This window comes from Streptomyces sp. NBC_01255 (assembly GCF_036226445.1).
In the GTDB taxonomy this organism is placed as follows: Bacteria; Actinomycetota; Actinomycetes; order Streptomycetales; family Streptomycetaceae; genus Streptomyces.
On record NZ_CP108474.1, the window covers coordinates 1 to 922,746 of the forward strand.

The window sequence follows — 922,746 nt, forward strand, 5'->3', positions numbered from 1 at the left end:
GGATATGCCCCGGCAAGCCGGGGCATAGAGTGCGAATTGCGCAAGCGCAATTCGAATTCCGGCGCAAGCGCCGGAATGGAATTCCGTAAACGGAATTCAGAAAAGGAATGCAATTCGCGCAAGCGCGAATTGCAGGCGACCGCGCAAGCGCGATCGCCCGGGCTGGCTACAAGGGGAGGTGCATCGCGCGCGGGCCTGTGTAGGGTCTGGGAATCCCAGCTACCACCCCCTGCAACGAGAGTGACGGATCATCGGCCTGACGGGGTGTCGGCCCCACCGCAGTGACGGGCTCCGCTGCGCGCCACCCGAACCCCTCCCCCACTCTCGAACCCAGCCACTCACGTTTACCAATGGCCCGTCAGTATGCCAAATGAACCATGATCGCGAGGGCGAATCAGTCAAGTGTCAGCCTCCAGATTGAACCTGTCGCGTGAATGATGCATCACTGATCCTAACTGTGTACAGTCTGGGATCAGACACCACTACCCCGGCCCACCACTCGCCGCACCAGACTTTCTTTCTGATTGCGCCGCGCCGTATTCCGCAAAAGGAGAACATGGAAATGGCCATGAAACTGCGCGACCATCAGATCGAGGCCGTTTCTGCCATTGTGCGCGGTCTCGATGTCCCGCCGGGCGGTATTCCTTGGAACGGCCTGCGTGGGCAGGTACACGCCGCGTGCGGGACGGGTAAGACCATCATTGCGGCGGCGTCGGCGAGGCGGCTCGTGCCCAAGGGTCGCATTCTCGTCCTGGTGCCGACGCTGGATCTTCTGACCCAGACCGTGCAGGCGTGGCGTGGGGCCGGGCATGCGGGGCCGGCGGTTGCGGTGTGCAGCCTCACCGATGACCCGGAGCTGTGGAGCCTGAAGGTGCGCTCCACGACGAATCCTGTGCAGTTGGCTCTGTGGCATGGCTCCGGGCCTGTGGTCGTCTTCGGGACGTACGCCTCGCTGGGGGTCCTGGCGGAGGCTTTCGAGGGCGCTTACGGGCAGCAGTTGGATCCGATGGACCTGACGGTGGTGGATGAGGCGCACAGGACGTCCGGATCGATGGGTAAGGCGTGGGCCGATGTCCATGACCAGGGGGTCATTCCGTCGCACCGCCGGCTGTATCTGACGGCGACGCCGCGGATCTGGGAGGAGCGGCTGGACCGGGAGGTCGCCGAGGGGGTGCGGGATCCGCTGCCGCGGGAGATGGCGGCCTCCATGGACGACGAGGCGGTCTTCGGGCCGGTTCTCTACAAGCTGTCGCTCGCGTCGGCCGTGTCGCGTGGGCTGCTGGCGCGCTACCAGATCATCGTCCTGGAACTGAAGGACCCGGTCGTCACCCCGGAGCGGCTGATGGGCGGGGACCGGCACAGCGAGAAGGTGCGCGGGGAGCGCCTGGGGGCGCTCCAGGCCGCGTTGCTGCACGCGATGGCGCAGCACGGTCTGTCGACGTGCATCACGTTCCACCATCGGACGATGGAGGCGCAGGCGTACGCGGAGGGTTTGGAGCGCGTCGCGGCGAAGCTGCACGCGGACCAGCCTGAGAGGTACCCGGCTCGGATCTGGGCGGACTGGTTGTGTGGTGAGCATGTCCCGGAGCGCCGGCGGGAGGTGCTGGGCGGCTTCGGGACCACGGCGCGGCGGGCGGTGCTTTCGAATTGTCGCGTTTTGGGGGAAGGCGTCGACATCAGAGCGGTGGACAGTGTTGCCCTTTTGGACCCCAAGGGCGCTCCGCACGACATCGTCCAGGCCATCGGCCGGGCTCTCCGTCAAAAGCCGGGAGAGGGAAAACTTGCCTCTTTGATCGTGCCGGTGTTCCTTCAGCCCGGAGAGAAGCCGGAAGACATGTTCACCTCGGGATCATATCGGCCTTTGGTGAAGGTTCTTGAGGGGTTGCGGGCTCACGATGAAGATGCCGTGGAATTGCTGGCGATCCCTCAGGAGCCACAGAAGGACGTGGCGCAGCCGTCCGAGTACATCGGCCCGCCGCCTGAGGAAGGCGAGGACGAATCCCGTCTGCTGCTCCGTTTCGCCGTTCCGCGTGATCCGGTGATGGTCGCGGACTGGGTGTCCTTCAACGTGATCGACACGGAGCGGCAGGACTGGGCGCGCGGCTGGGCGAAACTCAAGCAGTACGTCCAGCGGGTCGGGAACGCGCGCGTGCCGTATGGGCACAAAGAGGGAGCAACTCCCCTTGGGCAGTGGGTCGCGGAGCAGCGGCGGGCATACGGGGCCGGGGAGATGAGCGGGCAGCGTGCGCAGCGGCTGGAGCGGCTCGGGATGGTGTGGTCGGTTGTGGATGAGCGGTTCCAGGAGAACCTTCAGGCCGCCAAGGCGTACTACGAGGAGCACTGGACGCTGTGCGCGCCCCGGTCGGCGACGATGCTGGACCGGCCGGTGGGGCAGTGGCTGTCCAACCTCCGCCGCCCCGGCGCACTCACCGACAAGCCGAAGTGGGAAGCCGCGCTGAAGGAGATCGACCAGGACTGGAACCCGGTATGGGCGCCCGAGTGGCAACGGCACTACGCCGTGGTACGGGAGATGCTCGCCGAAGAGAGCATCCTCGCCTACATCGAGCCAGGCGTCACCGTCCACGGCATGGACATCGGTAAATGGCTCGCCCGACAACGCCAGCCCGAGGTCTGGGCAGCGCTGACCGACGGGCAGCGGGAACGCCTGGAGACCATCGGCGTCATCCCACACTCGCTCGGTCTGGAGGCATCGGTGAAGCCGTCTACGGCGCCTGTGAGCGCCTTCGAGCGGGGCGTAGCAGCCCTGGCCCAGTACAAGGCTCGCACCGGCTCCCTGACCGTCCCCAGGGGGCACGTAGAACGGCTAGTGGATGGCACCGAAGTGAAGCTCGGAGTGTGGATCATGAATCAGAAGGGACGCCGCGCGAAGCTCACCCCCGACAAACTCATCACACTCGCCGAGCTGGGATTGGAATGGGCACGGCAGGGTTAAAGAGTGGGGTAATTTTTTGGTTAAGCAACACTGGGTCCTGGCGGGAAGGTACAGGGATGGCGACTGAGGATGAGCTGTTCGCGTCCGTCGACGCTCTGTTGAAGGAGGAGCCTCAGCTCCCGCCTCCGGCGGAGCGTGCCCGGCTGCGTGAGGCCGCCGGCATCACGCAGGCCCGCCTTGCGACCGCGTTGAAGACGACGACCCAGTCGGTGAAGAACTGGGAGAACGGCCGGAGCGAGCCGAAGTCGCCGCGTCTGGATGCCTACCAGCGGCTGCTGAACGGGTGGGCGGCGAAGTATCCCGCCCCCGGTCCCGCCTTGGCTGTCACGTCGGCGGCAGCGGCGTCCAGTGAACCGGAAGCATCCGAGGTTGAGACGCCAGACGCCCCGCAGGCTCTCACCGTTCCAGAGACAAGGCCGGCACGTCCCGCCACCCGGCCGGCTGCGGCATCGCGGCGTCCGGCAGCGAAGAAGGCGGCTCAGCCCGTAGCCGATCCGCGGTTCCCGCACGGCACGCTTGCTGTGCTGGACGGCGACGGCTCCGCGTACGGCGTCGACGGAATCGTGCTCGACTGCCCGGCCACCACCGTGCCGGGGCTGGTGGAGTGGACGCTGCGCGAGTCGGGCCTCGGTGCGCCGAAGCTCAACCGGTACGGCAAGGACTCCGACCCGCTGATCGTGCTCACCGCGTCCGCGGCCGTGAGGCTCGGGCTGCCCGAGCGCCTGGAGGGCCACGAGCAGCGCCGCTCGCTGCGCCTTCCGGAGAACCACCCGGTGGTCAAGCAGGTGGCGAAGGCGAAGTGGCAGCTGACGCAGCGCGGGTTCGGCCCGTGGGCGCGGATCTACCGCAAGGCGCAGGGCCGCGACCGGCAGTGCGTGCAGATGGCGATCCTGTCGTGGGACGCCCTCGATGAGCGGTCGTGGCCCGGCGTGAGCGGGATGGAGCCTGCTGGTATCGCCCGCGTGCTCGGGGTGTACGCCCAGCGGGTCATCACCCCGCGCGGATCCACGGCCGTCTCGGGCCTGGAGCTGATGACGGCGCTGCGCCCGCCCACCCGTCCGGAGCGCGATGAGGAGACCGGCAACTGGTTCTCCGGCTACAACCCGGGCTCGCTGGGGACGGAGCCGATGGACCCGGCGCCGCCGGAGGCCACCCCGGAGCACCCGGTCGTGGTGAACTCCGGTTGGAGGGGCGGGTTCCTCAATGAGGAGGCATACCAGTGGGTGCGGTCGGTGGACTCGCTCAGCGATGAGGAGTGCATGCTGCCCTTCGCGGTCGGCCTGGACCTGAACACGGCGTTCCTCGCGGCCGCGGCCCGCCTGGTCGTCGGCCTGTCCGCCCCGGACCACTTCCACAACGTGAAGTTCAACCCGAAGATCCCCGGGAGCTGGCTGGTCGACCTCTCCCATGTGGAGCTGGACCCGCGCCTGCCCTCGCCGTTCACGCCGGACGGCTCCCGGCCGACGGGACCTGCCTGGTACCAGACGCACACCGTCGCCTACGCCCAGGAACTCGGGCACGACATCCAGCCGATCGAGGCGTACCTGCGCCGCGAGACCGGCGCGTACCTGGACCCGTGGCACGACCGCCTCAAGAACGCTTACGTCGACACCCTCGCCGACCTCGGCGTCACGAAGGACCTGGACGACCGCGCCTTCCTCGCTGCCATGGAGCAGCACAAGCAGGTCGACCCGGCCCTGGCCGCCGTCCTCGCGGCCATCAAGGCCACCGTGAAGGGCGGCGTCGGCAAGCTCCGCGAGCGCCCGCAGGGCCGCCACTACCAGGAAGGCGAGCGGTGGCCGGCCCTGGAGCGGCCGACCTGGCGCCCCGACATCAGGGCCGCCGTCATCTCCAAGGCCCGGGTCAACATGCACCGCAAGCTCAACAACATGGCGAAGATGACCGGGCTGTTCCCGCTCGCCGTGCTCTCCGACTGCGTCGTCTACCCCTCGCCGAGCGCCTCGCCGCTTGACTTCCTCCCCTACGCCGCCTCGGGCAAGCCGCAGCCCGGCGGATTCCGCCTCGGGCCCACGCCCGGCCTGGCGAAGCTGGAGGGCGTCCAGCCGATGCTGTGGGCGGTCGAGCTGATGGAGAAGGGTCTGAACCCGGCCCGCCACATCAAGGGCGGCGACGCCGTCCTGGACGAAGGTGAGTAGGACTGTGGGGGAGATCGACGACGCGATCGAACGCGCCGACCGCGAAGCGTTCACCAAGGACCCGCCCAAGACCCTCAAGGGCCAGATCGGCTACCTGCTCAAGCAGCTCGGCAGCGCCAAGGCCGTGGCGTCGGAGATCGGGGTCACCGCCGACTCCGTGAACAGGTACCGGCGCGGCGCCCGCAAGCACGCCCGCGCCGACGTCGCCGCGAAGATCGACGACGCCGTACGGCAGCGGTGGCAGCCCATGGTGCGCAAGCGCCGACAGAAGAAGGCCGCCACCACCACCGGAATCACCGTGGAGACGAGGGCCCGGTTCGGCTACACCGCGCCGGTCGGCACGACCGACGACGGACGGTTCCGGCGACTCACCGTGCACCTCCCCCCGCGCTACGCACAACGCCTCTTCGACGCCCGCAACACAGGCGCCAGCGACCAGCAGATGCGCGGAATCATCGCCGAGGGACTCAAAGAGATCTACTTCCAAGACGGCGGAGGCCGCGCCACAGGACTCTCCGGCGTCACCCTCAACGACATCGACTACCTCGACCTCGACTACTGACCTGACACCGGCCGCGGGCCCGGCACCTGCTCGTGTGGCGGTGGGGATCGCCGCCTCGGTCGGCACGGTGCCCAATAGCCGACGTCTGTGGGTGTTGTCCCGAACTGCGTGGAAGGGGCGGCCAAGTACGGAAGACATGAGGTCACCGGCCGCAGGGTGCCGCCCTGCAAGCTGCTTGAAGGGATGGATGTGGGTGAGATCGCGCAGGGGCTGGAGCGTGCGTTGCGCACTCGGTCGGTTCCCGCGAGCACCGAGGCCCGTCTGCGGTTCCTGCTCGCGGTGCACCGGGGTTCCACCCCCCGCCGGGTCCTGCGCAGATCCGGGCGATCGAGGCGGCGGTCCTGGAGCGGTGGCAGCCGCGGATCCGGGCCCGGCTGCAGGCAAGAGCGGAGGCGGAGGGCGTCATCCTGCACACCAGAGCGCGGTTCGGGTTCGCTGTGGCGGTGGGGCCTCGGACGATCCGCGGGAGCTCTCCCGCTTGCTGCTTCTCCAGCAAGCGGCGTACTACCAACGCCCTGGGCAGCCCAGCCCCATGGCGGCCGGCTCTTGCGTCTTGCCCCACCCCACGATCGCACCCGTGGCGCCCACCTCAACGGTTAAGAACTCTCGAACCTGAGGCAGCATCACCCTCCATGAGATGGAGCCCCGTGACAGCGATCCCGCCCCTCAATCTCTCACCTCATGACAGCAACACCCACGCCCACTCACAACCACTGACCAGCCCCGCAACACCCCGCCCCAGAGCGTCACCACCGCTCTCACCACCACCGACACCAAACCGAGAGATCGCAGGCACCTCAGGAGCACGAGCATCCTGAACACGGCAGGCTCGGCCGGCGCCAGATCATGACGCCGACCGGATGCTGTCCGCGTCATCGAGGTCGAGCGACGCGGCCGCGGTCAGGTGCTCGACGAACGTCTGGAAGTCCGTCGCCAGCGGGAGCTCCGTGTCGCCGTCCACGTCGAACCACGTCACGGACGGCTCCCCGCGCTCTCCGCATGCCCGGTAGTCGAGAGCGACCCAGCAGTGGCCGTCACCGGAGAGCAGGACCAGGGGAGACGGAAGACCCCACTCCTCGACCAAGTAGGCCGTGTCCAGCAATGACAGCTGGCTGTCGTGACGGCCGATGCCCATCATGTCGTCGAGTGGAACATGATTCTCGCTCCACGAAGTCGGCACGGCGGTCGGGAACGCGTTCCACAGATCCGCCACCAGGCCGCCGTTCTGGACCCGCAGAATCTCCAGCAACGAAGCTGGCAGACGGACACCGAGCCGCAGCTCGGCATCCTGAACGACCGCGTCGGTCAACGGTGCCTGCACCCCATACAGGCCCTCGCCCCAGAACGTCGCCTTAACCTCATCAAATCGAGCCACGAACGCATCCTATGAACTCCACGGACCGGCTTGACGATCTATAGGAGCTTCATCAGCCCCAGCCCCGGCACGGGGCGCGTTCCGGCTGATGAGGTCCTGGAGGAGCTCGCGGGTGGGCAGTGGCATCAGCCCCTCGGTGTCGAGGAGGTGCCACTGGCAGCCGGGAACGAGGTGGTCGAGCCGCTGGAACTCCCGGAGCTGGTAGAGCAGCAGCAGGGTGTCGAGGGCATGCTGTGCCGGTGGCCAGTCACGCTCCTTCAGCGTGCTGAGCAGGGCCAGGCCGGCCATCGCATAGCGGCAGTTCTGCCATTCCCTGGCTGCCTCGCCCAGCTGCCCTGCGGCGAGTTCATCCTCGGCGCGCGTGCACAGGTCCAGGGCCCATTGCCGTACGCCCTCCGCGGTTCTCCAGGCCCGTGCGAGGTCCTCCAGCGGAGCCGTGGCGGCCAGGTCACGCAGATGGTCGCGGGCATCCCGTACGGGGCCGAGTGCCAGATGGCCGTCGTCGGTCAGGACCGCGCCGGCGACCTCGGGGACGTCCTTGCGGGTGGTCTCGACGAGGGATGCGAGCGGGTTGGCCGTGGCGGTGGGGTTCATCGCGCGGAGCATGTCGCCGATGTCCTCCAGGGACATCGACCCGGTGATGACCGCGGCGGCCGCGGCCAGGGCGGCGTCCTTGGGGGTGGAGGGTGACGGGCCGGGGTTCTCGTCGAGGGAGGCGAGCTCGGCCGGGGGCCAGGTGTGCCCGCCGGCGCGGGCGAGGCGGGCGATGCCTTCGTCGATCCGCCGGGCCCGGGCGGGGACCAGGGTCACGGTCGGTCCTGCGTCGGCGATGTGGGCGGCGAGGTCGTCGAGCCGCTGGTCCGGGTCGCTGTCTGGTTCGTCGTCGCCGTGGACGGAGATGGTGTCCACCGCTGCCATGAAGGCGGCTCGCGCCGTCGGCTCGGGTACCGGGAGACCCTCGTCGAAGAGCAGCAGAGCCAGGTCCGTCGGGCGCTTGCCGCGGCCGGCGTGACGGGCGAGGCCGAGAACGAGGTCGAAGCTCTCGGGCGCCGGGCTGGAGGTGCTGCCCTTGCCGCGGCCCAGGCCTCCGCCGGGGATGTTGCCCGGCAGCAGGCGGCGGCTCCTCCAGACTTCCAGGTTCTTCTCGGTCACGGAGAGCCCGTGCCGGTGCGCGTGGTCGAGCAGCAGCTGATCGGCCGCGCTCGGAGTGTCGGTGGACATGCCAGGGAAGGTACCGGCGCCGCTCGCGGCCGTGGCCCGGCTGTCACCCCATCCGGTGGCTCCCCTCGGAACGGCAGCCACATGGCAACCCGATGGCGTAGCGGCGGCGGACGGCCATGGCTCCGGCGCCGTTTGGAGACCCCCCACCTGGGCCGGGTCCCCGCCCGGCCAGCCCGCTCAAATGGCGTGGAAACGGCAAGCCTGTGGCGTACCTACGCCGTGGCAGGCCGACCAGATTGGAGTCCGCGGCCGTGGACGACCTGCGGCCGCCGGACGACCCGACTCGTTGAGGAGCCCGGCATGCCCGCCAGCACGAACGCACCCCGCCCGGACCGCGATAACCAGGAGCTGCGCCTGGTCGTTCTCCTCCTGGCCCTGGCAGTGGGGCTGTTGGTGACGTCAGCAGCGGTCTACGTGGCCCTGGTCCACCCGTCGGCGGCCGAGCCGCTGGCGGTAGGCGCGGCTGTCCTGGGTGCCCTGACCGGCGCCGGTGGCCTGACCGCCCGCGTGCTCAGGCGCTGGCGGTGACCGGCCCCCGAGCCGCGTTTCGTACCCGGTCCGGCGCGTGAGCAAGGAAGGTGCTTCTGTGGAGTTCCGTACGATCCAGCGTCCCGCCGGCTCCTTCCAGCAGGGCATGACCATCGGGGACATCCAGGCGATCGTGCGGGCCGCGTTCGGCCGCCGCGCGGTGGTGGAGTCGGCGACGCCATCTCGGCACGCTGCGCCTGGAGCGAGATCGGCTCGGCAACGAGGCCGGTGTCGAGGGCTCCTATGGGGTGGTGGCCGAGGAGCCGGCCGCGCTGATCTGGCCATGGGGCAGGAGGAAGCAGCACCCGGGCTGGGTGGCGCCATTTCCTGGTGTGTTCACGCGGGATGCGGTTCGAGTCGACCTCGTCGAGCAGTCGGGCGGCGCCGGTCTCGGTGGTGCGGGCGTCGGGGCTGACGACGGTGAAACAGCCGAGCCACCCGGCGTTGGTGTGGGCGGGCACCGGGGCGGGCGTGGAACCGTACGGGTTCGTCCGCGCACTCCCCCGGGCCGATGGCCCAGGAGCAGGCCGCCGGCCCGCTCACCGAGGGCGCCCGGGGCCGTGGCGACGATCCCGGGCGTGGACGTACGGGCGGCGACACCGAGCTGCTGGAGACCGCGGCGCGCGGCTCATCTCTGTGCCCGGTGCTCCCTGAACAGTCGCCGTTGTCTCCAGAGAGCGGATGCCGCGAGCGTGGTCGTGGCCACGAGCAGGGAGCCCATGGCCCGTGTCGTGCGGCGGGCGCGGAGGGTGCGTCGGTGGGTGGCCAGTCCGGCGGCGAGGAAGTCCGTTTCGAGGGTGGTGAGTCCGCTCCGGCCGGTGCGGGAGGCGTGCGCGTCGAGCTGGGCGAGGCGGACCGGCGAGATCCGCACGCCGGGTTCCCGTCCGACCGCGTCCCAGGCGTCGGCCGCTTCGGTCAGCCACCGCTGGACGCGCATGTTCTCGCGGTCCCGCTCGATCCAGTCGCCCAGTCGGGGCCAGGCGTTGATCAGTGCCTCGTGCGCCAGTCCGACGGATGCCCCGTCGGAGGTGATCAGCCGGGCCCGGGTCAGTGATTCCAGGACCTCGTGGGTCTCCTGGTCCCCGCCGAGGGATTCGAGTTCGGCCCGCGTGACGGAGCGGCGGGTGTCGGGGGCCTTGCCGGACCCCGGGGTGATCATCCGTAGCAGGATCTGCCGTGTGATGTCCGCCCGCACGGTGTCGAGCCGGGTGTAGACGCCCTCGGCGCTCTGCGCGATGGCCCCTTGCAGGCCGCCGGCCCGCTCGTAGGCGTCCAGGGTGAGCGTACGGCCCTGCCGGCGAGTCCAGGTCTCAAGAAGGGCGTGGGACAGCAGGGGCAGTTCGAAGGTGTTGTCGGCGACGTCGGCGGTGAGCCGGGCCGTCAGCGCGCGTTCGACGACCAGTCCGTGCGCCCGAGCCGGTCCGACGATGGCCTCGCGCAGTTCGGCGGAACTCATGCGGGTCACGGTCAGGCTCGCGTCGCGTACGACCGAGGCGAGGCCTGGGTGGTCCAGGCAGCGCGGGACGAAGTCCGCGCGGATCCCGAGGACGACGCGGATCCCGCCGGACGGGCCCCGGTCCGCGAGGAGGGCCTTGACGAACTCCTCCCGTTCGACCGGGTCGTGACACAGAGTGAAGAGCTCTTCGAATTGGTCCACGATGAGGAAGACGGCGGACGGACGGGTGCCCGTGGACGACAGATGCGGGCCGTGGGTGGAGAGCGGGCGCTCGCCGGGGGTGATGATGCGGATCGTGGCGGGGCGCCGCGGGCTCTCCTCCCGCCCGCGCAGCCGGGGCACGAGTCCGGCGCGGAGGAGAGAGGACTTCCCGCTTCCCGACGGGCCGATCAGTGCGGAGACCCGCCGATCGCAGGTCAGTGTCCAGAGGTCGTCGACGAGGCGGTCCCGACCGAAGTAGAGGGCCTGGTCGGTGGGGTCGAACCGGGCCAGCCCTTTGTACGGGGGGTTCCCGCGGCCGGGGCGCTGTGCCGCGAGGGCCTTCGCCGCGTGGCGCCAGCGCGTTTCCCACGCCTCGGTGTCGCCGACGCCGCACGCCTCGACGTAAGCGAGGAGAACGGCGAGGGTGGGGAGCTGTTTCCCGGCCGCGGCCCGGGAGAGGGTGGCGACCGAGTAGGAGCAGTGCCGGGCCATCCGTTGGTACGGCGGGTTGCCGGCGGCGCGGCGGAGCCGGCGCAGGGCGTCGGCGAGCTCGGCGACCGGGCTCGCCGAGGCGTCGAGCGGATTCTCGTGTCGGCCCATGGCACTCCTGCTTTCCCCGTGGCGGCCTCCGAATCAACCGTCCCGCCGCGCCGTCCGCAAGAGGAATTCACGCCTCTGGGAGTGGCGGGGATTGTTTCGTGGCGCGAGGGGGCCTGCGCAACAAACCGTTTCAGGGCGGCAGTTGGGCACCACGGGGGCCGGCGGGCTGGGACGGGACCGAGCGATCCGGCGGGTTCGGGAGAGTTCGGCGGTCCCGCTCAGACCTGGGGAGCCAGTGGATTCAGCGGACTGGAGGAGACGGTTGAACGGGGTGGATCCGGCGTCGGCGGCGGTGGAAGCGGTGGCACGTGCCGCGCTCACCGCCGTGGGCGGAGCAGGCGGCGACATGATCGCCGGCCTGGTGCGCGGCCGGCTGCGGGACGTGAACCAGGGAGCGACCAGGCCATCACCAAGATCCGAAAGGGCGTTCCGGCCACGCTCGCGGCCGTCGTCGCGGTGGTCGTCGTGCTGGTCCTGGCCGTGTACGGGCTGGCCCGGCTCACCACGGGCGGCGACGGGTCCTCGTCGCTCAGACCCGACGGGCGCCGGGTCAGCGTGCTCAAGGACCCCGAGACGGTGACGGCCATCGCCCCCGACCTGCACAGCATGCCGACCGGCTGGACCGCCACGTCCTCGCCGCGCGTCGAATCGGGTGGAGACGCCTGTTCCGCGTCGACGGAGCGGCAGTGCGAAGGGGTCCTTTCGGTGGCCCGGTCGTCCTTCCGCAACGCGTACGACCAGTCCGCCTTCTTCCTGGTGACCGCCTGTGCCTCGGCCGACGCCGCCCGACGTGTCTACGAGGACCTCGCGGGACAGCCGGCGGACCCCGCCGCGCGGGCCCAGACGACCTGACGGAAGCCGTCGGAACCTGCACGGGATCACAGGCCGACCTGAGCACATTCACACGGCGACCGGGCAGACCGACAGCGCGATGGCACCACCACGAACCGGACGACGCCTGAGCAGCCCCGGCCGAGGCGGCTCCCACCACACTTCATGAACCGTCATCGGCGAACGAGAACATTCCGCGCCCGAAGGGCCGCGCAACATTCGTAGAACAACCAAGGTCTGGCTTCGCCAAGGACCGTCACCACGGCTCATGGGTCTTCATGGAGGAGACCTGTGAACCGGTCCACGTCCGTCACGTTACTCGCCGTTCTGGGAATCATGGGGGGGCTGGGCTCGTCAGCGCCCCGCCTGCGATCGGCGCCACCGGCCCTGTCGGCATCGCCGCGTCGGGATCGGTGGCGCTGCCCACCGCCGGGGTCCTCGGCATCGGTGCACACGTCTATACCTCGAGGAACACCGGAATCTACTCGGGACCCGGCCTGAGCACGCCCCGGATCGGCACCGCGTGGGCCGGCGACAACGTAGAATCAGCCTGGATCTCCTGAGATCGCGCCGAGCCCGCCCTGAAACCGCCTACGAGCAAGAGTTCGCGAACCTCGTGGTGACACCCGACTACGGCCCCGCGCCGGACGATCAGGTGGCGCTGGCCGATTCGGTCGGCCTCGCCCTGCTCATCGTGCTGGACTCCCTCACCCCGAGCGAACGCCTGGCGTTCGTCCTGCACGACATGTTCGCGGTCCCGTTCCAGGAAATCGGCCAGATCCTGGGCAAATCCACCGACGCCGCCAAGATGGTCGCCAGCCGTGCCCGCCGCAAGGTCCAAGCCAAGGACCGGCCGGCGGGCCCCGGCGGCGAGCGCCGAGAGGTCGTCCGGGCATTCGGCGCCGCCGCCCTCAGCGGCGACTTCGAAGCGCTCCTGCGTGTCCTCGACCCGGACGTGAAGCTGACCGTCGACACTCCCGACGGCGTGGTCGTCACCCTCGGCGCCACCAAGGTCGCCGCCGGCGCCCGCATGTTCTCCGGCGAGGTCGCCCGCCAACGACCCGTACTGGTCAACGGCATCCCCGGTCACATGTCCTGGGGCCCCGACGGAACACCTCTCTCCGTCATCGCCTTCACCGTCGCCGAAGACCGGATCACCAGCATCCGCATCGTCGTCGACCCGGCCAAACTCGCCTCCGTCCATCTGCCCACCCCGCACTGAGCCGGTGCCGTCAGGGTCTGCCCGTGTAGGTGCACGTCATCCCGGGCCGACCACGCCCGACGAGCAGGCGGCTCGGACGCGGGGTCGGTTCTCGGCGGAGCCGGCTCACCTCGTCGAGGCCATCGGATGGCCGACCGGCCCGCTGCCGGCGACGCAGATCCATCTGTCGAGGCCCACGGGGCGTAGGGGTTCTCGCACACCTTCTGAACCGGCTGAGGCGAAGAGATGATTCTGTTCCCGTAGCCACATGGCCGCCTGTTTCGGCGGATCAGCCGCGGTCGAGGCGCGGCAGCGACGCACAGAGGCGCACGGGCAACTCCGGCAGGACTTTGTGGATGCCCACGCAACCCGCATCGCCGTTCGTGGCGACCGACCGCCAGCCCGAGGTCTCGGCCCGGTAGAACCAGCGCTGGGAGCCGCCTGAGGAGGAGCAGCCGTCGCCGGCGTCACCGCAAACCGGCCCCATCCGGGTCGACAGGTCCAGCGAGATCCTGGTCGTGCCGGACGCCCCCACCAGCGGCTCGCCGAGGAGCGGCTGCGGCAGGCGATGGAGCCGCCTGCCTGGCCGCCGCCGACATTGCAACGCGTGTGATCGCCGACCAGGCCGAGGCCGGGCGGTCCGGCCTCACCGGCTCTCATCGACGGCCGCGACCCGCTCGCCGAGCCCGGTGCCATGCCGTCGCTCGTCTGCCGGATCTACCGCACCCCCGACGGCCCGGCCGGAGCACCACGAGCCGGCCACGGGCGTGCGGGGTGGCTGCCGGGAGTGCACGAGCGGGACGTCGGCCTCTGTCTGGAGGTCGACCGCTTCCGGTTCGTGATGGTGGCGCGGCACGAGGGACGGCGGTTGGTGCTCCCGCCGGCCACGGGCGCTGACGAGGCGTGAGCCGCCGGGCGTCCGGCACGCATCAGACGCGCAGGGCCGTCACGTAGGGCCAGCCGTGTGGGAGAGCGGTCTCGGGTTCGCCGGTCGGGCCGGATGCGGTCTCGACCCAGGCGTGGTGGACGCGCGGCGGCGGGAGGAAGCGCACGCCGAGGCACCAGGAGAGGCGGTACCCCTGGGCGACGGCCGCCAGGCTCGCGGCGAGCGAGGTCTCCAGGCAGGCCGCGCGCCCCGGCCACCAGGCACCGGCTGAGTGCGCTGCCTGGACAATGCAGGCGGCCCGGGGCTGCGCCGGTTCCCTCAGGGGCAGACGGTGCAGCAGGCGCACGAGGGCGGTGGTTCGGTGCAGCGGGAGTCTCAGCAGGAGGACGGCGGTGAGGAAACCGAAGGATCCGCAGAGTAGCTGGGGCAAGGAGGGCTGCGGGCCGGCGGCAGGAGCGACGGGCAGGCTCATCGTCCGGTCCTCCCCGTGAACAGCCCGGTGAACGGCCACCGGCGGCGCGGCGGCACGTCGGGGTGCCGGATCAGGAGTCCCGCGGCGCGCAGGTCGTGGAACAGGGCCAGGAAGGCGCGGTCCGAGCGCGACGCGTCATCGCCCGGTACGGCCGCCTCGGCCGCGGCGGCCTCCGGGTCGGCGCCGGCGAGGATCGCCTTGAGGAGTGCAGCTCCTGGCCGGGACAGGTGGTACCAGCGTCCGGAGCGCTCGTCGAGCAAAGCGGCGCCCGCGGTGTCGTCATGGACGACGTGCACGGTGCGGGGCAGGACCCAGGGCACGGGATCGGTTCTCCTTCCACCACGTCGAACGGCTCTGGCTTTCCAGCTGCCGCAGCCACACCTCGACCGCGACGAGGTTGTGCACCGAGCCGAGCGGCAGCGGTAGCCCTGGCGCCGCTCGGCGCAGTACGGCGGCCACGGGGGCAGGGTCGACGAGCCCGAGGCGGGCGAGGCGGGAGCCGGTGCCCAGCAGTTCGGTGAGTGCGGCGGAGTGTTCCGCCAGGCCCGCGTAGACGGGCCCGCCGAAGGTTCCCTTGGTACGGCGGTCCAGGACCGGGTCGGCGACGATGCCGCGCATGGCGCGGGTGAGCAGCGGCTTGTACGCGCCGGGCACGTGCCGCTCCTGCGGCGGTACGCCGAAACAGACGGCGACCACCTCGTCGTCCAGGTACGGGGCCCAGAGGGGCATGCCGAGGCTCGCGGCCAGGTGCGCATATTGGGCGACGTCGTCGCCGACCCTGGCCAGGCCGTGCGCGTCGCGCCAGGGTGCGAGGCAGTTCGGCTGTTCGCGGGACCGGCAGGTGTCGGTTACGTGGTCTGCCAGGAGGTCACGGGTCGGGCGGGGCATCCAGTCGGCGACCGTCTGGACCGGCAGCCAGGCGGCATCGGCGCCGCCGGTCCCACGGTGCGCCGTGGCGGCGGCCGGGGCCGCGGGCCCGCGCAGCCGGTCGGCGAGGTGCCCGGCCTCCACTATCAGAGTGAGCGCGGCCTTGGACCGGGCGGCCCGCCACAGGCTCCACGCGGAGGTGTGGGTGACCCGGGCCGCCGCCCTGGCCGCCGCGGCGGCCTGGCGGCGGCGTCCGGCGCGCAGGGCGTCGGTCAGGACACCGGACGCGGTGAGCACGGTGTCGCCGCCGGTGCCCACGAAGTGGCCGCGCGAGCCGTGCGCGGCCATCGCTCCCAGGACCTTCGCCTTCATCGCCCACAGCACGACGGTGGGGCTCGGGGCGTCGGAGGCGGGGACGTCGAGGTGCTCCGGGCCGAGTCCGGTGTAGTGGAGGGTGGAGCGGTCGCCGGTCACCACGTGATGGACCGCGCCCGGCATCTCGTCGGCGGCGGCCGTCGCGTACGGGAGATCGTCGTTGCGCAGCCATTCGTCGGTGTACGTGATGGCATGGGTCTTGCCCGCTCGCGCGGAGAGGTGGGCCAGGGTCGTGGAGTCCAGTCCTCCGGACAGGTCGGCGGAGCGCAGCGGGGTCGACCGTACGCGGCGGTCGACCGCCTCGGTCAGCCGGGTGCGCAGGAGCCGGGTTCCTTCGGGCAGGGTGAGGTGCTCCGCGTGCGCCCGGGTGGTGGTGCCGGTATGGACGAGGCGGGTCGAGCCACGTTCGCAGAGCAGGGCCATGCCGGGTGGTACGCGGGCGACCTGTGGGAACAGGCCGGCGTGCGGGTCGAGCACCACGTCGGGCAGTGCGGTGCGGGCCGCGAGCGCGCGGAGTTCCGGGATCGGTGGGCCGGAGAGCGCGGCCAGCGGTGTCGCCGCGTTCGACCACCAGACTCCGCCGTCGACATCCGTACGGTAGAACACCGGCCAGACCCCGGCGCGGTCGCCGACGACCACCGTACGGTCGCGGGTCTCGGCCACCAGCAGACACGAACCCGGCCGTTCCGGCATCCGGTCCAGCTGGCCGGCCTGTATCGCGTGGAGCGTGGCGGCGAGTTCGTCATGCGTGGGCGGGCAGTCGCCGACGGCCGCGATCCGGGACGGTCCGGGGCCGTCGCCCTCGACCGTGCGCACCAGGACGGGTCCGACGGTCCACGCCACGGCGAAGCCGGGGATCGCCTCCCCGGCGACAGGCGTCGGGACCGGCGTCCCGCTCGTGTCCGGTCCTGCCCGGAACCCGGCCGCCCAGCGCATCAGTCGTGGGTCGGCGTCCAGTGCTGCGTGTCGTCGGGGTGGCCGTGCGACCAGTTCCCCAGGGTGACGTCACGCACCGATCCGGCGTCGACGAGGAGCAGTTCGGGGTCGCGCACGTCCGCCGCGGTCGCGGGGGTGTTCTCGTGTGCGGGGTCGCGGTGCTGGTGTGCAGAGTTCATCGCTCTCACTCCCGATGGGTCGTCAAGAAAAGTGACGGGCCGTGACAGACCGCCTGTGATGCCTTCCGCGAGGCTTTCCGAGGGTGTCAGCATGACCAGTCCGCACCGGCGAGTCCATCCCGGCGTGGTGGGGAATCGGCCCCTCCTCCCCGTACCGCGTCCAGTTGGCCGGATCGTGTTCCCGTTGCCCCATGATGGTCGGCGTGTGAATGGCATGGCCGTTCGTCACTCGTGTCGGCACCAGCCGATCACATCCGCGCGGCGAGTTGGCAGGCGAAGGGTTCCACCTGTTTCTTTCGTCCCGAGTACGGCCATGGAAGGCGCGCTCGACGTGCGCCACCACCGGCCCGGTGCCTCGCCGCCTTGGCCCGCATCCCGCTCACCCACCTGACGTGCGCCCTGCCCCGCCTCGCCGCCGACGACGACCGCCCACGGCTGCGAAGCGGCCGGCTTTGCCGGAGCCCGGCGCGAACCCCGGCATGCCGTCGCCCAGGGATCGCGACCTCTCCCGGCTCCGGGGTCGACGAGGGTCGTATCACGGACATCAAGCTGCAGAAACGCCTGAGGGCCGCGCGCGCCGACGTGTCCCTTCTCCGCCACCGAGTGGTCCTGATCGCCCGCCGCCGCTACGCGGACCGGGCGACCGTGTCACCGCGATGATCTCCGGTTACGGGAAGCTTGCCAGAACCACTCGGACGCGTACGCGGACAGCGGATCTGTCAGCGCATGCCCGCGCGCAACGCCGCGCCTGCCCGCTGCCGCTAGACGATGCTCAGCGGCGCGGGCAGCGGGAAGACCAGCTTGCCGCCGCGGGAAAGGAACTCGCCTTCCCGCTCGATGAATCCGTCCCGGTAGACCCATGGGAGGACCAGCAGCTGGTCGGGTCGTTGGGCGAGGGCCTCCTTCTCGGAGACGATGGGGATGTGGGTGCCGGGGGTGAATCGGCCGGCCTTCTCCGGGCTGACCTCTCCGATGCACGGCAGACTCTCCTCTCCGATGCCGCAGTACTGGAGAATCACGTTTCCCTTGGTCGATGCGCCGTAGCCCAGGGTCAGCTTGCCGTCCTTGCGCGAGGTGTCGAGGAAGTCACGCAGGTGGTCGCGGTGTTCGCGCACACGCTTGCCGAACGACTCGAAGGGCGCCATGGTGTCGAGCCCCAGTCCGGCCTCGCGGGCGCGCAAGCGGTTCAGCGCCGCCTCGTCACGCCGGTGTCCGGAGCCCTGCTTGGCGAGCGTGACGCAGAGGCTGCCGCCGTAGACCTCGGTGATCTCCGCTCTCACGACGTCGAGGCCGACGCGCTCGGCCATCCAGTCGATCTGACGAAGTGCGTAGTACTCCAGGTGCTCGTGGCAGATCACGTCGTAGGCGGTCGCGTCGAGCATTGCCGGAAGATAGCTCATCTCCAGCATCCACACACCGTCGTCGGTGAGCGTTTCCTTCACGTCTTCCATGAACCGGAGCGGGTCGGGCAGGTCGTAGAACATGGCGATCGAGGTGACGACCTTGGCCCGGCGGGAGCCGTAGTGCGTGGCGAAGACTTCCCGGGAGAAGAAGTCCGGGATCAGGTCGATGTGTTCGGGGTAGAACTTTCGCCACTTTTCGCCGGTCGGATCCACTCCGACGAGAGTCCGGCCATCCGCCGGGTACTGGGACAGCAAGGTCCCGTCGTTGCTTCCGATGTCCAGGACCAGGTCATCGGGTCCGATGTCGACAAGTCGGGTGATCTCGTCCACCTTGCCGCGGAGATGGTTGATCATGAATGGGCGGATGCCCGAGCGGTACCCGTATTGATCGCCGTACATCAGGCTGAGATCGGCGGTGTGCCGGAGCTGGACGAGACCGCATCCGTCCGGCGAACACTTGACCAGCTCGAGTGGGGCGGCCGGCACAACTTCCGTGCGACTGCGAGGGAATACGCCGGTCAGTGCCTGTTCTCCCAGATCCAGCACCTGAAGCAGTGTCCGGTTGCCGCACACACGGCACTCCGCGATGGTCATGAGTCCTTACCTCTCTAACCTTTCTCGTGGGCTCGTCCCGGTCATTCGTAGGATCGGGAGGCCCAGAGGTGTCGGGTGGGTCCTGGAGCTGAACCTGGTAGCCGAGCTGGTCGGGCGAGACGGCGATCGAATGCTGCGGGGCGACCGGGGGCCGCCACCACCGCTTGGCGAGGGAGTCCTCCACAAGCTGTCGGGCGGTCCGACAGGGCCGGGTTCAGTGCGGAGACCCCTTCGCGAACGACCAGATTTCGCGGATCACATAGTCGATCATTTCCTCGGTCACACCGGGGTAAATGCCGATCCACAACGTGTCGTTAACGACCTTGTCGCTGTTGGCCAAGCTACCGGATATTCGGTACTCGACGTGTTCATAAGCGGGATGACGGGTGAGGTTGCCGCTGAACAGGAGCCGGGTGCTGATACGTTTCGACTCCAAATAGAGTTGCAGGTCCCGGCGAGAGTACGGCGCTGAATCCTGAACCGTCAGCGTGAACCCGAACCAGCTTGGATCACTGTTCGGAGCCGGTTCGGGCAAGGTAAGACCTGGCACATTCTGCAGCCCCGATCTCATGCGGGCCCAGTTCTTGCGTCGACTGTCACAGAACTCGGACAGCCGCTCCAACTGAGACAGTCCCAGGGCCGCCTGCAGATCGGTCGCCTTCAGGTTGTACCCCACGTGGGAGAATATGTATTTATGATCGTAACCGAAGGGAAGCGTGCCCTGCTGCCAGCCGAAACGTTTATTGCACCGATCGTCTTCTCCCGGTTCGCACCAGCAATCCCGCCCCCAGTCCCGAAAGGACTCGACAAGGCGCGCGAGTTCCATGCTGCCCGTCAGGACGCAGCCGCCCTCGCCCATCGTGAGATGGTGAGCCGGGTAGAAGCTGACTGTGCTGAGGTGCCCGAAGGTTCCCGTTTTCGCGCCGCGATAAGTGGAGCCGACGGCGTCGCAGTTGTCCTCCACGAACCACAGCCCGTGCCGGTCGGCCAGCTCCCGGATCTCGGCGGCCTCGAAGGGGTTGCCCAGCGCATGCGCGATCATGATCGCCCTCGTCTTGGGGCCGATCGCCGCCTCCACCAGCTCCGCGGTGGTGTTGTAGGTGTTCAGGTCGATGTCGACGAAGACCGGCACCATTCCGTTCTGGATGATCGGGTTGACGGTGGTCGGGAACCCTGCCGCCACCGTGATCACTTCGTCGCCGCGGCGCAGGGCGCGGTCGCCCAACTCCGGTGCGGTCAGCGCCGCCAGTGCCAGCAGGTTGGCCGAGGACCCGGAGTTGACCAGATGGGCCTTGCGCAACCCGAAGTAGGCGGCCAGGGCCCGCTCGAACCGGATCGCATAGCTCCCGGACGCGATCCGCAGGTCCAGCGCCGCTTCGACCAGTGCCATCCGGTCCGCCGCCGTCAGTACGGCGCCCGAGGCCAGCACCCGGCTCTCGCCGGCCACCCATGCGGATGTCCCGGACCCGGCCGCCTGGTGGTACTCCTCGACCAGTGCGAGGATCTCGTCCTTGAGGTTGTCGTTCATCGGGTACCTTCCGCAGGGCAGCCAGCAATGGGTTGGGCCTGACCCTCTCCGGCGGTCCGCCAGATCCAGCGCAGGGTCTCCGGTAGCGTTCGAGCAGCCGACCAGTCCAGGTGGCGCCGGGCCAGAGTCGGATCCGCGATCTGCCAGCCGGCGGCCAGAGACCGCCCGCCGCCCTCGGGCGCCGGGAGCACGTCGATCGTGAACTCCACTCCGCTGGCCGACGCAAGCCCGCGGACCAGCTCGTAGGCGCTGCTCGCCCGCCCGGTGCCGAGATTGAGCACCGGTACGCCCGTGAGCCGCCTCGACACGGTCGAGCGGAGGACCGCCTCCGCCAGATCGCGGGCATCGGCGTAGTCGCGGTGCTGTCTCAGGTCGAACAGGGTGAGCCGCGCCGGGCGTCCGTCCCGCCGTGCTCGGTTGAGCGTCTGCAAGGTCCTGCCGAGCAGGCTCGCAGGCGACATGCTCGATCCGATGGCGTTGAAGATGCGGAGGACCACAACGTCCAGCGACGCCTCTTGGGCGATCTCGAAGATCCTCCGGGTGCCCCGCAGCTTGGTTCGCCCGTACTCCGACCGCGGTGCCTCCGGGCAGCCCTCGTCGGTCGCGTGCGGGTGGGGCAATGGTCCGTACTCCAGCGACGAGCCGAGATGCACCAACCGGGCGGTGCTGCGGAGGTCGGCCATCGCCAGCGCCAGTTGCTCCGGGAGCTCGGCATTGGCCGCCTGCAGCAGGGAAGTGTCATTCCGCCAGATCTCACCGACCGCGTTGACCACGGCATCCGGGGCGTACCGGTTGATCATCGAGGCGAACTGAGCCCGTCGCGGAGCGCCGGCGTCCAGCTCGGCCACTCCGCACCCCGCCGGCACGGCGGCCGGCCGCCGGGTCACCACGGTGACGTCCGTGCCCGCGGTGGACAGACTGTCGAGGACATGCCGACCGAGGAATCCGGTGCCACCGATCAGGAGGACTTTGGCGGGCCGGGGCGCGACGAGGGACTCCGAGGTCATCGGTGCCCCCCATCTCGCCGTCTGCCACAGTCACGTGTGGCGAGGCGAGGACCAGTCGATCGCGCTCGGCAGCCTGTCATCGAGGGCGCGAAGGTAGGCGTTCGTCGCGGGGAATCGCATATCGTTCTGCTCCCGGAGCCCACCGTCACCTTCCCCATCCTCTTCGACTTGAAGTGGTGCCCGCTAAAGACGGCTAACACAATGAGGTACTCCGCGCGTTCGCCGGGAATTTCGGGAAAATCTCGACGAGGCCTTTCCCGAACCGGTCTGCTGCCTCATCGCTCACCGACAACTCCGGTCACTGTGTTGGTCATTCTAAGGAACCTCGATCCGTATGGCGAGGCGTTCCACGTCGTCAATCAGTCGAGCCTGACGCCGGCTTACCGCTGATTGATCGAGCATGTTCGATCCGGTCAGCACCGCATTCGCGAAATACCGCACGATGTTGCCGAACTGGTCATCCATCGGCAGTGTGATCTCCTCGCGGTGATCCTGCCGCTCGATATGCAGCACCGGCTGCAATGACGGCGGCGGCGTGAACGCCCGGTCGAGCCGCAGCAGGCCGCTGCTGCCGGCGAACGCGCAGCTGGTTCGGTAGGAGTGCTCCATTCCGAAGACCAGGTCGGCCGTCACTCCCCCGGGCGTGCACGCGAGGATGCGTCCCGAGACCACGGCACCCGTGCGGGCACGAACCCGCAGTACGGCATGGAGCACTTCAAGAGCGGGGCCAAGGTAGTACAGCGCGGCACGGATCGGATAGACGCCCATGTCCAGCAGGGCTCCGCCGCCGATATCCGGGCGATAGCGCATGTTCTCGTCCGACAGCGGCGGAATCGTGAACACGCTCGTGAAGTCCCTCAGGTCGCCGACTGCACCGTCGGCGAGCATCTGCCGGACACGGACGTGCTGCGAGTGATGCGGGAAAACGACGTTCTCCAAAAGCACCAGGCCCCGTGATTCGGCAAGCGCCAACAGTTCGTCCGCGCTCTTCGCATCCCCCGTCAGCGGCTTCTCGGCGAGCACGTGCTTGCCCGCCCGCAGCGCCTTCGCGACCCAGTCGGCGTGGAACATCGCCGGCAGCGGTATGTAGACCGCGTCGATGTCGCGGGAGGCGAGAAGCTCTTCGTAGCCCAGTACCCGGGGGTCCCCGAAGGCCGCCGCGAACCGCCTCGCCTTCGCCTCGTCGCGGCTGGCGACGGCGGCGACCTCGATGTCGGGGCAGGCAGCCATCGCCGGAAGAGTGCGGCGCCAGGCGATGTCCGCGCAGCCGAGAACGCCGACGCGCAATGGATCTTGTGCTGCGGCCATCACCAGTCCTCATCAGGCGGGGGTGGTCAGTACGGGCGTCGCCGGCCCGTCGACGGACCGCCGCTGCAGGATGGAATCCGCGATCTCGCCGCCACGCACGGCGATGTTCGACAGGAGGGACGAGGTCAGTCCGTGGGTGTGTTCGGTGCCGCCCTGGAGGTAGATGCCGCACGACACATCCGGTGTGGTGACCAGCCGGTAGTCGCGATCGATCCGGTATCTTCCCGCACCGTCACGCAGGCAGTAGCCGTCGAGGTCGCCGAGTACGTCGCTCGGGTCCATGGCGTCGTAGCCGGTGGCGAAGACGAGCGCATCCACATCGAGGTCCTGGGAACCGCCGTCGAGCAGCGACTCCATGGAGACGCGCGACTCGTTCCCCATCCGCTTGACATTCGTGACCCGAGCCATGTTGAGGATGTTCAGGCGCTTGGTCCCGCGCAGTTCCTCCATGTACATCCGCTGATACAGGTCCCGGATGACTTCGTCGTCGACAACCGAATAGTTCGTGTTCTTGTGGTAGCGCCAGAAGGCTTCCCGGGCGCGCTCCGTACCGAAATAGTAGTCATCGACCGCCGTGGAGTCGAACACCCGGTTGGCGAACGGGGTATCGTCCGCGATTGAATATCCGTAGGACGGGATGATCGCGTAGACCTGAGCTTGCGGAAGGTTGTCGTACATAAACCTGGCGATCTCGGCCCCGCTCTGGCCGGCCCCCACGACTGCCACCTTCTTCAGGGTGTCCGGGCGGGCCTGCTTGAACCTCTCCAGGAATTCGGAGCTGTGCCAGACCCGTTCGTCGGATGCCACGCCGTCCGGCACCTGGGGAACGAGACCTGTGGAGATCACGACATTGCGGGCGGCAACGGTCCTGGTATCGCCCGTGCCGCTGTCACGCACCCTGACCTGAAGGTACTGGGCAGTTTTGGAAGAAGTTTCAACAGGCAATTGAATTCCCGCGACTTCCGATCCGTACGAAACCCGGTCGGAAAACAGCGCCTGAGCCCAGTCAAGGTACTGATGGAACTCCTCCCGGGTCGGGAAGAACGTCTGGGTATTGATGAACTTCTCAAGCCGGTCGGAGGCGTGAAGAAAGGAGAGAAAGCCAAACCGCGAGACTGGGTTGCGCAGGGTGGCGAGATCCTTGAGGAACGACACCTGCATCGTCGCCGACGGCAACAGCATATTGCGATGCCAGCCGAACGAGGACTGCCGCTCGAAGAACGCGGAGGCGACCGGGCCCGCAGGGGAGCCGGCTCCGTTCTCTTCCAAAGCGATGGCGAACGCCAGATTGGACGGCCCGAATCCAACGCCCACGACGTCGTATATCTCGACTGCATTGGCATCCATGGACACACTTCCTCCGCTGGCGTGGCTGCGACGTGACTGCTCAGATCCCTGTGCGACCTGGGAGTGACTCATGCGTTGCTCTGTCGGCAGATGGAGATCTCCGCCGGCGGCTGGTGCGCTCGTACCTCTCCACCGCCCTCCGCTACCTTTTCGACAAAGCCTCTGGCACTCACCCGCTCATACGCAATCAAGCTTCTGGGCAATTACGCTGCGACGGGCTGTTCCACGTGGGTCTTTCGTGTTTGACTTCGGCCCCGCATCCTTACGTAAACACGTTGCATTGAAGACCTGCGGCGCGTCAAGGTTGATAGCGTTGAGGGCGCACGCAAGAGGCCCCGTCCGCCCATCGGTTGTCCTGCCGACGGGACAGGACAACCGACCATTCCGATGCGATGGCTACTCGACTTCGAGGGGTGACATATCCACATGTTCGTTCCCCACCACTACCGCGAACCCGATGGTTCTTGGATGAGCGATCTGATCCACGGCAATCCGTTGGCGCTGGCAGTGACCAACGGTGGCGACGACGGGCCGTTTGCCACCCATCTCCCGATTATCCCGGATCACGGCACGGCGATCGATTGGTCGGACAGCCCGAATGGCACCGTCCTGCTCGGGCACTTGAACCGGGCCAATCCCCACTGGCGTGCGCTGCGAACCGGCGATGCCGTCCTCCTGGTGTTCACTGGTCCGCACGGGTACGTATCGCCTGCGGTGTACGACGTGAAGCAGGCCGCGCCGACATGGAACTTCACTTCGGTGCACGTGCACGGTGTGATAGAGAAGGTTGACTCGCTCGAGGAGACGCTCGAAGTCGTGAAGGCAACGGCACAGATCTTCGAAAGCAGTTTCGGTTCTGGATGGGATCAGTCAGAATCGATCGACTACTTCCGCAGCATCGTTTCCGGTGTCGGGGCGTTCCGCGTCACCGTGACAGGCGCCGAGGGCATGTTCAAACTCAGCCAGGAGCAGCCCTCCGAGGTCCGCGATCGAGTAAAGCAGTCCTTCAGCGAACGCGCTTGCAGTCGACACCAGGAAACCGCGGAGCTCATGGGGCGGCTTCCCCAAAATGGGCAGATAAAAGAGGGCAGGTAGAGGAGCGGCATGACGCGTCCCACAAACCATAGTCCGCGGATATCGACGAGGGTTGCGGCGCTGCGGGGCAATACCCTGGGGGAAATTTTCCTCATGGCGCGCGAACGCCAGGGAATCGATATGGCGCTCGGCACTCCCGGATACCCCGAGACCTCTGTCGACATCATCGGGGCAGCCAACGACGCGATACGTGCAGGGAAGAATCAGTACGTCTTCCCCCCGGGTCATCTGCAGCTGCGGGAGCACATCGCCGCCACCCTCCCGGTGCCGACCGACCCGGAGACCGAGCTGACCGTCACCGTCGGAGGCACCGAGGCCCTCTTCCTGGCCCTGCACGCGCTCATCGATCCCGGCGACGAGGTCGTCCTGCTGGACCCCGGCTACGAGCAGTTCAGGTCGACGATCGCCTTCGCGGGCGGCGTGCCCCGGCATGTCCCGCTGCACGCGCCCGATTGGCGGTTCGACCCCGACGAACTGGCAGCCGCCTTCAACTCCCGTACCCGTGTGGTCCTCCTGAACTCGCCCGGCAACCCCACGGGCCGAGTGCTGACCCGCCAGGAGCTCGGCTGGATCGCCGAGTTGGCGGAGCGGTGGGACGCCACGGTCATCTGTGACGAGGTGTACAGCAGCTTCGTCTTCGACGGCCGCGAGCAGACCTCGATCGCCGAGGTGCCCGGCCTCGCGGAGCGCAGCGTGCTGGTCGGTTCGCTCTCCAAGAGCTACGCGATCAGCGGGTGGCGGCTCGGCTTCCTGCGTGCGGACGCCACGCGCACCACGGCGATGCGGCGCGTGCAGGAGCTCACCACCAACGGCGCCCCGGGCCCTCTCCAGCTGGCCGTCGGTCTCGCGGCCGGCTCCGCGGACCTGAGGGCGGCATCCGGGGAGATGAGCCGTCGCCGCGACTTCGCCCTGGAGATCTTTACGGGCATGGGCATGAAGATCTCTCCCCCGGAAGGGGGGTGCTTCCTGCTGGCGGACATCAGCCCGCTCACCGGGGGGCGCACGGACGGCCGTGCCTTCACCCTCGAACTCCTCGACGCGACCGGGGTCGTGGTCGTCCCTGCGGCTCCCTCCTTCGCCGACCCCGTCCGCGGTGCACAGTACGTGCGCATCGCGTTCAACCGGCAGTTCGAGCTGCTGCACGAGGTGGAGCGCCGAGTCCGCGGCTTCCGGCCGTCCGGCCAGTGAGGTATTCCCGATGACCGAATCCACGATCAACCAGCTGGGCCCGCTTCCCGGCATCCTGCGTCCTGGTCCCGAGGATGTCGTGCGTGTGGTCGCCGGCACGGGCCACCCGTTCTGGCTCGTGCGCGGCTACACGCTGGGACGGTCGGTCCTTGCGGACAAGAGGTTCAGCCGGGCCGCCGCGCTCCAGCCGGGCGCCCCGACGTTCAATGACGCCCAGCCGGCGGCGGATTCCATGATGAGCATGGACGGCAATCGGCACGCCCGGCTGCGGCGCCTGGTCAGCGGCGCGTTCTCCACCGGTCGGATGGCCAGGATGAGCGCCTTCGTGACGGATCTGACCGACCGCCGGCTGGACGCGATCGCCGAGATCGGCAACGGTGCGGACCTGATCGAGACCCTTGCCCGGCCTCTGCCGCTGTCCGTGCTCACCACCATGCTCGGCATTCCCGAGGAGGACACGCCCCGCTTCCGCGGCTGGGTGGACGTGCTCTTCGACCTGGAGGTCACCAGCCCTCGCGAGAAGGCCCGGCGCCGTATCGAACTCATCGAGTACATCACGGAGTTGGTGGACCACAAGCGCCGCGATCCACGTGATGACCTGCTCAGTGACCTGACCATCGCGCAGGACCAGGGCGAGCTGTCCACGAACGAACTGCTCACCCTGGGGCTCACTCTGCTGATGGCGGGCTACGAGACCACCACCGGCCAGATCGGCCTCTCGCTGCTGGCGCTGCTGACCGACCGCAGCGCCTACGAAGAGCTCCTCGCACACCCGGAACACGTCGGGAACGCGACGGAGGAGCTGATCCGGCTGACCCCTGCCACGCCGCTGACCTTTGTTCGCATCGCCACCGAACCGGTGCGGCTCGGCGACGTCACCGTACAGAAGGGCGAGGGCGTCGTGGTGGCCCTGCTCCACGGCAACCGCGACGCCGAGGTGTTCGCCGAGCCGGCATCCATGAACCTCGAATCCGGCCACGGTTCCCCGCCTCTGACCTTCGGGCACGGGGTGCACCGCTGCCTGGGCGCACCACTGGCGAGACTCCAGCTGCGCATCGTCCTCGAACGGCTCCCGCGGCGCTTTCCGGCGCTGCGGCTCGCTGACGTTCCGGAACCGGTTGTCTGGAAGGACGGCCTGGGCATACGCGGCCTCTCACGGCTGCTGGTCGACTCCGAATGAGGGAAGATATGTCAGTCGCGGACACCCGCGGGGTCCCCGGACCGGACCCGATGAGCGACAAGCGGCGCGAACCGATCGCGATCGTCGGGATGGCGTGCCGCTTTCCCGGAGGCGTCACGTCTCCTGACGGCCTGTGGCAGCTGGTCGCCGACGGTACCGACGCCATCGGCCCGTTCCCGCGCGACCGCGGCTGGGATCTCGACCATCTCTTCCACCCCGACCCCGATCACCCCGGTACCTCCAGCACACGCGAGGGCGGATTCCTTTACGACGCCGCCGAGTTCGACCCCTCTCTCTTCGGAATCAGCCCCCGCGAAGCCGTCAGGATGGATCCTCAGCAGCGTCTGGTTCTCGAAACCTGCTGGGAGGCCATCGAGCACGCCGGCATCGACCCCACCGTGCTGCGCGACACGCGGACCGGCACCTACTGCGGCCTCATGTACGCCGAGTACGGGACGCACAAGAAGGAAGCGTTCGCGATCACCGGCAGGTTGCCGAGCGTGCTGTCCGGCCGCGTCGCCCACGCGCTGGGCCTCGTGGGTCCTGCCATGACCGTGGACACGGCCTGTTCCTCCTCGCTGGTGGCCATCCATCTGGCCGCCCAGGCGCTGCGCAACGGTGAATGCGACCTGGCGCTGTCCGGCGGCGCGACGGTCATGGTCAATGCCGCGCCTTTCGTGGAGTTCAGTCGTCAGCACGGTCTGGCCCCCGACGGCCGCTGCAAAGCCTTCGCCGCCACCGCCGACGGCACCGCCTGGTCCGAAGGCGTCGGCATGCTCCTCCTCGAACGCCTCACCGACGCCCAACGCCACAACCACCCCGTCCTCGCCGTCATCCGAGGCTCAGCCCTCAACCACGACGGCGCCGGCAGCGGCCTCACCGCCCCCAACGGCCCCTCCCAACAAGCCGTCATCCGCGCCGCACTCCACGACGCCCACCTCACCCCCGACGCCATCGACGCCATCGAAGCCCACGGCACCGGCACCGCCCTCGGCGACCCCATCGAGGCACACGCCCTCCTCGCCACCTACGGCACCCACCGCAACCCCCAACACCCCCTCCACCTCGGAACCGTAAAATCCAACATCGGCCACACCCAGGCAGCAGCCGGAGTCGCCGGCATCATCAAAATGACCATGGCCATCCACCACGGCCAACTCCCCAAAACCCTCCACACCGACCAGCCATCACCCCGCATCGACTGGTCCCAAGGACACCTCGCACTCCTCACCCACGCACAACCCTGGCCCGACCGCGCCCGCCCCCGCCGAGCCGCCATCTCCTCCTTCGGCCTCAGCGGCACCAACGCCCACCTCATCCTCGAACAACCACCCCAACCCACCACCACCGAAGACAAGGGCACCCCCACCGACCAGGACGGCTTCTTTCCCTGGCTGCTGTCCGGTCAGACCGAACAGGCGCTGCGTTCCCGAGCCGCACAACTGCACAACCACCTCACCGCCCACCAGGACCTGGCCGTCGCCGACATCGGCCACTCCTTGGCCACCACCCGCACCACCACACACACCCATCGCGCCGCGATCCTCGCCACCGGGCGCGCCGAGGCCCTGCGCAGCCTCCAAGCCCTGGCCAGGGGGGAAGCAACACCGCAGGTCATGACCCGTACGAGCACCGCGGCAGCCGGCCCGAGCGCGTATCTCTTCCCCGGCCAGGGCAGCCAGTACCCGGGTGCCGGCCGCGACCTTTATGGCCGCTTTCCCGCCTTCGCCCACGCCTTCGACGAGGCCTGTGTCCGTCTCGACCCTCACCTCGAGCACGCCCTCAAGGACGTCCTGTTCGCCGCGCCCGGCACCCCCGAGTCCGCGCTGCTCGGCCAGACCGCCTACACCCAGGCCGCTCTGTTCGCCCTCGAAGTCGCGTCTTTCCGGCTCCTGGAGCACCACGGCGCCGCCCCTGACCTGCTGCTCGGCCATTCCATCGGCGAGATTGCGGCCGCCCATGTGGCGGGTGTGCTCGATCTGGCGGACGCCTGCACTCTCGTCGCCCACCGGGGCCGGCTGATGCAGGGCGCCCCGGCGGGCGGCCGTATGGTGGCCGTCGAAGCGACCGAGGAGGAGATCCGCAAGGCTCTCGCCCCCTACTCCGGCCGGCTGGATCTCGCCGCCGTCAACGGGCCGAGGGACGTGGTCGTCACGGGCGATGCCGAGGCCGCGGCGGAGCTCTCGCAGGAGTGGCGCTCCCGGGGCCGCAGAGCCACGGAGCTGAAGGTCAGCCATGCCTTCCACTCCCCCCACATGGACGGTCTGCTGGAGGAGTTCAGGGACGTCGCCGCCCGGTTGGCCTACTCCGAACCCCGCATACCGGTCGTCTCCAATCTCACCGGTCGTCTCGCCACCGGGGCGATGCTGACGGACCCGGACTACTGGGTGCGCCAGCTGCGCGGCACCGTCCGTTTCCACGACGGCGTGCGCTTCCTCGAATCCCGAGGTGTCACCGAGTACGTCGAGATGGGGCACGGGGTGCTGAGCGTCCTGGCGCGCCGCTGCCAGGACCCGGACTCCCCGGGCGTGGTGACCTCCCTGGTGCGCCGCGGTCATGACCCTGTCGGCACCGTCACCACCGCGCTCGCCCGGCTCGCCCTGAACGGCGCCCGCCTGGATCCGGGAGAGTCCTTCCCCGGGGGCCGCCGGATCCCGCTGCCCACCTATCCCTTCCAGCGTCAGCACTACTGGCTGAACGCACCGGCCGCGCGCGAAGCCGCCGTCCGGTCCCACCCGGTACTCGACGAGGGACTGGAACCGGCCGACGGAAGCGGGCTGGTGTTCACGGGTCGTCTCGACGCCGCGGACATGCCGTGGCTGGCCGACCACAGCGTCGCCGGGACCCCGGTGCTGCCCGCCGCGGGCATCGCGGAGCTCGCGCTGAGTGCCGCCCACCGGGCCGGTGCGGAGCAGGTGGCCGAGCTCACCCTGGAACAGGTCCTGCCGGTCGCCCAGCCCACCGACATCCAGCTGATCGTCGGCGCTCTTGACGAGGACGGCATGCGTTCGCTCGCGGTCTACTCCCGTCCGGCGGACACCCGCGGTGCCGCGTGGACCCGGCACGCCACCGGAACGCTGTCGGCCGCGGGACCCGCAGAGGTGGCCGGACTCGCGTCCTGGCCGCCGCGCGGGGCCTCACCGGTACCGCTCGACGACCTGTACTCCCGGCTTGCGGAGCGCGGTTACACCTACGGCTACACCTTCCGGGGCTTGCGCGAGCTCTGGCGCGACGGCAGCGATCTCTACGCGGTGGTGGGGCCGCGTGCGAAGGCGAGCCGTGACGGCTTCCAGCTGCATCCCGCCGCCCTGGACGCGGCCCTGCACGCGCTGGCCGCCGCCGACGGGGGCGAGTCCCGGCTCCTCGTGCCCTTCGCATGGCGCGGCCTGACTCTCCACGGGCCCGGCAACGGCCCGCTCCGTGTCCATCTGCGGCGTGGTGCGGACGACTCCTGCTCCCTGCTCGTCGCCGACGAAACGGGTGCCCCGGTACTCAGTGCGGACAAGCTCGTCCTGCGCGAGCTCAGGCCACCCGCCCCTTCGTCGGCGGACGGCTCCGCGCTGCTCGCTCTGGACTGGACCGATCTCGCTCCCGGCACACCGCTTCTGAGCGGCACCTGGGCCGCGGTGGGCGCGGGCGCCGAGGCGATGTCCGGCCTCGTACGGTCGGACGGAGCAGCGGCACGCGTCCACACCGGCCTCGACGGCCTGCTCCGCTGCGTCGACGACGGCGCCGCGGTCCCCGAGGTCGTCCTCGCGTTCGTCACGGCTTCCCCGCCCGGCGGGCCCGAGACCACCGGGGCCACCGGGGCCACCGGGGCCACCGGGGCCGCTGCCCGAGAGGTCCTCGGTCTTCTCCAGCAGTGGCTCTCCGACAGCCGGTCGGCCGCCGGCAGGCTCGCCCTGATCACCCGGGATGCGGTGTCCGTGCCCGGCGACACCCGTTCGGACCCGGCGCACGCCGCGGTGTGGGGTCTGGTCCGCGCCGCGCAGTCGGAGCACCCCGGGCGATTCACCCTGATCGACAGCGACGGCGCCCCGCAGTCCGTCCGCGGCCTTCTCCAGGCCGCCGCCTCGCCAGAGCCCCAGCTCGCCGTCCGGGGCGGCCGGCTCCTCTCGCCCCGCTTGCTCCCTCACCGGCCGTCCCGCTCCGGCCGCGCTCCGTTCGACAGGCACAGCCGTGTCCTGGTCACCGGCGGGCTGGGCGCCTTGGGACGACTCGTCGCCCGTCATCTGGTGGACCGGTACGGAGTCCGGCAGCTGGTGCTCGTCGGGCGGCGCGGCCTGCGCACTCCCGGCGCGGCAGAGTTCGCCTCCGACCTCGAGGCCGCCGGCGTCCGGGTGACGGTCGCGGCAGGTGATGCCGGGGACCGTGCCGCCCTGGCCGGCATCCTGGACGGCCTCGACCAGCCGCCGACCGCGGTGGTGCACGCGGCCGGTGTCCTCGACGACACCGTCGTGCAGCGGCTGACCCCCGAGCGTCTGGATGCCGTCCTGCGGCCGAAGGCGGACGCGGCCGTCCATCTTCACGAACTGACCCGGCATCTGGACCTGTCCGCCTTCATCCTGTTCTCTTCCTCCTCCGGCACGCTCGGTCTGCCGGGCCAGGGCAACTACGCGGCGGCCAACGCCTATCTCGACGCACTGGCTCTGAAGCGCCGTGCCGAAGGGCTGACGGCCACGTCCCTCGCCTGGGGGCTGTGGGCCGCCGGAGACGGCCTCGGCGGCGGGCTGGGCACGACGGAGCTGCGGCGCCTGGCCCGCCGCGGAGCTGCGGCGCTGTCGGTCGAGGACGGTCTTGCCCTCTTCGACACCGCTGTCGCGGACACCGCCCCCGTCCTGCTGCCCGCCCGCCTCGACACGCGGGAACTGACGGCGGATTCGGCCCCGCCGCTCCTGCGCGCGCTCGTTCCCGCCGCCGCGAAGTCTGGCCGCCCGGTGCCCGCGCCGTCGGCCGCGGGCACTGCCGCCGCGTTGCGCCGACGGCTGGCGGACGCGCCCCGTACGGCGCGGCAGCACCTCGTCCTCGAGGCCGTACGTGCCGAGGTGGCCGCCGTTCTCGAGCTCTCCGCCCCGGATCGGGTGCCGGCCGCCGCGCGCTTCCAGGACCTGGGCGTCGACTCCCTGACCGCGCTGGAGCTGCAGCAGCGGATCGCCTCGGCGACGGGTGTTCGGCTGGCTTCGACAGCCGTCTTCGACCACCGCAGCCCCGCCGCCCTCGCGGATCACCTGGTTGCGGAGCTCGCCGCCGAGAACGGCGAGGCGCACGTCCCGGCGGAGCCCGGCCCTGAACCGCCGTCCGAGGACACCTCGCTGGAGACGATGAGCGCCGAGGAGCTGGTCCGCCTGGCTTTGGGGACGGACCGCAGTGAACGCACCCCGACAGAGATCGACGGAGAGTCCCGATGACGGCATCGCACGACGAACTGGTCGACGCACTACGGGCGGCCTTGCAGACCAATCAGCAGCTTCGTGCCGCGGCCGCGAAGGCGGAGCACGATTCCGGCCCGATCGCCATCGTCGGGATGGCCTGCCGCTACCCCGGCGGGGTCGAGTCCCCGCAGGACCTGTGGCGGCTGGTGACGGACGAGCGCGACGTGATCGGGCCGTTCCCCGAGGACCGCGGCTGGGACCTGTCCTCGCTGTACGACCCGGACGCGCAGCGGCCGGGGACGTCGTATGTCAGGGAGGGCGGATTCCTCGACGACGCCACGGGCTTCGATGCCGAGTTCTTCCAGATCTCGCCGCGCGAGGCGCATGCGATGGACCCGCAGCATCGACTGCTGCTGGAGACCTCGTGGGAAGCGTTCGAGAACGCGGGAATCGTCCCGGCGGCACTGAACGGCAGCCGCACGGGCGTCTTCATCGGCACCATGTACGACGACTACGGTTACCGGGTCCTGCCGTCGCCGGCCGAGTACGAGGGGTATATGGCCCTCGGCAGCGCGAGTGGCTTCGCCTCCGGGCGTATCGCCCACAGCTTCGGGTTCGAAGGTCCTGCCATGACGGTGGACACGGCCTGTTCCTCCTCGCTGGTGGCCATCCATCTGGCCGCCCAGGCGCTGCGTAACGGCGAGTGCTCCCTGGCCCTGGCGGGAGCCGCCACGACCATGGCGACACCGGTGTCGTTTGTGGAGTTCAGTCGTCAGCACGGTCTGGCCCCCGACGGCCGCTGCAAAGCCTTCGCCGCCACCGCCGACGGCACCGCCTGGTCCGAAGGCGTCGGCATGCTCCTCCTCGAACGCCTCACCGACGCCCAACGCCACAACCACCCCGTCCTCGCCGTCATCCGAGGCTCAGCCCTCAACCACGACGGCGCCGGCAGCGGCCTCACCGCCCCCAACGGCCCCTCCCAACAAGCCGTCATCCGCGCCGCACTCCACGACGCCCACCTCACCCCCGACGCCATCGACGCCATCGAAGCCCACGGCACCGGCACCGCCCTCGGCGACCCCATCGAGGCACACGCCCTCCTCGCCACCTACGGCACCCACCGCAACCCCCAACACCCCCTCCACCTCGGAACCGTAAAATCCAACATCGGCCACACCCAGGCAGCAGCCGGAGTCGCCGGCATCATCAAAATGACCATGGCCATCCACCACGGCCAACTCCCCAAAACCCTCCACACCGACCAGCCATCACCCCGCATCGACTGGTCCCAAGGACACCTCGCACTCCTCACCCACGCACAACCCTGGCCCGACCGCGCCCGCCCCCGCCGAGCCGCCATCTCCTCCTTCGGCCTCAGCGGCACCAACGCCCACCTCATCCTCGAACAACCACCCCAACCCACCACCAACACCGAAGACACGAGCACGGGCCCGGCACCGCTGCCCGTCGTCCCCGTCGTCCTGTCCGGGCACAATCCGGCCGCGTTGCAGGCCCAGGCCCGCCGGGTCCTCGACTCGCTGACCGGGGCGTCGGCTGCCCCCACGGACCTTCTCGACCTCGGCCTGTCCCTTGCCACCACCCGCAGCCACCTCGCGCACCGCGCGGTCCTGCTTCCCCGCGGGGAGGGCGGCCTGCTCGACGGCCTGCGCGCCCTGGCGGCGGACGCGGATGCGGATGCGGCGGTGCGCGGCCGGGCCACCGAGGGGCGCACCGCTCTCCTGTTCTCCGGGCACGGCGTCCAGCGGCCCGGTATGGGCCGGGAGCTGTACCGGACCTTCCCGGCCTTCGCCTCCGCGTTCGACGCCGTCTGCCGCGAACTCGACGCCCATCTGGACCAGCCCCTGCGCACGGTGCTCTTCGACTCCGAGACCGCGCTGCTCGACCGCTCGGAGTACTCCCCGCTCGCACTCTTCGCCTACCAAGTCGCGCTGTTCCGCCTGCTCGAGTCCTGCGGAGTCGCGCCCGCGGCGGTCATCGGTCACTCCGTCGGCGCGGTCGCCGCCGTTCATGCCGCCGGTGTGCTCTCGCTCGCCGACGCGGCCGAACTGGCCGTGGCTCACAGCCGGTCGGTGAAGGGGCTTCCGGGAAGCGGAACCGCGGCCGTGAAGAACCTGGACTTCCGTGAGCCGGAGCTCACGGTGGTTTCGGGTCTCACCGGGCAGGCGATGAGGGAGAGCGAGTTCGCCGACCCCGACCACTGGGCCCGCCAGGCGGTCGAGTCGTTCCGCTTCGCGGACGGCGTGCACTCCCTGAGCGGCCTGGGCTGCAACCGGCTGGTGGAGGTCGGCCCGTCGGGCGAACTCACCGACATGGTCGCCGACTGCTTCGCCGGCCAGGCCGCGCCGACGGCGATCGCGGCGCAGCGCGACCAGGAGCCGGAGGCCACCACGCTGGTGACCGCGCTCGCCCGGCTGCACGCGGTCGGCGCCGACGTCGACTGGGCCGCCGTGTTCGCGGATCGCGGAGCTCATCGGATCCCGCTGCCGACCTATGCCTTCCAGCGGCGCCGCTACTGGATCGACGCGCCGCAACGCACAGCTGCCCGTTCGGCCGGGATCACCGGCCTCGACCATCCGGTCCTGGGGGCCGCTGCGGAGGTACCGGCGCCGGACGGAGTCATGTTCACCGGACGGCTCTCGCACGCCACGCTTCCCTGGTTGGCCGACTACCGGGTCGCCGGCGGGACGCTGCTGCCCGGCACCGCCCTGCTCGACGCAGTGGTGAGCGCCGCCCGCGTGGCGGGCGGCGACACGGTCCAGGAGCTCGTCCACGAGGAGCCCCTGGCCGTGCCGGACAGTGCGGAGCTCGATCTGCGGATCTTCATCGCGGCGGCCGACGCCGACGGCAGGAGCACCGTCACCGTGCACGCCCGCCGGGCGGACACCGAGGAGCCGGCCTGGACCCGGTGTGCCCACGGCACCATCGCCCGGCTGGGCTGGGAGCCCGGCGCCGAGCCGCGGCGCGGCCTCCCCGTGGACGCCGCGCCGCTCGACATGCCGCCTCACGAGCTCTACCGCGCCCTTGCGGAGCGGGAGTTGGCGTACGGACCGGCGTTCCGCGGTGTCGGCGCGATGTGGAGCTCGGGCCCGGGGATCGTCGCCGATGTGGCCCTCCCCGGCGGACTCCTGCCCGGCACGCACGCCCTGCACCCCGTGCTCCTCGACGCCGCCCTGCACCCGCTCTCCGCCGAGGGTGCCGCGGGCCCCGGCATGCTCCCGCACATCTGGCGGGACGTGCGGGTCCGGGCCACCGCCACCGGCGCGGCCCGGGTGCGGGTCCATCTGACACCCGCGGGCCCCGACGCGGTCTCGGCCGATCTCACCGACCCCGACGGCAGGCTGCTGGCCTCGATCGGTTCTCTCGTCCTGCGGCCGGTCCCGGCCGCAGGCGCCGGTCCTTCCGGCGCGCAGGAGGCCGACGGTCTCCTGGTGCCGCGCTGGACACCGGTTTCCGAGGCTGCCGACGCCGTGGCGGACGAGCCGTGGACAGACCTCACCGAGGTGCTCGCCGCAGCTGGAGCGGTCCCGCGAACGGTCGTGCTGCCGTGCCGGACCGGCACGGCCGAGACCCCGGCGGCCGTCCGGGAAACGTTGCTGGAGGTGCTGAACGCAGCCCAGGGCTTCCTGGGTGACGAGCGGTTGGAGGATTCCCGGCTGGTGGTGGTCACCCGCGGCGCCGTTGCCGTGGAGGACGAGCAGGACCCCGCCATCCGGCCCGCCCACCGCGCCGTGTGGGGGCTTATCCGGTCGGCGCAGGCCGAGCATCCGGGCCGGTTCGTCCTGCTCGACGAGGACGGCACCGCCGCCTCGCGCGAGGCGTTCGCCGCCGCGCTGGCCACCGGCGAGAGCCAGCTCGCGCTGCGTGAGGGGACCGTGTACCGGCCGGTCCTCGGCAGCGGCGCCGATGCTCCGGTCCCCGGGGGTTCCTGGGACCCTTCACGAGCGGTGCTGATCACCGGTGGTCTCGGCTGGCTCGGCCGGATCACGGCCCGGCACCTGGTGGAGCAGCACGGTGTGCGCCAGCTGGTCCTGATGGGGCGCGGCGCCCCCGGCGCCGACGCGGAGCGCGTCATCGCGGATCTGCGGGATCTCGGCGCGCGGGTCCGCACGGTGGCCTGTGACGCCGCCGATCGCGAGTCTCTGGCCGGTGTTCTCGACGGGCTTGCCCGGGCCGGTGTCCGCATCGGCGGTGTCGTCCATGGCGCGGGTTTCCTCGAAGGCGGTCTGCTGACCGACTTGACGGCCGGCGACCTCGAACGGTCGCTGCGTCCCAAGGTCGACGCGGCGTTGCATCTGCACGAGCTGACCGCCGGCCTGGACCTGTCCGCGTTCGTCGTCTACTCCTCGGTCGCCAGCACGCTCAACTCGGCCGGGCAGAGCGCCTATGCCGCCGCGAACGCGTTCCTGGAAGGCCTGATGGAGCAGCGGCACGCCGCCGGCGAGCCCGGCGTGGCCATCGTGTGGGGCCAGTGGGACGTGTCGGGTGGCATGGGCAGCACCCTCACGAACGCGCAGATCGACCGTATGGCCCGGGCCGGCGTCCTGTTGATACCCATCGAACAGGGTCTGCGCTTCCTCGACGCGGCGGTTCACGGGGATCGGCCGGTGGCCGTGGCGGGACGCTGGGATCGCGACGCGTTGGCCGCGCAGCACCGCGGCGGCACCCTCCCGCGGATCCTGGAGTCTCTCCTGCCCGCCGATGCCGGGAAGCCGCAGGGAGGGGGGTATCAGCCGTCGGCCGCGCTGCCGCTCGACCACGGGGACACCGCTGCCGCGGGAGGGGGCGACACGCTGCTGGAGTGGCTTCTGGCCGAGGTCGCCGGCGTGCTCGGCCACGCCTCCGCCGACGCGATCGACCCGGACACCGCCTTCGACCACGTCGGCATGGACTCGCTGGGAGCGGTGGAGCTGCGCAACCGGCTGATGGCCTCCATGGGGCTGCGTCTTCCGGCCACCTTCGTCTTCGACTGGCCGACCCCGCGGCTGCTGGCCGACGTGCTCGGTCAGGAGCCGCCGTCCGACGGACGGACCGCCACCGAGAACGGAAACGGAACCCCGACGCCATGACCGAGCACACCCGCACCGCCGCCCCTGCCGGACCGACGAGCGCGTCCGACCTGGTGCGAGAGATATATCTGGCAGGCCCCGACGGCCGCGAAGGTCAGCTCAGCACCGATCTCACGGCGTTGGAGGAAGCGGCTCGCGCGGTCCTCCCGCCCGCGGTGTTCGGCTTTGTGGCCGGCGGCTCCGGAACGGGAGCCACGGGGCGCGCCAATCGGGACGCTTTCGACCAGTGGCGCCTGCTGCCTCGGGCGCTTTGCGGCTTCACGCGGCGCGATCTGACGGTGGACCTTCTCGGTCAGCTCCTGCCCGCACCGGTTCTGCTGGCACCGATCTCCGCGCAGACCGCCGTGCACCACGAGGGTGAGATCGCCACGGTCCGGGGCGCGGCCGACGCCGGGCTGCCGTTCGTGCTGTCCTCCTACTCCTCGCACAGCCTCGAGGAGGTCGCGGCGGCTGCCGGGCCGGGGCCCCGCTGGTTCCAGCTGTACTGGCCCTCGGACGACGAGCTGGCCGCGTCCCTGGTCCGGCGGGCCGAGGCGAGCGGCTACACGGCGCTGGTCCTCACCGTCGACAATCCCTCCGTCGGCTATCGGCCCGCGGACCTCGATCACGGCTACCTTCCGCTGATACGCGGCACCGGGCTGGCCAACTACACGAGTGATCCCGTGTTCCGGGCGGCGCTGCCGCCGGATGCCGGGCCCGAGGCGGTCGTCAGGCACTGGGCCCGGGTCAACGGCAACCCGTCGCTGACGTGGGAGCGGCTGAACCGGCTGCGCGAGTGGACCGGGCTTCCTCTTCTCGTCAAGGGGGTCCTGCACCCCGACGACGCGCTCCTCGCAGTGGCCAATGGGGCGGACGGCGTGATCGTCTCCAATCACGGGGGACGTCAGCTGGACGGTGCGGTGGCTGCCCTGGACTGCCTGCCCGCGGTGCGCGGCGCGGTCGGCAGCGCCGTCCCTGTGCTGATGGACTCCGGTGTCCGTACCGGCACTGACGTCGCCAAGGCTCTGGCCCTCGGTGCGGACGCCGTCCTGCTCGGCAGGCCCTATCTGTACGGGCTGGCGCTCGATGGACGGCTCGGCGTGCGGCACGTCCTGCGGTGTCTGCTCGCCGAGCTCGACGTGGCGCTGACGCAGATCGGCTGCGGCAGCGCCCGGTCCCTCGGCCCGGAGCTGCTCGCTCCGGCGGGACCTCTGGGCGGGCCGCAGCCGACTGTGCGTCCGGATCGTTAGCGGTCCGCGATCCGTTCCAGTTCCCGGACGAGCTCGGCGGGTGACGGCTGTGCGGCCAGCTCCTCGCCGAGCCGCCCGGCGGCTTCCCGGAACGACGGCTCGTCCAGCAGCCGCAGCAGCTGCTCCCTCACCCGCAGCCCGTCCAGGTCTTCCGGGGCATCTCCCCGGATCCACAGGCCGGCCCCGGACTGTTCCATGCGCGGGCCGCGTTCGGCGATGTCCGTCATGGCGCGGCCGATCACCAGTTGCGGGACGCCGTGGGCGATCGCTTCCAGGAACCCGGGTACGCCGCCGTGGTGGATGACGGCCGAGCACGACGGGACGACGGCGTGCAGGGGAACGAACTCCACCAGTCTGGTGTTGGCGGGGACCCGTTCCAGCTCTCGCTGGAACTTCTCGGGCAGCGTCATCACCAGCTCGATGTCCAGATCGGCCAGTGCGTCGAGCATTCCCTGCAGCTGCTTCAGGGAGGACGCGGCCGTCGCCGGATCCATGGCCAGGCTGAGTCCGAAGGTGGCCAGGACCCGGCGCTTGGCCGGGTCGCGTCGGGCCCAGTGCGGCACGACCGACGGCCCGTTGTAGGGGACGTAGCGCAGGGGAAGGTGCGGGGTCGGGGACTCCAGTCGCATCGAACCGACGCTCTGTTCGATCGCGAACTGCCCGGTCACCATCTCTTCGGTGAATTCGACGCCGAACTTCTGCGCCCACTGCCCCAGCCAGTCCCCCAGCGGGTCCTCGCGGTCCTCGGGCGCCTGCTCCTCCCGTACCCGCAGGAAGTGCCGGCGGGCCCGGTCCTCGACGGCCAGCTCGGTGCGCATGCGGCCGTGCGGTACTCCGATCGCCGTGGCGGCGATCGCGCCCGCGTGGCTCAGCCAGTCCCAGAGCACCAGGTCCGGCTGCCACCAGCGGCAGTACTCCACCAGTTCCTCGACCATCGCGTCGTTGGAGGCCCGCGAGGTGGCGGCCAGGAACCGGCTCCCCCATCGCAGGCGCTCCCAGGTGAGTACTTCTTCGCGGTCCTCGCACACGTCGACGAGGATGTCGTTCTGCTCGCCGTGGGCTTCGACGAGTTTCTGGTACACCTCTCCCTGCTCGCGTGCGACTCTCCCGAAGACGGGTTCGTCGGAGCCGACGGGTACCGCCGGCAGGCCCGAGGCGGTGACGGCGTCCGTCAGTTCCGGGCCGCTGGCGACGCGGACCTCGTGCCCCGCCGCCTGCAGCGCCCAGGCCAGGGGCACCATGTGCTGCAGGTGGGTTCGCCAGGGAAAGACTACGAACAGGACGCGCATGGCGCTTTCCTCCTTCGGAGCGAACTCATCCATGGTTCGCAGGCTGGGCGGGCAACGGCGTCAATCGGTGAGCATCTGGAGTTTCGACACGGCCAGCAGGTCGTCCAGGCCCAGGAATTCCGGCCGCTGATCCGGGTCCGCCCGCAGGTTGGGATACCGGTCCAGGAGGATCCGCAGGCAGATGCTGCTCTCGAGGCGGGCGAGCGGCGCGCCGATGCAGAAGTGGATTCCGCGGCCGAACCCCAGGTGCGGGTTGGGGTCGCGGCCGGGATCGAACTCGTCGGGCCGCTCGAACACCCGCTCGTCGCGGCTGCCGGCGCCGAGCCAGAGCCGGACGAGGCTCTTCTTCGGTACCTTGACGCCGGCCAGCTCGGTGTCTTCGGCGGTCGCGCGGACGGAGGCCGCGAGCGGGCCGAGGAACCGCAGGGTTTCCTCGGCGGCTCCCGGGATGAGGGCCCGGTTCGCCCGCAGCCGGGCGTACTGCTCGGGGTGGGCGTCCAGGCACAGCAGCATGTTGGCGATCGTCGCGCTGGTGGTGAGGTGTCCTGCGACCAGGAGTTCCCTGGAGAAGTTCACCACCTGGTTGTCGCTGAGGCGCTCGCCGTCGACTTCCGCCTCGACCAGCTTGGTGAGCAGGTCCTCGCGCGGCTTGGTGCGCCGTTCGGCCGCGTGCGCGCGCAGGTACTCCATCAGTTCGGGCACTTGCCCCATGGCGGCCGCGACGTCCTCGTCGTCGAGCTGGGTGGCCGCGCCGGCCTTGACCGCGTCCTCCACGTTCACTTCGCCCGCGGCGGAGAGGATGGTGTCCACCCACTGCTTGAAGAGGTCCCGGTCACTGCGCGGCACGCCGAGCATGTCGGCTATCACCATCACCGGCATCGGATAGGCCAGGTCCCCGACCAGTTCCAGGCGTCCCTTGCCCGGCGCCTCGTCGAGGAGCTGACCGGTGACCTCGGCGATCCGCGGTTCGAGGTCGGCGACCAGCTTCGGGGTGAACGCACGGCTGACGATCTTGCGCAGTTTCGTGTGCTTGGGCGGGTCGGCCGCGCTCAGCGCGCCCTCGCTGAGGCTTTCGCCCTCGGGCGCCCCGAACAGCAGGGCTTCCACGTTGGACGAGTACACCTGCGGGTCGCCGTAGACCTCCAGGATCTCGGCGTGGCCGTAGACATGGACCACCCCGTTCTCGTCCACGGTGACGGGCTGCTCCGGTCGGTGGCCCCACATCCAGAAGAACGCCGGGTTCACTCCCCAGCGGTCGGCGAGCTGTGTCATCTCCATCCCTCCTGTTTCTCGTTCTGTACGGGCGCGGGTCCTACTCGCCCATGGCGTGGCGCAGGCTCTTGGGCCGCAGATCGGTCCAGTTCTCCTCTACGTGGGTCAGGCACTTCGGTCGGTCCTGCGGGCCGAAGGCGATCCGCCAGCCGTCCGGGACGTGTGCGAATGCCGGCCACAGGGAGTGCTGTTCCTCGTCGTTCACCAGGACGTAGAACGTGCCGTTCTCGTCGTCGAAGGGGTTCGTGGTCACGCGGTCTCCTCAATCACGGAGGTAGCGGTTGACGATGGTGCAGATCTCGGCCGCGGGCTTCGGCTCGGTGAGGCCGAAGTGCGTGGCGTCGATGTCGAAGGTGTGCAGCTCGCCGTCGACGTACGGCTCCCAGGGGGCGGGCCGTACCTCGGGGCTGTGCGTCGCGCTGAAGAACAGCACGGTGCCGCGGTAGGTGGGCTGGGGGAACTCCACGACCATCCGGGAGTGCTCGACGATGACCGTGGCGCCGTTCTCGACGATGTTCCGGCGGTCGTCGTCGTCGGCGTTGCCCGGCAGGTAGTCGTCCAGGAAGTCGCGCGCCTCCGCCCGGGTGAGGTGGGCCTCCGCCAGCTGTGTGAACCCGCTGCTGGGAACGGCGTCGAGGAGCACCACCAGGGACACCTCGTAGCCGCGCTGCTGGAGTTCGGCACCGACGGCGTGGGCCAGGGAGCCGCCCAGCGAATGCCCGGCCAGCTGGAACGGACCGTGCGGCTGCACGGCGAGGACCTGTTCGGTGTAGTCGGTGACCATGGCGGCGAAGCTGGCCGGCAGCGGCGCGCCGTCGAAGCCGCGCGCCTGGATGCCGTACACGGGGCGGTCCTCCAGCTGGGTGGCCAGCCCCAGGTAGGACCAGCACAGGCCGAATCCCGGGTGGAAGAGCCACAAGGGCGTTTTGGTCCCGCCGGTCCGCAGCGGCAGCAGGGTGTCGAAGGGGCCGCCGTCGCCGGGATCCCGGAGGCCGCCCGTCAGGTGTTCCACCAGTTTGGCGACGGTCGGCGCCTGGAACACCGTGCGGATCGGGACTTCCGCGCTCAGCACCGTGCGGATCCGGCTGATGAGCCGGGTGGCGAGGAGCGAGTGGCCGCCGAGAGCGAAGAAGTCGTCGTCGATGCCGACCCGCTCCATGCCGAGGACCTGCGCGAACACGCTTGCCAGCAGTTCTTCCTGGGCGTTGCGGGGGGCCCGGTAGGCGGTGTGGCTGAGGAACTCGGGCGCGGGCAGCTGCCTGCGGTCGACCTTCCCGGTCACGGCCAGTGGCAGACTCTCCATGACCAGGATGGCCGAGGGCACCATGTGCTCCGGCAGTCGTTGTCCGGTGAAGGACCGCAGGGTGTCCGGGTCGGGCCGCTCGCTCTCGGCCGGTGTGACGTAGGCGACGAGGTGCCTGCCGATGCCCGGCTGGTCCCGGGTGATCACGACGGCCTGCGCGACCTGCGGATGGTCGGCGAGTACCGCCTCCACCTCGCCGAGTTCGATCCGGAAGCCCCGGACCTTGACCTGGTTGTCGACGCGGCCCCGGAACAGGAGGCGGCCCTCCGGTGTCCAGGCGGCCAGGTCGCCGGTGCGGTACATCCGCTCGCCCGGCCCGCCGAAGGGGCAGGCCACGAAGCGCTCCGCGGTGAGGCCGTACCGGTCCAGATAGCCGCGGGCCAGTCGTTCGCCGGCGACGTACAGGTCTCCGACGACCCCGACCGGCGCCGGTCGCAGCGCCGCGTCCAGCACGTACAGGCGGGTGTTGTCCATCGGGCGCCCGATCGGTACGGCCTCGCCGAGGTCGTCCGTGCCGGTGATGACGTGCATGGTGGTGGCCGCGGTGGTCTCGGTCGGGCCGTAGCCGTTCACGATGGTCAGGTCGGCGCATGCGCGGAGCACCCGTTCCAGGGCGGCCGGGGTCACCACGTCACCGACCGTCCACACCTCACGGGCGCCGCGGAACGCCTCGGGTGCCTCATCGGCGAAGGCCATGAACTGGCCCGCCGGCATGATGAGTCCGGTGACTCCTTGTTCGGCGATCATCCGTGTGAGTCCCGCCGGATCCAGTCGGCCGGGCGGAAGGATGACGACTGCGCCGCCGCGGAGCAGGCCGGCCCACAGCTCGTAGGTGAAGGTGTCGAAGGCCTGGGTGTGGTGCATGAGAACGCGCTCCAGGCGGCTCTCGTCGTAGCCGCGGTCCGCCGACAGGACTGCCAGCGACCGGTGGGAGATGCCGACGGCCTTGGGCCGGCCCGTGGAGCCGGAGGTGTACACCACGTAGCAGAGCTGGTCCGGGTGCGCGGCGGAGTCTGCGGCGAGCGGGTCGGCCGGGGCCGCCGCGATCTCCCGGGCGGTCCGGGGCGCGTCGATGACCAGGAGCGGGCAGTCGCTTGCGGGCAGCGTGGCCGAGGTCTGTGTGTCGGTCACCACGAGAGCGGGGTCGGCGTCGCTCAGCATGAAGGTGATCCGCTCGGCGGGGTAGGCAGGGTCGATGGGCAGGTAGATGCCACCCGCCTTCGCGATGGCCAGTACGGCGACGATGTACTGCGGTGAGCGCGGGAGGGCGAGTGCGACGGGCGATTCCTGGCCCACGCCGCTGGCCGCCAGGACCCGTGCGAGCCGGTTGGCCCGTTCGTCGAGCTCGCGGTAGGTGAGAGTGGTGTCACCGCACAGCACGGCGTGGGCGTCGGGGCGGTGGGCGGCGCGCTGTTCGAACAGTGCGGCCACGCCGGTCCCGGGGACCTCGGCGGTGGTGTCGTTGAAGCCGGTCAGCACGAGTTCGCGCTCGGCCGGTGCCAGGGGGTCGATTCCGCTCAGCGGGGTGTCGGGGTCCGCCGCGATGTCGCCGAGGATCCGTGTGAGGCGGTGCGCGAGGCGCTGTACGGTCTCGGAGTCGAAGGCGTGGTCGCGGTGGCCCAGCATCAGCTGGAGGTCCGGGTCGGCGGTGGCGAACAGGGCGAGCGGGTAGTGCACCGCCGCTTCCCAGTCCATTCCGGTGATGGCGATGCCGGCCGCGCTCAGCGTCTCGTCGAGGTCGTCCCCGCCGGCGGGGTAGGACTCGTAGACCACCACCGAGTCGAAGAGCACGGGGAGGTCGACGGCCCGGTGGATCTCGGCGAGGCCGAGGTGGTGGTGGTCCATCAGCGCGGCCTGGCGCTCCTGAAGGTCGAGGAGCAGTTCGGCCGCGCTCTGTCCGGCCGTCGTGCGTACCCGGACCGGGAGGGTGTTGATGAACAGGCCCACCATCTCGTCCATGCCTGCCACCTGCGGCGGGCGCCCGGAGACCGTGGCGCCGAACACGACGTCCTGGCGGCCCGTGTGGCCGGCGAGGAGCAGTGCCCAGGCGCCCTGCACCAGATTGTTGAGGGTGATGCCGAGTTCGGCGGCGCGCTGCGACAGGCGGCGTGCCAGGTCGCGGTCCAGGTCGACCGGTGTCCTGCGGTGGCCGCCTCCCGCCTGCTGCTGACTGCGGGGGGCGACCAGTGTCGGCTCGTCCAGCCCGTCCAGTTCGGTCCGCCACGCCTGTGCCGCACTTTCGTGGTCCTGTTGCGACAGCCAGTCGAGGAAGTCGCGGTACGGGCGTACCCGGTTCAGTCGTCCGGCGTCCCCGAAGGTGGCGTACAGGTGCAGCAGGCTGTGCAGCACGAGGGGCGAGGACCAGCCGTCGTACACGATGTGGTGGACGGTCATCACCAGTTCGTGGTGCTCGGGTGCCCGCTGGACGAGGGTCAGGCGCAGCAGGGGCGGGGTGGCCGGGTCGAAGGGGGTGGCCCGGTCCCGGTCCCGCAGGTCCCGCAGTTTCTCCTCCTGTTCCCGTTCGGGCAGGCCGCTCCAGTCCATGGTCTGCCAGGGGAGCTCGACACGGTCGAGGAGGACCTGTACGGGTTCGCCGGCGGCTGTGGCCACGAATGCGGTGCGCAGGCTGTCGTAGCGGTCGAGCAGGGCCTGGCCGGCCGTCCTCATCCGTTCCGGGTCCACGTGTCCGGTCAGGTGGAAGACCAGTTGCACCTGGTAGGCGTCGAATTCGGCGCCGTCCAGCCGGCTCTGGAACAGCAGGCCGGACTGCAGCGAGGTCAGCGGCCATACGTCGACCACGTCCGGGTAGCGCTCCTCCCAGACTTCCAGGTCCCGCTGTCGTACGCGGACCAGGGGCACGTCCGACGGTGTCAGGCCGCCCGCCCCGGGAGCGGTGGCGTGTCGGGCCAGGCCTTCCAGGGCGGTGCGCCACAGGTCCGCGAGTTCCTGTACTTCTTCCCGGGTGAGCAGCCCGGTGGGGAAGGCGAAGTCGGCGGTCAGCTGCGGGCCGTGCGCGGTCTCGGCGGAGAAGGCGGTGATGTCCACGGCGGTCAGGGCGGGTGCGTTCGGTTCGGGTACGAGGTCGTCCAGGTCGCCGGACATCGTCCAGCCCGTGCCGTTGTCCTCCTGCGCCGAGGCGACCGGGCCCAGCCGGCCGAGGTAGTTGAAGGCGACCTGTCCGTCGCCGTATGCCGTGAGGATCTCGGCGGTCTTGGGGTTGAGGTGGCGCAGCAGGCCGTAGCCGATGCCCTTGTCCGGGATCGCGTGGAGCTGTTCCTTGATGGTCTTCATCGCGTAGCCGGCTGTGCGGCCACCCGCGACGGCGTCCTGCAGATCGATGCCGCTGACGTCGAGGCGGACGGGGTAGATGCTGGTGAACCAGCCGATGGTGCGGGTGAGGTCGGCGCCGGGTACCGCGGCTTCCTCGCGGCCGTGTCCTTCGAGGCGGATCAGCGTCGAGGGTTCGTCGATGTCCCGTGCCCTGTACCACCCGGCGAGGGCCAGTGCGAGTGCGGTGAGCAGGCCGTCGTCGACGCCGCTGTGGAAGGCGGCGGGCAGTGTGGTCAGGAGCGCTTCGGTGGTCGGGTGGTCCAGCGTGATCCGCACCGTGTCCATGGTCGCGCGCACGTCGATGGCGGGGTCGAGGGCCCGGGCGCCGAGCTGTGGCTCGGGCCGGTCCAGCAGGTCCCGCCAGTGGTCGAGTTCGGCGACCCGGTCGGGTGCCCCGGCTGCCTGCAGCAGGCCGTACGACCAGCTGCGCATCGTGGTGGGCACCGTGGCCAGCCGCGGGGAGCGGCCCTGTCGCACGGCGTCCCAGGCCTGTGCGAGGTCGGACAGCAGGATGTGCCAGGAGACCCCGTCGGTCACCAGGTGGTGCAGGACGATGATCAGTTGGCCGGCGGTGTCCGGGCCTGCGTCGCACCAGATGAAGCGGGCCATCCGGCCTGCTTCCGCGTCCAGTTCACGGGCGGCGGCGACGACGTCGGCCTTGGTCTCCTGCCGCCAGGCGGGGTTGTCCCAGTCGCCGGTGCAGGGCCTGCGGCGGATGAGCGACGCCACGTCGAGGGTGCCGGGTGCGGCCGCGTCCAGGCCCTGCTCCCCGGCGTGGACGCGGAGGCGGGAGCGCAGCATGTCGTGATGGTCGACGACCGCGGCGAGGGTCGCGGTCAATCCGGTCTCGTCGATGCCGGTCGGCAGCTCCACCACCGTCGACATCGTGAATCCGTCGTGGTTTCCGACGTGCTCGGCGATCTGTCGCATCACGGGAAGCAGTGGCATCCAGCCGAGTCCGCTCCCGGCGGGTTCCCGGCGGTCCGTGCCGGGCTGCCCGCCGGCCGTGGCGGCCGCGGCGAGGGCGGCCACGGTCCGGTGCTTGAACATGAGCCGTGGCGTGATCGCCACGCCCTTCTCGCGGGCTCGGGAGACGACCTGGATGGAGCGGATGCTGTCGCCGCCGGCCACGAAGAAGTCGTCGTCGATGCCGACCCGGTCCCGCCCCAGGATGTCGGCGAAGATCGCGGCGAGTGTCGTCTCCGCCTCGGTCTGGGGAGCCCGGTAGCTGGTGGCCGCCGTGGTCGGCGGCGCGGGCAGGGCGGACTTGTCGAGCTTGCCGTTGGCCGTCAACGGCAGAGTGTCGAGCAGCAGGAACACCGAAGGCACCATGAATTCCGGCAGCCTCTCGGACAGGAAGGCGCGCAGGTCGTCGGCGTCCGGGCCGCGGCTTGTCGACGGGGCGGGGGTTCCGGCCGGTGCGGGCGCGGGCACCGCGTAGCCCACCAGGCGCTGCCGGCCGTCCTTGCCCCGGTGGGCGGTCACCACGGCCTGTCCGATGCCCGGGTGCTGTTGCATGACGGCGGTGATCTCGCCGGGTTCGATGCGCAGCCCGTTGATCTTGACCTGGTCGTCGCTGCGGCCGAGATAGTCGAGTTGCCCGTCCGCGCCCTGGCGCACGATGTCCCCGGTCCGGTACATGCGGGTGCCGGCGGGTCCGTACGGGTCGGTGACGAAGCGCTCGGCGGTGAGCCCGGGGCGGTTCAGGTAGCCCCGGGCCAGGCTGGGCCCCGCGATGTACAGCTCGCCGGCGACGCCTGGTTCGACGGGGGCGAGCCGCTCGTCGAGCACCCGCAGCCGGTTTCCGTCCACGGCGGTGCCGATGGGTGTGCGGCCGGTGCCGAGGGGGGCGCTGACCGTGCCGCACACGGTGGTCTCGGCGGGACCGTAGGCGTTGACGAAGCGGCGGCCCGGCGTCCAGGCGGCGGCCAGCGCCGGTGGGCACGCCTCGCCTCCGACGGTGACGGTGCGCAGTGCGGTCAGGGTGCGGGACGCGTCGGCCGGGAGCGCGGCGAGCACGCTGGGCGGCAGCATGACGTGGGTGATGTCGAGTTCGGTCAGGTTGCGGGCCAGGTCTTCGCCGACGAGGCGCTGTTCACGCGGGACCACCAGGGTGGCGCCGGTCGTGAGGGTCTGGACGTACTCCCAGATGGCGGCGTCGAAGCTGGGCGCCGCGACCTGGAGGACTCGGGAGTCCGGGCTCAGCGCGAGGCGGTCCTGTGTGGTGCGGCTGAGGGCCGCGATGCCGGCGTGGGTGACGACGACGCCCTTGGGCCGTCCGGTCGAGCCGGAGGTGAAGATGAGGTAGGCGGGATGCGCGGGGGTCAGGGCGACGTCCGGGTCCGTGGCCGGGCCGTCCTGCCAGGCCTGCGTCACTTCGGGGGCGTCGACGGCCACGACATCGGTGCCCGGGCCTGCCGGCAGCCCCGTCGCGATGCCGGCCGTGGCCAGAAGGACGGCGGGGGCGGCGTCGTCGAGCATGAACCGGATGCGATCGGTGGGATAGTCGGGATCGATCGGCAGGTATGCCGCGCCCGCCTTGAAGATGCCCAGGACGACGGCGACCTGGTCGGCGCCGCGTGGCATGGCGACGCCGACCGACTGCTCGGGGCCGATGCCCCGGGCGATCAGCCAGTGCGCGACTCGGTTGGCCCGCTGGTTCAGTTCCCGGTACGACCACACCCGGCCGCCGGATTCCACGGCCGGTGCCTGCGGGGCTCGCAGGAGCTGTTGCCGGAACAGGTCCGGGAAGGTGGCCGTTGCGACCTCGCGTCCGGTCCGCTGCTCGGCCGCGAGCAGTGTGCCGCGTTCTTCGGCGGTGGGTTCGCCTGCCCCGCCGATGTGCTGTGCGGGGTCCTGGACGGCGGCGGCGAGGAGCCGTTCCCAGTGGGCGATCACCGTCTCGATCGTCGAGGCGTCGAAGAGCTCCGTGGAGTACTCGACGGCGATGTGTATGCCGTTCGGCGCGGTGCGGTCGCGGAACGTCTCGGTCAGGCTCAGTGTCACGTCGTAGCGGGAGGTGCCTGTGCCCACGCCCTCGCTCGCGACGCGTACACCGGGCAGTTCGAAGTCCGCGTCCTCGGTGTTCTGCAGGATCAGGGCGACCTGGAAGAGCGGGTTGAGCGATGCCGAGCGTTCCGGGTTGAGCTTCTCCACCAGGGCTTCGAAGGGAATGTCCTGGTGGGTGTACGCGGCCAGGCTCGTCCGGCGTGTCTGGTTGAGCAGTTCGACGAAGGTCGGGTCGCCCGAGGTGTCGATGCGCATGACCTGCACGTTGACGAAGAGGCCGATCAAGTCGTTGAGGTTCTGGTCGATCCGGCCCGCGATGCCGCTGCCGAGCGCGATGTCGGTGCCTGCGCCGAGCCGGGTGAACAGGGCGGCCATGGTCGCCTGGAGCACCATGAAGGGGGTGGTGCCGGTGGCGCGGGCGAGCGAGACGATTCCCTCGTGGAGCGTCGTGTCCAGGGTGAACTCGAGCAGATCGCCGCTGCGGTCGAGCTCCGCGGGGCGCGGTCGGTCCGTCGGGAAGGTGACGGTCTCGGGCAGCCCCGCCAGCTGCCGGGACCAGTAGAGGCACTGCCGGCTGAACAGGCTGTCCGGGTCGTCGTCGCCTCCCAGGAGCTCCCGCTGCCACAGGGCGTAGTGCGCGTACTGCAGCGGCAGTGGTGTCCAGCGGGGTGCCTGGCCTCGGGTGCGGGCCGTGTAGGCGGTGGCCAGGTCCTTGGCGAGGGGTGTCGCGGACCATCCGTCGGCCGCGATGTGGTGGATCACGAGGACCAGGGCGAACTCGTCCGGGTCGGTGCGCAGCAGCACGGCCTTGAGCGGAATCTCGGTGGCGATGTCGAAGGGGTGGCGGGCGGCCGCGGCGATGGCGCCGGCCAGGTTGTCCGCGTCCGCGACCGGGCGCACGGGGAGGGCGATGCGGGCCTCCTCCGGCCCCAGGATGTGCTGGTACGGCCGCCCGTCGACCTCGCGGTAGACGGTGCGCAGGATCTCGTGCCTGGTCACGAGGTCGTTGACGGTCTCTTCCAGGGCCCGCACGTTCAGGTCCCCGCTGAGGCGGAGGACGATGGGCATGTTGTAGGTCGCCGCGCGGCCCTCGAACTTGTGCAGGAACCACAGCCGTTGCTGGGAGAAGGACAGCGGGAGCCGCTCGGGGAGCTTCTCGGGGGGAGCCAGGGGTGCGCGGGCCGCCCCGGCCCGGTCCAGATGCGGGACGAGTTCGGCCACGGTCGGAGCGGCGAAGAGGGTACGCAGCTCCACTTCGGTGCGCAGCGCGGACCGGATGCGGTTGACGAGCTTGATGGCCATGATCGAGTGGCCGCCGAGAGCGAAGAAGTCGTCGTCGACGCCGACCCGGTCGACATGCAGGACTTCGGCGAACAGCTCGCACAGCAGCTCTTCCTGAGGAGTGCGCGGGTCACCGCCCGCGGCCGCCGCGGCGAAGTGCGGTGCGGGCAGCGCTTCCCGGTCCAGCTTGCCGTTGACGGACAGCGGAACCGAGTCGAGGGCGACGACGGCGGCGGGCACCAGGTGTGCGGGCAGCCGCTCGCGCAGATAGCCGCGCAGGGTGCCGGCCAGGTCCGTGCCGTCAGCTTGCGGGGCGGCGGGCACGACGTAGGCGACGAGCTGCTGGTCGCCCTCCTCGGCTGTGCTGCGGGCGATGACGACGGCCTGCGTGACATCGGGGTGGGTGGCCAACGCCCGCTCGATCTCGGCGGGTTCGACGCGGACACCGCGGATCTTCACCTGGTTGTCGTCGCGGCCGACGTACTCGAGTTGTCCGTCGGCCGTCCAGCGGGCCAGGTCTCCGGTGCGGTACATCCGCGCACCCGCGGGGCCGTGGAGGTCGGCGACGAAGCGCTCGGCGGTCAGGGCGGCTCGGCCGGCGTAGCCGCGTGCGATGTTCCCGGCGACGTACAGCTCGCCGGTCACGCCGGGCGGGACGGGCGCGAGGGCGGGCCCGAGGACGTAGGTGCGGAGGTTGCCGATCGGCGTCCCGATGGGGACGCTGCCGGTGTCTTGCCGGGTCTGCTGCGCCGGGACGCTGAACGTCGTGGCGTAGAACGACTCGGTCTGCCCGTAGGCGTTGACGATGCGTACTTCGGGCTGTTCCTGCCGGATGCGGTTGACCAGCCCGGTCGGCAGTTTCTCGCCTGCGAAGACGAGGGTCGCCCGGTCCGGAAGGGCCGGGATCCGGCCGCCGAGCGCGGCGAAGACCGACGGGACGGTGCTGATCACGTTCGCCGTCATCGTCTCGCGTTCGGCGAGCACGAGGGCGTCTCCGGCGACCTCGACACGGCCGCCGTGAACCAGCGTGGTGACGGTCTCGAAGACGGACACGTCGAAGTTGATCGAGGCGCCCGCGAGCATGCGGGTGTCCGCGTCGATCCCCACCCGTTCGGCGAGCCGCGTGACGCCGTTGACGACGTTGGCGTGGCTGACCACGACTCCCTTGGGGACGCCCGTGGAGCCGGAGGTGAACATCACGTAGGCGGCGTGCTGCGGTTGCCGTGCCTTCGCCCGGCCCGTGACCGGGGCGGCGGTGGCGAGTTCCACGTCGTCGAGGAGCAGCGTCGGGATGTCGGTGCCCGGCAGCCCGTCGGCGGTGCCGGACTGGGTGAGCAGCAGGTGGGGCCGGGCGACGCTCAGCATGTGGTCCACCCGGGAACCGGGGTTCTCCGGGTCGATGGGCAGATACGCGCCGCCGGCCTTCCAGATGCCGAGCATGGCGGTGACGAGGTCGGCCGAGCGAGGCATCGCCAGGCCGACGACGGTTTCCGGTCCGACGCCGCGTGCGGCCAGTGCGGTCGCGAGACGATCGGCGCGGGTGTTCAGCTGCGCATAGGTCAGCGTGACGTCGCCGCAGGTCACCGCGGGCCGGTCCGGTGTCTTGGCGGCCTGTCGCTCGAACAGGTCGGGGATGGTCGCTTCGGGGGTCTCGGCGGCGGTTTGGTTGACGTCGAGGAGGATGCGGTCGCGCTCGGCGGGCTCCAGCAGGTCCACGCTGCTGAACGGCAGCTCCGGGTCCTCGGCCAGCCGGGCGAGGACGCTTCCCAGGCGCCGGGCGAACACAGCGGCCTGGTCCGGGGACACGAGGTGGTGCTGGTACTGGAGGGCGATGGTCAGATGCGGCTCGGCGGACGCCATCACCACCAGCGGGTAGTGGGTACTGCTGAGAGGGCTCAGCCCGGTCACCCGGATTCCGGCAGCCGCATAGGCGTCGTCCAGGGCCGCGCTGTCGATGGGGTAGGACTCGTAGACGACCAGGGTGTCGAAGAGCGCGCGCACGCCGGTGAGCCGGTGCATCTCCGGGAGGCCGAAATGGTGGTGGTCCAGGAGTGCGCTCTGCCGCTCCTGGAGTCCGGTGAGGAGGGTGCGCAGGGAGTCGCCGGGGGCGCAGTCCATCCGGACCGCGAGGGTGTTGATGAACGTGCCGACCATCTCGGCCACGCCGTCGACCTGCGGCGGGCGACCCGAGACGGTGGCGCCGAAGGTGACGTCCCGGCGTCCGGTCAGGCCGGACAGGAACATGCCCCACGCGCCTTGGACCAGCGTGTTGAGGGTCAGGCCCAGCTCACTGGCGCGGCGGGCGAGCCGATCGGACTGCTCCGGGGTGAGTGGCACGTCCACCTGGCCGACTCCGACGGATTCGCCGTTGCCTGCGGGAACGTCGGGTACCAGCAGCGTGGGCTCGTCGACGCCCTCCAGCTCCCGTTCCCAGGCTCGGGCTGTCGCCGTGCGGTCCTGGTGGGAGAGCCAGGTCAGGAACTCGCGGTAGGCGGGCGCCCTGCCAAGGTCGGAGTCGTCGCCGTGCGAACGGTACAGACGCAGCAGGTCCAGCATCAGGAGGGGAACCGACCAGCCGTCGAAGAGGACGTGGTGGGCGGTGAGGACCAGGTCCCAGCGGTCGGCTGCCAGCTTGACGAGGGAGAACCTCACCAGTGGCGCGCGGGCCGGGTCGAAGTGGGTGCTGTGCTCCGCGGCGAGGAAGCGCCTGCGGTGCTCGGCCTGTTGGTGTTCGGGCAGGGAGGACAGGTCCAGCTCCTGCCAGGGCAGTTCGATTCCGTCCTGGACGATCTGGACCCGGTCGCCTGCGGTGTCGGTGACGAACGCGGTGCGCAGGTTGGGATAGCGGTCGAGCAGCGCCTGTCCGGCCGCCCGCATCCTGCGCGGTTCGACCTCACCGGTCAGGTGGAAGGCGAACTGCATCTGGTAGACGTCGACGGCCGTGCCGGCCAGTTCCGCGTGGAAGAGCAGCCCGTCCTGCATCGCGGTCACGGGCCATACGTCGGCCATGCCCGGGTACTGCTCCTGCCAGCGGTCCAGCTCGCCCTGGCCCGCTGTGACCAGGGGGACGTCGGAGGGTGTGAGGCCGCCCGCTTCCGTCTGTCCGGCATGCCGGGCCACGCCTGTCAGGGCGGTCCGCCACAGGTCGGCGAGCTCGCGGACATCGGCCTCGGCCAGCAGCCCGGCCGGGTAGTCCAGACTCGCCTCCAGTCGCGGGCCCTGCTCGGTGTCGACGACATGCGCGTTGACGGACAGGGAGGCGAGGGCGGCCATGTCCGCGTCCAGCGGGGGTGTCAGCGTGACGGTGTCCTCGACCTGGGTGAAGCCCAGACCGTGCAGGTCCTGGGGCATGTTGGCCGATCCTGTGTAGCGGCCCAGGTAGTTGAAGATGATCTGCCCGGATCCGTACCGCTGCAGAACGGCTCCGGTCTCGGCGTTCAGGTAGCGCAGCATGCCGTAGCCGATGCCCTTGTCCGGGACGGCGAGCAGCTGTTCCTTGACGGCCTTGACCGCGGCGCCTGTCGCCGTGCCGCCCGCGAGCGCCTGGTCCAGGTCGACCCCGGAGACGTCGAGGCGGACGGGGTACATGCTGGTGAACCAGCCCATCGTGCGGGTGAGGTCGGCGCCGGGGACGATGTCCTCCTGGCGCCCGTGGCCCTCCAGGCGGACCAGCGTGGAGGGCGCGTCGACACCGCGGCGCCTGCGCCAGACGGCGACGGCGAGGGCCAGTCCCGTCAGCAGGCCGTCGTTGACGCCGCCGCGGTAGGCGGCGGGCAGGGTGGTCAGCAGGACCCGGGTGGTCTCGATCGGCAGGTCCAGTCGGACTCGCTCGACGGTGGCGATGGTGTCGACGGCCGGGTCGAACGGCCTGGTGCCGAGCATCGGATCGGGTCCGGAGACCGTCCGGCGCCACAGTCCGAGTTCCGCCGCCCGCTCTCCGGTCGCGGCGTCGGCGAGGGCGTGCGTCCAGCGGCGGAACGAGGTGGCGGTCTCGGGCAGCCGGGGGGTGTTGCCGTCGCGGATCTGCCGCCAGGCCGAGGCGAGGTCGGGCAGCAGGATGCGCCAGGACACTCCGTCCACGACCAGGTGGTGCAGCAGGATGCTGAGGCGTCCGGGGGTCCCGGTGCCCGCGTCGAACCACACGAACTGCGCCATCACTCCGTTCGCGGGGTCCAGCCGGCTTGCTGCGGCGTCCAGTTCGCTCTGTGCCCGTTGCCGCCAGGCGTCGTCCCACGTGCCGTCGCTCGCCACTGTGTGGACGAGCGGCTGTACGTCGGTGGTTCCGGGCGCGGCCACCTCCAGCCCGGCCTCCCGGCCGGCGGTGCGCCGGGAGCGCAGGATGTCGTGCCGGTCGAAGGCCGCTGTCAGCGTCCCCACCAAGCCGTCCCGGTCCATCCCCTGCGGGAGATCCACCGTCATCGCCATGGTGAACCGGTCGGCGTTCCCGCCCAGTTCCTGCAGATAGTGGCCGACGGGCGGCAGGGGCACGAAGCCCACGCCGCCGCCCGGCAGCTCCTCCAGCTGCGGCTCCGTTCGGCTCCCGCTTGCGGCGACGCGAGCGAGTTCCGCCACGGTGCGGCACTCGAAGATCTGCCGGGGAGTGACCTCGATGCCCTGGGCCCTGGCCCGCGCGACGACTTGGATGGAACGGATGCTGTCGCCGCCGAGCGCGAAGAAGTCGTCGTCCGTCCCGACCCGGTCCAGGCCGACGACATCGGCGTAGACACGGGCGAGTATCTCTTCGCCCGGCGTGCCGGGGGCGCGGTAGGCCGAGCCGGTGAACTCCGGTTTCGGCAGCGCCTTGCGGTCCACCTTGCCGTTGGGGGCAAGCGGCAGCCGGTCCAGCATGACGAAGAGCGACGGCACCATGAACTCGGGGAGTTTGGCGGAGACGAACGTGCGCAGGTCGCGAGGTGAGAGGGTGGCCGTGAGGTCGATGTCGAGGTCTCCCAGGCTCTCCACCGCCGAGCGCCCCGGTTCCCTCCTGGCGGTCGGCACCACATAGCCCACCAGATGGTCGCGGCCTTCGTGCCGGCAGGTGGTCACCAGGGCCTGTGCCACCGCGGGGTGGGCGGTCAGCGCGGACTCCACCTCGCCCGGCTCGATGCGGAAGCCGCGTACCTTCATCTGCTCGTCGTCACGGCCGACGCACTCCAGTTGGCCGTCGGCCCCCCAGCGGGCGAGGTCACCGGTGCGGTACATGCGCGCGCCGGCCGGGCCGAAGGGATCGGCCGTGAACCGTTCGGCGGTCAGCCGGGCCCTGCCGAGGTACCCGCGCGCCACGTTTCCCGCCACGTACAGCTCACCGACGACGCCGGGGGCGAGGGGCTGGAGACCGGGGCCGAGAACATACGCGCCCATATTGGCCAGCGGGGTGCCGATGGGTGCTGTGGCCGCCGTGGCCGTCCACGCCTCGCCGGCGGTGAAGGCGGTGGCGTAGAACGACTCCGTCTGGCCGTAGGCGTTGATCACCCGCACGCCCGGAATGGTGTCCTGGACCCGCTTGACCAGCGAGGCGGGCAGGGCCTCGCCGGCGAAGACCACCGTCTCGGCGCGGATCGTCCCTCCTGTCTGGTCGAGGAGTTCGGTGAAGACCGAGGGAACCGTGCTGATGACGCCGCCGGACCAGCCGCCCCGCTCGCCGATGACGAGGACGTCGCGGACCACTTCGAGGACGCCGCCGCTCGCCAGGGTGGTCACGGTCTCGAAGACGGACACGTCGAAGTTGACCGACGTGCCGGCGAGAACGCGCGTGCCTGCATTGATGCCGACGATGTCGGCGAGCCGCAGCACGCCGTTGACGACATCCCGGTGAGTGATCACCACGCCCTTCGGCGTGCCGGTCGACCCCGAGGTGTACATCACGTATGCGGCGTGCGCGGCCAGGCAGGCGGCCGGTTCCGCCGCCGGGCCGGCGGCGTCGAAGTCGACCTCGTCGACGCACAGGCGGGGGATGTCCGATGCCGGAAGCGCTTTCGCGTGGGCGGTGTCGGTCAGCACCAGGTCCGGGCCCGCGTCGGACAGGATGTGGCCCAGTCGCGCACCGGGGTAGCGGGGGTCGATCGGCAGGTAGGCGGCTCCGGCCTTCCAGATCGCGAGCATGCCCGTGATCAGGGCGGCCGAGCGCGGCAGCGCCAGGCCCACCAGGTGTTCCGGGCCGATCCCGCGGGCGGTCAGTTCCCGTGCCAGTCGCTCGGCCCGCGCGTCCAGCTCGGCGAAACTGAGCTCGTCCTCGCCGTCGATCACGGCCGTCGCGTCCGGGGTCGCCGCCACCTGACGCTCGATCAGTCCGGCGGCGGTCAGATCGGGAGTGTCGGCGGCCGTGCCCTCGAAGGTGCGCCGGGCCCATTCCCGTTCGCTCTCCGTCAGCACGTCGGCCAGTGCGACGGCGCGGGACGGCGCGTCGAGCAGGTCGCCGGCCAGGCGCACCAGTCGGTCGACGAATCCCTGCGCCGTGGCGCGGTCGAAGTGGTCTGTCGCGTACTCGAGGTAGATGGAAAGGCCCGGCGTGCCGGGCTCGTTGAAGAAGCTGAACTCCAGGTCGAACTTGGCCATCGACGTCCACAGCGGGGCGATGTTCGCCTGCACGCCGCCCGGCAGGCCGAACTCCAGGCGGGCGCCGGTCGACCAGGTGAACATCACCTGGAACAGCGGGTGGTAGGCGCTGGAGCGCTCCGGGTTGAGTGCCTCGACCACGCGCTCGAACGGCGCGTCCTGGTTGTCGTACGCGGTCAGCGCCTTGTGCCGTACTTGCGCGAGGAGTTGGTCGAAGGTCGGCCGGTCCGACAGATCGGTGCGCAGGACCCAGGTGTTGGCGAAGAAGCCCACCAGGTCGGCGAGATCCGGGTCCTGGCGGCCGGCGACGGTGGAACCGAGGGCGATGTCCTCCCCCGCGCCCAGCTGGTGCAGCAGTACGGCAAGGGCGGTCTGGAACACCATCGGCACCGAGGAGCCGGTGCGCTTGGCGGCCGCCTCCGCCCTGGCCAGCAGCTCCTCGTCGACGGTGCCTTCGACGACATCGCCGCGGCGGCTCGGCTTCGGGCGGCGCGGCCGGTCCATGGGCAGACGCGTCTGCTGCGACAGTCCCGCCAGCGCGCCGCGCCAGTAGTCGAGTTGGGTGGCGAGGAGGCTGTCCGGGTCGTTCTCGTCACCGAGGAGGTCGCGCTGCCAGAGCGTGTAGTCGGCGTACTGGACCGCCAGTTCGGGCCAGTCCGGGGCGCGGCCGTCGACCTGTGCGGTGTAGGCGGCGCTCAGGTCCCGGACCAGCGGGGCGATGGACTCGCCGTCGCAGGCCATGTGGTGGATCAGCAGCAGCAGGTGGTGTTCCTGGGCGCCCGTGCGGAACAGGACGGCGCGTACCGGGATCTCCTCGAACGGTGTGATCGTGACCGCGGAGGCCTCCCGCACCGCTTCGTCCAGCTCGTCCGGAGCGATGTCGACCAGCCCGATGTCCAGCCGCACTTCGTCGGCCGGCACGATCTGCTGGGCGGGGACGCCTTCGGCGTTCTCCACGATCAGGGTCCGCAGGCTCTCGTGGCGGGCGACCACATCGCGTACCGCGGCGGTGAGCGCCGCAGTGTCGACCTTTCCCGTAAGCCGGATGAGGAAGGGCACGGTGTATATCGCCGACGGCCCCTCGATCCTGTCGACGAACCACAGGCGCCGCTGTGCGAAAGACAAGGGGATCATCACTCAGCACTCCTGTTTATCTTGTCCACGGGCATGGTCGACCCATCGCCTGTTGCGCATGCAAACATTTTCTGTGGCTGCTCAGATCCCTGTGCGACCTGGTGCGGTTCGTTCGTCGGTCTGTCCGCGGGCCTCGCCGGGCGTCGTCCGCGGTACGACGTCCTGGGCGTCTGGTTGCCGGGCAGGCCCGGGTGATCAGGCGGCGGCTGGTTCAGGACTCCGTAGGCGGCGGCAGGCGCGCGGCACACGATGCCGGCCTGGTGCCGTTCACCGGCCGGCGGGCCGGAGATGACCCGCGGAAGGTGGAGGCACAACTCCGGCCTCCTCCGCAACCGGTTCGGCAAAGAAACGCCGGCTCTCACCCGCTCACACGCAATTGATCTCCTGAGTGGTCGGCATTCCCTCACGCCGGTTCTGCCGGGCGCCCGTTTGCGAGCCAATGGAACACGCATTAGGTAACCACGTCGACCTAATATCGTGTCAACCATGGCCGGACTGGCCGCTGGACGGCGAAGGTGTCCCGCCAACAGGACACCGGAGACGGGTTTCCATTGACTCACCGACCGGGGATGTGAGGTATGTTCAGGCACATCCACAGTTCATTCCGCCGCACCGCCTTCCACCTATCTTTATACTCCTTTCACCGCTCCAAGAAATAGGAGTTCACAGCATGCGGCTTGAGATCCTAGGGCCGGTCCGTGTCGCTGACGGAAATGCCATCAAGGCTATAGGGGCCCAGAAAGTCGAGATTCTGCTGGCGACTCTCGCCATCCGCTCCGGTCAGGTCGTCAGCGTCGACCAGCTCATCACCGAAATCTGGGGCGACGAACCGCCGCGCAGCGCCATCGGGGGCCTGTACGTGTATGTCTCCCAGGTCCGCAAACTTCTCCGCCGCCCCGGGGCGGCGGCAAGCCCCGTCGTCACCAATCCCTCCGGATACATGCTGACGCTGGGTCCGGGCGAACTCGACCTCCACGACCTCAACCGCCTGGTGAAGGAAGGCCGGGTCCAGCTCAGGAACGGTGAGCACGAGGATGCGGTCCGCAGTTTCGAGGAGGCGCTCGCGCTGTGTCGGGGGCCATTGCCCACTGCGGCACGCGGCCCGATCCTGCAGGGGTTCCAAGCCTGGTTCGACGAGATCCAGCTGGAGTGCCGGGAGGGCCAGATGGAGGCGCACATGGCCCTCGGGCACCACCGCGAGCTCGTCAGTGACCTCTACCTCCTCAGCACCGAGCACCCCCTGCGGGAGGTGTTCCACCGGCAGCTCATGCTGGCGCTTCATCGAAGCGACTGCCGGGGCGACGCCCTGCTCGCCTACCGTCAGGCCTGCCGGACCCTGCGGGAACAGCTGGGCGTGGAACCCGGCCCGGCGCTGAAGGACATCCAGCGTTCGATCCTGATGGACAACGGCCGCTGACCGGCCCCGGACGGCCTTGCCGGCCAAGGGGCGCCCCGCAGCGCCCGACCGGCGACCACCCCGGCACCGGCCCGGCATTGCCGCACCGCCACGCGAAGGGCCAGGCCGAACCCCTCGGCCGAAAGCTCCTGCGCGGCTGCCGCCTCGGTACCGGCGGTGGGGACACCTCTCAGCTACGGGAGACCTCTCAGCGCGGTCCGGAGCGGTCCACGATCCGCTCCAGTTCCCCGACGAGCTCGGCGGGTGACGGCTGTGCGGCCAGCTCCTCGCCGAGCCGCCCGGCGGCTTCCCGGAACGACGGCTCGTCCAGCAGCCGCAGCAGCTGCTCCCTCACCCGCAGCCCGTCCAGGTCCTCCGGGGCATCTCCCCGGATCCACAGGCCGGCCCCGGACTGCTCCAGCCGCGGGCCGCGCTCCCCGATATCGGGAATGGCGCTGCCGATCACCAGCTGCGGCACCCCCTGGGCGATCGCCTCCAGGAACCCGGGTACGCCGCCGTGGTGGATGACGGCCGAGCACGACGGGACGACGGCGTGCAGGGGAACGAACTCCACCAGCCTGGTGTTGGCGGGAACCCGTTCCAGCTCCCGCTGGAACTTCTCGGGCAGCGTCACCACCAGCTCGATGTCCAGATCGGCCAGCGAGTCCAGCATTCCCTGCAGCTGCTCCATGGAAATGGCTTGATGCCTCGCCGCCTGCTCCAGACTGAGTCCGAAGGTGGCCAGGACCCGCGGCTTGGCCGGTTCGCGTCGGGCCCAGTGCGGCACGACCGACGGCCCGTTGTAGGGGACGTAGCGCAGGGGAAGGTGCGGGGACGGGGACTCCAGCCGCATCGAACCGACCATCTGCTCGATCGCGAACTGCCCGGTCACCATCTCCTCGGAGAACTCGACGCCGAACTTCTGCGCCCACTCCCCCAGCCAGTCCGCCAACGGGTCCTCGCGGTCCTCGGGCGCCTGCTCCTCCCGTACCCGCAGGAAATGCCGGCGCATCCGGCCCACCACGTCGAGTTCGGTCAGCATGCGGCCGTGCGGCACTCCGACCGCCGTGGCGGCGATCGCGCCCGCGTGGCTCAGCCAGTCCCAGAGCACCAGGTCCGGCTGCCACCAGCGGCAGTACTCCACCAGTTCCTCGACCATCGCGTCGTTCATGGCCGCCTGGGTCCGCTGCGTCATCTGGTATCCCCACCGCAGGCGCTCCCAGGTGAGCTCCTCCTCGCGGTTCTCCGACAGGTCGGTCAGGAGGTCGCCCCGTTCCGCGAGTTCCTGGACCTTCGCCATCACTTCCGGAACCAGCAGCGCATCGAGTTTCTCCACGACCGGCTCGTCGGAGCCGACGGGTACCGCCGGCAGGCCCGAGGCGGTGACGGCGTCCGTCAGCTCCGGGCCGCTCACGACGCGGACCTCGTGCCCCGCCGACTGCAGCGCCCAGGCCAGCGGCACAAGGGCCTGGAAGTGGGACCGCCAAGGAATACAGGTGAACAGGATTCTCAAGCCGATCAGCCCCTTCATGAACTCCGCACCCACCTGGACACCGGAGACCCTCACCCGGCCACCTTGGGCCGATCTTGGCCCTCTCTTGGTGTCCCGGATCCGGGTGGCACACCCGAAGTCCCCTGCGCAGGCCCCGCCCGACTCCCGGTGCCCATCGCACTCCTCATCGGGTCAGCCCTTCCAAGACGCGCATTAGACCGGCTTTGGACGGTCCCCCGAAGATGCGGGAAACCGATCACGGGGGGCGCGGAGCGAATGAAAGGCATCATTCTCGCGGGCGGCAACGGCACTCGTCTGCAGCCCCTCACGTTCACGGCTTCCAAACAGCTCGCCCCGATCTACGACAAGCCGATGATCTACTATCCGCTCTCCGTGCTCATGCTGGCGGGCATCCGGGACATCCTCATCATCACGCGTCCGACCGACCTCCCCGCATTCCAAGCGCTTCTGGGCGACGGCCGGCGTCTGGGGCTGTCCATCGACTACGCCACGCAGGACAAGCCGCGCGGCATCGCCGACGCCTTCCTCGTGGGCGAGGACCATATTCGCGGCGAACAGTGCGCGCTGATCCTCGGGGACAATCTCTTCCACGGCGCCAACCTGCCCACTCTGCTGCGGCGCACCGCGCTCAAGATGGGTGGCTGCGTGCTGTTCGGCCATGAGGTGGCCGACCCGGAGCGGTTCGGTGTCGCCGAGATCGATTCGCGGGGCGAACTCGTCTCCATCGAGGAGAAGCCTCGCCGGCCGCGCTCGAACCTCGCCATCCCGGGGATCTACTTCTTCGACGCCCAGGTCACGGACATCGCCAGAGACCTGGAGCCGTCGGCCCGGGGCGAGCTGGAAATCACGGACCTGCTGCGCGTCTATCTGACGATGGGCACCGCCGAGCTGGTGTGGCTGGGCCGGGGCGTGACCTGGCTGGACACCGGCACCCATGAGTCCCTGCTCGAAGCAGGCACATTCGTGAGGGACACACAGCGTCGGCAGGGCACCCGGCTGGGCTGCATCGAGGAGATCGCCATGCACATGGGGTACATCGACCCGGACGACTGCCAAGCCCTGGGGGCGAGCATGGGCAACTCGCCCTACGGCGAATACGTCATGGAGCGGGCCCGCCTCGCCCGTGCGGGCATGCTGCCCCCGCTTCCTTCGGAGGAGCTGTGAATCTGCTGGTCACCGGCGCTGCCGGATTCATTGGCTCCGCTTATGTGCGGATGCTGCTCGCGGCCGACGCGACGCAGGGCTCCGGCGTGTCCCGGGTCACGGTGCTGGACAGCCTGACCTACGCCGGCAGCCTGGACAACCTCGATCTCGGCGATCCCCGGCTGACGTTCGTCCGGGGCGACATCTGCGATGCCCGCCTCGTCGACAAGCTGATGGAACAGGCCGACCAAGTGGTGCACTTCGCCGCCGAGTCCCACGTGGACCGCTCGATCGCCTCCGCCGACGCCTTCGTCCGAACCAATGTCACGGGCACCCAGACCCTGCTGGACGCCGCGCTGCGACACGACGTCGACCGCTTCGTGCACGTGTCCACGGACGAGGTCTACGGCTCGGTGGAGAGCGGCTCGCGCACCGAGCAGGACCCCCTCGACCCCAATTCGCCCTACGCCGCTTCCAAGGCGGCCTCGGATCTTCTGGCCCTGTCGTACCACCGCACCCACGGCCTGGACGTGCGGGTCACCCGGTGCAGCAACAACTACGGGCCGCGGCAGTTCCCCGAGAAGATCATCCCGCTGTTCCTCACGAGCCTGCTCGACGGTGGCGACGTCCCGCTCTACGGCGACGGACTGAACCGGCGCGACTGGCTGCACGTCGACGATCACTGCGCGGCTGTCGAGCTGGTCCGCACCGGCGGCGCTCCGGGCCGTGTCTACAACATCAGCGGCGGCATCGAACTGAGCAACCGTGAACTGACCGGCCTGCTGCTCGCGGCCTGCGGCGCGGACTGGGCACGGGTGCTCCATGTTCCGGACCGCAAGGGCCACGACAGGCGCTACTCGATCGACTGCACCAGGATCCGGACCGAGCTGGGCTACAGCCCGCGCCGCGACTTCACCTCCGGGCTGGCCGAGACCTTCGCCTGGTACCGCGACAACCGGGACTGGTGGGAACCGCTCAAGCGCCGGCAGACCACGTGAGAACGCGGGCCGGGAAGGCCGGGGCGGCGGTCGCAGGCCCCCTCGGCGGCCTACCCGCGTAGATGTCCACGACGACCACCGGCCCCGTGCCGGCTCCGGTGCGGCGTCCGTTCCTGTGCGGATGGAGACGATCCACTCGATCCCGGAACGTGAAGCCGCACCGGCGTCTACCCCGCCAAGATCTCTTCGGCCGCGCTGTCGAGCGTGACGAGCACCCACTCCTCGAGATCGATCCCCGCGTGCGATGCGGCACTGTGCCACCGCCGCATGTGGCCGACCGGAACGGCGAGCCGCTCGGTCGGTTCGGCGTCCTGGCCCTCGCCCGCGATCTCGTTCTCCTGCGCAAGACGCACGGCCTTGCGCAGCTGCTTGGTGCTCCACTCGTGCGCCTCGCACTGGTCGAGCCAGTGCTCCTGCTCCGCTATCGACAGCGAGGCCACCTCGGCATGGTGCTGAAAGCTGAGCGAGGCCCGTCGCCGGTCTATGGCGAAACGCCGGGCCACCCAAGCATAGTTACGCAGCGTCTGATACCGGAGACCGACAGTACGAATTCCCCGCTCGTAGCGATCGCTGTAGTGGTCCTTGCCGTATATGAGCCAGTCACCGAGCCACCAGGAAGAGGAATTTATGATTCCAGAAAGCCTTCTTCCGGTGTTCTCCCAGTTCTCGAAGGTCAGTCCGGCGGGGATCTGAAGGCCGACATTCGTCGTCAGCACCTGGCTGCGATGCGGACTGTCAACAGGCCCCCGCTGCTGCCCCACGACTGCCTCGACATCACTCTGGCGACGTAACGAGGTTCGTGGATCGGATCGTGATATAGCCATTTTCTTCCCCCTACCGAACGTTTACAGGCACGTGCGAGTCAGGTGAATCCCAAGCCGCGCTGGAACCAGCGACTCGAATGCATTCCAGCCTGGAGCGACCCCTTTATGACCTGGACAAGTAGAGCCCATGGGTTGTGTACCGGGCAAGGGCCCGTCTGACTTCGCCAGGCGGGGCGCCCCGGCATGATCGACTGGCCCGGACGGGCGCAACAGGAGCCCCACCCGCACGACCGGTACCACCCTGGACCGCCCTGGCCAGGGCGGAGACGCCGATCTCGGTGACTAGCTGACATTGCGTCAGCTGGCCGGATTTCGTGGCCACGGGCGCGACGGGCAGCAGGTGCGTCGGCGCGGCACGGCCGGTTGCCGGGAGCCATCGAATTTCCGCCACGGTGAGCGGTGCCAGGGCGCCGGAACCGTCTCCGCCGCCCTTCGGCCGCACTCGTTCTTCGCGGCCCGGAATGCCTCCTCGACCGCCCGGCGCATCCCGGCGATCCGCACCGGTCCGGCGACAGGAGTGCCGGCCGGCGCGCGGGCGGGGCAGCAGGCGAGCCGGCAGTCCCCCCTGTAAGCTCGCTCACCGGATTGGCGCCTGATCCTCGCGGCAGATGCGACTTCGGCACGCGCCTCCTCGCAGGCGGGCGGCGCCTTTCTGCTGCCGGGCCACCGGACCGTCCAGTTCCGCTGAATTCCCAGGGCCGGCGGACGCCCGTCTCGGGGAGCCTCGGTATCTCCCGTGCGGTCTCGCTGCCGCCCTTCCCCATGTACCGGGCTCTTCCTGTGACTGTCCAGTCGACAGGACAAGGCCGCGTCCTCGCAGTGGTGCAAAAGCTCGACGTGTCGGGTCTCGCCGAAGGTCCGCTCGATGACGTCCGGATGCCGGATCCGCTGGTGGCGCCCGAAGGGCAACGCCTCATGTCCGACCGGTACAGATCAGGGAACTGATGCCGTAAAGGAACGATGTCGCGGGCCGGTGAGCACTTCTCATCCACCCCATGGCGCGTGAAAATCGCGTCCGGAGGGCCGCCGATCGCATGCGGCACATGGGTGATCCGCTCCGAGCCGATCCTGCGTAAGCTGCTTCACGAGCAGGCACCAGCCGGCCGACTGCCCACGTCGCGAAGGAACGCACGCGGCCTCGGGGCCGGTCCCGTATGCCGGGTGCCGGACCTGTCACCGTCCGCAGGCTGCTGGACGATCAGCTCATTCCCCTGATCGGCGCGCTGGAGACGGCCCTGTGGCGCCTGAAGATCAAGAGCGGCTCGATCGGGTGACGATGAGAACTGCGCACCGGCCCGAATCCACCGACCGGAGAAGGAGCATGGAGTGACGAACACGCGCAGCCGAGGCGCCGCCGCCCGCGGCGGTTGGATACGCCAGTACCACACCCCGAGGGGCGATACCCCCACCCTCGTCTGCTTCCCGCACGCCGGGGGTTCCGCATCGGCGTACTTCGCCCTGTCAGCCGCCCTTTCCCAGGGAGCCGAGGTGCTGATCGTGCAGTACCCCGGAAGGCAGGACCGTCTGGACGAGCCCGCTCTGAAGGATCTGGGAGAGCTGGCGGACGGGGTTGTCGCGGCTCTGGCGCCCTGGACGGACCGCCCATTGGCGCTGTTCGGGCACAGCATGGGGTCCGTCGTGGCCTACGAGGTCGCACGACGGCTGGAGCGGGGACCGGGACCCGGTCCGGTCGGGCTCATCGTCTCGGGCAACACGGCACCGTCGGTCGAGCGGGACCAGGGCGTCCACCTGCTGGACGACGAGAAGCTCGCGGCATGGATGTCGGAGATCGCGGGCACGCCGCCGGCCGTGCTGGCGGACAAGGAGCTCCTGGCCACTCTTGTCCCCGCCTTGCGTGGCGACTTCACGGCGCTGGAGACGTACCGCGCCCCGGAGGGCGGCTCGGTCGAGTGCCCCATCAGCGGCTACGTGGGCGACCACGATCCGCATGTGCCGCGCGACGGCTTCCTCCAATGGGCGGAGCACACGACGGCGGAATTCACCGTCCAGGTCTTCGAGGGCGGCCATTTCTACATCGAAGACCAGGTGCAGGACGTGGTCTGGAGCATTCTGCGGGACCTGTCCGCCTTCGTCTCGCGGCGCCCGGCGCGAGGCTCCCTCGCCTGAGCGGGCCATACGGCCTGCCTGCGCGCGACGCGACCGGGCCACAAGCGATCTGACGGTCCATCAGTCGACTGCCGCCACCTCCCTGCGCCCGGCCCCCTGCTGCGCAGCCGATCCATCCGCGGCCCGCGCCGGGCACCCCCGCCTCCGCGATGCCGCCATACCCGTCGCACCCGGAGGTATCCGATGACCGGCTCAGACACACCGGACCGGCCCGTCCCGCAGGCGTCGGCCGTCTTCGGCGAACCCGTCACCAGCGGCGGGGTCACCGTCATTCCGGTTGCCGGATCGGCTTCGCCGGGGGCACGGGCCCCGAGGCCGCAGCCGTCGGAGCCGGCGCCGGCGAAGGAGGGGGGCGGAGCCGGCGCCCGTCCCCGCGGCCACATCGAGATCAAGGACGGCACCGCCACCTACAGGCCCTTCCGGGCCCCCTGGGTGAAGGCCGCCGTTCCGCTCGCCGCCCTCCTGGCCGGAGCCGTCGCCCCCCTGCTCGTTCGCCGCCTCGCCAGGCGCCGTCCTCGCTGAGCGACCGCAACGGCGACGGCGACGGCGACGGCGACGGCGAACCGGAGATCGACTCTCACGCACCGCCCTCCGGCACGCGCGCCGGCCGCCGGATGCCCGGAGAGTTTCGGCCAATCAAGACATATCTCGATGGTTGACACGCGTTATATCGCGTGCCACAGTCCGAGGACAGGGTTCGGCCGCAGGTACCCCTGTCCGGCCTGTGCTGCCGAATGCCCACACATGTCCGCGACCCTTTGACCACAGGAGCGCTCTATGCCAGAAGCCATCCATGCCGAGGGCCTGGTGAAACACTTCGGCGACGTACGGGCGGTGGACGGTGTCGACCTGAGCGTCGCCCAGGGAACCGTGCTCGGCCTGCTCGGCCCCAACGGCGCGGGCAAAAGCACCATCGTGCGGATGCTGACCACCCTGCTGATGCCCGACGCCGGCTATGCGACCGTCCTCGGAGCGGATGTCGTCAAAGACCCGGACACGGTGCGCCGCTCGCTCGGCATGGCGGGGCAGTTCGCCGCGGTTGACGAGTTCCTCACAGGGCGCGAGAATCTGCAACTGATCGGCCAGCTCTACCAGTTGAGGAAGCGCGACGCGATAGCCCGCGCCGAGGAACTGTTGACGCTTTTCGACCTCACCGACGCCTCCGGCCGAACGGCCAAGACCTACTCCGGCGGCATGCGGCGCCGTCTCGACCTCGCGGCGGCCATGCTCATGAAGCCGGCGGTGCTGGTCCTCGACGAGCCGACCTCGGGCCTGGACCCCACCAGCCGGCGGGTGCTGTGGGACGTCATCCGCGCGATGGTCGCCGAAGGCACCACACTCCTGCTGACCACGCAGTACCTGGAAGAGGCCGACCAACTCGCCGATTCGATCTGCGTCATCGACCACGGCGGCGTGATCGCCTACGGCACGGGTGACGAGCTCAAGGCGCGCGTCGGAAAGGACCGGGTCGAGATGGTCCTTTCCGAGGGCGAGGACCTCACCGGCGCCGGCCTGGTGATGGCCTCGGAGGGTCGGGGCGAGGTATCCATCGAGGAGCACACCCGCAAACTGATCGTGCCGGTTTCGGACGGTTCCCGCTCGCTCGGCGGCATCATCCGCAGGCTGGACGAGCTGGGCATTCCCTTCGACGACATCGCCCTGCGCCGTCCGACCCTGGACGACGTGTTCCTCTCCCTCACCGGTCACGCTACCGAGACCGGTCAGGACAGCGAGGACCCTCGAGTGAAGGAGACCACCGAGTGACCGTCCTGTCACCGCCCCCCGCCGTCCGGCCGCCCACCGGGGGCGCCATCGGCCAGTCCCTGCGCGACTCGTTCATCGTCGCCAAGAGCGGGCTGATCAGGGTCAAGCGCGCTCCGGGCATGATCATATTCATGCTGATCCAGCCGACCATCTTCATCGTGCTCTTCACCTTCGTGTTCGCGGGCTCGGTGAGCATCGGCGGCAGCACCGACCGCGCGGCGTTCCGCGAGTTCAACGTGGTCGGCATCATGGCCCAGACCGTCGTCTTCTCGGTCATCGCGACCGCCGCGGGCATCGCCGACGACATGCGCAAGGGACTTGTCGACCGGTTCCGCTCGCTGCCGATGGCACGCGGCGCGGTGCTCACCGGCCGCACCCTGTCCGACGCGGTGACGATCGCTCTCGTCCTGGTGGTACTGGGCAGCGTCGGAGCGGCAGTCGGCTGGCGCTTCCACGAGGGCATTCCCAAGATGCTGGCCGGCTTCGCGCTGCTGTTCCTGCTGGGATACGCCTTCACCTGGGTCGGCGCGCTGACCGGACTGATCTCACGCTCCCCGGAGACGGCCTCGTCGGCTCCCATGCTGTGGATCTTCCCGGTGTCGTTCATCTCCAACGCCTTCGTGGACCCCACCCAGATGTCCACCCCACTGCGGTACATGGCCGAATGGAACCCGTTCAGCGCCACCGTGCAGGCCGCCCGCATCCTGTTCGGCAATCCGGGTACCGGAGCGAGGGACGCATGGCCGATGCAGCACCCGATTGAGGCGTCGCTGATCTACTCGGTCATCATCATCGTCGTCTTCCGCACCCTGGCCGTGCGCAAATACCGGCGTACCGCCACATCCTGACGGGCGTTGCCCCGGATGCGGGTGCCGGCGAGTTCAAGGCAGAAGGGGCGGGTCGCCAGACCCGCCCCTTCTGCGTCGCATCGTTCGCGCGATCCCGTCCGGACGGCGAGGGCCGGGCCGCGGGAACCGCGGAGTCACTGATCTTCGGCCGGCCCCTGGGTGCAGTACGGCAGATAGGCGTCCAGCAGGTCGTCCAGGTAGCCCTGCGCGCTCCGCAGCCCCGGGCGGAAGTCCGGAATATGGGACTGGAGCCGGCGGATCGACACGCGGGTGACTGCCGCGTCGCCGGGAACGTACGTCCGCACCGCGCTCGTGCCCAGCCGCTTCTCGATGCCGTCCAGGATCGCCTCGACATGCTGCGGCGCCCCGGATGCCACATTGAGGACCTCGTCCCGCACACCCTGGCCGAGCAGTCGCCCGATGGCATCGACGAGGTCGTTGACGTCCAGCAGGTCCCGGTGGACGCCCTGCTGCACCCGCACGGCGCCGGCCCGTACCTGCCGCGTCAGTCCGGGCAGCAGCTGGTGAGACCGTTGGTGCCGGCCCACCGTGTGGCTCAGCCGCAGGATCAGATGCGGGACTCCCGACCCGCGGATCGCCGACTCGAGCGCCAGCTTGCTCCGGCCGTACGCCGATGGCGGAGCCACCAGGTGGTCCTCCTCGGAGCACGGGGCGCCGGTGGACCCGTACACCGCGAATGAGGCCGAGGAGAAGAACAGCACCGTCCTGTGCCGGTCCCTGCACTCGCGCAGCACCTCGCGCACCAGCTCGGCTTCCCGGGCGAACTCCGCGGGCGGGACGCCCGAATGACTGGAGACGCCGGCCGCGATCGCGGTGACCCCGGAAAACCGCTCCGTGAAAGCTTCCGAGAGATGCCGGGCGAGAAAGCCGTGGCCGATGATCTGCACGTTTTGCTCCAACTCTGCGGCTCGGGAACCCAGGAAGCAGATCAGCGCAGAAGCGCGTGACGAATCGTCAGTTTCCGCATGCTCACGGTCCCGTGGATCCGGATACGCAGCCGGCCGGAACCGGAGGACCGCCGGGGCTTGTAGGACAAGCCCTTCATCCCGGTGTTCATGTCCTCGACGTCGACGACCGAGTCGCGCGGCACGATGATCCGGACGCGTCCCACGCCGGCCAGGACCTCGAGGTCGACGACCGGATGCTCGATGACCGCCCGGGACAGGTCCAGGTACACCGTCGCGAGTGCCGATGCGACCGTGAGGTCCGCGGGCACCCTCCACCGGCCGCGCCGGACGATCAGCCCGCTCACCGCGGTGATCGTGGTCCGGTCGTCCGGGTTCTGTGCCGGGAGCCCCGCCACGGCCACATCGAGCTGGCCTCGCGTCGTGGCGCTCAGCGCCTGTTCGAGGCACTGGTCCAACTGCTGGTGCGTGAGCTGTCCCTTTGCGTACGCGTCCTTCAGTAACTGTGTGGCCCGGTCTCGGTCGTCGTCGCCGATGAGCGTATTCGGGTCCTTCGGCTGGGAAGCCATGTCCTCAACTCTCATGTCATGCCAGTGGATCACCTGCATCTTGCCAACAGCAGGCTCTCACCGCGGGGGAACGCCCCGGGCCGTCTCGGGCCCGGGGCGCACAATCGGGCGAATCAGGACCCGTCACCCGTGTCCCTCCGGCGCAGCCGCGGCGAGCGGGCCTTCGGAGCATTGTCGACGATGCGCGCCAGCGCCGCGACGTCGGGAGCTGCGTACACCTCGTTGATCAGCACCCTGACCCCCAGTGTTCTGCCGATCCGGCCGGTGAGGCCGGACGCCAGCAGTGAGTCGCCGCCCAGATCGAAGAAGTTGTCGCCGACACCCACCTGGTCGATGTGCAGCACATCCGCTATCAGGGCGCACAGCTCCTTCTCCGCCCGGGTGCGCGGCGGCGTGGAGTCCTGGCGGGGGCGGCCGGGTTCGGACAGCGCGTCCCGGTCCAGTTTGCCGTTCTGGTTGAGCGGCAGCGCTTCGAGCAGGGTGTAGGCGGACGGCAGCATGTACTCCGGCAGAACCTCCCGCAGGCTGGTGCGCACGTCGTCGAGCAGGGCGGCCCGGCCGGACCACCGTGGCGGGGCCGTGGCCGGCGTGGCTTGGGGGCCGGGGTCCGCGCTGCGGCCGTCGTCGCGCCGGGCGTAGACGTTGTAGAGGACCGTGTTGTGCAGCAGGCCGCTGTCCTGTTCGCACACGACCTCGAAGCCGTGGTCGGTGAGGAGCGCCTCGACCTGTGCCAGCCTGCCGTCGACGTCGTGGAGTTCGATGGCGAGCTGCCGGATCCTCGGCCAGTGCTCCGGGCGGATGCCCTTGAGGACCTCGTGTTCGGCGCCCTCCACGTCGATCTTCATCAGGTCGATCCGGTCGATGGCTTCCTGTTCGATGATCTCCGAGAAGGTGCGCACGCGGCAGGTGAACGTCCGGCTCTCGAGGCGGGACTCGACGACCTCGTCGATCAGGTCCTCCTCGGTGGCGCCGGGCCGCGCGCCGTCGGCCGGCTGCGCCTTGTTGCGCAGGTAGGCGCGTACCAGGTCGCGTGCCTCGGGCGCGGTGGTGGCACGGGTGGAGTTGACGGTGTTGTGGGGGTAGAAGGTGAAGGTCTCCTCCTGCTCCTTCGCCCCCAGTGCGCAGTCGAACAGCTTGGCGTCGATGCCGTGGAGCTCGACGTTGCGGCGCAGCGAGTCGTGCAGTGGGGGGAGCGGTTCGAAGGCGTAGAGACGGCCGTTCGGGTTGCGGTTCGACGCGAACAGGGTGAACAGGCCGATGTTGGCGCCCACGTCGACGATCGTGTCGCCGTCGTCGATGGTGATGCCGCCTCGCAGGTACTCCTCGCGTGTGAATATCTCGTCGTAGACGAAGTCCGTCTCGCTCTTGTTGTGGTGGAACACCGTCATGCCGTTGGGCAGTTCGCGGACCGGCGGGCGGGCGTCGCCGTCGGTGCGTTCCAGGCGGAGCAGTTCGAGCACCGCCGGTGCGCGGTCCGCGGCGGGGACGAGGTAGGCCACCAGTCGCTTGTCCCCGTCGCCGTAGTCGCGGGTGACGACCCGCGCGTCCTGGACGGCGGGGTGTTCGGTGAGCCGGGCCTCGATCTCCCCCGGTTCGATCCGGAACCCGCGGACCTTCACCTGGTCGTCGTTGCGTCCCAGGTACTCGAGGGTTCCGTCGGGCAGCCGCCGGGCCAGGTCCCCGGACCGGTACATCCGTGCGCCCGGCTCGCCGCCGAACGGGTCCGGAAGGAAGCGCTGGGCGGACAGTCCCGGGCGGTTGAGGTAGCCGCGTGCCACGCCCGCGCCGCCGACGTACAGCTCGCCGGTGACGCCGGCCGGTGTGGGGCGCAGGTACCGGTCGAGTACATAGGTGCTCAGGTCCGGCAGGTGCCGGCCGATCGGGCTGACGGCCCGGTCCGTGTCGGCCCCGGTCAGGTGGTGGTAGGTGGTGTGCACCGTGGTCTCGGTGATGCCGTACATGTTCACCAGCCGGGTGCGCCGGTTGGCCGGGCGCCGCATCCAGGGCTTGAGCAGTGTCGGGTTGAGTGCTTCGCCGCCGAACACCACCAGTCGTACGGCGTGCGCCGCGCCGGTCTCGCCCTGGGCGGCGGTCAGCTGGTGGAAGGCCGTCGGCGTCTGGTTCAGCACCGTCACACGCGAGGAGCACAGCAGCCGGTACAGATCCTGTGGGTTGCGGGCGATGTCCTGCGGCACGACGACCAGAGTGCCGCCGTGCAGCAGGGCGCCCCACATTTCCCACACCGAGAAGTCGAAGGCGAACGAGTGGAGCAGTGCCCACACGTCGTGCTCGTCGAAGGCGAAGTGGTCCCGTGTGGTGGTGAACAGCCGTACGACGTTGCGGTGTTCGACTGTGACGCCCTTCGGGGTGCCCGTGGAGCCCGATGTGTAGATGGCGTAGGCCGCGTGGGCGGGCCGGACGCCGGTGTCCGGCAGGTTCTCGGCCGGGAGGCCGCTCCACCGGTCGGCGTCCGCGCGCACGTCGAGGACCGGGACCGGCGGTATTGCGGGGTCCGGGTCGGCCGGGGTGTCGGTCAGCAGGAGGTGCGGTGCGCTGTCGCGCAGCACGAGGGCCACCCGTTCGGCGGGGGATGCGGGGTCGATCGGCACATACGCGCCGCCGGCCTTGAGTACGGCGAGGACGGCGATGACCAGATGCTCGGTGCGCTCCAGGCGCAGCGCGACCAGGGTCTCCGGCCCGACGCCCAGGTTCCGCAGGTGACGGGCCAGGCGGTTGGCGCGTGCGTTGAGTTCCCGGTACGACAGGCTGTGGTTCCCGGCGGTGACGGCGACCGCGTCCGGGGTGGCGGCGGCCACGTCCTCGAACCATGCGTGGATGCACCGGTCCGGCGGTTGTGCTGCCGGCTCGTCGTTGCGCTCGGCCAGGACCTGGCGGCGTATCTCGTCGTCCAGGACGGGCAGTTCGAGGGTGGGGCGCTGGGCGGCCCGGTCGGAGTCGAGGGCGTCGGCGAGTCGCGCCACCGAGGTCTCGAGGTAGTCGATGACGGACTGCGGGTCGTAGGGCAGGCCGGCTCGCCCTTCGAGGGTGAAGCGTCCGTGGAGGTCGCTGATCGCCACTTCCACGGGTTCGGCGCGTTCGTCGTCCGCGGCATTCCCGTTCGCGTGCGGGCCTGGGAAGTCGAGGATCGTGCGGGGCCGCGGGGGGTGTGCGGGGTGGCCGGATCCGCGCAGGTGCCGGTCCATGGTGTGCACCAGGTCGCGCGCGCTCATCGCGGTCAGGTCGACTCGGACGGGCCGGTTCTCGCCGAGTGCGGTGCTGCCGAAGCTCACGTCCGCGCGTCCGCTGAGCATCGACACCGTCAGGGCCCAGCCCGCGTGGAAGAGCGCCGCCGGGTGGGTCCGGAATTTCTGCGCGTACGTGCGGACCCGTTCGCCGAGGTGGGGGTCCAGCGCTCGGCTGTGGGCACTGGGCCCGGTGTCCTCGTCGGCTGTCAGTTCTCCTGCGGGCTCCTGGACGACGAGGTCGCCCAGCGGGGCCCGTATGTCTGCGGCGATCCGTTGGAGAACCCGCCCGTACAGTGCGGCGACTTCCTGTGCGTAGTCCTGGTCGAGGAGCTGGCGCTGGTACTGGATGTTCAGCTGTAGCCGGTCACCGTCGGGGTGGGCGAACACGGTCACGGGGAAGTGGCTGAGGGAGTGCAGGCCGATGCTGGTGACGGCGAAGCCCGCCGCCTCGGCCGCCTCGGCCGCGGCCTGTCTGTCCAGGGGGAAGGACTCGAAGCCGATGACGGTGTCGAACAGTGTCGGCAGTCCGGCGGCGCTCTGGATCTCGCCGAGTCCGCAGGGAGGGCGGACCAGGAGGGTTCCCTGGCGTTGCTGCAGCTGTTCCAGCAGCTGTGCGGCGGTCTGCTGCGGGTCGCATCGTATGCGTACCGGCACGGTGTTGATGAAGGTTCCGACCATGCGGTCGGCGTCGACGAGCTCCGCGGGCCGCCCTGCGACCGCGGCTCCGAACACGACGTCGCGGTGGCCGGTCAGATGGCTGAGGACGACGGCCCAGGCCCCCTGTACCAGGGTGTTGAGGGTGACCCCGATGTCGGCGGCCCGGTCCGGCAGTGCCAGGGCGGCGGCGGCCGGCAGGGGGACGTCGATGCGGTCGGTGCCTTGCGCCGGGCCGGCGGGAGGGGTGCCGGCCGCGAGCAGCGTCGGTTTGGTCAGGCCGGCCAGCTCGCCCGCCCATGCGCGGGCGGCTTCCTGTGTGTCCTGCCGGTCCAGCCAGGCGAGGTACTCGCGGTAGCTGGGGGCAGGTGGCAGCGCTGCGGCGCTGCGGTCGGCGTAGAGCCGCAGCAGGTCCTGTGTGAGCAGGGGCAGGCACCAGCCGTCCAGGGTGGCGTGGTGGGCCGTCAGGATCAGTACGTGAGCGTCCTCGGCCAGGGTCAGCAGCGACATGCGCAGTGCCGGTGGCAGGGCGAGGTCGAAGTGGATCGTCAGGTCACTGGACAGGAACTGCCGGTATGCGCTGTCGCGCATGGCTTCGGCGAGGCTGCTCAGGTCGAGGTACTGCCAGGGCAGCTCGACGCCGTCCACGACGAACTGGACGAGGGTGCCGTCGGGTCCCGGGGCGTAGGCGGCCCGCAGGCCGGGGTGGCGGTCGACGAGGGCCTGTGCGGCGGTGCGCAGGCGTGTGGGGTCGATGGGCCCGGACAGGTGCAGGGTGTACTGGACCTGGTAGGTGTCGACCTCGGCGGATGTCTCGTGTTCCATCAGCGAGTGCACGAGCAGTCCCTGCGGAAGCGGTGCGACGGGCCAGACGTCGGACAGGCCCGGATAGTGCTGCTGCCAGTCGTCGAGTTCCTGCTGGGTGATGCCGGGCAGGAGTACGTCCGACGGTGTCAGGCCGCCTGCGCCGGTCCGGGCGGTGTGCCGGGAGATCGCGTCGAGCGCCAGGGCCCACAGATCTGCCAGTTCCTGCACGTCGGCGGTGGTGAGGGCGGTTGGGGAGCCGGTGAACACGGCTTCGAGGCGCGGGCCTTGGGGGGTGTCGACCACGGCGGTCCGGACGGCGAGGTCGGCGTCCGCGGCGGCGTCCGGTGCCGTGGGCACGGTCCATCCTTCGGCCGGAGTGAAGTGCGCACCGGGCAGGTCCGCGGCGGGGGCCGGGAATCGGCCCAGGTGGGCGAAGGAGATCCGGCCGCCCGGGGACCGCTTGAGGACGGCTGCGGTCCTGGGGTTGAGGTGGCGCAGGAGGCCGTAGCCGATGCCCTGGTCGGGCAGGGCGCGCAGCTGCTCCTTCACGGCCTTGACGGCGGTGCCCGCGGCGGGTCCGCCGGCGAACGCCTCTTCCAGGTCGACTCCGGTCATGTCCAGGCGTACCGGGGTGGTGGCGGTGAGCCGGCCGACGGTCCGGGACAGATCGGCCCCGGTGGCGTCGGCTGCCGGCCGGCCGTACTCGTCCAGGCGGATCAGGGCTGACGGCGTGTCGGCGCCGGATGCCGCTCGGCGTTTCGCCAGGGTCATCGCGAGCGCCGTCAGCAGGCCGTCCTCGACTCCGCAGCGGAAGGCGGACGGGAGAGTGGTCAGGAGGGTGTCGGTGAGGGGGGCGGGGAGCAGGATGCGGGCGCCGACCGGTGCGGGGTGGGTGTCGTGGGCCGGGTGGGGGTGGCGTGTGCCGACGGCCGGGTCGGGCCCGTCGACGGCGGCGAGCCACGTGTCCAGCTCGGCCGCGCGTGCGGGCCGGTGTGCCTCCAAGGTCAGGGCGCGGGCGGCGAGCGGCAAGGGTGTGGTGACCGGGGGCAGTTCGATGGTGCGGCCGGTGCGGAGCTGTTGTCCGGCGGTGGTGAGGTCGGCGAGGAGGATGCGCCAGGAGTGGGCGTCCACCAGGAGGTGGTGCAGGACGATCAGCAGCCGCCCCGCTTGGCGGGTGCCGGTGTCGAACCAGGTGAACTGCGCCACGGTGCCGGCTGCCGGGTCCAGCCGGGCTGCGGCGGCCTCGAGTTCGCTCTGCGTCAGGCGCTTCCACTCCTCGGCCCGGTCGGTGCCGGCGGCGGCTTGCCAGGGGGTGTCCGCGGCGACCCGGCGGATCAGGGAGTCCGCGGCCACCGAGCCGGGCGGGGCCACGACGAGCCCGCCTGCGTCGGATTGCGTCACGCGGACGCGGAGCATGTCGTGGTGGTCGATCAGCGCGGTCAGGGTGGTGGCCAGTGCGGTGCGGTCCATGCCTTGGGGAAGGTTCAGGAGTATCGCCTGGCAGTGTCGCGCGGAGCGGGGCCCGAGTTCGTGCAGGAGGTGGGTGGCCGGGAGGTGCGGCAGTCGCCCCGCTCCCCCGTCGGCACGTTCCGTGGCAGGGTCGGGTTGTGCCGCGCTGATCGCGTCGGCGAGAGCGGCGACCGTGCGGGACTCGAAGATCTGCCGGAAGGAGACCTCCAGTCCTCGTGCCCGTGCCTGTGAGGCGACGCGCATGGCCTGGATGCTGTCTCCGCCCAGCGACAGGAAGTCGTCGTCGATGCCGACGCGGGCGAGGCAGAGGACCTCGGCGAAGGCGTCGGCGAGGTGCTCCTCGGCCGGGGAGCGGGGCGGGCGGTAGTCGGCCCCGCGGAACTGCGGCCGGGGCAGTGCGGCCCTGTCGGCCTTGCCGTTCGGCGTCAGCGGCATCTCGTCGACGACCATGATCGTTCCGGGGATCATGGCTTCCGGCAGCCGCCGGGCCAGGAATGCGCGCAGCTCGGCCGCGCCGAGTCCCGGCCCCAGGGTGAGCTGCCCGGCCCGGCCGGCAGGCCCGTCCCGGTGGGTCTGCGTGTCGGGCGCCGGCACCACGAAGCCGACCAGGTGTTTTGCCCCGGTGTCGGTGTCGTGGACCACGACGGCGGCCTGGCGCACCCTCGGGTGTGTCGCGAGGACCGCCTCCACTTCGCCGAGTTCGATCCGCTGTCCGCGCAGCTTGACCTGGCCGTCGCTGCGGCCCAGGTATTCCAGCTGTCCGTCGGTGCCGACTCGGGCCACGTCGCCGGTGCGGTACATCCGCCCGCCCGCGGGGCCCAGCGGATCGGCCAGGAACCGCGTCGCGGTCTGGGAGGGGCGCCCGAGGTATCCGCGGGCCAGTCCCGGGCCTGCGAGGTACAGGTCGCCGGCCTGGCCGTCGGCGACCGGTGTGAGGTCCTCGCCGAGCAGGTACGTGCGGGTGTCCGTCATCGCGGTGCCGATCGGCACCTTACCGTCGCGCAGCGGTCCGGCGAACGTGGCCCACACGGTGGCCTCGGTGGGGCCGTAGGCGTTGAACAGTCGTCGTTTGGTGCCCCATTCGGCCACGAGGGCGGGGGTGCTCGCCTCCCCTCCGACGACCAGGACCCGTAGGTGGTCCAGGGAGGCGGAGGTGCCGGTGGGCAGGGTGGCCAGGACGCTCGGCGGCAGCGTCGCATGCGTGACCTCGCGCTCCGCCAGGACCTCGGCCAGCTCCTCGCCCACCAGTTGTTCCTGCGCCGGGAGGACGAGCAGGGCCCCTGTGGTCAGAGCCGTCACCAGGTCCCACACGGACATGTCGAAGCTGAGCGCCGCGTACTGCAGCACTCGGGCGCCCGTAGCTGTGCCGAGTTCTCCGACCCGCACGGCCTCGGCGCGCAGTGCGGCGAGCCCGAGGTGCGTCACCGTCACTGCCTTGGGCCGGCCTGTGGAACCCGAGGTGTAGATGACGTAGGCGGTGTTGGCCGTGCTCAGCGGCGCGAGGCGGTCGGAGTCGAGGGGGTTCGTCTCCGGCGCGCCGCGCCGGTCGGCCGCGGTCTGCGGCGCGTCGACGGCCAGGACGTCTGCATCGAGCCCTGCGGGCAGCCGGGCGGCGGCGGTTCGTGTGGTGAGGACGGCCGTCGGTGCGGCGTCGGCTGCCATGTAGGCGATGCGCTCGGCCGGATGGCCCAGGTCGAAGGGCAGATAGGCTGCGCCGGCCTTCATGATGCCGAGCAGCGCTGCGATCTGCTCGGCCGAGCGCTCCATCGCCACGGCCACCGTCTGCTCCGGGCCGATGCCGCGGCCGATCAGCCAGTGCGCGAACCTGTTCGCCGCCGCGTTCAGCTCCCGGTAGGTCCACAGGGTGCCGGCGCACTCGACGGCCGGATTCAGCGGCATCTCCTGGGCCCGTGCCTCGAACAGCTCGGTGAAGGTGGCCGGAGGAACACCCGTCCCGGCGAACGGCTCGTCAGCGGACGATCCTCGTGGGTCGCTCACGGATTCTCCAGAGTCTGGGGACGATGAATGGGGATCGAGGGCTACCTGGCTGACCTCAAGGAGACCGGCAGACTGCTGTATCCGTGGAGGAAGTTGGAGTGGATGGGCCTGGCCTCGCCGTTCGGCACGGCCTCGGCGACATGGGTGCGCAGGGCGCAGAGCATGGCGGCGATCTCGGCCCGGCCCAGGTGGGCGCCGGGGCAGAAGTGCGGTCCGTAGCCGAACGCCACATGCTTGTTGGGAGTCCGGCCCAGGTCGAAGGAGCCGGGGTCGGCGAAGAGGTCCTCGTCGTAGTTGGCGGAACTGTTCCAGAGCGTGACGACGTCGCCGGCACGAAGGAGGCGACCGCCGATCTCGACGTCCTCGAGGACGCGCCGGCCGAAGTGCATGGCGGGGCTGGCCCAGCGCAGCACCTCTTCCACGGCGCTGTCCACGCTGACTTCCCCCGAGGTGAGCCGCCGCCACTGCTCCGGGTGCTCCATCAGCGCCCGCATGCCGCTGATCATCGAGAGCCTGCTGGTCTCGTCGCCGCCGATGATGATGCTGTAGCAGTTGAAAATGATCTCTTGTTCGGTGAGCGGCTCGCCGTTGATCGTGCTGGTGGTGAGGATGCTCAGCACGTCGTCGCGCGGGTCCTTGCGCCGTACCGCGGCCAGCTCCGCGAAGTAGAAGAGCAGTTCGTTGCGGGCGACGACCGCCTCGTCCGCGGAGCTGCCCTCGTCCTCGGTGCTGAGCGCCTCCTTCGTCAGGACCAGCAGCTCGTCGCGGTCGCCGGCAGGGACCCCCAGCAGGTCGGCGATGGTGGCCATCGGGATGTGCTCGGCGACGTCCTTGGCGAAGTCGCAGTCGCCGGCCTCGACAGCGTGGCGCACCAGCCGGTCCGTGCGCTCGCGCACTGCGGCGAAGACCGGTTCGAGCACTCGGGGTGCGAACGCCTTCAGCATCAAGTTGCGCAGTTCACGGTGGCGTTGGCCGTCGGTGACGGCAAGCATCTTGCCTGCGGCGGAGTCTCCGCCCTCCAACAGGGTCGCCAGCACGTTGCCGGACTCGGAGGTGAAGCGCTTGTTGTCCCGGTAGACCTCCATCACGTCGTGGTAGCGCGAGAGCACCCAGAAGCCGGGCACGGCACGGCCGTCCACTTCGTGCCAGTGGACCGGACTCGCCGACCGGAACCGGCTCCACATCTCCACGAGTTCGGCACGGGGCGCGAGGAAGGTCTGCGGGTCGGTAAGGTCGGCGCACTCAACACTCAGGGTGGTCACGATTGTTCTCCGGCCCTTTCCTGGCACTGGGAACTCACAACGGTTTTCTGAGGTTCGCTGACGATGCGCGACAGCTACGCGGACTGTAACGCAGCCGGCCCCGGACTCACCGGCCCGGATTCGCCCGGCTCTCACCTTGTCCGGTCGCCAGGACAGACCTTGTGTATCGCGGAATTCGTCCGGGGCGTGCGCAAGGGGCGGCGGTCTCAGCCTTGTCGGGCAAGACCCTCAGTGGGACCATTGCCGGGTGGTCAACCGCCCGTTCAATGGGCTAGTGGATTTCTCCGAACCGCCCATTTCGAACTCTATGGAGTCTACGTGACCGAGAATCTGTCAACCCCTGCCGGCCAGGGTGCTGAAGGCGCGTCGGTAAATCTCGACGGCTATTACTGCGTCGCTGTGCTGCCCGAACCGGGTGTCGCTCAGACGAGTGAAGAGGCGTTCGCGAGAGCCGAGTCGCAGGGGCTCATGATTCCGCTGACACAGGTGTACCAAGCGAAGTCGTGGGTTTCAACCGGTGCCAACACGCCGCTTCTGCGCCAGGACGTGGTCAACGGGATAGGCCTGGACAACCTGGAAGCGCTGGCCGAGGCTTCGGGGATTTCGGTCGACGATGTCGTTGCCGAGGCAATGGAGAAGCTGCCGGCGCTTGTGGACGGGGCTTCTCCGGAAGGAACGCTGATCGTCGACTCCGAGAACCCGCCGGCGGTCGGTCTGGGTATCGCGAGGATCGTCCTCGCGAAGGTCTCCGAGTAGCGCGGGAGCGCTTGCCCGTTATGCCTCGAGCGTGTTCAGGCACATCAGCAGGGTACGGGCCTGTGCGCTGACGTAGTGGCTGTAGCGGGTGAACGCGGCGAGCTGGTCGCGGGAGACCCAGCGGAAGCCGGGTGGTTCGTGCAGGGGTGCCTCGCTCTCGGTGGCCTCGACGACGAGGTAGCGGCTCACCGAGTCGAGGAAGCGGCCTCCCTCCTCCGAGTGCAGCGCCGAGTAGCGGATCCGCGACGGCGCGGCGGACCTGACCAGGTCGAGGAAGGGCGGCCGCTCCCCCGCGGGCAGGTGGTCGTGGTTGCGCGGTATGCACTGCACGGTGGGGCCGAGCTCGGCGTCGCAGAAGCCGGCTTCCGCGCGGGCGCTGACCAGGACGTGCGGCACGCCGGCGAAGGTGCGGGTCACAAACGCGACGACGCCCTGGCCGTTCGGTTCGATGAGGGGCTGGGTCCACTCGCCCACTTCTCGGTTGCCTGCCTGTACCGACACGGCCATGACGCGGAAGTACCGTTCGTCGTCATGGTGGATGGAGTGCTCGTCGCGCGTCCAGCCGGGGATGTCGGCGAGCGAGACCGGTACCCCGGTGATCGGGGTCAGCGACCGGCGCGCCGCGAGCCACGACAGCAGGTCGGTGTCGGAGTGCAGGGCAGAGGAGGCGCCTGCCCCGTACAGGCCGGCCAGAGCCGAGCGGGCGTCGAAGTTCATCGTGTTGTCGTGGCCCAGCAGTTCGTGGATCTGTCCCAGAGTGAGCCAGCGGAAGTCCTCGTGGTCGGGGACCGGGCCGGTGACCTCCACGACCATGTTGCGGTTGCGTTTGCGGCGGAACCACGAGCCGTGCTCGCTCTGCAGCACGTCCGACAGGACGCGGCCGCGGGATGTGTCGGTGAAGTACTCCAGGTAGCGGACGTCCGCACCCTTGTGGATCTTGGTGTAGTTGCTGTAGGTGGCCTGCACGGTGGGTGAGATCTGCACCAGCCCGGGATTGCCCGGCTCCATCTTGGCCTGCATGAGGAAGTGCAGGACCCCGTCGGTCTCCCGCGCGAGAATCCCCAGGATGCCGACCTCGGGCTGGGCGATGATGGGCTGGTGCCAGGTCACGCGGTCGGGCTGCTCGCCCACGCTGACGCGTAGTCCCTCGATGGTGAAGAACCGCCCGCTGCGGTGCACGAGGTTGCCGGTCTCGGTTGAGAAGGACCAGCCGTCGAGCTCGTCGAACGCGATGCGCTGCACCGTGAAGCCGACTTCCTTGCGGCGCCGGTGCACCCAGGCGGTGATGTCCTGCACACACTCGCCTCGCCGTGCGGCCGCGGACCGTGTGATGCGCTCAGGCAGCGTGGGATCCTCGCGATCCGTGAGCTGCGGCCGTACCTGACTGTCCTTCGTACTCTGCAACGCCGGCTCCTCACGAGGTCGATGATGCCGTCGGCATCGGTCTGCCCTGCGGCGAGTGTGGGCGCCGCGGCTTGGGCCGATCTAGGCCCGCCCTTGCGGAGCCGGCGGCCGCCGGACCCCGGCCGCGGACCCGGCCGCCGGACCCCGGCGGCCGGGCAAGAGCGGCCCAAGACCGGCTTTAGGCAGTCCGCCGACTGTTCTCGGCATCCCGCTGTCGATGGAGGTGTTGGTGCTGTGCGCGTCCTCATCGTGTCCTGGCCCTGGAGGACTCACTTCCAACCGATGGTCCCGTTGGGCTGGGCACTGCAGGCCGCGGGGCACGAGGTGCGTGTCTCCAGCAGCCCGGACCTGGTCGAGTCGCTGACCGCGTCGGGCCTGATGGCGGTCCCGGCCGGCCCCCCCGATGTCCTGAAGACGATGTACGAGCAGTTCACCGAGGAACAGGTGGAGCTCGTGCGGACCCTGGAGCAGCTCGGATCGCGCGACGACTTCTTCTTCGATTTCGCCCTGGACACCGAGGGGGCACTGACCTGGGACCGGCTGCGCCTGAGAACGCGGTACTTCACGCAGATCCTCAAAGGCGTGAACGACGCGATGGTCGAGGAGCTGGTCGACTACTGCCGCTGGTGGAAGCCGGACCTGGTGGTATGGGAGTGGATGAGTCACGCGGGCGCGATCGTGGCCCGCGCGACAGGCGCGGCCAGCGCGCGGATCCGCTCCGAGATCGATGTCGACGCCTGGTCCCGGCGCGCCTTTCTCCAGCTCCGCGAACAGCAGCCGCCCCAGGAGCGGGAGGACGCGCTGGCGGACTGGCTGGGGCGCTGGTCGGAGAGGTTCGAAAAGCCGTACTCCGAGGAGATGGTGACCGGGCACTTCACCATCGAGCACATGCTGGGTTCCATGCGGCTGGATTCGGATGTGCCGCACGTTCCCCTGCGCTATGTCTCCTACCACGGGCCCGCCGTCGTACCCCAGTGGGCTCGCCGCGCCCCGGCGAAGCGGCGCGTTCTGGCCACCTTCGGGATCAGCCAGAACAAGGGAAAGGAATACCAGGCCGTTTCTGTCAGGCAGCTGCAGCAGATACTCGACTCCCTGGCCGATCTGGATATCGAACTGGTGGTAACGGCGCCGGAGAAAGTCCAAAGAAGTCTGAAGCGGGTTCCCCCCAATGCGATGCTCGCGGAGTTCGTCCCCTTGCACGCGGTGGTCCCGACGTGCTCAGCTGTGATCCATCACGGCGGGATTCCCGCATTCATGGAGGCGGTCGCGAACGGCGTTCCGCAGTTGATGGTCGGCCGGGTCGTCGGTGACATCGACTTGCGTGCCCCGCTGCTGGAGAAGGCCCAGGGAGGCCTCTACCTCTCAAGGCCGCAGTTGTCCGGGGAGCGGGTCCGGGAGTGCCTGGTGCGGCTGCTGGAGGAGCCGGCGTTCCGGGAGGGCGCCGAAAGGCTGCGTAACGAGCAGGCCACGCAGCCGACGCCCAGCCAACTGGTCCCCGAACTGGAAAAGCTCACGGCCCGCTATCGCTCCCGCTGAACGGGTCTCGTCCTGCTCTCGGTACCAAGGAGGAACATCACCATGCTGGCAGATCGACTGGCGGAGCTGCGGGACATGGCAGCGGACATATTCACCGTGGAACCCGAAGAAGTGGAGGGGGCCGGCAGCTTCATCGAGGATCTGGGCGCCGACTCGCTGCTGGCCGTCGAGCTGCTGAGCCGGATCGAGCAGCGGTACGACGTCATGATCGACGTCGGCGACCTGGAGAAGATGACCGATCTGCGTTCCACGTACAAGGTCGTGGCCGACGCGGCGGGGTGGTAGTCGCTGTGCACCGCGTGGTCATCACCGGCCTCGGGCCGGTGTCGAGCATCGGCATCGGAGCGGACGGTTTCTTGCATGCCGTGCGGGCGGGGAAGAGCGGGATCTCGCCCGTCTCCTCGTTCGACGTGTCGGGGTTCGAGCACAAGATGGCGGGTGAGGTGGCGGACTTCGACGCCGCGGGACTGCTCACCCGGCTGAACGTCGCCGACTGGGGACGGGCCTCGCTGTTCGCCGCGGCCGCTGCCCGCCTGGCGGCGGACGACGCCGGCATCCGGGACTTCGGCGATGACGCCGCCGTGGTCATGGGAACGACGTCGGGCGAGATCCCCAACGTCGTGGCGATGACCGAGTCCTGGTATGTGAACGGCCCGGCGGTCCCTGACCGGACGCTCGCCGCGCAACTGCCCGCCGGCCGCCTGGCCCTGGCGGCCGCGCAGGAGATCGGTGCCACGGGCGAGACGATGACGTTCTCGGCCGCGTGCGCGGCGGCCAACTGCGCCATCGGCTACGCCTACGACCTTGTCGCTTCCGGGGAGGCCGCCGTCGCCATGGCCGGCGGCGCCGACGCGGTGAGCCGGTTCACCCATGCCGCGTTCAACCGGCTGGGCGCGCTCGCGAAGGACACCTGCCGGCCCTTCGACCGGGAACGGGACGGCATGCTGACGGCAGAGGGCGGTGCGGCGCTGGTTCTGGAGACTCTGGACGGCGCGGTCGAACGGGGTGCCCGCATCTATGCGGAGGTTCTGGGATACGCGGTCAGCTGCGATGCCTACCATCCCTCGGCGCCGGAGCCGCAGAGCATCGCGCGGACCATGGACAGCGCACTGCGGCGCTCCGGTGTGACGCCGGACGAGGTCGACTACATCTGCGCGCACGGTACGGGCACCCGGCTCAACGACCGGGTGGAGGCACAGGCCATCCGCAGCGTGTACGGCGAGACGGCGCCACCGGTCAGCTCCCTCAAGTCCATGCTGGGGCACACGATGGGGGCGGCCAGCGGCTTCGGCAGCATCGCCTGCGCGCTGGCGGTGAGCAGGGGTTTCATCCCGCCCACCATCAACCACCGCCACCCGGATCCGGAACTGGACGGCATCGATCCCGTTGCCGGCGCGGCGCGGGAACAAGCCGTTCGCGTGGCCCAGAACAACGCCTTCGGTTTCGGCGGCAACAACGCCATCGTCCTCTTCGGGAGTGCTCCATGCACATCGTGATCTCCGGCCGGGGAGCCGTCCGGCCCGATCCCGTCCCCCGGACGCACACCCCGCCGTCCGGGCCGGCCTTCACTGCCGGCTCCTTCGACGGCGAGGCGCTGCTCGGCCGCAGGACCGCTCAGTACAACCACCGCAGTGCCCAGCTGGCCATGGTCGCCTTCGGCAGGGCGCTCGATGACGCGGGTCTGCGGGTGAGCGATGACAACCGTGACCGCATCGGCGTCACGCTGGGCACGGCGGCGGGCAGCGTCACCGGCATGGCCGAGTTCGGCATGGACACCTTCTCCCAGCCGCGTCCGTACATGGTGGCCGCCGCCAAGTCCTCGCACTGTGTGCTCAGTTCGCCCGCGGGGGCGGCGGCCATCGCCTACGGCCTGCGGGGTGCCAACGCGACGGTCGCCTCCGGGCCGGCGACCGGGCTCGCCGTGCTGCGCCATGCCGTGGTCATGCTGAGGGCCGGGCACGCCGACGCGGTGCTCGCGGGCGCCTCGGAGGAGTTCACCGGGCCGACGTCATGGGTCGCCCGGGCGGCCCGCGGCCCGCAGGTCCAGGGCGAGGGCGCGGCCGCTTTCGTGCTGGAGGGCCAGGAGGCGGCCCTGGCCGCCGGCCGCACGCCTCTGGCGGCTCTCGCCGCCGTGGACGTGCGGGCGGTGCCCGACCTGTCCGCCGGGCAGTTCGCCGGGACGATCGCCCGCGCGCTGGCACGAGCGGGCGTGTCGGCGCCGGATGTGTCGGCCGTGGCGTTGCGTCACACGGGTGTCCACGCGGTGGACGAGGCCCAGCGCAGCGGACTGGCCCAGGCGCTGCCCGAGGCGGCACACGTCAGCGACGAGGAGCGCATCGGGGACTGCTACAGCGCCCACGCGCTGCTCCAGCTCGACCGGCTCCTTCACGAGGCGACGCTGCCCGCCGTCATCGTCGCGGCGGACCCGGACGGTCTGCTGTCGGTCGCCGTACTGAAGGACGTCCCGCGGTGAGCCGCGCATCGCAGGACCGGCACCCGGCGGGGAGGCACCGTGGAACATCATGACCCCACGGCGGACAACCTCGGCCACTACCTCCTGGCTCCCGCCGCCCGTACCCCGGACAAGGCCGCCGTGGTGGAAAGCGACGCGACGGGGATGCTCGCCGAGGTCTCCTACCGGCAGCTCGCCGCGCTCGTGGAGGACTACACCCGAGCCCTGGAACCACTCGGCCTCGATGTCGGCGACCGGGTGGTGGTGGAAGCACACACCTCCGCGGCGGCGGTGGCGCTGCTGCTTGCCTGCTCCCGGCTGGGGCTGCCGTTCGTCCCGGTCAGCCCGCAGACCCCCGACAACCGCCTCCTCTCGATTCTGAGGTCGGTCGAGCCGGCGCTGCACGCCCGGGCCGACGGCCTTGACCGGCGTGATCTGCCGTGGGCCGGTGCCACCGCGCGCTTCGGGCGCAGCGGGCTGAGAGCAGAACACCCGCCGGCGCTGCGGACACGGCGCCGCCGGAGCGTACTCGCCGTCGACACGGCCTACATCGTCTTCACCTCCGGGTCGACCGGGCGCCCCAAGGGCGTGGTGATGAGCCACCGGGCGATCGTCACGTTCCTGCGCGCGGTGATCGCGGACGGACTGGTCGGCGACACCGACCGGGTCGCCGGCACCTCTCCGCTCCAGTTCGACTTCGCGCTCTTCGGGATCGGTGTCGCTCTCGGCAGCGGTGCGACCCTGGTGCCGGTCGGACGCGAGTACCTCGACTCGCCCCGGCGCATGGTCAACTTCCTGCGTGACACGGCCGTCACCCAGGTCCATGGAGTGCCCTCGCTGTGGCGCCCGGTCCTGCGCCACGATCCGCAACTGCTCAAACGGCTGGACACGGTGCGCTCGGTGGTCTTCGCCGGCGAGGGCTTCCCTCTTCCCGAACTGCGCCGTCTCCAGGAGATGCTGCCCGGCACCCGCCTGGTCAACGGCTACGGGGCGACCGAGTCGATGGCCGCCTCGTTCACCGACGTTCCCGACCCCCTGCCCGCACAGCAGCAGGCGCTGTCGATCGGTCACGCGCACCCGGGAGCCGAGATGACTCTGGTGGACACGGCCGGAGCAGTGGTGACGCGGCCCGGGGTGGTCGCGGAAATCCACCTGCGCAGCCCCGCGCTGTTCAGCGGCTACTGGAACGACCCTGGGGCCACCGCCCAGGTGCTGGTTCCCGACCCACTGGACCCGCGGCACGGGCAGCTGGTGCTCCGCACCGGCGACCTGGCCTACCTGGACGAGCACAACGAGCTGTACTTCGTCGGCCGCGCCGACTCCCAGGTGCAGATCCGCGGCAACCGGGTCGAGCTGGGCGAGGTGGAGAGTGTGCTGGCCCGTCTGCCCGCCGTGACGGCGGCCGCGGCCGCCGTCACGGCGCGCGGCGGGGACCACGTACTGATCGCAGGCGTCGTCCTGGACGACACAGCGGCGCCGTTCGACGAAGACGCGGCACTCGCCTTCTGCGCCCGGGAACTGTCCGCCTACATGACGCCGCGCCTCATCCGGGCCCTGCCCGACCTGCCCCTGACCGAGAACGGCAAAGTCGACCGGACGCTGCTCGCCCACCTGGTGACCACCACCGTTCACGACGGACCCGCTGACACCGATCCGACACCGAGGAGCCCCGCATGACGTACACCCTGTCCCTGGACCGCCGCGTACTGCTGGCGGACATCGAGTCGATCGCCGCCGCGACAGGCCCCGGGCTGGCTCTGGACGGTGGCGTGCGCGAACGGGTCGACGCCTCGCGGCGCACGCTGGAGAAGTTCGTGGCGGACGGCCGGATCATCTACGGCGTGACCACCAGCATGGGCGGATTCGCCGACTGGCTCGTCCCCGTCTCCATGGCACGCCGGCTCCAGGAGAACCTGCTCAACGCGGTGGCGACCAACGTGGGCGAACGCCTGGACGACGTCACCGTCCGCGCGATCATGGTGTCCCGCATCGCGTCGCTCTCCCGCGGCAACTCGGCCATCTCCCTGGTCAACCTGGACAAGTACATCGCGGTCGTGAACGCGGGAATCGTGCCCTGCGTACCGGAGAAGGGATCGCTCGGCACCAGTGGCGACCTCGGCCCGCTCGCCGCCATCGCGCTGGTCTGCATAGGCCAGTGGAAGGCCCGGTACAACGGGGAGGTCCTGCCGGGCGCCGAGGCACTGCGCCGGGCCGGCATCACCCCGATGGAACTCAGCTTCAAGGAAGGCCTCGCCCTGATCAACGGCACGTCGGGGATGGTCGGCCTGGGCTCCCTCAACGTGCAGCGGGCCCGCCGGCTCATGCAGTCCTACCTGCTCGTCTCCGCGCTCTCCGTGGAAGCCCTGGCGGGCAAGACCAAGCCGTTCGACCCACGGGTCCACCAGCTCAAACCGCACCGCGGACAGCGTGAGGTCGCGCAGTACCTGTGGCAGACGCTGGGCGACTCCCGGCTCGCGGTCGACGAACTCGACATCGAACAACTCCTCGCAGGCGAGATCGCGGACACCGCGAAGGCCGGATCACAGTCGATCGAGGACGCCTACTCGATCCGCTGCACACCCCAGATCCTCGGACCGGTCCTGGACAGCCTGGCCACGATCGAGCAGACCGTCGAAGACGAGCTGAACTCCTCCAACGACAACCCGCTGATCGACCCCGACGAGGCAGAGGTCTTCCACAACGGACACTTCCACGGACAGTACGTGGCCATGGCAATGGACCACCTGGTGATCGCCATGACAACCCTGATGAACCTCTCCAACCGCCGTATCGACCGCTACCTCGACAAGAGCAACAGCAACGGACTGCCTCCCTTCCTGTGCCGGGAAGACCCGGGCCTGCGGCTGGGCCTGATGGGCGGACAGTTCATGACCGCGTCACTGACCGCCGAGACCCGGGCGATGGCGATGCCCATGTCCATCCAGTCCCTGACCACCACCGCCGACTTCCAGGACATCGTCTCGTTCGGCTTCGTCGCGGCACGCCGCGCCCGGGAAGTACTGGACAACGTGGCCCACGTGGTCGCGTTCGAGCTCCTGTGCGCCTGCCAGGCAGTCGACATCCGCGGTACCGACGGCCTGTCCTCCGCCACCCGCGTCCTGTACGAACAGACCCGGGAACTGGTCCCGTACCTCGACCACGACATCACGACCACCGAGTACGTGGAGGAACTCGCCCAGCGGCTGCTGACACACCCGGGCCTGGGCTGAGGACCACCGTGCCCTCCCCGCAACCCAAGGCAGCCATGTCCGCCCTGCCCGTGCCCCTGACATGGAACGAGCGGACACCCGACAACACCCACGCCGTACTACGGCTCCCGGTCGATCACGCCGCCGACTACATGGCCGGCCACTACCCCGGCTACCCGATCCTGCCGGGAGTGGTCGTCATGGACTGGGTCCAACAAGCCGTCGACAGCCTCCACGACGGCGGCCTGCGGCTGCACCGCCTCGACAGAGCACGCTTCGTGGCGCCCCTCTTCCCCGGAGACATCCTGGAAATCACCCTCCGGACACGCCCCCGCGAACCGAACGGCGAAGAGATCCACGCCCACGCCCGCATCGTGCGCCACTCCGACCACCGCCTGGCCGTCGAACTCGACGCCACCTTCACACCGGTGGACACCCATGCTTGACCACGCGCGGATACGCGGCCTGCTACGCCAGCGCCCCCCGATGATCCTCCTCGACACCGTCGGGGAATTCTCCCCGACCTCCCTCACCGCCACAAAGGCCATCACCGGCTCCGAACACTGCTACCAAAACCTCCCCGACAACACCCCCCTGGCGGGCTTCGCGTACCCGCAGGCACTCATGGTGGAGTCCTTCGGGCAGGCCTGTTCCCTGCTGTGGACGCTGGCCGGTCTCGGTCCGGCCGACCGCATCCCCCTGCTGGTCGCCGTGAACGGCCTGGCATTCCATGCCTCGCCCCTCCCCGGAGACGTCCTGGAACACCAGGTCCGGCTCGTCCACCACTCCAGCACCGCATGCGAGTTCACCGGCCGGTCCCACGTGAAAGGCACCACCGTCCTCGACATCGGCTCCCTCCTCGTCGCATCACTACCCGGCCCCTCCCCCACCTGACACCACACCCCACACCCCCACACCCCCACGACCCACCCCGCACCCCGCACCCCACGACCTGCCCCACACCCCGTGACCCGCCCCGTACCCCGCACCCCATGGACCCGCCCCGCACCCCGCAACCCCGCAGCCCCGCACCCCACGCCCCGCACCCGCCCTGTACCCCATGACCCGCCCCGACCGAAGGACGAACCATGCAGGACACCGACCACCCGGCCGCACACATCCGGTCGATCGTCGCCGGCATCGTGGGCCTGAGCCCGGACGAGATCGACGACGACCAGGACTTCATCGACTTCTACCGCGCGGACTCCCTCAACCTGATCGAGATCGTCGCCCAGCTCGAAAAGCACTACCAAGTCGAACTGCCCGTAGCCGAGCTGCAACGCGCACGCACGGTCAACGCCCTACGAGACCTGCTCGCCCAAAGCCTGGACACACCCCTAACCCCGAACCCGGCCGGATAACAACCCGCAGACCACCATCCAGCCCCCCGCAGACCACCATGCGGCCCCCTCGCGGGCCTCCACCCGCCATCCGGGTGGAGGCAACCGCTCACAGAGCCACGCCACCATCAATACGGAACACCTGGCCCGTGACATACCCGGCCTCAGGCGACACAAGAAACGACACCATCGCAGCCACCTCCTCGGGTGTCCCGAAACGACCCAGCGGAATACGGTCCACAACAGCCTTCTTCGACACCGAAGCCACCATGTCGGTATCAATGAAACCAGGCGCCACCGCATTGGCCCGCACCCCCAGCCGCGCGAACTCCCGCGCCATCGCCTGAGTCAGCGCGATAATCCCGGCCTTCGACGCAGAATAATTAGCCTGCCCCGCATTACCCACCACCCCCGCAGCCGACGACACCGTGACAATCGCCCCCACACCACGCCGCGCCATCGGACGAGCCACCGCCCGCAACACATTCGCCGTACCGTCCAGATTCGTCCGCACCACCGAGTCCCACTCCTCATCGGACATCAACATCAACGACCGGTCCCGGACAATCCCCGCAGACGCCACCACCGCCGTGATCGGCCCGAACCCCGCCTCCACATCCGCAACGAAACCCCGAACCCCACCACGGTCAGCAACATCAACACGCCGGACCAACACCCGCCGCCCCACCTCACGAACCTCCTCAGCAACCACCTCCGCAGCAGCCCCGTCAGAACGGAAACACAACGCCACATCAAACCCATCACGCGCCAGGCGAACCGCAACCGCCCGCCCAATCCCCCGCGACCCCCCAGTCACCAAAGCCACCCCACCAGCAGCCACCACCACACCGGCCCCACTCGAAACACCCGACATACACCCACCCCTCCCAAACAAAACGAAAACAAGCATCACCTCCCCCCCTACACCACACCTAACGCCACACTTAAAACAACATTGCCCCCCTGCCCCGACACACCCACACGAAGCACACAACAAAAGCCAGTCCATCACCGAACAACGGACTATCAACCAGGAATTGAACCCACAACGAGTACGACGCCACGAAGCACCGACGAAAACACACACCTGCATCAACGCACCCACACCGGAAAACCCCCACCCCGGTGTGGGCCGGAGCGGGCGGACCGGCGCGCATCGCTCCCCTCTTCCTGCTGTACGACTACAGGTTCCCGGCCCGGGCACGACGACGCGCGAGAATTCGCTGGAGAAGGCGCACGAGGCCGGGATCGTGCGCACCGACGAGTTCTTGCTGCACCCGGACCCTTGCGCCAGCCGACAGGACTGGTGCGCGGCGCGCGTCGAGGAGACCGAGCGGCGGCTGGCCGGCCGACTAGCACACCCGCTTCGACGTACGGGCCGTCGTGTACGGGCATCTGCACATCCCGCGCAGCACCGTCTACGACGGCGTGCCCTTCGAGGAGGTGGCCCCCGGCTGTCCACGGGAGGGGGCCGCTTCGGTCTGCGCCCCGACCTGGCCCGGCGGATCCTGCCGCGGCTGTCAGGAGACGGGCGCGGACGCCGCCGCGTGATCGAGTCGATCCCGCCCGCCGCCGTGCGGGCCGTTCAGTCGTTCACCGACCGGATGGACTTCACCCTGTCCCCGCAGGAAGAGGCGCTCGTCGCGCGGGACCGTGCCCAAGCGGCGCGCCGAGTTCACGACCGTGCGGGCCTGCGCCCGCGGCGCCCTCACCGCGCTCGGCGTGCCACCCGCGCCGCCCGAACTCGCCCGCCTGCGGGGGTGTTGGGCTGCCGGGGACAGGATTTGGTGACGGCTGTGGTGGTGGAGAAGGACTGACGAGGACCCGGAGGGGGCAGCCTTGTGCCGCACGCTGTCACGGGCGCGTTTTCAGCGGAAACCCGGATGCCAAAACCCGGATGACCAATGGTGGCATGGGCGTCCTGATCGGGAGGCCGCTCGTCGTATCGGCCGGGGACGCCCTGCTTCAGCGCCTCCTGCGTCGCGCCAGGTGGCTCAGGATCGCCGCCCCGGCCGCCCCGGCCAGGAGGCCGCCCGTCAGTGGTACGAGGACGTTCACCCAGGGATCGCGGATGGGTTTGTACGTGGTCCTGCCGTCTTTGATCTCGATGAAGCCGAGCGGTTTCGCTTCGACCCCGGCGCCGACCAGGCTGTCCTCACCGGCCTCCTGGCCGGCGTTGCCGCCGAAGCCGAACCCGATGCGCGCCACAGGGATCACGGTGACGTCCTGGCTCACGATGGGCTCGCCGAACACGATGGTGCCCGGGGCCCGGCCGCCGAGCTTGTCGGCCAGCCGTTCCAGCAGAACGGCAGAGACATGGTCTGCCGTCGTCGCTTCCAACGGTGCGTTCTCGGAGGCGGTCATCGGGGGCCGCCCCCAGCCGGGTGTTCGGCCGGGCTCAGAAGGTCGACGGCGACCGGGCAGGAGATTCGAATCTCGGCAAAGGCGAAGCAGTCCACCGCGGTGAGAATACACGCGGCCGGGGCCGGGGCGGGGGGGGACGTCAACGGGGACATGTGTTCGCAGTGATCGCCTTTCCAGCGTTGCCTGTGTCGTTCCCTTCGGTTTCAGTCCCCCCGAACTACCAGCAGTTGAGGCCGATGAGGCCCTCGGCGCAGGAGGCCAGGTCCGGGTGTGAGCCCTGCGGGGCGAGTCGTGCGAGCGGGGCCGGGCCAGGTCCGGATGCCGGGCAGTCGGCGCAGGCTGGAGGATCTGCAGCCCGCTGGGCAAAGCACTGTGATCCACCTGACGGAGCCCGGTGGCCACCGCGACCTGCGAACCAGCCCCTTACGCTCCTCGCCATCGCCTAAGCCGGCGTGTAGCGAGCTACGTCGGCGTGCCCCCGACGGGGGATGTCGGGGGCACGGGGCGAGGCGGTGCGGGAAGCAGCGGATCAGTCGACTCGGGCCCGCCTGGCAGCTCAGGAATTGACGTCGTTCCCGCATGCGGGGCGGAACGCCCGTCAGAAGGAGAACACCGCTCCCGTGGCGACGGTGGCCTCGCAGTTGTTGCCGTAGGTCTTGGTCCAGTCGACGGTGCGGCCCTTGTACGTACCGCGCGCCGTCAGGGTGACGGGGGCGTACTCGGCGGTGCAGGTGGCGTCCGGCTCGGTGTTCAGGCGGTCCAAGTCTCCGGCGGCGGCGTCGAGGGCGGCGCAGGCCTCCTTGCGGTGGGGGTGGGCGGGGCGGTCGCTGGCGGGGCAGTCGAGCCAGACGTTCCCGATCGCCTCAGTCTCGCCCTGCGTGCGGGCCGCGGTGAGATGGAGGCGTGTGTCCTCCGTCGGCGGGGGTGCGACGGCGGTCGCGGTGGGGGCGAGGCCGACGGCGAGGAGCGTGGCGGCGAGGGCGGTGACCATCTTGTTCACTGCGGAACAACGCGGGGACGGGTGGCCGGTCACCTCGCTCGATGGGGTCATGGGTTCAGTCCCCGTTCCGGTCGCCGGCCGCGCCCCAGACACCGATGCCGGCCCCCTGGGATTGGTAGGCGTCGTTGATCCTGTAGCCGTGTTCGGCTGCCCGCTGCCGTGGGTGGGAAGCGAGTGTCACAGGCTGTGGTCGCGTCCGTCCCGTGGGGCGAAGGCCGCGAGGACGTCGGCGTCGGTCGCGCGAGCGTGCAGGAAGTAGTCGGCCCATTCGGTGATGTCGGGGTAGGACGAGTCCTGGCACAGCTGGGTGGTTGCGGCTTCGAGGTCGAAGTGCGTGGTGCGGAGTTCGACACCCGGGCCCAGCAGGGCCCAGTGTGCTCCGGTTCGTCCGTAGGGCATGCCGATGCTGCCGGGGTTGATCACGAGCAGGCCGTGGGCGAGACGGACGAACGGCATATGGGTGTGGCCGCAGACCACGGTGCGGATGTCGGTATCGAGTCCGCTGAAGACTTCCTTCCAGCGGTCGAGGCGGGAGTCGACCAGGACGACCTCCTCGTCGTCGCGCGGGGTCGCATGGCAGAACAGCACCTTTCCCAGGCCAGTAACGGACAGGGAGAGTTGTCGTGGAAGCGAGCCGAGAAGGTCGAGATGGTCCTCGCGGAGCTGTTCGGCTGCCCAGGGAGCGATCGGGTCGGGGATCGAGTCGCGTTGTCCCCGGCGGTATTCGACGAGTTCACGGTCGGCGTTGCCGCTGATCCAGATGACGCGGTCGCCGAAGCTGGTCAGCAGGTCGAGAACCTGGGTCGGTTGCGGGCCGGCGGCGATGTCGCCGGTGAGCACGATGCGATCGGCGGCGGTGACGTCTGGTTCGGCGAGTACTGCCTCCAGGGCCGGCAGGACTCCGTGGATGTCGGACAGGACGGCTACTCGGTTCAGCATGGTCACCACTGTGAGGTGAAGGCAGCCGAGTGGTGCGATGTTTCGCCCGGCGCGTAGTTCAAGGGGTGGCCGGGCCCCTGCGAGATCACCAGCGGCCGCGAGGCCCCCACCCGCCTGTACGCCCGAACGGATCGCCGAGTGCTCTCAGCGTGCTCAGAGAGCACTGGCACTCTCCGGACAGTCGGACAGTCCAGCAGTCTTCCGTCGGTGGTGCCGATGAGGATTCGGCCAGGTTCCGCGACGGTCGGGGGTGCGTTCGGGTCCTGTTCGAACGTGGTGGGTTCCGGGAGCGGTTGTCGCCGATCCCGCGGGTTCACCCACGCCGCCATCGACGGCCTTCAGGAGTAACTGCGCCCGCTCGTCGGCTTGTCCGGCCACCTGAGTGGCGTCACCGGCTCCGGTTCTGAACGGCGAGCCGGCCCCCTTGTTTACCTTACGGGTCGACCCGTAAGGTAAATGCCATGAGTTCCTCTCCGCCCTCCAGGGGGCGCCCCAGGGATCCCCGATCACACGAGGCGATCATCGGCGCGACGGCAGAGCTGGTGGTCGAGGTCGGCTACGCCGCGACGTCGATCGGGGCGGTGGCCGCGCGGGCCGGTGTCGGCAAGGACACGATCTACCGGCGGTGGCCGGGCAAACCGGAGTTGGTCTTCGAGGCTGTCTTCACGACCACCGATGACGCTCCGCCCCCGGACACCGGAACGCTGGCCGGGGATCTGACCGCGCTGCTGCAGGGCCTGGTCGACGAGTTCCGCGCGCCTGCCGCCGCGGCGGCACTCCCGGGGCTGCTCGCTGACTTCGCCGCCGATCCGGAATTGAAGGCTCGCATCCGCGGCGACTTCCTGGCCCCTTCGAAGGATCGGCTGCTGATCGTCTTCGAACGCGCCGTGGTGCGCGGGGAGATCGCGGCCGAAACGCCTGTGGACCTGGTCCTGGACACGCTGGCAGGAGCTGTGTTCTTCCACGTAGGGCTGGTCGGGGAGCACCCTGACCAGCAACTGGCCGCGCTGCTGGCCACTGTCGTGGCCAAGGGAATCGAGGTCCGATGAACAGCTGGCTTCTCGCGGCGGGTATCACCGCTGTCGGCGTGGCCGCAGTGCACATCGCCGGCGGGCGCCGCGATGTGGTGCACCCGCTGCTGGCCTGTGGACTCGCGGACGAACCCAAGCGTGTCCTCCACGCCGTGTGGCACATGGTGAGCGTCGACCTGGTGCTCTCCGGACTCGCCCTGCTTTACCTCTCCCTGATGGACGGTACGCCAGGGACCGGTCTGGTTGCGTGGTTCGTGGCTGCGCACTTCGTCGCGTACGCGGCAGTCTTCCTTGTCGTCACGCTGTCCGTCGGCTGGACCAGACCACTACTCCGCCTGCCGCAGTGGATTCTGCTCCTGCCTGTCGCGGTGCTGGCAGCGGCAGGTGCCCCGTAGCCCTGACCCCGGAGAGCGCCGCCGGTGCTGTCCGCCGCAGAGACCGAATCGCACCGCGTAGCGCGCACGCCTCCGTGGACCCTGCGGTGTCCGTTGCTGAACTTGCTGGATGGCGGTTGCTGAGACCACGGGCTGTGCGGGGATACTGCTGCGGTGTTGTTGACATGGATCGCCGAGGTGGCGGACGAGCCCCTGGTACTGGAGCCGGCTGACCGTCGGGTGGAGTGGGAGACCAACACCTGGTGGCTGAGTGCGGAGGACGAGGACAGGAAGTCGTTGTCCGTTTCCGCGGTGGTGGCCGCCTTCGAGCGGACTGCCTCAGCCGTCCAGGTGCGTATCCGCGAGCTGGGCTTTCCCGGAGTGGCGACGTTCTACGTGTGGCATGACGCGCAGGCCGGTCAGCTTCGGTGCTCGACGGGATCATTGCCCGCGGATGCGTTGCCGTTCGGCGGCGCCTACGTGCTTTCCGGCCTCGGGCCAGTCATCGAGGGGTTCCTGGCCGACAGTGAGCCGGGTGTCACAGGCTGGTCGGGCCTGGAAGGCGTGCACAACCACTCGGAGCAGATCGACACCGAGCCAGATTTGGTGCCCATCCGTGTCTGGGCGAGCAGCGTTGGAGCAGCCTCATGCTGACCCGTTCCGCGCGTCCGCACGGGCAAGGCGGCGGTGGCAGCTGAGGGACGCGGAGATACTCGTGAAGGCGAGAAAGTGGTCGGCCTTGCGCTCCTACCGCCGGTGCCGGCGACGGCAACCGGCAGCTCAGGACAGGACAGGACATCGTGCGTTCCACGACCCGGCGATGGCTGCCCAGGCGTTGGGAGGACTCGATGCCACGCCGGGCGATCCGCGGCACGATGCCGCGCTCGCGCAGCGTTGCCGCAGATGGTCGGAGTCGTAGCCCTTGTCAACCTCACGGCCTCGCGAAGACCTTGCCCCTGCTACGCGCTGCCGCCGATGTCGCATTGCTCGGCTTCACCGGCGGCTGACAGTCCTGCTGCATCGTCGGCCCACTGGCCCGTACGCTGCCAGGCGCACCACTCGTCGTCCGGCGGCCGAGGACACCGGTCGCCGAGTTCGCCCGGAGCCGGGAACCAGGGCTCGAATCTCGGCGAGGGCTTCCTCGTGCGCGATGAGGTCGCCCTGAGGATGGACACGCACTGCCTGGTCACGGCCGGGCAAGGCACCGCATATGGCTGTGTGCGCGAAGCCGTTCTGACGGGCAACGTCCTCCGCGTGTCACTCGATCCTGAAGCCCTGGACGACCTGCGGTTGACCGACAGCGAGATCGAGGCCGTCATCGAAGCACCGGCCGAAGACATCGTCCTCTTCCGCGAAGTCCTCGCCCGCGTGCTCGGCTACGGACGTGCGGACGCTGTGCCCACCCGTGTTGGCATCTGACCAGCCCGACAGGCGTCGGGCACCAGTGATACAGAGCGGCCCGACAGGGTGGGGAATTACATGAGGATGCAGCGTCATCCGTGGGGAATTGCGTGACCATCGACAACGGGTTCGTCGACTTGCCCGAGGCCCCGGGCCCGGTCGTGGGCGACCTGCCCCCGGAGCCAGGTGGGTGAGGGCGGCGTGGGCCTCGGCGAGAGGCTCGACCGCCGGCCCGACGAACTCGACGCTGATGACGAAGTCACTGGCCTTGCTGCGATCCTCACGTAGCCCGCAGGCCCCGTCCGGATCGTCCCTGCCCGGGTCCTCCGTCGTGGCGAACAGGCCGATGATCCCGATCACGACGAAGAACGCGGGATCGCCCAGATGCCCGACGATCAGGCACGTCCTCGACGGCTGTCTCGGCGCCTGCGGCGGCGCTCCTCGTCCTGCACCGGGGGGAGGGGGCTGCTGGCCGGCTGGGCCCCGCCCGCGCTGTTCCGCCGAGAGTGAAGACCGGCCCGACCGGGCTCGACCGTCACTACAGTCCGCTCTCATGACGACGATCACCACACGCAAAATCGAGTACCCGGCCGACGGCCTGACGATGGTCGGGCACCTCGCACTCCCCACCGGTGTCGACCGCCGGCCCGCAGTCCTGATCGGTCCGGAAGGGCCGGGTCTGAACGACTTCCAACGACGCCGGGCCGATGCCCTCGCCGAACTGGGTTACGTGGCGCTGGCCTTCGACATCAACGGCGGGCGCTGGTTCACCGACCCCGAAGAAATGCTGGCGCGCGTGACCCCGTTACTCACCGACCCCGACCGGATGCGGGGCATCGGCCACGCGGCGCTCGACGTGCTGCGCGCCGAAACACGAACCGACCCCGAGCAGATCGCTGCCATCGGTTACGGCACCGGGGGCGCCATCGTGTTGGAACTCGGACGTGACGGCGTCGACCTGCGCGCCATCGGGACAGTCAACGCACTCTTGACCGGCCGGCCGGGCGAAGCGGCACGTATCCGCTGCCCCGTCTGGGCCGGAGTCGGATCAGAAGACCCGATCATGCCGCCCGCGCAACGAGACGCGTTCGCCGCCGAGATGCAGGCGGCCGGCGTCGACTGGCGCCTCACGGTGTACGGCGGAGCACTGCATGCCTTCCACCACCCGCCTGTCGACCAGAAGGTAGTCCCCGGCGTTGGCTACCACCCGCAACACGCGCACCGAGCCTGGCAGGACATCATCGGCTTCCTGGCCGAATGCCTTCCCATAGCGGAATGAACACGTGTCAAGGGACTGCCCACGCGGCCGCCGGCCCTGCCTACGACAGCGCCCGGCGACCGAGCCGGTAGCGGCGAGGAGTTACCTCGGCTGTTCGGCGCAGCCCGCGCAAGCTGGGAAGCCGCACATGCACGGCACCAGTCGGTCTGTGGTGTGACTCCATCGAGTTACGTATCCAAGCGCCTTCGGCGTCTGTTGACTCGATCATGAACAAGATCCTCACAGGGCTGCTCGGTGCCGGCATCCTCGCCGCAGGCCTCGCTCCCGCCGCATCCGCCGTAGGTCTCGTCGAACCGACCCTGGACGCGCACCTCCTGCTCACCGCCACCCGGATGCAGGGCGAGACCGAGGTCATCGGGTTCGTCCGGCTCGACTGCCCCGGCTCCGAAGGCCACGACCATCCGCTCACACGCGAGGCCTGCCGAGACCTCCGCACGGCCGACGGCGACCTCGACCGTCTGCCGGGGCAGAGCACCGCCGTCTGCTCCAACGACTCCACAGCCGTCACGGTGACCGCGCACGGCACCTTCCGAGGCCGCGAAATCCGCTGGGAACGCACGTATGAGGACGACTGCGCCCTCATGCTCGCGACCGGGCCTGTCTTCGACTTCTGACCCCGTGTACGAGCCCGCTGAAAGCCCACTCGCCCGCCCCGGAGCTGAACACTCGACCCGCTCGCACTCGACGCCGTTCGCGGCGAGACGTACCAGGTATCCAGCCACCTCGTCGATGAGATGCGATGTACGGCTGTGGCCTTGAACCGGGCGACAGCACCCGGGTGCAGCGCGTGGTCATGGACGTGGGGGTGGGGTCGGCGGCGACGGGTGAGCGTCCTCGCCATCGGGGGCGAACAGCGAGGGGCGTCAGCGCGTGTCCTTGGGATGGCCTCTCGGAGGGATCGTGCTGTGCTGCTCCAGGCGGTCGTCGTGGAGGTCCGTGGTCCTGATGGCCAGGGCGCCGGGGGGAGATTCAGATGTCTGCATCGGGCAGGAGCGGAGCTCTCTCGGCTCGCCTCAGGGGCGGGAACTATTGTCACGAGCATGGTCGAACACGATGCCTTCAGTGCCGCCCGCGACGCCTACGACACTGCTGCCCCTCTCTATGCTCAATTGTTCCGCGACACGCTGCGTGACAGTCCCCTGGACCGCGCGATCTTGGCTGCCTTCGCCGATGTCGTCAGCGCGAGTGGGGACGTCCAGGTCGCGGATCTCGGGTGTGGGCCCGGACATATCACCGCCCATCTGGACGAGCTGGGGCTGGAGGCGTTCGGTGTCGACGCCTCTCCCGCAATGATCGAGCTGGCTCGGCAGGCGAATCCGGAGCTGCGGTTCGACGTCGGCTCCATGGCGGAGTTGGACATCGCTGACGGCGTGCTGGGCGGCGTACTCTCGCGTTGGTCCGTCATCCACACTCCGCCGCTGGAACTCCCGGTCATCTTGGCGGAATTCCGTCGCGTGCTGGCGCCTGGCGGCCACTTGTTGATGGGCTTCTCGGCCAGCGATGACTCTTCTCACCCGACACAGGTCTTCGATCACGCAGTCGCCCCGGCCTACCGGTGGTGGCCTGATCACCTTGCCGCGTTGCTGCGGACATCCGGGTTTGCCGAGGTGGCCCGGATGGTTCGCGAGCCCCAGCCCACGGACCGACGGCAGTTCCAGGAAATCCACCTACTCGCCCGCAAAGCCTGATCCATGTCCGGCGCGTGAGCCTGGGGGTGTTCCGCCGTCACGACGAAGACCGTGCCCGTGTCGAGCAGGCGTCCTGGTTGCGGGGGGGCGCTGTGGTGGGTGATCAGAGAGGAAGCCTTCACCCGGAGCGTGGTGACTCTGGTGGTGGCGGCTTTCTGTGTGGGTGTCCGGTCACGAGGTTGTGGGGTGCGGGCGTACTTCCCCGGGAGTAGGCGGCTTGGTGTGCCGACCCTCGTAGTAGTCCTCAACTCGGTCTTCGGTGCGACGAATCCTCGTTCCGGGAGCGGGAATCTGGGATCGACTGTTGAGGATCTACGGAGGGAGGCCCGATGGAAGGGCGCAAGAGGATCGTCGGCTGGGGGGTGTTGGCGTTGTGGGTGATCGTGCTCGCTCTCGCCGCGCCCCTCGCGGGCAATCTCGGTGATGTACAGCGTGACAGGGCCGTCGACTACCTGCCGGCGAGTGCCGACTCGACTCAGGTCGCGAAGATCACCGAGCAGATGCCGGGCGGGGAGTCCACCGACCTCGTCCTCGTCTATCACCGCGAGGGTGGGCTCACCGACGCCGACCGGGCGAGTGCCGCTCGGGAAGTGGAGGCGGTCGCCGCCGAGCACCCGCTCACCTCGGTTCCGCGTCCGGTTCCCTCCGAGGACGGGACGACCCTTCTGTACGCGGTGTCCAGTACCCAGCCCGGGACGGACGAGGTGGCCAGGGACGCCTTCGTCCACGACGTCCGCGAGAGAGTGAGCGGTGAGGTCGGCGGGCCCGGTGCCCTGGCCACGGACGCGAGCGAGGTGTACGGCTCTCTCGACGGGCCGTTGCTCTACACGACCGTCGCGGTCGTGGCGGTCCTGCTGATCGTCATCTACCGCAGTCCGTTCCTCTGGCTCGTGCCGCTGACCGTCGCCGGGGTCGCCGACTATCTGTCGATGGCCGTCACCTACGCCCTGCACCAGGGCTTCGACATCAGCGTCTCCGGCCAGAGCACCGGTGTGATGACGATCCTCGTCTTCGGTGCGGGAACCGACTACGCGCTGCTGCTCGTGTCCCGGTACCGCGAGGAACTGCGCCGGATTCCCCGCCCGTACGACGCCATGGTCGCCGCCCTGCGCGGCTGTGGGCCCGCCGTCCTCGCGTCGTCGGGGACCGTGGCGCTGGGCATGCTCTGCCTGCTGGCCGCCGACATGAACAGCAGCCGGGGCATGGGGCCCACGGCGGCCGTCGGTGTCCTGTGCGCGCTCGTCGCGATGCTGACGCTGCTTCCGGCCTTGCTCGTCGTGCTCGGGCGGCGGGTGTTCTGGCCGCTGATCCCGGCGTACGGGAGTGTGCCGAAGGCCGCGCGCCGTTCTCTGTTCGCCGCCATGGGCTCCTCCGCCGGCCGGCGTCCCCTCGCCGTCCTGCTCACCGGTGCCGCCGCTCTGGCGGCCCTGGCGCTCGGTGTGCTGAACCTGCCCGGGGCCATCAAGCAGGAGGACTCCTTCAGTTCCACCCCGGAGGCCGTCACGGCGATGAAGACGCTGGCCGCCGCGTATCCCCAGATGGGCACCCAGCCCATCACGGTCGTCGCGCCCAAGGCGGCTTCCGGCGGGGTGCTGGAGCGGGCCCGTGCGACCGAGGGGGTCACGCGAGCCGAACTCGCGCGCAGCGGCAGCGGCTGGAGCGAGATCTCCGTCGTCGCGTCGCATGCGCCGCAGTCCGCGGGCGAGACCGCCACGATCAGGGAGCTGCGCTCGGTGCTCGGCGAGGGGGTGTACGTCGGCGGGCCCAGCGCCGAGCAGCTCGACATGGCCGACACCAGTACCAGCGACCAAAGGATCGTCGTACCGCTCGTCCTCGTCGTGGTGCTGATCGTGCTTGTCGTGCTGCTGCGCAGTCTCGTCGCACCGCTGATCCTGGTCGCCGCGGTCGTCGCGGTCTGGGGCGCGGCCCTCGGCATCGGCGGTCTCGTCTTCGAGGGGCTCTTCGGCTTCGAGGGCACTGATCCGGGCTTGGTGCTGCTCTCCTTCGTCTTCCTCGTCGCCCTCGGCGTCGACTACGGCATCTTCCTCATGCATCGGATGCGCGAGGAGTGCCTCGATGGGCTGGAGCCGGGGCCGGCGGCCTTGGCCGCGCTGCGCTCGACCGGCGGTGTGATCGCCTCGGCGGGGCTCGTGCTCGCCGCCACCTTCGCGGTCCTCATCAACATGCCGATGGTGCAACTGGCCGAGCTCGGCTTCGTCATCGCGGTCGGCGTCCTCCTCGACACCTTCCTGGTCCGTACGTATCTCGTGACCAGTGCGAGCGTGCTCCTCGGTCGCCGGGTGTGGTGGCCGGGTCCCTTGGCCAAGAAGCCCGCGTCAACGGCCGGTTCAGAGTCCGAGCGGCTGCCCGTAGGGGTCTGATCAGGGGCGGGTGGGGGCTCCCCCGGACTGCCAGGAGCCCCCGCCCGCTGGGAGGATGGACACCATGGACTTCGCAGCGGCTTTCACCCGTGACCCGCAGGCCGCACCGTATCCGGTGCGGTGTGACGCGACGGCCGCCGCGGTCTTCGCGGTGCTCGCCGGAGTGCTCGCGCTCACGGTCGACGACGGCCGCCGGCCGGACCTCGTCGGCTGGGCGCTGCTGCTCGCCGCGCACGTCCCGCTGGCCTGGCGGCGCAAGGCCCCCCTGCCGGTGCTCCTTGCCGTCGTGGCCGTCGTCGCCCCGTACCACGCGCTCGACTACATGCACCTCGCACCGATACCGGCCTCCATGACCGCCTTGTACACGGTCGCGGCGACCGGTCGGCCCCGGCGGACGGTGCTCGTGGCGCTCATCGTCACCTCCGTCACGCTCACCATCCAGCTCGTCGTCAACCCGCACGAAATGGTGGAGCTGCTCAGAGTCTCGGGCTGGGTGATCGCGATGCTCGTCTTCGGCGCGAGCATCCGGCTCTACCGGCAGCTGGTTGCCGGTGTGATGGAGCGGGCCGAGCGGGATGCGGAGCGGAAGGTCGTCGAGGAACGGCTGCGGATAGCCAGAGACCTCCATGACCTCCTCGCCCACTCCATCACCCTCATCGGTGTGCAGACGTCCGTCGCCGCGCACGTGCTGGTGGCCACACCGGACCGGCTCGACCGGGAGGCGCTCGTCCGGGCGCTCGACGAGATCGCCGAAACGTGCCGGGACGCCCGCGCCGAGGTGCGTACGACCCTGGACGTCCTGCGGGCCGCCCCGGAGGGCCCGTTGCCGGACCTGGCCTCACTGCCCGACCTCGTTCGGACCTCGGGCGCCGATCTGACGGTACGGACGGGGACGGCGAAGGTTCCCGCGGCGGTCGGCGCGGCGGCCTACCGGATCGTGCAGGAATCACTGACCAACGCCGTACGGCACGCGGGCCGGGGAGCGGGCGTGCGGGTCGATGTCGGGCTGGTGGAGGAGGAGTTGACCGTGAGAGTGACCAACGGGGGTGTCGGCGGAGGGGGCGGGGCCGGCGGTTTGGACGCCCTCGGTGAGCCTGATGGTGATGGCGGGCTGCATGGTCTTGATGGTGTGGGTGGTGTGCATGGCTCCGGTCGAGAGGAGGGGGCGGGGTACGGGATCATCGGGATGCGGGAGCGGGCCAGGAGCGTGGGCGGCACCCTGAGTGCGGGCCCGCGCGAAGGCGGGGGTTTCGAGGTGTCGGCGCGGCTGCCGCTCACGGTGGGGAAGGTGGCGGTGTGATCCGGGTCCTGCTCGCGGACGACCAGAATCTCGTGAGGGCGTCGTTCGCGATGCTTGTCGAGTCGGCGCCGGACATGGAGGTCGTGGGACAGGCGGCCAACGGCAAGGAGGCGGTGGAGCTGGCCCGTTCGGCGCGGGCCGACGTGGTGGTGATGGACGTCCGGATGCCCGAGCTCGACGGCATCAGTGCGACCCGGCTCATCGCCGCCGACGAGGACCTGGCCGGGGTGAGGGTGCTGGTCCTGACGACGTACGACACGGACGAGCACGTCATGGAGGCGCTGCGGGCGGGCGCGTCGGGCTTCGCGGTCAAGGACATCCGCCCGGCCGAACTCCTCGCCGCGATCCGTACGGTCGCGGCCGGCGAGGCTCTGCTGTCTCCGGGCCCGACGTCTCGGCTGATCGCCCGGGCCCTGGCGCTCCCCCAGGCCCCGGCGATGGGCGGACCGGAAGGCCTGACAGATCGTGAACGCGAGGTCCTGACCCTGGTGGGTCGGGGCCTGAACAATACGGAGATCGCTGAAGCACTGGGGCTCTCGCCCCTCACGGCGAAGACCCATGTCAGCCGGATCATGGGAAAGCTGGCAGCGCGGGACCGCGCCCAACTGGTCATCGTCGCCTACGAGTCGGGGCTGGTGACTCCTGGTCGCTGAGCGCCGGCGGCGATCGGTCCGCCTGCCTGTCGTGTCGCACTGTCGTCCCCGGTGTTCGCTTCGCGGCGGCGCCGGGCAGTGGGGCTCCTCCTCTCGGATGGTACGTCTTAAGGGCGCCACAAAAAACCGCGCATGTGGTTTGATTTGCATGGCTCGTCGCGGGCTCCTCCCCCGGCGCGGCGTCCCTTCGGCGCGCCATGGGCACAACCGGGTGTCGGTGAGTCCCATGGCCAACGCCGAACCGCCCTGGCCGTTCGCCCTGAAGGAGAGAGTGCCGTGCGATTCAACCTCATCGGACCGTTTCAGATCGTCGGCGACGACGGCGGGATTCTTCCGGCGGGCAGCCCCAAGGTCTCCCAGGTCCTGGCCGTGCTCCTCGCTCATGCCAACGCCCCCGTCACGCCGGACACCCTCATCCGGGAACTGTGGCAGCACAGCCCGCCGCGCTCGGCCCTCAACACCGTGCAGACCTACGTGCACCACGCACGCCGGCTGCTCGCCTTACCGGACGCCCGCCCGGACGGCCCCTCGGACGGCGGCCCCTCGGGCGGCGGCCGCCCCGTGCTGAGCACGCAGTTCGGCGGATACACGCTGCACGTCGACGAGGCGGCCGTAGACATCAAGGTCTTCGAGCAGTTGGTCGCCCGCGGGAAGGAGGAGTTCCTGGCGGGCCGGTACGAGGCGGCGGGCGGGGCGGTCGGCACCGCGCTCGGCCTGTGGCGCGGCCCGGTGCTTTCCAACGTGCCGACGGGCAGCGTCCTCGCCGGCAGGATCGTCCATCTGGAGGAGCTGAGGATCAGGGCGCTGGAGCTGAGGATCGAGACCGCACACCTGCTCGGGCGGCTCCGTCAACTCATCCCCGAGCTGCGCACGCTCGTCCACGACTACCCGCTCAACGAATGGTTCCACGGCCAGTTGATCGCCGCCCTGCATCAGGCCGGGCGGCGCGCCGAGGCACTGGACGCCTACCGGAGCATCCGGCGCCTGCTGCGGGACGAGCTGGGGCTCGAACCGTCGCCCGATGTCCAGCGGTTGCACGAGCGGGTACTCAGCCCTCTCCGGATCCCGTGGGAAAGCGGCGGCGTCGCGCCGCCCCAGAGGGAGCCCGCTCACCCGGGATGAGCAGGGATCAGTGGGTGATGCCGGCGGCGGACCCTGCCGTCTCGACACGCCAGGCCGGCATGTCGTCGTAGAGGTGAGCGGCGCGGGCGGCCGAGACTTCCAGGCGGGGCAGGACGGCAGGGGTCGCGACGCCCGCCAGGAGGAGTCGGATGAGCAGGGAGATCTCGCCTGCCAGGTCGTACGTGCCGGGGAGGCCCTCGGTCACCACCCGGACTCCCGTCCAGGTGGACACGATCATGCGGGCGATCTCTTCCTCGTCGGTGTGCGCAAGGACCTCACCCCGCGTCTTGGCGTCCTTGAGGAAGCCGGCCATCAGCTCGGTCCAGTCGGGCCAGGCCGTGCCGAACTGACGGCGCGACTGGGGGTCGACCGCCATCCGCAGGGCGGCGCTGAGCATCGGCTCACGGGGCAATCGATAGGCCAGCAGCAGGAGGGTGTCGACCATCTCCTGCAGCTTGAGGTCGTGCGGGCGGACGCCGTCGGTGGTCACGGCGGCGGCCAGGACGCCGCGCGCCAGGTCCCCCTTGGACGGGAAGTGGAAGTACAGGGCCCCCTTGGTCACTTCGGCCCGCTCCAGGACCTCGGCGATGGTCGTCGCCTCGTAGCCACGCTCGTCGAAGATCGCCGCGGCGGCCTCCAGGATGACCTTCCGGGTACGGATCGCCCGCTCCTGCTGCGCCACAGCCACCCCTCGCTCTCGCGTCTTCATCACGATCGAAATAGACCGCTTGCGCGGTATCTTAACTTGCGGTGGTAGCCCGGCCCCCTCGCTCCCGGCCCGATCCAGCGGCTCGGCTGCGCCGGTGTCGTCCTGGGGAGGGGGCCGTTCAGCCATCCGTGCCCGGGGTCAGCGGCGGTCCCCGTCGGTCCAGATGCGGCTCTTCAGGTCCGAGCCGCGAAGCACCTGCACCCGCCAGGGATCGATGCGCAGGACGTGGTAGCCGGGGTCCTCGGGGCCGCCGCGCCAGAACCCGATCGGGTCGTAGCCGACGCCCGCGGGACTTCCCTTGCGGTAGAGGTCCCAGGCGTACTGCCGGGATTCCGGGTCCGTGGCCCAGGTGGAGACGCTGTCGATGAACACGGCGTTCTGCCGGGGGTTCCAGTACGAGTACGTCGTATGCGGGTTGTGGGCCAGGTGGGCAGCCTTGACGGGGGTCTTGTAGGCCGCCAGCCAACCCACCGGCTTTCCGTCGACCATTTCCCAGACGGGCAGCAGCACACGGGCCCTCGGGCGCGATTTCCTGTCCACTGTGATCATGGTGCAGTAGACGATGTCCTGGATGTAGGCGAAGAATTTGTCCTCGATTTCCGAGAAGGATTCCACGGTGGCTGCAGGCATTTCTCTTCCTCTCGGCAGGTGATCCGTGACGCCAGGCGCCGGCTGTTCGCGCGCCGGCCGGGAACTACCTCGCCGCCTCGACGGGCACGGCCTTGTCGGGGGCCGGGGCGGGTACGTGGCCGGTGTCGCCGTCCCCCGCTCCGGCCCCGGATCGGGTGCGCAGGCCGAAGGCGCTGATGACGGCGGCGACGAGGGCGGCGACCAGAGGCACGACCAGGGCGGCGCGGTAGCCGTCGAGGAGAGCCGCCGGGGACGTGCCGTCCGTCGCGGCGATGTTCACGGTGGCGACGAACGACAGGCCGAGGGCGGCGCCGAACTGGAAGGACGTGTACAGCAGACCGCCCGCGACGCCCTGCTCCTCCTCCGCGACACCGTCGGTGGCCAGGATGGTGAGCGGCCCGTACGCCAGGGAGAAGGCGAGGCCCAGGATGATCAGGCTCGGGAACATCGCCAGATACGTCCAGTCAGCGCCGACCGGCAGGAACAGGGCGTAGGACAGCGCCGCGAGGAGCAGGCCGCCGAAGATCACCCGGGCGTTGCCGAACTTCGCCACGAGCCGGGGAGTCAGAGTCGGGGACAGGATCGCGTCCACGCCGATGACGATGAGGGCGAAACTGGTCTGCAGGGTGGACCAGCCGCGCAGCTCCTGCAGGTAGAGCACAGCGATGAACTGGAATCCGAAGAAGCCCGCGGCGAAGAGCATGCCGGCCAGGTTCGCGCGGACCAGCGAGCCACTGCGGAAAATCCCCAGGCGTACCAGCGGCGAGGCCGCTCTGCGCTCGATCGCGATGAACACGCCGAACAGGACCAGGCCCGCCCCGATCGTGGCCGCCGTCACGGCCGCGGAGGCGTGCGCGGCACGCTCGACGCCGAAGACGAGCAGCAGGATCGCGCCGGTGACGCTGAGCGCGCCGGCCAGGTCGACACCCTGACCCTCGCGGTCCGGGCGAGGCGACTTCGGGATGAGGACGAGCGCCGCGACGAGGATGACGAGCGTGAGGATGACAGGAGCGAAGAACACCCAGCGCCAGTTCACGGCGGCCAGTAGACCGCCGACCACCAGGCCGATGGAGAAGCCGCCGGCGGCGGTGCCGGAATAGACCAGGAGGGCCTTGTTGCGCTGCGGGCCCTCCTCGAAGCCCGTGGTGATGATGGACAGGCCCGCAGGCGTCATGAAAGCGGCCGCGACACCCGTCACGAAGCGGGCGACGATGAGCATCCAGCCTTCCGTGGCGAATCCGCCCAGACCGGAGAAGAGCAGGAAGACCACGAGCCAGAACACGAACATCCGGCGGCGCCCGAACAGGTCGGCGGCCCGGCCGCCCAGCAGCATGAACCCGCCGTAGCCGAGCACGTAGGCACTCATCACCCACTGGAGCATGCCCGTGGACATCTCCAGGTCCTCGCGGATCGAGGGCAGCGCCACATTGAGCATGGCCACGTCGATGCCTTCGAGGAAGATCGCGCCACAGAGCACGAGCAGCACGCCCCACGCGCGCCCGCTCATGCGGCCGGTACCGCTGTCCGAAGGTGATTGCAGTGTGGACACAGAAATCTCTCCTTGTAAGTGCAGGAATATCCCAAGGGAACCGTCCGCATTCTGGCCGCGGGCGATTGGAGTTCCCTTGACGTGTGCGTGAGAGCAGGAAGGGCGAAAGACGGGGGACGGCCGGCAGTCGAACTCGCCGGAGACCGTTCCGGGTCTCTTCTTGCCGCCACTGGAATCATGCGGGGGTGGCGGGAAGGACGGAAGAACGCACTTTGAAGTCACCAAGGCACCCCAGGGGTACCGGTCCCGACGACGGCATCACGTCGGCGGATGCCGTCACGGTCACGGGCCCCGGTCGCAGGGCCCCACCCTGGCGTCGGGGGAAGTCCCGAAAAAGTTCGGCCGGCGATGTCGAGAAGCCGTGGCCTGCTCCGTCCCCGTAGTGAACGCGGCCAGAATGGCCCGCACCGGACCGAGGAGAGACACCATGGCGAAGTACCTGCTGCTCAAGCACTACCGCGGCGCCCCCGCCGCCTCCAACGACGTGCCCATGGACCAGTGGACACCGCAGGAGATCTCGGACCACGTGCAGTACATGCACGACTTCGCGGCCCGGCTGGAGAAGACCGGCGAGTTCGTCGACGGCCAGGCGCTCGCACCCCAGGGAAGCTGGGTCCGCTACGACGGCGAGGGCCGCCCGCCTGTCACCGACGGCCCGTTCGCCGAGACCAAGGACCTGATCGCCGGCTGGATGGTGATCGACGTCGACAGCTACGAGCGCGCCGTCGAACTGGCCGGGGAACTCTCGGCCGCCCCCGGAGCGGGCGGTAAGCCGATCCACGAATGGCTGGAAGTACGCCCGTTCCTGACCGCGCCGCCCACCATCACCGAGTGACCTCACCCATGAACGACGCCCTGCTGCGCACCCTCACGCCGAGCGTCCTCACCGTCCTCGTCCGTCGCGGAGCCGACTTCGCGGCGGCCGAGGACGCCGTGCAGGACGCCCTCGTCGAAGCCGTCCGCCTCTGGCCGGACGATCCGCCGCGCGACCCCAAGGGCTGGCTGGTCACCGTGGCCTGGCGCAAGTTCCTGGACTCGACCCGGGCCGACACCGCCCGGCGGCGGCGCGAGGACCGCCTCGACCAGGAACCGTCGCCCGGGCTCTCGGCCCCGGCGGACGACACGCTCCAGCTCTACTTCCTGTGCGCCCATCCCTCCCTGACGCCGTCGTCCGCGGTCGCGCTCACCCTGCGCGCCGTCGGCGGGCTCACCACCCGCCAGATCGCCCAGGCCTACCTCGTCCCCGAAGCGACGATGGCGCAACGCATCAGCCGGGCCAAACGCACCGTCTCCGGCGTCCGCTTCGACCAGCCCGGCGATGTCGCCACCGTGCTGCGCGTCCTGTACCTGGTTTTCAACGAGGGATACTCCGGCGACATCGACCTCGCCGCCGAGGCCATCCGGCTCACCCGGCAGCTCACCGCCGCGATCGACCACCCCGAAGCCGCGGGGCTGCTCGCCCTCATGCTCCTCCACCACGCCCGGCGCGCCACCCGGACCACGCCGGACGGCACCCTGGTCCCCCTCGCCGAGCAGGACCGCGGCCGGTGGGACACGGCCGCGATCGGCGAAGGCGTCACGATCCTGCAGGCGGCGCTCGCCCGGGACCGGCTGGGCGAGTTCCAGGCCCAGGCCGCCGTCGCCGCACTGCACGCCGACGCGCCCACCGCCGGGGAGACGGACTGGGTACAGATCGTCGAGTGGTACGACGAACTCGTCCGGCTCACCGACAGCCCCGTCGCCCGCCTCAACCGCGCGGTGGCGGTCGGCGAAGCCGACGGACCACGGGCCGGTCTCGCCGCGCTCGCCGCCCTCGACGACACGCTCCCCCGCCACACCGCCGTGGCGGCCTACCTCCACGAACGCGACGGCGACCTGACGACCGCGGCGCGGCTCTACGCCACGGCCGCCCGGAAGGCGCCCAATCTGGCCGAACGCGACCACCTCACACGCCAAGCCGCCCGGCTCAACACGCACCTGAATCCGCACCCGGACCGGGACGCGGACCCGAGAGGGAACCCTCGCGACGAGGACTTGTCCGGCTGATGCACGCCATCGACCATGTCAGAGGTAGTCGACGCTGTGGACGTTGTCGGCCGAGAAGCTGAGCTCGCCGCCGGTGAGAGTGAGGGGCGTACCGGGGCCAACCGGGGCCCGTAGCACCGCCGAACGATCCGGGGGTAGCCGCCTCGTCGTCGGCGTTCGACGGAAAGGTGCCGGACGGATCCTCCGGCCTTGTCCCCCTCAGCCTTCGCGAACTCAAGGGAGAACCCCGTTGCAGCATTAGGGGGTGGGCCGAACCTCCAGGGACCAGTCCCCTTCGGCGTCTCCGACCCTCACCAGCACGGGGCCCTCCGGCAGCGGCACCCGGTACTCCGGGCGCCTGTGCGACTCGCTGATGAGCAGATGGGCGTCCCAGACGCCGCGGGCGCGCGGCGTGCAGCTCTCCACCAGGAAGTAGGCGAGCTCGACTTCCGGGTGCAGCTGGGCGGACAGCTCGCCGGCGGGCCCCGTGTGGAGCAGCACGTCCCGTCCCCGGCCCGTTGCCCCGAGGCCGAGTTCCTCGACCACGCTCACCGGCCGGAACGTGAGCTTCCACGCACGGTCCGGGGCGTGGACACGCAGACGCAGCGGGCTGCGGTCGTCGTGCCGCATCAGGGCCCGGCCCTGGAAGTCCTCCAGGCGCGTGTGGGCGATCAGGTCGAGGCCCGGCTTGGTGTCGTCGACGACGTCCACCATGAAGGAGCCGTCGCCCGACCGCTCCGTGTCGACCACGAAGAAGCCGGTCGGCAGGGGATCGTCGACGGTGAACTCGAGCGAGCCGCTGCCCTCCCGGACGAACTCCGGAAAGTCCTCACCGAAGAGCGCGGCGGCGGGGGATGACTCCCTGCCCGCGCGGACGGGAGGCTGCGCCTTGGCCAGGCGGGGCGCCTCGGGTCCGGGGCCGGAAGCTGTGCCGGGGCGGCCGGCGGCTGGACGGACCGCTCGGACACCGGGGCAGGGGCCTCGGACGCCGGGACCTTGGCCACGCCCTCGATAAGCACGGGCTCGCGCCCGGGGACTCTCGCCGGGGCCCCGCCCGCGATGCCGAAGTCCTCCGCGAGCCCGGCGAGCCCGGAGTCGTACCCCTGCCCCACCGCGCGGAACCGCCACGCGCCGTCGCGCCGGTAGAACTCGCCGAGGACGAACGCCTTCTCCGTCGTCGCGCCCTCGACCTCGTACAGCGCCAGCTGCTCCCCCGTACCGGCGCTGATCGTCCGTACGAGCAGCCCGGGCACCTGCCCGAACGTCCCCTCGTCGCTGGAGGCGGAGATCACGATCCGCTGGACGCCGGGCTCGACACGCGCGGTGTCGATCTCCAGCCAGTCGGCGACGCGCCGCTCCTCGCTCCGTACCTGTCCGACGAGCCGCACCGCCCCGGAGGTGTGGGCACGCCGGTCACGGAAGACGAGGTCGCCGTCGTCCCTGACGCGGCTCGCCGCATCCAGGAGCAGCGCGGCGGCGTCGACCTCCGGCACTCCGCCGCCGGACGCCCCACGGACGACCGCAACCTTCCACACCTGCCCGGGGACCGGCAGGTTTCCCCCCTTGATGATCTGTGTCACCGCGTCGTGCTGGCACGCACCCCGGGGGGAAGTCGACGGGTGAAAACCCCACGTTCCGCTAGAACCACGGCTTCCACAGCTGCTTCCACCATGGACAGTGGCCTCGCCCTCGTCCCCGACGTCCTCCACCCGGACCAGAGCATCCGGCCAGCTGCGCCCGTACGGCAGGTGGAGACCCAGGTCACATCCCGTCGTGTCACAGGGGGGCGGCCTGCCTCGTCTCAGGGGGTGTAGCCACCTTCCAGCACCCCACGGGAGCACACCATGGACGCACGACTGAACCTCTTCGCCAGCCCCGTCACCGGCAAGGCCTTCAAGCACCTCATGTCGGCGGGCAAGGTCGTCAAGGACTCGTCGCTGCCGGCCGCGACACAGGAGCTGGTGTCGCTGCGCGTGAGCCAGATCAACGGCTGCGCCGTCTGCATCGACATGCACACCAAGGAAGCGACCGCCGCCGGCGAGACCCCGGTGCGGCTGAACCTGGTGACGGCGTGGCGGGAGGCCACGGTCTTCACCGAGGCCGAGCGTGCCGCGCTGGAGCTGGCGGAGGAGGGGACCCGTACCGCCGACGCGGCCGGCGGAGTGGACGACGAGGTGTGGATGCGTGCCGCCCTGCACTACGACGAAGAGCAGCTCAACGCCCTGGTGCTCCTGATCGCCTTCATGAACCTGGCGAACCGGATCAACGTCATCACCCGCCAGCCCGCCGGCGACTACGAGCCCGGCTCGTACCACTGAACCGCCCGGCCCCGGTTCGCTGCGGACCGCCAGGAGCGGCAGGAGCTCGCGACCCGGTTCTTTGACGCGCTGAAGAACGGCGACGTCGACGGCCTGCAGGACCTGCTCGCCGCCGACGTACAGCTCGTCGGCGACGGCGGAGGCAAGACCCCGCAGCTCGCCAGGGCCGTCGCCGGCGCACAGAACGTGGCCCGGCTCCTGGCCGCGTTCTTCCCCTGGCTGTGGCGCATCGACGTGACGCTCACGCCGCAGGAGGTCAACGGCCAGCCCGGCGCCGTCTTCCGCGACCGGGACGGCAAGATCCTCACCACCATGGTCCTCGACGTCCTCGACGGACAGATCCAGGCCATCCGTTCCGTGACCAACCCCGACAAGCTCGGCCACCTCGGACCCGTCGCCGACGCCTGGGGCCTCAACGACGAGGTGAGGCAGGCCCGCCGCCGGCACACCCGCTGACGGGCGGCGAAGCGGGTGGCCGGTTACTTGGCGAGCTTGCCGTCGGCCGTCACGGCGAACCAAGTGCCGCCCACGCCCTGGCCGTTGGTGTCACCCGGGGTCTTGTCACCGGTGAACCAGTACAGCGGCCAGCAGTCGATCGTGAGCTGCTTCGTGCCGTCCGGGCGGGTGTAGGTGATCAGCTTCTTCGGGTCGATGCCCTCGACCTTGTTGAGGTCGACCAGCTTGGCGGGCCGCCACTTCTCCAGGCACGCGCCCTCGCAGTTCGACTTCATCGGCCAGGCGGTGTCCTTGGTGAAGCGGTACAGCGTCCGCCCCTTGCCATCCCGGATGATCTTGCCCAGCTTGTCGTCGTCGGTCAGCGAGAGCGCGGGCAGCGCCGCCCCGCCCGTCTCGCCGGAGCCCGGCGCAGTCGTACCCGGCGCGGCGGTGCCGGGCTGCCGAGCGCCCGCCTTCTTGCCGTCCGGGGTGACCGCAAACCAGGTACCGCCCACGCCCTGCCCGTTGGTCTGGCCCGGCGCGGTGTCCTTCGCGAACCGGTACACCGGCCAGCCCGCGATCGTCAGCTGCCGCACACCGTCGGCCCGCTGGAGCGAACCGACGCGGGAGGCGTCCACCCCGCCGGGCTGGGTGCTGCCCGCGGGGACCGGGGGCCAGGTCTTGGCGCAGTCTCCGGCGCAGGCCGAGGTGGAGGGGTCGGCGGTGTCGTTGTCGAACCGGTAGAGGGTGAAGCCCTCGGCGTCGGCGACCACGGGACCGAGCGTGGCGTCGTCACGGACCGCCAGCGGCCCGGAGGCCGTCGTCCCGCTCGGCGGTGCCTCGGAACTCCCGTCCGTGGCACCGCCGTAGGCGTCGCCGCCCGCGGCGGTCGCGGCGGGCGGCGCGGCGGCGGGACCACTCGCGTCCGTCCCCTGCGTTCCACAGGCCGTCACCCCGAACAGCAACGCGGCCCCGGCCGTGGCGACGGTGAGCTTATGCACGTTCTTCATGACAACTCCTCTTATCCAGTACTTCGTTGCGCTGTGTCGGCACCGGAAACACGCGGCCCGCCCAAGCCGGGTTCAACGAATCCGAAGAAACTTTTCGCGGGCACACGAACGCCGGCCGGGCACAGGGCCCGGCCGGCGTTTCTGCGGTGTTGCGGTGCTGCGGTGCTGCGGCGGCTGTTCTACACGGGCACGGTGACGAATCGCCTGCCCGCCTCGTTCTCGACCACGATCGCGGCCACGTCGGCCGGGGCGACCGCGGCCGAGCCGTCGAGCGAGGCGCCCTTGCCCTCCCCTTCTCGGGCTCCGGCGCCCACGACCCAGCTGCCGGCTGTCGTCCGGCTTCCGTCCCGGCCCACCACGACCAGCGTGCAGCGCTCCCCCTTGGGCAGTCCGGTCACCGCCGCATGGACACGGACCCAGCCGACCGCCGGGGTCACCTGTACGGTCATCCGCGCGCCGGAGGAGGTGTCCGTCGCCGACGCGACCCGCGTACCCGGCACCGGCGTCGGCGCGGAGGGAGACGCGGGTGCCGTCGGGACCGGCGAGGGCGGCAGCGCGACGGGCGCACCGGCGTCCGGCAGAGCCGTCCCCGCCCAGAACACACCGGCCAGTACGGCGGCCGCCGCCAGGCCCGTCACCGCCCCGCGGCGGCGGCGCCCGGCGGCGCGTTCGCCGCGCATCTGCCGCAGGGTCCGCTGGAGCAGCAGATCGCCTCCCTCGGGCGGCCCGTCGACGAACGCCTCCGGCGGCACCTCGCCCAGCGCCGCCTCCATCTCACGCAACGCGTCCACCTCCCCACGGCACGACTCGCACCCCGACACATGCGCCTCGACACGCCCTGTGTCGGCGCCGTCGAGGACCCCGAGCACGTACGGGCCGAGCAGAACCTCCTCCTCATGCCGCTGCCCGTTCACGCGACCACCTCCCTGAACCCGCCGGGCCGCCCCGGCGCACTTGCCTCGTCACCCTCACCGAACAACCCGCGCAGCGCCTTCAGCGCGTAATGCGACCGGGACTTCACCGTGCCCGCAGGGACGCCCAGACTCTCCGCCGCCTCGGCGACGCTCCGCCCGCGGAAGTACAGCTCCGTCAGCACGTCCCGGTGTTCCGGTGTCAACCGGTCCAGGGCCCCCAGCACTGCCATGGTGTCGACGACCCCATCGGCATGATCCTCCTCGATCGGTGGCGTCGCGGGGGACTCGGCGACCTCGGCCGGCCGTGCGGCCCTGGCCCGGTAGCGGTCGGTGATGATGTTGCGGGCCACCGTCAGCAGCCAGCCCCGTACCGATCCCTTGCCGTTGACCAGCACGTCCGAGTTCCGCCACGCGCGGATCAAGGTCTCCTGCACGACGTCCTCGGCCATGGCACGGTCTCCGGTCAGCCGGGCGGCGTAGGCGAGCAGCGCACCCCCGTGCTCCTCGTACACCGACCTGATCAACACCTCGTCACCCGAGCCGCGCCCGCCCCGCGGCCACAGTGGTCCGGCCATCACACCCACTCCGCTCTCCGTTGCCTGCGTCGTGCCCAACACGCATTCCCCGCACGATCAGTTCATGTGAGCTGCGTCACATCTACTGTCGGCAGTGGCGGCCTGTGTTGAGGCAGTCGGCGACGGCCGCCATCCGGGCGTCCGTCATCACGTTGACGAACATGGCGTGGTCGGTGATCGGGCTGTGCCGTTGTTCGGGGAAGGAGTCCAGCGCGATCGGCACGTCCGGCCCGGGCACGTCGTAGGCCAGACGGATGGTCAGTTCGGGCACGGCGAACGTGTCCTCGGGGCAGACGCCGTTCGCCGCTCGGAAGGCCAGGTGCGTGCGCTCCGGTCCTGCGGTGTCCAGGCCGTTCCAGCAGCTGGGGAAGGTGAGGGTACGGGTCAGCCGGTCGCCGGCCGGGCAGCGGGGATAGCGGGTCGTGAACCGGTCGGGGAGGCTCGCGCAGCCCCAGCGCGCCCGGACGTTCTGGTCACCGGCCGCGGTGAGCGCCACCGCGTCCCCCGTGACCGCGCGCAGGAAGCGGGGCATCGGGACGACCTTGCCGACCGGGTTGCCGCCGAACTCCAGGCGTACCTCGGCGGGTTGGAGGATCTCTCCGGCGTTGCCGTGCCCGGCCGCCTTCTCGTACGCATGCGTGGCGGGCCGGTCCGTACGGCGTAGCACCGGCCAGTAGTACGTGGAGCGGTCGCCCCCGCGGCAGGTGGTGGGCGCGGCCGCCAGGCTCGCGTCGGTGGAGCGGGCGTCGGTGGACAGGTTGCCGACGTAGGCGTGGGTGTGGTGGGCGCCGCCTCGCAGGCCCGGCGAGATGACCAGGTTGTCCTCGTTGTAGTGCGCTTCCTCGTTGCGGCCGCAGTCGATCGTGACCGTGCCGGTCGAGGCGTCCGGCCCCCGAAGCGGCTCGCTCCGGGCGGGCGGTACGTCGCGGATGTCGACGAAGTCCCCCGGCGCCGCCGTGGTGCCGGCAGTCCCGTGTGACGCCCCGCCGTCTCGGGACACACCGAGGATGGCCACGGTCAGGGCACCCCCTATGACCAGGCAGATCAGCACAGTGAACCAGCGACGTTCTCTCCCCATGCCCGCCACCGTCTCTGCCGTGCACCGCCCGCGTCAACTACGGGCCTTGGCCGGCCCGGGCATCTCGGCCACGGCGCGAGAAGGCGCCGGTGGGAGCCGGCGCCGTGGGGACGGCGACGGCTCCCATCGGGACGAACCTCAGGTGGATCAGGGGCAGCTGATGCGGGCGTCGCCCGGGTCGGTGGTGCAGGTGTCGGTGCCGAAGCCGCCGTTGGCGGTGTCGTTGGCGAGGACCGCGTCGGTGGTCGTGAGGCGGTCGTTGCCGTAGGAGCCCGTCAGGGTGTCGTTGCCGGGGCCGCCGTTCATCGTGTCGTCGCCGAAGGCGCCGTCGAGGTTGTCGTTGCCGTAGCCGCCGTGGACGGTGTCGTTGCCGTAGCTCGCGCGGACGGTGTCGTTGCCGCCGAGGCCGCAGATGACGTCGTTGGCGTAGCCGCCGGTCAGGGTCTCCGGGCCGCTGGTGCCGATGATGGTGCAGCCGCGGGCGTTGTTCACGGACGTGGTCCCGCCGGCCGTGTTGTCGGAGGTGACGGGGTCCGACGGGGTGCCCGCGACGGTCGCCGTGTGCGTGAGGGTGCCGGTGGAGCGGGGCTCCGCCGTGAGCGTGAGCGTCGTGCTCGCGCCCGGGGCGAGCGAGCCGAGGGAGCAGGTCGCCCGTGTCGCGGTCGTCGTGCACGTGCCCTGTGCGGGGGTGGCGGAGGTGAGGGTCACGCCGGCGCCGGCGAGGGTGTCCGTCAGGGTGATGCCGGTCGCGGTGGCGGTGGAGGTCGCCCTGTTGGAGACGGTGAGCGTGTACGAGACGCGGTCGCCGATGCTCACCGCGGCCGTGGTGCTCGTCGTCACCGACAGATCCGCGTGCGGCGGCGGAGGCGTCGTCGCGTCGCCTCCCTGGTAGCGGGCGAGCGCGAAGGCGAAGCCCGCCCCGTACCCGGCCGCGACGATCTTGCCGTCCGGCTGGACGAGTACCGAGCGGGCCTCGTCGAAGTCCCCGAAGCCGGTGACCACGAAGCCGTCGCCGCCGAAGCCGGTGTCCACGGTGCCGTTGGGGTGGAAGCGGGCCAGGCCGAAGTCGTTGGCCTCGGAGCTGTTCGGGTCGTCGGCCCCGCCGGCGAGGACGATCTTCCCGTTCTGTTGCAGGGCCATCGCGTACGCGGTCCCGCCGTCCCCGGGGAAGGCCACCGAGGTCCGGCCCCCGGTACCGAATCCGGCGTCGGGGCTGCCGTCGGCGTGGTAGCGGAGGAGCGCGAAGCCGGCGCCGCCGGAACCCGCGGCGAGGATCCTGCCGTCGGGCTGGACCGCGACCGCGTGGCCGAACTCGGTGCCGCCGAAGTCGGCGCTGACCATGCCGTCGCCGCTGAAGCCGGGGTCGAGGCTGCCGTCGGGCAGGTAGCGGACCACGCCGATGTCGAAGGCGGTGTTGCCCACGTAGCCGACGGACACGACCCGGCCGTCGGGTTGGAGTGCCATGCTCCGGGCGATGCCGCCGGCTTCCTGGGGCGAGGAGGGTGTGAATCCGGCGACGACCGCGCCGTCGCCGCCCAGGGTCGGGTCCAGGGTGCCGTCCGTGTCGAGGCGGACCAGCGCGAACCCGCCACCGCCGCCCTTGCCCGCGGCGACGATCCGGCCGTCGCTCTGCACCGCCACGTCCGCGCCGTCCGCGGATCCGCCGAACTCCTCGACCCGTACGAGGCCGCCGTCGCCGAAGTCCGGGTCCAGGGTGCCGTCGGGCAGGTAGCGGGCCACGGAGAAGAAGCAGCAGCCTCCGCCCTCCTCCGCGATCACCTCGGTGGTGCCGGCCACGACGATCTTCCCGTCGGCAGGCTGGATCGCGACGGCGTTCGCCGTATGGGCTCCGCCGCCGAAGGCGCTGGTCACGAGGCCGCCGGTGCCGAAGCCGGGGTCGAGGCCGCCGCCGGGCAGGTAGCGGGCGAGCGCGAATCCGCCCTCGCTCAGGCCCGCCACGACGAGCTTGCCGTCCGCCTGCCGCGCGATGTCACGGCCCTCCGCGTACCCCGGGAAGGGTGTGGTCACCCGGCCGTCCGGGCCGAACGTCGGATCCAGGTCTCCGGGCGCGGCCGCCGCCGCACCGGGCAGTGCGAGTACGAGCGCCGTGGCGAGCGCGGCCGAGGCGGCGGCCCTCCCCCGCGTCGTTCGTCGGCGCCGCGCGGGTCTCGGATGTGTCCGGGTCATGGGTGTACAGCCTCCGAAGTGCGGTGGAGTGCGGACAGCAGCGGCGCACAGCTTCGTGACCGAAGCCCGCCCGCGGACCGCGGGCACCGCCTCACTGCGCCCACTGGCCCCCTCGAACCACCCCGGCGAGGGAGCGCACACGGGGCGGCCGACCGCCCGCCGGACGGGCGAACACTCTGAGATGCGCCCCCCTGTGGTGCGGGCTCTCCGCGGTACGGACTCCTCAGACGGGACCGCACGTCGGGTCGGCGATCGCGCTCACCGTGTACGGGGGCAGGCCCGGCGGATCGTCGAGCTGGCTGTTGACCACGTACAGCCGGCAGCCGTGACGCGCGAGCGTGGTCGGCAGGTCGAAGGGGCCGTCGGTGAGGCGATGGGTCACCGTGCCCGACCGCAGCTCCTCGTCCAGCCGGGCGATGTACACACCGTGCGGGGCTCCGTAGTTGAGTACGGCGTACAGGGTCCTGCCGCGCAGCACCATGCCGTCGGGGCCGAAGGACTCCTCGCCCAGGTCGAGCCTGCTGACGTCCCGGCCGGCCGTGCCGATCCGCCAGACGGCCTCGGTGCCGTTGGACGCGACCAGCAGGGCCGTGCCCGACTCGTTGGCCACGATGCCGTTCAACAGCCAGTACCGCGCGGGGAACTGCGGGAACGCGGAGCGGATGTCGAGCCAGGGTTCGAGCGGACCGAGGACGCCGCCCCGGATCTCCGCCCGGAGAACGACGGGGTTGGCCCAGTCGGTCACGTACACCGCGTCGTTCGTCACGGCCAGGTCGTTCAGGTCGGGCGCGCCGAGGGGGCCGCCGGGTGCCGTACGGGTGGCCAGCAGGCGTCCGTGCCGGTCGTGGACGGTCAGCGTCGCCCCGCCCACCGAGAGGATGCGCCCGCGCCGGTCGGTGTGGACGCCCAGGGCGCTGGGCCGATTCTCCAGTCCGCGGGCCGGGAAGGGCTTCATGTCGGGGGTGCCGACGCGGCCGCGGTAGAGGGCGCCCGTACCGTCCGAGGACACGTACATGGTGCCGTCGGGGGTGATCGCGATGCCCTCCGGGAGGACGCCGGGTGCCCGGGAGACGACATAGGAGCCGGGCAGGTCCCGGGCGGTGGCGGCGGGGCCGGGCACAGCGGCGAACGCCGTGAGGAGGGCTGTGGCGGCGGTGAGGCGGACGAGGGGGCGGGCGGTTCTCCGGCGGGTTCTCGGGGCGGGGATGCGGCGCATCGGTACGGCCTCCGTTGTGGGGTCGACGTCGTGGACACCCGGAGCGTGCAACGGCGTCGGCCGTGACGCATCGCCTTTTACCCCTGGGTAAAAGGGTCCGCCTGGCCGATAATCGGCTCGCATGATCCGCCTTCACTTCACGGCCGCCGATCTCCGTCAGATCACTCTCGCCCCGGCGGCGAACGCGCTCTCGGAGACCGCCCTGAGTCTGCGGCTCAGCCTGCGCTCGAACGGCGGCAGCGGCGGCGGTCACGGATACGGGCCGTGGGACCGGCCGCGTCCCGCCGCCCGTCAGTGGCACCAGGCTCTCCGCGGGACCGCGAGCGCCCGGGCCGGCGTCCTGGCCGAACTCGTCACCGAGGACGGGTTCCTGCCGGACTTCCTGCTCCAGCCGTCCCTGCACGACTTCGCCGACGCGCTGGAGGCGGCCGCCGCGACTCCGGCGGAGCAGCTGGCGCGCGACCTCGGGATCCCCCGAGCCGCGGGCCGGAACGGCCGTCTGACGCGCCCCGGGCCCTGGGTCCGGGAGCTCGCCCAGGGCTCCCCGAGCGCGACCCGCACGCTGATCGCCGACACCCGCCGGTACTTCCACACGTCGGTGGAACCGCTCTGGCCCCGGATCAGCGGCGGCGCCCTCACCGATCGCGCGCTGCGCTCCGAGATGCTGCTGCGCGGAGGCGTCGACGCTCTGTTGACCACCCTGTCGACGACCTGGAAGTGGCAGCCGCCGACGCTCCACCTGCCGTCGGGGTCGGCGTACGACATCCCGCTGTGCGGTCGCGGCCTGCTCCTCGTTCCGTCCTGGTTCGCGACGGGCCCGCTGGTGATGTACCGCCCCAGGGCGGCGACCGTGCTCGTCTACCCCTTGCGGGACGACTCCGACGCCTCGGCGGGCGGACCCGACGGCAGGCCGGAAGCGCTCGCCGCGCTCCTCGGCCGCACCCGCGCGCACGTGCTCGCTCTCCTCCGCACGCCCGCCACGACCACGGCCCTGGCCGAACGCGCCGCCCTCTCCCTGCCGGCGGCGAGCCGGCACACACGGGTCCTGCGCGAGGCCGGACTCGTCGACACGACACGGACGGGCGTCGCCGTCCTCCACACCCTCACACCCCTCGGGCACAGCCTCCTCGCCGGAACGTGACCGGCGACGCGCAGCCCGGGGCGCCGCTCACGGTGCCCGGTGACCGCGGGGAACCACCATCCGGGCCAGAAGCGCTCCGCCCGGGCGGAGGCCCGGCCAGGTGCCCTGCCAGGTCAGGACGGCCGTCGCCGAGGTCGGGAACTTGGTCCGTACGCGGTCCAGGGCGTCCCCGGCACTCCTGGCCGCGAGCAGCAGGACCAGGTCTTCGAGGCCCGGGTTGTGTCCGACCAGGAGCAGGGTGCCGGCCTCGTCGGGTACGCCGTGGAGGACGTCGAGGAGCTCCCCGGCGTCCGCCCCGTACAGGCGTGGGTCGTGGCGGGTCGGTGGAGGGGCGTCCAGTTCGGCGGCGGCCAGTTCCCAGGTGTGGCGGGCGCGCCGGGCCGGGGAGCACAGGACGAGGTCGGGCAGCACTCCGGTCTCCGCCAGGAAGCGTCCGGCCGCCGGGGCGTCGCGCAGACCACGTGGGCCGAGGGGCCGGTCTCGGTCGGGGACGCCTTCCGGCCAGGCGCTCTTGGCGTGACGGAGGACGACGAGTCGGCGCGGCCGGCCGTCGGCGGGCTCGGTGCGCTCGGGTGTTCCGGTGGAGGATGGCACGTGCCCGAGCGTAGGGGGCTGGTCCGCGGACGGCCATGCACGCTACGGGTAGGTGCGCACGTCGTCCTGGTAGTCGCGGGCCCGTTCCCGTACGAGTTCGGGCAGGGTGCCCGCCGCCAGGTCGGCGAGGGTCGTGCTCTCCAGGACCTGGCGCAGGCTCGTCCGCACGGCACGCCACACGTCCGGCATGGGCGCCGCCGCGCCTTGGTACTCCAGGCCCGTCAGTTTCAGGTCCCGGACGCTGACCAGCGGTCCGTCCATCGCCCGGATGATGTCGGCGAGGGTGATCTCCGCGGGCGGGCGCGTGAGGGTGTAGCCGCCGTCGGGGCCGCGGACGCTCCGTACCAGTCGTGCCTGCCGCAGGTCGCTGAGCACGACGAAGAGGAAGCGGACGGGGATGTCCTGGCGTCCTGCGATGTCCTCGGCCTTGAGGGGGCGGTCCGGGGAGCAGGCCAGTTCGGCCATGGCCCGGATGGCGTAGTCCGTTCGTGCTGAGATCCTCACCCACCCAATGTCTCACGAGTGGCGGGTTCCTGACCTGGGCGGCTTGTGACGGGCTCGTCAACGGCTCGGTGGTACGGCGTTGTTGTCCGGAAGCGGCGTTGTGACTCCACTTTGTTCATCGACATAGTGAACATTGGTCGTGCAGTGCCCGCCCTTTGGTTCGGAGGTCTCCGTGGTGTCCGTGGTACCTGTCGTGTCGTCGTCGCCCGCCGCGTCACCCGAGTCAGCCGACATCGCGGAACACGCCGAGTCCGGGCGGCCGTCTCGGCCCACCGTGGCCGTCGTCGGCGCGGGCGCGGCCGGCGCGCTCGTCGCCGTCCAGCTGTGCGAGGCGGCGGCCCGGCGGCGTATCGCACTCGATCTGGTCCTCCTCGACCCCGCGCCGGAGGCGGGCCGGGGCGTCGCGTACGCCACCGAGGTCCCCGAGCACCGGCTCAATGTGCCCGTCGGCGGCATGAGCTGCTACCCGGACGACCCGGGGCACTTCCGGCGCTGGCTCTGCCGCCACGGCGAATCCACCGTCACGGCGGCCGACTTCGCCTCCCGGTACCGCTACGGCTCGTATCTCGCCGACACGCTCGGGCGGGCCGTCATCGCCGCGCACGGCACGGTCTCCGTACGCCGGTTGCGCACCCGGGCGACGGGGTGCGCCGACGCGGCCGGGGGGCGGCTGGAGCTCCGGCTGGCCGACGGCGGCACGGTGACGGCGGACAGCGTGGTCCTCGCCACCGGGCCGGCGGCGGGCAGGGCGGGCTGGGCCCCGGCCGAGCTCCTCGCCTCCGACCGGTTCGTCCCGAGTCCCTGGTCTCCCGGCGCGCTCGACGCCGTCGGCGAGACGGACGACGTCCTGCTCGTCGGTACCGGTCTCACCGCCGTCGATCTGGCGCTCGTCCTCGACCGGCCCGGCCGTACGGTGCACGCCGTGTCCCGGAGCGGGCTGCTCCCCCAGCCGCACGCGGTCGCCCCGCTGCCCGCCGTTCCGCCGCCGCCGGGCCTCGCCGGGCTTCCCTTCCACCGCCTCCGCCGGGAGTTGACGCGGCACTTCGCCGCCACGCGGCGGCTCCACGGCGACTGGCGGCCCGCGCTCGACGGGCTGCGGCCCGAGATCGTACGGCTCTGGCAGGGCCTCACCGACGACGAGCGGGCGGAGTTCCTCGGCCGCGACGCCACACCGTGGAACGTGCACCGGCACCGTATGGCGCCGTCCACGGCCGAGACGGTCGCCCGGGCCCGTGCCGCCCGCAGGCTCCGGATCCACGCCGGCCGGGTCGCCTCCGCGGCGCCGGGGCAGGAGGGTGGTCTCGTCGTCTCCCTCGCCGACGGCCGCGAGATGCGCGTGGCCTGGGTGGTGGACTGTACGGGGCCGGGGCTGCGGGCCGACGGCGGCGGCGACCCGCTGTGGTGCGGTCTGCTGGCCGACGGCTTCGCCGTACCCGGGCCGCTCGGCATCGGCGTGTCCACCGACCGCGGCCGGCTGCTCGACTCCGGCGGACAGCCGGGGCGGCCGCTGTTCACCCTGGGGGCTTCCCGCCGGGGCGAGTTGTGGGAGACGACCGCGATCCCCGAGATCCGTGCGCAGGCGAAGGAAGTCGCGGAGGCCGTACTCGCCCCGCTGACCCGCGCTCCCCGGTCGGTACGCCGCCGGCCCACCGACCAGTTCGGGCTGCCGCTGTCCACGCACGCGGCGGCCGCGGCAGCCTTCCGGGGCGGACTCGGCCGGGTGGTCACCGTACGGGCGAAGGCGGCCGAGGCGTTCGCGCGCGCCACCGAGCTGGATCCCGGGTTCGCGCTCGGGCACGCCGCGCTCGCGCTGCTCGGGCACGAGTGCGGAGCGGATGTCGATGTCGCCCGGGAGCTCGCGGACGCCCAGCGCAGCGTGCGGGAGCGCGGGGACGAGCGGGAACGGTCGTTCGTCGACGTCGTCACGCGCCGCATCACGGAGCACGAAGCGCAGGGGGGCGGCGCGGGCAAGGGAGCGGGGGACGGTGACGCGGCGCTCGTCGACCACCTAGGCCGCTACCCCGCCGACGCGTTCGCGCTCGGCATCGCGGTCCCGACCATCGCCTTCTCCGGCGTCGCGGACCTCGACGGGACCCTGGCCCTGGGGCTGGTGGAGCGGACTGCGCCCGCCTACGCGGGGCACTGGTTCCACACCTCGCTCCTCTCGTTCGTCCGGCAGGAGCAGGGGCGGATCGAGGAGGCCGGGGAGCTCGCCCGGGCGGCCCTCGCCGAGGAACCCGCCTCCGGCCACGCCGTGCACGCCCTCGCCCATGTCCACTACGAGTCCGGTGACCACCACGTCGGCCGGGACTGGCTCGACGGCTGGATCGGCGGTCACGGGCGGGGCGCCGTGCACCGAGCGCACTTCTCCTGGCATGTGGCGCTCCACGAACTGGCCCTCGACGACTCCGCGGCCGTCCGCCGCCGGTGGTTCGCCCAGCTGGCCCCGGGTCAGGTGAACGGGGTGCGGGCGCTCGTCGACTCCGGGTCGCTGCTGTGGCGGGCCCGGATGTCCCGGAACTGGACCGGCCGCGTGCCCGTCGACGGGGTGCTCGACGCGGTCGCCCGCGAACTCGTCGAGCGTCCCTCGACCGCGTTCACGGCGCTGCACAGTGCCGTGGCGCTCACCGCCGCGGGCGACCTCCCGGCGCTCCGCCGGCTGAGCACGCACGCGGCCGGCGCGGACCCGGTCCAGCGGGAGGTCATCGTCCCCCTGTGCGGCGCGCTGGAAGCGGTGCTGGAGGAGGAGTGGGCGACGGCGGTACGGGAGCTGCGCGGGCTGCTGCCCTCGCTGCGCCGGGTCGGAGGCAGTGCGGCGCAGCGCGAGGTCATCGAGGAGACGCTGCTGTACGCGCTGGTCGAGGCGGGCCACAGCGACACCGCCCGCGACCTCCTCGAACAGCGCCTCGACCGGCGCGCGTCGCCGCTCGACCGGCGCCGGCTGGCCGGGCTGAGCGCCTGACCCGGAAGCCGCGGGCGCCGGGAAGGGACTGAACGTCGGAGGCGGGGCGGGGGCGTGTGCCCCTGCCCCGCCTCCGTGTTGCACCTGTACCCCCAGATGTAGTACTTCTTATACATGAGCGAGCAGGTACACAACAGGCTGGCGGTTGTACGGGCCGAGCGGAAGGTGTCGCGACAGGCACTGGCCGAGGCAGTGGGCGTCCACTACCAGACCATCGGCTACATCGAGCGCGGTCAGTACAACCCCAGCCTGGACCTGGCCCTGAAGGTGGCCCGGTTCTTCCGGCTGCCCGTGGAGGCGCTGTTCTCCCTGGAGCCGTTCCAGCCGCTCACCGACGAGGTCTACGGGAGGAAGCAGTGATGACCACGACGCGCTACGACCGGCACATGTACGCCATGATGAACGACCGCCGGGCAGCGGCGGTGTACGCCACGGCCGGGCGCCGACGGCTGCTGGTGGGGACCCACTTCGCCCTCACCACCGTCGGGGTGGGCTCCTATATCGGCGCGGTCTTCGGTTCCGGGTTCGGCTCGGTCGCCGCGGTCGCCATCGTGCTGCTGCCGTGGGTGCTGCTCACGGGCATGCTGAACGGCGCCACGCACGGCCTGCTCGAACTGCGAGGTCGGATGCTGGACGAGCGGCAACTCGTGGAGCGCGACCGGGTGCGGGCCCTGGCCCACCGAATCACCCTGTGGCTGCTCGTGGCCGCCGCGTTCGGCGCGGGCACCTACAGCGTCCTGACGGACGCGCCGCTCCAGGCGGCCGTGACCCCGGTCCTCATCGGCGTCCTCGCGGCGCACTGGATGATGCCGCTGTGGGTGGCGGGCCTGCGGGTCCAGGACGATCTCGGGGACGTGGACGACGAGTTCGGCGGCGCGTCCTGACGAGTCCTGCGGCCCCGCTGAGGCCACGCTCTCAGCGGGGCGTCAGCACGGAGAATTCGTTGCCGTCGGGATCGGCCATCGTCACCCGCCCGGTCTCGTCCTTCTCCGTGTCGGCGAAGGTCGCTCCGAGGGAGACGAGGCGGTCGATCTCCGCCTGCTGATCCGTATTGGGCGGCGGAGCGAGCTCGAAGCGGAGTCGGGTCCTCCCGTCCCTCGGGTTCAGCGGCGGACCGCCCCAGGTGACCTTCGGTCCGCCGTGCGGCGAGCGGATCGCGGTCTCCTCGTCCTGGTCCCAGACCAGGGGCCAGCCCAGCGCCTCGCTCCAGAAGTACCCGACGGCCTGCGAACCGTCGCACGCGAGCGCCCCGATGAATCCGCAGTCGGCCAGGAAGTTGTTGCCCGGCTCGATCACGCAGAACTCGTTGCCTTCGGGGTCGGCGAGCACCACGTGCCCGTCGTCCGGGGTCTGGCCGACGTCGATGTGGCGTGCGCCGAGCGCGAGCGCCCTCGCCACGACCTCCCGCTGGTCGTCGAGTGACGTGCTCGTCAGGTCGAAGTGCAGCGGGTTCTGGACCGTCTTCTTCTCCTGGGTGGGGAGGAAACGGAGCCGGAACCCGGTGTCGTCGCTCGGGAGGAGCACGATGCCGCTGTCGGCGTCGCCGCCGGATGCGTCGCTCATCTCCCAGCCCAGGACTCCGGCCCAGAAGCGGGCGAGAAGGGACGGGTCGTTCGCGTCGAAGCTCAGCGCGTGGAGGTGGGACGTCATCCCCCGGACACTGCCCGAAGGGCGCCGGCCGATCAACCCGTTTTCTCGGCTCGCTGTCGCACGCTCGCGAGGAGGTCGTCGAGGGGGGCCGGTACCTGTCCGGGGCCCAGGGCCTCGACGAGGAGGGTGCCGTAGCGGATCTTGCGGCCCTTCTTCGTACCGAGGAAGCGCCGCAGTTGCAGATGCCGGGGGCGGCCGTGCTGCGCGGGCTGGTGCAGGAAGGTCTGCCAGGGGCGGAGGTCGCCCTCGGTCCGGACGATCTCCTCGACCCTCTCCGTGCCCATTGCGCGGATGAGTTCGTCCTCCAGGTCCGCCGCACACACGAAGACGTCCCGCGCCGACGCCCCTGCCCGCGCCAGGCCCCTGTCGTAGAAGGGCCGCTCGCGCTCGTCGCACAGCCCCACCAGGCGCAGGCCGAGGCCGGGCGGGCCGAGGAGGGCGGCGTAGCGGCCGATGTTCATCGCCCCGCCCATCGACACCACGCACACGCCCTCCGCCGCGAGGTCCCGGCCACGGCGCGCGGCCAGGGCCTCGACGGCGGCGAGGTCGCTCAGCCCTTCCAGCAGCACCGCCGTCCGTACGTCCAGTCGCACGGCCAGCTCGCGCGCCGGCTCGCCGGGGCCGCCGCTCGCCCAGGCACCGACCGCTTCTCGGAACGCGTCCATCTCTTGCATGGGGCGAGTCTGTACCTCCCCCGACGGCACGGCACGGGATTTTCGCCGGCCGTGGCGATCAAGAGGTGGCACTCCGGGGGTCATGACGGCAGAGGGACGGCGGCGGAGAGCACGGTGCCTTCGCCGGGGGTCGATTCGACGGCGAGGGTGCCGCCGAGCTGCCGCACGCGGGCGCGCATTGCGGGCAGGCCGTGGCCGCGTACGCCGCCCGGACTGTCGGTGGGCCGCTCGGTGGGGGTGAAGCCGCGGCCGTCGTCGGCGACGTCCAGGACGACGTGGTCGTCGAGGTACGTCAGGGTGAGGGCCGCGGCGGTGGCGTCGGCGTGTTCGCGGATGTTGGCGAGAGCGCCCTGGGCGATGCGCAGCAGCGCGGACTGTACGCGTTCCGGGAGGGGCGTGGCGGGGGCGCCGTCCTGGTGGAAGCGGACCTGGAGGCTGTCGGAGGTCTCCCGGTCGGCGAGGGTGCGCAGCGCGTCCTCGAGGCCGCCGCCGTCGGCGAGGTCGGCGGGGGCGAGGTCCTGGACGAAGCGGCGGGCCTCGGTCAGGTTGTGTTCGGCGATGGAGGCGGCGGTACGGACGTGCCGCCGGGCGGCCACGGGGTCGGTGTCCCAGAGCCGGTCGGCGGCCTGGAGGAGCATCTGCTGGCTGGACAGGCCCTGCGCGACGGTGTCGTGGATCTCCATGGAAATCCGCTGGCGCTCGGCGAGGGTGCCCTCGCGGCGCTCGGTCGCGGCGAGTTCCCGGCGGGTGCGGACGAGGTCGGTGATGACGGTCCGCAGCCGGTCGGCCTGTCGCTGGGCGTAGATGAACATCGCCGTGGCGACGGCGGCGATGGCCGGCGGTGAGAACAGCAGGTTGGGGTCGAAGCCGAAGCGCAGCCGCAGTTTGACCTGTGCGGCTACGACGGCGGCGGTCAGCAGCGCGACGAGGATGACCGCCGGCCGGGTGCGCAGGGAGCGCAGGCCGGTGTAGAAGAGCGGCACCGCGCAGTAGCCGAAGCTCGGCGCCAGCACCACCAGCGTGAGCCAGGTGCCGATCACGGCGGTCAGCCAGAGCACGGCGGCGGCGGTAAGGGCGCCGGAGGTGGCGGACCGCTGGGGTCCCAGGACCGGGCCCAGGACGTAGAGCAGGGCGAGGACGACCGCGAGGACGATCACCCAGGGGGTGGCGGGCGCGCCGGGGTGGACGATCAGGTAGCGGGTCAGTGACGAGCAGAGGAGGACGAAGAAGGCCACGTGCATCACGGTCGCGAGCCAACCCGCGTCGGGGTCGGCCGCCTCCTCGCCGAGGGGTGACCGTTCGTTCGTCCGCACTGCTTCGCTCCTCGCCGCCGACCGCTTCTCCCGAGGCCAGGCTATCCGGAATGATCTATTCCGTATCAACCGATCGGTTGACCCCCGGGTCCTCCGCAGGGGGCGCCGGAGGCAGCCCGTAAGCCGACCGTCCACGGCCCGGGGCGGCACCAGGATGGAGTGCAGAGCGGGAACGCAGAGAGCTTCCCGAAGCCCCTCAGAGGGCGCATCCCAAGGAGCTGACGACCGTGAAGAAGCTGTCCCTGCGCACCCGTGTCCTGACCGGTACCCTCGCCGCCGCCGCGCTGGCCGCCGGCACGTTCGGCGCGGTCTCCGCCAACGCCGCCACCCCGGCCGCCGCCCCCGCCGCGGTCACGGCCGACGCGAAGAACAAGAACACGACGGAGTCGACGCACCTGACGATCGCGGCCGCGACGAAGGCCGCGCAGGCCACCCTTGACGCCGCCGAGAAGGAGAACCAGCGCGTCTCCGTCGCCGTCGTCGACCGCAACGGCAACACCCTCGTCACCCTCCGCGGCGACGGCGCCGGCCCCCAGTCCTACGAGTCCGCCGTGAAGAAGGCGTACACCGCCGTCTCCTGGAACGCCCCCACCTCCGAGCTCGCCAAGCGCCTGACGAACGCGCCCACGCTCAAGGACATCCCCGGCACCCTCTTCCTCGGCGGCGGCGCCCCCGTCACCGCCAAGGGCGCACCCATCGCAGGCATCGGCGTCGCCGGCGCCCCCTCCGGCGACCTCGACGAGAAGTTCGCCCAGGCCGGCGTCGCCAGCCTCGGCAAGTAGCACCCCTCTCTGACTCCGGCGGCATCCGGTCCCCCCGTCCGGGTGCCGCCGGCCTTATTCGTACCGGCATGGAGGAACGAGATGGACGACCGCAACCGCCGCCTGCTGACGGCCGCCCGCCGGGGCGACGCCGGTGAGGTCCGCGCCGCCCTGGACGCCGGGGCGCGGGTGGAGGCCCGTGACGAGGAGCTGCGCTCCCCGCTGCTCCTCGCCGCGCTCGGCAGTCATGTCGAGGCGGCCCGTGTGCTGGTCGCGGCCGGGGCCGATCCGAACGCCCAGGACCGCCGCCACGACAGCGCGTGGCTCGTCACCGGCGTGACCGGGAGCGTCCCGATGATGCGCGCGCTCCTGCCCGCGGGCCCGGATCTGGCGCTGCGCAACCGCTTCGGCGGGATCTCCCTGATCCCGGCGAGCGAACGCGGTCACGTCGCCTACGTCCGCGCGGTACTGCGGGAGACCGAGATCGCCGTCGACCACGTCAACGACCTCGGCTGGACGGCCCTCCTCGAAGCCGTGATCCTCGGCGACGGCGGTCGCCCGCACCAGGAGGTCGTCGCACTCCTCCTCGCCGCCGGCGCCGACCCGGAACTCGCGGACGCCGACGGCGTCACAGCCCTGCGGCACGCGCGACGCCGCGGCTTCGACGCGCTCGCGGCCCTGCTCGCCGACGCCTGACATCCGCCGGCGCCTCGCCGTCGCCTCACGTGCCGCGCAAGGCCTCGGCGGGCGCCGGACGGAAGATCGTCCGGCACCTTCCCGGTGAGCGGGAACTGGCTCCTGCGCCGGGCCGCCCATCCCTGCCAGGCTCCGGACCGCTGTGGTTCCGGGCCCGCGACCCCCACGAGGGGCCGGGCGGCAGGGGAGGACGTGACGGATCATGACAGGCGCGCAGACGGTCGCCCGGCTCGCGGACCGGGCCGCTGAGAGGTACGGGGACGAGGAGGCCCTCGTCTTCGGCGAGGACCGCTGGACGTTCGCGGAGTTGCGGGACCGGGTCGACCGGGTGGCACGCGCGGTGATCGCCCAGGGGGTGCGGCCCGGCGACTCGGTCGCCGTGTGGGCGCCCAACAGCGCGCGCTGGGTGGTGGCCGCGCTGGGCGCGGTGGCCGCGGGCGGGGTGCTCGTCCCGGTGAACACCCGTTACAAGGCGGCCGAGGCCGCCGACATCCTGCGCCGCTCCCGCACCCGGCTCCTCTTCACCGAGCACGACTTCCTCGGTACGGACTACCGGGCCGTGCTCACGGCATCGGGCGAGGAACTCCCGCTGCTCGAACGGACCGTGACCCTGCACTCCGGTGCGTGGGACCGGTTCCTGTCGGGCGCGGACCGCGTGACCGGAGAGGAACGGCTGGCCCGGAGCGCCGCCGTCCGCCCCGAGGACACCGCCGACATCCTCTTCACGTCCGGGACCACCGGGCGACCCAAGGGCGTCCCCACCACCCACGCACAGAACCTTCGCGTGTACGACGCGTGGGCCCGCGCGGTCACCCTCCGGCGCGGCGACCGCTATCTCCTCGTGAACCCGTTCTTCCACACCTTCGGCTACAAGGCGGGCGTCCTCGCCTGTCTGCTGCACGGGGCCACGATCGTCCCCGAGCGGGTCTTCGACGCGGAGACCGTCCTCGGCCGCATGCGGGACGAGCGGATCTCCGTCCTGACCGGCGCGCCCACCGTCTTCACCTCGCTCGTCCACCACCCCCGGCGGGCGGCGTACGACCTGTCGTCGATGCGGATGGCCGTCACGGGTGCGGCCAACATCCCCACCGCGCTCATCGGACAGATCAGGTCGGACATCGGCGCGCGGAACGTCAGCACCGCGTACGGACTGACCGAGTCGACAGGTGTGGTCGCGATCTGCCGGCCGCACGAGTCCCCCGAGACCCTGGCCGGTACCTCCGGAACGGCTCTGGAGGGCACGGAGCTGCGCGTCGACGCGCCGCCCGGGGAGCCCGGGGAGATCCTCACCCGTGGCCACCACGTCATGCACGGCTACCTCGACGACCCCGAAGCCACCGCCGAGGCCGTCGACGCGGACGGCTGGCTGCACACCGGGGACGTCGGCGTCCTCGACGAACGCGGATTCCTGCGGATCACCGACCGCCTCAAGGACATGTTCGTGGTCGGCGGGTTCAACGTGTACCCGGCCGAGGTGGAGCACGTGCTGCGCGGCCATCCGGCGGTCCTGGACGCGGCGGTCGTGGGCGCGCCGGACGAACGGCTCGGGGAGGTCGGCGTCGCCTACTGCGTACCGGCGGCAGGGGCTCGTATCGACGCGGCGGACCTGACCGCGTACACGCGGGAGCGGCTGGCCAACTTCAAGGCCCCGCGGGCCTTCCACTCCGTGCCGGCGCTCCCCCACAACGCCGCCGGAAAGGTCGACAAGGCCGCCCTGCGCCGGCGGACCACCACCAGCTGAGGAGAGTACGAACGTGAACGACAGCATCACCGACTCCGTCGACATCGTGGTCGTCGGAGCAGGCGTCACCGGCCTGTACGCCGTCCACAAGCTGCGCGGCCTCGGCTACCGCGTGCGCGGTTTCGAGCGCGGGGACGACGTGGGCGGCGTCTGGTACTGGAACCGGTACCCGGGCGCCCGCTGCGACGTCGAGTCCGTGGACTACTCGTACTCCTTCGACGAGGAGCTCCAGCAGGAGTGGGACTGGAGCGAGAAGTACGCCACCCAGCCGGAGATCATGCGCTATCTGCGCCATGTCGCCGACCGCTTCGACCTCCGCCGCAGCTACACCTTCGCCACCTCGGTGACCTCGGCCGAGCTGGACGAGAGGACGCTGCGCTGGACGGTGCGCACGGACGGCTGCGAGGTGATCTCGGCCCGGTTCTGCGTGTACGCCGTCGGCTGCCTGTCCAGCACGCACGTGCCGGACATTCCTGGGATCGCGGAGTTCGGCGGCGCCACGTACCACACCGGCGCCTGGCCGCACGAGGGCGCGGACTTCACCGGTCTGCGTGTCGGTGTCATCGGCACGGGTTCCTCCGGCATCCAGGCCATCCCGCTGATCGCCGAGCAGGCGGCCCATCTGACCGTCTTCCAGCGCAGTGCCAACTACAGCATCCCGGCCGGCAACGCGCCGCTGGACGAGGAGACGCGCGTACGGCAGAAGGCCGGCTACGCCGAGCGGCGGCGTCTCTCCCGGCTCAGTGGTGGCGGCTCGCCTCATGCGGCGCACCCGTCCCGGACGTTCGAGGTGTCCGAGGACGAGCGGCGGGCGGCGTTCGAGAAGCGCTGGGAGCTGGGCGGTGTCCTGTACTCCAAGACGTTCCCGGACCAGTTGACCGACCGGGCGGCCAACGAGGCGGCGCGCGCGTTCTGGGAGGAGAAGGTCCGCGCCCTCGTCGACGACGAGGACTCCGCCGGTCTCCTCGTCCCCACCGACCACCCGATCGGCACCAAGCGGATCGTCACCGACTCGCACTACTACGAGACGTTCAACCGCGACGACGTGCGCCTGGTGAGCCTGCGCGAGAACGCCATCGAGCGGGTCGACGGCAGCGGGGTCGTCCTGGCCGACGGAACCCGGGTGGAGCTGGACGCGATCGTGTTCGCGACCGGCTTCGACGCGATGACCGGCGCGATCGACCGGATCGACGTCCGGGGGCGCGGCGGGCGGAGGCTGAAGGATGTCTGGAGCGCGGGCCCCCGCACGTATCTGGGCCTCGGTGTCGACGGCTTCCCGAACCTCTTCAACCTCACCAGTGCCGGCAGCCCGTCCGTCATGGCCAATGTGGTCCTGTGCGCCGAGCAGCACGGTGACTGGCTCGGCGACTGTCTGCGCCACCTCGACGCGTACGGCTACCGGGGCATCGAGGCGAGCGCGGAGGCCGTGGAGGAGTGGGTCGCGCAGTGCCGCGACCGGGCGGCCGCCACGCTCTTCCCGGCGGCGAACTCCTGGTACCTCGGGGCCAACATCCCGGGGAAGCCACGGGTGTTCATGCCGTTCATCGGGGGTTTCGGGGTGTACGGGGACATCATCGCGGACGTGGCGGACTCGGGGTACAAGGGGTTCGACCTGATCACCACCGTCTGACACGCGCGCGACGCGGCGATACGCCTCCGCCCCCACCGGATCCGGTGGGGGCGGAGGCGTACGGGTGCGCGCCCGTCGTGCGGTGGTCAGTGCGGGCCGAGCGCGGCGCGCAGGAAGCCGAACGCGGTCGCGCGGGCCTCGGCGGCCTCGGGCAGGCCGTCGGCCGCCATGGTGAGGAAGCCGTGGAACATCCCCGCGTAGTGGTGGGCCTCCACGGGGACGCCTGCGGCGGTGAGGGCCGCCTCGTACGCCTGGCCGTCGTCCCGCAGGGGGTCGAAGCCGGCGGTGACGAGGTGGGTCGGCGGGAGCCCGGACAGGTCTGCGCCGGCCAGCGGGGCGGCGTAGGGGTCGGTCCGGTCCGCGCGCTCCGGCAGGTACGCGTCCCAGTACCAGCGCAGATGGTCGGAGGTGAGGAAGTGGCCCTGGCCGTTCTCGCGGTGCGAGGGCCGGGAGCGGGTGGGGTCGAGCATCGGGTAGTAGAGCGCCTGGCACACGATGCGGGGGCCGCCCCGGTCACGGGCGAGCAGGGTCAGGACGGTGGCGAGGTTGGCGCCCGCGCTGTCCCCCGCGACGGCGATACGGCGGTCGGGGAACGTCTCCGCCGCCCACAGCAGCGCCGTGTAGGCGTCCTCGGGGGCGGCGGGGAAGGGGTGCTCGGGGGCGCGGCGGTAGTCCACCGAGACGACGGTCGCGCCCGTGGCCAGGGCCAGGGCGCGGCAGAAGCCGTCGTGGCTCTCCAGGTCGCAGAGGACGAAGCCGCCCCCGTGGCAGTACAGGATCACGGGGGCGTTCTCGTGGACGCCGGGGTCGTAGACGCGTACGGGTACGCCGGCGGCGTCCTGGTCCGCGACGCCGGCGACGGGCAGCGGGGTGACCGGGGGCCTCGGGCGGGCGGCGAAGAAGGCCCGTATCTCGGCGATGTCCGTCATCTCCGTTCCCAGCGGCGGGAAGTGGGCGGTGGCCAGGTCGATGAGGGCCTGGACCTCGGGGGTGGGCCGGGTCATGCGTCCTCTCCCTTCGGGGGCAGGGCCGGCATCCGGCCGGCCGACGCCCCGCCGTCCACGGCGAGTTCGGCGCCGGAGAGGTACGAGGCGTCGTCGGAGGCGAGGAAGGCGACGAGGCGGGCGACCTCGTCGGGCTCCCCCACGCGGCCGAGCGGCGCGGCCGGGTGGACCGTGGTGCCGAGGTGGGCGGTCATCGCGGTGGCGATGGCCCCGGGGTGGACGGAGTTGACGCGGATGCCGTCCGGGCCGAGTTCGAGGGCGGCGGTCTTGGTGAGGCCGCGCAGTCCCCATTTCGCGGCTCCGTAGGCGCCGTGCCCCCAGATGCCCTGGAGGCCGGCCTGCGAGGAGATGTTCACGATGGACCCGCCGCCGTTCGCCCGCATCGCCCCGGCCGCGGCGCGGATGCCGAGGAACGGGCCGATCAGGTTGACCCGGAGGAGCGCCTCCACGCGGGCCGGGTCCTCGTCGACGATGGGCGAGGTGGAGTAGATCGCGGCGTTGTTGACGAGGACGTCGAGCCGGCCGAAGGTGTCGACGGCGGTGGCCACCGCGGCGGCCCAGGAGTGCTCGTCGGTCACGTCGTGCCGTACGAATCGGGCGGCGGGGCCGAGGGACGCGGCCGTCGCCTCGCCCTCCGCTTCGAGGACGTCGGTGAGGACGACCCGCGCCCCGAGGGCGACGAGGAGACGGGCTTCGGCCTCGCCCATGCCGCGGGCCGAGCCGGTGACCAGGGCGACCTTCCCGGTGAGGTCGGCGGGCATCAGCGGCTCCCCTGGTCGGCGCGGGTGCGGGCGATGTCGTTGACGGCGAGCCAGCTGAAGGTCATGGCGGGGCCGATGGTCGCGCCCGGCCCGGGGTAGGTCTCGCCCATGACCGCCGCCGAGACGTTGCCGGAGGCGTACAGGCCGTCGATCGGGGTGCCGTCCTCGCGCAGTACGCGGGCCGTCGCGTCGGTGACGAGGCCGCCCTTGGTGCCGATGTCGCCCGGATGGACGGGGATCGCGTGGAAGGGCCCCTTCTCCAGTGGCGCCAGGTTGGGGTTGGGGAGCGTCGGGTCGCCGTAGTAGCGGTCGTAGACGCTGTCGCCGCGGTGGAAGTCCTCGTCGCGTCCGGCGCGTGCGAAGCCGTTGAAGCGGTCGACCGTGGAGCGCAGTCGCTCCGGGGCGACGTCGATCCGTACGGCCAGTTCCTCCAGGGTGGCGGCCTTCTTGACGAATCCGCTCTCCAGCCACGGCTTGGGGAAGGGCTGGCCGGGGAGCAGGCCCATGAAGAGGTAGCGGGACTTGGCCGCGGCGTCGAGGATCAGCCAGGACGGGACGGTGGTCGCCCCGGGCTTGTCGTTGGCGTACATGGCGTCCACGAACTCGTGGTACGGCGCGGCTTCGTTGGCGTAGCGGTCCCCCGCTCCGTCGACGATCACCATGCCGGGGACGCCGCGGTCGGCGACGAGGAAGAACGGCTTGCCCTCGGGCACCACGACCGACGGCGCGCCCCACACCTTGTCCATGAGGTCGGTCCCGGCGCCGAGCGCCGTGGCCAGCTCCAGGGCGTCGCCGGTCTGTCCGTCGGCGGCGGCGCTCCACTCGCTGGAGGTGGGCGCCGGCAGGTGTTTCTCCCGCAGGCGCTGGTCGTGCGAGAAGCCTCCGGAGGCGAGGACGACGCCGCCGGTCGCCCGGATCGTGAGGTCGCGGCCGTCTCGGAGGACGCGGATCCCGGTGATCCGGCCGTCCTCCTCCAGCAGGCCGGTCAGCGGCGCGGACAGCCACAGGTCGCCGCCGAGGGTGGCCAGCGAGTGCCGCATGCGGGCGATCAGTGCCTCGCCGAGGGAGAGCAGTTGCTGTCCGGAGAGCAGGGCCTTGACCGCCCGGCCGCCGACCCGGGCGGCGGTCCGCCGGCCGGCCCAGGTCCGGCCGACCATGTTGAGCCGGCGGAAGTCCTTGGAGGTGATGGTGAGGCCGTAGGTGGGGAGTCCGGCCCTGCGCATGGTGGCGCGCTGTTCCGGATCCAGCGTCTTGAGGTCGAAGATCTGGGGTTCGATGGAGCGGCCCTGCGGGTAGCCGCCGAGCCGCTCGGGGTAGTAGTCGGAGTAGCCGGGGGTGTAGACGAACCTGACGGTGGTGCGGTCGTGGAACTCCCGCACCATCCGGGGTCCGTGCGCGAGATAGGCATCTTTGCGCGCGGCGGGTACGCGGTCGCCGACGGTGGCGTCGAGGTAGGCGCGGGCCTTCTCGGGGGTGTCGCCGAGCCCGGCGGCGTCCAGGTGGAAGTTGTTCGGCACCCAGATGGCACCGCCGGACAGGGCGGTCGAGCCGCCGTAGACGTCGGTCTTCTCCACCACCAGGACGGTCAGTCCGCGGAGCCGGGCGGTGAGGGCCGCGGCCATCCCGGCGGAGCCGGAGCCGACCACGACCACGTCGTACGTGTGGTCCCAGGTGTCGTTCATCGGGTTCTCCCTCGTCATCGGGTTCTCCCTGGTCAGCGGGGGGTGATCAGGGCGTCGGTGAGGACCGGCGCGTCGTCGCGTTCCGCTGCGCCGGCCGTCAGCCGGTAGCCGTCGGCCGTGTCCCAGACGCGCAGCCGCAGGGTCTCCCCCGGGTGGAACACGCCGGCGAAGCGGGTGCGGCAGCCGGCGACCGCGCTCGCTTCGGCGTCGAGGAGGCGGTCGGTGACGGCCTTGACCGCCATCCCGAAGGTGCAGAGGCCGTGCAGGACGGGACGGTCGTAGCCCGCGCGGCGGGCGGTGGCGGGGTCGGCGTGCAGCGGGTTCCAGTCCCCGGTGAGCCGGTAGAGCAGGGCCTGCTGACGGAGCGTCGGGATCTCCAGGAGCAGGTCGGGTGCCCGGTCCGGCGCGGGGAGGCGGTCGGAAGGACCGCGGTCGCCGCCGAAGCCTCCCTCCCCGTGGACGAAGATCTGGTTGCGCTGGGTGAGGAGGGGCGCGCCGTCCTCGCCGAGGAGCGTGGACTCCTGGACGATGACGGCGGCCCTGCCCTTGTCGTACACGTCCGTCACCCGGGTGACGGCGGTCCCCCGGGCGGCGGCGGGCAGCGGACGGTGCGCGGTGATCTCCTGGCCGCCGTGCAGGACGGCGGCCAGGTCGATGTCGACGCCTGGCAGGTCGAAGACCTGGAATCCGACGCCTCCCGTGCCGCCCGCGACCACGCCGAACGTGGGCAGGACCTGGAGCCCCCGCTCGTGTCCCTCGAAGACGTAGCGCAGCTCGCGCGGGTCGGTCTCGGGGACGCCTGCGCCGAGCGCCAGGTGGTAGAGCCGCACGTCGCGCTCGTCCCACACCACCTCGGTGCGTACGGGCGGGGCGGATGTCGCCTTGTCGACGTCGATGGGCATCAGAACGCCCCGACGGCGTAGCGGCTGCGGAAGAACAGCAGCGGCCGGCCGTCCTCGCGGGCGTCGAGCGCGACCACCTGGGCGGTGACCAGGGAGTGGTCACCGGCCTCGTGGACGGAGTGCAGTGCGCACTCGACGAAGGCGAGGGCTCCGTCGATCCGTACGGTCCCGTGCTCGCCGACGCTCCAGGGCACGTCCGCGAACTTGTCGGCTCCGCTGCGGCCGAGCGCGGCGCAGGTGTCCCGTTGCTCCTCGGCGAGGATGTTGACGCAGAACCGGCCCGCCCGCTCGATCCTCGGCCAGCTGCTTGAGGACTTGCCGACGGCGAGCATGACCAGCGGGGGGTCGAGGGAGAGCGAGGCGAAGGACTGGCAGGCGAATCCGACGGGTTCGCCGCCGTCGAGCGCGGCCACGACCGTGATGCCGCTGGCGAAGCGGCCGAGGACGTCGCGGAAGTCGGCGGGGTCGATCAGCCGTTCCACTGGTGGCCCCAGAAGCTGTCGGCGGTGATCTCCTTGGCGACCCAGGTGGCGGGGTCGACGATCAGGCCGTCCCAGCCGTACTCGACCTGGAAGCCGCCGGGCGCCTGGGCGTAGAACGACACCATCCGGTCGTTGGTGTGGCGGCCGAGGCTGGAGGCGATGGGGATGCCCGCGGCCTGGGTGCGGTCCAGGCCGCGGCCGACGTCGTCGAGGGTCTCCAGCTCGACCATGAAGTGCACGATGCCAGGGGGCAGGGCGCCGGGGTAGAGGCCCAGGCTGTGGTGGCGGCTGTTGGGGCTCAGGAAGTGCATCCAGTGGAAGTCCCGCTGCTCCGCGGCGGTCGGGACGGCCTGCGGCGGGAGCTTCATGGAGTCGCGGAGCTGGAAGCCGAGGAGGTTCTCGTAGAAGTCGAGTGCGGCCTCGATGTCCGGGACCGGGAGCACGACGTGGCCGAGGCCGAGGTCGCCGGTGACGAAGCGGTTGCCGTACGGGGTGCCGAGCGCGGAGTGGTCCTGGGCCTGGCCCCAGTAGATCTCCAGCGGGTTGCCGCAGGGGTCCGTGACGTGGATCAGGCCCTGGACGCGGCGCTCGGCGAGTTCGGACGCGTCGGCGGCCTTGACCACGACGCCCGCCTCCTCCAGTTCGGCGGCGGCGGTGGCGAGCGCTGCGGCGTTGGCCACCTCCCAGCCGGCCGCGAGCAGCCGGTCGCTGCCGCCCGCCTGGATGGCGATGCGGTAGGCGCGGTCGTCGACGCGCAGGAGGAGGGTGTCGTCGGTGGTGCCGGTCGCCTGCACCATGCCGAGCACGTCGAGTGCGTAGCGGCGCCACGCGTCGAGGTCGGTGGTCTCCAGCCGCAGGTATCCGAGGGCACGGATGTCCATGGTGATGCACCTTTTCCGTTCGTGGTGTCAGTTCGTGATGTCAGTGGGAGAAGAAGTCGAGCGCGAGGCGGTTGAACTCGTCGGCCTGCTCGACCTGGGCCCAGTGGCCGCAGTGCGGGAAGACGTGCAGGCGGGCGTCGGGGATGGTCTTGAGGGCGACGAGCGCGCCGTCGAGGGGGTTGACGCGGTCCTCGCGTCCCCAGGTGAGGAGCACCGGCTGGGTGATCCGGTGGGCCTCGCGCCAGAGCATGGCGTCCTCGGCCCAGGCGGGGTCGGCGAACGAGGCCCCCATGCGGGCGTTGCCGAGCCGGGTGTCGGGATCGTTCGCCGAGGCCCAGCGCTCCTCGACGAGTTCGTCGGTGACGATCGACCGGTCGTACGCCATGACGCCGAGGAACGCGCGGAGTTGCTCCTTGGTCGGCTCCGGGGCGGCGCTGAACTCGAAGAGCCGCTTGATGCCCTCGGTCGGGTCCGGGGCGAAGAGGTTGACGGAGACTCCGCCGGGGCCCATGAGGAGGAGCTTGGCGACCTTCTCCGGGTGGTTCAGGGCCATACGGGCGGCCGTGCCGCCGCCGAGCGAGTTGCCGACGAAGTGCGCCTGCTCTATGCCCAGTTCGTCCATCAGCGCGGCAACGGCGTCCGCGCTGTAGCTGAAGTAGTCCTTGTCGAGCTCCGGCTTGTCCGAGCGGCCGTAGCAGGGCTGGTCGACGAGGAGCGTACGGAAGTGCTCGGCGAAGACGGGGAGGTTGCGGCCGAAGTTGCTCCAGCCGGAGGCGCCGGGGCCGCCGCCGTGCAGCATGATCACGACGGGTGCCCGGTCCCGGCCCGCGGGTCCGGCCTCGTGGTAGTGGAGGGTGAGTCCCGCCGCCTTGGCGGTGCGGGACGTCGACGCGTGGGTGAGCTCTGCCTCTGCCATCGGGGGCACCTCTCAGGCCATGGTGTCGTGGATGTCGATGCCGAGCGCGCACTGCCCGTACATGACGAGGGCCCGCTCGGGGTCGTTGGCGGCGTGGCCGCGGCCGGTGTGGGCGTCGCGCCAGGCGCGCTGGACGGGGCTGGGCCCGGTGCGCATGGCGTTGCCGCCGGCGTTCTCCATGAGGAGGTCGACCCCCGCGACGCAGCGTTCGGTGGCGAGCACCTGGTCCCGGCGGGTGCGGGTGCGGAGCTCCATCGGGAGCTCCTCGTCGCGCTGCGCGTACGCGTACATCTCGCTGATGTTGCGGGTGATCTGGAGCCAGCTCGCGTCGATGTCACTGGCGGCGCGGGCGATGCGGACCTGCGCGAAGGGGTCCTCGGCGACCTTCTGGCCGTAGGAGACGCGGAACCGCTGCCGGGTGGCCTCGGTGTAGGAGTCGTAGGCGCCCTCGGCGATGCCGACGATCGGGGTGGTGATGGTGGTGGTGAACACCCCGGCGTACGGCAGCCGGTACAGCGGTTCCTGGTTGAGTGCGTGGCCGGGCACCTTCAGGGCGGTGACCGGTCCGAAGCTCAGGGCGCGGTGGTCGGGGACGAAGACGTCCTCGACGACGACGTCGTTGCTGCCGCTGCCGCGCAGGCCGACGGTGTCCCACACGTCGTCCACGCGGTAGTCGGAGCGGGGGATCAGGAAGGTGCGCATGTCCACCGGGTTGCCCGCGGCGTCGGGGACGAGGCAGCCGAGCAGGGCCCACTGGACGTGGTCGCAGCCGGAGGAGAAGTGCCAGCGGCCGGACAGCCGGAAGCCGCCGTCGACCGCGGTCGCCTTGCCGGTGGGGGCGTACGAGGAGGCGATACGGGTCTTGGGGTCCTCGCCCCACACCTCCTGCTGGGCGCGCGGGTCGAACAGGGCGACGTGCCACGGGTGGACGCCGACCACGGAGGCGACCCAGCCGGTCGAGCCGCACGCCTTGGCGATCTCCTTGACCGCCGTGTAGAAGACCAGCGGGTCCGCCGCCCGGCCGCCGAAGGCCGTGGGCTGGAGCAGCTGGAAGAAGCCGGTGTCCTCGATCTCCTTGATGGACGCGTCGGGTACGCGGCGCAGGGCCTCGGCCTCGGCCGCGCGCTCGCGCAGGCCGGGGGCGAGATCGCGGATCGCTGCCAGGACGTCGTCGGCCATGGGGCATCCCCTTTCGGGTCGTGGTGGGGGAAGTGCCAGGACCGTACGACGCGGTGTCGCGCAGCGAAATGCGGTGCTCCCACTGAGCGGGAAGGAGCGGCGGATGCGGCGCGGTGGAGGGGTGTCGTATACGGCGGTGGCGTTCAGAGCATCGGGTCGTGGACCGCGATGCCCAGGGCGTCCTGGCCGAAGAGGAGCAGGGCCCGCTCCACGTCGTTGGCCGCCTGCCCACGGCCGGTGTGGAGGTCCCGCCAGGCGCGCTGGAGGACGTCGGCGCCGCCGCGCATGGGGCTGCCCGCGGTGTTCTGCATCAGCAGGTCCACGGCCGCGATCGCGCGTTCGCTGGCGAGCGCCTGGTCGCGGCGGGCGCGTGCGCGCAGGGACGTCGACGGTTCCCGTCCGTCGCGGGCGACGGCGTACAGCTCGGCGGTGTTACGGGTCAACTGCAGCCGGCTCGCGTCGATGTCGCCGGCCGCGCGGGCGACACGTACCTGCGCGAAGGGGTCCTCGGCGACCCGCTGTCCGGAGGAGGCGCTCACACGCCCGCGGGCGGCGGCGACGTACTCCTCGTACGCCCCTTCGGCGATGCCGACCATGGCGGTCGAGATCGCGGTGGTGAAGACGGCGGCGTACGGCAGCCGGTACAGCGGCTCGGGGTTCGCCGAGTGTCCCGGGCAGCGCAATGCGGTCACCGGGCCGAAGCCGAGGGTCCGGTGGCCGGGGACGAAGGCGTCCTCGACCACGATGTCGTTGCTGCCGCTGCCGCGCAGGCCGACCGGGTCCCAGACGTCGTCGACGCGGTAGTCGGCGCACGGCACCAGGAACGTCCGCATGTCGACGGGCCGCCCCTCGGCGTCGGTGACGACACCGCCGAGGAGGGCCCACCGGGCGTGGTCGCAGCCTGCCGAGAGGTGCCACCGGCCGGACAGCCGGAAGCCGCCGTCGACCGTGGTGACGTTCCCGGTGGGGGCGTGGGAGGAGCAGACGCCGGTGGCTCGGTCCGGGCCCCAGACGTCCTCCTGGGCCTGTGGGTCGAAGAGGGCCAGGTGCCAGGGGTGGACGCCGAGGACGGCCGCGGCCCAGCCCGTCGAGCCGCACGCCTTGGCGATCTCCCGCAGCGCGGCGTAGAAGACGTCCGGGGCGGCGGCGAGTCCGCCGTACGCCCTGGGCCGGAGGAGCCGGAAGAAGCCGGCCTGTTCGAGCTCCTCGACGGTGGAGTCGGGCACGCGGCGCAGCGCCTCGGTGGCGGCCGCGCGCTCGCGCAGGGCGGGCGCGAGGGCGCGGACCGCGGCGAGAACGTCCTCTTCGCGCATGCACGTCCCTCCCGGATCCTGGGCCCGTCCTCCGAGGTCGCCTGCTGAGCTCGTCGTGCCGGGGCCGAATGACGTGAGGAAAACTACGCGTTACTGTTCCGAGACGGAACACCCTCTTCCCAGCCGCCGGGACACTCTGGCAATCTCCACGCAATACCGGAGATTGCGGACGCGGCCAAGGCTTCCGCCGTCCGTGTGGGAGGTGCCGATGGCGACGCCAACTGTCGAGGCCGGATGTCCGCCGCTGTCCCTGCTGGAGAAGGCGGCGAAGGTGCTGAGCGCCTTCCAGAGCGCGGGGCCCCGGCTGACTCTGACCGAGGTCGTGCAGCGTTCCGGCATCCGCCGGTCCTCCGCGCACCGCATCCTCGATCAGCTGGTGCAACTGCGCTGGCTGGAGCGCGAGGGCCGGGACTACCGGCTCGGCATGGGCATGCTGGAGCTCGGGGCGATGGCCTCGCACCACAACAGGCTGCGCCGGGCGGCGCTGCCCCATCTGCACGCCCTGCACGAGTCCACGGGCCACCTGGTCCATCTCACCGTGCTCGACGGCGCCGAGGTGGTCTATCTGGAGCGGATCGGCGGGTCGGACGACTCCGGCGTGCCCTCGCGGACGGGCGGGCGCCAGCCGGCGTACTGCACGGCGTCGGGCAAGGCGATCCTGGCCTTCAGCGACCCCTCCGTGACGGAGCAGGTGATCGCGCACGGACTGCGGCCGCGGACGCCCCGGACCATCACCCGCCCCGAGTCGTTCCGGGGCGAGCTGGCGATGGCGCGGGAGCGAGGGGTGGCGTTCGACCACGAGGAGGGGTTCCGGGGGGTCTTCTGCGTGGCCGCGCCGCTGCGTGGCGCGGGCCGGGCGATCGCCGCGATCTCGGTGTCCGGCAACGGCGTCCACCGCGACCTCGAACGGATCGCGCCCGCCGTGCGCGGCTGCGCCCGATCCGTCTGGCAGGCGATGTTCGGTCCGGGGCGGCACACGGAGAAGCAGCTGCAGCCGGCCGGGGCGAAGCCCGATCCGGAGTTCCCCCAGCCGTCGATGGACAACATGATGACCTGGCTGCGTTTCAGCGAGTGGATGTGACGGCTCCGTCCCCGGCGGACACGCGAAGGTGTCCGCCGGGGACGGAGTGGGACCGCCTCCGCCTGGGGGGCGGTCCAGGCGTCACCAGGTGCGGTCGCCGCGCAGGACCGCGTCGGCGCCTCCGTCGGCGAAGACGACCTGCCCGGTGACGTGGGTGTTCTCGGGCGAGACGAGCCACGCGATCAACGGGGCGATCTGTTCCGGGCGGGCGTGGCCGTGGAGCGGCATCGGCACGCTCCGTTCGACGAGTCCGCGCATCTCCGGGTCGTCCAGCAGGGGCCGGGTCAGCGGTGTGACGACCACGCCGGGGGCCACGGCGTTGAGCGGGATGCCCGCCCCTGCCCAGTCGTCGGTGATCGCGTCCTTGAGGTCGGCGCCGATGACGGCATGGCCCTGGGCCCGCAGGAGGGCGGCCGTGGCCTTGCCGATGCCGGAGGCCGATCCGGTGACCAGACAGGTACGAGGCATACGGGGTTCCTTGTCCGATGTCAGGAATGTCAGGAGTAGGTGATCGCGACCCTGTCGGTGAGCGGCAGGGCCTGACAGGCCAGGACGTATCCCTCGGCGATGTCCTCGTCGTCCAGGACGTCGTTGCGGAGCATCTTCACGTCGCCGGTCACGACCCGGCAGGTGCAGGCGCTGCAGGCGCCCTCCCGGCACGAGTACGGGGCGTCCATCCCGGCGGCCAGGAGCGCGTCGAGCAGCGGGGTGGCCCTTGGCCAGGCGAGGGTGCGGGTCTCGCCGTCGAGCTCCACCTCCGCCGTGCCGGCGCTGTCCGCCGTACTGTCGCCGACCGCCTGGGCGGGGATGTCGAAGACGTGGCCGCCCAGGGAGAAGAACCGCTCCCGGTGGATGCGGTGGCCCGGCGCGCCGACCGCGCGCAGCGCCTGCTCGACGGCGTCCATGAGCGGTTCAGGGCCGCAGACGAAGGCTTCTCGGCCGGCGTACGGCGCGAGTGCGGCGGCCAGCCGTTCCGCGCGGGGCAGGCCCTGGAGCGATTCCAGCCAGTGGAGCACGAGGAACCGGTCCGGGTGGTCGGCGGCCAGCTCCCGCAGCTCGTCGCGGAAGATGACCGAGGACTCGTCGCGGTTGGCGTACAGGAGGACGACCCGGCCCTGTCCCGCGGCGAGGGCCGACTTGGCGATCGAGAGCACCGGCGTGATGCCGCTCCCCCCGGCGGCGAGGAGCAGGTCGTCGTCGAGGGAGTCGGGGGTGAAGGTGCCGGCCGGGGGCAGCACCTCCAGCTCGTCGCCCGCCGCCAGGTGGTCGCACACCCAGTTGGAGCCGTGCCCGCCGGCCACCCGTTTGACGGTGACCTTCAGGGGTTCGCCGGTGTGGGGCGAGCTGGCGAGGGAGTAGCAGCGGGCGGCGGGCTTCCCGTCCGCCCCCGGCAGCTTGAGCGTGAGGAACTGCCCGGGGCGGTACGCGAAGCGGTCCACGCTTTCCGGCGGCGCCTGGAGCACCAGGGAGTGCGCGTCGGCCGTCTCGGCGATCACCTGGACGACGCGCAGCCGGTGGGTGCGCGCCCCGGGCCCTTGCTCGGCCGTCGGCTCAGGCATCGACGACCTCCAGGATGCCGTCCTCCACCGCGCGGTCGATGCTCGACCGCAGGGCCCGGCAGGTCCGTATCCGGGCGCTCGTCACGCCCTCGCTCACGCCCTCGCTCACCCGGTCGCGGAACTCGGCGCAGACGACGGCCGCGTCGGCGGTCCACTGCACGGAGGTGTGGGCCGGGCTGAACTTCTCGCACAGGACCTGGTTGCCGCAGGTCGCACACTCCACCGGTCGCATGTCAGGCTCCGGTCTCCGGCGCCGCCGCGCGGCGGGCGAGGTTCTCCTCGACCTCCGCGTGCCAGGCCTTGTTGGCGCGCTGGGTGTCGATCTCGAACTCGAAGCGGCGGGTCATCTCGTCCTTGACGTCGGCGACGTCGACGTAGAACTGCTCGTACCAGCGCCGCAGTTGGTAGACCGGGCCGTCTTCCTCGGTGAGCAGGGGGTTGTCGATCCGGGTCTTGTTCCTCCAGATCTCCACGTCCTGCTCGAATCCGACGGTCGTTCCCTCGGCGGTGAGCCGCGCGGCCTCGTCGGCCTGTTCCTCGGTCATCCCGGGGAGCCGCTTGACGATCGCCCCGTACTGGAGCAGGAAGCTGTTCTCGTCGATGGGGTAGTGGCAGTTGATCAGGACGACCTCCATCTCCATGCCGCCGCCGACGTCGCTGTAGAGGTGGTCGATCATGTAGGAGGGGCCGTAGTAGGAGGCGTCGGAGCGCAGGCGGCCGGCGCTGAGGGTGCCGAGTTCCATGTCGCCGCGGGGGCTGCTCTCCATGTACTGGGTGGCGACGTGCCCCTCGAAGACGTTCTTGAAGTACTCCGGAAAGGCGTAGTGGACGTAGTAGAAGTGCGCCATGTCGACGACGTTGTCGACGATCTCGCGGCAGTTGGAGCCCTCGACCCGCAGGGTCTTCCAGTTCCAGTCGCTCCACTGGTCCGCTTCGGGGCCGTGGACGCCGGCGATCTCGGGGACGGTGACCTCGGGCGGCGGGGGGTTGCCCTCGGGGTCGTGCCAGACGAAGAGCTGCTTGTTCCGCTCCAGGGTGAGCCAGGAGCGGGTCCTGGCGCGCGGCGGGACCCGGCGGGCGTACGGGATGCCGGCGCAGCGGCCGTCGCCCGCCCAGCGCCAGTCGTGGAAGGGGCAGGCGACGGCGTCGCCCTTGACGGTGCCGTGGGCGAGGTTGCCGCCCATGTGGGGGCAGTAGGCGTTGAGGACGTGTAGCTGCCCGTCGTCCGCGCCCTGGAAGACCACTAGCTTGGTGCCGAAGGCCTCGATCTCGTGCGGGTTTCCGTCCGTGAAGTCGTCGGCGAGGCCGAGGCAGTGCCAGCCGCGGGCGAAGCGCGCCGGCGGCCTGCCCGCCTCGATGACCCGGACCTCGTCGTTGAGAGCAGTCATCTCGTTGTCCCTTCGTGTGTGGAGGTTTCAGTTCCGCGCGGCGAGTTCCACGGCGATGTCGATGAGCTGGTCCTCCTGGCCGCCGACGAGGCGGCGTTCGCCCGCGCGCAGGAGGATCTCGGCACCGGAGACGCCGTAGCGCTCGGCCTGCCGGTAGGCGTGCTTGAGGAAGCTGGAGTAGACGCCGGCGTGGCCCATGAGCAGGGCGAGCCGGTCGAGCCGGCACTCCTCGTCCATGACCGGGCGGACCACGTCCTCCGCCGCGTCGATGATCTTCAGGACGTCGATGCCGGTGCGGATGCCCATCTTGGCGCAGACGGCGACGAGGGCCTCGACCGCGGTGTTTCCGGCGCCCGCGCCGAGCCGGCGGGTGGAGCCGTCGATCTGGAGCGCGCCCGCCTTGACGGCGGCGATGGAGTTCCCGGTGCCGAGGGCCAGGTTCTCGTGTCCGTGGAAGCCGACCTGGGCGTCGTCGCCGAGTTCGGCGACCAGGGCCTCGACCCGGGCGGTGACGTCGTCCATGACCATGGCGCCGGCGGAGTCGACGACGTACACGCACTGGCAGCCGGCGTCGGCCATGATCCGGGCCTGCCGCGCCAGGTTCTCGGGCGTCGTCGAATGGGCCATCATCAGGAAGCCGACGGTCTCCAGGCCCCGCTCGCGGGCGAGTCCGAAGTGCTGGACGGCGATGTCGGCCTCGGTGCAGTGGGTGGCGATGCGGCAGATGCTCGCGCCGTTGTCGTGCGCGGCCAGGATGTCGTCCTTGACGCCGAGTCCGGGGAGCATGAGGAAGGCGATCCGCGCCTGCCGGGCGGTGTCCACCGCGATCTTGATGAGTTCCTGTTCGGGCGTCTTGGAGAAGCCGTAGTTGAACGAGGAGCCGCCGAGTCCGTCGCCGTGGGTCACCTCGATCACCGGGACGCCGGCGTCGTCGAGGGCCGCGACGACGGACCGTACGTCCTCGCCGGTGAACTGGTGCCGTTTGGCGTGCGAGCCGTCGCGCAGCGAGGAGTCGGTGATCCGGATGTCGAGAGTGTCCGAGTAGGGGGTGTCGGAGTAGGCGGTGTCCGAGTAGGGCATGGGGTGGGGGCTCCTTACGCGCGAGGCGCGAGGAGCGCCTTGGCGAACTCCTCACCGACCCTGGTGGCGGCGGCGGTCATGATGTCGAGGTTTCCGGCGTAGGGCGGCAGGTAGTCGCCCGCGCCCTCGACCTCCAGGAAGATCGCGACGCGCGCCATCCCGCCGTTCTCGGGGCTCGGATCGTCGAACTGCGGCTCGGTGCGCAGGCGGTAGCCGGGGACGTAGGCGGCGACCTGTTCGGCGACCTCCTTGACGGAGGCGGCGATGGCCGCCTGGTCGGCGTCCGCGGGGATCGCGCAGAAGACGGTGTCCCGCATGATGACGGGCGGCTCGGCGGGGTTGAGGATGATGATCGCCTTGCCGCGCGCGGCGCCGCCGATGGTCTCGATGCCGCGCGAGGTGGTCCGGGTGAACTCGTCGATGTTCGCGCGGGTTCCGGGCCCGGCGGAGACGGAGGCGACCGAGGCGACGATCTCCGCGTACGGCACGGGGACGACGCGGGAGACGGCGTACACCATGGGGATGGTGGCCTGTCCGCCGCAGGTGATCATGTTGACGTTGGGCTTGTCGAGGTGCTCGCGGAGATTGGCGGGCGGGACGACGGCAGGGCCGACGGCCGCCGGGGTGAGGTCGACCGCCTTGATGCCGAGTTCGGCGTAGCGCGGGGCGTTGGCCCGGTGGACGTAGGCGCTGGTGGCCTCGAAGACGATGTCGGGTTTCTCGTCCTGGGCGAGCAGCCAATCGACGCCCTCGTGGCTGGCCTCCAGGCCCAGCCGGCGGGCGCGGGAGAGGCCCTCGCTGTCGGGGTCGACGCCGATCATCCAGCGGGGTTCGACGTGTGCGGAGCGGAGCAGCTTGTAGAGCAGGTCGGTGCCGATGTTGCCGGATCCGACGATGGCGGCTGTCGCCTTGGTCCTGGTGTTGATGGTCATCACCTCAGATGAAGGGCAGGGAGACCGAGCCCAGCCCGGTGAACTCGGCGGTGAAGGTCGCTCCGGGCGCCACGTCGACGGCCCGGGTGCAGGAGCCGGGCAGGACCACGTGTCCCTTCTTCAGGGACACCCCGAAGCGGGCCACGGTGCGGGCCAGCCAGGCGACGGAGAGCGTCGGGTCGCCGAGGACGGCGTCGCTGCGCCCCTCGGCGAGCAGTTCGCCGTCGCCGGTCAGCCGTGCGTCGATGGTCGTCAGGTCGAGCTCGCGGGGGTCGCGGCCGTCGCCGATGACGTATCCGGCGGAGGAGGCGTTGTCCGCGATGGTGTCGGCGATGGTGATCCGCCAGTCGCGGATCCTGCTGTCGATCAGCTCGATTGCGGGCACGACGCGTTCGGTCGCGGCGAGCACGTCGGCGGCGGTGCAGGTCTCGCCCGGGAGGTCGTCGCCGAGGACGAACCCGACCTCGACCTCGACGCGCGGGTGGCAGTAGCGGGAGACGGGGACCGGGACGTCGGGCCGCAGCTCCATGTCGTGGAGCAGGTGGCCGTAGTCGGGTTCGTCGACGCCCATCATCCGTTGCATGACGGGCGACGACAGGCCGACCTTGTGGCCGCGCACCTCGGCTCCCGCCGCGACGCGGTGCCGGATGTTGACGAGCTGGATCTCGTACGCGTCCTCGGTGTCGATGCCGGGGAAGGCCGAGGTCAGCGGGGCGATCGGCGTGACGCCGTGTTCGGCGGAGCGCAGCAGCTCGGCCGCCTCGTGTCTCTGGCGGTCCGTGAGCATGGCGGGTCCCTCCTGCGGGCGGTTGGGGCTGTCCGGCGAGGCTAGGCCGGTACCGATGACCGCAGGGAGCGCCAGTTCCCGGTGAGCGGGAAAGGCCCCCGGAGGGGGCGGAACGCACTGCGGGGCGGGCTCGTGGCGTTCCCGTCACGAGCCCGCCCCGCAGCTGCGTGAGTCGGTCAGTGCGCCCCGTACACGGGCTGCGGGGGCTCCGCGTCCGCGAGGAGCTTCAGCGCCGTGTCGCCCGCCTCGGCCGGGGTCCAGCGGGCGCCCTTGTCGGCAGTCGGGCCCGGCCGCCAGCCCTCCATGACGGTGATCCGGCCGGCCTCGGCCTCGAAGACCCGTCCGGTCACGCCGGCCGAGGCGGCGGAGCCCAGCCAGACGACGAGGGGGGAGACGTTCTCCGGGGCCATCGCGTCGAAGGCGTCGTCCTCGGGGGCGGCCATCGTCTCGGCGAAGGTCCGCTCGGTCATCCGGGTGCGGGCGGCGGGGGCGATCGCGTTGACCTGGACGCCGTAGCGGCCCGTCTCGGCGGCGGCGACGAGGGTGAGGCCGATGATCCCGGCCTTGGCTGCGGCGTAGTTGCCCTGGCCGACGCTGCCGAGGAGACCGGCTCCGGAGCTGGTGTTGATCACCCGCGCCTCGGGCGTCCGGCCGGCCTTGGCCTCGGCGCGCCAGTGCGCGGTGGCGTACTTGAGCGGCAGGAAGTGCCCCTTGAGATGGACGCGCATGACGGCGTCCCACTCGTCCTCGTCGAGGTTGACGAGCATGCGGTCGCGCAGGAACCCGGCGTTGTTGACGAGGGTGTCGAGGCGGCCGAAGGCCTCCAGGGCGGTGGTGATCAGCGAGGCCGCGCCGTCGGCGGTGGCGATGTCACCGCCGTGGGCGACGGCCTCTCCGCCCGCCGCCGTGATCTCGTCGACGACCTGCTGGGCCGGTCCCGCTCCCCCGCCGCTGCCGTCCGGGGCGACTCCGAGGTCGTTGACGACGACCTTGGCGCCCTCGGCGGCGAAGGCGAGGGCGTGCGCGCGGCCGAGGCCGCGGCCCGCCCCGGTGACGACGACGACGCGTCCGCTGCACAGTCCTGTCATGGTGTGGTCCTTTCACTCGAGCTGGGTGGGGCCGTCAGTGGTTGACGGTGGCGGCGTCCAGGAAGCCGGGGCGTTCCCCGCCGCCGTGGACGTGCAGGCTGGCGCCGCTGATGTACGCGGCGCGGTCGGATGCGAGGAAGACGCAGGCGTCGCCGATGTCGGCGGGTTCGGCGAGCCTGCCGAGGGGCACGGTGCGGCCGACGGCGGCGACGCCTTCCTCGTCCCCGTAGTGCAGATGGGACAGTTCGGTGCGCACCATGCCGAGGACGACCGTGTTGACCCGCACCCGGGGCGCCCACTCCACGGCCATGGAGCGGGCGAGGTTGTCCAGGCCCGCCTTCGCGGCTCCGTAGGCCGCGCTGCCCGGTGACGGGCGGGTGCCGCTGACGCTGCCGATCATGATGATCGCCCCTCCCCCGGTCTGGTGGCGCATCACCTCGTACGCGGCGAGGGAGGCGGTCAGCGGGGCGACGAGGTTCAGTTCGACGACCCGGGCCTGTCGCTCGGCTCCCCCGTCGTCGAGCATCCGGAACGGGGTTCCGCCGGCGTTGTTGACCAGGGTGTCGAGCCGTCCGTGGTCCTCGCGGACCCGCTCGAAGAACCCGCCGACGGCCTCCGGGTCGCGCAGGTCGACGGGGAGGAAGCGGGCCGTGCGGCCCGCCGCCTCGACGGGCTCGTCGGGTGGCCGTCGCGCGCAGGTCACGACCTCCGCGCCGGCTTCCAGCAGGGCACGGGTGATTCCCGCGCCCACGCCCCGTGTTCCGCCGGTGACGACGGCGACGGATCCCGACAGATCGATGATCGCTGCCAATGGGCACCTCCCGCAGCGCGCGAACCGCTGCTATCTTCCACCTAACAAACGTTAGGTGGAAAGGTAGCTGATCTGCTCATGGGTGTCTCCACCTCCGCCCCGGAAGAGGGCATCGCCGTCGTCACCGTGGACTTCCCCCCGGTCAACGCCCTGCCCGTACAGGGCTGGTACGACCTGGCCGCCGCGGTACGCGCCGCCGGCGCCGACCCCGAGGTGCGCTGCGTGGTGCTGGCCGCCGGGGGCCGCGGTTTCAACGCCGGCGTCGACATCAAGGAAATCCAGCGCACGACCGGGCACGACGCCCTCCTCGGCGCCAACCGCGGCTGTTACGAGGCCTTCGCCGCGGTCTACGACTGCGAGGTGCCGGTGGTCGCCGCCGTGCACGGCTTCTGCCTGGGCGGCGGGATCGGCCTCGTTGGCAACGCCGACGTCGTCGTCGCCTCCGACGACGCGACCTTCGGCCTGCCCGAGCTGGACCGGGGCGCGCTGGGCGCGGCCACCCATCTCTCCCGGCTGGTCCCCCAGCACCTGATGCGGGCCCTGTACTACACCTCGCGCACCATCACCGCCCAGGAGCTGCTCGGGCACGGCTCGGTGTGGCGGGTCGTCCCGCGCGAAGGACTCCGCGAAGCGGCCCTCGAGGTGGCCCGGGAGATCGCCGCCAAGGACGGGCAGCTGATCCGGCTCGCCAAGGCCGCGATCAACGGCATCGATCCGGTGGACGTCCACCGCAGCTACCGCTTCGAACAGGGCTTCACCTTCGAGGCCAACCTGAGCGGTGTCGCCGACCGGGTCCGCGACACCTTCGGCACCGAGAAGGGAAACACCGTGAACGAGACGGTCAAGGAGGAGCAGTCGTGAGCAGGGACAAGACGATGACCGCCGAGGAGGTCGTCGGCCGCCTGGAGAGCGGGATGACGATCGGCATCGGCGGCTGGGGCTCGCGGCGCAAGCCGATGGCACTGGTCCGGGCGCTGCTGCGGTCGGACCTCACCGACCTGACCGTCGTCTCGTACGGCGGCCCGGACGTCGGGCTGCTCGCCGCCGCCGGGAAGGTCCGCAAGCTGATCGCGGCCTTCGCCACCCTCGACTCCATCCCCCTGGAGCCGCACTTCGGCGCGGCCCGGCAGAGCGGCTCCCTGGAGATGGTGGAGCTGGACGAGGCCATGGTCATGTGGGGGCTGACCGCCGCCGCACAGCGGCTGCCCTTCATGCCCGTACGGGCCGGGCTCGGCTCGGACCTGATGAGCGTCAACCCGTCGCTGCGGACGGTCACGTCCCCGTACGACGACCGCGAGGAGTTCGTCGCCGTCCCCGCGCTGCGCCTGGACGCCGCACTGGTCCACCTCAACCGCGCCGACGCGCACGGCAACGGCCAGTACCTGGGCCCCGACCCGTACTTCGACGACCTCTTCTGCGAGGCCGCGGACACCGCGTACCTCTCGTGCGAGCGGATCGTGGAGACCTCCGAGCTGCTCAAGGACTCCGGGCCGCAGTCGCTGCTCGTCAAGCGCGCGTTCGTCAACGGCGTCGTGGAGACCCCGAACGGCGCGCACTTCACCTCCTGCACCCCCGACTACGACCGCGACGAGACGTTCCAGCGCGCCTACGTCACGGCCGCGCGCGATCCGGAGGCCTGGCGGGCCTTCACCAAGCGATTCCTCTCCGGCGACGAGGACGCGTACCAGGCCGCGGTGGCGGCGTTCCACGAGGAGGAAGCATGAGCGGCGGCCGCACGACGACGGATACGACGACGGCGACGCGGGCCGAGTACTGCGTGGTGGCGTGCGCCGAGGCGTGGCGGGGCGCGGGAGAGATCCTCGCCAGTCCTATGGGCACCGTCCCGATGATCGGGGCCCGGCTCGCGCGGCTCACCTTCTCCCCCGACCTGCTCCTGACCGACGGCGAGGCGCTGCTCATCGCCGACGTGCCGGCGGTCGGCGCCCCGCCCCGGGTCGTGGAGGGCTGGCTGCCGTACCGCCAGCACCTGGCCCTCGTCACCACCGGGCGGCGGCACGTGATGATGGGCGCGAGCCAGATCGACCGGTACGGCAACCAGAACATCAGCTGCATCGGCGACTGGGAGCGGCCCAAGCGCCAGCTCCTCGGCGTCCGAGGGGCACCCGTCAACACCCTCAACAACCCGACGAGTTACTGGGTCCCCAAGCACTCGGCCCGGGTCTTCGTCGAGCGGGTCGACATGGTCTCCGGGGTCGGCTACGACCGCGCGGCCGCGGCCGGCCCCTCGGCCGCCCGCTACCACCGCATCCCCGAAGTCGTCAGCGACCTGGGGGTCTTCGACTTCGAGACCCCGGACCGCACCATGCGGCTGCGGTCGCTGCACCCCGGTGCCACCCTCGAACAGGTCACGGCGGCCACCGGGTTCGCGCTCACCGTCCCCGACGAGGTGCCGTACACCCGCGAGCCCACGGCGGAGGAACTCCGGCTGATCCGCGAGGAGATCGACCCGAAGGGACTGCGGGACCGCGAGGTTCCCGCATGAGCGACGTCACGATCGCCACCCGCCTCACCGAACTGGTCGGGGTCCGGCACCCCCTCGTGCAGACCGGCATGGGGTGGGTGGCCGGCCCCCGGCTGGTCTCGGCCACCGCCGCAGCCGGCGCGCTCGGGATCCTCGCGTCGGCGACCATGACCGTCGACCAGCTCCGCTCGGCGGTGCGCGAGGTCAAGTCCCGGACGGACGCGCCCTTCGGCGTGAACCTGCGCGCGGACGCCGGGGACGCGGGCGAGCGCGTGCAGATCATCATCGACGAGGGCGTACGGGTCGCCTCCTTCGCGCTCGCCCCCTCGCGCGAGCTCATCGCGCGGCTCAAGGACGCGGGCGTCGTCGTCATCCCCTCCATCGGGGCCAAGCGGCACGCCGAGAAGGTCGCCGCCTGGGGCGCCGACGCGGTGCTCGTGCAGGGCGGCGAGGGGGGCGGTCACACCGGGAGCGTCGCCACCACGGTCCTGCTCCCGCAGATCGTGGACGCCGTGGACATCCCGGTCATCGCGGCCGGCGGCTTCCGCGACGGGCGCGGCCTCGTCGCGGCGCTCGCCCACGGCGCGGCCGGGGTCGCCATGGGCACCCGGTTCCTGCTCACCTCCGACTCGACCGTGCCGGACGCGGTGAAGGCCCGCTATCTGGCCGCCACGGTCCAGGACGTCACCGTCACCACCGCCGTCGACGGCCTGCCGCACCGCATGCTGCGCACCGAGCTGGTCGACGCGCTGGAGCGCTCGGGCCGGGCCGCCTCGCTGCTGCGGGCGGTCCGGCACGCCGCGGCCTTCCGCCGCGAGACGGACATGAGCTGGGCGCGGATGGTCCGGGACGGTCTGGCGATGAAGCACGGCAAGGACATGACCTGGAGCCAGATCCTGCTGGCGGCCAACACGCCGATGCTGCTCAAGGCCTCCATGGTGGAGGGCCGGACGGATCTCGGCGTGATGGCGTCCGGGCAGGTCGCGGGGCTCATCGACGATCTGCCGTCGTGTGCCGAGCTGGTCGACCGGATCATGGCGGAGGCGCGGGCCACGCTCGCGTCGCTGCCGCGCGCCGTCGGCTGAGCGTCGGACCTCATGAACACGTTCAGAGGCGCTCGATGATGGTGACGTTGGCCTGGCCGCCGCCCTCGCACATCGTCTGCAGGCCGTAGCGGCCGCCGGTGCGCTCCAGCTCGTGCAGGAGGGTGGTCGTCAGCTTGGTGCCGGTGGCGCCGAGCGGATGACCGAGGGCGATGGCCCCGCCGTTGACGTTGACCTTGTCCGGGTCGGCGCCGGTCTCCTTCAGCCAGGCGAGGACGACCGAGGCGAAGGCCTCGTTGATCTCCACCAGGTCGATGTCGTCGAGCGTCATCCCGGCCTTCTTCAGCGCGTACGCCGTCGCCGGGATCGGCGCGGACAGCATGCGGATCGGGTCCTCGCCCCGTACGGACAGGTGGTGGACGCGGGCGCGCGGCGTCAAGCCGTGCTCCCGTACGGCCCGCTCCGAGGCGATCAGCATCGCCGAGGCTCCGTCGGAGACCTGGGAGGAGACCGCGGCGGTCAGCCGGCCGCCCTCGACCACCGGGTTCAGGCCCGCCATCTTCTCCAGTGTGGTGTCGCGGCGCGGACCCTCGTCGGTGGTCACGTCGCCGTACGCCACGATCTCCCGGTCGAAGCGGCCCTCGTCGATGGCGCGGGCGGCCCGCTGGTGCGACCGCAGGGCGAACTCCTCCATGTCCCGGCGGGAGATGCCCCACTTCGTGGCGATGAGCTCGGCGCCGTGGAACTGGTTGACCGGCTGGTCGCCGTACCGGGCCCGCCAGCCCTCGGAGCCGGCGTACGGGCCGTCGGTCAGTCCGAGCGGCGCGGCGGCCTGCCGGCTGGCGAAGGCGATGGGCACGAGGGACATGTTCTGCACGCCGCCGGCGACCACCAGGTCCTGGGTGCCGGACAGGACTCCCTGCGCGGCGAAGTGCAGGGCCTGCTGGGAGGATCCGCACTGCCGGTCGACGGTCACGCCGGGCACCTCCTCGGGCAGGCCGGCGGCCAGCCAGGCGGTACGGGCGATGTCGCCGGCCTGCGGGCCGACGGTGTCGAGGCAGCCGAAGACGACGTCCTCGACGGCGGCGGGGTCGGCGCCGGCGCGCTCCATCAGCGCCTTCAGGACGTGGGCGCCGAGGTCGGCGGGGTGGACGGCGGCGAGCCCGCCGTTCCGCCTGCCGACGGGGGTGCGCACCGCATCGATGATGTAGGCCTCGGCCATGGCTTCTCCTCTTTCCTGTCTCACGCGTTCATGTCATGGATGTCAGGTACGGAGTGCCACGCCCTCCAGCACCATGGACAGGTACTGGCGGGCGATCTCCTCCGGGCTGTGCTGTCCGCCGGGCCGGTACCAGGACGCGGCGACCCAGACGGTGTCGCGGACGAAGCGGTAGGTGAGGCGGACGTCGAGGTCGGCGCGGAACACCCCGGCGGCCACGCCGCGTTCCAGGGTGCCGAGCCAGGCCTTCTCGAACTGCTGCTGCGAGTCGTCGAGATAGCCGAAGCGCGGCTGCTCCCGCAGGTGCCGGGACTCCCTCTGGTAGATGGCGACGGCGGCGCGGTGCCGGTCGATCTCCCGGAAGGACTCGGTGACGAGAGCCTCGATGGTCTCCCTGGGGCCGTGTCCGGCGGCGAGCACGCGGTCGTACCGGGCCCACAGCTCGTTCAGGAAGCGGGAGAGGATCTCGTCGAGCATCGACTCCTTGGAGTCGAAGTGGTAATAGAGGCTGCCCGCGAGGATGCCCGCCGCGTCGGCGATCTTCCGGACGGTGGTGGCGTCGTACCCCTGGGCAGCGAACACCTCGGCGGCGGTGGCGAGGAGTTCGTCCCGTCGCTCGGGCGCCGCGCTCACCACGGTCGTCTCCTCACGGATGCTGACTGCTCACCGAGACGACCTCGCCGGTCAGGTACGAGGAGTAGCCGCTGGCGAGGAACACGATCACGTTGGCCACCTCCCACGGCTCGGCGTACCGCCCGAACGCCTCGCGGGCTGTCAGCTCTTCCAGGAGCTCGGGGGTGGTGACCTTCGCCAGGTGGGGGTGCATGGCCAGGCTCGGGGAGACGGCGTTGACCCGTACGCCGTACTCGGCGGCCTCCAGGGCGGCGCAGCGGGTGAGCGCCATGACGCCGGCCTTGGCGGCGGCGTAGTGGGCCTGGCCCTTCTGGGCACGCCAGCCGACCACGGAAGCGTTGTTGACGACGACGCCGCCGCTGCCCGCGGCCTTCAGGCGGCGGAGTGCGGCGCGGGTGCAGCGGAAGGTGCCGTTGAGGGTGACGTCGAGGACCTTGTCCCATTGGTCGTCGGTCATGTCGACGAGGTCGGCGGTGCCGCCCAGGCCGGCGTTGTTGACGAGGATGTCGAGGCGCCCGTGGCGCTCCTCGGCGAGGTCGAGGAGGGCGGCGACCTGGGCCTCGTCGGTGACGTCGCAGGGCAGGGCGGCGACGCGGTCGGCGCCGAACTCCGCGGCCAGTTCGGCCTCGGACTCCTTCAGCCGGCGGGCGTGGGCGTCCGAGAGGACGACCCGCGCGCCTTCCTCCAGGAGCCGCCTCGCGGTGGCGCCGCCGATACCGGCGCCGGCCGCGGCGGTCACCACGGCGCTCCGGCCGGCGAGCAGCCCGTGCCCCGGGACGTAGGGGGGTGGTGTGCGGGTCACGGGCGGACCTCCTTGGGCAGGCCGAGGACGCGCTCGGCGATGATGTTCCGCTGGATCTCGTTGGATCCGGCGTAGATGGTGTCGGAGCGGGAGAAGAGGTAGAGCCGCTGCCAGTCGGTGAGGTCGTACGGTTCGCCGGCCGCCAGCATGCCGCCGGCGCCGCAGACGTCCATGGCGAGTTCGCCCAGCTCGCGGTGCCAGGTGGCCCAGAAGATCTTGCCGATGGACGCTTCGGGGCCGGGGGCCCCGGCCGCGACGCCGCCGAGCATGCGCAGGGCGTTGAACCGGATGGTCTCCAGGCCGATCCAGGCCCGGGCGATGCGGTCGCGGATCAGCGGGTCCGTGGCCGCGCCGTTGCGCCTGGCCAGCTCGATGACGGCTTCCAGTTCGCGGCGGAAGCCGACCTGCTGGCCGAGGGTGGAGACGCCCCGCTCGAAGCCGAGGGTGGCCATGGCCACCTTCCAGCCTTCGCCCGGGGCGCCGACGACGTTGGCCGCGTCCGTCCTGGCCCCGTCGAAGAACACCTCGTTGAACTCCGAGGTCCCGGTGAGCTGGACGATCGGCCGGATGTCGACACCGGGCCGGCGCAGCGGGACGAGCAGGTAGGACAGGCCTTGGTGGCGGACCGAGCCGACTTCGGTGCGTGCGACGACGAAGCACCAGTCGGACTCGTGCGCCTGTGACGTCCAGATCTTCTGGCCGGTGACCACCCACTCCCCGCCGTCCCGGTCGGCCCGGGTACGGACGTTGGCCAGGTCCGATCCCGCGTCCGGCTCGCTGTAGCCCTGACACCACAGTTCCTCGACGGCGACGATCGGCGGGAGGAAACGCTCGCGCTGCTCGGGCGTACCGAAGGCGATGAGGGTGGGCCCGAGGAGCTGTTCGCCGATGTGGCCGACGCGGGCGGGGGCGGCGGCGAGGGCGTACTCCTCGTGGAAGGCGACCTGTTGTTCCAGGGTCGCCCCCCGTCCGCCGTACTCCTTCGGCCAGCCGACGCAGGTCCATCCCTCGGCGGCCATGTGCCGCTCCCAGGCCAGGCGTTCGGCATGCGCCTCGTGCTCCCGACCGGGTCCTCCGCGGCCGCGCAGGGCGGCGAACTCGCCGGTGAGGTGGGAGCGCAGCCAGCTGCGGAACTCTGCGCGGAACTCCTCGACGTTGCTCATGGCCGTACGTTAACCTACCAAACACTTGTTAGGGAAGGAGGGCGGATGTCCGCTGCCCGCACCGCATCCACGTCCACATCGACGGTCACATCGACGTCCACATCCACAACGGCTTCGACGGCCACGTCACCTGTCCGATACGCCCGCCTCGGCCCCGTCGCCGTGGTCACCATGGACCGGCCCGATTACCGCAACGCCCAGAACTCCGCGATGACATACGCCCTGGACGAGGCCTTCTACCGCGCGGCCGGCGACAGCGAGGTCAAGGTCGTCGTGCTCGCCGGGGCGGGGAAGCACTTCTCCGCCGGTCACGACATCGGCACCCCGGAACGTGACGCGCACCTGCCGTTCGACCGCAGGGCCGGGCTCTGGTGGGACCACTCGGACAAGGAGGGCGCGGAGAGCCGCTTCGCCCGCGAGTCCGAGGTCTATCTGGGCATGTGCCGGCGCTGGCGCGAACTGCCCAAGCCCATGATCGCGTCCGTCCAGGGCGCCTGCGTCGCGGGCGGCCTGATGCTCGCCTGGGTGTGCGACCTGATCGTCGCCTCCGAGGACGCGTTCTTCGCCGACCCGGTCGTCCGCATGGGCATCCCCGGCGTCGAGTACTTCGCCCACCCGTGGGTGATGCCCCCGCGCATCGCGAAGGAGTTCCTGTACACCGGTGACCGGATGAGCGCCCGTCGCGCGTACGAGGTCGGCATGGTCAACCGCGTCGTCCCACGCGAGGAACTGACCGACCGCACCATGGAGTTGGCGGCCAGGATCGCCGAGATGCCGCGCATGGGCCTGGCCCTCACCAAGCGCGCGGTCAATCAGGCCGAGGACCTCCAGGGCATGCACACCGGCATGGACTCGGTGTTCGGGCTGCACCACCTCGCGCACGCGCACAACGCCGAGACCGCCCCGGACTCCCTGGGCGGCATGGACGTCCACGCGATGAAGGCGGCGGGAGCCTGATGGACCTCGACTTCACCGCGGCGGAGGACGCCTTCCGGGCCGAGGCCCGCGCCTGGCTCACCGCCCACGTACCCACCGTCCCGCTGCCGTCCCTGGAGACGGAGGACGGTTTCGCCGCCCACCGCGCGTGGGAGCGGATCCTCTTCGCCGACCGATGGTCGGTGGTCTCCTGGCCCGAGGAGTACGGGGGCCGGGGCGCGTCGATCCTCCGGTGGCTGATCTTCGAGGAGGAGTACTTCGCGGCCGGCGCGCCCGGCCGGGTGAGCCAGAACGGCATCAACCTCCTCGCCCCCACCCTCTTCGAGCACGGCACCGACGAGCAGCGCGCCCGGATCCTCCCCTCCATGGCCTCCGGCGAGGTCATCTGGGCGCAGGCCTGGTCCGAACCGGAGTCCGGCTCGGACCTCGCGAGCCTCCGCTCCACCGCCGTCCGCACGGAGGGCGGCTGGCTCCTGAGCGGCCAGAAGACCTGGTCGTCGCGGGCGGCCTTCGCCGACCGCGCCTTCGGCCTCTTCCGCAGCGACCCGGCGGCCGCCAAGCCGCATCAGGGCCTGACGTATCTGATGTTCCCGCTCGACGCGGACGGGGCGACCGTACGGCCCATCGGGCGGCTCGACGGCAAGCCCGCCTTCGCCGAACTCTTCCTCGACGACGTCTTCGTGCCCGACGAGGACGTGATCGGCGCGCCGGGCCAGGGCTGGCGGGTCGCCATGAGCACGGCGGGCAACGAGCGCGGTCTCACGCTGCGCAGCCCCGGCCGGTTCACGGCCGCCGCCGAGCGGCTGGCCGAGCTGTGGCGGGAGGGCGCCGACCCGTCCGACACCGCGCTGCGCGACCGGGTGGCCGACGCGGTCATCGGAGCGCGCGCCTACCGGTTGTTCACCTACGCCAACGCCTCCCGGATCGCCGCGGGAGAGTCCATCGGCGCCGAGTCCAGCCTCAACAAGGTCTTCTGGTCCGAACTCGACATCGCGCTCCACGAGACCGCGCTCGACGTACTCGGCCCGTACGGCGAGCTGTCCGACGAGGCCACGGAGGCTCCCGCCCACGGCAGTTGGGCCGAGGGCCACACATTCTCCCTCGCCGGGCCGATCTACGCGGGCACCAACGAGATCCAGCGCGACATCATCGCCGAGCGCCTGCTCGGCCTGCCGAAGGGACGCCGGTGATGCGGTTCCTCCTCGACGACGAGCAGCGGGAGTTCGCCCGCTCGCTCGACGCCATGCTCACCGCGTCCGACACCCCGGGGGCCGTACGGGCCTGGGCCGCCGGTGACACCGCGCCGGGCCGTGCCCTCTGGTCCCGGCTCGCGGAGGCAGGGGTCTTCGCCCTCGCCGTACCGGAGCCGTACGAAGGACTCGGCCCGCTGCCGGCGGAACTTGTCGTGGCTTTCACGGAGTTGGGCCGCCACGCCGTCCCCGGGCCGCTCGTCGAGACGGTCGCCGCGGCCGCGCTCCTCGACCGTCTCGGCGACCACGAGGCGGCTGCGGCGTGGCTGCCGCGCATCGCCTCCGGCAAGGCGCTCGTCTCCCTGTGCGTGCCGGCCTTCGGAAGCCCCTACGCCCTGGACCCGGACGCGACCGACGCCGTGCTCGTCGTGGAGGGCGACGCGGTGCTCCTGACGGAGGACGCCGGACCCGTCCAGCCGTCCGCCGATCCCGCACGCCGACTGGCCCGCCCCCTCGGCGGCACCGTCCTGGCCGGGGGCCCCGAGGTGACCGCGGCCGCCGCGCACGCCGCCGACGTGGCGACCCTGGTCACCGCCGCCCAGGCACTCGGCGTCGGCCGCGCGCTGCTCGACCGGACCGTGACGTACGTCAGGCAGCGCACCCAGTTCGGGGTCGCCATCGGCTCGTTCCAGGCGGTGAAGCACCGTCTGGCCGACACGCTCATCGCCCTGGAGTTCGCTCAGCCCCTGCTCCATTCGGCCGCGCTGACCCTGACCCGGGCGGACGGCGCGGAAGCCGGGCGCGAGATCGCCGCGGCGAAGGTCGCGGCGGGCGACGCCGCCTACGCCGCCGCCCGCGCGGCCCTGCAGCTGCACGGCGCCGTCGGCTACACGGACGAGTTGGACCTGTCCCTGTGGATCCGCAAGGCCCGTCCCCTGCGCGAGGCCTGGGGCACCCCCGCCGCCTGCCGCGCCCGCGTCCTCGCGCCCTGACGCCGCCGGCTCGCTCGCCCGGACCACCCACCCGGGAGAGCGAGCCGCACACGCCGGCTCCGCTCACCGCTCACCGATCCCCCGCTTCCCCACCGCACCCGGGAGCCCCATGTCCTCCGCACCGTCCCCGCACTCCCCCGAGAGACCGTCGGACCCCGCCCTGCTGCGCAGGGTCGCGCTGTCGAGCCTGCTCGGCACCGTCATCGAGTACTACGACTTCCTGCTCTACGGCACGATGGCCGCGCTCGTCTTCGGTCCGTTGTTCTTCCCGGGCTCCGATCCCACCGTCGCCACGATCGCCGCCTTCGGGACGCTGGCCGCCGGCTACGTGGCGCGGCCGCTCGGCGGCGCCGTCTTCGGGCACTTCGGCGACCGGCTCGGCCGCAAGTCGATGCTCGTCCTGACGATGGTGCTCATGGGGGTGGCGAGCCTCCTGATCGGGCTCCTGCCGACGTACGGAACCATCGGCATCGCCGCACCCGTGCTCCTCGTCCTTCTCCGCGTCGTGCAGGGCATCGCGATCGGAGGGGAATGGGCCGGAGCGACGCTCATGGTCGTCGAGCACGCCGACCCGCGGCGCCGAGGCCTGTGGAGCGGGGTGATGCAGATGGGGTCGCCGATCGGCTTCCTGCTCTCCACGGTCGCGGTCACCCTGACCACGCTGCTGCCCCGCGAGTCCTTCCTCTCATGGGGCTGGCGCGTCCCGTTCCTGTTCAGCGCGGTGCTCCTCGCCGTCGGCCTGTACGTGCGGGTGAGCATCACGGAGAGCCCGCTGTTCCGGCAGGCGGCGCGGGCGGACGAGGCCGGCAAGGAGCCCGGCGTGCCGCTGGCGCAGGTGCTGCGCAGGCCCCGGAACCTCGTCCTCGCGTGCGCCGTGGGCATCGGCCCCTTCGCCCTGACGGCCCTGATCAGCACGTACATGCTCACCTATGCGACGACCATCGGGTACGCCACCTCCGAGGTGATGACGGGCCTCGTCCTCACCTCGGTCACGGGTCTGGTGACCATTCCGCTCTTCTCCGCGCTCTCCGACCGCGTGGGCCGCCGGGCCGTCGTGCTGGGCGGCGCCGCGGGTGTCGTCCTGCTCGCCTTCCCCGTCTACGCCCTGGTCGACGCCCGGTCCCCCGCGCTGCTCGTCCTCGGCATGGTCATCGGCCAGGTGGTGCAGTCCGCGATGTACGCGCCGCTGGGCCCGCTGCTCTCCGAGATGTTCGGCACCCGCGTCCGCTACACCGGGGCCTCCCTCGGCTATCAACTGGCCGCACTGATCGGCGGCGGGTTCACCCCCTTGTTCGCGAGCAGCCTGCTCTCCGCCTCGGGCGGCGCGCGGAGCGCTCCCCTCGCGGTGCTTGCGCTCGTCTGCGGTCTCGTGACGGCCCTGGCCATCCGGCGCACCGCCGAGACCCGGGGCCGGGACCTGTCGGAGGAGGATCCGGCCGCCACCCGTACCCCCTCAGCGGCACCGAGCCGTGTCGAACCGTTCGGAAAGGAGCAGAGCGCATGAGGCTGACGGAGGAACAGGAAGAACTGCGGTCCGCTGTACGGGCGCTGCTGGGGCGCCACGCGGGGGACACGGCCTGGCGTCCGCTGACCGGGCAGATCGGCGTCGCGGGGCTTGCCGTTCCCGAGGAGTACGGCGGCGCGGGCTGTGGGGCCCGCGAGGTCCATGTGGTGATGGAGGAACTGGGGCGGCAGCTGTCCCCCGTGCCGTACCTCGGCTCGGCCGTGCTCGTGGTGCAGGCGCTGCTCGCCTCGGGCGACACGGCGGTGTGTGCGGAGTTGCTGCCGGGACTGGCCTCGGGCGCCGTGGTGGGGGCGCTGGCATGGGCCGAGGACGGCTCCTGGGACCCGGCGGCGATACGGGCCGAGGCCGCCCCCGGGCCCGGCGGCGTCCGGCGGATCACCGGGGTCAAGGATCACGTCCTCGACGGCGCCGGCGCGGAGCTGCTGCTCGTGGCCGCCCGTACGGACGCGGGGGTCTCGCTCTTCGAGGTGTCCGGGGACGGTGCCGGCGTGGACCGTACGCCGTCGGTGACGATGGACGCGACCCGGGGCCAGGCCCGCCTGGCCCTCGCCGGGGCGGAGGGCCGGCTGGTCGGGGCGGAGGGCGACGGCGAGCGGGTGCTGCGGCACGTCCTCGACCTGGCCTGCGTGGCGCTCGCCGCCGAGCAGGTCGGCGCCGCCGCGCGCTGCCTCGAACTCACCGTCGCCTACGCCGGGGAGCGCGTCCAGTTCGGCCGGCCGATCGGTTCGTTCCAGGCGGTCAAGCACCGGCTCGCGGACGCCTACGTCCTGGTGGAGTCGGCGCGTTCGGTCGCGCTCGGGGCCGCTTTCGCGGTGGCCGAGGGAGCGCCGGACGCGACGCGCTGCGCGGCCGCCGCCAAGTCCGCCTGCTCGGAGGCGTTCTCGGCGGTGGCGGGCGAGATGATCCAGCTGCACGGCGGCATCGGCATCACGTGGGAGCACGACGCCCACCGCTACTTCAAGCGTGCGCACGGCTCGTCCCACCTCTTCGGCCCGCCTGCCTGGCACCGCGCGCGCCTGGCGGCCGGTCTGGGCCTGGCGGCGGCCAGGGGGTGACCGGGAGCGGTCAGCGGCTGCCGGCCTGTACGGGCCGTCGGACCAGGTACGCGGCGGCGGAGGCGACGAGCACCAGCATGCACGCGATGAAGACGAGTCCCGCCCCTTCGAGTCCGAGCGGGTCGGCGAGGAGTCCCACGCCGATCACCGGGATCGAGATTCCCGTGTAGGCGACCACGAAGAGGCTGGAGATCACCGCGGCCCGCTGGTCCTCCGGCGCCGCCGCGGCGACGGAGGACAGTGCCGCGCGGAAGGCGAGGCCCTGTCCGGCACCACCGACCACGGCCGACAGGACGACGAACACCAGGAGGTCGGTGTAGAGGGCCGCCCCGAGGAGCGCGAGGCCGGCGAAGAGGACGGCGCAGCCCAGCGGCAGGGAGCGCGCCACCCCGACGCGGTCGACGGCCAGCTGTCCGGCGGTGGAGGCGAAGAAGGCCAGGGCCACGACCAGCCCGCTCACGGCGTGGTTGTCGACGTGCAGGAAGCGGGCGAGGAAGGCGGGGCTGACCGAGGTGAACACGCCGAAGAGGGCGAAGCCCACGAAGGACGCGATCGCCGCCGGCACGAACACCGCCCTCACCTGGGCCGGGAGGGCGGGCCGCCGCGGCCGTACGGCGGTCAAGGGCCGGCGCTCCCGGACGGTCTCCGGGAGCCAGAGCAGGACGCCGGCGCTCAGTGCGACCAGGCCGAGGTGCACGGCGAACGGCAGGAGCAGTGGCTCGGGGGCGTACTCCGCGAGCAGGCCGGCGAGCAGCGGGCCGCAGCCAAGGCCTCCCATGTTGGCGGCGGTCGCCACGAACGTCGCCCGGGACGCTCCACCGGGCGGGGCCAGCTCCATGACGTACGCGGTGGCGGCGCCGGTGAACAGGCCTGCCGACAGACCGGACAGGAGCCGGCCCGCGTACAGCCAGTCCACGGTGGTCGCGCAGAGGAAGCAGATCGCGCTCGCCGCCGAGAACCCCAGGCCCCAGAGCAGCGTCGGCCGCCTGCCGATGGTGTCCGAGGCGTTGCCGGCCAGGAGCAGGACGCCGATGACCCCGAAGGCGTACACGGCGTAGACGACGGTCACCGTCAGTTCGGAGAACCCGAACTTCTCCTGGTAGAGGGGGTACAGCGGCGTCGGCAGTGTGGTTCCGGCCATGCACACGACGAACACGGCACCGGCGAGCAGACAGCGGAGCCAGCCCTGACGTTCACCTTCCATGGCGCCGACCGTAACCCCGGCGGGCGTCACGGCACCGGCACGACCTGCGGAAACGGTGAGGGTGTCACCCGGCCCGCCCCGGAGCGGGGGGCCGGGTGACACCCTGGTACGAGGCCGGACAGGGCCCTAGCGGCCCTGGAGTGCCTTGACGTTGTCGCCGAAGGTCCAGTTCTTCGACCCGTCCCAGTTCGCCGACCAGGTCATCAGGCCCTTGAGGGCCCCGCCGTAGTGGTTCCACGCCTGGGCCACGGTCGACGGCGCCATGTGGCCGCCGCCCGCGCCCGGCTGGGCCGGGAGGCCGGGGACCTGCTTGTCGTACGGCACGCGGATCGTCGTGCCCTGGATGACGAGGCCCCGGTTCAGGCAGTCGGTCTGCGCCACGAACCCGGCGACGGTCCCGGCGGCGTACGAGTCGCCCGAGCATCCGTACATGCTGCCGTTGTAGTACTGCATGTTGAGCCACCACAGACGGCCGTTGTCGGCGTACTTCTTGACGATGGGGAGGTAGGCGCCCCAGATCGAGCCGTAGGCCACGCTGCCGCCGGTGACGTACGCGGTCTCCGGCGCCATCGTCAGTCCGAAGCCCGCGGGCATGCGGGCGAGGACACCGTCGATGATGTGCACCAGGTTGGCCTGCGAGGCGGAGAGGGTGCCGATGGCGCCGCTGCCCACCAGGCCGGTCTCGATGTCGATGTCGATCCCGTCGAAGTTGTACTTCTGCAGGATGGGCACGATCGTCGCCACGAAGCGGTCGGCGACGGCGCGCGAGCTCAGGTCGATACCGGCGGCGGCGCCGCCGATCGACATCAGGATGGTCGCGCCGCCCGCCTTGGCCCGGCACATCTCCGCCGGGGTGGGCACCCGGACGGTGTTGTCCATGCCGTCCTCCCACAGCACCGTCCCGTCCGAACGGATCACGGGGAAGGCGGCGTTGATGACGTTGTAGCCGTGGGCCGCGAAGCGCGGGTCGTCGATGGGCGCCCAGCCGAAGGGCGGGTGGACGCCGTTGGCCGCGCCGTCCCAGTTCTCCCAGTACCCCTGGAGCACCTTCCCCGCGGGCTTCGGTTTGAGGGCACAGGTGTCCGCGGCGGCCTCCGCCGGGGCGAGGGCGGAGACGGGGGTACGGGCGGGCCGCGGGCTTTCGGCCGCAGCGGGGGCGGTGAGGGCGGCGGCCGCGAGCAGGGTGACGAGCCCCGCTCCGAGGACACGGGGGATCCGAAGGCCTGGCATGCGTGCTCCTGGGGACGTGGGGGGGTGGTCCTGGGCATGGCGCGCGCTCCAGCAGACCGTAGGTTGGTCCAGACCTTTCGTCAACCACTCCCGCGGACACGGCTCTTCCGTTGACCTGGCCGTATGATCCACACCCCGTACCGGACGCAGGTCAGGAGCCCACCGATGCACCACTTCGATGTCGAGACGCTGACGGCGGGCCGGTGGCGCAACGACGGGGGCGCGACCCGGCAGATCGTCTCGTGGCCGGTGGGCAGCGAGGAGTTCGGGTGGCGCGCGAGCGTCGCCGACATCGACCGGGACGGGCCGTTCTCGGCGTTCCCGGGCGTCGACCGGACGCTCACCCTGCTGGCGGGCGACGGCGTACGGCTCGCGTGCCCGGGGGTGTTCGATCGGCTCCTCGATCGCGCGGGCGAGCCGTTCGCGTTCTCCGGCGACCTCGAGCTCGCCGCCGAACTGCCGGGCGGCTCCTGCCGGGTGCTGAACATCATGGTGCGGCGCGGGCGCTGGGCGGCCCGCGTGGAGCGGGTCACCGGCGAGGTCGCGCCGCCCGCCGGGCACGCCGGAGTGCTCTACGTCCTGGGCGGACGCTGGCAGGCCGGCCCGGACGGGCGCGCCCTGACATCCGGCCAGGGTGTGTGGTGGGACGAGGACGCCGGCGTGCCGGGCGGAGCGGCCACACCGCTCTCGCCCGACGCGACCGCCCTGTGGGCGGACGTCATGCCGACGGGGTGACGCCGGGTCAGCCGGCCGAGACCGGTGCCGGGACCGGGTGGACGGTCTCGGCGGGCGGGTGGATCGTCTCGGCCGGCGGGTTCGCGGTGCGCCGCGCCCACAGCCTGTACAGGGCCGAGGTGACCACGAGTCCGACGATCCACGAGATGTCGGCGCCGCCGAGCCGCTCGGTGATCGCGCCGGTGTACATCTTGGTGGCCAGGAACGGGATCTGCACGGCGACGCCGACGACGTAGCAGGTCAGCGCGGTGACGTTCCAGCGGCCGTAGCGGCCGTCCGGGTCGTACAGCGCGGGGATGTCGACGCGCTCGCGGGACACGAGGTAGTAGTCGACCAGGTTGATCGCGCTCCACGGGGTGAACACCATCAGGAGCAGGAGCACGAAGTTCTTGAAGTTGGTGAGGAAGTCGTCGCTTGCGGCGAGCGCGATGACGACGGACACCGCGGTGAAGCCGACGATGTAGGTGGCGCGTGCGGCGGGCGAGATCCGGGAGCGGCCGTCGAAGGCGGTGACCGTGGTCAGGATCGACATGAAGCCGCCGTACGCGTTCAGGCAGTTGACGGTCAGCTTGCCGACCACGATCACGAGGTAGATGAGGAACGCGAGGAACGCCGGTCCCGCAAGCTCGCCGAGGAAGCCGACCTGGTCGGTCAGGAACGCCTTGCCCGCCACGGCCGCGGTGAGCGCGCCGAGCGTCATGGCCCACTGGGAGCCGATGACGGAGCCGGCGAAGGTGGACCAGAACGTCGCGCGCGTGCTGGTGTCGCGCGGCAGGTAGCGCGAGTAGTCGGCGACGTACGGGCCGAAGGTCAGCTGCCATCCGGCGCCGAGGCCCACGGCGAGCAGGAAGGTCGCCGCCTCGAAGCCCTTGATGCCGACGTGCGCGCCGACGTCGTACTGCGTGAACACCCGCACCAGCAGGTAGCCGAGGCCGAGGACGCCGACGACGGTCGCGATCCGGCCGGCGATGTGGATCAGCCGGTAGCCGGTGACGGCGACCACGGCGGTCAGCGCGCCGAAGAGGAGGATGCCGATGTCCGTATTGCCGATGTGCAGCATCTCGGACACCGCCTGCCCGGCCAGCACGCTGCCGGTCGCGGCGAAGCCGAGGTACATGAGGATCACCAGGAGCAGCGGCAGGACCGCGCCGTAGACGCCGAACTGCGCACGGCTGGAGATCATCTGCGGTACGCCGAGCCGCGGGCCCTGCGCGGAGTGCAGCGCCATGACGATGCCGCCCAGTACGTTGCCGATCAGCAGCGCGGGTATCGCCCAGAGGGCATCGGCGCCGAAGACGACGGCCAGGGCGCCGTCGACGATCGCGGTGATCTGCATGTTGGCGCCGAACCACAAGGTGAACTGGCTGCGCGGCGTACCGTGCCGCTCGGCGTCCGGGATGACCTCGATGGTGCGTCGTTCCATCGCGAGTCGTTCCCCGGGTTCGTGCTGGACCGGCATGTCGGTGACCTCTCCGTTGACCCAGTGAGCTGCGCCGAATCTGGCATGGAGATGAACAGACATCAAGGTCTTGAATGAATAAATACAACGCCAGGCTGCCCGGCAGACAGGGCGACGTGCACGACGCGCACGGCGGGGCGGAGCTGAACGAAGGGGCGCCGGCTCGGCGGCACCCGGGCGTCACGGCGTGACGCCGTCACGGCGTCACGGCACGAACGGCCCCGCCGTCGATCGGCGGGCGATGCCCCCGTTTTCCTCGGCCGGGGGCGGCGTGGCGTTCCTGTCCCGCATCACGTACTTGTTCAGCGGCGGCTCTTCCGCGAGTACGGCTCCGATGGTGACGGCGAACGTGACCGCGCCGCAGATGACAATCAGCCACGACAGCATGACGAGGACCAGGCCGAAGGCGCCGTATTCGCCCATGGCCCTGTCGACGGCCGCCGGCACATAGATCCGGGCCGTGAGGCTGAGCGTCGTGGTGGCGGTGGCGGCCAGCAGCGCCCCGGGCAGGAGCGCCAGCCAGGCGACGCGCTTGGCCAGCAGCAGGTGCTGGGTCCACAGCCAGACGCCGGTGGACACCAGGAAGGTCAGGACGACACCCACCAGGGCACCCGCGCCGAGGCCCTTCCGGATCGGGCCCTGGAACAGGATCACGAGCAGCAGGACGAGGAGCCACGCCACCCAGCGCCAGGCCGCGATCCGGGTCTTGGCCCTGGGCAGCCGCCAGGCCCGCTCGCACACCCGGGCCATGGCCCGGCTGAAGCTCGTCGCCGACACGAGGGCCACCGTCGCCCCGACCAGGCCGGTCGTCTCGCGGACTTCGTCGCTGGCCGAGCCGTTCAGGACCTGTTTGAGCTGCTCGTCGGACTCGCCGGTGAGGCCGAACATCGAGCCGAGCGACTCGCTCAGCTGGTCACGGACGCCGTGCGGGGCGAAGGCCGCGAAGGCGAAGAGGAGGGGGACCGCGGCCAGGAACGCCTGGGCGGCGAGCCTGGTCCCCGCGTCCAGGAGGTTCGCGGACACCAGCCGGCCCGTGAGCTCGGTCAGTACGGGGAAGCGTCGCTCGGCGCCCGTCCTCAGACGCTCGACCCGCGGCTTCCACTCCATGCCGTCTCCTGCCCCTGTCCGTCCGCGCCGGCCGCCGTCAGGCCAGGAGCTTCGCCTTCGCCTTCCGGAACTCCTCCTCCGTGAGCGCCCCCTTCTCCTTCAGTTCGGCCAGCCGCGCGAGTTCGTCGGCACCCCCTCCGCCACCCGCGCCGGACGCTCCCGGGGAGCCGGCCGCCGATGTGCGGATGTAGTCCTGGAAGGCCGCCTCGGTCTCCTTGGCGCGCGCCGTCTCCCGCTGGGTCATGCCCGTCCCGCGCGCGATGACGTAGACGAGGACGCCGAGGAAGGGAACCAGCAGGCAGAGGATCAGCCAGCCCGCCTTGCCCCAGCCGCTGAGCTCGTGGTCCCGGAAGATGTCCGTGATGATCTTGAACAGCAGGAACAGCCACATGATCCAGAGGAAGAACCAGAGCATGGTCCAGAAGAGGTCGAGCAGGGGGTAGTCGTCCATCGCCGTCTCCGTCCCGAGGGCCGATCTTGGCCGTTTCGGGAAGTATCTGCGGTTTGTGACACTACGGCGACTCGGGTGACTCGGGTGCCCCGGCACGGAAGGCGATCATCGCGGTGTCGTCGCGATGATCGGAGAGGCGCTGGAGTTCGTGCAGCAGTTCGGGCAGCGCCGCCCGCCGGTGGTGGGCCGCCTCGCGCGCCAGTCGCCGCTGTCCCTGCGCGAGGGAAGCGGTGGGCGTCTCGACCAGACCGTCCGTGTAGAGCAGGAGAGTGTCCCCCGCACCGAGCACGCGGGTGTGGGTGCTGCGCGGGAGGCTGAGGTCGACGCAGAGCGGCAGGTCCTCCTCCGTACCGTTGAGGAAGAGCGGGTCGCCGTGGGCCGGGATCAGCAGCGGCGGCGGGTGACCGGCGTTGGACCAGCTCAGGGACCACCGGAGGTCCGGAAGCCGGCGCAGCTGGGTGTGGACGGCCGTCGCGAAGGGCGCCGCACCCAGCCCCTCGGCCACCTCGTCGAACCGGGCGAGCACATCGGCGGGGGTCGTGCCGGGCCCGCGGCTGTAGGCCAGGGCGCGGAGCATGTTGCGCATCTGGGTCATCGCGGTGGCGGCGGCGAGATCGTGCCCGACGACATCGCCGACGTCGAGGACGAGCGTGCCATCGGGCAGGACGAACGCGTCGTACCAGTCCCCGCCGATCTCGTTGGCGGAGCTGGCCGGCTGGTAGGAGGCGGCCAGACTCGCCCCGTCGACGGCGGGCGGCCGGGTGAGCTGGGCGCGCTGGAGGGCGAGCGCGGTCCGCCGGGCGCGCTGGAGGTCGAGGGCCTTGCGGATCGGCTGCTGGGCGTGGTGGAGGACCTCGCGCAGCAGGTCGGTCTCGGTCGGGCCGAGGGCCGGGGTGTCGCCGTTGGTACTGGTGGCCGCGTATCCGAGGACGGTGTCGTCGACGACCAGCGGGATCAGGGTGACGCTCGTGGCCCCCGAGGCGGCGAGCCACCGTTCCGTGACGGCCGGCAGGAGCTCGGCCGGTACGGGGCCGCCGACGGGGATGCCGAAGGTGCGGGGGACGCGGGACTCCAGGACCTCGCGGACCGTCCGGGTGACCGTGACGCTCTGCCCGAGCAGGGCGGGCGGCGCCGGCAGTCCGGGACGAGTGGCGGAGGCGACCCGCCGGGCGGTGACGCGGGCGTGCTCGGGCAGCGGCCACTCCTCATGGGAGAGCAGCAGGATCAGACAGGCGTCGGTCAGTTCGGGCACGACGATCTTCACGACCTCGCCGAACGCCTCCCCCAGGCTCTGCCCCGTGACGGTCGCGACCCGGGCGAGGAGCCGCTCCCGCAGCTGGGCGCGCCAGGTGTCCTCGATGTCGACGGTGGCGGCGATCCACTCGGCGACGCGGCCTTCCCGCAGGACGGGGACCCCGCGCGTGGAGAGGTGGCGGTACGAGCCGTCCGCGGCGCGCACGCGGAAGGTGCACTGGAAGACGCCTCCGGCACCGCGCGTCGCGCTGTCGCGCCAGCCCGCGCCGAGCCGGTCGCGATCGCGGGGGTGGATGCGCGCGTACCAGCCCTCGTCGGCGCGCGGATGCCAGGGGACGCCGGTCAACCGCTCCCAGCCGGGGACGATCTCCTCCATCGTCCCGTCGGCGTGCATGACCCACACCATCACCGACACGGCGGAGACCAGGGCCCGGTACCGCTGCAGGGCGAACGTCTCGGTGGTGGTGTCCATCGCCACCACGAGGATTCCCTCGCCCTCGGACGTGGTCACGGGACTGCAGGAGTAGACGAAGTACCGTGCCTGCGCGGGCGCCCCGGGGTCGGGCTCGCGGGCGCCGGTGACCTGGCGGGCCCGCCCCGTGGCCCGTACCTCGTCCAGGACCGACAGGAACCGCCAGCCGTCGGGGTCCGCGAACGCCTCCCGGGCGGGCAGGCCCAGCCGCCGGGCGCCGAACATCCTCGTGAAGGCGGCGTTGGTGTAGAGGAGGCGGCCCTCGGGGCCCGCGAGCAGCGCCACGGCGGCGACCGCGCCGTCGAAGACCGCCGGGTCCAGGGGCGGCGCGGGGCCCGTCCCGGGTCCGCCGGGCGTCACGGGTCCGCCGGGGGGCGCGGTTCCGCCGGGGGGCGCGGTTCCGCCGGGGCGCGGCCCGGATCCGTCGTCACCGCGGCGGCGCCCTTCACTCACCGTCCTCCTGATCCGCGAAGCCGGAGCCCGCAGCCCGTGATACGCGACGCCCGTCGCACCTGACCCGCCGCGCCGCCACGGGTTACAGCCTGCTGGAGCGACGGCGGGGCGGCCAGGCGGGTCGAACCAATCGAGTGACCACCCCCGGGACGGGCCGACCGGGGAACAATCCCGCGGGCCACCCCGTTGACCCCAAGTCCCCCTGCACAGCTCGTCCCGAGGAGTACCTTGCCCGACACGTCCCCCACCGCCACCGTGCCCCCGCTCCCGCCGCTCGCCGCGCAGGCCGAGCGCCTGATCGAGCTCGGGGTGCACGAGATCGCCGGGGTCTCCGCCGACGCTCTGCGGGCCTTCGCCGCCGGTGCCGGTGCCGATGGCGATGGCAGTGGCGCTCTGCTCGCCGTGCACCCGGACCGCGCCCCGGCGTCCGCGCTCGCCCCGCTCCTCAGCCGTGACGGCAAGCCCGGCTTCGTCGTCGTCGACATGCCCGATGTCGACGACTTCGCCCCGTCCGACATCACGCTCCCCGACGCACCCTTCTACCTGGTCACCGGTGTCGACCGCGGCGACCACATGTCCAACTGGAGCCCGGACGAGGCACTGCCCGCCCTCGTCAAGGAGGACCGCACCCCGCTCGTGCTCACCGAAGGCATCCTCTGGGTGCTCCAGCAGCCGGCCGCCCTCGAACGGAACCTCTGCTTCATGACCATCGGTTCCCGGCTGCGCAAGGCGAACGGCGCCCTGGACGCCCGTACCCCCGCGATCTGGATCAGCAACGGCACGGGGCGGGACGGCCGCGAGCGGCGCAACGCCCCGAAGGTGGGCTGGTGTTGGTGGGGCAACCGCCACACCTGGCTGGGCTTCGCCTCGGCCGCGGGCCGCGGGCGCTAGCCACCGGCCACGATCCGCAGAACAGGCCCTGGCCACCGCTGAACAGACGGGGGCACACCTCGGCGATCCGCGCGCCCGTGGGCGCGCGCTCCTCTAGACTGCCGGACATACCGCCCCGGTGGACTCCCCCGTACCCCCGGGGCGGTTCCGTGTCCATGAGCACGGGAACCGCGCCTGCCCTCCACCACGGTCGGCGGCGTGCCAACCTCGATGTGCAGGATCCCGGCGGACACTCTGCAGATCGACGGAGACTCAGGTTTGATCGATCTGCTGCGCGCGTGGGAGCCGGAGGTGTAGGACGTGACGGTGCGCCACCTCCTCTCCTCCCGAGGGCACTGCTCTGACCAACGGCTCAGTCGCGCCGTGGCAGTTCGGGTCCGCTGAGCGTTCGTTGCAGGCGGAGGAGGCGGAACTCGACTCAGTCCGGAACGATCAGTAGGGGGCGTCGCCGCCCGGGGCGCGCACCGTGCGGAGTCGAGCGGCGGCGGCCGGGTCGGGGCAGCCGGCGAGGGCGAGGGCGTTCTCCAGTTCCTCGCGGAGCAGGGTGAGGACCTTGGCGACGCCTGCCTCTCCCCCGGCGGCCAGTCCCCACAGCACGGGGCGGCCGACGAGGACGCCGGAGGCGCCCAGGGCGAGGGCCTTGAGGACGTCGGTGCCGGTGCGGACGCCGCTGTCGAGGAGGATCCGGCTGCGGCCGGCGACGGCGTCGACGACCGCCGGAAGGGCGTCGAGAGCGGGCAGTGCGCCGTCGAGCTGGCGGCCGCCGTGGTTGGAGACGACGATGCCGTCGACGCCGTGGGCAGCGGCCCGGTCGGCGTCGGCGGGGTCGAGGACGCCCTTGAGGACGAGCGGCAGCCGGGTGTGGTCGCGCAGCCAGTCCAGGTCCTTCCAGGACAGGGAGGGGTCCACGACGCCGGCGGTCTGGGCGGCGATGGCGCTGACGCCGCCCTCGGCGCCGCGCGGCACTCCGTCGCGGTCGCGCGCGAAGTGCACGGCCGACACGCCCTCGGGGAGGGTGAAGGCACCACGCATGTCGGCCTGCCGACGGCCCATGTACGGGGTGTCGACCGTCAGCATGAGGGCGCGCGCGCCGGCGGCTTCGGCGCGGGCGAGCAACTCCTTGGTGTGGCCCCGGTCGCGCAGCCAGTACAGCTGGAACCAGACGGTGGCACCGGTCGCGGCGATGTCCTCGACCGGGATGCTGCTGAAGGTGCAGGCGGTGAAGGGGACGCCCGCGGCGAAGGCCGCCCGGGCGGCGGCGAGTTCGCCATCGGGGTGGACGGCACGCTGGTAGGCCATCGGGGCGACGGCCAGGGGCAGGGCGGCGGGATCGGCGAGGAGCGTGGCGGTGGTACTGGTGGCGGAGACGTCGGCGAGGACGCGGGGCAGCAGGTGGAGCCGGTCGAACGCGGCGCGGTTGGCGGCGAGGGTGAGTTCGCTTCCCGCGCCGCCCGCGACGAACCGCTCCACGCCGGCCGGCAGGACGCCCGCCGCGAGGGCCTCCGCGTCGGCGGGGGTGAGCATCGCGTCGAGTGCGCCGGGGGTCACTGGGCGTTCTCCGCGGGGGTGTTGCCCTCGTGCTCGGCCTTCTCCGCCTGCACGGCCTCGTAGAGCGCGCGGACGTTGCCGCCGCCGAAGGTGTCGGCGCCGATCCGCTCGATGATCTCGTAGAAGAGGGTGCGCTGGGGGTGGACGGTGCGGGTGAAGATCTGGAAGAGCTGGCCCGCGTGATCCTCGTCGGCGAGGATGCCGGGCTCGCGCAGCTCCTCGATGGAGTGGCGGCCCAGGTCGAGGCGCGCGGCGAGTGCCTCGTAGTAGGCGTCCGGGGTGGAGAGGAAGACGATGCCGCGCTTGTCGAGGCGGGCGACGGTCTCGACGATGTTCTCGGTGGCGAAGGCGAGGTGGTGGACGCCGCCGCTGCCGTGTCGTGCCAGGAAGTCGCCTATGTGTCCGGCCTGGTGGTCGGGGCTCGGGGCGAGGACCGTGAAGGTCAGGTCGCCCGCGGGGCTGCGGACGGCCTTGGAGTCCATGGCCTCCCTGCCCTGCACCATCAGCTCCTCGTACACGGACGCGTAGCCGAAGACCTGCTCGTAGTAGCCGGTGGAGGTGGCGAGTTCACCGGTGCGGACGGTCACGGCGACGTGGTCGAGGAGGGTCAGTGCGGGCGACTCGGCGGCGGGCGGGGCGAGTTCGGCGACCGGTGCGAAGCCGGGGAGCGGCAGCGGCGTGCCGTGCGCCTCGGCTCCTGCGGTCGGGCGCTGGACGAGGGTGTGGCGTACGTCGTCGAATCCGGCGGCCACCCGTGCGGTGGCCCAGCCGCCGGCGTGGTCGGCGGGCTCGGCATGCGGGACCGCCCCACGGGCGGCGGCTTCGGCGAAGGCGGCGCGCACGTCGGTGGTGGTCAGCGCGATGTCGGCTATGCCGTCGCCGTGGGCGGCCGTGTAGGCGGCGGCCGGGTGGGTGTCGTCGAGGGCCTGGGTGACCACGAGGACGATGTCGCCCTGCCGCAGGGCCAGCGAACGGCCCGCGCCCTCGGCGCCGGTGGTGGGGGTGCGTTCGGCGGTGGCGAACACCTGGAAGCCGTAGCCGACGGTGAACGCCTCGGCGGCGGCACGGGCGTCGGTGACGTACAGCTCCACATGGCTGACGAGCAGCGAGGAGAGGGAGGACGTGACGGAGTGGGCCATGACGACGGGTCCTTGTGTACGGGGACGGTGCGGACAGTTCGGATCGAGGCAATCCTGACTGCTCGCACCGATCACGGCCACCCTCTTCCGCACCATTCCCCGGCGAAGGACACCGGAAGAACTCTCCGGAGCCGGCCCTCGACGGGGAAGACGTACGTGATTCGGCGGTCCTCACAGGAGAACGCGCGGTCGCCGATCCGCGGTCCTCCGTGATCGCCGTGGCGGTGTCAGACGTCCTGGATGCGCCGGAAGGGCCGGTCCGCCTCCAGGGCGAACGCGACGTCCAGCAGCGTCCGTTCACTGCCGGGGCGGCCGGAGAACATGACGCCGATCGGCAGGCCGTCGTCGGTCGCGCTCGCCGAGGGCAACGAGATCGACGGCGTCCCGACGACGTTGTCGACCGGGGTGAACGCGACGTACGCGAGGATCCGCTCGATCAGGGTCGCGTAGGGAACGGCCGGGCTCAGGTGGCCGATCGGCGGCGCGGTGTGGGCGAGCACCGGGGAGAGGACGAGATCGAGTCCGCGGAATCCCGCCGCGTACGCCTCCTTGGTGCGCTTCAGCCTCCGCACCACGCCGGGAGTGCCCCGCCAGTTCTTCAGGTACTCCTCGCGCAGCCCCCGGCTGAGGCCGTCCATGCGGTGCCGGTCGAAGTCCCGGCCGAAGGTCCGGCCCGTGGTGCCGATGAGGAACGACAACAGGCCCCAGTAGGTGAGGAAGTCGTCGGTGAAGCGGGGATCGATGGCCAACTCCACGGGCTGCACGGTGTGTCCGAGCCGTTCGAGCCTCGTCACGGTCTCCGTGACGGCCTCCCGGGTGGCGGTGTCGGAGTGGACGCCACTGGGCGAGTCCACCAGGTACCCGATGCGCAGCCGTCGCTCCGAGGGCCCTTCGACCAGGCCGAGGGGCGGCAGCTTCGGGTTGCGCCAGTACCGCTCGGCGTCGGCGAGGAACGCGGCGGTGTCGCGCACCGAGCGGCTCACGATGCCGTCGGAGACGAGGTCCAGCGGCAGTTGACGGCTCTGGGCGTTCGGGACGACCCTGCCGCGGGTCGGCTTGAGGCCGACGAGACCGCAGCAGGCGGCGGGTATGCGGATCGAGCCGCCGCCGTCGTTGGCGTGCGCGATCGGCACGGCCCCCGCGGCGACGAGCGCCGCACTGCCGCCCGACGAACCACCCGCCGAATGGCCCGTGTTCCACGGGTTGCGCACGGGCTCGGCGCCCTCGAACTCCGTGGTCGGACTGAACCCGAACTCGGGCAGCCGCGTCTTGCCCAGCACCGTGACGCCGCTGCTCAGGAACTGCCGCGTGAACGGCGCGTGCCGCCGTGCCGCGCGCGGGGTGAAGGCCGCGCTGCCGTGACCGGTGGGCAGTCCCACGTAGTCGGTGTTGTCCTTGACGAAGGTCGGCACCCCGGCGAACGCGCCGCCCGCCCAGGCCGCGGGCGCCGGCGCGGAGACGTGCGCCTGGACCGCGTGGAGCCGGCCGTCGACCGCCCGGACCCGCTCGGCCGCGTCCCGGGCGACCTCGGCGGCGCTGACCTCGCCCCGCCGGATGGCGTCGGCGAGACCGACGGCGTCATGCTCCCCGAGCGCGTCGTCCCGGAAGGCGTGCACCGTGGTCCGTTCGTCGAAAGTCGTCACCGTTACCTCAGCCCCCGGCCGTATGGATGGATGTCCACCATCATTGCCTACCAGCAAGTAACACGCGAGGGGATCCACGGAGGGATCACGGAGTACGTCACCGTCCGACCCAGCCGGTGACGGCCACCACCTCCCGCGCGATGTCGGGAACGGACCGCCCGTCGGTCGCCACCCGTACCGTGTCGACGGGTGCCCGTTCGTCCAGGAGTCGCGCCTTGCGGGCGCTGCCCGCGATCTCCTGTTCCCGTTCGGAGCCGAGTTCCCGGCCTGTCAGCCGCTCGCCCGCAGTGGCGTCGGAGGCCGTGAGCAGCACACGGACGATCCGCACGCCCTCCCCCATCGCGCGCTCGAACATGCCCGTCGCCTCCGGCAGGACACTCACGGTGTTCGTGTAGATCAGGCGGCGGTGGCCCAGCCGGGCGAAGTTGGCCCAGACCGCCGTCAGATTCCTCTCGGTGATCTCCGAGCGGCGCGGATCGTCCTCCGGGGCCGGATGCACCTGGCCCAAGTAGTCGCCCTCCAGGACCGCGTGCCCGATCGCGGCGGCCCGCAGCCGCGCCGAGACCTCCCACCCCACGGTCGTCTTGCCGACGCCCGCGCGCCCTCCGATGAGGAGTACTTCCGCATGTTCCATGACCGTCAGCGTGCCAGCGGTCGACGACCTCGCGCGAGCGGTTTCAGGCGAGCGTCGGGTAGTCCGTGTAGCCCGTCTCGCCGCCGACGTACATCAGGTGCGCGTCCCGGATCGGGTTGAGCGGGGCGCCGGCGCGCATCCGGGCGACCAGGTCGGGGTTGGCCAGGAAGGAGCGGCCCAGGGCGATCAGGTCGGCGCCGGCGTCCAGGAGGCGCTCGCCTGCGGCGCGGCCGCCGTCGGCGGGGAGCGGGCCGGGCCACGGCAGGGCGGGGTTGGCGATGAGCGTGCCGGGCCAGGCCGCGCGCAGGGTGTGGAAGAGGGGCTGGTCGGGGTCGGCGAAGACCACGTGGAGGTACGCGAGTCCCAAGTCGCTCAGTTCGCCCACGAGGGCCGGGTAGACGGCGTCGACGTCGTCCTCCCGCATGGCGTTGGCGGTGACGCCCGGCGCGATGCGCACGCCCACCCGCTCCGGGCCGATCGCCTCGGCGACGGCGCGGACGACCTCGACGGTGAAACGGATGCGGTTCGCGACGGAGCCCCCGTAGCCGTCGGTGCGCAGGTTCGTGGCGCTGGACAGGAACTGGTGCAGCAGGTAGCCGTTCGCGGAGTGGACCTCGACCCCCGAGAATCCGGCGTCCACCGCCCGCCGGGCCGCATCGGCGAAGTCCGCGACGGTGGACGTGATCTGCTCCTCCGTCATCTCCTGCGGGACCACGGACTCCTGATGCCCGGACGGGGTGAAGATCGTGTCGGGCAGCGGCACCGGTGACGGGGCGAGCGGGTGGTGCCCGGTGGTCTCCGGGTGTCCCACCCGGCCGCCGTGCTGCAGCTGGAGGAACATCTGCCCGCCGGCGTCCCGCACGGCGTCGGTGACGCGGCGCCAGCCGACCACGTGCGTGTCGTCGTGGATCGCGGGGATGTTGGGGTACGTGGCACCGACCGCGTTGGGGGTCGCCGCCTCCGCGATGATCAGCCCGGCCGAGGCCCGCTGGGCGTAGTACGTGGCCATGATCGGCTCCGGGACACCCGTCGCGCTCGCGCGGTTCCGGGTCATCGGCGCCATCACCAGTCGGTTCTTCAGCGGGAGGGAGCCGAGGTGGGTGGGCTCGAAGAGCGGGGACGACGGGGACGCGTCAACCGTGGTGGTGGTGTTCGTGGTGGTGGCCGTGCTCATGATCGTGCTCCTTCGTCCGTCTCTTCGCCGGGGCTGCGAGCCCCGCTGAACAGACTGTCGCGCAGCCCGCTTCGGATCCGCTGACGGTCCGCTGACGGTCCGCTCAGGGTCGGATGATCATGGCTGTGTAGGGTCGGGTCCCATGAGGTTCGGGGTGCTCGGTCCGGTGGCGGTGTGGGATGCCGACGGTGCACCCGTGCGTGTACCGGAGACCAAGGTGCGCGCGCTCCTCGCCGACCTTCTGGTCCACGAGGGGCAGCCGGTGTCGGCCGACCGCCTCGTCCACGACATCTGGGGCGACGCCGTCCCCGGCAATCCGGCCAACGCGCTCCAGGCCAAGGTCTCCCAGCTGCGCAGGGCCGTCGGCCGCGACCGCGTGCTCCACCAGCCGGCCGGATACCGGCTGCGCCTCGACGGCGACCCCGCCGAGGTCGACACCTCACGGCTCCGGCAGCTCGCGGCGCAGGCCCGGCTCGTCGCCGCGCCGCGCCCCCGGGCGGCCCTGCTCGGCGAGGCGCTGGACCTGTGGCGCGGGCCCGCGTACGCGGACTTCGCCGACGAGGAGTTCGTCCGCCCGGCGGCGGAGCGCCTGGCCGAGGAGCGGCTCACCCTCGTCGAGGAACAGACAGAGGCCCGGCTGGAGTTCGGGGATCCTCTGCTGCTCGGCGAGACGGCCGGTCTCGTCGCCCGTCATCCGTTGCGCGAGCGGTTGCGGGCCGTACGGATGCGGGCCCTGTACGGCGCGGGCCGGCAGAGCGAGGCGGTCGCCGCGTACACGGAGCTCCGCACCCTGCTCGCCGACGAACTGGGCCTCGACCCGAGCCCCGGTCTCGCGGCGCTGTACGAGGCGATCCTGCGCCAGGACGCCGGGCTCATACCCGTCGCGGTCTCCGCCGAGCCCCCCGTCGTCGTCCGTTCCTCATCCGACGGCGGGGCCCTGGAGGCGGCGGCCGCGGTCCCACCGCTCCTCCCCGACCCGCGCGCGCTCACGCCCCGCCGCCGGAACCTGCCCACGCCGCCGACGACTCTCGTCGGGCGCGGCCCCGCGCGCGAGGCCGTCGTCCGGCTCCTCGGCACCGAGCGGCTCGTCACGCTGACCGGACCCGGCGGAGTGGGCAAGACGCGCCTGGCGCTGGCCGTCGCCGAGCAGCTCGGTGCCGACGAGCCGGACGACGACGCCTCCGGTGGCGTCGTGCCGGACGGCGTGTGGTTCGTCGAGTTCGGCGGCCTGCCCGCCGATACCGCGGATCTCGTCCAGGCGGTGGCGTCGGCCCTCGGCATCCGCGACACGGCGTCGTCGGCACGCGGCACCGCCGACGCCTCGGCCGCGCTGCACGGAGCGCTGCGGGACCGCCGGGTGCTCCTCGTGCTCGACAACTGTGAGCACGTGATCGAACCGGCTGCCGAGCTGGCCGGGTCCCTGCTCCGGTCCGCGCCGGGGGTGCGCGTGCTCGCCACGAGCCGGGAGTCCCTCCGGCTCCCCGGCGAGACGGTGTACGCCGTCGCGCCCCTCGAACCCGACGACGCGGCCCGGCTTTTCACCGAGCGGGCCGTCGCGGCGGCACCGGACTTCGCGCCCGCATCCGATTCCGGCATCGCGGCCGAGAGCGACGACGAGAGCGGCGAGGTGCGGGACGCCGTCGCGGAGATCTGCCGTCGCCTCGACGGACTCCCCCTCGCCCTGGAGCTCGCCGCCACCCGCGTCCGGGCCCTCGGCGTACGGGAACTGGCCGAACGCCTCGGCGACCGCTTCCGTGTCCTCGCCTCCGGTCAGCGCGGTCTCCCGGCCCGGCAGCAGACGCTGCGCGCGGTGATCGACTGGAGCTGGGACCTCCTCGCCCCTCCCGAGCAGGCCGTCCTGCGCCGCCTCGCCGTCCCCGTCGGCGGGTGCACGCCCGCCGCGGCGGAGACGGTGTGCGCGGGCGACGGCATCGCCCACGACGACGTGCTGGATCTGGTGGGCCGCCTGGTCGACCGGTCCCTCGTCTCGACGGTCCGGACGGCCGACGGGCCGCGCTACCGCCTGCTGGAATCGGTCGCCGCATACGCCCGCGAACGCCTCCACGAAGCGGGTGAGTCCGGTGTCGTGACGGATCGTCACGCCGTCTACTACCGCGAGTTCGCCGAGCGCGCCGAAGACCGGCTGCGCGGTGCGGGCCAGCGCCGCCGGCTCGCACAGCTGGACGCCGAATCCGCCAACATCCGCGCCGCCCTCGACCACGCCCTGCGGACGGCCGAGGCGCACGGCGCGGCGCGTCTGGCCGCCGCCCTGTGCCCCTGGTGGCTGCTGCGCGGCCGTCTGCACGAGGCCCGGCGTACCCTCGCCGTGGTCGTGGACGCCCTCCCGGCCGACACGGCAGCCGACGTGTCGGCCGAACCGCGTGTGCTCCTGGCTGCCTTCACCATGCTGACGGGCGGACGCGCGCCGGAGACGGACTGCCCCGAGGCGGACATCGCCGATCCCGCGCGGCGGGGTCGCGCGCTGTGGCTGTTCGCGTACGGCCTCTACCACGCGGGCGACCCGGTGGCGGCCCACGCCGTCGACTCCCGCGCTCTCGACCGCTTCACCGAAGCCGGCGACCGGTGGGGCACCGCCGCGGCCCGGGCACTGCGCGCCCATACGTCGTTCGCCGCCGGTGACCTGCGGACCGCGCGGGAGGACGGCCTCTACGCTGCCGCGGCCTTCCGGGAACTCGGGGACAGATGGGGCGAGTTGCTGACGGTTCCGGTGCTCGCCGCCCTCGCCGAGATCGAGGGCGACTACGCCGGCGCCACCGCCCGTCAGACCGAAGGCCTGCGGCTCGCCGAGGGTCTGGGTCTGGCGGCGGAGGCCTCGGCACGGCTGGGCGGCCTCGGCCGCCTCGCGCTCCTGGCCGGCGACTGGGAGCAGGCTCGCGTCCTGCACGAGCGGGCCCGGCGCGCGGCAGCGGAGCAGGGCCATATGTTCGGCGAGGTGTTCGCGCTCATGGGCCTCGCCCTCGGCGCACGCCGCTCCGGCGACCTGGACGCCGCCGAACACCATCTGCGGACGATGCGCGACGCGTACCCGTCGTCGACCGCGGGGAAGCATCTGATCCATGTGGAGCTCGGCTTCGTGGCAGCCCTCCGCGGCCGGGTGGCCGAGGCTTCCGCGTATCAGGCACGCGGTCTCGAGTTCGCCGGGCAACTGGCCGACCCGCGCGCGCTCGCGCTCTCCCTCGAAGGCGTCGCCGGTGTTGCCGCGGCCACGGGCGACTCACCGCACCTCACCCGCGCCGCCCGGTTCCTGGGCGCGGCGGACGCGGCCCGGCGGAGCGTCGGGGCGCCCCTCCCGGAGGCAGAGAGCGCCGACGTACGCCGCATCGCCGCGGTGGCCGTGCGGGCGCTCGGCGACTCCGCGTACACCGCGGCGTTCCGCGAGGGCGGCGGCATGCCCCTCTCGGAAGCGGTACGCTCGGCGGCCGCCGGAGCCTGACGGCGGACCCTCGCGTATCGCGTCGGGTGTGGCGTGTGTCACCTTCCGGGAACCGATCCGGGCCGGTCGGACAGTCCGGTGTCATGGAGACGAGTGTGCGTGCCCGAATACGAGCGGGAGACTCCGATGCGTTCGGTGCCCTTTTCGACGACTACGCCCGGGCGGTGCACAACCACGCCTTCCGGCTGACCGGGGACTGGTCGGCGGCCGAGGACATGCTGTCGCTGACGTTCCTGGAGGCCTGGAGGCTGCGGGCGTCGGTGGATCCGGACGGCGGGTCCCTGCGGCCGTGGCTGCTGGGGATCGCCACCAACGTCGTGCGGAACACCCGCCGGGCGGCCCGGCGCCACGAGGCGGCCCTGAACCGTCTGCCGCGCGAGGAGGTGTTCCCCGACTTCGCCGAGGACCTGGTCGGCCGGATCGACGACGCCGAGCGGGTGGCGGCGCTCCAGGCGGCGCTCTCCCGGCTGCGGCGCCCCGAGCGTGAGGTGGTCGCCCTGTGCGTCTGGTCGGGTCTGGACTACGCGGCCGCCGCCAAGGCGCTGGACGTCCCGGTGGGAACAGTCCGTTCGCGCCTGTCCCGCGCCCGCAAGAAGCTCCAGAAGTACGCCGGAACCGGCCTGTCGGCACGGAACGGGAACTCGGAGCCGGGCCGCGGACAGATAGATGGTGACCGCGTCCCCGCGGTCCGGCCCACCCAGGAGGAAGCCCGATGAGCACCACCCCGTCCCGGCCCACCCCGGCCGAACGCGAGGAGATCGCCCGGCTGTTGCCCGTCCCGGCCGATCGGGACCGGCCCGGCCGCCACCACCAGGCCCTCAAGGACCAGCTGTTGCGCGAGTTCCGGCAGGACACCGCTCCCGCCGCCGCTCCCGCCGGCGCCAAGCCCCGCTTCGGAGCACGCCGGCTGACGATCGCCGCCGTTCCGCTCGCCGCCGGCGCGCTGGCCGTCACGCTGGCGACGAACGGCGGGCTCGACCCGGGCCCGGGTGCCGACCCGAAGGCCGCCGTGGCCCCCGGCTCGGACCGGAAGGCGCAGGACGCCAGGCCGGAGGCGACACCGGTGGCGGTCCTGCTCGACCGTATCGCCACCGTCGCCGCCGCCAAGCCCGCCCGCGCCGTCCGCGACGACCAGTACGTCTACGTCTCCAGTACGGTCGCCTGGTCCAGCCAGAGCGACGCCGACCCCGTCATGCGTCTGGACACTCCCCACAGCCGCAAGGTCTGGCTCTCGGTGGACGGAAGCAGGCCCGGTCTTCTCCGCGAGAGGGGCCAGGACGTGCCGCTGGCCGACGAGGTCGACAAGAGCGGCCGTCCCGTCACGTCCGTCGGCAATCCCGCTCCCACCCTGAACAGCCCGACGTACCGCTACCTGGCGTCGCTGCCCACCGACCCCGACGTGCTCCTGAAGAAGATCTACGACGAGACGAGGGGCCAGGGGCCGGGGCCGGACCAGGAGGCGTTCGTGACGATCGGCGACCTGCTGCGCGAGCAGCTGGCCCCGCCGAAGGTCAGCGCCGCCCTCTACAAGGCGGCGGCCGGGATCCCCGGCGTCACTGTCGTCGGCGACGCCGTCGATGCGGCCGGCCGCCACGGCGTCGCCGTCGCCCGTGTCCACAACGGCGAGCGGACCGAGTGGATCTTCGACAGGAACACACTGGAGTTCCTCGGCGAGCGGGGTGTCATGGTCGAGGACAAGCCGTGGGCCACGTCCGGCCAGATCACCGCCACCACCGCGATCCTGTCCCGGGGTGTCACGGACAAGACCGGCGAAACCCCCGGCCACACCGGCTGACCGGCTGACCGGCTGACCAGCCGACCGGCACGATCGGGGTCGTACGCGGCACCAGGTGGGCTGCGCGGCCAGGGGTGGCCGCGCCGCCCACGGGCGACACCAGGATCGTCACTGCTCGCGCAGGCCCCAGGGGGATCCGTACGCGGTGAGCAGGTCCAGGAAGGGGCGCGGGGCGAAGGCCTCGGGGCCGAGGACGCCCGCCCCGGACCAGATGCCGGCGGCCAGCAGTTCCAGGGCCACGACCGGGTTGATCGCGGTCTGCCACACGACGGCCTGGCAGCCGTACTCGCGCATCGACCACTCGTTGTCGACCACGTGGTAGAGGTAGACCTCGCGCGGCGCCCCGTCCTTGACGCCCTTGACCCAGGTACCCGCGCAGGTCTTGCCGGTCATCCGGTCGCCGAGCGTCGCCGGGTCGGGAAGGGCGGCGGCCACGACGTCGCGGGGCGACACCTGCGCCGGGCCGAGGTCCGTCGCCACGGTGACGGGCGCGGTGCTGTCGAGGCCCAGCGCGTGCAGGGTCTTGAGCTTGCCGATGAAGTCCTCACCGAGGCCGTACTTGAACGTGACCCGCTTCGCGTCGATCCAGCGCGGCACGAGCAGGACCTCCTCGTGCTCGACGTTCACGCACTCCACCGGGCCGATGCCCTCGGGGAAGTCGAAGACCTCGGGCTCGCTGAACGGCTCGGTGGTGAACCAGCCGCGGCCGGCCTCGTAGACGACCGGCGGGTTCAGGCACTCCTCGATGGTCGTCCAGATGTTGAACGACGGCGCGAAGTCGTAGCCCTCGACCGTGAGGTCGGCGCCGTCGCGGATGCCGATCTCCTCGATCTCGTCGAAGAGCTCGTCCGCGGCGTAGCGGGCGAAGACGTCGGACATGCCGGGTTCGACGCCCATGCCGACCAGGGCGAGCCGGCCGGCCTTCTCCCACCGCTCGGCCTGCTCGAACTGGGCGTCGCCCAGCTTGACCCCGCACAGCTCGTACGGGCGCTCGGGATGCGGGCGCGACAGCGACATCGCCATGTCGAGGTAGTGCGCGCCGGCCGCGGCGGCGGCGTGGAACAGCGGCAGGACGAAGCGCGGGTCGGTGGCGTTGAGGAGGACGTCGCAGCGCTGCTCCTTCAGGAGCGCGGCGACCGCGCTCTCGTCGGAGGCGTCCGTGCGGCAGGCGCTGAACCGGGTGGCGCCGTCGCCCAGGGCGGCGACGGCCGCCTCGGCGCGGGCGAGGTCGTAGTCGGCGACGACCATGTGGTCGAAGAACGGACGGCGGGCCGCGATCCGGGTGATGGCGGTTCCCACGCCTCCGGCGCCGACAAGCAGTACACGCATGACAGGAATCTCCCTCTCCAAGGCTGTGCCCTGGAACTGTGACCTCTGGTGCAGGCGATGAAACCCCTGTTCCCTCGCTAACGTCTATGGCGTTGGCATAAGGTGCCCGGCAACGGGAAGGAGCCGGGTCGTGGGGAAGCAGGTGGTGCCGGAGTCGGCGCGCAGACGGCGGCGCCCGACGAAGAACGGCGCGGTGCTGTCGGAGCGGGTGATCGTGGAGACGGCGCTGCGGATGCTGGCCGAACACGGCGGCGAGGGGCTCACCGCCCGGCGCCTCGGGCTCGCGCTGGGCGCCGACCCGAGCACGCTCTACCGCTACTTCGCCGGTATGGACGACCTGACGCTGGCGATCGGGGCGGAGCTCATCGGACGGGCGCTGGACGGCTGGGCGCCCACCGGGGAGTGGCGCGCCGACCTGCGCCGACTGGGTCTGCGCATCCACGGCGCCTACCTCGCGCACCCCCAGGCGGCGGTGCTCACCGCCAGCCGCGTCACCGGGCGGGAGCAGGAGACGGCCGTGGACGAGGCGATCCTGGCCGTGCTGCGGACGGCGGGCTTCCCCGACCCGGACACGGTACGGATCTACCACGCCTTCATCGACCAGAGCCTAGCCTTCGCCGCCCTGGACGCGGCCTCACTGGCGCTGCCCGCGGCGGCGCGGGAAGCCGACGAGCAGATGTGGGAGTCGACCTACGCCCGGCTGTCGGCCGCGTCGCACCCCCACATCGCCGCCACGGCCGATCTGTTGGCCGCACGCATGAACCACAGCGCCTATCCGGCGGCTCTGGACATGCTCCTGGACAGCGCGGAGAGCCGGCTGGGACGACTGGTGGGGCGGGCGATCGCCCACCCCACGGAGTCGTAGCCCCGCCCCTTCCAGTCGGTCCGCCTATGCGGCGTCGACGCGCTCGGCTGCCCCCTTCCGCGACGTGTCCGCCGCCGCCCCGTCCGACGGCCGGTTCCGCTGTGCGCCGCGGCGGCCGGGCAGGACGACGAGGACGATCGCCGTACCGACGGCCATGATGATCCCGCCGACGAGGCTCGTCGCGGCGACGCCGTGGGCGAACGACTCGTGCACCGCTCCGACGAGGGCCTGGGCCTGCTGGGGTCCGGCGGACGGGTCCTGGGCGACCCGCTCGGCGACGGCGAGCCCGGCGCCCACCGAGTCCTGGGCGGTCTGGAGCGCGGCGGCCGGGAGGCGGTTGCCGACCAGGTCGGCCAGTTCGTCCCGGTACGCCGTACCGAGGAGGGAGCCGAGGACCGCGATGCCGAGGGAGCCGCCGAGCTCCAGCGCGGTGTCGTTGGCTCCGCCGCCGACGCCCAGCTCCGACTCGGGGAAGGAGCTCATGATGGTGTCGGTGGCCGGCGAGACGCTCAGGCCGATCGCCAGGCCCAGCATCATCATCGGCGCCAGGAAGTCGGTGTACGTGGACCCCGTGTCGATCCGGGTGAGGAGGAGGACGCCCGCCGTGCCGATCACCATCCCGGCCGAGACCGTGACCTTCATGCCCAGCTTCGGGGTCAGCCGCCCGGTCGCCGCGGCACCGACGAACACGGCTCCGGCCAGCGGCAGGAGCCGTACACCGGTCTCGAGCGCTCCGTAGCCGAGGACGAACTGCAGGAACTGTGTCGCGTAGTAGATCGCGCCGAAGGTCCCGAAGAAGAAGAACAGCACCGCCAGCATGGAGCCGCTGAAGGGACGCATCCGGAACTTCCGGACGTCGAGCATGGGGTGCGGGTGGCGCAGCTCCCACCACACGAAGGCCGGCAGGGCCACGGCCGCCACGACGGCGGCGGCGACCGGTCCTGCGCCCCAGCCGAAGTGCGGGCCCTCGATGGTCGCGTACACCAGGGCGCCGACGGAGACGATGGACAGCAGGCCGCCCACGTAGTCGATCCGCCCCATGCCCCGGGCCTTCGACGGCGGCACCAGGAAGAGTGCGCCGATGACCGCGAGGACCGCGACCGGGACGTTGATCAGGAACGTGGATCCCCAGGAGTGGTCCTCCAGGAGCCAGCCGGCGACCAGCGGGCCGACGGCGATGGCCAGGCCCGAGGTGGCGGTCCAGGCCGTGATGGCCTTGGCGCGCTCGCCCCGGGGGAAGATCGCGACCAGCAGGGAGAGCGTGGCCGGCATGACGACGGCGGCACCGATGCCCATGATCGCCCGGGCCAGGATGACGGCCGAGGTCTCGTCGACCAGGCTTCCCATGACGGATCCGGCCGCGAAGACCACCAGGCCCGTGACGAGCGCGCCCCGGCGGCTGTACTTGTCGCCGATCGCGCCGAGCACCAGCATCAGCGCCGCGTAGGGGACGGTGTAGCCGTCGATGACCCACTGCAGATCGCTGCTGCTCAGACCGAGGTCCCTCGTCATGTCCGGCGCCGCCACGATCAGCGACGTGTTCGCCATGACGACGATCAGCAGGCTCAGGCACAGGACCAGCAGGGCCCACCAGCGCCGCGCGTAGGGCCCGTCCATCTTCTCGACGGGGGTGTTCATGAAGGGGGGCATGAGGGGGGCTCCTAGCAGGACGAATTAATTGCCCATTGATGTGCAGGCTAGGTTATTGCCCACCGGTGTGCAAATAATGGGGGCACGCCGGAGACGACTCTGCCCCGGCGGTGTACGCCGGGGCAGAGGAGAAGCAGCGAGGGGCACGGGCCGGCCGTGCGGCGCCTCATTCGGGGGTCGGCGCCTCCGGGAGGACCACCGAAGCGACGTCGTCGACGACGCGGCGCGCCTTGTCCTCCGGTACGCCCGCGGCGACGAGTACGGCGACGGCGACAGGGGCCCCCTCGTCGTCCAGCTCCCCGGTGTTGACGGCCTCGAGGAGCGCGACCGTCATGGCTTCGAGCCCGGCGCTCAGCACGGCGGGCGGGAGGTGCGCGGGAAAGACGCCGTCCCGCTGGCCACGCTCCAGGATGGCCGCGGCCTCGGCGCGGGCGGGGGCCAGGATCTCGGCGACCCGCTCGACGCCGAGGTCGCGGCGGGCCAGCGCAAGGAGCATCCGGTACCGGTCTCCCACGGGCCACATCGAGAACACGAAGTGCGCGAGCGCCCTCTCTGCCGGTTCCGCGGGTCTCGCACCGGCGGTCAGCGCGCTCCGCAGCGTCTCGGAGGCTTCCTCGGCGAGAGCCTCCAGCAGGGCGTCGCGCCCGGGAAAGTGCCCGAAGAGCGTGCGCCGCACGACCCCCGAGGCACGCGCCAGCTCCTCCAGCGTGATGTCGGGGTTCTGCCCGAGCTCGCGCCGGGCCGTGGCCAGGATGCGCGCCCGGTTGGACCGCGCGTTGCGTCGCAGCGGCTGACGGGCAGCGGGCTTGGTCACGTGAACCTCGGTGGATCGGTGGGGAGTCCCCGTCATTCTGGCACGCGCTTCCCGGCCCGGCCGGGCCGACGGCCCGGCCGAACCCCGGGTGCGCGCCGCTCAGTCGAGGTAGGCGGCCGTGAGCGCGGCGAAGGTCTCAGGGGTGAGCACCTCCACGCCGAGTTCCTGGGCCTTGACGGCCTTCGAGCTCGGCTTGCCGTTCGCGGACGGTGCGGCGACCAGGTAGGTCGTCCGGGAGTTGACGCCGCTGCCCACACGCCCACCGGCCTTCTCGATGAGCGCGCCCATCTCGGAGCGCCCCCAGCCGTCGAGCGGACCGGTCATCCTGCCGGTCACGACAACGGTCTTCCCGGTCAGGGGCCCCTCCTCGGCCTGCTCGGACTCCTCCTGCTTCGGCTCGATCATGGTCACGCCGGCCGCGATCAGCTTGTCGATCACCGGGGCGAGCGCGGCGACCTGCTCGACGATGACCGGAGCCTTCTCCGGGCCGACGCCTTCGACGTCCTGCAGCACGTCGGCGTCGGCCGCACGGATGGCCTCCATGGTGCCGAAGTGCTCGGCGATGCGCCGGGACATGCGGCGGCCGGTGCCCGGGATGCCGAGCGCGCAGAAGACGCGGCTGAGGGGGCGGGACTTGGCGAGCCGGAGCTGCTCGGCGAGCTTCGCGCCGCGCTTGGCGCTGCCCGAGGCGGCGGTGAGCCGGTCCTCGGTGAGGGTGAACAGGTCGGCGACGTCGCGCACGTCGCCGGAGGCGATCAGCGCGTCGACGTACTTCCTGCCGAGGCCGTCGATGTCGAGGATGTCGCGCCCGGCGACGTACTCGATCAGGGGGGCCAGCGCGCAGGCGGTGCCCTTGGCGCAACGCCACCGCTCCTGGCTTTTGTCGATGGCCCCGCCGCAGTTGGGGCACTGCTCGGGCAGCGGGACCGGTGTGGCGTCCTGCGGGCGGAGCTCGACGACGGCGGCCTCCACGCGCGGGATGATGTCGCCGGCCTTGTGGACCGTGACGGTGTCGCCGATGTGGAGGTCGCGCCGGAGGATGTCCGCGGGGTTGTGCAGGGTCGCGCGGGTGACCGTGGACCCGTCGAGCTCGACCGGGGCGAGGATCGCGGTGGGCGCGAGCACGCCCGTGCGGCCCACGTCCCAGATCACGTCCGTCAGCACGGTCTGCCGCTCGACCGCCGGGAGCTTGTAGGCGATGGCCCAGTACGGAAAGCGGCTGCCTGATCCCACCGCCGTCTGCTCGGCCGCGCTGTCGGCCTTGATGACGACACCGTCGATGCCGAAGGGCAGGCCCGCGCGCAGCGCAGCGATCGCGTCGACCTTCTCCTGTGCCTCGTCGAGCGTGGCGACGACGTGCAGTCCGGCCGGGCTGTCGGCCGTCGTCCGCACCCCCGCCCGTGCCACCGCTGCCAGCGACTCGGCATGGGTGGCCCCGGCGGGGAGGAACTCCTCGCCGTCCAGCTCGACCGCGCCGTAGGCCCAGAACGTCATCGCGAGCCGGTACGGGCGGTCCTTGGCCCGCAGGGTGCCCGCGGCGCCGTTGCGCGGGTTCGCGAAGACGGCGCCGCCGTGCGCGGTGCGCACTTCGTTGGCGGCCTCGAACTGCTCCTGGGTGAAGAGGACTTCGCCCCGGGCCTCGAACGTGGCGGGGACCGGCAGCTGCTCGGGCAGGCCCACGATCGTGCCGATGACGTGGCTGACGTCCTCGCCCCGGGCACCGTCGCCCCGGGTGATGATCTGGACCAGTCGTCCGTCGCGGTAGCGGGCGGCGACGGCCGCGCCGTCCATCTTCGGCTCGACGGTGAACCCTCCCGTCGGCGCGTGGCCGAGACGGCGCTGGAGCGACGCGCCCCAGGCCGCGAGTTCCTCGGGGTCGAAGACGTTGTCCAGGCTGAGGAGGCGCGTGGTGTGCGCGATGTCGCCGTCGGGGGCGGCTCCGTCGGCGACCTGGTCGGTGGGCGAGCCCGGTACGACGGCGTCGGGGTGAACCTCTTCCCACTCCTTCACCGCCAGCCGCAGCCGGTCGTACGTGACGTCGTCCATGAGGCTGTAGCCCGCCCCGTAGTACGTGCGGGAGGCCTCGCGCAGGCGGTCGACAGCGGCCTCGTACTCGGCGCGGTCGGCCGTGCTGGACATGCTGGAGAACGCCTCGACGGCGGAAGGGATCGTCATGGGGAACATCCTTCCCCACGGCACTGACAACGCCCGGGGTCAGTCCTCCGGCAGGGCGGGGGCGCGCGCGGCCGCGAGGGCCACGTGCACCGCGCGGTCCGCGGTCGTCGCGTCGACGGGCTCGCCGGTGAAGACGAGCCGGAAGTAGATGGGCGCGGCGAGGGTTTTGAGGAGTTCGGTCGCATCGGTGTGCGCGGGCAGTTCGCCCCGCTCGACGGCGCGGGTGACGACGGGTTCCGCACGCCGGAACCGGTCGTCGAAGAGCGCCCGCTTGACCTCGGCGAGTTGCGGCAGGCGTACGGCGTCCGAGAGGAGGGCGCGTCCCGCCCGTGTGGTCATGGTGACGACGAGGGAACGGGCCAGTGCCCGCAGGTCTCCCTCGACCGTCCCGGTGTCGGGGATCGGGATGTCCCCGGCGAAGTGCCCGGCCAGCGCGTCGGCGACGAGGCCGTCCACGTCCTTCCAGTTCCGGTAGATCGTCGTCTTGTGCACGCCGGCCCGCTGGGCGACGCGCTCGACGGTCAGCCCGGTGTACCCGGTCGTCGTGAGCTCCTCGATGGCCGCCTCCAGCACGGCCGTACGCATCTTGCTGCCCCTGCCGACGACGGAAGGACGTTCCGAGGGTGACCCAGCGGACTCCATTGCAACTCCTAGTTGCGTTGACGGTTGCCTGGACGGGGGAACTGCGGCACGATCAGCGTATCGCAACTTCGAGTTGCAATACCGGTGTGCCCTTCCATGAATCGAGGCCCCTTGAACCACGACTCCCGGACCGCCGCCCGCTCCTCACCGCACACGGACCGGTCGCCGGACGCCATCCCCGACCAGTCAGGACGCCTGGCCGTCGTCACCGGCGCGAACAGCGGCATCGGGTACGAGACCGCCCGTCAACTCGCCCGCCGCGGCGCCGTGGTCGTCCTGGCCTGCCGCAGCCACGAGCGCGGGCTGGACGCGCTGGAGCGCCTGCGCGCCGACGTACCCGGCGTCCAGGCCGAACTACGGCTCCTCGACCTCGCGGACCTGGCGTCCGTGCGCGGCTTCGCCGAGGGCTGGAACCGCGGCCCCATCGACCTCCTCGTCAACAACGCCGGCATTGCCATGGTGCCGTTCGCCCGGACCGCCGACGGATTCGAGTCGCAGTTCGGCGTCAACCACCTCGGCACGTTCGCCCTCACCGGCCTTCTCCTCCCCCACCTCTTGGCCGCCCCCGGGCCGCGCGTCGTCACCGTCAGCAGCGAGGGCCAGCGGTTCGCGCGCTTCGACATGACCAACCTCAACGCCGAGCGCCGCTACCGGGCCGCCTTCGCCTACGTACAGTCCAAGCGGGCCAACCTCTACTTCGCGGTGGAGCTCCAGCGCAGGGCCGACGCCACCGGGCAGAAGCTGCGCAGCATGGCCGTCGCCCCCGGGCTCACGCGCTCCAACGTCCTCACCGGCGGCGCCAACGGCACGCGGGGCCGCGCGTACGGGATCCTCACGAAGCTGCTCCTGCGCGTGGCGTTCCGCCCCACCGCCGACGGGGCCAAGACCTCGCTGTACGCCTCGACCGTCCCCGAACTGCCCGGCGGGAGCTACGTCGTGCCCGACGGGCCGTTCCAGCTCCGGGGCGAGCCCGTCCTCCGCGGCCGGGGACGCGCCCTCCAGGACTCCGCCACGGCACACCGGCTCTGGGCTCTGTCGGAGCGGCTCACGGGTGTGCGCTACGCATGGCCCACGGACGTGTCACCTCGGGGCCTGAGCGCTTCCGGAACATGACGATGGCAAGGAGGGTCACGACCTCCCTGCCATGATCAAGATATAGCTCACAGGGGGACTTGCCGCAAGGCCCGGGGCATGACGCAGAATCAGCGGCCTAAGCCACGACCTGCGGAAATGGGAATTCATGATGCTCGACGTAGTCATTGCCGGCGGCGGACCGACCGGACTGATGCTGGCCGCCGAACTGCGGCTGCACGGGGTGCGGGTGGTCGTGCTGGAGCGGTTGACCGAGCCGACTCTTCAGCAGCGTGCGCGCGGCATCCACGCGCGCAGCGTCGAGGTGATGGACCAGCGCGGCCTGCTCGACCGGTTCCGCGCGGTCGGCGAGCCGTTCTCGGTCGGCGCCCTGTTCTCCGCCCTCACCAAGCCGTGGCCGGACCGGGTGGACACCGCGCACCCGTACGGTCTCCTGCTCCCGCAGACGGAGACGGAGCGGCTGCTCACCGAGCACGCCGTCGAGCTCGGCGCCGAGATCCGGCGCGGCTGCGAATTGGTCGGGCTGAGCCAGGACGAGGACGGGGTCACCGCCGAACTCGCCGACGGAACCCGGCTGCGGGCCCGCTATCTCGTCGGCTGTGACGGCGGTCGCAGCGCGGTGCGCAAGCTGCTCGATGTCGGCTTCCCCGGTCAGCCGGCCAGGAACGAGACGCTGCTCGGCGAGATGGCGCTCGCCGAGGACCCGGCGACGGTGGCCGAGGTGACGGCGCAGATCCGCACGACCAACGTCCGGTTCGGCACCATCCCCAACGGGGACGGCACGTACCGCGTCATCGTGCCTGCCGCTGACGTGAGCGAGGACCGCCCGGCCACGCCGACGCTGGAGGAGTTCACGGAGCGGCTCCGCGAGGTCGCCGGCACCGACTTCGGCGCGCACTCGCCGCACTGGCTCTCCCGGTTCGGCGACGCCAGCCGCCTGGCGGAGCAGTACCGGGTCGGCCGGGTGCTGCTGGCCGGCGACGCGGCGCACATCCACCCGCCGACCGGCGGGCAGGGGCTCAACCTCGGCGTGCAGGACGCGTTCAACCTCGGCTGGAAGCTGGCCGCCGAGGTGAACGGCTGGGCGCCGGAGGGGCTGCTGGACACCTACCACGCCGAACGGCACCCGGAGGGCGAGCGCGTACTGACGAGCACCCTCGCGCAGGGCGTGCTCCTGGAGGACACTCCCGGCGCGAAGGCCCTGCGGGAGCTGTTCTCGAAGCTCCTGGACTTCGAGGAGGTCAACCGGTACATCACGGAGTCGATCACCGCGGTCGGGGTCCGCTACGACCTCGGCGAGGGCCACGAACTGCTCGGCCGGCGGCTGCGGGACCTGGCGCTGAAGCAGGGGCGGCTGTACGGGCTGATGCACGCCGGTCGCGGGCTGCTGCTCGACCGGACCGGCCGGCTCTCGGTGGAGGGCTGGGCGGACCGGGTCGACCATGTCGTCGACGCCACCGAGGAACTCGACGCACCCGCCGTGCTGCTGAGGCCCGACGGCCACGTCGCCTGGGTGGGCGAGGACCAGCAGGACCTCCTCGTGCACCTGCCGAAGTGGTTCGGCGCCGCCGCGAGTTGAGCGGAGCAGGTCGCACCCCCCTCACGTGACGCGAGCCACACGGCCTGAGGGATGGCACGCCGTCGTGCGGGGGGTCGGATCGGCGGCAGTGGAACGTTAGCGCGACGTCAGCGGGACGTGAGCACCGCTGACGAGACTGGGAGGGACCACAGTGGCCGGCTCGCCGGCCATGGACCAGCACAACACAGGGGGCCCCACCATGCGCGCCGACCAGCGGCCGCGAGACACCGGCATGCCCGTTTTAATCCCCGTGCCCGGGTGCCTGACCAGCCCCGGACCGTCACGGCGTGTGGGAAAGGGCTGGTAACCGGAGTGCTCACCACGCGGGTGACGGTGACCGTCCACGCATCCGATCCGCTCAGCAGGGCCGGGCTCATCAGCCACCTGCGGCACCAGCCGACCGTCGACTTCGTCCCCGAGCAGGACGACGGGAGCCGGGACTCCCCGGCGGTGGCCGTAATGCTGGCCGACCGGATCGACGAACCCACCACGGCCGAACTGCGGCGCCTGCTGCGCGGCAGGGACCAGCGCGTCGTCCTCGTCGCGCGGGAGCTGCGCGAACCCGACCTGCTCGCGGTGGTCGAGTACGGGGTGCGCGCCATCATCTGGCGGCACCAGGCGACCGAGCAGCGGCTGCTGAGCGCCGTGCACAGCGCGGCCCGCGGCGAGGGCGAGCTGCCGCCGGACCTGGTCAGCCGTCTGCTGAACCAGGTGGGGCGGCTCCAGCGGGCGACCACCGCGGGGACGGCCACCGGCGGGGCGGTGCCGCTCTTCGGGATGGCGCCGCGCGAGGTGGACGTCCTGCGGCTGCTCGCCGAGGGCCTGGACACCCGGCAGATCAGCGAGAAGCTCGCGTACTCCGAGCGCACCGTCAAGAACATCCTGCACGCGCTGATGACGCGTCTCCAGCTCACGAACCGGGCGCATGCCGTCGCGTACGCGCTCCGCGAAGGCTACATCTGATGATCCATGAGATCGACGAGTCACTGCGCCGGCTGCTCGCGCCCGCCGTCACGGGCGACGTCGCCTTCGACGCGCCGACCCGCGACTGGGCGGCGCGCCGCAACTCCCCCACGCTGAACGCCTATCTGTACGACATCCGGGAGGACGTGGCGCGGCGGGAACGCGGCGCCTACGCCGAGCGGGACGCCAACGGGATCGTGACGCGCAGGCGTCAGCCGCCGCGGTGGTTCCGGCTCTCGTACCTGGTGACCGCCTGGACGGCCCGGCCGGAGGACGAGCACCGGCTGCTTTCGGGCGCGCTGGCGCTGCTGCTCCCCCACGAGGTGCTGACCGGCGACGCGGTGCCGGAGTCGGTGCGGCCGATCACCGAGTCCCTTCCGCTCTCCGTCGCGATGCCGCCCGCGGAGTCGCGGTCGCTGGCGGACATCTGGTCGGCGCTCGGCGGCGAACTCAAGCCCTCCCTGGACGTCGTGATCAGCACGCCGTTCCCGGTCACGCCGGTGTACGAGGTGGCGCCACCGGTCACCGAGGGGGCGGAGCTCGTCGTCCGCGGGATCGACGGCATGCCCGGCGACTCCAGGCCCCGGATGATGCGGCGCTCGGTGACCACCGTGAGCACCGCGGTCACCGCCCGCGGCACGCACGACGAGAACGGGCGGTGACGGCGTGCTGGAACTGATCGCCGCGCTGCGCACACGGGTCGCCGCGCTCGTGGACGCCCGCGCCGCCGGAGACCCCACGGCGGGCGATCCGCTGCGCGGCCTCTACATCACCGAGGAGACGGCGCGCCGGATCGCGGCGGAGCCGGTGCGCACGGCGGGGGACGCGACGGGGGGCACAGCGGGGGGCGCGGCCGGGGGCGACGCCGCCGTCACGCCGCCGGACACCGGCGGTACGGACCGGCTCGCGGCGCTCACCCGGACCTTCGGTCTGTCCGCGCTCGACGCGCACGTCCTCGTCGCGGCGCTCGCGCCCGACGTGGACCGGGGCTTCGAGGCGCTGTACGGGTATCTCAATGACGACGTCGGACGGCGCCGTGCCACCGTGGCGCTCGCCCTCGACCTCGCCGGCACCGGTCCCTTCGACCCGGCTGCCCGGGACCGCTTCCACCCGGCCGCGCCGCTGCTCGCCGGAGGGTTGCTGGTCCTGGAGGACGAGGACCGGCCGCTGCCCGGGCGGGCGCTGCGCGTGCCGGAGCGTCTGGTGGCGCACCTGCTGGGCGACGACAGCCGCTTGGACGCGGAACTGCTCGGCGTCGGCGTGGAGTTGCTGCCGCCGACCGGCGCGGGCGAGGTACGGGCGGTTGATGTGCCCGTGACGCTCGGCGCGCGCGTCGCGGCCGCCGGGCCCGTCACCGTACACCTGCGGGAGCGTATGCCCGGTGCCGCCACCGATTCCGTCGTGGCCGCGCTGCGCGACGCCGGGCGGGCCGTGCTCCGGTACCGGCCGGAGTGTGTCGACGTACCGGCGGCGCGCGCCCTGCTGCGCGAGGCACGTCTGCGCGGTGCCGCCGTGGTCGTCGAGCCGCTTCCTTCACAACCCGGGCCATTGGTACGGGTGTTGGCCTCGGCCAGGGCCACGGTGGTCCTCGCGGGCACCGACGCGCCCGACCCGAGGTGGGCACCGGACGCGGAGCTGCTCGCGCTCGACGCCCCGGACGGAGCGGCGGGCCCCGGCGGCGACCTGTGGCACCACGAACTCGGCGCACGGGAGGGTGACTTCGATCTGGAGGAGGCCACGGCGCCGTACCGGCTCAGTGGTGACCAGGTCCGCCGGGCGGCTCGCTCGGCGCGGGCGCTCGCCGCGTTCGAGGGCACCGCGCCGACCCTCGCGCAGGTGCAGCGCAGCGCCCGGCTGGTCTCCGCGCCGCTCCTGGACAGCCATGCCCGGCGGATCCGGCCCGCCGTCGGACTCGCCGATCTCGTGCTGCCCGAGGAGCCGTTGGGGTTGCTGCACGAACTGACCGGGCGGGCCCGCAACCGGGACCGGGTGCTCGGCGAGTGGCGGCTGCGCACCGGCGGCGGACGCGGACGCGGCGTCGTCGCGCTGTTCGCCGGCGAATCGGGCACCGGCAAGACGCTGGCCGCCGAGGTCGTCGCGGGTGAACTGGGCCTGGACCTCTATGTGGTGGACCTGTCGTCCGTGGTCGACAAGTACGTCGGCGAGACGGAGAAGAACCTGGAACGGATCTTCGTCGAGGTGGACCGCACCGACTGCGTACTGCTCTTCGACGAGGCCGACGCGGTGTTCGGCAAGCGGTCGGAGGTGAAGAGCTCGCACGACCGGTACGCCAATCTGGAGAGCGCGTATCTGCTCCAGCGGCTCGAGTCGTTCGCCGGGATCGCGCTGCTCACGACCAACCTGCGGGCCAACATCGACGAGGCGTTCACCCGCCGGCTCGACCTGGTCGTGGACTTCCCGTTCCCGGACGCCGGGCAGCGGGTCGCGCTCTGGCACTCCTGTCTGGCGGGCACGCCGAAGGCCGAGGGCCTCGGTGAGGAGATCGCGCGCTGTGCGGCGGAGTTCGAGCTCGCGGGCGGTGCGATCCGGTCGGCGGCGGTGACGGCCGGGTACCTGGCGGCGGCGCGCGGCTCGGCCGTGACCGCGGACGACGTACGGGCCGGGGCGCGGCGCGAGTACGAGAAGGCGGGACGGCTGGTGCACGACGCGGGCATGCCCTGGGCACCGTAGGAGCGTGGGGGGAGCGTCCCCTGAGACCTTGTCGAGGGGGCCACCCGTGCGGGTGGCCCCCTCGACGCGTTCACGTCCCTCGCCCGTCAGCTCACCTCTTCACGCTGCCGCCGACCATCTTCTTGAGAGTGTCCGAGTTGACGGTCCCGGTGGCCGGGAGCCCGACGGCCGACTGGTACTGCTTGATGTGGTCGGCGACTTGGGTGCTATACTTGCTGGTCTTGTCCCGCTTCTCGCGGAAGTGGTCGATGCCGTACTGGGCGTTGGTGCGCGCCATGACCATGTCGCCCTCGTCGAAGCCACGGTTGATCGCCCACCAGAAGGCCGCCATGAGCTGGGTGGTCTGCCAGGTCGTGGTGCCGGGCTTCACCGAGTCGACGGTGATCCCCTGGGCCCACAGAGAGGTGAGGGTGGCCCGGCCGAGCTCTCCCTCCGTGTCGGTGTGGAAGATCGCGGCGGAGTTCTTCCCCTTGTTCTCACCGTCCGAGACGACCACCTTCTGGTAACAGACGAGGGAGTCACGGGTCCGCCCGTCGATCACTCCCCTGGTCCACCCCGGCTTGAGGTCGCAGGCGTTGTCGAGGGCGGCCAGTCGCTCCTGGGCGAACTCGACGACGATCTCCGGTGCGTCCCCCATGCGCCACGGGGGTTCGTTCCTCACCGGGGCGGGCGGGGGCGTGGTCTGCTTGTTCCCGCCGTCGCCGGTGCCCGGTCCTGGTGCGGTGATCTCGCCGCCGTCCTGCACGGGCTGGGTCGGTGCGCTTTCCTGGGGTTCGGCTTCGATCGTTTCGCCGTCCGAATTGCCGCCTCCTCCGGCACCGCCTCCTCCTCCGCCGCCGCCGTCATTCCCGCCATCTCCGCCGCCCCCACCGCCGTCTCCGCCGGCGGGCGGCGGTGCCGCCCCGTCCGTGGGGGGCGGGGCGCCGCCGGACTCGTTTCCGCCGGCGGGCGGTCCTCCGGTCTCGCCGGGCGGCGGGGGTGCCTCGGGGAGCGCGTCCCCGCTGCCCTGCGGCGCGGGCCTGGGCGCGCCCGTCGCCTGGATCTCCTTGGCCGCGCTGACGATCTTCGGCGAGAAGTTGAACCAGAGCACGATGAAGGCGATCACGGCGGTCAGCAGGAGTCCGCCCGCCACCACCAGCCAGTTCCCCAGGACGGGACGCTGGTCGAACGTGGCGTCGAGGTCGAGGGCGGTGTCGTCGCCCGCGCGCCGCACGGACACGGTGAAGCGGTGCGACTCCTCGGCGCCGGTCCACCGCACGGCCTGCGGCCGGACCACGAGCTCGCCGAAGGCGGCGCGGCCCGGGGCGATCTGCACGGCGTTGGGCCGTACGTCGAAGGTGAGGCGGTTCGTGTCGTCGCGGGCCACGAGGGACGCGGTCAGCGGAGTGTTGCCGAGGTTGTCCACGGCGATCCGGGCCCGGCCGCGGAAGCGGCCGATGAGCGCGGGCGGCAGCAGTTCGGCGCGCGTCTCGGTGAAGGGCGTGAGGGTCAGCCGGCCCTCCACCACGTCCCGGGCGCCGGTGTTCTCCCGGGGGTCGACACGGATGCCGTACGCGACGGGTCCGGCCTCCACATCCGAGGAGCGGGGCGGGGCGAACGAGATCTCGGCGGTCCCCTCGCTGCCCGGATAGAGGCGGAGGACGTCCGGCTCCACCCGGGCCCAGCCCGAGGGTTTGCCGACGAGCGAAAGCCGGTACTCCTCGACGGTATCCCCGGTGTTGCGTACCCGCAGGCGGGCGGAGGTCCGGGCCCCTGGCTCGACGGTCACATCGGCCGGGTCCAGAGAGGTCCACATGGTCATGGGCGAAGGCTAGGGGGGCGAGTGCGGTGCGCGGCTGCCCGAAAGTCCCTGTTCGCGGGCAGGATCGCGTGCCCGCGCCGCCCCCTGGGCCGGCCCTTCGGGCACGGGACTTTCGGGCACGTTCTCCTGCCCTCGTGCCCGCCCGTTCATTCCTCCCGCGAGGGACGGTCTTCAGGGGAGAGTCGGCCGTGTCGGAGCGCCGCGACAACGCCGATGCCGACCGACCCCACCAGCGAGGAGCAACCGACCGTGCCCACCTACCTGTCCCCCGGCGTCTACGTCGAGGAAGTCGCCAGCGGCTCCCGTCCCATCGAGGGCGTCGGGACCTCCGTCGCCGCGTTCGTCGGCCTCTCGCCCGTCGGACCGCTCAACGAGCCGGTGCTCGTCACCAACTGGTCGCAGTACGTGGCCTCGTTCGGCGACTTCACGGACGGGTACTACCTCGCCCACTCCGTCTACGGGTTCTTCAACAACGGCGGCACCGCGGCCTACGTCGTGCGCGTCGGCGGCGGGGACGCGCTGGGCGCCACGCAGGCCATCGGGACCGCCGCACCCGCCGAGCCGCGGCTCGTCCCCGGCGAGGCCGTCGCGCTCGGCGCGTTCCGGGTCGCGGCGATCGCCGCCGGCTCGGAGGCGGGCGGATCGCTCACGGTCGAGGTGCAGGACGTCGAGGGCGACGCCGAGCGCTTCAAGCTGGTCGTCAAGGACGGCGAGAAGGTCGTGGAGAGCTTCGACGCCTCCGCGAAGAAGAGCGCCCGCAACTTCGTCGTGGCGCAGGTCAAGCAGCGCTCCAAGACCATCGTCCTGGAGGAGGCCGCCGCCGGCGGGCAGCTCGTCCGGCCCGACGCGCAGGCCGTGACGCTCGCTCCGCCCGCGCAGCTTCCGGCACCGGTCGCGGCGGCGACCAGCACGTCCGCCGCGCTGGAGTCCGGGCAGTTCATCGGCGATTCGGCCGACCGCACCGGCTTCGGCGGCCTGGAGGCGTACGACGAGATCAACATGGTCGCCGTGCCCGACCTGATGGCCGCCTACCAGCAGGGGCTCATCGACCTGGAGCAGGTCAAGGCCGTCCAGCTCGGCCTGATCGCGCACTGCGAGCTGATGGGCGACCGGATGGCGATCCTCGACCCGCCGCCCGCCCTCAACGCCCGCGACATCCGCACCTGGCGCCAGGAGACCGCCGGTTACGACTCGCGGTACGCGGCCCTCTACTACCCGTGGATCAAGTCGTTCGACCCGGCGACCGGCCAGACCCGTACGGTTCCGCCGTCCGGCCACATGGCCGGTGTGTGGGCCCGCAACGACTCCGAGCGCGGTGTCCACAAGGCCCCCGCCAACGAGATCGTGCGCGGCGCGGTCGACCTGGAGCTGCAGATCACGCGCGGCGAGCAGGACCTGCTCAACCCGATCGGCGTGAACTGCATCCGCGCGTTCCCGGGCCGCGGGATCCGGGTGTGGGGCGCGCGGACGCTGGCCTCCGATCCGGCCTGGCGTTACCTGAACGTCCGCCGCTACTTCAACTACCTCGAGGAGTCCATCCTCGTCGGTACGCAGTGGGTCGTCTTCGAGCCCAACGACCAGTCGCTGTGGGCGCGGATCCGCCGCAACATCTCGGCCTTCCTCGTCAACGAGTGGCGTCAGGGAGCCCTGTTCGGCCAGCGGGCCGAGGACGCCTTCTACGTGAAGTGCGACGCCGAGACCAACCCCCCGGAGTCGGTCGACCTCGGCCGGGTCGTGTGCGAGATCGGCATCGCGCCCGTGAAGCCCGCCGAGTTCGTGGTCTTCCGCCTCGCGCAGTTCCAGGGCGGTGGCGGCGACCTGGAGGAGTAGGCCCCTGGCCCCCTCAGCTCGCCCTGAGCGCCCCCTCCGCGCCGCTTCACCGCACGACCCCCGAGCCAGCCCCCGCCACACGAACAGGAGTGATCCCCCATGTCCCTCGACACCGGTGACGCCCTCACTACCCACAATTTCGGCCTGCAGATCGACGGCGTGATGGTCGAGACCCTCCAGGAGATCAGCGGCCTCTCGATGGAGCAGGACGTCATCGAGTTCCAGCAGGTCTCGGCGGACGGCAAGCCGATGATCAAGAAGCTCCCCGGCGTGAAGAAGGCCGGCGAGTGCACGGTGACCCGCGGTGCGACGCAGTCCGCCGCCTTCACCGAGTGGATCGCGTCGTCCATCGCCGGCGACATGGGCGCGGCACGCAAGGACGCGTCCATCATCTTCCTCGACTACCAGCTCAGCGAGGTGAAGCGCTACAACCTGCGCAACGCCTGGTGCACCAAGGTGGAGTTGAGCGCGACCAAGGCCGGTGACGCGGCGGCCCTGACCGAGCAGGTCACCATCACCTTCGAAGAGCTGACGCTCGGCTGATGCGACGCGAGGGATCGGCGGGTACGCCACAGCACCGCCAACAGGAGCCTCTCCGTACGGAGTTCGCGTTCGAACTGCCGCGCGGGTTCGTCGACGAGGCGGGCACGGTGCACCGCAACGGGGCGATGCGGCTGGCCACGGCACGGGACGAGCTGCTCCCGCTGCGTGACATCCGGGTCCGCGAGAACCCGGCGTACCTGTCCGTGGTGCTGCTCGGCCGGGTCATCACCCGGCTGGGCACGCTCCCGTCGGTCCACGACGGGACGGTGGAGAACATGTTCGCCTCCGACCTCGCGTTCCTCCAGGACTTCTACCGGCAGATCAACGCCGAGGGCCACACCAGGGCCGCCGTCGCCTGCCCGCACTGCGAGGAGTCCTTCGAGGTCGAGCTGGCCGGGAGCCGCCTGGGGGAATCGTGACGTACGCGGTCGACCGGATCGAGGAGGAGACCGCGTACCTCGCCTTCCACTTCCACTGGGGCATGGACGACATCCTCGACCTGGAGCACGCGGACCGGCGGAGGTACGTGGCACAGGTGGCCTCGCTGGTGGAGCGGTCGCAGGCATAAGGGCTTTACGGGGAAGGGAGGGCGGAGAGGATGGGCATGTTCGGGAAGTGGCGGGCGCGGAAGTCGCCCGGGGCGGAGGCCGGTGCCTCCGAGGAGAGCGCGGCGCCCGTCGCCCGCGCCACGGCGCCCGGCGACGCCTGGCGGGCGCTGCCGCCCGTACAGCGGGTCGTCGACGCCCCGCGCACCATCGCGGAGCACGGCTTCGCCGCGTCGCTCGCGACCCACTGGAACCCCTCCTTCCAGACCGACCTCGGCCACGGCGCGGTGCCGGACGCACCCGGCGGCCTGCTCCTGGACGCGGTGCGGCCCGTACCCCGGCAGGCGCCCCGCCCGGAGGGAACGGAACCGCCGGAACTGCCGGGTCTGCGACTTCCGGTGGCGGGAACGGCGTCCGGCGCGGCCGCGGACGCGTCCGCGACGAGCGGTGTACGAACGGTGGCGCCGGCGGCCGTGCAGCGCGCGGCCGCCCCTTCGGGCGTACGGAGCACGGGGACGGGTGACCGCCCGGTACGGAGTGAGGCTGCGTCCGCTCCTGTACGGGGGGACAGCGCGCCCCGCGTGACCGGGCGCACGGACGCGACCCGATCAGCTCCCCCGTCCGGGTCGCCCAAACCCTCATCCTCACCCTCACCGTCCACGTCTCCCTCACCTTCACGGTCCACGTCTCCGTCGGCCTCTCCGTCCGCGCCCTCGACCCGGCCGGCTCCCCGGGCGGCGGTTCAGCGGGCCGCCGCTCCCGTACGGACGACGGGGCCGTCCGTCCCCGAGGCCGAGGCCGCTGTATCGGCCGTCGCGCCCGTCGGCGAGACCGGCAGTGGCCCCCGTCGGGGAACGCCGACAACCAGTGCCGCACCCCCAGGACCCGTCCGGCCCGCGCCGCCTGTCCGGCCCGCGCCGCCTGTCCGGCGCTCGCCGCTGGTCTCCGCGCGACCCGTGCAACCGCCCCGGCTCCTGGCCCCGGCCGGCACCGCGCGGCCCGGTGGCACGGCCGCGCCGGGTACGGCGCCCGTCCAGCGGGCGGCGACCCCTTCGCGTACGCCCGAAGGCGGCTCGACCGCCCCGGCCGCCGTGCCGCCCCTCACCGCACCGGGGCCCTCCGCTCCCGTGCGGTCCCAGAACGTCCCGGGCTCCGCTCCCCCGGCGGGGCCCGGGACACCCTCCACCACGGTCGGCACGCCCGCCTCTCCCGTGCAGCGCCGTCCTCCTGTACGCCGCTCACGGCGCGCCCCGGGCGCCGACTGGAACACGACGGCGTCCACCCCGCCGCCTCCGGCAACCCCGGCACCCCCGGCACCCCTGGCGAGCGAGGCACCCACCACGTCCGTACAGCCGACGACGCCGGCCTCACCCGCACACCCCGCCACCGCAGCCCCCCGTGCGACCCCGCCGGCCCGTCCGACCCCGGCCACCGCGACGCCCCCCACCGGCCCCGAACACGGCGCGACCGTGCAGCGCTCCGCCACCGTGCCGGCACCTCCCGCCGCCCCGACCGGCCCGGTCAACCCGACGACCCCGGCCTCACCCGCGCGCCCGGCCACCGAAAGCCCCCGTGCGAACCCGCCGGCCCGTCCGACCCCGGCCACCGCGACACCTCCTGCCGAGCCCGGACTCGGCACGACCGTGCAACGCGCCGCCACCGTGCCCACACCTCCCGCCGGCCCGGTCAGGCCGACGACGACGGCGGCGGCGAACCCTGCGACCCGGCCGGGCCCTGCCGCCGCGACGCCTCCGGCGCGGCCGGGACTCGGGGCGCCCCTGCGGCGCGCTGCCCCCGACGCACCCGCGCCGCTTGCAACTCCCGCGCCGCGGCGGGCTCCCATCGGGGCGCCGATCACGCGCGCGGCCGCAAGCTCCGACGCCTCCCGCCCCGGCGAAGCCACAGCCGCGCCCGAGTCGGCACCGGTCCAACGGGCGGCAGCGCCTCGTCCTCCCGTTCCGGGGACTCCGGACACGCCGGCTGTGCACGGTCAAGGCGCCCCCGGGAATCCCCGTACCACCAGCACCGCGCTCGGCCACCCGTCCCGTCCGGCCGAGCCGGGTTCCTCGGCGACCCCGAAGCGGCCCGGGGGCACCGCGCCTCTCCCTCCTGTCGTCCAGCGCGCCGCTTCGACCTCGATCGTCTCTCCGGCTTCCCCGACCACCGCGACCCTCCCCACCGGCCCAGGCCCCTCGGCCGCCCCGGCACCAGCAGCGGCCCCGTCACGGACCAGCCCCACCGCGCCCCGCGCCACCTCCACGCCCGTCCCGCTGGTCACCGTGACCGACCTCCCCCGGGCCACGGCACCCACCGTGCAGCGCCGGTCCGCGCGTCCGCTCGCCTCCGACCGGCCGCTCGCCCCGAACCTCCCGGGCCCCGCAGGCGCCCCCACCGTCCCCACCGTCCCCGACGTACGCACCGGACCCGGCCACCGCGCGGCGGCCGCGTCGCTCCCCGCCGTTCCCCTCGTCACACCGGCGCCCACCCCCACCGTCCAGCGCAGCGCCGCCCCGGCTCCCGCCGTCAACGCACGGCCCGTCGTGCCGATCGGCCCGCCCGCTGCCGCGCGGCCCGTCGCCCGACCCGTGTCGGTCCAACGCCAGAGCGCTCCCGTGACGGCTCCGACCGTCGCTCCCGCGGCGCCCGCCCCCGCTCAGCCCCCCGCTCCTCGGGCCGCGCCCCCGACCGCCCAGGCACCGCCGGCCCCCCGCGCCACCACGGTCACCCGCACCGCCGCCCCCGGGCCGCCCACCGTGCAGCGCAGCGCCACCACCCCGGCCGCCGCTCCCCTGCCCGCCGACGGCGAATCACCCACGCAGCTCGACGAGTTGGCCCGTCGGCTCGTCACCCCGCTCTCCCGTCTCCTGCGCGCAGAGCTCCGTGCCGACCGCGAACGGGTGGGCCGTCTCCGGGACCACGGCCACTGACCGGACGTCGCCCGGCCACCGACCCCGCCACCGCCCGGCCTCCGCCCGACCCCGACCGAACTACCGAGAGAACCGCCACCATGCCGACGCAGCAGGACCCCGCATCCACCGTCTTCTTCAAGCTCACGATCGACGGCCAGGACCTCGGCCTGTTCAACGGCTGCGACGGCCTCTCCTCCGAGGTGGAGGTGGAGCAGCGCCACGAGGGCGGCATCAACGGATTCGTCTGGCAGCTCCCCACGCGCGTCACCTTCTCCACCATCCGCCTCACCCGCCCCCTCACCCCCGACACCGCCAAGGTGGCCGCCTGGATCTCGTCCCTGGCCACCGGCATCACCCGTCCGACAGCGCAGATCGCGGCCCTGCGCGCCGACGGTTCGATCGTCGCCCAATGGGGTCTGGTCGAGGTGCTGCCGGTCCGCTGGACCGGTCCGACACTCGACCCGGCGAGCCCGGCCGTCGCCACCGAGACCCTGGAGATCGCGCACCACGGGTTCACCGACGCGGGAGGCGCCTGAGATGGCCGGCCTCCTGGGCGCCCTGGCCGCGCGCGGACTCTCGCGCGCCTCACTCGCCATCCATCAGCCGCCCACCGATCTCGGCGGCTCCATCGGCGGCAGGCTGGGCGAGGTGAAGTTCCAGTTCAACCCGGACCAACTCCAGTTGAGCCGGTCCGCGAACTGGCACACCGAGCCTGCCGTCGCGTACACGCGGGGCGCGCCGCCGAAGTTCACCGGCAGCCAGCCGGCCCAGCTCCAGCTGGACGTCTTCCTCGACCGCTCCGGCGACCCGACCTCCAACGACGTGCAGCAGCAGGTCGAACTGCTGCTGTCCTGCTGCGAGGTGACCCAGCAGAGCATCAGCGCGAAGGCGCCGTCGCCGCCGTGGGTGAAGTTCTCCTGGGGGTCGTTCTCGACGGTGCGGTTCGTCGCGTACGTCACCTCCGTCTCCGCCACGTACACCCTCTTCAGCCCCAGCGGCATTCCGATCCGCGCCACGTGTTCGCTCTCGCTCACCGAGGTCTCCACCGCCACCAAAGGGCAGAACCCGACCTCGGGCGCACTGTCGGCCCGTCGTGTGCACCGCACGGTCGCCGGGGACTCCCTGGCCTCTCTGGCCTGGCGGGAGTACGGCGACGCGACCCGCTGGCGGGTCATCGCCGAGGCGAACGGCATCGACGACCCGATGCGGCTGCGCCCCGGCACGGAACTGCTGCTCCCGTCCACCACCGAAACGCCGGAGACCGAGGGCACCTCATGAGCGAGAAGACCTTCACCACCGTCCTGCACGTGCAGCTCGACGGCACGCCGCTCCCGGATCCGCTCGCGGTCCGGCTCACGGAGGGCTGGGTGGACGCGAGCGTCAATGTCCCCTCCGCCTTCCAGCTGACCTTCAGCGACAAGGACGGCACCCTCACTGCGAAGTTCCCCTACCTGAAGGTCGGCGCCATGGCGGTGCTGTCGCCGTTCACCGACGGACGGCTCGGCGAGCCCATGCTGACCGGGGAGGTCACCGCCGTCGAGGTGGACGCGTCACCGGGCCACGGGCGGTACCTGATCGTGCGCGGGTACGACCCCGGGCACCGGCTCCTGCGCAGCCGGCGCGTCGAGGGCTACCCGAACATGACCGCCTCCGACATCGTCCGGAAGCTCGCCGCCCTCAACCGGATCCCGCTCGGCAAGGTCGACGCCACCCCGACGGTGTACGAGCTGGCGACCCAGCCCAACATCACCGACTGGGACTTCCTGTCCCGGCTCGCGCGCGAGAACGACGTCCGGCTCTCGCTCGACCCGGCGGGCCGGCTCGTCTTCGCCGCCCTGCCCCCGGCGTCCTCCGCGCCGGCCGACACCACGCCGGCCGCGCAGAGCCCGTACGTCCTGGACTTCGGCTCCAACACGCTGCACAGCCGGGTCTCGGTGACGGCCGCCGGGCAGGTCGGGAAGGTCGACGTGCGGGGCTGGGATCCCCGGACGAAGCAGGCGCTGGCCTCGCCGACCCCTGCCCTGGCGAGCCGGGACATCGTCTCCGACATCACTCCCGCGCAGCTCGTCGCGCCCTTCGGTCCGGCGGAACTCGCCGCGACCGGAACGCCGTTCACCACGCAGTCGGAGGTGGCGCAGGCCGCCGCCGCGCTCGCGGACGACGTCACCGGCTCGTTCGCGGAGGTCGAGGTCGCCGTCACCGGCAATCCCGCGCTGAAGCCGGGGCAGCCGGTGGCCGTGAAGGGCGCGGGCTTCCCCTTCGAGGGGCGCTACACCGCGACCGGGGTGCGCCATGTCTTCGCCTCGGGGCGGCAGTTCACCACCTGGCTGACGGTGTCCGGGCGGCAGTTCCGTTCCCTGTACGGGACGGCTTCCGGCGGCGGCGAGCCGGCGCCGCCCATGCCGGGCGTCGCGGTGGCGCTGGTCACGAACACGAAGGACCCGCTGTCGCTCGGCCGGGTCAGGCTGCGCTTCCCGTGGCTGTCGGCGACGTACGAGAGCGGCTGGTGCCGGGTCGCCCAGCTGGGCGGTCGCGGGGGCGGCGGTCTCGTCCTGCCCGAAGTGGACGACGAGGTGCTGTGCGCCTTCGACCGGGGGTCGCTTGAGCACCCCTACGTCCTGGCGGGGCTGTACAACGGCGTCGACCGGCACACCCCGGCCACCGACCGCGTACCGCCGGTCGATCCGACGAGCGGTCGGGTCCAGTGGCGGGCCCTGACGTCCCGTACCGGTCACACCGTGGAGCTGCGCGAGGAGGGCGGCCGGACGCGCGCCTCGCACGGGATCCGGCTGCGGACCGCGAAGGGGGGACTGAGCGTCGAGCTGAACGAGGCCCGGACGACCCTGACCATCGACAGCGACGGGACGGTCACGATCTCCGGGGCGCGGGGGGTGACGATCGAGTCGGGGACGGATCTGACGCTCTCCGCGAAGGGGCTGATCACCCTCGACGCGGGGCGCGGCGTGGACATCAAGGCGGGCATGAGGTTCAAGGTCTCGGCGCTGACCCAGGTCGCCGTCAACACCATGACCTTCAACACCACGACGCCCCCGCTGCTCAACCCCGTCGCCGCGGCCGCGCCGCTGATCTGAGGAGGACCGTCCCATGAGTGAGCACTTCGTCGGCGCGGGCTGGGCCTTCCCGCTGCGCACCGGTCCGAGCGGGTCCATCGCGCTCGTCCGGCGCGACCGCGAGATCGAGGAGTCGATGCGCCTGGTGCTGGCGACGGCACCGGGCGAACGGCCGATGCGGCCCGAATTCGGCTGTGCGGTGCACGAGTTGGTGTTCTCTCCGGTCAACGACGCGACGATGGGCCGGGTCCGGTACGAGGTGATGTCCTCGCTCGACCGCTGGGAGCCGCGCATCGAGGTGGAGGACGTCACGGTCGCCCCCGCGCCCACGGATCCGACCACGCTGTACATCGACGTCCGTTACCGGGTGCGCGGCGCCAACAACCCGCGCAATCTCGTCTTCCCGTTCTACGTCATCCCCTCCGAGGACTGAAAGAGCCACCCATGGCCCTGCCCGCACCCCATCTCGACGACCGCCGCTTTCAGCAGTTCGTCGACGACGCCAAGCGCTACATCCAGCAGGCGTGCCCCGAGTGGACCGACCACAACGTCTCGGACCCGGGCGTCACACTGGTGGAGGCCGTCGCGCACATGGCGGACCAGCTCGTCTACCGCCTCAACCGGGTCCCGGAGAAGAACCACCTGGCGTTCCTGGACCTCCTTGGCGTGACGCTCTTCCCGCCCGCCGCAGCCCGCGCCGAGATCACCTTCCGGCTCTCCGCGCCGCAGCCCGAGCCGGTGCTGCTGCCCGCCGGCACGGAAGTCTCCACCGGGCGTACGGAGACGGAGGAGGCCGTGGTCTTCGCGACGAGCTCCGATCTGACCGTCGTGCCCTGCGAGTTGACCCATCTGCTGCGGCAGGAGGCGGGGGGCACGCCCGAGGACCGCTCGCAGGACCTCAGGGGCGGCGAGGACGTCGCCGCCTTCTCTCCTCTGCCGCGCATCGGCGACCTGCTGCTCCTCGGGCTCTCGGCTGCCGTGCCGGACTGTGTGCTCGTCCTCGACCTGGACAGCCGTGTCGACGGCGTCGGCGTGGACCCGCGCCGGCCTCCGCTCGTGTGGGAGGCGTGGACGGCGGCCGAGGGATGGACGGCGTGCGAGGTCGACGAGGACTCCACGGGCGGGCTCAACCGGCCCGGCGAGGTGGTGCTGCACATGCCGTCGGGGCACGCGGTCTCGCGGCTCGGCGGGCACGCGGCGGGCTGGGTGCGCTGCCGGGTCGTGGACGCCGCCGAGGGGCTTCCGTCCTACAGCGAGTCGCCGACCGTGCGGGCGGCGGGCGCGTTCACCATCGGCGGCACGGTCCGCGCGGCGCACGCCGAGACCGTGCGGAGCGAGCAGCTCGGCGAGTCCGAGGGCGTCCCCGGGCAGCGGGTGCGGCTCGCGCACGCGCCGGTCGTGGACCGGCCGCCCCTGCTCCTCCAGGTCGCGGAGCGGGCGACGGGCGGGGTCACGGACGAGGAGGACCCCGACGGTGGCTGGGAGGAGTGGCACGTGGTCCGCGACTTCGCCTCGTCGCGGCCCGGCGACCGGCACTACACGCTGGACGCGACGACCGGCGAGATCGCCTTCGGCCCGTGTGTACGCCAACCGGACGGCACGCTGCGGCAGTTCGGGGCCGTGCCGCCGAAGGGTGCGGCGATCCGAGCGGCCCGGTACGGGACTGGTGGCGGCCGGGCGGGCAATGTGGCCCGATCCACGATCACCGTGCTCCGCAGCTCCATCCCGTACATCGCGCGGGTCGAGAACCGCGAGGCGGCGCGCGGTGGGGTCGACGGGGAGACCGTCGAGGAGGCGAAGACCCGCGCGCCGATCACCCTGCGGGCGCAGGAGCGGGCCGTCACCGCCCGCGACTACGAGGAGCTGGCGCGGCGCGCCGCGCCCGAGGCGGCGCGGATCGCCTGCCTCGCGGCGGACGCGGCCGAGGCCGGCGAGAACGCGGTCCGGGTCCTGGTCGTCCCGCAGGCGGTGCCGGACCGGGGCGGGCGGCTGCGGTTCGAGCAGCTCGTGCCGGGCGACGAGCTCCTGTCGCGGGTGACGGGTTTCCTGGACGAGCGGCGGCCGCTGGGCACCCGGCTCGCCGTGGGGCCGCCGTTCTACCAGGGGGTGACGGTGGTGGCGACGCTGCACTCCTTCCGGGCGGCCGAGGCGGAGCGCGTACGGGCCGAGGCGCTGGACACGCTGTACGCGTACCTGGACCCGCTGACGGGCGGGGCGCACGGCGAGGGCTGGCCGTTCGGGCGTCCGCTGCGGGCCGGGGAGGTCTTCGCGGCGCTCCAGCGGGTGCCGGGCGTGGAGCTGGTGGACGAGGTCCTGCTGCATCCGGCCGATCCGCTGACGGGCCGGCGCGGCGACACGACGGACCGGATCGAGCTGGCGCCGTCGGCGCTGCTCTTCCCGTTCGACCACCGCGTGCGTGTGATCGAGGCGCGGTGAGCGGGTCCGCGCGGGGTACGGTGCCGGGGCTCGCGACCCCGTACCCGCTGGGGGCGGCGCTGCCCGCCGTCTACGCCGAGGACGACTTCGGGCAGCGGTTCGTGTCCGGCCTGGACGTGGTCCTCGCTCCGCTGTTCACCGTCCTGGACTCGCTGGAGGCGTACTTCTCGCCGACGCTCGCCCCCGCCGACTTCGTGGACTACCTCGCGACCTGGGTCGGTGCGGAGCTGGACGGCACCGAGCCGCTTCCGCTGCGCCGCCACGCGGTCGCCTCGGCCGTGGCACTGCACCGGGTCCGCGGCACCCGGCAAGGGCTCGCGGCGGCGGTCCGGCTCGCGTTCGGCGTCCCGCCGGAGATCACCGAGAGCGGTGGCGCGAGCTGGTCGGCCCGCCCGCTCGGCCCGTTCCCCGGGTCGCCCGAGGCCGGGCTGCATGTCGTCCTCCGGGTCGCCGACCCGGCCGCGGTGGACCCGCACCGCCTGCGCGCGGTCGTGGGCGCGGCCCGCCCCGCGCACCTGCCGTTCACGGTCTCGGTGACCACTTCCCGTACTTCCGAAGGAGCCTGAACCCCATGAGTGACGCGCCCCTGTCCCGCCCCTGCCCGGACTGCGCGAGCCCGGTCCGCGCGGCGGACCAGTCGTTCTGCGACAGCTGCGGGGCGTTCCTCCGCTGGGACGCCCCGGCGGCGACGCCTTCCGCCGGCGCGTCCGCCGCGCCGCCGGACGCCGCCGTCCCGGACCGGGAGGAGTCGACGTCCGCCGCGGCCGGACCGGACCCGGAGGTGCGGGACGTCCAGGAAAGCGCGCCCGCTGCCGGATCCGAGGAGGTCACGGCCCCGCTGCCCGCCGTGGATCCGTCCCGCGAGGAGCCCGTACCCGTGCCCGAGGCTGCATCCACCCCCGTATCCGAGGCGAGGCAGGCGTCCAGCCAGGCTTCGGACACGGTCGCACGCTCGCTCCTCGTCCCCGTCCCGGGGAACCGCCCCGCGGAGCCGACTGTCGCCGCGCCCGTGCTCCCCGCACGCCCCGAGGCCGCGCGGCCCGCGGCGAGGACCGCCGTCGCGCCCGCGCCCGTCGAGGGCGGCACCCCGTGCCCGGCGTGCCGGCTCGCGAACACTCCGGGCCGTCACTTCTGCCGGTACTGCGCGACGCCCATGGTCCCCGAGCGGCTCTCCACGGCCGAGGGCCCGTACGCGGGCCGGCGCCCCGGTCTCGACCGCGACCGGGGCCGCTGGATCGCCCGCGCCCTGATCGCGACGGCGGTCGTCGCCGTGGTCGTCGGCGGTGTCGTCGGCGGCCCGCCCGCCGCGCGCGCGGTCCAGGACCACTTCGCCACCCGTGTCCCGGTCCACCCCGTCACCTGGGCGGCCTCCCACTCCGCGCCGAAGCAGAACGCGAAGCTGGCGGGCGACGGGTACTCCAACACCTGGTGGGGCACGGGATACGCGGGCGACTCGGCGGGACAGTACCTGGAGGCCGGATTCGCCGAACCGACCGATCTGCTGAGCGTGCTGGTCACCCCCGGAAGCGCGAAGAACACGACGCAGGCGGACGGGCAGGCGACCCCGCGCACCTTCGACCTCGTGGTCAAGGACGCGTCGGGCGAGACGCGCGTCTCGCACCACCTCATCAACGACGGCGGCACCCAGCGCGTCGACCTGCGGGTGCGCGACGCGCTGTCGGTGCGTCTCGTCCTGCGTACGGCGTGGCGCGCCGACCCGCGCAAGCAGGTGGCCGTCGCGGAGCTGGAGTTCTTCGGCAGGTCAGTCTCCTGACGAGCACCGCGACGACTCGTCAGTCTGCGGCGTGCGCGGCGATCCAGGCTCTTGCGGCCGCGAGTTCGGCCTCGGTCGGGGCGGGGCGCAACTCGTCGGGGTAGCGGATCAGGTGGTGGTCGCGGGCCGCGCGCAGGCCGATCGCGCGGGCCTCGGCGGACAGCCCGGGATGGTCCGCGACCTCCTGCGCGCGCCGCCACCAGTCCCGGCCGCACGGGTCGACGGCGTAGTGCCAGAGCGGCTGCGCGGGGTCGGCGACGCCGATGAGGACCCGCTCAAGGACGTAGGTGCGGATGCCCGGTGTGCCGAGCAGGCGGTCGGCGACGAGCAGCGGGGCCTCCCCGTCGAGCCGGGCTCGGAGCAGTACCCAGGTCATGAGCTGTCCGGTGTCGTGGGCGCCCGAGGTGACGAAGTCCCACAGTTCGGCGGCCTTGGCCTCGTTGGGGGCGCCGAGGTGGGTCAGCAGGCGGATGTCGTTCTTCCACACGGGCCGCGGCTTGCTCCACCAGGTGACCAGGGCACCCGCGGCCGGGTGGTCGAGGTCGAGGGCCAGACAGGTGAGCGTGACGAGCGGGTGGCGCCATTCGGTGTACGTGGTCCGGTACCGCTTGGTGAGCTCCTTCTTCCAACGGGGCAGGAGCGCCTCGACTTCGCCCCCGGTGGCCACGCCGTGGGCGAGGAGGAGTTCGAGGCAGTACGCGAGTCCCTGGACGCCCGTGCCGGGGTCGGCCACCTGGGCCCGCAGCCACCGGACGTCGGCGTCGGTGAGGGTCCGGTAGCGGTGCCAGTCGCGGCCCAGGATCCCCTCGCCGAGGGTGAGGTCGGGGCCGGTTCCGGCGAGCAGCTCGTCGCGGGCGGCCTCGTAGCGGTCGGCGGCGGCCAGCGCGTCGACGGCGTCGGTGCCGGTGGCGTCGGCGTACGCGGGGCCGAGCCGGACGGCCTCCTCGCGGACGTGGTCGACGTGGTCCCGCGCGGTCCGCGCGACCGCCACGCGCAGCTCGTGCGGGAGCCGTTCGTCCGTGCTGAACCGGACCGCCGCGAGGGCGTTGAAGCGCCGGCCGGTCGAGTGGTCGGCCCCGGTCTCCGTCCGCCGGTCGGCCGTGACGGCGCTGGTGAGGGCGGTCGCGAGGGCGCGCATCGCCGCCTCCGAGGTGCCGTGCGCGGCCAGTTCGGCGGCCAGTTCGGCCGCGGCCCGTACGGGGTCGGGTTCGCGGACCGCCCGGTGCGCCGTCAGCCACGCGGTGATCGTGGCGCGGTCGCCGTCGCGCCCGAGGTCCCCCGGGACGGCGAGGTCCCGCAGGACGGCGAGGCCCCGCTCGGACGGCACCTCGCCGAGCACGTCCGCCGCCCGGGCGCCGAGGGCGGCGACGACGTCCCAGGCCTCTTCGTGGTCGTGGCGGAGCAGCGCGTGGAGCGCCGCGCGCCAGGCGTCCCAGTCGGCGAGCCGGCCGGCGTACCGCTCCCTCCACACGTCGAGGAGCCGTCGCGTCTCCTCGCCGGTGAGGGCGTCCCGCCGCTCCAGGGAGATCACGAAGCGGGCGGTGGCGGACGGGTCCACGGGGCCACGCAGCCGGTCGTGCAGCCACGCGGCCTCGACGGGCGTCAGCGGCCGGTAACGGAACGGCAGTCGGGTGCGGTCGACCGGTTCGTCGAGCGCGGCGAGGAACTGGCGTACCCCGGCCGGGTCCGCCGGGTGGGGCAGCCCCGCACCGTCCAGGAGTGTCACCCGGTCCAGCCGGAAGGCGCCCTGCGGGCCTCCGTCGACGACCCGGAAGCCGGCCGGGCCGTCCCCGAGGCCGGTGGCGACGGCCGCGTGGTCACCGCCCCAGTACAGCATCAGCTCGCTCTTCAGGGCGCCGGTGCGGTCGAAGGCCTGATGCGCCTGCCAGTGCCAGTACGCGAAGGACGTGCCGGTGGCGAGTCCGCGCACGGCGCACAGTTCGGCGGCGTCCTCGTGGCCGTCGGACTGGGTGTACCGGCTGCGGGTCGGCGGCGGAAGCACCACGAACCCGTCGCGTCCGAGCGTCTTCCACCAGGCCCTCACGCTGTCGAGGTCCGAGGCGTCCTTGGCGGAAGTCGCGTCGGGCGCGGCAGCGGGACGGAGGCGGGCCATGTACTGCTCCTTGGCGGGTCGGTGGCGGTGGCGTCGGGTCAGATCAGGCGGTGCAGCTGGTCCCAGAGCCAGTTCGCCAGCACCACGACCAGGACCAGGATGCCGACGATCACCACGGTGACCCAGGAGCAGCTGCCCCCGACGTCCGCGTTGTTGTCGTCCCGCCCGCCCAGCTCGCCGTCGAAGAGATCCACGACCCTCGCCCCCCGCGCTCACTCGCGGAGCCCCCCGGCTCCGTCGGAGTACTGTCGCATGTCCCGCGCCCGTCGAGGAGCTGTGTGCCGTACTCAGAGACGGACGCGGGTACTCAGCGCGTACTCAGGGCTTTCTCGGGGCGTGCTCAGCGGGGGTTGGCGGCGTGGGTCAGGGTCCCCCAGGCCACGAAGAGGTTGTTCGTGCCCGCCGGACGGTTGGCTTCGGTGAGGCGCTGCGTGTTCGTCATCGCGTACCCCATGCGGTGGTGCAGCGCGTTGAAGCCGACCTCGGTGACCGGTCCCAGGTGGTCGCGGAGGGCGCCTCCGCAGAGCCAGCCCGGGACCGGCTCGCCGAGCTCGTACTTGGCCTGGAGGCCGAGGGCGTGGCGCAGCCGGTCGGCGACCTCGGGGTAGAGGTCCTGCCCCTGGATGCGGCTCGTCTCGGCGATGTTCGCGATCGCGGCCAGGCCGTAGCCGGTGTGGGTGAGGTCGCGGCAGGTCTCCTGGGTGAGTCCGTCGACGAAGGTGGTCTGCCCCTGCCAGTACTTGACGAGCTCGTCGCGGGTGTCGAGGCCGCTGCCGGGCGCCCCCTTCGGGAGAGCGCCGTCGCTCGCGAGGTAGATGTACGCGGGGACGCGGCCGCGGAACTTGGCCACCGCCTTGTCGTAGGCGGCGCGGTCCTCCAGGAAGACGGCGATGCCGATCGCGGCCTCGGTCATGCTGAGCTCCCAGTTGCCGTTGGAGTGGGAGCCGTTCGTGACCTCGGGGAGGTAGACCGTGCGCAGCATCGTCTTGAAGCGGTCGACGCGGGCCTGGGGCCAGGCGGTGGAGGTGTAGCGGATGATCTCGGCGGCGCGGGGCCAGGAGGAGCCCGCCCAGCCCGTCTGCAGCGGCGCGTTGGAGTTGGTGTGGTCGGTGATCACGCCGGACCAGGCGTCCATGATCTCGATGGCCTTCTGGGCGTACCGGCCGTCGCGCGTGATGTACCAGGCCAGGGAGAGCGTGTACGCGGCGATGGCGTCCTCGCGCTCGTCGGTGCAGCCGAGGTTCGGGTTCGAGTACGAGCCGCACTCCACCACCGCGCGGGGCTTGGGGACGCGGGACAGCGACGCGTACTTGCTCGCCATCATCTGGTCGAAGGCGGCCTTCCAGGGCTGCGCCCCGGCGTTGACCTTCTCCCGGGTGAAGTCGAGCTGGCCCCGCGAGACGAGGACGCCTGGGTGGACGAAGGTCGCGGGAGCCGCCTCGGCACGGCCGCCGGCGGGCCCGGCGAGCAGGGTGGCGAGGAGGGCGGCGAGCAACAGGGGTGCGGCGAGCAGCGAACGCCTTCGGATGTGTGCCGTACGGGATTCAACGCGCCATCTGGACAAGGAGTTACCCCTTCTTCATGTATGTGAACGGGGGACGGCTGTCGAGTCGGGAACTTAAAGGTCTGAACCATTGCCGTCAAGGCCTGTGGTGCGACCTGCACCGCCCGATATGGCGCCACCAGGGCCCGCCGGGCGTCCACGGTCGTTCACATACGTAAACCTCGCGGGGCTCTCTCTCGCGACCGGCCCCCGGGGCCGCACCGGCGGCCCGTGTCGTTCCCCAAGGTCCACACGCCGTACGATTCCCGCGTTGCCACTCACACCGTCCGAAGGAGATTCCCCATGGCCCAGGTCACGCTGAAGGGCAGCCCGGTGCAGGTCAACGGCGCCCTGCCGACCCCCGGCAGCCAGGCCCCCGACTTCACGCTCGTCGCCGAGGGGCTTGCGGACAAGTCGCTGAAGGACTTCGCCGGTCAGCGCAAGGTCCTCAACATCTTCCCGAGCGTCGACACCCCGACGTGCGCCTCCTCCGTCCGCGCCTTCAACGAGCAGGCCGGCGAGCTGGAGAACACGGTGGTGCTCTGCATCTCCGCCGACCTGCCCTTCGCCCAGGCGCGCTTCTGCGGCGCCGAGGGTCTTGAGAACGTCAAGAACCTCTCGACGCTCCGCGGCCGCGAGTTCCACACCAACTACGGCGTGGAGATCGCGGACGGCCCGCTGGCGGGTCTGACCGCGCGCGCCGTCGTCGTCCTCGACGAGAACGACACCGTGCTGCACGCGCAGCTCGTGGGCGAGATCGCCGAGGAGCCGAGCTACGACGCGGCCCTCTCGGTCCTGAAGTAGTCCCTGCGCAGCACACGAGAGGAGCCCCTCCGCCGGACACCGGCGGAGGGGCTCCCTTCGTTTCCGGGCGCCCGCTCAGGAACAGGCCGGGCAGAGCCCCCGGTACGTCACGTCGGCCTTCGACACGCTGAAGCCGAACCGCTCCGCGGGCGGCAGGACGGCCAGCGGGTCGCCCGTCGGGTGGACGTCACGGATGATGCCGCAGTCCGAACAGACCAGATGATGGTGCGGGCGGTGCGCGTTCGGGTCGTACCGCTTCGCCCGCCCGTCCGTGGACAGTTCCACCACCTCCCCCAGCGAGACCAGCTCGCCCAGCGTGTTGTAGACCGTCGCCCGCGCGATCTCGGGCAACCGGGCCACGGCCCGGGCGTGCACCTCGTCCGCGGTGAGGTGTACGTGGTCGCCGGCCAGGACCTCCGCGACGACACGTCGCTGGGACGTCATCCGCCAGCCTCGTGCTCGCAATCGCTCGAGCAGGTCACTCATGTCTACTCACCTCTTCGGCGCGCCAGCCGTCGGACAGTATTTGGCGGGGTTCTTGACTTGGACTAGGTCCATCGTAGGATCTGTTCTGTTGATGGCCAAGGGACAGGAAGACTCCAGCACGGCGGGAGACGGCGACGTGACGGACTATCCCGCGCGTGTCGTCACGCTTCCTGAGCACTGTGATCCGCCAGGTCCGGAAGGATTCCGCATGTCTGAGAACCATGAAGCAATCGTCGGAGACGCGAAGGCGGAGGGCGGCGGCTGCCCGGTCGCGCACACCCGCGCCGCGCACCCGACCCAGGGCGGCGGCAACCGCCAGTGGTGGCCGAACCGGCTCAACCTGAAGATCCTCGCCACGAACCCCGTCGTGGGTAACCCGCTCGGCGCGGAGTTCGACTACGCCGAGGCGTTCAACTCCCTCGACCTCGCCGCCGTGAAGCGGGACATCGCCGAGGTGCTCACCACCTCGCAGGACTGGTGGCCCGCCGACTTCGGCCACTACGGCCCGCTCATGATCCGGATGGCCTGGCACAGCGCCGGTACGTACCGCATCAGCGACGGCCGCGGTGGCGCCGGCGCGGGCCAGCAGCGCTTCGCGCCGCTCAACAGCTGGCCGGACAACGGCAACCTGGACAAGGCCCGCCGCCTGCTGTGGCCGGTCAAGAAGAAGTACGGCCAGAACATCTCCTGGGCCGACCTGATGATCCTCACCGGCAACGTCGCCCTGGAGACGATGGGCTTCGAGACCTTCGGCTTCGCCGGCGGCCGTGCCGACGTGTGGGAGGCCGACGAGGACGTCTACTGGGGCCCCGAGACCACCTGGCTCGGCGACGAGCGCTACACCGGTGACCGCGAGCTGGAGAACCCGCTCGGCGCGGTCCAGATGGGCCTCATCTACGTCAACCCCGAGGGCCCCAACGGCAACCCGGACCCGGTCGCCGCGGCCCGCGACATCCGCGAGACGTTCCGCCGCATGGCGATGAACGACGAGGAGACCGTCGCCCTCATCGCCGGCGGCCACACCTTCGGCAAGACCCACGGCGCCGGCCCCGCGGACAACGTCGGCGCCGACCCCGAGGCCGCGCCCCTTGAGGCGCAGGGCTTCGGCTGGGCCAACTCGTACGGCACCGGCAAGGGCGCCGACGCGATCACCAGTGGTCTCGAAGTCACCTGGACCACCACTCCCGCGCAGTGGGGCCACGACTTCTTCAAGCACCTCTTCGAGTACGAGTACGAGCTCTCCAAGAGCCCGGCCGGTGCTCACCAGTGGGTGGCGAAGAACGCCGAGGCGATCATCCCCGACGCGCACGACGCGTCGAAGAAGCACCTCCCGACGATGCTCACCACCGACCTGTCGCTGCGCTTCGACCCGGCGTACGAGCAGATCTCGCGGCGCTTCTACGAGCACCCGGAGCAGTTCGCGGACGCCTTCGCCCGCGCCTGGTACAAGCTCACCCACCGTGACATGGGCCCGGTGGTCCGCTACCTCGGCCCGGAGGTTCCCTCCGAGATCCTGCCCTGGCAGGACCCGCTGCCCGCGGTGGACCACGAGCTCGTGGACGCCTCGGACGTCGCCGCCCTCAAGAGCAGCGTTCTCGCCTCGGACCTCACGGTCTCCCAGCTGGTCTCCACCGCCTGGGCGTCGGCCTCGTCCTTCCGCGGCAGCGACAAGCGCGGCGGTGCCAACGGTGCGCGCGTCCGTCTCCAGCCGCAGAGCGGCTGGGAGGTCAACGACCCCGACCAGCTCGCCACGGTACTCCGCACCCTGGAGGGCATCCGGGAGACGTTCAACGGCGCGCAGAGCGGCGGCAAGCGGATCTCGCTCGCCGACCTGATCGTGCTGGCCGGCGCCGCGGGCGTCGAGCAGGCCGCGAAGGACGCCGGCGTCGCGGTCGAGGTCCCCTTCCGGGCGGGCCGGGTGGACGCCGCGCAGGACCAGACCGACGTGGAGTCCTTCGCCGCGCTCGAGCCGGTGGCCGACGGCTTCCGCAACTACCTCGGCAAGGGCAACCGTCTCCCGGCCGAGTTCCTGCTCGTCGACCGGGCGAACCTGCTGACCCTGAGCGCCCCCGAGCTCACGGTCCTCGTCGGCGGCCTCCGGGTGCTGGGTGCGAACCACCAGCAGTCGAAGCACGGCGTCCTCACGACCACCCCGGGCTCCCTGACGAACGACTTCTTCGTCAACCTGCTCGACATGGGCACGGTCTGGAAGGCGACGTCCGAGGACGCGACCGTCTTCGAGGGCCGCGACGCCGCCACGGGCGCCGTCAAGTGGACGGGCACCCGCGCCGACCTGGTCTTCGGCTCCAACAGCGAGCTGCGCGCGCTGGCCGAGGTCTACGCGAGCGACGACGCGAAGGAGAAGTTCGTGACCGACTTCGTGTCGGCGTGGGACAAGGTGATGGACCTGGACCGGTTCGACATCGCCTGATCAGCGTCGTGTGATTCCCGTGGCGCGCCCCGGCCGGCTCCATCGGCCGGGGCGCGCCGCGCTCGCGTTCAGCTCGCGTTCAGCGCCACCGTCGGGTGCAGTCGCGAGGCGCGGATCGCCGGATAGAGGCCCGCGATCACTCCGATCACGAGCGTCGCGGCCAGGCCGCCCGCCAGGGACCAGGGCGGGACCACCGCGGTCCAGCCCTGGACGCGGGCGAAGCCGTATGTCGCCGCCGCCCCGAGGAGTGCGCCCGTCGCGCCGCCCAGCGCCGACAGGAGCAGGGACTCGGTCAGGAACTGGAGGCGGATCGCGTTGCGGGTCGCGCCCAGGGAGCGGCGCAGGCCGATCTCCTGGCGGCGCTCCAGGACGGAGATGACCATGGTGTTGGCGACCCCCACTCCCCCGACCAGCAGGGCCACCGCCCCGAGGCCGAGCATCAGGGTCGTCAGGCCCTCGTCGGTGGCGGCCTTCGCGGCCAGCGCGTCCGAGGGCCGGGACACCTTGACTCCCCCCTCGTCGCCGGGGCTGATGGTGCGGGCCAGGACCGCCCGTACGTCCTCGACCGAGGCGTCCGTGGAACGCTCGAAGACGGTCGACGGATGGCCGTCGAAACCGAAGTAGCGCTCGGCGGCCGGGAATCCGACGAGGGCCACCCGGTCCAGGGTGGGGACCAGTTCGAGCGGTGCGAGGATGCCGACGACGACCACGCGCGTGTCGTTCATCATGATCGTCTCGCCGGTCCGGGTGATGCCGAGGCGGTCCGCGGCCACCGCGCCGAGGACCGTGACCGGGAGCCGTTCACGGGCCGGGTCCAGCCACACCCCCTTCGCCACCTCGCCGCCGAGCGCCGACAGCAGGTCGATGCCCGCGGCCTGGGTGGTGACGCCCGCGGTGCGTTCCTCGGGGACCACGTCGCTGCGGCGGATCCGGGCGTCGACGTCGCCGGTGGCCGTGGCGTGCCGCACGGGGCCGATGCGCTCGACCATCGCGACGGCGTTCTTGGGCAGCTTGATCTCCTGTCCCATGGCGTCCTTGCCCGCCTCCGCGGTGAGGAGGTTGGTGCCGAGGCGGTCGAGCCGGGCCATGAGGTCCGCGCGGCTGGACTCGGACAGACCGACGACCGCGACCATGGTCGCGATGCCGATGGCGATGCCGAGCGCCGACAGGACCACGCGCGCGCGGCGGGCACGGAGGCCGACCGCGCCGACCCGGAGCACGTCGCCGGGAGCGAGGCGGGAGGGCTTGAGGTCGTGCTTCACGAACCGGCCCCTTCCCCGGACGCGTCGGAGCGGGTGTCCGAACGGATATCGGAGACGATCTCGCCGTCCTTGAAGCGCACCCGGCGCGGCAGCGAGCCGGCGATCTCGTTGTCGTGGGTGATCACGCAGATCGTGGTGCCGGACGCGTTCAGCTCGTGCAGCAGCTCCATGACGATCTCGCCGGACGCGGTGTCGAGCGCCCCGGTCGGTTCGTCCGCGAGCAGCAGTCGGGGCTCCTTCACCAGGGCGCGCGCGATGGCCACGCGCTGCTTCTCGCCGCCGGACAACTCGTTCGGCGTGTGGGAGCGGCGGTGGTCGAGACGTACCCGGGCGAGCGCTTCCCGCGCGCGCGTGCGCCGTTCCCGCAGCGGGACGCCCGCGTACAGCAGGCCGTCGGCGACGTTGTCGACCGCGTCGCGTCCCGCCGCCAGGTGGAAGTGCTGGAACACGAAGCCGATGTGCCGGGCGCGCAGGGCGGAGAGCCGGGAGTCGGAGAGCTCCGACACGTCGTACCCGGCGACGCGGACGGTGCCGGTGGTGGGCTTGTCGAGGGTGCCCATGACGTTGAGCATCGTGGACTTGCCGGAGCCGGACGGGCCGACGACGGCGAGCAGTTCGCCCGCCTGGACGGTGAGGTTCACCGCGCGCAGGGCGTGGACGCCGCCGGGGTACGCCTTGCCGGCGTCCCTCAGTTCGATCACCGGGGCCGGTGTCGTCCCGGGGACCGGGGCCGGTGTCATGACGTCGCCACCCCGACCTTCAGGCCTTCGCGCACGTCCGGGCCGCTGACCTCGATCCGTCCGTCGGCGGTCATGCCCGTCTCGACGCGCACCATCGTCGAGCCGGTCCCCCGGACGACCTGGAGGCCGTAGCCGCCGTTCTCGCCGCGCAGGGCGACGACCGCCTCGACCGGGACCGCGAGGACTCCTCTGCGTGCTTCGCTGACGAACCTCACGCTCGCCGACGTCTTGGCGTCCTCGCCGCTCGCGGCGCTCACCCCGCCGTCGAGGACGACCTCGACGGTGATGCCGTCCTGGGCGCCCCCAGCGCCGCCGGGCGCGGTCTCCTCGGGGCGTACGGTCCCGGCGACCCGGCCGGCCGCGGTCTTCCCGCTCGGCAGGGTGACCTCGACCTTGGTGCCACGCGAGGTGAGCGCCCCGTCGGACTGGTCCAGCTGTGCCCGTATGACGGGCTGGGTGGAGGCGACCGTCAGGACAGGGCCGTTCGGGGCGACCTGGTCGGCGAGGGCCGCGTCGGCGGAGACCACCTTGACCTTGCCCGGCTGGAAGACCACGTCGCCCTTGCCGACCTTGCCGGTCGGCTCCCGGTTCAGGGACTTCTGCCATTCCTTGACGGCGGCCTCGGTGTCCTTGCCGTACCGCGCGTCGACGTACAGCTTCGCCCCCCATCCCAGGTCCCGGAGGTTGCGTTCCAGTTGGAGGACGTCGCTGCCCCGGTCGCCCGCCTTCATCTCGCGGAACATGGGGACCGGCCCGTAGAGCAGGGTGACGGGCTTGTCGTTCAGCTCGTACAGAGCCTCGCCCATGGTCAGCGTCTTCCCTTCGGGGGCGGCCACGGTGACGGTACCCTCGACGGCGGACTTGACGGTGCGGCGCTGGGCGAAGTCGAGCGTGCCGTCGACGGTCTTGGACCGTACGAGGTCCGTGCGCACGACGGTCGCGGTCGCGGGCGGCAGGTCCCCGCCCTTGCCGGACGCGTCGGCCTCCCCGCCGCGGTCGAGGACGAGGACGCCCCCGGTGACCGCGGCGGCGACGGTCGCCGCGCCGAGTACGAGGAAGCCGGAGCGGCGCTTCACTGCATCCCGTCCAGACCGTCGAGCAGCTTCGTCCTGCACGCCTCGCGGGCCTGCTTGTACGTCGGCGAATCCTGGTCGATGCTCGGCGAGGCGGGGTTCGGGTCGCCGCCCGGCTGGGCGTTGCCGCCGCTCATGGTCGGGTTGGTGAAGCGGGAGACGCCGTTGTCCCGCATGCACTTGGCGTGCGCGAGCATCGACTCGTAGTCCTTCTGCTGGTCGCGCTTGGGCTCGGCCAGCATGGCCCGCTGGAGTTCGGGGGCGCAGACGCCGTCCTTGCCGCCCTTGGCGGCCTCGTTCTGACCGGGCCGGGACGAGATCTCCTCGATCTTCGTCCAGTCGAGGTGCCCGCTGAGCTTCGGGTCCGGGTAGTCCTTGTAGCCGCCCTTGACGCGCATGCACTGGACGTACTTCAGCTGGGCGTCGTAGAAGGCGCTCTTCCCGGCGGGCGCGGTGCTGGGGGCGGCGGCGCCGTCCGCCGTGCGCGAGGCCGACGGGGTGTCCGGCACCGAGGCGATCTCGTCGCCCTTCTTCCCGCCGTCGCCGCCGGCGCTGTCGCCATCGCCGCCGCAGGCCGCCGAGAAGAAGAGGACGGGAAGCGCGGCGAGCGCGGCGATGCGCAGCCGGGCCGTGGCACGGGAGGTCGTCGTGGGGTTCATGTGCTCCAGCCTCACCACGCCACGTGATGGCCTGTCCATGACGACATGATGAGAACGTAACAATGCCCCCGACCTGCGTATCCGCCCCCTTCCCGGGCGCCTGATCGGCGATCGGGATGCTCATAATCGTTCCTATGCCGCATGTACTGCTGATCGAGGACGACGCGTCCGTACGGGACGGAATGGAGCTCGTGCTGCGCCGGCACGGGTACGACGTCGACACGGCGGCCACCGGCGAGCAGGCCCTCTCTCTGCTGGACGGCCCGGGCGGTGCGAAGGTCGAGCTGGCCGTGCTCGACCTGATGCTGCCGGGCATGGACGGCTTCGAGGTGTGCCGCCGGATCCGCGCCAGGACCACCACCCTGCCGGTCATCATGCTGACCGCGCGCGGAGACGACCAGGACATCGTGACCGGTCTGGAGGCGGGCGCCGACGACTACGTGGTCAAGCCGGTCACCGCGCCCGTCCTCGAAGCCCGTATCCGGGCCGCGCTGCGGCGGGCGGAGCCTTCCGCTCCGGTGCGAGGAGCGGAGGCCGACCCCGCCGGTCTGGTCATCGACCGCGCGGGGCTGACCGTCACCAAGCACGGCGTCCCGATCGCGCTGCCGCCCACCGAGCTGCGCCTCCTCCTGGAGCTTTCGGCCTCCCCCGGCCGGGTGTTCAGCCGCGAGCAGCTCCTCGCGTCCGTCTGGGACCACACCTTCCTGGGCGACTCCCGGCTGGTGGACGCGGCGGTCGGACGGCTGCGGGCCAAGCTGGAGGACGTACCGGCGAAACCGCGGTACGTGCAGACCGTGCGCGGATTCGGCTACCGCTTCGGGCCGCTGTGAGCCGACGGTCCCGGCGGCCGGCCCACGGCGTGCGCAGCCGGCTCGTCGGCGGGCTGCGCACCCGGCTCGTCGTCGCCTTCGTCGTCGTCGCGCTGCTCAGCGCCGTGACCGCGACCGCGCTCGCCTACCGGGACGCGCGCACCGCCGTTCTCCAGCGCACACAGAACACCGCCGTGAACGACCTGCGGGAGCGGGTCACGGCGGTCGCCGCCGACTTCGACGTCCCGCCCGACCAACGCTCCCTCTCCCGGTTCGCGACGAAGGTCTCGGACGGCCTCGGCGCCCGCATCGTGGTCGCCCGCTACCACGACCTCGTCGCCGTCTCCGACTCGCTCGCCGACACGGAGGGCCGCGTCACCACCGGGCTGCGCACCGCCGTGCGCACCGGGACCGGGGCCCATTTCCAGCGGGTGATGTGGCGGGGCGAGCCGTACTTGGTCGTCGGCATGCCCGTGACGTACGCCGACGGGGACCGCCGTACCTCGGGCCTCGAGGTCTTCGCCATCACCGACCTGCGGGCCGAGCGCGACGACACCGCCGCTCTGCTCGACTCCGTGCGGTCGGGTGTCCTGCCGGTGGTGCTCCTCGCCGCCGTCCTGGCCCTGCTCGCCGCGCGGACGGTGCTTCGTCCCGTACGGGAGCTGGGGCGGGCCACGCGGGAGCTCGCGGCCGGGGACCTCGGCAGCCGGGTCGCCGTCACCGGGCACGACGAACTCGCCGATCTGGCGCGGACGTTCAACGACACCGCCGACGCGCTCCAGGCCTCCGACGCGGAGCTGCGCGAGCAGGAGGCGAAGGCGCGGCGCTTCGTGGCGGACGTATCGCACGAGCTGCGCACGCCCCTCGCGGCGATGACGATGGTGGCGACGGTCCTTGAGGAGGACGCCGACCAGCTGCCGCCGGACGCGGCGCGGGCGGCCCGGACGGTCGGCGCGGAGACGGCCCGGCTGTCCCGGCTGGTCGAGGACCTGATGGAGATCTCCCGTTTCGACGCGGGGGCGGTACGGCTGAACGCGGCCGAGACGGATCTCGCCGAGGCCGTACGGGCGTCGCTCGCGCTGCGCGGCTGGACCGATCGCGTACGGACGGACCTCGTCGAGGGCGTACGGGCGCGGGTCGACCGGCGCCGCGTCGACGTGATCGTCGCGAACCTGGTGGGGAACGCGCTGCGGCACGGGGCCCCGCCGGTCACCGTGACGCTCGGGACGACCGTCGCGGAGGACGGGGAGTGGGTCACGCTTGAGGTCGCCGACCACGGTCCCGGGCTGCCGCCGGGGAGCGGGGACCGGGTCTTCGACCGGTTCTACAAGGCGGACGCGGCCCGCACGCGCGGCGCGGCCGACGACAGCGGGCAGGGCAGTGGCCTCGGCACGGCGATCGCGCTGGAGAACGCCCGCCTGCACGGCGGCACGATCGACGCGGCCGACGGGCCGGGCGGCGGCGCGGTGTTCACGCTGCGCCTGCCCCTGCCCCTGCCCCTGCGGCGTACGGACGAGCGACTCACCGGAGAGGACACGGAGTGAAGGTCCGTCATGGCGTCGCGGTCACCGCGCTGGCGACGGCGGGGCTCGCCCTCGCCGGCTGCGGTGTCCAGCCGACCGGGGTGATAGGCGCGGGCGAGCCCGCGACAGGGCTGACGCGCGGGATGCGGCTGTACTACGCGTCGGACAGCGGCCTGCGCGGAGTACCCCTGCTCGATCAGCGCCTCAAGGACCTCAACTCGGTCGTGAAGCTGCTCGCGCAGGGCCCGGGGCCCGCCGAGCAGCGCGACGGGCTCACCTCTCTGGTCCAGGAGCTCGGCGGCTACACGGTGAGCGGTAAGGGCGCCCGCGTCACGATCCGCATCGACGGCCCGTACCCGCTGTCGGGGCGCGACCAGGGCACGGGGCAGCTGGTGTGCACGCTGGCGCGCGCCCAGTCCGTCCTCGACCCGAAGGTCAGGGCGGACGAGGTCGAGGTCAGTGTGCGCCCGGCCGAGGGAGCGGTGCTGGGCCCGTACCGGTGTGCGGAGTTCCTCGACGGGTGAGACGGCGAGACCCGCCCCGGGAGGGACGGGTCTCACCGACGGCGCGGTGTCAGGACGTCGGACCGGGGATCTGCAGCGCCTTGGTGTTGCGGTCCCAGCCGGACCAGAGGTCGTCGTCCACGCAGTAGCCGCAGCCGGGGCCGAAGAACACGCCCCGGGCCTGCTCGTCGCCCATCAGCCAGAAGCGCAGCCAGGCGGTGGTCGGGGCACGGAAGTCCCCGCCGTCGCCGATGGAGCTGAGGTGTCCGGCTCCGCGGACCTCGCCGTAGACGGCGGGGACGTGGGACGAGTCCCGGTAGAACGCCTTCACCAGGGCGGGCCACACGGTCAGGTCGCGCTGACCGGCCAGGTAGAAGACGGGTTCGTCCATCAGGTCCGCGCTGGCGAGGGGACCCGGCTGGATGGGGACGGCGGTGTCGACGCGCGGGTCGATCGCGGCATTGATGGCCGCCGCGCCGCCCTGCGAGTGTCCGGCGGAGCCGATGTGCTCCAGGTCCACCTTCCCGTAGAACGGGCTGCCGCTGTCGGCGTTCCACTGCTCCAGTACGTCGATCCCGGCGCGCATGCTGATCGCGAAGTTGGAGGTGGGGGTGTTGGCGGCGGCGACGATGAAGCCCTGACTCGCCCAGTGCCGCAGCAGCGAGCTGTAGATCCCCGGCACGGCGCCGGTGCCGTTGCCCCAGATGACCACCGGGTGCCGCTCGCCCGACCGCCCCATGTCGCGCGGGTAGTAGAAGGTGTGCACGACGCCGATGTCGACGTTCACCTCGTACGGGCCGGTCTGACCCCAGTCGGTGCCGAGCGACGCGATCCTGCCGGTGGGCGCCTCCGCGGCACCGGCGGTGCCGGGCGTGGCGACTGCCGCCAGCACGACGGCGAGAAGGGCGCTGCCGAGTGCTCGGCTGAATCTCCCTGACATAGGAACTCCTTCACGGATACGGCGCGTTGCGCGTCCTCGCAATCGCGGCCAGTGCCCATGGTCGGGGTCCCCCGGCACGGCTGTCTCCCGGCAGGAGCCCAAGGCTGCCACGGCCGGAATGGGCACTTGCCCAGTCGAGGCGCTCGCCGGCCGGCGCTACACGGCCCAGACACCGTCCCGCATGATGTGCCGCCCCGGCAGTTCGTGCTCCTCGTGCCAGGCCTGGACCGCGCGGGGTCGTACCCGGAACCAGCCGTAGGCGGGGCCCGAGATCCGCGGGTCCCAGCCGGTCTTGGCGAGGAACGCCTCGACGGCGGGCGTGGGCACGTCGATCGTGCTGAAGGTCGTCACCTCGCCGTCGACGAGCACGACGTCCCGCAGATCCCCGAGCGCGAGCCGAACGCGCCCTCCGGCGAGGAGATTACGGCCGGTGGGGTTGGCCGACCGGGTGCAGAGCCAGACGAACTCCCCGTCCCAGAGGAAGGACAAGGGCACGAGATACGGCTCCCCTTCGGCATCCGCCGATGCCACCCAGATGTCCAGCTCCTTCTCCAGCCGCGCCACCACGTCCTGCTTGCGCTCTCCGGAACCGCGAGGTATTCGGGTGATCGTCATGCCTGCCACCCTATGGGCCCGGTTCCCGCGGCCGGGAGGGGGCATGGCGGAGCGCTCCGGCCGGCCGTCCGCAAGGGGGACGGCCGGGGCCGGAGCGCTCTCAGGAGGGCCGGGCAGGTGTGCGGGCCTGCTCGGCCGGGGTCTTACGGTCAGCGGCCCGCGAGGAGCTGGAGCGTGTCGATCACTCGGTTCGAGAAGCCCCACTCGTTGTCGTACCAGGCGACGACCTTGATGTGGCGGCCTTCGACGCGGGTGAGGGCCGAGTCGAAGATCGACGAGTGCGGGTTGCCCGTGATGTCGGAGGAGACCAGCGGGTCCTCCGAGTACTCCAGCACGCCGGCGAGCGGACCCTCCGCAGCGGTGCGGTAGGCGGCCAGGACGTCCTCGAGGGTCACGTCGCGGGCAACGGTCGTGTTGAGCTCGACGATCGAGCCGACGGGGACCGGTACGCGGATCGAGTCGCCCGACAGCTTGCCGTCGAGGTTCGGCAGCACGTGGCCGATGGCCTTGGCGGCGCCGGTCGTCGTCGGCACGATGTTGACGGCGGCGGCGCGGGCGCGGCGGGCGTCACGGTGGGGGCCGTCCAGCAGGTTCTGCTCCTGCGTGTAGGCGTGGACCGTCGTCATGAAGCCGTGCTCGATGCCCGCGAGGTCGTCGAGGACCGCGGCCAGCGGCGCGAGCGCGTTGGTCGTGCACGAGGCGTTCGAGACGATCGTGTGCAGCTCGTGGTCGTACGCGTCGGTGTTGACGCCGTACGCGAGCGTGACGTCGGCGCCGTCCGCCGGGGCGCTCACGAGGACCTTCTTCGCACCGGCGTCGAGGTGGGCGCGGGCGGCCTTGGCCGACGTGAAGCGGCCGGTCGACTCGAGCACGATGTCGACGCCCAGCTCGGCCCAGGGCAGCTGCGCGGGCTCGCGCTCGGCCAGGACGGTGATGCGGCGGCCGTCGACGACGAGGGTGTTCCCCTCGACGCTGACCGGGCGGCCGAGACGACCGGACGTCGTGTCGTAGGCGAGCAGCCGCGCGAGGGCGGCGGGCTCGGTGAGGTCGTTGACGGCGACGACCTCGAGGTCGCTGTCGCGCTCCAGGAGTGCGCGCAGCACGTTCCGTCCGATGCGGCCGAATCCGTTGATCGCGATGCGAGTCATGAGCGGTGTCCCTTCCGTTCCGTTCCGTTGCGCTTCAGACTCGCGTACGAAATCGGCCCGTGACAGCGGCGTGATCGCCACGGTCCGCAAGGATCGCGCCAAGGGGGTGCCACACGCCCGCCGACCGGCGGAAACGGGCTACTCGCCCTGCGCGAAGGTCCGCCGGTACTCGCTCGGCGTGGTGCCGAGGATGTGCTGGAAGTGCAGCCGCAGATTGGCTCCGGTGCCGAGGCCGACATCGGCCGCGATCTGCTCGACGCCCCGCCCGGACCGCTCCAGGAGCTCGCGGGCCATGTCGATCCTGGCCCGCATCACCCACTGCATGGGCGTGTACCCGGTGTCCTCGACGAACCGGCGGGAGAGCGTCCGTGCCGACACCGCCGCGTGCCGGGCCAGGATCTCCAGGGTGAGGGGCTCGCCGAGCCGGTGCAGCGCCCATTCACGTGTGGCGGCGAACCGTTCGCCGAGGGCCTCGGGCACGCTGCGCGGTACGTACTGCGCCTGGCCGCCGCTGCGGTACGGGGCCGCGACGAGGCGTCGGGCCGCGTGGTTCGAGGCGGCCACGCCGAGGTCGCCGCGCAGGATGTGCAGGCACAGGTCGATGCCGGAAGCGGCGCCGGCCGACGTCAGGACGCTGCCCTCGTCGACGAACAGGACGTTCTCGTCGACCCGGACGAGGGGGCGTTTCGCCGCGAGCGCCCGCGCGTAGTGCCAGTGCGTGGTCGCGCGCTTGCCGTCGAGGAGTCCCGTCGCGGCGAGCGCGAACGCTCCCGTCGAGATGGCGGCCAGGCGCGCGCCCCGCTCGTGGGCGGCGATCAGCGCGTCGACGACGGCCTGGGGCGGGTCCTCGCGGTCGGGGAACCGGTAGCCGGGGACGAAGACGATGTCGGCCCAGGCGAGGGCGTCGAGGCCGTGGGCGACGTGGTACGACAGTCCGTCGCCGCCCGCGACGGGACCGGGCGCCGCGCCGCAGACCCGTACCTCGTACGGCATGCTCGCGCGGGTCGTGAACACCTGCGCCGGGATGCCGACGTCGAGCGGCTTCGCGCCTTCGAGGACGAGGACGGCGACGCGATGCAGGCGGGAACTGGGCACGTGAACGAGGGTACGTGGCCTCCCCGGCCGCCTGTGTCCCCGTGCTCGGAACAGTGCCCTCCGGAACTCGTCCCCCGTGTCAGGAACTTTTCTCCGGCGTTGTCACTCATGATCCATGGGCACGGGGGTCGCACTGTCACGGTCGCACCGTCACGGTCGCGCGTTCCCGGCCCCGCGGCCCACCGCTGCCGCACCGCGCCGAACGATCCGGATGCACCGGAAGAAGCCGAGGAACCACTGTGACCCTGCCGTCCCACCGCCGCCGCCTGACCGTGAGCGCCACCCTGATCGCCGCCCTCGCGGCGGGTGTCGCCCCGGCGGCCAACGCCTTCGCCGCCCCCGCGCCCGCCGCCACCTCCGCCGGGGCCACCACCGCCCCCGCGCCCGCTCCGGCCCCCGACATGGCGGGCGTGACCGCCGCGCTGAACGCGGCGATGGCCAACGGCGCCCCGGGCGCCATGGCCCGGTACTCCGGTCCCGACGGCGTCCTGAGCCGGACCGTCGGTGTGCGGGACCGTGTCTCGGCTGCGGCGATGGACGTCCAGGCCCGTTTCCGGATCGGCAGCGTCAGCAAGACGTTCTCGACGGTCGTCCTCCTCCAGCTGGTGGACGAGGGGAAGCTGACGCTCGACGCGCCGGTCAACACGTACCTGCCCGGCCTGCTGCCCGACGACCGCATCACGGTCCGGCACCTGCTCACCCACCGCAGCGGTCTCGCCGACTACACGGACCAGATGTTCAACAGCACGGTGCCCGGCTTCGAAGCGGTGCGCAACAAGGCGTTCACCTACCAGGAGCTCGTCGACCTCTCCCTGGCCCTGCCCCGGACGACCGAGCCCGGAGTGTCGTACAAGTACTCGAACGCCAACTTCGTGGTGGTCGGCATGCTGATCGAGAAGGCCACGGGCCGGCCGGTCGCGGACGCGTACGAGCGCCGCATCTTCAAGCCGCTGAAGCTGCGCAAGACCTCGTACGTCCACCCGGACACCCGCATCAAGGGGCTGCACGTGCGCGGCTACCTGCACCCCGACGAGGAGGGCGCCCCGCTCGTGGACTCCACGGAGCAGACGGTGTCCTGGGCGCAGTCCGCCGGGGCCGTCATCTCCAGCCCCGGCGACCTGAACACCTTCACCAGCGCCCTCATGCGCGGCCGGCTGCTGTCGCCGGCCATGCTGGAGGCGATGACGACGGTCACGCCGACGGACGCCACGAACACCCGCTTCTACGGTCTCGGGCTGCGCCGGTACGACCTCTCGTGCGGCACGCAGATCTTCGGCCACACCGGCACCGTGCAGGGTTTCTACACGTACGCCTTCTCGACGCGTGACGGGAAGCGCAGCCTCTCGGCGGTGGCGAACACCTCGAACCACGGCTCGGCCAACACGGCGCTCGGCGGGACGCTGGAGGCGGCGTTCTGCGGCAAGAAGCCGGCGGCCCCGACCTCGCGCGCGGCCGCCTCGCCCACGGCCGGTGACCTGACGCTGCTGCCGGCGGAGCGGGACCTGCCCGAGCGCCACTGAACCGAAGGCGCCTGATCAGGCCTGGTACTCGGTGAGGTCGATGGCGTAGACGCGCAGCGGCACGTCGAAGACCGGGTGGTTGGTCTCGCGCTCGGCGGTCATGCCGAGCTTGCCCAGGATGTTCTCGGCGGACGAGTTGCTGATGTGGGTGAGGGCGACGACCCGGTCGAGCCCCCGGTCCTGGAGCGCGAACTCCAGGACCGCGTGGGCGGCCTCGGAGGCGTACCCCTGTCCCCAGAAGGGCCTGCCGAGACGCCAGCTGATCTCCACGTCCGCCAGCAGCTCGGGCAGCCCTTCCGGCACGGAGAGCCCCGCGAAGCCGATCAGCTCGCCGGAGGCGATGAGCTCGACGGCGAAGAGCCCGAAGCCCTCGTCGTCCCACTCCTCCTCGTACCGCTCGATGTCCCCGGCGGTCTCCTCCAGGTCCCGCACCGATCCGTCGCCGATCCAGCGCATGACCTCGGAGTCGGCGTTGATCTCGGCCAGGGGGACGAGGTCGTCGTCGGTCCAGCGTCGGAGGATGAGGCGGGGGGTACGGATCTCGGTCATGCCCCCATCCTGACGCATGCCACCCGCAGCCCCTCGCCCGCGGTCTCCGCGCCGGGCAGGGGGCTTCGTCGTTCAGCGCAGGGCCGCCGTCACGAGTGTGGTGATCTCCCTCTCCGTGACCGGCCCGCCGTTGATCAGGCGGTCGAAGACCAGGCCGTCCACGCAGGTCAGCAAGGTGACCGTGCGTTCCTCGGCGTCCGTGAGGCCGTGGGCGGCGAGGAAGGCGCGGACGGCTTCGCGGGCCGTCCACGACATCCACGAGCTCGTCGCGCCCCTGCCCTCCTTCGTCGCCGGCCGCGTCGCCCTCCTCGGCGACGCGGCACACGCCATGACCCCCAACCTCGGCCAGGGCGCCTGCCAGGCCCTGGAGGACGCGGCCACCCTCGCCGCCGCGCTCGCCACCGCGCCCGACCTCGGCGCGGCCCTCGCCGGGTACGACGCCGAGCGGCGCCCGCGCAGCCAGGCCATCGCCCGAGCGGCCCGCCAGGCCGGCCGGATGGGCCAGCAGCTGACCCATCCCCTCGCCGTCTCCGTACGCAACACCGTTCTCCGGCTCGCGCCGTCCCGCGTGACCCTCGGCGCGATCCTGCGGCACGCGGACTGGACTCCGCCGACCCTCACACCGGGCGCGGTGACCTGACCCTGGCTCACGCCCTCCCCGTCAGGACGGGGACAGGACCGTCAGGAGGTGCGAGACCTCCTGGGCGACCGCGGTGCGGGCCGGGGTCAGGTAATGGCGGGGGTCGAACGCGGTGGGGTGCTCGGCCAGGTGGGTACGGATCGCCTGCGTGAAGGCCTTGTTCAGATGGGTGGAGACGTTCACCTTCGTCATGCCCGCCGCGATCGCCGCCGTGAGGTCCGCGTCCGAGACGCCCGAGGAGCCGTGCAGGACGAGCGGCGTGTCGACCGCCGCGCGCAGGCGGGCGATCAGCTCGAAGTCGAGGACCGCGTCCCGGGTCAGCATCTGGTGCTCGCTGCCGACCGCGACGGCGAGCGCGTCGACGCCGGTGGCGGTCACGAAGGCGAGGGCCTCTTCGGGGTCGGTGCGCACGCCCGGGGTGTGGGCGCCGCCCTTGCCGCCGATCTCCCCCAGCTCGGCCTCCACCCAGACGCCGTGGTGATGGCAGTGCTCCACGACCTCGCGGGTCGCGGCCACGTTGTCCGCGTACGGCAGCTTGGAGGCGTCGAACATCACCGAGCCGAAGCCGAGCGCGACGGCCTCGCGTACGAGGTCGGGGTTCTCGGCGTGGTCGAGGTGGACCGCGACGGGCACCTTCGCGGCCCTGGCGACGGCGAGGGACGCGAGGGCGACCGGCTCCAGAGCACCGTGGTAGCGGACCGTGTTCTCGCTGATCTGGAGGACGACGGGGCGGTCGGCGGCCTCCGCGCCGGCGACGATGGCCTGCGCGTGTTCGAGCTGGAGGACGTTGAACGCCCCCACGCCCGTCCCGGCCGCGCGGGCCCGGCGGACGATCTCGTCGGTCGGCGTCAGTGGCATGATCCTGCTTCCTGGAAGTCGGTGGGCTCGGGGCGGTCAGGCATGGTGGTCGGCCAGGACCACGGAACGGGTCAGGTTCCGGGGGGTGTCGGGGTTCAGCCCCTGGGCCTCGGCCACCGCCACCGCCAGGCGCTGGGCCCGGATCAGGTCCGCGAGCGGGTCGAGATCGCTCTCGACGACCGTGCCGCCGACCTTGCGCACCTCGTCCGCGAGGCCGACGGGGAGGGTGCCGAAGCCCCATGCGACGCGCCCCGGGCCGGTGATGCTGATCGGGCCGTGCCGGTACTCCATCGCCGGGTACGACTCCGTCCACGCCCCGGCCGCCTCCCGCATCTTCAGCCCGGCCTCCAGGGCGAGGCCGTAGGTCCAGCCGGTGCCGAGGAAGGTGAACTGCTCGGCGGTGAGGACCGCGTCGTCGAGAGGAACGGCGACGGCACGCTCGGCGTCCTCCGCGGCCTCCGCGAGGGGCCGTACGCCGGCGGGCAGGGCGTCCTCGGACTCCAGGTGCGCGCGGAACAGGGCGAGCGCCGTGGTCGCGAAGCGGGTCTGGACGACGGACTCCTCGTCCGCGAAGTCCAGGACGGCGACCTCGTCGGCGAGGTCCATCACGGGGGTCGTGGGGTCGGCGGTGAGCGCGCCCGTGGGCACCTCGCCGCGCAGGCGGGAGAGGACGGCCAGTACCTCGCTGGTGGTGCCGGAGCGGGTGATGGCCACGACACGGTCATAGCGGCGCCCGTAAGGGAACTCGGAGGCGGCGAAGGCGTCGGTCTCGCCGTGACCGCCGGCCTCGCGCAGCTCGGCGTAGGCCAGGGCCATGAACCAGGAGGTGCCGCAGCCGATCACGGCGACGCGCTCGCCCCGGCGGGGCAGGGCGGCGGTGTGCTGGGGAAGAGTGCGGGCCGCCTGTCGCCAGATGGCCGGCTGGGAGGCGATCTCCACGGCGGTGCGTGAGGTGGTCATGCAGGACTCCTTGCAAGAAGAGTGCGCGATGATGGAGCAAGAATGCGTGAAGCTGCGTGAAGGTGGACTCATTCAAGCAGATATACGCAATACGTTGCCAGGGTTGACGCGCACCGACGGATAGAATCGGACGCGCGCACGATCGGGAGGGGATGGGCCGATGTCCAAGCACGAGCGGTGGAACGCACTCCTGGAGCTGCTCGCGGCCTCGGGGAAAGTCGAGGTGGAGGAGGCGGCGACCGCGCTGACGGTCTCCGCCGCCACGATCCGCCGGGACCTCGACGAACTCTCCGAGCAGCAGCTGCTCGTACGGACGCGGGGCGGGGCGGTCGCGCACGGCGTGTCGTACGAGCTGCCACTCCGCTACAAGTCGGCGCGGCACGCCTCCGAGAAGCAGCGGATCGCCGCGGCGGCGGCCGATCTGGTGGCCCCCGGGGAGGTCGTCGGGCTCAACGGCGGCACGACGACGACGGAGGTGGCACGGGCGCTCGCCCTGCGGTTCGCGAGCGGCCGGGCGGAGGCGGCGGGCGGGGGCGCGGCCGGGCCCGCGCTGACCGTGGTCACCAACGCGCTCAACATCGCCGGCGAGCTGGCGGTGCGCCCACAGATCAAGATCGTCACGACGGGCGGGGTGGCACGCCCGCAGACGTACGAGCTGGTCGGCCCGCTGACCGTCGGCGTGCTCAACGAGGTCGTGCTCGACGTCGTGATCCTCGGGGTCGACGGTGTCGACCCCGAGCTGGGCGTGATGGCCCACCACGAGGACGAGGCGAGCATCAGCCGGCTGTTCGCCCAGCGATCGAGCCGGGTCGTCGTCGTGACCGACTCCTCCAAGATGGGCCGCCGCGCGTTCGCCCGTATCTGCGGTCTGGACCGGGTCGATCTCCTGGTCACCGACACGGACATCTCGGCGGAGGCCACGGCGCAGCTCACGGAGGCCGGGGTGAAGGTCCTCACCGTCTGACCGGGACGGAGCCAGACATCAGCCTTATTGGTATGAGGTCGGACCAATCTCCACACCGGCATTCCATGGCCCTGGGCTGTTAACCCAGGAATTACTGCACGGCCGTATACCTTTAAGCTCCCCTCCCCCATCATGGCTCCCGACGTGCCGCGCGGGCACGCCGTGACAGGAGAGGCGGGGCATGCTTCCCATCAGCCGCAGGGGATTCGTCGGAATCGGCGCGGGGCTCGTCGCCGGGGCGGCGCTGGCGCCCGGCCGGGCATCGGCCGCCGCGCGTGCCGCGACCGGCACGCTCACCGACGTCCGGCACGTGGTGATCCTCATGCAGGAGAACCGCAGCTTCGACCACTACTTCGGCACGCTGCGCGGCGTACGGGGGTTCGGCGACCGTGCCGCCGGCAATCTGCCCGGCGGCTGGGGCATGTTCCACCAGCCCAACTGGGGCGGCCGCCAGTACCCGTGGAAGCTCAGCGACACCCCGCCCGCGGGCGGCGTCGACGGCGAGACCCTCGCACAGTGCAACGGCGATCTGCCCCACAGCTGGACCTCGCAGCACGCGGCCTGGAACAAGGGCCGGATGGACAACTGGGTCATGGGCGTGGGCAACACGCGGACGCTCGGTCACCTCGACCGCGAGGACATCCCCTTCCACCACGCGCTCGCCGACCACTACACGATCTGCGACGCGTACTTCTGCTCGGCGCTCAGCGCCACCGGCCCCAACCGGACGTTCCTGTGGAGCGGGAAGATCGACGGCTCCAGCAAGGACGGGGGCGACGAGTCGGGGCTGACCTGGGAGACGTACGCGGAGGCGCTCCAGCGGGCCGGGGTGAGCTGGAAGGTCTACCAGAACGCGCAGGACAACTATGGCGACAACGGTCTCGCCTATTTCAAGAAGTTCACCGACGCCCGCCCCGGCGACCCGCTGTACGACCGGGGCATGGGCTCGGTCCCCAAGGTCACCGGCTCGACGCCTGACGACATCGCCGCGGCCATCCGCGCCGACGTCGTGGCGGGCACGCTGCCGCAGGTGTCGTGGGTGGTGGCGAGCGAGGCGTTCTCCGAGCACCCGTACGCGCCGCCCGGGGACGGCGCGCACTTCGTCGACCTCGTCTACCGCGCGCTGGCCGCCGACTCCGAGGTCTTCGACTCGACGGTGCTGTTCCTCAACTACGACGAGAACGACGGCTTCTTCGACCACGTGCCGCCGCCGGTCGCCCCGCCGGGGACACCGGGCGAGTACCTGGACGGCGTGCCGATCGGACTGGGCTTCCGTGTCCCCATGCTTGTCATGTCCCCGTGGACCCGGGGCGGTTGGGTGAGCTCCGAGGTCTTCGACCACACCTCCGTCCTCCGCTTCATGGAGACCTGGACGGCGGCCCTCGGCACACCGGCCACCTGTCCGAACATCAGCGCCTGGCGGCGCCGGGTGACGGGCGACCTGACGAGCGTCTTCGACTTCGCCCACCCGGTGTACGGAGTGCCCGCCGGCCTCCCCTCCACGGCGAAGGTGATCGGCCAGGCCACCTGCGGCCCGCTGCCGAACCCGGCGCCGCAGAACAACGCGCAGCCCGCGCAGGAGTCCGGCACCCGCCCGGCGCGCGCCCTGCCGTACCAGGTGAACGGCAACCTCGACCGGTTCGAGTTCGGTGCCGCCGGCAAGATCCTGGCCTGGTTCTCGATGACGAACCAGGGGGTGGAGGCCAAGCAGGCGGCGCACTTCTCGATCCACCCGCACCAGCACCGCGACACGGCCGCCTGGCAGTACACGGTCGACGCGGGCGGCACGGCCTCCGACTACTTCAACATCGGGCTCGGGTCGGGATCCGGGAAGTACGACATCTCGATGATGGGCCCCAACCGCTTCCTGCGGCGCTTCACCGGCGACGCGTCCAAGGCCGGCAAGGCCGTGGAGGTCGCGGCCCGGTTCGCGCCGGAGGCGGGGACGGGCCGGACGGCCCTGTGGTTCAGGATGACCAACACCTCGGCTGCTCCGGTGACGTTCACGATCCGCTCGAACGCCTACCGCACGGACGGACCGTGGACCTACACGGTCCCGGCGAACTCCAGCCGCGAGGACTTCTTCAACGCGGTGGCCTACAACGGCGGCTGGTACGACTTCACGATCCTCGCCGACATCGACGGGACCTGGTCACGCCGGTACACCGGCCACATCGAGACCGGAGCCCCGAGCGTCACCGGCTGAACCCGCGCACGCCGGCCGGTCGCACCGGCCGGTGTCACCGGCAGGGCTCACCGACAGGACTCACCGGCCGGCGTGCGCGGCGCGGCGGATCGTCGCGTCGAGGAGGCCCACCGCGTCGGCGGCCGTACGGCCGGGGGCCCGGTTCCACGGACCGATCAGCTCGCCCCATCCCTGCGACCGGAGCTCGGTCATGATCCAGGCGGCCGCCTCGTTCATGGTGTCCGCGCTGCCGTAGCCGAGGCGGTGGGCTGCGAGGAGCGCGCCGCAGACACAGCGCGCTCCCCGCGCGTCGCGCAGCTTGTACGGCGCGTTCTGCCAGCCCCACTCCGTGAGCACCAGCCGCGCGTAGCCGAGGTGGACCGAGGGGCGCAGCTCGGGACGGCCGATCCGGCGCCAGGCGTGCAGTCGGTCCGGGAGTACGGCTCCGATGCGGCCGGGGAGCGTCTCGACGGGGGCCGACGGCGGGAGCGCGTCGAGCGCGTCGGCCACGAGCCGGTCCACGGACACGGTGAGGAGGGCCCGCCAGTCCGCGGGCTCGGGCGTCCGCTCCGGCGCGGGGGCCGGCCGAGCGGGGGCGGTCCAGTCGGTGACGATCCGCTGCCAGGTGGCGCTCTCGAAGAGAGCGGCCGCCTCGCGGTCGAGGGTGTCCGGGCTGATCGGGGCGATGGAGGTCGGCATCCGGGTGGCTCCTGGGTCGGGTACCTCCATCCTTCAAGAAGAATGTCTAGTTTGCGACTTTTGCCCGCACTGGGCGTGCCCCACTCGCACCAGCGCGGGCGAACAGCCCACCTCGGCCAATTTCCGCCCATTTACTCACCAACGGAATTACATCGCATATTCGGACATTACTCTCCTGGTGACGCGGTTCACTTTCTCTCGCCCTCGTCAGGGACCCGTACACCCGCAGCCCGTACCGCACACGGAAGTTCACCGCCTCCCGAGCCCGGTCGATCTTGAATTCCCTGAATTCGGAGATCCAATTCCGGGAGCCGGCGATCAGATCCTCTTGTTATCCGGCGCAATGCTGGCCTACGGTCACCCCCATTCGAGCGGAACGCCTAATCCTGCCGCCGCCCGAAAACACCTCCCTTTCACCCGACGGCAGGAGCGGGGGACCCACGAATTCGCCGGTCCGGAATCCGGAACGGCTCGGGGTGCAGCCGCGTGTGCGCGGCCGGACATCTCCCGTCCGAACCCGACAGCTCACCCCGCAGGCGCCGGAGAGGACATCCGTCATGCCTGCACACGGTAAGCACCGCCGCCCCCGTCGCCGCACCGTCTCCCGCGGCCTCGCGCTCGCCGGCACGGGCGGCGCCGCCCTGGCCCTGCCGCTGGTCGTCCCCGCCACGGCCGGCGCCGAGACCGTTTCGGCCGCACCGAAGATCGCCGCGCAGCCCTTCGCCGCGCATTCCTTCGCGGCCCAGCCCGCCGCTCCGGCTGCCGCTCCCTCGGCCCCCGCCGCCGCGCGCACGTACACCGTGGTGAGTGGTGACTCGCTTTCCCTGATCGCCCAGAAGAAGGGAATTCAGGGCGGCTGGAAGTCGATTTACCGGGCCAACAAGTCCGCCGTGGGTGACAATCCGTCACTCATTCACCCCGGTCTCGAACTGACGATTCGTCGGGATTCCGCGAAGCCCGCCACGAAGCCCGCCCCGGTATCCGCGACCGCGCAGAAGAAGAGCTCCACGACCACGGAGCGGGCGAGCCGCTCCGAGCGCCGTGCCGCGGCCCCGGCCGCCGCCTCGGGTGCCTCCGCCGCGCAGGCGGCGCCCGCCGCCGCGCCCGCCGTCAAGGCCGCCCCGGCCGCCGCCACCCAGTACGCCGACAACCTCGACGGCTGGATCCGGCAGTCGCTGGACATCATGGCCCAGCGCGGCATCCCCGGTTCGTACGACGGAATCCTCCGCAACGTGATGCGCGAGTCCTCCGGCAACCCCCGGGCCATCAACCTCTGGGACTCGAACGCCGTGGCCGGCACCCCCTCGAAGGGTCTGCTCCAGGTCATCCAGCCGACCTTCGACGCCTACCACGTCCCGGGCACGTCCACGGACCTGTTCGACCCGGTCGCCAACATCACGGCCGCCTGCAACTACGCGGCCGACCGCTACGGCTCCATCGACAACGTCAACGGGGCCTACTGAGCCGGAACCACTCGGCGAACCAGTCCGTGGCGAGCTCCGCCACCTCCTCCAGGGCGCCCGGCTCCTCGAAGAGGTGGGTGGCCCCGGGGACGACGGTCAGCCGGTTCTCGCAGCGCAGCAAGGCCTGAGCGCGTCTGTTGAGGTCCAGCACGAGCGCGTCCCGGCCGCCCACCACCAGGAGGGTCGGGGCGCGCACCCGGCCCAGGTGCTCGCCCGCCAGGTCGGGCCGGCCGCCGCGTGAGACGACGGCGGCGACGCCGGAACCGGGATCGGCCGCCGCCCACAGCGCGGCGGCCGCGCCCGTGCTCGCCCCGAAGTAGCCGAGCGGCAGCTCGCCGCCCTCGGGGTGCCCGGCCAGCCACTCCGTGGCGCTCGCCAGCCGTCCGGCGAGCAGCGGGGTGTCGAAGACGTGTGCCCGGTCGGTCGCCTCGGCCTCGGTGAGCAGGTCGAAGAGCAGCGTCCCGAGACCTGCCCGGTTCAGGGCCGCCGCGACCGCGCGGTTCCGCGGACTGTGCCGGCTGCTGCCGCTTCCGTGGGCGAAGAGGACGATGCCGGTCGCGCCGTCGGGGACGGCGAGCCGTCCGGCGAGGGTGGCGCCGGTCGCCGGGATCCGGACGTCCGTGTCCCGGACGACGGGGTCGCGCGCGGCCCGGCTGCGGGCGAGGCAGTCGAGCACCTCCGCGTCGGACGTCTGCGAGAAGTCGCGGTAGAACTGGCCGATCGCGTAGAAGAAGTCGGGCTCGCGGACGCTGACGGTCTCGTCGGCCTCGCCGCCGAGGCGGGCGGTCCAGCCGGGCGGCGCGACCGGGACCGCGAGGACGATCCGCGCGGCACCCTTGGCCCGGACCACCCGGCAGGCGGCCAGCGCCGTCGCGCCCGTGGCGAGCCCGTCGTCGACGATGACGACCGTCCTGCCGTCGAGCGGCACGGGCGGGCGGCTGCCCCGGTAACGGTGCGTGCGCTCTTCGAGCTCGACGTGCTCACGCTCCTCCACGGCCGCGAGGTCCCGCTCGCCCACGCCGGTCTCGCGCAGCACCTGGTCGTTGAGGACGCGTACGCCGCCTTCCCCCAGGGCGCCCATCGCGAGCTCCGGCTGGTACGGCACCCCCAGTTTGCGCACGAGACAGATGTCGAGGGGCGCGTCGAGCGCGTCGGCGACCTGCGCGGCCACCGGTACTCCGCCGCGCGGGAGGCCCAGGACCACGACGTCCTGGCCCTTGAGGTGGTCGAGACGGGCGGCCAGCTGCCGGCCCGCGTCGGTGCGATCGCTGAAGTCCATGGTCCGCCGCCCTTCCGCACGCGGCCCGGGCGCCGGGAGGAACGGTGTGTCCCGTCCCCTGCCCGTCTCTCCAGGGTAGACGGGTCGCCCCCGCGGGACAGGTCAGCGGGACTGCAGGGCGTCGAGGGCGACGGCCTGGGCTATCGCGAGCCGCCGGTCGAGCTCCGGGTCGGCTATGTCCACGACGTACCGGTCGCGCACTCCGAAACGCTTCTCGACGGACATGACGGGCCGTCCGGCCTCGGCGAAGTCGAAGTGGTACGGCACGACGAAGGGGAGCAGCTCCGTGAAGGGGAGGAACTCCCAGCCGCGCCGCAGGATCCCCACGGTCCGGTTCCGCTCCTGTCCGGTGGTCTCCTGGGCCTCCCCTTCCCGGTTCAGGTGCCAGGTGCTGCGCAGCAGGGACGCACCGAAGTCCTTGCGGAAGCCGCCCAGCCGTGTGCCGGAGGCGCCGTGGACGTCGTAGGTCGCACCGAGGTCGATGACCTGCCGGGCCCGGAAGGTGAAGAGGACCTGGCGCTGGGACTCGTCGGTGTAGAAGGTGACGTGCTCCTTGAGGGCCATCCGCTTCTGGTGGGCGAAGGCGACCAGTTCGGCCTCCTCGCCGTCCGGGCCCATGGTGTGCACCAGATAGCGGTTGGCCATCAGGGTGACCTTCTGCCGCACCAGGAAGCGGTGCTGCGACTGTGCGAGGCCCATCGGTTGTGCTCCTGCCGGTCCTGGACGGTCCGTCGGAGACCGTCCCGTGGGGGTGTGAGCACGATGATCCGATGCGGCGCCGGCCCACCGCTGTCCTCGAAAGTCGTCGGTCCCGACGACCTTCGGATACGGAAGGTCCCGTCAGGCGGCGAGAAAGGCCTCGATGGCCTCGGCGAGGGCCTGCGGTGTCTCCTCGGGGGCGTAATGGCCCGCGTCCTTGAGCACGTGGAGGCGCGCGTTCGGGTACCAGCGCAGCCAGGTGGCCTCCATCGCCTCCGTACCGAGCGCGGGATCGTGGGCGCCGACGACGAGGAGGACGGGGGTGGGGTTGTCGCGGACGCGCTCGTGGAAGTCGGGGCCGGACCAGGAGTCCAGATAGGCCCGGAAGGCCGTCGCCGAGGAGCGGCTGACGGAACGCTCGACGAGGGCGCTCAGCCAGGCGTCGTCGTACCGGCCGCCGGTGGTGTTGTCGATGATCGCGCGCCGGTTCGCCGGGGCGTCGGCGGCGCCGGCGAACAAGTCCCAGGTCTCTCCGTCGAGCGGGAATCCCGCGGCGGAGACGGGTGAGATGCCGATGAGGGAGCGGACACGGTCGGGCGCGTCGAGAAGCATCAGCTGGGCCGCCTTGCCGCCCATCGAGTGTCCGATGACGGAGAACGAGTCCCAGCCGAGGTCGTCGGCGACGGCGAGGGCGTCGGCGGCGGTCTCCTCCATCGTGAAGGCGCCGTCGATGCCGCGGGCCTCGCCGTAGCCCCGGCAGTCGACGAAGGCGTACGTGCCGGCGGCCTCGTCGAGATGGGCGCGCAGCGGGGCGAAACTGGTGCGGTCGCCGAACCAGTTGTGGAGGACGAGGGCCCGGCCGGGGCCTTCGCCTTGAACGTCGTACGGAAGAACCCGGCCCGTCATCGTGCCCCCTGGCAGCGAGGTGGCGGCGCCGCGCGTCGATGGCGGCACCGGTGGTGGTCGACGACCGAGTGTGACGGTGCGGGCGCGTGCGGTCAACAAGGCCGGGCGGGGGCACACCATGTTCCGGTCGCTCGGGCGGCGTCTCGAGCCGTGCCCGGGATGCGGGGGCTTTCATGACAGGGGCATCCTGGCTGTGTGACCTCGCACGGCACGTCCGGCCCCGGCCCGGCGGGCGGTACCGGGCGCCCGTCCGGGACCGGGGCTGCCGACGGGCCCGCTTCGGGTGCGCTGACGCGGGTGCTCGCGGAGGCGGCGCTGCGGACCGTCGAGGCGGTCGGCGGGTACGCGGGCGGGGTGTACCTGCGGTCGGAGACGCCGGGTCTGCTCCGGCTCTCGGTCCTCGTGGGGCTACCGGGGCCGCTGTTCCGCCCGTGGTGGCGGATGCATACGAACCGGCCGTTCCCGGTGGCGGAGGTCCACCGCTCGGGGCAGGCCGTCCATCTCGCCGACGTCGACGACGCGATGCGGCGGTTCCCCCAACTGGTCGCGAGTCTGCCGTTCCCCTTCGCCTCGCTGTACGCGCCCGTCGTCGCGGGCCGCGAGCGGTTCGGGGTGCTCGTGGTGCTGCGGGCGCCGAGACCGGGCGAGGGCGTGAGCGCGCGCGACCGCGCCCGCATGACCAGCGACGCGCTCCGGCTCGGCGAGTCGCTGACCGCCCTCACGGCTCACGGGACCGCGGCCGAGTGGACCGGCGACCCCGTGTGCGTACAGCTGTCCTCCGCTTCCGCGCCGCCCGTGCGCTTCGGTTCCTTCGACTGGGACCTGGACACGGGCACGGTCACCATGGACGGCGGGCTGCGGGAGATCCTCGGGGCCGGGGTGACCTCGCCCTGCTCGATCGAGGTGCTCACCTCCCGGCTGGACACGGAGGACGCGTACGCGCTGTGGGCGGCGGCGCTCCAGGCGACGGGCGAGGACGGACGGCCTACCGTGCGCCGGATCCGGCTGAAGGGCCCTGACGGCGGGCTGCACCTCCTGGAGGTGTCGGCCACTGCCCGGCAGGAGCCGTCGGAGCCGGCCGGGGGTCCGCCGCGCACCGGCGGCCGGCTCTCGGGCACGCTCGTCGACCTGGGGACGGGTCTGGTGGGTTCGGACGCCACGGACCGGCTGCCGCGGGCGATCCTGGCGATCGACCGGCTGGGCCGGATCACGTACCTCAACGAACGCACGGAGCGACTGCTCGGCCGGCCGCGCGGAGCGCTCGCCGGGCGGCCTCTCTGGGAGGCGCTGCCGTGGTTCGGCCTGCCCTTCCACGAGGAGCAGCTCCGGGCCGCGCTGCTCTCCGACGAACCGGTGCGCTTCCTGGCCCGTCCGGAGCATGGCCGGTGGCTCACGGTCTCGCTGCATCCGGGCCGGGACGGCGTGACCATGGTCCTCGTTCCGGAGGAGGACCTCGCCGGTCCCGACGCGGCTCCGGGCCGCCCTGACGGCGCGCGCGGTCCTGACCGTCCGCAGCCGGCGACGGACGACGACGTCGAGGGCCGCGGCGACCGGGCGGCAGCCCTGTACCGGCCGGTGGCGCTGGCGATCGCCCTCTCGGAGGCCGTGACGGCACGCCAGGTGTCGGCCGTGGTGACGGAGGAGCTGCTGCCGGCCTTCGGCGGACGGCAGCTGGCGATCTACCTGCTGAGCGACCGGCGCCTCTACCTCGCCTGGGAGACGGGCTTCCCGCCGGGCTTCCTCGAACCCTTCGACGGGGTCACGCTGGACTCCCGGATGCCGGGGGTGGAAACGCTGACGACGGGCCGGCCGCTCTTCTTCGAGTCGATGGAGCAGCTGAGACTGGCGTACCCGGAGCTCCCGCTCGACGCCCACACGGGGGCTCGGGCCTTCCTGCCGCTGATCGCCTCGGGACGACCGGTGGGCTCCTGCATCCTCGGCTTCGACCGGCCGCGTACGTTCAGCGCGGAGGAGCGGACCGTGCTCACCGCCCTGGCGGGCCTGATCGCGCAGGCGCTGTCCCGGGCGCAGCGGTACGACACGGAGTCGGCGGTCGCGCGGGGGCTCCAGGACGCGCTGCTGCCGCACCGGCTGCCGGTGCGGGCCGGTGTGGAGACGGTCGGCCGCTATCTGCCGGGCACCGAGGGCATGGACGTGGGCGGCGACTGGTACGACGTCATCGAGACGGGGCACGACCGGCTGGCGCTCGTGATCGGCGACGTCCAGGGCCACGGGGTGGCGGCCGCGGCCACGATGGGGCAGCTGCGCAGCGCGGTACGGGCGTTCGCGCTGGGCGGCCATCGGCCGCAGGACGTGATGCGGGGTACCAACCGGCTCCTCATCGACCTGGATCCCGGTCAGTTCGCGAGCTGCTGCTATGTGCTGCTCCACCCGGAGACGGGCGAGGCGCGGGCGGTACGGGCCGGGCATCCGCAGCCGCTGCTGCTGAGCCCGGGCGGGACGACTCGGCTGGTGGAGCTGGCGGGCGGGGTCGTGCTGGGGGTCGACGACCGTGCCTCGTATCCCGTGACGCGGTTGCGGCTCGCGCCCGGAGACGTCCTCGCGCTGTTCACGGACGGGCTGGTCGAGCGGCCCGGCACGGACATCGACGAAGGGATCGAACGCCTGCGGCGGGCGCTCGCCTCGACGGGTTCGATGACCCTCCCGGAGGCGGCGGACCGGCTGATCCGGGAGGCCCGGCAGGCCACGGCCAGGCCGGACGACATCGCCCTGCTGCTCGCGGCCCGCTGGCCCGAGCCCCGCTGAGCCCGACACCTCCCCGGCGGGTCCGTCCGTCACCCGGTCGGGCCCGTGGCGCTGGTCGGCCGCCACAGGCCCGGCGAGGCTGGGGGTGCCGTGCCGGACCAGGCCGGACGAGCCGAGACGCCCACGTCAGGGCGGACGAGTCAGGGCGAGAGCCCGAGGAGGACACGTGCAGCAGGACAAGCAGCCCGAGTACGGACCCGTGGTCTTCCGGGACCGGTCGGCCGGGTACGCCTTTCTGACCCGGTCCACCGCGACCAGCGAGCGGACCATCGAGTGGGACGACGGCAACACGTACCCGGTGATCGACGTGGAGATCTCCTCCGAGAGCCACCCCTTCTTCACGGGAACGGCGCGGACGGTGGACTCCGAGGGCCGGGTCGCGCGGTTCGAACGCCGCTTCGGCGAGGGGGACTGAGCAGGCCGATCGGTCTTTCAGGACACCGCTCGCGAAACCGCTGGGGAAACCACTGGGGAAACCGCTCGCGAAACTGGCCAGAAGATGGCCAGTTTCCCTTCCAGGATGAGGTCACGAGGACGGCGGGGCGCCAGCGCACCGCCGCGGACCCTGGGAAGGGGAACTGCTGTGATCGTGGTGACCGGAGCGACCGGAAACGTCGGACGACCGCTGGTGGAGGCACTGGCCGCGGCCGGTGAGGAGGTCACGGCGGTGAGCCGTCGCCCTGCCGACGGACTGCCCGCCGGTGTGGTCCACCGTCGGGGCGACCTGGCCGACGTGGACGGCCTGAAGGAACTGTTCGAGGGCGCCGAGGCCGTCTACCTGCTCGTCGCGGGCCTCGGGGACACCCTGCGGCCCCGCGAGATCGTGGCGGCGGCGGTGGCCGGCGGGGTGCGGCGGATCGTGCTCCAGTCCTCCCAGCTGGTGGGGACGCGGAACGATTCCGTGTCGCACGACTTCCTCCGCGCCTTCGAGTCGGCGGTGCGGGAGTCGGGCCTGGAGTGGACGGTGCTGCGGCCCGGCGGCTTCGCCTCCAACGCGTACCTGTGGGCCGAACAGGTGCGCACCGCACGGACGGTCGCGTCCCCGTTCGGGGATGTGGCGCTGCCGGTGGTGGATCCCGCGGACATCGCGGAGGTCGCCGCGTCCGCGCTGCGCGATCCTGCGCACGCGGGACGTACGTACGTCCTGACGGGTCCGGCCGGGGTGTCGCCGCGCGAGCAGGTGCGGGCCCTCGCCGAGGCTGTCGGCGAGCCGGTGGAGTTCGTGGCACAGAGCGCGGCCGAGGCGCGGTCGCATCTGGTGCGGTTCCTGCCGGAGGACGCCGTCGACGGCATGCTGTCGGTGATGGGCGAACCCAGCGCGGAGGAACAGCGGGTGAGCCCGGACGTGGAACGGGTCCTGGGACGTGCGCCGCGCCCGTTCTCGGCGTGGGCGGAACGGAACGCGTTCGCTTTCGCGTGAGGCGGAACGGCACGGGGCGGGTGCCGCGTCGGCCGGGGCGGGGAGCCGCGTCCTGTGGACGGTGCTCCCCTGCCCCGCCGTGCGGGCGAGCGAGGGCCTCGGGCCCTCGGCTCATGCTCCGCGGAGGCTACCGATCAGTGCTGCTGATCCCAGTGCTGCTGATCCGGCCTCGGGTCAAGGGCCTGTTCAGGCCTTGACGATGCCGGACTCGGCGACCTTGATGGTGGCGCTGGTGGCGCCGGAGCGGGAGCCGAGGCCCTCGATCTTCTTGACGAGGTCCTGGCCCTCGACGACCTCGCCGAAGACGACGTGCTTGCCGTCGAGCCAGTCGGTGACGATCGTGGTGATGAAGAACTGCGAGCCGTTGCTGTTCGGGCCGGCGTTGGCCATCGAGAGCAGGAACGGGCGGTCGTGCTTCAGCTTGAAGTTCTCGTCGGCGAACTTCTCGCCGTAGATGCTCTTGCCGCCGGTGCCGTTGCCGCGGGTGAAGTCGCCACCCTGGAGCATGAACTGCGGGATGACGCGGTGGAACGGGGAGCCGGCGTAGCCGAAGCCGTGCTCGCCGGTGCAGAGCTCGCGGAAGTTCTGCGCGGTCTTCGGGACGACGTCGTCGAAGAGCTGGAAGACGATGCGGCCGGCGGCCTCGTCGTTGATGGTGATGTCGAAGTAAACGTTTTCGCTCATGGGGACATCCTGTCATTACTCGCGCACGGCGCGCGCACGGGCTGCCTCCTCCCGTGTCACGGCGCGCCGGTGCCCCGCACCTCCCGGGGGGCGCGGGGCACCGGTCGCCGCGGTCGGGCGAGGGTCAGAGCAGTCCGCCGGTCTTCGGCGCCTGGAGCGAGCCCCCGGCGCCCTGGACGGCGTCCACGGCCCCGGTGACGGTCTCGACGCTCTGGTCGTCCTGGAGGAGGCCGGTGGCGCCGCCGAGGGGGTTCTCCGCGGCGCTGGCCTGCGGCGGCGGGGTGATGAGGGCGGTGACGACGCCTGCGGCGAGGGAGGCGATGGCGAGCATGCTGCGCTTCTTCATGCCCTGGTCAACTGCTGAGGCGCCGAGGGGTTACGCCCGACTTCGGACCCAGGTCAGGAGCACCAGTGAGGCGACGGCGGCGAGGGCGCACCACGTGGAGACGAACTCCGTGCGCCACAGCGCCGCGCAGACGACGGCCCCGGCGCCGGTGAGGAGCCCGAGCAGGCGCAGGATCCGGTCGCGGGCGAGGAGCAGCGCGCCGACCGTGGCCAGGAGGTAGCCGACGAGGAGCGGGGCCGCGTACGGCAGGTCGACGACGTAACCGAGGGTGTGTCCGCGGATCTCGGCCGCGACCGGGCGGGTCGCGAGGCGGTACGCGAGGACCGTGGCGGTCGCGAGGCCCGCCGCGAGCGGCACGAGCAGGCGCCGCCGGTCGGCGGGGCGTGCCGCGGCCAGGACGCCGGCCGGGACCCAGACGGCCAGGAGGGGCAGGGCGATCACTGCCCAGGCGAGGGTCGCGGGACCCGCTCCCCCGCCGGAGCGCCAGACGGCGGCCTCCACGACCTGGTGGGCGCCGAGGAGCAGGGGCAGGGCGGCGAGGGGGAGGTCCCCGGCACGGCGTACGGAGGCGATCGCGGCCAGGCCGACGGCGCCGATCCCGAGGCCCGCCCAGAGGTCGGCCGTCGCACTCCAGCACATAACGCACTTTTACCTCATACCAGGTGGAACCGTACGGTTGAGGTGGATGTCTTTCTCAGTGACACCACTGTCCCCGGAGCTGGAGAAATTGGGGGACGTCATGCATCACCGTCACACTCTCGCGGCCGTCGCCGCAGGGATCCTTCTGACCGCCGGGATCGGCGCCACGATCCCGGCAGGCGCCTCCGATTCCCCGCCCCGCACCTCGACGGCACCGGCCACGGCCCAGGTCGTCAACGCCCGTTGGGGCGGACACGCGGGCTTCGACCGGATCGTCATCGACCTCCGGGGCGCCGTGCCCCCGGTCACCGTCCGGCAGGCGAGCGCACTGCACTACGACGGCTCGGGGCAGAGGGTCCCCCTCGCGGGGAAGTACTTCCTGGAGATCGGCCTCTCCCCCGCCGCCGCCCACGACGACAACGGAAGGAACGTCTACCAGGGGCCCCGGCTGCTGAAGATCTACCTGCCCGTGCTCAAGGGGCTCGCCCTCACCGGCGACTTCGAGGGTGTGGTCACGATCGGGGCCGCCTTCGACACCAAGCCGGCCTTCAAGACCTTCACGCTGCACTCCCCGGAGCGCCTCGTGGTCGACATCGCGCACCCGGCCGGCTGCCGGACCTGAGGTCACGACGGACAGGCCGGCGCGGTGGGGCCGTCCGGGCGGACGGCCCCACCCCTGTTCAGTCCTCGGCAGCGCCGGTCTCCACGTACACGGTCGATCCGGTCCTGCGGGCCCGGTCGATCTCGGCGAGGCGGGTGAACTCGCCCGGCTTCATCTCGCGCTCCCACTCGTCGAGGCTGCGCACGCTGTACTCGCTGTGCTCGTCGGGGTCGAGGACGACGGCGGCGATCTGCTCGTCCGTCAGCTCGCCGCCGTCGAAGATGAAACCGATGTGGTTGGCCGGCCACTCCTCGCCCCGGTCGGTCATGAAATGGGTGCCGAGGAGACGCGGCTCCCCGGTGAAGACGAGTCCGGTCTCCTCGTGGCACTCGCGCACGGCCGTCTCCCAGGGGGTCTCCCCCGGGTCCATGTTCCCGCCGGGCCACTGCCACAGCTCGGTGCGGTAGGTGGCGCGGAGCTGGAACGGGCGGCCGCCCGTGTCGGTGAAGTACAGGCAGGCGTACGCCGTCGCTCTCGGCAGGGTCGCTACGTACTGGACGGGCGGCAGCCAGATGTTCGCCATGGGCGGCTCTCCTTCGACGGGCCGGTGGGGACCCCTCCATCCAATCGGCCCCGGGGCCGTCGCCCGGCCCGTGGCGGGGAGATCACCGGATCGTGTGATCACCGCTCCCGGCCGGTCGGGTCAGGCCGCGGAGACCAGACCCGCCTCGTACGCGATGATGACCAGCTGTACGCGGTCGCGGGCGTCCAATTTGGCGAGCAGGCGCGTGAGATAGGTCTTCGCCGTGGCGATGCTGATGTGGAGCTCGGCGGCGATCTCCGTATTGGAGAGGCCGCGGCCGACGAGGGTGAGCACCTCGCGTTCGCGGTCGGTGATGCCCTCCGTGCCGCGGCGGGGCGCGGTGTTCGGCCGCGCCGGGCGGCCGGTGAACTCCTTGATGAGACGGCGGGTGACGCCGGGTGCGATCAGGGCGTCGCCGGAGGCGACGACCCGGACGGCGGCGAGGATGTCGTCCAGGGCCATGTCCTTGACGAGGAAGCCGGAGGCTCCGGCGTGCAGCGCCCCGTACACGTGGTCGTCGTCGTCGAAGGTGGTGAGGACGACGACGCGGGCGCCGGTGGGACCGGAGGTGACGAGGCGGGTCGCCTCGATGCCGTCGGTGCCGGGCATCCGCAGGTCCATCACGACGACGTCGGCTCCGGTCTCCTCGACGAGGCGGACGGCCTCGGCGCCGTTCGCGGCCTCGCCGACGACGACGAGGTCGGCGGTGTCCTTCATGACCATCCGGAGCGCGGTGCGGACGAGGGGCTGGTCGTCGGCGAGGACGACACGGACGATACCGGCGTCGTCGGCTGCGGCGGCGGGCTGCTCGGCGGTGGACTGGGTCATCGGGCGGTGGCTCCTGTGGGGAGGGGAAGACGGGCGGTGACGCGGAAGCCGCCGCCGGGGCGGGGGCCCGCGGTGAACTCTCCGTGCAGCAGGGCGACGCGCTCGCGCATGCCCGCGAGGCCGTAACCGGAACCTCCGCCGGGGCGTTCGCGCTCCCTGCCGGGGGTCGGGCCGTGGTCCTCGACGGTGACCGCGAGGGCCTCGGGGTCCTGGTGGTCGACGGTCACCGTGCACGTGTCGGCGCCGGAGTGGCGCACGACGTTGGTGACGGACTCCTGGACGAGACGGAAGGCGGAGAGGTCGATGTCCGGGGGCAGGGGGTGCGTGGCGCCGAGCCGCCGGACGGCGACGCGGACCCCGGCGGCCCCCGTGACCTCGGCGAGCCGGTCGAGCGCGGAGAGGCCGGGCATCTCGGGGAGGCCGAGCATCCGGGCGGGGCCGGGTGTTTCGGCGGCGCGGCCGCCCGCGGTCCCGGTGCCGGGCGCCGTTTCGCCACGCGCCGCCGCCCCCGTCGCCGTCTCCACCGCCGTCTCCGTACGGAACGCCTCCTCCGTACGGTCGGCGAAGGTCGCGTCCGCCTGGTCCGCGGTGCGCAGGGCGCCGAGCATGCGGCGCAGTCCCGCCAGGGTCTCGCGGCTCGCCGTCTCGATCTCCGCGAGGGCCTGCCGGGCGCCCTCGGGCTGTGTGTCGATGACGCGGCGGGCCGCCCCCGCCTGGAGGGCCACGATGCCGATGCTGTGCGCGACCGTGTCGTGCATCTCGCGGGCGATACGGAGCCGTTCGGCGGTGACGGCCTGCTCGGCGACCTGGGCGCGGCTCTGCTCGGCGTACTCCCGGGCCTGCCTTTCCGAGCGGCCGAGGAGCCAGGCCACAAGGGCGGTCAGGGCCACGGCCAGTCCGCTCGTGGTGCCGGCGCTCCAGCCGGAGAGCAGCCGGACGGCCAGGTACACGACGATCAGGCCGAGGGCGAGCAGGAGTGCCCGCCAGGCCTCGCGGCGGGGGCGGGCCGCGGCGATGGCGTAGAGAGCGACGTCGACCGCGAGGTACTGGGCGAAGGGGATGGCGGTGACGCCGAGGGGGGTGGAGGCGATGACCGAGGCGACGAGGAGGTGGTTCAGGGCGGCGGTCGGGCGGCGGGCGAGGAGGGCGCTGCCGCGCAGGGTGAGGAGAGTGGCGACGGCCAGCATGAGGAGGCCGTCCCAGCGCAGGATGACGAAGCCGGGCATGACGTCCGGCCCCTCCTGACCGGGCACGCTGATTCGGAGGAGGGCGGTGAAGGCGATGCCCGCGCCCCAGGCGACTGCGGCCCACCTGCCGGGCGGGAGCCTCTTGAAGAAGGGTGCTGACGGGGTGGCGGACATGCGGTGATCGTAGAGCGCCGCCCTCGGCCAGGTCATCGGACCTGGGGTGTACGACCAGGGGTGACAGCGCTGCCCACCGATTGTCCCTGCTGGTCCGATGCCCCGGCAGGGCTCCGGGCGGCACGGTGGTGCACATGATCGAAGTCAGGCAACTCACCAAACGCTACGGCTCCACGACCGCCGTCGACTCCCTCACGTTCACCGTCCGGCAGGGCGTCGTGACCGGGTTCCTCGGGCCCAACGGGTCGGGGAAGAGCACGACTCTGCGGATGGTCCTGGGGCTGCACACGCCGACGAGCGGCACGGTGACGGTCGACGGGCGGCCCTTCACGGACCGGCCGCGCGGCCTCCGGCACGTCGGCGCGCTCCTCGACGCCGGGGACGTGCACGACGGGCGGACCGCGCGGGCGCATCTGGCGGTCCTCGCGCGAAGCAATCGCATCCCGCTCTCCCGGGTCGACGAGGTACTGGAGGAGGTCGGACTCGCGGGGGCCGCACGGCGCAGGGTCGGCGGGTACTCGCTCGGGATGCGGCAGCGGCTCGGGATCGCGGGCGCGCTGCTCGGCGACCCGCCGGTGCTGCTGTTCGACGAGCCGCTCAACGGGCTCGACCCGGAGGGCGTGAAGTGGGTGCGGGGGCTGTTCCGGCGCCTCGCCGCGGAGGGCCGGACCGTCTTCGTCTCCAGCCATCTGATGACGGAGATGGAGCACACGGCGGACGAGCTGGTCGTGATCGGCCAGGGTGAGCTGATCGCGGCGGAGAGCCTCTCCGCGTTCGCCGCCCGCGGGGCCCGGCTCAGCGTGACGGTCGGCACGCCCGATCCGTCGACGCTGACGCCGCTGCTGCGCGCGGAGGGGGCGGAAGTGGCGGAGGAGGGCGGTCTGCTGACGGTGACGGGGCTCCCGGCGGCGCGGATCGGCGCCCTCGCGCTGGAGCACCGGCTGCTGCTCGACCAGCTGACCACCCGTACCGCCTCTCTGGAGGAGGCGTTCATGGAACTGACCGCCGACCGTGTCGAATACGTGGCAGGAGACGTCCGATGACCGCCCTCGATGTGCGTGTGGCTTCCGTGGTGGAGCCCCGTGCCCGTTTCCGCGACCTGGTGGCGTCGGAGTGGCTGAAGCTGTGGTCGCTGCGATCCACGGGCTGGTCCCTGCTGCTGAGCGCGCTGGCCGTGGTCGCCTTCAACGCCGGGACCGCCTGGGACCACTACCGGTACTGGTTCCAGTACGACGCGGAGAGCCAGGCCTCCTTCGTGAAGCACGACATGGCGCTGTGGGACGCGTTCACGGGGAACGCGCAGATGGTGCTGATCCTCTGCACCGCCGCCATGGGAGCGGTGGCGGTGGTCGGCGAGTACGGCAGCGGGCTGATCCGGACGACGTTCGCGGCGGTGCCGGCGCGGAGCTCGGTGATGTCGGCGAAGGTGCTGGTCGTGGCGGCGGTGCAGACCCTCTTCGGGGCGGTGGTCGCGGCCGGTTCGTTCTGGTCGACACAGGCGATTCTCGACGTACGGGGTGCCGGTCTGCCGATCACGCACCCGGGGGCGCTGCGGATCGTCGTCGCGTCCGCGCTGCTCGCGCCGGTCTGCGCGCTGGTCGGGATGGCACTGGGCGCGCTGCTGCGGCGGAGCGCGATCTCGATCGTCGGCTCGGTGGTGCTGCTCCTGCTGCTGCCGTCGGTGCTGTCCGACCGGCGCCACCTCACGGCTGTGCTGGCCCACGCGACGCCGCTGCACGCGTGGCGGCGGCAGGTGCCGGTGGGGTTCGACGAGGTCCCGTACCCGTGGACGTCGGGCGCCGCGTGGCTGGTGTACGGGCTGTGGGCGCTGGGCGCGGCCGTGGTGACGGTGGTGGCGGTGCGCCGCAGGGACCAGTAGCGGCGCGCACGGGCCGGGGTCACGCGCCGCCGGGGAGGTCGCGGGTCAGGCGGCGGCGGGTGAGGTGCTCGTGGACGAGGCGCCCGGTGAGGGCGCCTCCGTACACGACGAAGCCGACGCCGACGAGCCAGGACTGGAGGACGAGGACGGTGCCGAACTGGCCGTAGGTGACCGCGTTGGAGGCGATGAGCGGGGAGAAGACGAGCTGGGAGAAGATCCGCAGCCCGAGGAGGCCGAGCGCGGTGAGGGCGGCGCCGGGGGCGAGGGCGCGCCAGCGGATGCGGCCGCAGAGGAGGAAGCGCTGGGACCACCAGAAGAAGAGGAAGGTGCCGATGAGGTCGGCGACGGCGACGAAGAGGGTGGTCGAGGCCGGGGATTCCTCGGGGGCGGGGTTGGCGACGAAGAGGAGCAGGGCCGCGACGAGGACGGCGAGCCAGACGACGTGCCGCCACATGGTGTGCCAGCGGGCGGTGGGGAGGTCCCACGCCCGCTCGTAGCCGGTCTGGACGGCGGACCCGAAGGTGACGCCGAACGCGGCGAGGGCGGCGAGACCGAAGGCGGTGGTGCGCTGGAGGGCCTGCCCCGGCTGGCCGAAGAGCCGCTCGACCTCCTCCTCCGAGACCTCGGAGACGCCGAGGCCCTGGACGAGCCAGCGGGCGAAGCCCTGGCCGCTGGCGAGGTCGGCCGCCGCGACGACGATGAGGAGCGGGACGAGGGTGAGCAGGCTCAGCGCCGCGAAGCCCATGGCGCGGTGCATGAGTTCCATGGCGCGGCCGCGGTTCCAGGCGAGGCCGACCGGTGAGGCGAGCAGGCGCAGGTGGAACCGGTGGAACCAGTGACCGTGCTCGGTGGGGGGACCGTCGTCCGGCGGGCCGGGAGTGGGGGGCATGGTTCGTGGGGTACCCGTCCGGAGGCCGGGACACCTCCGAAGTGCGGCCGAACGGGTGCCGCCCGTCGTGGTGGCGCGGCCGGGTGGATCGGGTCAGCGGCCTGTCAGCGGGTGAAGGGGCGGGCTCCGGGACCGGGCCGGACGGTGACGTCCCGGGCGGCGAGGGTGGCGTGTTCCTCGCCCTCGCACTGGACGACCACGCGGACGGGCGCCCCGCAGTCGGTGTGCCGGATGTCGAGCACGGGGCCCTCGGGATCTCCCGCGTACGCGTCGCCCCACTGCTTCAGGGCGAGGAGTACGGGCCAGAGGTCGACGCCCTTGGGCGTGAGCCGGTACTCGTACCGGGTACGGGAGCCGGGTTCGCGGTAGGGCTCGGCGCGCAGGACGCCGGCCGCGACGAGCTTGCGGAGGCGGTCGGCGAGGACGGCCTCGGAGAGGCCGAGGTGGCGCCGGAACTCGTCGTAGCGGCGGACCCCGTTGAAGGCGTCCCGCAGGATGAGCAGGCTCCACTTCTCGCCGACGAGGTCCAGGGTGCGGCGGACCGAGCAGTTCTCGGTGTCCGTCTCCAGCCACTTCATCGTCACACCCTACCCACCTGGCTGCGTCGTTGACAGTCAGCTGACACGAGAGCTAGCTTCGCCGTACAGAGTCAGCGGAGCCTAGCGGAGCGGAGTGGTGACGGTGCGGTCACGGACGGTCGAGTGGCAGGACGCCGGGGTCAGCGCCCGGGCCGCGAGGACGATGGCGGGGCTCGACTTCCTGCGCGAGATGGTGGCCGGGCGGCTGCCCGGGCCGCCGATCGCCGCGCTGCTGGGCTTCGGTCTTGAGGAGGTCGAGGACGGCCGTGCCGTGTTCGCCTTCGAACCGGGCGAGGAGCACTACAACCCGATCGGCAGCGTGCACGGCGGGGTGTACGCGACCCTGCTCGACTCGGCCGCCGGCTGCGCGGTGCACTCGACGCTCCCCCAGGGCACGGCGTACACCTCGCTCGATCTGTCGACCCGCTTCCTCCGGCCGATCACGATGGACACGGGCAAGGTGCGGGCGATCGGGACGGTGCTGTCGCGGGGGCGCCGCACCGCGCTGGCGGAGGCGGGCCTGTACGACGCGGAGGACCGTCTGCTCGCGCACGCCACCAGCACCTGCATGCTGTTCCCGATGCCCGCGTAAGCGTGCTGATCCCGCTCCCCTGGAGGCGCGGGCCTCAGCGGATGCCGGTGACCGGGAGGGTGCGGGTGCAGCCGTCCGGGGCGACGTCGGGAACGCCGTTCCCCTGAAGGGCCGCGCTCACCAGCGTGGCGAGCAGGTCGATGTCCGAGCCCATGTCCAGACGGACCGTCACCCACCCGGATCCGGCGCGCAGACGGACCGCACTCGACCCGAGCAGGGCGGGGCGCAGCTTCGCGACCATGGCCCTGGTGAGGTGGACGTCGGCTTCGTGCTCCCCGTGGAAGTGCACGATCTCCTGTGTCGCGGTGCCCAGACCGAGCTCGGCACCACAGTGGGTGCGGCCGGGGGTCAGCGAGGGCCAGCTCATCAGACGTTCACTGGCATGCCTGGCCGTGTTCATACCGAGGAGCGTGCCGGGCCACGGGGCCGCGCACAAGCGTCCTGGCGAAAGAATCCCCGCACAGGCGTGAAACAGGACGCGGACTGGCCGAAGTGACCGTGTGTCACGAGGCGCGTGGGTCGGGAGTGGCGTGGCGTCACGCCGTCGGGCGGGCGCGGACGCGGGCCGCGAGGACGGCCACGTCGTCCTCGGCCCGGTGGGCACCGAGGCGGCGGAGCACCTCGTCGACGACCTGGTGGGGGCCGGGGTCGGGCGGGAGGCGGAGTGAGGCGAGGCGGGCCAGCGACACGTCGATGTCCTCGCCCCGGCGCTCGACGAGGCCGTCGGTGAAGAGCAGCAGCGTCTCGGCGGGCGTGAGCGGGCGGGTGGTGGGCTCGTAGCCGCCGACGCCGGTGCCCAGCGGTGGGCCCACCGGGAGGTCGACCAGTTCCGCCGAGCCGTCCGCGCCGAACACGGCGGGCGGCAGGTGGCCTGCGCTGGCGAAGGTGGCGGCGCCGCGCGCCGGGTCGACGCGGACGAGCAGGCAGGTCGCGGGGCGGCGGCCGTCGTCCTCGGCGACCACGGAGTCGAGGTGGCGCAGGACCCGGTGCGGCGGCAGGTCCGTGGCGGCGACCTCGCGGAGCACGGTGCGGTAGGCGTTCATGTCGACGGCGGCGTCCAGACCGTGCCCCATCACGTCGCCGACGACCAGGAGGGTGCGGCCGAAGTGGAGTCGTACCGTCTCGAACCAGTCGCCGCCGACGAGGGTGCGGAGCCCGGCGGGGAGATAGCCGCCCGCGATCTCCAGATTGGGGTGCGGCCTGCCCGGTTCGGCGACGAGGGCGCGCTGGAGGTGGAGGGCGGTGTCCTCGGTGGCGGCGAGGCGGCGCGCGTGGCCGATGTGCCGGGCGGCGAGCCGCGCGGCGTGGTGGACGGTGGCGGCCTCGTCGGTGGTGAAGGGGACGCCGTCGATACGGGTCACGGTGACCGTTCCGAGGGGTTCCTCGTCGCCGACGGCGAGCGCGGCGGTGAGGGTGTGCACGGGGGCGGAGCCGGGGCCTGGGCCGGGGCCTGGGAGAGCGGTGCTCTCGGAGCGAGGGGCGGATCTGTCCGACCCCGCGGACATGCGTGCCGTCGCGGCGCGGCGCGGCGGGACGCCCTGCTCGGCGGCCAGGTCGACCACCACCGAGCCGCCCAGCCGGCGCACGAGGAACGCGGCGGCCTCACGGCAGGTGTGCGTCTCGTCGAGCGTCGTGCCGATCTCGCCGATCGCCTGCTCCATCGCCCGCACCCTGGCCAGGAGAGCCTCGTCCTGTTCCGCCACGACACCTCCACCGCCGCGCGGTTCCCCGGGCGGCGTGCCCGGTCCCCCCATTGCACCAGCGGCTCACGGCCCGCGCGCGGGCACGGACCTCAGGGCCCGCCCGGCGGAACGGTTGTGCGGTGCTGCCGGATCTGATCAAGTACCCCTGAGGCTACTGGCCAGTAAGAGTTTCCGCTTCCCGGGGGGACAGGCATGACGACCGGATTCTTCAGCTCCGTGGACGACGTCGCCGAGCGGCTCGCCACGACCGGCTACCTGGCGTCGCGGGCCGTCGCCACCACCGTCTTCCTCGCCGACCGGCTCGGCAAGCCGCTCCTGGTCGAGGGGCCCGCCGGGGTCGGCAAGACGGAGCTGGCCAAGGCCGTCGCCGAGGTGACGGGCGCCCGGCTCGTCAGGCTCCAGTGCTACGAGGGCGTCGACGAGTCCCGCGCACTGTACGAGTGGAACCACGCCAAGCAGCTGCTGCGGATCACGTCCGGCCGCGGCGAGTCCTGGGACGAGACGCGGACGGACATCTTCTCCGAGGAGTTCCTGCTCGCCCGCCCGCTGCTCACCGCCATCCGGTCCGAGGAGCCGACCGTCCTCCTCATCGACGAGACCGACAAGGCCGACGTCGAGGTCGAGGGCCTGCTCCTGGAGGTGCTCAGCGACTTCCAGGTGACCGTCCCCGAGCTCGGGACGATCGCGGCGGCGCGACGGCCCTTCGTCGTCCTCACCTCGAACGCGAGCCGCGAACTGTCCGAGGCGCTCCGGCGACGCTGTCTCTTCCTGCACATCGGGTTCCCGGAGGAGGAGCTGGAGCGCCGGATCGTGACCCGCAAGGTGCCCGGCCTCGACGCCGCGCTCGCCACGTCCGTCGTCCGGGTCGTGGGGGCGCTGCGGGCCATGGACCTGCGCAAGGTCCCGTCCGTGTCCGAGACGATCGACTGGGCGCGGACCCTGCTGGCGCTCGGCGCGGACCGGCTGGACGAGGGGGTCGTACGGGACAGCCTGGGGGTTCTCCTCAAGCACCAGGACGACATCGTGAAGGCCGCGGCCAAGCTCGACCTGGAAGCGGTGTGACCCCGGCGGTCCCGGGCGGGACGTCTGCGGACGCGTCCGGGCCCGTGGAGCGGCTCACCGGTCTGGTGGGGGCGCTGCGCGACCACGGCTTCGGGATCGGGACGGGCGAGACCGTGGACGCGGGGCACGCCCTGGAGGCGGTCGGGTTCACGGACCGCGAGCGGGTGCGGGAGGCGCTGGCGGCGACGCTGCTCCACGGGGAGCGGCAGCGCCCCGTCTTCGACCGGGTCTTCGACCTGTACTTCCCGCTCGGCGGCGGCGGTCGGACGGCCCTCGACGGCACCGCGGCCGACCTCGCCGAGCTGCGGGAGCGGCTCGCAGACGCGCTGGCGGCCGACGACGGGGCCGCCCTCGCCGTGCTCGCGGCGGAGGCGGTGGGCGGTTTCGGGGGTTACGGCTCCGGCCCGGAGACGGACGGCTGGTCCTCGTACCAGACGCTCTCCCGGCTGCGCCCCGAGACCCTCCTCGCGCGGGTGCGGGCTGCGGAGCGGAGCGAGGAGCCCGAGTTCGCCGACCGGCTGCTCGACGACGAGATCCGGCGGCGGATCGAGGCCTTCCGCGAACGGGTCAGGACCGAGGCACGGCGGCGGGTCGCCGAGCGGCAGGGCCGGGACCGGGTCGCTCGGCGGGCGGTCGCGGGGACGGCGGACGGGGTGGACTTCCTGCTCGCCGGGCGGGCGCAGCTGGACGAGCTGCGGCGTACGGTACGGCCGCTGGCACGGAAGCTGGCCACCCGGCTGGCCGCCCGCCGGCGCCGGGCGGCGCGCGGGGAGATCGACCTGCGGCGGACGCTGCGCCGCTCGCTGTCGACCGGGGGCGTCCCTGTGCGGCCGGTGCTGCGACGGCGCCGTCCCGGGCGGCCGGAGCTGGTGCTCCTGTGCGATGTGTCGGGGTCGGTGGCCGGTTTCGCGCAGTTCACGATGCTGCTGGTGCAGGCCCTGCACGACCAGTTCAGCCGGGTGCGGGTCTTCGCCTTCGTCAACCGGGTCGACGAGGTGACGGGGCTGATCGCACGGGGCGCGGCGGACCCGGCGGGGCTCGGCGACCGCATCCTCGCGGAGGCGGAGCTGACCGGCTGGCACGGGCAGAGCGACTACGGGACGGCGCTCGGGGAGTTCGCCGACCGGTACGCGGAGGCCGTCGGCCCGCGCACGGTGCTCTTCGTCCTCGGCGACGCGCGGACCAACCGCGCCGACCCCAACCTCGCGGCGCTGAAACGGGTCGCGGACCGGGCGCGCCGGGTCCACTGGCTCAATCCCGAGCAGCCCTCGCTGTGGGGCACGGGCGACTCGGAGGCCCCGGCGTACGCCGAGATCGTCGACATGCGGCCCTGCCGCAACTCACGCCAGCTCGGAGCGCTGATCGGCCGCCTGCTCCCGGTCTGAGCCACGGGCCGTCTCCCCCCGCCACCCCACCCCCTAGGGGGGTCGTACGGGGTCCGGTTGTACGGCGGCGGGGCCGCCATCTAGCGTGACCTCCATGGAACTCTTGGGAGAGATCGTCGCCGGCCGTCCTCTGTACGTCGTCGCGGTGAAGGAGGAGGCGCAGTTCCTCGACACCGATCTGCCGGTGCTGCTCACCGGCATGGGCAAGGTCAACGCGGCGACCGCCCTCGCGACCGTACTCGGCCGGGGCCCGCGGCCGTCCGGGATCGTGAACCTGGGGACCGCCGGGGCACTGCGCCCTGGTTTCATGGGCACTCATGTCGTCGGCACCGTCCTCCAGCATGACTTCGACGGCGTATTCCTCGCCACGCTGACCGGCGAGACCTATGGCGAGCCGCTGACCCTGCCCGACGGCGGTGACGTGGTGCTGGCCACCGGGGACTCGTTCATCGCGGACGAGGCCTCCCGGGCCCGGCTCGCGGAGCGGGCGGCGCTCGTCGACATGGAGGGGTACGCGCTGGCCTCGGTCGCGCAGCTCGCCGGGGTTCCGCTGCGGATGGTGAAGCACGTCAGCGACGAGGCGGGGGACGGCGCGGCCCGCACCTGGCGCGAGTCGGTCGCCGAGTGCGCGAGGGCGCTGGCCGACTGGGCGGCGGCGAACACTCCGTACCGCTCCTGACGTCGACGGCTCGACCGCCCGAGCCGCCCGAGCCGCCCCGCAGCGACCCGGCGGCTACCGGCGGACCGGTCAGCGGTGCTGGAAGTGGACCTCCGGGTGGTCCGGGGTCGGACCGTCCAGGACGGGCCGCGCGAGGCCCCGCAGATGCCGGTCGAAGAAGGCGGCCACGTACGTCCGCGTGACGGCGACGGCCCGGTCGGCGGGCAGCGCCGGCCCGGGCAGGCCGAACCGGCTCTGGATCACCGGGTAGTCGGAGAAGGTGAAGTGCTCCGCCCCGGCCACGGTGACCCACCGCTTCCAGCCGTCGAGCGTGGGCCACACCCGGTCCCAGCTGGTGTCCTGCCCGCCGGGCAGGTGCATGCCGTCGTGGGTGCCCAGCATCAGGAACGGACGGCCGCGCAGGCCCTCCGCCGGCAGGTCCTCCCAGAAGGCCCCGTCCATGTTGAGCCCGGCGTCGATGCGCGGGTCGGCCGCCATGGCGGTGGCCGCGCTCGCCCCGCCGATCGAGTGCCCCGCCATGCCGACGCGGCGCGCGTCGATGGCGCGGGCGTGGCGCCAGACGGGGCGGGGGCCGGTCAGCCGGTCGAGGACGAAGCGCATGTCGGCGGCGCGGGTGGAGGTCACCACGCTCGCGTGGACGCCTCCCTCGTCGAGCGCCGTGCACGCGACGCAGGTCAGGGTCCGGCCGCCGGGGACGGAGATGCCGTACGACTCGTAGGCGTGGTCGACGGAGGCGACGACGTAGCCGCGCGAGGCGAGGTCCTCCGCGAGGTGGGAGAGCGTCCACCGGGAGCCGCCGAAGCCGGGCGACAGCAGCACGAGCGGGTGCTTGCCCGGGGCGGGGCGGGCGTCGGTCCGGCCGTGGGTGCGCATCCGGGCGAGCGCGTCGCCCGGGACGGCGGAGCCGATGCCGAGCGCCTCGATCAGGAGGCGCGCCTCCTCGCCGGTGGCGTACGGAGCGGGGCGCCCGTCGCCGGGGCGCGCGGCCGGGTAGTGGAGGGTGACCATCAGTTCGCGCCCTGCGGCGGTGGGGACCCAGGGGTCGGTACGGGACCGGTCGACGAGCGGCAGGACCGTGCGGCCGATGGCGTACGGCCCCGTGGGCGCGGGCAGCGCGGGCCGTGCGGTGTCGGGGGCGACGACCGGGGCGGTGAGCGCGGCCGGGGCCGCGACGGACGGGCCCGCCGTGGCGAGGGCTCCGGGTAAGGCGAGGGAACAGGCGAGAAGCGCGGCCGCGGCCGCGCGGGTGAATCGGGTCATGCGGGGCACGCTAGAGGCCGCGGCCGGGGCGGCGCGTCCTTCCACAGGTGCATGTTCGGTCAGACCGACGGCTGACGCGAGTGCAGCGGCGTGCCGTCAACTCCCCTCCCCCTGTGGCCTGCTGACGCTCCCACCTGCCGGGACGGCCTTGACAGCGCGGAAGCCCGCCTGCCTATGGTGAGACGTTCCTTCCCGGATGGCCGGGAAGGAGCCGGACCGAACCGAGGGGAGGCGCACGTGCACGCGTCGAGCAACGCGCCGCGCCGCCTGGTCCGCGCCGGGGCGCCGCTGGTCTGCCGCCGCCACGTCGACTTCTGCCGTACCTCCTCGGCCATCTGTCCTTCCCTCAGCGCCTGACCCCGCTCCGCGTGGGTCCGCGCGTTCCGTGACGTTCCGTCGCCCGGCCGCACGCCGGCGCGCCTTCGCGCGCCCGTGCCCCGCCGCGCGCTCCCGTCTCCCGGAAGGACCACTCCCATGCCCCGCCCTGCCCTGCGCCTGGCCGTCGAGCTCGACGGCGACGGCGCACATCCGGCCGCGTGGCGCCGTGCCGCGCACGCCCCCGGCGAGCTGCTGACCGCGCGTCGGCTCGCCCGTACCGCGACCGCCGCCGAGAACGCCGGATTCACGCTCGTCACCCTGGACGACTCGATCCTGCCGCCGGCCTCCGGCGCCGACCCGGTGGGCCGGATCGGCGCGGTCGAGCGCGCCGCTTTCGTCGCCGCGTCGACGAGCGTCCTCGGGGTCGCCCCCGTGATCGCCACCACCTACGCCGAACCGTTCCACGTGTCCTCGCAGCTGTCCTCCCTCGACCACCTCTCGGCCGGCCGCGCCGGCTGGGTGGTGGGCGTCGAGGAGGACCCGGCGGCCGCGCGGGCCTGGGGGCGCCCCCTCGTCGAGGGTCCCGCGGCCCGCGCCCGGGAGGCCCACGACGGGGTGCGTGTCGTCGGCGACCTCTGGGACTCGTGGGAGGACGACGCGGTGATCCGGTCCGTGGCCACGAGCCGCTATCTGGACCGCGAGCGGCTCCACTCCATCGACTTCACCGGCGAGACGTACTCCGTGAAGGGCCCGTCCATCGTGCCGCGCCCTCCGCAGGGCCGGCCCGTGGTCCTCGCCCGCCAGGGTCTCGTCCCGGCCGGGCTGACCGACGTGGCGCTGGTCGGCGGGCCGACCGCGGCGGAGACCGGCGCGGCGGGCGAGGCGGCCACGGCCGCCGGTGTGCCGCTGGCGTTCGCCGAGATCGAGGTGGCCCTCGACACCCCGCGCGAGACGGCCCGGGAGCGGATCGCCGATCTGGAGCGGTACTCCCCCTGGGAGGAGCGCCCCGACCGGCTCCGGTACACGGGGTCCGCGGACGGTCTGGTGAGCCTGCTGGCGGAGCTCGCCGCGCGCGTCGACGGGGTGCGGCTGCTGCCGCTGGTCCTCGACGAGGACCTGTCGGTGCTCTCCCGGCTCGTCCTGCCCGCGCTGTTCGTCCGGCGGCTCGCGACACGCCCGCTGCCGGGCACCACCCTCCGTACGTCACTGGGCCTCCCCCGCCCCGTCAGCCGATTCGCGACGAGCACCGCCACCAGCACCAGCACCAGCACCAGCACCAGCACCAGCACCAGAACAGTCACCAGCACCGGCACCGCTCTCGTCCGGGAGGAGACCCGATGACCCGCACCGATCCCACCGACGTCCCCCGCCCTGACGCCCGGCTCCACTTCGGCGTGTTCTTCCAGGGGGTCAACCACTGGACGATCTGGTCGGATCCGTCGAGCGGTTCACAGATCGCTCCTGCCTCGTTCCTCCAGGTGGCGCGGACCGCCGAACGAGGGCTCTTCGACGCCTTCTTCCTCGGGGACGGGCAGCGGCTGCGCGAGTCGGAGGGCGGCATCCACGAGCTCGACGTCGCAGGGCGCCCGGACTCGATCACCCAGCTGTCGGCGCTCGCGGCCGCCACCGACCGCATCGGGCTGGTCTCCACCTCCAACACCACCTACAACGAGCCGGCCGACCTGGCCCGCCGCCTCGCGGGCCTCGACCTGCTCTCCGGCGGCCGGGCAGGCTGGAACATGGTGACCACGCACAACGCCTGGACCGGGGAGAACTTCCGGCGCGGCGGATTCCTCGACCACGCGGACCGCTACACGCGCGCCGAGGAGTTCCTCTCCGTCGCGCGTGCGGTGTGGGACGGCTGGGGGAAGGACGCCGTGGCCGCGTCGGCCGACGCGCGTTCCTGGTCGGTGCCGGGGGCGGTGGGGCGCGTACGGTCGCGCGGGGAGCACTTCGACGTCGATCTCGCGCCGACCCTGCCGCGCAGCGCCCAGGGCCACCCGGTGATCTTCCAGGCCGGGGACTCCGGTGAGGGCCGGGACTTCGGGGCGCGGAACGCGGACGTGATCTTCTCCGCGCACGGTCTGGACTTCGACGACGCGCTGGGCTTCGCCGAGGACCTCCGGCGACGGCTCCGTGCGGTGGGGCGGCCCGAGGACGCCCTGCGGATCCTGCCGGGTACGGAGATCATCATCGGGGCGACGGAGAAGGAGGCGGAGGAGAAGGCCCGCTGGGTCCGCCTCGAACAGGTCACTCCCGCCGTGGCCCTCGGCATCGCGGGCCGGCTGTGGAACATCGACCTGTCCGGGCGGGACGCCGACGGCCCGCTGCCGGCCGAGGATCCGGTGATCGTCGAGTACACGGGAACGTTCGGGTCGAGCAGGATCAAGGACGCCCTGACGACGGTCGCCGAGTGGCGGGCGAAGGCGGAGGCCAACGGCTGGTCGCTGCGGGAGACCGTCATCGAACTCGGTCCGCAGCGCGGGCACGTGGGCACTCCGGCGGCGCTCGCGGAGAAGTTCGCGCGGTTCGTCCGGTACGGGGCGGTCGACGGCTTCAACGTCTCGCCGTACCTGGTGCCGGACGGGCTCGACGACATCGTGGACCTGCTCGTGCCCGAGCTCCAGGAGCGCGGGGTGTACCGGACCGCGTACACGGGGACGACGCTCCGCGAGCATCTGGGACTCGCTCCGGTGGAGTGACGCGCGAGCGTGGTGGCGCGGACGTGGGGACGCGGTGTCCGACCGCGCCCCCACGCCGCGTACCGCCCACCGCCTCCCGGGCTCAGCCGAGGGGCAGTTCCAGGAAGGACGGCTCGCCCTCAGGGGAGCCGAAGGCGGTCTGCGTCCACGTGATGGACGCGCCGCCGTACAGCGGGTCCATGCTGTCGACGACCAGCATCAGCCGGTGGCCGGCGGGGATGTCGTACGCGGCGGCCTGGAGGTTCCAGGTCACGGTGACGTCCTGCTCGGGCGTCAGGCCGTACACGTTGAGCGGCTCGTGGGTGATGATCCGGGCCGTCTCGTCCTCGGCGACGTCGAAGAGATGGGCGACGAGCCCCGCCGAGGTGGACGTGGAGCGGACCGTGAGGCGCAGGCGCGGGATCCCCCGGACGCGGCGGGCCGCCTGCCCCTCCCCCTCGGGCGCGAGGAGCGGCTCGGTCGTCCAGGCCACGGCGTGCCGGCGGTCGATCTTGCGGGTGTCGTAGATCTTGGGGTTGCCGGCCCACTCCGCCTGGCCGGTCTTCATGAGCGGCATGTCCATGGCGGTCGCTTCGGTGTCCACGCCCGCGACGAACGCGCGCCGCCAGCCGGTCTCCTCCGGCGGGGCCGGCTCCGCGCCGGCGCGCGGGACGAGCAGGCCGTCGGCGCCGCCGGCCCCGTCGCCGGTGAGCCCGAACACCTCGACGCCGGTGGTGACCTCGCTCCAGGCGGCACGGGTCTCGCGGACGGCGGGTTCGACGATCCGGTCCTCGCCGGTCGGTTCGCCGGTACCGGGGTCCGTGACCGGTTCCGTGACGTAGGTGAACATCACCTGGCTGGAGACCTCCTCCCAGTCCTCGACCCCGTTGCGCTCGCCCTTGAGGTAGTGGTCGAGCCAGGCGTACGCCTCCTCCATGGGGACGTTGGCCTTGCGGGGCTCCGTACCGATGAGCCCCGGGCCCTCGGGGGCGGCGTGGTCGCCGATCCAGAGATTGAGCCGCTTGGGCACCCGCAGGTCCTCGAAGGTCGTCAGGACCTGGTTGACCGGGAAGAGGCTCTCGTGCCAGGTGTTGGAGAAGAAGGTCGGCGTCTCGTTCTCGTTGGTGAGGGGCAGGTACGACTCGGGGGAGCGCTTCCGGCCCCACTTCACGACCTCGTGCAGGTTCCGGTCGGCCTGGAAGTCGGCCAGGATCCGCTGGTTCTCCTCGTCGAACTTCTCCTCGACCGGTCCGCCGGTGAGCGAGAGCAGCGCCTTCACGGCCGCGAGGTGGCGGGTCTTGTTGTCGTAGAGGCTGGTGGCGAGGTTGCCCCAGGTGCTGAGGGCGACGACGGCGGAGACGCGGCCGTCGTGGGCGGCGACGAGCTGGCTGATGCCGGAGCCGTAGGACTCGCCGAGGAAACCGATGGCGCTCGGGCCGAAGTGCTGGACGGCGAAGTCGATGACGGCTGAGCCGTCGGCCCAGTCGTGGGGTCCGGCGACGTCGACGAAGCCCTCGGAGGTGGAGGGCAGTCCGGGGATGCCGAGGCCGCGGGGCGTGTAGGCGATGACGTGGTAGCCGCGGCGGGCGAGGCTGAGGTACGACCAGAGGAACAGCGGCCAGCCGAACGGAGTCCAGCCGGCCGGAACGATGACGAGCGGATGCGGGCCGGGGCTTAGCTGGTAGAGGCTGAAGGCGGAGAGCCGGACGCCCTCGGTGGCGGACTCGATGCGGTGGTACGCGGGCCAGGCCACGCCGCGGACCTCCTCGACGTACGCGGCGAGTTCGGCCGGGAGCAGCGCGTCGGCGCTCGCCGTGCCGGGGGTGCCGCCGCCGAGGAGCGCGGTGGCGAGGGTCTGGCCGAGGCGGACGGCGTCGGGGTTCACCGTTCCGTCGGCGGCCCAGAGGCCGCCGGCGCTTCCGTTTCCGATTCCGCTTCCCGCGATGCGGGCGGTGTCGGCGGCGGTGAGGCCCACCGTGCCGTCGGGGAAGCCGGGGAAGTCTTCGGACGAGCCGGTGGTGAAGGGGTTGTCCTGGGGCACGTGCACCCGTTCCTCTCGAGTGGACTGCAGACTGTCCGCGATGCGGACGGTCGCAAGCCTCACGTATGCGGGCCGGAGCGGCCAGAGCGCACGAACGGCGCACGTGTCACATAACCGTGCGGGAACGACACAAGCCGCCCCGAACTCGATGTTTGAGTACCCCGATAACGGTGCGAAGGGGGTCAGGAGGAGAGCCGGCCCGGCTCGGGCGGCCGGACGACGAGCAGCGCGGCGACGTCGTCGTCGAGGCCGTCGACGCCGTACGCGGCGAGATCGCGGTGGAGGATGCCGGGCAGTTCGGCGGCCGGTTCCCGCGCCCAGCCGCGCAGCCGCAGCTCCAGCGGGTAGAAGGTGCCGGCCCGGTCGCGGGTCTCGCTGACGCCGTCCGTGAAGAGCAGCATCCGGTCCCCCGGTCCGAAGGGCACCTCCTCGATCCGGTGGTGGTTCTCGGCGAGGCCCGCGAGGTTGACGGGCAGGGAGGGGTCGGCGAAGGCGACCGGCGTGACCTCGGCCCCTCGCTGGACCAGGGGGGCGGGGTGGCCGCAGCTGAGGAGCCGGGCGATGTCCTGGCCGTCGGGGAGTTCCACGAGGACGACGGTGGCGAAGCGTTCGGCGGCATCGGATTCGGGGTCCCAGCCGCTGTAGCGCGTCAGGCCCTCGTCGAGCGTGTCGGCGAGCGCGGCCAGGTCCGGGGCCTCGTTGACGGTGGCCCGGAAGGAGCCGAGCAGGACGGCGGCGGTCTCGACGGCGCCGAGGCCCTTGCCCTGGACGTCGCCGAGCATGATCCGTACGGCTCCGGGGACCCGGACGGCCTCGTAGAAGTCGCCGCCGATCCGGGCCTTGGCGGCGGCCGCGACGTACAGCAGGTGCAGCTCGAAGCGGCCCAGGCGGTCGGGCAGGGGACGCAGGACGACGCGCTGGACGACCTCGGCGACGGCGGTGACCTCGCGCAGCTCCTTTTCGTAGCGGGTGCGGACATGGCTGACCCAGGCGGCCGCGGCGGTGACGAGGGCGAGGACCACCTCGCTGGCGAGGAGTTCGGGGACGAGGGCTTCGTCCCGGCCGAGGTGGAGCACCGCGCGTACCGCCATGGCGAGCAGCCCGATGCCGATGGTGCCGCGCACGCTCCAGGTGACGGCGGCGAGCGCGGGCGCGGCGACGAGGAGGCGCTCGAAACGCTCCCTGTCGGGGGTGAGGACATCGGCGGCGGCCGTCATCACGAGGATCAGGAAGGGCAGGGCGCGACCGAGGTTGAACTGTGTGCGCTCCGCCTTGCCGGGCGGGCGCCGGTGGCCGACGTCGGACATTTCATGATCGTACGCAGAACCGCCGTCGGGGCTCCGGTGGCGTCGGCCCCCGGCGTGTCCCCTGACGTTCCCTCGGGCGTTCCCTCGGCGGATTCCTCGGACGTTTCCCCGGGCGCTGCCTCGCGTGGTGCGCCGTGTCGGGCAGGGCGAGTGCGGCGGGGAGGGCGAGCGCCGCGATCACGGCGAGGGCCGGCAGGGCGACGCCCCGGTCCGGGACGAAACCGCCGTCCGGTGCGAGGGCGAGGAGCAGGGTCGCGGTGGCGACGCCGAGGGCGGGTCCGATGTTCATGGCGGTCTGCTGGAGGCCGCCGGCGACGCCCGCGTGGGCCTCGGGGGCGCGGTGCACGACGACGGAGGTCGCGGTGACCATCAGGGTGACGAAGCCCGCGCCGAGGAGGGCGGCGCCGGTACCGACGGAGACGGCGGAGGCCGTCGCGTCGAGGCGGGCGAGCAACAGGACGCCGAGGGTGAGCAGGACCGCACCGGCGGCCGCCGTGCGCCGGGGGCCGAAGCGGCGCTGGAGCGGCGGGCAGAGGGGCGCTCCGAGCACCATGAGCACGGCGAGCGGCAGGACGCGCAGTGCGCAGTCGAGGGGACCGAGGCCTTGGACGTCCTGGAGGAAGTACGTCGCGACGAAGAGCGTCCCGAAGAGCGCGGCCGAGGCGGCGAGGAGGACGGCGAGACCGGCGCGGATGGGCACGCTCCGCATCAGCTCCGGTGGCAGGAGGGGGTGCGGGGCGCGGCGCTCGTGCCGGACCAGCGCGGCTCCGGCGGCCAGGGCGGCCGCGAGCACGAGGGCAGTGGTTCCGGTGCCGCCGGGGCGGGGCGCGTCGACCAGTCCGTGCACCAGGAGCCCGAGGGCCGCGGCGAGCAGGACGGCGCCGAGCGGATCGAGCGCGGCGAGTCCGGCGGAGGGGGCTCGCTCGCGGGCGTCGGCGCGCGGTTCCGGACCGGTGAGGGCGAGCAGGCCGATCGCGAGGGTCGGCGGCACGCCGAGGAGGAAGACCGCGCGCCAGCCGTACGAGGAGACGAGTGCGCCGCCCACGAGGGGGCCCGCCGCCGCGGCGAGGCCGATGGCGGCGGTGCGCACGGCGATCGGCGTCGCGAGCCGCTCGGGTGGGAACGCGGTGCGCAGCATGCCGAGGGTGGCGGGCTGGAGGAGCGCCCCGCAGACCCCCTGGAGCACGCGCAGCGCGATCACGGCGCCGATGCCGGGGGCGAGGGCGATGCCGGCGGAGGCGGCGGCGAAGCCGAGGGCGCCGACGGCGAAGACGCGGCGGTGGCCGTGGCGGTCGCCGAGGCGGCCGGCGAAGACGAGGAGGCTCGCGACGGTGACGAGGTAGGCGGTGCTGGTCCACTGCACCTGTCCGACGTCGGCGTGCAGGTCTCGCTGGAGGGCGGGTTGGGCGACGGTGAGGACGGTGCCGTCGAGGGCGACGACGGCGGCGCCGACGACACTGCACGCCAGGGTGGAGGCGCGGCGCGGTCCTGTCGCGGTCACGGGGCGGGCTCCACGGGCCCGAGGTGGGCGTCGAGCGCGGCGGCGAGGAGCGGGGCGGGATCGGTGCCGCCGGTGGCGAGCGGAAGGCTGCCCCAGTGCCAGAGCTGGGCGATGCCGTGGAGGTTGGCCCAGAGAGCGCCGGCGCGCACAGCCGCGCCCGCACGCACAGCCGCGTCCGCTTGCGACGTCGTGTCCGCGCTCAGTGCCGCGTCAGCGGGCCGCGCGGGATCCGTGGCGCGGGCGACGAGCCCGGCGAGGTGGGCGAAGAGCGGCAGGCTCGTCTCGCGCAGTCCCAGCCCGCCGCTTTCGAGCAGGTCGTGGCGGAACATCAGCTCGTACATGCCGCGCCGGCTCCCCGCGTACGCGAGGTAGACGCGGGCGAGGATCGCGATCCGTTCGCGCGGCCCCGCATCCTCCCGGTCCTCCTCCGCGAGGCGGTCGGCCAGCTCGGCGAAGCCCTGGCGGGCGATGGCCGACAGGAGGTCCAGATGGGTCGGGAAGTAGCGGCGGGGGGCTCCGTGGGAGACACCGGCCCTGCGGGCGATCTCGCGCAGGGACAGGGCCTGCGCGCCTTCGGCGTTCACCAGCTCGACGCCCGCCCGGACGAGACGTCCGCGCAGCCCGTCCTCGCGCTCCTCGCGCTCGTCGTGATCTTCGTTCTCCTGATGTTGCATAGACACTGTCTACCAAGATCGAGTAGACACTGTCTACCCACGCTCGCACACTGTTCGGTTACACTGAGGGACAGCGAAGGGGAGTAGCCCTGCGAACCGGTCGTCGACACACTGGAACCCCCGGGTTCCCGGTGACCGGGTCCACGCACGACGTGGACGGGCGAGACCTTCGGCCAGGCATCAACCGCGTCCGCGATTCCGTGGGCGTGGTCCGTCATGCCGGGCCGAGTGGTCCTCCCGTCGCCGTCGAGGTGCGGAGCCCACGGGCCCGGACCGAGCAGAGAGCCCCGGTATGCACCTCGACCCCTTGGCGATCCTCACCGCCTTCGGGCTGATCTTCCTCGCCGAGCTTCCCGACAAGACGATGTTCGCGTCCCTCGCCATGGGCACGCGGATGCGTCCGCTGTACGTCTGGATCGGCACCTCGACCGCGTTCCTGGCGCACGTCGCCATCGCCGTGGGAGCCGGCAGCCTGCTCGGGCTCCTCCCCGGCTGGATCGTCAAACTGGTCTCGGCCCTGCTGTTCGGCTTCGGCGCGTTCATGCTGCTGCGCGGCAGTGGCGACGACGAGGACGACGACACGGGCGGCCGGGCGGTGACCGGCTTCTGGCCCGTCTTCTCGACCGCCTTCATGGCCGTCTTCATCAGCGAGTGGGGCGACCTCACCCAGATCACCACCGCCAACCTCGCCGCCACCAACGGCACCTGGTCGACGGCGATCGGCTCGCTCGCCGCCCTGATGAGCGTCTCCGCCCTCGCCCTGGTCGCGGGCCGGTTCATCGCCAAGCGCGTCCCGCTCAAGACCGTGCAGCGCGTCGGAGGCGTGATCATGGCGGGCCTCGCCGTCTGGTCGCTGACCGAGGTCTTCACCGGCTGACGCCGCTCCTGGCCACGGCGGCCCCCGCCCACACCGCACAGCCCCCGTCCCGTACCGGACAGGGGCTGTGCGGCGTCCTGGCCCCGGTGCGATCATGCGGGGATGACCACCGCCTCCGAACCGGCCGACCGCCTCGCGGCGTTCGGGAACCAACTCGTCGACGTGCACATCTGGCTCGTCGAGGAGCTCGCCCGCCTCCGCGAGGAGTGGTCACGGCCCTCAACGAGCTCGGGACGCCCCTTCCGGACGACTTCAGGCTCTCCGACCTGACCGACCGCTGACACGCCGCGGGCCTGTCCGGTCCTCACCCGCCGGACAGGCCCTCGGTGCGAGGCTGGTGGGGCACGGTCCCCATGGCCACGGCGCGAGCCGGTACGAGAGGGAGTCCCCGTTGAGTACGGAGTCGATGCACGGCGAACTGGACGAACGGGCAGCGAAGGTGGCGGACCGGGTGGTCGCCTGGCGGCGCCATCTGCACCGGCACCCGGAACTGTCCAACCGGGAGGTCGAGACGGCCCGGCTGGTGGCCGACGAGTTGCGCGCGCTGGGCCTCGACGAGGTGCGTACCGGCATCGCGGGTCACGGCGTCGTGGGCGTCCTGCGCGGTGCCGGGCCGTCACAGGGCGGGCGGGTCGTGGCACTCCGGGCGGACATGGACGCGCTGCCGGTCAGGGACCTGTGCGGGGCGGAGTTCGCCTCCGAGGTCGTCGACGCCGACTATCCGGGCGGCCCGTTCCCCGTCTCGCACGCCTGCGGGCACGACTGCCACACGGCGATGGTGCTCGGCGCGGCAGTGGTGCTCGCCGGGGTCCGGGACCGCCTCCCGGGCACCGTGCTCTTCGTCTTCCAGCCCGCCGAGGAGGGCCCGCCGGTGACCGAGGAGGGCGGGGCACGGGCCATGGTCGAGGCGGGCGCCTTCGCCGACCCGGTGCCGACGATGGCGTTCGGGCTGCACGTGACGCCCTATCCGAAGGGGCACGTGGGATACAGGATCGGCAATCAGTACGCCGCTTCCGCCCTCGTCCGTGTCGTCGTCACCGGGAAGCAGACGCACGGTTCCACGCCCTGGGAGGGCGTCGATCCGATGCCGGCGGTGGGAGCGGTCCTGACGGGCGTCGGCCAGCTGTACCGCCAGGTCTCGGCCTTCGCGCCGGTCACGGTCTCCATCGGGCATGTGGAAGACGTCGGCCGGTTCAACATCATCGGGCAGACGGTGACGCTGTGGGGCACGGTCCGGTGCGCCGTCGAGACGGACATGGCGGAGGTCCAGCGGCGGCTCACGACGCTCGTGGAGCACTCCGCGGCGGCGTACGGGGCGACTGCCTCGGTGGAGTACCTCCAGTCCGTGCCGCCCGTGCACAACAGCCGGCCGTGGGTCGAGTCGGCGCTGCCGACCTTCCGCCGGGTCGTGGGCGAGGAGCGGGTGGTGGAGACCGGCGGGACGCTCGGGTACGACGACGTCTCCGAGTTCGTCCGCCGCTTCGGCGGCCTGTACGTGATGCTCGGCGTCCAGGACGCGGCGCTGGACGCATCGGGCCGGCCGGTGCCGGTCCCGGGCGGGCGCGGCATCGTCACCAACCACAACCCGCACTTCTACGCGGACGACGACACCCTCGTCACCGGCGTCCGGCTCCACGCGCACGTGGCGTACGACCATCTGACGGGGGCGCTGACGGCCCCCACGCCCGCACCCGCACCCGCACCCGCCGACGCGCCGTAGAGCGCACGAGTCAGGGCCCTGCGGTACCGACCGTCTCGACGAAGGCCCTGAGCAGCGCGCAGTCCGCGGCTGTGGGCCAGACCAGGCCGTACTCGACGGGCGCGGCGTCGCGCAGGGGGACGTAGGCGATGCCGGGGCGTGGGTGGTAGCGGGCGCCGAGCGCCGCGCCGGGAGCGACGCCCCGCCCGGCGCTGACGTGGGAGAGGACCTCCTGCCAGGTCGCCGCGACCGGTCCCCGGCCGACGGGGGCGCCTGACGGAGTGCGGCGGGGGTAGTGGTGGTCGCGCCAGTACGCGGGGCTGGCGCCCTCGGGGGCGATCAGGGCCAGTCCCGCCAGGTCCTCCAGGCCGAGGGACTCCCGGCCTGCCAGCGGATGAGCCGCGGGCAGGAGCAGGACCCGGTCCTCGGCGACGACGACGGGACCTGTGGTCAGGTCCGGCTCGCGGACGGGGAAGGCGGCGAACTGGACGTCGAGCGTTCCGTCCCGGAGGGGGCCGAATCCGCCGTCGAGAGGGACCTCGCGGACGGTGATCTCGCAGCCGGGGTAGCGGGCGAGCAGGGTATCGGCGGCGGTCGTGAGCAGGTCGCCGCCCCAGGGGGTGGCGAAGCCGGCCCGCAGTACGCCGTGGAAGCCGCGCCCGGCATCGGTGGCGCGTTCGAGCGCGGTGCGCAGCTGCCGGTAGGCGGGCAGCAGGTCCTCGTACAGGCGCTGACCAACAGGCGTGAGGTGGACGCTGCGGCTGGTGCGGGCGAACAGCGGGGTGCCGACGCGGCGCTCCAGCTTCTTGACGGTCTGGCTGATCCGGCCGGTGGAGACGCCGAGGCGCTCGGCGGTGCGCCCGAAGTGGAGCTCCTCGGCGAGCGTGAGGAAGGCCTCCAGTTCGTACCGTTCGAGCATCGGAATCCTCCTGATCGTTGAGTGTGGCTCAACGCCGATTCGATGATCTCATCTTGTTCGACGGAGGTGACGGCGAGGAGCCTGAAGGCATCGCCCTCCCGTCCGGAAGAGAGTCCGTGGAACCGAGCTCCGCCGCCGTACCCACCGCCGCCGCCACCGCATCCACCTCCGCCTCTGCCCCGGCTCCCGCCCGGACCGTGAACGTCCCGCTCGTCGCCGTGGCCGGCGCGGTCACGGTCGCCAACATCTACTTCCCGCAGCCGCTGCTCGCCGCCGTGGCGCGCGGCCTGGAGGTCTCGGAGCGGACGGCGGGGCTGATCGCCTCCGCGGCCCAGATCGGGTATGCGCTCGGCATCCTGCTGCTCGTGCCGCTCGCCGACACCGCGCGGCTGCGCCGGCTCACCTCGGTGCTGCTCGCGCTGACCTGTGTCTCGCTGCTCGTCGCCGCGGCGGCGCAGGACGTGGTCACGCTGACGCTCGCCACGCTGGCCCTCTCCACCACGACGGTGCTGCCGCAGATCCTCACCCCGGTGGCGGCCGTGCTCGCGGGTCCGGGACGGCGGGGCAGGGTCGTGGGCCTCGTCGGGCTCGGCCTCACGCTGGGCTCCACGCTGTCCCGCACGGTCTCGGGCGCGGTGACCGACGCGAGCGGGAGCTGGCGCGCGGCCTACGTGGTGGCCGCGGCGGCGACGGCGGCGCTGCTGTGGGTCCTGCCCCGGCGGCTGCCCGAGCGGATGGGCGCGCCACCGGCGGGGCGGCGCCGTTCCTCGTACCTCCGGCTCCTGGCCGGGCTGCCCCGGCTCCTCGCCGACCACCGGGAGCTGCGGATCTCGGCGCTGCTCGGGGCGTGCGTGTTCGCCGCGTTCAGCGTCTTCTGGGCCGTGCTCGCATTCCATCTGGCGGCCCCGCCCCTCGGGTACGGTCCGGGCGCCGCCGGGCTCTTCGGGGTGCTGACCCTGCCCGCGACGCTGCTCTCGGCGGCGGCCGGACCGATGGCCGACCGGTACGGGCCGGGGGCGGTGAACGCCGCGGGTCTGGCGGCCGCGGGGCTCGGCCTCGCGGTGGCGGGGTTCGCCCCGTACTCCCCCGTGGCGCTCGTGGCCGGAGCAAATCTGCTGGTCGTCGGGGTCAGCTCGTGCCAGGTGGCCAGTCAGGCCCGGATCTTCGCGATCGGGCGGACGGTGGCTGCCCGGGTGAACACCGTCTTCATGCTGGCGACGTTCGGCGGCGGGGCCCTCGGTTCGCTCGCCGGATCCTGGCTCTACACGGCGTACGGCTGGTCCGCCGCCCTGCTCGCGGCGGGTGCGTGCGTCGGGGCCGCGGGTCTCGTGGTGGCGCTGGTGGCGCGACCGGCGGTCCCGAGTTGCGGCCCGGACGCCACACGGGAGGCTGGGGGTATCCGCCCGAGCACCTCGCAGGAGAGCACCCCGCAGGGAGAGACATGATCCTGGACCTCACCGCGCTCGCCGACGAACACCTGGCCGCGGCCCGCACCGCGCCGCACGGGCGCAGCGCCCATCTGGTCATGCACGACGGGGTGCTCCGGCAGACCGTCATCGCCCTGACCTCGGGCACGTCCCTGGACGAGCACAACGCGCCGCCGGCCGCGAGCCTCCAGGTGCTGCGGGGCCGGGTGAAGCTGACGGCGGCCGGATGGGCGGAGGAGCTGCCGGCGCAGACGCTGCGGATGATCCCCAGAGAGCGGCACGGGCTGACCGCCGTGGAGGACGCGGTGGTCCTCCTGACCGCCGTGAACGACTGACGTAGGTCTCGCGGGTACGCGACGTCGGCCGGCGGTCACTCGGTCGCGTCGAGGTCCTCGGCGTAGTGCTCGATGGCCCGCCGGTACGCGCGTACGGACGGGTCGTCGCTGGTGGCGGCGACCAGGCGCAGCAGGGTCCGGACGGACTCGTGGTGCTGCCCCGTGTTGTAGAGGGCCATGGCCAGGAAGGTGCGCAGGGCCCCGTCCTGGGGGAACTCCTCGGCGGCGGCGGTCAGCAGCGTGACGGCGTCGTCGTACCGGCCGAGGACCCGGTAGGTGCTGCCGAGGCCGAGGAGGGCGCCGCGCCGGTCGTCCGGGGTGAGTCCGGCACCGGCGAGCGCGCGCTCGTAGTAGGGGACGGCCTCCGCCTCCAGGCCGAGGACGTCGTGTGCCCAGGCCGTCTGGTACGCGACCTCGGCGTCGTCCGGACGGCGTGCGGCGAGGGCCACGAGCAGCTCGCGCGCCTCCTCCTTGTGGCCCTGTTCCCGCAGGGCGACCGCCTCGGCGAGCGGGTCCTTCTGCTCCTCGTGATGCTCCATGACGGCATCCTCGCAGCTCGCGCGGCCTCGATCGCACAGGGGTCCCGCTCCGGCTGCCAGGTGACGGGCCGCCATACCGGCCCGGAGGGTTTGTGGCGTCCTCCCCCATGGCAGGGGCCTCCTGACCGGCCGTAGCCTCCCGGCCGACCCTCCGTCAGGACCGAGCCGCCCGGGAGACCCCATGCGTTCACCCCGTCCCGCCCGCCACCGCGGGCCACGCCGTTTCGCGGCGCTGCTGCTGTGCGCCGCGGCGACCCTGTTCCCGACCGCCGTACCGGCGGGCGCCGCCGCTCCCCCGCCCGTGCCGGGCACGCTCCAGGCGTACGACATCGGTTCCGTGTACAGCGCGGGCGTCTCGTCCGGCGGGTACATGGCGACCCAGTTGCACGTGGCGTACTCCGGGACGTTCGAGGGGTCGGCGTCCTTCGCCTCGGGGCCGTACGACTGCGCCCGCGGCTCACTGCCCACCGCGCTCAACGCCTGCATGGACACCACGCAGAGCCTTCAGCTCGGCGCCCTGGAGCAGGCCACCCGCGACCGGTCCGCGCAAGGGCTCGTCGACCCGGTGGAGAACCTGGCCGACGACCCCGTGTACGTCTTCAGCGGCTCGAACGACGCGACCGTGAAACGGCCGGTCGCGGACGCGCTCGCCGACTACTACGGCCGCTTTGGAGCCCGGGTCCGCTACGACCGGTCCACGGCGGCGGGGCACGCCTGGATCACCCCGCTCGGCCCCAACTCGTGCACGGTGACGCAGAGCCCGTACCTGAACAACTGCGGCACCGACGCCGAGGGGGCGCTGCTCGGGCACCTCTTCGGCTCGGTCGCGGCGCCCGGTTCCGGGACGGGCGGCTCGCTGATCCGCTTCGACCAGGACGCGTACGCACCGGGCGGCTCGGCGGCGGCACTCTCGATGGGGAAGGACGGTTTCGCGTACGTGCCGGCGTCGTGCGCGGGCGGGGCGCGCTGCACGCTCCTCGTCGCGCTGCACGGCTGCAAGCAGGGGTACGCGTACCAGGGTTTCGGGACCCGGTTCGTCGAGGGCGCCTACCTGAACGAGTACGCCGACACGAACGCCATGATCGTGCTGTATCCGCAGGCGGCGCCGACGGCGACCCTGGAGAACCCCAACGGCTGCTGGAACTGGTGGGGGTACCTCGGTGACACGGCCTACGCGCGACACGGCGGGAAGCAGATCGAGACGGTCATGGGCATGGTGCGGGCGCTGCGCGGGGACTCGACGCCGCCGCCCGCGCCGGGGCGGACCGTGCTGGCCAGTACGGACTCCGAGGACGGGTATGTGAAGGCGGCGGCGGACGGATCCGGGGCGGCGCTGGGCACGCTGGAGGACGTGTACGGTCTCGCCCTCGGCCGGGGCACGGACGGCAAGGTGAACCGGTCGGTGGTGTCCTTCGACACCTCACGCATCCCGGTGGGCAAGGAGGTCACCCGGGCCTGGCTGACCGTCACGCGGTCCAGTGGCGCGGGCGATCCGTGGGCCTCACCGTCCGGCAACCGGCTGGTGGTGGACGTGCGCACGGGCTGCTTCGGCGGGTGTGCGGTGGAACCCTCCGACTGGTCGGCCGCCGCGTCGGTGGCGGGCGGGGCGGAGATCGCCGCGTTCACCTCGGGCAGCGCGGTGTCGACGGACCTGTCGGCGGCGGCGCTCGCGGCGCTGAACCGGGGCGGGGTCACGCAGCTCCGGCTCGGTTTCGCGGCGGCGCCTGCCGGGAGCGCGTACCTCTTCGTGAACCGGGACGCGCCGGTGACTCTCACCGTCGAGTACAGGTAGAGGCTCAGGGCCGGACCCGCCGTCGGGTCCGGCCACCGGGGCGGGCGGGTGTGAGGGCTCGAATGCGCTGCTAACGTGCCCGAATGCGCCTTTTGTCCCATCTTGATATGCGTGGTCTCGCCCGCCGGGCAGCCGCGTTGCGGCCCCGGCGCCGGAGGAAGACCGTGACCGTGCCGGAGGCCGAGGGCGCCGGCCGCGAGTGGTTGCGGGACCTCGCCGCGCTGCTGTGCGAGCTCGGATCCGAACTGCTGCGCGCCGGGGAGCGGACGGCCGAGGTCGAGGGGACGCTGCACGACGTGGCCGCCCGCTACGGCATGCGGGTGCGGAGCTTCGTCGTCCCCACGGGCCTGTTCGTCCGGGTCGGCGGCGGCCTCGACGGCCGGGGCGGGGAGCTGGACTTCTCCCCCGTCGAAGGCCCGGACCTGCGGCTCGACCAGGTGGAGGCGCTCCAGTCGCTCGTCGAGCGGATGCGTACGGAGCAAGTGCCGTTCGACGAAGCGCGGCGCGCGTTGCGGGAGGTCCGGGCGAAACCCGAGCGGTTCAGCCCCGCCGCCACCGTCCTCGGCTACATCCTCCTCACCGTCGGCCTCGGCGCGATGCGGCACGCGACCGTCCCCGCCGTCATCGGGTACACGGTCCTGGGTGCGGGCGTCGGGCTGCTGCGCCTGTTCGGCGACCGGCTGCCGGCGGCCCGTACCGCCCTGCCGGTCGTGGCGGCGATCCTGGTCACGGCGGCCTCGCAGGCGTGGGCCGGCCCGCTCCTGCACGAAGCGCCCACCGTGCTGTACATCCCCCCTCTGATCGCCTTCCTGCCGGGCTCCGCGCTCACCCTGGGGGCCATCGAACTCGCCACCGGGGCCGCCCTGTCGGGCATCGCGCGGCTGGCCGGGGCCGCGAACGTGCTCCTGCTCCTGGCCCTCGGCATCCTGGTCGGCACCGAACTGCTGAGCCCCCGTCCGCCGGGCGGGCCCGCTTCGCCCACCCTCGGAGCCTGGGCACCCTGGGTCGGCGTGCTGCTCCTCGGTTTCGGCTTCCTGCTGTACTTCTCCGCCCCGCCGCGAGTCACGGGCTGGCTCCTCGGCGCGCTGCTCGCCGAGCGGCTCGTACAGTCGGTGGCCTCGGAGTTCGCCGGGGCGACCTTCGGCGCCTTCGCGGCCGGAATGCTGCTGCCGCCGATGGCGAAGTGGATCGCGCGCCGCTCGCACACCCCGGACCAGGTCCTGTTCCTGCCGTGCTTCTGGCTGCTCGTCCCCGGCGCGGTCGGTCTCACCAGCATCTCGGAGATCATCGTGGCGGGTGACACCGGCGGCGGGCTGGACAGCATGGTCAGCATGGTGATCACCGTGGCCGCGATCGCCCTGGGCGTCCTCGTCGGCGCCGGACTCCAGCGGCGCCCCCGGCTGATGCTCGGCGCACCGGCTCCGGCGGCCGCGCCCGGCCCGGACGACGTGGCGGAGCCGGGGTCGCCGGGAAACACGGGCATCCGGAAGGAGTGAGGAGGTCCGCGGCCTGACGATGCCGGTCAGTGGGGCGACTTGGCCCATTCGAGTGTCACCCGCAGGCTGGCGTTGGCGCTGCCCTGGACGACAAGGGCGGTGAGCTTGCCCGCGTCCAGGCCGAGCTGGCAGCCGAACTCGACGGTCGCCCGGTCGGGGGCCGCCCGGTCGAGCGCCTCGCCGATCTGCCCGGCGAAGGAGGCGAGCGCCCCGGTGACGGCGGAGAGGTCCGGGAGGCGGTCGCCGAAGCCTTCGAGCTCGGAGTCGGGGCCGAGCCGCCGCGCTTCCACGAAGAGGGTCGCGTCCCCGACCTCGACCTTGGTGACGTCCGGCATCGAAGCTCCCTGGGCGCGGCGGGGCGGGATGTGCGGCAAGCAGGCAGGACGTCAGTATCACCGAGGGGTACGGGACCGAGGGCGTCCGACGGGCGCTCGGCGTGGCGCGATCCCGTCGGGCCCGATCCCTCGGGGTCCCGTCGCGCACACGGCTCAGAGCGCGGGGCGCAGGGCACCCGCGGCCGCGGGTCCGGCGGCGGCCGGACCGGCGAGGGCGCTGCCGCGCCGCCACTCCGCCCAGCTCAGGTTCCAGTCCCCGAAGCCGTTGCCGAAGGGGGTCATCGGCTCCCCGTATCCGTTGACGACCCGGACGAGGTCGCCCTCGCGGACCGTGCGGAACAACCAGGCGGCGTCCTCGGTGCTCATCCCGGTGCAGCCGTGGCTGACGTTCTCGCTGCCCTGCGCGTCGACGGACCAGGGCGCGGCGTGCAGGTACTCGCCGCTCCACGTCACCCGGGTGGCCCAGCGGACCTTGAGATCGAAGTAGTCGCGGCTGCCGCGCGCGATGCCGATCGAGTCGCCCCGCATGCGGACGAGCGGTTCCTTGCCGAGGACGACCTTGACGCCGCCCCGGGTCCGGTATCCGGCCTTCCCGGTGGTCACGGGGATCGTGCGGATCGCCCGGCCGTCGCGGAAGACGGTCATCTCCAGGGCGGACACGTCCGTGACGGCCTCGACACGTTCTCCGGTGGTGAGGGTGAGGGGGCGTGACGGGCCGCCGTAGAGGCCACTGCCGACGCGGAGCGCGTCGAGGGAGCTGTGCACGCGGATGGTGGTGCGGGCGGGCCAGTAGTCGCGGGGCCGGTAGTGGAGGGTGACGGCGTCGACCCAGTACCAGGAGCCTTCGACCCTGGGTTCGCTGCGGACCTGGAGGGCGCGCTCGACGACACGGCGGGCGGCGGGGTGCTCCGCCGGCACGGGGCGGCTGAGCTCGGCGGTGATCGGCTGGCCGACGCCGTACGTCCCGCCGCTCTCGGGACCGAACGTGACGGTGAGCCGCTCTCCGGCGGGCGCGGCGGCGGTGCGAAACTCCAGCCGGGCGAGGTGACGGTGGGAAGTGTCCCGCCCGGCGCCGGGCCGTTCGACGACGAGGCGGGCGGTGTAGCGGCCTCCGGCGGGCAGGGCGACGGCGCTCGTCCAGCGGGTGCCGTCCGCGCTCGGCGCTCCGGAGACCCGGCGGCCGCGCCGGTCGGTCACGGTGACGTCGACGAGCCGGCCACGGGTGCGGAGCAGCAGCGAGACGGGGCCCGTGGCCTGAGCGCCGAGCATGACGGGGTGCCCCGTGAGCGTGCGTCCGCCGCTCAGGACCACCGTGTGGCGGGGTGCGGAACACAGGCCGCCGCCGGTACCGCAGCCGTCCACCGAGACCACCGTGGTGGAGTCCGGCGCCGCGACCGGGAGCCCGTCCGGGCCGGGCGGCGACTGGGCCGCCGTGCCGACGAGGACGACTCCGACGGCCAGGGACAGCGCTCCCCACCCCCGTACGTATCTGCGTGACGACACGTCGGACACCCTCCCTTTCCGGACCGCGACAGCGCGTCGGCGGGCGTCGCCGACCGCAGCATCAAAACGGATGAAAGGAGGAAAAGATGATCAAGGCACCGGGCGTGGCGGCGGAGTGGGGGAAGGAGACGACTCGAATGGGCCAGCGGCGGCTGGACCGCAGGTCAGCGGGGCGGCTCGGGGAGTTCCTCGCCGGTCTCCAGAAGGGACTTGAGACTGGAGATCAGCGCGGGCCAGCCCTCCCCGATCAGTCCCTGCATGATGCCGTCGGGCTCCAGTGCGCCGTGGGTGACGGTGAGCTTGACGGTGTCACCCGAGGGCTCGACGTCGAAGGTCACCCGGGACCGGCGCTCCCGGGCCAGGCCGGCGTACACCTCCCGGTCGAGGCCGACGGCCTCCGCCCACGCCGGGGTGAAGGTGTGCCAGGTGTACGAGAGGAGGCGGCCCGGCTCGGCGGCGAGGACGACCTGCTCGGGGTCGACGGTCCTGCGTCCGTTCTCGTCCCACACCATCGCGGCGCCGGGGGTCCACTCCGACTCGAAGGCCACGCCCCAGTAGCGGCGGGTGAGCTCCGGGTCGGTGAGCGCCTGCCACAGCTCGTCGGGAGTGGTCCGGATGTAGGTGGTGTAGACGAACGTGTCGCTGCCCATCGCACTGCCCCTCGGATCTGCGCCCCCACGGCCTTCTCCCTCCACCCTAGGCAGGCGCGGGATCGACGTGCCAGCGAAGAGCGGCCTCCTGCGCTCCGGTCGGCAGGTCCTGCGGCCGTTGAATAGGTGCGGAGGAAACTATTCAACGTGCTGCTAGTTTGTCCGGATGTCCCTCAAGCACGCCGTCCTCGCAGCTCTCCTGGAGGGCGAGGCCTCCGGATACGACCTGGCCAAGATCTTCGACGTGTCCGTCGCCAACTTCTGGGCCGCCACCCCGCAGCAGCTCTACCGCGAGCTGGAGCGGCTCGCCGAGGCCGGACTCATCACGGCCCGCGTGGTGGAGCAGGAACGGCGACCGAACAAGCGGATGTTCAGTCTCACGGAGTCGGGACGACAAGACCTGTACGCCTACACGTCGGCGCCTCCGCGTCCGAGCGCCATCCGTGACGAGCTGATGGTCCAGGTGCAGGCCTGCGACGAGGGCGACACGGGAGCGGTCCGGGAGTTCGTGGCGCGGCGGATGGAGACGGCCCGGACCAAGCTGGCCCGCTACGACCGGCTGCGGGAGCGGATGCTCGACGGGCGGGACGAGGAGACGTATCTCCGCGAGGCGGAGCGGGTCGGGCCGTATCTCACGCTGATGCGCGGCCGATTCCTGGAGGAGGAGAACCTGCGCTGGGGGGAGCGCGCCCTCGCCGTGCTCGACGGGCGTGCCGCGGCGCACGGTGGCGTGCCGGAACCCGCCCGCTGAGCCGCTCCCTCCGGGGGTTTCCGGATCCCCTACTCTGCGGTAACGTCACCGGCCGGCCACCGGAGGCGCCGGGGCCGCGTACGGACGGATCGGGGACGGACCTCCATGAACGTCGGTGACTTTGTCGAGGACTTCACCCTTCCGGATGAAACCGGCACCCCGCGCTCCCTCACGGAGCTGCTGTCCGAGGGGCCGGTCGTCCTCTTCTTCTACCCCGCGGCGCTGACCCCCGGCTGCACGGCCGAGGCGTGCCACTTCCGCGATCTCGCGGCCGAGTTCCGGGCCGCCGGGGCCCTGCCTGTGGGCATCAGCACCGACGCGGTGGAACGGCAGCTGGAATTCGCGGAGCGGCACTCCCTCGGCTATCCGCTGCTGTCGGATCCGGACGGGACCGTGCGGGATCGGTTCGGCGTGAAGCGCGGCTTCTCGCTCGCGCCGACCAAGCGGATCACGTTCGTCATCGGCCAGGACCGGCGCGTGCGGGAAGTCGTGCGCAGCGAACTCCGCATGAGCGCGCACGCGGACCGGGCACTGGCGGCTCTGCGGCGCGGCTGACGCCGGCCGCCCCTGATCAGACGCCGAGGAGTTTCGCCTTGGCGGCCGCGAACTCCTCGGGGGTGAGCAGGCCTTGCTGAGCGAGTTCACCGAGCCGCGTCAGCTGATCGGTCACCGTGGGCGCCGCCCCGGAGGCCGGCGCTCCGGCGGGCGGCAGGGGGCTCGGCGCGGGTACGGGTGCGGGGGCGACGGTCTGCGGCTGTTGCTGTTGCTGCGCCTGGAGGTCGGCGATGGCCTCCTCCTGGTCCTGTTCGCGGCGCGCGGAGCGGGCTGAGCTGCGGCCCGCGGCGTAGGCCGCGCCGCCCACGAGGGCGCCGCGCAGCAGGGGTGCTCCGCGGGGCCGGACGACCGGACGGAGCAGGGGACGGCGTCGCATGAACATCGGTCAGCTCCTTCCGGCCGCGGCGAGCGCGGCCTCGCGCGCCTGTTCGACGTGGTCGGGCGGGATCCGCACGGTCCCGGAGATCCGGCCGTCGGCCTCGCGGATCGCCTCCGCCGCGCGCTCGGCCCAGACGTGTTCGACGAGCAGCATCAGCGCGCAGGAGCCCGGTTCGAGGGTCTCGGCCGCCTCGGCCGCGTCCTCGGGGCCGAGCAGGTTCGCCTCGGGCCCGATCTCGGCGGTGGCCTCGTCGTACTCCTCGTACTCGACGAGTTCGGAGGTGGACACCTCCCCCGTGACGGACTTGACGACGACGAGCGAGTCGATGAGCCGTACCTGCCCCGCCTTGCGCAGTTCCGCGACGGCCGTCACCGCCGCCACCTTCAACCGCTCTCCAGGGAAGGCGAGTACGACACACTCCATCGGCCCCATGACGCTCCGTTCCTCGTGCGGTCCTCGGCAGCCACCATCCGAACACGGCGGGGGGCGGGCCGCACGCCGGGCCGCCACGACATGCGGGGGCGCGACGCCTGCACGAGACTCACTCGTACGCCAGGCCTCCCCGGCCCGGGCGGGAACGGAGTGTGCAGGAATGGACGACTACCCCCTCCTCAACGTCTTCTGGACCATGCTGTGGTTCTTCCTCTGGATCATGTGGCTCTTCCTGCTCTTCAAGGTCATCACCGACATCTTCCGCGACCACGACCTCGGCGGCTGGGGCAAGGCCGGCTGGCTGATCTTCTGCATCCTGCTCCCCTATCTCGGCGTGCTGGTGTACGTCATCGCCCGCGGCAAGAGCATGGGGCAGCGTGACATCAAGCAGGCCAAGGCCTCCGAGGCCGCGTTCCAGGACTACATCCGCAAGACGGCGGGGACGGGGCCGTCCACCGGCGGTTCCACCGCCGAACTGGCGCGGCTCGCGGACCTGAAGGAGAAGGGCGCCATCACGGACGAGGAGTTCGAGAAGGCCAAGGCCAAGGTTCTGGCCTGAGGGCAGGAGAAGACTGGGCAGGGCAGGCGGTGTGCGGGCCACGGGTTCGCACACCGCCCCTTAATGCGTAAGGAAGATACCGCTTTGATAGGGTCGGATCGTGAGGCTGACAAAGTTCACCGACCTGGCGCTCCGTGCCGTGATGCGTCTGGCGGTCATCCCGCAGGACGAGTCCGTCACCACGCGGGAGGTGGCGGAGTCGATGGACGTGCCCTACGCCCACATGGCGAAGGTCGTCACACGGCTCCAGCATCTCGGCGTGATCGAGGCGCGGCGCGGCCGCGGAGGCGGCCTGGCCCTGACGGAGCTGGGCAGGCGTTCCTCGGTGGGCTGGCTGACCCGCACCCTGGAGGGTGAGGAGGAGGTCGTCGGCTGCGAGGGTGATCCTCCGTGCCCCCTGCGTACGGCGTGCCGGCTACGGGGTGCGCTGCGCGAGGCGCAGGAGGCGTTCTACCGGGTGCTCGACCCGCTGACCGTGGCGGAGCTCGTCGCCTCGCCGACGGGCCCACTGCTCCTCTCGCTCACTCCACGCCCCTCCCCCTGAACCGTGCCGGCTCCTCCTCGGCGCACGCACACCTTTTAATACGCAGATCATCTACCAGATCGAGAGCCCCATGCTGTCCGCGCAGGCCGCCCCGGTCATCCGTGCCACTCTGCCCGCCGTCGGCGGCGCGCTCGACGAGATCACCGAGCGCTTCTACGCGCGGCTCTTCGCCGCCCATCCCGAGCTGCTCCGCGATCTGTTCAACCGCGGGAACCAGGCCAACGGCGATCAGCGGAAGGCGCTGGCGGGATCCATAGCCGCCTTCGCGGTCGCCCTGCTCGACCACCCGGGCAGCCGCCCGGATCTCATGCTCTCCCGCATCGCGCACAAGCACGCGTCGCTCGGCGTCACCGCCGAGCAGTACAAGACGGTGCACGAGCACCTCTTCGCCGCGATCGTCGAGGTCCTCGGCGACGCGGTCACCCCCGAGGTCGCCGCGGCCTGGGACGAGGTGTACTGGCTGATGGCCAACGCGCTCATTGCCGTGGAGGCCCGGCTCTATCAGGAGACCGGCGTCCCCGAGGGCGAGGTCTGGCGGCCGATGGAGATCGCCGAGCGCCGCGAGGAGACGTCCGACACCGTGTCCTTCGTCCTGCGGCACGCCGACGGGACCCCGACGGCCCCGTTCCGCCCGGGTCAGTACGTGAGCGTCCAGGTCACACTGCCCGACGGCGCCCGGCAGATCCGCCAGTACAGCCTCTCCGCCGCTCCCGGGCACCCGCAGTGGCGGATCACGGTGAAGCGGGTCGACGGCGACCCGGCGGGCGAGGTCTCCACCTGGCTGCACGCCCACGCCCGTGCGGGCGACACCGTGGAGGTGTCGGCACCCTTCGGCGATCTGGTCCTGCCCGAGGGCGACGGGCCGCTGCTGCTCGCTTCCGCCGGCATCGGCAGCACCCCGATGCTGGCGATGCTCGACCACCTCGCGGCCACCGGATCGACCCGCCCGGTCGCGGTCGCGCACGCGGACCGCTCCCCCGCGTCCCACGCACACGCCGCCGAGCTGCACCGTCTCGTGGAGGCGCTGCCGCAGGCGACCCTGCACCTCTGGTACGAGGAGCCGGGCGAGGACTCCGTCGCGTTGCGGGGTCGCGCCGACGTCACCGCGCTCGATCTCCCCGAGGGCACGACGGCGTACCTCTGCGGGCCGCTGCCGTTCCTCCGCACGGTGCGCGGCGATCTCCTCACCCGTGGGACGGCCGCGGCCGACATCCACTACGAGGTCTTCGGCCCGGACCTGTGGCTCGGCGCCGAGAGCTGACACCCCTCCCTGAAGGCCGCACCGGCCACCGCCACCTTCGATAACCAAGCAGCATGGCATTCACGCTGCGGATCCTGCATAGTGAGGGCCCGTATCGGCCTCGCAATCAGCGGGTACGGAGTGAATGGACGGAAGCGATGGGATCGTTCGGATCAGTCGGCGGCGGCCGGGCCACGGGGCGGCGCCCGGTGCGCGGGATCGCGCTCGACATCGGTAGCTCGCGCACCCGGGCGTGGGCCCCGGGCGCGGGTGTCTTCGCGGACGTGCCGAGCGGTCCCGTCCGGCGCGGCCGGGTGACCGACGCCGAATCCCAGCTCCGGTTGCTGCGGCGGCTGGCGGCCGCCGCTCCCGGCGACGGCGGACACGACACCGTCGTGATGCTGACCCACCCGGTGCTCGCCGCTCCGGCGGAACGCGAGGCCGCGCGCCGGGTGGTGGACGGACTCGGCCCGGCGCGGGTCATCGCCGTGGACAGCGCCCGAGCCGCCGCTGCCTATGCCGCCCCGCCCGGCGGCGGCCCCCTGCTCGTGGTCGACCTCGGCGCCCAGCTGACCGAGGTGACCCTCGTCGTCGACGGTCTGGTCGAGGACGCGCGGCTGGCCGAGGTGGGCGTCGACGACGTGCCGGAGTCGGGACGGGTCCCCGACGCGATCGCCGGGACGGCCGCGGACCTGGTCAGCGACTTGTGGCGGCACGACGGCACCGGGGCCGTCCGCGGCGCGCTTCGCCGCGGAGTCCTGGTGACCGGCGGAGGCGCGCTCCGGCTGGACGTGACGAGCCGCCTGGCACACCTCCTCCGGGCCCGGCTGCGGCTGGCGAACGACCCGTCGACGAGCGTCGTCCGCGGCGCCGGACTGATGCTGGCCTCCGCCCTGCGCCACCCGGGCGGCGCGCTGGGCCGCGATTGATGCGGACGGCCGGACCGGCCGGACGATCCGGTCGGGTCGTCCGGCCGGAGGTTCAGCAGCCCATCGACCAGATGTGGGAGTCACCGCGGTCATTGGCTGCGCCGTTGTAGCCGACCTCCTGTCCTGGGGCGAGACAGATCGTCATGCCGCCTCCCTGCCAGGCGCTCTCGTAGACCTTGACGTGATCCTTGATGCCGGGTCCGGAGATGCCGTGGTTGGCCCAGGAGGAGTCGGTGTCGGAGACCCAGCTCTCCCACCAGCCGTCGTCTCCGCTCCAGTTGGCACGCTGGCCGCCGAAGTTCGAGTCCTGCCAGACGCAGAACTCCCCACTGGGGCATTCGGCGGCCCCCGCGGAGGTGGAGAGAGCGAGGCCGGCGGTGACGGCGAGCAGGGCCGCCGCGGAGAGGGCGAGGGTGCGCTTCACGAGTGGTCGTGGCCTTTCTGCGGATGGGTGGGCGCGGGCAGTTCGGCTGCCCGCAGCAGCGCGCGGTCGCGCAGCTGCCGGTATGCGGTGAGCTGGTCGCGGTGCAGGGTGCGCACGACGGCGAGCTCGACGGCCTCCAGCCGGGCGCGGACGTCGTCGAGTCCGCTCTCCTGGGCGCAGCGGGTGGCGACGGCCGGATCGGGACTGGCGGGTCGTGGGCGGTCGGGTGGGGTCACGCACCGGGTCCAGCGGGCGAGTGCCTCCTGATGGGCGGGGTCGTCGCGCATGCGGGCCTGGGCCTCGGCGCGAAGGTTGTCGACGGTGACCTGGGCCCGGAACCAGCGGCGGGGGTCGCCGTACAGTCGGCCTCGCGCGGCGGCGAGGCAGCCGTCCTCGTGGGCGGTGACGGTGGCGCCCGTGGCGAGCGTGACGGAGAGCTCGCGGGGCCCCGCTCCGAAGAGCGCCGCCTGAAGGGTCCGGTCCTCGTCCGGGGCGCGGGCCCGTGCCGTGAGGGTGAGGCCCCGGTCCGCCAGGCAGTCGACGACGAGCCGGTGCTCGGCTGCCTTCAAGAGGGCGTCCTGGGCTGCCCGACCGGCCGGGACGCCCGGCTCCGCGGGGCCGTCCTGGCCGACGACGGTGCAGCCGGAGATGAGCAGGGAGGCGGCTGCGGTGACGAGGGCGCGGCGTGCGCGCGGTGTGGTGCGGAGCATGGGGTCCCCTTCGAACGTCCCGGATCGGTGGGGTCCGGGTGATCGTCCGGAGGGCCCGGGAAGATCACTGCCCGGGGCAGGACCGGCCATGCCGAGGCTCACTCGAACGGGTCGAACGCGCCGGATCATGCGCCCCTTGGGCGCCGTTTCACCACCGCGCGGGGAGATTCCGGGCACGACAAAGCCCCGGTCGGACGGGGGATTCCAACCGGGGCCGATAGCCGTGACATCGAAGAGCGGTCACCTCTGGGGGGGGACCTTGGGGACCGGACCCCTTCGCCGTCACATACGTATGAACGGTAAACGTCTCCGGAATGTTCCGTGTACTCCCGCGTGGGCGATGTGAGGCACCTCACCCGGTTTCGGCGGGTCTCGTCATTCGCTCTCGGGGGCGTACACGACCCCGGGCTCGGCCTTTCCGGGGGCGAGGAGTTCGGGCACCGTCACGAAAGTGAAGCCCCGATGCTTGAGCTCGTCGATGATCGAGGGGACGGCCGGCACGGTTCCGTCGTAGATGTCGTGGAGCAGGATGATCCCGTCGCGCCGCGACTGGTCGATCACACGCTGGCGTATCAGTGCGGAGTCGGTGGTGGAGTAGTCCTTCGCGGTGACGCTCCACAGTATCTGCGCGAGGCCGAGCTCCTTGCTGACCTCGGAGACCGTGTCGTCGGTGCGGCCCTGCGGCGGGCGCATCAGGGTGGGCTTGCGGCCGGTTATCTTCTCGACGGCGGTCTGGGTGCGTGCCAGTTCCTCGCGGACCTCGGCCTCGTCGAGGTCGGTCAGGATCCGGTGGCTCCAGGTGTGGTTGGCGACCTCGTGCCCCTCGTCGGCGATGCGCTTGACGACCTGGGGGTAGCGGTCGACGTGCTTCTTGCCGAGCAGGAAGAAAGTGGCGGGGACCCGCTTCTCCTTGAGGATGTCGAGGAGCCGGGGCGTGTCCTTGCCCGGCCCGGCGTCGAAGGTCAGCGCTATGCACTTCACCTCGGCGCAGTCCACGCGCCGGGCACCCGCGCCCGTGCCCTTGTCGTCCGTCCCGGCCTCGCTCTGCGTCCCGGCCTCGCCCTCCGCCTTCCCGGCCTTGCCCCGGGCGTCCTGTGGAGTGACCCGGTCGACCCCGCACCCGCCCAGCGTCAGCATCAGCGACGCGGCGGCGAGCGCGACGGCCGCCGTCCCCCTGCGGCTGCCCGGCCTGAATCGGAACATGGTGGAACCCGCTTTCCCCTGCGATGACATCGGTACGGTCGCCACCGCCTGGTCAGGACGGATCTTGCGACCTCGAGGACTCTACACACGGTGTATACCGGTGATCGCAGGGGGGTGCTCCAGGCGCCTGCGGGCATGCGTGAGACCCGGGCGGCGCCCGTCCGCTCCGCCCGGGATGTCGGTGCCTCGCCGCTCAGCGGGAGGCGAGCAGCAGACGGGCCTCGGTCTCCTGGTCACCCGAGACCGACTGCAGGGACTGGACGTCGAAGCCGGTGGCGAGCACGCGCTCGACCTCGTCGACGGCGTGGTAGCCACCGGTGAGCGTGGCGCCGACCAGCGCGGACAGATGCGTGGGGCCCACGTCCTCGTGCCGTCCGTCGGCCGTGTCGAACGTGGCAACCCAGACGGTGGTGGCCGGGCCCTTCGCCGTCTGCGGGCTCGGGGTCTCCATGTCCTCCACCTGGTAGACGCGGTCGAGGACGTCGAACACGGCCTGGGCGTCCTCCCGGGAGCAGTCGCTCAGCTGCACCGTGACGTCGGTGTCGATGTGCAAGTCGTACACGTCGCTCATCTCCTTGCGGCTCCTCGTACCACGTCTCCAGCATCCCTCGCGGCACGCACTCCCGCGAGGTCCAGCGAGGCCCTGTCGTCCCCGCGCTCAGCGGGACCCGATGAGCGCCTCGACGGTGTCGGCCTCCGCGGCCGGCTTGTCGGGGCGGTGGCGTACGACGCGGGCGAACCGGAGGGTGATGCCGGCCGGGTAGCGGGTCGAGGCCTGAAGTCCGTCGTAGGCGATCTCGACGACGAGCTCGGGTCGCACCCGCACGGTGAACCCGTCGTCCTCCACGGCGAGTTCGCCGAGCCGCTCGGTCTGCCACCGGAGCATGTCGTCGGACAGCCCCTTGAAAGTCTTGCCCAACATGACGAAGCCGCCGTCCTTGGCACGCGCCCCGAGGTGGAGATTGGAGAGCAGCCCGGTCCTGCGGCCGTGGCCCCGTTCCACGGCGAGGACGACGAGGTCGACGGTGTGGACGGGCTTCACCTTCAGCCAGGTGCGGCCCCGGCGGCCGGCCACGTAGGGCGCGTCCAGGGCCTTGACGAGGACGCCCTCGTGTCCGCGTTCCAGCGTCTCGGTGAAGAAGTGCTCGGCGCCCTCGACCTGTGCGGGATCGGCGGGGTCCGTGACCACGAGGCGGCGGACCCGCCGGGACTCGGGGAGCAGCCGCGACAGGACGGCGTGCCGGTCCCCGGCCGACCGGTCGATCAGGCTCTCGCCATCGGCGGCGAGGACGTCGAAGAAGACGGCCGTCAGCGGCAGCGCGGCCCGTGCCCCGGCCACGTCGGTTCGGGAGCCCACCCGCGAGGCGATGGACTGGAAGGACACGGGCCGTCCGGTGCCGGGGTCGAGGGCGATGACCTCCCCGTCGAGGATGAACGCGTCCGAGGGGACGGCCCGGGCGGTCGCGACGACCTCGGGGAGGCGGTCGGTGATGTCGTCGAGGGAACGGGTGTGGACGCGCACGTCGTCACCGCTGCGGTGGACCTGGACGCGGATGCCGTCGAGCTTCTCCTCCACGGCGCAGGCCCCGAGTGCGGCGATCGCGTCGGTGACGGAGGCGGCGGTATGCGCGAGCATGGGCTGCACCGGGCTCCCGACCCGCAGTGTGAACCGGCCGAGCGCGGTGGCCCCCTGGGCCAGCACGGCCTGGGCGACCGGAGGCAGCGAGCCTTCGAGCATGACGGCACGGCGCAGCTCGGCGGCGGGCACGGTGGCGGCCTTGGCGACGCCTTCCAGGGCGATGGCGTCGAGAGCCCCCTGTCGTACGTCCCCGGAGAGGAGCCGGAGCAGCAGCTCCTGTTCGTCGCGGGTGGCGGCGGCGAACAGGGAGCGGACGAGCCGGTCCCGCTCCGCGCGGGCGCCCGTTCCGGAGACGGCGGCGAGGTCCGAGAGCGCGGCGTCGACACGCGCGAGGGTGAGACCGGGCGCCTCGGCCGGCGGGACCGCGGGCGGAACGACGTTCTTGAGGACGCTCCACCCGACGCCGATCCGCCCCTGCGGGAGCCGGCCCGCGAGATAGGCGATGACGAGCGGACTCTCCTCGGGCACGGCCTCCGCGAAGAGCTCGGCCAGCAGACCGATCTTGCGCGAGCGCGCCGAGGTGGCGGCGACCTCCCGGGACACCTCCGCGACACGGGCGAGCAGCATGGCCCCATCCTCCCCACACGCCGCCCCCGCCGCACTCCGGCGCCGGTCCGGTTCCCCGTCAGGGCCAGGCCACCGGCCGCTTGCCTCTCCGGCGCCGCGTGGCACCCTCCGCCGTCCTGCGGAGGAGCCGGTCGAGCAGCCGGGTACGGCGGGACCCGGCCCGCGATGTCAGCTCCGGCTCGGGCGCCGGAGACACCATGGGGAGCCGTACAGCTGACGCCTCCGCGCCCTGCGACGTCGGCGCTTCCAGGGCCCGCGCGACCACGACCGCCGAAGTCGCCAGCGGGGTCGGAGCCGGGCGCGGGCCCGAAGCCGGGCGCGGGCCCGAGCCGGTCACCGGCTCCGACGCCGCTGCCCACTCCGGCGTGGGCAGCGGCTCCGAGCCCGTCCGTGGTTCCAAGCCCGCCCTCGGCTGCGGCTTGGGCCGCGGCGCGCGGGCCGGGGTCTCGCCCGGGTGCGGGGCGGGGCGGTCCGCGCGTGCTTCCTCCAGAGCCAGGGTCAGGCTCATCCGGTGCCAGAGGACCTCGTCCGGCTCGTCCGCCAGCGCGAGCCGTTCGGCCACCTCGCGTGCCGCCGGCGACACAGAGTGGCCGGGCTGTGGTGGCGGGCTCAACCGGTCGAGGTGAGCGCGCTCGTACGGATCGCCGACGACCTCGGCCAGATGGACGGGGTGGAGCATCGAGGCGATGGCGGCCGCGCGGGCCCATGGATCGTCCGTGGCCCGGAGCAGCAGGGCGAGCCGGCGCGCCCGCCAGTTCCTCGGCCTCGCGTCCTCGTGCGCGTCAAGCCGCTCGCGAACGTCCTGGGGCAGCCACCCGGTGAGCAGGGCCGGGTGGGAGAGGGCGAATTCGGTCACCTCCGCCGCGAGGTACATCCACACCACCGCCCGGTAGCGGTTCAGATAGAACCGCACCGGGCTGAGGTGCCCTGTCCTGGCCAGCCGGGTGAACCGGTCCTGCGGCACGGAAAGCAGCGCCGCGGCCTCCCGGGTGCCCACCGCCCGCACCCTTTCGCGCAGGCCGTCGGGGAAGTCCGGCGCGGCCCTGAGACGGTCGATCTCCGCGCGCTCAATCCGCCGCCGCTCGCCGTCGCCCACCGGAACGGTCCTCACCAGGCCCAGCTGCGTCGCGAGCTTGAACTCGCCGCGCCTCAGCTCCAGTTCCTCCGCTGCCTGCCCCGGTGTCACCGTGCCCGCGCCTTCGTCCACCGTCATCACGTGGCCCTCCCCCGTACGTCCGTGGTCTCTCGTACTCCTACAAGAGAAAACGTAACGCAGAGTGACGACACTCGTGCGGCCTGTGGACAACGCCCTGTGGACAAACCGCCGTCAGTACGTGGTGTCACCCGGACGGCCCGGCTGGCGTGCCGCCACGCCGAGGTGCTCGCCGACCCGGTTGACGAGCAGCGTCATCTCGTACGCGACCTGGCCGACGTCGGCCTCGGCCGCGCTGAGGACACAGAGGCAGCTGCCCTCGCCCGCCGCCGTCACGAAGAGCAGCGCCTCGTCGAACTCCACCATGGTCTGCCGGGCCCGGCCGGCCCGGAAGTGCCGGCCGGAGCCCCGGGCCAGGCTGTGCAGGCCCGAGGAGACGGCGGCCAGGTGCTCGGCGTCCTCCCGCGCGAGACCACTGCTCGCGCCCGTCACCAGACCGTCGTTCGACAGCACCAGCGCGTGCCGTATGAACCCGACCCGTTGGGTCAGATCGTCGAGAAGCCAGTCCAGTCCTTTGTCCAGCGCCATGCGTGGTCCTCCCCCTTGGTGTTGCGTCCCCGTCGACCCGCAAGTCATCCGGCGTCGCGTGTCGTGGCAAGCCTTACGCACTGTCGTGGACAGGGCAAGCACCGGACCGTGCCCGCGCGTGCCGCCCGACGTCGGAAGCCGTCTGACGCCCGAAGCCGCCGGAAGCCGCCGGAAGCCGCCGGGCGCACGATGTCCGACGCGCGAGGCAGGATGGAGGCATGACGAGGATGACCGAGGATCAGTGGCGGGCCTTCGTGTCCGCGGGGACCCGTACCGGCAAACTGGCGACCGTTCGGGACGACGGCAGTCCGCACGTCGTGCCCGTCTGGTTCCTGCTCGACGGCGACGACTTCGTGTTCAACACGGGCAAGGACACCGTGAAGGGCCGGAACCTCTCCCGGGACCCGCGGGTGTCTCTGTGCGTCGACGACGACACTCCGCCGTTCGCCTTCGTCTCCCTGAGCGGTCGCGCCGAACTCGGCGAGGACCCTGCCGAGTTGCGCCATTGGGCCGCCCGCATCGGCGCCCGCTACATGGGCGATGACCGGGCGGCGGAGTTCGGGGAGCGGAACGGGGTCCCGGGCGAACTCCTCGTCCGGGTACGGATCGACAAGGTGATCGCCCGGGGCGGCGTCTCCGACTGAGGGGGTGTGGCGCGGCGGCACGCCCTCAGCCGACGCTGTCGAGGAGTCGGGCGGTGTGCATCCGCCCGGCGTATTCGACGAGGCGGATGAGCACCTCCTTCCCCGAGTCGCGGTCGCGCGCGTCGCACAGCACCACGGGTGTGCCGCGGTCCAGGTCGAGCGCGCGGGAGACCTCGCGCGCGCCGTACGTCCGGGCGCCCGTGAAGCAGTTGACGGCGACGACGAAGGGGATCTTGCGGTGCTCGAAGTAGTCGACGGCCGGGAAGCAGTCCTCGAGCCGCCGGGTGTCGGCGAGCACGACGGCCCCCAGGGCGCCCTGCGACAGTTCGTCCCACAGAAACCAGAAGCGGTCCTGACCGGGGGTGCCGAAGAGGTAGAGGGAGAGCCCGGAACGGATCGTGATGCGGCCGAAGTCCATGGCGACGGTCGTGGTGGTCTTCTGGGCGACTCCCCCGGTGTCGTCGACGAGTTCACCGGCGCGGCTGAGCTGTTCCTCGGTCCGCAGGGGCCGGATCTCGCTGACGGCGCCGACCAGGGTGGTCTTGCCCACGCCGAATCCTCCGGCGACCAGGATCTTCAGGGCGAGGGCGGTGGTGTCCACGCCGTCGCCCGCGCCGGATCCGCTATCCGTACCGGTGCTCTCAGAGCGCTCGTAGGCCATCGATGACTTCCCTCAGGATTCTTTCGTCGGGGAGCTGTGCGGGAGGTACGGGCCTGCTGACGCGGACGAAGCCCGATTCGAGCAGGTCGCCGAGGAGGACGCGGACGACCCCGACGGGCAGGTCGGCGTCGGCGGCGAGCTCGGCCACCGACTGTGTCTCGGCCCGGCACAGGGCGAGCAGGGAGCGGTGTTCGGGGCCCAGGAGGCCCTCCTCTGCCGCTCCCGGCGGGTCGTCGTCGACGACGACGAGGGCGATGAGGTCGAACCGGACGTTGCTGGGCCCCGGTCGTGTCCGACCGCCGGTCATCGCGTACGGACGTACGAGCGGCCCGGCGTCGGCGTCGTACCACTGACTGCCCGGTACGGACGAGCCGCCGCCGGTGCTGTCCTCGTTCATGGGGGGTCTCCGGGTCAGCCGGCGGCCGGCGGGGTCACCGTGAGCCGCGGCGGGGTGTGGAGGTGCTCGCCGACGCGTTTGACGAGGCGGGCCATCTCGTAGGCGATGAGGCCGATGTCGGCGCTGACCGAGCTGAGGACCGCGAGGCAGGAGCCGTCACCCGCCGCGGCGACGAAGAGGAATCCGTCGTCCATCTCGACCATCGTCTGGCGGACGCCTCCGGTGTGGAACTGCCGTCCCGCACCCTTGGCGAGGCTGTGGAAGCCGGAGGCGATGGCGGCGAGGTGCTCGGCGTCCTCCCGGCTGAGTCCGCTGGAGGAGCCCACGGCGAGTCCGTCGTTGGAGAGAACCACGGTGTGGCGGACCTCGCGGACCCGCATGACGAGGTCGTCGAGGAGCCAGTCGAGTTCACCGGACCGGTGAGCGGAGATCCTCTCGTGGTCGATCATGCGTCGTCTCCTTCGAAGCGGGGGGTCATGGGGTCGGTGAGGTCGTGGTGCGACTCGTGGTGCGGCTCGTGGGGGGACTCGCCGCCGAAGCCGGTCCCGAGCGGTCGCCTGCTGCCCGGGGCGGGGCCGCCGCCCCGCTGCCAGCCGTCCCGGTAGGCCGCCATCCGGTCCCGGACCTGTTCAGGGGTACGCGCGTCCGCACCGGGAGCCCCGGGTGCGGAGACCGGGGCCGGAGAGGGCGCCTCACGCAGCTGCGGGACGAGGCTCGCCTGCCGTACGCGGCGCGGCAGGTCGCCCTCGGGATCGCCGTGGTCGCCGCCGCCGAGGTCGCCTTGATCTCCTTGCGGGCCGTACGCGACGGGACCGATCGGAGTCGTGGCCGGCCGTGCCGGCGCCGGCACCCAGGGGGGCGGTGGAGCCGCCGGTGCCGACGAAGACGTCGGTGCGGTCTGGGTCGGTCCGGCCGGGGTCGGGGCCGGGGTGGCCGGGGTCGGGGTGGCCTGAGTCGGTGCGGTCTGAGTCGGTGCGGTCTGAGTCGGTACGGAGGGGCCGCGCTGCCGCAGCGCGGTGACACCGGCGGGCGGAGGCCCCTCCTCCGGTCGCGCCGCCAGGGCGGGAACCGCCGTCGGGCGTGACAGGGGCTGCGGACGGGACTGCGGGCGGGGCCGGTCCGCCTGCTGGGGCCGGTTCAGGGGCTGCGGGCCGGCCGGTGGCTGCGGGGCGCCTCCCCGGGAGGCCGCGGCGGGGCCGAGCGGGAGGGTCGGCGTCGGCGTACGAGGGCCCTGCGGGCGGCCGAAGCGGCGGGCCTCCGCGCGCTGCGCCTCCTCGTGTTCCCGCGCGGCGCGTGAGGCGTCCGCGACGGAGCCTCCCGCGCGCGGATCCCGCCCACGCGGATCCCGCCCACGCGGGTCGCCCGGACGCGCGTCGCGACTGTCTGCCGGGTCGGCCGGAGTCCGCTGGGGCCCGGGGTTCCCGGCCGCGGAAGCGGCCGCCGCCCCCTCGGGGCCCGGCCTGGTGGTCGCCGGGGTGCCGCGCCCGGGCGGCAGCGCGCCCTGGAGGACGTCGGTCGGGAGGAGCACGACGGCCGTCGTCCCGCCGTACGGGGAGGTCCGCAGATGGACCTTGATGTCGTGGCGGGAGGAGAGCCGGCTGACGACGAAGAGGCCGAGCCGGTCGCTGTCGAAGAGGTCGAGGGCCTCGGACTGGGCGATGCGGGCATTGGCCTCGGCGAGGGTCTCCTTGCCCATGCCGAGCCCGCGGTCCTCGATCTCCAGGGCGTAGCCGTTGCCGACGGGTTCGCCGCTGACCCGCACCTTGGTGTGGGGCGGGGAGAACTGGGCGGCGTTCTCGATGAGTTCGGCGAGGAGGTGGGTCAGGTCGGCGACGGCGCCGCCGACGACGGCCGTCTCGGGCAGCCGGCGCACCTCCACGCGCGCGTAGTCCTCGATTTCGGAGACGGCGGCGCGGACGACGTTGGTGAGGGGGACTGGCATGCGCCAGGCGCGGCCGGGGGCGGCGCCGGAGAGGATGATCAGGCTCTCGGCGTGGCGGCGCATGCGGGTGGTGAGGTGGTCGAGGCGGAAGAGGTCGCCGAGCTCGTTGGGGTCGTCGGCGCGCCGCTCCATGCTGTCCAGGAGGTTGAGCTGGCGGTGGACGAGGACCTGGCTGCGGCGGGCGAGGTTGACGAAGACCCCGGAGATGCCGCTGGCGAGTTCGGCGCGCTCGACGGCGGCGGAGAGGGCCGCGCGGTGCACGGTGGTGAGGGCCTCGCCGACCTGGCCGATCTCGTCCTGGGAGACGGGCCCGGGCGGTGCCTCGGCCCGTACGTCGATCTCTTCTCCGGCGCGCAGTCGCCGCATGGCGGCGGGGAGTTTGCGGCGCGCGATCCCGAGGGCGGTGTTGCGGAGGCTGACGAGCTCGACGACGAGGCCCCGGCCGATGCGGACGGAGATGACGAGGGAGGCGGCGACGGCGGCGAGGCCCAGCAGGACCGCCGCGCCGCCCATGCTGAGGACGCCGCCCGCGAAGGGGTCGGCGCGGTCGGCCGCCGCAGTGCGCGCTTCGGCCTCGATCCCGGCGAGTCCGCCCCGTACGGCGGTCAGGGTGTCGTCCCAGTCCGCGGAGGGGACCGCCTGGGCGGCGGGACGTCCGGACTCCGCGCTCAGGACGCTGTCCTCGGCCTTGACGAGGCGGGTGTGGTCGCGGCCCGCCGCGAGCCGGGCCCACTCCGCGCGGGTGGCGGCGGGCAGGTCGGCGGTGGCCGAGGCGGTGAGGGTACGCCGGGTCTCGACGGCTCCGGCGAACGCGCGGAGCCGCTCCGGGGTGAGGCGCCCGGTGAGGTGGGCGGAGCCGAGGAGGGCGTCCTCGCGGGACAGCATCTCGCCCGCGCGGCCGAATTCGAGGAGCACGCGCGCCTCGGACCCCTGCCGGGTGTCCTGGATGCCGGTGAGGGCGCCGCCGACGGCGAAGCCCGAGGAGACGGCGGCGGTGTACTCCCCGTACACCTGGTCCCAGTCGGCGCGGCCGTCGAGGGCGGCGGTGCGGAGCCGGGCGAGACCCTCGACGGTGCCGACGAAGGCGCTCACCCGCGCGGGGACCTCTCCGGGCAGGTCCCCGGTGTCACCGACGGTGTGCTCGCCGTCGAGGCGGAGGCGGTCCAGGGCCGCGTCCGTGCGGCGGATCCGGTCCTTGAGTTCGGCCGCCCGGGCGGTGCCGGGCGCCGCGACCTGCCGTACGGCGGCGCGCCGTTCGGACTGGAGCGCGTCGATCGCGGCCGTCACGGGTTCGCGGATCTCGGCGTCGACGCGCTGGAGCTGGCGGAGGCGCGCGATGTCCTGCGCGGTGGTGACGGTGGCGAAACCCCACAGGGCGAGGAGAGAGACGACCGGGACCATCAGGAGCGAGACGATCTTGGCGCGGACGGTTCGGGGCCGCAGTCCGTGTCGCGTGGGGCCGCCCTGGGTAGGGCTGTCCGAGGCGTGCACGGCCGAAGGGCCCGGCGCGGGCGGGCCGGCCGTGCGACCGGCGGTGGGGAAGGCCTCAGGGCTGTGGTGCGGCCCCGGCTCCTCGGCGGGTGGCCCTGCGTGTGCGCGTCGCCCGCGCGCGGCCGCCGGCGGCGGAGCCGTCGCCTCGGCGTCCTTGATCTTGCGGGGAGTTCGCATGGGCTCCTCGTTCCGGCTGCGTCTGTCTCTGGTGCGGTGGGTATGCGTGAGCGGTGTGCAATGCGGGGGAGGTACGGGGGTTGGGCTCAGATCAGGAGTGGCGGGCGGGTTCGGCGGCGCGGAAGCCCGGAGGCGCGACGTCCACCGACCGCTCGTCCGGTTCGGTGAGCCGCTCGGCCGAGGCGTACGCGGCCCGCTCCCCCGCCGTCGGGGAGAGGGCGACGAAGGCGGAGGTGATGAAGAGATACGAGCCGAGTCCGACGGCGAGGGGGAAGATGAACTGCATGACCGTGGCGCCGGGAAGAGCGGCGGCGGAGGGGACGACCTCGACCCGCACCGCGAGCATTCCGGTGTAGTGCATGCTGCTGACGGCCGCGCCCATGACGAGCGAGGCGACGGCCACCGCCGCGGGTGCGTGGATGTGGAGCGCCGCCCAGAGCGCCGCGGTGGCGGCCACGACCGCGATCACGACCGACAGGGCGACGAGCAAGGGGTCGTACCGGACCTGGCCGTGCAGCCGGAGCGCGGCCATGCCCATGTAGTGCATGCTCGCCACTCCGATGCCCGTGGTCAGTCCGCCGATCAGGAGCGAACGGACCCGGTCGCGGCCGTAACCCACGGCGAACATGCCGACGCCGACGACGGCCATGGCGATGAGCAGGCTGAGGATGGTGAGGGGAACGTTGTAGCGGATGTCGGTTCCGGTCACTCCGAAGCCGAGCATCGCGACGAAGTGCATCGTCCAGATGCCGGTGCCGATCGCGGAAGCGGCGGTGAGCAGCCAGTTCCGCCGCGATCGGCCTGTCGCGTCGAGTGCCCGTACGGTGCAGCGCAGCCCGAGGGCGGCGCCGATGCAGGCCATCGCGTACGACAGCGCGGGTGTCAGCCAGCCGAAGGTGGCGTGGTCCAGGTGTCCCATGGCTCAGGGACGCTAGTGCGCACCGGGGGGCGCACCCGGGGCGCATTTCGAAAGCTGATGGAATATGACAGAGAGATGCTCCCGAACGATCACGCCGAGTTCGAACGTGCACACAGAACGTTCACACCTCCGAGTGGTGGATCATGAGCGCATGAGCGATGACCCCACACACGTCCGAGAGTTCTTCGGCAGTCGCGCCGCCGACTGGGACAGCAGGTTCCCCGACGACGGACCCGCGTACGCCGCTGCCGTGAGCGAGCTCGGTCTGCACCCGGGTGACGCGGTGCTGGACGCCGGCTGCGGGACCGGCCGCGCCCTGCCGCCGCTCCGCGCGGCCGTCGGCCCGACCGGCACCGTACTCGGCGCCGACCTGACCCCCGAGATGCTGGCCGAGGCGGTACGGGCGGGGCGCGGGGCGCCGGGTCAGGGTGCCGCAGGTGTCGGCGCCGGTGGCGTCGGTGCCGGTGCCGGTGCCGTCGGCGCCGGAACGCTCCTGCTCGCCGATGTCGGCCGGCTGCCGGTGCGCGACGGCGCGCTCGACGCCGTCTTCGGGGCCGGGCTCATCTCCCATCTCGCCGACCCCGTTGCCGACCTGCGGGAACTCGCCCGGGCCGTCCGTCCTGGCGGCCGACTCGCGCTGTTCCACCCGATCGGCCGCGCCGCCCTCGCGGCCCGCCACGGTCGGCAGATCACGCCGGACGACCTGCGCGCCGAGCCGCGACTCCGTCCCGTGCTCGCCGAGGCCGGCTGGCGGCTCGTCAGTTACGTGGACGAGGACGCGCGCTACTTGGCTCTGGCCGTCCGCGAAGGCTGAACCACCGGGTCCCGGCCACCGCGCGTGTCGGCCAGGTCCGCCTCCCCGGACCGACAGGCCGGGACACGCCGGGACCCGCCGCCATGCGGAGGACAGACGGCGCGGACACTCCATCGCCCAGGGTGATTCTGATGACGATCGGGTGATCATGCCGCCGGCGCAAGGAACTCTTCCCCCAGTTTCTGCAGGTCAACCAGGTGCACGACGTACAGAGGAACGAGTGCCCCGGGAAACAGGAGGAAGAGATGGCCCGCTACAGATGGACGGGCGGTGTGGCCCTCGGCGCGATGGTGCTGGGGGCCACCACCATGACCGGCTTCGCCCCGGCGCGGGACGGTGGTCGGGCGGGCGCGTCCGGGACAGCCTCGCACGAACGGAACGTGCGGGAGGCCGTGGCGGCGGGGGCCCTGAGCCCGGACACCGGCGAACGGATCACCGCGCGCACCCGCCCGCCGGCGGACACGGGCGCGGACACGGACACGGGCGGGGGCGGGGGCGCGGGCGACACGGACACTCACACGGGCGTGGGCGCGGGCGTGCGCGCGGCGGCGGGGGACGCGGCCGAGGACTTCGGGGCCCGGCACGTCAGGGGCCGGGTCGCCCGGGTCATGCCCGCCGCGCTCGCTCCCGCGTGCGGCAGCGGCTACGGCCAGGAAGTAACGTTTCCGCTCTTCGGCGACGTGACGGTCCAGGCCGTCGAGGAGGCCCGGTCCACGATCGGTTCGACCCTCGTCTGGCACGGGACCGTCGCCGGAACCGTCGACCAGAACGTCGTCGTGACGCTGGACGGCGGCTGCGACAAGACGCCCGGCAACGAGATCCTGAGTGCCCAGTTCCTGCTCGGCGGTGACCTCTACGCCATCGAGCCGCTGGGTCCCGGCCGGGTGACGGTCGCTCAGCTCACGCCCCTCACCGACGAGGACGAGCAGCCCACCGGCGCCCCACCGACCGCCGCGATCGCCGCGGAGGCCGCCACCGGACGGAAGCCCACGGTCGGCCCGCGAGCCGAGGCCGAGGACGACACCCGGGCCGCGGCCGCTGCCTGCAAGGGCGGCAAGGGGTACGCCCTCATCGACACGCTCGTCGGTTACACGCCCGGCGCCCGCACCGAGGCGGGCGGCGACGCCCAGATCAAGGCCCTCGCGGCCAAGGGCATCGCCCTCGCCAACGACGCCTTCTCCGCGAGCGGCACCAAGGTCCGACTGCGCCTGGTCGGCACCACCCCGGTGACGGTGGCGGCCTCCATGGACGGTGTCACCAACAAGCTGCTCGGCACACTCGCGCTCCCCGCCGACGGCGTCGCCGACAACGTCCCGCAACTGCGCGACCAGTACGGCGCCGACCTCGTCTCGGTCATCGCCGCCGGGCGCGCCGCGGGCGGACTCGGCTACACCCCGCCCGACCCCGGCCCGTCCACGGCCGCCTGGGGCTACAGCGTCGTCGGGCGCGGCGCCATCGGCAACTACTCGATGGGCCACGAGATCGGCCACAACCTCAGCGCCGACCACGACCGCGTCACCCAGCCCGTGCAGCCCGAGAACGGCGCCACCGGCTACTTCCCCGCCAAGGGCGACTGGTCGTCCCTGATGGCGTACGAGTCCAGCTGCCGCAAGGCGACCAAGGGCACCTGCACCCGGATCAACCATTTCACCAACCCTAAGCAGAAGTACCGCGGCGAGCCGATCGGCATCCCGCTCGGCAAGCCGGACCAGGCGGACTCCTCCGACGTGCTGAGCAAGACGGGCGTGGCCGTCGCCGCCTACCGAACGGCCAAGACCTCCGACGCCATGTGCGCGGTCACCTCCTCGGTCTCGCCCGCCGGCGCCGGCACCGTCGCACCCGCGCTCCCGGGCCCGTACCCGCAGGGCACCTCCACGGTCCACTCGGCGGTCGCCGCCAAGGGGTACGTGTTCAGCGGCTGGAAGCTCGACGGCAAGGCCGCCAAGGGCGGGTCGACCGGCTTCCGCGTGCCGGCCGGCGACCACACCCTGGTGGCTCTCTTCAAGAAGGGCACCACCCCGACGTCGACCGTCACCACGAAGACCAGCGGCAGCGGCACCGTAAAGAAGGCCCCCGCCAAGCGCGCCGAGCAGGAGGGCGCCGACCTCCTCTACGAGGCCGTGCCCGCCGCCGGCTGGGACTTCGCGGGCTGGCGGCTCGACGGGTCGAGCGCGGGTGACGACGGCACCGTCGCCATCGACGTCGGCACCGAGGACATGGAACTCACCGCGGTCTTCGAGCAGCGGCGGCACGCCCTGAAGGTGAAGTGCGAGGGCGGCAGCGGCACCGTCTCGCTCTCGCAGGACGGCCCGTACTCGGACGGCGACACCGTCCTGGCCACGGCCGTGCCCGACCCCGGGTACGTGTTCGTGGACTGGCTGCTCGACGGCGAGCCGTACGGCGGCGACGAGGAGAGGTCCCTCGGCGAGACGGCGGTCGGCTTCGACGAGGAGGGGCACACCCTGACGGCGGTGTTCGCCCGCGCGTAGGCGATCCCGAGCGGCACTGAGCGATCCTGAGCGGAACGTTCCCAACGCGCCCTTCTGTCCCGGCACTTCGCTGTCTACGGTGGAGGTTCCGGGCAGTCGTGCCCGGGAAAGGCGGCGGGCAATGGCACGGGTTCCGGAACGACTGCGCAGGCTCCTCCCCACCGCCCGGCGGGCGTCCGAGGCCACCGCGCCCGCGCCACCGCGCGCACGCCAGGGGCACAACCTGTTCGAGGCGGCGGCGGAGTACGTGGCCGCGTGTGCCGAGGACGACCCGGCCCGGGCGGAGGAGGCGGCGAGCCGGGTCTCCCCCGGTGCGCTGTCCTTCGGTGTCAACGAGCTGGCCTGCCGGGCGCTCATCGCCCTCGCCCGGGAGCGCGACGAGTCGCCGACCACCGTGGCCCGCTCGCTGCTGGGCCTCCGGGACGGCTGAGGGCGTCTCCCGGCGACGGGGATCTCTCGTCCGAACACCCTCGACGCGCGGGTTACTCACTGGTTAAGGTGCGCCGACGACGAGATGGGGAGGCTGCCGTGGCCGGGACGGACCCGATCGCCGAGGCGCGCGCCGCCGGCGACGCCGAAGCCGACGCCGACGCCGACGCGCTGTTTGTGCTGACCGCGGCACTGCTGACCCCGGCGCGCTTCCCGAGCGTGCTCGGTGACGACTATCCGGCGGCCTGCGCCGCGCTGGGGCTCCAGCCCTACGCGGACGGGTACGGGCTCGTGTTCGGCCAGGACGGACTCGGCGCCCGGTGGACGGTCGTCGTCGACGACGTGTCGCTCGTCGCGGTGGCCATCTCGTCGTGGGACTGCGGCATGGCCTACGACCTCTCCCCCGACGAGAACTCCGTGGTGGCCGGGCTGCCGGGCTGGCCGCTCGCGGTGGCCACCGCCGCGCCCGGTGTGCCCGCGCCGCACGACCCGGAGCCGGAGGAGGGCGATCCGGCCCCGCTGGTCCCGCCGTCCGGCGACGTGTGGGGACCGGCCCAGCGCCGGCTCGGCGCGGACGAGGTGGCGCTCCAGTGGGCGGCCTGGCGTGCCCAGGTGAGCGACGGCGCCACCCAGGGCGACAGCGGGGTGTCGGGGCCGGAGCCGGAGCCGGGGGAGGGCGTCACATCCTCCGTACCCGGCCCCTACGACGGTGTACGGAAGGCCCTGAGCGAGCTCCGCGGATATCTGGAGGAGGCACCTCCGGTGGGCCGGGTGCGGTCCCTGCCGGCGGCGGAGGAGGGTGCTCGCGTCCTGCGCGCGGACGGCCCCGGCTGGTCGTTCGTGGCCCGGACCGACGACATGGCCTTCGTGCTCCTCGACGCGCTGCCACGCGAGGTGTTCCCGGTGGCCAGGGGTCCACGGCTGCCCGCGCTCCTGGACGCGCTCGACGCGATGGCCGTCCGCACGTCCTGAACACGCCAGCCCCACGACACGCCTGCCTGACGACACTCCTCTCCCACGAAGCACGCCTCCCACATGGGACTACGGCCACAGGTGTGGTCCCGGACCATGGTCCGGCGGTGGTGGTGCGCCGCACGATATGGCGCCGCACCCCCTTCCCGTCGTCCCCACGGAGGCTCACCATGCGCCTGTTCCCAGGCGTTCCCCTGCTCACCGCGCTACTGACCGGGGTCACCGTCCTCGCCCCCGCGAGCCCCGCCGGAGCCGGAGCGGAGACCCCTGTCTCCGCACACTGCGCGCGTCAGGACCGGCTCCACGTGCCCGGCGCCGAGCACCAGGAGTCGGCCTGCCTGGCGGACCTCACGACCGCGGGGCTCGCCGGAACGCCGTACACCGACCTGGCCGACCAGGCCGGTCTCGCGGCGAAGGCGACCCGTAACCCCTCAGGGGTGCCGGGCGTCCAGATCGACGGCTACTTCCCCGACACCTCACGGCTCAACGCCACCCACGGCTGGGCCCACGACGCGCAGTTCGTGATCCGGCTGCCCGACGACTGGAACGGCGGGCTCGTCGTCACCGGCGCGCCCGGCACCCGCCGCCAGTACTCCACGGACGCGCTCATCTCCGACCGGGTCCTCGCCCAGGGCTTCGCGTACGCCGCCACCGACAAGGGCAACACCGGACCGGACTTCTTCACCGACGGGCGGGCACCGGGCGACGCGGTCGCCGAGTGGAATCGCCGGGTCACCGAGCTGACACGGGCCGCCAAGAAGGCCGTACGGCAGCGCTACGGCAGCGCCCCCGAGCGTACGTACATGACCGGCATCTCCAACGCCGGGTACCTGACGCGCTGGCAGCTGGAGAACCGGCCCGAGCTGTACGACGGCGGGGTCGACTGGGAGGGCGTGCTGTGGACCGCGGACGGCCCCAACCTCCTGACGAGCCTGCCGGTGACGGTCGCCCGCTCCCTCGGCCGGGCCTCCGACGAGGACCTGCTCGACGCGGGTTTCGCACCTGGGTCCCGCTTCCTCTGGCCGTACCACGAGAAGGCGTACTGGGGGCTCACGCAGAAGATCTTCCGGGCGGAGTTCGACCCCTCGTACGACCCGGCCTGCCCGGGTGGCACGGCGGGGCGGACGGTGGAGGAGATCTTCGCGGCCTGCGCGTCGGACGCCTCGTACGACTACGCGTCCCGGCCCGCGTCCGTCCACCGCGCGGTCGCGAAGGTCGCGCTCACCGGGCGCATCGGCAAGCCCCTCATCACGCTCCACGGCGATCTGGACACGCTGTTGCCCATCGCCACCGACTCGGACGTGTACACAGGGATGGTCGACGCACGGGGGCGGGGCCGGCTGCACCGGTACTACACGGTGCAGGACGGGACACACACGGACGGCCTGTACGACACGTATCCGGACCGGCTGCGGCCGATCCTGCCCTGCTACCGCTCCGCGTTCGACGCGCTGACGCGCTGGGTCGAGGAGGGCACGCCGCCGCCCGCGGACCGTACGATCGCGCGGCCGGCGGGCGGTGACGTGGTCGACTCCTGCCCTCTGGAGGAGTGACGGAGAGCTGACCGGCGGGGTCAGACCTTCTGGAGGGGGCGGTGCGGCCCTTCGGGCAGCTCGGCCCGGATCGTGTCGCCGGGCCGCACCTCCCCGCCGGTGAGCACGATGCCCATGATCCCCGCCTTGCGGACGACCTCGCCGTTCTCGTCGCGGCCGAGGACCTGCTTGAGCAGGCCGTGCCGGAAGCTGTCGATCTGCGCACAGGGGTTGCGCAGCCCGGTGACCTCGACGACGGCCTCGGCGCCCAGGTGGAGGAGCGTGCCGGTGGGCAGGCCGAGGAGGTCGATTCCGTGGGTCGTGACGTTCTCACCGAGGTCGCCGGGGCCGACCTCGAAGCCGGCGCCCGCCACGTCCTCGAAGAGCTCGGCGTGGATGAGGTGGACCTGACGCAGGTTCGGCTGAGTGGGGTCCTGGCGGACACGTGACCTGTGCTTGACCGTCACTCCCGCGTGGACGTCGCCCTCCACGCCGAGGCCCGCGAGGAGGGTGATGCCGTCCCGGTTGGGCTTGGTGAACGTGTACGTGCCGTTGCTGCTGACCGTCTGGACGGTGCCGCTGCTCATCCTGAGGAGCTCCCCTTCTCCGCTGCTGCTCGGTCGTCGCGGGCGGTGCGTTCATCTCACCCGAAGCCCGAACCGATGATCACATCGCGTGTGATCATCCTTGACTTTACTCGGCACCCTCCGACCGCTCCGTGCGCAGGGGCTCACCCACCTCGTGCAGGTGCCCGAGGGCCTGGCGGTACGACTCCACGAAGCCGGTCTCGGTGTACGGCACCCCCAGCGCGGCGCAGTGGGCGCGCACGGCGGGCTGGGCAAGGCGGAGGTGGGGGCGCGGCATGCTCGGGAAGAGGTGGTGCTCCACCTGGTAGTTGAGTCCGCCGAGGAACCAGTCGGTGAGGGCGCCGCCGCGGATGTTGCGCGAGGTGAGCACCTGGCGGCGCAGGTGGCCCCAGCTGTCGCCGTCGGCGTGCTCGTCGGGGCGGTCCATGCCCTTGTGGTTGGGGGCGAAGGCCATGCCCAGGTGGACGCCGAGCAGCATCTGGTGGAGGAGGGCGAAGACCAGCGCCTGGAGGGGGGTGAGGAGGGTGAGGAGCAGCGCCGCGTAGCCGGCGAAGTGGGCGAGGAGCAGGCCGCCCTCGACGAGCCGTTCGCGCCGGGTGCGGCAGGGGCCGTCCTTCGCGAGGAGGGCCTGGACTCCGTACACCTTGAGGGCGATGCCCTCCAGGGTCGTCAGCGGGAAGAACAGCCAGGCCTGGTGGCGGGTGAGGTAGGCGCGCAGGCCCGTGCGGCCCGTGGTCTGGTGGTCGGCGAAGACGAGGATGTCGGCGGCGACGTCCGGGTCCTTGTCGAGGTGGTTGGGGTTCGCGTGGTGCCGGTTGTGCTTGTCGTTCCACCACTCCCGGCTCATGCCGAGGAGGAGGTTGGCGTGCACGAGCTGGATGATCCGGCTCGCCCTGCGGTCGGCGGTGATCTGGGCGTGGCCGGCGTCGTGGCCGACGAAGGCAGCCCGGGCGGAGAGCAGGGCGAGGGGGACGGCGAGCAGGAGCGCCCACCAGGAAGGGCCGATCAGGGCGAGTCCGGTCACGACGGCGGCGATGCCGAGGAGGTTGACGACGATCCCGCGGGCGTACCAGCCGGGGCGGTGTTCCAGGAGGCCCTGTTCCCTGACCGTCCGCAGGAGCGGGCTGAACTCGCTGCCGCCCCTGGCGCGGGCGGGAGCCTCGGCGGGGGCGGGCGCCGGGGGCAGGACGGTGGCCTGGGACATGGCGGGGCTCCTGTTTCTGTGGGTCGGGCTCGGGATCGGATCTCGGATCGGGGTGCGAACGGTGGGCGCCTCCACTGAAACTACGGATTCGTGATCGTCCGGGGCCATGGCGTCACCACCCGGCCTCGGCAGGGGGCGCGCAGGGGTGCGGGGGTGGGGTGAACCCCACCCCCGCGAGAAGGGACCCTCGACTGTGGCGAGGGTCACGTGAGCTTCGTGCGCGTCGGATCGATCGCCTGAGGTATCCTCGGCCGCTCGGTCCCCAGGTAGTCAAATTTGAGGAATGCGTTGTCGCTGTCGTACGGACCCGATGATTCCGCCCACGAACTCACCCTCCACTCCGCCGTCTTCCTCCCCGCCGACCCGCCCCGCGCGGGACGCATCGCCTTCTGGTCTCCGGAGGGGGACGCCCTGCCGGACGGCGTCCCCGCGAACACCGAGCTCGCGATCGTGGACGGCGAAAGCCTCGAGGCCGTGACCGTCCCCGCGCGCACCCTCTCCGTACGGGACGCCCTTCCGCTGCTCGCCCGTACCCGGTTCACGGATTCCGCCTCGCCCGCCGCCGCGTTCTGGGGCGCCGCGTCCCTCCTCGCACTGGACTTCGTCGCACGCGGACTGCTGCTGCCGGGTATCACTCCCGGCAACAACGACGCCTGGCGGGCCGGGCCGCTCGGCCCGGAGGAGCTGGCGCGGCTGCGCACCCTCGCCGCCTCGATGCCGCCGAGCGCCCACGCCGTACCCCTCTCCCCTGACGAGCCGCTGCTCCTGCCCGAACCCGAGGCGCTGCTCCGCGCGTTCGCCGACGCGGTCGCGGACACGCTGCCGCGTACGCCGGCGGCGTCCCTCGCGGCCGGCGGTCCCGCTTTCGCGGCCGACGCGCCGCAGTCGATCCCCGAACAGCGAGCCTGGGCCGCCGACGTGGCGGCGGGGCACGACGCGGGCGTCCGGCTGTCACTCCGCCTCGAGCTCCCCGGCTTCACCGCCGAGGCCGACGAGGCGCCCGCTTTCCGTGCGGTCCTCCAGCTGCACAGCGTCGCCGACCCGACGCTGGTCGCGGACGCGGCGGAGGTGTGGGCGGGGTCCGGCACGACGGCCGGCGCGTTCGGCCCCCGGGCGCGGATGGACGCGCTCCTCGCGCTCCGGCGCGCCTCCCGCGCCTGGCCTCCCCTGGCCCCGCTGCTCACGGCTGCCGTGCCCGACACCGTCGAACTCGCCGACGAGGAGGTCGCGGAGCTTCTGGGCCCGGCGGCCCGCGCCCTCGCGGCGACCGGCGTCCAGGTCCACTGGCCCCGCGACCTCGCCGACCGGCTCACCGCCCAAGCGGTGATCGGCCCTGCTGCCACGGAGGACGAACAGGGCGGCGCGCGGTACGGAGTCGGCGAGGCTCCGGACGAAAGCCTCGCCATGCCGGACGAAGGCGGCGCCACACCAGACGAAGGCAGCGCCACACCAGACGAGGCAAGCGGCCCCTCCCACGCCTCGCTCCCCTCCTTCCTCTCCGCCGACGCCCTGCTCGCCTTCAACTGGCGCTTCGCCGTGGGCGGGCACGAGCTGACCCGGGCCGAGCTCGACCGGCTCGCCGAGACCGGGCGACCCCTGGTCCGCCTGCGGGACCGCTGGGTCCTCGTCGACCCGGCCGAGGTGCTCCGGGCCCGAGCCCAGCAGGACCGCAAGATGACTCCGGTGGACGCCCTTTCGGCCGTCCTCACCGGCACGACCGAGGTGGACGGCCACCCCGTCGAGGTGGCCGCGTCCGGCTGGCTGGAGCGCTTGCGGGAGCGGCTCGCCGACCCCGAGGCCGGCCGCCCGGAGATCGCGCAGCCCGCCGCGCTCGCCGCGACCCTGCGCGACTACCAAGTGCGCGGGCTCGACTGGCTTCACCGGATGACCTCCCTCGGCCTCGGCGGCTGCCTCGCCGACGACATGGGACTCGGCAAGACGATCACCGTGATCGCGCTCCATCTGCACCGGCAGACCGACCCGGCTTCCGCGGGACCCACGCTGGTCGTCTGCCCGACCTCGCTCATGGGCAACTGGCAGCGGGAGATCGAGAAGTTCGCGCCCGGCACGCCGGTCCGCCGCTTCCACGGCGCCACGCGCGACCTGGAGGGCGTCGCCGACAGCGGCTTCGTCCTCACCACGTACGGCACCATGCGGCTCGACACCGAGCGGCTCGCCGCGCGGAGCTGGGGACTCCTCGTCGCGGACGAGGCGCAGCACGTCAAGAACCCGTACTCGGCGACCGCGCGTGCGCTGCGGACGATCGGGGCACGCGCGCGCGTGGCGCTCTCCGGCACCCCGGTGGAGAACAACCTCTCCGAGCTGTGGGCGATCCTCGACTGGACGACCCCTGGCCTGCTCGGCAGTCTCGGGGCCTTCCGTACGCGCTTCGCCGCCGCTGTCGAGGGCGGCGGGGACCCGGCCGCCGCCGAGCGGCTCGGCGCGCTGGTCCGCCCGTTCCTGCTGCGCCGCCGGAAGTCGGATCCGGGCATCGCGCCCGAACTGCCGCCGAAGACCGAGACGGACCGGACCGTCTCCCTGACGCCCGAACAGGCCGGTCTGTACGAGGCGGTGGTGCGCGAGACCCTGGAGTCGATCGCCGTCGCCGAGGGCATGGCGCGCCGCGGGCTCGTCGTGAAGCTCCTGACCGGTCTCAAGCAGATCTGCAACCATCCCGCCCAGTACCTCAAGGAGGACCGGCCGAGGATCGAGGGCCGCTCGGGCAAGCTGGAGCTGCTCGACGAACTCCTCGACACGATCCTCGCCGAGGGCGCGAGCACCCTGGTCTTCACCCAGTACGTGGGGATGGCCCGGCTCCTGGAGACGCATCTCGCGGCGCGGGGCGTGCGGACGCAGTTCCTGCACGGCGGCACGCCCGTCGCCGAACGTGAGGCGATGGTGGCGCGGTTCCAGGACGGGGACGTCCCCGTCTTCCTCCTCTCGCTGAAGGCCGCCGGGACCGGGCTCAACCTCACGCGGGCCGAGCACGTCGTGCACTACGACCGCTGGTGGAACCCGGCCGTGGAGGCCCAGGCCACCGACCGCGCGTACCGGATCGGGCAGGACCGCCCGGTCCAGGTGCACCGGCTGATCGCCGAGGGCACGATCGAGGACCGGATCGCCGCCATGCTCGACCGCAAACGGGAACTGGCGGACGCCGTTCTCGGGACGGGCGGGGACACCCCGCCGGAACTGACCGAACTGACCGACGCGGAACTGGCGGAGCTCGTACGGCTGCGAGGGGACGGACGATGAGCGGGTACGGACACGGGCACGCCGGCGGAGGCGACGAGCGGACGTTCGAGGCGCTGCCGCCCGCGAAGGGCGCGGCGTTCGCCCGGACCTGGTGGGGCCGGGCGTGGCTCAAGGCGCTGGAGGACACGGCGCTCGACGGCCAACAACTCAAGGCCGGGCGCCGACACGCGCGCGCGGGGGCGGTCGGAGCGGTGTCGGTGCGCCCCGGCCGGATCACGGCGGTCGTCAAGGACCGCGACGGCACGGCGCACCGCAGCGACGTGCTGGTGCGGGAGTTCTCCGAGGAGGAGTGGGAGCGGCTGCTCGATCTGGCCGTGGACAGCGCGGGGCACATCGCGGCGCTCCTCGACCGCGAAATGCCTCCGCACCTGGTGGAGGATGCGGCGGTCTCGGGGCTCGACCTGCTCCCGGGGATCGGCGATCTCGATCCGGAGTGCGGCTGCGAGGCGTGGGACCACTGCCCGCACACGTCGGCGCTCTGCTACCAGGTGGCGCGGCTGCTCGACGAGGACCCGTTCGTCCTGCTGCTGATGCGGGGACGCGGGGAGCGGACCCTCCTCGACCAACTCCAGGCGCGCAGCGCGCGACGGGCCGCGGCGCCCTCGGAGCGCGACGGTCAGGACGGATCCGGGGACGGGTCCGGTGTGGAGGGTGCCGGGGGCATGCCGGGCGTGTCGGCGTCCGAGGCGTACGCGGCCCGGGACATCCTGCCGCCGCTGCCCGCCCCGCCCGGGGCCCTCTCGGCGCCGGGCGAACCGCCCTCCCTCGACACGGAGACGGATCCGGAGCCGGGGGTCGATCCGACGGCACTGGAGTTCCTCGCGACGGACGCGGCGGCTCGCGCGCACCGGATGCTCGTCGTGGCCCTCGGGGGCGGCGGCGGGCCGGAGTTCGTGGAGCCGCCGCTGACGGTCGCTCAGGACGCGGTGCGCCTCGCCGCCGGCTCGCCCGCCTCCTGGATCACGGCGCGGCTCGCCGACGGTTCGGGCAGGTCGCGGGCGGATCTGGACGCGGCCACGCGCGCGTGGCGCTTCGGTGGCGCCGCCGCCCTCGCCGTACTGGAGGAGGAGTGGACGCCGGACGCCGACACCCTCGCCCGGGCGGCTGCGCGGCTCGCGGAGGCCTGGGAGGGCGACGAGCGGCCGGTGCTGCGGCGGACGGCCGGCGCGCGCTGGACGGTGGTGGGCGCGGAGGCGCAGTTGCGCCTCGGTGCGGACGGCCGCTGGTGGCCGTACCGCAAGGCGGGGGGCCGCTGGTCCCCCGCGGGCCCGGCGGACCGCGATCCGGCGTCGGCCTTGGCCACGGCCTCTCTCCCGTCCGACGCCACGGGAGCGGGTGGCGCCGTCGGTGTTACCGGAGTCGGTGCTACCGGAGGAGGCCGGTGATCTGCCCGCCGGTGGCGGACGGGGCGGCCAGGCTGCAGGCGACGGCGTCGGAGCCGAGGAGGTAACTGGTGCGGTAGGGGTACTGGACGAAGGTCGTCCAGCGCGTGCCGAGCGGCTGCAGAGCGGCCTTTGCGCGGAGGGGTGCGCGGCAGAGTTCCGTGGCGGCCTCGCGCACCTTCTGGTCGTCGGAGTAGGTACCGGTCAGACGTGGCCGGGCGACGAGCTCGGCGTCGTGCGGCGTGTCGCAGTCGCGCCGGAGCGCGGTGCCCGGCGTGGCGCGGTCGATGTCGAAGCAGTCGCCGACGCGCAGCGCCTCGAAGGAGACGGGCGTGGCAGGAGGACGTGTCGCCGTCGGGGCCGTGGAAGGGGCCGGCCGGGCCGTCGCGGGAGCGGTGCTCGCTGTACGGGAGGGCTGCGGGGCGGCACCCTTCCCCTGCGGGTCGGACCGCTCGTCGGGCGCCGCGTGCGTCGGTGTGTCGGCCACGGGGCCGCCCGCGGTGGGCACGCCGGTGGTGGACGTGCCCGGTGTGGACGCGCCCGGCGCGCCCGGCGTGGGCTGGCCGGTCGACGGCGTGCCGGTCGTCGGGACGGACGACGTGCCTCCGTCCTCCGCGGTGACGACCGGGGACGGTACGGCCACCGGACCGCCGCCCGGTCGCCCGTCGGCCCCCGGCCCTTCGAAGTCCTCTCCGCCGCCGACGGCCATGAACCCGCCCACGACAAGGGCTGCCAGGACCAGCGGTACGAGCGGCACGCCGAACCAGCGGGCGCGCCGCGCGGCCGGCCCCGGCCGGGGTGCCCCGAGGCGTACGACACGCGGCCACCCCACAGCGGCGAGCCGCTCGGCGGAGTGAGCCTCGGTGGACGGTGACTCGGCGGAACGGAGCTCGGTGGAACCTGACTCGGTGGGACGGGGCTCGGTGGAACGAAGCTCGGTGGGACGGGGCTCGGCTGAGGGGGACTCAGCCGGTCGGCGGTCCGGCGGCGGAGTGGCGGTCGGCTGGTGCGGCACAGACACCAGGGTTGCTTGTCGACGGCCGTGCGGCGAGTGATCCGGGGCCGTTGAGCCCGGCCTGTACAGAATCGTGACCATCGCCGACAACGCCTTGTCCGACCATGGCCGGAAAGCACCTCTCATCCCCCGCCCACCGTCCCGCCGACGCCCCGTCATGGGTGCCCTACAGACCGAGCTGGCGCTCCGCGCCCTCGACCGTCTGCGCGAGCAGCACGGCGATGGTCATGGGACCGACGCCACCGGGGACGGGAGTGATGAGGGAGGCGCGCTCGGCGGCGGACGCGAAGTCGACGTCGCCGATGTTGCCCGGGTTGTAGCCGGCGTCGACGACGACGGCGCCGGGCTTGATGTCCTCGCCCTTGATGAAGTTCGGCTTGCCGACGGCCGCCACCAGGATGTCGGCCTCCCGTATGACGGAGGAGAGGTCCTTGGTGCGGGAGTGGCAGTAGGTGACGGTGGCGTCGCGGCCGAGGAGGAGGAGACCGGCCGGCTTGCCGAGGATCGCGCTGCGCCCGACGACCACGGCCCGCTTGCCGCTCGGTTCGACGTCGTACGCGTCGAGGAGGCGCATGATGCCGCCGGGCGTGCAGGACACGAAGCCGGGCAGTCCGAAGCCCATGGCGGCGAAGGACGCCATGGTGACGCCGTCGACGTCCTTCTCCGGGGCGATGGCCTCGAAGGCGGCGCGCTCGTCGATGTGCGGGCCGACCGGATGCTGGAGCAGGATGCCGTGGACCTCGGGGTCCTCGGACAGCGCGGTGATCGCGGCGACGAGCTCCTCGGTCGTCGTGGTGGCGGGCAGCTCGACGTGCTTGGAGCGGATTCCGGCCTTCGCACAGCGGTTCTGCTTCATCTTCACGTACGTCACGGAGGCCGGGTCGGCGCCGACCAGGACGGTGGCGAGGCACGGCGTGACGCCGGTGCGGCGGGTGACCTCGGCGGCGCGCGCGGCGGTCTCCTCGACCGTACGGCGGGCGAGGGCGGTGCCGTCCATGAGGGTGGCGGTGCTGGTGGACATGGCAACTCCTGGGCGTCGTGTCTGACCGGTGGTTCGCCCAGGCGCACGGCATCGGCACGGTCGCACCGCTCGGGTGCGCTCCGCCCGGGCCGCTCCCCGGTGGTGATCCACCTCAAGCGCCAGTCACGGCCCGGTCCCACTCTACGTGCTCCGCGCCGGGGGCCGGGGGCCGGTCCAGGACAGGGCGCATATGCCGTGGTGCCGGGGCGCTTGTCGGCGGCCCGCGCGCGCACGACGATGAGCCGGACGACGACCCGAACGACACGTCCGACGTGCTGGGCGACCTCGACGAGGAGGCCGAATTGAGCGATACGTGGGTGACCGGGGCAGCGGGTCCGGGGTCCGGTCCGACCCGTTCGGTGCTGCGGCCGCTGGTGGCAGCCTCGTGGCGGCGTTCCGTGCGGGCCAGGGTGAGCCAGGAAGGGGTCGCCCGGATCGAGCTGGACGAGGACGAGTTGGCGGGTCACCGGGACGGCCATCCCCTCTCGGCGGCGATGCCGGTGATCCGGGAGTTGATGGGGACGTACGCGACGGACGGGGAGCATCTGCTGGCGGTCTGCGACGCGGCAGGGCGGATGCTCTGGGTGGAAGGCCATCCGGGCACGCTGCGCAAGGCCCGGGCCATGAACTTCGTGGCCGGGGCCCGCTGGTCGGAGTCGGCGGCCGGGACGAACGCGCCGGGGACCGCGATCGCCGTCGACCGGCCGGTGCAGGTCGTCGCCGACGAGCACTTCCGGCGACGGGTGCGGGCCTGGACGTGCGCCGCCGCTCCCGTGCACGATCCACTGTCCGGCCGGGTGATCGGCGCGGTGGACATCACGGGCGGGGAGCGCCTCGCGCACCCGCACAGCCTCGGTTTCGTGCAGGCGGTGGCGCGGGCCGCCGAGTCCCAGCTCGCCCTCCTCGGGCCGCCGGCCCGGCCGGGTGGGTTCAGGCTCTCCGCGCTGGGCCGCGACGAAGCGGTGCTCTCTGTGGGCGGGCGGCGCGTACGCCTGTCCCGCCGGCACAGCGAGATCGTGGTGGTCCTGGCGCACCGCCTGGAAGGGGTGGGCGGCGACGAGCTTCTGACGCAGCTGTACGAGGACGAGTCGGTCACCCCGGTGACGCTGCGGGCGGAGCTGTCCCGGCTCCGCGCTCTCCTCGGCCCCGACGTACTGCGCTCGCGCCCGTACCGGCTGGCGGGAGCCGTCGACGCGGACTTCGCGACGGTCGACCGGCGACTCGCCTCGGGTGCCGTCTCGGCTGCGGCCGGCGAGTACGCGGGCCCGCTCCTTCCGGCGTCGCTCGCCCCGGGGGTGGTCCGGCTGCGCGAGCGGCTCGCGGACCGGCTGCGGGCCGCGCTGGTGGACCGGGGTGACCCCGGACTCCTCGCGGACTGGGCGTACAGCACATGGGGCGAGGAGGACGTGGTGGTCTGGCGGGCCCTGTGCGCGGCGGTACCGGCGCCCCAACTCCCGCCCGTCCGGGCGAGGCTCGACTCCCTGGAGGCGGAACTGAGCTGCACTGCAACGGGGTTGCAACGTACGGGCGCGCAGACTCGGCGATGAGCGCCGGCCAGGGACGGCCGGCGCGCCGAGGGAGGCCATGCCGATGACCCGTTACGCCGCACCCGGCACCGAGGGCGCGCTCATGTCGTACGCGGACCGCTACGACCACTGGATCGGCGGCGAGTACGTCGCCCCGGCGCGCGGCCGCTACTTCGAGAACCCGAGCCCGGTCGACGGCCGCGCCTTCACCGAGGTCGCCCGCGGCACGGCCGAGGACGTGGAACGCGCCCTCGACGCGGCGCACGCGGCGGCTCCGGCGTGGGGCCGGACGGCCCCGGCAGAGCGCGCAACCGTCCTGCTGCGGATCGCGGACCGCATGGAGAGCAACCTGGAGGCGCTCGCGGTCGCGGAGAGCTGGGACAACGGCAAGCCCGTCCGGGAGACCCTCGCCGCCGACATCCCGCTCGCCATCGACCACTTCCGCTACTTCGCGGGTGTGCTGCGAGCCCAGGAGGGATCGCTGAGCGAGATCGACGACGACACCGTCGCGTACCACTTCCACGAACCGCTGGGCGTCGTCGCGCAGATCATCCCGTGGAACTTCCCCATCCTGATGGCGGTCTGGAAGCTGGCCCCCGCGCTGGCCGCCGGCAACGCGGTGATCCTCAAACCCGCCGAACAGACCCCGGCCTCCGTACACTTCTGGCTGAGCCTGGTCGCGGACCTGCTGCCGCCGGGCGTCCTGAACATCGTCAACGGCTTCGGCGAGGAGGCCGGCAAACCGCTCGCCTCCTCGCCGCGGGTGGCGAAGATCGCCTTCACCGGCGAGACGGCGACGGGCCGCCTGATCATGGGGTACGCCTCCGAGAACCTCAAGCCGGTCACCCTCGAACTCGGCGGCAAGTCCCCGAACATCTTCTTCGACGACGTGTGGGCGGCGGACGACGACTTCCGCGACAAGGCCCTCGAAGGCTTCACGATGTTCGCCCTGAACCAGGGCGAGGTCTGCACCTGCCCGTCACGCGCCCTCGTCCAGCGCGGCCACTACAGCGAGTTCCTGGAGGCGGCGATCGCCCGTACGGAGCGGATCGTCCCCGGCCACCCCCTGGACACGGCGACGATGATCGGCGCGCAGGCCTCCGCCGAGCAGCTCCGGAAGATCCTCTCGTACCTGGAGATCGGCCAGCAGGAAGGCGCGAAGATCCTCACGGGTGGTCAGCTCATCACGTACGACGGAGACTTGGCGGGTGGCTACTACGTCCAGCCCACGATCTTCGAGGGCGACAACCGCATGCGGATCTTCCAGGAGGAAATCTTCGGCCCGGTGGTGGCGGTGACGTCCTTCACCGACTTCGACGACGCGATCCGCACGGCCAACGACACGCTCTACGGCCTCGGCGCAGGCGTCTGGACCCGCGACACGAACACGGCCTACCGCGCGGGCCGCGCGATCCAGGCGGGCCGGGTCTGGACGAACTGCTACCACGCGTACCCGGCCCACAGTGCTTTCGGAGGCTATAAGCAGTCGGGCATCGGCCGAGAGACCCACAAGATGATGCTGGACCACTACCAGCAGACGAAGAACTTATTAGTCAGTTATTCCCCCAAAAAGCTCGGCTTCTTCTAAGAAGTTGAGCACGGTGCCTGACCTGCCCAAACGGCCGGTCAGGCACCGTTGCCCTGGTCTCGAAACGGCTACCGAATTCGGGTGATTGCAGAGTTCGCTTGCCTCCGATATCTCACTTCATAGAGAAGATCCGGGCCATGCACGGGCCAGCGCGGTCGCCGTTCCACCGTGCATACCAGCAGACGCAGAGCCCTTTCCAAGCTGATGGTGGCGGCCGGTCGTTGTGGGGATGGCTGCACGAAACGACAAAGCTGCTGATAGACGATTCTCGATCAAGATGTCAGGAACGGGCCATGAGGGCGGCGAGACCCGCACGTGTGGCGACGTCGGTCTTGCGGAACACCCGGGAGAGGTGGGTCTCGACGGTCCGCGGACTGAGGTAGAGCCTGGTGGCGACCGCCTGGTTGGTGAGGCCCTCGGCCACCAGTTCGGCGATCTCCCGCTCGCGTGCCGTCAGGGAGGCCAGCCACGGCGGGGCGGTGGAGGACGTGCGGGGTACGGACGGCCGCGTCATCTCCGCCAGGCCGACCAGCAGACCCGCGCCTCCACGGGTGGCGAGCCGGTGCCCCTGCTTCCACATGGCCTCGCCACGCGCTCCGAACCCGGCGGCCGTCATGACCGGGGCCGCGAGCAGCAGTGACCGCGCCTCCCAGAACACCGCACCAGACCGTGCGCATTCCGCCGCTGCCTCGGAGAGCAGCGTTGCCGCCCTGCCGGCGTCGCCGTGGTGCAGTGCGAGTTGTGCCGCGCTCCGCATCGCGGAGGCGCGTTGCACGGGCAGGCCGAGCTGCTCCGCTTCCGTGCGGGCCCGCTCGGACCATGCGGACGCGGACGGGACGTCCCCTGTGAAGAGGGCCGCCGTGACGAGAAGTTCCGACAGGAGGGGGCGCATCGAGGGTTGCAGGCCACGCAGGTCGTCTCCCCCGGCCCGGAGGAGAGCGTCCCGGGCGCGGTGCGGGTCGCCGCCGGTGAGCGCCGCGTAGCCGAGCATGCACCAGGCCATGGAGGCCCGCCAGTTGTCGCTCGGTCCCATGGTCGCAACGGCCTCCTCCGCGGCCGCCAGTGCCTCCGGATCGCCGGGCGCGGACGCCGCGACGCGCACCTGGGCCTTGTTGGCCAGGACGAAGGCGAGCAGTTCACCGCTGCCGATTCCGCGGGCGATGTCCTCGGCCTCGTCCGCCAGTTCCCAGGCCGACTGCAGTCGGCAGGTCTGGATCCCTACGTGTGCCTTGCACAGCAGCAGGAGCGGCAGGAGGTAGATCTGCCCGCTGCGCCGGGCGATGCTGAGGCCGCGGTCGGCGTGGCGTTCCGCATCGATGAAGCGGCCCAGGAAGGCCTCCGCCCATCCCAGTCTGCCCAGTGGTTCGCACAGTGCCGTGAGGTCGTCGTCGGGCAGACCGTCCAGCAGGCAGGCTGCCTGCGCCGCGTACGCGCTCGCCGCGGCCACGTCGCCCTCGTAGGCCTCGCCGAACGCGGCGACCGCCAGTGCCCCCGCCTCGCCGAGTTCGTTGCCGAGGACGCGCGCGTCGGCGAGGGTCCGTGCGACTTCGCCCCGCATCTGCGGATAGGAGGCTTTGTGCGGTGCGGACGAGCAAAGTTCGAGGCCGATCGACACCCGGTCGGACGGCGACAGCTCCGGCTGGCGCAACTCGCGGCGCAGCAGCGCGATCGCCTCGGGATATCTTCCGAGGTGCCGTTCCGTCAAGGCGCACAGCACGACGGCCGACGTCCTGACGCCGGTCTCGTCGGGACCGGCCGTGCTGATCACTTTGTGCAACAGGTCGCGGCTCTCCCGCAGCCCGCCGGAGACCCCGAGTGCTCGTGCGCGCCGCAGCAACAGATCGCGTCGCTCGACGGTGTATTCGGCCGTGTCGGGCAGCAGTCCGAGTGCGGCCTGGAGCCAGTGTGCGCAGCTCGTCGGAGCCGTCGACGCGGTCTGCTCAGCCGCCTGCCTCAGTACGGCGTACGCCTGCGGATCCCACGTGGTCACCGACCGTTCGATGTGCCGGGCCTGCTCGACGGCCGGTGCGCCGGTGCGGGCCAGCTCTGCGGCGGCGGCGCGATGGATCTCGACGCGCCGCCGAACCGCGGTGGACTCGTGGACCAGGGTCCGGATCACCGGGTGGCGCAGCACCATGCGGCCGCCTGGGCCCGGCCGCACGAGGTCACGTCGCGCCAGCGTATCCAGATCGTCGTCGAGCTCGGCATCGGTACGGCCGGTCACCGTACGGATCACCGGGGACACGGCGTGATCGCCGAGCACGGCGATCACCTCCAGGGTCCGGTGCTGCGACGGGGTCAGCGGGGCCAGCTCGTTAAGCAGCAGCGCTCCGAGCCCGGTGGGCAGTTCGCCGAGGCTGATCTCGGCGAAGGCCGAGGAGGACGTAGGGCGACGCGCGGCGTCCTCGCGGTGTGCGTGCAGGAGGGAGAGGAAGTAGAGCGGGTTGCCCTCTCCTGCGGCATGCAGTTGCGCGGCCCGGTCGCGCGGCAGATCGGGGGCGAGCCCTTCGACGCATTCCTGTTCCGAGAGCGGCGCCAGACCGATCCGGAGGACCGCTCCGGTGCCGGCTTCACGGGTGAGCGCCGCGGTGAGCGCGGTCGGCGTCTGCCGGTCGCGGCGGGCGACGACGAGGACGACCGGGCCGGGTACGGGATGCCGGACGAGATGGTCCAGGAGCTCCAGGGAAGCCGGGTCCGCCCAGTGCACGTCGTCCAGCGCCACCACCAGGCCGCCCGCCCGGCCGAGTTGTGCCATCAGCCCTGCCACCGACCGGTGGAGACCGAAGCGGTCGGCGGTGGCGGGCACCGGCCCGGGGGACGGCCCGGCGCCACGGCCGCCGAGGACACGGGAGACCGCGTCCAGCAGGTCGGGGGCATGCGGGGGACGGTGGTCCAGATCGGCGAACGCGTCGGCGAACGGATGGAACGGGAGGTGCCGCTCGTACTCCGCCGCGCGGCCGCGCAACACCGTCATCCCCCGTCGCCGTGCGTGCAGGCAGAACTCCGCCATCAGCCGGCTCTTGCCGATCCCTGCCGCGCCGGTGATGTCGACGAAGGACGGGGTCCCATGGCCCAGCCGGTCGATCACCGTGTCGAGCAGCCGTAGTTCGGCCGTGCGGCCGACGAGGGGGCTCCCGCTGTCGTGATGTGTGGCCGCGTCTTCCGATGTTCCGACGTGTGTGATCCCTCTACCGAACTCCACGGCATTGTCTATCACGCCGAACGGAAGAACGTTCGAGAGTCGACCCACCCACTGAGTCCTGCGCTTCCACTGAGGACCCGAGGCAGTGCGGCCCTCCGTCGCCTCAGCCGAACCAGTCGACCAAGGCGATGGCTATCGAAACGATGATGCCCACCAGGACTCCGAGGACGAGTGCGGCGACCTCGGCGGCGATGAAGACCAGGACGTAGTCGCCGTTGTGGCTGAACGTGCCGTCCCGCGCACCGGCGCGGAACGACAGCGACAGGGCGAGGAACGGTCCGAGGATGAGCCCGGTGACGGTGACCCACGTACCCAGCGCGTAGCCCGACAGCTCGTGGGCTCTGCCCCTCGCCATCCGCACCTCCACGGTGCTGCCTGGCTTGTGCGACGTGGCAGCCTTGTCCAGCGTGACCTGACGTCGGGGCTCGCCCGCACGCGGTGTGTACGTGCCTGTGCAGTTGGTGCCGTCCGAATACCCCTGCGCGTCGGTGGCCTCGTAGCACGAGCTGATCCTCATGACGCCGTCCACGGGGCCGAACCCCAGAACGGCCGCCAGGTGGGGGCCCGGAAACAGCCAGATCAGCCACCCGGCGACCGCGAGACTGACCACCGCTCCGGTCCGTCCCACCCTCCGCTCCCATGTCCCCGCCGTTCGCGCCACACCGCCCGCCCTCCTGGAAGGCGGCCGCCACGCGGACCGCCTGTGATGTGTACGGCTCACCGAACCGACACGACTCTCCCGCCCGTCGCGGTTCCGCGAGTCCGTGGTTTCCCTGACATGCCCTACGTAATTCAGAGTGCGTGCGGTCGGCCAGCCGGCCACTACGTAGCGAAGTACGTGGTTCCACCGACGCCCTCGTCAACGGATCCTGCGAGCATCGGCCCCGTGTCGCAGCACAGCCACGTGCCCTTCGCTGCCGGCAGTCGAATGCTTCCCCCGTCGAACAAGAGGTACCTCCGTGTCACACCGCGTTCTCGCTTCCACCATCCTCGGAGTGGTCCTGACGCTGTCGCTCGCCGCTTGCGGATCAACGGCGGACAAGGACCCGGCCGTCCCGGGCTCGACGGCCGCGGGCAGCGTGGCCGACGGGCGCGCCGCAGACGGAGGCGCGTCAGGGGATTGCCCCGACAAGCACGCGGCCACCGTGCAGGACGACAAATTCGGAGGGACTGCGGACATCGACCTGTGTGCGCGTCCCGAAGTGCACCGGACAGCCGTCAAGGCGGCCTGGGCCAGCGTGTACACCAGGCCCACCGTGAGCCCGCCCCTCAACATGATGCCGGTCTCCTGCACGGGCGAGTCCGAGGACAGCTGCAAGGTGACCAAGGTCAGTGGCACCGAACTGTGCAATCAGGCGAAGCCGAATTGCCACCCGCGGCGCGGCGAACAAGTACCCGTGCTCTGTTCCGCCGTGGACAAGCTGAACTCCGACAGGCTGTACTACGGCGTGCTCCTCGACAGCAAGCGCCTGCTGGCCATGGGGACGGACAATGACCGCGGCTACACCAAGGACTTCACCGACAAGGGCGACATCCCCGTGGGTTATGTGGATGCCGGGCGACTGGAGACGGTGCAGGCCGAACTGCCCGCCTGTGACGGCACCCTGCTCCACGGCTGGGGAGCCCGCTCCCTCGGACGGATGCAGGGTCTTCCCATCGACTGATTCCCCGTCGTGACCACCTTGCTCCGGGCCCGAGCCGATGGTGGACGCGCTGCTGGTCGAGCCCTTGGCGCCGGTCGCGAGTTCCCGGTCGGCTTCTCGCCACAACGGGACGGCTCGCGCGGCCGTCGCAGGGCCTTGGCCCGCCTGCTCACTCGGTACGGCCGGGCACCGCCCCTACAGTCGTGGCCGCCTCGGAGCCACCCGAGGAACGACAGCCGCACATGGCGCTCCAGGTTGTCCCGGTGCCTGGACCTCATGGCCTCGATGCACGCGGCGCGTGCGGCGGCGGGCCGATCTCGGGGATACGCCCGCCCCAGGTTCATGCCGTCGTCGCTCTGGACGTTGCCCCACTCGTAGTCGTGCCACAGATCCCGCTCGGGCTGGTGGACGTAGGTCTTCCACAGGCCCACAGCCGTGCTGACATCGCCTGGCTGCAGATAGTTGCGGGTGCGCTCGAGACGGGTGATCTCGGACAGTGCACGCAAAGACATGTCAGCGCGACCTGAGAGCATCGCAGTGGGCGAGACCGGAAGTGGCTCGCGAAGGGGGAGTGTGGGCGATGAGCTGGTGGCTGTGGGCTCTTCTGGGCGTCGCGGTCGTGGTCGTGGCGCGGCTGACGTGGAGGATCGTCCACAAGCGTGGGTTGTGGGACACCAGAACCATGGGGCTCGGCTTCGGGCGCGATGAGCACGGTGGTGTGGTCTTTCTCGACACGGCCAACAACTGGGCAGACAGCACCGCGGGCTACGACCGGGACATCGCTCGCGAGGTGGATTTCCGGGGACCGAACCCGCTCCCGTCCAACCGTCCACCGGGGACGGCACCGGGTGAAGGCGACTGGGGCAATTGGTGGCTGGACCGCATCAGGTATCTCCGGGAGGACCACGTCCAGAACTCGGAGAAGCACATCGTGTACATCATCCAAGCCCGACGGCTCGCTGGGCTGCCCGAGTTGGAGGCGACGGACGACACAGGTTCAGGGTGACGCCCAAGGCTTGAGCAAGCCCGATGTGATGAAAGCCGTCCACCGCCGCGGCCACGGAGGGCTCTTCGCCGGTGTGGCCCCTGGCCGGGTCGACACCAATCGGCTGCGGCTCGCGCTGGCATCGGGTTCGCTGCCTCGGGCTGCAGACTGCCGGTTTGTCCTGGCCATCGACATCACCTGCTGGCTGCCCCGTTCCCGGCTGGCCGTACTCGATCACCCGCGCGCTGGAGCCCGGTCGCAGTTTGTGCACCGCACTCCTGAACGCGCTCCACCTGGCACCCGGGGACGAACCGCCACCGTCGTCGCTGCCGGGCAGCTGCGCGAAGTGCTCGGGCGGCTCATCGCGGCGGGGCTGAAGCTTCACGCCGCCTACGCCTCGTGGGCAAACCCGATCGAGGTGCACTTCGGACCGCGCGACAGTTCGCCAACTCCAACCACCCCAACCACCCAGTGCAGGCCCGGGCCCTGCCCGCCTACCTGCGCTGGCGCAACGCCAACGCCTGTCACCCCGACATACTCGCCGCACGACGCCGAGAACAGGCACGCTTCCGCAGCGAGAATGGCATCCACTGGGGAGGACGCCCCGTCCTCGAGACGCGGCCTGAGTCGTCCCGCGCATGCGGCGCACCGCACACGTTTCCCGGATCACCGCCTCGAGTTGCGGCCATCGCTGTCGAGGTCTTCGTCGAGTTCGGCGCGCAGCCGGCTACGGGTGCCCACCAGAATCCGCCCGAGCATGTTCTTGCCGGTCCCGGTCCGGCCTCGACCCCAGTAGTGATCGGTGGTGGTGTCCTCGACGATCTCTTCGTCACCGGTGGACAGCAGAATGTCACGGATATCGGCATGCGCGCGGAACTTGGTTGCCACCGCACGGCGCATCACGTCGTCCTTGACCCGCTCCCAGTCCCTCCGTAGAGGTCTGGACGAGTCACGGCCCAGCTCCGCTGCCCGCAGCGGCGTGCGAGCACGCCGGATGAGATCCGCGTGGCGAGTGCCCTTGAACTTCTGCGCCTGGAAGTAGTGCTCCGAGGTTGGCCACCAGATCCCGTCGAGGCCGAAGCCATGATCAGAAAAGTTCGAGAAGCATCCGTAAGGGACTTCGCCGGCGCCGTAGAAGTAGATCGTCATGGGAAACCTCGCGGAAGTTGCTGAAACCCGCACCGTGTCAGGCATGCCCACACCCCCACAACGAGTTTTCTTCGCCAAACCCGGTTCTTCACCGCAGATCTCAAACGCGCTGTGAGGGTCGTCCGGCTACGGTGGCGCGTACGGTCCTTTGGATGTGCCGGGCTTGGGGGTCGACGGTGGAGACCACGCGGTCGTGGGCGGTTCCCTTGGTGATGTGCGCCAACGCCCGTCGCGGCCGTCGGAGTCGTCGGCCGGGCGGAGAAGCCGCCCACCCTGACCCCGCTGGTCTACTGAAAGGTGGCCGACTCCCCATGGACCTGGCACTCGAGGAGATCGACCGTCTCCTCACGGATTACATGTACGGGGACGACAGTGCCCTCGACGGCTTGCTTGCGGCAGGTCCGGTGAGTCTTCGTCGGCTCCTCGCCATTCGGGCGGGCCGGGCCGAGCCGGGATGGGACATGGAGGAGATCATGCGCCGCGACCGGGACGACTACCGGCGCCCCGGAGAGGCGCAGATACACCTTGCTCGCGCCTTCCCGGACGCCTTCTTCGACGCGGCGGAGGACCTCGTGCATGAATGGGCGATCACGGAGACGCGCCCTTGGCGCGGGGCGACCGCCCGGGATCGGGAGCATCAGTCAGTCGTCAAGGGGGCGCTGAGAAAGCGACGTTGACCGGCGGGCCGGCTCGGCCGGAGGCTGTGTGGGCTCCGGCCCGGAAGTGGTCCGGGCGCGGCGAGGGACGTAGTAGATCAGCACCACACCAGCCGTCTGGCAAAGGGTCGTTCATGAGAATCGCGGAGCGTGGCACTCCTGACCGGAGAGCTACCCCGAAGCCCTTCCGCCCTGCCCAGGGGTGTGGCAGGCCACACCCCCAAGTGGGTGGCACACCTCAGTGACCAGCACGCACGAGTACGCAACGATGAGCGCTGGAACCGCGCCCTTTCCGCACATTCTGGTTCTGGGACCCGGTCGGAATGAGCCCCTCAACCGCGCGGTGTACGCAATCGTTCGAGCCGAAGGAATCTACTTGCGCAGGCTCATATCACCGTCGAGATCAGCAGTTTTCCCCACACGTGCAGTTTCTGTACTCACCGCCCTCGCTGGCGCTCTCGTCGCAGCTCTCGTCTTCGCGCCTGGCATGCTGGCGACACGTGGCCGGGACAGCGGCCTCGCCGATAGGAACAACCTCGTCGATGACCTGTGCGACGCGTTCATCGGATATTGGCATTCCGGGAAAGAGCAGTATTCTCCGGACTTGGAGAGGGTTGTTGACTACTGGTTCCGATACAACGTGGTCAAGGGTTTGATCGCTTCGGTCCTGCTGATCGTTCTCGTTGCGCTTGGCTCTCTTCTCTGGAGGACGTTCCTGAGAGATGGAGGACCTGGAAGGGTGAGAAGGATCGCCCTCGTGGCGGCCGGCGTATCTGTCGTGTGGTTCGCGCTGTTCGCTTTGTGGACGGCGGTGGCCAGTCTCCAGGGTGCGGCAGCGCCCTTCGCTTCGATCCTGCCGCTACTGGGGGACGCCTCCAACGGAGCGCTTGCCGATACGGTCGACCAAATCAAGCAGCAACTGACTGACTCCACGGGCGGGAGTGAACGAACTCGGCCTGCCCTTGAGGGAATAGTCAGCGACTACGTGCGGTTCCACGTGGTCCGCGAGATCGCGGCGGTACCTATAGCATTCGCCTTCATGGGTGCAAGCGTGATGTCGTGGAATACGTTTGCACGAAAGGGATCGACTGACAGGCGAACGAGGCGCGTATTGGTGTCGTTCGCTGTTTCGTCGACAGTGTTTTCGCTCTTCTTCATTTTGATCTTTGTGGTAAACAGGGCCACCGCAGCAGACCCTAATCCAGGACTCCTGAACTTTTTCAACGGCAGCTGGTGATGCACCATCGCAGTCGGTCAGACGCGGGCGGTGAAAATGGCGGCCTTTCCGGGCGGGAGGAACATTATGCTGGGGGCATGGTTGAGTCGTTGCCTTCCGTGGCCGCTGGTCGGTGGCGGCCACGTGTCAGGTTTGCCGTGCGCATCGCGCGTCGCACGGTCGTAGAGTCGGTGTATCTCGTTACCGCGCCGTTGAGCGCTGCTGTCGGTCTGCCGCTCGTGGTCGGCGGCCTCTGCGTCGGAACAGTCGGTTCGTTGTTGCAGCGCGGGTCGCCCGTCGCGGCCCGGGCTCTGGCGCTGGCGCGGTGGCCCGGCGACCTGGAATGGTGGCGGATCGGCCAGGTGCGTTCCCGGGCGGGCGGGGCCCGGGGCAAGGGCTGGCGGCCCCGGTCCAAAGAGACGGCCGATGCGGCCGACCCGGGGCTGTGGCTCGACCTGGCGCACACGGTGCTGGCGCTCCCCGTCGTCCTGGTCACCTCGGTGGTGACACTCCTGTGGTGGTTCGTGGGAGTCGGGACCGCCACGTACCCCCTGCGCAGCCAGGTCACGCCTGGGTCGCCGCGGCCGTTGACTCTGTACGCGGGCAGCGACCGGTCGCACATCGCCTTGAGTCTTGGGCTGACGTCGCCGGCCGAGCGGCTGGCCTTCGCGATGACAGTCGCCGTGCTGCTGCTGTTCACCCTGCCGCTGGTCACCCGGGTATGCGTCACGGCCCAAACCGGTCTCGGGCAGGCACTGTTGTCCAACATGTCCGCGTTGCACCGCAGGATCAGCGGACTGGAGCAGGACCGCGACACCGCCGTCGCACAGGCCGTCGCAGCAGTGACAGCGGAGGCGGCTGCCCTGCGCCGGCTCGAACGCGACATCCACGACGGGCCCCAACAGCAGCTGGTCCGTCTGGCGATGGAACTGGGTCGCGCGCAGCATCACTTCGACCGCAATCCGGAACTCGTCCGGGCCGCACTCGCCGACGCGGTCGTCCAGACCCAGCAGGCGCTGGACGAGCTGCGGGCCCTTTCGCGAGGCATCGCCCCGCCGATCCTCGCCGACCGCGGACTTCGGGAGGCGCTCTCCACCCTGGCCGCGCGCAGCGTCGTCCCCGCCGAGCTCGACTCCGGTCCTCTGGGTCGTCGGCCGGACGCCGTCGTCGAGGCGACCGCGTACTTCGTGGTCGCCGAGGCGCTGACCAATGTGGCCAAACACAGCCATGCTCGCCGGTGCACTATCGGTATGCGTCACGCCGAGGGAATCCTGCGGGTCTGGGTGACGGACGACGGGGCGGGCGGCGCGGCCTTGGCCAAGGGACACGGACTGCAGGGGTTGGCCGACCGGGTGCATGCGGTCGGTGGCCGACTGCGAGTCGACAGTCCTGAGGACGGCCCGACGACGGTCACCGCGGAGCTGCCGTGTCGCTGACCTCGGACGAAACAGGGTCTCGAGCAGGGTCGGACCGAGCGGCCCGAGATCCGCTGCGGATCGTCGTCGCCGATGACGCGGTGCTGCTGCGCGAGGGCCTGGTCCGCCTGCTCGCTGAGGACGGTCACGAGGTGGTAGCGGCGGTCGGTGACGGTCCTGCCCTGGTCGAGGCGGTGCTCGCACTCCGCCCGGACGTGTCGGTCGTCGACGTGCGGATGCCGCCGACCCATACCGACGATGGTCTGCGGGCGGCGATCGCAGCCCGCAGACAGCTGCCCGGCACCCCCGTGCTGGTGCTCAGCCAGTACGTGGAGGTGTCCTACGCCGCCGATCTGCTCGCGGATGGTTCCGCCGCTGTCGGCTATCTGCTGAAGGACCGAGTCGCCAGGATCGAGGAGTTCCTCGACACGCTGGACCGCGTCGCCCGCGGCGAGACGGTGCTCGACCCCCAGGTCATCGCTCAGTTGCTGGCCGGACAGCGCCGCGGCAAGGCACTTGGGGCGCTGACCGCACGTGAACGGCAGATCCTGGCGCTGATGGCGGAGGGCTGCTCCAACACGGCCATCGCCCGGCGACTGGTGGTCTCCTCCAGCGCGGTGGAGAAAAACATCGGCAACATCTTCGCCAAGCTCGGACTACCGCCCGACGACGCCCAGCACCGCCGGGTACTCGCCGTCCTCACCTACCTCAGAGGCTGACGACAGCTCGCTTCCACCGCATTCGGCCCCGGGACTCGGGGCTGAGGTGCTACCCGTGCCCCAGGGGTGGGGCGGGGGGTTCCGCGTCGCCTGCGATCGGCGACCTGGTAGCGGCGCTCGGGGATCGTGGCGGCGACCGGCCGTCGACGGCGAGGTGGACCTAGGTGGTCCGCCCGCCCCGGGACCGTCCGAGGCATGCCTGGCACCCAGCCCCGGACGATGCTGCGTCCGACTGCAGCCGGCCACCCGATCAGGCCGTGAAGTCGCTCAGGGTGCCGTGCCGGCATCTCTTCGACGGCCTGCTCCGCCGGGGCCGACGGTCCGTCCTTCGCCCAAGCGGACCAAGATCCGGGCCAGTTGCGGACCAAGCTGCGATCACCCCGTTGAGCAACGTGCGTTTCGCCTGGTCAGCGGGGGTGCCACCTGTGTACCACCAGCACTCGAAGAACCTGCTGGTCAGCTACTCGCCGAAGAAGCTCGGGTTCTTCTGAGCGTCTCTGGCGAGGCGCACCAGGCGCCAACTGTCCGTCGACCGGTCCGTCCGACTATGAAGAGAACCCTCTTCGCCGCCCTCAAGGTCGCAAGTAGTAGGGCATCGGTTGGCCACCTGGTGGAGCGGTGGTTCGCCGAGCTGCCCCGGAAGAGCTCAAGCGCGGCGTCCACCGCTCCGTCCAAGTCCTCGAACGCAACGCCTATAAGAGTACGGGGCCTGCCCTCCGCCGGCCGGCGGACGGTCAGGCGAACGCCTGCGCGTGGTCCGCCGCCCAGGTGTCGAAGGCCCGTGCGGGTCGTCCCAGTATCGCGGGCACCGCTGAGTCCACCCGTGCCTTCGCACCGGCCTGCTGGCGTCCGGCGCTGCGCAGCAGCGCTTCGGTGATCGCCTCGGGATAGCGGTCCAGCAGTGCGGAACGGGCCCGCTCCGGCCCGAACTCCTCGAAGCGCAGTGGTCGCCCCAGCACCTTCGAGAGCACGGCGGTCTGTTCGAGCGCGGTTACCGCCTCCGGACCGGAAAGCGCGTGCACGCGGCCTTCCTGCCCGTCCTGTGTCAGAGCGTGCACCGCTACCTCGGCGACGTCGCGCGGGTCCACACAGGCGTTGGCCGACTCCCCGTAGAGCGCGCGCACGACGCCCTCGGAGCGGACGGCCGGTGCCCACGACAGCGTGTTGGACATGAAGGACCGGGGGCGCAGCAAGGTCCACGCCAGTCCCGATTCCCGCACGGCCCGCTCGTTCTCGCGCTGCCAGCGGGTGATGAGGTCGTCCGCCTCCGGATCCTCCACGGCGGCCGCGGAGAGTTTGACCAGGTGCCGTACGCCGCAGGCCCGGGCCACGTCGATGAACCGCGCGTCGTCCTCCTCCGCCACCCGGTTGGTGACCAGGAAGGCGGCGTGGACTCCCGTCAACGCCCGGTGGAGGCTTTCGGGGTCAGTGAAGCTGCCGCGGACCACGGTGACGGCGGGCCCTTGGGCGGTGACGAGTTCGGGCCGCCTCGTGAGGATGCGCAGCGGGCGGTCGGGGGCCAGCAGGCGGGCGACCTCCCGCCCCACCGTGCCGGTTGCTCCGGTGACAAGGATCATGTCTGCGTTACCGTCCGTCAGCAGATGGGAAGGGCTGAGGAGAGCTCGGCGAGGAACACCGCGCCGTCGTCCTGGCTCCCCGTGATGGTGATGCCGGTCGTTCCGGCGCGCGATGTGGGCAGGGCGTGGGCCCGTATCCAGCAGGGGGTACCGAACTCCGCGTAGCGCTGGAAGCTTATGCGTCCCGAGGAGGGGACGAATGGCTGGGACGGCGCCGCCAGTTCGGCCGCCTGCCTGGCTGCTTCCAGGAGCAGCATCCCGGGCACGTGGTCCTTCTCGCCCTGGAACAGGACCGGGTGCCTGGTGTCGACCCGCAGCTGCCACACCTGGTCCTGCGGGGTGGGCGAGAGCAGGACGTCCTCCGGGCGTGACCGGCCGACGAGCGAGGCCGTCACCGGAGGTGTCCGCGGGACCTCGAATCCCGGGACGGCACGGTCGCCCCGTATCCGCCGGTAGGCCTCCGGGCCGACGATCCGCCCCAGGATGGCGCCCGTGGACACGACCGACCCCGCGCGGCGCACGACCATGTCGACCTTGATCTGGGAGACGTGCCCACGGGCCTGCTTCACATCGGAGCCGACCACCTGCACCTCCACCTCTCCGGGCCCGTCGTCGATGGCGAGCCGGTTCATGCGGCAGGTGAACTGCAGCTCCGACAGGAGGAAGTGGTGTCCTATGGGAACGCCGTACCCGGCGTGCAGCACGAGCAGGGTGGCCTGGCGCATGGTCTCGGTGACGAGCAGCGGATCGTAGCGGTGCCCGTGTACTGGTATGAAGTAAGGGTGTCCACCGGGCCAGTGGGCGATGACCGAGTAGTGGTCGTCCCGCGTCCGCGTCCAGCTGACCGGGAAGGCGTCGGCCTCCCTGGCGCGATGCAGCTGAGCCAGTGACGCGGGAAATGACCCGCTGGGCGACCGGAGGCTTCCCTCATCGATCGTCGTCGTGTTCATGAAATCCCCCGTGGTTTCCGGCGGCGGCGACAGTCGAGCCGCGCCCGAAACAAGATCCAATCAGAGGGATGATCCTACGTCGATCAAGTTATGGCTCAACGAAGAGATCCAGGTCACGGGCGCGAAGGCGGCGGCGTGGCGAGGCAGGATCGGGCGACCCGAACACGGCGGAAGACCGTGGAGGCCGCCCGGTCGAGCACCGATTCCGCCGCGCCCCGACCGGGGCTCGATCCGCAGGCGGGCCGCCGCCCGCCGCCGCCTACCGGGGCTCGCCGAACCACAGGCGCAGCGCGTCGGTGAGGTCACCCGCGTCCGGTGCCCAGGCGATATGGCCGTCAGGACGCACCAGCACCGCGTCGCACGGGAGGGCGGCATTCGGTGAGGCGGCGACGATGTTCAGCACATGGGCCCAGCCCCGGGCCGACTCGCCGTACGCCGCAGCCTGCTCGCCGGACAGGAGAAGCAGAGACCGACTGTCGGGCAGCAGCCCCGTGACGTCCTGCGGCTCCGCGCCGTCCCTCACCACGACGTTCTCCAGGAACCACCCCTCCCACCGGGAGGCGAAGCCCGAGCGAGCCGGGTACACCGTATCCTGCGCGCTGATCAAGTCGCCCACGTGCCGACAGGTCTGCTCCAGCGTCAGCAGCTCGGCGACCATCGCGCGGAGCGGGTCGAGTTCGGGGGCGGGACGCATCAGGGTCAGCTGGACGCGAGTGTTGTCGATGACCCGCTGCGCGGCCGGCCTGCGCTCGTCGTCGTACGTGTCGAGCAGCCCCTTGCCCGCCGTTCCGCGCACGGCGTGGGCGAGCTTCCAGCCCAGGTTGAGCGCGTCGACCAGTCCGGTGCTCAACCCCTGCCCCCCGATCGGGAAGTGCACGTGCGCGGCGTCCCCCGCCAGGAACACGCGGTCCTTGCGGTAGTGGCGCACCAGCCGGGTGAAGTCGCTGAACCGCGTCACGGAGAGCGCATCCTCCATCGGGATGTCGTATCCGGCGATCCGGGATGCCTCGTCCTGCAGTTCCTGCACAGTCGCCCGTGTGCGCCGGTGGGGATGGGGCCCGTCGCAGTCGAGCGTGCGTATGAGGGTGTGCCCGTCGGGAACAGGCTTCGCGACGACCCAGCCCCGCTCGGTACGGCACCAGCCCCGCGGCGCTTTGTCGGGCTCGATCAGCCGGACCAGGCCCATCATCGCCGAGACCGTCGCGGGGTGGGTGTCCTCGGTGAAGCCGGCCTCCCGGCGTATGGTGCTGCGCGCGCCGTCGGCCCCGACCAGGAAGCCGGCGCTGTACGTGTGCTCGCCCCCGGGTCCTTCGGCCACTACTTCGACCCCGTCGGGCCCCTGGCTCAGCGCGGTCACCCGGTGGTCGCGCAACACGGTCACTCCGCGATCCCGGGCCCGTTCCTCGAACTCCCGCTCCAGATCGGCCTGTGCGCGCTTGAGGACGGGCTCCGGCTCGGCCGCGGGAACCGTGATCGTCAGCCCGGGCATTCCGGCAAAGTGGAACTGCTCAGTCACTGGAGCATCCGAGAACCGCGGCAGCCCGAGGTAGCCCCGCCGGGCCAGCGCCTGCACGGCCCTGGCGTGGACGGTCCCGGCCTTGGGCTCACCGGATGTCGCACTCTTCTCCTCCAGCACCACGACATCGATCCCGTACGCCCCCAGCTCGGCAGCGATCAGCATGCCGACCGGCCCGCCTCCGACGACGACTATCTCGGTGTGCGTAGTGGTGCGCATGGCAGGTTCGCTCCTCCGCCGGTCGATGTGTACAGCGGTTGCGGGCCGTTTCCTCGTGGTTCGGGCCGATCCGCCGGGCCTTCTCCGGGACTCCCGTTCAGCCGTCATGATCGAATCTAGTGCAACAGTACGGCTGCGTGTGGTGCTCACGTCCATGCGTCACCCGGGGGGTACGGGCGGCCCGGCTCGGTGAACTCCGAGGCCGGCCTGAAGCGGACCTCCCGCGACACCCTTCAGAGCCTGATCCGAAAGACAGACCTTCGACATCGTCTTCACGGTCTCGATCGGGTATGCGCCGACCGAGGACTCTGTCGACAGAACGATCGCGTCCGCGCCGGACTTACCAGGACAGGGGTCCCGAAGCCGAGCTGTCCCGCGAGGGCCGGCTGCCTGCAGGTGGCCCTCGCGGGCAAATTCGTCGTGGGGGAAGGCGAAGCAGGAATGGCAGGACTGCTCGGGCTGCTGGCGCGCAACGGGACTCGGGTCGCTCCTAAGGGCGCGCTCGTCAAGGACTTGTCCGGCCGATCAGCGAGGCCGCCGCTCCTCAGCAGCGTGGTCGCCTCCGCTGACCGGCAAGGGACCACAAGCCCAGGCATGATGGGAAAGAGACAGAGTCTCCCGACCTCCCCGCTGAGCCGGCCGACCGAGGAGTGCAACTCCAGATCGAGAACTGCCGCGGCATGCGCTCGTGCAAACCCATGTGGCATGCGCTGCACCAGTTCCTCGGCCTCTCGCCACCGTCCCGTCATCGCGGCGACCAAGGCGGCCTGCATGCCCATGCGGGGGTCTTCTGCCTCATGCGGTTCGGCTTCCCCTTCCGGCGCCGGTCGGGCCGGCTTCCACGCCAGGGCCAAGTCCTCGCTCACCACGGCCGCCTGTACGGCCAGCACGGCCGCTTCGGTGCTGTCGCCCGACCAGCTCCGGCGGCTGTTCCTGGCGCGGAGGGCCACGGCCAGGGCCTCCTGGCCGGCACCGAGCCTGTTCGTGGTCCGGCTGTTGCGGGCGTGTTCCAAGAGCGTGGCGACCAGGGTCATTCCGATACCGCTGGAGGACTCGGCGGCCCCCCGCAGTACGGCCAGTGCATCCTCCGATCGCTGAAAGTTGAGCAGCGCCTTGGCCTCGAAGAGGGTCTTGATGGCCGCTGCTCGCGCATCGCGCGGTTCCCACCGCCTGAGATCCACCAAGCCCTGCTCCCACGAGCCGTCGAGAAAACCACGGAACGCTGCCAGGAGAGAGGACGAGCCTCCGGGTCCGTGTGTATCGAGGTAACGGCGCGCGCCCTCGTCCGTGCCATCCTCCTCCTGAAGCGCCGCCAGCATCGTGTAGTAGTCCCGGGGGTGCGAGCCACCGACACCGGCACCTGCATCGACAGCGCCGCCTACCGCGGCGGCCCGATCCTCCACGTGGCCAGCCCACCGTGCGAGGCATGCGTCCGGCACGGTACGAGTGGAGGAACGATGGCTGGGCGGAGGCTGCCCTCAACGTTGCCCAAGATACTGGACCTTGAGTTCGAGAAAGTCGCTCAGCACACCGTTGTTCGGCGACTCCACCAGTGCGATTGCACCCTTGCCCGACTCAAAGCAGAACCGCATCCCCGCCTCCAACTCGTCGACGATGAGCGCAGTGATGAAGCGGGTGACCGACTTGCATGTGGCGAGGGTGCCCGGCTCCTCTGGCTTGAGCGCAATGATCCGGGAATTGTTGTCCGCCAACACATCATCGTGCTCACGGTAGAAGTCCAGCGCCTTCGAGTAGCGTTCGAGAGTAGGGTCCGGTCCTCGCAGACGGAATCCGTAGTCCTCGCCGGGAGGGAACGTGAGCACCGTTCCCTTGAGCTCGGTGGGGGTTGAGGAAGCTGGCGACGAGCTACTCGGACTCGCCGAGGGCGACTGCGTCGTCGGTGTCGCCGTCGGCGCGACCGTCGGGGTCGCGGATGGCGTGGGGGTCACGGTGACGTACACCGTCTCCGTGCGTGCCGTGGGCGACTTGACGAGCGCGGGTAGGCCAAGGAAGCCGAGCGCTACACCGGCCACTGCGGCAACGGCGGAGATCAGAGCCGCCCAGTCACTTAATCGCACATTCGACCGCCGAGGAGGTTCCGACGTTCCACCCGTCGGCGCCGCCGGCGGCTGCTGTGGCGGCGCCGGTGTCGTGGGCGGATCCGGCGGCCCTGCCGACGTTCCTGATCCGGTGTCTCTGTCCTGCGGGCTGCTGCTCATGCGTCTCTCGGCCTCCACTGGTGGATGCTCCACGTAGTCGCGTAGGAAGGTTCATACAGCCCGACGAACGGCGGGGCCAAGCGGTTTCATGCGGGTGCCGGATCGTGGAAGCATGGCCGACGTTCCGGAGCCCGGTGGGTGCCGACGTTGCCCCAACCCGTTCCCCGACCACTACACGCAGGCCCGTCGTCTGATCTCAGGCATGAAGGAACTGGCCACGCTGGCCGGCCGGCTCGACTCCGGGTATGACCTGGAGGCGTATTGCGACGTCCTCACCTTCGGGATGTTCGGACCGGGAGGGCGCAATGCGGGGGACATCCACCGCCTCATTCGGAAGCCGCACTCGGCACTGGGCGCAGCTCGTGATCGGGTGGCGGAACGCCATGCCGCCGCCTACCGCGGTGGGAAGGCCCAGGAAGAGCTGCTCCTGATCGGGGCGGCGGCACTCCTCGACCCCGACTTCCGACGCCGTCGGCCCGGGAAGTTCCGGCTCCCCTGGCAGCAGACCTGGGAAGTGATCTGCGAGGAAGCCCTGGGCGCACAGGAGGGGAAGGACTCCCTCTCGGGCACGGCACGTTACAACTACCGGTCCGGCTTCGACCGGTGGTGCGAGAGGTGGCTCGATGCCCTGATGCGTCTCACTCCTGCCGAGCAGAACAACCACGCCTCTCCGGTAGCGGCACAATGGGCGCGTGCATACGACGCCCTGGAGCGGGCGATCAAGCGCGATCTGCAGGATGAACCGTGGGTGGTCAGGCTGGCCGATCGACTGCACCACGCGGGGCGTGGGCTGGTCACCGGCATCGCTGCTTCCATGGCCGAGCCGGTGGTCGTGGCCTACGGCGGACGCGAGGTGATCGACCTGCCGTGGCCTGCCCAGTACCTGCTCTGGACCCGATATCCAGCCGGCGTCCGCCAAGCCGGCCCCAGCCGACACCGCCTGACGGCAGTCCCCCGGCTCTTCACCGCCCTCGACGGTCTCTCGCGCCGCTCCCTACGAGTGATCGGCGACACCGAGTGGCCCGACTCACCCGCCGTGTACCAAGAAGCCATCGACCAGGTCTCCAAGGCCGCGCTCTCGCCCGACGCCCACTGCTGGTGGAACACCCCAGCAGCTGGGCGGCTCCCACACCTTCTGTCCATGGCACGCGCAGACGCCGCATCCGCGCAACAGCAGGCACAGCGCGCCCAGGCACCCTGGGCGGTAAGACGACCACACGTTCGGGCCCAGCTGGCGAAACACCAGGAACGTGCAGGACATGGATCACTCCCAGAACTTCCCATCCCACGCCATCTCTCCGCCTGACACCACCAGGATCAAGATCCGGGCCAGTTCCGGTCCAACCCCTGCCGAGGAGGCACACCACCTGCCGTCTCCGCTGGTCAACGTGGGTTCGACATCTGTACCACCAGCACACGAAGAACCTGCTGGTCAGCTACTCGCCGAAGAAACTCGGCTTCTTCTGAGCGTCTTGGGCGAGACGTACCAGGAGGCGCTTGGGCAGCCGAGATCGCGAGCCATGGGGCGGTGTGCAGCAGACGGCACGTCCCTGCAGCCAGTTGCAGTACGGGGGCGGCCGCCTTGGGGCTCCCATGGCCCCTTGGCCAAGGCGGGTCACCATGTCGTGGCGACCGTTCTCAGGGGATCCACGTGTCGCCGCGGCGGCCGTAGTCGGTGGTCAGGAGCAACCGCCAGTCGGCCCGGCTTCCGTACACCGTCGCGTCGGTCATGGTCCGGACGGTCACACGCGCCGTGCCGCCGTCGAGGTCGAGCGCCGTGTCCACCTCGTCGATGGAGTGGTAGACGAACTGCCCGGCCTTCATCTCGGCCAGCCACTCTGCCTCGGGCTGCACGTATCCCGTCATGTGGGTGAGGGTGAAGGCCTCGTCGAGCAGGTCGTCGAGTGACTGTGTGTCTCCTTCGACCATGGCGTCCAGGTAGACGTGGTGGGCCTGGAGAATGTCCTCCCGGTCCGTCTGACTGGGGGTGGGGGGCACGCTGACTCCTTGTTGCGTGGCGGGCGTTGCGCGGGGGCCCGGACTGTCGCCAGGCTGCGGCGCGTGCCCGGACGGCGTCGAGGTCGTCGCGGACCCGCTGCGGCTCGGCGTCGAGCGGCATGTTCGCCTCGTCCCGTACCGCGTCCAGGGAGCCAGGCGGGTCCTGGTCCAGCGCCGCGAACAACGGCCCCAAGTCGCTTGGTGCGTCTTCCTGTTCGGCCACCAGCTCGAAGGTGTGACCGGCCGCCTCGGGAGCGGTGAGCGCCGCCACCAGGACCCGTGCGATGTCGGCGCGCGCGATAATTCCGTCGGCGGGGCCACCGGAGCGGCGGCGGTCGCCCTGGAGGAACACCAGGCGCTGCTCGTCAGGTCCGTTCATGTCGAACCAGCCCGGTCGCACGATGGTGTACGTGAGACCACTGGACCGCACAAGACGCTCCGAGCGGCGCTTCCACTCCAGCAGATGGCCGTAGCTGCTGCTGCGGGTAGTGGCCCCGATGGAGGTCTTCAGCGCCAGGCGGGGCCGCGCGCCGTCCAGGGAGGCCAGGGCGGTCAGGACGTTGTGTACGCCTGCGTAGTCCACCGTCTCCGGCGAGGAAGCGCCGGTGCCGAAGGAGCCGAGGGTGAGCACGATGGCGTCGGCGCCGGCCACCGCCGCGGGCAGGGTCTCGGGCCGGGTGATATCGCCGACGACAAGCTCGGCGTCGGCGGGGAACAGCTGGCCCCCTTCGCGCTGTCCCGCACCAGGGCCCGGACGGCGTGTCCGCGGGCGACCGCCTCGGCCACCACGAGCCGTCCGATGCTGCCGGTGGCGCCGACACCAGCACGGTCAGGGGCGGCGCTGCCATGTTCGTTTCCTCCTCGCCAGGGCACGGGTGGGATGAGCGCCCATGCCGTCAGTCTCACTCGGTCATCGCGATCGCGCGCTGTGCGTCAAGCCCCCTGCGGGTGGTGTTGCCGCAGGTCACTCCCGTAAGAGGTCGGCTCTCGGCGCCCTCGTACAGCGTCCACGGGGGGGGCCGGTCATGCCTGCTTCGGCTTCGCGAAGGTCGCGCCGTCGATCACGAACCGGTAGCGGACGTCGGAGGAACATCGACGTCTTCAGCTTCGATGGGCCCTGGTCATGCACAGCCGCTTCGGCGTGTTCACCTTCATCGCGCCCTACCTGGAGCGGCTGGGCGTGGGATCGTCCGTGGTCGGCGTGGCCCTGACTGTACTCGGCGGTGCCGGCATCGTCGGAGTGAAACTGATCGGGCGCCTGGGACAGCGTTCCCTGATGGCGGGCATGGTGACCGCACCCGCGATGATCATCCTTGCGCTCGCTGCGCTGCTGGTCGCTCCGAACTCCCTCCCGGTCATGTTCCTGATCTTCATCGTGTGGGGCATGGGCTTCTCCGCCACCGTCCTGCTCTACCAGCAGACACCACCGGCCTCCACATGGCCCTCGCGGCAAGCACGGGTGCCATGGAACCAGTCGGAGCCGGGGCCGTTCACGGAACGGACGTAGATGTCGTCGGCTACGCGCACGACCCAGATCGCGCGCGGGCTGCTCAGCCCGCCGTCCCGGCGTGGTGACGCGATCTCCAGCTCCTCGGCGGCTCCGACGCGGTCGAGCTCGTCGGCGGTCCGGGTGGTGGTCGTGGTTCATCTCCTCGTGCGTCGTACGACTACTCCTGCAGGGCGGGTTTGAGCAGGACGGCGGAGATCTGTCCGGTCGACCGGCAAGTTTTTGAAGAGGATGGCGGGCCGGTGTCGGGGGGCGTCAGCCGTGCTTCCGCAGAGCCCGGGAGAGGCGTTCGCCGAGCGTGCGGTCTATGCCCGATGGGGAGTCGATGCCCAGGGTGGCCGCCAGGTCGCGGACGTGCAGGTCGGCCAAGGCCTCGGTGAGTTCGGCGAACGCGTCCGCGGCGGCCCGGCCGCGACGGAGGCCCGCGGCGACGGCGGTGATCCCGACCAGGGCGGCCGGCCACCACCACACGCCCATCACCAGATACCCCGCGCCCCAGGCGCACAGGCGCGCCGCCGCGCCGAACCGCACGCGAGCGGCGTGCAGTTCGGCGCGGGTTCCGTCGGCGGCGAGGAGCCATAGGTGGGGCCAGGCGGCCGCCAGGTCCAGGCGGTATATGCCCCAGAGCCGTTGCCCGGGTGCGGCAAACCGGTCGCCCACGCCGAAGGGGTGGCGTGGCGCGGCAGCCGCGATACGGTCACGGTCGGCGAAGTGGCCCTCCGCGAGGCCGGCGAGCCTGTCGGCGTCATCCGCCCCGGCGATACGGGCCCGGCCCGCCGTGACCAGCGCGGCGCGGAACGCGGCGTCGGCGGCGCGCCATCGGCGCAGCCGGCGGTCGGCGAGGCGCCGCAGCAGGGGCCCGCGGGGCTCGGCGCACCAGAGGAGTTACGAAGAACCTGCTGGTCAGCTACTCGCCGAAGAAGCTCGGGTTCTTCTAGGGGCATGAAAAGTGGCGCCCGAACTGGGCCACGGCACGTTGTCAAAGGGCCCCACCGTTCGCGGTGGGACCCTTCGAGACGTGCTCCATGTCAGTCGGCGGCCTGCCCGTCCGTTCCCGCCGTGACGGGTTCTTCCGGTGCCGACGGCAGGCTGCGTAGTCGGCTCACCGGGGACAGGACGAGTGCGATCAGCACGGCGGCCGAGGCGATCGCCGCCACGGTCAATGCACCCCGGGCACCGATCCGGCCGGACAGCAGGCCCGCGAACAGGCCACCGAGTGCTCCGCCGCCGAACAGCAGGGTGCGGAAGACCGCCGTCATCCGGCCCATCATCGACTGTGGGGTACTGGCCTGGCGCAGACTGACGATGACGACGCCGGCGACGCCGAGCCCGAGGTAGGTGATGAAGAAGGAGAGGACGAACATCCCCACCATCACCGGCCGGGGGCCGGCGGCCAGGACGATCAGCATCGGGCCGATGAGGAGGGCCGACTGCGCGACGAGGTAGACAAGGCCGAGCCGGAAGCGCCGGATCACCTTGCGGGAGATCGCCGCGCCGATCAGACCGCCCACGGAGGCAGTGGCGAAGATGCCGCCGAGGACCGTCGAGTCCAGCTGCAGGTCCCGTGCCCCGTACAGCAGGAACATCGTCCACACCGTGACCATGGAGAAATTGCAGCAGAACCCGATGAGCGCGAGAGACCGCAGCACCGGGTTCTTCAGGACCCAGCGCAGACCGTCCCTGAGCTCGGTCGGCACGTGTCGTCGTGCGGCCGGGAGCCGGGGTCCTGGCTCGGGGGTGCGGATGAGGAGCAGCGAGACCAGGGACACCAGATAGGAGAACGCGTTCACGATCAGCGCCACGGGTGCGGTCAGAGCGCCGATCAGGACACCGGCGAGCCCGGGTCCCGCCACGTCGGCCGCCGATGAGCTCATCCCCATCTTGGCGCCGGCTTCGACATAGTGCTGGGGGTCGCGTACGAGTGTGGGCACGTACGACATCCAGCTCACGTCGAACAGCACCGAGGCCACGCCGACGGCGCATGCGATCACCAGGAGCGAGGCCATGCTCAGCGCGTCCGTCCAGTACAGGACGGGCACGAGGGCCAACAGGATCATCCGGACAAGGTTGGCGCCGAGCATGATCCGCCGGCGCCGGGCGCGGTCCACCCACACCCCGAAGACCAGGGCGAGTCCGAGATACGGGACGAGTTGCAGGAAGCGCAGGACACCGACCTGCTCGTCGGTGGCGTCGAAGGCGAGGATCGCGGTCAGGGGTAGGGCGAGATTCGTGACCTGGGTGCCGAGGAGCGAGATGGTCTCGCCGAGCCAGAACTTGAGAAAGTCGCCGTTGCGCCAGAGGCTGTCCGGGCTGTCCGGGGCCGGTTCTACGGTGCGTGTCTGCGTGGCGGTCATCGCCGTCCCCGGCTGAGGAGGTCCGCGACCGCGTCGGCGACGTGGTCCACCTCCTCCTCGGTGTTGTAGTAGTGCGGCGACAGGCGCAGACACCATTCGATGCCCTTGTCCGCGAAGTCGAGCTGCGCGAACTCACGGAAGCTGAGTGCCGAGTTGATGGAACGGGCGTCCATGGCCGCCTTGAACGGCTCCGGCTGCCAGCCCTCCACCTCGAAGGTGACGAGCGCGGCGAGACGCCGGCCACGGTCGAGCAGGCGCACTCCGGGGATGGGTTCGAGCCGGTCGCGCAGCCGGGCCGCGAGCATCGGTGTGCGCTGCTCGATGGCCTCGATGCCGACCTCGCGGGCATAGCGCGTCGCGGCGGCGCTGCCGAGCACCGTGGCGTACGGCAACTCCCACTCCTCGAACCGGGTTGCCGTCCCGACGGGCTCGTAGCCGCCCGGCTCGGTCCAGCGGGCGCCGTGCATGTCGATGAACAGCGGCTCGTAGCCCGCGCGCAGGACGCGATCGGAGACGTACAGGAATCCGGAGCCGCGCGGCCCGCGCAGGAACTTGCGGCAAGTGGCGGTGAGGAAGTCGCAGCCGATCTCCTCCACGTCGAGGACGAACTGGCCCACCGACTGACAGGCGTCGACCAGGTAGAGCAGGTCCAGCTCACGGCAGTGGCGGCCGATCTCGGCCACGGGCGAGACCAGACCCGAGTTGGTGGGGACATGGGTGGCGGACACCAGGCGCGGGCGGTGGGTCCGCATCAGCGCGGCCATCGCCTCCACATCGACCCCGCCCTCGGGTGCGTCGGGCGCGTGGACGATGCGTACACCGAATCGCTTTCGCAGGGACAAGAAGGCGATCTGGTTGGAGACGAAGTCGTCGCGGGTGGTGAGGATGACGTCGTCGGCCTCGAACGGGATCGAGGACAGGGCGTTGGAGTAGGCGTGGGTGGCGCTGCCCGCGAAGGCGATGTTGTCGGGCGTGGTGTTGATGAGGGCGGCGATCTCCGTGTAGAACTCGCGGACTTCGGCGGCTCGGGCGGCCGACGCCTCGTAGCCGCCGATCCGCGCCTCGAGGTTCAGCTGGCCGACCATCGCGTCCAGGACCGGGGCTGCCAGCAGGCCGGAGCCCGCGTTGTTGAAGTGGATGACCTGTCGGCACCCCGGGGTGTCGGCCCGCAGAGCGGCGACGTCCAGCTGAAGTGCTTCCGAAGCGGAGCTAGTAGCGCTATTCTTCTCTGTCATGAACGACGGTAGCACTTCTGGGGAGTTGGCCGACAGTCTCCGTACGCGGCTCTCCCGGCTTTCCCCCGGCGACCGGCTGCCGAGCAGCCGGGAGCTGATCAAGGAGTACCGGGTCGGCCCCGCGACCGTGGCGCGGGCCATCGCCGCGCTGGCCGCCGAGGGCGCGGTGGTGACCCGTCCGGGCAGCGGTACGTTCGTGGCGCAGCGCACCCGACTCCACGGCGAAGCCGCCGCCACGGACACGGACTGGCAGACGGTCGCCCTCACCGACCGCGCCGTAGACACCCAACTGATCGCCGACCCGCTCGGCCCGCCGCCGGCCGGAACGATTGCGATGGACGGCGGCTACGTGCACCGCTCGCTCCAGCCCACCCGGGCCCTGAGCGCGGCGCTCGCGCGGGCAGCACGCCGTCCGGACGCCTGGGACCGCGCCCCGGCCGGCGGACTCATGGCGCTGCGCACCGTGTTCGCCCGCATCGTCGGCGGCAGCGTGGCGCCGGAGGACGTGCTGGTCACCGCAGGCGGACAGAGCGCCCTGTCGATCGCGTTCCGGGCCATCGCCGGGCCCGGCAGCCCGGTCCTGGTGGAGTCCCCCACCTATCCCCGGGCCCTGGCCGCCGCCCGCGCCGCGGGGCTGCGGCCCGTCCCGGTACCGCTCGACGCCGACGGCCTGCGGCCCGACATGCTGGCCGACGCGTTCGCGATGACCGGCGCGCGACTGCTGTACTGCCAGCCGACCTTCCAGAACCCGACCGGCACCGTCCTTGCACCCGAGCGGCGCCGCCAGATCCTCGACGTGGCGCGCGCCTCGGGCGCGTTCGTCATCGAGGATGACTTCGCACGGCACCTGGGACACGGCAGCGCCGTGCCGCGGCCGCTGGTCGCCGACGACCGCGACGGCACGGTCGTCCACGTCACCTCACTCACCAAGCCCGCCGCACCGAGCCTGCGGATCGGGGCGCTCGTGGCCCGCGGACCGGTCATGGAACGCATGCGGGCGGTGCGCCTGGTCGACGACTTCTTCGTCACGCGCCCGCTCCAGGAGGCCGCGCTCGAAGTGCTCAGCTCCCCGTCCTGGGAGCGGCACGTACGTTCTCTCGGTACGGCGCTGCGGGAGCGGTGCGCCGCGCTGGCCGCCGCGGTCACGCAGGAGATCCCCGGCGCGACCTTGGCCGGGCTGCCCACGGGCGGACTGCACTTGTGGGTTCGTCTGCCGTCAGGTGTGGACGACACGGTCCTCACCGCCGCCGCCCGGCAACGCGGCGTCGCGGTGAGCGCCGGCAGCCGCTACTTCGCCACGGAGCCGCCGGCGGCTCACCTGCGTATCGGGTTCGCCACGACGGCCGATCACGCCGAACTGACCGAGGGCACACGTCGGCTGGCAGCCGCGCTTGCGGATGTCGGCCCCGGGCAGGGGTGAGGCACACGACTCGACTACGTCGCGGAGCGCGTATCGACACCGGATCGCACTCCTGACCAGCGGTCATCCGTCTTCGGAAGCATCCAAGGCCGGGGAGAATGACCCCCCGATGGGGAACGGCCGGGGAGGATCGCCCGCATGAACGGGCAGCACGGCAGAAGGGCCGGAAAGGCGGATCGCCGCAGGTCGGACCACATATACAGCCGATTTCCGCAGGTCAGCGGATCTGGGGAGAATGCGCGGCGCTGGGGAGTGGACGCCTCCTGCCGACCCGCTCGCAGTTCTGCGGCCACCACGGGAACGGTCCCCACAGGCAAGGCTGAGAGTCGGGGGTCACCGAGGGTGCCAGGCGAAGCCCTGCCGACCGTTCCCTGGATGCTGTTGACTTCCACGCGGGGCATCACACACAGGGAGGGCCGGTTGGAACCGAGGAGTGCAGCGGCTGCGGGAATGGACTTCCCGTACACCGCACGTACGACGTGCTACATCGAGGTCCACGAAGACGGCAGCGTGACGCACGGGGCTGACCGTGCTGCCTACGAACGAGCTCTGGCCGGCAGCTCGCGGCTCTTCGCGGTCTGGCCCGGCGAGTGGTCCAGCCACTTGTTCGTGATCGACGACCTGGACGAGTACGCCAAGGCTCACGGTATCAAGCACGACGAGGAGCGGACCGGCCTCAAGGAACACGTCCACGAGGTGCGGTGGGAAGAGACCTCGTACGGGAACGACAATCCCCGCAGCCCGTATCTGAGCATCGACGTCTCGCTGGACTGCGGCTGCACGATCCACAACATCCGAACCTTCGCGGCCCAGATGAAGGCACAGAGGGGATGGGACGTCGCCACCAGCGTCGGCTGGGGCAGCAGCGGTGGACCGCTCCGGCGAGGACGAGGGGTCTGTGAACCGGCGGCACAGCTCAACCGTGTCGACCCGGGACATCCTCGCCAACGTCCTGATCGACGTGGGACGGCACGCGAAGGCTGCTGCTCTCCTCGACCGCTGCGTCCACGACTACCGGCGCGTCTACGGCCCGGGGCACCCCCGCCAGCGGGCCGCCGAGGAGAAGCTGGCCTGGCTACCGGACGACACCCGGTAGGGCAACACCGGGCGGCCCGGAGCCACAGACCGTATCGGCCCCGTTTCTCCACCCACCCGGAGATGCAGGCGCAAGGGATCTCGGCGCCGGAGACGTAGATCGCTCCTGCGTACCTGCGGGCGAGGCGTCATACCAGGTCCAGCCGGCCACACTGACCGGCGTCCCGACGCTCGACGCAGCCCCCGAGCACCTGGTGCAGGTGGCGGCGACGGCCGTCCTCGAGTGATCGCCGAGGGCACGGCCGAGAGGCGGGGGGGCGATCGCCGATGGCAGCCTGGGCCCATACGGGATCTGCGAAAGGGACTACCCATGATCACCACCGACTTCGCCCCCGGCTCCCCCTGCTGGCTCGACCTCGGTGCTCCCGACGTCCCCGCCGCCGCGGCCTTCTACGGCGCCGTGCTCGGCTGGGACTACGAGCCTATGAGCGGCGGCGGAGAGGACATGGAAGGCGGCATGTTCCGCAAGGACGGCAAGATCGTCGCCGGCCTGGGCAAGCTCACCGAGAAGGGCGCCCGCTCCGCCTGGATGATCTACTACAGCGTCGCCGACGCGGACGCCACGACCGAGGCCGTCGAACGCGCCGGCGGGACCGTGCGGGTCACACCGACGGACCTCGACGAGTGGGGACGAATGGCCCAGTACAGCGATCCGCTGGGGGGCCAGTTCGCCGTCTGGCAGCCCGGCACGAACAAGGGCGTCGACCTGGTGGACGCGCCGGGCGCGCTGTCCTGGACGGAGCTCTACACGAGCGACGCCGCGGCCGCCCGGGAGTTCTACGGCAGCGTCTTCGGCTGGCAGTACGCCGACATGGAAATGCCCGGCGGCGGAGGCACGTACACCCTCATCACCCCCGCCGGCCTGCCCCAGGAGCGCATGCAGGGCGGCCTCATGGAACTCCCCCGGGAGCATCTCGCCCTCACGGGCGGCCGCCCGTACTGGCACCCGGTCTTCGACGTCGTCGACTGCGACGCTGCGATCGCCAAGGTCACCGAGAACGGCGGCAGCATCCAGATGGGCCCGGACGACGCCGAGGACGTGGGCCGCCTCGCCGTCTGCCTCGACCCGTCCAACGCCGACTTCGTCGTCCTGACCCCGACCCCGAAGTGACCGAGGGCCGCTCGTCGTGGCCGGCGCGCGACGAGCCGCACACGGTCCCTGCCGACGGAACCGTCGGGCTGTTCGAAGCGCCGGCTTGGTCGCTCCGGCTTCCACGATGCCCGCGTACGACGCGACGTGATACATCCTCGCGCACTTGCTGCCGGTCGACCCGACCGACGACACCGTGCTCGTCCTCCCTTCCAGGAGAGCCGGCCGGTGCTCGTACTCGTTGCCGTCGCGCAGTACAGCGGCGGGCAGGCGGGAGACCCATGCCTCGGGCACGCCGGCGGCGGCCACCGCGGTGCGCGCTCCGCGTAGTGCCACGCGAACGGGTATGCGCAGCGGATGGGTGCGGTTACCGGGATCGGAGTGAGTACGCGTACTCACATGACCCGCGCTCGTACGCTCGAGGGAAGATGGCACCGCAGACAGGCCCTGGGCTCCGGGCTGAGGTTGGCCGGCGGCAGCAGGCGCCACAGCACCGGCTCTGCCGCCGGCGGACCAGGCGCTGCTGGTCGCCGTGTACTACCGGACGAACCATTGGCCGCAGTCGAACCCTGCCCTCCTCGTCGCGACAAGCACCGGACCGATCGTCCAGGGCGTCAAGTGGGTGTGTGGGCGGTTTTGTTCGTCGTGGCGCCGTCTTCGTCCTGGTCCTCCGACGCAGCAGGCTGTTGCGGAGTGGGAGGGGTGCGGACCAGCAGTGCGACCAGCACGGCCAAGGTGCCGATCACGGCGCCGACGCCGAATCCCCAGCGGATGCCCGTGGCCAGGGCGCCGGTGGCGCCGGCGCCGTCGGCTGCCGCCGTGGCGGCGTGTCCCGACATGACGCTGATGACCAGGGCGGTACCGGCGGCGGCCGCGACCTGTTGGAGCGAGCCCAGGATGGCGGAGCCGTGGGGGTAGAGGTGCGGCGGCAGTACGGACAGGCCGGAGGTGAAGACGGGGGTGAAGACGAACGCCATGCCCGCGCTCAGGGCCACGTAAAGGGCGAGCACCAGCCACGGCGAGGTCTGTTCGCCCGTGAGGGCGAACAGTGCGAGGCAAAGCGCGGTGAGTGCGGCTCCGGGTACGACCAGGCGTGGTGCGCCGAGTCGGTCGTAGAGCTTGCCGACCTGCGGTCCGAGCAGGCCCATGGTCAGGCCGCCGGGGATGAGGAGAAGCCCGGTCTGCAGTGAGGTCAGGCCGCACACCTCCTGCAGATAGATCGGCAGCAGGATGAACGCACCCATGAGGGCCATGAAGGACAGGCACATCAGGCCCAGTGCCACGGAGAAGTGACGAAACGTCAGGGCGCGGAGGTCCAGCAGCGGTGTGGACGAGCGCTGCAGTGCCAGCTGTCGCCATGCGAACAGGCCTACCAGCACGGCGCCGGCCAGGGTCGTGGCCGCCGGAGACATGGGGGCCTGGGCTGCGTTCCCGGCACCGAGCCCGCTCAGGCCGTAGACCAGGGCGCCGAAGCCCGCTGCCGCCAGGGGGACGGACAACCAGTCGATCGGGCCGGCCTGCGGCTCGCCGACGTTGACCAGTTTGCGCCGACCGAATATGGCCATGGCTCCGGCGATGGGCAGCACGGCCAAGAACAGCAGGCGCCATGTCCCCAGCTGCAGCAGCACGCCCGAGACCGCAGGGCCGAGGGCGGGCGCGACGGAGATGACGAGGGTGATGTTGCCCATGACACGGCCGCGGTCGTGCGGGGGCACGAGGGTCATCAGCGTCGTCATGAGCAGCGGCATCATGACGGCGGTGCCGCTGGCCTGGATGACGCGGGCGGCCAGCAGCACGGGGAAGGCGGGCGCGGCCGCGGCCAGAGCCGTGCCGGCGAGGAACAGTGCCATGGCCAGGCCGAAGGCGGTCCGAGTCGTCACCCGCTGGAGGAACCACCCCGTCACCGGGATGACGACGGCCATGGTGAGCATGAAGGCCGTGGACAGCCACCCTGCGGCTGCCGCGGTGACCTCGAACTCGCGCATGAGCCGCGGGATCGCGTTGACCATGATCGTCTCGTTGAGGAGGACGACGAACGTGGACAGCACGAGAATCCGCAGCACGGCGGTGACGCGGGCGGGCGAGAGGGTGGGTGTTGCGTGTGGTGCGAGCATGGCGCCTTCCGTCAGGTGAGTGCCCTCCGCACGTGGGCAGGTCACACTGGCAGACCGCGGCGCCGGGAAGAACTCATCGGTGTTGTCCGATCCTGTCGGTGTCGCCGCCCAAGCTCAAACCATTTTGCCGACCCGGAACGGCCAAGCCCAGGAAACCGCCCTGTACGTCACCCCCGGCGTGGGGGCTGCTGGTGCGGGCCTACATCTTCACCCGTCGCCGTCGGAACTGACAGGCGGTACGTCGACCGGCACACCCCCGCCGCGCAGTGACTCGGTTCGCTGCACAGCCGGTTGCCACCGCCTGGCGTGCGGCGACCGAAGAGGTGAGCATGGGGCACCGTCGCGTACGAAGTCCACGAACTCGGCCAGCAGCCTCGGGTCCGCGCCGCCGTGCCCGCCGTCCCCGGCCCGCACCTCGACCGTCAGGTCCGCGTCCGACCCGGCGTCGGAACTTCAACTCACGTGCCGTCTGGGGCCGGGAATCCGCCGTCCCCACTCTGTCTTGTCCGGTGATCCAGGACTCGACATTTGGCACAGCGACACGCACCCTACTGGTACCAGGTCAACCCCCGAAGGACTTCCGGAGCCGACCACTCCTCACAGTGGGCCGAGCACTGCACCTCGCAATTGCCTATGAGGACAAGTGCCAGTACGTGCTCCGTGTCGGCAACCTGATCACCGCCCACCATGCCGACCCGGCCATTACCTCGAAGAGGCCGTCGCCTCAGTCCCCGCCGACAAGGTGCTGGGCGGCACCCTGCACAGCCTGACCGCGCACCCGATGGGCCGGACCATGGACATGGACACCCTGCACAAGGCCAGGCAGGCCCGAAACTGGATCGCCTACGAAGGCGCCTCGATCGGCGCCATCTGCTCAGTGGACCGCGACCTCGTCATTCAGCACACCGTCAAACCGCGTGACGCCGTCACGGATCTCGCGCTCGGCGACAACATCATCTCGCACTGGTGCAACGGCCTGACTGAACCGCACGACCCGCCGCCCACGGACCGGATCAACAGCTACCCCGACGCCGTCGACACCTGGGTCCTCGGCCATCTCTGTGGCCTGCTGCCCGAGCCGGCTTCGAGCCTCGCCAGCCCGGAGTGACGGCACAGACCCTGTGGTCAGTCGTCTTCACACTCGGTCAGGTGCTCCATAAGTCGCTCCAGGATCTCCCCTGAGAGAGCCGGTGCCCGCTGCAACCAGTGATCAAGCCACTCCACTTCCGTCATCATGCCTGGTCAGCCACCTTCCATATCTACGGACTTTCATCGAACTCCGCACACAGCGCTTTCGGAGGAACTAAGCAATCCAGCATCGGTCACGAGACCCACAAGATGATGCTGGAGCACTACCAGTGGACCAAGAACTTGCTGGTCAGCTACTGGCCGAAGAAACTCGGCTTCTTCTGAGCATGCCAGTGAGGCGTACCAGGAAGCACTACATAGGGCGGCCGAGATCGCTGGCCACGAAGCTCAGCCAGGCGCCGAACCGGAAGGCACATGACGAACACTCCACCCAGTCCCCTGCCGTCCAGGTGGCGGAACGGGCCCGAGCTCAGACTGACGGTGGCCACCCACTCGGCAGCTGCGTATAGTCCATTCGGTTCTTGGGCCATATGACGCTCTATCAGGCTTCATGAGTCACAACTTCAGCGGAGCCCAAAGGGCGGCTTCAGGCCCTCGGCGTCGCCGTAAGGTCACCGACGCCCCCCAAACTGCTACAGGCGGCCTCCCTCGTCGACGCGGCCCCAGCCCTCCAGCAGCTCGGCCGCGGCGACGACGGCCGTCCACCAGCCGGTTGCCAGGTACGAGGACAGCGCCTCCAACGCGTCGGCCTGTCGACCCCGCTCACCCAGTGACCGCGCCCACGCCAGCGCGCAGTACCATTCCCCACGTCCGGCCTGCAACGTGGTCACGTTCGAGGAGCCGCTGGACCAGCTCCGGCGGGATACGGCCGGACCGCGTTCGGGTCCGGTGGTCAAGATCAGTAGCGTCCACGGCGACGCACCATAGCGCCGACGACGAGCACGGCGCGTACGACTGTGATCAGCGGCCACAGCGCGTACACGATCCAGGAGCCGGGGACCGTGGCGGTGTAGCCGAGGGATCAGGGATCCGGCTCCCAGCTCTGGGACCAGGCGCTTCCATGCAGCCGACACCATCCCGTGGTTGATATCCGCCGACCAGCACAATCGGCCCCGGCCTCAAGGACATCCGGCGCACCGTACTCATGCCCCAGCCGTCACGAGCAAGGCACGAAACCCAGACCCGTCACGGGATGAGACCACCAGCTCAACAACAAGGTCAGGGGCCGACGTACTCGAAGACGCCGCCATGAGGGTGCCGCAGAACCGCACGGCGGCCGTTCGGGGAGGGCTGAATGGGCATCACGATTTCGGCTCCTCCCACCTCCGCCTCCTCTACTGCGGCGTCCAGGTCGGCGACGGTGAGAGTCGCCGCCACGCCCGCGACGCGCTGCACGGCCTCATCAGGCCCGGAAAACAGGAGGAAAGGTCCGACGCTGGCCAGGGTGACTCCGGCAAAGGCGAACCTCGATGCGCTGCTTCCAGTCAACCTCTCGTAGAAGGGAAGAGCCGCATCCAGATCCTCCACACGCTGTCGCACGACCACTGAATCTATAGCCATGATCAACACCTCACATCTTCATACGCGCCCGCGAAGGTCATCCTGCAGACCCGCAAACCGCGGAGCGCCAGTCACGTTCGAGACGCCGTTCGACGCCGAACCTTAAACGACAAGCTCAGGGCACGGGCCGCGGACGGGACCTCCAGATGCCAGCGGCGTTCCTTGTAGGGCAGGGTGACTAACTCGCCGGCCGCGACGAGGTTGGGGGACGGGTCCTTGGATCGGTGATCTACGCCGGGTCTGCACCAGGACCGGGCCGCACGGTCCGGCCGGGATATAGATCAGGGCGCGGTGCCCGTCGAACTTCCCTCATGCACTGTCGGACAGTTCGCGTCTGCGGCCCTCGCGGCTACGCGTCCGTGGCGCCCCGTGCCTCCGCAGGATCGAGGCAGTCGATGTCCTCCATGAAGCTCAGCATCCGGGCGTTCACCAGGTCGGGGTGGTCGATCTGCGGGCCGTGGCCGGTCGCGGCGACGATCTCGGCGCGGGCGCCGGGGAGCAGGCGCGGTACGCGTTCCAGCTGCCGCTTGGGGTGTACGAGCAGGCTGCGCTTGCCCATGATCAGGTAGAACGGCGTCCGGATGGAGCCCAGTTCCGCGTCCGACAGCGGCAGCGGGGCGGGGCGGCGGATCCGAAAGGCCTTCACGCTGGCCTGGATCATCGCGCGGAGCTCGGGGACGACGATCACCGGCTGCTCCAGCCACTTGGCGAGGCGGGGGCGCCACGCCTTGGGGGCGTAGGTGGCGAAGAGGCTGGCGAAGATCCATACGAAGAAGCGCAGGCCGACCTTCTCCAGACCGCCCGGGTCGAGGGCGGTGACCGAGGCGAGCCGCCCGGGCCGAAGGTGGGCCTGGTTGATGACCAGCCAGCCGCCGTACGACGAGCCGACGAGGTGGACCTTGTCGAGGCCCAGCGCATCGAGGGCCTCGTCCATCCACTGCGCCGCGCGCTCGGGCTGCCACATCGGTTCGCGCTGGACGCTCCGGCCGGGGTCGCCGGGAGTGTCGAGGGCGTAGACGGGACGCTCGGCGCTGAGGGCACGGGTGTTGGGGTACCACTGGGCGGAGCAGCCTCCCGAGCCGTGTATCAGGACCACCGGCGTGCGTGACTCGGCTGCCGGGTCGGCGGAGCCGTACCGGTAGACGTGCGTGGTGCCGAAGCTCGTCTGCACGTCCGTCTCGGAGCGAGTGGGCGCGCCCTTCGCGTAGAGGACGTCGCAGGTGGCGAAATAGCGGTCGCGTAGCTCGTCGCTCAGGTAGTGGCCGATGTCGCGGCGTACTCGGGTCGTGTTCTCGGGCACGGGGCACCTCCAGGAAGATCAGGTCTTCGTGATACGAACGTACCATATTGATGGTACGGCGGTACCATGAAGATGTTCGGACCGAGCCGGACCGCGAGCCCATGAACCGCCCACCCCACCCACGGCCGGAGACAGCACTGATGCCAAAACGCGTGGACCACGAGGAACGGCGCACCCAGATCGCCGAAGCGCTCATCCAAGTCGCCGGGCGGCGAGGGCTGCACGCCGTCGGCATGCGCGACGTGGCCGCCGAGGCCGGCGTATCCCTCCGGCTCGTGCAGTATTACTTCGAGACCAAAGAGAAGCTGCTCTTCTACGGACTCCAGCACTTGACCGACCGCTTCACCGCCCGCGTGGGCGCCCGACTGGCCGCCGCCGGCCCGGACCCCAGCCCGCGCGTGACGATCGAGGCGCTGCTGCTGGCCTCCCTGCCGACCGACCAGGAGAGCCGGACCTTCCACCTCCTGTACAGCTCCTACTCGATCCTGTCCGTGACCGACGGAGCACTCGCCGCCCAGCCCTTCATCGACAACCCCGACGCGGCCGAGAACGCCCTCACCGGCCTGATCGAAGGAGCCCAGGCGGCAGGCCTGGCCGATCCCGGCGCCGACGCACGCACCGAGGCCATCAGCCTGCTCGCCATGACCGCGACCATGGGCACCAGCATCCTCGTCACCCAACGGACACCAGAGTCAGCCATCGCCGTACTCCGCCACCACCTCGACCGCATCTTCACCGCCGGCCGCCACACCACCCGGACGCCAGACAACGGAGACGCCAATACCTGTCCATAACTTCGGCTCGAACCACCAGCCCGGTCCGGCCGGCAGCACCGTCACCGGTTCGGCGAGGGCGACCGATACGGGGAAGCTCCGCTGGGGCCTGGCAGCCGACCAGGGCGAGGCCGATGCCCTGGAGGTGTACGCCGAGGCCTGCGAAACCACCGTCGTCCACTACACCCCCGCCCCGTAGCGCTCACGGCGCCGCCCGCCGCGGCCGCCGGCCGTCATTCGCCCCCACGCTCCGTTGACCGGTGAGTTCGCCGCCGACCCGACCGTGTGCCATCACGCCTACCAGGTCGCGCTCGACTTCGGCTTCGTGGCCGTCGACGCAGGCCAGCCATCACGCCAAGGCCCGCCAACCCTCAGTGATCTCCTCGTGGACGGCTCTGGCGTCCGGCACGGTATTCCCCGGGCCGTGGGTCAGCAGGGTGAGCAGCGCCGTGCCGTCGGCCGGACGGCCTGTCGGTTCGGTGCTCAGGGCTTGCCGGACCACCGTGGCCACGGCCGGGTCGATCGCCTGCAGGGTGGCGAGCGCCGCAGGTTCCGGGCCCGTCTCGGTGATCCTGCGGTAGACCGCGCCGATGCTGGTCGCGGCGAACGGGCTGTCCCCGTGGACGGCGGCGACCACGCAGCAGGCCCATGCCCAGATGTCGGCGGCCGGGCCGGGCTGGGCTTCGTCGAACTGCTCGGGGGCCATGTAGGTCAGCGTTCCTGGTGTGCCGCCGGTGCGGGTGAGCCTCGTGCGGTCCACGATCGCGGCGATGCCGAAGTCGAGGAGGCGCGGGCCGTCGCTGGTCAGCATGATGTTGCCCGGCTTGAGGTCCCGGTGCACGAGGCCCAGACGGTGGATTCCTCCCAGCGCCGTCGCGAGTGCGAGGGCGAGGGCGCGCAGCGCCTGCGGGGCGCGGATCGGGCCTTGTTCGCGCAGGTGGGCGTCGAGGGGGCGGCCGTCGAGAAGCTCCATGGCCAGGAAGGGCCGTCCGGCGTCTACTCCGGAGTCGAGGACACGGGCTGTGTACGCGCCCGAGACCATGGCGAGGACCTCGGCTTCGCGCTCGAAGCGGCTCAGCAAGTCTGCGTTGTCGAGGAGTTCGGGATTGATGGTCTTCAGCGCCACCTGGGTCGCGGAGCCTGCACGGCGGGCGGCGTAGACCGTGCCCATGCCGCCGGCGCCGATTCTGCCCAGCAGGTGGTACGCGCCGATGACCTGGGGTTCGTGCGCCTGAAGCGGCGGGAAGGCCCCCGGGAATCCCGGGGACTGGAGACCGGCGGGGGGTAGAACTTCCGCGCCGGGGGCGGTCGGGGGGACGTAGAGGGTGGGGATGGGCGGAGTGGTGGTGGCCAGAGGACGGTGCCGGAAGCTGACGGCGAAGGCGACACCCTGGAACACCGCGGCCGCCACTGTCACGCCGACGGGCATCACCGCGACCATCAGCAGCACCCACAGGATGAAGCCGCGGATGATCCGGGTACGCGGGCGGCGGGAGTTCCACAGCCCGGCGGGCATACCCGCCGTCAACAGCTTCCGCTGCGTGAGAATCCAGAACACCAGAATCAGGGCCATGCAGACGAAGACGGTGATGGCCTCTCCCTGGCCCAGGTCGAGGGGCTGCCAGCCGTCCCACCGTTGCATCTCGAAGATCCAGCCGCCCACGTTGAGAGGGCTGCTCGGCCAAGGCGCAGTCGCGAGGGTCCGGAAGTCGACGGGCGCGTCGGTGCTGGGCAGGAAGATCGTCAGTCCGGCTGCGCAGGCCAGGACCAGGCCGCTCTCGAAGCGCGGAATCGTCCTATTCCCGTCGCCGTCCGGCACCCCCGTGAAGGCCGCGGCCTCCCGCTGCCTGACCTCTCGCTGGGAACGGATCAGCAGCGGGAGCGCAAGCAACCGCACGACCAGCGCGAAGGCGGCAATAATCAGCACCGCAGATATAACGAACTCGAGTCCGTACGTGTGGAATCCGAACATTCCGCCCCCGCCTCAACCGCGCCTCTGGTCGGCGCGAGTATAGGGGGCCAGCGTTACAACAGATCTTGGCCGGAGATGACCGTGGGCGCCCCACAGGGCTGCGTCAGTTGTGCTGTCCGCAGTGGCCGACACGCTCCTTCTACGCTCCTTCTACGTTCCTCCTGATTCGGCAGCACCAAGCCACCATGGCTGCGGGTTCCACGCTCCTGCGGACAGGCCCTAGTAGTCGCAGTCGCCGCACTCGCCGGGGGGCTCGTACATGTCTCGTCTACGGCGCTCGTCGCCACAGTGGGCGAGAAGATGCTCCGGCAGATGGTCCTGCATCTGCCACCACTCCAGCGTGAAGCCGTGCTCGTCCTCCGCCTGGACCAGGAACGGGCCGTTCTTGCGCAGCGGCTCGTACTCGTACCAGCGGTCCTTCCGGGCGAGCACCCTATCCGGGGCGGGCTTGGCGAAGTCGCCTCCCATGAAGTCGTAGACACGGCGGACGTCCGCGACAGTGATGTCGCGCACGGGAGTGAGCACAAGCGGCCAGCACGCGGGGTCGTCGGAGCTGTCGACGTCCTCAGGCACCCTGGCGGATCCCCCACTAAGGGCGTGCACTGTCCACCGGGGGATCCCGCTCGCGCGGCCCACCTCGGCCATGGGCACACCGGCACGGGCCGCGTGCACGGCCAGCGCCTCCGCCTCGGTGAGACCACCGTGACCGTGCTCGACCGACCTGGCCGCTTCGCCGGCCATGTGCAGCCAGTAGTACGGGCCGCAGCTGTCCGGTACAGGATCGCCGAGGTGCTCGGCGCAGCGGCTCCCTGGGGCCGCAGGTGCCTTGTTGGAGCAGAAGGAGTGCCCGCACAGCTCGACAACCCGCTGGGTACCCAGCTCGGGGTCGAAGACGGTACATGCACGGAACACCCGTCTGGGCTCGCCACCCGCCGCGGTGAAGAACCGTATGCGCTCACCCCGCCTGGCGCGCTCGACCTGGAACCTCCTCACCTCCCATGCGGAGAGGACATGCCCGGCCATGGCGATCGCCAGGGCCGGGAACGGCCGGAAGGGCAGAGGGGTGGAATCGTCGAGGGTCGGGATCTCGATGAACGGACGACGGCTGTCGGCGTCGTCGAGGTGACGGAGCGAGAGTGTCAGGAGTTCCGCGGCGTTGACGTGCGTGCTGTCGGCTTCGGTCATGCGCCCTCCGTTCAGGGGTACGGCGGTTGGGCCCGCAAGCAGGCAGGACCGGAGAATACTCAGCGGACCTCTGGTGACCGAATCGCTTTTCCATCGGGTCCCGCGGCCGCAGCGCCGACGGAACCTGTCTCAGTCGCCGATGCCCTCGGCGGCACGGGGCGGGGCTTGCCGTCCGGTCCACAAGGAACCTGCCTGCCCGAGGTGGGCGACGGGCCCGGCGAGGTCTCGAACAGTCGCCGCAGCGGTGCCGCCCCTATTCGCCGCCGGGCCGTGGACAGCGAGACTGGGCCCGGGCAGAGCGACTCGCAGTTCCGAAGCAGCGGTGCCGGCTTCACGGCGCTGTCGGTCTGATGAGCCGTGGCCGCAGTGCGGGCACCGGTCGAGCACGGATTGTGGGAGTAGTACCCAGGGCTCGGACTCAGAAGTAGTGGAGGAGCGCGTCGTAGAACGTGTCGCCCTCGTCGACCGCTGGTGGAGTGTAGTCGTTGGCCCGCACGTGGTTCACGAAATCAGCGGGGATCTCCAGTGGCTGATCAGCGAGATACTCGATCGAATCTTGACGCCATACCCACACGCCGTCGGAGTTCAGCGACGACCCGCCGGGGATCCAGCGGTCCTCCTCGAATAGGTGCTTCACCGACTCCATCACATCGAATCCGGCCGGTGCGTTGTTCAAGTACCCGATGATCTCGGCGTGGTCGGGCAGCATCTGCTGGGTGACAGAGTCGGCGAGCGACGGCAGTTCACCGTGCTTGTCGCGGTACATCTCCCGATATATTCCGACGGGTTTGAGGATCATTACGTCACATCCTGAATCAGCGTGCCCGCAGCGTCCCACTGTCGCCGAGCACATAGTCTGCCGGTGCCGTCATAGACGTCGATCTGTTTGATCGTGCTGTCGGGGTGCCACTCGCCGACCGCCCTGTTCTGTGCGGCCACGCCGGCCCATTGAGCGTGCCAGCGGCGTAGAAGCCTTGGGACGGGCCGTCTTCCATACCGTGGCATAGGTCGTCCGGCTGATGATTTGGCCGCCGTCATTCTGCTCGACCATCTTGGCCTCCGGATCATCCACGTCGATCCGCGGCGCGGCAGGCGCTTCGACGGGCAGATGCCACATGCCGGGTGGTCGTCGCACGCGTCCCTCCCCTGCGAGGCGTGCGCGGTGGCCTTCCGGTACGCGGTCCCGGGCCCGAGCAGGACGGCGTCGGCTACCAGTCGAGTTCCCACAGCTGCAGGGTGCCGTCCAAGCTGCTCGAGAGCAGCAACCGGTCGTCCGGGGTAAGCGCGATGCCGTAGACCTCGTCGGTGTGCCTGACCAGGGTCCGGACGCAGCGGCCGGTCGCCATTTCCCAGATCCGTATCCGCCCGTCGTCCTCGCCTGAGACGGCGAACCGCCCGTCGGAGGTGAACCGGGCCGTAAGGACCTCGCCGGACCGGTCACCGGGATCCTTCAGCGCGCGGGAGTCCCGTACGTCCTCGAAGGCGCGTACGAAGTCGCCGGTGTCGGCGTCGAGGAGCCAGAGCGTACGGCCCTGGTGGTGGCCGGCGGCGAGCACGAGGCGGCCGTCGGCGCTCAGGCACACCGAGGAGACCCACGAGCCGGGGTGCGGGAACACCGCGCACTCACCGCTGTCCACGTCCCAGACCCGGATCTCGGCGTCGGAGCCCGCCGATACGGCGCGGCGTGAGTCCGGGCCGAGCCACACGGCGGTGGGCCAGACCGCGTGTCCTGTCAGCGTCCGCTGATGCGATCCGTCGGCGAGGTCCCCCATCCATAAGGTGTGGTCCGCACAGATGCCCAGGGCGAAGCGGCCTGTGGCGTTGAAGGCGACCGCGCCGGGGTCGGGGACAACACCCTGCCAACGGGGGTAGGCAGGGTGCCTGGGAATCCGGGGCAGTCATCGAGTGTCGAACCGGCTCGCCCGACCGGTCAAGGTGCACTTCGTAAAATTCCCCTTGCCGCTCGCCAGCACCCACCTCCCGTCGGTGGCGACCCCGGCCGCGCCCGCGCCACGGGTCCCGACCTCCCGCAGGAGCGTTCCCGTGGCGAGCTCCCACAGCCGTACCGGCTCGCGCCCCCCTCCGCACACACCGAGCCGCCCGTCCGGAGAGACCGCCACCGTGCCCGCCGAGAACGATCCCGGCAGCGTACGGACCGCTCTCGCTCCGCGGAGCCCGCCCGACGGCGAAGCGCGCACCCACCGGTCACCCGCGTCGCCGTTGTCGCCCTCGCCCATCGTCCCCACCCCGTACTCCCGGTCGAACGGTCGCGGCCCAGTGTGCCCGAACCCTGTAACGGGCCGGTGGCGCTGCCAGGAGCGGTCAGATTGCCGTCCGCGGACCGCGGACGGGGTCCTCGTGCGTCCGGGCTTAGGGCGAGACGGCGCTGTGCTGGGCGTACCCGATCTCGACTCGCCGCTCGTGCGGTCGGCGACTCCAGCCCCGCCGTCGCCGAGGTGCCCGGCCGCACGGCGAGGCCAGAGCACCCACAGGCACGACGCCTGGCGTACCGCCACCACCGCGTCCTCGCAGCAGTGCGCAGCTTGTCACCCGAGCGGTGGGAGGCGAGGACGTCCGCAATGGCCAACCGGCGGCGACTGTGAAAATCGCTGTCCGATCACCGGAGCACGGTGATAGACACCCGGCGTGGAAAAGAATCTTGAGTTCCCTGACCTGTTGCGACTGATCGATGAACGGTCGACCGCCTTCCGCGCCGTGGTCGCCGCCGCGCCCGGTCTCGACGCGCAGGTGCCGACCTGCCCCGGGTGGACGCTGTTCGACCTGGTGAAGCACCTGGGTGGGGGAGACCGTTTCTGGGCCGCCATCGTCGGCGCGGGGTCTGCCGACGCTCCCCCGGCCGAGGCCGTCGCCGCGCGCGCCGCGCTGGAAGTGCCGCAGGAGCGTGAGGCCCTGCTGGCCTGGCTGGACGCGTCGACGCAGCTTCTGCTGGGCGCCCTGCGCGCGGCGGGACCGGAGAGCGGTTGCTGGACGTGGTGGCCCGCGTCGCAGTCACCGCAGACCGCCGGCGGCACAGCCCGGCACCGGGTCCAGGAGACCGCGGTGCACACCTACGACGCCCAGCTCGCCGGGGGCGCCCCGCAGCCGCTGCCGGTCGAGCTGGCAATCGATGGTGTGGAGGAGTTCCTGTTCACCGTCTGCGCAACGCCGAGTGCCTGGCCGCACAAGCCCACGGCCTTCGACTTCCACGCCGCCGAGGGCCGCTCCTGGCGCCTCACCGTCGACGGCGACGGCGCACGCACCACCCGCATCCCCGCGCCCACCGCCGCGACCGGCGAAGACTCGGACGCAGCCGGCGCCTCCGTCCACGGCACGGCCAGTGAGCTGGTCCTCTACCTGTACGACCGGATCCAGGCCGACTCCTTGCACGTTGACGGAGACGCAGGGCTGCTCGACCTGCTCCGCGCCTGGGAGCCGGAGGAGAAGTAGGACGTAGCGGGGGCTGTTGGCCGCGCCTCGAGCCGGTAGGAGACGACTCTTCGCCAGGTTCGTCAGTCGCGGCACCGGACTCAAACCCGCGAGGCGGCCTCGGGGCGTCACCAAGCCGACCGTCTACCTGGATGGCAGTGCGAATTTGTCCGTCCCAGCGATCACGAGAAGCGACGCGACTGCCGTCGTCCCGATCTCGTCGAGAAGTCAGTCGATCGGGTGACTGCGGCGGCTGCCGTGCATGAGAGCAGGGCCTCTTGGCAGCTCGAAGGGTGTCGAAGCCAACGTGCGGTCCAGGAGGTCCTGCTGTCGCATCTCTACGGCAACGCGGGAGTGGGGTCCACTTCAGCCACTCTCGCGTGTGACTGTCTGGCTCACAGGTTCGGGAACGCCAGAGACCACGGGGCGCGCGAGCGTCGGTATCCCACCGACATGTCGGACGCCGAGTGGGCGGTGGTCCGGCCACTGCTGCCGGTGCCGGGCCGGCTGCGGGGCCGGGGCGGGCAACCGGAGGCCTATTGCCACCGCGCGATGCTGGACGCGATCCGCTACCTGGTCGACAACGGCACGAAGTCGCGGGCCATGCCTGCCGACTTCCCACCGTGGGACCGGGTCTACGCGTTCTTCCGGCGCTGGCGCAACCACGATCTGGTCCGCGAGTTCCACGCCCGGCTCCGCCGCCTGGTCCGCGAGCGGGCCGGGCGGGACTCGGAGCCGGGCACGGGCGTGATCGACTCGCGGCCTGCGCGTTTCATCCGGGGTCGTGCCCGGATCATGATCGGAAAGGCGAAAGTGCCTTCTGAGCTGCAACGATGAGGCTTGTCTAAGGTCCCAGCCGTACCAGTAGGACGGCACCTTCCGTGTGCACGCTGCCGGGTCACACCCCAAACTCGTCGTCAGCGCCGATGCTGAGGATTCGCGAGCTCGCGCCTGCTCGCAGATCTGGCCGACGCCACCTCGCTGACCAGCGCCTTCAGTGACGCTCTGCACCAGCTGCGGCCGCGCGGGCCGGTACAACCCCGCTGAGCTGCGGTAACACAGATCAAAGTCGACTCGCGTTCGGCGCCGGACCGTGATCAAGCTCTCGTTGCGGGGGCGCCCCGCAACGAGAGCGTCAGCTTGCGGTGGGCCCGTGCGAGGACTGTGGCGGTCACGATGAGGATGGCGTCGAGGAGGGCGAGGGAGGCAAGCGGGGGCAGCCACACGGCCGCGACGCCTCCGGCGGCGAGGGCGACGCAGGCGATCAGGCGTTCGATCCAGGCGCCACCCGTGGTGGTGCGGTAGAACCAGGCCGCGGTGGCGAGGTAGAACGCGGGTCCGCCGAACAGGAGCAGAGCGAGGGTCGCCGAGCCGTGGCCGAGCGGATGGGCGATGGTCAGTTCGCTGCCGACGGCGAAGGCGACCAGCGCGGCCATGAGCACGTAGGCGCTGTTCACACCCAGCCGGACGGCCCCCACCGGGTCCGTGGTGTGGGCGACGAAGGTGGTGACGACCTCCTCGCCGCCGCCGAAGTATGTGGCCCACAGGCACACCAGCGCGGTGAAGACACCTGCGGTTGCCAGCATGCTGGGGGCGTCGACGGGGGCGTCGGACATCGCGCGGCCGGCGGTGAGGACGGTCTCGCCGAGCAGGATGATGAGGAACAGCCGAAGGCGTTCGAGCATGTGGGGCACGTCGAGGGGGAATTCCCGGCTCCTGAACGTGCGGCCGGGCAGCGGGTGGGCGAGCCAGGTACCGGAGAGGTCGATGAGCGCGGCGGCGGCCCACCACCACAGGCGGGGCCCGCTGTCGACGGCGGCCCCGACGATCCACAGCGGGGCGGCGGCCGCCATCCAGACCAGGGTGCGGCGGTAGTGCTCGCGCTGGACTTCCGTGCGCGCGGCCAGAGCCGTCACGGTACCCGCCGACAACAGGACGAACAGCAGGGCTGTCACGAAGGCCCACGCACGGTCCTGGAAGGCGTGGGGGATCGCGGAGTTCGCGAACAGGCCGATGCCCATGACCACGACGACCATCCACCGCGTGACCCGACGGTCGATGCCCAGGAGAGTCGCCTCGTAACTGGTGAAGACCCAGGTGCCGACGACGGCGACCAGGAGGACGGCGGTCTCGGCGGCGCCCCGCCAGGTGAGGTGCTCCAGGAGATGGTGGGAGAGCTGGGAGACGGCGAAGACGAAGACGAGGTCGTAGAAGAGCTCCAGCGGGGACACGTCCCGCCGCAGCGTCTTTGACTCGTGCACGCTGCTCATGATCGGGCTCTCCTACGCCTGGGCGACGTGCCGGTCGGCACGTCGGGCTTGTCCACGGGTCCGCATGCCGGCAGCCGGACGCATGCGTGCCCGGTCGCCGGCAATCCGTAACGCGGGCTGGTCATCGGTGCCCGAAGCGGCTCACGAAACAACTTAACGTACCGCTCATCTCACACTAGGTGATGCGAGCAGCGGTGAACGCACGCCGTCATCAGCCTGCGCGTGTCCTCGTGGGTCGCGTCCAAAACATGATCGGAAAAGCGAGATTGCCTTCTGAGCTGCAACGATGAGGTTTGCCCAACATCCCGGTCGTACCGCTAGGAAGGCGATTCCTGCGTGCGCACTGCACGGCCACGCCCCAAACTCGTCGTCAGCGCCGACGGGCACGGGGTGGTCAACCACGCCGGCTCGCGCCTGCTCGCGGATCTGGCCGACGCTACCTCGCTGACCAGCGCCTTCAGCGACGCTCTGCACCGGCTGCGACCGCGCGGGACCGGGCACGACCCCGGCCGCGTCGCGGTGGACCTGGCGGTGATGCTCGCCGACGGAGGCGAGGCGATCCGGGACCTGGCCGCGCTGCGCGACCAGCGCGACGGGTTCGGCCCCGTCGCCTCCACCCCGACCGCCTGGCGAGTGCTGGCCGGCATCGACACCGCAGCCCTGAACGCACTACGGGCAGCCCGGGCCCAGGCCCGCGAGATCGCCTGGCTGCAAGCGGACGAGACCGGACACCACACACCCGCATCACACGCCGGAGGACGTGAACTACCAGGCCTGGTCCTGGACATCGACGCCACCCTGGTCACCTGCCACTCCGAGAAGGAACAGTCCGCCGCCACCTACAAACGCGGCTTCGGCTACCACCCGATGCTCTGCTTCCTAGACAACACCGGCGAGGCCCTCGCCGGCATCCTACGGCCGGGCAACGCCGGAGCGAACACCGCAGCCGACCACATCACCGTCCTCGATCAAGCCCTCGCCCAGATCCCCGAAGCCCACCGCCACGGCACCCCGGTCCTCATCCGCGCCGACAGCGCAGGCAGCGAGAAAGCCTTCCTCGCCCACCTACGTGCCCTGCGACAGCGAGGCATCCGGACCACCTTCTCCGTCGGACACGCCGTCACCGAACAGATCCGCAAAGCCATCCGGGCCCTGCCCGACCAGGTCTGGCACCCCGCACTGGAACAGGACGGCGCCCTTCGCGTCGGCGCCGAGGTCGCCGAGCTGACCGACCTGGTCGACCTCACCGGATACCCGGACGGCACCCGCATCATCGTCCGCCGCGAGCGTCCCCACCCAGGCGCCCAGCTGTCCCTGTTCGACCAGGACGAAGGCATGCGCCACCAGGTCTTCCTCACCGACACACCCGTCACCGGCGGCGGCTCCATCCAGTACCTGGAGGTCCGCCACCGGGCTCACGCCCGGGTCGAGGACCACATCCGCTGCGGCAAGACCACCGGCTTCGGCCGCTTCCCCTCCCGCCGCTTCGCCATCAACCAGGCCTGGCTGGAGCTGTCCCTGACCGCCATCGACCTGCTGGCCTGGGCGCGAACCCTGCTGCTGGACGGCGAGTTGGCCACCGCCGAACCCAAGAAGCTCCGCTACCGCCTCCTGCACGCTGCCGCCCGGATCACGCGCGGAGCCCGCCGCCTATACCTGCGGATCGCCGCCACCTGGCCCTGGCGCCACGAACTAACCGTGGCGTTCAACCGCCTGGTGACACTACCCCGACCGGCCACCTGACAGACCAAGCAGCCCCTGACCACCCACGACCCCAGGACCCAGGAGCACCCGGCCATCGCGCCGGGCCCTCTCCATGCCCAACGTCCGACGGCAGTCCCGCGACCTTCAACCTGGAGATCACCCCAGATCAGCCGACGCGAAGCGAAGCACGGAGGCTAGGGGCATGAACAGAGGCGCCTCACCCGGCTGACGCGGTCCCGCTCCTCCGTGGACTGCTCGATGAGGCGGCTGACCCTGCTCTCTCGGACGCCGTCCAGGAACCTGGCGTAGTGACGGAAGAGGACCTCGATGCTCCGACCCGCGCTGCGAGCGCATTCGGCCGGGTCCACACCGGAGTACAGCCAGTACGAGCTGCCGGCCTGCCTGAGATCGTAGGGCCGCTTGGGCCCTGACCGCTTTGCCCCTGCCGGCCCGGGGGCCTCCATGCCCAGGACCCACGCGCGCGCGGTTCCGATGACGATGGGTAGCGGCCTCGCAGGCGCGAGGAAGTCAACTCACCAGCGGTGATGTCGCCCCCGAACTGGCTGCGACTGGGGGGAGAATCTGGGGAGAATTGATGCGGGTGATCTCGCCTGACTGCCTCCAGCAAGGCCTGACAAGGCCCTGACCAGGAATTTTACAACGCGGCTCCTGGCGGATGGGATTGCCCTCGGCTCGCCGTATCCGCTGGTCCTCACCGGCGGGTATGCCATGACGGCGCACCGCCTCGTGATCCGCCCCAGCCAGGACCTCGATGTGGCCACCGAGAACCCGGCGCCCATGGGCGATATCGCGCCGCAATCTGCCGTGGCCTCGAGGCCCGGGGGTGGCAAGTGCAGGCACTGGAATGTGCCCCGCTGTCTGCTCGCTTCACCGCAACGGCCCCGGTCACCGAGCAGGACTGTGAAAAGGACCTGGCGAGCCGCCGGGAACCCGAACCACAAGGTTCATAGCACCGCGACCATCTCATTCGACTCGACAACTACCGGTACGACTGCGGTCGCTCCGAGCCTGACCCATCTCGCCCGTCGAGGGCGCGCAGCGTGGCGCGGTCCCTGGTCGCGCGTTGCGCGCCGGGGAATCGGAGATCGATTGCGCCGTTGAGCGTTTCCCTCCAGAAGCCGAGCAGGGGGGTGATCCACCCGCCGTCCACCGGGTCAAGGAGCGCGGACGTCTCTTCGAGCCACGCGATCTGCTGCGGTGCCACCTCGTGGACGAGGATGCGGAAAAGGATCCCCTGGGGCTCGGGTGTGGTGGCGAGCCCCGTGGGCCGGACAGCCATCAACTGCTCGCAGACGTCCTGGATGATCTCATCCTCCTCGAGCAGCGCCCACCGCTCGTACGCGCGAAGCAATCCCGTCCAGCTGGAGCCGCCCTCGTCCGGGGCGTCGAGGCGAAGGGTCAGGGTGGCGGCGCCGGTGTGGTTCAGTCTGATCCGGATGGCGTCCGGTGAGGCGACGGGCCCCTCCACTTCCACCTGGCCGTTCCACATCGCGCACAGGATGCGGTGCAGGATCCGCTGCCTGTCCTCCTCTGTGGTGGCCAGCCAGTCGTCGCGGTAGCCCAGCCGCTGTCGCCAGTGCAGGAAGTCATCGACGCCCGCCTCGTCCCGGGATTCCGACCATGCACGCAGGGCGTGTCGTACCTCCGGGACGTCGGCGAGGCTCATCTCGCTGCGGAGCAGCACCACGGTGATCGAATCAGTGTCAGCGGCGTGGAATTCCACGGCGGCGCGCGGGAGGTTCAGCCCCTGCTTGAGGAATTGGGCGACGTTCCTGTCGCTCGCGGTGTGCGGGTGTGTCACCAGCACTCTCAGCGGGCCATTGCCCTCCGGGATGTACCCCACCGGGAGCATGCCTGCCAGCCGTGACCGGAATTCGTCGAGCCACTGGCTGCCGACCGAGGCCACGGCGTCCTCGTCGCCTACGGCTGCTTGCAGCAGCATGTCCATGGACGGCAACAGTGAGCGGTCGTCGCCCATGCTCGACGGTCTACGGAAGAGCGCCTTCACTCGTTGCTCGACCACCTGCCTGATCTCGTTCACTGCCGCGGACGGGGACCGACGGACGGCGTCCAGAGCACGCCGCCACTCGTCGGGGCCCATCATCTTTTCCAGGAGTCCGGAGGGTGTCCGGTTCTGGGCCAGCCCCTCGAAGGTGCACAGTCGGTCGAACACCTTTCCCTGCAAGGCGTCCAAGGTGTCCCGCGTGGGCAGCAGGCAGGAGAGGCCGGTGCGATCCTCCCGGTAGAGCTCTCTGTGGCGCTCGGCGAAGGACCTGCGCTCGCTCTCCTCGTACGCACGCAGAGCCCTGACCAGTTCGGAGAGCTCATTCCTGGCCCGCACCAGCGGGGGCACGTGGATCTCCTCCAGTTCCCTCCAGTGTTGATGCCACAGCAATCTGGCCCGCCACTGGTACCAGGCGTTCTGCTCCTCGACGGCCAGCTGCACCTCCGTATCCCCCCAACGGACCGGCACCAGACCGCCCTTGAACCGGGGTACTTGGGGAGCGGAATGCTCGACGCCCGCCGGCCGCTCCGGTTCGTTGCGACGGTTCTCGAGCATGCCCTTGAAGCCCAGCCTGTCGAGTCGCTCCGGGCCGTCCTGCCCGGCCATGACTCCCTCCAGCCTGAAAGGCCCCAGCGGACCGATCAGTTGACGCAGCGCACTGCCCGGCGCGAACTCCTCGGCCATGCGAGGGACCTCTCGGTCGAGCTGCCGATCGAGTCCGTCGAGCGCGTGCTCCATGTCGCCGAGCCGCTCCCGCAGTGCCTGGCCGATGGCCCTGCTGCCCCTCGGCAGCGGCTCGGGGTCCGGGACCTCCAGTGAGTCCCGCGTCCACAGCCGACCGATGCCCGAGAGGTAGAAGAGCTCCCGGACCCGTTGGGGGCCGTCGTCGCTGGGACGCTGGGCGTCGTCGTCCATCTCGCGTACGGCCCGGGCCAGCAGCCGTCCCGCGACAATCTCCGCCAGCTCGTGCACCGGGACGGTCAGCGAGGCGGTGAAACCGGTGGACAGGCCCCGACGGCCGATTCCGGAGCGCGACGGCGTGGAGCGTTCGACGTTCTGATGGACGAAACTGGCGGCGAGCGACGGGTAGTCATCCCCCGTACTCCGGCTGGAGGGCTCGTCGTCCGTGGCGGAGCCGATCAAGGACATGATCATGGCTGTGGCCGACCGGCGAAGATCATCGGGACGGACACCGTCGGGCCTGCTCAGCAAGATCGCGGTCCGGACGGTCGCGGGACGCAGGCTCACCACGACGTCTCCCGGGTAGCGCACGGAGAGCGACCCGCGCTGCCCGGGACCATCGAGGTCGGTCGACAGGGCGTTCTGGTCGTCCACCAGGTGGGCGAGGTCCACCAGTGCACGCCCGGCGTTGAGTTCGGCCTCGTGGCCGCCGCCCGACTCGGGCGGAAAGGCAGAGGGCATGATCACCAGTGGATAGATGTTCACCCCCGACATCCTGGCCCTGCGGAACTCGTGCCCGATGAGGTGGAGGAAGTCGTGGTAGATCCCCGCTCCCGTGCCCCCCGCCACCGAGAAGGCCACGAACACGTCGCAAGCCTTGACCTTGCCGCCGCCCATCACGGCGAGGTCGCCGGCGGAGCTGCCGATCGCGGCGATGGCCTCCCTCAACTGAGCGACGACCGGTTGGAGGCCATGGCGCAGTGACGCGAAGAGCGCCGCTCTGCCGACGGTGGGCAGCTGCCCGGTGCCCGAGAGCAGCGGCGTGACCCTCGGCTCGCCACTCCTATGGGGCAGCCACGAACGCGTCTCCTCGTGCAGCGAGACCCGCAGCATCCGTGTCACCTCGGGCGAGCTGTCGTAGTCGGGCAGCAGGTCCTGGACGACACGCGAGGTACGGGCATACGCCACCGCCTCGGCACCCGAGGCGTTGACATGCGGCAGCCGGGAGAGCTCGGCCGCGCTGAAATCCGCGTACACGAACTGAAGACAGTCGGGCAGCTGGAACGGGAGCCGCCTTCCCCCGGCGACCAGCGCCGTGCCGTCCGTGCCGCACAGACTGCGGCGCAGCCCCCGCTCGAGCTCAGCGCCGATCAGCGCGCCCGTTCCACCCAGGCCGACGAAGAGCATCGGCTGAAAAATCTTGGAGATGGAGGGCAGACTCGGGCTCGGGAGCGGCTCGGCCTGTTCCGAATGCGCGGAGAGAGACGCGTCGATGGGCTCCGTACCGTCCGCCACCGGCTGGGAGTGCTCCTCGGCGGTGACGGTGGTTGCGGGAGCGGCTGCCGAGTCCAGGCCTCGCGCCATGGCCGTCGACATCGCCGACGCCAACTGCCGGTTGGCTCCGCCCAGCCCACGCAGCACCGACAGGGCGACCCTCGCGAACGGCAGGCCTGTCTCCGGAATCGAGAACGGGCTGTCCGGATCCCCTGACGGTGCAAGGGCGCGGAAGTCCAGCGTGCCTCCGAACCGCTGGGCGACAGCGCCGGAAACCCCGCTCAGGACATCGAGCACCTGCATCGACTCGCGTCGCGTCAGCGTGTCGAGCAGTTGGTCCCGTATCCCCGGCCCGAAGTCGTACAGCACCGTCTCCGGGTCCAGGCTCTCGGCGTGCGGGCCGTCCACGGCCACCAGCAGGCCGGACAGGAAGACTTCGGCCAGATGCATCGGCCCGGACGCGGGCAGCATGGCCCGCTGCACGAGGCGCATGACCGGGAGCGTCAGAGGAGCCGCGGCCAGATATCCGGCGAGCTCGAAGGCCGTCGCGGACGCCTCCGCCCGGAACTGGTCGAGGTCGGCCCAGGCGTTGGCCGGCACGGGCCGCATCGGCGACTCCGGGACCCGAGGACCGGCCCCCACTCCGGCGGTGGGCACAGCGAGCAAGGGTGTCGATCCGATCGACGTGCCTGCCACGACCTCGGCCCAGGGTCCCAGCCAGTCCGCGTCGACCTCCAGCACGGGAATCCAGCATTCCGGCGGGCCCGTCGCGAGCACGGGAACCGTCGGATCCGCGGCGTGGATCAGCGGTACGGATCGTCCGGTGCGCGGCTGAGCGGCGGCCCGCACCGGCACGGGCCGCAGGGACGTGCGATGCCACAGGCGCCGGGGCAGCACCTGGAGGATCGCCACCGGGGACGTCCTTGCCCAGTGGCGGAGTACCGGACCGATCCGGTCGCGGTGCCAGGCGGGACCCACACCGTCGGTCAGCACCAGTACGGCACGCCGTCCGGTGGGGTCCGCGAGCTGTTCCGGGCTCCGCCGCAACCCCTGGCCCTGGCCCGGACGCTGTCCTCGCCGCCGGAACGGCACGAGGTCGATCCGATTGTTCGACGAGGACATCGACCAGCACCGTACGTCCCTGAACGCCCCGTGCCGCTCCAGCAGCGTGCGCAGTTCCGCGCTGAAGTTGTGCCACATCACCATGGAGGGTCCCGCATCCACCACGAGGTCGACTGACAGCCAGGGCTCGGTGGCCGGTCGCTGAACGGGGAAGGCGAAGCGGGCCTCGGCGGACGCCGTGGCTGAGGCCGCCTCGTCGAGCACGAGGGGTCCAGGCGCCCGGACTTCCCGCTTCAGAGGGCGCAGGGCGCGCGACAGCGCGAGCCCATCGGCGAGGGCGAAAGCGCCGGGCACGCGCACTGGCGACGCCCGGGTTCCGGTGGCACCGCTGTCGGTCACGGAGCTCGTGGGGCCGAGCCAGGAGGGTGTTCCGGCCGGAAACAGTTCAACCAGAGGCCCGTTGGCACCTCTCTGTTCGTCGTCCCGCGGTCCGTGCTCCCCTTCCGCGTTCTCCTCGCTGTGCGGACCGGCGTTAACGGCTGCGGGCGGCACATCGGCGTCCGGTACGGAGTGCTCTTCGGTCGCCGCGCCCGCTGCCTTGTCGCCGGACGGGACCACCGCTGCGTCCCCTTCCGGCAGTCTCCGCGTCCGTCCGGTCGCGTGCCTGGCCAGCCAGAGCACATCAGCCACATCGTCCACCGTCGGGGAGCCGATCTCCGGTCCAGACGCGAGTAACTGCAGGAATTCGTCGGGGAGCTCGCCGGGCATGTGGGCTCAGTCCCCGTTGAGTGGCCGCAGCAGGCGGCGCTCGATGAGTTCCGGGCCGCCATCTTCCTCCCACAACGAGGACGAGGCCATCTGGAGTGCGTTCAGCAACTGGTCGTTTGCCAAGTCCGCCGACTCGTCGCGCTGTTTACGCAGGAACGTGGCAATCAGACGGCGCCGCTTGGCCAAGTCCCCCTTGTCGCGAGTGGGAAGATGGGCGGCCACCATGTGGGCGAGCTTGTTCTCGTCGGGCGGCGCGATCTCCAGGCGTACACAGCGCCGCAGGAACGCCGGAGGGAAGTCTCGTTCACCATTGCTGGTGAGCACCACCACGGGGAATTCCGTGCAGCTCACCTGACCGTTCCGCAGCTCAGCCCAGTGGCCCGGGTCCGCCGTCATCACCTTCGCACTGTCCTGGGACAGCCGTGCCAGCTCGGGAATGAGGAACTCACCCTCTTCGAAGATGTTCAGCAAGTCGTTCGGCAGGTCGAGATCGCTCTTGTCGATCTCGTCGACCAGCAGCACGCGGGGCCTTCGCCAGGGGAGCAACGCCGTACCGAGTGGGCCGAGCCGCAGGTAGGGCCCGATGTCCGGCGGCTCCACCGCTTCTCCGGCCCCGTCGTGTCCCGACAGCACCTTGTCGCGGTGAAGCCCCACGTCCTGGAGCCGCCCGATCGCGTCGTAGTGGTACTGCCCCTCGAGGAGGGTGGAACGGCTGGTGATGGACCATCGCAGCACAGGCCCCAGCTTCAGTTCATGAGCGATGCTGTACGCCAGGGTCGACTTGCCGACCCCGGGCCGACCGGTGACGAGCAGCGGACGGCGCAGGTGGAGAGCCATGTTGACCAGGTTGATCTCCTCAGGATCCGCCTGGTACGTCATGCCGCGCAGATTGCGACCGAGGCGGCGCGCGCCGGCCTGCCCCACCTCGCCCGACGAAGGCGTCGACCCCGGTGCGATGTCGTCGGCAACTTGTCGTGCGAAAGCTCGCCACGGCGGCGGATCGGGCAGCCGCTCGATGCCGTCATGCGGTTCCGGGGTACAACGGTAGATCCACCAGCGCGGCGGCTCGGCAGCCTTCGGTTCCTCGATCTCTTCCATTATTGCTCCCGTTCCTGCTCGATCGTGGTCCAGACCGGAGCAGCGAATTGGCGTGCATGACTCACGTCGATACAGTCCGGGTCGTCCCACAAGAGGGTCAGGTGGTTGTGCATGTCCGCGACGTCGTCCTCCTGCGCCGAACGCCGCCAGCGACGCAGCAGCTCGGGCAGCGATGGCAGCTGTTCGGCGGCGAGTTCGCCGAGCCGGGAGACCAACGGCCCGGGATCTCCTCCGTCGCGGCGCCAGATAATAGCGGGAATCCCCTCACGCACGGCGTCCTTCACCCCGCGCACGACCCGTTCGTCGGTCGGCTCGTAGGCGAAGGCGAGACCCAGGCAGGCGACGTCCGCATGGGTGTCGAGCCAGCGCCGTACGTCACCGTCCTTGCCTCGTAGCCGCAGCACGGGTCCCCGGTCCTTCAAGCCCGCCAGCCGCTCCGGGGCACCGGCCCCGGGTTCGTCGATGGCCAGCCAGCCGCATCGGGCCAACACCTGCGCCTCGGCTGGCCCGTTGTGCAGCAGTTTCCAGCGGTCCTGCCACGGGCGACGCCACGACGGCTCTCGCAGTCGGTCCAGGGACCGCACCACCACCGGGCACCGGAATCCGATCCGGTACCCGTCAGCGTCGATCCCCCACAGATCCGCCGGGTGGCCGAGGAGCGACCAGGGCAGCAGGAACTCGATCCGGAAGTCCTCGCCGTGATCGCCTGTGGCGACAAGGTCGTTCCAGGTGACGAGAACGTCGGCGCCGCTCGCGACCAGTTCCCTCCTCCCGAGACGTTCCTGACGCTCCCGCTTGGCGAGCAGCCGCAGCCCCGCCTCGTCGCGCTCGTAGAGGTGTGCCTCGATGACGTACTGCTCGCCACCGGCAGGCGCCGATACCTCCTCCACCCTCAGTTGGAGGATCATTCGGCCGCCGGGTGCCGGCTGTCTGGTCCGGGCGGACAGCGCGAGCCTGTCCTCGTCCCTAAGACCGAGCAGTCCAGCCGCAGCGCCGATCTCCTCGCGTAACTCACCGCGCAGCCGGTTCGGGAGACGGGCGGCCAGTTCGGCGAGGAACAGCAGCACCAATGGCACGTTGTCGTCGTCGCCCCGCACCTGGTCGAGCCGATGCACGGCCTCCGGCAGAGACTCCCTCCCCCGCAGAGGCGCGCGCCGGCCGGCTCCGCAGGCCGCCTGCGCCGCCTGCTCCATCACGGCACGCGGCACGGACGGGGCGATCCGATCGCAAAGTTCCTCAAGTCTGGCCAACTGCCGCTCCGGCAGCCTGCCCCTGCGGGTCAGCCAGTCGATGCATCCCTTCAAGTCGACCAGGGCGGCTTCGTCACGGCGCAGGAATTCCAGGGTGGTCCACAGGGCATGCAGGGCCGTCTCGGGATCACGATGACGCTCGCAGAAACGGGACAGCTCCAGCACATGCTCGGACGCCGTGGCGGACTGGCGGATCTCGACAGGTCTCCTGTCGTGATGGAGCTGGGCTCCCATCTCCTTCAGGACGGTATGTCGGAATTCGGCGTCGATAGCGTCCGGAAAGCCGAGCAACGCCTCGGCGAGCCGCACCGCTCCACCCCGCGGCCATGCGCTGCCGTACGAGGGGGTGGTCGCCGCTGCCCGTACGCCTGGCGTCCGTGACACAGGCGTCGAGGGAGGCTGGAGTCGTTCACCATCGTTGCCCTGCGTGTCCGGCGCGTCCGGTGTGTCCCGCGCGTCCTGAGTGTCCGGCGCCGGGTCGGCGGCTCCGCTCGTGGCCGGGTTCGTCAGGAGATGCCGCAACCGTTCCCGCCAGGATCCCCTCATGCCAGTCCGCCGAGCACCGTGCGCAGCTCATGAACCGCAGCCTCGCCGGGACGCAGTGATTCGACCGCATGTCCCAGCGCCCGGTAGGCCAGTCGTGGGTTCCGGTAACTGCGGCACCGTTGGACGATCTCCAGCAAGTGATCACGGGGGTGGGGGCGGTACGCCGCTTGAAAGGCCGTCGTGAGGCCGAGTTCCTCACCCATGAGTCTCAGGATCTGGCGGCGGAAGTCGGGGTCCTCCGCATCGGGAAGGCCCTGCAGTACCGCGACGATCCGCATCGTGTAGGGCAGCGCGTCGGGTACGAGGACTGTCCGGGGTTCTGGCAGAAGGTCTGCCAGCCAGGCGCGTAACGCGGACACGGGGGTGATCCATCCCCCACGGGGGCTGTCGTAGTCGCGACTCCCCTTGAGCACCCCGCAGACTTCCCCCGTACCGGCGCGCATCACCATGCTGCCGCTCATTCCGTCCTTCACCTCGTCGCCACGAACTCGGACGTACGGACCGACCGGCCCGGTCACTTCCAGGAGCAGCGAGTCGGGGTGGACGCCCTCGTCCGGTGCGTAGGTGGAGAATCCGAGAACGTGCACCTGCTCCGCCGGTTCGGGATCGGCCGCTGCCAGTTCGGCGTACGGACGTCCGTCGTGGTGCTCCAGCGTGAGCAGAGCAAGGTCGGGGAAGGGGTAGGAGGTGCCGGTTCCGCCGTGCTTCGGGGACGCCTTGATATCGCTTTCCCGTACCAGCAGCCGTTCGCCCCGGTGGAGAACTGTCACGCACTCCTGAGATCTCCAGGATGCGACCACCACGTGCGCCGCCGTGACCACATGCCGGGGCGTCACCAGGAATCCGCTTCCCAGGAAGCCCGTCGCATCACTCAGCCAGACGGCGGCATCCCGCATGCCGCCCGCTCGGGGCACATCTGCGATATTCATGACGAGTCGTCAGGCTGGGTCGCCTGGAGAAGGTGTGCCAGGTGCCTCTGTCGCCGCCTGGGAGCGCTCGCGCCTAGACGCTGTGTCCCAGCTCATCCGCACGGTGAGAGAGGCCTCACTCGCCGCCTCCGCGATCACGCCCACCAAGTGTCCTGACTTGACGGCCAGCTTGAGGCCGAACTCCAATTCGAAGGTGTCGGGTTGTCCGGGGCCACCACCGGCGATGGTGTCGGCCGCCCAAGTCCCCATACCGCTGATCAACGTACGGACATCGTCCAGCTTGAGCGCTACCGCCTCGGTCGCCCGGCCGCTCGCCCTGCGCAGTCCCGCGTCCCCACCGCTGCCTGGCTTGGTCAGCTCGATGACCTCGGCCCGGATCTCCGTGCCGTCCCCGATGTCGATCGTGACCAGAGCACTCATAGGCACCTTCCCCCTTCGATGGGCTGTCAGCATAGGGACTACCAGGGGACGTTGGCAGCAGTTCGACCTTGGTTCCCCCCCCTTCCGTGCGATGACCTTCTCAGCACCCCCGCGGAGACAGTCACTCTCCGAGGACGACGTTGAGGCGGCGTGGTCCGTGGACGCCCACGACACGGTCGAGCTCGATTTCGCTGGTGCGGAGGGACCGGAGATCCAGGCCAGGGGGCGGGTTGAGTCGAGGCGTTCAAGGGCCTGGGGCACGGAGGCGATGACCTGGTCGGAGTACGGACGACACGGATGCGGTGCCCGGGGACGAGCGTGATGCGGCGGCCCTGCCCCGGGCCGGCGTCGAGGACGAGGGTGACGGTCTCGGCGACGGGCACCGCCCAGCCGGTCACGACACGGTCGACGGCGTCCAGGTCACGCGGCGCGAGGTCGGCCAGGTCCGTCACGCGCACGGCGTCCGTAGGACTGAACGGACGGTCCGGCAGGCCAGTGGTAGTCCGCCAGGTTCCCGGCGAGGAGACCGACGGTCTGCCCATGGGTACGCCCGCCGTGCTCCCGCTCGCACCCGCGCGCCACGGCCTGGCCGCATGGCATGTCGGCTGCGGGCACGCCCGTGAGGCCCCGACGGATCCGGGCGAGTGTTCAGCAGATTCCCGGACCTGAACACGAGAAGTCGTACACCGCGACGTCGTGACCGTGCGGTATCCGATCCCCTGGTAGAGGCCGTTGCTGGTGGGGTTGGCCAGGTCTGCGAAAGTAGGACTTGGCAGGCCAGCCCCTACACGTTCCGTGCGTAGCAGGTCCGTATACCCGAATCACGCCGCTGACCGGCATCATCTGCACGCCGCGAGACCCTCGGCTGGGGAGGATCTGGGGAGAGTGAAGCAGCCCTGGGGAGCGGCTGGGGAGAATCGACCGTGGCCTACGGCATCACTGTGAAAGCGTCGGAGACATGCAAACACGCAGGCCGGCCTCCCTTCCAGGGTCATTCACGCAGGTCAGCGCGTTGAGTGTGACGACTTCAAGAAGGTCTTGTCATTCTCCGGAGGACGGAACTTGGGCAACCTTCAGCACCGAAATCAACAGGGCTGCGTCTTTGTCGCCAGCGTCTGCCGCACTGCGTAGGACCTTCCTGAGATAGGTCTGTTCGGCGGGGTCGGTCAGCACCGTCGCGAGTGCGATCGCCGCATTGGGGTCACCTGCTTCGGCGGCCTCCTTCCACTGCGCAGTGGCTTCCTCCTGGCGGTCGGTCTGGCTTAGGACGTCGCCGAGCTGGAAGAGGGCTTCCTGTTGTCCTTCCGCTGCCGCCCGGCGGAAGAACTCCTCGGCCTCCGTGAGGCGCTTCTGCCTCGCGAGAAGGAGGGCCAAGTTGTACAGGGCGCTGGTGATTCCGGCATCGGCGGCTTTCCGATAGAGCGGCTCGGCAAGGTCCGGACGATCGTCGTCCCGATGGAGGTTCGCCAGGTTGAAGCAGGCGCGGGCATCACCAGTGTCGATCGCGCGCCGATACCAGTGCGTTGCCTGCAGCAGATTTCCTTTCACCTTCGCTGCGTTGGCGAGGCAGAGCATCGCGTCTCCCTGGCCCGTTTCTGCGGCCTGCCGTAACAAGGGTTCTGCCTCGGTCCATCGGTCCTCTTCAAGTAGCAGCATCCCCCAGTTGGTCAGTCCGCTTGCGTCCCCAGCGTCGTATGCACGCGCATACGCAGCTTTGGCCTCGTCAGCTCGCCCGAGCTCGTCCAGGAGCACCCCAAGGTTGTACTCGGCGTCAGGGGCGCCGGCCAGGGCAGCGCTGCGCAGACAGGTCTCGGCGCAGGCGTACTCGCCCCGGTCCTTCAAGAGCAGCCCGAGGTTGTTCCAAGCCTTCGCCTGCCCCCGTGCACCCGACTTCCGGTATACCTCTTCGGCTTCTTCGTGGCGGCCTGTCTTGCACAGCAGGTTGCCGAGGTTCAGCAGGACCACCGCATCCTCAGAGTTCGCTTGGGTCCGGAACACGTGCTCGGCTTCTTCGTGTCGGCCCAGGTCGGCCAGTGTGACACCGAGGTTGTTCGCGGCCTCGTTGAGGCCGGCGTCGGCTAGTGATCGCCACAGGAACACCCCAGTGGAAGGGGCATGAGTACTGGCATTGAGCGCCACCTTGAACATGTCGTCCAGATCGCCGGCCGCGCCAAGCGCCTGGAACCAGGTGAACGGGTGGACCGTGACGCCCTCCTCGTCGGCTGCTGCGGCCAGCTGGGGATGGGTCGTCCAGGCGTCCTCGCCCGCAGGCAGCAGCATGCTGCTGACGCCGAAGCGCACCTTGCCGGCCCAGGACAATGCGTCATCGGCCGGTTCGGGGCGCAGTACGGGACCGCCGCTGTCCGCGAGATAGGGCAGGTGGGCTTCGAGGAGCAGCGAGGTGGGCAACGGGCCTGCAAGGCCGACCCGAACGAGGTCGATACCGGCCCGGATCAATGCCGCCCCCCGCGGCTGCCCGCCCGCCCGGTCGGCCAGCTTCAGTTCCTGCCACAGCCAGGGTCCAGCGGCCAGGCATTCGGCGACTCCGATGGCCGGGGCGACCCGTGCCGCCTGGACGACTCGTGAGTCCGGCGCCGCAGCCGCCCGCTGGCGCTCGGCCAGGCTCCAGCGCCGATCGAGCACAAGGGTCTGCATCTGACGCAACACTGGCAAGCCGTGCCAGTGTTCGTGGGCCGACGCCCTGAGCGTGGCCAAGACGATGGCCCTCGCGCGGCGCAATTCCCCGAGCCCGTGTGGCGTGAGGCAGCGGCCGTCCTCCAGGTAGCGGTGCAACTCGTCGAGCCACAAGACGCAGGGCCCCGCCGCAGCAACGATGCCTGGGATCAGCAAAGGGACGTCGCTGGGCTGCATGGGGTGCACCAAGCGGTGGCCGGGCAGCTCCGCGCATAAGGCTTCATAGAGTGTGCGGGTCTTGCCCGCAGCGGAATCACCCACGATCACGAGCGCTCCGCCTGACTCAGCCGTCGCTCGCATCCGATCTCGCAGGACAGGATCGATGTCACGCGCTACATAAGGAGGAATGTCTCCGCTCTCGGGCACGGCGAGGCCAGCATCGATCGGGCTGGTGTCCGCCACCCGAGGCCAGTTCAGCAGGGCAGCCAACGGCGCTTCTGGCTGGAACAGGGCATCGATGGCCGGGTGTTGGTGGGACTTGGTGTTGAGCCAGTTCAGATCGTGGCAGTCCAATGAGAATGGGAAGCCGTCGCGGAGTCCATCGAACCAGTCCCACTCATTCGGTGTAAGACGAAGTGGTACGACGAGAGTCCACCGCGTGGGCTCGCCCTCAGCCGCTCGTTTCAGCGATCGCTCCACCTGACGGCGCTGGACCGGCTTCAGACGCCCTGTGAAGCCCTTCACCTGGAAGACATGCCGCCCACCTCCCGGCAGTCGAAGGACGGCGTCCTCCCCCCGGTCACCGCCGGAACCGTCAACATGCCTAAGGCCCGGATAGACCATGGCGAGGAGCATCGTCACGCCCTCTTCGAACGCCTGCCGTCCCCCGGCGAGCTCTTCCCAACGCTGCCGCACACCCATGGACCCAGTGTGCTGCGATCACGATGAGGCGCACTGCTGGATCGCAGGATTCACCGATGCAGTCGTTTCCGCTTACAGGAGGATTCGTTGCCGGCACCGCCCCTCCCGGCCACTGTCAGAGCCGTCGGGCAGAATCCGCAGGAGCAGGGCGGCCGCTGCAGGCGCGCGGAGCCGAGATGGGGGTGGGGCAATGACGGACGACGACACCTTCTATCAAGGGCCACTCGGGGAAATGGCTCAAGCCCAGGCCGGCTCGGCGGGGATGGATCCGGCGGACCTCTACCTGGCGGCAATCAGCTGGTGGTCTGCGGCCGTCGCCCCCGCGGTCTCGGTCAGCTCATGGCCGGACGCCCCGGTGACGGTCTGGACGTCTCTCGTGCGTTCTGACGTGCGCGAAGGCGACTCGCTTCATCATCTACTCCACCGGCTTCTCAACGGGCCCGGCCCGTTGGCAGTCCACAACGACGTTACGGACCGGAAGCTGCTCAGCGCGGCCTCCCACTCCACCCGCCGAGCGGGCAACGCCGGCGCAGGCACGCCCACCTTTCTCCTGACCGGTTCGCCGTTCACATCGGGTCGCGGGGGATCCAGAATCAGCACGTCGCTGGAAGGGCACATTCGACAAGCGTGGGACGGGCGACACACCCTGCCCACGCGGGGCATCGGCCGCTACCGGGCAGCCAGGAGACCCAATCCACCGCACTTCGGATCCCTGTGGGACCTGTCCGCAAGCGAGTGGCGGGGCTTCCTTTCCACGGACGCCGCCACCTATTCCCGCGTCCTGCACTTCGCCCGGCGGCCGGCGCCCGCCCTACGCGCCGACTCGACGTCGGGCAGTTGGCGGCACAAGCTGGCAACAGCGTACGGCTGGGCCTTCAACACCCGGCCGATCCTGACCTACACCACCCGCGCGGTGCAGCAGTGGCACACGATTCGCGAGGCCGAGCGCAGCTGGGACGCCACCCTGCCCGAGCAGTACGCCGACTTCTTCGTCCGGATCGGCGATCACGTCTCCCGCATCGCCGGAACGCTCGCGGCTACCGAACGCACCGCCATCCACAGCATCCACATCGAGGCCGCCTGGTCTCTTGCCCGCCGTGCCGTCCTGGACACCGCGCGCCTCGCCGCCATGGACCGCAGCACGGTAGAACCCGTCGTCAAGCACCTGGACGACCGGCTCTTCGAGATGTCAGCACCTGAGGGAGAAGCCTCTCCGATTCGCTCGAACGCGCCCGAGTCCGAACAGTGGCAGCCGCTCGGCAGAGGCACGCACAGGAATCGGCCGCAGACCGGCAGCAGTGCCGTGCGCAAGCTCAAGCAGTGGTACCAGGACCGTTGCCAGATGTGCGCCGAGGTTCTGGTCCTGCCCTCACCACGCCATCGCTACAGCGAAGCGGCCCACATCCGGGCCAGAGAAGACAACGGACCCGACATCGTCGAGAACCTGCTGTGCCTCTGCCCGACCTGCCACGTCCTCTTCGACGCGGGAGCACGGGTCCTGGCCGACGACCTCACGATCGTCGACACCGTGACGGGCCAGTCCGGGAAAAGGATCGAGCTCCACCGGTGGCACTTCATCGACTCCCGGTACGTTCGCCACCACCGCCAGCGCTGGGCTGGCAACGACGTGCGGCTGCTCGCAAGCGCGCCGTCGGCGCAACCCAAGCTCTGAGGCCCTCCATCGACGACTATCCTTCGGGGCCCTGGCCCGGAACAACAGTGCGACCTCACTCCCCCACGACCAAGATCCGGGCCAGTTGCGGGCCAGCACCGGCCAGCCGAAGGCAGATACCTTCATTTTGCCTGGTCAGGAGCGAGGCAGCGCGTGTACCACCAGCACTCGAAGAATCTGCTGGTCAGCTACTCGCCGAAGAAGCTCGGCTTCTTCTAGGGACACAAACAGAGGCGCCTGACCTGGGCTTTTACCCGTCAGGCGCCTCTCGACAGCCTCATCCATCACAGCAGCCGACTTGCGCCGGAACTCCCGGTTCATCCCACCCGTATCCCGCTCCTGACCAGCTGTTCCGGTCTATTCCCGGTCCAAGCTCGGTCCACCGGCGAGAGTCCCGCCTCGGTGGATGCGGTCCCATTCCCCCATCGACTGCTCGACGAGGCGATTGACCTGCTCCCGGACCCCGTCCAGGAACTTGGCGTAGAAGCGGAAGAGGACCTCGATGCTCTGGCCGGCCCGGCGGGCGCACTCGGCCGGGTCGACGCCGGAGTACAACCAGGAGGAAGATCCCGGCGTGCCGAAGATCGTAGGGCCTCTTGGCCAAACCTGAGGCGCGCTCCAGGCGCGTCAGGCCGCACTCACTCGCCCGCGCCCATGTGACGCCGCATGCCGCTGCATCCACATGGGTTCCCCTTCCCGTTCCGAAATAGCCGACCGTCCTGTGCCACGCCGAATCGTTCGACGTGGGCGGCAAGCACACGGACGAACTGCGGTGGGATGGGAACGGGCCGCGTAGCCGTAGCCGCACGACGCTTGAGGGAGTGCACCTCGTGCACGCTGCCGTCGTCGGTCCAGTCCTTACCCGCGATGACGACACCCCGAGACAGATTCAGCAGCCCCCATCCCGACTCCGGCAGATGACACTGTTCGACGCGGAGATTGATGACCTCGGCCGGCCGCATGGCCGCGTAGTACATGCAGCCGAAGAACGCCTCCAGGTGCGGGCCGCGGCCAGGGAGCTCGCGACCGCCGCAATCAGTCGCGCCACCTGTCCGGGTTTGGGCACGCCAGCCGGATCGACCTCCTCGTTGACGGCCGGAGGGCTCCACCTGACACCGTTGAGCGGGTCCCGCTCGAAGTACCCCCTCTCCACGGCCCGATTGAGTACTTCGCCGAACGCCGCCCTCTTACGCCGGGCTGTTCTCGCGCTCGCCGCCCTGCCGCCGAGCTTGCATCCCAGGGCGTCAAGCCCCCGTCGCAGGACATCAGCATCCATGAGCTCACCGACGGGAACTGAGTTTCGCTTCATCCACTCCAGGGCCTTGCGCCAATCCTCGTTGGGCTCGTGACTCCAGGCGTTCTTGTTGAAGGCCCAGGAGTACAGAGCTCGCCGCAGCAACCGCGGATCCGGATAGGTCATCCCTGGCCCTACGAGCTCGTAACACGATCATGAGTTGTGTTTCGTGAGGCGTCGCCAGCAGATGAGGCTGCAGGCGAGGGAGACGAAGGCGTCGTGGAGTTCGGTGCGGCGTTCCCAGCGGACGGCAAGGCGTGTCTGAACTGGTGGAGCAGGGCGAAAGTCTGCTCGACGACGTAGCGGAGCTTGCCCAGGCCTTCGATGTTCGGGGCGCCCCTGCGGGAGATGACCGGCAGGATCCGCTGCTTGCGAAGTTCGCGGCGGTTGGGGCCGGAGTCGTATCCCTTGTCTCCGAGCAGGGCCTGCGGGCGTCGGCGGGGCCGGCCAGGGCGTCCGGCGACGGGAGGGATGCCGTCGACCAGAGCGAGGGTCTGGGTGACGTCGTTGACGTTGGCCGCAGTGGTGATGACCTTCAGCGGGGTGCCGCGTCCGTCGCAGATCATATGGTGTTTGCTACCCGTCTTCCGCCGGTCGACCGGCGACGGACCGGTGTCGCCTCCCCCCCTTTTTTTCGCGCGGACGTGGGAGCCGTCGACGCACGCTCTGGACCAGTCCAGCTCGCGGCCGCGTTCATCTCGGCGATCAGATCCGGTGCAGCCGGTCGAAGACCCCGGCCTTCTGCCACCGCTCAAGGCGCCGCCAGCAGGTCTGGCCCGATCCGAACCCCAGCTCCAGCGGCAGCAGTTGCCAGGCGATGTCGTTGCGGAGCACGTACAGAATGCCCTGCAGACACAGCCGGTCCGGAACCGGCCGCGGGCTGGGAGCCTTCTCCGGCCAGGGCGGCAGCAACGGCTCGATCAGCACCCACAAGTCATCGTCCACATCCACGGCCGGGTACTCACACCATCCCGAACGGCCGGATCGCCACACCGGTCACGGCCGACCGGGACGCTTCAACAAGATCGTGTTACGAGCTCGCAGGGAACAGGATTCTGGGGCCGACACGTGTTGAGAGCGCTCCCAAAACCTGCGGCACCGACGCAAGGCTCACGGAGCTGTGGGCGCTGCTGGACGGTGCCCGGGGCCAATCCTCAATTGTATTCGAACCAGGCCAGAATGGCCTTGACGCGCCGATTGTCCTCGTCGGGAGGCATGCCGAGCTTCACGAAAACGTTCGCCACATGCTTACTCACGGCAGCGCCGGAAAGAAACAGCTCCGTCGCGATTTCTGCGTTGGAGTGCCCTTCGGCCATGTGGGCGAGCACTTCCCTTTCCCGAGCGGTGAGCCGGGCAAGCGGCCCCTGTGGCGAGTCCGCTCGGGTGACGTGGCGAACAACCTCGGGGTCGATCACGACGCCACCTGCGGAGACCGTCTCGACAGCTCGCAGGAAGTCGGCGACTCTGCCCACTTTCTCCTTGAGCAGGTATCCGACGGCTCCGTCGGCACCCGGGCCGTTCAGAAGCTCCCTCACATAGGGGCCCGTGACGTAGGCGGAGAGAACCAACACCGGCAGGTCCCGGTGACGGGAGCGCAGATCGATCGCGGCACGCAGTCCGTCGTCGGTGTTTTTGGGGGGCATGCGGACATCCGTGATCACCATGTTCGGGGCGGCTCCGGCATGCACCAGCTCGTCGACTGCGGCAACCAGTTCGTCGGCGTCCTCGCATTCGCGGATGACATCATGAGCGTGGGAGGTCAAGATTTCCCGGATGCCGGCCCTTATCAGCACGCTGTCATCTGCCAGAACAATTCTCATGACCCCCCTCCCCGGGGAACGTCCTGCTTCAATTTATCACCATGGGGGTTGGCTGGGAGCGGACGCTACAACCAGCGTCCCGCCACCCGGTGGGCTGAGAACTTCGAGATTCCCGCCGACGCTTCGCATTCGCTCGCGCAGTCCGGCGAGCCCGGAGCCCGTGTCGATTCTCGCACCGCCGACACCATCGTCGTGCACACGCACGTGTACGTCTGTCGTGGCGCATCGTAGGTCGATCCGAGCGTTTCCCACACCTGCGTGTTTCGAGATGTTCGTCAGGGCTTCGGACACCGTGAAGTATACGGCGGTCGCAGTCGGTGACGAAAGCTGGGCGTCATCGCCGGTGCTGGTCAGTTCGACCCGCAAAGGTGATCGTGCGGCCAGCTCTCGGACGGCGGCGATGAGACCGAGGTCGCTCAGTTCACGGGGATGGATGTCGCGCACCGTGTCCCTCAGCCGTTCGAGTGCGCGCTCCGCGTGAGCCTGGGCCTGCCGTGCCAGCCGCACGATTCGTTCCTGGTCGGCGGCTGCGGCCGTGGCCGTGGCCGTGGCTTCCAGCATCCCGAGACGCATGACGACGGCGACGAGTTCCTGTTGGGCGCCGTCGTGCAGATCGCGTTCGATGCGTTGTCGCTCGAATTCGAAGGCCGCTGTCAGCGAAGCCCGACTGGTCCGGAGCTCCTCCAGTTTCGCGAGCAGATCCGGGTCCCGGTTTCTGGAGAAGGCGCGCAGGAGAAAGTCGCGAAGAAATGATGTGCCGGTCAGTACGGTAGTGGTGACCGCGCCGAGAACGATGCCTGCGGGCATCGCCAGGAGGGTTTCCCCAACGGATTCAGGGGTGAATGGACCGACCTGCGCAGCGATACCGAAGAGCCAGAAGACGGGGGAGAACACCAACGCGGCAGCGCCGATGAATCCGAAGAAGGCCACCAGCAGTGACAGTGCGGACAGGAGTACGGTGGTCACGAAAACCGGGAGGTCGGTGCGCCACATCGACCGTGAACGCAGCCGGAGTACCACCCACTTTGCCCAGCTGTGGTCCGAGGGTTTCAGGGGCATCGTCTCGACGCCGCACCACCGGGCTCTCGAACGGTCCGTCTCCGCCACCACCGGGGCCGAGACCGGCGCGACGAGAATGGAAAGCAGCAGAATCGGAAAAGCCATTGCCGCGATGCATTCCGTCAGCACCCTCCGGGCAATACGAATCTGCGCCATGCCCGCCATTGTCGCATACTGCGGATCGCGCAAAAGGTAGACCTAGGTCTACCTTCAAGCAGTGCAGACACCCGTGTGGCTCCCGCCGCGCCCTGCTTAGCTCGATGCATGCCTATCTCAGCTGCCGCTTCCGTGCCGTGCATCCGTTTGCGCGGCCTACATATGGACTTCCCCGTCCCGGGCCGTCGACGCGAGACGACGCGCGTCCTGCACGATATCGACCTGGACATTCCCGAAGGCCGGCTGACCGCCATCGTCGGCCCCTCCGGGTCGGGCAAGTCGACGCTCCTGCTCTGCATGGCTGGTCTGGAGCAAGCGACCGCGGGTTCCATCGAGGTCCTGGGAACGGATGTCCTGTCGCTCCCCCCTCGCAAGCAGGCCGCATTCCGCAGTGAGAACGTCGGATTCATCTTCCAGGAGTACAACCTCGTCAGCTCGCTGACGGTCGAGGACAACATCGCCCTGCCGGCGCGACTCGCCGGCCATCGGGTACCCAGGTCGAGGGTCGGCGACGCCATGTCGAGGCTCGGTATCGCCCAGCACGCGCGGCGGCGCCCCGACCGGCTCTCCGGAGGGGAACGCCAGCGCGTCGCGGTGGCCCGGGTCGTCGCGAATCAGCCGCGGATCGTCTTCGCCGACGAGCCGACCGGCGCGCTCGACCTCAAGTCGGGTCACGTCGTGCTCGATTGGCTGCAGGCACTTCCCGCGCAGGGAACCACGGTCCTCATGGTCACACACGATCCTCATGCGGCCGCACGTGCTGACCAGGTCGTGGTGCTGGGGTCCGGGCGAGTGCACGCCGTCATTCCTGGTGGCGACTCCCACGCGGTGAGCGATGCCGTCCTCGCGGCGCAGTCGGAGGACGAAGCGGGTGAGCAGGCGTCGTGATGCGACTTGTCCTGTCGGACATTCGGATGCAGGCGTCCATGTGGTTGTGGACGTTCCTGTGCGCAGTGGTCGGTGCGGCATGCGCAGCGGGCTCGGTCATCGCCATGTTCACCGCCGTCTCGGCAGCGCGGGCGGCGGGTGATGCGCGGATGGTCTCCGCGTCGATCGCACTCGGCGGCAACATCGTCTTCTTCACCCTGCTTGCCGCCGTGGGCATCGTCGCATCCACCGTCGGACTGACCTTGACGACCCAGCGACGCGATCACGCCCTGTGGGCGATCCTCGGGATCCCGCGCAATCGCATCAGATCCATTCTGCGCACGGAACTGATCGTGCTCGGCACTGCAGCCGGCGCGCTGGCAGTACCGCTGGCCCCTCTTGTCGCGAGCACCACCCTCTCACAGTGGACGACCACGGGACTCGACCTGCACGGAGCCACGGCCGGATTCCAGCTCTGGCACGTCGGGGCGAGCGTGCTGTCCGGAGTGGTTCCGTGTCTGCTCGGCGGCTGGGGAGTCACGCGCCGCGCCGCCAAGACACCGGAGATGCGCGCGTTCCGAGACCTCTCTGATCCACCGGCGCGGCCCGGCGTCACGCGCAGCGTTCTCGCCCTCTGCCTCCTCGCCGGTGTGGTCGGGATGTGGATTCCCGGGCTGGGACTCGAACTCGAAGGCGGGATCGCACAGCGGACGGCCTTCGCTTTCGCCGGCGACCTCTTTCTCATCTGCCTGTTGCTGCTGATGGGGCCGTGGGTGCTCACACCTCTGATGAGGTTCTGGACCGCACTCCTGCCCTCGCGCGGTGTCGCCTGGCACCTTGCCGTGCAATCGTGCCGCACCCGCGCGGCGAGAAGCGTCGCCACGGTGCTGCCCTTCGCCCTCTCCTTGTCGTTCGTCGGACTCTTCATGGTCATGGGGAACGTCATGCCCGGAAGCGCCGCCGGGCTGGACGATGTCCTGGTCGTGCTGGGCTGGGTCTTCGTCGTGTCCTGGGTCGGCGGCCTTGCTGTGATCGCTCTGGTCGGGCGGGAACGCACACGTGATTCCGCCATCGTGTCGGTCGCCGGTGCGCGACCGGGCGTGGTCACCCGATCAACGATCTATGAGGGAGTGATCTACGCGGGGACGGCGATCATCTTCGGTGCGATCTCCATCGCGGTGACGAGTGCCACTATCGCCGTGGGCGCCAAGATCAGCGTCGTCCGGGTTCTGGACGGCCTCCCCTGGGCGACTCTCGGCGTGCTCGCCGGCGTGACGCTTGTGACCACCTGCCTCGCTCTGGCTCTCCAAGCCGCCCGTGTGTCGCGCACGGTCGCAGCCCGGGCTCTGCGCTCGTGAAGCAGGGCGACGTCCGTACCTGTCGCCGCGACAGCAGAATCCCCCGCCCGGTATTCAGGTTGCCTGCTGACGCCACGGAACGAACTCGCCTCCGATGCGATCGCGCCCTTTGAACCAACCACCACCATGAACGGCATGCGTCACCTGCATGTCCAGAACTATGAAGGAATGAATCAATGGGAATTAGGCCTCACGCTGTGCTCGTCCTCGGGGGTGTCGCGATCCTCACTGTCGCAGCCACGGGATGCAGCCCGGACGGTGCCCCGGCGAACACAGTCGTGGAATCGAAAATGTTTGATTTCAGTGGGGACAGCCTGACCGTGAAGTCCGACTCCGCCGACCTGGAACTCGTAGCCGCCGATGTCAAGGGCGTTCGGGTGACGCGACAGGTCAGCGGTACGAAAGTTGGCGGCGAAATAGAATCCGGATGGAAGCTCGAAGGGGGCGTTCTCACGCTCTCGCTGGACTGCACGGGCCTCTCCGTCAACTGCGGCGCGAAGTACACCGTGAAGGTACCGCGCGACGTCGCGATCACTGCCGAGAACGACAAGGGTCTTGTTGAAGCCACAGGCTTCACCGCAGACTTCTCGGCCAAAGCCGGCGACATGCGGTTGTCGGACCTCAGCGGGCCCCATCTGGATCTGGAAGGCCGCGATGGAACCATCGAAGGCGACAGGATCTCCGCAAGGTCGGTCACCGTCGCCTCACGGAACGGCGACAACGAGCTGAACTTCGTCTCCGCACCTGACCTCGTCGATGTGCGAAGCCAGGACGGCGACGTTCGGCTCGGCCTGCCGGAGGCGACGTACGCAGTCGACACGGCCGCCAAGAAGGGCGACATCACAATGGATGTCACGAAAGACGACACAAGTGACCATGCCGTGAGGATTCACACCCGTAACGGAGACATCGTCATCGGCAAGGGGGAGGCGCCTTGATGGCTGTACCGCAAATGCTCCCTGGGTCGGCGCCAGTGGGGCGTGCGACGTTACAGGACATGATCGTCTCGCTGGGTGCCCTGCTGCCCACCGCAGCCGGGCCACCTACTGAAGTACGGTCGCCGTGCGGGACTGCGCCGAGATTCGAGCACCTGATTGAATAAGTGGATGGCATTCTTCCGCTCCCCCGACGGCCTGATCGGTCTCAGGCGCCGACAGACCGCATCTTAAGGGCTGTCCCGTAAATGATCTCCGAGCCGCCTCGGACATGGTCGATCGCGGTCAAGCCCGTTGGTCTATCCGGCGAGGGCGAGGTTGTGCATCCGCGCGATGCCGAGTACGGCGTGGTGGACGCCAGCGCCCTTCAAGCGGCAGTCTCGGAGGATCTTCCAGGTCTTCATCCGGGTGAAGACGTGCTCGACGCGGGCCCGGACCTGCTTGTGGGACTTGTTGTGCTCCTCTTTCCAGCCGTGGAGTTCGGCCTGACCGCGCTCGCGGCGGTACGGGATGACCAGTCCGGTGCCCGGGTAGCCGCCGTCGGCGATCGTGAGCGTCTTGCCGACGGCGGCCTTGGCCCCGGACTCCTCCCACGCCTTGCAGTCGTTGCGGTTCCCAGCGAGCGGCCGGCCGACCACGACGACCAGCCGTATGTCGGCGTCGATGACGACCTGGTGGTTGGTGGAGTACCGATAGTCCTTCGACCGCTCGGCGATGGCGTGGTCACGGGTGGGGACCAAGGTGCCGTCCACGATGAGCACGGCGTCGTTCGCGAACCGCTTACGGGACTGGAGCGCGAACATCGGCCCGAGGTGGTCGATGATGCAGTCCGCCGCCGACTTCGACACCCCGAACAACAACGCGAGCCGCCTCATGGTCAGGTTCGTTCACCGGCTCGCCGCCGCCACGGGCCATCGGTCAGGGACCCACTCCGTGCCGACCAAGATCCGGGCCATACGCGGACCAGCCGCCCGCAGCCGGGTCGAGTCGTGGCCGTTTACGCTGGTCAGAGGCCATGCGAGGCGTGTACCACCAGCACTCGAAGAATCTTCTCGTGTCGTACTCGCCGAAGAAGCTCGGGTTCTTCTAGGGGCACAAAAAGGACGCCTGGCCTTGGACTTTGCCCAGGCAGGCGCCCATCGGTCGCCTCGGCCAGCGCGAGAAGAGGCCACGGGGATGCGGAGCCTGCTTCATCTCGTTCGACTCCGGCCCACGGCCGTCCGACTCCCCGGGCCTTGGAACAGCCCTCGGGCCCATGACCGGACGTCGATCCCGCGTGGGCGTCTGGTCCGCCAACACCCAGCACCCCAGCACACATGGGAAGGCCCCCACCCCGGGGCGAACCGGGGTGGGGGCCCTTCCTGTTTGTGCTGCTCGTTCAGGCTACTCCTGGACGGTGCGGCGACGCCGCGTCCACCACACCAGGGCCGCGCCGGTGGCGGCGATCGCCGCGGCGATGCCGGAGATCAGGCCGATCGGGGTGTCCGATCCGGTGTCGGCGAGGCCGCCGTCCGGGTCCGGCCGGTTCGCCGGAGGCGTCGCGCCCCCGCTGCCGCCGGTGTCACCGTTGCCGGGCTTGGTCGGGTCCGGGCCCGGCGACGTGGGCGGATCGGTCGGGTCGGTCGGCGTCGGACTCGGCGTCGGACTCGGCGTCGGCGTCGGCGTCGGCGTCGGGTCGGGCTTCCCGTCATCCGTCAGGGCGGCGCCGTTGCCACCCAGGAACGCGGTGTCGCTGTCGCGGGCGGAGGTCTCGGTGCGCACGGAGTCCTTCGTCGCGCGGGGCAGTTCACGGTGCTGGGCGGTGAACTCGACTCCGGTGATGTTCCGCTTGGGGACCTTTGCGAAGTCGATGCCGCCGACGAAGAACGTGTAGATCCGGCCGTCGCCGAGGGGCCATTCGTAGGTGAATTCGCCCTTGGTGAAGGACTTCACCATCTCCTGCCACACGGTCCGCTTGTCCCAGTGGGCGTTCTCACCGCGCAGCGGCCACCGCTTCAGGTTGTTGCTGTTGATGATGGGACGGAAGTCGGTGGCCTTCTTGGCGTCCTGCTGGCGGATCCACTCGGCCGCGACGCGGGACTTGTAGACGCGGCGCAGGTCAGCGTACTTGGGGTCGGTGTTGATCTGCTTCTCGACGTGCGGGACGAGATACTGGGTGATCAGCCGGTGGCTGCGCTCCTTCTCCTCCTTGCTGAGCTCCTTCGAGCAGTCCTCTCCCTCTACGGGGGTGTCGAAGTCCATCGCGGCGTGGTTGACCTCCAGCGGGGCGTCGAGGATGTAGATCCCGCCGTCCTGCTCGCGGACCTTCGCCCGGCCGGGAACGATCCAGTTGCGTCCCGATCCCCAGCACGGCACCCCGTCGACCTTGGGGGCGGCGTCCATGAACTCCTTGCCCGGGGACTTCTTGGGGTCCATGGCACGGGAGAAGTCCCGCTTCATCTCCATGTCGGCCACGAGGAGGACACGGCCGGCGTCGGTTTCACCGAACGCCTTGTCCATGATGGTGTCCGGCTGGTCGGGGTTGAGGTTCACCCACTGCCGGTCCGGGGTGAGCGCCAGCCACGTGAACAGGGCATCTGAGGCCAGTTCGACCTTCGCCTGTCCGCCCCAGCCCGGGTTGTTGTCCTCATCGGGCATGAGGTCGGCCTTCATGGAGTAGTCCAGAGCCTTGCCCTTGACCGGGTCGCCGACGTACTGGAGCTCCAGAGTGGAGAAGTCCACCCCGCCCGGGCCCCGGCCGAGCGCGGACCGGGCGTTGTTCGACAGGTACTGGTTCTGCAACTGCCGGGCCTGGGCCGGGTTCTGTCCCGACCCGTAGGCCATCGAGGCGCCCGGGCCCTGGGTGCCTCGGTTCGGCAGCGGGTTGAACACGTTGTACGTCTTCGTGTACTTCGTCTGCGGCCACAGGCCCTTAGCGGTCGCCCGGCGCTCCGCGATCCGGATCGGATTGTTCCCCGTCCCCCGCTCCGTCCGCAGCTTGTCGTTCTCGGCCTTGTAGTCGCGGAGGGTGGCCCCGTTCGGCTTCTCCGACGTGAACATCGTCAGGCGGTGCCGGGTGAAGTCGTACTTCGCGTCCTTGTGCCGCAGGATGATCCTGTCGGCCCGGAGCTGGGCCGGCTTGCGCTTCCCGTCGGACTTGAACTCCCCCAGGTCACCGGTGCGCTGGTTGTAGGAGTCGTACCGCCGGGAGGCGATCTTCTTGCCGTCCTTGTCGAAGATCTCGATCGTGACCTCGCACAGCCAGTCAGGGCCGACCATGTTGAAGTCCTGAACCGCCTTGACCTCGAACACGCCCCCCTTCTGCTTGCTGACCTGCGCGCTGATCAGGTTGACCCTCCAGCTGCCGAACGGCTTGGGGTTGTTCGATTCGTTCCGATGCCGCTGATAGCGGGAGTAGATCGCTTTGCGCATGTCCTCCGGGTCCTTGGAGGCCGCATATGCCTTGTCCCACTTGTCGATGTCCGCGCGGCTGCCGGTGACCTGCCCCAGCTCGGCCGCAGTGGGCGCGGGAACGTTCTCGAAACCCTTGAACGCGTTGTTGTAGTAGTACTCTTCGTCCGGCCCGGACTTCGTCCAATGGTGCTGCCCCGTCGGCGCACCCGAGTTGTTCGGCGTACGCGGGACGGTCCTCTTCAGGTGCATCTGATCGCACCGCTTACCGCCGGTGATCTTCGCGTAGTCCCCGGGCGCGGCCGACGCCACGGACGGCAGGCCGACCAGCAGCACCGCCGCCGAGGAAACGACCGCCAGCGCGGCAGATATGCGCCTTTTCAGGCGCTGTCGTATGAGTGTGCTCACGTAGTGTCCCTGGTCGTGGGGGCCACGGGACTCAAGACTGCGAGGGCAGGCCGGACAAGGGCCCCCGTATCGTGCCCGCTCCTGCCGACCCACCACACTAGAGGCCGTCAACACCTCGCGTAGAAGGTGTTGTTGACGCGTCGTGTGATGACTCCGCGAAGATCCTGCGCGGGTGACAGCGCGGTTCGGTAGGTTCTGGCCATGACCACACCCCACGCCGACTACGACTCCACCCGCCACCCCGACCTCCTGGCCTGGCTCACCGAACGCCAGGCCGCCTTCGAGAGCTGGGCTCGGGAAGCCGGCGGCGTCGACAGGTTCGACTTCTCCGACGCCTCCCTCGACGCCTTGGAAGACCTGGTCAAGGAGACGTTCGCCGAGTCGGAGGAGATCACCGCACAGCGCCGCTCCCCCTTCGTCCAGGGTGCCGTGTGGTACATCGGCGAGACCCTGCGCCGGCGACGCGAGGGCTGGGCATGGAAGTTCGAACCGGACGTCACCTTCGGTCTGCTCCCGGCGTTCTATCCGGCGGTCCCGGACCCCGCATACCTGGACACCCCCTGCGTCGGCGCACCCGACGCCAAGCCCGGCGAACACTGGTACCCCCTGAACACGCTGCGCCGACTCCTCGCCACCGAAGACGAGTTCGACAACCCGATCGACGAACGACTCGTCGGCATGATCGAAGGCTGGTACGACGAAGACGAGGGGGACGACGAGTAACCGGCGCCGACAGTGCGGGCGCCAGGCCATGTCTGACGCATTGATCTCACGGCGGGTCGTAGTGAGCTGACGGCTCGGCCCGGCCTCGCCGAGGGGGACCTGCGCGTCCGTCGTCGCGAACCGCGTGGCCGAGACCGGCATCATGGTCAGTCATGCCGTCGAACAGCCCGAGCCCACCTGTAGGCCCGCCCCTCGTTGGTGCGGCGGGGCGGCCGCGCCCTTGCCCTGGCCGGTGGTGGTCGTCACGATGTACACCTGCCCCGGCTTGAGGGTGAGGGTGTACTTACCGCCGACCGGCGTGATGGTCTGCTGGTGGACGAAGTGCCGTGCGGTGTCCGCGGAGTTGACGCCGGTGGCCCACACGTGGACCTGGTTCCGGGAGAGGCCGCTGCTGACGGTGAAGTTCGTGGTCTGGTCGGCGGTGGCGTCCATGGTCTCGATGACCGTGCTGTAGTCCGCGCCGTCGGTGGAGAAGTACAGGTTCGGGCAGAGGGCGGCGATCACCGGCCAGTTGAAGTAGGCCGTCATCTTCCCGTCGATGTGACCACGGTTGACGGACCGCGCCGGCCGCACCCCCTGGCACCGTGACAGCGACCACTATCCCCTGGACTCCCCCGCGGTGGTGACCTCGTGGGTCCGGTCGCCCTGCACGACATCCCGACGGAGATGGGTCCGTTGGCCTGCCTGGCACGGCAGCTGACCCCGGCGGCACTCCACGCCCTACCTGTGTCTCCCCAGGAGCGGTGGTACGACGAGCACGTTGCCGGTGAGATCCGCGCGGCGGGCGTGGTTCCCGATGCGAGCCCGTTGTCTCTGGGCGAAGTCTCCTGCCACGCAGCGAACTGCTTCCACACCGCCGGCGCCAACCTCACCGCGGTTCCGCGTCGGATACTCTCCTCGACCTACTACGCCGACGGCACGCGGATCACCGCGCGGCCCACCATGCTGAGCGGCAGCTGGACGGACTTCGTCCCGGGCCTCGAACCGGGCGCCCCGGCCGCGGCGCCACTCAACCCCGTAGTCGGGCTCGGGAACCGGCCGCCCTAGGCGTACTGACGGCTCACCGACCAAGGACGACGCGGATGCATCTCCGCTCACGCCCGTTCGAGCGGCAGATCACGCGGAGTCGAGGCTGGGCGGCACCGCCCAACCGCATATCCTCGCCGGGCGGCCGTCCATCACCACTCCGGACCGTCGGTGGGAGCGCCCGACAACCGCGGCCGGTCCGGGCGACGGCATCGAGGCCAACTCGCTCACCACCCGTCCGCCGGCACCAGGCGCCAGGACTGCTCCGGCCACGCGGCGTAGGAGCGCCGCTTCAGGCTGCCGGTGCCCCGCCGTCCACGGGGACGCCCAGTCGGCCGGCCAGGGTGGTCAGGGTCGGCCCCAGAGGAAGAGCGACCCGGGCGACGGCGTGCCGGTCGCCCCGTGTGGGGTCCCGGTTGACGATCAGCACCGGCTTTCCCGTCTGGGCCGCCTGGCGGACGAACCGCAGCCCGGACATCACCGTCAGCGAGGAGCCCAGGACCAGGAGCGAGGTCGCCGCATCGACCAGTTCTCGGCAGTACTCGACCCGCTGCGGCGGAACGGCCTCGCCGAAGAACACCACGTCCGGTTTGAGGATGCCGCCGCACGCGGAGCAGGGCACCACGGAGAAGTCCCCGACCTGCTCGTCGGTGAGGTCGGCGTCGCCGTCCGGATTCAGTCCGGCGGCCACCGGCGCGAACCCCGCGTTGGCCTCCTCCAGTCGCCGGGCGAGTTCCCGGCGCGAGCCGGAGGCACCACAGGAAAGGCAGACGACCCTGCCCAGGCTTCCGTGGAGCTCCACCACGCCCTCGCTGCCGGCGGCGTGGTGCAGGCCGTCGACGTTCTGGGTGATCACACCCGAGAGCAGACCGTGCCGCCCGAACGCCGTCACAGCCCGATGCCCGGCGTTGGGCCGGGCCCGGCCGAACGTGCGCCAGCCGAGGTGACTGCGCGCCCAGTACCGGCGCCGGGCCCGGGCGCTGGCCGTGAACTCCTGGTAGGTCATCGGCGTATGCCGCCGCAAGCTCCCGCCCTCACCCCGATAGTCAGGGATGCCCGACTCCGTGGACAGGCCCGCCCCGCTGAGCACCAGCACACCGCCGACTCTCAGCACGTCGGCGACCGGCTCGGGATCGGTGATGCCTGGCGGCAGATCCTGGGGCGGAGTCCAGCTCAGAGTGGGGCGCATACGCATGCCGCCAGCGTACGGAACGGGCCCGACAACGACACAGGCCACGACCCCGCGGAGCCGATGGCAACCTAAGGCCGTCTGCCGCGGACGTTAGGGCACACTCCCGGCAACCGCGCCGGGAGCATCGCGCACAACCTGCACATGTACCACCAGCAGACCAAGAACTGCTGGTCTCGTACCCCCCGAGGAAGCCCGGCTTCTTCCAGAGTTACGAGAAGAGGCGCCTGACCTGGGCTCTTGCCCGTCAGGCGCCTCTCGGCAGCCTCATCCATCGCCCCGGAGGGAACAGCGGGTGTCAGTCGCCGGCCTTCACCTTGGTGGCGGTGGCACCCGTGGCGGCGGCTGCCGCCGGGGGCTTGAGCTGGACCCAGCCGGCCTTGCTCGGTGCGCCCTCCTCGTTGAGGAGGAAGAGCATGTAGTGGCCGGGAGGGGCTGCGGCGGCGGTCGGCGGCGCCTGGAGCTCCAGGAAGTTGCCGCTGCGGCTCTTGATACGCAGTTCGAGGTGACGCTGGCTGGTGTTGATCGAGTGGGTCGCGGTGGTCGGGGCCAGCAGCACGGCGCGGGTGACGTCGTTGGGCGTGCTGGTGCTCACCGTGATCTTCTCGTTGTAGCCCACGCTGGGGTTGAAGATCAGGCCGAGCGCGGGGCGGCTGCCCTGGTGGAGGTAGGCCGGCTCGTAGATCTCGATGCTGCCGTTGTTGTCGTCGTTGATGTCCGGGTCGTTGGCGAGCTGCTGGAGCTCGTCGCCCGTGATCATGACTCGGCCGTCCGGGAGGACCACGCCGTTGGAGTGGTAGCCGCGCGGCAGCCGCTGGACGGGGCCGAGCTTCCAGTCGCCGTTCTCGTCGCGCAGTTCGACCTGGCGGTACTTCAGGTCGGCGTTGGGGTTGTACGGTCCGTTGCCGTAGTCGCGGATGTCGAAGGCACCGTTGACGGTGAGCAGGTTGCCGTTCGGCAGGAGCAGCGTGTCGTCCTGGGTCCGCCCGAAGGCGCGGGGCTTCTCGGTGTTCCACTTGCCGCCGGCCAGACGGTAGGTGTTCGGGTCGTTGCGGTCGCCGCCGAGGACCAGGACCGAGTCGGGACCTCTGAAGCCGGCCGGCAGGGGGACCGCGGAGCCGTAGTTGCGCCTCCACTCCCCGCCGTCCGGGCCGGGCTTGTCCTTGTTGACGTCCGGGCGGTTCGGCAGGTCGGTCCTGGTGTCGGCGACGGTGTCGAAGAGCCACTGCTGGTCCACCGAGCGGCCGAGACCGTAGATTTTCCCGTCGCGCAGCGAGAACAGATGCGGATAGTCCCATTTGAACGGGGCTTCGGTCGTGAGCCTGTCCACTCCCCAGCCGATCGGCTTGACCGACTTGTCGAACGACACCTGCTGGGTCGCGGCGGGGAAGCGCTCGACGACCGGGGTGGGGGTGCCCCAGCCGAGCTCCGACTGCCCGGACATGATCACCTGGCGTCTCCGGCGATTCTGTCCGGCGCCGCGGGGATCATGGCGCAGCTCACGCTGCAGCACGAGATGAGCGAGATCAAGAGCCATCTCGCGGCGATCGGCAGGAAGGTCGACGACGTGCTCCGCGCCCAGAAGGACGCCGAGTTGGCGAAGATGTTCGGAGCGGGCCTCGACATCGAGTCCGCCATGACAATTCTGGAAGTGGAGGGTCGGGTCGACGACGACACGTGGTCGACCATGCAGGGCAGGACCCACACGATCACGGACACCCTGGGGTGGGCACTGCGTCGCCTCGACGCGCTCACGGAGAGGATGGAGGGCACGAACAAGATCGGTGATCTCGCCAAGACGGCAAAGGAATTGGAGTCCGAGGTCCGGGAGTCGCTCATCGTTCTGGCCCGTTGCTTCGAACTGCAGGGCGCGCTCGACCTGCTGCGGCCGGCACGGGCGCTGGACAAGTCACCGGACGAGCTGGAAGCGCGTCGGCGCGCGCTGGCCGTCGACCGACAGAGGCGGCGGGAACTCATCTCAGAGAAGATCGAGCGACTGATGGCACGGATGGATGCGGCTGCAGGCACGGCCCACTCGCATGTGCTGCTGCACTTGCCCGCACACCGGGCTGTGTGGTGGGTTCGATCAGCCGCATCGGGATCGCCGTCGATGAATTCCAGAGGCTGCTCGGAGTCGAGTCCACTCGGCACTCATGGGAGGCGACACGGTGGTGGGACGCCGCCCGTGACCCGGGGCAACTGAAGACCGCGGCCGCAGAGGCAGGGCGCAAAGCTGCTGCGGGTGCGGTGGTCATGGGGGCTGCGGCGGTACTCGTGGCGAACCGTGCCGCCCTTGCCGGCAGTGAACGCGGCGAAGAGGAGTGAGCGCTCCCCCAGCGACCTGAGGCGCCCTGCCAAGCGACTCGTGTACGAGTGGAACGGTCGCCGGGTCCGGGAGAAGGTCGCCCTGCCCAGCGAGCCCATCCTGGTCACCATCGACAAGAGCAGGCACCAGTGGGAACTCACCCTCGATCCATCCGACCCGAGCGAGCCGTCCCGAGGGGCGCGAAGGGCATGGCGTCGCCAGGTCTTGTCCGACAACGGATCTTGGAGGGGTTCGCGGAGCCGGAGGGTGAGTGCGGCAAGGTGGGCTCCGGCCCTGCAGCGGACTGCGAGTTCGTCGAAGCGGGTGGCGATCGCGTCGCGAAACTGACCAGGACGCCGCGACCTCCCTTATCGCGGTGACCGCCGGGCCGAAGAGGTCGAAGGCCGACCAGAACCCGAGGGAGTGGATGCCACCGCTCCCCGACGTGCACTGCCGATACGTCTCCGGGTGGGTCGCCACCAAGCTTCCCTGCCCAAAGTCAGGCCGGCGCCCTCGTCGCCACCGCAGGTCGCGTCCTCCGACACCACCCTCAACCAGACCGGTAAAAGGCCAAGTCGAACCGTTCCGACTTTCCTGCCGGTGGTTTGTTGGACGGTGATCAGTCGGCTCGTGGTTCTGTGTCAGCGGAGTGGGCTGTCTCGAACTCGGTGGGGCTGATCATGCCCAGACTCGAGTGCAGCCGGCGGTTGTTGTACCACTCAACCCACGAGGCGGTGGCGTACTCGACGTCCGAGACCGTTCTCCAGGGACCGTCGTGGAAGACCTTGGTGCGTAAGGCCAGCCGGCGGACCGCGTCCTCGACCAGGGCATCGGTCACGGTTCGGACCGCGGCCCGGCTGGACGGGCCGGCTGGGGCGGACCAGGCGCCCGCAGGGTTCATGCCGCGATCTTCAGTCCTGCCCGTTCCAGGGTGGTGAGGATCGACTCGACTGCATACCCGTTGGCCCGCATCTGATCGGCGAACGCCACAATCACCAGTTTCGTGGGGTGATCGACGCCTGGGGACCCGGCTCCGTGAGCGTCGACCTGCAGGTCCGGGAACCTTGCGAGCACGCAGCACTGCCAACTGAGCTCGTACCCGCAAACACACAAGTCCATGGCCCGTCCGGCGCCTATGTCGGCCACATCCTCGTATGGACGGGCCAAGGAGCCGCTCTCGCAGCCATGGAGTTCGCCTGGGTCACCGACGAGAGGCGGCACTGCGTGAAGCCTCTGACGCACACCGGAGATCATGCCGGTGTCTCCGGAGAAGGCCGCGCAGCAGCTGATCAGACGCAACGCCCTCGACAAGCTGATCGTCGGTTTCACCAAGGATCGCCACCTCGCCGTTCAGGAGTTGCCGACCGCCAAGCTCACCCGCGACACCTCGGCGGATGCCAGGGCAGCCGTGGCACTGAGCGCCCATTCCGAGCAGCGAACGTCTCGCGAAGGCCGCCTTCGGGAGGAACGAAACCTCGCGCTTCGATAGGTGGCCTTGACCCTTCTCCAGCGGGAGATGCTCGCGACGATGGACCCACACCTCGCTGACCTGCACCCATTCAGGACAGAGAGGCCAGTAGACCCCTCACGAGATCCCCAGCCCCTCCGGAATACCCCCCAGGGGTATATGGTTATGATCGTCGTCGCGAATGGGACACCGCCCGAAGCGGCATCAGACAAGGGAGACGTCATGATGAATCACGCTGGCCACGACCACGGAGGTCACGGGGGCCACGGCGGAGGCCGGCCCGGTGGGCTGTCGGTCTCGGAGAACGGGTACACCCTCGAACTCGACGCGACGATCCTCGCCGCCGGCGTGCAGCAGATCGGCTTCAAGGTGATCGGCCCCGACGGGCACGCGGTGACCGAGTTCGTCCCCGAGCACGAAAAGGAACTGCATTTCATCGCCGTCCGGCGGGACACGGCCGGGTTCCAGCACGTGCACCCGGTGCGGGACGAGAAGGGCACCTGGAGCACCGACCTGACCCTGGAGCCCGGGGACTGGAGGTTCTTCACCGACATCCACCCGGTCGGCCACGACGGGACCCTGACGCTGGGGATCGACGTCGCGGTCGCCGGACCGTACGACCCGCGACCGCTCCCCGAGGCCACCGGGACCGCGCGGATCGGCGAGTACACCGTCGCGCTCGACGGCGCGCTCGTGCCCGGCGAGGCAAGCGCACTCACCCTCACCGTCAGCCGGAACGGCCGTCCCGTCACCGACCTGCAGCCCTACCTGGCCGCTTACGGACACCTCGTGGCACTGCGGGTCGGCGACCTGGGCTACCTCCACGTCCACCCGGAAGGCCACCCCGGTGACGGCATCACCGCGCCAGGCCCCGACATCGCCTTCATGGCGGTCGCGCCCTCGGCCGGCACCTACCGCCTGTACCTGGACTTCCAGCACGACGGCGTCGTGCGGACGGCCGAGTTCACGGTGCACACCGCCGAGGCCGCGCATGTACACGGGGACCACCACCGCGGACACCACGCACACCACTGACCGCGTGTGACCGCGTGGACGGAAACGAGCGCCCGCCGCACTTGAGGGGGCGCTCGCCCCGTCGATACCCACCATCCCGGAAGGAGCGTCATGCCCTACCTGGCCCGACGCACGCCCGACACGGCGGTCGGCACCTCGCGCGACCCCCTCGCCGCCCAGACCCCGCAGGAATGCGGGCTGTGCCCCGACACCCCGGAGAGCGACACCCGTGCCTGAGAACACCCCCGCCTGTACTCGCGGGGCACGGCCTCCATCGCGAGGCCGTGCCCCGCCGCATGGATACGGAAGGAACCCGCCATGCGTCTGTTCGCCGTCCGCGACTACCGCCGTCTGTTCGGCGCCCAGGTCATCGCCCTGTTCGGGACCGGGCTGACCACGGTGGCCCTCGGTCTGCTCGCCTACGACCTCGCCGGTCCGCGCGCCGGTGTGGTGCTCAGCACCGCCCTGACCGTCAAGATGGTCATGTACGTGCTCATAGCGCCGCTGGCCGCCGCCTACGTCGGCCGGCTCCCCAGAAGAACGTTCCTGTTCGGCCTCGACGCGGTCCGCGGCATGGTGGTCCTGGCCCTGCCGCTGGTCACCGAGGTCTGGCACATCTACGCGCTGATCGGCCTGCTCCAAGCCGCCTCCGCGGCGTTCACCCCGACGTTCCAGGCCGTCATCCCCGACATCATCACCGACGAGGCCGCCTACACGCGTGCCCTGTCAGCCTCACAGGTCGCCTCCACCATGGAGAGCCTGCTCAGCCCCGTGCTGGCAGCCGTCGCCCTGACGTTCCTGAGCTTCGACCGGCTGTTCCTGGGCACCTCCGCCGGATTCCTGGCTTCCGCCCTGCTCGTCCTGTCGACGCGCATCCCCGACGCCCGCCCCAGTGACCACACCAAGGCGTGGGACAAGGCGGCGGCCGGGATCAGGACCTTCCTCAGGACTCCGCGGCTGCGCGGCGTCATGGCGCTGAACCTCGTGGTCGCGGCGGCGGGGTCGATCGTCGTCGTCAATACCGTCAACCACGTCCGTGACGAGCTCGGCGGCTCCCAGTCGGACGTCGCCTGGATGCTGGCCGCCTCCGGCACGGGAACTCTCCTGGCCGCACTGGTCGTCCCCCGCGTCCTCGACCGGATCGCCGCCCGCACCGTCATGATGACCGGTGCGGCAGTCCTCGTCGGCGGCACGACCACCGCAGCGACGGTCACCGCGACCGGCCTCACCACCTGGACCGGTACGGCGATCATCTGGACCGTGATCGGCATCGGCATGGCGCTGATCATCACACCAACCGGCAAGGTCCTGCGCGCCTCCGTCGGACGGAACGCGATCCCCGAGGCGTTCGCGGCCCAGTTCTCCCTGTCACACCTGGCCTGGCTGATCACCTATCCCGTCGCGGGGTGGCTCGGCACGAGCGTCGGCTTCACCCTCACCTGGTCCGTCCTTGCGACCCTCGCCGGGGCGGGAGCGATCGGCGCCCTCCTTCTCTGGCCGCGCCACGACGGACAAGGCGCCACGACCGGCCTCGCGACACCCGCCCGGCACGCGCCCGGCTCAGACCGATCCACCCTGACCAAGGCCGCTTGAAGCACCGTGCACAGCGCCCTGGCCGGCTGGTCCTGCCCGGCAAGCCTCCCTGGCCAGACACACCGCATACGCCGTGGCCGCCCCCTCTTCGCGCGGGCGGCGCCCACGGCCTCCTTGCTCCGGACCGAACACAGCGGTTGGATGGGAACGTGCGGGCCGAAGGGCCGATCCCACAGGCAGCACACGAGAACACGGCGGCCTTCGGCTGTCCTTCATGGTCGCCGTGCCCCCGGCTACGGCCTCTGCCCTCGCCACACCCGCGCACTTCAACGTCCAGACACGTCTGCGAACGCCCACGGACGGCAATGAACCGACTGACGGCATGATGGCCTTCCCCGGCTCCTCCTCCACGTAGGGCAGTCAGTCCCGCCGCCCGGGTCGAGCCCTCGCCGGCGGCGATGCCCCATCGGCTGGGGCTGGGGCTGGGGCTGGGGCTGGGGAGAATGAAGGCCCGTTGGGGAGCGGCTGGGGAGGATCGGCTGCACAAGCGGGCACTCGCCCCGCCAGGGAGCCAGCGGGGCGAGTGGTCGGAGTGGAGCGGGTTCTAGATGCGGACGCGGTAGCCGGGGGCTCCGGTACCGGTGGCGATCACTCCCTGGTCGGACCACTTGACGGTCCCGGTCGTGCTGGTGGTGTGGAGGTAGGCGTGGATGGCACCGTTGTCGTCCAGGACGAGATAGTCGGCGCGGCCGTCGGCGTTGATGTCGGCGAAACGGATCTGGCCGGCGAGCCAGAGGGAGGAGCCGGTGGCGACGACGCCCTGGTCCGACCAGCCACCGCGGCCGTTTCCACCGGTGTTGACGTACGCGTGGGTGGCACCCTGGTCGCCGACGACGAGGTAGTCGGCCCGGGCGTCGCCGCCGACATCGGCGAAGCGGACCTGGCCACCGGTCCACGCAGCGGAGCCGGAGGCGATGACGCCCTGGTCGGTCCACTTGATGACGCCGGTCGTGGCGTCGGTGGTGTTGAGCAGGGCGCGGGTGGCGCCGTTGGGGCCGACGACGAGGTAGTCGGCGTGGGCGTCGCCGCCGACGTCGGCGAAGCGGACCTGGTCGCCGGTCCACCCGCTGGACCCGGTGGCGATGAAGCCCCTGTCCTGCCAGCCGCCGCGGCCGTCGCCGCCCATGTTGACGAAGGCGCGGACCGCCCCGTTGGCGGGGTCCACGACCAGGTAGTCGACGCGGGCGTCGCCGCCGACGTCGGCGAAGCGGACCTGGTTGGCCGACCAGTCGTTGGAGCCGGAGGCGATGAAGCCCTGGTCGGTCCACTCGACGGCGCCAGTGGTGGGATTGGCCGTGTTGAGCCAGGCGCGGACGGCTCCGTTGTCGTCCACCACCAGATAGTCGGCCCGGCCGTCGCCGTTGATGTCCACGTCGTAGTCGCCGGAGTCGGCGCCCTGGCGCGGCGGCGCGGGCTTGACCTCGACAGTCTCCTTGATCCAACCCTTGCCGGCGGCCTCCCCGATGCCACGCATGAACGCGTTCGTCATCTTGGCGTAGCCGCTGTTGTTGGGATGCAGGTTGTCGTTGAGGTCGTCAGTGGTCACTGAGCCCATGCCGACCTGCTGGATCTTGTAGCCCCGCTGGAAGCGGTCCAGGACGATCCCCGGGATCGCCTGGTTGTAGGTGTCGATCCGGGCCTGGACCGCGGGGTCGGTGGCCGGCACCAGGGTGGCGACCACGACCACGGTGTCGGGCGAGGCCGCATGGATCTGGTCGATGAGCGCAGCCAGCCGCTGGGGCGCGGTCGCCACCTGGTGGTTGCGGTTCATGTCGTTGGTGCCGATGTGCAGCGTGATCAGATTGGGCTTCGCCGCAGCCAGCCAGGTCTCGATGTTCGCCTGCAACTCGTCGATACGCCAGCCCGAATGTCCCTCGTGACGTGTCACGCCATCGGCATCGACCAGCGAACCTACGAACTCCACCAGGCCGCCCGAACGCTTGACGAGTCTCTCCGCCAGGGCGGGCCGGTAGCCGGTCCGGGTGGTGCTGCCCACGCCCAAGGTGATCGAATCGCCCAGGGGCATGACCGTGAGCCGGGGCACCTGCCAAGTGAGGCCGTCCCACGGCCGGTTCGCGGCGATGATCGTATTGATCATGGCGTAGCCGGGGTAGTCCATCATGATCTCGCCGGTACGGTTCTTCACTTCGCCCAGCGGCCCGAGAACCTTTTCGTTCACTCGGTCCGCGACGGCCTTGGGATAGGCGAAGGCGCTGGAGCCGCTCGTGTGGTTCACGTAGATACGTGAGGCGTCATTGTCGTTGTCCGCCGCGGTGAGGTGGTCCGTGACCTTCTGGACCTTTGATTCGATGTCACCGGGGAGGATGGTCGCTACTTTCCAGTCGTCCTGGATGGAGAGGCTGCCGTCGTTGATGCCGTACTTGCCGCTGGCCTCACCTATGTTACGGAAGCGCTCCAGGACGATCTTTCCGCGTACATCACTCAGCTTCGGAACGACCGCCTGACCCGCCCCGCTGACCGACGGCCCCCAGAATTTCTTGGCGTTCGGGTCTCCGTCGATGTACGTGCGGAAAATCGCGGCGCGTTGCGCGTCGGTCGTACTTTGCGGTTCGTCATTGCAGACTTCGATGGCTTCGCTGCTGTTGTCGCACTCGGCCCGCATGTGCATCATGACTGTTTCGGAGGGGTGCGCCGACAGGAAGTCGTTCAGCACCCTGAGGACATCGCCGAAGTTCGCGTCCTGGTACACCGCGCCGTGGTGGATCGTGAAACTTCCGCCAATGGCCCGCACGCGGATGTCGATGGACCTGATGCCCGCCTGGAGCTGAGCGGCGAGCGTCTGGGCGCCGGGGCCGCCGTTCTGCTGCGTGTACGTACTGTCGCCGCCGCGGATCGACAGCGTGTCGTGGGTGCCGGGCACGGACAGCCAGCCGAGCGGCGTCTCACCATCGATACCCTTCATCCAGTCGGGATTGTTCGCCTTTCCCAGCGACCGGTAGGCCGGGTTGTCCGTGTCGTCATCCAGCGCCCATGCCGTTCCAGGGGCCAGGACGGTGAGGATTCCGGTCATGGCTATGAGTGTCGTGAGCAGGGCGACAACTCTGTGCCACCCGGTCCTCTTCGCAATGCAATGTCTCACGCAAGGTCTCCAAGAAAGCGTTCACACATATCTGCCCTCGATGCCTCGTGCGGGGTTTTGATAATCTTCAAGAAGACGAAGAGGCGGAGCTTCTTCCCCGCAGGGCGACAGGCCTTTCGTGAGCATCCCGCATCCTGCTGTCGTTTCGATAACGTGCCGCTAACGGCCGACCGGTGGACAAGCGCGTGGGAAGGAACCGACGAGCCGGATATTGCCGCCCCAAGGCTTCTCCTTCGGGGCCTCGGGGAGGCGGATCGTGGCGGTGAGGCCGCCGGTGGGTGGGGGTGTCGGTGGGCGCGAGCGACGCTGTGGCGATCCATCTGATCGACCTGGGTTCGCCGCCAAGATCTGGTCGGCCGGCGGTGGCGGGAGGTGACTAACGCCGGGTCGACCACCGGCCACCGGCCACCGGGTTGAACGTCGGGGGGCACTGGTGGGCATGAAGAGGTCCGGGGCGCTGGGCTTACCGGCGAGCGCGGGCGCCACGGGGCGCTGGCTGCGCTCGCTGCTGATCTCCCCAGCCCGATCCTCGCCGACGTGACCGGGATGCACCGCCACACCGCGCTCCGCGCCTATGCCAGGCGTGACTGGGTCGAATACCTTGCCGCCCGAGCGAAGGACGAGGTCAACAAGGGGCAGCGGAATTGGCCCCGTCGTCGCAGCTGGGGACGCCGGCGGCATCCGGCCTCGGCGCTGGTTTCACGGCTGGTCCCTGGCGCACCAGCGGCCAGGGAACCAAAGGACCCTGTGGACAGTATCTTGTTAGGGATGCTGCGGCTTGAGCAACCGTCGAGATCGCAGGCGAGCCGACGGACTAGGGGGTAGCACATGCTGGAGGAGGGGTTGACCGTGCTGGCCGCTGCGGGGGGCGCCGCGGTGGTGCAGGCTGCGGGAACCAGCTCTTGGCAAGGGTTCCAGCAAGCCGCGGCACGATGGTTCGGCCGCGGGGGCGAGGAACGGGTACACGTCGAGCTGGACCGCAGCGCCCATGCCTTGGCAGCTGTGCAGGACGGCGAGGCGGGCACGGTCAGACGAGACCAACAGGCCGCGTGGCAAGCACGTTTCGAGGCGGTGCTGGTGAGCCTCAGTGACGCCGAGCGGAGGTCGGCCGCCGATGCCTTGGACACGCTGCTTCAGGAGCATCGGCGCGACGACGGAGTATCGGCGGCGGGGGACGGACAGGCGGTTCGCGGTGACGTCCAGATCCGGGCCGAGCATGGGTCCGTTGCCGCCCTGCGCATGGGGGACGTCTCGCTGGGAAACCCTTCACAGCCGGGTCCGCCGCGGGGCTGAGCGCGCCCGAAGGCACCGAAGCCCCACATATCAACGCCGACATCGCCATCACCGCTTACGGAGGAGGGGTGGCGGTCGGGTACGCCGACCATGTCACCTACAACGTCCTGCCGCCGGGATCGCGCGATGCCGCCCGCAGGGGCGACGCGCAGCTGAACTCCTACCTCTACACCGCTTCACGGATCGCCGACCACCACCCCTATCCGGGCCTGGTCGAAGGCCCAGGGCCGCTGCCGCTGGCCGAGATCTACGTTCGTCAACTGGCCCAGGGGCAGCGCGACGCTGAGGACCAGGACGATACCGACACACGCGGAGCGGACGTGGCCAGCGTCCCGGTGCCTGCAGAAACCATCTTCACGGGGGGCGGTCGCGTTCGCGTGGTCCTGGCCGGCGCCGGGGGCGGAAAGTCGGCCCTGCTGCGCCACCACCTGGCCACCGGAGCCGGTCACTGGCTGGTTCACGGGAAGGGTGATCGGGTTCATGCGTCGATGCCGGTCCTGGTACGCGCCACGACCCTGGCCGACAGCCCCCTGCTGACCCAGGGTCTCGCACAGGCCGTCGTGGACGAACTCGGCCCGTACGGGCTGCGTGAGACGCTGACCTCGGAGTTCTTCAGCCGACCCCCGCACCCACAAGTGCCCTGGCTGGTGATGGTCGACGGCCTTGATGAGGTTCCGGACCGCACCACCCGCGTCACTCTGATGAATCGGCTGGCTCGCGAGGCGGACGACGAGTCGTCGCCGTACCGGTTCATCGTGGCAACCCGCCCTCTGCCGGGCGGGGAACTCGACCGGCTGGGGCCTGGTGCCGAACACTTCGAACTGCAGCCCTTCAGTCCGGCGGACGTGTGGGCGTACGCCCGAGGATATTTCCGCGACCTACCGGACAGCGAACGTCAGGTCAGGATCTTCACGGCGGGACTCAAAGAGTCGGGGCTGGACGGTCTGGCTCGCACGCCCCTGATCGCCTTCATCCTCTGCCAGCTGTACACCGCCGACCCCACCCGGCCCCTGCCCGAAGGCCGTACCGGTGCCTACCAGTCGTTCGTCGAGCTGCTCTACGAACAGAACACCCACAAGAGCATCCGCCACACCCACGACGAGGTGATCCGGGCCCTCAAGGACCGCCACCAGATCCCCAGGGACCAACAGGCCGCCGAGCAGGCCGCGCAACTGGTTCGAGAGGGCCTACCCGAGCTGATCGATCACGTGGCTTACGAGAGGATCAACGGGAACACTGCCCCGGCCGTCGAGATTCTCTCTCTCCGACTGGACGTCCAACGCCCGGCGAAGGTGAAGCCGCCGCTCTGGAACGCATTCCTGGGTGATCTCCTGCGGCCCACCGGCCTACTGGCCGAGCACTCGGGCGACTTCCACTTCCTGCACCAGACCCTCCTCGAGTATCACGCGGCCCGCCACGCGACGCGCGACGAACAGGCCCGCGCCGCACTGCTTCACGAGTTGTTCCTCCGTAATCGTGCCTATGCCGATCACGATCTGCAGCCACGTCGTCCCATACAGCCGTCCCACCTCAGCTTTCTCCTCGACGGGCTCCTCGCCCCGGCAGATCACATCGCGACCCAGACGATCCGGGTCCTCGACGACCTCTCAACGTCGGGCCACCCCACCGCCTGCAAGCTCCTGGTCAAGCTGGTAGAGCTGCGCACCAAACTCCCCCCGGACTCCACCGCACGCCAACTCGCAGCTCATGCCCGCCACCAGAGCCTGTCCACCAACCGTGTACTGGCCGCCCGCACTTTGGCCACGGTGTCCGGGCACCAGGACGAAGGCGCCACGCTTCTGGCCGGTTTCGTCGGCGATACCAGCCTCCCATTCCGCGATCGAGTAAGCGCGGCCACACTTCTGGCCACAGTGGACGGCCACCGGTCACAAGCCGCTCAGCTCCTCCTCGATCTGGCAGGCGACCGAACCCTCAGCTTTGAATTTCGTGTCGCCGCTGGCTACGGCTTGGCCAGCTTGAAGGAGCGCCGCGACGAGATCGTCCAACTCTTTGCCCCTTGGGCCGACAGCGTCACCCTTCACATCAAGGACCGAACAACCGCCGCCTCGCTCCTAGCGGCGGCCGGCGATGAGCGCGCCAATCAGCTGCTCTTCCGCGTGGCCAACGACAGTAGCTTGGATATCCGTATACGCGTGCACGCCGCCCGCGGCCTGGCTCAGATCGGTGACGAACGCATCGCGACCGTACTCATCGCCCTCGCTGAGGTTAACGACCCCGAGGGCGATATTCATGGCCATGTGCGCGCGGCCGAAGTTCTGTCGTTTCTGCCCCGGTACCGGGGCACGGCAGCCGGAGCGCTCACGCGAATCGCCACTGACAGCGCGCACTGGGACGGACTCGCCCGCGTAGAGGCTGCCGAGTACCTGGCCTGGCTGGACGGATACCGGGCGCACGGCACCGATCTGCTCACCCGCCTCGCCGAGGGAGGTCGTAGCCGCGACCATGCGACGAGAGCGCTGGCCAAACTCCGTACCGGTCGACGCCCCACGTGGCGGTGAACTGCTCATCAGGGAGCCGGGATAGGAATAGTGCACAGTTGCAATATCCCCTCCCACCAGTAACGCGCAGCCTGGAAAACGGCTGTTGCCCCGATCCGGGCGCCGGACGTCCGCCGACGCGGCGCCGAACTGCTCTTCCAGGTCCTGGCCGAACGCGAGGAGATGAACAGCGTCGCCATCGCCTCCAACGAGTGCTTCTCTGGCTGGACCAAGACCTTCACCGACCCCCGCCTCTGCGCGGCCATCATCGAACGCCTCACCTTCAACGGCACCATCATCGAAACCGCACCGACTCCTACCGGCTCGCCTCGACGCGGGCGCGGGCTGTAGAACCGGCGAAGGCTGGCTGATCGCTGCAGGCGCTGCTTGACGGCCCTTGCCCTCCGGGCGAAGCGCCGTCACCGTTGCTGAGGATCCGCATTCGCGTCTTCACCAGCTTGGCGCGGTGACCTTCAGTTTCCGGTAGAGAGTGCAACGTGGCGCCACTGGTCAAGTTCACGTCGCACCAGATCTAGCTTGGCCTCGACGCGCTCGATTGCGTCCGCGCCCAGCTGCAGGCGCAGCGGTGGCTCGGCGACCTCGGTGATGTCGACGATGGCTTTCGCTGCCTTCACCGGATCGCCTGGCTGGCGGCCGTCGTTCTTAGCCAGTGCCTCGCGCACCGGTCCCGCGCCGGCGATGTAGTCAGCGATGGAGGCCGGCTCGACCTGCATGCTCAAGCTGCTGAGGAAGTCAGTGCGAAACCCGCCCGGCTCCACGATCGTGACGCGGACGCCGAGCGGGGCCAGCTCGCCGTGCAGCGCCTCGGAGACGCCCTCGAGGGCGAACTTCGAGGCGCCGTACAAGCCCACCGCCGGAGCGGTGGCGAAGCCGCCCACGGAGCCAATGTTCAGGACGTGTCCGGAATGCTGGGCGCGCAACGTCGGCAGGGTCGCCCGCAACGTGTTGAGCACGCCGAAGACATTGACGTCGAACAGTGCCCGGGCGGCCTTGTCGGAGATCTCCTCGATCGCGCCGATGAGGCCGTATCCGGCGTTGTTGGCCACGATGTCGATCCGGCCGAATTTTGCCAGGCCGGCCTGCACTGCGGCCGTCAGCTGCTCCGGTTCGGTGACGTCCGCGTTCACCGCCAGCAATCCGTCCGGCTCTTGCGGGTACGCCCGGAGCAACGCTGACGCATCCCTCGCCGTAGCGATCACGCTGTGCCCTCGATCCAGCGCCTCCCGGGTGATCTCCGCGCCGAGCCCACGCGATGCCCCGGTGACAAACCAAACGCTCATGCTCTCCCCTGTTCCGATGGCCCGATGGGCCGACAACCCGAATCTAGAACCTAGAGTCGTGTCTAGATCAACAGTCATGTGAGGGAGGGGCGCTCATGGACCTGAGCATCGGCGAGGTGGCACAACGTAGTGGGCTGAGCGTGCACGCACTGCGGTTCTACGAGGGGGAGGGCCTGTTCGCCAACCCGGTGCGCCGCCTGTCCAACGGCCGCCGGATCTATCACGAAGAAGACCTGGAGTGGCTGGCCATCTGCACGAAGCTACGCTCCTCCGGCATGCCCCTGGCGATGATCCGGCAGTACATCAAGCTGGTCTGTCAGGGCCCGGGCAACGAACACGAGCGCCTTGAGCTGCTGCGCCGACACGAAAACCACGTGGAGACGCAGATCCGCGACCTGCAGGACACCCTGGATGTGATGCGGCACAAGGTGCGGATCTACGAAGACCACGTCACCCGCGGCGAAGCCGATCGGCTCTGGAATCCTTCCCACCCGGTTGCCACACAGACCAGCACTCACCAGGAGTGCCATCCGCCAGAGGGCACGTGATCGTCCGGTTACGATCTGTGCGACATCGGCCGCGACGTCTAGGGCCTGTCCGGCGGGTCGTTCGCAAGCAGCCGGGGTCGCGCAGGACTGGCGAGATCACGATCACCCGCGGCATTGACAAGAGCACCGCGTTCACCGACTGGATCAAGGCAACCCTGGTCAACGCCGACCTCGACGCTGCCCGCCAGAACATCACCATCGCATTGAAAGATGCGCACAAGCAGACCGTCCGCCGCATTCACCTCAGCACCGCCTGGGCGTCCCGTTGGGACGGGCCGTCGCTGGGATCCTCCGAGTCCGGGATCGCGACGGAGCAGGTGACGATCACCTACGAGGACATCGCCGTCGAGTAGCAATCGACTTCTGTCCGACGGATCACGTCCGAAGCCATAGCCGGATCGCGGCGACAGTGACGGTGCCGTGGAAGACGTAGGCCCGCTTGTCGAAGCCTCGTCCCCGCTGACACGGTCCGGGCGAGTCCGGGGGCGCCCGCCGTTCGGGCGGGGTACCCGGGTTCGTTCGAGGACGTCAGTCATCTGCGGGGCGTCGCCCCACTCCCCCGGTGTCACCAGGAGTGCGAGAGGGCGGCGGTCGCCTTCCCCTGCAAGATGAACCTTTCAGGTAACACCGCCCCGTGACCGTCCGAGCCCCTCGTCGGTGCGATGGTGTCGGGGCGTCGTCCTTTTTCGGGATCCGAGGTGTGGCTTTCGGGGCACCGGCTGCGTGCTGGTGGGCCCGGCACGAGGTCGAGTCCACGCCGACCATGCTGCAGTCGATCCGTCCGCCGAGATCGGCGTGAGCCTGGGCGGCGCGCAGGCTCCTGTCCCAGGTTCCGTCCGCCGACCAGCGGCGATGCCCTTCCTGGACGGTCTTCCAGGCACCACATACCGGTCCGGTAGGTCACGCCAGGGAACCCCAGTGCGGACCCGGAACATGATCCCGTTGATGACGGTGCGGTGGTCCCTCCACCGGCCCCCACGTCCGGCCGACGGTGGCAGATGAGGCTCCGGCAACGACCACTCACAGTTCATCAGATCCCCCGACCCAGGCCTGAACCGACGAACACCCGACCGGAAGGTCTCATGATCCGCCGGACGCGGCCCAGCGGTACCAGACCCGCGGTGCCCAGTCCTCCGGCCTCCGACGTCATCCGGCCACGCACCGTCCGGAACCCCGTTCGAACCGACAGCCCCATCAATCGGTATGCGGATGGCTTCTAACGCCACATATCCGCACCGACGCGCCCACTCGGGTCCATGCTCAAGAGGCCTTCGTGAAGGCCCGAGAGGGGACGGCCGGTGGAGCATCCGTTCTCGCCAGACTCCATGACCGCCCTGTGGATGCGCCGCGAGACCCGACGGAACGAGCGGCGTCCCGGACGCCGTCCAGTAACTTGGCGTAGTGGCGGAAGAGGACCTCGATGCTCTGCCCCGCGCGACGAGCGCATTCCGCCCGGTCCACATGGCCTGGCCCTCACCGGCGGGTGCCTCCTCGGCCGGGTCCGCGCCCACCCGGGCGGATGAGCTCGTCGCCGACCACGCCACGGTCATGTTGCCGCCCAGCAGGAAGGACAGCCTGCCGAGCATCCGCTTTTCGGTGCGGCCCGGTCGCTCGCCGATCTGCCCCCTGATCCGCTGGGCGTCCACGAGCCTGACGCAGCAAAAAGGACGCTCCTGGCACTCGATGACACCGTCCGTGACCTTCCCGTTTCTGCGAGTCAGTGACGAATCATGCGGTCGCGCCCTCGCGAGCCGACAGGCGGGGCCCTGTCACACGCGGAGCCCACTTGTCACGTCGCTGAGCGAGCCCCTCGCGGATACTCTGGGATTCATGATCGAGCCCGGACGGCCGCGGCTCCGTCGGAGCAACGGCTACGGCAGGCTCGTGCGGCTGTCGCCGGTGATTCTGACCGTCGTGATCGCCAGCCTGGCCTACGCCACTCCGCCGGAGATGGCCTTCAGCCGCCTCCTGCCCGCGGCGCCGGCTCTCGCCGCCGCCATGTGGCCGGTCCTCCCGACTGTCCTCCTCGGGACCGTCTGCCTCCTTCTGATGATCGGCCTCAGCTTCGTCTTCCCCGATCTCGGGACGTGGTGGACGTGCGGCGGAATCGTCGCGGTCACCGTGGCCGCCGCATACGGAAGCCACGTCCGGCTGCAACGGGAGCGCACGCTCTTTCAGGTACGGCTCGTCGCCGACGCGGCCCAGCAGGTGGTACTGCGGCCCCTGCCGCACCGTTTCCGGAACGTCGAGATCGAATCGCTGTACCTCGCGGCCGCCGCGGAAGCCCGCATCGGCGGGGACTTCTACGAGGTGGTCGATACGCCGTACGGGGTACGGCTGCTCATCGGCGACGTGCGGGGCAAAGGCCTGCCGGCAGTGGGGGCGGCCGCGGCGATCGTCAACGCCTTCCGGGAGGCGGCACATGGCGAGGCCTCCATGGCCGACGTCGCCCGCAAGCTCGACGCGAGCTGTGCCCGGCACAACGCCGCCCATCCACCCGAGGCACCGATGGAACGCTTCGCCACCGCGCTGCTCGTAGAGATCCCGCATCAAGGCAGCCACATCACCATCGTCAACTGCGGACATCCCCCGCCCTTGATCCACAGCCTCAAGGAGGTACGCATCCTCGAGCCCTCCGTCCCATCGCCTTTGCTCAGCCTCGCGGAATTGCTCGGCGACCATTACCGTGCGGACGCCTTCGACTTCGCTCCCGGCGAACTTCTCCTCCTCTATACGGACGGGATCGCCGAAACCCGCGCCCGGGACGGTGAGTTCTTCCCGTTGACAGCGTGGATGCGCCGACAGCCCCCCACGCCTCCCCGTGATCTGCTCACGGCGCTGCACCACGACCTCCTCCGTCACAGCAGAGGCAGCCTCGACGATGACATCGCCGCCTTGGCCGTACGCCTGCGCACGCCGTGAGCCATGCCCGTGGGCGAGGTGTCGCCTCACGAGCCCTGGAGGCTCTCACCGGCTGAACCTTCGCCGCCTTCCGAGGCAACGGCCTGGACTGCCTCGAACTCCTCCACCCACGGCTGGCAGCGCGTGGCCGTCAAGGCACGGGCAAGGCGTCTCGTCGTTGCCGGCATAACGGGCATGCGGTGAGGTGTGCTGCGAGTCGGAGACCTCACAGATGAGAGAACGGTCCCGGATCAAGCGCAGACCGATCGGGCCGGAGGCGTGACGGATCGCGTTGGTGACCAGTTCACCGACCACCGGTTCCGTGGTGAATGCCAGATCGTCCAGTCCCCACCGCACAAGCTGTTCCGCGGCCATCGAACGTGCGCGTGCGACGAGCGCGGGGTCCGAGGGCAGCTCCCAGGCCGCCACCTGGCGTGCGTCCAGCGCACGGGTGCGCACGACAAGGAGCGCCGCGTCGTCCAGGCTTCCTGCGGCGAGCGCCACTTCCGTGCCTTCGCACGGAAGCCGTCCCACGCCCAGAGGAGGCCCCGGTGGCAGACGAAGGAAGCTGACGGGGCGGTGCGGCTGCACCGCAGCCGACGGCAGGTGTTGCGCCACCGCCCGGGTGCTCGTTCGAGAAGCTGGATCGTAGACCCCGTAGACTCCGTAGACACACGTCGCTCCGACGACGCCACTGCCGTCCGGGCCTTGCACGTTTTGGTCCGACGCGTCCTTGCCGACTTGATCGTTCAGCCGGGTCAGGAGTTCGTCAGGCGCGAGGTCCAGCTCGGCCAGGGTGCGCACCATCGCGCGCACGCGTCCCATCGTGGCAGCGGCTCCCAGCCCGTGGCCGACAACGTCCCCCACGACGAGTCCGACACGTGCGCCGGACAGCGGAATGGCGTCGAACCAGTCGCCGCCGGCGCCGAGGTGGCTGTCGGCGGGCAGGTAGCGACTCACCGCCTCGACCGCGCTCAGCTCGGGCAGCGATCGTGACAGCAGACTGCGCTGGAGCATGAACGCGGCGGTGCGCTCTCGTCGGTACCGCCGGGCGTTGTCGATGCACACAGCGGTCCGCGACACCAGCTCCTCTGCCACCGCCCGATCGTCGTCGCCGAAGGGTCCCGAGTCCTCGCCCCGCACGAAGGTGACAAGGCCCCATGGCGTCCCCAGCACGATCAGCGGGACGTACAGTCATGTCGGCGCGACCACGGCGTCCGCGGTCGCACGGCTCCCTGCCAGGCTTTCGGCCTGCGACGATCCGGTGGCGTACGCGACCCGCTCCCACCCGGGAGGGTTCTCCGTCGGAATCGGCCACGCGCACCAGGTCCCCAGCCGTGACGGGCTTCGGTTCCTCTCCCCCAGTACCGGTGGAACCACTCCGGCGCTGCCACCGTCACCAGCCAGTCCCCCCTTGCATGCCCATCCCGCCGGGCGCCTCAACAGCGCACAGGAGTGCTGGCGCCGACTTCTTCGCCGTCAGGTGCGGTCCGGTGCCCTCCCCGTCGCCAGCTGTCGGACTTCGTCCGGCGTGAGGTCGGTGCGCGAGCGCAGAGCCGTCCGGACGAGTTCGGCCTTCTCCGTTGCGCCGTGGTCAGCGAGCCAAGTGAGAGCCAGGGAGACAGCCCGCCGGGCGTCCGGTGCTGTGAGGTCGGGCCGTTCGAGCAGCGGGGCGATCACGTACCGGGCACGTGCGGCGGGAGCGTGGTCGTCGAGCCAGGCGAAGGAGACCGTGATCGTCCTCACGAGGTCCGCGGCCGTGAGATCGGTGCGGGAGAGGAGTGCCCGCAGAAGCAGGGGCGCCCCGGGGATGGCGGCGAAGTGGTCCAACCAGGCGAGCGACAGGGAGAGGGCTCGCCGAGCCTGGTCGGCGGTGACATCGGTGCGCGTGAGGAGCGGGGCGAGGACGAACCGGGACCGTGCGGACGACACGTAGTGGTGGAGCCAGACGAAGCCGGCGGAGACGGCACGCTCTGCGTCTGCCGCCGTAAGGTCGGTGCTCCTGAGAATCGGGGCGAGGACGTGCCCGCCGCCGCCGGCGGCAGGGTGGCCGTCGAGCCAGATCAGGGCGTGGGTGACGGCCTGCCGCACGTCGTCCGCCGTGAGTTCGGTGCGGGTGAGAAGAGGTCCGAGTACGCGCCCGGCGGAGGGAGTGGGAGCGTGATGGCCGAGCCAGGTGAGGGCGTGGATGACGGCCTGCCGCACGTCGCCGGCCGTGAGTTCGGTGTGGGCGAGCAGCGGGTCGAGTACGTAACTGGCGGTGGGCGTAGGGGCGTGTTGGTCGAGCCAGGTCAGTGCGTGCGTGACGACCTGCCGGGCGTCACGCGACGTGAGGTTTGTGCGGGCGAGCAGCGGTTCGAGGACGAAACGGGCCTCCGCGATCACCACATGGCGATCGAGCCAGGTGAGGGCAAGGGGCACGGATGGTTGGGCCGCTTCAGGCGCCAGGTCGGCTCGGGCGAGCAGCAGTCTCAGCACGTATCTGGCGTCTGCGATCGTGGCGTGGTCGTCGAGCCAGGTAAGGGCATGGGTGACGGCCTGCCGCACTTCGTCGGCCGTGAGGTCGGTGCGGGCGAGCAGTGGGTCGACGACGTATCTGGCGTCTGCGATCGTGGCGTGGTGGTCGAGCCAAGTGAGGGCGTGGGTGACGGCCTGCCGCACTTCGTCGGCCGTGAGGTCGGTGCGGGCGAGCAGCGGTCCGAGGACATGCCGGGCGCCGCCGCTTTCGCCGTGCTCGTCGAGCCAGGCGAGGGCCGTCCCGTTCGAGCGGCGCGCGTCCGCGGGACCAAGGCCGCCGGCGCTCAGCAGTGGCTTGATGACGAAGCGGGCCTCCGCCGAGGCCACGTGGTGGTCGAACCAGGTGAAAGCGGCTGTCAGGCCCCGCTGCAGGTGTTCGGCACTGAGATCACTGCGGGAGAGCAGAGAATCCAGCACGAACCCCGCGTTCGGAGTGGTGGAGTGGTGGTCGAGCCAGGCCAGTGCCACCGTCGCCGCCCACCGGACGTTGTCGGCACCCATGTCGGTGCGGTTCAGCAGCGGGGCGAGCACGTACCCGGCGTTGGGGTTCGCGGTCTGGTCACCGAGCCAGACGAGCTGAGTGGAGAGGGACCGGCGGGCCTCCCCGGCACTCATGGCGTCGCGCGCCTTCAGGGCGTCGCGAACCATACGCGAGTCCGCCGTCCCGGCGTGGTCACCGAGCCAGGCCAGTGCGGTGGGCAGCAACCGCTCGGCATCACCGCGCGGGAGGTCGGAACGTGCGAGGAGCCGGGCGAGGACGTATCTGGCGTCGGGCAGGGCCGCGTGGTGGTCGAGCCAGGTGAAGGCGTCGGCGAGCGCTTGCCGAACCTGATCGGGAAGCAGGTCCGTCCGGGACAGCAGACCGTTGAGTACGAAACTGGCGCCCGATGTGGTCACGTACGAGCGGAGCCAGGCGAGCGTGGTGCGGATCGCATGCTCCCTGCCGGCTTCCGAGAGATCCGTACGGAGGAGCAGGGGTTTGAGAACGTGTCCGGAGTCGTCGGTGGTGTGGTGATCGAGCCACACGATCGCGGAATGGAGAACCCGTCGGGCATCGTCGGGCGTGAGATCGGAGCGTTGGAGCAACGGGCCGACGATGTGACAAGCCTGGGCGTCGGTGCTGTGGTGGTCGAGCCAGAGCAGGGCGGTCGACGTCGATCGGTGCGTGTCCGCATCGGAGAGATCGTCCAGTGCGAGCACCTGCTTGAGGACGAAGGACGCCTTCTCCACCGCGCCGTGGCGGTCGAGCCATTCCCTGGCCCAGCGCCGCACCCGCAGGGAGTCCTCGGCTGAAAGGCCGGTCCGCGCGAGCAGCCGACCGAGGATGTACTCGGCCTCGACCGCGGTGTGGTGGTGGTCCAGCCAGTCCAGACTGGCGCCGAGCGTCTGCTCCGCGTCGTCGGCGGACAGATCGGATCGTCCCAGCAGCCGGGAGAGGACCGACTCGGCGTTGATGTCGTCAGCGTGGTGGCCGAGCCATTCCATGGCGCTGCGCCGCGCCCGCACGCTGTCGTCGGCCGACAGGTCGGGGCGGGGGACGAGAGTGCGCAGGACATGTCTGGCCTGCGCCGTTGTGGCGTAGGTGGTGAGCCAGTCGAGGCTGATCCGGACGACGTGCGCGTCGTCCTCCGGCGGCAGGTCCCGGCGGGCGAGCAGTGGGCTCAGGGCGAATTGGGCTCTGTCGGTGGTCGCGTACCGGTCCAGCCAGGTGAGAGCGGCCCGCAGAGCAGCGTGGAGGGACGAGGGATCCAGGTCCGTGCGCGCAAGAAGCGGCCGGAGGATGTAACTGGATTCGGGAGCGGTGGTGTTGTGCTCCAGCCAGTCGAGGGCGATGGGAAGGCCGCGCCGGACGTCGTCGGGGTCGAGGTCGGCGCGCCCGAGAAAGACACCGAGGACAAAACCGGTACTGGGGTTGGCCGGGTGTCGGTTCAGCCAGGCCCGCGCAGCGGAGAGAACCCGCCGTGTCTCGAAGGGACTCAGGTCTGCGCGGGCGAGCAGCGGCCGGAGAATGTATGCGGCGTTGGGGGCGGTGGTGTGGCGGTTGAGCCAGGCGAGCGCGGATGCGACGGCCTGCCGTACGGCGGAGGCGTGCACGTCCGTACGGGAGAGCAGCGGACCCGTGACGTAACTGGCCGGGCCCGTCACTCCGTAGGTGTCCAGCCAGGCCAGTGCGGCGGGGACGAGGGACTGGGCTCCGTCACCTGAAAGATGGCGCAGGCCGCGGTGGAGGACGTGCCTGGCGTCGGAACCCGCACCGAAGTCCGTGAGCCAAGGGCTGACGACCTGATCCCAGGACTCGACGGCCGCGTCGGACCACGGCGGTCCGGAGCAGATCGCGCCGAGTGCGTAACCCCCCACGTTGGAATCGTGGCGTGTCAGGCCGCCGATGGTGCCGGCATGTGTGGTGAACCAGTCGTGCAGTACCGGGGTGACCGCCGACGCCCGTTCGGTGAGGGCGAGGTCGTTGACCAGGCGGCCCAGGTTGACGGAGAAGCGACCGACAGTGCGTGCGCCGGTGAGACAGCCGGCGAGCAGCGCATGGGTTCCGGCGACGTCCGGGGAGTCGGTCCGCTCGGGTAGCACGACCGACTCCATGAGCTGGTCGGCGACGATGTCGTGAGCGACGGAAAGAACACCGTCCCGGCTCTCCAGCCAGCCCAGCGACACGAGCGTCGCCACGACACCCTCGGCCGGCGGCACGTCACCCGTCGCCCCGGCCAGGGCGGCGTGGGCGCTGGCCACCACCTCGGCATAGTCCTGCGGGCATGCCGCCGCGGCGGCAGCGGCGGCCAGCAGCCCGTGCGGGGCACGTGCGGGGGTGTACGGCTGTTCGGGGGCGCGCCCGGGCACCGTGAAGCCGTCCTCACCCAGCCGCTTCAGGAGCCATCCGGGCAGTTCGCCGTCGGACCGCAGACCGACGTCCTCGGGCAGGGAGAGCCCCGCCGCGTACCGGCGTTCGATCTCTCTGGCCACGAGCAGGGCGACGATCGGGCGGTTGCCGCTGACCTTGAGCATGCGCTCCGCGCCCAGCTCACGGACGGCGGTGGGGGCCAGCGTCTCCAGAGCGTTGCGGGTGACCAGCTGCTGGAACTCCTCGTCCTGCCGCAGCCGTACCTCGTCGAAGAGTTCGTACACCAGTGCGCGATCGGCCTTCAGTAGCCACCCGGGTCGCACCGTGGCGAGGAAGACCACGAGGGCGTTGTGGCGGCGCGCCTCGGGGAGGAGCTGATGCCGCAGGGCCTGCAGGTCGAGGTTGGTCTCGTTGAGGTCGATCACCACCAGCACGTAACCGGCCTCCACGAAGGCCCGCTCGGCGATCTCGTCGATGATCTGGTCGGCCGTCGACTCGCCACGGGTCCGGGGTACGACGTGCAGTACTCGCCAGCCCTCGTCGAGGGCGAGCTGTCCCACTTCGAGGGCGGTACGTGACTTTCCCGTGCCCGCCGCTCCGACCAGCAGGACGCCGCGGTCCGGCGATCTCACCAGCCTGGTGAGCAGCTTGGCCGGAGCGGTGACGTGGTCGCTGCCCGGCGACACGAAGGGTATGTGGTCCGAGGTGAGGTTCTTCTCGAAGTCGCCGAAGCCCTTGACGAGTTCCTGCTGGGTGACCACCAGCCGCAGTCGGCTTCCCGGCTCGCGACCGGGCAGCTCCACGTCCACCGGGCGGTCCGGCAGATAGTTGTCGCCGAGCACGCGACGGAACTCCGGGTCGTCGAAGGCCTTGGCAACGGGCTCGGCCTCCGTGTTGCCGGTTCCGGCGGCGGGCAGCCGATGCGTCTGCACCCCGACGAGCTTGCCGCCGGGAGTGAACAGAGCCATGCCCGACGCACCCTTCCAGGAGTCCGTCCCGTCCGCCGCCCTCTCGTTGGGCGGCGCATTCGTCATGGTGAGATGCAGCAGCCCCGACTTCATGTTGGAGCCGAGCTGGACGAATCCGTTGAACTGGTAACTGTCGCGTCGGCCCCACCCCTGGAACCTTTCCGAGGCGGCTCGCTGCGCGAATCGGGGGAATCCGATCCCGACGACCGGCACGCTGCCCACGGTGTCCGGCAGGCGGCCCAGGGAGATGCCCGACGCCGGGCCGAGACGCGCCGGCACGGCGTCGAGCCGCAACAGCGCCAGATCCTGCCCGTTCACCGCCCGCCACACGCGCGTGGCGGGCACCTCCTCCTCGTCGAGGCCGATCATCACGGTGCAGGCGCCCGGGGCGGCGAGTAGATGGAGGGCGGTCAGGATCAACCGGTTGCTGATCCGGTAGCCCGACCCGTACTCGACGGCTTCCCCCTGCCGGACGACGACCTCGGCAACCCGGTTCTTGTCCACGGGAGTCATTCAGCGGCTCAGCGGGCCGGGAAGAGGTCCGAGACGTCGTCGCCGGTGAGGACCGGCTCGCCGGTGGAGGTCTCGGCGCCCAGACTGAGCCGGACCGTGTGGGTGTGCGCCGACTTGGCGGCGCCCTTGGCACCGAGCGAGACCACCCAGAACTTCATTCCGGCGGTGGCCTCCGCACTCTTCTCGACGGCGACCTGAAGTTCCAGGTCGATGGAGTCGATCCGGAAGCGCACGTCCTGGCCGGCCGCATCGAGTCGGGCACGGCTGATCTCCGAGCGGAGCGACTTGAGCAGATCGGCGAGTTCGATGTCCATGCGGTCCCCCGAGGCGAAGAGAGGAACAACCGGCCGCGGCGGTGCGGCGTGCCGGGTGGTTCCGTGGTGAGTGGCTCAGATGGTAGGGCGTCGGAGGCCGATCCGGATCACCTCCGATCACGCACAGATCAGATCCGGCCACTCGGAGAAGGGAGGTCCGGGCGCTTCGCGGCCGCGGCGGGACGGCCGGCGTTCTTGAGGTGGGGAGCCGGGCGCGCATGCCGATCTCTGCTTTCAGGACGGCGAAGAAGCTCTCCGCGGCAGCGTTGTCGAAGCACGAACCGGTGCGTCCGGTGCCCTGCCGGATGCCCGACTCGCCCAGCAGGTCACGGAATTGACGGGACGTGTATTGCGACCCGCGATCGGAGTGAAAGATCGCGTTTCCTGCCGTGTGCCCACCCTCATGCCCACCCTCAAATGGGCCATCCGGATGGCGTCTGCGACCAGTTCGGTCCGCAAGTGGTCGGCCATCGACCAGCCCACGACCTCCCGCGTGCACAGATCGATGACCGTCGCCGGATACAGCCGTCCCTCGGCCGTCGGCAGGCAGGTGATGTCCCCGACGAACTTCAGACCCGGCAGCGGCGCGGTGAAGTCCCGCAGAATCAGATCCGGCGACGGCGGCGCCCGAGGTGAGCTCCGCCTCTTGGCCCACCAGATCGACTTGGGATCACACCCCCCTTCGATCCTCTGCTTCCGGCAGAAGGGAAGAGCCCTGGGCGTCTGCATTCCGGGAATGCCGGGCCCCCGCAGCTCGGGCTTCTGCACTCAGGGTGTCGGCTCGGCCGGGGCGTCGCGCGCACTGCGCCCTTCGACGACCATGCAGACATGGGCCTTCCAGACGCCGACGGCGCTAGGCATGAGGTGCTGCTCATGCTCCGCCCTCCGCGGCGGTGAGCGCAACCGCGTGGGCCCGGGGTGGTTGTCCCCGTCCGCAGCCGGCTGGCCGATCGTAGGAATCACCAGGTCACACCTGCGGAGCGGCCCCCGGAACTGGTGGGACATCCACTGAAATTTCCCGGCGCGGCGGTGTTGACTGCGTCCGACTCTCCCAACACACCACCGCAGGTCGACTCCTCCCGTCGGCGTGCCTCAACATCGTCAAGGGGCAGGTACGTTCAAGACTTCCACGCCACGCAGAGCCGGGCTCCTGCTCGGCTCCGCAGCCGCGCTCGTAGCCGGGCTGTGTCTGGCACCGACCGCCCAGGCCGTACCGGATCCCAGAGTCTCCTTCGGCGGGGCGACCGCTGTCCCGCTGCCCGCGGGCTCCGGGAAGGGCACCGCCCCGGCGCTGGGCGACCTGAACGGCGACGGCAAGGCCGACCTCGTCACCCCAGTCAAGGGATCGAACACCCTGGTGGCCGCGCTCGGCGACGGCAAGGGCGGCTTCGGCCCCGGTGTCTCCTTCGGGCTCGACACCGGCACCTACCCGACGGCGGTCGCCCTCGCGGACCTCAACGGTGACGGCCGACTCGACGCGGTTGTCGCCGCGGCCTTGACCAAGCAGCCCACGCAGCACGGCATGGAGAGCATGGGCGGCATCGTCGAGCTGCTCGGTGACGGCAAGGGCGGTTTCGCCCCGGCCACCTCCTACTTCGCGCCGACGCTGGTCAACCCGTCGACGAACGCCATGTTCCCGGTAGACATCACGGTCGCCGACATGAACGGTGACGCCAAGCCCGACGTGCTGACTTCCCACACCAACGGCGACAACGTCTCGGTGTGGACCAACGACGGCACCGGCGCGCTGGGCACCGCGAGCAACTACTACGTCGGTGGCGGCCGGCCCAGCAGCTACTCCGCCGGGCAGCTGCGCCCTTCCGGCGTGAAGACCGGGGATGTGAACGGCGACGGCAAGCTCGATGTGGTCACCGTGAACATGGGTACTTCCGACATCTCCGTCCTCCTCGGCGACGGCACGGGCACCTTCCGCAACGCCGGCCCGCTGTACGACGCGAAGGGTGGCGGGAACGGCTCGTACGCTGTCGGAGACCTGAACGCCGACGGTCGGCCCGACTTGGCGGCCGCCTCCACTGCTGCGGGCGTTGCGGCGCAGGTGCTGCTGAACACCTCGAAGCCGAACCGCACAGCCCAGTCGATGTCGATGCAGGTCGCCAAGGCGCCCGGTGTCCTGTCGATGGGGGTGAACCTGCCGGCCGTCAATTTCGGCACGCCGGCACCCGGCACGGTCAGTACCCCGGCCGGACTCGGCACGTTCACGTACACCAACACCCTCTCCACCACCGCCCCCTGGTCGGTGACCGTTGCCACCACCGACCTGGTCAGCGGCACGGACTCCATCGGGTGGAACAATCTGAAGATCACGACCGGCGGACACATCAACGGGACCGGCGGCCAGTGGACGGGCATCGCCAAGCCCGGCCCGGGCGGCCACTTCCCCGAGGGCGCCAACCCGCAACCGGGCGCCAGCCTCTCCCCGGCCGTGACGATGGCGACCGGCGACGGCAGCACCCGCGGTGTCTTCACCCACGCCGGGTCGACGGCGCAGTGGAACATCCCCACGGAGACAGTCCCCGGCTCGTACCGCGGCACCCTCCAGTACACGATCACCGGCTGATCCCATGAACTGCTGTCTGCGCGCCCGGGGCGGCGCCACCGCCACCCACCGGGCACGGTTCCCCGCCCTGTGGAGCCTCCTCCTCACGGGTCTCGTGCTCGCTCTGGCGCCGGGCGCGCAGGCAGCGCCGGCCCCCGTACCATCGCCCACTCCACCGGAACCCGCTGCGGGCGCGCCGTTCGGCGTGCAGGCCGGGCTCTACGGTCTGACGACGCTGACCGGCGGGCACTTCGGGTACGCGCTGAAGGCCGGCGCCCGGATCGAGGATTCCGCGGTCATCTACAACGAGAGCGACGAGGCCCGGACCTTCCACGTCTACGGCGCCGACGTCACCAACGCGGCCGGCGGCGGCCTGGCCCCCGCGCAAGAAGGCCAGAAGATGGGCGCGGTCGGGGCCTGGCTGAAACTGGACTCCGAGGCCACCGTCATCGTGCAGCCGAAGAGCAGCGCCACAGTCCGCTTCTCCCTCGCTGTCCCCGACGGCACCCCGCCGGGCAGCTATCTCGGCAGCCTGGTCACCGCGCTGCGCACCCCCGCGGTCAGCGGCAGGGTGAACACCGAGACCCGTATCGCCCGGCTCGTCGAACTCACCGTCCCTGGCACCGCAGACCTCCAGGTCTCCCTCACGGAACTGGAACACCGGCCTGCGGGCGGCGGCGAGGAGTTCACCGTGACCGTACGCAACACGGGCAACGTCCTCTACACCTTCGCCGGAACGCTGAACATCACCGGCGGCAGCTCCGCGCGTACCGTCCCGCTCACCCCCACGGGGATCTACGTGATCCCCGGCGGCAGCGCCACCATCACCGGCCGCCTGGCCGACCTCCCCGCTCTCGGCCGCCGCGCGGTCACCGCCTCGGTGACCGCCACGGTTCCCGGCGGCGCGGCGAAGACCGTGGACAGCAACACGGTCCGGCTGTCCTACTTCCCCTGGCTCATCGTCACCCTCACCGTCGGCGGCCTCCTTGCCCTGGGCCTTCTCCTCGTCATCACGCGCAAGCGACGGCGTGCCTGGCTGCGGCGTCGCGCGGAGGAACGTACCGCGCTGCGCGCACTGCGGCGGGAACTACGGGCGGGGAACCCGCCTGCCGACGACCCTCGTGAAGGGCAGGCAGGCGGCACCGAACACCCCTGACCGGGGCAACGGACTGTGGCGGGGCCGACCGTGTTCCCAGGCCGGGCGGAGGACCCCACTGGATCCTCGGGATCCTCGGGATCCGATTCGTGGACAAGAGCGCCGGCCATGCGCCGGTCGGCGCGGAACTGCTCAATCTCCCTGCGTGGTGACCGTACGCGTGGGCGGGGCACATGTGCCGCTGTGCAGTGCCCCCGACCCGCCGACCGGTACGGGCTCGCTCTCCGGCATCGTGACTGCGGTATCCGCCTGGGCCGCACCGCTCTCGCAGGGCTCGACGAGCGATCGCCTCCGTACGCGGCGACGGACGCTCGGATGCCCCTTTTCGGGCTCTTCCCGGTACCGAGGTCCGCACACTGCGACACGTCCCCAAGCCGGTCACCCTGCACGGCTCGTCGTTCCTTCTCCGCTCAGCCCGTCACTCGTACCGGTACTTCAGCGAGTCCGCCTCCGCCTGCTCGATGTCGGCGATCGTCAGCTCCGGCATCCGCAGCTGCGCCAGTGTCACCTCGGCCGAGGTCGGCTGGGCGTCCGCCGGCAGCCACTGCTCCGGCCTCCAGGCCCCGCTACGCAGAAGCGACTTGGGGCAGTGCGGGTACACCTCCTCGACCCCCACCACCAGCGCGCTGGCCGGCGGCTTGCCCACCGCGGTCAACTGCGAGAGCAGATCCGGACGGGTGGAGACACAGGCCCGGCCGTTAACCCTGAGCGTCGTGGTGCGCCCCGGGATGACGAACAGCAGTCCGGCGCGTCCCGTGGCGATGACGTTCTGCAGGGTGTCCAGACGCTTGTTGCCCGTCGCGTCCGGTATCGCCACCGTCCGCGCGTCCAGGACGGCGACGAACCCGGCGGGGCCCCCGCGCGGGGAAACGTCACAGTTGCCCTCGGCGTCCGCACTGGCGACCAGGACCAACGATGAGCTTCCGATCAGCCGGCGGGTCTGCTCGGTGAGTTCGGTCATCTGCTTCCGCAGGGCCGTGTCCTTGGGGAGTTCGTAGACCTGGCGCAACGCCTGCTGGTCGGGCACGGCGTCAAGGAAAAGCGAGTCGAAGGCACTGCCGGTAAGGGGTGTCGTCATGCCTCGAACCTAGTAGGCCGATCTGCGGTCGTTCTTGGGAGGGGGAACGGGGACGACCCACATGAGTTGCCCGACGGGGCGCACGCCAGCAGGAGGTCGGGAACCGGTTCGAACCGTCTACCGGGATTCGTGTCGCCCTTCCCGGAGCTGACCGGATTCCGATAGGCGGACCCGCCTCGGCACTATTGCCCTTCCAGCCCTCGATTCCCCACGCCCTCCTTCCCAACGGCCTCATCGGCCTCATCGGTTAGGGTGCCTGTCCGGCGGATCATGAGGCCATAGGGTCTGACCGTGATGAACCTCCAGGTCCGAGGCGAGAACGGCACGATCGAGGCCCGCGCGAAGCACGGTGTGGTCTGGGGTCCTGAGCTGGCTGGTCTTGATCAGTCAGTGTTTCCCATGCTGGGACACCTGCTGCCGTACGCGGACACTGTTTTCAACCACCGGCAGGTGTCGACCCTGTTGGACGAGGTACCGCGGCTGCCTGCAGGCGTGCTGACTGATGAGTTCGCGCGCGAGTTGATCGAGCTGGGTCAGGTAGTTCTCGACGGACAGGGCCTGTACCTGTGGTTCCTCGGGGACTGAGACTGCAGGTCGGCTCGGTCCCGGAGCCATAGCCGGACAGCCGCGGTGGTGACGGTGCCGTGGAAGACGTAGGCCCTCTTGTCGTAGCGAGTGGCGACGGCCCGGAAGTTCTTGAGCCGGTTGATCGTCCGCTCGAGCTCGTTGCGGCGTTTGTGGATCTCGCTGTCGAAGCCGGTGGGCCGGCCGCCCCCACTGCCGCGGCGCTTACGGTTGGCCCGCTGGTCCTTCGGCTCGGGGATGGTGTGCTTGATCTGGCGTCTTCGCAGGTAGCGCCGGTTCCGACGTGAGCTGTAGGCCTTGTCTCCACCCAGGTGGTTCGGCCGAGTGCGGGGGCGACCGCCCTGCGGGCGGGGAACGCGGATCCGTTCGCTTGCGAGCTCGTAAACAGTCTTCCAGCTGCCGAAACGCTCGGGAAGGTCCCGCAACGGTACGCCCGTCCGGACCCTCAACGAGAACCCGTTGATCACCCTGCGGTGATCGTTCCACCGTCCCCCACGCAACCCAGCAGTGCTCGACTCCAGTTCAGGCGCCGCCGCGTGTCCGGTAGATTGAGAATCTTCGGCCGGTGGGAGCCGCCCGGAGTCCGCGAAGGCGATCCTGCGATGAACATGGACGAGACCCGCGTGCGTCTTGACGACGCGCTGAGCACTTTGGCCGAGGCCTTTCAGGGGATGACCGCCCACCCGGATGAGTCCCAGTGCGACTGCCACTGGGGCAGTGCGGAAGAGCTCGCGTTGTTGAAGACGGCCAATGTGCAGCTTGAGGCCGACCTCTTGAACCGTACCTGGCAAGCGACCGACTGGCGGGACCGTGCGGCCATCCTGCGCCGCATCCTCCCCCAGTTCACGAGGGCTCTCGTCGGCGGCTGCCTCGATCTCACCAGTCCTCTGGGGCACCCTGGTGCCGTATTCGCTGCCGGTGAGTGGCAGCAGTGGCCCGCCCGCCAGTCCCGAGCAGTATGGGAGTTCCTGCACGCCTGGTGGGCTCACACCCTCAACGACGCGCATCCCGCCGTGCCCGCTGACGACGTACTCGCCGTGTGCACCGAGGCAGCCGGCACGCTCACCCCGTGGCTCTCCGTCTGGGAGCAGCAGAGCCATCCCACGGCCACCGAGCACCTGGCCGAATCGCTGGACGGCTGGGAGTACGACCTGCTGATGGACGTACTTCCCTGGCGTACCGACCGGGACGAGGAAGGTGCGGAGGAGACACGGGTGGAACTCACGACCTGGACGATCAGCCATGCCCCTGCCCGGCTGCGGGCCCAGCATGCTCCCGAGCACTTGCTCCACGCGGTACGGCTACTCGGCCTCACCGGCCCCGACCGCTGGTACGACCCTCACTGGCCTGTCCCCACTCCGCTTGGACCGGCCGCGGAATGACACACGATGGCGGGCCGCCTCAGAACCCGTTGCCATACCGATCATGGAGTCTGTCGATCGAACGGGAGTCTCGATCGGTTGATCGCGGGCACTGCCCGGCATGAGAGCCGGTCCTGGCGGTACACGGGCAAAATCCAAAGGAACGGAGGGCCGCGCGCTGCTACGGTCGGGCGCTATGAGCTGGCTTCCCGATGACTTCGTCCATCCCGTCCTGGTACCGCTGCCGGGCGGTGGCCATCACCTGCGGCCGATCCGGGAGGCGGACACCCCGCTCGACTATCCGGCTGTTATGGGTTCGCGCGAGCGGCTGTGGACCATCTTCGGCCCGGCCTGGGGCTGGCCTGCGGCCACCATGACCTACGAGGCCGACCAGGCCGACCTGTTGCGGCACGAGAAGGAGATAGCCGCACACCAGTCCTTCAACTACGCGCTGTTCGACGCGGCGGAGACAGCTCTGCTCGGCTGTGTCTACATCGACCCACCGGAGAGGGCCGGCGCGGACGGCGAGATCTCCTGGTGGGTGGTGGACGAGCTGGTGGACAGCAAGGTCGAGCAGGCCCTCGATGAGCTGGTGCCGCAGTGGATCGCCGCCGACTGGCCGTTCGAGCAGCCGCGCTTCCTCGGCCGAGAGATCTCCTGGTCGGACTGGCTCGCCCTGCCGGAGCACTCCGACGCGTAAATCGCTTTTGTCGCACCGAGAGGTTCGGTTGCGGGTCGGACTTGGGTGCTCGGTTGGGTGCTCGGCTCGTGGCCGGTGAATGAAAGCAGGGCCTCCCGCACAGCTCATGGGTGTTGAAGTCCGTTTCCCGCCTGGCACCGGGTCTACGTGTTCTGCTGCCGCTGGCGGGACAAGGGCCTGGTCAAAGAGTTCCACGACCGGCTGCGTGGGAAGACCCGCGCCGCGGCCGGCCGGGACCCGGAGCCGACCGCAGGCATCATCGACTCCCAGTCGGTCAAGGCCGCGGCGTCCGTGCCCGCCTCCTCGTGTCCTCGTGTCCTCGACGAGCCAGCCTCGCGCGGTCAGACGCTTCGCCTTGGACCGCACCCCTTCGATCTTCGCCGGAACGAGCTCGAGGTCCAACAAGCTGGCGAGTTGCCGGCAGATCGCAGACCCTCGCCGGCCCGCTCACGATCGGCCAGGACGCGCATGATCCGCTGGTAGTCCGGCGGCAGCACCGTCACGTCCAGCCCTTCCCGCCGCACCGGCACCACTGAGCCGGGCACCGCCCGGACCACCGCCGGTTCCGGCTCAACCGGCCGGGCATGGAAGGACTCGCACGTCCTTGGGTTCGCCGGCCTCGGACAGCACCTCACTCACCGTTTCCTTCGCGATCACCAGGCGATCCCGCGCGGCCTCCGCCTCCTCCAGCTCGGCAACAAGCCGGTCCAGCTCGTTCCGCAGCAACTCCACCCGCTGCCGGGCAGCGACCTCCCGCTCCTCGATCAACCCCATCACCAACGGCATCTGACGCCTCCGCCAAAGAGAGAACACGACGTGTCATCTCTATTGCAGCGGAGGCAACTTCACGCTTGACCAGCGGAAACCCGGCCATCACACCCGGAAGGACAACAGATTCTCAGTCCCCACCGTAAGCGTCACAAGATCTGCGGCAGAGCCGATGAACACGCTCACTTTGGATGCGCTGAACGCCGCGCCCGGTTCGCCCTCAACCCTTTGGAGAGTGCTGACCCCCTGTGACGCAGTCCCGGACGTGAGCCGCCTGCTGGGTGGTCAGCGCGCGAGCCCGCACAGCATCCGTACATAGGGGCTCCAGCGTGCCGGGCGGTCCACCGTGCCCGTGCAGGCCAGTTCGGCGCGGTCCAGGCTGTCTTCCAGGAGGGCGTCATGGAGGGGGCGGAAGACGAGCGGCCAAGTGAGGCGGGCAGGGCCGTGGACGGCCATGGCGAGGGTGTGGCGCAGCAGTGTGTGGTCCTGATCGACGGTGAACGCGGCGTATTCGTGGAATCCGTGGAAGCCGCGCGGGCCGCTGAAGGTGAAACGGACCCATTGCGAGGGGATGTGCGTGGCGACGGTGTAGCGGACCGGGCCGTGTCCGCCGGCCGCCCCGGCCGCCAAGGGGCGGTCGAACTCCATGGAGGGCCAGCCTTCCTGTGGCCACAGTTTGTCGTCGCTGCTCGCCAGGGTGTCTATCAGCGCTCCCACCTCGCTTCGCTTCGCGGCCAGCAGGCGCTCGTGCACGTTGTAGACGCCCATGCGTCCTCCTCAGACTGTTTTAGAGAATGGTCTCTAATATTGTGGAGAGTACTCTCCAACTCATGGCAAGACCACCCCGCTTCGATGTGAACCAGCTCCTCGACGCCGCCGTGCGACTGGCTGCCGCAGCGGGCCCGGCCGCAGTGACGATGTCCGCGGTCGCCACGGAGGTCGGCGCCCCAAGCGGTTCGGTGTACCACCGCTTCCCCAGACGGACCGCGCTGCTTGCCGAGGTGTGGCTGCGGACGGTGGAGCGCTTCCAGGAGGGCTACTTCGAGGCCGTCGAATCAGGCATCGACGCACGGCGGGCGGCTTGTGCGGCGGCGCGCCACGTCGTCGCCTGGAGCCGAGCACACCCGCAGGAAGCCGCGCTCCTCCTCTACGGCGCCGAGGACTTCGGGCGCGCGGACTGGTCCGAGGCAGACCTCCAGCGCGCGGACCGCGGCAACCAGCGGGTGCGTGCCACCCTCGCTTCTCTCGCTACCACCCTGGGCGCTGAAGGTCCGCAGGCCACGGAACGTGTCGCGCTCGCCGTGGTCGACCTGCCCCTCTCGCTGGTCCGCCGCCACCTCCGGGCCGGCGACCCCCTCCCCGCCCACGCCGAGGACCTCGCCGAGGAATGCACCGCGGCACTGCTGACGAGCGTCACCGCTTAGCGGATCCCCTGGAACCCAGGTCCCAGGCCGCGCCGGCTGGGCCGACGTCGAGTTCGCGGGGCGGGCAGCGCTCCTGGCTCCGGCGGCGTGGCCGGCTCCGGGGCTGGGCGGTACGCAGGCGAGGCCTGGTTCCGGCCGCCGAGGCGGAAACCCCGGCATCGGACTGCGGCTTCAGGGGCGAGGCTCTTGCCGACAGGTGTGTTTCTCGGCCAGCTCGAACCGCGGGTGGTGCGGCCTGCCCGACGTGAGGCACCAGGCCCGGCTTCCTGGCTACAGACGGGGCAGGCCACGTCGTACACCTGCCACACAGGCCGGGCCTCCCTCTCCTCCCGCTGCCGTTCTTCACGCTCGTCGATGATGGGCATGGACCGGACGCGTTCGCCAGACACCCTGTCTGACCAACCCCAGGAGGACTTGGATGCAGAGCCTGCCCTTTGACCGACCGGGCCGCTTCTGGCGAGGGAATCTCCATACGCACTCCGACCAGTCCGACGGCGCCCTGTCCCCCGAGGCCACGGCGCAGTACTACCAGGACGCCGGATACGACTTCCTGGCTGTCACCGACCACTTCCGATCCGAGTACGGCTTCCCGCTGACGGACACCAGGCCGCTGCGTACGGAGGGGTTCACCACCCTGCTCGGCGCCGAGCTACACGCGCCGCGCACGGAGGCCGGACCGTCGTGGCACATCGTCGCCGTCGGGCTCCCGCTCGACTTCACACCGCCCACCCTGGAGGAGACCGGACCGCAGCTGGCCCGCAGGGCACGAGCCGCCGGCGCGTACGTGGGCATGGCCCACCCCGCCGCCTCTCTCCTGAGCACCGCGGACGCCGAAAGCCTGGACGCAGCGCACGCGGTGGAGGTCTACAACGCGCTCGCCGCCCGCGAGGACCGCGGGGACAGCTGGCACCTGACCGACGTCCTCCTCAACCGGGGCCACCGGCTGCACACCTACGCGGCCGACGACGCCCACCTCCAACCCCAGGACCCGCCGGGCTGCGCCGCCTGGGTCCAGGTCCGCGCCGAGTCCCTCGACCCGGACCAGCTCCTGGCCGCGCTCAAGGCCGGGCACTACTACTCGTCCACCGGCCCCGAACTGCTCGACGTCAGCCTCACGAGCGAGCACATCACCGTCCACTGCTCCCCCGTCCGCAAGATCCTGATCACCGGCTGCGCCCCCGGGGCACAAGTCGTGCAGGGCAAAGACCTGACGGACTGCACCCTGCCCCTGGCGATGTTCGGCAACGGATTCTGCCGGGTCACCGTCGAAGACGAGACCGGCGGACGAGCCTGGAGTAACCCCATCCACCTGGCGCCCACCGCGGCCGCCGGCACTCGATGACTCCTCCTACGCCTCCCACCCGCCCTCCGAAGGGAACCCCTGGCATGCTCTGGCCCGCCCTGCGCGCGCCTACGGGCGCATGGACAACGACCAACTGACCTCAACCAGGAACGTCCGAGCCGAGGGCCCCGGCGCTGCGCAGAGCGCCGCCCACCGCCCCCTCACCGACGAGGAGGGCCCCCTGGTCCTCGACCTCGCCCGTACCGGGGACACCGGCCGGCCGCGGGGTGCCGACCGGTGCCGCAGGCGGGCGGAGAACTGGGCGGAGGCGTTCCTGCCATCGGCAGCAGGGCAGGCCGATCCGGTCGGGGGGCAGCCGAGTGCATCCACCCGACCACATCGTCGGCCCGCCCGGCGCATTCGCCGGACCGGCCGTGCCGAGCGGCCTTCCCGGCCCCATGGGCGGCCCGAGACTCACCCGTGACCTGCGGAAAGATCCACGACGGGGATTACCTCGGGTTCCGTCGCCGCACACAGGATCGTCACCGAACCGACATACCGAGCGGTCGGAAACCTCTTACGCAGGGGCTATACCCATGAGTAACGTACGCGGACCACCAGCGCCACCCGCCCGTTCCCCGGGGCTGCAAGGAGCAATATCGATGTCGTACCACCAACCTTTCCCCGGCCCACCGCCCGTACCGCAGCACCGGAATGCCGGGCGGCACCGCCAAGAGGCGGCGTCGCAGTCCTGGGAGGGTGGATCGCCGTCCTGGGACACCGATCCACAGGCAGCCTGGGACTCGTCCCCGCGAGCGTGGGACTCCTCGCCGCAGGGCTGGGACTCCGCGCAGCAGCCCTGGGACGCGTCCCCGCAGCCGCAACCGCCCGCCGCCACCGACGATCGTGATGATCTGCGCCGGCTCGGATCGGCCTACCGCAGGCTCCGCCGCGTCGCCACCTTCACCGCGCTCGGCTACTTCGTCATCTTCCTTTTCCTGTCCGGCTACGCCCCCTCGATGATGACCAGCAACATCACCGGTGGTCTCACCACCGGTCTGGTCCTGGGGCTCCTCCAGCTGCCCGTGGCGCTGGCTGCGATCGCGCTGTACGAGCGGATCGCACGCAACCGCGTCGACCCGCTCGCCGCGGCGATCCGCGAACGCGCCGAGCAGGCGGCCGCGGCAGCCGCGCCCCGGCCGGAACGCCAGAGCCGCTCCGGACGTCCCGCGTGGCAGCAGCCCACCGGAGGTGCGCGCGCATGACCAGCTTCAGCTCCGGGGCCCAGACCATGTCGCTGATGGCGTTCATCGCCGTCATCACTGTCACGCTGCTGCTGTGCGTGATGACCGGCCCCGATCGTGACGACCTGGGCGAGTTCTACACCGGCTACCGCTCACTCTCCCCCGTGCAGAGCGGCCTCGCGATCGCCGGCGACTACATCTCCGCCGGCACCGTACTCGGCACCATCGGCATCATCGCGCTCGTCGGCTACGACGGCGTCACGCTCGCCCTGAGCACCGTGCTCTCGCTGGTCCTGATGATGTTCCTGCTCGCCGAACCGCTGCGTAACGCCGGCCGGTTCACGATCGGCGACGTCTTCACCCGGCGTCTCCCCGGCCCCGCCGTGCGGATCATCACGGCCGCGGTCACCCTGACCGCACTGCTGCCGCTGGTGATCTTCCAGCTCGCGGGCGCGGGCGATCTCCTCTCCGTCATCCTCGGCTTCGACGCCGACGGCTTCAAGACCGGGGCGATCGTGTTCCTCGGCCTGCTGATGATCGCGTACGCGGCGATCGGCGGCATGAAGGGCACCGCCTTCATCCAGATCGTCAAGACCGTCGTCCTTCTCGGCGCGTCCCTCGCGATCGCCGCGCTCATCCTCAACCGCTTCGACTTCAGCCTGCCCTCCCTGCTGGACGCCGCCAAGCGCGGCAGCGGGGCGGGAGACGCCTATACCGCCTCCGGTCTGCAGTTCGGCGGCAACGAACTCGACATGATCAGCACTCAGTTGACGGTCGTGCTCGGCGCCGCGGTGCTGCCGCAGATCACCATGCGCATGTTCACCGCACGCAGCGCGGCAGCCGTGCGGCGCTCGATGTCCTGGGCCGTGTCGACCGTCGTCGTGACCTGTCTGCTGATCGTCATCATCGGCTTCGGCGCGGCGGCGATCGTCGGCCACCAGGGGATCGTCGCCGGCGACCCGCAGGGCAAGACAGCGTTCCTCATGGTCAGCCAGGCTGTCATGGGCACGGACCAGACGACCGTCGAGACACTGCTGTTCGCGGCCGTGGCGACAGCCATCTTCCTCACCCTGCTGGCCTCGGTCGCCGGGATCACCCTCGCCTGCGCCAACACCCTGGCGCACGACCTCATCACGCACGGGCTGCGTCACAAGGTGCAACTGAAGGACTCCGCAGAGATGGCCATCGCCCGGACCGCCGCGGCGGGCGTCGGGCTCGTGGCGATCGCGATCGCCGCCGGTGCACGGCATCTGAACCTTCAGGCACTGCTCACCCTGTCGTTCTGCATCGGCGCGTCCGCGGTCGCACCGGCCCTCATCTACAGCCTCTTCTGGCGCCGCTACTCCCGTACGGGACTGCTCTGGACCCTCATCGTGGGCAGCGCCTCCGCGTTCATTCTCATGACCGGCAGCAACCTGGTGTCCGGATCGCCCCAGGCGATCTTCCCGGACCAGGACTTCAACTGGTTCCCGTTCACCACGTCGGGCATCCTCTCGGCCCCGCTGGGCTTCCTCGCGGGCTGGCTCGGCACGGTGCTCTATGAACGCGACCCGGCCGACCAGCGCATGCGGTACGAAGCGGAGGAGGGGACGATCCTGGCCGGCACACCCGCGGCGAACAGCGCCTCCGCGTCCTGACGCGCACGCCCCGACGAAAGGACGCCCGGCCTGAAGTTCCAGGCCGGGCGCCCTTTCGGCTGTCCCGGGGTGCCTAGGGCCTCTCGTTTGGATCTTGCCGGGCTCGCGTGCGGGCGAGTCGAGCATGACCGGTGGTCCGCTTGGAGAGGTTCCGGCTGATCGTTGCAGGTCAGGTGGCGGTGTCGGTGCAGGCTGTCGACTCGGACGGGCTGTTGGTGGAGCGTCAGCTTCGGCAGGGTCGGCTGATTTGTCCGGCGTGTGAAGCGGTTCTGGCGCCGTGGGGTCATGGCCGGCCGCAGTCGATCCGGGGTGACCTGGGAGCCCGGCTGTTTCTGCGGCCGCGCCGTACGCGGTGTTCGGGCTGCAAGGTCACGCAGCGCGAAGCGCATCCGAGCAGCTGCGCTTGTCGCGCTACCTGTAACTCACGGTGCGGAGGAGAGCCCGGGGGGTGATCCTTGGGGCAGCCGTGTGTTCGTTCACTGTCAGGAGGCTTGCCATGGCACTTACCACCGTCGTTTCGATGACTGTCAGCGACGATGCGCTCGACGAGGCTCGCAGGGCTCTACGGAGCCTGGCTGGTAGCACTATCGGTCCAGTGGAGAGCTCCATTCCCCGGGTCGACGGCCCGGGGACGAGAACCAAGATGGTGCTGTCGCTGGCCGGCGATGTCCGGGAGCAAGTGGACGAGCAGCTCGCCGCGGTGCCTGTCCTCGCGTACGAGGTCAAGGTCGTGCCGAATGCGGCTTGAGCGACGCATCAAGCGTTCGCAGTACGGCGAGTCTCAGCGTCCCCGGTATTCGAACAGGCCTTTCTTTTGGGCCGTGGTCGATACCTTGCCGCAAGAGTGCTCCCCGGCCATGCGGACCCTGCCTGTGATCGCATGCCCTGCGGCTACCCGGTGACGCGGACCCGGAGCTTGTACCGCGCCCCGCGCCGCCGGGCCCGTGCAGGTTCACACGAGGCACTGACACGGAGGCGCAGGCTGGGCAGGCGCACGTCGTCTTCGTGTGTGAAGGATGGCCCGGCTGTGCGAAGAAACGTGCGGAACGGCTGTTACCCGGCCTGATCACACTGATGGCGGAGTGTGCTGAGTGGTGCGACCGATGGCGCGCCGGAGTACGCAAGGGGCTTGTGGTTGATCAGGCAACGGGTGGGCGCGGCGGTCAAGGAATGTCACGGCCACGTCTGTCGCATCTGCGTGCCCCGCGCGGGTGATAGTTACGGATATGTCCGTACCTGGTAACCGGCCCTAGTCGGCATTCCGACAGGGCCGACGGGGCTGCAGAGTCTGGGTCCTCGGCCCGCACCGGACCGGGACCCGCACCGCAGCAGAGACGGGGCATCGGCAGCTGCGGGCCGCTCGGTGTCGCCGGTGTCGCAGGCCGGGCACAGCTCCAGGTGGACCGGGCGCCCGCGGGCATCGTCCACCGGCGCGACCGCACTGATGACGAGGTCCCCGCGGCAGCGGGAGCACTGCGGCAGACGATTCTTGGTCTCGATCATGGCCATGTCCGCCGCTCCCCTCCGCCGGCCCCGCCGGGCCCGTACCGGTGGCAGGCGGTACCGCCCCGCCCCTACGTGGTGAACCGGGTGGCTGTGCGCGCCTGTGGCCTCCCGTGGGGAGCCGGGAGGCGGGCGCGGCCCGGCCCCCGCGGGGCCGGGCCGGCGGCCATGCACCGCAGGAGTCGGGCTGCGGGGGCCGCTTGTGGTTCACCCTGCCACCGGGCCGGTCGGCTACGCCAGAGGCACGCACGAACCGGCCACCGGCATATTCCTGATCTGGAACGGGCTCCACCGGACTCAGCCGGTCAGGCCCCTTCCTTCGCGCCCATGTCCGGTTCTTCAGGCCAATAGAGGCGCTGACCTCGACCGGCGGAGGGCCTGCTGGCGCCCTCCTCCGGATGTAGCCATGCCGTGAGCTCGTCACAAGCACCCTGAGTCCTAGCTAGTCTTGATCGACCGAAGTGGCCTTCCAGGGGAGCTAGTTGTCGTGCAGCCTTTGCAGGAACAGGACCCCGACCGGGTCGCCGACTACCGACTCCTTGGCCGGCTCGGGGAAGGCGGCATGGGGGTGGTCTATCTGGCCCGGTCACCGCGGGGCCGGATGGTGGCGGTGAAGACCATCCGCGCCGAGCTGGCGGCGGCCCCGGACTTCCGCCGTCGGTTCGCCAAGGAGACCGCCGTGGCACAGCAGGTCGGCGGGGACTGGACCGCCGCCGTGCTTGCGGCCGACCCGGAGGCAGCACTGCCCTGGGTCGCCACGGCGTACGTTGCCGGTCCGACCCTGCAACAGGTGGTCGCAGAGCAGAACGGGCCGCTGCCAGAGCATTCGGTGCGCGGCCTGGCCTCCGGATTGTGCCGGGCTCTGGGTGACATACATGCCGCCGGTCTCGTCCACCGTGATCTGAAGCCGTCGAACGTCATGGTGACCATCGACGGGCCGAAGGTCATCGACTTCGGCATCGCCCGCGCTCTGAATTCCACCACCGGCGGCCTGACCAGCACCGGGGTGGTGATCGGGTCGCCCGGCTTCATGTCACCGGAGCAGATCCGCGGCGAGCGGCTGACCGAGGCGAGCGACATCTTCTCGCTGGGCACCGTCCTGGCCTTCGCCGCCTCCGGACGGCTCCCCTTCAATGCGGAGGAGGGCCAGGCCCACGCCCTGATGTACCGGGTGGTGCACGAGGCACCGGACCTCACAGGAGTGCCCGAGCCGCTGCGTGAGCTGACAGCGGCCTGTCTGGCCAAGGATCCGGCCGATCGGCCGACGCTGGCCGAGCTCCGGGAACGGCAGGAGACGCAGTACCGCTCGCTGGGACCCTGGCTGCCGCTGGAGGTACTGACCCGGCTCGGACAAGAGGCCGTCCAACTCCTCGACCAGGAGGACCCCCACACCCGGATGGGTCCAGTCGCGGACGCCCCGCTCGACGCGGACCCTGCCGCCGAGGCGACAGTTGAGGGTCCGACCCGGCCGCTGCACCCGCCCACTGCCGCCGCCCAGGCAGACCGGGCAGTCCTGCCCCACCAGGCCGGCCCTGCGGATGAGCCGCCGTCCCGGCTGGTCGACGAACGCCGCCGCGCGCGCGGCAGGACGGAACCGGCCGACGGGTACCGAGCCGCCGTCTACTGGCTGCTCGGACTCTCGGCCCTTGCCTCCGCACTCTCAGCCGTCCACCAGCTCATCGTCTTCGCTACCGTCCCAGGGCGCAGGCAGGAGGAAAATCTCTACCCGGAATGGGACGACGCCTGGGAGAACATCGCTGACGTGGAGCGGTGGAACAGCATTCCGTTCCACGCCCTGTTCGCCGCCCAACTCCTCTTCAGCACAGCGCTGGCGGTCAGCTGGCTCATCTGGTTCACCCGGGTGCGCGCCGCCGCCGAACAGTTCGCGCCCGGCCGGCTGCGCTACCGCCCGTACATGGCGGTGGTGGGATGGGTCATCCCTGTCGCGAATCTCTTCCTGCCCAAGCAGATCGCCAACGACGTCTGGCATGCCTCCAGCCCACCCGGCCACGGCACAGCCCCGGCGCCCCGTCTGCTGCAAGGCTGGTGGGCCGCCTGCCTGTTCGCCCTCGTGGCCGGGCCGCTCGTGCTGACTCCGTGGACCGCCCTCCTCGACCGGAGGACCCTCAGCGAATCACCCCCGGCGGGAGCGAGCTGCTGCTACTCGTACTACTACGAGTACGAGTTCAACCCGGAAACCTGGCTCACCCTGGTTCTGCACGTGCTGGTTGTGCCGGCGGCGGTCGTCGCCGCCGGCTACGTCCGTCGACTGGCCGCCATGCAGGAGGCCAAGGCCCGAAGCTGACACTGCCGGGCCGGGCCACAGCGGGCCGTTGCACGCGCCGCGGTGCGGCTTCGAGGTCGCGGACGCCGGGTCGGGTCGACCGGACCGGTGAGGTGGACAGTGCACGCGGTGGTGGAGGCCGGGCCCCTCGCGGCGGCGAGCAGGCGGCCGGCCTCCAGACTGTTGTCCGCACTCACCCAGACGTAGGCTCGCGCGGGTTCGACGACCAGGGCCGCCCCGTCCGCAGTCGCCGGGGCTGCCTCGCCCCGAAGGGGAGGCCCGGTGCAGAACGACGTACTCGTGGTCGGCTTCGACCTGGAGACCCGGCGGGAGGTGCACATCGCCGAGGGACCGCCGGAGCGCTGGAAGCGGCTCGGGTACGGCGGCACGGGCCAGCTGGTGTGCTTCTCCTGCTTCCAAGGGTCCGCCGGCACTTCGCCCACCCGCCCGGGCGGGCCCCAGCCGGCGGCCACGGTCCGGAGACGGTCTGGCACATCACGACCGAGCACACACTGGCGGCCTGGGCGCGGACGAGGCCCGGGGTCGCCCGGGTGCGGCTGGAGCAATGCACGGAGGACCGCGACCGCCGGGCCGACGTCGAGGTTTTGCTGGAGGACGGTACGAAGATCCTTGCGCTGCGCCGCCAAAGCACACCATCCCGAAACCGAAGGGCCAACGCGCCCATCGTCGACGCAAAGGCAGTGCGGGCGGAAGACCAACCGGCTTCGACTCTCACCGCTACAGGCGCCGCAACGAGGTCGAACGGACCATCAACCGTCTCGAGAACTCTCGCGCTGTCGCGACCCGTTACGACAAACGAACTGCCGCTGGGGAGGACCGACCGCGAAGAACAGCGCCACCAAGAAAGCCCGGGAAAGCTGCAAAGCCCCGGGCCAGGACCGCTATCGCAACGATCCGCGCAGGTCAGCGCCCCGCTCTCCACGCCTTCTACATCACCTTCTACGGCCGGCGGCTCACTTCGGCGTGATGCCGGTGAGGACGGCGAGAACAGCGAGACGGATGCGGTTGTCCCGGCCCGTCTTCGCCATCAGGCTGGCCACGTGCGTCTTCACCGTGGTAACCCCGAGATGCAGCCTGTCGGCGATCTCCTTGTTGGACAGGCCTACCCCGAGCAGTCCGAGCACCTCTCGCTCGCGCGGGGTGATGGCCGGCACCGGGATGTCCGTAGGAGTGTCCGAGGAGGAACGGGTGTGGAGAGCCTGGGCGACGAGGCGGTCAAGGACGTCCCGGCTGAAGGGGGCCTCTCCGTTGGCGGCACGGCGTACGGCCTCCAGGAGTTCGGCCGGTGGGGTGTCCTTGACGAGGAAACCGCAGGCTCCGGCCGCGAGCACCGGATACAGATGGTCGTCGTCGTCAAACGTGGTGAGGGCGACGACCCGGGTGGCAGGGCGTGCGGTCACGATGCGGCGGGTGGCCGTGATGCCGTCCATGCCGGGCATTCTCAAGTCCATGAGGACGACGTCGGGAGTCAGGCGTTCCGCCAGTCGTACCGCCTCCGCGCCGTTGTCCGCCTCGCCCACGGTCTCGATGTCCTGCGCCTGCTCGAAGAGCATGCGCAGTCCCATACGGACGAGCTGCTGGTCGTCGACGACGAGCATGCGGATCACGGCTGGGGCTCCATGGCGGGTGCGAAGGCGGGAAGTTCGGCCGTGAGCCGCCAGCCCTGAGCGGCGGGGCCCGCATCCAGCCGGCCGCCGAGCAGGTCCACGCGTTCACGCATGCCGATCAAGCCGTGTCCGGAAGGGCCGGAGGCCGGTGGCCGGGCCCTTCCGGCGCCGTCGTCGTGGATCGTCACGTGAACGGCGTCGTCGGCCACCCGCACGGCCAGCTCGGCGTGTGCGCCGGGCCCGCCGTGCTTGGCGGCGTTGGCCAGGCCCTCCTGGGCCAGGCGGAGGACCGCGAGGCCACGTACCGCGTCGAGCCGCGCGGCGCGGGGATCCACGGAAGCGGTTACGGTCAGGCCGGTCTGGCGGCTGTGTTCCACCACCGACTCCAAAGCCGCCGGCAGAGCTCCGGGCTCGACCAGGGAGCCGGTGTCGGGACCGGTCCGGGCCGGGGCTCGCAGTACGGCGACCAGGCGCCGCAGATCGGTCAGTGCCGCGCCGGCACTGGAGTGCAGGTCGTCGAGGACTTCGGTGATCCGCGGGTCGGTGGTGCTGGTGGCTGCGGTGACATGCCGGGCAACACCGACGCGCAGCACCATGGAGGAGACGTGGTGGGCCACGAGGTCGTGCAACTCGCGCGCGATGGTGGTGCGCTCCGCCGCGCGGGCGGCCAGCAGCTGTTGTTCGGCACGGAGTTCCTGCTGTTCCGCGTGTCGACGGGCATGCACCGCAGCGTCGCGGGTCACGCGTACGTACGCGCCCAGGAGCAGGGGCAGGCCTGCGACGACACCCATCTTGTAGAGCACCGGCAGGAGTTCGCCGGGCAGGTCTTCGAAGCGGTTCACGGCGACGGCAAGTGCCAGGCCCGTCGCTCCGGCGGCGAGGCGGCGTCCTGACTGCTGTACCGCCAGCTCGAAGAGAGTGACGGCGGCCAGTACCTTCAACGAAGGAACGATGCTCGCGCCCAGCGTGTGTGCGGCAACGAGCAGGCCCGACTGCGCCAGGAGCGCGCCGAACACCCATTTCCCCGCGGCCAGGCACAGCAGGAGCCCGGCTGCGGCGAGGCCCCAGTCTCGTGCCCCGGACGGCCGCTGCAGCAGCAGGAGATAGCCGACCATGACGCCGGCAAGCGCCAGGATCCGCGTGCCGGCGAATCTTCTGTCGAACGCAGGCTCAATCCAAGCTCTGTTCACACCCCCACGATAGGCGGACGCCTGTGCGCCCGGGTCCTGCCATGGGAGGAGGCCACCTCCTCCCACCGGCCGCGATGTCCGGCCCGTGGAGGGAGTCGGGAACCCGGGTCGGGCGGCGAGAGTGAGCGTCATGGATACCAACGCGCATACGGCCACGAGCGCCAACGCAGACGCAGAATCCACCGCCATGGGGCGGCGGTCCCTCCTCGGTGGTGCGGCCGCTCTGGGGCTGGGGAGCGTGGCCTTCGGCACCGCCGCCCACGCGACCGGCACCCAGTCGAGGTCCCGCACCAAGGCCGGCCGCTTCCAGGGAAAGTCCGTGCTCATCACGGGTGGCACATCCGGCATAGGCAGGGCGGCGGCGAAGGCGTTCGCCCTTGAGGGCGCCCATGTCGGATTCTGTGGCAGGCGAGCCGAGTTGGGGCGCCAGGTGGAACGCGAGATCCGGGACGCGGGCGGCGAAGCCACGTACATCGCGGCCGATGTCCGCGTGGACGCCCAAGTTCGCGGCTTCGTGGACCGAGTCGCGAGCCGTTACGGCGGCATCGACGTCGCCTTCAACAACGCCGGCATCGGCGGCGGCAGACTACCCCATGAGATGAGCGTCGAGGAGTGGGATGACGTCCAGGCCACCAACGCCCGGGGAGTGTTCCTCGCGATCAAGTACGAGATTCCGCACATGCTCAAGGCGCAGCGCGGCGTCATCATCTGCACCTCGTCATCAGCGGCCGAACAGGCGCGGCCGAACGGCGCCGCGTACACCGCAAGCAAGCGGGCGGTGCAGGGCATCGTGAAGTCCGCAGCCCTCGCGTACGGACCCAAGGGAATCAGGCTCAACGCCCTGCTGCCCGGCACCACCGATACTCCCTTCGTCCGCCCGCCGGGAATCCCGGACGCGGATTGGCTGAAGTACAAGCAGGCGTGGGGACCGCTCAACGTCGACGGCCTCGAACGGATGGCCGAAGCCGAAGAGATCGCGCGCGCGGTGCTCGGGCTCGCGTCCGACGACTTCCCCTACATGACGGGTGCGTCGATCACCGTGGACGGCGGAAGCACCGCGGGCCGGAAGTTGATGCAGCCGAGCGTTACGTGAGGCTGGGGCTTTCCCCGGAGGAGCACGGACTCTTCGGAATGGCCCTCGGCACACACGACAGCTCGGGGTCTCCACCAAGATGGCGGAGACCCCGCGCCGTGCGGCCTCGGCACTGCTCGGTGGTCATTTCCCAGGACGCGCACGATGAGGCGGCAGGCCTTTTGCCTGGTCAGGGGGTGGCCAGGGCCTCCGTGGGCGAGAGTCGGGAAGCGCGGACGGCCGGGTAGAGGCCGGCCAGGGTACCGATGGCCAGGGTTGCGGCGATACCGCCGAGGACCGCCCAGGGGGGTATCACCGCCGGCCAGTCCTGGGAGAGGGCGTACCCGGTGGTGACGACGGCTCCCAGAAGTGCGCCGCTCGCCCCGCCCAGCGCGGACAGCAGCAGGGATTCGGCGAGGAACTGGCTGCGGATGTGTCCCCGGGTGGCGCCGAGGGAGCGGCGCAGGCCGATCTCGGCGCGGCGCTCCAGGACCGAGATGACCATCGTGTTCGCCACGCCGACGCCGCCGACGAGCAGAGCCACCGCGCCGAGACCGAGGAGGAGGCCGGTGAAAGCCTTGCTCGCGGCCTGCTTGGCGACCAGGGCTTCGGACGGCCGCGAGACCTTGACCTCGTTCGGCGCCTGGGGATTGGCTGTGGCGCCGAGGACGGATCGGACCGCTTCCACGTCGGCGTCCGTGCTGCGCACGTCGACGCGGGTGGGCCGGCCGTCGAAGCCCAGCACGGTCTCGGCGACCGGCCAGCCGACGAGGGCCGCCGAGTCCAACTCCGGGGCAAGGGCGACCGGTTCGAGGATGCCGATGACGGTGAACCACCGCGCGCCGATCAGTACGCGGGTGTCCGGGCGGGCGTCGCCGACGCCCAGCCGTTCAGCGGCCTCGGTCCCGAGCACGGTCGCCGGATGCCTGCCGGTCGCCGCGTTGAGCCAGGTGCCGCTGCGCAGCCCGGCCCCGGTGGCGGCCGGGAGGCTCGTCCGTACCGCGTACGTGGTGATGCCGCCGTTCTCCGTCTCGGGGATCTTCTCGGTGCGGAAGACGTCGGCGCCGGGGAGCTTGCCGATGGCCGATGTGGAGGTCACCGGCCGGACACGCGAGATCATTCCTTCCGTGGTGGCCGGGAGTCGGGCCGTGCCACCGGTCAAGGTGTCGCCCGGGGCCACGGTGAGCAGGTTGGTCCCGAGGGTGGCCAGGGCGCGGTCGAGCTCGGCGCGGGAGGACGAGGAGACCCCGACCACGGCGACCATCGCGGCGATGCCGATGGCGATGCCCAGCGCGGAGAGCACGGCTCGCGTCGGGCGGGTCCGCAGGCCGACGGCGCCGACCCTGACCACGTCGCCGGGCCTCATGCGGGCCGGCCGCAGGATGTCGGTGGTCATCGGCTCACCTGCCCTACCGGGGCTTCCATGGGGGCTTCCTGTCGGCCTGCGTCGTCGATGACCCGGCCGTCGCGCATGCGCACCTGGCGGGGCAGGGACGCGGCGAGCTCTCGGTCGTGAGTGATGATCACGACGGTGGTGCCGGAGGAGTGGAGTTCGCGCAGGAGCCGCATCACCGTCTGCCCGGACACGGAGTCCAGAGCGCCGGTCGGTTCGTCGGCGAGCAGCAGCGTCGGGTCGCCGGCCACCGCGCGGGCGATGGCGACGCGCTGGCGCTCGCCGCCGGACAGCTCGTTCGGGTGGTGGTCCATGCGGTGGCCGAGGCCGACGCGTTCGAGCATCTTCGCCGCGCGGCGTCGGCGCTCCGCCGGACGAAGCCCACGGTAGAGGAGCCCGTCGGCCACATTGTCCAGGGCCGAGGTGCCTGCGGAGAGGTGGAACTGCTGGAAGACGAATCCGATCCGCGAGGCGCGCAGGGCAGACAGCTCGGTGTCGGACAACGCGCCGACGTCGTGTCCGGCGACGTGTACGCGACCGGTGGTGGGCCGGTCCAGGGTGCCGAGCAGGTTCAGCATCGTCGACTTGCCGGTGCCGGAGGGGCCGACGATGGCGGCGAGTTCACCGGGACCGATGGCCAGGGAGACCCCGTCGAGGGCGGTCACCGCGCCGGGGTAGGTCTTGCTCACATTCGTGAGGGTGATCACTTGGGCATCCCCGCCTTGGCGCCCCGGGCGATGCCGCTGCCGGAGATCTCCACCCGGCCGTCGGCGAACAGCCCTGTGGTGACGGGGACGTACGTCGAGGTCGACCCCTCTACCAGTTCCACCCCGAAGCCGCCCTCGGCGAGGGCCAGCAGCGCGGCGACGGGCACGGTGAGGACGTCCTTGCGTGTGCCCGCGGTGAAGGTCACGTGGACGCCCGCCTCGTCGTACGCACGGACGGCCTCGCGGGCCCGGGCGTCCGTCAGCCCGACGACCACCTTGATCTTCGTCTCTGCCTTCTTCTGCCCCTCCGCAGGCTTGGACACCGTGGAAACCCCGCCGATCGACCCCTGGACCGCGGCCCCGTCCGGGAGCGTGACCTGGACGGCGGTGCCCTGCTTGGCCAACCGCCGGTCAGAGATGTCCAGTTCCGCCGTGACCGCCCTGGCCGTGCCGGTGTACGAGAGCAGCTTCCGGCCCGGTCCTGTCTGATCCCCCAGCTCGGCCTCCAGACCCGCGACACGGATCGCGCCGGCGGTGAACAGGACCCGGCCGGGCTCCACTGTCCCGGTCTCCTTCAGGCCGAGATCGTCCTGCCACCGCCGTACGGCTCTCGCCGTGGCGTCGGTGTACTCCTCGTCGGGTGCGAATCCGGTGTAGCCGAGCGCGGCGAGGTTCTCCTCTAGTTGCCTGACATCGGGTCCCTCGGAGCCCTTCGCCAAGGCGCGGTAGGCCGGGAGCGATCCGTACAACACCACGACGGGCTGGTTGTCCACCGCGTACAGGGCCTTGCCGCGAGTGATCTCCGCGCCCGACGCGGGAAGTCGGGTGAGCGTGCCCGGAAGCCGGCCCACCGCGGTCCGCTCCCTGCCGAAACCGAGCCGGGCGTCGGCGCTCCTGGTGTCCTTGAGTGTCTGCCGGAGCACTTCGGCCGTCGCCGGGGGAGCCCGTTCGTCGACCTGCCTCCGGCCCTGCCGCTGCCGTCCGGGGTGAGGACGGCTGCCGTTCCCGCGCCGGCCGCGGTCAGAACGAGGAGGGCGGCCGTCATCTTCGTGGCGCGTCGCGTACGGTGTCGCCGACGGCCGCGCCGGGGTGGCGGGTCCGCCTGCTGCTCGTCGAAGGGTTCATCGGAGTGCGCGACCGTCACTGGGCGCTCCCCGCCTGCTCGCGCTCGCCCTGGGCGCCGCCGCATTTCTTCCAGGCGTTCCCGAAGTCCGGGTCCTCGGCCTGTGCGGGGCCGATGTCGATGCCCTGGCCCTCCTTGGGATCGGCGAAGTCCGCCACGCCGTTCTCGCGCATGCACCGCGCGAGGTCGAGCATGGCCTTGCGGTCCTTGGAGTCGCTCTGGTCGGCCGGTGCCGGCGGCGCGACCGAGCGGCATGCCTCCATGGCCTTGTCCGCCTTCTCCTTGTTCGAACCGTCGATGGAGAGCCCGATGCCCTGACCGGGCTTGGGGTCCGCCACGTCCAGTCCCTGCTGCCGGAGGCACCGCGCGTACCTCACGTTCGTCTCGTCCCGGCTCAGGCCGGGAGCGGCGCTGCTCGTCGCGCTCTTGGTACCGCCGTTCGCGGAGGTCACCCCGCCACCACCGTCGGCCCCGGACCCGCAAGCGGTGAGGGTCAGGGCCAGGGCGGCCCATGGCAGGGCCCGGAACAGGGCGGGGGTTCGTGTACGAGGCATGTGAGGCGTCTCCTTGCCGAGGGGCCGGCGGGTGCCGACCGACGGAAGGGATGCAACCCGTGGTGCCGTTACCTCACTGTTTCCCCGGCCGAACCGTCGCCCTCGAAGAACGCGGTCGACGATCGCTTACAAGGAGGAAACGACCCCGTGGACGACTATGGGCACGAGAAGTCACCGCCCGCCGGACAGGCGGCGGCCCCGAGGGAAGGACGGCAACGGATGCGGCTCCTGGTGGCGGAGGACGAGCGGCTGCTTGCCGACGCGATCGCGGAATGGATCCGGCAGGAAACCCACGCGGTCGACGTCGCCTACGACGGCGCCGCGGCACTGGAGCGGGCCGACGTCAACGACTACGACGTCATCATCCTGGACCGGGACCTGCCCCTGGTGCACGGCGACGACGTCTGCGCCCACCTCGTCGCCTCCGGCAGCCAGGCGCGACTGCTGATGCTGACCGCGGCCGGCGAAGTCACCGACCGCGTGGCCGGTCTCTCCCTCGGTGCGGACGACTACCTGACCAAGCCCTTTGCCTTCCCCGAGCTTCATTGGGGCCGTCCGCCTCACCGTACTCAAGCTGCGCCGCAAACTCGGCGACCCGCCGGTCATCGAAACCCTCACGGGCGTGGGGTACCGGATCCCATGAAGAAGCGCCGCATGGAGAAGCGCTGCATGGAGAAGCGCCGCATCACCCTGCGCGCCCGGCTCACCTTGGTCTACGGCGGCCTGTTCTTCGCCGCCGGCATCGTGCTCCTCGGCGTCACCTACGTCCTGTTCGCCCAGCAGCTCGACCGGGGCGGGGACCTCAGCGTCCATACGGACTCCGGCGGCAGCGCGTCCTCGCCGCAGAACACCCCGTCCGACAGCCTCAATTGGGTAGCCGACGAGCAGAAGAGACTGCACGACGCCGCCACCGCCTCGCTCATCACCCAGGGGGGTCTCGCGCTGACCCTCGTCGGCGGCGTCGCGGCGGGCTTCGGCTGGCTCATCGCCGGGCGGGTACTCGTTCCCCTGCACCGGGTCACCGACACCGCCCGCCGCATCGCCTCCGCGCCCGCCGCCGACCGCGGCCTGCACGAGCGCATCGCGCTCGACGGTCGCGACGACGAGGTGAAGGACCTCGCCGACAGCTTCGATCTCATGGTCGAACGACTCGACCGCTCCTTCGACGGGCAGCGTCGCTTCGTGGCCAACGCTTCGCACGAACTGCGCACCCCGCTGACCGTGGGCCGCGCCCTCGTCGAACTGGCCATGCACCGCAAGACAGCCTCCCCTGACGTGAAACGTCTCGGCGAGGACTTCCTGGAGATCAACGACCGGCACGAGCGTCTCATCAGCGGACTGCTCCTGCTGGCCGGCTCGGAGAACCACATCCCCGATCGGCAGAATGTCGACCTCGCCGACGTGGTCACCCATGTGACCGCCCAGAGAGCCCCCGAAGCCGAGAAGACCGGGATCACCGTGCACGAGGACGCGGGCCCGGCCCCCACCACCGGGGACGCCCTGCTGCTCGAACGGATCGTCCAGAACCTCGTGGAGAACGGCATCCGGCACAACACCGACGACGGCGGATGGGTACAGGTCACAAGCCGCACCCTTGAGGACGGCCGGGCCGAGACCGAGGTGAGCAACACCGGCCCCGAAGTACCGTCCTATGAGCTCCCCACTCTGTTCGAGCCGTTCCGCCGCCTCGACACCGAGCGCCTCGTCACCGCCAAGGGCGCCGGCCTCGGCCTGTCCATCGTCCGCTCGGTCGCCCGCGCCCACGGTGGCGACGTGACCGCCCGCCCCCGGCCCGACGGGGGCCTGACGGTCACCGTGACCCTGCCCCAAGAGAGTCGGCATCGTCCGCAAGGGTGACCGAGCGCACTCACCGAGACCGGGCAGTTGCCGGACCCGTCGCTCCGGCTGGAGGCCGCACGTCCTCCCGACGTCGTAGCCTTGTAACAGCCGCGCACGACCGCACGGCCTTGGACCACTACGGGGCAGGAGAGCAGCATGGACAGCTCCCTCTGGCTCATCGTGGCCGTGGTTCTCGTGCTCGTCGTGGCGGGATTCGCGGCCGTTCTGCTCGTCCGCGTCCTCCGGGCTCGGAGGCTGCTGCTGGACGCCGGTGTCCCGTTGCGGTCCAAGGCCCTGTTCTGGGCAGCGGTGGTCTACACGGTCTCGCCGATCGACCTGATCCCGGACCCGGTCTATCTGGATGACATCGGCGTCCTCTTGGTCGCCCTGCGGGTGTTGCACGCGGCGACCTCCGGGAGCAAGGCGGATCCCAGAGGGCTCCCCGAGGGTTCGAAGGCCTAGGGGAGCGGTCCGGCGGCGTTGTCGCAACCTCTGTGAGTGTCTTGGCGTCGGCGTTCCGGCCGTCCTCAGGAGGGCAGGTTCTGTTCCGCCCACACCACCTTGCCGGTCACGGTGCGGCAGGAACCCCATCGGCGGCACAACATGTTGATGAGCTGGAGACCTCGGCCGCCCTCGTCACTGAGATCCGCGTGCTGGATCTGGGGCAGGTCGGGGCCCGTGTCCGAGACCTCCACGACAAGTCGGTCGCCGCGCAGCAGCCGGAGTCTGCCGGGCCCGTTGCCATAGCGCAGGGCGTTGCCGACGAGTTCGGAGACGACGAGTTCGAAGACGTCGGTGAGCTCCGTCAGATCCCACTCGGCGAGCTGGTCCGTGACCAGGCTCCGGGCGACGGACGCCGCTCGCCCTTCCTGCGGCAACTGCCACTCGCGCAGGTCGGCCGGGGCCTCCGAGACGGCCGTCGCGACGATGAGTACGGCCTCGTCGAAACGGGTGGCATCGGCCGGGGCGCGCTCGATCAAGCCGCCGGCTTCGAGAGCCTCGGATGCCAGGCCGCACGCCGTGGAGCGCAGACACTCCAACTGGTGGTCGATGTCCGCACGCCGGGACTTGACGAGCCCGTCCGTGTACATGACCAGGTTGCCGCCCCTCGGCACTTTGACACGGATCGGGTCGTACGGGATCACTCCGGCCCCGAGCGGTGCGCCGACGGGTACGTCCACGAACTCGGCGGAGCCGTGTCCGTCAAGGAACAGCGGCGGCAGGTGCCCGGCGCTGGCCAGCGTGTAGGTGGAGTCGGCCGGGTCGAACACGGCGCAGAGGAAGGTGGCGACCTGCTCGTCCTCCAGGTCACGCGTGGCGAGGTCGAGCCGGGCCAGGACGCGCTCCGGAGCCATGTCCAGGGTCATCAGGGTGCGGGCCACCGTCCGCAGCCGCCCCATTGTGGCGGCCGCGGGCAGCCCGTGGCCCATGACGTCACCCACCATGAGGGCCGTACGTCCGCCGGGCAGGGCCATGATGTCGTACCAGTCCCCACCCACGCCGTGGTGGGCCGTCGAGGGCGCGTACTCGGCGTGCACGCGCAGCCCGGGCGTCACCGGGGTCGCGCGCGGCAGCAGTGCGCGTTGCAACGAGACGACGTGCTCGCGCTCGCGCCCGTACAGCCGGGCGTTGTCGATGTAGACGGCGGCCTGGGAGGCCAGATGTTCCGCCAGTGCGAGGTCGGTGGAGGAGAACGGTGGTGCTCCGCGGCCGCGGACGAAGTCCGCGCTGCCGAGCAGCAGCCCGCGGGCGATCAGCGGCACGGCGAGATAGCTGTGCACTCCGGCGGCTCGCATCTTCGCCGCGGCGCTCTCCGTCGGCGCGACCTTGATGAAGTCGTCGCTCCGCATACGGCTCACCAGCACCGGCCTGCCCTGTCGCAGACAGTAGCGGTGGAGCAGCGTCTCGTGCGCCTCTTCGGCGCGGACGAAGGTCTCGCCCACCGGAGTGGGCTCCAGGGAGGACAGCTCCTCGACGCAGCACAGCGCGGTGGCCCGCATGAGCGGGACACCCGTACCCGTCCACTGTGCGCCCTCGTCGCCCCGCAGGACACTGTCCAGGATGTCGACGGCGGCGCCGTCGGCAAAGCGGGGCACGGTGAACTCGGCCAGCTCTTGGGCCGTGCGTTCCAGGTCGAGGGTGGTGCCGATCCTGGAACCGGCGGAGTTCAGCCAAGCGAGCCGACCTCGCGTGGTGAGCCGGTCGAGCGGGACCTCGCCGCCACCCCGGGCGAGTCGTCTGCGGGCTCCGGCCGAGCGGTGCGCCGCGGCACCCTTTCCGGCCGAAGCGCGGGCGGCCAGGCGCCGTCTTCCCTCGCCGCCGTTCATTCTTTCGACCTCCAGAACAGGAACTCGACCACTGTTGGTGCTCAGCATGCACCCTTTTTCGGCCGATCGGCCGCCTTCCGGCCGGGAACTCGGCCGGTACGGCGCGCAGGGGGAGGAAGCCGTCCTCGGGAGCCAGGCGCGCCTACGGGAACGGGACCCTCCGGTCCTCGGGCTTCCGCTCGCGGTACCAAGCGCTCCCCCAGCGATTCCGGAAAGTGATCGGGGCCGGCGCTGGTTCGCCGGCCGGCCCGGCCCCGGGGCGGCACGCGCCTAAGATCACCGGGACGGCGGAGGCGGACGAGACACGGGAGAGGCGGCGGACATGGCGAACGAGCGCGTGTACCTGGTGACGGGGGGCGGAACGGGGATCGGGGCGGCGACCGCGCAGTCATTGGCCCGGGCGGGACACAAGGTGGCGGTGTCCGGGCGCCGCCCCGAGCCGCTGCGGCTGGTCGCCGAGGAGACCGGCGCTCTGCCCGTACCGTCGGACATCGGGGACCCCGCCGCGGTGGTTTCGCTGGTCGAGACGGTGGTCGGCACGTACGGGCGGCTCGACGGTCTGGTGCTCAACGCCGGCATCGGGCGGGGCGGCGGGGTGGGCGAGGTGACCCTGGAGGACTGGGACGAGGTCATGCGGACCAACCTCACCGGTCCGTTCCTGCTGCTGCGCGCCGCGCTCCCGCACCTGCTCGACGCCCGCGGCGCGGTGGTCGCCGTGGCCTCGGTGTCCGCCCTGCGCAACGGCGTCGGCAACGCCGCCTACGCCACCTCCAAGGCGGCGCTGCTCCAGCTGTGCCGCTCACTCGCGGTCGACTACGGCGGCGCGGGGTTGCGCGCCAACACCGTGTGCCCGAGCTGGGTGCGCACCGACATGGCGGACCGCCGAATGACCCGGTTCGCCGACGAGGCGGGCCTGGCCGGGAACAGTCTGGAAGCGGCGTACGAGGAGGTGACCCGGGTCCTGCCCGCCGGGCGGCCCGGTGAGCCGCACGAGGTCGCGGAGGCCATCGCCTGGCTGCTGTCGCCCGCCGCCTCGTTCGTGAACGGCGCGACGCTCACCGTCGACGGCGGCGCGACCGCACTCGACCCGGGCACCCTCGGCTTCGAGTTCCGGCTGGAGCCACGCGCGCCGCGGGCCTGACCGTGTCCGGCGTTCCCGATGCGGTTCGCGGATCCGCCACGCATGCTCGAAGCATGTCCCAGGTGACCACCACCGACCTGTACGAGGTCACGATGGCGCTCTCGTACCTGCGGGAGGACATGCGCGCACCGGCCACCTTCAGTCTCTTCGTGCGCGACCTCCCACCGGGGCGCGGATTCCTCGTCGCCGCGGGACTCGAACCGGCCCTGGACTACCTTTCCCGCTTCCGGGTGAGCGGCTCCGACGTCGAGGAGTTCGCGGAGACGTTGCGGCGGCCCGTGGAGGACCTCGCGCCGCTCCGTGGTCTGTCCTTCGACGGTCAGGTCCGTGCGGTGCCCGAAGGCCGGCTCGTGTTCGCCGGAGAGCCGCTCCTGGAGGTCACCGCACCGCTGCCACAGGCCCAGCTCGTGGAGACGTATCTGCTGTCGCTCGTCTGTCATCAGACGGCGGTCGCCTCGAAGGCGGCCCGGTGCGTGCTCGCAGGCGCCGGCCGGCCCCTGGTGGACTTCTCCCTACGCCGCTCCCACGGTCCGGAGGCGGGCATCCAGGCGGCCCGCCTGTGCTCACTGGTGGGCTTCGCCGGTACGAGCAACGTCGCCGCCGCGCGCCGGTACGGCATCCCGGTGGCGGGCACCATGGCCCACTCGTACATCGAGGCCTTCGCCTCGGAGGAGGACGCCTTCCGTGCCTTCGCCCGCACGCATCCGGGCCCGGTGACCTTCCTCGTCGACACCTACGACACCGATCGCGGCGTCGCGACGGCCGCACGCGTGCTCGCGGACCTCGGGCTCGGCCCGGAGTGCGGGATCCGTCTCGACAGCGGCGACCTGGGCGCCCAGGCCCACCGGGCCCGTGCCGCCCTCGACGCGGCGGGGCTGCGGGACGTGCGGATCATCGCGAGCGGCGGTCTGGACGAGTACGGCGTCGACCGGCTCGTACGGGAAGGGGCGCCGATCGACGCGTACGCCGTGGGAACGAAGGTCGGCACGGCCGCCGACGCCCCGTACCTGGACGCGGCCTACAAGCTGGTCGAGTACGACGGCCGGCCCGTCATGAAGCTCTCGGCGGCGAGGGTGACCGCTCCGGCCCCGAAGCAGGTCTTCCGCGATCCCGGCCTCAACGACGTCATAGGCCTGACGAACGAGGAGCCGCCCGAGGGCACGGAACCGCTGCTGCGGACCGTGATGCGCGGCGGGCTCCGCACGGAACCGCCCGCCACCCTGACGGCCTCCCGCACCCGCTTCGAGAGCGACATCGCCGCGCTACCGGAGGCTGCCCGGCGCATCGAGGACCCGGTGCCGCCGGTGCCCGTGGCGTCGACCCGGCTCGCCGCCCTCACGACCGTCGTACGCCACCGTACCGAGGCGCAGACCGGCCCCGGGCGGACGGCGCCCGCCTGACGTGGTTCGCGGCCTACGTCGATGACCACGGACGAGTCCCGGTCCCGGAGGGCCGAGGCAGCGAAAACGGGCGATCCTGAGAGGTGGGAGGCGTTGGACGCACGTATGCGCGGCACGACCCGGCAAGGAAGTGACGATCATGGAAACCCAGCGCGGTTCCTACCCTCCGGTGACGGTGACGGCCGCACTCGACAAGCCGCTCTCCCGCTGGCTGTGGCTGGTCAAGTGGATCCTGGCGATCCCGCACTGGATCGTGTTGTTCTTCCTCTGGATCGCCTTCCTCGTCGTCACCGTGATCGCGTTCTTCGCCATCCTCTTCACCGAGCGGTTCCCACGAGGTCTGTTCGACTTCAACCTCGGCGTGCTCCGCTGGTCCTGGCGCGTCTCGTACTACTCGTACGGCGCACTCGGCACCGACCGCTACCCGCCCTTCAGCCTCGGCCCCGAGCCTGACTACCCGGCCCGGCTCGACATCGCCTACCCGGAGCGGCTTTCCCGCTCGATGGTCCTGGTCAAGTGGTGGTTGCTCGCCATCCCTCACTACCTCGTGATCGCCTTCTTCACCGGCGGCATGCGCGCCACCGGCTGGTGGAGCGGCGGCCTGATCACGCTCCTCGCGCTCATCGCGGGCTTCGCCGTGACCTTCACCGAACGGTATCCGCGCGATCTGTTCGCCCTGGTCGTCGGGCTGAACCGCTGGGTGCTCCGTGTCGCCGCCTACGCGAGCCTCATGACGGACGCCTACCCGCCCTTCCGCCTCGACCAGGGCGGCGAAGAGCCGGTCGCTCAGGAAGCGCGCTGACGCCGGCCCGAAAGCGCTACGTGCGAGCAAGAACGGGTTCGAGAACACTCCGATGTCGCGGAGCGCCGCGTGATCGGTCCGGGCCGCGAAGGTGGTACAGACCTGGCAGGTATGCCGATGCCGGCGCTGCCGTGACCAAGATCCGCATGCTTCACTTGCCGAAGTTGCCCCGACTGCAAGGGAGCGTCTCGTTGGATCGGAACCCCACCTGTTGCTTCTGCTGGCTGATCGTCGACCTCGAACAGGACGGGGAGGCGCAGGAGCTCCGGCTGGGCCTGGCGCACTCAAGTGAGGTGCGGCAGCTGGTCTACTCTCATTCAAGCTGCCTGCGCGAGCGCATCCACCCGCACATGGACCTGTGGTGGGAGTTTTGACCAGGGCGAGGGACAGGATCCGTTCGGGGTGATGCACCGCGAGCTGCGCTCCGATGGCTCCGCCCAAGGAGATGCCAGCGTGGTGCTGCCCGGTGGCGTGATCCGAGTCCACGGCACCAGTCACGGCGTGGTCTGGCCGACCTACTCGGCGATCTCCGTACGCTCCCACCATTCGTACACCCGTAGGGTTCCCTCCGCGGTGTCGTGCCGGCGTTCGGTCTCCCTGAAGTGCTCGTATCCACCGAGGTGCGGGATCTTCACGTCCTCGCCGGGAATCTCGACCGTGACGATCCGCTCGGTGAGGTCGTCCGGCCCGCCGTCCAGCAATACCTTGTGCGCCATGGCACCAGTGTCACCACCCTCGGTGCGCATCGCACCCGGGAGGCGTCCACCGGGCCTACGCCTACAGCCGCTGAAGTGGGTGCCTGGAATCACCGGTCGCAGGCGGCCGGTCCGGCGGCCGCCGGCTCCTGCATCAGGCCGGTGCTGCGGGCCTCCGCGGCGTCGAACTCCTCCCCGATGAGGAGCCGGCCCAGGGCGTTGCCCCACCCCGTTCGCTGGGGGAGCGGAACGTGGCCCCGCCCCAGAGGTTGATGTCATGGGGACCTCGTGTCGACCACGTCAAACCGCCGGTGAAGTGGTCACCGTCGGCGAACAGCACCCCGCCCCACAGAGCGTACGCGGCCGACAGCTCGCTGATCATCTGCTCCGTGAAGGCGTTGCGCTTGGCGGGGCGGTTCAGGCCGATCAGCAGTACGTGCCCGTGGGGCGGTCCGTTCCATGCCCGGCCGCCTGCTCGCCCGCCGTTCGGGCCGGTGCTAGACATGGACTATGGCCGGATTCCTCGGCCGCCTGCGCTCCGCGTTGAGCGTCCGCACCGTCGCCCGCCAGGTCTTCTCCCTCCAGGCGGCGATCGTGGTGCTCCTCGTCGTCGCCGCTGTGGTTGCTCTCGTACTGCAGTCGCGGGCCGACAGTGAGCGGGAAGCGCGCAACCGGTCCCTCGCCGTGGCCGAGACCTTCGCCAGCGCGCCGGGCATCGAGGAGGCCCTGGCCGGTCCCGACCCGACCGCGGCGCTCCAGCAACGCGCCGAAGAAGCGCGAAAGGGGTCCGCCGTGGACTTCGTCGTGGTGATGACCACGGACGGGATCCGCATCACCCACCCCGATCCGGCACAGATCGGAAAGCACTACATCGGCACGATCGGCCCTGCGGCAGCAGGCGGGATCGTCAGGGAGACCGTGACCGGCACCCTCGGCCCTTCCACCCGCGCCGTGGTCCCCGTGACCGACGCCGAGGGCGACGTGATCGCTCTGGTGTCCGCCGGGGTCACACTCGAAGCCGTGAGCGGAGTCGTCGATCACCAGCTGCCTCTGCTGCTCGGTGCCGCGGCGGCCGCGCTGGCAGTCGCCACCTTCGGTACCGCTCTGGTCGGCAGGCGGCTGCGCCGCCAGACCCACGGCCTGGGGCCCGCCGAGATGACCCGCATGTACGAGCACCACGACGCGGTGCTGCACGCCGTACGCGAGGGCGTTCTGATCCTCGACGGCGACGGTCGGCTGGCGCTGGCCAACGACGAGGCGCGCAGGCTGCTCGGCCTGAGCCCGGACGCGGAGGGGCTCCTCGCCCGCGAGCTGGGCCTCGCCCCGGACATCGCCCAGCTGTTGGCTTCCGGGCTCTCGGCCACCGACGAGGTGCACCTGGCCGGGGACCGGCTGCTGGCCGTCAGCCAGCGGCCGACCGACCCCGGAGGCGGGCCGTCCGGCTGTGTCGCGACGCTGCGGGACACCACCGAGCTACAGGCCGTCACCGGCCGGGCCGATGTGGCGCAGGAACGCCTGAAGCTGCTGTTCGACGCCGGATGGGAGATCGGTACCAGCCTCGACGTCGAGCGGACCTCCCAGGAGCTGGCGGACTTCGCCGTCCCCCGGTTCGCCGATTTCGTCACCGTCGACCTGGCCGACCCGGTCCTGCGGGGCGAGGAACCGCCGAGGGGCGGTGCGGAGATGCGCCGTGTCGCGTTCCGCGGTATCCGGGACGACACACCGCTGTACCCGCCCGGAAGACTGATCCGATTCGTCCCGTCCACCCCGCAGAGCCTCGGCTACGGCTCGGGCGAGACGGTCCTGGAGGCGGACATGACCGCCTTCTCCGGCTGGCAGGCTCAAGACCCCGAACGGGCCCGGGGACTTGTCGAGGCCGGCATCCATTCGATGATCGCGGCTCCGCTGCGCGCCCGCGGAGTCATCCTGGGTGTCGTCACGTTCTGGCGGTCGCGCAAGCCCGAGCCGTTCGAGCAAGACGATGTGACGCTCGCCGAGGAACTCGCCGCCCGTGCGGCGGTCACCATCGACAACGCCCGGCGCTACACGCACGAGCACACCATGGCGGTCGCCCTGCAGCGCAGCCTGCTCCCCCGCGCCCTGCCGGAGCAGAACGCGCTCGACGTGGCCCACCGTTACCTGCCCGCGCAAGCGGGCAGCGGCGGTGTCGGCGGGGACTGGTTCGACGTCATCCCGCTGCCCGGCGCCCGCGTCGCCCTCGTCGTGGGGGACGTGGTCGGCCACGGGCTGCACGCCGCCGCCACTATGGGCCGGCTGCGCACCGCGGTCCACAACTTCTCCTCCCTGGACATGTCGCCTGACGAACTCCTGTGGCACCTCGACGAACTGGTCACTCGGATCGACCAGGACGAGAGCGGCGACGGCGACGTCGCGCCGGTCACGGGCGCCACCTGCCTGTACGCGCTCTACGATCCGGGCTCCCAGCTGTGCACGATGGCCCGCGCCGGCCACCACGAGCCCGCCATCGTGCGCCCCGACGGCAGCGCGGCGTTTGCCGCCGTACCGGGCGGCCCACCCCTCGGGCTCTCCGGACTCCCCTTCGAGACCGCCGAGATACGGCTCCCCGAGGGCAGCAGCCTCGTGCTCTACACCGACGGTCTCGTGGAGGACCGCACCCGCGACATCGACGAAGGGCTGGAACTGCTGCGGCGCACTCTGGCTCACCCGGGCCGCACGCCCGAGCAGACCTGCAGCGCGGTTCTGGACGCGTTGCTGCCCGAGCAGCCCTCGGACGACATCGCACTGGTGGTCGCCCGCACACGTGCGCTCGACAGCGCCCGTACAGCCGCCTGGGACGTCGCGTCCGATCCGTCGGCCGTCGGCCAGGTTCGAGCCGCCGTCACCCGCACGCTGGCCGAATGGGGTCTGGAGGAGGAGTCGTTCACCACCGAGCTGATCCTCAGCGAGCTTGTCACCAACGCCATCCGCTACGCCGCCGAGCCCGTCCGCGTACGTCTGATCCGCGACCGGGCCCTGATCTGCGAGGTCTCGGACGGCAGCAGCACCGCTCCGCACCTGCGGCGCGCGGCGACCACCGACGAGGGCGGACGGGGACTGTTCCTGGTGGCCCAGTTCGCCGACCGCTGGGGCACCCGCTACACCGCGGACGGGAAGGTCATCTGGACCGAACAGCCGCTTCTCACCGACACATCGGACAACGACCGGCGGTGATCGGTGACGCCTACGGCCGTCGGCCGCTCCGGCTCCCCACGTCGGCCTGCCTGTTCAGGCACCCGCGTCAGCTGTCGATCGCTGGGTCGTCCAAGCGGGGGGCTACCCCCGGGAGTTCTGTGGCAGGCCCCTGCATCCGCACCGCCGACCGCGTGCCTGTCCGGTCACCGCTCTGCCCGGCCTCACGGGATCTCGTAGATTCCCCCGTCGACCCCCGCCCGGTAGAGCCGGCCCGCCGAGAAGCCGCGGTCGCCCTGCCCGTACGTGATCTGGGTGGAGAGGGGCAGTCCCGACGCGACGACGCAGAAGGTGCCGCCCTCGGCCCGCCAGATCTGGCCCGCCGTGTGGGTGGCGATCAGAGGCCGGCCGCGGGCGTCGAGGGTGAGGCCGTCGGGGAGGGCGAGGGTGTCGGTCCCCTCGGTGGAGATCCAGCGCTGCGGGTGCCCGGGATCGGCCACGGGGATGCGGTAGAGGCCGGGGGCGACGGTGGTCCGGACGACGTACACCTGACTCCCGTCCGGTGAGACGGCGATGCCGTTGGGCTGCGCCACGCGCGCCCAGTCGTGGTCGACCCGGCGGTCAGGCGTGACGCGGCCGATGGTCCGGCCGCCCAGCGTGGTCGTGTACACCGTGCCGTCGGGCGCGAGAGCGACGCCGCCGATGCCGCCGAGCCCCGAGGCGTACGTGCTCACCGCGCCTGAATCCGGGTCCACCAGCAGAAGCTTCGACACCGGGAGGACGTCTCCCGTGAGCGAGTGAAGGAGGTCGTTGCCGGTGCCCACGAGCAGTCGCCCGTCCTCGCGCACGACGATCCCGCCGTTCGCGCCGATGCCTCCGGTGATCGGGACCGGGGTGACGCCCGGGGCGTCGATGCGGTAGACCCGGCCGGAGTGAAGGGCGGTCGCGAACATCCGGCCCCTCGTGTCCTGCCTGCATCAGCCCGTGCCCGAGACCGGTGTACGGCGCTACGTCCCCACGCGACCCGGCTGTCATCACCGCTACCCTCATGGCCGCAGTAACCCGCCCGTCGGCGATCGACGGCGTCTGGTGCACCGGATGCCGTGAGTGCCTCCGACGACTGGTCTCGGGCATCATCGAAGGTGGGGGGACCGTCGACGGGAGTGGCGATGAGGTTGTCGTTCCTTGAGCCCCTCTACGCAGATCCGGGCCCGTACGCCTCCGTGTATCTGGACACCTCCCGGGACGTCGAGCATCCCGAGCGGGCGATCGCGCTGCGCTGGGGGCGGCTGAGGGAGAGCTTGTCCCGTCAGGGCGCGGACCGGGCGCTGACGAACGCACTGGAGGAGGCGGTCGGCGCCGACGCAGAGGTTCCGGGGGTGCACGGGCAGGCCATCTTCGCCGCCCACGGCACGCTCGTCCTGGACGGGGAGCTTCCCAAGCCGCCCGAGCACGACTCCGCGAGGTACAGCACCCTGCCGGACGCCATGCCCCTGGTCACCCAACACGTTCCGGAGATCCCGTACATGGCCGTGGTCGTCCACTACGGCGGCCTGCCGACCGCCGAGACCCACGGCTGGGTGGCGCTGGAGGCGGAGACCGGGACCTGGCCCATGTCCACCGTCACCCCGGGTGAGCGGCTGCACCGCAGGGTCGCGGTGGCGACCTGGCACCGCACCTGCGTCCGGCTCGGCCACCGGCTGGACGAACGGGCGCGGCGCGCCCATGCCGACGCCGTCGTCGTGGGCGGGGACGAGTGGGCGTGCAACGTACTGATCCACCGCCTGCCGCACACCCTGCGGGACAAGATCGTACGCGTGGGCGGCCCGACCCCCACCCACACCGGACGCGCCCTGTTGGAGCCGCAGCTCGACGACGTCTTCCGCGGCCGCATGGCCGCGCACGACCGGGAGCTCGTGGACATCTTCATCGGTCGGCGTGCCCTGAACGGGCCCGTGGCGGAGGGTCTGGCCGCCACCGTCGCCGCCCTCCAGCGGGGCCAGGTGGCAGCACTGCTGCTGAACCGGCCGCCCGGGTTCTCACCACAGCTCTGGGTGGGCTCCCAGCCCACGCAGCTCGCCCTGACCGAGGCGGAGCTGACGTCCTTCGGCGTGCGGGCCCCACGCGAGGAACGCGCCGACGAGGCCCTCGTCCGGGCCCTCGTCGGTACCCGTGCCGAGCTGGTCGTCGTACCGGAGAGCGAGCTGAGTCTGTACGAGGGCGTGGGCGCCTTGCTGCGGTACGCCGACCCCGGAATCCCGTCCTGACGCCGACGTGCCCCCGCTTCCCGGATCACGGGGCGTCCCTTCCGCCCGACCGCCCCGGATCGAACGCGCGATGACAGGGACCGTGGCTCCGTACGACGCTGTCATCGTCTGCGCGGCCTGCCCGCAGTCGCCGGATCCACCGGTGGAACTGTACGAGCGGCGGACGAGCGGCCTGGTACACCGCACGGCCAGCTCCCTGCCCCTCAGCGCACGGTGCACGGCCTCGGTGCCCGGGTGGCCGTGCAAAGGCAGCGGCTCTGACAGCGCGTACAGCCGGAAGACGTAGCGGTGCGGCCCATGCCCCGGTGGCGGCGGCGCACGATGCCTGAGCACGGTGGGCGGTGGCAGCCCGTCGTGCTGTGACACCGCGTGTGCGTGCGAGGGCCCGGGGCGTAGGCGGTGGCGAGCCACGCTGCCAGGCCGTGTCCGACAAATGATCACTGCGCGGGGAACCGACCGCCGCCCCGTCGGACTACCGGCTGCTGTGGACGCAGCGCCTGCTGGTCAGCACGGGCTTCGCCCTCATCGCGGCCTACACGCTCTACTACACCAAGACCCGGCTGGGGCTCTCCACCGACGAGGCGACAGCGATCGTCGGCCTGACCATGATCATCACCACCATGCTGTCCGGTGTCGCCGCCTACGTCAGCGGCCGATGGTCCGCACGGATCGGTCGCGGCCGCCCGTTCGTCCTGTGGGCGACCGTGCTGCTGGGCGCGACCCTGCTGCTCAAGGCCGTCGCCACCAGCCTCACCGTCGTGATCGTGGCCGCCGTACTGACCGGCCTTGCCACGGGCGTCTACTACGCCGTCGACCTGGCCATGGTCACCCGCGTACTGCCCGCTCCATGCGACACCGGTCGCTACCTGGGCCTCTTCGCCATGGCCAAGAACCTCCCGTACACCCTCGCGCCCGCGCTCGCCCCGCTCGTCCTGTCCGTCGGCGACGACCCGTTCAGCGGCGGCAAGAACTACCTCCTTCTGTTCGGCCTCTGCGGCGTGGTCACGCTCGCCGCGGCGCCGATGGTGCGCAGGATCTCCCAGCCCTGACCCTGCCCGCCCGCCCGCACGGAATCGGGTTCACCGCTGAGCCTCCCGCACGGGACCGGCCACTGCCGATCCGGTGCCGACCTCCACGTACGTCACACGCGCCCCTCCTGCTGCCAGGAAGCGGCAGGAGGGGCGCGTGTGGGTCTCGTTACGCGTGAGCATGTGACAAGGTGGCGGATTCCCCCAGTTCAAGCGTGGGCGTCCTCGACAGCGACTTGCCGCACCGTCCGCAGCGTCGACCGGAGACTGTCCAGATCGGTCGAGCCCAGAGCGAGGCGGATTGCCTGTGGTGTGTGCATCGAGGTGGAGAACGGCTCGGCTGTGGCTACCGAGATGCGCCGACGCGCGAGGGTGGCGGTCAGACGATCGGCGCGTGCATCGTCGGGCAGCGGCAGCCATGTGAAGTAGGACGAGGGGTGGCTGACGAGTGGTAGGCCTGCCAGCTCTCGTCCGGCGAGTGCTTGGCGGGCCTTGGCGTCGTCTCGCTTCTGCGCTTCCAGGTGGTCCACCGTGCCGTCGTCGAGCCATCTGCAGGCGATCGCGGTGGTGAGGGCCGGGGTGTTCCAGGTGGTCGCCCGGATCGCGCGTTCGAGCAACGGCACCACAGACGGCGGGGCGACGACGAATCCGACCCGGAGGCCGGTGGCGATGCTCTTGGACAGTCCCGAGACGTAGACGGTGATGTCCGGCGCGGTGGTGGCCAGCGGCGGTGGGGGGTCCTCGACCAGGTAGGCGTAGGAGGCGTCTTCGATGATGAGCGACCCGTGCTGTCGAGCGATCTCGATCAGTCGGTTTCGGTCGGTTGCCGGCATGACCCAGCCGAGCGGGTTGTGCAAGGTGGGCATGGTGTAGATCGCGCGCACAGGGCGGGTCGCGCACAGCTTCTCGAGGGCATCGAGATTCGGCCCGTCGGCGGCTGCGGGGATGGGCGCCAAGTCGAGATGGAAGGCATGCGCGAGCACCTTGAAACCCGGGTAGGTAAGTGTGTCGACCGCGACGACGTCGCCGGCGTTGAGCGCGGCCATGACGGTGACGGCCAGGCCGTGCTGCGCTCCGTTGACGATGAGGATCCGCTCCGCGTCAGCGGTGATTCCGCGACGCCTCAGGTGCCGTGCGATCGAGGCTCTGTCCTGGGGACGCCCTGAATGTGGCTGGTAGCGCAGGAGCGTGTCGAGATCGCCAGAGGTGGCCACCTCCCGCAGGGCCTGCCGAAGGAGATCGGCTTGCCCGGGCAGCGACGGATAGTTGAAGTTGAGGTCGACCGCGCCGGTGGCGACGACCTGCTGATCGATGCCGTGACCAGAGGGCACCGCGACGTCACGCACGAATGTGCCGCGGCCCTGTTCCCGGCTCACCAGACCCATCGCTTCCAGCTCGGCGTACACCCGAGTTGCGGTCACCACGGCGATGCCCTCACGGGCGGCGAGCGCGCGGTGTGTCGGCAGCCGCATGCCTGCGGCGAGCCCCCCGCTCCGGATGTCGGATGCGAGCGCGTCGACCAGCGTCTTGTACCGCGGGGCTGCCATGCGCCGAATTGTATGCATGACAATTCTTTGACTGTCCTGTTCGCGGGTCCCTACCGTCAAGGCCCACCCAGCCGGAAGGACAGCCGCCGTGCACATCGCCATCCTCACCTTCGAGGGCTACAACGAGCTCGACTCCCTGATCGCGCTCGGTGTGCTCAACCGCATCAAGAACGACGACTGGCGCGTCACCATCGCCACCCCCAGTCCCAAGGTGACGTCGATGAACGGGGTCGTCATCGAGCAGATGTCCACCCTTGAGGAGGCGTGCGCCGCTGACGCCGTCATCGTCGGCAGCGGCATCGCCACCCGCGAGGTCGTCGAAGACCCGGCGATCATGGACATCCTTCGCCGCCTGGACCCCACGCGCCAGCTCATCGCGGCGCAGTGCTCCGGCGCGCTCGTACTGTCCAGGCTCGGCCTGCTCGACGACATCCCCGCCTGCACTGACCTCATCACCAAGCCCTGGGTCGTCGCCGCCGGCGTCGAGGTACTGAACCAGCCCTTCTACGCCAAGGACAACATCGCCACCGCCGGTGGCTGCCTGGCCTCGCACTACCTCACCGCCTGGATCATCGCCCGTCTCCAGGGCACCGACGCCGCCGAAAGCGCGCTGCACTACGTCGCCCCGGTCGGCGAGAAAGAGGAATACATCGAGCGCGCCTGGCGCAACATCACCCCCTACCTGCCCGCTCCCGCACCCGCCTTCGTCTGAACAACCGGTCGCGGGCAGCGACCGGCCCGAGGCGGCGCAGCGCGCCGGCTCGCTGCGAGGAATCCGCTGCGGAAGCCTCGGCCGGTAGAGGCCGATGCGCTCGTTGCGCGGTTGATCCCTCGGGTTGCGGTGAGCGTGCGCTCGCCGCCCCCGCCGTGAGCGATCCAGCGGAAACGGGTTGAGGACCGGCCGGTGCCGGCATCGCGGTGGAAGTCGTAGAAGGTCCGCAGCACCGTCTCGCTGTGCGTACGGACCGAGGTCGCGTACGGCTTCCCGCCGGCGGCCCACCGGCCAGCCTGATCCGGGCGCCTCCAATGCCGACGTGACAGTTGCCCAGCGATCTGCGGCCAGCGGGAGAAGTCCCTGGCCTCGATGCGTTTGGCGCGATCCCATGGCACGTCGACAGCCCAAAGGAAGCGGAACCAGCGCAGCAGGTCCATTCCGTAGGAACGACTCGTTGTCGCTGGCCGCCCGGCCGCCTGCAGGTCCCGCAGGAAGGCAGCGACTCCCTCAACCGGCGTCCCCTCCGGACCGACGAGCCGGTAGGGCTCCCATGGATCGGCCGTGGACACCAGCTCGCCGATCAAGGGCACGGACAGGACCGACAGGTCTCTCGATGACTCCGCGGACAGCCCAACGTCGATCCGACCAAAGGGTCACTGACCTAAGACTCCACCAGTAGTTCAGTCAACGGGTAGTGCGAGCGGAAGGCCACCCACCTCTGCGACTCCACCCGCGAGCGGCCGAAGCAAACCTGGGAGACCGCCGGCTTGAGGTTGCCATAACGGATGTGCCTGGTCGGGACACCTCCCAGGATCCGGAAGGCATCCACGTGGCCCTGCATGAACGCTTCCTGACCCGAAGTGGAGAACACCCGATGGACCGCCTTGCCCGAATACGACAGCCGCAGCGTGAACAGCCGGCACTGCATCGGCTTGCCGTCCACCCGCACCCAGACCTCGGCGAAGTCGACCTCGGCCTCCTCGCCAGGCCGGTGGAACTGCGGAACCATGCCCTCGTGCGTCATCCGGGCCCGGTCCGGCTCCTCCTTGATCTGAGGCCGACGGACTCGCAGGTAGTCGTTGAGGGTGTGGTAGGCGACGGCCGTGAAGCCGTACTCGTCACGCAGCCGGTCCAGGATCCGCTTGTTGGTGTGCCGCTGCTCCGGCGGCGCCGTCCAGATCCGACCGCAGCATCTCGTCGATCCAGCCCTTCGCCGGATCCAGCGCCGACCGGCGCATCACAGGCTCCATGCGCTTGGGCGGCAACGCGCTGTCCAGGGCCTGGCGGACCACCCGACGGCGGACCGCGTAACGGCGGGCCAGTGATCGAGAATCCGGGTCAATACCGCACTACTCCAAACGAGTGCCCGAGCCTCTGAGCGCCCGTGCGCGGTGGGTCGACTCCGAGTGCTCAGATTCCTTCCAGCGCTGTGCGCTCGGCGTGGCGCAGCCAGTCGAGGTACCACTGTGCGAAGGTCACCGGCTTTCCGTCGCGGCCAAGGAGCGGTGTGAGGTCGACGTCATCCACCCGGCAGTCCGACCAGATCGTGCCGCGGTGGCTGCCGCTGATGATCAGCCACTCCCGTTGAGCGCACCCCAAGTGGCAGATAACGATCGCACCGACTGTGCGCTCTGGGGCGAACATGACGGCGTCCCACCGCTCGGCCCATGCCTCGATGGCGTCGTCGAACTCCTCGATCTCGTCGAATTCCTCTTCCTCGGGGCGTTCAGCAAGGAGCGCGTCGACGATCTCGGGGTCCGGGCCCTGCTCGGGAAACGGCTCGGCAAGCCGGGACAGGTCTGCCATGTCCGCGCCGTCGCCCTCCCACCGCCAGCGGCCTTGCACTCGCCGCACTGGGAACATGCCATGGGCGGGACCAGCACCACCCGCCCCGACATGCAGGAGGAAGGTTCGGAATTCCTCAGGCAGCGTCACCTTCATCTGTGCCTCGAGCTCTGCGAGCTCGGCGTGGCTGAGCGGCTGCTCCAGAACCCATTTATGCCCCAAGGCCCCGAACACGTCGTTGCTCGCGGGGGATGTCCCCAAAGCCTCGACCCGTTGACGGATGCCTGCCCACTGCTGATCAGTCATGAGCAAAAGGTAGGTGCCGCCACCGACATTGACGTCGACGGGGCCTCCTGGAAGCCAGGTGGGGCCAGTTCAAACCGTTCCTACCCGGGGCCAGACGAAGCCGCCACAGCGGGGCCAAAGCACACCGCCCTGGACACTGGGGGTTGTGGGCACAGATGTTGTGGGCCCAGGCCAGGTGGTCGAGGTGGGTCGCCACGGCGCGGGGACTGCCGAGGGCGAGGGCCGAATCGGCCTCGTAGCGAAAGACCTCCACCCACTCCGAGCCCACGTCGAGCACGTCTTCGCCCGCATGAAGACCTGGAAGATGCGCCTTCTAGAAGACGCCCCCGCGTCCTGCCTTGCGGCCGCGTTCGTCTGGGGAGGCCGGAGGGGCGCCGTAGGTGTACGCGGTGCGGATGTGTCCGTCCTGGGCATGGACGATGACCTGCGCGGGCGTGTGCTCCTTGGCTCGCCGGCGTGCGGCGTCGAGCGCGTCCTTCTGCGTCCGGTGCGGCTCGTGCAGCACTCGGCGGCCTTCCCGGCCCTCGACCTGCCACTTCACGCCCGCAGCCGCCGCCCGCTCGCCGGACGGTGCCACGTGGTAGACGGTCTGCTTCGCTGCCATGATGCTCGCCTCGCCCTCTCAGGCGGACTTCCGGCGCCGCGACGCCGCCTTCTTCGGAGAGTGGGCAGCTGGACACGATTGCCCCGAGAAGCCACAGGTCACAGCCCCGGCGTAAGAGATGAGCGCCGACAGGCTATTCCCCAGGCTATGCAGACCCACCTGTGATCGCACTTCCAGAGGCAGGCCGTCCGGCGGGCCGACAGTTGCAGAGCGAGGAAGAGCTCAGCCCTGCCTCGGGTCAGCTCTGAAAGGTCCTGCATCGGCAAGACGACTCCCCGGTGCTGATCCATCGCGTCCGCCGTGTCCCGCCACTCCTTGGCCCCGGGTTCCCCATGCCAGACAGGCATCTCGTCTGCCTTGCCCTGCTCGCTCCGGTCCGTCCGCTGTCTTGTGGACCCCCGAGGGCGCCCTTGGGGGTCATCCCTTCGACCTCTTGCCGGGAGCCGGGAGGCGGGCGCGGTCCGGCCACCGCGAGGCGATGCGGGGCCGGACTCGACGCCTGCGACGTGGTCGCCTGCCCTAGAGGATGAAGACGCTCTGCGCGGTCTCCGTGTTGTACGTCTCCCCCGGGTACACGAGCCATTCCACGGCACCGGTGCAATCGGGTCCGGCGTGTACCTCTGCGATCGCATCGGTGTTGTTGGTCACCGACGTGGGGAACCAGTCGACCGCGTAGCAGCCACTCGGGTTTTCGTACGCGGTGCCGTTCACGGTGAGGACGCCTTCAGAAGCTGAGGCGGAAGCGGGAAGGCTCACTGCGAGGAGAGCTGCTGCGGCGAGCGCGAAGGCCATACGTCGGGTTTTCATGATCAGCTCAACGTCCGGCCCTGTCTGCGGTCACGGTTTCGTCAGGGAGAACGGACGGTTCGGAGCATCGCCGACGTCGGCGCGGGGTCTCGACCCGAAGGGCGCAGCCCGGGAACGGCAGGCGGGGAAGGGCTGGGCGCTCGACACGGACATCCGGGCTCACCACACTTCACTTCGCCAGAAGACTCGCGCATAAAGGCAGCCTGCTGCGGCGGCGGTCGCACCAGGACCTGGTGAGGTGACCTGAATGCCTCCGGGCTTCGTCTCAGACGCGGACGACGATCAGGGCGATGTCGTCGCGGGCACCGCCGGCTACACCGAGGCCGGCCAGCAGGGCGTCGGCGAGGCTGTCGGGGTCGGTGCGGCCATGGTGGGCGAGGGCGTCGGTGAGCCGGTGCAGGCCGGCGTCGATGTCCTCGTCTCGGCGTTCGATGAGCCCGTCGGTGTAGAGCACGAGGGTGTCGCCGGAGTCGTAAGGGAGCGCGGCGTGCGGGCGTGGGACGTGTTCGGGGCGGGCGCCCAGCGGCGGGTCGGTGGCTTGGTCCAGCAGGTCGTAGGTCCCGTCGGGGTGCAGGAGAACGGGCGGCGGGTGTCCGGCGCTGCTGTAGGTGATCTGATGGTGACGGGTGTCGACCACGGCCTGGAAGGCGGTGGTGGCCAGCGCGCCTTCGACCGATCGCGAGTACAGGCCGAGGACTTCCAGCGACGTGGCCGGTTCGCGCAGGGCTCGGACGGCGGCGCTCAGTGCGCTGCGGAGCATGCCCATGACGGCAGCGGCTTCCAGGCCGTGGCCGACGACGTCGCCGACCGCGACGCCGAAGCAGCCCTCGGGCAGATTGACGACGTCGAACCAGTCGCCGCACACGTTCAGCGACCCGACCGCGGGCAGGTAGCGCACCGCGACGTTCCGGTGCCGGTCCAGGTCGGGCGAGTGCAGCATCGCTTCCTGCAGCCTGACGGCGACCTGGCGTTCCCGGGCGTGTGCCTGACGCAGTTCCTCGTTCAACCGCTGCAGCTCCCGAGCCCGCGCGTACAGCTCGGCCTCCATCACCTGCCGCCTGGCCAGTAGTCCCCCTGGCGGTCCGGGCGGGTGGGAGCGGACGAACTCGGTCACGTCCTCCACCCGGTGGATGATCCAAGCCACCTGCCCGTCCGGCCCCAGTACGGGGGTGTTGATCGGCGACCACCACCGCTCCTCGAACGCCCCGGGCCGGGACACGACGGGGATGTCGTACTTCTGCACCGCCATCGTGTCCGGCTGCTTCGACCGCAGGACCCGCTGCAGCGAGGCGTTCAGGTTCCGCACACCGTCCGCGTTCGCATCCGCGGGATTGTCCGGGAAGGCATCGAACAGATGCCGGCCGACCAGGTCCTGCATGCTCCGGCCGGTGGCACGGAGGTATGCCTCGTTGACGTCGACGATCACCAGATCCGGGCCCAGCACCAGATACGGGCTGGGAGTCGCCGCGAACAACGCCGTGTAGTCAATGTCCGGTCCCACGAGCACGCACCGGTCCTTCCCGTCCTCCCCCCTTGTGGCCCTCGCTGGTCCGCCGCGTTTCGATGGCAGTGGTTTCGATGGCACTGGGTCAGTCACGGTGCACCTGCTTCCAGCCTCACCCGTGCGGCCTCGCGGCGCGACACGATCGTGGTCGGACATCGTGACCTCGGCGGATTCACCTTGCTCCTGCTCGGCTCGGTCGGCCGCAGGGCCGAATCGCCGCGCACCTCGCCTGATCGAGTGCCCCCCGTGTGGCACCGGAGACGTCCGGTGCGATGGTCGAGTGGTCGAGTGGTCGGCGGTGTCAACCCGTGCAAGTACGCGAGGGCTCGGGGTTGACGTTGCCGCTGCGGCAGCTTCTACGGTCGTGACCAGGGCCGGAGACATCGGCCCGGCGACACAGACGTGCAGGAGTCGTGATGGACTGGCCGATCTCAGAGGTGGCCCGGATGTCGGGCGTGACCGCCCGGACACTGCGCCACTACGACGAGACCGGCCTGCTGCCACCGGCCCGGATCGGCGCCAACGGCCACCGCTACTACGAGGAGCACCAGCTTCTGCTGCTGCAGCAGATCCTCGTACTGCGGGCGCTGAGCGTCGGGCTGCCGGAGATCGGCCGGATCCTCGCAGCACAGGTCGACGAGGTGGACGCCCTCCGGGGCCACCACCAGCGGCTGCTCGCGGAGCGGGACCGGCTCGATGCCCTGGCCGCCACCGTCTCCCGCACCATCGCCGAACTGGAGCAGTCCAGGAAGGACGGCAACCCCATGACCATCAACCGCCCGGAGAATCTCTTCGAGGGCGTCCAGCCCTCCCAGTACGCGGAGAACATGTCCGGCTTCCCCGAACTCGCCGAGGCGGTCGGACGCCGCGCCGCGACGATGAGCCAGGCCGACGCCGATGCCGCGCACCGTGAGCGCACTGCTCAGATGATCCGGCTGGCCGAACTCATGGCCGCAGGCCACCCGGCCGACGCCGACCCCGTGCAGGCCGAGATCGATGCCCAGTACCGGGCGCTGACCCGGCTGCGTGCCGTGTCCGCCGAGGAGTACCGGGCCATCGGACGCTCCTGCGTGGACGACGATGCCTGGCGCGCCGCCTACGAGGCGATCGCCCCGGGTCTGGCCGCGTATCAGCGCGACGCCATCGAGGCGTACGCCACCACCCGGCTGATCTGAGCACGGCGCAATCGCCCGCGGGCCACGAGCGGTCTGACGGCACCCCGTGGGCCGGCACCGCGGAGCGGGCGCCGGAGCCGGTCACCCGGGTCCGGTGAACAGGGGCGGGACCGCGGCGAACGGGCTGCCGTCGAGTCGAGGTGGGCCAGCAGGTCCGTTGGATCGCGATACACGGCGGCGGCGCCGGCGTCCTCGAGATCGCCCTGCGGGATTCCGCCGCGCAGGAGGCCCACAGCGTTCACATGTGCCCGGGTGGCCGCCTTCGTCGGCGTCGAAGAGCGCGGCGTGGTTCGTGGTGTGCCTCCTCGCGATCTCGCAGGGCCGGCAGCAGCTCTTCGTGTGCCCAGCGGATGCGCACCCCGGACCGCGTGGAGCGGCGGACGTCCTGGCCTAGCGCCACAATGGAGCAGTGCGCCTCTGCGGGCCCACTGATTCCGGAGGAGGTCCATGGTGCCCGGTACGGCTCTGGCACTCGGAACGATTCCCGCGCGGCTGATCGTCCTGCCCGGCGTGTACCGCCCGCAGACCGATACCTGGCTTCTCGCGGAGGCCCTCTCCCCTGAGGAGGCGGAGGCCCTCTCCCCTGAGGAGAGGGACGCGGCCACCGACGTACTGGACATCGGCACCCGAACGGGCGCCCTCGCACTGTCCGCGGCTCGGCCTCCGGCGCACGGGGTCGCCCGCGCCCGGGACGCCGGTCCCGACGGGCGCGCGGTCATCCACCGCGTCTGCGCCCGCGCCCGCGCCCCGGGCATGCTGCACCGCGGCGACGTCCTGCTGATGGTGCACTCCGCCCTGTGCGGCCCCGGAACCACCGTGGACCGGCTCGCGGCGGCCGGGCCGACCGCCCGCGTGACAGCTCGGTCCTTCGTCCCGTGGGGACCGGTGCTCCGTGCACGCCGGACCTGGCTGCAGGGCCGCGGCCCGCTGGCCGACGCCGACGGGAGCGATCCGTGACCTCCGCCGACCCGAGCACCCCCGCGGCCACCGGCCCCCGCCTCGTCGCGGGGCGGGGTGACCTCTCCATGGCCGTGGAGCGTGCCCTGCGGACCGGCCGCCCGCCCGCGTACACCGAGGGAAGCATCCGAAGGGCAGAGCCCTGGGGAGAGGACGTGCAGCTCGCGCTCTACCTGCTGTACGAGCTCCACTACCGGGGCTTCGAGGAGGTCGACGACGCGCGCGAATGGGACCCCGACCTGCTGCGGCTGCGGCAGGAGCTGGAGGCCCTCTTCCTCCACGCGCTGCGCACCGCGCTCGCCGGTGCGCCCCGGTCCGTCGAGGAGGCCCTCGCCCCGCTGCTCGTCGAACCGGTGGATCCGGTCGGCGGCGTCAGCCACCACCTGGAACGCGAGGGGGAACTCTGGCAGTTGCGCGAGTACGCGGCCATGCGCTCCCTCTACCACCTCAAGGAGGCGGACCCGCATGCCTGGGTCATCCCGCGGCTGACCGGCCGGGCCAAGGCGGCGATGGCGGCCGTCGCGTACGACGAGTTCGGCGCCGGGCACCCCGATCGCGTCCACGCCCGGCTCTTCGCGGAGCTCATGACCGACCTCGGCCTCGATCCGGCGTACGGCCACTATCTGGACCACGCGACCGCCCCACTGCTCGCCACCGTCAACGTGATGTCCCTCTTCGGGCTGCACCGGTCCCTGCGCGGAGCCCTGGTCGGCCACTTCGCCTGTGTCGAAGTCACTTCCTCACCCGGCTCCCGCAGGCTCGCCAACGCCATGCGGCGCTGCGGTGCGGGACCGGCCGCCGAACGCTTCTACACCGAGCACGTCGAAGCCGACGCCGTCCACGAGCAGGTCGTACGGCATGAGGTCATCGGCGGGCTGCTCGCCGACGAGCCCGCGCTGGAGCCGGACATCGCGTTCGGATGTGCGGCGACCGTCCTGCTGGAGGCGGAGCTCGACGCCCGCGTGCGCGAGGCCTGGGCCTCGGGACACTCAGCGCTCCGCAGTCCACTGCCGCCCCCGGCCCCTGACCCTGTCCCCGGCCCTGGCCCTGGCCCTGGCCCTGAGCCGGACGCGAGGAGCTGAGCGCGACAGGCCGCGACGCCTTCACCGACATGCTCGACCATCCGATGTACGTCGTGACGGCTGCGGTCGACGGCGAGCAGGCCGACTGTCCGGTGGGCTTCGCCTCGCAGTGCTCGGCTTCCGGACGCCACGAGCGGACGGGACGCCTACGCTGAAGGGAGGAATCCAGCGCCATTGGAGGACACCATGATCGTCCTCGGCATCATCTTGCTCGTGATCGGCTTCGTGGCCGGCATCAGTGTTCTCTGGACCATCGGGATCATCCTCGTGGCCATCGGCGCCGTCCTCTGGATCATGGGTGCTCTCGGTCGCGAAGTCGGCGGGCGCCGGCACTACTGGTAGGCAGCCGGCAGCGGCGTACGAGGGTGACGACCGTGTCGACGTCGAGCCATGAGATCGCGGGGGCTCCGTGCTGGGTCAGCCTGATGGCCCGGGACATGGAGTCCGCGCAGCACTTCTACAGCGGCGTACTCGACTGGGAGTTCAGGCCCAGTCGGCTCGGAGACGGCTTCGCGGTCGCCTTCCATGAAGGAGCTCCCGTGGCGGGTATCGGGGCGCTCACCGAGCGTTTCGACATCCCGGTGGCGTGGACGCCGTACTTCGCCGTCGTCGACGCGGACGTCACCGCGGCCCGGATCCTCGAACGCGGCGGCACCATGGCCGTGGGGCCCCTCGCCTTCGGTACCGGCCGGGCGGGCCTGGCCACCGACCCCGCGGGAGCCGTCTTCGGCTTCTGGGAGGGCGCTGTCGTCCCGGACTGGTCGGTGGGCCGCGGCAGCGCCCCGGCCTGGCTGGAATTGCGTACACATGAGGCCTTCACTGCCTCGATCTTCTACGGGGAGGTCCTCGACTGGGCCGGTGAGCGCACCGGCTGCTGCGTGGCGTCGTACGAACACGAGCATGTCGTTCTGCGCCATGGACACCACACTGTTGCCCTCATCGGCGGCGAAGCACTCGTAGAGGCACCGGACCCCGAGGTCCGCCCCGATTGGCACGTCCGCTTTCCGGTGCCCCATCTGGACAAGGCGATCGAGACCACCAACCGGACGGGAGGAAGCACCACCTCTCCTGTACACACCTCCCCCATGAGCCGATGGGTCGATCTCGCCGACCCGGAAGGGGCGCACTTCACCGTGGTCGCCCCGCATGACCCACCTGGTCGTGCCCCGGCACGATGATGCTCTCCCGCTCCGGCGGACGCCCGTCTTGGTCGGGCCGACGGAACGGCTCGTTCAGAACGCGTGACGCAGCCGCAGCCTCAGCGGACGGCCGTCCGGATCGATCAGAAGGTGGTGCAGAGGAGTGGCCAGCGCCCGCTGCGCCCCGGACAGATCCGGGGGTGTGTAGCGGCGCAGACGGCCCGCCGGGCGTGGACCGCGGCGGCCGGCTTCATGCCATGCGTCGAGGGCCGCGGCAGCCTTCTCGAAGGCACCGAAGGCCATCGCCGGGTCGCACAGTGCGTCCGGCGCAGCCGCTGCCTGCCGCCCCGCAGCCCCTTGCACGTCCAGGTGCTCGCGCATCAGCCCCAGGCGCAACTCTCGGGCGAAGACGCGCGCGCCGTCACCGAGCCCTCCGGGGTCGCGTGGCTGCCGCTGGTCCAGGCTCCCGTCGACGACGGCGCAGCCGAGTTCGGAGTCGTGGGTCCACGAGCGGAGGTTGATGTTGTCGGAGCCCACGGAGGCCCACACGTCATCGATCACGCAGACCTTGGCATGGACGTACACGGGGGTCCCGGCATGGTTCTCGAGTCCGTACACCGCGACCCGGTCGCCGCCGGCGCGACGCAACTCCTCCAGAGCCGTGATCCGCCCGACCAGGTTCATGGGCAGCGTGAGTCGACCTGCCTGCTCGGGGATCGCGGGAATGACTCCGATCATCAGCAGCCCGGGGTACCTGGCCAGAGCGCGGGCGAAGCAGGCCACCACCCTCGGCGACCACAGGTACTGGTCCTCGACGTAGATCAGGGACCGGGCCCGTCGCAGCGCCTTGAGGTACCCCCGTGCGATGCTCCGTTCTCCGTCGGGGGCGAAGGGATACCCGAGCAGCAGCCGGTTCGGGTACGTGCGCAGCAGCTGCACCGTGTGCGTGCCGCGCGGAACGGGATCGGGGGCCTGGGGCGGCAGGCTGTCCGCGTCGGTGTCCTCCCGGTGCATCAGCGCACGCAGGCGGGTGGCCGGGCTGCGACTGAGCGGGGCGGGGTCCTGCCACCGTTCGCGGAACACGGCCTCGACGTCTCCGACGACCGGGCCGCGAAGGGCGAGCTGGACATCGTGCCACGGCGGGTGCGGACCGTAGGCGGAGGCCATGGGCAGAGACTGACGGTCGCCGCGGTGGGTGGCGTCGTCGTTCCGGTTGCGGCAGAGATCGATTCCTCCGACGTACGCCACATCCAGCTCCGGGCGGCCGGGGTGGCGCAGCACCACCATCTTCTGGTGGTGCGAGCCTCCGGGCCGCACCCGCATGTCGAGCAGGCACTCGCCGCCCGCCTCCTCGATCGCCGCGCCGAGGCGGCGGTTCTCCTTCTGGCTGAACCGGAGACTGTCCAGGTGGGAGCGCCACAACAGCCCCTTCACGACGACGTGGCGTCCGGCCGCCTCGCGCAGAACCGTGCCGATCTCGGTGCCCTGGCCGTCGAGCCGCTCGTCGCGATCACCGCGCCAGTCGGTGAACAGGAGCAGGTCGCCGGAGCGCATGCGGCGGATGGCCGCCAGAAGTTCCGTGAAGTACGTGGCGCCGTGAACCAGGGCGTGGGCCTGATTCCCCTCGGACCAGGCCTTCCCGTCCTGGCGGCGCGTGTCCAGGCGCGTGGCGGTATTGCCGCGTTCACCGGGTACCAGAAGCCACTCTGCGCGCGTCACGTCGTCGGCCCTCCGAGGTACTCCTACCGTCGGCCGCAGCAGACGAGGCGTCGCGCCCCCTTCGGATCTCCCGAGTCTCGTCGGCACGGGCCCTCACTCTTCAGCGTCCCACTCCAGCGGCTGCTGTCCATGTGGACGTGCCATCGAAGGCGGTCGGGGAGAGACCGGCTTGCGTGCGTCCGCGCACGGCTTCAGTCCGGGGGCGCTTCAGTCCGGGGGCGTGTCCGCCGGACGGGTGGGGTTCCGGGCGGGCTGACGTCCGCGTCGCTGCCGCGGTGCTCGGGGGCGCTCCCCCGGCCGGTCCAATGCGTCGGCCGCGGGGGCGGTGACGACCCTGGGGAGGGCGCCCGGGTGCTCGCGCGCGAGCCAGCCGACGAGTTCCTCCCGTACGGCGCAACGCGTCGTCCACAGGTCGTCGGCGTCCTTGGCGGTCACGATCGCCCGCACGGTGATGCCGGTCGGCGAGGTGTCGGTGACGGCAAGGTCCCAGCCCCGCCCGTCCCAGGTGCCGCACGTGGTGAGGAACTCGTGGAGGTGCGCCCGTACGAGCGCGACCGGTGTGGTGTGGTCGCAGTGGACGAAGACCGACCCCGTCATCTCCGCTCCGCCGCGCGACCAGTTCTCGAACGGCCGCGAGGTGAAGTACGAGACGGGGAGCGTGACGCGACGCTCGTCCCAGGTCCGGACCGTGAGGAAGGTGAGGGTCACCTCCTCCACGACACCCCATTCGCCGTCGACGACGACGGTGTCACCGATGCGGACCATGTCACCGAATGCGATCTGGAAGCCGGCGAAGAGGTTGCTCAGCGTCGACTGGGCCGCCACGCCGGCCACGATGCCGATGATGCCGGCCGAGGCGAGCAGGGACGTGCCGAGGGTACGGAACGAGGGGAAGGTGACGAGGGCCGCGGCTGCTGCGAGCACCCCGACGGCGGCGGCCACCACCCGCATGATCAGCGTGACCTGCGTACGGACCCGGCGGAGCCGTGCGGCGTCACGTGATCGTCCGGCGTACCGCGCGTACGAGGACTCGACGACGGCCGCGACGGTCCGTACCGTCAGCCAGGCTCCACCGCCGATCAGGCACAACAGCAGGACGTGGCCCACCGTCTCCGCATGCGCCGCCACCGGGTAGGTCCATCTGAACAAGGCGGCCATCAGGACGACGTACAACGGCGTGCGGCAGTGGCGCAGCAGCCCCCACAGTGGGGTCTCCGGATGCCTCGCGTCGGCGAACCGTGCCAGCAGGTCCGCCGCGCGGCAGACGACGAAGGCCACCAGCGCCGAGCCGCCGACGGAGATCGCCAGCCGAATAACGCTCTCCATGTGCTCCCCAGTCGATGAGTCGAACGGGTCGTTCCCCTACGCCTCACCGCCGGTGAGCACGCCAAACATCCGCCCAAGGACCCGGCGTCACCCGAGGCAGGCTGATTGATCCTCCGAGCGGGGGGGACGGCCGCGTCCCTGGCGGGGTCGCAGCAGAAGGCAGGCCCGTTGTCACGGATGGTCGGCCAGCTCGTGGCCCGTGACGGCGCGGGCGTAGGCGCGCAGGGCGGTGATCACTTCGGTGCGGGTGCGTCGGCCTGCGAGGATCTCCATCTGGTGGCCGTCCTCCATCGCGACGAAGCTGGCGGCGAGCAAGCGCGGCGGGTCCTGAAGGACGAAGTGGCCTTGCGCCTGCCCGAGGACCAGGATCGCGGAGTACACCGCGATCTGGCGTTCCGTCAGCGCGCTGTCGAGTGCGGCGGCTCTGGCGTCGCGCAGGCAGCGGGGCCAGTACTCGAAGAGCAGCCGGGTCAGAGTGTCGTCGGGCCCGGTGGCGACGCCCTTGTCGATGCAGGCCCTGAGCTTGTCGCGGGCGTCGTCGAAGTGGTTCGCGGCCTGCTCGCGTTCCTGGCTGTAGCGCTCGATCGCCTGCCGGTACGTGTCGTGGACCAGGGCATCCAGGTCTCCGTAGTAGAGCACCGCGGCGGGCGTGACACCGGCCGCCTCCGCGATGTCGCGCAGGCGTAGACCCTCCAGGCCGCGCGCCATCAGGGCTCGCTCCACCGCCTTGCCGAGCTCGGCCCGCCGGGCCTCCTTGCCGATGCCCTTCCTTGGCGCCACGTCGGGTCCTCTCACCGGTTCAGTTACATGCAGATTTAACGATAGCTCTGCAGCTATTGACGAGCCAGTGCGTCAGGTTTTAAATCTGCGTTTAACAAACCTGCGGCCTTACGGAGGCATCATGCCCAACCCGATCGACGCCGAGGCAAGAACCGGGCCCGTGTCCACCCCGACGGGCAAGGGGCTGCGCGGCGGTTCGGTGGGCCTGCTCGGCGCCGTCACTCTCGGGCTGTCCTCCGTCGCCCCGGCCTACAGCATCGCCGTCACCCTCGGCTTCGTGACGCTGATCGTCGGTGACCTCGCTCCGGCCGCGCTCCTGCTGGGCTTCGTCCCGATCCTGCTCACCGCCTTCGCCTTCAGGGAGCTCAACCGGGAGATGCCGGACTGCGGCACCACCTTCGTGTGGACCACCCGCGCTTTCGGGCCGATCGTCGGCTGGCTCACCGGCGGCTGGGTGGTCCAGATCGCCACGCTCATCGCGATGACGGCCCTGTCCCAGGTCGGCGCCACCTACCTGCTCCAGCTGCTCGGCCTGCACTCCCTGGCCTCCAGCAGCGCCGCCGTGACGATCACCGCCGTGGTGCTGCTGGCCGCGGTCACCTCGATCGCCTACCGGGGACTGCACCTCGCGGCCTCCGTCCAGTACGTGCTGCTCGGACTCCAGCTGGCCGCCCTGCTCGGCTTCGGTGCCGCCGCCTTCGCCCGCGACGGCGCCGCCACTCCGTCCCTGGCCTGGCTCAATCCCTTCGCGTTCGGCGATCTCGGCTCCTTCGCCGAGGCCGTACTGCTGTGCCTGTTCATCTACTGGGGCTGGGACGCGCTGATCACCGCGAACGAGGAGACCCGCGACGGGGACCGCGTCGCCGGCCAGGCCGCCGTCATCTCCACCCTCGTCCTGCTGGGGACCTACCTGTTCACCGCCTTCGCGGCGATCAGCTTCGCCGGCACGGACGCCGCCGGCGCGGGGCTGGGCAATCCCGACAACGCCGCCGACATCCTGTCCACCCTCGCCCCGCCCGTACTCGGCGCGGCAGCGGCCAAGGTGATGGAGCTGGCCGTGTGCGTCTCGGCCGCCGCGGCCCTGCTCACCTGTCTCGTCGGCTCCTCCCGCGGCACCCTGTCCATGGCCGGCCACGGCGCCCTGCCCCGCGCCTTCGCCCGCATCCACCCCCGCCACCGCACGCCCGCCTTCGGAACCCTCTTCTTCGGCGCGGCGGCGGCCTGCCTGCTCGTACTCCTCAGGCTCGTCTCCGTGGACTTCCTCGGCGACGCCATCCTCTGCATCGGACTGCTCATCGCCTGCTACTACGGCACCACCGCCCTGGCCTGCGTCTGGTACTTCCGGGGACGGCTGCGCGACTCCCCGCGCGACCTCCTGCTGCGCGGGATCCTGCCCCTGCTGGGTGGCCTGACGATGCTGGCCGCCTTCGCCCGCAGCGCTCACGACATGTACGACCCGGCCTACGGCAGCACCTCCTTCCACGGCATCGGCGGAGTCTTCCTCCTCGGCGCCGGCGCCATCGCCGCCGGAATCCTGGCCCTGCTGACAGCCCGCACCCGCTTCCACCGCTTCTTCCGCGACGGCCGCACCACGGTCGCCGAACTCACCGTCACCGAGGACTGACTCCCATGCCTACTCTGGCCATCGCCGCCTTGCAGACCACGCCCGTACCCCACGACCTCGAAGCGAGCCGGCAGCGCTTCGTCGAGCAGGTCCGGGCCACGCGCGAGATGTTCCCCCACGTCCAGCTCGTCGTCGTTCCCGAACTGCTGCTCGCCGCCGAAGGCGCCCTGCTTCAGCCGACCGCCGGCGACTGGATGGAACAGGCCGCCGTCACGATCCCGGGCCCGCTCACCGACCGGATCTGCGCCCTCGCCGTGGAGACCGGCCTGTGGCTGATCCCGGGCAGCCTCTACGAGCGCGCCGAGGACGGGCACATCCACAACACCGCCATCGCCGTCTCACCCCAGGGCGAGATCGTCGCCCGCTACCGCAAGGTCTTCCCCTGGCAGCCCTACGAGAAGACCACCCCGGGCGACGAGTTCACCGTCTTCGACATCCCCGGCGTCGGCCGCGTGGGCCTGGCCATCTGCTACGACGGCTCCTTCCCGGAAACCGCCCGCCAGCTCGCCTGGCTCGGAGCGGAGATCATCATCCAGCCCACCCTGACCCCCACCCGCGACCGCGAGATGGAACTCGTCTGCGCCCGCGCCAACGCCTGGACCAATCAGGTCTACGTCGTCAACGTCAACGCCTCCGACCCCGCCGGGGTCGGCACCAGCGCCGTCATCGACCCCGAAGGCATCGTCCGTCAACAGGCCGGAGGGGGCGAGGAGATCCTCGTCGACGTCCTCGACCTCGACACCGTCACCCGGGTCCGCCGCTACGGCTCCGCCGGAATCAACCGCCCCTGGAGCCAGCTCGCCCGCTACGGGGAGTCGGTACGGCTCCCGATGTACGACGGCGGAACGTTCCGCACACCGGACTGGCTGAAGGACGAGCCCGCGTAGCAACCGCGGCCGCCCCTGCTCCAGTACCACCTGTACAACCGCGGTACGGCAGGGTGACCGCCTTGCGGACGAGCGCAGGGGATCGGAGCGCGGCCGACGGCGACGGGCGTCAGGGCGTGCGCAGGGTCAGGGTCGCCTTCTGCTTGTCGTCGTCGGTCAGCACGATCGTGTAGGACGCGAACGCCCGGTCGGTGTCGACGGAGGCCTCTATCTCGGCGGCGCCGTCGGCGTCGGCCGTGCTGCTGCCTCGGATCAGCAGCGTCTCGGCGCCGGACGCGTCCTTGCCGGTCACGCTGACCGTCAGGACCGAGTCCGGGCCGGCGTCGGTCGCGCCCGCGGACGCAGTGAGGCTGTGCTTGCCGTCGGATCCGGCACTCTGCAGGGCGACCTGGTACGACGGATTCGCCACGACGGCGACGATCACGGCCACCACGCCGGCCAGCAGGACGCCGCCGGACAGCAGCCACCCGGCCGCCGCCACTCGCCCCGCATGGCCGAACTCCTCCTCGTACCAGGTCTTGACGTCCTCCAGGTCGTCGAGGTTGACCTCGCGGCTGCGCAGCACGAGCGTCCACAGGGCCAGCAGCACCGCGCCCAGCGACAGGGCGAACGCGAGCACGGTGAGCGCGAGCAGTTCCGGCCGTTGCGTCAGCCGGGTGATCGACACGAGACCCGCCGCGGAGATCGCGGTGCCCAGCAGGGTGATGGACGTGAGGACGAATTTCGCGTTGGCCGCGATCCTGACCAGCGTGTGTTCGGGTTCGAGGGCCTCCGCGGCCCGCTGCCAGCGCCGTGTCTCGGCCGACACCAGGGCTTGCGGTGACTCTGCCTGGCCGGTCGCGCCGGTCATGACGCGACGACCCCCTTGAACTCGTGGTCGTGCGCGTCCTCGCCGGAACCCGAACCGGGGCACCGCACCACGACGGTGAACGGCTTGCTCTTCCGCGTTCCCCCGCGCCGACGCACGGAGAAGCCGAAGTTGACCACCCGCGTCGGCTCGCTGGACAGGCACTCGACGACCTTGTCCGTGAGATCGGTGGCGTGCACGGCGCAGTGGTACTCCTCCGGCGTCAGCTTGCCTTCCATGGGTTCCCTCCAATCCGGTGTGGCCGGTCCGTCGCGCCGCAGCATCCACCGGATCAGGTCCACGACCCCGGGGTCGACCTTCCGGAAACTGGGCTGGGCCTGTACGACGTCCAGATCGTGCTCGGCCACGTGCAGCAGGAACCTCCTGCGGCCGGGATGCGTGACGCCGCGCAGGGCCACGACGGCCTCGGCGTAGGCCTCTACGGCACGCTCGGCCGGCTCCATACCGAGCAGCGCGAGCGCCAGGTCGAACTGGACGGGGCTGAAGGGCTCTTCGAGGAGGAGGGCTTCGCCGAACTCGCGCGCGGCCTGCTCGCAGGCGTCCAGCCGCAGGTGACACCAGCCGATCTGGGACAGCTGGGACCCGTCGACTCCCGGCAGCAGCGTGCGCAGGACCTGCTCGAAGCCGCGCCGTGCCTCGTCGAACTCTCCGTCCTGGAGCTGCAGGTCGGCCAGCCCGATCGGCGCCCAGGCGTCCGCCTCGCCGTCCACCGCGTGCCGGAAGCTCCGGCGCGCGTCCTCGCGCCGCCCCAGCATCTCCAGGGCCCAGCCACGAAGCATCCACGGCCAGCCATTGCCCGGTTCCAGCTCCAGGGCGGCGTCGAAGGCCTCCACGGCCCGGTCGAGTTCGTCGGTGTCCATGAGTACGGACCCCTTGAGCACCCATGCCCAGGGGTACGTGCTGTTGTGGGACAGCGCCTTGTCACAGGACGCGAGCGCCGCGTCGTAGTTCTGGAGCAGGTACTCGGTGGCGCTGAGGCTCCCCCAGAGCCATGCGTCGGCGGGCCACCGATCGGTGCCTCCGACGAGCACGTCCCGCGACTCGGCGAGCCGACCCGTCTCCCGGAGCAGCTCGCCGAGTTCGACGTGGGCGAAGCTGGGGCTGTCCTCACATCCGACGGCCCGGCGCAGCGTCTCTTCGGCGTTCCCGGAGTCCGACGCACGCAGAACCTGCCCCAGGGTGCCCAGGAGCCAGCCGCTGTCCGGACGCAGCGCGAGGGCGCGCTCCAGGGAGGAGCGGGCTTCCTCATTGCGGTCGAGTCTGCGCAGCGCCTCGCCCAGCCAGAGGTGGACGTCCACCACCGTGTCCTCGTCGGTTTCTCCCTCGGCGGCCTCGTCCAATCGCCGGGCCGCCGTCTCCAGAGGTGTCAGGGCCTCGTCGTAGGCCCCGCGCAGGATGGCGATGTGCCCCTGTGTCCTCAGCAGTGGGGGGTCCTCTCCGTGGATCCGCAGTCCCTCCTGGACCAGGCGATTCGCCTCGTCGAGCTGCCTCAGATCGACGAGCAACTCGGTGAGCCGCCGCCTGGTGCCCGGGGAGTCCGCGCCCAGGTCCAGGAGTTGCCGGAGCGGCACCAGAGCCTCCTCGGCCCGCTCCAGCCGCATCAGCGCCGCCGTCTGTGTGTGGAGGGGCACCGGGTCGGTGGGATCCAGCGCGGTCGCGTGCCGCGCCGCGTCGAGAGCTTCCTCGTACCGCTCGAGGAGGACCAGGATCAGCGCGCGGCGCCCGAGCAGGGCGGGGTTCTCCGGCACGAAGAGCAGGGCGTGTTCCGTCTCGGTGAGGGCCCGTTCGGACTCACCCATGTTGATCACCGTGTCGATCACGTCGAGCCGGTCGCCAAGGGTGGCCAGATTCTCGGCGAGGAGCCCGCTGAGGATCTCTATCGCACCCTCCGGACGACCGAGGTTGCGCAGGATCCGCGCCTTCATCCTGCGCAGTTCGACATCGGTCGGCAGTTCGGCGAGCAGTCCGTCCACGGCCGTGAGGGCCTCCTGCGGCCTGCCCGTGGACAGCAGCACGTGGGCCCGCGCGACGCGCAGCTCCAGCACCTCGCCGGAAAGCTCGATTCCGTCCTCCAGCAGACGGAGCGCCTCCTCGCCCCGTCCCAGCGAGCCGAACAGCCGCGCCGTGTACGCGCGCGCCTCGACGGATTCCGGATGACGTTCCAGCGCCTGCTCGACGGCCGTCAGCGCTTCCTCGTGCCGCCCGAGGTCGTACAGCGCGTAACTCCGGCCGACCATCGCTCCGATGTGGTCGCCTGCCAGACCGAGGGCAAGGTCGAAGCATCTCAGCGCCTCGCCGGGTGTTCCCCCGGCTCCGTACCACATGCCGGCTTGGGCGAACGCCTCCACGGCCTTGTCCGTCTCGCCTGCCTCGCCCAGGCTCCGGGCGAGGCGCTCGGCGATCCCCGGGTGTTCGGCCCCGGTGTCGAGCGCGAGATTCAGGAGTCGGTCCGCCTCCGTCTGTTCGGACCGTCGGCTCAGCAGGTCGGCGAGGCCCAGGACCACCTCCGCGGGTACGGGTGCGTCCTGTTCCAGCGCCTGGGTGACGAACTGCTCCGCCTCCTCCAGCCTGCCCAGTTCGCCGAGCGCCGTGCCGTAGTCGGCCAGTTCGTCGCGCCGCAGCTCCGCCCCGGCGAGCACCGCGCGGCTGAAGATCCGTACCGCGTCCTCGAACCGAGGCAGGCCGTCCGGCGGAGACACCTCCTGCTCCGCGCGCCCGAGGGTGGTCAGCGCGGACGCGTGGACCAGTTCGAGGCGCCGGCGGTCCTCTGCGTCGTCGGCCGTCGCCTTCCCGGCGGCGATCTCCGTCACCAGACGCGTCGCGATCCTCGCACCGTCCTCAGCCCTGCCGGATCTGAGCGCCACACGAGCTGTGGCCAGTTCCGACGCCAGCTGGCCGACCAGCGTGCCCTTGATTCCCCAAGGGCTGACCGTGGTCACTTCAACCACCTCCCGGCGGGCGGGACTCGCCGCGCACATGTCCCTGCCCACCACGGCCACGTCCGTCGATGATCTCCTGGCACAGCTCCTGGGTCACGGCGGCGCCTTCCGTCGCCCACTCGGGCCGCTGGATCCGCACGTACCAGGACGCGTTGAGCGCGTCCCGCAGGCGATGCGTCTTCAGCACATCGGCGGGGCGGGCCGGGTTCTGCCCCTTGTCCAGCTGCTCCAGCCAGTCCGAGCCCCAGCGCATCGCGTTGCTCCAGTGCGCAGGGGTGTACGCGGCGCCCGGATAGAAGGCCTGCTCCAGGGCGGAGAAGACATCCGCCGGTTCCAGAGCCAGCGCGCCCAGCGGATCGGCCTCTTCGGCGTCGTCGGGAGGCAGCGACTCGATGGCCTGGTCCCAGCAGCTCGCCAGTTCCTGGTGGATCTGGGCCTTGATCATGCCCCGGGTGTCGAGTGCGTCGATCACCCCTCTGACCATGTCGGCGCGCTGGCGCACGAGCTCGCGGGACGCCGGGGACGGAGCGACCATGTCGAGCCGCAGCAGCATGAGGGCACAGGCATACGCGGGGCCGTTCGTGAAGGTCGCGAAGGCGTCCGCCAGCAGCAGACGGACTCGCTGTTCGACGGCCTCGGGCGTGACCGCCCGGCCGCCCGCGAGGCCGAGGTAGGCCTCATGCGCGGTCTCCGTGGCGAATTCGTTCGCCTGTTCCGTCTCGACGATCGCCACGCGTCCGTACTCGTGCGCGACGAGCGGCAGGGTCCAGACGTCCCATTCGGGGAACCGGATGTGGGCGATACGGCGCATGTCCACAGGCGGCACGCGGTCGGGCGAGGGGATGACGATCGTGGGCATCTTCCCGACGCTCTTGGCGCACTCCTTGATCAATTCGTCTGCGAACAGGCAGATCTTCTCGTCCAGCCTCATGTCACGGAAGACCAGACCGCCCAGCACCTCCAGGCATTCACGGAACACCTCCTCGCTCAGGCATTCGATGTCGGAGTACGACTGCCAGGCCTGACCCGGATCGATGTTCCCGTCGGCGACCTCGGCGACGAGGGCCTCCAGCATCTTCAGGTCCTTCGCCGAGTTCCTGCGGATCTCGTTGAACGCCCTGATCCAGGGCTCCTCTCCCACCGTGATGTGGGCGAACTCCAGTTGCTGCTCGGAGGCGGCGTTCGCCCTCATCAGATTGCGCCGGAGAGAGGCGATCCGTTCTTCCAGAATCGACGGGGTCATCAGATCACCTCCTGCGAAACGCCGGCTTCAGCCAGCTCCCTGGCCTGTCCCGCGATGAGGAGGCGGGCCCTGGCGTCGGCCGCGTCGATACGAGCGAGCCAGCCGGCGTTGACGATGTCGCACATCCGGTACGCAACACCGTCGGGACCGCTCCCGTGGTGTTCCGGCCCGCCCTGCTCGTCTGCGCCGAGGTGGTGCCCCAGTTCCTGCGCAGTCCACCAACCGTCGTAGCGGGCCTCCGGAAGATGTCCGGACATGAAGTCCATACAGGCGTCCAGCCAGCTGCCGAACGGCTCGTTCAGACCCTCCTCGTCTCCGGTGCCCGCCTCGGCCGTACTCGAGTTCCACACCTTGCGCATGGTGTGGAGCGCGTAGTCGTAGCGATGGTCCCGGTTGAGTCGGTCCAGCGCGGTCCCGATCGTCGCCATCCGGACGTTGGGGGCGGGGTGGGTTTCGGTGCCGTCTCGGGCTTCCGCCGGGTCGAACCGGTCGAACGCACAGGCCAGGCCGTACGCCGGACCGAGAACATAGCTCGCGAAGGCGTCGGCGAACAGCTCGTGCAGCCATGGCCAGTTCGCGCCGGGCGATTCCTTCAGGGCGCCGTCGAGCAGGTCCTCGAGGGGGTGGACGGTTCGTACGCCCCCGTCGACCGTCACGGCGGGACCGGCGAAGTGCCCGTACTCGTGCGCGACCACCGGAAGATCCCAGAACGACCTGCCCGGAAATCGGACCCGGATCACCCGGGTGGACCGTGCGAACATCTCCTCCGTACCGAGCACCGTGAACGAGTCCCACGCGACCGGGGTCTTCCCGCCGATCTCGTCCAGCAGGGCGTCGGCGAGCTTGCAGTACCCCTCGTCGAGGCTTGCGGCGCGCAGGGCTGCGCCTTCCACGAGGGACAGCGTCTCCTCGAAGAGTTCGTCGAGTTCGAGCTGGAGGCGATAGAGCTCCGGCCACAGTGTTCCGGGCGCTGCGCCGCCGTCGACCTCCGCGAGCAGCCCGGCGGCTTCGGCCCTCCGCAGGTGGAACGCCGTCGCCAGGCGGGTGGCCACGCGCCCGCGCAGCTCCGGCCCGATCGCCTGGACGCTCGTCCTGCCTGCATCGATCCGGCCGATCAGCGATTCGACGCGGGTGCGCAGGAACCCACCTGGCCGGTCCGATGAGACTGCTTCGAGCATGCCGCCGTCACCTCACAGGTTGTGGCCTATGCCCACCTCCATTGTGTGCGCGGTTCACCGATTTGTCCTGGTCCGATGGGTAGTTGAACGGCGCACCCATTGAACGGAGCACCCGTTGAACGGGCCACTACACCGGGCCGTGCGTGGGCCGGCTACTGCCCGTGCTCCGGTCGGCGGGAGGCTCGTGGGGGCGCCGGGCCGGTGTGCGTTCCGCCCCGCCGATAGCGAACATCATTGGATCCGGGCCTTGTTGAGTGAAAGCTGGGGGGGACACATCCCGGAACCCGGAGGCCCTTGATGAGCACCGAGCACACGAACACCTTGTACGAGGCCGTGGGCGGCGCCGACGCGCTGCGCCGGCTCTCCGAGACGTTCTACGAGGGGGTCCTGGCCGACCCCCTCCTCGCACCCGTCTTCGCCGACTTCACCCCCACCCATGTGGAGCACGTGGCCGTGTGGCTGGCGGAGATCTTCTCCGGACCGGCCGGGTTCACGGCGGAGCACGGCGGGCACCAGGCCCTGCTCCGCGCCCACCTCGGGCTCGGCATCACCGAGGAACAGCGGCTGCGCTGGATGGATTTGATGACGGCGGCCGTGGAGAAGGAGCTGCCGGACGACGCCCTGCTGCGCCGCCGGGTGGTGGAGTACTTCGACTGGGGCACACGGATCGCCAAGGACGTCTCGGCCTCGGCCCCGGGTACGGACCTCGGCGACCCCGGCCCCACCCCGCGCTGGGGCTGGGACGGCCTCGCCTGAACACCTGATCAGGTGTTCAGGCGAGGCCGTGGGGCAACGGTGTCAGCGGGCGCCGAAGACCTGAGTCCAGTAGGGGCCGCCCTCGGAGTGGATGCCGATGCCGATCTCCTTGAACGAGCAGTTGAGGATGTTCGCGCGGTGCCCCGGGCTGTTCATCCAGGAGTCCATGACCTGTTCCGGCGTGCTCTGGCCCATGGCGATGTTCTCGCCGTACGTCGACCAGGGGTAGCCGGCTGCCGTCACCCGCTCCCCCGGGCCGTCGCCGTCGGGATTGGTGTGGTCGAAGAAGTCACGCGCCGCCATGTCCTCGGAGTGGTCCTGGGCCGCCCTGGTCAGGGTCCCGTTCGCCGACAGCGGGCCACAGCCCGCCTTGGCGCGCTCCGCGTTGACGAGGGCCACGACCTGGTCGGCGGCCGAGCTCTGGCCCTGGTCGTTCTGCGCTCCGGCACCGGCGTCGTTGTTCGTTCCCGCGTCCGCCCCCGTGTTCGTGCCTGTATTGGCGGTGGAATTCGAGCCCGTGCCGGTGCCGGTGCCGGCTGACTGCGAGGGGCTCGCGGGCGCCGTGGTACGGGGCGGGGTCGTCTTCACCTGGACCGGCGGGGTCGTGCGGGTCGGACGGGGCGGCGCGGTGGTCGTCCGCGCCGTGGGCGATGCCGTCCCGGAGGGGCGTGCGGCGGCGGACTTGGAGGTGGACGGCGAGGCGGAAGGGATCGCCGATGCCGTAAGCGGGGCCGCGGAGTGGGCGGACGGGTCGTGGGCGACCGGCAGGTCCGGGCCCGGAGCCGACAGCCGGTTCGCTTCGAGGATCTCGTCGTTCCCTCCACGGCCGCCGTGCAGCGAGAACGCCCCGCCCGTGACCGCCATGACCACGACACCAGCCGCGATGACGGCCCGGCGCCGATTCCGATCCTGTGTCTGACGACGGCGGCGGAGAGCCGCGCGCGAGCCGCGTCGGCCCGGCGCCGAGGAGGCGGTGGCAGCCCCGTGGCGGGATATGTGGGGGCGGCCGGGCTCCGGAGGCCCGGCCAGGAGGTACGGCTCCGTCAGGTCGCCTATTGCGGCTGCGTACGGCTGCTCGATGGTTTCGTACGAGTCGGGGGCGTACGAAGGTGTCGCGCGCTCCCGCTCGTCCTCACTCGCCCCGGACGAACCCGCGGGTGCCGTGGCCGTCAGGAGGAACCCCGCGGGGACCAGTCCGCTCCAGCGGGTCGCGCAGTGCGCGCAGGCCAGCGTGTGCTGGGTCAAGTGGTCGCGCCACGGGGCGGAGGGGCGGCCGTCCCAGCCCGCTGCCTCTCGGCTCAGGAAGGGGCAGGACGGGTTCTCGGACAGCGCGCCCGCCACGACCCGGGCCGCGTCGAACCGGGCCTGTAGCGCCTCGACGCGTACCGTCGTGTCCTCGACCGACCACCGCAGCGCGGCCGCGGTCTCGTAGCGGGTCAGCTCACCCGTGCACTCGAGCCGCCACAGGGCCAGCAGCTCGCCGTCGTCCGGGTCCAGCCACCGCGCCGCCGTGGTGATCTCGTAGGCCTGACCCGTGAGGTGCTGCCCGGCAGCCGGGACCGCGACGTCCCCGTACGCGAAACCGGCCGGCTGCGCGTGGCGGTGCCTGCGGATCCCGTCCACGGCGATCGCGACCAGCCACGGCCGGAAGGTGCCGGGATCGGAAACGGTGTGCAGACCGTCGAGGGCGCGCAGCATCGTCTCCCGTACGACATGCTCGACGTGATCGCCGTGCTCGGTACCCCCTCGGCCGCTCATGGCGAGCGCCACGGTGGTACGGATCAGGGGCAGGTGGGCGGTGACCAGCTGCTCCCGCGCCCACGGGTCACCGTTCCGCGCCGCCAGGACCAGCTCCGCGCCCCGCTCGATTCCTGTGCTCTGCCGCACGCCGACTGTCCCGTCTGTTGGAGATGGTTGCGCAGGGGAGAGCCTGGGGCCGATCCATGGATAACGGAAAGCCGAAGGACGGTGAAAGTGATGTGGGTCACATGAGGGGTGACGACCGCCCTCAGGGGGCGTGACGCCACTCTCCGGCCGTGCGCGCGGTCCGTTCGTGAACGTCCGGAAGACGTGCACAGACCAGTTACCCGGCACCCCGAGAAGTCCCATTTCTTGATCAAGAATCCTATTCGAACCCGGGTATTGTGACGCTCCTGTCCGTTCGATACGATCGCAACCCTCAACGACCGAAAGTCCGCCTATTTCAGGGGGCATTGTGGGTGCGTTAGCGTCAGCAATTCCTTCCGAGCGGCATTCTTGATGGGCGAGGCCGAGGAGAAGTTAAGACCATCCGGCCCCGACTTATCAAAGAATTCTTCCACATCCCCGTTCCGAAGACGGGATTTCTCACTCTTCTGGGCAGCGGGCGCCGTCGACGGTCTCGGCACCTGCGCTTCCTCTCTCTTTCTTCCGCTGATTCTGCTGGGCGCCGGATATTCGCCCGGACTCGCCGGACTCGTGGCGTCCGTGGCATTGGTCAGCGGACTGGTGGTCTCACCGATCGCGGGCGTCTTCGCCGACCGTTGGCCGCGCAAGCCGATGATGTACGCGGCGGCCCTGGTCGCGGCGGGGGCCATGGGATCGGTGTTCGTGGCCGTCGCCCTCGGTCATGTCGTCCTCGTCCACGTCCTCGTCGCCGCCGTGGTCGAGCAGGCGGCCGGCGCCACCTACGGGGCGGCGGCCTCCGGGACGATCCGGCGGCTGGTCCCGCCCGAGCAGTACTCCCGGGCGATCGGATACCTGCAGGCGCGGGACCAGGCGGTGCAGATCGTCGGCCCGACGCTGGGCGGCGTGCTGTACCAGCTGGCGCGGTGGGTACCGCTGCTCGCGGACGCGGCGTCGTTCCTGCTGGTGGCGGTGTTGAGCAAGGCGATCCGCGCGGACCTGACACCCGTACGGGAGGGTCCTCCCGCATCGTTCACCCGTGACCTCGCCGAAGGGCTGCGTTTCGTGTGGGCCGAGCCCTTCCTGCGCTTCGTGGTCGTGTGGACCGCCGGGATCAACGCGCTGCTCGGCGCGCTGTACTTCCACGCGGTCCTCACCTCCCACGCCCAGGGCGCCAGCCCCTCCTCGATCGGGCTCGTCCTCACCCTGGCCGGCGTCGGTGGGCTGCTGGGCGCCCTCGCCGCGCCGTGGCTGGTGCGGCGGGTGCCGGCCGCGCGGATCGTGACGGGTGCGTCGTGGGTCATGGTGCCGACGGCTGCCGGGCTTGCGCTCACGTCCCGGACCTGGGCCTACGGGCTGTTGCTGAGCGCGGTGTCGCTGATCGTGCCGTCCGTGGCGGTCGTCCTGCAGACCCGGGCGGTGCTGGTCACCCCCGATCGGCTCCTGGCCCGGATGGGGACGGTGCTGGGCACCGCCGGCCAGGGTGTCGCGGTGCTCGCGCCGGTGGCGGCGGGAGTTCTGGTCGCGGCGTACGGCGGCCGTGCGGTGGCGTTGGGCTGCGCGGGCGCGTTCGCCGGGCTGGCGCTGTACGCGACCGCCCGGGCCCGGCTCGTGGTCCGGGAGGCACGGTGACGCCGGCCCCGCCGAAGGCGGCCACGCGCACGTACGGCGTCTACCGGCCGGTGCTGCCGGTGACCAGCCCCCGCAACCCGGACCGGATGGTGTACACCGGGGATGCCGACGGCCGGTGCGAGATCTTCACCTGGGACCGCTCCAGCGGCGCCGGACGGCAGGTGACGGACCGTCCGCACGGCACACTCCTGTGCGCCGTCGACGGCGACGAGGCCGTGTGGTGGTTCGACGAGGACCGCGGCGGCAGCGGCGGCTGGCGCACCCAGGACTTCGACGGCGGCCCGGACCGTCCGGCGCTGACCGGGGTGCCGCAGGGGCGGCCCGCCGGACTCGCGCTGACGGACGGGGGCACGGTGGCCGTCGGCATCCGCGGCCCCGAGGGACTCAGCGTGCACTTGGGGCGGCGCGGCGGCGTCGGCATACCTGTCCTGCACACGATGGATTCCGGCACCCTGTGCGACCTGGCGCCGGACGGCGGGCTCCTTGCGCTGTCCGGGCCCGCGCACTCCGCCCGCGCTGTGACCCTGCTGGCCCCGGACGGGACCACCGTCGCCGTACTCTCCGGCACCAGGGAACGCACCTGGGCGCTCGGCTTCGCCCCCACGCGCGAGTCGTTACCGGGTCCGACGCGATTACCCGGTCCGACACCGCTACCTGGTCCGACGTCGTTGTCCGGACGCACCCTGCTGCTGGTCATGCGCGAGCGCGCCGGCCGCTACCACCTCGGCACGTGGGCACCCGGGCGTGGACTGGAGCTGCTCCCCTGGTGTTCCTTCGATACCGAGACGACCGCCCGCTGGTATCCCGGCCCGGGTGGCGCACGAGTCCTGCTCCGGCAGGACAGGCACGGCCGCAGCCGGCTGTTCACCGCCGACCTCGACCGCCGCGAGCTGACCCCCGTACCCACCCCGGAGGGGAGCATCCTCGACGCGTCACCGGCCGCCGACGGTGATGTGCACTTCATCTGGACCGACGCGGTGAACGTGCCGCGCGCGATGTCCCTTTCGGGTGCGCCACTGCCCGGCCAGAGCCAGTGGCGCCTCCCCCGGTTCGGCCGCCGCCAGGACCTGTGGACACCCGGGCCCGACGGCCCCGTGCACACGTTCGTCACCACTCCGGCCGACCGTCCCGCGCCGTACCCGCTGGTCTTCCTCGTCCACGGCGGCCCGGCCGACCACGACCGGGACGCCTACGACCCCATGGTGCAGGCCCTCGTCGGCTCGGGCTACGCCGTGGCCCGCGTCAACTACCGGGGCTCGACCGGCTACGGGCCGCGCTGGCGCTCCGCCTACTCCGAGGGCGTCGGCCACACCCAGGTCGCCGACCTGGTGCGGGCCCGGGCCGAGCTGCTGGACCGGGGTATCGGCCGCGAGGGCGCCGTGGGCCTGTGCGGCACGTCGTGGGGCGGCTATCTGACGCTGCTGGCCATGGGAACCCGTCCCGACCTGTGGGACGCCGGGGTGGCCGTGAAGCCGCTCGCCGACTGCGTCACGGCCTTCCGGCACTCCACGCCCGCCCTCCAGGCGCTGGACACCGCGCTGTTCGGCGGCACTCCGGACCAGGTGCCCGACGCCTACGCCCACGCCTCCCCGTCCTCGTACGCGGCCGCCATCCGCTCCCCGCTGCTGGTCGTCGCCGCACGGCGGGACGCCAAGTGCCCGCCGGAACAGGTCGAGGCGTACCTGGCCGTGCTGCGCGCGGGCGGTGTGGCCCACGAGCTGATGTGGCTGGACTCGGGCCATGACGGCTACGACGGTGCCGACCACCTGGCCGTGATCCGGCGGTCCCTCAGATTTCTCGGCCGCGGGCTGCCTTCGGCGCCCGTGCGGACCGAGCCGTCCCCGCACCCGGAGAGGAGGTGAACATCATGCAGAAGGACATCATCCACGGCGACCCGCTCGACGGCGACGAGGAGAGCCGCAAGCCGGGCGTCGGCGTCGTCGTCTACCTCCGCTCCGCGGAGGAGATGGAGGACGAGGACAAGTAGCACGTAGGGGCCGGTCCCGCACCCCGTGCGCGACCGGCCCCTATCCCACCGGACCGGACCGGACCCGGCCGGACCCGGCCGGATGCCTGGCACATGACCGACTTCGTGCACTGATCACATGAGAAGAGGCGAGCCATGCGCGTACTCCTGGTGAACATGCCCTGGGCCCCGATCGATCTCCCGTCGCTGGCTCTCGGAATTCTCAAGCGCAGTGTCGACGAGCGCGTCCCGAACGGAACAGCGGACGTTCTCCATGCCAACATCGAGTACGTGGACTGGATCACCAAGAACACCGAGTTCACCTTGGAGGACTACTCCTACTACGCGCTCGGTTCCTATTTCCTGGGCTGTGGTGACTGGGTGTTCTCCTCCGCCCTGTACGACGACCCCCAGTGGCGGGTTCCCGAATTCACCGATGCGATGAGCAGCCGGGTACGCGGGGCCCGGATGGAGATGACGCAGGCGCTGCACGTGACCGCGCCTGATTTCGTCCGACACATTGCCGAGCAAATCGTCGAACTCGCTCCGGACGTCGTCGGCTTCACCTCGACGTTCCAGCAGAACACCGCAGCTCTGGCGGCCGCCAAGTACGTCAAGCGCCTCGCCCCGCACATCGCGACGGCCATGGGCGGCGCCAACTGCGACGGCAAGCAGGGCGAGGCCGTCCACCGCAACTTCCCCTTCGTCGACTACGTCGTGCGCGGCGAGGGAGAGGTGTCGTTCCCCGCGCTGCTCACGGCGCTGGACGCGGGCGAACCGCTGTCAGAGGTACCCGGACTGTGCTGGCGCGACGCGGACGGCGCGTCCGTCGTCAACGCCATGAGCACCAAACCGCTGCCGCCGGCCTCGATCCTCCCGCCGGACTACGCCGGGTACTTCGAGCGGCTCGCCTCCTCCCACGCCCGGAACTGGGTCGAGCCCAAACTGGTTGTCGAGGGCGCGCGGGGCTGCTGGTGGGGCGAGAAGCACCACTGCACCTTCTGCGGGCTGAACGGCTCGTTCATGCAGTTCCGCAGCAAGAGCCCGGACGTGTTCTACGACGAGATCATCGAACTGGCCCGCAAACACCGGGTCCTGGACATGTACGTCGTCGACAACATCCTGGACATGGGGTACGTGAACACGGTGCTGCCCCGCATCATCGACAGCGGGTTCGACCTGCGCATGCACATCGAGATCAAGTCCAACATGCGGCGGGGCCAGCTCCAGACCCTCGCCGACGCGGGCCTGATCTTCGTCCAGCCGGGCATCGAGAGCCTCAACAGCCGGGTCCTCACCCTGATGGACAAGGGCGTGACCGGCGGCCAGAACGTCCGGATGCTCCGCGACGCCGCCACCGTCGGCCTCTCGGTGGCCTGGAACTACCTGCACGGCTTCCCCGGCGAGGACCGCGAGGACTACGACGACGTGGTGGACCAACTGGCCGCGCTGGAGCACCTCAACCCGCCCGTGGGCCCGTCGTCCCGGATCGCCATCGAGCGGTTCAGCCCGTACTTCAACGACCCCGGGCTCGGCTTCTCCGAACTGCGCCCCGCCGAACCGTACCGGCTCACCTACGACCTCCCCGACGCCGAGATGTTCGACCTGGCGTATGTCTTCGACGTCCCGCCGCGCGGGATCGGCGAGGACGTCGTCGACCGCCTCGACGAGGGCATCGCGCACTGGAAACGGAACTACGCCGGCAGCCGTCTCACCCACTGCGATCTGGAGGACCGGATCGTCCTGGTCAGTCGGCGCCGGGCCTTCGACTGGACACACCTGGAACTGACCGACCCGTTCGAGCTGGCCCTGTTCCGGCTGCTCGACCAGCCGCACACGGTGAAGGCCGCCGCCCGCAAGCTGGACAAGGACCACCACGTGGGCGAGGACGCCGTGCGTCAGGTGTTGACGCGGTGGCGGGCGCTCGGGGTGGTCTTCGAGGACAGCGGGCAGTTCGTGCAGATCGCGCCGCCGGCACTCAACGAGGAGTTCCTGCGGATCGACTTCATGCGGCACACCTCGGCCCGCGAGGCCGAGCTGACCGCGACGACCGCCTGACGACCGCCTGACGACGGCCGATCCCGACGACTGCCCAACGCCTGCCCGACGCCTGCCCGACGCCTGCCCGACGCCTGCCCGACGGAGAGACGACGATGACTCCTGCACTCACCGGTACCGCACCCTTCACCGTTTCCGCCTCACGGGACTACGACCCCGCGGTGGGCTCGCTGTCCGCCATGTCCCTGGGCAGCTACGAGATCGACATGACCGGCGGCGAGGCCGCCCGGCGGCTGTTCGCCGCCGGGGCCCGGCACGTCACGCTTCCCCGCCCGGTCGACGTGACGGACACCGCCGACGCAGCCTGGTCGGTGAGGGCGCTCAGCTTCGTGGGCGACCTGTCCAGCCTGGCCATCTCGGTCGACTGGCAGCTCCACACCGGCCCGGACCCGGAGGCCTGGCGCCACTACAGCCATCTGCACCCGCCGACCGCCGTCCTCGGCACCGCCGACCCGGCGGCGACGGCACTCGCATGGCGCAATGCGTACTACATCTGCAAGTGCGTCTTCCGGTACGGCCCCGGGTTCATCCAGGTCCGCGACCGGCGCTACGGCGAGCTGCGCCGCTTCACCATCGACGAACCGGAGTACCACGAGGCCATCGAGGCCCTCACCGACGGCGCTCTCGCCGACGCGATCCCGCAGCCGATCCTGGACGACCTCATGGCCGAGACCCTGGTCCTGCGCCTCGGTGACCACCTGTGGTGGGCCCCGTACCGCGTCCGCCGCTGGTCGGAGGCACCGCTGGTGATCTGATCCCCCGGCGCGAACGACGACGGAGCCCAGGCGCCTCGGTCAGGATCCGATCCGGATCAAGCGGTGTTCGTAGGCGTAGATCACCGCCTGTACCCGATCGCGCAGCCCCAGCTTGGCCAGGATGCGTCCGACGTGTGTCTTCACCGTCCCCTCGGAGAGGAACAGCCGGCGAGCAATCGTCGCGTTGGAGTCGCCGCGCGCGATCAGCAGCAGCACATCGCGCTCCCGGTCCGTCAGTGACGCGACCGGGTCCGGTGCGCCGTGGCGCGAAGCCGGGAGGTCCGCGGCCACGTGGTCGAGCAGGCGGCGCGTGGTGGAGGGGGCGATCACCGCATCGCCGCGGTGCACGGTGCGGATCGCCGCGAGCAGGTCCTCCGCCGGCGCGTCCTTCACCAGAAAGCCGCTCGCACCGGCCTGGAGTGCAGCGAAGGCGTGCTCGTCGAGGTCGAAGGTGGTCAGGACGATCACTTTCGGTGCGTCAGCGTGGGTCAGCAGCCGTCGAGTTGCTTCCACTCCGTCGAGTCGCGGCATGCGTACGTCCATGAGCACGACGTCGGCACGGCGGCCGGCGAGCAGTTCCAGCGCCTCGACACCGTCACCGGCCTCGCCGACGACCTCCATGTCGTCCTGCGACTCGACCACCATGACGAAGCCGTCCCGCACCATCACCTGGTCGTCCACGAAGACCACCCGGATCGTCATCGCGTCTCTCCTCCCGTTTGCCGCGGCAGTCGTGCCCGGACCAGAAAGCCTCTGCCGTCCTCGCCCGCCGGACCGGTGCGCACCGTGCCACCGACCACCGCCATCCGCTCGCGCATCCCGATCAGCCCCTGGCCCGCCCCGTCGTTCACGCCGGGCCCGTGTCCGTTGTCGCTCACCTCGACGACGAGCGCTCCGCCGGACCAGTCGAACCGTATCCGGGCCTGAGCGCCGCGCCCCGCATGTTTCAGGGTGTTCGTCAGAGCCTCCTGAACCAGGCGGTGCACGACGAGTCCGGCCGCCGCGCTCAGAGCGTACGGCTCCCCGCTCACCGTGTGATCCACGGTCAGCCCCGCGGCTCTGACCCGGTCCAGCAGCACTGGCAGTTCCGCGAGTCCGGGTTGCGGATCCCAGCAGTCGGCGGCCTCGGAAGTACCGGAGCGCAGCACCCCGAGCAGCCCTCGCATATCGGTGAGTGCCTGCCGCCCGGTCTCCTCGATCCGGCCGAGCACCTCGGCGGCGCGCTCCGGCCTGGCGCGCGCCGCATAGCGACCTCCCTGGGCCTGGCTGACGATCACCGACAGGGAGTGGGCGATGACGTCGTGCATCTCCCTCGACACACGCGCCCGTTCACTCAACACGGCACTGCGGGCCCGCTCCTCACGGTCGGCCTCGGCCCGTGCGGCGCGGGCCAACAACTCCTCCGTATAGGCCAGTTGCATACGACGATACGCGCCGAGGCTGACCGCGACCGCCACCACGGCCAGGAGCAGGCCGGCCAAGTACGCCACCGGGACGGGCATCCGTCCGGGTGGTCCGGCGGCGGACCAGACCGCGGCCGTGACCGCTGCGATCGCGCCGACGGCCGGGGCGACGAGCCGGGACCGGTCTCCGCCATGGGCCGTGTACGCGTACAGCCCGATCGGGAACACCAGCAGCGAGGGCAGCAGGGGAAGCCCTCCTGTTCCGGCGAGTTGCACGGTTCCCGCCGTGGTGACCACGGCGAACGACAGCGTCGGCGCGACGCGCCGCCAGGCCAGGGCCGCATGTCCGAGGAGCACCGCGACCGCGAACGGCAGGAGTCGGCTCCTCGGTACCGCCAGCCACAGCAGTGTCAGGGACCAGGCGCCGACCGGCACCGCGACGACACTCGCGAGCAGGATGTCTCGTGGCGCGGGACGCGATGTCAGTGCCCGCACTGCGCGCACTCCTTCCTGGTGCGGTGCCCGTACGAGAGGGCGGCCGCGGCGAGTGAGAGGCCGAACAGCGACCAACTGCCGTACACCGTCGTGATGACGAGGAAGTTGTCGTCCTCGGACCCGAACGGCAGCTCGGGTCCGCCGAACAGACGGTTGACGCCGGCGAAGACCGGGATCAGACCCTGCAGGATGTGCAGGGATGCCAGGCTCCATCCGGCGAGCAGCGGCACCCGTCGAGGGAGCCTGCGGCCCCACGGCCGGACCAGCGCCAGAGCCAGCAGCACGCTCCCGGCCAGCAGGAGCGCCGACATGACCGGGGCGCCGGTCTCGTTGAAGTCCGCGGGACGGCCGAACTCACCGCCCAGCCACCAGGAGAACTTCACCGCCGGATACACGCACGCCAGCACGCAGGCAGCGTATGCCGGCCACGCCGCCTGCCACGCCTCCGCGTCGGGCGTACGGCCGCACCTGTCGCAGCCGGTCCCCGTCACGCGTTGGTACGCCAGTACAGTCCTGGCCAGCGCCACAGTCGCGACGAAGGCCGCCGCTCGGGTGAGAAAGCCGGGCCAGTCGACCTGTGCGAAGTCACCGGCGGGGATACCGGTGGCCCAGAAGAAGGCGCGGAAGCCGTCGAAGACGACACCGACCGCGGCCCACAGCAGCAGCACGGACGCGAGCCAGCCGACGGCCACCACCGGCCGCCGCCGCCCCACGCCACGCGAGATGGCGAGCGTCGCGCCCAGTCCGAGTAGGCCGGCGGCACAGGGCGCCCAGCCCGGGACGATGCCCAGGGACGTGATGTAGTCCCGCCCGCCGGGAAGGTACGGCTGGACGGCCCAGGTCGCGAGAGTGGCGGCGGCGCCCAGGGCACTCACCGCCACTGGTACGGAGGAGGACCTGGGCACGGCCACAGGTGGTGTCCGGCTGTCGTTCGTCACGCGGTCGTTGGCCACGCGGTCGTTCGTCACGCTGTCGTTCGTCATGCGACCACCGTGGCCGCCGCAGGACCATGAGCGCGTCTGTCCTAAGTCTCGATGCCGTACGACCTGAGACAGAGACAGCGCGACTTCCCTGCCGCGTCACACCCTCGCGCGTGTGCGGGAGAAGGCAGCCGACCGCCATGCCGGCCTGAGTCCCGCCGTTACCGGACCTGAGAGCCTCGGGTGGTGGAGTTCCTCCTCGCGGTCGCCGTAGAGCATGGTCACGTTGATACGGAGGTTCTCGTAGCCGGGGCGGAAGCGGACCGCGTCCGACGCGTGGAAGAGGTCCGAGTTGAAGATCACCGCCCGGTTCCGCCGGTACGGGATGGTGATGCTGCGGGCCTGGCGGCTCCGCAGGAACGGCCGGATCAGGTCCTGGCGGCCGTTGTAGCTGTCGAAGCCCCAGGACAAAGGGGCGTCCACGTCGTGCACCACCAGGCCGCCCGAGTGCTCGTCGGCGTTCGCGGCGTCCGGCGTGATCCAGAAGTTGACGTTGACGGCGGCGAAGTCCGCGTGCGTGGTGACGTCGGCCGGTACGTCGGGGCCGCACTTGAAGCCCCAGATCTGGCGCAGCGGGTACCTGTCGCCGATCAACCGGGGCAGGGCGTCCCGTAGTTCCTCGGCGATCTGGGTGAGCAGGGGGCAGACGAACCCGTCCTGCATGAGCGAGCCGAGCCGACCGTGGTCGTAGCGGTTGCCGAACCACACCGTCGACTCCAGACAGAACCGGTACAGCTCCTCCAGTGCCTCCTCGGTGAGGAAGTCGTCGACGGTCACCACGCCGGGTGCGTTCGCCATGTACTGGTCCTCGACCCCGGTGGGATCCCACCGGCGGGACAGGGCACGCGCCACGCGCGGAGTGTCACGGACATGCAGCAGTCGGTTGTAGGTGGGCGCGATGCTCCGATTGGCGTCGGTGTCGAGGGGTTCCCTGGCGTCGGGTCCCCCGAGCACCAGCCGCTCGTGCACGGCCCGGTAGGAGTCGATGACCTGCTCGTACTCCGCACCGAGCACGCCCAGACGCCGGAGGTGGCGCATCTGGTCGATGTCGTGGCGCAGCTTCGGCACGCTCAGCGGGACGACCGACCGCACGGCCGGGTCGGAGGAGCCCCAGCGCAGCCGGGCGAAGAGGAGGGCACATGCCTCGGCGAGCGGGAAGTCGCCCCGTTCCAGAGCCACCGTGACCGCCTCCGGCAGCCACTCCGGCTCCGACTCCGGCTCCGGCTCCGGCTCCGGAGCGCCCTCGCCCGGGCCCGGCTCGTCACACCACGGCAGCGCCTCTTCCCAGCGCCCCGAGGCGGCCAGCAGGAGCGCCAGTTCGCGGCGGGCCGACCGGTCCTCGGGGTCGGCCCGGAGCACGTCGGCGAGGACGCGCGCCGCCTCCTCCGATCCGCCGGAACCGGCGGCTGCCCTCACCCGGGCGACCACCGGACCGGCGTCCCATGACGTTCCCACCCGCGTCACCCGAGCCCGAGCGCGCCGCGCGCCCGGAGCTCCACCGCGTAGCGGGCGAGACCGTCGAGGGTCACCGTGGTGTACGGCGGCGCGAAGTCCGAGCCGATCGCGTGGGCCTCCTCCGCCTGCGTCGTCCTGATCCACGTGGTCCAGGTGATGGAGGTCAGCGGCGTGATGCCGCGGGGCTCGATGCCGACGCCCTCCTGGGACTCCGCCGGCGCTCCGCCGTGCCGGCCGTTCTCGTCGCCGCAGAGCGTGTGCGCGGCGTGGAGGTTGACGAAGTAGTGCAGCAGGTCCTCGGTGAGTCCGTGGATGCCTGTCCCGGCCACGCACCCTTCGAGCAGGGCGGCGACGATGTCCTGACCACCGTTGGCGACCGTCGCCTCGCAGAAGTCGGCGAGGAACTCGGGACCGGTGGGGACCCTGTCCGTGTGGTCGTGGACGTAGTCCTGGAGCCACTGCAGGAGCTTCGCGTTGGCGAAGACCGCGTACACGAGGCGGTCGGTGTAGGCCGCCTGCTCCGCCGTGACGGGCGGGACGTCGAGGTACTCCGTGAGGATCCGGGACGGACCGGTGATGAACTGCTCGCGGAGCAGGAAGTCCGTCTCCATGGCCTGGAACAGGGCGTCGATGCGCCGTACGTTCGCGGCGCGGGCCATCATGGTGGACCGCTGCGCGTTCCCCTGCCTGCGGGACGGCCTCTCCGGCGCCTTGTGGTCCAGCGTCTTCTCCAGGACGTTCTCCACCGTGCTCTCTCCTTCGGGTTGTTCGTTCTCGTCGTGTGAACCAGGGGGGTCACAGGGCCGGTTCGGCTGGTGCCGGTTCGGCTGGTGCCGGTTCGGCTCGCTCGGCTTCGTGGAGGCTGCCCCACGCCATCCACTGCTCCGGTGCCGCGTTCACGCACCGGTCCAGCCACGTGCCGTACGCGTCCAGAGCCGCGTCGGCGGTGCCGGGCAGCCGGGCCCCGACGCACGGGGCGATCCGGCCCGCGACCTCCGGGGCCGCCACCGCCCGCGTCTCGAGCTGCCGTCTGGCGGCCAGGGCGAGCAGGCCGGTCGGCACGTTCAGCCGGCCGCCGAGCACCGACAGGGCGCGTACGTCCCGGGTGCCGGGGTAACAGGTGTCCAGATTCGCGACCATGACGGCGTCCGAGCCCAGCCAGCGGCGGATGTCGGCGGCGGCCAGCCGCGTCAGCAGCAGGGGTTCGCCGAGCCGCAGCCGCTCCGCGTACATCTTCCGTACCAGCGGGTTCCGGTCGTGCACGATCGGGAGGACGGGCCGTCCCGTGGCCTCCGCCACGAGGAGCGGCACCATCAGCGCGTGCCCGAGCTGGGTGGTCAGGACGAGGCGGGTCGTGCCCAGCCGGGCGCGCACCTCGGCGACGGCTTCTTGCCACCCCGGGAGGACCTCACGCGGTCCGTGCCGCAGGATGTCGTGCAGGCGGAGGTAGTACCCGGCCAGCCAGCTCACCATGGCGACGTACGGATCGGTGGGATGCCGCCAGTGCGCGGTGTAGCGCCCGCCGTGGCACCGGAGGAAGAGCTTGACGTCGTCGCCGATGGTCTCGGCGAGCACCCTGACGGCGTACCGGTGCCGTGCGCCTTCGCCGTACGGAGGCGGCGGATGTGCGGCCAGTTCCCGCAGGACGGCGACGTCCCAGTCCGAACCGGTGATCCGGATGCTCATCGCGGGGGCGCCACGGCGAGGTCGGGCGCCGTGGCCGCGCCGGAGCCTCCGGCCGCCCGGGACTTCGCCCGCTCGTGGTAGGCGCGGAGCGCCGACCCGCGGCGAGAGACGTCCTCCAGGATGCGGGGGAACAACGCGAGCCGGGTCGTGCACTCCAGCTCGTCCACCGAGAACAGCGAGCCGTTGTTGATCAGGGCGCGCGCCGGGCACGTGCCCGCGCACTGATGGAGCCAGGGGCAGGAGGCGCACGGCGCGTCCTCCGTGAGCCACCGCTCGCGGTCGCGCAGGGCGGCCGCCGCCGGGGTGCTCCGGCTGCGTACGGTCAGGGAACCGTCGGCGATCGGCAGCAGAGTGCGTCCGGGTGGCGGGGCCACGGCGGCCCGGGGCAGCAGCTGGAACGCGGGGTGGTAGCTGCAGTCGCAGGCCCGGACGGAGCCCACCGCGTCCAGGACCAGGAGGTCGCTGGAGGCGCCGCAGGGCATCTTCATGCACATGTTGGGGCGTTCGACGGAGAGGAACGGCTCGATCAGCTGGACCAGGTTGGTGAGGTACGGGGGTTCGAGGTCCCCGTCCAGCACCTCCGTGAGCCGTCTGCCGAGGAAGGCGGCGAACGTCTGCCGGAACCGGTGTGTCTCGGGCTTGTCGTCGGCGCGTCCCTCGGCGTCGGCCGGGAGCATCTTCCAGCTGTGCACGCCCATGCCCCGGAAGAACTCCCAGACGCGGTCGAGGTCGTCCGGTGTGGTGTCGGTGCCGACGACGCTGATGTAGCCGACCTCGTCGCGCATGAACTCGGGGAAGCGGTCGAAGTTCTCGACGATCCGCGCGAACGTGCCGCGGCCGCGGTGGTCGACGCGGTGCCGGTCGTTGATGTCCTGCGGCCCGTCCAGGGAGACGCCGACCGTGAACGCGTGCCTCCGCAGGAACGCGACGACGTCCTCGGTGAAGTGCCGGCCGTTGGTCTGGACGGTGAAGTGCACGGACGCCCCCACCTCGGTGGCGCGCAGTTCGGCGAACTCCACGAGCTCGCGGATCTGGCCGAACCGCAGCATGGGTTCACCGCCGTGGAACATCAGCGTCAGCCGACGCCCGGGGACCAGGCATTCGGTGATGAGCCGTCGAGCCACTTCGGAGGTCATCCGGCCCGGCCAGCGTCCGCTGTCGTAGTCGTAGCAGTAGTCGCAGGCGATGTCGCAGGCGCCGGTGAGTTTCAGCAGGAGCGCCGTCGGCGGCTCGGCGCCGACGGCCTCGCCGGCGCCGACGACTCCGTCTCCGACGCCGCGCGGTGCGGGCACGGCGCGGACCCCGGTCCGGCCGCCGACGAAGACCAGGCCGGCGTCATAGAGGGCCCGCAGGGTGCCGGCCGCGTCGGGAAACCCCGGCCAGGCGGTGAATTCGGCGACGCTCGTGCCGTCCAGGGCGTCGAGCATCGGATACAGGGCGGCCGGCAGTCGGAGCCAGCCCGGCCGGCCGTGCGGCAGCAGGAGGAGTTCGTCGTCCTCCACCGGGATGCGGTAGTGGCGGGCGACCCGGATCGGCTCGCCGCCGTCCAGGTCCTCCCAGCGGGGCAGCGGAGCGATGCTGTATTTCATCGTGGCGTCAGCAGCAGGTGGTCTTGGACCAGGAGGAGGGCAGCAGTGCGTCGTTGTCCGCACCGTCCACCTCACGGACGTCGAAGCGGCCGAACCGGTCGACGTCGAACCCGCTCTCCCGCAGGTAGTCGTGGATCTCCGGGCTGACCCGTGACGTGAAGGGAACGCCGTCGCCGCCGAGGAGGCCCCGGTTGTTCGCCGCGATCGCCTCCAGGTCCACCCCGTGAGTGCGCAGATAGGCGCGGGCCCGCTCCGAGAGCCGGCAGTCCCCGAACAGGGCGGTCGCGACGTCGGCGGTGAGCTCGTCCGACTCGGCGATGTCCCGGGCGCCGCTTCCCGGGAGCTTGATGTTGATCTCCAGCGCGTCGGAGGGCCGCTCCTTGCCGTCGTACGCGTCGTACGTGAAGGTCATGAGGGCGCACCCACCCGAGGTGAGGTCGATGCCGTGCCGCCGGCAGACCTCGGCGAGCTTGTCGCTCGGGACGAACTCCACGGCGCCGGGGGACGGGCAGATGCCGAGGGGCTCGCGGGCGGCGAGCGAGGCGAGGTGGTTGAAGTCGATGCCCTCCTGCGCGAGCGCTTCGCTCAGTTCGGGCCTGACGCGTTCGTTGCCGAAGAGGAAGCGGGCGAGTGACAGCTCGAAGCGGGCCCGCCGCCCGGCGGGCACGTCGACGGGGACGAGGACCTCGATCTGGACGACGGGGACGTTCGTGATCTTCTGGGTGGTCATCTGCTGTGCTCCGTTCTCTGGGGACGTGAGGGAGGAGTCTGTGGCGGTACGGCGGTCAGCGCGGCGAGAGCGGCGGCGACCTCCGCCACCGGGGGCGCGGTGCCGTCGCGGGGAGGCAGCACCTGGACTCCGGCGGACCGGAGGCGTCGGATGTTCCGCCGGACCGGTTCGCCGTTCCACATGCGGGGATGCATCGACGGCACGACGAGGGTGGGGATCCCTGTCGCGCACAGGTAGGCGGTGGAGGCCAGGTCGGTCGCGAGCCCGTTGGCCACCCGCCCGAGGAACCCGGCCGAGGCCGGGTAGACCAGCACCCGCCGGGCCACGTCCGTGAGCCAGACGTGCAGCGGCCGGAGCCCGGGGCCGGTGGTCTCGCGGGTCAGCACCGGGCAGCGGCCCAGGTGCCGGACCGCCGCCGGAGTCACGAACCGCCGTGCCGCGTCGGTGAGGACGACCGCAGTGGGCCCCGGAAGCGCCGACGACAGTTCGTGGAGGAGGCCGCCGATGTTGACCGCGGCGACCGACCCGGTCCCGATGACGAGCGTCAGCCCGTCGCGGGAGGCCGTCTCGGTGAACGCCTCGGTGAACGTCTCAGTGGGACCGTACGGGGGCGGCGCACCGATGTCGTCGAACATCCTGATCTCCGGAGGGGGGTGGGGTCGCTCGACGCCTCGCGGAACTCGTGCGAGAGCGCCATGGCCTCATCGATAGCAGGCGTGGAAAGGCCCTCCGGGGAACCTGCGTGCGACGCTCGGTCAATCAATCCCAACAGCGGACCGGCATGTGGGGTACGGGCCTCAGGCCCCGGCCCCGGCCTCACCGGCGGGTGCGCCCGGCAGGTCGCGGAGGCCGCGCAGCGGCCCCACCAGGAGGAAACCGCCGGCTGCGACAAGCGCGGCCGTGACGGCCCACATCGTGGAGCGGGCGCCGAAGAGGGAGGCGAGGGAGCCGCCCAGGAGGGCGCCGAGCGGGATGGTGCTGTAGTTGAGGAACAGGGTGGTCGCGGTGACGCGCCCCAGCAGCGCGGGCGGGCAGTACGCCTGCCGGAAGCTGACGGTGATGACGTTGCAGGCCACTATCCCGGCGAGCATCACGGTCGTTCCGAGCACGAAGAACGCCAGCCCCGGCCCGGGACCGGCGAGCGCGGCGAGGAGCCCGAAGGGCGAGGCGGCGAACTGGATGGCCAGCAGGGCGCGTGCCGTGCCCAGGCGCCGGGCGAGCCGGCCGGCCACGAGGCCGCCGAGCACCCCGCCGAGACCGCCGCAGGAGACGAGCCAGCCGAGCGTGTCGGAGCCGACGCCGACGGTCCGCACGAGGAAGACGATCTGGACGGCCTGGAAGCCGGCCATCGCCAGGTTGACCGCCGCGCCGAAGGCGGTGACGGCCCGGACCCACGGGTCACCGACGACGAAGCGCAGGCCGTCGGAGATCTCGCGGCTCAGGCGCCGCCGGGGCGGCGGGGCGGGGCGCGGCCCTTCGGGGCGGATGGCCAGGAGACAGAGCGAGGACACCACGAAGGAAGCCGCGTCGAGCAGCAGGCCCGGCACACTGCCCACGGTCTGGGCGATCAGCCCGCCGAGACCGGGGCCCGCCACCCTGGCGGCCTGATCCCCGGCCTGAAGCTGCGCGTTGCGGTCCATCAGATCGGCCGTGGGGACCAGTTGGGGCAGATAGGCCGAATAGGCGGTGGAAAAGAAGACGGAGGCGGTACCGGAGATCAGGGCGGCCGCAAGGAGATGGCCGATGGACAGGAATCCCAGCCACCACGTGGCCGGAACACTCACGAACACCGCCGCGGAGACGGCGTTGCACACGAGCATCACCCGGCGCGGCGGAAGACGGTCGACCCACGCACCGGCAGGCAGGCCGATGACCAGCCACGGCAGCCACGGCGCTGCGGTGAGCACACCCATCACGAACGGCGAGGCCTGGAGTGTGGCGACGGCCACGAGCGGCAGCAGGACGGACGTCACGCTGGTGCCCAGCTTGCTGGTGGTCTCGCCGACGAGCAGCAATCGGAAGTTCCGGCGGGAGCGTCGGTCCTGGCCTTTCGCGGACTGCGTGGCAGCCGGCACAGCGGATTCCAGAACGGCCTCCGGACTTCGATAGCACGACGAATTCATGGCGCGCCACAGAGTACGTGCGGTGGCCGGGAGTTCGGGCTGGATCGTACAAGTTCATCGCCCTGGAAACCAGGGTGGCCATTTCCCGCTGGTGCCGTTTAGGCTCTGCCGCGTCCATTGCCAACGAACCATGCCTCGTGGGAGGGTCGAGCCCGGATGATCAATCCGTTCGCGAATGAATCCGGTCAATTCCCGGTCCTCGTAAATGGCGAGAACCAGCACTCCCTCCGGCCTTTGGAATTTGATATTCCGGCCGGATGGAGCACGGCATTCGGACCGGACCTGCGGGCGGCGAGCCTGCGTACCGCGATGGCCACGGCACCGCACTAGCGACGGCCCCGGCGAGAGGCCGCGCCCCGCTCCCGTCACCTCCGTCATCGCCCACACCGGCACCGTCCTCTCTCCCCTGCAAGGAGCTGTCCGTGGTCACCAGCGCGATCGACCTCCTCACGCGGTTTCTGCGGGAGGCGGCCCGGCACCCCGACCGTGCCGCCGTGATGACGCCGTCGGAGTCGGTGACGTTCGGCGAGCTGGGCGAACGGGTCGAGCGGACCGCACAGTTGCTGAGCGCGGCGGGCGCGGGGCCCGGTACGACCGTCGCCCTGGATCTCCCCCGGGGTGTCGACCTTGTGGCGGCGATGCTCGCGGTGTGGCGGGCCGGCGCGGCGTACGTATCGCTCGACCCCGCCCATCCGGCGCACGGGCGGCGCCTGTTAGCCGAGGATGCCGGGGCTCGTCTCGTGCTCACCGCGGGGCCGGACGACACCGAGTGGCCGGCGGGCACGCGCCGCCTCGAACTGGGCTCCCGGGCCGGTCTCCCTTCCAGCCTCGACCCGGTGTCGTCGGGTACACCGGCCCCGGCGCGGGTGGTGTGGGACGCGGACCTCGGGTCGGACGCCTCGGTGCGGCAGTGGGTCCGGATCTGCCGCGGCGACACCCTGCTCCTCCCGACCGACGAACTGCGCGCCGACCCCGGACTGTTCGCCCGGTTACTCAAGGAGTACGGGGCCACCGGCCTCGACGGCGTGGACGCCCCGGCACGACCGCTGCTCGACCTCTTCGAGGAGCGCGCCGGGGCCGCCCCGGACGCCACCGCCCTGGTGTTCGGGAAGGACGAGGTCTCGTACGCGGAGCTCGACGCCCGCGCGAACCGACTGGCCCATGTGCTGGCCGCGCGGGGCGCCGGGCCGGAGACGGTGGTCGCCTCGGCGCTCGACCGCTCGGTGGAACTGGTCGTCGCGGTCCTGGCGGTGATGAAGGCCGGGGCCGCCCATCTTCCGGTAGACCCCGGCTACCCGCAGCAGCGCATCGCCCACATCCTGGGCGACGCGGCCCCGGCACTGCTCCTCGCGGATTCCGGCACGGCCCTCCCGGCCGGCACCGCGGTGCCGCGTACCGACATGGACGATCCGGAGACCGCCGCGGCGCTGCGGCGCGCCCCGGTGTCCGGCCCGCCGGCCGGCGCCCGGCGCGCAGAGCGCGACCTGCCCGCGTACGTCATCTACACGTCCGGGTCCACCGGCCTGCCGAAGGGCGTGGTCGTCACCCGCTCCGGTCTCGCCAACCTCACCGCCCACCAGCGCGACACCCTCGCGGTGGACGCCGGCAGCCGCGTCCTGCAGTTCGCCTCGCCCAGCTTCGACGCGTTCTTCTGGGAACTGGCGATGGCCCTGTCGGCGGGGGCCGCGCTCGTCCTGGCGCCCGCCCTCAGCCTGCTGCCCGGGCCCGGACTGCGCCGTCTCGCCGACGAACAGCGGGTCACCCACGCGACCCTGCCCCCGTCGGTGCTGCGCGTCCTGCCGTCCGACGCCCTCCCGCGCGTCCGTGTCCTGGTCGCCGCCGGCGAGGCCCTGGACGCGGACCAGCAGCGGCGCTGGGCTCCCGGCCGGACCCTGATCAACGCGTACGGACCGACGGAGGCCACGGTCTGCGTCACCATGAGCCGGCCCCTCGCGGCGAGCGCCGGCCCACCGCCGATCGGCGGGGCGATCCGGGGCACGCGCCTCCATGTCCTCGACGCCGCCCTGCGGCCGGTGCCCGCCGGAGTGGTGGGCGAGCTGTACGTCGCCGGGGCGGGCCTGGCCCGCGGCTATCTGGACCGGCCCGGTCTGACGGCGCAGCGGTTCGTCGCGGACCCGTTCGGCCCGGCCGGGACGCGGATGTACCGTACCGGCGATCTGGGCCGCCGGCGGACGTCGGGCGAACTGGAGTTCGCCGGTCGCTCGGACGATCAGGTCAAGGTACGCGGACACCGGATCGAACCCGGCGAGGTCGAGGCGCGGCTCGCCGAACACCCCGGGTTGTCCGCCGCCGCGGTGACCGTGCACGAGGACCAGGACGGTGACCGCAGGCTCGTCGCCTACGTCCGCCGCGAGTCGACCGCGTCGGCGAGCGCCGGCCGAGCGAGCGACGCGGCCCGCGTGGCCGACTGGCGCCGCGTCCTCGACGCCGTGCCGGCCGACGGCCGACCGACGGCCTTCGGCGAGGACTTCACCGGGTGGAACAGCGCATACGACGGCAGCGCGCTGCCGCTGGAGGAGCTGCGGGAGTGGCGCGACGAGACCGTACGGAGCATCCGTGCCCTGCGGCCCCGGCGCGTTCTCGAACTCGGCGTGGGCAGTGGTCTGTTGCTGTCGCGTCTCGCCCCCGAGGCGGAGGCCTACTGGGGGCTCGACCTCGCGCCCCGGGTGATCGAGCGGCTGCGGCGGCAGGTGGACGAGCGACCGGACCTGGCGGGGCGGGTGGTGCTGCACAGCCGGCCGGCCGACGACCACGAGGGCGTCCCGCGCGGGTACTTCGACGTGGTCGTCCTCAACTCCGTCGTCCAGTACTTCCCCAGCGGACGCCATCTCGCGCGGGTGCTGGAGCTCGCGGCGGCCGCCCTGGCGCCCGGTGGGTCGGTGTTCGTCGGCGACGTCCGGCACCTGGGGCTCATGGAGTCCTTCCACGGTACGGTCGCGGCCCGTTCGGCGGGCACCGTACCGGGAAGCGGGGAGCATCGCCGGGCCGTGGCGCGCGGCATCGCTGCGGAGCCGGAGCTGCTGGTGGATCCGGAGTTCTTCCGGTCGCTGACGGTCCCGGCCGAGGCGTCCGGGCCGCTCTTCGCGACCTGCGACGTACGGCTGAAGCGGGGAACCCATCACAACGAACTGACCCGCTACCGCTACGACGTCGTCCTGCGCCGCACCGGCGAAGCACCGTCGCCCCGCACCGGCGCGGTGGCGGAACTCCTGTGGGGAGCGGACGTGCGGACGCTCGCCGACGTCGCCGACGTCCTGCGCGACCGTGCGCGGGACGCCGTACCCGTCCGGGTCGCCGGGGTGCCCAACGCGCGCCTCGCCGAGGATCTGCGCGCGGCGGGCGGGACACCGGGCTCCGGTCCGGACCCGGAGGAGCTCGCGCGGCTCGGCGAACGGCTGGGGCACCGCGTCGTGGTGCGCTGGTCCGCGAAGGCTGGGCCCGACCACGTCGACGCCGAGTTCTCCTCCGGGGAGTGGGACGTCCCGCCGGAGATCGGAACCGAGCCGGTGGTCGATCCCGAGCGCCATGTCAACGTGCCCTTCGCGGCGTCCGACGACACGGAGCTCATCGCATCGGTCGGCGCATGGGCGGCCGCGTACCTCCCCGTGTACATGGTGCCGTCCGCGATCGTCGTCCTCGACGCGTTGCCGCTCACCCCGCACGGCAAGCTCGACCGGGCGGCCCTGACCGCCTTGCCGGCCTCGCACGGCGCCCGGCGCGGGGCCGGCCGCCGGCCGCGGACCCCGCAGGAGGCGGCGCTGTGCCGGATGTACGCGGAGGTCCTCGGGCTCGCCACGGCGGGCCCGGCGAACGGGGTGGACGCGCCGAGCGGGGACGACGCGGCGTACGTCGTGGGGATCGACGACGACTTCTTCGCGCTCGGCGGCCATTCGCTGCTCGTCACCCGCCTGGTCAGCCGCGTCCGCGCCGAGCTGGGAGTGGAGGTCCAGGTCCGTACGGTCTACGACGCGCCCACGGTGGCCGGCCTCGCGTCCCGGCTCACGGGAACCCGCACGGCACGACCGGCCATGCGGAGAATGCCGCGCCCCGGCTGACGGCGGCACGGGCTCGCGACACCGACCGGCTCACATACGGCAAGGGTTACCGAAGGATTCCCGATGGACTTCAGCCTCTTCTACTTCGCCGACGACAGCACACCGGAGGGAGACGCCGGACGGTACGAACTCCTCCTGGAGGGCGCCCGCTTCGCCGACCGGAACGGCTTCCGCGCGGTATGGACGCCCGAACGGCACTTCCACCCCTTCGGCGGGCTCTACCCGAACCCGTCCGTGGTGGGCGCCGCCCTGGCGATGATCACAAGCACCGTCGCCATCCGCGCCGGGAGCGTCGTCGCGCCGCTCCACCATCCGCTGAGGATCGCCGAGGAGTGGTCGGTCGTGGACAACCTCTCCGGCGGGCGGGCCGGGGTGTCCCTCGCCTCCGGCTGGCACCCGGTGGACTTCGCGCTGAGCCAAGTGCCGTACGAGGACCGCAAACGCATACTGGGCGACAGCATCGGGCAACTCCGCGGGCTGTGGCGCGGCGACGGCCACGAGGTCGTGGACGGCAACGGCGCCCCCGCGACCGTACGGATCTTCCCGCCACCGGTGCAGCGGGAGCTGCCGCTCTGGGTGACCAGTGCCGGCGACACGGACACCTTCCGTACGGCGGCGGTGGCGCGGGCCGGTGTCCTCACGCATCTGCTGCACCAGGACGTCGACGAACTCGCCGCGAAGATCGCCGCGTACCGGCGGACGGCGCGTGGAACGCACGACGGCTGGGACGGGCATGTCGTCCTGATGCTGCACACCTTCCTCGGCGCCGACCGGGACGAGGTGCGCGCCACCGTCGACGGACCGCTGCGGGCCTATCTGAGGAGCTCGGTCCATCTCCTCGCCCGCTCGTTCGGCGCCCTCGACCCGGACTTCGACATCGACGCGCTGGAGGACGAGGACCTCGACTTCCTCGTCGCCCAGTCCTTCGACACGTACTTCGAGCAGCGGGGGCTGTTCGGAACGGTGGAGGAGGCGACGGCGACGGTCGAGCGGCTGCGCGGCATCGGCGTGGACGAGATCGCCTGCCTGATCGACTTCGGCATCGACACCAAGACCGTTCTGGACGGGCTGCGCCATCTGAACGCCCTCCGCGAAGCATCCGCCCTCCGCGAAGCATCCGAAGCGAACTGATCCGAGAGACCCGAGAGGCCGAGACCACCGTGATCCCTCTGTCGTTTTCGCAGCTGCGGTTCTGGTTCCAGAGAGAGATGGACCGCGCCGGCGAATCGCCCAACGCCTCGATGGCACTCCGGCTGACGGGCCCGCTGGACCGGGCGGCGATGCGCGACGCGCTGCGGGACGTGGTGTCGAGGCACGAGATCCTGCGCACCGTCTTCCCGGTCACCGACGGAGTGCCCGGGCAGCGGATCCTGGAGGCGGTGACGGTCGAGCTGCCTCTGCGACGGGTCGCGGAGAAGGACGCCGATGCGGCCGTGACGGAGGCGGCCGAGCGCCTCTTCGACCTGGGGCGCGAGATCCCGCTGCGGGCCGTCCTGCTCGCCGTCGGCTCGCACGACCACCACGTCGACCACCACGTGCTGGCGATCACCGTGCACCACATCGCCTTCGACGGCTGGTCCGTCGCACCGTTCCTCCGCGAGCTGTCGTACGCCTACACCGCACGCCTCGACGGCGGACCACCGTCCTGGGACGAACTACCCTTCCAGTACGCGGATTTCACCCTGTGGCAGCGCAAGGAGCTCGGCGCACCCGACGAACCCGGCAGCCTCTTCGCCGAGCAACTGGCCCACTGGACCCGCGCCCTCGCCGACGCGCCCGCCGAACTCCCCCTGCCCTCCGACCGGCCGCGCCCTGCCGCCGCCACCCACCGTGCCGGCACCGTCCCCTTCCATCTGCCGCCCGACAGCTTCCGGCACCTCGCCGGCCTCGCCCTCCGGCACGGCGCCAGCACGTTCATGGTCCTCCACGCGGCGCTCGCGGGGCTCCTCCGGCGGCTCGGCGCCGGCACCGACATCCTGGTCGGCAGCCCGGTCGCCGGACGCACCGACGTCGGCCTCGACGACCTCGTCGGCTGCTTCGTCAACACCGTCGTCATCCGGACCGACACGTCCGGCGACCCCGACTTCCACGACCTGCTCCAGCAGGCCCGGGCGGGGGTCACGGCCGCGCTCGACCACCAGGACGTGCCCTTCGAGCAGGTCGTGGAGGCCGTCAACCCGGCACGGTCGGCGGCCCGGCACCCGCTCTTCCAGGTCATGCTCAGCCTGCAGAACAACGCGGGCGCCGCCGCGCACCTCCCCCACCTCGACACCCGCCTGCTGGACCCCGGCCCCCACCGGACGGTCTCCTTCGACCTGCTCCTCGACGTCACCGAGACCGACGGGGCGCTCGACGGCTCCCTCGTCTACGCCCGCGACCTCTTCGACCACGACACCGCCGAGCGTCTGGTCCGCTGCTTCACGGCCTTCCTGACCCAGGCGGTCGCCGCGCCGGAGCGGCGCATCGGCCGGCTGGAGATCCTCGACCCCGCCGAGCTCCGGACGACGTCGGAGACCTGGAACGGCCCGGACACGGCGCTGCCTGCCGACTCCGTACCGGAGCTGCTCCGGCGGCGCGCGGCCGCCGCGCCCGATGACACCGCGGTGATCTGCGGCGCGTCCCGGCTCACCTACGCCGGGCTTGAGGCCCGGTCCGACCGCCTCGCCCGCCGGCTGCGCGGACAGGGCGCGGGTCCGGAAGAGCTGGTCGCCGTGGCCGTGAACCGCTCGGCCGACCTGGTCGTCGCCCTGCTCGCCGTACTGAAGACGGGGGCCGCCTACCTTCCCCTGGACCCGCGCAACCCGGTGGAGCGGCAGCGCGCGATCCTGGAGGAGGCACGGCCCTGCCTGCTCCTGGCGGACGCGTCCACGAAGGAGCGGGCCGAGGACCTCACGGGCGTGCCGCTGGTCCTGGCCGAGGACGCCGATCCGGCCGATGCCGATCCGGCCGGTCTCGATCCGGATGCGGACGGTTGGCCGGACATCACCGGCGACCGGGCCGCGTACGCGATGTACACGTCCGGCTCCACCGGCCGCCCCAAGGGCGTCCTCGTGACCCATCGGAACATCGTCGCTCTCGCCGCCGACACCTGCTGGGCGGCGGACGGTGGCCACGCGCGGGTACTCGCCCACTCGCCGCACTCCTTCGACGCCTCGACGTACGAGCTGTGGGTGCCGCTGCTCGGCGGCGGCACGGTCGTGATGGTGCCGGCCGGTGACTCCTCGCCGGGGGCACTGGAGCGGGCCGTGGCCGAGGGGGGCGCGACGAGCGTGTTCCTGACCACCGCGCTCTTCAACCTGCTGGTAGCGGAGAGAAGTTCACTCCTCGGCCGGCTCCGGCACGTCTGGACGGGTGGTGAGCAGCCGTCGGGCGGGGCCGTGCGGCAGATGCTGACGGACTTCCCCGGCGCCGTGCTGACCCATGTCTACGGGCCGACCGAGAACACGACGTTCACCACCTTCAGGAGCCTGGACCCGGCCCGGGACGCGGACGGCGGCAAGCCGACGATCGGCCGGCCCATGGCGAACACGCGGGTGTACGTACTGGACGAGTGGCTCCGGCCGGTGCCCGTGGGGGTGCCGGGCGAGCTGTACGTCGCGGGCGCCGGACTGGCCCGCGGCTACCTCGGCCGCCCAGGTCTCACCGCGGGGCGTTTCGTCGCCGACCCCTACGGCGCGCCCGGCACCCGCATGTACCGCACGGGTGACGTCGTCCGGTGGACCGCCGGCGGCGAGCTCGACTTCCTCGCCCGCGTCGACGACCAGGTCAAGATACGCGGCTTCCGCATCGAACCCCGCGAGATCGAGGCCGTCCTGGAGCGTCACCCGGCCGTCGGCCGCGCCGCCGTCCTCGTACGGGAGGACGGGCCCGGGGAGCGCGGCCTCGTCGCCTACGTCGTCCCCGCCCCGCACGTCGACGGCGATCCCGCCCCGGAACTCGCCGAGCACGCCAGGCGGGCCCTGCCCGACTACATGGTCCCCGTCGTCGTCGTACTCCCCGACGGGCTTCCCCTCACGCCCAACGGCAAGCTCGACCGGGCGGCTCTGCCCGCCCCCGGGAAGGGCAGCGGCTCCCGCGTGCCCCGCCCGCCCCGCACGCCCGCCGAGCGGATGCTGTGCGGACTGTTCGCCGAGATCCTCGGGCTGCCGGAGGTCGGTGCGGACGACGACTTCTTCGAGCTCGGCGGCCATTCCCTGCTCGCCATCCGGCTGGTCAACCGGCTGCGACAGGTGCTGGACGACGGAATCGGGATGCGGACGGTCTTCGAGTCGCCGACGCCGGCCGGACTCGCCCGGCTCGCCGAGAAGGCCGGGGCCACGGGTGCTGCCGACCGTGGGGCGCTGCGGCCCCGGCCACGCGGGGACGTACTGCCTCCGTCCTTCTCCCAGCTGCGGTTCTGGCTCCAGGGCGAGCTGGCGGAGGGCGCCGCCTCGCACACCGTCACGACCGCCCTGCGGCTCACGGGTCCGCTGGACACCGGGGCGCTGTCGGCGGCGCTGCGGGACGTGGTGGAACGCCACGAGAGCCTCCGCACCGTGTTCCCCGTCACCGACGGAGTTCCCCGCCAACTGGTCCTGGAGTCTGTGGAGTTCGACCTGACAGTACGGGAGGTGGCACAGCGGGACGTCGAAGCGGCGGTGGCCGCGGCGTCGGCGCACGACGTCGACCTGGCACGGGAGGCACCGGTGCGGGCCGCGCTCTTCGTCTGCGCCCCCGAGGAGCACGTCCTCGCGGTCACGATCCACCACATCGCCTTCGACGGCTGGTCCGCCGCCCCCTTCCTCCGCGATCTCTCCGCGGCCTATGCCGCCCGGCTGCGGGGGCGGGCCCCCGACCTCCCGGAACTGCCCGTGCAGTACGCCGACTTCACGCTGTGGCAGCGTGAGGCACTCGGGGAACCCGGCGACCCCGACAGCCTCTTCGCCCGTCAACTCGCCCACTGGAACCGCACGCTGGCCGAGGCTCCCGACGAGATCCCGCTGCCCGCCGACCGGCCACGCCCCGCCGCCGCCACCCATCGCGCCGGCGCGGTGCCGTTCCGGATCGCCCCGGAGGTCCACGCGAACCTCACCGCTCTGGCACGGAAGCACGGCGCGAGCGTGTTCATGGCACTGCACGCCGGCCTGGCGGGCCTGCTGCGGCAGCTCGGCGCCGGGACGGACATCCTCGTCGGCAGCCCGGTCGCCGGACGCACCGACAGCGGTCTCGACGACCTCGTCGGCTGCTTCGTGAACACCGTGGTGGTACGGACCGATGTCTCCGGAGATCCGGACTTCGGCGACCTGCTCGATCGCGTCCGCACCGAGGTCCTCGCCGCGCTGGAGCACCAGGACGTGCCCTTCGAGCAGGTCGTGGACGCCGTCGACCCGGTGCGGTCGGCGGCCCGGCACCCGCTCTTCCAGGTGATGCTGAGTCTGCAGAACAACGCGACCGGCGCCGTGGAACTTCCCGGCCTCCACGTCGACATGCTGGACCACGGCCGGTACCGGACCAGCCCCTTCGATCTGCTCTTCGATCTCACCGAGTCCGGCGGGGGCCTGGACGGCACCCTCTTCTACGCCCTCGACCTCTTCGACCACTCCACCGCGGAACGGCTCGCCGGGTTCTTCACCCACCTCCTCGCCGACGCGACCGCCCGTCCCACCCGGCCGGTGCGGCAGCTGGACGTGCTGTCCCCCGCCGAGCGGCACACCGTCCTCACGGAGTGGAGCGGGCCGGCGGCCGGTTCGGCACCGCCGACGGGTTCGGTGCCGCAGTGGTTCCGCGACCAGGCCGCCAGGACACCCGACGCGGTAGCTGTACTCCATGGGACCAGTCGGATCACGTACGGGGAGCTCGACGCGCGCGTGGACCGGCTGGCCGGGCGTCTGCGGCAGCTCGGCGCGGGCCCGGAGCGGCTGATCGCCGTGGCCATGGACCGTACTCCCGACCTCCTGGTCGCGCTCCTCGCCGTGCACCGGAGCGGTGCCGCGTACCTCCCTGTCGATCCGCACCACCCCAAGGACCGGGTGGAGACGGTGCTGTCCGAGGCCGCGCCGCTCCTGGTGCTCTCGGACCGCGCCACCCGCGACGCGCTCGGCACCGACGACTGGCTCGCCCTGGACGACCCCCGGCTCGACGTCGTGGTCGGTGCCGAAGGCCCGAGCCCGAGTGAGGCGATCCCGGCCGTCGCCACGGCGTACGTCCTCTACACCTCCGGATCGACGGGCCGGCCGAAGGGGGTCACGGTCACCCATCGCAATCTCGCCCATCTGCTGGCCGCCATGCGGGACCGGCTGCCGCTGGGCCCCGCCGACCGCCTGCTCGCCGTGACGACCGTCGCCTTCGACATCGCCCATCTGGAGCTCCTCCTGCCCCTGCTCGACGGCGCCGCGGTCGTCCTCGCCTCGCCCGACGAGGTGCGCGAGCCGCATGCCCTCGGCCGGCTGATCGGACGGCACGGGGTCACCGCCGTCCAGGCGACGCCCTCCCTGTGGTCCGGCCTCGTGGCCGAGATCCCCGACGCGGTCCGGGGGCTGCGCGTCCTCGTCGGCGGCGAGGCGCTGCCGCCCGCCCTGGCCGGCGGTCTCACCGCCCTGGCCGCGGAGGTCACCAACGTGTACGGGCCCACCGAGACGACCATCTGGTCGCTCGCGGCCCCCATCGGCCCGCACAACGCGGAGCACCCGCCGCTCGGCTCCCCGCTGGGCGACACCCGGGTCTACGTCCTGAGCGAGGCGCTGCGGCCGGTGCCCGTGGGAGTGCCGGGCGAGCTGTACATCGGGGGTGCGGGCGTGGCGCGCGGCTACCTCGGCCGCCCGGGGCTGACCGCCGAGCGGTTCGTCGCCGATCCGTACGGTCCGCCCGGCGCCCGCCTGTACCGGACCGGCGACCTGGTCCGGTGGACCTCCGAAGGGGAACTCGTCTTCCTCGGGCGCACCGACGACCAGGTGAAGCTGCGCGGGTTCCGTATCGAGCCCCGCGAGATCGAGGCGGTCCTGGACCGGCACGACCGCGTCACCCGCAGCGCCGTCGCGGTGCGCGAGGACCGGCCGGGCGAGCGCCGGCTCGTCGCCTACGTCGTGCCCGTCCGGGCCGCCGGCACCGCCGACGACCTCGTCTCCGCACTCGTCGAGTGGGCGCGGCAGGCGCTGCCGCCGTACATGGTCCCCACCGTCGTGGTGCTTCCCGACGGGCTGCCGCTCACGCCCAACGGAAAGCTCGACCGGTCCGCGCTGCCCGCCCCGCACGGACCCGCCTCCCCCGCCCGCGAGGCCCGGGAGCCGAGCACCCCCGCCGAGAAGCTCCTCTGCGAACTGTTCGCCGCCATCCTCGGACGGCCCGACGTCGGCGTCGAGGACGACTTCTTCGAGCTCGGCGGCGACAGCATCGTGTCGATCCGGCTGGTGTCCCGGGCCCGCTCACGAGGTCTGGCCATCTCCACGCGGGACGTCTTCCGATACCGGACCGTCGCCGAACTGGCCGCCCACGCGAAGGTACGGAAGCCCAAGGCGGGCGCGGCGACGGGATCCGCCGCGGCGCCGACGGCCGGCGAGGTGCCGCTCACCCCGATCGTCCACTGGCAGCGCGAACGGGGCGGCCCCGTCGACGGCTTCCACCAGTCCGTGCTCGTACGGACCCCGGCCGACCTGTCCCTGCCGCGGTTGCGGGAGCTGGTCCAGTCGCTGCTCGACCGGCACGACGCGCTGCGGATGCGGCTGACGCGCACCCCCGGTTGGCGCCTTGAGGTCCTGCCGCGGGGTGCGGTCGACGCTGCCGCGCGCGTCGTACGGATCGACGCGGCCGGCCTCGCCGCGGGGAGGCTCGCGGACACGGTCCGCGCCGAGACGGACGCGGCGCGGCGGCGGCTGGCGCCCGGCGACGGGAACATGCTCCAGGCGGTGTGGTTCGACGCGGGTCCCGGCCTGCCCGGCCGACTGCTCCTGATGATCAACCACCTCGTGGTGGACGGCGTCTCGTGGCGGATCCTCCTGGAGGACCTGAGTGCCGGTGCGGCCCCGCGGACTGCGGCGCCGGACTTCACGCCGGTGTCGTTCGCCGACTGGGGGCGCCTCCTGGAGCGCGAGGCACGCGGGCGGGCACCCGAACTCCCCTTCTGGCTGGGGCTCGTCGAGGGAGCAGGCGATCTCGTCCAGGGTGCGGATCTCGTGGCCGGCCGTGATGTCGAGGGCTCGAAGCGCATCGTCACCCGTGTCCTGCCCGCCGACCTGACGGAGTCGCTCCTGACCCAGGTGCCCGCGCGGCTCGGCGTCGGCGTGAACGCGGTGCTGCTCGGCGCGCTGAGTACGGCCGCGGCGCGCTGGCGTGCGGCGCTCGGCCCCGCCACCCCTTCGGACGGCGACGCGCCGTTCCTCGTGGACGTGGAGGGGCACGGCCGCGAGGAGATCGTCGGCGGCCTCGACCTGTCGGCGACCGTGGGCTGGTTCACCAGCATGTTCCCCGTACGGCTCCCAGGGCGGCCGGACGATCCGGACGGCACCGTACGGGCCGTGGACGGCCGGCTCGGAAGCATGCCGGACAAGGGGCTCGGCTTCGGCCTGCTGCGCCATCTCCATCCGGAGACCGCGCCCGTGCTCGGGGCGCGGCCCCGGGCGCAGATCCTGTTCAACTACCTGGGCCGGTTCGACCGGCCGGACGAGGCCGACTGGGGGCTGGCGCCGGAAGCCGGCGCGGTCGCCGGAGGCGGCGACCCCGAGATGCCCCTGACGCACCTCCTGGAGGTGTCCGCGGTCGTCCACGACCGCGGGGACCGGCCGGAACTCCACGTCACCTGGGCGTATCCGAAGGCCCTGCTGGAGCGGCCCCGGGTGGAGGCTCTGGCCGACGCCTGGTTCGAGGCACTGGAGACCCTGACCGCACGCACCGACGAACCGGGAGAGACGGCGTGACCGCACCGGAGCGCACCCACGAACAGGCCTGCGAGCAGGCCCAGGAGCAGGGCCACGAGCCGACGTCGAGGCCGGCGCCGCTCCAGCAAGGGCTGTTCTTCCACACGGCGTTCGACACGGACGGCCAGGACATCTACACGACCCAGCTGGCACTGGACTTCGAGGGTCCGGTCGACCCCGTTCTTCTGCGAGAGGTCTGCCAGGCACTCCTGGACCGGCACGACAGCCTGCGGTCGGGGTTCCGTACGGACGCGTCGGGATCGCCCGTACGCTTCGTACCGCCCTGGGTCCCGCTGGACTGGCGGGCGGCCGACCTCACCGGGACGGCGCCCGCCGACCGGGAGGCCGAGGCCGCGCGGCTGGTCGAGGAGGAGCGGCGGCGGCGCTTCGACACCGCCCGGCCGCCGCTGGTGCGCTTCCTGCTGATCCGTCTGGACGGCGCCCGGTGGCGCTTCGTCCTGACGAACCATCACATCATTCTGGACGGCTGGTCCACGTCGATCCTCCTCGACGAGCTGTTCCGGCTGTACGACGCCGGTGCGGGTGCCGCGGCGCACCTGCTGCCGCCCGCCCCCTCGTACACCTCCTATCTGGACTGGCTCGGCGAGGTGGACCCGGAGTGGTCCCGGGACGCCTGGGCGGAGGCGCTTTCCGGGATCGAGGGGCCGACGCTGGTGGCACCGCGGGCGCAGGGCACGGACACCGTGGTGCCCGAACGGGTGGTGCGCACGCTGCCCGCCGCGCGCACCGCCGCGCTGACGGACCGGGCGCGGGAGGCGGGGGTCACCCTCGGCACGGTGATGCAGGTGGCCTGGGGGCTGGTGCTGCGGCAGCTGACCGGGCAGGGCGACGTGCTGTTCGGGACGACGGTGTCGGGGCGGGCCGCCGACGTCGACGGCGTCGAGACGATGGTCGGGCTGCTCATCAACACCGTTCCGGCGCGGGTGCGGATCGGTCCGCGGGACACGCTGCTCGATCTCCTCGAACGGGTCCAGGACGAACAGCTCGACCTGTTCGAGCACCACCACGTCGGGCTGACGGAGATCCAGCAGCAGGCGGGCTTCGGGGCTCTGTTCGACACCACGACCGTCTTCGACAACTATCCGATGGGCTCGGGCGAGCGCCGCCTCGGCGAGGCACTTCTCGTCGACGTCACCGGGTTCGACGCCACCCACTATCCGCTCTCCCTGATCTGCACGCCGGGCGAGGAGCTGGGCATCCGGATCGATTTCCGGCCCGATCTGCTCGGGCGCGGGACGGTGGAGGGGATCGCCGAGCGGTTCGCCCGGATCCTGGAGGCGATCGCCGGGGATCCGCACCGCGCGGCGGGCAGCCTGCCGGTCCTCTCGGACGGCGAGCGCCGGCGGGTCCTCGAGGAGTGGAACGCCACCGGCCGCCCGGTGGCACCGGCGACGCTGCCCGCCCTGATCGAGGCGCAAGCCGCGCGGAACCCGCACCGGCCCGCCCTCTCGCACGAGGGACGGGTCCTCGGGTACGGCGAGCTCAACCGGCGGGCGAACCGTCTGGCGCGCGTGCTGCTCGCCGAGGGGGCGGGACCGGAGACGCGGGTGGCCCTGACGCTGCCGAGGACCGCGGACATGGTCGTCGCCCTGCTCGCCGTGCTCAAGACCGGGGCGGCCTATGTGCCGGTCGACGTGCGCTACCCGGCCGACCGGGTGGCGCGGATGCTCGGCGACGCGCGGCCGCGGCTCGCGGTGGTCACCGAGGCGTCCCGGGGCGTGCTGCCGGAGGGGACGACCGCGCTCGTCCTGGACGACCCCGCCGTGGCGCGGCGCGTCGAGGAGCAGGGGGACGCGGACGTCGTGGACGCGGAGCGGCCGGGACCGCTCCTCCCCCGGCACCCCGCCTACGTCATCTACACGTCGGGCACCACGGGCGCCCCCAAGGGCGTGGTCGTCGAGCACGCGAACGCCGTCAACTTCGTGGCGATCGTGGAGGACCACTTCGGCGCCGACGGCATGGCGCGGATCCTGGCGTCCACCTCGCTCAGCTTCGACGTGTCGGTCTTCGAGATCGTCACGACCCTGGCGCTCGGCGGCCATCTGGAGCTGGTCGACGACCTGTTCGCCCTGCTCGACCGGGACGGCTGGGAGGGGAGCCTGGTCAGCGGTGTTCCCTCGGCGATGGCGAGCATGCTGGCGGGCGGCGCCTTCGAGGTGGCGGCACCGCATGTGGTGCTCGGCGGGGAGGCGGTGCCGCTCGCCCTGCTGCGCGAGCTGCGGGAGCGGGTGCCCGGCTGCGCGGTCACCAACATCTACGGCCCCACCGAGGCGACCACCTACTCGACCTGGTGGCGCAGTGGCGACGAGGACGGCGACGGCGATCCGCCGATCGGCCGCCCGGTGCCCAACGCCCGGGTGTACGTGCTGGATCCGTGGCTCCAGCCGGTCGCCGTGGGGCAGCTGGGCGAGCTGTACATCGCCGGCGCGGGCGTCACCCGCGGCTATCTGAACCGTCCGGCGCTGACGTCGGAGCGCTTCGTGGCCTGTCCGTTCGGCGCGCCCGGCGGCCGGATGTACCGCACGGGCGACCAGGTGCGGTGGCGGGCCGACGGGCAGCTGGAGTATCTGGGCCGGCTCGACGGCCAGGTGAAGATCCGTGGCTTCCGGATCGAACTCGGCGACGTGGAGGCCGCCCTGCTGCGGCACAAGAGCGTGGCGCAGGCCGTCGCGGTCGTACGGGAGGACCGGGCGGGCGACCGCAGGCTGGTCGCGTACGCCGTGGCGGCCGAACCCGGGACGGCGCTCGACGGCGCGGAGCTGCGGCGTTTCACCCGTGACACGCTGCCGGACTACATGGTGCCGTCGGCGGTGGTGCAGCTGGAGCGGTTCCCGCTGATGCCGAACGGCAAGCTGGACCGGCGGGCGCTGCCGGCCCCCGCGTACGGCGCCGCCGCCCGCCGGGAGGCGGCCCACGCGCACGAGGAGCCGCTGTGCGCGCTGTTCGCCGAGGTGCTCGGGGTGGACCGGGTCGGCCCGGACGACGGCTTCTTCGATCTGGGCGGGCACTCGCTCCTTGCGACGCGGCTGGTGAGCCGGGTGCGTGCGGTCCTGGGTACCGACCTGTCCGTCCGTGCCCTGTTCGAGGCGCCGACCCCGGCCGCCCTCGCACGCCGGTTCGACGGCGAGGGAGACGGCTCCGGTCTGGACGTGCTGTTGCCGCTGCGGACCCGCGGACGTCTGAGGCCGTTGTTCGCGGTGCACGCGGCGAGCGGCCTCGCCTGGCCGTACGCCCGGCTGCTGCCGCACCTGGATCCGGATGTGCCGCTGTACGGGCTGCAGGCGCCGAGCCTCACCGATCCGGAGGGCGGCGCGCGCACGCCGGAGGAGCTGGTGCGGGAGTACGCGCGGCGGATCCGGGAGGTGCAGCCGGAGGGCCCGTACCGGCTGCTCGGCTGGTCGGTCGGCGGCACCCTTGCCTTCGGCGTGGCCGCGGAGCTGGTGGCGGCGGGGCTGGCCGTGGAGTTCGTGGCCCTGCTCGACTCGTATCCGGCTCCCGAGGAGGGGCTGCCCGACTGGGAGGAGACGCACCGGCACGTGGCCGGGTCGGCCGGTTTCGCCGCGGACGGGACGCCGCCGGAGCAGATCGCGCTGCTCGGGGAGCGGGCGGTGGAGGGCGCGCGGCTCGCGGTGCGGTCGGCGGTGGACGCGCTGCGGACCGCTCCGGCGCGGACGCACGGTGTGGACGTGCTCCACTTCCGGGCCGCGTCGGACGCCTCGGACGCCGCCCCGGACGCCTGGCAGGTGTGCGGCGGCGGGCGGCTCTCGACGTTCGACGTGGCGTGCGGCCACTACGAGATGCTGGATCCCGCTCCGCTCGCCTCGATCGGCGAGGTGCTGTCGGACCGGGCCGCGGAAGGCACGGCGGTCACGACGGGGCGTTGAGGGGGGGGGCGCGGCGGACCGGTCGCTCGTCAGAAGTCCCAGCCGTCGTCGTCGGCGGCGGTGCCCTTGAGCAGGTCGGGAGCGGCGAAGGACTCGCCGACCATGCCCGCGGTCAGAGTGGTGCCGTCGCCGGGGTCGATCAGGATGAACGAGCCGGTGCGGCGCGAGTCGGCGTAGGAGTCGACGGGCAGCCGCTCGGCGGTACGGATCGTGATCCGGCCGATGTCGTTGGCGACGAGGCGACCGGTGTGGGGGCGCAGGGACAGGTCGTCGAGGGTGAGCCGGGAGACGATGTCCGTGACGATGGCCTTGACCGTGCGGGTGCCGTGCTTGAGCAGCACACGGTGCCCGACGGTCAGCGCCTGATCGGCCACATGGCAGACGGTCGCCTCGATGTCCTGGGTGGTCGCCGGAGCGTCCGTCGTCGGCACGATCAGGTCGCCCCGCGAGACGTCGAGGTCGTCCTCGAGGAGGACGGTCACCGACTGCCCGGTCCAGGCCGCGTCGACCCACCTGCCGAGCAGGTCGATGCCGGAGATCCTCGTCGTACGACCGGACGGAAGGATCGTGACCGGCTCGCCGACGTGGAAGGAACCGGCCGCGATCTGGCCGGCGTATCCGCGGTAGTCGGGGTGCTCGGCGGTCTGGGGCCGGATGACGTACTGCACGGGGAGCCGGGCGTTGCGGTGGGTCAGGTCGTGGCTGACCGGGACCGTCTCGACGTGCTCGAGCACCGTCGGGCCGCTGTACCAGTCCATGACCGCCGACGGCTCCACCACGTTGTCCCCGGCCAGGGCCGAGATCGGGATCGCGGTGACCTCGGGGATGCCCAGGTCGGCCGCGTACGCCGTGAACTCCGCCACGATCGTGGCGAACACCGGCTCGCGGTATCCGACCAGGTCCATCTTGTTGACCGCCAGGACGACCTGCGGAACGCGCAGCAGTGCGGCGATGGCGGCGTGCCTGCGGGTCTGCTCGACGACACCGTGGCGGGCGTCGACCAGGATCACGGTCAGTTCGGCGGTGGAGGCACCCGTGACCATGTTGCGGGTGTACTGCACATGCCCGGGGGTGTCGGCCAGGATGAACCGCCGCTTCGGGGTGGCGAAGTAGCGGTAGGCGACATCGATCGTGATGCCCTGTTCGCGTTCGGCGCGCAGACCGTCGGTGAGCAGGGCGAGGTCGGGGGCGTCCTGGCCACGGCCGGCCGAGGCCCGCTCCACGGCCTCCAGCTGGTCGGCCAGCACCGACTTGGAGTCGTGCAGCAGCCGGCCCACCAGCGTGGACTTGCCGTCGTCGACGGAGCCTGCGGTGGCGAATCGCAGAAGGGTGGCGGTCGAGGGTTCCGTGGTCCCGGTTCTGGTCCCGGTCCTGGTCCTGGTCCTGGTCCTGGTCATGCTCAGAAGTACCCCTCGCGCTTGCGGTCCTCCATGGAGGACTCGGAGAGCTTGTCGTCGGCGCGCGTCGCGCCCCGCTCGGTCAGCCGGGACACGGCGATCTCGGCGATCACCTGGTCCAGGGTCACCGCGTCGGAGTCGACCGCGCCGGTGCAGGACATGTCACCGACGGTGCGATAGCGGACGAGCCGCTTCTCCACGGTCTCGCCGGCCTTCGGGTCGCCCCACTCCCCCACGGGCAGCCACATCCCGGAGCGCCGGAAGACCTCGCGCTCATGGGCGAAGTAGATCTCCGGCAGGTCGATGCCCTCGCGGGCGATGTACTGCCACACGTCCAGCTCGGTCCAGTCGGACAGCGGGAAGACGCGGACGTGTTCGCCGGGGGCGTGCCGGCCGTTGTAGAGCCGCCACAGCTCGGGGCGCTGGCGGCGCGGGTCCCACTGCGAGAACTGGTCCCGGAGGCTGAACACCCGTTCCTTGGCCCGGGCCTTCTCCTCGTCACGACGGCCGCCGCCGAAGACCGCGTCGAACCGCTCCGCTTGGATCTTCTCCGTCAGCGCCAGCGTCTGCAGCGGATTGCGGGTCCCGTCGGGGCGCTCCTTGAGCACTCCGCGGTCGATGTAGTCCTGTACGGACGCCACATGGAGGCGCAGTCCATGGGCCGCCACCACACGGTCCCGGTACTGCAGGACCTCCGGGAAGTTGTGTCCGGTGTCCACGTGCAGCAGCTCGAACGGCACCGGGGCGGGCGCGAACGCCTTCAGCGCGAGGTGCAGCATGACGATGGAGTCCTTGCCGCCGGAGAACAGGATCACCGGCCGCTCGAACTCGCCCGCCACCTCGCGGAAGATGTGCACCGCCTCCGACTCCAGCGCGTCCGCATGGGTCAGGGTGTACGGGTGGTCGGTTCTCTCGGACCGCGTCGTCACCGTCGTCATGCCAGCCCTTTCTCCCGCAGCAACGCGACAAGCGCCTCCGCCGACTCCGTCTTGCTCTGCTCGTGGGCCGGGATCCGCAGATCCGGTGCGGCAGGCGGCTCGTACGGATCGTCCACCCCGGTCAGGCCGGACATCTCGCCCCTCGCCTGCCGCGCGTACAGACCCTTCACATCGCGTACGGCGCACACCTCGACCGGCGTGGCCACGTGCACCTCGACGTACGCGGTACCGGCGGCCGCGTGCCGCTCGCGCACGGCTGCGCGGGCGTCCGCGTACGGGGCGATGACCGGTACGAGCACCGTCACACCGTGGGAGGCGAGCAGCTCGGCGACGTAGCCGATGCGGCACACGTTCACCTCGCGGTCCTTGCGGGAGAAGCCGAGGCCGGCCGTCAGGTGGGCGCGTACTTCGTCGCCGTCCAGGATGTGCACCCGGCGGCCCGCGGACCGCAGTTCGGCGGCGGCGGTCCGCGCGATCGTGGTCTTGCCGGCGCTGGGCAGGCCGGTCAGCCACACCGTCGCGCCGGCGGCGTCGCCGTTCATGAGGCGTCCGAGGAGCGGGGGCCCGCCGGCTCGATCCCGATCTCGATCGCGGTGACGGCTATCAGCTGCCCGGTCGCGGTGTCGCGCAGGGCCATGTCGGCCACCTCGACGTCCGGGGAGCCGGTGCTCCGCCATCTGCGGACGGTGACGGCGAAGACCGTGCCGGGGTCGGCGTTGCCGAAGTAGCCGATCTTCTGGTCGATCACCTTGCGCCGCAGGAACTGTTCGTCCGTGCGTCCCAGCGATCGCCACAGTCGCAGCAGCACCGTGTCGAAGACGGCGAAGTACGAGGCGAAGTACATCAGCCCGGCGCCGTTGAGGTCGCGCACGACGTCCAGGGTGTACGCGAAGGTCTCGGGCTGCCCGGCCTCGTGGAACCCGGGCGGCCCGTCGGGGTGGAAGCTTCCGGTGGCCCGGGCCCGGCCCACGAGGGACCGGGGAGAGTAGGCGTTCGGAAGCGGCGCCAGGTCCTGGTAGGTGAAGTCCGGAGGTGTCACCTGGGCGAGACCCCGGTTGCTGCCCGCGGTGGTACGGGCGACCCACCGGTTGAAGTTCTCCGCGTAGAGGCACTGCGGGTGCGGGTTCTCGTACACCTCCGCCGGGTCCAGCGGGCCGTCCGGCAGCTCCAGACCGGCGGGGGCCAGCCGGTGCAGCGTGATGACCGACTGGGTGCCGAACTGGAAGGCCCGGGAGTCGACCCGGAGTTCGTCGCCGAAGGTGAGCCCGTGGGGGTGGACGACGTCTCCGCCGCGCACATGGAAGTAGTAGAAGGACAGGTAGGCGGGGTCTCCGTCGGCGGTCCGGGCCGCGTGCACGTTGATCCGGCACGACTCGCTCACCACCTCCCAGGTCCAGTCCCCGATCCGGCCGAACACCAGTGAGCCGCCGCTGCACATGCCCGGCGCGACGACGACGTGCCGGGAGACCCCGGCGTCGTGCGGGACCAGCGCACCGGGTGCGGTGTGAAGAGTGGTCATCCTTCCGTCTCCTTTCCGGCCTGGCGCGTCCGGCCGGCTCCGGCCACGGCCGTCTGCCGTGCGGAGCTCCACTCGTCCGCCGCGGCGAGGAACTGGTCGTTGTCCTCGGCGGAACCGATCGACACCCGCACGCCCACGCCCGGGAACGCCCGTACCGTCACGTCCCTGCTCGCGCACCACGCACCGAAGTCGACCGCGTGCGGGCCGAGTCGCAGCCAGACGAAGTTCGCCTGGCTGTCCGGGATCTCCCAGCCGCGGCGCACCAGGGTGTCACGCACCCGATGGCGTTCCGCGACCGTGCTGTCGACGCGCCGCAGCAGTTGCTCTTCGAGTCCGAGGGCCGCGACCGCCGCCTGCTGGGCGACGGTGTTCACCGCGAAGGGGAGACATGCCCGGCGCAGCCGTTCGACGACCTGGGCGTCTCCCACCAGATATCCGGTCCGCAGTCCGGCCAGTCCGTACGCCTTCGAGAACGTGCGCAGCACGACCAGGTTCGGATGCGCGGCGCACAGCCCCAGCGCACTGGTCGCCGCGGGCCCACGGACGTACTCGTGGTAGGCCTCGTCCACAGCGACCAGGCAGGTCGGCGGTACGGACTCGACGAACGTCCGGAGTTCCTCGGGACCGACGACCGTGCCCGTCGGGTTGTTGGGGTTGCAGACGATCACCAGCCGGGTCCGGGAGGAAATCCGGCTGGTGATGGCCCGCAGATCATGGGTGTCGTCGCTCAGCGGCACTTGTACGGACTCCACGCCGGCCAGGGCGGCGAGCGTGGGGTAGACCTCGAACGACGGCCAGGCGTAGACGGCTTCGGCGCCGGGGTCGGCGACCGCCTGGAACAGCGTCTGGAGGAGGGCCACGGAACCGGCACCGACCGCGATCCGGTCCTCCGCGACCCCGTGGGCCTTGGCTATGGCGCGTATCAGCGCTCCGCAGCCGGGGTCCGGGTAGCGGTTCACCGTGGAGCCGGCCGCCGCGATCGCCTCGACGATGCCGGGGAGAGGGGTGTGCGGCGACTCGTTCGCCGACAGCGGGCGAGGTCGCGCCGTCGATCCGTGGGCGCCTGCGGACGGCTTGTAGGAGGCGACGGTTTCGAGAACCGCACGCAGAGGTGGAGAGGACATGGGACTCCCGATGGAGTGGACCCCGCCCGCGCTGAGTCGCGCGAACGGCGCCCGGATCGACTGGGGGGCTCTCAGCCTCCAGGCCGCCGCTCCGCCATCAGGCGGGCCACGTCGGCGAGGGTGCGGGTGTCCAGCAGTTCGTAGTCGTGGACCTCGATGCCGAACCGCTCGTTCAGTACGGTGGCGAGTTCCTGCACCGCCAGGGAGTCCAGCCCGACCTCGTCGCGGGTGGCAGTGGGCACGACGTCCTTCTCGCGTACGTGCAGGTCGCTGACCAGGATGTCCTTGAGTACGTCGTACACGGCTGGCTCTTCCCTCGCTGTCCTCACCCGACCGGAAGCCGCGGGCTTGCGGCTTTCACGCACCACGAGCCGCCTTCAGAGCCAGGGCCACCTCGACGATGAGGTCCTCCTGGCCCGCCACGGCCTGCCTCTTGCCCAGTTCGAAGAAGACGTCACGCGGATCGACGTCCTCACGCCGCGAGATGTCCAGGACCCGGGTCTTGAACCCGGAGAACACTCCGGCCAGACCGCTGACGACACTCACCGAGTCGATGGTGGGCGGGGCCGGCATGAGCTCGCGCTCGGCGAGGTCGGCCGCGTCCAGCAGTCCGTACAGGTCGATGCCCGTCGAAAAGCCCATCCGTTCCAGCACGGGCACCAGGACCTCGAGCTGGGTGTTCCCCGCGCCCGCCCCGAAGCCCCGGGCACAGGCGTCCAGGATGTCCGCCCCCGCCTCCACCGCGGCGATCGAGTTCGCGACCGCCATCCCGAGGTTGTTGTGGGCGTGGAACATGACCGGCACCGCGACGGCTTCGCGCATGGCACCGATGCGCTCCGTGACATCGGCCGGCAGGTAGTGGCCGGAGGAGTCCATGATGCCGACCGCGGTCGCGCCGAACTCCACCAGCCGGGCGCATTCGCTCGCCAGCCGTTCGGGAGTCGCCATGTGACTCATGAGAAGAACGGCCTGGGCCTCGACCCCTTGCTCGCGGAGGAAGCCCAGATGCCGTTCGGCGAGGTCTCCTTCGGTGCAGTGCGTGCCGATCCGGACCACGTCCGCCTGATGGGCGATGGCCCGTTCGAGGTCTGCGGTGGTGCCCCATCCCGGCAGCATGAAGACGGCCATCTTGCTGTCGCTCAGGGCCTCTCGCACGACCGACAGCATCTCGTCGTCGCCGAGCCGGGCCTGCCCGACCTGGAGGGACGAGGCTCCCAGACCGTTGCCGTGCCCGACCTCGACCACCGGAACGCCGGCGGTGTCCGCGGCCCGTGCGTAGGCGCGCAGTTGGTCACGGTCCAGCTGGTGGCGGACGGCGTGATGCCCGTCGCGCAGGGACGCGTCGTGGATGAGAACCGGCTTTCCGGCACCGCCGGGAGATGGTGCCGCGCTCATGACGTCTCCGTTCCGATGCCCGCCAGGCCGACCGCCGCACACTGTTCGGCGACATGGACCGCGGCGGAGTTGATGATGTCGAGGTTGCCTGCGTACAGGGGGATGCGTCCGCCGGACGACGTGACCTCCGCGGCGACGAACACCTTGTGCTCCTCCACGACGCACGCGGTGATCCGGTATCCCTTGGCGAAGGCGCGCACCTGGTCGGCCGCGGCCGTCACGGCCGCGTTCACCGACTCGGTGCCGAACCCTTCCCCGAGCATCGACATGGCGACTCGGAAGGTGGCCGGCGGCCTGGCCGGGCTGATGTTGAGGATCGCCTTGACGTCCTTGACGCCGGTGAAGTCGCGTACCGCGTCCTGCGTGGTCTCGATGTACTCGTCGAGATTGAGCCGGGTGGAGCGCCCGACACTCGGGCTGGCGGCCGTCGTGACGACCTCGACGCACTCGACCCGGTGGCCCTGGGTGATCGCGTGCAGGATCGGTATCGAGGCCTGGCCACCGCAGCTGATCATGTTGATGTCGTCGCAGCCCAGGACTTCCGTCCCGTTCACGCTCGGAATCACCATCCGCCCCACCTTGCTCGGCGTCAGGTCCACGAGCTTCGTGCCCGACAGACTCAGGCGTTCCGCGTGCTCGGCATGGGCCATCGCGTTGGTCGCGTCGAACACGATGGCGAACGGCTGCGGAGCGTCCAGGAGGGACTCGATGCCGCGCGTGCCGATGGGAAGACCGAGGTCGGCCGCCTGCCGCAAGCCGGGCGTCTTTTCGTCGCGTCCCACCACCAGGCCGCAGTCGAGGAACTCCGAACGCATGATCTTCTCGGCCAGATCGACTCCGATGAGGCCGGCGCCGAGGACGGCCACGGGCAGGCGCCCGTTTCTCTTCATGGCTGCTTCTCCCTTCCCTGTCCAGAGGTTGACCTTGGGCGCGTCGGTGGTCTAGGCGTCGCCCACGTGCAGAGTGACGGTGCCCAGCCGGTCGAACTCGGCCACGAAGCTGTCTCCGGGACACATCGCGACCGCGGCGTGGAGGGCGCCCGTCATGATCAGCTGGCCCGCTTCGAGCGTCACACCGTGTTCGCCGAGGACATTCGCCAGCCAGGCGACCACCGCGACCGGATCCCCCAGGGCGGCGGCGCCCGCTCCGGTCGCCACGAGTGCGCCGTTGCGGGAGAAGGCCATGCCGATGAGGCGCACATCGCAGTCGTCGGGCAGTGCGACCGGCGGGCCGAGCACCACCGCGCCGTTCGACGCGAGGTCGGCGACCGTGTCCGCGAGGCGGATCCTCCAGTCCTCGATCCGGGAATCGACGATCTCGAGTCCCGCCATGACGTCGGAGATCGCCTCGCGTGCCGCCGCCACGGTGACACCGGGCCCCTTCAGGGGCGTTCCGAGCCGGAAGACGATCTCCGCCTCGACCTTGGGCGCGATGAACGCCCCGCTCGGCGTGGTGGCCCCGTTCTCGTACACGGTCGAGCTCAGCACCGGTCCGTAGTCCGGGGTGCTGACACCGAGCAGCTCCTGCATCGGGACGGAGGTGAGTCCCGCCTTGTATCCGACGACGCTGTCGCCGGCGGCCGTGAGCATCCCGACCAGTTCGCGCTGGATGGCGTATCCGTCCTGCATGTCCAGCGCCGGATGCTCGTCGGTGAAGGGAGGGATGGGGCAGCCCGTCGCGCGTGCCTCGTAAAGTGCCTTGGCCTTGATCCTGGCGTCGTCCACCGAGATGTTCACTCTGCTCCTGTCAGAACACATCGCACCTGCCGCATGGGCCCGTCGGTCACCTGCACGCGAGCGTCTCCTCTTACGACGCGTCGCCGTTCACCCACGACGCCGGCCCGCCTCTGACGGACTGCCACCGGCACCTGGGGAACACGAGGTCCATGACGTGCGGACCGAATCACTGGGATCAGCAGAGCGGATCCGGGCGAGGGGAGCACGGCCGCGAAGCCCGGGGCCCGATGCCTGCCCCCTCGTTTCGCGTCTCACCGTAGCCACGAAGTCCGCGCCGCAGAAGGTTCCATCCATGCCCACGGGTCGGGCAATTGGTCATATTCAGCACCCTGTCCCCCACGTAATCGGCAGGAAGCGATGCGATCCCCACGTCAAACGTGAGCTTCGTCACTCCCGGTTTCTCATGTTCGCCACCTGTGCCTGGAAATGCGCCATGGCGCCCCAACGTCCTAACGGACCGCGCGCCAGGAGCTGTTCAGCGGGTCGGTCTCCTGCAGCCCGGCGGCCAGCCGTTCCCACTCCCTGGCGTAGTGACTCACCACTTCGGTGAGGGCCCGGGCGCAGTGCGGTGGGACGGAGGCGAGCAGCTGCTCGCCCGCCGCCAGCCCGTGGGCCTGGCCGTTGAGCCAGCGCAGCAGAGCGCGGCCACTGTCCGTGAAGCGAATCGAAGGATCGTTGGACAGCACGTCCATGGCCCGCACCCGGATGCGCGTGGTCCCTCGTGAGGAGGGGTCCGCCGGGGCCGGAAGGGAGGTCGGGCCGGAACACCGCTGGGACGCCGCGACCACGAGCTGGGCGACGTCCGCGGAGTCCTCGGGCACGGGCGCCGCGGCCGGCGCCCGATCCTCCGAGTCCGGGACGGCCGTTCCGGTCCGCAGCTCCTGCCGCAGGCGGTGCGCGGTACTCACGGAGACGCCGGCCTCCTGGGCCACTTCGCGCAGCGTCGCGCGGGGCCGTTCCGCCAGCAGGGACCGGGCTTTCTCCCGTCGCTCAGGCATGTCCACCGGGCGCACCCGGCCGTCCCTGCCCACACGCGGGATCGAGGGATTCGACTGAGGAGATTCCTCAGTCGAACGTCTCCCCCGTACGGCCCCTACCGTCTTCGGCGACACCCCTGTGACGGCGGCGATGGCCCGGTCGGACCAGTGGGGATGGGTCGCGAGGATGCGCAGGACCGCCGCCTTGCGGTCCCCGAGCGTCAGGGGAAGGCCATGGCTGATGTTGGCCTGCACCGACCGGATGAACAGGTCGGCCGACGGGCCGTCGACATAGTGGACCGTGATGCGGCGCTCCCCGCGCAGGATCGCGGCCCGCAGCCGATGCATTCCGTCGACGACGCGTCGCGTGTCCTGGTGCACGAGGATCGGCTCGAACGCGGTCCCGCTCTCCGCCAGCGCCCGGGCATGCCCCTCGTTCAGACCCTCCAGACGCGGTGAGTCCGCCGGCAGCAGGGATTCGACCGGCACTGTGTGCGTCGTCGACTGCGATTCGTCAGACAACTGTTCACCCCTTCTGCCCAGCCTCACACCTTCTCGGCCGGCACTGTCTCGGGGACGAACCCCCGATAGGTGGTGTACGAGAACGGACTCAGCAGCAACGGAACGTGCAGGTCGCTCGGGTCACCTGGATGGTGGAGCGAGACGATGACTTCCGTGTACAGGCTGTCGACCGCCCGCTCGGCGAAGTACTCACCGGTGTCGAACACCAGCCGGTAGGACCCGTACGACAGGGCCTCGTCGCAGATCGAGCCGATCTTCCCCGCGCTGTCGGTCCGCGACCGGGCCACGGCCGGCCATGAGCCGTTCTCCCGGGCGTGCAGGGTGACGGCCAGATCCGCGACCGGGCGACCATTCGTGGAATCGATGACCCGAACCGAGATGCTCAAGTCAGCCCCAGATGGTGTCGTCCGCGGTGTAGACGCCCGCGAATCCGGCCAGGGTACAAAGCAGAGCCAACATATCGATCTCCCATGCGGAAACTCGTGACCCGAAGGTCCGGGTGGACATCTCCAGTTCTAGTGAGTTCCGTTTTCGTCCTCCTACTGGAACGCTAAGTACTCGCTAAGCGTCCGTTGTCGGAGGGTGACCGCCGGTCGGCGAGGGGCGCGAGGAAGGGATCGCCTTCACCCGCCGCTGCCTCGTCGAAGTCGGCGGCACGGGATGACCAGGGTGCGGTCGCCTGTCGTCGTTCCTCGTTCGTGTGCCGCGGCTACTGGGCGACGGCGCAGACCGCGTAGCCGTGTGGGGCGATCACGATCGGGATCTCCTGGTCCGTCTCCCACTCGGCGAACACGACCGAGATGTGACTGTAGAACGGCCGCATCCCGAGGGTCGTGAAGTACCGGTCCGTTTCCAGGATCAGCCGGAGCGGCCCAGGAGTGTCCTCCGGCAGGGACGGGCGGTCCAGCCGGCCGTCGCTGCCGGTCAGCCCGTGCCACACGGTCTGCCACTCGTCCTGGCGAGGTCGTTCGATGCGGATCAGCAGCCCGTCGACGGGCCGCCCATTGGTTCCATCAGAGACACACACTCCGAGTTTCACGTAACACCGGCCTCATCGATTGCATCCTTTGTGGGACGGAACACCGGATGCGTCCCGTCTGCGAACATCTGCCCCGCCGCTGCCGCGACGGTTCTTTCCTTCCTTCCCACCGTCCGGCATCCGATGTCCGGACGGAGTTTCCCGCCGAAGCGGGAATGATGTCACGCGGCCGGAAGCCGCGCGGAAGTTCCGTTCCCGGCAGGCCGGTTCCGGTCCTCGGGCCACACTGCCGGGCACGGGGACGGCGGCATACCGCTCTGCCGCCGGTCGCCCGCGGCCCCGGCGTCAGCCCGAGCTCGCCTGTGCGTAGGCGGCGGCCGCGGCCGCGTCGTCGGAGGCCGCGCAGACGTCGCTCATCAGGCGCAGCGTCTGTTTCTGCCATCTGACGGCCTGCATCCGCTCGAAGATGTCCAGTGCCGCGGTGATGTGCTCCTTGGCGCGGTCGTAGCTGCCCTTGTCCGCGGCCACCTCGCCGAGCGAGAGCTGGATCCGGCCGATGGCCAGCGTCTCGTGGGCATGGGAAGCGATCACCATGGCCTGTTCCAGCATCTCGTAGGCCGCGCTGTGACTCCCCTGGCGTGAGCGGACAATGGCCAGACCACGCAGCGCGTAGCACTCGCCCACCGGGTCGCCGACCGCACGCACGGTCTCGAGCGCCCGTGTGAACACGTACTCGGCCTCGGTCACCTCGTCGATCTGCAGATGCGCCTCGCCCAGGCGGACCAGGATCTGCGCGCGCACCCGCCGGTTGCCCGACCTCTCCACCGCGGCCAGACCGGCCGCCATCGTCTGTTTCCCCTCCGCGATCAGGCCGCGGTCCAGATGGATCTGTGCCATGTTGCTCAGCACGTGCGCCTCGGCTGTCGAGTCGTTCACCTCGGAAAGCATGACCAGCGCCTGCTCGTAGCCCTCCATCGCCTCGTCGAGGCGGCCCTGGATCCGGTCGACGAACGCGAGGTTGCGCAGGGCCAGCGCCGTGCCGTGCACGTCGCCGACCTGACGGAACAACTCGCAGCCGAGCCCCAGACGGCGTCGTGCCTCGTCCAGCTTGTACTCGAACATGTGGAGGGTGCCGAGGGAGTACAGCATCGCTGCCTGACCACGTCTGTTGTCGTGGTGCCGAGTGACCTCGAGCGCGATCTCGTGGGTCGTGCGCCAGTCGTCGAAGTAGCCGTACATCTCGAAGAGCGTGACCAGGGTCAGCGCCAGATCCCAGCAGAGCTCGTCGAGGCCCGAGCCCGCGGCCTGTCTGACCGCAGTGATCAGACTGGCCCGTTCGTCCTCGAACCACCCGAGCGGATCGGCGAGTTCGCGGTCGACGACCGACTGGTCGAGTGCCAGGCGCGGCGCCTCTCCGTGGATCAGCGTGTGGTCCCCGCCGTACGCCCGCCGGTGCGCCTCCTCGACCAGGAGCAGCCACGTACTCAGCACGCGGCCGAGCACGACGGATCTCTCGGCGGTGCTCTCGTGCTCGGCCAGGCACTCCTGGGAGTAGACCCGGACCAGGTCGTGCAGGCGATAGCGGGGGCGGTGGCCCTTCACCACCTCGACGTCGACGAGCTGGGCGTCCACGAGGAACTCCAGGGTGTCCTCGGCCTCCGCCACGGCGACGTCGAGCAAGGGAGCCGCGACCCAGCTGGAGAACTCCGCCGCCTCCAGCATGGACAGGCGCCGGAAGAGGCGCTGCGCGTCGGCCGGCAGGCTCTGATAGGCCATGGCCAGGCCGGCCCGGACGCCGACCCCGCCGTGGGTCAGTTCGTCCAGCCGCTGGCGTTCGTCACGAAGCCGGGCCACCATCTTGCTCAGGGGCCAGTGCGGCCGGGCGGCCAGTCGCGCCGCCACGATCCGCAGCGCGAGCGCGAGGTTGCCGCACAGCTGTATCAGTTGCAGGGCGCCGGACAGTTCGCTGTGGATCCGCTCCGCACCGAGGATCCGGCTGAGCAGTTGCAGCGCCTGTTCGGTGGTGAACACGTCGATCTGGACGGCGCTCGCGCCCTCCAGACCGGCCAGCCGGGACCGGCTCGTGATCAGGACCGGGCAGTTGGACGATCCGGGGAGCAGCCAGCGCACCTGTTCCTCGTCGATCGCGTCGTCGAGGACGATGAGCATGCGCCGGTCGGCGACGAGGTTCCGGAACAGTTCCGCCCGTTCCTCGATGGTCGACGGCACTGCCGAGCCCGGTATTCCCAGGCTGCGCAGGAAGCGTTCGAGGATGCGTGTCGGCAGGATCGGCTGGGCTGATGGTCCTCGCAGTTTGACGAACATCTGGCCGTCGGGGAATCGTTTCGCCAAGGAGTGTCCGAGGTGCACCGCGAGGGTGGTCTTGCCGACGCCTCCCTTGCCGGTGATCGAGACGATCCGCAGGGCGTACGACGTCTCCGTGGCGTCTTCCAGCGTCGCTTTGAGGCTGGCGAGCAGGTCGTCGCGTCCGCTGAAATCGGCGATCGCGCCGGGGAGCAGGCGGGGCACCGCGGGTGGTTCGACGCCCGTCACGGCCGCCGTCGGTGCTGCGGGTGTGGGTGCCGGTACTGGTTCCGGTGGCGCTGCGGGTGCCGCGGGCACGGCCGGTACCGCCCGCGGCGCGGGCGGGGCGCTCACCGGCGGCGGACAGTCCAGCCGGCCGGCCAGGATCGCTTCCTGCAGTCGGCGGAGCTCCTCCCCCGGCTCGATGCCGAGTTCGTCGATCAGCTCGCGCCGACCGCGCCGGTAGACCTCCAGCGCTTCGGCCTGGCGGCCCGACCGGGACAGCGCCACCATGAGCTGGGCTCGAAGGCGTTCACGCAGCGGGTTCTGCATGACCAGGTCGATCAGCCTCGCCACGAGCTGCTGGTGCAGGCCAAGGGCCAGCCGCGCGTCCGCCCACTGCTCCACGACGGCGAGCCGCTGTTCGTCCAGCCGCGCGGCCGGAGCCTGCAGCGCCATGCTGGGGGTGCCACCGTCGAAACACGAAGACCCGCGCCAGAGCCCGAGCGCGGATTCGAAGGCGGATGCCGCCTCGTCGAAGCGGCCGGCCTCCGCGGCGGTACGTCCGGCCGACGCGACCCGCTCGAAGACATGCAGATCCAGCTCGTCGTCCCCGACTTCGGCGAGGTATCCGGGCGACCTGGTCTGGATGACATCGGGCAGCCCGACCTTCGCCATGCTGGCGCGGACGATCGAGACACAGATCTGGATCTGGGCGCGTGCGGTGGGCGGCGGGGACACGCCCCAGACGGCGTCGACGAGGTGACCCATCGGAACGATCCGATTGGACTCCAGCAGCAGAACCGCCAGAACGATGCGCTGGCGCTCGGCGGTGATCAGCGCTGGGCCACCGGGGCCGACGACTTCCAACGGCCCGAGTAATCGAAAGCGCATGACCGTTCTTCACATCCCCGCCATAGTTTCCGCCGGTCAGCTACGCACCAACGTCATATCTACCTAACCCGATCGGGTCTGTCCAGTGAGCGGTGTTGCCCAAGTGACAGGGGATTCAGGGGCGGGAAGCAGGGTGGCTCAATGATGTCCTCACCGCCGTCGCGCGGCGGTGAGGTCCCCCATCGCCGGTCCGCCCAGCAGGGACGGCAGGTCCGCGCGCCGGCTGATGCGAAGCTTGCGGTACGTGCGCGTCAGGTGCTGTTCGACCGTGCTGACCGTGACGTGCAGCCCCTCGGCTATCTCCCGGTTGGAACAGCCGACCGCGGCCATCGCGGCCACGCGGCGCTCCGCCTCGGTGAGCCCGTCGCCGCCGGCGTCCGGTGCCGGCAGCGCGGTGGTGCTCTCCACCACCAGGCCCCGGACCAGTGCTTCGGCGTGGCAGTCGGCGGCCACGATGACCGCGCGTCGCTCGGCCGCCGCGGCGCGCCGGAACTCGCCCAGGGTGCGGTAGGCCCGGGCCAGGTCCGCGAAGGCCAGGGCGAGTTCGTACCGGTCGCCGTCGTCGGACTGCAGCAGTTCGGCCGCCTGGCGCAGCATCGTCGGCCGGTGCCCGGGAGCGCCGGTTCCGGCCAGGACCCGGGTCGCGGTGCCGCGTACCCGGTTCGGCATCACGCTGAACTTGGCCGACTGTTCCTCGAGTATCCGCTTGGCGTCGTCCGGTCGGCCCAGGCCCAGGTACACCTCGGCGACGTCGGTACGCCACGGGATCAGGCCAGGCGTGTCCATCCCCCATTGGCGCAGCGTGGCACCGCACCGGAGCAGGTCCTCCAGGGCCATCTCCAGGTGACCGGTGGCAAGCCCGAACCGCGCTCGCGCGTACTGGTAGTGCATGCCGTACCGGGTGGAGAACATCGCCTCCGGAACGCGGTGGTCCAGGTAGGTCTGTGCCTCGTCGTAGCGGCCCATCGCGGTGGTGGCCAGGATCAGTGTGCTCAGCGGCGCACCGACGGTCACTCCCCAGCTGATCGCCGGCAGGGTGGCGAGCGCTTCGCTCGCGTGCCGCCGGGCGTCGGTCAGGTCACCTCGGCGCAGGGCGATCTCGGCCCGTACCGCGCCCAGCCTCGCCTGTCGGCTCGGCGTGTGCCGCGACCGCATCCGGTCCAGGAACAGGTCGCACCAGACTGTCGCACGCTCGGCTCGCCCGCTGTACGCCAGGGCGAGGAGGGCGCTTTCGACGGTCTCGGTGGACAACTCGTCCGGCCGGGTGCCGTGGAGCACCCGCTGCGCCACGCTCACGGCCTCCTGATGGGGCCCGTCGCTGACGACGGCGGCCAGCGCGGACACCGCCTGCAACCGCCGGTCGGCGCTCACCGAGTGCGTGGGGGGACGTCCGGCACCGGACCGCGGGCCGAGCGCGGCCAGGAACGACGGGTAGGTGTGCCGCAGCCGGCGCCGGGTGATCTGCAGCTCGGTGGCTGCCTCCGGGTCGGTCACCTGCCCGGCGCCGGCCAGGTGACCGAGGACCTCCTGGGCCTGGTCGAAGCGGCCGTGCCAGAGCAGCGCCCGGGCCAGCGTGAGCGCGTCGGCACCCCGCAGGCAGCCCTTGCGCATCGCCTCGACGAGTTCGCCGAGCCGGCCGCTGGACACTCCCGGGTTGATGCTCCACTCGGCCCGGATGAGGGCGGCGGTGATCCGTGCCCGTCGGAGCGGGTCCGCGCAGACCAGGCGGGCCAGCCGGAGGCAGTCCACCGCACGGCCGGCGGCGCCGTCGCGCAGGGCGTGCGCCGCGGCGTCCTCCAGCGTCGGCAGCGCCCACGACTCCTCCAGCACACTGCCGGCGGCCGGCGCACCGGCGTGGAGCAGGTGGCCTGCGACCACGGCGGTGCCGGCGCCGCGCTCGTGGGCGAGGACCGCCGCGCGGGCGTGCAGCCGGGCGAGCTCGTCGGCGTCGATCGCGCCGACGACCGCGGCGCGGGCCGCCTCATGGCGGAAGCCGTCCATGGTGAGCAGCCCGCCGGCGATCAGCGCGTGCACCGCCTCCGTGGTCCTGGCCGGACTCAGGTCCACCAGGCGGTCCAGGTTGTCCAGCTCGCCGAGCACCACGTAGCCGCTCAGCACGCGGACCATGTCCGGGCAGCCGCGGCGCACGCAGGACAGTACGGCCTCGCGGTAGCGCGGACCCGCCTCGCCGCCGCCCAGGTGATCGCGGACCAGCGCCTCGACGAGCAGCGGGTTGCCCCCGCTGTAGGCGTGCCAGTCGGCGGACCGCTCGTCGGCGGTCACCGCGCCCAGGTGCTGGGCTATCAGCTGCCGTACGCCCGCCGGGGAGACCCGCGACACCTCGACACGGTGGCAGTTGGGCTGCCTCATCAGGTCGGCCCCGAAGCGGAAGTCGGTGTCGCAACCGTGCCCACTGTGCGTGAACACCGCGAGCACGCGGGCACTGTTCAGTCGCCGTGCCAGGTACGCCAGGCACGTCAGTGAGGCCTGGTCGGCCTGCTCCACGTCGTCGACGGCGATGTACAGCGGGCAGCGTTCGGCCAGTTCCAGCAGAACGGTGCTGAGGCCGTGCACGATGCCGTCGTCCACCTGCTCGCCGGTGTCCCGGCACCGGGCGGTGCGCACGCCTTCCTCGATCAGCGCCGCGGCCCGCGCCCGGTCCTCGGCGTCCAGCGGCGCGTCGTCCACCAGCTGCCGCACGACGCCCAGGGCCAGGTGCCGCTCGTCCCGGGATCCCAGCGCCGACAACGGAAGCATTCCCAGGCTCAGGGCGCGATCGGCGAAGTCGTGCACCAGCACGCTCTTGCCCGCTGCCACCGCTCCGGAGATCAGCACGGCGCGTCCGTGTCCGTCCCGCGCCTGTTCGGCCAGCGCGGTCAGTAGCGCCATCGGTGCTTCGCGCTCCACCAGTTCCACCGCGAACTCCTCCCATGGGTCGGTGAGAAAGAGAGAAAGCCGTTCCTCGGCCAGGCAGTAGGTCGCATACGTGTGCCGCGCCATCAGCGCATGTGTCTCAGCTGCGCGCCCTCGTCGATGGCCTGCGCGGTGGTCGTCATCTCGCCTCACGCCGTCGACACCGCGGACCGGGCGTTCCGGTCGCCTACTCGACGCATGCTTCCCGCCCGGCTCATCGACCGGCTATCAGCGCGCTATCGGCGGCCGCGGGCGCCGGCGGCCGCCGCGATGCGGAGGCGAGAGAATCACGCGTGCGGAAATTCCCTGCGGAATGGGCTCGCTGTGGGCCCATGCAGAAGCCGCCAGGGTTCACGCGACCTGATCGCGTGAACCCTGGCGGCTTCGGGGCAGGCGCGTCAGTCGGCCTGGCGCATCGCGTCGACGAGGCTCTTCGGCCGCATGTCGACCCAGTGTTCGTTCACGTAGTCGAGGCACTCCTGCCGGGTCGTGCTCTGCAGGGCGACGGTCCAGCCGGCCGGGATCTCCGCGAAATCCGGCCACAAAGAATACTGCTCCTCCGCATTGGTCAGAACGCGGTATGAGGCATTTTCGTCCTCGAACGGATTGCTCATGAACCCTCGCACCCCTTTATCGCCGCCGAATTACAGAGCTGCTCGTATTCTGGCCGCGTCACCATCTCTCGACAACCCCTACAACCCCTACGCCCCCGTGGTGACCATTCCGGCCGGTCCGTGCGGTCCGTGCGGTTCGTCATGCGCTCAGCGAGGTGAGGACCGCGTCCACCGCGGCAACGCCCTTGTCCAGGTCGTCGAGCCCGACGGTCAGGGCGGGGCGGAAGCGTACGGCGCGCGCCCCGCCGGGCAGCAGGAGCACCCGGTGGTTGCGGCGCAGGCGGTCCAGGACCTCCTTGCGCAGCGCCGGATCCGGCAGGTCGAACGCCCACATCAGGCCCAGGCCGCGTACGTTACTCACCAGCGTCGGGTGGGCGGCGGCCAGGTCGGCGAGCAGGCGGCCCAGATGTCCGCCCTTGGTCTCGGCCGCGTCCATCAGGCCGTCGCGTTCGATGATCTCCAGGATCCGGGTGGCCCGCACCATGTCCGCGGTGTTGCCGCCCCAGGTGGACCCGAGCCGGTCCGGGACGGCCAGGGCGCCCTCGGGCACCTGGTCCACCCGGCCGCCCGCCATCAGGCCGCACACCTGGGTCTTCTTGCCGAAGGCCACCACGTCCGGTGCGAGTCCGAGCCGTTGGTACGTCCACGGCGCGCCGGACATGCCGCAACCGGTCTGCACCTCGTCGAGCACGAACAGCACGTCGTACGCGTGGCACAGGTCCTGCATGCGCAGCAGGAACTCCCTGCCGAGGTGCCGGTCGCCGCCGGCTCCCTGGATCGGCTCGGCGACGAAGCAGGCGATCCGGTCGCCGCGCTCGGCCAGGTGCCGTCGCGCGACCTCGACCGCCTCACGTTCGGCGCCGGGCTCGGGCACCGGTACGCGCGGCCACGTCCACGCCGGGTACCGCGCGGTCACCGTCGGCGAGGTGTTCGTCAGACTCAGCGTGTAGCCGCTGCGCCCGTGGAAGGCGCCCTCCATGTGCAGGACTTCGAGGGGCACCGTCGGGTCGCGTCGCGGTCGCTGCGCCCGCCAGTCGAAGGCCACCTTCAGCGCGTTCTCCACCGCCAGGGCGCCGCCGTCGATGAAGAACAGGTGCGGCAGCCCCGGGTCGCCGAGCACCCGGCTGAACGTCGCCGTGAACCGCGCGTACTGCGCGGTGTAGATGTCGGAGTTGGTCACCTTGTGCAGTGCGGCCCGGGTGAGTTCGGCGAGGAACGCTGGGTCACCGGCCATGTCGGGGTGGTTCATGCCCAGGGGCAGTGAGCCGTAGAACGTGAGCAGGTCCAGGTACTCCTCGCCGCCGCGCGCGTCGACCAGCGTGCTGCCGCGGCTGCGGTCCAGGTCGAGTACGAGGTCCAGGCCGTCCATCAGGACGTGCCGGGACAGTTCCTCCAGGGCGTTGTCCGCCGTGATCTCCATGTCACACCTCGTCCGGCCGATAGCTCAGCAGATCCAGCTCGTTCAGGCTCGGCAGCACCGCGTCGGCACCGGCCAGGCCGGGCGCCCCGGCCGGCTCCCAGGGCACCGCCACGCAGCGTAGACCGGCGGCCTGGGCGGCGCGGACGCCTCGCGGGGAGTCCTCGACGGCCAGCGCGGAATCGGCACCCACCCCGGCGCGTTCCAGTGCGAGCAGGTACAGGTCCGGTTCCGGTTTGTGCCGGTCGGTGTCGTCGCCGGTGACGAGGAAGGCGAAGTGGTGCCGCAGCCCGAGCCGCCGCAGGTGCTCCTCCACCCAGGCGGCCGGGCTGCTGGAAACGATCGCCGCGCCCTCGGCGGTGCGCAGCAGCCGGTCCACGCCGGGCCGGGCCGGGGCGGCGGCGCACCGGGTGGTACGCCGCTGCCGCTGCCAGGCCCACTCGCCGTCCTCGACCGGCCGGCCCAGCCGGTCGGCCAGGTCGGCCAGGGCGACCCGGGCTCCGGCCGAGTTGCCGAGCATCCCGGCGCGCACCTCGGCGCTCAGGGGCACGCCGAGCCGGTCGTACAGGTCCTGCCAGGCGAGCAGCGCGGCCCTTTCGGTGTCGCACACCACGCCGTCGAAGTCGAGCATCAGGAACGGCGGCCTGGGCATCAGTGGTTCACCGTGCCTCGGTCGACGGCGGTGAGCCGGGCGCAGTACCGGGAGAGGGAATCCGTCCAGTGGGGCATCGCGTGGACGAAGGCGGCCGCGCGGGTGCTGTCCAGGCGGGAGTCGCGCGGCCGGCCGCCGACGAAGCCGGCGTCGTCCATGGACATCGGCACGGGGTGGGCGGTGCCGAGCCGTTCGGCGAGTGCCATGCCCACCTGGTACCAGCTCGCCCGGCCCCGGTTGGCGATGTGCAGCAGGCCGCGGACGGCCAGTGCGCCGGGCAGCAGCCGTACCAGCGCGGACGCCAGGTCGGGGATGTAGGTCGGGCTGCTGAACTGGTCGTCGATCAGTCGCGGTCGGCCGCCGTCGAGGAACTCGTGAACGGCGGCGAGCACCTGGTCGAGGCGTGGGTCGGTACCGCCGTACAGCCAGGACGTGCGGACCACGAGGTGGTCGGGCACGGCCTCGACGATCCGCTCGCCGGCGAGTTTGCTCAGGCCGTACACGCTGACCGGGGCGGGGATGTCGTCCTCGTTGTACCCGGCAGGGCCGGGTGCCCGGCCGTCGAACACGTAGTCGCTGGAGATGTAGATCAGCCGGCTGCCGTGCCGTCGGCAGGCCTCCGCGACGTGACGGGTGCCGCCGACGTTGACCCGCAGGGCGAGCGCCGGGTCCCGTTCGCAGGAGTCCACGACCGCGTTCGCGGCGGTGTGCACCACCACGTCTGGCTTGAAGTCGGCGATCGAGTCCCGGACGGCGGACTCGTCGCCGATGTCGAAGTCGGAGAGGGACACTCCGAGGACGGGCCAGTCGGCGGTTTCGGGCCGCGCCGCGAGCTCCTGCCGCAGCGCGGTGCCGAGCATCCCGTCCGCGCCGGTGAGGTAGACGCGCATCACAGGTGTCCGAACTCGGCGATCAGTTCGGCGACCGAGAGGCCGGAGCTGATCTTCTCGCGGATCACCCGCTCCCTGTCGATGTTCATCCTCGTGTGGGCGAGGACGGTCTCGGCCTCGCCGTGCGGCACGACCGCGATGCCGTTCTCGTCGGCGACGACGATGTCCCCGGGGTTGATGACCTGACCGTCGATCACCACCGGCACGTTGACCTGGACCGGCTCGGTGCGGTCGTGCACGGCGGTCGGGGAGGGCCTCGGGACGGTGCTGCGGTACCAGACCGGGAAGTCCAGGTCGCGGATCTCGTCGACGTCGCGGATGGCGCCGTCGACGATGCCGGCGGCCAGTCCGATCTGCCGCGACAGGGTGGACATCAGGCCGCCCCACATCGCGGTGCGGGTGGTGCCGTGGCAGGCCACCACGACCACGTCGCCCGGCTGCGCCCGGGCCAGCACCGGCATGCAGTCGACCAGGTCGTCGATCGACAGATTGACGGTGAGCGCCGGTCCGGCGATCTTGTGGTGGTGTTTCACCGGCAGCAGCCCTCCGATCGCGCCGACCCGCCGACGCGCGTCGGTGACGAGGCAGCTGGGGCTGTACTCGGCGAGTACCGCGCGGAAGCCCTCGACGATCTTCTCGGGCGGGCGGTTCAGTTCGTTGCGGACAGTTTCCACGGTGTCTCTCCCGTCGGTTGAGTGGTGCGGGTGGCGTCCTGGACGTCCCCGCCGATCAGCTGCGCCAGGTGCGCCGCGTCCATGCCGTGTGCGGCGAGCACTTCCGCGTCGGTGCCGCAGCGCGGTACGTCGGTGAGGCAGATGCCGCGGAAGGCGGTCCCGTCCCCCGCGCCCGTCTCCAGGAGGTGCCGGGCGAGCAGGTCGGCCTGGCCGCCGCTGCCGTACTGGTGCTCGACCACGAACACGTGCCGGACGCCGGTCAGCAGTTCGCCCAGCCACAGCGGGTCGACCCGGTTGTGCCAGGGCAGGTCCACCACGGTCAGCTCGACGCCCTGGGCGGCGAGCAGGTCGGCGGCGCCGAGCAGTTGCGCGAGGACCACCGGGCCGGCGCCGAACGCGACCGCTCGGCCGCCGGTCCGCAGGACCTGTCCCTGGCCGACGACGAGGGGCGCGGGCGGCAGATCCGCCAGTTCGGCGGGGACCGGTTGGCTGGAGAGCCGCAGGTAGACGCTGTCCGGGGTGGATCGGCAGTAGCGCAGGGCGGCGGCCAGTTGGGCGGGGTGGGACGGTTCCAGGATCGTCAGGCCGGGGACGGCGCTGAGCGCCGACACGTCGCGGACCGCCTGGTGCGAGTGTCCGGGCCCGGCGGGCAACAGCCCGGCGAGCGAGCCGACGTAGACCACCGGCCGCCGCTCGGTGGCGTTGTTGTAGATGTGCTCGTTGGGCCGTGCGTGCAGGAAGCAGGAGAACGAGTGCACGAACGGCCGCAGACCGCCCGCTGCCAGTCCGCTCGCCATCGAGACCATGTCCTGCTCGGCGATGCCGCATTCGACGAACCGGTCCGGATGGGCCTCGCGGAACGGGATCAGGCCGGTGTCGAGTACCAGGTCGCCGTCCAGCGCCACGATCCGCGGATCGTCGTGCGCCGCCTCGGTGAGCAGGCGGCCGTACAGTTCGGGCAGCCGTACCCCGGTCGGTTTCACCGGCAGGTCCAGCGTGCGTTCGACCGGCCGGAGGGCCGGCAGGTCGCGCCTTTCGAGTATCTCGTCGGCGGTGTCGAGCAGCTCCTTGTACGCGGAGCGGTAGTCCTCCGGGCTCGGCGCGCCGCTGTGGTGGCGGTAGCGCCATTCGCCGGGTGCCATCGAGGTCGCGGCGAACGTCGGGCATCCGCCGCCCTTCACCGTGTCCGCGATGATCACGACGGGCTGCTCCGGGTGGTCCGCGGCGCGGCGGGTGAACGCCTGCTGCAGCTGCCTGGGGTCGTGCCCGTCGCAGCGCAGCACGCCCCAGCCCGCGGCGGTGAACTTGCCCGGCAGGTCACCGAGGTCGCTGACGTCGGTGACGAACGTGTCGGACTGCATGCGGTTGTGGTCGACGACCACGGTCAGCTCGCCCATCCCGTACCGCGCGGCGCTGGGCAGCGCCTCCCAGTTCTGGCCCTCCTGGAGCTCGCCGTCGCCGGTCATCACCACCACTCGGGAGACCCGGCCGGCCAGGCGATGGGCGAGGATCAGGCCCTTCGCCTTGGAGATGCCCATGCCCAGGGAACCGGTGTTGAAGGGCATTCCGGGGGTGCCGACGTCAGGGTGCCCGGGCAGGCCGTCGATCCGCCGCAGCCGGTGCAGGAGGTCCTCGTCCAGATGTCCGAGCGCGATCATCGCGGCGTACAGTCCGGGCGCGTCGTGCCCCTTCGACGAGAAGTACACGTCGCCGTCGGCTTCGAACGGCCGGTGGAGTTCCTCCAGCAACAGCCAGCTGACCACGTCGGCGGCGCTGAAGCTGGAACCGATGTGGCCCGACCCGGCACGCGCGATCATGTAGAGAGTGTTGATCCGGGACATCGCCGCGAAGGCGAGGGCCCTTTCATGCGGATCGTCGACGTGGCCCAGGACCCGCTCGAACTCGGTACGCGGTATCCAGGCCAAGGACCTGTCCATGCATTCTCCTCGTGGATGGGTCGGTGTCACCAGCAGCTGAACCCGCCGTCCACGGCGAGTTCGGTACCGGTGACGTAGCGGCTCAGGTCGGACGCGAGGAACAGCAGCGGTCCGGTCAGATCCTCGGCGCGGGCCATCCGCCGCAGCGGCACGCGGGCGTCGAACTTCTCCCGGAACACGGGGTCCTGCGCGCCCAGCACACCGCCCGGCGACAAGGTGTTGACCCGCACCCCGGCCGGACCCCACAGCGCCGCGAGGTACCGCGACAGCGAGGCGACGCCGGCCTTGGACATGCCGTACGCGGGCGGTTTCAGGAACGGCGGGTCCACCGGCAGGTGCTCGTACATCCGCGGGTCGGGCGCGAGGCCGCCGTACATCGAGCCGATGTTGACGATGGATCCGCCGCCGTGCCGGACCATCCTCGACCCGAACACCTGGCACATCCGCAGCGTCCCCTGGGCGTTGACCGCGAGGACGCCGCCGGACACCTCGTCCGGGATGTCCTCGAAGCGCCAGCCGGTGCCGTCGGCCGACGGCGGACTGTCGACGCCGGCATTGTTGATCAGGACGGTCGGCTCGCCGGCCCGTTCGAGACAGTCGTCGAGCGCGCGGCGCAGGCTGCCGGTGTCGGTGACGTCCGCGACCAGCGTCGTGAACCGCTTCGGGTCGTGCCGGTCGAGCACGGCCCGCAGCTCCGGCCCGCGGGTGTCCCGGACGTCCAGGCCCACCACCTCGGCTCCGGCGCCCAGCAGGGCGTCCACCCACACCGGTCCGAGCCGTCCGCACACGCCGGTCACCACGGCGACCGAGCCGGTCAGGTCAATCGCGGCCGGCATCGCCGTCCACCAGGTCGTCCAGGGTGATGTCGGCGTCGGTCGCGAGCGGCCGGCCGAGGCGACGGCCCACCACGTCGGCGAGCCGGTCGGGCGTCAGCCCGTCGCCCGGCGACTTGATCGCCACGTCCTCCAGGGTGAGGCGGTGCCCGGCCGGCAGGTCCTTGTGGGCGACCAGCTTCTTGCCCATCTTGCCCATCGCGGGCCGTTCGCCGTCCAGGACCTTCTTGTCCGCGCTGCCCAGCGAGCGCCGCACCCGGCGCAGTCCGTCGACCAGTTCGGCGATGTCCGCCTGCTCCAGCGAGAACTTGTGGTCGCTGCCGGGCCGGGTGCGGTCGAGGGTGACGTGCTTCTCCACCACCCGGGCGCCGAGCGCGTACGCGGTCCAGGCGGCCAGCGGGCCGAGGTCGTGCCCGGAGAAGCCGACCACCGTGTCCGGGAACTCGGACCGGTACGTGGCAAGGACCGCCAGGTTCAACTCCTCCGGCTCGGCCGGGTACATCGCCGTGCACTGCAGCAGGGCGAGGTCCGGGTTGATCGGCAGGATGGTGCCGCAGGCGCGCCGCACGGACTCCATGTCGGCGCCGCCGGTGCTCACGACCAGCGGCTTGCCGACCTTCGCCGCGTAGGCGAGCAGCGGGGTGTTCCTGATGTCCCCGGACGCGATCTTGATCGCCGGCACGCCGAGCTCGGCCAGGAAGTCCACGCTGGCAAAGTCGAAGGCGGTCGCGAAGAAGTCCACGCCGAGTTCGGCCGACAGCTGCTGGAGATGGGTGTACTCGTGGGTGCCGAACTCCAGGAACTCGCGGTGCGCTCCGTACGTCGGGCCGAAGCTGTTGCGTCCGGGGTAGGGGGAGTCGTACATCGCCTTGGTGTAGAGCAGGCGGTTGTCCCGCTTCTGCAGCTTGACCGCGCTGGCTCCGGCCGCGGCTGCCTGGCGTACCAGCTCCTCGGCCTTGCCCAGGTCGCCCTCGTGGTTGTGGCCGATCTCCGCGATCACATAGGCGTCGGTGTCGTCGGAGATGGTCCGATCGTTTACCGTCAGCGCTCTCATGGTGCTCAGGTCCTTTCCAGAAGATCGGTTACCAGCGAAGCGAACCGGTCCAGACCGAGGTCGATCTCCTCCGGCGTGAGCGAGCTGCAGGACAGGCGCAGCTGCCGCTGTCCGCCCCCCGCCGCGTAGAAGTGGTGCATCGGTGTCCAGATGACCTTGTGCCGCTCGGCCGAGTGGGCGAGCAGGTCGTCGTCGGCGACGAAGGGCACCGTGACGACAAGGAAGAATCCGCCGTCCGGCCGGTTCCAGGTGACCGGCGACGGTGCCGGGAAGCGCGTGGCGAGGCCGTCGAGCAGGTGCCGCAGCCGTTGCCCGTACCGTGCGGTGGCGTCCCGGTTCGCCTCGCGCAGCGCGAAGCCGCTCTCCAGCAGCTTGCCGCCGATGACCGCCTGCGCGATCGGCGGGGTGTTGACCGTGATCATGCTCTTGATCTTCGAGAGCTCGTCGGCGAGTGTGCCGAGGAGCTCTCCGTCCCGGACGACCGGCTGATCCGCCACCACGAACCCGATCCGGGCGCCGGGCAGGGCGGTCTTGGCGTACGAGCCGAGGTAGACGACCCGATGGCCGGTGTCCAGCGACTTGAGCGTCGGTTTCGGGGGCGCACCGTCGCCGAAGAAGCCGTACGGGTTGTCCTCGATGATCAGGATGTCCAGCTCGGCGGCCAGGTCGAGGAGCCGGCGCCGGGTCGGCACGTCGAGACTGAGCCCGGTCGGATTGGCGAAGTCGGGCACCAGGTAGCAGGCGCGGGGCCGCAGTCCGGCCTCGCGTGCGCCCCGTACCTTGGCCGCCAGGTCGTCCAGGTCGATGCCGCTGGTGCCGCTGTCGACCGGTACGACCGGCATGTCGACCAGGCGGGCCGCGCCGGTGATGCCCACATAGGCCGGTTCGGTGGCCAGGAGGACGTCGCGGTCGCCGGCGCGCAGCGCGCGCAGCGCCAGGACCATGGCCTCCTGGCAGCCGACGGTCACCAGGATGGACTCGGGGTCGACGTGGATGTTCTCGTCGGTCGCGAGGTTCCGGGCCACCAGGTCCTGGATCACGCCTTTGGTTCTGCCGTACTGGTAGAGCCGGTTGCGGGCCGTTTCCGCGCCTCGGGCCGTGCCGTCGGTGACGTGTTCGGTCCAGGTACGCAGGAACCGGTGGACGTCCTCGATCGAGAACCCGCCCGGGTCCGGCCGTCCGGGCGCGAAGGAGACCGCGTCCGGGTACCGGTCGGACACCTCGTTCAGCAGGTTCATCGACAGCAGCGCCGGATCGGACAGCGACCCGTGCAGGTCGCCCAGGTCCAGCACCGTCCCGGGCCGTGCCGTCGAGGTGGGAGAGGACTCGGTCATGACTCCTCCCGTCCGTGCGTGCCCGAGGCCCACCGCACGCCCAGCCATCCGGCCGCGGCCACGTTCGGCGCACCGGCGAGGGCCATCGACACCTCGAGTTCCGAGCGCAGCAGCTCCAGTACTCCGGTGACTCCCCGCTCCCCGCCGGAGGCCAGTCCCCACAGGACCGGCCGGCCGAGCAGCACCCCGGACGCACCGAGGGCCAGTGCGCGCAGCACGTCGGTGCCGCTGCGCACGCCGCTGTCCAGCAGCACCTCGCACGCGTCGCCGACCTCGTCCCGGATCGCGGGCAGGGCCAGGAGGCTGGGCACGGCGCCGTCCAGTTGGCGGCCGCCGTGGTTGGACACCACGAGGCCGTCCGCGCCGAGGTCCACCGCGCGCCGCGCGTCCGCCGGGTCGAGAACTCCCTTGAGCACCAGCGGCAATCGTGTCCTTCGCCGCACCCAGTCCACGTCGGACCAGGACAGGGTGGGGTCGATCACCGCGGCCGCGTGCCCGCCGACGCTCTGCCCTCCGCCGCGTTGGCCGTCGGACAGGTTCACCGGTGCGGCGTGCGCCGGCACGGCGAACCCGTTGCGCAGATCGCGCAGCCGCCGGCCCATGAACGGAACGTCCACGGTGAGGATCAGGGCGCGGGCGCCGAGCCGCTCGGCCTCCCCGATCAGCCACTCGGTGCGGGCCCGGTCGCGCAGCCAGTACAGCTGGAGGAACAGGTCACCGTCGGCGGAGGTCAGCTCGTCGAACGGGCAGCCGGCCAGGGTCGCCGCCGTGAAGGGGACGCCCGCCGCGGCCGCAGCACGGGACACCGCCGGTTCGCCGTCCGGGTGCACCAGCGAGTGGAACGCCATCGGGGCCACGGCGACGGGCATCGACGCCGGCACCCCCAGCAGGGTGGTCGTGGTGTCGGCGGTGTCGACCCCGGACAGGACGCGCGGGACGAGGTGACACCGGTCGAACGCGCTCCGGTTGGCGTTCAGGGTCGACTCGCCGCCGCTTCCGCCGGCCACGAAGTCGTACACCTCGGGCGCCAGTACGGCGCGGGCACGGTCCTCGACATCGGCGAGGGTGAGCGGATCCGTCGCCAGGACGGCCGATCCGCTCGTCACGCCGTGTCCTGTCGCTCGACCGCCTCGTACAGCTTGCGGATGTTGTTGCTTCCGAACGTGGTCGCGCCCCGGCGTTCGATGATCTCCATGAAGTGGGTGCGGCGCGGGTGCTCGGACCGGGTGAAGATCTGGAACAGCTCACCGTCGTGATCCCGGTCGGCGAGCACGCTGTACTTGCGCAGCTCCGCCACCGGATGGGCGGACGACCCGAGCCGCTGCTCGAGGTCCTCGTAGTAGGAGTCGGGCGTGGCCAGGAACCGTACGCCGGCGGTGCCGAGATCGGCGACCGCGTCCACGATGTCCGGGACCGCGAAGGCCAGGTGCTGCACACCACCGCCGCCGTGCTTCCTCAGGAAGTCGTCGATCTGGCCCGGGACGGCACCGCTCATGGGCTGCAGCAGCGTCAGCGTCACCCGCCCGCACGGGCTCTGCACCACTTTGGACTGCATGGCCTGCGCGCCGACGTGGATGTCCTCCTCGAACACCACCTGCCAGCCCAGCATCCGCTCGTAGGACTCCACGGTCCGGTCCAGCTCGCCGGTCTCCAGGCAGACCGCGATGTGGTCGACGCACAGCAGGTGACGCTTCGCCGGCCCCGTCGTCGCCGTGGTCCCTGTGGTCCCTGTGGTCCCGGTGGTCCCGGTGGTCTCCTCGGTGCGCACCGGTGCGATACCGGGCAGCGACCAGGGTTCACCGGCGGGCCGGCTCACGAAGGTGTGCGTGACGTCGCCGAAGGCGTCGAGCACCGTGTGGTCCGGCGCTTCCACCCGCAGGGCGATGTCACTCACGCCGTCGCCGTGCCGGGCGACGAACCGGGTGGCCGGATGGTCGTCGGTGCGGCCCTCCAGCAGCACCAGGACGACGTCCCGCTGCCGCACCGCCACGGCGGTGAACTCCGGGGTGTCCCCCACGGCGATCACCTCGAAGCCGTAGCGGTCGACGAACTCGGCCGCCCGGGTGCGGGCGTCACCGACGGAGAGTGTGATGTGGTCGATCCCGGCGTCGACAGCGTGCTGATTTCTGGTCTGGGGTGCGGACGACACGAATTCCCCCAAGGCTCGATAATCGGTTTCAACGGCGGGAACAAGAATTGTCAGATCCCGGTACCGCGACGAAAAAACGCTACGGACGATCACGGAAGAAAGTCAATGCGCGCTGCCACGAGCCGCCGAACAGTGCGGAACGCGCCTTGCCGCACCTGGGTACCGGGGTATCCGCTATGGGGTTCGTAGGGGTTGCGCGCACCACGGTGACAGGTGAATATGCGTGCGGTTGAAGCGGCGGACAAGGAGCGGTACGTGTTGATTCATCAGGTACTCGACGAGTGCGCGGCAAAATACGGCGACCATATTGCGCTGATTGACGACGATGGCCCGGTCACCTATTCCCGACTTGTTTCGACGGCGGATTCGTATGCCGCCGCGCTTGCCGAGGCGGGGGTGGGACCGGGTTCCCTGGTGCCGGTACGCATCGCCCGCTCGGCCCGGATGGTGACGCTGCTGCTGGCCGTGCTGAAGACGGGTGCGGCCTACTGCCCCATCGACGTGAAGTGGCCGGACGAGCGCGTACGGGAACTGCTGCGCCTGCTGCGGGCACCGTTGTTCGTCACGGACACCCCCCTCGCCGGCGCACCGTGCTGGACACCGTCGTCCGCGCCCGCGCCCGTACCCGGGTCCCGGACGGTCCGGGCGGACATCGGGCCGGACGACCCGGCCTGTGTCTTCTTCACCTCCGGCAGCACCGGCGCCCCCAAGGGAGTGGTGACTCCGCACCGGGCCGTGCTGCGGCTCTTCGACAGCGGCCCCTTGGCGGCCTTCGGCCCCGGGCGGGTGCTGCCGCAACTCGCCCCGGTCGGCTGGGACGCCTGCGGGCTGGAGCTCTGGGGCATGCTGTCCCGGGGCGGCACCGTGGTGCTGCCGGACGAGGACCACCTGCTGCCGGACACCCTGCGCGACCTGATCGAGCAACACGGCGTGAACACCCTCGTGCTGGTCGCGTCCGTGGTGAACCTGCTGGTACGGCTGGACCCCGACTGCTTCCGCGGGGTCGACCTGATGTTCATCGGTGGTGAACGGCTGGCGCCGGAGCCGGTGCGCGCACTGCTGCTGCACCACCCGGACACGACCGTCCACAACTGTTACGGCCCGGTGGAGAGTTTCGCCTTCACCACCATGCATCACATCCGGCCCGAGGACTGCGACCGGCCGCACGGCGTGCCCATCGGGCGGCCGGTGCCCGGCACGGAGGTCCACCTGATCGACGGCGAACTGTGCGTCGCGGGCACCGGCCTGGCCCAGGGTTACCTGCGCGACCCGGAACGCACCGCCGAGCGGTTCGTCACGGTCGATGTGCGCGGTGTGCCGACAAGGGTCTACCGCACCGGTGACCGCGCCGAACGCGACGCCGAGGGAGTGCTGCACTTCCTGGGCCGCGCCGACCGGCAGGTGAAGATCCGCGGATACCGGGTGGAGCTGGGCGAGGTGGAGAGCCACGCCGCGGGCCGCGCCGGCGTGCGCGACTGTGTGGCGGTGGCGCTCGCCGGCCGCAGCGGCGCGTACGAACGTCTGGCGCTGGCCTTCACCGGCGACGCGGACCCGGACCGGGTCCGTGCGGAGCTGCGCGACCGGCTCCCCGGCCACCTGGTGCCCGATCTGGTACGCCGCCTCGACGAACTCCCCCACAACGCCAACGGCAAGGTGGATCACCGAGCCGTGACAGAGCTGCTGCTGCGCGTCCCGACCCCAAAAAAAGGGCTGACGATGACCACGTACATCGAGACGACCGAGACCACCCCTGCCGAGACGACCGAGACCGCCGGGGGCACCTCTGACGGGGCGATCGACAAGATCGTGGAGGACTACCTCACGCTCGTCGACGACAGCATGGTCGCGGTGCTGCCGCACGCCTTGCGCATCGCCATCGAACTCGGCGTCGCCGATGCCATGGACTCCTCGACCGCGCAGCCCGTGGCGACCACGGCGGAGCTGATCGACGCCGACCCCGACGCCCTGGGCCGGCTGTTGTCCGCCCTCGGCGCGGCCGGATTCTTCGCAGGCGACTCCGCCACCGGCTTCCGGCTGACCGCACTCGGCGCGCGGCTGCGCCGGGACGACCCGCAGAGCCTCTCCGCGTCGCTGGTCAACGCCGAGAGCCAACTGGCCTGGCTGCGCGCCACGGACACGTTCCGCACGGGTGCGGCATCCTTCGCCGGCGACGACGGCGACTTCTTCGGGGTCAAGAACACCCAGCGCGGCGCGAACCTCGCGTTCCTGCGCCGGATGCAGGAGCGTACCGGCCGTCTGTACCGCCAGGCGGCCGAGGCCGTCGACTGGTCGCGGTCGGAGACCATCCTGGACATCGGCGGCGCCGACGGCTTTCTCCTCGGCGAGATCCTCTCGGCGGCCCCGCACGCGAGCGGCATCCTGTTCGACCGCCCCACGGTGATCGACGAGGTGAACCTCCGCGGCGGGGTCCCCGGTTGCCGCACGGTGCCCGGTGACTTCTTCACCGCGGTGCCCACCGGCGCGGACACCCACCTTCTGTGCAGCGTCCTGCACGACTGGACCGACGACCAGGCGGTGGAGATCCTGCGGTCGAGCCGTCGCGGGCTGGCGCCCGGCGGCCGGCTGCTGGTCATCGAGATGCTCGTACCGGAGGACGGCTCCCAGCACATCAGCCGCTGGAGCGACCTCGGCATGATGGTCCTCACCGGCGGCCGGGAACGCGACCGGGCCGGGTTCGCCCGGATCCTGGAGGCCGCCGGCTACCGCATGCACCAGGCCGTGGCGATCCCGGAGTCGCCGTTCTCCGTGATCGAGGCGCGCTGACCGGCGATGGACATCGACCTGCTCACGCCGGAGATCTTCTCCGGGCACCGGTTCCTGGACCAGCTCGCGGCCGTCCGCGCCCGCCCCGGCCTGACCCGGCATCCGGAGCCGGACGGCCCCGGGTTCTGGGTGGCGGCCCGGTACGACGACGTCCATACGGTCCTGGGTGATCCGGCCACGTTCAGTTCCCGCGCCGGCATCAGGATCGGTGGCACGGACGAGTCGGCACGCCTGGTCGCCGACCGGATGATGGTGGTCAGCGACCCCCCACGGCACGGCCGGATCCGCCGCGTGGTGGGTGCGCCGTTCACCCCGGCATCGCTGCGTCTCTGGCACGACCGGATCGTCGCCGGCGTCACCGATCTGGTGGACGAGGTGGTCGAGTCGGGTGTCGGCGGGCCCGTGGGTGACCGGCCGGACGACGCGGCCGGGCCTCTGATCCGGGACGCCGTCGGTGACCTGACCCAGCGGCTGCCCAACCAGGTCATCTGCGCCATGATGGACCTGCCCCGGGCCGACTGGCCGCTGATCGGCAGACTCACCACCGACGGCCTGGACTCCCCCGACCCGATCGACCGGCTGGACGCCAACGCGGAGATCTTCGGCTACTTCGCCGACATGATCGGCCGACGCCGGGCCCGCCCCGGCGACGACCTGATCAGCGCACTGCTCGCGGCCGATGGCGACCTGACGGACGGCGAGCTGATCCTCAACTGCAGCGGCGTGCTGACCGGTGCCAGCGAGACCGTCCGGTACGCGGCGGCCGGAGCGCTGCTGGTCTTCGCCGACCGGCCGGAGCTGTGGACGGCGCTGCGCGCGGCGCCGGAGCTGCTGCCCACCACCGTCGAGGAGATCCTGCGCTGGACCAGCCCCGGTCTGCACGCGCTGCGCACGGTGACCCGCCCGGTGACGGTCGCCGGCACAGACCTGCTGCCCGGCGACCAGGTGACCGCCTGGATCTGCTCGGCCAACCGCGACCCGGCCGTCTTCGCCGACCCGGACACCTTCCGGCCCGACCGCACCCCCAACCGGCACGTCGCCTTCGGCTGGGGCCCCCACGTCTGCGTCGGGGCCCGGGTGGCCAGGCTCGAACTGACCGCTCTGCTGACCGCGCTGATCCGCCGCGTACGCACGATCGAACCGGCCGGAACGCCGGTCTGGAGCACCGGAAACTTCATCCACGGACTGACCAGCCTGCCGGTGCGGCTCTGCCCGGCCTGATCGGCAAGACACCCCCTAGGAGCTGATAGACGATGGGTACCACCGCAATCGCCGAGATCTGGCAGGAGGTTCTCGGCGTCCCGGTCGAGGACGACGACGACTTCTTCGCCCTGGGCGGTCAGTCGCTGGCCGCCATGGAGGTGGTGGCCGCGGTGCGCCGGCGCCTCGGCATCACGGTCCGGGTCCGGGTCCTGCTGGAGCACCCCGTCCTTGCGGACTTCGCCGGCCAGCTCGGCCTGTCCGGGGAACGGTCTCCGGATCGATCCTGACCGCCCGGTCGACAGGACGGCGGGAGCGAAATCCTCGCTCCCGCCGTCTTGTCGCGTGTACTCACCCGGCCGCGTCCCCGGGGGCTCCGCCCCCGGGGACGCGGCCACCGTCACGACCGGGCGAGCCGGTCCAGGACACCGCGCAGCGTCTCCGCCAGTGTGGTCAGGTGGGGCTGCTGAAGCATGGTGTGGTGGTCACCGGGGACCGTGTGGAGTTCGAAGCCGTCACGGGCGAGGACACGCCACGGGCGGATCTTCGGCCTGCGCGGTTGCTGCTCCGCCGACAGCAGCACCAGGCGGCCGTCGACGGGGCCCGGGCGGTGCCGCAGCAGTGCGCGGGTGTTGGCCTCGAAGACCGCTATCCGCTCGCGCATGTCGTCACGGATGCCCTCCGGGACGAGGGCCGCGCGCTCCAGGAGGTCCAGCAGTGCTTCGTCCTGGCGGTCCGGCGCCAGGCCCCGCAGCGCGGCCTCGTCGTACCGGGGTGCCGGTACGCCCGCCAGGCCGGCGAGGTCGTGGACGAATCCGCCGAGGAGCACCGCGCGGTCGGGCAGTTCCTTGCCCAGGTACGGCGGCATTCCGGTGTCCAGCATGACGACCAGCGCGACCGGTTCGCCCGCTGCGGTCAGCTGACCGGCCATCTCCGCGGCCACCACGCCGCCCAGGGACCAGCCGCCGAGATGGTAGGGGCCGTGGGGCTGGACGGCGCGGATCGCCTCGACGTACCGCGCGGCCAGGCCGGTCAGCGACGTGGTGACCGGGCCGCCGTCGAGGCCCGGATCCTCCAGGGCGTAGAGCGGCTGCTCGGGGTCGATCAGGCGGGCCAGCGGCAGGTACGGCACCACGGATCCGCCGACGGCGTGCACCAGGAAGAGCGGCGGCCGGCCGCCGGTGGGTTTGATCGGCACCAGCGGTGAGGGCTGGGTCCGGTTCTCGCGGGTCGGGTCGAGCAGCATCGCGGTCATCTCCACGGTCGGTGCCGAGTACAGGTCGCGCATGTCGAGTTCGACACCGAACTCCCGGCGGATCTCGGCACGCAGCCGGGTCAGGTCGAGGGAGGTGCCGCCCAGGTCGAAGAAGCTGTCGTGGACGCCGATCCGGTCGGTGCCGAGGAGTCCGGACCAGACCCGGGCGACCGCGTGTTCGGTGTCGCCGCGCGGCGCGACGAACTCGCCGGCACGGCTCGGCCCCGGTGCGGGCAGCGCGCCCCGGTCCACCTTGCCGTTGGCGGTCAGGGCGATGCGCTCCACGGGCACCAGCGCGGAGGGCACCATGTAGTCGGGCAGGCGGGCCGCCAGGTGCGCGCGGAGCTCGCCGAGGTCGCCGAGGTCGCCCGGCGCCTTGGTCACCACGTACCCGACGAGGCGGTCGTCGCGAACGGTCACGCACGCGTTGTCGACGCGGGGATGAGCGGCGAGTACGGCTTCGATCTCGCCGAGTTCGATCCGGAATCCGCGGATCTTGACCTGCTGGTCGATGCGGCCCAGGTACTCCAGGCCGCCGTCGGCGCGGCGCCGGGCCAGGTCGCCGGAGCGGTAGAGCCGGGCGCCGGGGGCGCCGCCGAACCGGTCGGCGACGAACCGCTGGGCACTCAGGTCGGGCCGGTGCAGGTAGCCCCAGGACAGTCCGGCGCCGCCGACGAGGAGTTCGCCCGGTACGCCGATGGGTGCCGGATGGCCTGCCGGGTCGACGACCCACAGCGACAGGTCGGGTATCGGCTCGCCGATGGGGCTGGCGTTGTCCCGCAGGAGCTCCCGGGTCAGCGGGCAGTAGGTGACGTGGACCGTGGTCTCGGTGATGCCGTACATGTTGACCAGCCGCGGGTGGTCCTCGCCGTGCCGGTCGAACCAGCGCCGTACCGAGTCGATGTCCAGCGCGTCGCCGCCGAAGATCACGTACCGCAGGGAGAGTTCCTCCGGGCTCGCCTCGTCGGCCGCGACCAGCTGCCGGAAGGCGGCCGGGGTCTGGTTGAGCACCGTGACCTTCTCGCGGGCCAGCAACCGCTGGAAGTCCTCGGGCGAGCGGGTCTGCCAGAACGGCACCACGACGAGCCGGCCGCCGTGGGCGAGGGCGCCCCACAGTTCCCAGACGGAGAAGTCGAAGGCGAACGAGTGGAACAACGTCCACACGTCCCGCTCGTCGAACCGGTACCGGTCCTGGGTGGCCCGCATCAGGCGGACGACCTGGCCGTGCGGGACGGTGACCGCCTTGGGTTCGCCGGTCGAGCCCGAGGTGTAGATGAGGTAGGCCAGGTCGGCGCCGGTCGCGGTCGCGTCCGGTACCGGGAGGTCCCCGTCGGTGTCGTCGTCGAGGGGCAGCGCGGTCGCGGGGACGTCGAGTCCTCGCTGGGTGACCACCACGGACAGGCCCGCGTCGGCGGCCATGTAGGACAGCCGCTGCGCCGGGTAGTCGGGATCCAGCGGTACGTACGCGGCGCCGGCCCGCAGGATGCCCAGGATCCCGACGACGAGGTCCGTGTCCCGGCGGGTGCAGAGGCCGACCAGGCTTCCCCGGGTGACCCCTCGGGCGGCCAGTCGGGCGGCCAGCCGTTCGGCGCGCCGGGCCAGTCCGCGATAGGTCGTCCGCTCCTCGCCGGCGACCACCGCCACCGCGTCGGGGCGGAGTCGGACCTGTTCGGCGAAGAGGTCCCACAGCGAGGCGTCGGCCGGCACCTCGGACCGGGCGGCGCTCCACCGGTGCAGCAGCGCCGCCTCGTCCGGCCCGGGCAGGACGACGTCGGACACCCTGGAGTCCGGGGCCGCCACCGCGTGGGCCAGGACACGGCCCAGGTGTTCGAGGAGCCGGGTGATCCGGTCGGCGTCGAACAGGTCGGTGGCGTACTCGGCCTGGAGCCGCAGTCCGCCGTCGGCGGTGACGGTGGCGTGCGCGGCCAGGTCGAAGCGGGCGACCGAGCCGGCCACCGGCAGCGGTTCGACGGTGACCGGGCCGAGCGCCGGCGCGGCGTCCGGGACCTCGTCGGCGTGCAGGGTGAGGCTGATCTGGAAGAGCGGGTTGCGGCCCGGTTCACGGGCGGGCCGGAGCTGTTCGACCAGCGTGCCGAAGGGGAGGTCCTGGTGTTCGGTGGCGCCCTGCACGGCCAGTTCGCAGCGGCGCACGAGTTCCCGGAAGGTCGGGGTTCCGGCGACGTCGGCGCGCAGCACGACGGTGTTGGCGAAGTAGCCGACCAGCGGCTCGAGTTCGGGACGGTTGCGGCCGTAGAACACCGAACCGATGCCGATGTCGTCCTGCCCGGTGTGCCGGGAGAGCACCACGAGGAATCCGGCCATCAGGACGGACAGCAGTGATCCGCGTTCGGCGTCGGCCAGTCCGCGCAGCGAGGCGCCGAGACCGTCCCGCAGGTGGAGTTCCACCGTGGCCCCGGGGTGCCCGGCGCCGGTGCCGCGCGGGCGGTCGGTGGGGAAGTCGAGCTGCGGCAGCGCGTGGAGCTGTTCGCGCCAGTAGCCGAGCTGCTTGTCCAGGACGTCGTCGGCGAGCCAGGCGCGCTGCCAGACGGCGTGGTCGGCCGGCTGGATGGCCAAGGCCGGGAGGGCGGCGTCCGGGTCGGTGTACAGGGTGGACAGTTCGTCGAGCAGGACGCCCGCCGACCATCCGTCGGCGATGATGTGGTGGGTGCACAGCACCAGGACGTGCTCGGCCGGGCCGAGCCGCAGCAGTTCCGTGCGGAGCAGCCGGTCGGTGGCCAGGTCGAACGGGCGGGTGGCGGCCTCGGCGAGCGCCTTTGGCACGTCGTCCGGGTGGGTCGGGGTCACCGTGAGCGGCCAGGCCGGCGGTGCGGGGTCGTGCACCTGGACGGGTACGCCGTCCACCGCGACGAACCGGGTGCGCAGGCTCTCGTGCCGGGCGACCAGCCGGCCCAGGGCGCGGGAGAGCCGGTCGACGTCGAGCCGGCCGCGCAGGCGCAGCGCGAGCGGCACGTTGTAGACCGGGGAGCCGGGATCGAGCTGGTCCAGGAACCACAGGCCTTCCTGCTGGTACGACAGCGGCAGCGCGGCGGTCCGGGCGGCGGCGGGGATCCGTCGGCGGCCGTCCGGTTCGACGAGCCGGCCGGCGAGTTCGGCGACGGTGGGCGCCTGGAACAGGGTCGCCACGCCGAGGTCCACGTCGAACGTGGTGCGGATCCGGTTGATCAGCCGGATCGCGAGCAGCGAGTGGCCGCCGAGCGTGAAGAAGCCGTCGTGCACACCGACCCGCTCCACCCGCAGTACCTCGGCGAACAGTGCGCACAGCGCGCGTTCCCGGTCGTCGCGGGGTGCCACGTACTCCGTGCCGGAGGCGGCCTCGTCGGGTGCCGGCAGCAACCGCCGGTCGATCTTGCCGTTCGGGGTGAGCGGCAGCTGGTCGAGCGGGACCAGAGCGGAGGGCACCATGTACGGCGGGAGGACCGAGGCCGCCGCGGCGCGGATCCCGGCGAGGTCCGGCGACGGTACGGCGGGCACCACGTATCCGACGAGGCGCTTGTCGCCCGGCCGGTCCTCGCGGGCGTGCACGTGGGCCTGCGCCACGTGCGGGTGACGGACCAGCACGCTCTCCACCTCGCCGGGTTCGACCCGGAAGCCGCGGATCTTCACCTGGGTGTCGGCCCGGCCGGCGAATTCGAGGGTCCCGTCGGCGCGCCACCGGGCGAGGTCTCCGGTGCGGTACATCCGGGTGCCGGGCGCGCCGAACGGGTCGGCGACGAAGCGTTCGGCGCTGAGCCCGGCACGGCCGTCGTACCCGCGGGCGAGACCGGCACCGGCGCCGTAGAGCTCGCCGACCACGCCGACCGGTACCGGCCGCAGCCGGTCGTCGAGCAGGTAGACGGCGGTGTTGTCCATCGGCCGGCCCAGCGGCACGCTGTCCGGAACCGTGTCGGGGGCGTCCAGGGGCATCTGCACCGAGCACATGGTCAGTTCGGTGGGGCCGTACGTGGCGCGGACCCGCAGGTCCGGGTGGCGGCGCAGTGCCGCGCGGACCGCGGCGGGGCTGATCACGTCGCCGCCGGTCATCACCTCGCGCAGGCCGGTGAAGCAGTCCGGGTCCTCCTCGGCGATGACCTGGAAGAGGCCGGAGACCAGGAGGACGTCGGTGAGTCCTGCGGCGCGCACGACGGCGCCGTCGACATCTCCGACGGGTGCCACGACGACCTCTCCGCCGGACAGCAGCGGCACCCAGATCTCGCAGGTCGACGCGTCGAAGGCGTGGGGTGAGTGCAGCAGCGCGCGGCGGGGCCGTTCGTCCTGCCAGCACCGGTCGTGGGCGAACGCGAGCACTCCGCGCTGGGTGGTGACGACCCCCTTGGGCGCACCGGTCGAGCCCGAGGTGTACATGATGTAGGCGGCCTGCTCGGGGTGCGCGGCACCGGCCGGTACGGCGGCGCGGTCGGCCGCCGTGGCCTGGAAGCCGGTCACCGTCAAGGTCTCCACCGTGGCGCCGGTCACCGTGTCGTGGTCGCGCAGCGCTTCGTCGGCCAGCAGCAGTTCCACGCCGGACCGGTCCAGCATGTCGCGGAGCCGTTCGGTGGGCGCGGTGAGCGGCAGCGGTACGAAGCAGCCGCCGGCCTTGAGCACCGCGAGCATCGACACGATCAGGTCGGCGGAGCGCTGCTGGAGTATGGCGACCCGCGTCTCGGCCGCCACGCCCAGCCGGGTCAGGCGGCCGGCCAGCAGGTCGCTTCGTCGGTCCAGTTCGGCGTAGCTCAGCGTGCCGTCCGTGTCGGACACGGCCGGCGCGGTGGGCGTCCGGGCGGCCTGCCGTGCGAAGGCCTGGGCGAGTCCGATCGGTGGTTCCGGTCGGGTCGCGCCGTTCCACTCGTACAGCACGGTGTCGCGTTCGCGGGCGGCAAGCAGGTCGATGTCGCCCAGGGCGCGGTCCGGGTCGTCCACCACCGCTTCGAGCAGCCGCACCAGGCGGTGCGCGAACGCCGTGACCGTGTCCCGGTCGAAGAGTTCGGTGCGGTAGACGAGCTGCGCGGACAGTTCGAGGGGTGTGCCGTCCTCGGCGTACCGGTCGGTGAAGGCGACCGACAGGTCGAAGTGCGCCGCGATGGTCCGGTTCCGCAGCTCCGTGACGGTCAGGCCGTCCATCGTGTACTGGGCGGCTGCGTTGTTCTGGAGGACCAGCGCGACCTGGAAGAGCGGGTGCCGGTTGAGCGCCCGGCTCGGGTTGAGCGCCTCGACGAGCCGGTCGAACGGCATCTCCGGATGCGCGAGGGCGGCGAGGTCAGCCTCGCGGGCCCGTCCGAGCAGCTCCCGGAACGTCGGGTCCCCGCTCGTGTCCAGACGCAGCACCAACGTGTTCACGAAGAACCCGATCAGGTCCTCCAGGTCCTCGTCGGCGCGGCCCGCGTCCATCGTGCCGAGCGGAATGTCGGTGCCGGCGCCCAGTCGGGTCAGCAGGGCGGCGAGGGCCGCGTGCACGACCATGAACAGCGACGCGTCGGCGTCGCGCGCGAGCCGCAGAAGTCGCCCGTGCAGGGCCGCCGGCAGGTCGAGACGTACCTCCCCGCCGTCGTCACCGGAGACGTCCGGCCGGGGCCGGTCCAGGGGCAGCGGCAGCTCGTCGGGCAGGCCGGTGAGGCGCCCGGACCAGTGGGCGAGGAGGTCCGCGCCGTCCGGGCCCTCCAGGAGTTCCCGCTGCCACAGCGCGTAGTCCGCGTACTGGACGGGGAGCGGTTCCCAGTCCGGCGCGCCACCGGCCCGGCGGGCCGCGTAGGCGGCGCCCAGGTCGCGGCCGAGCAGCGCCATCGACCAGCCGTCGCCGACGATGTGATGGAGCACCATGTACAGCGTGTGGCTTCGCTCGCCGGTGCGCAGCAGCCACGCCCTCAGCGGCAGGTCGGTCGTGAGGTCGAACGCGTGCCTGGCCAACCGGTCCAGCGTCGTGGGCAGTTCGGCCGCCGTGACGTCCAGGCCGGTGACGAACTCGGCGACGTCCACGGTGTCGCGGACCTGCTGCCACGGCTCGCCGTCGACCTCGGGGAAGACCGTGCGCAGGCTCTCGTGCCGGGCCACCAGGTCACCGAGGGCGGAGCGCAGGGCCGCGGTGTCGAGCGGGCCCTCGAGCCGCAGCGCGAGCGGCAGGTTGTAGGTCCAGGCCTCGGTGTCGAGCCGGTTGAGAAACCACAGGCGTTGCTGCGCGAACGACAACGGGAACACGGATCCTCCTGCGCCTGCGAGACATCGACGGTCGTCGGCCGCACACGATAGGACGGTTCCACGGAATGCAAGGTCAGCGACTCCGAAAGGGCTGTGTCCCAAGGGGTTTTGGCGCCCCCATCTAGGGGTTGTCGCCCATCTCGCCGCCCGCCCATCATGAGCCAGCCCGCATGGACCCACCGGCACACATCGATCATGGAGAGCCGCGATGCCGTTTTCGCCGGAGCGCTTGCCGTCAGCCGATACCGACCTGCCCGGGTCCTTGCATGGCCTGGTGGCCCGGCACGCGGCGCGTCGCGGTGACGCGCCGGCACTGCGCTGCGGCCGGGCCGCGTTGAGCTACGCCGAACTGGACACCCGGGCCAACCGGCTGGCCCACGTGCTGCGCGGTCGCGGCATCGGCGCCGAGGACGTGGTGGCGCTGGCACTGCCCCGCTCGGCCGACCTGATCGTCGCCATGCTCGCGGTCGGTAAGGCCGGCGGCGCGTTCCTGCCGGTCGACATCCATCACCCGGCCGAGCGGATCGCCTTCATGTGCGCCGACAGCGCGCCCCGCGCCCTGCTGGCCACCGAGGCGGTGCTGCCCGGGCTGCCGGACACCCCGGGCACCGCCCAGTTGTCGCTGGCGGAGCTCCTGGCCGAGGCGGCGACGGCGCCGGTGACCGCCCCCGACCCGGTGGACCATCCGCTGTCACTGGCGTACGTCATCTACACGTCCGGTTCGACGGGCAGGCCCAAGGGCGTCGCCGTACCGCACCGGGGGGTGCCGCCGTTCGGCGCCGACCTGGCGGACCGGATGGCGGCGGGCCCCGACGGCGTGGTGTCCCAGCTCGCCTCGCCCAGTTTCGACGCCATGATCATCGAGGTGCTGCTGGCGTTCGTGCCGGGCGGCACCCTGGTCGTCTCGCCCCCCGACACCCTGGTCGGCGAGGACCTGGCCACGTTCCTCGCGGACCACCGGATCACCCACGCGTTCGTCCCGCCGTCGGTGCTGGCGACCGTGCCGCAGACCGATCTGCCGGGGCTGCGGTCGCTGATGGTCGGTGGTGAGGCGTGCGGCGCACGCCTGGTGGACACCTGGAGCCCCGGCCGCCGGATGGTCAACGGCTACGGGCCCACCGAGACCAGCATGGCGATCACCCTCTCTGCCCCGCTCACGCCCGGGCCGGACGCGCCGCCGATCGGCCACCGGTCCGGCGACACCCACCTGTACGTCCTGGACGACGCGCTGCGCCCGACGCCCCCCGGCGAGATCGGCGAGCTGTACAGCGGAGGCGGTGGCGTGACCCGCGGGTACGTCGACCGCGCCGCGCTCACCGCGGAGCGCTACGTCGCCGACCCGTTCGGGGCGCCGGGCACCCGGATGTACCGCACCGGCGACCTGGTGCGGCAGCTGCCGGACGGACAACTCGCCTACTGCGGCCGGGCCGACGACCAGGTCAAGATCCGGGGCCTGCGGATCGAACCGGGCGAGATCGAGGCGGTCCTCGCCGGGCACCCGGCGGTGGAGCAGGCCCGGGTCCTGGTGCACGAGGACCAGCTCGGCGAGAAGCGGCTCGCCGCCTACCTGGTCGCGGCACGGACATCGGACCCCGACGACGGCAACGCCGAACGGCACGTCGACGAGTGGCAGCAGATCTACGACACGTTCTACGACGAGTCCGACCGCACGGCCTTCGGAGCCGACTTCTCCGGCTGGAACTCCACCTACACCGGCGAGGGGATCCCGGTCGAGCAGATGGCCCGCTGGCGGGAGGCGTTCGTCACCCGCGTACGGAGCTTCGCGCCGCGGCGCGTCCTGGAGGTCGGCGTCGGATCCGGCCTGATCCTGACGCCACTGGTCGGCCAGGTGGACGAGTACTGGGGCACCGACTACTCGGCGTCCGCGATCGAGGGGCTCCGCGAACGGCTCGCCGGCGAAGCCGACACCGCCGGGAAGGTCACCCTGCGCCACCAGGCCGCCGACGTCACCACCGGCCTGCCGCAGGGCCACTTCGACACGATCGTCATCAACTCGGTCGTGCAGTACTTCCCCCACGAGGAGTACCTGCGGGACGTGCTGGCCAAGCTGCTCGACCTGCTCAGGCCGGGCGGCCGTTTGCTCGTCGGTGACGTGCGGTGCCTGCCGCTCGTGGAGAGCATGTGGACCGGCGTACGGCTCGGGCAGCTCGACCACGATCCGGGACCCGAGGTACTGCGCCGCGAGATCGAGCAGGCCGTGACCCTGGAGAAGGAGCTCCTGATCGACCCGGGCTTCTTCGGGACCGTGGGCGTCGGCCCGGTCGACGTCCGGCTCAAGCGCGGCGCGGACCACAACGAACTGACCAAGCACCGCTACGACGTGGTGCTGCACAAGGCCGGCACCGACGCGCAGAACCTGTCGGCGGTCCCGGCGCTGCGCTGGGGCGTCGACGTCCGGGGTCCCGAGGACCTGGCCGCGCGGCTGGCCGACGGCACCGCGCTGCGGCTCACCGGGATACGGAACGCCCGGGTCGCGGGTGAGGTCGCCGCCGCGCGAGCGGTCCAGGCGGTCGCGCCGCTGGAGACCACGCGCGCCGCGCTCGAAGGGCCGGGCGACGGGATCGACCCGGAGTACTGGCACTCCCTCGCCGCGGAGAACGGACGCACCGCCGTCGCCACCTGGTCCGCGGACGCCCCGGACCTGCTCGACGTGCTCTTCCCGGGCACCGACGGCACCCAGGTGCTGGACGGCGTGTACCTGCACGGCGGCTCAGCCGACACCACCGGCTCTGCCCGCTGCGTCGGCTTCACCAACGACCCGATCGCCACCCGCCGTCGCGGGCTGCTCGTCGCGGCCCTGCGCGACTGGGGCAAGGAGCGGCTCCCGTCCTACCTGGTGCCCTCCGCGTTCATGGTGCTCGACGCGCTGCCCCTGACAGCGAGCGGCAAGCTGGACCGGCAGGCGCTGCCCGAGCCCGACTTCCGCGGCAACGCGTCCGGCCGGGCACCTCGCGACGCGCGGGAGAAGCTGCTCTGCGAACTCGCCGCCGAGCTGCTCGACCGGGCCTGGGTCAGTATCGACGACGACTTCTTCGACCTCGGCGGCCACTCGCTCCTCGCCACCCGCCTGCTCAACCGGGTCCGCAGCGCTTTCGGCGTCCGGCTCGGGCTCGACGCGCTGTTCGCCACGCCCACCATCGCGGGGCTCGCGGCCACCATCGCCGAGACCGCCGGGCAGGAGGCGCCTGCCCTGGTCGCGGCCCCGCGACCGGAACACGTCCCGCTGTCCTGGGCCCAGCAGCGCCTGTGGTTCGTCAACCGGATGGATCCCCTCGGCTGGACCTACAACCTCCCCGTGGTCCTGCGCCTGGCCGGCCCGGTCGACCGGGCCGCGCTGGCCGCCGCGGTCGAGGACCTGATGGTCCGGCACGAGTCGCTGCGCACCGTGTTCGACGAGCAGGACGGCCGGCCGTACCAGCGGATCCTTCCCCTGGTACCGGAGACCGATCCGGTCCGCGTGCTCGACGTGGACGAGTCCGACCTGGACGAGGCCGTACGGACCGCCTGCCGCGAGCCTTTCGACATCACCGCGGAAACGCCGGTGCGGGTACGGCTGCTGCGCACCGCGCCGGACCGGCATGTGCTGGTGCTGGTGCTGCACCACATCGCCGGCGACGGATGGTCGATGCAGCCACTGGCCCAGGACCTGGCCGCCGCGTACGCGGCGCGGGTCGCCGGCACCGCGCCGGTCCGGCAGCCGCTGCCGGTGCAGTACGCCGACTACGCGCTGTGGCAGCGAGACCTGCTCACCACGGCGTACCAGGAGCAGATGACCGGGTTCTGGCGCGACTACCTGGCGGAGCTCCCGGAGGAACTGGCCCTGCCCTACGACCGGCCCCGCCCCAGCGGCGCCGACCACGACGGCGCGCTGCTCCCGTTGCGGATACCCGCGTCGCTGCACGCCGGCCTGCTGGCCGTGGCGCAGCAGAGCCGGACCACTCTCTTCATGGTGCTGCACGCCGCCCTGGCCGCGCTCTACACGCGGCTCGGCGCGGGCACCGACATCCCCATCGGGACCGTGGTCGCCGGGCGCGGCGACGACAAGCTCGACCATCTGATCGGCTTCTTCGTCAACAACGTGGTGCTGCGCACCGACACCGCGGGCGACCCGACGTTCCGCGAGCTCCTGGAGCGCACGAGGACCGACGACGTGGCCGCCCTCAGCCACCAGGAGCTGCCCTTCGACCGTCTGGTCGAGGCGCTCAACCCGTCCCGCGTGCTCAGCCGTCACCCGCTCTTCCAGACGATGCTGGTCCTGCAGAACAACGCGGACGCCGACTTCGCCCTGACGGGCCTGGACGTCGAGGTGGTCCGGTCGACGCCGTCGGCGGCGCAGCTCGACCTCTTCGTGAACCTCACGGACACCTACGGGCGGGACGGCGCCGCCGACGGCGTCGTCGGCGAGATCGTCTACCGCACCGGGCTCTTCGACCCGGACACGGTCCGCTCGCTGGCAGACCGGTTCCTCCGCGTCCTCCAGGCGGTCGTCGCCGACCCCGACCAACGCCTTGCCCGGCTCGACGTGCTCGACGGCGACGAGCGCGAGACCATCCTCCGGTCCTGGAACGACACGGAGCGGCCGCTGCCGGACGCGTCGATACCGCGGCTGTTCGCCGCACGCGCCGCGGCTGCCCCCGACACGGTGGCGGTCACCGGGCCGGTCACCCTGACCTACGCGGAACTGGACCGGCGCGCCAACCACCTGGCGCACCGACTGGTCACTGCCGGCGCGGCGCCGGACCGGCCGGTGGCGCTGTTGCAGGAGCGTTCGGCCGACCTGATCGTGTCGATGCTCGCGGTGCTCAAGGCCGGCGCCCCGTACCTGCCGCTGCCGTCGACGGCGCCCGCGGACCGACTGCGCCGGATGGCCGACCAGGTCGGCGCCACGCTGCTCGTGACCGACGGGCCGCACGACCTGGCGGGACTGACCGTGCTGGCACCGGGGGACGGCGAGTCGCCCGAGCCTCCCCGCACGGAACCGCACCCGGACCAGGGCGCGTACGTGATGTTCACCAGCGGCTCGACCGGTACGCCGAAGGCCGTCGTCCTGACGCACCGGAACACGGCCGGGTTCGTGCGCGACCGGCTCTGGCGGGCCGGCGGCACGGTCCTGATGCACTCCGCCACCGGATTCGACGCGTCGGTGCACGAGATCTGGACTCCGCTGCTGACCGGCGGCACGGTCGTGGTGGCTTCCGAGGAGATCCTCGACGACGCCGGTCTGGCCCGCGCGGTGACCGCGTACGGCGTGGACAGGATCTGGCTCACCTCCGGTCTGTTCGCGGCTCTCGCGGAGAACCCGGACTGCTTCGCGGGGATCCGGGAGGTCCTGACCGGTGGCGACGTGGTGCCGCCCGCGGCGGTCGCACGGATTCTGGACCGTCACCCCGACCTGACCGTCAGGGCGTTGTACGGTCCGACCGAGACCACCACCTGCTCCACCCGGTTCTCGATGTCCGGCGCACAGACCGTGCCGGGCCGGGTACCGATCGGCACTCCGATGGACAACACCCGGCTGTACGTGCTCGACGGGCACCTCCAGCCGGTGCCGGCCGGTGTCCCGGGCGAGCTCTACATCGCGGGCTCAGGGGTGTCGCGTGGGTACGCCGGACAGCCCGACCTGACCGCCGAACGGTTCACCGCCGATCCGTGGGGACCGCCCGGCAGCCGGATGTACCGCACCGGGGACATCACCCGGTGGCGCAGTGACGGCACCCTGGACTTCGTCGGGCGGGCCGACGCCCAGGTGAAGATCCGCGGCTTCCGGGTCGAACCCGCCGAGGTCGAGTCCTCGCTCACGGCCCTGCCGGGGGTCGGGCAGGCGTTCGTCACCGCCCACGAGGACCGCCGCGGCGATCGCAGGCTCGTCGCCTACCTGGTGCCCAGCGGCGCCGACCTGGACGTCGCCGACGTACAGGACCGGCTCGCCGCCGCACTGCCCGACTACCTGGTGCCCAGTGCCTTCGTCGTCCTCGACCGGCTGCCGCTCACCGGGAACGGCAAGGTCGACCGGCGGGCCCTGCCGGAGCCCGAGTTCGAGACCGGCACCGGATACACGGCGCCGCGCACCCCGACGGAGGAGATCCTCGTCGCGCTCATGGGCGAGCTGCTCGGCAGGTCCCGGGTCGGCGCCCACGACAACTTCTTCGACCTCGGCGGCCACTCGCTCCTCGCCACCCGCCTGGTCAACCGGGTCCGCACCCACCTGGGAGCGGACCTGGGCATCGCGGACCTGTTCGAAGCCCCGACGGCGGCGGCACTCGGCGCACGGCTCGGCGCCGGCCAAGGGGCGAACCGCACCCGCAGCCCCCTGCTGCCGGCCGTGCGGCCGTGTCCCCTGCCCCTGTCGTACGCCCAGGAACGGCTGTGGTTCCTGTCCCGGTGGAACGGTCTCGGCTGGCCGCTGGTGCTGCGCCTGGACGGGGCCCCGGACCTCGGTGTGCTGCGCGCCGCGGTGGGCGATCTGCTGGAGCGGCACGAGACGCTGCGTACCCTCTTCCCGGAGGTCGACGGGGCGCCCGGCCAGCAGGTCCTGAAAGCGGCCGACCCGGACGAGGTCCTGCGGGTGGCCGCGGTGGACCCGGCCGACCTGGACCGGGAACTGACGACCGCCGCCCTCCACTCGTTCGACCTCACCACGGACCTGCCGCTGCGGCTGCATCTGTTCACCACCGCTCCGGACCGGCACACGCTGCTGCTGCTGATGCATCACATCGCGGGCGACGGATGGTCCCTGGCCCCGCTGACCCACGACCTCGCCCAGGCGTACGCCGCCCGCGTCCGTGGCGACGCGCCGGTCTGGCGCCCGCTTCCCGTCCAGTACGCCGACTACACGCTGTGGCAGCGGGCCCTCCTCGAAGGACCCACCGGGGAACGCCTTTCGGGCTACTGGACCGAGCGGCTGGCCGGGCTCCCGCAGGAGCTGGCACTGCCCTACGACCGGCCCCGGCCCGACTCCTCGGACCTGCGTGGCGCACTGCTGCCGGTCACCCTGCCCGCTCCGCTGCACGCCGGCCTGCTGGACCTGGCCCGGCGTACCCACACCACGCTGTTCATGGTGCTGCACGCCGCACTCGCGACGCTCTACACCCGGCTCGGCGCGGGCACCGACATCCCCATCGGCACCGCGGTCGCCGGGCGCAGCGACGACAGCCTCGACCATCTGATCGGCTGTTTCGTCAACAGCCTGGTCCTGCGGACCGACACCGCGGGGGATCCGAGCTTCCGTGAACTGCTGGGCCGTGTGCGGGACCTGGACCTGGCCGCCTACGCCCACCAGGAGCTGCCGTTCGACCGGATCGTCGACGCGCTCAACCCGGCCCGCACCCTGAGCCGGCACCCGCTCTTCCAGACCATGCTGGTCTTGCAGAACAACGCCGAGTCCGCTTTCGCGCTGTCCGGCGTGGACGTGTCGCCGGCACCGGCCGAGGGGGCGGTCGAGGCGATCCGGGTCGGTCCCGTGGACTTCGACCTCAATCTGAGCTTCGTCGAGCACCACGGAGACGGCCGGGTGCCCGAGGGCATCACCGGTGAGGTGCGCTACCGCACCGACCTGTTCGACCCGGACACCGTGACCGCCCTGATCGACCGCCTCCTGCGGGTGCTGACCGCGGCCGTCGCGGATCCGGACGCGCCGATCGGGCGGATCGACCTGCTCTCCGAGGTCGAACGACGAGCCGCGCTGTCGGGAGGGGGCGACACCGCGCGGCCGGTCGTCGACGAGGACCTCGCCGTCCTGTTCGCCCGGCAGGCCGCCGCCACCCCGGAGGCGATCGCCGCTGTCGAGGGCGACCGGTCGATCAGCTACCGGGACCTCGACCGGCGCGCCAACCATCTGGCGCACGCGCTGGTGGCGGCGGGCTGTGCGCCCGACGATCCGGTGGCGGTGCGTCAGCCGCGAGGGATCGACTACCTCGTGACCGTCCTCGCCGTCATCAAGGCCGGCGGCGGCTATCTGCCCCTGCCCGGGTCCGCGCCGCTCGCCCGGCAGCAGCGGATGGTCGACCACATGCGGGCCGCCCTGCTCGTCACCGACGAGCCCACCGGGCTGACCGGGGTCACGATCGTCACGCCCTCCCGCGGCACCGAGGAGCACGGCCCCACGACCACCACCCACCCGGACCGCACGGCGTACACGATGTTCACCAGCGGCTCGACCGGCACGCCCAAGGCGGTCGGCGTCTCGCACCGCAGTGTCGCCGAGTTCGTCGCCGACCGTGCCTGGGAGGGGCTGCGACCGGCCGACACGCTGATGCACTCGCCGACGTCGTTCGACCCGTCCACGTACGAGATCTGGCTGCCCCTGCTGACCGGCGGCCGGGTGGTGATCGCGCCCGAGGTCGACCTGGACACCGAGGTACTGGCCCGCACCATCGTCGACGGGAGAGCCACGACCGCGGTCTTCACCTCCGCGCTGTTCAACCTGATGGTGGCCGAGGCCAGGCCGGCTCTGTCCGCGCTGGACCTCGTCTGGGTGGCCGGTGACGTGGTGTCGCCCGCGTCGGTCGGGGACCTGCTGGCCGACGCGCCGCGCACCGCGGTCGCGGCCGCCTGGGGCACCACGGAGACCACGGTCATCTCCTCCTGGTACCCGATAGCCACGGCGCCCGCCCGTACGGTGCCGATCGGCCGGGCGATGGACAACACCGGGGTGTATCTGCTCGACGAGCGTCTGCAGCCGGTGCCCCCCGGGGTACCCGGTGAGGTGTACGTGACCGGTACGGGTCTGGCCCGCGGCTACGCGCATCAGCCGGACGTGACCGCCGCCCGGTTCGTGGCCGACCCGTACGGCCCGGCCGGTGGACGCATGTACCGCACGGGCGACCTCGCCCGGTACCGGCCCGACGGGGTACTCGAGTTCGACGGCCGCGCCGACGCACAGCTGAAGGTCCGGGGGTTCCGGATCGAACCGGCCGAGGTCGAAGCGGCCCTCACCGGCCACCCGGACGTGGCTCACGCGACGGTCACCGCGGACGGTGAACGGCTGATCGGCTACCTCGTACCCCAGGATGTGGACGTGGCCGCCGTGCGGGCGCACGCCGCCCTGACGCTCCCGGACTACATGGTGCCGAGCGTGTTCGTCACACTGGAGCGGCTGCCGCTGACCGGCAACGGCAAGGTGGACCGGAAGGCACTGCCGGCGCCCGACCCGAGCGCGTCCGAGACGGCCTACGTGGCACCCCGCGACGAGCGGGAAGCCGCGTTGTGCGAGATGTTCGCCGAGGTACTGAAGGCACCGCGGGTCGGCGTGCACGACAACTTCTTCGACCTCGGCGGCCACTCCCTGCTCGCCACCCGCCTGCTCAACCGGGTGCGCACCCGGTTCGGCGCGAGCCTCAGCGTGGCCGCGCTCTTCGAATCCCCGACGGTCGCCGCCCTCGCCGCACGCCTCGGCGAGGCCGCGACCCGCAGCCGGCCGAAGCTTCGCCGGCGCACCGGCCCCGCCGGTGTGGAAGGCAATGCCCGATGAGGCCACGGGCGAGCACCCTGAGTGTCGGTGCCGACCGGACCGGTCGGCACGGCAACCACCCCGCCGGCGTGCCGGGCGGCGCGGACCTCGACGAACCCGACCGGTTCGCGCGCACCGCCTGACCCGCCCTCCCCTGCCACCCGGTGGCAGCGGGACCCAAGACCGGCACGGCGCCGAAGGTGCCGCGCCCGCCGGCCGGACACCCCTCCGGCCCGGCACCGTGGAACTCGAGATGATCGTCGAAATGGAGTGGGAGCGCGATGTCACGCATCAGTCCCCCTGAGACCGCAGCCGATCTCGCCGCCGTAGCCGCCTTGCTGGAGATGGCCGACCGGCTGGGCATCGTCCCCCTGCTGGAGCGCGGCGAGCCGGTCACCGTGGCCGAGCTGGCCGTCGCCGCGGACGTGCCGGAAGAGGGCATGGGCAATTTCCTGTCCGCGCTGGTCGCCGCGGAGCTGCTGGTGCCGACCGGCGTCAAGGAGTTCCGGATCGCGGACGACTTCGCCGACCGGATCTACCAGTCCGGCTACCTCACCTGGTCGTTGAGGGCCAACCAGCCGTACCTCCAGAACCCCGCCGCGTTCCTGCGCGACCCGGCCGGTGCCGCCGCGCAGTACCAGCGCAACGGGCGTGAGGTGGCGGTCAGTTCCCGGTGGATCGGCAGCCAGGGCTTCTACCCGGCGGCCACCGAGGCGATCCTCGCGGCCCGGCCGAAGAGGATCGTCGACCTGGGCGCCGGTGCCGCCGGTCTGCTGATCGACCTGCTCGGCCGGCTGCCGGAGAGCAGCGGGGTGGCCCTGGACATGAGTGCCGGCGCATGCCAGGAGGCGGCCCGCGCGGCGCTGGCGGCGGGCGTCGGCGACCGTCTCGAGGTGGTGGAGCGGCCGATCCAGTCCGTCGCCGACGACCCCGCGCCGCTGGCCGGTGCCGATGTCATCCACGCCGGATTCGTCTTCCACGACATCGTGCAGGAGGGCGACATCTTCGACCGGGTGCTGCGCCGGTGCCGGGAGGCGCTGCGTCCGGGCGGCATCATGGCGATCACCGACTCGGTGCCGTACGCGTCGGCGGAGCGCGAGCGCCGGTTCAGCGCGCTGTTCACCTATCTGCACGCCGGATTCATGAACGTGAAGCTGCCTCCGGAGGAGGACTGGCTGGCCCGCTTCCGGCAGGCCGGTTTCGACCAGGCCCAGTGCGTGCCGCACCGGTTCCCCGGCGGCCGGCTCTTCATCGCGACCAAGTAGGTCGTCGTACAACGGTGACCGCGCCGGACGTCGTCAACGACGTCCGGCGCGGTCACCGGCATGTCCGGACAGACCCTAGGCGGGCGACTCCCCGGTGGGCTCCTTGGGCGCCCAGAACATCAGCAGGAACTCGACCGGCACGACGGCGTTCTCCTCGTCGTCGGGGCGGTTGAACTCCTCCATCAGCGCGGACAGGCGGGACCGGAACTCGGTGGCCCGCTCCGGCGACAGCCGGCGGTCCAGCGCCACGACCATGGGGCCGAGCGGATCAGGCTTCTCCGCGGCCTCGGGCTCCGGTTCGGGCTGGAAGCGACCGCTGATGATGTCCCGTACGAGCCGGTCGCGGAAGTCGTTCAGCGCGACGGCGAACGCGTCGGCCAGTTCGCCCGCGTTGCCCGGCGCGGCCAGCAGATCGCGACTCAGCCGCAGGGCGAACTGCGCCACCTGGTACTGGCTCTCCTGAATCCCGGAGACCATCCGGGTCTGCGTCACCTTGATCAGGCCCGCCGCCTCGAGCACCTTGATGTGCCGGTAGAGCCGGGTGGGCGGCTGGTCCAGAAGCTGGGCGATGTCCTTCACCCGGTGCGACCCGCGCACGTCGCTCATCATCGTGCGCAGGATCGCCAACCTCAGCGGGTCGGACAGGGCCTTCAGCGTCTCCACGTCGTCCACCTCCCGGACGACCGCCATCGCGTCGGCATCGTCAGCCATCGACCCGTCAGCCATTGACCCATCTCCGTTTCCTCATAGCGAACCATTCACCTGCATGCTACCGTTCACGCATGAGTGAACGCTTACGTCAGCGTGATAGCGAAGCTCCTGCCACGCCCGTGCCCCTGCGCCGTAACCGGCGCTTCCAAATTCTGTGGATCGGGGCGGCCGCAGCCAACCTCGGCCTCGAAACCGTGGAGGTCGCCTATCCCCTGCTGATCATGTCCTTGACCGGATCGCCGGCGCTGGCCGGCCTGTTCGGCTTCGCGCAGATCGGCACCGCTCTCCTGGTCGGACTGCCGGCCGGCGCGGTGGTCGACCGGTGGGACCGGCGCCGCATCCTGTTGATCTCCGAGGCGGTCCGCGCTCTCACTCTGGCGTTCATCGTCCTCATTCTGATGGCCGGCCGGGCGAACTTCGCCCTTCTGATCATGGCCGCGATCGTCCTGGGCGCCGGTACGGCCTTCGGCGCACCCGCCCGCATGCTGCTGATCCGCGCGGTCGTGCCGGACCATCAGCTGACCGCGGCGCTCAGTCAGGACGAGGCGCGCAGCGGAGCCGCAGCCCTGGCGGGACCGCCCCTCGGCGGCGCGCTCTACCTGGTCTCCCGCACGTTCCCGTTCGTCGCGGCGATCGCCGGTTTCGTGATCTCGTTCGTCTGCGCCCTGATGATTCGCGTGCCGAAGGCGGCGAGCGAAACCGAGCCGGTGAGCAACGAGCCTGTGGGCAATGAGCCTGTGGGCAACGAGCCGAAGAGCGCGCTCAGTCCGCTGACCAATGTCTTCTCCGGACTGCGCGAACTGATCGGCGACCGACTGCTGCGGTCCGCGCTGCTCCTGGTCAGCATCTTCTACTTCAGCATCACCGCCGCGATCCTCATGGTGATGGTGACCCTGCAGGACCAGCACCACTCCGCCGGCACGATCGGTCTGGCCCTGTCCGGAACCGCCGTCGGCATGCTCGTCGGCTCGGCGCTGGTGCCACGGCTCAACAGGCGGCTCAGCCCCGGCGCGCTGCTGCTCGCCGCGTCCACGCTGACCACGGTCGCGGTGGCTCTCCTGGCACTCCCGCTGGGACCGGTCTGGGTCTTCGCCATGCTGACCCTGGCGGCGCTCGGGCTGCCGGCACTGAAGATCCTCGTCGACATCATGATCTTCCGGCAGACCCCGGACCACCGGCGAGGCCGTGCCATCGCCGCGACCATCACCCTCATCGGCGCCGGATCCCCGCTCGGTTCCCTGGCCGGCGGTCTGGCCCTGCAGTTCCTCGGCGTCACCGGCGCCATCGTGCTGATCGCGGGCGTCCAGGCCGTGATCACCGTGGCCGGGCTCGCGAACCGGCACGTCAGGTCCGCTCGCTGGCCCGCATGAGAACCCGCCTCCTCACGAAAGCGACCTCAGCCATGCTCAAGCAGCCCATCTTCATCGTCGGCCACCCCCGTTCCGGCACCAGCCTCGTCCGCAGCCTGATCGAACGCAGCGAGCACGTCTGGAGCATCGGCCGCGAAGGCAAGCCGATCTGGGAACGTGACAGCCTGCACCCCAGCCGGCGCGGCTGGCACTCCAACGCCCTGGACGCCTCCGACGCGACCCCCGAGGTGGCGGCCCAGCTGAACACGGACCTGCTCGCCGCCGCGCGCAAGCCCGGCGCGGAGTGGTCGGTCGGCGACAAGCTCGACTTCCTCGGCTTCATCAGCGCCCAGGGCCTTCAGCCGCACTACTACGACGTGCCGCTCAAGGCCCTCCAGGAGCGCTTCCCGGGCGACGTGCCGGTAGGCCCGCCCACCACGCGGGACGGCGGCGAACTCGACGAGATCACACCGTTCTGCTTCCCGCCGCGCGGCCCGCGCCCCACCGAGGCCGAACTCACCGACGGGATCCGGCTGGTGGAGAAGAGCATCCAGTCCTGCTTCCGGATCCCGTTCCTGCAGGCCCTCTACCCGGACGCCAAGTACGTCTTCGTCGTCCGTGATCCGCGCACCAGCATCGGCTCCCTGATGGACGCCTGGCTCAACCCGCGGATGTTCTTCTCCTACCCGGTGCCGGTGCCGCTGCGCATCAAGGGCTACTCGGACGTGTTCCCGTGGGGCAAGCAGTGGTGGAACCTGAGCCTGCCGCCCGGCTGGCAGGACTGGGTGGACCTGCCGCTGGCCGAGGTCTGCGCACACAACTGGCTGGCCCACAACCGGGCCGTCCTGGACGCCGCCCAGGCCTTGGCCCCCACCGGCAACTCCGTCCTCGTCCGCTACGAGGACGTCAAGACCGACCCGGTGGCCACGATGGAGGCCGTGGCCGAGGCGGTGGACCTGCCCTTCGCCGACGCCTGGGGCCGCCGCGACCTCCCCGTCGTCATGACCCAGACCGTCCCCGACCCCGACAAGTGGCTCCGCCACGAGTCCGAGATCCGCAAGGTCCTGCCGCTCGTCGGCGACCTCGCCAAGGAGGCCGGCTATGACGACTGCTGAACCACCCGGCACTCGATCGGCGGTGGACGACCGTCCTACGATCCCGGTCATGAAAGCGATTCAGGTCAGCAAGGCCGGCGGGCCCGACGTGCTCGAACTCGTCGACCTGCCACGCCCCTCGCCGCGAGCGGGCGAGGCGCTGGTGCGGCTCGCCGCCGCCGGGGTCAACTACGTCGACGTCTACATCCGGTCCGGCCTCTATCCGCAAGAACTGCCGTTCGTCCCCGGGCAGGAGGGCGCCGGCACCGTCGTCGAGGTCGGGCCCGGGGTGCGCGAGGTCGCCGTCGGTGACGTCGTCGCCTGGGCGAACCTGCCGGGATCCTATGCGGAGTACGCGCTGCTGCGCGCGGACCGGCTGGTGCCGGTGCCGGACGGACTGGCCCCCGAGCTCGCCGCGGCCACCGTGCTCCAGGGCATGACCGCGCACTACCTGTGCCACGACACGTATCCGGTCCAGGCCGGCGACACCGTCGTCGTACACGCGGCCGCGGGCGGTGTCGGCATGCTGCTGACCCAGCTCGTGCGGCTGCGCGGCGGCACGGTGATCGGCACCGCGTCGACCGAGGCCAAGGCCGAGGCCGCGCGTGCCGCCGGCGCCGTCGAGGTCGTCGACTACCGGCCGGGCGCGCTGCTGGAGGCGGTGCGGCGGCACAGCGGCGGGCACGGCGCCGCCGCGGTGTTCGACGGCATCGGCGGCCCGACGTTCGACGAAAGCCTCGCCGCGCTGCGCCCGCGCGGAGTCCTGGCGGTCTACGGGCAGTCCGGCGGCGCGGTGCCGCCGTTCGATCTCCAGCGCCTCAACGCCGCCGGGTCCGTATACGTGACCCGTCCCAACCTGACCCACCACATCCAGGACCGGGCAGAGCTGCTCCGCCGCGGAACGGCCGTACTCCAGCTGGTCCGTGACGGTCGTCTGCGGGTCCGGATCGGACAGCGGTTCGCCCTGTCCGACGCGGCGGACGCCCATGCAGCTCTCGAAGCCCGCACCACGATCGCCAAGACACTGCTCATCTGTTCCGAGGAGCGCGGCTGAACGTCCCCTCCTCGCGCAGGTTCACCCGGCACGAGGAGCGGACGTCACCAGGTCGCCTCACGCGACGGCGGTTCCCTCCAGCTCGACCAGCTGGCCGGGGATCGCCAGCCGCGTCACCCCGAGCATCGTGGTGGTCGGCGCCACCCCGGCCGCGCCCAGCCGCGCCGCCAGCACGCCGTAGTGCCGGAACAGCAGATCGACGTCGGTCGTATAGACATTGAGCCGGACGAGGTCCGCGAGAGACATGCCGGCCTCGCCGAGCACGGCCTCCACGTTGTCGATACTCAGCGCCAACTGCGCCGCCATGTCACCGTCGTGCTCGGGCTTGCCCTCGCCGCTCATCGCGGTCTGCCCCGAGATGTAGAGGGTCCGGGTGTGCCCGGAGACGAGCTCCCCCTGGTTGAAGCCCATGTCCACCGACCACGTCACCGGGTTGACCGCAGTTCGTTCCATCGCCACGTCAGCTCCATTCGATTCATGGGGAGTACGGACGTCCCTCGGCTCGGTGACCACCGGCTTCGACGTCGCATGAACGAGCCTCGCAGCAATACATGACACCCTTGGTCATGTATTCCGATAGCGTTCTCGGATGCGCGCCGACAGGTTGGTCTCGCTGGTCCTGCTGCTGCGTCAGCGCGGTCAGCTGACGGCGGACACGCTCGCCCGCGAGCTGGAGGTGTCCACCCGTACCGTGCTGCGCGACATCGAGGCGCTGTCCGCGTCCGGCGTCCCGGTGTACGCCGAGCGCGGCCGGCACGGCGGTTTCGCGCTGTCGCCCGGTTTCCGAACCGAGCTCACCGGACTGAACCACGACGAGGCCCTGGCCTTGCTGACCGCCGGATCGGGGCGCGGGGAGCTGGTGTTCGGCCTCGGCTCGGCGCTCGCCTCGGCCATGCGGAAGGTGGTCGACGCGCTGCCGGAGGGCCACCGAGCCACCGCGAGCGACGCCGCACAGCGCTTTCTCGTCGACCCGGAGACCGATCTGCTCTCGCGCCGGCTTGTGTCCGAGGAGGTACCCGGCACCACGATGATCGAGGTCCGGCGCGCGGTGCTCGCCGGACACAAGCTGCGCATCCACTACGCGGCCACGGGCCAGGCACCGCGGTGGCGCACGGTGGACCCGATCGGGCTGGTCACCGTACGCGACCGGGCGTACTTGCTGGCCACGAGATCGGGCGAGGACCGCACGTACCGGCTGTCGCGGGTGTCGGCGGCCGAGGAACTCCCCGAAGCGGCGGAGCGACCGAACCAGGTCGATCTGGACCGGATCTGGCGGGAGCGCTCGGCGCGGTTCCTGTCCGGCGGCGACCACATCGTCGTACGGGTACGGGTGAACCCGGCGCGGCGGGAGGAGCTGCTGGACGCCGCGCTCGCGGTCCGCGCGGAAGACCCCGACGCGGACGGCCGGCTGGTGCTGGACGTGACCTTCCAGGATGCGCGGCACGCCGTATGGGCGCTGTGGCAGCTCGGCGCGGACGCGGAGGCCCTGGCCCCGGAGTCGGTGCGCACCGCGCTGCGCGACCGCGCCGCCGCGGTCGCCAGGCAGTACGGCGAGTCGCCCTAGAGGGCGGGGCCGTCGGGAGGCACGGGGCACGGGCGGAGGACCATGAGGGAGCCTTCCAAGGCAGCCACCATGGCGAAGGGGAACCGGTCGAGCTCAAGGCAGAGGGCGATGTCATCGGGATGGGCTCCTTCACGCACCCCCTCCGCCAGCTCGGTGGCGGCGCGTGACGCGGCGCCTCGGCGGAGGTACTCGCCGGCGTCCGCCCCCGTCTCGGTGACCCTCCGAGCGATGTACTGGGCACACGCCAGGTCTTCCTCGGCCCGACCGTCTTCGCCGGTGACCACGAAGGTGACGCTGTCGCTGTTCCGTGTCCGCAGGACCCTTGCCGTCGCCTCCGCGACCACGAAGCCGGCGCACAGGACCAGCGACGCGTCCTTCACCGCGAGGGCGCCGACCGTCCCCGCCGTGGTCTTCTGCACGACGGTCCGGCCGCTCAGGTCGATCGAGCGCAGCAGGCCGGGCGAGTTGACGGCACCGAACCCGGGCGCGGGCGGACCGTCCTTGAGCGCCACCCAGTCCGGGTGGCGGGCCTTGAGCGCCAGGGCCTCGTCCAGCGACTCGGCGAGAACGATCTTCTCCGCCCCCTGGGCGAAGGCCCAGGCGGCAACGGTGTAAGCGCGCATGACGTCGATCACGACCGCCACGGACGGGGCTTCGACCAGATCAGCGATACCAACGAATCGAGCGTCCATGCCGATCATGATGTCAGGTGACAATACGTGCCGTCAGTCCTTGTGTACGGGGCGCACGGTCACCAGATCGGCGCCGTCGCAGTAGGTGAGGACACCGCCGTCGCCACCACGCAGGAAGGCCTGGCAGTCCGACTCCCCCTCCCACAGCGGGCGGTCGTCGTAGCCGAGCAGGACCAGCCTCCGGCCGTCCTGCCAGAAGCGGCCCGCGAGGGCCTGTGCCGCGGGGCTCAGACCTTCGGGGCGGACCGGACGGTCGGCTGCGTACAGGAGCCGGTCCGGGCGGCCGGGTGCGCGGATGATCTCCTCCATGCTGCCGTCGGTGACCAGGTATTCGCCCGGGGCGAGCCGCCGGGAGTGGCCGGCGGGGCCGAAGTAGGGGTCGATCACCAGGGCCCCCTTGGCATCCGGCAGCGTCATGCGAAAGCCGACGGTCAGCGGAAGAGTACGGTCCCAGCGGCACCCGGTGCGCGGATCGCGCGGGGCCTGGGGCTGATCCCAGACGAACGTCCGCTGCCAGCCGCGGGCTTCGGGGATCTCCGCCGATGCCCGCCCCGTGAGGACGGTGGCGCGGCAGCTCCCCCTGGCCGGGGCGGTGACCATGACGATCCGTCCGCTGACGTCGGCGATCCGGTCGACGCCGGCGGGGGGCCTCAGCCCCGCCTCCCAGTACGGCCGGCCGTCCTCCGAGTCGAGTCGGGCGATGCGGTCGGAGCCGACCAGGTAAAGCTGACAGCGGTTCCCACGAAGGCGTTGACGGGCGTCGAACGCGTCGGCCCGGCAGGCGTCCAGGACTCGCGACACGCCGGGCACCGTTCGCGCCCACTCCCGCTGCCCGGTGAACGGCTGCCAACCGGTCAGACGGCACGATCCCGGGCGGCACTCCGCCACCACCACCGTCCCGGAGTCCCACCCGTACAGGACCTGGCTGCCCGGGGGCAGGGCCTTCCGCCAGGACAGGCGGCCGTCCCACGGGTCGATCCCGGCGATCACGCTCGGCCCGCGGTGCCCGTCGCGTCCGCCGACCAGCACCACCGTGTCGTCGGCGAGCGCGGAGTGCGCGGTGCCGGGCCACTGCGACGTCAGAGCGAACTCGGCGGGCAGCGTCAGGCGCCAGCCGCGGCTGTACGGGCCCGCCTGCCGGACGAGCGTCCGGCCCTGGCCGAACATGCCCCATCCGGGGCTGTTCACCACCCACATACCGTCCGGCCCCGGCCGCACCGGCAGCCGCACACGCGAAGCCTCTTCGGGAACCGCCGCACCGTCACCGAACATCGGCTCCTGCGGGGCGAAACAGCCCGCGAGCAGTAACCCCACCACCACGACCAGCAGCCCCCGCCACGACCGACGCCGCATGACACCCCCCGGATCGGCCTTCACCGTAGAACGCCCGCCGACCGGTCGGCCGTGCCCGAGTCCCTTTCGTGACGGCCTCGTAGCCACAAGGCAGCCAACGCGCACATTCCTCACCTCGACAGTTATTACTGTCGCTCACGTCATTCGACAGGTAGACTTGTCGCATGAACGATGTGGCAGGGATCCCTACTCCCGACAAGAACGACGAGAACTTCTGGTCCACCGTCCTGACTCTGACGGAGCCCGCCTGGAACGAGCCCACCCAGGACGACGCGTTCGCCATGGACGAGAGGGTCCATGACGCGGTCCGCGCGCTGGCCGAGCGGATCTCGACGCGTGCGCTGGCCTATCGCGCCGCGGACAAGCCCTTCGACCCCGCGCTCATGGCCTCGCCCGATGTGCAGTTGGCGCTCCTGCGGGCGCTGTACGAGGCCAAGCAGTCCGTCGACCGGCTGGCGGAGAGCGCCGCCACCGTCGCCGGCCGCAGCGGGGCGAACTACGCCCAGCTGGGGGCGGCCTGGGGCGGCATCAAGCGTCAGTCCGCCCGTCTCAAGTGGCCCCACGCGGTGGTGAAGAAGTCCGCCGGCGAGCCCATCCCGCTCCGTTACGCGGGCGGTTCCGCCGTGGTGCACCACGACCCGGACGCCGATGCCTGGTGGTACAGCGCCACCGGCGCGGACGAGCGGACCCAGGAGTCCCAGGCCGTCCACGGCACCTACGCCGAGGCCATCGCCGGGGCGACCGAATTCCTCCTGGGGCACGCGCTGCCGCCCGGCCGGCCGACGTCCGGGTGACCTTTCGGCCCCGCCACCGCCCCGTACCGGCCTGAGGTCAGCCGACCGCCGACCCGCCGTTCGTCGGCGGGTACCCGGGGCGGGACGGAATCGGCGGGTGGGCGGGCGGCGGGGTCGGCTGGACCGGCAGCGGAGGGAGCGCGGGCGCGTGGAGCCAGGACGCGAGCAGGCCGTCCACCGGCTCGGGCGCGTAGCGGGCCACGTGCGCGGTGAAGCCCGCGGTGGTCACCACGCCGTGGCGGTGCGCGGTGGCCCAGTCGCGCAGCATGCGGAAGAACGGGCCCTCGCCCAGCGCGCAGCGGATCGCGTGCACCGCGAGCCCCCCGCGCTGGTACAGGCGGTCGTCGAACATCAGCTTGCGGCCGGGGTCGGCGAGGACCAGGTCCTGCGGCTGCGAGGCCAGCAACCGGTGTGCGGCGGCCGCCAGCTCCTGCGCGGTGCGGCCGCCGGAGCGCTCCGACCAGAGCCATTCGGCGTATTTCGCGAAGCCCTCGTTCAGCCAGATGTGCCGCCAGTCGCCGATGGTCACGCTGTTGCCGAACCACTGGTGCGCGAGCTCATGGGCGATGAGCCGCTCCGAACCCCGCACACCGTCCACGTGGTTGGCGCCGAAGAGGGACAGCCCCTGGGCCTCCACCGGCACGTCCAGCTCCTCGTCGGCGACGACGACCGCGTACTCGCCGAGGGGGTAGGGGCCGAACAGCTCCTCGAAGACCCGCATCATGGCGGGCTGCCGGGCGAAGTCCCGGGAGAACCTCGACAGCAGATGCGCCGGTACGTGGGCGGTCTGCGGAACACCGCCGAGTCCGGGGTCGCCGAGCAGCACGGTCTGGTACATGCCGATGGACAGGCCGACCAGGTAGCTGGAGGTCGGGGCGGTCTGCTCGTACACCCAGGTGGTCGTGGAGGCCTTGGTCGTCCGGGTCAGCAGCCGCCCGCCGGCGACCACCGTGTACGGGGACGGGGTGTTGACCGAGATGTGGTACGAGGCCTTGTCGGCGGGCCGGTCGTTGCACGGGTACCAGGAGGGCGCGCCGACCGGCTGGCTCGCGACGAGCGCACCGTCGGTGAGCTCCTCCCACCCGAGGCCGCCCCAGGGGCTGCGTACCGGCTTGGGGTTGCCCGACCAGTGGATCTCCACGGTGAAGGCGGCGCCGGCGGTGAGGGGCTTGGCGGGCCGGACGCGCAGCTTGCCGCCCCGGTGGGTGTAGTGCGGAGCCCGGCCGTTCACCTGGACCCGGCCCACCTTGAACTCGGCCAGGTTGAGGTCGAACTCGGTGAGCGGCGCCCGGCCGACGATCGCGCTCAGCCGGGCCGTCCCGGCCAGCCGGTTGGGGCCGGGACGGTAGTCCAGAGCGATCTCGTACCGGTGTACGCGGTATCGGGGATCCCCGTTGGCCGGAAAGTACGGGTCCGACGCCGTTGTCCGCTGGCCGCTCACTGCCGCTTCCGCTCCCTGCGCTGTGCTCGTACGCCGTGGCCCCTTCAGGACCGCCACGCCTCGATCGGATTGCCCAGCCAGCGGGTGTCGGCGGGGACGGATTCCCCGGCCATCACGAGAGAGGCGGGTCCCAGTGTGCTGCGGGCCCCGACCGTGCTTCCGGGCAGGACGATTCCGCCCGGGCCCAGGGTGGCGCCCTCGCGGAGGACCACAGTATCCGTCCTCAAGATCCGGTCGTGGAAGAGGTGCGTCTGCAGCACACAGCCGCGGTTCACGGTGACGGCGTCACCAAGGGTCACCAGGTCCGTCTCGGGCAGCCAGTAGCTCTCGCACCACACGCCCCGGCCGATCCGGGCGCCGAGACCGCGCAGCCACAGAGCGAGGAGCGGAGTTCCCGGCACCGATCCGGCGAGCCAGGGCACGGCCAGTACCTCGACGAACGTGTCGGCCAGTTCGTTACGCCACACGAAGCCGCTCCACAGCGGGTGCTCCGCCGTCCGGTGCCGGCCCACGAGGAGCCATTTCGCGGCGACGGAGACCACCGCGGCGGCCGCCCCGGCGGCGAGCAGGACCACTCCGGACAGTAGTGCCGTCCCCACGGTCCCGAGCCCTTCCGTCGCGGCCAGGGCGCACAGCGCGGCCACGGTCAGGACGGCGAGCGCGGCCGAGCAGAACACCGGGACGAGCCGGCACAGCTCGACCAGGCCCCGGGCCCACAGCAGGCGCGCGGGCGGATCGTAGGTGCGGCTCCGGTCCGCGGCGGCGGCGGACCGCGGCAGCTTGACCGGCGGCAGGCCCAGGTACGAGCTGCCCTTCTTGGCCTTCTTCGGGGTGGCGGACAGCACGCCGACAAGACCGTCGTCGGGCACGCTCCGGCCCGGGGCGGTCATGCCCGAGTTGCCGAGGAACGCCCGGCGGCCGATCTCGGAGTGTCCGATGCGGACCCAGCCGCCGCCCAGTTCGTAGGGGGCGGTCAGGGTGTCGTCGGCGAGGAACGCGCCTTCGCCCACGGTCGTCAGGCTCGGGAGCGCGAGCACCGTGGACACCTCGGCGCCCCGGCCGATCCTCATGCCGAGCAGCCGCAGCCACACGGGGGTGATCAGCCCGGCGTACAGCGGGAAGAGGGTCTCCCGGGAGACGTCCATCAGCTGCGTGACGGTCCAGGCCTGCCAGCCGACCCGGCTGTGCGTGGGGTGGGTCCCGGTCCGCAGCCCGAGGCTCAGCAGACGCACGGAGACGAGCAGCAGCAGCGCGTACGCGAAACCGAAGGCGAGTGCCCCTGGCACCACGGCCGTCAGTGCGCCGCGCAGGGCCTCGGCGAGCGTGGCGTCGGCGGGGACGAACAGGCTGACGACGAGCAGCGCCGGCAGGGCGGCGAGCACGGGCAGGGCCGTGAGGCAGAAGCCGGTCGCTCCGTACATGGCGCGCCAGTGGACGCCGCGCGGCGGGCGCCCCTCGGGCCAGTTGCGCTTGGCCTTGCCGAGCTTGACGGCGGGTGCTCCGGCCCAGCGCTGGCCGGTCGGGATCTGTCCGGTCACGGCGGAACCGGGGGCCACCTCGGCCCGCTTGCCGACCCGTGCGCCGGGGAAGAGCATGCTGCGGGTGCCGACGACCGCGCCCGCGCCGACCTTGACCGGGCCGATCACGAGCCGGTCTCCGTCGAGCCAGTGCCCGGTGAGGTCCACCTCGGACTCCACGGCGCAGCCGCGTCCGAGCTTGAGCATGCCGGTCACGGGAGGCAGGGAGTGCAGGTCGACGTCGGGGCCTACCTTGGCGCCGAGGGCCCGTGCGTAGCGCTCCAGCCAGGATCCGGTGAGGGAGGTCGCGCCGACGTGTTCGGCCAGGCGTTCGGCCGTCCACAGCCGGAGGTGCACGCTTCCGCCGCGCGGGTACCGTCCCGGCGTGACGCCGCGCAGCAGGAGGCGTGCGCCGCCGGCCGCGAGGGCCAGCCGGCCCGGCGGGCTGTAGAGCAGGGCGGCGCCGGCGGCGACGAGCCACCACGAGGCGGTGGGCGCCCACGGGTAGGGCCCGAACCGGTGCAGGACGTTGCCCAGGGCGAGGAGCGCCACCGTCCAGCGCAGGCCGACCAGGGTGAACAGCGGGAGCAGGAGGAGCGACTGCGTCACCTGGGTCCGGAGCGGGACGGGGGCGACGGTCCGGGCCGCGGCGTCGTCCTGTGCGGACTTCTCGAGGTGGCGGGCGAGCTTGCGCAGGGTGGGCCGCTGGTAGATGTCGACGACGGCCGCGCTCGGGTAGCGGGCGCGCAGCCGGGTGGTGAGCTGGGCGGCGGCGAGGCTGTTGCCGCCGATCGCGAAGAAGTCGTCGGCGGCACTGGTGACGGCGACGCCCAGGGTCGCGCTCCACTGTTCGGCGAGCCAGGCCTCGGTGCCGTAGAGCTGTTCGGCGGAGCCGGTGGTCTCCAGTTCGGGCAGCGGCCAGGGGAGCGCGTCCCGGTCCACCTTGCCGGAGGTACGGGTGGGCAGGTCGTCGACCGGCGCGAGGAGCGGTACGAGGGCGGCGGGCAGTTCGGCGCGCAGCCGCTCGACCGCCGCCGTGTGGTCCCAGCCCTCCTGGGTGACGAGGTAGCCGACGAGGAGCTGGTTGCCGCTGCGCGCGGTGCGGACGGCGGCGGCGGCGCCGGCGACGCCGGGCAGGGCCTGGAGCGCGGCGTCCACTTCGCCCAGTTCGATGCGGCGGCCGCCGAGCTTGATCTGCTCGTCGCCGCGGCCGAGGAAGACGAGCCCTTCCGGTTCGGCGCGGACGAGGTCGCCGCTGCGGTAGGCGCGCTGCCAGCCGAGGGACGCGAGCGGGGCGTACTTCTCGGCGTCCTTCGCGGGGTCGAGGTAGCGGGCCAGGCCGACGCCGCCGATCACGAGCTGGCCGCTGCCGCCCATGGGCACCGGCTCGCCGGACTCGTCGACCACGGCCAGTTCCCAGCCGTTCAGCGGGAGACCGATGCGGATCGGTTCCTCACCGGTCAGGAGCGAGGCGCAGGCGACGACGGTGGCCTCGGTGGGGCCGTACGTGTTCCAGACCTCGCGGCCCTCGGTGACCAGACGCTGGGTCAGTTCGGGCGGGCAGGCCTCGCCGCCGAAGATCAGCAGCCGGACCTCGCCGAGGTCGTCGGGCTCCCAGAGCGCGGCCAGGGTGGGCACGGTGGAGACCACGGTGATCTCCTGTTCCACCAGCCAGGGGCCGAGGTCGGCGCCGCTGCGCACCTGGGAGCGCGGGACGGGCACGAGGCAGGCGCCGTAGCGCCAGGCCAGCCACATCTCCTCGCAGGAGGCGTCGAACGCGACCGAGAGACCGGCCATGACCCGGTCGCCGGGTCCGATCGGTTCGTCGGCGAGGAAGAGCGCGGCCTCGGCGTCCACGAACGCGGCGGCGCTGCGGTGGGCGACGGCGACGCCCTTGGGCACGCCGGTGGATCCGGAGGTGAAGATGATCCACGCGTCGTGCTCGGGCCCGGGGCGGGCGGCGGGCGCGTCGCCGGGCTCGGGTGCCCGGGTGACCTCGACGGACTGTCCGGCGCCGAGCACCGCGCGCACCGCGGCCTCGCCGAAGACCAGCTCGGCCCGCTCGTCCGGGTCCTCGGCGTCGACCGGCACATAGGCGGCGCCTGCGGCGAGTACGGCGAGGATGGCCACGTACAGCTCGTTGGTCCCGGAGGGCACGCGTACGCCGACCCGGTCGCCGAGCCCGACGCCGGCCGCGGCGAGGTCGCGGCGCCGACGCTCGACCTCGGCGGCCAGCGCGCGGTACGTCAACCGGGTGGTGCCGTCGTCGAGGGCGAGTTCGTCGGGGTGGGCCCGGACGGTCGCGTCGAGGATGTCGACGAGCGTACGGGGCGGGGCGGCGGGTCCGGCGGAGAACCGCGCGGCTTTGCCGGGCTCCTCGTACGTCTCCGCGTCGTCGAGCAGAGTGAGTTCACCGCGCTCTGGTGTGGCTGACATCGGCCCTCGTGTCTCGCTCCCGGAACGTCCGGGTCGCCGGAGGAGCCCGGGTCTGCCCGGGTTGTTCCGATCCAGCGCCAAACAGCCCGCCAGTCTAGTGCTCCGACCGGGATTTCCTTGTCGCACCGCTTGCGCGTGGCTGAGGAGGGGCGGTAATGCGGCAGCCCGTCGCGGGGTTGCGAGCGGGCCACCGCCCGGCCTGAGACGGGCCTTGACCTCAAGTTCAGTTCAGGTTTTAGCGTGGCGATTCCGCGCAACGCCGCGGATGGCCCTGGACGGACCGGGCCACGACAACCTGATCGAGGATGACGTCGATGACCACTGCCTCAGCACCGACCACTGCCTCAGCACCGACCGATGCTCAGCCGGCCGCGCCCATGACCGTGACCGTGCTCGGCTTGGGCGAGATGGGCTTCACGCTCGCGAGCGCCTTCCTGGCCGGCGGGCATCCGACCACGGTGTGGAACCGTACGCCGGAACGGGCCGACGCCCTGGTCGCGAAGGGAGCTCGGCGGGCCGCGACCGTCCGCGAGGCCGTCGCGGCCGGTTCGCTCGTGGTCGTCAGCGTGAAGGGCAGCGCCACGGCCCGCGAACTGCTGGAGGCGTCGGGTGACGCCCTGTCCGGCCGTGCCGTGGTCAACCTGACGGACGGGACGTCGGCGGAAGTCAGGGCCGTGGCCGACTGGGCCGCCGGCCAAGGCGCGCAGTACCTCCACGGGCAGATCATGACGATCGCTCCGGGCATCGGAGGAGCGGACACCGTGATCTTCTACGGCGGTTCCGAAGCCGTGTACGACCGCTGTCGGACGACGCTCCGGCTGGTCGGCGGCCGGGGAACCCTGGTCTCGGACGACGCGGGTGTACCGACCCTGTACGGAATGGCCGTGCACGGCACCATGTGGGGCACGCTCAACGGATTCCTGCACGCGGCCGCGCTGCTGTCCAGCGAGGGCGTCGAGGTGAAGCGCTTCCTGGACGACGCCCAGGCGTCCCTGTCCGCACTGTCGGCGTCCTTCCCGATGATCGCCGGCGAGGTCGACCGCGGCGCGTACGCGACGGAGTACGGAGCACTCCAGCACCACCGGCCCTCCGTCGAGGACCTGGTCCGCGAGAGCGAGGCGCGGAACATCGACGCCGAGTTCCCCCGCTACACCCTCGGCCTCGTGAACGAAGCCGTCGAAGCGGGCCATGCCGACGACAGTTACTCGCGTCTGGTCGAGCACTTCAGGAACAGCAAGTAGCACGCGCGGGACACCGTGGGCCCCCGCTCGCCCGGGACAACCGCCGGGCGGGGGGCCTCCACTGCCCGGAGGGAGGACCGTTCCATCAGGGTGTGGATACGGGCCAATGGGAGGAACACGCTCCGGCCGTAGCCGTGCCGGTCATCGAAAAGCGCGGGAAGCCCGGTCCGGACTGCGATCCGGACGGGTTGCCCCGCGGCGCTGTCGCGGAAGCATCGCCCGGGTGTCACACGGTCGTCACACTGCCATCGTCGCCCCATCAAACTCGGCGACCTCAAGATGGCTTGAACACACGCGACTTGAGGCCTCGCGCACGGACCGCCGTTGATCACGCCCCTCTCCCCTCACATACTGCGCTGACCAGCAGCGGGCGCCAGTGCGCCCCGCGCTGACCAGCGACGGGCGGCAATGCGCCCATGGCTGGAGACGACCACTCGACTTCATCCCAAGCTCCTGGGGGAGACTTGCGCGCACACGTGCACAGAGCACGCGCCTTCACCATCGCGGCGGCCACATCGGTGGCCCTCGTGGCAGGCATGACCGGCCCCGTGACGGCGATCGCCGCACACACGACGACCACTCCGGACACCACGGGCCCCAACGGCGACCAGCGGATCCAGCTGATCACGGGCGACGTACTGGTCGTCGACGCCGAAGGCCGGATGGCGGGCTTCGAACCCGCCAAGGGCCGTGAGCACATACCCGTACGGATACAACGCACCAAGGACCGGACGCTGGTGGTGCCCAGCGACGCGCAGCGCCTGATCTCCACGGGCAAGCTGGACCAGCGGCTCTTCGACATCGAGGAGCTCACCGATCCGCTGCTGCGCGAGAGCCACCGCGGCGGGCTCAAGCTGATCGTGCAGTACGACGGCGGAGCCGATTCGGCGCGGGCGGAGGTGCGTTCGGCCGGCGACACCCAACTGCGGCGTACGTTCCCCACGATCAACGCCGACGCCCTCCGTGCGTCACAGGACGACGTGGCCCGGGTGTGGGAGGCACTGACGAACCCGCGCCCGAGCGGCCTGCGCGCCACCAGCTCCGGCATCGGCAAGGTGTGGCTGGACGGGGTGCGCAAGGCGAGCCTGGACCGCAGCGTCCGGCAGATCGGCGCCGACAAGGCGTGGGAGTCCGGGTTCGACGGCACCGGCGTCAAGATCGCCGTCCTCGACACCGGCGTCGACAAGACCCACGAGGACCTCAGCTCCCAGGTCGTCGGCGAGAAGAACTTCTCCGCCTCCCCCGACGCCGTGGACCGCGTCGGACACGGCACGCACGTCGCGTCGATCGCCGTCGGTACGGGTGCCAAGTCCGGCGGGAAGTACAAGGGCGTCGCTCCCGGCGCCAAGGTCATCAGCGGGAAGGTCCTCGACGACGAGGGCTACGGCGACGACTCCGCCGTCATCGCGGGCATGGAGTGGGCCGCCGCCGAAGGCGCCGACGTCGTCAACCTCAGCCTCGGCAGCGGTGACAGCCCCGGCGTCGACCCGGTGGAGGCGACGGTGAACAGGCTGTCCGCCGAGAAGGGGATCCTGTTCGCCGTCGCGGCCGGCAACGAGGGCAAGCACGGCGCCTCGTCGGTCGGCTCGCCGGGCAGCGCGGACGCCGCGCTGACCGTCGGCGCGGTCGACAAGGACGACAGGCTTGCGCCCTTCTCCAGCATCGGCCCGCGCGTCGGCGACGGCGCCGTCAAGCCGGACCTGACCGCACCCGGCGTCGCCATCACCGCGGCCGCCGCCCCCGGCAGCACGATCGACACCCGCCCCGGCACACCGCACCCGGCGCCGGGCTACCTCCAGATCGACGGCACCTCCATGGCCACCCCGCACGTCGCGGGCGCGGCGGCGATCCTGAAGCAGCGGCATCCGGACTGGAAGTCCACCGAGCTCAAGGGCGCCCTCATCGCGTCCACCAAGGGCGGCGACCACACCGTCTTCCAGCAGGGCTCGGGCCGCGTCCAGGTCGACAAGGCGCTGGCGCAGAGCGTGATCGCCGAGCAGGTCTCGCTCAACTTCGGCATGGCGGTGTGGCCGCACACCGACGACAAGCCCCTCACCCGGAAGGTCGTCTACCGCAATCTCGGCAGCACCGACGTCACCCTCGACCTCTCGGTGACCTCGCAGGACCCGGCGGGCAAGCCCGCCCCGGGGTTCTTCTCGGTCGGCGCCGGCACGGTGACCGTGCCCGCCGGCGGCACGGCCGACGTCGACCTGACGGCCGACACCAGGATCGGCGACGCCGACGGCGCCTACTCGGGCTACGTCACCGCCACGGGCGCGGGCCAGTCGGTCCGTACCGCCGCGGTGGCCGTCCGGGAGGCGGAGTCGTACGACATCACGCTCCGGACCCTCGGCCGGGACGGCGCCGACGCCCAGAACTTCACCAGCACCCTGACCGGCGTCTCCGAGGCCACCAAGGACGTCCAGACGCGGATCGACAGCGAGCCGGGCGCGCACACCATGCGTGTGCCCAAGGGGTCGTACACCCTGGACACGGCGGTCTACGAGGACCCGTCGGACCTCGCCAAGGGCACCGACTGGATCGCCCAGCCGAAGCTGGAGGTCACCGGCGACACCACCGTCATCGCCGACGCGCGCACCACCAAGCCGGTGCACATGTCGGTGCCCGGCCTCGACAAGGTCGACTACAGCGGGGCGTACTACGAGCGCGAGACCGAGCTCGGCGGCGTCGGCAGCGGCTGGGTCCTCAGCGGTTTCACCGGCTTCCGCACCGCCCACCAGGGTCCCGCCATCACCGACGGCTCGCTCCTGCAGACGTGGGACGCGCACCTCGTCAAGGACCCCACCACGCAGTACTCGGTGTCCTTCGGCGGGAAGGTGAGCAAGGTCGCGACCGGCTACTCCCGGCACGTGAAGGCGAACGAGCTGGCCACGCTCAAGGTCGAACTCGGCTCCTCCACTCCCGGGAAGACGACGCTGTCCTCCCCGCACTCGCAGCTGCCGGGTGCGCCGCTGGGCATCGGGTTCTCGGCGCCGCAGGCGGCTCCGGGCACGCGTACCTTCCACGTCTCCACCGCCGACGGCGTCAAGTGGCTGACCAAGTTCAACCAGTTCGGCGAGCCCGACCAGTGGGGCTACCCGGCCTTCGAGGGCGACTACGAGATGGTCCGGCCGAAGGGCTACGTGGCCGGCAAGACGTACCGGGAGACGTTCAACACGGGCGTCTTCGGCCCGCTGCTCGGCGAGAAGATGGGCGTCTTCCGCAGCTCGCCCGACCCGGACACGGGCGAGCAGCAGCTCGTCGGCGCCCTGCCGCTGTTCGCCGACGGCAAGGGCCACGCGGGATCCACGAGGCACACCTCGGCCACGACGACGCTGTACCGCGACGGCGTCAAGGTCGCCGAGAACGACGACCCGCTGACCGGAGTGGAGCCCTTCACGGTCGACTCGACCGACGCCGAGTACCGGCTGACGACGTCCGTGGAGCGCTCGGCGACGGTCGCGGCGGTCTCCACCCGTATCGACGCCGACTTCACGTTCCGCTCGAAGCAGGTGGCGGCCAGGACGGCGCTTCCGGTGTCCACGGTCCGCTTCGCGCCCCCCGTCGACCTGACCTCGCGCGCGCCGGCCGGCACGTCGGTCCTGGTCCCGGTGACCGTGCAGGGCGCGGCGGCCGGGAAGAACCTGTCGTCGCTCGCCGTGTCCGTGAGCTACGACGACGGGCAGACCTGGCAGTTCGTGAAGGTCGAGAACGGCAGGATCTCCGTGAAGAACCCCGCCAAGGACAAGGGTGTCTCGCTCCACGCCGAGGTCACGGACAAGCAGGGCAACGCGTCGAAGCTGACGATCCACAACGCGTGGCTCGGCAAGTGACGTCGACCTGGTGACGCGTCTCGTGTGACGACGTCGCACGAGCGGCCGGCCCGGACCTCGAAGGTGAGGCCCGGGCCGGTCGTTCGTTCAGTCAGTCAGCCAGTCGGTCAGCGGTTGGGTTCCTGCATGGTGACGCAGTGCGCGCCACCGCCGCCGTTGCCGTAGAGGTTGTCGAGGTTGAGCTGGACGACGGGGCGGCCGTAGGCGGCCGCGATCGCCGTCTTGGCCGCCGCGTCCTTGGCGGTGTCGCCGAACTGGGTGGTGATCACCGCGTTGTTGGTCACGGTCCAGTTCATGTAGGAGCTGAGGAAGTCCGCCCGCTTGCCGGCCGAGATACGGGGCAGGACGTCGGGTCCTTCGATGGTGAGGACCTGGAGGCGGCGGCCCCTGGCGTCGGTCGCGTTCACCAGGACGTCGTGGATGGCCTGGGCGTTGTCGGTCCAGACGTCCGGCCGCACGGCTCCGGCCAGCTGCACCATCACCACACCGGGTTTGATGTACCGGGCGGTGCCGTCGATGTGGCCGTCGGTGACGTCCCACCCGGTGACGCCGGGCAGCCAGATCATCTTGGTGGCGCCGAAGCGCGCCAGCAGCTCGGCCTCGACCTGGCTGCGCGACTTGCCGGGGTTGCGGTTGCTGTTGAGCCAGCAGCTCTCGGTCGCCATCAGGGTGCCGTCGCCGTCGTACTCGATGCCGCCGCCCTCGCCGACCACGGACGCCTTGGCGAAGGTGACGCCCGTGTAGGCGGCGACCCGGCCGGCGAGCACGCGGTCCTTGGAGTAGGCCGAGTAGGGCAGGCCGTAGAAGGTCGTGGCGTTCTCGCCCCAGGCGTTGAAGTTCAGGCCGAAGGAGTCGAGGCCGCCGGCCCCGTCCACCCGGAACAGCGGGCCGGTGTCCCGCATCCAGCAGTCCGACACCGGTATGGAACTGATCACCGTGACGGTGGATCCGCAGGCCGCCCTGGCCTGCGAGGCGGCCGACGAGCCGTCCGCGCACATGATCACCGGCTCGTGCTTGGCGACCTCCTTGGCGAGCTTGGCGATGTCGGCCTGGATCTTGGACAGCAGGTTGCCCCAGATCGTGGAGCTGGACGGCCAGGCCATCCAGGTCCGCTTGTGCGGCGTCTCCTCCCCCGGCACGCGCCAGGACGCGGCCTGGGCCGGCTGGATGCCGCCGAGTACGGGTCCGACCGCGAGTCCGGCCGCGACCGCGCCCGTTCGGGCCAGGAGGCTTCTGCGGCTGATGCCGGGGGTGTCGCCGTCGTGTGCTGTCTTCACGTGGTGCTCCTTCTGCCAAAGGTTCTGTACGTGCGGGCGCGGGTGGCTCAGTGGAGTCGTTCCAGCAGCCCCTCCTCCCGGACCATCCGGCGTTCGGTCGCCAGATCGAGACTTCGGGCGAACGCCCAGTAGAGGACGCCGGCCACGGGCAGGCCGACGAAGAGCGAGCAGTCCACGCCGCCGAGGAGCTCGGCGACGGGGCCGACGTAGAGGCCGGTGATGACCATGAACGGCGCCATGCAGGCCAGCCCGATGGCGTAGGCGAGGTTTCCCCGCCAGCCCCAACGGCCGTAGATTCCCTGCGGGTTGAAGATCTCCTTGACGACGTACTGGCCGCGCCGGACGAGGAAGAAGTCGACCAGGTTGATGGCCGTCCACGGGATGAACAGGTACGTGAGCACCACCACGACGTTGGCGAAGAACCAGTTGAACTGGTCGATGCCGACGGCGGTGGAGACCGTCCCGACGGCCACGAGCATGATCCCGATCGTCGCGACCCGAATGGTCCGCGTCGGCTTGACCGGCCGGAACGAGTCCAGGATCGAGATCATGGTGAGGCTGCCGCCGTACTGGTTGATCGCCATGATGGAGAGCAGCCCGACCAGCAGGACGACGACCGCGACCGTGCCGAACCCGTCGAACAGCCGGTCGGCCGACAGCTTCAGGGCGGTGACCGGATCGGTGCCCTCGGGAGCACCGGCCGAGACCACGGCGCCGAGGAGGAACACCCAGATCCCGGAGATCGCGCTGGGCAGGTAGGTCCACCAGAAGGTGCTGCGTACGGGGACGTCGGGTCTGAGGTAGCGCGAGTAGTCCGAGACGTACGGCGCCCAGCCCAGCTGGAAGCCGGCGACGAAGACGAACACGAGCATGAACGGCGCGAGATCGAACGGGCCCGCGTCCCAGACGCCTTCCGGCAGCCCTCCGCCGAACAGGGCGGATGCGGTGACGGCCGCGGTGACCACGACGAAGGGCCAGGTGAGCCACCGGTTCAGCCGGTGGATCCACTCGTATCCGAAGAGAGCGATCACCGTCGCCACGGCCGCGGCCAGGACGTATCCGAGCCCGTTGGGCATTCCGGTGAGCAGGTTCATGGCCTGGCCGGACAGCAGGGCGTCGGAGGTGTTGAAGCCGATGTAGTTGACGAGGGCGAACACCCACACGGTGAGCGCGGCGCCCAGATAGCCGAACTGGGCTCTCGACTGCACCAGTTGGGGAAGTCCCAGCTGGGGCCCCTGGGCCGAGTGGAACGCCATGAAGAACGTGCCGAACAGCGATCCGAGGACGGTGGCGACCACGGTCCAGACGAGCGAGGCCCCCATGGACAGGGTCACGACGCCGGTCGCGAGACCGGTGAGGTTGAGGCTGCCCACGAACCAGATGGCCCCGACGTTCGACGGTTTGCCATGCCGTTCGGAGAGGGGCACCCAGTCGATCGAGTGCTGTTCGATGCCCGCGAGAGGCGCGGAGTCGTGCGGCTGCGAGGCAACTGGCCCCATGTGGGCTCCTGTCCAGGGTGCGTCCATGAATCCGCTCGGCGCCCATGACCTTCCGGCGCCGAGCGGTGCGCTCACAGTAGGGGCTGACTTAAATTTCAGTCAACGCTTCGGACAGGCTTCATTGACGGAATTTTCAGTCGATGCGGCCGCAGGGCCCGCTAGCGGACGGGCTGCTGCTGGGTGACGCAGTGGATGCCGCCGCCGCCCGTGCCCAGGCGGTCGATGTCGAGCTGCTCGATGACACGGTCCGGGTAGAGGCGGGCCAGGGTCGCCTTGGCGGCCTCGTCCGCCCGCCGGTCGCCGAACTGGGCGCTGATGACGGCGTCGTTGCAGAGGTAGAAGTTGGCGTAGGAGGCCAGGAAGTCCCGGTTGGCGGATCGGATCTTGTTGTAGTCCGGGCCCTGGAGCCGTATGACGTCCAGGGCGCGACCGCCGGCGGTCGTCGAGGCGGACAGCTTGCCGTACTGCAGACGCGCGTCGCGGGCGTAGGCGTCGGTGTCCGCGGCGACGGGCATCTGGACGAGGGCCTCCCCCGGCGCGAGGAAGCGGGACGTGGCGTCGACGTGGTCGTCGGTGATGTCCTGGCCGTAGACGCCGTCGAACCAGATGACCTTGGAAGCGCCGTACGCGTCGCACATCGCCGACTCGATCTGACGCTCCGACATCCCGGGGTTGCGGTTGCGGTTCACCAGGCTGCTCCGCGTGGCCATGAGCGTGCCCGCGCCGTCCTGCTCGATCGCACCGCCCTCGCCGACCAGGTCGGCGTAGGTGAACGGGACGCCGACGTAGGCGGCGACGCGCTCGGCGACGAGGGCGTCCTTGGCGTGGGTCTGCTTGTTGCCCCAGCCGTTGAAGTTGAGGCCGACGGTGTCCAGGCCGCCGCTGCCGTCGGTACGGAAGACGGGGCCGCTGTCGCGCATCCAGCAGTCGTCGACCGGGATGGAGCTGATGACGGTCACCGTGGGCCCGCACATCTGCCGGGCCTTCGCGGCGCTGCCGGAGTTGGCGCACATGACGACCGGTTCGTACTTCGCGATCGTCCGGGCGATCAGGGCGATGTCCACCTGGACTCCGCTCAGCTTGCCCGGCCAGATCGCGGTGCTGTCCGGCCAGGCCATCCACGTACGGGTGTGGCGGACGTCCTCGACCGGGACCCGGAAGGTGCCGGCGGCGGCGCGGGCCTTCTCGGGGAGGGTCGTCGCGAGGGCCGCGCCGACGGCGGTCGCTCCGACGGTGACGAGGAAGCCTCGACGGTTCATGCCTCCGCGCGGCCGTCGGCCGACGGTGTGATCGTTCATGCTGGCTCTCCTGTTGCGAGGGACGAGTGTGACGGCGGACGGGTGTCAGAGCGCTCGGCGGGCCGCGGCGATCGCCTCGGGGTCCCAGCCGGGTCGGGGCACGGATTCCAGCAGAAGCCGCGTATAGGGGTGTTGCGGCGCGGCGAGCACCTCGGCGGTGGCGCCGGCCTCGACGACGGCGCCGTGGCGCATGACGATGACCTCGTCGGTGACGCACCGGACGACACCGAGGTCGTGGGTGATGAAGAGGTAGCCGATCCGGGTCTCCTCGCGGATGTCGGCGAGGAGGTTGAGAATCTGCGCCTGTACGGACACGTCGAGGGCGGCGACCGCCTCGTCCAGGACCAGGACGGCCGGTTCGACGGCGAGGGCGCGGGCGATGGCGACGCGCTGGCGCTGGCCGCCGGAGAGCTGCCGCGGACGCGCGTCGGCGGCGCGGGTGCCCAGACCGACCTGGTCGAGGAGCTCGCGGACGCGCCGGTCGTAATCCGCGCCCGGGAAGTGCAGGTGCAGGGTCTCGCGCAGGACGCCTTCGACGCTGGTCCGGGGATCGAGGGAGAGGTACGGGTCCTGGAAGACCATCTGGACCTCCCGGGCTCGGGAGAGGCGTCCGGCCCGGCCTCGGCTCCGCGCGCCGCGGACCCGGCCGCGTACCCGGACCTCACCCGCGTCGGCCCGTTCCAGACCGACGACGATCCGGGCGGTGGTGGTCTTGCCGGAACCGGATTCGCCGACGATGCCCAGGGATCCGCCCTCGGGAAGGGTGAACGACACGTCGTCGACGGCGCGCACGCTGCCGAAATCGCGGTGGAGTCCGACGGCCTCCAGGACGGGTTCAGGCATCGACGGGGCTCCCTTCGAGCAGGTCGCTGTGGTGGCAGGCGGCCTGGTGGTGCGGCAGCCCGGGGGCGGGCCTCGGGTCGGGGGCCTGCCGGTCGCAGATCTCCGTGGCCAGTGGGCAGCGGGCGGCGAACGCACAGCCGCTGAGCTGCTGTCGCAGGTCGGGTGGCTGGCCTTCGATGGCGGCGAGTCTGCCCCCCGGGGCTTCCAGGCGGGGCGTGGAGGCGAGCAGCGCCGACGTGTACGGGTGCCGGGGCCGGGCGAAGAGGGCTTCCGCGGGGCCGCTCTCCGCGATCCGTCCGGCGTACATGACGTAGACGCGGTCGCTGATGGCGGCGGCCAGGTCGAGGTCGTGGGTGACGAAGAGCAGGCCGGTGCCGAAGCGTTCACGGAGCTGTGCCAGGAGGGCGATGACCTCGGCCTGGGTGGTGACGTCGAGCGCGGTGGTCGGCTCGTCGGCCAGCAGGAGGGCGGGGTCCCCCATCAGGGCGGCCGCGATCATGACGCGCTGCAGCATGCCGCCGGAGACCTGACCCGGGTACTTGCGCAGGGCGGAGTCGTCGAGACCGACCGCCTGGAGGAGTTCGACGGCGCGCGCGGTGGCGTCCGCCTGACTCATGCTCTTGGTCAGGGTGACGCTCTCGGTGAGGAAGTCGCCGATGCGGCGCAGCGGGTTGAGAGCGGCGCGCGGGTCCTGGAAGATCATGGACACCGTGCCGGTGCGCAGGGTCCGCACCTGGTCGGTGTCCATGGCGAGGACGTCCTGTCCGCGGACGCGGACGGTGCCCTCGGTGACGGCCCCGGGCGGCAGCAGGGCCAGCGCGCTGCGCGAGGTGAGGGACTTGCCGGAGCCGGACTCGCCGACGAGGGCGACGGTCTCGCCGGCGGCGACGTGGAGGTCGACGCCGTCGAGCACGGGGCGGGCCGTGCCGGGCAGGGTGACGCGCAGCCCGCGGATGTCGAGTGTGTACGTCGTGGTCATCGGGTCCTCCTGGCGACGCGGTCGGCCCAGCGCTCTCCGACCACGTTGAAGGCGACGACGGTCAGCACGATGAACACGCAGGGCAGGATCGCGGACAGCGGGTAGCCGTGCTGGATGGCGGTCTGACCGTCGAAGACCATGCGGCCCCAGTCCGGGGTGAGCGCGGGCACGCCCAGGCCGAGGAAGGAGAGCCCGGCGAGGTCCATGAGGGCGTAGCCGAAGTTGATGGTGGACTGGGCGAGGACGACGGGGGCGATGTTGGGGAGGACGTGGCGCAGGCAGATCTGGAGGGCCGAGTGGCCCTGGACCTGGTAGGCGCTGACGTAGGGACGTGCGCGTTCGGCGAGGACCAGGGAGCGGGTCAGCCGGCTGACGTACGGCAGGTAGGCGACGGAGAGGGCGAGGACGGGGGCGAGCAGGCCTTCGCCGTGGATCGAGATGATCAGGATGGCGAGCAGCATGCCGGGGAACGCGAAGACGAGTTCGGTGCTGCGGGACAGGACGGAGTCCAGCCAGCCGCCGCACCAGGCCGCCGCGGTGCCGACCGCGACCCCGGCGACGGTGGAGAAGACCACGACCCCGAGGGGCCCGAGGAGCGAGGTGCGGGCGCCGAGGAGCAGCCGGGAGAGCGTGTCGCGGCCGGCGGTGTCCGCCCCGAGCGGGTGTGCGGCGGACGGGCCGGCCAGGGCGTTGCCGAGGTCGACCGCGTTGGGGTCGTACGGCACCACCCACGGCGCGAGGATCGCGGCGGCGGTGACGAGGGCGACCAGGCCGAGGCAGACCAGGTGGAGCGGGGACCGGGCGGTGCGGACCTTGGAGAGGCCGGGTCGGCGTGTCAGGACGGCGGTCATGCGGAGGAACTCCTCGTTCCGAGGGTGATCCGGGGGTCGACCAGGGGCAGCACGAGGTCGACGATCAGGTTCACCGCCATGAACAGGGCCACGATGATGAGGGAGATGGCCTGGACGGTCGGGAAGTCCTTGGTCGTGGTGGACAGTTCCAGGAGCTGACCGACGCCGCCGATGCTGAAGGCGGTCTCGACGAGGATCGTGCAGACGAGCAGCGTGGAGACGATCAGTCCGCCGGTGGTGAGGACGGTGCCGAGCGAGTTGCGGAACACATGGCGGCGGATGACCTGGCCTTCGGGGACGCCCCGGCTGCGGGCGACCGTGACGTGCTCGCTGTCGAGCGCGTCGAGCATGGCGGCGCGGGTGACGCGGGCGAGCATGCCGATCAGGTAGAGCGCGAGGGCGATCGCGGGCAGGGTCAGGTGCCGGACGCTGTCCAGGAAGCCGTCGCCCGTGCCGCTGCTGGGGAACCACCCCAGTTTCACGGCGAACAGCCCCTGGAGGAGCACGGCGGCGACGAAGGACGGGGTGCCGACGGCGAACGTGGTCCCGACCAGGACGGCGGAGTCGGTGGCTCCGCCGCGGACGGCGGCGATCCATCCCAGGATCAGGCCGACCACCGCGACCACGACCAGCGCCATCACGACGAGCAGCAGGGTGGTAGGGAGGCGGTCGGCCAGGAGCCGGGAGACGTCGGTGCGGTACGTGATGGAGCGCCCGAAGTCCCCTTGCACGATGTCGCCGAGCCAGCGGAGGTAGCGGACGAGGAACGGATCGTCCAGGTGGTACTGGGCGTTGATCGCGGCGAGGGCCTCCGGCGAGGCCGAGCGTCCGGAGAGCAGGAAGCTTGCCGGGCTGCCCGGCGCCAGGTACATGGCGCCGAAGACCACGAACGACGCGGTGAGCAGGGTGGCGGCCATTTCCGCCACCCGTCGTGCGGCGAATCTCAGGAAGCTCACTCCGCGGCCCCCACGTCGGCGGCCCACGGGTAGTACATGTAGGCGATGGTGGTGGGGGCGCCGGTGATCTTCTTGTTGAGGAAGACGGCGGTGGGCCACTCGGCGACCGGTATCCACAGGAGCTGCTCGGCGGCGTGCTTCTGCAGTTCGGCCTCGATCTTCATCCGCTGGTCCGGCTCGTAGACGGCGGTGGCCTGGTCGACGAGGGCGTCGTAGCGCTTGTCGCTGTAGCCGGAGAAGTTCATGTAGGCGCCGGTCTTGAAGTTCGTCAGCAGGTCCAGCGGGTCGGTGATGGAGTCGTAGTAGGTGAGCGGGAACATGTCGATGCCCTTACGGGCCTCGGGGTCCGTGAACAGGGCGGTGAAGGCGTTCGGGGCGATGACCTTGAGGCTGATCTTCAGGCCGATCTGGGTGCCGGCCGCCTGGACCGCGGTGGCGAGGAGCGAGACGTCCTGGCCGATGGAGCTGGTGGCGACGGTCAGGGTCTTGCCGGTGGCACCGGCCTCCTTGACGAGCGCCTTGGCCTTTTCGATGTCCTGTGTGGTGGGCGGCAGCGCGGCGAAGGCGGCCTGACGGGTCTGCTCCGAGGCTCCGGCCCAGGCTGCGCGGGTGGTGAGGGAGTTGGTGACGGTGCCCGCGCCGCCGAGTCCGGCCTTCACGAACCCGGACCGGTCCAAGGCGAGGGACAGGGCCTGCCGGACGCGGAGGTCGCCGAGCGGGCCCTTCATGTCGGTGATGTTGACGTTGACCGTGCTGAGGCCTTCGCCGAAGTACAGGGTGCCGAGGCCGCTGTCGCGGAGGCGTCCGTAGCTCTCGGTGGGGATCAGGTAGCCGCCGTCGACGTCTCCGCTGAGCATGGCATTGGTACGGGCCGAGGGGTCGGTCAGGACGCGGAAGACGGCCTTCTTGGCCTTGGCCTTGGTGCCCCAGTAGCCGTCGAAACGCTCCAGCTCGATCGACTGGCCCTTGCTCCACGTGCCGAGTTCGAACGGGCCGGTGCAGGCGAGGCCGCCGCTCGTGCCGTAGTCCTTGCCCGCCGCCTCGACGCCGGACTTGGAGGCGACCACTCCGGCGGCGGTCGCCATGTACTGGGGGAACTGCGAGTCGGGCTTCTTGAGCTTGACGGTGACCTGGAGCGGTCCGGCCTTCCCGATGGAGGCGACGTTCTGGAAGTTCTGTGCCCAGGCGGCGGCGTTGTCCGGGTCCCGCTGCCGGCCCAGGCTGTGGACCACGTCGTCGGCGGTCATCACCTTGCCGTCGTGGAAGCGCACGCCGGGCCGCAGGTCGTAGACCCAGGTGGTGGGGTCCGGGTTCGACGCCTTCCGCGCCAGACCCGGCTCAAGGGTGAGCCCCGGCGTCCAGCGCATGAGGCTCTCGCACACGTTGGAGAGGATCGTGTTCTGCGGATAGTCGAAGGCGACCGTGTAGTCGAGGGTGGGAGGCTCGGCGTAGACGGCCCAGGTGAAGGAGTCGATCTCGCCGCGGGCCTTCGGCGTGGTGGCGGAGAGCTTGACCTCGGCGCCGGTGTCGCCCGCGCCCTTGGGCGGGCCGGAGCAGGCCGCGAGGGCCGCGAGGGAGGTCAGGGCGACCGCTGTCGCGGCGATCCTGCCGCGGGGTCGTCTGCTGCCGAGGGGCTGGGGTGGGGTCATCGTCGCGCTCTTTCCGTGAGGGGTGCGGGAGCGGAGGGCCGCCGGTGCGGCCCTCCGGGAGCGGTCCGTCCCGCGTCAGGCGGTGGCGGGGGTGACGGGTGCGGCGGGTGCGGGGATCTGCTGGGTGATGCAGTGGACCCCGCCGCCGCCGAAGGCGATCGCGAGCGCCGGCACCCCGACGACCTTGCGACCGGGGTAGGCCTCGGCGAGGACGGCGAGCGCTTCGTCGTCCTGGGGCAGTCCGGCGATCGGGACGACCACGCCGCCGTTGGCCACGTAGTAGTTCAGGTACGACACCTCGACCCGGCCGTCGGGCATGTCACCGAAGGCGGTCTGCGGGATGTCGACGATCTCGAACGGCCGGCCCTGGGCGTCGGTGGTGGCTTCCAGGACGGCGCGGTTGGCGCGCATCCGGGCGTAGTCGGGGTGTGCGGGGTCGTCGGGCAGGGAGACGACGACCTTGCCGGGGGCGGCGAAGGCGCAGACGCCGTCGACGTGCCCGTCGGTCTCCGTGTCCAGCAGCCCTCCGTACGGAAGCCACACCACCTTGGTGACGCCGAGCCGGGCCTTCAGCTCCGCCTCGATCTCGTCCCGGTTCATTCCGGGGTTCCGGTTGGGGTGGAGCAGGCACTGCTCGGTGGTGATCAGCGTGCCTTCGCCGTCGACCGTGATCGCCCCGCCTTCGAGGATCATGTCGGAGTGGACGCGCTCGACGCGGAGGTGCTCCAGGAGCAGGGCGCTGACCCGGTCGTCGGAGTCGTACGGGTGGTGCTTGCGGCCCCAGGCGTTGAAGCGGAAGTCCACCCCGGCGCGGTTTCCGTCGCCGTCGAGCACGAAGAGCGGGGCGGAGTCACGGAACCACGAGTCGTCCTGCGCCAGCTCCACGACGGTGATCTGCCGGCCGCACCTCGTCCGCGCCTCGTCGCCGTGGCCGGCCGGGGCGACCATGGTCACCGGCTCGAACTCGGCGATCGCCCGGGCGACGTTCGCGTACTCCTCCTTGACGTCGTCCAGCACGCTGTCCCACAGGTCCTCGCGGACGGGCCAGGCCATCAGGCACCCCTCGTGCGGGGACCACTCGGCAGGCATACGGAATGCGGTCATCACGGGTCTCTCTTCTTTTCGCCAGAAGTACCTGTCGGCGGCGGCCGGCTCAGCCGGGGGCGAGCACAGGACGGGTACGCGGTGTGAACAGCATCCTCCTCCCGACTGAAAATTCAGTCAAGAGAAGGGAGATGCGACTTCCCGGGACTTTCGAAGGCCGCGTCGGCCAGGTGGAATCAGAGGAGGTTCAGAGGAAGTACAGGCGGCTCAGGGAGACGTCCTGCGCGGGCTCGGAGCGCATGGGGGTGCCGTCGAGCGTGACGAGGCCGCTGCGCGGATCGACGTCCACCTGCCCGAGCCTGGCGTTGTGCACCAGGTCGGCCGGGCCGATGCCACGGGTCCCCCGTACGGCCACACGCCTGCGCCGGGTGCCCAGCGTGTCGTACGGCGAGCCGAACGATCCCGACTCGGCGGCGGCGCGGCTGACGAAGGCGACGGAGAGTTCGGCCGGCGCGGCCCCATGGGCGCCGAACAGCGGGCCGAGCACCAAGGGCTCGCAGGTGTCGGTGGCGGCGTTCGGGTCGCCCGTGACGCCGTAGGCCGGGAAGCCGGCCTTCAGGACCATCTGCGGTTTCGCCCCGAAGAACGGCGGGCGCCAGAGCACGATGTCGGCGAGCTTGCCGATCTCCAGGGAACCGACCTCGTGCGCGAGGCCATGGGCTATGGCGGGGTTGACCGTGAGCTTGGCGATGTACCGCAGGACACGGGCGTTGTCGTCGCCCTCGCCGTCGCCTTCCATGGGCCCGAGTTCGGCCTTCATCTTCCCGGCCATGGCGAAGGTCCGGCGTACGGTCTCCCCCGCCCTGCCCATGCCCTGCGCGTCGGACGAGGTGATCCCGATCGCGCCGAGGTCGTGCAGGACGTCCTCCGCGCCCATCGTCCCGGCCCGGATCCGGTCGCGCGCCATGGCGGCGTCGCCCGGCAGGTCCGTCTTGAGCGCGTGGACAGAGACGATCATCCCGTAGTGCTCGGCGATGGCGTCCCGCCCGAAGGGCAGGGTGGGGTTGGTGGACGAGCCGATGACGTTCGGCACGCCCGCCATCTTCAGCACGTTCGGTACGTGTCCCCCGCCGCAGCCCTCGATGTGGAAGGCGTGGATCGTCCGGCCGTCCAGGACGCGGAGGGTGTCCTCGACCGACAGGCACTCGTTCAGGCCGTCGCTGTGCAGGGCGACCTGGACGTCGTGCTCCTCGGCGACCCTGAGCGCCGTGTCGAGGGCCCGGGTGTGGGCGCCCATGTCCTCGTGCACCTTGAATCCGCAGGCACCGCCCTCGGCGAGCGCCTCGACCAGGGGTGCCTCGTGGGAGGCGGAGCCCCGGGCCAGGAAGCCGATGTTCACGGGCCACGCGTCGAAGGCGTCGAACCCGAGCTTCAGCGCCCACGGGGAGTTGACGCCGACGCCCCAGCTCGGCCCGATCTCCTGCCCGATGATCGTGGTGACGCCGGAGGCCAGCGACGCCTCCATGATCCGCGGGGAGAGCAGGTGGACATGGGTGTCGATCGCGCCGGCGGTGGCGATGAGGCCCTCGCCCGGGATCATGGTGGTTCCGGTGCCGACGACGACGTCGACGCCGTCGAGGGTGTCGGGGTTGCCGGCCCGTCCGATGGCGTGGATCCGGCCCTCGCGGATGCCGATGGACACCTTCCGGATGCCGAGCACGGCGTCGATCACCAGGACGTTGGTGATCACGACGTCACATGTGTCGCGTACGGCGGCGGCCTTCAGGTGCATGCCGTCCCGGGCCGTCTTGCCGAAGCCGGCCAGGAACTCGTCGCCGTGGGCCTGCGAGTCCGACTCCACCCGCACGACGAGCCCGGAGTCCCCGAGCCGGACCCGGTCCCCCGCGCGGGGGCCGTGCACGGCGGCGTACTCGCGCGGGTCGATGTGCCGGCTCGCGCCCGGCGCGCAGTGGTCACTGTGTCTGCTGGGCTTGCTCATCGCCCCGCCCCTTCCACTCCGAGGTAGCCGCAGGCGGCGGCGCGCCGCAAGGCCTCTTCCTTCGCTCCGGGCGCGTCCAGCGGCCCGTCGACGAGTCCCGCGAAGCCGATCGCGATCCGCCCTCCGCCCATCGGGACGAGTCCGACCTCGGCGACGGCACCGGGATCGAAACGCGTGGACGACCCGGCCGGGGCCGCGAGCCGCATGCCGTAGGCGGCGGCCCGGTCGAAGTCCAGCCGGGGATTCGCCTCGAAGAAGTGGAAGTGCGAGGTCACGCTCACCGGGACCGTGGCCGTGTTGCGGACGGTCAGGGTGATCACCGGTTCCGGTTCCGGCAGGGCGTCCGCGTGCGGCAGCACCGCGCCGGGCGCACTGTCGTCGTGCTCCACGTCCCCGAACGGGTCGCTGATGACGGCCAGCCGCGTACCGTCGTCGAACACCGCCTCGACCTGGATCTCCGTGACGATGTCGGTGACTCCGGGGAGCACGTCGTCCGGGCCGAGCACACCGCGGCCGCGCGTGACGGCCTCCGCGAGCCGGAGGCCGTCACGCGCGGCCTCGCACACCGTGTCGGCGATCAGCGCCGTCGCCTCCGGCACGTTGAGACGCAGCCCGCGCCCCAGCCGCGTCCGCGCGAGCTCGGCGGCCGTGAAGAGCAGCAGCCGGTCCCGCTCCGTGGGGGTCAGAGGCATACCGCCCCCTGAAGCGCGGTCCTGGTCACATACATGGAGTCCACATCCTTTCGCCCGGATTACCGGAAGCGGGTGTGCGGCACACTGTGACACTGACTGAATTCTCAGTCAACGTTGGCCATCAGGCTGCCGAGCGCAGGGCGTCCGTCGGGGACGCCCCGGCCGCGCGCAGGGCCGGGTAGATCCCGGCGACGGCGGCCACCAGGACGGAGACCGAGGGACCGGCGACGATCGTGTAGAAGGGGACGGAGACGGGCCAGCCCTGGGCCAGGGCATAGCCGTAGACGGCGAGACTGCCCAGGACCAGCCCGCCGACTCCGCCGATGAAGCCCATCAGGACGGCCTCCAGCAGGAACTGGACGGCGATCTGCCCGCCCCTGGCGCCCAGCGCCCGGCGCAGGCCGATCTCACCGCGACGCTCCATCACGCCCACCACCATGGTGTTGGCGATGCCGACGCCCCCGACGAGCAGGGCGACCGCGGCGAGGGAGAGGACAAGGCCGGTGAGCGCGCCCTTCGCCTCGCCCCGCGCCACGAGGAGGTCGGAGGGCCGGCTGACGGCGACCCTGCTCGGGTTGGCCGGGTTCGCCGTGGCCCCGGCGACGGCCTGCACGTCGGGGACGCGTTCGGGATGGGACCGCAGATAGACGGTGGCAGCGCTGCCGTCCGCGCCCAGGTGGGCCCTGGCCTGCGGCCAGCCGACCAGGGCCGCCGTGCCGAGTTCGGGAGCCAGGTCGTTCGGCGCCAGGATCCCCCGGACGACGTACGGCTGCCCGCCGAGCCAGACCCGCTCGCCCGGCGCGGTCACGCCCAGGCGCTGTGCGGCCTGGTCGCCGAGTACGGTCACGGGGAGGTTCGCGCCGGCCTCGTCCAGCCACGCCCCGCTCCGCAGGGTCGCGTGCAGGACGTCGAGCAGGTTCAGTCTGGCGGCCAGCACGCTGATGCTGCCGGTCTGCTGCTTCGGCACCAGGTCGTTGCGGTAGACGTCGGCCTTGGTCGCCCCGGTCGCTGTGACCTGTTGCACCGGGGCGATGCGCGCGAGCATCTTCTCGGCGGTGGGCGGGAGCGGTACGAGCTGCTGCTGGGAATCCTTCCCCGGCGACACGGTGATCAGATTGGAGCCGAGCTGGTCCAGGCGGGCCAGCAGATGCGCCTGGTTCGACGCGGAGATCCCCGTCACGGCGATGACGGCGGCGATGCCCAGACAGATACCGAAGGCCGACAGGGCCGAGCGCATCTTCCGGGTACGCGGTCCGATCATGCCGAGGCGCAGCAGGTCCGTCGGGCGCAGCCGGGTGCGGCGCTGGGGGGAGGTCATCGGACGTCTCCTGCGGGGTGCGGGTGGCGCTCGTCGAACGCGACGCGGCCGTCGTGGATGCCGATGCGCCGGGGGAAGGACGCGGCGAGGTCTCGGTCGTGGGTGATGACGACGACGGTGGTGCCGCCGTCGTTCAGGGCACGCAGCAGGTCGACGACGGCCGCGCCGGAAGCGCTGTCCAGTGCCCCGGTGGGCTCGTCGGCGAGGAGCAGCGCCGGGCGTCCGACGAGGGCGCGGGCGATCGCGACCCGCTGTTTCTCTCCTCCCGAGAGCTGGTCGGGGTGGTGCCGGAGGCGGTGCCCGAGGCCGACCTCGCGCAGGGCTTCGGCGGCGGCTTCGCGCCGTCGCGCGGCGGGAACGCCGCTGTAGAGGAGGCCCGTGGCGACGTTCTCGACCGTGGTCAGCCCGGAGAGCAGGAAGAACTGCTGGAAGACGAAGCCGATCCGGTGCGCGCGGACGGCGGCCAGGTCGGGGTCGGAGAGATGGGAGAGGTCCCGTCCTTCGAAGCGCAGCCGACCGGTGGTGGGCCGGTCGAGCGAACCGAGGAGGGCGAGGAGTGTGGACTTGCCCGAGCCGGAGGGGCCGACGACGGCGAGGAGCTCGCCGGCTTCGACGGTGAGGTCGATGCCGTGGAGGATGCGCAGCGGCGGCGATCCCGGGTAGTCCTTGGTGATTCCGGCGAGCTCCAGCACCGGTGCTTGCACGGGTGTCGGCGTCACTTGGGGATCACCACCTGGTCGCCTCGCTTCACGGCCCCGGTGATCTGGGCTCTGGCGTCGGCGACGAGCCCCAGCCGCACCTTGACGAGCCGCGTGGTGGTGCCGGAGACGACCTTGACGCCGTAGCCGCCTCCGTCCAGGGCGAGCAGCGCGGTGACGGGGACGATGAGGGCGTCGGCGGCGGTGTCGCCGACGACGTTGACCGTCACGGAGGAGGGTCCCGCCTGCCGGGCCTGTCGCTGGTCGTCCAGCACGATGGTGACGGTGGTCTTCTGCTGACCGCCGGAGCCGCCCGCGCCCCCGTCCCCTTCGTCGCCGTCGGCCCCGCCGCCGCGGATCAGGGAACGGATGCGTCCGTGGACGGTGCCGCCTTCGGCGAGCTTGACCACCACCTTGCCGTGGGGTGTGAACCGGGACAGCTGGTTGTCGGCCGGCTGCACCACGGCGACGAGGTGGGTGCCGGTCACGGTCAGGGCCGACGTCGCGCCCAGGGGCGACCCGAGCTGTACGCCGAGCTTGTGCACCCGTACACCGGCCTGCGGCAGCATGACGACACTGCCAAGTGCGACCGTTCCGGTCTGCTTCACCCCCAGGGCCTTCTGCCAGCGCTTGACGGCGGTGGCGGTGCCGGGCGTGAACCTCTCGTCGACGGCGAGGCCGAGACCGTCGGCGTGACCGAGCGCGACCAGGTTGCGCTTGAGCTGTTCCACGTCGGGGCCGTCGCCGGCGCCGGGACCCAGGTCGCGCCAGAGGGGCCGGTTCCCCGTCATGAGGACGACGGGGCGTCCGTCGACCTCGTAGAGCTGTCCGCCCGCCTTCACGACGGAGCCCACCGCGGGCAGCGCGGTGAACGTACCGCGGCCGGAGGCGATCACGGGGGTGGGCGCGTCGTACGCGAGGGTCCCGCCGACCTGGATGCTGCTGGACAGCGACCCTTCCTCCACCGCGACCACGCCGTGGCCGAGGGCCGGCTGTCCGGCGACGGAACCCCGGGGTTCCCAGGGGCGCGTCGCACCCCACGCGGCGGCCCCTCCGATCGCCGCGACGAGCACGAGCGGGAGGACGACACGGCGGCGCTTCCGCCGTGTGCCGCCGGACGCGAGGCCGGAGTCGGAGGAGGCGGGTTCGGCGGCGGCGGAGGAATGCCCGGCGGCGGCGGAGGGTTCGGTGTGGGTCCGGTTCATGGTGGTCACTGGCCGATCTGGTAGCCGGGCAGGGGGAGCTTGCTGCACGCCGGCTGGACCGCGTCCCACTTCGCCGCGTCGAACGAAACGCGCGGAATCTGGAGGATGGCGGTCTTCGGGTCGGGGTCGGGGAGGTCCGGGTAGCCGTTCTTCCGCGCGCACGCGACCCAGGCACGCGCCTGTTCGACGAACTTCTGCTGGTTCTTCTCGGTGGCCTGGTGGATCCCGGGGTTCTTCGCGTCGCAGACCTTGACCGCCGCCTCGTACCCGGCGACGGAGGCGTCGCCGCCCATCCCCGAGGCGGGCATGTAGATGTTGCCGTCCTTGTCCTGCTGGACGCCGTTCTGGCCCTGGCCGTGCATGCAGGTCACCCAGGCCCGGCGGACCGCGTTGTCGTCCTGCGGCGCGCCGGCGCCCGACCCGTCGTCCCCTGCGACCCTGGGAGCGGTGTCCTCCGAGGAACAGCCGCTCATCACGAGTACCGCGGCCACGGCGGCCGCCGCCATGAGGGCCCGCTCGGCTCGACTGCGCATGTTCTGCTCCCTGTTCGCTCTCGACGATGACGTACGGCAGTTCTACGGAGCGTCGGGTGAGCCACCGGTGAGCGTGCGCCTAACCGCCGGCTAACGCCCCCGGAGGGCATCCTTGAGCAGGCGGTTCGCGGACAGGACGGCGCGGGGCACGGTCGAGTGGAGTGGTACGGAATGCGGGTGCTCATCGTCGAGGACGAGGTGGAGCTGGCCACGATGCTCGCGGAGGGCCTCCGTGAGGAGGGCATGGTGTGCGAGGTCGCCCACGACGGCGCGCGCGCTCTGGAGATGACGGCCGCCGCCTCGTACGACGTCCTCGTCCTGGACCGGGACCTGCCCCACCTCAGCGGGGACGCCGTCTGCCGGGCGCTGAACACGGCCGGCTACCCGGCCAGGATCCTGATGCTCACCGCCGCCGGCGCCCTGTCCGACCTGGTCGACGGACTCGGCCAAGGCGCCGACGACTACATGGCCAAGCCGTTCTCCTACCTGGAGCTGGTCGCCCGGCTGCGCGCCCTCGGGCGCCGCGGCTCCACCGGCGGCACCGCGACCGTGCTGAGCCGGCACGGCATCAGTCTGGACACCGTCCGCCGGGTCGCGGAGCGCGACGGCCGGCCGCTGAGGCTGACGCCCAGGGAACTCGGCGTGCTGGAGCTGCTGCTCGCGGCGGACGGCGCCCCGGTCGGTACGGAGGAACTCAAGGACCGGCTGTGGGACGCGGCCCTGGCCCCGGCCACCACCGCGGTCCGGGTCACCGTTCACGCGCTGCGGCGCAAGCTGGGCGAACCCTCGCCGATCAGCCACGATCCGGGCTTCGGGTACCGGCTGTGAGCCGCCCGTACCGGCGTCGCGCGGCTCGCCGTACGCCACCGTACCGGCTGCCCCTGCGAGGCCGGCTGACCCTGATGACCACGTCGGTCTTCGTCGTCCTCGGTGCCGGACTGCTCCTGCTGAACTGGCTGAGCTCCCGCCAGCTCATCGAGGAGAACCGCTCCCTCCTCGTCCCGGCGCCCGTCACGCCCGCCATCCCGGTCACCGGCACCCCCGAGCCGGGACGCAGCCCCGCTCCCCTGCCGCCGGACAGCTCACCGGCCGCACTGACCACCCCCGCCGAAGCCTTCGACGACTTCCGGCACCGGATCCTCGACGACCTGCTCGTCCGGTCGCTGCTCCTGCTCGTCGTCTTCAGCGCCCTGGCCGCACTCCTCGCCTGGTGGGCCGGGCGCCGCTCGTTGCACCGTCTCACCCAGGTCACGGCGGCCGCCCGCCGCATCGGCGCGGGCAGCACCCTCGACGAACGGCTCGACCTGGGCGGACCGCGCGACGAGGTCCGCGAGCTCGGCGACACGTTCGACGCCATGCTCGACCGGCTCGACCGCAGCTTCACCGCCCAGCGGCACTTCACCGCTCACGCCTCGCACGAACTCCGCACGCCCCTCACCCTCCAGCGCACCGCGCTGGAGATCCCCCTGGCCCAGGGCCGTGTCCCCGCCGACCTGAAACCCGCCCTCCAGCGGGCGCTGGACGCCAACGCCCGCTCCCAGCACCTGATCGACGCGCTGCTGACCCTGGCCCGGGGCGAGAGCGCGCACGTCACACCGCACCCGGCGGACCTCGCCGACGGCGCCAGGAGCGCCGCGGAAGACCTCGCCGAGGAAGCCCGGACCGCGGACGTCCGCGTCACGGCGCACCTCGCCCCCGCACCGGTCGCGGGTGACCCCTCACTGCTCCGGCACATCGCGCTGAACCTGCTGGCCAACGCGGTCCGCCACAACCATCCGGGCGGCACCGCGACGATGGCCACGGGTGTCCACGGGGAGCTGGCGTTCGTGGAGGTCGCCAACACCGGCCCCGTCCTCGACCCCGACGAGATCCCCACGCTCTTCGAGCCGTTCGAACGCGGCCGGCGGCTCCGGGGCAGAGGCCTGGGCCTGGGCCTCGCCGTGGTCCGCGCGGCCACCCTCGCCCACCACGGCACGATCACCGCGACGCCTCGCCCGGCAGGCGGACTGACGGTGCGGGTCGAACTGCCTCGCCGAACCCACGGCGAACCCCGTGAAGGAGCAAGCCGCCACGAGCACGAGCGACCTCCGGCCAGGAGCTGACGTCCGGGCGCTACCCGGTGGGCTGGTCGCTCTGGATGCCGGGGCCGTTGTACGCGCCGCGGTGCGGCTTCGTCTGGGCGGACACGGGGTTCGCCCAGTAGTCACGGCCTCCGTTGCCGCTGATCACGGATCCGTTGCTCAGGGCCGGGGAGGTGGTACGCAGCTTGTAGCCGTCGACGGAGTGAATCGTGTCGCCGCCGGTGCCGGGGTTCACGAAGTGCGGGTCGCCGGCGATGCCGTTGGCGGTCGGCCGCGGCACACCCTGGAAGACGTTCCAGAGCCACCGGACGCCGGGGCCGGTGGGAAGCCGGGAGTCGGCGGTGCCCACCCAGATGTTGTTCTCGACGACGCTTTCGTCGGGGAGCGTGATGTCGAGCTTCCTGTCCGTGCAGTAGATGACGTTGTTGTACATGTGCAGGGCGGAACGGCCGGCGCTGACGCTGCTCATGCGGCAGTCGTTCTCGGAGATGTTGTAGCGGATGATCTGGCGGGCGCCGCCGATGGTCCCGCACCCGTCGCAGTCGAGGAAGAAGCCGCCGATGTTGTCGCGGCTGAAGTTGTACTGGATCGTGCAGGTGCCGGTGTTGCCCCAGTCACAGTCGAACGCCTGGCTGTCGGCCACGGACATCCGCGTGATGCCGTGGACGGCGTTCTTTTGGATGGTCGGGTTGTGGTCGCCGAGCACCCAGATGCCGGCGAAGTTGCCGCCGGAGAAGGGGTAGACGCCGTTGCCGACGCCGGAGGCGTTGTTGTACTGGATCATGGGTGCGTCGGCGTAGCTGGCGATGATGCCGTCGCCGCCGACGTCCTTGATGGTGTTGTGCTCGATCAGGACGCCGGAGCCCTTGACGGCCATGGCGCCGACACGGATCTTGAGGCCTCCGCCACCCGTGTTGCTGATCTGGTTGTGGTGGACGTGGATGTCGTTGAGCGTCGAGTTCGTGCCGCTCGCGCCGGTGACGATGCCCGCGGACTGGACGAAGTCCTCGGTGGTCGGGCTGTTCTTGTTCGTCTGGCCGGCCACGCGGTCGATGACGAGATGGCCGATGTCGAAACCGCGGTGCGCCGTCCCGTCGGTGGCGGAGATCCGCAGACCGGCACGACGGGCGAGCGAGGAGGCCGGGTTGGTCAGCTTGAGGTTGCTGATCCGCCAGTGGTCCTGGTTGGCGAAGGAGACGGCGTGGGCGGCGCCGGCGCCGTCGATCACGGGCAGCGCGCCGGCGCCGTAGGCGGTGAGGGTGATGGGGTCGGTGGCGGTGCCGCTGCCCTGGGGCGCGAGGGAGCCCGTGCACGTGGTGCCGGACGCGAAGGCGAGCGTGTCACCAGGGGCGTACACCTTTCCGTTGGCCTGGCCGATGCTGTTGAACGGCGACGCCTGACTGCCGTCTCCGGCCGTCGGGCTTGAGCAGTTCACGTAGGTCGTGCTTCCCGCGGCCGAGGCGGGTACGTCGGCGAGAGCGAGGGTTCCGGTGAGAGCGAGAGCGGCGCCGACGAGCCCACGGCTCGTCACCTTCCGTCCCCAACGTGCTCCGATGGTCATGACGCCACACCCTTCTGACGGTCTGCTGCCGCCAGAAGCTAGAGCCGACACGTGATCGAGTCAACGAATCTCGGTCGATTGATCGAATTTCGATCAACTCAGGGGGTGGTGGGCTCCCGCATCAGGAACGTCGCCCCTGTCACTCCGGATCGTTCCGGATGCCTTGCCCGGCCAGCCCACCACTAGCTTGCCGATTCGACGGCACTCCTCACGACAGAAAGGCTCACGATGGCACGAAGTCTCTTACGCCGTGTGCTCACCAGAACGGCCTTCGTGGCCGCTGTCTGGGGGTTGGTCATGGGGATGACCACCTCGGTCGCCTTGGCCCGACACGCATCGGTGCCGAGCCCGGACGGCGAACGTCACGGCGTCTCGCGGTACTTCAGCGGACCACAGGGGTTCGCCATTCCGACCGTGCCGTGTGACCCGGCCGGCCCGTCGGCCACCGACGGCGTCATGGCCGACCAGCTCAACCCTCAGCTGCGGGCGAAGATGGCCGGATACCTCGACGCCTACAAGGTGTCCTGCGCGCGGATGGTCACGCAGGCGGTGAAGGACCGCGGGCTCAACCCGAGAGCCGCGGCGATCGCCATCGCCACGATCATCGTCGAGAGCAGCATGAACAACTACTCCCAGGCCGTCGACTACACCAGCCTCGGGCTGTTCCAGCAGCAGGACTGGTGGGGCAGCCGGGAGGAACGGCTGAACCCGGCCTACGCCACGAACGCCTTCCTCGACGAGATGGAACGGCTCTATCCGGGCGGCTCGTGGAACAACCAGGCGATCGGCGACGTGTGCTGGAACGTGCAGCGACCGAGAGAGGACCTGCGTGGCCTGTACGCCGTCGAGGCGGGCGACGCCGTGACCATCGCCAACGCGCTGTGGTCCGGTGTGAGCGCAGGTCCCAAGCACCCGTACGGCTCGGGACGCGTGGTGTCCGGACGGTCCGCAGACGGGCGGCTCGAAGCCTTCGCCGCCGGGGCCGACGGGGTCTATCACGCGTGGCAGACCGCGGTGAACGGCAGTTGGTCGCAGTGGCGGTTCGAGGGCGGTCCGCGGAACGCGCAGCTGGCGGTGGCGTCCAACGCGGACGGCCGGCTGGAGCTGTTCGCGCTCTCGGACAGCACGTTCGACCACATGTGGCAGACCGGGCCCAGCGCGGGCTGGTCGGGCTGGGCGAACTTCGGCGGCGGGGGATACCGGCTGGCCGCGGGCAGCAACGCCGACGGCCGCATCGAGGTGTTCGCCTCCAACGCCTCCGGAGTGTTCCACCGCTGGCAGACGGCTCCCAGCGGCGCCTGGGCCGACTGGGAGGGCACCGGCGGCGGCCCGGCCAACGCGCGACTCGCCATGGAGAACGCACCCGATGGGCGGCTCGAGGTGTTCGCGCTGTCGGACTCGACGTTCGGGCACCTGTACCAGACCGCGGTCAGCGGTGGCTGGTCCGCCTGGGAGGACTTCGGCGGCGGCGGTCACGACGTCACCGCCACCCACAACCAGGACGGCCGGCTGGAGGTGTTCGCCTCCAACGCCGACGGCGTGTTCCACCGGTGGCAGACCGGCCCGGCCTCGTGGTCGGCCTGGACGGGCACCGGCGGGATCCCCGACGCCGAGCTGACCGCCTCGCGGTCGGTGGACGGCCGGGTCGAGGTGTTCGCGATCAACGCCGGCACCGCGAGTCACACCTGGCAGACCGCGCCGAACGCGTCGTACGCGCCCTGGGAGACCTTCGGGGGCGGTGGCACCGAGATCGGCGCGAGCAACAACGCCGACGGTCGCATCGAGGTGTTCGGCACCAGCCACGCCGGGGTCTATCACCGCTGGCAGACGGGGTTCACGACCTGGGCGGACTGGGGCTGGCTGAACGATTCCGGTCCCGCGGTGAACTAGGTCGCCTCGGGGCGCCGGAACCGCGGAACGGTCACGGCGCCCCCGGGCTTTCAGGACCAGCTCTGGTACTCGGTGCTGTTGCAGGCCCAGGTGCGCAGGCCGAGGGAGCTGTCGTCGATGCAGCGTTGTGTGAGCTGGTTCTGGAAGCGGACGGTGCCGTCGCCCCAGACCGTCACCCACCAGCTCTGTTCCGCGCCGGAGTTGCAGACCGCGGTACGGAACCCGCTGTCGGTGTCCTCGATGCAGCGGCCGGTGTTCTCGTTCCTCAGCTGGCGGGTTCCGTCGCCCCACACGTGCACGTTCCACCGCTGGGGCGTGCTGCCGTTGCAGCTCCAGACGCGGAAGCCGTTGCTGGTGTCGTCCAGGCACCGGCCGGTGGCCTGGTTCCGGAAGCTCTGGACGGCGTCGGTGGCCCCCGCCGACGCGGCCAGGGCACCGCCGGGAGCCGCGAGGGTGGTGAGGACCAGGGTCCCGCCGAGCAGAAGCGATCGCATGGCGCGCATGGGGTTCGTCGTCTCCTTCGTGTGGTGGACGTGGCGGTCCGCAAGCTAGCCGTGCGCCCCCGGCGCCGGGCATCCGGAACGCTCCGGAGTGACAACGGCCTGATCAGCGCCCGGCCGTGGAAGGGGGGCACCCCGGCAGCGCCGGCCGGTCCTTCGTGCGTACGGCGGGGAGCCAGGCCGCGGGGTGCGTGGAGCCGTCCCTGAGCCGGACGCGGAACCAGAGCGTGGACTGCAGGCCCGCCTCGTCCACGATGGGCTGTCCGTCGGGCAGCCGGCAGTCGGCGGTGAGGGCGTCGCCGTGCCACACCCGGGTCGTGACGACGTTGTCCGCGGCGTACGGCCCCTGGGGATCGATCGCCAGGCCCAGACTGCACTGCGGGTCCCGGTCGGCCCGGTCCTGGCAGCCCCGCTCGGCGTTGAAGACCGTGAGCGTGCCGACCGCACGGCCGGGCCCCGCGGACGCGCCCTCCCGCACCGCGTCCGACCAGAGGGTCGCGCCGGCGGTCCCGCAGAGCGCGGCGGCGAGGACCGCGGCCCGGGCCACGCCCCGCAGCCGTCGCGCCCCGGTGTCGCCCGTCCCCTCCCGGGCGGCGATGCGGGCGAGCAGACTCTCGGCCGTGTGCGGGGCGCGTGCCGCGTGCGTCGGGGCCAGGCAGTCGGCGGCCAGTGCGCGCCAGAACGGCGGCACCGCGAGGTCCATGCGCAGCGGCGCACGCCCCTCGCCGTACTCCTGCACGGCGGCGCCCCGCGCCACGGGCGTGGCGCCGGGGAACGGTGAGGCACCGGAGGCGAACACCTCGTGGACGACGACACCCAGGGCCCAGATGTCGGCACTCGGCCGGACCTGCACGCCCAGCTCCCCCAGCGGTGCCCTCCACCGTTCGGGCGGAAGGTAGTCCAGGGTGCCCATGGGAGGTACGTACCCGTGCGTCCCGGTCAGCTCCGTGGCGAGGCCGAAGTCGGAGAGTTTCACGGACCCGTCCCTGCCCAGCAGGATGTTCTCCGGCTTCAGGTCGGCGTGCACCCAGCCCGACCGGTGGAGATGGGCCAGGCCCTCGCAGATCCCCGCGATCAGACGGCCGCGATCGGCCTCGGACACGCCCGCGTCGAGGAGTTCGCGCAGACTCCCGGCGGCCCGCTCCATGACCAGCACGATCGCGCCGTCCACGGCCGGCAGGTCCGGTGCGGAGAGGACGAAGGACTCCCGGAGACCGATCAGGCGGGGATGTCCGGCCCTGCGCCCGAGTTCGACCTCGCGGTGGGCGGATTCCACGATCCTGCGTGCCTGGCGCGGCGCGAGCCCCGCGGTGGGCATGATCTTGAGCGCGACGTCCGTGACACCCGACGACCGGCCCTCGCGAACCCGGACGGGACCGTCCTGCGGCGCGTCGGCCGGCCGGGCCGCGTACACCGTGGACCAGCCTCCGGCCCCGATCAGCTCGGTGACCACCCAGTCCCCCGCCCGGTAGCCGGGCGGGAGCAGGTCCGTGGGGTCGTGTCCCGTGGCGTCGCCCGGGCCGCCCTGCGGGGTCATCGCGGCCCCTGCCGCTCCCGCCCGCCGCCGGCCAGGGACGGCAGCAGCGCGAGGTGTTCCTCCCGTACGAGCCCGAACCGCAGCGCGAGCCCGACGATCTCCTCGCGTTTGCCGTTGCGGCGCTCGCCCTTGCCGGGTTCGTGGGCGTCCGGGACGCCGATGCGCAGCTTCTCCTCGGCGAGGTAGTCGATGTGCGAGCTGATCGCCCGGGCGGTCAGCGTGCCGCCGGTGACGTGCCCCCTCAGTCGCTCGACGATCTGGGGCGTGGTCGGGACCGCCACGCGGGACTGGTCGCGCAGGCGAGGCTCGCAGAGCGCGACGAGGACGAGGAAGTACGTGGCCGACTCGTCCAGGGAGTACGCGGTGACCGTGCGGCTGCCCCAGGGAACGCCCATCGCCTCCGGGTCCAGATAGACGTGGTCGGGCGCGAACACCTGGAAGGAGACCGTGAGGTCTCCGCGCGTGGGCAGCACCACACGCGAGAACTCGAACGGGACGGGCGCCCCGACGCGCCGCGGCGGGACCCTCAGGTACTCACCGGCCCCCTCGGGGTTCTCCACCAGATAGCAGTGGGTGGTGCTGTGGTTCGTCAGCTGCCAGTGGTCGTCGGTCGCGCGGATCTCGCCGGCGAGCCGGGAGATCGCCGCGTCGGCCAGTCGGAGTTCCACCGGGGTCGTCTCGGAGCCCCGTCCGAAGCGGGCGACCTGGCCGGGGCCGAGCCGTAACGTGACCGCGTCGGCACACGGTTCGCCGCCGTCGGCGCCACCGTTCCCCTGCGGCAGATGGACGACTACGCCGCTCACGCTCCCCCTCTTCCTCCCGTCGCGGTGCCGGACGAGCGGAACGATACTCACGAGTCAGGAGAGTTCACCGGCGCGCTTCGGCCACTTCGGGCCGGAGGGACCGCGGTGGCCGGAGGCCCGCCGGAGCGGCGCGCGGAAACCGCCGCAGTCATCCGCCCCTGGGCCCCGGCCGACACGTGCCGCGAAGAGCGTGCCCTGTGACCCAGGACACCTCCACGTCGGCGTGGGTCGGCGATTTGATGTCGTTTTCGGCCGTCTGCCGCACCGATCGGCCGAGAATTTCGCACCGAGGCGAGCGAGACGGGCTGCCGACGGCCGCGCCCGGGGGCAGCGGACCCACCCTCGCACCCGACCGCGCATGCCGTGTCACGCCCCGTGCAAGGTGGGAAAGGTCACCGCGCCCGGAGGGGACGCGTGGCGATCCGGGCCGTTCGTGACGCGATCGAACCGCCCATTCACCGACTTCACGTGGCGAGATCCGCACATGGAGCGCGGCGCGGTCCGACTCAGAGAGCGGGACTGCCCGACACGAGGGGCGCGACCCTGCGGTCGCCGAACTCCGCCCACGGTCGCCACCCGCCGCTCGGCAATGCCTGGACACGGGTCCGTACCCGGCCCTCGCCGGTGACGGCGAAGACGTGCATCCGGCCGGTGGCGTCGAGCGCCGCCGAGGGGGTGGCCGCGAGCCTGATCCCCGGTTCGCCGAACTCGCCGCCGGGATCCCAGTTCCCGCCGGGCGTGACCTGCCAGCGGTGGCTGAGCCGGGCGCCGCCGGGAGTGAGGGAGAACGCCTCCAGCCGGCCGTCGGCGTTGGCGGCGATCGCCGGGGCGGCGGCACTCCAGCCGAACAGCGGCTGCCACCCGTCCCAGCCGCCACTCGGCACGGCCTGGCGCCGGGAGAACGTCCCCACGCCGGACGGTCCGATCGCGGCGATGGTCAGTCGGCCGGTACCGTCCCTGGCCGTCCGCGGCGCGGCACCGGCCGCGGTGCCGAAGGAGTGCCACGCGCCGGTCCAGGCGCCGTTGGGGGCCTCCTGCCACCGGTGCCGGATGCCGGAGCCGCCGGCCGCCAGGACGAACACCTCCAGTCGGCCGTCGGCGTTGGCCGCGACCACCGGCGGGGCGCCCGCCGCTCCGCCGAAGCCGGGTTCCCACGCCTCCCAGGCCCGCGATCCGGGCGACCACTGCCGCCGCCGTGCGAAGGAGGCGGCGCCGGGGCTCGACGCGACGACCTCCAGTCGGCCGTCGGCGTTACGGGCGACGGCGGGGGCGGCGCCGGCGGGACCGCCGAACTCCTCCCAGTCGTGCCAGCCGCCGTCCGGGCGCTGCACGCGGTGATGCAGGTTCAGGCCGCCGGGAGCGAGGGAGAACACCTCCAGCCTGCCGTCGGTGTTGCGCCCCAGCGTGGGAACCGCACCGGCCGGCCCCCCGAAGGTCTCCCACTCCGACCAGATGTCGGTGTTCGGGTCGAGCTGGACGCGCCGCAGCATCGAACGGTCGGCGGCGTCCAGCGCGAACACCGTCAGCCGGCCGTCGACGTCGAGGCCCGCCACCGGGTTGTCCGGGCTCTGCCACGGAGGTGGTGTGTCCCGCCAGTGCAGGGGCGCGACGTACAGCCCTTGCCCGAACCAGCCCGCGGCGCTGGCGTACCACTCCTCCCCGTCGGTGAACACCTCCACCGCGTGGCCCGGTACATGCCCCGCGTGGCCGGTGAGGTCGAAGTGGAACGGATCGCGCGACGCCAGTACGTCGGTGCCCTCGTAGCCGTTGCGCGGCCCGATGAACAGGTAGTACCAGCCGTCCCGTTCGACGACGTACGGCGACTCGGTGACCGAGACGGTCGTGTCCGTGCTCGCGTCGGTGAACGCGACGCCCGGCTCGCTCCAGCGCAGCAGGTCGGCGGACCGGCGGTAGGCCACGACATGGTGGCCGTCGTTCGTGCCCGAGAGTTCGGTGTAGTACATGACCCACTCGTCGCCGACCCGCAGGACCATCGGGTCGCGCGCCGCGATCCCCCGGAACAGAGGCCCGGACGGTTCGCGGGTCCAGGTGAACAGGTCGGTGGAGGTGGCGAGGTTGATCGCGGCGCCGCTCGCTCCGCCGGCGGCGTAGAACATTCGGTACAGGCCGCCCGCCTCGACGACGTGCGGCGCCCAGAGGTGTTCCTCGCCGAAGTAGGACGGTGCGACGGTGAGGGCGTCGGCGTGGGTGGTCCAGGGGCCGTGCGGGGTGGGCGCGGAGGCGTGGGCGAAGGCGATCTCGGCCGAGCTGTCCGGGGATTCGCCGGGCGGCGCGCTGTCCCCGACGATCCCGAACAGGTGCCAGCGTCCCCGGGCCTTGATCAGCGTGTGGTCGTTGAGGTAGCGCGGTCCGGTGACGGTGGAGGGGTCGTAGACGCGGGCGAACGGCCCCGCGCCGATCCACCGAGGGGCTGCGACGGCCTCGGCGGTCGTGGCCCGGGCTGCACCCGGGAACGCGAACGCGCCGGCCGCGGTGGCACCCCGCAGCAGGTTCCGTCTGCTGATCGGAAGCATGGGCGTCTCCAGACGGACCGCGCGGCCGGCCGTGCCGTGGGGCTCGGCCGACCGCGGGTCGTGTGTGTGGCGATCGGAAGGGTCAGTCGAGGGAGGGGCCTGCGGTGCTGTTGACCCAGACCCATGCGGACCAGGTGGAGAAGCCGGTCTGCCATCGGTGGTAGGTGCCGGCGCGACTGGTGCCGAAGACCTCGATCCGCCCGTCGGCGTTGGAGGCGGCGGTGACTTCGGTGCCGCCGCCGCCGAAGGCCTCCCACGCGCTGTACGGCGCGTTCACCGCGGTCTGCCAGGCGTGCACGGCCGTGTCGCCGTTCATGGCGAAGACCTCGACGCGGCCGTCCGCCGTGCGCGCGCTGCTGAGCTGGGCGTTCGCGGGGCCGCCGGTGGATTCCCAGCCCGACCACGTGGTGGGACCTGTCTGGTACCGGTGGAAGACGCCGGCCGGGCCGGAGGCGAAGACCTCGATCCGGCCGTCGGCGTTGTGGTCGACGGTGAGGTCGTGACCGCCACCGCCGAAGTCGTCCCACGAGGACCAGCCGCCGTTCGGGGCCGTCTGGTACAGGTGCTGGAAGGTGCTGCCGTTGAGGGCGAACACCTCAAGGCGGCCGTCGGGCGACTTCTCCATCTCGATGCGGCTGTCGGCGGGCCCGCCGCCCGTCGGTTCCCACGGCGACCAGCCGCCGTTCGGGGTCAGCTGGTACCGGTGGAAGACGCCGACCGGGCCGGAGGCGAAGACCTCGATGCGCCCGTCGGCGTTGACGCCGGCCGCGATGTCACGACCGCCGCCGCCGAAGTCCTCCCAGGCGGACCAACCGCCCGACGGGGAGAGCTGGTAGCGGTGCCGGAAGGTGTTCCCGTTGATCGCGAACATCTCCAGGCGGCCGTCCGCGTTGGGAGCGATCGCGAGCTCGGCGTTGCCGGGACCGCCGGTCTGCTCCCACTCCGACCAGTTACGGTTCGCCTCCTGCTGCCAGGCGTGCTGGACGCCGTCCGCGCCGGCGGCGAACACCTCCAGGCGGCCGTCCGCCGACCGCGCCGACACCACCCGGCCCGACTCCACCGGGTACACCAGGGGCTTGGGCCGTGGACCACTGCCGGGGATGCAGGGCAGCACCACGCCGCCCTCCGCGAGGTAGACCTCGGGGTCGAGTCCGTTCGAATTGTTCGGGACCCCCGCCCAGATCCGCAGATGGAGGTGGGGGCCGGTCGAGTTGCCCTCGGAGCCCATCAGGGCGATCCGCTGGCCGGCCACCACACGGTCGCCGGCCGAGACGTCCCGCTGGTACATGTGCCCGTACTCGGAGGTCCTCCCGTCCGGATGCAGGATGCGGATCCACTGGCCGTAGTCACTGGCGTATCCCGAGATGGTCACCTCGCCGTCGCCCACGGCGTAGATCGGCGTCCCGGTGTCGTTGGCGATGTCGACGCCGTTGTGACCGGGGTGGAAGGGCTGGTTCACGAAGCCGGCGGCCGGGCACGCCGAGGCCGAGCCGGCGGTCCCGGCCGTGGCCGTGGTCGGGGCCGCAGCCGTGGCCGGGGCCGCGGCCGGCAGCAACGGCAGAAGAGCCGCTGTCGCCGCGACCACACAGTTCAGCGCGCGTCGGGACAGTCCGAGAAGCACGGAAGGCTCCTTCTCTGTGATCGTCCGGGGATGGGCGGAGGACGGACGTGGAGCGGGGCGAGTGCCGCTCACGCCCTCCGCAGGCGGCCGATGATGCCGTCGATGTCGCGCTGCATCATGTCGTGGCGGATGAAGTGGCCGCCGGGCAGCTCGTACCACTCGTGCGGGATTCCCGCGCCGCCGAGAAGGGACCGGAACTCCCGCTGACCCGCGAGAACCTGGGTCTCGTTGACCGTGTCGAACCAGTTGATCGGGTCGGGGCTGGTGCCGGCGACGAGGAAGACCCGCTTGTGCCGGTAACTCTCGATCCGCTGGACCGGGTTGTCCGCGCTGACGCGGGCCTCGTCCCAGAACGGCGCGCCGTAGATCGTGCCGCCGCCCAGGTCCAGGGCCGCGGCGGAGGCGTTGGCCCAGTGCCCCACGAGGCCGCCTTCCCGGCGCAGGCTGGCCGGGCCGGAGTGGGCGCTCACGGAGGCGAAGTGGCCGTAGTACTTGGCGGCGTACTTCAGCGCGCCGAAGCCGCCCATCGAGAAGCCGGACACGGCACGGCCGTCGTACTCGGCGTACGTACGGAAGTTCGCGTCTATCCACGGGATCAGCTGCGCGATGTGGAAGTGCTCCCAGTTCCGCGGGCCGACGTTGGAACTCACGGGGTTGGAGTACCAGCCCGCGTGCCCGCCGTCGGGCATGACGACGATGATCGGCTTGCCGGCGGTCCAGGCACGGATGCCCTCGCGGTCGAACGTGATGAAGTCCTGGTCCGTGCCGCCACCGTGGAAGAGGTAGAGCACCGGGTACCTGCGCCCGCTCCAGTGGTAGTCGTCGGGGAGGAGCACGTTGACCGCGGGGTTCCAGCCGATCGCACTGGTCGAGAACCGGTAGTACCACATGCGGTGGTCGGCCTCGTTGTGGTCCACGATGTGCAGACCGAAGCCGTCACCGGCGGCCGACGCCGGCGCCGCCGCCCCCAGGACGCCTGCGGCACCCAGGGTCATCGCCGCCGAAAGACCACCGGCGGTCTTGAGGATGTTCCTGCGAGTGGGGTGCTGCGCGCTCAACGTGACCTCCAGGTAGGGAGCATGACGATGAGTCCGGAAGCGGTGCGGGACCCATGCCGCGCGCCGCTTCGGACCGTGCCGGCGCCGTCTGTCCGGGCCGGGCGAACGTGAGGTCTGGACCGTAGCAACGGGCGCGCGCGGGGAGACTCCGGAAGATTGCGGACTGACAGACGGGGGCCGCGTCGGCTAGGCGCTCCTTCCGATGCTCCTCGGACATCGCAAACGCCTCAATCGCGGCGATCCGGTCTCGGCAGTGGACACCGTTTCCGTTGCGGGCCGGTCAATCTGGCCGAAACACTTCCCGCACGATGCGACATGTGAAATTTTACATGTCACACATCAGTCGCCCGTGTGTCCCCCGCACGTGGCCACAACGGCCCCGGAGGCCCCCACAGATGCATCCCTTCCGGATATCGAAGGCCAACGCGCGAAGACTCCCTGCACTCGGCGCAGCCGTCTTCATCGCGCTCGGCCTGCTGACCCCGCGGAGTCAGGCGGCCTCCGTCGGCGCCACGACCCCGGTCGGTACGAACGCCACCGGAACCGCCGCCTCGGCGCCGCGGTCGATCCCCGTCCCCAAGTCGCCCGACGCGATGAGCAACAGCTCCCGCTTCCGGATCTCCTCGCAGGACAGTGCCGCGGAGTCCTCCCCGGCACCCGCCCCGGTGCTCAAGCCCGTCAAGGTCGGCAAGCAGTCCTCGGCCGCCGCCGCGGACGACTGCAGTGACCTCTCCGGCGTCATCAACGCCACGGGCAGCGCGCTGGTCCAGCAGCTCAAGGCCCTCCCCCGAATCACCTGTACGTACCCGCTGTTCAGCCTCACCGGGGAGGACGCGCGCAAGGCCTTCCGCGAGCCCCAGATGGTGACCGTCGCCAACGCGCTGCGCGACGCGTCCGCCACCTACTCGGGCAACAACAGCGCCGCCATCGGCCAGCTGGTGCTGTTCCTGCGCGCCGGCTACTACGTGCAGGACAACCACGCGGACGTCGTCGGCGACTACGGCACGGCGCTGGACGGCGCGGCGCTCGGCGCGCTGGACGCGTTCTTCGCCTCGCCGCGCAGCAAGGACGTCACCGACGCCAACGGCGAGATCCTCAACGAGGTCGTCACGCTGATCGACAGCACCCACGCGGCGGGCCGGTACGCCGGCGTCGTCAAGTGGATGCTCGGCAGCTACGACGGCACCTGGCCGAGCCAGATGAACCTCTCCATGCAGCACGTCGAGTGGGTCGTCGAGAACGGCTTCAAGGCCAGGAACGACGACCGCGGCTGGCGGGCCGCCCTCAAGGCCGACCCCGCCATCCTCGACACCTGGGCCGGCTTCATCACGCGCAACAGCGCGCAGCTGAACCGCCTGGACGTCGTCAGCAACGTCGGCCGCTTCCTCGGCCACGCCCTCGACGTCCCCGAGCTCAAGGACCGGGTCCGGCCGCTGCTGAAGGACCTGATCAACCGCTACCCGAACGTCGGCCCCACCGCGCCGATCACCATGAACCTGGGCTGGTACACGCGCCAGTACGACAGGGGCAACTGCGCGGCCTACGCCATCTGCGACCTGGGCGACCGCGTCCTCCCCGCGATCCTGCCGATCCAGCACACGTGCACCCCGGGCCTGAAGATCCGCGCCCAGGACATGTCCCCCGGACAGCTGGCCGCCACCTGCACCAGCCTCGTCAACCAGGACGCGTACTTCCACCGGGTCATCGGCGACAAGGGCGCGATCCCCGGTGACGTGAACACGAACCTCGAAGTCGTCGTCTTCGACGACTACACCAACTACTCGCTGTACGCCTGGGCCATCTACAACATCGACGTGGACAACGGCGGCATGTACGAGGAGGGCAACCCGGCCGCCGCCGGCAACCAGGCCCGCTTCATCGCCCACGAGGCCCACTGGCTGCGCCCGGACTTCGAGATCTGGAACCTCAACCACGAGTACACCCACTACCTCGACGGCCGCTACAACATGGCCGGCGACTTCGAGGCGGGCATGACCACGCCGACCATCTGGTGGGTCGAGGGCATCGCCGAGAACATCTCGTTCGGCTACCGCAACGAGCGCAACGCCGACGCGATCGCCGAGGCCGGCAAGAAGACGTACAAGCTCAGCGACCTCTTCGACACCGTCTACGGCCAGGAGGCGGACCCCGAGGTCAACTCGAACCGCGTCTACCGCTGGGGCTTCCTCGCGGTCCGATACATGCTCCAGGCGCACCCCGCCGACGTCGAGACCGTGCTCACCAAGTACCGCGCGGGTGACTGGAACGGCGCCCGCACCTTCCTGAAGCAGACCATCGGCACCGGCTACGACGCCGACTTCGCCACCTGGCTGACGACCGCCTGCGCGACGAACGACTGCGGTCCGCTGCCGGAGGCCTCGGCCCCCTCCGCCCAGCTCTGCACCATCAGCGACCCCCGCCAGTTCGACAAGAACTGCCGCCGGGACAACCTCGCCGCCACCACCGGCAACTACAGCTACCACTTCGTGTACCTGCCGGCCGGCCTCAAGCAGCTGACGATCACCAGCAGCGGCGGCACCGGCAACGCCGACCTGTACTACGGCAGCAGCTGGGCCACCACCGGCAGCTACCAGGCGAAGTCCACCAACGCCGGCAACGGCGAGACCCTGACGATCGACAACCCGCCGTCCGGCTGGGTGTACTTCAGCCTCGCCGCCGCGCAGGACTTCAGCGGCGTGAGCCTCTCCACGCAGTCCAAGTAGGCCGGTTCACCGGGGCCGGCCGGCAGTTCCGGCCGGCCCCGGCGTACGCGGCCTACTCGGCGCACGCGGCCTACCCGGCGTACGCGGACGGGTCCTGGCGGCCCAGCCCTTCGACCTCGGCGTCGATGGCTTCGCTCATCAGCGTCCGGGCGTGGGAAATCTGGAGCGTTCCGCTGAGCCAGCGCATGCTCAGGCCCTCCAGGAGGGCGGTGAGCCGCTCGGCGGCGGCCGAGAGAGCCGCTGCCGGAGCCATCGGCCGGACCTCGCCCAGCAGCTCCGCCACCTCCTGGACCCAGACCGCCGTGGCTCTCGTCAGGTCTTCCCGCAGGACTTCGTCGAAGACGGCGCTGGCGCGCAGCTCGCCCCAGGCGCTGCTGTTCTCCCTGACCTCGGTCGTGTCCTGGAGTTCGGGCAGAAGCGTCTGGTCGAGTTCTTCCCGCGGGCCGAGCGGTGCGGCGTCCGGCTCGCGATGGGTCGTGTAGTGCGCGGCACGGTCGCTGATGAACTCCAGCGTCTTGAGCAGGATCCCGGTGCGGTCCTTGAAGTGGTAGTAGATCAGCGCGGTGGACACGCCCGCCTCGGCGGCCAGCTCCTCCACGCGCAGGCCGCGGACCCCGCGCCGGGCGATCACCCGGGCGGCGGCTTCGAGGATCTGAGTGCTGCGAGACGCCATGACCCGCACTTTATCTCCCCCCGCAGCCACCATCCGTCCGCAACTTTGACTAAAGATTCAGTCAATATGCGACACTGCTGGTTCAGACCACTCACGAGGGGGATCACGTGGCGACGGACCGCAGAAGGGCCATCTTGGAAGGTGCCGCCCGGGTCATAGCCCGGAGCGGAGTCCGCGGGCTGCGCATGGAGGAGCTGGCGACCGAGGCCGGGGTGTCCACCGCGCTGATCTACTACCACTTCAAGGACCGGGCCGGCACCCTGCGGCACACCCTGGAGTTCATCAGCGACAGGGCCGACCGGTACACGTCCGACGAGGACGGCGTCGGCGGGCCCCTCGACGCCCTGCAGGAGCTGGAGCGGTCCCTCCTCCTGGAGTTCCAGGACGTTCCCGAGGTCCGTGAGAACAGCACCGCGTGGGGGGAGCTGCGCGCCAGTGCGATCTTCGAGCCCGAGCTGCGCGGCGATCTGGCCAGGGCCACGCTGGCCTGGATCCACGATGTCGCGGACCTCTTGAGCTGCGTACGGCCGACAGCTCCCGCGCCGGCCCTCACGGCATCCGCGGAGAGGCTCACCGGACTTCTGGAGGGGCTCAGTACGCGCTGGCTCAGCGGCGCCCTGCCCCTGCCCCACGCCCGCGAACTGGTGAGGGAGGCGGTGTCCATCGAGGTCGAGCGCCTGAGCCACTGAACCGCTGAGTCCCTGAGTCCCTGAGTCCCTGAGTCGCCGAGCAGCCGATGCGCCGAGTCCCTGAGCAGCCGATCTCGCGACACGAAGCCCTTGTGCGCACCACCGGCCGGAGGGCGTGCACCCTGTTCGCAGGGCAGTGCGTGACGCCTGCCGTGCGAGTTCCTGATCGGAGACCCTGTTGTCCGACACCCGCCGACGCGAGCCGAGCCGCGGCAGGCTCGTGCCCGTCGTGCTGGCCTGCGTCCTGATCGCGGCAGCCGTCGCCTTCGGCACATGGCTCCAGATCGGCGAACGCCAAGCCCTCGACACCGTGTACGGGGTGGGCAGCCCGGCTCCCGACCGCGTGGACGTCGACGCCTCGATCCAGCGTGTCGACGCCGCCGGCCGGGAGCTGATCCTGCGCGTCCAGGTGACCCCACGGGGAGACCTGGCCGAGGCCGGCGGCGTCTCCCCCACCGAGGACCTCGCGATCCAGACCTCGACCTCCACCCGGGGCGACCTGTCCTTCCCGGCGCACAGCCGTATCGCGACCATGGACCTGCCCGTCACCCTGACCGGCGGCTCGATCACGGACTACCCCTTCGACGCCTACGACGCGGCGATCGAGTTCAGTGCCGCCCAGGGAGGCCGGAAGGTCCCGGTCCACGTGACGCTGTCCAACAGCGACGCGCTCTTCGCGGCCACGGTGGACGCCTCGGACGTCGACGGGACCGCGGTCTTCGACGTCGGTTTGGGGCGCTCCAACAGCGTGCTGATCTTCGCCGGCTTCATGATGGCCGCCATGTGGGCGCTCGCCGTCTCGGTGCTCATCGGAGCGTGGTTCCTCGTCACCCGGCGCAAGGGCCTGACCTGGCCGGCGCTCGGCTGGATGGCCGCCACGCTCTTCGCCCTGGCGGCCTTCCGCAACACGGCCCCGGGCGCGCCGCCCATCGGCTGCCTCATGGACTACATCGCGTTCCTCTGGGCGGAGACGGTCGTCGCCTTCTGTCTCGTCACCGTGGTCGTCGCCGGCTTCACGGCGGAGCGCCGGCCACCGAGTGCGGAGACGCCATCGGACACGCACGGTAAGTGACGCCCCCGGCGCCGCCGGCGGGATCCCGCGCATGCACGTGCGGCCGGGGCTTCCTACGATGAAGGGACAGGTCTCGCGGTTCTTTCGGGGTTCGACCGGAGCGAGGGAACATGGCAGCAGCCGAGCATACCGAGCCCGCCGAGCCCGCCGGACAGCCGGCGGAACTCAAGCACAACGCGATCGGCTTCGTGGACGCCCTCGTCATCGGGCTCAACTCCACGTCCCCCGCGTACTCCCTCGCGGCCGTGATCGGCCCGATCGTCGCACTGGTCGGGATCTACGCCCCCGGGGTGATGTTCGCGGCCTTCGTGCCGATGCTGCTGATCGCGTCGGCGTTCTACTACCTGAACAAGGTCGACCAGGACTGCGGCACCACCTTCTCCTGGGTCACCCGCGCCATGGGCCCGTGGGCGGGCTGGCTCGGCGGCTGGGCCATCGCCATGACCGGCGTCCTGGTCGTCGGCTCGCTCGCCGACGTGGCCGTCACCTTCGGCCTGCTCGCCGTCGGCCTCGACAGCTGGGTGGACAACACCTTCGTACGCCAACTGCTCACGGTGCTGCTCATCCTCGTGATGACGGCCATCTGCGTCATCGGCACCGAACTGTCGGCGAAGCTCCAGAACGTCCTCATCCTGGCGCAGGTCGTCTGCCTGCTGATCTTCGTCGCGGTGGCCTTCTACGCCGTCTACGCCGGCACGAGCAAGTACGACTCGGTCGAACCCGCCCTCAGCTGGCTCAACCCGTTCGGCGCCGGTGGCGCTGCGCTGACCGGCGGGCTGCTCCTGGGCGTCTTCATCTACTGGGGCTGGGAGTCGGCGGTCAACCTCACCGAGGAGGTCAAGGACTCCGCGATCGCCCCCGGCAAGGCGGGACTCTGGTCGACCGTCATCCTGCTCGTGACGTACGTGTCCGTGGGCTTCGCGGTCGTGGCCTACGCCGGTCCGACGTTCCTGGCCGAGAACGCCGGGGAAGAGGAGTTCATCTTCGCGCAGCTCGCCGGGGACGTGATGGGCGGCTGGGACTGGATCCTGCTGATGGCCGTCTGCACCTCCGCGATCGCCTCCACGCAGACCACCATCATCCCGGCGTCGCGTACCGCGCTCTCCATGGCACGCCGCCGGGCGCTGCCCGCGCACTACGGCCACGTCAGCCGGCGCTTCCGCACCCCTGACGTAAGTACGTGGTGGGTCGCCGGCATCGCCATCGCCTGGTATCTCGTGGTGAACCAGATCAGCACCAACGCCCTCTTCGACTCGCTGACCGCGCTCTCGCTGCTGATCGCCTTCTACTACGCGCTCACGGGCCTCGCCTGCGTGATCTACTACCGCCGTCACCTCTTCAAGAGCGTCCACAACCTCCTGTTCATCGGCGTCGGCCCCCTGGTCGGTGCCGGGCTGCTGGCGTGGCTCCTGGTGAGGTCGGTCTCCGACATGTCCGATCCGGAGAACTCGTACAGCGGCACCTCGTGGTTCGGCCTCGGGCCCCCGCTCGTCATCGGCATCGGCATCGCCGTCGTCGGCGTGGTCATCATGCTCGTACGGCGCCTGTGGGCACCGGCGTTCTGGGAGGAGCGCCCCAGTGTCGCCGACCCGGCTCTGGTCCCCGATCACAAGGAGTCCTGAGACGTCTCCCGGTCAGCCGAAGTCGGGGATGGGGTGCCCTGGGGCGAGAGCGGCCGCGATGCGCTGGGCGATCACGTGGGCGGTGTGGCCGTCCGGGGTCGTGGGGCCCTGCGTGGTCGAGACCGCGACGGCCAGGCGCTCGGACGGCAGGTACGCCATGGAGGCGGAGTAGCCGAAGAAGAGAGGGTGCTGGGCGATCCAGTCGCCCAGGACGACCACGCCCATGCCGTAGTGGGTGGCTTCGGTGTTCGCGAGGCAGACGGTCGCCGGGCACTCGCGGGTGGCGTGGCCGAGGCCGACCGTCCCCGGGTTCAGGAGCTGCCGGTACGAGGACGGGGAGAGCAGCTCGCCCGAGCCGAGGCCGGAGGCCGAGCGGGCCAGGTCGCAGATGTCGGTGGTCTGGACGGCGCCGGGGGCGGTGGTCCACGAGGGGTTCCAGAAGGTGGACTCCTCGTAGGTCCCCCGGTCGGCGGTGAAGGCGTGCAGGACGGGTTCCGGGATGTCGGCCGTGAAGCTGTTACGGGTCTCGCGGAGCCCGAGCGGACCGGTGACCAGCTGCCGGAGGAGGACGTCCAGACGGGTCCCGGTGATCTTCTCCAGCGCGGCGCCGAGCAGGACGAAGTTGGCGTGCGAGTAGTTCCAGTTCGTGCCCGGCTCGTACCAGAGCCGCTCGTCGGTCGAGAGTGCCACCACCTCCTTCGCCGTCCACTGGCGGAAGGGGTCGGCGGTGACGGCCTGCTGGAACGCGGGGAGGCGGACGTAGTCGACGAGACCGGTGGTGGACGCGGCCAGCATGCGCAGGGTGATCTTCTCGCCGCCCGGCAGGTCGGGCAGCCAGGGTGCGACGGGGTCGTCGAGACCGACCGCGCCCTGGTCGACGAGGCGCAGGAGTGCGGTTCCCATGTAGCTGATGGCCACGTTGCCGTTGCGGAAGTGCATGGCGGGGTCGGCCGGGACGCCCGTCATCGACTCGCCGAGAGCGGTGGTGACGACCTCGCGGCCGTCGACGGTGACCCGCAGGATCACCGATTCGAGGCCCATGTCGGCCGCGGCCCGCTCGGCGATCCGCCGGATGTCACGTGCCGTGCCGTGGTCGGGCAGCCGGGAGGCGGTGCACGGCCGACGGTGGCCGCTGTCGGCCGTCGGGGCACCGGTGGCGGTGACCGGTGCGCCGAGGGCGGTGACCGGTGCCCCGAGGGCGACGAGTGCGGTGAGCGACGCGAGGGCGGCGACGGCGGCACGGCGTGACCGCGCGGTGGAACGAGCAGGTGTCATGGCCGGAGTATCGGCCGGGAGCGTCCTGACGACGGCCCGTCGGCCGTCGACCCGCACGGACAGTCACCCGTCGAGTCGCACAGGCGCAGGCGCCGCGATCTGCGCAATACCCAGGGGGGTATTTGACTTCCTTGCCGGAGCCCCTTTACGGTCGAGCCCGAACATACCCCAGGGGGTATCGAAAGGATGGCCGTGTTCTTCACCCAGTACTACCTCGACTGCCTCTCCCAGGCGTCGTACATGGTCGGCGACGAGAAGACCGGCAGGGCGGTGGTCGTCGACCCGCGCCGGGACGTCTCCGAGTACGTCGCCGACGCCGCCGCGCACGGCCTCACCGTGGTCGGCGTCATCAACACGCACTTCCACGCCGACTTCGTGGCCGGCCACCTGGAGATGGCGGACGAGACCGGCGCCTGGATCGGCTACGGCCGGGGCGCCGAGACCGAGTACCCGATCCGCGAGCTCGCCGAGGGCGAGCGGATCTCCCTCGGCGACGTCACCCTGGAGATCCTGGAGACGCCCGGGCACACCCCGGAGTCGATCAGCGTCCTCGTGTACGAGCGCGCCGACGACGCCGTGCCGTACGGCGTGTTGACCGGCGACGCACTGTTCATCGGCGACGTCGGCCGTCCGGACCTCCTGGCCTCCGTCGGCGTGACGGCGGAGGAGCTGGGCGCGATGCTCCACGACAGCGTCCAGAACAAGCTGATGGGGCTGCCGGACGACGTACGGGTCTTCCCCGCGCACGGCGCCGGTTCCGCCTGCGGCAAGAACCTCTCGGCCGAGAAGCAGTCGACCATCGGCGAGCAGCGGGCGACCAACTACGCGTGCGTGCCGATGAGCCGTGCGGAGTTCGTCGCGCTCGTCACCGCCGGGCTGCCGGCCGCGCCCGGTTACTTCGCCTACGACGCCGAGCTCAACCGCAAGGACCGCGCCCGGTACGACGCCTCCGCGGCCCCTCGGCCGCTGTCTCTCGCCGAGTTCACCGCACTGCGGGCCGCCGGCGCGGTCGTTGTGGACGCGCGCGACCCGCAGGAGTTCGCGACCGGGCACCTGCGCGGCGCGGTGAACGTGCCCGCCGACGGGCGCTTCGCCGAGCAGGCGGGCACCGTGCTCGACCCCGCGGACGCACTCCTCGTCATCGCACCGCAGGGCCGGGAGCAGGAGGTCGTCACCCGGCTCGCCCGGATCGGCCTCGACCGCTCCGCGGGCTACCTGCGCGACCCCGAGCGGGCCCTGGGGGAACTCGGCGAGGTCGCCCCGGCGAGCCGGGTGACCGCGACGTGGCTGCGCTCCGCCCTCGCCTCCGGCGACCATCCGCCCGTCGTCATCGACGTACGGACCCTTGACGAGCGCGAAGCGAACGGCTTCATCGAGTCCGCCCTGCACATTCCGCTCAGCGAACTCGCGGGGCGTACGGACGAACTCCCCGCGGACCGGCCCCTGGTCGTGCACTGCGCGGGCGGCCACCGGTCGTCCGTCGCGGCGAGCGTGCTGCGCCGGCGCGGCTTCGAGGACGTCTCCGAGATCCTCGGCGGGTACGCCGCCTGGGCCCTTTCGGCGGAGCGGGCCGCAGCCGCCGCCCCTTCCCGTTCCCTCACCCCCGCCGTGCTGCACCGGCTCGTCCAGGAAGGGCGGGCGCCGCGCCTGCTCGACGTACGCACGCCCGGCGAGTTCCGTACGGCGCACATCCCCGGCTCGTACAGCGTGCCCCTGGCCACCCTGCGCGAGCACCGGGCCGAGCTCCTGGCCCATCTCGGCGAAGACGTCGCACTCGTGTGCCGGTCCGGGGCACGCGCCGCCCAGGCCGAGAAGGCCCTGGCCGATGCCGGCCTGCCGAACCTCCGCGTCCTGGAGGGCGGCATCGTCGCCTGGGAGACGGCCGGCGCACCCGTCGACCGAGGGCCCGAGCGGTGGGACATGGAGCGCCAGGTGCGCCTCGTGGCCGGCTCCCTCGTCCTGGCCACCGGCATCGTCGGCGTGTTCGTGCCCGGCGCGCATCTGATCGGCACCGCGATCGGCGCCGGTCTGACGTACGCGGCCCTCAACAACTCCTGCGCCATGGGCGTGCTGCTGTCCAAGCTGCCGTACAACCGCGGTCCGCGCCCCGACCTCCGCACGGTGATCACGGAGCTGCGGAGCATGCCGTGACCGCCCTGGTCGCCGGCGCGTCCGTGCTCGTCGGTGTCAGCCTGGGCACGCTCGGCGGCGGCGGCTCGATCCTGACCGTGCCGCTCCTGGTCTACCTCGCCGGGCAGGACACCAAGGAAGCGATCGCCACCTCGCTGTTCGTGGTCGGCGTCACCAGCCTCGCCGCGCTGGTCCCGCACGCACGCGCCCACCGGGTGCGCTGGCGGACCGGACTGCTCTTCGGCGCGTTCAGCATGGCCGGCGCCTACGGCGGCGGCCGGCTCGCCGCATACGTCCCGGGCACGGTCCTGCTCGTCGCCTTCGCCCTGATGATGCTGGCCACGGCGGTCGCGATGCTCCGCACGTCCCGGCGCGGCCCGGAGAGGAGGCGGCCCGCGCGGGGCGACCTGACGCTCCGGCACCTCGCGGCACAGGGGCTGGCCGTCGGTGCGGTGACGGGCCTGGTCGGCTCCGGCGGCGGGTTCCTCGTCGTCCCCGCCCTCGCCGTTGTCGCGGGGCTGCCGATGGGGATCGCGGTCGGCACCTCGCTCCTCGTCATCGCGATGAACTCGTTCGCCGGCCTCGCCGGGCACCTGTCGGGCGTGACCGTCGACTGGCGACTCGCCCTGACCGTGACCGCCGCCGCGGTGGCCGGCAGCCTCGTGGGCGGCCGGCTCGCGGGCCGCGTCCCGCAGGACGCGCTGCGCACGGCGTTCGGCTGGTTCGTGGTCGTCATGGGCGCCCTCGTCCTCGCGCAGCAGACGCATGCCGTCGAGCGCGTGCGGGTCTCAGCCCTGAGCGCGGTAGAGCGTCAGCCGGCCGGGGACGAACAGGTGGACGTAGCCGCACGACAGACAGATGAGGCCGTTCGCCGACTCGTTGGCCCACGCCAGGTTGAAGAACTCCATCCCCGAGCTGTTCAGCTTCACCTCCCGCTCCCGGAAGACGTCGCCGTCACAGACGTGGCAGCGGAACCTCTTCTCCCCGATCTCCGCATGCACGACCTTGGCCATACTGTCTCCCCCTGGTGATGTCCGGCCGCCGGCTACCGGCGTCGAACGCGCCTTCGATGATCATGCCGCACCATCGTGGCGCCCCGCCACTCACCAGGTCATTGCCGTGACGCGGCAGTCATCGACACGCCGAAGTTGCTGGTCACCCCCCTGAAGGAACACCGCCGCGCGGTCAGGCGGTTCCGTACGATCTGGCGAGTACGCCGATGGTGTCGGCCATCGCCCGGCGCAGCTCCGGGGGTGCGACGACCTCGACGTCGATGCCGAGCCTCAGCAGCTCGCCGCACGCGTGCTCGGTGTTCTCGGTCGGGATGACCGCCTCGACCCATCCGTCGTCGCCGACCGGCTTCTCGGTGGCTTCGACCGCCCGCACCAGCTCCGGGGGGACGTTGTCGGCGAGGCGTCCGCGGCCGCGCGGGGACAGACGGACGGTGGCGGTGCCGGTGTAGCGGCGGGCCTGGAAGTCGTCGAGGTACGAGGTCCAGTGCGCGGCCAGGTCGAAGCCTTCCGGCCGGTCGAACCGCTCGTCGCTCGCCACCGCGTCGAGGACCTGGGTGACCCGGTAGGTCGCGGTCCTGTTCTCCGTGGCGGCCACGAGGTACCAGACGCCGGACTTGAGCACGAGTCCGTAGGGGCGCAGCCGGCGGTCCACCTCCCGCGGTTCGCGCCAGCGGCGGTACCGCACGTCCACCGCCCGCCGGGTGAGCACCGCGTCGACGAACAGGGGCAGATGCGGTGTCCGTTCGGGCTCCCGGTACCAGGCGGGGGCGTCCAGGTGGAACACCTCCGCCGTCCGCGCCGCCTCCTCGCGCAGCTCCGCCGGCAAGGCGGCCAGCAGCTTCAGACGTGCCGCCGTGACCTCCGTCGCGAGTCCCAGGTCGGCGGCGGGGCCGGGCAGTCCGGCGAAGAACAGGGCCCGCGCCTCCCCTTGGCTCATCCCGGTCAGCCGGGTGCGGTAGCCGTCGAGCAGCTGGTAGCCGCCTCCGTGACCCGGCTCCGCGTAGACCGGGACCCCGGCGTCCTGAAGCCGTGCCATGTCCCGATAGGCGGTCCGCACGGACACGCCCAACTCGTCGGCGACCACCTGCGCGGACACACGACCACGGGATTGCAACAACAGCAGCACTGACAACAGTCGACCGGCGGACATGCACGCATTCTCCCCGGAAACCCTGACGGGTCAGGCGGGTACGGCTCCCACCAGGCCACCGTCGACGACGAGGTCCTGGCCGTTGACGTAGGACGCGTCGGACGAGGCGAGGAACGCCACGGCGGCGGCTACCTCCTCGGGGCGTCCGAAGCGGCCCGCGACGATCCTGCCGGTCACGGCCTTCGCCTCCGCCTCGCTCAGTGCGGTGGACGGGTACATCGGGGTGTCGATGTAGCCGGGGCTGACGGAGTTCACGCGGATGCCACGCGGGGCGAGCGCGGCCGCGAGGGTCCGGGCCAGGTTGTGCGCGGCGGCCTTGGTCGCCGAGTACAGGGTGAGGACGCTGTTGCCCCGGTGCAGCGTCCAGGACGCGTTGATGACGACGGAACCGCCGTCCGCGAGGTGCGGCAGCGCCTTCTGGACCGTGAAGAACACCCCCTTGAGGTTGACGTCGACGGCCTGGTCGAACTCCGCCTCGGTGATCTCCTCGAACGGCAGGAACACGCCGGTTCCGGCGTTCGCGAAGAGGCTGTCGAGACGGCCGTGACGCTCACGGACCGTCTCCATCAGCGCGTCCACCGCGCCGAGGTCGGCGGTGTCGGCGACGACGCCCGACGCCGCGGGGCCCAGCCGGCTGACGGCGGCGTCCACCCGGTCGCGTGTGCGACCGGTGACGACCACGTGGGCGCCCTCGGCGACGAGGCGGTGTGCGGTGGCCAGGCCCATGCCGCTGGTTCCGCCGGTGACGAGGACGGTCTTCCCGGTGTAGCGGTTCATGCCCGTGCTCCGATCAGGGTGTTCGTGAGGTGGTCGGCGAGCCGGGGCAGCCAGTCGGGGCGCGCGTTGCCGAGAAGGTGGTCGCCGTGCGGGACGGACAGGTAGGTGCCGTGGGGGGCGAGACGGGCGAGGGGTTCGCCGTTCGTCACCCCGGGGATGACGTCCTGGCCTCCGTCCACGACAAGCAGCGGGGCGGCGATGCGGGGTGCCAGGGCCGTGAGGTCCACGCTGCGGACGAACTCCCGGGCCGCGTCGGCCCCTCCGGTACGTCGCGCCATGATGTCCCGTACGGGCGCGGGCAGTTCCGCCCAGTCGAGGCGGAAGGGCCCGCTGACGGTGGCGACCGCCGCGACGCGCGGCTCCAGTGCCGCGGTCCGGGCCGCGAAGTAGCCGCCCAGGCTGAGGCCGACGAGCCCGATGCGCGGCACGCCGAGCGCGTCGACGACCCGGCCCACGACCTGCTCGTAGTCGGGCGTCAGGGTGGACGTGGCCGCGAGGACGCCCTGTCCGGGGCCGTCCATGGCGAACACCGCGAGCCCCCTGGCCAGCAGCGCGTCCACCAGATCGAGGAACTCCTCCTTGGCCGAGTCGAGGCCGGGGACGACGACCACGGTGCCGGGGGCGTCGGAGGGGCCGCGCAGCCGGCCGGTGAAGCCCTCACCGGTCACCCGCCGCGCGTCGGGCTCCAGCACCGTGAGCGCCTGGCTCACGGCCCGGTCCGCCGCCGCGGCGGCGCGGGCGGCGTCCGCGTACGGCGCGAGCGTGGCGAGGTGGAACCACCTGGCCGCCGTCAGCAGGTACTCCCCCGCCGTGACGGACGATCCCGCACCTTCCGCGCGCTCCAGGTACGCCTCTCCGGTGCGTACGAAGGAGGGGCCCCAGTCGGCGACGGAGGCGAGGGCGTCGGTGACCCGGCGGTACTCGTGCGGGTCGACGCCCGTGCCGGTGGCCCGGGTCCACTGGGCGGCGGAGAAGTCGGCGGCGTTCATCGTATGTCTCCCGTCGTCAGGACGGCCTTGCCCCGGATCCGGCGTTCCCGCAGCTCGACGAGGGTGTCGGCGGTGTCGGACCAGTCGGTGGTCCGGCCGATCTCCGGGTGCAGCCGACCTTCCTCCACGAGCCGGACCAGGGTCGCGAGGTCGGAGGCGTACGGGGCGCCGGCGTAGTGGAAGTGCCGGATCGTGACGCCTTCGGGCCCGCCGAGGAGGTCGAAGAAGTCGAGCGTCACGGGGGTGCGGCCGGCCTGGCCGAACCAGACGAGCGTTCCGCCCGGGCGTACCTTCGCGAGCGCGACCGGCAGGTCCGGCCCTCCCGTGGACTCCAGTACGACATCGAAGGGTCCTTGGGCCGCCGCCACGTCGTGCACGACCCGCGCGCCCAGCTCCGCGAGCCGCGCGCCGCGCGCCGGCGTGGCCGTGACGGCGGTGACCTCGGCTCCCGCTCCCACGGCCAGTTCGGTGAGGTAGTGGCCGACCCCGCCGGACGCGCCGGTCAGCAGGACGCGCCGCCCGGCCGGAGAACCAGCCGTGCGCAGCAGGCGCAGGGCGGTGATCCCGGCCAGGGGCAGGGCCGCCGCCCGTACGCCGTCGAGGCCGTCCGGGAGGACCGCGAGGGAGTGCGTGGGCACCGCGGCGTACTCGGCCCAGCCGCCCGACGGCGGATGCCCGACCACGCGGGTGCCGATGCCGGGCCCCGAGCCGTCCGCGGCCTCCTGCACGACGAGCCCCGCGACGTCCTTGCCCGGCAGCAGCCCCGGCCGGGGGTGTTCGAGGAGGAACGTCTCGCCGCGGTTCGGCGAGAACGCCTCGACCTTGATCAGTGCCTCGCCGGGCTCCGGGACGGGCTGGGGTGCTTCGGCGAAGGCGACCGGACGCGCCGCCTCCCCCGTGGGAATCAGTCTTCGCATGGGCACGATGCAACCTCCGAGCCCGCCCCGCGATCCAACAACAGACGGACGACACCGACAACAGACGGTTGTCACCTATGGTGAGAGCCGTGGATCTCGACATGGCACAGGTACGCGCCTTCGTCCGCACCGCCGAGGAACTGCACTTCGGGCGGGCCGCCGGGACGCTCGACGTCTCCCAGCAGGCCCTGTCCAAGCGGATCGCGCGGCTGGAATCCCTGCTCGGCACCCGACTGTTCGAGCGCGGCGGCAACGGCGTCCGCCTCACCGGGTCCGGACGGCGTTTCCTCGCGCCCGCCCGGCAGGCGCTCGCCGCCGCCGACACGGCGGTCGCGGCGGCCGTGGGGAACGACCGTCCGCTGCGCGTGGACGTCTGGGGGCACCTCTACGCGCCGATGCGGACCCTGGCCCAGGTCGCCGGAGAGGCAGGCGAGTTGGTGTCGGGGCACGGACGCGACCTGCCGTCGGTGACGGAGGCCCTGCTGCGGGGCGACATCGACGCGGCGATCGGCCGGGTCCATCCTCCGCTCCGCGCCGGGCTGACGCACCGGCTCGTCCGTCTCGAACCGGTCGACGCCGTCCTCGGTACGGACCATCCGCTCGCCGCCGAACCGTCACTGCGCCCGGACCGGCTGCGCGACAGCGTGCTGTGGGCGCCCGGTCCGCTGGACCGGCTCGACTTCCTTCACCGGTTCGCCGACCGGTTCGGCATCCGCGACAGGGCCGCGAGCGTCAACCTGGGCCTCGCCCACTTCCTCGGCGAAGTGGCGGCGGATCCGCGGCGCTTCTCGCTGCTGCCCGCCGACGTGCCCCTGCCGGAGGTCCCCGGGCTGCGCTCGGTCCCGCTGGTCGATCCCACACCGCTGTACGCCTGGTCGTTGCTGTGGCGCACCGGCAGCGGGCACCCCGGGCTGCACGGGCTCACGGCCGCCTGCGCCGCGGAGGCACGGCGCAGCCGATGGCTGGAGTACGACCCCGCACGCGACTGGCTGCCCGAGCCGCCCGGACACTGAACCTGCCCCCCTGTCAGACCATCAGCACGTGGCGACCAGTCCTCGCAGCAGGGCCAGGTCCACGTCCACCAGGCTGCTCACGACCGTCCTGCGCGGTGCCGGCGGGATGGTGGTGAGCGAGGGTACGGCCACGACCCCGCAGCCCGCCGCCTCCGCGGAGGCGACGCCGGTCGGGGTGTCCTCGACGGCGACGCAGGAGGCCGGAGCGGCGCCGAGGGCGGTCAGGGCCGCCCGGTAGGGGTCGGGGTGCGGCTTGGTGCGCGGGGTCTCGCCAGCCGCCACGGAGAGTGTGAACCAGTGCCGGCCGATGGCGTCGAGGACGGTGTCCACGACCGGCCGCGGTGAGGCCGAGACCAGCGCCGTGGGGATGCCCGCGGCGTGGAGCGCTGTGAGGAGTTCCAGGGCCCCGGGAAGCGGGACGACCTGTCGGCGTACGAGTTCCGTGAACCGCCGCTCCAGGGCGTCGCCGATCCCGGTCGTCTCCCCGCGGCCGTCCGCGCGGGAGGCGAGGTGCGCGGCGCAGTCCTCGACCGCGCGGCCGAGGACGTACGAGAGGTCCGCGTCCGTGAGCGTGATTCCCAGGCCGATGGCCTGCTCCTCGACCGTCCGCTGCCAGAGGCGCTCGGTGTCGACGAGTGTGCCGTCCATGTCGAAGAGGACCGCTTGGAGTTCGGTGGGCACGGGCACGGGGATGCTCCCTGGGGTGAGCTGATCGGGGCGGGTCACTCCTCGGTGGCTCCGAGGGCGGGGGTGTCGCGGAGGTGGACGTGGCGCGTGGCGGTGGCGTGGAGTTCGAGGACGGTGACGTCGTTGGCGCCGGCCCTGAGGACGGGTGCGGGGACGTACAGGCTGGTCTGCGGGCCCCGGGACCAGTAGCGGCCCAGGGGGAAGCCGTTGATCCAGGCCAGGCCCTTGGTCCAGCCGTCGAGGTGGAGGAAGGTGTCGGCGGGCTCGTCCACGGTGAGGGTTCCCCGGTGGAAGGCGGGCCCGACCGGCGGCCGTGCGGGGTCGGAGGGCTCGTACGCGACGGCGTCCGGGCGGTCCAGGGGCAGGGCACGGCTGTGCCAGGCGGCGGGCCGGGCGCCGTTGACCGTGGTGTGGCCGAGGAGGCCCTTGTGGTCGCGGAGCCGCGGCCCGTAGTTGACGCGCCCCTGGTTCTCGACGAGGACGGCGAGCCGGGCGCCCGGGCGGGGGACGGTGAAGGCGAGGGCGTGCTCGTGGTTCTCGCGTTCCAGGACGCCGACCGGCTGTCCGTCGACGAAGACCTGGGCGCGGTCGTGGACGTGCTCGGCGTGCAGGACCGCCGGTCCGCGCGTGGGCAGGTCGGTCTCGTAGAGGACGAATCCGAAGGCGTGGCCGAGCTCTTCCATGGTCAGCGGCCGGTCGGCGGTCGCGGGGGCGCCGAGGGCGTCGGCGTGTGGCAGGAGGCCGGCCGTGTGGGTGAGCTCCACCGGCCCGTACGCCGCCTTGGGGGCGGCGGGCGGCAGGGGGTCCTCGGGGACGGGCGCGTGGCGGGCGATGACCTCGCGGAAGGCGGCGTACTTCGGGGTGGGGTCCCCGGCTTCGTCGAGGAGGGCATCGTAGTCGTAGGAGGTGACGGTGGGACGGTAGGTGCCCTTGTCGTTGGCTCCGTTGGTGAAGCCGAAGTTGGTGCCGCCGTGGAACATGTAGATGTTGACGGAGGCGCCGGCGGCGAGCAGGGTGTCGAGCTCGGCGGCGGCGTCGGCCGGGTCGCGGCGGGCGTGGATGCCGCCCCAGCGGTCGAACCAGCCGATCCAGAACTCCGAGCACATCAGCGGACCCCGCGGCCGGAGCTCGCGCAGCGCGGCCAGGCCTTCGGCGGCGCGGCTGCCGAAGTTGGCGGTGGCCAGGACGCCGTCGAGGCTTCCGCGGGCGAGGTCGGAGGGCTGGTCGCAGGTGAAGAGGGGCACGTCGACGCCGTGCCGGCGCAGCATGGCGGCGAGTTCGGCGAGGTAGGCGGTGTCGTCGCCGTGTGCGCCGTACTCGTTCTCGACCTGGACGGCGATGATCGGTCCGCCGTTGCTGCCGAGGTGGGGGCGGAGCGGTGTGAGGAGGGCGCCGAGGTAGTCGTCGACGGCGCTCAGGTAGCGGGGGTCGCGGCTGCGCGGTACGAGGTCGTCCTCGGCGAGCAGCCAGGAGGGGAGGCCGCCGCCCTCCCACTCCGCGCAGATGTACGGGCCCGGCCGGAGGAGGACGTGGAGTCCTTCGGCGGCAGCGGTGTCGAGGAAGCGGGGCAGGTCGAGACCTCCGTCGAGGCGGAACTCCCCGCGGCGGGGGGCGTGCGCGTTCCACGGGACGTAGGTCTCGACCGTGTTGAGGCCCAGCAGCCGTGCCTTGTGGAGTCGGTCGGCCCACTGCTCCGGGTGGACGCGGAAGTAGTGCAGGGCTCCGGAGACGATCCGGAACGGGTGGGCGTCGAGACGGAAGCCGTCGTCGGCGATCTCCAGTCGGGACATGCGGTGCTGCTCCTCAGAGGGGGTGACCGGGTGCGACGGTAGGTGCTAGGCGAGCGGGCGGCACAGCAGGGCGTCGGGGGCGCCGCCGTGGTTCCACTTCCAGGTGAAGGCGACGCCGGCGACGTACTCGTCGTCGTCGCACTGGCCCTTGTAGTAGCCCGGCGCCCAGTCGCTGGCGTTCGAGCCGCCGGTGGCGGGCCGGTTGTCGCCCTTGTCGAACCAGAGCACGCGGTTGGTGGTGGGGAGGGAGGCGGTCGCGGGCGCGCACAGCAGGGCCGACATGGCGTTGCCCTTCACGCTGTAGCCGACCGCGAAGGTGCGGTCGGGGCACTGGCGCTTGTCGTAGCCGCTGGCCCAGTCGCCCCCGGTGACGTACCGCTCGTCGGTGACGACGGTCCAGGGGCCGCCGGCCTTGGCCGGCTGACCGGCGTCGGTGCACAGGCCGCGGTTGTCACTGCGGCCGAGGCCGACGAGTCGCTGGGTGTCGGGGCAGTTGCCCTTGCGGTTGCCCGGGGACCAGTCCGGCTTCGCCAGCATGGTGGCGGAGACGTTGTAGTCGGTGTGGTCGAGGTCGAGCATGTTCCAGCGGGTGGCCGGTGCGATGGGTCCGGTCCTGCCGCCGGCGACGAGCTTGTTCCAGTCGTCGGCGCGCCAGTCGCCGCCGTCCTGGATGCCCTGGCGGCTGCCGTTCGCGCCGTATCCGAGGAGGGCCCAGTTGTCCATCTGGGCGCCGGAGGCGTCGGTCCAGCCGACGAGGGGCCAGATCGCGAAGTCGGTGTCGTTCTTGACGAGGATGTCGGTGAAGCGGTGGAACCAGTCCTGTTCCTTGGTGTTGGTCGAACCGCGGCCGCCCGCGCCGAACTCGCTGATCCAGACCGGGGCGGTGAAGTGCTGTCCCGACCGGGTGACGAAGAGGGCTTCGTCGTCGACGACCTGGGCGAGCTGCTCGGCGGTGAAGTCCTGGTAGCGGGGGTCGCTGGTGGAGCCGGGGCCGCTGCCGGCTCCGGTGTTGGCGGGGCCGGTGTAGCCGTAGAAGTGGGCGGCGTACACGAGCTTGTCCGACTGGATCAGGGTGTGGGAGAGGGTGGCGACCGGCTTCAGCTGCGGGCGGCCGTGCTCCAGCCCGTCGAGCGGGATGCCGTACCAGTTGATGCCCTCCATGACGATGAGCATGTCGGGGTTGGCCTGGAGGATCTTGTTCCCGGCCTCTTCGTACGCGGCGTACAGGTCGTGGTCGTCGTACCAGCCCCAGTTGGGGTTGTCCCAGGTGTCGCGGCGGACCTCGTTGCGCAGGTCGGCGCCGACCACGCGCTTGTTGGCCTTGTAGCGGTTCGTCAGGAACACCCAGTCGTTCACCCACTGCTGGGTGGTCTGGCCGCTGTTCCAGCGCTCGTTGCCGTCGAGGCCACAGCAGAAGCGGGACGTGGTGGTGTGGTTGTTGAGGATCACCGCGAAGCCGTCGGCGGTGAGCGCGGCGATGGCCGCGTCGAGCACCTGGAGGGGGGTCTTGCCCTTCAGCTGCGGGTTGGCGGCGACGGCCGCGTCCGGGACGGGGGTGGTGTTGTGGACGAGGGCGTTGGAAAACGGCAGCCGGATGCTGTTGAGGCCGAGGCGGTGGAAGTCGGCCAGGATCGTGGACATGGGGACCCTGTCGAGGCCCAGGGGCATGTCGTCGGCCTTGATGCCGTGCATGTGGTTGGCGGGGTCGTTGATGTCCCCGCTGCCGGTCCAGGTGCCCTGGGCGCCCTCCCAGTTGCCCGACTTCAGCTTGAAGCGGTTGCCGTCGGCGTCGACGATCCAGCGGCCCCGGGTGCTGAGGGGTGCGGTCCAGGACGCGGCGAGCTGCGGGCCGGTCAGGGGCACGGGCGGTGCGACCGCCTCCGCCGCGGCGGGCTGGAGCGAGGTGGCGGAGGCGGGAGTGCCGAGGAGCAGCGCGGACAGCACGGCGAGGGCCGCTGTCGCGCGTCGGAGCAGTGGGCGAGATGGCACGGGATCTCCTTACGGAAGGGGTCGTGAGCCTGTTCTCGTGGTGCGGTTCATGAGGGGCGGAGCCGTGGAGCCGCGGGTCAGCCCTTGAGGCCGCTGGTGGCGATGCCTTCGACGATGTAGCGCTGGGCGACGAGGAACATGACGACCAGGGGCGTGATGGTGACGACGGCGCCGGCGAAGAGCCCCGGCAGGTTGATCGTCTGCGAGGTGAGGAAGGTGGACAGCGCGATCTGCGCGGTCCAGGCGGACGGGTCCTGGCCGATGACCAGGGGCCACAGGAAGGAGTTCCAGCTGTCGATGAAGGACAGCGCCCCGAGCGAGGCCAGCATGGCTCCGGAGCTCGGCAGCGCGATCCGGCGGTACAGACCGAGCCAGCCGAGGCCGTCGAGCCGGCCGGCCTCCTCGATCTCGGTCGGGAACTGGAGGTAGAAGTTGCGGAAGAGCAGCACCGCGAACGGGTTGAAGAGACCGGGCACGATGAGGCCCCAGAGCGTGTTGACGCCGCCCATCGAGCCGACGACGACGAACGTCGGGACGAAGGTGACCGAGCCGGGGATCATCAGCGTCGCCACCACCAGGGCGAGCAGCACCCCGCGTCCCGGGACGGGGATCCGGGCGAGGGCGTAGCCGGCGGCGGACGCGAGGAGTGTGGAGACGGGCGCGGTGATGCCGGCGATCAGCAGCGAGTTGCCGAGGGCCCGCGCCATGTTGACGGTGGGGTCGGCGAACAGTGCGGTGAAGTTCTCGAAGTGCAGGGTCGAGGGCCACCACGTCCACTCCGGAGCGGTCAGACTCTGCGAGTCCATCAGCGAGTTGCGGAGCATCAGGTAGAAGGGCGCGAGGAAGGCCGCGGTGAGCAGGCCGATGAGCAGGCCGCGTACGAGCAGGCGCGCGCCTCGGGACACTCCGGGCAGGGTGATCACGGGTGTCGTCACGGGTGTCTCACTCTCCGCTCCTGCCGAAGCCGGTGAACCGACCCTGGATCAGGGTCACTCCGACGATGACGGCGGTGAGCACGAAGGCGCCGGCGGAGCCGAGGCCGTAGTTCTGGCTGCCCATGGCGGTGTTGTAGAGGTGGACCAGCGGGGTCTGTACGGGGGCGGTGCCGGTTCCGGAGAGACCGCTGTTGAAGAGGTTGTAGAACTCGTCGAAGGCCTGGAAGGCGGCGATGAACAGGAGCATCAGGACGGCGACGGAGGTGTTCCGCAGCATCGGCAGGGTGATCCTGGTCAGGAGCCGCCGGCCGGTGGCGCCGTCGAGCGCGGCGGCCTCGTTGACCTCCCGGGGGATGGCCTGGAGCCCGGCGAGGAAGAGCACCATGTAGAAGCCGACCTGGAGCCAGAGGCGCAGGGTGACGAGCACGACCCAGTAGAGCGGCGGCGAGGAGGACTGCAGCCAGGCCACGGGTTCCGCTCCGAACCAGCCGCCGATCGTGTTGGCGATGCCCGCCGGCAGGCCGTTGAACAGGGACATCTTCCACAGCAGTGACGCGGCGACGTACGAGACGGCCGCCGGGACGAGGAAGGTGGTCCGCAGCAGCGCCCGGCCCCGGCGGACCCGGTGCACGAGCAGGGCGAGCCCGAGGGAGGCGGCGAAGGTGACCGGCACGATGAAGGCGGTGAAGACGAGGATCTGGAGCAGGGAGTCGCGGAACGCCTGGTCGGACAGGAGCCTTTGGTAGTTCTCGAGTCCGACCCACTGGCCGAGGGCGATGGTGCCGCGCGCGTCGCTGAGGCTGAGCAGGAAGCTCCAGCCGATCGCGACGTACTTGAAGACGCCGAGCCCGATCAGCGTCGGCGCGGTCAGCACCACGAACGCGATCCAGGCGGACCGGCCGACGCGGGGACGGCCGGTGCCGGGACGGCCGGTACGGGGACGGCCGGCCCGGCCGGCGCCGCGCGGGGAGTCCGCGCGGCGCCCGGCACGTTCGGGCTTCAGCGTGAGGTCGGTCGCCGGGTTCATCGGCCGCGCTGCTTGTCTATCTCGCTCTGGGCCTTCTTCACCGCTTCGGCCAGGAGGGCGGCCGGGTCGCCCTTCCCGCCGACGATCTTCGCCGCGGCTCCGTTGAAGGCGCTGCTCACGGCGGTGTCCCAGGTGCCCGGGTAGTGCTTCCCGTACTTCTGGGAGAGCGCCACGGTCTCCTTGGCGGGGCCGGCTGCGAGCTTCTTCGCGGTGGCCGCCACGGACGTGCGCGGCGGGACGTGGAAGCCGTAGCTCTCCGCGAAGTCCTTCTGAAGATCGGCCTGTTCGACCCACAGCCACTGGACGAACTTCTTGGCCGCTGCCACGTTCTTGCCCTTGGCGTTGACGCAGCTGGTCCATCCGCCGACCCGGACGACGGGGGCGCCGCCGGCCTTGAAGGCGGGCCAGGGCACCACGCCGAAGTCGTCGCCGAGCGCTGCCGTGACGGCCGGCATCGACCACAGGCCGCCCCACTGCATCGGCACGACGCCCTGGGTGAGGGCGGCGGGGTCCCACCAGTCGGTGGTGAAGCCGAGCAGCAGCGACTTGTCGTCGTGCAGACGCTTCAGGCCCGTCAGTGCTTCGAGGGCCTGCGCCGATCCGAACGCCACCTTGCCGTCGGGGGCCACGAGGTCGCCGCCGTTGGAGAAGACGGCGAGGGTCGCGGAGTCGCCGAGGCCGTCGTTGCCGACGAACAGGCCCTTGTTCTTCTTGGTGGTGAGGGCCTTCGCCGCGGCGACGAGGCCGTCGAAGGTGGTGGGCGGGGTGATCCCGGCCTTGGACAGGACGCTCTTGCGGTAGTAGAGCATCATGACGTCGTCGATCATCTTGACGCCGTAGAGCTTGCCGTCGACGCCGACCGCGTCGACGGCGTTCTTGTTGAAGTCGCTTCTGGCGCTGCCGTACACGTCGTCGAGGGCGGCGATCTGGCCCCGGCGGGCGAGGCTCTCGCTGAAGTCGCCGATCTCGAACACGTCGGGGGCGGATTCGGTCAGCAGGGTCGCGTTGAGCTTGCCCGCGTAGTCGCCGGGCACCCACGTCACCTTGACGGCGATGTCCGGATGGGCCTTGGTGAAGGCGGTGGCGTAGCGGAGGACCGCCTGCTGGGCGCCGGCCTCGCCGTAGGCGTGGTACCAGACGTTGAGGGTGGTCTTCGCTCCGGAGGCGGAGCCGCCGGTGGGGTCGGTGCTGCAGGCGGTCGTCAGGACGCTTCCGGCGGCGACGAGCAGCGATCCCGTCAGGAATCCGCGTCGGCTAAGCTCGGTTCTGCGTGCGCTCATGTCCCGTCCTTCTGTGAGGGTGTGTGCAGGGCGGATGTGCTACCTGGTCGGCGCCTTCGTCAGTGCTTGCCGGCAGAGGAGGGCGACGGCCAGGGAGTCGTACGTGACGGCCGGGTGTCTTGCGTGACGGCTGCGGGAGCGGTCAGCCGGCGCCGGCCGTGGGTGTGGCCGTGTACTGCGGGAAGAGCGCCTGAATGGCCACGGCGGCGCCACCGCGGGCCCACTCCTCCCAGGGGAGCGGGCGCAGCGACAGCGGGCACCGGGACGCCGCCCCGAAGGCCTGTGCCGCGTACGCGTCCTGGATGTGACGGCCGAGCAGGTCGTAGGCGTCGACGCCTTCGCCGCTGACGACGACCCGCTCCGGGCCGACGAGGTTGACGAGTGCGGCGATGCCGACCCCGATCGCGGTTCCGGCCCGGGCGAAGGCCCCGCGGGCGGCGGGGTGTCCCTCGCGGGCCATGTCGACGACCTCGCCGAACGTGAGGTTCCCGATCCCGGTGTCGTGGCGGACCGATGCGAGGATCGCGTCGGTCGAGGCGATCGCCTCGACGCAGCCGTGCGCCCCGCACCAGCAGCGCGGACCGGTCGGGTCCACGCAGAGGTGTCCGACCTCTCCCGCGACGCCGTAGGCGCCCCTGAGCAGGCGCCCGTTGACGACGAGGGCGGAGCCGATGCCCGCGCCGATGGTGACCAGCGCGAAATAGCCGGTGCCGATGCCTTCGCCGAACCAGTGCTCCGCGACGGTCAGTGCCCTGACGTCGTTCTCGACGGTGACCGACAGACCGGTGGAGGCGGCGAGCAGTTCCGCGAGCGGCACGTCCCGCCAGCCGAGGAGTCCGGAGTGGCGGAGCAGGCCGCTGTCGCGGTCCACGTCGCCGTTGACCGCGACGCCGAGGTGACGCGTACGGTCCCGGAACGCGGGTTCGGTGTCAAGTAGTTCGTCGACGAGCTCGGCGACGAGGCGGGCGACGGCCTCGGGGGTGCACTCCCCCAGGGGCCGGACGGCCGTGGCCCGGATGCCGGCCCGCAGATCGCACACGGCGCCGAAGAGGGTGCCGAGGGTGATCTTCAGCCCGATGAAGTACTCCCGGTCCGGCGCGACCGCCAGCGGGTTGACCGGCCTCCCCGCACCGGGTGCGGTGCGCTCCGGCGGCAGTTCGTACAGGTAGCCGTCGTCGATGAGAGGCCTGGCCGCCTTGGTGACGGCGGTCGAGGAGAGTCCCGTCCGCCGCGCCAGCTCCACTCTGCTGAGCGGACCCTCGGCGAGCAGCAGGGCGAGCACCGCCGTCTCGGCGGGTGCGGTGACCAAGGGCTGTGAGTGATGTCGAAACACGGGAGCAACGTAGAGCAAATAAATAACTTCTTCCAGTATTGATTTCAAAGTCGGGCCCGCCCTACGCTCAGCCCGCCTCCTCACTCTGCCCAGGACGCTCGACGTCGGTGTCGCTGTCCCGCCATCTCGCCCTGGATTCCGGCCTTTTACTCCTCCGCACGTCAGGGGACCATCCGTGCTCGCCACGCTCCCACCCATCACCTTCGATGCCGATCGCGGCGTCGCGCTCCTGCGCACGCCGAACAGCCTGTACGCACTGCGCGTCGGCGCCGACGGCAGCCCCCGGCACCTGTACTGGGGCGCGCCACTCGACACCGCCGCCCTCGCCGAACTCCCCGACGCGGTCTCCCCCGCCGCCAGCAGCTTCGAGGCCGACGCCGCGCCCGACGAACTCGCGCCGCAGACCGGGGCGCGCTTCGGACCCGCGGGCCTTCAAGTCCGCTTCGCCGACGGGACCCGGGGCACCCAGTGGCGCTTCGCCGGTCACTCCGTCGAGGGCGGCGAGCTCCGGCTGCGGCTCGACGACCGGCACCGCCCCCTGCGGGCCGAGCTCTGCTACCGCGTCCGGCCCGACACCGATGTCGTCGAGCGCTGGACGGAGTTGACCCACACCGGGGCGCCGGACGGTCCGCCGGATCCGGTCACCGTCGACCGGCTGGACTCTGCCTCCTGGACCGCTCCCCCGCTGGCCGACTACCGGCTGAGCCATCTGGTCGGCGGCTGGAACAGCGAGTTCCAGCTCCGGAGCGACCGACTGCCGGTGGCCGAGACCGTGTTGACGAGCCGTCGGGGGCTGACGGGTCACCACGCGAGCCCGTGGCTGGCCGTCGACGACGGCACCACGACCGAGGAGCTGGGCGAGGTGTGGAGCACCGCGCTGGCCTGGAGCGGGAGTTGGCGCGTCACGGTGCACCGTGATCCGGTCGGCCGCACCACCTGGACCGGCGGCTTCGGTCACGAGGGGATCAGCTGGACCCTGCGGGCGGGGCAGAGCCTTCGTACCCCGACGTACACGGGCCTCTACTCGTCCGACGGCTTCGGCGCGGCGAGCCGCGCCTGGCACGCGTACGTACGCGGGCACGTGCTGCCGGAGCCCGAGCGGGAGCGGCCGGTGCTCTACAACTCCTGGGAGGCGACCGGGTTCGACGTCGACGAGGCCGGGCAGCTGCGGCTCGCGCGCCTGGCGGCCCGTGTCGGTGCCGAGCTCTTCGTCCTGGACGACGGCTGGTTCGGCACCCGCCGTGACGACCGTTCCGGGCTCGGCGACTGGACCCCCCGCCGGGAGGCCTTCCCGGGCGGGCTGCGCCCGCTCGCCGACGAGGTGCACCGCCTGGGCATGGACTTCGGGCTGTGGGTGGAGCCGGAAATGGTCAACCGCGACAGCGAGTTGTACCGGGCCCATCCGGACTGGGTCCTCCACTCGCCCCGGCTCGACGCGACGGAACTGCGCAACCAGCTGGTCCTGAACTTCGCCCGGCCCGAGGTCGAGGAGTGGGCGCAGCGGACCCTGGACCATCTCGTGCGCGCCTACGACGTCGACTGGCTCAAGTGGGACGCCAACCGGGCCTTCACCGAGACCGGCTGGGGCGGCCACCCCGACCCCGACCGCCTGTGGATCGACCACACGCGGGCCGTCCACCGGATCATGGACCGGCTGCGCGCCACCCACCCCGGTCTGCGGATCGAGGCGTGCGCCGGCGGCGGCGGGCGCGTCGACCTCGGCATGCTCGCCCGCACCGACCAGGCCTGGACGTCGGACAACACCGATCCGGTCGACCGGATCGGCATCCAGCACGGTTTCGGTCAGCTCTTCCCCGCGGCGGCCATGGCCGCGTGGGTCACCGACAGCCCCAACCCGACCACCGGCCGGCGCACTCCGCTGCGTTTCCGCTTCCATGTCTCCATGGCCGGGGCTCTGGGGCTCGGCGGGGATCTGACGTCCTGGTCCGAGGAGGAGCTCGCGGAGACCGCCGGGCTCGTCGCCCGGTACAAGGAGATCCGCCCGCTCGTCCAGCGGGGACACCAGTACCGGGTCGCCGCGGGCGGACCCGTCACCGCCGTCCACTACGCGGCTCCGGACGACAGCGAGCACGCGCTCCTCGTCTGGCGCCCCACCGCCCGCTTCGGGCACCGCCCCGACCCGGTGCGGCTGCCGGCCCTCGATCCCGGGGCGCGCTACCTCGACCCGGACCTGAACCGCGTGCACAGCGGGGCCGTCCTGGTGCGCCAGGGCATCGACCCGCGCCTTCCCGACGGCGACTACGCCAGCAGTCTGATCCGGCTCCGCCGCGTCGGCCCCTGAGCGTCACTCGCCCGTCCGGAGCCGCCCTCCCCGTCCCCCCTCCCCCTCCCACCCACGACTCTCAGGACCACTCATGAACGCTGCCACGGACACCGCCCGTGTCCTGGTGATCGGCATCGACGGCGTACGCCTCGACCTGCTCCCCGAACTCGACACCCCGCACCTCGACGGCATCGCCCGTGCGGGCTTCCTGGCGCCCGTCGAGGTGGACGCCGCGACACCCACGATGTCCGGCCCGTGCTGGACCACCATCGTCACCGGCGTCGGCGTCGCCAAGCACGGCGTGTGGGCCAACCGCTTCGACGGCAACCGGCTCGACGTCTTCCCCGACTTCACGACCCGCCTCGCCGCCGAGTGCGGACGGCGGACCTTCGCCGTCGGAGGCTGGGCACCGCTCTTCCTCGCCCAGCAGGGCGGACCGCTGTTCGTCGCGCCCACCCGGCTCGGTTACGTGGCTCCCCGCGAGGACACCCCCGAGGCGTGGGAGGAGGTGGACGAGCGGGTGACCGCCGAGGCGGAACACCTCCTCGGCCTGGACGAGGAGCTCCACGCCGGCTTCGTCTATCTCGGCGCCGTCGACGAGACCGCCCACTTCCTCGGCTGCGACAAGGAGTACCGGCTGGCGATCGAGGCCGCGGACCGCCGCCTCGGACGGATCCTCTCCGCCGTACGCGATCGTCCCGGCCGCGCGGCGGAGCAGTGGACGGTCATCGTGGTCACGGACCACGGCCACCGCGACGAAGGCGGCCACGGCGGTCGCAGCCGGCTGGAGCGCACGGCCTGGATCGCCGCGTGCGGTCCCGGACTGACCGCCGGCGTGGTGCCGTCGGGCCTCCACCACGCCGACGTCGCCGCCCACGTCTACACGGCCCTCGGCATCACGCCCGACCTCCACTGGACCTTGGACGGCACCCCCTTCACCACGTGACCCTGCCGCCCTGCCGCGCGGTGCGGAACGGCACCACGGCGAGCACAGCATCGTCACGCTGACCGAAGTGCTCCGACTCGGGGGATACGTGACGGCCAATCCGATCGCAAGAGTTCCGAACTGATCAAGAACGGTTCTATAGTTCCGTCGTTCAACCTCTTCCCCGTGTGCCTGCTCTCGAGAGTCTGGTTGATGTCGGCGTCGTCCACCCCGTTCCGCCCTGCCCTGATCGCCTCGCTGCTGACGCTCGCCGCGGGGGGTGCGCTCGCCGCTGCGGCGACGACCGCGGCGCCGGCCGAGGTCCGCCCCGCGCTCGGCTGGTTCGCCGTGTGCGGAGTCCTGTTGCTGTCCGCCGCGGCCTTCGCCACCACCTGGTACGCGCGCACCTCGCGGGCGCTCGGCCGGCGGGCGGAGGTCCTCGCCGCCGAACTCGCCTCCCGCGAGGCCTACGTCGGCCGGTTCAAGGACACCGCCGAGCGCGACGCGGCGGCCCTCACGGAGCGGTACGAGGCGGAGGCCGCCGCCTCCGCCGCCCGTGACACGGCACGTACCGAGGAGCTCGTACGGTCGCACCAGGCCGAGACGGATCGGCTCGTCGCGGCGCGGGCGGCCGACGTCGACCGCCTCGAGGGCCGACTGCGCCGCGCGGAGTCCGCCCGGTCCGCGGCCATGGCCGCCGCTGCCAACGCGGCCGGACGGATGCAGGCACTGGCCACGAGCATGATGGCCGATCTGCGGGACATGGAGCACCGGCACGCCGACGAGGACGTCCTCACCGACCTCCTCCACCTCGACCACCGCACCGCCCAGGCCGGCCGGCTCGCGGACTCCATCGCCGTGCTGACCGGGGCCCGGTCGGGCCGGCGGTGGACGCGCCCGATCGTCATGGAGTCGATCCTGCGCGGCGCCATGGGCCGGATCGGCGGTTACCAGCGGGTGCGGCTGCACTCCGGCAGCGAGGCGGCGGTGACCGGTCACGCCGCCGAGGGCATCATGCACGCCCTGGCCGAACTCCTCGACAACGCCGCGAACTTCTCCCCGCCCAACGCGGAAGTGCACGTGTACGTGGAGGAGGTGCCGGCCGGCCTCGTCATCACCGTCGAGGACAGCGGCCTGGCGATGAGCGACGTGCAGCTGAGGCGCGCGGAGGCGGCCGTCGGAGCGACGGCCCAGGACCTGGCCGGCCTCTCCGGAACCCGGCTCGGCCTGCACGTGGTCGGCCGGCTTGCGCGCAAGCACGGCCTGACCGTGTCCTTCCGCCCCTCGGCACGCGGGGGCACCGGCGTCCTCCTGATGGTGCCGCAGGAACTGATCAGCCGCGCGCCCGAGGAGCCGGCCGGTTCGTCCGGCGAGCCGCAGCTCCCGGTGGCGGGCCGCGGGGTGACCGCCCCGCCCCCCGCCCCGACCCCCGACCGGACGCCCCCCGCCGCCCCGGCCACCCCCCGCCCCGCCCACGACCCCGAGGGCGACGCGGACGCGAGCGGCGCGGACGAGCCGGACGGAGTCGTCCTGCCGCGCCGTCGTCGCGGACAGACCCTGGCCGCCCAGCTCAAGAGCGAGGAGACCCCCGCGGAGACCCGCCGGGAAGCACCGCGCTCCGGCACCGCCCCCGCCGGGGCCCCGCCGCGCTTCGGCAGCTTCCACCGGGCCGTGCGCGGCGCGGGAGGCCGGGCCGCCGACGAGCAGCCGGCCGGCACACCCGTACCGTCCGACCCCCAGGACCCGGCGGCCGCACCGCACACGTCGGCGTCCGCGAACTCCCCGTATTCGGAAGGCAATCCGCGATGACCGGCACCACCACCGACGAGAAGCTCAGCTGGCTCCTGGAGGGCCTGCTGGAACGCACCCCGGGCACCCGTCACGCCCTGGTGCTCTCCCGCGACGGCCTCAAGCTCTGCCGTACCTCCGAGCTCTCCGTCGACCAGGCCGACCAGCTCGCCGCGATCTCGGCGGGCATCCAGAGCCTGTCGCACGGTGCCTCCGTCGAGTTCGGCGACGGCACGGGCGGGGTCCGCTCCGCGATGGCCGAGTTCTACGGCGGCATCCTCTTCATCGTGGAGGCGGGCGACGGCGCCCACCTCGCCCTTGTCGCCGACGAGGACGCCGACGCCGGACTCGTGGGCCACAACATGACGGAACTGGTCGAGCAGCTGGGCGAGCACCTCGTCGCCAGGCCCCGGGGATGAGGCGGGTCAGGCCGGGCCGGGACGACTCGCCCGACCGCCTCTACACCGTCACGGGCGGGCGTACCCGCGCCGGGTCCGACGCCTTCGACGTGGTGACGCTGGTGGTCGCCGAGAGCGACCCGGTCCCCGGCATGCAGTCGGAGCACGCCGCGATCCTGCGCATGTGCCGGTTCCCCACGGCGGTGGTCGAGGTGGCGGCCGGGCTCGGCCTGCCCGTGTCGATCACGCGGATCCTCCTGGCCGACCTGCACGACACCGGCCGGATCAGCGCCCGCCATCCCCGGCCCTCGTACCGCCTTCCCGATCACGACATCCTGGAGCAGGTGCTCGTTGGACTCCGTAGCCTCTGAACCGCGACCACGTCAGACCCTGCACAGCACCGCCGACAACGGACTGAAGATCGTCATCGTCGGCGGCTTCGGAGTCGGCAAGACCACCCTGGTCCGCTCGGTCAGCGAGATCCGTCCGCTGAACACCGAGGAGACGATGACGCAGGCCGGCGAGCACATCGACGACACCGTCGGCGTCGCCGCGAAGAAGGCCACCACCGTGGCGTTCGACTTCGGCCGGATCTCCCTCGACGCGCGCAACGTCCTGTACCTGTTCGGCGCACCCGGCCAGGAGAGGTTCTGGTTCCTGTGGGACCGGCTCTTCACCGGCACGCTCGGGGCCGTCGTCCTCGTCGACACCCGACGGCTCTCCGACTCCTGGTACGCCGTCGACCGGCTCGAACACCACGGCACCCCGTTCGTCGTGGCCTGCAACGACTTCGGCGGTCCTGCCCACACCCCCGCCCAGATCCGTGAGGCCCTCGACCTCGCCGACGAGGTCCCGCTGGTCTTCTGCGACGCCCGGTCGCGCGAGTCCGGCAAGCAGGTCCTGATCGCGCTCGTCGAGCACCTGAAGACCCTCGTCCCCTCGGACCCGCAGCCGATCCCGGAGCCCGCCCCGTGACCCACCCCGCGTGCCCAGCCGTCCCCCTGAGCGGCCCACGGTTCCAGACCGACCCCGTCGAGCTGTACCGGCGGATCCGGCGCGAGCACGGCGCCGTCGCCCCGGTCGTGCTCGACGGCGACGTGCCCGCCTGGCTGGTCCTCGGCTACCGCGAGCTGCACCAGGTCACCAGTGACCCCGTCCTCTTCTCGCGCGACTCCGAGCTGTGGAACCAGTGGGACGCCATCCCGGCGGACTGGCCTCTGCTGCCCATGATCGGCCGCAAGCAGCCGTCCATCCTCTACACCGTGGGCGAGCGGCACCGCGAGCGCGCCGGCGTCATCTCCGACGCGCTGGAGTCCGTCGACCCGTTCGCCCTGAAGGAACGGGCCGAGCGCTTCGCCGACGAACTCATCGACGGGCTCTGCGGCAAGGGCGCCTGCGACATCATCGCCGAGTACGCGATGCTGCTGCCGGTCCGCGTCCTCGCCAGCATCTACGGCTTCGCCGACGAGCAGGGCCCGGCCCTGGTGACCGCCATGAACGACATGATCAACGGCCAGGAGGGCGCCCTGGAGGGCCAGCGCCACCTCGCCGAGTCCATGTTCGCGCTACTCGCCGCCAAGGCCGAGACGCCCGGCGACGACGTCGCCTCGCGCATGATCGCCAACACCGCCGGCTTCACCGTCGAGGAGGTCGCCCAGGACCTCATGGTGATGATGGCCGCCGGTCACCAGCCCACCGCCGACTGGATCGGGAACTCGCTGCGCCTCATGCTCACCGACGACCGGTTCGCGGCCTCCCTCTCCGGCGGCCGCCACAGCGTCGGCGAGGCGATGAACGAGGTCCTCTGGGAGGACACCCCCACCCAGAACGTCGCCGGCCGGTGGGCGTCCCGCGACACCCACCTGGGCGGGCGCCGCATCGGCCGCGGAGACCTGGTCCTCCTCGGCCTGGCCGCCGCCAACTCCGACCCGCACGTGCGGGCCGACTCCGGCGCCCTCACCGGCGGCAACAACGCCCACCTCTCCTTCGGGCACGGCGAACACCGCTGCCCCTTCCCCGCCCAGGAAGTCGCCGAGACCATCGCCCGGACGGGCATCGAGGTCCTCCTCGACCGGCTGCCGGACGTGGACCTCGCGGTGGCGGAGGACGGCCTCACCCGCCGCCCGTCCCCCTGGCTGCGGGGCCTCACCGCGCTGCCCGTGACGTACACCCCGACCCCCGCCCTTGGAGCCTTCGCATGAGCTGCCCGTACGACCACACCGCCGCGCCCGACGCCGACGTGATCGTCCTCGACCCCTTCGTCGCCGATCTCGACGCCGAGAGCGCCCGCCTGCGCGAGGCGGGCCCGCTGGCCCGCGTCGTCCTGCCCGGCGGCGTGCCCTGCTGGTCCGTCACCCGCCACGCCGAGGCCCGGAAGCTGCTCACCGACGCCCGCCTGGTCAAGGACATCGACGTGTGGGGCGCCTGGCAGCGCGGCGAGATACCCATGGACTGGCCCCTGATCGGTCTGGCCAACCCCGGCAAGTCCATGCTCACCGTGGACGGCGAGGAGCACCGCCGACTGCGCACGCTCGTCGCGCAGGCGCTGACGGCGCGCCGGGTGGAGCGGCTGCGCTCTCGCATCGAGGACCTCACGAACGAGAGCCTCGACCGGCTCGCGGAGCAGCCGGCCGGCGAGGTCGTGGACCTGAAGGCGGAGTTCGCGTACCCGCTGCCGATGAACGTGGTCAGCGGGCTGATGGGTGTCGACCAGGCCGACCACCCCCGGATGAAGGCCCTCTTCGACAAGTTCTTCTCGACGCAGACCCTGCCCGAGGAGGTGCCGCAGATGATGGCGGACCTCGGTGCCCTCTTCTCGGGGATCGTGGCGGCGCGGACCGAGGAGCCCGGCGACGACCTCACCAGCGCGCTGATCGAGGCGTCGGAGGGCGGCGACCGGCTCAGCACGGAGGAGATCACCAACACCCTCCAGCTGATGGTGGCTGCCGGTCACGAGACGACGATCAGCCTGATCGTGAACGCGGTCGTCGCCCTGGAGACCCACCCCGAGCAGCGCGCCCTGGTGCTGAAGGGCGAGGTGCCGTGGGAGAACGTCATCGAGGAGACGCTGCGCTGGGCGACGCCCACCTCGCACGTACTGATCCGGTTCGCGAGCGAGGACATCGAGGTCGGCGACCGGGTCCTGCCCAAGGGTGACGCGCTGATCGTGTCGTTCGGCGCGATCGGCCGGGACGAGGAGCAGCACGGTACGACGGCGGGCTCGTTCGACGTGACCCGCACGCCCAACCGGCACATCTCCTTCGGCCACGGTCCGCACGTGTGCCCGGGAGCGGCGCTGTCCCGGCTGGAGGCCCTGGTGGCGCTGCCCGCGCTGTACGCGCGCTTCCCGGAGCTGCGGCTCGCGGTGCCGCGCGAGGAGCTGCGGAACAAGCCAGTCGTGACGCAGAACGACCTGTTCGACCTGCCGGTGTTCCTGGCCTGACCCGGCCCGGGGCTTCCCCCTGTCGGGCCGGCCGCGGCCGGCCCGATGGGAGGGGATGATCTGGTGTCCAAGGGGGGACTTGAACCCCCACGCCCGATAAAGGGCACTAGCACCTCAAGCTAGCGCGTCTGCCATTCCGCCACTTGGACCAGGTGTGTCGTGACGCGGAGTGACCTCCGCGGCGACAGAGATCAATCTACCAGCACCTCGGGGTGCTCTTCACCTGCGTTTCCCGTGGTCAGCGACGTGCGGCCGGACACACATCCGATTACTCCACGTCACGGCGACGCTGCGGGATGTGACGGAGGGTGCTTCACTGGCGGCATGCCTTTCGCTCACTACGGCGTGCTCGCGGGAACCCTCTACCGGCACTACCGCGACGAGCCCGACAACCAGGGCCGCTGGTTCCACATCAATCTGGAGGTGGACGCCCCGGACGGGCGCTACCACTGCGCCGTCGACGTCGACAGCCACAAGTCCAACGTGGGGGTGCAGTGGAAGACCTTCACCGTCGACGCCGCCGCGCTCGGCCCGGCCGCGGCGCTCGCCCCCGGCTACCACGACCTCGCCGCCACCCCCGGCTCCGGCGCCCTGGACTATCTGCGCCATCCGGAGCTGGTGGACCGTACCGGTGTCCTCTTCCAGCGCCGCCCGCCGTCCTGGCTCCAGGAGCTCCTGGACCTGCTGGGCTCGCGGCCGTGGCACGCCGGGTCGAACGTCGACGCCGCCGACGCGCTGGAGACGGTGCTGGTGCCGGGGCAGCGGGTCCTCGTCTTCGGCGAGCCGTTCACCGACGATCTCGAAGGCGACCTCGGCATGCACAACATCCACCAGAACCAGGGCGATCCGGCGGGCTCCCAGTGGTGGGAGGAGAACGGCATCTGGCAGGACGGCGCGACGGTCGCCCGGCGCGACGACGGGCGGTACGACGTCTTCCTGAACAAGTTCTCCAGCCAGGCAGGGCAGACGGACAGCGGGGGCCATCCCGTCGGGTGACCCCCTATCGGCCCGAACGGGTCCGCTAGCGGACCCGTTCGGGGGTGGGCGCCGTGATCAGCAGTCCCGCGAGGAGGCTCGCGAGGAGCAGGAGGCCGGCCGCACACCACAAGGCGACGGAGTAGCCGCCGAGCACCGCCGCGTCCGTCTGCCTGACTGCCTCGGCCACGGAATCCGGCATGCCCTGCCCGCCGAGCAGGATGCCGCCCTTCACCGCCTCGGCCAAGGGCTCCGGAAGGCCCGTCACGCCGTCCAGCCGGTCCGTGATCGCCCAGGCGAAGACGCCGCCCATCAGCGGCGAGGCGGCCCAGCCGCCGAGATGGTGGGCGGTGAGGACCATCGCCGCGGTCGCGCCCGAGCGCTCGCGGGCCGCCGTCGCGCCAGTCCCGGTCGAGAGGAGCGGCCCGCAGGCCAGTCCGAGACCGAGACCGACGAGGAGCAGGCCGGGCAGGATGCCGCCGGTGTACGAGCTGTCGCCGTCGAGGCGGGTCAGGAGCGCCGTTCCGGCCGACGCGAGCAGCAGGCCGGGGACGATCAGGTGGCGGGGCGCCAGGCGGTGCTGGAGGCGGGCGGCGATCTGGGTGGAACCGAGCAGGACCGCGCCCGCCAGGGGCAGCAGGGCCTTGGTGATCTCGCCTTGGGTGGAGCCGAGGGCGCCCAGCATGTACCGGTGGACGATCAGGAACACGACCAGGGTGCTGATGCCTGCGAGGGCGAGCGCGAGGAGCGAGCCGAGGGTCTGCCGGTCCTTGATGACGTACGCCGGGACGAGGGGCGCGCTCGTTCGGGTCTGCCACCACGCGAAGGAGACGGACAGCACGGCACCGACCACAAGGAGGGCCACGGCCAGGGGGTCGGTCCAACCGCCCCCATCGGCGCTCCCCATCGCACCGGCGGCCCTGTCGAGGCCGTAGACGAGGGCGGCCAGCGCCCCGGTGCCGAGCAGGACGCCCGGTGCGTCGAGCCGGACGGGAGTGCGGGCCGACCGGTCGTGCTCCAGGCGGCTCGCGACGAGAGCCACCATCCCGGCGAGCGCGGAGAGGACGTACAGACACACGCGCCAGCCCGTGAGGTCGATCAGCCAACCGCTCGTGAAGATCCCGATCATCAGCCCGCCGCCGACGGTCACGGCGTAGAGTCCGAAGGCCCTGCCGCGCTCCCTGGGATCGGCGAACCCCCCGATCACCAGGGCCAGGGCGGACGCCGAGAGCAGCGCGGCGAACCCGCCCTGCACGGCCTGGGCCCCGACGAGCATACCGGTGGTGCCTGCCGAGCCGCCGAGCGCGGTGGCCGCGGCGAATCCGGCCAGTCCGATCAGCAACGCCCTTTTGCGGCCGAGGAGATCGGTGAGGTGCCCGCCGAGCAGCAGCAGTCCGCCGAAGGCCAGTCCGTAGGCGAGGAACAGCGGGTTCAGGCTGCCGGCGGGGATGTCCAGATCCTGCTGGATCGACGGGGCGGCCGCGCTCGTGAGCGCCGCACCGATCACGACCAGGAGCTGAGCCGGCACCGCCGCCGCCAGTCCCCACCACCGCCTCGGGGACGGTCCCGTCGCATCGGGAGGGAAGGCAGGCGGCGACCAGGCTCCCGGGGCGAAGCCGGGAGGCGGCCCGAAGCCCGGCGGAGCCGGGTGGCCGCCCACCGGGGTCGTCGGCGCGTAGGCGGGAGGCGTCGGTGACGCGGCGGGCTGGTGCTGCGCCGGGATCCGGGGATCCACCGGCGTGTCCCGCTGCTCCGGGGCGAAGTCGAGCAACAGCGCCGCGTGCCGCCCGAGTTGTGCGAGCACGGAGCCGGGCAGCCACTCGTCGGCACCATCCGATTCCGTACGGGCCGCCACCTCGACGGGCGTCGGCCGCCGCGCCGGATCCTTGTCCAGGCACTCCCGCACGAGGCCGGCGAGCGACTCCGGTACGCCGGTCAGGTCCGGCTCCTCCTCCGCGACGCGGAAGAGGTGCGCGTTCAGCCCGGTCTCCGCGGCACCGAAGAGGAGGCGGCCCGTGGCGGCGTACACGAGGACGGCCCCCAGGCAGAACACGTCGCTGGCCGGGGTGAGTTCGAGCCCGCGCACCTGCTCGGGCGACATGAAGCCGGGAGAACCGATCAGCATGCCGGTGCGGGTGTGCAGGCTGTCCCCTGCGAGGGTGTCCATGGCCCGCGCGATGCCGAAGTCGATCACGCGCGGTCCGTCGACCGTCACGAGCACGTTGGACGGCTTGAGGTCCCGGTGGATCAGGCCCGCCGCGTGCACGGACCGCAGGGCGACGGCGAGTCGGTGGGCGAGGACCCGGACCGAGTGCTCGGGCAGCGGTCCGAAGTCCCGGGCGACGACGGTGGTCAGGTCGGGTCCGGGGATGTACTGGGTGGCCACCCACGGCACCGGCGCCTGGGTGTCGGCGTCGAGCACGGCCGCGGTCCACTCCCCTCCCACCCGTCGCGCCGCCTCCACCTCGCGCGTGAAGCGCCTGCGGAACTCGGGGTGTTGGGCGTGCTCGGCCTGCACCACCTTCACGGCGACCGTCCGCCCGGCTTCCGACCGTCCGAGGTACACCAACCCCATCCCGCCGGCCCCGAGGCGGCCGATGAGTCGGTAGGGGCCTATCTGTGCCGGGTCTTCGGTGATCAACTGGTCCACGCCAGTAACATAGTTGAGGTGACCGAGGCGCGTCGCGCGCCTCCGGGGAACCCGGCGCCCAGGCGGGTGTCAGTCCTCCAGCGCACGGGTGGCCGGGCCCTGGAGCACCGTGCCGTCCCGCGCGAAGCGTGATCCGTGGCAGGGGCACTCCCAGGTCTCCTCCGCCTCGTTGAAGCCCAGCTCGCAGCCCATGTGCGTGCAGCGCCGACCGGTCCGGAAGCCGGCCGCGTAGTGGTGGGCCACCGTGGACTGGCGTCGTGCGACTTCGGGCACCTCGTGGACGGGCAGCCTCCGGCGCGGATCGACGAGCTCCGTCCACGCCGGGCGGGGCGCGCCGGTCAGATGGGCGGTGAGCAGGCTGCCCGCGGCGACGCCGTTGCTGAGCCCCCATCCGCCGAACCCGGTCGCGACGTAGACGTGTTGGGTGTCGGGGTGCTCATGGCCGACACAGGGCATGCCGTCGGACGTATGGACGTCCTGGGCCGCCCATCGGTGGACCGACGGCGCGTCGGCGAAGCCCGGCAGGTGGTCGCGCGCCCAGGCCTCCAGGCGCGCGAACCGCTCGCGTACCCCATCGCTCCCCGGCTCGTACGCCTCGCCCGCGACGATCAGGAGCCGCCGCCCCTCGCCGAGCGGGGCGGTCCGCACCGACCGGATGCCGTCGTCGGTGGTCACGTACATGCCGTACGGGGCGTGGCGTTCCTCGACGGGGGCGGCGACGACGAGCTCGCGGCGCACCGAGAGCCGTATCAGCAGGCTGCTGTGGCAGCGGAGCGGGAAGTGGGTGGCCAGGACGACGTCACGGGCGTGGACCGCGCCTCCGCCCTCCAGCGCGAGACGGCATTCGGCGACTTCCCGCAGCCCCGTGACGCGGGTTCCCTCGTGGACCCGGACGCCCCGGGCGATCAGGTCGTCCGCCAGGCCGAGCAGGAAGCGGCCCGGGTGGAACTGGAGCTGGTCCTCGACCCGGACGGCCGCGGCGACCGGGTACGGAAGGCCGGTGTCGGTCACCGCGTCGGCCCGCAGGCCGGCCTCGTAGGCGGCCGACGCCTCCGCCTGGATCTCCTCGGCGCCCGCCTCGTCGAGGGTGTAGGTGTACGCCGGGCGGCGTTCGAGCTCCGCGTCGATCCCCAGCTCCGCGCAGAGCCGCACCACGTGCCGCAGGGCGTCCTCCTGGGCGTCGGCGTAGTCCATCGCCGCCGAAGCGCCACGGTGGCGGCGCAGGCGGGCGTACCGCAGCCCGTGCAGGGAGGTCAGCTTGCCGGTGCTGTGCCCGGTCACTCCGGCCGCGATCCGGTCGGCTTCCAGCACCAGGACGTCGCGCCCGGCGCGGGACAGCTCGTGGGCGGTGCTCAGCCCGGCGATCCCGGCGCCGACGACGACCACGTCGGCGGCGGCGTCGCCCTCCAGCGGTGGGGCGGCGGACCGGGGCGGCGCCGACTCCGTCCAGTACGAGCTTCCGGTGCGGCCCATGGTCACTCCTCGCGACGGTCGGCGACGGCGTGCTTCGCTTCGGCGTCGAGCGCCTGGACGATCGCCGCCGCGAAGGCGTCGAGGTCGCCCGGTCTGCGGGAGGTGATCAGGGCATGGCCTCCGCTGGTGTCGACGACGACCTCCCGGTCGAGCCAGCGGCCGCCCGCGTTCTCCACGTCGGTCCGGAGCGACGGGTACGAGGTCAGCTCGCGGTCCCTGGCCAGGCCGCTCTCCACCAGGAGCCACGGCCCGTGACAGATGGCGGCCACCGGTTTGCCGGCCGCGGCGAAGGCCGAGACGAGACGGAGCGCCTCGCCGTCGGTGCGCAACCGGTCGGCGTTCACAGTGCCGCCGGGCACGATCACGGCGTCGAAGCCGTCCGCCGTGACACCGGCCATGGTGGTGTCCGGCCGTACGTCAGCGCCCGGCCGGCGGTCCGAGACCACGGTGTGGATGGCCGACTCCTTCCGGGCGGCGACCGTGACCTTGGCTCCCGCCTCCCGCAGCACGGCCATGGGCCTCTCCAGCTCCGTCTGCTCCGTGCCGTAGTTCGTCGTGAGAACGAGGACGTGCTTGCCGTCGAGCGACACGATGCGTTCCTCTCTCGCGGCCCGGTCCTACCCGTGCGGCTTCCCGGCGGATCCGTGTCGAACCACCTGGACGCCGGACCGTCCTCGGCGCACTCAGAACCGGCCTGCTCCAGGACGGCGCCACGGCGCGCGGGACGGATGACCGACCTCCACCCACACCACCTTGCCCACGCCCCCCGGCCCATTCTCCTCGCTGCCCCAGGCTCCGGCCAGCCGCTCCAGCACCATCAGACCGTGCCCACCGGGCAGCGCGGGCGAGCGGCCCACCAGGGCACGCGGATGCTCGGCACTCGCGTCCGCCACCTCCACCCGCAACCGGCCGCCCCCGTGCCGCAGCACCAACTCCTCCGGACCACCCGCGTGCAGACACGCGTTGGTGACCACCTCCGACACCAGGAGCAGCACGTCCTCCACCCGCTCCCCGGCCTCCTCGCTCTCGGCAGGAATCCAGCCCCAGTCGGCCAACGCCTCGACGGTGAAATCCCGGCACCGCGACACCACGCCCCGCGTCCCGTACAGCACCAGCCTTCGCACCTGCTCCTGATGGCAGTCAGCGCTCTCGGCCATGGATCCCGCCACCTTCGTGACCACGCTCGGAGAGCGCCTCTCTCGGCCTCTCCTCCCCTGGGCGACTGCCCGGACTCCGTGATGACGAACATCCCGCGAAGGAACCGGCGGGAATCGGGCACGGGCCCAGCAGAAGCTCAAGGAACGGCCCCAGGCTCCCGGGCTCCCGCGCTCCCGGGCTGATACACATACCCGGGACACGTACGACGACGAGGACGAGGACGGAAGACCGTATGCGACCGATCTCCGAGCCGGCCGCCACCCCGGCGAGCGCGGCGGCGAGCACTCCCCCGCGGCGCCCCGTCTTCGACGCCCATCTCCACATCGTCGACCCCCGCTTCACCCTGATCGAGAACGACGGCTATCTGCCGCCCGCCTTCACCGTCGAGCAGTACCGGGAGCGCGTCTCCGGACTCGCCGTCCACGGCGGCGCGGTCGTCTCGGGTTCCTTCCAGGGCTTCGACCAGGAGTATCTCCGCGCCGCCCTGGCCGCGCTCGGCCCCGCCTTCGTCGGCGTCACCCAGGTCCCGGCCACCGTCACGGACGAGGAGATCACCGGCCTCGACGCCGCGGGCGTGCGCGCGGTGCGTTTCAACGTCCGCCGCGGCGGATCGGCCACGCTCGACCAGCTGGACCGCCTGGCCCGCCGCGTCCACGACATCGCCGGCTGGCACACCGAGCTCTACATCGACGCCCGGGACCTGCCGGACCTGGCCACGGCCCTGGCCGCTCTGCCCGCCGTCAGCATCGACCACCTCGGCCTGCACCGCGACGGGCTCCCCCACCTGCTGGCCCTGGTCGAGCGGGGCGTCAAGGTCAAGGCCACGGGGTTCGGGCGCGTCGACCTCGACCCCGCCGAGACCATGAACGCCATCGTGAGGACCGACCCCACCGCCCTCATGGTCGGCACCGACCTGCCCTCCACCCGCGCCCGCCGCCCGTTCACCGACGCCGACCTCGCCCTGGTCGCCCGGACCGTCGGCGAGGACCATCTCGACGCCGTGCTGTGGGGCAACGCCGCCGCGTTCTACCGCGTGCCCGCCACGGCCGCCGGGCCATGATCCACCGGACACCTCTGACCCCTACCGCTCCGGCGTGCTCCCGCGTACGACCGGCTCCGCCGGGAGCAGCAGACCGCTCGTCGGGGTGGCGGCGGGGTCCTCGACGGCGGTGATCAGCCGGTCGACCAGGGCGTGGGCGATGCGCGACAGGGGCATCCGCATGCTGGTGAGGGCGGGCTGGAGCACCGTACAGAGCGGCATGTCGTTGAAGCCGGTGACGGCGACGTCGGCGCCGATCGTGAGGCCGGCGGCCCGGACGGCCTGGTAGGCGGTCAGGGCGAGCCAGTCGTTCGCGCAGACCAGGGCCGTCGGCCGGTCGGGGCCGACGAGCAGGCGCTGGAGTGCGTGGGAGAGGGCGGCCGGGTCGTCATCGGGGACGCCGACCTCGAAGGCGCCGTCGGGCGCGGCGGCCGCGGCCTGGAGCAGGCCGGCCCGGCGGTCGGCGAGCCAGGGCAGGGAGGCGGCGGAGTTGACGTAACAGATCCTGCGGTGGCCCTGGTCGAGGAGGAGGCCGACCAGGGCGGCGGTGGCGGCGGCCGAGTCGATGTCCACCCAGTTCTGCGGGCGGCCGGGGGCGGTGCGACCGAAGGCGGCGAACGGGAAGCCGGCCTCGGCGAGCACGTCGACGCGGGGGTCGTCGTGGATGACGTCGGAGAGGACGAACCCGTCGACCTGGCGGGCCGCGATCAGCCCGTGGAAGGACTTGGCGACCGCGCCGGCGCCCTGCTCGGGGTCGCAGCGGAACAGCAGGATGCGGTGGCCGACGGCGTCGGCGGCGCTCACGAGTGCCTGGAGGAAGCCGCCCATCAGGGGGTTGGGGTCGGCGGGGTTGTCGGCGGGTGCGGGATACCCGATGACCTTGCGGGTGCCGGTGCGCAGACTGCGGGCGGACTGGTCGGGCTGGTAGCCGAGTTCGTCGATGGCGGCGGTGACCCGGGCGAGGGTGGTGGCGCGGAGCCGGTGGGGGGCGTTGAGGGCGTTCGAGACGGTCTGCCGGGAGACGCCCGCCGTGCGTGCGACGTCCTCGATGGTCACCTGTCGAGCGGTCATCGTTCCTCTGTGTCCGGTGGTCGGCGGGCTGGGGGCGGCCGCCCCCGGCCCGCCGATGGTCAGTGCTCGCGGGTCAGGGTGAGCAGGCCGCCGGTCGGCACGGTCACCGGGTTCACCCCGGCGACGAGGTCGAGCACGGTCTCGGACAGGATCTCACCACGGCAGTCCTGTACGAGGGCGAGGGCCCGTTCCGGCCGGGTGGCCGTGAGGAGCACCAGCGGGTCGTCGTCCGCGTTGGCGACGAGGAGTGTCCCGGGGCCGTCCGTGCCGTCCCGGTCCGGGAGGGCGACGGGGAGCGGCGCGTAGCGGGCGACCACCGTGGTGCGGTCGTCGCCGGCGCGGACCTGGGGGTAGCCGAGGTCCGGGCGGGAGGGTTCCAGGGAGCCGAGCTGGAGGACGCCGGCGTGGCGGCGGAAGACGTCGAGCCAGAAGCGCAGGGTGGCGAGCTGGTCGGGGGTCTGCGCGGTGAGGTCGACGGAGATCTGCGGCACCGAGAACAGGGCGTTGAGGAGGTGGACGGCCACCGCCTCGGGGGTCTCGGCGGAGTTCCACATGATCATGTCGGCGTGCACGGCGAGCGGTCCCGCGGTGAGCCGGCAGTCGATGATGCGCTGGCGGTTCTCGGCGGGGCTGAGCGGGCAGTCGACGGTGCGGACCATGGTGGCGTACGGCCAGAGGCCGGGGCTGACGTACGGCTGGCGGTGCTCGACGATGACGTCGGGCCGGGTGCGGCGCAGCCGGGCGTCGAGGTCGGCGAGCAGCCGGCGTACGCCTTCGTGGACGGTGTCGTGGTCCGCGCCGGCGGGCGGGGGTGGCGGGTCGGCGTAGGCGAAGAGGTCGATGAAGTCGAGCTTCACGCCGTCCATGTCCCACTCCTCGACGGAGCGGGAGATCTTCTCGATGAGGTAGGCGCGGACCTCGGGGTGGCGGGGGTCGAGCACGGCCGCGTCGAGCTGCGGCACCTCGCGCAGGACGACTCCCTTGAAGCGGTCCCAGGCGTCGTTGTGCCGGCCGATGAACGGCACCGCGTACCAGAGGAGGTAGGCGAGGCCGAGCCGGTGGACCTCGGCGACGTGGCCGGCGAGGTCGGGGAAGGCCGTCGTGTTGGGCTCCCAGTCGCCGCAGTGGCCGTAGCCGCGGGTGCGGTCGGCGGTCTGCCAGCCGTCGTCGACGATGATGCTCTCGATGCCGAGGCCGGCGGAGAGGGCGGCCTGGCGTTCGACGACTTCGGCGTCGAGGTTCTGGTGGAGGCTGTACCAGGTGGAGTACGCGGGCATCCGCGCGGCGGGGGCGACGCCGGGGTGCTCCACGCCCTCGGCCCACCAGTCGGTGACCGCGTGCAGGGTGGTCGCGAAGTGCCGGCCACTGAGATCGATGCGCAGCCGCAACGGCGGGCCGTCGGGGGTGAGTTCCTGCTCGACGGTGAAGGCGAACTCGCCGCTCTCCTCGACCACACCGGCTCCGGCGCGCACGGGTGCGGCGGTCTCTCCGGCGGCGGCGGTGCACAGGGCGCGGTCGCCGGTGCCGATCAGGCTCGCGACGGGGGCGCCGAGGGCGAGCGAGACGGTCCGGGGGACGATCCAGGACTGCGGCAGCCAGCGGGAGGCGTTGGTGTCCGGGGTCCAGTAGGCGGTGGCCCCGACGCAGGGGACGCGCCATTCGGCGCGGAGGGTGACGGCCTCCGTCGCCGTGACCTCGATCAGGGCCACGCCGTGGTCGACCCGGGTGACGGCGGACTGCCACGCGTCGCCGCCGAGGCCGGTGAGGTGGACGGTGAGCGGGGCCCCGGTGGAGTGGAGCAGGCCGGTGGCGAGCTGCCGGTGGGCGACGGTGCCGGGGATGTCGTCGGCCGCCGCGTTGGGGCGCCAGGCGGGGACGGGCTGTTGCGGAGCGGCGTCGCCCTCGGCGTCCTCGGGAGCGGCGTTCGGTGGTGCGGTGGTCACGGGGGTCACTCCTTGGTGGCACCGGCCAGCAGGCCGGAGATGAACTGGCGTTGCAGGATGAGGAAGAGGGCCATGACGGGGATGGCGGCGATGGCGCTGGCGAGCAGGACCTGCGCGTAGTTGGTCGTGGACAGGCCCTGGAGGGTGGCGGTGGCCACGGGCAGCGTGTACATCTCGGGGCTGCGGAGCGCGATCAGCGGCCAGACGAACTGGTTCCAGCCGCCGAGGAAGACGAACAGCGCGAGCGCCGCGATGATCGGCCGGTTGACCGGGATGACGATCCGCCACAGCACCCGCAGTTCGCCGGCGCCGTCGACGCGGGCGGCGTCGAGGAGTTCGTCGGGCATGGACCGCAGCGCCTGCCGCATCAGGAAGATGCCGAACGGCGTGACGAGGCCGGGCAGGATGACGGACTCGTAGGAGTCGATCAGGCCCAGGTCCATCATCATCTGGAAGATCGGGATCAGCATCACCGTGTCGGGGATGACGAGGGTGCTGAGCAGCAGGACGAAGAAGAGGTTGCGTCCGCGGAAGTCGAACTTGGCGAAGGCGTAGCCGGCGAGGACGGAGACGACGACCGCGCCGATGGTCTGGAGGCCTGCCACCAGGACGGTGTTGAAGAGGACGCGGGTCAGGCCGATGGACTCCTGGAGGCCCTGGAGGTTCTCCATGAGGTGGCCGCCGGGCAGCAGCTTCGGCGGCCAGGAGAAGACGTCCTTGTCGTCCTGGGTGGCGGCCATGGCGAGCCAGTAGAAGGGGCCGACGCAGAGCCCGAAGGCACCGGCGAGCAGCAGGGTGAGCAGGGGGCCGCGGGACTTCATCGGCGCTCTCCCATCAGGCGGACCTGGAGGATGCCGAGGACGGACACGATCAGCGCGAGCGCGTAGGCGAGGGCCGAGGCGTAGCCGAAGTCGAAGTACTTGAAGCCGTTGTTGTAGAGGTACATGGTGACCGTCAGGGTGGCGTTGTCGGGGCCGCCGCCGGTGAGGACGTACGGCTCGTCGAAGAGTTGCAGCGTGCCGATGGTGGAGAGCACCACCGTGAGGAGGAGGATCGGCCGCATCTGGGGCAGGGTGATGGAGAAGAAGCGGCGGACCGGTCCGGCGCCGTCGACCATCGCGGCCTCGTACAGCTCCTTGGGGATGCCCTGGAGACCGGCGAGGTACATCACCGCGTTGTAGCCGGTGTAGTGCCAGGTGATGACGAGGACGACGCCGACGCGGGCCCAGAAGGGGCTGCCGAGCCAGTTCACCGGGTCGATGCCGAAGAAGGAGAGGACCCAGTTCAGGAGTCCGGCGTCGCGGTTGAGGATCACGGAGAACATCACGCCGGCGGCGACCAGGCCCGTCAGCGACGGGACGAAGACGCCGAGCCGCCAGAGCGGGCGCAGCCAGACCTTGGTGGAGTTGAGGCCCAGGGCGACGAGCAGGGCGAGGCCGAGCATCAGCGGGACCTGGACGACCAGGATCAGGGCGGTGTTCTTGAGCGCGGTCCAGAACAGCGGATCGTCGATGAGGCGCCGGTAGTTGGCGAGTCCGGTGAACTGCCGGGCGTCGCCGTTCCCGGTGGTGAGGCTGATCCAGAACGAGGCGGCGATCGGGTACGCCTTGAAGATCGCGAAGCCCAGCACGGCGGGCATGATCAGCAGGTACGGGACGGAGTCGCGCGTCAGCAGCCGGCGGCGGCCGGGGCGGGCCCGGCCGGGGCGCGGGGTGGCGCGGCGGCCGGGAGGGGTGCCGGCGCCGCCGTTGGTGGTGGCGGCAACGGTCCCGGTCGTGCGGGCGGGTTCGGGAGGTGCGAGGGACATGGTCAGGCTGCCTGCTGCCGGCCGGTCTGCTGGGCGAGCTGAGCGGCGGCCGCCTTGAGGGCGCCGGCCGGGTCGGCGCCCTTGAGCAGCACCTGGCTCTGGGCGTCGCTGGCGAGCTTGAGGGCCCGGCTGTAGTCGCTGGTGAAGTTGGTCGCCTCGGATCCGGAGGAGAGCGAGTCGACGAGGGACTTCAGCACGCGCTGGCCGCCGTAGAAGGGGTGGGGCGCGTTGAACATCGGGTCCGCGTAGGCCGCCTTGAGGGCGGGGAAGACGCTGCCGGAGGAGTACATGCGGTTGATCTCGGCGGGCTTGGTCAGCGCGTGCTCGATGAAGCGCCAGGCCGCCTTGCGGCGCTTGCTGGTGTTCGAGACCGCGAGGTAGGTGGAGTTGACGATGACGCTGCGGCCTCCGCCGGGGACGGCGGCCGGCGGCTGCATGACGCGCCACTTGCCGCTCTGGGCGGGGAACTTCTCGGCCATGTATCCCACGGCCCAGGCGGCCTCGGGCGCGGTGGCGAGTTTCCCCTGGCTGATCAGCCGCTTCCAGGTGCCCTGGCCCGCGGTGTCGGCGAGCAGGCCGCCGTCGTTGAGCCGCTTGATGACGGTGAGGGCCTTGATCGCCTCCGGGGAGGCGAGGGTGACCTTGCCTTCCTGGTCGAAGTAGAAGGCGCCCTGGAGCTGCATCAGGTTCTGGAAGAAGTCCATGTCCTGGGTGGTGCCGGGCTTGTCGAGCCCGATCAGCTGGGCGCCGGTGGCGGCGCGGATCTTCGGTCCGGCGGCGATCAGGTCGTCCCAGCTGCTGATGGAGGCGGGGTCGACGTCGGCCTTCTCGAAGAAGTCGTGGCGGTAGAACAGCCCGAGGGGGTTGACTTCCCAGGGCAGGGCGTGGACGGCTCTGTCCTTGCCTATGACGGTAGGCCACAGGCCTTCGACGAAGGCGTCCTTGTGCTTGTCGGCGCCGAGCCGGGACAGGTCGGCGATGCCCTCAGGGAACTTCGCCAGGTATCCGGGCAGGTAGTCGACGCCGATGTGGAGGACGTCGGCGAGGCCCTTGCCGCCCGAGGCGAGGCCGACGGTGATCTTGTCCCAGATGGCCGGTTCGCCGACGTCCTGGATCTCCACCGTGATGTCCGGGTTGTCCCGCTCGAAGGAGGGGACGACTCCGCGCAGGGCCTCCGCCGCGGAGGTCCAGCTCCAGACGGTGATCTTCCCGCTGTCGCCGTCGGCGCCGGCGGTGTCGGTGCCCGATCCGCCGCCGCCGCAGGCGGCCAGGCCGAATCCGGCGGCGGAGGCGGTGGCGAGGTGAAGCATCTGGCGGCGGCTCAGCTGGTGGGACATGTCGGCTCCTGGGTGAGGGTGTCGGTGCAGGGGGTGGTGTCGGTGACGGTGCAGGGGGTGGTGTCGGTGACGGTGCGGGGGGTGGTGTCGGTGGCGGTGCGGGGGGTGGTGTCGGCGACCGTCCGGGTCCGGCCGGTCAGCGCGTGCAGCGCGTCCGCGAACAGATCCACCGCGACGGCCGGGGTGGAGACATGGGGAGAGAGGCGGATCCACTCGTCGCGGCGCGTGGTGATCACACCGGCCGCTTCGAGAGTGCGGTGGACGGTCACGGGGTCGTGACCCGGGAGACGGAAGGTGCCGATTCCGGCGCGTTCCCGGTGGCCGAGCCCGTCGAGCAGGATCTCGGCGCCGGCCTGCCGGGCCCTGTCGAGGAGCTCGGCGAGGATGGCCCTGATCCGGGCGCCCGTGGCGGCCGGGCCGCCCTCGGCGAGCAGCTCGTCGACGGCCGCGCCGATGGCGGCGGCGGCCGGGAAGTCCGGGTTGGTGGCGAGGTGGGCCGCGGCCCCGGGCAGCGGGGGCGCGGGGTGCCGCGCCGCGAAGGGCTCCGAGACACCGGCCCAGCCGCCGAGCCCGGGGGCGACGCGCTCGGCGCACCGGTCGCGGATCAGCAGCAGCGCGGCGCCCCAGCCTGCCCGTAGCCACTTCTGGCCGCCGCCGACGAGGACGTCGGCGGCGTCCGCTTCGAGCGGTACGGCGCCGAGTCCCTGGATGGCGTCGACGATCAGGAGGCGGTCCGGGCCGAGGACTTCCTTGAGGGCGGCGAGCGGTGCGACGTGCCCGGTGAGGGAGTCGACGGCGCTGACCGTGAGTGCGGTGACCTCGGGGGTGAGGTTCCGGCGCAGCAGGTCGGGGGTGATGTGGCGCTGCCCGTCCGGGTCGACGAGGCGGACGTCCGGGCCGCCTCGTCCGGCGAACCGCAGCCACGGGTAGACGTTGGCGGGGAATTCCCCGCGGGGCACCAGGACGGTGCCGGGGCCCTGGAGGCCGGCGGCCACGGTGAACAGGCCGTTGCTGGTGGACGGGGAGAGGGCGATCTCGTGGGGGTGGGCGCCGAGGAGCCGGGCCGCCGAGGTCCGTGCGGCGTCGCTGAGGGCGAACAGCCGGTCGAGGTCGGCAGGGTCCGCGCGGGTGGCCAGGTCGGTCGCGGTGGCGAGGGCCGCGGAGGCCCGGCGGGAGAGCGGGCCGACCCTGGCGTGATCGAGGTAGCCCGCCATCGGGCCACGGGCGGGGGCAGGACCGGAAGCCGCGTGGGTGGCGGCCTCGGGTGCCCGGGGATGAATTTGATCGTTCAAAATATGTTCCTCAAGACGCCGTCTGCATGATCTTCCCTGAATTTGAAGGTTCACATTAGAGAGCCGAGGTCGCCTCGGCAAGAGGTTGGACGAGGCGGACCGCCGCTCTTCGGGGGAACCCGCCCCGGGGCGGCGCGCGGCGCCGAGGGATGCCCCGGGGTTCGGGCTATCCATGGCCACAGGCGACGGTCGCCCGTGACCGTCACTGTCCGGGAAACCGGAAAGGTGGGAGAACCAGTGGCTGTCCAGCCCATCCCCGAGGGATACCCGCGCGTCACGCCGTACCTCTGCGTCGACGGAGCCGCGGCCGCGATCGACTTCTACGTGTCCGCGTTCGGCGCCGTCGAGCGCATGCGCATGCCGGCGCCCGGAGGCACGATCGGCCACGCCGAGCTGTCCCTCGGCAACTCGGTCATCATGCTCGCGGACGAGTTCCCCGACATGGGGTTCCGCTCACCCAAGGCGGTCGGCGGCACACCCGTCACCCTGCACGTCTACGTGGAGGACGTCGACGCGGTCTTCGCCAAGGCCCTCGCCCAGGGCGCCAAGGAACTCTCCCCGGTCAAGGACGAGTTCTACGGCGACCGCACCGGGCAGCTCGAGGACCCCTTCGGCCACCGCTGGAACCTCGCCACGCACGTGGAGGACGTTCCCGAGGAGGAGATGGAGCAGCGGGCGAAGAAGGCCATGCAGTCGATGCAGCCCCCGTCCGACGCCGCCTGAACGACCGCCCCGGGCGGGGGCGGCTCAGCGCCCCCGCCCCGCCGGGACCTGCCCGACTGAAGCAGGGCCGGACACCCGGGCGGCGCCCCGCTCTCCCCGGCGCCGTCGAGGCGCACCCGGACGCGAACTGTCACATCACGGCCGCCGAGCTCGACGCCCGGCACGGCGTACGGGCGGACGGGTCGACGCCCCGGGCTCCGGGGCGTCGACCCGGTGCATGACGCCCCGCACCACTGGGCAGGACGCTGCCATGACTGTGCTCACCCCGGACATCCGCGCGCGGATCGAGGCCCCGCACCTCTGGTACGTCGCGACCGTCGACGCCGACGGAGCGCCTCATGTCAGCCCGATGTGGGTCGGCCTCGACGGTGACCTCGTCTTCTTCAACACCGCCGTGGGACGCGTCAAGGAGCGCAATCTCCGCCGTGATCCGCGCGTGTCCCTGTCGCAGGCCGACCGGGCCGACCCCTTCGACCGCGTCCAGATCCGCGGCCGGGTCGTGCGGTTCGTCGAGGGTGCGGAGGCGGACCGGAACATGGACCGACTGGCGGCCAAGTACCTCGGCACCGAGCGGTACGAATGGGTCATCCCGGGCGAGCGGCGGGTGGTCGCGCTGATCGAGCCGACGAGGATCCGACGCGTCGTCGGCGTCGAACCACTCCCCCAGGGCGCACCCGGGGCATGAGCCCGGCCCGGTAGGGGCCCCCTTCGGGGCCGGGCCGGGGCTCTGCCATCCTTTCGGCGTGACGCTCGCGCCGCCCGCCCCGGAACCCATCACCCCGGACTCACCCCATGCCCCGCCGAATCCCCTCCTGACCCAGTCCTGGCTCGACCTGGCCTTCCTCCACTGGCCCGTCGACCGCGACGTGGTCGCCCCGCTGCTGCCGGCCGGGACCGTTCCGGACACCCTGAACGGTGTGACGTACGTCGGGCTCGTCGCCTTCCGGATGCACCGGGTCGGATGGTTCCGCCTGCCCGGCGTCCCCTACCTGGGCAGCTTTCCCGAGACGAACGTCCGTCTCTACTCGGTGGACGCGCGGGGCCGCCGCGGGGTGGTGTTCCGTTCGCTCGACGCCTCGCGACTCGTTCCCGTCGCCTTCGGACGGGCCCTGTTCCGGCTGCCGTACGTGTGGTCGAGGATGGCCGTCCGCCATGACGGCGCCACCGTCACGTACACCAGCAGCCGGCGCCTGCCGGGGCCGCGCGGCGCGCACAGCCGGATCGTGCTGCGGGTCGGGGAGCGCGTCGAGGCCCCCACGGAGCTCGAACACTTCCTGACGGCCCGCTGGGGCATGCACACCGCCTTCTTCGGACGGTCGCTCTACCTCCCGAACGCACACCCGCGCTGGCCGCTCCACCGCGCGGAACTCCTCGCGTGCGAGGAGGACTTGGTGGAATCGGCGGGGCTCCCCCGGCCGGCCGGTGTGCCCGTGAGCGTGCTGTACTCGCCCGGCGTCCCCGTGGAGTTCGGCCGCCCGGCCCGACGCCCTGGCGGCATCCCCACGCCATGAGCGGCTGACGGACGTCCTCACCGTGTTCGACACCGACGTCCGGATCGCTCAGAGCCCGTCGCCCCAGCCGAAGGTGGCGCCGTACGCACGCTGGAACGCGTGCCGGCCCCTGCCTCCGTCGGCGTGGACCCAGGTGAGGGCGATGGCGAACCAGAGCAGGAAGATTCCACCCACGACACCCAGCGCGAGAAGCTCTCCGAACCACGCGAGAAGGAGCAGCGCGCCGATCACGACGGCCACGCCGATGTGGGCTCCCCGCAGGTCGATCGGCGTCGAATTGCGCCGGGCCCGACGCCTCGCGCGCTCGTCGGCGAAACGCCTCTCGCGGACGTCCTCGGGTTCGTTCTCGTCGAAGGTCACTGCTTCCCCCTGAACACGACCGCCGGCCCTCGGCGCAGGACCGTTCCTGCTCCGTGAGACTCCCGACGGACAGACGGGGTTGCCCCGGCCGTCGGCACCGTGCAGGGAGGTACTGCACGGTGCCGGTCCGGCGGCGGGGGCGGTCGGTCAGGAGATCTCGGGGAGCACGCCGGTGACCGGGGCCGCCAGGTCGGTGAGCTGGCGGATCTGGCCCAGCTCGTTCAGGCCGTTGAGGCCGCCCAGCTGGCCCGCGATGCCGGGGAACTGGCCGCGGGACTCCTCGGGGATGCCGGTCGTCGCGACGGCGTCGAGCTCGCTGATCGGGTTGATGGGCGGGCCGAGCGGGCTGGTGGGGACGACGGCCTGCGCCGCCGACGCGCCGAGGCACGAGAAGGCGGCGGCGACGGCCAGGACCGAGGAAATACGTCGTGTTGAGGTCATACCCCTCACAACGGAGCGACGTGCCGACGGACACGGCCCCGCCCCGCTCCCACCGCCCGAACGGGGGTCCCCTCTCCGCTATATCCGCTTCAGGCGCGCCCGCCACGGGCCGTCCGCCGCTTCGAACTGCACCACGAGCGGCCCCTCGGGCAGCGGAACGGTCTCGCGCCGCTCGCCGATCTCGTTGACGACGTTCTCGTCCTCGGGCAGGGCGGTGTGGTCGTCGTGAGCGGCGAGTTCGTAGATGTTCACGATGAGGTTGTCGTCGCCGCGGTAGCGGATGGCGAGGTCGGCCGCTCCCCCCGTGTGCAGCAGTACCTCGGGGCCGCGGAACTCCACCTCCTCCTCCGTCAGACGGAGGGCCGCCGCCAGCGGCGACACCTCCACCCGCCACGGCCCTTCCGCCTCCAGCCTCATACGGAGAGGCCCGTTCCCGGGGACGGTGGCGAGCACCCGGCCCCGGAAGTCGTCCTCGGTGCTGTTGACGAGGTTGTCCGTCTCCTTGTTCCGCCGGTCGAGGACCGTCAGGCCGGTGTACCCGTCGCCCCGTACGTCGAGCTGAACGACGACCGGCCCCGGCGGGAGCCCACTCACGGTGATCACGTCGTTGTCCCGGCCGGTCTGTGTGTACGGCGCGAAGACGGGCCCGTACGACCAGACGGGTCCGTACGACGGCTGCCGGTCCGCCGCGACGGGAACGGCCGCCGGTACGACGGGGGGCGTCGGCGGCAGAGGAGGAAGCGCGAAGGCCGGCGCGGGCGGTGCCTGCGGTACCTGCAGGGCCTGCGGGGGCAGTGGGGCCTGCGGGGCCTGCGGGGGCAGTGGCAGCACTGACACCGGCACCGCCACCGCCACCGCTGGCGCGACCGGCTGTGCCACGTCCACGCCGTGGTCCCTGGCCAGCCCCGCGAGGCCGTTCGCGTATCCCTGGCCCACCGCGCGGAACTTCCAGCCGCCCGCCCGCCGGTACAGCTCCGCCAGCACCATCGCCGTCTCTCCGGCGCCGTCCGTCACGTCGTACCGCGCGACCGATGTGCCGTCGGGGGCGAACGCCTCCACCGACAGCCCGGCGACGTCCCGCATCGTGACGCCGTTCCCCGTCGACCCGACCACCAGGACACGGGCGATCCGGTCCTCGACCGCGGTGAGGCCGACGTCCAGCCACGCCGTGCCGTCGCCCGGCTCCGTCAGCCGCACCGCCCCGGACGGATGCAGCGGCGCCCCGTGGAAGACGACGTCTCCGTCACCTCCCACCGCCCCGGCCTCCGTGAGCAGCAGGGCCATCGCGTCCACGCCGCCGCCCCGTACGGCGATCCGCAGCGGGACGGACGGCACGAAGCCATTGCCTCCCTTGATCATCGACCCCACGGCTCGGCGGCCCTTCCCCTCGTGTCCCCACCCTTGTCGATCACAGAGCGATCCTGCATTCGAGGGCGCCCGCGAGGCAAGGCCCCTCGTCGGCGGGGCCGGTGGGTCAGGCTCCGGCGAGCTCGGCGTTGGCGCGCTCCGTGACCAGGGTCAGCACGCGGCCCGCGACCGCGAGGTCCTCGGCCGGAATGCCGGCGTACAGCCTGGCGGAGACCTCGGCGGACTCGGCGGAGGTGGTTTCGTCCAGCTCCCGTCCGGCCTCCGTGAGCCTCAGCCGGGACGGGTCCGCCGGGTCCTCTTCCAGCAGTGTGCCGGCGGTCAGCTCGTCGACGACACCGCGTACGAGCGACTCGTCGGTCTTCAGCGAGTCGTTGACGTCGGCGACGAGCGCGTCACGGGCGATGGACCCGCCCGCGGCCACGACGGCCCGGATGGTCACGCTCTGGTGGTACGTAAGACCGTGGCGGGTCAGCACGCCCTCCAGGACGGCGCGCGCGGCGAAGAAGGCCAGGGCGACGGTCCGGCCGTTGGCCGTCGGCGCGGGGGTGATGGGTGTGGTGGTCATGACTGCTCCTCGTCGTTCTCGGTGTGCGGATCAAGGGGTACGTCGAGCAGGGTCGCCAGCTCGCGGGTGAACTGCCGTGTGCGCGGGCCGTCCTGTCCCCCGAGCGGCTCCAGCAACTGGTCGAGGAGGCCCTGGACCACCGTGATGGCGCGGCGCGTGACGTCGTGCCCCTCCTCGGTGAGCGACAGCTGCACGGCGCGCGGGTCGTCCGGGTCCCGGGTGCGGGCGACGAGCCCTGCGGTCTCCAGGGCGCGGGCCAGCTTGGACACGTAGAGCGCTTCGAGCCCCGTGTGGTCGGCGAGGCGGCGCTGGCTGGGCCGGAGCCCGGAGCGCGCCATGCCGTACAGCGAGGCCATCAGCGCGTACTGCGCATGGGTCAGGCCCAGCGGTGCGACCGCCCGGTCGACGGCGACCCGCCACTTCATCGACAGACGCCAGACCAGAAATCCCGCCGTGGCGCCCTCAGTTGCTCTGCTCACATCGAGATACAGTACATAGCTACTATGTCCATGGCTACTATTTTCTCGCCGATGTGCGCGGCGGGTGGTGCGGAAGAGGGGGTGGGAGGGGCGGCAAGAGGACGTACGCACTCCTTGCCACTTACAACTTATAGCGCACAGGGGGGCTTGCGGCAAGGCCCCGGTGATACCTCAGAATCCTCGACATGACCCCCCTGATCACCAGCGCGTTCGACCTTCCCGACCGACTCTCCCCCAAGGCCGACCCGGCGCTGATCGCCGGTGACGAGAAGCACTTCGCGGACATCGCGGAAAGCCTCGACCAGGTGATCGCCGAACTGTCCGACCGGCTCGACGCCGAGCTGAAGGCCCCCGGCGGCGTCGGCCGTGAGGCGATGGAGCGGGACTTGGAGGTCCACCGGCTGACCGCACGCCTGCGCGCGCTGCGCCGCTTCGGCCTGGACCTGTGTCTCGGGCACATGGTCGCCGCGGACGGTTCCGAGCCCCTGTACGTCGGGCGGCTCGGTCTCACCGACAGTTCGGGGCGCCGGCTGCTCATCGACTGGCGCTCCCCCGCGGCCGAGCCGTTCTTCGGCGCGACCCACGGCAACCCGATGGGTCTCGCGAGCCGCCGCAGGTACCGCTGGACCGGCGGCCGGATCAGCGACTACTGGGACGAGGTGTTCACCCAGGACGCGTTCGTCGGGCACGCCGCCCTCGACGACCAGTCGGCCTTCATCGCGAGCCTCGGCAACAACCGCTCGGCCCGGATGCGTGACGTCCTCGGCACCATCCAGTCCGACCAGGACGCCATCATCCGTGCGGGATCCCGCGGCGCTCTCGTCGTCGACGGCGGCCCCGGTACGGGCAAGACCGTCGTCGCGCTCCACCGCTCCGCCTATCTCCTCTACTCCGACCCCCGTCTCGGTCACCGTCGTGGCGGTGTGCTCTTCGTCGGCCCCCACGACCCGTACCTGGCGTACGTCGCCGACGTCCTCCCCAGCCTCGGCGAGGAGGGCGTGCGGACGTGCACCCTGCGGGACCTCGTCCCCGAGGGGGCTTCGGCGCCGGGCGAGGCCGACGCGGAGGTCGCCCGCCTGAAGTCGTCCGCGGACATGGTGAAGGCGATCGAGAAGGCCGTCCGCTTCTACGAGGATCCGCCGGCCGAGGGGATGCCGGTCACCACGCCGTGGGCGGAGATGTGGCTGAGCGCGGAGGAATGGGTCGAGGCGTTCCAGGCGCCGGGGCCCAGCACTCCGCACAACGAGGCACGGGACCTGATCTGGGAGGAGCTGGCCACGATCCTGTGGGACAAGTTCGACGCGGACGGGCACGCGGGCGGCGACGGGGACGGCGGTGACGCCGTGTCGCCCGAGCAGTTCCGCAGGGCGCTGCTGCACGACAAGGAGCTGGTCGGCACGCTCCATCGCGCGTGGCCGCTCCTCGAACCCGCCGACGTCGTCGGCGACCTGTGGACGGTCCCGGCCTACCTGCGGATGTGTGCTCCCTGGCTCGACCGCGACGAGGTCCGGACGCTGCGGCGCGAGGACCCGCACGCCTGGACGGTGTCGGACCTGCCGCTGCTCGACGCGGCACGGCAGCGGCTCGGCGACCCGAAGGCGTCGCAGCGCAAGCGCCGGCACGACGCCACCGTCGCCGCCGAGCGCGAGCGCATGGCCGGCGTCATCAGCGACATCGTCGAGGCCGATGCCGACGGCGAGGGTGCGGTGACCATGCTGCGCGGCCGTGACCTCCAGGACAGCCTGATCGACGGGACCGCGCTGCCCGGCGCCGACGTGGACCCGCTGGCCGGGCCGTTCGCGCACGTCGTCGTGGACGAGGCGCAGGAGCTGACCGACGCGGAGTGGCAGATGCTGCTGATCCGCTGCCCGTCGCGGAGCTTCACCATCGTCGGTGACCGCGCGCAGGCCAGGCACGGGTTCACCGAGTCGTGGCGGGAGCGGCTGGAGCGGGTCGGGATCGACCGTATCGACGTGGCGTCGCTCAGCGTCAACTACCGGACGCCGGAGGAGGTCATGACGGAGGCCGAGCCGGTGATCCGGGCCGCGCTGCCCGACGCCAACGTGCCGAGCTCTATCCGCAGCAGCGGCATCCCGGTCGTCCACGGGTCCCTCGCGGAGCTCGACTCGGTGCTCGGCACCTGGCTCGCCGAGAACGCCGATGGGATCGCCTGCGTCATCGGTGACCCCACCTTCCCTGCGACGGCCCGCGTGCGGTCGCTGACCCCTCAGTTGTCGAAGGGGCTGGAGTTCGACCTGGTCGTCCTCGTCGATCCCGAGACGTACGGCGAGGGCATCGAGGGCGCGGTCGACCGCTATGTCGCCATGACCCGGGCGACCCAGCGGCTCGTCATCCTCACGAGCTCCTGAGGCCGGCGGGCGGCAGGCGGAGCGTGAAGCGCGCGCCGCCGCCGGGGGCCTGTCCGACGGTCAGGTCCCCGCCGTGGCGGCGGGCCACGTCGCGGGCGATGGCGAGGCCGAGACCCGCGCCGCCGTCGTCCCGGGTCCTGGCGTCGTCGAGGCGGACGAAGCGCTCGAAGACGCGGTCGCGTTCGGCCTCGGGGACGCCGGGGCCGTCGTCGTCCACGCGCAGCAGGACACCGCCGTCCGTCACGCCTACGGTGGCGGTGATCCGGGTGTCCGCGTGCCGCTGGGCGTTGTCGAGGAGGTTGCCGATCACCCGGGCGAGCTGCTGCCGGGAGCCGGAGACGACCGCCCCGGCGTCGGCTTCGACTCCGGGTTCGAGCGCGACGGCTCCTGCTCCGGCCTCGACCCGTACGCGGATCCGGTCGCCGGTCCGCTGGGCGACCTCCCCGGCCAGCAGCTCCCCCAGGTCCACCCGCCCGTCGCCCGGCCGCTCCCCGGCGTCCAGGCGGGCGAGGAGGAGCAGGTCGGCGGCGAGGTGCTGGAGCCGGACGGTGTCCTCCACGGCGCCGGGCAGGTCGAGCAGGTCGGGGTGGGCCGCCGCGACCTCCAGCTGGGTGCGCAGGCTGGCGATCGGGCTGCGCAGTTCGTGGGAGGCGTCGGCGACGAACCTGCGCTGGCGTTCCACGGAGGCTTCGAGGGCGGTGAGCGTCTCGTTGGTCGTACGGGCCAGCCGGGCGACCTCGTCACCGCTGACGGGCTCCGGGACCCGTCTGCTCAGGTCGGCGGAGGCGGTGATCGCGGCCATCTCGCGACGGATGTCCTCGACGGGCCGCAGGGCGCGGCGGGTCACGAGCCAGGTCACGACGGCCACCACGCCGAGGAGGAGGGGCAGTCCGGTCATCATCGCGACGGCCGCCGTGCCGACGGTGGACTGGCGGCCCGCGAGGGACGCCCCGGCATAGACGAGCACGGTCTCGTCGCGCGGGTCCGTGGCCTCGACCTGGCTGAACCGGTACGTGGCGTCCTCACCGTCGACGGTGGCGCGGCCCTCGCCGTGCCAGGTGGTCTCGCCGACGCTGCCGGCTTCGGGGTCGTCCGCGTCGTCGTCGTCATCGCGGCCTGTGCCGGGGCTCGGCGCCGGGGTGACACCGGGGACGCCGGTGCCGCTGATCGCCTCCAGGTCCTCGCTCACCGCGAGCAGCCGGCCGTCCCGGTCGACGACCTGGACGGGGTGGTCCTCGGCATCGGGCAGTTCGAGCTCCGCGTACGGGGTGCCCGCCGCGATCTGGGACGCGACCCGGCGCGCGGCGGCGTCGGCCTCGGCGTCGGCCTGCCCGCCGAGGTTGCTGCGGAGCGCGAGGAGGACGGCGATGCCCGCCGCGATCAGGGCGACGGCGACGACCAGGGTCGCGCCGAGGGTCGCCTTCGCCCGGACGGAGCCGAAGGGGCGCCGGCGGCTCACTGCGCCTCCAGGCGGTAGCCGGCTCCGCGGACGGTACGGATCAGGTCGGCGCCGAGTTTGCGGCGCAGCGTCCTGACGTACACCTCGACGATGTTCGGGTCGCCTTCGTAGGCGAAGTCCCAGACGTGGGCGAGGATCTCGCTCTTGGAGACGACCTCCCCTGCACGTACGGCGAGCTGCTCCAGGACGGCGAACTCCTTCGCCGCGAGCGGGACCTCCGTCCCCTCGCGGAAGACCCTGCGCGCGGTGGTCTCGACCCTCAGCGTGCCGAGGTCCAGCACCGGCGAGCCGCCGGCTCCGGTCCTGCGGCGCAGGAGCGCCCGGATCCGGGCGACGAGGACGACGTACGAGAACGGTTTGGTGAGGTAGTCGTCGGCGCCCGTGTCGAGGCCCTCGGCCTCGTCGTACTCGCCGTCCTTGGCGGTGAGCATCAGGATCGGGACGTCGTTGCCCGCGGCGCGGAGGGTGGCGCAGACGCGGTAGCCGTTCATGCCGGGCAGCATGATGTCGAGCACCACCAGGTCGTACGGTTCGGCGGACGCCTGGTGCAGGCCTTCGAGCCCGTCGTGGACGACGTCCACGGCGAAGCCCTCGGCCCGCAGGCCCTTCGCCAGGGACAGGGCGAGGCGTCTTTCGTCTTCCACGATCAGCAGCCGCATGCGCACCAGCTTCGCAAACGGAAGCTGAAGCCGCCTTCAGGTGGCTTCAGCACCGCTTCAGCATGGGTTCCGCAGAGTGGGGCCATCGCATCGGACGACGGAAGGAACCTCATGAAGCGCAAACTCGTGATCGCCACCGCCACCGCGGTCGCCCTGGTCACCGGCGGCACCGCGGTCGCCCTCGCGGCCGGCGGCACCGAGTCCGCGCCGGTCCAGCAGGCCCGTGCGGCGCTGGACCGGGACGACGACGGGGGCCGTGAGTCCGAGCGGGGGGCTCGGATCACCGCCGTCCAGGCGATCGACGCCGCCGTGAAGGCCCGCCCCGGCACCGTGGTCTCCGCCGAACTCGACGACGACGCGGACGAGAACGACGACGACTGGGAGGTCGTGGTGCTCGGCGCCAAGGGCTCCACCACCCACACCGTGCACATCGACCCGGTGTCGGGCCGTGTCCTCGGCACGGACACCGACCGCGATGACACCGACGACGCCGACGACGCCGGCGAAGACGCCGCGGTGAGGGACGCGAAGGTCAGCGCGCGCCAGGCGGCGCAGACCGCCGCCGCGAAGGGCTTCGTGACCTCGGTCGAGCTCACCGACGAGGACGACGCTCCCGCCACGAGCTGGGACGTGAGCGTCCGCCCGACCGGTGGGGCGGAAGACGACTGGAACGTCGACGTGAAGACCGGCGCGCTCGTCGCGGACAACGACGACCACAACGACAGCGACGACGACTGATCGCTGCGCCGGGCGTGGCAACCGCCCGTGTCGGCGGGCTCGTCGACCCGCCGCTCACCCGCACGGCGGACGACGGATCATGGTGTTGACCAGGGGACTCCGTCATATAGCAAGACGAGTGGTTTAGCTCCCCGTCCGTGTGAAGGAGCTGGCCCATGGGACGCCCGTACGTCGAGTGTGTGCGCGATGAATACTCACGACACGCACACTCCTGACATCGACACTCCCCTCGGCACTCCCTCACGGCGCTCCGTCGTCACGGCCACGGGTGCCTCGGCGCTCGCCGCCGGGCTCGCCGCCGCCTCGGCCGGGCCCGCGACCGCTTTAAGCCCGGCCACCGCTCCCTCGACGGTGCCCGCCGCCGTCCCGGCCGTCGCACCGCCCGGCACCGACCCCCGGGCGTACGCCACGGTCGCCCGCGCCATCGCCGTCTACGACGAGCACGACGAGTCGCTCGTCCCGGCCTACCTGAGGATCGTCGAGAACGGCCTGCCCGCCCGCCGGGCGAAGGCCACGAAGCGGGTCCTGGTCGTCGGCGCCGGGCCGGCCGGACTCCTCGCCGCCGACCTGCTCAACCGGGCCGGCCACGACGTCGTCGTGATCGAGGCCAACGGCAACCGCGTCGGCGGCCGCATCAAGACGTTCCGCAAGGGCGGACACGAGAACGGGGAGCAGCCCTTCGCCGACCCCCTGCAGTACGCCGAGGCAGGGGCGATGCGGCTGCCCGAGAGCCACCCGCTCCTCATGGCGCTGATCGAGAAGTTCGACCTCCCGCGCCAGGAGTTCTACCTGGTGGACGTGGAGGTCGGGAATCCGGCGAAGCAGGCCAACCGCACCTGGATCCACGTCAACGGCGTCCACATGCGCCGGGCCGACTACGAGAAGGACCCGGCGAGGATCAACGACACCTTCGGCGTCACGGGCGACCACCGGACGAAGACGGCCGCCACCATCCTCGCGGACGCCCTCGAACCCGCGCGCCGGCTCGTCCGGGACAAGGAGGGGACGGCCCTCGTCGACGGCTGGGTCGAGATCCTCCGGAGGTACGGCCACTGGTCCATGTACCGGTACCTCACCGAGGTCGCCGAACTGGACACCCGCACCATCGACCTCATCGGCACCATCCAGAACCTCACCTCTCGGCTGCACCTCTCCTTCATGCACAGCTTCCTGTCCGCCGCGCTGATCGACCCGAAGACGAAGTTCTGGGAGATCAAGGGCGGCACCGCGCTGTTCGCCGACGCGCTGTACGCGCCGGTGAAGAGCAAGGTGCGGCTCGACAGGCGCGCCGTACGGATCGAGCGGCGCGGCGGCAAGGTCCGGGTGCACACCGTCTCCGAGGACCAGCAGACCGGCGGGGAGGGCGTCACGGAGGTCTTCGAGGGCGACGAGGCGATCGTCACCGTCCCCTTCTCCGGCCTGCGGCACGTGACCTTCGACCCTCCGCTGGCCTACGGCAAGCGCCGGGCGATCACGGAGCTGCACTACGACGCGGCGACCAAGGTGCTGCTCGAGTTCTCCCGGCGCTGGTGGGAGTTCACCGAGGCGCAGTGGAAGGAGGCGCTCGACTCCATCGAGGACGGGCTGTACGAGCGGTACCGGGCGGGCGGGGTCGCCCACGGCGACTTCCTCGGCGCGCACCGGTCCGTGAAGGACCTGGGGGTGACGGTCCCCGACGGCCTGAAGGAGTACTTCTCCGTCTTCCGTCCGGTCGCGGGCCGCGAACCGGAGGCGTCCCATGTGCGGGGCGGCGGATCGGTCAGCGACAACGCCAACCGCTTCATGTACTTCGAGCACGCGGCGCCCATGGAGGGCAGCGACGGAGGCATCATGCTGGCCTCCTACAGCTGGGCCGACGACGCCCTCAAGTGGGACGCGTTCGCCGACGAGGAGCGGTACCTGCGGGCGCTCGCCGGCGTACAGGCCGTCTTCGGCCGCCGCTGCGAGGTCTTCTTCACCAACAAGTGCAGGACCCAGTCGTGGATGCGTGACCACTACGCGTACGGGGAGGCCTCGGTGCTCTTCCCGGGGCAGCACACCGAGCTGTTCCCGGACGTCCCCACGTCCGAGGGGCCGCTCCACTTCGCGGGGTGCCACACGTCGATCAAGCCCGCGTGGATCGAGGGCGCCCTGGAGTCCGCCGTCCGTACGGCCCTGAAGGTGCACACGGGCTGACCGGCCGGTCCCCGGGTGAGGGTCACCGGTCCGGTGGCCCTCACCCGGGGGTGAGTTCGCCGCTGAGCTTTCCGTGGAGGGCGGCGCTGGGCGCGTTGAGGCCGATGATCTCCACGGTCTTGCCGCGCTGGGCGTACCTGGTCTCGATGGCGTCGAGGGCGGCGACGGAGGACGCGTCCCAGATGTGGGTGGCCGACAGGTCGATGACGACCCTGTCGGGGTCGGTGGCGTACGCGAAGCGGCCGACGAGGTCGTTGGAGGAGGCGAAGAACAGTTCGCCGGTGACGCGGTAGACGACGGTGGTGTCGTCGGGGTCGGTGACGGCGGTGACGTCGGCGAGGTGGGCGACGCGCCGGGCGAAGATCACCATGGCGGTGATCGTGCCGCCGACGACGCCCACGGCGAGGTTGTGCGTGGCCACCACGCAGACGACGGTGATCACCATGACGGCGATCTCCCCGGCGGGCAGCCGCCGCAGCGTCTTCGGCGCGACGGAGTGCCAGTCGAAGGTGGCGAAGCAGACCATCACCATGACGGCGACGAGGGCGGCCATGGGGATGTCGGAGACGACCGGGCCGAAGACGATGCACAGCACCATCAGGAACGCGCCGGACAGGAACGTCGAGAGGCGGGTCCGGGCGCCGGAGACCTTGACGTTGATCATCGTCTGGCCGATCATCGCGCAGCCGCCCATGCCGCCGAAGAAGCCGGTCACGATGTTGGCGATGCCCTGACCGATCGATTCGCGGGTCTTGCTGGAGCGGGTGTCGGTGATCTCGTCGACCAGCTTGGCCGTCATCAGCGATTCCATCAGGCCGACCAGCGCCATCGCGAGCGCGTACGGGGCGATCAGCGTGAGCGTGTCGAGCGTGTACGGCACGTCGGGCAGGCCGGGGGCGGGCAGGGCGGACGGGAGGGCGCCCTTGCCGCCGACCGTCGGGACCGCGATTCCGGCGGCGACGGTGATGACGGTCAGGATGACGATCGAGACGAGCGGGGCCGGGACGACCGTGGTGACCCGGGGGAAGAACACCATGAGCGCGAGCCCGGCGGCGACCAGCGGATAGACGGCCCAGGGCACGTCCCTCAGCTCCTTGATCTGGGCCATGAAGACCAGGATCGCGAGGGAGTTGACGAAACCGACCATCACCGAGCGCGGGACGAACCGCAGGAGTTTCGCCACCCCGAGCGCCCCGAGGGCGATCTGGAAGACACCGGCGAGGATGACGGCGGCGATGAGGTAGCCGAGCCCGTGCTCGCGGTTCAGGGGGGCTATGACGAGGGCGACGGCCCCGGTCGCGGCGGAGATCATGGCCCGCCGGCCGCCGACCACGGAGATCACCACGGCCATCGTGAAGGAGGCGAACAGTCCGATCGCCGGGTCCACTCCCGCGATGATCGAGAACGAGATCGCCTCGGGGATCAGCGCGAGCGCGACGACCAGGCCGCCGAGCACCTCGGTGCGCCAGACCCTCGGATCGCGCAGCCAGTCCGGCTTCAGGCCGCGCAGACGAGCGACCGGGGACACGACGGAAACGGAGGAGGACAAGGGAAGCGGAACCTGTCGTGCTCGGGCACACCCGTCGGCGGCGGGCGACGCGGGAGGGCGGGGCGGGGGCGGGAGGGCGGAACGGGCAACTCTACCGCGAGGCCAGGACGGCGATCCTTGTCCACCGACCGGTGGACAAGAGGTTCAACCGGCCGAGCCTGTCGGCGCGGCGGCGCCGGCGGCGAGGCTGTGACGCATGACGAACCCCACCGTACGCATGGCCCGGTACAGCGCCCGGCACCCCTGGCGCGCGCTCATCGGCTGGATCCTCTTCGTGGCCCTCTGCCTCGGCACGGGCCTGGCCCTCGGGGCCAACCCCGCCACCACCGAGGACTTCCGCATCGGCGAGGCCGGCCGCGCCGAGGCCCTCGCCGCCGAGGGCGGTCTCCAGCAGAAGCCCCTTGAGCGGGTCATCATCCAGGCCGCGCCGGGCACCGGCCCCTTCGACCGGGCCGAGGCCGACGCCGCCGCGCGCGAGGTCGTCGCCCGGATGCGGCAGCTGCCCGAGGTGCTGTCCGTCGCCGACCCGGTCGCGGACGCCCGGCGCACCGCGCTGCGCGTCGACGTCACCATGAAGGGCGCCGAGTTCGAGGGGAAGCAGCACGTCGACGCGCTGCTCGCGCAGACCGCCGAGGTCCAGGCCGCGCACCCGCGACTGAGCGTCGAGGAGGTCGGCAGCCCCTCGATCGGCAAGGGGGTCGACAAGCTCCGCGGCGACGACCTGGCCCGTACCGAGGTCATCGCGCTGCCCGTCACCCTGGTCACGCTGCTGATCGTCTTCGGCTCGGTCGTCATGGCCGTCGTACCGCTGCTGCTCGCGCTGTCCTCGATCGTGGCCGCCGTCGGCCTGTCGATGGTCGCCTCGCACGTCTTCCCCGACGCCGGGGTCGGCACCAACGTCATCCTGCTGATCGGCCTGGCCGTCGGCGTCGACTACACCCTCTTCTACCTCAAGCGGGAGCGCGAGGAGCGGGCCCGGGCCGCCGGCGGGCGTCTCACCACACAGGCCGTCGTGGAGCTCGCCGCGGCGACCTCGGGCCGGGCCGTGGTCGTCTCCGGACTGGCCGTCGCGGTCTCCAGCGCCACGCTCTACCTCGCGGACGACGTCATCTTCTCGTCCATCGCCACCGGGGCCGTCGTCGTCACGCTGGTCGCCGTCCTGAGTTCGCTGACCGTGCTGCCCGCGCTCCTCGCCCTGCTCGGCGAGCGCGCCGAGCGCCGCGGGGCCCGCAAGGAGGCCCGCAAGGAGGCGAGGGCCGCGGCCCGCGCCGCCGCCGGCAGGCCCGTACGGCGCCGCGCCCTCCGTACCCCGGGTTCCGCCCGTACCGGCGGCGGCCGGATCACCGCCGCGGTCCTCCGCCCCGTCGCCCGGCACCCCGCCGTGACGCTCGCCGTCTCCTCGCTCGCTCTCGTCGCGCTCGCCCTGCCCGTCCTGAACATCACCATCACGGAGATGAGCCGCGAGACGCACTCCCGCGCCATCCCGGCCATGCGGACCTACGACCGGCTGCTGACCGCGTATCCCGAGCTCAGGTCGATGCACCAGGTCGTCGTACGGGCGGACGCCGAACGGGCCGGGGACGTCGCCGGCGCCCTTCGGGAACTCGCGGGCCGCGCCGCGGCCGAGGACCCCGCGATCGGCGGCACGCCCGTGGTGCGTACCTCCGCCGACCGCCGCATCACCCTCCTGGAGATGCCGGTCCACCGCTCCGTGAACAGTCCGGAGGCCCGCGTATCGCTCGACCGGCTCCGCGGCGGACTCGTGCCGGAGACCGTCGGCGCGCTGCCCGGCACCGAGGTGGCCGTCACCGGCGAGGTCGCCCGCTACGCCGACTACCCCGCCCATCAGAAGCGCAAGCTGCCGCTCATCGTGGGGGCGCTGCTGCTCGTCACCTTCGCGATGACCGTGTGGGCGTTCCGGTCGGTCGTCCTCGGCCTCGTCGGCGTCGTCCTCAACCTGCTCTCCGCGTTCGCCTCGCTGGGTGTGCTCGTCCTGGTCTTCCAGAACGAATGGGCCGAGGGAATCCTCGACTTCACGTCCACGGGCTCGATCGGATCCCGGGTCCCGCTCTTCCTCTTCGTGATCCTCTTCGGTCTCTCGATGGACTACCAGGTGTTCGTGATCAGCCGGATCCGCGAGGCCCGTCTCCAGGGCACCCCCACCCGGCAGGCGGTCCTCGACGGCCTGTCCTCCTCCGCCGGGGTGGTCACCAGCGCGGCCGTGGTGATGGTGACGGTCTTCGCCAGCTTCGCCGCGCTGCACCTCATCGAGATGAAGCAGATCGGGTTCAGCCTGGCGGTCGCCGTCCTCCTCGACGCCTTCGTGATCCGCATCCTGGTCCTGCCCTCCCTGATGCTGCTGCTCGGCGAGGCCAACTGGTGGCCCGCGCGCGGAATGCGGCCTACCGGGAGGCCCGGACGGACGGAGCGTCAGACCGTGTCCGTAGGCTGATCCGATGACCGAGCGGATGACCGACCGAACGACTCAGCGGACTGCCGAGCGGCCCGCGCTCACCGCGCTCCGGCGCTGGTACACCGCCGCCTGGCTGCTCCTGGGTCTGATCCCCTCGGTCATCGCCGTCGGCAACGACTCGGGGCCCGGCAAGTGGGCCTCCCTGGCCCTGGTCGGACTGGCCCTCGCCTACACGGCCGTCCATCGCGCCCGGGACCACCAGCCGGTCTACCTCGGAGTCCTGGCCGCCGGTCTGGGCGTGATGGCGGCCTTCCCCGGCGGCGGCGCGGCCCTGCTGATCGTCGCTCTCCCCCAGTTCTGGTTCCAGACCCTGGGGCGGCGGGCCGCCGTGCTGTTCAGCGGCGGCGCCGCCGCGGCCACCGCCGCGGGGAGCCTGCTGCGCGACTCGCCGGGGAACGCGGTCGCGGCCCTGACCGGCTACGGGATCTCGGTCCTGGCGGGCATCCTGCTCCACCGCCTGATCGCGGACAGCGAAGCCCGCGCCACCGCACTGGCCGCCGAACTGTCCCTGACCCAGGAACAGTTGGCGGACGCCCATCGCCGCCAGGGCGCGGCCGACGAGAGGGAGCGCATGGCCCGCGAGATCCACGACACCCTCGCCCAGGGGTTCGCCTCCATCATCGTGCTGGCCGAGGCGGCCCGGGCCGGCCTCGACGGCGACCCGGAGCGCACCGCGCAGCAGCTGCGATCGATCGAGCAAACGGCCCGCGAGAACTTCGCCGAGGCCCGGGTCCTGGTGGGCTCGGCCCCGCACAGCGGGCTGTCCCCCGGCTCGGTGGTGCCGACCCTGCGCCGCACTCTGGAGCGCTTCGCCCAGGACACCGGGGTCACGGTGGAGGCGGAGCTCCCGGAGGACGTCGACTGCGACCAGCAGACGCGGATCGCGCTGCTGCGCTGCACCCAGGAGTCCCTGGCGAACGTCCGGAAGCACGCCGACGCGAGCACCGTCGGTGTGGTCCTCGCCCAGTACCCGCACGCCATCGAGCTGGAGATCACGGACGACGGGCGGGGCTTCGTGGTCGAGGAGTCGCGCGGCTTCGGTCTGGACGGGATGCGCAAGCGGCTCGCCGAACTCGACGGCGAACTGACGGTGACGAGCTCGGTCGGGGACGGCACCCGCGTCCTCGCGACCTTCCACACGAACGGACAGTCCTGACATGCCCGCAGTACCCGAACCGCTGACACCCCCGACTCCGGCCCCGATCCGGGTCGTGGTCGTCGACGACCACACCGTGATGCGCGCGGGAGTGGTCTCGCTCCTGGCGCCCGCTCCGGACATCGCCGTCGTCGGCGAGGCGGGCGACGGCCGCGCGGGCGTCGAACTCGTCGAGCGGCTGACCCCCGACGTGGCCCTGGTCGACCTGCGCATGCCGGTCATGGACGGGGTCGCGGCGACCGCCGCCGTCACCGCCGGCCCCGCCCCGACGCGGGTGCTCATCCTGACCACGTACGACACCGACGTCGAGATCGAGCGGGCGGTGGAGGCCGGTGCCATCGGCTATCTGCTGAAGGACACCACCGGCGAGCAGCTGGCCGAGGCCGTGCGCGGCGCCGCCCGCGGGGAGACCGTCCTCGCCCCGCGCGTCGCCGAACGGCTCGTCGCCCGGATGCGCCGCCCGGCCCCGGTCGTCCTGACCGCGCGGGAGCAGGACGTGCTGGGGGCGGTGGCCGACGGCCTGTCCAATGCCGAGATCGGCAGGCGCCTGGTCATCGCCGAGGCGACGGTCAAGACCCATCTCCTCCGCGTCTTCGCGAAGCTGGACGTCAGCGACCGTACGCGCGCGGTGGTCGTGGCCCTGGACCAGGGCCTCCTCCCGGACCGCGAGCCGCCCCGCTAGCCGGGCGGCTCGGGCCGGCTCAGGGCAGCCGGCGGACGAGCAGCAGGGCGACGTCGTCGGTGCGGTGCGCGGCGTCCGTGACATGGCGGATCAGCTCGTCGGCGAGGGCCTCCAGGTCCCGTTCCCGGGACCTGGAGAGGCGGTCGGCGAGCTCCCTCGTCGCGGTGCCGATGTCGGCGCCGGGTGTCTCGACCAGCCCGTCGGTGAAGAGGGCGAGGACGGAGCCGGGCTCCCAGGGCGCGTCCGCCGTCGTGTACCCGACGTCCGCCGCGATCCCGAGGAGGAGCCCCGGCGGGACCCCGACCGGATCGGTACGACCGTCGGGGCGGCGCATAAGGGGCGGGGGGTGGCCCGCGGTCGCCAGCCGCAGCCGGTGGCGGGCGAGGTCGAGCTCGACGATCAGGCAGCTGGTGAAGCGGTCCGGGTCGAGGTCGTTCAGGAGCCGGTTGGTGCGGGCGAGGATGTCGCCCGGGGATATGCCGTCGGTCGCGTGGGCGTGGACGGCGATGCGCACCTGCCCCATGAGGGCCGCGGCGTTCGTGTCGTGCCCCTGCACGTCGCCGATGACGGCGATGACCCTGTCGGGAGGGGCGTGGATGAGGTCGTAGAAGTCCCCGCCGACGTCCATGCCGTGGCCCGCGGGCAGGTAGCGGGCGGCGACGGCCACCCCCGGGAGCGGGGTGAGGCCGTGCGGGAGCAGGCTCGTCTGGAGGCTGCGTGCGAGGGAGTGGTGGGCGTCGTAGAGGCGGGCCCTGGCGAGGGCCTGTGCGATCAGGCCCGCCAGGGAGGTGAGCAGCGCGCGCTCGGCCGCGGGGAAGGGGCGCGGCCGGTCGTACGAGAGGATCAGTGAGCCCACGGGACGGCCGGAGGCAACCAGGGGCAGGAACGCCCAGGCGTGGCGGCCCTCGTAGCGCGGGGCGTGCGGATGGGCGCGGTGGAGGTCGTCGAACGTGGGGAAGAATACGGGTACGCCGGTGGCGAGCACCTGGGCATCGGCGACCTCCGCCGTCAGGGGCGTACCGTCGAAGCGGTCGATGAACTCCTGGTCGTAGCCGCGGTGGCCGATGATGCGCAGTCGCCCCTCGTCCACGCTCATCAGGACGAGACCGCGCGGGCCGAAGGCGGGCACGATCTGGTCGGCGACGAGTTCGACGACCTCGTGGACGCCGGCCGCCTCGGCGAGGGTCGCCGCGAGATGCATGAGCTGGTAGACGGCGGTGGCGCCCACGGACGCAACGGGCTGCGGGCCCGGCGGGGGTGCGGGGCCCGGCTCGGCGGCGCCGGTGACCCCGTCCCCATCCCCCTCCCCGTCCATGGCGGCGGGTCCGGGTGTCGGGGTGATGTGGACGCTGATCCCGGTGTCGTCCGGGTGGAGCTCGAAGAGGAGCCACGCCCCCGGTCGGCGCCGGACGGTGAAGGACACCGGCTGACGGGTGACCACCGCCGCGCGGTAGCGGTCCTCGAAGACGGGGTCGTTCAGCCAGAGGAGCACCTCCCACGGCCGTCTGCCGAGCAGGGCGGCCGCTCCGGCGTCGACGAGCCGGGCGGCGGCGGTGTTCATGAAGGTGATGCGTCCGTCGAGGTCCAGGGCGCAGCACCCGATGGGCAGGCGCTCGGCGAAGTCGACGGCGGCCGCGGCTGCGGCGGGGTCGGCCTCGGAGGGGCGCGTCGCGTGCACGACGCGCGGCTCCTCGGGGTAGGACGGCGGGTCCTTTTCGGCCGCCCGCCGCAGGAGCCGTGCCGCCCGGCGGGAGGTGAGGTCGAGCGTCTCGCGCTCGTGCTCGTCGAGCTGGGGCGGATGCCAGACCGGCCACAGGAGGACGACGCCGCCCCACACGGTCGTGCCGTCGGCGATGGGGGCGGCTGCCAGCAGGAAGTCGTACGGCAGCACGATCCCCAGGCGCGGATAGCGGCGGGCGATGTCCTCCCGGCCGCTCAGCCACACGAGCGTCCGGTCGCGCATGGCGTCGGCCACCGGGATCGGGGCGTCGGCCGGGATGCGGACCCACGGGGCGGCGATCTCCCGGGACACGCCCGACACCAGGGCGAGCCGCAGGTTCCGGTCGCCCGGCACCCGCACGTACACGAGCCCTATCGACGCTTCCGTGTCGCGCATGACGTCGGCGAGGACGGCGTCCAGCAGTCCTCCGGCGAAGACGTCCTCGGCGTCGGCGTGCGTGGGCTCTCCCACGTCACCCATGTTCGGACCCTACGTCCGCCGACTCCCACCCGCGCGACAGGAGCTGCCGGCGGGTTCAGCTGTCGAAGCCGAGGCCGAAGCGGTCCAGGGTCCGGAGCCAGAGGTTGCGGCGGCCCTCGTTGAGGTCCGCGCGGGCCATCGACCACTTGGTGATGCCGACGCCCACCGAGCGGATCGGCTCGGGCGGGAGCGGCAGCGGCTTGCGGCGGACCAGCTCCAGCGAGGTGCGTTCGGTGCGGGCCCCGTCGAGCAGGTCGAGCATGACCTCGGCGCCGAAGCGGGTCGCCCCCACGCCGAGTCCGGTGAAGCCCGCGGCGTAGGCGACCTTTCCCCGGTGGCTGGAGTCGAAGAAGACGCAGAAGCGGGTGCTCATGTCGATGGCTCCGCCCCAGGCGTGGCTGAAGCGCATACCGTCCAGCTGGGGGAAGGCCGTGAAGAAGTGGCGGGCGAGGGTCGCGAAGGTCTCGGGCCGCTGGTCGTACTCGGGGCGTACGCGCCCGTTGTAGTGGTAGATCGCGTCGTAGCCGCCCCACAGGATCCGGTTGTCGGCGGAGAGCCGAACGTAGTGGAACTGGTTGTTCATGTCCGCGAAGCCCTGCCGGTTCCGCCAGCCCACGGAGGCGAGCTGCGCCTCGCTGAGCGGCTCCGTCATGAGTGCGTAGTCGTAGACGGGGACGGTGTACGGGCGGTGGCGGCGCAGCAGGGACGGGTACGCGTTCGTGGCGAGGGCCACCTTGTGGGCGGTGATCCGCCCGTAGGGGGTGCGGACGGCCATCGTGTGCCCCTGCTCGTCGAGCGAGAGGGCGGGGGTGTGCTCGTGGACGCGGACGCCGAGCTTGAGGCAGGCCTGCCGGAGGCCCCAGGCGAGGCGGGCCGGGTTGACCATGGCCACGTCGTCCTTGTTCCACAGGCCGGCGAGGAAGGTCGGCGAGTCGATCTCGGCGCGTACGGCTTCGGCGTCGAGGAATTCGGCCGTGCCGCCGTGGCGGGCCACGGTCTCGACCTCGTTCTGGAGGTCCGCGACCTGGTAGGGCTCGGTGGCGACGGCCATGGAGCCGGTGCGCTCCCAGTCGCAGTCGATGCCGTGGCGTACGAGGGTGTCCTCCATGGCCTGGAGGTTCTCGCGGCCGAGGCGCTCCAGGAGCCCGATCTCGTCGGGCCAGCGGGAGAGGCCGTTGTGCAGGCCGTGGGTGAGGCTGGCCTCGACGAATCCGCCGTTGCGCCCGGAGGCGGCGCCGCCCGCCTCGTCGGCCTCGACGAGGACCACGTCGAGCGAGGGGTCCCGCTCCTTGGCGACGAGGGCGGTCCACAGGCCGGTGTAGCCACCGCCGACGACGAGGAGGTCACAGGTGGTCGCGCCGACGAGGGCGGGCGCGGGCTGCGGCTTCTCGGGACTGTCGAGCCAGAACGGGGTCGGGTCGACGTCCCGGAGCGAGGCGAGAGGGTCCATGACGGCGGGGCTCCTTGAGATCGCGGAGGTGAGGTGCGGGCCTCCGAAGTGCCGCCATGACACCTCTCCGGACACATCAAGGTCAATGGTGTTGACATAAGGCCCCGCCGTTGAACTTTCCGCTGGTCGGGGCGGGCAGCACGCCGAGGGCGGCCGCGTCACGCGGCCGCCCTCGGCGGGTCGGCGACAGGCCGTCAGTTGTCGCTGAAGCCCACGTAGTTCTCCGCGAGCGAGGCCGAAGCGGCCCCCGAGTTCGCGAGGTAGCGCAGGTGGGAGAGGCGCAGCCCGCGGTCGAAGGCGGTGTCGTCCGGGCTGCTGTGGAGGAGGGTCGTCATCGTGTACGAGAAGTGCTCGGCCCGCCAGACGCGGCGCAGCGCGGTCTCCGAGTAGGCGTCGAGCAGCGAGTCGTCCCGCTCGGCGTGGTGGCGGGTGAGCGCCTGGGCGAGCAGGGTGACGTCGGCGACCGCGAGATTGAGGCCCTTGGCGCCGGTGGGCGGCACGATGTGGGCCGCGTCCCCGGCGAGGAAGAGGCGTCCGTGGCGCAGGGGCTCGGCGACGAAGCTGCGCATCGGGGTGATGCTCTTCTCGGTGATGGGCCCGCGCTTCAGCTCCCAGTCGCCGTCGACGGCGAAGCGGGCCTCCAGCTCGTCCCAGATCCGCTCGTCCGGCCAGTTGTCCGTGGAGTCGTCCGGGTCGACCTGGAGGTAGAGGCGGCTGACCTCGGGTGAGCGCATGCTGTGCAGGGCGAAGCCGCGCTCGTGGTGGGCGTAGATCAGCTCGTCGCAGGAGGGTGCGACGTCGGCGAGGATGCCGAGCCAGGAGAAGGGGTAGGTGCGCTCGGTGACGGTGAGGACGTCCTCGGGCAGGGAGCGCCGGCCGATGCCGTGGAAGCCGTCGCAGGCGACGACGAACGCGCAGTCGAGGGTGTGCTCGGCGCCCTCGTGGCGGTAGCGGACGGTGGGGTGGTCGGTCTCGATGCCGTCGACGGACAGGGCCTCGGCCTCGAAGAGGATCGTCCCGCCGGCCTCCTGGCGCAGGGCGATGAGGTCCTTGACCACCTCGGTCTGGGCGTAGACCATGACCGACCGTCCGCCGGTGAGGGACGGGAAGTCGATGCGGTGGGAGCGCCGGTCGAAGCGGAGCTCGATGCCGTGGTGCTCCAGGCCCTGCCGGTCCATGCGGGCGCCGGCGCCGGAGAGGCGCAGCACGTCGACGGTGTCCTGTTCGAGGATGCCGGCGCGCTGGCGCCGCTCGACGTACGCCTGGTCGCGGAGTTCGAGGACGACGTTGTCGATGCCCTGCCGGTGCAGCAGGTGCGAGAGGAGGAGGCCGGCCGGTCCGGCTCCGATGATGCCGACGGTGGTGCGGGGCATGGTGGTCTCCGTGAGCGTGATGAGGGAGGAAAGGGAGCCGGGCGGTCAGAGGGAGAGCGGGGTGCCGTCCTCGGTGAGGACGCGCTGCGCGGTGGCGAAGGCGGAGTTGGCCGCGGGTACCCCGCAGTAGACGGCGGAGTGCAGCAGCACCTCCTTGATGTCCTCGGGGGTGAGCCCGTTGCGGATCGCGGCGCGGACGTGCATCGCCAGCTCCTCCTGGTGCCCGTGGGCGATCAGGGCGGTCAGGGTCAGGCAGCTGCGGGTGCGCCGGTCGAGTCCGGGCCGGGTCCAGATCTCGCCCCACGCGCAGCGGGTGATGTAGTCCTGGAAGTCGGCGGTGAAGTCGGTGGTGCGGGCGACCGCCCGGTCCACATGGGCGTCGCCCAGTACGGCCCGGCGGACCGCCATGCCCTCGGCGTAGCGGCTGTCGTCGGAGTCGGGGGTGCCGAAGTGGCCGAGGAGCGCGGAGAGGACCGCTTCGGGCCGTTCGGCGGGCGCGAGGTGGGCGGCGCCGGCCAGTTCGAGCAGGCTCGCGTCGGGGATGCCGTCGGCGAGTTCGCGGGCGTGCGCGGGGGGTGTGGCCGGGTCGGCGCGCCCGGCGAGGACGAGGGTGGGCGCGGTGACGCGGTGCAGCTCGTCGCAGAGGTTGTACGTGGCGAGGGCGTCGCAGCAGGCCGCGTACCCCTCGGCGTCGGCGGCGCACAGGTCGTCCACGAGGCGGTCGGCGGTGTGCGTGCCCGCGAAGTCAGGGGTGAACCAGCGGCCGAGGGCACCCGGCGCCACGGCGTCGGTGCCCTTCTCGCGTACGAGGGCGGCCCGTTCGTGCCAGCCGGCGGGCTCGCCGAAGCGGGCCGAGGAGCAGACGAGCGCGAGGCGGGTGATCCGCTCCGGGTGGTGGACGGCGAGGTGGGCGCCGATGGCGCCGCCGAGGGAGATGCCGGCGTAGGCGAACTGATCCACGCCGAGGTGGTCGGCGAGGGCCAGGACGAGGGCTGCCAGGTCGGCCATGCCGGTGGTGCCGGGGGCGGTGTCGCCCAGCGTCCCGGTGGGGGTGTCGCCGTGGCCGGGCAGGTCGAATCGGATCACGCGGTGGCGGCGGGCCAGGGCGGGGACCTGGGCGTCCCAGACAGCGAGCGAGGTGCCGAGGGACGGGCCGAGGATCAGGACGGGCGCGGTGGCGGGGCCGTCGATCCGGTGGTGGAGAACGCTGGTCACGGGCGGCCTTCCGGGTCGGCGGAGGGCTGCCTCCGCAGGGCGTGGTCGACGAGCAGGGGGGCGGCGCCGGTGGCGCCGGCCGGGTCGGCGAGGGCGCGGAGCCGCTCGGAGGTGATCCGGCCGATCAGCTCGGGAGCGGCGACGAGCAGCTCCGCGAGCTCCCGGTCCTCCTCCGCCGCCTGCCGGGAGAGCCGGTCGAGGAGCGCCCGGGCGTCGGCCCGGCCGAGGACGTCCGCCAGGGCGGCGGCGAGGCGTTCGCTCGTCACGAGACCGCGGGTGCGGTGCAGGTTCTCGAGCATCCGGTCCGGGCGGACGCGGAGCCCTTCGGCGAGTTCGGCGGTGTGGTGGGCGGCGGAGCCCGCCAGCCTGAGCAGCTCCCGCAGTGGCTGCCACTCGGCGTGCCAGGCACCGGCGGGCCGCTCGTCCTCCGCGGCGAGCGAGCCGAGGAGGACGGCGGCGAGCGCGGGGGCCTGGCGTGCGGCCGAGGCGACGAGGGTGGCACGGACGGGGTTGCTCTTGTGCGGCATGGCGGAGGATCCGCCGCCGCTGCCCTCGGCGAGTTCGGCGGTTTCGGTGCGGGCGAGCTGGAGGACGTCCACGGCGGGCTTGCCGAGGGCGGCGGCGGTGAACGCGAGGGCTGTCGCGAGGTCGGCGACCGGGGTGCGCAGCGTGTGCCAGGGCAGGACGGGTGCGGCGAGCCCGAGTTCGGCCGCGTACCGCTCGGTGAGCTCCGGGCCGCTGCCGGGCGCGCCCGCCAGGTACTCGAAGGCCGCCAGGGTGCCTGCCGCGCCGCCGAGTTGGGCGGGGAACCGCAGCGCGGCGAGCCGGTCGGCCGCGTCGAGGGCGAGGTGGCGCCAGCCGGCCGCCTTGAGTCCGAAGGTGGTGGGCACGGCGTGCTGGCCGAGGGTACGGCCGGCCATGGGGGTGTCCCGGTGGGCGGCGGCGAGCCGCCCGAACGCCTCGGCGGCCCGGTGCAGTTCGGCGGTGATCAGGGGGACGGTACGGGCCGCGACGAGCATCGCGGCGGTGTCCAGGACGTCCTGGCTGGTCGCGCCCCGGTGGACGTACGGCGCGGCGTCCTCGGGCACGGCGGCCGTGAGCGCGGCGACGAGCGGGATGACCGGGTTGCCGCCGGCGCGGGCGCGCAGGGCGAGGTCCCGCGGGTCGAAGCGGTCGGCGCGGGCCGCCTCCGTCACGGCCTCGGCCGCCGCGCCGGGGGCGTGGCCGAGGGCGGCCTGCGCCCGGGTCAGGGCGGCCTCGGCGTCGAGCATCGCCTGGAGGAAGGCGCGGTCGCCGGTGGCGCGCTCGGCCGCGGTGCCCGCGCTGACGGGGGCGAGGAGACCGACGTCGTACGCCGCGCTCTCCGTGGTGTCGTAGGGGTCAGCGGAAGTCAAGGAACACCGTCTCTTCGGCCCCCTGGAGGCGGATGTCGAAGCGGTGGACGCCCGGCCTGTCCTCCGTCGCGAGGAGGGTCGCGCGCCGCTCCGGCGCGAGGCCCGCGAGCAGCGGGTCGGCGTCGGTGGCCGGGCCCGGCAGGTAGATCCGGGTGTACAGGTGGTGGAGCAGTCCGCGGGCGAAGACGCAGACGGAGAGGTACGGGACGCCGCCCGGCGGGAGGGTCCTGACGGCCCAGTGGCCGTCGGCGTCGGTGGCGATCCGGCCGAAGCCGGTGAACGTGACGCCGTCCCGGCCCGCGTACCCGCCGGTGACGGGGTCGCGCCGCAGGGAGCCGGGGGCGCCGGAGCGGTCGCCGTCGGGACCGGGCTGCCAGATCTCCACGATCGCGTCGGGGATCGGGGCGCCGGCGCCGTCGTACACGTACCCGTGGACGGCGAGGGTGTCGGGGTGTCCGGCGGGCGCGATGTCGGGGCCGCCGGGGAAGGGCAGGGCGTAGCCGTAGAAGGGCCCGACGGTCTGCGAGGGCGTGGGGAGGAGGGTCAGGGGGTCGCGGCTCATCGGCCTTCCTCGATCCAGGTCGCGGCGGGGCCGTCGAGGACGATGTCCCAGCGGTAGCCGAGCGACCGCTCGGGGGTGGACAGGTCGTGGTCGTAGGCGGCGACGAGCCGCTCGCGGGCCACGTCGTCGGTGACGGACTGGAGGATCGGGTCGTACGCGAAGAGCGGGTCGCCGGGGAAGTACATCTGGGTGACGAGCCGTTGGGTGAACGCGGTGCCGAAGAGCGAGAAGTGGATGTGCGCGGGGCGCCAGGCGTTGTCGTGGTTGCGCCAGGGGTAGGCCCCGGGCTTGACGGTCGTGAACGCGTACGCGCCCCGGTCGTCGGTCAGGCAGCGCCCGAAGCCGGTGAAGTTCGGGTCGAGCGGCGCCGGGTGCTGGTCGCGGAGGTGGGCGTAGCGGCCGGCGGCGTTGGCCTGCCACAGCTCGACGAGCTGGCCGCGGACGGGCCGTCCGGCGCGGTCGAGGACGCGGCCGGTGACGGTGATCCGCTCGCCGAGCGGCTCCCCCGCGTGGGCCAGGGTCAGGTCGGCGTCGGTCTCGGTGACGTCGGTGACGCCGAAGACCGGTCCGGAGAGTTCGACCGCCTCGGGGTCGTGGACGGTGACGGGCGGGTGGAGGGGGTGGCGCAGCGCGCTGCTGCGGTAGGGGGCGTAGTCCCGGGCGGGGTGATGGCGCACCTCGCCGGCGGCGAGGCGGTGCGTGAGGTAGTCCTTCCGCTCGCCCTCGATCTCGCGCGAGATGTCCTGCTGCGTCAGTGTCATGACGTCCTGTCACCTTTCCAGTACGAGGGCGAGTCCCTGGCCGACGCCGATGCAGAGCGTGGCGAGGCCGGTGCCGGAGCCGCGGGCGGCGAGCTGGTGGGCCACGGTTCCGGCGAGCCGGGAGCCGGAGGAGCCGAGGGGGTGTCCGAGCGCGATGGCTCCGCCGTGGGGGTTGACGACGGCGGGGTCGAGTTCCGGCCACTCGGCGAGGCAGCCGAGGGCCTGGGCGGCGAAGGCCTCGTTGAGCTCCAGGGTGGCGAGGTCGGCGAAGGTGCGGCCGGCGCGGGCGAGCGCGCGCTGCGCGGCTTCGACGGGGCCGAGGCCGAAGTACTGCGGTTCGATGCCGCTGACGGCCGAGGCGGTGATCCGGGCGAGGGGTTCGCGGCCGGTGGCGCGCAGCCCCGCCTCGTCGGTGATCAGGAGCGCGGAGGCGCCGTCGTTGAGCGGGGAGGCGTTGCCGGCGGTGACGGTGCCGTCCTTGCGGAAGACGGGCTTGAGGCGGGCGAGGGCGGCGAGGGAGGTGTCCTGGCGGACGGACTCGTCGCGGTCGAGGCCGGTGCCGGCTCGTCCGTTGCCTTCGACGGGGACGACCTCGGCGTCGAAGGCGCCGGTCGCCCAGGCCTCGGCGGCCTTGGCGTGGCTGGCGAGGGCGTAGGCGTCCTGCTCCTCGCGGCCGATGCCGTGCTTCTCGGCGACGAGTTCGGCGCCCTCGCCGAGGGACACGGTCCACTCGGCGGGCATGCGCGGGTTGACCATGCGCCAGCCGAGGGTGGTGGAGTGGAGCTCCTGGTGGCCGGCGGGGTAGGCGCGGTCGGGCTTGGGCAGCACCCAGGGGGCGCGGCTCATCGACTCGACGCCGCCGGCGAGGACGACCGAGGCGTCGCCGACGGCGACGGCACGGTACGCCTGGATCACGGCCTCCATACCGGAGCCGCAGAGGCGGTTCACGGTGACGCCGGGGACGGTGACGGGCACTCCGGCGAGCAGCGCGGCCATGCGGGCGACGTCGCGGTTCTCCTCGCCGGCGCCGTTGGCGTTGCCGAGGAACACGTCGTCGATCCGGCCGGGGTCGAGCGCGGGCGTACGGTCGAGCAGGGCGCGCAGGACGTGGGCGGCGAGGTCGTCGGGGCGGACGCCCGCGAGCGCGCCGCCGTAGCGGCCGACCGGGGTCCGTACGGCGTCGACGATGTAGACGTCCTTGGTCACGGGGTCTCCTCCGTGTGGGCGGCGACGGACAGGGGTACGTGCACGGGCGCCGCGGTGCGGCGGGTGATCTCGTCCACGCTCACGCCGGGCGCGGTCTCCACGAGGACGAGGCCGTCCGCAGTGACGTCGAGGACGCCGAGGTCGGTGATGATCCGGTGGACGCAGGCGCGGCCGGTGAGCGGCAGCGTGCAGGTGTCGACGATCTTCGGCGAGCCGTCCTTGGCGGTGTGCTCGGTGAGGACGACGACCCGCCGGACGCCGTGGACGAGGTCCATCGCGCCGCCCATGCCCTTGACCATCCGGCCGGGGACGGCCCAGTTCGCGAGGTCGCCGCCGGCCGAGACCTGCATGGCGCCGAGGATCGCGGTATCGATGTGGCCGCCGCGGATCATGCCGAAGGAGAGCGAGGAGTCGAAGAAGGAGGACCCCGGAAGGACGGTGACCGTCTCCTTGCCCGCGTTGATCAGGTCGGGGTCGACCTCCTCGTCGTAGGGATATGGTCCGACGCCGAGGAGGCCGTTCTCCGACTGGAGGACGACGTCGACGCCTTCGGGGAGGAAGCCCGGGACCCGGGTCGGCAGTCCGATCCCGAGATTGACGTACGAGCCGTCGGTCAGTTCGCGGGCGGCGCGGGCCGCCATCTCGTCCCTGGTCCAGCTCATCGCGTGCGTACCGTCCTTCGCTCGATGCCCTTGGCCGCGGCCTCTTCGGGGGTCAGTGCGACGACCCGCTGCACGAACACGCCGGGCAGGTGGATCGCGTCGGGGTCCAGCTCGCCCGGCTCCACGAGCTCCTCGACCTCGGCGATGGTGATCCGGCCGGCCATGGCGGCGAGCGGGTTGAAGTTGCGGGCGGAGCGGCGGAAGACGAGGTTGCCGTGGCGGTCGCCGCGGGCCGCGCGGACCAGGGCGAAGTCGGTGGTGATGCCGTGTTCGAGGACGTGGGGGCGGCCGTCGTAGTCGCGGACCTCCTTGGGCGGGGAGGCGACCGCGACGCTGCCGTCGGGCGCGTACCGCCAGGGCAGTCCGCCGTCGGCGGCCTGGGTGCCGACACCGGCGGGCGTGAAGAAGGCGGGGATGCCGCAGCCGCCGGCCCGGAGGCGCTCGGCGAGGGTGCCCTGCGGGGTGAGCTCCAGCTCCAGTTCGCCGCCGAGGTAGCGGCGGGCGAACTCCTTGTTGTCGCCGATGTAGGAGCCCGTCACGCGGACGATGCGGCCGTCGGCGAGCAGGATGCCGAGGCCGCCGCCGTCCACGCCGCAGTTGTTCGACACGACGCTGAGCCGGCCGGAGCCCTGGGCGTGCAGAGCCCGGATCAGTACGTCCGGCACCCCGCTCAGCCCGAAGCCTCCGACGGCGAGCGAGGCGCCGTCTCCGATGTCCGCCACCGCATCGGCGGCGGATGTCACCACTTTGTCCATGTAACGACCCGTTTCACTGAGGATTGACGGCGCAGGTGTTCGCCTGGTGAACTTATGTTCATCAATGAACGCGGGGGTGAGTGTCCGCCCACGCTTCGGGCCGTGTCAACGGCGACGGGTACGGTTTTCGCATCGTGACCGGCCCGCGACACGACCCCGACCACAGTCCGCGGCACGGTCCGCGACGCGGTCCGCGGCCAGCAGGAGGAGAGCAGACGATGGCGCAGCGCACGGAGCCGGACGAGCCCCCGGAGGAGCTCGTCGGGCCGCTGGAGCGCGGACTCGCCGTGCTGCGCGCGGTGGCCGCCGGACCGGGGACCCGCCAACGCCCCGGCGACCTCGCCCGCACCACCGGGCTCGCCCGGTCGACCGTCGACCGGGTCGCCACGACGCTGCTGCGCCTGGGCTACGTACGCGCCGAGGAGCGCGATCTGCTGCTCGCGCCGCGCGCGGCGGACCTGGGCAACGCCTACCTGTCCTCGACCGGGCTGCCCGAGGCCGTCGGTCCGCACGCCGTCGCCCTCGCCGACGCGCTCGACGAGTCCGTGTCCGTGGCGGTCCCCGACGGGGACGGGGTGCGCTTCGTGGCGCAGGCCGCGCGGCGGCGCGCCATGGCGATCTCGTTCCGCGCGGGGGACGTCCTGCCGGCCGAACGCTGCGCGCCCGGGGCGCTGTTCGCCGCCGACTGGGCGGACGCGGAGTGGGAGACATGGCGGGCGCGGCACCTCAAGGACCCGCTGGACGCCGCCTTCCCGGCGGTACCGCCCCGCACGCCCTCGGTGTCGACATCGGACGCGAACTCCGTCGAGAGCGACTTCCGCGCCCGGGCCGACCGGAGTCGTATGGACGGCTGGGCTGCCGACGACCAGCTCATCGAGGCCGGGCTGATCGCCGTCGCCCTGCCCGTACGCGACGCGACCGGCGCCGTCGTCTGCGCCGTCAGCGTCGTCAGCCACACGAGCCGTCACGACATCGACTCCCTCGCCGACATCGCCCTGCCGCCGCTGCGCGCGGCCGTCGCGGCGATGGAGGCGGGCCTCGCGGCGGCCCCCGCGGCGGAGCGCGAGGCGCCGCCCGCCGGTCCGGGCGCGGCGGAGCTCAAGGAGGAGTTGGGTGCGGGATTCCTGCAGTCACTCGCACGCGGTCTGGACGTGCTGTGCGCGTTCGGCGCGGTCCGCGGCCCGGCCAGGCTGTCCGAGCTGGCCCGCCTGACGGGGCTCCCGCGCGCCACCGCCCGGCGGTCGCTGATCACCCTGCGCCACCTGGGATACGTACGGGAGGACGAGGACGGCTTCCGGGTGCTCCCCCGTGTCCTGGAGCTCGGCCACGCCCGTGTCTCGGGCCTCACGCTCGTCGAGATCGCCACCCCGCACCTCGCCGAACTGGTGGTCCGGGTCCACGAGTCGGCGTCCGTCGCGGTGCTCGACGGGGAGGACATCCGGTACGTCGCCCGCGTCGCGAGCTCCCGGATCATGCACATCGACATCAGGGTGGGCACCCGCCTGCCCGCCTACGCCACCTCGATGGGCCGGGTCCTGCTCGGCGCCCTGCCCGAGGAGGAACGCGCGGCGCTCCTCGCGGGTGTCACGCCCGAGGCGCTCACGCCCCACACGGTGACGACGCCCGAGGCGCTCGCCGAGGCGGTGGCCGAGACCGCGCGGCGCGGCTACGGGTGGGTGGAGCAGGAGCTGGAGGAGGGGCTGCGCTCGCTCGCGGCGCCGGTGACGGACGGCCGGGGCCGGGTGGTCGCCGCCGTCAACGTGGCGCTGCACGCGGGCCGCCGGTCCGCGGAGGAGAGCCTCGCCGCGCTCCTCCCCCACCTCCTCGGCACGGCCGCCGCGATCAGCGCCGACCTCGCCGCGGTGAGCCGTTGGTCCCCCGTACGCGTGTCCTGAAGGGCCGACGCGGTCACTCGCCGGCCGAGGACGGCGGTGCGCAGGACGAGGGCCGTGTCAAGGCGACCAGCCGGTGGGGTGGCCGGCCACCGTATCGTAGGGCTCGGGGCAACCAGGCGCGCGGTCCCCGCGTCTCTCCGTGCGGACACCCCACTGCCACAGGGATCAGGGAACAGGACACGCGATGAGCGACAAGGCCCGCATACTCTTCGACGCGCTCGACCTCGACCACGACGGCACTCTCACCCTCGCCGAGGTCGTCGGCGCCCTTCGGTCCAAGGGGCCGACGCTGGTCGCGCAGGGGGTCATCCCCGTCTGGGGCGTGGGGGGCGACGAGGAGTCGGCGGCCCTGTTCGACGCCGCCGACCAGAACGGCGACAAGGTCCTGTCCTTCGAGGAGTTCGCCGCCGTGGTCGACCGCCGTTTCGGCTGGTGACGTCCCGGACCAATGGAACGCGGGTCGCCGCCGCGTAGAGTGTGCTCGGGCGCGCTGTGATCATGAGGAGAACGATGACCGCGGTGAGCCTTGAGCACACGCACGTCCCCGCCGACTCCGGCGAGGTGACCCTGCTGATAGCCCGCAGGGTCGAGCCCGGTCACGAGGCCGCTTTCGAGCGATGGGCGAAGGGCATCCTGGAGAGCGCCGCACGCTTCCCCGGCCACCTCGGCTACGGGTTCTTCCGCTCCTCGGGCGGGGACGCCCCCTGGTTCCTGGTCCACCGCTTCCGTGACGCGGCCGCGTGTCAGGCCTGGCAGGAGTCACCGGAGCGGGCCGCGTGGTTCGCCGACTGCCGGGGCCACCACCACACCGAGGTCGCGCGCCGCCAACTGACCGGCATGGAGACGTGGTTCGCCAAGCCGGGGTCGACGCGGCCGGCGCCTCCCCGGTGGAAGATGGCGATCAGCGCGACCCTGGCGATCTACCCCATCTCCCTCCTGGGCGGCTACTTCCTGACGCCCCGCCTGACCGCGCTGCCCATCGTGCTCAGCAGCGCGGTCATCGCCTGCGTCTTCAACGTCCTGATGACCTATGTGGCGATGCCCACGGTCAGCCGGCTGCTCCGGGGCTGGCTCAGCCCTCGATCGTGATCTCCCGCTTGAGGATCTTGCCGGTGGGGCCCTTGGGCAGACCCGGCACCAGCTGGACGATCCGCGGGTACTTGTACGGGGCCACGCGGTCCTTCACGAACTCGCGCAGTTCGTCCGCCGAGGCGTCGGCACCCGGCCGCAGGGTGACGACGGCCGCGATCTCCTCGCCGTGCACGGCGTGCGGGACACCCACCACGGCGGCCTCGGCGACGGCCGGGTGCTCGTAGAGGACCTCCTCGATCTCGCGCGGGTAGACGTTGTACCCGCCGCGGATCACCAGGTCCTTCTTGCGGTCCACGATGAAGTAGAAGCCGTCCTCGTCGCGGCGCGCGAGGTCGCCGGTGCGGAACCAGCCGTCGGTGAAGGCGGCCGCGTCGGCCTCGGGCCGGTTCCAGTACCCGGCCATGACGTTCGGGCCCTGCACGGCGATCTCGCCGACGTCGCCGTCCGGGACGTCCTTGCCCTCGTCGTCGACGAGCCGGACGTGCACGCCGTCGATGGGGGTGCCGATCGATCCGGGCTTGCGCGGGCCGTCGAGGGCCCCGAAGGTGACCACCGGGGAGGTCTCGGACAGGCCGTAGCCCTCGACGACCGGACAGCCGAAGACGGCCTCGAAGCGATGCAGCACCTCCACGGGCATGGCCGAGCCGCCGGTCACGCACAGCCGCAGATCGCCGCCGCCGTCCGTGAGACCGGTCGAGCCGGCCGCGTCGGCGGCGGCGAGCAGGCCCAGGAACATGGTGGGCACGCCCTCCATCACGGTGACCCGGTCCCGGGAGAGGATGTCCAGCGCCTTGGCGGCGTCGAAGCGCGGCAGCAGGGTGATGCGGGCGCCGGTGAGGACCGCCGCGTTCAGCCCGCAGGTCTGGCCGAACACGTGGAAGAACGGCAGGCCGCCGAAGACCGTGTCCGAGGCCGAGATGCCCAGGACGCGGGCCACGGCCGAGGTGTTGGACCCGAGGTTCCCGTGGGTGAGCCTGGCCCCCTTGGGGCGCCCGGTGGTGCCCGAGGTGTAGAGCAGTACGGCGAGGTCGTCGACGTCCCGGTCCACGACTCCCTCGCGCGGCTCGACGGCGGCCAGCGCGGGGCCGAAGCCCGGGTCCGTCACGTCGGCGCACTCGATGCCCAGCTCCGCCGCCGCGGCTCCGGCCTCGCCCATCGCCGCGCCCCAGGCGAGGATCAGCCGGGCTCCGCAGTCACCGGCCGCGTACGCGATCTCGCCGGACTTGAGCAGCGGGTTCATCGGCACGGCGACCGCGCCGGCGCGCAGCACGCCGTAGTAGGCGACGGCGAAGTGCGGGATGTTGGGCAGCAGGATCGCGACGCGGTCGCCCGGTCCGACTCCCTTGGCCTCCAGCCAGCCGGCGACCCGGGCGCTGCGGTCGTCCAGCGACCGGTAGTCGAGCGTCTGGTCGTCCAGCTGGATCGCGATGCCGTCCGGCTGTGCCGCTGCAGTACGGGCCAGGTTGAGAGCCAGATTGGTCATCGTCGACCTCTTTCTGATCATTCGCGCTTAGTTCGTGCTTCGTTTCGTACGTCACACGGGAGCCGGACACTCAGCGGCCAGGTTACCGGCCGGTTTTTTCACCCGCTTGCCGGTCCTCAGCTTGCCGCTAATGTCGATATATAGGCCATAAGTGCATCCTCTGTCCCCACGCTCACGAGGTGAGGGGAAGGGGGCGTACGAGAGGAGCCTTCGATGACCCGAACATTGCGGAGTGCGATAGCCCTGGCGAGCGCCGCGGCGCTCGCCCTGGGCGCGGCGTCCGTGAGCGGAGCGGCCCAGCCGGGTGCGTCCGCCGCTCAGGGCGACGTGCGGATCGGCCTCCTGCTTCCGGAGAGCAAGACCACGCGGTACGAGAAATTCGACCGGCCCTACATCGAGGCCAAGATCAAGGAGCTGGCGCCCGACGCCCAGATCGACTACTACAACGCCGCCGAGAGCGCCACGACCCAGCAGCAGCAGGTCAACACGGCACTCGCCAAGGGCGACAAGGTCCTCATCCTGGACGCCGTGGACGCGAAGTCGATCCAGTCCTCCGTGCAGAAGGCCCGGGACGCGGGCGTCAAGGTCGTGGCGTACGACCGCCTGGCGCAGGGGCCCGTCGACGCCTACGTCTCGTACGACAACCGCAAGGTGGGCGAGCTCCAGGGCCAGGCGCTCCTCGACGCGCTCGGCGACAAGGCCGACGGCGGCCAGATCGTGATGCACAACGGGTCGCCGACCGACCCGAACGCGGCCGAGTTCAAGGCCGGCGCGCACTCCGTCCTGGACGGCAAGGTGAAGATCGGCAAGGAGTACGACACACCGAACTGGGACCCGAACAACGCCAACCAGCAGATGTCCGGTGCCATCAGCTCCCTCGGCAAGGACAACATCGTCGGCGTGTACTCGGCCAACGACGGACTGGCCGCGGGCATCGCCACCGCCCTCAAGGCGGCGGGCATGAACGTGCCGCTGACCGGCCAGGACGCCCAGCTCGACGCCATCCAGCGGATCCTCCTCGGCACCCAGACGATCACGGTCGAGAAGCCGTACAAGCCGGAGGCCGACATCGCCGCCACGATGGCCGTCGACCTCGCCGAGGGCAAGGAGCTCCCGGCCGACCTGACGCCCACCACCGTCACCAGCGGCAGTGGCGAGAAGGTCCCGGCGAACCTGCTGACACCGGTCGTCGTCGACAAGACCAACATCAAGGACACCGTCGTCAAGGACGGGCTGTACACGGTCGCGGAGATCTGCACCCCGGCCTATGCCGCGGCCTGCGAGGAAGCCGGTCTCCAGTAGCGCCTCCGGCAGCCGCGAGGCGTTCATCCCGGTGGGGCGGAGCGGCCCGTGCGAGCGGGCGAGCGGAGGAGGCGGTTCCATTGCCGGAGTCAGCCGTGCTCACACTGCGGGGCATCTCCAAACGGTTCGGCGCGGTCCAGGCCCTGAAGGGGTTCGATCTGGAGGTCCACCCCGGCGAGGTCGTCGCCCTGGTCGGCGACAACGGCGCCGGCAAGTCCACCGCCGTCAAGGCGATCGCCGGGGTGAACCCGCCCGACGAGGGCGTCATCGAGTGGGAGGGCCGCCCGGTCTCCATCAGCCGGCCCCATGACGCCCAGAACCTCGGCATCGCCACCGTCTACCAGGACCTGGCCCTGTGCGACAACCTCGACGTGGTCGCCAACCTCTTCCTCGGCCGCGAGCTGCGCCACTTCGGCGTGCTCGACGAGGTCCGCATGGACCAGCGCGCACGGGAGCTGCTCGACACCCTGTCGATCCGCATCCCGAGCGTCCGGATCCCCGTGGCCTCCCTCTCCGGCGGTCAGCGCCAGACGGTGGCGATCGCCCGCTCCCTGATCGGCGAACCGAAGGTCGTCATCCTGGACGAACCCACGGCCGCCCTGGGCGTGGAGCAGACCGCCGAGGTGCTCGACCTGGTCGAGCGGCTCCGCGAGCGCGGCCTCGGGACCATCCTGATCAGCCACAACATGGTCGACGTGATGGCGGTCGCCGACCGGATCGCCGTGATGCGGCTCGGCCGGAACAACGGCTTCTTCGACAAGCGCTCCACGACCACCGAGGAAATCATCTCCGCGATCACGGGGGCCAGCGACAGCGCCGTCACCCGCCGCCAGGCGCGCAAGCGGGAGGAGGAGGGATGAGCCGCGACCGAGACCGCGCCGCCGGATCCGGAGGATCCGACGACGGCGCCACCCAGGAACCGGCGAAGGGCGCCGTACCGGCCGTGGACACGCGTCTCCTGGTCCGTGAGGAGGGCATCAAGGGGTACCTCGGGGAGTTCCGCCGCAAGCTCCGCACCGGTGAGCTGGGGTCCCTGCCCGTCATTCTGGCCGTGATCATCATCTGGACGGTCTTCGGCAGCCTCGACAGCACGTTCCTCTCGGCCCAGAACCTCTCCGACCTCAGCCAGCAGATCGTCGGCACGGGCATGATCGCCGTCGGCATCGTCTTCGTGCTGCTGCTCGGCGAGATCGACCTCTCCGTCGGCTCGGTCAGCGGCCTGTGCGCCGCGATCTTCGCCGTGCTCAACGTCCTGAACGGGATGAACGAGTGGCTCGCGCTGCTGATCGCCATCGTGGGCGGCGCGGCCGTCGGGCTCATCCAGGGGTTCTTCTTCGCCGAGGTCGGCGTCCCGGCCTTCGTCGTCACGCTGGCCGGCAACCTCGCCTGGAACGGACTGATGCTCCAGGTGCTCGGCACCAGCGGCACGGTCAACATCCCCAGCGAGAGCATCGTCTCCAAGCTCTACTCGACGATCTACCACAGCCCGGCGGCCGCCTACGTGGCCGCGGCGGTGGGCGTCGGGTTGTTCCTGGCGGCCCAGCTCCTGGACGCGCGGCGCCGGCGGACGGCGCGGGTGCCGTCCCGGCCGATCGCCGAGATCGTCCTGCGTACGGTGGTGCTCGCCGCGATCGCCTTCGTCACCGCGTACATCCTCAACCAGTACCAGGGGCTCCCGCTGGCGCTCCTGATCTTCCTGATCCTGCTCGTGGTCCTGGACTTCGTGCTGCGGCGCACCACGTACGGCCGGCGGATCTTCGCGGTGGGCGGCAACATCGAGGGCGCGCGCCGGGCGGGCATCAGCGTGCCGTTCGTCCGGATGAGCGTCTTCTCGATCGCCGGGACCATGGCGGCGGTCGGCGGCATCTTCCTCGCGGGGCAGATCCAGTCCGCGAGCCAGACCTCCGGAGGCGGCAACCTGCTGATGAACGTCATCGCCGCCGCGGTCATCGGCGGCACGAGCCTGTTCGGCGGGCGCGGCACGGTCTGGTCCGCGCTGCTCGGCGCGCTGGTGATCGGGTCCATCCAGTCGGGGATGAACATCATGGGTGTCAGCAACGCGGTCCAGTTCATGATCACGGGTTCGGTGCTGCTGGCCGCCGTGGTCGTCGACTCCCTGTCCCGCAGGAGCCAGAAGGCCGCGGGCCGGGCCTGATCCGCCGGAGGACCACCCCATGGGCACCGATACGGGCAAGGACCGCGACGACAGCCGGGACGACGGCCGGAGCGAGACCGAGATGGAGCGCGCCGACCGGCGCTGGCAGGAGGTCATCCAGGAGATCCGTGTCGTCCAGACCGGTGTGCAGATCCTCCTCGGCTTCCTCCTCACCGTGGTCTTCACCTCGCACTTCCAGGGTCTCGAACAGACCGACAAGACGATCTACATCGTCACGGTCGTCCTCGGGTCCCTGGCGACCGGCGCGCTCATCGGGCCCGTGGCCCTGCACCGGATCGTGGCCGGGAGGCAGATCAAACCCCGGGCCGTCATCTGGGCCGCCCGTCTCACCCTCACGGGCATCGTGCTCCTGCTCGCGACCCTGACGTCGGCCCTCCTCCTGGTCCTGCGCGTGGCCACCGGGGACGACCCGTACGTGCCGTGGATCGTCGCCGGTGTCCTCGCCTGGTACCTGCTCTGCTGGTTCGTCCTGCCCCTGTGGGTGCGCTTCCGCTACACCAGCGGGAGGTAGCCCGTCGCCGTCAGGGCCCGTCCGGGTCCGACGGGCCGGGGCCGATCCTCAGTTCGAAATCGCCGTCGTACTGCTCGTGGCCCGCGATCACGGCGAGTTCGACGGCCTCGACCCCCGCCTCGCCGCGGACGATGAGCGGGTCCTTGCGCAGGTCGCGCATGAGCGCCACGCACATGCCGATCATGACGAGCACGAACGGCGCCGCCACCAGGATGGTGAGGTTCTGGAGCCCCGCGAGCGCGTCGCCCTGGCCGTCGCCGATGAGGAGCATGATGGCCGCGACCGCTCCGGTCAGCACGCCCCAGAAGACCACCACAGGGCGGGTGGGTTCGAAGGTTCCGCGCTGGGAGAGCGTGCCCATGACGAGGGAGGCGGCGTCCGCGCCCGACACGAAGAAGATGCCGACCAGGACCATCACGAGCAGGCTCATGACGCCGGTGAGGGGGAACTCCTGGAGCACGCCGAAGAGTTGCCCCTCGGGGGTGGACTCCCCCGCCAGGTCGCCCTGTTCGCTGAGCTTCATCGCCGTACCGCCGAAGATGGCGAACCAGACGAGGCTGACGGTGCTGGGCACCAGGATGACGCCGCCGACGAACTGGCGGATGGTCCGACCCCGGCTGATGCGGGCGATGAACATGCCGACGAAGGGCGTCCAGGAGATCCACCAGGCCCAGTAGAAGACGGTCCAGCTGCCGAGCCAGTCGTGGATGTTCTCGCCGCTGGTCGCCTCGGTGCGGCCGGCGAGCTGCGGCAGCTGGTCGATGTACGCGGCGAGGGAGGTGGGCAGCAGGTCGAGCACGATGATGGTGGGGCCCGCCACGAAGACGAAGACGGCGAGCACCACCGCGAGCACCATGTTGGTGTTGGACAGCCACTGGATGCCCTTCTCCACACCGGAGACGGCGGAGAAGACGAAGGCCACGGTGAGGACGGCGATGATGCCGACGAGCAGCCCGGTGCCGGTCTTCTCCATCCAGCCCAGTTCCTCGATGCCGCTGCCGATCTGGAGCGCGCCGAGGCCGAGCGAGGCGGCGGAGCCGAAGAGGGTGGCGAAGATGGCCAGAATGTCGATGACGCGGCCGGGACCGCCGTTCGCCCGCCGTTCGCCGATGAGCGGGACGAAGACGGCGCTGATGGTCTGGCGGCGCCTGCGGCGGAAGGTGGAGTAGGCGATGGCGAGTCCGACGACGGCGTAGATCGCCCACGGGTGGAGCGTCCAGTGGAAGAGCGTGGTGGCCATGGCCGTCTGCATCCGCTCGGCCGAGTCGACGGGGTGGGTGCCGGGCGGCGGGGTGCCGTAGTGGGCCAGGGGTTCGCTCACGCCGTAGAACATCAGGCCGATGCCCATGCCCGCGCTGAACATCATGGCGATCCACGACACGGTCCGGAACTCGGGTCCCTCGCTCTCCTGGCCCAGGGTGATTCTGCCGTAGCGGCTGATGGCGAGCCACAGCGCGAAGATGACGAAGCCCGACGCGGCCAGCATGAACGCCCAGCCGCCGTCGCGGATCAGTCCGTCGAGGAGTTTGCTGGAGACGCTCTCCAGACTCTCCGTGGCTGTCGCGCCCCAGACGACGAACGCCAGGGTGAGCACGGCGGTGACACCGAAAACGATCCGGTCGGTACGGGCCTTGTGGTGATGGTCGGGACGGCCGGGGAGGTCCGCCGTCACCGGCAGCCCTTCCCGGCCTCCCCGTTCAGCGCCTGACCGGCGGCCGTCCGGCCTCTCGTCTTCCTGCGGCACAGAGGTCACCTTTCACTGCATTACGGAAAAACGTGACGATGTATCCGTAAGGCAGTACCACAGGCGAGGCCGGACTCGGCGGACCAACAGGCCTTCACGGCACACTCGATGGCCGGTGACCGGGTGGCGGGCTCGCGGGGTCAGGTGGCGGCGCCGCTCTCCAGGATGCCCTTGAGGGTGAGTTCGTCCCTCGGCATCTCCTTCCGCACGTGCGGGCGGACGACGAGCGGGACGATCGCCTTACCGATGCCGTGGCCCTCGAAGTCGAGGGAGAGCGTCAGGCGCGACCGCTCGCCGCCGTCCAGCGGCTCGATGGTGCCCTGGACGTCACCGCGCACGGGGCCGTCGATGCCGTGCACGTGCCAGTGCCTCGGCGGTTCCAGCTCGATGACCTGCATGGTCGAAGTGAACTCCCGACGCCCGAGCCGCCGCGTGACGGCGACCTTCGAGCCGACCGCGAGCGGGGCGTCGCCCAGCCTCCGGACCGAGACCGCGCTCTCCTGCCATTCGGGCAGATGGGTCGGGTCGGTCACGTAGGAGAAGACGTCCGCGGGACTGCGGGATATGTCGATGGTTTCCGTGATGGCAGACATGGTGCCCTCTTCGTCCGGCGGGAGACCGCGCCGGGACCCGAGCCCCGGCGCGGGCTCGTTGTCGCTTCCTACGAAAATGGTCCCACGGGCGGTGGCGCCCCGCCAGTGACGGACGGGGCGAGCCGGGGCGAGCTCGGGGAGGCGAGCCGGGGGCCTCCTCACAGCGTGCCCCGCGCCGTTGTGTGACCGGCGTTACGGACCATGATCGGCGCGGTTGACACAGGCGTAACGGGCATTCCGTACGGTCGGGGCTCGAACGGTTCCACAGAGAGGCCCCCGGTGACCCCACACGACACGCAGGACCCACGGGACGACGCCACCGCCGCTCAGGTGCGGACCGTCTGCTCGTACTGCGGTGTGGGCTGCGGCATGCTCCTCGACATCGGCCCGGGGCCCGACGGCCGCCGTACGGTCCTCAAGGCGACGGGCGACAAGGACCACCCCGCCAACCGCGGGCGCCTCTGCACCAAGGGCGCCACCACCGCGGACATGCTCGCCGCGCCGGGACGCCTGACCACCGCCCTCGTCCGGGACGACCGTGCCGCCGCGCCCGTCCCCACGGACACCGGCCGGGCCATCGCCGAGACCGCCCGCCGGCTGCGGGCCGTCGTCGACGAGCACGGCCCCGACGCCTTCGCGCTCTACGTCTCGGGCCAGCTGAGCCTGGAGGCGCAGTACCTCGCCAACAAGCTCGCCAAGGGCTTCATCGGCACGAACCGGATCGAGTCGAACTCCCGGCTCTGCATGGCGAGCGCCGGCACCGGCTACAAGCTCTCCCTCGGCGCCGACGGCCCGCCCGGCTCCTACGACGACTTCGAGAGGGCCGACGTCTTCCTCGTCATCGGCTCCAACATGGCCGACTGCCACCCCATCCTCTTCCTCCGCATGATGGACCGGGTCAAGGCCGGTGCGAGGCTGATCGTCGTCGACCCCCGGCGGACGGCCACCGCCGACAAGGCCGACCTCTTCCTCCAGATCAAGCCGGGCACGGACCTCGCGCTCCTCAACGGCCTGCTGCACCTGGTGCACGAGCAGGGCCACACCGACCCCGACTTCATCGCCGCGCACACCGAGGGCTGGGAGGCGATGCCGCCGTTCCTCGCCGACTACCCGCCCGCGACCGTCGCCGCCCTCACCGGCATACCCGAGCAGGACATCCGCACCGCCGCCGAGTGGATCGGCCTGGCGCGGGAGTGGACCAGCTGCTGGACCATGGGCCTCAACCAGTCCACCCACGGCACCTGGAACACCAACGCCCTGATCAACCTCCACCTGGCCACCGGCGCGATCTGCCGCCCCGGCTCCGGCCCCTTCTCCCTCACCGGCCAGCCCAACGCCATGGGCGGCCGCGAGATGGGCTACATGGGCCCCGGCCTCCCCGGGCAGCGCTCGGTGCTCGTCGCCGAGGACCGGGCCTTCACCGAGGAGCTCTGGGAGCTCCCGCCGGGCACACTCCGCGAGGACGGCTCCGGCACCGGCACGATCGATCTCTTCCGGCGCATGGCGGAGGGCGAGATCAAGGCGTGCTGGATCATCTGCACCAACCCGGTCGCCTCCGTCGCGAACCGGGCCACCGTCGTCGCGGGGCTGCGGGCCGCCGAACTGGTCGTCACCCAGGACGCGTTCGCCGAGACCGAGACCAACGCCTACGCCGACGTGGTCCTGCCCGCCGCGCTGTGGACCGAGTCCGAGGGCGTACTGATCAACAGCGAGCGGACGCTCACCCTCGCCCGGCCGGCCGCCGACCCGCCCGGCGAGGCCCTCCCCGACTGGCGGATCATCGCCCGCGTCGCCCAGGCCATGGGGTACGAGAAGGCCTTCGCGTACGAGAGCGCCGAGGAGGTCTTCGAGGAGATCAGGCGCGCCGCGAACCCGAAGACCGGCTACGACGTGAGCGGGGTGACGTACGAGCGGCTGCGCGCGACCCCCGTCCAGTGGCCGGCCTCGCCGGGAGGTCCGGACCGCAACCCGATCCGCTACGTGGACGGCGACGGCGCGGGTCCCGTCTTCCCGACGACGAGCGGCCGGGCGGTCTTCCACGCCCGCCCGCACATCGACGCCGCCGAGATGCCCGACGACGAGCATCCGTTCGTCCTCAACACCGGGCGTCTCCAGCACCAGTGGCACACCCTCACCAAGACCGGGAAGGTCGCCAAGCTCAACAAGCTCAACCCGGCGCCCTTCGTCGAGGTGCACCCCGAGGACGCCGAGCGGCTCGGCATCGCGGAGGGCGAAGCGATGCGCATCGCGTCACGGCGCGGGGAGGTCGTGCTCCCCGCGGTGGTCACCGACCGCGTCAGGCCGGGCTGCTGCTTCGCGCCGTTCCACTGGAACGACCTGTTCGGTGAGGGGCTGTGCGTCAACGCCGTCACCAGCGACGCCGTCGATCCGCTCTCCTTCCAGCCCGAGCTGAAGGTGTGCGCGGTGGCGCTGACGAAGGCCCCCGCCCCGGCCACGATGCCGGCCCGGTCCCCGGCCGCCGTGGCCCCGCGTGTGGTGATCCCGAGCGGGGTCGTGCCGTCCGGACCGGCCGCCGCCCTCGGCCTCGCGCCGGCCCCGCCGCCCGTCCTCAGCGCCGAGGAGCGCCAGTATCTCGTCGGCTTCCTCGCGGGCCTGGAATCGGGCGCACCCGGCGTGCCCGTGCTGCCGCCCGGGGCCCCCTTCCGCGACGAGCACGCCCGCTGGGTGAACGGCGTGCTCGCCGGGCTGTACTCCCGTACGCCGGAGGGCTCGGGGCCGCCGCGGGACTCCCGGGCGGACGAGGGTGCGGCGGGCCGCGAGGTCGTCGTGCTGTGGGCCTCGCAGACCGGCAACGCCGAGGAGTTCGCGGCGGCCACCGCCGAACGGCTCCTCGCGGCGGGGCACCGGCCCGCCCTCACCGGCATGGACACGACCGACCTCAAGGCGCTCCCGCCCGCCGCCGATCTGCTGCTGATCACCAGCACCTTCGGGGACGGGGACGCGCCCGACAACGGCTCCGGCTTCTGGGACGACCTCACCGCGCCCGACACCCCGCGGCTCGACGGGCGGCGGTACGCCGTCCTGGCGCTCGGGGACTCCTCGTACGGCGACTTCTGCGGGCACGGTCGGCGCCTGGACCACCGGCTGGACGAGCTCGGGGCCGTACGCCTGGCGCCCCGTACCGACTGCGAGCCCGACTTCGAGACCTCCGCCCACGCCTGGCTCGACCAGGTCCTCGCCGGCCTGTCCGACGGCGGGCAGGCACCACCGGCGGCCTCGGCCGCACCTGCCGCCCCGACCGCACCGACCGCACCGGCTTCGGCGCCCGCGCGCCGGCCCGGGCCCGCCACCACTCCCGCGCGGCTCGTCGGCAACCGGCTCCTCTCCCTGCCCGGGGCGGGGAAGGAGGTGCGGCGGTTCACCTTCGACACGCGCGACGGCGGGGCTCCGCTCGGCTACGAGACCGGCGACGCACTCGGCGTCCAGCCCGTCAACTGCCCCGGCCTCGTGGCCGAATGGCTGGCCGCCACCGGACTCGACGGGGACGCCCCCGTGGAACTCCCCGGGTCCGGTCACGTCCCCTTCGGCGAGGCCCTGCACCGCCACCTCGACATCACCCGTACCCCGTCCGCGTTCCTCGGCTTCGTCACGGAGCGGACCGGCGACCGGGAGCTGAAGAGGCTCCTCCGCCCCGACAACAAGGACGGGCTCGCCCGGTGGTCCTGGGGCCGTCAGGCCGTCGACGTCATCGCCGAGCACCCCGTCCGCGCCACGGCGCAGGAGTGGACCGACGTCCTGGGCCGCCTCAGGCCCCGGCTGTACTCGATCTCCTCCAGCCCACTCACCGACCCCCACCAGGTCTCCCTGACGGTCTCCGTCGTCCGCTACGAGAGCCTGCGCGGCCGCCCCCGCAAGGGCGTCTGCTCGCCGTTCCTCGCCGACGCCGAACCCGGCGCCCCCGTCCCGGTCTTCGTCCAGCGCGCGCCGCACTTCCGGCCCCCCGCCGACCCCACGATCCCGATGGTGATGGTCGGCCCCGGCACGGGCGTGGCCCCTTTCGTCGGCTTCCTCGACGAGCGCCGCGCGCTCGGGCACCGCGCGCCGAACTGGCTCTTCTTCGGCGAGCAGCACCGCGCCACCGACTTCTATTACGAGGACGAGCTCACCGCCCTCCTCTCCGACGGCACCCTGGACCGGCTCGACACCGCCTTCTCCCGCGACCAGCGCGCCAAGGTCTACGTCCAGGACCGGATGCGGGAGCATGGTCCGCAGCTGTGGTCCTGGCTCCAGTCCGGCGCGCACTTCTACGTCTGCGGCGACGCCGCCAGGATGGCGAAGGACGTCGACCGGGCCCTGCGGGACATCGCCGTCACGCACGGCGGCCACGACGCGGAGTCGGCGGCCGTGTACGTGAAGCAGCTCGCCGCCGACAAGCGCTACGTCCGGGACGTGTACTGAGCGCTGCGTCCGGGGACGGGTGGCTGCTTGTACCGAGCGCCGCGTCCGGGGACGGGTGCTGGCGGCGGAGGGCCGTCAGGGCCGATCGGCCTCCTCCACCTCCGCGCGGGTGCGTGCCCCGTTGGCCGTGAGCCAGGCGACGACCTCCGCGGCCTGCTCGGTCTCTCCGGCGCGGGCGACGTCCAGCGGGGTGAGGCCGCCCCAGCCGATCCGGTCGGGGTCCGCTCCGGCGGCGCGGAGCCGGACGGCGGTGGAGAGCCGTCCGCCCTGGCAGGCGCCCCAGAACGCCTCGGTGATCTCTTCCGGGGAGGGCGGCGGCGCGGCGCGGAGCCGGGCCTCGACCACCTCGTCGAGCCCGAGTGTCGCGGCGTCCTGGAACGTGGGCCGGGCGCCCAGTTCGAGCAGGCGGCGGGCCGCGCGCCACTGCCCGAAGGCGCGGGCGTCGGCCAGTGGCGTCCCGCCCGCGATGACGGCTCCGTCGGCCTCGATGTCGGCGCCCGCGGCGACGAGGGCGTCGATCATCGGGACGTCGTCGTTGCTCGCCGCCCAGTGGAGGGGCGTCTCGCGGTGCACCCCGGTGAAGCGGGCGTCCGGGTCGGCGCCCGCCGCGACCAGGACGGCGACGGTCTCGGGTCCGCGCGGCACGTGACCGGGCCAGTCGGTGGCCAGATGCAGCGGGCTCCGCCCGCCGGGGCCGCATCCTTCCCGGTCCTCGACGACCCGGGCGACGGCGAGGCCGGGGTCTCCGGCCAGCAGGCGGCGCAGCGCGTCGAGGTCGCCTGAGCGGATCGCCTCGGTGACGGCGACGGCCACGGGGTCCTGGGAGCGCAGCGAGCGCGGAGTCGGCATAGGGACAGGGTGCCGCACGGGCCCCGCGATTTCCGCCGTGCGCGGAGCCTTGTCAGCCCTGTGGCCCGACCCTATCCTCGCCGACAGAAAGCGCTTTCCACGTTTCTGCGGGAGCCCGGCATGCGGGGCCGGCTCCCGTACCCCGACGACGAACCAGGAAGGCGACGAACATGAGACGACCAGTCGCACGACGACTCCAGGCGGCGCTGGCCGCGGTGGCCCTCGCGGCCGTGACAGGGGCCGTCCTCTCGGCACCCGCGGCATCGGCGGCGACCGGTGGCACCACCGGGTACGCGACGCAGAACGGCGGGACCACCGGCGGCGCCGGCGGGCAGACCGTGCGGGCCACCACGGGGACCGCGATCCACGCGGCCCTGTGCGGCCGGGCCTCCAGCAGCACCCCGATCATCATCGAGGTCGAGGGGACCATCAACCACGCCAACACCAGCCAGGTGTCGGGCGGCAGTTGCAGCACCGCCGCCGGGGTGATCGAGCTCAAGCAGATCAGCAATGTCACCCTCGTCGGCGTCGGCTCCGGTGCCGTCTTCGACCAGCTGGGCATCCACATCCGCCAGGCGAGCAACATCGTCATCCAGAACGTGACCGTGCGGAACGTCAAGAAGTCCGGCTCACCCACGTCCAACGGCGGTGACGCCATCGGCATGGAGAGCGACGTCCGCAACGTCTGGGTGGACCACGTCACCCTGGAGGCCTCGGGCGGCGAGTCGGAGGGCTTCGACGGCCTCTTCGACATGAAGGACAACACCCAGTACGTGACGCTGTCCTACAGCACCCTGCGCAACTCCGGCCGGGGCGGCCTCGTCGGATCCAGCGAGAGCGACCTCTCGAACAGCTTCATCACCTACCACCACAACCTGTACGAGAACATCGACTCCCGTGCGCCCCTCCTGCGCGGCGGTACGGCCCACATCTACAACAACCACTACGTGAGCCTCAACGAGTCCGGCATCAACTCCCGGGCCGGGGCCCGCGCCAAGGTCGACAACAACTACTTCGAGGACTCGAAGGACGTCCTCGGCACCTTCTACACCGACGCGGCCGGGTACTGGCAGGTCAGCGGAAACATCTTCGACAACGTGACCTGGTCGAGCCCCGGCACCGACAACAACCCGGCGGGTCCGAACCCGCAGTCCAACACCACGGTGGCCATCCCGTACGCCTACACCCTCGACGCGGCGAGCTGCGTACCGAGCGTCGTGAGCCGGACGGCGGGTGCCGGCAAGGGCCTCCAGGTGTCGGACGGCGCCTGCTCGCCCCAGACACCGACGCCGACCACCCCGGCGCCCACCACCCCGGCGCCGACGACTCCCGCCCCCACCACCCCGGCTCCGACGCCGACTCCGACGTCGTCCCAGCCGAGCGGGACGAACCTCAGCATCGGGGCCGGTTCCGACGGTTCGAGCAAGGCCGACGGGACGAGCTACGGAAGCGTGCGGGACGGTGACCTGGGCACCTACTGGTCGCCGGCCGGTGCGACCGGTTCCGTGTCGATCAAGTGGGGCTCCCCCACCGCCGTGTCCAAGGTCGTCGTCAAGGAGGCGGCCGGCGCCACGGGCCGGATCGGATCCTGGCGGGTCCTCAACGCCGACACCGGGGCCGTCCTGAGCTCCGGCAGCGGCGCGGGGGTCATCACCTTCGCCCGGACCACCCTGAGCAAGGTGACCTTCGAGATCACCGGCTCGTCGGCGGCACCGCAGGTCGCCGAGTTCGAGACGTACGCCGGATAGCGGCGCCGCCTCACCGCTGCTTCACCGCTTCACCGCTTCACCGCCCGCCGGGCCCGGATTCCTCGGGCCCGGCGGGTCGCGCGCGTCGTCCCGGCTCAGCTCACGAACTCCCGGTCGCCGTAGCGCACCTGGGCCTCGTTCCAGTCGGCGCCGAGCGCGGCGGTGAACTTCCGGGCCAGCGGCAGGTCGGCGACCGGGGCGATGAGGATCAGCCGGCCGTCGAGGGTGACCGAGCCGCCCCCGAGCTTCTCGCGGGCCTCGGCGTCCGCGAGCAGCGCCGCGCGCAGATCGCCCGGGGTGACTCCGGGGACGTCGATCTCGACGGCGTCGGTCTCCGGCGACGTCCGCGGCAGGCAGCGGAAGGTGAGCACGGACTCCTGGTCGTACTCCTTGGCGATGACGCCCGCGATGTGGTGGAGCCCGTCGCGGCCGACCCTGTTCACGTCGAACTCGCGCGACCGCTCGTACGTGGCCTGCTTCAGGTCGGTGGACCAGAAGACGCCGTCCAGGAGCTCCGAGGCGCCGGGCCGGGCGCCGTGGGCTCGGATGACGGCGCGTACCTCGTGGGCGAACCGCGTCAGCCGGGTGTCGAGGCGGGGGTCCTCGGGATCCGTGATGATCGCGGTGTTGTCGGTGGCGAAGAGCTCCGCGGTGGTGCGGCAGTCGTGCTCGCCGGGGCTCGCGTACGTGCTCTGCGTGCCCGCGATCCCCAGCATGAGGGCGGCGACGGCGGTGGTCAGGACGCGGGACGTCCGCTGGGCGGTGGTGTGGTTCATGGCGTGATCAACGAGGCGGGGAGGCGGGCGTTGCGTCGCCTTCGCCTCATTGGTCCCGTCCGCGCCTCAGGGGGCGGGGTGGAGGTGCGCGAGGCCGTGGACGAGGAGTCCGAGGCCGAAGTCGAACTCCTCGTCGAGGGAGACGGAGGTGAGGGTCTCGGCGGCCTGGAGGATCGCGGGGTACGCGGCCGGGTCGAGCCCACGGTAGAAGGCGGCGAGCCGGGGGCCGTCGTCGGGCGCGGAGGCGGGGCCGTACTGCTGGGCCGCGAAGCCGATGACGTAGTGCGTGACGGCGATGAAGGCGCGGGCGGCGAGGTCCGCCGGCAGTCCGTGTGCGAGGAGGGCGCTCAGGACGCGTTCGCGCTGGGCGAGTCCGTGGGGGCCGACGGGGACCTGGGCCGTGAGCAGCGGCAGGGTGTGGGGGTGACCGCGCAGGGTGTCGTGGAGCCGGTGGGCGGTGACCGTGACGGCGTCCCGCCAGTCGACGCGGCCGGCGAGATCGTCGAGGACGGCCTCGCCCAGGACGCGGTCGACGACGTACGCCAGGATCTCGTCCTTGCCGTCGAAGTGGCGGTAGAGCGTGGCCGTGCCGGAGTTCAGGGCGTCGGCGAGCATGCGCAGGGAGAAGGCCTGGGTGCCGTGTTCGTCGACGAGGCGCAGGGCTGTGTCGACGATGCGCGCGGTGTCGAGGGAGGGGCGGCCGCGCCGGGGCTCCGCCGCGGGGGCGGGGGCGGGACGCGCCGCCCACCAGGCGGGGCTGCCGGGGAGTGGCGGGGTGGCGGCCATGGTCCGGGGCCTCTCTCGCTGCGCGGGGGTCACCCGGCGGTTCCGGGTGGCGCGGTGGCCACCGTACCCGGCGGCCTCGCACGCTCCCCGGGCCCCGGTGGCGTCAGGCGGCCGGGACGCGGGCGGTGTCCGTCACGTGGTCGATGTCGCCGACGTATCCGTCGGGGCGGACGAGCACGACGGTGTCCTCGGTGATGCCGTACGCGGTGAGCAGGGCCGCCTCTCGTGGCGTGCGTGGCGCGGTGTGCGGCAGCACGACGTGGCGGTGTACGGGGATTACGCCGGCCCGTGGGGTGTGGCTCTCCAGGGCCGCCGCGGCGCGGGCGCCGAACGCGAGGGCGGTGAAGTGCGGGCCCCGGTAGAGGTCGAAGAGCCTCGTCGCCTCTCCGGTGGGGCGGGGCAGGAGCGCGTCGGGGGCGCGGTCGCCGGGGCGCAGGGTCGCGGTGCGGGACGCGTCGGCGGGGGCGAGCGGGCCGCCGAAGTAGGAGATGCCCAGCTGGTGTTCGTCCTGGCCGCGGGTGAGCTTGCCGGGGCGCGTGCCGCGCAGTCCTTCGTACAGCTCGGTGGAGCGGCCCAGGACCTGTGCGGCGACGGGGCGCCGCTCGGCCTCGTAGCTGTCGAGGAGGGAGTCGTCGGCGCCGGTGAGGACCTGATGGAGTTTCCAGCCGAGGTTGTGGGCGTCCTGGACGCCGGTGTTCAGGCCTTGCGCGCCGGCCGGTGTGTGGACGTGGGCGGCGTCGCCGCACAGCAGAAGCCGGCCGTTCCGGTAGCGCTCGGCGAGGCGGACGTTGGGGCGGAAGACCGAGGTCCAGGTGATGTCCCGCAGGGTGAGGGAGCGGTCTGCGCGGCGGCGCAGGAGGTCGGCGAGGAACTCGGGACCGGTGGGCCCGTCGAGTCCGTCGAGTCCGTCGACGGTGTCGCCGGGGCGCGTCCTGAACATGATCTGGAAGCGGTTCCCGTCGCCGGGCAGCGGGCACGCCGCGACGCTGCGGCCCCGGACGCTGGGCCAGATGTGCCAGTGGTCACGGGAGAGGCCGTCGACCGTGCCGTCGACGAGGAGCATCCGGTCGGCCTCGTCGGTGGTGCCCTCGAAGGCGATGCCCGCGGCCTTCCGCACGGTGCTGGAGCCGCCGTCCGCGCCGACGACGTACCGGGCGGTGAGGAGGCGGCCGTCGTCGAGGCGTACCGCGCAGGACGTGGCGTCCTGGGTGATCTCCACGGCCCGGGCGCCGAAGTCGACGCGTACGCCGAGGCGTTCGACGGCGTCGCGGAGGAGGTCGGTGGTGGCGTACTGCGGGAGCAGGAGCACGTCGGGGTACGGGGTGCCCGCGCTGTCCGGGGCGGTGGCGTGCATCCGCCAGCTCTTCGTGAACGGGCCCACGTGCAGGCCCATCGGCGGGTAGGCGCCGCCCGCCGCGAGCGCGGCCCCGGCGAGGCCGAAGTCGTCGAGGACTTCGAGTGTGCGCGGCTGGATGCCCTTGGCCCGCGAGCCCGCGAAGCCCTTCCCCGCGCGTTCGAGGAGCCGGACCGGGAGTCCGCGGCGGGCCAGATCGAGGGTGAGGGCGAGCCCTACGGGCCCCGCGCCGACGACGATGACCGAGGCGTCCGTCCGGACCGCTCCGCTTCCCGTTTCGTTCATTGCCACTGCCTTTCGTCCACGTCGACCCATTTAACGGATACAGCGTATCCGAAAAGATGGGGCGGGGTCGGCGGGAGTCGGGTCGTGACGCATTGTCGCCAAACGGACACGTTCCGATGCGTGGCGGTGCATGGTGGACGGATCGCCCGAGGGCCGCGTGGATGCCCGTACGAAAGGAGCGTGCCGTGCTGTCCGACTTCTTCGACCGCCTGCTGCGCCGGGGAAACCGTTCCGGCTCCGGAGGGGGTACGCACGCGCCGCCGCGCGACCTCGGGACCCTCGTGCTCGACGCGGACTTCTCCTCCGCCGAGCAGTGGACGGCGGGCCGTTCCTGGGCCTATCCCGACGGGGGTCCGACCAATCCGGGGGACAACAAGCTCGACCACCTGACGGAGGACCCCGACTACAGCCGTACCGGGGTGTTCCGGGCGACCCGCCGCGCGGACGGCTACTGGGACGCCGGACTGCTCACGACCGAGGGCAGCCCGGAGGGCTTCCTGGTGCGGGCGGGGGACGTCCTGGAGGCCCGGGTGCGGCTGCCCGAGGAGACGGGCGCCTGGCCGGCGATCTGGACCTGGCTCGACGGCGGGCAGGAGATCGACGTCTTCGAGTACCACCCCGACAACCCGGACCTGCTGGAGCTTTCGAACCGCGTCCGGGGGCGGCACCACTACTTCCGGGACCCCGCCGTCCGGCCGGGGGCGTGGGTCGACCTCAGGGTCGAGTTCGGCTCCCGTTCCGTGGTGTGGTGGGTCAACGGCACGCGGGTCTTCGACGACGGGCGCGGGGTGGGACCCTCCTGGCGGGCCCACCTCATCGTGAACCTCTCCGTCTGCGCCGGGCGGTACCACCCGGCGCCGGACGCCGGGGCATCGGAGATGTCGTACGAGGTGGCGGAGTTGCGCGTGTACCGCGAGTGACGGGCCTCCGGTCGAGCATCGGATCATATCGACAGACAATGGGATGCATGGCACAGAATGCACCTCCGCAGCGCGGTCCCTCGACGCTGACCGTCAAGGGCCGGGACATGCGGCTCCGCACCATCGGAATCATCGCGCTCGCGGGTCTCGCGATCTGGTTCATCGCGGCCAACACCGGGTCGGTCAGCATCCGGCTGTGGATCCCCACCGTCACCCTGCCCCTCTGGGTCGTACTCACGGTCACCCTGCTCGTGGGCATCGTCCTCGGTATGTACATCTCCCGACGACGAGCCGTCCGACGGCGAGCCAGGCGCTGACCGCCCCGCCCGGCTCGCCGTACCGCCCCCGTTCCTTGAGCGGCTCCCCTCAGCCGCGGGCCAGCAGGTCGCGGAGGCCTGCGGTGAGGCGTTCGTACTCCTCGGGCCGGTTGTAGATCTGCCCCGAGATACGGATTCCGCCGCCGCCGGGCCAGTTCCAGACGAGTACGCGGCAGCCGAGCCGGGCGGCGATCTCCTCGCGCAGAGCGACCGCCTCCGGCTGCGTGCGGGCCAGGCCGGAGGGCAGGCGCAGGGACCGCATCGCCAGGCCTTCGCCGTACGGAAGCGGTGTCACGCCCGGGATCTCGTCGAGCAACTCCGCTCCGTAGCGCACCAGTTCCGCGTTGTGGGCGCGCACCCGGTCAGCGCCGAGCCCGGCGACGAGGTCGAGACCCTCGGGTGCGGCGAGCCAGCCGGTGTAGTCGACGGTGGCGCGGAACTCCACCGCGCGCGGGAAGCCGCGGTCGTCCTCCCACGACGGGACGGGCGCGGCGACCCGGTCCCGGTGGGCGGGGGCCACCGCGAGGACGGCACTGCCCGCCGGCGCGTACGCCCACTTGTGCAGGTTCCCGAACCAGAAGTCGGGTGCGCCCGCGAGCGGTTCGGCGAGCATGCCCGGGGCGTGGGCGCCGTCGACCACGGTGGTGATCCCGCGCTCGCGGAGCGCGGCGAGCAGCCGCGGGGTGGCGAGCGGCCGGGCGGTGGGCGAGCTGATCTGGTCGATCAGGACCACCCGCGTACGAGGAGTGAGCGCGGCGAGCACCGCCTCGCACACCGCGTCCTCGTCCGGCAGGCCGGGGTCGAGGGCGACGGTGACCGTCCGGGCGCGGCGGGCGGCCGCCGCGACGACCGTGCCGTAGCCGTGGTCCGTGACCAGGACCTCGCCATCGGCGTCCAGGCGCAGGGCGTCGAGCGCGAGGTTGGCGGCCTCGGTGGCGTTGGTGACGAAGGCGATCCCCTCGGGATCGGCGCCCAGATGGGCCGCGACGCGCCCCCGGGCAGCGGCCAGGCGGTCGGGGACGCCGAGGAAGAAGGCGTCGGGGTCGGCCATGGCCTCCTCGGCCAGGCGCCGTTGGGCCTCGGCGACCGGGACGGGCACGGCGCCGAAGGAGCCGTGGTTGAGGTGGGCGACCGCCGGGTCGAGCCGGAACAGCCGTGCCCCGCCCGGGAATTCCCCGCCGGGGACGCCCCGGATGCCCCTCCGACCCCTGACACCTCTGACGCCCCTGACGCCCCTGACGCTTTGTCCCTCCCCGCCCGGCGGCACGGCGGGCGCGGTCATCGGACCTCGACGGTGACGGTCCGGCCGGGGGCCACGCGCGTACGGACGACGGTGTAGGTCGCCCCGTCGACGACCTCGGTACGGGCCTCCCTGACCACCCCGTCGACGGCGACGGCAGCGTGGGCGCCCGGGAAGCGGGCCACCCAGGTGTACGGGGCACTGCCCGAGGTGTGGGTGAGGGTCGAGCGGCGGTCCGTTTCGTGGCGCAGGGTGAAGGCGGAGTCGCCGACGCGCAGGTCCTCGATGCTCAGCCACTCCATGCCGGAGGGCAGCCGCGACTGGGTGGCGAGGGTGCGGGCGGGGGCGTCCGGGGTGACGCCCATCAGTCCCTGGACGGTCTGGCCGACGAGGGTGAAGGAGACCTCGGGGTAGTCGCCGTTGGTGCCCTGGCGGGAGTTGACGTGCTGGACGTCCTTCTGGGCGTAGATGTGGCGCATCCACTTCCAGGCGGTGTCGGCACGGTTGTTGGTGAGGAAGGTGTCGGGGAGGTAGGTCAGGGCCTCGATGTTGTCGGGGCGTCCGTCGCCTTCGGCCTGCTCGTCGATGTAGTCGAGGTACGCCTCGCGCCGGTCCCCGGGGGCGACGATCTGCTTCATGGGCATGAACCAGCTGTTCTCCTTGCCCCAGCCGGTCAGGGCGCGCCCGTCGGTGGTGTAGCCGCGCACCATGTCGGCGCCCGAACCGGTGCCGCTCCAGGTGGTGTTGAAGTACGTCTTGAGTTCGCGGGCCCGGCGCTCGAAGCGGGCCGCGAGCTGGTGCTCGCCCTTGGCGCGGGCGAGGGAGGCCATCGCGCGGTAGGCCTGGTACTGCGAGCCGATGGCGTCGCCGGCCTCGGCGAGCGGTTCGTCGCTCTGCTCGTTGTAGCTCGCGACGCCTTGGAAGATGCCCTTGCCGGTGCCCTCGGCCACGCTCACCCGGCCGTTGTCCTTCTTCCCGTCGTGAAGGGAGACGAACTCCTCGGTGGCGTGGCGGTAGAACTCCCACAGGGCGGGGTCGTCGAGGTAGGCGGGGTCGCCGCTCCAGCGGTACGCCTCCTCGGCCTTCTGGACCAGTTCGAAGGGGGCGGGCACCTCCCGGACGAAGAGGCTCGGGCCGCGGTAGTCGATGGAGAGGTAGGAGCGGTTGTCGAAGTTGAGGGCCCACACCGGGTAGTAGGCGTGCTCGGCGGTCGCGGAGGCGGCGAAGGAGCGCAGCATCTCCTTGTTCTCGGTGTGCAGGCCGAGCACTCCGGCGCCGGAGAGCTGGTGGGCCATGTCGCGGGAGTAGTAGCCGCTGCGGTTGGCGTATCCCGCCCAGTAGGAGGGTGCGTAGACGCCGGTGCCGGTACCGCCGGTCTGGCGCTCGTCCGCGTCGAGCGGGCCCTGGGTGCCGGGCAGGTGCACCCAGCTGTTGGCCTTGCCCTTGGCCCAGTCGAACATCTCGACGATCTCGGGGTCGCTGGAGGAGACGCGGGGGTCGGCGGGGGCGGCCGGGGAGACCATCACGTCGTCGACGTTGACCCAGCCGTTCCCCGACTCGAAGGCGATCTCCAGCCGGTCCCCGGGGGCGAGGACGATCCTGCCGAGGGTGTGGCGGCGGTAGTTGGCGGCGGCGGGCAGGGTCCGCTCGGCGACGGCGGCGCCGTTGACCCGCAGGACGTACCGGCCGCCGGGGCCGCCGGTGGCGATCCACGCGGAGACGAGGTAGCCGCCGTGGCCGGTGGCCGTGACGGTCTGGGAGACCTTCATGCCGCTGCCGGCGTCGAGGTAGGCCAGCCGGCTCCCGGCGTGCGGGTTGTTGCTCGCGACGCCGGTCCCGGAGGTGAACTCCCAGCCCCCACCACCCTGTTCGAAGCCGGGATCGACCACGGTCAGCACGGCGGGGGCGGGGGCGGACGGGGAGGCCGTCGCCGGGGTTCCACCGGCGGACAGTGAGGCGAGCAGGGCGACGGCGGACAGCAGCGACAAGCGGGAACGCGTCATGAGGGTTCTCTCCCGGAGCGGAGCGGGTCAGGTCGGGGCGCGCGGCACGCTAGCAACAGCCACTGACGGATTGCAATGGTCCTGCCAAAGATCAGACGTCAGTCAAACTGAAAGTTTTCACTGAAGCATTGCAAGTCGAGTGATCCCCCTTGTAATGTCCGGCCCCGTCAAGTTCCGCAACGGTGCGAGCGAGGGGATCCGGCATGACGGACCAGCAGAGTGGAAGACAGCCGGGGCGCCGGCAGGTACTGCGCGGCGGCAGCGCCCTGGCGGCGGCCGGACTCGGCGGACTCGGCCTCACCGGCCTGACGACGCTCACCGGCTGCTCGGGCAGCGGCGACACCGGCGCGGGCGGTTCGGGCGCCGCCGGGGATCCGCGCAAGGGAAAGATCACGGTCTGGTCCTGGCAGGGCCCGGCTGAACAACTCAAGGCGCTGATACCGGAGTTCAACAAGACATACCCGGACATCCAGGTGACCGTCGAGGACATCGGCAACCCCGCCATCTGGGACAAGATCACGGCCGGCCTCGCCGCCGGCGGCCAGGGCCTCGCCGACGTCCTGCACATCGGCGTCGACTACCTGCCGGGGTACGTCGAGCGCTTTCCCGGCGGCCTCGCCGACCTCGCCCCGCTGGGCGCACCCGCCCACAAGGACGCCTTCGCCTCCGGTCTCTGGCAGACCGTCTCCCCCGACGGCAAGCGCGTCAACGCCCTTCCCTGGGAGGCTAATTCGGCGGGGTTCTACTACCGGGCCGACCTCTTCGAGAAGGCCGGGGTCGACGTCGGCGCGCTCCAGACCTGGGACGAGACGATCGAGGCCGGCAAGCGGCTCAAGGCGCGTACGGGCGTCCATCTCCTCGGCATCGACAAGCCGGCCTCGCAGCCCGACGCCGCCAACTTCTTCCAGATGCTGCTCCAGCTCCAGGGCGCCTTCTACTTCGACCTGGAAGGCCGCATCACCCTGGACTCCCCGGAGGCCGTCCGGGCGATGACGCTCATCAAGACCATGAACGACGCCGGGCTCGTGAGCAATCTGGCCGGCGGCTGGAACGCCCTGATGAGCTCCCTCAAGCGGGGCACCGCCGCCGTACTTCCCTGGCCCACCTGGTTCGGCGGGATCATCGAGGAGCAGGTGCCCGGCGAGGCGGGCAAGTGGAAGGTCCGGCTGCCCCCGGCCGTCCGCCGCGGCGGCCCCACCGCGGCCACCGTGAACTCCACCCACCTCGCGATCGCCGGCAGCAGCAAGCAGCAGGCGGCGGCCTGGTCCTTCGTCGAGTTCGCGCTGACCCGCCCCGCCTCCCAGGTGCGGATCTACCGGGGCAAGGGCATCGCGCCCGCGCTCCTCAAGGCGTACGACGACTCCGTCTTCCACGAGCCTTCCGCCTTCTTCAGCGGGCAGCGCAAGGGCGAGATCTTCCTCGACGCCCTCAAGGCGCCCGGCTCCGCCGTGAACTACACGGCCGACTACGCCCGCGCCCTGAAGCTCGTCACCGACGCCCAGTCGAAGGTGCTGCTCAAGGGCGCCGACCCGGCGAAGGTCCTCGGCGAGGCGGCGAGCGAGCTGGCCCGCCAGACCGGCAGGAAGAACGTGCGATGACACCGAGCGCGCCCGCCGCCGCCGCGCCCCGCCCCGCCGCGCGCCGGCGCGGGCGGTGGGGCACGGCCGCCCCGTACCTCTTCGTCCTGCCCGCGGTGCTGCTCTTCGCCGCGTTCAAGCTCTACCCCATCGGCTGGTCGTTCCTCCTCAGCCTGCACCGCACAGTGGGCGGCACCGAGACGTTCGTGGGTGCCGACAACTACGCACGTCTCGCCGACGACCCGCTGTTCTGGACCGCGCTGCGCAACACCGGGGTGATCCTCGTCGTCCAGGTGCCGCTGATGCTGGCGCTCGCCACCGGGCTCGCGGTCGCCCTCGACTCCACCCTGCTGCGCGGCCGGCCCGTCTTCCGGCTCGGCTTCTTCCTGCCGATGGTCACGGGGCTCGTCGCGTACGGCATCGTCTTCTCCGTCCTCCTCAACGAGGAGTACGGGCTCGTCAACTGGCTGTTCGGCCTCGTCGGCATCGACCCGGTCCCCTGGCTGACCGAGGGGCTGTGGGCCCGCATCTCCCTGGGCCTCGCGCTGACCTGGCACTACACCGGCTACAACGCCGTGATCCTGCTCGCCAGGCTCCAGACGATCCCGGCCGAGCTCTACGACGCGGCCGCCGTCGACGGCGCCGGCGCGCTGAACGCCTTCCGCCACGTCACGCTGCCCGGGCTGCGGCCCGCGCTGCTCCTCACGACGGTCCTGTCCACGATCGGCACGCTCCAGCTCTTCGACGAGCCGTACGTCCTCACCGGCGGCGGGCCCGACAACGCGACCCTGACGATCGGCGTGTACCTCTACCAGAACGCCTTCAAGTACTTCGACTTCGGCTACGCCTCCGCCGTCGCGTACGCCCTCACCGTCCTCGTCGGAGTCCTCGGCCTGATCCAGTTCCGCCTCCTCGGGGAGAAGTCGTGACCGCCCGCAGCCGCCATCCCGGCCGGAGCATCCTGCTCACCTCCGGGCTCGCCATCGCCCTGGCCGCCGTCGCGGTCCCCTTCTACTGGCTGGCCGTCGGCGCCACCCACAGCTCGCAGGAGATCTTCGACAGTCCGCCGCCCCTGCTGCCCGGTGGGCACCTCGGGGAGAACCTCGCCACCCTCCAGGAGACCGCGGACTTCGGCCGGGTCGTGCTCAACTCCCTGGGCATATCGGTCGTCTACACGCTCCTCGCGGGGGTGGTGTGCACGTTCGCCGGATACGGCTTCGCGACCTACCGGTTCCGCGGCCGCGAGGCGCTGTTCGGTCTTCTCATGCTCGGTCTCGTCGTGCCCGCGCAGATCACGCTCGTCCCGCTGTTCAAGATGATGGCCGAGCTGCACTGGCTCAACACCTACCAGGCCGTCATCGCCCCCAACCTGGCCCTGCCCTTCGGCATCTTCCTGATGCGCCAGTCGATGGCCGCGCTGCCGAAGGAGCTGCTCGACTCGGGCCGGATGGACGGCTGCGGGGAGTTCCGGCTGTTCTGGCGGGTCGCCCTGCCCCCGATGCGCCCGGCCCTCGCCGCCCTCGCCCTGTTCCTCTTCCTGTACCAGTGGAACGACTTCATCTGGCCGCTGATCGTGCTGCGCGACGACAGCACGTTCACCATCCCGGTGGCGCTCGCCTCCCTCCAGGGACTGGACGAGACCGACTACGGCGCCATCCTCGCCGGCACCGCCATCGCCGCCGTACCGATGGCCATCGTCTTCCTCGCCCTCCAGCGCCACTTCGTGTCCGGGCTCCTCGCGGGCGCGGTGAAGGAATGAGCACCATGCACACTGCACACGCCCCCGCCGTCGTGACCACCGCGCACGCGGCCCCCGCCCCCGTCGAGCCGCTGCTCGACGACGTGTCGATCGCCGTCCTCGCCCCCGGCCACCCCGGCGTGCGACCCGGATGGGAGCTGGCCTCCCTCCCGGGCGGACTGCGGATGCTGTCCGTACGGGCCGACGGGGTGCCCGTGGAGATCCGCCTCTCGGTCCCGCTCGGCGACGCGGCGGGCTACTGGCACCCGGAGGGCGGCTGGCGGCGCACGCTCGTGGCCGACTGGGAGGGGCTCAGCCAGGTCAGCCTGGTCTCCGGCCCCGCCGTCGGCTGTCTGTACGAGCACTCCGGCGCCACCCTGCTCGCCTTCGCCGCAGCCGACCCGGTCCCCGAGGCCACGGTCCGTTTCGGCGTCTCGGAGGAGAACGACACCCACGTCGTCCATCTGAGCCTCCCGGCCGCCTCGGAGCCGCACCGTCTGCTGCTCGTCCCGCGCGCGCCGTCCGTCGCCGCCGCCCTGCGACCGCTGCGCTCCTGGTTCGCCGCCGCCCACCCGCCGATGCCGGTGCCGGACGCGGCCCGCCTCCCGGTGTACTCCACCTGGTACGCCTTCAACCAGGACGTCACCGCCGAGGCCGTGGAGGCGCAGGCGGGGCCGGCCGCCGAGCTGGGCTGCGGGGTGCTCATCCTGGACGACGGCTGGCAGCGGTTCGGCAACGGCCGGGGCTACGCCGGCTGCGGGGACTGGGAGCCGGACCCCGCCAAGTTCCCCGACCTCGCCGGGCATGTGGCCCGGGTGCGCGACCGGGGGCTGCGCTATCTGCTCTGGGTGGCGCCGCTGCTGCTCGGTCCGGAGGCCGACCGCCACGACCACTGGGCGTCCGCGGCGCCCGCCCCGGCCACCGTGCCGGGCGCCTCCGTGCTCGACCCGCGCCGCCCCGACGTGCGCCGGCACGTCGTCGATCTGTGCGTCTCCCTCGTGCGCGAGTACGGTGTCGACGGCCTCAAGCTGGACTTCCTCGACGAGGCGGCGGTCTACGCGGGCGACGGCGCCGGGGACGTCGGCCGGGCGATGACCGTGCTGCTCACGGAGGTGCGCCGGGCCCTGGAGGCCGTACGGCCCGAGCTGCTGCTCGAACTGCGCCAGCCGTACGTGGGTCCCGGCATGACGCCGTTCGGGAACATGCTGCGCTCCTACGACTGCCCAGCGGACGCGACCGCCAACCGGGTGCGGACTCTCGACACCTCGCTCCTCGCGGTGGGCGGGGCCGTCCACTCCGACATGGTGATGTGGTCGCGCTCCGCGCCGGTCGAAACGGTGGCCCGCCAGCTGATCGGGTCCCTGCACGCGGTGCCGCAGATCTCCGTACGCCTGGACGGGGCGCCGCCGGAACACCTGGCCGCCGTGCGGTTCTGGCTCGGGCGCTGGCACCTGCACCGGGAGGTGCTGCTCGACGGGGACGTGGAGCCGGGACGGCCGGACGAGCTGTACCCGCTGGTGGTGGCGGCGCGTGGCGACGAGTGTCTGGTGAGCGTGCACGGCGACCGGGTGGTGGAGCTCGACTTCGCCGCGTACCGCCGCTTCCACCTCGTCAACGGCTCGGACCGGGACCGGCTGATGGTGGAGGTCACCGGCGGCGGTGGCCGGGTGGCCGCCAGGGTCCACGGGCCGGACGGCCGTATGATGAATGATCCGCTGTCGCACCTGCCGGAGGGGCCCCACTCCCTGGCCGTCCCGCGTGGCGGTCTGGTTTCGCTCGTACTCACGGAAGGACCGCGATGAAGGTCGGCATCACCGACGTCGCAGCCCACGCACAGGTCAGCGAGGCCACCGTCAGTCGGGTGATCAACCGGCGGCAGGGCGTGTCGAAGAAGACCCGCGAGGCGGTCGAGCAGGCGATGGCCGAGCTCGGCTACGAGCGGGTCACGCAGGGGCAACTGGTCGCGGTGGTGACGGAGTTCGTCTCCAACCCGTTCTTCGCCGACGTCGCCGAGCGGATCGAGTCGGCGCTCGCCCCGCACGGTCTCAAGACCGTGCTCTGCCCCGTCTTCCCCGGCGGCGTCCAGGAGTTGGACTTCCTCACCTCCCTCGTCGACAAGGGCGTCGCGGCCGTCGTCTTCCTCTCCGCGTCCAACACGGTGGAGGGCGCGGACACGGACGGCTACGAACTGCTGCGGCAGCGCCGCGTCCCGTACGTCGGGATCAACGGCGAGTTCGCGGACGGCGTGCCGGCCCCGGTCTTCTCCACGGACGACGCGCTCGCCGCCGAACTGGCCGTGGACCACCTCCACCGCCTGGGCCACCGGCGCATCGGCATGGCGTCGGGCCCTGCGGGGAACCGGCCCGCCGACCGGCGGGTGCGGGGCTTCGTCGAGGCCATGGGCCGGCGCGGCATCGACGGTGCGGAGGGCTGGGTCGTCCGCCAGTCCTACAGCGTGGAGGGCGGGCAGGCCGCGGCCTCGGCCCTCGTCGGCCTCGGTGCCACCGGGATCGTCGCGGCCAGCGACTTCATGGCCCTGGGCGCCGTGCGCGGGATCCGCCGCCAGGGTCTGTCCGTGCCGGGTGACGTGTCGGTGGTGGGTTACGACGGGTCGACGGTCACCGAGTTCACCGATCCGGCCCTGACCACGGTCCGCCAGCCCGCCGACCGTCTCGCCCTGGAGGTGGGCCGCAGCGTCCTGGCCCTGGTCAGCAACCGCGAGGTCCCCACGGGCGAGCTCCTCTTCGACCCGGAGCTCGTCATCCGCGCCTCGACGGGCCCCGCGGCCCCGTAGGGGCGCCGGGCGCCGAACGGAAAGGGACTCGGCCAGTGACGGAGACCGGCAAGGCCGGAGCGGCCTCGCTCAGCGCGCGGGCGCGTGAGGCCGTGTTGCAGCGCATCGTCGACCGGCGGTACGCGCAGGGCGCACGGCTCGTCGAGCGCGAGGTCGCCGAGGAGCTCGGCATGTCCCGCGTGCCCGTGCGGGAGGCGCTGCGCGCGCTCGTCGCCGAGGGCCTCCTCGAACTGCTCCCGCACAGCGGGGTGCGGGTGCGGCGACTCGAACGCGTCGACGTGGAGCACTTGTACGAGGTCTGGGAGCCGCTCGCGGTCCAGGCGTCGCGGCTCGCGGCGCGGGCCCTGGCCGCGGGGGCCCTGGCGGCGGGCGGCGCCGAGCAGCTCGCCGCACTGGAGGCGACGCTCCGGCAGGCCGAGTCGGCGGCAGCGGCGGGCGAGGGCACGCGCGAGGTGGCCGCCCACACGGCGTTCCACGAGGGCATCGTGGAACTGGCGGGCAATCCGCTGCTCGCCCGCACCATGGAGCAGCTGAGCTGGCAGCTGAGACTGGTGTTCGGACTGCGCGAGGAGCCCGCGCACATGCGGGCCCAGCACGCCGAGATGTTCCGGCACATCGCCGCCGGGGACGCGGAGGCCGCGGCGGCGAGCACGCTGCTGCACGTACGGGACAGCAGGGCCGTCGCGCTACGCTCCCTCTTCGGCGACTCCTGAGAGTATTTGTATACCAAGATGGACTGGACGCCATCCCGCCGACGTGCACGAACGTCGTGACGTGCGGATTTCGTCGTCTCCCGATCACACCCTTGTTCGGCGCCTTTCACTTGGTATACAAAAACGGGGAGCCCATCGGCCCTCTCCCCAAGGAGCTCCCATGCGTGTCGAAGCCACCCCCTCCGCCCTCTCCCGCCGCACGATGCTCGCCGGTGCCGCCGCCCTGGCCGGTACGACGGCCGCGATGGCCGCCACCGCGACCTCCGCCCACGCCGCGGCCCCGTCGCACTCCGAGGCCGCCGTGTCCGGCGCCGCGGGCCGCCGCGACAAGGCCGTGGTCTTCCGGAACGTCCGCCCGTTCGGCGCGGCGAAGGCCACCGACCTCGTCGTCGTGGACGGCCGAATCACGAAGGGCCCGGCGCCGCGCGGCGCGAAGGTCGTCGAGGGCGGCGGCCGGATCGCGCTGCCCTCGCTCGTGGACGCGCACATCCACCCCGACAAGACGACCTGGGGCGGCTCCTGGGTGTCGCGGCGCCCCGCAAGCGGCATCGCCGACTACGTCGCCCAGGACGTCGAGCTGTTCAAGGCCCAGCGCCGCCCCGTCGCGGAACGCGCGTACGGGCTGATGTCCCACGCCGTCACCCGGGGCACCCGGGCGATGCGCGCCCACGCCGATGTCGCCCCGGCCTACGGTCTGGCCGGGGTGGAGGGTGTGGCGGAGGCCCGCGAGCGGCTGCGCCACGCGCTCGACGTCCAGATCGTGGCCTTCCCGCAGCACGGCGTCATCCGTACGCCGGGTACGGCGGCGCTGCTTGAGCGGGCGGCGCGCGAGGGCACGATCGACATGATCGGCGGCATCGACCCGATCGGGTTCGACCAGGCCCTCGACGCACAGCTCGACGTGGTCTTCGGCATCGCGGACCGCCACGGCGTCGGCGTGGACATCCACCTCCACGATCAGGGCGAGAAGGGCGTCAAGGCGATGCGCGGCATCATCGACCGCACGCGGGCCCTGTCGCTCGCCGGCAAGGTCACCGTCAGCCATGTCTTCTGCCTGCCGGGTCTGTCGGACCGCGAACTCGGCTCCCTCGCCACCGACCTCGGCGCCCAGGACATCGCCCTGACCACGGTGGCGCCCTCCGACTCGCTGGTGCTGCCGATCGCCCGGCTGCGCGAGCACGGGGTGCGGGTCGGGCTCGGCTCCGACGGCGTGCGCGACTCGTGGAGCCCGTTCGGCAACGCGGACATGCTGCACCGCGCGCAGCTCCTCGGGTGGGTGCGGGACGTGCGCCTCGACGAGGAGCTGGAGGACTGCTACCGCGTCGCGGCCCACGGCGGCGCGGACGTCATGGGCCTCGCGCACGCCGACCTCACGCCCGGCGCCCCGGCCGACTTCGTCCTCGTACGGGGCGAATGCCTGCCGCAGGTCGTCGTGGACATGCCCCAGCGGGACATGGTCGTGCACGGCGGAGCCGTGGTGGCCCGCAACGGCGAGTTCCTCGGCTGACCCCGGGCGCCGCCACCCGGGGCGGTCCGTCCGCTCCGGTTCGCCCTTTCCGGTTCGCCCCTCCGGGTCAGCCGTTGGGCCAGGACGCGGCGACCAGCTTCGCCCGGATCACCTGCCACTGCGCGGCCATGTCGTGCACGAGGTACAGGTCCCGGCTGCGGGTCCACGGCTGCCCGGACTCGGCGTCGTAGACGTGCGGCATGGCGAAGCCCCTGGGGGCGTACGCGGTCATGCCGCGGTCCCGGGTGGTCCGGACGCACCGCTTGTGGTGGTCGCGGAAGCCGACGACGCAGGCGGTGCCGATGCCGCCGGGCAGCGCGCGGCGTGCTTCGGCCGCCTGGGCGGCCACGCCGTCCGTGCTCAGATAGGTGATCGTGCCGTCCGGCGCGATCACCGGCTCGATCGCCACGACGTCGGTCATGCCGTGGTCGGCTTCCAGGAAGCGGGCGATCTCCCACTGGGCGTAGACGGGGACGTCGCGCGCGGCGCGGATCCGGGCGACCGTCGCGGCCAGCTCCTCGTTCACGGGCCCGGGCTCGGGCAGCGTCTTCGCGGGGTCCCCGCCCCCGGCGGCCGGCCGGTTGCCGAACCCGTACGCGACGACGAAGTCCACGGCGGACAGCGGCGCCGTCTCCGGCTCCCAGTCGAAGCCGACGTCGAGGAGGTGCGGCACGAGCTCCTTCGCCACCGCCCTGTCCTCCAGCTCACGGGTCAGCACGGGAAGCATGTGGCGCGCGAGCCCCGCCGCCCCCGGCTCGGCGGCCCACGTCGGCCCCGCCCCGGCGGCCGGAGCCGCCTGGGCCGGGGTGGCGGCCAGTACGGGCGGTGCGGCGAGAGCGGCGGTCAGCGCGGCGGCGAATCGGCGACGGTGCACGTCAGGTACAGCCCTTCGGGAACGGCCGACCGGGTGCCGGCACGCCTCGCATGCTCCTTACACCGAACAACCGCCCCATGAACCCGCGATGACCACCCCCTTGCGCCCACAGGTCGGCCTGCCTCGGCAGGGAAGCCCGGGACATTCGTCTTGGGAGCGCTCTCAACACCTGAGCGGTACAGATATCCTGGTCGACGTCGGACCGCAGCTCAGCAGACGCAGACGAGGAGCGACCGCCTTGCCCGATCAGACCACGGGGTCCCGCCCCACGCTGGAAGCCGTCGCCGCACGCGCCGGTGTGTCCCGCGCCACGGCCTCCCGTGTCGTCAACGGGGGTGCGGGCGTCCGCGCTCCGCTGGTCGACAAGGTGAACAAGGCGGTCGAGGAGCTCGGCTACGTCCCGAACCACGCGGCGCGCACCCTGGTCACCCGGCGCAACGGCGCCGTGGCCGTGATCATCGAGGAGCCGGAGTTCCGGATCTTCTCCGATCCGTTCTTCGAGCAGCAGGTGCGTGGTATCAGCCGGGAGTTGACGGCGTACGACGCCCAGCTGGTGCTGCTGTGGGTGGAGGGTCCGGGCGATCACGAGCGGATCGCGCGCTATCTGGGCGGCGGGCACGTCGACGGGGCGCTCGCGTTCTCCCTGCACAGCGACGACGCGCTGCCCTCCCTCATCGACCGGGCCCGGATCCCGGTGGTGTTCGGCGGGCGCCCCGCCCCCGGCACCGACCCGGCCGTGCCGTTCGTCGACTGCGACAACCGCGGCGGCGCCCGGGAGGCCGTGGGGCACCTCGTCGGTCTGGGCCGCCGGGCCGTCGCCCACATCGCCGGGCCCCGGGACCAGACGTCCGCGGTCGACCGGCTCCACGGCTACCACGACGTCCTTCCCGACGCGGATCCGGACCTCCTGTGCCAGGGCTCCTTCACCGAGGAGAGCGGCGCCCGCGCGATGGCCGAGCTCCTCGACCGGCGGCCGGACGTCGACGGTGTCTTCGTCGCGAACGACCTGATGGCGACGGGTGCGCTGCGTACGCTCCGGGAGCGCGGGGTCCGGGTCCCCGAGGACGTGGCGGTCGTCGGCTTCGACGACATGGCCTCGGTGGTCGAGCGGGCCACGCCGGCCCTGACGACGGTCCGTCAGGACATCGAGGGCATGGGGCGGTTGATGGTCAAGCTGCTGATGCGGCTGCTCGACGGGCCCGGCGGCGCGGCTCCCGGCTCCGTGATCACCCCGACGTCGCTGGTGCTCCGCGACTCGGCCTGAGGGAACGCGCGGAGCGGCGGGCCCGGAGGTGTCTCCGGGCCCGCCGCTCCTGTGGGGGTGTCGGGTCAGTCGTACGGGATGACGACCACGGACCGGTCCGTGCCGGTCTGGACGCGCGCGTCGCCGTTCCCGATCGCGCTCCACACCTCAAGGCGGACTGTCCCGCCGGTCAGGTTGCCGAGTGTTCCGGTGGCGGACTTGAGGCCGCGGGACTGGGCGTACTCCTCCCAGCCCGTGACCGGGTCGGTCGCGAAGTAGTGGTACGTCTCCGTCCGTTCGAAGGTGCCGTCACCGGTGAGGTCGTAGCTGACGCGGGCCTGCTGGCCCAGACCGACGGCCGTGCCGGCGTCGAGCTGGAGGCGGAAGGCGGTGGAACCGCCCGCCCTGAGCGTGCCGTTGACTCCCTTGACCTCGTAGACGACCGGACGGTTCGGGGTGCCGTCGTGGTTGCCGCCCTGGGCCGAGAGGACGGTGTCGCTGCCCGCCGTGGCGCCGGTGGCCGTGGTGAGCGTGCCGCCGGTGCGGAGCTGGAAGGTGTTCCCGGTGCCGGGCTCCGGCTCGGGATCGGGGTCCGTGCCGCCGCCCGTGCCGTTGCCCGTCGCGGTGGAACGCGCGGGCACGGACAGGGACTTGCCGTCGGAGAAGGTGACCGTGCGGGCGGTGGAGCCGTGGTTGTGGGCCACGTACGTCCGCGTCGTGCCCTTGGTGAAGACGGCCGAGGTGGGGAGCGACCCGGTGACGGAGGCGTCGGGGGCGCCGAGGGTGTCGAGGGTCGTGAGCCAGTGGTAGGTGTGGGCCTTGGACTCCCCCGCCTCCGGGGTGTATCCGGCGTGGCCCGCGTCCCACTTGGCCTTCGCGGCGGCCGGGTCGGCGAAGGACTGGAACTCCCAGAGGATGTCGCGCCATTCGACGGCGGGTCCGCCGTTCTCGCGCTCCAGCTCGGCGATGTTGCGCCGGACGGCGTCCTTGTGTCCGCCGAGGTGGAGTGAACCGCCGGTCACAGGCAGGACGTTGATGCCGTGGATCTCCTCGGGGTTGGCGGTCCACCAGGTCGAGTAGGCGGCGCCGCTGCCCCACACCATGCCGGCCGTGTCGTGCTGGAAGCCCGCGGGGAAGACCTGCTGGTCGGCGTCGAACCAGTACTGGGCGATGGCCTCGCCCTCCGTGGTGAGGAGGTACGTGCCGAGGTCGCGCAGCGCGGTGTCGCCGGTGGCCGAGCCCCACAGGACGAGCGCCGCGCTGAGGTTGGTCGACTCGGAGGACGACTCCTGGTTGTTTCCGGCGGCGAAGCCCTGGTGGCCGCTGGCCCAGCTGTGCCCGGCGTAGACGTCGAAGCCGCGCAGGAAGGGGTAGGCGCCGTCGGTGCGGCTGGGGTTGGCGGTGTCGCGGACCAGGGTCTTCACCATGGAGCCCCAGGCGGAGTCGGCGGCCCAGGCCGGGTCGTACTGGGCGACGATCGCGGCCGCGTAGACGTAGTAGCCGTAGTGGAAGTGGTGGTCGTTGAGTTCGGTGTCGCTGCCGTAGGAGGCCGGGTAGCCCGTGAGGGTCTTCCATGCCTGGTCGTAGGAGAACTCGCTCGCTCCGCCGGCCGTGAACCAGTCCTGGAGGCGCCCCTTCATGAGCCCGAGGAGCTTGTCGCGGATCGCGCCCTCGCCGATCTGGTCGGCGAGCGGCACCAGCTGGGCGAGCTTGCCGAGGGCCTTGCCCGTCCAGTACGTGTCGACGGCGCCGGAGAACGGGTCGGAGGAGTTCGCGACCTCGTTCAGATAGCCGCGCAGCCGGGCCGTGTCCACGCCCGCGCCGCCCGGGAGGCCCGGCAGGGTGGCGGCCGCCTTCTGGGTGGTGGTGAAGGAGGCCGACTCCCGGACCTTCATCGTGCCGCGGGGCGAGACGTACGTGTACGGGGTGAGCGGGTCGGTGGTGTGCAGCCACTGGTGCCGGTAGAGCGCCTGGAGGGAGCCGCGCTCGGCGCCCTCCTTCGCCTCGGTGGTGAGGCTGTAGGTGGCCCGGACCGTGCCCGCGTCGTAGCTCCAGTTCACCGTGGATCCGGTGACGAAGCTGTACGCGTACTTGCGGTAGGTCGCGAGCGCGTCCGTGGAGGGCAGCACGGCGACGGAGAAGTAGTCCTTGCCGCCGAGGCCGGCGGTGATGGTGGACCCGGACACGTTCCAGTCGGTGCCGGTGGGCGAGAAGAGGGCGTAGTGGTGGCCCGCGACGGTGATCCCGAGGACGTTGCCCTGGTCGGCGAAGACGGTGGGGGCGGTGGCGGTGGTGATCCGGGCGTCGCCGCCCGTGCCCTTGGCGTACACGAAGGGCATGCCGTGGCCGATGGTGGTGCGCAGGGTGCGCGCGCCGTCGGACCAGTAGGGGGTGACCGTCCAGTCGGACCAGGCGTCGGCCTTGGTGTCGGGCGAGTTGAGCCCGGTGAGGCCGAGGGTCAGGTCGCGCTTGTGGGCGTACTCGTACTGGCGGCCGTCGCCGACGACGGCTGCGCTGGTCGGGTAGCCGATGTCCAGGCCGCCGGCGGTGGCCTGGTAGGTGAGCGGATGGCCGTACATGGGGGTGGAGTACGGGTTGTCCCCGTAGCGCTGGAAGGCGAGGGAGGACCACCAGTCGTTGGTGGGCACCGGCTTGCCCTGGGCGGCGGCGGTGACCTTGGGGGTGACCGGTGCGCCGGTGTTCGTGGTGGGGCCGGAGGTACCGGCGGGGCGGGTGTCGGAGTGGCTTCCGGCGCCCACGGGGACGGTGGCGGCGGCCGCGGGAGCGGCGGCGGGGCCCAGTCCCAGGGCGGCGAGGGCGGAGACCAGGGCCAGTACGGCGACCGGCCGGGTGCGGGGGGACGGACGGCTGCGGGGAGTGAGCCTGGTGCGGGGGGCTGGCATGAACGGCACCTCATGTCGTCACGACGGATCGAGCACGGAACGGCCTTCGAGAGCGCTCTCAAGCGCACTGAATGGCCGAAAACGTAAAACTCTCGAAACCTGGGTGTCAAGAGAGGGGACACGGACGGCAGTTGGGCCCGAGTCCAAGCCGTTACGCCTTCAAGTCTTGACGGGACACCCGGACCGCAGGCACGCTCCAACCGCATTCTTGAGAGCGCTCTCAACCAGTTCTCTCGCTCGCCCCGGAGCCAAGGGAGGCCCCCATGCCCATCGACCGAGCCGCCAGATCCACCACCGTCGCCGTCCGCCTCGGCGCGGTCGTCCTCAGCGGGGCGCTGCTCGCCGCCTGCGGAGGTTCGTCGGACGGGGCGGCCACGGACGGCGCGGGCGGAAAGGTCACGATCACCGTCGACCTCTTCGGCTCCTTCGGCTACAAGGAAGCCGGGCTCTACGCCGAGTACGAGAAGCTCCACCCCGGCGTCACCATCAAGCAGACGGACACGGAGGACGAGGCCGACTACTGGAAGTCCCTCCAGACCCGGCTCGCCGGCGGCGGCGGTCTCGCGGACGTCCAGGGCATCGAGGTGGGCCGGATCGCCTCCGTCACGCAGCAGCAGGCCGACAAGTTCGAGGACCTGAAGAAGTACGGGGCGGACGGCCTCAAGGGGCAGTTCGCCGAGGCGAAGTGGGCGGCGGCCACCGGGAAGAACGGCGAGGTCCTCGGACTCGGCACGGACGTCGGACCCGAGGCGATGTGCTACCGCAAGGACCTCTTCGCGAAGGCCGGGCTGCCGACGGACCGTGAGGAACTCGCGAAGCGGTGGTCCACCTGGGACGGCTATCTGGCGCTCGGGAAGCAGTACAAGGCGAAGGCCCCCGGCAAGAGCGCCTGGCTCGACAGCATCGGCAGCCTCTACTCGATCATGATCGGGCAGGAGGAGGAGCGCTACTACGACGCCTCAGGGAAGCTGATCTGGGAGGACAACCCGGCCCTGCGCGCCGCCTGGGACCACTCCGTCCAGGCCGCCGAGGGCGGGCTGAGCGCCGAGCTCGACCAGTGGTCCCCGCAGTGGAACCAGGCCTTCGCCGCCGGTTCCTTCGCCACGATCCCCTGCCCCGCCTGGATGCTCGGCTACATCAAGGGCCAGGCCGGCGAGAGCGGCAAGGGGAAGTGGGACATCGCGGCGCTCCCCGGCGGCGCCGGCAACTGGGGCGGCTCCTACCTCGCCGTGCCGAAGGCCGCGCAGCACAAGAAGGAGGCGTACGAGCTGATCAAGTGGCTCACCGCGCCCGAGCAGCAGACCAGGCTCTTCGAGAAGCAGGGCAACTTCCCCTCCTCCACCGGCGCGATCGAGAAGGTCGCCGCCGCCACGGACCCGTACTTCTCCAACGCGCCGATCGGCAAGATCTTCGGTGACGCGGCGAAGGCGGCCCCCGTCCAGGTCCTCGGCGTGCACGACCAGAACATCGCCCAGCAGATCACCAACGCGCTGAGCGAGGTCGAGCGCAAGGGCACGGCTCCCGGGAAGGCGTGGGAGAACGCGCGGAAGGGTGTCGCGAACACCCTCGGCTGATCCCGGTGCCGGACGGGCGGCCCGCTCCCCCGCGTACGCCCGTCCGGCACCGCGTTCCCCGTCCCGCTCCCCGCCCCGCCGTACACCCGTCTCGACTCCTCCCGAAGGGCCGCACCGTGACCCTCACCGCACCCGCGACACCGCCGCCGGCGCCGGCACCGCCGCATCCCCTACCCACGCCCCGGCGGGAACCGACCGTCCGGCGGGCCTGGCGGAAGGCCTCGCCGTACGCCTACATCGCCCCGTTCTTCACCCTGTTCGCCGCCTTCGGCGTCTTCCCGCTGATCTACACGGCCTACGTCTCGCTCTACCGGGTCGAGCTCCAGACGCCCGGCGACATGGAGTGGCGGGGGCTCGGCAACTACACCGCGCTGCTCGGCGACGAGTTCTTCTGGACCGCGCTGCGCAACACCTTCACCATCGGCGTGCTCTCCACCGTGCCGCAGCTGGTCATGGCCCTCGGGCTCGCGCACCTCCTCAACTACCGCATGCGCGGCCGTACTTTCCTGCGGACCGCGATCCTCCTGCCGTACGCGACCTCGGTCGCCGCCGCCACCCTCGTCTTCGCCCAGCTCTTCGGGCGCGACTTCGGCCTGATCAACTACGTCCTCGGCGTCGTCGGCATCGCTCCCGTCGACTGGCAGACCGGGACGGTCGCCTCGCAGATCGCCGTCTCGACCGTCGTCGTCTGGCGCTGGACCGGCTACAACGCGCTGATCTACCTGGCCGGCATGCAGTCGATCCCCGACGAGCTGTACGAGGCGGCCGCGATGGACGGCGCCTCGCGCTGGCGCCAGTTCCTCCACGTCACGCTGCCCGGGCTGCGGCCCACCATCGTCTTCACCGTCGTCGTCTCCACCATCGGGGCGACCCAGCTGTTCGGGGAGCCCCTGCTGCTCGAAGGGTCGATCTCGGGCGGCATCTCGCACCAGTACCAGACGCTCGGTCTCTACATGTACGAGCAGGGCTGGGGCTTCTTCCACCTGGGCAGGGCCGCCGCCATCGCCTGGGTGATGTTCCTGCTCATCGTGGTGCTCGTCGGGGTCAACGCCCTGATAGCGCGCCGCCGTTCCCGCAAGGAGGCCGGCCGATGACCGCGCCGAGCACCACCGAGGTCCCGCCCCTTCCGGCGCGGCGCGACGCACCGGCCGCCCCGGTGCCCCGGCCCCGGCGCAGCCGCCCCTCGCGGGCGGGCCGCACCCTGCACGCGGGGCCCGTCGCCTACGCGATCCTGATCGTCGCCGTCCTGGTCTCGGCCTTCCCGTTCTACTGGACGCTCGTCGCGGCGAGCCGTTCCAACGCCGACCTGGCGCAGGTCCCGCCGTCCCTGGTGCCCGGCCCGCACCTGATCCGCAACTTCGAGGCCGTGCTCGAAGAGGCGGACATCGGCAAGGCGTTGCTGAACTCCCTCATCGTCTCCGGTTCGATCACCCTCGGCACCGTGCTGTGCTGCACGCTCGCCGGCTTCGCCTTCGCCAAGCTCCGGTTCCGCGGCCGGGGTGCGCTGCTCGCGCTCACCGTGGGCACCATGATGATCCCGCCCCAGCTCGGCGTGATCCCGCTGTTCATGATGATCGCCGAGCTCGGGTGGGTGAACCAGCTCCAGTCGGTGATCCTGCCGGGCCTCGTCTCCGCGTTCGGCGTGTTCTTCATGCGGCAGTACCTGGTCCAGACGCTGCCGGACGAGCTGATCGAGGCGGCCCGGGTCGACGGCGCGTCCACCGCCCGGATCTTCTGGTCGATCGTGGTGCCGATCGCCCGGCCCGGCATGGCGGTGCTCGGGCTGCTGACCTTCATGGCCGCCTGGAACGACTTCTTCTGGCCGATCGTCGCCCTCACCTCCTCCGAGCCGACCGTCCAGGTCGCGCTGCGCCAGCTCGGCGGCGGCTACGTCCACGACCAGTCCGTGATCATGGCGGGCACGTTGCTCGGCACCCTGCCGGTGCTGCTGGTCTTCGGCCTGCTCGGCCGGCAGATCGTCGGCGGCATCATGCAGGGCGCGGTCAAGGGCTGATCCCCGTCCCGAATCGACTTCTTCTCCAACAGACCTCTCACCACCGGGAGTTCCCACCTCATGACCGCGCTCGACGCTCGCCCCGACAGCCCGACCGCTCTCCGGTTCCCGCCGGGTTTCCGCTGGGGCACCGCCACGGCGGCGTACCAGATCGAGGGTGCCGCAGCCGAGGACGGCCGCACGCCGTCCGTCTGGGACACCTTCAGCCGCACCCCCGGCAGGGTGCGCAACGGCGACACCGGTGACATCGCCGCCGACCACTACCACCGGCTCGACGAGGACATCGCCCTGATGCGGCGGCTCGGCGTCACCGACTACCGCTTCTCCGTCGCCTGGCCGCGAGTGGTGCCCACCGGTCGCGGGCCGGTCAACACCAAGGGGCTCGACTTCTACCGGCGGCTCGTCGACGGCCTCCTCGAGGCCGGGATCCGGCCCGTGGCGACGCTCTACCACTGGGACCTGCCCCAGGAGCTGGAGGACGGCGGCGGCTGGCCGGCGCGGGAGACCGCGTACCGCTTCGCCGAATACGCGGGCGTCATGGCGGAGGCGCTCGGCGACCGGGTGGCGACCTGGACCACGCTCAACGAGCCCTGGTGCGCCGCCTTCCTCGGTTACGGCAACGGCGTGCACGCCCCGGGGCACACCGACGCCCTCGCCTCGCTGCGCGCCGCTCACCACCTCAACCTGGCCCACGGTCTTGCGGCGCGGGTGCTGCGCGGGGCGCTGCCCGACTCGGCGGAGGTGTCGCTGACGCTCAACCTGCATGCGGTTCGGGCCCGTTCGGAGTCGCCCGAGGACAGGGACGCGGCCCGCCGGATCGATGCCGTCGGCAACCGGATCTTCCTCGACCCGGTCTTCCACGGCCGGCTCCCCGAGGACCTGGTCCGCGACACGGCCGGGATCACGGACTGGTCCTTCGTCGAGGACGGGGACCTGGCGACGGCGGCCGCGCCGATCGACTCGCTGGGCATCAACTACTACTCCCCCGCCGTCGTCGCGGCGGGCAGCTCCGAGTCCCCCTCGCCGTGGGCGGGCGCCGAGCGGCACGTACGGTTCGAGCCGGCCCCCGGGCCGCGCACGGCCATGGACTGGCCGGTGGACGCGGACGGGCTGTACGAGCTCCTCGTCCGGCTGCGGGACGAACTGCCGGGCGTCCCCCTGGTGGTGACGGAGAACGGCGCGGCGTACGACGACTACGCCGACCCGTCGGGGAACGTGAAGGACCCCGAGCGGGTGGCCTATCTGCACGCGCACCTGGCGGCGGTGCACCGCGCCCTCGCGGACGGGGCGGACGTGCGCGGCTACTTCCTGTGGTCGCTCCTCGACAACTTCGAGTGGGCGTACGGCTACAGCAAGCGGTTCGGCATCGTGCACGTGGACTTCGCCACGCAGCGCCGGACGCTCAAGGACAGCGCCCGCTGGTACGCGGACGTGATCACCCGGGGCGGTCTCGGCGGCTGAGCACCCCGAGGGGGGTGCCGTGGCACCCCCCCTCGGGGCCGCGGCACCCCCGGTCACCGCCCTGTGTGGGTCAGTGGGTCACTGGCGCTGCCACAGAGCCGGGACGTTCGGCGGCTCCCAGCCGGTCTGGGCCTGGTGGCCCTGGAGACAGCGGTAGGTCGCGCCGCCGTACGTGACCGTGGCGCCGGCCGCGTAGACCTTGCCCGCCGCCCAGGTGCCGCCCGGCTGCGGTTCACCGGGCCCGGGGCCCGGGTCGGTTCCGGTGGTCTTCAGGGTCAGGCCGTAGTTCTGCAGCAGCGGGTTCAGCGGCTGGAAGAAGGTCGTGCCGCCGCTGGAGCAGTTGCCCGAGCCGCCCGAGGTGACGCCCTGGGCCTGGCTGCCGGAGATGTACGAGCCTCCGGAGTCGCCGGGCTCGGCGCAGACCGTCGTGCGGGTCACGCCGGAGATGGTGCCCTCCGGGTAGGTGACGCTGGTGTTGTGCTGCTGGATCGTGCCGCAGTGCCAGCCGGTGGTCGAGCCGGAGCGGCAGACGGACGCGCCGACGGGCTGGAGGACCGACCCGGTCACCTGGACGTTCGCGCCGCCGGAGCCCTTGACGTACGGGGTGGCGGTCCAGTTGGTGTTGGCGGCCACCCAGGCCATGTCGTTGCCGGGGAAGACCGAGCCCTGGAAGCTGCCCTGGGCGACCTGGTTGAAGCCGCTGGTCGTGGTGCCCGCGCGGCCGCAGTGTCCGGCCGTGGCGAACCCCTGGGTCGTGCCGCGGGTCACCGCGAAGCCGACGGAGCAGCGGCCGCCGCCCCCCATGTAGTACGCGTCGCCGCCCCGGATGTCGTACAGCGGTCGGGGTGCCCGGTCTGTCCTCACGACCCGTACGAGGTCACGCGGGACTCCGGTGGCCTCGACGAGCCGCCCCCCGGCGCCGGCCCGGGTCTCCTCGACGACGAGGACGTTGGCGCGCACGTCGACGTAGCGCACGGGCGCCTCGGCGGTGGCGGCCCGGTCCAGGGCCTGCTTGGCCCGCTCCAGGGCGGTCAGGCCGTGCGGGACGAGCCGGGCGTTCGCGCCGGTGGCACGTATCGCGGCGGCGTCGGCGGCGCGGGTGGTGGCCACGGTCAGGGTGCCGGACTCCGCCCCGTCCACCCAGGCCCCGGCGAAGGCGCTGCCGAGGCTCTGGCGGAGCAGGGCGGCGGTGGCGCCGGCCTCGGCCTCGTTGGCGAGCCTGGTCAGGGCCTGGGGGCGGGTGAGTCCCAGGTCGCGCTGCATGGCGGAGAGGAGTGCGGGCTGGGCGGCGTCGGCGGCGAGGGTCCGGGCGGCGGTCTTCGCGGCCGGGCTCCCGTCCGGGGCCGCGGTGGCGGTCCCGGCCTGGAGGCCGGCCAGCGCCATCCCGGCGGCGACCAGCGCGGTACACGCCGTGCGGGCGTGTCGTCGGAGCATGGGGTGTCTCCTCGGTTCGGTGGGGGATCTGCCGAAACCGTAGGGATCCCGAAGGGGGCGGCGGGAGTTGTCAGTCGGCCCCTGCCACGGCGTTATGCCCCGGGGCGCCGAGGGCCGCGCTGTGGGCGAGTGCCTCCGCGTGGGCGGCCCGGGTGTGGTGCAGGACGGTCGCGGCCCGATCGGCCGCGCGCCCTTCGGGGTGCCAGCCGAGGAGGTGCCGCCAGACGAGCGGGGCGCCGGACAGGGGGCGGGTCACGATGCCCGGCGTCGCGGGGAAGGTGGCCCGGCAGAGGCCGACGGCCCGCCCCACCTGGACCAGGTGCACACAGGAGGCGGTGTCCGTCTCGTACACGCAGGCCGGGGTGAAGCCCGCGCGGACGCAGGCGGCGGCGAAGCAGTCGCCGAAGCAGCCGTCGCCCGGGACGTCGGTCCAGGCCTCCACCGCCAGTTCGGCCAGGTCGAGTTCGGTACGGGACGCCAGCGGGTGGTCGGCAGCCAGCATCACGTACACCGGGTCGCGGGCCACCTCCGTCCAGGCGAGCCGTCCCGCCTCGGGCGGCGCGCTCTCGCCGCAGACGCCGACCAGGGCGAAGTCCAGCCGTCCTGCGGTGACCCCGCGGGCGATCTCCCGCTCCGACCAGGAGGTGTACGTGGTCACCGGCGAGCCGGGCTCGGTGCGGGCGAGCCGGTCGACGAGGCCGCCGAGGAGCGGGCCGTGGGTGCCGCCGAGCCGGTAGCCGCCGGAGCCCTCGCGGGCGAACCGCACCGCCTCCTCCTGCAGCTCGCACACGGCGGGCAGGACGACCCGGGCGCGGTCGAGGACCAGGTCCCCGAGCGCCGTGGTCCGCACGCCTTCCCGGCCCCGCTCGAACAGCGCGCCGCCCAGGGCTCGTTCGATCCGCTTGAGCTGGGCACTGAGCGCGGGCTGCGCGAGACCGAGCGCGGTGGCGGCACGCGTGAGACTGCCCGCGTCCGCGATGGCCCTGATCGCCTTGAGGTGCCTCAACTCCAAGTCCATACCGAGAGCTTGACGCCCCACCCCCGATAGGTCCAGACCAGCGACGGACGCGGGCGCCTCAGGCGGGTGCGGCGAGCAGCGCCGCCAGATGGCCGGCGAACGCGACGAGCCGGTCGACAAGCATCGCGAAGCGTTCGTCGTCGCGCTCGTGGAGCTGGACACCGCCCCATCAGGACCTTGCTCATCGTTCATATGACTGAACTGCAATCACATACAGATCTATTGACGCGTCCACAGCAGACCTCTAGCGTCCCACGGAAAGCGCTTTCTGACCCGTGCTTCCCGCCCCCTGAAAGCCCCTCACAAGCCCCTCACACTGGAGAGCAACGATGCGAACGGGACCCGTCATCGCGTGCGTCAGCCTGCTGGCAGGCACGCTCGTCGCCCTGTCCGGCACGACGGCGCAGGCCGCGACCACCACCTACGAGGCCGAGGCCTCGCCCGCGGTCTGCACCGGCACGATCGACTCCGACTGGGCCGGTTTCACCGGCTCGGGATTCTGCAACGGCACCAACGCGGCCGGCGCGTACGCGCAGTTCACCGTGAACGCCCCGGCCGCGGGCACCGCCACGCTCACCGTCCGCTTCGCCAACGGCACCACCACCGCGCGGCCCGCGGCCCTCACCGTGAACGGATCGGCGGTCTCGTCGTCCTCGTACGAGACGACGGGCGCGTGGACGACCTGGGCGACGAAGACGTTCACCGTGCCGGTCGGCGCGGGGGCCAACACCGTCCGGTTCGACCCGACCGGCGCCGCCGGCCTGCCGAACATCGACCGGCTCGACGTCGAGACGGCCGGCACCACCACCCCGCCGTCGGGCAGCGCGCTCTACGTGGCACCGAACGGCACGGACGGCGCCGCCGGCACCATCTCGGCCCCGACCACGCTGAGCTCGGCGATCACACGCGTCGCGTCCGGAGGCACGATCTACCTCCGCGGCGGCACGTACAACCACTCCCGGACGGTCACCGTCCCCGCCGGCCAGAACGGCACGGCCGCCGCCCGCACCAGGCTCTCCGCCTACCCCGGCGAGAGGCCGGTGCTGAATTTCTCGGCCATGACCGAGGACCCCGCGAACCGCGGGCTCGCCGTGAACGGTTCCTACTGGCACGTCAGCGGCCTCGTCGTCGAACGGGCCGGAGACAACGGCATCTTCGTCGGCGGCAGCCACAACATCATCGAACGGACCGTGACGCGCTACAACCGCGACTCGGGGCTCCAGCTCTCCCGGATCGCGTCCACCACGCCCCAGAGCCAGTGGCCGTCGGACAACCTCGTCCTGAGCGCGGAGTCGCACGACAACGCCGACTCCGACGGCGAGGACGCCGACGGCTTCGCGGCGAAGCTCACGGTCGGCCCCGGGAACGTCTTCCGCTACGCCGTCGCCCACCACAACATCGACGACGGCTGGGACCTCTACACCAAGACCGACACCGGACCCATCGGAACCGTCACCATCGAGGACTCCCTCGCCTACGAGAACGGCACCCTCTCCGACGGCACGCAGAACGCCAGCGGCGACCGCAACGGCTACAAGCTGGGCGGTGAGGACATCGCCGTCGATCACGTCGTCCGGCGCAGCATCGCCTACCGCAACGGCAAGCACGGCTTCACGTACAACAGCAACCCGGGCACGATGACGGTGTCGAACAACCTCAGCGTGGACAACGCCCAGCGCAACTACTCGTTCGACGCGGGCACTTCGGTCTTCCGGAACAACACCTCGTGCCGGAGCGCCGCCGGCACGAACGACCGGACCATCGGAGACGCCGACGGCTCCAACCAGTTCTGGTCCGGTACGAACGGCTCCCGGTGCTCCGCCTACTCCGGCGCCCTGGGCTGGTCGTACGCCACGGACGGCCGTCTCGCCGTGACCCTCGGCGGCAAGTCGGTCACCCTGTAGCCCACCGCCGCAACCGTCCGTCCCGCCAGGGACCCCGCTCCCGTAGGCCGTTCACAGAGCCGACACACGAATGTCGTACGGGAGCGGGAATTCCCTTGCGAGGACGGCCCGTTGGGCCTGACATGACCCTCGGAGTAGTCCTCAGCACGACCACCCGCCAGCTCCCGATCGACGACACGGTGCTCCTCGCGCAGGAGGCCCGAGACGCCGGACTGCACTCGGCGTGGTTCGGTCAGTCCTTCGCGTACGACTCCCCGTCGCTCGCCGCGATCGTCGGGCGCGAGGTGCCCGGACTCCACGTCGGGACCGCCGCGATACCCGTCTTCGGCCGCCACCCGCTCATCGTCTCCAGTCAGGCGCAGACCGCACAGGCGGCCACCGGCGGGCGCTACCACCTCGGACTCGCCCTCGGCACCAAGCACCTGACGGAGGAGGGGTTCGGCATTCCGTACGAGCGGCCCGTCCTGCTGCTCCGGGAGTTCCTCACCGCCCTGCGCGGCCTGGTCGAGACGGGCTCCGCGGACTTTCACGGCGAGCTGCTCACGGCCACGACACCGTGGCCGGCGTCCGTGCCCGGGGCCGAGCCGCCGGTACCTCTCCTCGTCGCCGCGATGGGGCCGCAGGCCCTGCGGGTCAGCGGTGAACTCGCCGACGGCATCCTGCCGTTCCTGGCCGGGCCGCGCGCGCTCGCCGAGGACATCGTCCCCGCCGTCACCGCCGCCGCGGCGGCGGCGGGCAGGCCGGCACCCCGGATCGTGGCCATCGTCCCCGGCGTCGTCACCGCCGACGTCGAGGCCGTACGGGCGGAAGCGGTGGAAGCTCTCTCGCTCTTCGACGGGATCCCCTCCTACCAGCGTGTCATCGCACGCTCCGGCGGCACGCGGGCCGCCGACCTGGCGGTGATCGGCGACGAGGAGACCGTCGCCGCCGAGGTGCGGCGCTACCGCGAAGCGGGGGCGACGGAGGTGGTGTTCACGGCGACGCACCTGGGCGGCGACGCGGACCGCAGCCGTACGTGGAAACTCCTCGGCGAGCTGTCGAGCGAGTACGGAACCAAGGATGGGGAGTCCGGCACGCAGGGATGAAGCCCCGCCGGCCCCACCCCTGCGCACACCCCTCGTACGGTCCGGTCCCGCCAGAGTCCCCGACCAGGAGGGTGTCGGCGGCGACCACATCCTGCGGCGCGTACTCCCTGGTCTCACCCGAGAGCGTCGTGATGACGTGCCGCTGACGGCGGCCGATCGGGTGGACCTCGACGGGCGAGGGCGGGCGGCGGCCCGTTCCCCCTCGGGGCCGGTTCACGATGGCCCGGCGGAGCGCCCCGGTCTCCGTGCCCGCTCGACCAGGTGAAGGGGGAGAGATGGCCGGCCGACGCAGGGCGATCGCCCGACTGCTGACGATGTGCCTGATGGTGGGTGCGGCCGGTGCCTGGGCTCCGGCGGTGCGCGGTGCGCTCCCCGCCGACCAGACGACGATCTCCCATGACGACCTGCGGACCGGCTGGGACCGGGACGAGCCCGGTCTCGCCCCCGACCAGGTGTCCAGCTCGGACTTCGGCCTCCAGTTCTCGACCACCGTAGACGGTCAGGTGTACGCGCAGCCGCTGGTCGTGGGGCGCACGCTCGTCGCGGCCACCGAGAACAACAAGGTGTACGGGATCGACGCGGCCACCGGGGGGATCGGCTGGACCAAGGACCTCGGCGCCCCCTGGCCGGCCTCGGCGATCAGCTGCGGGGACCTGGTGCCGAACATCGGGGTGACCGCCACGCCGGTCTACGACCCGGCGAGCAACGCCGTGTACCTGACCGCCAAGGTGAACGACGGGCCGGACGCCCAGCACCCCAACTGGTACGTGCACGCACTGGACCCGGTGACCGGCGCCGAGCGCGCGGGCTGGCCGGTGAAGGTGACGGGCGCGCCGGTGAACGACCCGGGGCGGGCGTTCAACCCGTACACGGCGGGTCAGCGGCCCGGGCTGCTCCTCATGGGCGGCTCCGTCTACGCGGCCTTCGCCTCGCACTGCGACCGCGGTCCGTACGTCGGGTACGTCATGGGCGTCAGCACCACGACGCGCCGGACGACGCTGTGGGCCACCGAGGACTCCTCCGCCAACGGCATGGCCGGGGTATGGATGAGCGGTGGGGGTCTCGTCTCCGACGGCCCGGGCCGGATCCTGCTCTCGACGGGGAACGGCGTCTCGCCGGCGCCCGGCCCTGGCAGCCTGCCGCCGGGTCAGCTCGCGGAGTCGGTGGTCCGGCTCGGGGTGAACAGCGACGGCACGATGTCGGCGCAGGACTTCTTCAGTCCCGCGAACGCCTCCCAGCTCGATCTGAACGACACCGACCTGGGCTCGGGCGGCCCGGTGGCCCTGCCGGGGCCGGTGTTCGGCACCAGCAGGCATCCGCGGCTGCTCGTCCAGATCGGCAAGGACGGGCGTCTGTTCCTGCTCGACCGGGACGACCTCGGGGGCCGGAGCCAGGGGCCGGGTGGCACCGACAAGGTGCTCGGCGCGTTCGGTCCGTACGAGGGTGTCTGGGGGCATCCCGCCGTGTACGGCGGGCAGGGCGGCTACGTGTACACGATCGGCAGCGGCGGCCCGCTGCGGGCCTTCGCGTACGGGCTCACCGGCTCAGGTCTCCCGGGGCTCACCAACACGGGCAGCAGCGCGCAGCGGTTCGGCTACACGTCGGGCTCTCCGGTGGTGACCTCGACGGGGACGAATCCGGGGTCGGCGCTCGTGTGGGCGGTCGCGTCGGACGGGGCGAGCGGCGCCAACGGGCAGCTGCGGGCGTACGACGCGGTACCCGTGAACGGGGCGCTGCGGCTGCGCTGGTCGGCGCCGATCGGGGTGGCGTCGAAGTTCGCCGTGCCCGCCACCGACGGCGGGCGGATCTATGTCGGTACGCGGGACGGGCACGTGCTGGCCTTCGGGCGTCCGGCCAACACCGCGCTGACCGGTGAGCCGGTGGACGCGGGCGAGGTGGCGGTCGGCTCGGCGGGGACCGTCACGGCCACGGTCACGGCGACCCGGGACGTGACGATCACCGGGGTGAGCACGCCGGCGGGCGGCCCGTTCTCCGCGACCTCGGCCGGGCTGCCGCGCACGCTGCGGGCGGGCGAGACCCACACCGCGCGGGTGACGTTCTCCCCGACGACGCCCGGCCCGGACACCTCGGCGCTGACGTTCGCCACCGACCTCGGCGACAGCGCGCTCGGGCTCACGGGATACGGCACCCGGCCCGGGTTCCTCGCCTCGCCGGGCGCGCTCGACTTCGGCACGGTGCCGACGTCGACGAGCAAGTCGCTCGGCGTGACGTTCACGAACACGGGCACGGCCGACGAGACGATCTCCGCGGTCTCCGTCCCGGGCGCCCCTTTCAGCTCGGCTGACCCGCCGGCCGTCGGCACGGTCGTGAAGCCCCGGCAGTCCGTCACCGTGCAGGTGACGTACGCACCGACGACCGCCGGGGAGCACACGGGAACGCTCGCCGTCGGCGGGTCGAACGGCACGGCGTCCGTGGCCGTGACCGGCACGGCGGTGACCGGTCGGGCGGAGCTCACGGTCACGCCCACCTCCACGGCCTTCGGCGAGGTGAAGGTCGGTCAGTCGGTCACCAGGACCTTCGACATCAGCAACACCGGCAACATCCCGCTCACCATCACCAAGGCGAAACCGCCCGCGGCTCCGTTCCACGTCACGAACCCGATCAGCGAGGGCCAGGTCCTCGGCCCCGAGGACGTGGTCCACCAGGCGGTGACCTTCTCGCCCACCTCGATCGGGGCGGTGACGGCCGCGTACGAGCTGACCTCGGACGACGGGCGGGGCCCGCGCAACGAGGCACTGACCGGTACCGGCGTGGCGGGCACCGGGGTCACCGTGCCGTCGCCGGGCGCGGGCGGCTGGCGGCTCAACGGCGCCGCCGGGATCTCCGGCAACGACCTCCAGCTCACGCAGGCGAGCGCGTCCCAGCGGGGTTCGGCGGTGTGGCCGGTCCCCGTGCTCACCGACGGCCTCAAGGCCTCGTTCACCACGGTGATCGGCGGCGGCACCGGCGCCGACGGCCTGACCTTCGCCCTCCTCGACCCTGCCAGGACGACGCCGGCCGCGCTCGGCGGTGTGGGCGGTGGCCTCGGCTACGCCGGGCTCCCGGGGGTGGCCGTCGCCTTCGACACGTACCGCAACACCGGGGACCCGTCGGCCAACTTCGTCGGTGTCGCGACCGGCGGCAGCGGCTCGGCCCTCACGTACGCGGCGACGACGTCGAGCGTCCCGAACCTGCGGGCGGGCACCCACACGGTCACCGTCGCGGTGACCGGCAAGACGGTCACGGTCTCCGTCGACGGAACGCAGCGGCTGCGGACGACGGTGGCCTCGCTGCCCCCGGCGGCGCTGCTCGCCTTCACGGGAGGGACGGGCGGCCTGACCGACATCCACGCCGTGCGCGGCGCGGCGATCACCTCCCCCTCGTACGCGCTGCCGCCGCCCGGGCCCAACGGCTGGACGTACAACGGCGCCGCCGCCCTGTCCGGGACGAGCCTCGTCCTCAACCCCGCCCAGGCATACGTCAAGGGGTCGGCGATCCAGGCCACGGCGGTGCCGTCGGCCCGGCTGCGGGCCCGCTTCACCGCGACGCTCTCGGGCGGCACCGGCGCCGACGGGCTCGCCCTGCTGCTCCTCGACGCGGCCCACACCACGCCGAAGGCGCTGGGCTACGGGGGCGGCGGGCTCGGCTACAGCGGGCTGCCCGGGGTGGCCGTCGCCCTGGACACCTACCGCAACCCGGGCGAGCCGTCGTCGAACTTCGTCGGCGTGGCCACGAGCGGCTCGGCGTCCACCCTGCGGTACGCCGCGACCTCGACCGCCGTCCCCGCGCTGCGTACGGGCAGTCACGTGGTCGACGTGAACGTGACCGCCGCCGGGCGGCTCCTCGTCCTCGTCGACGGGGTCCAGGTCATCGACGTGGCGGTGCCGCTGCCGAAGAACGTCCTGGTCGGATTCGGCGGCGCCACCGGGGGCCTGACGGACCGTCACGTGGTCTCGGGGGTCCGCGTCGGCTACTGAGCGCGGATTCCGGGGCGCCGGCCGTACCGGTGACCGGCGCCCCGCCCCGGCATCTGTCCGCATGCCGGACGGTCGCGGTAGTCTGCTCGCCTTTCGGAGCACGTACCCGATCACTTCCGTGAGGCGAGCGATACACATGACCGAACTGAGCCGGATATACGTGGACGAGTGCCTGCGCGGGGACGGCGCCCTCGGCGAGGCCGTCGCCCGGGCCGAGTTCCCCCCGGGGTTCGAGAAGGCCTGGCGCTCGTACCTGCTGCACCGGCCCTGGTTCGTGGACGCCGCGGAGACGGAGGCCTTCGCACGGGACCTGGGGGGCCTCTTCGACCTCCTGGTGTCGCTGCCGCGGCGGCTCTTCGACGGTGACATGGAACGGTACGGGGCGGCCATCGGGATCGACCCCCGGCTCGTGTCGCTGCTCCGCCGGGGCGGCTCCGGGGTTCCCGACAGGCTGGGCCGCGCCGACGCGTACCACGACGGCACCTCGTACAAGCTCCTGGAGTTCAACCTCGGCAGCGAGGTGGGCGGGCTCGAACTGGCCGTGTTCAACCAAGGGCTGCTCGGCGTACCGGAGTTCGGCGCCTTCGCGCGGAAGCACGGTCTCGGCCACGTCGACATCGGGGCCCGGATGGCGGCGGTGCTGCGCGAGCGGGCGAAGCCCGCGCTGTCGGGCGGCGGGGAGCCGGTCGTCGGGCTCGTCGAGGGGCGCGGCGGCGTCGCCGCGTACGGGCGGATGATGGTCGCCACGCAGGAGGCGATGGCCGCGCACGGTCTCGATCTGCGGATCGGCGAGGTCGGGGACGTACGCACCCGGGCCGACGGCAAGTTGACCCTGGACGGGACGCCGCTCGACCTGGTCGTGCGGAACTTCGCGGCCGGTCAGCTGCTGGAGGATCCGGCGGGGCCGGAGGTGGCGGAGCCGTTCTTCCGCGCCCACGAGGCGGGCAGGACCGTGCTGTTCACCACCCTGGAGAGCGGCTTCTACGGGAACAAGAGCGCGCTCTCACTGCTCACCGACCCGCGCTGGAGCGCCGCCTTCGACGCGGACGAGCGGGCGCTGGTCGAGCGGCTGCTGCCGTGGAGCCGCACGGTGAGCGCCGCGGGTACCGCCGGGCTCGCGGAGATCGTGGACCTCTGCCGGGAGCGGCGGGAGGAGCTCATCCTCAAGCCGGGGGCCGGGTACGGCGGTCTGGACACGTTCGTCGGCTGGGAGAGCACCGACGCGGAGTGGCGGGCGGCGCTGGCCGTCGCGGTCGAGCACGGCGGTTACGTGGCGCAGGAGCGGGTCGTCCCGCGGGCCGAGCCCGTCTACGACCCGGCGACGGGGGCCGTCGAGGAGTGGATCGCGGTCCTGGGGGTCTTCCTCACCGACGACGGGTACGCCGGGACACACGCGCGGGCGAACCGGGCCGACGGCGGCGCGATCGTCGGGCTGAGCAGCAATCCGGGCACTCGCATGGTCGGCGTGTTCTCCCATCCCTGACGGGCGCCCGGGGCGTCTACCGCGTGCCGTCCTTCTTCCAGGGGCCGATGCCGAGCTTCCCCGTCGTGCCGAGGTCGAGCTCGGGCGTCACCATGACCGGGGCGGCGCCGGGCTTGGCCCGGACGCGGGCGTAGGGGGCGTTGACGGGATCGCCGGCCTCGACGGTGTTGCGCCAGACCAGGCCGGAGTAGGCGCGCTCGCCGGGCGCGAGGACGAGCGGCCGCGCCGGTCCCTCCATGCCGGTCGCGCCGGCGATCCGCTCGCCGCCCTGGAGGAGTTCCACGCCGTCGACGGATGCGTGCTCCTCGTCGACGAGCCCGATCCGGGGGTAGCCGTTCAGCTCGTAGGGGGCGGTCCCGCAGTTCTCCAGGTGGAGGCCGACGACCCGGAGTCCCATGGCGGAGTCGCCGTCGTCGGCGTACACGCGCACGCCCGAGGGCGGGCAGGGGCCCGACTCTGAGGGCGCTTCGGCGGTCGGGACGCTCCGGACCGTGAGGACCTGGAACCGTCCGCCGCCGGCCGCGTCCGCGGGGACGTCGGCAGCGGTGATGGTGCGTCGGACGGTCTTGCCGGGGGCGACGGCCGGGACGGTCTCCTTGACGGTCGCCATCGCCTGGCCGCTCGCCGTCAGGAACGAGAAGGCGATCGTGTACGTGAAGGGTTCGGTCTCGGCGCTGGTGACCGTGTACTCGGCGCAGGGGTCGGTCTGTCCGGCCATGGCCCCGCCGGCGGCGGATTCGCCCATCCCCGTGATCGTGACCCCGTCCTCCGTCGAGCCGTCGCCCGGCCGGGCCGCGCAGCCCGCCGCCGTGGCGGACGGCCCCGATGGGCCGCCGCCCGCCTGCTCCGTGCCGCAGGCCGTGAGCAGCAGCAGACCGGCGAGGGCGGCGGGGAGCGTGGCGCTACGCATGCGGGGCGGCCTCCTGGGGGCGCAGTGCCGCCATCGCGCTGAGCATCAGCTCCAGCGCGAAGGGGTAGCCGCTGTCCAGCATGTCGGCGGCGAGCAGCGGGTAGGTCGCGGCGATGTTCGGGTGGGTGTCGGGCGACAGTCTGCCGTACACCGACTGCCAGACCGCCTCGTCCCCCTCCCGGGCGGCGGGCGGCAGGGCCGCCGCGGCGGCGTCCTGGGCGGCGAAGGCGAGGGCCTGGTCGACGAAGGCGTGGTAGATGCGCACCGCGAGGGGGTCGGGGAAGCCCGCGGAGCGGAGGATGCCGAGGATCCGCTCGACAGCCCGGGTCTCGTGGGGGCGACCGGTCGTGCGGTACGCGCCGAGGACGGCGGCCTGCGGATGGGTGAGGTAGCAGGCGTGGATCCGCTGGCCCATCGAGCGGAGGTCCTGCCGCCAGTCGCCCGTCGCCGTCCAGCCGTCCTGCGCCCGGCCGATGAGCTCGTCGGCGATCGCGAGGAGGAGGGCGTCGGTGTTGCGGAAGTAGCGGTAGAGCGCGCTGGGGTCGGCGCCGAGCGCGGCGCCCAGCCTCCGTACCGACAGGGCTTCGGCGCCGTGCTGGGCGACGAGACGGAGCGCCGTCTCGACGATCAGCTGCTCCGAGAGGACGGCGCCCTGCTTGGTGGGGCGGCGGCGCTGCCGGCTGCCTTCGGGGACCACGCGTTCGGACATGGCCGGGACCTTACGTCAACACCATTGACGTGTAAACAGCCTTGCCGCTTCCATAGCGCCCAACCACCTGCCGCCTCATGTTCTGGAGCATTCGCATGGCCAAGGCCGATCTGGTCTTCACCCGCGGTCCCGTCTTCACGGTGGACCCGGCCCGTACCCGGGCGACCTCGCTCGCCGTCATCGGCGAGCGGATCGCCGCCGTCGGCCACGACGAGGTGCGCGAGCTGATCGGCCCGGACACCGAGGTCGTCGACCTGACGGGGAAGCTGCTGGTCCCGGGCTTCCAGGACGCCCACGTCCACGCGGTGTTCGCCGGGGCCGAGCTGGCCCAGTGCGACCTGTCGGAGACCGTCAGCGTCGACGAGTACCTGCGCCTGGTCCGCGCCTACGCGGACGCCAACCCGGACCGTGAGTGGATCTCCGGCGGCGGCTGGTCGATGGAGAGCTTCGAGGGCGGTCTGCCGACCCGGCAGCTGCTCGACGCGGTCGTCCCGGACCGGCCGGTCCTGCTGTCGAACCGTGACCACCACGGCGCCTGGGCGAACACGCGGGCGCTTGAGCTGGCGGGGATCACGGCCGAGACGCCCGACCCCGCCGACGGCCGCATCGAGCGGGAGGCGGACGGCACGCCCAGCGGCATGCTCCAGGAGGGCGCCGCCGGCCTCGTCGGCCACCTGGTGCCGCCGATGTCGGACGCGGACCGCCTCGCCGGCCTGTACCGCGCCCAGTCGCTGCTGCACTCCCTCGGTGTCACCGGCTGGCAGGACGCCATGCTCGGCGAGTTCCACGGGCAGCCCGACCCCTCCGACGCCTACATGACCGCCGCGCTGGACGGCACGCTCACCGCCCGCGTGACCGGCGCGCTCTGGTGGGACCGCGAGCGCGGCGCCGAGCAGATCCCCGAGCTGGTGGCCCGGCGCGCGAAGCTGAACGCCGGCCGGTTCCGTGCGACGTCGATCAAGATCATGCAGGACGGCGTCGCGGAGAACTTCACCGCCGCGATGACCACCCCGTACCTGGACGGCTGCGGCTGCGCCACCGCCAACTCCGGGCTGAGCTTCGTCGACCCCGACGCGCTGCGCGGCTACGTGACCGAGCTCGACGGCCTCGGCTTCCAGGTCCACTTCCACGCCCTGGGCGACCGGGCCGTCCGGGAGGCCCTCGACGCGATCGAGGCCGCCATGGAGGTCAACGGGCGCCGCGGCAACCGTCACCACCTCGCCCACCTCCAGGTCGTCCACCCCGACGACCTGGCCCGCTTCGCCGCGCTCGGCGCCATCGCCAACATCCAGCCCCTGTGGGCGGCGCACGAGCCGCAGATGGACGAGCTGACGATTCCGTTCCTCGGCGCGGAGCGTGCCGCCTGGCAGTACCCCTTCGGCAGTCTCGTCCGCGCCGGGGCCACGCTCGCCGCCGGCAGCGACTGGCCCGTCAGCAGCCCCGACCCGATCGCGGGCATCCACGTGGCCGTGAACCGCCGGGACCCGGAGTCCGCCGACGCGCCGGTCTTCTACCCCGAGCAGCGGCTGGACCTCCCGACCGCGCTGGCCGCCTACACCGCCGGCACCGCCCATGTGAACGGTCACGACGACGCGGGCAGCCTGCGCGCCGGGAACCTCGCCGACCTCGTGGTCCTGGACCGCGACATCCTCACGGCGCCGCCGGAGGAGATCGGCCAGGCCCGGGTGGAGCGGACCTACGTCGGCGGCAAGCTCGTCCACGCGAGCTGACGGGCCGGGGTCTACCCGTGCTGCCGTACCGAGGACGCCCGGACGTCGAGACGGGTCGGGACGAGCGTCCCGGCCGGTTCCCGGTCACCGTGCTCCAGGACCCTCACCAGGTGCTCGATGCCCGCATCCGCGATCGCCTCGGGCCGCAGGCTCAGCGTGGTCACGGGCGGCTCGGTGTGCTCGGCCGTGACGTCCTCGCTCACACAGACGAGGAGCAGATCGCCGGGTACGTCGTAGCCGTGGCGGCGCGCCGCCTCCAGGACGAGGGGCGGGCTCGCCTCGGCGACGACGAGGAGGGCGTCCGGCCGGTCACCACCGTCCGGTCGGCCACTGCCGTCCGACCCGTCACCACCGTCCGGCCGCTCGTCGTCCTCGCCCGCCGGGCCTCCCGCCAGGGCGGTCTCGACGGCGTGGACCACCGGTCCGTTGCCGGGTTCCCCGACCCGTACGACCCGCTCCGGCAGGCCGTGCTCCGCGCACCACTCCCGGTGGGCGGCGAAGACCTCGTCATGGAAGCGGGTGGTGCTGTCGGGTACGACGAGGACCGGCCTCCGGGCGCCCTGCTCCAGGAAGTGGTCCAGGGCGGTGCGGACGGCGGCGCTCGTGTCGACGTCCACCCAGTACGCCCCGGGCCGCCCCTCCACGGAGCGGTCGCTGAAGACGGGGATCCCGGCGGCGAGCACGTCGTCGACGATCCGGTCGTCGGCACCGGGGTCGGTCACGACCACGGCGTCGAGCGGCAGGTCGGCCCACTCGTTCTGCAGGGATCCGGTGGGCAGCAGGACCATGGCGTAGCCGCGTCGCAGCGCGGTCGCCGCCGTGGCCCCGGTCAGCCGGGCGAAGTACGGCGACTCGACGAACACCGAGGTGACGTCGGCCGTCTCACCCACCACGTATCCGATCAACTTGGCTCGTCCCGCGCGTAGTTGGCGCGCGGTGGCATTGGGCCGATAGCCCATTCTGCGCGCGGTCTCGCGGGCTTTCTCCCGTACGGCGGGAGAGAGCCTTCCGGTGTCGTTGAGAGCCGCCGAGACGGTCGTCTTGGACAGGCCCGCCTCGCGGGCGACGTCGACGAGGCGGACGCGCGGGGTGGGTGAAGAGGGCTGCCCGCCGTGCCGTGATCCAGAGGTCATGGAGCGATGGTGCCACCCTCCTGACCTTTGCAAAACCGTTCCCGCAAGACCTTGTGCGGGAACGTTCCCGCATTAATACTCGCTCCATCCCCCCAGCGCCCGTCACTACACCCGTAAAGGGGTGGGTCTGCATGCGCATGTCGAGAACCATCGCGCTCCTCACCTGTACCGCCGCCCTCGCGGCCACGACCGCCGCCTGCTCCGGCGCCACCAAGCCCGGTGCCGCCCCCGGCGGCGGGCCCGGCTACGAGGTCACCCCGATGTCGCCCCCCGCGAAGGGCACCCTGGACTCGTTCACCTGGTCCCTGTACGCCGAGCCGTACACGCTCGACTACGCCCTGGCGTACGACTACCCGCCGAACACCGTGCTCGCCAACGTCTGCGAGCAGCTCTTCCGCGTCACGCCCGACATGAAGATCGAGCCCGGTCTCGCGGTCAAGTACGAGCAGCCCGATCCGCGCACGCTGGTCTACACCCTCCGCTCCGGGGTGAAGTTCCACGACGGCACGACCATGACCGCCGACGACGTCGTGGCCTCCCTCAAGCGCCAGATGGACCCGGCGACCGGCTCGCCGTGGGGCTCGGCCTTCAAGAACGTCGACACGATCGAGAAGACCGGCCCGCTGGAGGTGACCCTCCGCCTCGGCAAGGCCGACGTCCTGCTGCACGAGCTGATGGCCGCCTCCCCCGGCACCATCGAGAGCGCCGCGTACCTGAAGAAGGCCGGCAAGGACTACGGCACCCCCAAGGGCGGCGTGAACTGCACCGGCCCCTTCTCCCTCGAATCGTGGGACGCGGGCTCGGGCATCACCCTGAAGAAGAACGCCGCCTACTGGGACCCGAAGCTCGCCCCCAAGTCGGAGTCCGTCAAGTTCACCTTCATCGAGGACCCGGCGGCCCGCACCAGCGCCATGCTCTCCGGCACCGCCGACGGCGGCTACATGGTGCCCACGTCCTCGATCCAGCAGCTGCGCACCAGTGGCAAGGGCACGCTCCTCTTCGGCCCCAACACCGCCGCCGCGGACCTCGCCGTCCTCGACCTGCACGGCCCGCTCGGCAAGCTCAAGGTCCGCCAGGCCCTCTCCATGGCCCTCGACCGCAAGAACATCGTCAAGGCCGCGGCCGGCGGTGTCGGCGTCCCCGCGAAGGCGCCCGCCGCGCGTGGCGCCTGGTCGCTCGCCCCGGAGAAGACCGCCGAGCTCTACGACACGCTGCCCGAGCCCGTGTACGACGTCGAGGCCGCGAAGAAGCTCGTCCAGGAGGCCGGCGCCTCCGGCAAGACCATCACCCTCGTCACCAGCACGCTCGCCCCCGAGATCAGCATCGTCGCCACCGCCGTGCAGGCCGCCGGACGGCAGATCGGCCTCGACGTCAAGCTGAAGTCCGTCGCGCCCGAGGCGTACAGCAGCATCTTCGTCGACCCCGACGCGCGCGCCGGCCTCGACCTGGTGATCACCAACGGGTACGACAACACTCCCGACCCGCTGGAGTTCTACCAGTACTTCCGCACCGGCGACTTCGGGAACTACGGAAACTGGTCGAACGCCGAGTACGACGTCGCCTTCGACCGCGCGAACTCGGAGCCCGACCCGGCCAAGCGCGCCGAGAAGACCGCGGAGCTCCAGAAGATCGCCCTGCGCGAGCTGCCGAGCATCCCCGTCTACGAGGCGCCGTACAACGTCTTCCTCGGCAAGCGCATCACCGGTGCCCCCACCGGCATCGCCCAGCTGTACTACCCGTGGGCCGCGACGATCGGGGCCGCTAAGTAATGACCCGATACCTCGTCGGCCGGCTCCTCGGGCTGGTGGCGGTGCTGTTCGTGACCTCACTCGTGGTCTTCGGCGCCATCCACCTGGCCCCCGGCGACCCGGTGACCTTCCTGCTCCACGGCCGCCCCGCGACGCCCGAGGCCGTGGCGGCCCTGCGCACCCAGTACCACCTGGACGACCCGCTGGCCGTCCAGTACGCGAAGTGGCTCGGCGGCGTCCTCACGGGCGACTTCGGCACCTCCGCCCAGTTCCACCAGGACGTGACCGACCTCATCGCGTCCCGGCTGCCCAGTACGGCACTGCTCGTCTCGTACGCGGCGCTGCTCGTCACGCTGATCGGCGTGGGGTCCGGGATCCTCGCCGCGCTGCGCCCCGGCCCGCTGGACCGGACGGTGCTCATCGGCACCGGTGTCGCCACGGCGACCCCGTCCTTCGTCAGCGCCATCGTGCTCGTGTCGCTCTTCTCCGTGCAGCTGGGATGGTTCCCCGGCCCCGGCGGCACGCCGGTGGGCTTCTCGCAGCAGCTGTACCACCTGACCCTGCCGGCCTTCGCCCTGGCGATGACCTTCGCGGGGCTGCTCGCCCGGGTCACCCGCTCGGCGATGCTCGACGAGCTCGGCCGGGAACACGTCGAGGTGTCCCGGGCCCGAGGCGTCGCGGGCCGGACCGTGGTCCGGCGGCACGTCCTGCGCAACGCCCTCGGCCCGGTCGTCACGGTCGGCGGCACGATGCTCGCCGGCCTCCTCATCAGCACCTCGATCGTCGAGACCGCCTTCGACGTACCCGGGCTCGGCTCCCTGCTCGTGTCGTCGGTGACGGCCCAGGACTTCGCGGTCGTGCAGGCGATCACCCTGCTCAGCGTCGCCGCCTTCGTCCTCGTGAACCTCGCCGTCGACCTGCTCGCGCCCCTCATCGACCCCCGGCTGTCGCTCCACGGGGAAGGCTCCTCATGACCACCACCACCTCAACGGTGCCGTACCGCAGGCCAGGCCTGCGCCGGCTGCGCGCCCTCGGCCAGGGCCCCCTCTTCACCGTCTCGGTCGCGGTGCTCGTCGCCCTCGTCCTGGTCGCCCTCCTCGCGCCCGTCCTCGCCCCGTACGACCCCGAGGCCGTCGACCTCACGTCGAGCCTCGTCGGGACCAGCGCCGATCATCTCCTCGGCACCGACCAGTCCGGGCGGGACATCCTGTCCCGGCTGCTCTACGGCGCCCGCACCGGTCTCCTCGGACCGCTGCTCGTCGTCGCCGTCTCCACCCTCCTCGGCACCCTGGTCGGCATCGTGGCGGCCTGGCGGGGCGGCTGGGCGGACACGATCCTGTCCCGCTCGATGGACATGGTCTTCGCGATCCCCGGGCTGCTCCTCGCCATCCTGCTCGTGACCGTCGTCGGCTCCGGGATGACCGCTCCGGTGATCGCCATGGCCGTGGCGTACACCCCGTACGTGGGTCGTCTGGTGCGCGGCATCGCGCGCCAGGAGAGGGCCCGCCCCTACATCGAGGCGTACCGGGTGCAGGGCTGGTCCGGCTGGACCGTCTGCCTGCGCCACCTGCTGCCGAACATCGCCCCGACGGTCTTCGCCCAGTCCGCGATGAACTTCGGGTACGCCCTGATGGACCTGGCCGCGCTCTCCTACCTCGGCTTCGGCGTGCAGCCGCCGACCGCCGACTGGGGCGCCATGATCAACGAAGGCCAGTCGGCCGTCCAGCAGGGGGCGATGCTGCCCGCCCTCGCGCCCTCCGCGTGCATCGTGCTCGCCGTGGTGGCGTTCGGCATCGTCGGCGAGGGACTCGCCGACCGGATCGCGAAGCGTGAGCGGTGAACGGCATGAAGGAACACAGCGGCACCACGCCGGTCCTGGAGATCGACGGGCTCGACGTCCGGCTCCCCGAGGGGCGCGCCGGACGGCCGATCCTGGACGGCGTCAGCCTGCGCGTCGAGGCCGGGGAGAGCGTCGGCCTGGTCGGCGAGTCCGGCTCCGGCAAGTCCGTGGCCTGCCGCAGCGTCCTCGGGCTGCTGCCCGGGGGCGCGCGCACCACCGGTCAGGTCCGGGTCGCGGGCCGGGACGTGCTCGCCATGAACCGCACGGAGCTGGCCGCGCTGCGGGCCCGGCAGGTCTCCATGGTCTTCCAGGACCCGCGGGCCTCCGTGAACCCGCTCCGCCGCGTCGGCGACTTCCTCACCGAGGGACTGCGCGCGGCCGGCACCCCGCCCGCCGCGGCGACCGCGCGGGCCCTGGAGCTCCTCGAAGCGGTCGGCATCCGCGACCCGAAGGGCGCCCTGCGCCGCCGGCCGCACGAGTTCTCCGGCGGCATGCTCCAGCGCGTGGTCATCGCCGCGGCGCTCGCCTCCGAGCCCGCGCTGCTCGTCGCCGACGAGCCGACCACCGCCCTGGACGTCACGACCCAGGCCGAGATCATCCGGATCCTGACGCGCCTGCGGGCCGAGCGCGGCACGGGCATGCTCTTCGTCACCCACGACCTCGAACTGGCCGCCGCCGTCTGCGACCGCGTGTACGTGATGTACGCGGGCCGGATCGTGGAGACGCGGGGCACCGACGAGCTGTTCGACCGGCCCCGCCACCCGTACACGGCGGGCCTCCTCGGCTGCACGCCGAGCATGGAACCGGGCGCCCCCGCGCCCCGGCCCATCCCGGGGCGGCCCGTCTCCCTGGCCGAGACGCCGCAGGGCTGCGCCTTCGCCCCGCGCTGCGCCCACGCCGTGCCGCGCTGCTCCCAGGAGAAGCCGGTCCTCGCCCCGTACGGCGACGGACTCGCCGCCTGCCACCGCGCCGACGAAGGGATCATGCTGTGACCGTGTCGACAAAGGACGGCCCGGTCGTCGAGACCGGCCTGGTCGTCGACGGCCTGCGGAAGGTGTACGGGGACCACACCGCCGTCGACGGCGTGTCCTTCACCCTGGCGCCGGGGGCGTCCCTCGCGATCGTCGGCGAGTCCGGCAGCGGCAAGACCACCACGGTCCGGATGCTCGTCGGTCTGGAGCGCCCGGACGGCGGCACCGTCCGCCTGGACGGCCGGGACCGCTCCGCGCGGCCTCGGCGCAGGGCGGAACGGCTCGCCAGGGCCCGCGAGATCCAGATGGTCTTCCAGGACCCGTACCTCTCGCTCGACCCCCGGATCTCCGTCTCCGGCTGCCTGGACGAGGTCCTCCGCCTCCACACCGGTCTCGACGGGGCCGCCCGCGCCACCAGGGTCTCCGAGCTCCTGGACCAGGTCGGGCTCGGCACGCGCGAGGCCGCGGCGCTGCCCCGCGGGCTCTCCGGCGGGCAGCGGCAGCGCGTGGCGATCGCCCGCGCCCTGGCCGTGGAGCCCCGGGTCCTCGTCCTCGACGAGGCCGTCGCGGCGCTCGACGTCTCGATCCAGGCGCAGATCCTCGAACTCCTCGGCACGATCCGCCGCGACTCGGGCATCGGCTACCTGTTCGTCACCCACGACCTGGCCGTGGTCCGGCACATCGCGGACGAGGTGATGGTGCTGAAGTCCGGTCAGGTGGTGGAGGCCGGCTCGACCTCGCGCGTCCTGGAGTCCCCGGAGCACCCGTACACCCGGCTGCTCCTGGACTCGGTGCCCCGGCGCGGCGGGTTCGCGACGGCCCGCTGACGGGCCACCGGGTCCGGTCGGGGGGCCGGGCCGGGCGGGCCGGGGTCAGTCCCGCAGTCGCCGGAGGACGGACCGCATCGCCCGTTCCACGGCAGCGCGGGAGGCGTCGGTCGGGTCGACCAGTTCGAAGCTGTGGTGGCCCAGCGGTACGTCGACGAGGTCGACCTCCACCCCGTTCTTCGCGGCGGCGTCCAGGAAGTCCTGGACCGTCGCCGCGAAGGCGGGGTGTTCGCGTCCGGCCCGGGTGAGGACGACCGGCGGCCCGCCCGGCTCGGTACCGACAGCGTCGACCGGCCGGAAACGGGACTCGACCGCGCCCCAGCCGGGCAGCGGCGCGAGGGCGGGGTAGCTCGCCGCGACGCATCGCAGCCACGGCGGGGGCGCGGCGAGCCAGTCCGCCGCGAGGAGCCCGCCGGTGGAGAAGAACCAGAGGGCGACGCGGTCCCCGTCGACGCGCGGGTCTGCGCGGACGAGTGCGACGGCCTCGACGAGGTCCTCGGCGGCCCGCGGATAGTCGGCGAGGCCGTGCAGCCGGTGGTCCAGGGTCACACCGACGACGCCGAGGCTCGCCGCGTAGCGGCCGTATCCGAGGAGGAACGGCGTGTCGCGCGGGGTGGGGTGCTGGTCGGGGGCGATCGGTCCGCCGTGGACGAAGACCACGGCCGGCTGAGGACGGTCTCCGTCCTCGCCGGCTGTCGGCAGGTGGAGGTCGATCCGTCCCCGCCGTTCGCGCGGCGCCTCGGGCACGTCCAGGAGGAACGGCAGGAGGTGCGTGGGCTGTTCGGGTACGCGGGCGCGCTCGGGGGCGCTCACCTGGTGGCCCTCTCCGGCCGCCGCGCGGAGGAGCGTCTCCGCGAGCTCCCCGGGGACGGAGAGCATCGGCCAGTGCCCGGTGGCCAGTTCGAGGAAGCGGATCCCGGCGTCGGCGAGCGCCCGGAACTGCGGCGGGCCCGATTCCACCAGCATCTCGACGAGGTCGATGCTCGATCCGTTGGCGGTGCACAGGACGCCCGTGACCGGCAGGGCGGAGGCCGCACCGGTCAGGCGCAGCGGCTGTGTGAGCGTGCCCGGCGGCTGCGGGGCGGCGAGCCGCGCCAGGCGGTCCAGCGCTTCGGCGGGGACGCCCTCGGTGCTGCCCCAGCGCGGCCAGGTGTCGCGCGTCGGCGGCGGTACGGGCCCGCTCTCCCCGGTCGGGTCATCCGCCGGCCGGGCCCGGACCTCGGGGTCGGGCACGGAGCGCACGGCAGCCTCCCAGTTCTGCGGGAGCGGTGTGTCGAGGGCGACGATCCGGGCGACGCGCTCCGGACGCCGGTCGGCTGCGCCGAGGACGGGATGGAGACCGTAGCCGTGCCCCACGAGGACGACGTCGGTGTCGGCGATCCCGTCGACCAGCCGCACCAGGTCATCGACGTGCGTCTCCAGATCGGTGCCGGGCCCGGACTCGGCGCGCCGCTCCCCCATGCCGGTGAGCGTCACCGGGTACGCCTCCGCGCCCGCCTCCCGCAACCGTACGGCTGTCGCCTCCCATACCCAGCCTCCGGTGAAGGGGCCCGGCACCAGCACGAACGCGGTCATGATCGTCTCCTCGCGACTCCTGGGCGATGCGTCGCGGCCACGCTAGGAACTCCCCCTGAGGGAGATTCAAGAGCCGCCCGGGTCCGCCACGGACGTAGGGTTCGACTCGTGTTGTCGTCCGACGGGCTGTGGAGCATCGGGGAACTCGCCGAGCGGGCGGGGGTCACCGTGAAGACCGTGCGCTTCTACTCCGACCGGGGTCTGCTCCCCGAGGCGGGGCGCAGCTCCGGCGGGCATCGGCGGTACGGGCCCGAGGCGTTGGACCGGCTGCGGCTCATCCGTTCGCTGCGCGCCCTCGACCTGCCGGTGCCGGAGGTGGAGCGGGTTCTCGAACGGGACGAGGCCCTGGAGGAGGTCGTCTCGGGGCAGTTGCGCGAGGTGAGCTCCCAACTGGCCGCGCTGCGCTGGCGCGAGGCGTCCTTGCGGCTGGTCCAGGACTGCGCGGCCGGGGAACGCGCCGAGCGGCTGCGGCTGGTCGGGGCCGTGGCCATGCCGCCCGACACGGCTGCCCTGGCCCGGTTCTGGCGGCGGACGCTGCCGGTGCGGCTGCCGGCCCGGACCGTGTCGGCGGTCCTCGATTCCGTGGTACCGCGGCCGCCGCGGGAGCCGAGCCCCGCGCAGGTGCTGGCCTTCGCCAGGCTGCACGAGCTGGTCACGGATCCGCGCCTCGACCGGCCGGAGTTCCGGCCGGCACCACCGCTGCCGGACGGGGAGTACCGGCCGACGGTGCTGTACGAGGGCCTTGCCGAGGCGTACGCGCTGGCCGCGTCCTCGACGGCCGTATCCGCCGAAGCCCTCGACTGCTTCGCCGCCGCCTACGCGAAGGCGCTCGGCAGCCGCGACACTCCCGCCTTCCGGCGCCGTCTCCTCGGTCTGCTCGCCCGGAACGACGGTCCCGTGATCCGCCGCTACTGGAAGCTCGCCACCGGCCTCTTCGCGCCCGACGAGCCGGTCCTCGGCGCCCTCCACCATCACCTCTCCGTCGCCCTGTACGCCCAGGTCGAGGCCCGGGCCGTCTGACAGGCCCCATCCGCATCGTGGGCACCCGGCGTCCACAAACTGGGCGGCCAGGTGGCGGATCTCGCCGCTCCCCCAACGTCACCGCAGGTCAGAGGCGTACGGAGGGAACGTCAGGTGGCGCAATACTGCGGCAACACCACCCGGGCCCGTCCGCCGCTACGTTCCGTTGCATGCCAGCCGAACCCGCCTCCGCCGCCCTCCCGCTCGCCGCCGCCCGCCGCCGGCGCCTGCGGGCGGACCGGGCGCGGCAGCTCGCCGACCTGCTGCGCCACCAGATCCTTGCGGGTGGCTTCCCCGACGGGATCCTCCCGCTGGAGGACACGCTCGCCGCCGACTTCCGGGCCAGCCGGAACACCGTGCGGCAGGCCCTGGACCTGTTGCGGGGCGAGCAGATCGTGGCCCGGCAGCCGGGGGTCGGCACCGTGGTCGTCTGCGAGAAGTTCCCGCACGGCCTGGAGCGGCTCCAGGGACTGGCCGAGACCCTGCACGAACACGGGAGGGTCACCAACGAGGTCCGCACCATGGGGCCGGTCGGCGCGCCGGGTCCCGTGGCCCACCGGCTCGGCCTGCCCGAGCACGCGGACGTGCTCTGCGTCGAGCGGCTGCGCCGCCTGAACGGGCTGCCGCTCTCCCTCGACCTGTCGTATCTGCCGATGGACATCGGCGGTGAACTGCTGGGCTGCGACCTGGAGAACACGGATGTGTTCCGGCTCCTGGAGCAGCTGACGGGCGGCCCGTTGGGGCACGCCGAGATCACCCTTGAGGCCGTGAACGCCGACGCCCATTCGGCGGCGGTGCTCCAGGCCCCGCGTGGGGCGGCCGTCCTGATGCTGGAACGGCTCACCCATCTGCCGGACGGACGGCCGGTGGACCTGGAGTTCATCCGGTTCCGCGGCGACCGCATCACCATGAGCGGCGTCCTCCGCCGCTCTCTCTGACCCCCACTCGTTCCCGTACACGACCTTTCCTGGAGACAGCCGTGCCTCTCGTCCCCCAGCGCGCCGACGTGCCCGTGACCATCGACGAGTCGAAGTGCATCGACGGCTGCACGCTCTGCGTCGACATGTGTCCCCTCGACTCGCTCGCGATCCGCGAGGACAACGGCAAGGCGTACATGCACGTGGACGAGTGCTGGTACTGCGGCCCGTGCGCCGCCCGCTGCCCCACCGGCGCGGTGACCGTCAACATGCCCTACCTGCTCCGGTGAAAGGCCGAACCCCCATGAACGTCACGAGACTCCGTCCCTTGATCCCCCTGGTCCTGCTGCTGCCGCTGGCCACCGCCTGCGGCAGCTCCGCCGGCGCGGACGGCGGGGGCGACGCGAAGACGGTCACGGTGACCGTCGGGTACCAGTCGAAGACCATCAACACCGTCACCGCCGGCACGCTGCTGCGCTCCCTCGGCTACTTCGAGGAGGAGCTCACGGCCCGCGGGAAGCGGGACGGTGTCACCTACCGGGTGGTGTGGCAGGACTACGCGACCGGGGCGCCGATCACCGCGCAGATGACCGCCGGGAAGATCGACATCGGCTCGATGGGAGACTTCCCGCTGCTGATCAACGCGGCGCGCGGCGTCCAGCTCAAGGAGCGGACCCGGCTGGTCTCGGTGACCGGCTACAACCCGCGCGGTGGGCTCAACACCGTGGTGACGGCGCCGGGTTCGCCGCTCCGCTCCCTCGCCGACCTGCGCGGGAAGAAGGTGTCCACCAGCGTCGGTTCGGCGGCCGACGGCACGCTCGTCCGCGCGCTCCAACGGGCGGGGATCGACCCGGACAAGGGCGTGGAGAAACTCAACCAGCAGCCCAGCGTGGGTGCTTCGGCCCTGACGTCGGGCAATGTCGACGCGCTGTCGCAGTTCGTCGCCTGGCCGGGTCTCCTGGCCTTCCAGGGCAAGGCCACGGCCCTGTACGACGGGGCCGAACTGAACCTGCCGACCTTCCACGGCGTGACCGTCCGGGAGGGGTTCGCGACCCGGCGGCCCGGGGTCCTCGACGACTTCCTGCGGGCCCAGCGGCGGGCGACGGACGAGCTGCGGTCGCGGCCCGTCGCCGCCGCCGAGTCGGTGGCGAAGGAGACCGGCCTCCCCGCCGAGGTGGTCTACCTCTACAACGGCTCCCAGGGCATCGCGACGTTCGACCCGGCCCTCCGCCCGGAGCTGATCGCCGCGCTGAAGAACGACGTGTCGGTGCTGAAGGCCGCCGGTCTGGTGGAGGACGTCGATGTCGACGCCTTCGTCGACGCGGCGCCGCTGCGCCGGGCGGTCCGGGACCCCGCGTACCCGAAGGCGGGCCCGGCCAGGTCCGAGCTGTGGCTGAAGGGGCAGGGCACGACCCGGACGTTCGCGACTCCCGGGGAGCTCCTGAAGGCCGTCGGAGAGGCGGGCCCGGACAAGGTGCGGGCCGCGTACGTGCCGGACGCGGTGACCGGGACGCTCTGGTTCGCCGACCGGGCGGTGTGGGTCACGGACGGTTCCGGACCGCGGGCGTTCGTCACCCGGTCGGGGGCCGAGCGGTACGTCTCCGCTCACGCGGGGGCCCGGATCGTCGGCTACGCGGACGCCCTGCGGGCGGCGTCGTGAGCGGGGGCCGCAGACTCCTTCGGGTCGCCTCGCTCGGCGCCGCCCTCGGGCTGTGGCAGGTGCTGACCGCCCTGGACGTCACGCTGTGGCTGCGGTTCGAGCAGTTCCCCACGGTCGGGGAGGTGGCCTCGGCCCTCGCCGACCGGCTCGGCACCGACACGTACTGGCAGGATCTCGGGCACAGCCTGCGCCGGATCGTCGTGGGCTTCCTCCTCGCCGCGGTGCTCGGCGTGGCGGCCGGGACGGCCGTCGCCCGGTCCCGGTGGGCCGCCGACCTGCTCGGCCCGCTGGTGGAGGTGGTGCGGCCGGTGCCGGCCATCGCCCTGGTGCCGGTGGCGATCCTGCTGCTGCCCACCACCGAGCAGGGCATCGTCTTCATCACCTTCACCGCGGCCTTCTTCCCCGTCCTCGTGTCGACCCGGCACGCGGTGGCCGCGCTCGGCCCGGTCTGGGAGGAGGCCGTGCTCACCATGGGCGGCGGCCGGCTCCGGGTGCTGTTCTCCGTGGTGCTGCCGGGCTCCCTGCCGGGGATCTTCGGCGGCCTCTCGGTCGGCATCGGCGTCTCGTGGATCTGTGTGATCTCGGCGGAGATGATCTCCGGCGAGTACGGGGTGGGCTACCGCACCTGGCAGGACTACACGGTCGTCGACTATCCGGGGGTGTTCGTCGGCATGGCCACCATCGGCGTCCTCGGCTGGCTCACCTCCACCGCGGTCGAGGTGCTCGGCCGCCGTGTCACCGCCTGGCTCCCGCGCCCGGCCGCACGCGGGGCGGCCGGTCCCGTCCGCGCGCCGGGCGGCGCCGCTTCCGCGGCCTTCCGACGTACCCCCGCCGCCGTCCCCCTGGCGGAGAAGGAGCCGGTGTCATGAGTGTCGTGCGTGCCGTGAGTGATGTCAGTGGCGCGAGTACCGTGAGCCCGTCCACCGGTGCGAACCCGCGCCCCGACGCGAGCCCCCGCCCCGGCGCGGAGCTCGCCCTGCACGGCGTACGGCTCGGCCACCCGGGCGGCGTGGCCGTGCCCGCCCCCGCCGGACTGCGGATCCCGCCCGGCGAACTGCTCACCGTGGTCGGTCCCTCCGGCTGCGGGAAGACGACGCTGCTGCGCACCCTCGCCGGGCTGCTGCCGCCGCTCGCCGGGCAGGTCACCCAGGACGGGGAGCCGATCGTCCGGCCGGGCGCCGACCGGGCGCTGGTCTTCCAGCACGACGCCCTGCTGCCCTGGCGTTCCGTCCGCGCCAACGTGGAGCTGCCGCTGGCGATCCGCAGGGTCCCCCGGGCCGAGCGGCGGCGCGCGGCGGAGGAGTGGCTGGAGCGGATCGGACTCGCCGGGCACGCGCACAAGCTGCCGCACCAGCTGTCCGGCGGGCAGCGGCAGCGCGTACAGCTGGCCCGGGCCCTGGCCGGCCGGCCCCGCGCGGTCCTGATGGACGAGCCGTTCGGCGCGCTCGACGCGCACACGCGCGCCGGGATGCAGGACCTGCTCGTGGAGATCCTGCGCGGCACGGGCGCGACCGTCGTCTTCGTCACGCACGACGTCGACGAGGCGCTCCATCTGGGCGACCGGGTCGTCCTGTTCGCGTCCGGGGAGGTCCTGGACGTGCCGCACCCGCGGTCGCGGGACGCCCGCCACGCTCCGGCCACGGCCGCGCTGCGCCGCCGCGTCCTCGACTCCCTCTGACTGAAAGTCCCTGCGAAAGGCATCCCGTGAGCACTCCCCTCGCCGACCACGGCCCCGCCCTCGGCGGCCCCGCCCTCTCCATCCCGGCCCTCGCCGACGCGACCGAGCTCACCTGTGACGTGCTCGTCGTCGGCGGCGGTACGGCCGGCACCATGGCCGCGCTGACCGCGGCCGAGCGCGGTGCGAACGTGCTGCTCCTGGAGAAGGCGCACGTGAGGCATTCGGGGGCCCTGGCCATGGGCATGGACGGGGTGAACAACGCGGTCGTCCCGGGCCGGGCCGAACCCGACGACTACGTCGCCGAGATCACCCGCGCCAACGACGGTCTCGTCGACCAGTCCACCGTCCGGCAGACGGCGACCCGCGGCTTCGCGATGGTCCAGCGGCTCGAGTCGTACGGGGTGAAGTTCGAGAAGGACGAGCACGGCGAGTACGCGGTCCGCCAGGTGCACCGGTCCGGCTCGTACGTGCTGCCGATGCCGGAGGGCAAGGACGTCAAGAAGGTCCTCTACCGGCAGCTGCGGCGGCGGGAGATGCGGGAGCGGATCCGGATCGAGAACCGGGTGATGCCGGTGCGGGTGCTCACCCACCCGGACGACGGCCGGGCCGTCGGAGTCGCCGGATTCCACACCCGTACAGGGGAATTCGTCACGGTCCGGGCGGGTGCGGTGATCCTCGCCACCGGGCCCTGCGGTCGGCTCGGCCTGCCGGCCTCCGGGTATCTGTACGGGACGTACGAGAACCCGACGAACGCGGGTGACGGCTACGCGATGGCGTACCACGCGGGAGCCGCGCTCACCGGGATCGAGTGCTTCCAGATCAACCCGCTGATCAAGGACTACAACGGTCCCGCCTGCGCCTACGTCGCCAACCCCTTCGGCGGGTACCAGGTGAACCGGCACGGCGAGCGGTTCGTGGAGTCGGACTACTGGTCGGGGCAGATGATGGCCGAGTTCGCGACCGAACTCGCCTCCGACCGGGGCCCGGTGTACTTGAAACTGAGCCATCTGCCGGAGGAGACCATCGGCGCCGTCGAGTCGATCCTCCACACCACGGAGCGGCCGACCCGGGGCACCTTCCACGAGGGGCGCGGACACGACTACCGGACCCACGACATCGAGATGCACATCTCGGAGATCGGTCTGTGCGGCGGCCATTCGGCCTCCGGGGTACGGGTGGACGCCCATGCCCGCACGACCGTGCCCCGGCTGTACGCGGCCGGCGACCTGGCCTCCGTACCCCACAACTACATGATCGGCGCGTTCGTCTTCGGCGACCTGGCGGGCGAGGACGCGGCACGGTACCGGACGTACGAAGGGGAGCTTCCGGCGGACCAGTTGGCCGCCGCGCACGAGCTCGTCTACCGGCCGCTACGGAACCCCGAGGGCCCGCCGCAGCCCCAAGTCGAGTACAAGCTGCGGAGGTTCGTGAACGACTACGTGGCGCCGCCGAAGACCGGGGCGAAACTCTCCCTGGCGGTGGAGGCGTTCACCCGGATGTCGGAGGAGATCGCCGGCATGGGGGCACGCACGGCTCACGAGCTGATGCGGTGCGCGGAGGTGAGCTTCATCCGGGACTGCGCCGAGATGGCGGCGCGGGCGTCGCTGGCGAGGACCGAGTCGCGGTGGGGGCTCTACCACGAGCGTCTCGACCATCCGGAGCGGGACGACCAGGACTGGCTGCACCACCTCGATCTGCGCAAGTCCCCTTCCGGGACGATGGAGTTCACGGCGCGGCCGGTCGAGCCGTACGTGGTGCCGGTGCCGGAGTTCGCACCGCCGGCGGGTCCCGAGCGGCCGCTCGGGGAGGTCGCGCTCGTACCGGTGGCGACGGCCGGGCCGCGGGACGGGGCGCCGACGGCCCGCAAGGCCACGACGGCGACCGCAACCACGACCACGCCCGCGTCGCCGGACCCGGCAGGGCATGCCGGTGCCCCGGACCCCCATCTCCCCCTGCTTCGCCTCCTCGCGCTCGTCGAGGAGTCCCCCGACCTGGCGGCGCTGCGGCCCTACCTCGACGACGCCGACCCGGCGGTCCGGGCCGCCGCCGTCACCGCGCTCGGGGAGACCGCTCCGGCCGGGGCGGGGCCGGCGCTCGCGGCGCATCTGGCGGACGCGGCGCCGCGGGTACGGGCGGCCGCCGCGGCCGCGCTGCGCGAGCTGGTCGAGGTCCTGCCGGCCGATCCGCCGCTCGCGGCGGGTCTGCGGGAGGCGCTCGGCGTGCCCGACCCGGCGGTGCGCACAGCGGCGCTGGACGTCCTGCGGGCCCTGCGGCTCGGTGACCCCGCGCTGTACGCGGCCTCGCTCGCCGACGCCGACGTCGAGGTCCGTATCCAGGCCGTCCGGGCGCTGGTCTCGGTGGACGCGGTCGAGGAGCTCGCGGGGGCGGCCGCCGATCCGGCCCGCGAGGTGCGGGTCGCGGTGGCCCGTGGTCTCGCCGCCGTGCGCGCCCCCGCCCCGAAGCCGCTCGACCCGCTGCTCGACGACCCCGACCCTCTGGTCAGGGGGGCCGCGCTGGCCGCGCTGGCGGGTACGGGCTGCCCGCCGGAGTACGCGGCGGCCGCGGTGGCGGCACTCGCCGATGCCGCCTGGCAGGTCCGGGCCGGCGCGGCGACCGCGCTGCGGGCCGCACCGCCCGAGCCGGCGGTTCCCGCGCTCGCCGGGGCCCTTCGCAGCGACGCGAACGCGGACGTCCGCAAGGCGGCCGTCCTCTCCCTGCTCGCGCACGGCGCCGAGCCGGCGGCCCGCGCGGCCCTCGCCGGGGCGGCCGACGACCCCGACGCCGACGTCCGCGCCTACGCCTCGCGCGTGCCGGTGAGCGGGAAGCCGTAGCCGAGGGCCGTGCGCGCACCCGCGTGTGTGGTGATCGGCGGCACATGGGTGAACGCGCGCATGCGGGGCCGCCAGGCGGGGAAGGGGCGCGGGGCGGTGTCGGGAGACCCGCTGTGGACGGTGGACCGAGGAGATGGTGGGAGTGACGGTGAGCGCGGAGGCAGTGGGCGCGCCGTGCTGGCTGAATCTGGCCGCGCGCGATCTCGACGCGGCGGAGCGGTTCTACGGGGCCGTGCTCGGCTGGACGTTCCGCCGGGGCGCTCTCGGCGACGAGTACGCGGTGGGCGAGCGGGACGGGGTGCCGGTGGCCGGGATCGCGGCGGTGGCCGCCGAGATGGCGGTGCCGGTGGCCTGGACGGCGTTCTTCGCGGTGGACGACGCCGACGCGGCGGTGGCGCGGATCCGGGAGCGCGGGGGCACGGTCGGCGTGGGGCCGGTCGCCTTCCCACCCCGGGGGCGCGCGGCGCTCGCCACGGACCAGGAGGGCGCCCAGTTCGCGGTGTGGGAGGGGCGGCTGATCTCGCGGTGGCGCGTGGACGAGCAGACGGCACCGGCCTGGCTCGAACTGCACACGCGGGACGCGTTCGACGCCGCCGTGTTCTACGGCGGGGTGCTCGGCTGGGCGGACGGGAGCCCGTCCGGCGTCGAGGTCTCGTACGAGGAGGACCAGGTGGTGCTGCGGTGGCACGGCGAGGCCGTCGCCCGCCTGAACAGCGGCCCGGTCGAGTCCGCCTCGCCCCGGCCGCAGCTGCGTCCCCGCTGGCTCGTACGGTTCCGGGTGCCGGATCTGGAGACCGCGACGGCCGCGGTCGTGAAGCACGGCGGTTCGGTGGTGCCGGGCGGCGAGTGGGGCGGGGTGCGCGCCCCGGACGGCGCCGACCGGCATCGTACGGTCGTACGAGACCCGGACGGCGCGCTGTTCACGCTGGACACCGGGGCGAACTGACCGGTTTCACAGGGGATTTCCGAAGCCGGAGACCCCCAGCCCCTCGTCGGCGAGCGCATGGGCGAGGCGCGTCGTCTCCCACACGTACCGGAAGAGCAGCGTGATCGCGCGGCTACCGCAGGGCGGCGCGCGGAGCGCCCTCGGATCCGGCGTCGGTCCCGGATCCGGCGTCGGTCCCGGTACCGGACGGGCCGTCCGCGCCCGTCGCCGGGGCCTTCGCCGGGATCAGCGCGGCGACGACCGCGGCGACCAGGCCGACCCCGGCACCGATCATCATGGCGGCGCGGAAGCCGCCCTCGGAGGGCAGGACGTGGCCGCCGAGCGTGGTGGTCATCTGGGCGAGGACGACGCCGATGACGGCCGCCGACACGGAGGTGCCGATGGACCGCATCAGGGTGTTGAAGCTGTTGGCCGACGCCGTCTCCTCCTGCGGCACCGCGCCCATGATGAGCGCCGGCATCGCCCCGTAGGCGAGCCCCACTCCCGTGTTGCAGATGAGCGTCACGACGAGCAGGCCCCAGGTGGAGCCCATCAGCGCGAGGGAGGAGGCGTATCCGGCGGAGATGACCAGGGCGCCGAGGGAGAGGGTGACCTTGGGGCCGCGGGCGGCCGACAGCTTGGCGCCGAGCGGGGCCAGGGCCATCATCATCAGTCCCGCCGGGGCCATCCAGAGGCCCATCGCCATCATCGACTGGCCGAGGCCGTAGCCGGTGGCCTCGGGCAGCTGGAGCAGCTGCGGGACGACCAGCGACTGCGCGTACATGGCGAAGCCGACGAGCACTGAGGCCGCGTTGGTCAGGAGGACGACGGGGCGGGCGGTGACGCGCAGGTCGACCAGCGGGTCACGGGTCCGCAGCTCCCACGCGCCCCAGGCGAGCAGGACGACGGCCGAGCCGCCGAAGAGGCCGAGGGTGGTGCCGCTGCCCCAGCCCCAGGTCGCGCCCTTGGAGACGGCGAGCAGCAGGGCGACGAGTCCGACGCCGAGGCCGAGGGCGCCGGGCACGTCGAAGCGCCCGGGGGCGGGGTTGCGGGGGCCCGCGGGCACGACGCGCCAGATCAGGAGGCCGACGAGCAAGCTGAAGGCGGCGGCGACCCAGAAGAGGACGCGCCAGCTGGCGTTCTCGGCGACGGCGGCCGAGAAGGGCAGGCCGAGGGCGCCGCCGACGCCCATGGAGGCGCTCATCAGGGCGATGGAGCCGCCGAGCTTCTCGGGCGGCAGGACGTCCCGGAGGAGGCTGATGCCGACGGGCACGACGCCCATGCCGAGGCCCTGGAGGCCGCGTCCGACGATCATCGGGACGACGGAGGAGGCGAGCGCGCAGACGACGGATCCGGCGATCAGCGGAACGACCGAGGCGAGCAGGACGCGGCGCTTGCCCAGGGTGTCGCCGAGGCGTCCGGCGACGGGGGTGGCGACGGCCGCGGCGAGCAGGGTGGCGGTGATCACCCAGGAGGCGTTGGACGGGGCGGTGTCGAGAAGTTTCGGCAGGTCGCCGATGAGCGGCACCACCAGGGTCTGCATGAGTGCGGCCACGATGCCCGCAAGGGCGAGGACGCCGACGACGCCTCCGGTGCGGGCTTCGGGCTTGGAGCCGTCCACGGGTTCTCCCTCGGTTTTCCACAGTGAATGATGTGCATCATGCACAGCTCTTGCGTTATACACAAGTCGTGCACGATGCACATCACGTCGCCACGAGAGAGAATGCCCCCATGGACAAGCCCGTGGACAAGCCCACTCACCTGGTCGAGTTCGAGACCATGCTGCTCGGCCGGCACGCCCACCTGTACGCGCCCCGCTCCCGCGCCGCCGGCGGTCACCTCGACCGCAGCGCGTACGTCCTGCTGAGCCGCATCCGCATGCACGGGCCGATGTCCATCGGACAGCTCACCGACGCCTTCGGCCTCGACGCCTCCACCCTCAACCGGCAGACCGCCGCCATGCTCCGCGCCGGGGTCGTCGAGCGCATCCCCGACCCCGACGGCGGCATCGCCCGCAAGTTCCGCATCACGGAGGAGGGCGAGCACCGGCTCGACGCCGACCGGGCGTCGAACATCGAGGGCCTGGAGCGGGTCATGGAGCACTGGTCGCCGGAGGACGTGGCCCGTTTCGCCGGCTTCCTCGAACGCTTCAACCGGGACATCGAGCGCCTGGAGGGCCGCCCCTGGCCCCGCCCCTGACGGGGAACCGCCTCCCGATTCCCCCCTCGACCGAGCACCCCTGCGGGGCCCGTGGCCGATCCGGCCACGGGCCCCGCTTCCGTCGGATCCCTTTACGGGCGGGCCGCACAGCGGTAACTTCCGGCCACGCAAGATGTTTCTGAAAGTTTCCGACTGCGTTTCCAAAGGACCTCACAGCCCGTCAGGGGGCGAGCTCCGACCGGTGACGCGGCGGCCCTGCCTGGAGATTCAGATGACACGCACCCGCAGACGGCTGCCGGCCCGCCCGGTCGCCGCACTGGCGGCCGCCGCCGGCGTTCTCGGCCTGGTGGTCGCCTCGCCCCCCGGCGGGACCTCCCCCCGCACCGCACCGGTCGCGGCCGCCGCCGACAACACGGCCACGGTCTTCTACTGGACGAAGACGAAGAACTGGGCCCTCCACAACCTCCATTACGCGCCCGACGGCGGGTCCTGGACCACGGTCCCCGGCGTCGCCATGGAGGCCGCCTGTACGGACTGGGTGAAGAAGACCGTGACCCTCGGCACGGCCGCGGGCCTCCAGGCCACGTTCAACAACGGCAGCGGCACCTGGGACAACAACGGCGGCAGGAACTACGCCCTCGGCACCGGCGCCATCACCGTCAAGGACGGGGTCGTCGCGCACTCCGACCCCTGCGCCGGAACCGAGCCGACCCCGACGCCCACTCCGTCAGCATCTGCCAAGGCCACGGTCTACTACTCGACCGAGGCGCTCGGCTGGTCCACCGTCAACGTCCACTACCAGCCCGCGGGCGGCGCCTGGACGACCGCCCCCGGCGTCGGCATGCAGGCGGCGTGCGCCGGGTGGTGGAAGCGGGAGGTCGACCTCGGGACAGCCGCCTCCCTCAAGGCCGCCTTCAACAACGGCAACGGCACCTGGGACAACAACCGCGGCTCGGACTACACGATCGGTACGGGCGTCAGCACCGTACGGAACAACGTGGTGACGGCGAACGCGTCCGACCCGTGCGCCGCCGCCGTGCCCGACACCCAGGCCCCGACGGCGCCCACCCGGGTCACCGCCGCCGCCGACGGCGTCTCCGTCCTGCTCACCTGGGATCCCGCCATGGACGACCGCGGGGTGACGAGGTACCAGGTGACCCGGTCCGGCGGCAGTGGCGGCACGGTGGTGACCGACGTCGGCTCCACCGTCTTCTCCGACACCGGACTCGCCGAACGGACCACGTACAGCTACACGGTGAAGGCCGTGGACGCCGCGGGGAACGTCTCCGCGGCCTCGGCCGCCGCGACCGCGACCACGGGCGACAAGCCGCAGACCCCCGCCGCCGGGAAGCCGCTCGGCACCGATCCGCGCAAGGACCCGATCTACTTCGTCCTCACCGCCCGCTTCAACGACGGCGACCCGTCGAACAACCGCGGCGGGAGCCAGCACACCAAGTCCGGCAACGCGGCCAACGACGACCCCATGTTCCGGGGCGACTTCAAGGGCCTCGTCCAGAAGCTGGACTACGTCAAGGGCCTCGGCTTCTCGGCGATATGGGTCACCCCGGTGGTCCTCAACCGCTCGGACTACGGCTACCACGGCTACCACGGCTACGACTTCTACAAGGTCGACCCGCGCCTGGAGTCCGCCGGAGCCTCCTACCAGGACCTGATCGACGCCGCCCACGCCAAGGGCATGAAGATCTACCAGGACGTCGTCTACAACCACTCGTCCCGCTGGGGCGCCAAGGGCCTGTTCGTACCCACCGTGTACGGCGTCCGGGACAGCCAGTGGAGCTGGTACTACGACGAGAAGCAGCCCGGCTTCGAGTACGACGGCCTGACGGTCGACGCCAAGTCCGGTAAGTCATACTACAACGGCGACCTGTGGTCGACGGCCGAGCCGACCGGCAACACCTGCGTCAACTGGGGCAAACTGACCGGCGGGAAGAGCGCGGAGGGCTACATCGTCTACAACTGCCAGTGGCCGAGCCCCACGTCCGGCATGTTCCCGAAGAACCTCTTCCACCAGTGCTGGATCGGCAACTGGGAGGGTGAGGACTCGCGTTCCTGCTGGCTGCACGAGGACCTCGCCGACTTCAACAGCGAATCCCCCGCCGTGCAGAACTACTTGATCGGCGCCTACAACAAGTACATCGACATGGGCGTCGACGGATTCCGCGTCGACACCGCCGTGCACATCCCCCGCACCACCTGGAACCGCCGCTTCCTGCCCGCGATCCAGGAGCGGGTGACGCAGCGTCACGGAGCGGAGGCCGCACGGAACTTCTTCGTCTTCGGCGAGGTCGCCGCCTTCGTCAACGACAAGTGGAACCGCGGCTCGGTGAACCACTCGGCGCAGTTCTTCACCTGGAAGGAGCGCAAGGAGTACGACGCCGACGACGCCAAGGCCGCCCTGGAGATGTACGACTACGAGCAGCAGCAGGGCACGGGAAGCCAGCCCACCTCCACCAACGCCTTCCTCGACGGGAACACCTACCACGCCCCCGACCACAGCCGCTTCTCCGGCATGAACGTCATCGACATGCGCATGCACATGAACTTCGGTGACGCGTACAACGCCTTCTCCAACGGCAAGGACTCGGACGACAGCTACAACGACGCCACCTACAACGTCGTCTACGTCGACAGCCACGACTACGGCCCCAACAAGTCCAGCGAGCGGTACACGGGCGGCACCGACGCCTGGGCCGAGAACATGTCGCTGATGTGGACCTTCCGCGGCATCCCGACGCTGTACTACGGCTCGGAGATCGAGTTCCAGAAGGGGAAGAAGATCGACTGCGGGCCGTCCTGCCCGCTCGCCACCACCGGCCGCGCGTACTTCGGCGACCACGTCGCCGGCTCCGTCACGGCCTCCGACTTCTCCCAGGTCTCGTCGGCCTCCGGGGCCGTGGCCACCACGCTCCAGCAGCCCCTGGCGCGGCACGTGCAGCGGCTCAACCAGATCCGCCGGGCGATCCCGGCCCTCCAGATGGGCCAGTACTCCACCGAGGGCATCCAGGGCGGCATGGCGTTCAAGCGCCGCTACACCAGCGGCACGACGGACAGCTTCGCCCTCGTCACGATCTCGGGCGGCGCCACCTACACGGGCATCCCGAACGGCACGTACACCGACGCCGTCACGGGCGACGTGAAGACCGTCACCAACGGAACGCTCTCGGTCGGCGCGCCCGGCAAGGGCAATCTCCGGGTGTACGTCCTGAACGGCCCCGGCAGGATCGGAGCCGCGGGCCCGTACCTGAAGTAGCGGACACCGTACGGGGCGGGGGCACCCGCCCCGTACGGTCACTCCCGCCCCGCACCCAGGGGCGTGCGGTGCAGGGTGACGAGGAGGAGCCAGACCCGCCCGGCGACACCGGTGGGGGTGCCCTCGACAAGGCCGTGCAGCCAGTCGGCGAGGACTCCCGCGAAGGTCGCGGCCACGGCCGAGGCGATCAGTTCCGGCTCGGGAGCACCGACCAGGGTGCGCTCGGCGAGGCTGCGGGCCCGCAGGTCGTGATGGAGCACGCGCCCGAGCGGGCCGCCACCGCCCGGGCTCAACAGGGCTCGGTAGAGGGGGGCGTGCGGGGCGAGGCCCTCGAAGAAGGCGGTCAGCGCGGGCGGCGGGACCGCCGGGTCGGGGACGCCGCGCCAGGCGTGCAGGGCGTCCACCGCGTCCCGGACGACGTCGGCGCAGGCATCGACGGCCAGCGCCTCCAGGTCGGCGTAGTGGACGTAGAAGGTGGCACGGCCGACCCCGGCCCTGCGGACCAGCGCGGCGGTGGTGACCTCCGCCAGTGGACGTTCCACGCACTCGTCGAGGAGTGCTTGTCGCAGCTTGGCCCGCGTACGGGCGGCCCGGGGGTCCCCCGGCGCCGCGCCCCCCGGCGCCGCACCCCCCGGCGCCGCGTCTCCCGGCATCGGGGTCACCGGCTCAGCAGCACGGCGGCGAGGGCCAGCGCGCCGGGCAGCGCCTGGGCGACGAAGATGCGGCGGTTCGCGGTGGCACCGCCGTACAGGCCCGCGGCGACCACGAAGGCCAGGAAGAACACCGTGACCCTGAACCCCGTCGGATCGTCGGCGACGAGTCCCCAGACGAGGCCGGCGGCCAGGAAGCCGTTGTAGAGGCCCTGGTTGGCGGCGAGCGGCGCGGTGGCGCGGGCCATGTCGGCGTCGAAGCCCGACAGCGCGCGGCCCGGCTTCCGCTCCCACAGGAACATCTCCAGAACCAGGATGTACGCGTGCAGGGCAGCCACCAGGCCCACCAGCACGTTCGCCGTCGTCTCCATCATTCTCTCCTCACCACACACACTTCCTGGACAGCTGTCCATCATACATGGACACCTGTCCAGGAAATCTCGCTCTTTTGACGCTGTTCGGTCAATAGTGCGTAACGCGAACGGGCTTCTCGGACAGAATGCTTCCTTCCGCCTCGCGAGTCTGGGATCTTGCGTCCACCCCACACATCACAGGGCCCGGCGGGCGCCACACGCGCCACCGGGTCATCGGAGGACGCATTGTTTTCCCAGATATCCAGCCGGTTGAGACTCTCGGCCATCGCCGTCGCGACCCTCGGTACGACCGTGGCGCTCGCCGCTCCCGCCGGATTCGCCCAGGCAGCACCGTCGGACACCGCGCCCGTCGCGGCCCGTTCGGCGGGGGCGACACAGGCCACCACGGCGCAGACCGCCCCCTCGACCGCCGCCGCACCGGCGGCCTGGGCCGCGGGCACCCGCGCCTACCTCGTGATCACCGCGCCGGGCGGCACCTCCGCCGTCAGCGGCGCCGTGACGAGCAACGGCGGTTCGGTCTTCGCCACGTACGACGCGATCGGCGTGATCGTGGCGCACTCGACATCCGCGTCGTTCGCCTCGTCGATGCGCACGGTCGGCGGCGTCCAGCAGGTCGGGGCGACCCGTACGTCCGACGTCCCGGCCGACGCCTACAGCCCGGCCCTCCCGGCCAACCCGTCGCAGTCCACGACGACGCTGACGGAGTCCAACCGCTGGGACATGACGCAGATCAAGGCCGACCAGGCCTGGGCCGTCACCACCGGTTCGGCGTCGGTGAAGGTCGGCGTCCTCGACACCGGCGTTGACGACCAGCACCAGGACATCGCGCCCAACTTCAACGCCGCCGACTCGGCGTCCTGCGCCTACGGCAAGGCGGACACCCGCGCCGGCGCCTGGCGTGACGTCGGCACCCACGGCACGCACGTCGCGGGCACGATCGCGGCGGCGAAGAACAGCAAGGGCGTCATCGGCGTCGCGCCGGGCGTGAAGATCTCCTCGGTCCGCATCGCGGAGCCGACGAGCAGCCTGTTCTTCGCGGAGAACACGATCTGCGGCTTCATGTGGGCCGGTGACCACGGCTTCAAGGTCACCAACAACAGCTACTACACGGACCCGTGGGCGTTCAACTGCCCGGACAACGTGGACCAGGCCGCCATCATCGAGGGCGTCCGCCGCGCCCAGGCGTACGCCGAGGGCAAGGGCTCGCTCCAGGTGGCCGCCGCCGGCAACTCCAACTACGACCTGGCGAACAAGACGACCGACTCCGAGTCCCCCAACGACTCGACGCCGGTCACCCGCACCATCACCAATGCCTGCATCGACATCCCGACGGAGCTCCCGGGCGTCGTGACCGTCGCCGCGCAGGGCAACGGCGGCGCCAAGGCCTCGTACTCGAACTTCGGCAACAGCGTCATCGACATCGCGGCCCCCGGCGGCGACGGCGCCTCCGGTGTCTACTCGACGCTCCCGGGCGGCAAGTACGGCAACATGAACGGCACGTCGATGGCCTCCCCGCACGTGGCGGGCGTCGCCGCGCTCATCGCGAGCGTGAACCCGACGTTCACCCCGGCGCAGATCCGGGACCAGCTCGGCGTCCAGGCCACGGACCGCGCGTGCCCCTCGGACACCCGCTGCACCGGCACCACCACCAAGAACGGCTTCTTCGGCGAAGGCGCGGTCGACGCCCTGAAGGCCGTCGGGGGCACCACCCTGCCGCCCGGCGCGTACTTCGAGAACCTGAACGACTTCACCATCACCGACAACGGGACGGTGGAGAGCCCCATCACGGTCAGCGGGCAGACGGGCAACGCCCCGGCGACCCTCAAGCTCGGCGTGGACATCAAGCACACGTACATCGGTGACCTGAAGGTCGACCTGGTGGCCCCGGACGGCACCGTCTACACGGTGCACAACAGGACCGGCAGCGGTACGGACAACATCGTCCAGACGTTCACCGTCAACGCCTCGGCGGAGGTCGCCAACGGTGTCTGGAAGCTTCGCGTGAACGACAACGCGAGCCAGGACACGGGCAAGATCGACGCCTGGAACCTGACCTTCTGACACGGCGGTTCCGTCAGCGCGTGACCCCTTGACGGGGCCGGAGTCCACTGGGCTCCGGCCCCGTTCGCGTGCCCGCGGGAAAAAGTCCGTACCGAGGGGTAGGCCTGCCCCGGACCCTTGCTATACGTTCCGTCTAACAAGTCTGCTAGACGCAGCGTCTAATAAGCGCCCGATCCGCCGGCCACGCGATCCAAGGAGCCGCACCATGGCAAGCAGCACCGTCCGCCCGGAGCCCGAGGATCAGTACGACAACTCCACGGCCGAGCGACTGCTCCGGTCCGCTGCGAAGCTGTCGTACGACCCCGCCGTCGACGTCGACTGGGACACCCCGCTCGACAAGGACTTCCACGGCCAGAGCCCCGAGTGGAACTCCCTCTACGGCACCGCGTACTGGAACGAGATGACCGAGGAGCAGCGCAAGGAGCTGACCCGGCAGGAGACCGCCTCGGTGGCGAGCACCGGCATCTGGTTCGAGATGATCCTCCAGCAGATGGTGCTCCGCGACATCTACCGCATGGATCACACCGATCCGCGGTTCCAGTGGGCCCTCACGGAGATCGCCGACGAGTGCCGGCACTCGATCATGTTCGCCCGGGGCTCCGAGAAGCTCGGCGCGCCCGCGTACCGGCCCAAGCGGGCCGTGCTGGAACTCGGCCGCTTCATGAAGACCGTCGGCTTCGGCGAAGCCGCGTACGCCGGCATCCTCGTCGCCGAGGAGGTCCTCGACGTCATGCAGCGCGACTGGATGCGCGACGAGCGGGTCGTCCCCTTCGTGCGCACCATCAGCAACATCCATGTCGTCGAGGAATCCCGGCACATGAAGTTCGCCCGGGACGAGACGCGCCGCAACCTCGCCCGCGCGAGTAGGGCGCGCCGCCGCTTCCAGGCCCTCGTGGTCGCCATCGCCGCGTACTACATCATCACCAGCCTGGTGAACCCGGAGGTGTACGTGCGGGCCGGACTCGACCCCGAGCGGGCCCGCCGCGAGGCGGCCGCCAACGAGCACTACAAGGCACAGCTGCGCGCCAGTTGCTCCGGACTGATGGAGTTCCTGGCCGACGTCGGGATGCTGACCCGGCCCGCCATGTTCTTCTACCGGCGCGCCCACCTCGTCTGACCCCTCCGAGCCGAGCGCCTCCGAGCCGAGTAGAGCAGAGCCGACGACATGACCTACGCGATCACCCAGACCTGCTGCAACGACGCGACCTGCGTCGCCGTCTGCCCGGTCAACTGCATCCATCCGACGCCCGGGGAACCGGACTTCGGCACCACGGAGATGCTGTACATCGACCCCAAGGCCTGCATCGACTGCGGCGCCTGCGCCGACGCCTGCCCCGTCGACGCGATCTTCCCGGCGGACCGCCTCACCGGACGGCTGCGGGAGTACGAGGCGATCAACGCGGACTACTACGCCGACCGGACGCCCGAACCGGCCGTGGCCTCGCCCAACTTCCACTCCTGGGGCGCCCCTTCCTTCCCCCGCTCGCTGCCCTCCGACTTCGCCCCGCTGCGCATCGCGGTCGTCGGCACGGGCCCCGCCGGCATGTACGCCGCCGAGGACCTGCTGCTGCACACGAACGCCGAGGTGACGCTGATCGACCGGCTCCCGGTCGCCGGCGGTCTCCTCCGCTACGGCGTGGCGCCGGATCACCCGGCGACCAAGGGCGCCGGGGAGGCCTTCGCCCGCTTCCACTCCCACCCCCGCGTCCGGCTGCGGCTGGGCGTGGAGATCGGCCGGGACGTCTCCGTCGAGGAACTCGCCGCACACCACGACGCGGTGATCTACGCGGTGGGCGCGCCCGCCGACCGGCGGCTCGGCATCCCCGGCGAGGATCTGCCGGGCAGCGTCGCCGCCACCTCCGTCGTCTCCTGGTACAACGCCCACCCCGAGACCGGCGCGGACGCGGTCGACGTGTCGGCCGGGCGGGTCGTGATCGTGGGCAACGGCAACGTGGCCCTCGACGTCGCCCGCGTCCTCGTCATGGACCCCGACGCCCTCGCCGCCACCGACATCGCCGACCACGCCCTCGCCGCGCTGCGCGGCACGCGGGTGCGGGAGGTGGTGCTGCTGGGCCGCCGGGGCCCCGAGCACGCGGCGTACACGTCGTCCGAACTGCTCGCCCTGAAGCACCTGTCGGGGGTGGAACTGCTCGTCGACGACCGGGACCCGCGGACCGGGGAGACGATCGACACGGCCGCGCCCGGGGACAGGGCCGCGCTCCTGCGGGACGTGCCCCGCGAGGCGGTGGACTGGACACGGGAGCCCGCGCGGGACCGGCGCAGGATCGTCCTGCGCTTCCACTCGGCGCCGGTCGAGGCACTCGGGACGGAGCGGGTACGGGCGGTCCGGGTGACGGGGAGCACGGAGGACGGAGCGCCGGCAGCCACGGAGATCGGGGCGGGCCTGCTCGTCCGGGCGATCGGCTACCGCGGTGTGCGTCTGGCGGGGCTGCCCTTCGACGAGGCCACCGGCACCGTGCCCCACGAGGCCGGACGGGTCACCGGACTGCCCGGCGGCTATGTCGTCGGCTGGATCAAGCGGGGGCCCTCCGGGGGCATCGGGGCCAACCGGGCGTGCGCGGAGGAGACGGTCGGGACGCTGCTCGCGGACGCGGTCGCGGGCGCGCTGCCCTCCCCTACGGGCACGCCGCAGGCCTTCCGCAAGCTGGTGCGGAGCCGCAGCGCCGGTCTCGTCGACGCGCGCGGTCTCGCGGCCATCGACCGTGCCGAGCGGGCACGGGGCCGGGACGCCGGGCGCCCCCGGGTCAAGCTGGCGACGGTGCCGGAACTCGTCGCGGCGGCGCGGGGCAAACGGTGGCGCAGGCCGGTGTGACGCGTGGGGTGTCCGGCCCGGGACGGCGGGCCGGTACGGCTCAGACGGCGACGGTCGGGGACTGCCGGACCAGGATCGCGTTGAGCCGGACGGCGAAGGGGACGACGTCCGTCAGCTCCAGGGTGGTGGCCTCGGCCTTCGGCAGCTCGACGGTCACGTCGACGCAGAAGGCGAGGGCGTAGATGTCCTCCCCGGTCTCCTCGTCCTGGAGGGCGAAGAACAGGTCCCGGTAGAAGCGGGTGCGCTGCTCGGACTCCTCGTAGAAGGAGAGTCCGGGCTGCCCCTCCTGCCCGGCGAGGCCGGTGAAGGCCTCGACGAGCTCGCGCTCGACGGTCCCCCAGAACCCCGCCTCCGCGTACTCCGGGGGAAGGGCCTGCCGGACGGCCTCCTTCAGCGAGAGGACCATGACGAGGACGGGGGCGTGCTCCTGGAGCCCCCAGCCCCGGACCTGCCGCACGACGGTGGTGTCGGGTACGGCCGCGGCCGCGGCCCGTATCGCCTCGAAGTCGAAGTTGACGGTCGCGGGCGCGATCGCCTCCTGGAACACCCGGTCGATGGACCGGGCCCGTTCGAGATGGTCCGGTCCCACCTCGACGACGGTCCTGAAACTGGCGGCCAAAGCTCCTCCTGCGTGATCTCGATGATCAGGAGGGGTCAGTATGCCGAGGCGCCCCCGCCCCGGTGAGGGCCGTCCGCCGTGCGGACAGCGCCGGCACGGAAGGGTCGTACGGCGTCAGGACCGGCCGCGGGGCTTTCCGCCCTTGCCGCGGCCGGTTCCGCCCGCACCGCCGCTCTTGGCTCCGCCCGCGCCGCCGCTCTTGGCGCCGCCCTTGCCGCCGCTCTTGGCTCCGCCCTTGCGGGCCGCAGCGGGCTTGCCGCCACCGCGCGCGCCTCCGCCGCCGCCCGGCTTGGCGGACCTGCCGGGCTTCTGGTCCTTCCTCGGCTGCTTCTGCCCCTTCTGGGCCTCGGCACGACGGCCCCGGGTGCTGTTCACGGTCCGGCCGCGCACGATCCCGATGAACTCCTCCACCAGGTCGGGTGCCTCGTCGGCCGCCACCCACGACAGGGCCACGCGCGACTGCGGGACGTCGTTGAGCGTCCGGTACGTGAGGTCCTTGCGGTGGTGGAGCCGGGCGAGGGACTGCGGGACGGCGACCACGCCGACGCCCGCCGCGACGAGCTCGACCGCGTCGGCCGTCGTCTCGGGGCGCTCGTTCGCGGGGCGGCCCGGCGGCTGCTCCCAGCCGAGGGTGTCGTCGAGGGGGTGCAGGACGAGCTCGTCGGCGAGGTCCGACGCCCAGATCTCCTCGACCTCCGCGAACAGGTGGTCCTTGGGGACGACGACGACCGTGGTCTCCGTGTAGAGCGGGATGGCGCTGAGGTCGTCCCGGTCGACGGGCAGCCGGACGAGACCCGCGTCCGCGGCCCCGTCCCGGAGCGCGCCGAAGGCCTCGGCCGGGTCCAGGGCGACGAGGGTCAGCGGCACGTCGGGCAGGCGCTCGTTCCAGATCCGCACCCACTTCGCGGGCGTCACTCCCGGGACGTACGCGAGCCGGAAGGCAGGGGAAGCCGAAGCGGAGGAGGGGGAAGCGGCGGGGGAATCCGTGGGGGATTCCGCGGGGGAAACGTCCGAGCCTGTCACCCCGCAAGGCTACCGGTAGCGGACGTGGTCGGAGGTCGCCCGCATGCTCGATACCCTTGGCACCATGACGTCGCACCAGAACGCCCAGACGATGAAGCCCGCGACCGCGGCGAAGAAGCTGGGTGTGTACCTCGAAGCCACCCCCGCCGAGTTCCAGGAGGGGGTCGTCTCGCGCGCCGAGCTGACCGAGCTCCAGGCCAACCCGCCGGCCTGGCTCCAGGAGCTGCGCAAGAACGGCCCGCACCCCCGCCCGGTCGTCGCCAACAAGCTCGGCGTCTCCATCGCCGGTCTCGCCCGCGGCGGCATCACCGAGCCGCTCACCACCGAGCAGATCGACGCGATCAAGGACGAGCTCCCCGCGTGGCTGCGGAAGGAGCGGGCCACGCAGTCGGAGGTCCGCGCGGAGACCGTCCGCATCAAGGAGCGGGACGCGGAGCGGGCGCGCCGCGACCAGAGCGCCTGACACCCCCTTCTTCCTCCACCGGCCCGTACCGAAGCGATTCGGTACGGGCCGGTGTGGCGTGCGGGCGGGTGCGGGAGGCATGTCCCCATGAGTGACACGAGCACCGCCTCCGAGCCCCCAGTCGTCGTCGGCGTGGACGGCTCCGAGCACAGCCTCCGCGCCCTGGAGTGGGCCCTGGATGCCGGGGAGCGCCTCGGCGCGCCCGTCGTGGTGGCCCATGTCCGCTCCGACGCGCTCCAGCTCGGGTCCGCCCGGATCGCCTCCCTGGGCAAGGAACCGGAGCTGCCCGACACCCTGCTGAACGCGGTCAGGACCGTCGTGGAGGAGCGCGGGCACACCGTTCCCGTCCGGTACGTGTCCCTCGACGGGACCGTCGCCGACGCGCTGCCGGCGGCCGCGCGGGGCGCGCGACTGCTGGTGACCGGCTCGCGGGGGCACGGCGGCTTCGTGACGCTGCTGCTCGGCTCGACCAGCCGCACGCTGGCGATGACCGCGCCCTGCCCGCTCGTGGTCGTGCCGCACGAGGCGCGGACCGTCGGGGCGCCGGGCGCCCCGGACAAGGGGCGGGTCCTGTTGGGCCTGCACCCCGAGGAGACCCCGGACGAGGTGCTGGCCTTCGCCTTCGAGACGGCGCAGGGTCGGGGCGTACCGCTGGAGGTCGTGACCGCCTTCCGGATGCCCCCGCAGCCCGGGGCGCTGCTCGCGGCCCCGTCTCCGGCGCTCCAGGTGCCGCCGCCGCTGCCGGAGGCCGACGACTCGGCGGAGCTGCTGCGGGAGGCGGGGCGGGAGCAGGAGGAGCGGCTGCGGCCCTTCGCGGAGCGGTGGCCGGATGTCAGGCTGGTTCCGTCCGTCGTGCCGGGGGACGCGGCGGGGCGGCTCGTGGAGGGTTCGCGGGATGCCGGTCTGGTGGTCGTGGGACGGCACCACCGGCACCGGATCGGCTCGCTGCTCATCGGATCGGTCGCCCATGCGGTGCTGCACCACGCGCACTGTCCGGTCGCGGTGGTCCCCCCGCCGGGGACATGACAGTCCGTGGCCGGCCGGTGCGCTCTTTGTCGTGCGGAGAGGTCTGCTGGTAGAAGGGGGTCATGTCCACACCAGACGAGGCCGCCGCGGCGCGCCGCAACGTCCAGCCGCCCCCTGCCCAGGCCTCGCTCGGCGCGGGCGTCGTCGTGACCGACGCGTCCGGCCGGGTCCTCCTCGGGCTGCACCGGTCCGGCGTGTGGGAGCTGCCGGGCGGCAAGGTCGAGCCGGGCGAGTCCGTGGAGGACGCGGCGGTGCGCGAGCTCGCCGAGGAGACGTCGCTCGTCGCGGACGCCGCCGACGTGGAGGTGCTGGGGCTGATCCTGGACTCGGTCACCTCGGCGGAGCTGACCCGGATGACCGTGGCCACGGTGGTACGCGGCTTCCGCGGCACGCCGGCCGTCACGGAGCCGGACAACATCGAGCGCTGGGCGTGGACGGACCCGGACCACCTGCCGACGGCGCTGTTCGTGCCCTCGGGCCAGGTCCTGAAGATGTGGCGTCCCGGACTTCCGGTGCCCGACGGCCCGTTCCACCGCTACGCGATGAGCCGCCTGCCCCGCTGACCCCGCCGTCGGCCGGTGCTCGGCCCGCGCTCAGCCGGTGAGGGTGCGGGCGAGCCGGAACCCCACGTCGTCGATGCGGAGGGTGGGGTGGCTGCGGCGCCGTACGGAGGCGCGGCAGCTCCAGTGCTCGTCGAACCAGCCGCCGCCGCGCAGCACCCGGTAGCCGCCGTAGACCTCGGCGTCGTAGACGTCCCAGCACCACTCCCAGACGTTGCCGAGCATGTCGTGGAGCCCCCAGTCGTTGGGGCGGCGCCCGCCGGTCTCGTGGAGCCGCTCCGCGGAGTTCCCCCGGTGCCAGGCGATCTCGTCGAGCGGCCCGTACCGCGCCTCCGTGGTGCCGGCGCGGCAAGCGTGCTCCCATTCGGCCTCCGTGGGCAGCCGGTAGCCGTCGGCGTTCCCGTCCCACTCGGCCCCGTCCGGGTCGCCGTCCGGGTCGCCGTCCGGGATCCGGTACGCGGGGGTGAGTCCCTCGCGGTCGGAGAGGGCGTTGCAGAAGCGGACCGCGTCCCCCCAGGACACCCCTTCCACCGGGAGCCGGTCACCGTGCGCGGTGCTCGGCCGCTCCCCCGTGACCCGCTCGTAGAGCTCCTGGGTGACCGGGTGGACGGCCAGGCCGTACGCCGGGAGGTCGACCGTCCAGCGTCGCTCCGTGCGCCGGTCGGACAGCGTGACCCGGCCCGCCGGGACGGCGATGATCCCGTGCTCCGCGCTCGTCTTCATGGGTGCATGATCGCAGCAGCGGCGGCACTGTCACGTCGCGTCACCGAGCGGTGTGCGACGGGCGTGGCTAGCGTGGCTCACAGGAACACGACATCGATCGCAAGAGAGAGAGTCACCGTCATGGCCGCACGACCTGAAGGCACGCCGGTCTGGACCGACGCGATGTTCACCGACGTCGAGGGCGCCAAGGTGTTCTACGGCGACGTGCTCGGCTGGACCTTCGGCGAGTCCTCCACGGAATACGGCAACTACACGCAGGCGTACAAGAACGGAAAGGCGGTCGCGGCCGTCGTGCCGCCGATGCCCGGGCAGGACGGCGAACCGAAGTCGGCCTGGTGTCTGTACTTCTCCTCGCCGGACGTCGCCGCCACGGCGGCGAAGATCCGGTCGGCGGGCGGCACCGTCCTCATGGAGCCGATGCAGGTCGGCGACTTCGGGTCGATGTGCATCGCGCAGGATCCGACCGGCGTGTCGTTCGGCATCTGGCAGTCGGGCGTCCACGAGGGCTTCGAGCTGGAGGGTGAGACCGGCTCGTACGCCTGGGCGGAGGTCTTCACCCGGGAGCCGGCGAAGTCCGACGCCTTCTTCACCGCCGTCTTCGGCTACGCCTCCAAGAAGATGAAGGACGAGCACGTCGACTACCGGGTCTTCGACCTGGGAGGGGAGATGCCGGTCCTGGGGCGGATGAAGATGACCCCGGAGGAGTTCCCCCCGGAATTCGCCCCCTACATCCAGATCTACTTCGCCGTCGACAACTGCGACAAGGCCGTCGAGGCGGCCGAACGTCTCAAGGGGCGGAAGCTCTTCGGGCCGATGGACAGCCCGTTCGGCCGGTTCGCGGCGATCCTCGACCCGCAGGGCGCCGCCTTCGCGGTCATCGATCTCAAGACCACCGTCGGCGACATGCCCGAGATGGTCTGACCCCACCCGTGGCACAGGGAACCGCCCCGGAGCCTCACGGCCTCCGGGGCAGTTCCGTGCGCCCGGTCAGGCCTTGTCGCGGACGGCGATGATGCCGTTGAAGACACCCACGTACGCGGTGCCGTCCGGGCCGATGGTGATCGGCGCCCAGTTGTTGTCGTAGGCGAGGCCTGTGCCGGTGAAGCGCGAGAAGGCCCGCTGTCCGGTGCGGAAGTCGACGGCCGTGAGGTACCAGGCGTCGATGCCGAAGGAGTTCGGGCGCTTCTCGTAGAAGTAGAGCAGCCCGTTGGCGGTGGAGAGCTTCGGGACGGTGGAGGGCGAGCGGACGTCGCTCTCCCAGACGGTGTCGCAGCCGCTGCCGTCGGCGCGGACGTCGATCCTCGCCGCGCCGCCGACCACGCTGCGGCCGAGGGTGAGCGTACTCGGGTTCTCGTAGCCGTAGTTGTTCTCGACGACGAGGCTGTTGCCCCAGCTGATCAGGGAGTTGTCGGTGGTGGAGGCCCCGGAGCGGAAGACCGGGACCTTGCAGACGACACGCTCGGCGGCGGGGACGTCGGCGCCGCGCCGGTAGACGATGACGTTCATCCGGTCGTCGGCGTTGTCGGTGATGGCGACGTACTGGTCCCGGTCGCCGAACAGGTCGGGGGTGGTGCCCGAACCCTGGTTCACGGAGCCGGGCTTGGTGCCGGTCCCCCGGTCGTACGTCTCGCGCCACTCGACGCGCGGGGTGCCGTCGGCGCCCGCCCGGAAGCCGTACAGGGCGTGGTCGGTGACGATGGAGACGCCGTCCTCGGCGACGGAGAAGGAGTTCTGGATCTCCTCGCCGTCGAGCCTGATCGCCCGGAGCGTGCCCGTCGCCGGGTCGACGGTGCCGACGCGGCCGAGCCGGGTGACCCACCAGATGCGGCCGTCCCAGTCGGGCATGACGGAGGTGACGGGGTCGCAGACGCCACTGGGGAAGAGATTGGTCCAGGTGACGCAGTCGTGCGGGACGAGGGAGGTGAGGTCCCAGTCGTTCTCGACGACGAACTCCCAGGCGCCGTCGGCCTTCTGGCGGTGGGCGATGCGCAGGACGTGCTGGCGGGAGTCGGCGAGGACGACCCGGTCCTGGTTGTCGAGGTAGAAGTAGGCGCCGCCGGAGGTGTCCTTGACGATTTTCTCGAAGTCGAGGCGGGTGATGGCCTCGACGGTCGAGGAGCGCTGCGGCAGCTTGTACTCGGCGAGGGTGTCGAGGGTGCGCGGATCGAGCAGCTTCAGGAGGAAGCCGCTGAAGGTGCCGCAGACGGTGACGAGGCGGCCGCCGGAGTCGAAGGTGACGGTGGCGCACTCGCCGCCGACGGGGGCGATCTTCTCGCTGTCGACCTGCGGATCGCGGCCGAGCGGACCGGAGTAGGGATGGGTGCCGCTGCCCGCGCCGTCGGCGTGCATGCCGCTGCGCCCGTTGGGGGCGAGGTACGGGTGCTGCGCGGGCGCCTTGCCGGGTACGGGCCGGGCGGTGGCGGGGGCGCCGTCGTAGTGGTCGACGAGTCGGTGGCCGATGGCGAGGGGTATCTCCTCGGCCTGGGCGACGGGCGCGGCGCCCGCGAGGAGGGTCGCGCTCAGCGCGACGACCAGCGCGAGCGCGCGTGCTCGTCTTCGGGGCGGGTGGGTGGTCACTGCGGCTCCTCGGGTTGCTGACAAACTGTCGCGCCGGCCGCCGACGCTAGGCCCGAGTCGGTGAGATGTACATGCAACTGCCCTGTGTTTCACAGACAGTTCACGATCATGCAATGATCACGGCTTGAGGCTGGAGACCACGTTGGCGGTGGCGGCGACGCCGTTGTGGATCGTGGGCGCCACGCTGGTGCCGGCGAGGAAGAAGCCGAGCAGGGCGCAGGTGAGCGCGTGGGTGACCTTGAGTCCGCCGCTGCGCAGGAAGATCACGGCCAGCACCAGCAGCAGCACCACGACAGAAATGGAAACGGCCATCGCCTTCACGTCCCTCCGTCGCCGCACCGGAATTGCGGCGTTCGGCGGACAGTGTGGCGGAATGAGCGGTCCGTCCGGGCGTATGGCGGGGCGGCCATACGGGTGGGATTTCGGCAGGGACGCCCCCTGGGTTCAGCCGCCGAGGCTCTCGGCGATGCTCGGGTGACGCACCGCGTCGACCTCCGGATCGGCGAGCAGCCCCGCGATCAGCGCGGCGTCACCGAAGACCTCGGTGGCGTTGAGGTCGAAGTCGGTGAGGACGAGCCAGCTCCCGTCCGCCGCCCACCAGGTGGCGGGAAACCATCCGTCCGGCATGGCGTCGTGGTGGGCGAGGGCGTCGCCCAGCCGACCCCGCCGGGCGACCAGGCGTTCGCCGTGGAGCATCCATTCCTCGTGTGACGTCGCCACGGGGGCCCTGGCGCCCGCACAGGGGGTGTTCGGGCCCTGCGGGCCGCTACGGGCCAGGTGGTCGACGAGCCGGGCCAGGCACGCGCGGTCCATCTCCGCCGGGTCGGGCCCTTCGAGGTCGTGCGTCCCCTCCACGCCCTCGAAGACCAGGGAGGACAGGGTGTTTGGCCAGTCGGCGAGCCGGCGTCCGGCCCGGGACAGCACCTCGTCCCAGCGGAGCCGTACGGGACCGTCGTGGACGGTGTGGAGGATCCAGCAGCGGTCCTCGTACCCGCCCTGGGGCTCGTATCCGCAGTCGGCGGCGGTCACGGCGGCGCGCAGCCCGTCGAGGGGGTCGTCCTCGGCGGCGCGGCCCCAGGGGGTGGTCACGGGCTCTCCTCGGCGGGCAGGCAGTCCCTCCACTCCACCGTACGGTCGCACCAGCGGTTCAGCAGGACGCGGTCGTGGCCCACGGCGAGCAGGCCCGCGCCGGTCTCCGCGCGGTAGGCCTCGACGGCGGCGACGAGCGCGGCCGTGGTGGACGCGTCGAGCATCGCGGTCATCTCGTCGCAGATCAGCCAGCGCGGACGCAGGGTCAACGCGCGGGCCAGGCAGGCGCGTTGGAGCTGGCCGTCGCTGACCTCGTGGGGGCGGCGGGTGAGCAGGTCGGCGGTGAGGCCGACGGCCGGGGCGAGCTCGGCGACCCGGCTGTCGGCCTCGGCGCGGCGGCCGGTGGCGCGGAGCGGTTCGGCGACGATCTCGGCGAGGGTGAGCCGGGGATCGGCGGCGGTGCGGGGCTGCTGGAAGACGACGCCGACGGCGGTACGGAGCTCACGCGGCGCGCGGTGGCGCCAGGCCCGGATCTCGGTGCCGTCGAGGACGAGCCGGCCGGCGTCGGGCCGGTGGAGGAGGGCGGCGACCCGGGCGAGGGTGGACTTGCCGCAGCCGCTGGGGCCGAGGAGGCCGACGGACTCGCCGGGGGCGACGGTGAGCGAGGCGCCCCGGAAGACGGGCTCGCGGCGGTCGTAGCCGGCGGTGACGGTGTCGAGTTCAAGCACGGGGGTGCTCCGGGTGGTGACAGGCCACCCCGGCGCGCGGCTCGGGGCGGGTGGTGCAGAGGTCGGTGGCCAGGGGGCAGCGCGGGGCGAAGGCGCAGCAGTCGGGCAGCGCGGAGAGCTCCGGGGGCATGCCGGGGATGGGGGTGAACGCCCGGTCGGGGAGGGCGTCGAGGAGCCCGCGCGCGTACGGGTGGCGGGGGCCGGTGGCACCGAAGAAGCGGTGGGCGGGGGCGAGTTCGACGATCCGGCCCGCGTACATGACGGCGACGCGGTCGGCGATGCGGGCGGCCGCGGCGAGGTCGTGGGTGATGAGGAGCAGGCCCCGGCCCTCGTCGACGTGGCGGCGCAGTTCGTCGACGGTGCGGTCGACGAGGTCCCGGTCGAGGCCGGTCGTCGGTTCGTCGGCGAGGAGGAGGCGGGCGTCGCCGATGAGGGCGAGGGCGGTCGCGGCGCGCTGGGCGAGGCCGCCGGAGAGCTCGTGCGGGTACCGGTCGAGGTGGCCGGCCGGGAAGGCGGCCCGTGCGGCGGCGTCCTCGGCGGCCTTCCGCCGCGCGCGGCGCGGGGTGCCGGTGAGGGCCCGTACGGTCTCCTCCAGCTGGGACCGGACGGTGCGGACGGGGGTGAGGTGGGCGGCGGGGCTCTGCGGTACGAGCCCGACGCGGCGGCCCCGTACCGTGCGGGCCAGGGTCTTCTCGTCGGCGGCGAGCAGATCGGTCCCGTCGATCAGCGCCGTACCGGAGGTCTCGGCGTTGCCCGGGAGCAGGCCGAGGAGGGCGGAGGCGAGGACGGACTTGCCGCAGCCGCTCTCGCCGACGAGGGCGAGGCACTCCCCCGCGCCGAGGTCGAAGTCGGCGTCGCTGACGGCGGCGACGGTCCGGCCGCCGCGCAGCCGGAAGCGGACGGTCAGGTCGCGGACGCTGAGGAGGGCATCCTCGGCGCGCTCGGCGGTGACGGCTTCCAGAGCACGCAGGACCCTGCCCTCGGGAGCGTGTGGGGCGTTCACAGCATCAGCTCCGATCGGCGGCGCGGGTTGAGCCGGTCGCGCCACACGCCCGCGAGTCCCGCGATGGCGAGGGTCGGCACGATGAGGAGGAGGCCGGGGAAGAGGGTCGGCCACCAGTCCCCGGCGAGCAGCGAGGAACGGGCGTTCTGCACGAGGTTGCCGAGGCTCGCCTGGTGGCTGGGGAGGCCGAGGCCGAGGAAGGAGAGCGCCGACTCGTGCCACATGGCGTGCGGGACCATGAGGACGGCGGCGAGTCCGGCCTGCGGCAGGACGGCGGGCAGCAGGTGCCGGACGGTGACGCGCCACCGCGAGGCGCCGCCGGAGACGGCGGCGTCCACGAAGGGCCGGGTGCGCAGCGAGAGGACCTCGGAGCGGACGATCCGGGCGGTGGAGAGCCAGTGGGTGACGGCGACGGAGGCGATGACCGGCCAGACGCCCGGCCGGAAGAGTGCCACGACGAAGATGCCGAGCAGCAGGTGCGGCACGGACGAGAAGGCGTCGACGAGCCGCATGAGACAGCGGTCGATCCAGCCGCCGAGCGCTCCGGCGGCCGCTCCGGCGGCCGCTCCGACGGCGGTGCCGACGACGGTGGCGACAAGCGCGGCGACGAGCCCGACGAGGAGCGAGATCCGCAGCCCGTAGATGCAGCGCAGGAGCAGGTCGCGGCCGAGGTCGTCGGTGCCGAAGGGGTGGTCCCAGGACGGCGGGAGGAGCTTGCGCGAGAGGTCGACGGCCTGTTCGTCGAGCTGCACGAGCGGGGGGACGACGAGGACGGCGAGGAGGATGACGCCGACGGTCACGGCGGAGCTCCACAGCCGCAGGCGGTGGGTGCGCTGGTCAGCCATCGAAGCCCACCCTCGGGTCGGCGAGTCCGTACAGCAGGTCGGAGAGGAGGTTGCCGAGGAGGACGGCGGCGGTGGCGAGGACCGTGAGCGCGGCGAGCAGCGGGAAGTCCACGGAGGTGGCGGCCGTGACGGTGGCCGCCGCGATGCCGGGCCAGCTGAAGACGGTCTCGACGAGCAGGGCGCCGGTGATGAGCTCGGGGACGCGGGAGCCCACGAGGGTGAGCATCGGCAGCATGCCGGAGCGCAGGGCGTGGCCGGTCAGGACGGTGCGGCCGCTCAGACCGCGGGCGCGGGCGCCGCGCACCGGGTCCTCGTCGAGGGCGTCGCCGACGCCCTGGCGGACGTACAGGAAGAACCACGGCAGCTGGGAGATCCCGAGGACGAGCGCGGGCAGCACGAGGTGGCGGGCGACCTGGTCGGCGGTGACGGTGTCGCTGGCGGTGTCGGTGAGCCCGCCGGCCGGGAGGACGCCGAGCTTCAGGGCGAAGAACCAGATCGCGAGCAGGCCGAGCCAGAAGGCGGGGGCGGCTTCCAGGGTGTACGCGGCGGAACTGACGGCCCGGTCGAGGAGGCCGCCGCGGCGGCGTCCCGCGAGGACGCCGAGGAGCGTGCCGAGGGCGATGGCGATCAGGAAGGCGGTGACGGCGAGGAGGACGGACCAGCCGAGGCGCTCCGTGATGACGTCGACGACGGGGGCGCGCATGACCGAGGAGTCGCCGAGGTCGCCGGTGACGGCGGCGGTGAGCCACTCCCACCAGCGGGTGAGGAGGGGCAGGTCGGCGCCGAGGTTGGCGCGGAGCTGGTCGAGGTTCTCCTGCGAGGCGGTCAGTCCGGCGGTGCCGGCGTAGGCCTTCACGGGGTCGAAGGGGGAGGCCGCGGCGACGGCGAACACCGCGAAGGTGACGGCGAGGAGGACGGGGACGGCGGCCAGGGCGCGCCGTCCCGTCATCCGCGCCATGGCCCCCCAGGGGAGGCGGCGGTTCACTTCTGCGTCGCTCCGGACTTCTTGGGCTTCCAGCCCTCGACGTCCCACCAGGGACCGGAGGCGAGGCCGTGGTCGTGCGGCTCGATCTGGGTGCTCAGCCCGTTCCAGCTGTCGTTGACGACGTACAGGTGGTCGATGTGGGTGAGGAAGGTGTAGCCGGGGTTCTTGACCAGTTCGCGCTGGACGGTGTCGTACGCGGCGCGGCGCTCGGCGGTGTCGTTCGTCCGGCGGCCGTCCTCCAGGGCGCGGTCCACGGTCTTGTTGTCGTACCAGGCCATGTTGTTGAAGCCGTCGCCCCCGAGGGAGGACGTCAGGAGCAGGTACTGGTCGAAGTCGGGGTCGCCGGGCGAGCCGCCGCCGGCGAGGACGGCGTCGGTCTTCATCCGGGGCTCGATGACCTCCCAGGTGCCGGCCTGGGTCGTGATGTCGATGCCGGCCTTCTTGGCGTCGGAGGCGTAGGCGAGGGCGTGGTCCTGGCGGAGCTTGTCGCCGGAGAGGTACCAGAGCGGGAACGCGGCGCGGACGCCGTTCTTGACGCGGATGCCGTCCGGGCCGGGCTTCCAGCCGGCCTCGTCGAGGATCTTCTGGGCGCCGGCGAGGTCGTGGCGGCGCTCGGTGCCCTTCGCGAACCACGGGCTGTCGGTGGGGACGGGCCCGTAGGCGGGCTTCCCGGCCCCTTCGAGGATCTTGTCGACCATGGCCTGCCGGTCGACGGCGACGTCGAGGGCGCGGCGGACGGCGGGGTCGCCGGTCACCTTGTGGTGGGTGGGAAGGGTGACGGTGCGGTAGTCGTACGTCTTCGCCTCGTACGTCTTCCGCCCCTTGTCGCCCTTGAACCCGGCAGCGAGGTTGGGCGGCAGGATGGCGCCGTCGAGGTCACCGGCGCGCAGCCGGGTCGCGCGGACGTCGTCGTCCTTGACGATGGCCATGGTGAACTTCTTCACCGCGGGCGCGCCGTCCCAGTAGGTCGGGTTGGCCTTGAAGCTGAGCTTCTCGCCCTTGGACCAGCCGCTGAGGACGTACGGTCCGGTGCCGATCGGCTTCGTGGTGAACGCGCCGGTGTTGACGTCCTGCTTCGCGGCGACGTGCTCGGGCGCGATGGCGTGGACGGTGCGCTCGGCGAAGGGCGCGTAGGGGTACTTCAGGGTGAAGACGACGGTGTCGTCGCCGATCGCCTCGACCTTCTTGACCGCGTCGAGCTCGGTGCGGGAGGCGTTGTTCGTCTTCGGGTCGAGGATCGTCCGGTACGTGAAGACGACGTCCTTCGAGGTGAAGGGCGCTCCGTCGCTGAAGGTCACACCGTCGCGGAGGGTGTACGTGTACGTGAGCCCGTCCGCGCTGACGTCCGGCAGCTTCGCGGCGAGGGCGGGCTTCAGCGTCATGTCGGCGTCGAAGGCGAGGAGCCCGTCGAAGATCTTGGAGTTGCCGTCCTTGCCGTAGCCGAGGAGCGGGCTGAGCGTCTCGGGCTCGTAGGCGATGCCGACGACCGCGGAATCCTTGGGGCCGCCGGAGGCCCCGGCCGGGGAGCCGGGGTTCGTGCAGGCCGCCGCCGTGAGGGCGAAGGCCCCCGCGAGTATCGCGGCGGCCGCGCCGCGGATGGATCGGGCGGTCATCGTGTCCACACCCCTTTTGGAGATCAACTGTTATTGCGAACGGCTTGCAATTAAACAGTATGTAAAGGGGTGTGGGCACAGTGGGCCCCTTACCGGGCCGGGATGGCCCTTACGCCGGGGCCGGGAGGTCCACCAGGGCGGCGATCGCGTCCTGGTGGCGGCCCGCCGAGCCCAGGGCGAGCTGGTCGGACTTGGCCCGCTTGAGCGCGATGTGCGCGGGGTGCTCCCAGGTCATGCCGATCCCGCCGTGCAGCTGGACGCACTCCTCGGCCGCGCGGACGGCCACCTTGGAGCAGTAGGCCTGGGCGACCGCCACCGTGAGCGGGGCATCCGGGCTGCCGGTGGCGAGGGCGTCGGCGGCCGCGCGGGCCGCCGCCCGGGCGCCGACGACGTCCAGCCACAGCTGGGCCATGCGGTGCTTGAGCGCCTGGAAGGAGCCCACCGGCCGGTTGAACTGGTGGCGCTCGCGGGTGTGCCGGACGGTCTCCTCCAGGCACCACTCGGCCAGACCCAGCTGCTCGGAGGCGAGCAGCCCGGCGCCGGCGAGCAGCCCGCGGCGGATCGCCGCGGCGGCCGCGTCCGGCCCGGCGAGCAGGGTGCCGCTCCCGGCCTCCGTGGTCACCCGGGCGAGCGGGCGGGTGAGGTCGAGCGGGATCTGCGGCTCGACGGTCGCCTCCCCCGCCGGCACGGCGTACAGGCCGTCGGCGCGGGAGACGAGAAGGACGTCGGCGGCGCCGGCATCCGCGACGCCGGTGACGGTGGAGGCGGTGGACCTCTCCGACGGCTCCGCGTACGGGGATGCCGACAGGGGCACGGCGAGGACCGCGACCGTGCGGCCGCTCGCGAGCCCGGAGAGGAGCTCGGCCGCCGGGGTGCTCTCCCCCGCGAGGGCGAGCAGCGTCTCGGTGGCCACGACCGCGCTCGTCAGGTACGGCGCCGGGGTCACCGCGCGGCCCAGCTCCTCCAGGACGACGGCGGCCTCGCGGTGACTCGCGCCCTGGCCGCCGAGCTTCTCGGGTACGAGGAGTCCGGCGGCGCCCATGTCCCCCGCGAGCGCCTTCCAGAGGCCGGGGACGTACGGGCTGTCCGACTCGATCCGGCCGAGCAGCTCCTGGTGGCCGGCCCGGTCGGTGAGCAGGGAGCGGACGGCGGCCCGCAGGTCGTCCTCGGTCTCGGAGTAGAGCAGATCGCTCTGTGCTGTCCGTTCCGTCATCGGCTCAGGTCCTTCCAGGCGACGTCCTTGTCGTTGCGGGGCTCGGAGGGCAGGCCGAGGACCCGTTCGGCGACGATGTTGAGCAGGACCTCGGTCGTGCCGCCCTCGATCGAGTTGCCCTTGGAGCGCAGGTAGCGGTAGCCGGCGTCGCGGCCGGTGAAGTCGACGAGCTCGGGCCGGCGCATCTCCCACTCGCCGTACAACAGTCCTTCCTCACCGAGGAGTTCCACCTCCAGGCCGCTGATGGCCTGGTTGAGCCGGGCGAAGCCCAGCTTCATCGCGCTGCCCTCGGGGCCGGGCTGGCCCGCGACGAGCTGCTGGCGGAGCCGTTCGCCGGTGAGCCGGGCCACCTCGGCGTCGACCCAGAGGTCGAGGAGGCGCCGGTGCAGGTCGTGGGTGCGCAGCTCGGGGCGTTCGCGCCAGGTCGTGGCGGCCTTCCCGATCATGCCGCCCTCGCGCGGGATGCGGGCGCCGCCGATGGAGACCCGCTCGTTCATGAGGGTGGTCTGAGCGACCCGCCAGCCGTCGCCGGTCTCGCCGAGGCGGTGGGCGTCGGGGATCCGGACGCCGGTGAGGAAGACCTCGTTGAACTCCGCCTCGCCGGTGATCTGGCGCAGCGGCCGGACCTCCACGCCGGGGTCGGTCATGTCGCAGACGAAGTAGGTGATGCCCCGGTGCTTGGGGACGTCCGGGTCGGTGCGGGCGATGAGGATGGCCCAGCGGGCGACGTGGGCGCTGGAGGTCCACACCTTCTGCCCGTCGACCACCCAGTCCCCACCGTCGCGGACGGCGCGGGTGCCGAGCGCGGCGAGGTCGGAGCCGGCGCCGGGCTCGCTGAAGAGCTGGCACCAGACCTCCTCCCCCACCCACAGCGGGCGGAGGAAGCGGCGCTTGACCTCGTCCGAGCCGTAGGCGAGGAGGGTGGGGGCGGCCATGCCGAGGCCGATGCCGATGCGGCGCGGGTCGTTGTCGGGGGCGCCCGCGGCGGCGAGTTCGGTGTCGACGACGGCCTGGAGGGCGCGGGGCGCGTCGAGTCCGCCGAGGCCCACGGGGTAGTGCACCCAGGCGAGTCCGGCGTCGAAGCGCGCGCGCAGGAAGTCGGTGCGGTCGGTGGTGGCGGGCGGATGGTCGGCGAGCAACTGCCGGGTGAGGGAGCGGAGTTCTTCGGCGTCGGTCATGCGCGGGCTCCTTCCGGGAGGACGACGAGGCGGCCGGTGGTGGTGCCGTCGGCGACGCGCTGGACGGCGTCCGCCGCGCCGTCGAAGGGGACGCGGTCGCCGATGAGGGGCTTGATCAGGCCCTTGGCGGCGTAGGCGGTCAGGGTCTCGTGGCAGCGGGCGATCGCGCCCGGGTCCTTCGCCGCGTACAGGCCCCAGTGGAGGCCGAGGACGGAGTAGTTCTTCACGAGCGCGTGGTTGAGGGCGGGGGCGGGGACGGTGCCGCTCGCGAAGCCGACGATCACGATCCGGCCCTCGAAGGCGACGCACTTGGCGGACTGCTGGTAGGCCTCGCCGCCGACGGGGTCGTAGATCACGTCGGCGCCCCGGCCGCCGGTCGCGGCCTTGACGGCGGCGACGACGTCCTCGGAGCGGCGGTCGACGACGAGGTCGCAGCCGAGCGTGCGGGCGACCGCCGCCTTCTCCGGTCCGCCGACGACCCCGATGACGGTGGCGCCGGCCGCCTTGCCGAGCTGGACGGCGGCGCTGCCGACACCGCCCGCGGCGGCGTGGACGAGGAGGGTCTCGCCCTCCTGGAGGGCGGCCCGGCGGTGCAGGCCGAACCAGCCGGTCTGGTAGCCGATGTGCAGCGCGGCGGCCTCGGCGTCGTCCAGGCTCTCGGGGGCGGGGAGCAGCCCGGCGGCGTCGGCGAGCGCGTACGCGGCGAATCCGCCGTGCGGGAGTGCGGCCGTGGTGATGACACGGCGGCCGTCCTCGGTCTCGCCGCAGAGCTCCACACCGGGGGTGAAGGGCAGCGGGGGCCGGACCTGGTAGTGGCCGCGGCAGAGCAGCGCGTCCGGGAAGTTGACGTTCGCGGCGCGGACTCTGAGGAGGACCTGCCCGTCGGCGGGCGTGGGCGGCTCCACCTCCTCGCGGCGCATCACCGCGCTCGGTTCGCCGTTCTCGTACACACGCCATGCCTGCATCCGCGATGCCTCCTCCGTACCGGGTGGTCGGTGGCATACTAAGCGGTCGCTTGCATGCTGCGGAACGGGTCGGCCGGACTTCTTCGCCCGGGTCGGCCGGACTTCTTCGCCCGGGTCAGCCCGACTTCTTCGGTCGCGCCCTGACGTGCATGCGCTCCCCCTGCGGACCGAAGAGGCTCAGGAACTCCACGGGACCGTCGGCCGTCGGGCCGAACCAGTGCGGCACGCGCGTGTCGAACTCCGCGGCCTCCCCGGCGGCGAGGACGACGTCGTGCTCGCCGAGGACGAGCCGCAGCTTCCCGGAGAGCACGTACAGCCACTCGTACCCCTCGTGGACGCGCGGCTCCGGGGCCTCGGTCGGCTTCTCCTGGATCACCTTGTACGCCTGGAGCCCGCCGGGCTGCCGGGTCAGCGGGTACATCGTGCGGCCGTGGCGCACGATCGGCCGGGCCTTGACCCGGGGGTCGCCGACGGCGGGGGCGCCGACCAGCTCGTCGAGGGGGACCTGATGGGCGCGGGCGAGCGGGAGGAGCAGTTCGAGGCTGGGCTTGCGCTGCCCGGACTCCAGGCGGGAGAGGGTGCTCACGGAGATGCCGGTGGCGGCGGAGAGCTCGGCCAGGGTCACGCCGCGGTCGCGGCGGACACGGCGGAGCCGGGGGCCGACCTCGTTCAGTACGGCGTCGATGCGGTCGTCGTCTTCGGTCATGGCTCCAGTGTTCCTCGGGTGTTGCGGAAACGGCAAGAAGAGTTGCCGTTCGATCCGATGAGAAGGGACTCTCGCGACATGAGCACGAACGTGAGGAGCACGGAGATGACGCAGACGGACGAGCGGTACGACGTGATGGTGGTCGGCGGTGGCGCGGCCGGACTGAGCGCCGCGCTGATCCTCGGCAGGTCGCGGCGGCGCACCCTGGTGGTCGACGCGGGCGAGCCCCGCAACGCGCCCGCGGCCCACATGCACGGGGTGCTGTCCCGGGACGGGATGAGCCCCGCCGCGTACCTGGAGGCGGGGCGGCGCGAGATCGCGGAGTACGGGGTCGAGTGGCGGGCCGGGAAGGTGACGGGAGCGACGCCTGACGGCCGGGACGGGTTCACCGTCGCCCTCGCGGACGGTACGGCCGTGGGCGCGCGGCGGCTCGTCGTCACGACCGGTCTCGTCGACGAGCTCCCGGGCATCGACGGCGTGGCCGAACGCTGGGGGCGGGACGTGCTGCACTGCCCGTACTGCCACGGCTGGGAGGTCCGCGACCGGGCCTTCGGCGTGATCGCGCACCCGGGGATGCCGGCGCACCAGGCGCTGATGCTCTCGAACTGGTCGAAGGACGTGACGCTCTTCCTGCACACGGCCGACGAGCTCTCCGCGCACGACGCGGCGCTGCTCGACGCGGCCGGGGTCACGGTCGTGGCGGGCGAGGTGGTGGGGCTCGTCGTCGAGGACGACCGGCTGACGGGGGTCCGGCTCGCCGACGACCGGGTGGTGGCCCGCGAGGTGGTCTTCGTCGGGGCCGACCGCCTCGTACCCGGGGACAGCGTCCTGCGGCAGCTCGGGGCGGCGCTGCGCGAGACACCGTTCGGGGAGTTCGTGGCGGTGGACGAGACGGGCCGCACGAGCGTGCCCGGCGTCTGGGCCGCCGGGAACGTGACGGGCCCGCAGGAGCAGGTCGTCAACGCGGTGGGGCTGGGCTACCGGGCCGGTGTGGCCGTCAACAACGAGCTGCTGCTCGGCGACCTGGAGGACGCGGTGGCCGGTCGGCCGCGTGGATGAACCGGTGGTGCTGCGGCTGCGCCGCCGCGACGCAGGGGTGAGGATCGGTCATGGTGGCCGGAAGCCGGCGGGACCGGCGGCACGGTTCCGGCAGCACGACTCCGGCAGTCACGGACGACGGAAGGACAGGACACCTCCATGCTCGGTACGCAGTTCACCACGGGTTCCCCCAGTTGGATCGATCTCGGCAGCCCCGACACCGAGGCGGCCGCGGCGTTCTACGGCGCCGTCCTCGGCTGGGAGTTCCGCTCGGCGGGCCCGGACGCCGGCGGCTACGGCTTCTTCCAGCAGGACGGCCGCACGGTCGCCGCGCTCGGCCCGCTCACCGAGGAGGGCGCGAGCAGCGCCTGGACGGTGTACTTCCAGACCCCGGACGCGGACGCCACGCAGAAGACCACCGAGTCGGCGGGCGGCACCGTGCGCCTCCCCGCCTTCGACGTCATGGACGCCGGCCGCATGGCCGCCCTCACCGACCCGGGCGGCGCGCAGTTCGCCGTCTGGCAGCCGGGGACCACGAAGGGCCTGGAGCGGACCTCGGCCACCAACACCCTGGTCTGGGCGGAACTCCACGTCGCCGACCCGGAGTCCGTCCTCGCCTTCTACCGGACACTGTTCGGCTGGCGGTGGGCGGAGATGGAGGCACCGGGCATGACGTACCGGGTGATCTCCACGGCCGACGGGGACCAGGAGGACGCCTCCTTCGGCGGAGTCGCCGAGCTCCAGGGGGAGACACCGCACTGGATCCCGTACTTCGCGGTCGAGGACGCCGACGCGATGGCCCGCACGGCCCAGAGCAACGGCGGCTCGGTCCTCATGCCGGCGGCCGACATCCCGGACGTCGGCCGCATCGCCTGGCTCGCCGACCCCTTCGGCGCCCCCTTCGCGGTACTGAAGCCCGCGCCGATGGGGTGAGCGGGCCCCCTCCGGTATCCGTCAGCGCGGGAAGAGTTCGAACGTCACCGCCGGGCGGCCGCCGAAGCGGGCGGCCGCGCGGGTCGTCGTCGCGGTGAGGAAGGAGCGGACGTACTCCTCCGGGTCCTCGTCCGTCAGGGCCTCGATGTAGGCGCGGTGGCAGAGCAGGGAGCGGATGGCGCGGTCCAGGCCCGGGGTCGCGTCGACCGCGTGGGTCGGGGTGCTGGAGGCCGCGACCGCCACCCAGCGCACGCCGTCCCAGGGCTCCAGGCCCTGTTCGGTGAGTTCGGGGAAGATCCAGCGGTTTCCGGCGTCGGCCGCCGCGTCGAGCGTGGCGCGGCCCACGGCGAGGTGGTCGGGGGTGTTCCAGGGGGCGCCGGGGCCGCCGCCCCAGGTGTCGCGGTGGTTGAGGGTGATGACGAGCTCGGGGCGGTGGCGGCGGATCGCGGCCGCGATGTCGCGGCGCAGCCCGAGCCCGTACTCGACGACGCCGTCGCGGTGGTCGAGGAAGTCGACCGTTTCCACGCCGACGACGGCGGCGCTGTCCCGCTGTTCCCGCTCCCGCAGCGGGGCGCAGACGTCCGGGGCGAGGGTGTCGATGCCGGCCTCGCCGCGCGTGGCGAGGACGTAGACGACCTCCTTCCCCGCGTCCGTCCAGTCGGCGACGGCGGCGGCGCAGCCGTACTCCAGATCGTCGGGGTGGGCGACGACCGCGAGGGCCCGCTGCCAGTCGCGGGGCATGTCCAGGAGGTCCGTGGCGTCGTTCTCGATCATGAGCGCAGGATACGGACCGCGTCCGACGCTGTCGGGCGGAACGCTCCGGCGAGGATCACCGAGCGCGAGACGTGCCGTGGGCGGTCGGGGTTGAGGCCGCGCCGGTCCGCGAGGGCGACGGCGAGCCGCTGGGCGCGGACGAGCGCGGCGACGGGGTCGATCGCGTCGGCGGCGAACAGGGCGCCGGTGGACTCCACTTCGTCCCGGAGGCCCGAGGGAGCGGGGCCGAGGCAGCAGACCAGGCTCGTCCGGTCGCTGATGCTGATCGGGCCGTGCCGGTACTCCATCGCCGCGTACGACTCCGTCCAGGCGCGGGCCACTTCGCGGAGTTTGAGCGCCGCCTCGTCGGCGAGGCCCACGGTCCAGCCGGTGCCGAGGAACGTGAACTGGCCGCGTCGCTCCCAGACGGCGGGCAGCCGTTCGTACAGCACGAGTTCCGCGTCCACGATGGCGGGCGTGAGATCCACCCCGAGTCCCGCGCGCAGGAGTTGGAGGGCCGTCGTGGCGAACCTGGTCTGGACGACGGAGCGTTCGTCGGCGAAGGCGAGGTCGACGGTCTCGTCCGCGAGCTGTCCCGCCGGGCTGTCGGGGACGCCGGTGAGCACGAGGGTCGGGATGCGGCCGGCCGCGCCGGCGAGGAGGTTCACGACCTCCGTGGTCGTACCGGAGCGGGTGAGGGCGACGATCCGGTCGTAGCCGCGGCCGAGCGGCGTCGGGTCGGAGGCGGGGAAGGCGTCGGTCTCGCCCGCGCCGAGGGACTCCCGCAGCGCGGCGTAGGCGCGGGCGATGAAGTACGAGGTGCCGCAGCCGACGACGGCGACGCGCTCGCCCCGGCGCGGCAGCCGGGCGGCGTGGCGGTCGGCGGTCTCGGCGGCGCGGCGCCAGCAGTCGGGCTGGCTGGCGATCTCCGCGGTGACGTGCGTGCTCATGGTGCGGTCCTCTCTCGCGGACTCCCCCGTGGGGTCCGGACCGAGTTCTACCGGCCGGGGGCAAGAGCACACCATGAGCAATAGGGACTCACTGCTTGGACTTTTGCTCGGCTCCCGCTCCCCTCGTGACTCCGCGTCCGCCCCCGCAGGACGCGCGGACGACGAGCCGGGGCCGCAGCTGCACCTGGTGGAGCGGGGCGGCGTCGCCCTCCGCGAGGCGCCGGAGCAGGATCTGCGCGGCGAGTCGCCCCAGCTGGTACTTGGGCGGCGAGACGGCCGTCAGCGGGGTCTCCGCGACATCGGCGAACTCGTTGTCGTAGCTGATCATCGCCAGGTCCTCGGGCACCCGGAGCCCGGCGCGGCGGACCGCCCCGAGCATCAGCGCGGCCTCCCGGTCGCCGAAGCAGAGCGCGGCGGTGACCCCGGCGGCCCGCAGCGCGGCGAGGGCCCGGTCGGCGCGGTCCGGGTCCCAGCCGGCCATGACGTCCCTCTCGTACGGCGGCGCCCCGGGCAGCCCGAGGTCGGCGAGCGCCCGGGCGAAGCCGGACTCGATGGGCGCGGTGGTGGGCGCGTCGGTGCGGGCGACGAGACCGAGCCGTTCGTGGCCGAGGCGGTGCAGATGGCGCACGGCGTCGTAGGCGCCGCCCTCGTGGTCGGTGCAGACGTGTTCGGTGGCGTCGCCGGGGCCGTGGGCGGCGAGCCGGCGCTCGACGAGGACGGCGGGCACGGGCAGCGCGAGGAGTTCCTCGGCGCGCCGGCCGGGGTCGGTGGCGGTGTGCAGGCTGGGGACGAGGAGGAGCCCGTGGACGCCGTCGGAGAGGAGTCGTTCGACGGCGGCGTCCTCCTCGTCGGGGTCGTAGTGGGAGCAGGCGAGGACGAGCCGGGCGCCGTCCGCCGCGAGTTCCTTCTCGATGCCCTGGAGGACGCGCGGGTAGTAGAACGTGGTGTCGGGGACGAGGACGCCGACGACCCGGCGGCCGGTCCCGCCCCGCTCGGGGCGGTGGGCGGCGAAGGTGCCCGCGCCCTGGCGGCGCTCGACGAGGCCGAGGGCGACGAGGTCCTCGTAGGCGCGGCGGACGGTCGTCACCGACAGGCCCGTCTCGGTGGCGAGGGCGCGCTCGGTGGGGAGTTTGCTGCCGGGCGGCCAGGTGCCGTCGAGGATGCCGCGCCGCAGCTCGGCCATGAGGGCCCGGAACTTCAGTTCCCGGCCGGACGCCGGAGTCTCGCGTCCCGTCATCCGGGCCCCCTCACGCTCGCCGCGCCGCGCGCGGCGCCTTTGCTGGTCGATTGCGCGCCGCATCCTATGCCCGGACGATATGCCCGGACGATCGGCACCGGCCCCGGGAGGTCAGGCCTCGTCCCTGGCGAGCGAGAGCAGCCGGTCGAGGACGCGCGGCCCCCCGGCCCGTACCCCGTCGTGCTCGAACTCGTCGGTCACCCACGTCCGAAGGCCGCGCACGGCGCTCGCCGTTTCGAGGGAGTGGGTGGTGTCCACGTACATGTCGTCGTGGTAGACGGCGGCGGCGACGGGGATCTCGTTGGCGGCGAGGCGCTCGGGATCGTAGAGCGGGTCCCAGTCGACGCGCGCGGCAAGCAGCTCGGCGGTCTCGCGGAGCTGCCGCAGGGCGGGGTCGGTGGTGAAGTGCCAGGGGTGGACGGTCTCGCCGGTGAAGAGGAAGGGCGCGCCCGCGGAGAGGGCCGACGCGGCGTCGAACTCGGGGAACTCGCCGCGTACGCGCTCGGCTGCCCAGTCGGTGGGGCCCTGCCCCTGGGCGTAGATGGCCTCGTGGAGCACGGCGTAGAGCGGGTGACCCGCGTACGACAGGTGGGCCTGGACCTGCTCCAGGAAGGCGTCGGCGAGCGCGGGTCCGCCCGGGGTCGGGACGAAGGCGTGCTCCAGGAGCAGATGGAGCTGGTGGGTGCCGTCGCCGGAGCCGAGGAGGATGCCGAGGGACTGGAAGGCCTCGACGGTCAGCATCCCGCCGCCGGGGAGGGTCACCTCGCGGTCGAGGAGGTGGGCGGCGATCGCCCGGGCCCGTTCGGCGTCCTGCGGGTAGCGGGCGAAGTGGGCCTCGTTCTTGCGCCGGATGCGGGGGTAGGCGGCCCGGTAGACCTCGTCGGCCGTGGCGTGCAGGGAGGGAAGGCCTCCGGTGACGAGGACCGTCTCCAGACCCTCGGGCGCGGTGGAGAGGTAGTGGGTGGCGCAGAAGCCGCCGAAGCTCTGGCCGAGGACGGTCCAGGGAGCGCCGCCGGTGAGGCGCCGCCGGATCAGCTCGCAGTCCTTGACGATCGAGTCGGCGCGGAAGTGGGCGAGGTAGTCGGCCTGCTCGCGCGGGGTGCCGCGCAGGGGCAGGGTCTGGCGGTTGGCGGGGGTGGAACGGCCGGTGCCGCGCTGGTCGAGGAGGAGGACGCGGTACTCGCGCACGGCCCGTCCGAGCCAGGCCTGCGGGCCGACGAAGCGGCGGGCGCCGAAGCCGGGGCCGCCCTCCAGGTAGACCAGCCAGGGGAGCTGGTCCCGGTCTTTGCCGGCCCTCCCGCTCGCGACGAGCTCGCGGCCGTAGATCTCGATCCGCTCACCGTCGGGGCGCGCGTGGTCGAGGGGGACGGGGAAGCGGTGGTCGGTGAGGACGAGGCCCGGCTGGCGGTAGGTGGTCAACGCTGCTCCTGCTGCTCCTGATCGGTACGCCCCCGCCATGACAGTGGATCACATGGCGGGGGCGTACCCGGGGACAGGGCGGGGCGGGTCAGGAGGTGGGGAAGGAGTCCGCCGTCCTGATGCGGTCGCGGATCCAGACACCGGCGGGCTTGAGGGAGCCGGTGCCGGTCCACGTTCCGCCGGCGGCGCAGGTGCCGGGCTTGAAGACGGCGCCGCTGCGGTCGTCGTCGGAGAAGTTCCAGTTGACCCAGCTGATCTTCTTCGCGGCCATCAGGTCGAGGTACTTCTGCGTCATCGCGAAGTCGTTGCCGCCCTCACCGGCGTAGTTCTGCGTGCCGAACTCGGTGACGAAGACGGGCAGCTTGTCGGCGGCGCGGGACAGGGTGTTCAGGTACTCGTCCCGGTGGGAGTACGCGTAGAAGTGGAACGTGTACATGATGTTGGTCGCGTTCACGGGGTTGGACACGACCTCGGACTCGTTCGCGCCTTCCGAGACCCCGAACGAGGACCAGGCGCGGGTGCCGACGAGGACCGGCGTCTCGGCGTCCTTGGCGCGGATGACGGGGATGAGCTGCTCGGCGTAGCTCTTGATGCGGGACCAGTCGACGCCGCTGGGCTCGTTGGCGATCTCGTACAGCAGGTTGGTCTTGGAGCCGTGGCGCTGGGCGATCTCGGTGAAGAAGGTCTTGGCGCGGGCGAGGTTGTAGTGGGGGTCGCCCGGGTCGAGCATGTGCCAGTCGACGATCACGTACATGCCGCGTGCGGTGGCCTGCTCGATGAGGGAGTGCGCCAGGTCGGTGTACTTGCGGGGGTCGGTCTCGTAGCCCTCCTCCTGGACGTACGTGGAGACCCGCAGGACGTCGGCGTTCCAGTCCTTGGCCAGGGCGTCGAGGGAGCCGCCCGTCAGGCACTGGGCGTACCACTGGGTGCCGTGGCTGGACATACCGCGCAGCTGGATCGGCTTGCCGTACTTGTTGCAGAGCTTGGTGCCGCAGACGGTGAGCTGTCCGTTGATCGCGGCGGGGGTGGAGGCGGTGGGCGGCGGGGTGGTCGCGGTGTCGACGGTGAGGTGGTCGACGTTGGGGCCGCCGTTCGCGGTGGTGGCGGTGGCGCGGACGGTGTTGGCGCCGGCCTTGAGGGTGGCGGTGATCTGTGTGGTCGCCCAGCTGGTCCAGGCTCCGGTGCCGGCGAAGGCCTTGGCGGAGGCGGCGGTGGTGCCGTTGACGGTGATGTCCATGGGGCGGTTGGTCGTCGTGCCGTTGGCGTACCGCAGGGTGAGTGTGGCGGTGCCCGCCTGGGCGGCGTTGACGTTCCACTGGACGTGACTGCCGCTGACGTTGTCGTAGTTGACGAATCCGGTGCCGGTGAATCCGGCGTGGTTGGACTCGGCGAGGCCCTGGGAGACGGTGGCCGTCTCCGCCTCGTGGGTGACGGGGGCGGCGCTCGCGGTGGGCGGTGCGGTGGCGAGGCCGAGGAGCAGGGCGCCGAGGGCGGTGCCGGCTACGCCGAGGCGCCGGAGTCCGGTGCGGGGTCGGGGTCGGGGTCGTATGGATCGTGCCGAAGTCATGGGGGTCTCCACGGAACGATGAACGGGCGGTGAGGGATGGAGCGTTGGACTGGAAGGAAACTTTCCTAACGGATGAATAGCAGGGGTTCGGAGCGCCCCGCAAGGGTCATGACAAGAGACGCTGTTCAGCGGGCTGACGACGGAGCCTCGACGCGTCAGCCCGGAATCAGGCCCTTGCCGGCGAGGTAGTTCCGCGCCACGTCCTCGGGGAGGCGGCGCCAGCTGTCCACCCGCTCGTTGAGCTCCGCCAGATCCGCCGTGGTCAGGACGGTGTTGAGGCGGTCGAGCGCCTCCGTGACGCGTGCGCTCCCGGCGCGGGCGCGGTTCACGACGGGCACGATGTGGTCGGCGTTCTGGAGGTTCTTGTCGTCGGCGAGGAGGACGAGCCCGAAGTCGTCGAGCGTGGCGTCCGTGGTCGTCGTGAGCACCAACTGGTCCTGGCCGCTCTGGACGGCCTGCTTCGCCTGGGTCGTCCCGACGCCCTTGGGGTCGACGGCGGTCACCTCGATCCCGTAGACCTTCGCCAGACCGGGGGCGCAGTACGGCCGCCGGACGCACTCGTCCCCGGCCGCGAGCCGGACGGGGAGGCGGGCGGCGCCGAGGTCGCTCAGGGTCTTCAGGCGGTGCTGGGCGGCGTAGGCGGCGGTGACGGCGAAGGCGTTCTGGTCGACGGCGCGGCCGGGGTCGAGGACGGTGAGCCCGCGCGGGGCGGCGAGCGTGCGGAGGGCGGTCATGGTCGTGGCCAGGTCGGGCGACCCGACGGTCGGCGCGTCCGCCCCGTTGGCCTTGGCGTTCAGCCAGTCGGCGAAGGTCGCCGCGTACTCCGGCACGACGTCGATCTGCCCGTTCTCCAAGGCGGGTTCGTACAGCTCGCGGTTGGTGACGGAGAGGATCTTCGTGCGGTAGCCGGCGTCTTCGAGGAGCAGCGCGTACATCTGGGCGAGCAGGTCGCTCTCGGTGAAACCGGCCGAGCCGACGGTCAGACTGCGGCTGTCGCCGGGCGGCGCCGTGACCTCGCCCTGATCCTCCAGACTCGGGCCTGCGGCACAACCGGACAGGGAGAGGGCGAGGGCGAGCAGCACTGCCGTGCGTACGTGGGGCGGCCTCACGCGCCGCTCCCCCGCGCCCCGGCGGGCGCGAGGCGCTGGACCCCCTCGAAGACCCCCTCCATCAGGAGCGCGAGCACGGCGACGAGGAGGGCACCGGCGACGACCTGGGGTGTGGAGGCGAGGTTGAACCCCGCCGTGATGATCCGGCCGAGCCCGCCGCCGCCGGCGAGCGCGGCCACGGTGGCGGTGGCGACGAGCTGGACGGCGGCGATCCGTACGCCGGTGAGGATCATCGGCAGCGCGAGCGGCAGCTCGATCCGGGCGAGGGTCTGACCGCCCGTCATGCCCATGCCCCGGGCGGCCCGTACGACGTCGGCGTCGACGCCGCGCATCCCCACGTACGCGTTGGTGAGCAGCGGGGGCACGGCGAAGAGGACGAGCGCGATGATCGTCGGCCACTGGCCGTACGGGCCGATGGGGCTGAGGAGCAGGAGGACGAGGACGGCGAAGGTGGGCACCGCTCGGCCCGCGTTGGCGAGGTTCACGGCGAGCGCGCCGCCCTTGCCGAGGTGACCGAGGACGAGGGCGACGGGCAGGGCGACGAGGCAGCTGAGCGCGAGGCAGACGAAGGTGAGGAACAGGTGCTCGCCGAGCCGGTGCCAGACCCCGTTCTCGCCGGACCAGTGCGCGGCGGTGGTGAGCCAGGACCAGGCGTCGGTCAGCGTGGTCACGCGGCCTGTCCCCGGGTCCAGGGGGTGAGGAACCGCTGTGCGCCGAGGAGGAGCAGGTCGGCGATGACCGCGATGATCACGCAGAGGACGGAGGCGGTGAGGACCTGGGCCTTGAAGTAGGTGTTCATCCCGGCGTAGATCAGGTTGCCGAGACCGCCGTGGCCGACGATCGCGCCGATGGTGACGAGGGAGACGGCGGAGACGGTGGCGATGCGCAGCCCGGCCATGGCGGCGGGCAGCGCGAGGGGCAGTTCGACGGCGAGGAGGAGGCGGATCGGCCCGTAGCCGAGGCCGCGCGCGGCCTGGCGCGTCTCCTCGGGGACGGCGCGGAGCCCGGCGAGGATGTTCCGTACGAGGAGGGTGAGCGAGTACAGGACGAGACCGGCCACGACCAGGGCTGCGGAGAGTCCGTACGCGGGCAGGAGCAGCGAGAACATCGCCAGGGACGGGATCGTGTACAGCACCGTGGTGATCCCGAGGACGGGCCCTGCCGCCCAGCCCCAGCGGCGCGCGACGACCGCGAGGGGCAGGGCGAGCAGGACGCCGAGGGCGACCGAGACGCCGGTCAGCTGGAGGTGCTGGACGACGGCGTCGGTCAGGATCTCGCCGCGCGTGGACACGTAGGCGCCGCAGATCCATTCGTTGCGGGCGAGGCAGTCGTCGGGCGGCGCGGTCACCTTCCCATTTCGGGTGGGACGGGGGTCCGTCCGCACCCCGGCCGGGCCGTTCGGGTACGGAGGCGGGCCGTTCGGGTACGGAGCCGGGACCCGGAGCCTGGTTCCCGCGGCTCAGGCGTGTTCGTTGAGGACGGACAGGACGTTCCCCGCCGGGTCCGTGAACCAGGCGATCGTCGGCACGCCGTCGCCGCCGCGCATGATGCCCTTGTCGTCCGTGTCGAATCCGGGGTAGCGCTCCGGGGTCACCCCGCGCGCCGCCAGCTCGTCGACGGCCTTGTCGACGTCGTCGACCTCGAAATTGAGGATCGTGTACGAGGCGGGGGTGTGGTTCTCCTTCGGGTAGACGAAGACCCGGGTGCCGCCCGCCAGGGTGAGGAAGAGCATCCGCATGTCGCCCTCCCCCGACTCCTCCACCTTCAGCCCGAGGGTCTCGCCGTAGAAGCGCCGGGCGGCGTCGAGGTCGTCGACCGAGAAGCCGCTGAACGCCGTGGTCTCGCCGAACATGGCGTACTCCCTTCCGGGGGACTCCTCCGAGACCCCCTTCCAGGATCCGCCGACGGACCGCGAACCGCTCAGGGAGCGATCGGCAGCTGCCGCTTGTGCTCGGTGAGCCGGTAGCGGCGGACGATGGAGGCGAAGGCGGCCTCCGCGACCGGCTTGCCCTCCAGGAAGTCGTCGATGTCGTCGTACGTGACGCCGAGCGCGTCCTCGTCGGGCTTGCCCGGGTCCAGGGTCTCCAGGTCGGCCGTCGGGACCTTCCACACCAGACCGGCCGGGGCGCCGAGCTCGGCGGCGACCGCGCGGACGCGCCGCTTGGTGAGACCGGTGAGCGGGACGACGTCGGCGGCGCCGTCGCCGAACTTGGTGAAGAAGCCGGAGACGGCCTCGGCGGCGTGGTCGGTGCCGACGACGAGACCGTCCTGGGCGCCGGCGACCGCGTACTGGGCGATCATCCGCTGGCGGGCCTTGATGTTGCCCTGCACGAAGTCCTGGTGGTGGGCGTCGCGGAAGGTCACCCCGCCCGCGAGGCAGGCCTCCAGGGCCGCGTCGCTCGCGGCCTTCACGTCCACCGTGAGGACCTGGTCGGCGCGGATGAAGCCGAGGGCGGTCTGCGCGTCGCTCTCGTCGGCCTGGACTCCGTACGGCAGGCGCATGGCGTAGAAGGTCGCGTCGTGGCCGGCGGCCCGGACCCGCTCGACGGCGAGCTGGCAGAGCCGCCCGGCGGTGGTCGAGTCGACGCCGCCGCTGATGCCGAGGACGAGGGAGCGCAGCCCGGTGGTGGTGAGGCGCTCGGCGAGGAAGGCCACTCGGCGCTCGATCTCCACGGCCGGGTCGAAGGTGTCGGACACCTCGAGGTCCCGGGCGATCTGCTGCTGGAGGGCGGTGGACGCCGCGTCGGTCACGGGGGTCTCCTCGTCGGGGTCGGGCTGGCTGCGATGTACCGGGGTCGACTCTACGCGCCGCCCGGTCAGGCGACGGACGGGTCCGGGGCGCAGAGCACGTCCACCCGCTGGACGAGGTTGTTGGCGAAGCCGCCCCGGTTCCACGGGGCGGCGAGCGGCTGGACGTGGCCTCCGGCGTCGGTGGCCCGCACGGCGAGGTGGTGCGGCCCGGGCGTCGCCGTCCACGTGGTGTGCCAGGACGACCAGGCCCAGGGGTGTGCGGGGTCGTGGTCGAGTACGGCGTCGGTCCACGCCGTACCGCGGTAGTACGTGCCGGCCTCGCCGTCCATGCCGTCCTCGCCGACCTCTCCGACCTCGACGCGGGTGACCGGGCCGTGCCCGGACCAGGCGCGCCCGGCGAGCGGGACGGGCCCGGGGCGGACGACCCGGGTGCGGGACATGAAGTCCGGGAAGCCGGGCGGGATCATCAGGGCGCGGGGCGCGATGAGCGTGACGGGCTCCCCGGGCTCTTCCCCGTCCGTCGACGCCCTGATGCGGTAGGCCACGCTCTGCTGGAAGCCGGTGAACGGGTCGGCGGTGACCGTGATGTCGTGGAGCCACTTCACGTGGGCCATGCCGTACCAGCCGGGGACGACGAGCCGGAGCGGGCTGCCGTGCTGCGGGGGCAGGGGCGCCCCGTTCATCGCGTACGCGACGAGGACGTCCCGCGCCGGGTCGGCCGCGACCGACAGGGGGAGGCTGCGCCGGTAGTCCTGCTCGACTCCCCGCTCCACCCCGTGGTCGGCGCCGGTGAACACGGCCTCGGCCGCGTCCTCGGCGGTCCCGGCCTCCGCGAGCAGCCCGGCCAGCGGGACGCCCGTCCAGTCGGCGGTGCCGACGGCCTCGACGAGCCAGGGCTGGCTGACGGGCCGGGGCGTGAGCCGGGCGCGGCCGTTCCCGGCGCACTCCAGCGTCACGCGGCGCGTGACCGAGGGCCGGGCGCGCAGCGCTTCGAGGTCGAGGGCGAGCGGCCGGAGCACCCGGCCGCCGAGGGTGAGCCGCCAGCCGTCCGGGTCGGTGGCGGGGATGTCGTAGTGCACGAGGACGTAGTGGAGGCCGGGTGGGGTCACGTCGTACCGCAGGGCTTCCAGCGGCATCCCGTGGTTGCGGGCGGCGAGGGCGAGTTCCTGGGCGGTGATGCCCTCCTCGGGGCCCGCGAGCCGCCCGGGGGCGCTGATGCCGCCCGGTTCGCTCGGGGATCCGTCCATGACCTCATGGTGCGCCGGGCTGCGGACGGTGTCCTGTCGGGGCGAGCCGAGGCCGGGCCGTGCGTCCCGGCCCGGCCTCCCCGTACGGCGAGCGGGCCCGGCTCCCCCGTCCTCAGGCCCGCGGGGAGCCGCGGAGCGCCCGGTCGAGGCCGTCCTGCGGGAGGCCCGTGAGGGCGCGCAGGAAGATCTCCTCGTAGGCGGGCTCACCGATGGTCGCGCGGGCCGTATCGGTGTACTTCTCGCGGAGGGCGCGCAGGCCGGGCAGGCCGCGACGGGGCTGGCCGGTGGAGCGCCAGTAGGCCTCCCCCGTGCCCGAGACGTCGGCCGCCCGCTCGCCGTCGCCGGCGGCCGCGAGGGCGGTGGCGAGGACGTCGAGGCCGAGGGCGACGCCCAGGCTCGCGCCGAGCCGCCGGGTGCCTTCGAGCATGGCGCGGGCGTGGCCGGCGGCGGCTGCCGGTTCGCCCTCCAGGAGGCCGGTGAGGGCGAGCTGGTACTCGAGGGCGGTGCGGGTCCAGTGCTCGTCGAGCTCCTCGCAGAGGGCCCGGAGCGCGAGGGCCCGCTCGCGGGCCTCGGCGAGCCGGCCCAGGCCGGTGAGGGCGAAGACCCGCACGAGGCCGCAGCGGAGCCGGGCGGCGGAGTCGGCCGGTCCGCCGGACACGGCGTCGAGGACGTGGTCCACGACGACGAACGCGGCCATGGGGCGGCCGGTGGTCAGGGCGAGGAGCCCCGCGAGGGCGGCGGCGTCCAGGGTGAGGTCGCCGGGCCGGGGCCGCCCGGCCCCCGCGTACGGATCGTCCGGCCGCTCGCCGGGCCGCGCCTCAGGACGCTCACCGGACCGCGCCTCGGACCGCGCCTCGGACCGCGCCTCGGACCGTGCGTCCCGCCGTGCCTCCTGCCGCCCCTCCCGCCGTCCCTCCGGACGCCCCTCCTCCAGGGCCTCCTCGTACTCCGTGTAGCGGGCCTCGCGGGCGCAGCGTTCGCTGACGTCCTGGGCCGGGCCGAACTCGCCCTGGAGGACGAGGGTCACGCCGAGCGCCCAGAGGGCGCGGGCCCGGGCACGGCCACGGGAGCCGCTGAGGAGCAGGGCCTGTTCGAGGCCGTCGCGGGCCTCCCGGAGGCGGCCGCGGCAGGACCAGGCGAAGGCGACGGAGCCGACGAGGTCGAGGGCCGCGTCGGGGTCGGTGCGCAGCAGCCGGTCGAGGGCGGTGCGGAGGTCGGTGTGATGGGCGTCGACGCTCCGGTACCAGCGGAGCTGGCGGGCGCCGAGCCATTCGGTGTCGGCGCGGCGGGCGATGCCCCGGAAGTGGGCGGCGTGCCGGTCGGCGACGGTCCCGGTCTCGCCGGTCCGCTCCAGCCAGGTCGCCCCGTACGCGCGGATCGTGTCGAGCATCCGATGGCGCCCGGCTCCGTCGGGCGGGCGGACCACGGAGGAGCGGACGAGTCCGTCGAGGGCCACCGGCAGGGTCGCGGGGGTCAGCGGGCCGCCGGAGCACACGGCGATCGCCGAAGTGAGGTCGAAGGGGCCGCGGAAGACGGACAGGCGGGCCCAGAGGAGGCGTTCGAGCGGGGCGCACAGCTCGTGGCTCCAGCCGATGGCGGCGCGCAGGGTCTGGTGCCGGCTGGGCCACACCCGCTCGGTGTGGGCGAGCAGGTCGAAGCGGGCTCCCGGCGGGGTGTCGAGACGGGTCCCGAGCTGGTCGCGGACGGCCTCGGCGCCCTGGAGGCGGATCTGCGCGGCGGCGAGCTCCAGGGCGAGGGGGATGCCTTCGAGGCGTACGCAGATCTCCCCGGCGGGTCCCGCGGCGGGGAAGTCCTCCCCGGCGGCCCGGCGGAGCAGCTCCAGGGCGTCCCGCCCCGCGGGCGGCAGCGGGTCGAGGGCGACGACCCGTTCGCCGTCGACGCCGAGGGGGCGGCGGCTGGTGGCGAGGACCGTGAGTCCCGGGGCGGCGGCGAGCAGGTCGGCGACGAGCCGGGCGCAGGGGTCGGCGAGGTGCTCGCAGGAGTCGAGGACGAGGAGCAGCCGGTCCTCGGCGAGCCTGCGGCAGAGCGCGGTGCTCGCCATGCCGGGGGTGTGGTCGGCGAGGTCGACGGAGTCGGCGACGAGCGCGACGAGGAGCCGGTCTCCGTCGAGGGGGGTCAGATCGGTCCACCAGGCGCCGTCCGGGAACCGCTCGGCGGCGCGGTGCGCGGAGCGCAGCGCGAGCCGGGTCTTGCCGACGCCGCCGACGCCGGTCACGGTGACGAGGCGGTCCTCCGCCAACGCGGCGGATATTCGGCCCAGTTCCGTGCGGCGCCCCACGAACCCAGGGTTCTCGTCCGGAAGATGTCCACGCACGAGAGCAGTCTCCCTCATGAAAGCGAGGAACGGGCGTACGGATCCGGTTCGTTACGCACCTTCGACGGTCACCACCACCGAGTGCCATCCCTGCGCCCCGTCGGGCATGGTGCCGGTGCGCTTCTCGGGCTGGGTGGCGCCGGTGCCGTCGGTGGCGCGGACGGTGAGGGTGTGCCGGCCGGGAGTGGCCTGCCACGGGTACGCCCACTGGCGCCAGGTGTCACGGCTGTCCTCGGTGGCGAGCCCGGCGTCCCGCCAGGGGCCGTCGTCGATCCGTACCTCGACGCGGGCGATGCCCCGGTGCTGGGCCCACGCCACTCCGGCGATCATGACGGTGCCGGCGGCGCGCCGGGCGAGGGGGCGCGGGGTGTCGATGCGGGACTGGGTCTTCACGGGAGCCTCGGCGGCCCAGCCGCGCGGGACCCAGTAGGCGTCGTAGGCGTCGAAGGTGGTGAGCTCGATCGACTCGATCCACTTGCAGGCCGAAACGTACCCGTACAGGCCGGGGACGAGCATGCGGACGGGGAAGCCGTGGGTGAAGGGCAGGGGTTCGCCGTTCATCCCGAAGGCGAGGAGGGCGTCGCGGCCGTCCATGACCTCCTCGACGGGGGTGCCGATGGTCATGCCGTCGACGGAACGGGCGACGAGCTGGTCGGCGGTGCCGCCCTCGGAGGGCGGCCGGACGCCCGCCTCGCGGAGCAGGTCGGCGAGGTGGACGCCGAGCCAGCGGGCGTTGCCGACGTAGGGGCCGCCGACCTCGTTGGAGACGCAGGCCAGGGTGATGTCCCGCTCCACCACCCTGCGCGCCATCAGCTCGGGGAGAGTGAGGACGCGTTCCTCGCGGACGCCGCTGCCGTGGATGCGCAGGCGCCAGCGATCGGCGTCGACCTTGGGGACCACGAGCGCGGTGTCGACGCGGTAGAAGTCGCGGTTGGGGGTGAGGAAGGGGCTGATGCCGGGGACGCGGAGCTGGGCCCCGGCGGGCACGGGCGGGGCGGGGGGCGCCGGGCGGGGCAGGCGGAGCGCCGCCCGGGAGGCGGCCGCGTCCTCCGCGACGGGCGAGCCGGCCGCCCTGCCGAGGGCGGCGGCGCCGGTCGCGGCGATCCCGGCGGACGCGGCGACGATCAGGAAGCCGCGCCGGTCGGACCGGACGGTGGTGTCCGTCCGGTCCGCGCGGTCCGGCCGGTCCGCGTGGTCCGGCCGGTCCGCGTGGTCCGGCCGGTCCGGCACTTCCGACCGGTCCGGCTCGCCCGCCAGGTCCGTCCGCGCGGCGGCGCCTGCCCCCGGGGCGAGGAGCCGGCCGGTCAGGGCGTACAGCAGGACCGCGCCGACGGCCGCGCCGACGAGGGAGGGCACGGCGTCCAGGGCGGAGTCCGAGTCGGGGCGGGTGACGGCGGCGAGTGCGCCGAGGAGGCCGAAGGCGCCGACCGCCGCCGAACCGGCCGCCCGGTGCCGGAGCGCGAGCAGCCCGATCCCGGCGGCGAGCAGGCCGAGGAGGACCAGGATGCCGAGCTGGAGGACCGCCTTGTCGCTCTCGCCGAAGGCGCGGATCGCCCACTGCTCCACGGCCGCCGGGGTCCGGTCGACGACGGCGCCGCCGACGGCCGGCACGGGGCTCGCCTCGGGCCGTACCCAGGTGGCGACGAGGTCCGCGACGGCGAGCGAGACGTACGCGGCGACGAGCCCGCCGACCGCTGCCAGGAGTCGGTCCGTGCGCGTGGGCTCACGCGGGGGCGCTGAGAGGGTCATGCCTCTCATTCGGCATCGACGGCGCTCCGGATGGGGTGATTCACCTGGAAGGGTGGATCTCGGCGCCGACCGGCCCCTTTCCCCGACGCGCCCCGCATGCGCGTCGCCCGTGCATCGATTCCGGCCTCAGCCCGCGAGAGCGGTGGCACGCCGGCCCCTGATGTTCGGGGCGGAGTGCCACCGGAGGCGCTCGACCAGGCGGTACGGAGGACCGGTCCCGCCGCGGTCGTGCTGTGGGCCCGACCCTGCTGCACCGCGCTCAGTCCTGACCCCGGGCGTGGCGGAAGCGGGCAAGCCCGTCGGCGAGCTCGACCATCGGGTCGGGGTAGTCGTAGCGGGCCCGTTCGAGGCCGGGCAGTCTCCACGGCTCGTGGATCGCGGGGCCGTCGAGGCCGGCGAGTTCCGGCACCCATCGCCGTACGTAGGCGCCGTCGGGGTCGTACCGCTTCCCCTGGATCACCGGGTTGAGCACCCGGTTGGGGCGGCTGTCGGTGCCCGTGCCGGCCATCCACTGCCAGTTGAGCTGGTTGTCGGCGACATCACCGTCGACGAGCAGGTGCATGAAGTGCCGCGCGCCCTCGCGCCAGTCGAGGTACAGCGTCTTGGTCAGGAACGACGCCGTGAGCAGCCGCCCCCGGTTGTGCATCCAGCCCTCGTGGGCGAGCTGCCGCATCGCGGCGTCCACGACGGGGTAGCCGGTGCGGCCCTCCTGCCACGCCCGCAGGTCGGCCTCGGCCCGCTTGCCGCGTCGCCAACGGTCGTGACGCGTGCGGTAGTCGGCGGCAGCGGCGTCGGGTCGCGCGGCGAGGACCTGGTGGTGGAAGTCGCGCCAGCAGAGCTGCCGGACGAACGCCTCCGCACCCGGCCCGCCTCGCGACCGGGCCCGGTGGACGGCCTCGGTCGCCGAGACGGCCCCGAAGTGGAGGTACGGCGACAGGCGCGAGGTCCCGTCGCCGGCGAGGTCGTCGTGGCCCTCCTCGTACGCGTCGGCGCCCCGGCGCAGCCAGCCGGCGAGCCGCTCGCGGCCCTCCTTCTCGCCGCCGGTGGCCACCCCTGCCGAGACGGAGGGGACGTCGGCCGGAGTGGGCAGGCCCTCGGACCGGACCTCCTCGGGTACCCGCACGCGGCCGGGCGCCGCGAGCGGCTCACGCAGACGCTCGTGCGACCAGCGCCTGAAGTAGGGGGTGAAGACCGCGTAGTGGTCCGAGCCGCTCGGTGTCACCGCGCCGGTGGGCAGTGCGGTGACGACGCCGTCGTGGACGTACAGCCGCCGCCCGTCCGCCTCCAGGGCGCGGCGCAGCCGGTCCTCGCGGCGCCGCGCGAAGCCGCTGCACCCGGCCGCCATGTGGACGTCGTCGGCGTCGGCCTCGCGCACGACGCGGCACACCTCGGCGACGGTGTCGCCCGAGCGCACGACAAGTCGGCCGCCGCGCTCCCGCAGTCCGGCGTCGAGGCCGGTGAGGCAGGCGGCGAGGAAGGCGAGGCGGTTCGGCGCGGCCCGGCCGGCGCGGTCCACCGCCGGATCCCGCACGAACAGGGGGACCACCTCGTTCCCCTGGCCCAGCGCGGCGCGCAGGGGCGGATGGTCGTGGACGCGGAGGTCCGAGGTGAACAGGACGACCGAGACGTTCATGGCACCGCTCCTGGCAGGGGACCACCGACCGCCACGCGACGCGCGGGCCCGGTGCTCGCTGGGCTGACCTTGCGAGGGTCATTCGCGGCGCGTGCGTGCGCCGGATGCGGTCTGCGGGGCGGAGGTGCGGGGACGCCGGACCGCGCCGTCACTCTCGCTCCCCGCGATCCGGCGCGGCGGACGGCGAGGGCGGGATTCCGGCGGGTGCCGGGCGGGGCCCCGTGGCGGCGTCGTCCGGGTTCAGGCCCGTCCTCTCCGGCTCCGCCGCCCCGTCCGCCTCCGCGTTCCGGGCGATGTTGCGGGCCATTCCGCCGAAGACCACGGCGTGGAACGGCGAGACGCTCCACCAGTAGGCCTGACCGGCCAGACCGTGCGGGTGGAACAGCGCCCGCTGGCGGTAGCGGGTCACCCCGTTCCCGTCACGCTCGACGTACATCTCCAGCCAGGCGAGGCCGGGGAGGCGCATCTCGGCCCGCAACCGCAGCAGCCGGCCGCGCTCGATCTCCTCCACCCGCCAGAAGTCCAGCGAGTCCCCGACTCTCAGGCGCAGGGCGTCGCGCCGCCCCCGGCGCAGCCCGACGCCTCCGACCAGTCGGTCGAGCCACCCCCGGACGGCCCAGGCGAGGGGGAAGGAGTACCAGCCGTTCTCCCCGCCGATGCCCTCGACGACCCGCCACAGCGCCTGCGGCGAGGCGTCGACGGTCAGCTCGCGCTCGTCGGTGTAGAGGCTGCCGCCCGCCCAGTCGGGGTCGGTGGGCAGCGGGTCGCTCGGCGCGCCGGGCACGGACGCGGAGGACCAGCGGGTGACGATCCGGGCCTCGCGGACCCGTTGGAGGGCGAGCGCGAGCGCCGTGTCGAAGCCGAGGGGGTGGCCGGGCGGGTCGGGCACCAGGCCGGCGATGTCGTGCTCGTCGCAGACGACCTCGTGGCGGAGCGACTCGGCGAGGGGGCGGGCGAGGGACCGTGGCACCGGGGTGACGAGGCCGATCCAGTGGCTGGACAGGCGCGGTGTCAGGACCGGTACGGGGACGATGAGCCGGCGGGGCAGCCCGGCGACGTCGGCGTAGCGACGCATCATCCCGAGGTAGGTGAGGACGTCGGGGCCGCCGATGTCGAAGGCGCGGCTGACGTCCTCGGGCATCCGCGCGCTGCCGACCAGGTAGCGCAGGACGTCCCGGACGGCGATCGGCTGGATCCGGGTGCGCACCCAGCTCGGGGTGACCATCACGGGCAGGCGTTCGGTGAGATAGCGGAGCATCTCGAAGGAGGCCGAGCCGGACCCGATGATGACGGCCGCGCGGAGCACCGTGGTCGGAACCCCGGATTCCAGGAGGATCCGCCCGACCTCGGCGCGTGAGCGCAGATGCGGCGAGAGCTCCCGGTCGGGGACGCCGCGGGGGGTGAGGCCGCCGAGGTAGACGAGGCGGCGGACCCCGGCGGCGCGGGTCTGTTCGGCGAAGGTGAGGGCCGCCAGGCGGTCGGTACGCTCGAAGTCGCGCCCTCCGCCCAGGGCGTGCACCAGGTAGTAGGCGACGTCGACGCCCCGGAGGGCGGGGGCGAGGGTCTCGGCGTCGGTGACGTCCCCCTGGACGGTCTCCACCGCCCCCGCCCAGGGATGGTCGCGCAGCTTCGCGGGGGTACGGGCCAGGCAGCGCACCCGGTATCCGGCCGCCAGGAGCTCCGGGACGAGGCGCCCGCCGATGTAGCCGCTCGCGCCCGTGACCAGGCAGAGCGGTCCCGGGGTGTCCTGCCGTGGCGCGTCGCTCATGGAACCGCTCCGTTCCGCTGTCGGGGCCCGCATTCGGCCCGGGGTGTCTACTCTCTCCTTCCCGGGACCGGGCCGCCGCGGATGCGGATGCGGTCCTACCGGGGCCGCCGGGCTCGTGCGCGCCCCGTGCCCCGTGCCCCGGTCATCTGCTCCCGTCCGTCGGGCCCAGATGCTCGCCCGGCGTGGCCAGTTCCTCCACGGCGTCGGCCCCGACGACCGCTCCCGTGGACTTCTTGCCGCGCCGCAGCCGGCCTTCGAGCCAGGACGCGAAGGTGGTGAGCGCGAAGTTGAGGATGACGAAGATCACGGCGACGACGGTGAAGCAGGCGATGGTGTTGGCGCCGTAGTTCGCGCTCATCGGGCGCACGGAGGCGAGGAGTTCGGAGAAGCCGAGCATCGCGCCGCCGAGCGCGGTGTCCTTGACGATGACGACGAGCTGGCTGACCAGGGCGGGCAGCATGGCGGTGACCGACTGCGGGAGCAGCACGTACGCCATGGTCTGGCCCTTGCGCATGCCGATCGCCTTCGCCGCGTCGGTCTGCCCGCTCGGCAGGGCGAGGATGCCGGCGCGGACGACCTCGGCGAGGACGGACGCGTTGTAGAGGACGAGGCCGGTGACGACCGCGTACAGGGGGCGGGTGTCCGGGCTGATGTCGGTGAACTCGGAGTAGGCGGCGTTGGCGAAGAGCATCAGGATCAGGACGGGGATGGCCCGGAAGAACTCGACGACGGTGCCGGCCGCACCGCGCACCCAGCGGTGGTCGGAGAGCCGGAAGATACCGAGGAACGCGCCGAGCGGCAGCGCGATCACCATGGCGAGCGCGGCGGCGATCACGGTGTTCTGGAGGGCGGGCAGGATGTACGTCTCCCAGATGCGGGGGTCGGTGAAGAAGGGTGCCCACTTGGACCATTCCAGCTGGCCCTTCTCGGCGAGGCTCGCCACCACCCACCAGACCACGGCGGCGAGCGCGATCAGGAACAGCAGCGTCCAGAGGAGGTTGCGCCGCCGGGCGCGCGGCCCGGGGACGTCGTAGAGGACCGTGGGCTTGTCCTTCACCGTTTCACCGCCACCTTCTTGGCGACCCAGCCGAGGAACAGCCCGGTGGGCAGGGTGAGACAGAGGAAGCCGACGGCGAAGATCGCGGAGATGAGGATGAGTTGGGCTTCGTTCTCGATCATCTCGCGCATCAGCAGGGCCGCTTCGGCGACGCCGATCGCGGCGGCCACGGTGGTGTTCTTGGTGAGGGCGATGAGGACGTTCGCGAGCGGGCCGACGACGGAGCGGAAGGCCTGCGGGAGCACGATGATGCGCAGGACCTGCGGGAAGCTGAGGCCGATGGCGCGGGCCGCCTCGACCTGGCCGAGGGGGACGGTGTTGATGCCGGAGCGGAGCGCCTCGCAGACGAAGGCGCTCGTGTAGGCGGTGAGGCCGAGGAGGGCGAGCCGGAAGTTGATCGTGGTGAACCGGTCGGCGCCCAGGCTCACGCCGAGGGTCTGGAAGAGGCCGAGCGAGGTGAAGACGATGATGACGGTGAGGGGGATGTTGCGGACGATGTTGACGTAGACGGTGCCGAAGCCCCGCATCAGGGGGACGGGGCTGACGCGCATGGCGGCCAGCAGCGTCCCCCAGATCAGGGAGCCGATGGCGGAGTAGACGGTGAGCTGCACCGTTACCCAGAAGGCTCCGAGCAGGTCGTACCCCTGGAGGAAGTCGAACACGACGGCCTGCTCAGTTCACGATGACGCCGATCTTCGGGGCGGGTTCGTTCTGGTAGCCGGCGGGGCCGAAGTTCTTCTCCACCGCGGCGTCCCAGGAGCCGTCGGCGACCATCTTCTCCAGCGCGGTGTTGATCTTGGCCTTGAGGTCGCTGCCCTTCTGGACGCCGATGCCGTAGTTCTCGTTGCTCATCTTGAAGCCGCCGAGCTTGAACTTGTCCTTGAACTCGGCCTGCGAGGCGTACCCGGCGAGGATCGAGTCGTCAGTGGTGACGGCGTCGATGACCCCGTTCTCCAGGCCGGTCAGGCACTCGGAGTAGCCGCCGTACTCCTGGAGCTGGGCGTCGGGGGCGATCTCGTCCTTGACGTTCTGTGCGGAGGTCGAGCCGGTGACCGAGCACAGCTTCTTGTTGTTCAGGTCGGACGGCTGCTTGATCGAGTCGTCGTCGGCGCGGATCAGGACGTCCTGGTGGGCCAGGAGGTAGGGCCCGGCGAAGTCGACCTTCTCGGCCCGCTCGTCGTTGATCGAGTACGAGGCCGCGATGAAGTCCACGTCGCCGCGCTGGAGCAGCGTCTCCCGGTCGGCGCTCTTGGCCTCCTTCCACACGATGTCGGACGGCTCGTGGCCGAGCTCCTTGGCGATGTACGTCGCCACGTCGACGTCGAAGCCCGTGTAGGTGCCGTCCGGGGTCTTCAGGCCGATGCCGGGCTGGTCGTACTTGATGCCGACGGTGATCTGTTCGCCATTGTGGTCGCGTGGCACCTCTCCGGCGGCGCCGGACGCGAGTCCGGCGGAGGTGAAGGAGAGGACGACGGCCGCGGCGACGGCCACGGTGGCCCTGCCGGTCCTGTGCGCGTTCATGTGGATCACCCCTGGGGGCTGCTGATCGGGCGACGTCCGGGACTCAGTGGTGGAGGATCTTGGACAGGAAGTCCTTGGCCCGGTCGCTGCGCGGATTGCTGAAGAACTCGTCCGGGGTCGTCTCCTCGACGATCCGTCCGTCGGCCATGAAGACGACGCGGTTGGCGGCGGAGCGGGCGAAGCCCATCTCGTGGGTGACGACCACCATCGTCATGCCGTCCCGGGCGAGTTGCTGCATGACCTCCAGAACCTCGTTGATCATCTCGGGGTCGAGCGCGGAGGTCGGCTCGTCGAAGAGCATCACCTTCGGATCCATGGCGAGGGCGCGGGCGATCGCCACGCGCTGCTGCTGACCGCCGGAGAGCTGCGCCGGGTACTTGTCCGCCTGTTCGGCGACCCCGACCCGGTCGAGCAGCGCGCGGGCCCGCTGCTCGGCGGCCTTCCGGCTCTTCTTGCGGACCTTGATCTGGCCCAGGGTGACGTTGTCGAGCACCGTCTTGTGCGCGAAGAGGTTGAAGGACTGGAAGACCATGCCGACGTCGGCCCGCAGGGCCGCCAGCTCCCGGCCCTCGGCCGGGAGCGGACGGCCGTCGATGACGATCTCGCCCGCGTCGATGGCCTCCAGGCGGTTGATCGCCCGGCAGAGCGTCGACTTTCCCCCGCCCGACGGTCCGATGACGACGACCACCTCGCCTCGGTGGATCGTCAGGTCGATGGACTGGAGGACGTGCAGGGTGCCGAAGTGTTTGTCCACCGCGCGCAGCACGACGAGCGCGTCGCCGCCTTCCGGGACGGGCATGGCACCCTCCAAGGGTCACGCCCCCGTTTGCCGGTCCCTCCTCACGTTCATGCTCCGCCCTCCGCCGGGCCCGCGCACGCCGGGCGGAGGGACGGAAGATCAGCCGGTGGTCTCGCGTACGGCGATCTCGATCAGGTCGCAGACCTCGGCCGGCCGGGAGGCGAGCGAGGCGTGGCTCGCGTCGAGCTCGATGGTCTTGCGCGGGTTCATGCGCTGCGCCATCCGGCGCTCGTTGTCGGGGTGGATCATGCGGTCCTGGGTCGAGACCTGGTACCAGCACGGCTTGACGCGCCACGCCGGGGCGGTGACGTTGTCGCCGAAGGTGGACGCCAGCGGAGCCTTCTGGGTGACGGCCATGACGAGGGCCTCGTCGGGGGCGAGGTCCTGGGCGAAGCTCTCATGGAACGTGTCCGGCTTGACCCAGAGGTAGCCGTCGGAGTCGGGGGCGATGTTCTCGAAGGCGGCCGGCGGGTGTTCCTGGCTGATCTGGCCGGGGCTCTCTCCGGCGTCGGGCGCGAAGGCGGCGATGTAGACGAGGGCCTTCACGTTCGGCAGGTCGCCGGCCTCGGTGATGACGGCACCGCCGTAGGAGTGGCCGACGAGGACGACGGGCCCGTCCACCTGCTTGATCATCTTGCGGGTGCGTTCGGCGTCGTCGGCGAGCGAGGTGAGGGGGTTCTCGACGGCGCGGATCTTGTCGTAGCCACGCTTGTTCAGCTCGACGATGACGTTCGCCCAGTGGGCGGCGCCGCCCCAGAAGCCGTGGACGAGGACGATCGTGGGCTTGTCTGCCATGGGCTTCCGTACCGATCTGTGCGAGGGATGGATCCCGCCCCTGTCCCGCCCCGTCTCCCCGCGGCCACGCTACGTGCGCGGTGGTGGCCCCGCACGCGCGCCCGGGCGGGCTGGCGGACACTGAGGATGGGAGCCGAGCGTCCGAGGAGGGTCCGCCATGACCAGATCCGCGCCCAAGGTCAGCACGTTGCCGCCGGAGCACCGGGAGCGGCTGATGGCCTTCGCCGAGGACGTGTACTTCGATTCCGGTCATCGGCTGTTCGAGGAGCAGCAGCACTGCGACCGGTTCTGGATCGTGAAGACGGGAGCGGTGACGCTCGACGCCAAGGTGCCGGGCCGCGGGTCGCCGGTGATCGAGACCCTGCGCCACGGCGAGCTCGTCGGCCTCTCCTGGATGTTCCCTCCGTACCTGTGCCAGTCGGGGGCCGAGGCGATGACGCCGGTGCGGGCGTACGAGTTCGACGCCACGGCCGTCCGGTCGATGTGCCGCTCGGACACGGAGTTCGGCGCCTCGGTCATGTTCTGGGTGGGGGCCATCCTGGCCCATCGCCTGAACGTGACCCGGGTCCGGCTCCTGGACCTGTACGCCCCGCACGGGAGCGGCATCTTCGCGTGAGCCCCGCCCCCTCCTCGTCAGGGGAGGGGGCGGGGCTCCGACCTGGACTAGTTCACGAAGACGGCGGGGCTGCCGGCCTGGCTGGTGTCCAGGACGGGGCCGTACTTCGCCGAGAAGTAGCCGTTGGCCGGACAGGTTCCGGGGCCGCTGGCCTTGGTGAACAGCTGGTCGGTGAAGGTGAGCGAGTTGTCGGTGTTGGAGGGCGTGGCGGTGAGGCCGGCAGCCCGGTAGACGCAGGTCATCAGGCCGAGGATGCTGTTGATCTTCAGGGTGGTCTGGATCGGGCCCGCGGCGCCCGCCGTGACGGTGAGTGCCCCGCCGGAGACGACGGCCGTGGCGAACGGCAGGTTGTTGACGGTGATGCTCTGGACGCCCGTCGCGCCGACGATGTTGGTGGTGCAGCTGCTGAGCGTGTGGGCTGTCGCGGTCTCGGTGGCGGTGCCGGGCGCGGCGGGGTTGCCGGTGACGGTGGCGGTGAACGCGGAGGTGCTGCAGGTGATGCCCGTGCTGCCGCCCTGCGTGGTGGCGATCCGGGCCTTGGTGCCGGTGGGGAGCGAGGCGGAGAGGACGTCGCCGACCGCGACGGCGGGGCCGGTGGCGGAACCGGTGGTGAGGACGTTGCCGGCGGCGGAGCCGACGGCGCCGGCCTGGGTGGTCGCGGCGAGCGTGGCGGAGACGGCGAGGCCGACGGCGGCGAGGAGAGCGTGCTTGCGCATGAGGGTGCTTCCTTCCGTACGGAGGGGGGGGTGGGGAAGTCGGGGCGTACGGAGCGATGTGCGAGACCGCTGCCGGAACGGTCCGGCGCCACGGACGATGTCCGGCAGCGGCGTTCTGGAGAGGGGGCCGGAGAGGGGTGCTGGGGAGGTGCGGGAGCGTGATACTCGGTGCGGTGTGCGGTGAGGACGTGCCCCGTCCCTCGGGGATCGGCTCCACCGGACACGTGAGAACACCCGATGACACTCGGCGCACCGAGAGGAAAACCCACGAGGGTTGTAATCCTGCCGAGTATGTGACGTCAACAAGTCCGGAAGGATGTGGCCGATGACGAGTGCCCGCGAGGCCGAGGAGGGGCTCGTCCTGCCGGGGGCCCGCTCGGGCCGTGAACCGGGGCGCTCCCTGCGCCCCGGACCTCGCCGGCTGAGCCCCGAGCAGGTGGCCTCCCGACAGCGCGAGCGGCTGCTCGACGGAGTCGCCCGTACGGTCGCGGAGAACGGCTACGCCGGGGCGCGCATCAGCGACATCTGCCGGGAGGCCGGGGTGACCCGACCGGTCTTCTACGAGCTGTTCTCCGGCAAGGAGGACGCCGTCATCGCCGCCTACCGGGGCGGTACGCAGCAGGTGGTGCGCGCCATGCAGCGGGCGTACGACGAGGCGGGGGGCGCGGCGGACTGGCCGGCCTCCGTGCGGGCCGGGCTGCGGGTGCTCCTGACCCTGCTCACGCAGACGCCCGCCTTCGCCACGATGGTGGTCGAGATCGAGTCGGTGGGGCCCGCGGGGCGCAGGGCCCGCGCGGAACTTCTGGCCAGTTTTCGACGGTTCTTCGCGGACGCGCCGGCGGGGCCGCCGTGGGTGGCGCGGGGCGAGCTGGTGGACATCGTGGTGGGTGCCGTACACGCGGCGGTCCACCGTGCGGTCGACGAGGGCCGGTTCACCGATCTCCCCCTTCTCCTCGACACCCTCGTACACGTCGTGGTGGCCCCCTTCACCCCCGAATGATCGATCGCCGGGGGGTCGACAAGCAGCACATGCACGCTGGTTGACCCCGGGTAACCGCAAGCCTTACGGTCCCCGGAAGGTTCCCTGCGGCACGTCCGCCTCCGCACCACGCGAGGAAGACCCGGGCAGCTCGGGGAACGGTCCGCGCCAGGACACCGCCGCGCAGGTCTGTTTCCTCACCCATGTCAGGAGCGCCTCATGGCCATGTCCGAAAACAACCGGGAGATCGCGCACACCCCGTTACCCGACGACGGATCCGGCAGACGCGGCCGGGTCCGGTTCCGCCGCGCGGCCCTGATGGGCGGGCCCGCCCTGGCCGCCGCGGCCGCCCTCGTGGTGCTGACCGCGCAGGGAGCACTCGCCGCCCAGTTCGCCATCTCCGGCATGCCGTTCACGGTGACCGCCGACAACCTGGAGGGCCGGGGCTTCGGCCAGTTCGGCGGGCTGGACAACATGCCCGAGGGCAGCCCGAACGCCGGCGACACCGGGGGCCAGATCCTGGTCATCGTCACCGCGATCCGTGAGGCCGAACTCACCAACCTCTGCCAGAGCGTGGAGCTCGGCGGCACCTACCTGCACATCACGGCGGGCGCCAAGGGCACCCCGGTCAAGGCCTCGGGGCTCACCACCGACTCCACGGAGATCTCCGGCAAGGTCGCCGACTTCGACAACATCGAGATCGGCGGCGACGCGAGCACCTTCGACAAGCCCCCGGTCAAGGGGCCGCTGGGCGTGTTCGGCCAGCAGGCCGACACCGTCCGCATCAAGGACCTGCGGCAGACCAACTACGCCACGACCGCCGTCCGGTTCACCCTGCCCGACCTGCACATGCGCTTCAGCTCGAAGGGCTGCTGAGCGTGGCGTCCGGCCGCCGCCCCCGCCATCCCTGGCGGGCCTTCCGGCTCTGGCGGTACCGCCGCCCGTTCGGCGCCGGTCTCACGCTCGCCCTGGGCGGCGCGGAGATCCTGCTGACCCAGCGGGCGAGCATCACCGTGATCCTCACGGCGGGGGCGGACAGCCTGGTGGGCTACGTCCTGCCCGTCCTCATGGTGATCTGCGGAGTGCTCGTCGTCCTCAACCCGCGCCAGCGGCTCTTCTACTCGGTCGTCGGCGTCCTGGCATCCCTGGGGAGCTGGGTGACCTCCAATCTGGGCGGGTTCTTCCTCGGCATGATGCTGGGGCTCGTCGGCAGCTCACTCGCCTTCGGCTGGCTGCCCGACCGGCCACGGCGCCGGTCCCGGCGTCGCGGGCGACGCCGGGAGCAGGGCACGGCCGGGAGCGGGGCGGCGGCGCTCACCGGAGCCGCGGCGAGTGCGGCGGCCGGACCCGCGCCGGAGCCACGGCCCGGCGCCTGACCTGCCCGTACGGGCGGCTCCGGTGCGCCTCCACCGCCCGACGGTACGGTGGAGGCGCACCACCGACCCACCCGTACGGACGGATCCGGCGACGAGCGGCGAGGCACGCATGACCGACCCGATGACGGCACGCGAGGCGCTCGCGCTCGTCACCGACGACTTCACCGAACTCCCCTTCTCCGAGGGACCCATGGACGGGGACGGGCCGATCGGCTGGCCCGGCTACTCCGCCGCGCACGGCCGCGCCGCGGCCCGTTCCGGCGAGACCGAGTCGGTGATCTGCGGTACGGGCACGATCGGCGGCGTGCACGTGGTGCTGCTCTCCTTCGAGTTCCGCTTCCTCGGCGGTTCCATCGGCGAGCGGACCGGCGCCCGCGCCTCCGCCGCGCACCGGCTCGCCCGCGCCCGGCGGCTGCCCGTGGTCGTCCTTCCGGCCACCGGCGGGAGCCGGATGCACGAGGGCATGCGCGCTCTCCTCCAACTCCAGGTGATGGCCCGCGAGTCGGCGCTCACCCGGGCCGCCGGGCTGGCGCAGATCGCGGTCCTGCGGGACCCGACGACCGGAGGCGGCTGGGCCACCCTCGGAGCCGGCTCCGATGTCGTCCTCGCCCTGCCGGGCGCCCAGGTCGGCTTCGCGGGCTCGCGCGTACGCCCGCAGGACGCCGACCCCGGCGCCTACACGGCGGAGGCCCAGCTCGCCCACGGCCACATCGACGCCGTCGTACCGCCCGGGGAGCTGCGCGCCGCGCTCGGCCGCTGGCTCACCCTCCTCACGCACCCCGCCGAGGGCCCGGTCGCTCCCCCGCACGCCCTGGGCACCGGCGCCGTGTCACCCGCCGAGACGGGCCACGAGGCCGTGGCCCGCGCCCGGCACCCCGACAGGCCCCGGGCGCCCGCCTACCTCGACGCCCACTTCACGCGGCGCGCCGAGATCTCCGGCGACCGCTGCGGAGGCACCGACCCCGGCATGCTCTGCGGCTTCGGGCAGCTGCCGGACGGCCGCACCGTCGCCTACGCCGCCCAGTGCGGCACCGCCACCCGGCCCGCCGGTTTCCGTACCGCGACCCGGCTCGTCCACCTCGCCGACCGCCTCGGGATCCCGGTCCTCACCCTCGTCGACACCCCCGGCGCCGCCAACGACCCCGAGGCCGAACGGGACGGCGCGGGCCCGGCCATCGCCGCCCTCTTCGAAGCCGTCGCCACCGCCCGGGTCCCGCTCACCTCGCTCCTCGTCGGGGAAGGCGGCTCGGGCGGCGCGCTCGCCCTCGCCGCCCCCGACCACACCTGGGCCACCCCGGACAGCTACTTCTCCGTCATCGCCCCGGAGCTCGCCGCGGCCATCCTCAAGCGGACACCCGAGGAAGCGGCGACCACCGCCGACCGGCTCCGTCTGCGCCCGCAGGACCTCCTCGCCCTCGGCGTCATCCGAGGCATCGTCGACGGCACCGCTCACGGCTGAGGCGGTTGTGCTTAAATCGGATCCGTGGCGCGTGGCGCCGGCCAAAGAGCAGTGGGCCGGCCGGACGTCGGGCGACCACCTTTCCGTCGGAGGACCTCCTATGAGTCCGCTCCGTACAGACCACGCCTGACCGAGGTGCTCGCGCGCGCGTCATTCCCGCGCGAGGCACCCGTGCGTTCCCACCCGTGACCGACCGCCATCAGCGCGCGCTCTCACGGCACACCCAGGGCCATCGCGCCCCTCACGGAGATCCGCATCATCATGCCCACATCGTTCAACCAGTCCGTCATCGACGAGTTCCGCGCGAACAGCGGGACGGTCGGAGGCTACTTCGAGGGCAGCGACCTGCTGCTCCTGACCACCACCGGAGCGAAGTCCGGTACGGAGCGCACCGTGCCCCTCGGGTACGTGCGCCACGACGATCTCCTGATGATCGTCGGATCGAACCTCGGGTCCGAGCGGCACCCCGACTGGTTCCACAACCTGCTGGCCCACCCGCTCGTGCGGGTGGAGGTCGGCGCCGAGGAATTCGAGGCGATCGCCGTACCCGCCGAAGGCGAGCGCCGGGACCGGCTGTTCGCACACGTGGTGAAAGCGGAGCCCGGCTACGGCGAGTACCAGGAGAACACCGCGCGCGTCCTGCCGGTCGTGGTCCTGGAGCCCGCCACGACCTCGGAGGACGAGGGACCCGTCGAGGTCACGAACCTCGCCGACAAGCTCATGGAGGTCCACGTCTGGCTCCGCGGCCAGTTGGGACGCGTACGGGACGAGGTCGACGCGCACTTCGCCGTGCGCGCGGCGCACCGGTTCCCGGGCGAGCCGCCGGCGCCGGGTCTCGGGCTCCAGATCCGGCAGCGGTGTCTCGCGTTCTGCCAGTCGCTGGAGTTCCACCACGTGAGCGAGGACGCGCATCTGTTCCCCGGCCTTGAGGCCCATCACCCGCACCTCGGCGAGGTCTTCGAGCGCCTCCGCGTCGAACACCGCACGGTCGCCCGCCTCCAGCGGGAGCTGAGCGGACACCTCGCCGACATCACCGGCGCGGACCCCGAGCGGTTCCGTGCCGAACTGGAGCGGATGTCGACGGAGCTCACGGCGCACCTGGACTACGAGGAGGAAGCGCTGCTGCCGTTGCTCGCTGAGATCCCCTTCCCACCCGTCCGCCCCACTCCATGATCCCTATCGGGTGAACGGCGGGCGCGTGCCCGGCACATCGGGCGCCGGGGGCACGACGATGAAACGGACACTTCCCCCTGAGGAAAGGCCGCCACCGTGCGCCGTGCCCTGATCGTCGTCGATGTACAGAAGGACTTCTGCGAGGGCGGCAACGTCCCCGTGAAGGGCGGGGCCAACCGGGCCGTCGCCATCGCCGAGCTGATCCGGGGCGCCGACGGCCGGTACGCGCACGTCGTCGCGACCCGGGACCACCACGTCGACCCCGGCGGCCACTTCTCGGACGAGCCGGACTTCGAGAACTCGTTCCCGGTGCACTGCGTCGTCGGCACCGAAGGGGGCGAGTTCCACCCGGACTTCGAGCCGGTCGTGACCTCCGGGGCCGTGGACGAGGTCTTCTTCAAGGGCGCCCACTCCGCCTCGAAGAGCGGTTTCGAGGGCGCGACCGAGAGCGGCACGCCCCTCGGGGAGTGGCTGCGCGCCCGTGAGGTCGGCGGCGTCGACGTCGTCGGGATCGCCACGGACCACTGTGTGAAGGCCACCGCGCTGGACGGCGTCCGGGCCGGCTTCGACGTGCACGTCCTGCTCGACTACACGGCCGGCGTCGCCTCCGACACCACCGGCGCAGCCCTCGACGAACTGCGCGCGGCGGGCGTCGGACTCAGCGGCGAGCCGGTGGTCCTCGCCTGACGGACCGCCGGGTGCCGGAGCGGTCTTTCCCGAGTCTTGTCCGGGCTCTTGCCGTCCCCTGTACGGGCGTTAAACCGTCCGCCGCGAGAGTGGCAGCACCCGAACCGGTCAGCGTTCGGGAGACGTTCACTCGCCGCAGGAGCCCCGATGACGCCCACGTCCCGTATCCGCGCCGCCCTTGCCGCCTCGCTCGCCGTGGCGACGCTCGGCACCTTCGCCGCCGGGGTCGGGGTGGCAGGGGAGAAGGACGGCCGGCAGCACGGCCGAGCCGGCGAACGGGAGATCGCCGCGCTCTTCGACCAGTGGAACGCGGCGCTGCTGACCGGCGACCCGAAGGAGGTCACCGCCCGGTACGCCGAGGACGCCGTGCTGCTGCCGACCGCCTCTCCCCGGATCCGTACCGACCACGCGGAGATAGCCGACTACTTCGCGCACTTCCTCCAGAAGAAGCCGCGCGGCGAGAAGCTCCGCTCCGTGATACACGTCCTGGACCGGAACTCGGCGCTCGACGCCGGTCTCTACCGCTTCCACCTCACCGACCCGAAGACCGGCGTCACCAAGGCCGTCGACGCCCGCTACACGTACCAGTACGAGAAGCGCGACGGCCGGTGGCTGATCGTCAACCACCACTCCTCGGTGCTCCCGGCCGAGGGCTGATCCGCCGGGGGCCCTCGGCTGCCGTCCGCAGGCCGATCCGTACGCACAGGCCGCCGCCGGGCGCGTCCCGCAGGGCGACCCGGCCGCCGTCGTCCGTCACCAGCTGCTTGACGATGGCCAGGCCAAGACCGGAGCCCGTGCGGCCGGTCAGGCCCTGGCCGCGCCAGAACCGGTCGAAGGCGCGGGCCTGTTCGGCGGCGGACATGCCGGGGCCCTGGTCGAGGACCTCCAGGACCGCTTCCTCCGGGCCGCACGTCTCCACCCGTACGGTGATCGTGCCCCGGTCCGGGGAGACCTCCAGGGCGTTGGAGAGGATGTTGTCGAGGACCTGGTCGAGGTTGCCGGGCCCGGCGAGCACCCGGGGTCCGTCGTCGGCCGTCCCGGTGAGGACGATCGTCACCCCGCGCTCGTCGCCGGCGGGCCGCCACACGCTCAGCCGGTCCTCGACGAGCTCGCGCAGGGCGAGCGGTTCGGGCGCGGCCACCTTCGCCTCGGCGCGGGCCAGCACGAGCAGGCCGCTGACCAGCCGGCTCATGCGGACCACCTCGGCGGTCGCCTGGTCGACGTCCTCCCGGACGAACTCGTCGTCGACCCCGTCCGCGATGTTGTCGAGCGCGAGCCGCAGCGCCGTCAGCGGGGTACGGAGCTGGTGCGAGGCGTCCGCGACGAAGATGCGCTGCGAGGCCACGAGGGTGTCGAGGCGCTCGGCGCCCTGGTTGAGCGTCCGGGCCAGGGTCCGCGTCTCCTGCGGTCCCGTGACCGGTGACCGGGCCGTCAGGTCGCCGTCCCCGAACCGGCTCGCCATGTCGTTGAGCTGGCGCAGCGGTTTGGTCAGGAGCCGGGCCACGACGGCGCCGAGCCCGGCCGCGATCGCGAGCACGCCGACCGCGAGGATCGCCCGGAAACCCCAGATCCGCCACAGCCGGTCCGTCAGGTCGGCGGTCGCGTACCGGATGCGCACGGCGCCCACGATCCGCTGCTCCTCCCCCGCCGGCCCCCGCGCCGCGTGCCGGCCCTCGTACACCGGGACGGTGAGCACCAGCTCCGGCCCCCAGACGAGCCGCGAGCCCCAGTCGACGGTGGTCACCCCGCGCCGCAGGGCCTCGCCGATCGCCGGGTCGTCCGGTCGCGCGGGCAGGGGCAGCGGCGGCACCGCGTTCCTGCCGTCGGCCGCCACCACCTCGACCGTGCCCGGTGTCTCGTCCGCGTACGCCCCCGCCATGCGGGCGAGTGCCTGCCGGGCGGGCTCGTCGCCGTCGCCGAGCAGCAGCGCCATCGTGGTCGCCTCGCGCCGTACGGACTCCTCGGTGTCGCCGCGGAGTTGGGCGGTGAGCGTGAAGGCGACGGGAACGGTGAACGCGGCGAGCGCGACGGCGACGAGCGCGACGTAGCTGACGATCAGCCGCTTGATCACGTGTGCCCCGCCGGGCTCGCGGGCCCGTCATGTGTCAGGTCCGGCGCGACGATCAGCCGGAACCCCACCCCGCGCACCGCCTCGATGGCCACCGCTCCGGCCAACTTCCGCCGCAGCGCCGCCACATGGACGTCCAGCGTCTTGGTCGGGCCGAACCAGTTGGCGTCCCAGACGGCTTCCATGATCTGTTCGCGGGACATCAGCGCGCCCGGCTCCTCCGTGAGGAAGGCGAGGAGGTCGTACTCCTTCGGCGTCAGCGCGACCTCCGCTCCGTCCAGCCGCACCCGCCCGGACTTGCGGTCGACACTCAGCCGCGTGCCGTAACTCTGCGGCCCCGAGGGCCGGTTCTCGGGGCGTGCCCGCCGGAGCACGGCCCGGATCCGGGCGATCACCTCGCGCACCCCGAAGGGCTTGGACACGTAGTCGTCGGCCCCGATCTCCAGGCCGACCACCCGGTCCGTCTCGTCGCTGCGCGCGCTGATCACGATGATCGGCACGTCCCCCCGGAGCCGCAGCGCCCGGCAGACGTCCAGACCGTCGGTGTCGGGCAGGCCGAGATCGAGGAGGACGAGGTCGTACGGGGTGGTGACGGCGAGCCCCGCGGCTCCGGTGGTCACCCACTCCACCTCGAACCCGTAGCGCAGCAGCCCGCGCCGCAGGGACTCCGCGATCGGCTCGTCGTCTTCCACCAGCAGTACACGCACACACGAGACCCTAGTTCGTGTACCGCACGTCAGTTCACCAGTAGCGGCGCATGATCTCGTCGGCCCACGCGGGCTGGGTGGTCGGCCCCTGGGGGCCGAACTCGGCCATGTACGGCTTGATGTCGAGTACCGGCGTGCCGTCGACGGCGTCCAGGCCCCGCACATGGAGGTCCAGGCCGTCGGTACGGATCAGCCGGCAGCGCGAGACGCCGAGGCGGTTGGGGCGGTTCTTGCCGCGCTGGGCGAAGATCCCGACGAGCGGCCACTCCGTGTTGCCGCGCGGGTGACGGGCCCCGGTCTCGACCGCGTCCGGCTTCACGCGGTCGAAGTGGTAGACGACCTCCAGGTGCGAGAAGGCGTCGAGACCGGCCAGCGCCTCGGGGCCGAAGGCCTCCGCGTCCAGCCGGATCACCGACTCGACGTCGCCCCACTCGTCGTCGCGCACCTGGTCCCGCCCGCCGACGACGCGCCCCACCGGGCACGAGACGACCGTCCCCGCGGCGCTCTGCTCCTGTGCCATGTGATTCCTCGCTCCTCGCCCGTGGGACGGCCCTCGTCCGTACGTGATCATGACGACCGTACTCCCGTAGGCGACGGGCTGTGCGGACGACCGTCAGATCCCCGGCCCGTACCCCGGATCGGGGCCCTGCTGCGGATGCCAGACCGTGTCGAGGCCCCAGAGCCCGAGCGCGGCGACGGCGAGGCAGACGAGCGCCGCCGCCCACGGCCGCAGGCGCCGGGTGGCCGCCGCCCAGGTCAGGGGCGGGACGGCGAAACCGGCGAGGAGGATCAGCGGCAGTTCGACGAGGACCGTGCTCCAGTCGGTGTCCTGGCCCTCGAAGCCGCCGTCGTAGCTGTACTCGGCCCGGGGCACCGCGTAGGCCGCCGCGACCAGGACGCCGGCGAGGGCGAGGAGACAACCGAGGCTGTTCAGCACCCGCTCGTCGCGCTCGTCCGTTTCGTCGGCCTCATCGCTCTCGGGGCTCTGCGCCCGGTCCCCACCGCTCATGTCGGGTACGGACGCCGACCGCCGCCGCGCGGTTCCCCACCCCGGCCCGGACGCCGATCGACTCCACATGGCGGTCCGGGGCACCGGCGAGCAGGGACCCCCGACGCCCGTGAATTCCCGGTGAAGAGACCACCCGCCGGGGCGTGTTACCGGGTCAGGACGATCGCCGTGATCACCAGTCCGCCCCGGGCGAGCCAGCGCCCGGTGAAGTGCTCCCGCGGGGCGCCGTCGACCGTCGGCCCGGGTACGAGCAGCCGCGCGTCGAAGGTGCCCGCGCGGCCGTTCCCGTCGTCCGGGGTGAACTCGACCACCGCCTCGTCGAAGTCCAGCTCGCGCCCGGTCAGCGGGTACCAGGTCTTGAAGACGCTCTCCTTGGCGCTGAAGAGGAGCTTCTCCCAGGAGACCGCCGGGTCCCCGGCCTCCAGGGAGGCCAGGTGACGGCGTTCCTCGGGCAGGGACACCACCCCGAGGACGCCGTCCGGGAGGGGCTCGGCCGGCTCGGCGTCTATGCCGAGCGACACGACGTCCGTCGACCGGGCCACCGCGGCGGCCCGGTAGCCCTCGCAGTGGGTCATGCTTCCGGCGATGCCCGCCGGCCACCGCGGCTCCCCGCGCGGGCCCGGTGTCAGGGGACCCGCAGGCACCCCGAACCGGCCCAGCGCGAGCCGCGCGCAGAGCCGGACGGTGGCGAACTCCTGCCGCCGCTTCTCGACCGATCTGGCGACGAGCGCCGTCTCCTCGGGGAAGAGCGTGACCTGTTCGGAGTCGTCGAGGCGCCACTCCGTGGCGACCGACCCGGGCACGAGCTCGCCGATCATGGTGTTCCCTCCGCGTACGGGGTGATCACTGGTGGTGACGGGCCGGACCGTCAGGCCGGGTTCTTCACGTCCGCGACGTAGTTCGCACCGCCGAGGCAGTCGCGGATCTCGTAGCGGGGCGCGGTCGCACCGGTCCACCGGAGGAAGCCGGTGGCGCCGGTCGCGGACGGCATGTCGATGAATCGGCATCCGTCGTAGACGATCTTGCCGGCGGTGGTGGCGACGGCGCTCGTCCCCACCTGGTGCGAGCCCATCAGCGCGCAATCGGTGTAGCGGACCGTCGGGCCGCGGTCGCCGTTCGCGTTGAAGGCGTACGTGTGCGTCACGGCGTCCGGCGCCCACGACTTGAAGCTCAGCGCGGTGTCGTCGCACGACACGAAGCTGATGCTGCCCTTGTACCAGCGGGAGTCGATCACCTTGTGGCCGAGACCGCGCAGCTCGAAGCGGATGCCCTGCGCGTACAGGCGCATCGTGGAGTCGGCCCGGGTGGGCGCGTCCGAACCCAGCTGGAAGAAGGTGCCGTTCGACGCGGCGTCGGTGAGGATGTAGGAGCCGCCGATGAAGTTCATCGAGCCGCCGCGGTTGTTCTTCACGAACACCCCGGACTGGTACTCGACCTTGCAGTCGCGGAACCAGTAGTTGAGGAACTGGTCCTGCTGGGTCGCGGTCGGCGTCATCCCCATGACGAGGAACGCGTCGGAGTAGGAGCCGCCGACCTGGCAACGGTCCCAGCCCATCTCGCTGTTCAGGTTGGAGGTGGTGGCCGGGCCGTCGAGGCCGATGCCGCGCTTCCAGCTGCCGCGCCACTCCACGTCGGTGTACCAGGTGTCCTGCACGCCGTAGGCGGCGGAGGAGTACGCGTAGTTGAAGCTCGACGTGGCGTTCTCGCTGGTGAAGGTCAGCCCGGAGATCCGGATGTTCTTGTAGCGCTGGTAGTTGGTCCACAGCGTCGTGTCGTTCGCGGTCGGCGCGTACACGATGCGGGACAGCCGCTTGCCGTAGCCGGTGATCGAGATGCCGTCGACGATGCCGCCGCCACCCTCGCCGTTCACGTTGGGCAGGAGCGAGTCGGGCTGGGTCAGCAGGTAGGTGCCCGGCGGGATGACCAGCACCTTCTTCGGGACGGCCCCCGAGATCGGGTCCGGCTGGAAGGAGGCGAGCACCTCCGCCGCGGCCGCGCGGAAGGCGGCGTCGCTGGCGGTGGCGCCGGTCGGGTCCGCGCCCTTGCTGATGACGTCGACGCTGTACGGGTCGTCCCCCGCGCCGGCCGCGTACGCCGGGCTTCCGCCGAGCGCCATCACGCCCGCGGCGCCCGCGCCGGCCGTCGCCATTCCGCGTATGAGCGAACGTCGATCCATGTTCCCGGTCATTCGTAACCCCCCATAGTCATGATCATGAAACAGACGGGACATACGATCACGACTCCGGCGCGGAAGCAAGACCGTTCCGATCCGCAGGACCCGTCGCTACGGGGCCTGTTGGACGTCCGGCCCCCCTCCGGGCCCTTGGCGGACGGTCCTTAGGCGCCGCGCCGGATCCGGGCGGCCTGGCGGGCCTCGGCCTGCTTGCGGGCCTCGGCGGAGCGGCGGGACTCGTTCTTGGCGCGGCCGGGCTTGCCGGGGACGGTGCCCATGCCACGGAAGGCCGCGCCGCGCTGGGAGCGTTCGGGGGTGACGGGCGCGTTGCGTCCGATGGCGACGCCGGAGGGGGTCTTGGCGCCGGTGATCCGGCTCAGTTCGGCCTCGCCGGAGCGGACCTGGGTGATCTGCGGCCGGATGCCCGCGTCGGTCATGAGGCGGGCCACGTCCTTGCGCTGGTCCGGCGTGACCAGGGTGACGACGCTGCCGGTCTCGCCGGCCCGCGCCGTACGGCCGCCGCGGTGCAGGTAGTCCTTGTGGTCGGCGGGCGGGTCGACGTTGACGACGAGGTCGAGGTCCTCGATGTGGATGCCGCGGGCCGCGACGTTCGTCGCGACGAGGACGGTGACGACGCCGGTCCTGAACCGCTCCAGGGTGTGGATCCGCTGCGGCTGCGACTTGCCGCCGTGCAGCGCCGCCGCGCTGACGCCGCTGCCGAGGAGGTGGCGGGTGAACCGGTCGACGGCGTGCTTGGTGTCCAGGAACATGAGCACCCGGCCGTCACGGGCGGCGATCTCCGTGGCGGTGGCGTACTTGTCGGGTCCGTGGACCTGGAGGACGTGGTGTTCCATCGTGGTGACGGCGCCGGCCGAGGGGTCGACGGAGTGGACCACCGGGTCGTCGAGGTACGTGCGGACCAGCCGGTCGACGTTGTGGTCGAGGGTGGCCGAGAAGAGCAGGTGCTGTCCGCCGGGCCGCATCTGGTCGAGCAGCTCGGTGACCTGGGGCATGAAGCCGAGGTCGGTCATCTGGTCGGCCTCGTCGAGGACGGTGATCCGTACCTGGTCGAGGTGGCAGTCGCGGCGCTCGACGAGGTCCATGAGGCGGCCCGGGGTGGCGACGAGGACCTCGACGCCTTCCCTCAGCGCGACGACCTGCTTGTTGATCGACACGCCGCCGAAGACGGTCGCCGTCCGCAGCTTCAGGGCCTTGGCGTACGGCTCGATGGCGGCGGTGACCTGCTGGGCGAGCTCGCGCGTGGGGACGAGGACCAGGGCCAGCGGCCTCTTGGCGTCGGCGCGCCGGCCGGCCGTCCGGGCGAGGAGCGCGAGACCGAAGGCGAGCGTCTTGCCGGAGCCGGTGCGCGCGCGGCCCAGGACGTCGCGGCCCGCGAGGGCGTTCGGCAGGGTCGCGGACTGGATCGGGAACGGGGTGGTGACACCGAGGTCGGTCAGCGTCCGCAGGACCTCCGCCGGGAGTTCCATGGCGTCGAAGGTGTCGGCGGGCGGCAGGGCCGGCGTGATGGTGTCCGGCAGCGCGAACTCACCCTTGACGGGGGCGGGGCGGCGGGTGTCGTTCGTACGGTCCGAGCGGTTCATGGGGGCCTTCCTCGATGCGGCGATGCTGAGATGCGGCGCGTATCGAGGAATCCACGGCATGAATGTGCCGGAGGAATTGCAGGAACGGGCCGAGAACTGTACCTGTACGGATCCGGGCACATCCGTACGATGCGGTACCTCGTCACGGCATCCGGTGTCGGAATGCCGTGGGGGGACCCGGGCGGGCGGCGGTCTGCGGCCCGCGACGGGCTTCAGGCCCGGTAAACGCGACGGCCGGTGCCCCCCACCCTGGGGGTGGGGGGCACCGGCCGCGTCAAGCGAGTCAAGCTTAGGCGGGGGTGATGTTCTCCGCCTGCGGGCCCTTCTGGCCCTGCGTGACGTCGAAGTTCACCTTCTGGCCCTCCTGCAGCTCACGGAAGCCGGAGGACGCGATGTTCGAGTAGTGGGCGAAGACGTCGGGGCCGCCACCCTCCTGCTCGATGAAGCCGAAGCCCTTTTCCGAGTTGAACCACTTAACGGTGCCGGTAGCCATGCGATATCTCCTTCGAGGCATTACCCGGAATTCACACTGCGTGAATCCCGGCGTCGCCGCGATGATTGCCCCGTCCGGAAAAAGCACCGAAAACACAAAAAGTGCTCTGACGGTAACGAACCCGCCTAAGCACTTGAAGTCTATGGGAACCACAACTGCAACTGATAACTACTGTATCACGTAATGGGCCGGAGGGCTCTTTGGGGCGGAACTTCTTTCGTTTCGCGTGTCGGCCGGCCCCCGCGGCCCCGTCACCGCACGCCCGTGGGCCCGTCACCGCACGCCCGTGACGCCGTCCCGCGCCGTCCCGCGCGCCTCGCGCAGGGCGGTGTGGACGGACCAGACCACCGACACCAGCGGCACGGCCACCACCGCGCCCACGATGCCGGCGGCGATCGAGCCCGCGATGACCGAGATGGCCACCACCAAGGGGTGCAGCCGCACGGCCCAGCTCATGACGAGCGGGTGCAGCAGGTGGCCCTCGATCTGGCCCATCACCACGATCAGGCCGATCACGATCAGCGCCACCACCGGGCCCTGCGACGCGAGCGCCACCACGGCGGCGACGGCGAGGGCGATGGGCGAGCCGATCAGGGGGACGAAGGCGGCGACGAACTCCAGGAGGGCGAGCGGGACGGCCAGCGGGACCCCGAGGAGCCAGAGTGCGAGGCCGACCAGGACCGCGTTCGTGGCGGCGACCAGCACGATCCCGTGGGTGTAGCCGGTGAAGGTGCGCCAGGCCGCGCGCCCCGCGATCCCCACCCGGCCCCGTACCGACCTCGGCAGCTGCTCCTGGAACCAGGCCCACTGCCGGTCCCCCGCGTGGACGAAGAACACGGCGGAGAACAGGGCCAGAGCCAGGGTCGTGAGGACGGCCACGACATGGCCCGCGCCGCTGAGCGCCGTACTGACCAGGGCCGACCGGTGGCCGGACAGGAACTGACCGATCCTGGCCTGCATGTCGGACAGCGCCTCCGGGTGCAGCCGGAACGGCGGCCGCTCCAGCCAGTCCTCGATCCGGCCGATGCCCTCCCTGAACTCGCGCACCAGCGTCGTCCGCTCCCCCGCGACGGCCTCGCCGACCAGGGTGAGCACGCCGAGGACGAGCGCGATGCCGCCGAGCAGGGTGAGGGCGACCGCCAGCGGCCGGGGCAGGCCCTTGGCGACGATGTCGGCGACGGGGCGCACCAGCGCGGTGATCACCAGGCCGAGGAAGAGGGCGACGCCGATCTCGTGGAAGCGGCCGAGGACGGCGAACAGGCTGTAGACGAGCAGGCCGACGATCAGCAGCCGCCACGCGTACGCGGCGGCCGTGCGGAGGAACGGGGTCACCGGCGGTGCTGTGCCTGGCTGCATTTCGACCAGGTACCACCGGGGGGCCTCCGCGCCACGCCGCCGGCCCGACATTCGCCCGGTCAGCCGGGGGCCGTGCCTCGGCTGCGCACGAGGGGCAGGTACACCTCGTCGGTGATCTCGACGAGGACGTCGTCGGGTGCGGTGGGGACTCCTCGCACGACGAACTCGTTCCGCAGCAGGACGACGGCGACGGTCGCGACCCGCGGGTGCAGCGCCTCGGGGGCCACCTCGCCCCGCGCGACCGCGCGGCCCAGGACGGTCAGCCAGGGCGCGGCCGCCGCCTCGCCGGACCGGTCCTGGAGCTGCGCGAGGAAGTCCGTCGCGCCGCCCGCGGCGGAGAGCAGTTCGCGCAGGATCGCGCCGAGGGGCGAGCTCCAGTGGCGGTTGGCGCCCCGGAGGAGTTCGAGGACGTCACCGCGGAGGGTGCCGGTGTCGGGGAGCGGGGCCGTGGTGGCGAGCCGGCGGTACGCGGCGATGCCGAGGGCGAGGCGGTCGGGCCGGCGGCGGTAGAGGGCGTTCTTGCTTCCTGCCGGGCGACAGCACCGACGAACGCGTCGAGTTGCTGAAGCAGCCGCATCGCGTGCGCGAGCACATCGGCCCGGTGGGCGTGCGTGAGCACATCGGCCCGGTGGGCGTGCGAGTCAACGCGTTCCTCGGCCGGGCCGTGGCCGTCGTCCGCAAGCACTTCGGCGGCGAGGTCACCTACGCTTCCGTACCGCTCGAACGGGTCGACTGGACCCCCTTCGACATCGTGTCCGTCGACCTCTACCGATCGGCCGAGCACACCGACGGGTTCGCCGAAGGCGTCCGCGACCTCGTCGCGCGGGGGACGCAGGGCAAGGCGCTCGCCATCACCGAGTTCGGCTCCGCGGGCTATCGGGGCGCGGGAGACCGGGGCGCCCTCGGTCTGGAGATCGTCGAGTACGACGGGACGGGCCCGCTGCGGCTGAACGGCGTCCACGCCCGCGACGAGGAGGGCCAGGCCGCGTACATCCTCGAACTGCTCCGGGCCTTCGACGCCGGGGGCGTCGACAGCACCTTCGTCTTCACCTTCGCGCTCTACGACCACGTGCACCGGCCCGACGGCGACCCCCGTGACGACCTCGACCTCGCCGGCTACGGCATCGTGAAGGTCCTCGACGGCGGCCTCGGTACGGCCTACCCCGGCCTGCCGTGGGAGCCGAAGGCCGCGTTCGCCGCCCTCGCCGACTACCACCGGGAGCATTGAGCCCCCTCGGTCAACTCCCTTCGCTCCGGGCCGATGTGGCAGAGTCGGGACGGGTTCGGGGTGAGGGGGCTGCGTGGCGCGAGTGGTCGACGGTCGGTTCGAGCTGGTGGCACGGCTCGGCGGTGGCGGCATGGGCACGGTGTGGCGGGCGCGGGACACGGCGCTGCACCGCGAGGTCGCGCTCAAGGAGGTACGCCCGCCCGACCCCGCGCTCGCCGAGTACGACCCCGAGGGCGCCCGCGCCCTGCGCACCCGTGTCCTGCGCGAGGCGAGAGCGCTCGCCCGTATCGCCCACCCGCATGTGGTGACCATCCACCACATCGTGGACGGCGGTGAGGACACGTACCCCTGGCTCGTCATGGAGCTGGTCACCGGCGGCTCCCTCCATGACCGGCTCGACCGGGGCCCGCTGTCGCCGGCCGAGACGGCCGCGCTGGGGCGCGGGGTCCTGTCCGGGCTGCGGGCGGCACACGCGGCGGGCATCCAGCACCGGGACATCAAGCCCGCGAACGTCCTGCTGCGACCGGACGGCCGGCCGGTCCTCACCGACTTCGGGATCGCGGCGGTGCACGGCGCGACGGCGCTCACCGCCGCCGGTTCGATCATCGGCACCCCCGACTACATGGCGCCCGAGCGGGTCGGCGGCGAGGAGGGCGGCCCGGCCGCCGACCTCTGGTCGCTGGCGATGATGCTGTACGTCGCGGTGGAGGGGCACCATCCGCTGCGGCGGGCCAACACGCTGGCGACCCTCGCTGCCGTCCTCGGCGAGGACGTGCCGCCGCCGCGGAACGCGGGAGCGCTGACGCGGGTCCTGACGGACGTCCTGGTCCGGGACCCGGCGGCGCGACCGGACGCCGAGACGCTGGACCGGCTGCTCGCGGAGGCGGAGGCGGAGACCCCGGCGTCCGCACCCGCCGCGTCCGGCAGCCCGACCTCGTACCCGTTGGCTCCGCCCCTGCCCGCCACTCCTCCCGGGAAACCCGGGAAGCGGCGGGGCCCGGTGTACGCGGGGGCCGTCACCGCGGTGGCGCTCTGCGGCGTACTCGTCTGGTCGCTGCTGCCCGACGGCGACGGTGACGGCGGCGATGACGGCAAGAAGGTGAGCGGCGCGCCGTCCTCCGTGGCACCCTCGACGTCGACAAGCGCACCCGCCGGGGGCTCCGGTGGCTCCGGGATCACCATCGGCATCAAGTTCGACCAGCCCGGGCTCGGCTGGAAGAACCCGGACGGCACCTTCTCGGGCTTCGACGTGGAGGTGGCGGCGTACGTCGCCCGCGCGCTCGGCCACGATCTCGCCGACGTCACGTGGAAGGAGGCCAGGAGCGCCACCCGCGAGTCCCTCCTCACCGGCGGCGAGGTCGACCTCGTCGTGGCCACGTACACGGTCAACGACCAGCGGAAGCAGCGCGTCGACTTCGTCGGCCCCTATCTCGTGGCCCATCAGGACGTCCTGCTGCGGGCGGCCGACACCGGCGTGACGCGCCCTGCGGACCTGAACGGCCGGAAGGTCTGCTCGGCGGTGGGCTCCACCTCCGCGCTCAACGTCCGGACGCTCGCCCCGCAGGCGCAGCTCCGGGAGTACGACGGTTACGCGCGCTGTGTCGACGATCTGGCGTCCGGCGCCGTGGACGCCGTCACCACCGACGACTCGCTCCTCGCCGGGTACGCGGCCCAGGCGGCGTTCAAGGGCAGGTTCAGGCTCGCCGGCTTCCGTACGACCGACGAGCCGTACGGCATCGGCCTCCCGAAGGGCAGCCCGCTCACGTCGAAGGTCCGGTCCGCGCTGGAGCAGATGGTCTCCGACGGCTCCTGGCAGGCGGCCGTCCAGCGGAACCTTCCGCTCCTGCGCGCGGACGCGCCGCCGTTGCGGTAGTCCGGCGTGGCCTTCGGGTCTCGTGTTCAGGTGATCGTCCGCTGCTAGTGTCCGGTGCGGGGCGTGTGTCCCGTCCCAGGGTGAGGAGGAGCCCATGAACGCCGCGGACGAAGGACGGCAGCAGCTGGACGCGGCCAGCGTCCTCAACGCCAAGAGAACGCTCCTCCAGCTCCTGGCCAGGGCCGGGGTCTGGTCCGGTGACGCCGAGGAGCTGATCGGGCTCGTGGAGGCCGGCGCCCTCGCCCTCGCCCACACCGAGATCGGCGACAGCGGACGGACCGGGCCGGCTGAGAAGGGCGAGCCGTACGAGGCCGGCTGGCGTGACGGCACCCGGGCCGTCGCCGACGCACTCGCGGACATCGCCGAGCGCACGCTGCGTCATGCCCTCGCCCCCGATCCGACGGTGTCGTCGCCCGACGACCGTTCCCCCGTCGGGCGGGCGGAGATGGAGCGCGCGAAGGTCGCGATCACGCCGCTCTACCTCTCCTACACCGCCGTCTCCGACCTGGACCCCGACGCCACCGAGCAGGTGCTCACCGCCGTCCTCGGCACGATGAGTCCCCGGCAGCGCGCGGGGTACCCGGGTCGTCTGACGGAGTTCTCCACGGCGCATCACGCGCGCCTGGAACGGCTGTACGCGGAGTACGGCCCCGGCAGCGCGATCGCGATCCACGGCCGTTACTCCCTCGTCCACTCCCCCACCAGCGTCGCCGTCCTGGAGCGGCTCGCCGCCGCGCCGGTGGCGCTGCACGAGGAGTGGGACGCCGCCGAGCTGCCGCCCGCGTGGCTGGACGGGCTGACCACGGCCTGGGGTTCCGCGGCCTAGCGAGAGGCTTTCCCGCTCGGGCGGTCCACGACCTCCTGGTCGAGAGTGCACGCCTTCGCAGGGGCGGTGCTGGCCAGCGCCACCACGGCCGCCCGGTGCGGGTCCGTCCATTCGAGGAGCCGGAGGTCCTCCCCGCCGGCTTTCAGCAGCGCTTCCGCGCGCACCCACAGGCGGAGCAGGGCCGCGCCCGGGTCGGGCCCGTCGGCGGCCTCCCGCACGTCGGCCTCGGGCAGGACCCGGCTCAGTACCGACAGGGGGCCCGGCCTGCGCGCGGAGGGTTCCACGTCGACGCCGACGGCGCCGGGGCCGACGGCCGCCGCGACCAGCCCGTCGGCGTGGCTCAGGCTGAGGCCCACGCCGGGGTGGTCCCGCAGGTACGGGCGGCCGTGGCCGGCCCGCCCGCACCCGGCGCAGAACTGGGCCGGGGCCGACTCCTCCGGCGAACCCCCGGTGAATCGGGCGACGCACAGCCGCAGCAGCAGCCGTGCGGCCAGGACGTCGTCCCGGCGGCTCGGCACGCGGACCGCTTCCAGCCGCCGCAGCTCCCACGGTGCGAGGAGTCCCTCGTGCAGCCGCGGGTGGGCGAGTACTTCGCCGGTGGTCGCGACGGCGGCCAGGGCCGTACGGGAGTCCCGGCCCGGCAGCGGGGCGCCGCCGGTCACGTGCGCGTGCTCACCCCGCGGCGGTCGCACCGGGGGCGGCGGCCGTCGCGGACGGGGTCAGAAAGCGTCGCTCGACGCGGCCGAGCGTGCGGAAGTCGTCGATGGTGACTTCCTGGAGGTCGATGGTGTCGCCGGAGATCTCCTCCAGAAGGTCGATGAACTCCAGGAAGTCCATCGAGTCGATGAGCCGGGCCTCGATGAGGTCCTCGTCGACGTCGATCGGGCCGTCGAGGCCGGGATTCTTCTCGTGGAGCCACTCGGCGATGCGTTCCATGGTGCGGGTCACTCCTTGCTGGTACGGGTGTTCCTGTCGTTTGCGCTCGGTTCAGGCTGCCCGGGCGGCGCGGAGTCGTTCGAGGGCCTGCTCCGGGGTGCCGTGGGCGAGGATCATCGCGTGCACCCAGCGTTCGACGCCGAAGGCGACGCAGGCGCTGTACGCGGGTCCCTCGGCGCCCGCCTGGATGTCCAGGCGCTCGCCGAAGAAGTTGCGGTGCCGGTTCACGGAGGCGATGGCCGTGCCGTCCGGGGCGCTGAACTCGTGCTTGACCGGGTCGAGCGCCATGAGGCGGGCCCGGGAGCCGCCCCGGTCGTAGAACGGGTCGTCGGCCGTGGCTCGGGTCAGGTCGAGGCCCAGGAGTCCGGCCAGTTCCCGGACGAACTCGGCGCCCTTCTCCAGGTGTTCGACCGCGCCCTGCTTGGTACCGAGGTACAGGACTTCCCGCATGTGGAAGCCCCACAGGCGGCGCAGTCCGTCGTAGTGGGTCTCGTTGCGGAAGCAGCGGCCGGTGGCGGAGAGCCGCAGCCCGTCCTCGCCGACGTCCCGGCCTTCCAGGGAGAGCAGCAGGCCGTAGCAGGTGGCGGAGGGCAGCAGGTGACCGGTCGGCCGCAGCGGCAGCTCTCCCGGATTCTCGCCGGCTGCAAGCCCGTCGAGCGCCTCGGGGGTGAACCGCCCGGCGGAGACGCCGAGATGGGGGAAGTTGCGGAAGTAGTCCAGCTTGGCCAGGCCCTCCACGGACAGCAGCGGCGGGCCGACCACCTCGGGGGCGGAGAGGCGTGCGGCCAGACCGGTGAGCAGGTCGTCGAGGCCGTGCAGCAGGGCGGTGTGGACCGGATCCAGCGTGAGCAGCCCCGGACCGGGGTTCCTCAGACCGCCGTCCGGCAGGGCTGTGCTGCTGCTTGTACTCATGGAACCGCTCCCTCTCAGCGTGGGCGGACAGTCGGGGGCGTCGGCAGGCGGGCAGGACGCATCTCCACGACGTGATGGTGTCGGCGCTGACGGCGCTGTCGCGACGGTCCGTACGTCCGGGGAATGGACCCTAGGCCAGCACTTCGCGACTTGTCTAGACCAAAGTCGGCGGGTCGGCGCGCGTCGTCAAGAGTTCGTTTGGATCTTCCGGACAAGTCAACTGTGCATATCAAGCCGACACTTGACAGCGGCTATGGTCTAAACCAATGCTGCTGCGTAATCGGCAGCGACCGTCCTCGGCCCTGACTCCCGTTTTGGAGGGACCACATGACGACCCCCGCTCCCCACGGCCGCTCGCGCCGTCCCCGTCTGCACCGGGCGGCGTCGGACCTGCCGTACTTCAGCGCGGACGGCGAGGCCTATCTGGCCCAGACCACCCTGCGGGAGCTGAAGAAGTCCCGCCCCCTGCGGGTGCTGTCCGAGGAGGACTTCGCCCACTGGCAGACGTACGGATACGTCATCGTCCGGGAGGCCATCGCGGCGGAGGACGCCAGGCGGCTCCTCGACTTCACCTGGGACTTCCAGGGGCTGGACCCGGACCGGCCGGAGAGCTGGTACGAGGACCGGCCGTTCCGCTCCGAGCTGGACCAGCAGCTGCACGTGTACGGATTCGTCGAGGCGTACCACCACCAACTGCTCTGGAACAGCCGCCAGTCCCAGCGCGTGTACGACGCGTTCGTCGACGTGTGGGACTGCGAGGAGCTGTGGGTCACCCTGGACCGGCTCAACCTCAACCCGCCCAACGTCGGGAACCGTGACCGCGCCCTGATCGAGCCCACCGACCGGGGCTTCGACATCGAGTTGCACTGGGACATCGACACGACGCTCGGCGTCCCGCCGCAGCGGGTGCAGGGGATCATCGCGCTCAACGACACCCGGCCCGAGACCGGCGGTTTCCAGTGCGATCCGGAGCTGTTCCGGCGGTTCGAGGAGTGGAGGATCGCCCAGCCGGCCGGCCGGGACCCCCTCCGCCCCGCCGTGGACCGGGCCGAGTTCCCCGTCGAACGGCCCGAACTCCACCCCGGCGACCTGCTGATCTGGAACGGTCTTCTCGCCCACGGCGTGGCGCGCAACGCCTCCGAGAACGGGGTGCGGGCGGTCCAGTACCTGTCGATGATGCCGGCGCTCGAGGAGCACGAGAGGCTGCGGCGCTCCCGTGTCGAGTCCTGGCGGCACCTGCGGACCCCGCGCTGGAACCGCACGCTCGTCGGCGATCCGGTGCTGCACGAGTCCAAGCGCTACCCCACGGCCGAACTGACCGGGCTCGGCAGCCGCCTCCTCGGTCTCGCCTCGTGGCACGACACGGCAGCCGACGGCCGGAGCCGGGACGGAGAACCGGCGTGCGCCGTGTCTGCCTGACCCTCCCCACCAACCGGGCGTGCTCCGAGACCCTCAGGGCGGTCGCCGAGGAGGCCGCCTACGGCGCCCGCCGGTTCGGCGTCGAGGTGCACCTCCTGGTCCTGGACTCCTCCGAGGCACCGGTGCTCGCCGAACACCGCGAGACGGTGGACGGTCTGCCCCCGGCCCCGGGCGTGGTCGTCCACCACCTCGACGAGACGCAGCAGCGGACCTTCCTGCAAGCGGTGATCGCGCGGTCCGGCGTCGCCGCACCCGACCGGGTGCTCGACCTGATGCTGCCGTCCCGCGTGTCCTACGGCGCCTGCACCAACCGCGCCTTCCTGATCGCCGAGGCCCTGGGCTGCGCCTCGGTCCACCGCCGGGACTCGGACAGCCGCTACCAGGTCCACTCCGAGCGCCCGGAGGGCGGCGAACCGGTCTTCCCGATCCACCACGAGCTGACGTCCCTGGGACGGCGCGCAGCCGAGGTGGCCGGGCTCGTGTCGCGGAGCAGGCTCGATCCCGCGTGCGCGGACCGGCCGGTGGCCCTGGTCGGCGGCTCCTTCGTCGGCGAGATGTCCGTGGACGTCGAGGAGATCCGCCGGCTCGATCCCGCCGTCTACGACGACGTCGTCGGCCTGTCGGTCCCCGACGGCTATCCGGAGATCTGGCGCAGGAACCTCATCGCGGAGTCGTTCCGCGGCGCCGGGACCGCCCCCTTCACGAGCGACCTCACGACGCTCACCCGCGTCGGCCCCACGCGTGTCGACATGTGCAACATCGGCTTCACCCGCGAGGTCTACGGCCGGGTGCCGCTGCCTCCCGCCACCGACACCATCGGCAGCGACTACTTCCTCATCCACCTGGTCCACGACGCCCGGCTGCCCGGCGTCCTGCACAACCGTCACATCATCAACTTCCATACACGCGAGCGCCGTTCCGATGCGGGCTTCCTCGCCTATCAGCGGCGGCTCGCGAAGTTCCTCCTGTCCACGCCGTACTTCGACGCCGTGTACGGGCAGATGGCCGCCGCCGGAGCGGAGTTGCTCGACTCCGACGGCCAGGTCCGTGCGTCCGCCGTCGCCGGGTTCGTCAGGGACAGCACCCGGCTGGACCGCGTCGAGAACGCCGAGCGGCTGGACGTCATCGACCGCTCGTTCCGCAAGCTCGGCGGCCGCTACGCCGGGGCCGCCGACGTCCTCGCCGCCGAGCGCGAGCGACTCCTCGACGAGTCCCGCGCCGACATGGAGGAGTTCGCCCTCCTGATCGACGCCTGGGGCCCGCTGACCCGCTCCACGAAGTCCGTGAAAGGCATCACATGGTGAGTGAGCGAGCCACTTCGAGACTCAAGGACATCCGCGCCCGCGCCTGCACCGTGACTGTCGCGTACGCGGGCGGCGAGGAGCGCCGGGGCCCCGTCACGATGGGGCAGGCCAACATGATCCGCTGCATCCTGCGGGACGAGCCCGCGCACATCAACATCCACGATGTGTGGCCGGCACCCGCCGGGACCGGGATGGAAGCGGCCGTCGACGCCCTGCGCGCCCTCGCCGTCCGGCACGAGGCGCTGCGCACCACGTTCCCCCACGCCCCTGGCTCCGCTCCTCGCGAGCAAGTCGTGGCCGCCGAGGGCACGTTCACCGTCACCGTCCTCGACCACGACGAACTCCCCGGCGAACCCGACCGGTACGCCGAGTCGTTGGCGCGCGAGGCCCGCGACGAGCGGTTCCACCTGGACCGGGACTTCCCCCTCCGGGTGTCCCTGGTAGCCCTCGACGGCACGCCGGTGTACGCCGCGCTCGCGGCCAGCCACGCGGTCGCGGACATCAGCGCGCTCGCCGTCCTCAAGGAGGAATGGCTCGCGCTGCTGGCCGGCGGGACGCTCCCTCCGCAGACGGCGCTGACGCCGCTCGGCCTCGCCGCCGAGGAGGCGGCCCCGGCCGGGCTCCGTAAGTCCGCGGCGTCGCTGGGGTACTGGGAGCGGATCATCCGTACCGGACCGCAGGCCATGTTCGCGGAACCGGGCGCCGAAGGCACCGAGGTCCGCGCGCCGCAGCTCACCCTCCGGTCGCGGCGCGGCGCCCGCGCCCTGGCCCTCGTCGCGGAGCGCACCGGCGGCCTGCCGTCGACGGTGCTGCTCACGGCCTGGTGCGCGCTCCTCGCGCACCGTACGGACCAGCCGGCCTGCGTGACCGCCGTCCCGACGTCCAACCGGTACGAGCCCCGCCTGACCCGCTCGGTGAACACCCTGTCCCAGGACGCCCTGCTCTGCCTCGACGTCCGGGTCCCGTCCTTCGACGTCCTCCTCGGCAAGGCCTGGGGTGCCGCGCTCAACGCCTACCGGCACAGCCGGTTCGACGCCGTGAGCCTGTGGGAGATGATCGGCAGGGCGACCTTCGAGCGCGGCAGCCGGTTCACCCGCGATGTCGCCTTCAACGACGTGAGCACCCTGCCCACCGCGCTGCCCTCCACGCTCCCTTCCGCGCACGACCCCTCCTCCCCCGGCGACGATGCCGTCATCGGCCCCGAGCTTGAGCTCAGTTGGGGCGAGGACCAGGTGCTGCCGACCCGCGTCCTGACCTTCGTCCACGAGACGGACCCCCTGCTGCGCCTCGGCGTGTGGGCGGACCCCGCACTGTTCACCCGGGAGCAGGCGGAGGGCTTCCTCGTCGGTCTGGTGCGTCTCCTGGAGGCGGCCGCCACCGGGGACGTACCGCTGGACGCGCTCACCGAGGTGACCGGGGTCCGGCCGGTCGAGCGCGGTGCGGACTGGGAGCGGGTGGACGGCTCCTGGGTCTCGCCGCCCGCCGTGGCGGAGGCCCTGAGCCGGGCCCTCGACGGCGTACCCGTACACGTCACGACGGATCCCCCGGCCACCGACGGACCGGCGGAGGCGGAGGCCGGGCGGGGCCTCACGGCGTACATCGCCTCCGGGGGCGCGCCGCTGACTCCGGCGGCGGCCCACGCCGCGCTCATGGACGCCCTCCCCGGCCGTCCCGGGCTGCTGGCTCCCCGCCGGTACGTGATCGTCCAGAGCCCGCCGGCGGAGGCCCACCGGAGCGGCGCCTGGCTCCGGCAGCAGATTCTCTCGGAAGGGACCGGCCGGGAACCGGCGGATGCGACATGACGATGGATACCGATGGTGTGACCGTCCGGCAGAAGCCGGACCCGCTTCCCAGCCCCTGGCGGTCGAGCCGCTTCCGGCTGTTCTTCACGGCCCGCAGCGCGTCGCTGCTCGCCGACGGCATGCTGATGGTCTCGCTCACGACCGCCGTCCTCGGTGCGGGTTACGGGGCCAGTGGCGTCGGTTACGCGCTGGCCGCGTGGATGGCGCCGATCGTCCTGCTGGTCCTCGTCGGCGGCGTCCTCGCCGACCGGTTCACCCCGCAGGTCATGATGGTCGGCGCCGACGTGGTGCGCCTGGTCGCCATGCTCGCGCTCGCGGCACTGCTCGCCGCGGGCGGGGTGCGGCTCTGGCACATCATGGCGCTGCTCGCACTCAGCGGCGCGGCGACGGCCATGTTCCAGCCGGGTCTGGCGAGCATGGTCCCCCAGGTCGCCGAGGACATCCAGCGGGCGAACGCGCTCCTGCGGATCTCCGAGGCGATCTGCACCCTGGCCGGCCCCGGGCTCGCGGGCCTCCTCGTCGCCTACTGGGACGTGGCGGGATCCTTCCTGGTCATCGCGGCGGCCTTCGCGCTCAGCGCGCTGGGTCTCGCGCCACTGCGGAAACTGAGCACGGCCAAGGACGACAGCGCCGACCCGCTGTGGCAGAGGCTGGCCACGGGCTGGCACGAGTTCCGGTCCCGGTCCTGGCTGTGGGGCGTCATCGCCGTCTGGGCGGTCTACGGCCTGTTCGTCTTCGGCCCGGCCCTGCCGCTGGGCGCCGCGCTGCTCACCGAACAGCACGGGGCGAGCGGCTACGGCTGGATCGCCTCCGCCGACGGGGCCGGGACGATCGTCGGCGGTCTGCTCGGCATGCGCGTCAAGCCTCGCCGTCCGCTCGTCGCGGGCGCCCTCGCCATGGTCTTCTTCTCGCTCAACCCCCTGGCTCCCGCTCTCGGCTGGTCGTTCACGCTCACGGCCGTCACCGGCGTCGTGGCCGGCTGCGGCTTCGCCTTCTGGGGAGTCATGTGGGCGACCAGCGTGCAGACCCACATCCCGCTGGCCGTCCTCAGCCGTGTCTCCGCCTACGACATCGCCGGCTCCATCATGGTGATCCCGCTGGGCCGGGCACTGGCCGGCCCGGCGGCGGAGACCTTCGGTGCCGACCGGGTGCTGCTCTTCTCCGCCGTGGTGGGTGTCGTGTTCCTCGGAGTCATGCTCTGCGTCCCGGCCGTGCGGGCGCTGGGGCGGGCTCCGGAGGGCGGCTAGCGGTAGGGGTGGGTGGGCGCCCACAGGCGGGCACGCCCTCGGCGTTTCGGCCATGCGCGCCTCGGGGCACGGCCCTCCTCCGGCAAGGGTCGGTGTACCCGGCACGCTCGGGTTCTCGCTCTGCCATGCGGATCGTGACACGTCCGAAAGACGCGTGTTCGACATTGCCGTCGTTTCGTTGAGCCGCATGACATCCGGGCGACACCCGGACGGCTCAGCGACGGAGGACACCATGCATCCCTCCCCCACCCCGCCGACGACACCCACCCCACCCGATCAGGACACCACCGACGGCGGCCCCTCCGCCTCCGAACGGCTGCTGTTCGGCGGGGAGCTCGCGTACGACTTCGGCTGGGGCCGGCACCACGGCGTCTGGCTGAAGCTGAGCCTGCGCGCCATGGCGCTCTCGCTCCCCCGGCAGGTCGGCATCGCCGTGCGGCTGGCCCGCGAGGCCGACCGCCGGGCTCTGTACACGGTCGTGGCAGCCGAGTTCGGGCGGGGTGTCACCCAGGCGGTGTCGCTGATCGCCGTGAACGCGATCCTGGTCGAGCTCCTCGCCCAGGGCAGCACCGTCGAGCGACTGCGCTCCGCGCTGCCCTCCCTCGTCGTCGTCGCCGTCCTCGCGGTGCTCGCCTCCGCCGGGAAGTCGGCCTCCGCCGCGGCGACCGGGATCCTGGAGCCCAAGGTGCAACGGGTCGCCACGGAGCGGTACTTGGGCCTGGTCGCCCGGGTCGAGCTGGAGGCCATCGAGGACGACGCGTTCCACAAGCTGATGGACTCCGCCCAGTGGGGTGCGGAGTCGTCGCGCCGGATGGTCGGGTACTGCACGGCCGTGGTCACCTCGGCGATCTCGCTCGTCGCGGCCGCCGGCGTCCTCACCGTCCTGCACCCCTTGCTGCTGCCCCTGCTGATCGCCATGGCGCTGCCGAGCGCGTGGAGTTCGCTGACGATGGCGCGGGCGCGGTACGTGAGCTGGCACCGGTTCGTGCAGCACGCGCGGGCCGCGCAGTTGATCAGCCGGCTCCTGATCGACCAGCAGGCGGCGGGCGAGGTCCGGGTCCACGACGTGGGTCCGTTCCTCCTCGAACACTTCCGGGGCATGGCGGAGACCAGCGAGCGGGAACAGACCCGGCTGGCGTGGATCGGCGCCCGGACGGGACTGACGGCGGACGCGGCGCGCGGTCTGGCGACCGTCGGCACGTACGCCGTGCTCGGGTTGCTCCTGTGGGACGGGCACATGGCCCTCGCCGTCGGCGGCACGGCCGTCCTCGCGATCCGTACGGGTTCGGCGAGCATCACCGATCTGGTACTGCGGGTCACCGACGTACAGGAGGAGTCGCTGTTCGTGGCCGATCTGGAGACCCTCTGCGAGGAGGCGGTCCGCCGCGAGATCCCCACCACCGGGGTGGACCTGCCCGAGGAGGTCGACGAGATCCGGTTCGAGAAGGTCACCTTCACCTATCCGGGGGCGGAGAAGCCGTCCCTGAGCGAGGTCGACCTGGTCGTCCCCCGGGGCAGGACGGTCGCGTTCGTCGGCAGGAACGGTTCGGGCAAGACCACGGTCACCCGCCTGCTCTGCGGGCTCTACCTCCCGGACGACGGCCGGGTGACCTGGGGCGGGGTCGACACGGCGCGGGCCTGCCGGGCGCAGGTCTTCGACCGTGTCGCGATGGTCGCGCAGAACTTCCACCGCTGGCCCTTCACCGCCCGCGTCAACATCGGCATCGGCCGGCCCGGTGGCCCGCTCGACGACGCGCCGATCGGGGACGCGGCGGCGTACGCGGGTGCGGACGACGTCGTCAAGGGACTCCCCCGCGGCCTGGACACGCTCCTGGCGCGCGGCTACCGGGGCGGCCAGGAGATCTCCGGCGGGCAGTGGCAGAAGATCGGCCTCGCCCGGGCGCGGTACCGCGAGGGCCAGGTCCTGATCGTGGACGAACCGACGAGCGCCCTCGACCCGGCCGCCGAGCAGCGGGTCTTCGACCAGATCCACCGCCTCGCAGGCACCGGCCAGACCACGATCCTGATCACCCACCGCCTGCACAGCGTGGCCCACGCGGACCTCATCTACGTGATGGAGGAGGGCCGGGTCGTGGAGGCCGGTACCTTCGCGGAACTCATGGACCCCGTCACCGGCACGGGTGCCTTCCGCGAGGCGTACGAGCTCCAGGCCCGTCAGTTCGTGCGCCCCTCCGTCCCTTCCCAGGGCGGGCCCGCGGGCGCCGAATCCCCCACGGCCACCGCGTCCGCTACGGACATGACGCCGTGAGGAGGGACGCCACCGCTTCTGCCGTGTCCGGGTGACGGTCCGTCAGGGTCGGGTGGTGTGGGGCTGGGCCCGTTCGGGTCCAGCCCTCCTCGCAGCCCAGCAGCTCCGCCACCGCGTCGCAGGTCTCCGGGTGCGCAGGCAGCAGGGCCGCGCCCTGCGGGTGCGGAGGCGGTCCGTCCGTGGGCGTCCAGCCGTCCGTGCAGCCCAGCAGCTCCGCGAGCGCGTCGCAGGTGTCGGGGTGCACCGGCAGCAGGGCCGCGCCCCGTGGGGTCGTGGAGTGCGGGCGGGCGCGGGCCGCCGCGGGGGTGGCCGGTTGCTGACGCCACGGCGGGACCCAGGCGTCCAGGGCGGCGAGCCGGGCCGGGAAGATCCGGCCCGCCTCGCGGATGAGCAGCGGCGCCAGCTCCGCCGCGTTCGACCGGAGCGTGGTGATGAGCACCGGCAGCCACGGCAGCAGGACGGCGTCCGGCAGCCGCCCGAAGGCGTTCGACACGGCCTCCACCACGACGTCCGCGAGTCCCGGCACCGGTTCGAGCGCGTGGACGAAGCCGCTGAGGTAGCGCGGATAGGAGGGCACCACCAGCGGGTTGCCGAGGAGCTCGTCGCAACGGGCCCGCAGCTCCTCCCGGGAGAGCGTGCCGAGCTGCACCTGCGCCGCCCACAGCAGTGCCGTCTTCGCCGGGTCCTGCGGGTGCGACTGCGCCACCGACAGTTCGAGCTGCGTCCGGTCGCACCCCAGGGAGAGCGCCAGGCTCTCCATGCTGAACAGGAAGCCCAGCATCGCGGCCACCTGCCCGGCCGTCGCCTCCTCGTCCCGGAAGGCGGTCGGCAGCAGGGTGCAGTAGTGCGCGTAGCCGGTTCTGACGAACGACTCGATCCACGGCGGCAGCACCGCTTCGCTCGTCCGGTAGTACGCGAGGAGGCCGCGCACCCGGCGCAGCACCTCCGGCGCCCCGTCCACCGTGCGCTCGGCCGCCAGGACCTCCAGGGCGCGGGTGCCCAGCTCGTCGGCGAGACGCCGGCCGCCGAGGTACAGCGTCGCGTCCTCGACCGCAGCCAGGACCTGCGCGGTCGTCGCCTGCGGCCCGTGCGCGGTGCGCCGCAGACGCTGCTCCAGGACCTGTTCGAGGCTCACGCCCTCGTATCCGAGCTCGATGAGCGCCCGCTGGTGGGTGCCGAGGGACAGGTCCCACGACTCCTGGATCGACCGCTCGCCGAGCCGCCGCTCTCCCATGATGGGCCGGGCGGCGCCGGGCGGCATCAGACGGCGCAGCATCCACAGGACGTCGGAGCACGCCCGGAGGTCCGGCTCGGACGCCATGTCGAGCAGGGCGCGCCGCACGCCGCGCTGCTGGAGGTTCAGCTCCAGCGGTGCCAGCCGGTCGTGCACGTCGCGCGCCAGGGGCGGCAGCGCGTCGTAGCCGACCTGGCCGATCCGGTCGCCGCCCATCATGATCTCGACGAGGCGGCGCACGTCCCGGCGCCCCGGCACCGAGTCCTTCTCGATGCAGGTGACGGCCGCGTCCTGGAAGTCGTACGGCGTCGGCTTGGCCCGGTCCCGCATGCCCGCCAGCAGGATCGAGGTCTCGAAGACGGCGATCGCGTCGGCGGTCGAGGCCAGGTAGCCGCTGCGGCGGGCCGCGCGGACGATGTCCACGGACCAGCCGAGCAGTTCGGCCTCGTCCAGGGTGTCGACGACCGGCGGCCGGCGCAGGAAGCCGGAGAGCCGGTCGTCCGCGCCCACGGGCACGACAGGAGCGGCGGCCTTCACGGCCGCCTTTGTCGCGGCCGGCTTCTTCGTGCCGGCCTGGCCTTCCAGACGGTACGGCTTCACCCGGGTGCGCTTGAGGTTCTTCGCCCACTGCGTCGCGGCGATCGACACCGATCCGGAGGCGAGACCGAACTGCGCCTCGATCGCGGTGTGGCTGGACGGGATCAGCCCGTACTGCCAGGTGGTGGCGGTCCGCGGGGAGATCGTGAAGCCGGTGGTGCCGTCGGTGCCGGTGGTGCCGTCCACGCCGAACTCGTCGACGCGGCTCGCGGCGTGGAAGGCGCCGCACACGTACAGGCAGTCCGCCGGGTCGGTGCCGGTCGCGGCCAGGTGCTCCCGCATCCGGGTCCACATGTACCGCTCGCGGTCCTCGTCGACGCGCACCCGGTCCCCGTCGCCCGGGGCGAGCCGCCGGAAGAGGCTGCCGATGAGGAACATCACCTGGCGGTAGGTGTCGTGATCGCTGTCGCCGAGCGGTACCTCGACGTACTGGTGCCACCACTCCGACCAGTGGCGGACCTTGCCGTGGCGGAGCAGGTGCTCCTCCAGCTCGGCGAAACGCGGCCGCAGGTCGCCGATCTCGACGCCGACGGCCTCGCCGTGGAGCGCCGCCTCCGCCTCGGTCTCCGCGGGCTTCGCGCCCGGGGCCGCCGCGCCCGCTGCGCCCTCGTCCTCCCGGTCGTGCCGGGCGTCCCACTGGAAGACGTGGTCGGAGGAGCGGTCGACGAGGACCAGTTCGACGCCGGGGGTGTCGAGGGCGTACGCGATGGCCTGGTACTCGGCGGAGGCCTCGGTGATCGGCGCGACGACGGACAGCGGGGCCCAGTCGGGCGGGAAGCCGTCGATGTCGCTGGCGAACGCCTGGACGGCGACGGGCAGTCGGCAGTTGCGCAGCTCGGTCAGGAGCGGCGCCATGTCCTCGCACAGCTCCAGGTACACGACCTTCGGCTGCTTCTCGCGCAGTCGGCGGGCCATGGCGAGCGCCGACGCGGGCGAGTGGTGGCAGACGGGGAAGATCTCCAGCGGTTCGCCCGCTGCCCGGTCGACGTCGTCGACCATGCCGAGGAGGATGCCTTCCAGGGCGTCCCCTCCGCCGGCGAACTCGGAGGCGGCTTCGTGGAGTTGTCCCCGCAGTGCGGCGAACGGGGTCTCGGGGGCCGCGCTCATGCCAGCTTGGCGATCGCGTCGCGGCCGCCCTCCAGGAACTCGGGCCAGGAGCCGCCTTCCGCCTTGCCGCGCGGCTCGACGACGCCGTGCAGGTACTTGTTGAGGATGGCGAGGTCCTCCGGCTCGCGGCGGGCGAGGGAGCCGACGAGCGAGGAGGCGAGGGTACGTGCGGTCAGGGCGCGCTCGCCGAAGAAGTTGCTGTGGAGGACGGCGTCTTCCAGTACGCCGATCTGTTCGGCGGTGGACAGTGCGGACTCCAGCTTCTCGTCGTCGCTGCCCGCGGCCGCGGCGGAGGCGCGGAGATCGGCGAAGCTCTGGAGGAGAACGTCGAGGAGGGTGGGCGGCACGTCCAGGTCGATCTGGTGCCGGCGCAGGAGCTCCTCGGTGCGGAACCGGACGATCTCGGCCTCGCTCTTCTTGTTCGTCACGACCGGGATGCGGACGAAGTTGAAACGGCGCTTGAGCGCGGAGGACAGGTCGTTGACGCCGCGGTCGCGGCTGTTGGCGGTGGCGATGATGGAGAAGCCGGGCTTGGCGAAGACGATGTTGTCGCCGCCGCCGTCGCTCTCCAGCTCGGGGACGGAGACGTACTTCTCGGAGAGGATCGAGATGAGTGCGTCCTGGACGTCGCTGGTGGAGCGGGTCAGCTCCTCGAAGCGGCCGATGGTGCCGGTCTCCATCGCGGTCATGATCGGCGAGGGGATCATCGACTCCCGCGACTGCCCCTTGGCGATCACCATGGACACGTTCCAGGAGTACTTGATGTGGTCCTCGGTGGTGCCGGCGGTGCCCTGCACCACGAGGGTGGAGTTGCGGCTGAGCGCGGCCGAGAGGAGCTCGGCGAGCCAGCTCTTGCCGGTGCCGGGGTCGCCGATGAGCAACAGGCCCCGGTCGGAGGCGAGGGTGACGATGGAGCGCTCGACGATGCTGCGGTCGCCGAACCACTTCTGCGTCACCTCCCGGTCGAGGCCGTCGGCGCGCTCGGAGCCGAGGATGAAGAGGCGGACCATCTTCGGGGACAGGCGCCAGGAGAACGGCTTGGGGTTGTCGTCGATCGACTCCAGCCAGTCGAGTTCCTCGGCGTACTTGATCTCGGCGGGAGCGCGGAGCAGGTCGGACATGCGAAGGGCCTCTCAGGTGAGGAAGGTCTTGAGTTCGTGGACGAGCTTGTCGATGTGGCCGGAGACCACCGGGGTGCCGAGCGCCTTGAACCGCTCGCGGAACCAGGGATTGACCTCCTGCCGTCCGGAGCTGGTGACCGAGCCGACGGGGATGAACCGCACCCCGGACCGGTGGACCGCCTCGATGCCCTCGAAGAGCGGCTGCGAGCGGTCGAACTCGTAGAAGTCGGAGATCCACACCATGACGGTGTTCTTGGGTTCGGCGATCTTCGGCCGGGCCATGGCCATGGCGACCGGCCCGTCGTTGCCGCCGCCGAGGTTGGTGCGGAGCAGGACGTCGAACGGATCGTGCACCCAGGGGGTGAGGTCGATGGCACGGGTGTCGTACGCGATGAGGTGGACGTCCACCTTCGGCAGTCCGGCGAAGATCGAGGCCAGGATGGTGCAGTTGACCATCGAGTCGACCATGGAACCGGACTGGTCCACGACGACGACGAGCCGCTGGGGCGTGGTCCTGCGGACGGTGTGCCGGTAGTAGAGGCGGTCGACGTAGAGACGCTCCTCCTCCGGGCTCCAGTTGGTGAGGTTCTTCCAGATGGTGCGGTCGATGTCGAGATTCCGGAAGACCCGCTTGGGCGGGACCGAGCGGTCCAGTTCTCCGACGGTCGCCTTCTCCACCTGCGTACGCAGGACCTCGGCGACCTCGTCGACATAACGCCGGATGAGGGACTTGGCGTTGGCCAGGGCGATGCCGGAGAGATTGCCCTTGTCGCGCAGGAGCTGTTCGATCAGGGACATGCTCGGGGTGAGCTTCGCCGCGAGCGCGGGATCGGCCAGCACCTCGCGCAGGTGCATGCGCTGGACCAGGTCGGCCTCGACGGCGCCCAGTTCGGCGCCGAGACCGCCACCGGTGAGGCCCGCTCCGGCCGCCCGGCCGCCGCGCAGCCCGCCGGGCGGGCAGCCGAGGGCGCGCTCCAGCCAGCCGGCGTCCGACTGCCAGCGCGCCAGCTGACCGGCGGAGACCGTGCCGGAACCGGTGGAGAAGACATTGAGCAGGACCTTCGACGCGAGGGCGGCGCGCCGCACCTCGGCTGCCCGGTCGCGGGCGTCGTCCGGTTCGGGCTCCGGGGTCATCAGGCCGTCGAACTCGTCGGCCAGCTCCGGGTGGCGCTGGACGACGGAGTCGACGGACGCGCCCGGGTCGAGGAGCGCCGACGGGAGGCCGATGTCCTCGACGACGGCGAGGCTCGCGGACTCCAGAGCGGGCTGCTCCTCGTGGTCGAAGAGCCGGGCGAGGAGACGCCAGTAGAGGACCTGGCGACGGTTGTCGTCGGAGTCGGCGGCGTCGACGGGGGTGACCGAGGGGACGGGAGTGACCGGGGGGACGGGGGCAGTGCGGTCGGTCATTTCCGCAGCAGCCTTCCGGCTCGTTCGCGCAGGACGGCGACGGAGTCCGTGGCCGCCTTCTCCGCCCGGACGCCGGCCTTGTCGGTGGTGCCTCCGGCCCAGGCGCCCGCGTGGACGGCGACGGTCTTCTTCCGCGCGGTCGTCTCGACGGCGAGCGGCTGGAGGACGAACGCTCCGGCGTCCCAGCGGAGAAGTCCGATGCACGCGCCGGACGCGGCGACCGCCTCCGGAGTGAGCGGACCGGCCGCGGGGACGCGGTCGGTGTCGACGGCCAGCCGGTGCCCGGCGACCGCGAACGCCGTCGTCCCGTCGTCGTCGGGCTCCACCGCGTACCCCTCGACGAGGACGGGCACGGCGATCCGGACCGGGTGACGGTCCAGCGGGGCGGTCACCGGGTCGGAGGCGGTGGACAGGATCACCCGGGCGGTGGCGAACGGGTCGGCGGGCTCCCCCACGCGGGCCCGCTCGTCGTCCCAGACGAGGTCTCCCTCGGCGGTGACGGGCATCGCGTCGACCTCCATGGAGCGGCCCTCACTCACGGCGGCCAGGAGCGACATCCGCGGGCGGAGCAGCTGCCAGAGTCCGGCGCCGACGACGGTGTCCGGCTTGGGCGCGGACACCGCGGCCCGCACCAGGCGTGGCGGCGCGCCGTCGGCGGGTTCGAACACCGCGTGGACCTGGGCCTGTACGGCGGTGGCGTGCTCCTGCACGTCGACGCCGAGCGGCAGCAGACGGCCGGTCGCGGTGGACGCCGAGGGGGCGCGGGTGGCCCCCGGCAGGGTCAGCAGCAGCGCGCGGGACCAGAGGTCTGCCCAGCGGCGCACCGGGACGCGCTCCAGGGTGGCGCCCGGGCAGGAGGCGGCCAGTTCGGCCGCGAAGCCGTCGAGCAGGGTGGCCTGACGCCTCAGCAGCGGGTCCGGCAGCATCGCGGAGACGACGGGCGCGGCACCGGCGACGAGCTCGTGGTCGATGCCCTGCCAGCCTGCGCGGGCGATGTCGCAGAGCCAGGCGCGGGCGGCCGCGAGGACGTTGGCGGCGGGTCCCTCGCCTGCGGCGGCCGGTGCGGTCGCCTCCTCGCGGGGTCGGCCCGTGACGTCCCCGACGCGGGCGACGAGCGCGTCGTGCGCGGAGCCCATGAGGGCGGTGCGGGCGGCGGCGAGGGCCACGAAGTGCTCCTCGCCCGCCGCGCCGGCCGCCGCCTTCTCGGCGGCCTCGGCGACGCGGGAGGCCAGTGGCGTCCCGGCGACGGCGTCCGTGAGCGCGGTGAGGCCGTCGGCCTGCGCGGGCTGCGGGCGGAGCAGTCCGGCGACGAGCACCCGGTCGAAGGCGTCGACGGCGGCGAGCGCCTCGTCGAGCCCGTCCACGGGGTCGGAGAGCAGATCCGTACGCATCAGGCGACCGCCCTCGTCGGCGGGAACCACTGCATCTCGGGCAACGGCACGGTCACCGGCTCCCGTTCGAGGTAGGCCAGGTGCCGCAGGAACCGGCTGAACACCGGGGCGGCCGCCGCGGTGTCGCCCTGGGCGGGGCGCGTCGCGGTCATCACGGAGACCAGCGCGTGGGCGTCGGGCTCCTCGCCGGGCGTCTCGGCCTTCAGGTAGCGGGCGACGCGCTCGGCCCCGTACTGCAGGACGGCCTCGGCGACGAGCGCCCGGATGTGGTTGCAGAACGCGCCGCGCGCGCCGCCGCAGGGACGGTTGTTGTTGGTGCTGCACGCGAACGCGTACGTCCCGGCCGCGATCGAGGACACGTACACGCGCCCTATGTCGGACCCGCTGGACACGACACCCTGCAACCGCCCGTCTGCCAGCTCGACGAACGGCACCTTGGCGAGCTTCCGCGGTCGCGCGGGCGGTACGACCCGCACCACGCTCGACGTCTCCCAGACCGTCAAGACACCTCTCCCATGCACGTCAAAGGGGATGTTCACGCCGGAGCGGCGCGACAGGAACGAACCTATCCCCGCCCACTGACATTGATACTCGTAGCGGGTTCCGGGGGCCGTGGCTCTCCCACTGACTGACGCCCTGCTGGGCTGTCTTCGCGTTGTACCGTCCGGCCGCCGGGACCCGTTCTTCATGGCTCCGGCCAGGTGGAACATGACCTGATAGGAGCTTGGTCAGAAGCCCCATCAATGTCCTGTCTGCGCCACCTGGCCGGTGTCACCTCCGGCTAGGAAGGCACCCCCAGCATGACGTCAGCGGGCACGGTGGACATGGATCAGCAGTGGGTGTTCGGCGGCGTGGATTCTCATGCCGACACCATCCACGTCGCGGTCGTCACCGACAACGGCGGTCACGTTGCCGACGCCGAGTTCCCCACCACCACGGCCGGATACACCGCGGCCCTCGCGTTCCTGGGCGCCCATGGGGACGTGATCGCGATCGGCGTGGAAGGCACCGCGTCCTACGGAACCGGCTTCACCCGCGCGGCCCGGGCCACCGGTTTGACCGTGGTCGAGGTCAACCGCCCCGACCGCGCCGAACGCCGCCGCAACGGCAAGTCCGACCCCATCGACGCCTACGCCGCCGCCCGCGCCGCACTGTCCGGACGCGCGTCCAGCGCGCCCAAGGACGACGCCGTCACCGGCATACGTGCCCTCCACAACGCCGCCCGGTCCACGGTCAAAGCCCGCACCGCCGCCATCAACCAGATCGGTCACATCCTGGTCAGTGCCCCCGACGCTATCCGCGACCGCTACCGGGCCCTACGCGGCAAGGTGCTGATCGACACCCTCGCCCGCCAGCGACCCCACGGGGACGCGGTCCATACTGCCGTCCTGACCGCCCTGAAGAGCCTGGCCAGGCGGGTCCAGGCCCTCACCGGCGAGCACGACGAGCTCACAGCCGCACTCGACGGCGTGGTCAGCACCCACAATCCGGGCCTGCGAGCTGCCTACGGCGTCGGTCCCGACACCGCGGCCCAGCTCCTGATCACCGCCGGCGGCAACCCCGACCGCCTCCGCACCGAGGCGTCCTTCGCCGCTCTATGCGGCGTCGCACCCGTGCCGGCCTCCAGTGGCAAGACCAGCCGTCACCGCCTCTCCCGAGGCGGTGACCGGGCCGCCAACGCGGCCCTCTACCGCATATCCCTCGTCCGCATGGCCAGCGACCGGCGCACACGCGAATACGTGGCACGGCAGACCGCGGCCGGCCGGACGAAGAAGGAGATCATCCGTCTCCTCAAGCGGGCCATCGCCCGCGAGGTGTTCCGCTACCTCACCACCACGGTCACCGTCCCCGACATCGCCGACCTACGACCTCTGCGGCGGTCCAAGAACATCACCCTCACCACCGTGGCCGAGCACTTCGGCGTCTGGCCCGCCGTCATCTCCTGCGTCGAACGCGGCACCCGCCGCGACGACTACCTCGCAGGCGCCTACCGCGACTGGCTCATCGCAGCTTGACCCTCTGACGCGGAGGTTCACTCATAGCCAGTGGCGGCCTGAAGCGCTTTCGCCAGGAAAGCCCAGTTCCCGCCTTCGGGGAGCTCTTGACCCACGTTCTGATACCAGCCCGGCGAGTCATGCATCCATGCCGCAAGGGCCTCAAGGAATCGATCGAGGGTCTGGTTCTCCCACTCGTCTCCCCTTCGGAGATAGTCCTCATGCAGTCCTCGAACAAAGGAGACCAGTTCGTCGCGGCTGCGGACTTCATCGTCGGGAATCAGTGACATAGAGCGAACCTACCCTCCACCTCGTCCGCAGAGCGCTTGACGATCAATAGGAGCATCAACGGCCCGGGAGGGGCCTGGAGGTGGGTCGTTCACCACCAGTAGGCGGGGTACTTCGGTGCGCCGCGGCGGATGCGGGACGCGGTGAACGCGGTCAGCACGAGCAGGACGGTGGCGCCGAAGAGCAGCGGGACGAACCGGCCCGGCGCGGGCGACTGGAGCACGATGACGACGGCGGTCGCGCAGGCCGGCGAGTGCGGGGTCCGGGCCAGTGTCGTCAGGGCGAGGGCGACACCGGCGGCGACGGCGGCGGCCCAGGTGCTGCCGCCCGCCGCGGTCGCGACCGCGTATCCGGCGGCGGCCCCGAGCAGGTGGCCGACGACCACGCTGCGGGGCTGGGCCAGGGGGAGCGTGGGGGCGCAGTGCACCAGGGCGGCGCTGGCGGCCAGCGGCGGTATCAGTACCGGCTCGTGGATGGCGGCGCCGATCGCGACGAGTCCCAGCAGGGCGGCCGTCGCCGCGGTGACGCTGTGGAACGCGGCCGCGGGTGCGGGGCGGGCCGGAGCCCGGCCGGCGATCCTGGGCAGACGGAGGCGGGTGAGCGCTGCGGGGCCCTCGGAGCCCGTGGGGCCCTCGGAGTCCGTGGGGTCGACGGAGTCCGTGGGGTGGGTTTCGGTACGGGGGACGGCGTCGGTGCTCATGTGATGCGGTGTTTCCGGGCAGGCGGCCGTGGGCCGGGCAGGACAGGGCAGGGGTCGAGGAGACGGTCGTACGGGACTCTGTGATCGACAGTCGGCCCGGTCATGCGCGTGATCCTGATGCGGCGGCGCAACCGATCACCACTCTAACCAGCGGTTTCGCACCGGAGGGGGTGGGGTCGACGCGGTGCCCTCCGCACATCCGGCGTAAAGTGGGGTGAATGAACACACTCAGGTACGAGCTGGTGTTCTCCGACGGCACGGGCTCGGCCCGGGACGTCGTGATCGTGGAGCGCACCCTCTCCTCGGGGCCCGGTGGCCATCCGGTGTACGCCGACCCGACGGGCATCATCCGAGCGGAGATCAGCGACCGCGGCGAGGTGCGCGTCCTCGCCTCGGGCGGCCACCAGGAACCAGCCCAGAGCGTCGCGGCCCGCCCGCTCCCCGATGAGCCGGAAGAGCGTTGAGAGCACGGAGAACCCCCCGTCCACGGGGACGGGGGGTTCTCCTGGTTCCGGCCCCGCGGGGGATTCGGGGCCGGGGCAGGCGGGTGGGGGTCTGTGACGTCCGCGGGCGGCTACTTGGTCGGGAGCTCGTCCGCGAGGGGACGGTCGATCGCCATGATCCAGCGGTTGTCGCCGGTGCGCCGCATGACGTCGGTGCAGGTGCCCGTGATGATCTGGCGCCCGCCCTGCTCGTCGGCGACGTCGAGGCGGAACTCGACGATCACCAGCGAGACGTCCCCGGCGACGTAGTTGTGCACGACCTTCGAGTCGAGCTTGGGGCCGGTCTTCAGCAGGTCGATGATGCCCTGCCGGCGCTCCGCGCCCGTCAGCGCACGGCCCGAGAGGTTCGAGATCGCGTCGTCGCGGTACAGCTGGTCGAAGATGGCTCCGTCGCCCGAGTTGAAGGCGTCGATGAACGCCTGGTTCTGCTGCTCCACGTCGTCGGTGAGGACCAGGTTGTCGAGATCGGTGGTGGTCATGGTGATGACTGCTCCCTCTTCGTTGGTGCCTTCTTTGGTGTTACCGGCTGAGACGGGGGGGCCGAGGGCACGCCGACCGTACGCGGCAGCGCCCCACCCCCCGTCCACCGCGGGGTAATCGCCGATTCGGCGCGGATCACCCCTCGGTCATCGGTGCCGCCGGGAAGTAGCCGACCTCGGTGAAGAAGTCGACGTACCTGCCGAACAGTTCCTTGGTCACGGGCGGGCAGTGGACTCCGGTGCCCGCGAGCACCTCCAGCGTGTCGGCGATGTCCATGGGCGGGTAGAAACCGGAACTGTCCGCGGTCAGCAGCTCGAAGGCGTCGAGCAGCGGCACCAGCGCGTTGCCCCGGTCGGAGCGCACGAGCTCCAGCCAGTCGTCCCGGTCCAGTTCACCCAGCGGGTACCCGAACGACCGCAGGTGGTCGGCGGCTTCGGCCAACGTCAGCTCGCTCGGGTTGTAGAGGTGGAACGTCCGGCCCACCGCGCCCTCCCGGCCCGACATCGAGAGGATCGCGGCGCTGACGTAGTCCACCGGCATCAGGTGGACGGGCCCCACCATCCCCTCCGGGACCGCGCCGGCCTGCAGGATGCCCTTGAGGCTCAGCCACACGAAGTCCCGTGTCTGGCAGGCCCCGTTGCGCTGGTCGCCGGAGATCACGTCGACGCGGTAGACCGAGACCGGGAGGCCCCTCTCCCGGGCCGTCCCGATGAGCTGCTCGCACACCCACTTGCTCTGGACGTAGCCGGTGGGCAGCGACTCCGCCGGGCCCGTCGGCGCGTCCGGCGCGAGCGCGGCGCCGCCGCTGTCGGCGCCCGAGAAGACCCCGGTCGTCGACACGTAGTGGACGGGGACCGTACGGTGCCGGGCCGCGAGCCGCAGGACCTCGACCGTGCCGGAGACGTTCGCCGCCTTCACGTCCTCGTACGGATGGAGCCAGTTGACCGAGGCGCCGACGTGGTAGACGACGTCGGTCTCCTTGCTCAGCCGGTCGAACTCCCCCTCGTCGAGGCCGAGAAGGGGCTGCGCGAGGTCGCCGACGACGATGTCGATCCGGCTCTCGTCGACCTCCTCCGCGAGGCGGTACCAGTCCAGGTTGGCGCGCAGCCGCTCCCCCGCCTCGGCCCGGTCCGCTCCGCGGACGAGCACCCGCACGCGAGCGGCCGTGGTCCGCATCAGGTCGCGCAGGACGAAGGCGCCGAGGAAGCCGGTGGCCCCGGTCAGGAACACCGCCCTGGGGTCGGTGGCGACCCGGGTGACGACTCCCTCGGGCCGGAGGTCCTCGGGGAGTACGGTCTCGGCCGCGAAGTCCACGGCGTGCGGCGCGGCACCGCCGTCACCGTTCGCCCCGGCCTGGCCGGCGGCGCTTCCCGCCTGCCCCTCCAGCGCGACCGTGCGGAGGTACGCGGCGAGCGCCGCGGGCGTCGGATGGTCGAAGACCAGTGTGGCGGGGAGCCTGACCCCCACGACCTCGTCGAGCCGGTTCCGGAGTTCGACCGCGGTCAGCGAGTCGAACCCGAGCGAGGGGAAGGGCCGGTCCCCGTCGATGCCCGCCGGGTCGGGGTGGCCGAGCACGGCACCGGCCTCGGCCCGGACGACCCCGAGGAGGTACGCGAGCTGTTCGGCTTCGCTCATCCCGCGCAGGTCCCGGCCGGAGGAGGCGCCGCGGTCGGCGGCGTTCCGGGCGGTGCCGCGGGTGGGAGCGCCGGCGAGCGCGGACAGCAGCAGCGGCGCCCGGCCGGGGTTCTCCCGTAGGGCGGCCACGTCAAGCGGGGTGCCGACCAGGGCCGGCAGCGTCTGCGCGAGGGCGGCGTCGAGGATCGCCGGTCCGTTCTCGGCGGTGACGGGCCGGAAGCCGGCCCGGGCGATACGTCGGAGGTCCGCCTCGTCCAGGTCCCCGGTCATGCCGCCGGACTGCTCCCACAGGCCCCAGGCGACGGATGTCGCGGGCAGTCCGCGGGCCGCGCGGTGCGCGGCGAGGCCGTCGAGGAAGGCGTTGGCCGCGGCGTACGGGGCCTGGCCGGCGCCGCCGATCACGCCCGCGAGGGAGGAGAAGAGGACGAAGGCCGAGAGGTCGAGGCCGCGGGTCAGCTCGTGGAGGTTCCAGGCGGCGTCGGCCTTCGGCCGCAGCACCGCGTCCAGTCGCTCCGGCGTCTGGTCCGCGATCAGGCCGTCGTCCAGGACGCCGGCCAGGTGGACGACGCCGGTCAGCGGGCGGTCCGCCGGGACGTCGGCGAGAACCCGCGCGAGCGCCTCCCGGTCGGCCGCGTCGGCGGCGGCGACCGTCACCCGGGCACCGAGCCCGGTGAGCTCGTCGACCAACTGCCGCGCCCCGACGGCCTGTTCGCCGCGCCGGCTGGTCAGGAGCAGGTCCCTCACCCCGTGGCGGGTCACCAGGTGGCGCGCGAAGAGGGCTCCGAGCGAGCCGGTGCCGCCGGTGATCAGGACCGTACCCTCGGGGTTCCAGGAACCCGAAGGACGACCGTCCCCCGTGTGTGAGACGCGGCGCATCCGGGGCCGGAGCAACCGTCCGTCACGGAGGGCCAGTTGAGCCTCGCCGGTGCCGGCGCCGGAGATCTGCGGGAGTACGGCGTCCGAGGCCGGGGACCCGTCGGTGTCGACGAGCACGATGCGGCCGGGGTGTTCGGACTGGGCCGAGCGCAGCAGCCCCCAGACGGCGGACGCCGCGAGGTCGGTCACGTCCTCGGTCCGGGTCGCGACCGCGCCACGGGTGAGGACCACGAGCCTGGTCCCGGCGAGCCGGTCGTCCGCCAGCCACTCCTGGACCAGGGCGAGCGCGTGGCGCGCGGCCCGGTGGACCGAGCCGGGCAGCACCCCGCCCTGCGCGCCGCCTGCGGGGGCGAGCACGGCGAAGAGCGGCTGCCCGTCGCCGGACCGCACGGCCTCCCCGGCCGCCGGGACGTCGGGCAGGTGCCGGGCGCCCGGCAGGAGGGCGTCGAGCTGCGGCGACCCGGCGCCGAGTACACCCCAGGACGCGGTCCCGTTCCGGGCACCTTCGAGGCCGACGGGCGCCCAGGCGACCTCGAAGAGGGCGTCGTGCTCGCGTGTCCCGGCAGCTGCGCGGGCCTCGGCGGAGCCGAAGCCGAGCGAGGCGATCGTGGCCACGGGCCTCCCTGTCGCGTCGGCAAGGTACGCGGCGAGGGTGCCGTCACCGGCGGGCGTCAGACGTACGCGGACGAGGGAGGCGCCGGTGGCGTGCAGGCGCACTCCCCGCCATGCGACGACAAGCCGCGCGGACCGGGAACCGGGATGTTCGGCGGAGCCGTGCTGCGCCTCGGACATCGGCTGCGCCCCGGCCGTCGGCAGCGCCGTGGCCGTCAGCGGCGCCGCGTGCAGGGCCGCGTCCAGGAGGGCGGGGTGCAGGCCGAACTCGCCGGGCAGTGCGCGGTTCCGGCCCGCTTCCGGCAGGTGCACCTCGGCGTAGAGGTCGTCGCCGCGCCGCCATGCGGCGCTCACGCCCCGGAAGCCGGGGCCGTAGGCCGGCCCGTCTCCCGCGAGCCGTTCGTAGGCGCCGTCCAGGTCGACCGCGGTCGCGCCCGCGGGCGGCCAGGTCTCCAGCGCGAAGTCCGGCTCGGAGGCGTCCACGCCGACCTGGCCCCGCGCGGCGAGCTGCCACGTGACGTCACCGGCCTCGGGCCGGGTGTGGACCGTGACCGTACGCCGTCCCCACTCGTCCGCCGCGCCCACGCCGACCTGCACGCGCAGCCCGGCTCCGGGGTCCAGCCTCGGCAGCGCCTCGACGGAGAACGCGTCAAGGACGGTGGCGCCGAACTCGTCCCCGGCCCGCACCGCCAGTTCCACGAGGGCGGCCGGCGGCAGGACGGCCGCCCCGTCCACGACGTGGTCGGCCAGCCACGGGTGGGAGTGCCGGGTGATCCGGCTGGTGAAGAGCGCCTCGTCGCCGTGCGGCCCCGCGACGGTGACGGCCGCGCCCAGCAGGGGGTGCCCGACGGCGTCCAGGCCCAGGCCCACGGCGTCCGTGGCGGCAGAGGCCGGCTCGTACCAGTACCGGTCCTGCTGGAAGGCGTACGTCGGCAGGTCGACGCGCCGTGCCCCGGAGCCCGCGAAGACCTCGTCCCAGTCGGGGGCGGCACCCCGCACGTACGCCTCGCCGGCCGAGGTCCAGAACCGCTCCTGGCCGCCTTCGTCGCGCCGCAGCGTGCCGATCACGACGGCGTCGCGCCCGGCGTCCTCGACGATGTCCTGGATCCCGGTCACGAGGACCGGATGGGCGCTGGCCTCCACGAAGGTGGCGAAGCCCTGCCCGAGGAGGGCACGGACGGCCCGCTCCAGCTCGACGGTCTGCCGGAGGTTGCGGTACCAGTATCCGGCGTCCAGTTCGGGCCCCTCGACCCACTCCCCGGTCACGGTGGACAGCATGGGGATCTCGGGTTGACGGGGGGCCACATCCGCGAGGAGGGACGACAGTTCGTCCTGGAGCAGCTCCACGTACGCCGAGTGCGAGGCGTAGTCGACGGGGACGCGACGGGCCCGTATCCCGTCCGCCCGGGCGTCCGCGAGGAACTCGTCGAGCGCTTCGTTCTCGCCCGAGACGACGACCGAGCGGGGGCCGTTGACGGCGGCGATCTGGATCCTGCCCTCCCACGGCATGGTCCGCTCGCGGACCTCCGCGGCGGGAAGGGCCACGGAGACCATGCCGCCCAGACCGGCGAGGACCCGGCCGATCGCCTGGCTGCGCAGGGCCACGACGCGGGCGCCGTCCCGGAGGGTGAGTGCCCCGGCGACGGTCGCCGCCGCGATCTCGCCCTGCGAGTGTCCGATCACGGCCTCGGGACGCACGCCCCGGGAGCGCCACAGCTCGGCGAGTGACACCATCACCGCCCACAGGACGGGCTGGACGACGTCGACCCGCTCCAGGCCGGGGGTGCCGTCGGCTCCGCTTCCGTCGGTTCCGCTTCCGTCGGCTCCGCGTCCGTCGGTTCCGCGCAGGACGTCCTGGAGCGACCAGTCGGTGAACTCGGCCAGCGCCTCGGCGCAGGCGTCGATGCGCGCCGCGAACTCCGGGGACGTGTCCATGAGGTCCACGGCCATGCCGGCCCACTGCGAGCCCTGGCCGGGGAACAGGAACACGGTCTTGCCGGACCGGCCCGCGCTCCCCGTCACCAGGCCCGCGGCGGGTTCGCCCTCGGCGAGGGCCGTGAGCCGCGCCAGCCGGGCTTCCCGGTCGGCGCCGACGATCGACGCCCGCTCGGGGAGCGCGGCCCGGGTCGTCGCGAGCGAGAACGCCACGTCCTGGTCGGTGAGTTCGGGTCGCTCGGCGAGGTGCTCCGCGAGGCGACGCGCCTGATCGCGCAGGGCGGGGCGGGACTTCGCGGACAGCACCCAGGGCGTGTCCTGCCCGCTCGCCGTCTCCTCCTCCGGGGCGGTGATCGTCTCCGGCACCTCTTCGAGGATGACGTGGGCGTTGGTGCCGCTGACGCCGAAGGACGAGACCGCGGCGCGGCGCGGACGGTCGAGCTCGGGCCAAGCGAGTTCCTCGGTGAGGAGTTCGACGGCGCCCGCGTGCCAGTCGACCACGGGGGTGGGCTCGTCGACGTGGAGCGTCCTCGGCATGGTCCCGTGGCGCATGGCCTGGATCATCTTGATCACGCCGCCGACGCCGGCAGCGGCGACGGTGTGCCCGATGTTGGATTTGAGCGAGCCGAGGCGCAGCGGCCGGTCGGCGGGGCGGCCCTGCCCGTACGTGGCGAGGAGTGCCTGCGCCTCGATCGGGTCGCCGAGCCGGGTCGCGGTGCCGTGCGCCTCGACGATGTCGACGTCGGCGGTCGTCAGTCCGGCATCGGCGAGCGCCCCCTTGACGACCCGTTCCTGGGAAGGGCCGTTGGGGGCGGTCAGGCCGTTGGAGGCACCGTCCTGGTTGACGGCGGAGCCCCGGATCACCGCGAGGACGCGGTGCCCGTTCCGTCGCGCGTCGGACAGCTTCTCGACCAGGACAAGGCCGACCCCTTCGGACCAGCCGGTGCCGCCCGCCGAGGCGGCGAAGGACCGGCAACGGCCGTCGGCGGACAGGCCGTTCTGCCGGGAGAAATCGACGAACCCGCCGGGGTGGCCGTTGACCGTGACACCGCCGGCGACCGCGAGCGCCGACTCGCCCGAGCGTACGGACTGAACGGCCAGGTGCAGCGCCACCAGCGAGGACGAGCAGGCCGTGTCGAGCGAGACGGCCGGTCCCTCGAGCCCGAACGAGTAGGCGATGCGGCCGGAGGCCACGCTGCCGAGCTTGCTCGTCATGAGGTATCCCTCGAACTCCTCCGGTCCGTCGAGGCCGAGATAGCTCTGCTCGACGATGCCGGCGAAGACACCGGTGCTGCTGCCCCGCAGGGCCGTCGGGTCGATGCCCGCGTTCTCGAAGAGCTCCCAGGCCGTCTCCAGGAGCACCCGGTGCTGGGGGTCCATGGCGAGGGCCTCGCGCGGCGAGATCCCGAAGAAGCCCGCGTCGAAGCGGGTCGCACCCTCCAGGAAGCCGCCCTCCTTGGTGTACGTCCGGCCGGGCAGGCCCGGCTCGGGGTCGTACAGGGCGTCGACGTCCCAGCCGCGGTCGGCGGGCCACTCGGTGATGGCGTCGCGCCCCTCGGCCACGAGGTTCCACAGGTCGTCGGGGGAGGCGACGCCGCCCGGGTAGCGGCAGGCCATGCCGACGACGGCGACGGGTTCGGACGCCGCCGACTCCAGCTCGGCGAGCCGCCGGCGGGTCTTCTGCAGGTCCACGGTGACGCGTTTGAGGTAGTCGACGAGCTTTTCTTCGTTGTTCATGGGCTTGCGGTCTCCCAGATCAGTGGGTCGTCGGAGAGGCGGAGGAAGGGCGCGCGGCGGCGAGCGTTACTTCGCGGCGGGCGTGTGCGACCGGCTCAGTCGGCTGCCGGGTCCAACTCGCCGTCGATGAGGGCGAAGAGGTCGTCGGCGGTCGCGGACGCGAGCCGGTCGGCGAGATCGTCCTCGTCCGCCGCCGCGCGGTCGCCGCCGGTCGGCGTGGCTCCGTGGGCGGCACCGGCCTGCTGCCCTTCTCCGGTGAGCCGGAGCAGGAGGCCCTGGAGCCGTGCCGCGACGGCCGTGCGGAACGCCTCGTCGTCGGCCATGTCCGGCAGCGCCGATTCCAGGTGGTCGAGGCCGGCCAGGGTCGAACGGATGCCGGCTTCCTCCCGTACGGCCGCGAGGTGGACGAGAAGGTGGCCGGTGAGCGCGTCGGGGGTCGGGTGGTCGAAGGCCAGCGTCGCGGGAAGCTCGGAACCGGTGGCCCGGCCGAGCCGGTTGCGCAGGTCGACGGCGATCAGCGAGTCGAAGCCGAGATCCTGGAAGGCCCGCTCGGGCTCGATGGCGTACGGGTCGAAGTGGCCCAGAACCGCGGCCACTTCACCCCTCACGAGATCGAGCAGCGCCACTCGTCGCGCCTCCGGCGGCATGGCCGCGAGGAGTTCGGCGAACGGCTCGGCGGCGGATTCGGCCGAGTCGCCGGGCTTGGCGGTCTCGACGGCGCGCCGCGCCGGGCCGGTCGGATGACCGCCCGCCGCCCCGGCCGGCTCCCCCTCCACTACCGGCGGGTCCACCGGAGCGAAATCCTCCAGCGGCACCTCCCGGTAGCCGAGCGACTCGACCGTGATCACGGGGCGGCCTGCCTCGTCCGTGAGCCGGACGGCGGCGGTCCGCTCCCCGGTCTCGGTGAGGAGGACATGGGCCGTGGTCGCTCCGGTGGCGTGCAGCCGCACGCCCCGCCACTCGGCCGGTACGAGTACGGAACCGGTCGGGACCGGGAAGGGGTGCGCGAGGACGGCGGCGTCGAGGAGCGCGGGATGCAGCCCGAACCGGACGACGTCCGGCAGGAGTTCCTCGGAGAGTCGCACCTCGGGAGCGCCCTGTGCGGCCGCCGACGGCCCCTCCCGGTCCTCCCGGTCCTCCCGGCCTTCCTCCTCGTCGCCGCCCTCGGCGAGCAGCCCTTCCGCGTACAGGGCCCAGGACGCTCCCGGACGGGCCAATCGCGCGTGGACGGCCAGGGAACGCCGGCCGGAGTCGTCCGGGGCCCCCACCCTCACCTGCGTCTCGACCGCGCCCTCGCGGGGCAGCACGAGCGGCGCCCGCAGGGACAGTTCGTCCAGGGCGGTCGCACCGGTGGCGTCACCCGCACGGATGGCCGTCTCCACGATCACGGAGGCGGAGAGGACGACCGTGTCCCGTACCGCGTGACCGGCCAGCCAGGGGTGGGTGAGGAGGGAGACCCGACCGTTGAACACCGTCTCGCCGGAGCCCGCCAGGGCGACGGGCGCGCCGAGGAACGGGTGCCCGTCCGGGTCCGCCCCGGAGTCGGCCGACCCGGAAGCGGACGCCCCTGACCTCGCGGGGCCGGACTCCAGCCAGTGGCGCCGGTGGCGGAAGGAGTACGTGGGCAGGTCGACGTGCGGACGGCTGCCACCGCCGCGTCCGTAGTAAGCCGGCCAGTCGACCGGAACGCCACGGGTGTGGAGCAGTCCCAGGGCGGCGAGCAGGGTCTCGGCCTCGGGTCGGGCCCGGCGGAGCGCCGGCACCGCCGTCATCGCCGGCATCGCCGTCATCGCCGCCTGAGCGCCCGCAGGCCGTACGCCGTCGGTCATCGCGGACAGGGCGCCGTCCGGGCCGAGTTCCAGCAGTGTGGTGACTCCGAGGTCGGACAGCGTCGCGACGGCGTCGCCGTACCGGACCGCGCCCCGCACCTGGTTCGTCCAGTACGCGGCGGTGCGCAGGTCGTCGCCGGTGGCGAGCCGGCCGGTCAGCGTCGACACGACCGGTATCTGCGGATCGCGGTACGTGAGCCCCTCCGCGACCTTCTGGAACGCGTCGAGCATGCCGTCCATGTGCGGAGAGTGAAACGCATGACTGACCGTCAACATTCGCGTTCGGCGCCCGAGTTCCTCAAGACGTCCGGCGATCTCGGCCACCGCCTCGGCGTCGCCGGAGATGACGACGGAAGCGGGGCCGTTGACGGCCGCAATCGCCACCCGGTGCTCGAACCCCGTGAGCATTCCGGCGACTTCGTCCTCGTCGGCGCGTACCGCGAGCATCGACCCGCCTCCGGGCAGGGCCTGCATCAGGCGGGCCCGGGATGCCACGAGGAGGCAAGCGTCCGCGAGGGACAGGACCCCGGCGGCGTGGGCGGCGGCGAGTTCCCCGATGGAATGCCCCGCGACATAGTCCGGGGTCACGCCCCAGGACTCCAACAGCCGGAAGAGCGCCACCTCGACAGCGAACAGGGCGGGCTGGGTGTAGCCGGTCAGGTCGAGTTCGTCACCGGTCGCGATCACGTCCCGCAGAGGACGCTCCAGATGGACGTCCAGCTCCGCCGCCACCGCGTCGAAAGCCCGCGCGAAGGCAGGGAACGACTCGTACAGCCCCTGCCCCATCCCGACCCGCTGCGCACCCTGCCCCGTGAAGACGAATCCGGTACGGACGGCCTCCCCGGCGGTGCCGCGTACGACGCCGGGTCCCTCGTCTCCGGCCGCCAGGGCTCGCAGCCCTGCGACGAGCGATTCCCGGTCGTCTCCGACGACCACGGCGCGGTGCTCGAACACCGACCGGCTCGTCGCCAACGACCAGCCGACGCGCTCCACTTCCGATGCCGCATCGGACTCGGCGAAGGCGGCAAGGCGTGCTGCCTGTGCCTCCAGCGCTTCACCGGTCTTCCCTGAGAGCAGCCACGGCACGGCCGGGAGCGAGGAGACCGGTGTGACGAGACCCTCGCCGTCGCCCACGGGCGCGGTCTGCGGGGCCTGTTCGATGATGACGTGCGCGTTGGTGCCGCTGATCCCGAAGGAGGAGACGGCGGCTCGGCGCGGGCGTCCGGCCTTCGGCCACTCCCGCTCCTCCCTGAGCAGCTCGACCGCTCCCGCCTCCCAATCCACATGCGGCGACGGTTCGTCCACGTGCAGGGTCCTCGGCAGCACACCATGCCGCATCGACTCGATCATCTTGATCACACCACCGACACCGGCAGCGGCCTGCGTGTGGCCGATGTTCGACTTCAACGAGCCTAGATAGACAGGCTGTTCCGTCGGTCGGTCCTGGCCGTAGGTCGCCAGCAGCGCCTGCGCCTCGATCGGGTCTCCCAACCGCGTTCCCGTGCCGTGGGCCTCCACCGCATCGACGTCGGAGGCGGACAGGCCCGCGTTCGCGAGCGCCTGTCGGATCACGCGCTCCTGCGCCGGGCCGTTCGGGGCGGTCAGGCCGTTCGACGCACCGTCCTGGTTCACGGCCGAACCACGCAGCACGGCCAGGACGCGATGCCCGTTGCGCTCGGCGTCCGACAACCGCTCCACCAGCAGCAGACCCACACCCTCGGCCCACCCCGTCCCGTCCGCCGAAGCCGCGAACGGCTTGCAGCGGCCGTCGGTCGAGAGACCGCGCTGCCGGGAGAACTCGACGAACGTGAGCGGCGAGGACATGACGGTGACACCGCCGGCGAGAGCAAGGTCGCACTCGCCGCGCCGCAGCGCGTGCGCCGCCGTGTGGAGCGCCACCAGCGACGACGAGCACGCCGTGTCGACGGTGATCGCGGGCCCTTCGAGGCCGAGCGCGTACGAGACCCGGCCGGAGGCCACACTGCCGGCGATGCCGGCAGCGAGGTAGCCCTCCAGGTCGTCCGGGACGTTCTGCGCGCCGACGCCGTAGTCGTGGTACATCACGCCCGCGAACACGCCGGTCCGGCTGCCGCGCAGGGTCGCGGGCACGATGCCTGCGCTCTCCACGGCCTCCCAGGCGGTCTCCAGGAGGAGGCGCTGCTGCGGGTCGGTGGCGAGCGCCTCGCGCGGGGACATCCCGAAGAACTCCGCGTCGAACCCGTCCGCCTCGTGAAGGAACCCGCCGTGCCGGACGTACGACGTACCGATCCGCTCCGGATCAGGGTCGTACAGACTCTCCAGATCCCAGCCACGATTCACCGGGAACTCGCTGATCGCGTCCGTCCCCTCCGCCACCAGCCGCCACAGATCCCCCGGCGACGACACCCCACCCGGATACCGGCAGGCCATCCCCACGATCGCGATCGGATCCTCGGCGGCGGTGACGTCACTCGGGGACGCACCCCGCTCGGCCACGGCCTTCACGGCCTTCGCCTGGTCGCCCACATCGGAGAACTCTCCGAGCAGGTGGGTGGCGAGGGCGGCGGGTGAGGGATGGTCGAAGACGAGCGTGGTCGGCAGCCGAAGCCCGGTGGCGGAGTTGAGACGGTTACGGAGCTCCACAGCCGTCAGGGAGTCGAAGCCCAGCTCCTGGAACGCCCGCTCCGCCTCCACCGCACCCGGATCCGTATGACCGAGCACGCCGGCGACCACACCCCGCACCAGCTCCAGAAGGACCCGCTCGCGCTCGGCACGCTCCAGTCCGGCCAGGCGGTCCGACAGAGCCGAGGATCCGTCCATGGAGGCGGAGCCGGCTGCGGCGGCCCGGCGCGGTGCCGGCGGCACCAGCCCTCGCAGCATCACCGACAGCAGCTCGCTCCCCTGCGCCCGCAGGGCAGCGGTGTCCATCCGCGTGACCGCGAGAACCGCGTCGGCCGCACCATCAGCCGTGGCCGAGTCGAAGAGCTCCATCGCGTCCTTCGACTCCAGCGGCAACAGACCCGAACGCGCCAAGCGCCGCAGATCCGCCTCCCCCAGATGCCCCGACAGCGCACTCGACTCGGCCCACAGCCCCCACGCCAACGACACACCCGGAAGCCCCGACGCCCGCCGGAACTCCATCAGCGCGTCCAGGAAGGTGTTGCCGGCCGCGTAGTTCGCCTGCCCCGCCGTCCCCAGAAGACCGGCCAGCGACGAATAGACCACGAACGCGTCCAGCCGCATGTCCTTCGTCAGCTCATGCAGATTCCACACGGCATCGACCTTCGGCCGCAGCACCGCATCCAACCGCTCCGGCGTCAACGCCTCCACCGTCGCGTCGTCCGACACACCCGCCGTATGCACCACCGCCGACAACGGGCGTTCAGCAGGAACCGCCGCGACCACCTCTGCCAACGCGGCACGATCCGCCACATCAACAGCCGCGAACACCACCTCGGCGCCCGCTGCCTCCAGCTCCTCGGCCAACTCCACAGCCCCGGGCGCCTCCACACCACGTCGACTCAGCAGCACCAGGCGACGAGCACCCCGCTCGTGGACGAGATGGCGGGCTACGACCGCACCGAGTGCACCCGTCGCACCGGTGATGAGGACCGTGCCCCGGGCCCAGTCCACGGGCTCCGCCGCCGGATCGACGTCGGCGCGGACGAGACGCGGCACGAGCACCCGGCCACCCCGCACGGCAGCCTGCTCCACACCCGACGCCACCACGGCAGGGACGTCCGTCTCCCCCTCCACATCCACCAGAACGACCCGCCCCGGATGCTCGGCCTGCACCGAACGCACCAGACCCCACACACCCGCGTGCACGAGATCCGACACGCCTTCGCCGTCGACACCCACCGCCCCCCGGGTCACGACCACCAACCGGGACTCGGCTCGCTGCTCGTCAGCCAGGAACTCCTGGACCTTCGCCAGCACCTCCCCCACGGCACCCCGAGCCGCCTCGGCCAGACCGCTCCCGGCCACCGCACCCGGAGCCAGCACCAGCGACACCGTCTCCGGCCCGCCGGCACCCTGCCGAGCGCCCGCCGGAACCGGCCGCCACTCCACCCGGAACAACCCGTCCCGCGCAGCACCCGCCGCACGCAACGCCTCCCGCGACAACGGCCGCAACACCAGCGCATCCACCGACCCCACCAACCCGCCCACGCCATCGGCGAGGGTCAGGGAGACCGAGTCCGGACCGGTCGTCGTCAGGCGGACCCGCAGGTCGGAAGCACCCGTGGCCTGGACGTTCACGCCGGACCAGGAGAACGGGAAGCCTTCCTGTCCGGTCTCGTCGGCGACGCCCGGAAGGAGGGAGTGGAGGGCCGCGTCGAGGAGCGCGGGATGCACCGCGAACAGACCCGCGTCCGCCAGCAGCCCCTCCCCCGAAGCGACCTCGGCGAACAGCTCCCCCTCGCCCTTCCACAACCGCCGCAACCCCTGGAACGCAGCCCCGTACCCGTAGCCGCGCTCCGCCAGCCGGTCGTACACACCGGCCAGATCCACCTCCCGCACACCCACCGGCGGCCACACCGCCAGACCACCTCCCGAGTCCGGCTCCACGACCCGAGGCACCACCGAGCCACTCGCGTGCAGCACCCACGAGCCCTCACCCTCAAGCCGTCCGAACACCTCCACCGAACGACGACTCGACGACTCCTCCACACCGCCCACCACAACCTGCAGCTGCACACCGCCCCGCTCAGGAACCACCAGGGGAGCGGCCAGCGTCAGCTCCTCCACCTGTCCCGCGCCGACCTGCTCCCCCGCCGCCAGTACGAGCTCCACGAAGGCGGTGCCGGGGAAGGGAACGCTGTCGAGTACGGCGTGATCGGCGAGCCACGGGTGCGTACGCCGCGAGACGCGGCTCGTGAACAGGGTCTCCTCGGCACCCGCCACCGCCACGGCGGCGCCCAGCAGCGGGTGACCGACCGACCCGAGACCGAGGGCCTCCGCGCCCGTCGCGACGGTGCCGGGCTCCAGCCAGTACCGGTCGGTCCGGAAGGCGTACGTGGGCAGGTCGACGCGCCGGGCACCGGTCCCCTCGTAGAACGCGTCCCAGTTCACCGGGACGCCCCGGACGTGCAGCCGGCCCAGCGCGGTGATCAGCGTCCGGTCCTCGGGCTGATCACGGCGCAGCACGGGGACGGCGGCCACCGCTTCGGAAGCCCCGTTCCCCTCGTCCGGGCCGTTTGCGGTCCGGTCGATCAGGCCGTCGGCCAGGGCCGTCAGCACGCCGTCCGGGCCCAGCTCGACGAAGGTGGTGACGCCCTGCTCGACGAGGGTGCCGACCGCGTCGGCGAAGCGCACGGCTCCCCGTACCTGGTCCGTCCAGTAGGAGGCGGTACGCAGATCGTCCCCGGCGGCGAGCCGTCCGGTCAGGGTGGAGACGACGGTGATCCGCGGCGCGTCGAAGGCGGGCCGGGACGCGGCCTCGCCGAACGCGTCGAGCATCCCGTCCATGTGCGGCGAGTGGAAGGCGTGGCTGACGGTGAGCTGCTTGGTCTTGCGTCCCTGCTGTTCCAGTTCCGCGGCGATCTCGGCCACCGCGTCGGCGTCCCCGGAGATCACGACCGACGTGGGACCGTTGAGGGCGGCGATGGCGGCCCGCTTCTCACGGCCCGCGAGCAGGGCGACGACCTCCTCCTCGCTCGCCTGTACGGCCGTCATCGCCCCACCGCCGGGCAACTCCTGCATCAGGCGTCCTCGCTCGGCGACCAGCGAGCAGGCGTCCGCGAGGGTCAGGACCCCGGCGGCGTGGGCGGCGGCGAGTTCGCCGATCGAATGACCGGCGACGAAGTCCGGGGTCACGCCCCAGGACTCCAACAGCCGGAAGAGCGCCACCTCGACAGCGAACAGCGCGGGCTGGGTGTAGCCGGTTAGGTCGAGTTCGTCACCGGTCGCGATCACCTCCCGCAGAGGACGCTCCAGATGGACGTCGAGCTCCGCCGCCACCGCGTCGAAAGCCCGGGCGAAAGCAGGGAACGACTCGTACAGTCCCTGCCCCATCCCGACCCGCTGCGCACCCTGGCCCGTGAAGAGGAACGCGGTCCTTCCGCTGCTCCGGGCGTCCCGCACGACGCCCGGAGCCGTCCTGTCGTCTGCCAACAGACGCACACCCGCCAGCAGTTGCTCCCTATCTTCGCCTGTCACCATCGCGCGGTGCTCGAGCGCGGATCGGCTCACGGCGAGGGAGAAGCCCACGTCGACCGCGCTCGACTCGCCCGGCTCTGCCGCGTCCAGCGTGGTGGCGAGGCGCGCTGCCTGCTGCCGCAGCGCGTCGGCGGTCTTTCCGGAGAGCAGCCACGGCACCACCTGGAGGGGAGGCGAGGAGGCCGATGCGACGGGATCCTCGCCGTCGCCCACCGGCGCGGTCTGCGGGGCCTGTTCGATGATGACGTGCGCGTTCGTGCCACCGAATCCGAAGGAGGAGACCGCTGCCCGGCGCGGGCGCCCGACCTCCGGCCACTCCCGCTCCTCCCTGAGCAGCTCGACCGCTCCCGCCTCCCAATCCACATGCGGAGACGGCTCGTCCACGTGCAACGTCCTCGGCAGCACACCATGCCGCATCGACTCGATCATCTTGATCACACCACCGACACCCGCGGCAGCCTGCGCATGACCGATGTTCGACTTCAACGACCCCAAATACAGAGGCCGTTCCCCCGGCCGCTCCTGCCCGTACGTCGCCAACAACGCCTGCGCCTCGATCGGATCACCCAACCGCGTTCCCGTACCGTGCGCCTCCACCGCATCCACATCCGACGCCGACAGACCCGCACTCGCCAACGCCTGCCGGATCACCCGCTCCTGCGCCGGACCATTCGGAGCCGTCAGACCATTCGACGCACCGTCCTGATTCACCGCCGAACCACGCAACACCGCCAGCACCCGATGCCCGTTCCGCTCCGCGTCCGACAACCGCTCCACCAACAGCAGACCCACACCCTCGGCCCACCCGGTCCCATCCGCCGAAGCACCGAACGCCTTGCACCGGCCGTCGGCCGCGAGACCGCGCAGCCGCGAGAACTCGACGAAGGCGACCGGGGTCGACATGACCGTCGCCCCGCCGGCGAGCGCGAGGTCGCACTCACCGCTGCGCAGCGCGTTCGCCGCCAGGTGCAGCGCCACCAGCGACGACGAACACGCCGTGTCCACCGTCACCGCCGGGCCCTCAAGGCCGTACGTGTACGACAGCCGGCCCGAGGCCACGCTGCCCGCGCTGCCGCTGAAGAGGTAACCCTCGAAGCCCTCGGGGGGCAGGTTGGGCCGGGATCCGTAGTCGTTGTACATGACACCGGTGAACACACCGGTACGGCTGCCGCGCAGCTCCTCCGGGTCGAGCCCCGCGTTCTCGAAGCTCTCCCACGCCGTCTGGAGCAGGAGCCGCTGCTGCGGGTCGGTGGCGAGCGCCTCGCGCGGGGACATCCCGAAGAAGTCCGCGTCGAACCGGTCCGCCTCGTGGAGGAAGCCCCCTTCGCGGCCGTACGACGTACCCGGCCGGTCGGGGTCGGGGTCGTAGAGGTCGTCGAGGTCCCAGCCGCGGTTGACCGGGAACTCGCTGATCGCGTCCCGCCCCTCCGCCACCAGCCGCCAGAGGTCCCCGGGCGACGACACGCCACCCGGATAGCGGCAGGCCATCCCCACGATCGCGATGGGCTCCTGCGCCTTGTCCTCGACCTCGCGCAGGCGCCTGCGCGCGTCCCGGGCGTCCGCGATCGCCCGCTTGAGGTAGTCGCGGAGTTTGTCCTCGCCCGCCATGGTGTTCTCAGCTCCCCGTGGTGTCGTGCTCGTCGACTGATCTGCTGTGCTGGTCATGCGTGTCACTCCAGGTCGTCGAAGAGCGCGAAGAGCTCCTCGTCGCTCGCGGACGTGAGGTCCTGGTCCTGGTCGTCGTCCTCGTTCGCGTCCCCGGCCTCGGCGTCGCGCGCCCCGGCCGCCGCGTCGGCGACGTCGAGGAGCTCCCGCAGCCCGGCGGTGATCCGCTCGTGCGCGGTGCCGTCCGTGGCCGCCGTCTCGATCGCCGTCCCGATCGCCGCCTTGAGCCGGGCCAGTTCCGTCAGGACGGGCTCCTCCGGCGGGACCTCGTCGTGGGCGAGGAGGTCGAGCAGGCGAGTGGCGAGGGCGGCGGGTGAAGGATGGTCGAAGACGAGGGTGGTGGGCAGCCGAAGCCCGGTGGCGGAGTTGAGACGGTTACGGAGCTCCACGGCCGTCAGCGAGTCGAAGCCCAGCTCCTGGAACGCCCGCTCCGCCTCCACCGCACCCCGGTCCGCATGCCCCAGCACCCCCGCGACCTGCTCGCGTACGAGATCGATCAGGGCCCGCTCCCGCTCCGCCCGGCCGAGAACGGCCAGCCGCTCGGACAGGGCCGAGGCGCCATCCATGGAGGTGGAGGTGGAGCCGGAGCCGGCAGCGGTCCTGCGCGGCGGCGAAGGCACCAGGCCCCGCAGCATGACCGGCGGCGTGTCCTGCCGCGCCCGGAGGGCGGCGGTGTCGAGGCGGGTGACCGCGAGGACGGCGTCGGCCGCACCCGCGGACGTGGCCGAGTCGAAGAGCTCCATCGCGTCCTTCGACTCCAGCGGCAACAGACCCGAACGCGCCAAGCGCCGAAGATCCGCCTCCCCGAGATGCCCCGACAGCGCACTCGACTCGGCCCACAGCCCCCACGCCAACGACACACCGGCCAGCCCGGACGCCCGCCTGTGCTGCATCAACGCGTCCAGGAAGGTGTTGCCGGCGGCGTAGTTCGCCTGCCCCGCCGTCCCCAGCAGGCCCGCCAGCGACGAATAGACCACGAACGTGTCGAGCGCCGGCTCCTGCGTCAGCTCGTGCAGGTTCCATACGGCATCGATCTTCGGCCGCAGCACCGCGTCCAGCCGCTCGGGCGTCAGCGCCTCCACCGTCGCGTCGTCCGACACACCCGCCGTGTGCACCACCGCCGTCAACGGACGCTCGGCAGGAACCGCCGCGACCACCTCCGCCAACGCGGCACGATCCGCCACATCGACAGCGGCGAACACCACCTCGGCACCTGCCGCCGCCAGCTCCTCGGCCAACTCGGCCGCCCCCGGAGCCTCCGCGCCGCGCCGGCTGACCAGTACCAGTCGCCGTGCTCCGAGCCGGGTCACCGTGTGACGTGCGGCGAGGCTGCCGAGCGTGCCGGTGGCGCCGGTGATCAGAACCGTGCCCCGAGACCAGTCCGCGGATTCCTCGGCAGGCGCCGCGACATCGGCGCGGACGAGACGCGGGACGAGTACCCGGCCACCCCGCACGGCGGCCTGCTCCTCACCCGACGCAAGGACCACAGCGACGTCGGCCTCGTCCTCCACATCCGCCAGGACGACCCGACCCGGATGCTCCGTCTGCACCGAACGCACCAGACCCCACACACCCGCGTGCACGAGATCCGACACGCCCTCCGCGGCCTCGACACCCACCGCGCCCCGGGTCACCACCACCAACCGGGACCCGGCCGCCGACTCGTCCGCCAGGAATTCCTGGACCCGCGCCAACACCTCCGCCACCGCGCCCCGAGCCGCCTCGGCCAGACCCTCCGGCCCCGCACCCCCGGGCGGCAGGACCAGCACCACCGGATCCGGCGCGTCGGCCCCCTCCCCTGCACCCACGGGAACCGTCCGCCACTCCACGCGGAGCAACCCGTCCCGCGCAGCACCCGCCGCACGCAACGCCTCCCGCGACAAGGGGCGCAACACCAGCGAGTCCACCGACCCCACCGACCCGCCCGCACCATCCGCAAGGGTGAGCGACACCACCAGGGAGTCCGGGTCGGGGCTGGTCAGGGCCAGCCGTACGCGGAGGACCGAGGATCCGGTGGCGTGGACGTCCACGCCGGACCAGGAGAAGGGCAGCCACGACGGGCCGTCCTCCGTGGCGACACCGGGGAGGAGGGAGTGGAGCGCCGCGTCGAGGAGCGCGGGATGGACGGCGAACAGGCCGGATTCCGCCCGGAGTTCCTCTCCCAGAGCCACCTCGGCGAACAGCTCCCCCTCGCTCTTCCACAACCGCCGCAACCCCTGGAACGCGGCGCCGTACTCGTACCCGCGCTCCGCCAACCGGCCGTACACACCGGCCAGATCCACCTCCGCCGCGCCCGCCGGCGGCCACACCGTCAGACCACCCGCGTCCGGCGCGTCCGGCGCCGCCGCCCGGGGCAGCACCGACCCTTGCGCGTGCACCGTCCACGAGTCCTCCGCGTCCGGCCGCCCGTACACCTCCACGGAACGGCGACCGGAGGTCTCCTCCGCACTCCCCACGACAACCTGCACCTGCACGCCACCCCGCTCGGGCACCACCAGAGGTGCCGAGAGCAGCAGTTCCTCGACGTGGCCCGCGCCCGCCTGTTCCCCCGCGGTGAGCGCGAGTTCCAACAGGCCCGTGCCGGGCACCAGCATCGAGCCCGCCACGGCGTGGTCCGCGAGCCACGGGTGCGTACGGGTGGAGAGGCGTCCCGTGAACACGTATCCGTCGCGGTCCGCCATGGCGACCTCCGCGCCGAGCAGCGGGTGGTCCGCAGCGGCCAGGCCGAGGGCCGTGGCGTCGCCCGATACCTCCGCACGGTCCTCCAGCCAGTACCGCCGGTGCCGGAAGGCGTACGTCGGGAGATCGACCCGCCGTGCGCCCGGGAACACCGCCGCCCAGTCGGGGCCGGCTCCGCGCAGCGCCCTGCGGGCCACGGCCGCGCCCACGGTGCGGGTCTCGCTCGCGCCCTTGCGCAGGGCGGTGGCGAACGATCCCGCCTCCTTCGCCAGGCAGTCCTCGACCAGGGCGACGAGGACGCCGTCGGGGCCGAGCTCCAGCCATTCGGTGACGCCCTCGCCCTCCAGGTACCGCACGCCGTCGGCGAAGCGCACGGCCTCGCGGATGTGGCGTGCCCAGTAGGCGGGCGAGGTGAGCTGGTCGACGGTGGCCAGGGTTCCGGTGACGTTGGAGACGACCGGGATCCCCGGGGCTCGGAAGGTGAGCCCGGAGACCGCGGCGACGAACTCGTCGACGATGTCGTCCATGTGCGGCGAGTGGAAGGCGTGGCTGACCGGCAGTCGCTTCGTCCGCCTGCCCTGCTCGCGCCAGTGCGCGACCAGCCGCTCGACCGCCTCCTCGTCGCCGGAGACGACGGTGGCGTTCGGGCCGTTGACTCCGGCGACGGCCACGGCGACAGGGACATCGGCATCCGCATCGGCATCGGCATCGAGGGCCGCGATCGCCTCGCGCACCTCGTCCTCGCCCGCCTGGACGGCGGCCATCGCGCCGTCCGCCCGGGCCGACTGCATCAGGCGGCCCCGGTGGGCGACCAGGACGCACGCGTCCGCCAGGTCGAGGACCCCGGCCAGATGGGCCGCGGTCACCTCGCCGATGGAATGGCCGATGAGGTAGTCGGGGACGAGGCCATGGGCCTCGAACAGCCGGAACAGAGCGGTTTCGAAGGCGAACAGCGCCGCCTGGGTGAACACCGTCCGGTCGATGAGCGCCGCGTTCTCCGACCCCTCGGGCGCGAAGAGAACATCCTTGAGGGGACGGGGCAGTTGCCGGTCGAGGTGGGCACAGATCTCGTCGAACGAGGCGGCGAACACCGGTGACCGGCCGTAGAGTTCACGCCCCATTCCCTGACGCTGGGATCCCTGCCCCGTGAGCAGGACAGCGGTCCGTCCCGTGGCGGTCACCCCTCCCCGGACGACGGCCGGCGACTCCTCGCCGCGTGCCAAGGCGGCGAGGGCGTCGAGGAGTTCGTCCCGGTCGGCGCCGACGACGGCGGTCCGGTGGTCGAGCAGCGCTCGCGTCGTGGCCAGCGAGAGGCCGATGTCGGCGGCGCTCGCCTCCGGGTGCTCGATCGCGTACGTACGCAGGCGCTCGGCCTGATCGCGTACGGCACGCTCGTCGCGTCCCGACAGGATCCACGGAAGGGCCGCGCCCAACCCCGCGGGGGCGGTGGGGGCATCCGACGCCCCGTGCTCCACGGTACGGGCCGCCGCGTCCGGTGCCTGCTCGATGATGACGTGCGCGTTGGTGCCGCTGATCCCGAAGGAGGAGACGGCGGCTCGGCGCGGGCGCCCGACCTCCGGCCACTCCCGCTCCTCCCTGAGCAGCTCGACCGCTCCCGCCTCCCAATCCACATGCGGCGACGGCTCGTCCACGTGCAACGTCCTCGGCAGCACACCATGCCGCATCGACTCGATCATCTTGATCACACCACCGACACCGGCGGCGGCCTGCGCATGACCGATGTTCGACTTCAACGACCCCAAATACAGAGGCCGTTCCTCCGGCCGCTCCTGCCCGTACGTCGCCAGCAACGCCTGCGCCTCGATCGGATCACCCAACCGCGTACCCGTACCGTGCGCCTCCACCGCATCCACATCCGACGCCGACAGACCCGCACTCGCCAACGCCTGCCGGATCACCCGCTCCTGCGCCGGACCGTTCGGAGCCGTCAGACCATTCGACGCACCGTCCTGATTCACCGCCGAACCACGCAACACCGCCAGCACCCGATGCCCGTTCCGCTCCGCGTCCGACAGCCGCTCCACCAACAGCAGACCCACACCCTCGGCCCACCCGGTCCCGTCCGCCGAAGCACCGAAGGAGCGGCAGCGGCCGTCTTCGGAGAGCCCCCGCTGCCGTGAGAACTCGACGAACACGTGCGGTCCCGCCATGACGGTCACGCCGCCGGCGAGCGCGAGGTCGCACTCACCGCTGCGCAGCGCGTTCGCCGCCAGGTGCAGCGCCACCAGCGACGACGAACACGCCGTGTCCACCGTCACCGCCGGGCCCTCAAGGCCGTACGTGTACGACAGCCGGCCGGAGACCACGCTGGACAGGGTTCCCGCGAGGACGAAGCCCTCGAACTCCGCCGGGGTGGCGGCGAGGCGCGACGCGTAGTCGTCGTACATCGCCCCGGTGTAGACCCCGGTGTTGGTGCCGCGCAGGGTCGCCGGGTCGATGCCGGCGCTCTCGAAGCTCTCCCAGGCGGTCTCCAGGAGGAGGCGCTGCTGCGGATCGGTCGCGGTCGCCTCACGCGGGGACATCCCGAAGAACTCCGCGTCGAACCCGTCCGCCTCATGGAGGAACCCGCCGTGCCGGACGTACGACGTACCGATCCGCTCCGGATCAGGGTCGTACAGACTCTCCAGATCCCAGCCACGATTCACCGGGAACTCGCTGATCGCGTCCGTCCCCTCCGCCACCAGCCGCCACAGATCCCCCGGCGACGACACGCCACCCGGATAGCGGCAGGCCATCCCCACGATCGCGATCGGATCCTCGGCGGTGGCGGTTCGTACGGAGGAGGCGCCGCCCGACGCTTCCGCCGACGACATCGCCGTCCCCCCGGGCACCTGCGCGAGAAGGTGTTTCGCGAGCGCGGCCGGCGAGGGGTGGTCGAAGACGGCGGTGGCGGGGAGCCGCAGGCCGGTGGCGGCGTTGAGCCGGTTACGGAGTTCCACCCCGGCCAGGGAGTCGAAGCCGAGGTCCTTGAAGGAGCGTTCCGCCCCGACGGCGGCGGAGTCCGTGTGTCCGAGGACGTCCGCGACGACCGCCGTCACGAGCGCCACCGCGGTGCCGCGCCGCTCCTCCGGGGACTGCGCGGCGAGCCGGCCCGCCCAGGTGCCGGACGTACCGGAGGTCTCCGCCGCCTCGCCACCGGCGGCCCGCGCGGTGCGGCGCGGACGGCCGCGGACGAGCCCGCGCCACAGCGCCGGGGGCTGTCCGTCCGTACCCCGGTGGGCGGTGGGCCGCAGCCCGGCGGGTACGAGCAGGGCATCGTCCCGGGAGACCGCGGCGTCGAAGAGCGCGAGGCCCAGCTCCGGGGTGAGCGGGGTGACCCCGGCACGGCTCCAGCGTGCGAGGTCGCCGGCCCCGAGCGTGCCGCCCATGCCGTGCGTACCGTCCCAGAGGCCCCAGGCGAGCGACGTGGCGCGCAGGCCCGCGGCGGCGCGGTGGGCGGCGAGTGCGTCGAGGCCCGTGTTGGCCGCCGCGTAGTTGGCCTGGCCGGCGGTGCCGACGATGCCGGAGACGGAGGAGAAGAGCACGAAGGCGTCGAGCCGCAGGCCCTTCGTCAGCTCGTGCAGGTTCCACGCGGCATCGACCTTCGGGCGCAGTACCCCTGCCAGCCGTTCCGGCGCGAGTGCCTCCACCGTCGCGTCGTCCACGACGCCCGCCGTGTGGACCACGGCCGTCAGCGGATGCTCCGCGGGCACGGCGGCGATCACCCGCGCCAGGCTCGCGCGGTCCGCCACGTCGGCGGCGGCGAACGCCACCTCCGCGCCGAGCCCGGTGAGGTCCGCGCCCAGGTCGGCCGCTCCCGGAGCGTCGGCGCCGCGACGGCTCACCAGCACCAGGCGCCGCACCCCGTGACGCGCCACGAGATGGCGTGCGACGAGGGCGCCGAGTCCTCCCGTGCCGCCGGTGACGAGGACGGTGCCCTCGGGTCCGAAGCCGGGTCCGAAGCCTCCGCCGGTGTCGTCTCCGGAGGGAGCGACGGCGCGGGCCAGCCTCGGCGCGAGCAGTCGGCCGTCCCGTACCGCGAGCTGCGGCTCGTCCCCGGCCGCCGCCGCGCGCATCAGGTCCTCGGCTCCCTCGCCCTCGCCCTCGCCCAGGTCGAGGAGGAGCAGACGCCCTGGGTGCTCGGCCTGGGCGGAACGGATGAGGCCCCACAGGGGGGCGGTGGCGAGGGACGTGACGTCCTCGCCGGGGCGGGTGGCGACCGCGCCGCGGGTGACGCACAGCAGCCGCGAACCGTCGAAGCGGGGCTCGGCGAGGAACTCCTGGACGATGCCGAGGGCGCGCCTGACGGCGGTGTGCGCGGCCGCCGCCGGCTCCTCCCCGTCGAGTGCCCAGCGGTCTGCCCGGACGACGACGTCCCCCGCACCGGCCTCGGCGGCCTCGGCCAGGCCGTCCAGGTCCTCGACTTGCGCCCCGGCCTGCCCGACGGGCTCCGGAGTGGCGGTCTGCGTCCACGCGACGGTGTAGAGGGCGTCGGCGACGCTCGTGCCGGCGGTGACGAGCCTGTCCTTCGCCACCGCGCGCAGGGTCAGCGAGTCCACGGTGGCCACGGGCGCACCGGTGGTGTCGGTGAGGCGGAGCGCGACCGTGTCCGGGCCGGTGGGCGAGATCCGTACCCGGAGCGCGGTGGCGCCTTCGGCGTGCAGGGTCACCCCGGCCCACGCGAACGGCAGCCGGATCCGGCCGGAGGGATCGGCGTCGGCGCGACCGCCGTCGTCAACGGCCGCGCCGTCGAGCACGATCGGGTGGAGCGCCGCGTCGAGCAGCGCCGGGTGGACGCCGAAGAGTCCCGCGCTCGCGTGCCGTGCCGCGGGCAGCCGGATCTCGGCGAGCGTGTCGGCGCCGTCGTGCCACAGCCCCGTCAGGCCCTGGAAGGCGGGGCCGTATCCGTAGCCGAGTTCGGCGAGACGGTCGTAGACGCCGTCGAGGGACGTGGCGGTCGCCGACGAGGGCGGCCAGGGCTCGGATGCCTCCGGGGCGGTGAGGTGGTGGTCCGCCTCCGTGGCCGGATCCCCTTCGTCGAGTACGCCGGAGACGTGACGGGTCCACTCCCGGGGCGCGTCGTGGGTGGTGTCCGGTCCGCCGGAGTCGGGGCTGCTGTGCACGGTGAACGTGCGCCCGGCCGGGGACACGACGCCGCTCACCCCGACCTGGACGCGGACGGCACCCCGCTCGGGCAGGACGAGGGGCGCTTCGAGGGTGAGCTCCTCGACCCTGGCCGCGCCGACGTGGTCGCCCGCGGCGAGGGCGAGTTCCAGGAAGGCGGTGGCGGGGAGCAGGACGGCGCCGTTGACCACGTGGTCGGCCAGCCAGGGCTGGTCGGCCAGGGAGAGACGGCCGGTCAGCAGGACACCGTCGCCGCCCGCGACGTCGACCGTGGTCGTCAGCAGCGGGTGCCGCGCCGGGTCGAAGCCGAGGGCGCGGGCGTCCGTACGGGGCTCGGGCGTCAGCCAGTAGTGCTCGCGGCGGAAGGTATACGTGGGCAGGTCCGTGCGGCGCCCGTCCGGGAAGAACGACGCCCGGTCCAGGGGTGCGCCGTGGACGTGGGCGGTCGCGACCCCGGCGGCGAGGGTCTCGGCCTCGGGGCGGCCCGCGCGCAGGAGCGCGACGGCGGTGACGTCCGGAGCGTCCGGAGCGTCCGTGGGGTCTCCGGGCCGTGCGAGGGCGTCCTCGGCAAGTGCCGTGAGGACGGCGTCGGGGCCGACCTCGACGAGGACGGTCGCGTCCTGGGCGGCCAGGGTGCGGACGGCGTCCAGGAAGCGCACCGGGCGCCGGATCTGGTCGGTCCAGTACGCGGGCGAGGTGAGCTCGCCAGGGGTGACGAGCTCGCCGGTGACCGTGGAGACGAGGGGGATCCGCGGTTCCTCGAAGGTCAGGCCCTCGGCGACCTGGAGGAACTCGTCGAGGACGTCGTCCATGTGCGGGGAGTGGAAGGCGTGGCTGACGCGCAGCCGGCGGGTGCGCCGGCCGCGCCGGGCCCACGCGGCGCGGAGTTCCTCGGCGGCGTCGGCGTCGCCGGAGACGACCACGGCGGTGGGACCGTTGACGGCGGCGACGGCGATCCTGCCCTCGTACCCCTTCAGGGACTCGACGACCTCGGCCTCGTCCGCCTGGACGGCGATCATCGCGCCGCCCGCGCGGGCCGCCTGCATGAGCCGGCCGCGGGCGGTGACGAGGTGTGCGGCGTCGTCGAGGGAGAGGACGCCGGCGACGTGGGCCGCGGCGATCTCGCCGACGGAGTGGCCGGTGAGCAGGTCGGGGACGAGGCCGTGGTGTTCGAGGAGGCGGAACAGCGCCACCTCGAAGGCGAAGAGGGCGGGCTGGGTGTACGCGGTGAGGTCCAGGTCCTCCCCGGTCGCGACGATCTCCCGCAGCGGCCGGTCGAGGTGCCGGTCGAGGGCCGCGTACACGGTGTCGAGCGCGGCGGCGAACACGGGGTGCGCGGCGCGCAGTTCCTCGCCCATGGCGGCGCGCTGGGCTCCCTGGCCGGTGAAGAGGAAGGCCGTGCGTCCGGTCCTGCCGGCGCCGCCGGTGACCAGGCCGGTGGCCTGCTCGCCGCGGCCGAGGGCGGCGAGACCGGCGAGCAGCTCGCCCCGGGTGGCGGCGGTGAGGGCGGCCCTGTGCTCGAAGGACGTACGGGAGGCGAGTGAGCGCCCGAGGTCGGCGACGGTGACGTCGTCCCGGCCGTCGAGGAAGGCGCGGAGGCGGTCGGCCTGGGCGCGCAGGGCGGCGGCGTCGCGGGCGGAGACCACGAGGGGGGCGGGTGCGGGGACACGGCTGTCTCCCCGGTCCGGCTCCGGCTTCTCCGGCTTCTCCGGGGCCTGTTCGACCACGACATGCGCGTTCGTGCCGCTGATGCCGAAGGAGGAGATCGCCGCGCGGCGCGGGCGGCCCGTCACCGGCCACTCCCGTTCCTCGGTGAGGAGTTCCACGTCGCCGGAGTCCCAGTCGACGTGGGTGGTGGGCCGGTCCACGTGGAGCGTCCTGGGCAGGACGCCGTGGTGCATGGCGAGGACCATCTTGATGAGCCCGCCCACGCCCGCGGCGGCCTGCGTGTGGCCGATGTTCGACTTCAGCGAGCCGAGCTGGAGCGGGGCGCCCTCGCCGCGGTCCTGGCCGTACGTGCCGAGGATCGCCTCGGCCTCGATGGGGTCGCCGAGCCTCGTGCCCGTACCGTGCGCCTCGACGGCGTCGACCTCGTCGGGGGTGAGCCCGGCGTCGGCCAGGGCCTGCCGGATGACGCGCTGCTGGGACGGGCCGTTGGGGGCGGTGAGCCCGTTGGAGGCGCCGTCCTGGTTGACGGCGCTGCCTCGGATGACGGCGAGTACGGGGTGGCCGTTGCGCTCGGCGTCCGAGAGGCGCTCGACGACGAGGAGGCCGACGCCCTCGGCCCAGGAGGTGCCGTCGGCGGAGTCGGCGAACGCCTTGGAGCGGCCGTCGGCGGCGAGGCCGCGCTGCCGCGAGAACTCGACGAACATGCCCGGTGTCGACATGACGGTCGCTCCGCCGGCGAGGGCGAGCGTCGACTCGCCCTGCCGCAGCGACCGGACGGCCAGGTGCAGCGCGACCAGGGAGGACGAGCAGGCGGTGTCGACGGTGACGGCAGGACCGGTGAGACCGAGCTGGTAGGCGATGCGCCCCGACATCACGCTGGGCGTGGTGCCGGTCAGGAGGTGGCCCTCCACACCCTCGGCTCCGTCGTGCATGCGCGGGCCGTAGTCCAGGGCGGTGGCGCCGACGAAGACGGCGGTCCGGCTGCCCCTGAGGTCCTCGGGGTCGAGCCCCGCGCGTTCCACGGCCTCCCACGCCGACTCCAGGAGGAGCCGCTGCTGCGGGTCCATGGCGAGGGCCTCGCGGGGTGAGATCCCGAAGAACCCGGCGTCGAACAGGGCGGCGTCGTGCAGGAATCCGCCCTCGCGGACCGAGCTCTTGCCGCTTCGGTCGGGATCTGCGTCGAACAGGTCCTCGTCCCAGCCCCGGTCGGCGGGCAGCCCGGAGACGGCGTCACGCCCCTCGGAGACGAGCCGCCACAGGTCCTCGGGCGAGCGGACGCCGCCGGGGTAGCGGCAGGCCATGCCGATGATCGCGATGGGCTCGGCGGTGGTGTCCGCCGGTGTCGCGGGTGGTATCCCGTCAGCCGCTCCGGTTCCGTCGGCCTCTCCGGTCCCGCCCGTGAGCAGGTCGCCCAGGTGTGCGGCGAGGGCGCGCGGCGTCGGGTGGTCGAAGAGGAGTCCGCTGGGCAGACTCAGGCCCGTGTCGTCGGCGAGCGCGTCCCGCAGCTCGACCGACATGAGGGAGTCGAAGCCCAGTTCCTTGAAGGTGAGGCCGAGTTCGACCCGGTTCGGGTCGGCGTACTCGAGGACGGCGGCGACGTGCGCGCGCACACGCTCGGTCGTCTCGTGGCGGGCGGGACGGTCGTCAGCGCCCGCGCTCTTCCCGCCCGCGCTCTTCCCGGAGGTGCCGGTACCTGTGCCCGTCCCTGCGAGCGGCGCCGCCGTCCGCGCGGCGCCGTCGAACCAGTGGCGTTCGCGCTGGAAGGCGTACGTCGGCAGGGGCACCCTGGCCGCGCCGCCGCTCCCGTGGACGGCGGCCCAGTCGACGTCGTGGCCCCGGGCGAAGACGGCGGCGAGCGCGGCGAGCAGCGCCGGGGGCTCCGGGCGGTCCTTGCGCAGGGCGGAGACCGTCGCGGCGGCCTCCGGGTCGCGTAACGAGTCCGCCGCCATCGCGGAACAGACCCCGTCGGGACCGAGTTCCAGGAACGTGTCGGCGCCCGACTCCTCCAGGGCGCGTACGGCGTCGAGGAAGCGTACGGGCCTGCGGACCTGGTCCACCCAGTACGCGGGATCGCTCCACTGGCCCGCTGTGACGGGCAGGCCCGTCACCGTGGACACCACGTCGACGCGGGGCTCCCGGAAGTCCAGCTCCCCGACGATCCGGCGGAAGTCGTCGAGCATCGGCTCCATGAGGGGCGAGTGGAAGGCGTGCGAGACGCTGAGGCGCTTCGTCCGTCGGCCTTGTTCGCGCAGGTGGGCGACGGCATCGAGGACGGCACGTTCGTCACCGGCGAGGACGACGGCGCGCGGGCCGTTCACGGCCGCGAGGGAGAGTTCCCGCTCGTGTCCCGCGAGGAGCGGCAGCACTTCCTCCTCGCTCGCCTCGACCGCGACCATCGCACCGCCCTCCGGCAGCGCCTGCATGAGCCGGCCGCGCGCGGCGACGAGGCGTGCGGCGTCGCGCAGCGAGAGGACCCCGGCCACATGGGCGGCGCTGATCTCGCCGACCGAGTGACCGGCGAGCACACCGGGCCTGACGCCCCAGGACTCGACGAGACGGTGGAGGGCGACCTCCACGGCGAAGAGCGCGGGCTGCGTGTGGACGGTCCGGTCGAGGGTGTCGCCCGCCGCGACGAGCTCGGCGAGGGGCCGGTCGAGGAGGGGGTCGAGTTCGGCGGCGACGGCGTCGAAGGCCGCGGCGAAGGCCGGGTAGGCGGCGTACAACTCGACGCCCATGCCCGTACGTTGGGCGCCCTGGCCGCTGAAGAGGACGGCGAGGCGTCCGGGGGCGGGGGCGCCCGTGACGACACCCGGTGCGGGCGTCCCGGCGGCGAGGGCGCGGAGGCCGTCGAGGAGACGGGCGCGGTCCTGGGCGAGGACGACCGCGCGGTGTCCGAAGACCGTGCGGGTGGTGACCAGGGCCCGTCCGAGGTCGGCGGGCGCGAGCTCCGGGTCCGCGTCGACGGTCTCGTGCAGGAGCCGTGCCTGGGCGCGCAGGGCCTCGCGCCCGCGGCCGCTGACGACGAAGGGCAGCGTGGCCCCGTCGCCGGCGGGGGCCCCGTCGGCGGCGGGGGCCCCGTCGGCGGCGGGGGCCCCGTCGGCGGCGGGGGCCCTGCCCCCGGGGCCGGGCCGCTCGCGGTCCGGGACGGGCCCTTCGCTGAGGACCACGTGGGCGTTGGTGCCGCCCATGCCGAACGAGCTGACACCGGCGACGAGTTCACGGTCCGGGTGCGGCCACTCCCGCAGTCCGGTGGCCACGTCGAGACCGAGGGTGTCGAGCGGGATGCCCGGGTGGGGCGTACGGAAGTTGAGGCTGGCCGGGATCCGGCGCCGGCCGAGCGCGAGGAGCGTCTTGATGAGGCCGACGATGCCCGCGGCGCCCTCCAGGTGGCCGACGTTCGTCTTGGCCGAGCCGACGAGGAGGGGTTCGCCCGCCGGGCGGGCGGTCCCCGCCGCACCGAGCACCGCGCCGAGCGCGGCGGCCTCGATGGGGTCGCCGACGGGGGTACCGGTGCCGTGCAGTTCCACGTACTGGACGGTGGACGGGTCCAGATCCGCCTTGCGGTACGCCTCGCGCAGCACCTTCTCCTGGGCGGTCCTGCTGGGCACGGTCAGCCCCGGGGTGGCGCCGTCGTTGTTGACGGCGCTGGCGCGGATGACGCCGTGGACGCGGTCGCCGTCGGCGAGGGCACGGGCGAGGGGCTTGAGGACGACGACTCCGCCGCCCTCGCCCCGGACGAAGCCGTTGGCGCGCGCGTCGAAGGTGTAGGCGGTGCCGTCCGGGGAGAGTCCGCCGAAGCGCTCCTCGGTCACGGCGCTCTCCGCGAGGATGTTGAGGTTCACGCCGGCGACGAGCGCCGTCGTGGACTCCCCCGCGCGCAGGGACTCGCAGGCCAGGTGCACGGCGACGAGCGAGGACGACTGCGCGGTGTCGACGGTGAGGCTCGGACCCTGCAGGCCGAGGTGGTACGAGACGCGGTTGGCGATGACGCCCCGGTTCACGCCCGCCATGGTGTGCTGGGTGATGGCCTGTTCGCCGTACTGGTAGAGGAGGTTCGCGTAGTCGTCGCGGAGGGTGCCGACGAAGACGGCGGTCCGGCTGCCGGCGAGGGTGCCGGGGACGATTCCGGCGTCCTCCAGTGCCTCCCAGGCGAGTTCGAGGACCAGGCGCTGCTGCGGGTCCATGGCGGCGGCCTCGCGGGGCGAGATCCCGAAGAAGGCCGCGTCGAAGAGGTCGAGGGAGTCCAGGAACCCGCCCCGGCGCACACCGCGCTCCGACGGGTCCGCCGCCGGCCCGGCGGCGTCCGCTCCGCCGAGTACCGACTCCCACCGGCCGGCGGGTACGTCGGTGACGGCGCTCTCCCCGTTCCGCAGGAGCTCCCAGAAGGCAGCCGGGTTCGAGGCCTTCGGCAGACGGCAGGACATGCCGACAACAGCGATGGCCTCGTTCGCGGGAATCCCGTCGTTCGTCGTCACGCCTGGCTGCCTCTTCGTCACTGAATCCCCCAACGGACTTACCCGACCACTTCTGCATTTCCGCCTACGCCAACGACCATACAGACGACGGGAATAGGCGCTGCAAATGTCCGGTAACTCGGATCGGGCAGGGGAGCTCGCTCATCGGCTGGTCATTCATGGGCGCTCGATTACTCCTCGCTGAACCCCTCGTGAGGCAGCCGGAGATAGCCTTCGAGCGCCAGTGGAATTAGCCGTGCACTTCACAGGGAAAGCGGGCATGAATTCGCCATGACGAGCCTTATCGACGACTTCGCTCTCACCGACGACGCGACCAGGCAGACCGAGCTCTACGTACGGGCGTTCAACTCGGGCGACCCTGATCTCGTCAACCTGCTCTACACCGAGACGGCGGTCTCCGCCTGGGAGGCGGACGCGCCGCTCACCGGCCAGGCCCGCAAGGACGCCCTCGCGGAGTTCCTCTCGCTCGGCCCGAAGATGACGGCCACGCTCCGCCACTCCTACGTGGCCGGCGACGCCGCGCTCCTGGTCGTGGACTGGCGGATCGACGTCACCGGCGCCGATGGCGTCGCGGAGGTTCACGAGGGCGTCGGCAACGACGTCCTGCGCCTCGGCGCGGACGGGAAGTGGCGCTTCGCCATCGACTACCCGAACGGCAGCTGACGCCTGACGGGACGGAGAAGGGGCCCTGCTTCCGGTCGACCGGAAGCAGGCCCCCTTCTCCGTCGTGGCGCCGGCGCCACGGTGGGTGTCAGACGCGCAGGCCGAGCGCGGCGGTGATCACGTCGCCGATCTCCTCGGTGTGGCCGTCGAGGTAGAAGTGGCCGCCGGGGAAGACCCGCAGATCGGTGTCCGCGGCGGTGAAACCGCTCCATGCCGCCGCCCGCTCGACGGGGGCCACGGGGTCCGTGTCGCCGACGAGGACGGTGATCGGGCAGTCCAGCGGCGGGCCCGGCTGCCAGGCGTACGCGCCGATGGCCCGGTAGTCGGCGCGGAGGGCCGGCAGGGCCATCTCCATCAACTCGGGGTCGTCGAGGACGCCCGCGCCCGTGCCCCCGAGCGTCCGGATGGCCGCGATCACGTCGGCGTCGCTGGTCATCCGGTCGGCGGCCTGGGGCCGGGGCTCCGGCGCGGCCCGCCCGGAGAGGAACAGCCGCAGGGGGCCGGGCGCCGACCGCGCGGCGAGCCTGCGCGCCGTCTCGTAGGCGACGACCGCCCCCATGCTGTGCCCGAAGAAGGCGTACGGCCGGCCGTCCGCCGGGTCCAGGGCGTCCGCGACGAGTTCGGCGAGCCGGGTGACGGACTCGACCGGCTGCTCACGATGCCGGTCCTGCCGCCCCGGGTACTGCACGGCCAGCACGTCGACGGCCGGGCTCAGGAGGCGGGAGAACGGCACGTAGGAGGTGGCCGCGCCGCCCGCGTGCGGGAAGCAGACCAGCCGGACCCCTCTCTCCGCGTCCCCCTGCGGCACCCCACCGAATCGCCGAAGCCATGTGACGTCCACTGCTGCCCCTCCTGTGCTTGCTCGGACTCCCGTTCGGATTCCCGTTCACGACTCTGCCGTACTCCCGCCGCTCCCGTACGCCGAACGGAGCGGCCGGCGGACGGTGCGGTCAGCGGACGGTGCCGTCCCAGCCGCCCCAGTCGCGCCGCCGCGCGAGCCCGGGCAGGTCGATGCGGCCCGTGCACCAGAGCAGGGTCTCGGTGGGGGCGTGCCCCGTCGGGGCGGTCGGGAAGAGCCGCTCGACGACGGGTGCGCAGAGGTCGTCCGTCGGCCGCCAGTCGAGGTCCAGCGCCGCGGCGACGTCGTACGTGTGGACGAGCATCTCGACGACGCCCATGGCGGCGAAGCCGGGGCCGTCCGAGTTGCCCCAGGGGTGGAAGGCACGGACCTGCGGGTCCGCCTCCCGCACGGCGGAGGCCAGGATGGTGGCGCAGACGCTGACGCCTTCGAGGCAGACCGGGATCGGCGCCTGCTCGTTGAAGCCGGCGAGCATGCCGGTGAAGCGGTCGGACGGCCGGGCGATGAGGAGCGCCGAATAGCCGATGAGACCGAGGGCGGTGTGGTCGAGGACTTCGCGACAGGACCAGTCGCTGTCCCGGGCTTTGACGGACCAGTCCTGATCGGCGGCCTTCTGCAGAATGTCGGTGCAGTCGGTGGCGGTGGTAACTACGCGGTCGGGCCAGGAGATTGACATGCGAGTCATGCTGCCACAGATATCCACGGCTCCCGGGGAATCAATGGGCGGTGAGGGCCGCCGCCGTCCACTGTCCGCGAATCGCGCGGTAATTGCCCGGTAATCGGGAATACCCGGGCACCCCGGTGACCACCTCGTGACCACGGTTTGATCGCCCGGGGAACGGCCCGCCGTACGCTCGACGCCGGAACGTGACGAACGAGTCGATCGAGCAGGGAGATGGAATCGTATGAACGCTGAACTCGAATCCGTACTGGAATCTGTCCGGAACATCGTGCCGACGCTCAGGGAGAACGGTATCGAGTCGGAGGACCGCGGCTGGATTCTCGACGAGAACATCGAACTCCTTGAAAAGGCCGGCGTCTTCCGCATCGCCGTCCCGAAGCGGTTCGGGGGCCTGGACTTCGACCTGGCCGACCAGTCCAAGGTCATCACCGAGGTGGCGCGCGGCTGCCCCTCGACGGGGTGGGTGACGTTCGTCTGGGCGACCAGCGCGTGGGCGGCCACGCTCTATCCCGACCGGGCGCAGGAGGAGCTCTTCACCGACGGCTCGGTCCGGGTCTCCAGCGCCTTCGCGCCGACCGGCCGGCTCACACCCGTCGAGGGCGGCTACCGGCTGACCGGCAGCTGGCGGTTCAACTCCGGCTGCCGGGGCGCCCAGTGGAACTTCGCCTCCGCAATGCTGGAGCACCCGGACGGTTCCCTCGAAGAGGTCATGGCGCTGCTGCCGATGTCCGACATGACGGTGGTCGACGACTGGAAGGTGTCGGCCGGCTCCGGCACGGGCAGCGCGACCTCCTCGGCCGATGACGTCTTCGTCCCCGGCTACCGGGTGGGGCGCTTCGAGGAGTTGCTGTTCAGCACGACCGGTGACCGCTCCAACGGCGGTGCGGACGGCCGCGAGTACGGGTTCGTGAGCGAGGTGATGGCCGCGGCCGCCGCGGTGTTCATCGGCATCGCCAAGGGCGCGTACGACCTCTTCGTCGAGCGTCTCCCGGGGCGCGGCATCACGTACACCTCGTGGACGGACCAGACCCGGCACCCGCTCACCCAGATCCAGGTGGCGACCGCCGCCAACAAGATCACGGCGGCGGAGGCGCTGGCCGGCGTATGGCTGGAGCTGATGCAGCGGCGGGCCGATGCCGGTGAGCAGCTGTCGCTGGAGGAGAAGGCCGTCGTGCGCGGCCAGACGGCCTTCGCGGCGCAGCTCGCGAAGGAGGCGGTCGAGGTGCTGTTCAACGCGAGTGGCGGCTCGGTGATCCAGCGCAGTGTCCCGCTGCAGCGCTTCCACCGCGACATCCAGGGTTTCTCCCTGCACGCGCTGGCTCAGCTGCACGGCAACCTGGAGGTGCAGGGCCGGGCGCTCCTGGGCCTCGACCAGGAGACCCCCTTCCTCTAGACGAGCGGGCGTGGCCCGGGGCCGGGGAGGCCCCGGGTCGGTGCGTGTCCATGCCGGTGATCCCGGCGGCCGTCCGGCCGCCGGGATCACCGGCATGAGGGGTTCGGGGCCTTGCGTTCAGCGGCCGGGGGTGGTGCCGGTCCGCTGGAACCGGCCTTCGAAGAAGAGGAGTCCGTCGCCGGCGGCGCCGTTGACCGCGCTGACCACCTCGCCGAGGAAGACGGAGTGGTCGCCGACCTCGTGCGCCTCGGTGACCTCGCACTCCAGCCACGCCAGGGCTCCGGAGAGCAGCGGGGCGCCGGTGCCCGGGCCGGGCAGCCAGTCGACGCCTTCGAACTGGGCGGGTCCGAGCGGCCGCTTCTTGTCGGCGAAATACCGTGTGGTCTCCTCCTGTTCGGCGCTCATGACGGAGACGCCGAAGCGTCCGGCGTCGGTGATCGCGGCGTGCATGACGGCGCTGCGGCCGATGCAGCAGAGCACGGTCGGCGGATCGAGCGAGACGGAGCTGAAGGCGTTGGCCGTCATGCCGTGGGGGTTCTCGCCGCCGACAGTGAGCACGACGACGCCGGTGGCGAAGCGGGACATCACCGCGCGCAGCGACGCGGGGGTCACCTCGGTGACGACGGGCCGTACGGGCGGCATCTCAGGCCCCCGCCGTGCGAGCCGGTGCGGAGGACCAGGCGCGGGCGCCCTCGCCGACCGGGATGCGGGCGAATATCAGCTCCAGGCAGTCGGCGGCGGAGAGCCGGCCGACCGATTCCCGGTCGTCCAGGCCTCGCCACCACCTGGCGATGTCCGGATCGGGAATCCCCGTAGCTACGGAAGAGAAACTCATGCCGCCTCTTTCGGAATTCGGATGTGGGAGCACCAGGACAACGTATCCGACGGCATTCTGACGCTCGTTCATTCTCAAGTAACGTGTGGCACAGGGGTGTTCATGCCTCGCCCCAACCGGCCGGTGACCACGTCGTGACCCGTGACGGCGCCGTTCCGCCGCCTCGTGGGTAGGGTCCCCGGTATCCAAGAAGAGGGGGCGTCATGAACTCCGTATCCGATGAACCCGGAATCTCCGAGCCTTATCTGCTCGGTTTCCTCACTTCCGTCGGGCTCGATGTCGAATACACGCGGGCCGAGGGGAATACGCTGTTCTACCGCGGCGACGACGGGGAGGAGATCCCGGTCCTGGACGCCGCGGGCGGCTACGGCTCGCTGATCTTCGGTCACCACCATCCCGAGATCGTCGCGCGGGCGAGGCGTCTCCTCGACGAGGGAGTCCCGGTCAACGCCCAGTTCTCGCGCAACTCGTGCGCCCAGGAGGTCGCCGCCCTGCTCAGCGGCATCGTCCGCCGGGAGACGGGAGCCGGCGAGGAGTACGCGGCGATCTTCGCCAACAGCGGCGCCGAGGCGATCGAGGCGGCCGTCAAGCACGCGGAGCTGGACCGGGTGCTGCGGGCGGGGGCTCTCGTCGCCGAGGTGGCGGAGCACGCTGCCGCCGCGCGGGCGGCGGTCGAGGCCGGCGAGGCGGTTCTGCCGGACGGGGAGCACCAGGACTTCGCGGCCCTGGCGGAGGAGGTCTCCCGTGCGAACGCGCAGGTCATGTCGCGGCCTCCGGTGTTCCTGACCCTGGAAGGTTCCTTCCACGGGAAGCTGGTCGGCAGTGTCCAGCTGACGCACAACGCGGCCTACCGGACTCCGTTCACCGCGCTGGCGAACCGGGCGAGGTTCGTCCCGCTCGACCGCCCCGACGCGCTCGGGGGGATCATCGCCGAGGAAAGCGCCGCGCTCCGCGACCTCGTGGTGCGCGACGGCGTGGTCGCCGTCGTCGAGCGGCCCTTCCCGCTCGTGGCGGCGTTCCTGCTGGAGCCGATCCAGGGCGAGGGCGGCATCGTCCCGCTGACGCGGGAGTTCGCGAGCGCCGTCCGCCGGGAGTGCGACGCCGCCGGCATCCCGGTGGTGATCGACGAGATCCAGAGCGGGATGGGGCGCACGGGCGCGTTCCTCGCGAGTTCGCTGATCGGCCTGCGCGGCGACTACTACGTGCTGGCCAAGAGTCTGGGCGGTGGCCTGGCGAAGACGTCAGTGATGCTCGTACGGAGCGGCCGTTACCGCGACGAGTTCGAGCTCGTCCACAGCTCGACCTTCGCGAAGGACGGCTTCTCCACCCCGATCGCGCTGAAGGTCCTGGAGATGCTGGAGGCGGACGACGGCCTCGCCTACCGGCTCGCGAGGGAGCGGGGCGCCCGGCTCGCCGAGGCCCTGGAAGGGGTCCGCGCCGACTTCCCGGACGTCGTGAAGGAGGTCCGCGGGAAGGGGCTGATGCTGGGCCTGGAGTTCCACGACCAGTCGGAGTCGTCCTCCGCGGTGGTGCGGGACGGGGCCAGGTCCGGCCTGCTGGGGTACACCCTGTCCGGCTATCTGCTGCGGGAGCACCGGGTGCGGACGTTCCCCACGGCGAGCGCCGGGAACACGCTGCGGTTCGCGCCGTCGGTGCATCTCACGGACGCGGAGATCGAGCGGCTCGCGGAGGCTTTGCGCGCGGTGGCCTCCGTGCTGCGCGACGAGGACGAGAAGCGCCTCACCGGTGGAGGGGTGTGAGGGGCGCGGATCCGCGTGACCGGTGTGGCCCGTCCCGTCCGGGACGGGCCACACCGTCGTCGACTGTGGAGGGTCTGCTCCGCAGCCGGTCTCGCCTCGACCGGTCTCGCCTCGTCCGGTCTCGCCTCGGCCGGTCTCGCCTCGTCCGGTCTCTCCGCGGTCTGTCTAGCCGTACTGGCGCTCGCTCTGGACGCGCTGGACCTGTTCCTGCGCGCCGGCCCCGTGACCACCGGTCCCATGGCCAACGGTCCCGGGACCGACGACCCCATGGCCGCCGGCCCCACCGCCGCCCTTTCCGGCGTGGCGGAATTCGGCGAGGCGCAGCACCGACCGGGCGGCGCGGACACCGGGACTCCGGCCCCCGCCCGTCGTGATCGCGCCCGCTGTCCCGCCCGCCGCCTCCTGCGCGTCTCCGGGGGCCGCCGCCGACAGCAGCTCCTGGAGTCGCTGTTCGGCGGCGTCCGAGAGCGGTTCGAGGGTGAGGGTGGTCGCCTGACGGCTGCCGCTGCCCCAGTCGGGGCGGCGCTCCAGGAGTTCGGGGCGGGCGGCCGCGATCACCACGAGGGGTACGGCGCCGACCCTCTCCGGGAGCTGTTCGACGCAGTCGAGCAGCCGGTCGTCGCCCCGGTGGAGGTCGTCGACGACGATCACGAGGGGCCGTTCCTCGGCGGCGAGGCCCACGAACTCGTACCAGGCGTTGAGGAGTTCGGAGACCATCGGCTGACGGATCTCCGAGCCCTCGGGGTCGACGAGCGGGCTGAGGTACGGCAGCAGCCGGCCGGCCGTCTCCTCGCACTGCACCAGCTGATGGAGTGTGCTGGCCAGTTTGGCCCGCGCCTGCTTCCCCGAGTCGCCCTGCTGGATCCCACAGCACGACGCCAGTATCGCGATCTGCGCGGAGAGCGGGTGGCTGCCGTAGAGGAGGGTGGCCCTCGTCGCCAGGAACAGGGGCGCGTGCGGGCGGCCGGTGATGCGGTGCTCCAGCTCGACGATGAACCGGGTCTTCCCGACGCCACCCTGGCCGAGGAGGGTCACCAGGTGCGGGTTGCCACGGTGCCGGGCCAGCTCCAGCAGTCCGCGCAGCACTTCGAGTTCGATCTCGCGGTCGACGATCGGCACGCCGTGGTGGTCGGTCGGCTCCTCGCTGCCGGACCGGACCCGCCAGCCACTCGACGGATCCTCCGCCGGTTCGTAGGCGATCACGGACTCGGTCTCCCGGAACGTGCTGTCGCTCACCCTGACCTCGCCCTGGGGAACGACCGCGAGCAGCCGGTGACATTCGTCCATCAGTGAGCCGACGGCCGAGGGCGGTGTCTGCTCGTCGCCCGGGAGGTAGCGCACCAGCGCCTCCCCGACCTCGACGGCCGCCTTGACGGCGAGCCGCTCGGTGGGGGCGAGCCGGTCGCGGATGGCGAGGGCGGCGCGGACCGCGCGTTCGGCGTCGTCCGCACGGCCGTGGTGCACGCCGAACAGCGCCAGCGAGAACGGGCCGACGGAACCGGCGATGTTCCCGCCGTGGCGTTCGATCTCCTCCTTGACCGCGGCCGCCGTCCCCTGGAGCAGCCGGTCGGCCTCGATGCCCATCTCGGAGGCGTGGGCGTGGAGTTCGGTCCTGAGGAGGACGACGCCCACCTTGCGGTGCTCGGAGACCACGGTCTGCCGGGCCCCGGACGGGTTCGCCTCCGCGGGGCCCGCCGCCGCCCCGTCGGCCGGGGTGGCCGACGGGGTCTGCGCGGCCGGCGTGCCCGAGCCGGCCCGGTACGCGGGGGCTCCGGTGGCGCCCCGCAGGGCGACCGCGTGCTCGGTCGCAGCGACCTGGGTGAACTCGTACGAGGTGGCCGGGCCCTGCAAGGTGAGGGCGGGGTCGTGGGTGAGGATGGCCTGCTGGAGGGTGCGGAGTTCGTGACCGGGTTCCAGGCCCAGGTTCTCGACGAGGGCGGAGCGGATCCGGCCGTACACGTTGAGCGCGTCGGCCTGTCGTCCGCAGCGGTAGAGCGCCAGCATGAGCTGGCTGCATGCCCGTTCACGGAGGGGCTCCCTCTCGACGAGCGTCTCGAGCTCGCCGAGGACGGAGTGGTGGCGCCCGAGGGCGAGTTGCGCCTCGAAGTAGTCCTCCATGGCGTCGGTACGCGCGCCCTGGACGGCCGACAGCTCGGGCCAGGAGATCCCGGTCTCCACCAGGTCCGTCAGCGCGGGTCCGCGCCAGAGGTCGAGCGCCTCCTTCAGGAGGCGTGCCGCGGACTCGGTCCGGCCGGCTTCCAGTTCCGCCCGCCCCTGGATCGCGCGCCGCTCGAAGCGGAAGAGGTCCACCTGCTCCGGTTCGACGCGCAGCATGTATCCGGGTGCCTGGGTGAGCAGGGCGGGGGGCTGCGTGCTCCGGCTGCCGGACCCGCCCTGCGCGCCGTTGTGGAGCACGCCCCGGAGTCCCCAGACCGCGTTCTGCAGGATCTTCCGCGCCGAGCTCGGGGCGTCGTCCGCGGACCATACGGCGTTGAGCAACTGACTGGTGGCGACGACCTTATTGGCCTTCAGCAGGAGGAACCCCAGGGTCGCCCGCTGACGGGAACCTCCTAGCGAGACGGTCCCGCCGCCCTCGGAAACGACCTCCAACGGCCCCAACATATGAATGTGCATGTGTCCCCCTGGACTGCGCAAGATCCGACGAATGCCCCAATGGCCCCACTCACGTCCCCGTGTCGGCGTCTCGACCGAATCGCTCTCTTCTGCCGGCGTGTCGCCATGCTCCCCCGCATTCGGACATCATTCGCTCTTGGCTGGATTTAACTGTTTCCCGGCCTGAAATATTCAGCCTCCTGGAGAGTGGTCAGAAATCCAGGACATATCCGGCTGCACATTTCACCGCCGATTGCCATGATTTCACATCGACCGAACGTTCCCGCAGGAGTGGCGCGCCGGACCGACGGTGTCGATGGTCACGCGCCACCAGGTCCCACCTCGTTCGCCGCCCTGGCCGGAGCCTTCGGCATCCCGGTGCTCCCCCACCGTCGTCGAAGATCCCCACCGTTCGGGAACCGGCGGGAAACCGTCCCCTCTCCGCCGGCTCATCCGCCGCCTATTACCGGCCCGTGAGCAGGCATTGGGCAAGGAGCGGCGGGACCTCGGCTACTTTCGCACCGGCACGGAATTCGGCTCATTACCTTCGCTCGGCCGTCCGGGGATCACGCAATCCGGAACGGGCATCGCGCACGCACGCCGAACATCGCAGAACGTCGCAGAAACATCGAGGAGACATCGTGAACACCGACAGGACGCCGCCGCGCTCCGGCGCTCATCGCCCGGTGGGCCGCCGTACCGCACTCAAGGCCACGGGTCTGGCGGCGGTCGCTGCCTCGGCCGGCTCGCTGGCCTTCGGCGGCACGGCGCACGCCGGCCCCGCCCAGGTCACCGAGGACGCCCGGAGGGACTTCGACGTCATCGTCGTCGGCGCGGGATTCGCCGGTGCGGCCGCCGCCCGGGAACTCCGGTCGCGCGGCCTCCAGGTCCTGGTCCTCGAAGCCCGCAACCGCGTGGGCGGACGGGTGTGGACCGACAGCTACCTCGGCCGGAAGATCGAGCTCGGCGGGCAGTGGATCCACCCGGCGCAGACGTTCGCCATGGAGGAGCTGAACCGGTACCGCATCCCGCTGGTCACCGAGATCCAGCCGGAGGTGGCGATCTACCCCACCGCAAGCGGTCCGACCACCTTCGCGCCCGGCGAGGTGTTCGGGCGCCTCGGCGAGATGCTGACGCAGCTCTTCGAGGGCTCGCGGCAGTACTTCGAGCGGCCGCGCGACCCGCTGTTCCGCGCCGACCTGCTGCGTGCCGTCGACCCGCTCTCCCTGCACGACCGCATAGCCCAGCTCAACCTCCCGGCGCAGGACGCGGGTTGGCTGAGCTCGCAGGTCGCGGGGTTCGCCGGCGGCTCCAGCGGGGACGGCGCCCTCACCTCGCTCGCCCAGTGGTGGGCGCACACCGGCTGGAACGCGGACGGCTGGTTCTCCCTGATGTCGCAGCGCGTCGGCCTGGGCGGCATGAGCGGGCTCGTCCGCGCGATGCTGTACGAGCAGCCGCTGACCATCCGCCTCAACACCCCGGTCACCGCCGTCGCGGACACCGGCAGCGGCGTCTCGGTCGTCACGGCCAACCGCGGGACCTTCCGCGCCTCGCACGTCGTCGTGGCGGTGCCCACCAATGTGTGGAAGGACATCACCTTCGCGCCGGGGCTGCCCAAGGTGCACGCCGACGCGGCGACCGAGGGCATCGGCGTGCGCCGCACGGTCAAGCTGTGGATGCACGTCAAGGGCGTCACCCCGCTCAGCCTCTGCCAGGGGTACGAGGGCCAGCGCATCGAGAGCCTGTTCCCGACCGCCAAACTGACCGACGGCCACCTCGTGATCGGTTTCGCCTTCGACCCGACCTTCGACCCGACGAACCTCGCGCAGGTGCAGGCCGCCGTCCGGGAGTACCTGCCGACCGCCCAGGTCGCGTCCGTACGCTCGCACGACTGGGGGGCCGACACGTACGCCCGGGGCGCCCAGGCACTGCGCCGCCCCGGCCAGCTCCTCCGCCAACTGCCGGACATCCAGCGGCCGTACGGCCGGATCGCGTTCGCGGGCGGCGACCTCGCGAGCGTGTGGAACGGCTTCGTCGACGGGGCGATCGAGTCGGGCCGGGCGGCGGCCGAGGTGGTGGCCCCGAGGGCACTCGCGTCGCGGCTCGTCAGGGCCTGAGACGACCGTGACCCGCGGAGTGGCGATGCCACTCCGCGGGTCACGGGTTCCGCTACTGCTGCGGCGGCACCGGCTGGATGTGCTGGGTGAGACCGCCGTCCACGACCAGCTCGACACCGGTGGTGAAGGTGGCGTCGAAGGCGAAGAAGAGCGCCGCGGTGGCGACCTCCTCCGGCGTGCCGTGCCGCTTCATCGGGGTGAGCTCGTCGCCCACCTGGCTGAGGATGGCCCGCTCCTCGTCGGTGGCGTCCGCGATGCCCATGGTCGGGGTGTGGATGAAGCCGGGGCTGACGGAGTTGACCCGGATGCCGCGGGGCAGGAGCTCGGCGGCGAAGACCTGCGCGAAGGAGCGCACGGCGGCCTTCGCGCCCGAGTACACGCCCATGCCGGGGGTGCCGGTCAGGTTGGCGATCGACGTGGTGAAGACGATCGACCCACTGTCGTTCACGAGCGGGGCGAGCTTCTGCACCGTGAAGAACACGCCCTTGGTGTTCACGTCGAACTGCCGGTCGTAGGTCTCCTCGGTGACGAGGGCGATCGGTTCGAGCGCGGCGTATCCGACGTTCACGAACACGGCGTCGACGCGGCCGAGCTTCTCCTCGACGGCCGCGCCCAGCTCCGCGATGTCCCCCATGCTCGCGACGTCCGACCGCAGGACGTGCACGGCCTTCCCGTCGAGATCGCGGCGCGCGGTCTCGATGTTGTCCTTGTTCCGCCCCGTCAGCAGGACCTCGGCCCCGCCGTCGAGCAGCCCCTGCACCATGGCGAGGCCCATGCCGTGCGTCCCACCGATGACCACGGCCTTCTTGCCGGCGTACTTGCCCATCACTACTCCTGAAGACGTCAAGCGACTCACTGAACGACACCGACCGTAACCGGGCCGGTACCACTGCGTGATCACTGACCGGTAACCGGGTCTCCACCGCCCGCGGCGACCTGATACCCGTATCGTCCGTGCCGGCCGGTCACGGGGTCCCGGGAGCGAAGGACAGCATGCGGGCCTCGTGGTCCGCGTCGTTGCCGGACACCCCGCTCGGCGAGATCACGATCCGGCCGTTCGCATAGGCCAGGCGTCCTGCCAGCATGCGACGTTCCACGGACCGGGCCGTCATGGGATGGACCAGCACCTGCTTCTTCGTGTCCGCGCTGCCCGGGCCGAGCCGGAGGATCCCGCCCGGCCGGTCGGCCGAGGGGGCCTCGTAGACGAGTGCGAACAGGCCGCCGTCCGTGCGCAGCGGGTGCAGGGTGGTGTCCGAGGACTTCACGCCCCAGACGAGCTTCCCGGTGTCGAGGCTGTAGCCGCCGACCCGGTCGGTACCGCCCAGGAACACGATGTCCTTGCCGACGGCGGTGCCCGGGCACTGCTGCATGTTCCCTCCCGAGTCCCCCGCGTCGGCGCAGTACGTGAACCCCTTGGGCCGGGCGTCGACGGTGACGCGGAGTTTCCCGCCGGGCTTCAAGGCCACGACCCGCCAGTTGCCGTTGGTGTCCTCGTGGTGGTAGGTGGTGAAGACGACCGGTTCGACGGAGAGCATCTTCCCGACGCTCCAGCCCGGTTGGGTGCGGTAGCGCCAGCGGACCTTGCCGGTGCGCGGGTCGAGCTCGCGGAGCTGGTGGTAGGACTTGCCGCGGTCGACGCTGATCGCACAGGTGGAGCTCACGACGAGCCGGGGGCCGCCCGCGAGGTTGTCGGGGTAGCACTTCCCGGGGTTCTCCAGCGGGATGTCGTAGAGCTTGGCGCCGGTGTCGATGCGGTACGCGGCGGCCTTCATGCTCTGGACGATCGCGAGGGTGCCGCCGCTGATCGCGCTGTTCACCATGATCGTGCGGTCCATGGAACCGGTCTCGGTGAGCTTCTTGTGCCAGCCGGCCTTCCCGGTCCGGAGGTCGATCATCTGGAGCTGGTTGCAGCGGTTTCCGGTCCAGTTCCGGTTGCTCTGGTACACCACGACGATCTTGCCGTCGGGGGTCGGGTTGGCCGGTGCCTCGCAGACGGAGGCGGGCAGCGGCACACTCCACACCTCGGCTCCGTCCGACAGGCGGCGGGCGGTGACCTTCTCGTAGGCCGCCTGGACGACGGTGTCGCCGACGATCCACAGGGGGTAGAGCTTGATGTGGCGTCGGGGCAGGTCGGTCCGGTCGTCGACGATCCACGCCGCGGCGTCTCCGGCCTTGCGGCCCGCGTTGATCTCCTCCGACGTCGGGATCCTCTTCGGCGTCGGCGTGGCGACGGCGGGGGTACGGGACGGTGTCGGCGTCGCGGACGGGCTGGGCGCCTTGTCGGCCACGGGCGGGGCCGGGTCGCCCCACCGGCCGTCGGCGAGGGCGTACACCCATCCGCTCGCCGCCAGGACCAGCAGGACGACGACCGTCGCGATCAGCGGCCCCTTGCCGAAGCGTCTCCGGCGGGGCGGCGGCTCCGGCGGGGTGTAGCCCTCGGGGGCGTACGGGTTGTCGGCGACCGGCTGCTGTGGCTGGTTCGGCCGGTACCAGGGTTGTGGCGGGTGGTGCATCGGTCTCTCCTACTGTCCGCCGGTCCGAGAACTGTCCATCACGAGGCGACTCGTTCGCCGGACGGGTCGGCGACCACGATCTGGAGGTGCGCCGGAGCGTAGCGGCGCGCCTTGTGGACCATCTTCGCGAGATCGAACTTGGCACGCGGAACGGCGACATGGATCGGCGCGGGCATGGCGGGGTCCTGCGCCAGGGCGGTCACCCCCGAGGGAAGGGCCGCGCCGGGCCGGAACCGCGCGCCGATCAGCGCCCGCTGCCCGTCCGCCGGTGTGACCACGACGAACTGGGTGACGTCGGTCCACGGCACCACCACGGTGCCGAACCGGGCGCCTGCCGCGTCGAACTGGAACGCCGTGCGGCGGCTCTCGAACGAGGCGATGATGAAGGGCACCGCCGCGACGATGACGACTCCGCCCTTCATGTCGAGGGCCCAGCCGAGGAGCGCGGCCAGGGCCACGACACCCACGATCGACCCCCACAGGGCCGCCTGGTCCTGCGCGGAGAAGGGATGGGTGACCCGGTAACGCTCCCACCGGGCGCCACGGCGGGTGGGCCGTGCACCGGACGTGCCACTGGCATGCGACATGGGGACATGTCCTCTCTTGACGGTGTGTCGGCTGCTGTTCGCCGACCGACTGTTCCCGCTCACCGCCCGGCACATCGGCACCCGACATGACGAGTCCCACACTGGAGAGGCACTCTGCAGCGCGGATGAAATCCCGCTGATGCAGGAGACTGGGACTCCTGCGCGGGCAGGGAACACGGGGACATGGGGCTTCGAAGTGGGCATGGATGCAGGGAGGCCCGGTGCGGTTCCGGCCGGGACGAGGGGGCGGCTGCGGATCGAGCTGCTCGGGCCGGTCCGGGCGCTGCGGGGCGATACGCCGATCGCACTCGGCCCGGTACGACGACAGGCGGTGCTCGCCGCCCTGGTCCTGCGCGCGCCCGCCTTCGTCACGTACGGGCAGCTCCTCGACGACGTCTGGGGAACCGAACCTCCGGGGACGGGTCACCGGGTCCTGCCGAGTTACGTCTACGCCCTGCGCAAGGCGCTGGACACGCCGGGCGCCGGGCCCGCCGGGTCGGAGATCGAAGGACGGCACGGCGGCTACCGCTTCGTGCCGGGCGAGACCCGAACCGACCTCGCCGACCTCGCCGAGCACGCCGGCCTCGCGCGGCGCGCGCAGGCCGCCGGTGACCTCGCCGGCGCCCTCGACCACGGCGACCGGGCCCTGAAGCTGCTCCGCGGCGAACCCCTGCCCGGTGTGCCGGGGCCGCTCGCCGACACCGAGCGGCACCGCCTCGCCCGGCAGCGGCGCGCCCTGCACCAGGGCCGCGCCGAGTGTCTGGTGCTGCTCGGGCGGTATCCGGACGCCCTGGACGGTCTCCTGGACGCGCTGTCGGCCCGGCCTCACGACGAGCCGCTGGCCGCCCTGCGGATGCGCGCCCTGTACGGCAGCGGCCGGCAGGCCGAGGCGCTGGCCGTCTACCAGGAGACACGGCGGCTGCTCCTCGACGAGCTGGGCGTGGAACCGGGCGAGGAGCTGCGCCGCGTGCACCAGGCCGTCCTCCGCCGGGAGGACGAGCTGCTGCTCGGCCGGGCGCCGGGTCCGCGCGCGGCCGTCGCGCACACGGGCGTCCCGGACACGGGCGTCCCGGGCGCGGGCGGGGCCACCCCGCTCCAGGACTCACCGCCCCCGCAGCGTCCCCTTTCGCACCCTCGTCGCAACGAACTGCCGGGCGACACCGCCTGCCTGGTCGGCCGCGAGGCGGAACTCGCCCTGCTCACCGCCCCCGTGGCGCCCGGCGCCGTGTCCGTGATGACGATCGACGGCACGGCGGGCGTCGGCAAGACCGCCCTGGTGGTGCGCGCCGCCTGGGCGTTGAGCGAGGCCTACCCCGACGGCTGCCTGTTCGTGGACCTGCACGCGTACGGCGCCGCCCACGAGAGCGTCGGCCCGCAGCGGGCGCTGCGGCGGTTGCTCCGCGCCGTCCGTGAGCCCGGCGCCGAACTCCCCCACGGTTCGCCTGACATGGACGACCGGATCGACCCGGACGACGTGACGGAGCTCGTCACCGCGTGGCGTGCGGCCACGAGCGGGCTGCGGCTGCTGCTGGTCGTGGACAACGCCCGCAGCGCCGACCAGGTCAGACCGCTGCTGCCCGCCGGACCGGGTAGCCGGGTCCTGGTGGCGGGCCGGCATCGCCTGCCGGGCCTCGACGCCGATCTCCGGCTCACCGTGGAGCCACTCGGCTCCGGCGACGCCGTCGGCCTGTTCCGGGAGCTCCTCGGCGAGTCCCGGGCGGACCGCGAGCCAGAGGCCGCTCACGAGCTCGCCCTGCGCTGCGGCGGCCTCCCGCTGGCGCTGCGCATCGCGAGCGCCCGGCTGCAGAACCGCCCGTCCTGGACGCTGGCCTTCCTCGCAGACCGGATGACCGACGACGCGCGCGGCCTCGGCGAGCTGCGGGCCGGGGACCGCAGCGTGGAGGCCGCCTTCCGGATGTCGTACGACCAGCTCACGCCCGAACTGCGGCGCGGCTTCCGGGCGTTGGGGTCGGCTCCGACCGCCCGCTTCGACGCCCTCACCCTCGCCGCCATGCTGGGCCGGTCCGACGAGGACGCCGAGGCCCTCCTGGAGGACCTGGTCGACGCGAGCCTCCTCCAGGAGCCGCATCCCGGACGCTACCGGCTGCACGATCTCGTACGGGCACACGCGCGGAGTCTCGCGGCCGAAGCACCCCTGGAAGCCGCCGCGGACCGCGCCGCCGTCCTGCGGCTCTACGCGGCGGCGGGCCGCATGGCGAGCGACTGGTGGCCGCAGCCGTTCCCCGCCGGCCAGGACGTCACAGGGCCGCCGCCGTTCTCCGGTTGGGGCGAGGCCTCCGCCTGGCTCGGCGCGGCGGGCGGAGACCTGGTCGACGTCGTGGCCTTCGCGGCCGCCGCCGGTGAGTTCGACCACGCCTGCCGGATCGCCGAGGCCCTCGTCGACCACCTGGCGCGCCAGGGCCACTTCCACGAGTGCCGTGTCGCCCTGGAGCGCGCCCTGGAATGCGCGGACATGGCGACCGACCGCCGGATGCCCTCCTCGCTCCGCATCTGCCTGGGAATCGTCGACGTCTACCAGGGCCGGTTCCGGCAGGCGGGCGACCGGTTCACCGAAGCGCTGCGGTACGCCCGCTGCCAGGGGGATCCACGAGACGTGGCCCGGGCGATCGCCGGGATGGGCACCGCGGCGTTGACCCTGGGCCGGACCGACGAGGCGTTGGCCCGGCTGAGCGACGCGGTGGAACGGGCGTCCGGTCTCGACGACGACTGGCTGACCGGGATGGTGAACTGCAACCTCGGCGCGATCCACTCCCTGCAGGGACGGCACGAGCAGGCCCTGGACCACTACACCACCGCACTGGCCCTCGCCGAGAAGAACGGCCGCCCCCGGACGATCAGCAGCACCCTGTGCTTCGTCGCCGACGCCCACCTGGCCCTCGGCCGGCACGCGGAGGCCACGCACCTGCTGCGGCGGGCGGCCGAACTGGCCCGCGAGGCCGAGGATCTCCCGCTCCGCGCGGCAGGCCTGTCACGGCTCGCCGCGGCGGAACACGTACAGGGGGATCTGAGCTCCGCCGTCGACACCCACCACGAGGCGCTGTCGGCGCTGAACCGGCACACGAGCACGTGGCTGGAGATGGACGTCCGGATCCGCCTCGGCAGCACGTACGCGGCGGCGGGCCGGCACGCCGAGGCGCACGAGGAGTTCCGTACCGCCCTCGCCCTGCCCGGAGCGGGTGACCACCCCCGGGAGTACGGCATGGCACGCGACGGGCTGAGCGGCACGTCCCCGGGGCCGGGCGACCCCCGGGAGTGACCCGGTCAGCCGGTCAGCCGGTCCGGGGCTTCCCGAACTCCTCGATGAGCACGGGGTACTGCTCCCCGCCGTGCCCGGCGGCGATGGCGCGGTCGGCCATCGCCTTGATGAGCTTCGGCAGTTCGGCGTTGACGCCCAGCGTCTCGCTCTCCTCGATGAGGTGCTCCATCGCCCGCGCGTCGGTCTCCAGCGCCGACACCTCGGCGGGGAAGGAACCCTTGTCGATCTGCTCGGCGTACCCGGGCAGCCAGTCGGCCACGCCGGCGGCGATCTGCCGCGCGAACGGCGCGTACGTCGCGGCGTCGACACCGGCCGTCCTGAGCAGGGCGGTGCCCTGGAGCCAGGCGTTCAGGACGCTCCACATCATGGCCAGGCCGGCCACGTCGTACAAGGACGCCAGGCCGTGGTCCGCACCGAGGTGGGTCACCGTGCCGAGGGCTTCGAGCGTCGCCTCGTGGGCCTGGAAGACCTCCTGGGGCCCGCTGTGGAGGATCACCGCATCGGCGGTGCCGATCCCCGACGGGATGGCCATGACGGCACCGTCCAGGTAGCGGGCGCCGCGTCGCGCGGCCCACTCGGCGGCGTCGCGCGCCTGGCCCGAGCTCCCCGAGGTGAGGTTGATCAGGGTCGTACCGTCCAAGGTGACGTCGTTCGCGTCGAACAGCTCGTACATGGCGTCGTAGTCGGTGAGGCAGACGATCGTCAGGGGACCCGCCGTGAGCGCGTCGCCGAGGGTCGGCGCCGGCCGTGCGCCGGCGGCCACCAGCGGGGCGGCCTTGGCGGACGTTCGGTTCCACACGGTCGTGGGATGCCCTGCGTTCAGGAACGCGCCGGCGAGTGCCCGGCCCATCAGTCCGAGTCCGATGACCGTCACGGGCGCGTGGGGTGTGTTGTTCATGGCAGCATCGTCAACGTTGATACCGGTGTGAAGGTCAAGCGAGGTTTCGATGCGTATCGGGGAACTCAGTCGTCGGGCGGGCGTCAACGCCCACCAGTTGCGCTACTACGAGGCCCAGGGCCTGCTGACGGCGGACCGCGGCACGAACGGCTACCGCGAGTACGACGAGAGCGCCCTGCTGCGGGTGAAGCAGATCCGGCACCTGCTCGGCGCCGGGCTGTCCTCCGAGGACATCGCGTACCTGCTGCCGTGCGCGATCGGCGAGGCGCCGGAACTCGCCGGGTGTCCGGAGCTGTTGGCCGCGATGCGCTCGCGCCTGCGGCGACTGGACGACCAGATGGAGCGGCTCGCCCAGTCCCGCGAAGCCCTCGCCGACTACATCGTCGCGGCGGAACGCGTGAGCGGCGAGAGCTACCCGCCCTTCACGGATGCCGACGCCGACGTACGGGCCGTCGCCTCCTGAACGGGTGCTCGCGGCTCCCGGTCACACGTCCCAGGTGACGGGGAGGCTCTTCACGCCGTAGATGTCCGCGGTCTCCGGGCGCAGGACGACGTCCTCGGCCGGTACGGCCAGGCGCAGCGTGGGGAAGCGGGCGAGCAGCGCGTTGAACGCGACCCGCATCTCGACACGGGCCAGCTGCGCGCCCAGGCACAGGTGGACGCCGTGACCGAAGGCCACGTGTCCGGTGGACTGGCGCCGGATGTCGAGGACATGGGGATCGGCGTGGCGCTCGGGGTCGCGGTTGGCGGTGTTGTACGAGAGGACGACCGTCGTGCCCGCCTCGATCGTCTGGCCGCCCACCTCGACGTCCTCCAGCGCCGTCCGCATGAACGACTTGGCGACGCTCAGGTACCGCAGCAGCTCCTCGACGGCCTGGTCGATGAGCGCGGGATCGTCGCGCAGCGCGGCCAGTTGCTCCGGGTTCTGCAGCAGCGCGAAGGTGCCGAGGGCCAGCATGTTCGCGGTGGTGTCGAATCCGGCCGCCAGCAGGATCAGGCTGATGCCCTTCAGTTCCTCGTCGGTGAGGTCGCTGTCGGTGAGTTCGCTGAGTACGTCGTCGGTGGGGTTCGCGCGCTTGGCGGCCACCAGCTCGGCGAGGTACTCCTGGGTGGCGGTGTAGGCCGCGATCAGCTCCTCGTCACCGGTCTCCCCGCCCATGAACGTGTCGATCTGCTCCTGGAACGAGTCCCGGTCCTCGTACGGCACCCCCAGCAGCTCACAGATGATGATGGTGGGGATGGGCTTGGCGAACGCGGTCACGAGGTCCACGTCCGGCCCGGTCTCCTCCATGGCGTCCAGGCAGGCGGCGGTGATCTGCTCGACGCGCTCGGTGAGCAGCCGCATCCGCCGCGCGGTGAACTTGCCCACCAGCGGCTTGCGGTAGCGGCTGTGGTCGGGATCGTCCATGAGCAGGAACTCGCCGGGCGGGGCCGGCGGGATCTCGAAGTCGACCACGTTCAGGAGGTCCCTGCGGGAGCTGAACCGGGGGTCGGCCAGGACGGACCGGACCAGGTCGTATCCGGTGATCAGCCAGCCGGGTTTCCCGCCGGGGTGGGTGAAGCGGCTGATGGGGCCGTGCCGGCGGGCGTCGACGAGCTCTGCCGGCGGGTCGAAGGGGCAGCCGGACGGACGCTCGGTCGGCAGCGTCGTGACGGTGTGGACGGTGTCGGTCATCGCCATTCCTCATCTCGCGACATTACGCGTTTGCGTATGAGGAAAGCTACGTTGCGTTCATGATCCCGTCAATCGCCAAAACCCCATTAACGCAGGTAGATTGCGGGAAACTGGTGCAATGGCGCTGCACATGAATGCAATGATGCGTTGCAATGAATGACGGCGAAGGCAATACGCACGCGCACCCGCGACCGGGCCGCCCACCGGACCGATACTCCGCCGGAGACCGCCCGTACGGCCGAGGCGCGCCGCCTGCTTGGATGTCTCCCATGTTGAGTTCCACGAAATCCGCCGGCGCGCTCCGGACAGCCGCACGTGTCTCCGCCGAATCGCTTCTCGTGCTGCTGATGGCCGCGGTGACGCTCTGGCTCGTGGGCCGGATGTGGTCCGTCGCGTGGCCGCTGATCGCGGCCCTGTTCCTCACCACCCTCACCTGGCCGCCGGCCCGGTTCCTGCGGCGGCACGGCTGGCCCCCCGCGCTGGCCGCGACCACGGTGACCGTGCTCTTCCTCCTGCTGATCGCGGGCATCGTCGCGCTCATCTCCGTACCGATGGCGTCCCAGTCCGGCGAACTCGCCGACGGTGTGGTCGAAGGGATCCAGCGGCTGCGCGAGTGGGCGGCCGGGCCGCCCCTGAACATCGGCGACAGTCAGATCAACGGCGCCCTCGACACCGCCGTCGCCCGCCTCCAGGACAGCATCGGCAGCATGGTCAACGCCGTCGCGACGGGGGTCGGCACCGTCTTCAACGGCGTGGTCACCGCGTTCCTCTCGCTCTTCCTGATGTTCTTCTTCCTCAAGGACGGGCCGCGCTTCCTGCCGTGGCTCACCCGGCAGCTCCCCGGCCGGCTCGCCACCGACATCCCGGTCGTGGCCGCGCGCGGCTGGGACACGCTCGGCGCGTTCGTACGCTCCCAGGCGTTCGTCGGCCTGATCGACGCCGTCCTCATCGGCCTCGGCCTGTGGTTCCTCGACGTGCCGCTGGTGCTTCCGCTGGCCGTCCTGACGTTCGTCTCCGCGTTCGTGCCGATCATCGGCGCCTTGTTCGCGGGGCTCGTCGCGGTCCTCATCGCCCTGGTGTCGAACGGCCCGACCGACGCGCTGATCGTGCTGGCCCTCATCGTGGTCGTCCAGCAGTTGGAGGGGAACGTCTTCCAGCCCATGCTCCAGAGCCGCGGCCTGGGCCTGCACGCGGCGGTCATCCTCCTTGCGGTGACGCTCGGCGGCAGCCTGGCGGGCATCGTGGGCAGCCTGCTCGCCGTCCCCGCGGCCGCGCTGATCGCGGTGGTCTGGAACTACGTCCGCGGGGAGCTCGAAGAACCCGGGCAGGAACTCCCGGGACCCCGGCCGGAACCGGCGGCCGACGAGCCGCCCGCCGGCCCGGCCCTCGACCCGGCCGCGACCGCGTAGTCCGGCGGTTCGACGTGCGCGTCACGACCCGCGGGTGAACCATTGAAGGGGGTCGTGCGTGCACCAACCGCATGCGGGGGAAGTCAAGGCAGCAGCTTCGGCTTCTAGAGGTGGCGAGCGTGGACGTCTTCGATGCCGTCGTCGTCGGATCGGGTTTCGGCGGATCCGTCACCGCATTTCGTCTGGCCGAGGCCGACCTGAGCGTATGCCTGCTGGAAAGAGGACAGCCGTTCCCGCCCGGGTCCTTTCCGCGCAGCCCGCGTGACACGGCCAAAAACTTCTGGGACCCGGACTCCCGCCTCTACGGAATGTACGACATGTGGAGCTTCTCGAAGCTCGACGCCCTGGTGTCCAGCGGGCTCGGCGGGGGCTCGCTGATCTACGCCAACGTGCTGATCCGCAAGCCGGAAAGCTGGTTCGTCCACGAGGCGTTCGACGGCGGCTACGAGGACTGGCCCGTCACACTCCAGGACCTCGATCCGTACTACCAGCGCGTCGAGGACATGCTCGGTGCGCAGCGGTACCCGTCCGATGTGAAGCCCTATCAGGACACGCCCAAGACCCTCGCCATGGAGCAGGCGGCGGCCCGGCTGGGTCTTCCGTGGGAGCGTCCGAAGCTGGCCGTCTCGTTCGGAGACCCCGCCGTGCCCGGCGCGCCCATCCCGGGCGGCGAGGACAACATCCATCACAGCCCCCGCTTCACGTGCAAGCTCGTCGGCGAATGCGACCTGGGCTGCAACTTCGGCAGCAAGAACAGTCTCGATTTCACCTACCTCAGCGCCGCGGACCGGCTCGGGGCGGACATCCGGACCGGCTGCGAGGTCCGCTCGTTCGAACCGGTCCCGCAGGGATTCCTGGTCTCCTACATCAAGCACGACGCCACCGGGGACGGAGATCCGCACGCGTCTCCCGAGCTGCACACCCTCAGGGCCAAGCGGCTGGTTCTCTCCGCCGGCACCCTCGGCACCACCTATCTGCTGCTGAGAAACCGCAGCGCCTTTCCCGCCCTCAGTCCGGCGCTGGGTACCCACTTCTCCGGAAACGGCGACTTTCTCGGGCTGGTCCTCAAAGCCCGGCGGAGCATTCAGGGCAGGCCCGGGGAGACGGAGCCGCGCATGCTGGAGCCGAGTTTCGGCCCGGTCATCACGAGTGCGATGCGCGTGGACCGCGAGGAGAACGGCGAGAACGGCGAGAGCGTCCGGGGCTTCTACATCGAGGACGCCGGATACCCGGAATTCCTGAACTGGCTCGTCGAGCACAACGTCCTCACCATGTCGAACAGGGTCGCGAGGTTCCTGCTGCGGCGAGGCTGGTCGCAGCTGACG

The 922,746-nt window shown here is 71.7% G+C and carries 721 protein-coding genes, 1 tRNA gene, 28 pseudogenes and 2 riboswitches (1 of these 752 only partly in view); of the genes and pseudogenes, 331 read left to right on the forward strand and 419 right to left on the reverse strand.

Annotated features, from left to right (window positions below; translation table 11 throughout):
• Positions 1 to 562 precede the first annotated feature (562 nt).
• The 3 genes from OG357_RS00005 to tpg are packed head-to-tail and all read left to right on the forward strand — an operon-like array spanning position 563 to position 5,671.
• A complete protein-coding gene (locus OG357_RS00005; RefSeq protein WP_329619078.1) occupies positions 563 to 2,953 on the forward strand; it encodes a DEAD/DEAH box helicase in 2,391 nt (796 codons plus the stop codon).
• A 56-nt stretch (positions 2,954 to 3,009) separates the two neighbouring features.
• A complete protein-coding gene (gene tap, locus OG357_RS00010) occupies positions 3,010 to 5,109 on the forward strand; it encodes a telomere-associated protein Tap (RefSeq protein ID WP_329619079.1) in 2,100 nt (699 codons plus the stop codon).
• Positions 5,110 to 5,113: 4 nt separating this feature from the next.
• Positions 5,114 to 5,671 (forward strand): telomere-protecting terminal protein Tpg, encoded by a 558-nt coding sequence (gene tpg, locus OG357_RS00015; protein ID WP_329619080.1) that lies wholly within the window; start codon positions 5,114 to 5,116, stop codon positions 5,669 to 5,671.
• Between the two features lie 844 nt (positions 5,672 to 6,515).
• Here the strand turns inward: tpg and OG357_RS00020 are convergent.
• The gene (locus OG357_RS00020) at positions 6,516 to 7,046 is read right to left on the reverse strand and encodes an SMI1/KNR4 family protein (RefSeq protein ID WP_329619081.1); all 531 of its coding nucleotides are present in this window, start codon (positions 7,044 to 7,046) and stop codon (positions 6,516 to 6,518) included.
• Between the two features lie 9 nt (positions 7,047 to 7,055).
• Complete coding sequence (locus OG357_RS00025) at positions 7,056 to 8,267, reverse strand: hypothetical protein (RefSeq protein WP_329619082.1); 1,212 nt, start codon at positions 8,265 to 8,267, stop codon at positions 7,056 to 7,058.
• A 300-nt stretch (positions 8,268 to 8,567) separates the two neighbouring features.
• On the opposite strand from OG357_RS00025, the gene OG357_RS00030 reads away from it, so the two are divergent.
• On the forward strand, positions 8,568 to 8,795 hold the full coding sequence (locus OG357_RS00030; RefSeq protein WP_329619083.1) for a hypothetical protein: 228 nt from the start codon (positions 8,568 to 8,570) through the stop codon (positions 8,793 to 8,795).
• Between the two features lie 628 nt (positions 8,796 to 9,423).
• Here the strand turns inward: OG357_RS00030 and OG357_RS00035 are convergent.
• Positions 9,424 to 11,052, reverse strand: a complete 1,629-nt coding sequence (locus OG357_RS00035) for an nSTAND1 domain-containing NTPase (protein WP_329619084.1) — start codon at positions 11,050 to 11,052, stop codon at positions 9,424 to 9,426.
• 456 nt (positions 11,053 to 11,508) lie between these two features.
• On the opposite strand from OG357_RS00035, the gene OG357_RS00040 reads away from it, so the two are divergent.
• From OG357_RS00040 to OG357_RS00050, 3 genes and pseudogenes are all read left to right on the forward strand, one after another.
• A complete protein-coding gene (locus OG357_RS00040) occupies positions 11,509 to 11,904 on the forward strand; it encodes a hypothetical protein (RefSeq protein WP_329619085.1) in 396 nt (131 codons plus the stop codon).
• A gap of 520 nt (positions 11,905 to 12,424) precedes the next feature.
• Positions 12,425 to 13,105 (forward strand): annotated as a pseudogene (locus tag OG357_RS00045) (sigma factor-like helix-turn-helix DNA-binding protein); the annotation flags it as partial.
• Positions 13,106 to 13,778: 673 nt separating this feature from the next.
• Complete coding sequence (locus OG357_RS00050) at positions 13,779 to 13,991, forward strand: hypothetical protein (RefSeq protein WP_329619086.1); 213 nt, start codon at positions 13,779 to 13,781, stop codon at positions 13,989 to 13,991.
• Between the two features lie 22 nt (positions 13,992 to 14,013).
• On the opposite strand, the gene OG357_RS00055 is transcribed toward OG357_RS00050, so the two are convergent.
• From OG357_RS00055 to OG357_RS00095, 9 genes are all read right to left on the reverse strand, one after another.
• Entirely contained in the window at positions 14,014 to 14,442 is a 429-nt protein-coding gene (locus OG357_RS00055) for a lasso peptide biosynthesis B2 protein (RefSeq protein WP_329619087.1), read from the reverse strand.
• Positions 14,439 to 14,762, reverse strand: coding sequence for a hypothetical protein (locus tag OG357_RS00060; protein WP_329619088.1), 324 nt, complete (start codon positions 14,760 to 14,762; stop codon positions 14,439 to 14,441). The genes OG357_RS00055 and OG357_RS00060 overlap by 4 nt, the downstream gene beginning before the upstream one ends.
• Positions 14,722 to 16,620 (reverse strand): asparagine synthase-related protein, encoded by a 1,899-nt coding sequence (locus OG357_RS00065; protein ID WP_329619089.1) that lies wholly within the window; start codon positions 16,618 to 16,620, stop codon positions 14,722 to 14,724. The genes OG357_RS00060 and OG357_RS00065 overlap by 41 nt, the downstream gene beginning before the upstream one ends.
• Complete coding sequence (locus OG357_RS00070; RefSeq protein WP_329619090.1) at positions 16,620 to 16,799, reverse strand: lasso RiPP family leader peptide-containing protein; 180 nt, start codon at positions 16,797 to 16,799, stop codon at positions 16,620 to 16,622. The genes OG357_RS00065 and OG357_RS00070 overlap by 1 nt, the downstream gene beginning before the upstream one ends.
• 761 nt (positions 16,800 to 17,560) lie before the next feature.
• On the reverse strand, positions 17,561 to 18,796 hold the full coding sequence (locus OG357_RS00075; RefSeq protein WP_329619091.1) for a class I SAM-dependent methyltransferase: 1,236 nt from the start codon (positions 18,794 to 18,796) through the stop codon (positions 17,561 to 17,563).
• 214 nt (positions 18,797 to 19,010) lie between these two features.
• On the reverse strand, positions 19,011 to 20,324 hold the full coding sequence (gene rfbH, locus OG357_RS00080) for a lipopolysaccharide biosynthesis protein RfbH (RefSeq protein WP_329619092.1): 1,314 nt from the start codon (positions 20,322 to 20,324) through the stop codon (positions 19,011 to 19,013).
• Positions 20,321 to 21,331 (reverse strand): NAD-dependent epimerase/dehydratase family protein, encoded by a 1,011-nt coding sequence (locus OG357_RS00085; protein WP_329619093.1) that lies wholly within the window; start codon positions 21,329 to 21,331, stop codon positions 20,321 to 20,323. The genes rfbH and OG357_RS00085 overlap by 4 nt, the downstream gene beginning before the upstream one ends.
• Positions 21,332 to 21,646: 315 nt before the next feature.
• Positions 21,647 to 22,639, reverse strand: coding sequence for a Gfo/Idh/MocA family protein (locus OG357_RS00090; RefSeq protein WP_329619094.1), 993 nt, complete (start codon positions 22,637 to 22,639; stop codon positions 21,647 to 21,649).
• Between the two features lie 12 nt (positions 22,640 to 22,651).
• A complete protein-coding gene (locus OG357_RS00095) occupies positions 22,652 to 23,986 on the reverse strand; it encodes a lysine N(6)-hydroxylase/L-ornithine N(5)-oxygenase family protein (RefSeq protein WP_329619095.1) in 1,335 nt (444 codons plus the stop codon).
• A 426-nt stretch (positions 23,987 to 24,412) separates the two neighbouring features.
• Here OG357_RS00095 and OG357_RS00100 point away from each other — a divergent pair, with 426 nt between their 5' ends.
• From OG357_RS00100 to OG357_RS00125, 6 genes and pseudogenes are all read left to right on the forward strand, one after another.
• The gene (locus tag OG357_RS00100) at positions 24,413 to 25,081 is read left to right on the forward strand and encodes an FMN-binding negative transcriptional regulator (protein WP_329619096.1); all 669 of its coding nucleotides are present in this window, start codon (positions 24,413 to 24,415) and stop codon (positions 25,079 to 25,081) included.
• A gap of 93 nt (positions 25,082 to 25,174) precedes the next feature.
• Positions 25,175 to 26,269: a pyridoxal phosphate-dependent aminotransferase gene (locus OG357_RS00105; protein WP_329619097.1), complete on the forward strand. Its 1,095-nt coding sequence runs from the start codon at positions 25,175 to 25,177 to the stop codon at positions 26,267 to 26,269.
• Positions 26,270 to 26,279: 10 nt separating this feature from the next.
• Entirely contained in the window at positions 26,280 to 27,449 is a 1,170-nt protein-coding gene (locus OG357_RS00110; protein WP_329619098.1) for a cytochrome P450, read from the forward strand.
• 65 nt (positions 27,450 to 27,514) lie between these two features.
• A pseudogene (locus tag OG357_RS00115) lies at positions 27,515 to 32,857 on the forward strand (type I polyketide synthase); the annotation flags it as partial.
• A 5-nt stretch (positions 32,858 to 32,862) separates the two neighbouring features.
• A pseudogene (locus OG357_RS00120) lies at positions 32,863 to 37,908 on the forward strand (type I polyketide synthase); the annotation flags it as partial.
• Positions 37,905 to 39,137 carry an alpha-hydroxy-acid oxidizing protein gene (locus OG357_RS00125; protein ID WP_329619101.1) on the forward strand — a complete coding sequence of 411 codons (1,233 nt, stop codon included), beginning with the start codon at positions 37,905 to 37,907 and terminating at the stop codon, positions 39,135 to 39,137. The pseudogene OG357_RS00120 and the gene OG357_RS00125, both read left to right, overlap by 4 nt.
• Here OG357_RS00125 and OG357_RS00130 read toward each other — a convergent pair.
• From OG357_RS00130 to OG357_RS00145, 4 genes are read right to left on the reverse strand one after another with little or no spacing between them, the layout of a single operon-like run.
• Positions 39,134 to 40,459, reverse strand: a complete 1,326-nt coding sequence (locus tag OG357_RS00130) for an activator-dependent family glycosyltransferase (protein WP_329619102.1) — start codon at positions 40,457 to 40,459, stop codon at positions 39,134 to 39,136. The genes OG357_RS00125 and OG357_RS00130 overlap by 4 nt on opposite strands.
• 27 nt (positions 40,460 to 40,486) lie before the next feature.
• A complete protein-coding gene (locus OG357_RS00135; protein ID WP_329619103.1) occupies positions 40,487 to 41,698 on the reverse strand; it encodes a cytochrome P450 in 1,212 nt (403 codons plus the stop codon).
• Positions 41,699 to 41,738: 40 nt separating this feature from the next.
• Complete coding sequence (locus OG357_RS00140) at positions 41,739 to 41,951, reverse strand: MbtH family protein (RefSeq protein WP_329619104.1); 213 nt, start codon at positions 41,949 to 41,951, stop codon at positions 41,739 to 41,741.
• 9 nt (positions 41,952 to 41,960) lie between these two features.
• A complete protein-coding gene (locus tag OG357_RS00145) occupies positions 41,961 to 58,310 on the reverse strand; it encodes a non-ribosomal peptide synthetase (RefSeq protein ID WP_329619105.1) in 16,350 nt (5,449 codons plus the stop codon).
• A gap of 670 nt (positions 58,311 to 58,980) precedes the next feature.
• On the opposite strand from OG357_RS00145, the gene OG357_RS00150 reads away from it, so the two are divergent.
• Complete coding sequence (locus tag OG357_RS00150; protein ID WP_329619106.1) at positions 58,981 to 59,727, forward strand: AfsR/SARP family transcriptional regulator; 747 nt, start codon at positions 58,981 to 58,983, stop codon at positions 59,725 to 59,727.
• Positions 59,728 to 59,914: 187 nt separating this feature from the next.
• Here OG357_RS00150 and OG357_RS00155 read toward each other — a convergent pair whose 3' ends face one another.
• Entirely contained in the window at positions 59,915 to 61,273 is a 1,359-nt protein-coding gene (locus OG357_RS00155; RefSeq protein ID WP_329619107.1) for an activator-dependent family glycosyltransferase, read from the reverse strand.
• 201 nt (positions 61,274 to 61,474) lie between these two features.
• Between OG357_RS00155 and rfbA the strand changes: the two genes are divergently transcribed.
• Together rfbA and rfbB are read left to right on the forward strand one after the other, a co-directional pair.
• Complete coding sequence (rfbA, locus tag OG357_RS00160) at positions 61,475 to 62,383, forward strand: glucose-1-phosphate thymidylyltransferase RfbA (protein ID WP_329619108.1); 909 nt, start codon at positions 61,475 to 61,477, stop codon at positions 62,381 to 62,383.
• The gene (gene rfbB, locus OG357_RS00165) at positions 62,380 to 63,360 is read left to right on the forward strand and encodes a dTDP-glucose 4,6-dehydratase (RefSeq protein ID WP_329619109.1); all 981 of its coding nucleotides are present in this window, start codon (positions 62,380 to 62,382) and stop codon (positions 63,358 to 63,360) included. Before rfbA ends, rfbB begins: the two co-directional genes overlap by 4 nt.
• 167 nt (positions 63,361 to 63,527) lie before the next feature.
• On the opposite strand, the gene OG357_RS00170 is transcribed toward rfbB, so the two are convergent.
• Positions 63,528 to 64,076: an LmbU family transcriptional regulator gene (locus OG357_RS00170; protein WP_329619110.1), complete on the reverse strand. Its 549-nt coding sequence runs from the start codon at positions 64,074 to 64,076 to the stop codon at positions 63,528 to 63,530.
• Positions 64,077 to 65,510: 1,434 nt separating this feature from the next.
• Here OG357_RS00170 and OG357_RS00175 point away from each other — a divergent pair.
• The 4 genes from OG357_RS00175 to OG357_RS00190 all read left to right on the forward strand — a co-directional run bounded on the left by OG357_RS00175 (position 65,511) and on the right by OG357_RS00190 (position 68,923).
• Positions 65,511 to 66,311: a thioesterase II family protein gene (locus OG357_RS00175; RefSeq protein ID WP_329619111.1), complete on the forward strand. Its 801-nt coding sequence runs from the start codon at positions 65,511 to 65,513 to the stop codon at positions 66,309 to 66,311.
• A 183-nt stretch (positions 66,312 to 66,494) separates the two neighbouring features.
• Positions 66,495 to 66,833 carry a sporulation protein gene (locus tag OG357_RS00180; protein ID WP_329619112.1) on the forward strand — a complete coding sequence of 113 codons (339 nt, stop codon included), beginning with the start codon at positions 66,495 to 66,497 and terminating at the stop codon, positions 66,831 to 66,833.
• Between the two features lie 255 nt (positions 66,834 to 67,088).
• Entirely contained in the window at positions 67,089 to 68,075 is a 987-nt protein-coding gene (locus OG357_RS00185; RefSeq protein WP_329619113.1) for an ATP-binding cassette domain-containing protein, read from the forward strand.
• Positions 68,072 to 68,923 carry an ABC transporter permease gene (locus OG357_RS00190; protein ID WP_329619114.1) on the forward strand — a complete coding sequence of 284 codons (852 nt, stop codon included), beginning with the start codon at positions 68,072 to 68,074 and terminating at the stop codon, positions 68,921 to 68,923. The genes OG357_RS00185 and OG357_RS00190 overlap by 4 nt, the downstream gene beginning before the upstream one ends.
• A 134-nt stretch (positions 68,924 to 69,057) precedes the next feature.
• Here the strand turns inward: OG357_RS00190 and OG357_RS00195 are convergent, their stop codons facing one another.
• The 4 genes from OG357_RS00195 to OG357_RS00210 all read right to left on the reverse strand — a co-directional run bounded on the left by OG357_RS00195 (position 69,058) and on the right by OG357_RS00210 (position 79,854).
• Positions 69,058 to 69,831 carry an NAD-dependent epimerase/dehydratase family protein gene (locus OG357_RS00195; protein WP_329619115.1) on the reverse strand — a complete coding sequence of 258 codons (774 nt, stop codon included), beginning with the start codon at positions 69,829 to 69,831 and terminating at the stop codon, positions 69,058 to 69,060.
• 41 nt (positions 69,832 to 69,872) lie between these two features.
• Positions 69,873 to 70,457 carry a DUF1707 SHOCT-like domain-containing protein gene (locus tag OG357_RS00200; RefSeq protein ID WP_329619116.1) on the reverse strand — a complete coding sequence of 195 codons (585 nt, stop codon included), beginning with the start codon at positions 70,455 to 70,457 and terminating at the stop codon, positions 69,873 to 69,875.
• Positions 70,458 to 70,531: 74 nt separating this feature from the next.
• A complete protein-coding gene (locus tag OG357_RS00205; RefSeq protein ID WP_329619117.1) occupies positions 70,532 to 78,592 on the reverse strand; it encodes a non-ribosomal peptide synthetase in 8,061 nt (2,686 codons plus the stop codon).
• Between the two features lie 41 nt (positions 78,593 to 78,633).
• On the reverse strand, positions 78,634 to 79,854 hold the full coding sequence (locus OG357_RS00210) for a cytochrome P450 (RefSeq protein ID WP_329619118.1): 1,221 nt from the start codon (positions 79,852 to 79,854) through the stop codon (positions 78,634 to 78,636).
• A 318-nt stretch (positions 79,855 to 80,172) separates the two neighbouring features.
• On the opposite strand from OG357_RS00210, the gene OG357_RS00215 reads away from it, so the two are divergent.
• Positions 80,173 to 80,610: a YidB family protein gene (locus tag OG357_RS00215; RefSeq protein ID WP_329619119.1), complete on the forward strand. Its 438-nt coding sequence runs from the start codon at positions 80,173 to 80,175 to the stop codon at positions 80,608 to 80,610.
• A gap of 18 nt (positions 80,611 to 80,628) precedes the next feature.
• Here the strand turns inward: OG357_RS00215 and OG357_RS00220 are convergent, their stop codons facing one another.
• A complete protein-coding gene (locus OG357_RS00220) occupies positions 80,629 to 82,014 on the reverse strand; it encodes an NDP-hexose 2,3-dehydratase family protein (protein ID WP_443066606.1) in 1,386 nt (461 codons plus the stop codon).
• A gap of 234 nt (positions 82,015 to 82,248) precedes the next feature.
• Here OG357_RS00220 and OG357_RS00225 point away from each other — a divergent pair, with 234 nt between their 5' ends.
• The 9 genes from OG357_RS00225 (at position 82,249) to OG357_RS00265 (ending at position 90,572) form a co-directional block, all read left to right on the forward strand.
• A complete protein-coding gene (locus OG357_RS00225) occupies positions 82,249 to 83,550 on the forward strand; it encodes an activator-dependent family glycosyltransferase (protein ID WP_329619121.1) in 1,302 nt (433 codons plus the stop codon).
• A gap of 42 nt (positions 83,551 to 83,592) precedes the next feature.
• Positions 83,593 to 83,835 (forward strand): acyl carrier protein, encoded by a 243-nt coding sequence (locus OG357_RS00230; protein WP_329619122.1) that lies wholly within the window; start codon positions 83,593 to 83,595, stop codon positions 83,833 to 83,835.
• A gap of 5 nt (positions 83,836 to 83,840) precedes the next feature.
• Positions 83,841 to 85,046, forward strand: coding sequence for a beta-ketoacyl-[acyl-carrier-protein] synthase family protein (locus OG357_RS00235; RefSeq protein WP_329619123.1), 1,206 nt, complete (start codon positions 83,841 to 83,843; stop codon positions 85,044 to 85,046).
• Positions 85,034 to 86,023, forward strand: coding sequence for a beta-ketoacyl synthase N-terminal-like domain-containing protein (locus tag OG357_RS00240; protein WP_329619124.1), 990 nt, complete (start codon positions 85,034 to 85,036; stop codon positions 86,021 to 86,023). The genes OG357_RS00235 and OG357_RS00240 overlap by 13 nt, the downstream gene beginning before the upstream one ends.
• A 39-nt stretch (positions 86,024 to 86,062) precedes the next feature.
• Entirely contained in the window at positions 86,063 to 87,679 is a 1,617-nt protein-coding gene (locus OG357_RS00245) for an AMP-binding protein (RefSeq protein WP_329619125.1), read from the forward strand.
• Positions 87,676 to 89,232, forward strand: coding sequence for a phenylalanine aminomutase (D-beta-phenylalanine forming) (locus tag OG357_RS00250; protein ID WP_329619126.1), 1,557 nt, complete (start codon positions 87,676 to 87,678; stop codon positions 89,230 to 89,232). Before OG357_RS00245 ends, OG357_RS00250 begins: the two co-directional genes overlap by 4 nt.
• A gap of 35 nt (positions 89,233 to 89,267) precedes the next feature.
• A complete protein-coding gene (locus OG357_RS00255; protein WP_329619127.1) occupies positions 89,268 to 89,657 on the forward strand; it encodes an ApeI family dehydratase in 390 nt (129 codons plus the stop codon).
• Positions 89,650 to 90,105, forward strand: coding sequence for a 3-hydroxyacyl-ACP dehydratase FabZ family protein (locus OG357_RS00260; protein ID WP_329619128.1), 456 nt, complete (start codon positions 89,650 to 89,652; stop codon positions 90,103 to 90,105). The genes OG357_RS00255 and OG357_RS00260 overlap by 8 nt, the downstream gene beginning before the upstream one ends.
• A gap of 194 nt (positions 90,106 to 90,299) precedes the next feature.
• Positions 90,300 to 90,572, forward strand: coding sequence for an acyl carrier protein (locus OG357_RS00265; RefSeq protein WP_329619129.1), 273 nt, complete (start codon positions 90,300 to 90,302; stop codon positions 90,570 to 90,572).
• An 88-nt stretch (positions 90,573 to 90,660) separates the two neighbouring features.
• Here OG357_RS00265 and fabG read toward each other — a convergent pair whose 3' ends face one another.
• Positions 90,661 to 91,425 (reverse strand): 3-oxoacyl-ACP reductase FabG, encoded by a 765-nt coding sequence (fabG, locus tag OG357_RS00270; RefSeq protein ID WP_329619130.1) that lies wholly within the window; start codon positions 91,423 to 91,425, stop codon positions 90,661 to 90,663.
• A 242-nt stretch (positions 91,426 to 91,667) separates the two neighbouring features.
• Between fabG and OG357_RS00275 the strand changes: the two are divergent.
• Both OG357_RS00275 and OG357_RS38725 read left to right on the forward strand, forming a co-directional pair.
• A pseudogene (locus tag OG357_RS00275) lies at positions 91,668 to 92,018 on the forward strand (metallophosphoesterase); the annotation flags it as partial.
• An 80-nt stretch (positions 92,019 to 92,098) separates the two neighbouring features.
• On the forward strand, positions 92,099 to 92,368 hold the full coding sequence (locus OG357_RS38725; protein WP_443066607.1) for a hypothetical protein: 270 nt from the start codon (positions 92,099 to 92,101) through the stop codon (positions 92,366 to 92,368).
• Positions 92,369 to 92,516: 148 nt separating this feature from the next.
• On the opposite strand, the gene OG357_RS00285 is transcribed toward OG357_RS38725, so the two are convergent.
• The 3 genes from OG357_RS00285 to OG357_RS00295 all read right to left on the reverse strand — a co-directional run bounded on the left by OG357_RS00285 (position 92,517) and on the right by OG357_RS00295 (position 94,854).
• On the reverse strand, positions 92,517 to 92,915 hold the full coding sequence (locus OG357_RS00285; protein WP_329619131.1) for a GerW family sporulation protein: 399 nt from the start codon (positions 92,913 to 92,915) through the stop codon (positions 92,517 to 92,519).
• 598 nt (positions 92,916 to 93,513) lie between these two features.
• Positions 93,514 to 93,966 (reverse strand): SSI family serine proteinase inhibitor, encoded by a 453-nt coding sequence (locus tag OG357_RS00290; protein ID WP_329619132.1) that lies wholly within the window; start codon positions 93,964 to 93,966, stop codon positions 93,514 to 93,516.
• Positions 93,967 to 94,092: 126 nt separating this feature from the next.
• Positions 94,093 to 94,854, reverse strand: a complete 762-nt coding sequence (locus OG357_RS00295) for a metallophosphoesterase family protein (protein WP_329619133.1) — start codon at positions 94,852 to 94,854, stop codon at positions 94,093 to 94,095.
• A 461-nt stretch (positions 94,855 to 95,315) separates the two neighbouring features.
• Between OG357_RS00295 and OG357_RS00300 the strand changes: the two genes are divergently transcribed.
• The 3 genes from OG357_RS00300 (at position 95,316) to OG357_RS00310 (ending at position 96,913) form a co-directional block, all read left to right on the forward strand.
• Positions 95,316 to 95,903, forward strand: coding sequence for a TetR/AcrR family transcriptional regulator (locus tag OG357_RS00300; protein ID WP_329619134.1), 588 nt, complete (start codon positions 95,316 to 95,318; stop codon positions 95,901 to 95,903).
• Positions 95,900 to 96,280, forward strand: coding sequence for a hypothetical protein (locus OG357_RS00305; RefSeq protein WP_329619135.1), 381 nt, complete (start codon positions 95,900 to 95,902; stop codon positions 96,278 to 96,280). The genes OG357_RS00300 and OG357_RS00305 overlap by 4 nt, the downstream gene beginning before the upstream one ends.
• A 153-nt stretch (positions 96,281 to 96,433) precedes the next feature.
• Entirely contained in the window at positions 96,434 to 96,913 is a 480-nt protein-coding gene (locus OG357_RS00310) for a hypothetical protein (protein ID WP_329619136.1), read from the forward strand.
• Between the two features lie 145 nt (positions 96,914 to 97,058).
• On the opposite strand, the pseudogene OG357_RS38730 reads toward OG357_RS00310, so the two are convergent.
• Positions 97,059 to 97,186, reverse strand: a pseudogene (locus OG357_RS38730) (IS5/IS1182 family transposase); the annotation flags it as partial.
• A gap of 216 nt (positions 97,187 to 97,402) precedes the next feature.
• Here OG357_RS38730 and OG357_RS00320 point away from each other — a divergent pair.
• The 8 genes from OG357_RS00320 (at position 97,403) to OG357_RS00355 (ending at position 106,083) form a co-directional block, all read left to right on the forward strand.
• Positions 97,403 to 97,678, forward strand: coding sequence for a hypothetical protein (locus OG357_RS00320; protein WP_329619137.1), 276 nt, complete (start codon positions 97,403 to 97,405; stop codon positions 97,676 to 97,678).
• 535 nt (positions 97,679 to 98,213) lie between these two features.
• Positions 98,214 to 98,939 (forward strand): dienelactone hydrolase family protein, encoded by a 726-nt coding sequence (locus tag OG357_RS00325; RefSeq protein ID WP_329619138.1) that lies wholly within the window; start codon positions 98,214 to 98,216, stop codon positions 98,937 to 98,939.
• Between the two features lie 206 nt (positions 98,940 to 99,145).
• On the forward strand, positions 99,146 to 99,553 hold the full coding sequence (locus tag OG357_RS00330; protein WP_329619139.1) for an SSI family serine proteinase inhibitor: 408 nt from the start codon (positions 99,146 to 99,148) through the stop codon (positions 99,551 to 99,553).
• Positions 99,554 to 99,979: 426 nt separating this feature from the next.
• Positions 99,980 to 100,627, forward strand: coding sequence for a class I SAM-dependent methyltransferase (locus OG357_RS00335; RefSeq protein WP_329619140.1), 648 nt, complete (start codon positions 99,980 to 99,982; stop codon positions 100,625 to 100,627).
• A gap of 329 nt (positions 100,628 to 100,956) precedes the next feature.
• Positions 100,957 to 103,008: an MMPL family transporter gene (locus OG357_RS00340; RefSeq protein ID WP_329619141.1), complete on the forward strand. Its 2,052-nt coding sequence runs from the start codon at positions 100,957 to 100,959 to the stop codon at positions 103,006 to 103,008.
• A 64-nt stretch (positions 103,009 to 103,072) separates the two neighbouring features.
• Positions 103,073 to 104,308 (forward strand): sensor histidine kinase, encoded by a 1,236-nt coding sequence (locus OG357_RS00345; RefSeq protein ID WP_329619142.1) that lies wholly within the window; start codon positions 103,073 to 103,075, stop codon positions 104,306 to 104,308.
• Complete coding sequence (locus tag OG357_RS00350; protein WP_443066608.1) at positions 104,305 to 104,961, forward strand: response regulator; 657 nt, start codon at positions 104,305 to 104,307, stop codon at positions 104,959 to 104,961. The genes OG357_RS00345 and OG357_RS00350 overlap by 4 nt, the downstream gene beginning before the upstream one ends.
• Before the next feature lie 276 nt (positions 104,962 to 105,237).
• Positions 105,238 to 106,083 (forward strand): AfsR/SARP family transcriptional regulator, encoded by an 846-nt coding sequence (locus tag OG357_RS00355; RefSeq protein ID WP_329619143.1) that lies wholly within the window; start codon positions 105,238 to 105,240, stop codon positions 106,081 to 106,083.
• 7 nt (positions 106,084 to 106,090) lie between these two features.
• On the opposite strand, the gene OG357_RS00360 is transcribed toward OG357_RS00355, so the two are convergent.
• The 3 genes from OG357_RS00360 to OG357_RS00370 all read right to left on the reverse strand — a co-directional run bounded on the left by OG357_RS00360 (position 106,091) and on the right by OG357_RS00370 (position 108,929).
• Positions 106,091 to 106,765 (reverse strand): ScbR family autoregulator-binding transcription factor, encoded by a 675-nt coding sequence (locus OG357_RS00360; RefSeq protein ID WP_329619144.1) that lies wholly within the window; start codon positions 106,763 to 106,765, stop codon positions 106,091 to 106,093.
• Between the two features lie 165 nt (positions 106,766 to 106,930).
• Complete coding sequence (locus tag OG357_RS00365; protein WP_329619145.1) at positions 106,931 to 107,422, reverse strand: pyridoxamine 5'-phosphate oxidase family protein; 492 nt, start codon at positions 107,420 to 107,422, stop codon at positions 106,931 to 106,933.
• A gap of 64 nt (positions 107,423 to 107,486) precedes the next feature.
• Positions 107,487 to 108,929 (reverse strand): MFS transporter, encoded by a 1,443-nt coding sequence (locus OG357_RS00370; RefSeq protein ID WP_329619146.1) that lies wholly within the window; start codon positions 108,927 to 108,929, stop codon positions 107,487 to 107,489.
• Between the two features lie 469 nt (positions 108,930 to 109,398).
• Here OG357_RS00370 and OG357_RS00375 point away from each other — a divergent pair, with 469 nt between their 5' ends.
• Entirely contained in the window at positions 109,399 to 109,806 is a 408-nt protein-coding gene (locus OG357_RS00375; protein ID WP_329619147.1) for a YciI family protein, read from the forward strand.
• A gap of 8 nt (positions 109,807 to 109,814) precedes the next feature.
• Positions 109,815 to 111,017 (forward strand): RNA polymerase sigma factor, encoded by a 1,203-nt coding sequence (locus OG357_RS00380; protein WP_329625445.1) that lies wholly within the window; start codon positions 109,815 to 109,817, stop codon positions 111,015 to 111,017.
• 237 nt (positions 111,018 to 111,254) lie between these two features.
• Here OG357_RS00380 and OG357_RS00385 read toward each other — a convergent pair whose 3' ends face one another.
• Both OG357_RS00385 and OG357_RS00390 read right to left on the reverse strand, forming a co-directional pair.
• On the reverse strand, positions 111,255 to 111,710 hold the full coding sequence (locus OG357_RS00385) for a hypothetical protein (protein ID WP_329619148.1): 456 nt from the start codon (positions 111,708 to 111,710) through the stop codon (positions 111,255 to 111,257).
• On the reverse strand, positions 111,668 to 112,576 hold the full coding sequence (locus tag OG357_RS00390; protein ID WP_329619149.1) for a TerD family protein: 909 nt from the start codon (positions 112,574 to 112,576) through the stop codon (positions 111,668 to 111,670). The genes OG357_RS00385 and OG357_RS00390 overlap by 43 nt, the downstream gene beginning before the upstream one ends.
• A gap of 264 nt (positions 112,577 to 112,840) precedes the next feature.
• On the opposite strand from OG357_RS00390, the gene OG357_RS00395 reads away from it, so the two are divergent.
• Positions 112,841 to 113,314 carry a carboxymuconolactone decarboxylase family protein gene (locus OG357_RS00395; protein WP_329619150.1) on the forward strand — a complete coding sequence of 158 codons (474 nt, stop codon included), beginning with the start codon at positions 112,841 to 112,843 and terminating at the stop codon, positions 113,312 to 113,314.
• 6 nt (positions 113,315 to 113,320) lie between these two features.
• Positions 113,321 to 113,770 (forward strand): annotated as a pseudogene (locus OG357_RS00400) (nuclear transport factor 2 family protein); the annotation flags it as partial.
• 23 nt (positions 113,771 to 113,793) lie between these two features.
• Here OG357_RS00400 and OG357_RS00405 read toward each other — a convergent pair.
• The 6 genes from OG357_RS00405 to OG357_RS00430 form a co-directional block, all read right to left on the reverse strand.
• Entirely contained in the window at positions 113,794 to 114,759 is a 966-nt protein-coding gene (locus tag OG357_RS00405) for an SCO0930 family lipoprotein (RefSeq protein WP_329619151.1), read from the reverse strand.
• 179 nt (positions 114,760 to 114,938) lie between these two features.
• The gene (locus OG357_RS00410) at positions 114,939 to 115,673 is read right to left on the reverse strand and encodes a zf-HC2 domain-containing protein (protein WP_329619152.1); all 735 of its coding nucleotides are present in this window, start codon (positions 115,671 to 115,673) and stop codon (positions 114,939 to 114,941) included.
• Complete coding sequence (locus OG357_RS00415; protein ID WP_317592515.1) at positions 115,670 to 116,248, reverse strand: sigma-70 family RNA polymerase sigma factor; 579 nt, start codon at positions 116,246 to 116,248, stop codon at positions 115,670 to 115,672. The genes OG357_RS00410 and OG357_RS00415 overlap by 4 nt, the downstream gene beginning before the upstream one ends.
• Positions 116,249 to 116,330: 82 nt before the next feature.
• Positions 116,331 to 117,326, reverse strand: a complete 996-nt coding sequence (locus OG357_RS00420) for a DUF1996 domain-containing protein (protein WP_329619153.1) — start codon at positions 117,324 to 117,326, stop codon at positions 116,331 to 116,333.
• Positions 117,327 to 117,473: 147 nt separating this feature from the next.
• On the reverse strand, positions 117,474 to 119,513 hold the full coding sequence (locus OG357_RS00425) for a calcium-binding protein (RefSeq protein ID WP_329619154.1): 2,040 nt from the start codon (positions 119,511 to 119,513) through the stop codon (positions 117,474 to 117,476).
• 223 nt (positions 119,514 to 119,736) lie between these two features.
• Positions 119,737 to 120,729 carry a hypothetical protein gene (locus OG357_RS00430; RefSeq protein ID WP_329619155.1) on the reverse strand — a complete coding sequence of 331 codons (993 nt, stop codon included), beginning with the start codon at positions 120,727 to 120,729 and terminating at the stop codon, positions 119,737 to 119,739.
• 121 nt (positions 120,730 to 120,850) lie between these two features.
• Between OG357_RS00430 and OG357_RS00435 the strand changes: the two genes are divergently transcribed.
• Positions 120,851 to 121,870, forward strand: a complete 1,020-nt coding sequence (locus tag OG357_RS00435) for an ArsR/SmtB family transcription factor (protein ID WP_329619156.1) — start codon at positions 120,851 to 120,853, stop codon at positions 121,868 to 121,870.
• A 27-nt stretch (positions 121,871 to 121,897) separates the two neighbouring features.
• On the opposite strand, the gene OG357_RS00440 is transcribed toward OG357_RS00435, so the two are convergent.
• Both OG357_RS00440 and OG357_RS00445 read right to left on the reverse strand, forming a co-directional pair.
• Positions 121,898 to 122,464 (reverse strand): SixA phosphatase family protein, encoded by a 567-nt coding sequence (locus OG357_RS00440; RefSeq protein WP_329619157.1) that lies wholly within the window; start codon positions 122,462 to 122,464, stop codon positions 121,898 to 121,900.
• Positions 122,465 to 122,506: 42 nt separating this feature from the next.
• The gene (locus tag OG357_RS00445; RefSeq protein ID WP_329619158.1) at positions 122,507 to 122,968 is read right to left on the reverse strand and encodes an RrF2 family transcriptional regulator; all 462 of its coding nucleotides are present in this window, start codon (positions 122,966 to 122,968) and stop codon (positions 122,507 to 122,509) included.
• 274 nt (positions 122,969 to 123,242) lie between these two features.
• Between OG357_RS00445 and OG357_RS00450 the strand changes: the two genes are divergently transcribed.
• From OG357_RS00450 to OG357_RS00460, 3 genes are all read left to right on the forward strand, one after another.
• Positions 123,243 to 125,930, forward strand: a complete 2,688-nt coding sequence (locus OG357_RS00450) for an FAD/NAD(P)-binding protein (protein ID WP_329625446.1) — start codon at positions 123,243 to 123,245, stop codon at positions 125,928 to 125,930.
• 114 nt (positions 125,931 to 126,044) lie between these two features.
• A complete protein-coding gene (locus OG357_RS00455) occupies positions 126,045 to 126,290 on the forward strand; it encodes a helix-turn-helix transcriptional regulator (protein WP_329619159.1) in 246 nt (81 codons plus the stop codon).
• A complete protein-coding gene (locus OG357_RS00460; protein ID WP_329619160.1) occupies positions 126,290 to 126,814 on the forward strand; it encodes a hypothetical protein in 525 nt (174 codons plus the stop codon). Before OG357_RS00455 ends, OG357_RS00460 begins: the two co-directional genes overlap by 1 nt.
• A 31-nt stretch (positions 126,815 to 126,845) precedes the next feature.
• On the opposite strand, the gene OG357_RS00465 is transcribed toward OG357_RS00460, so the two are convergent.
• The 3 genes from OG357_RS00465 to OG357_RS00475 all read right to left on the reverse strand — a co-directional run bounded on the left by OG357_RS00465 (position 126,846) and on the right by OG357_RS00475 (position 129,495).
• Positions 126,846 to 127,580 carry a VOC family protein gene (locus OG357_RS00465; protein ID WP_329619161.1) on the reverse strand — a complete coding sequence of 245 codons (735 nt, stop codon included), beginning with the start codon at positions 127,578 to 127,580 and terminating at the stop codon, positions 126,846 to 126,848.
• A gap of 32 nt (positions 127,581 to 127,612) precedes the next feature.
• Positions 127,613 to 128,254 carry a TOPRIM nucleotidyl transferase/hydrolase domain-containing protein gene (locus tag OG357_RS00470; RefSeq protein ID WP_329619162.1) on the reverse strand — a complete coding sequence of 214 codons (642 nt, stop codon included), beginning with the start codon at positions 128,252 to 128,254 and terminating at the stop codon, positions 127,613 to 127,615.
• An 80-nt stretch (positions 128,255 to 128,334) separates the two neighbouring features.
• Positions 128,335 to 129,495 (reverse strand): sensor histidine kinase, encoded by a 1,161-nt coding sequence (locus tag OG357_RS00475; RefSeq protein WP_329625447.1) that lies wholly within the window; start codon positions 129,493 to 129,495, stop codon positions 128,335 to 128,337.
• 299 nt (positions 129,496 to 129,794) lie between these two features.
• Here OG357_RS00475 and OG357_RS00480 point away from each other — a divergent pair, with 299 nt between their 5' ends.
• The 4 genes from OG357_RS00480 (at position 129,795) to OG357_RS00495 (ending at position 134,395) form a co-directional block, all read left to right on the forward strand.
• Positions 129,795 to 130,349: a GlcG/HbpS family heme-binding protein gene (locus tag OG357_RS00480; RefSeq protein ID WP_329619163.1), complete on the forward strand. Its 555-nt coding sequence runs from the start codon at positions 129,795 to 129,797 to the stop codon at positions 130,347 to 130,349.
• Between the two features lie 81 nt (positions 130,350 to 130,430).
• The gene (locus OG357_RS00485; RefSeq protein ID WP_329619164.1) at positions 130,431 to 131,024 is read left to right on the forward strand and encodes an ankyrin repeat domain-containing protein; all 594 of its coding nucleotides are present in this window, start codon (positions 130,431 to 130,433) and stop codon (positions 131,022 to 131,024) included.
• Positions 131,025 to 131,226: 202 nt separating this feature from the next.
• Positions 131,227 to 132,765 carry a FadD3 family acyl-CoA ligase gene (locus tag OG357_RS00490; RefSeq protein ID WP_329619165.1) on the forward strand — a complete coding sequence of 513 codons (1,539 nt, stop codon included), beginning with the start codon at positions 131,227 to 131,229 and terminating at the stop codon, positions 132,763 to 132,765.
• 13 nt (positions 132,766 to 132,778) lie between these two features.
• Positions 132,779 to 134,395 carry a flavin-containing monooxygenase gene (locus OG357_RS00495; protein ID WP_329619166.1) on the forward strand — a complete coding sequence of 539 codons (1,617 nt, stop codon included), beginning with the start codon at positions 132,779 to 132,781 and terminating at the stop codon, positions 134,393 to 134,395.
• An 86-nt stretch (positions 134,396 to 134,481) separates the two neighbouring features.
• On the opposite strand, the gene OG357_RS00500 is transcribed toward OG357_RS00495, so the two are convergent.
• From OG357_RS00500 to hsaA (OG357_RS00540), 9 genes are all read right to left on the reverse strand, one after another.
• On the reverse strand, positions 134,482 to 135,399 hold the full coding sequence (locus OG357_RS00500) for an alpha/beta hydrolase (RefSeq protein ID WP_329619167.1): 918 nt from the start codon (positions 135,397 to 135,399) through the stop codon (positions 134,482 to 134,484).
• Positions 135,396 to 136,160 (reverse strand): glucose 1-dehydrogenase, encoded by a 765-nt coding sequence (locus tag OG357_RS00505; RefSeq protein WP_329619168.1) that lies wholly within the window; start codon positions 136,158 to 136,160, stop codon positions 135,396 to 135,398. The genes OG357_RS00500 and OG357_RS00505 overlap by 4 nt, the downstream gene beginning before the upstream one ends.
• Positions 136,160 to 137,860, reverse strand: a complete 1,701-nt coding sequence (locus OG357_RS00510) for an FAD-dependent oxidoreductase (RefSeq protein ID WP_329619169.1) — start codon at positions 137,858 to 137,860, stop codon at positions 136,160 to 136,162. Before OG357_RS00510 ends, OG357_RS00505 begins: the two co-directional genes overlap by 1 nt.
• Positions 137,861 to 137,874: 14 nt before the next feature.
• Complete coding sequence (locus OG357_RS00515; RefSeq protein WP_329619170.1) at positions 137,875 to 138,744, reverse strand: MaoC/PaaZ C-terminal domain-containing protein; 870 nt, start codon at positions 138,742 to 138,744, stop codon at positions 137,875 to 137,877.
• A complete protein-coding gene (locus OG357_RS00520) occupies positions 138,744 to 139,226 on the reverse strand; it encodes a flavin reductase family protein (protein WP_329619171.1) in 483 nt (160 codons plus the stop codon). The genes OG357_RS00515 and OG357_RS00520 overlap by 1 nt, the downstream gene beginning before the upstream one ends.
• Complete coding sequence (locus OG357_RS00525; protein ID WP_329619172.1) at positions 139,214 to 140,107, reverse strand: VOC family protein; 894 nt, start codon at positions 140,105 to 140,107, stop codon at positions 139,214 to 139,216. Before OG357_RS00525 ends, OG357_RS00520 begins: the two co-directional genes overlap by 13 nt.
• Before the next feature lie 40 nt (positions 140,108 to 140,147).
• A complete protein-coding gene (gene hsaD, locus OG357_RS00530; RefSeq protein WP_329619173.1) occupies positions 140,148 to 141,023 on the reverse strand; it encodes a 4,5:9,10-diseco-3-hydroxy-5,9,17-trioxoandrosta-1(10),2-diene-4-oate hydrolase in 876 nt (291 codons plus the stop codon).
• A 12-nt stretch (positions 141,024 to 141,035) separates the two neighbouring features.
• A complete protein-coding gene (gene hsaA, locus OG357_RS00535; RefSeq protein WP_329619174.1) occupies positions 141,036 to 142,202 on the reverse strand; it encodes a 3-hydroxy-9,10-secoandrosta-1,3,5(10)-triene-9,17-dione monooxygenase oxygenase subunit in 1,167 nt (388 codons plus the stop codon).
• A 143-nt stretch (positions 142,203 to 142,345) separates the two neighbouring features.
• Complete coding sequence (gene hsaA, locus OG357_RS00540; RefSeq protein ID WP_329619175.1) at positions 142,346 to 143,515, reverse strand: 3-hydroxy-9,10-secoandrosta-1,3,5(10)-triene-9,17-dione monooxygenase oxygenase subunit; 1,170 nt, start codon at positions 143,513 to 143,515, stop codon at positions 142,346 to 142,348.
• Positions 143,516 to 143,723: 208 nt separating this feature from the next.
• On the opposite strand from hsaA (OG357_RS00540), the gene OG357_RS00545 reads away from it, so the two are divergent.
• The gene (locus OG357_RS00545; protein WP_329619176.1) at positions 143,724 to 144,596 is read left to right on the forward strand and encodes an IclR family transcriptional regulator; all 873 of its coding nucleotides are present in this window, start codon (positions 143,724 to 143,726) and stop codon (positions 144,594 to 144,596) included.
• A gap of 81 nt (positions 144,597 to 144,677) precedes the next feature.
• Here OG357_RS00545 and OG357_RS00550 read toward each other — a convergent pair whose 3' ends face one another.
• The 9 genes from OG357_RS00550 to OG357_RS00590 all read right to left on the reverse strand — a co-directional run bounded on the left by OG357_RS00550 (position 144,678) and on the right by OG357_RS00590 (position 152,241).
• Positions 144,678 to 145,064, reverse strand: a complete 387-nt coding sequence (locus OG357_RS00550) for an SDR family oxidoreductase (protein ID WP_329619177.1) — start codon at positions 145,062 to 145,064, stop codon at positions 144,678 to 144,680.
• 29 nt (positions 145,065 to 145,093) lie between these two features.
• A complete protein-coding gene (locus OG357_RS00555; protein ID WP_329619178.1) occupies positions 145,094 to 146,155 on the reverse strand; it encodes a ferredoxin--NADP reductase in 1,062 nt (353 codons plus the stop codon).
• Positions 146,148 to 146,387 carry a hypothetical protein gene (locus tag OG357_RS00560; RefSeq protein ID WP_329619179.1) on the reverse strand — a complete coding sequence of 80 codons (240 nt, stop codon included), beginning with the start codon at positions 146,385 to 146,387 and terminating at the stop codon, positions 146,148 to 146,150. The genes OG357_RS00555 and OG357_RS00560 overlap by 8 nt, the downstream gene beginning before the upstream one ends.
• Position 146,388: 1 nt before the next feature.
• On the reverse strand, positions 146,389 to 147,543 hold the full coding sequence (locus OG357_RS00565) for a Rieske 2Fe-2S domain-containing protein (protein WP_329619180.1): 1,155 nt from the start codon (positions 147,541 to 147,543) through the stop codon (positions 146,389 to 146,391).
• A gap of 27 nt (positions 147,544 to 147,570) precedes the next feature.
• Positions 147,571 to 148,623 carry a 4-hydroxy-2-oxovalerate aldolase gene (dmpG, locus tag OG357_RS00570; protein WP_329619181.1) on the reverse strand — a complete coding sequence of 351 codons (1,053 nt, stop codon included), beginning with the start codon at positions 148,621 to 148,623 and terminating at the stop codon, positions 147,571 to 147,573.
• Positions 148,624 to 148,637: 14 nt separating this feature from the next.
• Entirely contained in the window at positions 148,638 to 149,555 is a 918-nt protein-coding gene (locus tag OG357_RS00575; protein WP_329619182.1) for an acetaldehyde dehydrogenase (acetylating), read from the reverse strand.
• 4 nt (positions 149,556 to 149,559) lie between these two features.
• A complete protein-coding gene (locus OG357_RS00580; protein WP_329619183.1) occupies positions 149,560 to 150,342 on the reverse strand; it encodes a 2-keto-4-pentenoate hydratase in 783 nt (260 codons plus the stop codon).
• A gap of 176 nt (positions 150,343 to 150,518) precedes the next feature.
• A complete protein-coding gene (locus OG357_RS00585; RefSeq protein ID WP_329619184.1) occupies positions 150,519 to 151,430 on the reverse strand; it encodes an SDR family oxidoreductase in 912 nt (303 codons plus the stop codon).
• A gap of 34 nt (positions 151,431 to 151,464) precedes the next feature.
• The gene (locus OG357_RS00590; protein WP_329619185.1) at positions 151,465 to 152,241 is read right to left on the reverse strand and encodes an SDR family oxidoreductase; all 777 of its coding nucleotides are present in this window, start codon (positions 152,239 to 152,241) and stop codon (positions 151,465 to 151,467) included.
• Between the two features lie 78 nt (positions 152,242 to 152,319).
• On the opposite strand from OG357_RS00590, the gene OG357_RS00595 reads away from it, so the two are divergent.
• The 4 genes from OG357_RS00595 to OG357_RS00610 are packed head-to-tail and all read left to right on the forward strand — an operon-like array spanning position 152,320 to position 155,808.
• Complete coding sequence (locus OG357_RS00595) at positions 152,320 to 153,102, forward strand: enoyl-CoA hydratase family protein (protein WP_329619186.1); 783 nt, start codon at positions 152,320 to 152,322, stop codon at positions 153,100 to 153,102.
• Positions 153,103 to 153,116: 14 nt separating this feature from the next.
• Complete coding sequence (locus OG357_RS00600; RefSeq protein WP_329625448.1) at positions 153,117 to 153,965, forward strand: CoA transferase subunit A; 849 nt, start codon at positions 153,117 to 153,119, stop codon at positions 153,963 to 153,965.
• Complete coding sequence (locus tag OG357_RS00605; protein ID WP_329619187.1) at positions 153,962 to 154,744, forward strand: CoA-transferase subunit beta; 783 nt, start codon at positions 153,962 to 153,964, stop codon at positions 154,742 to 154,744. Before OG357_RS00600 ends, OG357_RS00605 begins: the two co-directional genes overlap by 4 nt.
• Complete coding sequence (locus tag OG357_RS00610; RefSeq protein ID WP_329619188.1) at positions 154,741 to 155,808, forward strand: NAD(P)H-dependent flavin oxidoreductase; 1,068 nt, start codon at positions 154,741 to 154,743, stop codon at positions 155,806 to 155,808. Before OG357_RS00605 ends, OG357_RS00610 begins: the two co-directional genes overlap by 4 nt.
• A 22-nt stretch (positions 155,809 to 155,830) precedes the next feature.
• Here OG357_RS00610 and OG357_RS00615 read toward each other — a convergent pair whose 3' ends face one another.
• The 4 genes from OG357_RS00615 to OG357_RS00630 are packed head-to-tail and all read right to left on the reverse strand — an operon-like array spanning position 155,831 to position 159,583.
• Complete coding sequence (locus tag OG357_RS00615) at positions 155,831 to 156,988, reverse strand: acetyl-CoA C-acetyltransferase (protein ID WP_329619189.1); 1,158 nt, start codon at positions 156,986 to 156,988, stop codon at positions 155,831 to 155,833.
• A gap of 42 nt (positions 156,989 to 157,030) precedes the next feature.
• Complete coding sequence (locus tag OG357_RS00620; protein WP_329619190.1) at positions 157,031 to 157,618, reverse strand: TetR/AcrR family transcriptional regulator; 588 nt, start codon at positions 157,616 to 157,618, stop codon at positions 157,031 to 157,033.
• A 13-nt stretch (positions 157,619 to 157,631) separates the two neighbouring features.
• Positions 157,632 to 158,420 carry an SDR family oxidoreductase gene (locus tag OG357_RS00625; RefSeq protein WP_329619191.1) on the reverse strand — a complete coding sequence of 263 codons (789 nt, stop codon included), beginning with the start codon at positions 158,418 to 158,420 and terminating at the stop codon, positions 157,632 to 157,634.
• Positions 158,417 to 159,583, reverse strand: a complete 1,167-nt coding sequence (locus OG357_RS00630) for an acyl-CoA dehydrogenase family protein (protein ID WP_329619192.1) — start codon at positions 159,581 to 159,583, stop codon at positions 158,417 to 158,419. Before OG357_RS00630 ends, OG357_RS00625 begins: the two co-directional genes overlap by 4 nt.
• A 114-nt stretch (positions 159,584 to 159,697) precedes the next feature.
• Between OG357_RS00630 and OG357_RS00635 the strand changes: the two are divergent.
• The 5 genes and pseudogenes from OG357_RS00635 to OG357_RS00655 all read left to right on the forward strand — a co-directional run.
• A pseudogene (locus tag OG357_RS00635) lies at positions 159,698 to 160,540 on the forward strand (enoyl-CoA hydratase); the annotation flags it as partial.
• Positions 160,540 to 161,709 (forward strand): acyl-CoA dehydrogenase family protein, encoded by a 1,170-nt coding sequence (locus OG357_RS00640; protein ID WP_329619193.1) that lies wholly within the window; start codon positions 160,540 to 160,542, stop codon positions 161,707 to 161,709. The pseudogene OG357_RS00635 and the gene OG357_RS00640, both read left to right, overlap by 1 nt.
• The gene (locus tag OG357_RS00645) at positions 161,709 to 162,701 is read left to right on the forward strand and encodes an acyl-CoA dehydrogenase family protein (RefSeq protein WP_329625449.1); all 993 of its coding nucleotides are present in this window, start codon (positions 161,709 to 161,711) and stop codon (positions 162,699 to 162,701) included. Before OG357_RS00640 ends, OG357_RS00645 begins: the two co-directional genes overlap by 1 nt.
• A gap of 109 nt (positions 162,702 to 162,810) precedes the next feature.
• Complete coding sequence (locus tag OG357_RS00650) at positions 162,811 to 164,205, forward strand: MFS transporter (protein WP_329619194.1); 1,395 nt, start codon at positions 162,811 to 162,813, stop codon at positions 164,203 to 164,205.
• Positions 164,202 to 165,281, forward strand: coding sequence for an acyl-CoA dehydrogenase family protein (locus tag OG357_RS00655; protein WP_329619195.1), 1,080 nt, complete (start codon positions 164,202 to 164,204; stop codon positions 165,279 to 165,281). The genes OG357_RS00650 and OG357_RS00655 overlap by 4 nt, the downstream gene beginning before the upstream one ends.
• 10 nt (positions 165,282 to 165,291) lie before the next feature.
• Here the strand turns inward: OG357_RS00655 and OG357_RS00660 are convergent, their stop codons facing one another.
• Together OG357_RS00660 and OG357_RS00665 are read right to left on the reverse strand one after the other, a co-directional pair.
• Positions 165,292 to 166,485 carry an MFS transporter gene (locus OG357_RS00660; protein ID WP_329619196.1) on the reverse strand — a complete coding sequence of 398 codons (1,194 nt, stop codon included), beginning with the start codon at positions 166,483 to 166,485 and terminating at the stop codon, positions 165,292 to 165,294.
• Between the two features lie 126 nt (positions 166,486 to 166,611).
• Positions 166,612 to 167,715: a chitinase gene (locus OG357_RS00665; RefSeq protein WP_329619197.1), complete on the reverse strand. Its 1,104-nt coding sequence runs from the start codon at positions 167,713 to 167,715 to the stop codon at positions 166,612 to 166,614.
• A 165-nt stretch (positions 167,716 to 167,880) separates the two neighbouring features.
• Between OG357_RS00665 and OG357_RS00670 the strand changes: the two genes are divergently transcribed.
• Positions 167,881 to 168,450, forward strand: coding sequence for a HutD/Ves family protein (locus OG357_RS00670; RefSeq protein ID WP_329619198.1), 570 nt, complete (start codon positions 167,881 to 167,883; stop codon positions 168,448 to 168,450).
• A gap of 7 nt (positions 168,451 to 168,457) precedes the next feature.
• On the opposite strand, the gene OG357_RS00675 is transcribed toward OG357_RS00670, so the two are convergent.
• The 4 genes from OG357_RS00675 to OG357_RS00690 all read right to left on the reverse strand — a co-directional run bounded on the left by OG357_RS00675 (position 168,458) and on the right by OG357_RS00690 (position 173,646).
• Complete coding sequence (locus OG357_RS00675; protein WP_443066609.1) at positions 168,458 to 169,873, reverse strand: purine-cytosine permease family protein; 1,416 nt, start codon at positions 169,871 to 169,873, stop codon at positions 168,458 to 168,460.
• A 240-nt stretch (positions 169,874 to 170,113) separates the two neighbouring features.
• The gene (locus tag OG357_RS00680; protein WP_329619200.1) at positions 170,114 to 171,016 is read right to left on the reverse strand and encodes a YhjD/YihY/BrkB family envelope integrity protein; all 903 of its coding nucleotides are present in this window, start codon (positions 171,014 to 171,016) and stop codon (positions 170,114 to 170,116) included.
• A 37-nt stretch (positions 171,017 to 171,053) separates the two neighbouring features.
• The gene (locus OG357_RS00685) at positions 171,054 to 171,467 is read right to left on the reverse strand and encodes an SHOCT domain-containing protein (protein ID WP_329619201.1); all 414 of its coding nucleotides are present in this window, start codon (positions 171,465 to 171,467) and stop codon (positions 171,054 to 171,056) included.
• Between the two features lie 61 nt (positions 171,468 to 171,528).
• Positions 171,529 to 173,646 (reverse strand): SpoIIE family protein phosphatase, encoded by a 2,118-nt coding sequence (locus OG357_RS00690; protein ID WP_329619202.1) that lies wholly within the window; start codon positions 173,644 to 173,646, stop codon positions 171,529 to 171,531.
• Positions 173,647 to 173,874: 228 nt separating this feature from the next.
• Here OG357_RS00690 and OG357_RS00695 point away from each other — a divergent pair, with 228 nt between their 5' ends.
• Positions 173,875 to 174,537: a DUF5701 family protein gene (locus tag OG357_RS00695; RefSeq protein ID WP_329619203.1), complete on the forward strand. Its 663-nt coding sequence runs from the start codon at positions 173,875 to 173,877 to the stop codon at positions 174,535 to 174,537.
• A gap of 432 nt (positions 174,538 to 174,969) precedes the next feature.
• Here the strand turns inward: OG357_RS00695 and OG357_RS00700 are convergent, their stop codons facing one another.
• From OG357_RS00700 to OG357_RS00720, 5 genes are all read right to left on the reverse strand, one after another.
• Entirely contained in the window at positions 174,970 to 176,061 is a 1,092-nt protein-coding gene (locus OG357_RS00700; protein WP_443066785.1) for an alpha-hydroxy acid oxidase, read from the reverse strand.
• A gap of 20 nt (positions 176,062 to 176,081) precedes the next feature.
• Positions 176,082 to 177,224 (reverse strand): 4-hydroxyphenylpyruvate dioxygenase, encoded by a 1,143-nt coding sequence (gene hppD / locus OG357_RS00705; protein ID WP_329619205.1) that lies wholly within the window; start codon positions 177,222 to 177,224, stop codon positions 176,082 to 176,084.
• A gap of 227 nt (positions 177,225 to 177,451) precedes the next feature.
• A complete protein-coding gene (locus OG357_RS00710; protein WP_329619206.1) occupies positions 177,452 to 178,867 on the reverse strand; it encodes an amidase in 1,416 nt (471 codons plus the stop codon).
• A gap of 97 nt (positions 178,868 to 178,964) precedes the next feature.
• Positions 178,965 to 179,501 (reverse strand): AAA family ATPase, encoded by a 537-nt coding sequence (locus OG357_RS00715; protein WP_329619207.1) that lies wholly within the window; start codon positions 179,499 to 179,501, stop codon positions 178,965 to 178,967.
• Between the two features lie 43 nt (positions 179,502 to 179,544).
• Positions 179,545 to 180,675 (reverse strand): alkene reductase, encoded by a 1,131-nt coding sequence (locus tag OG357_RS00720; protein ID WP_329619208.1) that lies wholly within the window; start codon positions 180,673 to 180,675, stop codon positions 179,545 to 179,547.
• A 196-nt stretch (positions 180,676 to 180,871) separates the two neighbouring features.
• Here OG357_RS00720 and OG357_RS00725 point away from each other — a divergent pair, with 196 nt between their 5' ends.
• From OG357_RS00725 to OG357_RS00735, 3 genes are all read left to right on the forward strand, one after another.
• Positions 180,872 to 184,129: an AfsR/SARP family transcriptional regulator gene (locus OG357_RS00725; RefSeq protein ID WP_443066610.1), complete on the forward strand. Its 3,258-nt coding sequence runs from the start codon at positions 180,872 to 180,874 to the stop codon at positions 184,127 to 184,129.
• A gap of 83 nt (positions 184,130 to 184,212) precedes the next feature.
• A complete protein-coding gene (locus OG357_RS00730) occupies positions 184,213 to 184,845 on the forward strand; it encodes an RNA polymerase sigma factor (protein ID WP_329619210.1) in 633 nt (210 codons plus the stop codon).
• Positions 184,842 to 185,924 carry a CU044_5270 family protein gene (locus tag OG357_RS00735; RefSeq protein ID WP_329619211.1) on the forward strand — a complete coding sequence of 361 codons (1,083 nt, stop codon included), beginning with the start codon at positions 184,842 to 184,844 and terminating at the stop codon, positions 185,922 to 185,924. The genes OG357_RS00730 and OG357_RS00735 overlap by 4 nt, the downstream gene beginning before the upstream one ends.
• A 108-nt stretch (positions 185,925 to 186,032) precedes the next feature.
• Here OG357_RS00735 and OG357_RS00740 read toward each other — a convergent pair whose 3' ends face one another.
• Entirely contained in the window at positions 186,033 to 187,253 is a 1,221-nt protein-coding gene (locus OG357_RS00740) for a saccharopine dehydrogenase family protein (RefSeq protein ID WP_329619212.1), read from the reverse strand.
• Between the two features lie 130 nt (positions 187,254 to 187,383).
• Here OG357_RS00740 and OG357_RS00745 point away from each other — a divergent pair, with 130 nt between their 5' ends.
• A complete protein-coding gene (locus OG357_RS00745; RefSeq protein WP_329619213.1) occupies positions 187,384 to 188,118 on the forward strand; it encodes a TetR/AcrR family transcriptional regulator in 735 nt (244 codons plus the stop codon).
• A 24-nt stretch (positions 188,119 to 188,142) separates the two neighbouring features.
• Here the strand turns inward: OG357_RS00745 and OG357_RS00750 are convergent, their stop codons facing one another.
• From OG357_RS00750 to OG357_RS00765, 4 genes are all read right to left on the reverse strand, one after another.
• Positions 188,143 to 189,768, reverse strand: a complete 1,626-nt coding sequence (locus OG357_RS00750) for an MFS transporter (RefSeq protein WP_329619214.1) — start codon at positions 189,766 to 189,768, stop codon at positions 188,143 to 188,145.
• A gap of 166 nt (positions 189,769 to 189,934) precedes the next feature.
• Positions 189,935 to 190,582 carry a TetR/AcrR family transcriptional regulator gene (locus tag OG357_RS00755; RefSeq protein WP_329619215.1) on the reverse strand — a complete coding sequence of 216 codons (648 nt, stop codon included), beginning with the start codon at positions 190,580 to 190,582 and terminating at the stop codon, positions 189,935 to 189,937.
• A 99-nt stretch (positions 190,583 to 190,681) separates the two neighbouring features.
• Positions 190,682 to 192,757, reverse strand: a complete 2,076-nt coding sequence (gene ligA, locus OG357_RS00760; RefSeq protein WP_329619216.1) for an NAD-dependent DNA ligase LigA — start codon at positions 192,755 to 192,757, stop codon at positions 190,682 to 190,684.
• A 39-nt stretch (positions 192,758 to 192,796) separates the two neighbouring features.
• Positions 192,797 to 193,342 carry a TetR-like C-terminal domain-containing protein gene (locus tag OG357_RS00765; protein WP_329619217.1) on the reverse strand — a complete coding sequence of 182 codons (546 nt, stop codon included), beginning with the start codon at positions 193,340 to 193,342 and terminating at the stop codon, positions 192,797 to 192,799.
• Between the two features lie 168 nt (positions 193,343 to 193,510).
• Between OG357_RS00765 and OG357_RS00770 the strand changes: the two genes are divergently transcribed.
• From OG357_RS00770 to OG357_RS00790, 5 genes are all read left to right on the forward strand, one after another.
• Positions 193,511 to 194,512 carry an oxidoreductase gene (locus OG357_RS00770; RefSeq protein WP_329619218.1) on the forward strand — a complete coding sequence of 334 codons (1,002 nt, stop codon included), beginning with the start codon at positions 193,511 to 193,513 and terminating at the stop codon, positions 194,510 to 194,512.
• A 130-nt stretch (positions 194,513 to 194,642) separates the two neighbouring features.
• Positions 194,643 to 196,070 (forward strand): rifampin monooxygenase, encoded by a 1,428-nt coding sequence (rox, locus tag OG357_RS00775; protein WP_329625450.1) that lies wholly within the window; start codon positions 194,643 to 194,645, stop codon positions 196,068 to 196,070.
• Between the two features lie 312 nt (positions 196,071 to 196,382).
• The gene (locus OG357_RS00780) at positions 196,383 to 197,033 is read left to right on the forward strand and encodes a helix-turn-helix transcriptional regulator (protein WP_329619219.1); all 651 of its coding nucleotides are present in this window, start codon (positions 196,383 to 196,385) and stop codon (positions 197,031 to 197,033) included.
• Positions 197,033 to 197,695, forward strand: a complete 663-nt coding sequence (locus OG357_RS00785) for a DUF4255 domain-containing protein (protein ID WP_329619220.1) — start codon at positions 197,033 to 197,035, stop codon at positions 197,693 to 197,695. The genes OG357_RS00780 and OG357_RS00785 overlap by 1 nt, the downstream gene beginning before the upstream one ends.
• A 4-nt stretch (positions 197,696 to 197,699) precedes the next feature.
• Positions 197,700 to 199,724, forward strand: coding sequence for an ATP-binding protein (locus OG357_RS00790; protein ID WP_329619221.1), 2,025 nt, complete (start codon positions 197,700 to 197,702; stop codon positions 199,722 to 199,724).
• A gap of 91 nt (positions 199,725 to 199,815) precedes the next feature.
• On the opposite strand, the gene OG357_RS00795 is transcribed toward OG357_RS00790, so the two are convergent.
• Complete coding sequence (locus OG357_RS00795) at positions 199,816 to 201,525, reverse strand: peptidoglycan-binding domain-containing protein (RefSeq protein ID WP_329619222.1); 1,710 nt, start codon at positions 201,523 to 201,525, stop codon at positions 199,816 to 199,818.
• Positions 201,526 to 201,774: 249 nt separating this feature from the next.
• Between OG357_RS00795 and OG357_RS00800 the strand changes: the two genes are divergently transcribed.
• The 4 genes from OG357_RS00800 to OG357_RS00815 all read left to right on the forward strand — a co-directional run bounded on the left by OG357_RS00800 (position 201,775) and on the right by OG357_RS00815 (position 204,466).
• Complete coding sequence (locus OG357_RS00800; protein ID WP_329619223.1) at positions 201,775 to 203,355, forward strand: phage tail sheath family protein; 1,581 nt, start codon at positions 201,775 to 201,777, stop codon at positions 203,353 to 203,355.
• Positions 203,356 to 203,454: 99 nt separating this feature from the next.
• Complete coding sequence (locus tag OG357_RS00805; protein ID WP_024754772.1) at positions 203,455 to 203,898, forward strand: phage tail protein; 444 nt, start codon at positions 203,455 to 203,457, stop codon at positions 203,896 to 203,898.
• Entirely contained in the window at positions 203,898 to 204,317 is a 420-nt protein-coding gene (locus tag OG357_RS00810) for a hypothetical protein (protein ID WP_329619224.1), read from the forward strand. The genes OG357_RS00805 and OG357_RS00810 overlap by 1 nt, the downstream gene beginning before the upstream one ends.
• Positions 204,314 to 204,466: a DUF6760 family protein gene (locus OG357_RS00815; RefSeq protein ID WP_017242135.1), complete on the forward strand. Its 153-nt coding sequence runs from the start codon at positions 204,314 to 204,316 to the stop codon at positions 204,464 to 204,466. Before OG357_RS00810 ends, OG357_RS00815 begins: the two co-directional genes overlap by 4 nt.
• A gap of 5 nt (positions 204,467 to 204,471) precedes the next feature.
• Here OG357_RS00815 and OG357_RS00820 read toward each other — a convergent pair whose 3' ends face one another.
• Together OG357_RS00820 and OG357_RS00825 are read right to left on the reverse strand one after the other, a co-directional pair.
• Entirely contained in the window at positions 204,472 to 204,954 is a 483-nt protein-coding gene (locus OG357_RS00820) for a hypothetical protein (protein WP_329619225.1), read from the reverse strand.
• A gap of 231 nt (positions 204,955 to 205,185) precedes the next feature.
• A complete protein-coding gene (locus OG357_RS00825; RefSeq protein WP_329619226.1) occupies positions 205,186 to 205,641 on the reverse strand; it encodes a hypothetical protein in 456 nt (151 codons plus the stop codon).
• Between the two features lie 1,081 nt (positions 205,642 to 206,722).
• Between OG357_RS00825 and OG357_RS00830 the strand changes: the two genes are divergently transcribed.
• From OG357_RS00830 to OG357_RS00865, 8 genes are all read left to right on the forward strand, one after another.
• Positions 206,723 to 207,370, forward strand: a complete 648-nt coding sequence (locus tag OG357_RS00830) for a hypothetical protein (protein WP_329619227.1) — start codon at positions 206,723 to 206,725, stop codon at positions 207,368 to 207,370.
• 80 nt (positions 207,371 to 207,450) lie between these two features.
• Complete coding sequence (locus OG357_RS00835) at positions 207,451 to 207,888, forward strand: phage tail protein (RefSeq protein WP_329619228.1); 438 nt, start codon at positions 207,451 to 207,453, stop codon at positions 207,886 to 207,888.
• A 1-nt stretch (position 207,889) separates the two neighbouring features.
• Positions 207,890 to 208,630, forward strand: coding sequence for a CIS tube protein (locus OG357_RS00840; protein WP_329619229.1), 741 nt, complete (start codon positions 207,890 to 207,892; stop codon positions 208,628 to 208,630).
• Positions 208,627 to 210,444 carry a VgrG-related protein gene (locus OG357_RS00845; protein WP_329619230.1) on the forward strand — a complete coding sequence of 606 codons (1,818 nt, stop codon included), beginning with the start codon at positions 208,627 to 208,629 and terminating at the stop codon, positions 210,442 to 210,444. The genes OG357_RS00840 and OG357_RS00845 overlap by 4 nt, the downstream gene beginning before the upstream one ends.
• Before the next feature lie 13 nt (positions 210,445 to 210,457).
• Positions 210,458 to 210,856 carry a GPW/gp25 family protein gene (locus tag OG357_RS00850; protein ID WP_024759521.1) on the forward strand — a complete coding sequence of 133 codons (399 nt, stop codon included), beginning with the start codon at positions 210,458 to 210,460 and terminating at the stop codon, positions 210,854 to 210,856.
• Between the two features lie 11 nt (positions 210,857 to 210,867).
• Positions 210,868 to 212,859, forward strand: a complete 1,992-nt coding sequence (locus OG357_RS00855) for a putative baseplate assembly protein (RefSeq protein ID WP_329619231.1) — start codon at positions 210,868 to 210,870, stop codon at positions 212,857 to 212,859.
• Entirely contained in the window at positions 212,856 to 213,425 is a 570-nt protein-coding gene (locus tag OG357_RS00860) for a phage tail protein (RefSeq protein WP_329619232.1), read from the forward strand. The genes OG357_RS00855 and OG357_RS00860 overlap by 4 nt, the downstream gene beginning before the upstream one ends.
• A gap of 5 nt (positions 213,426 to 213,430) precedes the next feature.
• Positions 213,431 to 214,633 (forward strand): NADase-type glycan-binding domain-containing protein, encoded by a 1,203-nt coding sequence (locus tag OG357_RS00865; protein WP_329619233.1) that lies wholly within the window; start codon positions 213,431 to 213,433, stop codon positions 214,631 to 214,633.
• 19 nt (positions 214,634 to 214,652) lie between these two features.
• Here OG357_RS00865 and OG357_RS00870 read toward each other — a convergent pair whose 3' ends face one another.
• The 3 genes from OG357_RS00870 to OG357_RS00880 form a co-directional block, all read right to left on the reverse strand.
• Positions 214,653 to 216,746 carry a hypothetical protein gene (locus tag OG357_RS00870; RefSeq protein ID WP_329619234.1) on the reverse strand — a complete coding sequence of 698 codons (2,094 nt, stop codon included), beginning with the start codon at positions 216,744 to 216,746 and terminating at the stop codon, positions 214,653 to 214,655.
• Positions 216,747 to 216,784: 38 nt separating this feature from the next.
• Positions 216,785 to 216,940 carry a hypothetical protein gene (locus OG357_RS00875; RefSeq protein WP_329619235.1) on the reverse strand — a complete coding sequence of 52 codons (156 nt, stop codon included), beginning with the start codon at positions 216,938 to 216,940 and terminating at the stop codon, positions 216,785 to 216,787.
• Positions 216,941 to 217,086: 146 nt separating this feature from the next.
• Positions 217,087 to 218,274, reverse strand: coding sequence for an alginate lyase family protein (locus OG357_RS00880; protein WP_443066786.1), 1,188 nt, complete (start codon positions 218,272 to 218,274; stop codon positions 217,087 to 217,089).
• A 318-nt stretch (positions 218,275 to 218,592) separates the two neighbouring features.
• Between OG357_RS00880 and tpx the strand changes: the two genes are divergently transcribed.
• Positions 218,593 to 219,093: a thiol peroxidase gene (tpx, locus tag OG357_RS00885; protein ID WP_329619236.1), complete on the forward strand. Its 501-nt coding sequence runs from the start codon at positions 218,593 to 218,595 to the stop codon at positions 219,091 to 219,093.
• 75 nt (positions 219,094 to 219,168) lie between these two features.
• Here the strand turns inward: tpx and OG357_RS00890 are convergent, their stop codons facing one another.
• On the reverse strand, positions 219,169 to 219,579 hold the full coding sequence (locus OG357_RS00890; RefSeq protein WP_329619237.1) for a Fur family transcriptional regulator: 411 nt from the start codon (positions 219,577 to 219,579) through the stop codon (positions 219,169 to 219,171).
• Between the two features lie 208 nt (positions 219,580 to 219,787).
• Between OG357_RS00890 and katG the strand changes: the two genes are divergently transcribed.
• Positions 219,788 to 222,010 carry a catalase/peroxidase HPI gene (gene katG / locus OG357_RS00895; RefSeq protein WP_329619238.1) on the forward strand — a complete coding sequence of 741 codons (2,223 nt, stop codon included), beginning with the start codon at positions 219,788 to 219,790 and terminating at the stop codon, positions 222,008 to 222,010.
• 68 nt (positions 222,011 to 222,078) lie between these two features.
• Here the strand turns inward: katG and OG357_RS00900 are convergent, their stop codons facing one another.
• The 4 genes from OG357_RS00900 to OG357_RS00915 are packed head-to-tail and all read right to left on the reverse strand — an operon-like array spanning position 222,079 to position 225,744.
• Entirely contained in the window at positions 222,079 to 223,272 is a 1,194-nt protein-coding gene (locus tag OG357_RS00900; RefSeq protein WP_329619239.1) for an ABC transporter permease, read from the reverse strand.
• Positions 223,269 to 224,012 carry an ABC transporter ATP-binding protein gene (locus OG357_RS00905; protein ID WP_329619240.1) on the reverse strand — a complete coding sequence of 248 codons (744 nt, stop codon included), beginning with the start codon at positions 224,010 to 224,012 and terminating at the stop codon, positions 223,269 to 223,271. Before OG357_RS00905 ends, OG357_RS00900 begins: the two co-directional genes overlap by 4 nt.
• Entirely contained in the window at positions 224,009 to 225,088 is a 1,080-nt protein-coding gene (locus OG357_RS00910; protein WP_329619241.1) for a peptidoglycan-binding domain-containing protein, read from the reverse strand. Before OG357_RS00910 ends, OG357_RS00905 begins: the two co-directional genes overlap by 4 nt.
• A complete protein-coding gene (locus OG357_RS00915) occupies positions 225,085 to 225,744 on the reverse strand; it encodes a hypothetical protein (protein WP_329619242.1) in 660 nt (219 codons plus the stop codon). Before OG357_RS00915 ends, OG357_RS00910 begins: the two co-directional genes overlap by 4 nt.
• A 134-nt stretch (positions 225,745 to 225,878) precedes the next feature.
• Here OG357_RS00915 and OG357_RS00920 point away from each other — a divergent pair, with 134 nt between their 5' ends.
• The 3 genes from OG357_RS00920 to OG357_RS00930 are packed head-to-tail and all read left to right on the forward strand — an operon-like array spanning position 225,879 to position 228,600.
• Positions 225,879 to 226,574 carry a response regulator transcription factor gene (locus tag OG357_RS00920; protein ID WP_329619243.1) on the forward strand — a complete coding sequence of 232 codons (696 nt, stop codon included), beginning with the start codon at positions 225,879 to 225,881 and terminating at the stop codon, positions 226,572 to 226,574.
• A 29-nt stretch (positions 226,575 to 226,603) separates the two neighbouring features.
• The gene (locus OG357_RS00925) at positions 226,604 to 228,097 is read left to right on the forward strand and encodes a HAMP domain-containing sensor histidine kinase (protein WP_329619244.1); all 1,494 of its coding nucleotides are present in this window, start codon (positions 226,604 to 226,606) and stop codon (positions 228,095 to 228,097) included.
• Complete coding sequence (locus OG357_RS00930; RefSeq protein WP_329619245.1) at positions 228,094 to 228,600, forward strand: hypothetical protein; 507 nt, start codon at positions 228,094 to 228,096, stop codon at positions 228,598 to 228,600. Before OG357_RS00925 ends, OG357_RS00930 begins: the two co-directional genes overlap by 4 nt.
• Positions 228,601 to 228,649: 49 nt before the next feature.
• Here the strand turns inward: OG357_RS00930 and OG357_RS00935 are convergent, their stop codons facing one another.
• The 4 genes from OG357_RS00935 to OG357_RS00950 all read right to left on the reverse strand — a co-directional run bounded on the left by OG357_RS00935 (position 228,650) and on the right by OG357_RS00950 (position 232,377).
• A complete protein-coding gene (locus OG357_RS00935; protein WP_329619246.1) occupies positions 228,650 to 229,519 on the reverse strand; it encodes a poly(ethylene terephthalate) hydrolase family protein in 870 nt (289 codons plus the stop codon).
• Positions 229,520 to 229,675: 156 nt separating this feature from the next.
• Positions 229,676 to 230,134: a pyridoxamine 5'-phosphate oxidase family protein gene (locus OG357_RS00940; RefSeq protein WP_329619247.1), complete on the reverse strand. Its 459-nt coding sequence runs from the start codon at positions 230,132 to 230,134 to the stop codon at positions 229,676 to 229,678.
• Between the two features lie 149 nt (positions 230,135 to 230,283).
• Positions 230,284 to 231,282 (reverse strand): type I glyceraldehyde-3-phosphate dehydrogenase, encoded by a 999-nt coding sequence (gene gap, locus OG357_RS00945; RefSeq protein WP_329619248.1) that lies wholly within the window; start codon positions 231,280 to 231,282, stop codon positions 230,284 to 230,286.
• A 138-nt stretch (positions 231,283 to 231,420) separates the two neighbouring features.
• Positions 231,421 to 232,377, reverse strand: a complete 957-nt coding sequence (locus OG357_RS00950) for a GlxA family transcriptional regulator (protein ID WP_329619249.1) — start codon at positions 232,375 to 232,377, stop codon at positions 231,421 to 231,423.
• A gap of 239 nt (positions 232,378 to 232,616) precedes the next feature.
• On the opposite strand from OG357_RS00950, the gene OG357_RS00955 reads away from it, so the two are divergent.
• A complete protein-coding gene (locus OG357_RS00955; protein WP_443066611.1) occupies positions 232,617 to 233,897 on the forward strand; it encodes a serine hydrolase domain-containing protein in 1,281 nt (426 codons plus the stop codon).
• Positions 233,898 to 233,912: 15 nt separating this feature from the next.
• On the opposite strand, the gene OG357_RS00960 is transcribed toward OG357_RS00955, so the two are convergent.
• Complete coding sequence (locus tag OG357_RS00960; protein ID WP_329619250.1) at positions 233,913 to 234,446, reverse strand: GNAT family N-acetyltransferase; 534 nt, start codon at positions 234,444 to 234,446, stop codon at positions 233,913 to 233,915.
• Positions 234,447 to 234,518: 72 nt separating this feature from the next.
• Positions 234,519 to 234,689: pseudogene (locus tag OG357_RS00965) on the reverse strand (TetR family transcriptional regulator); the annotation flags it as partial.
• 1 nt (position 234,690) lies between these two features.
• Here OG357_RS00965 and OG357_RS00970 point away from each other — a divergent pair.
• Positions 234,691 to 235,086, forward strand: a pseudogene (locus OG357_RS00970) (FAD-dependent monooxygenase); the annotation flags it as partial.
• Between the two features lie 21 nt (positions 235,087 to 235,107).
• Here the strand turns inward: OG357_RS00970 and OG357_RS00975 are convergent.
• On the reverse strand, positions 235,108 to 235,944 hold the full coding sequence (locus OG357_RS00975; protein WP_329619251.1) for a class II fructose-bisphosphate aldolase: 837 nt from the start codon (positions 235,942 to 235,944) through the stop codon (positions 235,108 to 235,110).
• A gap of 36 nt (positions 235,945 to 235,980) precedes the next feature.
• Positions 235,981 to 236,904, reverse strand: coding sequence for an SIS domain-containing protein (locus OG357_RS00980; protein WP_329619252.1), 924 nt, complete (start codon positions 236,902 to 236,904; stop codon positions 235,981 to 235,983).
• A 160-nt stretch (positions 236,905 to 237,064) separates the two neighbouring features.
• On the opposite strand from OG357_RS00980, the gene OG357_RS00985 reads away from it, so the two are divergent.
• Positions 237,065 to 237,868 (forward strand): DeoR/GlpR family DNA-binding transcription regulator, encoded by an 804-nt coding sequence (locus OG357_RS00985; RefSeq protein ID WP_329619253.1) that lies wholly within the window; start codon positions 237,065 to 237,067, stop codon positions 237,866 to 237,868.
• Positions 237,869 to 238,049: 181 nt separating this feature from the next.
• The gene (locus OG357_RS00990) at positions 238,050 to 240,074 is read left to right on the forward strand and encodes a phosphocholine-specific phospholipase C (RefSeq protein WP_329619254.1); all 2,025 of its coding nucleotides are present in this window, start codon (positions 238,050 to 238,052) and stop codon (positions 240,072 to 240,074) included.
• A gap of 60 nt (positions 240,075 to 240,134) precedes the next feature.
• Here the strand turns inward: OG357_RS00990 and OG357_RS00995 are convergent, their stop codons facing one another.
• Positions 240,135 to 240,752 carry a DUF6197 family protein gene (locus OG357_RS00995; protein WP_329619255.1) on the reverse strand — a complete coding sequence of 206 codons (618 nt, stop codon included), beginning with the start codon at positions 240,750 to 240,752 and terminating at the stop codon, positions 240,135 to 240,137.
• 398 nt (positions 240,753 to 241,150) lie between these two features.
• Positions 241,151 to 241,304: riboswitch (cyclic di-AMP (ydaO/yuaA leader) on the forward strand.
• 5 nt (positions 241,305 to 241,309) lie between these two features.
• Here OG357_RS00995 and OG357_RS01000 point away from each other — a divergent pair.
• Entirely contained in the window at positions 241,310 to 242,215 is a 906-nt protein-coding gene (locus OG357_RS01000) for a LysM peptidoglycan-binding domain-containing protein (RefSeq protein WP_329619256.1), read from the forward strand.
• Here OG357_RS01000 and OG357_RS01005 read toward each other — a convergent pair.
• The 3 genes from OG357_RS01005 to OG357_RS01015 form a co-directional block, all read right to left on the reverse strand.
• Positions 242,199 to 243,494, reverse strand: coding sequence for an alpha/beta family hydrolase (locus OG357_RS01005; RefSeq protein ID WP_329619257.1), 1,296 nt, complete (start codon positions 243,492 to 243,494; stop codon positions 242,199 to 242,201). The genes OG357_RS01000 and OG357_RS01005 overlap by 17 nt on opposite strands.
• A gap of 102 nt (positions 243,495 to 243,596) precedes the next feature.
• The gene (locus OG357_RS01010) at positions 243,597 to 244,193 is read right to left on the reverse strand and encodes a hypothetical protein (RefSeq protein WP_329619258.1); all 597 of its coding nucleotides are present in this window, start codon (positions 244,191 to 244,193) and stop codon (positions 243,597 to 243,599) included.
• Positions 244,194 to 244,334: 141 nt separating this feature from the next.
• Entirely contained in the window at positions 244,335 to 245,099 is a 765-nt protein-coding gene (locus OG357_RS01015; RefSeq protein WP_329619259.1) for an alpha/beta fold hydrolase, read from the reverse strand.
• Positions 245,100 to 245,294: 195 nt separating this feature from the next.
• Between OG357_RS01015 and OG357_RS01020 the strand changes: the two genes are divergently transcribed.
• From OG357_RS01020 to OG357_RS01030, 3 genes are all read left to right on the forward strand, one after another.
• Positions 245,295 to 247,865, forward strand: a complete 2,571-nt coding sequence (locus tag OG357_RS01020) for a SpoIIE family protein phosphatase (protein ID WP_329619260.1) — start codon at positions 245,295 to 245,297, stop codon at positions 247,863 to 247,865.
• A 166-nt stretch (positions 247,866 to 248,031) separates the two neighbouring features.
• On the forward strand, positions 248,032 to 248,280 hold the full coding sequence (locus OG357_RS01025; RefSeq protein ID WP_329619261.1) for a type B 50S ribosomal protein L31: 249 nt from the start codon (positions 248,032 to 248,034) through the stop codon (positions 248,278 to 248,280).
• 168 nt (positions 248,281 to 248,448) lie between these two features.
• Complete coding sequence (locus tag OG357_RS01030) at positions 248,449 to 249,285, forward strand: NAD(P)H-binding protein (protein WP_329619262.1); 837 nt, start codon at positions 248,449 to 248,451, stop codon at positions 249,283 to 249,285.
• A gap of 186 nt (positions 249,286 to 249,471) precedes the next feature.
• On the opposite strand, the gene OG357_RS01035 is transcribed toward OG357_RS01030, so the two are convergent.
• The 3 genes from OG357_RS01035 to OG357_RS01045 all read right to left on the reverse strand — a co-directional run bounded on the left by OG357_RS01035 (position 249,472) and on the right by OG357_RS01045 (position 250,954).
• Entirely contained in the window at positions 249,472 to 249,969 is a 498-nt protein-coding gene (locus OG357_RS01035) for a peptidylprolyl isomerase (RefSeq protein ID WP_329619263.1), read from the reverse strand.
• 124 nt (positions 249,970 to 250,093) lie between these two features.
• Positions 250,094 to 250,315 (reverse strand): hypothetical protein, encoded by a 222-nt coding sequence (locus OG357_RS01040; protein WP_329619264.1) that lies wholly within the window; start codon positions 250,313 to 250,315, stop codon positions 250,094 to 250,096.
• A gap of 30 nt (positions 250,316 to 250,345) precedes the next feature.
• Positions 250,346 to 250,954, reverse strand: a complete 609-nt coding sequence (locus OG357_RS01045; protein ID WP_329619265.1) for a DUF6629 family protein — start codon at positions 250,952 to 250,954, stop codon at positions 250,346 to 250,348.
• Positions 250,955 to 251,054: 100 nt separating this feature from the next.
• Here OG357_RS01045 and OG357_RS01050 point away from each other — a divergent pair, with 100 nt between their 5' ends.
• Positions 251,055 to 251,576 (forward strand): AMIN-like domain-containing (lipo)protein, encoded by a 522-nt coding sequence (locus tag OG357_RS01050; protein WP_329625453.1) that lies wholly within the window; start codon positions 251,055 to 251,057, stop codon positions 251,574 to 251,576.
• A 58-nt stretch (positions 251,577 to 251,634) separates the two neighbouring features.
• Here the strand turns inward: OG357_RS01050 and OG357_RS01055 are convergent, their stop codons facing one another.
• The 3 genes from OG357_RS01055 to OG357_RS01065 form a co-directional block, all read right to left on the reverse strand.
• Positions 251,635 to 252,138, reverse strand: a complete 504-nt coding sequence (locus tag OG357_RS01055) for an NUDIX domain-containing protein (RefSeq protein ID WP_329619266.1) — start codon at positions 252,136 to 252,138, stop codon at positions 251,635 to 251,637.
• Between the two features lie 120 nt (positions 252,139 to 252,258).
• Positions 252,259 to 252,966: a response regulator transcription factor gene (locus OG357_RS01060; protein WP_329619267.1), complete on the reverse strand. Its 708-nt coding sequence runs from the start codon at positions 252,964 to 252,966 to the stop codon at positions 252,259 to 252,261.
• Positions 252,963 to 254,327 carry a sensor histidine kinase gene (locus tag OG357_RS01065; RefSeq protein WP_329619268.1) on the reverse strand — a complete coding sequence of 455 codons (1,365 nt, stop codon included), beginning with the start codon at positions 254,325 to 254,327 and terminating at the stop codon, positions 252,963 to 252,965. The genes OG357_RS01060 and OG357_RS01065 overlap by 4 nt, the downstream gene beginning before the upstream one ends.
• Before the next feature lie 134 nt (positions 254,328 to 254,461).
• Here OG357_RS01065 and OG357_RS01070 point away from each other — a divergent pair, with 134 nt between their 5' ends.
• Together OG357_RS01070 and OG357_RS01075 are read left to right on the forward strand one after the other, a co-directional pair.
• Positions 254,462 to 255,370 (forward strand): ABC transporter ATP-binding protein, encoded by a 909-nt coding sequence (locus OG357_RS01070; RefSeq protein ID WP_329619269.1) that lies wholly within the window; start codon positions 254,462 to 254,464, stop codon positions 255,368 to 255,370.
• The gene (locus OG357_RS01075; RefSeq protein ID WP_329619270.1) at positions 255,367 to 256,206 is read left to right on the forward strand and encodes an ABC transporter permease; all 840 of its coding nucleotides are present in this window, start codon (positions 255,367 to 255,369) and stop codon (positions 256,204 to 256,206) included. Before OG357_RS01070 ends, OG357_RS01075 begins: the two co-directional genes overlap by 4 nt.
• Before the next feature lie 19 nt (positions 256,207 to 256,225).
• On the opposite strand, the gene OG357_RS01080 is transcribed toward OG357_RS01075, so the two are convergent.
• Together OG357_RS01080 and OG357_RS01085 are read right to left on the reverse strand one after the other, a co-directional pair.
• Positions 256,226 to 257,095, reverse strand: a complete 870-nt coding sequence (locus OG357_RS01080) for a YhjD/YihY/BrkB family envelope integrity protein (protein ID WP_329619271.1) — start codon at positions 257,093 to 257,095, stop codon at positions 256,226 to 256,228.
• 104 nt (positions 257,096 to 257,199) lie between these two features.
• Positions 257,200 to 257,673, reverse strand: coding sequence for a winged helix-turn-helix transcriptional regulator (locus OG357_RS01085; protein ID WP_329619272.1), 474 nt, complete (start codon positions 257,671 to 257,673; stop codon positions 257,200 to 257,202).
• Between the two features lie 163 nt (positions 257,674 to 257,836).
• On the opposite strand from OG357_RS01085, the gene OG357_RS01090 reads away from it, so the two are divergent.
• Positions 257,837 to 258,265, forward strand: a complete 429-nt coding sequence (locus tag OG357_RS01090; RefSeq protein WP_223835426.1) for a PaaI family thioesterase — start codon at positions 257,837 to 257,839, stop codon at positions 258,263 to 258,265.
• Between the two features lie 34 nt (positions 258,266 to 258,299).
• Here OG357_RS01090 and OG357_RS01095 read toward each other — a convergent pair whose 3' ends face one another.
• Together OG357_RS01095 and OG357_RS01100 are read right to left on the reverse strand one after the other, a co-directional pair.
• Complete coding sequence (locus OG357_RS01095; RefSeq protein WP_329619273.1) at positions 258,300 to 258,665, reverse strand: luciferase domain-containing protein; 366 nt, start codon at positions 258,663 to 258,665, stop codon at positions 258,300 to 258,302.
• 136 nt (positions 258,666 to 258,801) lie between these two features.
• Complete coding sequence (locus tag OG357_RS01100) at positions 258,802 to 259,968, reverse strand: PP2C family protein-serine/threonine phosphatase (protein WP_329619274.1); 1,167 nt, start codon at positions 259,966 to 259,968, stop codon at positions 258,802 to 258,804.
• A 192-nt stretch (positions 259,969 to 260,160) separates the two neighbouring features.
• Here OG357_RS01100 and OG357_RS01105 point away from each other — a divergent pair, with 192 nt between their 5' ends.
• The 3 genes from OG357_RS01105 (at position 260,161) to OG357_RS01115 (ending at position 263,094) form a co-directional block, all read left to right on the forward strand.
• Entirely contained in the window at positions 260,161 to 261,030 is an 870-nt protein-coding gene (locus tag OG357_RS01105) for an AAA family ATPase (protein ID WP_329619275.1), read from the forward strand.
• Positions 261,027 to 262,415: a VWA domain-containing protein gene (locus OG357_RS01110; RefSeq protein ID WP_329619276.1), complete on the forward strand. Its 1,389-nt coding sequence runs from the start codon at positions 261,027 to 261,029 to the stop codon at positions 262,413 to 262,415. Before OG357_RS01105 ends, OG357_RS01110 begins: the two co-directional genes overlap by 4 nt.
• Positions 262,416 to 262,509: 94 nt before the next feature.
• Positions 262,510 to 263,094 carry a nucleosidase gene (locus OG357_RS01115; protein WP_329619277.1) on the forward strand — a complete coding sequence of 195 codons (585 nt, stop codon included), beginning with the start codon at positions 262,510 to 262,512 and terminating at the stop codon, positions 263,092 to 263,094.
• Between the two features lie 69 nt (positions 263,095 to 263,163).
• Here the strand turns inward: OG357_RS01115 and OG357_RS01120 are convergent, their stop codons facing one another.
• Entirely contained in the window at positions 263,164 to 264,354 is a 1,191-nt protein-coding gene (locus OG357_RS01120) for an alpha/beta hydrolase family protein (protein WP_329619278.1), read from the reverse strand.
• Positions 264,355 to 264,828: 474 nt separating this feature from the next.
• On the opposite strand from OG357_RS01120, the gene OG357_RS01125 reads away from it, so the two are divergent.
• Positions 264,829 to 266,013 (forward strand): LLM class flavin-dependent oxidoreductase, encoded by a 1,185-nt coding sequence (locus tag OG357_RS01125; protein WP_329619279.1) that lies wholly within the window; start codon positions 264,829 to 264,831, stop codon positions 266,011 to 266,013.
• Positions 266,010 to 267,374: an NtaA/DmoA family FMN-dependent monooxygenase gene (locus OG357_RS01130; protein ID WP_329619280.1), complete on the forward strand. Its 1,365-nt coding sequence runs from the start codon at positions 266,010 to 266,012 to the stop codon at positions 267,372 to 267,374. The genes OG357_RS01125 and OG357_RS01130 overlap by 4 nt, the downstream gene beginning before the upstream one ends.
• Before the next feature lie 82 nt (positions 267,375 to 267,456).
• Here the strand turns inward: OG357_RS01130 and OG357_RS01135 are convergent, their stop codons facing one another.
• The 4 genes from OG357_RS01135 to OG357_RS01150 form a co-directional block, all read right to left on the reverse strand.
• Positions 267,457 to 269,394: an alpha/beta fold hydrolase gene (locus OG357_RS01135; protein WP_329619281.1), complete on the reverse strand. Its 1,938-nt coding sequence runs from the start codon at positions 269,392 to 269,394 to the stop codon at positions 267,457 to 267,459.
• 182 nt (positions 269,395 to 269,576) lie between these two features.
• Positions 269,577 to 270,701: a PP2C family protein-serine/threonine phosphatase gene (locus tag OG357_RS01140; protein ID WP_329619282.1), complete on the reverse strand. Its 1,125-nt coding sequence runs from the start codon at positions 270,699 to 270,701 to the stop codon at positions 269,577 to 269,579.
• 1 nt (position 270,702) lies between these two features.
• The gene (locus OG357_RS01145) at positions 270,703 to 272,202 is read right to left on the reverse strand and encodes an MFS transporter (RefSeq protein WP_329619283.1); all 1,500 of its coding nucleotides are present in this window, start codon (positions 272,200 to 272,202) and stop codon (positions 270,703 to 270,705) included.
• Positions 272,199 to 272,876: a TetR/AcrR family transcriptional regulator gene (locus OG357_RS01150; RefSeq protein WP_329619284.1), complete on the reverse strand. Its 678-nt coding sequence runs from the start codon at positions 272,874 to 272,876 to the stop codon at positions 272,199 to 272,201. The genes OG357_RS01145 and OG357_RS01150 overlap by 4 nt, the downstream gene beginning before the upstream one ends.
• 292 nt (positions 272,877 to 273,168) lie before the next feature.
• Between OG357_RS01150 and OG357_RS01155 the strand changes: the two genes are divergently transcribed.
• From OG357_RS01155 to OG357_RS01165, 3 genes are all read left to right on the forward strand, one after another.
• Positions 273,169 to 273,753: a TMEM165/GDT1 family protein gene (locus tag OG357_RS01155; RefSeq protein WP_329619285.1), complete on the forward strand. Its 585-nt coding sequence runs from the start codon at positions 273,169 to 273,171 to the stop codon at positions 273,751 to 273,753.
• Between the two features lie 102 nt (positions 273,754 to 273,855).
• Positions 273,856 to 274,023 carry a hypothetical protein gene (locus tag OG357_RS01160; RefSeq protein WP_329619286.1) on the forward strand — a complete coding sequence of 56 codons (168 nt, stop codon included), beginning with the start codon at positions 273,856 to 273,858 and terminating at the stop codon, positions 274,021 to 274,023.
• A 121-nt stretch (positions 274,024 to 274,144) separates the two neighbouring features.
• Complete coding sequence (locus OG357_RS01165) at positions 274,145 to 275,473, forward strand: M20 metallopeptidase family protein (RefSeq protein ID WP_329619287.1); 1,329 nt, start codon at positions 274,145 to 274,147, stop codon at positions 275,471 to 275,473.
• Between the two features lie 10 nt (positions 275,474 to 275,483).
• Here OG357_RS01165 and OG357_RS01170 read toward each other — a convergent pair whose 3' ends face one another.
• Complete coding sequence (locus OG357_RS01170) at positions 275,484 to 276,371, reverse strand: LysR family transcriptional regulator (protein WP_329619288.1); 888 nt, start codon at positions 276,369 to 276,371, stop codon at positions 275,484 to 275,486.
• 116 nt (positions 276,372 to 276,487) lie between these two features.
• On the opposite strand from OG357_RS01170, the gene OG357_RS01175 reads away from it, so the two are divergent.
• Positions 276,488 to 277,816: an MFS transporter gene (locus OG357_RS01175; RefSeq protein WP_329619289.1), complete on the forward strand. Its 1,329-nt coding sequence runs from the start codon at positions 276,488 to 276,490 to the stop codon at positions 277,814 to 277,816.
• On the forward strand, positions 277,813 to 278,133 hold the full coding sequence (locus tag OG357_RS01180; RefSeq protein ID WP_329619290.1) for a cupin: 321 nt from the start codon (positions 277,813 to 277,815) through the stop codon (positions 278,131 to 278,133). The genes OG357_RS01175 and OG357_RS01180 overlap by 4 nt, the downstream gene beginning before the upstream one ends.
• Before the next feature lie 35 nt (positions 278,134 to 278,168).
• Here the strand turns inward: OG357_RS01180 and OG357_RS01185 are convergent, their stop codons facing one another.
• On the reverse strand, positions 278,169 to 278,672 hold the full coding sequence (locus tag OG357_RS01185; RefSeq protein ID WP_329619291.1) for a tetratricopeptide repeat protein: 504 nt from the start codon (positions 278,670 to 278,672) through the stop codon (positions 278,169 to 278,171).
• A 181-nt stretch (positions 278,673 to 278,853) separates the two neighbouring features.
• Between OG357_RS01185 and OG357_RS01190 the strand changes: the two genes are divergently transcribed.
• Positions 278,854 to 280,464, forward strand: coding sequence for an extracellular catalytic domain type 2 short-chain-length polyhydroxyalkanoate depolymerase (locus tag OG357_RS01190; RefSeq protein WP_329619292.1), 1,611 nt, complete (start codon positions 278,854 to 278,856; stop codon positions 280,462 to 280,464).
• 164 nt (positions 280,465 to 280,628) lie between these two features.
• Complete coding sequence (locus OG357_RS01195) at positions 280,629 to 281,960, forward strand: threonine/serine ThrE exporter family protein (RefSeq protein ID WP_329619293.1); 1,332 nt, start codon at positions 280,629 to 280,631, stop codon at positions 281,958 to 281,960.
• Positions 281,961 to 281,986: 26 nt separating this feature from the next.
• Here OG357_RS01195 and OG357_RS01200 read toward each other — a convergent pair whose 3' ends face one another.
• The 3 genes from OG357_RS01200 to OG357_RS01210 form a co-directional block, all read right to left on the reverse strand.
• A complete protein-coding gene (locus OG357_RS01200) occupies positions 281,987 to 282,295 on the reverse strand; it encodes a CU044_2847 family protein (RefSeq protein WP_329619294.1) in 309 nt (102 codons plus the stop codon).
• 153 nt (positions 282,296 to 282,448) lie between these two features.
• Positions 282,449 to 283,798: a L,D-transpeptidase gene (locus tag OG357_RS01205; protein ID WP_329619295.1), complete on the reverse strand. Its 1,350-nt coding sequence runs from the start codon at positions 283,796 to 283,798 to the stop codon at positions 282,449 to 282,451.
• Positions 283,799 to 283,962: 164 nt separating this feature from the next.
• Positions 283,963 to 284,448 (reverse strand): SRPBCC family protein, encoded by a 486-nt coding sequence (locus OG357_RS01210; RefSeq protein ID WP_329619296.1) that lies wholly within the window; start codon positions 284,446 to 284,448, stop codon positions 283,963 to 283,965.
• 166 nt (positions 284,449 to 284,614) lie between these two features.
• Here OG357_RS01210 and OG357_RS01215 point away from each other — a divergent pair, with 166 nt between their 5' ends.
• On the forward strand, positions 284,615 to 285,199 hold the full coding sequence (locus OG357_RS01215) for a PadR family transcriptional regulator (RefSeq protein ID WP_329619297.1): 585 nt from the start codon (positions 284,615 to 284,617) through the stop codon (positions 285,197 to 285,199).
• 105 nt (positions 285,200 to 285,304) lie between these two features.
• Positions 285,305 to 285,754, forward strand: coding sequence for a peroxiredoxin (locus OG357_RS01220; protein ID WP_329619298.1), 450 nt, complete (start codon positions 285,305 to 285,307; stop codon positions 285,752 to 285,754).
• A 16-nt stretch (positions 285,755 to 285,770) separates the two neighbouring features.
• On the opposite strand, the gene OG357_RS01225 is transcribed toward OG357_RS01220, so the two are convergent.
• Together OG357_RS01225 and OG357_RS01230 are read right to left on the reverse strand one after the other, a co-directional pair.
• Positions 285,771 to 286,130 (reverse strand): SHOCT domain-containing protein, encoded by a 360-nt coding sequence (locus OG357_RS01225; protein WP_329619299.1) that lies wholly within the window; start codon positions 286,128 to 286,130, stop codon positions 285,771 to 285,773.
• Positions 286,131 to 286,139: 9 nt separating this feature from the next.
• Positions 286,140 to 286,565 carry a DUF6325 family protein gene (locus OG357_RS01230; RefSeq protein ID WP_329619300.1) on the reverse strand — a complete coding sequence of 142 codons (426 nt, stop codon included), beginning with the start codon at positions 286,563 to 286,565 and terminating at the stop codon, positions 286,140 to 286,142.
• 160 nt (positions 286,566 to 286,725) lie between these two features.
• Here OG357_RS01230 and OG357_RS01235 point away from each other — a divergent pair, with 160 nt between their 5' ends.
• From OG357_RS01235 to OG357_RS01250, 4 genes are all read left to right on the forward strand, one after another.
• Positions 286,726 to 287,124, forward strand: a complete 399-nt coding sequence (locus OG357_RS01235) for an SHOCT domain-containing protein (RefSeq protein ID WP_329619301.1) — start codon at positions 286,726 to 286,728, stop codon at positions 287,122 to 287,124.
• 100 nt (positions 287,125 to 287,224) lie between these two features.
• On the forward strand, positions 287,225 to 287,668 hold the full coding sequence (locus OG357_RS01240) for an RrF2 family transcriptional regulator (RefSeq protein WP_329619302.1): 444 nt from the start codon (positions 287,225 to 287,227) through the stop codon (positions 287,666 to 287,668).
• 70 nt (positions 287,669 to 287,738) lie between these two features.
• The gene (locus OG357_RS01245; RefSeq protein ID WP_329619303.1) at positions 287,739 to 288,929 is read left to right on the forward strand and encodes a globin domain-containing protein; all 1,191 of its coding nucleotides are present in this window, start codon (positions 287,739 to 287,741) and stop codon (positions 288,927 to 288,929) included.
• Positions 288,930 to 289,066: 137 nt separating this feature from the next.
• Positions 289,067 to 289,837 (forward strand): rod shape-determining protein MreC, encoded by a 771-nt coding sequence (locus OG357_RS01250; RefSeq protein WP_329619304.1) that lies wholly within the window; start codon positions 289,067 to 289,069, stop codon positions 289,835 to 289,837.
• 52 nt (positions 289,838 to 289,889) lie between these two features.
• Here OG357_RS01250 and OG357_RS01255 read toward each other — a convergent pair whose 3' ends face one another.
• From OG357_RS01255 to OG357_RS01285, 7 genes are all read right to left on the reverse strand, one after another.
• On the reverse strand, positions 289,890 to 290,261 hold the full coding sequence (locus OG357_RS01255) for a peptidase inhibitor family I36 protein (RefSeq protein ID WP_329619305.1): 372 nt from the start codon (positions 290,259 to 290,261) through the stop codon (positions 289,890 to 289,892).
• Entirely contained in the window at positions 290,258 to 290,971 is a 714-nt protein-coding gene (locus OG357_RS01260) for a hypothetical protein (RefSeq protein ID WP_329619306.1), read from the reverse strand. The genes OG357_RS01255 and OG357_RS01260 overlap by 4 nt, the downstream gene beginning before the upstream one ends.
• Positions 290,972 to 291,346: 375 nt before the next feature.
• The gene (locus tag OG357_RS01265) at positions 291,347 to 292,174 is read right to left on the reverse strand and encodes a polysaccharide deacetylase family protein (protein ID WP_329619307.1); all 828 of its coding nucleotides are present in this window, start codon (positions 292,172 to 292,174) and stop codon (positions 291,347 to 291,349) included.
• 193 nt (positions 292,175 to 292,367) lie between these two features.
• Positions 292,368 to 292,745, reverse strand: a complete 378-nt coding sequence (locus OG357_RS01270; protein WP_329619308.1) for a hypothetical protein — start codon at positions 292,743 to 292,745, stop codon at positions 292,368 to 292,370.
• 87 nt (positions 292,746 to 292,832) lie between these two features.
• Positions 292,833 to 294,380: an ATP-dependent DNA ligase gene (locus OG357_RS01275; protein WP_329619309.1), complete on the reverse strand. Its 1,548-nt coding sequence runs from the start codon at positions 294,378 to 294,380 to the stop codon at positions 292,833 to 292,835.
• A 58-nt stretch (positions 294,381 to 294,438) separates the two neighbouring features.
• The gene (locus OG357_RS01280; protein WP_329619310.1) at positions 294,439 to 295,593 is read right to left on the reverse strand and encodes a DUF6397 family protein; all 1,155 of its coding nucleotides are present in this window, start codon (positions 295,591 to 295,593) and stop codon (positions 294,439 to 294,441) included.
• A 114-nt stretch (positions 295,594 to 295,707) separates the two neighbouring features.
• A complete protein-coding gene (locus OG357_RS01285; protein WP_317592372.1) occupies positions 295,708 to 296,121 on the reverse strand; it encodes a roadblock/LC7 domain-containing protein in 414 nt (137 codons plus the stop codon).
• Between the two features lie 218 nt (positions 296,122 to 296,339).
• Here OG357_RS01285 and OG357_RS01290 point away from each other — a divergent pair, with 218 nt between their 5' ends.
• Positions 296,340 to 296,765: a PPOX class F420-dependent oxidoreductase gene (locus tag OG357_RS01290; protein ID WP_329619311.1), complete on the forward strand. Its 426-nt coding sequence runs from the start codon at positions 296,340 to 296,342 to the stop codon at positions 296,763 to 296,765.
• A gap of 25 nt (positions 296,766 to 296,790) precedes the next feature.
• Here OG357_RS01290 and OG357_RS01295 read toward each other — a convergent pair whose 3' ends face one another.
• The 5 genes from OG357_RS01295 to OG357_RS01315 all read right to left on the reverse strand — a co-directional run bounded on the left by OG357_RS01295 (position 296,791) and on the right by OG357_RS01315 (position 302,352).
• Positions 296,791 to 297,426 carry a GTP-binding protein gene (locus OG357_RS01295; RefSeq protein ID WP_329619312.1) on the reverse strand — a complete coding sequence of 212 codons (636 nt, stop codon included), beginning with the start codon at positions 297,424 to 297,426 and terminating at the stop codon, positions 296,791 to 296,793.
• The gene (locus OG357_RS01300) at positions 297,407 to 297,823 is read right to left on the reverse strand and encodes a DUF742 domain-containing protein (protein ID WP_329619313.1); all 417 of its coding nucleotides are present in this window, start codon (positions 297,821 to 297,823) and stop codon (positions 297,407 to 297,409) included. The genes OG357_RS01295 and OG357_RS01300 overlap by 20 nt, the downstream gene beginning before the upstream one ends.
• Before the next feature lie 14 nt (positions 297,824 to 297,837).
• The gene (locus OG357_RS01305) at positions 297,838 to 298,272 is read right to left on the reverse strand and encodes a roadblock/LC7 domain-containing protein (protein WP_329619314.1); all 435 of its coding nucleotides are present in this window, start codon (positions 298,270 to 298,272) and stop codon (positions 297,838 to 297,840) included.
• Positions 298,269 to 301,433: a sensor histidine kinase gene (locus tag OG357_RS01310; RefSeq protein WP_329619315.1), complete on the reverse strand. Its 3,165-nt coding sequence runs from the start codon at positions 301,431 to 301,433 to the stop codon at positions 298,269 to 298,271. Before OG357_RS01310 ends, OG357_RS01305 begins: the two co-directional genes overlap by 4 nt.
• 91 nt (positions 301,434 to 301,524) lie before the next feature.
• Positions 301,525 to 302,352: an MHYT domain-containing protein gene (locus tag OG357_RS01315; protein WP_329619316.1), complete on the reverse strand. Its 828-nt coding sequence runs from the start codon at positions 302,350 to 302,352 to the stop codon at positions 301,525 to 301,527.
• 151 nt (positions 302,353 to 302,503) lie between these two features.
• Here OG357_RS01315 and OG357_RS01320 point away from each other — a divergent pair, with 151 nt between their 5' ends.
• The 5 genes from OG357_RS01320 (at position 302,504) to OG357_RS01340 (ending at position 308,609) form a co-directional block, all read left to right on the forward strand.
• Positions 302,504 to 303,166 (forward strand): class I SAM-dependent methyltransferase, encoded by a 663-nt coding sequence (locus OG357_RS01320; protein ID WP_329619317.1) that lies wholly within the window; start codon positions 302,504 to 302,506, stop codon positions 303,164 to 303,166.
• A 245-nt stretch (positions 303,167 to 303,411) separates the two neighbouring features.
• Complete coding sequence (locus OG357_RS01325) at positions 303,412 to 305,655, forward strand: InlB B-repeat-containing protein (protein WP_329619318.1); 2,244 nt, start codon at positions 303,412 to 303,414, stop codon at positions 305,653 to 305,655.
• Between the two features lie 121 nt (positions 305,656 to 305,776).
• On the forward strand, positions 305,777 to 306,085 hold the full coding sequence (locus OG357_RS01330) for a hypothetical protein (RefSeq protein WP_329619319.1): 309 nt from the start codon (positions 305,777 to 305,779) through the stop codon (positions 306,083 to 306,085).
• Positions 306,086 to 306,183: 98 nt separating this feature from the next.
• Positions 306,184 to 307,056 carry a hypothetical protein gene (locus OG357_RS01335; RefSeq protein WP_329619320.1) on the forward strand — a complete coding sequence of 291 codons (873 nt, stop codon included), beginning with the start codon at positions 306,184 to 306,186 and terminating at the stop codon, positions 307,054 to 307,056.
• A 170-nt stretch (positions 307,057 to 307,226) separates the two neighbouring features.
• The gene (locus OG357_RS01340) at positions 307,227 to 308,609 is read left to right on the forward strand and encodes a tannase/feruloyl esterase family alpha/beta hydrolase (RefSeq protein WP_329619321.1); all 1,383 of its coding nucleotides are present in this window, start codon (positions 307,227 to 307,229) and stop codon (positions 308,607 to 308,609) included.
• A 20-nt stretch (positions 308,610 to 308,629) separates the two neighbouring features.
• Here the strand turns inward: OG357_RS01340 and OG357_RS01345 are convergent, their stop codons facing one another.
• Both OG357_RS01345 and OG357_RS01350 read right to left on the reverse strand, forming a co-directional pair.
• Positions 308,630 to 309,175, reverse strand: coding sequence for an MOSC domain-containing protein (locus tag OG357_RS01345; protein ID WP_329619322.1), 546 nt, complete (start codon positions 309,173 to 309,175; stop codon positions 308,630 to 308,632).
• A 106-nt stretch (positions 309,176 to 309,281) separates the two neighbouring features.
• Complete coding sequence (locus OG357_RS01350) at positions 309,282 to 310,379, reverse strand: acyl-CoA desaturase (RefSeq protein ID WP_329619323.1); 1,098 nt, start codon at positions 310,377 to 310,379, stop codon at positions 309,282 to 309,284.
• A gap of 288 nt (positions 310,380 to 310,667) precedes the next feature.
• Here OG357_RS01350 and OG357_RS01355 point away from each other — a divergent pair, with 288 nt between their 5' ends.
• Together OG357_RS01355 and OG357_RS01360 are read left to right on the forward strand one after the other, a co-directional pair.
• A complete protein-coding gene (locus tag OG357_RS01355; protein ID WP_329619324.1) occupies positions 310,668 to 313,634 on the forward strand; it encodes a DEAD/DEAH box helicase in 2,967 nt (988 codons plus the stop codon).
• Positions 313,631 to 315,019, forward strand: coding sequence for an SWIM zinc finger family protein (locus tag OG357_RS01360; RefSeq protein WP_329619325.1), 1,389 nt, complete (start codon positions 313,631 to 313,633; stop codon positions 315,017 to 315,019). The genes OG357_RS01355 and OG357_RS01360 overlap by 4 nt, the downstream gene beginning before the upstream one ends.
• Here the strand turns inward: OG357_RS01360 and OG357_RS01365 are convergent.
• Positions 315,000 to 315,848 carry a hypothetical protein gene (locus tag OG357_RS01365; RefSeq protein ID WP_329619326.1) on the reverse strand — a complete coding sequence of 283 codons (849 nt, stop codon included), beginning with the start codon at positions 315,846 to 315,848 and terminating at the stop codon, positions 315,000 to 315,002. The genes OG357_RS01360 and OG357_RS01365 overlap by 20 nt on opposite strands.
• A 349-nt stretch (positions 315,849 to 316,197) precedes the next feature.
• On the reverse strand, positions 316,198 to 317,052 hold the full coding sequence (locus tag OG357_RS01370; protein ID WP_150263938.1) for a bifunctional 5,10-methylenetetrahydrofolate dehydrogenase/5,10-methenyltetrahydrofolate cyclohydrolase: 855 nt from the start codon (positions 317,050 to 317,052) through the stop codon (positions 316,198 to 316,200).
• Between the two features lie 28 nt (positions 317,053 to 317,080).
• A riboswitch (ZMP/ZTP riboswitch) is annotated at positions 317,081 to 317,189 on the reverse strand.
• 180 nt (positions 317,190 to 317,369) lie between these two features.
• On the opposite strand from OG357_RS01370, the gene OG357_RS01375 reads away from it, so the two are divergent.
• Positions 317,370 to 318,599 carry a GAF domain-containing protein gene (locus tag OG357_RS01375; RefSeq protein ID WP_329625454.1) on the forward strand — a complete coding sequence of 410 codons (1,230 nt, stop codon included), beginning with the start codon at positions 317,370 to 317,372 and terminating at the stop codon, positions 318,597 to 318,599.
• Positions 318,600 to 318,642: 43 nt separating this feature from the next.
• Complete coding sequence (exaC, locus tag OG357_RS01380) at positions 318,643 to 320,166, forward strand: acetaldehyde dehydrogenase ExaC (RefSeq protein WP_329619327.1); 1,524 nt, start codon at positions 318,643 to 318,645, stop codon at positions 320,164 to 320,166.
• A gap of 280 nt (positions 320,167 to 320,446) precedes the next feature.
• Here exaC and OG357_RS01385 read toward each other — a convergent pair whose 3' ends face one another.
• Together OG357_RS01385 and OG357_RS01390 are read right to left on the reverse strand one after the other, a co-directional pair.
• Positions 320,447 to 323,368: a helix-turn-helix transcriptional regulator gene (locus OG357_RS01385; protein WP_443066612.1), complete on the reverse strand. Its 2,922-nt coding sequence runs from the start codon at positions 323,366 to 323,368 to the stop codon at positions 320,447 to 320,449.
• A gap of 103 nt (positions 323,369 to 323,471) precedes the next feature.
• Positions 323,472 to 323,885: a hypothetical protein gene (locus OG357_RS01390; protein WP_329619328.1), complete on the reverse strand. Its 414-nt coding sequence runs from the start codon at positions 323,883 to 323,885 to the stop codon at positions 323,472 to 323,474.
• Positions 323,886 to 324,363: 478 nt separating this feature from the next.
• Between OG357_RS01390 and OG357_RS01395 the strand changes: the two genes are divergently transcribed.
• The 4 genes and pseudogenes from OG357_RS01395 to OG357_RS01405 all read left to right on the forward strand — a co-directional run.
• Complete coding sequence (locus tag OG357_RS01395) at positions 324,364 to 325,032, forward strand: hypothetical protein (RefSeq protein ID WP_329619329.1); 669 nt, start codon at positions 324,364 to 324,366, stop codon at positions 325,030 to 325,032.
• A gap of 559 nt (positions 325,033 to 325,591) precedes the next feature.
• Positions 325,592 to 326,017: a hypothetical protein gene (locus tag OG357_RS01400; protein WP_329619330.1), complete on the forward strand. Its 426-nt coding sequence runs from the start codon at positions 325,592 to 325,594 to the stop codon at positions 326,015 to 326,017.
• A gap of 40 nt (positions 326,018 to 326,057) precedes the next feature.
• Positions 326,058 to 326,369 (forward strand): annotated as a pseudogene (locus OG357_RS38735) (NF041680 family putative transposase); the annotation flags it as partial.
• 18 nt (positions 326,370 to 326,387) lie between these two features.
• Positions 326,388 to 326,599, forward strand: a pseudogene (locus tag OG357_RS01405) (IS630 family transposase); the annotation flags it as partial.
• A gap of 63 nt (positions 326,600 to 326,662) precedes the next feature.
• Here the strand turns inward: OG357_RS01405 and OG357_RS01410 are convergent.
• Complete coding sequence (locus tag OG357_RS01410; RefSeq protein WP_329625456.1) at positions 326,663 to 327,145, reverse strand: NADAR family protein; 483 nt, start codon at positions 327,143 to 327,145, stop codon at positions 326,663 to 326,665.
• 311 nt (positions 327,146 to 327,456) lie between these two features.
• Here OG357_RS01410 and OG357_RS01415 point away from each other — a divergent pair, with 311 nt between their 5' ends.
• The 4 genes from OG357_RS01415 to OG357_RS01430 all read left to right on the forward strand — a co-directional run bounded on the left by OG357_RS01415 (position 327,457) and on the right by OG357_RS01430 (position 331,151).
• Positions 327,457 to 327,822, forward strand: coding sequence for a hypothetical protein (locus tag OG357_RS01415; protein ID WP_329619331.1), 366 nt, complete (start codon positions 327,457 to 327,459; stop codon positions 327,820 to 327,822).
• Positions 327,823 to 328,177: 355 nt separating this feature from the next.
• Positions 328,178 to 329,038 carry a hypothetical protein gene (locus OG357_RS01420; RefSeq protein WP_329619332.1) on the forward strand — a complete coding sequence of 287 codons (861 nt, stop codon included), beginning with the start codon at positions 328,178 to 328,180 and terminating at the stop codon, positions 329,036 to 329,038.
• Between the two features lie 137 nt (positions 329,039 to 329,175).
• Complete coding sequence (locus OG357_RS01425) at positions 329,176 to 330,453, forward strand: sensor histidine kinase (RefSeq protein ID WP_329619333.1); 1,278 nt, start codon at positions 329,176 to 329,178, stop codon at positions 330,451 to 330,453.
• Between the two features lie 53 nt (positions 330,454 to 330,506).
• Entirely contained in the window at positions 330,507 to 331,151 is a 645-nt protein-coding gene (locus OG357_RS01430) for a response regulator transcription factor (RefSeq protein WP_329625457.1), read from the forward strand.
• Between the two features lie 734 nt (positions 331,152 to 331,885).
• Here the strand turns inward: OG357_RS01430 and OG357_RS01435 are convergent.
• The 4 genes from OG357_RS01435 to OG357_RS01450 all read right to left on the reverse strand — a co-directional run bounded on the left by OG357_RS01435 (position 331,886) and on the right by OG357_RS01450 (position 337,236).
• Positions 331,886 to 332,728, reverse strand: coding sequence for an NAD(P)H-binding protein (locus OG357_RS01435; protein ID WP_329619334.1), 843 nt, complete (start codon positions 332,726 to 332,728; stop codon positions 331,886 to 331,888).
• Between the two features lie 17 nt (positions 332,729 to 332,745).
• The gene (locus tag OG357_RS01440) at positions 332,746 to 333,678 is read right to left on the reverse strand and encodes a ScbA/BarX family gamma-butyrolactone biosynthesis protein (RefSeq protein ID WP_329619335.1); all 933 of its coding nucleotides are present in this window, start codon (positions 333,676 to 333,678) and stop codon (positions 332,746 to 332,748) included.
• Positions 333,679 to 333,937: 259 nt separating this feature from the next.
• A complete protein-coding gene (locus OG357_RS01445; RefSeq protein ID WP_329619336.1) occupies positions 333,938 to 335,413 on the reverse strand; it encodes an FAD-dependent monooxygenase in 1,476 nt (491 codons plus the stop codon).
• Positions 335,414 to 336,891: 1,478 nt separating this feature from the next.
• Complete coding sequence (locus OG357_RS01450) at positions 336,892 to 337,236, reverse strand: hypothetical protein (protein ID WP_329619337.1); 345 nt, start codon at positions 337,234 to 337,236, stop codon at positions 336,892 to 336,894.
• A 598-nt stretch (positions 337,237 to 337,834) separates the two neighbouring features.
• Between OG357_RS01450 and OG357_RS01455 the strand changes: the two genes are divergently transcribed.
• Positions 337,835 to 338,938, forward strand: a complete 1,104-nt coding sequence (locus tag OG357_RS01455; protein ID WP_329619338.1) for a hypothetical protein — start codon at positions 337,835 to 337,837, stop codon at positions 338,936 to 338,938.
• Positions 338,939 to 339,270: 332 nt separating this feature from the next.
• Here the strand turns inward: OG357_RS01455 and OG357_RS01460 are convergent, their stop codons facing one another.
• The 7 genes and pseudogenes from OG357_RS01460 to OG357_RS01490 all read right to left on the reverse strand — a co-directional run bounded on the left by OG357_RS01460 (position 339,271) and on the right by OG357_RS01490 (position 344,726).
• Complete coding sequence (locus OG357_RS01460) at positions 339,271 to 339,630, reverse strand: nuclear transport factor 2 family protein (RefSeq protein ID WP_329619339.1); 360 nt, start codon at positions 339,628 to 339,630, stop codon at positions 339,271 to 339,273.
• Positions 339,631 to 339,940: 310 nt separating this feature from the next.
• Positions 339,941 to 340,282 (reverse strand): annotated as a pseudogene (locus tag OG357_RS01465) (NAD(P)H-binding protein); the annotation flags it as partial.
• Positions 340,183 to 340,536: an NAD(P)H-binding protein gene (locus OG357_RS01470; protein WP_329619340.1), complete on the reverse strand. Its 354-nt coding sequence runs from the start codon at positions 340,534 to 340,536 to the stop codon at positions 340,183 to 340,185. The gene OG357_RS01470 and the pseudogene OG357_RS01465, both read right to left, overlap by 100 nt.
• A gap of 504 nt (positions 340,537 to 341,040) precedes the next feature.
• Positions 341,041 to 341,217: a DUF2255 family protein gene (locus OG357_RS01475; RefSeq protein ID WP_329625458.1), complete on the reverse strand. Its 177-nt coding sequence runs from the start codon at positions 341,215 to 341,217 to the stop codon at positions 341,041 to 341,043.
• Between the two features lie 175 nt (positions 341,218 to 341,392).
• A complete protein-coding gene (locus OG357_RS01480; RefSeq protein ID WP_329619341.1) occupies positions 341,393 to 341,797 on the reverse strand; it encodes a hypothetical protein in 405 nt (134 codons plus the stop codon).
• 368 nt (positions 341,798 to 342,165) lie between these two features.
• Positions 342,166 to 343,491, reverse strand: coding sequence for an MFS transporter (locus OG357_RS01485; RefSeq protein ID WP_329619342.1), 1,326 nt, complete (start codon positions 343,489 to 343,491; stop codon positions 342,166 to 342,168).
• The gene (locus OG357_RS01490; RefSeq protein WP_329619343.1) at positions 343,488 to 344,726 is read right to left on the reverse strand and encodes an aminotransferase class V-fold PLP-dependent enzyme; all 1,239 of its coding nucleotides are present in this window, start codon (positions 344,724 to 344,726) and stop codon (positions 343,488 to 343,490) included. Before OG357_RS01490 ends, OG357_RS01485 begins: the two co-directional genes overlap by 4 nt.
• Between OG357_RS01490 and OG357_RS01495 the strand changes: the two genes are divergently transcribed.
• The 3 genes from OG357_RS01495 (at position 344,725) to OG357_RS01505 (ending at position 348,352) form a co-directional block, all read left to right on the forward strand.
• Complete coding sequence (locus tag OG357_RS01495) at positions 344,725 to 346,146, forward strand: aminotransferase-like domain-containing protein (RefSeq protein WP_329619344.1); 1,422 nt, start codon at positions 344,725 to 344,727, stop codon at positions 346,144 to 346,146. The two genes, OG357_RS01490 and OG357_RS01495, sit on opposite strands and share 2 nt — an antisense overlap.
• A gap of 922 nt (positions 346,147 to 347,068) precedes the next feature.
• On the forward strand, positions 347,069 to 347,242 hold the full coding sequence (locus OG357_RS01500) for a tetratricopeptide repeat protein (RefSeq protein ID WP_329619345.1): 174 nt from the start codon (positions 347,069 to 347,071) through the stop codon (positions 347,240 to 347,242).
• A 309-nt stretch (positions 347,243 to 347,551) separates the two neighbouring features.
• The gene (locus tag OG357_RS01505) at positions 347,552 to 348,352 is read left to right on the forward strand and encodes a VOC family protein (RefSeq protein ID WP_329619346.1); all 801 of its coding nucleotides are present in this window, start codon (positions 347,552 to 347,554) and stop codon (positions 348,350 to 348,352) included.
• 593 nt (positions 348,353 to 348,945) lie between these two features.
• On the opposite strand, the gene OG357_RS01510 is transcribed toward OG357_RS01505, so the two are convergent.
• Complete coding sequence (locus tag OG357_RS01510; protein ID WP_329619347.1) at positions 348,946 to 350,445, reverse strand: DHA2 family efflux MFS transporter permease subunit; 1,500 nt, start codon at positions 350,443 to 350,445, stop codon at positions 348,946 to 348,948.
• 742 nt (positions 350,446 to 351,187) lie between these two features.
• Here OG357_RS01510 and OG357_RS01515 point away from each other — a divergent pair.
• Positions 351,188 to 351,553, forward strand: a complete 366-nt coding sequence (locus tag OG357_RS01515; protein WP_329619348.1) for a hypothetical protein — start codon at positions 351,188 to 351,190, stop codon at positions 351,551 to 351,553.
• Between the two features lie 98 nt (positions 351,554 to 351,651).
• On the forward strand, positions 351,652 to 351,858 hold the full coding sequence (locus OG357_RS01520; protein ID WP_329625832.1) for a hypothetical protein: 207 nt from the start codon (positions 351,652 to 351,654) through the stop codon (positions 351,856 to 351,858).
• A 308-nt stretch (positions 351,859 to 352,166) separates the two neighbouring features.
• Here OG357_RS01520 and OG357_RS01525 read toward each other — a convergent pair whose 3' ends face one another.
• From OG357_RS01525 to OG357_RS01535, 3 genes are all read right to left on the reverse strand, one after another.
• Entirely contained in the window at positions 352,167 to 352,430 is a 264-nt protein-coding gene (locus tag OG357_RS01525; RefSeq protein WP_329619349.1) for a hypothetical protein, read from the reverse strand.
• Positions 352,431 to 352,752: 322 nt separating this feature from the next.
• Positions 352,753 to 353,094, reverse strand: a complete 342-nt coding sequence (locus tag OG357_RS01530; RefSeq protein ID WP_329619350.1) for a VOC family protein — start codon at positions 353,092 to 353,094, stop codon at positions 352,753 to 352,755.
• 349 nt (positions 353,095 to 353,443) lie between these two features.
• Positions 353,444 to 354,394 (reverse strand): alpha/beta fold hydrolase, encoded by a 951-nt coding sequence (locus OG357_RS01535; RefSeq protein WP_329619351.1) that lies wholly within the window; start codon positions 354,392 to 354,394, stop codon positions 353,444 to 353,446.
• 140 nt (positions 354,395 to 354,534) lie between these two features.
• On the opposite strand from OG357_RS01535, the gene OG357_RS01540 reads away from it, so the two are divergent.
• On the forward strand, positions 354,535 to 355,188 hold the full coding sequence (locus OG357_RS01540; RefSeq protein WP_329619352.1) for a TetR/AcrR family transcriptional regulator: 654 nt from the start codon (positions 354,535 to 354,537) through the stop codon (positions 355,186 to 355,188).
• Between the two features lie 328 nt (positions 355,189 to 355,516).
• Here the strand turns inward: OG357_RS01540 and OG357_RS01545 are convergent, their stop codons facing one another.
• From OG357_RS01545 to OG357_RS01560, 4 genes are all read right to left on the reverse strand, one after another.
• Positions 355,517 to 357,139 carry a serine/threonine-protein kinase gene (locus OG357_RS01545; RefSeq protein ID WP_329619353.1) on the reverse strand — a complete coding sequence of 541 codons (1,623 nt, stop codon included), beginning with the start codon at positions 357,137 to 357,139 and terminating at the stop codon, positions 355,517 to 355,519.
• Positions 357,140 to 357,358: 219 nt separating this feature from the next.
• The gene (locus OG357_RS01550) at positions 357,359 to 358,324 is read right to left on the reverse strand and encodes a hypothetical protein (RefSeq protein WP_329619354.1); all 966 of its coding nucleotides are present in this window, start codon (positions 358,322 to 358,324) and stop codon (positions 357,359 to 357,361) included.
• Between the two features lie 418 nt (positions 358,325 to 358,742).
• The gene (locus OG357_RS01555; protein WP_329619355.1) at positions 358,743 to 359,123 is read right to left on the reverse strand and encodes a hypothetical protein; all 381 of its coding nucleotides are present in this window, start codon (positions 359,121 to 359,123) and stop codon (positions 358,743 to 358,745) included.
• 409 nt (positions 359,124 to 359,532) lie between these two features.
• Complete coding sequence (locus OG357_RS01560) at positions 359,533 to 360,096, reverse strand: WD40 repeat domain-containing protein (RefSeq protein WP_329619356.1); 564 nt, start codon at positions 360,094 to 360,096, stop codon at positions 359,533 to 359,535.
• Positions 360,097 to 360,970: 874 nt separating this feature from the next.
• Between OG357_RS01560 and OG357_RS01565 the strand changes: the two genes are divergently transcribed.
• Positions 360,971 to 361,771, forward strand: a complete 801-nt coding sequence (locus OG357_RS01565) for a maleylpyruvate isomerase family mycothiol-dependent enzyme (RefSeq protein ID WP_329619357.1) — start codon at positions 360,971 to 360,973, stop codon at positions 361,769 to 361,771.
• 432 nt (positions 361,772 to 362,203) lie between these two features.
• Positions 362,204 to 362,587, forward strand: a complete 384-nt coding sequence (locus tag OG357_RS01570) for a transposase (protein ID WP_329619358.1) — start codon at positions 362,204 to 362,206, stop codon at positions 362,585 to 362,587.
• 260 nt (positions 362,588 to 362,847) lie between these two features.
• On the opposite strand, the gene OG357_RS01575 is transcribed toward OG357_RS01570, so the two are convergent.
• The gene (locus OG357_RS01575) at positions 362,848 to 364,020 is read right to left on the reverse strand and encodes a low temperature requirement protein A (RefSeq protein ID WP_329619359.1); all 1,173 of its coding nucleotides are present in this window, start codon (positions 364,018 to 364,020) and stop codon (positions 362,848 to 362,850) included.
• A gap of 336 nt (positions 364,021 to 364,356) precedes the next feature.
• On the opposite strand from OG357_RS01575, the gene OG357_RS01580 reads away from it, so the two are divergent.
• Complete coding sequence (locus OG357_RS01580) at positions 364,357 to 365,763, forward strand: IS1380 family transposase (protein WP_329619360.1); 1,407 nt, start codon at positions 364,357 to 364,359, stop codon at positions 365,761 to 365,763.
• Positions 365,764 to 366,366: 603 nt separating this feature from the next.
• Positions 366,367 to 366,659: pseudogene (locus OG357_RS01590) on the forward strand (hypothetical protein); the annotation flags it as partial.
• Between the two features lie 65 nt (positions 366,660 to 366,724).
• Here OG357_RS01590 and OG357_RS01595 read toward each other — a convergent pair.
• From OG357_RS01595 to OG357_RS01625, 7 genes and pseudogenes are all read right to left on the reverse strand, one after another.
• The gene (locus OG357_RS01595) at positions 366,725 to 371,755 is read right to left on the reverse strand and encodes a tubulin-like doman-containing protein (protein ID WP_329619361.1); all 5,031 of its coding nucleotides are present in this window, start codon (positions 371,753 to 371,755) and stop codon (positions 366,725 to 366,727) included.
• Between the two features lie 6 nt (positions 371,756 to 371,761).
• Positions 371,762 to 372,853 (reverse strand): AAA family ATPase, encoded by a 1,092-nt coding sequence (locus tag OG357_RS01600; RefSeq protein WP_329619362.1) that lies wholly within the window; start codon positions 372,851 to 372,853, stop codon positions 371,762 to 371,764.
• Positions 372,853 to 374,412 (reverse strand): VMAP-C domain-containing protein, encoded by a 1,560-nt coding sequence (locus OG357_RS01605; RefSeq protein ID WP_329619363.1) that lies wholly within the window; start codon positions 374,410 to 374,412, stop codon positions 372,853 to 372,855. Before OG357_RS01605 ends, OG357_RS01600 begins: the two co-directional genes overlap by 1 nt.
• Before the next feature lie 233 nt (positions 374,413 to 374,645).
• Positions 374,646 to 375,545, reverse strand: coding sequence for a trypsin-like peptidase domain-containing protein (locus OG357_RS01610; RefSeq protein WP_329619364.1), 900 nt, complete (start codon positions 375,543 to 375,545; stop codon positions 374,646 to 374,648).
• Positions 375,546 to 375,587: 42 nt separating this feature from the next.
• Positions 375,588 to 375,998: a CU044_2847 family protein gene (locus OG357_RS01615; protein WP_329619365.1), complete on the reverse strand. Its 411-nt coding sequence runs from the start codon at positions 375,996 to 375,998 to the stop codon at positions 375,588 to 375,590.
• A gap of 121 nt (positions 375,999 to 376,119) precedes the next feature.
• Positions 376,120 to 376,598 (reverse strand): annotated as a pseudogene (locus tag OG357_RS01620) (LutC/YkgG family protein).
• Positions 376,599 to 377,039: 441 nt separating this feature from the next.
• Positions 377,040 to 379,553, reverse strand: coding sequence for a tetratricopeptide repeat protein (locus tag OG357_RS01625; RefSeq protein ID WP_329619366.1), 2,514 nt, complete (start codon positions 379,551 to 379,553; stop codon positions 377,040 to 377,042).
• A gap of 190 nt (positions 379,554 to 379,743) precedes the next feature.
• Here OG357_RS01625 and OG357_RS01630 point away from each other — a divergent pair, with 190 nt between their 5' ends.
• Positions 379,744 to 381,225 (forward strand): HNH endonuclease, encoded by a 1,482-nt coding sequence (locus tag OG357_RS01630; RefSeq protein WP_329619367.1) that lies wholly within the window; start codon positions 379,744 to 379,746, stop codon positions 381,223 to 381,225.
• A gap of 357 nt (positions 381,226 to 381,582) precedes the next feature.
• Here the strand turns inward: OG357_RS01630 and OG357_RS01635 are convergent, their stop codons facing one another.
• The 4 genes and pseudogenes from OG357_RS01635 to OG357_RS01650 all read right to left on the reverse strand — a co-directional run bounded on the left by OG357_RS01635 (position 381,583) and on the right by OG357_RS01650 (position 385,554).
• Complete coding sequence (locus OG357_RS01635) at positions 381,583 to 381,780, reverse strand: integrase (protein WP_329619368.1); 198 nt, start codon at positions 381,778 to 381,780, stop codon at positions 381,583 to 381,585.
• 892 nt (positions 381,781 to 382,672) lie between these two features.
• Positions 382,673 to 383,470, reverse strand: a pseudogene (locus tag OG357_RS01640) (IS5 family transposase).
• Between the two features lie 203 nt (positions 383,471 to 383,673).
• The gene (locus OG357_RS01645; protein ID WP_329619369.1) at positions 383,674 to 384,339 is read right to left on the reverse strand and encodes a response regulator transcription factor; all 666 of its coding nucleotides are present in this window, start codon (positions 384,337 to 384,339) and stop codon (positions 383,674 to 383,676) included.
• Between the two features lie 36 nt (positions 384,340 to 384,375).
• Positions 384,376 to 385,554 (reverse strand): sensor histidine kinase, encoded by a 1,179-nt coding sequence (locus OG357_RS01650; protein ID WP_329619370.1) that lies wholly within the window; start codon positions 385,552 to 385,554, stop codon positions 384,376 to 384,378.
• 162 nt (positions 385,555 to 385,716) lie between these two features.
• Here OG357_RS01650 and OG357_RS01655 point away from each other — a divergent pair, with 162 nt between their 5' ends.
• From OG357_RS01655 to OG357_RS01665, 3 genes are all read left to right on the forward strand, one after another.
• Positions 385,717 to 386,442 carry an ABC transporter ATP-binding protein gene (locus tag OG357_RS01655; RefSeq protein ID WP_328946808.1) on the forward strand — a complete coding sequence of 242 codons (726 nt, stop codon included), beginning with the start codon at positions 385,717 to 385,719 and terminating at the stop codon, positions 386,440 to 386,442.
• Entirely contained in the window at positions 386,442 to 387,779 is a 1,338-nt protein-coding gene (locus tag OG357_RS01660; RefSeq protein WP_329625459.1) for an ABC transporter permease, read from the forward strand. Before OG357_RS01655 ends, OG357_RS01660 begins: the two co-directional genes overlap by 1 nt.
• A 197-nt stretch (positions 387,780 to 387,976) precedes the next feature.
• On the forward strand, positions 387,977 to 388,717 hold the full coding sequence (locus OG357_RS01665) for a DUF4097 family beta strand repeat-containing protein (protein WP_329619371.1): 741 nt from the start codon (positions 387,977 to 387,979) through the stop codon (positions 388,715 to 388,717).
• Between the two features lie 296 nt (positions 388,718 to 389,013).
• Here the strand turns inward: OG357_RS01665 and OG357_RS01670 are convergent.
• Positions 389,014 to 389,601, reverse strand: a pseudogene (locus OG357_RS01670) (transposase); the annotation flags it as partial.
• Positions 389,602 to 390,097: 496 nt separating this feature from the next.
• Positions 390,098 to 392,512 (reverse strand): hypothetical protein, encoded by a 2,415-nt coding sequence (locus OG357_RS01675; RefSeq protein WP_329619372.1) that lies wholly within the window; start codon positions 392,510 to 392,512, stop codon positions 390,098 to 390,100.
• A gap of 201 nt (positions 392,513 to 392,713) precedes the next feature.
• Between OG357_RS01675 and OG357_RS01680 the strand changes: the two genes are divergently transcribed.
• Positions 392,714 to 393,235, forward strand: a complete 522-nt coding sequence (locus OG357_RS01680) for a hypothetical protein (protein WP_329619373.1) — start codon at positions 392,714 to 392,716, stop codon at positions 393,233 to 393,235.
• Between the two features lie 150 nt (positions 393,236 to 393,385).
• Here OG357_RS01680 and OG357_RS01685 read toward each other — a convergent pair whose 3' ends face one another.
• On the reverse strand, positions 393,386 to 393,763 hold the full coding sequence (locus OG357_RS01685; protein ID WP_329619374.1) for a hypothetical protein: 378 nt from the start codon (positions 393,761 to 393,763) through the stop codon (positions 393,386 to 393,388).
• A gap of 102 nt (positions 393,764 to 393,865) precedes the next feature.
• On the opposite strand from OG357_RS01685, the gene OG357_RS01690 reads away from it, so the two are divergent.
• Entirely contained in the window at positions 393,866 to 394,282 is a 417-nt protein-coding gene (locus tag OG357_RS01690) for a hypothetical protein (protein WP_329619375.1), read from the forward strand.
• 271 nt (positions 394,283 to 394,553) lie between these two features.
• On the opposite strand, the gene OG357_RS01695 is transcribed toward OG357_RS01690, so the two are convergent.
• Both OG357_RS01695 and OG357_RS01700 read right to left on the reverse strand, forming a co-directional pair.
• Positions 394,554 to 395,456: an NAD-dependent protein deacetylase gene (locus tag OG357_RS01695; RefSeq protein ID WP_329619376.1), complete on the reverse strand. Its 903-nt coding sequence runs from the start codon at positions 395,454 to 395,456 to the stop codon at positions 394,554 to 394,556.
• A 292-nt stretch (positions 395,457 to 395,748) separates the two neighbouring features.
• Positions 395,749 to 396,894 (reverse strand): galactose oxidase early set domain-containing protein, encoded by a 1,146-nt coding sequence (locus tag OG357_RS01700; protein ID WP_329619377.1) that lies wholly within the window; start codon positions 396,892 to 396,894, stop codon positions 395,749 to 395,751.
• 72 nt (positions 396,895 to 396,966) lie between these two features.
• On the opposite strand from OG357_RS01700, the gene OG357_RS01705 reads away from it, so the two are divergent.
• A complete protein-coding gene (locus tag OG357_RS01705; protein WP_329619378.1) occupies positions 396,967 to 397,653 on the forward strand; it encodes a hypothetical protein in 687 nt (228 codons plus the stop codon).
• Between the two features lie 323 nt (positions 397,654 to 397,976).
• Here the strand turns inward: OG357_RS01705 and OG357_RS01710 are convergent.
• Together OG357_RS01710 and OG357_RS38740 are read right to left on the reverse strand one after the other, a co-directional pair.
• Positions 397,977 to 398,102, reverse strand: a pseudogene (locus OG357_RS01710) (IS5/IS1182 family transposase); the annotation flags it as partial.
• 272 nt (positions 398,103 to 398,374) lie between these two features.
• A pseudogene (locus tag OG357_RS38740) lies at positions 398,375 to 398,551 on the reverse strand (integrase core domain-containing protein); the annotation flags it as partial.
• 456 nt (positions 398,552 to 399,007) lie between these two features.
• On the opposite strand from OG357_RS38740, the gene OG357_RS01725 reads away from it, so the two are divergent.
• From OG357_RS01725 to OG357_RS01740, 4 genes are all read left to right on the forward strand, one after another.
• Positions 399,008 to 399,244 (forward strand): hypothetical protein, encoded by a 237-nt coding sequence (locus tag OG357_RS01725; RefSeq protein ID WP_329619380.1) that lies wholly within the window; start codon positions 399,008 to 399,010, stop codon positions 399,242 to 399,244.
• A gap of 201 nt (positions 399,245 to 399,445) precedes the next feature.
• Positions 399,446 to 400,258, forward strand: a complete 813-nt coding sequence (locus OG357_RS01730) for a hypothetical protein (RefSeq protein WP_329619381.1) — start codon at positions 399,446 to 399,448, stop codon at positions 400,256 to 400,258.
• A gap of 90 nt (positions 400,259 to 400,348) precedes the next feature.
• Entirely contained in the window at positions 400,349 to 400,474 is a 126-nt protein-coding gene (locus OG357_RS01735) for a hypothetical protein (RefSeq protein ID WP_329619382.1), read from the forward strand.
• 81 nt (positions 400,475 to 400,555) lie between these two features.
• Entirely contained in the window at positions 400,556 to 401,830 is a 1,275-nt protein-coding gene (locus tag OG357_RS01740) for an MFS transporter (protein WP_329619383.1), read from the forward strand.
• Positions 401,831 to 402,374: 544 nt separating this feature from the next.
• Here OG357_RS01740 and OG357_RS01745 read toward each other — a convergent pair.
• Positions 402,375 to 404,861 carry a phosphatidylinositol-specific phospholipase C domain-containing protein gene (locus OG357_RS01745; protein ID WP_329619384.1) on the reverse strand — a complete coding sequence of 829 codons (2,487 nt, stop codon included), beginning with the start codon at positions 404,859 to 404,861 and terminating at the stop codon, positions 402,375 to 402,377.
• An 897-nt stretch (positions 404,862 to 405,758) separates the two neighbouring features.
• On the opposite strand from OG357_RS01745, the gene OG357_RS01750 reads away from it, so the two are divergent.
• From OG357_RS01750 to OG357_RS01760, 3 genes and pseudogenes are all read left to right on the forward strand, one after another.
• Positions 405,759 to 406,223, forward strand: a complete 465-nt coding sequence (locus OG357_RS01750; RefSeq protein ID WP_329619385.1) for a hypothetical protein — start codon at positions 405,759 to 405,761, stop codon at positions 406,221 to 406,223.
• Between the two features lie 68 nt (positions 406,224 to 406,291).
• A complete protein-coding gene (locus OG357_RS01755) occupies positions 406,292 to 408,742 on the forward strand; it encodes an NACHT domain-containing protein (RefSeq protein WP_329619386.1) in 2,451 nt (816 codons plus the stop codon).
• A gap of 105 nt (positions 408,743 to 408,847) precedes the next feature.
• Positions 408,848 to 409,092 (forward strand): annotated as a pseudogene (locus OG357_RS01760) (ATP-binding protein); the annotation flags it as partial.
• A 102-nt stretch (positions 409,093 to 409,194) separates the two neighbouring features.
• On the opposite strand, the gene OG357_RS01765 reads toward OG357_RS01760, so the two are convergent.
• Positions 409,195 to 410,022: an oxidoreductase gene (locus OG357_RS01765; protein ID WP_329619387.1), complete on the reverse strand. Its 828-nt coding sequence runs from the start codon at positions 410,020 to 410,022 to the stop codon at positions 409,195 to 409,197.
• A 95-nt stretch (positions 410,023 to 410,117) separates the two neighbouring features.
• Between OG357_RS01765 and OG357_RS01770 the strand changes: the two genes are divergently transcribed.
• Complete coding sequence (locus OG357_RS01770) at positions 410,118 to 410,570, forward strand: MerR family transcriptional regulator (RefSeq protein WP_329619388.1); 453 nt, start codon at positions 410,118 to 410,120, stop codon at positions 410,568 to 410,570.
• A 17-nt stretch (positions 410,571 to 410,587) separates the two neighbouring features.
• A complete protein-coding gene (locus tag OG357_RS01775) occupies positions 410,588 to 410,923 on the forward strand; it encodes a phage tail protein (protein WP_329619389.1) in 336 nt (111 codons plus the stop codon).
• A 22-nt stretch (positions 410,924 to 410,945) separates the two neighbouring features.
• Here the strand turns inward: OG357_RS01775 and OG357_RS01780 are convergent.
• Positions 410,946 to 411,601 (reverse strand): annotated as a pseudogene (locus tag OG357_RS01780) (IS5 family transposase).
• A gap of 799 nt (positions 411,602 to 412,400) precedes the next feature.
• Between OG357_RS01780 and OG357_RS01785 the strand changes: the two are divergent.
• A complete protein-coding gene (locus OG357_RS01785; RefSeq protein ID WP_329625460.1) occupies positions 412,401 to 413,492 on the forward strand; it encodes a PP2C family protein-serine/threonine phosphatase in 1,092 nt (363 codons plus the stop codon).
• A gap of 45 nt (positions 413,493 to 413,537) precedes the next feature.
• Here OG357_RS01785 and OG357_RS01790 read toward each other — a convergent pair whose 3' ends face one another.
• From OG357_RS01790 to OG357_RS01805, 4 genes are all read right to left on the reverse strand, one after another.
• Positions 413,538 to 414,569, reverse strand: a complete 1,032-nt coding sequence (locus OG357_RS01790; RefSeq protein ID WP_329619390.1) for an ATP-binding SpoIIE family protein phosphatase — start codon at positions 414,567 to 414,569, stop codon at positions 413,538 to 413,540.
• Positions 414,570 to 414,950: 381 nt separating this feature from the next.
• Positions 414,951 to 420,311, reverse strand: coding sequence for a trypsin-like peptidase domain-containing protein (locus OG357_RS01795; protein WP_329619391.1), 5,361 nt, complete (start codon positions 420,309 to 420,311; stop codon positions 414,951 to 414,953).
• A gap of 17 nt (positions 420,312 to 420,328) precedes the next feature.
• Positions 420,329 to 420,634 carry a trypco2 family protein gene (locus tag OG357_RS01800; protein ID WP_329619392.1) on the reverse strand — a complete coding sequence of 102 codons (306 nt, stop codon included), beginning with the start codon at positions 420,632 to 420,634 and terminating at the stop codon, positions 420,329 to 420,331.
• Between the two features lie 234 nt (positions 420,635 to 420,868).
• Entirely contained in the window at positions 420,869 to 421,363 is a 495-nt protein-coding gene (locus OG357_RS01805) for a DDE-type integrase/transposase/recombinase (RefSeq protein ID WP_443066787.1), read from the reverse strand.
• A gap of 358 nt (positions 421,364 to 421,721) precedes the next feature.
• Between OG357_RS01805 and OG357_RS01810 the strand changes: the two genes are divergently transcribed.
• On the forward strand, positions 421,722 to 423,212 hold the full coding sequence (locus OG357_RS01810; protein ID WP_329619393.1) for an FG-GAP repeat domain-containing protein: 1,491 nt from the start codon (positions 421,722 to 421,724) through the stop codon (positions 423,210 to 423,212).
• A gap of 4 nt (positions 423,213 to 423,216) precedes the next feature.
• Positions 423,217 to 424,347 carry a COG1470 family protein gene (locus OG357_RS01815; protein WP_329619394.1) on the forward strand — a complete coding sequence of 377 codons (1,131 nt, stop codon included), beginning with the start codon at positions 423,217 to 423,219 and terminating at the stop codon, positions 424,345 to 424,347.
• A gap of 418 nt (positions 424,348 to 424,765) precedes the next feature.
• Here OG357_RS01815 and OG357_RS01820 read toward each other — a convergent pair whose 3' ends face one another.
• The gene (locus tag OG357_RS01820) at positions 424,766 to 425,425 is read right to left on the reverse strand and encodes an MSMEG_1061 family FMN-dependent PPOX-type flavoprotein (RefSeq protein ID WP_329619395.1); all 660 of its coding nucleotides are present in this window, start codon (positions 425,423 to 425,425) and stop codon (positions 424,766 to 424,768) included.
• A gap of 291 nt (positions 425,426 to 425,716) precedes the next feature.
• Here OG357_RS01820 and OG357_RS01825 point away from each other — a divergent pair, with 291 nt between their 5' ends.
• Positions 425,717 to 426,010, forward strand: coding sequence for a hypothetical protein (locus tag OG357_RS01825; RefSeq protein WP_443066613.1), 294 nt, complete (start codon positions 425,717 to 425,719; stop codon positions 426,008 to 426,010).
• Positions 426,011 to 426,024: 14 nt separating this feature from the next.
• Here OG357_RS01825 and OG357_RS38745 read toward each other — a convergent pair.
• Positions 426,025 to 426,378: pseudogene (locus OG357_RS38745) on the reverse strand (IS5/IS1182 family transposase); the annotation flags it as partial.
• A 12-nt stretch (positions 426,379 to 426,390) separates the two neighbouring features.
• A pseudogene (locus OG357_RS38750) lies at positions 426,391 to 426,720 on the reverse strand (transposase); the annotation flags it as partial.
• On the opposite strand from OG357_RS38750, the gene OG357_RS01835 reads away from it, so the two are divergent.
• Positions 426,613 to 427,392 (forward strand): hypothetical protein, encoded by a 780-nt coding sequence (locus tag OG357_RS01835; protein ID WP_329619396.1) that lies wholly within the window; start codon positions 426,613 to 426,615, stop codon positions 427,390 to 427,392. The pseudogene OG357_RS38750 and the gene OG357_RS01835 sit on opposite strands and share 108 nt — an antisense overlap.
• A 175-nt stretch (positions 427,393 to 427,567) precedes the next feature.
• Positions 427,568 to 428,071: an N-acetyltransferase gene (locus tag OG357_RS01840; protein ID WP_329619397.1), complete on the forward strand. Its 504-nt coding sequence runs from the start codon at positions 427,568 to 427,570 to the stop codon at positions 428,069 to 428,071.
• A gap of 570 nt (positions 428,072 to 428,641) precedes the next feature.
• Here OG357_RS01840 and OG357_RS01845 read toward each other — a convergent pair.
• Together OG357_RS01845 and OG357_RS01850 are read right to left on the reverse strand one after the other, a co-directional pair.
• A complete protein-coding gene (locus OG357_RS01845; protein ID WP_329619398.1) occupies positions 428,642 to 428,857 on the reverse strand; it encodes a hypothetical protein in 216 nt (71 codons plus the stop codon).
• 267 nt (positions 428,858 to 429,124) lie between these two features.
• A complete protein-coding gene (locus OG357_RS01850) occupies positions 429,125 to 429,607 on the reverse strand; it encodes an SRPBCC family protein (protein WP_329619399.1) in 483 nt (160 codons plus the stop codon).
• Between the two features lie 62 nt (positions 429,608 to 429,669).
• Between OG357_RS01850 and OG357_RS01855 the strand changes: the two genes are divergently transcribed.
• From OG357_RS01855 to OG357_RS01875, 5 genes are all read left to right on the forward strand, one after another.
• Complete coding sequence (locus OG357_RS01855) at positions 429,670 to 430,263, forward strand: TetR/AcrR family transcriptional regulator (protein ID WP_329619400.1); 594 nt, start codon at positions 429,670 to 429,672, stop codon at positions 430,261 to 430,263.
• Between the two features lie 418 nt (positions 430,264 to 430,681).
• Positions 430,682 to 431,605 (forward strand): CehA/McbA family metallohydrolase, encoded by a 924-nt coding sequence (locus OG357_RS01860; protein WP_329619401.1) that lies wholly within the window; start codon positions 430,682 to 430,684, stop codon positions 431,603 to 431,605.
• 602 nt (positions 431,606 to 432,207) lie between these two features.
• Positions 432,208 to 432,810, forward strand: coding sequence for a DUF485 domain-containing protein (locus OG357_RS01865; protein WP_329619402.1), 603 nt, complete (start codon positions 432,208 to 432,210; stop codon positions 432,808 to 432,810).
• A complete protein-coding gene (locus tag OG357_RS01870) occupies positions 432,807 to 434,426 on the forward strand; it encodes a sodium/solute symporter (protein WP_329619403.1) in 1,620 nt (539 codons plus the stop codon). Before OG357_RS01865 ends, OG357_RS01870 begins: the two co-directional genes overlap by 4 nt.
• Positions 434,427 to 434,922: 496 nt before the next feature.
• A complete protein-coding gene (locus OG357_RS01875) occupies positions 434,923 to 435,174 on the forward strand; it encodes a hypothetical protein (protein WP_329619404.1) in 252 nt (83 codons plus the stop codon).
• Between the two features lie 470 nt (positions 435,175 to 435,644).
• Here the strand turns inward: OG357_RS01875 and OG357_RS01880 are convergent, their stop codons facing one another.
• Complete coding sequence (locus OG357_RS01880) at positions 435,645 to 435,935, reverse strand: DUF6300 family protein (protein WP_329619405.1); 291 nt, start codon at positions 435,933 to 435,935, stop codon at positions 435,645 to 435,647.
• Positions 435,936 to 436,416: 481 nt separating this feature from the next.
• Here OG357_RS01880 and OG357_RS01885 point away from each other — a divergent pair, with 481 nt between their 5' ends.
• Entirely contained in the window at positions 436,417 to 438,234 is a 1,818-nt protein-coding gene (locus OG357_RS01885) for a protein kinase domain-containing protein (protein WP_443066614.1), read from the forward strand.
• A gap of 625 nt (positions 438,235 to 438,859) precedes the next feature.
• Positions 438,860 to 439,033 (forward strand): annotated as a pseudogene (locus tag OG357_RS01890) (IS5/IS1182 family transposase); the annotation flags it as partial.
• A gap of 154 nt (positions 439,034 to 439,187) precedes the next feature.
• Here the strand turns inward: OG357_RS01890 and OG357_RS01895 are convergent.
• Positions 439,188 to 439,841, reverse strand: a complete 654-nt coding sequence (locus OG357_RS01895) for a response regulator transcription factor (protein WP_329619406.1) — start codon at positions 439,839 to 439,841, stop codon at positions 439,188 to 439,190.
• A complete protein-coding gene (locus OG357_RS01900; RefSeq protein ID WP_329619407.1) occupies positions 439,838 to 441,031 on the reverse strand; it encodes a sensor histidine kinase in 1,194 nt (397 codons plus the stop codon). Before OG357_RS01900 ends, OG357_RS01895 begins: the two co-directional genes overlap by 4 nt.
• 238 nt (positions 441,032 to 441,269) lie before the next feature.
• Between OG357_RS01900 and OG357_RS01905 the strand changes: the two genes are divergently transcribed.
• Positions 441,270 to 442,124 (forward strand): SDR family NAD(P)-dependent oxidoreductase, encoded by an 855-nt coding sequence (locus OG357_RS01905; protein ID WP_329619408.1) that lies wholly within the window; start codon positions 441,270 to 441,272, stop codon positions 442,122 to 442,124.
• A gap of 169 nt (positions 442,125 to 442,293) precedes the next feature.
• On the opposite strand, the gene OG357_RS01910 is transcribed toward OG357_RS01905, so the two are convergent.
• The 4 genes from OG357_RS01910 to OG357_RS01925 all read right to left on the reverse strand — a co-directional run bounded on the left by OG357_RS01910 (position 442,294) and on the right by OG357_RS01925 (position 445,880).
• Positions 442,294 to 443,499: an ABC transporter permease gene (locus tag OG357_RS01910; protein ID WP_329619409.1), complete on the reverse strand. Its 1,206-nt coding sequence runs from the start codon at positions 443,497 to 443,499 to the stop codon at positions 442,294 to 442,296.
• Positions 443,496 to 444,203 (reverse strand): ABC transporter ATP-binding protein, encoded by a 708-nt coding sequence (locus OG357_RS01915; RefSeq protein ID WP_329619410.1) that lies wholly within the window; start codon positions 444,201 to 444,203, stop codon positions 443,496 to 443,498. The genes OG357_RS01910 and OG357_RS01915 overlap by 4 nt, the downstream gene beginning before the upstream one ends.
• Positions 444,200 to 445,126: a peptidoglycan-binding domain-containing protein gene (locus tag OG357_RS01920; protein WP_329619411.1), complete on the reverse strand. Its 927-nt coding sequence runs from the start codon at positions 445,124 to 445,126 to the stop codon at positions 444,200 to 444,202. The genes OG357_RS01915 and OG357_RS01920 overlap by 4 nt, the downstream gene beginning before the upstream one ends.
• A gap of 217 nt (positions 445,127 to 445,343) precedes the next feature.
• On the reverse strand, positions 445,344 to 445,880 hold the full coding sequence (locus OG357_RS01925) for a hypothetical protein (protein ID WP_329619412.1): 537 nt from the start codon (positions 445,878 to 445,880) through the stop codon (positions 445,344 to 445,346).
• Between the two features lie 219 nt (positions 445,881 to 446,099).
• On the opposite strand from OG357_RS01925, the pseudogene OG357_RS01930 reads away from it, so the two are divergent.
• From OG357_RS01930 to OG357_RS01940, 3 genes and pseudogenes are all read left to right on the forward strand, one after another.
• A pseudogene (locus OG357_RS01930) lies at positions 446,100 to 446,423 on the forward strand (response regulator); the annotation flags it as partial.
• Between the two features lie 96 nt (positions 446,424 to 446,519).
• Positions 446,520 to 447,737 (forward strand): sensor histidine kinase, encoded by a 1,218-nt coding sequence (locus OG357_RS01935; RefSeq protein WP_443066788.1) that lies wholly within the window; start codon positions 446,520 to 446,522, stop codon positions 447,735 to 447,737.
• 138 nt (positions 447,738 to 447,875) lie between these two features.
• Positions 447,876 to 448,181, forward strand: a complete 306-nt coding sequence (locus tag OG357_RS01940; RefSeq protein WP_329619413.1) for a YkvA family protein — start codon at positions 447,876 to 447,878, stop codon at positions 448,179 to 448,181.
• Between the two features lie 65 nt (positions 448,182 to 448,246).
• Here OG357_RS01940 and OG357_RS01945 read toward each other — a convergent pair whose 3' ends face one another.
• Positions 448,247 to 450,046 (reverse strand): ATP-binding SpoIIE family protein phosphatase, encoded by a 1,800-nt coding sequence (locus tag OG357_RS01945; RefSeq protein ID WP_329619414.1) that lies wholly within the window; start codon positions 450,044 to 450,046, stop codon positions 448,247 to 448,249.
• A 322-nt stretch (positions 450,047 to 450,368) separates the two neighbouring features.
• Between OG357_RS01945 and OG357_RS01950 the strand changes: the two genes are divergently transcribed.
• From OG357_RS01950 to OG357_RS01965, 4 genes are all read left to right on the forward strand, one after another.
• On the forward strand, positions 450,369 to 451,187 hold the full coding sequence (locus tag OG357_RS01950) for an SDR family NAD(P)-dependent oxidoreductase (protein WP_329619415.1): 819 nt from the start codon (positions 450,369 to 450,371) through the stop codon (positions 451,185 to 451,187).
• Between the two features lie 53 nt (positions 451,188 to 451,240).
• A complete protein-coding gene (locus OG357_RS01955) occupies positions 451,241 to 452,587 on the forward strand; it encodes a nicotinate phosphoribosyltransferase (protein ID WP_329619416.1) in 1,347 nt (448 codons plus the stop codon).
• Between the two features lie 139 nt (positions 452,588 to 452,726).
• Positions 452,727 to 453,389 (forward strand): DUF4389 domain-containing protein, encoded by a 663-nt coding sequence (locus OG357_RS01960; RefSeq protein ID WP_329619417.1) that lies wholly within the window; start codon positions 452,727 to 452,729, stop codon positions 453,387 to 453,389.
• 131 nt (positions 453,390 to 453,520) lie between these two features.
• Positions 453,521 to 453,763, forward strand: coding sequence for a hypothetical protein (locus tag OG357_RS01965; RefSeq protein WP_329619418.1), 243 nt, complete (start codon positions 453,521 to 453,523; stop codon positions 453,761 to 453,763).
• A gap of 141 nt (positions 453,764 to 453,904) precedes the next feature.
• Here OG357_RS01965 and OG357_RS01970 read toward each other — a convergent pair whose 3' ends face one another.
• Positions 453,905 to 454,105, reverse strand: a complete 201-nt coding sequence (locus tag OG357_RS01970; RefSeq protein WP_329619419.1) for a DUF5988 family protein — start codon at positions 454,103 to 454,105, stop codon at positions 453,905 to 453,907.
• 489 nt (positions 454,106 to 454,594) lie between these two features.
• Between OG357_RS01970 and OG357_RS01975 the strand changes: the two genes are divergently transcribed.
• Complete coding sequence (locus OG357_RS01975) at positions 454,595 to 457,276, forward strand: SpoIIE family protein phosphatase (protein WP_329619420.1); 2,682 nt, start codon at positions 454,595 to 454,597, stop codon at positions 457,274 to 457,276.
• A gap of 182 nt (positions 457,277 to 457,458) precedes the next feature.
• Here OG357_RS01975 and OG357_RS01980 read toward each other — a convergent pair whose 3' ends face one another.
• Entirely contained in the window at positions 457,459 to 458,187 is a 729-nt protein-coding gene (locus OG357_RS01980) for an SMP-30/gluconolactonase/LRE family protein (protein WP_329619421.1), read from the reverse strand.
• A gap of 216 nt (positions 458,188 to 458,403) precedes the next feature.
• Here OG357_RS01980 and OG357_RS01985 point away from each other — a divergent pair, with 216 nt between their 5' ends.
• Complete coding sequence (locus OG357_RS01985; protein WP_329619422.1) at positions 458,404 to 459,501, forward strand: baeRF2 domain-containing protein; 1,098 nt, start codon at positions 458,404 to 458,406, stop codon at positions 459,499 to 459,501.
• Positions 459,502 to 459,699: 198 nt separating this feature from the next.
• Here OG357_RS01985 and OG357_RS01990 read toward each other — a convergent pair.
• Positions 459,700 to 459,942, reverse strand: a pseudogene (locus tag OG357_RS01990) (hypothetical protein); the annotation flags it as partial.
• A gap of 59 nt (positions 459,943 to 460,001) precedes the next feature.
• Between OG357_RS01990 and OG357_RS01995 the strand changes: the two are divergent.
• Positions 460,002 to 460,550 carry an MFS transporter gene (locus OG357_RS01995; protein ID WP_329625465.1) on the forward strand — a complete coding sequence of 183 codons (549 nt, stop codon included), beginning with the start codon at positions 460,002 to 460,004 and terminating at the stop codon, positions 460,548 to 460,550.
• Positions 460,551 to 460,738: 188 nt separating this feature from the next.
• On the opposite strand, the gene OG357_RS02000 is transcribed toward OG357_RS01995, so the two are convergent.
• Positions 460,739 to 462,076 carry an aminotransferase-like domain-containing protein gene (locus OG357_RS02000; protein WP_329619423.1) on the reverse strand — a complete coding sequence of 446 codons (1,338 nt, stop codon included), beginning with the start codon at positions 462,074 to 462,076 and terminating at the stop codon, positions 460,739 to 460,741.
• 88 nt (positions 462,077 to 462,164) lie between these two features.
• Here OG357_RS02000 and OG357_RS02005 point away from each other — a divergent pair, with 88 nt between their 5' ends.
• Complete coding sequence (locus OG357_RS02005; protein WP_329619424.1) at positions 462,165 to 462,788, forward strand: DJ-1/PfpI family protein; 624 nt, start codon at positions 462,165 to 462,167, stop codon at positions 462,786 to 462,788.
• Between the two features lie 664 nt (positions 462,789 to 463,452).
• Here the strand turns inward: OG357_RS02005 and OG357_RS02010 are convergent.
• The 5 genes from OG357_RS02010 to OG357_RS02030 all read right to left on the reverse strand — a co-directional run bounded on the left by OG357_RS02010 (position 463,453) and on the right by OG357_RS02030 (position 467,794).
• Positions 463,453 to 463,800 carry a hypothetical protein gene (locus tag OG357_RS02010; protein ID WP_329619425.1) on the reverse strand — a complete coding sequence of 116 codons (348 nt, stop codon included), beginning with the start codon at positions 463,798 to 463,800 and terminating at the stop codon, positions 463,453 to 463,455.
• A gap of 401 nt (positions 463,801 to 464,201) precedes the next feature.
• Entirely contained in the window at positions 464,202 to 464,882 is a 681-nt protein-coding gene (locus OG357_RS02015) for an SMI1/KNR4 family protein (protein WP_329619426.1), read from the reverse strand.
• A 313-nt stretch (positions 464,883 to 465,195) separates the two neighbouring features.
• The gene (locus OG357_RS02020; protein ID WP_329619427.1) at positions 465,196 to 465,486 is read right to left on the reverse strand and encodes a DUF2188 domain-containing protein; all 291 of its coding nucleotides are present in this window, start codon (positions 465,484 to 465,486) and stop codon (positions 465,196 to 465,198) included.
• 519 nt (positions 465,487 to 466,005) lie between these two features.
• Positions 466,006 to 466,293 carry a hypothetical protein gene (locus OG357_RS02025; RefSeq protein WP_329619428.1) on the reverse strand — a complete coding sequence of 96 codons (288 nt, stop codon included), beginning with the start codon at positions 466,291 to 466,293 and terminating at the stop codon, positions 466,006 to 466,008.
• Between the two features lie 265 nt (positions 466,294 to 466,558).
• Positions 466,559 to 467,794, reverse strand: a complete 1,236-nt coding sequence (locus OG357_RS02030) for a PP2C family protein-serine/threonine phosphatase (RefSeq protein WP_329619429.1) — start codon at positions 467,792 to 467,794, stop codon at positions 466,559 to 466,561.
• A gap of 419 nt (positions 467,795 to 468,213) precedes the next feature.
• Between OG357_RS02030 and OG357_RS02035 the strand changes: the two genes are divergently transcribed.
• From OG357_RS02035 to OG357_RS02065, 5 genes are all read left to right on the forward strand, one after another.
• Complete coding sequence (locus tag OG357_RS02035; RefSeq protein WP_329619430.1) at positions 468,214 to 468,972, forward strand: MerR family transcriptional regulator; 759 nt, start codon at positions 468,214 to 468,216, stop codon at positions 468,970 to 468,972.
• 447 nt (positions 468,973 to 469,419) lie between these two features.
• The gene (locus OG357_RS02045; protein WP_329619431.1) at positions 469,420 to 469,929 is read left to right on the forward strand and encodes a hypothetical protein; all 510 of its coding nucleotides are present in this window, start codon (positions 469,420 to 469,422) and stop codon (positions 469,927 to 469,929) included.
• A gap of 68 nt (positions 469,930 to 469,997) precedes the next feature.
• Positions 469,998 to 471,011 (forward strand): iron-containing redox enzyme family protein, encoded by a 1,014-nt coding sequence (locus tag OG357_RS02050; protein WP_329625466.1) that lies wholly within the window; start codon positions 469,998 to 470,000, stop codon positions 471,009 to 471,011.
• A gap of 186 nt (positions 471,012 to 471,197) precedes the next feature.
• Positions 471,198 to 471,353, forward strand: coding sequence for a DUF6131 family protein (locus OG357_RS02060; protein WP_329625467.1), 156 nt, complete (start codon positions 471,198 to 471,200; stop codon positions 471,351 to 471,353).
• Positions 471,354 to 471,385: 32 nt separating this feature from the next.
• The gene (locus OG357_RS02065; RefSeq protein ID WP_329619432.1) at positions 471,386 to 472,189 is read left to right on the forward strand and encodes a VOC family protein; all 804 of its coding nucleotides are present in this window, start codon (positions 471,386 to 471,388) and stop codon (positions 472,187 to 472,189) included.
• 54 nt (positions 472,190 to 472,243) lie between these two features.
• Here the strand turns inward: OG357_RS02065 and OG357_RS02070 are convergent, their stop codons facing one another.
• The 3 genes from OG357_RS02070 to OG357_RS02080 all read right to left on the reverse strand — a co-directional run bounded on the left by OG357_RS02070 (position 472,244) and on the right by OG357_RS02080 (position 475,975).
• The gene (locus OG357_RS02070; RefSeq protein ID WP_329619433.1) at positions 472,244 to 473,869 is read right to left on the reverse strand and encodes a phospholipase D family protein; all 1,626 of its coding nucleotides are present in this window, start codon (positions 473,867 to 473,869) and stop codon (positions 472,244 to 472,246) included.
• Positions 473,870 to 474,076: 207 nt separating this feature from the next.
• Positions 474,077 to 475,195 carry a mechanosensitive ion channel family protein gene (locus OG357_RS02075; protein ID WP_329619434.1) on the reverse strand — a complete coding sequence of 373 codons (1,119 nt, stop codon included), beginning with the start codon at positions 475,193 to 475,195 and terminating at the stop codon, positions 474,077 to 474,079.
• 171 nt (positions 475,196 to 475,366) lie between these two features.
• Positions 475,367 to 475,975 carry a TetR/AcrR family transcriptional regulator gene (locus tag OG357_RS02080; RefSeq protein WP_329619435.1) on the reverse strand — a complete coding sequence of 203 codons (609 nt, stop codon included), beginning with the start codon at positions 475,973 to 475,975 and terminating at the stop codon, positions 475,367 to 475,369.
• Positions 475,976 to 476,096: 121 nt separating this feature from the next.
• Between OG357_RS02080 and OG357_RS02085 the strand changes: the two genes are divergently transcribed.
• Positions 476,097 to 477,599: an APC family permease gene (locus OG357_RS02085; protein WP_329619436.1), complete on the forward strand. Its 1,503-nt coding sequence runs from the start codon at positions 476,097 to 476,099 to the stop codon at positions 477,597 to 477,599.
• Between the two features lie 5 nt (positions 477,600 to 477,604).
• On the forward strand, positions 477,605 to 478,486 hold the full coding sequence (locus OG357_RS02090; RefSeq protein ID WP_329619437.1) for a carbon-nitrogen hydrolase family protein: 882 nt from the start codon (positions 477,605 to 477,607) through the stop codon (positions 478,484 to 478,486).
• A gap of 109 nt (positions 478,487 to 478,595) precedes the next feature.
• Here OG357_RS02090 and OG357_RS02095 read toward each other — a convergent pair whose 3' ends face one another.
• From OG357_RS02095 to OG357_RS02110, 4 genes are read right to left on the reverse strand one after another with little or no spacing between them, the layout of a single operon-like run.
• The gene (locus OG357_RS02095; RefSeq protein ID WP_329619438.1) at positions 478,596 to 479,336 is read right to left on the reverse strand and encodes a hypothetical protein; all 741 of its coding nucleotides are present in this window, start codon (positions 479,334 to 479,336) and stop codon (positions 478,596 to 478,598) included.
• A complete protein-coding gene (locus OG357_RS02100; protein ID WP_329619439.1) occupies positions 479,333 to 482,293 on the reverse strand; it encodes a tetratricopeptide repeat protein in 2,961 nt (986 codons plus the stop codon). The genes OG357_RS02095 and OG357_RS02100 overlap by 4 nt, the downstream gene beginning before the upstream one ends.
• 1 nt (position 482,294) lies before the next feature.
• Complete coding sequence (locus OG357_RS02105; RefSeq protein WP_329619440.1) at positions 482,295 to 483,536, reverse strand: hypothetical protein; 1,242 nt, start codon at positions 483,534 to 483,536, stop codon at positions 482,295 to 482,297.
• Positions 483,536 to 484,714 (reverse strand): hypothetical protein, encoded by a 1,179-nt coding sequence (locus OG357_RS02110; RefSeq protein ID WP_329619441.1) that lies wholly within the window; start codon positions 484,712 to 484,714, stop codon positions 483,536 to 483,538. The genes OG357_RS02105 and OG357_RS02110 overlap by 1 nt, the downstream gene beginning before the upstream one ends.
• A gap of 297 nt (positions 484,715 to 485,011) precedes the next feature.
• Between OG357_RS02110 and OG357_RS02115 the strand changes: the two genes are divergently transcribed.
• A complete protein-coding gene (locus OG357_RS02115) occupies positions 485,012 to 485,470 on the forward strand; it encodes a group II truncated hemoglobin (protein ID WP_329619442.1) in 459 nt (152 codons plus the stop codon).
• Positions 485,471 to 485,512: 42 nt separating this feature from the next.
• Here OG357_RS02115 and OG357_RS02120 read toward each other — a convergent pair whose 3' ends face one another.
• Positions 485,513 to 487,357, reverse strand: a complete 1,845-nt coding sequence (locus OG357_RS02120) for a CAP domain-containing protein (RefSeq protein WP_329619443.1) — start codon at positions 487,355 to 487,357, stop codon at positions 485,513 to 485,515.
• Between the two features lie 372 nt (positions 487,358 to 487,729).
• Between OG357_RS02120 and OG357_RS02125 the strand changes: the two genes are divergently transcribed.
• The 4 genes from OG357_RS02125 (at position 487,730) to OG357_RS02140 (ending at position 493,765) form a co-directional block, all read left to right on the forward strand.
• Positions 487,730 to 488,986 (forward strand): MFS transporter, encoded by a 1,257-nt coding sequence (locus tag OG357_RS02125; protein WP_329619444.1) that lies wholly within the window; start codon positions 487,730 to 487,732, stop codon positions 488,984 to 488,986.
• Positions 488,983 to 490,848: a S9 family peptidase gene (locus OG357_RS02130; RefSeq protein WP_329619445.1), complete on the forward strand. Its 1,866-nt coding sequence runs from the start codon at positions 488,983 to 488,985 to the stop codon at positions 490,846 to 490,848. The genes OG357_RS02125 and OG357_RS02130 overlap by 4 nt, the downstream gene beginning before the upstream one ends.
• Before the next feature lie 260 nt (positions 490,849 to 491,108).
• Entirely contained in the window at positions 491,109 to 493,010 is a 1,902-nt protein-coding gene (locus OG357_RS02135; RefSeq protein ID WP_329619446.1) for a RiPP maturation radical SAM C-methyltransferase, read from the forward strand.
• Between the two features lie 95 nt (positions 493,011 to 493,105).
• Positions 493,106 to 493,765, forward strand: coding sequence for a DUF5825 family protein (locus OG357_RS02140; RefSeq protein ID WP_329619447.1), 660 nt, complete (start codon positions 493,106 to 493,108; stop codon positions 493,763 to 493,765).
• A gap of 39 nt (positions 493,766 to 493,804) precedes the next feature.
• Here OG357_RS02140 and OG357_RS02145 read toward each other — a convergent pair whose 3' ends face one another.
• From OG357_RS02145 to OG357_RS02190, 10 genes are all read right to left on the reverse strand, one after another.
• Positions 493,805 to 494,467: a response regulator transcription factor gene (locus tag OG357_RS02145; RefSeq protein ID WP_329619448.1), complete on the reverse strand. Its 663-nt coding sequence runs from the start codon at positions 494,465 to 494,467 to the stop codon at positions 493,805 to 493,807.
• Positions 494,464 to 495,663 carry a sensor histidine kinase gene (locus tag OG357_RS02150; RefSeq protein ID WP_329619449.1) on the reverse strand — a complete coding sequence of 400 codons (1,200 nt, stop codon included), beginning with the start codon at positions 495,661 to 495,663 and terminating at the stop codon, positions 494,464 to 494,466. Before OG357_RS02150 ends, OG357_RS02145 begins: the two co-directional genes overlap by 4 nt.
• On the reverse strand, positions 495,651 to 496,646 hold the full coding sequence (locus OG357_RS02155) for a hypothetical protein (protein WP_329619450.1): 996 nt from the start codon (positions 496,644 to 496,646) through the stop codon (positions 495,651 to 495,653). Before OG357_RS02155 ends, OG357_RS02150 begins: the two co-directional genes overlap by 13 nt.
• A 96-nt stretch (positions 496,647 to 496,742) precedes the next feature.
• The gene (locus OG357_RS02160; RefSeq protein ID WP_329619451.1) at positions 496,743 to 498,098 is read right to left on the reverse strand and encodes a tetratricopeptide repeat protein; all 1,356 of its coding nucleotides are present in this window, start codon (positions 498,096 to 498,098) and stop codon (positions 496,743 to 496,745) included.
• 5 nt (positions 498,099 to 498,103) lie between these two features.
• Positions 498,104 to 498,844 carry a hypothetical protein gene (locus OG357_RS02165; RefSeq protein ID WP_329619452.1) on the reverse strand — a complete coding sequence of 247 codons (741 nt, stop codon included), beginning with the start codon at positions 498,842 to 498,844 and terminating at the stop codon, positions 498,104 to 498,106.
• 49 nt (positions 498,845 to 498,893) lie between these two features.
• A complete protein-coding gene (locus OG357_RS02170; protein ID WP_329619453.1) occupies positions 498,894 to 499,784 on the reverse strand; it encodes a hypothetical protein in 891 nt (296 codons plus the stop codon).
• The gene (locus OG357_RS02175) at positions 499,781 to 501,373 is read right to left on the reverse strand and encodes a radical SAM protein (protein WP_329619454.1); all 1,593 of its coding nucleotides are present in this window, start codon (positions 501,371 to 501,373) and stop codon (positions 499,781 to 499,783) included. The genes OG357_RS02170 and OG357_RS02175 overlap by 4 nt, the downstream gene beginning before the upstream one ends.
• A 7-nt stretch (positions 501,374 to 501,380) precedes the next feature.
• The gene (locus OG357_RS02180; protein WP_329619455.1) at positions 501,381 to 502,103 is read right to left on the reverse strand and encodes a hypothetical protein; all 723 of its coding nucleotides are present in this window, start codon (positions 502,101 to 502,103) and stop codon (positions 501,381 to 501,383) included.
• Positions 502,100 to 502,738 carry a flavoprotein gene (locus tag OG357_RS02185; protein ID WP_329619456.1) on the reverse strand — a complete coding sequence of 213 codons (639 nt, stop codon included), beginning with the start codon at positions 502,736 to 502,738 and terminating at the stop codon, positions 502,100 to 502,102. The genes OG357_RS02180 and OG357_RS02185 overlap by 4 nt, the downstream gene beginning before the upstream one ends.
• A gap of 162 nt (positions 502,739 to 502,900) precedes the next feature.
• Complete coding sequence (locus OG357_RS02190) at positions 502,901 to 504,178, reverse strand: MFS transporter (protein ID WP_329619457.1); 1,278 nt, start codon at positions 504,176 to 504,178, stop codon at positions 502,901 to 502,903.
• A 204-nt stretch (positions 504,179 to 504,382) separates the two neighbouring features.
• On the opposite strand from OG357_RS02190, the gene OG357_RS02195 reads away from it, so the two are divergent.
• The 5 genes from OG357_RS02195 to OG357_RS02215 all read left to right on the forward strand — a co-directional run bounded on the left by OG357_RS02195 (position 504,383) and on the right by OG357_RS02215 (position 521,095).
• The gene (locus tag OG357_RS02195; RefSeq protein WP_329619458.1) at positions 504,383 to 504,556 is read left to right on the forward strand and encodes an MbtH family protein; all 174 of its coding nucleotides are present in this window, start codon (positions 504,383 to 504,385) and stop codon (positions 504,554 to 504,556) included.
• 92 nt (positions 504,557 to 504,648) lie between these two features.
• The gene (locus OG357_RS02200) at positions 504,649 to 508,302 is read left to right on the forward strand and encodes an amino acid adenylation domain-containing protein (protein WP_329619459.1); all 3,654 of its coding nucleotides are present in this window, start codon (positions 504,649 to 504,651) and stop codon (positions 508,300 to 508,302) included.
• Between the two features lie 63 nt (positions 508,303 to 508,365).
• Positions 508,366 to 509,433 carry a MupA/Atu3671 family FMN-dependent luciferase-like monooxygenase gene (locus OG357_RS02205; RefSeq protein ID WP_329619460.1) on the forward strand — a complete coding sequence of 356 codons (1,068 nt, stop codon included), beginning with the start codon at positions 508,366 to 508,368 and terminating at the stop codon, positions 509,431 to 509,433.
• 29 nt (positions 509,434 to 509,462) lie between these two features.
• Entirely contained in the window at positions 509,463 to 517,190 is a 7,728-nt protein-coding gene (locus OG357_RS02210; RefSeq protein ID WP_329619461.1) for a non-ribosomal peptide synthetase, read from the forward strand.
• Positions 517,187 to 521,095, forward strand: coding sequence for an amino acid adenylation domain-containing protein (locus tag OG357_RS02215; protein ID WP_329619462.1), 3,909 nt, complete (start codon positions 517,187 to 517,189; stop codon positions 521,093 to 521,095). Before OG357_RS02210 ends, OG357_RS02215 begins: the two co-directional genes overlap by 4 nt.
• A 29-nt stretch (positions 521,096 to 521,124) precedes the next feature.
• On the opposite strand, the gene OG357_RS02220 is transcribed toward OG357_RS02215, so the two are convergent.
• The 25 genes from OG357_RS02220 to OG357_RS02340 form a co-directional block, all read right to left on the reverse strand.
• Positions 521,125 to 522,492 carry a sulfate adenylyltransferase subunit 1 gene (locus tag OG357_RS02220; RefSeq protein WP_329619463.1) on the reverse strand — a complete coding sequence of 456 codons (1,368 nt, stop codon included), beginning with the start codon at positions 522,490 to 522,492 and terminating at the stop codon, positions 521,125 to 521,127.
• Positions 522,493 to 522,494: 2 nt separating this feature from the next.
• Positions 522,495 to 523,430 carry a sulfate adenylyltransferase subunit CysD gene (gene cysD / locus OG357_RS02225; RefSeq protein WP_329619464.1) on the reverse strand — a complete coding sequence of 312 codons (936 nt, stop codon included), beginning with the start codon at positions 523,428 to 523,430 and terminating at the stop codon, positions 522,495 to 522,497.
• Entirely contained in the window at positions 523,427 to 523,972 is a 546-nt protein-coding gene (gene cysC / locus OG357_RS02230) for an adenylyl-sulfate kinase (protein WP_329619465.1), read from the reverse strand. The genes cysD and cysC overlap by 4 nt, the downstream gene beginning before the upstream one ends.
• On the reverse strand, positions 523,969 to 524,949 hold the full coding sequence (locus OG357_RS02235; RefSeq protein WP_329619466.1) for an LnmK family bifunctional acyltransferase/decarboxylase: 981 nt from the start codon (positions 524,947 to 524,949) through the stop codon (positions 523,969 to 523,971). Before OG357_RS02235 ends, cysC begins: the two co-directional genes overlap by 4 nt.
• Positions 524,946 to 526,073 (reverse strand): histidinol-phosphate transaminase, encoded by a 1,128-nt coding sequence (locus tag OG357_RS02240; RefSeq protein ID WP_329619467.1) that lies wholly within the window; start codon positions 526,071 to 526,073, stop codon positions 524,946 to 524,948. The genes OG357_RS02235 and OG357_RS02240 overlap by 4 nt, the downstream gene beginning before the upstream one ends.
• Positions 526,074 to 526,144: 71 nt before the next feature.
• A complete protein-coding gene (locus OG357_RS02245) occupies positions 526,145 to 526,375 on the reverse strand; it encodes an acyl carrier protein (protein WP_329619468.1) in 231 nt (76 codons plus the stop codon).
• Positions 526,376 to 526,430: 55 nt separating this feature from the next.
• Positions 526,431 to 527,468: a 4-hydroxy-2-oxovalerate aldolase gene (gene dmpG, locus OG357_RS02250; protein WP_329619469.1), complete on the reverse strand. Its 1,038-nt coding sequence runs from the start codon at positions 527,466 to 527,468 to the stop codon at positions 526,431 to 526,433.
• Positions 527,465 to 528,358, reverse strand: coding sequence for an acetaldehyde dehydrogenase (acetylating) (locus tag OG357_RS02255; RefSeq protein ID WP_329619470.1), 894 nt, complete (start codon positions 528,356 to 528,358; stop codon positions 527,465 to 527,467). Before OG357_RS02255 ends, dmpG (OG357_RS02250) begins: the two co-directional genes overlap by 4 nt.
• 51 nt (positions 528,359 to 528,409) lie before the next feature.
• Positions 528,410 to 529,204 (reverse strand): 2-keto-4-pentenoate hydratase, encoded by a 795-nt coding sequence (locus OG357_RS02260; protein ID WP_329619471.1) that lies wholly within the window; start codon positions 529,202 to 529,204, stop codon positions 528,410 to 528,412.
• 449 nt (positions 529,205 to 529,653) lie between these two features.
• Positions 529,654 to 530,703, reverse strand: a complete 1,050-nt coding sequence (locus OG357_RS02265; protein WP_329619472.1) for a helix-turn-helix domain-containing protein — start codon at positions 530,701 to 530,703, stop codon at positions 529,654 to 529,656.
• 23 nt (positions 530,704 to 530,726) lie between these two features.
• The gene (gene uraH / locus OG357_RS02270; RefSeq protein ID WP_329619473.1) at positions 530,727 to 531,089 is read right to left on the reverse strand and encodes a hydroxyisourate hydrolase; all 363 of its coding nucleotides are present in this window, start codon (positions 531,087 to 531,089) and stop codon (positions 530,727 to 530,729) included.
• Positions 531,090 to 531,412: 323 nt separating this feature from the next.
• Positions 531,413 to 531,742 (reverse strand): hydroxyisourate hydrolase, encoded by a 330-nt coding sequence (locus OG357_RS02275; RefSeq protein WP_329619474.1) that lies wholly within the window; start codon positions 531,740 to 531,742, stop codon positions 531,413 to 531,415.
• 285 nt (positions 531,743 to 532,027) lie between these two features.
• On the reverse strand, positions 532,028 to 535,099 hold the full coding sequence (locus tag OG357_RS02280) for an AfsR/SARP family transcriptional regulator (RefSeq protein WP_329619475.1): 3,072 nt from the start codon (positions 535,097 to 535,099) through the stop codon (positions 532,028 to 532,030).
• A gap of 150 nt (positions 535,100 to 535,249) precedes the next feature.
• Entirely contained in the window at positions 535,250 to 538,099 is a 2,850-nt protein-coding gene (locus OG357_RS02285; protein ID WP_329619476.1) for a helix-turn-helix transcriptional regulator, read from the reverse strand.
• Positions 538,100 to 538,410: 311 nt separating this feature from the next.
• Positions 538,411 to 538,626 (reverse strand): MbtH family protein, encoded by a 216-nt coding sequence (locus tag OG357_RS02290; RefSeq protein WP_329619477.1) that lies wholly within the window; start codon positions 538,624 to 538,626, stop codon positions 538,411 to 538,413.
• A gap of 139 nt (positions 538,627 to 538,765) precedes the next feature.
• On the reverse strand, positions 538,766 to 540,046 hold the full coding sequence (lat, locus tag OG357_RS02295) for an L-lysine 6-transaminase (protein WP_329619478.1): 1,281 nt from the start codon (positions 540,044 to 540,046) through the stop codon (positions 538,766 to 538,768).
• Position 540,047: 1 nt separating this feature from the next.
• Positions 540,048 to 540,695, reverse strand: coding sequence for an HAD family hydrolase (locus OG357_RS02300; protein ID WP_329619479.1), 648 nt, complete (start codon positions 540,693 to 540,695; stop codon positions 540,048 to 540,050).
• A complete protein-coding gene (rfbD, locus tag OG357_RS02305; RefSeq protein WP_329619480.1) occupies positions 540,695 to 541,585 on the reverse strand; it encodes a dTDP-4-dehydrorhamnose reductase in 891 nt (296 codons plus the stop codon). The genes OG357_RS02300 and rfbD overlap by 1 nt, the downstream gene beginning before the upstream one ends.
• The gene (locus tag OG357_RS02310) at positions 541,585 to 542,259 is read right to left on the reverse strand and encodes an RraA family protein (RefSeq protein WP_329619481.1); all 675 of its coding nucleotides are present in this window, start codon (positions 542,257 to 542,259) and stop codon (positions 541,585 to 541,587) included. Before OG357_RS02310 ends, rfbD begins: the two co-directional genes overlap by 1 nt.
• Positions 542,235 to 544,196, reverse strand: coding sequence for a 1-deoxy-D-xylulose-5-phosphate synthase N-terminal domain-containing protein (locus OG357_RS02315; protein ID WP_329619482.1), 1,962 nt, complete (start codon positions 544,194 to 544,196; stop codon positions 542,235 to 542,237). Before OG357_RS02315 ends, OG357_RS02310 begins: the two co-directional genes overlap by 25 nt.
• Before the next feature lie 26 nt (positions 544,197 to 544,222).
• Entirely contained in the window at positions 544,223 to 545,032 is an 810-nt protein-coding gene (locus OG357_RS02320; protein ID WP_329619483.1) for an SDR family oxidoreductase, read from the reverse strand.
• Complete coding sequence (locus OG357_RS02325) at positions 545,016 to 546,083, reverse strand: N-acetylneuraminate synthase family protein (protein ID WP_329619484.1); 1,068 nt, start codon at positions 546,081 to 546,083, stop codon at positions 545,016 to 545,018. Before OG357_RS02325 ends, OG357_RS02320 begins: the two co-directional genes overlap by 17 nt.
• A gap of 5 nt (positions 546,084 to 546,088) precedes the next feature.
• Positions 546,089 to 547,417, reverse strand: a complete 1,329-nt coding sequence (locus OG357_RS02330) for an aminotransferase-like domain-containing protein (protein WP_329619485.1) — start codon at positions 547,415 to 547,417, stop codon at positions 546,089 to 546,091.
• Positions 547,414 to 548,523 (reverse strand): alpha-hydroxy acid oxidase, encoded by a 1,110-nt coding sequence (locus OG357_RS02335; RefSeq protein WP_329619486.1) that lies wholly within the window; start codon positions 548,521 to 548,523, stop codon positions 547,414 to 547,416. Before OG357_RS02335 ends, OG357_RS02330 begins: the two co-directional genes overlap by 4 nt.
• Positions 548,520 to 549,566, reverse strand: a complete 1,047-nt coding sequence (locus OG357_RS02340) for a VOC family protein (protein WP_329619487.1) — start codon at positions 549,564 to 549,566, stop codon at positions 548,520 to 548,522. Before OG357_RS02340 ends, OG357_RS02335 begins: the two co-directional genes overlap by 4 nt.
• 219 nt (positions 549,567 to 549,785) lie before the next feature.
• Between OG357_RS02340 and OG357_RS02345 the strand changes: the two genes are divergently transcribed.
• The 3 genes from OG357_RS02345 to OG357_RS02355 are packed head-to-tail and all read left to right on the forward strand — an operon-like array spanning position 549,786 to position 553,840.
• Positions 549,786 to 552,350, forward strand: coding sequence for an AMP-binding protein (locus OG357_RS02345; RefSeq protein ID WP_329619488.1), 2,565 nt, complete (start codon positions 549,786 to 549,788; stop codon positions 552,348 to 552,350).
• Positions 552,351 to 552,356: 6 nt separating this feature from the next.
• Positions 552,357 to 553,571: a cytochrome P450 gene (locus tag OG357_RS02350; protein ID WP_329619489.1), complete on the forward strand. Its 1,215-nt coding sequence runs from the start codon at positions 552,357 to 552,359 to the stop codon at positions 553,569 to 553,571.
• A 32-nt stretch (positions 553,572 to 553,603) separates the two neighbouring features.
• Positions 553,604 to 553,840, forward strand: a complete 237-nt coding sequence (locus OG357_RS02355) for a phosphopantetheine-binding protein (RefSeq protein ID WP_329619490.1) — start codon at positions 553,604 to 553,606, stop codon at positions 553,838 to 553,840.
• A 110-nt stretch (positions 553,841 to 553,950) separates the two neighbouring features.
• Here OG357_RS02355 and OG357_RS38755 read toward each other — a convergent pair whose 3' ends face one another.
• The 3 genes and pseudogenes from OG357_RS38755 to OG357_RS38765 all read right to left on the reverse strand — a co-directional run.
• Positions 553,951 to 556,512 (reverse strand): amino acid adenylation domain-containing protein, encoded by a 2,562-nt coding sequence (locus tag OG357_RS38755; protein ID WP_443066789.1) that lies wholly within the window; start codon positions 556,510 to 556,512, stop codon positions 553,951 to 553,953.
• A 39-nt stretch (positions 556,513 to 556,551) separates the two neighbouring features.
• Positions 556,552 to 559,659, reverse strand: a pseudogene (locus OG357_RS38760) (amino acid adenylation domain-containing protein); the annotation flags it as partial.
• A gap of 15 nt (positions 559,660 to 559,674) precedes the next feature.
• Positions 559,675 to 561,180 (reverse strand): annotated as a pseudogene (locus OG357_RS38765) (condensation domain-containing protein); the annotation flags it as partial.
• Between the two features lie 88 nt (positions 561,181 to 561,268).
• On the opposite strand from OG357_RS38765, the gene OG357_RS02365 reads away from it, so the two are divergent.
• The 3 genes from OG357_RS02365 to OG357_RS02375 all read left to right on the forward strand — a co-directional run bounded on the left by OG357_RS02365 (position 561,269) and on the right by OG357_RS02375 (position 571,728).
• Positions 561,269 to 570,484, forward strand: coding sequence for a non-ribosomal peptide synthetase (locus OG357_RS02365; protein ID WP_329619492.1), 9,216 nt, complete (start codon positions 561,269 to 561,271; stop codon positions 570,482 to 570,484).
• A complete protein-coding gene (locus OG357_RS02370; RefSeq protein ID WP_329619493.1) occupies positions 570,481 to 570,606 on the forward strand; it encodes a hypothetical protein in 126 nt (41 codons plus the stop codon). Before OG357_RS02365 ends, OG357_RS02370 begins: the two co-directional genes overlap by 4 nt.
• Before the next feature lie 138 nt (positions 570,607 to 570,744).
• On the forward strand, positions 570,745 to 571,728 hold the full coding sequence (locus OG357_RS02375; RefSeq protein ID WP_329619494.1) for a class I SAM-dependent methyltransferase: 984 nt from the start codon (positions 570,745 to 570,747) through the stop codon (positions 571,726 to 571,728).
• A gap of 75 nt (positions 571,729 to 571,803) precedes the next feature.
• Here the strand turns inward: OG357_RS02375 and OG357_RS02380 are convergent, their stop codons facing one another.
• Positions 571,804 to 572,439 carry a helix-turn-helix domain-containing protein gene (locus tag OG357_RS02380; RefSeq protein WP_329619495.1) on the reverse strand — a complete coding sequence of 212 codons (636 nt, stop codon included), beginning with the start codon at positions 572,437 to 572,439 and terminating at the stop codon, positions 571,804 to 571,806.
• Positions 572,440 to 572,510: 71 nt separating this feature from the next.
• On the opposite strand from OG357_RS02380, the gene OG357_RS02385 reads away from it, so the two are divergent.
• Genes OG357_RS02385 through OG357_RS02395 form a run of 3 tightly spaced genes read left to right on the forward strand, consistent with a single transcriptional unit; the run spans position 572,511 to position 575,936 of the window.
• The gene (locus OG357_RS02385) at positions 572,511 to 573,809 is read left to right on the forward strand and encodes an MFS transporter (RefSeq protein ID WP_329619496.1); all 1,299 of its coding nucleotides are present in this window, start codon (positions 572,511 to 572,513) and stop codon (positions 573,807 to 573,809) included.
• A gap of 32 nt (positions 573,810 to 573,841) precedes the next feature.
• Positions 573,842 to 574,903, forward strand: a complete 1,062-nt coding sequence (locus OG357_RS02390) for a sulfotransferase family protein (protein WP_329619497.1) — start codon at positions 573,842 to 573,844, stop codon at positions 574,901 to 574,903.
• 49 nt (positions 574,904 to 574,952) lie between these two features.
• Positions 574,953 to 575,936: a quinone oxidoreductase family protein gene (locus tag OG357_RS02395; protein WP_329619498.1), complete on the forward strand. Its 984-nt coding sequence runs from the start codon at positions 574,953 to 574,955 to the stop codon at positions 575,934 to 575,936.
• A gap of 57 nt (positions 575,937 to 575,993) precedes the next feature.
• On the opposite strand, the gene OG357_RS02400 is transcribed toward OG357_RS02395, so the two are convergent.
• Positions 575,994 to 576,389, reverse strand: coding sequence for a RidA family protein (locus OG357_RS02400; protein ID WP_329619499.1), 396 nt, complete (start codon positions 576,387 to 576,389; stop codon positions 575,994 to 575,996).
• 136 nt (positions 576,390 to 576,525) lie between these two features.
• Here OG357_RS02400 and OG357_RS02405 point away from each other — a divergent pair, with 136 nt between their 5' ends.
• Positions 576,526 to 577,500 (forward strand): helix-turn-helix transcriptional regulator, encoded by a 975-nt coding sequence (locus tag OG357_RS02405; RefSeq protein ID WP_329619500.1) that lies wholly within the window; start codon positions 576,526 to 576,528, stop codon positions 577,498 to 577,500.
• On the opposite strand, the gene OG357_RS02410 is transcribed toward OG357_RS02405, so the two are convergent.
• Positions 577,497 to 578,192: a 2-phosphosulfolactate phosphatase gene (locus OG357_RS02410; protein WP_329619501.1), complete on the reverse strand. Its 696-nt coding sequence runs from the start codon at positions 578,190 to 578,192 to the stop codon at positions 577,497 to 577,499. The genes OG357_RS02405 and OG357_RS02410 overlap by 4 nt on opposite strands.
• A 33-nt stretch (positions 578,193 to 578,225) precedes the next feature.
• Positions 578,226 to 579,545, reverse strand: a complete 1,320-nt coding sequence (locus OG357_RS02415; protein ID WP_329619502.1) for an outer membrane protein assembly factor BamB family protein — start codon at positions 579,543 to 579,545, stop codon at positions 578,226 to 578,228.
• Positions 579,546 to 579,709: 164 nt separating this feature from the next.
• Here OG357_RS02415 and OG357_RS02420 point away from each other — a divergent pair, with 164 nt between their 5' ends.
• Entirely contained in the window at positions 579,710 to 580,339 is a 630-nt protein-coding gene (locus OG357_RS02420; RefSeq protein ID WP_329619503.1) for a hypothetical protein, read from the forward strand.
• Positions 580,340 to 580,376: 37 nt separating this feature from the next.
• On the opposite strand, the gene OG357_RS02425 is transcribed toward OG357_RS02420, so the two are convergent.
• Together OG357_RS02425 and OG357_RS02430 are read right to left on the reverse strand one after the other, a co-directional pair.
• Positions 580,377 to 581,780, reverse strand: a complete 1,404-nt coding sequence (locus OG357_RS02425; RefSeq protein ID WP_329619504.1) for a M1 family metallopeptidase — start codon at positions 581,778 to 581,780, stop codon at positions 580,377 to 580,379.
• A 44-nt stretch (positions 581,781 to 581,824) separates the two neighbouring features.
• The gene (locus tag OG357_RS02430) at positions 581,825 to 585,733 is read right to left on the reverse strand and encodes a Pls/PosA family non-ribosomal peptide synthetase (protein WP_329619505.1); all 3,909 of its coding nucleotides are present in this window, start codon (positions 585,731 to 585,733) and stop codon (positions 581,825 to 581,827) included.
• Positions 585,734 to 586,047: 314 nt separating this feature from the next.
• Here OG357_RS02430 and OG357_RS02435 point away from each other — a divergent pair, with 314 nt between their 5' ends.
• The gene (locus OG357_RS02435; RefSeq protein WP_329619506.1) at positions 586,048 to 586,974 is read left to right on the forward strand and encodes an NAD(P)-dependent oxidoreductase; all 927 of its coding nucleotides are present in this window, start codon (positions 586,048 to 586,050) and stop codon (positions 586,972 to 586,974) included.
• A gap of 476 nt (positions 586,975 to 587,450) precedes the next feature.
• Positions 587,451 to 590,807 (forward strand): S8 family serine peptidase, encoded by a 3,357-nt coding sequence (locus OG357_RS02440; protein ID WP_443066615.1) that lies wholly within the window; start codon positions 587,451 to 587,453, stop codon positions 590,805 to 590,807.
• A gap of 107 nt (positions 590,808 to 590,914) precedes the next feature.
• Here OG357_RS02440 and OG357_RS02445 read toward each other — a convergent pair whose 3' ends face one another.
• The 15 genes from OG357_RS02445 to OG357_RS02515 all read right to left on the reverse strand — a co-directional run bounded on the left by OG357_RS02445 (position 590,915) and on the right by OG357_RS02515 (position 607,648).
• Positions 590,915 to 592,084, reverse strand: a complete 1,170-nt coding sequence (locus tag OG357_RS02445; protein ID WP_329619507.1) for an agmatine deiminase family protein — start codon at positions 592,082 to 592,084, stop codon at positions 590,915 to 590,917.
• A 47-nt stretch (positions 592,085 to 592,131) separates the two neighbouring features.
• A complete protein-coding gene (locus OG357_RS02450) occupies positions 592,132 to 593,583 on the reverse strand; it encodes a purine-cytosine permease family protein (RefSeq protein ID WP_329619508.1) in 1,452 nt (483 codons plus the stop codon).
• Positions 593,584 to 593,741: 158 nt separating this feature from the next.
• The gene (locus tag OG357_RS02455; protein ID WP_329619509.1) at positions 593,742 to 594,881 is read right to left on the reverse strand and encodes an agmatine deiminase family protein; all 1,140 of its coding nucleotides are present in this window, start codon (positions 594,879 to 594,881) and stop codon (positions 593,742 to 593,744) included.
• A 45-nt stretch (positions 594,882 to 594,926) separates the two neighbouring features.
• Complete coding sequence (locus tag OG357_RS02460; RefSeq protein WP_329619510.1) at positions 594,927 to 595,724, reverse strand: ABC transporter ATP-binding protein; 798 nt, start codon at positions 595,722 to 595,724, stop codon at positions 594,927 to 594,929.
• A complete protein-coding gene (locus tag OG357_RS02465) occupies positions 595,717 to 596,703 on the reverse strand; it encodes an ABC transporter ATP-binding protein (protein ID WP_329619511.1) in 987 nt (328 codons plus the stop codon). The genes OG357_RS02460 and OG357_RS02465 overlap by 8 nt, the downstream gene beginning before the upstream one ends.
• The gene (locus OG357_RS02470; protein WP_329619512.1) at positions 596,700 to 597,554 is read right to left on the reverse strand and encodes an ABC transporter permease; all 855 of its coding nucleotides are present in this window, start codon (positions 597,552 to 597,554) and stop codon (positions 596,700 to 596,702) included. Before OG357_RS02470 ends, OG357_RS02465 begins: the two co-directional genes overlap by 4 nt.
• Positions 597,551 to 598,510: an ABC transporter permease gene (locus OG357_RS02475; RefSeq protein ID WP_329619513.1), complete on the reverse strand. Its 960-nt coding sequence runs from the start codon at positions 598,508 to 598,510 to the stop codon at positions 597,551 to 597,553. The genes OG357_RS02470 and OG357_RS02475 overlap by 4 nt, the downstream gene beginning before the upstream one ends.
• Entirely contained in the window at positions 598,507 to 600,159 is a 1,653-nt protein-coding gene (locus OG357_RS02480; RefSeq protein WP_329619514.1) for an ABC transporter substrate-binding protein, read from the reverse strand. The genes OG357_RS02475 and OG357_RS02480 overlap by 4 nt, the downstream gene beginning before the upstream one ends.
• Positions 600,160 to 600,234: 75 nt before the next feature.
• Positions 600,235 to 601,263: an agmatine deiminase family protein gene (locus OG357_RS02485; RefSeq protein ID WP_329619515.1), complete on the reverse strand. Its 1,029-nt coding sequence runs from the start codon at positions 601,261 to 601,263 to the stop codon at positions 600,235 to 600,237.
• A gap of 187 nt (positions 601,264 to 601,450) precedes the next feature.
• Positions 601,451 to 603,202 carry an urease subunit alpha gene (locus OG357_RS02490; RefSeq protein ID WP_329619516.1) on the reverse strand — a complete coding sequence of 584 codons (1,752 nt, stop codon included), beginning with the start codon at positions 603,200 to 603,202 and terminating at the stop codon, positions 601,451 to 601,453.
• On the reverse strand, positions 603,199 to 603,894 hold the full coding sequence (gene ureA / locus OG357_RS02495; RefSeq protein WP_329619517.1) for an urease subunit gamma: 696 nt from the start codon (positions 603,892 to 603,894) through the stop codon (positions 603,199 to 603,201). Before ureA ends, OG357_RS02490 begins: the two co-directional genes overlap by 4 nt.
• Positions 603,895 to 604,015: 121 nt before the next feature.
• Positions 604,016 to 605,212, reverse strand: coding sequence for an ABC transporter permease (locus OG357_RS02500; protein ID WP_329619518.1), 1,197 nt, complete (start codon positions 605,210 to 605,212; stop codon positions 604,016 to 604,018).
• A complete protein-coding gene (locus OG357_RS02505; protein WP_329619519.1) occupies positions 605,209 to 605,916 on the reverse strand; it encodes an ABC transporter ATP-binding protein in 708 nt (235 codons plus the stop codon). The genes OG357_RS02500 and OG357_RS02505 overlap by 4 nt, the downstream gene beginning before the upstream one ends.
• An 11-nt stretch (positions 605,917 to 605,927) precedes the next feature.
• The gene (locus OG357_RS02510; RefSeq protein ID WP_329619520.1) at positions 605,928 to 607,115 is read right to left on the reverse strand and encodes a peptidoglycan-binding protein; all 1,188 of its coding nucleotides are present in this window, start codon (positions 607,113 to 607,115) and stop codon (positions 605,928 to 605,930) included.
• A gap of 5 nt (positions 607,116 to 607,120) precedes the next feature.
• The gene (locus OG357_RS02515) at positions 607,121 to 607,648 is read right to left on the reverse strand and encodes a hypothetical protein (protein ID WP_329619521.1); all 528 of its coding nucleotides are present in this window, start codon (positions 607,646 to 607,648) and stop codon (positions 607,121 to 607,123) included.
• Between the two features lie 171 nt (positions 607,649 to 607,819).
• Between OG357_RS02515 and OG357_RS02520 the strand changes: the two genes are divergently transcribed.
• On the forward strand, positions 607,820 to 608,476 hold the full coding sequence (locus OG357_RS02520) for a response regulator transcription factor (RefSeq protein ID WP_329619522.1): 657 nt from the start codon (positions 607,820 to 607,822) through the stop codon (positions 608,474 to 608,476).
• Between the two features lie 74 nt (positions 608,477 to 608,550).
• The gene (locus OG357_RS02525) at positions 608,551 to 609,750 is read left to right on the forward strand and encodes a sensor histidine kinase (protein ID WP_329619523.1); all 1,200 of its coding nucleotides are present in this window, start codon (positions 608,551 to 608,553) and stop codon (positions 609,748 to 609,750) included.
• Positions 609,751 to 609,760: 10 nt separating this feature from the next.
• Here OG357_RS02525 and OG357_RS02530 read toward each other — a convergent pair whose 3' ends face one another.
• Positions 609,761 to 611,290, reverse strand: a complete 1,530-nt coding sequence (locus OG357_RS02530) for a right-handed parallel beta-helix repeat-containing protein (protein WP_329619524.1) — start codon at positions 611,288 to 611,290, stop codon at positions 609,761 to 609,763.
• Positions 611,291 to 611,518: 228 nt separating this feature from the next.
• Here OG357_RS02530 and OG357_RS02535 point away from each other — a divergent pair, with 228 nt between their 5' ends.
• Positions 611,519 to 613,180, forward strand: a complete 1,662-nt coding sequence (locus tag OG357_RS02535; RefSeq protein ID WP_329619525.1) for a peptidase M23 — start codon at positions 611,519 to 611,521, stop codon at positions 613,178 to 613,180.
• A gap of 50 nt (positions 613,181 to 613,230) precedes the next feature.
• On the opposite strand, the gene OG357_RS02540 is transcribed toward OG357_RS02535, so the two are convergent.
• From OG357_RS02540 to OG357_RS02565, 6 genes are all read right to left on the reverse strand, one after another.
• Complete coding sequence (locus OG357_RS02540; protein ID WP_329619526.1) at positions 613,231 to 613,683, reverse strand: RICIN domain-containing protein; 453 nt, start codon at positions 613,681 to 613,683, stop codon at positions 613,231 to 613,233.
• A gap of 103 nt (positions 613,684 to 613,786) precedes the next feature.
• Complete coding sequence (locus OG357_RS02545) at positions 613,787 to 615,217, reverse strand: serine/threonine-protein kinase (RefSeq protein WP_329619527.1); 1,431 nt, start codon at positions 615,215 to 615,217, stop codon at positions 613,787 to 613,789.
• Positions 615,214 to 616,020 carry a serine/threonine protein kinase gene (locus OG357_RS02550; protein WP_329619528.1) on the reverse strand — a complete coding sequence of 269 codons (807 nt, stop codon included), beginning with the start codon at positions 616,018 to 616,020 and terminating at the stop codon, positions 615,214 to 615,216. Before OG357_RS02550 ends, OG357_RS02545 begins: the two co-directional genes overlap by 4 nt.
• Before the next feature lie 506 nt (positions 616,021 to 616,526).
• Complete coding sequence (locus OG357_RS02555; RefSeq protein WP_329619529.1) at positions 616,527 to 618,554, reverse strand: family 43 glycosylhydrolase; 2,028 nt, start codon at positions 618,552 to 618,554, stop codon at positions 616,527 to 616,529.
• A gap of 82 nt (positions 618,555 to 618,636) precedes the next feature.
• Positions 618,637 to 620,175: a peptidoglycan DD-metalloendopeptidase family protein gene (locus OG357_RS02560; protein WP_329619530.1), complete on the reverse strand. Its 1,539-nt coding sequence runs from the start codon at positions 620,173 to 620,175 to the stop codon at positions 618,637 to 618,639.
• Between the two features lie 68 nt (positions 620,176 to 620,243).
• Entirely contained in the window at positions 620,244 to 621,233 is a 990-nt protein-coding gene (locus tag OG357_RS02565) for an alpha/beta hydrolase (RefSeq protein WP_329619531.1), read from the reverse strand.
• A gap of 395 nt (positions 621,234 to 621,628) precedes the next feature.
• Here OG357_RS02565 and OG357_RS02570 point away from each other — a divergent pair, with 395 nt between their 5' ends.
• A complete protein-coding gene (locus OG357_RS02570) occupies positions 621,629 to 623,956 on the forward strand; it encodes a M9 family metallopeptidase (protein WP_329619532.1) in 2,328 nt (775 codons plus the stop codon).
• Positions 623,957 to 624,026: 70 nt separating this feature from the next.
• Here OG357_RS02570 and OG357_RS02575 read toward each other — a convergent pair whose 3' ends face one another.
• A complete protein-coding gene (locus OG357_RS02575) occupies positions 624,027 to 624,629 on the reverse strand; it encodes a TetR/AcrR family transcriptional regulator (RefSeq protein WP_329619533.1) in 603 nt (200 codons plus the stop codon).
• Between the two features lie 134 nt (positions 624,630 to 624,763).
• Between OG357_RS02575 and OG357_RS02580 the strand changes: the two genes are divergently transcribed.
• The 3 genes from OG357_RS02580 (at position 624,764) to OG357_RS02590 (ending at position 628,012) form a co-directional block, all read left to right on the forward strand.
• The gene (locus OG357_RS02580; RefSeq protein WP_329619534.1) at positions 624,764 to 625,318 is read left to right on the forward strand and encodes a TetR/AcrR family transcriptional regulator; all 555 of its coding nucleotides are present in this window, start codon (positions 624,764 to 624,766) and stop codon (positions 625,316 to 625,318) included.
• A gap of 178 nt (positions 625,319 to 625,496) precedes the next feature.
• Positions 625,497 to 626,390, forward strand: coding sequence for a DUF4436 family protein (locus OG357_RS02585; RefSeq protein ID WP_329619535.1), 894 nt, complete (start codon positions 625,497 to 625,499; stop codon positions 626,388 to 626,390).
• Between the two features lie 110 nt (positions 626,391 to 626,500).
• Positions 626,501 to 628,012 (forward strand): APC family permease, encoded by a 1,512-nt coding sequence (locus OG357_RS02590; protein WP_329619536.1) that lies wholly within the window; start codon positions 626,501 to 626,503, stop codon positions 628,010 to 628,012.
• Between the two features lie 12 nt (positions 628,013 to 628,024).
• Here OG357_RS02590 and OG357_RS02595 read toward each other — a convergent pair whose 3' ends face one another.
• Positions 628,025 to 629,287 carry a serine hydrolase domain-containing protein gene (locus OG357_RS02595; protein WP_329619537.1) on the reverse strand — a complete coding sequence of 421 codons (1,263 nt, stop codon included), beginning with the start codon at positions 629,285 to 629,287 and terminating at the stop codon, positions 628,025 to 628,027.
• A 192-nt stretch (positions 629,288 to 629,479) separates the two neighbouring features.
• On the opposite strand from OG357_RS02595, the pseudogene OG357_RS02600 reads away from it, so the two are divergent.
• From OG357_RS02600 to OG357_RS02610, 3 genes and pseudogenes are all read left to right on the forward strand, one after another.
• A pseudogene (locus tag OG357_RS02600) lies at positions 629,480 to 630,844 on the forward strand (rhodanese-like domain-containing protein); the annotation flags it as partial.
• Positions 630,845 to 630,895: 51 nt separating this feature from the next.
• Complete coding sequence (locus OG357_RS02605; RefSeq protein ID WP_329625469.1) at positions 630,896 to 631,438, forward strand: rhodanese-like domain-containing protein; 543 nt, start codon at positions 630,896 to 630,898, stop codon at positions 631,436 to 631,438.
• A complete protein-coding gene (locus tag OG357_RS02610; RefSeq protein WP_329619538.1) occupies positions 631,435 to 632,448 on the forward strand; it encodes a sulfite exporter TauE/SafE family protein in 1,014 nt (337 codons plus the stop codon). Before OG357_RS02605 ends, OG357_RS02610 begins: the two co-directional genes overlap by 4 nt.
• Before the next feature lie 154 nt (positions 632,449 to 632,602).
• Here the strand turns inward: OG357_RS02610 and OG357_RS02615 are convergent, their stop codons facing one another.
• Genes OG357_RS02615 through OG357_RS02630 form a run of 4 tightly spaced genes read right to left on the reverse strand, consistent with a single transcriptional unit; the run spans position 632,603 to position 636,263 of the window.
• Positions 632,603 to 633,580: a helix-turn-helix transcriptional regulator gene (locus tag OG357_RS02615; protein WP_329619539.1), complete on the reverse strand. Its 978-nt coding sequence runs from the start codon at positions 633,578 to 633,580 to the stop codon at positions 632,603 to 632,605.
• A gap of 30 nt (positions 633,581 to 633,610) precedes the next feature.
• Positions 633,611 to 634,357, reverse strand: a complete 747-nt coding sequence (locus OG357_RS02620) for an SDR family NAD(P)-dependent oxidoreductase (RefSeq protein ID WP_329619540.1) — start codon at positions 634,355 to 634,357, stop codon at positions 633,611 to 633,613.
• Positions 634,354 to 635,346, reverse strand: coding sequence for an alpha/beta hydrolase family protein (locus OG357_RS02625; RefSeq protein ID WP_329619541.1), 993 nt, complete (start codon positions 635,344 to 635,346; stop codon positions 634,354 to 634,356). The genes OG357_RS02620 and OG357_RS02625 overlap by 4 nt, the downstream gene beginning before the upstream one ends.
• Entirely contained in the window at positions 635,343 to 636,263 is a 921-nt protein-coding gene (locus tag OG357_RS02630; protein WP_329619542.1) for a zinc-binding dehydrogenase, read from the reverse strand. Before OG357_RS02630 ends, OG357_RS02625 begins: the two co-directional genes overlap by 4 nt.
• Before the next feature lie 89 nt (positions 636,264 to 636,352).
• On the opposite strand from OG357_RS02630, the gene OG357_RS02635 reads away from it, so the two are divergent.
• Positions 636,353 to 637,276, forward strand: coding sequence for a LysR family transcriptional regulator (locus OG357_RS02635; protein ID WP_329619543.1), 924 nt, complete (start codon positions 636,353 to 636,355; stop codon positions 637,274 to 637,276).
• A gap of 21 nt (positions 637,277 to 637,297) precedes the next feature.
• Here the strand turns inward: OG357_RS02635 and OG357_RS02640 are convergent, their stop codons facing one another.
• From OG357_RS02640 to OG357_RS02670, 7 genes are all read right to left on the reverse strand, one after another.
• Positions 637,298 to 637,963, reverse strand: coding sequence for an HAD family hydrolase (locus OG357_RS02640; RefSeq protein WP_329619544.1), 666 nt, complete (start codon positions 637,961 to 637,963; stop codon positions 637,298 to 637,300).
• Between the two features lie 35 nt (positions 637,964 to 637,998).
• Positions 637,999 to 639,753, reverse strand: coding sequence for a glycoside hydrolase family 35 protein (locus OG357_RS02645; protein WP_329619545.1), 1,755 nt, complete (start codon positions 639,751 to 639,753; stop codon positions 637,999 to 638,001).
• 45 nt (positions 639,754 to 639,798) lie between these two features.
• On the reverse strand, positions 639,799 to 641,742 hold the full coding sequence (locus OG357_RS02650; protein WP_329619546.1) for a glycoside hydrolase family 5 protein: 1,944 nt from the start codon (positions 641,740 to 641,742) through the stop codon (positions 639,799 to 639,801).
• A gap of 77 nt (positions 641,743 to 641,819) precedes the next feature.
• Positions 641,820 to 642,677, reverse strand: coding sequence for a carbohydrate ABC transporter permease (locus OG357_RS02655; RefSeq protein ID WP_329619547.1), 858 nt, complete (start codon positions 642,675 to 642,677; stop codon positions 641,820 to 641,822).
• A gap of 7 nt (positions 642,678 to 642,684) precedes the next feature.
• Entirely contained in the window at positions 642,685 to 643,704 is a 1,020-nt protein-coding gene (locus OG357_RS02660; RefSeq protein ID WP_329619548.1) for a carbohydrate ABC transporter permease, read from the reverse strand.
• Complete coding sequence (locus OG357_RS02665; RefSeq protein ID WP_329619549.1) at positions 643,701 to 644,984, reverse strand: ABC transporter substrate-binding protein; 1,284 nt, start codon at positions 644,982 to 644,984, stop codon at positions 643,701 to 643,703. Before OG357_RS02665 ends, OG357_RS02660 begins: the two co-directional genes overlap by 4 nt.
• A gap of 142 nt (positions 644,985 to 645,126) precedes the next feature.
• A complete protein-coding gene (locus tag OG357_RS02670; protein WP_329619550.1) occupies positions 645,127 to 646,293 on the reverse strand; it encodes an ROK family transcriptional regulator in 1,167 nt (388 codons plus the stop codon).
• Positions 646,294 to 646,492: 199 nt separating this feature from the next.
• On the opposite strand from OG357_RS02670, the gene OG357_RS02675 reads away from it, so the two are divergent.
• From OG357_RS02675 to OG357_RS02710, 8 genes are all read left to right on the forward strand, one after another.
• Positions 646,493 to 648,619 carry an alpha-galactosidase gene (locus OG357_RS02675; RefSeq protein ID WP_329619551.1) on the forward strand — a complete coding sequence of 709 codons (2,127 nt, stop codon included), beginning with the start codon at positions 646,493 to 646,495 and terminating at the stop codon, positions 648,617 to 648,619.
• Positions 648,620 to 648,692: 73 nt separating this feature from the next.
• Positions 648,693 to 649,547, forward strand: coding sequence for an alkaline phosphatase family protein (locus OG357_RS02680; protein ID WP_329619552.1), 855 nt, complete (start codon positions 648,693 to 648,695; stop codon positions 649,545 to 649,547).
• A 192-nt stretch (positions 649,548 to 649,739) separates the two neighbouring features.
• Entirely contained in the window at positions 649,740 to 651,335 is a 1,596-nt protein-coding gene (locus OG357_RS02685; protein ID WP_329619553.1) for a sensor histidine kinase, read from the forward strand.
• Positions 651,332 to 651,733 (forward strand): roadblock/LC7 domain-containing protein, encoded by a 402-nt coding sequence (locus tag OG357_RS02690; RefSeq protein ID WP_055639735.1) that lies wholly within the window; start codon positions 651,332 to 651,334, stop codon positions 651,731 to 651,733. The genes OG357_RS02685 and OG357_RS02690 overlap by 4 nt, the downstream gene beginning before the upstream one ends.
• Positions 651,730 to 652,083: a DUF742 domain-containing protein gene (locus tag OG357_RS02695; protein ID WP_317601688.1), complete on the forward strand. Its 354-nt coding sequence runs from the start codon at positions 651,730 to 651,732 to the stop codon at positions 652,081 to 652,083. The genes OG357_RS02690 and OG357_RS02695 overlap by 4 nt, the downstream gene beginning before the upstream one ends.
• Positions 652,064 to 652,687: a GTP-binding protein gene (locus OG357_RS02700; RefSeq protein WP_329619554.1), complete on the forward strand. Its 624-nt coding sequence runs from the start codon at positions 652,064 to 652,066 to the stop codon at positions 652,685 to 652,687. The genes OG357_RS02695 and OG357_RS02700 overlap by 20 nt, the downstream gene beginning before the upstream one ends.
• A complete protein-coding gene (locus OG357_RS02705; RefSeq protein WP_329619555.1) occupies positions 652,684 to 653,913 on the forward strand; it encodes a cytochrome P450 in 1,230 nt (409 codons plus the stop codon). Before OG357_RS02700 ends, OG357_RS02705 begins: the two co-directional genes overlap by 4 nt.
• Complete coding sequence (locus tag OG357_RS02710; protein ID WP_329619556.1) at positions 653,910 to 655,154, forward strand: cytochrome P450 family protein; 1,245 nt, start codon at positions 653,910 to 653,912, stop codon at positions 655,152 to 655,154. The genes OG357_RS02705 and OG357_RS02710 overlap by 4 nt, the downstream gene beginning before the upstream one ends.
• A gap of 61 nt (positions 655,155 to 655,215) precedes the next feature.
• Here the strand turns inward: OG357_RS02710 and OG357_RS02715 are convergent.
• Positions 655,216 to 655,303: transfer RNA gene (locus OG357_RS02715), tRNA-Leu, on the reverse strand.
• A gap of 175 nt (positions 655,304 to 655,478) precedes the next feature.
• Here OG357_RS02715 and OG357_RS02720 point away from each other — a divergent pair.
• Positions 655,479 to 656,150, forward strand: a complete 672-nt coding sequence (locus tag OG357_RS02720) for a DUF2278 family protein (RefSeq protein WP_329619557.1) — start codon at positions 655,479 to 655,481, stop codon at positions 656,148 to 656,150.
• 25 nt (positions 656,151 to 656,175) lie between these two features.
• Here OG357_RS02720 and OG357_RS02725 read toward each other — a convergent pair whose 3' ends face one another.
• The 4 genes from OG357_RS02725 to OG357_RS02740 form a co-directional block, all read right to left on the reverse strand.
• Positions 656,176 to 658,779: a bifunctional serine/threonine protein kinase/MFS transporter gene (locus tag OG357_RS02725; RefSeq protein ID WP_329619558.1), complete on the reverse strand. Its 2,604-nt coding sequence runs from the start codon at positions 658,777 to 658,779 to the stop codon at positions 656,176 to 656,178.
• Between the two features lie 69 nt (positions 658,780 to 658,848).
• A complete protein-coding gene (locus OG357_RS02730) occupies positions 658,849 to 660,252 on the reverse strand; it encodes an FAD-dependent oxidoreductase (RefSeq protein ID WP_329619559.1) in 1,404 nt (467 codons plus the stop codon).
• 2 nt (positions 660,253 to 660,254) lie between these two features.
• On the reverse strand, positions 660,255 to 660,842 hold the full coding sequence (locus OG357_RS02735) for a type 1 glutamine amidotransferase domain-containing protein (protein ID WP_329619560.1): 588 nt from the start codon (positions 660,840 to 660,842) through the stop codon (positions 660,255 to 660,257).
• Positions 660,843 to 660,935: 93 nt separating this feature from the next.
• Positions 660,936 to 661,409 carry an ATP-binding protein gene (locus OG357_RS02740; RefSeq protein ID WP_329619561.1) on the reverse strand — a complete coding sequence of 158 codons (474 nt, stop codon included), beginning with the start codon at positions 661,407 to 661,409 and terminating at the stop codon, positions 660,936 to 660,938.
• A 233-nt stretch (positions 661,410 to 661,642) separates the two neighbouring features.
• Here OG357_RS02740 and OG357_RS02745 point away from each other — a divergent pair, with 233 nt between their 5' ends.
• Positions 661,643 to 662,470 (forward strand): amidohydrolase family protein, encoded by an 828-nt coding sequence (locus OG357_RS02745; protein WP_329619562.1) that lies wholly within the window; start codon positions 661,643 to 661,645, stop codon positions 662,468 to 662,470.
• A 21-nt stretch (positions 662,471 to 662,491) separates the two neighbouring features.
• Here the strand turns inward: OG357_RS02745 and OG357_RS02750 are convergent, their stop codons facing one another.
• Genes OG357_RS02750 through OG357_RS02775 form a run of 6 tightly spaced genes read right to left on the reverse strand, consistent with a single transcriptional unit; the run spans position 662,492 to position 669,821 of the window.
• Positions 662,492 to 663,520 (reverse strand): LacI family DNA-binding transcriptional regulator, encoded by a 1,029-nt coding sequence (locus OG357_RS02750; protein WP_329619563.1) that lies wholly within the window; start codon positions 663,518 to 663,520, stop codon positions 662,492 to 662,494.
• Between the two features lie 59 nt (positions 663,521 to 663,579).
• Entirely contained in the window at positions 663,580 to 665,463 is a 1,884-nt protein-coding gene (locus tag OG357_RS02755) for a glycoside hydrolase family 36 protein (protein ID WP_329619564.1), read from the reverse strand.
• 5 nt (positions 665,464 to 665,468) lie between these two features.
• On the reverse strand, positions 665,469 to 666,284 hold the full coding sequence (locus tag OG357_RS02760; protein WP_329619565.1) for a carbohydrate ABC transporter permease: 816 nt from the start codon (positions 666,282 to 666,284) through the stop codon (positions 665,469 to 665,471).
• Positions 666,281 to 667,270 (reverse strand): carbohydrate ABC transporter permease, encoded by a 990-nt coding sequence (locus OG357_RS02765; protein ID WP_329619566.1) that lies wholly within the window; start codon positions 667,268 to 667,270, stop codon positions 666,281 to 666,283. Before OG357_RS02765 ends, OG357_RS02760 begins: the two co-directional genes overlap by 4 nt.
• 2 nt (positions 667,271 to 667,272) lie before the next feature.
• Positions 667,273 to 668,607, reverse strand: coding sequence for an ABC transporter substrate-binding protein (locus OG357_RS02770; protein WP_329619567.1), 1,335 nt, complete (start codon positions 668,605 to 668,607; stop codon positions 667,273 to 667,275).
• Positions 668,592 to 669,821 carry an aminotransferase class V-fold PLP-dependent enzyme gene (locus OG357_RS02775; protein ID WP_329619568.1) on the reverse strand — a complete coding sequence of 410 codons (1,230 nt, stop codon included), beginning with the start codon at positions 669,819 to 669,821 and terminating at the stop codon, positions 668,592 to 668,594. Before OG357_RS02775 ends, OG357_RS02770 begins: the two co-directional genes overlap by 16 nt.
• Before the next feature lie 315 nt (positions 669,822 to 670,136).
• Here OG357_RS02775 and OG357_RS02780 point away from each other — a divergent pair, with 315 nt between their 5' ends.
• The 3 genes from OG357_RS02780 to OG357_RS02790 all read left to right on the forward strand — a co-directional run bounded on the left by OG357_RS02780 (position 670,137) and on the right by OG357_RS02790 (position 672,133).
• Positions 670,137 to 670,622 (forward strand): VOC family protein, encoded by a 486-nt coding sequence (locus OG357_RS02780; protein ID WP_329619569.1) that lies wholly within the window; start codon positions 670,137 to 670,139, stop codon positions 670,620 to 670,622.
• Positions 670,623 to 670,872: 250 nt separating this feature from the next.
• On the forward strand, positions 670,873 to 671,307 hold the full coding sequence (locus OG357_RS02785; RefSeq protein WP_329619570.1) for a PPOX class F420-dependent oxidoreductase: 435 nt from the start codon (positions 670,873 to 670,875) through the stop codon (positions 671,305 to 671,307).
• A gap of 58 nt (positions 671,308 to 671,365) precedes the next feature.
• Entirely contained in the window at positions 671,366 to 672,133 is a 768-nt protein-coding gene (locus tag OG357_RS02790) for a YqjF family protein (RefSeq protein WP_329619571.1), read from the forward strand.
• 48 nt (positions 672,134 to 672,181) lie between these two features.
• Here the strand turns inward: OG357_RS02790 and OG357_RS02795 are convergent, their stop codons facing one another.
• The 5 genes from OG357_RS02795 to OG357_RS02815 form a co-directional block, all read right to left on the reverse strand.
• Entirely contained in the window at positions 672,182 to 672,493 is a 312-nt protein-coding gene (locus tag OG357_RS02795) for a hypothetical protein (protein ID WP_329619572.1), read from the reverse strand.
• Between the two features lie 147 nt (positions 672,494 to 672,640).
• On the reverse strand, positions 672,641 to 672,934 hold the full coding sequence (locus tag OG357_RS02800; protein ID WP_329619573.1) for a hypothetical protein: 294 nt from the start codon (positions 672,932 to 672,934) through the stop codon (positions 672,641 to 672,643).
• Between the two features lie 78 nt (positions 672,935 to 673,012).
• Positions 673,013 to 674,269, reverse strand: a complete 1,257-nt coding sequence (locus OG357_RS02805) for a TerD family protein (protein WP_329619574.1) — start codon at positions 674,267 to 674,269, stop codon at positions 673,013 to 673,015.
• A gap of 139 nt (positions 674,270 to 674,408) precedes the next feature.
• On the reverse strand, positions 674,409 to 674,867 hold the full coding sequence (locus OG357_RS02810) for a MarR family transcriptional regulator (protein WP_329619575.1): 459 nt from the start codon (positions 674,865 to 674,867) through the stop codon (positions 674,409 to 674,411).
• Complete coding sequence (locus OG357_RS02815; RefSeq protein ID WP_329619576.1) at positions 674,864 to 675,346, reverse strand: MarR family winged helix-turn-helix transcriptional regulator; 483 nt, start codon at positions 675,344 to 675,346, stop codon at positions 674,864 to 674,866. Before OG357_RS02815 ends, OG357_RS02810 begins: the two co-directional genes overlap by 4 nt.
• Before the next feature lie 185 nt (positions 675,347 to 675,531).
• On the opposite strand from OG357_RS02815, the gene helR reads away from it, so the two are divergent.
• Positions 675,532 to 677,715, forward strand: coding sequence for an RNA polymerase recycling motor ATPase HelR (gene helR / locus OG357_RS02820; RefSeq protein ID WP_329619577.1), 2,184 nt, complete (start codon positions 675,532 to 675,534; stop codon positions 677,713 to 677,715).
• On the opposite strand, the gene OG357_RS02825 is transcribed toward helR, so the two are convergent.
• Positions 677,702 to 679,174 (reverse strand): sensor histidine kinase, encoded by a 1,473-nt coding sequence (locus OG357_RS02825; RefSeq protein ID WP_329619578.1) that lies wholly within the window; start codon positions 679,172 to 679,174, stop codon positions 677,702 to 677,704. The two genes, helR and OG357_RS02825, sit on opposite strands and share 14 nt — an antisense overlap.
• Positions 679,171 to 679,833, reverse strand: coding sequence for a response regulator transcription factor (locus tag OG357_RS02830; protein WP_329619579.1), 663 nt, complete (start codon positions 679,831 to 679,833; stop codon positions 679,171 to 679,173). The genes OG357_RS02825 and OG357_RS02830 overlap by 4 nt, the downstream gene beginning before the upstream one ends.
• Before the next feature lie 111 nt (positions 679,834 to 679,944).
• Here OG357_RS02830 and OG357_RS02835 point away from each other — a divergent pair, with 111 nt between their 5' ends.
• Both OG357_RS02835 and OG357_RS02840 read left to right on the forward strand, forming a co-directional pair.
• Positions 679,945 to 680,571, forward strand: coding sequence for a PepSY domain-containing protein (locus OG357_RS02835; RefSeq protein ID WP_329619580.1), 627 nt, complete (start codon positions 679,945 to 679,947; stop codon positions 680,569 to 680,571).
• A gap of 186 nt (positions 680,572 to 680,757) precedes the next feature.
• The gene (locus tag OG357_RS02840) at positions 680,758 to 682,746 is read left to right on the forward strand and encodes a flavin monoamine oxidase family protein (RefSeq protein ID WP_329619581.1); all 1,989 of its coding nucleotides are present in this window, start codon (positions 680,758 to 680,760) and stop codon (positions 682,744 to 682,746) included.
• Positions 682,747 to 682,786: 40 nt separating this feature from the next.
• Here the strand turns inward: OG357_RS02840 and OG357_RS02845 are convergent, their stop codons facing one another.
• Positions 682,787 to 684,274 (reverse strand): SulP family inorganic anion transporter, encoded by a 1,488-nt coding sequence (locus OG357_RS02845; protein WP_329619582.1) that lies wholly within the window; start codon positions 684,272 to 684,274, stop codon positions 682,787 to 682,789.
• A gap of 217 nt (positions 684,275 to 684,491) precedes the next feature.
• On the opposite strand from OG357_RS02845, the gene OG357_RS02850 reads away from it, so the two are divergent.
• From OG357_RS02850 to OG357_RS02860, 3 genes are read left to right on the forward strand one after another with little or no spacing between them, the layout of a single operon-like run.
• The gene (locus tag OG357_RS02850; RefSeq protein WP_329619583.1) at positions 684,492 to 686,747 is read left to right on the forward strand and encodes an MMPL family transporter; all 2,256 of its coding nucleotides are present in this window, start codon (positions 684,492 to 684,494) and stop codon (positions 686,745 to 686,747) included.
• Positions 686,748 to 686,751: 4 nt separating this feature from the next.
• Positions 686,752 to 687,924, forward strand: a complete 1,173-nt coding sequence (locus OG357_RS02855; protein WP_329619584.1) for a sensor histidine kinase — start codon at positions 686,752 to 686,754, stop codon at positions 687,922 to 687,924.
• Position 687,925: 1 nt separating this feature from the next.
• Entirely contained in the window at positions 687,926 to 688,606 is a 681-nt protein-coding gene (locus OG357_RS02860) for a response regulator transcription factor (RefSeq protein ID WP_329619585.1), read from the forward strand.
• A 19-nt stretch (positions 688,607 to 688,625) separates the two neighbouring features.
• On the opposite strand, the gene OG357_RS02865 is transcribed toward OG357_RS02860, so the two are convergent.
• The 10 genes from OG357_RS02865 to OG357_RS02910 all read right to left on the reverse strand — a co-directional run bounded on the left by OG357_RS02865 (position 688,626) and on the right by OG357_RS02910 (position 700,184).
• The gene (locus tag OG357_RS02865; protein ID WP_329619586.1) at positions 688,626 to 690,806 is read right to left on the reverse strand and encodes a SpoIIE family protein phosphatase; all 2,181 of its coding nucleotides are present in this window, start codon (positions 690,804 to 690,806) and stop codon (positions 688,626 to 688,628) included.
• Positions 690,807 to 690,861: 55 nt separating this feature from the next.
• Positions 690,862 to 692,256 (reverse strand): NAD(P)/FAD-dependent oxidoreductase, encoded by a 1,395-nt coding sequence (locus OG357_RS02870; protein WP_329619587.1) that lies wholly within the window; start codon positions 692,254 to 692,256, stop codon positions 690,862 to 690,864.
• Between the two features lie 194 nt (positions 692,257 to 692,450).
• Positions 692,451 to 693,629 carry a 4-hydroxybenzoate 3-monooxygenase gene (locus OG357_RS02875; protein ID WP_329619588.1) on the reverse strand — a complete coding sequence of 393 codons (1,179 nt, stop codon included), beginning with the start codon at positions 693,627 to 693,629 and terminating at the stop codon, positions 692,451 to 692,453.
• A gap of 45 nt (positions 693,630 to 693,674) precedes the next feature.
• Positions 693,675 to 694,844: a bifunctional 3-oxoadipate enol-lactonase/4-carboxymuconolactone decarboxylase PcaDC gene (pcaDC, locus tag OG357_RS02880; protein ID WP_329619589.1), complete on the reverse strand. Its 1,170-nt coding sequence runs from the start codon at positions 694,842 to 694,844 to the stop codon at positions 693,675 to 693,677.
• Entirely contained in the window at positions 694,841 to 696,238 is a 1,398-nt protein-coding gene (gene pcaB / locus OG357_RS02885) for a 3-carboxy-cis,cis-muconate cycloisomerase (RefSeq protein WP_329619590.1), read from the reverse strand. Before pcaB ends, pcaDC begins: the two co-directional genes overlap by 4 nt.
• Positions 696,225 to 696,800, reverse strand: a complete 576-nt coding sequence (gene pcaG, locus OG357_RS02890; protein WP_329619591.1) for a protocatechuate 3,4-dioxygenase subunit alpha — start codon at positions 696,798 to 696,800, stop codon at positions 696,225 to 696,227. Before pcaG ends, pcaB begins: the two co-directional genes overlap by 14 nt.
• Positions 696,797 to 697,561: a protocatechuate 3,4-dioxygenase subunit beta gene (pcaH, locus tag OG357_RS02895; protein WP_329619592.1), complete on the reverse strand. Its 765-nt coding sequence runs from the start codon at positions 697,559 to 697,561 to the stop codon at positions 696,797 to 696,799. The genes pcaG and pcaH overlap by 4 nt, the downstream gene beginning before the upstream one ends.
• 9 nt (positions 697,562 to 697,570) lie before the next feature.
• Positions 697,571 to 698,767, reverse strand: coding sequence for a thiolase family protein (locus OG357_RS02900; protein ID WP_329619593.1), 1,197 nt, complete (start codon positions 698,765 to 698,767; stop codon positions 697,571 to 697,573).
• Entirely contained in the window at positions 698,764 to 699,429 is a 666-nt protein-coding gene (locus OG357_RS02905) for a 3-oxoacid CoA-transferase subunit B (RefSeq protein ID WP_329619594.1), read from the reverse strand. The genes OG357_RS02900 and OG357_RS02905 overlap by 4 nt, the downstream gene beginning before the upstream one ends.
• Positions 699,426 to 700,184, reverse strand: coding sequence for a CoA transferase subunit A (locus OG357_RS02910; protein WP_329619595.1), 759 nt, complete (start codon positions 700,182 to 700,184; stop codon positions 699,426 to 699,428). The genes OG357_RS02905 and OG357_RS02910 overlap by 4 nt, the downstream gene beginning before the upstream one ends.
• Before the next feature lie 218 nt (positions 700,185 to 700,402).
• Between OG357_RS02910 and OG357_RS02915 the strand changes: the two genes are divergently transcribed.
• The 3 genes from OG357_RS02915 to OG357_RS02925 all read left to right on the forward strand — a co-directional run bounded on the left by OG357_RS02915 (position 700,403) and on the right by OG357_RS02925 (position 703,168).
• On the forward strand, positions 700,403 to 702,079 hold the full coding sequence (locus tag OG357_RS02915) for an IclR family transcriptional regulator domain-containing protein (protein ID WP_329619596.1): 1,677 nt from the start codon (positions 700,403 to 700,405) through the stop codon (positions 702,077 to 702,079).
• A gap of 184 nt (positions 702,080 to 702,263) precedes the next feature.
• On the forward strand, positions 702,264 to 702,515 hold the full coding sequence (locus tag OG357_RS02920) for an EF-hand domain-containing protein (RefSeq protein WP_329619597.1): 252 nt from the start codon (positions 702,264 to 702,266) through the stop codon (positions 702,513 to 702,515).
• Positions 702,516 to 702,589: 74 nt separating this feature from the next.
• Entirely contained in the window at positions 702,590 to 703,168 is a 579-nt protein-coding gene (locus OG357_RS02925) for an antibiotic biosynthesis monooxygenase (protein ID WP_329619598.1), read from the forward strand.
• On the opposite strand, the gene OG357_RS02930 is transcribed toward OG357_RS02925, so the two are convergent.
• Entirely contained in the window at positions 703,152 to 704,654 is a 1,503-nt protein-coding gene (locus OG357_RS02930; protein WP_329619599.1) for a long-chain-fatty-acid--CoA ligase, read from the reverse strand. The two genes, OG357_RS02925 and OG357_RS02930, sit on opposite strands and share 17 nt — an antisense overlap.
• A gap of 213 nt (positions 704,655 to 704,867) precedes the next feature.
• Between OG357_RS02930 and OG357_RS02935 the strand changes: the two genes are divergently transcribed.
• The 4 genes from OG357_RS02935 (at position 704,868) to OG357_RS02950 (ending at position 708,643) form a co-directional block, all read left to right on the forward strand.
• The gene (locus tag OG357_RS02935; protein WP_329619600.1) at positions 704,868 to 705,956 is read left to right on the forward strand and encodes a sugar ABC transporter substrate-binding protein; all 1,089 of its coding nucleotides are present in this window, start codon (positions 704,868 to 704,870) and stop codon (positions 705,954 to 705,956) included.
• A 95-nt stretch (positions 705,957 to 706,051) separates the two neighbouring features.
• Positions 706,052 to 706,816: an ATP-binding cassette domain-containing protein gene (locus tag OG357_RS02940; protein ID WP_443066616.1), complete on the forward strand. Its 765-nt coding sequence runs from the start codon at positions 706,052 to 706,054 to the stop codon at positions 706,814 to 706,816.
• Positions 706,813 to 708,111, forward strand: a complete 1,299-nt coding sequence (locus OG357_RS02945) for a sugar ABC transporter permease (protein WP_329619602.1) — start codon at positions 706,813 to 706,815, stop codon at positions 708,109 to 708,111. Before OG357_RS02940 ends, OG357_RS02945 begins: the two co-directional genes overlap by 4 nt.
• 19 nt (positions 708,112 to 708,130) lie before the next feature.
• Complete coding sequence (locus OG357_RS02950; RefSeq protein WP_329619603.1) at positions 708,131 to 708,643, forward strand: DUF6328 family protein; 513 nt, start codon at positions 708,131 to 708,133, stop codon at positions 708,641 to 708,643.
• 10 nt (positions 708,644 to 708,653) lie between these two features.
• Here the strand turns inward: OG357_RS02950 and OG357_RS02955 are convergent, their stop codons facing one another.
• Both OG357_RS02955 and OG357_RS02960 read right to left on the reverse strand, forming a co-directional pair.
• The gene (locus OG357_RS02955) at positions 708,654 to 710,315 is read right to left on the reverse strand and encodes a BCCT family transporter (RefSeq protein ID WP_329619604.1); all 1,662 of its coding nucleotides are present in this window, start codon (positions 710,313 to 710,315) and stop codon (positions 708,654 to 708,656) included.
• Positions 710,316 to 710,527: 212 nt separating this feature from the next.
• Positions 710,528 to 710,980: an SRPBCC family protein gene (locus OG357_RS02960; protein WP_329619605.1), complete on the reverse strand. Its 453-nt coding sequence runs from the start codon at positions 710,978 to 710,980 to the stop codon at positions 710,528 to 710,530.
• A gap of 369 nt (positions 710,981 to 711,349) precedes the next feature.
• Here OG357_RS02960 and OG357_RS02965 point away from each other — a divergent pair, with 369 nt between their 5' ends.
• The gene (locus tag OG357_RS02965; protein ID WP_443066790.1) at positions 711,350 to 715,399 is read left to right on the forward strand and encodes a molybdopterin-dependent oxidoreductase; all 4,050 of its coding nucleotides are present in this window, start codon (positions 711,350 to 711,352) and stop codon (positions 715,397 to 715,399) included.
• A 75-nt stretch (positions 715,400 to 715,474) separates the two neighbouring features.
• Here OG357_RS02965 and OG357_RS02970 read toward each other — a convergent pair whose 3' ends face one another.
• Positions 715,475 to 716,248, reverse strand: a complete 774-nt coding sequence (locus tag OG357_RS02970) for an ankyrin repeat domain-containing protein (protein WP_329619606.1) — start codon at positions 716,246 to 716,248, stop codon at positions 715,475 to 715,477.
• Between the two features lie 170 nt (positions 716,249 to 716,418).
• On the opposite strand from OG357_RS02970, the gene OG357_RS02975 reads away from it, so the two are divergent.
• Positions 716,419 to 717,996 carry a pectate lyase family protein gene (locus tag OG357_RS02975; protein ID WP_329619607.1) on the forward strand — a complete coding sequence of 526 codons (1,578 nt, stop codon included), beginning with the start codon at positions 716,419 to 716,421 and terminating at the stop codon, positions 717,994 to 717,996.
• A 95-nt stretch (positions 717,997 to 718,091) separates the two neighbouring features.
• Here the strand turns inward: OG357_RS02975 and OG357_RS02980 are convergent, their stop codons facing one another.
• The 3 genes from OG357_RS02980 to OG357_RS02990 all read right to left on the reverse strand — a co-directional run bounded on the left by OG357_RS02980 (position 718,092) and on the right by OG357_RS02990 (position 721,197).
• Positions 718,092 to 718,772 (reverse strand): hypothetical protein, encoded by a 681-nt coding sequence (locus tag OG357_RS02980; protein WP_329619608.1) that lies wholly within the window; start codon positions 718,770 to 718,772, stop codon positions 718,092 to 718,094.
• Between the two features lie 66 nt (positions 718,773 to 718,838).
• On the reverse strand, positions 718,839 to 719,558 hold the full coding sequence (locus tag OG357_RS02985) for a TetR/AcrR family transcriptional regulator (RefSeq protein ID WP_329619609.1): 720 nt from the start codon (positions 719,556 to 719,558) through the stop codon (positions 718,839 to 718,841).
• A gap of 103 nt (positions 719,559 to 719,661) precedes the next feature.
• The gene (locus OG357_RS02990) at positions 719,662 to 721,197 is read right to left on the reverse strand and encodes an FAD-dependent monooxygenase (RefSeq protein WP_329619610.1); all 1,536 of its coding nucleotides are present in this window, start codon (positions 721,195 to 721,197) and stop codon (positions 719,662 to 719,664) included.
• Positions 721,198 to 721,478: 281 nt separating this feature from the next.
• Here OG357_RS02990 and OG357_RS02995 point away from each other — a divergent pair, with 281 nt between their 5' ends.
• Together OG357_RS02995 and OG357_RS03000 are read left to right on the forward strand one after the other, a co-directional pair.
• Positions 721,479 to 722,117 (forward strand): beta-glucanase, encoded by a 639-nt coding sequence (locus OG357_RS02995; protein WP_329625471.1) that lies wholly within the window; start codon positions 721,479 to 721,481, stop codon positions 722,115 to 722,117.
• 47 nt (positions 722,118 to 722,164) lie between these two features.
• A complete protein-coding gene (locus OG357_RS03000; protein ID WP_329619611.1) occupies positions 722,165 to 722,434 on the forward strand; it encodes a LapA family protein in 270 nt (89 codons plus the stop codon).
• 49 nt (positions 722,435 to 722,483) lie between these two features.
• Here OG357_RS03000 and OG357_RS03005 read toward each other — a convergent pair whose 3' ends face one another.
• Both OG357_RS03005 and OG357_RS03010 read right to left on the reverse strand, forming a co-directional pair.
• Positions 722,484 to 723,716 carry an aminotransferase class V-fold PLP-dependent enzyme gene (locus OG357_RS03005; protein ID WP_329619612.1) on the reverse strand — a complete coding sequence of 411 codons (1,233 nt, stop codon included), beginning with the start codon at positions 723,714 to 723,716 and terminating at the stop codon, positions 722,484 to 722,486.
• Complete coding sequence (locus OG357_RS03010; protein WP_329619613.1) at positions 723,713 to 725,677, reverse strand: hypothetical protein; 1,965 nt, start codon at positions 725,675 to 725,677, stop codon at positions 723,713 to 723,715. The genes OG357_RS03005 and OG357_RS03010 overlap by 4 nt, the downstream gene beginning before the upstream one ends.
• A 203-nt stretch (positions 725,678 to 725,880) precedes the next feature.
• Here OG357_RS03010 and OG357_RS03015 point away from each other — a divergent pair, with 203 nt between their 5' ends.
• The 7 genes from OG357_RS03015 (at position 725,881) to OG357_RS03045 (ending at position 734,006) form a co-directional block, all read left to right on the forward strand.
• Positions 725,881 to 727,275 carry an ABC transporter substrate-binding protein gene (locus tag OG357_RS03015; RefSeq protein WP_329619614.1) on the forward strand — a complete coding sequence of 465 codons (1,395 nt, stop codon included), beginning with the start codon at positions 725,881 to 725,883 and terminating at the stop codon, positions 727,273 to 727,275.
• A complete protein-coding gene (locus OG357_RS03020; RefSeq protein ID WP_329619615.1) occupies positions 727,272 to 728,183 on the forward strand; it encodes a carbohydrate ABC transporter permease in 912 nt (303 codons plus the stop codon). The genes OG357_RS03015 and OG357_RS03020 overlap by 4 nt, the downstream gene beginning before the upstream one ends.
• Positions 728,180 to 729,013: a carbohydrate ABC transporter permease gene (locus tag OG357_RS03025; RefSeq protein ID WP_329619616.1), complete on the forward strand. Its 834-nt coding sequence runs from the start codon at positions 728,180 to 728,182 to the stop codon at positions 729,011 to 729,013. Before OG357_RS03020 ends, OG357_RS03025 begins: the two co-directional genes overlap by 4 nt.
• A 5-nt stretch (positions 729,014 to 729,018) precedes the next feature.
• Complete coding sequence (locus OG357_RS03030) at positions 729,019 to 730,794, forward strand: glycoside hydrolase family 36 protein (RefSeq protein WP_329619617.1); 1,776 nt, start codon at positions 729,019 to 729,021, stop codon at positions 730,792 to 730,794.
• The gene (locus OG357_RS03035; RefSeq protein ID WP_317601633.1) at positions 730,791 to 731,786 is read left to right on the forward strand and encodes a LacI family DNA-binding transcriptional regulator; all 996 of its coding nucleotides are present in this window, start codon (positions 730,791 to 730,793) and stop codon (positions 731,784 to 731,786) included. Before OG357_RS03030 ends, OG357_RS03035 begins: the two co-directional genes overlap by 4 nt.
• A 35-nt stretch (positions 731,787 to 731,821) precedes the next feature.
• Positions 731,822 to 732,499 (forward strand): GntR family transcriptional regulator, encoded by a 678-nt coding sequence (locus tag OG357_RS03040; RefSeq protein WP_329619618.1) that lies wholly within the window; start codon positions 731,822 to 731,824, stop codon positions 732,497 to 732,499.
• A 160-nt stretch (positions 732,500 to 732,659) separates the two neighbouring features.
• Entirely contained in the window at positions 732,660 to 734,006 is a 1,347-nt protein-coding gene (locus tag OG357_RS03045; RefSeq protein WP_329619619.1) for an amidohydrolase family protein, read from the forward strand.
• 67 nt (positions 734,007 to 734,073) lie between these two features.
• Here OG357_RS03045 and OG357_RS03050 read toward each other — a convergent pair whose 3' ends face one another.
• Complete coding sequence (locus OG357_RS03050) at positions 734,074 to 734,880, reverse strand: hypothetical protein (protein WP_329619620.1); 807 nt, start codon at positions 734,878 to 734,880, stop codon at positions 734,074 to 734,076.
• A 238-nt stretch (positions 734,881 to 735,118) separates the two neighbouring features.
• Here OG357_RS03050 and OG357_RS03055 point away from each other — a divergent pair, with 238 nt between their 5' ends.
• Positions 735,119 to 736,144 carry a LacI family DNA-binding transcriptional regulator gene (locus tag OG357_RS03055; RefSeq protein WP_329619621.1) on the forward strand — a complete coding sequence of 342 codons (1,026 nt, stop codon included), beginning with the start codon at positions 735,119 to 735,121 and terminating at the stop codon, positions 736,142 to 736,144.
• Positions 736,145 to 736,209: 65 nt separating this feature from the next.
• Here the strand turns inward: OG357_RS03055 and OG357_RS03060 are convergent, their stop codons facing one another.
• Positions 736,210 to 739,026, reverse strand: a complete 2,817-nt coding sequence (locus tag OG357_RS03060; protein WP_329619622.1) for a glycosyl hydrolase — start codon at positions 739,024 to 739,026, stop codon at positions 736,210 to 736,212.
• 263 nt (positions 739,027 to 739,289) lie between these two features.
• On the opposite strand from OG357_RS03060, the gene OG357_RS03065 reads away from it, so the two are divergent.
• From OG357_RS03065 to OG357_RS03080, 4 genes are all read left to right on the forward strand, one after another.
• Positions 739,290 to 740,600, forward strand: a complete 1,311-nt coding sequence (locus OG357_RS03065) for an ABC transporter substrate-binding protein (protein ID WP_329619623.1) — start codon at positions 739,290 to 739,292, stop codon at positions 740,598 to 740,600.
• Positions 740,601 to 740,716: 116 nt separating this feature from the next.
• Positions 740,717 to 741,694 (forward strand): carbohydrate ABC transporter permease, encoded by a 978-nt coding sequence (locus OG357_RS03070; protein WP_329619624.1) that lies wholly within the window; start codon positions 740,717 to 740,719, stop codon positions 741,692 to 741,694.
• Positions 741,691 to 742,614, forward strand: coding sequence for a carbohydrate ABC transporter permease (locus OG357_RS03075; RefSeq protein ID WP_329619625.1), 924 nt, complete (start codon positions 741,691 to 741,693; stop codon positions 742,612 to 742,614). The genes OG357_RS03070 and OG357_RS03075 overlap by 4 nt, the downstream gene beginning before the upstream one ends.
• 60 nt (positions 742,615 to 742,674) lie before the next feature.
• Positions 742,675 to 744,075, forward strand: a complete 1,401-nt coding sequence (locus OG357_RS03080; RefSeq protein WP_329619626.1) for a GH1 family beta-glucosidase — start codon at positions 742,675 to 742,677, stop codon at positions 744,073 to 744,075.
• Positions 744,076 to 744,153: 78 nt separating this feature from the next.
• On the opposite strand, the gene OG357_RS03085 is transcribed toward OG357_RS03080, so the two are convergent.
• Both OG357_RS03085 and OG357_RS03090 read right to left on the reverse strand, forming a co-directional pair.
• Positions 744,154 to 745,509 carry a carbohydrate-binding protein gene (locus OG357_RS03085; protein WP_329619627.1) on the reverse strand — a complete coding sequence of 452 codons (1,356 nt, stop codon included), beginning with the start codon at positions 745,507 to 745,509 and terminating at the stop codon, positions 744,154 to 744,156.
• A 70-nt stretch (positions 745,510 to 745,579) separates the two neighbouring features.
• Positions 745,580 to 746,527: a LysR family transcriptional regulator gene (locus tag OG357_RS03090; RefSeq protein WP_329619628.1), complete on the reverse strand. Its 948-nt coding sequence runs from the start codon at positions 746,525 to 746,527 to the stop codon at positions 745,580 to 745,582.
• A gap of 329 nt (positions 746,528 to 746,856) precedes the next feature.
• Here OG357_RS03090 and OG357_RS03095 point away from each other — a divergent pair, with 329 nt between their 5' ends.
• The 4 genes from OG357_RS03095 to OG357_RS03110 all read left to right on the forward strand — a co-directional run bounded on the left by OG357_RS03095 (position 746,857) and on the right by OG357_RS03110 (position 754,976).
• Complete coding sequence (locus tag OG357_RS03095) at positions 746,857 to 748,431, forward strand: carbohydrate-binding protein (RefSeq protein ID WP_329619629.1); 1,575 nt, start codon at positions 746,857 to 746,859, stop codon at positions 748,429 to 748,431.
• 122 nt (positions 748,432 to 748,553) lie between these two features.
• A complete protein-coding gene (locus OG357_RS03100) occupies positions 748,554 to 749,516 on the forward strand; it encodes a TIGR03564 family F420-dependent LLM class oxidoreductase (protein WP_329619630.1) in 963 nt (320 codons plus the stop codon).
• Positions 749,517 to 749,791: 275 nt separating this feature from the next.
• Positions 749,792 to 753,493 (forward strand): choice-of-anchor D domain-containing protein, encoded by a 3,702-nt coding sequence (locus tag OG357_RS03105; protein WP_329619631.1) that lies wholly within the window; start codon positions 749,792 to 749,794, stop codon positions 753,491 to 753,493.
• A gap of 136 nt (positions 753,494 to 753,629) precedes the next feature.
• A complete protein-coding gene (locus OG357_RS03110; protein WP_329619632.1) occupies positions 753,630 to 754,976 on the forward strand; it encodes a hypothetical protein in 1,347 nt (448 codons plus the stop codon).
• 16 nt (positions 754,977 to 754,992) lie between these two features.
• On the opposite strand, the gene OG357_RS03115 is transcribed toward OG357_RS03110, so the two are convergent.
• Together OG357_RS03115 and OG357_RS03120 are read right to left on the reverse strand one after the other, a co-directional pair.
• Positions 754,993 to 755,886, reverse strand: a complete 894-nt coding sequence (locus tag OG357_RS03115; protein ID WP_329619633.1) for a DUF4232 domain-containing protein — start codon at positions 755,884 to 755,886, stop codon at positions 754,993 to 754,995.
• On the reverse strand, positions 755,879 to 756,595 hold the full coding sequence (locus OG357_RS03120; RefSeq protein ID WP_329619634.1) for a TetR/AcrR family transcriptional regulator: 717 nt from the start codon (positions 756,593 to 756,595) through the stop codon (positions 755,879 to 755,881). The genes OG357_RS03115 and OG357_RS03120 overlap by 8 nt, the downstream gene beginning before the upstream one ends.
• Positions 756,596 to 756,690: 95 nt before the next feature.
• Here OG357_RS03120 and OG357_RS03125 point away from each other — a divergent pair, with 95 nt between their 5' ends.
• On the forward strand, positions 756,691 to 758,325 hold the full coding sequence (locus tag OG357_RS03125) for an amidohydrolase (RefSeq protein ID WP_329619635.1): 1,635 nt from the start codon (positions 756,691 to 756,693) through the stop codon (positions 758,323 to 758,325).
• Between the two features lie 11 nt (positions 758,326 to 758,336).
• On the opposite strand, the gene OG357_RS03130 is transcribed toward OG357_RS03125, so the two are convergent.
• A complete protein-coding gene (locus OG357_RS03130; RefSeq protein WP_329619636.1) occupies positions 758,337 to 759,458 on the reverse strand; it encodes a LacI family DNA-binding transcriptional regulator in 1,122 nt (373 codons plus the stop codon).
• 131 nt (positions 759,459 to 759,589) lie between these two features.
• On the opposite strand from OG357_RS03130, the gene OG357_RS03135 reads away from it, so the two are divergent.
• Genes OG357_RS03135 through OG357_RS03155 form a run of 5 tightly spaced genes read left to right on the forward strand, consistent with a single transcriptional unit; the run spans position 759,590 to position 764,844 of the window.
• Complete coding sequence (locus OG357_RS03135) at positions 759,590 to 761,227, forward strand: ABC transporter substrate-binding protein (protein WP_329619637.1); 1,638 nt, start codon at positions 759,590 to 759,592, stop codon at positions 761,225 to 761,227.
• Positions 761,227 to 762,180: an ABC transporter permease gene (locus tag OG357_RS03140; protein WP_329619638.1), complete on the forward strand. Its 954-nt coding sequence runs from the start codon at positions 761,227 to 761,229 to the stop codon at positions 762,178 to 762,180. The genes OG357_RS03135 and OG357_RS03140 overlap by 1 nt, the downstream gene beginning before the upstream one ends.
• Positions 762,177 to 763,046, forward strand: a complete 870-nt coding sequence (locus tag OG357_RS03145) for an ABC transporter permease (RefSeq protein WP_329619639.1) — start codon at positions 762,177 to 762,179, stop codon at positions 763,044 to 763,046. The genes OG357_RS03140 and OG357_RS03145 overlap by 4 nt, the downstream gene beginning before the upstream one ends.
• A 5-nt stretch (positions 763,047 to 763,051) precedes the next feature.
• Positions 763,052 to 764,038, forward strand: a complete 987-nt coding sequence (locus tag OG357_RS03150; protein ID WP_329619640.1) for an ABC transporter ATP-binding protein — start codon at positions 763,052 to 763,054, stop codon at positions 764,036 to 764,038.
• Positions 764,035 to 764,844 carry an ABC transporter ATP-binding protein gene (locus OG357_RS03155; protein WP_329619641.1) on the forward strand — a complete coding sequence of 270 codons (810 nt, stop codon included), beginning with the start codon at positions 764,035 to 764,037 and terminating at the stop codon, positions 764,842 to 764,844. The genes OG357_RS03150 and OG357_RS03155 overlap by 4 nt, the downstream gene beginning before the upstream one ends.
• 45 nt (positions 764,845 to 764,889) lie before the next feature.
• On the opposite strand, the gene OG357_RS03160 is transcribed toward OG357_RS03155, so the two are convergent.
• On the reverse strand, positions 764,890 to 766,419 hold the full coding sequence (locus OG357_RS03160; protein ID WP_329619642.1) for an alpha/beta fold hydrolase: 1,530 nt from the start codon (positions 766,417 to 766,419) through the stop codon (positions 764,890 to 764,892).
• A gap of 111 nt (positions 766,420 to 766,530) precedes the next feature.
• Here OG357_RS03160 and OG357_RS03165 point away from each other — a divergent pair, with 111 nt between their 5' ends.
• The 8 genes from OG357_RS03165 to OG357_RS03200 all read left to right on the forward strand — a co-directional run bounded on the left by OG357_RS03165 (position 766,531) and on the right by OG357_RS03200 (position 775,471).
• Complete coding sequence (locus OG357_RS03165; RefSeq protein ID WP_329625472.1) at positions 766,531 to 767,439, forward strand: MerR family transcriptional regulator; 909 nt, start codon at positions 766,531 to 766,533, stop codon at positions 767,437 to 767,439.
• 170 nt (positions 767,440 to 767,609) lie between these two features.
• A complete protein-coding gene (locus OG357_RS03170; protein WP_317601608.1) occupies positions 767,610 to 768,377 on the forward strand; it encodes a GntR family transcriptional regulator in 768 nt (255 codons plus the stop codon).
• A 41-nt stretch (positions 768,378 to 768,418) separates the two neighbouring features.
• Positions 768,419 to 768,646, forward strand: coding sequence for a 4Fe-4S dicluster domain-containing protein (locus OG357_RS03175; RefSeq protein WP_125741086.1), 228 nt, complete (start codon positions 768,419 to 768,421; stop codon positions 768,644 to 768,646).
• Between the two features lie 14 nt (positions 768,647 to 768,660).
• The gene (locus OG357_RS03180) at positions 768,661 to 770,016 is read left to right on the forward strand and encodes an ABC transporter substrate-binding protein (protein ID WP_329619643.1); all 1,356 of its coding nucleotides are present in this window, start codon (positions 768,661 to 768,663) and stop codon (positions 770,014 to 770,016) included.
• Entirely contained in the window at positions 770,013 to 770,885 is an 873-nt protein-coding gene (locus tag OG357_RS03185) for an ABC transporter permease (RefSeq protein WP_329619644.1), read from the forward strand. The genes OG357_RS03180 and OG357_RS03185 overlap by 4 nt, the downstream gene beginning before the upstream one ends.
• Positions 770,882 to 771,694, forward strand: coding sequence for an ABC transporter ATP-binding protein (locus OG357_RS03190; RefSeq protein ID WP_329619645.1), 813 nt, complete (start codon positions 770,882 to 770,884; stop codon positions 771,692 to 771,694). Before OG357_RS03185 ends, OG357_RS03190 begins: the two co-directional genes overlap by 4 nt.
• Positions 771,695 to 771,720: 26 nt before the next feature.
• Complete coding sequence (locus OG357_RS03195) at positions 771,721 to 774,525, forward strand: fumarate reductase/succinate dehydrogenase flavoprotein subunit (RefSeq protein ID WP_329619646.1); 2,805 nt, start codon at positions 771,721 to 771,723, stop codon at positions 774,523 to 774,525.
• 133 nt (positions 774,526 to 774,658) lie between these two features.
• Positions 774,659 to 775,471 (forward strand): VOC family protein, encoded by an 813-nt coding sequence (locus tag OG357_RS03200; protein WP_329619647.1) that lies wholly within the window; start codon positions 774,659 to 774,661, stop codon positions 775,469 to 775,471.
• Positions 775,472 to 775,583: 112 nt separating this feature from the next.
• Here OG357_RS03200 and OG357_RS03205 read toward each other — a convergent pair whose 3' ends face one another.
• On the reverse strand, positions 775,584 to 777,071 hold the full coding sequence (locus OG357_RS03205; protein ID WP_329619648.1) for an MFS transporter: 1,488 nt from the start codon (positions 777,069 to 777,071) through the stop codon (positions 775,584 to 775,586).
• Between the two features lie 110 nt (positions 777,072 to 777,181).
• On the opposite strand from OG357_RS03205, the gene OG357_RS03210 reads away from it, so the two are divergent.
• The gene (locus tag OG357_RS03210; protein ID WP_329619649.1) at positions 777,182 to 777,649 is read left to right on the forward strand and encodes a MarR family winged helix-turn-helix transcriptional regulator; all 468 of its coding nucleotides are present in this window, start codon (positions 777,182 to 777,184) and stop codon (positions 777,647 to 777,649) included.
• Positions 777,650 to 777,881: 232 nt separating this feature from the next.
• Positions 777,882 to 780,881 carry a carbohydrate binding domain-containing protein gene (locus tag OG357_RS03215; RefSeq protein ID WP_329619650.1) on the forward strand — a complete coding sequence of 1,000 codons (3,000 nt, stop codon included), beginning with the start codon at positions 777,882 to 777,884 and terminating at the stop codon, positions 780,879 to 780,881.
• Between the two features lie 38 nt (positions 780,882 to 780,919).
• On the opposite strand, the gene OG357_RS03220 is transcribed toward OG357_RS03215, so the two are convergent.
• Together OG357_RS03220 and OG357_RS03225 are read right to left on the reverse strand one after the other, a co-directional pair.
• Positions 780,920 to 781,534 carry a TetR/AcrR family transcriptional regulator gene (locus OG357_RS03220; RefSeq protein WP_329619651.1) on the reverse strand — a complete coding sequence of 205 codons (615 nt, stop codon included), beginning with the start codon at positions 781,532 to 781,534 and terminating at the stop codon, positions 780,920 to 780,922.
• Positions 781,535 to 781,539: 5 nt separating this feature from the next.
• Positions 781,540 to 781,902 carry a DUF1304 domain-containing protein gene (locus OG357_RS03225; RefSeq protein ID WP_329625473.1) on the reverse strand — a complete coding sequence of 121 codons (363 nt, stop codon included), beginning with the start codon at positions 781,900 to 781,902 and terminating at the stop codon, positions 781,540 to 781,542.
• A gap of 267 nt (positions 781,903 to 782,169) precedes the next feature.
• On the opposite strand from OG357_RS03225, the gene OG357_RS03230 reads away from it, so the two are divergent.
• The 3 genes from OG357_RS03230 (at position 782,170) to OG357_RS03240 (ending at position 786,799) form a co-directional block, all read left to right on the forward strand.
• Complete coding sequence (locus OG357_RS03230) at positions 782,170 to 783,966, forward strand: S8 family serine peptidase (RefSeq protein ID WP_443066791.1); 1,797 nt, start codon at positions 782,170 to 782,172, stop codon at positions 783,964 to 783,966.
• 205 nt (positions 783,967 to 784,171) lie between these two features.
• Positions 784,172 to 785,083 carry an AurF N-oxygenase family protein gene (locus OG357_RS03235; RefSeq protein ID WP_329619652.1) on the forward strand — a complete coding sequence of 304 codons (912 nt, stop codon included), beginning with the start codon at positions 784,172 to 784,174 and terminating at the stop codon, positions 785,081 to 785,083.
• Positions 785,084 to 785,131: 48 nt separating this feature from the next.
• Positions 785,132 to 786,799 carry an FAD-dependent oxidoreductase gene (locus OG357_RS03240; protein ID WP_329619653.1) on the forward strand — a complete coding sequence of 556 codons (1,668 nt, stop codon included), beginning with the start codon at positions 785,132 to 785,134 and terminating at the stop codon, positions 786,797 to 786,799.
• A gap of 40 nt (positions 786,800 to 786,839) precedes the next feature.
• On the opposite strand, the gene OG357_RS03245 is transcribed toward OG357_RS03240, so the two are convergent.
• Positions 786,840 to 787,418: a Type-2Aa cytolytic delta-endotoxin gene (locus tag OG357_RS03245; RefSeq protein WP_329619654.1), complete on the reverse strand. Its 579-nt coding sequence runs from the start codon at positions 787,416 to 787,418 to the stop codon at positions 786,840 to 786,842.
• A gap of 114 nt (positions 787,419 to 787,532) precedes the next feature.
• Positions 787,533 to 788,333, reverse strand: coding sequence for a LysR family transcriptional regulator substrate-binding protein (locus tag OG357_RS03250; protein WP_329619655.1), 801 nt, complete (start codon positions 788,331 to 788,333; stop codon positions 787,533 to 787,535).
• 172 nt (positions 788,334 to 788,505) lie between these two features.
• On the opposite strand from OG357_RS03250, the gene OG357_RS03255 reads away from it, so the two are divergent.
• The 3 genes from OG357_RS03255 (at position 788,506) to OG357_RS03265 (ending at position 790,493) form a co-directional block, all read left to right on the forward strand.
• Complete coding sequence (locus OG357_RS03255; protein WP_329619656.1) at positions 788,506 to 788,904, forward strand: DUF5997 family protein; 399 nt, start codon at positions 788,506 to 788,508, stop codon at positions 788,902 to 788,904.
• A gap of 87 nt (positions 788,905 to 788,991) precedes the next feature.
• The gene (locus OG357_RS03260; protein WP_329619657.1) at positions 788,992 to 789,930 is read left to right on the forward strand and encodes a universal stress protein; all 939 of its coding nucleotides are present in this window, start codon (positions 788,992 to 788,994) and stop codon (positions 789,928 to 789,930) included.
• Between the two features lie 62 nt (positions 789,931 to 789,992).
• Positions 789,993 to 790,493 carry a nucleotide triphosphate diphosphatase NUDT15 gene (locus OG357_RS03265; RefSeq protein ID WP_329619658.1) on the forward strand — a complete coding sequence of 167 codons (501 nt, stop codon included), beginning with the start codon at positions 789,993 to 789,995 and terminating at the stop codon, positions 790,491 to 790,493.
• Between the two features lie 30 nt (positions 790,494 to 790,523).
• On the opposite strand, the gene OG357_RS03270 is transcribed toward OG357_RS03265, so the two are convergent.
• Positions 790,524 to 791,213, reverse strand: a complete 690-nt coding sequence (locus tag OG357_RS03270) for a formylglycine-generating enzyme family protein (RefSeq protein WP_329619659.1) — start codon at positions 791,211 to 791,213, stop codon at positions 790,524 to 790,526.
• A 120-nt stretch (positions 791,214 to 791,333) separates the two neighbouring features.
• On the opposite strand from OG357_RS03270, the gene OG357_RS03275 reads away from it, so the two are divergent.
• Positions 791,334 to 792,134: a VOC family protein gene (locus OG357_RS03275; RefSeq protein WP_329619660.1), complete on the forward strand. Its 801-nt coding sequence runs from the start codon at positions 791,334 to 791,336 to the stop codon at positions 792,132 to 792,134.
• Positions 792,135 to 792,200: 66 nt separating this feature from the next.
• On the opposite strand, the gene OG357_RS03280 is transcribed toward OG357_RS03275, so the two are convergent.
• The 12 genes from OG357_RS03280 to OG357_RS03335 all read right to left on the reverse strand — a co-directional run bounded on the left by OG357_RS03280 (position 792,201) and on the right by OG357_RS03335 (position 804,055).
• The gene (locus tag OG357_RS03280) at positions 792,201 to 793,790 is read right to left on the reverse strand and encodes a hypothetical protein (RefSeq protein WP_329619661.1); all 1,590 of its coding nucleotides are present in this window, start codon (positions 793,788 to 793,790) and stop codon (positions 792,201 to 792,203) included.
• Between the two features lie 117 nt (positions 793,791 to 793,907).
• Positions 793,908 to 794,102 (reverse strand): hypothetical protein, encoded by a 195-nt coding sequence (locus OG357_RS03285; RefSeq protein ID WP_141297606.1) that lies wholly within the window; start codon positions 794,100 to 794,102, stop codon positions 793,908 to 793,910.
• Between the two features lie 132 nt (positions 794,103 to 794,234).
• Positions 794,235 to 794,879: a hypothetical protein gene (locus tag OG357_RS03290; protein ID WP_329619662.1), complete on the reverse strand. Its 645-nt coding sequence runs from the start codon at positions 794,877 to 794,879 to the stop codon at positions 794,235 to 794,237.
• The gene (locus OG357_RS03295; RefSeq protein ID WP_329619663.1) at positions 794,876 to 795,547 is read right to left on the reverse strand and encodes an ABC transporter ATP-binding protein; all 672 of its coding nucleotides are present in this window, start codon (positions 795,545 to 795,547) and stop codon (positions 794,876 to 794,878) included. The genes OG357_RS03290 and OG357_RS03295 overlap by 4 nt, the downstream gene beginning before the upstream one ends.
• On the reverse strand, positions 795,540 to 796,508 hold the full coding sequence (locus tag OG357_RS03300; protein ID WP_443066792.1) for an ABC transporter ATP-binding protein: 969 nt from the start codon (positions 796,506 to 796,508) through the stop codon (positions 795,540 to 795,542). The genes OG357_RS03295 and OG357_RS03300 overlap by 8 nt, the downstream gene beginning before the upstream one ends.
• Positions 796,509 to 796,546: 38 nt before the next feature.
• Positions 796,547 to 797,395, reverse strand: a complete 849-nt coding sequence (locus OG357_RS03305) for an ABC transporter permease (protein WP_329619664.1) — start codon at positions 797,393 to 797,395, stop codon at positions 796,547 to 796,549.
• A complete protein-coding gene (locus OG357_RS03310; protein ID WP_329619665.1) occupies positions 797,388 to 798,380 on the reverse strand; it encodes an ABC transporter permease in 993 nt (330 codons plus the stop codon). Before OG357_RS03310 ends, OG357_RS03305 begins: the two co-directional genes overlap by 8 nt.
• Positions 798,377 to 799,993: an ABC transporter substrate-binding protein gene (locus OG357_RS03315; protein WP_329619666.1), complete on the reverse strand. Its 1,617-nt coding sequence runs from the start codon at positions 799,991 to 799,993 to the stop codon at positions 798,377 to 798,379. Before OG357_RS03315 ends, OG357_RS03310 begins: the two co-directional genes overlap by 4 nt.
• A 109-nt stretch (positions 799,994 to 800,102) precedes the next feature.
• Positions 800,103 to 801,206 carry an acyl-CoA dehydrogenase family protein gene (locus tag OG357_RS03320; RefSeq protein WP_329619667.1) on the reverse strand — a complete coding sequence of 368 codons (1,104 nt, stop codon included), beginning with the start codon at positions 801,204 to 801,206 and terminating at the stop codon, positions 800,103 to 800,105.
• Complete coding sequence (locus OG357_RS03325) at positions 801,203 to 802,384, reverse strand: acyl-CoA dehydrogenase family protein (protein WP_329619668.1); 1,182 nt, start codon at positions 802,382 to 802,384, stop codon at positions 801,203 to 801,205. Before OG357_RS03325 ends, OG357_RS03320 begins: the two co-directional genes overlap by 4 nt.
• Positions 802,381 to 803,349: an NADPH:quinone oxidoreductase family protein gene (locus tag OG357_RS03330; RefSeq protein WP_329619669.1), complete on the reverse strand. Its 969-nt coding sequence runs from the start codon at positions 803,347 to 803,349 to the stop codon at positions 802,381 to 802,383. Before OG357_RS03330 ends, OG357_RS03325 begins: the two co-directional genes overlap by 4 nt.
• A gap of 115 nt (positions 803,350 to 803,464) precedes the next feature.
• Positions 803,465 to 804,055 carry a helix-turn-helix domain-containing protein gene (locus OG357_RS03335; protein WP_329619670.1) on the reverse strand — a complete coding sequence of 197 codons (591 nt, stop codon included), beginning with the start codon at positions 804,053 to 804,055 and terminating at the stop codon, positions 803,465 to 803,467.
• A gap of 78 nt (positions 804,056 to 804,133) precedes the next feature.
• Here OG357_RS03335 and OG357_RS03340 point away from each other — a divergent pair, with 78 nt between their 5' ends.
• Positions 804,134 to 805,114, forward strand: coding sequence for an NAD(P)/FAD-dependent oxidoreductase (locus OG357_RS03340; RefSeq protein WP_329619671.1), 981 nt, complete (start codon positions 804,134 to 804,136; stop codon positions 805,112 to 805,114).
• Between the two features lie 138 nt (positions 805,115 to 805,252).
• On the forward strand, positions 805,253 to 806,026 hold the full coding sequence (locus tag OG357_RS03345) for a VOC family protein (protein ID WP_329619672.1): 774 nt from the start codon (positions 805,253 to 805,255) through the stop codon (positions 806,024 to 806,026).
• 21 nt (positions 806,027 to 806,047) lie between these two features.
• On the opposite strand, the gene OG357_RS03350 is transcribed toward OG357_RS03345, so the two are convergent.
• The 20 genes from OG357_RS03350 to OG357_RS03445 form a co-directional block, all read right to left on the reverse strand.
• A complete protein-coding gene (locus OG357_RS03350; RefSeq protein ID WP_329619673.1) occupies positions 806,048 to 806,800 on the reverse strand; it encodes a PIG-L deacetylase family protein in 753 nt (250 codons plus the stop codon).
• Complete coding sequence (locus OG357_RS03355; protein WP_329619674.1) at positions 806,797 to 807,729, reverse strand: SIS domain-containing protein; 933 nt, start codon at positions 807,727 to 807,729, stop codon at positions 806,797 to 806,799. The genes OG357_RS03350 and OG357_RS03355 overlap by 4 nt, the downstream gene beginning before the upstream one ends.
• Positions 807,730 to 807,817: 88 nt before the next feature.
• Entirely contained in the window at positions 807,818 to 808,966 is a 1,149-nt protein-coding gene (locus OG357_RS03360; RefSeq protein WP_329619675.1) for a GntR family transcriptional regulator, read from the reverse strand.
• A 111-nt stretch (positions 808,967 to 809,077) separates the two neighbouring features.
• Positions 809,078 to 810,424, reverse strand: coding sequence for an alpha/beta fold hydrolase (locus OG357_RS03365; protein ID WP_329619676.1), 1,347 nt, complete (start codon positions 810,422 to 810,424; stop codon positions 809,078 to 809,080).
• 49 nt (positions 810,425 to 810,473) lie between these two features.
• Positions 810,474 to 811,952 carry a cellulase family glycosylhydrolase gene (locus OG357_RS03370; RefSeq protein WP_329619677.1) on the reverse strand — a complete coding sequence of 493 codons (1,479 nt, stop codon included), beginning with the start codon at positions 811,950 to 811,952 and terminating at the stop codon, positions 810,474 to 810,476.
• A 155-nt stretch (positions 811,953 to 812,107) separates the two neighbouring features.
• Complete coding sequence (locus OG357_RS03375) at positions 812,108 to 813,061, reverse strand: ABC transporter substrate-binding protein (RefSeq protein WP_443066617.1); 954 nt, start codon at positions 813,059 to 813,061, stop codon at positions 812,108 to 812,110.
• Positions 813,058 to 813,732: an ABC transporter permease gene (locus OG357_RS03380; protein WP_329619678.1), complete on the reverse strand. Its 675-nt coding sequence runs from the start codon at positions 813,730 to 813,732 to the stop codon at positions 813,058 to 813,060. The genes OG357_RS03375 and OG357_RS03380 overlap by 4 nt, the downstream gene beginning before the upstream one ends.
• Entirely contained in the window at positions 813,729 to 814,409 is a 681-nt protein-coding gene (locus tag OG357_RS03385) for an ABC transporter permease (RefSeq protein ID WP_329619679.1), read from the reverse strand. The genes OG357_RS03380 and OG357_RS03385 overlap by 4 nt, the downstream gene beginning before the upstream one ends.
• 111 nt (positions 814,410 to 814,520) lie before the next feature.
• Positions 814,521 to 814,913 (reverse strand): VOC family protein, encoded by a 393-nt coding sequence (locus OG357_RS03390; RefSeq protein WP_329619680.1) that lies wholly within the window; start codon positions 814,911 to 814,913, stop codon positions 814,521 to 814,523.
• Positions 814,914 to 814,981: 68 nt separating this feature from the next.
• Complete coding sequence (gene nadE, locus OG357_RS03395; RefSeq protein ID WP_329619681.1) at positions 814,982 to 815,812, reverse strand: ammonia-dependent NAD(+) synthetase; 831 nt, start codon at positions 815,810 to 815,812, stop codon at positions 814,982 to 814,984.
• 65 nt (positions 815,813 to 815,877) lie between these two features.
• Positions 815,878 to 817,059, reverse strand: a complete 1,182-nt coding sequence (locus OG357_RS03400) for a sulfite oxidase (RefSeq protein WP_329619682.1) — start codon at positions 817,057 to 817,059, stop codon at positions 815,878 to 815,880.
• A 112-nt stretch (positions 817,060 to 817,171) separates the two neighbouring features.
• Positions 817,172 to 819,358: an ATP-binding protein gene (locus OG357_RS03405; protein ID WP_329619683.1), complete on the reverse strand. Its 2,187-nt coding sequence runs from the start codon at positions 819,356 to 819,358 to the stop codon at positions 817,172 to 817,174.
• 87 nt (positions 819,359 to 819,445) lie between these two features.
• Positions 819,446 to 821,143, reverse strand: coding sequence for a molybdopterin-dependent oxidoreductase (locus tag OG357_RS03410; protein ID WP_329619684.1), 1,698 nt, complete (start codon positions 821,141 to 821,143; stop codon positions 819,446 to 819,448).
• 259 nt (positions 821,144 to 821,402) lie between these two features.
• The gene (locus tag OG357_RS03415; protein WP_329619685.1) at positions 821,403 to 822,776 is read right to left on the reverse strand and encodes a cryptochrome/photolyase family protein; all 1,374 of its coding nucleotides are present in this window, start codon (positions 822,774 to 822,776) and stop codon (positions 821,403 to 821,405) included.
• A gap of 148 nt (positions 822,777 to 822,924) precedes the next feature.
• The gene (locus OG357_RS03420; RefSeq protein ID WP_329619686.1) at positions 822,925 to 824,544 is read right to left on the reverse strand and encodes an SDR family oxidoreductase; all 1,620 of its coding nucleotides are present in this window, start codon (positions 824,542 to 824,544) and stop codon (positions 822,925 to 822,927) included.
• Positions 824,545 to 824,686: 142 nt separating this feature from the next.
• Positions 824,687 to 825,601: an amino acid ABC transporter permease gene (locus OG357_RS03425; protein ID WP_329619687.1), complete on the reverse strand. Its 915-nt coding sequence runs from the start codon at positions 825,599 to 825,601 to the stop codon at positions 824,687 to 824,689.
• On the reverse strand, positions 825,598 to 826,263 hold the full coding sequence (locus OG357_RS03430; RefSeq protein WP_329619688.1) for an amino acid ABC transporter permease: 666 nt from the start codon (positions 826,261 to 826,263) through the stop codon (positions 825,598 to 825,600). The genes OG357_RS03425 and OG357_RS03430 overlap by 4 nt, the downstream gene beginning before the upstream one ends.
• A gap of 10 nt (positions 826,264 to 826,273) precedes the next feature.
• Positions 826,274 to 827,122, reverse strand: a complete 849-nt coding sequence (locus tag OG357_RS03435; RefSeq protein WP_329619689.1) for a glutamate ABC transporter substrate-binding protein — start codon at positions 827,120 to 827,122, stop codon at positions 826,274 to 826,276.
• Between the two features lie 43 nt (positions 827,123 to 827,165).
• Positions 827,166 to 827,921, reverse strand: a complete 756-nt coding sequence (locus OG357_RS03440; protein ID WP_329619690.1) for an amino acid ABC transporter ATP-binding protein — start codon at positions 827,919 to 827,921, stop codon at positions 827,166 to 827,168.
• A gap of 99 nt (positions 827,922 to 828,020) precedes the next feature.
• Positions 828,021 to 828,716 (reverse strand): alpha/beta hydrolase, encoded by a 696-nt coding sequence (locus OG357_RS03445; protein ID WP_329619691.1) that lies wholly within the window; start codon positions 828,714 to 828,716, stop codon positions 828,021 to 828,023.
• Positions 828,717 to 828,873: 157 nt separating this feature from the next.
• Between OG357_RS03445 and OG357_RS03450 the strand changes: the two genes are divergently transcribed.
• Complete coding sequence (locus OG357_RS03450; protein WP_329619692.1) at positions 828,874 to 829,332, forward strand: Crp/Fnr family transcriptional regulator; 459 nt, start codon at positions 828,874 to 828,876, stop codon at positions 829,330 to 829,332.
• A 47-nt stretch (positions 829,333 to 829,379) separates the two neighbouring features.
• On the opposite strand, the gene OG357_RS03455 is transcribed toward OG357_RS03450, so the two are convergent.
• Positions 829,380 to 830,048 carry a Tat pathway signal sequence domain protein gene (locus tag OG357_RS03455; RefSeq protein WP_329619693.1) on the reverse strand — a complete coding sequence of 223 codons (669 nt, stop codon included), beginning with the start codon at positions 830,046 to 830,048 and terminating at the stop codon, positions 829,380 to 829,382.
• A 325-nt stretch (positions 830,049 to 830,373) separates the two neighbouring features.
• Between OG357_RS03455 and OG357_RS03460 the strand changes: the two genes are divergently transcribed.
• The 7 genes from OG357_RS03460 (at position 830,374) to OG357_RS03490 (ending at position 836,379) form a co-directional block, all read left to right on the forward strand.
• Positions 830,374 to 831,048, forward strand: coding sequence for a TetR/AcrR family transcriptional regulator (locus tag OG357_RS03460; RefSeq protein ID WP_329619694.1), 675 nt, complete (start codon positions 830,374 to 830,376; stop codon positions 831,046 to 831,048).
• A gap of 204 nt (positions 831,049 to 831,252) precedes the next feature.
• Positions 831,253 to 831,903: a DUF6230 family protein gene (locus OG357_RS03465; protein WP_329625477.1), complete on the forward strand. Its 651-nt coding sequence runs from the start codon at positions 831,253 to 831,255 to the stop codon at positions 831,901 to 831,903.
• Between the two features lie 2 nt (positions 831,904 to 831,905).
• A complete protein-coding gene (locus tag OG357_RS03470) occupies positions 831,906 to 832,403 on the forward strand; it encodes a DUF6114 domain-containing protein (RefSeq protein ID WP_329619695.1) in 498 nt (165 codons plus the stop codon).
• 109 nt (positions 832,404 to 832,512) lie between these two features.
• The gene (locus OG357_RS03475) at positions 832,513 to 833,862 is read left to right on the forward strand and encodes a carboxyl transferase domain-containing protein (RefSeq protein ID WP_329619696.1); all 1,350 of its coding nucleotides are present in this window, start codon (positions 832,513 to 832,515) and stop codon (positions 833,860 to 833,862) included.
• A 261-nt stretch (positions 833,863 to 834,123) separates the two neighbouring features.
• On the forward strand, positions 834,124 to 835,035 hold the full coding sequence (locus OG357_RS03480; RefSeq protein ID WP_329619697.1) for a nitroreductase/quinone reductase family protein: 912 nt from the start codon (positions 834,124 to 834,126) through the stop codon (positions 835,033 to 835,035).
• 96 nt (positions 835,036 to 835,131) lie between these two features.
• Positions 835,132 to 835,722 carry an isochorismatase family protein gene (locus OG357_RS03485; RefSeq protein ID WP_329619698.1) on the forward strand — a complete coding sequence of 197 codons (591 nt, stop codon included), beginning with the start codon at positions 835,132 to 835,134 and terminating at the stop codon, positions 835,720 to 835,722.
• Between the two features lie 147 nt (positions 835,723 to 835,869).
• Positions 835,870 to 836,379 (forward strand): SgcJ/EcaC family oxidoreductase, encoded by a 510-nt coding sequence (locus tag OG357_RS03490; RefSeq protein WP_329619699.1) that lies wholly within the window; start codon positions 835,870 to 835,872, stop codon positions 836,377 to 836,379.
• Here the strand turns inward: OG357_RS03490 and OG357_RS03495 are convergent.
• From OG357_RS03495 to OG357_RS03540, 10 genes are all read right to left on the reverse strand, one after another.
• Positions 836,342 to 837,793 (reverse strand): HAMP domain-containing sensor histidine kinase, encoded by a 1,452-nt coding sequence (locus OG357_RS03495; protein WP_329619700.1) that lies wholly within the window; start codon positions 837,791 to 837,793, stop codon positions 836,342 to 836,344. The genes OG357_RS03490 and OG357_RS03495 overlap by 38 nt on opposite strands.
• A complete protein-coding gene (locus OG357_RS03500; RefSeq protein WP_329619701.1) occupies positions 837,790 to 838,497 on the reverse strand; it encodes a response regulator transcription factor in 708 nt (235 codons plus the stop codon). Before OG357_RS03500 ends, OG357_RS03495 begins: the two co-directional genes overlap by 4 nt.
• A gap of 34 nt (positions 838,498 to 838,531) precedes the next feature.
• Complete coding sequence (locus tag OG357_RS03505) at positions 838,532 to 839,017, reverse strand: SAM-dependent methyltransferase (protein WP_329619702.1); 486 nt, start codon at positions 839,015 to 839,017, stop codon at positions 838,532 to 838,534.
• A gap of 93 nt (positions 839,018 to 839,110) precedes the next feature.
• Complete coding sequence (locus OG357_RS03510; protein ID WP_329619703.1) at positions 839,111 to 839,506, reverse strand: DUF7937 domain-containing protein; 396 nt, start codon at positions 839,504 to 839,506, stop codon at positions 839,111 to 839,113.
• A gap of 146 nt (positions 839,507 to 839,652) precedes the next feature.
• Complete coding sequence (locus tag OG357_RS03515) at positions 839,653 to 840,324, reverse strand: 4'-phosphopantetheinyl transferase family protein (protein ID WP_329619704.1); 672 nt, start codon at positions 840,322 to 840,324, stop codon at positions 839,653 to 839,655.
• A gap of 50 nt (positions 840,325 to 840,374) precedes the next feature.
• Entirely contained in the window at positions 840,375 to 841,655 is a 1,281-nt protein-coding gene (locus tag OG357_RS03520; RefSeq protein WP_329619705.1) for a hypothetical protein, read from the reverse strand.
• Positions 841,656 to 841,843: 188 nt separating this feature from the next.
• The gene (locus OG357_RS03525; RefSeq protein WP_329619706.1) at positions 841,844 to 843,280 is read right to left on the reverse strand and encodes a DEAD/DEAH box helicase; all 1,437 of its coding nucleotides are present in this window, start codon (positions 843,278 to 843,280) and stop codon (positions 841,844 to 841,846) included.
• Between the two features lie 289 nt (positions 843,281 to 843,569).
• Entirely contained in the window at positions 843,570 to 843,773 is a 204-nt protein-coding gene (locus OG357_RS03530; RefSeq protein WP_024760785.1) for a cold-shock protein, read from the reverse strand.
• A 273-nt stretch (positions 843,774 to 844,046) separates the two neighbouring features.
• On the reverse strand, positions 844,047 to 845,129 hold the full coding sequence (locus tag OG357_RS03535; protein ID WP_329619707.1) for an AI-2E family transporter: 1,083 nt from the start codon (positions 845,127 to 845,129) through the stop codon (positions 844,047 to 844,049).
• Positions 845,130 to 845,188: 59 nt separating this feature from the next.
• Positions 845,189 to 845,605: a TetR-like C-terminal domain-containing protein gene (locus OG357_RS03540; protein ID WP_329625478.1), complete on the reverse strand. Its 417-nt coding sequence runs from the start codon at positions 845,603 to 845,605 to the stop codon at positions 845,189 to 845,191.
• A gap of 104 nt (positions 845,606 to 845,709) precedes the next feature.
• Between OG357_RS03540 and OG357_RS03545 the strand changes: the two genes are divergently transcribed.
• The 3 genes from OG357_RS03545 to OG357_RS03555 all read left to right on the forward strand — a co-directional run bounded on the left by OG357_RS03545 (position 845,710) and on the right by OG357_RS03555 (position 849,056).
• Positions 845,710 to 846,357 carry a hypothetical protein gene (locus OG357_RS03545; RefSeq protein WP_329619708.1) on the forward strand — a complete coding sequence of 216 codons (648 nt, stop codon included), beginning with the start codon at positions 845,710 to 845,712 and terminating at the stop codon, positions 846,355 to 846,357.
• Between the two features lie 130 nt (positions 846,358 to 846,487).
• A complete protein-coding gene (locus OG357_RS03550; protein ID WP_329625479.1) occupies positions 846,488 to 848,230 on the forward strand; it encodes a bifunctional serine/threonine-protein kinase/glutamate ABC transporter substrate-binding protein in 1,743 nt (580 codons plus the stop codon).
• A 94-nt stretch (positions 848,231 to 848,324) separates the two neighbouring features.
• A complete protein-coding gene (locus tag OG357_RS03555; protein WP_329619709.1) occupies positions 848,325 to 849,056 on the forward strand; it encodes a hypothetical protein in 732 nt (243 codons plus the stop codon).
• Here OG357_RS03555 and OG357_RS03560 read toward each other — a convergent pair.
• Genes OG357_RS03560 through OG357_RS03570 form a run of 3 tightly spaced genes read right to left on the reverse strand, consistent with a single transcriptional unit; the run spans position 849,053 to position 850,904 of the window.
• Complete coding sequence (locus OG357_RS03560) at positions 849,053 to 849,718, reverse strand: 4'-phosphopantetheinyl transferase family protein (RefSeq protein WP_329619710.1); 666 nt, start codon at positions 849,716 to 849,718, stop codon at positions 849,053 to 849,055. The two genes, OG357_RS03555 and OG357_RS03560, sit on opposite strands and share 4 nt — an antisense overlap.
• A gap of 10 nt (positions 849,719 to 849,728) precedes the next feature.
• A complete protein-coding gene (locus OG357_RS03565) occupies positions 849,729 to 849,992 on the reverse strand; it encodes an acyl carrier protein (RefSeq protein WP_317601514.1) in 264 nt (87 codons plus the stop codon).
• Between the two features lie 51 nt (positions 849,993 to 850,043).
• Positions 850,044 to 850,904, reverse strand: coding sequence for a hypothetical protein (locus tag OG357_RS03570; RefSeq protein WP_329619711.1), 861 nt, complete (start codon positions 850,902 to 850,904; stop codon positions 850,044 to 850,046).
• A gap of 327 nt (positions 850,905 to 851,231) precedes the next feature.
• On the opposite strand from OG357_RS03570, the gene OG357_RS03575 reads away from it, so the two are divergent.
• From OG357_RS03575 to OG357_RS03595, 5 genes are all read left to right on the forward strand, one after another.
• Positions 851,232 to 852,323 (forward strand): phytanoyl-CoA dioxygenase family protein, encoded by a 1,092-nt coding sequence (locus OG357_RS03575; RefSeq protein WP_329619712.1) that lies wholly within the window; start codon positions 851,232 to 851,234, stop codon positions 852,321 to 852,323.
• Positions 852,305 to 853,627: a DUF6271 family protein gene (locus OG357_RS03580; protein WP_329619713.1), complete on the forward strand. Its 1,323-nt coding sequence runs from the start codon at positions 852,305 to 852,307 to the stop codon at positions 853,625 to 853,627. The genes OG357_RS03575 and OG357_RS03580 overlap by 19 nt, the downstream gene beginning before the upstream one ends.
• Complete coding sequence (locus OG357_RS03585; protein ID WP_329619714.1) at positions 853,621 to 855,429, forward strand: condensation domain-containing protein; 1,809 nt, start codon at positions 853,621 to 853,623, stop codon at positions 855,427 to 855,429. The genes OG357_RS03580 and OG357_RS03585 overlap by 7 nt, the downstream gene beginning before the upstream one ends.
• A 2-nt stretch (positions 855,430 to 855,431) precedes the next feature.
• Complete coding sequence (locus OG357_RS03590) at positions 855,432 to 856,676, forward strand: MFS transporter (RefSeq protein WP_329625480.1); 1,245 nt, start codon at positions 855,432 to 855,434, stop codon at positions 856,674 to 856,676.
• Between the two features lie 232 nt (positions 856,677 to 856,908).
• Positions 856,909 to 858,945 carry an ATP-binding cassette domain-containing protein gene (locus OG357_RS03595; RefSeq protein ID WP_329619715.1) on the forward strand — a complete coding sequence of 679 codons (2,037 nt, stop codon included), beginning with the start codon at positions 856,909 to 856,911 and terminating at the stop codon, positions 858,943 to 858,945.
• Here the strand turns inward: OG357_RS03595 and OG357_RS03600 are convergent.
• From OG357_RS03600 to OG357_RS03620, 5 genes are read right to left on the reverse strand one after another with little or no spacing between them, the layout of a single operon-like run.
• Positions 858,926 to 861,883, reverse strand: a complete 2,958-nt coding sequence (locus OG357_RS03600) for a hypothetical protein (RefSeq protein WP_329619716.1) — start codon at positions 861,881 to 861,883, stop codon at positions 858,926 to 858,928. The genes OG357_RS03595 and OG357_RS03600 overlap by 20 nt on opposite strands.
• On the reverse strand, positions 861,880 to 863,004 hold the full coding sequence (locus OG357_RS03605; protein WP_329619717.1) for an ATP-binding protein: 1,125 nt from the start codon (positions 863,002 to 863,004) through the stop codon (positions 861,880 to 861,882). Before OG357_RS03605 ends, OG357_RS03600 begins: the two co-directional genes overlap by 4 nt.
• A gap of 12 nt (positions 863,005 to 863,016) precedes the next feature.
• On the reverse strand, positions 863,017 to 864,411 hold the full coding sequence (locus OG357_RS03610) for a VWA domain-containing protein (RefSeq protein ID WP_329619718.1): 1,395 nt from the start codon (positions 864,409 to 864,411) through the stop codon (positions 863,017 to 863,019).
• Entirely contained in the window at positions 864,408 to 865,802 is a 1,395-nt protein-coding gene (locus OG357_RS03615) for a hypothetical protein (RefSeq protein WP_329619719.1), read from the reverse strand. The genes OG357_RS03610 and OG357_RS03615 overlap by 4 nt, the downstream gene beginning before the upstream one ends.
• Positions 865,802 to 866,305 carry a hypothetical protein gene (locus tag OG357_RS03620; RefSeq protein WP_329619720.1) on the reverse strand — a complete coding sequence of 168 codons (504 nt, stop codon included), beginning with the start codon at positions 866,303 to 866,305 and terminating at the stop codon, positions 865,802 to 865,804. Before OG357_RS03620 ends, OG357_RS03615 begins: the two co-directional genes overlap by 1 nt.
• Before the next feature lie 297 nt (positions 866,306 to 866,602).
• Here OG357_RS03620 and OG357_RS03625 point away from each other — a divergent pair, with 297 nt between their 5' ends.
• Positions 866,603 to 867,817: an IS110 family transposase gene (locus tag OG357_RS03625; protein ID WP_329619721.1), complete on the forward strand. Its 1,215-nt coding sequence runs from the start codon at positions 866,603 to 866,605 to the stop codon at positions 867,815 to 867,817.
• A 17-nt stretch (positions 867,818 to 867,834) separates the two neighbouring features.
• Here the strand turns inward: OG357_RS03625 and OG357_RS03630 are convergent, their stop codons facing one another.
• On the reverse strand, positions 867,835 to 868,086 hold the full coding sequence (locus OG357_RS03630; RefSeq protein ID WP_329619722.1) for a DUF7660 family protein: 252 nt from the start codon (positions 868,084 to 868,086) through the stop codon (positions 867,835 to 867,837).
• An 89-nt stretch (positions 868,087 to 868,175) separates the two neighbouring features.
• Entirely contained in the window at positions 868,176 to 868,784 is a 609-nt protein-coding gene (locus OG357_RS03635) for an HPP family protein (protein WP_329619723.1), read from the reverse strand.
• A 218-nt stretch (positions 868,785 to 869,002) separates the two neighbouring features.
• Here OG357_RS03635 and OG357_RS03640 point away from each other — a divergent pair, with 218 nt between their 5' ends.
• Positions 869,003 to 869,248, forward strand: coding sequence for a DUF6296 family protein (locus OG357_RS03640; protein WP_329619724.1), 246 nt, complete (start codon positions 869,003 to 869,005; stop codon positions 869,246 to 869,248).
• A gap of 110 nt (positions 869,249 to 869,358) precedes the next feature.
• On the opposite strand, the gene OG357_RS03645 is transcribed toward OG357_RS03640, so the two are convergent.
• The 4 genes from OG357_RS03645 to OG357_RS03660 form a co-directional block, all read right to left on the reverse strand.
• Complete coding sequence (locus tag OG357_RS03645) at positions 869,359 to 869,766, reverse strand: YybH family protein (protein WP_329619725.1); 408 nt, start codon at positions 869,764 to 869,766, stop codon at positions 869,359 to 869,361.
• A 136-nt stretch (positions 869,767 to 869,902) separates the two neighbouring features.
• The gene (locus OG357_RS03650; RefSeq protein WP_329619726.1) at positions 869,903 to 876,562 is read right to left on the reverse strand and encodes a type I polyketide synthase; all 6,660 of its coding nucleotides are present in this window, start codon (positions 876,560 to 876,562) and stop codon (positions 869,903 to 869,905) included.
• Between the two features lie 95 nt (positions 876,563 to 876,657).
• Positions 876,658 to 886,194: a type I polyketide synthase gene (locus OG357_RS03655; RefSeq protein ID WP_329619727.1), complete on the reverse strand. Its 9,537-nt coding sequence runs from the start codon at positions 886,192 to 886,194 to the stop codon at positions 876,658 to 876,660.
• A gap of 5 nt (positions 886,195 to 886,199) precedes the next feature.
• On the reverse strand, positions 886,200 to 900,140 hold the full coding sequence (locus tag OG357_RS03660) for a type I polyketide synthase (RefSeq protein WP_329619728.1): 13,941 nt from the start codon (positions 900,138 to 900,140) through the stop codon (positions 886,200 to 886,202).
• Positions 900,141 to 900,410: 270 nt separating this feature from the next.
• On the opposite strand from OG357_RS03660, the gene OG357_RS03665 reads away from it, so the two are divergent.
• Positions 900,411 to 900,803, forward strand: a complete 393-nt coding sequence (locus OG357_RS03665; protein ID WP_329619729.1) for a YybH family protein — start codon at positions 900,411 to 900,413, stop codon at positions 900,801 to 900,803.
• Positions 900,804 to 900,891: 88 nt separating this feature from the next.
• On the opposite strand, the gene OG357_RS03670 is transcribed toward OG357_RS03665, so the two are convergent.
• The gene (locus tag OG357_RS03670) at positions 900,892 to 901,644 is read right to left on the reverse strand and encodes a thioesterase II family protein (protein WP_329619730.1); all 753 of its coding nucleotides are present in this window, start codon (positions 901,642 to 901,644) and stop codon (positions 900,892 to 900,894) included.
• 109 nt (positions 901,645 to 901,753) lie between these two features.
• Positions 901,754 to 902,338 carry a maleylpyruvate isomerase N-terminal domain-containing protein gene (locus tag OG357_RS03675; RefSeq protein ID WP_329619731.1) on the reverse strand — a complete coding sequence of 195 codons (585 nt, stop codon included), beginning with the start codon at positions 902,336 to 902,338 and terminating at the stop codon, positions 901,754 to 901,756.
• A gap of 229 nt (positions 902,339 to 902,567) precedes the next feature.
• On the opposite strand from OG357_RS03675, the gene OG357_RS03680 reads away from it, so the two are divergent.
• Positions 902,568 to 903,737, forward strand: coding sequence for an acyl-CoA dehydrogenase family protein (locus tag OG357_RS03680; protein ID WP_329619732.1), 1,170 nt, complete (start codon positions 902,568 to 902,570; stop codon positions 903,735 to 903,737).
• 117 nt (positions 903,738 to 903,854) lie between these two features.
• Here the strand turns inward: OG357_RS03680 and OG357_RS03685 are convergent, their stop codons facing one another.
• The gene (locus tag OG357_RS03685) at positions 903,855 to 904,379 is read right to left on the reverse strand and encodes a flavin reductase family protein (RefSeq protein ID WP_329619733.1); all 525 of its coding nucleotides are present in this window, start codon (positions 904,377 to 904,379) and stop codon (positions 903,855 to 903,857) included.
• Position 904,380: 1 nt separating this feature from the next.
• Positions 904,381 to 904,572 carry a hypothetical protein gene (locus OG357_RS03690; protein WP_329619734.1) on the reverse strand — a complete coding sequence of 64 codons (192 nt, stop codon included), beginning with the start codon at positions 904,570 to 904,572 and terminating at the stop codon, positions 904,381 to 904,383.
• 203 nt (positions 904,573 to 904,775) lie between these two features.
• On the opposite strand from OG357_RS03690, the gene OG357_RS03695 reads away from it, so the two are divergent.
• A complete protein-coding gene (locus OG357_RS03695) occupies positions 904,776 to 906,332 on the forward strand; it encodes an aspartate aminotransferase family protein (protein ID WP_329619735.1) in 1,557 nt (518 codons plus the stop codon).
• Between the two features lie 165 nt (positions 906,333 to 906,497).
• On the opposite strand, the gene OG357_RS03700 is transcribed toward OG357_RS03695, so the two are convergent.
• Complete coding sequence (locus OG357_RS03700) at positions 906,498 to 908,942, reverse strand: BTAD domain-containing putative transcriptional regulator (protein ID WP_329619736.1); 2,445 nt, start codon at positions 908,940 to 908,942, stop codon at positions 906,498 to 906,500.
• Positions 908,943 to 909,586: 644 nt separating this feature from the next.
• Between OG357_RS03700 and OG357_RS03705 the strand changes: the two genes are divergently transcribed.
• Positions 909,587 to 911,062, forward strand: a complete 1,476-nt coding sequence (locus OG357_RS03705) for a flavin monoamine oxidase family protein (RefSeq protein ID WP_329619737.1) — start codon at positions 909,587 to 909,589, stop codon at positions 911,060 to 911,062.
• A gap of 52 nt (positions 911,063 to 911,114) precedes the next feature.
• Here OG357_RS03705 and OG357_RS03710 read toward each other — a convergent pair whose 3' ends face one another.
• The 3 genes from OG357_RS03710 to OG357_RS03720 form a co-directional block, all read right to left on the reverse strand.
• Positions 911,115 to 911,888, reverse strand: a complete 774-nt coding sequence (locus tag OG357_RS03710) for an SDR family oxidoreductase (protein WP_329619738.1) — start codon at positions 911,886 to 911,888, stop codon at positions 911,115 to 911,117.
• A gap of 139 nt (positions 911,889 to 912,027) precedes the next feature.
• The gene (locus tag OG357_RS03715; RefSeq protein ID WP_329619739.1) at positions 912,028 to 913,575 is read right to left on the reverse strand and encodes an outer membrane protein assembly factor BamB family protein; all 1,548 of its coding nucleotides are present in this window, start codon (positions 913,573 to 913,575) and stop codon (positions 912,028 to 912,030) included.
• A 38-nt stretch (positions 913,576 to 913,613) separates the two neighbouring features.
• Positions 913,614 to 914,162: a hypothetical protein gene (locus OG357_RS03720; protein ID WP_329619740.1), complete on the reverse strand. Its 549-nt coding sequence runs from the start codon at positions 914,160 to 914,162 to the stop codon at positions 913,614 to 913,616.
• Positions 914,163 to 914,364: 202 nt separating this feature from the next.
• Here OG357_RS03720 and OG357_RS03725 point away from each other — a divergent pair, with 202 nt between their 5' ends.
• Complete coding sequence (locus OG357_RS03725; protein ID WP_329619741.1) at positions 914,365 to 917,439, forward strand: AfsR/SARP family transcriptional regulator; 3,075 nt, start codon at positions 914,365 to 914,367, stop codon at positions 917,437 to 917,439.
• A 13-nt stretch (positions 917,440 to 917,452) separates the two neighbouring features.
• Here the strand turns inward: OG357_RS03725 and OG357_RS03730 are convergent, their stop codons facing one another.
• A complete protein-coding gene (locus OG357_RS03730) occupies positions 917,453 to 918,337 on the reverse strand; it encodes an NAD(P)-dependent oxidoreductase (protein ID WP_329619742.1) in 885 nt (294 codons plus the stop codon).
• 49 nt (positions 918,338 to 918,386) lie between these two features.
• Here OG357_RS03730 and OG357_RS03735 point away from each other — a divergent pair, with 49 nt between their 5' ends.
• Positions 918,387 to 918,800, forward strand: coding sequence for a MerR family transcriptional regulator (locus OG357_RS03735; RefSeq protein ID WP_329619743.1), 414 nt, complete (start codon positions 918,387 to 918,389; stop codon positions 918,798 to 918,800).
• 21 nt (positions 918,801 to 918,821) lie between these two features.
• Here OG357_RS03735 and OG357_RS03740 read toward each other — a convergent pair whose 3' ends face one another.
• A complete protein-coding gene (locus tag OG357_RS03740; RefSeq protein ID WP_329619744.1) occupies positions 918,822 to 920,012 on the reverse strand; it encodes a cytochrome P450 in 1,191 nt (396 codons plus the stop codon).
• Positions 920,013 to 920,272: 260 nt separating this feature from the next.
• On the opposite strand from OG357_RS03740, the gene OG357_RS03745 reads away from it, so the two are divergent.
• A complete protein-coding gene (locus OG357_RS03745; protein ID WP_329619745.1) occupies positions 920,273 to 921,421 on the forward strand; it encodes an AI-2E family transporter in 1,149 nt (382 codons plus the stop codon).
• A 71-nt stretch (positions 921,422 to 921,492) separates the two neighbouring features.
• A protein-coding gene (locus OG357_RS03750; RefSeq protein WP_329619746.1) for a GMC family oxidoreductase crosses the window boundary here: on the forward strand, positions 921,493 to 922,746 show its 5' portion. 492 nt of this gene lie beyond the right edge of the window; the window shows 1,254 of its 1,746 coding nt (coding positions 1–1,254); the start codon lies at positions 921,493 to 921,495; the stop codon falls past the right edge of the window.

What these genes read in the sequence shown, in the direction of transcription:
- OG357_RS00005 (WP_329619078.1), top strand. Translation starts at nt 563, where the DNA reads ATGGCCATGAAACTGCGCGACCATCAGATCGAGGCCGTTTCTGCCATT.
- tap (WP_329619079.1), top strand. Translation starts at nt 3,010, where the DNA reads ATGGCGACTGAGGATGAGCTGTTCGCGTCCGTCGACGCTCTGTTGAAG.
- OG357_RS00025 (WP_329619082.1), bottom strand. Translation starts at nt 8,267, where the DNA reads ATGTCCACCGACACTCCGAGCGCGGCCGATCAGCTGCTGCTCGACCAC.
- OG357_RS00030 (WP_329619083.1), top strand. Translation starts at nt 8,568, where the DNA reads ATGCCCGCCAGCACGAACGCACCCCGCCCGGACCGCGATAACCAGGAG.
- OG357_RS00035 (WP_329619084.1), bottom strand. Translation starts at nt 11,052, where the DNA reads ATGGGCCGACACGAGAATCCGCTCGACGCCTCGGCGAGCCCGGTCGCC.
- OG357_RS00050 (WP_329619086.1), top strand. Translation starts at nt 13,779, where the DNA reads ATGCCGTCGCTCGTCTGCCGGATCTACCGCACCCCCGACGGCCCGGCC.
- OG357_RS00055 (WP_329619087.1), bottom strand. Translation starts at nt 14,442, where the DNA reads ATGAGCCTGCCCGTCGCTCCTGCCGCCGGCCCGCAGCCCTCCTTGCCC.
- OG357_RS00065 (WP_329619089.1), bottom strand. Translation starts at nt 16,620, where the DNA reads ATGCGCTGGGCGGCCGGGTTCCGGGCAGGACCGGACACGAGCGGGACG.
- OG357_RS00070 (WP_329619090.1), bottom strand. Translation starts at nt 16,799, where the DNA reads ATGAACTCTGCACACCAGCACCGCGACCCCGCACACGAGAACACCCCC.
- OG357_RS00075 (WP_329619091.1), bottom strand. Translation starts at nt 18,796, where the DNA reads ATGACCATCGCGGAGTGCCGTGTGTGCGGCAACCGGACACTGCTTCAG.
- rfbH (WP_329619092.1), bottom strand. Translation starts at nt 20,324, where the DNA reads ATGAACGACAACCTCAAGGACGAGATCCTCGCACTGGTCGAGGAGTAC.
- OG357_RS00085 (WP_329619093.1), bottom strand. Translation starts at nt 21,331, where the DNA reads ATGACCTCGGAGTCCCTCGTCGCGCCCCGGCCCGCCAAAGTCCTCCTG.
- OG357_RS00090 (WP_329619094.1), bottom strand. Translation starts at nt 22,639, where the DNA reads ATGGCCGCAGCACAAGATCCATTGCGCGTCGGCGTTCTCGGCTGCGCG.
- OG357_RS00095 (WP_329619095.1), bottom strand. Translation starts at nt 23,986, where the DNA reads ATGGATGCCAATGCAGTCGAGATATACGACGTCGTGGGCGTTGGATTC.
- OG357_RS00100 (WP_329619096.1), top strand. Translation starts at nt 24,413, where the DNA reads ATGTTCGTTCCCCACCACTACCGCGAACCCGATGGTTCTTGGATGAGC.
- OG357_RS00105 (WP_329619097.1), top strand. Translation starts at nt 25,175, where the DNA reads ATGGCGCGCGAACGCCAGGGAATCGATATGGCGCTCGGCACTCCCGGA.
- OG357_RS00110 (WP_329619098.1), top strand. Translation starts at nt 26,280, where the DNA reads ATGACCGAATCCACGATCAACCAGCTGGGCCCGCTTCCCGGCATCCTG.
- OG357_RS00125 (WP_329619101.1), top strand. Translation starts at nt 37,905, where the DNA reads ATGACCGAGCACACCCGCACCGCCGCCCCTGCCGGACCGACGAGCGCG.
- OG357_RS00130 (WP_329619102.1), bottom strand. Translation starts at nt 40,459, where the DNA reads ATGGATGAGTTCGCTCCGAAGGAGGAAAGCGCCATGCGCGTCCTGTTC.
- OG357_RS00135 (WP_329619103.1), bottom strand. Translation starts at nt 41,698, where the DNA reads ATGACACAGCTCGCCGACCGCTGGGGAGTGAACCCGGCGTTCTTCTGG.
- OG357_RS00145 (WP_329619105.1), bottom strand. Translation starts at nt 58,310, where the DNA reads ATGATCCCCTTGTCTTTCGCACAGCGGCGCCTGTGGTTCGTCGACAGG.
- OG357_RS00150 (WP_329619106.1), top strand. Translation starts at nt 58,981, where the DNA reads ATGCGGCTTGAGATCCTAGGGCCGGTCCGTGTCGCTGACGGAAATGCC.
- rfbA (WP_329619108.1), top strand. Translation starts at nt 61,475, where the DNA reads ATGAAAGGCATCATTCTCGCGGGCGGCAACGGCACTCGTCTGCAGCCC.
- OG357_RS00180 (WP_329619112.1), top strand. Translation starts at nt 66,495, where the DNA reads ATGACCGGCTCAGACACACCGGACCGGCCCGTCCCGCAGGCGTCGGCC.
- OG357_RS00185 (WP_329619113.1), top strand. Translation starts at nt 67,089, where the DNA reads ATGCCAGAAGCCATCCATGCCGAGGGCCTGGTGAAACACTTCGGCGAC.
- OG357_RS00200 (WP_329619116.1), bottom strand. Translation starts at nt 70,457, where the DNA reads ATGCAGGTGATCCACTGGCATGACATGAGAGTTGAGGACATGGCTTCC.
- OG357_RS00230 (WP_329619122.1), top strand. Translation starts at nt 83,593, where the DNA reads ATGCTGGCAGATCGACTGGCGGAGCTGCGGGACATGGCAGCGGACATA.
- OG357_RS00240 (WP_329619124.1), top strand. Translation starts at nt 85,034, where the DNA reads ATGCACATCGTGATCTCCGGCCGGGGAGCCGTCCGGCCCGATCCCGTC.
- OG357_RS00250 (WP_329619126.1), top strand. Translation starts at nt 87,676, where the DNA reads ATGACGTACACCCTGTCCCTGGACCGCCGCGTACTGCTGGCGGACATC.
- OG357_RS00255 (WP_329619127.1), top strand. Translation starts at nt 89,268, where the DNA reads ATGTCCGCCCTGCCCGTGCCCCTGACATGGAACGAGCGGACACCCGAC.
- OG357_RS00260 (WP_329619128.1), top strand. Translation starts at nt 89,650, where the DNA reads ATGCTTGACCACGCGCGGATACGCGGCCTGCTACGCCAGCGCCCCCCG.
- OG357_RS00265 (WP_329619129.1), top strand. Translation starts at nt 90,300, where the DNA reads ATGCAGGACACCGACCACCCGGCCGCACACATCCGGTCGATCGTCGCC.
- fabG (WP_329619130.1), bottom strand. Translation starts at nt 91,425, where the DNA reads ATGTCGGGTGTTTCGAGTGGGGCCGGTGTGGTGGTGGCTGCTGGTGGG.
- OG357_RS00285 (WP_329619131.1), bottom strand. Translation starts at nt 92,915, where the DNA reads ATGACCGCCTCCGAGAACGCACCGTTGGAAGCGACGACGGCAGACCAT.
- OG357_RS00290 (WP_329619132.1), bottom strand. Translation starts at nt 93,966, where the DNA reads ATGACCCCATCGAGCGAGGTGACCGGCCACCCGTCCCCGCGTTGTTCC.
- OG357_RS00295 (WP_329619133.1), bottom strand. Translation starts at nt 94,854, where the DNA reads ATGCTGAACCGAGTAGCCGTCCTGTCCGACATCCACGGAGTCCTGCCG.
- OG357_RS00300 (WP_329619134.1), top strand. Translation starts at nt 95,316, where the DNA reads ATGAGTTCCTCTCCGCCCTCCAGGGGGCGCCCCAGGGATCCCCGATCA.
- OG357_RS00305 (WP_329619135.1), top strand. Translation starts at nt 95,900, where the DNA reads ATGAACAGCTGGCTTCTCGCGGCGGGTATCACCGCTGTCGGCGTGGCC.
- OG357_RS00325 (WP_329619138.1), top strand. Translation starts at nt 98,214, where the DNA reads ATGACGACGATCACCACACGCAAAATCGAGTACCCGGCCGACGGCCTG.
- OG357_RS00330 (WP_329619139.1), top strand. Translation starts at nt 99,146, where the DNA reads ATGAACAAGATCCTCACAGGGCTGCTCGGTGCCGGCATCCTCGCCGCA.
- OG357_RS00335 (WP_329619140.1), top strand. Translation starts at nt 99,980, where the DNA reads ATGGTCGAACACGATGCCTTCAGTGCCGCCCGCGACGCCTACGACACT.
- OG357_RS00340 (WP_329619141.1), top strand. Translation starts at nt 100,957, where the DNA reads ATGGAAGGGCGCAAGAGGATCGTCGGCTGGGGGGTGTTGGCGTTGTGG.
- OG357_RS00345 (WP_329619142.1), top strand. Translation starts at nt 103,073, where the DNA reads ATGGACTTCGCAGCGGCTTTCACCCGTGACCCGCAGGCCGCACCGTAT.
- OG357_RS00365 (WP_329619145.1), bottom strand. Translation starts at nt 107,422, where the DNA reads ATGCCTGCAGCCACCGTGGAATCCTTCTCGGAAATCGAGGACAAATTC.
- OG357_RS00370 (WP_329619146.1), bottom strand. Translation starts at nt 108,929, where the DNA reads ATGAGCGGGCGCGCGTGGGGCGTGCTGCTCGTGCTCTGTGGCGCGATC.
- OG357_RS00375 (WP_329619147.1), top strand. Translation starts at nt 109,399, where the DNA reads ATGGCGAAGTACCTGCTGCTCAAGCACTACCGCGGCGCCCCCGCCGCC.
- OG357_RS00380 (WP_329625445.1), top strand. Translation starts at nt 109,815, where the DNA reads ATGAACGACGCCCTGCTGCGCACCCTCACGCCGAGCGTCCTCACCGTC.
- OG357_RS00385 (WP_329619148.1), bottom strand. Translation starts at nt 111,710, where the DNA reads ATGGTGGACGTCGTCGACGACACCAAGCCGGGCCTCGACCTGATCGCC.
- OG357_RS00395 (WP_329619150.1), top strand. Translation starts at nt 112,841, where the DNA reads ATGGACGCACGACTGAACCTCTTCGCCAGCCCCGTCACCGGCAAGGCC.
- OG357_RS00405 (WP_329619151.1), bottom strand. Translation starts at nt 114,759, where the DNA reads ATGAAGAACGTGCATAAGCTCACCGTCGCCACGGCCGGGGCCGCGTTG.
- OG357_RS00415 (WP_317592515.1), bottom strand. Translation starts at nt 116,248, where the DNA reads ATGGCCGGACCACTGTGGCCGCGGGGCGGGCGCGGCTCGGGTGACGAG.
- OG357_RS00420 (WP_329619153.1), bottom strand. Translation starts at nt 117,326, where the DNA reads ATGGGGAGAGAACGTCGCTGGTTCACTGTGCTGATCTGCCTGGTCATA.
- OG357_RS00425 (WP_329619154.1), bottom strand. Translation starts at nt 119,513, where the DNA reads ATGACCCGGACACATCCGAGACCCGCGCGGCGCCGACGAACGACGCGG.
- OG357_RS00430 (WP_329619155.1), bottom strand. Translation starts at nt 120,729, where the DNA reads ATGCGCCGCATCCCCGCCCCGAGAACCCGCCGGAGAACCGCCCGCCCC.
- OG357_RS00435 (WP_329619156.1), top strand. Translation starts at nt 120,851, where the DNA reads ATGATCCGCCTTCACTTCACGGCCGCCGATCTCCGTCAGATCACTCTC.
- OG357_RS00455 (WP_329619159.1), top strand. Translation starts at nt 126,045, where the DNA reads ATGAGCGAGCAGGTACACAACAGGCTGGCGGTTGTACGGGCCGAGCGG.
- OG357_RS00460 (WP_329619160.1), top strand. Translation starts at nt 126,290, where the DNA reads ATGACCACGACGCGCTACGACCGGCACATGTACGCCATGATGAACGAC.
- OG357_RS00465 (WP_329619161.1), bottom strand. Translation starts at nt 127,580, where the DNA reads ATGACGTCCCACCTCCACGCGCTGAGCTTCGACGCGAACGACCCGTCC.
- OG357_RS00470 (WP_329619162.1), bottom strand. Translation starts at nt 128,254, where the DNA reads ATGCAAGAGATGGACGCGTTCCGAGAAGCGGTCGGTGCCTGGGCGAGC.
- OG357_RS00475 (WP_329625447.1), bottom strand. Translation starts at nt 129,495, where the DNA reads ATGCACGTGGCCTTCTTCGTCCTCCTCTGCTCGTCACTGACCCGCTAC.
- OG357_RS00485 (WP_329619164.1), top strand. Translation starts at nt 130,431, where the DNA reads ATGGACGACCGCAACCGCCGCCTGCTGACGGCCGCCCGCCGGGGCGAC.
- OG357_RS00490 (WP_329619165.1), top strand. Translation starts at nt 131,227, where the DNA reads ATGACAGGCGCGCAGACGGTCGCCCGGCTCGCGGACCGGGCCGCTGAG.
- OG357_RS00500 (WP_329619167.1), bottom strand. Translation starts at nt 135,399, where the DNA reads ATGACCCGGCCCACCCCCGAGGTCCAGGCCCTCATCGACCTGGCCACC.
- OG357_RS00505 (WP_329619168.1), bottom strand. Translation starts at nt 136,160, where the DNA reads ATGCCCGCCGACCTCACCGGGAAGGTCGCCCTGGTCACCGGCTCGGCC.
- OG357_RS00510 (WP_329619169.1), bottom strand. Translation starts at nt 137,860, where the DNA reads ATGACGAGGGAGAACCCGATGAACGACACCTGGGACCACACGTACGAC.
- OG357_RS00515 (WP_329619170.1), bottom strand. Translation starts at nt 138,744, where the DNA reads ATGCCCATCGACGTCGACAAGGCGACATCCGCCCCGCCCGTACGCACC.
- OG357_RS00525 (WP_329619172.1), bottom strand. Translation starts at nt 140,107, where the DNA reads ATGGACATCCGTGCCCTCGGATACCTGCGGCTGGAGACCACCGACCTC.
- hsaD (WP_329619173.1), bottom strand. Translation starts at nt 141,023, where the DNA reads ATGGCAGAGGCAGAGCTCACCCACGCGTCGACGTCCCGCACCGCCAAG.
- hsaA (WP_329619174.1), bottom strand. Translation starts at nt 142,202, where the DNA reads ATGGCCGACGACGTCCTGGCAGCGATCCGCGATCTCGCCCCCGGCCTG.
- hsaA (WP_329619175.1), bottom strand. Translation starts at nt 143,515, where the DNA reads ATGCGCGAAGAGGACGTTCTCGCCGCGGTCCGCGCCCTCGCGCCCGCC.
- OG357_RS00545 (WP_329619176.1), top strand. Translation starts at nt 143,724, where the DNA reads ATGGCGACGCCAACTGTCGAGGCCGGATGTCCGCCGCTGTCCCTGCTG.
- OG357_RS00550 (WP_329619177.1), bottom strand. Translation starts at nt 145,064, where the DNA reads ATGCCTCGTACCTGTCTGGTCACCGGATCGGCCTCCGGCATCGGCAAG.
- OG357_RS00555 (WP_329619178.1), bottom strand. Translation starts at nt 146,155, where the DNA reads ATGCCTGAGCCGACGGCCGAGCAAGGGCCCGGGGCGCGCACCCACCGG.
- OG357_RS00560 (WP_329619179.1), bottom strand. Translation starts at nt 146,387, where the DNA reads ATGCGACCGGTGGAGTGTGCGACCTGCGGCAACCAGGTCCTGTGCGAG.
- OG357_RS00565 (WP_329619180.1), bottom strand. Translation starts at nt 147,543, where the DNA reads ATGACTGCTCTCAACGACGAGGTCCGGGTCATCGAGGCGGGCAGGCCG.
- dmpG (WP_329619181.1), bottom strand. Translation starts at nt 148,623, where the DNA reads ATGCCCTACTCGGACACCGCCTACTCCGACACCCCCTACTCGGACACT.
- OG357_RS00575 (WP_329619182.1), bottom strand. Translation starts at nt 149,555, where the DNA reads ATGACCATCAACACCAGGACCAAGGCGACAGCCGCCATCGTCGGATCC.
- OG357_RS00580 (WP_329619183.1), bottom strand. Translation starts at nt 150,342, where the DNA reads ATGCTCACGGACCGCCAGAGACACGAGGCGGCCGAGCTGCTGCGCTCC.
- OG357_RS00585 (WP_329619184.1), bottom strand. Translation starts at nt 151,430, where the DNA reads ATGACAGGACTGTGCAGCGGACGCGTCGTCGTCGTCACCGGGGCGGGC.
- OG357_RS00595 (WP_329619186.1), top strand. Translation starts at nt 152,320, where the DNA reads ATGGGTGTCTCCACCTCCGCCCCGGAAGAGGGCATCGCCGTCGTCACC.
- OG357_RS00600 (WP_329625448.1), top strand. Translation starts at nt 153,117, where the DNA reads ATGACCGCCGAGGAGGTCGTCGGCCGCCTGGAGAGCGGGATGACGATC.
- OG357_RS00605 (WP_329619187.1), top strand. Translation starts at nt 153,962, where the DNA reads ATGAGCGGCGGCCGCACGACGACGGATACGACGACGGCGACGCGGGCC.
- OG357_RS00610 (WP_329619188.1), top strand. Translation starts at nt 154,741, where the DNA reads ATGAGCGACGTCACGATCGCCACCCGCCTCACCGAACTGGTCGGGGTC.
- OG357_RS00615 (WP_329619189.1), bottom strand. Translation starts at nt 156,988, where the DNA reads ATGGCCGAGGCCTACATCATCGATGCGGTGCGCACCCCCGTCGGCAGG.
- OG357_RS00630 (WP_329619192.1), bottom strand. Translation starts at nt 159,583, where the DNA reads ATGAGCAACGTCGAGGAGTTCCGCGCAGAGTTCCGCAGCTGGCTGCGC.
- OG357_RS00640 (WP_329619193.1), top strand. Translation starts at nt 160,540, where the DNA reads ATGGACCTCGACTTCACCGCGGCGGAGGACGCCTTCCGGGCCGAGGCC.
- OG357_RS00645 (WP_329625449.1), top strand. Translation starts at nt 161,709, where the DNA reads ATGCGGTTCCTCCTCGACGACGAGCAGCGGGAGTTCGCCCGCTCGCTC.
- OG357_RS00650 (WP_329619194.1), top strand. Translation starts at nt 162,811, where the DNA reads ATGTCCTCCGCACCGTCCCCGCACTCCCCCGAGAGACCGTCGGACCCC.
- OG357_RS00655 (WP_329619195.1), top strand. Translation starts at nt 164,202, where the DNA reads ATGAGGCTGACGGAGGAACAGGAAGAACTGCGGTCCGCTGTACGGGCG.
- OG357_RS00660 (WP_329619196.1), bottom strand. Translation starts at nt 166,485, where the DNA reads ATGGAAGGTGAACGTCAGGGCTGGCTCCGCTGTCTGCTCGCCGGTGCC.
- OG357_RS00665 (WP_329619197.1), bottom strand. Translation starts at nt 167,715, where the DNA reads ATGCCAGGCCTTCGGATCCCCCGTGTCCTCGGAGCGGGGCTCGTCACC.
- OG357_RS00670 (WP_329619198.1), top strand. Translation starts at nt 167,881, where the DNA reads ATGCACCACTTCGATGTCGAGACGCTGACGGCGGGCCGGTGGCGCAAC.
- OG357_RS00675 (WP_443066609.1), bottom strand. Translation starts at nt 169,873, where the DNA reads ATGGAACGACGCACCATCGAGGTCATCCCGGACGCCGAGCGGCACGGT.
- OG357_RS00680 (WP_329619200.1), bottom strand. Translation starts at nt 171,016, where the DNA reads ATGGAGTGGAAGCCGCGGGTCGAGCGTCTGAGGACGGGCGCCGAGCGA.
- OG357_RS00685 (WP_329619201.1), bottom strand. Translation starts at nt 171,467, where the DNA reads ATGGACGACTACCCCCTGCTCGACCTCTTCTGGACCATGCTCTGGTTC.
- OG357_RS00700 (WP_443066785.1), bottom strand. Translation starts at nt 176,061, where the DNA reads ATGCTCACCCCCGCCGACGCGGAGGCCCTCGCGGCGGGCGTCCTGCCG.
- hppD (WP_329619205.1), bottom strand. Translation starts at nt 177,224, where the DNA reads ATGGCCCACTCCGTCACGTCCTCCCTCTCCTCGCTGCTCGTCAGCCAT.
- OG357_RS00715 (WP_329619207.1), bottom strand. Translation starts at nt 179,501, where the DNA reads ATGGAACATGCGGAAGTACTCCTCATCGGAGGGCGCGCGGGCGTCGGC.
- OG357_RS00720 (WP_329619208.1), bottom strand. Translation starts at nt 180,675, where the DNA reads ATGAGCACGGCCACCACCACGAACACCACCACCACGGTTGACGCGTCC.
- OG357_RS00730 (WP_329619210.1), top strand. Translation starts at nt 184,213, where the DNA reads ATGGAGACGAGTGTGCGTGCCCGAATACGAGCGGGAGACTCCGATGCG.
- OG357_RS00735 (WP_329619211.1), top strand. Translation starts at nt 184,842, where the DNA reads ATGAGCACCACCCCGTCCCGGCCCACCCCGGCCGAACGCGAGGAGATC.
- OG357_RS00740 (WP_329619212.1), bottom strand. Translation starts at nt 187,253, where the DNA reads ATGCGTGTACTGCTTGTCGGCGCCGGAGGCGTGGGAACCGCCATCACC.
- OG357_RS00750 (WP_329619214.1), bottom strand. Translation starts at nt 189,768, where the DNA reads ATGCCCCCCTTCATGAACACCCCCGTCGAGAAGATGGACGGGCCCTAC.
- ligA (WP_329619216.1), bottom strand. Translation starts at nt 192,757, where the DNA reads ATGACGATCCCTTCCGCCGTCGAGGCGTTCTCCAGCATGTCCAGCACG.
- OG357_RS00765 (WP_329619217.1), bottom strand. Translation starts at nt 193,342, where the DNA reads ATGCGTACGGCCGTGCTGGAGGCGGCCATCGAGGAGCTCACGACGACC.
- rox (WP_329625450.1), top strand. Translation starts at nt 194,643, where the DNA reads ATGCTCGACGTAGTCATTGCCGGCGGCGGACCGACCGGACTGATGCTG.
- OG357_RS00785 (WP_329619220.1), top strand. Translation starts at nt 197,033, where the DNA reads ATGATCCATGAGATCGACGAGTCACTGCGCCGGCTGCTCGCGCCCGCC.
- OG357_RS00795 (WP_329619222.1), bottom strand. Translation starts at nt 201,525, where the DNA reads ATGACCATGTGGACCTCTCTGGACCCGGCCGATGTGACCGTCGAGCCA.
- OG357_RS00805 (WP_024754772.1), top strand. Translation starts at nt 203,455, where the DNA reads ATGTCCCTCGACACCGGTGACGCCCTCACTACCCACAATTTCGGCCTG.
- OG357_RS00810 (WP_329619224.1), top strand. Translation starts at nt 203,898, where the DNA reads ATGCGACGCGAGGGATCGGCGGGTACGCCACAGCACCGCCAACAGGAG.
- OG357_RS00835 (WP_329619228.1), top strand. Translation starts at nt 207,451, where the DNA reads ATGCCGACGCAGCAGGACCCCGCATCCACCGTCTTCTTCAAGCTCACG.
- OG357_RS00840 (WP_329619229.1), top strand. Translation starts at nt 207,890, where the DNA reads ATGGCCGGCCTCCTGGGCGCCCTGGCCGCGCGCGGACTCTCGCGCGCC.
- OG357_RS00845 (WP_329619230.1), top strand. Translation starts at nt 208,627, where the DNA reads ATGAGCGAGAAGACCTTCACCACCGTCCTGCACGTGCAGCTCGACGGC.
- OG357_RS00850 (WP_024759521.1), top strand. Translation starts at nt 210,458, where the DNA reads ATGAGTGAGCACTTCGTCGGCGCGGGCTGGGCCTTCCCGCTGCGCACC.
- OG357_RS00855 (WP_329619231.1), top strand. Translation starts at nt 210,868, where the DNA reads ATGGCCCTGCCCGCACCCCATCTCGACGACCGCCGCTTTCAGCAGTTC.
- OG357_RS00865 (WP_329619233.1), top strand. Translation starts at nt 213,431, where the DNA reads ATGAGTGACGCGCCCCTGTCCCGCCCCTGCCCGGACTGCGCGAGCCCG.
- OG357_RS00870 (WP_329619234.1), bottom strand. Translation starts at nt 216,746, where the DNA reads ATGGCCCGCCTCCGTCCCGCTGCCGCGCCCGACGCGACTTCCGCCAAG.
- tpx (WP_329619236.1), top strand. Translation starts at nt 218,593, where the DNA reads ATGGCCCAGGTCACGCTGAAGGGCAGCCCGGTGCAGGTCAACGGCGCC.
- OG357_RS00890 (WP_329619237.1), bottom strand. Translation starts at nt 219,579, where the DNA reads ATGAGTGACCTGCTCGAGCGATTGCGAGCACGAGGCTGGCGGATGACG.
- katG (WP_329619238.1), top strand. Translation starts at nt 219,788, where the DNA reads ATGTCTGAGAACCATGAAGCAATCGTCGGAGACGCGAAGGCGGAGGGC.
- OG357_RS00905 (WP_329619240.1), bottom strand. Translation starts at nt 224,012, where the DNA reads ATGACACCGGCCCCGGTCCCCGGGACGACACCGGCCCCGGTGATCGAA.
- OG357_RS00915 (WP_329619242.1), bottom strand. Translation starts at nt 225,744, where the DNA reads ATGAACCCCACGACGACCTCCCGTGCCACGGCCCGGCTGCGCATCGCC.
- OG357_RS00920 (WP_329619243.1), top strand. Translation starts at nt 225,879, where the DNA reads ATGCCGCATGTACTGCTGATCGAGGACGACGCGTCCGTACGGGACGGA.
- OG357_RS00935 (WP_329619246.1), bottom strand. Translation starts at nt 229,519, where the DNA reads ATGTCAGGGAGATTCAGCCGAGCACTCGGCAGCGCCCTTCTCGCCGTC.
- OG357_RS00940 (WP_329619247.1), bottom strand. Translation starts at nt 230,134, where the DNA reads ATGACGATCACCCGAATACCTCGCGGTTCCGGAGAGCGCAAGCAGGAC.
- gap (WP_329619248.1), bottom strand. Translation starts at nt 231,282, where the DNA reads ATGACTCGCATCGCGATCAACGGATTCGGCCGCATCGGACGGAACGTG.
- OG357_RS00960 (WP_329619250.1), bottom strand. Translation starts at nt 234,446, where the DNA reads ATGACCGAGATCCGTACCCCCCGCCTCATCCTCCGACGCTGGACCGAC.
- OG357_RS00975 (WP_329619251.1), bottom strand. Translation starts at nt 235,944, where the DNA reads ATGCCACTGACGCCGACCGACGAGATCGTCCGCCGGGCCCGCGCGGCC.
- OG357_RS00980 (WP_329619252.1), bottom strand. Translation starts at nt 236,904, where the DNA reads ATGACCACCTCACGCACCGCCGTGGAGATCGCCTCCCAGCCGGCCATC.
- OG357_RS00985 (WP_329619253.1), top strand. Translation starts at nt 237,065, where the DNA reads ATGTCCAAGCACGAGCGGTGGAACGCACTCCTGGAGCTGCTCGCGGCC.
- OG357_RS00990 (WP_329619254.1), top strand. Translation starts at nt 238,050, where the DNA reads ATGCTTCCCATCAGCCGCAGGGGATTCGTCGGAATCGGCGCGGGGCTC.
- OG357_RS00995 (WP_329619255.1), bottom strand. Translation starts at nt 240,752, where the DNA reads ATGCCGACCTCCATCGCCCCGATCAGCCCGGACACCCTCGACCGCGAG.
- OG357_RS01000 (WP_329619256.1), top strand. Translation starts at nt 241,310, where the DNA reads ATGCCTGCACACGGTAAGCACCGCCGCCCCCGTCGCCGCACCGTCTCC.
- OG357_RS01005 (WP_329619257.1), bottom strand. Translation starts at nt 243,494, where the DNA reads ATGGACTTCAGCGATCGCACCGACGCGGGCCGGCAGCTGGCCGCCCGT.
- OG357_RS01010 (WP_329619258.1), bottom strand. Translation starts at nt 244,193, where the DNA reads ATGGGCCTCGCACAGTCGCAGCACCGCTTCCTGGTGCGGCAGAAGGTC.
- OG357_RS01015 (WP_329619259.1), bottom strand. Translation starts at nt 245,099, where the DNA reads ATGACGGGCCGGGTTCTTCCGTACGACGTTCAAGGCGAAGGCCCCGGC.
- OG357_RS01035 (WP_329619263.1), bottom strand. Translation starts at nt 249,969, where the DNA reads ATGAGCGAAAACGTTTACTTCGACATCACCATCAACGACGAGGCCGCC.
- OG357_RS01040 (WP_329619264.1), bottom strand. Translation starts at nt 250,315, where the DNA reads ATGAAGAAGCGCAGCATGCTCGCCATCGCCTCCCTCGCCGCAGGCGTC.
- OG357_RS01045 (WP_329619265.1), bottom strand. Translation starts at nt 250,954, where the DNA reads ATGTGCTGGAGTGCGACGGCCGACCTCTGGGCGGGCCTCGGGATCGGC.
- OG357_RS01050 (WP_329625453.1), top strand. Translation starts at nt 251,055, where the DNA reads ATGCATCACCGTCACACTCTCGCGGCCGTCGCCGCAGGGATCCTTCTG.
- OG357_RS01055 (WP_329619266.1), bottom strand. Translation starts at nt 252,138, where the DNA reads ATGGCGAACATCTGGCTGCCGCCCGTCCAGTACGTAGCGACCCTGCCG.
- OG357_RS01060 (WP_329619267.1), bottom strand. Translation starts at nt 252,966, where the DNA reads ATGACCCAGTCCACCGCCGAGCAGCCCGCCGCCGCAGCCGACGACGCC.
- OG357_RS01065 (WP_329619268.1), bottom strand. Translation starts at nt 254,327, where the DNA reads ATGTCCGCCACCCCGTCAGCACCCTTCTTCAAGAGGCTCCCGCCCGGC.
- OG357_RS01070 (WP_329619269.1), top strand. Translation starts at nt 254,462, where the DNA reads ATGATCGAAGTCAGGCAACTCACCAAACGCTACGGCTCCACGACCGCC.
- OG357_RS01075 (WP_329619270.1), top strand. Translation starts at nt 255,367, where the DNA reads ATGACCGCCCTCGATGTGCGTGTGGCTTCCGTGGTGGAGCCCCGTGCC.
- OG357_RS01080 (WP_329619271.1), bottom strand. Translation starts at nt 257,095, where the DNA reads ATGCCCCCCACTCCCGGCCCGCCGGACGACGGTCCCCCCACCGAGCAC.
- OG357_RS01085 (WP_329619272.1), bottom strand. Translation starts at nt 257,673, where the DNA reads ATGAAGTGGCTGGAGACGGACACCGAGAACTGCTCGGTCCGCCGCACC.
- OG357_RS01090 (WP_223835426.1), top strand. Translation starts at nt 257,837, where the DNA reads ATGGCGGGGCTCGACTTCCTGCGCGAGATGGTGGCCGGGCGGCTGCCC.
- OG357_RS01095 (WP_329619273.1), bottom strand. Translation starts at nt 258,665, where the DNA reads ATGAACACGGCCAGGCATGCCAGTGAACGTCTGATGAGCTGGCCCTCG.
- OG357_RS01105 (WP_329619275.1), top strand. Translation starts at nt 260,161, where the DNA reads ATGACGACCGGATTCTTCAGCTCCGTGGACGACGTCGCCGAGCGGCTC.
- OG357_RS01115 (WP_329619277.1), top strand. Translation starts at nt 262,510, where the DNA reads ATGGAACTCTTGGGAGAGATCGTCGCCGGCCGTCCTCTGTACGTCGTC.
- OG357_RS01120 (WP_329619278.1), bottom strand. Translation starts at nt 264,354, where the DNA reads ATGACCCGATTCACCCGCGCGGCCGCGGCCGCGCTTCTCGCCTGTTCC.
- OG357_RS01125 (WP_329619279.1), top strand. Translation starts at nt 264,829, where the DNA reads ATGCCCCGCCCTGCCCTGCGCCTGGCCGTCGAGCTCGACGGCGACGGC.
- OG357_RS01130 (WP_329619280.1), top strand. Translation starts at nt 266,010, where the DNA reads ATGACCCGCACCGATCCCACCGACGTCCCCCGCCCTGACGCCCGGCTC.
- OG357_RS01140 (WP_329619282.1), bottom strand. Translation starts at nt 270,701, where the DNA reads ATGTCCGACGTCGGCCACCGGCGCCCGCCCGGCAAGGCGGAGCGCACA.
- OG357_RS01150 (WP_329619284.1), bottom strand. Translation starts at nt 272,876, where the DNA reads ATGCAACATCAGGAGAACGAAGATCACGACGAGCGCGAGGAGCGCGAG.
- OG357_RS01155 (WP_329619285.1), top strand. Translation starts at nt 273,169, where the DNA reads ATGCACCTCGACCCCTTGGCGATCCTCACCGCCTTCGGGCTGATCTTC.
- OG357_RS01160 (WP_329619286.1), top strand. Translation starts at nt 273,856, where the DNA reads ATGACCACCGCCTCCGAACCGGCCGACCGCCTCGCGGCGTTCGGGAAC.
- OG357_RS01170 (WP_329619288.1), bottom strand. Translation starts at nt 276,371, where the DNA reads ATGCTCGAACGGTACGAACTGGAGGCCTTCCTCACGCTCGCCGAGGAG.
- OG357_RS01180 (WP_329619290.1), top strand. Translation starts at nt 277,813, where the DNA reads ATGATCCTGGACCTCACCGCGCTCGCCGACGAACACCTGGCCGCGGCC.
- OG357_RS01185 (WP_329619291.1), bottom strand. Translation starts at nt 278,672, where the DNA reads ATGGAGCATCACGAGGAGCAGAAGGACCCGCTCGCCGAGGCGGTCGCC.
- OG357_RS01190 (WP_329619292.1), top strand. Translation starts at nt 278,854, where the DNA reads ATGCGTTCACCCCGTCCCGCCCGCCACCGCGGGCCACGCCGTTTCGCG.
- OG357_RS01200 (WP_329619294.1), bottom strand. Translation starts at nt 282,295, where the DNA reads ATGCCGGACGTCACCAAGGTCGAGGTCGGGGACGCGACCCTCTTCGTG.
- OG357_RS01210 (WP_329619296.1), bottom strand. Translation starts at nt 284,448, where the DNA reads ATGGGCAGCGACACGTTCGTCTACACCACCTACATCCGGACCACTCCC.
- OG357_RS01215 (WP_329619297.1), top strand. Translation starts at nt 284,615, where the DNA reads ATGTCCCTCAAGCACGCCGTCCTCGCAGCTCTCCTGGAGGGCGAGGCC.
- OG357_RS01220 (WP_329619298.1), top strand. Translation starts at nt 285,305, where the DNA reads ATGAACGTCGGTGACTTTGTCGAGGACTTCACCCTTCCGGATGAAACC.
- OG357_RS01225 (WP_329619299.1), bottom strand. Translation starts at nt 286,130, where the DNA reads ATGCGACGCCGTCCCCTGCTCCGTCCGGTCGTCCGGCCCCGCGGAGCA.
- OG357_RS01230 (WP_329619300.1), bottom strand. Translation starts at nt 286,565, where the DNA reads ATGGGGCCGATGGAGTGTGTCGTACTCGCCTTCCCTGGAGAGCGGTTG.
- OG357_RS01235 (WP_329619301.1), top strand. Translation starts at nt 286,726, where the DNA reads ATGGACGACTACCCCCTCCTCAACGTCTTCTGGACCATGCTGTGGTTC.
- OG357_RS01245 (WP_329619303.1), top strand. Translation starts at nt 287,739, where the DNA reads ATGCTGTCCGCGCAGGCCGCCCCGGTCATCCGTGCCACTCTGCCCGCC.
- OG357_RS01250 (WP_329619304.1), top strand. Translation starts at nt 289,067, where the DNA reads ATGGGATCGTTCGGATCAGTCGGCGGCGGCCGGGCCACGGGGCGGCGC.
- OG357_RS01260 (WP_329619306.1), bottom strand. Translation starts at nt 290,971, where the DNA reads ATGCTCCGCACCACACCGCGCGCACGCCGCGCCCTCGTCACCGCAGCC.
- OG357_RS01265 (WP_329619307.1), bottom strand. Translation starts at nt 292,174, where the DNA reads ATGTTCCGATTCAGGCCGGGCAGCCGCAGGGGGACGGCGGCCGTCGCG.
- OG357_RS01270 (WP_329619308.1), bottom strand. Translation starts at nt 292,745, where the DNA reads ATGAGCGACGTGTACGACTTGCACATCGACACCGACGTCACGGTGCAG.
- OG357_RS01275 (WP_329619309.1), bottom strand. Translation starts at nt 294,380, where the DNA reads ATGCTGCTCGCCCGTGTCGCGGAGGTGTCCCGGGAGGTCGCCGCCACC.
- OG357_RS01280 (WP_329619310.1), bottom strand. Translation starts at nt 295,593, where the DNA reads ATGACGGTGGACGAAGGCGCGGGCACGGTGACACCGGGGCAGGCAGCG.
- OG357_RS01285 (WP_317592372.1), bottom strand. Translation starts at nt 296,121, where the DNA reads ATGGCGCTGGACAAAGGACTGGACTGGCTTCTCGACGATCTGACCCAA.
- OG357_RS01290 (WP_329619311.1), top strand. Translation starts at nt 296,340, where the DNA reads ATGACGAGGATGACCGAGGATCAGTGGCGGGCCTTCGTGTCCGCGGGG.
- OG357_RS01295 (WP_329619312.1), bottom strand. Translation starts at nt 297,426, where the DNA reads ATGGCCTACGAGCGCTCTGAGAGCACCGGTACGGATAGCGGATCCGGC.
- OG357_RS01300 (WP_329619313.1), bottom strand. Translation starts at nt 297,823, where the DNA reads ATGAACGAGGACAGCACCGGCGGCGGCTCGTCCGTACCGGGCAGTCAG.
- OG357_RS01305 (WP_329619314.1), bottom strand. Translation starts at nt 298,272, where the DNA reads ATGATCGACCACGAGAGGATCTCCGCTCACCGGTCCGGTGAACTCGAC.
- OG357_RS01310 (WP_329619315.1), bottom strand. Translation starts at nt 301,433, where the DNA reads ATGCGAACTCCCCGCAAGATCAAGGACGCCGAGGCGACGGCTCCGCCG.
- OG357_RS01315 (WP_329619316.1), bottom strand. Translation starts at nt 302,352, where the DNA reads ATGGGACACCTGGACCACGCCACCTTCGGCTGGCTGACACCCGCGCTG.
- OG357_RS01320 (WP_329619317.1), top strand. Translation starts at nt 302,504, where the DNA reads ATGAGCGATGACCCCACACACGTCCGAGAGTTCTTCGGCAGTCGCGCC.
- OG357_RS01325 (WP_329619318.1), top strand. Translation starts at nt 303,412, where the DNA reads ATGGCCCGCTACAGATGGACGGGCGGTGTGGCCCTCGGCGCGATGGTG.
- OG357_RS01330 (WP_329619319.1), top strand. Translation starts at nt 305,777, where the DNA reads ATGGCACGGGTTCCGGAACGACTGCGCAGGCTCCTCCCCACCGCCCGG.
- OG357_RS01340 (WP_329619321.1), top strand. Translation starts at nt 307,227, where the DNA reads ATGCGCCTGTTCCCAGGCGTTCCCCTGCTCACCGCGCTACTGACCGGG.
- OG357_RS01345 (WP_329619322.1), bottom strand. Translation starts at nt 309,175, where the DNA reads ATGAGCAGCGGCACCGTCCAGACGGTCAGCAGCAACGGCACGTACACG.
- OG357_RS01350 (WP_329619323.1), bottom strand. Translation starts at nt 310,379, where the DNA reads ATGTCCCAGGCCACCGTCCTGCCCCCGGCGCCCGCCCCCGCCGAGGCT.
- OG357_RS01360 (WP_329619325.1), top strand. Translation starts at nt 313,631, where the DNA reads ATGAGCGGGTACGGACACGGGCACGCCGGCGGAGGCGACGAGCGGACG.
- OG357_RS01370 (WP_150263938.1), bottom strand. Translation starts at nt 317,052, where the DNA reads ATGTCCACCAGCACCGCCACCCTCATGGACGGCACCGCCCTCGCCCGC.
- exaC (WP_329619327.1), top strand. Translation starts at nt 318,643, where the DNA reads ATGACCCGTTACGCCGCACCCGGCACCGAGGGCGCGCTCATGTCGTAC.
- OG357_RS01390 (WP_329619328.1), bottom strand. Translation starts at nt 323,885, where the DNA reads ATGAGGATCAGCTCGTGCTACGAGGCCACCGACGCGCAGGGGTATTCG.
- OG357_RS01400 (WP_329619330.1), top strand. Translation starts at nt 325,592, where the DNA reads ATGAGCTGGTGGCTGTGGGCTCTTCTGGGCGTCGCGGTCGTGGTCGTG.
- OG357_RS01410 (WP_329625456.1), bottom strand. Translation starts at nt 327,145, where the DNA reads ATGACGATCTACTTCTACGGCGCCGGCGAAGTCCCTTACGGATGCTTC.
- OG357_RS01415 (WP_329619331.1), top strand. Translation starts at nt 327,457, where the DNA reads ATGGACCTGGCACTCGAGGAGATCGACCGTCTCCTCACGGATTACATG.
- OG357_RS01435 (WP_329619334.1), bottom strand. Translation starts at nt 332,728, where the DNA reads ATGATCCTTGTCACCGGAGCAACCGGCACGGTGGGGCGGGAGGTCGCC.
- OG357_RS01440 (WP_329619335.1), bottom strand. Translation starts at nt 333,678, where the DNA reads ATGAACACGACGACGATCGATGAGGGAAGCCTCCGGTCGCCCAGCGGG.
- OG357_RS01445 (WP_329619336.1), bottom strand. Translation starts at nt 335,413, where the DNA reads ATGCGCACCACTACGCACACCGAGATAGTCGTCGTCGGAGGCGGGCCG.
- OG357_RS01455 (WP_329619338.1), top strand. Translation starts at nt 337,835, where the DNA reads ATGAAGGAACTGGCCACGCTGGCCGGCCGGCTCGACTCCGGGTATGAC.
- OG357_RS01485 (WP_329619342.1), bottom strand. Translation starts at nt 343,491, where the DNA reads ATGACCGCCACGCAGACACGCACCGTAGAACCGGCCCCGGACAGCCCG.
- OG357_RS01495 (WP_329619344.1), top strand. Translation starts at nt 344,725, where the DNA reads ATGAACGACGGTAGCACTTCTGGGGAGTTGGCCGACAGTCTCCGTACG.
- OG357_RS01490 (WP_329619343.1), bottom strand. Translation starts at nt 344,726, where the DNA reads ATGACAGAGAAGAATAGCGCTACTAGCTCCGCTTCGGAAGCACTTCAG.
- OG357_RS01505 (WP_329619346.1), top strand. Translation starts at nt 347,552, where the DNA reads ATGATCACCACCGACTTCGCCCCCGGCTCCCCCTGCTGGCTCGACCTC.
- OG357_RS01510 (WP_329619347.1), bottom strand. Translation starts at nt 350,445, where the DNA reads ATGCTCGCACCACACGCAACACCCACCCTCTCGCCCGCCCGCGTCACC.
- OG357_RS01530 (WP_329619350.1), bottom strand. Translation starts at nt 353,094, where the DNA reads ATGGCTATAGATTCAGTGGTCGTGCGACAGCGTGTGGAGGATCTGGAT.
- OG357_RS01540 (WP_329619352.1), top strand. Translation starts at nt 354,535, where the DNA reads ATGCCAAAACGCGTGGACCACGAGGAACGGCGCACCCAGATCGCCGAA.
- OG357_RS01545 (WP_329619353.1), bottom strand. Translation starts at nt 357,139, where the DNA reads ATGTTCGGATTCCACACGTACGGACTCGAGTTCGTTATATCTGCGGTG.
- OG357_RS01550 (WP_329619354.1), bottom strand. Translation starts at nt 358,324, where the DNA reads ATGACCGAAGCCGACAGCACGCACGTCAACGCCGCGGAACTCCTGACA.
- OG357_RS01555 (WP_329619355.1), bottom strand. Translation starts at nt 359,123, where the DNA reads ATGATCCTCAAACCCGTCGGAATATATCGGGAGATGTACCGCGACAAG.
- OG357_RS01560 (WP_329619356.1), bottom strand. Translation starts at nt 360,096, where the DNA reads ATGGGGGACCTCGCCGACGGATCGCATCAGCGGACGCTGACAGGACAC.
- OG357_RS01570 (WP_329619358.1), top strand. Translation starts at nt 362,204, where the DNA reads ATGTCGGACGCCGAGTGGGCGGTGGTCCGGCCACTGCTGCCGGTGCCG.
- OG357_RS01575 (WP_329619359.1), bottom strand. Translation starts at nt 364,020, where the DNA reads ATGAGCAGCGTGCACGAGTCAAAGACGCTGCGGCGGGACGTGTCCCCG.
- OG357_RS01595 (WP_329619361.1), bottom strand. Translation starts at nt 371,755, where the DNA reads ATGCCCGGCGAGCTCCCCGACGAATTCCTGCAGTTACTCGCGTCTGGA.
- OG357_RS01600 (WP_329619362.1), bottom strand. Translation starts at nt 372,853, where the DNA reads ATGGAAGAGATCGAGGAACCGAAGGCTGCCGAGCCGCCGCGCTGGTGG.
- OG357_RS01610 (WP_329619364.1), bottom strand. Translation starts at nt 375,545, where the DNA reads ATGCGGGATGCCGCCGTCTGGCTGAGTGATGCGACGGGCTTCCTGGGA.
- OG357_RS01615 (WP_329619365.1), bottom strand. Translation starts at nt 375,998, where the DNA reads ATGAGTGCTCTGGTCACGATCGACATCGGGGACGGCACGGAGATCCGG.
- OG357_RS01625 (WP_329619366.1), bottom strand. Translation starts at nt 379,553, where the DNA reads ATGGGTGTGCGGCAGCGTTGGGAAGAGCTCGCCGGGGGACGGCAGGCG.
- OG357_RS01630 (WP_329619367.1), top strand. Translation starts at nt 379,744, where the DNA reads ATGACGGACGACGACACCTTCTATCAAGGGCCACTCGGGGAAATGGCT.
- OG357_RS01645 (WP_329619369.1), bottom strand. Translation starts at nt 384,339, where the DNA reads ATGAGAATTGTTCTGGCAGATGACAGCGTGCTGATAAGGGCCGGCATC.
- OG357_RS01650 (WP_329619370.1), bottom strand. Translation starts at nt 385,554, where the DNA reads ATGGCGCAGATTCGTATTGCCCGGAGGGTGCTGACGGAATGCATCGCG.
- OG357_RS01655 (WP_328946808.1), top strand. Translation starts at nt 385,717, where the DNA reads ATGGACTTCCCCGTCCCGGGCCGTCGACGCGAGACGACGCGCGTCCTG.
- OG357_RS01660 (WP_329625459.1), top strand. Translation starts at nt 386,442, where the DNA reads ATGCGACTTGTCCTGTCGGACATTCGGATGCAGGCGTCCATGTGGTTG.
- OG357_RS01680 (WP_329619373.1), top strand. Translation starts at nt 392,714, where the DNA reads ATGACCACACCCCACGCCGACTACGACTCCACCCGCCACCCCGACCTC.
- OG357_RS01685 (WP_329619374.1), bottom strand. Translation starts at nt 393,763, where the DNA reads ATGACGGCCTACTTCAACTGGCCGGTGATCGCCGCCCTCTGCCCGAAC.
- OG357_RS01695 (WP_329619376.1), bottom strand. Translation starts at nt 395,456, where the DNA reads ATGCGTATGCGCCCCACTCTGAGCTGGACTCCGCCCCAGGATCTGCCG.
- OG357_RS01700 (WP_329619377.1), bottom strand. Translation starts at nt 396,894, where the DNA reads ATGTCCGGGCAGTCGGAGCTCGGCTGGGGCACCCCCACCCCGGTCGTC.
- OG357_RS01705 (WP_329619378.1), top strand. Translation starts at nt 396,967, where the DNA reads ATGAGCGAGATCAAGAGCCATCTCGCGGCGATCGGCAGGAAGGTCGAC.
- OG357_RS01725 (WP_329619380.1), top strand. Translation starts at nt 399,008, where the DNA reads ATGCCGGTGTCTCCGGAGAAGGCCGCGCAGCAGCTGATCAGACGCAAC.
- OG357_RS01730 (WP_329619381.1), top strand. Translation starts at nt 399,446, where the DNA reads ATGATGAATCACGCTGGCCACGACCACGGAGGTCACGGGGGCCACGGC.
- OG357_RS01735 (WP_329619382.1), top strand. Translation starts at nt 400,349, where the DNA reads ATGCCCTACCTGGCCCGACGCACGCCCGACACGGCGGTCGGCACCTCG.
- OG357_RS01740 (WP_329619383.1), top strand. Translation starts at nt 400,556, where the DNA reads ATGCGTCTGTTCGCCGTCCGCGACTACCGCCGTCTGTTCGGCGCCCAG.
- OG357_RS01745 (WP_329619384.1), bottom strand. Translation starts at nt 404,861, where the DNA reads ATGACCGGAATCCTCACCGTCCTGGCCCCTGGAACGGCATGGGCGCTG.
- OG357_RS01750 (WP_329619385.1), top strand. Translation starts at nt 405,759, where the DNA reads ATGCTGGAGGAGGGGTTGACCGTGCTGGCCGCTGCGGGGGGCGCCGCG.
- OG357_RS01765 (WP_329619387.1), bottom strand. Translation starts at nt 410,022, where the DNA reads ATGAGCGTTTGGTTTGTCACCGGGGCATCGCGTGGGCTCGGCGCGGAG.
- OG357_RS01770 (WP_329619388.1), top strand. Translation starts at nt 410,118, where the DNA reads ATGGACCTGAGCATCGGCGAGGTGGCACAACGTAGTGGGCTGAGCGTG.
- OG357_RS01785 (WP_329625460.1), top strand. Translation starts at nt 412,401, where the DNA reads ATGATCGAGCCCGGACGGCCGCGGCTCCGTCGGAGCAACGGCTACGGC.
- OG357_RS01800 (WP_329619392.1), bottom strand. Translation starts at nt 420,634, where the DNA reads ATGGACATCGAACTCGCCGATCTGCTCAAGTCGCTCCGCTCGGAGATC.
- OG357_RS01805 (WP_443066787.1), bottom strand. Translation starts at nt 421,363, where the DNA reads ATGCAGACGCCCAGGGCTCTTCCCTTCTGCCGGAAGCAGAGGATCGAA.
- OG357_RS01815 (WP_329619394.1), top strand. Translation starts at nt 423,217, where the DNA reads ATGAACTGCTGTCTGCGCGCCCGGGGCGGCGCCACCGCCACCCACCGG.
- OG357_RS01820 (WP_329619395.1), bottom strand. Translation starts at nt 425,425, where the DNA reads ATGACGACACCCCTTACCGGCAGTGCCTTCGACTCGCTTTTCCTTGAC.
- OG357_RS01835 (WP_329619396.1), top strand. Translation starts at nt 426,613, where the DNA reads ATGAACATGGACGAGACCCGCGTGCGTCTTGACGACGCGCTGAGCACT.
- OG357_RS01840 (WP_329619397.1), top strand. Translation starts at nt 427,568, where the DNA reads ATGAGCTGGCTTCCCGATGACTTCGTCCATCCCGTCCTGGTACCGCTG.
- OG357_RS01845 (WP_329619398.1), bottom strand. Translation starts at nt 428,857, where the DNA reads ATGCCGTTGGTGATGGGGTTGATCGAGGAGCGGGAGGTCGCTGCCCGG.
- OG357_RS01850 (WP_329619399.1), bottom strand. Translation starts at nt 429,607, where the DNA reads ATGGGCGTCTACAACGTGCACGAGCGCCTGCTGGCCGCGAAGCGAAGC.
- OG357_RS01855 (WP_329619400.1), top strand. Translation starts at nt 429,670, where the DNA reads ATGGCAAGACCACCCCGCTTCGATGTGAACCAGCTCCTCGACGCCGCC.
- OG357_RS01860 (WP_329619401.1), top strand. Translation starts at nt 430,682, where the DNA reads ATGCAGAGCCTGCCCTTTGACCGACCGGGCCGCTTCTGGCGAGGGAAT.
- OG357_RS01865 (WP_329619402.1), top strand. Translation starts at nt 432,208, where the DNA reads ATGTCGTACCACCAACCTTTCCCCGGCCCACCGCCCGTACCGCAGCAC.
- OG357_RS01870 (WP_329619403.1), top strand. Translation starts at nt 432,807, where the DNA reads ATGACCAGCTTCAGCTCCGGGGCCCAGACCATGTCGCTGATGGCGTTC.
- OG357_RS01875 (WP_329619404.1), top strand. Translation starts at nt 434,923, where the DNA reads ATGGCACTTACCACCGTCGTTTCGATGACTGTCAGCGACGATGCGCTC.
- OG357_RS01880 (WP_329619405.1), bottom strand. Translation starts at nt 435,935, where the DNA reads ATGGCCATGATCGAGACCAAGAATCGTCTGCCGCAGTGCTCCCGCTGC.
- OG357_RS01910 (WP_329619409.1), bottom strand. Translation starts at nt 443,499, where the DNA reads ATGACCACCGACATCCTGCGGCCGGCCCGCATGAGGCCCGGCGACGTG.
- OG357_RS01925 (WP_329619412.1), bottom strand. Translation starts at nt 445,880, where the DNA reads ATGCCTCGTACACGAACCCCCGCCCTGTTCCGGGCCCTGCCATGGGCC.
- OG357_RS01935 (WP_443066788.1), top strand. Translation starts at nt 446,520, where the DNA reads ATGAAGAAGCGCCGCATGGAGAAGCGCTGCATGGAGAAGCGCCGCATC.
- OG357_RS01940 (WP_329619413.1), top strand. Translation starts at nt 447,876, where the DNA reads ATGGACAGCTCCCTCTGGCTCATCGTGGCCGTGGTTCTCGTGCTCGTC.
- OG357_RS01945 (WP_329619414.1), bottom strand. Translation starts at nt 450,046, where the DNA reads ATGAACGGCGGCGAGGGAAGACGGCGCCTGGCCGCCCGCGCTTCGGCC.
- OG357_RS01950 (WP_329619415.1), top strand. Translation starts at nt 450,369, where the DNA reads ATGGCGAACGAGCGCGTGTACCTGGTGACGGGGGGCGGAACGGGGATC.
- OG357_RS01955 (WP_329619416.1), top strand. Translation starts at nt 451,241, where the DNA reads ATGTCCCAGGTGACCACCACCGACCTGTACGAGGTCACGATGGCGCTC.
- OG357_RS01960 (WP_329619417.1), top strand. Translation starts at nt 452,727, where the DNA reads ATGGAAACCCAGCGCGGTTCCTACCCTCCGGTGACGGTGACGGCCGCA.
- OG357_RS01970 (WP_329619419.1), bottom strand. Translation starts at nt 454,105, where the DNA reads ATGGCGCACAAGGTATTGCTGGACGGCGGGCCGGACGACCTCACCGAG.
- OG357_RS01975 (WP_329619420.1), top strand. Translation starts at nt 454,595, where the DNA reads ATGGCCGGATTCCTCGGCCGCCTGCGCTCCGCGTTGAGCGTCCGCACC.
- OG357_RS01980 (WP_329619421.1), bottom strand. Translation starts at nt 458,187, where the DNA reads ATGTTCGCGACCGCCCTTCACTCCGGCCGGGTCTACCGCATCGACGCC.
- OG357_RS01985 (WP_329619422.1), top strand. Translation starts at nt 458,404, where the DNA reads ATGAGGTTGTCGTTCCTTGAGCCCCTCTACGCAGATCCGGGCCCGTAC.
- OG357_RS02000 (WP_329619423.1), bottom strand. Translation starts at nt 462,076, where the DNA reads ATGGCAGCCCCGCGGTACAAGACGCTGGTCGACGCGCTCGCATCCGAC.
- OG357_RS02010 (WP_329619425.1), bottom strand. Translation starts at nt 463,800, where the DNA reads ATGGTTCCGCAGTTCCACCGGCCTGGCGAGGAGGCCGAGGTCGACTTC.
- OG357_RS02015 (WP_329619426.1), bottom strand. Translation starts at nt 464,882, where the DNA reads ATGACTGATCAGCAGTGGGCAGGCATCCGTCAACGGGTCGAGGCTTTG.
- OG357_RS02020 (WP_329619427.1), bottom strand. Translation starts at nt 465,486, where the DNA reads ATGGCAGCGAAGCAGACCGTCTACCACGTGGCACCGTCCGGCGAGCGG.
- OG357_RS02025 (WP_329619428.1), bottom strand. Translation starts at nt 466,293, where the DNA reads ATGAAAACCCGACGTATGGCCTTCGCGCTCGCCGCAGCAGCTCTCCTC.
- OG357_RS02035 (WP_329619430.1), top strand. Translation starts at nt 468,214, where the DNA reads ATGGACTGGCCGATCTCAGAGGTGGCCCGGATGTCGGGCGTGACCGCC.
- OG357_RS02045 (WP_329619431.1), top strand. Translation starts at nt 469,420, where the DNA reads ATGGTGCCCGGTACGGCTCTGGCACTCGGAACGATTCCCGCGCGGCTG.
- OG357_RS02050 (WP_329625466.1), top strand. Translation starts at nt 469,998, where the DNA reads ATGGCCGTGGAGCGTGCCCTGCGGACCGGCCGCCCGCCCGCGTACACC.
- OG357_RS02060 (WP_329625467.1), top strand. Translation starts at nt 471,198, where the DNA reads ATGATCGTCCTCGGCATCATCTTGCTCGTGATCGGCTTCGTGGCCGGC.
- OG357_RS02075 (WP_329619434.1), bottom strand. Translation starts at nt 475,195, where the DNA reads ATGGAGAGCGTTATTCGGCTGGCGATCTCCGTCGGCGGCTCGGCGCTG.
- OG357_RS02085 (WP_329619436.1), top strand. Translation starts at nt 476,097, where the DNA reads ATGCCCAACCCGATCGACGCCGAGGCAAGAACCGGGCCCGTGTCCACC.
- OG357_RS02090 (WP_329619437.1), top strand. Translation starts at nt 477,605, where the DNA reads ATGCCTACTCTGGCCATCGCCGCCTTGCAGACCACGCCCGTACCCCAC.
- OG357_RS02095 (WP_329619438.1), bottom strand. Translation starts at nt 479,336, where the DNA reads ATGACCGGCGCGACCGGCCAGGCAGAGTCACCGCAAGCCCTGGTGTCG.
- OG357_RS02105 (WP_329619440.1), bottom strand. Translation starts at nt 483,536, where the DNA reads ATGACCCCGTCGATTCTGGAAGAACGGATCGCCTCTCTCCGGCGCAAT.
- OG357_RS02110 (WP_329619441.1), bottom strand. Translation starts at nt 484,714, where the DNA reads ATGCTCGAAGCAGTCTCATCGGACCGGCCAGGTGGGTTCCTGCGCACC.
- OG357_RS02115 (WP_329619442.1), top strand. Translation starts at nt 485,012, where the DNA reads ATGAGCACCGAGCACACGAACACCTTGTACGAGGCCGTGGGCGGCGCC.
- OG357_RS02125 (WP_329619444.1), top strand. Translation starts at nt 487,730, where the DNA reads ATGGGCGAGGCCGAGGAGAAGTTAAGACCATCCGGCCCCGACTTATCA.
- OG357_RS02135 (WP_329619446.1), top strand. Translation starts at nt 491,109, where the DNA reads ATGCGCGTACTCCTGGTGAACATGCCCTGGGCCCCGATCGATCTCCCG.
- OG357_RS02140 (WP_329619447.1), top strand. Translation starts at nt 493,106, where the DNA reads ATGACTCCTGCACTCACCGGTACCGCACCCTTCACCGTTTCCGCCTCA.
- OG357_RS02145 (WP_329619448.1), bottom strand. Translation starts at nt 494,467, where the DNA reads ATGACGATCCGGGTGGTCTTCGTGGACGACCAGGTGATGGTGCGGGAC.
- OG357_RS02155 (WP_329619450.1), bottom strand. Translation starts at nt 496,646, where the DNA reads ATGACGAACGACAGCGTGACGAACGACCGCGTGGCCAACGACCGCGTG.
- OG357_RS02170 (WP_329619453.1), bottom strand. Translation starts at nt 499,784, where the DNA reads ATGAGCATCCGGATCACCGGTTCGGACTGGGACGTCGCCGTCCTGCGG.
- OG357_RS02175 (WP_329619454.1), bottom strand. Translation starts at nt 501,373, where the DNA reads ATGAAATACAGCATCGCTCCGCTGCCCCGCTGGGAGGACCTGGACGGC.
- OG357_RS02180 (WP_329619455.1), bottom strand. Translation starts at nt 502,103, where the DNA reads ATGACCACCCAGAAGATCACGAACGTCCCCGTCGTCCAGATCGAGGTC.
- OG357_RS02185 (WP_329619456.1), bottom strand. Translation starts at nt 502,738, where the DNA reads ATGTTCGACGACATCGGTGCGCCGCCCCCGTACGGTCCCACTGAGACG.
- OG357_RS02195 (WP_329619458.1), top strand. Translation starts at nt 504,383, where the DNA reads ATGATCAATCCGTTCGCGAATGAATCCGGTCAATTCCCGGTCCTCGTA.
- OG357_RS02205 (WP_329619460.1), top strand. Translation starts at nt 508,366, where the DNA reads ATGGACTTCAGCCTCTTCTACTTCGCCGACGACAGCACACCGGAGGGA.
- OG357_RS02220 (WP_329619463.1), bottom strand. Translation starts at nt 522,492, where the DNA reads ATGACCAGGACCAGGACCAGGACCAGGACCGGGACCAGAACCGGGACC.
- cysD (WP_329619464.1), bottom strand. Translation starts at nt 523,430, where the DNA reads ATGACGACGGTGACGACGCGGTCCGAGAGAACCGACCACCCGTACACC.
- cysC (WP_329619465.1), bottom strand. Translation starts at nt 523,972, where the DNA reads ATGAACGGCGACGCCGCCGGCGCGACGGTGTGGCTGACCGGCCTGCCC.
- OG357_RS02235 (WP_329619466.1), bottom strand. Translation starts at nt 524,949, where the DNA reads ATGACCACTCTTCACACCGCACCCGGTGCGCTGGTCCCGCACGACGCC.
- OG357_RS02240 (WP_329619467.1), bottom strand. Translation starts at nt 526,073, where the DNA reads ATGTCCTCTCCACCTCTGCGTGCGGTTCTCGAAACCGTCGCCTCCTAC.
- dmpG (WP_329619469.1), bottom strand. Translation starts at nt 527,468, where the DNA reads ATGAGCGCGGCACCATCTCCCGGCGGTGCCGGAAAGCCGGTTCTCATC.
- OG357_RS02255 (WP_329619470.1), bottom strand. Translation starts at nt 528,358, where the DNA reads ATGAAGAGAAACGGGCGCCTGCCCGTGGCCGTCCTCGGCGCCGGCCTC.
- OG357_RS02280 (WP_329619475.1), bottom strand. Translation starts at nt 535,099, where the DNA reads ATGCGCTTTCGATTACTCGGGCCGTTGGAAGTCGTCGGCCCCGGTGGC.
- OG357_RS02285 (WP_329619476.1), bottom strand. Translation starts at nt 538,099, where the DNA reads ATGGCGCGGCACACGTATGCGACCTACTGCCTGGCCGAGGAACGGCTT.
- OG357_RS02290 (WP_329619477.1), bottom strand. Translation starts at nt 538,626, where the DNA reads ATGAGCAATCCGTTCGAGGACGAAAATGCCTCATACCGCGTTCTGACC.
- lat (WP_329619478.1), bottom strand. Translation starts at nt 540,046, where the DNA reads ATGGAGATCACGGCGGACAACGCCCTGGAGGAACTGTCCCGGCACGTC.
- OG357_RS02300 (WP_329619479.1), bottom strand. Translation starts at nt 540,695, where the DNA reads ATGCCCAGGCCGCCGTTCCTGATGCTCGACTTCGACGGCGTGGTGTGC.
- rfbD (WP_329619480.1), bottom strand. Translation starts at nt 541,585, where the DNA reads ATGCGCGTCTACCTCACCGGCGCGGACGGGATGCTCGGCACCGCGCTG.
- OG357_RS02315 (WP_329619482.1), bottom strand. Translation starts at nt 544,196, where the DNA reads ATGGACAGGTCCTTGGCCTGGATACCGCGTACCGAGTTCGAGCGGGTC.
- OG357_RS02320 (WP_329619483.1), bottom strand. Translation starts at nt 545,032, where the DNA reads ATGCCGGCCGCGATTGACCTGACCGGCTCGGTCGCCGTGGTGACCGGC.
- OG357_RS02325 (WP_329619484.1), bottom strand. Translation starts at nt 546,083, where the DNA reads ATGAGAGCGCTGACGGTAAACGATCGGACCATCTCCGACGACACCGAC.
- OG357_RS02330 (WP_329619485.1), bottom strand. Translation starts at nt 547,417, where the DNA reads ATGACCGAGTCCTCTCCCACCTCGACGGCACGGCCCGGGACGGTGCTG.
- OG357_RS02345 (WP_329619488.1), top strand. Translation starts at nt 549,786, where the DNA reads ATGCGTGCGGTTGAAGCGGCGGACAAGGAGCGGTACGTGTTGATTCAT.
- OG357_RS02350 (WP_329619489.1), top strand. Translation starts at nt 552,357, where the DNA reads ATGGACATCGACCTGCTCACGCCGGAGATCTTCTCCGGGCACCGGTTC.
- OG357_RS02355 (WP_329619490.1), top strand. Translation starts at nt 553,604, where the DNA reads ATGGGTACCACCGCAATCGCCGAGATCTGGCAGGAGGTTCTCGGCGTC.
- OG357_RS02370 (WP_329619493.1), top strand. Translation starts at nt 570,481, where the DNA reads ATGAGGCCACGGGCGAGCACCCTGAGTGTCGGTGCCGACCGGACCGGT.
- OG357_RS02375 (WP_329619494.1), top strand. Translation starts at nt 570,745, where the DNA reads ATGTCACGCATCAGTCCCCCTGAGACCGCAGCCGATCTCGCCGCCGTA.
- OG357_RS02380 (WP_329619495.1), bottom strand. Translation starts at nt 572,439, where the DNA reads ATGGCTGACGATGCCGACGCGATGGCGGTCGTCCGGGAGGTGGACGAC.
- OG357_RS02385 (WP_329619496.1), top strand. Translation starts at nt 572,511, where the DNA reads ATGAGTGAACGCTTACGTCAGCGTGATAGCGAAGCTCCTGCCACGCCC.
- OG357_RS02390 (WP_329619497.1), top strand. Translation starts at nt 573,842, where the DNA reads ATGCTCAAGCAGCCCATCTTCATCGTCGGCCACCCCCGTTCCGGCACC.
- OG357_RS02395 (WP_329619498.1), top strand. Translation starts at nt 574,953, where the DNA reads ATGAAAGCGATTCAGGTCAGCAAGGCCGGCGGGCCCGACGTGCTCGAA.
- OG357_RS02400 (WP_329619499.1), bottom strand. Translation starts at nt 576,389, where the DNA reads ATGGAACGAACTGCGGTCAACCCGGTGACGTGGTCGGTGGACATGGGC.
- OG357_RS02405 (WP_329619500.1), top strand. Translation starts at nt 576,526, where the DNA reads ATGCGCGCCGACAGGTTGGTCTCGCTGGTCCTGCTGCTGCGTCAGCGC.
- OG357_RS02410 (WP_329619501.1), bottom strand. Translation starts at nt 578,192, where the DNA reads ATGGACGCTCGATTCGTTGGTATCGCTGATCTGGTCGAAGCCCCGTCC.
- OG357_RS02415 (WP_329619502.1), bottom strand. Translation starts at nt 579,545, where the DNA reads ATGCGGCGTCGGTCGTGGCGGGGGCTGCTGGTCGTGGTGGTGGGGTTA.
- OG357_RS02420 (WP_329619503.1), top strand. Translation starts at nt 579,710, where the DNA reads ATGAACGATGTGGCAGGGATCCCTACTCCCGACAAGAACGACGAGAAC.
- OG357_RS02430 (WP_329619505.1), bottom strand. Translation starts at nt 585,733, where the DNA reads ATGTCAGCCACACCAGAGCGCGGTGAACTCACTCTGCTCGACGACGCG.
- OG357_RS02435 (WP_329619506.1), top strand. Translation starts at nt 586,048, where the DNA reads ATGACCACTGCCTCAGCACCGACCACTGCCTCAGCACCGACCGATGCT.
- OG357_RS02450 (WP_329619508.1), bottom strand. Translation starts at nt 593,583, where the DNA reads ATGGGGCCAGTTGCCTCGCAGCCGCACGACTCCGCGCCTCTCGCGGGC.
- OG357_RS02455 (WP_329619509.1), bottom strand. Translation starts at nt 594,881, where the DNA reads ATGAACGATCACACCGTCGGCCGACGGCCGCGCGGAGGCATGAACCGT.
- OG357_RS02460 (WP_329619510.1), bottom strand. Translation starts at nt 595,724, where the DNA reads ATGCCTGAACCCGTCCTGGAGGCCGTCGGACTCCACCGCGATTTCGGC.
- OG357_RS02465 (WP_329619511.1), bottom strand. Translation starts at nt 596,703, where the DNA reads ATGACCACGACGTACACACTCGACATCCGCGGGCTGCGCGTCACCCTG.
- OG357_RS02470 (WP_329619512.1), bottom strand. Translation starts at nt 597,554, where the DNA reads ATGACCGCCGTCCTGACACGCCGACCCGGCCTCTCCAAGGTCCGCACC.
- OG357_RS02480 (WP_329619514.1), bottom strand. Translation starts at nt 600,159, where the DNA reads ATGACCCCACCCCAGCCCCTCGGCAGCAGACGACCCCGCGGCAGGATC.
- OG357_RS02485 (WP_329619515.1), bottom strand. Translation starts at nt 601,263, where the DNA reads ATGACCGCATTCCGTATGCCTGCCGAGTGGTCCCCGCACGAGGGGTGC.
- OG357_RS02490 (WP_329619516.1), bottom strand. Translation starts at nt 603,202, where the DNA reads ATGAGCAAGCCCAGCAGACACAGTGACCACTGCGCGCCGGGCGCGAGC.
- ureA (WP_329619517.1), bottom strand. Translation starts at nt 603,894, where the DNA reads ATGCCTCTGACCCCCACGGAGCGGGACCGGCTGCTGCTCTTCACGGCC.
- OG357_RS02500 (WP_329619518.1), bottom strand. Translation starts at nt 605,212, where the DNA reads ATGACCTCCCCCCAGCGCCGCACCCGGCTGCGCCCGACGGACCTGCTG.
- OG357_RS02510 (WP_329619520.1), bottom strand. Translation starts at nt 607,115, where the DNA reads ATGAACCGGACCCACACCGAACCCTCCGCCGCCGCCGGGCATTCCTCC.
- OG357_RS02515 (WP_329619521.1), bottom strand. Translation starts at nt 607,648, where the DNA reads ATGCGCAGTCGAGCCGAGCGGGCCCTCATGGCGGCGGCCGCCGTGGCC.
- OG357_RS02520 (WP_329619522.1), top strand. Translation starts at nt 607,820, where the DNA reads ATGCGGGTGCTCATCGTCGAGGACGAGGTGGAGCTGGCCACGATGCTC.
- OG357_RS02525 (WP_329619523.1), top strand. Translation starts at nt 608,551, where the DNA reads ATGACCACGTCGGTCTTCGTCGTCCTCGGTGCCGGACTGCTCCTGCTG.
- OG357_RS02530 (WP_329619524.1), bottom strand. Translation starts at nt 611,290, where the DNA reads ATGACCATCGGAGCACGTTGGGGACGGAAGGTGACGAGCCGTGGGCTC.
- OG357_RS02535 (WP_329619525.1), top strand. Translation starts at nt 611,519, where the DNA reads ATGGCACGAAGTCTCTTACGCCGTGTGCTCACCAGAACGGCCTTCGTG.
- OG357_RS02540 (WP_329619526.1), bottom strand. Translation starts at nt 613,683, where the DNA reads ATGCGCGCCATGCGATCGCTTCTGCTCGGCGGGACCCTGGTCCTCACC.
- OG357_RS02545 (WP_329619527.1), bottom strand. Translation starts at nt 615,217, where the DNA reads ATGACCCCGCAGGGCGGCCCGGGCGACGCCACGGGACACGACCCCACG.
- OG357_RS02555 (WP_329619529.1), bottom strand. Translation starts at nt 618,554, where the DNA reads ATGCTTCCGATCAGCAGACGGAACCTGCTGCGGGGTGCCACCGCGGCC.
- OG357_RS02570 (WP_329619532.1), top strand. Translation starts at nt 621,629, where the DNA reads ATGCATCCCTTCCGGATATCGAAGGCCAACGCGCGAAGACTCCCTGCA.
- OG357_RS02575 (WP_329619533.1), bottom strand. Translation starts at nt 624,629, where the DNA reads ATGGCGTCTCGCAGCACTCAGATCCTCGAAGCCGCCGCCCGGGTGATC.
- OG357_RS02590 (WP_329619536.1), top strand. Translation starts at nt 626,501, where the DNA reads ATGGCAGCAGCCGAGCATACCGAGCCCGCCGAGCCCGCCGGACAGCCG.
- OG357_RS02595 (WP_329619537.1), bottom strand. Translation starts at nt 629,287, where the DNA reads ATGACACCTGCTCGTTCCACCGCGCGGTCACGCCGTGCCGCCGTCGCC.
- OG357_RS02615 (WP_329619539.1), bottom strand. Translation starts at nt 633,580, where the DNA reads ATGTCCGCCGGTCGACTGTTGTCAGTGCTGCTGTTGTTGCAATCCCGT.
- OG357_RS02620 (WP_329619540.1), bottom strand. Translation starts at nt 634,357, where the DNA reads ATGAACCGCTACACCGGGAAGACCGTCCTCGTCACCGGCGGAACCAGC.
- OG357_RS02625 (WP_329619541.1), bottom strand. Translation starts at nt 635,346, where the DNA reads ATGAACGCCGCCGACTTCTCCGCCGCCCAGTGGACCCGGGCCACCGGC.
- OG357_RS02630 (WP_329619542.1), bottom strand. Translation starts at nt 636,263, where the DNA reads ATGCGAAGACTGATTCCCACGGGGGAGGCGGCGCGTCCGGTCGCCTTC.
- OG357_RS02645 (WP_329619545.1), bottom strand. Translation starts at nt 639,753, where the DNA reads ATGTCCCGACTGGAGATCGCCGACGACGGCTTCCGTCTCGACGCCCAC.
- OG357_RS02660 (WP_329619548.1), bottom strand. Translation starts at nt 643,704, where the DNA reads ATGAACCCGGCGACCGACCTCACGCTGAAGCCCGAACGTGCCGGGCGC.
- OG357_RS02665 (WP_329619549.1), bottom strand. Translation starts at nt 644,984, where the DNA reads ATGAGCGCACGCAGAACCGAGCTTAGCCGACGCGGATTCCTGACGGGA.
- OG357_RS02680 (WP_329619552.1), top strand. Translation starts at nt 648,693, where the DNA reads ATGAACGCTGCCACGGACACCGCCCGTGTCCTGGTGATCGGCATCGAC.
- OG357_RS02685 (WP_329619553.1), top strand. Translation starts at nt 649,740, where the DNA reads ATGTCGGCGTCGTCCACCCCGTTCCGCCCTGCCCTGATCGCCTCGCTG.
- OG357_RS02690 (WP_055639735.1), top strand. Translation starts at nt 651,332, where the DNA reads ATGACCGGCACCACCACCGACGAGAAGCTCAGCTGGCTCCTGGAGGGC.
- OG357_RS02695 (WP_317601688.1), top strand. Translation starts at nt 651,730, where the DNA reads ATGAGGCGGGTCAGGCCGGGCCGGGACGACTCGCCCGACCGCCTCTAC.
- OG357_RS02710 (WP_329619556.1), top strand. Translation starts at nt 653,910, where the DNA reads ATGAGCTGCCCGTACGACCACACCGCCGCGCCCGACGCCGACGTGATC.
- OG357_RS02720 (WP_329619557.1), top strand. Translation starts at nt 655,479, where the DNA reads ATGCCTTTCGCTCACTACGGCGTGCTCGCGGGAACCCTCTACCGGCAC.
- OG357_RS02730 (WP_329619559.1), bottom strand. Translation starts at nt 660,252, where the DNA reads ATGGGCCGCACCGGAAGCTCGTACTGGACGGAGTCGGCGCCGCCCCGG.
- OG357_RS02740 (WP_329619561.1), bottom strand. Translation starts at nt 661,409, where the DNA reads ATGGCCGAGAGCGCTGACTGCCATCAGGAGCAGGTGCGAAGGCTGGTG.
- OG357_RS02745 (WP_329619562.1), top strand. Translation starts at nt 661,643, where the DNA reads ATGCGACCGATCTCCGAGCCGGCCGCCACCCCGGCGAGCGCGGCGGCG.
- OG357_RS02750 (WP_329619563.1), bottom strand. Translation starts at nt 663,520, where the DNA reads ATGACCGCTCGACAGGTGACCATCGAGGACGTCGCACGCACGGCGGGC.
- OG357_RS02760 (WP_329619565.1), bottom strand. Translation starts at nt 666,284, where the DNA reads ATGAAGTCCCGCGGCCCCCTGCTCACCCTGCTGCTCGCCGGTGCCTTC.
- OG357_RS02765 (WP_329619566.1), bottom strand. Translation starts at nt 667,270, where the DNA reads ATGTCCCTCGCACCTCCCGAACCCGCCCGCACGACCGGGACCGTTGCC.
- OG357_RS02770 (WP_329619567.1), bottom strand. Translation starts at nt 668,607, where the DNA reads ATGTCCCACCAGCTGAGCCGCCGCCAGATGCTTCACCTCGCCACCGCC.
- OG357_RS02775 (WP_329619568.1), bottom strand. Translation starts at nt 669,821, where the DNA reads ATGGCGGGCTACCTCGATCACGCCAGGGTCGGCCCGCTCTCCCGCCGG.
- OG357_RS02785 (WP_329619570.1), top strand. Translation starts at nt 670,873, where the DNA reads ATGACTGTGCTCACCCCGGACATCCGCGCGCGGATCGAGGCCCCGCAC.
- OG357_RS02800 (WP_329619573.1), bottom strand. Translation starts at nt 672,934, where the DNA reads ATGACCTCAACACGACGTATTTCCTCGGTCCTGGCCGTCGCCGCCGCC.
- OG357_RS02810 (WP_329619575.1), bottom strand. Translation starts at nt 674,867, where the DNA reads ATGACCACCACACCCATCACCCCCGCGCCGACGGCCAACGGCCGGACC.
- helR (WP_329619577.1), top strand. Translation starts at nt 675,532, where the DNA reads ATGACCCCCCTGATCACCAGCGCGTTCGACCTTCCCGACCGACTCTCC.
- OG357_RS02830 (WP_329619579.1), bottom strand. Translation starts at nt 679,833, where the DNA reads ATGCGGCTGCTGATCGTGGAAGACGAAAGACGCCTCGCCCTGTCCCTG.
- OG357_RS02835 (WP_329619580.1), top strand. Translation starts at nt 679,945, where the DNA reads ATGAAGCGCAAACTCGTGATCGCCACCGCCACCGCGGTCGCCCTGGTC.
- OG357_RS02840 (WP_329619581.1), top strand. Translation starts at nt 680,758, where the DNA reads ATGAATACTCACGACACGCACACTCCTGACATCGACACTCCCCTCGGC.
- OG357_RS02850 (WP_329619583.1), top strand. Translation starts at nt 684,492, where the DNA reads ATGACGAACCCCACCGTACGCATGGCCCGGTACAGCGCCCGGCACCCC.
- OG357_RS02855 (WP_329619584.1), top strand. Translation starts at nt 686,752, where the DNA reads ATGACCGAGCGGATGACCGACCGAACGACTCAGCGGACTGCCGAGCGG.
- OG357_RS02860 (WP_329619585.1), top strand. Translation starts at nt 687,926, where the DNA reads ATGCCCGCAGTACCCGAACCGCTGACACCCCCGACTCCGGCCCCGATC.
- OG357_RS02865 (WP_329619586.1), bottom strand. Translation starts at nt 690,806, where the DNA reads ATGGGTGACGTGGGAGAGCCCACGCACGCCGACGCCGAGGACGTCTTC.
- OG357_RS02870 (WP_329619587.1), bottom strand. Translation starts at nt 692,256, where the DNA reads ATGGACCCTCTCGCCTCGCTCCGGGACGTCGACCCGACCCCGTTCTGG.
- OG357_RS02875 (WP_329619588.1), bottom strand. Translation starts at nt 693,629, where the DNA reads ATGCCCCGCACCACCGTCGGCATCATCGGAGCCGGACCGGCCGGCCTC.
- pcaG (WP_329619591.1), bottom strand. Translation starts at nt 696,800, where the DNA reads ATGAGCCGCGACCCCCTGACCCTCCTCCCCACGCCCTCGCAGACCGTC.
- pcaH (WP_329619592.1), bottom strand. Translation starts at nt 697,561, where the DNA reads ATGACACTGACGCAGCAGGACATCTCGCGCGAGATCGAGGGCGAGCGG.
- OG357_RS02905 (WP_329619594.1), bottom strand. Translation starts at nt 699,429, where the DNA reads ATGAGCTGGACCAGGGACGAGATGGCGGCCCGCGCCGCCCGCGAACTG.
- OG357_RS02910 (WP_329619595.1), bottom strand. Translation starts at nt 700,184, where the DNA reads ATGGACAAAGTGGTGACATCCGCCGCCGATGCGGTGGCGGACATCGGA.
- OG357_RS02915 (WP_329619596.1), top strand. Translation starts at nt 700,403, where the DNA reads ATGGCGCAGCGCACGGAGCCGGACGAGCCCCCGGAGGAGCTCGTCGGG.
- OG357_RS02920 (WP_329619597.1), top strand. Translation starts at nt 702,264, where the DNA reads ATGAGCGACAAGGCCCGCATACTCTTCGACGCGCTCGACCTCGACCAC.
- OG357_RS02925 (WP_329619598.1), top strand. Translation starts at nt 702,590, where the DNA reads ATGACCGCGGTGAGCCTTGAGCACACGCACGTCCCCGCCGACTCCGGC.
- OG357_RS02930 (WP_329619599.1), bottom strand. Translation starts at nt 704,654, where the DNA reads ATGACCAATCTGGCTCTCAACCTGGCCCGTACTGCAGCGGCACAGCCG.
- OG357_RS02935 (WP_329619600.1), top strand. Translation starts at nt 704,868, where the DNA reads ATGACCCGAACATTGCGGAGTGCGATAGCCCTGGCGAGCGCCGCGGCG.
- OG357_RS02945 (WP_329619602.1), top strand. Translation starts at nt 706,813, where the DNA reads ATGAGCCGCGACCGAGACCGCGCCGCCGGATCCGGAGGATCCGACGAC.
- OG357_RS02950 (WP_329619603.1), top strand. Translation starts at nt 708,131, where the DNA reads ATGGGCACCGATACGGGCAAGGACCGCGACGACAGCCGGGACGACGGC.
- OG357_RS02960 (WP_329619605.1), bottom strand. Translation starts at nt 710,980, where the DNA reads ATGTCTGCCATCACGGAAACCATCGACATATCCCGCAGTCCCGCGGAC.
- OG357_RS02965 (WP_443066790.1), top strand. Translation starts at nt 711,350, where the DNA reads ATGCTCCTCGACATCGGCCCGGGGCCCGACGGCCGCCGTACGGTCCTC.
- OG357_RS02970 (WP_329619606.1), bottom strand. Translation starts at nt 716,248, where the DNA reads ATGCCGACTCCGCGCTCGCTGCGCTCCCAGGACCCCGTGGCCGTCGCC.
- OG357_RS02975 (WP_329619607.1), top strand. Translation starts at nt 716,419, where the DNA reads ATGAGACGACCAGTCGCACGACGACTCCAGGCGGCGCTGGCCGCGGTG.
- OG357_RS02980 (WP_329619608.1), bottom strand. Translation starts at nt 718,772, where the DNA reads ATGAACCACACCACCGCCCAGCGGACGTCCCGCGTCCTGACCACCGCC.
- OG357_RS02985 (WP_329619609.1), bottom strand. Translation starts at nt 719,558, where the DNA reads ATGGCCGCCACCCCGCCACTCCCCGGCAGCCCCGCCTGGTGGGCGGCG.
- OG357_RS02990 (WP_329619610.1), bottom strand. Translation starts at nt 721,197, where the DNA reads ATGAACGAAACGGGAAGCGGAGCGGTCCGGACGGACGCCTCGGTCATC.
- OG357_RS03000 (WP_329619611.1), top strand. Translation starts at nt 722,165, where the DNA reads ATGGCACAGAATGCACCTCCGCAGCGCGGTCCCTCGACGCTGACCGTC.
- OG357_RS03005 (WP_329619612.1), bottom strand. Translation starts at nt 723,716, where the DNA reads ATGACCGCGCCCGCCGTGCCGCCGGGCGGGGAGGGACAAAGCGTCAGG.
- OG357_RS03010 (WP_329619613.1), bottom strand. Translation starts at nt 725,677, where the DNA reads ATGACGCGTTCCCGCTTGTCGCTGCTGTCCGCCGTCGCCCTGCTCGCC.
- OG357_RS03015 (WP_329619614.1), top strand. Translation starts at nt 725,881, where the DNA reads ATGACGGACCAGCAGAGTGGAAGACAGCCGGGGCGCCGGCAGGTACTG.
- OG357_RS03020 (WP_329619615.1), top strand. Translation starts at nt 727,272, where the DNA reads ATGACACCGAGCGCGCCCGCCGCCGCCGCGCCCCGCCCCGCCGCGCGC.
- OG357_RS03030 (WP_329619617.1), top strand. Translation starts at nt 729,019, where the DNA reads ATGCACACTGCACACGCCCCCGCCGTCGTGACCACCGCGCACGCGGCC.
- OG357_RS03035 (WP_317601633.1), top strand. Translation starts at nt 730,791, where the DNA reads ATGAAGGTCGGCATCACCGACGTCGCAGCCCACGCACAGGTCAGCGAG.
- OG357_RS03045 (WP_329619619.1), top strand. Translation starts at nt 732,660, where the DNA reads ATGCGTGTCGAAGCCACCCCCTCCGCCCTCTCCCGCCGCACGATGCTC.
- OG357_RS03060 (WP_329619622.1), bottom strand. Translation starts at nt 739,026, where the DNA reads ATGCCAGCCCCCCGCACCAGGCTCACTCCCCGCAGCCGTCCGTCCCCC.
- OG357_RS03065 (WP_329619623.1), top strand. Translation starts at nt 739,290, where the DNA reads ATGCCCATCGACCGAGCCGCCAGATCCACCACCGTCGCCGTCCGCCTC.
- OG357_RS03075 (WP_329619625.1), top strand. Translation starts at nt 741,691, where the DNA reads ATGACCGCGCCGAGCACCACCGAGGTCCCGCCCCTTCCGGCGCGGCGC.
- OG357_RS03080 (WP_329619626.1), top strand. Translation starts at nt 742,675, where the DNA reads ATGACCGCGCTCGACGCTCGCCCCGACAGCCCGACCGCTCTCCGGTTC.
- OG357_RS03085 (WP_329619627.1), bottom strand. Translation starts at nt 745,509, where the DNA reads ATGCTCCGACGACACGCCCGCACGGCGTGTACCGCGCTGGTCGCCGCC.
- OG357_RS03090 (WP_329619628.1), bottom strand. Translation starts at nt 746,527, where the DNA reads ATGGACTTGGAGTTGAGGCACCTCAAGGCGATCAGGGCCATCGCGGAC.
- OG357_RS03095 (WP_329619629.1), top strand. Translation starts at nt 746,857, where the DNA reads ATGCGAACGGGACCCGTCATCGCGTGCGTCAGCCTGCTGGCAGGCACG.
- OG357_RS03100 (WP_329619630.1), top strand. Translation starts at nt 748,554, where the DNA reads ATGACCCTCGGAGTAGTCCTCAGCACGACCACCCGCCAGCTCCCGATC.
- OG357_RS03105 (WP_329619631.1), top strand. Translation starts at nt 749,792, where the DNA reads ATGGCCGGCCGACGCAGGGCGATCGCCCGACTGCTGACGATGTGCCTG.
- OG357_RS03110 (WP_329619632.1), top strand. Translation starts at nt 753,630, where the DNA reads ATGACCGAACTGAGCCGGATATACGTGGACGAGTGCCTGCGCGGGGAC.
- OG357_RS03115 (WP_329619633.1), bottom strand. Translation starts at nt 755,886, where the DNA reads ATGCGTAGCGCCACGCTCCCCGCCGCCCTCGCCGGTCTGCTGCTGCTC.
- OG357_RS03120 (WP_329619634.1), bottom strand. Translation starts at nt 756,595, where the DNA reads ATGTCCGAACGCGTGGTCCCCGAAGGCAGCCGGCAGCGCCGCCGCCCC.
- OG357_RS03125 (WP_329619635.1), top strand. Translation starts at nt 756,691, where the DNA reads ATGGCCAAGGCCGATCTGGTCTTCACCCGCGGTCCCGTCTTCACGGTG.
- OG357_RS03130 (WP_329619636.1), bottom strand. Translation starts at nt 759,458, where the DNA reads ATGACCTCTGGATCACGGCACGGCGGGCAGCCCTCTTCACCCACCCCG.
- OG357_RS03135 (WP_329619637.1), top strand. Translation starts at nt 759,590, where the DNA reads ATGCGCATGTCGAGAACCATCGCGCTCCTCACCTGTACCGCCGCCCTC.
- OG357_RS03140 (WP_329619638.1), top strand. Translation starts at nt 761,227, where the DNA reads ATGACCCGATACCTCGTCGGCCGGCTCCTCGGGCTGGTGGCGGTGCTG.
- OG357_RS03145 (WP_329619639.1), top strand. Translation starts at nt 762,177, where the DNA reads ATGACCACCACCACCTCAACGGTGCCGTACCGCAGGCCAGGCCTGCGC.
- OG357_RS03150 (WP_329619640.1), top strand. Translation starts at nt 763,052, where the DNA reads ATGAAGGAACACAGCGGCACCACGCCGGTCCTGGAGATCGACGGGCTC.
- OG357_RS03160 (WP_329619642.1), bottom strand. Translation starts at nt 766,419, where the DNA reads ATGACCGCGTTCGTGCTGGTGCCGGGCCCCTTCACCGGAGGCTGGGTA.
- OG357_RS03170 (WP_317601608.1), top strand. Translation starts at nt 767,610, where the DNA reads ATGCCAGCCGAACCCGCCTCCGCCGCCCTCCCGCTCGCCGCCGCCCGC.
- OG357_RS03180 (WP_329619643.1), top strand. Translation starts at nt 768,661, where the DNA reads ATGAACGTCACGAGACTCCGTCCCTTGATCCCCCTGGTCCTGCTGCTG.
- OG357_RS03190 (WP_329619645.1), top strand. Translation starts at nt 770,882, where the DNA reads ATGAGTGTCGTGCGTGCCGTGAGTGATGTCAGTGGCGCGAGTACCGTG.
- OG357_RS03200 (WP_329619647.1), top strand. Translation starts at nt 774,659, where the DNA reads ATGGTGGGAGTGACGGTGAGCGCGGAGGCAGTGGGCGCGCCGTGCTGG.
- OG357_RS03210 (WP_329619649.1), top strand. Translation starts at nt 777,182, where the DNA reads ATGGACAAGCCCGTGGACAAGCCCACTCACCTGGTCGAGTTCGAGACC.
- OG357_RS03215 (WP_329619650.1), top strand. Translation starts at nt 777,882, where the DNA reads ATGACACGCACCCGCAGACGGCTGCCGGCCCGCCCGGTCGCCGCACTG.
- OG357_RS03220 (WP_329619651.1), bottom strand. Translation starts at nt 781,534, where the DNA reads ATGCCGGGAGACGCGGCGCCGGGGGGTGCGGCGCCGGGGGGCGCGGCG.
- OG357_RS03225 (WP_329625473.1), bottom strand. Translation starts at nt 781,902, where the DNA reads ATGGAGACGACGGCGAACGTGCTGGTGGGCCTGGTGGCTGCCCTGCAC.
- OG357_RS03235 (WP_329619652.1), top strand. Translation starts at nt 784,172, where the DNA reads ATGGCAAGCAGCACCGTCCGCCCGGAGCCCGAGGATCAGTACGACAAC.
- OG357_RS03240 (WP_329619653.1), top strand. Translation starts at nt 785,132, where the DNA reads ATGACCTACGCGATCACCCAGACCTGCTGCAACGACGCGACCTGCGTC.
- OG357_RS03255 (WP_329619656.1), top strand. Translation starts at nt 788,506, where the DNA reads ATGACGTCGCACCAGAACGCCCAGACGATGAAGCCCGCGACCGCGGCG.
- OG357_RS03260 (WP_329619657.1), top strand. Translation starts at nt 788,992, where the DNA reads ATGAGTGACACGAGCACCGCCTCCGAGCCCCCAGTCGTCGTCGGCGTG.
- OG357_RS03265 (WP_329619658.1), top strand. Translation starts at nt 789,993, where the DNA reads ATGTCCACACCAGACGAGGCCGCCGCGGCGCGCCGCAACGTCCAGCCG.
- OG357_RS03270 (WP_329619659.1), bottom strand. Translation starts at nt 791,213, where the DNA reads ATGAAGACGAGCGCGGAGCACGGGATCATCGCCGTCCCGGCGGGCCGG.
- OG357_RS03275 (WP_329619660.1), top strand. Translation starts at nt 791,334, where the DNA reads ATGGCCGCACGACCTGAAGGCACGCCGGTCTGGACCGACGCGATGTTC.
- OG357_RS03285 (WP_141297606.1), bottom strand. Translation starts at nt 794,102, where the DNA reads ATGGCCGTTTCCATTTCTGTCGTGGTGCTGCTGCTGGTGCTGGCCGTG.
- OG357_RS03305 (WP_329619664.1), bottom strand. Translation starts at nt 797,395, where the DNA reads ATGGCTGACCAGCGCACCCACCGCCTGCGGCTGTGGAGCTCCGCCGTG.
- OG357_RS03315 (WP_329619666.1), bottom strand. Translation starts at nt 799,993, where the DNA reads ATGACCGCCCGATCCATCCGCGGCGCGGCCGCCGCGATACTCGCGGGG.
- OG357_RS03320 (WP_329619667.1), bottom strand. Translation starts at nt 801,206, where the DNA reads ATGACGGAACGGACAGCACAGAGCGATCTGCTCTACTCCGAGACCGAG.
- OG357_RS03325 (WP_329619668.1), bottom strand. Translation starts at nt 802,384, where the DNA reads ATGACCGACGCCGAAGAACTCCGCTCCCTCACCCGGCAGTTGCTCGCC.
- OG357_RS03330 (WP_329619669.1), bottom strand. Translation starts at nt 803,349, where the DNA reads ATGCAGGCATGGCGTGTGTACGAGAACGGCGAACCGAGCGCGGTGATG.
- OG357_RS03335 (WP_329619670.1), bottom strand. Translation starts at nt 804,055, where the DNA reads ATGACCGAAGACGACGACCGCATCGACGCCGTACTGAACGAGGTCGGC.
- OG357_RS03340 (WP_329619671.1), top strand. Translation starts at nt 804,134, where the DNA reads ATGAGCACGAACGTGAGGAGCACGGAGATGACGCAGACGGACGAGCGG.
- OG357_RS03345 (WP_329619672.1), top strand. Translation starts at nt 805,253, where the DNA reads ATGCTCGGTACGCAGTTCACCACGGGTTCCCCCAGTTGGATCGATCTC.
- OG357_RS03350 (WP_329619673.1), bottom strand. Translation starts at nt 806,800, where the DNA reads ATGATCGAGAACGACGCCACGGACCTCCTGGACATGCCCCGCGACTGG.
- OG357_RS03355 (WP_329619674.1), bottom strand. Translation starts at nt 807,729, where the DNA reads ATGAGCACGCACGTCACCGCGGAGATCGCCAGCCAGCCCGACTGCTGG.
- OG357_RS03360 (WP_329619675.1), bottom strand. Translation starts at nt 808,966, where the DNA reads ATGACGGGACGCGAGACTCCGGCGTCCGGCCGGGAACTGAAGTTCCGG.
- OG357_RS03365 (WP_329619676.1), bottom strand. Translation starts at nt 810,424, where the DNA reads ATGGCGGGGGCGTACCGATCAGGAGCAGCAGGAGCAGCGTTGACCACC.
- OG357_RS03370 (WP_329619677.1), bottom strand. Translation starts at nt 811,952, where the DNA reads ATGACTTCGGCACGATCCATACGACCCCGACCCCGACCCCGCACCGGA.
- OG357_RS03390 (WP_329619680.1), bottom strand. Translation starts at nt 814,913, where the DNA reads ATGTTCGGCGAGACCACGGCGTTCAGCGGCTTCTCGGTCGACGACCTC.
- OG357_RS03400 (WP_329619682.1), bottom strand. Translation starts at nt 817,059, where the DNA reads ATGGACGGATCCCCGAGCGAACCGGGCGGCATCAGCGCCCCCGGGCGG.
- OG357_RS03410 (WP_329619684.1), bottom strand. Translation starts at nt 821,143, where the DNA reads ATGACCCTCTCAGCGCCCCCGCGTGAGCCCACGCGCACGGACCGACTC.
- OG357_RS03415 (WP_329619685.1), bottom strand. Translation starts at nt 822,776, where the DNA reads ATGAACGTCTCGGTCGTCCTGTTCACCTCGGACCTCCGCGTCCACGAC.
- OG357_RS03420 (WP_329619686.1), bottom strand. Translation starts at nt 824,544, where the DNA reads ATGAGCGACGCGCCACGGCAGGACACCCCGGGACCGCTCTGCCTGGTC.
- OG357_RS03435 (WP_329619689.1), bottom strand. Translation starts at nt 827,122, where the DNA reads ATGAACGCGCACAGGACCGGCAGGGCCACCGTGGCCGTCGCCGCGGCC.
- OG357_RS03440 (WP_329619690.1), bottom strand. Translation starts at nt 827,921, where the DNA reads ATGCCCGTCCCGGAAGGCGGCGACGCGCTCGTCGTGCTGCGCGCGGTG.
- OG357_RS03445 (WP_329619691.1), bottom strand. Translation starts at nt 828,716, where the DNA reads ATGGCAGACAAGCCCACGATCGTCCTCGTCCACGGCTTCTGGGGCGGC.
- OG357_RS03450 (WP_329619692.1), top strand. Translation starts at nt 828,874, where the DNA reads ATGACCAGATCCGCGCCCAAGGTCAGCACGTTGCCGCCGGAGCACCGG.
- OG357_RS03455 (WP_329619693.1), bottom strand. Translation starts at nt 830,048, where the DNA reads ATGCGCAAGCACGCTCTCCTCGCCGCCGTCGGCCTCGCCGTCTCCGCC.
- OG357_RS03460 (WP_329619694.1), top strand. Translation starts at nt 830,374, where the DNA reads ATGACGAGTGCCCGCGAGGCCGAGGAGGGGCTCGTCCTGCCGGGGGCC.
- OG357_RS03465 (WP_329625477.1), top strand. Translation starts at nt 831,253, where the DNA reads ATGTCCGAAAACAACCGGGAGATCGCGCACACCCCGTTACCCGACGAC.
- OG357_RS03475 (WP_329619696.1), top strand. Translation starts at nt 832,513, where the DNA reads ATGACCGACCCGATGACGGCACGCGAGGCGCTCGCGCTCGTCACCGAC.
- OG357_RS03480 (WP_329619697.1), top strand. Translation starts at nt 834,124, where the DNA reads ATGCCCACATCGTTCAACCAGTCCGTCATCGACGAGTTCCGCGCGAAC.
- OG357_RS03490 (WP_329619699.1), top strand. Translation starts at nt 835,870, where the DNA reads ATGACGCCCACGTCCCGTATCCGCGCCGCCCTTGCCGCCTCGCTCGCC.
- OG357_RS03505 (WP_329619702.1), bottom strand. Translation starts at nt 839,017, where the DNA reads ATGGCACAGGAGCAGAGCGCCGCGGGGACGGTCGTCTCGTGCCCGGTG.
- OG357_RS03510 (WP_329619703.1), bottom strand. Translation starts at nt 839,506, where the DNA reads ATGAGCGGTGGGGACCGGGCGCAGAGCCCCGAGAGCGATGAGGCCGAC.
- OG357_RS03515 (WP_329619704.1), bottom strand. Translation starts at nt 840,324, where the DNA reads ATGATCGGCGAGCTCGTGCCCGGGTCGGTCGCCACGGAGTGGCGCCTC.
- OG357_RS03520 (WP_329619705.1), bottom strand. Translation starts at nt 841,655, where the DNA reads ATGGCGACGGCCGGCGCGGGCGCCGCGGGCGTGATGGCGCTCGGCGGA.
- OG357_RS03525 (WP_329619706.1), bottom strand. Translation starts at nt 843,280, where the DNA reads ATGAACCGCTCGGACCGTACGAACGACACCCGCCGCCCCGCCCCCGTC.
- OG357_RS03530 (WP_024760785.1), bottom strand. Translation starts at nt 843,773, where the DNA reads ATGGCTACCGGCACCGTTAAGTGGTTCAACTCGGAAAAGGGCTTCGGC.
- OG357_RS03535 (WP_329619707.1), bottom strand. Translation starts at nt 845,129, where the DNA reads ATGCAGCCAGGCACAGCACCGCCGGTGACCCCGTTCCTCCGCACGGCC.
- OG357_RS03550 (WP_329625479.1), top strand. Translation starts at nt 846,488, where the DNA reads ATGGGCACGGTGTGGCGGGCGCGGGACACGGCGCTGCACCGCGAGGTC.
- OG357_RS03555 (WP_329619709.1), top strand. Translation starts at nt 848,325, where the DNA reads ATGAACGCCGCGGACGAAGGACGGCAGCAGCTGGACGCGGCCAGCGTC.
- OG357_RS03565 (WP_317601514.1), bottom strand. Translation starts at nt 849,992, where the DNA reads ATGGAACGCATCGCCGAGTGGCTCCACGAGAAGAATCCCGGCCTCGAC.
- OG357_RS03570 (WP_329619711.1), bottom strand. Translation starts at nt 850,904, where the DNA reads ATGAGTACAAGCAGCAGCACAGCCCTGCCGGACGGCGGTCTGAGGAAC.
- OG357_RS03575 (WP_329619712.1), top strand. Translation starts at nt 851,232, where the DNA reads ATGACGACCCCCGCTCCCCACGGCCGCTCGCGCCGTCCCCGTCTGCAC.
- OG357_RS03585 (WP_329619714.1), top strand. Translation starts at nt 853,621, where the DNA reads ATGGTGAGTGAGCGAGCCACTTCGAGACTCAAGGACATCCGCGCCCGC.
- OG357_RS03590 (WP_329625480.1), top strand. Translation starts at nt 855,432, where the DNA reads ATGGATACCGATGGTGTGACCGTCCGGCAGAAGCCGGACCCGCTTCCC.
- OG357_RS03595 (WP_329619715.1), top strand. Translation starts at nt 856,909, where the DNA reads ATGCATCCCTCCCCCACCCCGCCGACGACACCCACCCCACCCGATCAG.
- OG357_RS03600 (WP_329619716.1), bottom strand. Translation starts at nt 861,883, where the DNA reads ATGAGCGCGGCCCCCGAGACCCCGTTCGCCGCACTGCGGGGACAACTC.
- OG357_RS03605 (WP_329619717.1), bottom strand. Translation starts at nt 863,004, where the DNA reads ATGTCCGACCTGCTCCGCGCTCCCGCCGAGATCAAGTACGCCGAGGAA.
- OG357_RS03610 (WP_329619718.1), bottom strand. Translation starts at nt 864,411, where the DNA reads ATGACCGACCGCACTGCCCCCGTCCCCCCGGTCACTCCCGTCCCCTCG.
- OG357_RS03615 (WP_329619719.1), bottom strand. Translation starts at nt 865,802, where the DNA reads ATGCGTACGGATCTGCTCTCCGACCCCGTGGACGGGCTCGACGAGGCG.
- OG357_RS03625 (WP_329619721.1), top strand. Translation starts at nt 866,603, where the DNA reads ATGACGTCAGCGGGCACGGTGGACATGGATCAGCAGTGGGTGTTCGGC.
- OG357_RS03630 (WP_329619722.1), bottom strand. Translation starts at nt 868,086, where the DNA reads ATGTCACTGATTCCCGACGATGAAGTCCGCAGCCGCGACGAACTGGTC.
- OG357_RS03635 (WP_329619723.1), bottom strand. Translation starts at nt 868,784, where the DNA reads ATGAGCACCGACGCCGTCCCCCGTACCGAAACCCACCCCACGGACTCC.
- OG357_RS03640 (WP_329619724.1), top strand. Translation starts at nt 869,003, where the DNA reads ATGAACACACTCAGGTACGAGCTGGTGTTCTCCGACGGCACGGGCTCG.
- OG357_RS03645 (WP_329619725.1), bottom strand. Translation starts at nt 869,766, where the DNA reads ATGACCACCACCGATCTCGACAACCTGGTCCTCACCGACGACGTGGAG.
- OG357_RS03650 (WP_329619726.1), bottom strand. Translation starts at nt 876,562, where the DNA reads ATGAACAACGAAGAAAAGCTCGTCGACTACCTCAAACGCGTCACCGTG.
- OG357_RS03655 (WP_329619727.1), bottom strand. Translation starts at nt 886,194, where the DNA reads ATGACCAGCACAGCAGATCAGTCGACGAGCACGACACCACGGGGAGCT.
- OG357_RS03665 (WP_329619729.1), top strand. Translation starts at nt 900,411, where the DNA reads ATGACGAGCCTTATCGACGACTTCGCTCTCACCGACGACGCGACCAGG.
- OG357_RS03675 (WP_329619731.1), bottom strand. Translation starts at nt 902,338, where the DNA reads ATGTCAATCTCCTGGCCCGACCGCGTAGTTACCACCGCCACCGACTGC.
- OG357_RS03680 (WP_329619732.1), top strand. Translation starts at nt 902,568, where the DNA reads ATGAACGCTGAACTCGAATCCGTACTGGAATCTGTCCGGAACATCGTG.
- OG357_RS03685 (WP_329619733.1), bottom strand. Translation starts at nt 904,379, where the DNA reads ATGCCGCCCGTACGGCCCGTCGTCACCGAGGTGACCCCCGCGTCGCTG.
- OG357_RS03690 (WP_329619734.1), bottom strand. Translation starts at nt 904,572, where the DNA reads ATGAGTTTCTCTTCCGTAGCTACGGGGATTCCCGATCCGGACATCGCC.
- OG357_RS03695 (WP_329619735.1), top strand. Translation starts at nt 904,776, where the DNA reads ATGAACTCCGTATCCGATGAACCCGGAATCTCCGAGCCTTATCTGCTC.
- OG357_RS03710 (WP_329619738.1), bottom strand. Translation starts at nt 911,888, where the DNA reads ATGGGCAAGTACGCCGGCAAGAAGGCCGTGGTCATCGGTGGGACGCAC.
- OG357_RS03715 (WP_329619739.1), bottom strand. Translation starts at nt 913,575, where the DNA reads ATGCACCACCCGCCACAACCCTGGTACCGGCCGAACCAGCCACAGCAG.
- OG357_RS03720 (WP_329619740.1), bottom strand. Translation starts at nt 914,162, where the DNA reads ATGTCGCATGCCAGTGGCACGTCCGGTGCACGGCCCACCCGCCGTGGC.
- OG357_RS03725 (WP_329619741.1), top strand. Translation starts at nt 914,365, where the DNA reads ATGGATGCAGGGAGGCCCGGTGCGGTTCCGGCCGGGACGAGGGGGCGG.
- OG357_RS03730 (WP_329619742.1), bottom strand. Translation starts at nt 918,337, where the DNA reads ATGAACAACACACCCCACGCGCCCGTGACGGTCATCGGACTCGGACTG.
- OG357_RS03735 (WP_329619743.1), top strand. Translation starts at nt 918,387, where the DNA reads ATGCGTATCGGGGAACTCAGTCGTCGGGCGGGCGTCAACGCCCACCAG.
- OG357_RS03740 (WP_329619744.1), bottom strand. Translation starts at nt 920,012, where the DNA reads ATGACCGACACCGTCCACACCGTCACGACGCTGCCGACCGAGCGTCCG.
- OG357_RS03745 (WP_329619745.1), top strand. Translation starts at nt 920,273, where the DNA reads ATGTCTCCCATGTTGAGTTCCACGAAATCCGCCGGCGCGCTCCGGACA.